This is a genomic window from Legionella pneumophila subsp. pascullei (assembly GCF_900637585.1).
GTDB classification, from domain to species: Bacteria; Pseudomonadota; Gammaproteobacteria; order Legionellales; family Legionellaceae; genus Legionella; species Legionella pascullei.
Genome location: NZ_LR134380.1, coordinates 1,610,418 through 2,533,163 on the forward strand (window position 1 = coordinate 1,610,418; position 922,746 = coordinate 2,533,163).

Here is a 922,746-nt window from a genome sequence, read left to right on the forward strand (position 1 = left end):
AATCCCCGCCTTGCTGTCATGGCTAGGCAAATGCAGTTGAACCATATCCCCCAGATTTTTATGTTCCAGGTTGGCAAAGCCTGCGCCAAATTTTTCTAAAAATTGAATGGTCGTTGGTTGATATGTTGCATTGATAGAAGATGCTTCCTTAGCGCTGATGTTATGGGTTATTAACAATGACAAAGACAAAGCTCGTGTGATATTCTTTAACATTATGCATTCCCTTGATTATTTGGCCCTTTATTTGGGCATTTTTTGTTTTTTATATCCATACGACATTGTAAAAATGTAGCATGAGATTTTTATAATTGATAATTATTTGAGAATCATTTCATGAGAAAAGTTAAGCCAAAATTAAATCCTACCTCACAAACCGCTGAAATCGTGAATTTAAGCCATGATGGGAAGGGGATAGCACGAATTAATGGAAAGGCGACTTTTATTCAGGGAGCATTACCTGGTGAGCTGGTTGAATTTCAGTATACACGAGTGAAAAAAGATTTTGATGAAGGTAAATTATTATCCATTGTCAAGCCTTCTACTCTTAGGGTTGAACCAAAGTGCCCTCATTATCAGATGTGTGGAGGCTGTTCTTTGCAACATATGAGTGCTGAGGAACAAATTCGTTTTAAGCAATCCCATCTTTTGGATTTATTATCGCGGTATGGCCATACTGAACCTCAAACAGTACTGTCGCCTTTAACAAGTCATCATTGGAATTATAGAAATAAAGCACGCTTAAGCACCCGCTTTGTAGAAAAGAAACAAACCACGATGGTTGGATTTAGAGAGAGGAATAATCCAAGGTTTATCACGGAGATAAATCAATGTCCTATTCTTAATTCAAGAATAGATACTGATATTGTTCATTTGAGAAAATTAATCGATACAATGGAGGATAAGCATTGTATTGCGCAAATTGAAGTGGCTGCGGGTGATAATGAAGTGGCACTGATTTTCCGAAATCTTTCTCCATTAACAGAGCAAGATGAGTTAAAAATTCGGGAGTTTGCGCTACAATTCCAATACAAGGTGTTCCTGCAGCCAGGTGGACCTGATTCGGTTTTTTGTTTTTATCCTTCAAATACGCACGATTATTTGAGTTATGAGCTGCCAGATTATCAAATTACTTTTCAATTCCATCCTAACGATTTTACTCAGGTAAATGCCGAGTTAAACAGAAAGATGGTAACGCAAGCAATCCAGTTAATGGAATTAAAAAATTCTGATATCGTGCTAGACTTATTTTGTGGGCTGGGTAATTTTTCACTTCCCATGGCTAAGCATTGCTCTAGAGTTATCGGCATCGAAGGCAATAAGAGCATGGTTGAAAGAGCCTATATGAATGCCAAGTCTAATCATATTACCAATGTGGATTTTTATACCGCTAATCTTGATGATGTGATGGAAGTTAGGAATCTGGCTAATACGTCTTTTAACAAGGTATTAATCGATCCTCCCCGGTCTGGTGCGCTTGAAATTGTAAAACAAATTGATGCAATTGATCCTGAGCGTATAGTATATGTATCCTGTAACCCGATAACATTAGCTCGAGATACAGATATATTGGTTAATCAAAAAGGTTACGTTTTGATAACAGCTGGGGTAATGGATATGTTTCCTCATACAGCGCACGTCGAGTCTATAGCCTCGTTTCAAAAAGGATAATATGTATGGTAAGAGTAAAAGATACGACTCCTTTGACGTCGGATGGCAGTATTGATGTAGAGATGTGGCTACATCATCTTGGTTCAAAAGGATATTTGGATAATCTTGAACTCGTACGAAATGCCTGTACTTTAAGTCAATTGGCTGGCCAGGATCATGCTACTGAAACAGGACAAACCTGTTTACAACAAGGGTTATCAATGGCTGATTTACTTGCTGACCTGGAAGTAGATCAGGAAACTCTGGCTGCCGCTATTATTTTTGAAAATGTTCATTATGCAGATTTATCCATTGACGATGTTGAGGAGCAATTGGGGCACAATATTGCCAAATTGGTCAAAGGCATAGAAAAAATGAGTGCCATGAACAATTTCCAGGCTTTAAATAAATACCCGCAAAACAAAAATCAAATTGACAATATTCGTAAAATGCTCCTCGCGATGGTTGATGATGTGCGAGTTGTTTTAATCAAACTAGCGGAGTGCTTATGTATTTTAAGAACGGCAGGGCATCTATCTGAAACGGTGCGTAAGCAATTGGCAACCGAAGCCATGGAAATTTACGCGCCCTTAGCTAACCGCTTGGGAATTGGGGCAATCAAGTGGGAAATGGAAGATTTGGCTTTCCGGTATTTGCACCCAGAAGAATATAAGGCGATTGCCAAGGGGCTGAAGGCTAAACGCCTGGAAAGGGACAACTTTGTCAATCGCATTGTCGAGCAGCTTGAACATCAGATTCGAGCAACAGGAGCTCGACACTTCGCTGTTTATGGCCGTTCAAAACATATCCATAGTATTTATAAAAAGATGAAGCGCAAAAATGTATCATTAGACGAGATATATGATGCAACAGCTGTTCGTATTCTGGTAGATACTGAGGTGCAATGTTACGAAGTGTTAGGCATGGTTCATACTTTGTGGAAGCAAATTCCAGCAGAGTTTGATGATTACATTATTAATCCAAAATCTAATGGCTATCAGTCGCTTCATACTGCAGTAGAGGGTCCTGAAGGAAGGGTTTTTGAAGTACAAATCAGAACTTTCCATATGCATGATTTGGCAGAGATGGGGGTAGCAGCTCATTGGAAATACAAAGAAGGCGCAGTATCACAAAAAGAAAGTCATGAGCGTAAAATAGAATGGTTAAGAGACGTCTTGGCATGGCATCAGGAAATGGCAGCTAATAAAGGTGTTGCAGAAAATGTCACGACTGAATTTCTTGAAGATAGAGTATATGTCTTTACTCCCGATGGGGACGTATTGGATTTACCTCATGGAGTGACTCCTTTGGATTTCGCTTATCATGTTCATAGTAATTTGGGACATCGTTGCCGGGGTGCCAAGGTTAATGGCCATATTGTGCCTTTGACTTATCAATTAAAAACGGGAGACCGGGTTGAAATATTGACTGGAAAAGAAATCAAACCATCAAGAGATTGGATTAATCCTCATCTGAATTATTTAAAGACCGCAAGAGCCAAGGCTAAAGTGTTGCATTGGTTCAAAATGCAAGATTATGAAGATAATATGAGAGAGGGTCGTGAGCTGTTGGAGAAGGAATTAAAATCTTTAGGTATTAAATCGGATAAACTGAATGAGGTTCTTACGGCATTGAATTATAAAAAAGCTGATGATCTTTATGCCAGTTTAGGACGAGGTGATATTAAAATAGGACAAATTGTTAATCGATTGGCGCCTCCAGATACCTCTGAGCAGAATTTACAGAAATTTGTAAGACAACAGCAAAAACCCGAGGTCACAGGCAGTGATCTTCGCATTGAAGGAGTTGGAAATTTATTAACATTTATGGCCAGATGCTGCCAACCTGTCCCTGGTGATGAAATAGTGGGATATATTACCATTGGAAGAGGGGTATCGGTTCATCGTAAAGATTGTCCTAATATTATTCATGCCAGTGATAAACAAAAACGTCGGTTTATCCAGGTGAATTGGGGTACAGCAACACGGGAAAATTATGTCGTTGATGTTTTGATTAAAGCCTTTGATCGTTCCGAGTTGTTGAAGGATGTTACTTCACTGCTTTCAAATGAAAAAGCCCATGTTTATGCTTTACAGACCCATAGCAATAAACATGAAAATATGGCTTATATCACTTTAACAGTTGAGATCGATGGCTTAAACAGTTTGTCGCGCTTATTAACCAAATTGGAGCAAATTCCTAATGTGCTGGAAGCAAGAAGGCAGTTATAGCTTTGGTATGTTCAAAGCGAACCCCTCAAAAAATTGATGGGGCTCATGTGATAAGTAATGCTATGAGATTGATATTAGAAGATAAATCCTGCAACAACTGCTCGGTGTTCACTCAATAAGACGTTATAAGTTCTACAAGCGGCACCTATGGACATGCATTCAATACCAATTCTTTTTTGTGATAATTGACTGATTAGAGTGACAGGTAACATTTTGCCTGTTTGCAGATGACCAATAATAATTAATTCAGGATTGCTTCTCAATAATAAATCAATGTATGAATCATTTATATCCTGGATATCTTTAATTACAAAATCAGTAATGATTTCTTTCTTGGAAACAATTAAACTACTTTCATAAATTATGGAATTAATCTGAATCTTTTTATCGCTATACGCTTTTACTGCATGTTCCTCTGCAGTTTCTAGATTGATATTCATGATTTTAAAAAGTTCATTAGTTTATAATGGCTAACAGTATATCACAGAGGTCAATATTATGAGTCAATTTCCACGCATTAAACGCTTGCCCCCTTATGTATTCAATACAATAAATCAGCTTAAGATGGAAGCGCGGGCGCGAGGAGAGGATATTATAGATTTTGGTATGGGGAATCCGGATCAACCGACCCCACCTCATATTGTTAATAAACTTATAGAAGTCGCTCAAAGACCTGACACTCATAGATATTCCATGTCCAAGGGAATCCCGAGATTACGTCGAGCAATGGCCACGTGGTACCTGCGCCATTATGATGTTCATCTGGACAGTGAGACACAAATATTAGCTACAATAGGATCTAAAGAAGGTCTTGCTCATTTGGCTTTGGCAATTTCAGGCCCTGGTGATACGGTGCTTGTTCCTGACCCGGCTTATCCTATTCATACCTATGGATTTATCATTGCTGGCGCTAATGTAAAGCAAATTCCTTTAATCGATGAGGTTCAATTTTTGGATGCTGTTGAAGATGCTATTAACAGAACCTGGCCAAAACCCAAAGCTTTGGTTTTAAATTTTCCGGCAAATCCAAGTACCCACTGTGTTGAATATGAGTTTTTTGAAAAGGTGGTTGATCTTGCCAAGCGTAATAATATTTGGATTATCCATGATTTGGCCTACGCCGATATAGTTTTTGATGGATATAAAGCTCCTTCGATTTTACAAGTTCCTGGTGCCATAGATATTGCAATCGAAACTTATTCAATGTCCAAGTCCTATAATATGCCAGGTTGGCGTGTTGGGTTTGCATGTGGTAATGAAGAGTTGGTTGCTGCCTTGACACGTATAAAATCTTATTTGGATTATGGTACTTTTACTCCCATCCAGGTTGCTGCTATTACAGCTCTGGAAGGCCCTGATGATTGTGTGCTGGAAATAAGAAATCTTTATGAAAAACGACGCAATCTTTTGTGTGATGGACTGAATGATATTGGTTGGGAAGTTAGCAAGCCTAAAGGAACGATGTTTGTTTGGGCGCCTATTCCTCTCAATTACCGCGCCATGGGGTCGCTTGAATTCAGTAAATATTTATTAAAAGAAGCTCAAGTCGCTGTTTCACCAGGCATAGGTTTTGGACAGCAAGGCGATGGTTATGTCCGATTCGGCTTAATTGAAAATAAAGACAGAATAAGACAGGCTTTAAGAAATTTAAAAGCCCTGTTTAAAAGAGATGGTTTGCTAAAGGCTATTTAAGCAATGGATGTCATTATAAACACAGAAGGCAGCTGTGATAGTAAAGAGGGTAGATTGTTGAAATCGCAAGGTTTGGCAGTGCTTAATTTGTTAGCATGTGGCGGTTATGACCTTGCAAATCCACCAGTAGGTAACCTATTGAAGTCCAGCCGTAATCTTGAGGGGGATTGGGTAATTTTAACTCCCATGCATTGGCAGGCATCACATAATGATGCTGTTATTGTGGCTATTGATAAGGATTTACAAGTAACAGATGACGAGGTGAAATACTGGTTTGATTTGTATTTTGCTTATTTAGCCGAAGAAGGGATTAGCCTGTATTATTATGACAAATATACTTGGTTATTGCGAGTTGATGATAAGCCACCTCTTAATGCCAAACCAATTTACCAGGTGCTAAACAAGTCTTTGATGCCAGAATTATCGCAACTGGATGAGACTATGTATTGGCAAAAGTTTTTTACCGAGAGTCAAATGTTTTTCTCCTCCAACCCTCGGAAATCGTTAATTAATGGCATCTGGGCATGGGGTAGTGGACAACTTAAAGATAAAAACACAATATCAATTTGCACAGACAAGCATTTTTTGAATATAGCTCAAGTTTACTCTTCGAAAGTGACTTTATATGACCCATCAGTAAATCTAAGTGGATTTGAAATTGTTCTGTTAGAGAGCATTGATTCTCTAAGCGAATTACATCAAGTTGAAATAAAAAAAATACGGTCACATTGGTATTGGAACAATTGTGTTTTAATTAAAGAGAAATCTCATTGGTTTACTCGATTATGGAGAAGTCTGACTCATGCTGATTAAACAACGACAACAACCTGAGCATACTGTAAACTTACCTAATGTACCGGATGTATTAAAACGTATTTATATAACACGGGGCATTAACGATGAATCTCAACTTGATAAACAATTACAAACACTACTTCCTTTCCATTCTTTAAAAGGCATTAATGAGGCTTGTCAAAGATTAGAGAATGCTTTGCGCTCTGAGCAACGTATTCTGATTATCGGTGATTTTGATGCCGATGGAGCAACTTCTACAGCGTTGGCCATTACCGCATTGCGAGCTATGGGTGCCAAGTTTGTTGAGTATTTGGTACCTAATCGATTTGAGTTTGGTTATGGCCTTACTCCTGCCATTGTCGAAGTGGCAAGCAAATGGCAACCTCATTTAATTATTACTGTTGATAATGGTATAGCCAGTTTTGAAGGAGTAGATGCAGCAAATAAAATGGGGATAGATGTATTAATTACTGATCATCATTTACCAGCAGAATCACTGCCCGATGCCTGTGCTATTGTTAATCCTAATCAGCCTGGTTGTTTATTTCCAAGCAAGTCAATTGCGGGAGTTGGTGTTATTTTTTACGTTATGCTGGCATTGCGCAGGCATCTTTCCAAGAGTAACTGGTTTAGTGAAATAAACCTGCCTCAGCCTAATATGGCAAATTTCCTGGATTTGGTTGCATTAGGGACTGTAGCAGATGTTGTGGGGCTTGATCAGAATAACAGGATAATGGTTAATCAAGGAATGATGCGTATTCGCCAAGGGCAATGCAGAGAAGGTATAAAGGCCTTGATTGAAATTGCTGGCAGAGATTGTTCCAGGCTAAGAGAGTCTGATCTGGGTTTTGCCATTGCACCAAGATTAAATGCCGCAGGTCGTCTGGATGATATGTCGCTTGGTATTGAATGTTTAATTACAACGGATCCCAAAATGGCAAGAAATTTTTGTCAACAGTTGGATGAGTTGAATTTGGAAAGAAGACAGATAGAATCTGATATGAAAGAGCAAGCCATGCTTGCTCTGGAGAAATTGTCAATTAACGATGAAGAGAATAAACAGTTACCTGTTGCCCTGTGTCTTCATGATAAAACCTGGCATCAAGGGGTGATAGGAATTTTAGCCGGAAGAATGAAGGAGAGATATCATCGACCTGTTATTGCATTTGCTTCCGTCAGTGAGCAGGAGTTAAAGGGATCAGCACGTTCTGTCCCCGATTTAAACATTAGAGATGTACTGGCTGCTGTTGATAAGGATAATCCAGGACTAATTCTTAAATTCGGAGGACATGCTATGGCTGCCGGGTTAAGTATTAACCCCGAATTATTGAATGATTTTCGATCAGCTTTCGTGTCAGAGGTTCTGAAGCATCTTGACTTATCTCAGTGTGAAGGAGAAATACTGACGGACGGACCATTGCAACCCCATGAACTGAATTTAGAAACAGCACAATTAATACAACAAGCGGGTCCTTGGGGTCAAGCGTTTTCAGAGCCCATATTTGATAATGTATTTGAAATTCTGGATCAACGAATTGTTGGGAAAAATCATTTAAAAATGACATTAATTTCCTCACAAGGAGGAGAACCGCTGGATGCCATTGCTTTTAATGCGGATTTAAAGTCCTGGCCTAATCACCGGATTAAATACATTCATGCTGCCTATAAATTGGATATTAATTTTTATCAGGGAAGAACAAGGCTTCAGTTGCTGATCCAGGCAATGAATATTATTCAGCAAGCATAAATTCATAAATTGCTACTATTTTTGTGTATTTCTAAAACAACAATGTATAATACTTCATTTGCATTAAATTGATATTGAACGTGGTTAATAGTATTTTTTCCAAATTATCTATAGCGCCAATGATTGATTGGACCAACAGTCCTTTTCGAACACTGATGAGATTATTGGCTCCTAACGCTCTTTTATATACTGAAATGCAGACAACTGGGGCTGTACACAATAACCCTGATAGAGCTTTGTATTTTAATCCTATTGAACATCCTATCGCTATTCAATTAGGCGGTGCTGATAAATCTGCATTGGCAAAGTGCGCCATTATTGCTGAACAGAAGGGTTTTAATGAGATTAATTTGAATTTGGGATGTCCTAGTGACAAAGTACAGGCAGGACGATTTGGAGCCTGCTTGATGAAGGAGCCAGAACATGTTGCTGATTGTATTCGTGCAATAAAACAAGTAGTTGGAATACCAGTCACAGCGAAAACGAGAATTGGTATTGATAAGCAAGACAGCTATGAGTTTTTCAGATCTTTTTCTCTGCATTTGGTTGAAGCAGGCTGTGACAAGCTTATTGTTCATGCTCGAAAGGCCTGGTTAAATGGGTTAAATCCAAAGCAAAATAGAACGATTCCTCCTGTAAATTATGATTATGTATATGAATTAAAAAAGGAAATCCCTCATATTTTTATTACTATCAATGGGAATATATTATCTATTGAAGAAATAAACAGTCATTTAAACTACGTCGATGGAGTAATGTTAGGGCGACTGGCTTGCGATAATCCCTATCAAATTGCTGAAATTCATCAAGCCTTATATCCACAATTCATCAAAATTAAACGTAGTCAGTTATTAATGAATTATCTGGATTATTGGCTTGAGCAATCTCGAGCCAATCTCTCGTTAAGTATTCTGGTTAAACCACTTTTTAATTTAGCTTTTGGTTTATCCGGGGCGAAGCACTGGAAAAAGAAATTGATGAATATTGTTCAGGAGAAAAATACTTCCGGTTTTAGTGAGTTAATCCAGTATTTATTGCATTTGGAAGCAACAAATCACGTCGAGTGTGTATAAGAAATAATAGAGCAGATGCCAACATTTCGTGGAATTTTATCAAGATTTCTAGTACATTAACAGGTTTATTAATTGGAACATCCTGAGGGTTATTGAGGCCATGCTGAGTACGTTAATTAAGAAAATGTTTGGAAGCCGAAATGAACGGACATTACGGCGAATGGAAAAGTCGGTAATGGCTATTAATGCGTTTGAACCGAAAATGCAGGCTTTATCAAATGAAGAACTGGCCGGAAAAACACAACAATTTAAAGAACGTTTTAATAATGGTGAAAGCCTTGATGAGTTACTTGCGGAAGCTTTCGCTACGGTTAGAGAAGTATCATTGCGAACTCTAGGCCTTAGGCACTTTGACGTACAGTTAATAGGCGGGATGGTATTGCATGAGGGAAATATTGCTGAAATGCGTACCGGAGAAGGTAAAACACTGGTTGCAACCTTACCTGCTTATCTTAATGCCATTAGTGGACGTGGTGTACATATAGTCACCGTTAATGATTATCTTGCGAAAAGGGATAGTCAGTGGATGAAGCCCATATATGAATTTTTAGGGCTTACAGTTGGCGTTATCTATCCCGATATGTCACATAAGGAAAAACAGGAGGCTTACAAAGCGGATATTGTTTACGGAACTAATAATGAATACGGTTTTGATTATTTGCGTGACAATATGGCTTTTAGTCTGACTGATAAGGTACAAAGAGAACTGAACTTTGCCATTGTGGACGAAGTAGATTCCATTTTGATCGATGAAGCGAGAACTCCATTGATCATATCTGGTGCAGCGGAAGATAGTTCAGAGTTGTATATTAAAATTAATTCCTTGATTCCTCAGTTAAAAAAGCAGGAAGAAGAAGGAGCCGAAGGCGATTATACTGTAGATGAGAAGCAAAAACAGGCTCATCTGACTGATGCAGGTCATCTGCATATTGAAGAACTGTTGGTCAAAGCCAAATTATTAGATCCTGGCGAGAGTCTTTATCATGCCAGTAATATTATGTTGATGCATCATGTGAATGCGGCACTCAAGGCCCATGCGATGTTTCACAAGGATATTGACTATATTGTAAAAGACAATCAAGTGGTTATAGTGGATGAGCACACTGGACGCACAATGCCTGGAAGGCGTTGGTCAGAAGGCTTGCACCAGGCAGTCGAAGCCAAGGAAGGAGTTCCAATCCAAAATGAAAATCAGACCCTAGCTTCAATAACTTTCCAGAATTTTTTCCGAATGTACAATAAATTATCAGGGATGACAGGTACTGCTGACACAGAAGCCTATGAATTTCAGCAAATATATAATCTTGAAGTGGTTGTGATACCTACCAATAAACCAATGGTTAGAAAAGATGAAGCTGATTTGGTTTATCTAACACAGGCAGATAAATTCCAGGCGATAATCGAAGATATACGAGCATGTAGTGCTCGTAGACAACCCGTACTGGTTGGAACGGTTTCAATCGAAGCTTCTGAATTTTTAAGTCAACTCTTAAAAAAGGCGAACATAAAGCATCAAGTATTGAATGCAAAATTTCATGAAAAAGAAGCGCAAATTATTGCTGAAGCTGGACGCCCTGGTGCTGTAACCATTGCGACTAACATGGCGGGACGAGGAACTGATATTGTTTTAGGTGGAAGTTTGGCAGCGGATCTCGCCAATTTACTGGCTGATGCGAGTGAACAAGAAAAAGAAGCGGTTAAAAAAGAATGGCAAAAACGTCACGATGAAGTGATTGCAGCAGGTGGACTTCGAATTATTGGTTCTGAGCGTCATGAATCAAGACGTATCGATAATCAATTAAGAGGGCGAGCTGGTCGTCAAGGTGATCCTGGTAGTAGTCGTTTTTATTTGTCACTTGAAGACAATTTAATGAGAATATTTGCTTCTGACCGTGTGGCCTCTATGATGCGTCGCCTGGGAATGCAGCCTGGTGAGCCGATTGAACATAGTTTGGTTACCAGGGCGATTGAAAATGCTCAACGTAAGCTGGAAGGACATCATTTTGACGTAAGAAAGCAACTGTTGGATTATGATAATGTAGCGAATGATCAACGTCAGGTCATTTATACTCAGCGTTCTTCTATCATGGAAATGACAGATACACAGGAAATTGTAGAAATGATGAGAGAAGAGGTAATGAATAGCCTGGTTGATACTTATATCCCCCCTCAAAGTCTGGAGGATCAGTGGGATCCGCAGGCCTTATCTGATGTTTTGTCAGATGAATTTAAAATCAAAGCCCCTGTGACTGATTGGATTAATGAAGATCATAGTATACAGCCTGAGCAAATTAAAGACAAAATTCTTGCTTTAGCCATAGCGCATTATGATGAAAAAGTAAGAAAAGTTGGAAGACCAGTCATTTCACAATTTGAAAAATCAATTATTTTACAAACTTTAGATAATCATTGGCGTGAACACTTGGCTGCAATGGATCAATTACGCCAGGGAATCCATTTAAGAGGTTATGCTCAGAAGGATCCAAAACAGGAGTATAAAAAAGAAGCTTTCAGCTTGTTTACAATGATGCTGGATAATCTTAAGTACGAGGTAATCAGAATACTATCATCCGTTGAAATTCAAACGGAGGAAGATGCTCACGTTGTTGAAGAGCAACGTAGAGCAGATCAGATTAAAAAAATGAATCTCATGCATGAAAATTTATCAGAGAATGAAGAGGCAAGTGAAACGCAAACTTTTAGACGACAAGAAAAGAAAGTTGGTCGTAATGATCCTTGTCCCTGTGGATCAGGTAAAAAATATAAAGCTTGCCATGGAAGCCTGGTGTGAAAGTAGCAGTTGCTATCATTATCGATGAAAAACAACGTATACTGATTACCCAACGTCCTCTTCATGCTGCACACGGAGGATTTTGGGAGTTTCCTGGAGGAAAACTGGAGCCTCAAGAATCTGCAGAGGATGCTTTGATCCGAGAGATTAAAGAGGAATTAGGTATAATTGTGGATGAATATAGGTTTCTGGGGTATGTAGATTATGACTATCCAGATAAGCACATACAATTAATTATTTTTATGGTGACTCGTTTTACTGGCAACCCGTTATGTCTGGAAGGACAGCTCAATATGAAGTGGGTAAAAAAAGAGGAATTAAATATCAATGATTTCCCTAAAGCAAATCATGCGGTTTTCAATTTAATTGATATCCCTGAATTTCAATATCAAGCATAATGAACACGAGAATAACCTAATCTATTGATGCTATTATACCTAAACCATAGCAATTTGCTGAGTATAAAAAATCCTGAATAGATAATGATTAGGTTTTGTATTTCAGTTAATTGTTAATCAATTGGACAGGAAAATGATAACTAAGCAAAATGGAATTTATACTCTAACTATTTCCTTATTACTATTCTCATTTCAAATCAAAGCTGCTACTGATTATCAAACATATCAAACCGTTTGTGGTGAACCAACGGATATGTTTTCGTTTGTTGACAGGGGAGGAATTGCAATCAATCCTTGTGTTGTTCCTCCAAGAAATGTATTGCTCGGTTTAGGGTATCAATATCAACAATTAATTGGCGGAGGGATACAGCACGGTTTTCCCTCTTCTGTAATAGAAGTCGGTTTGCCAGATTATTTCGAGGTAGATTTAACCTTACCCAGCTACATCAATCAAACTGTAGCACCACGGGTAGGGTATAGCCCAACCCAGTTGGATCTCAAACGTATTTTATGGTTTAACGATAAATGGATTGCTTCTATTAATGGCACTATGATATTTCCTTCAGGTAGCGCCTCTTTTGGCAGTAAGGGGCCTGGAGGTGGTGTAACTGGAATTCTAGCTTATAATATCAATGATCAGATTAATTTGACAGGAACTTTGGAGTATATTTCTCTATCGGAACCTATTACCAGTGGTGGACAAAGTTATACCAGCATTAATCCAGATCTTCTTTTATCATGGACTAAAAATAAAATATCATTGTTCGCTGAAGTGTATGGTCAAAGCAAAACAGCACCCGATGAAGGAAGCGGTTATAATGCAGACGCAGGTATTCTTTATTTAATTAAAAAAAATATTGTTATTGATTTGGAGGTTGATCAACGTATCAGTGGCCTTTTAGATAGTGTTGAGCGTTATTATGGAGGAGGAATTACCATACAATTTAATTAATGCAGACTCGCTTTGAGGTAAAGCTGGCTTTTCTTAAAGGGCGTCTATATTTGACAAAATGCAATTTCCATGTCTATTGTTTTATCTCTAATTTCTTGACCAGTGACAAGCTCATAAAGTCTGATAGTTAAACTATGATGTCCTAACTGTATTTTAGGTATCATTTTCAATGTTTTATCCATTCTTAATAAGATCAGATGGTTAAGTGATTTAGGTGAAAGGCTATGCTGATAAAATCCATTATTTGCTCTAATGGGAGTATACTGAGTAATCCCTCGTAACAAGGACAAATAAACTTTTACAGTATCTTCCAGATCTTTTAGGCAGGATACCCATTGACTAATTGTTTTTTGCCTTAATAGTGGATCGGAATCAAACCACAATACCAAATGGGGGGAATTAAATTCACATTCTTTAGTATTGGGGTGGTGTATTTGTCTTAAGGTTTTTAAAAATTCATCATCATGGATTCTGTTGCTAAATCGACCTGGTACATGATTTAATACATGGATTTGCGTTTCCAGATCATCAAATAATTCACGATGATTCAATAAATTAGGTTTTTTAAGTACATGTTCAATTCTAATTAACTCTTTAATAAATCTGCTTTTTAATTCTGGTTTTTCAATTATTTCGACAATTTCTATTATATTTTTTAATGCAAATCGATGTATAGCCTCATGAGACTCACTACAAGCTTCATTTATGGTTTTAAAAAGGTACTCCAAGCGTAAGGCAATTCTTGATAAAAAATGAGTTGCCAGTTGAAAAGTTATCATATGGTCATGCATAGATTAAGGCCATCCTTAGCTTTATCCTATAATAATGGCAATTTAAATTTTTATAGATGCACATTGAATTAAAATGAGCTCCCATGTTTATTTTAAAAACGATATTGTTTTTTTATAAACAAATCTAAAAAAATCAAGCTATTAAGGTTTAATTTTGCGTTAAGAGTAACATAAAAGTCGTTGAAAATAAAAAAATCTTTAAAATCCATACATTAACTGGTGCTTTTCTGGAAGTTTATTGTTTCTGTTTAATTTTTGCATCTTTAAGGTATTTTTTATGCAGCTTATTCACTTTTTCTTTCAATTCACTTAATCCCGATTCATTAACCAGGACATCATCTGCTGCTTTTAATCGTTGTTCCAAATTAGGTTGTGTGGCCAGAATGGCTAATGCTTGCTCTTTCGTGCAATGATCTCTTTTAACAATTCTGTCTAATTGACATTCTAATGGGGCAATAACCAATAGAATTTTTTGCAGATAAGGGTAGTGATGTTTATTATACAATAAAGGAATTTCAATAAGGCAATAAGGCGATGAGCAGACAATAAGTTGTTCTTCAATTTTTTTACGAATAGCTGGATGCAGTAGATCTTCAAGCCATAAACGTTCATTTGAATTGGAAAATATAATATCTCTTATCCGTTTCCGATCAAGATCACCATTTTTAAGAACCACTGAAGAACCAAAATGTGAAACAATATTCTGGTAACAGGGGGTATTTTTAGAAGTTAATTCTTTAGAAATTCTATCTGCATAAATCACATCTATACCCAGTTCGGAAAAAAACTCTGCGACTGTACTTTTGCCACTGGCAATATTACCAGTTAGTCCCACTGAATAAACCATGAGAGTGGGCTCCTTCATTTTTGTTGGCACAAGTTACCATATTAATATAACAAGTAGCAGGTAATGTACTGTTTTCCTTACAAAAGGCCTGGGCAGCCAAAGCGGCATCATCCCGATTTGAATAAAAATTACTTTCCCAAGGTTGGGCATTGATATCTATGGCCGTACAACGCCACATTGGTCTAGTACTTACTCCGTCTATAAATCCTTCGCAATTTGATAAGGATGTCTTACAACTTGCAGGAAATTGACTTTCTTTTTTGCAGGCAGCAAATGCAACATTAATTGCTACTTTTCGATACGAGCTTTGTGCAGTCCATGCTTTGTTGGCTTTATCATAAGTTACGCATTTCCAAAAGTTGCCTTTTTTCACCATTGGTGCAGTAAATCCATCATTTGATAAACAAATTAATAGTAGTAACCCATAAAAAATATAATTCCTCATATTTTTTCTCCCTTAAGCAAGGCAGTTAATTCAGTAATAGATAACCCTTTGGAATAATACCAGCCTTGTTGTAAACGAACACCATTATTTGCCAGGTAATTAGCTTGATCTTTTGTTTCTACTCCTTCTGCTATAGTAACCAAGTTTAATCCTTTTGCCATCTGGATAATGGCATCATTTAAAGACTCGATAATATCATTAGAACCAATTGCTTGAACAAATAATTTGTCAATTTTTAAATAATTGAATGGAAAATGTTGCAAATAACTAATGCTGGCGTGGCCAGTCCCATAATCATCAACGGCAAGTGAAAAACCCGTTTGCCTAAGCTCTTGCATTTTATTGATAAAAATAGTGTCATTTTTATCGAGCAGTTCTCTTTCTGTGATTTCGAAGATTATTTGATGCGGTGAAATATTATATTTTTCTATTAACTTATGGAAATGATTAAAAAACACTGAATCAGTGAAATGTAGTGCAGAAATGTTAAATGCAAGATGAAAGTAGGATCGTTCTTCTAATAAGGATTTAAATTCATTGAAGGCAATTTCTATGATTTGAAGTGTAATTGGCACAATTAATCCTGTTGCTTCTGCTTCAACAATAAAAAAATCAGGCATAATGATTTGACTGTCTTCATTTTCCCATCGCAATAACACTTCAGCCCCTGAGAATCGTTCTTTATCACAATCAAACAAAGGTTGATATACGGGATAAAATTCCTCATTTTTAATAGCCAGTTTTATTGCGCCTTGCAATGAATAACGCTTAGTCATCATATTTTGTATAAGGACATATAAAATAAAGGAACAAATTAAAATGATAAAAATAGTTATTATTTGACTATACCAAAAGTTATGAAGGACAGTTTTACTGTTTTCAGAAACAACGACAGAAATACTATTTATGCTTTGTAGTTTTTCTATAGCAAATAGACTTAATGGAGAATTTTGTGTTTTAGTTTCTTCAGTTTTGCTTAATATCCAATTTTTATTTTGCTCAGTATATTGAATACGAATGATATTTTTTTTCTCGTCTTCATTGTATAGAGCTATAGAGGTGGATTGTTTGTTCTCTGTTTGTAATTCATTTTTTAAGACAGAAGCAATAACAAAAATACCTATAAGGTAATTGCCCATTTTTTGTTGGATCAGATAAACGGGCTGGTCAAATAATGGTAACTCATAGGGTCCTGAAATGGAACGTGAACGAGTTGATATTGCAACAAGATTTTTATTATTATTGGGTAAGGTTGAACAAAATAGTTTGTGTTTGTTGTCACTAATAATAACACCAGAGATTTTAGGATTATTTAGAATTATATGTTCCAGGAATGGATATAAGTCTGATTTACAATCAACAATTTTTTTTCCATATACAGGTAAGGTATAGATTTCTTGAAGTAGATCTTCGATAAAACCATCTATGTTGTTACTGAGATTGATTGCAACTTCTTTTAAATCCTTATAAGCTCTTTTTTGGTTAAGATTCCAGTTAGTATAAAAAGCTGAGATCAGGATAGCAATAGTAAAAAAAATCCATATGATTTTAAACTTTTTATAAAGAAATAAAGATAATTTGTGAATAACCTTACTCATATCCTTGAGCTTTGTTATAGGCTTCTTCTATAGAGTTTAATGTTATTTCTGCTAATTTCCCAATGATTTTTTAACTATGCGACAAATGAAGAAGAGATATTTGAAAAGATGGTTGACTTATATTTATTTGCTTATGATGAGCATGCTTCCAGTTATCATGATGTACAAACCATCATATAGCGCGGATAAAATCCATATATCGATCAATAAGCTACCTAATGACATAAACAAAGTGATGAATAAGCCTATTTATAAAAATGCGATATGGGGATTACGTGTTGTCGATCTTGATACTGGTAATGTGCTGTTGAACCTCAACTCCACTAAGCTATTTTACATTGGCTCAGTGCGCAAGATTTTTAGTGTGGGCGAATTATTGGATGAAAGAGGAGCTGATTATCAATCTCTCACTACAGTCCATTATGACGGTATAGTACGCAATGGCAATCTGAGTGGAAACCTAGTTCTTATTGCCTCAGGTGATTTAACTATGGGAGGGCGAACTTTACCTGATGGACATGTTGCTATTACTGAATACGATCATAATGAGGCTAATTCGTTGGGTAACGCGGTTATTACGCAGACTAATCTTTTAGCTGGTTATCAGAACCTCGCTAAGCAAGTTTACAAAACTGGCATCCACTCTATTTCAGGTGATATTGTGATAGATGATAGATTGTTTGACCCATTTAATTTCAGGAGTGAATTTGATGTAACACCTATTTTCATAAACGATGATGTCGTTGATGTTGTAATTCTTCCAGGCTTGATAAATGATAAGGCAAGCGTATCATGGCCGCCACACTCAGCTTCGTTTACCGTTATCAACCAACTTCTTACAGTTAGTCCGTATGAAAAATACAATCTTGAGCTTGAGCCACAATTGCCTGCTTGCATAGGTAAAACAGGCTGTTCTGGTATAATTAAAGGTCATTTGCCTGCCAACTTTATACCTCCACTTACTAACAACTACCCGTTAGTGCAAACTTTTCGAATCACTAAACCATCTAATTATGCAAGAACAATTTTCATTGAGGCATTACAAGAAGCCGGTGTTGATGTTTCAACAATCGATAAAACCAAAGAAAATCCGACAAAACTGCTAAAATCTGTTAACTCGTATAATAAGAATAACAAAATTGCTACTTTGAAATCATTGCCATATGGAGAGCATGCAAAATATATACTTAAAGTGAGTTATAATATTGGAGCTGATACCAGTCTGGTGTTGTATGGACTAACAAAAGGCGTGCGATCCATGACTGAAAGTCTAAATGTGGAAAAAAAAATCCTGGCCCAAAAATATGGTATATTGCCATCAGAATACCAATTTGTTGATGGTAGCGGTGGGGGCGAAACGAAAGCAAGCAATATGGCTATCATAAAATGGCTCATGACAATGTCTAAAAGACCTGTTTTTAATACATTTTACGATAGTTTACCTATTCTCGCAGTGGATGGTTCACTTGGTTCTATTAAAAAATTTCAATCCGATCCAACTCTTTCAGGTGCGACAGGTTTTGTGCATGCAAAAACAGGAACTTATGTATTGGGAAATGAGTCAGGAATGATAATTAAAGGACGCTCTCTTGCTGGGTACATTATTAGTAAAAAAAATCGCCGGCTGGCATTTGCATTAGTCGTTAATAATATACCTATACAGTCATTGGATGATTTATTTGCTGTGTCTCAGGATCAAGGCATAATAACCTCAATTCTGTGGCGAAACTACTGATTCGTAGTTCAATAATATTTGATTTAATGGTCGAAGTATATTATCGAAATGGATATAGATGTAAAGGCATATTCATTTAATTTTTGTCTGCAACAATAGTATACTTACAGCTTTTTTGGCAATTTCAGGATTGTTATTTACCTATGCTGTGACGTTTGCTCCTTAAAAAACTGGAATTAAGAAAGTAATCGTAAAAAATATGTCATTAAATTTTTATTAAAGAAATAAAGATAATTTGTGAATAACCTTATTCATATCCATGAGCTTTGTTATAGGCTTCTTCTATAGAGTTTAATGTGATTTCAGCTAATTTCCCAATGATTTTCTTATCTGTGTTAAGAGGAGGTAACCAATAAAGTGTATCCCCAATTGGGCGAATAAGTGCGCCTTGCTTTATTGCTTCCTGATAAATTTTAAATCCAATTCTTGTGTGACTGCTCTCAATAAGATCTGCCGCAACAACAGCTCCAATTCCACGAACATTTACAAGTTTTCTACTGTCTCTGGCTATATCCTGCAGGTAAGAAAACATGATTTCACCAAGTTCCTGGCTATGCATTAGCAGATTATCTTGCTCTATTGTTTTAATAGTCGCTAAAGCAGCACTTATAGCAAGCGGATTACCACTGTAGGTATGGGAATGCAAAAAAGACTTCCCGGCATGGTAATCATCATAAAAAAGATCAAATAAGGCGCTATCAATCATCACGCAGCTAAATGGTATTGATCCGGAAGTTAATCCTTTAGATAGGCAAATTAGGTCAGGTTGTATATGTGCGTGATCACAGGCTAACCATTCTCCAGTTCTTCCTATACCAGTCATAATCTCATCCGCAATTAAATAAATGCCTTTTTCCTTCGCCCATAAAGAGATTTTTGCAAGGAAATCTGCACTGTAGCACAGCATCCCACCGGCGCCCTGAATGATAGGCTCCAAAAGTATGGCGCAAACGCTATCGCAAATTTTATTTAATTGTTGTACTACCTTATTCCAATAAGTATCGCAGTTTTTCCATAATGGATCTTTAGAACCTGAGACATAGGGAATATCATCAATGTAGTGGCATTGTACACCAAACGATGCGTAAGGGGCTTTATAGAGCCCCAAATCACTGACACTCATGGTTCCAATAGTTTCACCATGGTATCCATTTTTTAAGGCAATAAATTGATTTTTATTTTTATTTCCTTTTATTTGTGAAGCATGAATGGCCAATTTCATGGCAATTTCAACAGCGCTAGAACCATCACTGGCAAAAAATACATGTTGTTTCCCAGTAATTTCGCTTAATTTTTCAGCTAACTCTACTGCAGCGGGATGAGTTGTATTGGCACTAATCACATGCTCAAAACAATCCAATTGGTTTTTGATAGCGGCTATCACTGCCGGATGACCATGCCCTAAAGATTTGCACCACCAACTGGAAATGGCATCAATCAAGGGACCTTCATTGGTATAGAGATAGCTCCCTTGTGCTTTATTGATAACAATAGGTGGGCACGTTTCGAAATCTTTCATCTGCGAACAAGGATGCCAAATGTGTTTTAAGTCTTTTGCAATAAGTTGATCTATGTTTACCATTTTAAAAATTTTGGTTGACAAGTATAGGCGCCACTTTATCATGTTCACTATTCTGAATTAAAGGGGGTAATCGTGTCTGAAGAAAAGAAACAGTGGTTAATTTCTGATATTGAAGCAATTTATGAACAGCCATTTAATGATTTACTTTATCAAGCACATACCATTCACAGGACATTTCATAATCCTAATTTCTTGCAATTTGCAACTTTGCTAAGCATTAAAACAGGTGCATGCCCAGAAGATTGTGGCTATTGCTCCCAAAGTGGCCACTATAAGACGCATGTAGAAAAAGAAAAATTGATGTCAGTTGAAGAGGTATTGCAATGTGCCAAAGAAGCAAAGGAGGGTGGAGCCAAACGTTTTTGTATGGGGGCTGCGTGGCGTTGTCCGCCTGATAAGGCAATGCCGCAACTAAAAGAAATGATAGAAGGAGTAAAGTCTTTGGGACTTGAAACCTGTATGACTTTAGGCATGCTTACCAAGGAGCAGGCCACTCATTTAAAAGAGGCTGGATTGGATTATTATAACCACAATATTGATACCTCTCCATCTTATTACGATAAAGTGGTTACTACTCGAAAATTCAGTGATCGATTGGATACTGTAAATAACGTTCGTTCAGCAGGAATTAATGTCTGTTGTGGTGGTATTTTAGGATTGGGGGAAACCCGAGCAGATCGAATTGAATTTTTATTGACATTAGCCAATATGGAAACTCCTCCAGAAAGTGTGCCAATTAATCGCTTAATTCCAGTAGAAGGAACACCTTTAGCTCAAGCTGAGCAAGTAGAAGGGATTGAATTGGTAAGAACTATTGCTACAGCAAGAATTTTAATGCCTAAAAGTGCTATCAGACTGACAGCTGGTCGGACAGAAATGAGTGATGAATTACAAGCCCTTTGCTATTTTGCTGGAGCCAATTCAGTGTTTATTGGCGATAAATTATTGACCGAAGATAACCCCCAGCGCGCCAAAGACAAAGTTCTTTTTAACAAACTTGGTTTGACTGAGATGGTGTAAATGGCTCTTAATATAAAAATTAAAGAGTATACAACGCAGCTACAAGACCAAGGATTATTGCGTACAAGGCAAATTTTAGAAACGAACAAGACAGATTATATTCGGTTCGATTCGAATGATTATTTGTCGCTGACGGAGGATAGACGTATTGCTAAAGCCTATCAAAAAGGGTATGAATTGTATCCTTGCGGAAGTGGCGCTTCCATGGTTTTAAGCGGATACCATATCGGTCACCAAGATCTTGAGAGGACCTTTGCCGAAATACTGAGAGTTGATGATTGTCTTTTATTTTCCTCGGGGTACTGCGCAAACTTAGCCATAACAGCCTTGCTTGGACGTTTGAGAACCCATTGTTTTATAGATAAAAGTGTTCATGCCTCTATTTATGATGGATTGGTTTTGTCCCGAGTAACCTACTCACGTTACATTCATAATGATATGAGGGCTTTGTCTACCTTGTTAAAATCACATTTGGATGATTCTGTTTTGATCACCGAAGGTATTTTTAGTATGAGTGGTCAGATAGCCCCTCTATCAACAATCAGCTCTTTATGCAAAGAGCATGGTACGGAGCTCTTTGTAGATGAAGCGCATGCTTTTGGTGTGATTGGTCCACAAGGAATGGGTTCTGTACCAGGCCATGGATTGACTCAGAATGAAGTTCCATTACGAGTTATTCCTTTTGGTAAGGCATTCGCTTCTCAGGGAGCTGTGGTTTGTGGGCGGAAGGATTGGATAGATGCTTTGTTACAAGCTGCACGTTCTTTCATTTATTCAACCGCTATCAGTCCTGCTTTATGCTATGGTCTGCTCAAAACATTGGAGTTCATCGTAGAGGCCGACTCCAGAAGAATAAAATTAACACACTTAATTGCTCAGTTCAAAGAATTAATAAAGTCTTCGCCCTTAAACTGGCTGGATTCAGATACACCAATTCAACAGTTAAGGTTAGGATGCCCACATAAGGCACTTCATTTTGCCAGTGAACTGAAAAAAGTAGGGATTTATTGCTCTGCTATCCGATCTCCAACGGTAAATAGCGCCTCCTGTGGTTTACGGATTATTATTAATTATAAGCATACGGCCGAGCAAATCATTGAGTTATTTAATAAATTGCACTTAATACATGAATATTCATCTTGATAAATATGGGCAGGGCATGCCTTTAGTTCTATTTCATGGCTGGGGATTTGACGGCCAAATCTGGCGGTCTATAATTCCCTATCTTCAGGCTAATTATCAGATCATTTTGGTCGATTTGCCAGGTTTTGGATTGACCCCAATGATGGGCTGGGAGAGTTTTAAAAAGAATTTACTTGAGCAATTACCTGAGAAATTTGCCTTGGCTGGATGGTCAATGGGGGGGCTTTATGCGACACGGTTAGCAATTGAAGAGTCTTCCAGAGTACAGTATTTGATAAATATAACATCTTCACCGCGTTTTATCTCTGATGTTGATTGGCCGGGCGTGGCCGAGGAGGTATTTGTTAATTTCTATAACAACTTATCAAAAAACATTAATAAGACATTAAAAGAATTTATATCATTGCAACTCAATAAGATACAATTTGATTTTAAGCCGGGTAATCCCCCATCTCCAGAAGGCCTGGCGTTTGGTCTTGAAATTTTGGGTAAATGGGATCTTAGAAAACAATTGCAACAAATATCTATACCTACTGTTTACTTGTTTGGCCGACTTGATCCCATTACTCCTGTTAAAACCATGACAATCATGGAGAAAAATTACCCACATTTTAAGTACGTACTCTTTAACAGGGCAGCTCATATGCCTTTTCTGTCTCATACTGATTTATTTATTAAAATGATGGATGAATTTATAAAATGAAAAGATATTTTGTCACCGGTACTGACACTGATTGCGGTAAGACATTTGTAACGAATCAATTGGTTAGTCATTTTTCTAATTCAGCTGCGATAAAGCCCATAGCAAGCGGATGTGAGTATAGTGACAATCAATTAGTAAATTCTGATGCACTTTTACATCAGCAACAGAATCATTTGCCATTGGATATTATTAATCCCTGGCGATTTAAATTACCAGTTTCACCTCACATATCAGCCAGGGAAGATGGTGCAAACATTGATGTTCATGAAGTAGCTGACTACTGTCTAAATTTGCGACTGAATGACATTAAGACATTGTTTATTGAAGGAGCTGGTGGATTGTTGGTTCCTTTGAACGAACAGGCAACTTGGCTTGATTTTTTAAAACTAACTAATATTCCTGTTATTTTAGTTGTGGGTATGAAGCTGGGTTGTATCAACCACACATTGCTTACTCAGGAAGTATTTGAAATAAATAAAATTAAGTGCCAAGGGTGGATTGCTAATTGTATAGATAAAGACATGCTAATGCTTGAAGACAATATAAGTACCCTTGAAGTTAAATTAAAATATCCTTTGTTAGCTAAGACAAGCTATGGCGGCAATATTTCTGATATATGTTTAAGCTCCTTGTAATTGCAGTGAGATTTTATGCACTATATACCTGATGTTATTACTTGTTCTGCTTGCACTAAACCCATGCCAGCAATTATAATGAAAAGTTAAATTACAGATACTTCGAGTTTATGGAGTGATTCTAGATGCCAATTTACGAATATCAGTGCACAAACTGTCATCATCAATTTGATTTGATGCAAAAAGTTACAGATGCGCCTGTAAAGCAATGTCCAAAGTGTTATGAAAATACGGTAACAAAACTTATTTCCCCTGCTGGATTCCAGCTGAAGGGGACTGGGTGGTATGCCACAGATTTTAAAAACAAAGGCAACGGGCCAAAGGAGTCTACTGAGAATAAATCAGGAGAATCCGGCACTAATAAAGAGAGTTCCTCTAAAGAAACTCCTGCATCAAGCTCTGCAGATAGTGTAAAATCGACAAAAGGTGATAACGAGTGAAGTTAATCTCCCTCAGAGCCTATTTAATTACCGGGTTAATAGTATGGTTACCAATATTTGTAACCATTGTAGTCCTGCGATTTATTATCGATATGCTTGATAGCACATTGGCTTTATTTCCAAAAGCCTATCAACCTGAGCAGTTGTTCGGTTTTTATATACCAGGCTTTGGAGTTATATTTTCATTGGTTTTATTACTCTTGACCGGGATTATTGCAACTAATTTTTTTGGACAGAGACTTGTCAGTCGGGGTGAGTCCTTATTGGCTAAAATACCTCTGGTACGGTCAATTTATAATGCTGTAAAGCAAGTTATTCATGCTGTACTATCAACGAACAGTCAAGCCTTTCGCAAAGTTGTTTTAGTCGAATATCCTCGTAAAGGGCTTTGGACCATAGCATTTCAGACTGGCTCTGTTAACCCTGAAATTAAAGAGAAAACCAAGGAAGACATGATGTCTGTATTTGTTCCAACTACACCTAATCCTACTTCGGGTTTTATGTTGATGATACCAAGGCAAGATGCCATCGAGTTGAATATGAGCATTGATGAAGCATTAAAATTAGTAATATCGTTAGGTGTAATGCAGTCTGACCCTGCATTGGCACAATTAAAAACTCAATAAACTTTAATAGGTGGTTTTATGCGTACACACTACTGTTCGGCCGTGAATGAATTAAGCTTGGATAAGCAAATCACAGTTTGTGGGTGGGTGCATAATAGACGAGATCATGGCGGAGTTATTTTTTTAGATATTCGTGATCGTTCAGGGTTATTGCAAGTTGTGTATGAGCCTGAAAACAAGGAAATTTTTGCAATTGCTGAAAAACTCAGATCGGAGTTTGTTGTTCGTGTTACTGGCATTGTACGTAAAAGACCAGAAGGAATGATCAATGATAAAATGGAAACTGGTAGAGTTGAGGTAATTGGTACACAACTTGAAATTCTTAACCAATCTCCAACCCCACCGTTTTTGCCAGATGATCATCAAATTATCAATGAAGATTTACGTTATAAATACCGCTATATTGATTTGCGGCGTGCTGTTATGCAAAAGAAACTGACTTTAAGACACAAGTTAAACAGCTCTATACGTAATTACTTGAATGAGCAGAACTTTTTAGATATAGAAACGCCTATGTTGACTAAGGCAACTCCCGAGGGTGCTCGTGATTATCTAGTGCCTTCAAGGGTGCATCCAGGACAATTCTATGCTTTACCGCAATCACCACAACTATTTAAGCAATTGCTGATGATGTCTGGATTTGACAAATATTACCAGATTGTACGCTGTTTCAGAGATGAAGATTTACGAGCTGACAGGCAGCCTGAGTTTACTCAGCTTGATATAGAAATGGCCTTTATTAATGAAGAAGATATACTGCAACTCATTGAGGGATTGCTCAAGGTTGTATTTAAGGAAATCCTTAACGTTACCTTACCTGATAAATTGCCAAGAATGTCATACCAAGAGGCTATGACACGTTATGGAAGTGATAAGCCCGATCTGCGTAATCCACTGGAGTTGATTGATATTGCAGATTTAGTAAAGGATTGTGACTTTAATGTATTTGCTTCTGCAGCGAATGATGATTCAGGAAGAGTAGTCGCTTTAAAATTACCTGATGGATGTGATCTTAGTAGAAAGGATCTGGATACCTATGGACAATTCGTAACCATCTATGGTGCTAAAGGACTTGCATATATTAAAGTGAATGATTTAAGTGCTGGTATGGCAGGTTTGCAGTCACCAATTCTCAAGTTTTTATCTGAAACTGCTGTGAAATCTATTCTTAATCGGGTTGAGGCGCAGACTGGCGACGTCATTTTTTTCGGTGCTGATAAAGCTCATGTAGTAAACGAATCTATGGGAGCCTTAAGGAATAAACTAGGTCACGATAGAAATCTGATTAATGCTGGATGGCAATTATTGTGGGTAGTTGATTGGCCTATGTTTGAATTGGATCCTCAAAGCAATAAGTTACAGCCTATGCATCATCCCTTTACCTCCCCGCAGGAACTATCTGCCGAGGCACTTCGCTCTAACCCAACGCAAACATTAGCCAGGGCATATGATATAGTTATTAATGGTTATGAAATTGGCGGTGGTTCTATTCGTATCCATCAACCTGAGCTACAAAAAACTGTATTTGACTTGATCGGAATTGATGAACAAGAGGCACATGAGAAATTTGGCTTTTTGCTGGATGCCTTACAATATGGTGCTCCACCTCATGGAGGAATTGCATTGGGAATTGATAGATTAGCTATGCTTTTGACGGACTCAACTTCCATAAGGGATGTGATTGCGTTTCCTAAAACTCAGACAGCATCCTGTCCTTTAACAAGTGCACCATCGCCTGCGGGCAATGCACAATTAACTGAACTGGGTATAAGACTTGCGCCAACTACTACGACAAAGTAATTCAAATTTAAGCACCACAAGTTTTAAATACTTGTGGTGCTTTTCCCTGCCTCTATTTTTGTTATTGTTCAGTTGTTCACTGTTTTCAGCATCGGTTAAAGAAAACAATGCCACGCTAGTGGAATATCTGGCCCATGAAAAAACTCATTTGATCATTGCTATTAATGAAATTAAACAAAAAAGTGCGCCTAAGGATGAGCAGGAGTACACCGAGAAATTGAGACAAATTAAAACTATTCTTTCAATGAATAAAGCAAAAATCGAGAGTTTGAATAGTTTTAGTGAAAATCAAAAGAAAGAAGAGGTCAATTTGAATGACCAACTAAAGCGTTTGCAACAAATGCCGCTTGCCAATGCTGAAGTAACTATTCAAGAAAAAGTCGGTAAAATCGAGAACTTGCTTACTGTTAATAAAAAAACTACTGAGTTAATAGCTGAAACTTTGGATTTAGCCAAACAATATCAATTGCTTTTAAATGATGCTTTGAATGAATTAAGACTTTGGAAAGCCAATTTCGATTTGGAAGAAAAGCTGAAGTCAATTAAAGCCATTAGAGATAAATTGAATAAAGAGCTGAATATTCTTTATGAGAATGCAGTGTCCAGCCAAGTTCAAAAGCAACCTGAGCTGACGATTGGTGAGCAGATTCAATATGAGGCCAATTTATATATTAATAATCAAAGAATTGCAGTTATCCATCAAAAATTGAATGCACTGGAGTTACAGAAAAGGATAATTAAAACGAATATCCTGTTGTTAAATAACCTGGATACTAAAGCCTTGCAGTCAGCAATTGATATATACAGAGAGGTAATTAATCAATATTCAGGTATAGAGAATTCGTTGCAAACAATTCTGAATTCTCTTACAAATCAGGCTAATCTTTTTGTTGAACCAGGATTACGAAAATCCCTTGGTTTATTGCAGAATGATGTTAAAGCAGAACTAAAGGAGACCTCTGATCAAAAACTTATCTTATCCAAAAATTTAGAGGATTATCAAAATCAGTTAAAGAAACAGATCTCAACAAGACAAAGCTTGAGCGAATACAATCTTGACAGTTGGACAGTAATTCTCAAGAAGCTAATTGATATCCCCAATTTGTTTTATAAATATATCAAAACACTGACCATAAAAGTTTATGATAGCTACACCTGGTTAGATACTTTCCCAGCTATTATTTTATGGACTGTTTTGGTTTTTATCCTTAGCCTGTTTTATATTTTAAATCATGTTTTGAAAACTTTAGTCAGGGATAAAGAGCGATCAAGATTTACTGGCTATCTTTATGATGGAATACTTGTTTTACTGCAAAGAAACATTCCACATCTTTGTTTCTTCGCTATGTTATCCTTCGTTTTATACTTCACCAGTATTTCTTATGCTAACTCTCAATTATTAATTAAACTCATTATTGTGTGGTTTACCTTTAGAGTTTTAATTTTAATCGCCCGTTTGATTTTGTTAGAAAGCATCTCGGATTCTTCAGGTAAGGACGTTAAATTATATTATCGTTTAAAATGGTTGTTGCTTTTTGGTGGATGGACAACGGCGTTGATGACATTTAGTCACTTATTACCTTTATCGATTCTACTACAAGATATATTTAATCGCTTATTCATGCTGTTTATGTTAACGGTATCCCTGGTAGCATGGAAAAGTAAAGATGTCATTCCTTATCTTATCAGACCACTACTGAAATCAAAGAAAAGGTATTTTAAAAATGCAATTTCTTTGTTAGTCATTTTAGTTCCGATTACTTTATTTACAACAGCAATTATTGGTTTGATTGGTTTTGTGAATCTGGCATGGACTATGAGTCGGTATCAAGCTTATATTTTGTTAGTTTTAGTAGGATATATTCTCGTGAGAGGTTTGATATTTGACGCATTGGAGCTTTTTTCCGAGTGGATGATATCTTCATTGAAAAATGGTTGGTTATGGATAGAGGTTTTCCTTAAACCAATCGATAAAATCTTGCGTATTGCTTTGTTTTTAACAAGTGTATTAATTTTATTTCAATTGTTTGGTTGGTACTCTGATTCACTAGTTGTGACTAGCCTCGAAAAAGTGATTCAATACAGTATTCTTAATATTACAGGCATACATATTACAGTCGCCAGTATCATTGAGTTTCTCATTCTACTAGCTGTTTTAGTATGGGCAGCAAAGTGGACAAGGGAGTTTTGCTTTCGATGGTTATATAAGAATACCAAAGATGTTGGCATACGCCATAGTTTATCCGTATTTACACAATATGCAATCATATTATTGGGTACTTTCATAACTCTCCATGTTCTGGGATTGGATTTTAGCGGTATGTCAATGATACTTGGAGGACTCGCCGTTGGTATGGGTTTCGGTTTAAGAGATTTTGCTTCAAATATTGTAGGAGGCATTATGCTTTTAATTGAAAGACCAGTAAGAGAGGGCGATTTGATCACCATAGGTGAATACGAAGGGCAAGTGGCTCATATAGGCATTCGTTCCATGCGCGTCTCCTCATGGGACAATACTCAGGTTTTGATTCCTAATGCTGAAACATTCAATAAACCTTTTACTAACTGGACTCATCAAGATGGCATTATTCGCACGGTCATACCGATAAAGGTAAGCAGAGCCGATGATCCAGTGATGATCCAACAGTTAATACTTGATGTATTAGCAATTATTCCTGAAATCGTTCCAGATCCTCCCGCTCAGGTGTTCTTAAAGAAAATTGATACAGCTTTAATAGAATTTGAAGCACGGTATTTTATCAACATCCAGAATCATAACCGTGTTGAAGTAAGGTCAAAAGTTTTGTTTGCGATAACCGCACAATTTAAAGCGGCAGGAATACAGCCGCCAATAGAGCCTATTACTGTTGAACTAAAAGAGAGCTCCTGTGATTTTAGCCTTAAAAAGCAAACCACCGAAGAATGAAAAAGAACTTTTGGAGCAATGCCAGCGAATTGAAGGTTTAAGTTTTGCTCAGTTAGCTCTTGAATTGGGTCTATCCACCCCTTTAAATCCTGTTCATCGAAAAGGATGGGTAGGACAAGCTCTTGAGTTAGCCTTAGGTACAGATGCAAAAAATGAGTCTCTACCTGATTTCAAACAATTGGGTATCGAATTAAAAACGATACCCATTAATAAATCAGGGAAACCGGCTGAATCTACATTTATTGTTTCTATTCCACTAGTTACTATACATCAGCAAAGTTGGGAGTCCTCTCAATGTTACGCTAAATTAAAAAGGGTATTATGGATTCCTATAGAGGGAGACACGGATATTCCATTTCCCCATAGAAGAATTGGACGTGGATTTTTATGGTCTCCAAATAAAGAGCAGGAATCTATTCTTAAAGAAGATTGGAGTTATTTAACAAATCAAATCGTTATGGGACAATTAGAAACATTAAACTCTTCTTCGGGAGAATATCTTCAAGTGAGGCCTAAGGCTGCCAATGGAAAATCTTTATGTTATGCTTATGACGCAGAGGGTAATCGTATAAAAACGTTACCAAGAGGATTTTATTTGCGCTCCTGTTTTACTTCCTTAATTTTAACTCAATCATAATTTTAAGGATTAATTAAACATCATATGTTTATCTACATTAAAGTTTTTGTTGATTAGTAGGCATGGATGATATTTGTTCAGATATTGCTGAAGGAGTAACTATCGATTCTCTTGCTGCATATAGCTTTCTATTAAATAATGACCATTTGAGATCATGGTAGGGCAAGGGGTCTTCTGGTTTGTTCTCACTAGAATACATTTTATCCTTGCGAATATTATGAGAGTGATAAAATTCTGCTGGTATTCTGCTTTCCGGATGTTCTCTTGCACCGTCATCTATCACTTTGGCAGTGGAAAAATAAAGAGAGGCTATACCAAGTATTAGCGTGGTACCTGCTAATAATGCAATCATTATTCCTAACGACACAGGATTGGAAATAGCAGCCAAACCAGCTGCTGAGCTTGTGGAAAATAAAAAGAGACTTACGCCTATTGCTAAAATAGCGGCAGCGGCAATACAAACAAGAATCGTATTACGGGTGACATTGGATATTGCTACTTGTGCTTCACTTGTTTTGGGCAACCAGAGAGCAAAGACTTTATCATTAAGCTTAATAGATGATTTATTTAATTGGAAGAGCTGTATATTTGTATTCGCAGGAAATTGTAAATCTTTAAAGACACGATTTTTATTTGATTTAATTGAGTTTGCAATGATTGCTATTGTTGGTAGTGGACCTAAATGGGCATGGGCTTGAATTTCCTTTTGCCATGCTTTATCAATTTCCATTTCATTTTCGTGATATTCTTTATGCAGCTGCATTAATAAACTGCTAGTGATATAAAAATGAATACTATCAAGAATAAAGCGATCTAAAACGCTAATTTGGTTGTCACGTGGATCAAAATTATCAAAATTACCGAAGAAATATCGGATTCTATTTTGATTATGTGTCCCTATGAAATCGTAAATTTTTTTATGATTATTAGTCAACAACTTGAAAAATATTTCGTCAGGAAGATCTTTTATATCATACCTTGCTTTAACGCATTCTTTTAATTTGCTGATGTCAGATATCTGCTCTAGAAACAGTTTTTTGTATTCGTTGTAAAGCAATTCCTTATTTGCAAAAACAGTTTTCATCTTGAGAAACCTTGGGTGTGAAAAATGGCATTATTTCCTGTTAATCATCCTTATATTTGTCTTAATGATGATTATGCACATTATTCAATGCCAACCATTAACAAGGGTTAAGGCTGGCAAAATAGCGCTATTTTGAATTAGAGCCGGCTAACATTCCTGGTATGGTTGTTTGCAACATGTTTTTAACAGAGTTGACTGGTTGAGTTAGCTTGGCTTTCAATAGATCTCTAAAATCAGAGTTCGTAGCAAAATACTTTATTGCCTGCTCGAAGCCAGCAAAAACTCCTAAATCAAGACCTCTTATTTCTACCTGTACTTTCAAATCTTTAATACGTTGCACTTGATCCTGACTCGGTTTACTGGCTGTTGAGAACAGTGAGAATGGCGCTGATACTATGGAATAGCCTATGGACAATGTATTGGATAGGATCCCACTTTGAGTTTCGGCGGTTTTTACTTCTTTAGGCCAGGCAACCATAAAATCAGTAGTGCATAAAGGGGACATTAATTTAATCATGCGCTGGATATCAGGATACAAAAGATTATTGGTATTATCGATATCTGTACTATAGCTTTCTTTGTTATTTTTTAAACACCAATTATAAAGTACTTTCATCTCTTCCAATTGTTCATAAAAGTCTGTCATGCTAAATGATTCAAGAATGTAACCAGTAGCGCCTAAATAGAGACAGGCTGCAAGAAGGTGATTGGCAAATTCAGGAATTGGCAAAAACATTCCCACTATCCACGAGCCTCCCCAAGCTGTTAATGCCGTGCTCATTGCTTGATAGAGGTACATTTGATTGACACTTAATTCAAATTGTTTAATGTATGTTTCCAGTGCCTGTGTGTGTTCCTTATTATCCAGGTTGAAGGGAGATGACGTCAGAACTCTTAGGGTTTCTTTCCTTTTGGCTCTTTCAACTCCAACTTCAGCCATTCCAACTGCGTTTACCTTACCCACAATTCTCTCCTTGAAATCAAAATTTCATTTTATACTATAAATTTAAAAAATAATGAATTAGATTTTAGCTAAGAGTTCAATTAATTTAACTTAATAAAAAAGGCGAGGTATAATAAACCGATTAATCAAATTTAAGTCAATATCATGTCTCGTACAATGTTTTTTTCCGTTGATGCGGCCAATTTCCAAAATTTACAAATTAATAATCAAAAGGCTTTTGCAGCATTGGAGAGTTATCTGAATGATAATGACTCACCAGGTGTCTGGAATAATAATCAAGGATACAAATATACCCATAAAGACATCACTTATTGCTTCTCATTTAATCAATCTTTAGTAAGACGCCCAAGAAAATCGGATAAAAAAAAACACACATTTGAAATTTTTGACCCTAACAAGAATCCTTTAGGCAAAGGAGGGTACGGTATTGTGTACCCTATCTTGGGTACAATTCAGTTTGAATGTGGGAATGTCATTAAAAGACCACAAAAGAATAAATTAGTTAAAATACAAAATCATAGTTATCGCGATCAAAGTCATTCTGTACTACGTGAATATCAAGGTCTTCTGCAATCAGGGCATATAGCGGTCAAACCACCAGTATTTGTAGTAGATAAAGAGAGTAAATTCAGTTATTTGATTATGGAAAAAGCAGATGGTATCGTTTTAGAGAAGTTTCTTAATCCTGTTAAGCGGCTTGATTTGTCAGAAGAGATACCTGAACTTAATCTTATTAATAGGATTGAGATCACTTTTGCCATTTTAAAAGCAATTAAAGAGCAGGTGACAGATAAACATCTGATTCACCGAGATATAAAACCAGGAAATATTATAATAGATTTTAGCAAGTCGCCTCCGATAGCTAAAGTAATTGATTTTGGTTTTGTGCTTAGAGAATCAGAGCAAGATTATCGTCGCTGTGGGACCAGAGCGTACAGAGCACCAGAATCTTTCAATACCCAGGCATTGTACACAGCAAAAGCTGATGTTTGGTCTGCAGGCAGGATATTAAGTTATTTGTGGGGAGATAAATACACTAATTATTACATCTCTCGTGATAAGGGGTTGGACTATGTGGTTGAGAAGTCGAGAAACGAGTTACTCTTCTCTGAGCCGGAATTGGAACTTTATTTAACCAATGAAGATAAAAGTAAAATCAGAGCGTGCCTAAACGCAATGCTTGTAGTCAATCCTGAGGAAAGAGTATCAATTGATGAGGCTTTCAAGCAATTTTCCCAAATTGATTTTGAAAAATATAAAAGATTAAAGCAGTTTACAAACTCTGAACTTGATTTAACAGAGTATGATATTAAATTAAGAAAACAGGTCAATTTAATTCACCTTCATTTGATTACCCTACAGAGCAAAGAAAAAGATTTACGTGAAAGGGAGTGTTTTGATGCAGCAAATGCGATGAGTCGATTGGTTAGTAAGCTCACTATCTACACCAATTATCTTGAAAAAAATCCAGATCCCTTTTTAATAAAACGCTATCAGGATTGCTGCATCAAAGAAGTTGATTTAGCCAATTTGACTTTGAAAAATCACCGAGATGCCTTGTGGCTGGTAGCTGAGTTATCAACAGCCATCCTTTTGCTTGGTGTAGGGTATTTATTTGCTTTTGGGATAAATTATTATTACACAGGTCGTTTGGGTTTATTTTCTCAAACCAGGTCTGAGAAAATAGTGGAGGAAATGAAAAACTCAGTTTTGGGCATTGTGGCTGGAAATTAAAAATCTGTATTTCCCGGATTATGACAGAAGCGTCTAATCCGGGTGGTTGGTGTTTAGACTTTTAGTACTTGAGCTTGAGCTATATTCAGGTTTTCTAGTTTTTGCAAGGAGTCCGTTTCAAAATGAAAGAAAAAGTGACGACCTTCCGTTTTATAGTAGTTAATGGAAGCTGCAAGCAAATAGAGAACACCAAGACCTATGATGGCTGCTCCTACATTAACTAACAAAGGTTTCCATCCTCTATGCTGTTCCAGTACAGGTCGAGCCCTCTCAATTTCTCTTTGGCATGTTTCTTTGAAATTTTCGTATGCCTCGGGGGTTTTGTGATAAAAATATAATTGAGAGGCTATTAATAATTCTTGATGCAGTCTGTTAGCTGCTTTTGATGCGGATTCATAATGATAAGGATCAACCTCTGCTTTTCTGCTTAATTCCTCAGCTTTTTTTCGGATGTTTTCCAATTCGGTATTAAATTGGGTAGTGAATGACGTTTTAGTGTGCTCAAGCTCATTCAAAAATATTTCTTCTTCATCTTGAGAGATTAATTCAGAATTAACAAAAGAAAGTAAGGTATTTTTGAGTTTGGTATCCGTTATTTGCTGTGAATACTTAATATTAATTTGAATTTGATCCATGTCATCATAGGTGATGTTAGGAATACCTCCTATAAAATAAAGAATGTACAGATTATTGAAAAGGGTGGTAATTTTTTGCAGAGCCTCTCTATTTTTAGGACAAATAGTTAGAACATTATGAGCTAGACTGATATCAATTTTTTCACAAGAATGTTTAAACGATGACATACTAAACCTCATATAATTCAGAGATTTCCTTATGCAACAATTCATTTCCATTGAAGGCAGGTTAAGTATAGGTAGACAAGCTTAAGATTTTATTAAGAAGAGCTTTGAAATTAACAATTTTTTAAAAAAACTTTACGATTTTTTGAAATGTAAAAAACACTATTATATACTACAGATTTCTTTTATAAAAAAATGCATATCTACATCGAACAGATGGTTACCCTGATGAAGGCAAAACTGCCTATGAAAACAGGTAAAATCCATGGGTTATCAGCAGAATCCCAATAATTAATACCACTACTGAAATCACATAATAACCTGTCCCTGTATAGGCTTTTTGACTGCATTTAACCATAAATTCGGGAAATCCAAGCCATAATATTGATTTAATCAAGATAATCCAGGCTACCAGGGTGACTAGTACCTCTGATTCAGGAACCCAAATGTTATGGACAAGTACAAGGCAAATACCAATAATTAACCCCAAGCTTCCAGTCGTCACGATTGTGGCACTGCCTGCTTTGAGATGAGTCAACAATTCACGATAATATGAAGCTCTTGAAAGCATTATAATTCCCACAATAAGAAGATAGAGACCTATTGCTTGTGCCAAAAATAAAGAGTGAATTGATTCTTGCATGGTTGGCTCCTTGTGATTCCTCTCCTAAATTAATTATAGTACATGCAGGGTTGGGTTTGTTAATTAGTTGGACATTTGCAATGGTTACTACTCATCTAAAACAACCTGTGTATTATATTTGGTTCTATTAAGACAAAAACTGCTTCTGAATTTTCTAATATTGGGTTCATTAGCGAATACTCGTCTCGCAAATTCATTGTAATGATTCATATCTCTGACATGAATAATAAGCAGATAATCTGTGTCTCCCGAGATAAAATAGCACTGCATAACCTCAGGTTCCTCAGACATTTTTCTTTCAAAATGAGTTAAAAGATCTTCTCTTTGTTTTTCAAGAGTAATATTGACGAACACAATTAATGGTCTGCCTACTTTAAATGGATCAACCAAAGCAACATCATTAACGATAATTTTTTCCTCTCTCAGGCGTTTGACTCTTCGAAAACAGGGTGGGGCAGAGATTCCAACTATATCTGCCAATGCCTGGTTAGTAATTTGATTATTTTTCTGAAGAATATTTAGAATTTTTCTATCAATTTTATCAAGTATTTCAATTGGATATTCTGTATTTTTTTCATTTGGATAATTTTTTGTTGGCTTGTTTTTCATATATTACCTTTTGTTTCAAAAATACATTATAAAAAGTAATTTTTATAAATAAAATAAGAAATTTATTTATATTTGTTTTATGTTAACTTACCTCCACACAGACTTGCAGGAGGTTACCAATGATTACAATCAGATTAGCTGAAATGAACGAGATTCAATTTTTAAATCAATTAATTTCTTGTTCAGCAAGAGAGCTTAGCCGTGAAGATTATACAAAGGAAGAAATTGAAGGAGCCATTCACTATGTATTTGGTGTAGATTTAGAGTTAATTTTAGACAAAACTTATTTTGTTATAGAAAAGGATGGACAAATTGCCGATTGTGGAGGATGGAGTCGAAGAAAAACATTATTTGGTGGTAGTCAGTATAAAGGAAGAGAACAAGGAAAATACCTTGAGCCTCAACAAGACTTTGCAAAAATAAGAGCTTTTTTTATTCATCCCAAATTCGCAAGACAAGGATTGGGAAGTATTCTGTTGAAGCATTGCGAACAAGAGGCTCTTTTACAAAAATTTACTCGGCTTGAGATGATGGCCACTTTACCTGGGGTTAAACTCTATAGCGCTTTTGGCTATAAGCCTGTTTCAAGTGAAGTGATTATTCTTCCCAATAATGTTCCGCTAAGATTTGTTCGGATGACGAAAGGTTAGTTCATAATCCATTTTATACTATCTGGAATCATTATTGAGTAATAGTTATTGAGAATCAATTCATCATCATAATGTTAAAAACAGTTACCCTATGAAAGTATGAGATTAGATTCATGGTGTAATTTAAGTTTTACTTAAGTTATTTATGATATATTCATGACCACTTTGTAGATATTTAGTTTATTTTTGGTGTTTTCTCCTGTGGAGGCAACAGTAAAAATTTTGATTATAACCAAGTGGGATAAAGATATGAAAGAGCAACAAAAAGCAATTTTTATTGAGAATATCAAATCAATATGCGCTATTGATGAACAAATGGCTAAAGAATTAGCTGATTCATTGCTTGAAATTCAGCAGTTAAATACCGGAGTTAATGAGCAAACACTGGTTAGTGAGGTGTTTTTAACTAAATTTGCGCTTTATCTTAAAATTGGGAAAGAGATTGCTTTTGATTGGGTTCGAAAAAATAAAGACTTGGATACTCCATTTCCTTCAGATACTGTCGAAAGTCAGCCTGTTTCAGATGCGAAAAAGTCTGTTGAGAACAAGGTGCAAGTATACGGCCCTATGACAATTGGTAAGTCTCCTGTCAAAAGAACTTTAAATCAATTAACTAATGTTCTTTTGAAAGAAGTCGTTGAAGGTGGACAGACTCAGACGCAGAAAACTCAAAAATTACAAGCTTACATCTTCGACCAATTAGCAAGGCGATTAGAAGCAGCACTTAGTCAAGAGCAGATTAACGATCTATATAACAGAATAAGAGGTACTGGTGGTTATACTAAAAGCGAAACATTTTCCGAAGAACAGCTTAAAATTCTAAAAGAAAAAGTCATTCCAGAATTAAAACGAGAGCTTACTGATCCTCGCAACGGGAATGTTAATATTTTAGGATTAGATGTTAGTCGTGAAGACAAATACGCATTTGATACATCGGATATATTTTCTGTTTGGTTTAGCAATAATCCGGCAGTTTATATGCCACAACATGTTAAAACTCAAGTAGAAAAAACTGCAAAACTTAACCAGCCGGGCAAAACCCGAATTGTTTTTAGCTCATTGTGCTTAAATGAGACCGCTAGGATTGAGTTTCAACAATGGGCAAAGGAAAATAACATTGAATTAGTTGATATTGATTCAATAGATTTAAAATCAGTCAGTGATACGGACGCACAATTGCTAAATCTGGCCAAATATGAGCTTGAAGCTATGAGAAAGGGTAAGGGAGGAAATCCTGCAGCAGCATCCGATTTGGTGCGTTGGGTTGATGTAATCATTGGAGAAAGCAGCACTTATATTGATATTGATCTGCCAATGAATGATAAAAAAGTCGCAGTTGAGGTTCGTTCTGGCTTCCCGGTTCTGCTTAATATAGGATCGGCCCTCACAAAGGATGGTCAACAACCTGCTTTGGAAAACCCGGCTTTCAATACCGATATGATCGCTTATAGCAAAGATAAAGAGGCTCGTCGTCAAATAATCGAGGGAGTCGCCAAAAATATCATTGCGCGTTATGAAAACTGTGTGAAATATATTGCAGAAAGTAAAAACGAAGAATTAGTACGTTTAAAAAATTCACCAGGTTATCAATTACTTGTTAAAAATACAGATGGCAAATTTGATTTATGTACCTTAAGGGCGGCGGTTTCAGGTGCTCACCAGGATGCTTTGTCGTTTGCAACTTTTTTTGGCGCTGAGTATTTTGCTAAAACTTTTGCTACACAAGAACTTATACCTGTAATTAAAGAGGCAATTCAGCATCAAAATCAAGAGTTACTTACATCTGTTATTGAAAATCATATAGAAAAACAACATCTGAATGACTATCCTAAGACTCCCGATGGCATTAAAAAACTATTGAAGTCGTTTCAAGGGATTGTCTATAAACCATTGGTTATGGAATTCTCAGGCCCAAGTGCTGTCTCATCGTCTTGGGTGGAAGCTATATCTGGAAGATCCATCCCGAGGAATTTTGAATATTTAGCTGAACCTATGTCTCAGCCATTACGAGTTTTACAGCATCATGCCTGTGTATCTGGAAAAGCTAATTTTTCTTCTGATAACATTCCTAAATGGTGTGAACCTCAGTCTGAAGTAGAAAAACGACAACAACAAAGAGAAGATGGGCTTTCCTGGCTTCCAGATGCTCAAGAGAAGCTTAAGAGGGAAGGGCAGCAAGCCAAGATTGAAGAAGAACAACGAATCAAACTTGAAGAAGAACAACGAATCAAACTTGAAGAAGAGCAACGAATCAAACTTGAGGAAGAACAACGAATCAAACTTGAAGAAGAGCAACGAATCAAACTTGAGGAAGAGCAACGAATCAAACTTGAGGAAGAGCAACGAATCAAACTTGAGGAAGAACACAAAAGCAAAAAATACTTTGCTCAGTCCGATGCTATTGATCTCATTTTGAATAATTTCGAAAATGAAATTAGCTCTATTGGTGCTTATTATGCCCCTGCAAAACAAAGAGCTATAGAATTGCTAGATACTTTGAGAAAATATAAAGAGGAAGCATTTAATGATCCAAGCAGAGAAAAATTAATCTCTTTTGCGCAAAGTACAAAAAGAGCAATTCAGGAAGCAACACCAATACTGCAAAAAGATTTAGGCTGGGGAGATTATTTAACCAATTTAGCGAAACAATTGGTTAATGCAGTGACCTTTGCTGTGGCTTATGCTGTAACTTTTGGAACCACCGGGCATCAAGGCTTTTTTGCTTTGAAATCCTCTCTGGCGGTTAATCAGTCTCAAAATCTTGAAGAGTCACTCAATAGCGAATTAGGCCAAAAAAACTGTTAGGGAATAGGTCAGATGTAGAATGCTAGTGGGCAGGACATTATTTTTTCTGCCCAAGCATTCTTCTTAGATCTAATGTATTTCGATTCAGTAATATTGATTTAGAAATGAAAGGTTGCAATCCATTTTATTTTGCTGATAATGTTCAAAATAGAGCGTGTGAGAATAAGATAAGCACATATTGTATATCGTAATGATATTAGGAGAGTTAGATGCGTAAAAGTAAAGCGATGCAAGTACCTAAAAAAAGAATACAAATTTTAACTATTTCAGAATCAAGTAAAGAAGATCTGGATATCGTACCAGAGCATTCTGAGGAACTGGATTTATCTCCCAGCAAAGAAACAAGCAAAACTAACAGTAAAAAACTGGAGAGTACTGCACGCAAAGAACAGATTAAGAAATTGGAAGGAGAGCTTCACAGTCACATTCAAGATGCTATGGAATTAGAAGAGGAATCTTTTGCAGAATTCAGTATTAATACTGCAAGACCTAGTAATTATTTATTTCGCTTTGTCAGTGAAAAAGAATATTTAGCAATTCTTGAAAATTTAAATCAAGGAAAGAGAATATTTGGTAACAAGACAAAAGTATGTGAAGACGACGACGAAAAGACAACAACTAAAGCAAAAGGGGAAACTTTTTTTGCTTTTGATCTTAAATATGCTCAAAAATATTTCAATAAAGGCACACGACGTGATGGAGTGATGCTTGCTATAGAGTTGCAGGAAGATGCTGATACCAAGCTGTTATCTAATAACGAAATTATTAGAAGAATTGGAGATGATCCTGGAATGGCCGGGGGCCGATGGGCGAAATGCAAGAAAGTAAAACCTGGCGAAAGAGGGGTAGTGGTAGTCAAGTGCGAAGGTGTTGGCTCATGTAAATATCCATATACCTTGGGTTTTAGAGAAGGGGAAGAAGGGGTCAGTCCTTTCGACGTACTATTTGAGTTAACGCGTTCTGTAAAGGTACTGGGCAAGAATGGCAGTTGTAAAACTATTTATCATTATTCTGTTCCTGCGCCAAAAGAAAAAGAGCTTACAAGCATTGTGCAAGATGACACTGAAAGTGGTGTAAACGAGACTCTTAGGGATGAATTTTTATCAGTTGTCCCTAGTTCTCCTTCATCACGTTTTGGTTTCTTTACAAAAAATGAGTCTGAAGGCATTTCAGGATTGGTTCATCTAATACCTGAAGATGAAATCCTACTCTCTAAAGATAATACACCCTCACATAATTAATTAGGTTAAATTTTTAAGACTTTGGACGGGTAATTAAATACTATTTATTTACCCGTTTCTGTGTATATCCTTAATGACAATGGATAGGCACATACAACTAATTTATCAATTTTGCTTCCATTGCTAAATACAATTTACTTATTAGTTGGTTTAAGCCAATTAATATGAGTGCGTTGTACTATAATCTTAATAAACACTATGTTTCTCATTTTATTTATTGACCTGAGAAAAGTGCCAATCATGATAACAATCCTGAGAAAATTATGAAAAAACCTTTGGATATTACTGAGCAGAATCGCATTGCTGCATTATACGAATTAAAAATTCTGGATACACCAGCAGATGAAAGATTTGATCGAATTATCCGACTAACTTCGGGTTATTTATCGGTTCCTATTGCTTTTATTTCTTTTATTGATTCTAAACACCAATGGTTTAAATCCAGATGTGGTATAAGTCTTGACAAAATATCCCGGAATGATTCATTTTGTCACTATACTATTCAACAAAATAAACCAATGATTATTCCAGACGCATTGTTGGATGAGCGATTTTGTAATAATCCCTATGTAACTAATTCACCAAATATTCGTTTTTACGCAGGATTTCCCTTATCAACAGTTGATGGTTTTAATGTGGGAACACTATGTGCAATCGATAAAAAACCACGTAATTTAGATGAGACTGAAATTCAAATTTTAAAAGATTTGGCAACTTTGACAGAAGATCAACTCAACTTGCTGGATATTTCGCTTCTTGAGAAGGCTGTAAGAGAAAAAAATATCTCTCTGACAAAAGCTAAGAAAGAGCTTGAAATTCGTAATAATTTTATTCGTAAAGTATTTGGTAGTTTTATGTCTGATGAGATTGTTGCCGCACTTCTTGAGTCAAAATCAGAGTTAAAATTAGGCGGAGAGGAACGTAAAATTACAATTCTGTTTAGTGACTTAAGAAATTTTACGACTCTGTCGGAGCATTTTCCTGCGGATAAAATTGTAGCTGCGCTTAACAATCATTACGGAAAAATGGTTGATGTCATAGAAAAATACAATGGTACTGTCGATTCCTTTATTGGTGACGCTATTATGGTGGTATTTGGAGCACCGCACTCTGGAGGAGATGACGCATACCGAGCGATAGCCTGTGCATTAGAGATGCAAGCTACCATGCAAGAAGTCAACGCAATGAATCGCAACAACAGTTTACCCGAATTAGCAATGGGCATAGGGATTAATACAGGGTATGCTATTGTAGGGAATATTGGTTCTCAGAAGCGCATGCAATACAGTGCAATTGGTTCTCCGGTTAATTTGGCATCACGCATTCAGGATCTGACTTTAGGTGGACAGATTTTAATTTCTGAGGCAACTTACCAGGAGGTTAACCAGTCGCTCGAATTAAATGGGCATCTCAGGGTGAAAGTTAAGGGAGTTACTTCTCCTATCACCATTTATGATGTTATCGGACTGGATAAAAAATCAGACTTATAGTAAACGCTGCCATTGTAATAAGAACTGACAATAAAACAATGGGGTGAAGAGATATCTTACAGTCATAACGTCAATCGTATTGTGACTGAAACATGAAGTCCTATAGGATAGATATGGCTAAAAATAAATTTAAAGTAGTTAATCCGCTTTTAAGTCTTATGAATGTTGGAGAGGCAACTTATAACGACTTGCAATTGCTTAAGATTAATTCAATTCAGCAACTTGCTAATGCATGTGCTGACGAACTCTACTTGCGCCTGCAACAAATTACTGGCCAATCTCATGATCCATGTGTTTGGGATGTATTTGCTGCTGCTATAAACGAGGCACGTACAGGTGAAAAACAACCTTGGTGGGAATGGACAAAAATACGAAAAAAAAGCAACTGGAAGGAACATTTTGTATTTAAAATATTCAATGTGACAATCATAATGTATAATATGCATTTTATTCCTTTTCCATAATTCTAATATGAATATCTTTATTAAAGTAATTGCCGCCTTAGTTGGGGTATTTTTTTTAACATCTTCAAAGGCCTCAGGCCTCACAACAACTGATGGTGGTGTAAGTCAGGATGTTCCATCTCTGGTATTTCAAGTTATTCAAAATCAGATGGTATTGGACAGATCAACAGTTGAATCGGCATCAATAGTATTACCTGAAAATTCAGCTGACAGTTATGGTGTCCATATTAAATTAAAAACTATTGCAGCCACTAAATTTGGGCAAATGACTGAAAACGGTACAGGAAAACAAGGAAGCTTCATCTTAAATGGTATAGTGATATCAAATCCAATAATTCGAAGCAGGATAGGTGATGAGTTCATTGTAACAGGGTTTACCAAGAAACAGGCGAACCAATTTATTGAAAGCATGGCGTCAAAAAATAATTAAAATTAATCCGAAGAAAAAGCTATTTCAATAACATCATTTGGATCAAACATCGATTTAAAATGTTTAAAACTTTCAAGTCTGGATTCGTCGTTTTGAACACGTGAAAGCAAGTCTTGTCCATATATAGCTATATCTTCGACAATTCGTTCATGTCTATAATAAGATAAAATTATTTTATCAACGTTTGTTTTACCATAACCCTCATAAAAATAATCGATTTCATGGGGTTTATTCCATACATTACCAATGCCTCCGCCTATGAACATCAAATCACGCTCTTTGGGTGCTAACATGGGCTCATCCCAATCAATAATGTAAATAGATTCCTCATTAACAACCAACACATTGCCTGCATGTACATCAGAATGACACAACACATATTTATCTAAATCAGGTTGAATTTTTTTAGATAGATCATCTGAAGAATCGACTAATCGATGAATTGAATCGATTTTTTGATTAAAAAAAGATTTGAAGTCAGTGGTAATTTGATCATCAGACTCATCTAATCCAATTTGACTGTAAAAAGACCTAACCATTTCACGCCATTTAGGTGAGTAAGTTTCCTTTCTTAATCGCTGTTGAATCGAGGTGGGAACAGTTGTTTCATGAATTTGCCTTAATACTTTTCCAAGCTGTTTCCACTGTTTTTCTGTTAAATTTTTGGTGAAACCATCAGGCGCATCAATAAATGGGTACACAATCATTTTAAAATGATCTACCTGCTGAAATAATTTCGCTTCGAGTGTGTGGACAGGAAAAACAATTTCTTTTACTCCAGAATTATGCAAGAGACTAATGATTGATAAATTAATTTCATCATGATGGCCGTATTTCAGCTTTACGAAATAAGAATTGGATTCTGAATCCGCTTTATATCCAGAGGCATTCATATCAGCACCACCCACGATGAGTTGTACTGCATGAATATCAATTCCATAATAGACTTTCAAAAGCTCAATGAGTTGTTGATCTGGAATATTATTTCTTAGCATAAGAGTCAGTTATTGTTTGGAAATTAGTATAATGGTAAAGCAAACAATATAATCGGAATACTATTATTACTTGGATTCAACGCATAAAAAAGTGTTTGCAACTGGAGTTTAACATGGTGGAAAAGAATAAAGATAAAGTTTATCAAGTATATGACGAGATCGTTGACTGGTTTGATGATAACCGTACTAAAGATTTGACTATGGAGAAACTTTATTTAGATTTTATTCAAAAATGTCTCAAACCTAAAAGCAAAATATTAGATGTAGGTTGTGGTACTGGAGAACCTATAGCCCAATTTTTAATCAATGAAGGTTACGATGTAACCGGAATAGATGCTAGTAGAAAAATGATTAACTTGTGTAAGCAACGATTTCCAAAAAACAAATGGATTTTAGCAGATATGCGTACTTTAGATTTGAATGAAAAATTCCATGCGGTTATTGCGTGGCATAGCTTTTTTCATTTACCTCACGATGATCAAAGAATGACTTTAAAATTATTAGCTTCCTATGTTGATCTAAATGGTTTATTAATCTTTACATCAGGATCTGAATACGATGAAGTTTGGAGTAATAATGGAGGACACGATTTATATCATGCATCTCTTTCTACCGAAGAATATGAACAGATACTTATAGATAATAATTTTAAGGTACTGGCGCATAAAATTAGAGATCCAGATTGTGGAGACGCGACAGTTTGGGTTGCCCAAAAAAGCTAGTCGCACTTATTAGTTGAATTCACGGTACTTACAATCGATATTAAGTCTGATTATATAGATTAAAGGGACTATTGGATTAGTGTATTCAATGTAGTCATCGTTATTTGTGTAGAATAACATAAGTTTTTAAAGATTCAATATTATTAAGCTGATATGATTGCTGCCTTTAAAATAGATGATTTAGAATAAGAATGCCTATAATTTTTCATCCTAATCCAGGGCAAATTTTGCTATGTGATTTCTCCGATTTTAAAGAACCAGAAATGGTCAAAAAGAATAGACCCATTATAGTCTTGTCTAGTGCGCTTAAAGGTCGAGATAAATTACTAACTATTGTACCCCTCAGCACTGTAAAGCCAGATCCAACTCAACCTTATCACTATTTATTACCTAAAAAATTGATGCCTATGATTGGAATTTTTCAGGAGCGTGAGAGTTGGGTGAAGGGTGATATGCTTTATACAGTAGGCTTTCATCGGTTAGATTTGATAAAACTAAATACGCGTAACGTGGATGGGAAAAGAGATTATTTTAGAAATAAGCTTGGAAGAGAGCAGATGAGAGAAATTTATAAATGTGTATTGCATGGACTAAATTTATCCAAATTAACAAATCATTTGTAATTTATCATAGAAATTACTATAATTTAATTGTTCCTGCTCTGCTTTAGCATCAGGCATTCGAGACTACACAAAGGTCCGCCCAGTGTAGCTGGCACAACAAAAATGGAGATGACAATCCTTGTTGATGCCACGTTCAAGGCTTCTTCGGAAGCCTTTGTCATCTATGACATACAAAAACATACTGAAATAAATCAAAGAGTTTAGATGACACCGACAAATCTTATTAATTTAATTCATTTTGAAAAAGTTAATCATTCACATCAAGAGATAATATTTCAATGGCTTGCTGAGCCGCATATGCAAGAATTTTGGGATAATAGCCAAGAACATAAGGATGATATTATCAACTTTATGGATGGGCGAGTTAACCCATCCAACTATTTCAATGGAGTTTTTACCTATTGGATTGGCCTGGGTGACAATAACCCTTTTTGCTTTATCCTAACTGCCATCGTTAATAAAGACGATGATCTTCCACCAATATGGCAAGATAATATTTCAATATCAGGGGCAACATACAGTATTGATTTTGGGATTGGTAATCCAACTTATTTGGGTAAAAAATTAGCAACATCAACATTAAAATTGTTTACAGAATTTTTTCAAAAAGAAATAGATCCTTCTGCAGATACATTTTTCATTGACCCAGCTGAACATAATCCACGAGCAAAGCATGTTTATGAAAAAGCTGGCTTTAAAATGGCTGGTGATTTCGAAATGGATATTGGTGTTTTTAAAGGAGAGCAAACACATTTAATGGTAATGAAATTACCAGAGAGATTTAAATAATGACCTTACTTTATATTATGAATTTAAGGCTTTTTTATAATAAGGCAAGATAAATTCTATGGCATCTCATATTATTGGTATTAGTGGAAACATGGGTGCTGGAAAATCCACACTTACCATGGAGCTTGCGAAAGAGTTACATAGTACTTTTCTTAATTGGGATGATTTTGATGAGATTTCCACAGGACCGGAGGACTATGTTGACTGGTATAAACGTGGAGAAAACTATATCGAGTGGGATTATCAGAAATTGGCAGAAATTCTTGAATCTCTTAAAGTTAAACAATCCATAGCTCATCCAACATTACAAGTCACTCTAAATCCTACAAAATATATTATTTTTGATGCTCCTTTAGGACGATTTCATAGACAAACTGGAGTGTATATAGATACGTGGGTTCATCTTGACGTCCCACTGGATGTTTCATTATGTAGATGGTTACTTAGAAATTACAAAGAAACAAATAGAACAAAAGATGAGCTTGTTTCTGAATTAGATTTTTATTTAAACCACTCAAGACCTCTATTTGACGATACGAAATTTAAGGCTGAAGCGGATATAGTCATAGATGGAATGCTTTCAACCAAACTTCAGGTTAAGATCATTGAAAAATATTTGATTAATGAAAACCTCTAACACCTGTTAAAAAATTAGAATCATTCATCTTTTAAACGAATATTTTCAGAATATTAATAATCATAGGGTTCATAGTATTCAATTGTGTCTTCAATTTCTTCTACATTTATGTTGATAATGTCTATATTATCATTGTCTTCTAAATCTAATTCTAGATAAACAGGGATAGTTTTATCAATTTCAAACGAACTTTGTGTATGATCCATATAGTAATATCTTTTGTCTTCCGAATCATAAAAAGTGGCCTCATCAGGTGCATAAGAAAACTCAACCAACAAATTTACTTTGAAAGTGATATTAATTTCGGCAGTAGATTCATCTAAGTAAATAATATTAATCTCTTCAATTTCTACTTGTCTAGCAGATACTTCATCAATATCACTATCTGCATGGTCACTAATTAATATATATGATTGATCCATCACTTTATCAGAAATTTCAGACTTTATTTTATCCAAATTTTTATTTATATAATCTACTACAAATTGGTAATTTTCTTGTCTTTTATTTACCAAATCTAGCAGTTCATCTAATGTTTTAATTTGTTGAAGAAATTGATTATTTGACTCACAAAATTGTTTTATTCCTTTATCTTTTGAAACGAGATAAATTCGTTCTTTATTTTTTTGAGAATAATCCTTCAGGGACAGACAAATATATGCATCAGGGAACTCATGTTTTTTTATTTCTTTATGGCCGAAAGGGGGGGTAGTATTGAAATATAGTGTTAAAATTTCTTTTGCATGTACATCTGATGATGATACTGATACTGCGTCTGTTTCTTTTAAGAAATCATCAAAACCCTCTAGGATTTTTGATATATGGTCTTTAAATAAATATTTGACTTCATTTTTTATAAAGCGGCAATTTGGTGTATTCAAGACAGTGCTAAGTTCTTTATTAGCAACTTCAATTTTTTTCCTTATTTGCTCTCTAATTTCATGCTCAACAATATCAACCATTATTAACTTAATTGATTTTTCCTTGATTATCTTTATCAAGCTTTGGAAACTAATACTTGAAAAATCAAACATTTTTTGATTAAAAAAATTAGTGTCTATACACACTAAAATCGGGCTGTTTGTAACCTTCATTTTCTCTCAATCGACTATCCTTGTTTATAAATATTAGCATAAGATACCTCAAGCTGCTTTCTGAGCTCATCTATCTGATTACGAAGTATTTTATTTTGCTTCGTCAATACTTCAATCTCCTTTTCCTTTGCTTTAAGTCTTATAGCTTGATCACGCATTAATTGATTATTAATGCGCTCTTTGGCATTCTCTATCTGCGATTTAATGGCTGGCTCTTTGTAGAGCCAGCTTCTTGAAACACCTGTAAATTTGTAAACTGAGAGAAAATTTATTGGAATCGATTCTTTTTCCATTAATGTTAAAGCCTCGAGAACTTTTTGGATGGTTTCAACTTTTTTATCTTTAGACGCTTTAATTATTCCCTCAGTTTTTTTTAAATTTTTGCTCATGGATTATTTTCCAAAGTATTTATAATCGTTGTTAAACTTATAGCAACTTCTTGATTTATTTCTTCAGCACGTTTCCATCCATTTTGATTAGCTTGAGCAATAATTTTATTAGTTTCTTCAAGTTGTGATTTATGTTGTTCTAGGTGTTTCTTTGAGGTTCTGAAATGTGTGCAGGTCAAACATGCATTAGCATGAGGACATTTTTGCTGAGTTAGAGGTAAAGCACACAGTCCATTAGGTAAGGCTTGAGTCAGGATGTTTTGCTTTAACCAACGTGCGTCTAGATGGTCGTTAGAAGAATTCATCTGTCCTTGTATATCAATCAATCTATCTTGATAGTCGACAAATGCCGCTTTCATTGTGTTATCGTGAATATGGGCATACCGAGCTGTCATCTCGGGTGACTCATGACCAAGATATTTTTGCACCATAACTTGAGGTACACCAGCATTTATCATTTGAGTGCCCACAGTATGTCTAAATTGATGGGAACTAAATTTCCATATAATGCCATTAGCATCGACTATATTTTTTTCTTGAGCTAACTTATTCAATGCACGATTTATATGTGGGGCTGAAATAGTAGGGGACTTCGATTGCCGTCGACTAGGGAAAAGAAGGGGGGATATATGCCCACTATTCTTTAAATCTATCTGTTGGGCTTTGATAGCTTCTAAACAAGCAGGAGAAATTGGAATTAACCTTTCACGCTTAAGCTTTTTTTCATGTACCCTCAACAACCAATCACCATCGCTATCTTGCTCTAAACAATCAAATTTTAAAAAAGAAACCTCACTTACACGGCGACCTGTTTCTAATAATACAAGGATGAACCTTTGCATCCAGTCACTAAGACAGTGAAGATGGCGTTTAAGCTGAATTAGAACATCTTTGCTTATGAATTTAGGTGTGATTGTTGTATCTCTAGGTAAATCATTATTAAAAATAAAAGGTTTATCTTGAAAATTCAGCCATTCTTCCTGTAATGCAACTTGGTGAAAGGTTCTTATATTCATAAGAGTGATCCCACGAGTCATAGGATTCAAGTCTCTTTGCGCTAAATATTGAATAAAACCCACTATAAATGCACGATTGACATTATTAGGCGTGATGAATGTGTTAAGTGTTTGTATATAGTCATTTAAATGATTAAAGCCTCGAATGTAACCGCGGCAGGTGGAGTAACTTCTTGTTGTCGCCTGCAATCTTACAAATTTTTTGGCTGCTTTGTTAAGCCAGTCAACTGTTATATTTGAAAAAGATAGATAATATGCCCCATGAGTTGCGTCAGCTTGTAAGCCTACATCACTTGCTAACCATAAATCTTTCTCCAACAACAGATCAGCATTATTTTCTATTTTATTTAATGTTAGTGCTGACATTTTCATCAGTTATTCTCCTTTTTGGAGATATAACTTTTAAAAGCATCTTTCATCTGTTTTGTATCAATATGTGTATATGTATTAACTGTCGTTTGTATACTTGTATGACCGAGACGCTTTTGAACTAAAGCCATATCCCAGCCAGCCCTGACCAATGATGAGGCATGGGTATGGCGAAGCATATGAGGCCTAATGTAAAAGCCGCATTTCTGACTGAGATTAACGAATAATTTTTTTATGGCAGGATAACAGAGGGGTTCATAAGTATTAAGATTAATGAATACATAATCGCCCAGCCTATTTTGATCTAAGCTGTTTACATACTCACTGTATAAATTCATAACATAATTAGAAACATGCAAGGTATTTGATTTGTAAGATTTATTTCTAACTTGGTTTACATTGTTAGTTCGGTATTTAATATGTATCTCATTATTCCAGCAAATAATGTCCTCATGGCGCAAAGCTAATGTTTGCCCTATACGAAGCCCAGTTTCAAATAATAGCGCAACCAAAAATATATCTCGGTAATTTGAGCAAGCGTTATTTAATTGGACAAGTTGCTCTTCAGTAATGGTTTTAGGTAACTCCTTAACTTGTCGAACTGATATGATTCTTCTTTGAATAGGTTTATTTTTAAACACATGATGAAGGAGAGCTTTATACCGATTGCCTGGTAGATTCTTTGATTCGGTGATGGTTACATCAGTATTACCAAGTTGGTTGTGATAACGATAAAAGCTTGATAAGCAGCCCAATATGACATTTATTGTGGCCGGCTTGCGTGCAGAGAGATCTTCCGTAATGTCAATAACAGCAGACTCATCCTTAAGCTCACGTAACCAACCAACAAAAGCTGCTAGATTTGATAAGTTAATTTTAGCCCAATCAAGCTGCTTGGAGTCTAAAAACTCCCAAAACAACTTTAAGTGATGAGCATAGCTTTTAACCGTAAATGGTGACTTATCGACATTGTTTAAATAACGGATAAATTCTGTGATGGGTTTAATTGGCAGATAGTTATTATCCAAAACTAGCCAACTGAAATCGTATGAGCTGAGTTTGATTTTTTGTACTTTCATTAATGAAGCTCCGGTAGATGTGCAATATTACAGCAATTATCTAACGTTGACTACATTAACTACACTTATTAAGTACGGTCTGATTATCAAAATAATCAGACTTAGTATGGGTGTGTATGGTGATCACCTGCAGTATTGGTAAGCAGTTAATGAACCCTACTCGTTCTGGGCATAATATCGATTGCTTTACATTTAATTTACTCTCTAACGGATTGTGCTAATAAACAAAACTTCTCTAGCTGATACCTTCGTGAGGCCATGATGGCTGTGCACAAGAGAGCAGCGGAATTGCTAAGTGAAATGCCATTAAATAATAGTAATTCATCCATATGTTAAGGTTTAAAATCTTTTAGTTCTTTATCTAGATCCCTTCCAAGTTCAAAGGCTTGCATTGCCGCATGTGATGACTTAACAGCAAAAAAACCGCTCTGATTTGAGGAACCCAAGTTTGATATACTTTTTATAAATATATTTATACTGTTTAGAAGTTGCTTTGAGATATTCTGTAAATAACCTTCCGATTCTAAGTCTTTCTGTAAAAATGGAATGGTACTTTCTATCATTCGTTTCGCTGTATCGGCAAAGTCATGGATTGACTCTAGAGAAGGATTGGAAAATACTTCATTTTTATTTTTCCTCAGCGACTCCAGTAATTCATTGGCTTTAATTTTTGCATCAGGATAATGAAGACCTATATCTTTTATCTTTTCTTCAAATTCATTTAAAATTTTATTAATATTGGTACTAAGATTATAGAGTTTTTTTGTAAAAATTATTTCATCTCTCCAGGCATTATAATCCTTTTGTGTCTTGAAAAACTCCCCTTTTACACCTGCTTTTGCAAGTCGTCGCTCAATTGATATACCACTACTATGTATCAAGGTTTCTGGAGATTTAAAATAATAATCAAACTCATCATTTTTCATTTTCAAAAATTGTTCTTTAAGCTTTCCAAGTTCTATGGTTGGGTCTAGTATTTTTTTATCTTGAGATGCTGGAGTATTGGGTAATATAACGGTATTTTTTTTTGTTGTATCAGTTACTTTGCGTTGTTGTTCTTCTTCTTTAAGTTTTGCTAATTCTGCTTTTGCTTTAGAAATTCTTTCATCTCTCAAGGGAGCATCATCAGATTCAAGAGTACTTGGAGATAAATCAGTATTTTTTCTTGCAGAAATTACTTCTTCTATCCAGGAAAAACAATCTTCTTCTGTCTCAAAAAGCTCCACATTGAGGCCTATCCCGGAGAGGCGAGCCAATATCAAAGAGACACTACGAGGTGATATATCTCCTTTGTTAAAGAAAAAATTAAAATCTTTATTTTTCATCCTCACACATGCTTCTGTAAACTTTGTTAGTTCAGCCGAAGGTTTCATAATTTAGTCTCCGTATAGGGTGCGCCATCTTTGATTATTTAAGGATGATTTGTTAAATAATTGTATTATAAGTTCATAAAAAAATCAATTTGACTTGCAGTCACCGAGTTGGCTTATAAGCTTTAATTCTTGAAGAGTTATATAAACAACGGCTTCTCTAATTAAAGTTTCATTTGACTTTCGTTTCCATAATCATGAGTATGTTCAGGCTCAGAGGATATATTTTTTTCTTGTGGAAGAGAATTCAGTTTTTTATTTAAATCACTAATATCAGAAAGTACTTTAATTTGTTGGTCATAACGCTTCTCATCAGCATTTTGTAATAATTTTTCGTTGCCCGTAATAAACCTTAGAAACTTTTTGAACCAGTGGACTTCCTCAGGTTTGGGAGGTTCAGTTTTCAAGGTCTCTTGTACTCCAGTAATAAAACTTTCAACAGCTCTATCATAGTTTTCTATCGCTTTCTGAATTTTTGTTTCCTCAGGAAGCATATTATAATCTTCATTGTTTGGGTTCATAAGATCAGATACAGTTTGCAGTTTGTCACGCATTGTACTGCTGTTAGGTATCGTTATTCCTGCTGTATTCGCTTCATCGATTAATTTCAAGAGATCTTGTGACATTTTTAGAATATCGAGTGGGTTTATTTCTGTAGCTTGTTTGGGCAAACCGTTCAAAGTCACTTCACTGGCAAGTTTTTCCAAGGCAGGCATAATTGAAATAAACGCTGTATTTTTCAGATTACTATCATCAGTATTATCCAGCATCCTTTGCCCATAGCTTATTATTGCAGCCTTCAGGAATTGCAGAGCAATTTCTTGTTCATCACCCTGAGCAGTTTTTAAAATTGCCTCATAATTATCCCGCCCTATCGCTTCAATAACCTTTGGATGAAGTGCAGTCCTATCTTCATTAAGTAAAACAGGGATAATCCCATTTAAATTTTCCTGTATGTGTTCTCTCAATCCATTAGGTTTTTGATGAATGGCTTTTAACTCTTCATAGTTTGGAGCTGGGAAATGATACGCATCAAATATTCTTGATAATTTTCCTGTTGTACTTCGACTGGCTTCTATTATTTTACCAGGTTGATTTGTTTCACCGTTAGGGTCATGTTCTTTGGTTAGATGTTCGATTAAATGTTCTTTAAAGTACTCAACATAAGAATCTCTTTTTTTCTGATGATGAGAATGATGAAGATCTTTCCACTTTTGTCTTGTCATAATAATTTCTTTGAGAGTTATAATATATTAACCTTATACTAATTATTATATTACAACTGCTCAAATAATGATTTTTTAGTCAAAAAAATTTTCATTTTGATATGTATTTTTTAGTTTTTAAATTGTATAACGTATGGGCATTACATGCGTTTTATAACTCGGTAATAAAGCATTTGCTACAAATTAAAAATGGAACCACCCATTTGAGTCTTTATAAATCCGTTCTAAACTAATATCTCTTGATAGCTAGCTTTTTGCTTGGTTATTCCCATAGAGATCTTGAGCATTTATATAAACCCATGCATTAACTCCTGAGTTCAATTTCACATTCACACGCTTATATTCAGAGACTTCATATTTATCTGCTTGTGCTAACTCTTCTTTGCTGATAGTAAATACAATACCTGTAACTCTGTCTAAGGGATTTCCGGTATATGAAATAATGGGATGGAAATTATCACCACTTGTCGCTACAACGTCTGAGTTTTTAATTTCAACTTGAGATAGTTTAAATCCGTGTAATGTATCTTCCAGACCCTCCAGTTTTCTACCGAAATTGGCAATTTGCACTTTTTCATAACGTAAGGTGCCGTATGAAAATAACTTCTCTGTGTGTGCCTGATTCATAAAATCTACCTCTTTAAATAAAAAATAGTGAATTTAAATCATTTTCTTATTATTATCAAAGTGATATTTATAAAACCAATAGGAGCAAATGATGTCAAAGTTTTTTAATTTAAAGACAGGTACCTTACATTCTGTAGAATCCTATGCCGGAGCAGTCAAATTGCCTAAACAAGTAAGTCAGGAATCAACAAGAATAAATGAAGAGATCCTCGATAATAATGGTTATCCTTTGATGGCGCCTAAGTTAAGACGCCAAAATGCTAATCAGTTAAGAATGTTTTTTTCCAGTGAAAATAATACTCTTTTAAAGGGATCATATGATCTCGGTGATCGTTCAAACAGAGATCTGACAGAAGTTACAAGTATAATCACTTATCGTTAATTATAATTAGGTATTTGCTTTATTATTTTGGCAAATACCTAACAAGCAGTTTTTCACTGAAATTATTTGTATAGAATTTATAATTGATATGAATAAACTTTGCCCCACCCTCAAGAATAGCCCTATTTGACTTTTAATCCCATTGCCTCAATGAAACACTTGCCCAATAAAAAATAAATCATAATGTACTATAATTTCACAAAATACCCAAGCATCGAAGAGGCAGATTATGGTAACGAAAATAATTTGGGTTTCTAATAATGGTAAACCTAATTTAAAAATGGAATTTGTTAGTGAGGAAGAAAAAAGTAAATTTTTCAAGGAGGTAAAGACAAAAGCAAGCGAATTAGGACTCAACTTTCCATTAGTGCAAGGCCCTGGAAATTCTCTTCTGATAGAAGCTTCAAATTACCCAGCTAATCCTTGTGGTTGTTATATATCTCCAGGGGGAAAGTTAGCTATTAATTTTGGAAAAGTGGAATTGAGTCATTTTATATTACCTAAAGTAGGTGTGAAAACGGAGCATGCTGAGATTTTCAAAGATCACAATACTATTTTTTTCCATAAGAATAAGCTTCCAAGTGTGAATTCAGAATTAACGTTTGAACCAATTGCTACACCTGTTATTGTTCCCGTGCCCAAACCGGCGACTACTTCTCCAACATTTTTTAATCCTTCAAAGTCAGGGGATTCTTCGATTTCTATTACTGCGACAGGAAACGTTGATAGTCCGATGATAAGTATTACTTTTCAAAACCCAACGGAGAGAGAGTTTTTTTTAAATAAAATAACAGATAAAGCAAAAAGTTTAGGGGTCAATATCTCAACTCATCCATTTGAAATCAAAGAACCTAATATGATAATTATTAAATCTTCCAAATACCCGGATAATAAATTAGGTTGTTATATTTCCAAGAATAAGGAGGTTGCAATTAATTTAGGAAGGACAGAGTTCAGAGATTTTGTGTTGTCTAATCTCGGAGTGGGCTCCCATTTAGGTACATGTCCAATCAAGAATGAAACTGGCAACGACACCTTTTATTTTCATCAAAAAAGTCTTTCTTTAAATGGCCCTTCATTATCGATAAATACCAAAATAGCCAAAGAAATAGAGAAAAATGATTATCTACTATCTGCTAATGGAGCCAAGGCCATTGACTATGTTTGGAATAATTTTTTAAAAAATTCTTATAATCCTAAACTTAAACAGCCAGATGCTAATGTAAAGGCAGCCTGGGAAAAGCATACTGATTGGGAACATTGGTCCAATATGGGACAGGATTGGTCATTAGATACACCCTCTGGTTTAGTTCCCAGGCCAAATCATGGAATTGCCCATACATTACGAGTTGCACAGCTCGTACCAGTCATTGCAGAGTTTTTGAAAGCATATTCAGGCGATCCCAAATTTCAAAAATTAACGCAAAAAGAAATACAAAAAGCACAATACATGATGTTATTTTCTGTAATTGGGCGTGAAAACGATATGAGCTGGACAGATGCCAATCATTATCAACAAGCATTTAAGGAAGCATACAATGGACAGCACTCCAAGCATATCTATGCGACTTTCAAAGAAAATGCTCAAAAAGGCTTTTTAAACCATGTGGTTACCAATAAATCTGCATTAATTCCTTCGCTATTTTCTGATGAAAGTGAACTTCAATATTGGGCTGAAGCTCTAGATACGGGTAAGCCAGGAATTTCATCAGCTTCTGGTATACTTATGGCTCTGGCTCATGATTTGGACCTCATGAGATGCTATGATAAAGGAAAATTTAATAGTCTTAAGATGAAGGATTTAGTTGCCAGGCTTGGAGGAAATGAAGAGGCAGCAAAGAAACTCGCCGATTATGCTCATGATCTGATTGTAGCGACCGGGGATAGATGCATGGGTTATGGGGTAACTCAGGATTATAATTACTCTCTTTTTGGCAAATGTAGCCTTGATCCCAATGAGTGTCTAAAGCAGCTTCAAAGTATTCCTAAGCCAGAGACAACTTTGGCAAATCAATATGGTATTTGAGGTTAAATCTTTTTTATACTATGGCTGTGGCCAGTTTAAATCTTACGGTTATTTAATTAAGCATCCTTTGAATGCAAAGGGTGATATCTATTGTCCTAACAAATAAACACTTGCTAGATTGAAATTACTGTCTTGATCTTATATTGTGGCTTCACTGAATTGAAAACGGATAACATGGTTTTTGATCAGTTGAAATAAGGAATATTAATTTTAGTTTTTTGGTAAAACAGGGAGTATTTATGAAATCAGATCAATCCAAGGTAAAAAAGTTAAGTGATTATAAGAGCCTTGATTATTTTGTAATTCACGTTGATTTGCAAATCGATCTCAGCAAAAAACCAGTTGAATCCAAAGCCCGTCTTACAGTAGTTCCCAACCCAAATGTTGATTCACATTCAAACGATTTGGTTTTGGATGGTGAGAATATGACATTAGTATCGTTACAAATGAACGATAACTTATTGAAAGAAAATGAATATGAGCTAACTAAAGATTCTTTAATAATCAAAAATATACCTCAAAATACTCCCTTTATTATAGAAACGACCTCTTTGCTAGGTGAAAACACTGATTTGTTTGGATTATATGAAACAGAGGGCGTGGCCTTAGTCAAGGCAGAGTCTGAAGGATTACGCCGAATATTCTATTTACCAGACAGACCTGATAATCTCGCGACTTATAAAACCACTATCATCGCAAATCAGGAAGATTATCCTGTTTTACTATCAAATGGGGTGCTAATTGAGAAAAAAGAACTTCCTTTAGGATTGCATTCTGTAACCTGGCTGGATGATGTCCCAAAGCCAAGTTATTTATTTGCTCTGGTGGCAGGTAATTTACAGCGCTCAGTAACCTATTATCAAACAAAATCTGGCCGTGAGTTACCGATAGAATTCTACGTACCACCATCAGCTACAGCAAAATGTGATTTTGCAAAGGAAGTATTAAAAGAAGCAATGGCATGGGATGAACGCACTTTCAATTTAGAATGTGCGTTGAGACAACATATGGTAGCCGGAGTTGATAAATACGCCTCAGGTGCTTCCGAGCCGACAGGCTTGAATTTATTTAATACAGAAAATTTGTTCGCAACTCCTGAGACTAAAACCGATTTGGGTATTTTGCGTGTGTTGGAGGTGGTTGCTCATGAATTTTTTCATTATTGGTCAGGAGATCGAGTCACAATAAGAGATTGGTTCAATTTACCATTAAAGGAAGGTCTTACTACTTTTAGAGCAGCTATGTTCAGAGAGGAACTATTCGGTACTGATTTGATAAGATTACTTGATGGCAAGAATTTGGACGAAAGAGCACCTCGACAAAGTGCCTACACAGCAGTAAGAAGCTTATATACTGCCGCAGCTTATGAAAAAAGTGCTGATATTTTTCGAATGATGATGTTATTCGTAGGAAAAGAATCATTTTTTCAAGGAATCGCCAAGTTTTTTAAGGAGAATGATGGAGGCGCAGTTACTCTGGAAGATTTTATCGATTCGCTTAGTCACTCATCTGGTAAAGATCTTCATTCCTTTTTGTCCTGGTTTACTGAATCTGGAATTCCTGAATTGATAGTAACAGATAAATTTAATCCAGATACAAAGCAATATCTTTTAAAAATTAAAACAGCCAACGGAAAAAATCGTCCTGTTCCTTTCCTGATGGGTTTGCTTGATACTGCCGGGAAAGAAATTGTAGCGGATAAATTATTAATCCTTGATCAAGAGGAAATTGAGTTTCAATTTGAAAATATCCAGACCCGCCCTATTCCATCGTTATTACGTAGTTTTTCTGCACCTGTGTACTTGAGCTATGAATATTCTTATAAGGATTTGTTGTTATTGATGCAATGCGATACTAATTTGTACAATCGTTGTGAGGCAGCAAAGAAACTTATTTCGGCTTTGCTTAACGATTTTTGTAAAGGCAAAAAAATAGAATTATCTCCCCAGTTCTTTGCTGTTTACAAGGCATTACTGTCCGATAGCTCTTTGAGTGAATGGATGCTAGCTGAATTAATTACCCTACCCACTTTAGAAGAGTTGATTGAAAATCAGGAAAAACCTGATTTTGAAAAATTAAATGAGGGACGTCAGTTGATACAAAATGCTCTGGCAAAAGAATTGAAAACGGATTTTTATAATCTCCTTTTTAGACTACAAATAGCTGGGAATGATGATACACCAAAATTTGAAGGTTTTGATTTGAAGCAAGCAGGTTTAAGGCGTTTAAAATCGGTATGTTTTTCTTATCTGCTAAATGTTGATTTTGAAAAAACAAAGGAAAAACTGATTCTTCAATTTGAGGATGCTTTAGGCAAAAATATGACCGAGACTGTCTTGGCTTTAGGTATCTTATGTGAAATAAATTGTGAGGAAGCTGATGTCGCATTAGAGGATTATTATCATTACTGGAAAAACGACCCGGGTGCTGTAAATAATTGGTTTAGTATTCAAGCATCGGTGCACTCCCCTCATGTCTTAGAGCGGGTAAAAAAATTAATGGGTCATGTTGACTTTGATTTATCTAATCCTAACAAGGTATATGCTCTACTGGGATCATTTATTAAAAATCCATTTGGATTTCATTCTGTTACAGGTGAGGGTTACCAACTTGTTTCTGATGCCATTCTTGGCTTAGATAAGATTAATCCAACTTTGGCTGCCAATTTGACTGAAAAATTTACTTATTGGGATAAATATGATTTAAATAGGCAAGCTATGATGATTAGCAGTTTAAAATTAATCTATTCTAATGCTACTTCATCCGATGTGAGAACTATGGCAAAAAAGGGATTGGATAAGGTAAAAGAAGATCTCCCATTACCTATCCATTTGACTTTTCATGGGGGATCAATCAACCAAAATAAAATAACTCAATTAATCGCTGATGGAGATAAGGAAAATGCCTATCTCTTGCATTGATTTTTATTTCATTATCTGACATGAAACAGCCGAGATGTTGTCCAAGAAGTATGGGGAGTGCATACTCCCCTTCTTTATTTTTTACAAACTCTTCGCTGCGCCTGGTTTTAAACCAAATACTGCAAGCCCTTGAGTTTTAAACCAAATACTGTCTTCTGTAATGGCATAAGGTTTTAACTCAGGAATTGCTTGTATATTAGAATAACCTGTCGTACAAAAATAACTTTGCCCGACCAAGTGGAATTCTTTAGTGCTTTTTGAAGGGGTTACTAAAATATGGCCAGAGGGTACAAGCTGTATTAATTGTTTAATAAAACTAACAATATCTTTCTCTTTCTCTATTCCATTTTGTACGCCTAAAAGATAAGGAACAAATACTGTATCAAATGTTTTTAATGGATGATTTTTTATCAGATGCTTCAATTCACCCGCATAAAACTCTATATGATGATCTAATTCAAATTCATTTTGAATTCTTAATTGTACAGCTTGTTGAGTGAGTCTCAACATATAATAAATATATGATTTTCTTAATAATTTAGGGTTAATTACCCAAAATACAGAGTTTTTAATTACTCCAGAGGGTAGTTTAAGCAGAGGGGGATACCATCTGGTGAGGGCTGTGAGAAGTTCGCCAATTGAAGGATATGGTTTTCCATTATTATTGTATTCTCTGTAATGGTAATATTTTTTAAATGCTTTTACCCATGCTATAGTCACAGGGTCTTTGTCATAAACAAGAATAGATTTAGCTCCTGCTTGAGCAAACAAAAAAGCGCTATTACCATAACCTGGGATAATTAAGACATTTTTTTCTTTAATTTCATTGTGTAAATTATATCGGTCTTCTTCATGACCAGATAAAACAGATAATAAATAACGTTCTGCTCCCATTGGATAAATTAAAACTTCTTTATTATCTGTAAGTCTTGTAACACGCTGCTCTAAGATCCAGTTTATTTCTTGCTTGTTTAGTACAGTGTTATAGGAGTTTTTACTTGACATGAATGGGCCTTATATAAAGCGTTTGAACTGGTGATTACAGTGCACTATGTTATTGATTTAAATTTTCAGAGCAAATCGTATTAATATCATTAATGGCTTCATTGTATTCCTTGTTTGATATTTTTTCTATTTGTTCTATAAAACTCAATAATTTTGTTTTTACGCAAGCACAGTAAGCTTGGATAGTTTTTTTATCTTCATCACTTTGGCTAGGATAAATGAGACTCCATCTATTAAGACAATATTGTTCAATTGTTTGTGTCGTGACCTCTGATAAAGTCACCTCCTCCTCCAGCTCATCCATGGCATCATGTAATATTGTTTGTGGCAGACAATTTCTAATCGCTTTTTGAACTCCTGTTTTATTATCGAGATTTTTAGTTGAAATGCATCGACAATATTTATCTCCAAATTGTTTATATGTTTCTTTGTCAATTGACGAATCCATTTTATTCATCCAGGTCTCAAAGCAATGTGATTGAAGTGTTTCTTGATACTGAATATTGGGATCCGAATAAGACATTGTTGGAGTTATTCCTATAAGACCTGCAATCCATATTGATTTTATAAAATTGAAATTCACCTTTGTCACTCCTTTGAAGCTTAATTTTATAGTTTCAGAATAACTTAAATTTAATTAGCTACCAATCCCTTGGTTTTCCGTTAAACCAAAAATAGCCAGTTTTCTTTTTCATATTAATCAGGTCATAGATTTCTTGTGCTGTTTCACCAGGAAGTTTTTTTGCGTTTTGTGTTCCCATGTTTGTTTTAACCCAGCCGGGATCAAAACTGGATACAGTCATTTGGGGGAATCTCTCTGCAAGCAATTTAGTATACATATTCAAACTGGCTTTTGACATTTTATAATGTGGTTGAAAGGGGGAATTATTAGAGCTGAATGCTCCCCATCCTGAGGAGATATTAATGATTTGTGCACCATCATTGAGTTTGGGGATACATTTTTCAGTTAACTCAATGGTACCAAACAGGTTAATTGCAAAGGTTTCTTTCAATAAGGACATATTAATTTTTTCATCATTCCATTTTTCAAGTAATACGGCAGCATTATTAATCAACACATCAATTTTAGGTAGTTCTTTTACGAATGCATCGATTTGCTCTGAAATGGTCAGGTCTAGCTTATATATTCGCAGGTTTTTATGTTTTATTGGGGAAGAGCCAGTGGTGGAAGTGCCAATAACAGTCCAATTTTTGTTAAGGAAAATATTAGCAATTTCCAGACCTATACCCCTACTGATTCCTGTTATGACGAGAGTCTGCAAATTTAAATCCTCTATCCGTGTCTTGTGAAATCAAAATAATTGATTTTTTAACTTTTTGCAAAAACTGGGCTTGCAAAAAAACACAATCTTCTCTTTTAAAAATATCTTTAATTGAGTAGGTTAATGTGTATCCCCTATTATTGATAACATTTTTTGCCTTGACCTTGTTTTTTCAATTGAAATGAAACATCAAATGGGCAAAAAATTAGTAGCCTACATTATTTTAAAAACCCTGGTTAATACTAGCACAACTACTCTTTATACTTTTGATTCAAGGAATTCACACTACTATGCACAAGTTTATCCACAGATTTTGTGGATAAATATTTTTGTAATAAAAAATTAATTACATGAGATAACTCTTATGAAATAAGGGAGATTAATCATGAATCAAGTAACCAGGAAAATATAATTAAAAGAATCTAAAAAGGGTTATCCACAGGTGGATAAGGTACATAGAAATTGAGAGAGCATCCCTATGATAACAAAGAAAAAAGGAAAAAACAGTCTTGACTTAAACTTATTTCACAAATTTTTTATGGTAAGAAAATTATTTTAGTGATGAAGCATTTTTTTTAAGAGGATTGCGTCTTCTACACTGTTTTTATCTTTATAATAGTCCTTTTTGATTTCTATTTTTTCAAATCCCATTGTTTCATAAAGATGTAATGCGGCACTGTTACTTGGCCTTACTTCTAAAATAACTGACTCTGTTTGAGTATATTTTGATAAAGAATAAAGAACTGTTTGTAATAGTTTTCGCCCCAAACCTTTGGATTGCAATGGTTTGGCAATGCACAGATTTAATATGTGACAACTATTATTACTTATTCTGGATATGATATATCCAGCAAGGATTGGGCTATCTCCATTGTTGATTTCCAGAACTCTGCAATCATAGCCAACAAGTACACAATCCCTTAGTATGTCTTTACTCCAGGGGGCAATATGAACATTTGTTTCGATAGAATAAACATTCTCAATATCACTATCTTTCATTTTACGAATGTTTAATATCATTCATTACTCCTGGGAATAATCATACTTAATTTATGATGAATTAAATATTAGCAAATAGGTTATCAAACATTACTAATGCAAAGTACAGAGTTTAATAATTCTTTAGCCTTTCATTAGACCACTTGTATTACTAGTCACATTTATTTTATTGCCGCGTTACAAACGTCTCTGTAGTGCTCATTTATAGCAACTACGCTTCTCAAAACGTTTGCGGCTTGCCTAAAACAAAATAATCAGCTTATGCAAAGGTTTATTATATAATTATATACATATAACAAGCATCCCTTTGCTCGTCATGAACAAAGGGAGTGCAGTGAGTTATAAGGGGCTACCTGTAATTATTATTTTTTCTTCTTTTTAGGCAAATAAAGATCCGTTATAGTGCCCTCAAATGCCTCTGCTGACTGAGCTATGGTTTCTGAAAGAGTTGGATGAGGGTGAATAGTAAGAGCGATGTCTTCAACATCACAACACATTTCAATGGCTAAGGCAGTTTCTGCGATTAAATCACCGGCATTAACCCCAACAATACCAGCTCCCAGGATACGGTTAGTTTCAGGGCAGAATAGTAATTTGGTCATTCCCTCTTCTCGCCCCATGCTGAGTGCGCGACCACTAGCGGCCCATGGAAAGGAAGCTTTCTCATAGTTTATTCCTTTTTCTTTTGCTTCTTTTTCTGTTAAACCAGCCCAAGCTAATTCTGGATCGGTATAAGCAACACTTGGTATGCATTTTGGTTCAAAATAATGCTTTTTCCCTGCAATGACTTCTGCTGCAACTTTTCCTTCCGGGATGGCTTTATGGGCGAGCATAGGTTGTCCATTGACATCGCCAATAGCAAAAATATGAGGAACATTCGTTCTTAATTGATTATCAACTGGGATAAAGCCACGCTCATCCACTTTGACTCCGGCTTTTTCAGCATTGATTTCCCCACCGTTAGGTTTGCGGCCTACTGCAACAAGCACTTGCTGGAAGCAAAGTGGTTTATCCGTTGCATGTTCTCCTTCCATTGAAACATAAATACCATCTTTTTTGGCTTCGACAGCAGTCACTTTAGTTTTTAATAGAAATTTGACCCCTTTTTTAGTCATTCGTTTTTGCAGTATATTGACCAGGTCAGTGTCAGCATTCGGAATTAATTGATCCATAAATTCAACAACTGTCACATTGACTCCAAGCGAGGAATAGACAGTTGCCATTTCCAAACCAATAATACCACCGCCTAATACAAGCAAGTCACCTTTGATGTCAGCGAGTTCTAGTGCCCCTGTAGAGCTAAATATTCGTTTATCTTCTGGTATAAATGGTAATTTAATGGATTCTGAGCCTACAGCAATGATGGCATTATCAAATTCAACTTCTACAGTCCCTTCTTTTGTTTCGACAACAATTTGATGGGTACCTGAAAACTTACCTATCCCAGTAATTACTTCTACTTTTCTTTGTTTGGCAAGAGCTTTTAGTCCTCCAGTAAGCTTTGCGACCACAGAGTTTTTCCAAGCAACCAATTTTTTATTATCAAATTTAGGTTTACCAAATGCTACACCTTGCTCGGACATTTCATGGGCTTCATCCACTACTTTAGCAATATGCAATAATGCTTTTGAGGGAATACAACCAACATTTAAACAAACCCCACCTAGTGAGTCAAAACGCTCAACCAAAACAACCTTTTTATCTAAATCGGCAGCTCTGAATGCTGCTGTATACCCTCCTGGTCCACTACCTAGTACTACTACATCTGTCTTAATTTTATTAGCCATAAGAAGCCTCATTAAAAAATATGTTTTCTGGGGTTATTGGCATTTCATCTGGAATCAGGGAATACCAATAGCTCTATTCCTTTATATGTCAGAGTAAAACTCTTCTAATATCACCTAAACATTCACAAAGAAAGCGAGTAAACCTGGCTGCTTCAGCACCATCAATTACCCTATGGTCGTAAGAAAGTGAAATAGGTAACATCAATCTGGGCTTAAACTCTTTATTGTCGTACATGGGTTTTATTACTGATCTGGATAAACCCAAAATTGCAACTTCCGGGCTATTTACAATAGGAGTAAATGCCGTTCCACCTATGCCACCAAGGCTGGAAATTGTAAAACAACCGCCTGACATATCAATAGGTGTTAATCCCTTTTCTCTAGCTTTCGTACTGAGTCTCGACATTTCCTTCGCAATATCAATTACACTTAATTTATCTACATTCTTTATTACGGGTACTACCAGACCATTAGCTGTATCAACAGCAATACCTATATTATAATATTTTTTATAAATTATATTTTCACCACTGGCATCCAATGATGCGTTGAATTGCGGGTACTCATGTAGAGCCTTACAAACTACGCTACAAACAAATGCTAACAGGGTTAATTTGTAATCTTGATTTTTGGTGCTCTCTGATTCTGATTTTCTAAACGCTTCCAAGTCTGTAATGTCTGCTTCATCAAATTGGGTGACATGTGGAATGCTTATCCAGGAGCGATGTACGTTTATTCCAGTAAGCTTTTTAATTTTGTTTAAAGGCTTTGTTTCTATTGAACCAAATTTACTAAAATCTATAACTGGATTTGATGGTAAATTGAAGCTTCCTGGTGTAGTTTTTTCACTTAAACATGCTTTGATATATTTTTGAAGATCTTCTTTTGTAATACGAGATTTTCTTCCACTTCCCTGAACCAGCGATAAATCGACTCCAAATTCTCTTGCCAATCTTCTTACTGATGGGCCCGCAGATATTAAGAGACTTTTTGATTCAGCTATCTCCAGGTTGCTAATTGATATTGGTTCAGATTTTAGCTCTTCATGCGGTTTCTCAGTTTCTTTGATAGGTTGTTCTGATATATTTTTAATCTGACTTTTTTCGATTTCAGGTGCCTCAGGCATTGCAGAAATCTTTAAAATTAGAATAGGAATACCTTGTGATACTTTATCTCCTAATTTAATTTTCATTTCCATGACTTTACCAGCATAGGGTGAAGGAATATCCATCGTTGCTTTATCACCCTCTAATGTAATTAATGCCTGGTCTTTTTCTATTTCCATCCCCGGCTTGACTAAAATATCAATGACATCTACATCGGTTGCGCCACCAATATCCGGAATGGATACTTCAATGTCTTTGGAACCAGGTGTAGATGTGGTTGTTTTTATATCGACGGGTTGCTCTTCTGATTTGGTTTGCAAATTCTGTTTTTGTGATTCGGCCTTTTGTTCCAGCGGACTGGAAACATTTATGGTTGAATCTGATTTGGCTTTGATAATGAGGTCGCCTTCCGATACTTTGTCACCGATTTTAACGAGGATTTGCGTTACCGTTCCAGAAATTGGAGAAGGGATGTCCATGCTTGCTTTTTCCGATTCAAGCGTAATCAAGGGTGTATCCACTTCAATTGAATCACCTTCCTTAACTAAAATCTCAATGACATCAACTTGAGTAGCGCCACCGATATCAGGAATTTTAATTTCACTTTCTTTTGTCATATTTTCCTCAGCATTCAGTTAAACCGGAACTGTGTTTTGTTCTGATTAATTGTTTAACTAATGGGTCATTGGGTTTAATTTATCTGGATTAATATTGTAACGTTTCATGGCATCGACAACTTTTGTTTTGTCAAGCGTTCCTTCAGCTACCAGTGCATTTAATGCTGTCAAGACTATAAATTTTGCATCAACTTCAAAGAAATGGCGGAGCTGTGTTCGAGTATCACTTCTGCCATAACCGTCTGTACCTAAAGTAATATAACGATTAGGAACAAAAGGCCTGATTTGATCTGCATAAATGCGCATATAGTCAGTGGTAGCAATAACAGGTCCAGGACGTTCTTTTAATTGAGATGTAACATAGCTTTGCTGAGGTTTATTTTTGGGATGCATGTTATTGTATCGTTCAACAGCCAAGCCCTCTTTACGCAACTCATTGAAGCTGGTTACACTCCAGATATCCGATGTGATTGAAAAATCTTCTTCCAACATCTCTGCAGCTTTGATAACTTCACGCAAAATAGTACCGCATCCCATTAGTTGGACATGGTTTTTTGACTTTTTCTTATTCTCTTTTAAAAGATACATTCCTTTGATAATACCTTCCTCTACTCCTTCAGGCATATCAGGATGAGAGTAGTTTTCATTCATAATAGTAATGTAATAAAACACGTTATCTTGTTTTTCATACATACGGTACAAGCCATTTTGGACGATAACTGCTAATTCATAAGCGTATGTGGGATCATAAGAAATACAATTGGGTATTGTTGATGCTAAAACATGACTATGTCCGTCCTGGTGTTGCAATCCTTCTCCCGCCAATGTCGTTCGTCCGGCGGTTCCACCGAGCAAAAATCCCCTCGCTTGCATGTCTCCTGCTGCCCATGCCAGATCACCAATACGTTGGAAACCAAACATAGAGTAATAAATGTAAAACGGGATCATTGCCAGTTTGTTTGAGCTGTAAGATGTCGCGGCAGCAATCCAGGAACAAAATGCCCCTGCTTCATTGATACCTTCTTCAAGAATTTGCCCGTCAACTGCTTCTCGATAATACATTACTTGTTCATGATCTACAGGGGTATAAAGTTGGCCTACGGGAGAATAAATTCCTATTTGTCTGAATAATCCCTCCATACCAAATGTTCTGCACTCGTCAGGTACTATAGGTACTATTCTGGAGCTAATGTCTTTATTTTTGAGTAGAACTGAAAGAATTCTCACAAAAGCCATAGTAGTCGAGATTTCTCTGTCCCCTAATCCCTTTGTAATACTGGAAAACTCTTCCAAATGAGGTATTTTTAACTGTTCTACTTCAATTGAACGATGGGGTAAATAACCACCCAAAGCTTCCCTTTGCTTTTTTAAATACTTGATTTCAGGACTGTCATCATCAGGCTTATAAAAAGGGATATCAGCAATTTTGTCATCGCTGACTGGGATATTAAATCGATCTCTGAATGCTTTTAGTTGATCAATAGTCATTTTCTTTTGTTGATGAGTAATGTTTTGGCCTTCACCAGCAGCTCCCATCCCGTATCCTTTGATGGTTTTTGCAAGGATAACGGTTGGAGTCCCCTTGTGTTCAACTGCTCTGGCATAAGCTGCGTATACTTTTTGTGGATCATGACCACCACGATTTAAACGCCAGATTTCCTCATCAGTCATATTTTCAACCATTTTCTTTAGCTCTGGATATTGATTAAAGAAATGCTGTCTTACATAAGATCCATCATTCGCTTTATACGATTGATAATCTCCATCCAGACATTCTTCCATCCTTTTCTGTAGCCAACCCTGATTATCACGGGCAAATAATGGATCCCAACGGCCTCCCCATATGACTTTAATAACGTTCCATCCGGCTCCTCGAAATAGACCTTCAAGTTCTTGAATGATTTTACCGTTACCACGTACAGGCCCATCAAGTCTTTGTAAATTGCAGTTAACTACAAAAATGAGATTGTCCAGCTTTTCTCTTGCTGCAATACTAAGTGCACCGACTGATTCAGGCTCATCCATTTCACCATCGCCTAAAAACGCCCACACTTTACGACCTTCAGCTTTTATTAAGCCTCGGTTCTCAAGATATTTTAGAAAGCGGGCTTGATAAATGGCTTGCAGAGGACCTAAACCCATAGATACAGTGGGGAATTGCCAAAAATCGTTCATTAACCAAGGATGAGGATAGGAAGATAAACCATCCACTTCTACTTCTTGGCGAAATTTTTCGAGTTGCTTCTCAGTTAATCTGCCTTCAAGAAATGCTCTGGCATAAATGCCTGGAGCCGAGTGGCCTTGGATATAAAGTAAATCCCCGCCGTTTTCTCCTTTTGGTCCCTTAAAAAAGTAATTAAATCCAGTTTCATATAATGTTGATGCCGAAGCGTAAGAGGCGATATGACCACCAAGCTCTGGTGCGTATTTACCTGCTCTAAGTACCATAGCAACAGCGTTCCATCGAATTAATGCATTGATGCGCTTTCCAATTCCCTCATCGGGAGGCATTTGTTTTTCTTCATGAGGTTTTATAGTGTTTCTGTAAGGAGTATTAATTGAGCTGGTTAGTTTAACCCCCTCTGCATTCGCTTTATTAAGAAGCTGTTGTAAAAGAAATGCAGCACGCTCAGGACCATCATTAAAGAGTACAGCTTGTAGGGCATCCAGCCATTCACGCGTTTCTATTGGATCCAGATCTAAATTTGTTTCATTGGTCATGAAATAGTTCCCCAACAATCAATAATTTTAAGAACAGTATGGTACAGGTTGTAATCTTTTTTGAATTACACCAGAACAGCCTTGATTACATGCATTAAAATCTGCAGCGCAATTACAAGTTACTTTGCGGCATTGTAGTGGATCACGGTAAGATTGCAACCCGCGAGTAATATATCCACCCTGGACTTTAATTTCGTGAAGGTATTCCAGATAATTTTCTCTGGCAAAATGGTTTGCTTTATTGGAACAATCTCGACAGTTGTTTGTGCAATTTTGCTTGCAGTAATCAAGCTGCTGAAAACAGGTTTGTTGGCATTGACTTAAGGTTTTATGATGGGCAATTTTATTTTTAAGTGTGGCACAAGCTGAAAGCTCCAATATTATAAGACAAAAAAGTAAACGGAATGCAGTGTTCATGATCCAGGTCCCACATTAATTTATTGTGAAATAAAACATTATAGCCAAGCTACTAATGTAAATAATGCAATAAAAACCAATAACACTATAGTGGCATGTTCTACAAGATTTTCAGCAACAGCCATTGGTACTTCTTCAGCATCATTGATACGAACTGCTTGCAAACCACACTCGCTCAGTATTTTATCATTTGAATCAGGAGAAGTTAGAACATATTGAACGAATAGATGAAAACCTCGTTGAAAATTTCCAACTAATAAAAACAGTAATGCAGTGATTCTGGCTGGTATCCATTCGAGAATGTTAGCAATCTGACTTGCCTGAATATTTATAAAATTAATTTCTTTACATAAAGTGATTAATCTGTAGGTTAAAGCTGCAATTGGCCCTGCGATGATGTACCAGAATACAACAGCAAATAATTGGCTGTTTACCTCAGCGAAATATTCTCCAATTGAATCGGTTTCAGTTTGATTGCTACGCTTTTCCATAATTGGGTAAAAAGCATTTTGCGGACCCAGACAGTAGTAAAAAATAAACAGGCTAAGAATTAGGCCAAATAACCCAAACAGAATGCTATGGAGAGAAAAATAAACGAGAGATGTGAGAAGAATAATGGGTAATATGATAGCTATCAAGGTAGCCCAAGGATTAGAAAAGTATTCATTTTTATCAATGAATTTTTTTAGAAATAGAGTATAGTTATTAAACCAGGAAAATCGCTGATAGGAAATTGAATGGATTAAAAACCGTTCACTGAGCAAGCATATTACTATTACCAGTAATTTCATTTGATTAATCCTTACGCATTTTTTCAGATAAAGCTATAGGTGTTGGATATTTCAATACAACAAGATACGATGAAACGATAAAAGTTAAAATAGTCGTTGCCTGAATTAAATTGGAGGCGACTTCTGAAATCAGGTTTGTACTCAAGGCGATGCTTGCAACCAATAAAGAAAACTCACTTCCTTGCCCCAGGCGAATTCCCACCTCTTTTGCTACTTGTTTTTTCTCACCAGAGCGGGCAAGCAATATATAAAATAACAATGGTTTGATAATCAGTATCAATGTCGCTAATATCACTGCCGGGATAACTACTTGTGCTCCAAATCCAAAATTAAAAGTGGCTCCTATCGAAAAAAAGAACATGACGAGGAAAAAATCTCTTAATGGTTTTAAACTTTCAGCAATAAACAATGAAATTGGGCTGGATGCCAAAGCTACTCCTGCTATAAAAGCGCCAATATCTTCTGATAACCCTATTTTTTGCGCCAAAACGGATATCCCCAAACACCATCCTATTGAGAGTAAAAAAACATATTCCTGGGTTCTATCAAAACGTGCCAGCAGTTTTATCAAAATGTATCTTTCAAATAAAAAGGAGAACAGGCATAAGGCAGGTAGCGCGATAATAACCAGGATAAAATCATTGATTGATAGGTTGCCATCCTGATGAGCACTATTAATTAATATCAAGAGAACTATTGCTATAACGTCCTGCATTAAAAGTACACTAATCATGACTTCACCAGTATGCTGGTGATGCAAAATGGTTGTAGGTAATAATTTCAAGCCAATAATTGTACTTGAAAACATCATGGCGCCACCCAATATCATGGATTCAGTGACTGAGAGGCCAAACCATCTGCCAATTCCATAGGCCAGCGCAGCAAACAAGATTGAACTTACGATTGCAATCCAGGTTACTTTTCTTAACATATGAATCAAATTCTGGGGCTGTAAATGCAATCCTAATAAGAAAAGCAAGAATACTATTCCGATATCACCTATCTGTTTGACAACCGTCACATCGGATACAAGCTTTAATCCCCAAGGACCAAAGCTAGCTCCGAGTATTATATAAGCAACCAATAGTGATTGTTTGGTATATAATACCAGAGTAGAAAAAAACGCAGCTCCGGCAAATATCAAAAATATAGTGTAAAATACAGAGCCATCATGCATTGATTGAATGCCTCTTAGTAAAAGGTAGTTAAAATTGAATTATAAAATCAATTTTATCCATTAATCCATTAATTAGCTATTAATTATTGTTTATTAATGAGAAATCGTTGGTTTTAATTGGAGCCAGATGGCATCTAAGGTGAGAATGCCATCGATAGAGAAAAGCCATGCGCACATTCTGATTGAATTTTTCTCATAAAGACATGGGGTGACCAGTTACTGCTTTTAGAAAACAAATTAAATTAACACAGAAAAGGATCCTTTTATTCCGTTATTTGATAATTTCGTCTTAAGGTTGTCAGCCATTAATTTATTACCAAAAGGTCCAACTCGGACAATATAATGTTGCTTATAGTGTTCAATAAACACTGGAGATGGGGTGATATGAATTAGCTTGTCCTTCAAACGCTTTGCCAGTGCCTCAGAGGAAAAGGCTCCTGCCTGCAAATAATAATGACCTTGCCCAGCTGGCCCCATAAGTGTTTCAATTTCAACATGAGCTGTCCCTTTGGGAAAAACCCCCAGTTTTAATGCGGCGGCATAAGAGAGATCTATGACTCGATCTGCGTGAAATGGTCCTCTGTCATTAACTTTAACTATTGCGACTTTACCGTTTTCCAGGTTTCTTACTTTGACATAAGTTGGCAGAGGTAATGTTTTGTGAGCAGCAGTCATGACATACATATTATATGGTTCGCCACTGGATGTACGCTGTTTATGAAATTTTGTTCCATACCATGAGGCAATACCACGAGTTTTATATCCCGTTGAGCTTTTCATAACTTCATAAGTACGCCCATCAACATAATACTCAGAAGGATTGCCATATCTGCTTAATGGTTCTTTGGTCGGTACAGGTTCTTTAAAGCTCACTTGTTTGGCTTGCTTGGGAGCAGCATCCTGTTGAATTGTATAACGGTTGGTTTTGTATTTATATCGATCGTAGACAGAGTTTTTAGTGTGAGTGTTTTGATGTTTATTATTTGCCTGGTTGGGTTTATCATGAATGGCTTGGCATCCCACCAAGCAAACTGAAAGAATAATGAGTATTTTGCGCATATTTTTGATATTTCTTATTGTTATGATTTATTGCTAATATTACCAAAAAATAATAATTTTCGAAGTGTGATTAGATTAATTCGTAGGACAAAATCATATTTTGTTTATATAATGCAATACTTGATTCATTATCGCACTAATATATCCTGCAAGATTTAAAGGAGTTTGCTACAGAGATGGATTCCCTCCTGTGCGGGAATGACAAAAGCAGACTTAAATTGGTATGAACTTGCTCTGAATTAATTCGCAACTTATTTCGCTTTATAAAAAAAATATCAATATTTCTCATATGCCATTTGGCCGCCTGTAAAAGGCTGTGATAATATACGGATATTTTGCAACTATATCAGGTAATATCATGACCAGAGCAACGTCTTTTCTTTTGACGCTATTATTTTTTATTACTTTATTTGTACAATCCACCAATTCAATGGCTGATGAGGTGCTCCCCTCCTCTGATTTACAGAAGCCTTCTCCTACAGTCACAATGAAACCTTTTACAACTCCAGCTGCTCCATTGCTTAACGCCAAAGCTTATATTTTAATTGATGTGAATAGTGGGAAAGTAATTGCTGAAAAAAATAGTGAGGAAAAATTACCACCTGCCAGTTTGACCAAAATGATGACTTTGTACGTTATTTCTAATGCATTGAAGAGTGGACAAATTCATTTGACTGATATGGTAAGAGTGAGTCGTGATGCATGGCAGACAGGTGGCTCTCGTATGTTTATAAAAGAGGGTGATCAGGTCTCTGTTGAAGATCTGTTAAAAGGCATCATAGTAGATTCTGGTAACGACGCTTGTGTTGCTATGGCAGAACACCTTGGTGGTTCGGAAAATGCTTTTACCGATATTATGAATCAGCAAGCTCAAAATTTGGGTATGAAAAATAGTCATTTTACAGACAGTACAGGGTTACCCGATCCTAATCTATATACAACAGCTAAAGATTTGGCGATTTTAGGTCGAGCCTTAATACTCGATTTCCCTGAATATTATGACTGGTATAAACAAAAATGGTTTACATATAATGGTATACGTCAACCTAATCGAAATCGTTTGTTATGGAGAGACAGCCAGGTTGATGGTATAAAAACAGGCCACACCAATGACGCTGGATATTGTTTGGTATCTTCCGCAAAGCGTAATAACATGCGTTTATTGGCCGTAGTTTTAGGTGAACCCAGTGATTCTGTGCGTGCTGATGATAGTGAAAAATTACTAAATTACGGTTTTAGATTTTTTGAAACTCATCAATTATATAAATCAGGGCAATCAATTGCCGAAATACCTCTTTATAAAGGAACTTCTGAGAAAATTACAGTGGGGTTAACAGAGGATCAATTTATTACGATACCTGCCGGTCAATATGAAAGGTTAAATATTTCAACTAAAGTTCCTAATGATTTACAAGCTCCCATAAAGAAAGGCGATAAAGTGGGTGATATTATTGTTCAATTTAATAACAATGTCGTGTCAAGCAAACCGCTTTATGCTTTGCAAACAGTAGAGTCAGGTGGATTTTATACTAGAACAAAAGATTCGATACGGTTAGCATTTAAGCGATGGTTCGGTTCCTAGGATTTTCATAATGAATATCGTTTTTGTTGACGGAAAGTATTGCTGTCAATCTGAAGCAAAAATTTCAATATTTGATCGAGGCTTTCTATTTGGTGATTCGGTTTATGAAGTGCTGCCTGTTTACCATGGGCAGCCTTGTTTTGTTGACAAACATCTTGACCGATTATTCTCAAATATGAAAAAAATTAAAATGACCATACCAAATTATGACTGGCATGGTTTAATTCATAGACTGATATCAGAAAATAATGGTGGTAATTTACAAGTTTATATTCAAGTCACACGAGGGAATCAAGGCATACGTAAACATGATATACCTACTTCCATCACACCTTCGGTTATCGCATTCACTATGCACAACCCTTATCCTACTAAGGAAGATAAAGAAAAAGGAATGTCAGCAAAGTTGATAGAAGATATTCGATGGACGAGATGCGATATAAAAACCACTTCTTTGCTTGCGAATATATTGCTGAATGATGAGGCTGTATCCGAAGGATTCCATACTTCAATTCTTACCCGAAATGGTCTAATTACAGAAGGAAGTAGCACTAATGTATTTATTGTAACTCAGAATGGTGTTATTAAGACTCCACCCCTTAATAATCTCTGTTTGCCAGGAATTACGCGGCAAGTTGTTATTGAAATAATTAAAAAATTAGATTTAAAGTTTATGGAAGTAGAAATTAGCATTTCAGAGCTTTTTTCTGCTCAAGAAATTTGGGCAACAAGCACGACAAAAGAAGTATTTCCCATTACAAAAATTAATGACTCCTTGATTAATAGCGGAACAGTGGGCAAATATTGGCGGATAATTAATGATTCCTACCAACAATTAGTAAATTAAATTAATTATGACAAAAACGACATTAATAGAATTCCCATGCTATTTTCCTATAAAAATTATCGGTATTAACTCAGAACTATTACTCAATGAAATCAAACAAATCGTTATTAATCACTTCCCTACCTTTGACAATGAACATTTAACTCATAAAATGAGTGAGAAAAACAAGTACCTGGCTATTACTGTGACAGTATACGCAGAAAATCAAATGTCACTGGATGGATTATATCAGGATTTAAGTCAACATCCGGATGTGAAAATGGTTTTATAATGATAATTCATAATTTAGGCATAAAAGATTATACTGAAATATGGGAGCAGATGAAGGAGTTCACTGAAGCTCGTGATAACCATACCTGCGATGAGCTTTGGTTATTAGAGCATTATCCTGTATACACTCAGGGACAGGCAGGGAAACCAGAGCATGTACTCAATGCCAACTCTATAAAAATTGTGCAATCAGATCGTGGAGGGCAAGTTACATATCATGGCCCCGGCCAATTAGTTGCCTATGTTTTAATGGATATTCGTCGCAGGAATCTGGGCATAAAAACTTTAGTAACACAGCTGGAACAAATATTAATTTCAGTTTTAGAGCATTATAAAATTGCAGCAAACATTCGTAGTGGAGCACCCGGGGTTTACATCGGCGAAAAAAAAATTGCATCGATAGGGCTTAGGGTGAAAAATGGATGTACCTATCATGGTATAGCATTAAATGTGAATATGGATTTGAACCCGTTTTCAGGTATAAACCCGTGTGGTTTTGCTAAAATGGAAATGACACAGATGAGTCATTTCTATCCTAATATTCAGTTAGATGAAGTAAGCCAACATTTTGTACAGTATTTTTTGAATCAATTTAGATAAATAATAGGATATTATGAATTTGTTAGCAGATTATGTGCAACCAATGACTTACTGGCTACAAGCAAACCCACATTGGTCTCTGTTTATCACTTTCTTAATCGCTTTAAGCGAATCTTTAGCTGTAATTGGAAGTATTATACCTGGCTCTGTCACCATGACTGCAATAGGGATATTAGCCGGTTCTGGAATCATGCGTATTGATTTGACATTACTTGCTGCAACGCTGGGGGCTGTTTGTGGAGATAGCCTTAGTTATTTTTTGGGATACTTCTATAGTGATCGTTTAATCGAGATCTGGCCCTTTAGAAAATATCCAGGCTTATTGAAGTATGGTAAAGAGTTTTTTGCAAGCCATGGTGGTAAAAGTGTATTAATAGGTCGGTTTGTTGGCCCATTACGTTCAATCATTCCAGTAATCGCTGGAATAATGCATATGAAACAATGGAGATTCCTGATTGCAAATGTGGTTTCTGCTATCGGTTGGTCAATTTTATACGTTATGCCAGGAGTATTGATTGGTGCAGCAGGACATGAATTATCAGCAGAAGGAGCGACAAGATTTTTTATCTTGATCTTGGTGATTCTTGCTGTTATTTGGTTGACTAGCCTCGTTCTCAAATGGTTATTTATTAAGTTAAACTCATTTTTGAGAAGTAACTTACACCGTTTTTGGTTAGGAATTAAGACAAGCCCCAGATTATCTAAAGTATATTATGCTATTACTCCTGCTCAGGAGGAAAATCATTACAATACGGTTGGTTTAATACTTATTGCCCTCGTGGTTTTTTTTCTCTTTTTAGCTTTGGCTATTTTTACCCTTGAAGGTCAACTGTTAGACTATATCAATGTGCCTGTGCATTTTTTTATGCAAAGCGTCCACAGTTCCTTGCTGGAAGCATTTTTCATTGCATGTGCTCAATTAACAAGCAAATCAACATTAATTGGGTTATTCATCGTTTCTTGCGTATGGTTTATTTATCATAAAAATTATCGAGCTACAGTTTATCTGAGCAGCATAACCCTATTTAGCTGTTTTATTGCTTTATTTTTAACTAAAATAATTGACAGCCCCAGACCTCAAGGATTGTTGGTTACTTTGCCTGGCTCTTCTTTTCCATCCATTAGTATTTCCATTGCTACTGCGCTTTATGGTTTTATTTTGTTTTATATAAATAGCAAGTATTCCTTAATAACCAGCAGTTTTAAAACGATTATATTAATTGTGCTCGGGTTAAGCGGGTTTGCTAACATCTATTTAGGTGATTTTTGGTTTTCCGATATTTTAGCTGCTTATTTGTTGGGGGCTGAAATTTGTTTGATTCATTGTTTGGTATATAGAAGGTTTAGTACTTCTATTATAAAGAATGAGCATCCATTAATTATGCTCATGTCACTGTTTATGGTTATTGTATTGACCACAGCAATTTCAACAGCTGTGAATTTTAAAGAGCTGGTTCATGACCATATGCCCTATCACAAAGAGTTTACTCTAACAGAAAAACAATGGTGGGATCAGCAAAGCCCACTTTTACCTTTGTATAGACTAAACAGAATTGGAAAACGAATAAGCCTTTTAAACATTCAATACGTAGGTGATCTGGATACATTGCAAAATAAGCTTGAACAATTTGGATGGGAACCGCAGAGTGATAAAACTTTTTTTACCAGATTACTGATGCGAATGAATAATGCACCATCAAATGTTAAACTTCCATTGCTCACCCAGTTATTTGAAAACAAAAAGCCGGGGTTGATGATGACGTATCAAGATAAAAAATCCAGGTTGATTCTTGATTTGACTATTTGGCAATCAAATTATTATCTGTCTGATCCTAAAAGAATTGTGTGGATAGGTTCCATTCATCAAAATATCTTTAATTTAAAGCAAAAAAAATCCAAACATGATTTACCACCAGTATTAAATCCATTGTCTTATGTAATCCCTGCCCTTGATGACTTTACCCTTAGACGGATTGTGTTGTCTTATAATTTAATAAAAACATCGGCTTTCCCTACTGCCCCGTTTATTCTTTTGATAAAAACCAAATAATAGAAAACAGTTGGTAGCAGGAAACATACTCTAATTTATTTATATCAGGCCTGGCTAGTAACCCATGTAAATTACTGATATAACTATATATATTCTTATAATTTATAATCATAAGGGATGGAATCAATGCATATCTTGGCTAAAGTTATTCACTGTCTCTTTCCATTAATTGCCCTAACTCTTTTAATTATTGGAATCAAACGAAACGCAATTTATTATATCATTTCTTCGTTATGGATAAGTCTTATTTCATTAGTCATTCATTATCAGACTTCTGGTGGAGAGATTTTAGGCACTTATTTTAATTATCTTAACGCAACAATATATACCATCAATTTGCTCGTTTTATGTTTATCCTTAATTTACGTTTTATGGCACCTGAGTAATGATAATGTAGCGTTTAAAATTGTTAGCAGTTTATTTCAATCATTTATAGTCATTGGATCTTTATTGGTTGTAATTAATCTTTGGATTAATGCCTATTTCATCGAAAATAGGTTGATAGGCACTCCTGTGATGCAGGTAGCCCTTTTAGAGAAACCAGATTATTGCAATTACAGATATATATTTTATAAGGTGGCGTTGGATGGCACAGTAAATTATCTTTGCCCGAATCATTACGGTTTAATCCCCTCAATTGGTCGATTGTCCATAAGCCCGGATTTTATTGCTTCACAGTTATCAATCCCAAGCAAAAAACAAATGCTCTTATTGCAACAAAAAAGGAGTTAAACTAGCGATTTTCTATATTTTAACAAATTGTTCTGATATTTATTATTTGATAGTATGTGTTTAACTTACCAGTATAGTGCGTCTATGAAACGATTTTTTCCAATATTGTTTATTCTTTACTGCTGTAATTTATTTGCAATGGCACCCAAGCTTAACTGGGATAAAGCGATTGACAATGCAATAAAACGTTATGGGCTAAGAGTAGAGCCGCAATTGATTTCTTATTTTTCTAAAGCCGGAGTTAGCTATCCTCCTAAAGAAATTGCCTTGCTTGCTTTTAAATCTGAGCGTAAAGTTGAATTATGGGCAAAAAATCCAAATCAGGAATGGACACATATTCATGATTACCCATTAACTGGCTTTAGCGGGCGTTTAGGACCTAAATTACGTGAAAATGACAAGCAAATCCCTGAAGGGATCTATAAATTAGTAAATTTTAATCCTTTTAGTAGTATGCACTTATCCATGATGATTAACTATCCGAATAGCTTTGACCGGCAAAAAGGTTATATGGATGGTAGAAAAGAGTTAGGGAATAATATTTTTATTCATGGGAAAAATTTATCTGTTGGTTGTTTGGCTGTCGGTGATCTTGCCATCGATCAATTATTTATTTTAGCCAGAAGAGTTGGTCTTAAAAATATACAGGTTATTATTGCCCCTAATGATTTACGATATCAAAAACCATCAACCTCTACATTTGCCCAGCCCAGATGGTTACCCGAACTTTATAAACAAATTTCAGAGTCACTTAAACCCTTTAAAAAAACCAAATTTACTGCTTAATATAAAGATTAATCTTTTTATTTTATTTGAGTATATACTTAAATAAAATAATTAATAAAAGAATAATCATAAAAATCATATGAATACTCCCAGAAGACAATCATGGTCTCATATTGATTTGGGCGACATAGCAAAGAATGACTCACTGCTAGCCTGCCTGGTATTATTAACCCGATACTATCAATATCCTTTTTCGCCCGCATCGCTTATAGCTCGCTTGCCATTAGTCAACAGTAAATTGAGTGTTGATATGTTTTCACGTGCTGCTGCCAGAGCTTCTTTAGATTCTGAAGTAAAAACTTTAAAATTAGAACAAATTAGTGATGCGGACCTCCCATTAGTATTAATTAAAAAAAGTGGCGAAGCTGTGCTTCTAATACTGGAGGATGATGGTAAAAGAGCAATCCTTGATCCCAAGCAACCTGATTCCCGGATTGATTTGAATCAAATTGCTGATGAGTTAAACGGGCAAGTCATCTTTGTTGAACAACAATACAAACCTAGTACGAGAGCACATGAAACTCTTTCCAAAGAACAAAAAAACTGGTTTTGGAAAGTTGTTATTAAATCTTGGCCATTGTATTCCGAAGTACTTGTTGCCTCCTTGCTCGTGAATGTGTTTGCACTTGTTGTTCCCTTATTTAGCATGAATGTGTATGACCGCGTGGTTCCAAACCATGCTATTGATACCATGTGGGTTCTTGCCAGTGGTGTAGCATTAGTATTTATCTTTGACATGCTGCTCAAGAGTTTACGTTCCTATTTCATTGATGTGGCAAATAAACACAGTGATAAAGAGTTGTCTGCTTTAATATTTCAGCAAGTTCTTGGATTAAGTATGGCTAACAGGCCAAAATCTGTTGGTTCTTTAGCAAATACCGTGCAGTCATTTGAGGTATTCAGAGATTTTATTACTTCGACTACTATGACAGTTCTTGTGGATCTCCCTTTCGTATTTATTTTTCTATTTGTTATTTATTTGATAGGCGGGGTATTATTTTGGATACCTTTTTTAGTGCTCCCTACTATTTTTATAATAGGTTTATTGCTTCAATGGCCTTTAATTCGACTTACGAGAAAATCCTATCAATATGGTGCTGAAAAGCAAGCTACGCTGTTTGAATCTTTGGCTACTATAGAAACTGTAAAGACCACTGGAGCAGAGTCTGTACTGCAGTCACGATGGGAAAAAATAATAAATGAAGCAGCTAAAAACTCTATGCAATTGCGTTTTGTAGCTAATACAAGTATTAGTATCACTAATCTGGCCCAACAAATTGCAACCATCGCTATTATCATTGCAGGTGTTTATATGATTTCTGCAGGTGAGTTAACCACAGGAGGATTGATTGCCTGTACCATATTGACCGGAAGAGCATTAGCGCCTATGGCGCAAGTATCCACTTTATTTACTCGCTACTTTCAATCAGTTAATGCTCTGGATTCATTAAACAAAATTATGCAACTTGAGACAGATACTACAGAAGAAACTCGTTATCTCCATAGACCCTCTCTGAAAGGTGCAGTTGAATTTAAACAGGTGTCTTTTCATTACAAGGAGGATGAGACAAAGGTACTGCAAAATATTAATTTTAAAATTAATACAGGTGAACGTGTAGCCATTATAGGGAGAGTTGGTTCAGGTAAATCGACTTTGGGAAAATTAATATTAAAGCTGTATGCTCCTACAGAAGGAACCATTCTTCTGGATGGCACCGATTATAAACAAATTAATCCTGACGATTTACGTCAGCAAATAGGTTATATTCCTCAGGATATTGTTTTATTTTATGGAAGCATAAGAGATAACATTTGCGTGGGTGCTCCCTTTGTAAATGATTCCGCGCTTTTAAAGGCAGCTGAAATAGCTGGAGTAACGAATTTTACCAATAATCACCCTAAAGGCTTTGATAGGCAAGTTGGAGAAAAAGGAGCGGAATTATCAGGAGGGCAAAGACAATCTGTGGCACTTGCTCGTGCATTGATTATGAGCCCTAATATCTTATTATTGGATGAGCCGACCTCGGCAATGGATGATAATAACGAAAAACAAATCAAAAAAAATCTTAATGACTATTTATCTGATAATCGTACTTTAATTTTAATAACTCATAAGATTTCCATGCTGGAACTGGTCAATCGCATCATCGTTTTGGAAAATGGCAAAATCATTGCTGATGGTAATAAAGATTCTGTTCTGAGTGCCCTTAGGACTGGAGTAACGGTAAGGAAATAGTCTATGAAAAAAACTCACAGTTCAAAAACCTTCACGCATGTTATTTTATGGGCCTCTTTGCTTTTTTTTATTGTGGCGATTGTTTGGGCCAATTATGCCATTCTTGATGAAGTAACTACAGGACAAGGAAAAGTCATTCCCTCCAGTGAGGTGCAGGTCATACAGAATCTTGAAGGCGGGATTATTCAGAATATTTTTGTCAAGGAAGGACAAATAGTTAAAAAAGATCAAATTTTAATGCAAATTGATAATACGCGATTTATGTCCAGTTATGCCGAAGCAGAGAAAAAAATTGATGCACTGGAAATAGAAATTATACGGCTTAATGCTGAAATCACTAATACGAAACCTGTGTTTCCAGAAAAATTTACCAAAACCTATCCTCATCTTGTGCAGGATCAATTGTCTTTATACGAATCACGTATGAGGGAGTTGAATCAATTGGAAAAGTCTCTGGAGTTGGCACAAAAAGAATTAAATTTAACTCGCCCACTATTAAAAGGAGGTTCTGTTTCAGAGGTAGAAGTTATTCGTCTGGAAAGAACAGTAAGTGAAATTAAAGGGAACATTGAGAAATTCAAATCAGAAGAGTTGGATAGATTGAATAAAGCCCGATCAGAATTATTTGCGCTGATTGAGGCCAATAAGGCAGATAAGGATCGTTTAACTCGAACCACAGTTCGTTCCCCAGTTTATGGTATTGTAAAACAAATTAAGATGAAAACGATTGGTGGCGTAGTTCAGCCGGGTAATGATCTGCTTGAAATTGTACCGCTTGATGATACTTTATTAATTGAAGCAAAGATACGCCCTTCTGACATTGGTTTTATTCATCCAGGCCAAAAAGCCATGGTTAAAATTACAGCTTATGATTTTTCTATTTATGGCGGATTGGATGGTGTTGTAGAGCATATAAGTGCCGATACTATTATCGATGAGCAAACAGATAAAAAAGAGGAAAGCTATTATATAGTTAAAGTGCGTACAGAGAAAAATTATCTGGGAACTGAGAAAAATCCATTGCCTATTATTCCTGGCATGCAAGCTACTGTTGATATACTTACTGGTCAAAAATCAGTTCTCCAATACCTTTTGAAGCCTATCATTAAAGCTAAGCAATCTGCACTAAGAGAACGTTGATAAGTACCATATTATGCAGTAAATTGATCTATTATTGTAATGTTAGTATCATTTTTGCAAGGATATCATTGCTAGGGACACAATGTTATGCCATCGACGGTACTCCCTAAATTATACAAGTCTTACTACACGGCATATTATCTAACTGTAGTTTTTGCCACACTAACCTTTATCTTTGGACTGTCTGTTTTAATTGGTTGGCATTTTAATATTGAGTTTTTAATTCAGTACCAACCAAATACAGTAGCAATCGTTTACAATACAGCTCTGTATTTTATTATTTTATCCTTTTCTATTTTTTTATTCCTAAATTGCTACTACAAATCAGTCATTGTGTTAAGTACAACTGTTTTCATTTTATCTGGATTAGCTCTTGCACAACACATTTTTAGCATTAACCTTGGGATTGACGAAATATTCTTTCATCACTACCAATCCATTGAAAATGCTTATCCAGGCAGAATGGCTGCAAACACGGCTTTTTGCTTTCTATTAATCACTATTTGTCTTATTTTGATGAATTTAAAATGTTATCAGTCCCTTAATAATTCTGTGGCTGGCGCACTTGGTTTGTTGGTATTTTGTTTGGCTGTGTTGTTCATAAGCGGCTATTTTTCGGACATTCAACAGGCTTACAAATGGGGTAATAAAACACCCATGTCAATCAATACAGGAATTGGTTTTCTTTTGCTTTCTTTAGCTATGATGGGCTTGTATTGGCACAATAATATTGTTTATCAATTAAACTCGAGTGTTGCAATGCCCTACTTAAGTTCATTTTGCATTATGTTCACCTTTGCCTTGTTATCATTTGAAATTTTTAAAAGGGAAGAAGAACTAAATTTAAGCACTAATTTATCGCTTAGTACGCTTGCAATAGGAGTTTTTATTTCCATTCTATTCGGATTAATCATTAGATTATGGCAATTAGCAAAAATATCGGCTGTAGCTGCCAAATACGCATTATCAGAAGTCAAATCTACACTCGAATCAACAGCAGATGGTATTGTGGTAGTCGATAATGAAGGCAATGTGATGAATTACAATCAGCGTTTTTTAAATATGTGGTATCAAAAAGTGAGACCTCTGAAAACAATAAATTATCAAGATTTCAAGTTGATGATTAATAAACAATTAATCAATAGAAGGGAAACAATCCAAAGAATCAATAAGATCTTGAAAACACCAGATTATCAACACGCATTCGAGCTAAAACTTGAAGGTGAAATATACTACGATTGCTATACCCAACCATTAAAACTGGATGATGAAATCATTGGGCGTGTTTGGAGTTTTAGAGACATTACTGTCACCAAAAGGCTTGAAAAGGAGCTATCTCACCAGTCTACACATGATATGCTGACCAATTTACCTAATAAAGTACTGGCTATCAATATACTGGAATATGCAATGAAAGCAGCAGTTATCAGTAAAAAAATAGTCGGAGTTTATTTATTGGATTTAGATAGATTTACCCAAATTAATGACGTATTTGGCCACAGCAAGGGAGATGAAATAATAAAAGCTATTTCCAAGCGGTTAATTGATTGTGTGCCGATTAACCATGTGCTTGCACGACTAAGCGGTGATCAGTTTATTGTCATTGCCAGTATAAACAATAGCAAAGAGGCTGTTACTGGAGTCATACGATTATTAAGTGCCTTTAATGAACCTGTTAAAATGAACGGCCATTGTATTAAAATGAGTTGCAGTGTGGGGATTTCGTTTTACCCTAAAGATGGCAATACAGTTGATACACTATTATCCAAGGCTGATATTGCCTTGTCTCGAACAAAAACTGAAGGTCATAATAGTTTTCAATTTTATACACAAGAAATGCATACTTATACTTTAGAACACATTGTATTGGAAAGTGAATTAAGAAATGCGGTGGCAAAAAACGAGTTTGTTTTGTATTACCAACCTATTCTAAAATTGAATTCTTTGAGTGTAATTGGTTTTGAAGCACTAATTCGCTGGAACCATCCCCGAAATGGATTAATTCTTCCTGAAAAATTCATTTCTCTTGCAGAAGAAATTGGGGTTATTGGTGAAATTGGTGATTGGGTGTTCGTCACAGTATGCAAACAGATACAGGCATGGCAACTACAAGGATATAAAAATTTAAAAATTTCAGTCAATCTTTCACCAAGGCAATTTAAGTTTCAACATATTCCCAAGAGAATTAATGAATTATTATCCGAATTTCAAGTGAAATCAGAATCTATTGAATTAGAATTAACTGAAAATATATTAATAGACAAGTCGACTGACATTATCGATACTTTAAATGAATTAAAGGAATTGGGTATCCAAATCTCAATTGATGACTTTGGTACTGGCTATTCTTGCTTAAGTTACTTAAAAGACTTACCAATTGATACTTTAAAAATTGATCAAATTTTTGTGAAAGATCTAAAAAATAATCAATCCAATCAAACTCTAATAAAAGCTATAATTGCAATGGCAAAAACATTTAACTTGAGTTTGATTGCTGAGGGAATTCAAAACAAACACGAACTTGTCTTTTTACAAAAGCTAGGTTGTCATTATGGACAAGGATACTATTTTTCTCATCCCATGCCGCCTGAAAAATGTACGCTCCTTTTGCAATAGTTTATTTACTTGCCTCATGATCCGGATGAACGATAAAAATCCCTGGGGCATTACGTAAATATTCGTGATAGTCCATACCATAACCAAAAATATAATGATCTTCTACCTGTAAGCCCACAAAATCCGCTTTCTGCAGACCATTGGGAACACGTTTGCGATATTTATCAACTAATACGGCACTATAAACTTCTGCAGCACCCATTCCCTTGATTTCATTAATTATGGCAGCCAGAGTTATACCACCATCAAGAATATCATCTACGACCAACACAGTGCGTCCTGCAAGATTGCTTGATGGCTTCACTTTCCAATGAATGTCTCCTCCCGTTAAATCACCTCGATAACGTGTAGCATGAACATAATCTACTTCTAAAGGAAAATCCAAACGATGCAATAGATTGCCTAATGGAACGAGGCCTCCAACCATCACGCAAATAATTACAGGATTTTTATCCTGTAATTTTTCATGAATTTTTATTGCCATTCTATCCAGTGCTGCTTCAACTTCATTAGATGTGTATAAACAGGTTGATTTTTCATATACGGCTTTAATTTTATCAGGAATAGTCATTTATTTATTTCCTTAGAAGTTGTTTATACAGGTTAAATGAAGTTAATCTTTTACCTTCCCTGCTCCAGGGAAAGGCCTCACTTTATTGCTATGGCCCAAGTTATCTTTGACTTTGGATGTTCCTTGTTTTGAAACTTCATCAATTCGAAATATGGAATGTACAGGAATAAAAATGCGCTTAACATCACAAAATTCCATTTTAAGCTTTTCTTCAGATGGATCGACTACCAGAGCTGTTTGCTCTCCAAAAACCAACTCCTCAACCTCCAGAAAACCAAACATATCGCTTTCTTTGATTGAACGAGCATAAATTTCATAAATTTCGTCCTGATTAGCAAAACTGATTTTGAATAGCGATTTTTTTGTCATGTATCTAACCTTATCTTAAAGCAGGATAGAGTATACAAAAAGTAAGGGTTAGTCTTCAAATATTTAGAGTGGTTTAGTCATATAGAACTTATTATTAGCTCCAAATTTATGCATTTAGACTTGGCGATGACAATAATTTAATATCTTTAAAATATATGGATTATTAATTGGCTATGAGTTTCTTCTAATTTGTTGCAGGTTGTAAGGGTGAATCATACTCCTTTTTTACCGATTCTATGACTGGTTCAATTGCAAGTGATGGACTAATGTATTCATATTTTTGAGTGATATAACAATAAAATCCAGACGGAAAAGGCCATATCATTTTTCCAATCTCATCAAAAAAAGTTAATTTTTTAATTAAAGATTGGCTATTTACTGGTGGTATATAGCAAAAATTAGTTAATGAGCACTGCTTGTAACCTCTTTGAAGAAAAATTCTGTTAAGATTGAAAGCTGAGCGCATTTTTACTGCTCGATTACCATAACAGTTAAGTAATCCCCATTTCATGGCACTTCCCCATAAACTCCATGGGTTAATGCATAAGAATATGAGAAATCCCATAGGTTTCAATATTCGGTCAATTTCATCAATTAAACTAAAATTGTTTCCAAATGGCTCTAATGTTAAAGGTACTAGAATACAATCCAAGGTATCTCTATTCAATGGCAACTGATTTAAGGAGCATTCAAGGTGGATTTTATTTACAGAAGAACATGGTGATGCTACCCATTTATGTTTAAAATCAAGAAGGTTTAACCAGGGGTTTGTACCACAATCTCCAAGTTGCAGTAACGTATCTCCTTTTAAGAACTTCTTTACTGGTTCTAATTGATCTGTAAATTCTTTAGCGACAAATACACCTAAAGGTGATTGGAACCATTCGTATAAAGTGCGATAATGTTTTATTTGCTGTTCAATCAACAAAATGTGACCTTTAATTTAATATCTTTTATTAACTACAATACAACGAGTTTTACATGCAAACAATTCATTTTTAATTTTAAATTTTCAAATTTCTTCCTAATTTCCAAGAGTTGCGTTATAGCTTGCGTTTGCAAAAAATTGATGTGCCGAAATAATCAGAAATATTATTTAGATGCAGGTCTAATTAAGATAATTTATAAAACAATGAAATACTTAACATCATGACTTAAATATGAGGTTGTGTTCAAAAAACCGTGAAATTATAAATTTTTTTAACTATATTTAAAACTAAGATACACTTTGAATGAATAAAATGGCTCTAGCTACAGATGAATATAGATTACAGGGAATTGGCCAGCTTCTAGTACTGGAAAAGTTGCTAGATAAAACCAAAGCAATTGAGTTACATAAATTGGCTGCAGCAGAAAAAATGTCTTTAGTGCAATATCTTGTAAAAAATAAAATACTATCTGCTGAACAAATTGCACTGACGGCTGCTCAAAATTTTGGCGTACCAATGATGGATATTAATTGCATTGAGGTGGACTCTATTCCTGCCAATCTGGTTAATGAGAAATTGATTAAACGTCATGCTATGGTCCCCCTGTTTAGTCGCGGCACTAACTTGTACCTTGCAACAGATGATCCTAGTAAGCAAGCTTCATTAAAGGAAATTCAATTTCATACCGGACTGAATACCCATGCTATAGTTGTAGAAACAGATAAACTAAGTTCTTTGATTGATAACTTATTAACAGCAAAGGAAAGTCAGGGCTTATCGAACTATGTCGAAGACTCAGGTGATCTGGAAGGTTTAGAAATAAGTACCGAGGATGAAGATCAGGATATTGATACAGCAACATCAGTTACTGATGATGCACCTATCGTAAAATTTGTCAATAAAATTTTATTGGATGCGATAAGGCAAGGCGCTTCAGATATACATTTTGAGCCTTATGAACGAGAATACCGGATCAGGTACAGGCAAGATGGTATTTTACATGAGGTAGCTACCCCGCCTGCAAGCCTTGCATCCCGTATTACGGCGCGTATCAAGGTAATGTCTAATTTGGATATATCAGAGAGGCGTATACCCCAGGATGGCGGCTTTAAAATGAAAATTTCCAAGGCACGAGCTATTGATTTCAGAGTGAGCACCTGTCCAACCTCAGCCGGTGAAAAAGTGGTTATGCGAGTTCTTGATTCTGGTGCTGCTAAATTAGGTATTGAAGCATTAGGATTTAATCCTGTTCAGAGGTCAAATTTCATTAAAGCAATTCAGCGCCCACAAGGGATGATTCTAGTCACAGGTCCTACAGGTAGTGGGAAAACAGTTACTTTATATACAGCATTAAATATATTAAATACAATTGAAGTGAACATTTCAACAGCAGAGGATCCTGTTGAAATCAAGGTACCTGGCATCAATCAGGTTAATATTAATCCTAAAGCTGGTCTAACCTTTTCCGGTGCATTGCGCTCGTTTCTAAGGCAAGACCCTGATATCATAATGGTTGGTGAGATACGAGATCTTGAAACAGCTGAAATTGCTGTAAAAGCTGCGCAGACAGGGCATTTGGTTCTTTCTACACTGCATACCAACAGTGCTGCTGAAACATTAAATCGTTTAGTGAACATGGGGATACCTACTTTTAACATTGCGAGTTCGGTTACATTAATTATTGCGCAAAGGTTGGCAAGAAAATTATGTAATCAATGTAAGGTTGTTCGCGATGACTTTACCAATCAAGGTTTGATTGAATTAGGTTTCAAGGAATCTGATCTGGTTAATCTTAAATTATACAAAGCAGTTGGTTGTGATCAATGCACAAGTGGCTATCGTGGGCGGGTTGGTCTGTTTGAGGTTTTACCGATGACAAAAGAGCTAGGCCAGTTGATTATGTCAGGTGGTAACTCCCTGGATATCTTAAAGTTAGCCCAATCTGAAGGTATGCTGACTATCTTTCAATCGGGTATAGAAAAAGTCAAGGAAGGGATCACAACCATAGAGGAGGTCAATCGGGTAACCGTTGATTAATATGAATGGATAAAAATGCCCCACCTTTATTAACCTTTCATTATCAAGGCATCAATAAAGCTGGTCAAAAAATGGAAGGTGATATTCAAGCCAGAAGCTTGGCAATAGCTAAAGCTGATTTGCGTAAACAAGGAATAGTTACTAATAAAGTAGTTAAAAAAAGAAAACCTTTGTTGGATAGAAAAAATAAAAAAATCACGCAAGCGGATATTACAGTCTTTAGCCGCCAATTAGCTACGATGATAGAGTCAGGGATACCATTAGTGCAAGCGTTTGATATTGTTGCCAAGGGACAAAGCAATAAAAGGCTTAAAGACTTGATAGAAACAATTAAGCACGATATTGAAACAGGGCTAACGCTAGCAGAATCGTTAATTAAACATCCACTCTATTTTAATGAATTATTCTGTAATCTTGTCGATGCAGGTGAAAAATCAGGTTCATTAGATATTATGCTTGACAAGGTTGCAACGTATAAAGAAAAAATTGAAATCATAAAAAAGAAAATAAAGAAAGCTTTAACTTACCCAATTGCAGTTATGGTAGTGGCGCTTTTGGTTACCGCAGGATTGTTAATCTACGTGGTTCCTCAATTTGAATCGCTGTTCAAAGGATTTGGCGCTGATTTGCCAGCGATGACCAGAGCTGTAATTACTATGTCTGAATTTATGCAGGCCTATTGGTATATTATTTTTGGTGCTTTGGGTGGGGTTGTCTATAGTTTTTTTTATGCCAAAAATCATTCTTTAGATTTCGCACAAACCATTGACCGAGTGATGCTAAAGTTTCCTGTGATAGGCCCTATTTTAGAGAAAGCTGCTATTGCTCGATTTGCGAGGACACTATCCATTACTTTTGCTGCTGGATTACCTTTAGTTGAAGCTTTGAAATCTGTAGCTGGAGCGACTGGAAATATTATTTATGCCAAAGCGACTGATAAAATAAGAGAGGAAGTTGCCACAGGGCAGCAAATGTTTATTGCTATGGAAAATACCCATTTATTTCCAAATATGGTAATTCAAATGGTAGCAATTGGAGAGGAATCAGGTGCCCTTGAGAAAATGTTAAGCAAGGTGGCTGACTTTTATGAGGAAGAGGTAAATAATGCTGTAGATGCTCTGAGTAGTTTATTGGAGCCGATAATTATGTCAATATTAGGTATCCTTGTTGGGGGATTGGTCGTGGCTATGTACTTGCCTATCTTCAAACTGGGCTCTGCTGTTTAAACATCCTGTTTAATTTAACGATACTATATAGGCAAATGAGTCAATGATAAATACACTAATAATCAATTATACATGGTTTATGTATTTAGTCATCGGACTCTTTTCTTTAGCTGTTGGAAGTTTACTTAATGTTATAATCTATCGCTTACCGATTATTTTGCAGCAAGAATGGCGAGAACAATGCTGTGAGTTATTTAATCTTGAGCAACAAAAAGAAAAAATAAAACTTAATCTATTTTTACCACGTTCATTTTGCCCTCATTGTAAAGCGATGGTTAAAGCGTGGCAGAATATTCCCCTATTAAGCTATATCTTGTTAAGAGGACGCTGTTATCAATGCAACGGTTCCATTTCAATTCGCTATCCCTTTATTGAGTTATTGACCACAGTTTTATCATTATACGCCAGTTGGCATTTCGGTTTTACAATACAATTATTATTTGTTTTATTAGCTATCTGGATATTGATACCACTTACTTTTATCGATCTTGATCATCAATTACTCCCTGATAGTCTAACTTTAGGACTATTATGGCTTGGTCTTATTGCTAATACATGGAGTCTATTTGTTAGTCTTGATATTGCTGTGTTAAGTTGTGCCGGCGCCTATTTAGCCTTATGGTTATTTATTAATCTATTTTATCTGATTACAGGTAAGGTAGGTATGGGGCATGGTGATTTCAAATTATTTGCAGCATTTGGCGCATGGTTTGGCTGGATGTATTTACCATTAATTCTTCTGATGTCTTCAATAACCGGGGCTATCATTGGTTTGATTTATTTAAGGAGAAATGATAAATCAAGTGATACTGCAATTCCTTTCGGCCCTTTTCTTTGTATTTCTGGGTTGATAACTATGTTTTGGGGAGGCTCCATTATCAATTGGTACATGGGTTTTTGGATGTGAAATGTAGATTGGCTTAGCGCAATCCAACAATAAACAAAGACCACACACCTAAAATAACATGAGAAATGGATACTCCCAAAAGAGATTTCTGTCTGTGAAATAACCATCCCCAAAAAAGTCCAGCGATAAAAGTTAATGAGGCAAAGGTTAGGCCTAGATGAGTATGCATAGTTGCAAAGATTAGATTGGACAGAAAAATTGCATTCCATTGACGAAATAATTTCTCCCCGGGTAAAAAATGAAAAAAAGTAGATTGTAGTGCACTTCTAGCCATTAGCTCTTGAATGGGGGCAAAAAGACTATATAAAAAAATCATGGCCAAGTAATATTCCCAGTCCACTGCATTATTGACTAAAAAGCGTTTTGTTCCTGAAAATAAAGGGGTATTGTCCAGATTATTAATACCTATTATAAAAAAAACCTTGATTATTAGTACAAAAAGCATAACAGGAATTGTAAAAGCCAACGCTTCCAGAATGGTTTTTCCCCAATCTTTCAAAGTGATGCCAAATCTGGAATATGGGAGACCAGTAAAATGCATTGCAATGAGTATTGCTACAGCAAAGATTGAGATTAAGCAAATTGACAGGACGGTAGTGACAGTTACTTGATGTATTACAGTGACCAGGAAGTGTAGGGATAAAGTATATAGGCAAATAATCCAAAGCAGCGCTATGATAAATACACCTAAGGTATTGCGCCCAGAGGCTTCTTTAAGAGCTTGTTGCATATTTTTGACAGTTACTTCATTAGTAAATCGAAGCCTTCTGGAAAGTATCTGAGCCATGTTTTTAATAAGTATCAAATTTAATTTTGGTTTAGCCTTTACCTTTTCCAGCGAGTACTCTATGACAGTGAGGTCAGTTTTCGCCTTAACCGACGCGGAGCGTCTATTATTTTCAACGAGTGCCATCTCACCAACAATTTCATCTTTAGTTAATGTAGCAATCACATGAATATTATGCTCTTCAAATTCATCAATGGTCTTTTTAAATATCTCGGCTACTCCTTCAACTATAATGAAGAAGGAGTCAGCAAGATCACCTTCATTATAAATGATACTTCCGGCAGGATATTCCTGGAGTTTGCCAATTTTTGAAAAACTGGCAAGATCATCTTTTGAGAAACCGATCGTTATCGATTGATAATTTCCTATTAATTCGTTACCCAATTGATTGCAGTTTTCATTATCATTTTTAGAAGTATCATTTTGATTCATTCTCATTCCAATCCTAAATATGGAAGTCTGGATTTACTCTATTGATACAACCACGCTTTATAACTTGTAAATAATTTTTGATTTGATCAGTAATCTAATAATGAACTGAATTTAAGATACACCTTTTCTTCTTTGCATAATAGCAGAAAAAAACTCGGGTTTATTTAATCCCATTGATGCGAATATTTGAGGTATTTTATCCCAACTTCCCTCTTGTTCGATGCTGTCTACAACCAGCTCAAATCCAGTATTCTTATCGCTTTCAACACCCCAGCCATTGATAATACATAGACCTCTTAATCTCTTGGCACCTACATGTCCCAACTTTTCAGCTGCAATTAAATGCGCATGGGCCTCATCAAAAAGCTGCTGCGCTCTTTTTAAGTTGGCTTGACTATTGAATATACCCTCATTGTCCAGTTTTTGCCTGTATTTTGCTTCGTCCAGAAAAATTTGACCTAGCTGAAAATTTGCTGCTGAGTCGTCAAGATTAGCCGCTGCTCTATAGCATTCAATCATCATGATTTCTGCGTAGGGGAATTTTTTATGGTTCTTCAATTTTTTAAAAATTGTAGCTAATTCAAAATAATAGAGTATTTCCTTCTTCAGGATTTCATCCCCTGGTTGGTTACTGACTCTATTGGCTTGCATAGCCTTTATTTTTTTTGTAATTCTTCTTATTTTCCATCGTTTAAAGGTAAACATGCCCTACTCCCTTACCTAAGCTGTTAGGTCAAATAATATTTGTAGTAAAAAAATTATCGCAATAATTAAAACCATCAAGAGGACGATTTTGAATCCTAATATGGCGGAATCTCTCCTAAGACCAGCGGGCTTGGAAGGCGATTTTTCTTGCATGCTTTCTAAAGCCTCGTCTTGAAGTTTTAACTGGTTTTTATCGATATAGTTGGATATATAATAAGAAAGATAGCCCATAATTAAGCTTGGTGTAAAAAAGATAAGCCAAACCAGCGTTTTGCTAGTTGTAGCGCTGTAATAATATTCATCCTCTCCATAAGCTATCATGTTACTAACAAAATCAGGAATATCATAATCCAATTGCCAAATTAAGAAAGGCACAATATAAAGGCTAAAGAAGAATAGACCTAAGGAAATTACCAGGCAAATAATTCCTAGAATATGTAGTTTACTATTCTCATATATATTATGCTGCATAGTATTCCCATGATTCGATTTGTTTAAAATAGTATAATATTATTATTTTTAAGATAGCAGATGGCTATTAATAAGTACAATCGCTATTTCCCTTTATAATTTAAATATTATTTGTTTATTAATCAATGCATTAAAAGAAGGCCACTTATGAAACGTTTTGTTTTTATGCTGTCCGATGGTACAGGAATTACGGCTGAGACATTAGGTAATAGTCTGATTACTCAATTTGAGAATATACAATTTGAAAAAATAACAATACCTTACATAGATTCAACAGACAGGGCAGAAAGTGTTGTCCTGCGAATTAATCAATGTTTTTCAGATCAAGGAACCAAACCTTTAGTATTTATGACTTTAGTTGATCCTGAAATTAGACAAGCCATTAAAAAAGCGCATGCCTGTGTTTTTGATTTGTTTAGTATTTTTATTGGACCATTGGAAAATGAGCTTGAAGAGAAATCATCTTATACAGTAGGCAGAACTCATGGGGTCGCAAACGTGAAGTCCTATTCCCATCGGATTGAGGCAATTGATTTTGCTCTTTCACATGACGATGGAATAAAAACACGGGGTTATGATAAAGCGGATATTATTCTTATAGGGGTTTCGCGTTGCGGTAAAACTCCCAGTTGCTTATATATGGCACTGCAATATGGCATTTTAGCTGCCAATTATCCTTTTACAGAAGAGGATTTGGTGGGTTTTCGCTTACCAGAAGTATTAAGACCGTATAAACAAAAATTATTTGGATTAACAATTGACGCACATCGTTTGCAACAAATCCGCTCTGAACGTAGACCAAATAGTAAATATGCCTCCGTAGAGCAGTGCAGATTAGAAGTAACAGAAGTGGAGGCCATGTACCAGCGAGAAAATATTCCTTATATTAATTCAACGAAATATTCGATAGAAGAAATATCAACAAAGGTTCTTGCTATTGCTGGTTTACAAAGGAAAATATAAAGTTATTTTTGAATGCCACAACTCAGTAGAGGAGGGCTAGCCTTGCTATTCACTTAGCCCTCCCTCCCTCTCTATCTTAGAAGTTAGTCTTTATTTACTATCCACATAGCCATAAAATCACTTACTTTCATAGATGATAATGTGTTGGTGTCGCTCATGGTATGAATAATTCTTTCAACCATTTCACTAGCGAACCTTGTACTCAGATTACGCTTGAATTTAGACATTAAAACAGGAATTCCCTCCTCTCGTCTACGTTTATGACCAATCGGATATTCTATAGTTATTAGTTCACTTTCTGAGCCATCTTTAAAGATAATTCTCATACTATTGGCTATAGAACGCTTTTCAGGATCATGATAATCGCGTGAAAACTGCTCATTCTCTGTTACATGCATTTTAGCTCGTAATGCATCTATTCTTGGATCTGTGGCAACATTGTCTTCATAATGCTCAGCTTTTAAATCACCAAAGAGAAGCCCTACTGCAACCATATATTGCAAACAGTGATCTCTGTCAGCAGGATTATATAAAGCGCCTTGTTTACTTATTATTCTTATTGCCGACTCGTGAGTAATTAATTCAATTCGAGAGATATCTTCTAATCTGTTTTTTACTATAGGATGTAATTTTACTGCACATTCGACAGCGGTTTGTGCATGAAATTCAGCAGGATAAGATAGCTTGAATAATACATTTTCCATCACATAGCTGCCATAGGGGCGTTGAAACTTGAAATGCTTTTTTCCAAATAACACGTCATAAAATCCCCATGTTTGTGTGGTCAAAGCGCTTGGATATCCCATTTCTCCCGCTTTGGCAATTAAAGCCAAACGAACCGCTCGGGAAGTAGCATCTCCTGCCGCCCATGATTTCCTTGAACCTGCATTGGGAGCATGTCGATACGTTCTCAAGCTTTGCCCATCCACAAAAACCTGTGAGAGAGTTCTGAGCATCATATCACGATCTGCTCCAAACAAATGAGCAGCAACCGCAGCGCTAGCTACTTTAACTAATATGACGTGATCAAGGCCGACGCGATTGAAGCTGTTTTCAAGTGCCAAACAGCCTTGAATTTCATGAGCTTTAATCATTGCCGTAAGTACATCATGCATCAAAATAGGAGCACGTCCATGCTTACAATTTTCTCGGCACAAATAATCAGCGACGGCCAGAATAGCGCCCAAATTATCGGAGGGGTGCCCCCATTCTGCAGCAAGCCATGTATCATTAAAGTCTAGCCAACGTATCATTGTACCGATGTTAAAGGCAGCTTGGACAGGATCCAATTCGTAATGAGTGCCAGGTACTCTTGCGCCTCCAGGAAGCATTGCCCCCGGTACTATAGGTCCCATTAATTTGGTGCATTCCTGAAAGTTAAGGGCCAATATGCCACACCCGAGTGTATCCATTAAACATAATCGTGCAGTCTCGTAGGCCTGGGCACTATCAATTTCTTTATTTAATACATAATCAGCTATGTCTGTTATAACCTGATCATAGTCTGGCTTGACATTATCCTCTACGTAATTGTGCATATTAACCTCGTGTTTCAATAGCTGGAAATGGTCTGGAATCTGGGCCTATATATTCGGAAGTAGGTCTTATTAGTTTATTATTTGCTCTTTGCTCAAATACATGCGCAGACCACCCTGTAATGCGTGACATCACAAAAATTGGGGTAAATAAGTGTGTTGGTATATCGCAGTAATGATAGGCTGATGCACTATAAAAATCCAGATTGGGGAATAATTTTTTCTCTTGCCACATGATTTCTTCAATACGTTCTGAGATGTGGTATAAAAGGAGGTTTCCTTTTTCTTCACCTAATCTAAACGACCATTTCTTAATAATATCTGAACGAGGATCACAAGTTGTATATACCCTATGTCCAAATCCCATAATTAAATCTTTGTTGGCAAGCATTTGTTTTATGCCTATTGCTGCTTCATCAGGAGTTTTAAAGCGCTCGATTAATTCCATAGCTGCTTCGTTAGCACCGCCATGCAGAGGACCCCGCAATGTTCCTATAGCACTTGTGATCGCCGAATAAAAATCTGCCAGTGTTGCAGCTGTCACTCTTGCAGCAAAGGTAGAAGCATTAAATTCGTGCTCAGCATACAAGATCAATGAGGCGTTCATCATATCGGTTTCAATTTTACTGGGTTTGCGTTCATGTAATAAGGCGAGAAAGTGTCCGCCTGTTGTGTTTTCTTCACTTAAGCCAGTGATTTCTTTATTTTTGAAATGATAAGCATACCAATAACACATTATTCCTGGGAAAAGAGCTAACAAACGATCGGCTATTTCATATTGCTGTTTAAAGTTTTCTTCCGGTTCGATAGTACCCAAAAAAGAACATGCAGTTCGCAGTACATCCATTGGATGAGTGCTTTTAGGTATAAGTTTCAAAATGGTTTTAAGTACATCAGGTATATGTCTTAGATTTACCAATTTTTTTATGTATTCATCAAGTTTTTTTTGGGTGGGGAGTTCACCATAATGAAGCAGATAAGCAACTTCCTCAAAACTTGCATACTCAGCCAGATCATTTATTGAATAGCCTCTATAATTTAATCCCTTGCCTGCCAGTCCAACTGTGGCAATTGCTGATTGACCAGCAACTACACCGGCTAAACCTCCACTTTTGCTACTCATTTTCTTCCTCCATCAGTTGGTCTAGTTTTTATTTCTAGTACAGTCAAAATTACTGCAAATGTTTTTATTACCAAGAACTCTGAAGCGCTTGATTATTTCACCTTATTCTCTTAGAGGAATAGGTATTGTTATCATGCTCCATTGGCGCCGAAACGGGTTTATATTATGCTTCAATGATGGATGTATCTCAATTGATTTTATTAAATTACCAAATGCCCACGTAGATACCATCGACAATGGCCAGAAATTAATACCCTATTCCTCTGAAGCTCACAGTATAACTCTCCTTTTCTATGTAATCCCTGGATAGCATATAAAGTCGCTTTATTGAGTTTTTCCGCCCAGAAAGGAGCTAATATGCAGTGTGCTGTACCGGTAACAGGATCTTCTGCAATGCTGTGTTTAGGATAAAAGCAACGAGAATAGAAATCGGCTTCTGGTGTTGTGGAGGTTACAATGATTCCTCTTTTGGGGAGTTTTGCTAAAGAAAACAGATCAATTTGCAAATTTCGAATTTGTGATTCATTTTCAAGTAAAACGAGATAATCAAGATCTGTCTCAAATACTTCTCTAGCTGGTTGATCCAATAGTGATAGAATTGGCTCTGGCGAAAGAGATTTTTTATAACCTATTGTTGGAAAGTTCAGAATAAATTTTTCTTTTCTTTTTTCTACTGAAATCTGTCCACTGGAGTGATGAAAAACAATAGAATCTCTCCGTCCTTTATTTGACTCAAGTAAAGCAAATCCTGCTGCTAAAGTCGCATGTCCTGATAGACTAATTTCTCCATTTGGAGTAAACCAGCGAATATGAAAATCTTGGTCATCTTTTATAATAAATGCAGTTTCTGCCAAAGTATTTTGCGCAGCAATGGCCTTTAATAACTCATCATTTAACCAATCATCGAGAATACAAACCGCAGCTGGATTACCATGGAATACTTTATCCGTAAAAGCATCTATTTGATAAAACTCAATATTATGCACAATCAACTCACATAAAAATTAAGATTATAACTGATAAAGAAAGACGAAGTTAAGTTGAATTAGCAACATATCTTATTGTCCCTGTATAATTTTTTTTCTTAAAAATCGAGCGGGCGATATAGCTTGTATCAGTTTTCTGGGTAGTATTGAAATTTCCTTATTAATTAAACCAGATAACCATTCAGTTGCAAGAGGTATTGTTGTCAATCCTCTTGACCCGAAAGCCGCACATACATATAGATTTGGATAACAGGGGGCTGCTTCTGCTATCCATCGTTTGGAGTTAGATTGTAATTCTGAATACATTTTTTTAAATTCAAATGCTTTGGGGAGAGGCCCTACTATAGGTAAGTAATCCGGTGATGCGGCACGTATACCGGCCCAGTGGTCTAATACATTTTGGGACCACATTATTTCAGGTGCTATCCGTTTTAATCGATCAAGGTTTAACTGATCATCGAGAGCATTAAGTTCAGGTTCATATGTACCAATATCATAAGTTGCGCCAACTCTATGATTATTATTTAACGCTGGCAAAACATGCCCTTCAGCACATAAAGGAATCTTCAATCTGGAACTGTCTTGCGTTGATTGTATCGTAGTCATTTGCCCTCTAATTGCTTTTACAGGCAAATGATTGGCTTCGTGAAAATAATTTACTTTCTGTCCATTTGCCAAAATTAACACAGGAGCTTCAATGTTATTAACTACCCAGCTTTTTTGATTATAATCAATAGATTGAACTCTATTGCCAGTGATTAGAGAAATCCTTTTGTTATCAATTAGTATGTTGCATAGTTCAGGGGAGTTAATCCAGCCAGAAGATGGAATAAATAAACCACCACATTGCAAGGATAGCCCTGATAATTCGGTAGATTGTATTTCATCCACTAATTGTCCCAATTCAGGGTATCTTTCTAACCAATTAACCAGACTTTGTTGGTTTGCTTTTTCCTTATCATTATGTGCTAACAATAAAGAGCCCTTTAATTCACCGATATTATAGTTTTGCAAAAGTTCCTTATAGACGAAATTAGCATAAAGAAACGAATAAAGCATAAATTGAGTGAATGGTGATTTATAGCTGGATAATTTAGGGAATAATACAGCCTGTTGATTTGCTGATCCGCCGCAGCCAACACTCTCTTTTTCTTCTAATAAGACCACTTCCCATCCACGTTTAGCGAGATTGTTTGCAATAAAGCAACCTGCAAGCCCTCCTCCAACAATTAGCGCTGATCGTTCATCCTTTGTAACAGGATAGCTTATGTGCCAAGGGGTATGACGATTCTTTTTTGAATTTGAATGGGCTTTTCCATAATATGCGCATATCATGTGTCGTTTGGGTCCAAATCCTTTCTTCTTTTCAACAACAAATCCTGCATTGGTTAAAGCAGTTTTGACGACACCGGAAGCGGAATAGGTAGCTAATGTAGAGCCGTCCATAGACAACATGGCAATGACAGTAAATAAATCCTCAGACCACATGGATTGGTTTTTTGATGGTGAAAAACCATCAAGGTACCAAGCATTAACATAGGATTCTCTCAATCGTTGTTCAAGATTAATGTCCCCACAGATTAGTAATTGCTCATAGCACTCCAGCGCGTCTCCCAGCATTAATGTTAAAGTAATCTGATTGTTATTAAATGTTAGATGATGATAACCAGGTGTTAAAACAGGATAGTGCTCTATTAGTTTTTCAGCTTGCAAACTCAGTTCTGGCCATTTTTGTAGACATTTGATTAAGTCATTTTTTTTTAATGGGTGTTTGTCACAGGAAATATAATGTAAGCGAGCGTTTGGGGGGGCAAATTTTTCCCATAGTTTCCAGGTTAATAAGAAGTTCATACCAGTACCGAAACCAGTTTCTGCGATTGTAAAGACGTTTGATCCATCAGTTGGTAATTGTTGCCAACGATTAATCAAATTATTACCTTCGACAAAAACATGCAGGCTTTGGTTAATTCCGCTTTCAGCAGAATAATAAATATCATCAAATTGTATGGAATACGGCAGATCATCACGCCAATCAATATCTGCCGTTATAATTGGGACAAAGGGACTACTCACATAAAACTACTCTTTCAGTTACCTCTATGCCAGACTCTTTAAAGTTATTCAAATTTTTTTCTTTGATTAATTTTCTTAGTCTGGGCACTAAAATGAAAAGTATAACGGATGATCCTATTGCAAACAAACCAAGCATCAAAAACACATGACTATAACCCTCATTGGTTAACAAAGGAGAGGTACTTTCCTGACCAATAATCATTAAATTTGAGCTATAACTTGACAGGGTAGCTCCTACTCCAGTATTTAGCATCCACATTCCCATCATGACCCCTTGGAGAGACGTTGGGGCTAGTGCTCCTATCATGGCATAACCAATTGGTGATATTAGAAGCTCACCAATACTTTGTAATATAAAGCTTGTTACAACCCAACCAGGATTAACCATACCATGGTGATTAGCATAAGTAATACCTATTGGTAAGATAGCAAAGGCAATCCCTATAAAAAATAATGCGAAAGCGAATTGAGTAGGAATATTTACCTGAGATCCATTTTGACGCATTCTATTTAACATGAGTCCTAATAGTGGCCCTCCGAATACTATGACTACGGTATTAATATTTTGAAACCACTGTGGTGGAATAATCCAATTGCCATATTGTCGTTGCACATTGTGATCAATGAATACCGTTAATCCCATTGGACCAATTTGGTATAACATCCAAAATACAGTACCAACCAACATTAATACTGCAAAACCATAAATCTTGTCTCTTGCTTCTTTTGTGGATTGTTGTTGAGCTAATACCAAGATTAATATGAGCATAACAATCCCAGTGATAATGACCAGTTTATTCGCCCAATCAGCATACTGGAGTAATTGTCTTAAAATAAAAGGTAGTACAAAAATTAACCCGATCCCTAATGCTGTTGCTTTTCTTTGTGCTGGTTTGTCTTTTCTTGAGTACGCAGTGTTTTTATCATGTAATTGTTGCCAGAAATAGAGACATATGAGCAAAGCAACAAGATTACCTAAACTGCTTAAAAGAAAAAGCCGTTGATAGTTTTGAGAAATCTGGAAAGCCCCACTGAGGCTAAATCCAATAAAAAAACCAATATTCATTCCTGCGTAATTCCAGAGAAATGCAGTTTCTCTTCTAGAGTCTTCAGGTGCAAATTGCTGAGTCAGCATACAATTTACACAGGTCACATTTAACCCTGAACCTGTTAAGAACGCAGCTAATCCATAATATAAGAAAGTCGTATTTCCTATAGAGAGCAAAATGCAACCAACAATTTGTGCGATCATCCCAATACAAAACAAGGAGCGATTAGAGAGCAGTCTGCCACCCCAAAACCCACCTAATAGATGCAGAGCAAAATTGTAGGCTATAAATACCCCCATGATGCTGTTTGCTGTGGCTATTGGTAAACCAAGTTTACCTTTCATGTACAAAACAAGAGTTGAATAAAGGACGCTAAAACTTAAAGTAGAAACTACTTGTATAAAAAATAATGCAAATGTACCTTGGGGCATGGAACTCCATAGTCCTCTTTTTCTACTCAAAATCGACATTTATGCTTTCCCTTGCTAGTTAAGATCTTCTTGAATATTAACACTAACCCTTGTGAATAAATCAGAGAAAAATCATATTGAGCCAGCTTAGCAAAAAAAGTATCTAAAAATGAGTTACATAATTAAACTGCAGTTGTCTTATTTAAGCTCAATTAGACACTTTTTACTTGTTCTGTACAAATCTGATTTTTCATCAAGATTCCATACTTGCGACCTAGAGACAGGAATATGACATAGGGAAAAACTGCTGTCTAGTATTTTGTTAATTATTTAAAATTGCAGTTAATCAGTCTAAAAAGCTGTTCTAAAATCTCATCTATAGGCTTTTTAACTTAACACCATGGCCCAAGCACGGGTTTCAATAATTGTATTTACAGTAACTCAAGGCAATGATGTACAATTCTGCTATTATGTATATTTTAATTGATTAAGTACTAATTCAGCAGCATCGTATGTTTTTTCTATTTCCAAATCACCATGCGCACTGGAGACAAATCCAGCTTCATACATAGATGGTGCAAAATATACCCCACGATTAAGCATGGCATGAAAAAATTTCTTAAATAAAATTTCATCGGAAGAAGCAACATCCAAATAATTTTCAACATTATTCTTATCTGTAAAACAAAATCCAAACATTCCGCCCAATGATGCAGTAAAAAATGGAATGTTTGCATTTTCAGCAGCTGCTGCTAATGCCTTAGTTAATTTACTAGTCGTATTGCTTAAATTTTCAAAAAAATTAACTTTTTCAATCTCATTTAAAGTAGCCAAACCAGCAGCCATGGCTAATGGATTTCCTGAAAGAGTACCAGCCTGATAAACGGGGCCTTCTGGTGCCAGAAAGGACATAATTTCACGTTTACCACCTAATGCACCTACAGGCATACCTCCACCTATAATTTTTCCAAGTGTTGTGATATCAGGTTTAATCCCAAATAAGCCTTGTGCTCCATGCAAACCAACTCTAAATCCAGTCATTACTTCATCAAAAATTAACAACGCATTATATTGATCACAAAGCTCACGTAATCCTTTTAAAAACTCTATTCTAGGTAAAATAAATCCCATGTTACCGGGAACAGGCTCTAGAATTACAGTGGCGATGTCGTTTGGGTATTTTTCAAAGAGCTGAGCAACTTGCTCAAGATTATTAAAATCCGCAGTTAATGTATGTTCGGTAATGCTTTGCGGGATGCCTGGGGTTGAAGGAATTCCAAGAGTAAGTAAACCAGATCCGGCTTTAACTAACAAGCTATCGCTATGTCCATGATAACAACCATTAAATTTAATAAATTTATTTTTATTGGTGAATCCTCGCGCCAGGCGAATTGCTGTCATAGTCGCCTCAGTTCCTGAATTCACCATGCGAATTTTTTCTATTGAAGGCATGAGAGAAGCAATTTTTTCAGCCAATTGAATTTCCAGTTCTGTTGGAGCACCAAAACTCATACCGCTATGTAATACATAATCTACAGATGCTATCACATTTGGATGGCAGTGCCCGAGGATCAAAGGCCCCCATGATCCAACATAATCAATGTAATGTTTATCATCTACATCCACCAGGTAGGCACCTTTACCCGATTTGAAAAAAACAGGTTCACCTCCAACACTTTTGAAAGCTCGAACTGGTGAGTTAACACCTCCGGGAATGATTGTTTGTGCTTTATGAAATAAATCTGAAGAACGGCTCATAGAAAATCCTAAAAATGATAAACTTTAGACAAGTATCAGTTATTATTTCTAATATTCAAGATGTTTCAGAAAGTTACCTATACAAAAAGTGTTGAAATATTTTCCTACTGTACACTGTTCCTGATTGACGAAATAATGGTTTCACTAAAAACTACATAATAAAATTAGACTGATAGCCCTGAGGCAAGGAAATATTACAATCATTTCATGAATATTGCAAAAATAATGACAGGACATATGGTGAAAACAGCCTCAGATTGATTGGATTTAATGTTAAATTTTAGCAATCTATGTCAATTCTCGATGAGGTTATAACGTTCATTATATGGTTTAATTTAAAATTAGTTGTGATATTAAATAAGGTTTAACTTTACATAATCATCAACAGTAGATAAATTAGCACTTTTTTATTGAGTTTAGACTATGCAAGAGTACAAAAGATACATTTGTGTTATTTGTGGTTTTATTTACGATGAGGCTGAAGGTTGGCCAGAAGATGGTATTGAACCAGGCACACGATGGGAAGATGTTCCTGAAAACTGGTTTTGTCCTGATTGTGGCGCTGGAAAAGAAGATTTCGAAATGGTTGAAATAGACTAAAATGGTTTTACAACCACCAATAAAACAATGCCTACCAGCAGCAATGTAGGCATTTCATTAAAAAAACGATAAAAACGAGAGCTTTTTGTATTATTTCCAAGGGCGAAAGCCCTAAGGAAGTAGCCACAAGTTAAGTGATATATCCATAAGAGCAAAACCAGTGCAAACTTCATGTGCATCCACCCTGCTTTAAGATAATAAGATAAATTATAAGTTAATAGCCAAAACCCAAGAAGTGTGGTTGCAAGGGCTGCAGGCCATGTAATCCCGTAATATAATCTTCTTTCCATTATTTTAAACCGCTCCACACTAATTTTATCTTGTGATTCAGCGTGGTATACATAGAGTCGTGGTAAATAAAACAACCCCGCGAACCAGGCTACCAAGGAAATGATATGAAAAGCTTTAACAAATAACATACTTATTCTCTATTTAATTTTTTACGCTTTACTCGTTCATGTTTAATCAAGTTGAGTGATTCAACCGCTAATGAAAAACCCATGGCAAAATACAAGTATCCTCTAGGCACGTGGAATTCAAAACCATCAGCTACCAAAACTGTTCCTATTAAAATTAAATAACTAAGCGCGAGCATTTTAATGGTAGGATGTTCACTAATAAATTTACTTACAGGTTCACTTGCCCAAATCATGATGATGATTGCGATAGTAATTGCCAATGCCATAACTGTAAAATGTGATGTTAGTCCTACGGCTGTGAGAACACTATCCAATGAAAATATAATATCAAGCAACGCAATTTGAATGACAACTCCTCTGAAAGTGGCTGATGAAGAAACATTTTTTGAAACAGGTTCCATTAATGGTTCATGTATAACGTCCTTATGAATCTCATCTGTTGATTTCCAAATTAAAAAAGCACCACCTGATATAAGGAACAGATCACGGGCAGAAAAAACCATACTGCCTATTGTCAGAATTGGTTTTACTAATTTAACTAAAAATACGGCTGAGCCTAATAAAAGAAGTCGAGTTATCCAGGCAAAGGTCAAGCCCCATCTTCTCGCTTTTTTTCTCTTTTCATGCGGTAATTTTTCTGTAAGGATCGATAGAATAACCAGATTGTCTATTCCAAGAACCACTTCAAGAATAATCAAAGCAGTTAAACTGAGGCCGATGTCAATAAAATCCATTTATTATCCTAATAAAATGCAAGATATATTATTTTCTCTAAAATATTTGTAAAGGTAAATGATTCACTTTGATCATTTGCTTAGTTATAATTGATTAGTGTTAACAATTTAGATTTTATAGCCAACTGAAAAGTTTACGTGTTAAGGTTTATAGAATTGAATGTTTCTGTAGAGTAAATCTTACGCTTGCAGGATAATTGAAAACACAACCGAATTACTGTTTAATCAATTAAGAGAGAAACAACAATCATCAAGTTTATTAAAAAACTGTTAAGAAGAAACAGGTCGCATGGACATGCAATTGACTTGGCTTATATCATCCCGAGAAATAAACATAACATATCGAAAGCAGATATAAGTACTAATGCGCTTAAGGTTCTTAACCGTTTAATCAGCCATGGGTTTCAGGCCTATATCGTTGGAGGCAGTGTCAGAGATTTATTGCTCCATAAAGCGCCTAAAGATTTTGACATCGCCACAAATGCCACTCCCAATGAGGTAAAAAATCTTTTCAAAAATGCTCGTATCATTGGTCGTCGATTTAAACTGGTACACATTTTATTTCATCGTGAAATTATTGAGGTAGCAACTTTTCGTGGTCATGATTCAAGCGATGCAAGCCATCAATTTAATGAACGTGGTATGCTTGTAAGAGATAATGTTTATGGCTCCCTGGACGAAGATGCATGGCGACGCGATTTTACAATAAACTCGCTTTACTATAATATTTCTGATTCTTCAATCATTGATTTTACTGGTGGTGTAGAAGATGTTAAGCAAAAGCTGATTCGAATAATAGGTGATCCCGTTACGCGCTATCAAGAAGATCCCGTCCGTATGTTACGTGCTGTCAGGTTTAGTGCCAAGCTGCAATTTGATTTATCACCGGAAACCAAAGCCCCTTTCCCTAAAATAAGCCATCTTATAACTCATGTTTCCGGTTCGCGATTATTTGATGAAATAACCAAACTTTATCAATGTGGAGAAGCCGAATCAGTTCAAAAATTATTGGTTGAGTATGGTTTATTTAATTATTTATTTCCGCAAACAGCAGCGCTGTTTGACAGTAATTATCCAGTTAATCCTCTCTTGGGCATAGCCCTTGAAAATACTGATACAAGAATACGTGATGGAAAGCCTGTAACGCCGGCATTTCTTATTGCTATTTTATTATGGTTTCCAATGATAGAGTGCTCCAGAAAATTACAAGAATCTGGACTTGCTCCTTTACCCTCCATTGAAAAAGCCATGTCTATAGTACTTAGTGAACAGAATACAATTATTTCTATACCTAAAAGGTATAGCCTGGTTATAAGGGAAATTTGGCTTTTGCAATATCGTTTCGAAAAAAGATTTGGCGGCAGAGCGTTTAATTTACTTCTTCATCCTCGATTCAGAGCCGCGTATGACTTTATGGCCCTTAGAGCATTATCTGGTGATGAGTCAATGGAGCTGGCACAGTGGTGGGCCACATTTCAAGAAGTAGATGATGTTGAAAAAAATAACATGGTAGCCCAATTGGCTTCAACAATACCCGGGCGGCCAAAAAAGCGTCGTAAACGGAAAGTAGCAAAATGAATGTTTGCTATCTGAGCTTGGGGTCAAATCAAAAAAATCCCGAGCGTCAAATAAGACAAGCCATTAAAGAAATAAAAGAAATTCCATCAACATACCTTATCAAGGTATCTCGCCTATATTGGAATAAAGCCTGGGGCTTTGAAAATCAACAGGAATTTTGTAATGTCGTTATAGAGATACAAACTACTCTGTTGCCTCATAAGCTTCTTAAGTGGTGTCAGAGAATAGAAAATAGGCATAAGAGAGCCAGAAGAAAATTTTGGGGGCCAAGAACATTAGATATTGATATTATTTTATATGGTTATAGAGTAATTCGTACAAAAAGTTTAATCATACCACATCCTTGTTTTCATTTACGCGATTTTGTTCTTGTTCCTCTAATGGAGTTAAACCCTGATTTAAAAGTGCCAAATTACACATAGATATCATAATCTACTACACTATAACTTAATGATTCTATTTAAAATGAGGGTAACATGTATACAAATATTTTATTTGCAACCGATTTGTTAAATGAGCATAGTCATCTTACAGAAAAGGCCGCTAATATTGCCAAACAGTTTAATGCAAAATTATATCTATTACATGTGATTGAGTTGCCAACCAGTATATTAATAGCTCAAGGATTGGGTTTTACGGAACTAGCTAACCCATCAAAAGAGGATGCCCAAACTGTATTATCTTTAATTGGAGAAAATTTACAAATACCTCAAGAGCAGCAATTTGTTGAAATCGGATCAGTAAAAGAACATATATTAAATAAAGCAAAAGATTTGAATTGCCAATTAATTATAATCGGCTCACATTCTGCTACAGGATTACCGTCTATTCTGGGAAGTACAGCGCATGCTGTAGTAAATCATTCAGTTTGTGACGTATTAACACTCAAAGCGGATTAACATGATGAGGCTAGCGCTTATTTGATATATTGGTTTTCCCATGAGATCAATTGGAACCAAACCAAGATCGCTATTTCTTACTTTTTGCCCATCGCATTAATCGTTTCTTCTTGTTCACTTGCCTTTGTGATAATTTATTTTTTTTATTGGCAAATGGATTTTGTCCTCCTTTAAACTCAATTTTTAAAGGAGTACCTACTAATCCTAAATGTTTAATAAACTCATTGTTTAAATAACGTTTATAACTTTCTGGTAAGGCATCGAGTTGATTTCCATGAATAACAATAACTGGAGGATTATGTCCTCCAAGGTGAGCGTAACGTAATTTTATTCGTCGACCATTGACGCATGGTGGTGTATGTTTTGTACTGATATCCTGTAATAATCTGGTCAGTTTAGGAGTAGAAAAGGATTGTATTGCTGAATGATAGGCTTCATTAATATCTTTAAATAATCCACCTACGCCGCTCCCATGTAATGCTGAAATAAATCTGATTTTTGCAAAATTTGCAAAATGCAGTCTTCTTGACAGCTCAGACTTTATTTTTTCTTTATGATCTTCTTCCAGGCCATCCCATTTATTCACAGCAATAACTAGTGCTTTACCAGATTCAATAATAAATCCCAGCAAATTCATATCTTGATCAGTGATGCCTTCATTTGCATCAAGCAGTAACAAACAAACATGAGCTTCCTTTATGGCTTGCAGAGTTTTAATAACAGAAAATTTCTCTATTTTTTCATCAATTCGAGACTTACGTCTGACTCCTGCAGTATCAATAAGGACATACTGCGTATCTTCTCTTGTAAAGGGTATTGAAATACTATCCCTAGTTGTACCGGGCATGTCATAAACCACTACTCTTTCTTCACCCAATATCCTATTTATCAAAGTGGACTTTCCGACATTAGGGCGCCCTGCAAAAGCAATCTTTATCGCTTTCTCTTGCGTTGTTTCATGCGTTTCTGTTGTAAATGGTTCCAGAATTTCTTCGAGTAATGAACTGATCCCTCCACCATGAGAGGCAGATATAGCATGAACATCAGTAATTCCTAAAGATTGAAAATCAGCGCAAGCAATATCTTCATTCATTCCATCCGTCTTATTGACAACGAGATGTACTTTTTTATTAAGTTTTCTCAATGCTTGCGCAATTTGCTGGTCAATACCTGTTAATCCTGAGCGGCCATCGACCAGGAAAAGAATTACATTCGCCTCATTTAAAGCAACCTGAGACTGTCTTGACATCAAATTATCTACTTCAATGTCATCAACTCCTATGCCTCCGGTATCAACAATGATAAAGGACTTGTTCTCATATTGAGCGTGGCCATATTGCCTATCCCTTGTCAAGCCAGGAAAATCAGCGACAAGAGCATCCTGTGTTTTAGTAATTCTATTAAACAAAGTAGACTTGCCAACATTGGGACGCCCTACTAAAGCGATGACAGGGATCATTTTATTAGCTCACTGTAAGTTGATTGAGCGTTCCATTATTGGTTAATACATACATATTTTTACCAGAAACACTCGGTGATACTGTTACTCCACCAGAAAGCTGAGATCGTCCAAGTAATTCACCTGTTTGAGTTGATAAGATATGTAAATATCCTGTTTTATCACCAACAACTAAATTTCCTCCGACCAAAGCTGGTGCAGTAAGCCCTCTTGCTTTTAAGGACGTTTGCTTCCAGTTCACCTGTCCTGTACTGCTGTTTAAAGACCATAAGACATCATTGCTGTCCGTAAAATACAGATTACTATGACTTAAAAGCATATTTTTATAAACGGATGCTGGTTTTCTCCAGATGAATTGGCCATTGGATAGTGATAGTGCTCCAACATAGCCTTGATAAGTTGCCAGATAGGCAACGTTATTGCTTATTATGGGATCAGAATCAATATCGACTAAACGTTCAACATCACTTGCCCCCATCCCATAAGCGATGCTTCTTTGCCAGATCAATCGCCCAGTTTGTAATTCAAAGGCATCTAATTTACCATCAGAAAATCCGACAAGCACCAGATTATCGACGATGATAGGAGAAGAACTGGCTTTTAAGACCAGACTTGGCGCGCCGTGATCTGCAACCCACAGTTGCTTACCGTTTACCGCATCAATCGCATATACTTTCCCATCAATAGTTTTTGCAATGACTTTCTGATGCGATAACGCAGGAGGAGCCAATACTTCAGCAGATACTTTATTTTGCCATATCTCTTTTCCATCAGATTGATTAAGTAGCACTAATGTGGAGACATTGGTTCCTACAACGACGTAACCATCAGCTACAGTTGGTCCACTAACTATATTATTTTTTAATGAGGTAGACCACTTTATCTGACCATCTTTCTTACTAACTGCCTGAACCAATCCACTTGCATCTGCAGTATAAATTATATCACCACGAATAGCTGGTTTGATGTTTAAGTACTCATTTGTTTTGTGAGCTTTTCCAACTGGAGCCGTCCAATTTTGTGCCATTTTAACCTTGGGTTGAATTTCTTTTAGCTCTTTAGGTTGTGGTGTATTATCCTTGCCGAGCATATAATCATCTACATAGGTACATCCTTGAGTCAATGCACATAGTATTAAAACCAATATTCTAATATTCATAAAACACAAACCTTTATAATAATAAAATTAAACTGCTTTTACCCTTTTATCATCAGTAATCATAGATTGAGTCTTAATTGCTAACTCATTTGTTTTCATTTCTAAAAATAAATTACCCATTCCATTTGTTCTTACTTCGTCTATTGCAAGTCTATAGGCATTCATCGCGTCCTGATATTGGCCTTTGGCGCTATAAATATCCCCTTTCAGTTCGTTAATTACTGGCAAGTAGGCTTCGTCTTCAACGACGCTTAATTCATTTAATGCGTTGGTATAAGCTTTATCTGCCGCCAGTAAACGTGCAATGCGAATTTTGGCAATTTGTCTTAACGGTGTCATTTGGCTTTTTGATGCAACCGTCTTTAATTCATTTCTTGCTTGCTCAAGTTTATTTTTACTTACATAGATTTTTGCGAGTGTCATATGAGCTATATCAGCATAAACAGTATGGTTATAATTTTTAATTAATTCATTGGCATATGAACGAACTGACTTTATATTTTGATTGGAAAATGCAATCATCATATTTTCGTAGGCAATAGATGCTTGTTGTTTGATCTTGTCATTGTGCCAATTCATATACCTGTATCCTGCGATAATCAGGAGCACTATTGATAAAAAAATAGTTATCATGTTGCCATATCGTTTCCACCATTTTTTTATAATCTCTAATTGTTCTTCTTCCGTCATGTAAACAGACATAATATTCTCCTGCCCTCAAGCTAGATAATCTTGCAAAAATTCATTTATTTTAGTGATCGGTATTGATACTTGATCTATTTCAGTTCTCAAATCTTTAATGCTTACATATCCCCTGGCTATTTCATCTTCCCCAAGAATCAAAGCCAGGCGAGCCTTACTTTTATCCGCTTTTTTAAATTGGCTTTTAAAACCACCTCCTGCCGTATTGGTAATAACATCAAAAGATGGATGAGCATTTCGAATTGACTCTGCCATGGCAAGCGCTTTCAGTATGGCTTCTTCACTAGTAGCAATGATAAATATAGATTGCTTGTTGTCACTTACATTCAACAAGTTTAAAGTTTCCATTAAAAGAAATATTCTTTCCATTCCTAAAGCAAACCCAACTGCTGGTGTGGGTGCCCCACCCAGAAATTCCACCAACATATCGTACCTGCCCCCTGCACATATTGTAGCTTGACTTCCTAGTTGGTCTGTTACCCATTCAAACACCGTATGACCATAATAATCTAGTCCTCTTACCAATACAGGGTTAATGGAATAAGTGATACCAAGTGTTTCCAATCCGTTACAGAACGATTGAAAATGTTCTTTGCTATTATCACCAAGAACATCAATTAACTTGGGAGCATTTTGAATGAGTTGTTGAAGATCAGGGTTTTTACTATCAAGAACTCTCAAAGGGTTTTTATCTAATCGTCTTTTGCTGTCTTCATCAAGTATATTAAAATGATCGCGTAGATATTCTACCAGGATAGAGCGATATTTCTGACGCTCATTTAGTTCACCTAATGAATTAATTTGTAATTGCACTGACTGGGAAAAACCCAGTTCGGTCCATAATCCGCGGCAAATTGATATCAGCTCAAGTTCTATGGCCGTACCAGTAATTCCTAGTGCTTCAACCCCAAATTGGTTAAATTGACGGTATCTACCTTTTTGAGGACGTTCATGACGAAACATAGGACCTAAGTACCATAATTTCTGTTGTTGATTATGCAATAAACCATGTTCTATACAGGCACGGACACAACCAGCAGTTCCTTCTGGCCTGAGGGTTATGCTATCACCGTTCAAATCGTTGAACGTGTACATTTCTTTTTCAACAATATCTGTTATTTCGCCAATGGTACGTTTAAATAGCTGTGTATTCTCAACAATCGGAAAACGAATTTCCTTATATCCATATCGTACAAGGCAGTTTATAAAAGTTTGTTCTATATAGCGCCATGCCGAGGTACTATCAGGCAGTATATCATTCATTCCTCGGATAGCTTGAATTTTATCAACCACCATTTTTCTCCAAAGGCGTCATTTGTGCATTATTAGGCGTTAACAACGATTCCATTTTTGATAAATCAGTCAATTTAATTTCCGAACTGGTTTCACTAATTGATAATCCAGATGAATTTTCTTTAGGTGTATCTATAGTCTGGTTATCCTTGTTTTTTTGCCACCAGATCCCAACAGCAACTAAAACTCCAATTGCAAACAGTATGGTGAACCATTTTATAAAATGTTCTGCTTTGTGAGATTCTTTTTTGCTTTGCCATAGAGCTGCTCTTTCTGATTTTTTTTCAAAGCAATATTGCGCATTAAAAACAGTCAAAAAAGGTTCAGGTGAAACCCCTAGTAATTTTGAATAGGCACGCAAGTACCCTTTTATAAAAACTGGCTGAGGTAATAAATCAAAATCTCCTGCTTCAATGAGCTCTATAATACGAGCTCGTAAATGAAGTTTGCTCGCAACATACTCGATTGAATAACCCTTTTGCTGGCGTAGAGCCGCTAGCTCATAGCCAGGGTTAGTGATTTCATTATTTCTTGTCTCATCCATTGCTGCTATTGTATTCATCATTTACTCCACTAATATTATTAGTTGGCTCCATTTTATTGAAGCTATTTTCATATTCTGCTGCAAGAGTATATTGGCCTGTTCTATTTGCTATGTCTTTCGCTAATGCAAGCATTACTTTGTCATTTAATACTAAATCAGCATGTTTTTGAAGCAGATCGAGGGCTTCTTTATCATGCCCTATTTTACTTTGTAATTTTACTAATTCATATAGTGATTCTTTTCTTGATGGATCCTGATTTAAAGCCTTGGTAAAATATATAATGGCTTTATCATGATCTGGTATAGCCATAGCACACAAGCCAGCATTTTCATAAGCGCCTGACGTATGCACATAATTTTGATCTTTAACGGCCTTTAAAAAATATATTTCTGCATTTTTATAATCCCCCTGTCGACATAGAAAAGCACCATAGTTATTCATTTGTGCTCCACCGTTTTGTGATAAGGTCATTGCTTTGTGATAGAACTTCCTGGCTTGATCCAATTCTTTGGTTTGTTCAAAATAATAGGCTAATGCGGCATTAACATCTGCAGAATCAGGCTGTTGTTCCAAGGCAGTTAGCAGCTTCTTCTTTGCCCGTGGCCTATCTCCCTGCTTCAAATATCCCAACCCCAATTGCACATTAAAAGAAGCTGCTTTGCTAAGATCTACTTTTCTAGGGGCATTTGGCTCTTCGCTGTCTTGTGCATGCTGACAAGCTTCTAAAAATAAGCATGTTATTATAATTAATAAATACCTTATGCTCTTTAGCACGATTAACCACTTTACGTTAGAAATGATTTTGCATTATAACCACTTAAGTCCAAATTAAAAATGATTTGTCACTATTTAATGTGAGTCTATATGCGAAAATAGTTTTATTAGGCTTAATCTCCTACCTGAATTACTGCTGAAAGTCTCAATTAGTACTCAGTTATTATGCCATTTCTTTTGAAGAAATAACCAATTCATTTGATTTGTCTGTTTTGCCCATGAAGCGAAGCTTTTGCCATCGCTGTGATCTGCTGGTTTTATCTTTTACTTCACCAGCAAGTTGACCGCATGCCGCATCGATATCATCTCCACGAGTTTTGCGAGTAATGGTATTAATACCGTGTTTCATTAATTTCTCTCGAAATGCATCAATAGCTTCCTGGGATGATCTTTGATATTGAGTTAAAGGAAATGGATTAAACGGGATTAAATTAACTTTTGCAGGTACATTATGCAATAGTTTAATTAACTGGCTAGCATGTTCAGGTTGATCATTCACACCTTTTAGCATGACGTATTCAAAGGTTACTTTTCTTCTTGGTTCATCTTTAAAATATCGTTTACATAAAGATATCAATTGGGAGAGTGGATATTTTTTATTAATTGGCACCAGTTCATTGCGTAATTCATCTGTTGGTGCATGTAAGGACACTGCCAAGGCAACAGGACTGACTTCTCTAAGTCGTTCCATTTCTGGTAAAACACCTGAAGTACTTAATGTAACGCGTCTTTTGGATAATCCATAAGCTAAATCATCCATCATGATATTCATAGCAGAAACAACATTATCAAAATTAAGTAATGGTTCGCCCATTCCCATCATCACGACGTTAGTTATTTTTTTATCGTGAGTACCATTATTATTAGATAGTTCGCGTGCCGCCAACCATACCTGACCAATAATTTCAGCTGTTGACAAATTTCTATTAAATCCTTGTTTTGCGGTAGAGCAAAAAGAACAATTTAAAGCACAACCTACTTGTGATGAAACGCAGAGTGTTCCCCGATTAGCTTCGGGAATAAATACTGTTTCAATACAATTTCCACATTCCAGCTTTAATAACCACTTATGTGTGCCATCAGCTGATTTTTGGCAAGCAACGATTTCAGGTAAATCTACACAAGCTAATTGGGAAAGCTTATTTCTTAAAACTTTCCCTAAATTAGTCATCTGAGTGAAGTCACGGATGCCAACTTGATGAATCCATTGAAATAGCTGTTGAGCTCTGAAAGGTTTTTCATCCCAAGCCATCAATAATTCTCGTAATTGCGAGTAATTATAATTTAATAGATTCACTTTTTGTTGGTTCATGACCGCTCCCACACTGGCTTTTATCTATCGCATAACTCATGTGGCTCAAAGAAAAATGCTATTTCACGAGCAGCATTTTCCAGACTATCTGAGCCATGCACAGCATTTGCATCGATGCTATCAGCAAAGTCGGCACGAATAGTTCCAGGTGCTGCTTCTTTAGGATTGGTTGCGCCCATAATTTCTCTGTTTTTAGCTACGGCATTATCACCTTTTAATACCTGGATCATTACAGGACCAGAAATCATAAAATTTACAAGGTCCTTAAAAAATGGTCGTGCGCGATGAATATCATAAAAGTTTTCAGCTTGTTCGCGTGAAAGTTGTGTCATTTTAGCGGCAACAATATCTAGACCTGCTTTTTCAAAGCGAGTGTATATTTCACCTATCACAGATTTTGCCACAGCATCAGGTTTGATAATAGATAATGTTAATTCTTTTGCCATCATGCACTCCAATGAGATTAAATTAAAGTGCATCATTATACATGAACTTATAGTAGTCTGGCTAATAAAAATTCATGTACTCATCCATTCAGTTAGTATATATGACATGATTTGAGGGAAAACAGAGCTCTATTTTAATGTAAAGCTTTTAGCGTTCTCCAATCGTTCTATCAAAATATAATGGTTCTCGATTAATAGCATCTTGTTCCGGGTCAATTTTATATTCAGGTAATAATTTAATTAACTCAATGAGACGCAGTATTACCTCATAGAATTGGCTTCTAAATGATTTAGCTTGTTGGCTTAGATGATTAGTTCGGTTAGTAAATTCGTCAAGTTTTGTATTTAAGGCTTCGAGGACTTGAAAGAGTTGATTCAGATTGGTAAGGATAGTTTCTTTTAATTCAGTACTTACAGAAACAGCTAATGTTCGATTTAATTTATCAATTAGCTGATACTTGTTATTTTGTGATTGGTCCTTGACAAGATCACAATGAATAAAGGCCTTGATTATAGCTTTTCTAATTGCATTTTTTTTAATTTTAGAATTTGTATTTTTGTATAAGCTATTTAATTTGGAAAGAGTTATTTCCAGTTTTGCATTCCAATCAAGGCTTATTTTCATTAAACTGGCTTGGCTTGAAGCAATGAGATTATCCTGCTCTAACTCCAATTTATGAAATTCATCCCCTAATTGAACTAATCGTTGTCTTTCCTCTTCTAGTGACTCGCGAGTTCCAGCTCCTTGTGAATCAGGCTCTTTACTGCTTTCACCAGACAACAAATAATCAATTAATAGTTTCTGTGCGTAGACATGGTAATCACTTGCCTGTTGAATTACAATTCCATTAAGTACATTCTTTAAGGGAATCTGTAACAAATGGCGATAGAAACTAGATGGGATGTTAATAGCTTCTAATAATTCATCTGGTGGCAGTGATATGTTATATCGACCTAATATTCGTTCAGCTGTTATTGATCCATAGGTGGAAAGCCATTGGCTCAGTTCATCATCTTTTTGTATTTCGTCCATTTTTTATCCAATTTAAATTCTTTAAAGTATGTGATATAAGGGCTATTTATTTGAAATTATAGTGTATTTTATCATGTTAAAACGATTAGATAGTGATTTACAAACGTTAAATGATTTTTTAAAAGTTAAAACGCCGGAAACGTGGTTGCATTATGCTGCTGCTAATATACCTCTTTTATTGCTCGATCATGCTCATTGTGAACGTAAGGCAGCTGGAACAGCAATTAATTTCATAAGCAAATACCCAGAAAAAGCAGAGTTAATAGCAATTATGGCACCATTGGCAAGAGAAGAGTTACTACACTTTGAAAAAGTCATTGATATCATGAAGCAAAAAGGAGTTTTTTATGCTCCTTTACAGCCGTCAGACTATGCATCCAATTTGCATAAACATGTAACAAATAAAGACGGAATTGAGCGGTTGTGTGATCAGTTGATTATAGGCGCTATCATTGAGGCTAGGTCTTGCGAGCGCTTTAATTCAATAATTCCATATATCGAAGATCAGGACTTAGCTAAATTTTATAAAACATTGGTTAAATCAGAATGCAGACATTTTGAAGAATATTTGTATTTGGCTAAGTTCTATGGTGGTGCTATTGATGATCGTATTTCTGAGTTCTTAACTATAGAAAATGCATTTATTTTATCAGAAGATGCGGTATTTCGCTTTCATAGCGGCTTGCCCCCTGCTTGAACCTTAAAGCTGAGTCTCACACTAGCCTACATAACTTATAAGCTAGTGCCCAATATTCCTCTCACTTATACTAAGGTGTGCGTGGTCTGTATTGCAAATCGGGATCATATTCAGTTAAAAAATGATTAAGCCCATGCTGATCATCTTTTTTTAATTTGTCAAATGTTGGTTTGTCTAACGTTTCACCGTGTGAATTAACAAATTGACCAGGATTGCTAGGATCAGGCGTATAATCATTATTCTTTAGCCACATATGGATCATACCCTCGAATATTTGATCAAGTTTACCCTTTTCTTCACCTTTATCTGAGCGCGTAAGAGGTTCAATTTTCAATTTTTTATCATCGGTATAACTCACTTCATGTTGCAACATTGGTAAATCAATTTCAGGATCTCCCGTTAGTTTTTTCCCAATATAATCTTTAATGGGGAAGATACCCCAATCCATGATCTTGTTACCAATTCCTGCACGCAATTCTTTCATAGTCTGAGCATTTGCCTTGACCATTTCATAATACATTTTTAATAAACTCATGATGGCAGCTCGAGCATCCATATAAGCATTTAAATCAGCATTCAGAACCTCATCTGCTTTTTGGATCGCATTTTCCCAAAGAGTTGTTGTTTGGCCCGTACGAGGATCTTTGATATATCGGCCTTTTTTTAGATTGTCTTCTGCTTCAGCCCGCTCTCTGCTTCTTTTAGCAAGCAATTCTTCGCGTTCTTTAGCCATAGCATTTTCTATTTCAGTCTTTCGAATTTGCTCGAGTTCCTCTTTCATTTTATTTGGTGGTTTAGGCATTGGGCAACTCCTCAATTTATATCATATTGGGTGAAATAGAATCCTTTTGTATTATCATAACACAATAGCTTAGGTATGTCATCCCAATCACTTAGAACATACTTTGTAAGTATTTTTCCTTCATAAGAATAATTTGTTAAGCCAGGTTTATGTGTGTGTCCATGAATCAGTATTTCTGTATTATTTTTGTGCATATGCCGAATTGCAGTCTCTTTAACAACATCCATCTGTTCGATGGATTTATGGTGATTATTTAGACTGATTTTGCGTACACCGCTAACCATTCGGTTACGAATTGATAAAGGAAGTCTTAAAAAGAGAAATGAGAAACACCTGTTTCTCGTTAATAGCCGGAATCGTTGGTGAGATCGGTCACTAGTACAATAACGATCGCCATGGGCCAGCAAAATCCTGTTATTTCCAAGGGTGATAACAGTTGGCTCTGTTAATATTTTCCAACCGGTTCGTTTGGCAAATGATGAACCAAGTAAAAAATCACGATTTCCGGTCATAAAATAAATTTCAATGCCACTTTGAGTCAGCGATTTTATTTGCTTTGCAATAGCATCACTCCAGGCATTAATTGAATCATCACCTGACCAGGCATGGAAGAAATCACCCAGGATATAAATTTTTCTTACAGAGTTCCGAGCCCAATTTATAAAACGATGAAATCTTGCTTGGATTTCATCGTCCTCTGGATGCAGATGTAAATCGGATATAAAAACGGATTCAATCATAATGGCTCAACAACGATATGTTCATTTGATAAATAGATCTGACAAGGTCCATTAACAGGTTCAATAGCATCACTTATCCGATAGAAACCAGCTATGGATACTAATTCTGCATCCAAAGATTGACAAAAAATTCTCGCCTCAACATCTCCGGATATTCCTGCTAAAGCTCGACCGCGTAATGTCCCATATACATGAATATTTCCATCAGCTAATAACTCTGCTCCATGACTAACTGAAGAAGCCACTATTAAATCAGCCCCCTTGGCAACAACTTGTTGGCCTGATCGTACTGGTGTCGTTAGTAATTTTGTCTTGATGTTCTCGATATTTTGAAATTCGGAAGATTCATCAATTATTGGTTTATCATGTGCCGTTGAAGCATTGAGTATACCTAAACCTTGACATTGAGCCAAAGTGTCGTGTAACGGACTACCGCCTTGAATTGCCAAGGGAATCATACCATGACTACGTGCAATTTGACATAACTCCTGTAAATCAAACTCAAGATGATTGACAGAAGATAAATCAAAAACCACGGGGGTTCTTTCAAATAATTTAGGTGCTTTGAGAACAGTTTCAGCAAATTGTTGAGAAAAGGCTTCTTTATTAGTGTTCAAAACTTGCAAAACGGTTAAAGTATACAACCTTCCTTTAAGCTTAAATGCTTGTGTATTAGTTATATTTTCACCCATTAGCATGATATCCATTAGAGATTTTTTTGTTTATACTATCATGAGGAAAACAATAACAGAAGGATATCAAAGTGGATAAACGATGGTTTGAACAATACCAAAATGGAGTCCCACATGAAATTGACACAAGTCAATATTTATCCCTCATATCTTTATTTAACGAATCATGTAACTCTTTTGCGAGCAGAGCTGCCTATTCCAATTTGGGGACTGAAATTACTTATGCTGATTTGGATAGCCTCAGCAGAAATTTCGCTGCTTATTTGCAACAATTGAATTTGGAAAAAGGGGCAAGAGTAGCAATAATGCTGCCTAACGTTTTACAATACCCTGTAGCCATCTTCGGTGTTTTGCGAGCTGGTTATGTCGTGGTAAACACTAACCCCTTATACACAGCCGATGAAGTAATACACCAAATGAATGACTCTGGAGCAGAAGTCATCATCGTGCTGGCTAATTTTGCAAAAACAATTGAAAAAGCTTTGCCATCCATGCCTTCTGTTAAGCATGTGATTGTAACTCAACTGGGTGATTTATTTCCTTCATTCAAGAGATTCATTGTTAATTTTGTAGTAAATCATATAAAAAAATTGGTTCCTGCCTTCTCAATTCCTCACGCAGTGGCTTTTAACTATGCTTTGTCTGAAGGAAAACAAGCAACGCTTCATCGAGTTGAACTGAATCATGATGACATTGCGTTTCTACAATATACTGGTGGTACTACTGGTGTTGCAAAAGGCGCTATATTGACTCATGGCAATCTTATAGCCAATGTGATGCAAGCATACACCTGGATATCTCCTCTGGGAGTCAGTGATCAAGATATTATAGTAACCGCACTTCCCCTGTACCATATTTTTTCCTTGACAGCCAATTGCCTCACTTTTATGAAAATTGGCGCGAAAAATATTCTGATCACCAATCCACGTGATATGGGACATTTTATAGATCAAATCAAAAATTCGGGTTTTACAGCAATAACAGGGGTAAATACTCTCTTCAATGCACTGCTGAATCACCCTAAATTTAAAGAAATTGATTTCAGCAAGTTAAAACTAGCATTATCAGGTGGTATGGCATTGCAAAAAAGTGTGTCTTTAAAATGGTCTGAAATGACCAAAACACGTGTTTTGGAGGCTTATGGATTAACTGAAACCAGCCCTGCAGTGACTATAAACCCGATGTACCTTGATGGCTATAATGGCAGTATTGGTTTACCACTTCCTTCAACTGATGTGTCTATTCGTGATGAATCCGGAAAAGAAGTGCCTATTGGTACAAGTGGTGAGTTGTGCATTAAAGGGCCGCAAGTGATGCCAGGTTATTGGAAAAGGCCTGATGAAACAGCCTTAGTGTTTACTAAAGACGGGTTCTTAAAAACCGGCGATATTGCTCGTATGGATGAAGAAGGCTTTATCTATCTGGTCGATAGAAAAAAAGACATGATCGTTGTTTCAGGATTTAACGTATACCCTAATGAGGTAGAGCAAATAATAGGAATGCATCCTGGCGTACTGGAAGTAGGTGTTGTAGGTATTGTTGATGAAGAATCCGGTGAGCGAGTTAAAGCCTGTATTGTAAGAAAGGATACGACATTGACGGCTGAGCAAATTATTAATCATTGTAAGGAGCATTTGACTGCTTATAAAATTCCCAAGATTGTTGAGTTTTTTGATGAACTTCCTAAAACGAACGTGGGTAAGATTTTGCGTCGTGCCCTAAAAAATAAAGAATTGGAACAAAAAAACTCGGTCAATAAAAAAACAATGGAGCCTGTTTAGGTATAATTGGAGTATTCTGGTCGCTATTTATTCAGAATACTCCTCTTTTAAAAGTATTCTGAATAAAGTCTCAGGTAAGTTCCATCAGCTTCCATTTCAAGAAGTATTTTATTTATTTTTTTTATTAATACATATTGATCAGGGTTTGCCATAATGGCATATCCTTCTCCAATAGAAATTTTGTCACCAATTAATTTATAAGTATAGGGTTCAGATGCCATCCAATATTTTGCTGCTTCATAATCCATTAAACTGGCATCAACTTCATTATTGCTTAAGCCAAGAAGCATATCTTGTATAAGTTCATAAAAAATGATCTGATTGTTGTGGTTTTCTGACAAGACTTGCCTTGCATAAGGAGTTCCTTTTCTTACTCCAATTTTTTTACCGTGTAGTTCATCAAATGTACTGATTTTAGAATGGATGGTAGTTATATATTGTGAGTTACTTTCCATATAAGGCAGACTAAAAATAAAGTGTTTCTTTCTTTCATCTGTAATAATCATTGAGGCGATAACCAGATCGACCCTACGGTTTGTTAACTCGGGAAATAAATCATCGAATATGTAAGCTTCAAAAGTGCAGTTCGCATGTAATCTTCTACATATTTCTTGCATAAGGTCTATATCAAATCCATACAATGAACTCTTGTTACCAGACCAAACTTCAAAAGGTGGATTAAATTTTGAAGTACCAATCGTTAAATTTAATGAATAAGAACTAGAGGAAATAATAATAAATAAGAGAAGTTGCAGTAACTTCATAAACTACATCCTTTAATTTAGGAAGTTTGTTTAATCATAATCATGGTACAAAAAAATAAATTTGTACAATTTGTTTAATATTAATTTTTTATTTTAGTTTAAGTATCGGGTGAAATTATTTTAAGAAAGGCTCATATTGCAGCAATATCACATAAGACTAATTTATTGAGAAGCTAATTGTCTCATTATTCTTGCTGTGGCGCCCCATATTAACTCTTGATTAGCAATAAATTGGCAGGTGATAATATGTCTCCCCTCTTTTTCAATCCTAATTTCTTTATAATTTTTCAGATTTTTTACCAAAGGCATGGGCACAAGAATTAATTCACTAACCTCTTGTGGATTCATAGTGTAAGGAAATATGGAATCAATACTGGCGAACCAAGGGTGAATGACTAAACCGAGCAAAGTCTTTTCAATTTTTAATTTTCTGATCAGAGTTATTCTGTCTGATGTAACACCTAGCTCTTCATTAAGCTCTCTTAATGCAGTGCTATATAAATTTTGATCTTTTATTTCTTGAAATCCTCCAGGAAAGCACACTTCTCCCGGGTGTTTTTTTAGCATCTCACTTCGTTTGGTGAGAATTAACGAGTCTCTGGAAAGATCATATAAGACAATAACAGATGAATGTGTTTTAATGGCTTGTTGGGTATTATTTGATTCCATTGATAATCGCTGCTATTTTTGTGAAACATTCACGATATTCATCTTCCCAATTAGAGTCAATAACTATTCCTCCTCCTGCTGCCAAATACAAAACATTATCCTTGGCTGTAACCGTACGTATTGCGATATTGGCATCAAAACGCCCATGATTTGAAAAGTAGGCTATACAGCCACAATAGACTCCTCTTTTATAGGTTTCCAGTTCACTGATAATTTTCATCGTTTCTAATTTAGGTGCCCCAGTAATTGAACCACCTGGAAAACAGGAAAAAAATGTTTCAATTGGATGAATATCCTCTCTGCAAACAGCCCGTATGTCGGAAACCAAATGATGTACTGCATTGAAACTCTGGATGTTACAAAGATTCATTACCTTTACACTGCCAGGTTTTGCAAGTTTACCTAAATCGTTTCTTAGCAAGTCAACAATCATGACATTTTCAGCCCTGTTTTTAGGACATTTTAATAGCAGCTCTTTTAATTTGTTATCTGCAGAAGGATCCTTCGACCGGTGGATAGTACCTTTTATAGGTGAAGTTAACATTTCTCCATTGTCATAAAGTAAAAATCGCTCGGGAGAAAAGCTTAATAGGTCAGCTTCATCTGTCCTGATAAAAGCGGCATATGGAACTGGATTATTTTTATTAACCCTTTGGTACATATCCCAGGGATTTCCCGTGAATCTTGTCTGAAACGGTTGAGTAAAATTAACCTGATAGGAACGTCCTGCTCTCAGGGCTTGTTGAATAGCATTGAATGAATTTCTGTAATTCTCTTTTGATATTAAAGGCAAAAATTCCGCTTGAACTGAAAACTGTACCGGCGTTTTTGGTTGGCTGTTTAATATATTTTTTATTTCATTTAAAATATTTTTTGTTGAAGAATGACTGTTTCTTGCAAATAAAGTGGCTTTTTTTAAATGATGATCTACGATGATAGCCCAATCATAAAACCCTAAATTTAAAAATGGTATGTTCGTCAGTTCTTTTTGGGGATATTGTTCAATATTATGTAATAGTGCGCCAAAATCGTAAGAAACGTAGCCTATGGCTCCGCCTTGAAAAGGAAGATCAAATTCTGAGTGCTCTATTTTTAATTTGTTTTTCAATTTGGTTAATACTAAATCTTTATCATATGTATGGTTTTTAATAACCATCTTCTCATATGGATAAGCACTTAAAATATCATAACGACCCATCGATTTGTTCGTACTCTCAAGCAGAACAAATCCAGGTAAATGACTGAGTTTTTCATAGGTATCAGATGAAAAATCATGGTAGTCAAGTGTAATAAGAGTACTATCAATCAAATTATCACCTCAAGATAAGGATGTGTTTGTGAAAAAATGCACTGCTTTTGATTTGGTCATTTTAACCTAACTCATCAATAAAAAGCGTATATTTTTATCTTGGGTCTATATTAATTTACTGGTTTTTAAATTAATTTGTGAGTATCCTATGCCAACGCGTTGTTGACAAGGAGCCATGTAATGACAACTGTTGCTCAATTTGAAATAACATACACACAATACCTGAATGAACAAGGTCAGTTGATCGCTGAATTACCTCCATTTGCAGATAATCAATCCATACTTAAAGAATTGTATAAAATCATGGTACTCACTCGTACTTTTGATAAAAAAGCAATTGCATTGCAAAGAACAGGAAAAATGGGAACGTATGCACCAATTAATGGCCAAGAAGCTATTTCGACTGCAATCGGCCATGCTCTGAAACCTGAAGATGTACTTGTTCCTTATTACAGAGATTATGCCGCTCAATTTCAGAGAGGCGTTAAAATGTCAGAGATACTCGCCTTCTGGGGGGGAGATGAACGAGGAAGTCATTATTCTAATAATGCGGAAGATTTGCCTATCTGTGTTCCGATTGCATCTCAATGTTTGCATGCCGCAGGAGTTGCCTTTGCTTTCAAGTACAGAAATCAACCAAGAGTCGCATTGGTTTGTATAGGAGAAGGAGGCACTTCAGAGGGTGATTTTTACGAAGCCATGAATGTGGCTGGGGCGTGGAAATTACCAGTAGTTTTCGTGGTAAACAATAACAAATGGGCAATTTCTGTGCCTATAGAGAAGCAAACCGGGTCACAAACGATAGCACAGAAAGCGATTGCTGCTGGTTTTTCTGGTGTTCAAATAGATGGCAATGATATCTTTGCTGCAAGACAGGTTATTGGGGATGCTATTGAAAAAGCTCGCCAAGGTGGTGGCCCTACTCTAATCGAAGCTTTAACCTATCGCTTGTGCGACCACACAACCGCTGATGATGCAACACGCTATCAGCCTTCTGAGGAAGTAGAGGAAGCTAAAGCAAAAGAGCCAATTACTCGTTTTAAACATTATTTAATGCAACAAAATATTTGGACATCTCAGGACGAAGAAAAGCTGGTAATAGAGTGCAGTGACAAGGTAGAAAAAGCGGTAGAGGAATATTTGAATACCAAACCTCAGCCTGTTAGCAGCATTTTTGATTATCATTATGCGGAATTACCAGAATATTTAATTGAACAACGTGCAATAGCCATGGAGGAGTATTCTCATGCCTGATATTACTTTAGTTGAAGCTGTTACTCAGGCTCTGGCGTATGAGTTAGCTCATGATGAAAATGTAGTAGTCTTTGGCGAGGATGTTGGTAAAAATGGTGGAGTATTTCGAGCTACTGTAGGTTTACAAGACAGATTTGGAGAAAATAGAGTTTTTGATACTCCTTTAGCAGAATCAATGATAGCAGGACTTGCTATTGGAATGTCTATTCAAGGCTTAAAACCTGTTGCTGAGTTTCAATTCATGGGTTTTATTTATCCAGCCATGAATCAGATCATATCTCATGCAGCGCGTATGCGTAACAGAACCAGAGGCCGGTTACATTGCCCTTTGGTTTATCGCGCTCCGTTTGGTGGCGGAATCAGAGCACCAGAGCATCATTCTGAAAGTACAGAGGCATTATTTGCTCATATTCCGGGTTTGCAAGTGGTTATCCCCTCTTCTCCTAAACGTGCTTATGGGCTGTTGTTGGCGGCTATACGTAATCCTGATCCTGTTATTTTTCTTGAACCAAAAAGGATTTATCGCTTGGTTAAACAACCTGTTCCTGATGATGGACAAGCCTTACCGTTAGGTAAATGTTTTACTTTGCAACAAGGAGATGATCTGACATTAATTAGCTGGGGGGCCAGTATGCATGAAACCTTACAGGCAGCCAAACAATTAACTGATGAGGGTATTTCCTGTGAAGTTATTGACATAGCGACAATCAAGCCTCTGGACATAGAAACCATTTTAAGTTCTGTAGAAAAAACAGGACGTTGCGTCATAGTGCATGAGGGTGCAAAAACTTGTGGTGTGGGTGCTGAAATATCAGCTCAAATTATGGAGCATTGTATGGCCGATTTGCTGGCTCCTGTGCAAAGAGTTACGGGATATGATACGGTTATGCCTTATTTCCAGCTTGAAAAACAGTACATACCTAGCGTTGCACGTATTAAGAACACTGTTATGAGTATAATGGAGTAATAATGAATATTTTTAATCTACCTGATTTAGGTGAAGGGTTACCTGACGCTGAAATTCATGAATGGTTTGTTAAGGAAGGCGATACAGTTAAAGCAGATCAACCTTTAGTTTCTATGGAAACGGCAAAAGCAGTTGTTGACGTACCCTGCCCTCAATCAGGCACTATCGCAAAACTTTATGGCAAACCTGGTGACGTTATAAAAACTGGAGAGCCCCTCGTAGCATTCGTTTCAACTACAGAAAAACCTGCAGACAAAGGCACAGTGGTTGGTAATCTGGAGGAAAGTACTGATGTGGTAGAAGATAATTTTATTATTGGAAGTCAGCGTTCTTCCCATCGTGTTAAGACAACACCTGCTGTAAGAATGCTAGCAAAAAAATTAGGGGTTGATTTAAGCTCTTTAAAAGGTAGTGGTGATAATGGCGTTATTACTCGAGAGGATGTGCAAAAGCAAGCTAATATCAACTCACAACCACCCGCCGGGTTTGAGCCTTTGCGAGGTGTTAGAAGAGCCATGCTTAACAGCATGGTACAATCTCATGCAGAAATAGTTCCGGTTAGTATCTTTGATGAAGCAGATATCCATAATTGGAAACCCAACACGGATATTACCGTTCGATTAATTCGGGCTATTATCCATGCGTCCAAAAAGGAACCTGCTCTTAATGCCTGGTTTGATACTAAACATGCTGCACGTAAATGTTTTAATGAAGTGCATCTTGGTATTGCCATGGACAATGAGGAAGGTTTATTTGTTCCAGTTATCCATGATGCTGAAAAGTACTCCGACAGTGAGTTAAGAAAAATAATTGATGAATTTAAAGAGTCGGTTCGTAATCGAGCAGTAAGCGCAGATAAACTAAAAGGGGCAACAATCACCTTATCTAATTTTGGTAAATTTTCAGGACGTTTTGCCAGCCCAATAATTGTTCCTCCAATGGTCGCAATTCTAGCAGTCGGAAGGCTTTATCAAGCAGCAGTAGTTACAGAAGACAAAATCGAAGGACACAAAATGCTTCCTTTATCCTTGAGCTTTGATCATAGGGCTATTACCGGAGGCGAGGCTACTCGCTTTTTAGGGGCAGTTATCGAGTCGTTACAACAAGCATGATTTTAGTCTATGTTAGGGCCTCGCAAACAGCGAGGCCTAACAACAAATAATATTACTGAACTATCTACCTATTTTACATGAAATATCTCGTGGATATTTTAAATTTGTTTCTTGAGATTCAGTTCATAAGCAAGTAGAGTTAATAATTTGTTAATTGGCAAGGAAGAGAATGGCCATGAGAATTTTTGTCATGATTTTGCTTTTCTTTTTTAGCATTTCCCCGACTTTGGGGGAGACTACTTTGCCTGCAGTTTTTGATGTCAAAAATGCAAATAAACAATTTGATCACATCAATCTTCAGTTGTCAGTACAAAATCTTAATTTAAATAATCTGAATAAGGCGGTAGAAACTTTAAGTGAACTATCAGCACAATCAGAAGAATGCATAGCCGATTTACAAAAGAAATTAAATGGAGTGGATGTATTAATCAAACAAGCTGCCTCAACAGGAAATGACAAAGGGGCGGATTTAGTCTATCTGAATAATCAAAAGCATCAGTTGGCTGAGTTACAATCTCAATGCCGATTGTTTTCGATTCGAGCACAAGAAGCAATAGATGCTTATAAAAGTGCTATTTTACAATTGAGGCAAGAAAAAACTTTGGCACGTACTTTGCCATTATGGCAATTAGTAAGTAAAATTATTAACTCTCCTGATAATGCCAAATGGATAAATCACTCTAAAGAGAAATTTTTACTTCAAGATTTACCTGTTTATCTATGGTGTTGCATTGTTATTACAAGTTTTTTTATCTCCATCCTGGTGTTGTCAAAATTACGACAATCTAATGCTATACGCCGCTACGTGAAGTTTAAAAAAATTCGCTGGGCTCATATTACTCTTTTAGCTTTGTTCGTGATGACGGGCTCATTGTATGGCTATATCTCCCTATTCACTGGTGAAGAGCAGCTTATCAACTCTCAATTTCTTTTGATAAAAGAGCTCTTTTGGTTTCTTACCGGAACATTATTAATTGTTTTTTTATTCAAAGTAAAAAAAATCAAGGCTTTTTTTGATTGGTATGCGATGGATAGTGAATTTTTTGAAATACTAAGCATTGTGATTGTTGCATTTTATTTCCTCGCATTGTCAGAGCAGAGATTATTTGATATCTGGGAAGTCAATAAGATTATTGTGGAGTTAACTCGCTCCATCTTTCTATTTTTATTACTTGCCACTACGGCTTATTTTACTCACTATTTCTGCCGCTCTCATCTTCATATTTCTTTTGTAAAAAGACATTATAATTTTATTCGCTACTTTATTTCTGCGTTGCTTTTAGGATGTGCAATTCTTAACATCAGTGGCTTTTATACTTTAGCCATGCAGCTTACTCTATCTGGCATTTTTACCTTTTTTATCCTGTATATAACTATTTTAGTAGGACAGAGTATTAATAAATTTTATGCCTCATTAAGTTACTCACAAGGCAAATTGAATGTAATACGATTATTTGGTTACAAAAAGGATCAGATGCTCACCGAGTTTTATATTCTTAAAATTACCTTAAAACTTGTTGTTGTTCTCCTGAGTATCTATCTAATAGGGATATCATGGGGCTTTGCTACAGATTTTATTGATACTGTTTACAAGAAATTATTGTATGGCTTTACTCTGGCAAATATTACAATTTATCCAACACGCATTCTCTTCGGGATCATAATTTTTTGTTTTTTATATCTTGTGTCCCGGGCCATTTCAACTTCAATCAGTCGTCACCAGCAATTCGAAAATGAAGAAGAGACTCAGGTAGCTATTGCCTCCATTTTGACTTATGTTGGATTCAGTATTGCTGTTATTTCAGGCTTACTTGTGGCAGGTTTTAATTTTACTGGCCTTGCCATTATCGCAGGAGCACTTTCTGTAGGAATTGGTCTTGGACTCCAAAGTATAGTTAATAATTTTGTATCAGGTATTATTTTGCTTATAGAGAAACCAATAAGGCCTGGAGATCGAATTAACATCGATGGTGTTGAAGGATTTGTGAAAAAGATCAGAGTTAGATCAACACAAATTATAACTCCGGTAAATGAAGATATTATTATTCCAAACTCTGATTTAATTACACGCCGTGTAGTCAACTACATGCTGACAGATAATTATTGGAGAGTGAATTGTGAAGTTAGCGTAGCGTTCGGGACTAACCTCAATCTTGTTAAAGACATCCTTTTGGAGATTGCCAATAAACATGATGATGTTGTAAAAAGTGGTAGAAATAAACCTGTCGTATTATTTACCAGTTTTGCCGACAGTGCATTGACTTTTCAACTTTGGTGCATGATTAAAGATGTAAATAAAAAATCGACAGTCAAAAGTGAATTAAATTTTTCTATTGAGGAGGCTTTTCGAAAACATGACATTTCAATAACATAGTCTCAAGGTGATTTTCATATTCGAATTGGAGTTTGAGTACTTTCCCTACTCTGGAAAATAATTCTTAGTATTATTATACCCTATCGATAATTAAGGTATGACCTCGAAATAAATTACTGTTAGTATCTGCATATAATTTATATCAGCTTATCGAGTTAAAGGAATAACATGAATGATTAAAAAAATACATCGTTGGTTGCCTTTGCTTGTATTAATCGGGCTATTGGTACTTTTCTTCAGTCTACACCTTGATAAATACTTAAGTTTTGATGCGTTAAGAGAAAATCATACTTTACTCATTGCATGGACTCGAACTCATTATTTTGTTGCGCCACTGATTTTTATCATTTTTTATACAATTGCTGTGGCCATCTCTATTCCAGGGGCAGTTCTTCTTACTTTAACCGGGGGATTTTTATTTGGGGTATTCTGGGGTGTGTTATTTGTGGTTATCAGCGCGACACTCGGGGCCACCATACTTTTTTTTGCAGTTCGCACTGCTTTGGGTGACTGGTTTGCACAAAAGGCATCTGGATGGATTGAGCGTATGCGTCAGGGATTTCAACATAACGCTTTTTCATATTTAGTTACACTACGATTAATTCCATTATTTCCCTTTTGGGTAGTAAATATTGTACCTGCTCTTTTAAATATTCGAGCAAAAACATTCATTACAGCGACTTTTATTGGCATTATTCCAGGAACAACAGTCTATGTAATGGTTGGTAATAGTTTAAGCCAAATATTTGCAGCCAATCAGACGCCCAATTTTAGGATCATATTTGAACTACAAATATTAGGTCCTCTGCTCGCATTGGCTGTTTTGTCTCTAATGCCAGCACTTTATCAATTCTTAACTCGCAAGCATCAGAATCATCAAAATTTCTTAGATATTAGGCAAGTAATAAATTGTGATTTAGCCATTATAGGTGGTGGAGCTGGAGGTTTGAGTTTAGCTTCTGGTTGTTCACAATTAGGGCTTAAAGTCGTTTTGGTTGAGTCTGGGAAAATGGGAGGAGATTGTTTAAATTACGGTTGCATCCCATCCAAATCATTACTTGCGGCAGCCAAGACGTTTTATTATGCAAAACATGCAACACATTTTGGAGTACATACTGAGGCGATAAAAGTTGATTTTCAACAAGTAATGCAACATGTGCATCAAGTCATAGACAACATTTCTGAACACGATTCTATCCAACGTTTTGAATCATTAGGCGTGCAAGTTATTAAACAGGTAGGGAAATTTTTAAATTCTAATACCATACAAGCTGGTGATAGTATCATTAAAGCAAAACGTTTTGTGATTGCAACAGGTTCTTCCCCATTTATCCCACCAATTCCTGGATTGGATACGGCCCCTTATTTCACCAATGAAACGATTTTTGATTTGAAAGAACAGCCTAAGCACTTGATTGTCATTGGTGGTGGCCCTATTGGTTGTGAACTTGCTCAAGCATTTGCTATGCTGGGCTCTCAAGTGACTCTGCTGGAGGGATTGAATCTTCTTCCCAAGGATGACCCTGATTGTGTAACTGTCCTCCGTACTCAGATGAAATCGATGAATATTCTCATTTATGAACAAATCAAGATTACGCAAATAAATTCTCATCCTGATACGGGTATCTCTGTATGTTTTGAATTTCAGAACACGCAATTCACTATTACAGCCAGTCACCTGCTCATTGCAACCGGACGTCGGGCTAATGTAGATCTCCTTGATTTGGAAAAAGCGGGTATTAAATTCACCAGCAAAGGCGTTGAAGTAAATAAATATTTACAAACCAGTAACAAAAAAATCTATGCTCTGGGTGATGTAACAGGGTTTTATCAGTTTACTCATATGGCTAGTTATCAGGCTGGTATCGTGCTTCGTAATATTGTTTTTAAATTACCGGCTAAAGTGGATTATAAGGCGATTCCATGGGTCACTTATACTGATCCCGAATTAGCTCATGTTGGACTAAGAGCCAGTGATGCCTTAAAGCATCCTGATCTCCAAATAACTGAGTGGCCATTTATGGCTAATGATCGTGCGCAAACCGAGCGCACTTTAAATGGAAAAATAAAAATCATCACAGACAAGAAAGCAAGGATCCTGGGAGTTACCATAGTTGGTCCACATGCTGGAGAACTCATTTTACCTTGGATTATGGCAATTCGTGAGAAAAAAACGCTCCGAAGTTTTACAGATGCTATTGTTCCTTACCCTACCCTGAGTGAAATTAGTAAACGTGTTGCGGGTGAGTTTTATGCTCCTAAATTATTTTCCAATAAAACCCGTACATTGGTTCGCTGGTTGCAAAAAATTGGATAAAGCGGCAAGCTGCTTAATTTAACCTTAAATGGCGTTTGACTTCCTTTTCATCGGATAAAATTTCAATAACTCGAGCAATCCATTTTTTGTTATCTGCCCTAACAAGCACATTGGTACGGCCAAATAATTTTTTATTTAATTTGCAATGGATCAGAGAAGCCAGCATTTTGTTGCAAGCAACAGAGAAATAGGCGCGGTCTTTACTGAGAACTTTCAGATGATGTTGAGTTAATAATTTTCCAAAAGGGATATTAGTATGAATTATATCAGTAATAAGTTTCTCTGGCAGTTCTGCAAAATTAATGTTAATAGCTGCTAACTCAACGGGAATGACTTCATTTTTCTTTTGGGCAAGATCTACATTATTTCTCTTCTTATTTATGTCTACATACAGGATGATAATTCGAGAATATGTGTTGTTATGCGGATTTGTAAAGGCGCTAATTACTTTAATCCTGGAGGTGCGCTGATAGTATCTTTCCAAAGTGGTTGTCATTAATGGTTGTGTGAGTAAGTAATTATAGGGAGACATTAAACTATCTTTGCTTAATATAGTGCTCATTTTAACAATATTGAACAGACTATCTGTCTGATTTGTATTTATTGATTTAGCTGCATGAGATAAGCTCCCCAATACTCCTAAACAAAGAAACAACATAATATTGTGATTGATTGCTCGGATGGAGATTTTTAAACTCATGCAATTGATTAATAAATGAATCATTTTTAGTATTACCTTACTTTTAAGTCAGAAAATAATGTAAAAACAGTCCAATGCCATAAGATAAAGAGGCTGTAACAGCACCAATGACCAGTGTCTCAAAACCAGAATATAGCCAGGATTTGGTCGACCAGTGGCTTTTGATCGAACCGATGACAAAAAATGTAATTGCAGTGAAAAAACAAGACCAGATAAACGGATTGTTCATGACCAGTACGTAAGGGATTAGTGGAATAATTCCAAAAAATAGAAATGCGCTAAAAGTATAAAGCGCCGCTTTAAACGGGAATCTAAGCGAAGCAGGTAATCCATATTCTTCTTGTAGCATGGTCTTTATCCATAAGGCTCTGTTGGCTGTAATTTCATCAACAATCTGATCCAGTGTTTGATCATGCAAGCCTTTATTTTGAAAAATTTGTTTTATTTCTTTTTTTTCACCCTCGGGAATAAACTCGATGTGTTTTTCCTCAATTGTTTTATAACGCTGATATTGATCTACCTCAGATTTGGTACCTAAATAATTACTTGCAGCCATTGAAAAACCATCAGCAAGCAAGTTGGCAAAGCCCAAAATTAGAATAACTAAAGAAGATAATTGCCCACCGACGACACCGGAAACAATGGCAAAAGTAGTTACAACACCATCAATTCCCCCATATATCCAATCTCGTAAATAATTTTGTGAGGGAGTCTGCGTTAATCGCTCTCTGATTTCTTTTTGCGAATGTCCATGCTCTAAATTTTCCATAGCAGATCCTTCCCCTCGTTTATTATTTATTAATTATCAATACTGTCAATAATATCGCTAGTTTGACAAAGCATATAATTAAATTTAGTATATTTGAGTTTATTAGATGGCGCGGGGTGTCGGGAAATCCGGCTGAGAGTTACCCGTTGAACTTGATCTGAATCATATCAGCGTAAGGACGCCTTTAAAAAAACCATGGCCTTTTTAAGGCATGGTTCCCTTTTGCCATCTCCATAATATTTAAAAATAATAACATAAGGAGTTATGGCAATGTCATCACTAAAATCCAGGGTTACCCTACTACTTAATTGGTATACCAACCCTTATCATACCCCAATACTTGTGGCGCAACAATTGGGATTTTATGCAGAAGAAGGCATCAAGCTCGCCATTTTGGAACCCGCAGATCCCAGTGACGTGACCGAAATCGTTGGCCTCGGAACAGTAGATTTTGGTGTAAAAGCAATGATTCATACCGTTGCTGCCAAAGCAAAAGGTTATCCAGTTACTTCCATAGGTACACTTCTTGATGAGCCACCAACAGGACTGATTGCTTTAAAGTCAAGTGGCATAAATTCTTTCCAGGATATTGTTGGTAAACGAGTAGGTTATATTGGAGAATTTGGCAAAAAAATTATTGATGATTTGGCCAGCCTCGCTGGCATTGATCCGACAAGCTATAAAACAGTACGTATTGGTATGAATGTCACAGATGCCATTTATCGGGATGTTATCGACACCGGTATTGGTTTTATTAACTTTCAAAAAGTTGAATTGGAACATCTTTGCGGAGAAACTGTATTTTTACGCATTGATCAATTAGCTGGTTTAGGTTGTTGTTGTTTTTGTTCAATACAATTTATTGTTCCTGAAACAACATTAAAACAACCCGAATTAGTTAAGGGATTTCTCAGAGCAACACAGCGCGGTGCAGCCTACACAACAGAAAAGCCTGAAGAAGCCTATGAGTTATTATGTCAGGCTAAACCTCAGTTGCGTACCCCCTTATACCAAAAGATCTTTACAAGAACATTACCATTTTTTTCGCGTACATTAATTAATGTTGACAGAGATTGGGATAAAGTTGGACGCTATACCAAGCATCTAAACATTATTGATGAGCACTTTGATATCTCGCAATGCTATACCAATCGTTTTTTGCCTGATACACCTTATTCTGATTTGAAACCAATCGCTTGTTGCCTTGAGAATTAATTATGCGAGCAGGCATTGCAGGCGCAGGGATCATGGGACGTCTGTTGGCTTTTGCATTACATAATGCGGGCTGGCAGGTATCCCTTTTTGATCACTCTAATGAAAACATGAATTGCAGCACTGCAGCTGCAGGTCTATTATCGCCTTTTTCAGAATTGGATAAATCAATCTTATTGATTTCCAGCCTGGGTCAAGAATCTATTAAGAATTGTTGGCCACGCATTATTGAGTACTTACCTGAGTCCGTGTATTTTCAACAATCTGGCACTCTGGTGCTATGCCATCCCGGCGATCATGCGGAATGGATTCACTTTAGCCGGCGTATCCTGAATCAACTCAATCAGAATAATTGTGTTTTTCAAAAATTATCTCATGAAAATCTTATTACGCTTGAGCCTGAGCTGACGAAGTTTGAAACCGCTTATTATTTTCCAAATGAAGCACATATCGATTGCCAAACACTAATGTTGTCTTTAAAAAAATATCTCGACTCTCTTGGCATACCTTATATTGCCAACTCCCCAGTGCTGTCGATTAAACCAGGTGAGATCAATACAAAAGAGCAGAGATATCATTTTGATGTCGTTTTTGATTGTCGTGGTTTGGGAGCACAAACGGTATTTCCTGATTTACGTGGCATTAGAGGTGAGCTCATTTGGCTTCATGCACCAGGAGTCCAATTACATCGCCCTATACGTCTTCTGCATCCAAGGTATAGTTTATATCTTGTACCCAGACCAGGAAATCTTTACCTCATAGGTGCTAGCGAAATTGAAGCAGAAGATTTTAGTCCTATTTCCGTGCGTACAACTTTGGAGTTATTGACTGCTGTGTATTATTTACATGCAGGCTTTGACGAGGCTCGCATCATAAAAACGGTGACCCATTGCCGTCCAACTTTAACAAATCATTTACCACGCATTAAATTTGTCGATGGGCTTATAGCAGTCAATGGACTTTATCGTCATGGTTATTTAATAGCCCCAGCCTTGGCAGCAGAAATTTTACGCGGCGTGACATCCAATTTTCAGCATCTGAATCATCCAGAGCTTTGGGAGAGCTATTGTGATTAATATTTATTTAAACGATAAAATCTATACCATTCAATCCTCATTATCCTTAAGTGCTTTTTTAAAGCAGCTTAATTATACCCAACAGCATTTTGCTGTAGCGATAAATAATCATCATGTACCGCACAATGCTTATGAAACTACAATTTTGCAAGCGAATGACAGTATCGATATCCTCTTCCCTATGCAAGGAGGTTAATGATGTGGAGTTTGGCAGGAAAGGAATTAAGTAGCCGCTTACTATTGGGTACTGCATGTTATCCTTCATTAGAGCATATGCAGCAAGCGATTGATAATTCGGGTACAGAAGTTATTACGATATCAATTAAGCGTCAGACTTCTGCAGGAATAGGTGGAGAATCTTTTTGGCAAGCGGTAAAAAAATTAGATTGTCATCTTCTACCGAATACAGCCGGCTGCCGTAATGCAGATGCTGCGATTTGCACAGCTGAAATTGCAAGAGAATTATTTAATACACCCTGGATAAAACTGGAAGTAATAGGTGATGACTATAATTTGCAGCCTGAACCTTTTGAACTAATCAAGGCAGCCAGGGCTTTGATTGACAGAGGATTCGAAGTTTTTCCTTATTGCACTGATGATTTGGTTTTATGTCAAAAACTGGTTGATGCAGGCTGTAAAATTTTAATGCCCTGGGGAGCTCCTATAGGCTCAGGTAAGGGTTTAATTAACCCATATGCTTTGGAAACCTTGCGTTATCGATTTCCTGATATCACATTAATCATTGATGCGGGTATTGGTAAGCCATCTCACGCTGTACAGGTGATGGAATTAGGTTTTGATGGTGTGCTTTTAAATACTGCCGTCGCTCTTGCCAATCATCCTGCGATCATGGCAACTGCATTTCGCCATGCCGTTATTGCAGGTTATCAGGCTTTTACAGGAGGAATGATGCCTGCTAGAAATGTAGCACACCCAAGTACTCCATTAATTGATACTCCATTTTGGCATCAGGTAAGCAGTTTATGAAAAAACCCATTGTTTGGACAATTGCCGGTGTTGACTCATCCGGATTAGCTGGTATCCATGCTGACATGGAAACATTTAGTAACTTGAATGTCAGGGCTTGTTCTGCCATCACCGCGGTAACCGCACAAAATGCTCACTCAATTTTTGCAGTAGAAGCGATATCCGGTGACCATGTTGCTGCTCAATGTAGTGCTCTGAAATTAAATTTTAAGCCCGATGCTATTAAAATTGGTATGTTAGGTTCTACTTCAAGCTGCGAGAAAATTATTTCCTTTTTAAAGGATTACGAAGGGTTTGTTGTTCTTGACCCAATAATTACCTCCTCCTCAGGAGCAGACTTGTTTTTTTCAGATTTAGAGGAGCACAAAAAAAATCTAATTAAATTGTTTCCCTACGTTACTATTATTACTCCTAATAAGATAGAAGCAGAAACCATTTTAAATCGGAACATTTCTTCTTATCAGGATGTAATAAACGCAGCCACTGATCTGCTATCAATGGGAGCTAAGCAGGTTTTACTGAAAGGAGGACATGTCAAAGATAATTTATTCAGTCAAGATTACTGGACCGATGGGAAAGAGTCGTTTTGGATTGCAAATTATCGTTTTCCTGAAACAAATTACCGTGGGACAGGTTGTGTTCTTTCTTCAGCACTCACAGCTTGTCTTGCGCTTGGTTATTCAATGAAAGACGCTATCGTTATTGCTAAAATGTATGTCAATCGTGGAATACGTCAATCCATTGAGATTGATAAGGAGACTTCTCAACTATTTCATGATGGTTGGCCGGAAGACGAGGTAGATCTCCCCTATTTATCGCCAAGACCTTTAATTAAACTAATTCCTTCATTTAAAAAATGTTCTATGGGTTTTTATCCCATTGTAGATAGTAGCTACTGGCTAGAAATATTATTGCCATTGGGAATTAAGTACATACAGTTACGAATAAAGGAAGCTCCTCAAGACCAGTTAGAAGAAGAAATAAAACGGAGTGTCCTTTTGGCAAATCAGCATAATGCCACATTATTTATTAATGATTACTGGGAGCTTGCTATTAATTATGGTGCTGCAGGAGTTCATCTCGGGCAAGAGGATCTGGAAAATGCTGATATCGATAGAATTAATCAATCAGGATTGCTTTTGGGTGTAAGCACACATTGCTACTATGAAGTTGCCAGAGCCCATGCTCTTAATCCTTCCTATGTCGCTTGCGGCCCCATTTATGAAACAATCAGCAAAAAAATGCCTTTTCAAGCTCAAGGAATCACACGACTTGAACGTTGGCGAAAAACACTTCGTTATCCATTGGTTGCCATTGGCGGCATAACTTTGAAGAATCTTTCTGATGTCTTAAAAACCAAAGTTGAGGGTATTTCAGTGATATCCGCCATCACAAAAGCACCAGAACCCTTAGTCGCAGCCAAACAATTTTTAACTCAAATGAATGAATCCTATAATGAATAAATCAAATTTGGTAATGAGCGAATTAATCCGTTATTCTCAACAAATCAAGATGGAAGAAATTGGTTTGGCAGGACAAGAAAAACTTAAAAATTCTCGCGTGTTATGTATTGGGCTTGGCGGATTGGGTTCTCCACTTTTAGTTTATCTTGCAGCAGCAGGTGTTGGAGTTTTAGGCATTGTTGATGATGACATTATTGAATTAAGTAATTTACACAGACAGATTCTTTATAATCATACTCATATTAATAAAAAAAAGGTTGCTGCAGCAAAAGAGCAACTTCTGGCTATTAATCCATTGATTCAAATTGAATCTTACTCCAGAAGATTAACAGAAGAAAATGCGGCTGAGATAATTAGCCAGTATGACATCATTGCAGATGGATCCGATAATTTTTATACGCGATATTTAATTCACAGTATTTGCTTTGAGTTGGAAAAACCCTATGTTTATGCTAGTGCCTCACATTTTCAAGGGTATTGCTCTATATTCCACGGCAAACAAAACCCCTGTTTCCATTGTGTATTCCCAATTTCCATAAACGATACCAATATGCCCAGTTGTGAGGGCAGCGGGGTCATTGGTACTTTACCTGGGTTGTTAGGCATTATTCAGGCAACAGAAATAATCAAATGGATACTACAAATAGGCAATCCATTAAATAAACGCTTGCTTGCTATTAACTTGCTAACCATGACCTTTAAGAACATCATTATTTCAAAAAATCCCGATTGTGAGTTTTGCATTCAAAATCAGCCAATTAGAAAACTAATCAATCCTATGAATTGTTCAACTCAAATCGATTCAAGCCATTATAGAATAACTCTTGACGAATTTTATAAATTATATACAAATAAGAACAATATTCATCTAATCGATGTTCGTAGTATAAAAGAACATCAAATACAGAATGTAGGAGGCATTGTGCTTCCTTTAGATGAATTGCCTCAGCGCTTACATGAACTAAATCCTAATCAGCTTATTATTTTGTATTGTCAGACAGGTAAGCGAAGCAAGATAGCTTTAGATATACTTCTCAAGTCTGGATTTGCTTCTGTAAAATATTTAGAGAATGGTTTAAAGGGAATAACTGCGGATTGGTAATAAAGAAAATGAAATTTAGAATAGCTTGTTTTTACCTTCGGCAATATTATTTAGCAGATAAGCTAGCCGACATCCAGCCAGAAGTATCTGTTTTTCTGTGATGTTTTGAGTATTTAATTGATATTGCTTAGGGGGCACTTGATAAGCTGAAACCTTATAAACTTTAGTCAAAGCCAATTGGTGTGATGCATTAATCCATTGTCGCGGATTGTTTTCTTTAGTAGCTGATTGGCAAGACCATTTCTTTTCTAATTGCCTTGCCTTATTCTTAATCTGGAAAAATTTCCCTTGACCAATCAAAATACCACCGCCATTATCCCAATATTGATGCAAATTATTCCCAATAGAATTTTTACCTAGCTGAAATAAATTTCCACCCAAATCACCATTAGGTAATTTTTTACTTACCTTTGTAACGGTATGCAAAGGCTGATGAATATCTCCGACCAGATGTACCAATATGCGTAAGCTCAATTTTTTATCAGCAATACTGGCTTTATTGGAAGACAGCACAGCAATCGCCTGATTAATTCCCCAGAGCGCATTAATATCTGATAAAGCTGGCAATGCCGTTTCATCCCTGGAGAATGGAATATCAATGTAATGTAAAGCATCAAACCAATGAACATCATGTGCTCTTATGGAGTCTAGCCAGGAAGCTGATTTTACAAAATTGATATTAAACGATGTTTTGGTTTTTGAATGTGAATATAAATTACACATACGCTTGGATTGAGGTGTCAAATTATCGTATGCGATTTGGGCTACCAGTTGGTGCCCTATCGCATTCCACGAATAACCAGCATTAGTTATAAATAAAAAAAACAACAGGAATAAGTTTCTTATCATTTTTAACTCAGGTAAGGGGACCAAGCCGGCTCCTGAACATCGCCTTCACGAGCAGGAAGTCTCATTCTAATTCGCCCATCAATTGATACAATGCCTAAAACCCCTCGGTCCTGATGACGAGTAGCATAAAGCACTAACCGACTATTTGGAGAGACTGATGGGGATTCATCAAGGCCAGAAAAAGTTAAATTGGAAATCGGGCCACCATCTGTGTTTTGTACACCAATATTAAATTGTCTGTCTTCCCTGTGCAGCATGACAATGTGCTTCATATCTGGAGTATAAGAGGCGCGGGCATTATAATTGCCTTCGAAAGTGACTCGGTTTATCTGGCCATCAGCCAATGATAAACGATACACTTGAGGCGACCCTCCCCTTCCTGAAGTGAACAATAAACTGCGACCATCAGGAGAATAACGTGGTTCTGTATCGATAGAATTACCAAAAGTTAGTTGTTTCATAGCACCACTGCTCAAATCAACATCGTAAATTTTGGGTGTACCGCTTTTGGATAACACAACTGCCAGATGACGGCCGTCAGGTGACCATGCGGGAGCTCCATTAATCCCTGGGAAGCTCGTAATTAAACGACGCTGACCTGTTTCAACAGAGACAGTAAAAATTTCAGCTTTTTTCTTTTCAAAAGAAACATAAGATATGGATTTACCATTGGGTGACCATGAAGGTGACATAATAGGTTCTGAAGAGACGAGTAAGCTTTGAGGATTGTGTCCATCTGCGTCTGCAACCTCCAGGGAGTAGCGAGACCTTCCACCACTTCTTTGCACTGAAATATAAGCTATCCTTGTGGAGAATATTCCCCTTTCCCCAGTCAGTTTTTGGTATACCTCATCACTAATATGATGAGCTAAAGCCCTTACCTGATTGGCATTGATTTGGAAAGTTTTTGTCAACAAAATATTGCCATTAGCTACGGCATCAGCCAGAGTAAAACTCACTTCAATCCGGTTCCCAACTTGATTAACTCGGCCAGTAACCACACTGTCAGCTCCCAGTTGACGTAATGTATTCACAGAAGATTGAGAATTCGCTCCTTGTGGCCCAGAGATAATTTTAAACTGTCCTGATATAGTTAAATCATTCTCTATGACACCCCCTATTTCTTTAGCCGCCGCGTCTGAGCCAAAAGAATTGATGGCTATTGGCAGGGCTGAATTAATTCCTTGAGTTAGTTCCAAATCAAGAGCAATCACTTGACCAGTAAATAACAGCAAGAAAAGTGAAATAATTCGATTCAACACGAGCTTTACCCCCTAACTTGTTCTGGACGAACGGTTAAACTGATATCGCGAAACAAATTAAATGTTTCAGCGTCTTTAGGCACGGGAAGCGGCGAGGCCTTGTATATTGCTGTTTGTGCTGACCTATCTAACAAAGGATCACCACTACTGCGAGTTAGAGACACTTCCAGTACAGTTCCATCAGGAGCAAGACGTATCCTGAATTGGCTCGACAGAGAACTGTCAACATTTTCAGGTAAAATCCAGTTGCGTCCGATCGCATTGACAATAAGTGCCTTATATTTATCAACTTCACCAGCTATTCGTGCTTGTCTTTCCGCATTTTGGGCTGCCTGTTGGGCAGCTGCTGCTTCGGCCTGTCTTTTTCTTTCTATTTCAGCTTTTTCTTGTTCTGCGCGGGCTTTCTCCGCTTTCAGCTTTTCAGCTTTCGCTTGTTCTGCTTTAAGTTTCTCAGCCTTCTCTTTTTCTTCTTGTTTTTTCTTGTTGAGCTCGGCAAGTTTTTTCGCTTCCAACTCCCGTTGTTTAGCCAATTTTTCGTTTTGTTTCTTTAACTCTTCGATACGTTTAGCTTCTAACGCTTTTTGCTCAGCCAATTCTTTTAACCGTTTTTTTTCTTCTTCAGCTTGTTTTTTTCTGGCAATTGCAATTTTATTCGCCTCTTCCTTCAATCTTGCAATTTCTTGCTGCTCTTTGATTCTTTGTTGTTTGGCTGCCTCAGCTTGCCTTAATAATTCCTTTTGTCGGTTGAGTTCCGCTTTCTTTTGTTGTTCGCGTTCTTGCTTCAAACGATTCACTGTTTTCATTATTTCTTTATTATCGACACTGACCGCTTTTACTACCTCCTGTTGAGAAATAGTTGGTTGTATCATACCAGGAGAATTTTTAGACTCCATGGTTAACACAGGTCTTTTGCTGCTATTATCTGTTAAAAGCAATACAACTAAAAAAAGATGAAGTATGACAGCAAAAAGAAATGCTTTTCTGTAGGTAAGATCACTTATCATGCTCGCCCCTCTTCTCCTGCTTCGGAGTCAGTAAGCAATCCAACTTGCTCAGCGCCTGCTTGCTTTAAGAGTGCCATCGCTTGGACAACTTTCCCGTAAGCAACACCCTGATCTCCCTTAACAAGCACATTAAGTTTTTGGCCTGACTGTTTGGCTAACTCCAGTTCTGCAGCAACTCGTACTAATAATGCCTGAGCTTCAATAGGCTCTGTTGGTGTGCTACTAATATTTAAAAAATAACTGCCTAATTGATTCACTGAAACAATGATGGGTTCTCTGTCAGCGGCCTGTAAAGTTTGACTGGCTGCCTTGGGCAGATCTACTGTAACACCTTGTGTCAGCATTGGAGCTGTAATCATAAAAATAACCAGTAAAACCAACATAACATCAATGTATGGCACTACATTAATTTCTGAGATTGGACGTTCACGATTGGTTTTAGATCGATTCATTTTAAGTCTTATCCTCTAGGTGAACCAGAAGTTTGTTGTTCAATTAAAGAAATTAGTTCTTCTTGAAATAAATCATATTTATTCAGCAAAGTATTGGCGCGCGTCGTATATCTGTTGTAGGCAATAACCGCTGGAATTGCAGTGAATAGTCCTAAAGCTGTAGCTACCAGTGCTTCTGAAATACCAGGCGCTACCATTGCAATAGTCGCTTGTTGAGCATGTCCCAAAGCCTGGAATGATGTCATTATACCCCAAACTGTGCCAAATAAACCCACATAGGGAGAAATAGATCCTACTGATGCAAAAAAAGGTAAATGTTGTTCCAGCTTTTCTGCTTCTTTGGCATGACTTATCTGCATGACTCTTTGTATAGGCTCAATAGCTACCGCACCTTGTTTTCTACAACGGACAAATTCTTTAAAACCAGCGTGAAAGATAGCAGCAACGCCTTGTCTCTCATCACTATTGCTGTCTACATCAGCATATAGTTTGCTTAAGTCTCCGCAATCCCAAAATCTTCTGGTAAAAGCATCAGTCATTTGTTTTCTACGATTAAAAAACCATGCTCTTTGGAAGATTAATGTCCATGAAATTACTGAAGCAATTAACAATATCAGCATAACGGACTTTACTACCAAACCCGCTTGCATAAAATACATGAGTACATTTGCTTGATTAGCCACCATTAATCTCCATACTGAAAGGTTTAGTTATTCATTTCTCATAATATTAGGTAGTCGTTTGGGTTTTAAATTTCTACCAACGCAGACTACTTGAACACTAGCCCTACAAATTAATTGTTTATGTTGATTAGATATCTCTTGGTTAAATAGAAAACTACACGCTCTAAATTCTTTAATTTCTGTTCTAATTGTTAAGTGATCATCTAACTTGGCCGGAAAGACATATTTTATTGTCAGTTCATGAATCGCAAATAAAACATCTGATTTTACGAACTCACTTAGAATTAAATCGTTTTGTCTTAATAATTCAGTTCGAGCTCTTTCCAAATAACAAAGGTAGTTAGCATGATAAACAATCCCCATATAATCAACATCTTCTGCATAGACTCTAATGTTATGCTGATGATTTGATATAAAATTCATGAGTTATTCCTGCTCGATCGCGTTAAAACCAAAATGCTGATATGCTTTCGAAGTGGCTATTCTACCGCGAGAAGTGCGCATTAGAAAGCCTTGTTGTATTAAAAATGGCTCCAAAACATCCTCAATAGTTCCTTTCTCTTCGCCAATAGCAGCTGCAATGCTATCTATGCCTACTGGACCACCGTTGAAATGCTCTATCACTGCTAACAATAATTTTCTATCCATTAAATCAAATCCATGTTGATCAACTTCAAGCATTTCCAAAGCTTGTTGGGCCATATCAACAGTAATGATGCCATTTCCTTTCACTTCAGAATAATCTCTTACTCTTCTTAACAGGCGATTAGCAATGCGTGGTGTTCCTCTTGAACGTAATGCAATTTCTCTGGCTCCTTCCGGTTTTGTAGGGACACCAAGCAAATGCGCAGAGCGAGCTACAATCCGGGTAAGCGAATCAACAGAGTAATACTCCAATCGTTGCACTATACCAAATCTATCCCTTAATGGCGAGGTAAGTAATCCTGCTCTTGTTGTAGCTCCAATCAATGTAAAAGGAGGTAACTCCAATTTAATAGATCGTGCTGCCGGCCCTTCTCCTATCATGATATCCAACTTATAATCTTCCATAGCCGGATAAAGAATTTCTTCTATAACAGGACTTAGTCTATGAATTTCGTCAATAAATAGTACATCATTTTGTTGTAAATTCGTCAATATAGCAGCAATGTCACCTGCGCGCTCAATCACTGGCCCAGAAGTTTGTCTGATATTAACTCCCATTTCGTGAGCTATGATATTCGCTAAAGTAGTTTTGCCAAGACCAGGTGGGCCAAAAATAAGAACATGGTCTAAAGGATCGTTTCGCTTTTTTGCCGCATTGATAAATATCTGCATCTGTGAACTTACAGAATCTTGTCCTACGTACTCACTCAAACTAAGCGGCCTGATAGCTCTATCTATGGCTTCTTCTGAGACAATACTTTGACTACTGATTAGGCGATCACTTTCGAGCATAAGAGGTTTTGTCAGGTTCATTCGAATGAAAGCATTTTAACATATGTTTATCTAATAGCAGATCTTTGTAAGCTTATTTATTTAATAATTAAATGGAATTGAGGATTTATAATTTTATAGGGATCACAAAGCATGGTTCTCATTCACAATATCCATAAGCTGTTTCCGAGCTCTAAATATACGAGAGCGCACAGTTCCTATGGGACAATGCATTTCTTTTGCGATATCCTGATATGTTTGTCCATCAAATATATGCCGACCATAACATAATCGCAGCTCTTCAGATAAACATAACATTGCCGCTTCTAGTTGTTTCTCAAACTCTAGCCCAATTATCTCTGATTCCGGAGAATTATAGGGTGTAGAAAATTGCTCATCCATATATTGTATTTCTGAATCAATATGAAAATTATTGGTGCGAAAATAATTTTTAATAGTGTTTTGAGTAATTTTATATAACCAGGTTGAAAACTGACTGCGCTCATTAAATAAGGGTAAATGTCTAAATACTTTGATAAGAACTTCCTGAGTCAAGTCATTGACATTTGTCCAATCATGAGTATAAAAATAAATCATTTGTCGAATTTTATCTTGATAGCGCTCAAATAGTTTATCATAGGCCAGCCCATTACCTTTTTGAGCCAATTCAATCAGTGATTCATCGCTTAAAGAGGTTTCAATATTCATAACTTCCTCATTATTCCTTTATTTGTTATTACGTTCGAATATGACAAAGCCTAATCAATGCCTGGTGGATTTATTTTAATCATTATGTATTATTATATACTACTTTTTATTGCTGTTTAGGTGTAATAATCGCAATTGATAGCTAGGTATCTGATCATTAAATAGAATTAACAACTGATTTTTTTTATCTGAAGATAATCGGATCACCTGGAATAGCATATTGTGAACAAGAATTCTTAGCTCGTCATAATGATGGACAGTACCATCAATTGTTTCTAGTAACCACGTATGATTTTGTAAATATTTAATTTCTTTAATTCTTTGGCAAACACTTTGGTTAGTTACATCATTTTTAAATTGAATAATAATAAGAAAAGTTAAGGCACCTTCTATTAACACAGGTAAGGAAGAATATAAAATTAATGCAATGGTGCACAAATAAAGAATAGTAATTAATCGAAGATATACTTTGGATTTACCTGGATTAATCACTGTTTCTGATGAATGATACAATTTCAAGCAACTCTTTTTCGGGCTTCTCATGCCCCATTAGCCAGGCATATAAGTTAGGGTCATTATGAGTTAATAAATTATCAAATGCTTTTAACTGACTTTCTGTAAGTCGATCAATCTCATTGGTTATGAATTTCTGCAAGACAAGATCAAGCTCTAGCATTCCTCTCCTGCATTTCCATAATAACCGCGACTTTTCTCTGTTGTCCACAATGGATTTCCTCTGTTATCTCACGATAAATTCAACATAATTCTAATTACTCAATAATTAATATCTGATTTTGAGAGACCAAATGATACACTACTCCGTATTATAAACAACATCACTGATCTTGATATGAAAACTATTTTAGAACATTTAGTGAATAATAGGTCTTTCACAACATTCCACTCTATAGAGTCTGAATTATTATTAAATAAGCAGAAAAACTATCTTTTTGACTTATCTTATATGGGAGTCATCGATTTATTTGGAGAGAAATCAATAGATTTCCTGCAAGGGCAATTCACTTGTGATTTACGATTGGTATCCGATGCTTCAATGATTCAGGGGGCCCAATGTAATCTTAAAGGGAGAATTCTTTCCTTGTTGGATATTATCAATTGGCAAGGAATAAAATTAGTTCTACCCAAGGATTTAATTGAACTCACTCAAAATTCATTAAACAAAGCAGCCCTACTTTCTCGTGTTAAAATTACTACAAATAATAGCTATAAAGTTTTAGGTTTTTATTTACAGAATGATAATGATCAAATACCTCGGTTATTACCTTTGCCCAACGAATCATATGCTCTATCTTATACAAGTCATGGTTGTGTTTATCACTTAGGTAAAGGATTCTATATCTATTTAATTCATTCAGATTATTATGATAGTTTTTGCAAGCCCTTTATTGAAAATAATCAATTACTCGGTTCATTAACCTGGCATACCCTTAGACTGTTTAATAATCAAATTGATATTTATCCTAACTCCAGAGGACTCTTTTTACCACATAGAATCGGCTTGCATCAGACTTCATATGTCAGTTTTGATAAAGGATGTTATAAGGGCCAGGAGATCATCGCAAGAACTCACTATAGAGCGACTCTTAAACATGAATTAAAGAAATTTATTATTCAGACAAATAATGAATTGCATTCTGGGCAAAAGTTATTTAAATCGGATGAAGATACAGAGATTGGCGAGTTAATTGATTATTCTATGCTTGGTCAAAATCGATATTTGGTTGCTGCAAGTATACTAAAAGAAAGTTTTTCATCTGTCTACCTGGAAGGTGACAAATTTCCAATCCAATTGGAAGAAAAAATTGAGCTTGAGTCTTGAAATTCAAGCTCAATTTTTCAAAAGTACGGAGCTATTTTCTTTTTCCAGGCAACATACTCCTTAGGACATTGTCTTTATCAATAAAATGATGCTTAATTGCACCCAAGATATGTATTGTAATGAAGGCAATCAAAATCCATGCGATAGTTTCATGGCATTCAGCCATTAATTCGGCCAAAGATTTATTAGGTTCTATCCAAGGTAATGGTGCTTTAAACAGGCCAAAGTAACTTGGAGTTCTGTCTGCTGCAACCGACATGATCCATCCACTCAATGGCATAATGATCAAGAGTATATAAAATCCATATTGTACAAATCTCGATAAAAATTTCTCCCAATTCCTAACAGAGGCTGGTAAAGCAGGTTTTCCCTTGGCATGGATCCAAATAAACCTCAAAATCATCAAAAAAAGAATAGTAATTCCTGTTGATTTATGAAGCATATAAGCAACTCCCTGAAATTGCTCAGGTATTTCATCAAGAAAAAAACCTGCAATTAGCATGACAATAACTGCTAATGCAATGACCCAATGAAATAATTTGCTCAGTGGTGAATATTCTGAAGCAGTATTAGTCCCCATTTTATTTAACTCCTTTCATTTCAAAAAGCTTCTTCCATTTTTAAATTGGATTGTAAAGTCGTTTGGGTTAAATCAAGCAGCTCTCTTGTAGCAACTAAAAACATAGTATAGTTCAAAGCTGTACTTGATTTCAGAGCCGTCAGAATATGATTCCACCGATCAATTAAAGAAACGTGGGTCTCCCCCCATCTTGTTAATCTTGCTTGAAAATCTTTATTATTAGGTTCAAAACCCATTATCGCTGCTGTTAACTGACGTTGTTGCCAATCCAAATCATCACGCAGTGCCTCTCGAGATAAAGACTCCCAATGATTTTCTGTAGTGTGAACAATAATTTGGGTTCTAAGCCAGGCTACATCAAGAAATTCGCCAATACCAAAATATATTTCAGCTACTTTTGGTATTTTTATATTTTCCTCATAGGCAATTTCTATAATATCTGTTGCAGCAAACAAACCTCGAGTCACTGTTAATTCATGGGCAAGTTGAGGTGGGATCCCTTCTTTTATCCGCTCTTGATAATGTTCCTCATATTGAATCCGACCTGTTTCGCCAAAGACTGCAGGCATGGATTTTTTCAGTTCATCAACCCCTTTTGCATATAACTCTATTGCTTGAGTAATACTCATCGCCCTTCGATGGGTTCTTAAAAACCACCTTGTCACCCTTCTGGATAGTCTGACATACAACATCATCATATCAACTTGAGCTTGTGCACTGATTCTTGTACCAAGTTCTTCAATTTGTTTCCATATCGCTTCCAAATTTAAGACACTTCTGGCAATCATATACGCTCTGACAATCGCCGAAACAGAGGCTCCGGTTTCATCTTGTAATCTGTAAACGTAGGTAAAGCCCATTTCATTGACAATAATGTTACTTAAACGAGTAGCAATTATCTCCCTTCTTAATGGATGATCTTGCATTTGTTTACTGAAACGCTCTTGCAGAGGCTTGGGGAATGAACCAATAAGTATCTGATTCATATAATCCTCTTCAGGAACTTCAGAAGCCAGAATTTGCTCTTTTAGTATGGTTTTGCTGTAACACATAAGAACAGCAATTCCAGGTTGAGTTAATCCTTTCCCCATTAATTTATGTTCCATAAGAACTTTTTCATCAGGTAAAAACTCTAAAGTTCTATCAATTTTGCCTGTTTTTTCTAATTCGTTAATATACCTTCCATGTAATTCAATTGCTCTTAGGGCTTGAGAAGCAGTTAAGCTAATAGCGCGGGTTTGTAGGAAATTATCTCTGAGCACTAATTTGGCTACTTCATCAGTCATATTACTTAAGAGCTCATTTCTTTGTTTGGGAGTAAGATCTCCGGCGGTTACAACATTATTCAATAAAATCTTAATATTAACTTCCTTATCTGAGCAATTAACCCCTCCAGAATTATCTATGAAATCTGTGTAGACTTTGCCACCGTGTAAACTATACTCCACTCGTGCTAACTGGGTTAATCCCAAATTACCTCCTTCACCTATCACCTTACATCTCAACTGATTGGCATTAACGCGAGTTGCATCATTTGTTCGATCACCTACGCTGATATTACTTTCAGTGCTTGATTTGACATAAGTTCCAATTCCAGCGCTCCACAGTAAATCCACATCGGCTTTTAATATTGCTTTAATCAGATCATTAGGTTCAATTGAAGTTTGTTTTATTCCAAATACTTTCTGCATTTCCGGACTAACAGGGATTGATTTTGCACTGCGGGAAAAAACGCCACCCCCTTTGGAAATGAGTTTTTTATCATAATCCGTCCAGTTAGATCTTGGAAGATTGAATAATCGCTCTCGCTCTTTAAAACTAGTTTCAGCGTCAGGATTAGGGTCTACAAATATATGAATATGATTAAAAGCACCTACAAGCTTGATATGCCTGGACAATAACATTCCATTTCCAAAGACGTCCCCAGCCATATCTCCTATACCAACTACTGTGAAATCATTGTTTTGGATATCCCTGTTCAATTCATAGAAATGACGTTTAACAGATTCCCATGCCCCTTTAGCTGTAATCCCCATTTTTTTATGGTCATAACCAACAGACCCTCCTGAGGCAAAAGCATCTCCAAGCCAAAAACCATATTCCTGAGAAATTGAATTGGCAATATCAGAAAATGTTGCAGTGCCTTTGTCTGCAGCGACTACAAGATAAGGATCGTCTTCGTCATAAAAAACAACATTTTGGGGTTTTACAATTTGTCCTTCTTTATAATTGTCCGTTATATCCAGTAAACCTCTTATAAAGAGTTTGTAACAGCTGATTCCCTCCTCCATTATTTCTTCACGAGTAGCATTAGCAGGTATCTGTTTGGGGACAAAACCACCCTTCGCCCCACTAGGAACAATCACGGAGTTCTTTACCTGTTGTGCTTTCATCAAGCCAAGGATTTCAGTCCTGAAATCTTCACGTCTGTCTGACCAACGTAAACCTCCTCGAGCTACTTTGCCACAACGTAAATGCACCCCTTCAAATCGTGGCGAGTAAACAAAAATTTCAAACATAGGGTATGGCTTTGGAACACCAGGAATGAGTTTACTGGACAATTTTATAGAAATATAATTCTTAGGGTTACCCTGAGCATCTACTTGATAAAAATTGCTACGAAGAGTGGCGCCAATTGCATGGACGTATTGTCTTATAATTCTGTCTTCATCAAGATTAGCTACATTATCAAGATCAGACAAAATTTCAGCGACGAGCGCAACGTATCTATCCTCTCTTTTTTTGGAGTCATGAGGATTACAGCGAATTTCGAATAATCTGACCAATTTCTTGGCAATCCTTACATTATTATTTAGCGCTGTTTCCATGTAATCCTGACTAAATGTAAATCCTATTTGCCTGAAATATTTTGCATAGGTTCTTAATACAGCAACTTCCCTCCAATTTAATCCGGCAGCTAATACCAATAAGTTAAAACCGTCATTTTCTGCATCACCAAACCATACTCTGGCAAATGCATTTTGAAATAACTCTTTTATTTCATCGATATTAAATTCGCTTTCTTTGTTGTATTGCATGGCAAAATCATTAATCCATGCTACCTTGCCGTCTTCAAACTTCAAAACATAAGGACGTTCACTGATTGCTCTTAAACCAAGTTTTTCCAGGATAGGCAATACATCAGACAAGGGAATAGTCGTGTCGTGCTGATAAACCTTTAGCCTGAAACTTTTCTCAGATTCATCCAATGGCTTATAAAAATTAATACCGAGCGGATTTTCCGAGCTTAGCATTTCAATATGCTTGATATCATAAACAGCCGTTCTTGGTGAAAAAGTATCAGAATAAGAAATTGGAAACGCATTTTTATACCGAGAGTAAAGAGCATTGGCTTGTTCTTCCCCATAGACTTCATGTAAATGATGTTGCAAATCATCAATCCATGATCGCCCCACTTCAATCAGTTTTTGCTCTATTGCTTTTAGATCAAACTCAGGCAAGTTTTTGGGATTGACTCTTACTATAAAATGAATTCTGGCCAATACGGATTCGGAAAATTGAGTGGAGAAGGTAATCTCTTCAGCATTAAAACTGTCTGCTAAAATTTTTTGCATGGCATATCTTAATTCGGTATTGAACCGATCTTTGGGAACATACACCAGACATGAAATAAATCGCTTATAAACATCGACTCTGGCAAACAGACGGATACGTTTTCTATCTTGCATATAGAAAATACCCATAGCTATTTCAAGTAACTCATCCTCAGTGCCTTGAATTAAATCATCTCTTGGAAGAGTTTCAAGTATATTTAATAACACTTTGCCCGCATGGCTATAGGGATTTAAGTTAGAGTTTTTCATAATTAATGCAACTTTATGTCGCAAAAATGGAATATGCTTGGGATTTGTATGATAAGCCGCAGAAGTGTACAGTCCTATAATGCGTCTTTCACCAATCACTTCTCCTTTTTTATTGAAGCGCTTAACGCCAATATAATCGGTATAAGCATCCCTATGAACCGAGGCTAAAGTATTTGTTTTAGACATTACAAGAATGCGGGGTGATGAAATTAAACCCTGTGCTTCTGGCCCCATTGCTGTAATACTTCTTGCACTTGATTTGCTTAGACTTTGACGTAAAACACCTAATCCTGTTTCAGGAATAGGTTGTAAAATAGTTTCCTTTCCTTTTTTAACCAAATCATAATCTCGCAATCCTAAAAAAGTAAAATGATGATCTTCCATCCAATTTAAAAAGGCTTTAGTCTCTTCAATTTCGCTGATATCAATAGTCTTTGGTACAGTATCAAGTTCCTTAATAATTTCTCGTACCTTGGTACGCATTTTATCCCAATCTTCAAATACCGCTCGATTATCTTCAAGAGCACGTTCAAAATTTTTGTGTAACTCGGATAAGGCAGCTGGGTCTGTTTGCCGATCAATTTCTATAAAAATAGGGGCTTCATGTAAAACATCATCATCTATAGAGCCACCATTTCTTGGAAGAATTTCGGTAACTCGGTTATGACTGTCTCTCTTAACCTTTATTCCTCCCATATGAATAGTTAGATGAGATGTTAATCCCATTCTATTAATGACTATCCTCAGAGTATCTACAATAAAGGGCATGTCTTCGCAGATAACTTCTACAACAGTATGTGTGGTTTGCCAACCATGGCGTTCATAGTCAGGATTGTAAATCCTGATTTTTGTCTCATGTGGAGCTCGTTCAGAAATCAAGGACCAAAAATTGACTGCTGCACCATAAAGATCGTCAATTTCCCACTCTCGAAGATCTTCAAGAGCCACGGTCCCATAAAATTGCTTGGCGAATTCAGCGCAAAACTCTGTTTGTTCGCCAGTCATTGTTTGTTTAATTTTTTCAACAACGCTTTCTACTATTACGTCTTTACCTTCTTCAAATTTATAGGACATTCATTTACCCCTTCAGATTCACTTATGCTCCGAGGCATTAATTGTTATTAATCATTGTATGTATACTAAAGTATTCTTTGTTGCCCAAGCTGCCAGCTCAATAATTGCATCATTATTCAGGCGAATGCATCCGTGTGAGCCAGGTATGCCTAGTTGAGTTGTATCTGGTGTGCCGTGAATATAAATGTAACGCTGTAAAGTATCTACCTCTCCACCCTTATTTCGACCAGGCTCTAATCCATCCAATTGTAAAATTCGGGTTAATATCCAATCTCTTTCTGGAAATTGAGTTGCCAATGATTCCGAATAAATCTCACCTGTCCATTCTCTGGCAACCATCACACTATTAATTGGCAGATCAAGGCCAATTATAGAATGTATCTTGTGCCAACCTCTCGGGGTGCATCCACTATTCATTTTTTCACCCACCCCATTTTTTCCGGATGAAATATTATAGTTTGTAATTAAATGATCCTTTTCAAAACAACTCATCTCCTGTTTTTTAATTGAAATAAAAATGAATTTACTATTTTTTACCATGTTTTGAATCACTAATCGCAATTGTTTTGGTATTTACAAACTCTAATATACCTTCTCTTGATAACTCCCTACCATATCCTGAGCGCTTTATTCCTCCAAAGGGAAGTCGTGGATCAGAGGCTACAAAAGCATTAACAAAACAGGTTCCAGCTTCAATTTCATAAGTAGCAATGTGCTCTCCTTTGTTAAGATCTTTTGTAAATACAGCAGCACCCAAACCATACTGACTCATATTGGCCAGTGAAATTGCCTCACTCTCATTTTTAGCAGAAACGATAACAATAACAGGTCCAAATAGTTCCTCATCAAAAGCCGTCATTCCAGGTTTAACATCAGTTAATAATGTCGGTGGGTAGAAGTACCCTTTGCCTTCCGGAATTATACCACCAAGCAATAATTTCGCACCTTGTTTAACAGATTTTTCTACTTGTAAATGCAAATTTTCTCGTAAATCTTTTCTGGCCATGGGTCCCAAATTAATATTAGGGTCCAGGGGATCCCCCATTTTGTATTTACTGATGAGTGCTCTGATTTTCGAAATTAATTCTTTTTCAATCGATTGAAGTGCTATGACTCGTTTGGCTGCAATGCAGACCTGTCCAGTATTATTTAATCGTGAAGCCACAATGCATTGAGCAGCAAGATCTAAATCCGCATCTTCCAGGATCAAATAGGGATCTGAACCGCCTAGTTCCAAAACCGATTTTTTTAAATTTTTACCTGCATTCGCTGCAACGCTTTGACCAGCACGTTCACTTCCAGTTAAAGTAACTGCAGTAATAAATTGATTTTCAATGATATGAGATGCCCCATCATTATCTACAATTAAATGTTGAAATAATGAAGAAGGAAATCCAGCATCCCTGAATAATTCCTCAATTTTATTTCCTGTTCCACTTGATATTGGAGCATGTTTTAAAATAGCACCATTACCCGCCATGATGGTTGGAGCTGAAAATCTGAAAACTTGCCAAAATGGAAAATTCCAAGGCATTATGGCAAATACAATTCCTAGTGGCCTGTAACAAACCTTTGCTGTTTTCATTTCAGTCTGGACGGTTCTTGATATTAAATATTGTTCTGCATTTTCAGCATAATGCTCACATACCCAAGAGCACTTCTCAATTTCAGCACAACCGGCTGTAATGGGTTTACCCATCTCCAAAGCCATTAAATGTGCGAGTTCTTGCTTCTTATCTTTTAATATCTGAGCAAGATTTAGCATTAATGAGCGCCTGATGTCGAATTTAGAGTTTTTCCAATTTAAATAGGCTTCATACCCTAATGCTATTTTCTTGTCTATTGAATCAAAATCCAGACATGTATAGTTACTTAGAACTTCTTCAGTTGCCGGGTTGATAGTTTGAATATTCATTTAATTACTCGATATAATTAAGGTTGCCTATAGTTTAGACCAAATCAGGGCAATTTTTTTATTTTAAATAATTAACCTAACTTGCACTTTGCTTTTGAATATTGATACTATTTTTATTTTAAACGACATTGTTTTAAAGAACAGTAATAAAAATCAATATGTTAAACAAAATAGGCTTTAACTGTTTAAAAAAGCGGAGATACATCGTCTTTATGAATGAAGTCATGCAGATTTAATCATTGCACTGGATATTTTCTCTAATGCATATTTTAAAGATAATTTATTTTTTGCTTTTACAAAAAAAGACCGAAGTCTAAGTTATTAGTAGTAGAATGACATTGATTAACTCTTAGGATAAGTAATGAATCCAATAAAGCCTCCCTTTACTCTTAATCAGTATTTTGCCGCCTGGTTTGTACATGTATTTACTGCCAGCGCTGCCTGTCTCGGTGTCTTTAGCCTATATAAAATTTACCAGCATGATTATGTATTTGCTTTATGGCTAATGGCAATTACTGTATTTATTGACGCAGTAGATGGTAGCCTTGCTCGATTGGTACATGTAAAAAGCGTGCTGCCTAAAATTGATGGTGCTTTATTAGATAATATTGTTGACTATTTAAACTATGTCATTACTCCATGTTTTTTCTTGCTTGTAAAACCCGGCATGCTTCCAGCAGATTATGTAGTGCCAATTATATCTGCAATTACAATTACATCGGCTTATCAATTCTGTCAGGATGACGCCAAAACCCCTGATCATTTTTTTAAGGGTTTTCCCTGCTATTGGAATATAGCTGTCTTTTATATGTATATTTTTAATACCACCATGATTGTGAATACCCTTCTCTTATCTCTTTTTTGTATACTGATTTTTATTCCAGTAAAGTATGTTTATCCATCAAGGTTAGATTATTTAACTGAGTCCAGAACCTTGAAAATATTGATGCACTGTTGCTCTGCCCTTTATGGCATCAGTTCATTTTGCCTGCTAGTTAATTACCCTGAAACAAATAAGTTGTGGGTAAGCTTATCATTGGGCTATGTAGGTATGTATTTACTTTTAAGTTTCTACAGAACGTACTATCCAATGATCAAAGCTAAGATTGCGGCAAATAATAAAGATTGAGTTTATATGTAATTTATGTTTTCCATGCCGATCGATATTAGACAACTGCTTGCTGAAAGAATAGAGAGTTAATGCGAGTAACTGATATAGTCTCTGCATCTCTATACAAGTTAGATTATGCCAACAAATTATGAATACGTAATAACAAAGACAGATTATTATATTCTATGCGTTTGATTTTTTATTACATGATAGACTTTGTCTATTTAATGATTAAAATAGCATCTTAATTTTGTTTTCTGAGGAAATTATGTCATTAATTAATTATTTTACTAAAACAATGTTGGTCACAGCTTTTGTGACCAACACAATCCAAGCCGCTTCGATTTTTCCCCGCGGCTGTGAAGTCACTGGTTTTGGTTATAGTGAAAATTATTTAATTTTAAATGAAACGGGTAATCAAACCTATTATCTCATTCAAAACCGTTCAGATTCTAAAATTGAGCTTGAGCGTTTTGATAATTCAGATGCGTTTATGATTCCTCCCTTACAAGCATCCCTAGACCCAATGAATTGGGCGGCATTTGCCTCAGATGTAAAAAATTTAAACTTCAAATGTTATAAGCATATTGAAGAAAATACTTCTTTAGTTGATTGCCGAGATGTTTTGGAAGTTTGCCAATATCCTCGCGTTAAATTCGCGCTTAGTAATATGGGGAACTATTGGATTTCTACTAATAAATCACAGAATGAAGTCATTCAGGAATCTGTTGCTAAAGGAATTTACCTAAAATGGTGATCAGTGAATAAAACAAAGTATGACATTATATACCTGGTATTAGGTATTATTGGCGCTTTGTTACTTATTTATGGGCTGAGCCAGAATATTCCTCAAGTATATTATATTACTGGCTCACTTGCTCTTATGATTACAGCAATTCACTATAAATTGATTTATTTTATTGCTCTGGAATTAATTTTGGGAGCTGGCCATACCTCCATCATTCTTGGTATGGGGAAATATATCGGGTCAGCTTTACCTTCTCTGTTGTGTTTACAACTACTGATTTTTTATTTAATGTTTGGCAAGAAAAACAGTATTTTTTTATTAATTGGCATTATAGGAATAGCGCTGCTCTCGATGGGACTTGCGTATAATAATCAAATCATATTTTTTTCTGGAAGTTCAGGTGTAGCTACTTATGCGTACTATAGTGCTTACAGAGGTCAACACATCTGTTACCTCTGGGGTATTCTTAATACCATATTTGCGTCATACGCTCTTTATCAATTGATGCTTTAAGATTTTTGAGGGATTTAATAAAATGGCTAGAACTCTATCAAATATGCTTCCATTAGGTACAGTGGCTCCTCATTTTGAACTGGTGGATGTAATTAGTGGCAGTAAAGTTAAACTAAGAGAAACTCCGCGTTATGTGGCTACTGTGATTATGTTTATATGCAACCATTGCCCTTTTGTGAAACATATAAACAAAGAATTAACACGACTCGCCAATGATTATATTCCAAAAGGAATTCGATTTTTGGCCATTAACTCCAATGATATAGAGGGTTATCCTGATGACTCACCTGAAAATATGATTCTAACTGCGAAGGCACATCAATATCCGTTTCCGTACCTTTATGATGAAACTCAAGAAGTAGCTAAAGCATATAATGCAGCTTGTACACCTGACTTCTTTGTTTTTGATTCCGATTTGTCTTTAGCTTATAGAGGGCAACTGGATGATTCAAGACCAGGAAATGATATTCCTGTTACTGGCAACTCAATTCGCCAGGCATTAGATTATTTATTAAATAATAAGCCATTAGATTTTGAACAAAAACCAAGTATAGGATGTAACATCAAGTGGAAAATATAGGCTGCAACCATCTTTAATACAAAAAGCAACATCGGTTTCTATTATTCAATGATTTGGATAACAAAAACCGTATGTTGCTCTAACAGCAGATTAGTTAAACTTTTGGGATGAATTGATTTGATTCAGTTCCAAAGCGCTCTCTGCTTCCTCCACAGCTACAGCAGACTTTGCACGGGTCGTAGCAAAGAAACCTTGGTTTGCTCCAAAAGTTACACAAAACACAATAGCGTTAACTAGTACTTTCAACAAATTCTTGAGATATTCTCCCCATCCTAAATCCTTTTCCAGGATAGGCTTGGCATCTTGAATCACCAACTTACAAGCTTCTTTAAATTTAAGACCCGCCTCGTTGAAATTAGTTTGAGGATTTGTTAAATCAACAACATATTGATCACGCGTTTCTTGCAATTGTCTTAGAAGAGTTTTCGCTGCTTCATAGGCTTTATCATATTTATGTTGATTGATATCTCCTATTTTACCTTTCAATTCTTCTAATGCCTGATCAACCGCTTCCAGGGCAACTTGTATTTTCTTATCTAGTAGCTCCTCATCTTTTCTTTTGGCAGCAGGTTGATCGGTATCTGACAATGTAACTGTTGGCTTCTTCACCAAATCGGGGAGGAATCTTACGCGTTTGGCCTGATTTCCTTTACCACCGACGATCGCAGGAGTTTTACCTGCACCTAATAAAGCTTCCTCAGTTTGTTCCTTCAGGTGAACTGGAGCATTTATCCAATTGATTAAAATATTTCGAGTTTCAAATATTACTGCAATAACCTGAAATAGCTTCATTACTTCTGTTGGCTCTATGCCATTTTGTTCTTTTGAGTGTTTGAGATCTCTAATTATTTCTAAAGTTTTCTCGTCAATTGCAACATCATGCCCCACTATGCGAGCCAATGCTTTTGAATCACCCGCATTTTCTAATAGGAGTTCAGTCAACTCTTGTAAGTTACCGTCTTTGGTTAACGCTTTAACATTTTCACCATTAGCTAACATTAATGAAGCAGCTTGTTCAGGACTAGCAAAAGCCATTACAACCCGACTGTTTTGGTCTACACCTCGTTTATACATTTCATGTATAAGTCTGGAAATTGCTTGGTGTTGATTATGCAACAATTCACGAATATTAAAATAAAATCCACCAATTTCACCTTCTTTTGTTTCATAAAGTAGTACAAATTGAGTTTTTTTACCACTCATCAAGTCCTTTGCATTTTCTTGAACAGCCTGCAGGTATTGTGCTAGCGGACCAGACTGAGAACCATTAAGAGCTAATTCTTTCAGTATTACAGAAATTAAAGCCGTTTGTTTTTCTAATGGTTGCTCTCTTACCACTAATTTATCTAAATTTGCACCATTTTCAGTAGCAATCTTATCTTGTAAGGGTAGGATTCCGGCTTTTTGAGCGATTTTTAAAATTTCTTCTCTTTCCAGTTCAGGTAACATCCGCTGAACCATTTGTAGCAATGACATACTGTTTACATTCTTTTGTGCTTGAGTCACTGCTGCTTCAATTACCTTCCTGGCCCGATTCATTTCTTCGTATAATTTGCTTTCATGTTTATTGACAAGTTGAGATAACTCAGCCATCTCTTGAATTTTTTGCTTTCTTTCCTGAGTGGGAAGATTGCTTACCTGTATACTTAACTCATTTCTTAAATCTTTATACTTTCTTAATAGTTCATCCATGTTTGCTATTCCAGAATTTATAAATTTTTTAGCTACCTCTTGTAGCTGTGGCCATAAAACTTTAACTACTTCTCTTGCCTTATCCTGTTGTTTTTCTATTCTCGTATATTCTTCTTTTATTTTTTTTTCTCTATTTTTTATTCCATTCTCAACACTTGTAACATTTTTTCTGATTTCTCGTCGCTCTTCTCGAGAAATAATTAGTCTAATTTGGTTTAACTCACCTATCTGTTTTCCATTTAACCCATTTCGGTTTTGATCAAAGAAGGATGCTAACTCTTGATATCGATTTAACAAGGCTTGGACTTTTTTATAGTTACTTTCAGTAACAATAAGCCCCTCATTATTTAACAGTGTTGCAACTTGCCTAAATTCACTTAAAGTCCTGGCAATAGGATTTTGTTCTCTTTTGGAATGAGACATAACATGATTCCCCAATGGTTAGTGTGCTCGCATTATAATCAAAGAATGCTATTTTGTCACACTTAGTTGGGTAATTTTTTGCAATATTACAATGATTTAAGACAATTAAAACAATAAGAAAACAAGTTGTGCGATATCCCACACAACTTGAAGTAAGAACTTGGATAAATATTGTTGATTTGAAATAGTTATTAGATCGACATCAAACAAATTACTTGGCAGGTATAATTTCAACTTGAAGGTTAGCTACCACATCACTATGCACATGTACTTCTACAACATAATGACCTATAGAGTGCAGGGGACCTTCAGGCATAACTATTTCACGCTTGCTAATTTCAATTTGTTTTTCGATCAATGCGTCTTTAATTTCATTAACACCAACAGAACCATACAATTTGCCTTCGTCACTAGCCATAGCACTAATAACCACCGTGGTATCGTTCAGTTTAGCAGCACGTTGTTCTGCATTAGCCAAAGCTTGTTGAGCTTTTTTCTCTAGTTCAGAGCGACGCTGTTGGAATAACTCAATATTTTGTTCTGTTGCAAAGACGGCTTTATTTTGTGGTATCAAATAATTACGTCCATAACCTGATTTAACGTGTACTTTATCACCCAGATTTCCCAGATTACGTACTTTTTCTAATAAGATTACTTCCATCTTAATAACCCCTTACGTTGATTCTCTCACCCTTGCAGGGAGATATAATCGAAAATTAAATAAACTATCTAGCGAGCCAAATACAATATAGGCAAATAAGACAAAGAATGGCTTTAGCAAAATCAATAGAGATAACAAAATCACCACTCTAATTTGCCATTTTCTGGCTAAAATATAATAGGCCAAAGAAAAACCCGATAAAAAGAAATAAGCAAGAAGTAGTGGTAAAGTGCTAATGGCCGTCGGTATCTCATAATAAGAGGCAACAGACACAATAATTAGCAACAAAAATGAAAATCTCCCACCACGAAACTCCAATATTTCCTGTTTAAAACCACCGGGCATGAAAAGCTTAGCTTGTATAGTTCGGGCAAACATTAGCGAGATTAAGGCTGAAGCAATCACACTTAATATCTGGACACCAAAAAATAACTGAGCCAAACTTAAGTTATTTAATCCATCTGTACTGTTTTCTACCAACTGCTTGTAATCCTGAAATTGAGACAACAGCATTTTAAAATGATTAAATTGGCCACTGACAAAATCAGGAATCCATATCTGAATGGACAGAAATACAATGAATGCTTGAATTAGAAAAGCTCCAAATACATTTGGCCAGCTGGCTGTTTTACGTAAAGTCAAAGCAGCGAGATAGCAAGGCAAATAAGCAACCAATGTATTAATCAATGCTCCTTCCAGAGGTAGCAACATCATTAAAGGTACAGAATGAACAATCATCGCAGGTAACATGACTTCAAATCCAGGTTTTTCACCTTTCCTCAAAGTAATTAAACACATCAAAGCCACCGATAGCCAAGAGGCGAATGGGACTATTGAAAGAACAACTGCACAAACAATAGCGTATTGTTTATTTTCAAGAATTGCTCTACTTTGTTTAAGTATAAAATTACCTGCAAGATTCATTTTATCTATGGCTGTCGCAATAAGGCAATAAACCAATAAATCTGGCATGTTTGATTGCCTTGGCTAATTGTCTTTGGAAACGAGTTTGGGTACCAGTAATACGACTTGGTACAATTTTACCAGTTTCAGTAATGTAATTTTTTAATAGGTTAATATCTTTATAATCTATTTCATTACCACCTTCTGCGCTAAAGCGGCACATTTTTTTTCTACGAAAATAAGCTGACATAGACGTTCTCCTCTTAAGCGACTTTAGTTTCTTTTTCTTTCTTCATCAAGACAGATTCTGTAGTAATCGCTTGTTTTTGAACAGTGATTAAGTGTCTTAAAATGGCATCATTAAACTTGAATGCGTTCTTAATTTCATTAAGTGCATCAAGATTACATTCAACGTTCATTAAAATATAATGTGCTTTATGAACATTGTTAATAGAGTATGCCAACTGGCGTCGGCCCAAATCTTCTTTACGATGTATTTTGCCATTATGCTTTGTGATAATCCCTTCATAGCGCTCTACCATGCCAGGTACTTGTTCGCTTTGATCTGGGTGTACTAGAAACATAATTTCATAATGTCTCATGAATTCTCCTTATGGATAAAGCCTTCCAGCATTGGGTACTGGTAAGGCAAGGGTTTTAAAAAGCTGCCAATTATAACTTTTTTATTCATTCCTTACAATCTCATTCCGATTTAAAATTAGGTAGTTGATAAAACTACACTTCATTTAATCTTGCTAATTTTATAGTCACTTAACATACCTGGTTGCTTTAAATAAAATTTTTTATAATTTTTCAGCAATTTATAGTGACAACTGTCACCAAAGTAAGGTACCGTTCAGCAGTGAATGACTATAGTCATCAATAGCCCTTAGGAATAATTTATGAAAAAAAGAGGTTTTTTTAAATGGATATAATAACTCTTCAATTTGAAGAACCACTTATCATTCGTATCTCGAATACTGTTGTTAAGATATTGGCTTTTAAAACTCAGGAAAATGGAAATATAAAATTTGGAGTGGAAGCGCCAAGGTCAATCAACATTCACAGAGAAGAAGTTTTCCACGCAATTAAACAAAAAGAATCTCTTAGTACAATTGACTGACAACAAATAAATGCAAGTTATACCTTTCAGATATTTTATTTTATTGGCAGGGGCTATTGTATCTCTATCATTAATTGCTTTAATTATCAATCATATTATCTATCAATTCCCTGGAAACAATTATTTTCCACCCAATACTCCAGTCATAGCCTGCATTATTTTGTTAAATTATATTGGAATGATTTTAGTTTTTGGTAAGAACAATAGAATGACTCGCTCTGGATTAGATCTGATTAATTTTTTTGTTGTGATGTCTATCATCGCTTTGGCAACAAACGCTGTTCAATTAACGCCTTTTCCTCCTATAGACAAACAAATTATTAAACTGGAAGCGCAATTGGGCATTAACATGGTATCTATTCTGGAGTGGACGAATAAGTATCAATATTTTAAATTCTTATTGGCGATTATCTATGATACCCTACCCTATCAGATGAGTATCTTACCCTTATGTATTATTGTATCAGGGCGATTTTATATCCTTAAAGATTATTATTTTCTATTGCTCTCAACTACATTACTGGGATTTACTTTTTACTATTTTTTCCCAACTACAGCACCAGCAAGTGAAATACAGAATAGTTTATTTGCCCCTGAACAAATAGCAACGGGACTTAAATTTCATCAAATTCATCATCATATACAGCCGACAACCATTGAAGGTGGTTTAATAGCCCTTCCCTCATTTCATACAATCTGGGCAATTTTGTGTGTTTACTTAATTAAAGATTGGTTTATACCCTGCCTACTATTGTCAATCATTAATGTTCTATTAATTCTTTCATGTGTACTATTGGGATGGCATTATCCAGTTGACATTTTGGCAGCCATAATTCTTGTTGGATTATCTTATTATTTTTTAACTTTAGTTAAAGTTAAATCTAGATAATTGAGTTTATAGCCTGTAACTTGAAACTCCATACATGAAAAAGGTTATTGATTAAAATCAGCGGGTCTTTGTCGAGGATCATTTATAATTCTTACAGGTGTCCCTACAGACACTAAACTATATAGGTGCTCAATATCCTCAGGAAGCATACGAATACATCCTGCGCTTACTTTAGCCCCAATCCCATCAACTCGATTAGAACCATGAATTAATATAGTTGGCCATTCTAAACGTAATACATATTGTCCTAAAGGATTATGAGGGCCAGGGGGAAACTCACTGGGAATAGGAGCACCAATGCTTTCAGCTGCCTTTTGTAATTTTACTGTAGGCCGCCAGGTAGGATTAATTTCTTTGGAGGTGATTTTGCTTACTCCCAAAGGAGTCTCCCACCCTTTTTTACCAATCCCAACAGGATAAGTAATGACAACATTGTCATCTGTAGGAAAATAATATAATCGATATTCTGCTAGATTAATCACTATACCTTTTCTAGGTACGTTGGGTAGAACAAAACGAGATGGAATAATTAACTTTGTGTTAGCAGCTAGTGGATATCTGGCGTTGACACCTGGGTTAGCGCGGACCATTTCATAATAGCCGACATTAAAACGCCGACCGACTTCATCTATAGTTTCTCCAAACTCTGAAAATGCGACCTGAATTTCACCGACGGTATTTCCAGATTCAGGTAATATATAAACATTAGCAAAAGAATATTGACTAAGTAAAAGAATTAAATAACAAACCCTTATTAAAGATTTTGATTTTTGCTCCATAAAATGCTTGTCTCTCTAAAAGGCAAGGTAAAACCTTTATGCTTTTACCTTGCAGAGAAATTATAAGCTAGTATCTACCTTAAAACGTTCGCCGTATTTGGATTCAAATGTTTTAAATAAAGTTTCCAGCTTGTCTTTACCAAAATCATTTGCGTAATTCATAGGCCCCCCTCGGAATGGAGCAAAACCTGTGGCAAAGATCATTCCAGCATCCAACAAGTCAGAATCTTCAACAACTTTCTCACGTATACAAGCTGCAGATTCATTCACCATACGTAAAATTAATCTGTCCGCAATGGTCTTATCGACATTTGCTGGGGCTTTTTTCTTAATTGCTTTGCCATTTTTATATTTATAAAAACCCTCCCCAGTTTTACGGCCGAGTTTACCTTCTTTTACTAAATCACGTAATTTTTGTGGTATGGTACCACCAAAATGACTTGTCAAATTTTCGGCCACAGCAAGGCAAACATCCATTCCTACAGTATCAGCGAGTTCTACAGGCCCCATAAACATACCAAACTGCAATGCTGCTTCATCTATTGTCTCTGCACTATATCCCTCATCCAATAACTGTACACATTCCATCAGATAAGGCATGAGCACCCTGTTTATTAAAAAACCAGGACTTGATTTGACAGGCAAGGGTAATTTGCCAATTTGATTGACAAACGCACAGGAATTCTGCTGAATCTTTTTTGCAGTAGATGAGCTGCTGACTATTTCCACCAAATCCATTTTAGCTACAGGATTAAAGAAATGAATGCCTACCAAACGTTCTGGTTTACTCATTACACTACTAATTTCATCGAGAGGGATACTAGAGGTGTTTGTTGCTATAATCGCATCCTTTTTGGCATTTTTTTCCACAGTTTTCATTATTTCCTGTTTAACAGCCAAATTCTCAAAAACTGCTTCAATAATGACATCCGCTCGTTTTACACCATGCCCTTCAGGATCTGCGATTAATCTATCCATTGCGGCCTGAATCAATCGCGGCTTGCGCAGCTTTTTACTATAAAGCTTATGCGCTCTCCCTATCGCAGGAGCGATTTGCTCATAGGATTTATCCTGTAATGTGACCTGAAGACCTCGCAATGCACACCAGGCAGCGATATCCCCTCCCATAACCCCTGCGCCAATCACATGAACATGAGCAGCTTTGAAGTGGCTGTCTTTGGCAAACCCTTTTAATCGCTCACGCAATAAAAATGCTCTGATAAGATTCTTGGCAGTATCGCTTTGGGATACAAGTTTTTCTATAGAATCAGCTTCTTTAAGATAAGCTCTCTCGCCGACTCCTCCCTCTTTTTCCCACAGATCAATCACAGCATATGGTGCAGGATAATGTTCTTTTCGAACTCGCTTGGCTACATTATAACGCAATAGATAAGCAATAGGTTTTCTAAGCAGGGAACTATTGGTTAAACTTTCAATAAGCGATGGTCTGTGTCGTGGTGGTTTATTTTTTATAAAATAAACAGCTGCTCTTCTTAGCTGTCGAACAGGTACTACCTCATCAATCATGCCCAGACTTTTAGCTTTTACAGAAGGTATTGCACTGCCAGTCAAAATGACTTGAGATAATGCTTTGAAACCACCAATTAGCTGTGGCAAACGCACGGTACCACCCCATCCTGGATGAATGCCCAACATCACCTCAGGCAAACCAATACGGGTGTCTTTGTCATCTGTTGCAATTCGATAGGTACAGGATAAGGCTAACTCATAACCACCTCCCATGCAAAAACCATCGATCATCGCAACACTTGGAATTGGTAACGCTTGCAAACGGGCAAATACAGTTTGTCCTTTCTGTAAAAAATCAACTGCTTGTGAAGAGCTCTCAAATTGTGAAAACGCATTAACATCAGCGCCAGCAATAAACCCTTTTTCCTTGAGTGAATAAATAATTAATCCCATCGCTTTTTTATCATGTGATATTTCATGTAACAAGCTATTTAGTTCATCCAATACTTCTTCATTAATGCTATTAACCGCAGCATCCCTTCTGTTTAATCCAAGCCAAAGAATGGCATCTTTATCTCGCTGCAAATCCCAATGTTTATAATTATTCATGTCCTTTCACCTCAGTTACTCGTTCAAGATACATAGCTCCTCCCTGACCACCTCCGATACAAATTGCTGCCATACCTCGTGACTCATTTCTTTGCTCTAAAGATTTAAGAACATGCAACACAATACGAGCCCCACTGGCACCAATAGGATGACCTAGCGCAATTGCTCCACCATCCCGATTGAGTCGCTCCAGCGATGGCGCCCCAATTGCTTCCTTAAGACCAAGCTGTGTTTTGCAATATTCGTCATCATTCCATGCAGCCAAACAACCCAAAACTTGAGCTGCAAAAGCTTCATTGATTTCCCAACAATCCAAATCCTGTGGTTTTAAATTATGCCTCTCTAATATAGGGGTTGCCGCATGAACAGGGCCCAAACCCATTTGAGATGGATCCAGTGCAGCCCATTGTGAATCGACTATTCGACCTAATACGGGTAAAGCATATTTTTTTACAGCCTCAGCGCTAGCTAGCAGCAACAAGCAGGCCCCATCAGTTATCTGTGAACTGTTGCCTGGTGTGACCATTCCATATTTTTTGTCAAAAAATGGTTTTAGCTTTGACAATTTTTCCGCAGTAGAATCTGCTCTAATACCATCATCTTGAGGATATATACATCCTTTATAATCTATAATTGGGGCTACTTCTGACATTCTATTTTCAGCATAAGCTTTAGCTATTCGTAAATGGCTTTGAGTGGCAAACTCATCCATTTGCTCTCTTGTAATACTAAATCGATAAGCCACTTTCTCAGCTGTCTGCCCCATATTCAATCCGACAATTGGGTCAGTTAGACCTCTGAGCAAAGCGATTACTGGCGTCAGATAAGAAGGCTTGAATTTTGCCATTAAAGCCAGTTTTTGACCAAAACTTTTGGCCGCGAACCAGTTGGCTAACCAGGAAGCCATTTTTTCATTAAATAGTAACGGAGCATGACTCATGGCATCTGTTCCACCAGCAAGAATCAAATTACTTCGTCCCGTAGCAATTTGAATTGCGGCATTATCTAATGCTTGCATGCCCGACGCACAATTTCTCATTACGGTAAATGCTGGCACCTTGTCGCCACACCCCAAACGAAGAGCAACTACTCGAGCTATATTGGCCTCGTCAGGTCCAGGCATAGCGCTACCAATAATGACCTCATCAAGCTCATCCGGAGAAAACGGTTGGCGATTTAACAGAGTTGTTCCTGCAGCTACTGCTAAATCTGAACCAGAGAATGGACCTACTCCTTTTGCTTTAAGAAACGGCGTTCGACTTCCATCGACGACATAAACGTTACGACCACTTAAATTCGACTGGTGTTTCATTAGTCCTCCTTGTTAGGGTCTCTGCATTAGAAACTATACTAAAATCAATAGATTCAAAGATTAGCAGTATTCTTGATATTTTGGAAATCTTAAGATGATTTTTTGATGATATTTAATTACTTAAATCATTCCTGGAAATATTTATTCTTTGAACTTTATCGTATTAAAGTTTTCTTATACAGGCCCTTTCACTTTGTAACTCTTTTATAAGTAAAATCAACTCATCTTTGTGATTCTCTATATTAATTTTAGCTAATTCATGAAGAATTGCTTCTATTGTTAAAAGGTCTCCCTTAAATATTTTTTGCACTATCTCATTTACTTCTTTGGTATGGTTACAATAATTTTTTGCTGAAAAAAATAAACCCTTCTTATTGGACTCATTGAAGACATAGTTTTCCAATTTTTCACAAATACTCACTATTTCTGGATTGTATCTGGGGAGATGATCAAGTTTTAAGCCTGGAACAAGTACGAGGTTTATTTTTGTCTTGCTGGAAAGTTGCGTTTTAGGTGAAACATTATGAGTTAACTTCTTTAATTCTCTTTTAAGTGAAAATATCAAAGCGTCGAACAAATCATCCTTGCCTTTATAAGGTAAAAGATCTTGATACAGTTCAGAAACTATAACTTGCTGATTTTTAATATGATTTAATAAATCGTTTAACATGCTAACTATTTTTTCTGCCTGAATTTTTACAGAGAAATTCAGACAGGCCAATGTATGACTTTCAAATTGTTTCAGCAGGTCAATCTTGGCTAATTCGCCTATCCTGCTGTAAATTTTAAAAGGATTTTCTACATCCTTTTGATCGATAAATGGAGTAACATCTGGATGTATTCTTTTTTTCTCTAAATAATCTTTCCTAATCTTAGCTAATTCCCCTTCAATTTTTAATTCTTGTAAAATTGTCTTATCAGATAAAAAATTTATAAAATCAGAACAGTAAACAGACAGATCTTCTGATATTTTGGAAAATACCATAATTAGTCCTATGCAATATTTACCAAACTTATCTAAAGATACGTTTTGATTTCCATGATTTGTTGAATAGTCATAAAGCGCAACCATTACACCAAAAATAAATTCTGGCTCAAATTTTTCTCCGAAATCAGGATTTTCTTTTAATAATTTAAATAACTGACTTATCAATAACCTGGCTTTTTCCTTATTTGATGGGCAAATTTTTTCACTTAAATATTCCAATAAGGTGTCATACCACATAATAATCCTTTAAATCCCTTTAATAGATACTGTCTTAACATAAATACATTAAAAAAAAAATCTGCTGATATTTTTATATCCATTGATGATATTTATTATGCTCAATTTTGAATTTCATCACTTTATGCAATAAGAATTATTGACGCATGTTAAATACCTGTTATACTCCGCTACCATTGATTGGAGAGATGGCCGAGTGGTCGAAGGCGCTCCCCTGCTAAGGGAGTATGGGAGAAATCCCATCGAGGGTTCGAATCCCTCTCTCTCCGCCAATCAACGCGCCCGTAGCTCAGTTGGATAGAGTATCTGGCTACGAACCAGGGGGTCGGAGGTTCGAATCCTTCCGGGCGCGCCATTTTTAATCGGTCTATTCCGGAAACATCGGTTACAAATTATGGCTCTTCCCCATTTCCGGGGGCACTAATCAAGAACACAAAACTTTAACCCTTAACCTGTAATTTTCAAAGTTTCTAAATCCATAAGCTCTTCGTTGTATTAATTTCATTTTTCGATGAAATCCTTCAGTGATGCCATTTGATTTACTAAAACGCCACATACGGGCAATTTCTTCTTTCCATGAATCGAGGTTTTTCGGGCCTTTCCGAATTACAGGAGCACTCACCATTTAACAACACAACACCCTAACATGAGTTCTATAATTAGCCTTCTGTAATGCCATTAGATTTTCTAAACCGCCACATACGAACCTATTCAGCCGAGAATATTCTTGACAATACGTTCTGTTACTTGATCTGGGAGTAATTTTTGCACTTCACGTGTGAACCTGAGGTTGTTGCTGACCACAAAAAAGGAAGTTAAACCAGCTAAAGACGGGGGCGACACCCCAACAAAGCCTAACCGCCGATATACATTGGCATCGCCCAGGCTTAATGAAGGGTTTAACTCCCTACCCTCCACGTTATTAACTAGAATAACTTGCTCCGCCCTGGGAAAACGCCTTTGAATCGTCTGACGTTGCTCGCTGCTCATCTCAGTTAACTCTTCAAGTGATAATTTAATCGTCGCTATATTGGCTGGCAATGCATTAAAAATAAGATGCAAATCTTCTGTTGTTCTGTTATTTAAATAGCTATCATTTAAGCCAAGATGAATTAATCTGGAGTCTTTAAAAACTCTGAATATAGCTGCTAACGCCTCAGCGGTCATCAACTCCAGACCATTCTCTCCTAAATCAAGATGAGTCACCCCTGTATATTGGAGTGAACAAAACATCGCTGTCATTTCAAACATATCCAGATACCCAATGCCATTACGGCATAAATTGAGATGGGTGACGGAAGAGTCTTTTAGAGCATCAAATAGAGTCTCAAAAGCAGTAACAACCATTAGATGCAACCCATTATCACTTAAGTCGAGGTGAGTGATTGGAGAATCTTTTATGGCACTCAACAGGGATGAAAATTCGGCACCTGTCCTTTGATAAAGATCATTATTGCGTAAACCAAGATGGCTAATTGAAGATACTTTCAATGCACAGAATATTTCCGACAACACGATCCCCGATTTTTTACCAAGACCATTATTGGCCAAGTCAAGATCAATGATTGGAGTACTACTCCATGCCTTAAATAGTTCGATTAGTTCAGCGTCTGGTCTTTGTCCCAGCCAATTGCAGCTTAAATCAAGCTGAATGATATCTGAATCGCTTAAAACGGTTAACAAGGTGGCTAACTCCGTCCCAGTCTTTTGGTAAAGGTCATTAGCACTTAAACTAAGACGGCTGATTCCAGAGTCCTTAAGAATCTTAAACAGGGCCACCAATTCGGTTCCAGTCTTTTGCCCAAGATTATTGAAGTGCAAATTAAGATAAGTGACTCCAAAAGCCTTGAGCATACTGAGCAGAACTACCAAGTCAGTGAATTTTTTCTCACCTAGTCGGTTTTTTGACAAATTGAGTTGGACAATCCACAAGCCTTTTAACTGGTTCAATTTGACAATGATTTTTTTAATGGATGGATTAAATAGTTCAACGCGCATGGATGCTTCTTATATTAATTTACAAGGCTAAAAAAGCAGATTCCAGCTGATTTAAAAAGCTACGTCTTTTCACCTTGATCTGTCCCAATCTTTCTAGCCGTGTAATATTGTACTATATCACCCATCCATATTTATAACATCTTATGGACTATAATTTTCAAAACTTCTAAGCCGCATAACCAGTCGTTGAATCAACTAGAAATTTTGTATAAGCCATATATAAACAATCGATTTCCTTTCAGTTAATTGAATTAGAATAAGATTGATGAAAAATATTTCAAAAAGATATTATTCAAGCTTATATAGCTCTTGTCTTTTAACAGTAGGCAAAATATTCATTAAAAGGCTGCTTATTTTTTAACACTGAAAATTCTGGGGCCATAATTAAAAAACTTGAGGATTGAGTATAAAATAATCTAATATCATCAAGTTACTCAACAATGTCTTGTTGTGGGCCAACGATTCAAGGAGCGTTATGATTGTTATCTTCGTCCATGGCTGGAGTGTCACGCATACCAATACTTATGGGGAACTTCCTCAATGGCTTGAAAATCAGAGCAAACAGGGAAAGCTGGATATTCAAGTCGGCAATATTTATCTTGGGCGCTACATCAGTTTTGATGATACGGTGACGGTTGACGATATAGCACGCGCATTTGATCAAGCGGTACGTGATGAAATTGTTGATAAGCTACAAGATGGGCAGCGTTTTGCTTGTATCACTCACTCTACCGGTGGGCCTATTGTCCGCAAATGGATGGATTTATACTTTAAGAATAATCTTGCAAAATGTCCGTTGAGTCACCTTATCATGCTGGCTCCTGCCAACCACGGTTCTGCTCTTGCTCAACTTGGTAAATCCCGACTAGCTCGTATAAAGAGTTTTTTTGAAGGTGTTGAACCGGGAAAATATGTACTTGATTGGCTTGAACTTGGAAGCGACATGAGCTGGCAACTTAATGAAAGCTGGCTTGATTACGATTGTACTGCTAATGGCATCTATTGCTTTGTACTTACTGGCCAGAAAATTGATCGCCAACTTTATGATGCACTAAACTCTTACACGGGAGAAGCAGGGTCTGATGGCGTGGTACGTGTCGCTGCAACAAATATGAATTATAGTCTATTGAAATTACATCAGGAGGGGGATAACGGTGAAAGTCTTGTAGTCGCTAAAATGATACGGACACAGCCAATGGCATTTGGGGTTCTGCCAGGACTAGCGCATTCTGGTAAAAATATCGGGATCATCCGTAGTATTTCAATGGCCAATGCAGCGACTCATCCCACAGCAATATGGATCTTGAGATGCCTGCAAGTAAAAAGCCGTGACTCGTATAATACGTTAGTAAAAGAGCTGGATAAGATTACTAAAGAAACTCAGAAGAATGAGCATACGGAATTTGTGAAAACACTTGTATTTAAACGCGAGTATATAACCAATCGCTACTCTATGATTATTTTCCGGCTTATTGATGACCGAGGCAATCACCTTGTCGATTATGATCTTTATCTAACTGCTGGCCCCCAATATAGCGAGCAGGCGCTTCCTGCAGGTTTCTTCATAGATCGCCAACGAAACCTGAATAATCGAGGAAAACTGACTTATTTTCTTGACTACGACATCATGGAATCCGGGATTAATACTCCAAAAATGAGAGGCAATCTAGGGTTCCGTATTAAGGCATACCCTGAATCAAGTGACCAAGCCCTTGCCTATTACAGATTATTTGATTTTCATTCATCCCTTGCTGATATTAACAAAATTCTTCATCCGAATGAAACAGTAATGGTAGAAATCATGCTTCAGCGACGAGTAGATAGAACGGTCTTCCGTATGACTAACAACCTTGCCCCAGCAAAAATCAGTGTGAAAACGACTGGCAAAAAAGTAGATTGACCTCACTTCTGTTTGATGTATTTATGCATCAAATATGCATTTAAAGAGAAAGACAGAAAGAGAAAAAATAATTAAGAAAAATCTATTGATAATAGAATTGCCTTATTTTAATAGCCTATATTTTAAACATTTGCAATTTTACTTTCTTTATAAACATCTGAAATTTTTTCACCATCCCAAATATATCTTAAATGACATCCCTGTCTTGGTAGAGTAAGTGCTGGAGGCCTTAATACAGCCATACATAAGCCATTTAAATTTCTTACACTTGGGTACAGCAACCCCCATTCTTTTTTCTCATAAACTGTTTTTCCAAACTCCTGGCTTTTACCATAATAAGCTGGATCAGGATTAAACAGCTCTTTATATCTTTTATCTCTAATATCTATTAAAGGTTTTTTTATAGTAGCCACATATTCTCTCATTGAGATCGAGCAAGGTTTTTCATTTGACGCACTATAAAACCTTGCTCGATGAAAGCAAGTTTCCTTTATTGCTGTTTCAAGGGATGAAGCGGCATAATAAACACCAAAACTGCCATCACTAAATCTTGACTCAAATCCAATATGTGTAAAAGCAGCCATAATCGGAGTAGATCCGGGACCACCTATCCAATCCTCTTTATCTATCAAATTTATTTTACCGAGCTCTGCAAGTATCCTTTCATTAGTTAGACCTTCAAGTAGAGCTATTTGTTCGATCTCTTCCGCTGAGTCTGCCCAATCAAATAAAGTTACAGGCGGAAATTTAGAGGGTATTAATCTATGCACTTTTTCACTAAAATCTATATAGGAGTACATCCTAATAACCTCTCCAGAAATCCAGAAATTTCCTCACATCTGCAAGACGAACTATCCCTCCTTCCAGCATATATTCTTTTGGTGTTAAACCGTTAAATGGAGGTAGGTTATTTTTACGATTAATCCAGGTTCTGGCTTGCTCTCCATCTTCAAACAATATGCGTAAAGACTTATAAATCCCCAGAAGATAAGAGACTCTCTCTTTTTGATCTCTGTTTAATTTTGCTTTATGGGAAGTGTATGTGGAGCGAGGCATATCTCCCATTAAAATACGGGCTTCACTTTCTTTTAGATCAAAACGCTCTACAAGATTAGTTAAAGACTTCCACACCACGTCATCCGGTATGTTTTGTAAAGAGCTTGTATTCGTTTGCATAGTAAACTCCAGGGTACTTTCAACTATATTATAGTCTTTAAAAAGACATTTGTCCATAAAGAGACATTTTGACAAGTATATAAATAAGATATTTAAATGAAATATATTTGAAAAATTAATTAAAAGTGCAACATACAAAGGAATAAGGTATTTTAAGGCGATAATTAAGAGAAAATAATTTCAAAATGATTGATACAATGCAGAACGAACCAAATATCCATTATACTTATAATTACAAACAACCTGACGAATATCATTTCAGTCTTGATTCAATTCACCTGGCGAAATTTGTCGCCAAACAATTAAACTCTTATAGAGATCTTGGCTCATTAAGAGTATTAGATCTCTGCGCAGGCTGTGGAGTCATTGGAATTGAACTATCATGGCATCTTCAAGCAATCAGGCAGATTGATTTTATTGAGATCCAGGATATTTATACTGAATATTTTTATCAAAACATAGCTAACGTCAATCGACCTGAATTGCAACTTCGCTGGCACCTTTTAAATTATGATGAACTACATGAAAAAAAATGGGAAGGCAAATTTGATTTGATTATCAGTAATCCCCCCTATTTCCAACCAGGCCATGGAATGCTTTCCCCTTCAAAATTTAAAAATCGTTGCAGATTTTATTTAGATAGCTCCTTTCAAAATTATATTCGAGCTCTGGAAAATTCACTTGCAAATAAAGGTAGGGCTTATTTTTTATTACGCCCGTTACAACATCATGGTCTGGATTTATTTTCTGATATACAAAAAGTCCTGCAGGAAACATCAGTATCAGCAAAAAAAATATCGCATATCCGTAGTGCGGATATTATTTTATTAGAAAAGCTGTAGTATTTTTATAGAACATTGATTATCGGCTGCCTTAATAAATAAAAGTATTTTCCAGCATAAATTAAGTATATTACAATCACATACGAAGGTATTCTTTAATAGTTGCACCAGAATCCGTTGAGAACCAACTTAAGAAGTACACAAAGAGGTGTCTACTGCGATAACGAAAAGACGGCGCTCCTCCACAGAATAAACCTTCCAGATAAATTGGAGTTTTGGATGAAACAAGATGTCTCCCATTTGCCAAGAGAGCTCAGCAGCATGGTTTCCTGGTCTCTTACCCGCTTAAAGAAAGCCATTGCAGAAGTCTATGGAAAGGAAACATATGAAAGAATTGAGCAAATTCGACTATCCATGCAAGATACAATCGGGAGTGAGCCGCTTGCACTTGGAAAAGCTCTTCATAGTCTTCAAATCGAGCTTTCCAAGCTTGATAAAAGACAGCTTTATCAAATAGCTCATGGTTTTTCTCTCATGATGGAGCTGATTAATACCTGTGAAAATGCCTATCGCATTTTTCGTATCAACCAAAGAAAAGAACAAATTTATTCTGACAGGCCTCAAGGTATTCATTATGTGTTGACAGCACATCCAACAGAAGCTCGTACTAATGAATTTTTAAAGCTTTTCAAAGCAATCCGTGACTATCTTGTCGAAGTTCTTAAATCACCCTATCTGATGAATGAATCTCATCTTGATCAAATGCTTAAAATCTCGCTTCAGATTAATATTTCCTATCATGAAAAACCAAGTGTAGAAGACGAGGCTCAATACATTTATCAATACGCACTCCATCCACTCAACATCAAACTTTATCATTCTTTTTTAGCAAAAGGCGTTCCTATTCAATTACGCACCTGGGTAGGAGGAGATAAGGATGGGCACTCAGGTGTTAATGAAAAAATCATGCTTAAAAGTCTCGAACTTTCTCGCTTTTTTTTTATTGCCTATATTCAGGAATGCTTAAAAGAAGTGCTGGAAATCATCAAGCTTTCAACTGCATTAAATAAAAACAAATCCTTGGCAGATCAGATTAGTCAGCTTGTTAAAAAAGCGAATCATCTTAAAAAAATACAACCAAAAGATCATGAAAAAGTATCAGCATTCAAAAAAGAATTAACTGCTATACAGTCAAATACACTAAAATTTTTAAATTTCGAACCTGAACAATTCTCCATCATCTCTAGTATTTTTCATCTGTATCCTGCCCTGGTCATGCCTATAGAACTTAGAGAAGACTCCGCCATTGTAAAAGAGAGTTTAACAAGCATAAAAAAAACAACCATCACCAAAATGCTTGAACACGTCCATTCTATAACTTATGGGACTGATCCTAAAAACTATATACGAGGTTTTATCCTCAGTATGGTTGAATCAGCTGAGGATATAAAAAATGGAATTAACCTGGTTAAACAAGTTTTTAAAAGCTACGCCCTACCGGTTGTTCCCTTGTTTGAAAATCAACTTGCTCTCACTAATGCGGATACAATTTTAAATGATTCAATCACTGAAGATATTAGACAGAAACATCTCAAACAGTGGGACGGAAACTATGAAGTGATGTTGGGTTATTCCGACTCGTCTAAAGAAAATGGGGTACTGCCCTCTCGACTCATGATTGCGAAAAGCTTAAAAAACATTCAGTCTACACTGGAAAATAAAAACCTTCGGCCCATCTTTTTTCATGGTTCGGGCGGCAGTATTGAGCGAGGAGGTGGGGATATCAAAGAACAAACTGCTTCCTGGTCTAAGGAAATGATGTCTAATTATAAAGCGACTGTCCAGGGAGAAATGGTTGCAAGACTCTTTGGTTCGAGTTCCATACTCAAAAGTCAAATTGACAAATTTCTTGATATCTATTCGCAAAAAGGTAAAAACACTGATAATGGTTATCCTGAAGAGTTGTCATTATTTTCTGCAAGAGTTAGCCAGAAATACAAAACACTTATACAAAGCGACTGGTTTTGGCAAATAATAGAACAAGCCTCCCCTTATCATTTTTTGAAAGAGTTGAAGATTGGCTCTCGTCCAACCAAACGAAAATCAGGTCCTGATCAACGAAAACTTCGTGCCATCCCATGGATCCTGTGCTGGACTCAAACACGACTTCTTTTCCCTACCTGGTGGGGTATCGGCTCTACTTGGTCAGAACTAGATGACATTGAAAAAAACAGACTCAAGGTACTTTATAAAGAAAATGCTCTTTTTGCCGCCTTTGTAAAACAATTAGGTGTCACGCTTTCCAAGGTATATCTCCCTATCTGGGAACAGTACTTATACCAATTGACTGGCTCCAATGAATATCTCAAGCCTTTTCAATCAGAATTGGAGTCAACCGTTCTATTCTTCTATCAAATAACGGGTGAGAAAGATTTTTGTTTTCATCAACCCTGGCTTGGCGAAAGTATTCAATTAAGATCAACCTTGATTCATCCTTTGAATCTTATTCAGATTGAAGCTATGAAAAGGAAGGATTTACCTCTTTTAAGAAAAACAGTCACGGGCATTTCTTGCGGTATGTTGACAACAGGATGATGAGGTGAATGGAATTATTAGTGCCTACTCTCACAATAAACCATGTCATTTTTATTTATATTCACACATACTCTGATAGCAATGGGCGGTATAGAACGCTACCGCTATAGTGCTAAAAACTGAGCATCGAGGAATACTCTATTGTATTACCTTCATTCATTAATTATATTTAGTGTTTTAGGACGATGTGAATTTAATAATACAAAAACTAAATATAGCTCACTGAAAAAAGAACATTGCTCTTGATAGATCCAACCACATTCACCTTCATCTATCCAGAAAAATTGCTCTTACTTTGTAATTGTTGTATGAATAGATATTAGTCTTTTGGAATTTATGGTGAAATTTTAAGGAGAAATAATGAATAATGGAAGTAAATCAAATACATTTGGCTTTTTAGCCGCGTTAGCAATACTGGCTTGTACCTATACACCGAGTTTTGCAACATGCCCAACTAATAGTCAAACTATTGGCGTGACCAAAATGAACGAACACCAATGGGAAGAAATTAATGATCATCACTCTCATCCCAAGCAAGCTATATTTTTTCATGATCATAAAAGTGGGTTAGTTAAGTTTAAAGCAGGCTATAAAAACCCCCCACATTATTATGAGAATGATCTTGCAGGCATAATAATTTCAGGGGAAATCGACTTCAAAGTAAATGGTAAAACAATAAGCCTTGGTAAAGGAGACTATTTTACAATACCCGCTCGCACTTGCATTAGTTCCTTTTCAAAAAATGGCGCTACAATAGCCATGTTCGGACATAAACCCGGGTCTTATGAAAAAATTAAATCAGAATAATTTTAGATTATGCCTTGATTATGCAGCAGCTGAATCAAGGCTTTCAATTGCATCATGAAGATAAATAATATCCCTTATTATGTCGCTACCCGTGTCGTGAAACGTATACAGTCATGGCTGGGATTGAGTACTCTGGGAGCTCGGGCAATAGTAATTAATACAGAGGAACAAGTGCTATTGGTAAAACATACTTATCAACCTCATTGGTATTTACCAGGAGGAGGAGTAAAAAAAGGAGAATCACCCAAGGCTGCGGTAATCCGTGAACTGCAGGAAGAGGTTGGTATTATTACTGCTGAACAAGATGTAATTTTATTCGGAATTTATCACCACAAATATCTGGGAGTTAATGATTATCCAGTCATTTATATAGTTAAAAAATATACCAGTCATGTCGCCTATTCCAGGGAAATTGAACAAATGAAATGGTTTAGACTTGATACATTACCAGAAATGGTGAGCCAAGGAACCAAACGCAGACTGGTTGAATATATTAATAAAAATCCAATATCAGAAAAGTGGTGATTCAAATCAATATATTCTGAATATTTCCTTCAGGTTCTTGCTCTGTATTTTTTCAAGTTAAAACTAGTATTTGAGGATTATTAAAATTAATTGTGCAAAAACTGTGATTCAATAGCTGATTATGTAGTAGAACAGAATCCCCTCTCTGCTAAATTATAAGAGATCAAATTTCACCAAAAATTAGTCACTTTCAATTTTAGATTTTTTTACAACATTCACAACCTCAATTTCATTAATCACAGCTTCCATTTCATTGTCACCTTTATGTAATCTTTGGATGGATTTAATTTTATGTCCTGCCCTTATTTTGCATAGATTTTTTAAATATTGATATTATTTAATTTTTTTAAATCTTCAAAATCTATTGCCAATGATAGTTCTGCAGAAAAAATCCAGATTTGAACTTTGACTCTATTCTCATGATTTTTGTTAAATCCATATTTAACATGCCTTTTCAATCAGAATTGGAGTCAACCGTTCTATACTTCTATCAAATAATGGGTGAGAAAGATTTTTGTTTTCATCAACCCTGGCTTGGCAAAAGTATTCGATTAAGATCAACCCTGATTCATCCTTTGAATCTTATTCAGATTGAAGCTATGAAAAGGAAGAATTTACCTCTTTAAAAACAGTCACAGGCATTTCTTGCGGTATGTTGACAACAGGATAATAGAGTAAACAGGGCAATTAATGACTATTCTAGCAGCAAATTCGGTATGTACGGCTTTTATCGCTGCTGAATTCAAGCGAGTTGGTCTTGCTTGGTGTCGCATCATTGTTACCCTCTTTTTTCAACCACGGCAATTTTTTTGGATACATGAGCTTTGTTCAAGGATTTCAATGTAGAGCCAAGTAGTCATTCATTGATTATGAATCTAATAATCAAAGCCAATCCCATGCACAAAAGACCAAATAAAACTCTATATGATTTACAATGAATCATTTACTGATATAATAGAACACTATTATTAACACAACGCGTTGTTGTATCATGAAAACTCTTTGGCAAACAAATGCCTTTGGTTCTTTTTATACTCAGGCTCGCTTTCCGAGTCACAAGCTCATTCCTGACGCTTACCTTCCCTAAACGTTTGGTTGTACATCAACAACCCATTATTTTTTAACCCCCAAATCCAAACGCTTTTCTGCATGACTTGCTGCATAAGGCAATCCCTTTTTGTGCACCAGCCGTTGAGCTAAGTCCTGTATGTCATGAGCGTTAAGACATAACAATAAGGTAAACATCATGATTACAAAAGAAATCCTAAATATAAAAAATGAGCTGATTAAACGGATTAACACTTGTTCTACTCAAGGCGACTTGAGGCTTGATTTATCATCCTTGGATCTCCATCGACTAAGTCTTGATGGCCTGATGGAGGCGATGGAGAAAATCCCAAAAAGCGTCACCATGCTTAATTTGAGCGACAATGGCCTTTATCAACTAAGTGCTGAACACCTGGCAGCAGCTCTGACCAGTATTCCAAAAAGCATCACCACGCTTAACTTGAGCGACAATGGCCTTTATCAACTAAGTGCTGATCACCTTGCATTAGTGCTGACCAGCATTCCCAAAAGCATCGCCACGCTTAATTTGAGCGACAATTACCTTTATTATCTAGGCCCTGATGACTTGGCAAAGGCACTGAAAGGTATTCCAGAGAATATCACCATGCTTAATTTAAGCTGGAATCACCTTAATAAACTAAGCACTGATAGCCTGGTAACCGCACTAACTGGACTTCCAAAGAGTATCACCATGCTTGATTTGAGATGTAATGACCTTTGTGAGCTAGGTGCTGATGGCCTAACAACCATGCTAACTGGACTTCCAAAAAATATCGCCATGCTTGATTTGAGATGCAATGACCTTTATGAGCTAGGTGCTGATGGCCTGGGTAAGGTTCTAAAAAATATTCCAAACAATGTCACCGAACTTGATTTAAGCAATAATGGGCTTTTTATTCTCAATGCTGTTGACCTAGCAAAAGCTCTGGCGCAAATCCCTAGTCATGTAAAAACGGTTCGTCTTGGCGATAATGGTCTTTTTATCAATAAAACCTACAAACAAATAGATGCCTTTCTTGAGAATTTGGGTGAACAGAGACATCGCTTTATTTTGTCTGGCCATGGAGAGTCTCAGCTGGCAAGAGCCTTGGGCCCAGTTGCTCAATTAACGCAAGGCAATTACCCAATAGACAATTCTGCATTACCCGTATTACAAAGGGACGTGGCCGCTCGTATTCTTTCCTTCTTGGAAACCAATCAGAAGCCTAAAAATCCAATTGATTTTTTCAGGTCTCAACTGAAAACCACGATTGAAAGGATTGAACGCATCCAGAGCAATAAAAGGACTCAAACTGAGCCTGATGTGTCTAAAATTCCGTCTCTAAAATAAAAGGAGGCCGTGCAGCACTTTAAGTCATCAGCATGCACGGCTTTTGTCGAAACTAATTCAGATTATTGTTGTTATCATTATTGGGAGCGGCGTTGAAAAAATATGGTTGTACCTAATTTCTAATTTGTCCAGTCCCTCTTATAACCCATTTGTAGCTTGTTAAAGCGTCTAATCCCATGGGCCCTCGCGCATGAACTTTTTGCGTACTAATTCCAATTTCAGCCCCTAATCCGAACTCCCCACCATCTGTAAATGCAGTAGAAGCATTGGCATAGACAGCTGCAGCATCCACTTCAATTAGAAATTTATCAATTGCAGACTCCTCTTCTGCAATAATAGCCTCACTATGATGGGAACTGAATTGTTGAATATGATCAATAGCTGCTTGTATATTGGGTACCGTTTTTATTGCTAATTTATAGTCTAGAAATTCATGACCAAAATCTTGTGGATTTGCCCTCATTAAAAGTTGTTCAGGATAACTCTTATCTAAAGCCTGATAAGCTGCCTTGTCGGCATATATAATCACATTATTTTTAGATAATGCCTCCACAAGTTCTGGCAAGTGCTTTAAACGATCGGTATGAATAATCAAAGTATCCAATGCATTGCAAACACTTACTCTTCTGGTTTTAGCGTTGTTAATAATTTTTTTACCTTTTTCCAAATCTCCACTTTTATCAAAATAGACATGGACGATGCCTGCCCCCGTTTCAATGACAGGTATTTTGGCATTGTCTCTGACAAAATTTATTAGATTCTGACTCCCTCTTGGAATGCATAAATCAACAAAACCTGTGGCATTTAATAATTGAGTCATCAATGCTCTTTCTGGTGGTAATAAACAAACAAGATCTGTGTCTATATTAAAATTCTTTAATGTATTTTTAATTAATAAAACTAGATAACTATTAGTAAAATATGCTTCTTTTCCACCTTTTAAAATAGAAACGTTCCCAGATTTAAAACATAGGCTGAAGATATCGATAGTTACATTAGGCCTTGACTCATAAATGACTGCGATGACACCTAAAGGTACAGTGATTTTCTTAATAATCAAACCACTTGGCATAGACTTTTCAAGGAGACTAACTCCTAATGGATTTGGTAAATCAGCTACTTTTCTCACATCATTAGCCAATGACAAAATTCTGTCTTTACTTAATAATAAACGATCATATTTAGGATCTTGCTCAAGCATTAAACTTAAATCTTTTTGATTTTCTTGTATTATGTTTTCAAGGTGCTTCTCTAAATTAGCCGCTAATGTCTTTAAAACTTTTGCTCGGGTATCACTTTGTATTAAGTTAAGATTAGTAGTGGCCTTTTTAGCGGCTCTTAATTGGTTAATAATATGAGTATTCATTTGGTACCTATAGAATATGCAAATGATCATAGTGTATAAATGCAGGCTTATTTTGAAGTCTAAGATAGTCCTTTAATCTTAAAAAATCATACCTTGCGATTCCAACTCCTATCTTTTCATTGTTAGAATTAAAGATATCAATTAAATCCCCTTTTTTGCATTCTCCACGAAAATCTTCTATCCCTATTGGTAAAATGCTCATTACACGATTACCATTTCGTAATAAAGTAATTAAATTATCATTAATTACTATAGATGGTAAGGAGGTTCTATGACTAAAAGCAATCCATCTTTTTATGCTCGATTTTCTTTTACTAGCAAGAATTATGGTGCCAACGGCTTCCCTATCTAGAATTTTTGGAACAATGGATTCTACATTTACGTTTGCGATTGCTGTATTGATACCTAAACCAGCCATTTTTCTAGCAGTATCCAGTTTGGATACCATACCACCTCGTCCTAATTTTGATTTTACAGCAGAGACATTGGGCCAACCTAAATTGGGGTCAATTGTATTAATTAGTTTAGCTTCAGGATCATTAGGATGGGATGTAAAAACACCATCCACATTGGTTAAGAGTATTAAAAAATCAGCATTAATTTGAGCTGCAATAAGTCCTGCCAGTTCATCATTATCAGTAAACATTAACTCTTCAATGGCTACTGAATCATTTTCATTAACAATAGGGATAATATTTTGATGCTTTAGTAATTCCGTTAATAACCGGGCAATATTTAAATAATGCTGTCTAGTATGAAAGTCTTGCTTGGTAAGTAATAACTGAGATACTAAAATGTTTTCATTTTTAAACAAATTGGAATAGAGATTCATCAGTTCGGGTTGGCCTATGGAAGCCAAGAGTTGCTTTTCTCCTACTGTATCGCCATATGTTTTTCCCAGATAATTTTTAACTATTTTTCGACCAGAACCAACAGCCCCAGAGCTTACTAAAATGACCTGATGCCCAAGGTTCTTTAAATAGATAATTTGATTTACAAGATTATTTAGTACGGAATAGATTGGACTACCATCGGCAGATAAAATACTTTGTGTTCCGACTTTTATAATAATTTTCATTTCATATTTACAAACAAGTTTTTCTTAATATTAAGAATATCAGTATGTTTGAAATTTGTCTTTCAAATCATCACAGAGTTCTCCTAATGCCTTTCCTGATCAAAAACAATGTTCTTTTTATCTCTATGGATATATATTTTTTTACTTCACCTTCAAACGTGACTGCGCCAGATTAAACTACAAGCAATCAGTACAATTACTTCAATTTTTTGCGCAAATAAATGCGATCATGCCCTTCTAAATAGTTTTTAATAGTCCCTAAATGCTTATAACCTTGTTTTAAATAAAAGCCTTCAGCCTGGAAAGAAAAAGTATCTAATGTTGACTCAGGAATTCCTCTTTTAATTGCCTCGGTTTCAACGCTTCGTAAAAGTTCAGCACCGATACCTTGCCCACGATATTTTTCGCTAACCCAGAGGACATCAACGTAGATTGAACTTTTATGAGCATACACAATTGCCCCACCAACAATATTATTCTCGTTATCTTTCACATAGATTGAATAACGCTCTGGCTTGGATCCTGTAAAAGGAGCATTAAAATTCACTATCCCATCACGAATCATTTTATCTTGTTGTTCTAAAAGCTTTGTATCCACAACAAGCTCTAATTGATAATTCATTTATAATTATTCCTTAAGATATTAACAGTAAATAAAAGTTTGAAAATTCATGTTATTGTGTCAAAAACAATAAAAATATTCATTCAGTCATCTGTGATTAAAGGATATATGCTCTGCCTGCGATAGCTACTCCCGAAGCAGTAGAGTAATCCTCAATAATAACATAATAAATTGTTCTCAATGACTGTACATCTTGATATGAAAGGGAATATTTCTTTATACCATGAAGTTAGTGAGAAATAATGATGCGTCGCAATGAACTACTTTTTTCTGATGAGGAACTAATTGATAATTTATATCAAGGATACCAAATCAAGGCTGTAAGGCTTTATTTCGTTAATATTGGATCCTTTTATGGATTCATTGTTGAAACCAAAGAGAATAAAAAGTACTTTTTAAAAGTTTATCCTAAAGACCAATCGCTTGTTCCAATTCCTCCCACGATTGAGTCACTCCATCAGACAGGAATCGCTTTAAATCGATTTAAACAGGAATTTGGTATGAACAATTTATCTTGCATGCTTGCTGATGTTAAAGAGAATTATTGCTTTACCAGCAATGGATTAATTTTGACTTTGTTTGATTATATCGAAGGAATTCATCCCTCCTATGCACCAAATCAGTTATTGAGTGATAAAATGGCTGACTTACTTTTCCGGTTGCATCACATTCCCGCATCTGCGTTCCCTGTTTTTGCGAGAGAAAATTTTAATATTGACTATGCGCTGGGAATGTCTGGGTGGATTGAACATTCTATTGAAATAATCGATACAATGCATACTCCATCAATGTTTTCTAAACTCAATGGGAATAAAGAACAATTACTGGATGGCTTAACCCAACTGCAACAGTGGAGTGAGCAATTCAGTAAAATGAGCCTCCCTTTTGTGATCACACATGGTGATCCCCACCATTACAATGTTTTGCAAACGCCTCTGGATGTTTGGCTGATTGATTGGGATGGAATAAAGATAGCGCCTCGCGAACGTGATCTTTGGCATTATCTGGATATGCCTTTAATGAAGGCTTATTCTAAAATATCTCCTCAATTCACAATAAACAAAAGTCTCTGTGAATTTTATCGATTACAGCGATTTTTTGAAGATTGTCGTTATTATCTTGAACAGGTGCTATTAGGGAAAAACACAACTGCAATGCAGTCTGAAGAAGATAAAAATTCATTTTTAACACATTGGGGATGGTCAGTCTGCTTAACAAGATAAATAAATTTGCAAGACCATAATAATTAGATGTTTTTAATTAAGTTGACTGGATCGCTATCACCTTACCGATCCAGTAATATTGTTGATATTTTTAGGAATTTAAAATATTTCTAAGCCAGGCTTTTGCCTCAGGGCTAACCTTATCGTCATTTAAAGCGATTTCATATATGGCATTTTTACGTGACGTTTCCTCGCCATACATATCAACCAGCATTTCATTCCAAAGATTTAATACAATTGAAGAGGAAGTTTTCCCGACTTGCTCAAGAATCCCGTAGATTCGGTCTCTCCAGTAAGCATCCATCGCTTTATCCATCCATGATACGATTTCTGGTGTTAATCCAACCTCATCAAGACCTTTCCCTTCCCCAAAGCCCTGTTCAAATTTTTTGGTTCTTAAATGGGCGTATTTTTTACCGTATACCCCATTAACCCAATCCATTATCTTCTTCCCTAGATAAACCCCTGTTTTTGAGTCAGGATCTTGCTTAAGATTATTTTTTACCTCATTGACTAACTGAGACCAATTGTTTTCCATAGCCGCTTTTTGCTCAGGCGTTGCATTGGCTTTCATTTCTTTTTCAAACTCAACGTATTGTTTTAATTCATCCGGCGTGAATATTTCTTTCACCCAGCCGTGCTCAAGATGTTCTGTCATTTTATATACCTCTATCAGTTGAATAATGGTTTCCCAAGGGATAGATTGATTTTTGTCAACAGTGTCGATAATGCGCCTCAAAGTTTTAGCCCCCTCGAGTAAAGTGGATGCCTTTTGCTCTAACAGCCGAGCCTGGCTATTAAAATGGCTGAGCGCATTACTTTCTTCAGCAAGCAAGGTTTTAATTTGCGACAACTCAAAACCAAAAAACTTCAAAGCAATAATCTGTTGCAATTTCAATAAATCCTTCTCAGAGTAAACACGGTACCCATTGGCAAGTCGTAATGAAGGTTTAAGCAATCCTATGCGGTCATAGTGGTGTAAGGTTTGCACTGATACACCTGTTAATTGGCTTAAATCTTTTACGAACCATTGAGTCATTGTGTTTCCCCCTTCAATACAAAGCTAAGGTATATAGCAACAATAGGGTCAAGCAGTTTTTCAAAATTTCTTGAGTAATTATTTTCCCAACTTACTAAGAGATGAATTATTAAGCAAGAAAACTTCAAAAGAGTTCCTTCTTTAAAATTTGACAAGCAATGCCGGTATAATGCTTTTTAAATTGTATAAGTGAAATGGATTTCAAATAATCCTCTTCTCTTACATACCATGGATCAAGATATATAAATCGCTTGCCTTGATATGAGATAAGAACAATCCAATGTCATTTAGGGCTGATAAGGCCAGCCCTTCTATCATCTCAATCAAAGGTTTTTATTTGCATAAAATAGCATTCCTTCAATAATAAACTCGAGTAGAGCAGGATGCTGCTGCTCATAAAATTTCCTAAACTCTGGAGTCAAATATCTTTGACTTAGCCCAATATATCCTTCCTTGGTTGGATTCCACCCTACCCAGGCATGGTGCCTATGGATAATGGCTTGCACCTCTGGAGAAGAGGGCTTCAGTTGATTATTAATAGCCGAAATCAGCAATTGATTAATCTCTTTGCCTTCCTGAATAAATCTGTCTTTGTCAGCCTGAGTCCATTGATTTATTTTTTTCTTGTACTTATCCATCCAATCCTGGTTGACCACCCCTTCTTTGACTAGTTCCCTTTCGTATTGTTTCTGCCGTTGTGAATCAAAGCCATAATATAATTCTTCGTTAGACATCTTATGCTTACCTCTTAAATGTTGAATGGTTTTATCAATCGTTGCAATCAGTTGATTTTTTCGATTGATATCTCTTTCCAAAATCTGTTTATGCGCCTCTAATGCTTTGATATGGTCAAAATCATCTTGCATAAGCAGTTTTTGGATATCATTCAAGGGAAATCCCAGCTCTCTGAAGAATAAAATTTGCTGTAATTTTAAGCACTGCTTTTCTTCATAATAACGATAGCCATTAGCACCTTGATAGGCTGGTTTTAATAAGCCTATTTCATCATACCAATGTAAAGTGCGCACACTGACATTCGATATTTTTGCTAATTGTTTTACCGTATAAGCCATTATTAAACTATCCTCTCAAATGATTCCATTTAAAGATAAGTGCTCACGTAACGTAAGGGTCAAGCATTTCATCTTAATTTTTTTGTTAACCATAAAATAAAATCATCATCTAAAGGATAGACCTGCCCTGGAACAGTTGGCTTATAACCGTAAGTGACACCTAAACCATCAGGGATATAACCTCGATTGACATAAAGCCTTTGAGCTTGTCCATATCCTCCATCATGGCCGCCATATAAACCAACGCCAATACCTACGACATCACTTTCACTTGCTGCTTTTTCTTCAGCAGCCTGCAGTAGAGCAGTTCCCACTCCCTGTTTACGAAAAGAGGGCAGCACATTTAAGTCCATAATTTCCGGAATTTTTTGATGAGCGAACGACTGGTATTGTGATATCCATTTTAGAGTAACATAGCCAGCAATTTGTTCTCGAAAATATGCCACCCATACCACCCGAAGAAACTTCTGCTGTTCTTGGTAATATGCTTCAAACAATGAAGCAGGTTTTTGCCAATTTGCTTTCTGAAACGCATTGGCCAGAATGGGGATTTCGGATAATTCAAGTACCTTAATAATGACATTAGCTTGTTGAGGCTCAATTGAAATGCCAAGCTCTTTTACCATATACACCATACTCCACTCATAGCTTTTGGGTTTTAAATCAAAAAGAGAGTGAAAGCCAACTGATTGATAGAATTGATACGTTTTAAGGTAATTGTCTTCTGACTCTGAAGGGCTTAGCGTTTCAACTGTTATGGTTATAGCCCTCTGCGTTTTAGCAAAATAACAGGCTGCTTCAATTAATTGCTTACCTACACCTTGGCGATGAAAATCTCGTCTGACAGCCATCCAATAAATATTGGCATTATTAGGATAAGGAAAATCAATTGAAATAAGCCCGATAACGTCATTCCCTTTTTTTGCTGCAAAATTAGTGCGTGTTTTCACACCTATTGCATAGTGCTCGTTTACTTCTGGTAAACCAAAATATTCTGGTAAATCTTTTGTAATTGTCGAACACAAAGCGTGAGCTAATTCCCCTGTTATTTTTTCTATTTGAATCATAATATTTTCCCTACTGCAGTATCTTCGGCATCACCTTCATAGCCATCGGGATCATCAAAAGACATATCGATATAACCATTATTTCGATAAAATCTTAGAGCATCTGGTGACGACTCAACATGCAAACTTTGATAGCCCTGACTTTTGAGCCATTTTTCACATAATGTCAAAAAACGGTTACCGTATTGATGGTTTCTTTTAAGCTCATCGATAACGATAATACGTAGTGCTGCTCTGTTATGAGGCCATAATTGCAAATGAGTATAGCCAATGATTTCGCTTCCTTGAAATAAAACAAAATGAACATGCGCATCATGCTCAAAAGTCCAGGTATAAGGATCAGAAAGACCGGCCTTGTCAAAAAAATAAAATTGTCTGAAATGGCGTACTTTATCCCATTCACGAGGTGTTAATGCCTTAACCATTCTTAATCCATTAAACCCTGCTTTTTTATCAATGATTGCAATAAAATCTTCTTTACCCAAGCAATAGGCGGTAATGTCATCAGAATATTGGCGTGCCAACTCTTGTTTTAAACGCGCATAAGCTTCTCTATCTTCCGGATGAGATCTCATCCAATCCCTAAACTTTAAGTGGCGCTCAATTTCGGAGTTTCCAAGCTCAAAAACATGAGCATGATGTGTTCGTTGATTATCTCCCTTTTGGAAATAGCGGCGAAAGGGAATACCGTATTCTCCTTTTGCTTCAAAGCCAAGTGTTCGCATGGCAGTATTGGCACTATCTACTTTGCTTAGGTCTAAAACAACTGGAATCATATCGATGACTGGTTTTGCAGCCAAACCAGGTACTGAGGTGGAACCGATATGATGAATATCAATGCAATTATTACCTAACGCTTTTTTTATCTGTTCTGCTTCCTGTTCAAATTGCATAGACCAACTCGAATCATAAGGTACTACTTTGATGAGATGCTGCTCTTGCTTAACTGACATAACTTACTCTCCTTTCTCATTCTGTTGATCTGGCAAAAAGCCACCAACCTGCGCATTCCACAAGGTTTTGTACAAACCACCACGCTTCAATAGTTCGTTATGATTCCCATCTTCAACAATATGGCCTTTATCAAAGACTAAAATTCTGTCCATATGCAGAAGAGTAGACAAGCGATGCGCAATAACCAGGGTTGTCTTTCCTTGCATTAACTCCCAGAGACTCTCTTGAATATTGGATTCTGTAATGGAGTCAAGCTGAGACGTGGCTTCATCCAGGATTAAAATTGGAGCATTTTTCAAGATAGCCCTTGCAATCGCAATACGCTGACGCTGACCACCTGAAAGCTTAACCCCACGTTCTCCTACCAGGGTTTTATAGCCTTCTGGCAAAAGACTTATGAATTCATGTGCATGTGCTTTCCTGGAGGCTAATATGACCTCCTCGTCCGTTGCATCCGTCCTACCATAGCGTATGTTGTCCATTAAGCTTCGATGAAAAAGTGTTGGGTCTTGAGGAATCATGGCAATGGCTTGCCTTAAACTCTCTTGAGTGACTTCGGATAGGTTTTGACCATCAATGAGAATCTGCCCCTCCACAACCTCATAAAGTCGTAAAATCAGATTCACAAAAGTCGATTTACCACTGCCTGAATAACCTACTAAACCCACTTTTTGACCTGCTTCAATTGTTACGGATTTATTCTGGAACAGAGAATAACCGCCTTGGTAATGAAATTTCACCCTGAAAAATTCAATTTGTCCTTGAGTAACGACTAATTGAGATGCATTGTTTTTATCCTTAATCTCATGGGGTATCACCAATGCTTTTAAACTTTGTCTTGCTTTGCCTAAGGCTTGGTTAAACTGATCCACTTGATACATGGTGTACCACATCATATGGCCTAACTCCATGGAAAGTCCCAGAATCAAGGCAAAATCACCTATGCTTACAAGACCCTTGCCATATAAATGGATTAAAGTAATCGATGAAAAACCCATCATCACTGCAATCATTCCACCTTGTGCGCAACATAACAAAACTATAAACAGCTCTTTTCTTTGAAAAGCCCGTTTTACCAAGCGAAAGAAAGTGTTCATGCGTTCCACTTCGTAGATTTTTCGCGAAAAGATACGAATATTGGATTGATTTGCCAGACTATCTACCAATTGCCCGGAAAGCTGTGATTCAGAACTTGCATGGTCATCAGACAACTGGACTAATCGAGCTGACATCCAAATACTAAATGAGGCAAAGGCAATGAACCAAAGAAATAAAATATAGAAAAACAAAACATTCACAAAATAGGCTGTAATAAATGAAACCACTAATAGTGAAGCACCACGAAGAAAATCTACAGACACGCGATGTAAAATAATCTCAAGATTATCTGCAAGTGTGGTAATTTGATCGGCAATCCTCCCGGAGAGATTATCCTGAAAAAATTGCGTGCTACCTCCCAATACATACTCAAACGTCTGGCTAATAATCTGGTTTTTAATCACGGCTTCATATTTATAGTTCAAGTACCCAAGGGTGCGCCAGGTTATATTGTCAAAAACAATAAAGTTCAATACCAATAATCCAGCAATCCAATACAAAAAAGAGAGGTCCTGACTTGCCTTTGCAGCTAAAGTATTAATGAAAGACTTAACCAATAAACTATTAAACGGTCCCCAAAACCCAGCCAATAGGGCAAGCAGGATAAATAACATCACTATGCTTCGATATGGTTTTAAAAAATGCCACACAAAAGAACTCAAGTGATTGGGCAAACGATTAGTCATGATGGATTACCTCCAAATAGGCATCATTGAAACCAGATAACTTTCCATGATGAATCTGATAATTAGTTTCAATGTGAATGGATTCTAAAAAGTTATGGTCGTGAGAAATGACGAGCATTGCGCCTGGAAATTCACTCAGTGCCTCAATGATATGAGTGCGTGTTTCCAAATCTACATTGTTAGTGATCTCATCTAAAATAAGTAGTTTAGGCGGTTGAGCCGCAATCAATGCTAAAGAAAGCCTTGCCTTTTCACCACCAGAAAGACTTTTGACCTTAATTTCTACTTCCTCGTTTTTGCGAAATAAAAAATCATTTAAATGAGCACGAATTTCTGCATAAGATGCATGGGGCATCTTAGAGCTCATTAAATCCAAAACCGTTTCATTAAAGTTCAAATGTTGATAATGCTGATCGAGATAGCCTATTGTATTGCAATTAGGCACAGTCCACTCTCCCGTCCTCTTAATTTGACTTTCCCCCAAGATCGCTTTGACAAAGGTCGACTTACCTGACGCATTGTTGCCATGTAATGCGGCTCGTTCGCAACCGCTAAGGTGAAAATGAATATCTTTAAGAATCATGCCAGACTCGTAGGCAATCGAAGCGTCTTGAATTCTGATTAAGGGTTTATGATGCTTAAGTCCCTTTAATTTAAATTTGGGCTTAATCACCTCCGTAAGGTTTAGAGAGGAAAGCTCCTCGAGCAATTGTTGTTTTTTATGGTTAATGTGACTTAATCGTTTATTGCCTATTGTAATTGCATTGGCGAGCTTGGTATGAGACCGAATCGTTGGCCATTTGCGTTGGGCTATCTTCTTTTCACCCTGAACACGCGAGCGTTTATTGCGCTCTTGTTCTCTCATTAAAGCAAGATGTGATTCTTTTTTCTGTTGTGCAATCCTTGATAACTCCTGCTTAATCGATGTTTTTTTGTCCTCAAGCATTTGTTGATAATCAGAATAAGCTCCTCTAAATACAGCCACTTGACCTAAATCAATATGCCATAGAGTATCTATGACTGTATTGATGAGTTCTGTATCGTGAGAGGCAATGATTAATGTCCCAGGATAATGTTTAAGCATACTCAGTAAAGAACGACGATTATGGTGATCCAGATGATTCGTTGGTTCATCTAACAACAAAACATTAGGTTCATCCGACAATATTTTGCTTAATACTTGGTTTAATCGTTGACCACCACTTAAATCAGGATAATCCTCTATTACTTGTGGTAAATGACCAAAACGAACATCACGGGGTACTTTAATCTCGCCAACAGGGGCCAAAGAAAGACCACAAAGCATCTTGAGTAGCGTCGATTTTCCTGAGCCATTACGACCAATTAGTGCAATGCGATCGCCAAAATGGATTTCTCCACTAAAATCTTGAAAACAGGTTTTATGTGGATAGATAAGACTGATGTCTTTAAATTGAATCGGTTTATGGTTCATGATTTACTCTTAAGCATGTCTGTTAGGACTGGAAAAAACAAAAGTCACAAATGACTTTGTTCACTTTGCCCTATAGTTGGGCTTACTTAAGATGTAATTTTCATGACGCTTTAAACCTAGCTTTTATGTGGTAAAATAAAAATTCTTTCTATTTTATATTAAAATAGTTGAAGATGTCAATATTGCATGCAAAATTATTTTTCCTGTTGGAAAATATCACTTGGAAGTACTTCTATTATAAACCATAATAACTAATGACAGGATGGAAAAATCTGAATTGTAAGAAGGACTTATGGACAAGAGCCTTAAATTAATGTTTCTACTGGTCTATGCAATTAACTTTGCATTACTCTCAACATGTTGTTTTGGGGAATCCGACTCAACAGAAAAACAACTTAAAATAATTATTGCTGATAAGACATATACGCTGTCAGATCTAAAAAAACAGTTTAAAACCATTCGTGTTAGTATCCCTCTTAATCCAGCTTATAATAATGAGAAAAAAGTATACTATGCTTTTGATATGAATCAGATTTTGACAAAATTATTAGCCGTAGATTTACAAAAAAACAATGCCGACCAGTTAGTATTAGCTCAAACAGTAGATAAATATGTGTCTCAAACTCCTCTGTTGTATTTTACGACAAAAGGTCAAGCCTATCTTGCTTATCAAGAAGCGCCCGAAACAATTTCTGACAATAACATCACCAAAGATGGTCGTTGGAGTTACATTAATCAGCACGGTAAAAAAGATAATCCCGGTCCTTTCTATATTGTATGGGATAATACAAGCACCTACCCTGCCAGTTGGCCATACCAGGTTATTTCGATACAAATAGTGAATAAAAAAGACCTGACTTTTTCTCGTTTCTTAAATCCTTTGCATGCATCAGAGTCTATAAAAAATGGTCATCATGTTTTTAATAATATATGCTCCACTTGCCACTCTCTATTTTACAAGGGTGCTCAAGGACGCGCACCAGACTTAGGCATGGTGACGAGCTACTTAACACCTTCTGATATCAGTAAGCTTGTAAAGAATGGGCGAGGATACATGCCACCGATAGGCAAAAATCTTTCTCCGGAAGAAATTAATGATCTCATTGAATTTTTAATCTGGGTTAACGCACAATCATCCAAACTAAAATGCGAAATTAATGACTAAGGATATAATTCAGGACTTTGTAGCTACCGCTGACAAGCAGTAACAACTCCAGAAATGTGTGTACATATAGTTCACAGATTTAGGTAAACGGATCAGAAGTGCCCTGATCCGACAATTCTTTAGATTATTTCTCCAGCTCATTAATGAGGTTAAACAATTGAATCAGAGCATCATTTTTCGCTCTAAAACTGGCAAAAGTGTTATTCTCTTTACTATCTGAAATATGCTTTGCAAAAGTAATCACACGACCATCCTTTTCAATCCAACCTACGAACCATCCATGTTGTAAAGGCAATTTTTGGCTTTTATCTTTTGTTAACTGCCGACCAGTTCCAGTTTTTCCATAAAGCTTCCACCCACCAGGCAACTCCTGGATGTATATGATGTTTTTAGTCATGGTATAAGCCTTTTGACTCACGGGTAGTTTTTTATGGATTATTTTTTGTAGAAATTGAATTTGCTCTATGGGTGAGATAGCAAGTGAACTTGAAAGCCAGGCATGGGTTAAGCCGTTATTTTGACCTTTATCTCCCGAAACATCCTGATTACCATAGTGAAATGCATCAATATAACCCTTAAATCGCTTCATGCCCAATTGTCGAGTTAATGCCTGTGAATACCAAACACAGGAGTCTCTAATCCAGGTGCGCGGGTTATGAGGGTATTTCCATACATTCAGATAAAGTTCATATTCCTTTTTGTATGGCCATTCAGGATGAAGCTCATCTTTTAATATACCAGAATCAAAGCCCATAAGGCTCAGTGCAATTTTAAAAGTTGATGCTGGCGAATAGCGTTGATTACAATCATTACCTTCGCGTTTTAACACAGTTTGTTTTTCCGTTGCCAAAAAACAGGTACCTTGAGCCCAGGTAGAGACACAAAATAATAATCCCATACACAAAAACACAATTATTTTCTTCATAACAACCCCAACATTCTTGCATATTGGGTATGAAAAGAGATATCACACCCATAAGCTACTTATCGATTTGTACTACCAAGAACATCCATCGCGACATTTCGGAATACTGGAGCAGCCAACTCCCCTCCCGAAGTTAATGTCTCTCCATTTTTTCTTGAATAACCTTGTTCAATCACAACTAATAAAACATAACGTGGATTATCCACCGGCACATACCCGGCAAACAAAGCAAGATACTTATTATTTTCAATAACAGTTCCTGTCTTGCCAGCTACAGGGACACCAGGAATAACTGCGAGTTTTCCTGTGCCCTTTGTAACAGCATTCTCTAGCATATGATTTATTGAGTTAGTGCTTGTTTCTGAAATAATAGCTCTATTTCCTCTATCAAATGGATGTCCTTTGTTAGCAAGGATGGCATAAGACTTTATTAACGATTCGATTGTGACAGGAATATTCTCTCCAAGTGACGCCATTGCCAGTTGTATATCGTCACTTTGGTCCGCTTGCCACCAAGTGTTCATGTCAAAACCAAATTCAGAGAGTTTTTTACGGATTACTGGTGCTCCAGTCTCTTGAGAGACCTTGATTAGGCACACATTGATAGATTTTGCGATAGCCTCAGCTAAAGAAGCCGATCCAACATTGGAATTATAGTTAGTAAATGTTTTGTCTTCTATGTAATAAGGTGAATGACAATCATAGCTCTTTGCTTCATAGCTATTCCCAGAATCGATTGCAGCAGCTGCAATAAAAGGTTTAATGGTAGACCCGGGTGAAAAAACTCGTGATTTCCAACTGTTTTGTTCTTTATTCTGGTTTGATTCAGCAAATGCAATAATATTGCCAGTATTAGGATCAGCTATCGCAATAACTCCTGATTTTGCGTGATATCGTTTGACTGCAGCTGCAATTTCTCTCTCGGCAATGTTTTGCATTCCGGAATCCAAGTGAGAAGTATCGACGATTTTTGCCTTGTTACTGCTCAAGGTTCCTGCTGCCGAATAGGCAACACATATTGGCATTAAAATAGAAAACCCTGTAAATGCTATCCTTAATAACAAGGATTTAGATGCGTTGGGTGGATAAGTTGATAGCATTGAAATTCTCCTGATGATAAAAGTACAGTCTTCGTTTTGTTTGCCCAAGGCCATACCTACCGTGCATGCAAATTTTCGGTTAGATGACAGAGAACATTGGGATACTGTCTGTACAACATTAAAAAGACAGCGGCCGTAGTCATGTGCCGAAATTTTTAGGTGGCCAACCAATACTTCATCACATGAAAATTCTTGTAAGTCGCCTAAAACACGACACCATCGAGTAACACCGGAATTCCCGAATAGGATAATGCGCATGATTTCAATAAAATAAGCCCATAAACAATCTCCATTACGATGATGTTGTCCTTCATGAGCAATCGCAATCCTCACATTCCTGGAAGAAGAAAGCAAAGAGACTGGTAATACAATGTAAGCTTTATTAAACAGCAATACTGAGAAAGGGACATGGCATCGGTGAGAAACTTTAATAATTAATTTACCGGAGGTTCGATAAGGAATTGCTTCAGTCAAGATCAATTTCAAGTGGCTTAAACCTGATAACAGGTGATAACCACGAAACAAGACGAACAAATAAAACACTACATAAAAAAGCTGACAATAACTTACATTGATCAATGTAAAGCTGGAAAGCAATTCATGATTGAATTTTACAGGTTCTGTTTTAAAGATAGGTTGGCTTACATACTCTTGCAGAGCATCAAATGATACATAGTTCTGTCGTTCAGGTTTTTGATCAGGATTTACACAATGAACTATGAATGGAGAAAACACACAACTAACCAATAAAAAACGTAATAATTTCAGTTTAAAAGATGGTCTATTTGCTAGCCAAGGAAGTCCTATAAATAGTGAGCTGATGAGGAGTAAGCAATGAATACTTAATAAAATTTCTATCAATAACATTACAACACCTCTGGCTGTTTTTCACCAACGTTTAATTGTTTAAGTGCTTCTTCAATGGCTTGAATGTCATCGTGCTGTAACTTTCTGGCCATCAAAAGTCTTTGGACAAGTGCTCGGGGTTCTCCATCAAAAACATTGGCAACCATATGATCAATACAAGTGCTTTCATACTCGGATTTTGTAACTATGGGAGTAAAAACATGAGCATAGGAATTTTTTTGACACTCAAGAAATCCCTTTTGCTCCAGCACTTTTATTACTGTTGCCACTGTTGTGTAGGCCAATGGTCTTTCCTTAGGCAAATGTGAAACAACTTCTTTAATCGTTACCTTTTCAAGATTCCAGATAATGTTCATTAATTCAAGCTCTACCTCTGTAAGAAGGCGCTCATGAATTGATGAGTTTTTTTTTGCCGACATGTTTATCTCCAGTAACTTCATACACTACTACTATTTTTATAGTAGTATGCTACTATAAAAATAGTAGAGTTGGAATAGTCCTGGGAAAATACTTCACTATTAGTTATAAAGGTTTACTAGAATGATGCAATCAGGTTGAGATCTAATATCAACCTGATTGACTTACAGATAATATTTGATAATTCCTGGAGAGTTAGTTCAATTTAAGTTTTTGTGATAATCCATTGATAGAATCAGGCTCTGAGACCTTAGGAGTAGAACTAAAGAAACTATAAAGTCCATAACCCAAACCTACAATACTAGAAGCAACGGTAGTGGCTAATGCCTCTTCAGCCAGGCTATTTCCAGGATCATATTGACCGGATAGTATGGCTATCCCCAATAAAGTTATTATTGCAGAAGAGGTACCAATGACTGATGCGCCTACTTTCAAAAGGAAATTACAATTAGGTGAATCTGGATTTTTGTTTGTCAAATTGGTCTTAACCGGTCTACGACTCTCTACTTCGGAAAGGCGTTCCATTAATGCAACAAAAGGATCTTCATCCAAATGGCCTTTGGGGCAAGTGGCTCTAACTAATAAGGAAGAAACAGGTTTATCAGAATCCGAAAGAATCTCACTTCTATCTCTTTTATATTGAGCATAACTTCTTTCATATTCTTCTAACTCTTTTTCTGTATCCTCGGTTTTTAAAAGAAAGTAATGCCCTTGAAGCGCATCAATAGCCACTTCAAAATCAGGTACATTGACCTTTGGGTTGTCATACTCGGCTACAACTGTAGAAGTCGAACGATCATAGATAGTAAGTGGCTGATTAATGACCTTCATCATGGTCATAATTTCAATATGAGATAATTTAACCTGAGGTTTTGCCAAATGTTGGCAATACAATTTATAGCCTTCTGCGTCCCAATAATTTTTAATTGCCTCTTCATCTGAGGAAGAGTTATCAAAATATTTTTCAAAAGGTGAATATCTATTTATTGAAATGCCTTCAGAGCGATTATAATAATACTCTAAAAAGGCCTCATTCGCTTCATATAAAACACCAAATTCCGTTGTTTTTAAATCTTCTTTTGACATAAATGCTCTGTATTCTTTATAGTTTTTAAAAGCGCTGAATACTCCTTTCTCACCTTCAAGCATTTCCTCTTTAACTGTTGAATTGTTAACGAGTTGAGTCGCGAACCATTCCCTAAACAGAAATCCTAAAATCAAGCTCTTTTCAAAGAGATAACCAGGCTTTTCGGAGAAATCATTTTCCTTATCTAATAAAGAAAATATATTTAACGATTCCGGGTTATGAAAAAATTGGAATAATTGTTCTGCTTTACTATCTTTATCAATGATTGATTTAAAGTGAAATAAATCATCAGGGAGAGGTAAATTATTAGTTAACAGGTACAGCGCAAAATTATGAAAAAAACAGTTGTCAAAAGCCCCTGAAACATCCACTGCATTTTCTACTCTTTCTTGCAGCGATATTATTTTTTTATCTTTCTTTGTGTGCATAATTTAATCTATCTCTTAGTTATTTGAAACAATTACATTGATTTTTGATTATAAAGAATCATTATTAAGCAAATATTAAGAGATAGAACTTGATAAAAGACTCAGAAAAATTCAAATTTGACACTGGATTAAACTTTTATACTAAGGTGAGTATTGGATGCATCTTGTTATCTGGAATAGATTTTTTTATATCCAATAATGAACAATAAAAATACCAGAATAAATGGTGTCGCAAATATCATCATCAAAGGCCATAAATTAGAACCCGCACATAAAGCATAGAGCGTATACAACAGTAAAGGTACGCTAAAGAATAAAGGGAAACAGGCCAATTTTTTCCATTTCCCCGTCCAATTAAAAATAATAATAATTTGCAAAATCCAATACAAAGGAATTAATAAAAAAAAGAGTTGAACAAACTGGGCATCACCAGAAGAGATCGGAGTCTGAGATTGAATAAACACACTGGATTGCTGTTGTTGATTCAGTCTTTGAACCCAGGGAGCTAGTGGCTGATTGTTTCTGATATTTTCATTTTGCCAGACTGCAGACACAGGAATTGATTTCGTTTGCAAAGCCTTCCAATTGGCATCATAGATTGTGACAGCAATAGAATCAATTTCTGTCACATTATCGTAGGCTACCCAGGCAATAGCCTCTCCTTCTCCAGATGAGTATGCTTGTGATGGATTAAATCTTGCGTTGTCCATCATTTTTTGTTGCAGATTTTCACCAATTGCCTGGAAACGCAAAGGCTGGTCACTCTTATATCGAATAAGCACATACAGAGCCTCATTCTGATTTAATATAACAGGAGATTTCGGACTGGTTTCTATCAGTTCAACGCTCAATGCAACAGATGTGGTTGAGTAGATGGCTAACAGCACTAACAAAAAAAATGATCTCATCCTTTTAACCAGTCTCATGAAGCGTCCTTCAATTAAATAACCATCTCTTTTTATTATGACAGAAAATCAGGCGAAAGATGCGATTAAAAATTACTCTATATCCAACAGAATGCAGCTCTATCATAAACTCCTATTTATATTGATACTTAATATTGAACCAATTCGCGCAATATGACTGTAGCATAAGAACCAGCGGGTAAAATAAATGAAAGCTCTAATGTATCTTGCTTTATTGTATATTCAATCTGTTCTGCATAAAGGATATTTGCACGCCAGGCCTCTTCCAAACCATTTTTTTCCAATCCATCCAACCAGGCAGACCATTCTGCATAAACTTCATTTATTATTTGCAAGGCTTTGCCATTTACCAGATTCTTACTCTTACCGGGTAGAGGGCTTGCAGGAGAAATATCTTTCTCACTAATTCGTTTTACTAATTGCTCATCCATATTTTTATCAGTAACAAAAATACTGTTTGATCCACTTAGTTGCATGACATCACCCAACAAGGGCTGATTCCATGATGAATCTTTTACACGCCGAGACAGTATTAAATTATACAACCATGCTCGAGCTGCGGAAAAATACATTCCTTTTAAAAATTTATCCTTTATTTTGCGCCCATGTACTAGCATTTCCTCTGCTTTTATTAAATTTCCACCATCTCGACCAAAACGCTGCTCACCGAAATAATTTGGAACACCTTTTAATTTAATTTGTTCAATACGGTGTATTAAATCCGCCTCATTAGAAACATCTCTTAACGTGATTGTGAAGTGATTTCCTGATAAAAAACCTGGCCTCAGTTTTTTATTATGACGTGTGCATTCAAGTATTTTCCATCCCGGTGCTTCCAGTGTTTCTATACTATTAATAATCTCTCCGGGCGCATGAATGCTGAGCCATTGCGTTGTTAATGCCTGTTTGTCCTTCAATCCAGCATAACTTATTAACTTTATCGGTTTGTTAATTAACCTGGCTAATGATTTAACAACTTCTTCGGTGGTTAGCCCTCTTTTTTCAATTTTAAGAACTATGTGTTCCCCTTCACCACTAAACTGTCCTTCAAGCAATTCATTCACTTGAAAATCTTCCGGAAACAACTTAAAAGTAGCTGTAGAATTTGGAATACCGTAGGCACGTGGCCAATCTAAAGAGTACATCAAGATCTCCTTCAAGAAAAAGGGTTCTAAACTAAATCTACAAATTCCTATGATATCAATAGATACTGAACTTATTAGTTTAGTTGATACATTATTTATCTTAACATCGTTTGATATGGCGACTATAAAACATTATGATGCAAGATTACCAACAATGATTGGTTTCAATTATTGATTGACTATAATTTAAGTAAGTATTTTTTTGCTATTTTTAATCTTGTTCTACTTTATCCAGTTAGAATTCGATTTTTTATTTTCAGGCTATCAATATGATTGTAAATAGTTCATTTAGACCCGTGTGGTGGCTAAGTAACAGGCATGCACAAACTTTATATCCTACTTTAGTAAAAAAGCGGTTAAAACCACCAATTGACTTTCATGAGCGCCTGGAATTGCCTGACGGTGATTTTATTGATCTGGCCTGGTCTATTAATGACTTAAATAAAAATACACCCTTGGTCATATTACTGCATGGTTTGGGTGGAGGTATTAACTCCATCTATGTCAGTGGATTGATGCAAGCGTTTGCCAATGCTGGGTTTCGTTGTGTTTTAATGCATTTTCGCGGAGCCAGTGAAGAACCTAATCGGATTTTGCGTACTTATCATTCCGGTGACACAGCGGATTTTGCTTATTTTCTTGAAATTTTAGCAAAGAGAGAACCTGTAACAAAAAAAGCGGTCGTCGGCATATCTTTGGGTGGCAATGTTCTGCTGAAATGGTTGGGTGAAACATCATCATCTTTATGGATAGATGCAGCTGTTGCTGTTTCCGTTCCGTTCCAATTAAATTCAGTGGCTGACAGGATGAATCAGGGTTTTTCTCGCCTCTATCAAGCTTACTTATTAAGTCGACTACGTCGTATTTTTCTAAAAAAATTAAATCACTTAAATAATTCCCCATTTTCAAAAAATGACTTACTTTCCTTAAAAACCTTCTGGGATTTTGATGAGCGAATTACAGCGCCGATCAACGGATTTAAAAATGCCCACGAATACTACCAAAAATCAAGCTCCAGACAGTACCTTAAGAATATCACCACGCCAACTTTGATTATTCATGCACAAGATGATCCGTTCATGACACCAGATGCTATCCCAACATCGAAAGAACTATCTTCTCAAACCACTCTAGAGTTAAGCGAATACGGCGGGCATGTAGGCTTTATTGCCGGGACTGGAAAAAGCTCAAGCCAACCTGTGTATTGGCTTGAGCAGCGAATTCCTGAATTTTTGTTAGATTATTTATCTTAAAAAATTAATGGGAATGCAATACGTTTAGCTGTTTTTTGATACAACCAGTCCGACTGTTGCAGCAGCTGCTAAAGCCACTATACCTAATCCAATGTTTCTTATTGAGAAAAAGTTATAACGATTCGCTTTTTCTGTATCGATACTTTCCTTAGATTTATAAAAAATTGGGTTATTCAAAATAACCTCACCACTCGGTGTTATTGGTTTTCCTGTAATTGATGTTGCTTCAATTTCTGAATAACCCTCTTCCATCAATTGGGAAACTCTCTCATCCAATTTGTTTTTATATGGGGTTGAAGCAGTGCCAACTTTAAGAAATTTTTCCTCGATCTGCCCTTCGGTCTGATTATCATTCCAAGTGACTCTTTTTTTCTTATCTGATTGAATGAGTTCTTTCACTTCTTTCTCATTTTGCATACAAACCTCTCTATAATTAATCAAAATTTAAACAATATTAGCAATAAATACTTAAGAAAATATGAACTCAAAGATAATTTAAAAATTGTTGCCTATTTAAAAACCCAGGTGAAATCGAGGTAATTGATGGAATTCCATATCGCATTATAACTTGCTTTTTATTAATCAATTGACTCCTGATTATTATAAACAGGAGTCATTACGGAAGATTTAAAAAATGTTTTATTTACAGAATTACACTGTAATTCGTCGCAACCTTAAAGCATTAAGGATGACTGATACGGAAGAAAGTGCCATAGCTACCGCAGCAATGACTGGATTTAAAAGCAGACCTGTTAGTGGATAGAAAATACCTGCAGCTAGTGGAACACCCAACGTATTATAAATAAAAGCGAAGAAGAGATTTTGACGTATGTTATTCATTGTGTTTTCTGATAAATATCGGGCCTTGGCAATACCACGTAAATCTCCATGGAGCAAAGTAACACCAGCACTCTCAATAGCGACATCAGTCCCTGTACCCATAGCAATACCAACATCTGCTTTTGCCAGTGCAGGAGCATCATTTACTCCATCGCCAGCCATGGCAACAATTAAACCATTTCCTTTTAATTCGCTGACAATACGCCCCTTATCTTCAGGCATTATTTCTGCTATGACATTTTTTATGCCTAGAGTAGCTGCCACAGCTTCTGCGGTTTTTTTGCTATCGCCGGTCAGCATGTAAATCTCAATACCCTTTTTTTGAAGGCTATGAATGGTTTCTGCGGTAGTTGATTTAATTGGATCTTCTACTACTAAAAGCGCAACTGTTTTACCATCGACCGCCATAAACATCACAGAAGAGCCTTTTGCACGAAACTTATCAGCTTTTTCAAAAAGAGAAGCATTGTCGCTTCCATACTCTTGTATTAATTTTGCATTACCAATAGCTACCTGATGGCCATTTACTCTGCCTACTACACCCTTTCCAGTAGGAGCTTCAAAGTTTTGAACTGAGCTGAAAGACATTTGCTTTTCTTTTGCGGCTTTCACAATGGCATTAGCCAGGGGATGTTCACTGTGATATTCCAGAGAAGCAGCCAATAGCAATGCTTGTCCCTCATCAAAATCTTCGCTGGTGGCAATGTGGGTAAGTTTCGGGTGTCCTTCCGTAAGAGTGCCTGTCTTATCTACGATGAGCGTATTCACCTTTTCCATGCGTTCAAGCGCTTCAGCGTTTTTGATTAATACTCCATTTTGCGCACCTTTTCCCACACCTACCATGATAGACATTGGAGTTGCCAAACCCAGTGCACAAGGACAAGCAATAATGAGAACTGATACAGCAGCAATTAATCCATATCCAAGGGATGGCTGCGGGCCTAATAGCGCCCATATAATAAAAGATAATACTGCTATCAAAATCACTGCGGGCACAAACCATGCTGAAACAGTATCCGCCAGGCGCTGAATCGGGGCACGACTTCGTTGAGCGTCACTCACCATTTGAACAATACGTGCCAGCATGGTATCAGCCCCAACATGCAACGCTTTCATAATAAAGCTGCCTGTTTGGTTCATTGTGGCACCAATAACCTTGTCTCCAATTTCTTTAGTAACCGGCATAGGTTCACCCGTTACCATAGACTCATCTATAAAACTATGCCCTTCTTGTATTTCACCGTCCACAGGTATTTTTTCACCAGGCCGTACACGCAACAAATCACCAGCAACTATTTGATCGAGCGATATTTCCTCTTCACTGCCATCTTCCTTAATGCGATATGCACTTTCTGGTGCCAATTTCAGTAAAGCACGAATGGCACTACCCGTTTGCTCTCGTGCCTTTAATTCAAGTACTTGCCCCAGCAGTACAAGTGTGGCTATCACAGCGGCTGCTTCAAAATACACAGAGACCACCCCTTCCTGACTTCGAAACGCAGCGGGGAATAATCCGGGGAAAAAAACCGCCACCACACTATAAATCCATGCGACACCAATACCCATCGCTATCAAAGTAAACATATTTAATTGGCGTGTTTTGAGTGACTGCCAACCACGCAGGAAAAAAGGCCAACCGCACCATAGCACCACGGGTGTTGCGAACAACAATTGAATCCAATTTGAAATACCTGTCGAAACAAAATGCTGGAATCCATGCCCAGCCATTTCCAAGATTACTACAGGCAAAGTCAATATCAACGCCACCCAAAGTCGGTGCTTCATATCAAGGTATTCCGGATTTGTTGCTTCACCAATGGAAATTGCTTCTGGTTCTAATGCCATTCCACAAAGTGGACAAATCCCCGGGGTAGCCTGACGAACTTCGGGATGCATGGGGCAAGTATAGAAGGTTGCTCGCTCTATGGTAATTTGAGGTTTGTGTGCATGACTTTTCTTATGACAACAAGCGTGCTCATTATGAACTTGAGAATAACCTTCATGGTGGTTGTGTGCCATTATTCACCTATCCGTAGTTTTATACTGCCTGAAATTTATAACCATTTTAATTAGCTTATGATATGCTGTTATCCTTGTTTATATCCACAACATCATAATAAATAATAATGCATTTTTTACCCTGTAAGAATTAACTGCTTTCAATTATAATTCATCGCTCCCTGAGAAAAAATTTGGCTTGAAATAAAATATTTCGGAGATCATTGTATTGTGAAAAAAATTATCATCACTCTAATCAGCTTTTTATTCATGAATACCTGTCATCACATGATCTATGCTGATAACTCACATCATCACGCGATGAAAGATCTTTCGACGTCTTCTTCCAAATTGGGGAATACACCCACAATACAGTTGGAAGTCCAGAAGATAATTGATAAAAAAGATAGGAAACTGGTATTTGTCAAACTCACTGATATAAAATCGAATAAACCAATTACTTTCAATGATCTTGTTGAGATACATACCAAAAAGTTTCATTTACTAATTATTGATAATCTTCTCATTGACTATAGTCATGTTCATCCAGTAGAAACCACTACTCCGGGTATTTACCAATTCGAATGGCAACCCAATCTCAAGAATGCCACGTATCGAGCATGGGCTGATCTGTTACCAACTCATACCAATACACAGGAATATGTTACTGTTGATCTGACATCTCCGCAGACAGTAACGAGAACAATGAATCCTTTACCTCATCAAACAGTATTAGAGAGTAAAGTCAATGGATATCGATTCAAATTAACCTTCGATAAAATGCCTATACTAGCTGGTAAACCAGCGATGGGAGAAATCGAAGTTACTAATGCTAAAGGGCATCCAGTCCGTACACTAGAACCAATTATGGGAGCCTATGCACACATTGTTGGATTTAACGAGGATTTTAAAACCGTTACCCATGTCCATCCTCTTGGCAAAGAGCCCAAAAATAGCATGGAACGTGGAGGGCCTCGATTGCAGTTCCATATTGAACCTAATAAAGCAGGTTTCATTAAAATGTTTGCCCAGGTGCAAATTGATGGGAGAGTACTCTACGTACCGTTTGCATTTATAGTAAAAAACGCTTAATGATGAACTCAAGAACCTGTCGTTTACATAAGCAAGTATTATTATAAGTTTCTAGCTTGTGTTGTGCAGAGCAAACCAGTTCTTTAGTACCCACTCATTCTGTTTTAGGACAGTATAGTGAGCGAACCCTTCTGCGTTTCACACCAGGTTTACTTTTATCATAGAACTCCCAATTCCATTGGGGTAATTCGCAGTTTTTATAGATAAACAGTTGATTCAAATGTTCAATGAGTTGATTTTTATTGCTTATTTCGGGTGATACCTGAATTGTAAATTGGGTTAATGTCTGCTGACAAATTAAATAATCCTCAAAACTTACACCACTACTACTCATATGCTGGCGAATAACATCTGCAAAAATTGGAATTATTTCTTGCCCTCGTTTTCCATAACAAACATCACCTAAACGGCCTTCAATATTCTTTAACTCAGTAAATACACCATTCGATCTTTTAACAACCAAAACATCATCAAGACAATAACGAACAATTGGCTGAGTATATCTATACAAGTCGGTAATAATTGGTACGAACCGCTCTTCGTCCAACCATTCCTTTTCAATAATAAGAAACTCGTCATTCATTAATAAACGATTGGTTTTACGTTCACTAATAGCCAAAAAACCTTCCGTGCATTGATAAATTTGCGATATGGTACAACCAAATGCTTTGGTTAAAATATCTTCTTCCTTTGGTTCCAATACTTCCGCCACAGAAAATATTTTTTTGGGTGCAATTTTTAAAATATCTTGATGACAAGCAAGCATTAAAAGCACACTGGCTGGAGCTGAAATAATCGTAGGTTGAATGGCATTTAATCTCTGAATATGAGCATCAAAATCAGCCAAAAGATCAAAAAAATGGAATTGTATCGTTCTGCTTTTATTTAAATTGGTATACAACTGGTTATTTGCTCTTAGAAAAAAGGCGATTCGTTCTTGCGAGTGCAAGCCATTCGGCATAGCCTTGGCAAGGATTATTCCTGCCCAGGCATCTCGCTCCCTTTCACTTACTAAAAACAAGCCTCTATTACCTGATGTCCCTGAAGATATACCAACAGCAATATTATTTATCATTGGCGAAAAATCGCGCGTATTTTCAGCCCGCAAAGCAATCTCTAATGCCTCATGTTTTTTGATATTTACTGTATTAATATCATCAAAGTGTTCCATCATGATTTTTTTATTAACAATTGGCCACTGTTCGAAAGGAGAGTTCAGATAATCTCTATAGAATGCGGATTGACACAAACAATTTTTTATAAGTTTTTTAAATTGTTTTTCTTGATGAATCTTTAGTTTTTCCGGGGTAGTAATAATCCTGTTAAGATAAAGCGTATTGAAATAGTGAAATAGAATATGCGCTAACATGATGGATTTCCAATTCTAGGGCGCAATTGCTGGCAGTGTGAAGGAATAATATCAATAGTCTTGTTTCTGCAATACAGTTCATGCAATTTTTGAATTGTCCTTAAATAAGCGTGCTTGTCATGATGAATCAAATAGGTCAATGTACTCGGATAAATCAGTTCTTTAAAAGTTTCCTGATGCCAGCAGCTGTCCGCAACCAGGAAAGTGTCGCCAGGCGCTTTAAAATATAAGCCGATTTGTCCTTTAGCGTGTCCCGGTAAAGGAATAGCGATCAATGAGTTGTCACCGAATACATCAAAACCATCAGAAAAGGGCAAAAGATGCTCACCAAGTGGGATTATCTTTTGAAGTGGTAATAGACGATCAAAGAAATCTTCAGGTAGCAGTCCAGGTAAAAAACCATTCAATAACGCTTTCAACCCCTTTTTATGTAGAATATCGTCTATCGCTTCAGAATGGCATATAAACTGAGCATTAGGAAAATCACATAATCCTCCAATATGATCAGCATGAAAATGCGAAATCACAATATAATTGATGTCTTCTGGTTTTATATGAATTTCTAGCAGTTGTTCTTTTAGAGACTTTACAAGTGTCATCGGAGTTAAACGACGGTATAAAGAGGCTGGAAATTTTTGGGTTAAACTGGTAAACCGGTCAGAATATCCTGTGTCAAATAAAATATATCCATGATTTTGATGCTTTATAAGAGCACAGAAAGCTGGATATTCACGCTGTCTGATTCCTCCATTTTTTAAAGTCATACGCTCGCAATGTTTGCAATAGCCAGCTTCAAATAACTGATACTTTATATCCATGAGCAATACCATTCAGCAAATTTCTTTATACCCTCATCAATACTATAAATTGGCTTATACTTTAAATCTTTTTTTGCCGCATCAATATTTAATGTTTGTCCAAAAGCTAACACCCCGACACCATATTCTGTAATCTTTGGTTCTGTTTTTAGATAAAGTACCCGATGCAAAAATTCGAGAAGCTTTGCAACAAATCTTGCTTGATTATAAGGAATACTCTTGGTTTTTAATGGTTTATTAAGAGCAGAAAACATCATTGAAATAATATCAATAAAAGTCCGAGGCTCATCATTGGTGATATTATATTTTTTTCCTGAATTACATTTATCTGCCAAAGCGGCCATGATCATACTTTCTACTACATTCTCTACAAAAGTAATATCAATCAAATGATTACCTGAGCCAATTATTGGTAGCACTCCTTGGCGCTCCGCTTTCAATAAACGTGGGAAAATAGCACGATCATATGGTCCAAAAATTCCTCTGGGCCGTAAGGTTATCACATCCAGATCATGCTCCATTCTAGCTTTATCTACGATGGATTCAGCAATTAATTTGGTTTGCACATAATAATTGACCGGTTTTTCTGGTAACGGAGCATTTTCCCTAATATTGTGCTTCTCTGTAAAATCAAAATAAATGCTGGGAGTGGAGACATACACAAGTCGAGCCTGACTGGGGGTTGCCTGAACGACATGTTGAGTTCCTATGACATTAGCCTGGTAAAAATCTTTATATTTTCCCCATGGGCTTGATAAAGCTGCGCAATGAAATATGAAATCCGCGTTTTGACTAATTAAGGATAAAGACTTCAGATCCTTCAAATCGAGTGGGACAAACGTTGCTCCCATTTGACTTATTATTTCCCCCAACAGCAAATTGCGTCCTAATGCAATGACTTCATGGCCTTCTTTAATCAAGCGTCTTGTGAGATTTATACCCAAACATCCTGTAGCACCGGTTACAACTGAAATCATACTAATACTCCAGTATCATTCCAGCAGCTGATAATCCAGCGCCAGTACCTAATAGATAAACCAATTGCCCGCGTTGTAAATCATGATTATGGATCAAATGACACAATGCGGAAGGCAGAGAAGCGGCCATTTGATTACCATGGGTAGTATAAATATCAACAAATTTTTCACCAGGGATACCAAGTTTTTTTCGTATATGATGCATGGCAAGCAAGCTGGCCTGATGTGGTACAACCCAATCAACATCATTTAGTGTTACGCCAGCTTTAGCAAATAGCTCCTCCTGCATAGGACCAATCATTTGGCTAGCCAGTTTGAATACACTCTTCCCATCCATTTCAAACAAACCATATTTCTTATTGTATTCACTCGCAGGCGGCATGAATGTACCTCCAGCCTGAACTTGGCAAAAGGTAGCACCAGAACTGTATGTTTTCATATGAGCCCCAAGAATTCGACTGGTATCATGGCTTCTTTCAATAACACAAGCGGCTGCGCCGTCCCCAAAAATCGTACAGGTTTCCAGGTCACTCCAATCCAGGCCAAATGAAGGGATATCACTTGATACAATCAGTATCCGATTAAATCTTCCCCCTGAGAGCATATAAGACGCCGCATCAAGTGCCGTAAGAAAACTAAGACAGGTGCTGTTAATATCAAAACATGCGATTCCTGAGTTTTCCAATCCTAATTGTTTTTGAACAAGAACAGCCGTACAGGGTATAGGTTGCTCTCCCGCTCCACAGGCCCCAATAATGGCATCAATGTCAGCCAAAGTAATTCCTGCTTGTTGCACAGCGTGTAATGCAGCTTGACTAGCCATATAGGAGGTTGTTTCACTGACACTGGCAAAATGCCTGGAAACTAATCCAGACTTCTTCTGAACACTGCCTTCAGGAAGATTGAGTTTTTTGTCTAGCTCAGATGACAACACTATGTTTGCGGGCAAATATTTTCCCATTCCAATTATTTTTGCTGGCGGCATAGAACTGACTTGTTAAAGGATGGAGCATTATTGTACTATAAGGCTTATTATAATCAAAGAGAACTTATTGAGGGTTGTTTGGTAAATAATTGCCGTATATTTATATAAATGATAATCTATCGTATTCTCCACGCTCTTAAAAAATAGGCATGAAAATCCTGACTGTCCTTGACAGCTACCCTCCCGATTTAAATGGTGGTGCTTATTTTACTCACCGCTTGGCAAAATCCTTACAAGCCAAAGGGCATGAAGTTCTTGTAATATGCCCCTCTCGAAGCCTGAAACAAGGTTATACAAGCTATGAAGGAGTCAATCTGTATGGCGCACGATCATGGCCAGCCTTTGGTTATAAGAATTTTCGTGTGTGCTGGCCTCTCTTCATCAAGAAGGGTATTTTAAAAGCAATAACAGAGTTTGATCCCGATGTTGTCCATTTGCAGGGAAAATTTTTCTTAGGTGGAATTTGTTATCGAGCCTGCCGTAAAAAAGGTATCCCGTTAATGGCTACGAATCATTTTATGCCAGAAAATTTTTTCCACTATACTCACCTTCCCAAGTATTTTGAAAAATGGTTTCATCGCACCACATGGAGTATTGTGGTTGATATGCTAAATCATGTAAAGATAGTAACTACTCCTACCCACACTGCAGCCAACTTACTTAAAGAGGTACATTTACAAAAAGAAATTCATGTTATTTCTTGTGGAGTGGATCTAGAAAAATTTCAGCCAAAACAAAATGCCAGCTTCATTAAACAACGTTATAAAATTCCTGATAAGCCAATTCTATTGTATGCTGGACGTTTGGATAAAGAAAAAAATTTATCAACAGCAATAGAAGCATTTTATAAAGCAAGACAATCTATTGATGCTCATTTTGTTTTAACCGGTCGTGGCGCAGAATTACAAACATTAAAAAAACTGGTGCAAAATCTGAATCTCACTGAGCATATCACTTTTACAGGGTATCTGTCAGACGAGGAATACCCCCTAATATATAGTTTAGCTGATTGTTTTGTAAATCCGGGAACTGCTGAATTACAAAGTATTGTTGCCTTGGAAGCTATTGCTTCTGGATTACCGCTTCTGGCTGCAAAAGCGATGGCTTTGCCTGAACTTGTTAAAGAAGGAGTAAATGGTTATCTCTTTGACCCTAATGACATTGAGACATTGTCTTGTTATATGGTCAAGATTCTTGGTAATCACTCTCTCAGTGAACAAATGGGAAGAGAGAGCAGAAAATTATCTCAAGAACATGATATCAAACGAACTACCGAACAATATGAAAAACTCTATCAATCCATGGTGAATTTATGAAAGCAGTCGCAAACCGTTACCATGTCCTTTGTCAGGAAAGAGTATTCATAAGAAGTCTGCTTAGTGGATTTCTTTTGCTTTTTATAAGCTTTCTCATTATGAATTTTGCAGGAAAATATGCTTCACTTATGGCTGGTAGCCCTGTAAACGATTTAATTCTTGATAATTTACCTCTACGTGATGTCACTGTTTTTCATGTTAATGCGGCTATTATCTTCTGGACGATTTTTACTATTTATATCCTGTTAAATCCAGCTTTCATTCCCTTTATCACTAAAAGTGCCGCTCTGTTTATACTAATACGTTGCGCCTTTATTAGTATGACCCATCTCGGAGCACCTCCTAATCAACTGACCATTCCGGATAATTTTTCATCTCTTGTTTTATTTAATGGTGATTTGTTTTTTTCCGGGCATGTCGGAGGCCCTTTTTTAATGATGCTTATCTTTTGGAATAAGACAACATTACGCTATATTTGCCTTGCTGCTGCAATTTTTTTCGCTTATACAGTGCTGATTGGCCATATTCATTATAGTATTGATGTCTTTGCAGCCCCATTTATTACTTATGGAATCTTTCATATAAGCCAGTTTCTGTTTGCATCAGATTACCAACGACTAAAATCAGAAATTACCTCATCTGCTGGAAATTTATAACAGAGGCAACATGCAGAAGGATAAGCTCACGTAAGGAAGTAATTCCGTCGATATTTGTTTGCGACAATCCATTCAAGCTTATATCTATTCAAATAATTTCAGCAATACTGCAACAGGGTGAGAAGCATTTAAACCGGTTAATCGTTTGACTTGTGCTCGACATGAATAGCCATCCACTAAAGTATTAGCTAAACCCTTACTCTCTTCAAAATAATTCTTCCACGATAAAGCAAACAAACCGTGGGAATTGGATTGATGGATTGCCTCATGCCCATAAGCTCCAGCCATACCACAACATCCTGTTTTCTCAGCAATTAGGGTGAATCCAAAAAAATGAAAGACTTTCTGCCACTGCATTAATGCCTCACTGCAATTTGCCTGCTCTGTGCAATGACTTAACAACAGATACTGATTAGGAGTTTCATTGGTTTTTATTGGTAACTCCTTGATTTTTTCAGAAGCAAGTATTTCAGAGAGCCATTCTTGAATTAACAGGATTTTACTATTGTAGTTTTCGGACAAAAATTCACAATATTCATACTGATAGGTTAATACCATGGCAGGATCAAGTCCTACCATAGTCAATCCATGATCTGATAACTTTTGAATCATTAAAGCATTTTTTCTGGCAATTTTTGCAAATGACCCAAGCATTCCATTGACATGCAGAGTTTTACCATTTTCAAACCAGGGTAAGACATAAACATGAAATCCAAGTTTTTTTATTAACTGACATGTTTTCATCACAAGTTCAGCCTCATAAAAACTGGTCAACCAATCCTGTATATAAATTACAGTTTTCTCTGGAGCAGGCAAATTCTTTAAATCCAGCCATGGAATATCATTTGCTTTTAAGAGTGATTTAAGATTTGGACTACTAAACAAGGGGAGATCAACCAACCCGGCGTATTTATGCAATAAATACTTCACTAATTGATTTGAGAGACAGAAATTAGTTAATTTTGGAAACAGGCTTTGAAAATAACCAACGCGTTCACTGTAAGCAATTAGATAATCTTTCAGGGGGCGAGAATAGCGAGTGTGATAGGTTTGCAAAAATTTTGCTTTAAACGAAGGAACATTGATATTAACCGGGCATTGAGAACGGCATGCTTGACATCCCAGGCATCCTTCTAATGCTGTATAAACTTCATGAGAAAAATCATATTGACCGTGCTCCTTTTTGTAAGCATTTATTTGCTTTTTCAATGGCCATGATAATTCACGCTCACCGTCCAAGACACTTAATTGCCTTAGCCATTCCCTAACCAAACTGGCTCTTCCTTTGGGAGAATGAATTCTATCCCTGGTTATTTTGTAAGAAGGACACATTACATCCTGGAATTTATAATCAAAACAAGCTCCATTTCCATTACAGCTTAATGGTAATTGATAAGAATCTCTGTACAGGTAATTAATTTGATTATCCACAGCCGCTCTGGTCTTTTCCGAACGGATGCTGGCAAGTGCATCATGGCTACTTGAGGGAATAGCAATTTTCCCAGGGTTTAATTGATTGAACGGATCACAGCTGGATTTAATTTTCCTGAGTTCATTGTAGAGTTCCTCTCCAAAAAACATAGGCACGAATTCACTTCGAAATCCTTTACCATGTTCTCCCCACAATACACCACCGTATTTATGGGCAAGTTGCGCTACTTTTTCTATTATTTCGTAATAGATTTCCCTATCTTTTGCATCCATCAGATTAAATGCAGGGCGAACGTGTAAACAGCCTACGTCAATATGACCAAACATCCCATAGCTAATCCCATGAGAATCGAGTAATTCACGAAACTCCCTGACGTAGTCAGCCAAATACTCGGGAGGAACTACTGTATCTTCAACTCCTGATATGGGTTTCCTGGCACCCTTTACTTTACCTAAAAGTCCTACACTGCGTTTTCTTAGATCCCAAAGATTGGTAATATCCTCATTATTAGTGACCAGGTGAAAATCAGAACCTTTTAAAGTGTTCTTCAATAATTGCGCATGTTGTGATAGGTCTTTTTCATCGTGTGCCACAAACTCAATTAAATTTATTGCCTCGACTGGGGTGTTGCTTCCAGAGCACAGAAAAGATTTCAGAGAATGATAAATAATATCTGTCTTGGCCAAGTTCAAAATAGTTCCATCCATTGTTTCAATGGCTTCTGGCTCAAATGCAACTAAATGCTTTGCATGTTCAAGGGCATCGCTAAATGAAGGATACAAGACAACAAACAGACATTTGTATTTGGGAATATTTGTCAATTTTAATTTGATTTTAGTGACATAGGCTAGAGTACCTTCAGAACCAGCCAGAATGTAATTGGCGTTGAATCGCTTTCCATCATCCGAATAAATTTTTGCCAAATTGTAACCAGTGACAAACCGATGTAATTTAGGTAACTCCCTTTCAATCGCCCCTCGATGTTCCTGGGCTGTTTTATCCAGCTGCTTATAAAATTGTCCCACCTGTCCTGGCAACTTTTTCATATCATCCAACTGATTGACATCTATTTCTTCACTGGTATGGACTTCCCCTCCCAGATAGACTGCCGTTACTGCAAGTACATGCTGACTGGTTTTTCCATAAAGTCTTGAGCCTTTGCCACTAGCATCTGTATTGACCATACCTCCAATTGTGGCGCGATTACTTGGAGATAATGTAGGAGCAAAGAACTTGTTATAAGGCTTCAGAAACTCATTTAATTGCTCAAGAACTACTCCAGGTTCAACCAAAACCCAATCTTCATCCAGATTTATCTCCACAATATGATTCATGTAGCGAGAACAATCGATGATTATTCCAGCATTTAATGATTGACCATTAGTCCCGGTGCCACCGCCCCTGGGTGTGAAAGTTAAATCACGAAATTGTTCATTACTGGCTAAATTAAAAATATGAGATATATCATTTTCAGTTTTAGGAAAAATGATGACTTCAGGAAGAACTTGATAAATACTATTATCTGTCGATAAAACAATTCGGCTACTTAAAGCTTCATCAATCTCAGCATGAAACTCAGGTATTTTTTTTAGTTGCTGCAAAAATAACCTGATTTTTCTGGATGTTGCAGTGGAAGAGGTCAAACGCGGGATCATGATTTTGCCTAGCTTTTCCTACATTAATCTTCTCATTATAGACTACCAGATAATTAGGACTAAATCATAAAGGCGACGATCATCCAATCAGAAAAAATAGTCTTTTTAGTCTAAATTAAAGAGATACGGATACCTTTTTAAAGGACTAAAACAATATGAACAAAATAATAGACGATTCTCTGACTGAAGAACAAAAATACATGGTTCACGTATGGGAAAATCATACGCATTATGAATTTGATACTAAAAATGTTGAAGATACTATGCGAACCATGGAAGACAATCCTTATGTCAATAACATACCTACCATGGAAGGAGGATTTGGAAAACAAGAAGTAAGAAAATTTTACAGTCAATTTTTCATACCCCAAAAACCGGATGATACTGAAGTTGAATTGATTTCGAGAACAGTAGGTACAAATCAAATTGTAGATGAACTCATTATTAAATTTACTCATAATATCAGGATGGATTGGATATTAAGTGGAGTTGAACCTACTGGAAAACGGGTAGAAATTCCTCAAATTGCAATTGTCAGATTTCATAATAGAAAAATCATAAGTGAACATATTTATTGGGATCAGGCATCCGTTCTTGTACAAATCGGTTTACTCAATTCAGATAAATTACCCATTCATGGAGTAGAAGCCACCAATAAGATAAGAGAACTGAAATCACGATGCCTGATTAAGTGAGAAAAATGCAGTTACTTCTAACTATAATTATTGTTAAAGGATATAGGGATCATCATGATAAAAGATTATCTTATAGAAACCATGAATCAGGATGAAGTGAATCTTGCGATAAGCTGGGCTACCCAGGAAGGTTGGAATCCAGGAACTCATGATGCGATATGTTTTTATCAAACTGATCCCCATGGCTTTTTTGCAGGTAAACTGAATGGAAAAACGATAGCCATTGGTTCTGCTGTTATCTATGATGAGTTTTTTGCTTTTTGCGGTTTCTATATTGTTGATAGACCATATAGGAATCAAGGTTATGGCTTGGAATTAACTAAAGCCAGGTTAGCCTATCTTGGTAACAGGAATGCAGGCATTGATGGTGTCATAAACATGCTGGACAAATATGCTTGCATTGGTTATCAGTTGGCACATAATAACGCCAGATATTGTCTTAACAAGACAATAAAACCAGTATCATCTGATCCTCATATTGTTCCATTGAATCAAATTGACTTTTCGCAGTTATCATCCTATGACCGCTTACATTTTCCAGCACCTCGCCCTCAATTTTTAAAATGTTGGATAAATCAGCCACAAAGCTTGGCTCTAGCTTATTTGATTGATGGCCAAATTAAGGGTTATGGTCTTATCAGGACCTGTCAAAAAGGATTTAAGATTGGACCATTATTTGCGGATAATCCGGAAATTGCGCGTCAGCTTTTCACTAATTTAGTCCAATATTCTAAGGGACAAGTGGTATTCCTAGATATTCCAGAGAATAATCCTTTAGCCATTGAACTGGTCCGTCAATATCAAATGGAAAAAGTGTTCGCTACAGGACGAATGTATTTAAGAGGAGAGCCTCCACTAAAAAAAGAAAACATTTATGGAATCACTACTTTTGAATTAGGATAACCCATGACCCGAGATCTCACTGGATATGGGCCAGAGCAAATCAATTTAACCTGGCCAAATAAGGCTAAAATCGCGATTAATTTTGTTATTAATTATGAAGAAGGAGCAGAACTAACTCCTCTGAACGGTGATAAAAAAGCTGAAGTTTATGGGAGTGATTTTCCATTTCCACCTAAAGAAAACGCAGAAAGGAATTATAGTATCGAATCTTTTTATGAATACGGCGGTCGCGTTGGAATTTGGCGTTTAATCCGTCTTTTTGATAAGCATTCCATCCCACTAACTTTTTTCGTAACGGGTTATGCCTTAATATTAAATCCTGAATTCTCCAGCTATCTGGCAAGTCATAATCATGAAATAGCTGGGCATGGATGGCGATGGATAGATTATTCGAAAGAAAGCAAAGCAACGGAAAAAAAACACATCTCTCGCTGCATTGATGCCTTGCAGGAACTCACTGGACAAAGGCCCTTGGGCTGGTACACGGGAAGAAGAAGCCCATTTACCCGCGATCTGCTGATTCAAATAGGCGGATTCGTATACGATTCAGATAGTTACGCTGATGAACTCCCCTATTTCATTAACAAGCATCTTGTTATACCCTATTCATTAGACTGCAATGATTTTCGTTTCACAATTTCTCCGGGTTTTGTCACAGCACAGGATTTCTATCTCCGCCTGAAAAACACTTTTGATTATCTTTATCAAGAAAATAGATTGTCTATCATGACTATTGGTTTACATCCGCGATTAAGTGGCAAACCTGACCGCTGCCATGCTCTTAATGAATTTCTAATCTATATTTTGCAATTTCAAAATGTATGGATAGCAAAGAGAATAGATATCGCTCTGTATTGGTTAACCAAACACACCTAGATTAAACAGGATTTATGAAAAACCTCAAGACCAAAAACATTTTTAATGAGAAAGTTTAGATAAACTAACTGATTGAATTAAAAATTTTTTTAACAAAAAGATTGGGTTTTTCATAAGTTCTGTTAGATGCTCTTATTCTTTGATTTTATTAACTTCTGTACTGTTTCATCAAAAGAGCTTAAAATTCCTATCGTAGAATTTTCATAATTCCACCCTATTATAACTTACAAATTACTGATATGAGTCACTTACTGGATTTATCCATTCTTAAAAAAAACCGCGACTTTACCTTACTTTATTTGGGTCAATTCATTTCATTCATAGGCACAATGATTACCAGTGTTGCCCTTCCCTATCAAATTTATCATTTGACCGAATCGACAATGATGGTGGGATTACTCAGCCTGGCACAACTACTGCCTCTTCTGATTACCGCATTGCTTGGTGGAGTGTTTGCTGATCGATATAACCGACGCGGATTACTGATCATTAGTGAATTATTACTTGCTGTCGGTTGTCTTTTTCTGGCATTCAACTCCAAATTGCCCAATCCTAGTGTGAGCTTAATCTTTATAATAGCTTCACTAATGTCTGCAATTACCGGTTTGCATAGACCGGCTTTTGACAGCGTTATACAACAAATCGTGAAACCTGAGGATTACAAGAAAGTAGGAGCGCTTGGCAGTTTCAAATTCAGTTTTTGTATGATTATTGGACCAGCTGCTGCCGGACTGATTATTGCGCAATATGGTATTGTAATAACTTATATCATTGATTTATTAACCTTTATCATTTCATTACTCAATCTGAGCCTGATGCACACCATACCCAAACCTATAGTCAAAGAGCATCCCTCCATTGTAGTTTCTTTGAAAGAAGGTATAGGCTTTGCTTTTAGCCGGCAAGAACTGATGGGTAGCTATTTTGTCGATTTTTTTGCGATGGTTTTTGCTATGCCAAACGCATTGTTGCCTGCTATCGCGCAACAATTTGGAGGGGCTAAAACATTAGGACTACTATATGCTGCGCCAGCTATAGGATCGCTGATTATTTCTTTTGTTAGTGGATGGACTGCAAAAATTACTCATGATGGAAAAGCCATCGCCATTGCTGCCGCCTTGTGGGGAGCAGCAATTATCGGATTTGGACTAACCACTTCTTTGTGGTTATCTCTCTTCTTTCTTGCTCTTGCAGGAGCATTTGATGCCATTAGCGGTATTTTTAGAAGCAGCTTATGGAATCACACCATCCCGCAAGAATTGAGAGGTCGCCTGTCCGGAATTGAAATGATTAGTTATTTGAGTGGCCCAAGATTAGGTGATACCCGAGCAGGCTTTGTTGCAGCAGGTTTAGGTATCCCTGCTGCATTAATATCAGGCGGTATTTTATGCATTATAGGTGTGGGGCTCTGCTGTTATACCTTGCCTAAATTTTGGAATTATCATTCAAAGTAATGCATCCCTTCCCTAATCCCCAATAATAGAGGCTTTTTTATGTTGTTGTTTGGTAGTCTCATCCAGGCTGGCAGCCTCAGTTAATGCTGCTACATTTTCTTTGGTAAAAAATCCATCAAAATTGTGGCATCTCTCAACGTATTCTGTAATTAATATTGAATACATAGAGTGCTTGGAGAAAATTTGCTTTAAATCGGGTGAGTCCTCGCAAGCGCCAAATACTTTAGCTAAAAATTCAATATTTAATTGATCTCGAAGTGTTTCAACGACAAAATCAATATTCTTTTTCCCAGAAGAGTGATCGCCGTCTTTTACTTCATAAGCGATGTGGTGCATTCTTCTACCGTAATTACGCACAAAGGTCTCAGTAGGCATAGGCAGATTTTCAAAGGAATTCACCATGAACGGAGTGTTATTAGCGGTAAACACTTTTGCAGGCGACTTGATGTCATGTCCGTGTGGATTTCTATTTACATTCGTAGAGGAGTTCATATCATAGATATTATAGGCACCCCAAAAATAATATTTGGATAAGCATAAAAACTCTAAAATGGCATCCTCACGCTCACCTGCCAGGATTCGAGTAGCCATGTGGTCAATGCCTTTAATCAAATCCTTGATCCCATTATCGTGGCTTTCCTGATCTTTTGCATCTAGCATTGCTTCTTGTTCTTTGGTTAAATAAAAGCGTTGCCCCAACTCCAGGCAGTCAAAATCATAAATATTATTATCAGTATACCCTACACAGTTATAAGTAAAATCCGATAGTCTGGTAAAATGAATATGTTTATTACAATAGAACTTGTTTTCAGTCATATCAGGATTATGAAAATTAAAATCATGGGAAATTAATATATTGCGCGTCTCATCCTTATCCTTGCATTTATAAATCTCACCCACATAACGAGCATTGAATTTAGCTCTTGAATTGGGATACATTTTATTTAATCTTGTAATATCGTCTTTAAAATTAGGATCCAGAGGTTCAAGAACCAAAAAAGCGGGTGAATTTTTGGTATTGAGCAAACAATAAATTTTATGTGTGTCACTAATATAACTTCGAGAATATCGATAAGGCGTCATTGAATACAATTCTTTAATATATGGAATAGCATCCCCAGTTTGCACTTGAACAACGACCCCACACATATCGCCATATAAATCCTCAAGTCCGGATGACAAGCGTCTTTCATAAATCTTGGTTTTATATTCATTAAAATAATCTGAATTGACTTTATCCCCTTTGGGATGGTATTCAATTGGATTAATCATCATGCTCTCCCCAAATTGGTTCCCGATACATAATATTTTAAGTATATACCTACTAATAATTTTTATTTAAATTAATAATTTCATAACAAAAGGCGGGGTATAATGATTCCTTTTGATTCCTAATATATTTTCTAATGGAAGCTTTAATTGTATCAATTGGTGTTATTACTCTTGCAGAAATTGGCGATAAAACACAATTACTCGCTTTTCTTCTGGCAGCACAGTTTAAAAAACCATTGCCAATTATTCTGGGGATATTGGCTGCTACTTTAATAAATCATTCTTTAGCCGGACTTATCGGGGTCTGGATTACCACTTTATTAAAACCGGATGTTCTGCGTTGGATACTTGGCATATCGTTTATCCTGATGGCCATATGGACTCTGATACCAGATGAAATTGAACAAGATGAGAGAAACATATCTAAGTATCTTGGTGTTTTTGGAGCAACGTTTATAACTTTCTTCTTGTCAGAAACAGGAGATAAAACGCAAATTGCAACCATTGCTTTGACAGCGCATTATGGCTCTCCAATCCTGGTCATTACTGGTTCAACTCTTGGAATGTTGCTTGCTGATTTACCAGCTGTTTATTTTGGAAATTTATTTTCCCATAAAATTCCCATGAAAATAATTCATGCTGTAGCGGCATGCGCTTTTTTAATTATTGGACTTATTACTATCTTGTTTTGAACCGACCAAGCAGGAATGCTATTTAACATAAGTATTTAACCAGTTGGTGTATCTTTTTAATCTGTCTATGATAAAGCTTGGCTTCTCCAAAGTATGATATTCGTTGGGGTAAATAACTAACTGTGTTGGCACATCAAGTGATTTCAAAGCCTGGTATAATTGTTCTGACCCAACACAGGGAACATTAAAATCGAGGCCACTACACAAAAATAATGTAGGTGTTTTTATGTTATTTGCTTTAAGAAAAGGGTAACTTAATTTTAAATACAATTCAGGATTGGTCCAGGGTTTTCCTAATTCCAACTCGTATTCTGGAGTGTACTGATCAACACCATAACCAGATAAAATATTTGCCGCTCCAGCGCCGGATATAGCAGCCTTGAAACGATGATCTGTGGCTATGACATAATTGGTTAACATTCCTCCATAACTCCACCCACCTATACCCAAGCGATTTGGATCCACCATTCCCTTCCCTGTTACATAATCAACAGAAGCCAAGACGTCTTTTACATCCAAATTACCCCAATCCGCAAAAATTGCTTTTGCATAATCAAATCCTCGTCCTGAACTGCCTCTTGGATTAGGAGCAATAACGGCATAATCATTGGCTGCCAGCCACTGCATATCAAAGTTAAATTCATGGCTAAATTGATAGACTGGTCCTCCATGCAGATAGACAAAACCAGGGAATAAAGTACCTGGCTGATATCCGGCGGGTTTCATGAATACTCCTTCAACCCTTACTCCATCAAAACTCCTAAACTCTATATCTTCTGCGGGTTGAAATTGAACCTCATCCAATAGCTTTTTATTATGATGAGTTAAAGGAAATAATTCGGAATTCAAAATAAATAATTCAGCAGGATGTGTATCATCTGTTGTTAACAACACGATCTTTCCTTTTGCTAGCGAATAATCCATGTCATAACGCAAGCCACTAGTCAATTTTTTTATATGACCGGTATGAACGTCAATCCGATTCAAATAGGTGTTTCTGCTTTCTTCTATTAATGCATAAATAAATTTGCCATCTTCAGACCATTTCGGTTTGTAATACCAATTATCCATGGGTGCAATGATTTGTTCATTTTTATTATTGATATCAACAATTACCAATTGATTGGGCGAATAATATGTCCATTGGTGTTCATTGCTGCGAAGATAAGCTATTTTTGAACTATCAGGACCCCATGAAAGATTTGATTCATAATCAGGATTCATATCACTGCCGGGGAAATGTGTTAATTGCCACTCTTTCGCCCCAGACTTTGGTTCGATCAAATAAATATCATAATTAAAATGTCTATCAGGATCCTTCCCACGCTTTGTGACAAAGGCTATATATTTTCCATCCGGTGACCAAGCCGGTAAATATTCATCATGATTACCATTAGTCAGTTGAGAGATAATCTTGCTCTTAAGTTCAACCAAATATAAATGATCTCTGCCCTTACCGAGATAACCACTACCATCAACCTTAAATTGATATCTATCTACAACTATAGGCTGATCTTCCTCATTAGACGGATCATTTTTCTGAGCTATAAACGCAATCCTTTTAGAGTCGGGAGACCATGTAAAATCGCTCACTTCGCCATCAATATGAGTCAATTGATGTTCTTTATTATCTTGGGCAGATGCTATCCAAATTTGTGTCGTCCCTTCTTTTCCACCATCGGACAGATAAGCTAACCATTTACCATTAGGACTCCATTTTGGTAGAGAACTTGATGAGTCTGCTGCAAACGTAATCCGTTGACTCAACTTACCATCCATTGATACTTTCCATACCTCAGTCGTGGCAATGTTATCTTTAGCATTTAATTGGGATACTGTATAGGCGACCCATTTTCCATCTGGTGACAAGTCTGGCTCACTGATATCTTGTATATGATAAAGATCATCAAGCTCTGGTAAGCGCTTCCCGGCCCATCCATCAAGATTAATGATAAGACAAATAATTAGAGCTATACATGCCTCCTTCATGACAATCATCCTTATTATGCTGAAAAATCAGAGATTTATAGTGTCTTAAAAAGTATAGAATAAATTTGTTATATATGATTTTTCCTGCAATCCAGCGAACAAATTTTGAGTAGAATAAGTACAGTTTGGTATCATTGGTCTAGAATCGTAGTTGAAATTCTTCAAAAATGAAAAGATCCCCGTCTGTTCAACGAGGATCATAAAAGGATTTTAATTTATTTCTGGTATACTTTTTACAGCATGATCTGCCTCTGTTCTTTGAACAAACTCTCTAAAGAAAGTCTGCGCGCTCTTTCCTGATCGATTATGCAAGTCATTCCAGTCTGAATTATGACCATTAGCATATTGTATATCAGTCTCCATTTTTCTATCGCTTTTGATTTTTTCCCTGGCTTGAACTAAAGCCTCTCTTGCATTAGCCAACCCTGGTTTCGCAAGAGGATCAGCTTTTCGAATGATATCATCCAGATTTGCAATTTCTTCATCAATCTCCGCTTTTTTCTTGCGTCGTTCAGAAGTAAGTTCTTTATGGATAGATGCATAATGTGGAATCACAGCATCATCGATACGCTCGTCCCTTATCTCTTTTCTAGACCTAACCACTATGTAGTCTTTATATGCTTCTGGAATACTCTTGAATGCACTGCCTGCATCAATTTCCCATTTAGCTAAGGCAACACCGAATTTAATGAAGGGCTTAGCCAGCCATCCGAGTATTGTCCCTACTATGCTGTCTTTATGGCCTATTGCTCGACCAATTTCATCACGGTCTAGACGCATATGCCCTACTAAGAAATTAGTAATGGTGGAGAAAGAACGGCTATTAAATAGATTAATAGGCTGTCCTAGTTGATGAAAATGTTGGGCTACCAAGGAAGCCACGCCTGCACCAAGAGAATGACCTTTCAGGGTAATATTTTGTGGTGAAACACCTTGATCTAATAATCTTTGTACTTGGGCAATACCATCTGCAACTAAATCTTCACTTGATTTGGCTTTGCCTGTGCTTTGACCAACACCTCGAAAATTAAAACCAACAACATTGGATTTAAGAGCCTTCGCATCTTCTTTTATATCATCAATGATATGTTCATAACACATACCATTTCCTACCAAATTGATAATATACTTTTGGTATTTAGGATCAATACTTTCTTGTGACCTATACCGTACTTCGAATGTATCTAAATGTGCTCCATCATGAGTAATTACATCATGTTTCTCACAAATCAAATCGTCTTCATTATAATTACTTACAGTAGCATCACTAACAGCTAAATCATCAAAATTTTCATTTTGTGCCGGTAGCACTAAACCACTAACCCATTCACCAAGCAGTTTATTTGCCCCGATTTTTATTAAATCCCATAATAAAACAGGGGGAAAAACAGTTCGAATTGCAATAAATTTAAACCATTCCCAACCACTATATCTAGGTTTTGAGGCATTATAAATTTTAGCCATGAGTTAATCCTATTTACATTAAATTGTTCACATTATATACAATAAATATTAATCTAACCTTAAGCTGAATAGTGTGAATTTAAAAAATTGTCTTAATTTGAGAAGTAAAAAGTGATTGCTCTATATTCTATCATTATGCTAATTAGGCTCATGAATTTGGCCCAATCGAAGACGCTGCGATGCTATCACCAAATATGCCATCACAACATTTTTCTTCTATACTGGCCTTCATTCAACTAAGAAATGATATAAAGATTGATAGTTTGGCTCTATGATTGAATAATGTTGTTTTCTGTCTAAAAGAATTTTAAGTTGTTTCGGGACAGGAATTTCTTTTTTCAAGAGAGGTTCTAATACCTCCGCAAATTTGGCTGGGTGTGCTGGTGCCACAATAACCCAAGGTTTGTCCTGATTCATTGAGTTTAGTCGATGATAAGCTGTTGCGGTATGAGGGCAAATTATATAATGATATTCATTGTAACAATGCATGATAGCTTGCTTAATTTGCTCATCACTAACAGACTGTGCATTCATCTGCTTTTTACATTCAGAATAACTATTAAATAAAATGAATAAACGCTCCAAATTACTTGGCTCACCTACATCCATCGCTGTTGCCAAAGTTTTAATAACCGATTTGGATTGATAAACTCCAGTTAACAAAAATTCACTCAGTGCACTATTGATATTGTTAGCTATTAAAATTTGATCAATCGGAAAACCCAGCATTTTTGCCCAATAGCAAGCTGTAACATTACCCAGGTTTCCACTTGGAACTATAAAATTGACAGAATAATTATGTCTTAATGCCAATTGAATGCTGGTAAAAGCATAGAAAATAACTTGTGGCAATAATCTGACAATATTCATGCTATTGGCTGTAGTCAATATTCCTTTATGTTCTCTTTTGGCAAATACCAGCTTCACCAGCTGTTGACATTGATCAAAACTGCCATTAACAGCCAATGCACGAATATTCTCTCCCCAACAAGTAATTTGAGATTGTTGTCTGAAAGTAAGTTTATCTTTGGGAAATAAAATGATTCCTTCCAGATCTCTTTTCCCATGCAAAGCATGAGCAATCGCAGCGCCAGTATCACCAGATGTTGCGACCAGGACTTTGGCACTCTTGTTTTCTATCAGATGCAATAAACATTCACTGAAAAATTGAGTTCCTAAATCTTTACATGACAGGGTTGGACCATGGAATAACTCCAATACATAATTTTTCTTAAATAGATGATGTAACGGAAAGGAAAAGGTGAGGAATTTTTGAAAAAAAGTATTATTTATATCAATTTTACTATCAGAAAAAAATGGTGAAAGTAAATTAACAGAAAAGTCGATTAAATTGCCGTATTCATAAAATTTTTTTATTGTTAAATCCGGAAACCTGTCAGGCACAAACAACCCTCCATCCCTTGCAATGCCTGACAATATCGCTTCATCTATTGTAGAAACGCATTGTCCTCTGGTACTCCTCATTTTAATTTTCATCTGCTGCCTTTGCACCCTCTGATGAAATATTGGTGAGAGCCATGTTTGAGTAAATCTAATTTATAACATAATTGAAGTTTAGCTTGTTTTTTAGAAATTTATTAAGATTGGCGTAGGGTTGCATCAGGAAAAACGCCAATTCAAACCCAATTTGAATTGTTCCAAAATTGGATGTTTAGCGATTCTGGTCGTTTGATACCTATGATTGTTAGAATCCTTACCCTGTGTATTAAAGATAAAATCTTGCAAACGATTCCAATCCCACTCAACACGGCAACGCCAATTTTTGGTTAACTCCAACTCCAAGCCTGTACCTAATTGGACTCCATTCCTTTTTTGGGTATTTGAAAATCTTCCACTAAATGAGCCAATAGAGCCACTCTGAGTAATACTTCCACTTAGATTGATATCACTGATAATCCAGCCTACCCGGCCATAGATAATTCCAACAGAAGGTAAATAATAACCAGGGTGAATAGCCACACCAGACTGCCATTTTTGTTTAAATGCACCCTTTAATATTCTTGAATAAAGTTCGTTAGAATCAAAAAAGTAGATTTTTCCTTCATTGGAACTGCGGTTAAAAAAGCCTTCTAAACCAAGATAATAATGTGTCCGGAAAAATTTTTCATAGCCTAAGTAAATTTCTCCTCCAACTCCCGTTCCACTCCAGTCAAAATGATCAAAGTCAGTAAAATTAATCTCAGGGCTGGTTTCATTCCTTTTAAAATTGTAATAGGCTGTGTCCCTAATCACTGAAAATCCAAAATACGTATTAGGTCTTAGAAAAAGATTTAGCGGTGTTTTTTCAGCCGCTAAAACAAATAAAGGAGTAAAACTGAAAAGTAAAAACAATAAGATTGATTGAACAGGAAAACCTAAATACACGAATAATTCCTTTTATTAAGTCAAAAAACATCCATTATCTTCTATGACACGTATCTATTTTGCATCAACGATAAAAATACTAATTGTACTTATCCTCTGACCAAAACTCTATATTTTCAAAAGAAAAATCTGCATACAACTGTTTAATAGTTTGGTACTGTCTGTTTAACAGTTCATATTACCAATATGTGTTTTAATCCTGATTAAATATCATGGAAGGATTTTTGAAACCTAAATTGATATGAAACTAAACCGTTGAACTAGTCTGGTTTAAAACCTGGTCTGTCCTCTCCAATTTTTGTCACTTTATTTTCACTATCTACATCGTAGTCAGACTTAATTGTTCTTTTTGCGGGATTTGTATTATTACTTGCTTGAGGTAGTGCTTGACTGAGTTGGGTTTCTATTTCTGCTATTTCTGCGTTCTCTTTTGGATAAGCATTTAAAGCGTTTTCATCCGTCTTTTTAATTTTCTGTAATCGACTTTTCAATTCTTCCAAATTGGACAAATCAAGAGGCTCTTCTGATGCACCATGTTGTTTAATGCGTTCGTTTATTAGAAACTCGACTGTGTCCAAACAATCATTCGCAGTAGTGAAATGCATTTCCAATTTAGCCAAATCTTCGCAATGCTCGTTTTCAAGCGCCACGATTTGTTTGGTTATTTCAACTAAAAGCGGATCACGCATCACTCCTACTTTGGCATCATCATCTACTATGGGGACATTTTGTGGTGAAAGCGCATTTAAATTTTCTGCTACCTGTTGCTTCATATGAGTGATTTGTTCTTTTAAGTCAGTCCTGATTGACATCCTCTCCATATTTTCATCTGATGGAAGAGCACTCAGCGCTTGCAACGCAGCAGGTATATTTTTTTTCTCAAGGGCATCTTTACATTGCTCCAAAGCAGGAAGTATTTTACTATGAAGCATCACTCTTCTCTCTCCAACCACTTGCTTAATCGTATTCATACGTTCTCTGGCTCGGATTGCTTCTGGTGAAGTAAATGCTGACCATTGTTCATCACTAGGGAATTCCCCCAAAACCTGTTCCAGTTGCTCAAAATCATTTTTCACCAGGGCAGTAAAAAATTTTTCCATAACAGGATTCACGCTTTGACTGAGGAAATGTTGATAGTCATTTTGAGTATGACCTAAAATACTACTAGAAATCATTCCCAGTAAACTAGCATCAGGTAACTGAGCTTGTTTTTTCAGTTCCATTTGGAGGTGAAATACCGATGCTAATTCATGTGCCCTGTATTCAGCAAACTCTTCTTGCTCCACAGCATTTTTTACTGCTATCAAGTTCTCTCTGGAGTGAGTAAAAGCTGCTGAAATTGCTTCTGCTCTCAAATTTTTTAGACTAAAATCAATTGATAATTGTCTGCGTTCCTGCTCATCCGGTAGAATAAACTCCCCCCCAGCCTGAAAGGCTCTTATATGATCCATGAACCTTTTGGCATCCTCTTGAGCCTCAGGTCCTGATAAATAATTTCTAAATGATTCATTTTGTACAGCACTTAATCTTAAAAGTTTCCGGCGACTTGTAATCAAATCAATATAGACACTCCTATCGGGTTTATGTCCCTCGGGTATATAAGCAGACACAAATTTCTCAATATATTCATCTGGAAGCAGGCAAATTTTTAACATTGCTTGATTCACTTCAGCTCTGAAAGATTTGCTATTTGTTAAAGTAAACCCCACAAGACCGCTATGTATTTGGCCCATATAAACATAAGAGGTTGTAGGCACTCCTTTACGGATCATATCAAGCCAATTCGTTGCATAGAAATCATGAGGAGAAGGTAATTCAGCAATCACTTTAGGAGTAATATCATATCTCTTATTTAAACCCAAAATAGAGGCAAGGCATTGATCACCATCTATCTTAATTACTCTATTGTCTTTATCTACTCCTATATTGCCATTTTTTAAATCAACTTCTTGCAAAAAAACAGAAACAAGAATGGCTTGTCCAAAGCCAGTAATAGTTCCATTGTCAAAGCTACTCACCTCACCCTCTGGCAAAGCATGGTATCCTTCTGCCTCTTTAGAATAAACATAGTAAGTATTATGTGGCTCATCTTTAGCAAGAAGAGTTTCTGGTTGGTGAGGGATTATTAATCTGAAAAATTCTTGGGCTAAAAGCTCGTGCCTTGCTATCATAGGATCGGTACATCTCTTGGCAATCCAGATACCTGGATGCCCTGGAATCGTACCTTTTGATACTGCGTTTGTGTAGCTTGTAGGGGATCTCAGCACAGTATTATTACTTGTAAATTGGCTAAAATCCAATACAGGTATAGGCATTTTGGCTCCTAACACACTATTGAATATACTATTAACTTTTAGTATAGTAATTAACCAAAAAAGTGTCAGATAATGCCGTTATATGTGAAATAATTAAACTTATTTCATCGGACTACTTCATTTATAGATTACATGTTGGCCTTGGCATTATTTTTTCAGTGTAGCACTGATTTTAAAGCGAACGATTACTTCATCTTGTATTTCATCAGTACTCGCCCATTCACCTTGACCTACCCCAAACGTACTGCGTTTGATTGTTGAACCTCCTTCAACTAAAGCTTGATCTTTGGAAATTTGCTCCACAACAAATTTTAGAGTCACTGGGGCTGATTTATCTCGTACTGTTAGAATCCCTTCTGCCTCATAGGTTTTGTCATCTAATTGATTAAATTTCGTTGCTTTAAACTCTGCATTAGGAAATGCTTTGACATTAAACCAGTCAGGGGAAGCTAACGTTGTCACGATGTCCTCAAAAGGCGCTGCAATCGAGTTCATATCAATAGTAATATGAATTGAGCCCGCTTTGTAGTTAGAAGGATCTGCAAAAATTTGACCAGTAAATGTCTTAAATCGTCCTGTAACCGGGGCACCATTTTGAGTACCAGTAAAAGTAATCTCACTTTGTGCTGATACAATTTCCCATTCCGGTAGATTACTCGCGTAAATAAATGTGCTTACAAAAAAACTCAATACCCAAAGGGAATATTTAACATACATATTCATTATAGCATTCTCCGTAATATATCATCCCTATTGATAAAATGATGTTTTAATGCCGCTGCAGTATGCAGGAATATGGCCGTAATTAAAGCATACCCCAAGCATTCATGAATCCACTGAAATAAAATTCTGTTACTTTCATCTGAAGACACAAGGTTAGGCAATACAAATAATCCAAAAAAAGAAGCGGGTAATCCGGCGGCTGAGGTGATTAGCCATCCACTGATAGGCATAGCAAACATGAAAAAATAAAATGCCCAATGCATACTGCGAGCTGTAATTTTCTCTAACAGGGGAATAGCCAATTCTGGTAATTGGTTAGTCAAACGCCAAATCAATCTAAAAAAAGCTAAAAACAACACCAGAAATCCGTACTCCTTATGCCAGCCATATAATTTTAATTTCTCAAGACTAAAAGGGAGCCTCACCATATATAAACCGACTCCCAATAGTCCAATAATTAAAACAGCCATAATCCAATGGAAAAAAATCATAACCAGGCCAAACTTGGTTGAAGTATTCCTTATCTGCATAGATTATCCATATTTTTTATCGAGATAGGCTTCTGCTTCTATTTCTATTTCGACATCATCCCCTACTTCTGGTATTAAAGCTTTTATTCCGTAATCAGAGCGTTTTAATGAAGTGGTGGCGCTAAACCCAGCTGTTTCTCTGTCATTTAATAAATTAATTCCTGCTTTATTGAATACCACGTCCAATATGATAGGTTTTGTGACGCCGTGTAAAGTAAGCATTCCATACACTTTTGCTTTATTTTTGCCTGTTACCTCCACCTTATCACTCACAAAGGTTGCTGAAGGAAACTGTTTGGTATCAAAGAACAATTTACCTTTCAAATGCTTATCAAGCTCAGGTATACCTGTAACGATGTCATCGATCTTGATAGTAACATTCACTTTGCTCTGTTGTGGGTTATCCTTATCAAGGACAAGCTGGCCATTGGCATACCATTTTCCAGCTTGAGTTGAAAAGCCTAAATGCTTTACCTTCCATAACACATAAGTATGTTGATTATCTAAAGTCAAGGTTTGTGGTTCTGCATAAATATCAGTAGAAAATGCAAAAACAGCCAATATTGCAAAAATAAAATGTCTGTAATTCCTTTTCATTTTCAATTCCTAAAATAGATTAAATTATGATTTACCTTTATCCAATGAGCCGCCAACAATTTTGTCACAAATCCCTTTAGGCAATAAAATAAAAGCATCCTTTTGGTTATCTTTAGTAGAAGATCCGGCACAATCAGATGTCGCCGTTGAACAATCATTCATGCCCTTTTTAACTATGCCATAGCATTTCTCAGTACTCGAATCCTCAGCCATCGCGGTATTCGATGCGATAAGAATTAAAAAAGCACTAAAGGTGGATTGTATCAATTTCTCCTTCAATGACATGGATAATCTCCTTGATTATAGTCAATTGAAACTTAATATCAGAATAACAATAAAAACATAGTAAACTTATTTAATGAATAAATGAATGCAAATAATCATATGCTTTTTTAGCATACTCCAAAGGATGAGCTTTTCCCGGATCCTGCTCTGCCTCCACTATCATCCACCCTTTAAAATGATGTTTTTGAAGCCCTGCCCATATGGGTATAAAATCAATTGCCCCATCACCAGGCACAGTAAATACTCCAGCTCTTACAGCATCCATAAAACTGAGTTTTTCCCCTTCAACTCGTCTCAAAACCTCAGTGCGAATATCTTTCAGATGAACATACAAAATACGATCACCATACTTATCTATCAAATTAACCGGCTCTATTCCTGAAAAAGCAGCATGGCCAGTATCCAATAATAGAGAAACCAATTTTGGACTGGTATTAGTCATTAAAAAATCAATGTCTTTCTCCCAAAATACACCAGTCCCTGCATGGTAATGATAAACAATCTTCATATTGAAGTCGTAAGCAATTCGACCTAATGTATGCAGCCCTTGAATCAATAAACTCCATTGCTCTTCAGTAAATCGCGGGATATGGGTACTTAATATTGGTAAATCAGTGCCTTGAATAGCGTGCCCACATTCACAAACATTAACAAATGATGCGCCCAATGCGCGCATAAAACTTAAATGTTCAATAAATCTTGATACGGTTTTTTCATAGGCATTAGGCTCAGTAAAATAAGTACTAAACCATGAACTCGATAATTGTAAACCTCGTTGCTGCAAAGCAGCTTTTAATGTACTTGCATCGCGTGGGTATTTATTCCCCAACTCAGTGCCAGAATAGCCTGCCATAGCCATTTCGTTAATACATTGCTCAAAACTAATGTCTTTACCTAAATTCGGATCATCATCATTGCACCAATTAATTGGTGCGATACCAAGTTGAATACTCATCTTCACTTCCATCTTCAATATTGTCTAACTGTTTCAATTTGCTCTCGCATCATTTGGTAAGCTTTACTCACTGATTCTGATTGAGATACCTCAGCAACTCCAACCCGCCACCAAGTCTTATATCCTTGACTCATGGTCTTTGGTAATACAGGAAGAACAATAACCGTACTATTTTCCTGTTTTTTTGCTGAGTCTAATGTAGTCCGGAATTGCTCATAGGATTTAACAAAATAAGTAGCTGCCCCCAATCCCTCTGCGTACTTACAAAAATCTATGGGTAAATAATCGCCATTTAAAGCATTAGTAGTTGGCTCCCTATAACGAAATTCATTACCAAAACCAAGACTACCATTCCCTTCCTGTAAATTTCTAATGCACTGAAATCCATGGTTATCAAAAATGAGAATTGTAATTTTCTTGCGTTCCTGGATGGCAGTTAAAAGCTCTGAATGCATCATGACAAAACTGCCATCTCCAACTAAAACATAGACCTCTCCTTCCTGATATTCTTTTGCAATACGTACTCCTAGACCCGCTGCAACCTCATATCCCATACAGGAATAAGCGTACTCCAAATGATAATCTTTTGCCTTTTTGGATTGCCAAATTCGATGCAAATCACCTGGCAAACTCCCCGCTGCACTAATTATCACATCCTCTTCAGTAACATACTGATTGAGCAGTCCCAAAACAGTAGTTTGGTGTAACCCAGCCTGCTCTGTAGAATAAGACTGAGTCAATTTATCTAACTCTTGAGCCCATTCATTTTGATAATGACGTATTAACTGCTGGTAAGAGAGAGAGGTTTGATAATCTGCCAGCTCTTTCCCCAATTGCTCCAAACCAGTTTTAGCATCTCCTTTTAACATAACTCCATTCATTTTCATGGCATCAAGACGTGATACATTAAGATGAATGATTTGGCAGTCCTGGTTTTTAAAAGCCCATTTGGAAGCTGTCGTAAAATCCTGTAATCGAGATCCGATAACCAAAATAACGTCAGCCTGAGCTGCCAGAGAATTTGCTGTTTCGGATCCAGTAACTCCTATGCCGCCAACATTCATGGGGTGTTTCGCTGCCAGGCTACTTTTTCCTGCTTGAGTTTCAGCAACAGGAATACAATGTTTTAATGCAAACTCTGATAAAGTCTCCGAAGCCAGGGAATAATGCACACCGCCACCTGCAATGATTAATGGTTGCTTAGCCTTTCTAAGAAGTTGAATAGCCACTGCCAACATGGCATCGCTAATCCTTTCTCTCTCAATACGCCATAAGCGTTTTTTAAAAAAGGAGTCCTCATATTCATAAGCTTCAGACTGTACATCTTGAGGTAAACACAATGTAACGGCACCTGTTTCAACTGGATCAGTTAATACTCTCATAGCCTGCATACACGCTGTCATTAACTGTTCAGGCCTGGTTATTCTGTCCCAATACTTACTGACTGGTTTAAAGCAATCATTAACGGATATGGTGTAATCATATGGAACCTCCAGCTGTTGGAGAACCGGATCGGGTTGCCTGCAACTGAATACATCACCTGGCAACAATAACAATGGAATTCTGTTGGTTGTCGCTGTCGCCGCTGCAGTAATCATATTAGTAGCGCCAGGACCAATTGACGAAGTACAAGCCATGATCCCTAACCGGTTTTTTTGTTTGGCATAGGCGGTTGCTGCGTGAGCCATTCCTTGCTCATTATGTCCCTGATAATAAATTAAACCCTGAGCATCGTATTCCAATGCTTCACCCAATCCGGTTACATTACCATGGCCAAATATTCCAAACACACCATTGATGAAACGGTATTCTTTATTGTCCAGTGTGACATATTGATTAGCTAAAAATCTTAATAAGGCCTGAGCCATAGTTAATTTAATTTTCATTTATTGAACTCTCCAAATCATGCTGCAGATAAGGATTACTGCTGTTTTAGTTGCCATGCTCTTAAATTAGCCTTGATTGTCCTTGTCCATTCATGCTCTCTTGTGAAGGTAGGTGTCGTATAGGCGTTATTATTTAAATGCCGGATAAACCAAAGCGTATAAAGCGCATAACCCGGGGCTGTGCAATGAGCATGTTCCTGACTATTGGCAATTTGATAGGTATCATAGTGCTCAATCCGTATAACCTCTTTACCATTTTCCCCAAAAGCATATCCTTGAGGCTCTGAAAACCTGTAATGATAAATTTCTGGTTGCTCATGGTAATGTGAAGGATAACTTGACCAACGGCCTTGAAACGTAATAATTTCCCCAACCACCAAATTAGAATCAGGTCTGTTTCGTTTATCAAATACCGTTCTGACAAGTCGATACGACGTATTCTCAAGGATTCCTTCTCCTCTATTATCTAATTCAAGCATATTGGATGCATCAAATAATATTGGAGAAAATAACTTTTCATTTTCTGTTTCTATTAATAAAATTTCACAATCAGTCAGAGCGATTACTGAACTGACTTCATTCTTTGAGCAGTGCAAAACATAAGGAGATTGTGAAAAATAATCTGTACGTTCAACCTCCTGGTTATAAGAACCATACTGGAAAACAACTCTTCCTGTCATTAAGAGGGCTGCAAATTCATAACTTGAGTTAAATTGATGGCTTTGCCCCTTGTTTAATTTAAGAGAACTAAAACTCATTGCGGTAGATGAGTATTGCATCTTTACAATCGAATTTAAACCATCAGCAAATCCACATGGATTTTTAATAAGCAACTGTGTCTTTTGATTTTTACTTAATTTCTCATGCAGCTGTGTTAACCGGGAGCTATTCCATATGCCAGGATCATGATCATATTCTTGAATAAAATAGTCCAATTCTTCCTTGTATGGAATCGCAGGAGCACAACCATGACGAGTTACGACCAAGGCACCACAAGCATTAGCATAAGTTACTGCTTGCTCCCATGATTTTCCTTGCAGCAAACCCGCTAAAAGACCGGACATAAAACCATCGCCGGCTCCCAAAACATTCAATACTTCAACAGGAAAAGATTTTGCCCGTAAAAGTCCTTTATCTGATCCAAAATGAACACAGGCGCCCTTCTCTCCTAATTTAACAACTATTGGCGCATCGGTTCGTTGCCTGATATTGATTAATGAGGCTTTAATATCATTCGAACCGCCTGCAATACATATTTCCTCTTCAGTCCCAACAATCAAATCGCATAAAGGTAAAACCTGTTGATACACATGACTCACATATTCATTCTGACAATAACGATTTTCCCCATTACCAATCGCAGTTAATCCCCAAAGTACGGGTCTATAATCGAGATCAAAAACTATTATCGTTTCTGCTTTTCTGGCTAAATGAACTACTTCCAGCGTGGTACTCTTCATTAACTCAGTGGATAAACCAGTGCCCGTTATCAATATAGCCTTTGCATTCTTTAAATCATTAAAACTAATTTGATCTGATTTAATCTGCATATCTGCGCAATCGTTACGATAAAAAAGCAGAGGAAAATTGGAGGGGGGCTTAATACCCAAAAGTACAAGACCAGTTAAATGATTATCTGTTTCAGATAATAACTCAATATTAACTCCCTCACGTTCTAACTCTTCTTTGAGAAATTTACCTAGTTCATCTGAGCCAACACAGGAAAACATCTGGCTTTTTAATCCTAATCTGGCAGCTCCTACAGCAATATTTCCTGCACACCCCCCCAAATACTTTTTAAAGCTTGCAACATCCTTCAAATCCAATCCTGTTTGCTCCGCGTAGAGATCAACTGCTACGCGTCCCATACAAATCAAATCGACTGCTCTGTTCTCATCAAAATAAAATCTGGGAAATTCTTTCATGGCAACCTCAATTCAATACCACAGGGAGATGCGTTTCTAAAGATTGTTTTGCTGCTTTTGCAATGCGCAAGGCTTGTAGTCCATCCAATCCTGAAACGGGACTTGTCTGATTATCATTCCAGGCACTATAAAACGCATTCAGTTCTGCCAGATAGGCTTGATGATAGCGCTCAAGGAAAAAATATTGAGGTTTAGCGCTATCCGTTGCATTCGCTGAGTACCGAGATACCGTATGCTCTAACTGATTTTCAGCCAATAACATGCCGCCTGAACCGAATACTTCTACCCTTTGATCATACCCATAGATTGCCTGACGGCTGTTGTCTATAACACCAAATGCGCCATTAGCGAACCGTAGTTGAATTATTGCTGTATCTACGTCATCGAACTGTTCAAAATCAGGATTAATTAGAACCGCCCCTGTTGCATAAACCTCAACAACCTCGGATTGCATTAAAAAACGAGCCATATCAAAATCATGAATAGACATGTCCATGAATATTCCACCCGATGTCGCGCAATACTCTTTGGATGGACAAGCCGGATCACGAGAAGTAATTCTAAGAATATGGGGAGTACCAATTTCACCAAACCGTACTCTTTTCTGAATATTGGCAAAACCTGGGTCAAATCGACGATTAAACCCTAATTGCAATAAAGTATTATTTTTTTTGATTATATTTAATGTTTTCTCTATCTCCTCTTCATTCAAACCAATCGGTTTTTCACAAAAAATTGCTTTACCATGAAGACTCGCCGTAATAATTTGTTCGAGATGCAGATGAGATGGAGAGGCGATCAAAACAGCATCCAAATCAGGGTGGCAAAGCACATCCTCTGACTGAGTAGATACGATTGCAATCCCTAACTTCTCAGCCCAATTCTTATCAATCTGAGGGTCGGCTATGACCACTAATTCGAATTGTGGCAAATGAAATAGAATATTTTCCGCATGCAGTCTACCAATTCTTCCTGCCCCTACTACCCCAATTCGACATGTTTTCTTTTTCATAATTAGTCCATAATTAAATCAAATTTTCTTGTTTTTATATTTTTTGATATTGGTTGACCTATATCTCTTACTTTTTTTCCAGCGTTTAAATTTTCTTCCAGTTTTTCCAAAGACACAGATGTGGTTTCAGGGACAAAGTAATAAATAAACCAGCATGCCAGCAAGCAAAAGCTGGCAAACATGGCAAAGGTAAATACTTGACCCGAGAATTGATAAATGGGAAGAAACGAAAGTGATACTACAAAATTAGCACCCCATTGAAATACTGTAGCAATACTCATTGCCAAACCACGCACCGATAAAGGATATATTTCAGATATTAACACCCAGAACAGAGAGCCCAGACTAATACAATATCCCATTACATAAAATGATAATCCGCCTAAAATCGAGAATTTATTGATTAGCATAGAATTGCTGGATAGGAAGCTAACAAAATATAAGCTAATAGATGCTATCAAAGTACCACTGATTAACAAAAATCTTCTTCCTAATTTATCAACATAAAAAAGAGTTACTACTGTAAAGATAAAATTGACCAGACCCAAAAAAAAGGTGGCTAGGATTGCATTTTTTACTGGAAAAAAACCGAACGACTCAAATATAACTGGCCCATAATACATCAAGGCATTGATTCCGGAAAATTGCTGGAACAGGCCTAAACCTACACCCACCAATAGAACAAAAATAATTGGTTTCTTAAATATCTGGGTATAACCTGGCGCAGTATTGACTATGTTACTACTTATTTCAGCCAATTCCTGTTGAACATTATACCCAGCTGGTCTAATTTGCTTTAAGGTCTTTAAAGTAGCATCAGCTCCGTATTTAATCATCATCCAGCGGGGTGAATGAGGGACAAAATACATTCCCGCAAATAAGACGAGTGCAGGCAGGCTCCCTATCCAAAATAAATATCTCCAACTCATTAATGAATAGTCATGAAGAAGATAACCAATCAAATAAGCGACAGCCTGGCCAAACGTAATTGTTAATCCATTAATCAATACTAAAGTTCCTCTTTGATGGGGGGGCGCGATTTCAGCAATAAATAAAGGAGCAATGTAGGACGCAATACCTATACAAATACCAATGATAAATCGGCCAAGTAATATGGAAACTAACCCGGGAGCCAAAGCACACAAACAGCTCCCAAGAATAAAACCCAAAGCGACTATTTTTAATAAAGATCGCCTGCTTAACTTATCTGCGACAAGACCACTTATGGGTATTCCCAGTATGCATCCCAGTAAACTACTACTGACAACTTGTGCCCATTGCCAATCTGTTAGTCCCAACTGAGAGATGACCTGATCTTTCACATCAGCAATGACACTGGAATCAAATCCGAATAAAAATCCACCAAATCCGGCAATTACCGCAATCAGGAATACAAATGCATTCATTCCTTTGTTCATATAACTATCTGTCCCTAATGATAATCCTGTTCGAGCATGATGTTATCACGGCCAGGTTGCAAGAAAAATATCAAAGTGTAAATTATTGAGGGTAAAATTATACTTTACCCCAATAATGGGTTTTGCTGATTAAATAAACATTTTTTGGCGGGAAGAGCACACGCTTAGTCGACATCCCAATTTAAATAAGCATGAGTCATTAATTCATACAACAGAGAGTGCAACACAAATAAGTCACGCAAATTCTTGCTGCATTGCAATCACAAGTTGCAAAAATTAATCATATTCGAGACGCAGTGTTTTCTATAGGTATCGCTGTCCATTAGAAATTATCAGTTAAAGTTAATTTGGTATTTGTTTGCAAAATAGGGGCAAAAGGCAAGGACTCTAAAATTCCGCCTATCTGTGGTTTGAACTCAAGAATAATTATCACCATCCAACTAGCAAGTTAATTATGGACGCATATTTCCATCATCGTACTCCTCACCCATTTCATTAAAAGTATGAGACGGAGCGGATACCTGAAAAGCTTCTTGTGGTCTGTAATTAAAAAATCCCATCCCTGAAGCAGTTGCAAATACAGGTGTTTGAGCTTCATATGAGGAAGAGAATTGAACATGCGAAGAGCTGGGCTTATTTTGTAAGTATTTTATATGTTGCGTTAGCTCCTGAACAATTTGCAGATCGCTTTCTTTAGGTGATTTGATTGTATTCAGAATTTTAATGGCTTGCTGATAGGTAGCTATTGCTTCTGAAATTTTTTGATTTTGAATATATGATTTGGCTAAATTTAGAACTTGCATTGCCATGCCACGATAAGCGCTATCATTAGGTGTTACATTTACAAAAACCGGATTAAAAGTGACTTGCTCGACTCCAGAGACTGGGTTAGAAGTTGGGGGTTCTGCTGACAAAGACAATTGCGACAGCATATTTTCCAAACTACGATCAATTTGTTGTATTTCACCAATGGATATATTTTCAAACTGTTCAAAAAGCGCCTGCTCTTGTTGCCTTGCAACTTGTCCCTCGCCCAGCAGATATTCATGATTCATAAATTTAGCGGAGTTTAAATAAGACTTTGTCGATAGTTTTTTTTCATAAAAAGCATGAAATTGTTTGAAATTAGAGACTGGATCCCCAATTTGTTGTTCTTCAAATGTTTTATTTTGTATCAATCGAAATGCTTTTATTGCATTAGCCATTGCCTCATCCCCAGCAGCTTGATTCATCAGCTCATAACACGCATCAGATAAATCAATATATAACTCAGTTAGTTGTCGATAAGAGTCATCATTTAAAGGAGTTTCGATGAGGCGATTTATCGCTGCTTCATAGTGTCTACCGGCGCTTAAATAATCTCTTCTATTAAAATAAAGAGTCGCTACATCATAATGACCATTAACTATCGCATTAATATCCTCAGGAGTTTTATTGGAAATTTGTAAAAATAAATCAATTGCTTCTAGATACTCGGTAATCGCCTCTTTTATGAAATATCTCTTTTCAAGCTCTTTGGCAGAGGTGATTTTCTGTTTGGCATGTTTTCTCTTTACTTCATCCATCATTGACTCCTTTAATACGAACTAAGATCCAAATAAAAGACAACTTATTGAAAAATAATCCAGCCCACTTAAAATAAGAATTTTTTAACCGTCTAAAATTAAAAAGGAATTCATTGTGAGCTGGAAAGTTGAATTAATATCATTATCTCTTTTTATCTGCAATCAATATTGAAGTCACCTGAATTACTGTATTTAATTTACAAAACCAATAACGGGACAAACCACTCCCACCTCTTTAAAAGCATTAATGACATCTTGCTTATTATATTGCCTGTCAATTGCCGCTTGGATAACACCACAAGAGGCTGCTTCAAATGAAGTCCCTGATGTCCAATATTTTATATTGGCATCTACCATCACTTGAAATGCCTTTCTCACTGACCAGTTCGGTTGATGGGCTAAAAGATAAAAAGCCCTGTTAAAGATCCCGCTGGTCAGATGAACATCCAAGTCATCATGATAATCATCGAAATGCTCAATAGAATGACCATCTTTAGTTGGGTAATCCATGTAACGAATTGGCTCACCACTGATAGTTGCTTCACGTCCTATAGACCAATCGTCACCATCCCAATACCATGGGTAATCTTTACGTAAGTAATCCTGCATAGCAATCGATGCCATATCTGAGAAAGCTTCATTGATCCCTCCGGATTGCCCATTATAGACCAGATTAGAGTGCAATCTGGTAAAATTATGGGACAACTCATGAGATAAAGTGCTCTGTGCCGGCGCCGTTAATTGCGTATCCCCATCACCAATCACAATTTGTTGATGCATTAAATACAATCCTTTAATTTTAATGGAAGGCACTGCGAAGGCATTATCAAAATTTTTAATATGGGTATAGGCTCGCAAAGGCAAATCGTCGCCTAAAGGCTTTTCCACGCCATAGTAATCTTTGTACATTTCCAGTGTTACTTCGGCAAAATACATAGCATCATTAACTGAAGAAAAACTGTAGTTTGCAGGTGATGTGTCTCCATCATTAATATTGATATATTGTGATTCCTTGCTGCAAGGATAGGAGAAGGCCGATATATTTTTATAGATTTCCACAATGCTTAGAACCGGGAAGGATCTCTTGTCCAAGTCAGTGTGCGCAGCATTAATAACCCTTACCTCAGGGCTTTCTACAACACAATTTTTTCCTTTGATCGTTACCTCAAATTTGCCAAGAGAAGGAATATCCTTCATTGAATCACCATGTTGAAACAATCCCGACCGATAGGGAAGAATGAATACATTACCACCTAAGCCCTGACCAACTTTCTTATGTGTTAAATCATCCCAGCTTTTTAAAATCTCACCAGAATTGGCATCGATGATATAATTGGGTGCAGAGACAAAATGAAATGGATCATTCGTGTACATCGACAAGTGATAGGCTAGATGTGCTTTTTTATGTGAATTCAAGTAAATGATTTTTTTAATATTTTTGTAAATGATTGAATTGTTATTATGTTTTATTATCTTGCTTTCAATATAACTGGTACTTAACTTCCCATCAGTCTGATGAATATCTTTTTCAATTTCAGACACATCAACACCGGTCAGAAAAATTTTTGACTTGCTCACCTTATGGAGGATCAGTTCATGACCCCAAACAGGAATATTTCTATAATAAATTTGATAACGAATATCATTAGCATCATGATTTCCCTCATGATCAACAGGTCTCAACTGATAATTTAAAGACGTCATTTTATGAGTAATTGATATAAATCCTTTTTTATCATGCAAGATACTAACATTGTATTTTTTTAAATTGTTATCGCTCGCTTCCCAAATAAGATTTTCTGAAGCGGCTTGCAAATTAGCACTTGCCATAGAAGCAACTAAAAATGAAACTATCCGTGTTTTCATATTTTTCCCTGTCTTTGACTATTGTTGTGTCTTTCAGCGTTTACCGATATTCGCTGACGCCTGATATGTGATCGCATACTGCATCAGCCATAGCAGACGCGGCTTGACTGCTTTCCCTGAACCAAAGTTCAGGTTCTATCATTTCCAACTCACTCAAACACAATTTATTGTTGTTATCCCACATGACATCGACACGTGCATACACGGGTAACTCATCGCATTGAGCTATGACATTCTCAACAAATTCCCTTTCTTCTTGAGATGCTTGATAAGGATGCACAGTCCCACCGAAATCATCCTGTACTCTAAAGTCACCTGACTTTGCTTTTTTTAATATGGAATGGCTATACTTGCCACCAAATACCATAAAAGATACTTCTCCTTTATTTACAATCTGCTCTTGAAACTCCTGCAATAACATTGATTCATTGCCAATCAATGATTCAAATATTTTTTGATATTGGCCTGCGGAATCCTGATCAAACAAATAAGTATGGCGTGCACCACCCGCTATGACAGGCTTTAATATCGCTTTATTCCATCCTGATTCCTTCATTAACTGGCTTAAGATACTTAACTTCCCCTTTTTTAAAAATAAAGTAGGAGGGATATTAATTCCTTTTTGCTGCATATCACTTAAATAATGTTTATCGATATTCCATTGAATAATAGAAATCGGATTTATAAATTTAATTCTTTTTGAGCAACTTCTTAGCCAGAGATGAAACTCGTCATACCGATGAAAATAATCCCAAGTGGCACGAAATAAAGCATATCGAGTCTGCGACCAATTATATTGTCTATTGTCCCAATGAGTTCGTGTAACTTTTAATCCTTTTTGCTCCAGAGCTTCAGTTAATAGTCGATCTTCAGTGAGCACATTTTGAATATAGGGAGTAGTATCAGCCGGATCTATAAATTCTTTCTGTGTCAATAAAACAATATCACACTGGTTAAGAGTCATAATGAAACAATTCGTATCAAATGATACAAGAATACTTATCTTTTTAAACTAAATCTATATATCCTTATTGCAAATCAACCGACTAATTCGATCAAATTAACAATCGTTGCATTTTGGAGGCTCTTTGTTTAATCTCTGGCATTATGTTTACCAAAAATAACTTATTTAAGGACATGATGAATGTTTAAAAACGCTATAGTAAGGACACCATCTTCTACAATGATCAATGGCCTAACTACATCAACTGAGTTGGGGAAACCTAATTATGAACTGGCATTAATACAACACCAGAATTACACCAATGCACTATCAAAATGCGGCCTTGAAGTGACTGTACTTCCAGCTCTTGAACAATTCCCTGATGCCTGTTTTGTAGAAGACGTGTCCCTGTTAACTGAACAATTTGCTGTCTTGACAAGCCCTGGGGCAGAGTCCAGACGAGATGAAGTTCAGGAAATTGAGCCAAGCATTCAAGCATTCTTTAAAGACAGGACTTTTAGAATAGCCCCCCCAGGAAGACTTGAGGCCGGAGATGTACTTAGAATAGACAATCACTTTTTTATCGGTCTCTCGGAAAGAACTAATAAAGAGGGAGCTGAGCAGTTAACTTGTTTGCTTAACCAGCATGGCTATACAGCTTCTGTGATTCAGCTAAAAAAATTTCTACATCTTAAAACTGGGGTGAGTCACCTTAATAATGATTATGTTTTAGTTAGTGGGGAACTAATTAATCATCAAGCATTTAATCATTTAAAACAAATAGTAGTTAGCCCTGAAGAATCCTATGCGGCCAATTGTATTATGATTAATGAGACTGTGTTATTACCCAAAGGGTATCCTAAAATAACCCATCGTTTGTCTGAATTGGGATTTTCAATTATTGAATTGGATGTGAGTGAATTTAGAAAGGTAGATGGTGGTTTAAGCTGCTTGTCTTTGAGATTTTAATGAAAAGACGCTTATCTGTTTTAAGCCTTACCTTAATCACTGTTTGTTCAGTTGATAGTATTAGAAACCTGCCAGCAGCCGCTTTAGCCGGGAACCAACTGTTCTCTTACTTTGCATTAGCCTTAATCTTCTTTCTTCTTCCCTGTGCTATTGTTGCTGTTTGGTTCTCCAGGCAATCAGAACAAGGTGTGTATGGGTGGGTAAAACAGGGATTAGGAAATCATTGGGCATTCATAGCCATTTGGTTTCAATGTATTCAAAATATTTTAATTTATCCTACCTTGTTGAGTTTTATTGCAGGTACCCTGCTCTACACCATCTCACCTGATTTAGTTCAAAACAAAAGTTTACTTTTTTTAATTATTATTTTCTTGATTTGGAGTTTAACCTGGATTAATTTAAAAGGGATTCATCTCTCAAGTCGTTTTAACTCCTATTGCTCTATAACGGGATTAATTTTACCTTTTATTATTATCCTGTTAATGGGATTATACTGGTGGATTACCCAAATCAAACCAGATACCACCGTTCTGCCGCAAGCCGAATCGTATTCCTGGACTTCTCTTACTGCGATTATTCTGTCATTTTGCGGTATTGAATTAGCCGCAGTTCATGCACGGGAAAGTGAACAAGGCGCTTTCCCTAAAGCCATTGCAATTTCAGTTATTATCATCTTTCTGACGATGTTATTTGGTTCGATCGTATTGGCTATGATCATTCCCCCCAGGCAATTAAGTTTTATCAGCAGCATTCCCCAGCTCATACAATTATTTTTTAATAAAATGGGCTATGGATATTTTGCTTTTATTATTAATGGGTTGATTGCAATAGGCTGTATAGGTGCTGCCAATAACTGGCTCATTGCCCCTATAAAAGGATTGGAGTTTGCAATAAAAGAAGGATTTTTAAATAAACAACTCAATCAAGTGAACAAAAATAACGCACCTGTCAGACTATTAGTCTCACAAGCCATCTGTGTATCCATTATTAGCGCTTTATTTCTTATTGTACCATCGATCAATGCATCTTATTGGATCATGTTGAATGCAGCCACACAAATTAATTTATTAATGTATCTCTTGCTCTTTATCAGCGCTATCAAAATAGTGTCCTCAAAATCCGTTATGAGTAAGTTAAATATAATCATTTCTGCTTACCTCGGATTGGCAGGTAGTGGTGTTGCCTTGATTGTAAGCCTGACCCCACCACCATCACTCGCCATTAGCTCCAAAATAATTTATGCACTGTTTGGAGGAGTTTTCCTGATCGTAATGACTTTAATTCCCCTTTGGTCAAAATCTAAAGTCCTTACATGAAAAGTAACAACCAATCCTGATTTGCAAACTCAAACACAAGTTTCATACTCTCAGCTATAATTGAGATATTAATCATTAGTTATTGTAAAATCAGGTGAAATTTAGCAGGAATTCAGTACTCATCGGAGATGATGATGAAATTGACAAGGAATATGATTGCTCAGGCTGTTCAGGCTAAAATAATTACAGAGGAACAGGCCAATAACCTCATTGAATTCATAAAAAACCTTCCCGAACAAACTCCAGGATTTAACTTAACCAATGTCCTTTATTATTTTGGCGGACTTATAGCGATTGGCGCAATGACTTTGTTTATGAATCTTGGATGGGAACTGTTTGGAGGTTGGGGTATTTTCTATTTGTCAGTTTGTTATGCCATACTCGGACTAGGTCTTTGCAGTCAATTCAGTCAGAAAGGATATATCATTCCTGCTGGCATTTGCGCTACTTTTGTCATTTGCCTTACTCCTTTGGCAATCTATGGCTTACAAAAAGGAATGGGCTGGTGGCCAGATGACACTGTTTATCATGACTATCATGTTTATATCAAATGGCATTGGATCTTCATGGAGTTGGGTACATTGATGGTTGGCATTATCTTGGCCTGGATATATCGGTACCCTTTTATGATTATGCCAATTGCAGTCACACTTTGGTATATGTCCATGGATATAGCAGCCATGATAGGGAACGGTCAATTTGATTTTGAGCTAAGGGCAATGGTTTCGATGTACTTTGGCTTAATTACCGTATTGATTGCCTTTTGGGTGGATGTTCGATCCAGTCAATCAGCAGACTATGCTTTTTGGCTGTATATATTCGGTGTGATGGCATTTTGGTTCGGTTTAAGTTGCCAATCCTCTGACAGTGAAATATCCAAATTTATCTACATGTGCATTAACCTGTTTATGATTCTGATAGGAGTCATTTTAAACAGAAAAGTATTCGTTATTTTTGGTGCATTAGGATGTTCTTATTATCTAGGGCATCTGGCATTCCAGGTGTTTAAATTCAGTATGCTTTTCCCAGTTGCTTTAACTGCTATAGGTTTCGGCATCATTTATTTAGGGATAATCTGGCAAAAAAATGAAGCCAAACTAACCAAAGAACTCCGTTCTATACTTCCCAAACCATTAAGAGATTTATTGGAAACAAGAGACAACATGGATTAAGGAAATATATTTTTAACGAAGATATTAGGATTTTTCGGAAGTATTGAATCAGATAAATTTGCAGGTAACTCTTTACTTTCAGGTACCCGAAGTAGAAGATAGATGAGTTCATCATTATTTTCTTTCAAAAGGACTTGAGGAGTAATTATGTTAACTTTATCACTCGCCAAATGTATCAATGCAACAAAGAACGGAGCATTCACCGTCAAAGATTTGGATTTATCAGCCCCTCTCTCTTACGAAGACGTATTATTTTTAGCTGAATATCTAAAAGTCACGCCAGTAACAGATCTTGACTTATCAATGACCATCACCAGGGAAAATTCAAAAGCGCTAGGGGAGTTAAGCCAGGTCATTGCTAAAAATTCACTGCTACAAAAACTGACATTTGAAGCGACACTCAATTTCGATTTCTATTTTAAACACAACCTGCCAATTGGTTGGTTAGATTTTATAGATGATTATCGGTTAAAAAAAATAGTGACTCCTGTCTATGAAGCATTGGTTGACATGCTAAAAAACAAACCTGCTCTAAACATGTTAACTGTAGACTTTTTAGCTATGGAAACTCCTATTGATAATAAGCATATCAACCGTTTAGCACGAGCTATCAATAAAATCCCGCTTCAGTATTTGAATTTGGGCCTTTCAGTGGCCAAAGAAGCACATATACCACTACTTAAGACAAAAGAACCGAATCAATCTCTCGAGTTTCTAATCCTTCGTGGTTTTAATTCAGGTAGAAGTGTATTGAAATATTTACCTCAAACATCAGTCTTAAAAATGTTAGCAATTGATGACATGCAATTTGAAACACATGATTTGAAGCTGTTGGATGCTATTATGAAATCCAATGCGTCACTGGATACCTTAATCCTTGGTAAAACTAATCTTGGACAAATCAATTCACCAGACGCTCTTACCTGGCTCAGAGCATGCCTCAATTTAAATAGTCTTATACTCATTGACAATAATCTAAGCCGGCTTAATGTGGATAGTTTATGCGAATTTTTGGCGAATAATCCCCAAACTTTGAAAAAACTGGATTTGTCCAAGAATGCCTATATGGGCGACGATGCGATAAAGCTTGCCAAAGCTTTAACTATCAATACTCATATTGAGACATTAGTACTCGATGATAACTATATTGAAAATGAGGGGTTACAGGCTATCATCAAGCTGGTAAAAACTAATAAAAATATAACGTCTCTATCCATTTCAAACACCTGTCGATATACCCCATCTAATGAAATAATCGACAGTCTATGTGATTTATTGCGTGATCCAGAATGTCAATTGAAAGAACTTAAATTTAACCAGGATATTACCTTGGCACAGTACCTCATGCTGCAATATGCTCTGGATTCTAACAAGACACTACAATTCGTTGATTTCAAGTTTCGAAATCAGAATATTCTTGAGGCAATTCTTGGAAAGAATAATTCCAGTGATCTGAATGAAAAGGAGTTTTCAACTGACAACACCAAAAAAGAAGTATCCCCTAATACTTTAAATACAGATCCTACAAGCAAAAGTGCTCCATTATTTTTTATTTCCTCAAAGAGTCGACTCGAAGAGAATGAAAATGAACTTCCTTCTTTACCGAGTCAGAGTGCTCATCTCCATTAGGGTCAAAACGCATTACGCTCAATTGTAATTTCACATCGACAATATCCAGTTGGTGCTGCGCAATATGCGCGGCCCAACCCACCTGTCTATATTCGAATAAATACATTCCGTTTATATAAAACCAAAACAACCAGAAAATTTAGGGAAAGAAAACAGATAGAATAGAGCAATGCCGCATTGTGATTACTGAATCCCCCAAAAAAATAATCCTTGATATAGGATATCAATGCCATTTTAGAGCCATTACTTGTTGCTATTTTAAAAGCATATTGTAGTTTTAAAAGAATGACATGGAAGACAAAAGCAAATAATGCATTCATACCAAATATTTTAAAAAAGACTGACCATTTTTTAATATCTAATCCATCAATCAGCAAATAGCACGAAGCAAAGACGAGTAGAGCAAGACCACTGGTCCAGAGTACATAGGAACTCGTCCATAAATTTTTATTGATAGGAAAACTCATATTCCACAACCAACCCAATAACAAAAATAGCAAGCCAGCTGCTCCCAATAGATAAAATTTCTTGAATTGACTGAATGGACTGATTAGTAAACTACCAGCCAGCACGCCTGATAAAGTAGTAGCTATTGATGTAAAAGTGCTTAAAAAACCCTCAGGATCATACGTTTTTTCATATAAATGGGACCCTGAAAAAAATAACTGGTCAATGTATGAAACCCAACTACCATCTTTGGTTAATTGATTAGCCCCATATCCTGGAACAGGTACCAGAGTCATGATAATCCAATAACCTAATAAAAGAACAAGGAAAATAAAAAATTGAGTTTTAATTGAAGTATTCAGATAAATGAAAGCGGAAATTAAATAACAAACAGCAATTCGCTGCAGAATCCCATATATCCTTATGCTATCAAATTCAATAGGATGGGGAAAAACATTCAAAAATAATCCTAAAAGAAACAAAACAACACTTCTCTCTATGATGGCAGAATATAATGATGTTTTTTCTTTTCGTTCCATTTGGTTTTTCAGGCTTATAACACTCGTTAAGCCGACGATAAACAAGAAAAATGGGAAAACCAAATCCGCCAAAGTACAACCATTCCAGTCCACATGCTCAAAAATCGGATAGGGATCAATAGCTGCCTGACCATTAACGAAAATCATCAATACAATGGTCATTCCACGAAATACATCAAGAGATAAAAGACGTTGAGGTTTTAAGGGAACAGTATTCATGGGCTATTTAAAAGTTGATTTATAACAATGACCTTATTATCTTACCATGAGTGTCTGATTCTAATAACAAAACTAAAAATTAAATTTCTAAAATCTATATGAAAATTTCTTTTAACCTTGTATGTTAGACAAGATTGACTTAACTTGAAGTTAAACTAATGTTTGGTAAAAAAGAACGTACATTATTATTTGCGAATAATTTGTGGTACTTATCAGAAGGAATGTTGGGCCCTCTTTTTGGTATTTTTTGTGAAAGATTCAACTCGTCTCCCTTAGACATATCCTGGGTATGGTCTTTGTATTTAATTTCTGTAGGAATTGTGGTGATTGGTTTAGGCTATATCTCTGATTTTATTTATAAAGAGAAGTTATTGATTACAGGTTATGCACTCCAAACCATTTTTACCTTTTGCTACATATTTGTAACAAGCAAAAAGCAACTGGCATTATTGCAAATTGGCCTAGGAATATCGGGTGGACTCTCTACTACAACCTGGTATGCCCTGTATGCCCGCTATGAAGATAAAACGCATGAAGGACTCACCTGGGGTTTGGCAAATGGGTTATCAAGTATTTACACTGGTATCGCCTTGTTATGTGGCGGCCTAATTATTGCCAATACATCATTTGATGTTTTGTTTATCATCATGGGTTGTATTCAATTGCTGGCTACCATTTATGTTAGCAAACTCATATTTATCGAACACCCCAAAATTATCCGGCGTTTTAGAAATCCTGATTTGGCTAAAAATTAATTTTAAAATCTGAAAACCATATTAAAATCTCAATTAACCTGAACTTTTTTTAATTTAGGTTGACGCTAAATTCATCAAGAAATACTGGAATCAAAATGACTTGTCTGTTAATGTCCGCTTTTATTCAAGCCATTACGTATTAAGTTATTATAAGGATATGATTATGTTTGAGTCTTTTCGAAAATGTTTGTCTGCCATTTCAATGAGAGCGCCTTACTCCTCTTCAACCGGACATCGCAACGCACAACGCACTAATGCTGCATCTGAAGTATTGGGGACAACACTTGAAACATTTGATCCTGCTGCATCAATTCCTACAAAACTCGCTCAAACTTTAATTTCAATTTATTCTCTATTCAGATTTGATACCCATGTTTCTGAAAAACTGATTCATCTTTTGCAAGGTAGCATAGCCGCAACACAAATGGGTCTTGGTATTGCTTTGCTTTTTACTGGAACAGAGTGTGAGGAATATACCGATGCCGATCTATGCAAGGCAATATTTTTATTACAATTACTATACCGGGGAACCTTACTAGTTGGCTGGGCTCCCAGCGAATTTTCCAAAGATCCTTACGTTGAACCTAAAGTGGCATCACACGACAAGGCTGATGCTGATATTGACGCTGATACTGAATCTGAAGAAGAGAATGAAGAGGAACAGCCAAGAAACTCAGTTTCAGTTTAATTTTTATATCCCTTGTTCCGATTAGAACAAGGGATATCTTATTTATCATCAAACTCATATCAACTAACCAACTGAATAGTAATTTCCCGCGCATCAGATAAACCTCGGTCATCTACCACCCTTACCACATATTTACCAGGTTTCGCCTGCCAGAGATAAGGTTGATCTGATTTTGTTTCAGCTACAAAACTTTCATTGATAAACCAGTATAAATGTGCAATTCCAGCATCTGTCACTGCGGTTAATGGGATTATTTTGTTTGATTGAGTATTAGCATGGACAATATAACTTACCCCTGTTTGGGGGGAAGTAATTTGGGGACTGAGGCCGCCATTTCCCGACAAAGCGCAATCTGGTTCAAAAAATGGGGGGATATGTCTTTGGATTCCTGCTTTTCTAAATATTTTTAATAGATCAGAAGGCCAAAATTCATACACTTCAAAACGAGTATTTTCATCGATATGGCAAGTACGAAGTCCTGTTTTACTGTTAATTGCCACCTCTCTAAAAATAGTATCCGTTTTAATGGGTGATTTACCTGGAATAAACCAGGTCCATTCTGTATCAGTACAATATCGGCCAGGCAGCATGCCTGATGCCTTACATACTTCTATTTTTTCCAAATGCATGTGTTCAGGATATTTTTCAACTCGAGCTATTGGGCCTCTTTCATGTTTTATTGCGTCAATCAACTCAAAAAACAACGGCGCAGCAATTTCTTTACCTATAAAAGCTGGATTTGCCTGATTATCAAAATTTCCTATCCAAACTGCCAATACATAAGGTCCAAAAACTCCAACTGTCCAGGCATCTCTATATCCTGAGGAAGTTCCTGTTTTCCAGGCAATTGGTAATTGAGAACTGCCATTATTATTCGCCTCTTTCATTGGAGTATTTTTTAACATATCAAAAATTAAGAAACTTGTCTCGGCACTAAGCAAGCGATGACCTTCTTTTCTGGGCGCTGCTTTTAATGAATTGACTGGATACCAAACCCCATCATTAATCAGCATGGCATATAAACCAACCAACTCTTTCATAGTGAGTTCAACACCACCCAAATTAAGAGACAAACCATAATAGGATTCGGAACGCAACTGAGTTACACGCGCCTGTTCCAATAACTTATGTAGTGTTGGATTAGTTAATTGATTGGAGAGATCAATAGCCGGGATATTACGACTAAGTACCAGCGCGTCTTTTGCTTTGATGGGTCCCATAAAGTCATAATCAAAGTTTTCAGGATTATAACCATTAAAACTCTGGGGTACATCCTTTAAAACCGTATTGGGGTGAATTAAACCTTGATCGAGTGCTAATCCATAAATAAATGGCTTTAATGTAGAACCAGGTGATCTTTTGGTTTCTGTGCCATTGATCTGCCCGCCTATGTTGTTATTAAAAAAATCAGCAGACCCCATCAACGCCTTAATACTCATAGTACGACTATCGACAAGTAATACCGCCGCGTTGTGAACACCAAACATTTTTTTTCTTGCCAAATAATGTCTTGTAATTCGCTCCACAACTAATTGAAGCCTGTAATCCAACGTTGTTGAAATACTTTGTGATAAACCAGGATTTTCTTTCAGTACCATGTTTACAAAATGAGGAGCAAGGAAAGGCAGGTTTTGATTAGTTTGCATGACTAAAGGCAGACCAAACAGAGATTGCTTCTCCTTATCTTCTGGATGCTGCTTCAACCATCTGGCAAATAAACGATTTCTTATTTTCTTTAATTCACTGTTTTTTGATGTTCTTTTTACCGGATTTTGCGGGATAATGCTTAAAGTTAATGCCTCTGGTAAACCAAGCTTTCTAACAGGCTTATTAAAATAAATTAAGCTCGCAGCCCCTGCTCCTTCTATATTCCCACCATAGGGCGCCAAATTGAAATAAGCCTCAAGAATTTTATCTTTATCATAATGACGCTCTATTTGTAATGCTCTGATAATTTGCCATAATTTACCGGAAATTTTCTTGGAGTTAATTCCAAAACGAATTCGCGCTACCTGCATTGTTATTGTTGAAGCGCCGATTCTGCGAGACTTGACCACATAAGTTTGCCAAATGGCTTTCATCATGGAAAAAAGGTTTACTCCTTTATGCCAGCGAAAATACTGATCTTCCTGTAAAAGGGTAGCTTCAATTAACTCCTTGGGTATTTGAGATAACGGAACGTACAGCCTGTATTTATCATCTTCACTTAAAATTAATCGTAATAATTGTTGATTTTCATCATAAACCGCTTTAGAAAAATTGAATTCTTCCAATAAAGAAGGTTTGGGAGAAAAAAATAATAATAAAAACCCACTGACAAATAGCGCGGCCAGGATTATGCTAAGATATTTTATTGCTTTTCTCATTGCCCACAGCAGGGATGATATAAAGGTTAAATTATATTCAAATTAATATTTAAATGCATTAGAATTGGCAAAGGATAGACTAATAATTATAAATTAAATAATTTATTGCGGGGGGTGTATGCTTTACCGCACCCTCATTACAGATCTTAAAAATTAACTTAGACCAACCAGGACCCCATATCACTATGAACAAAAACCCATTCTCCTTAATTATGAATGTATTGTGTTCAATATTTTCAACTCTATTCGGTCAAATAAAATGGAGTAGTCCGAGCTGGTTAGTTTATTTAAAACATAAATCAAAAAATTCCCCCCAAATATTCTGGGGAACAACTCTATTGTTTATCGTGTTATTAGGCGCAGGAGCTTATGGTGCTTATTGGTATAATAATTTGCCAAAACCAATTTATATTACCGCTTCCATCACAATACCAGATATCACACCTAATGAGGAAAACCTTGTTCCAAATAATCTCATTATTGATTTTGGCATTAGAAATAATGAATTTATCCCACAATCAGTTGCCCCCATTAATTTAATTGGTAAAGAAATTGATGAAGGGATAGAAATGAACCCGCAAATTGCTGGCAAATGGAGTTGGAATAGCGATAGTCAATTAATTTTTATTCCCGCTGAAGATTGGCCTGCGGGACAAAAATATACTATTCGTTTTGCAAAAAATTTCTTTGCACCCAATGCTAATATTGAAAGTTATGATTTATCCTTTACAACAAAACCCTTTCAGGCCTCAATCAGCGAGTTCAAATTTTACCAGGATCCTGTCAATGCAGAAACAAGGCACGCTGTAGCAACCATAGAGTTCAACTATCCTGTAAACCCCAAGAGCCTTGAAAAAAATACTTCTGTTGTATTCCAAACCATTAAAAATGGAAAAGCGGATCTCACAGCGGAATCTGTTTCTTTTTCTTATACTTATGATAATAATAAGCGAACTGCCTATCTTCATTCAGCAAATATCAAAATAGAAGATGTATCGCGTTATTTACTTTTAACTTTGAATAAAAATGTCAGTTCTTCAAATGATTCAGCAATTCTTGGACAGGCAATCAGCAAAAATTTGCTGATACCCGATGCAAGTAACTTTCTAAAAGTAGTTTCAACATCAGCTAATATAGTCCGTAATGATAAAGACAGGCCCGAGCAGGTACTTAGTATTGAAACCAGTCTTGGTGTTGATGAAAATGAATTTAATAAATCCATACACGTCTATTTGCTGCCTCAAAACTATCCTGCCACTGCCGCGGAACCAGAAAAATCTAATTACGAATGGCGAAATCCGGGTGAAGTAACGAATAATATTCTGTCTCTGTCGACTCCATTACCTAAAGAGGTGATTCCTTCTGAGCAAAATTACACTACTTTACATAGCTTCAAATTTAAAGCGCAAACTCCCCGATACCTTTACATCAAGATTGATAAAGGAATGAAAGGTTTTGGTGGTTTTAAATTAAGTAATGATTACGCTGCTATTGTGCCTGTACCAGAATACCCAAAAGAAATCAGTTTCTTGCATAAAGGCTCTCTATTGGCACTGAGTGGTGAGAAAAAACTATCAGTCCTCATACGAGGAGTACCCGCAGTTAAGTATGAATTTGCTCGTGTATTACCTGATAATGTCAATCAACTGGTTACTCAAACACAAGGCGATTTCAGCAACCCTTATTTTATTAATCCCTCCTTTAATCAACAAAACATCAGTCAAATTTTCTCGGAAATCCAACAGTACGACTCCAGCGATTTAACCAGACAGCAATATACATCCCTTGATCTGGGTAAATATTTAGCATCCGAAGCCAATGCCTCAGGACCACAAGGATTGTTCTTATTACAGGCAACAGGTTGGGATGTAACCAATCAATACGCTCTGGATGTTAAGACCAGTCGTCTGATATTGATTACTGATCTGGGGATGTTGGTAAAAGACAATAATGATGGGAGTCATGATGTATTTATTAACTCCATTACACAAGGACTCCCGGTTGCAGGGGCAACAGTTACCATTTTAGGTAAAAATGGCTTGCCTATTTTATCTCGTATTACTGATGAACAAGGACGGGCAAATTTTCCTACTTTGAAAGATTTTATTGAAGACAGAGAACCAACTGTGTATTTGGCAAACCTGAATAATGATGTGTCTTTTATTCCATTCAATAATTACAACAGACAATTGAATTTTTCAAAATTTGATATTGGAGGAATCTATACCAATGATCAGGATTTGCAGAACTTAACGGCTTATTTATTTTCTGATAGAGGAATATATAGGCCTGGAGACACAGTACATGTTGGAATGATTGTAAAACGAGCCTTTGCAGAACCACAACCTTCTGGTTTGCCATTACAAGTCACTGTAGTAGATGCGAGGGGAACCACTATCAAAGACCAAAAAGTGACATTAAATGACACTGGCTACATGGAGCTTGATTTTACTACCACTGCCAATTCTCCCACTGGTCAGTATATGGTTTATTTATACCTGGTAAAAGATAATCATCCGCAAAGTCTTCTCGGCTCAACCAGTGTTCGTATTTCTGAATTCCAACCAGACAGAATGCGCATTACTTCCAGCTTTGAACCTAAACCTTTTGATGGCTGGAGCTCACCCATTGACCTGAAAGCCAAGGTAGATCTTTGGAACTTGTATGGTGCCCCAGCCGCCAATAGAAGGGTAAGCGCCAAAATTCTATTAACACCTCAACGAGTACAATTTGACAACTATCCTGATTATATTTTTGCAGACCCATTATATGATCCGAAAAAACCACCTAAAGTTTTTACAGACAATCTGGCAGAAGCAACAACCAACGAGAATGGACAGACTGAATTTAACCTGAATCTCGAACGTTTTGAAAAAGCAACTTATCAATTAACCTTTTTTGCTGAAGGCTTTGAGGCTGGTAGTGGCAGAAGTGTTACCACACAAACTAAAACGTTAGTCAGCCCTTTACCCTATTTCATTGGCTATAAAGCGGATGGTGATTTGCATTTTATTAAACAGAACAGTGTCAGGAATGTTAACTACATTGCAATTAATCCGCAGTTAGGCAAAGAAGAAGTAAAAGATTTAAAGATACAATTAATTTCCCTGCGCCCTGTCACCACTCTGGTTAAAAAAGCCGACGGCACTTATCAATATCAATCCACAATACAATCTACAGTCATCAGCACTAATCCATTCGAAATTAAAGAATCTGGCATTAACTACACCCTGCCAACGAATACCATTGGAGATTATTCACTCAACGTACTAGATAAGGATGATACTGTTCTTAGCCAGCTGCAATTTAGTGTAGTGGGTACCAGCCAGGCTCCTCTCGCTAAAAATGCGGAATTATCCATCAAGCTCAATAAAGAGGAATATCAAGCCGATGAAGATATAGAAATTCAAATTACTGCTCCTTATACTGGTTCAGGCTTGATCACTATTGAAAGAGATAAAGTCTATGCTGTACATTGGTTTAAAACAGAAGCCCAAAATTCTGTACAAACCATCCGCATCCCTGCTGATTTCCAGGGTAATGGATATGTGAATGTGGCGTTTATTCGTGATTGGGAATCTCCTGAACTCTTCATCAGCCCGTTAAGTTATAGTGTTGCTCCATTTAATGTGAACCATGATAAGCACAATATAAAAATTGGACTAAAAACACCTGAATTAGCACGTCCTGGGGAATCTTTTACGATTGATTACCACACAGACAAACCCGGTAAGATCATCGTATTTGCTGTGGATGAAGGAATATTACAGGTTGCCAATTATGCTACGCCTGATCCACTCAGTTTCTTTTTCCAGAAACGAGCTTTAGAAGTGTTAACCCAACAAACGGTTGATCAAATCTTGCCTAAGTTTATCCAGGATAGAGAAATATCTGCTGTTGGAGGTGATGAAGGTGAAGCAGCTTTAGCCAGTCGTCTCAATCCATTTAAGAGAAAGACTGACCTACCGGTTGTTTACTGGTCCGGTATTCTTGACACCGACAGTACGGACAGGCAATTAACCTACCAAATACCAGATTATTTTAATGGAACCATCCGGGTAATGGCTGTAGCAGTTGCTAATGACTCCGTAGGATCCCGCGAAGTTTCAGCAGAGGTTCGCGGTGATTTTATCATAAGTCCCAATGCGCCTACTTTCGTTGCGCCCGGAGATGAATTTGAAATATCAGCCAGTGTGGCAAATAATATTAAAGATTCAGGAGAACACGCTCAAGTTGAAGTAGAACTTACAGCATCACCAGAGCTTGAGGTAATCGGTAGTGCAAAAGAGTCTCTGGAAATCAGCGAAGGCAATGAGCAAACTGTGTATTTTAAATTGCGCGCCAAATCTCTGTTGGGAGCCGCTAGCATTGCTATCACTGCCAATGCAGGAGATAAATCGAGTAAGATGGATAGCACGCTTAGCGTCAGACCTGCTAATCCGTTCACAACCTATATTAATAGTGGCAAATCGCAAGATTCTCAAAAATCATTAGAAGTTATCCAGGCATTGTATCCGGAGCATCGTAAGGTAGAAGCTACTATATCTACCAGCCCATTAGTTCTAATCTTTGGATTACAAAGATATTTGGATAATTTCCCGTATGGTTGTACAGAGCAATTGACAAGCAAGGCTTTGCCTTGGCTGGTTATGAACAGTTTACCCTGGTTCAATTCGGAAAGTGGCCCAATTCATGAAAAAATTAACACCACAATTCAAATGTTAAGCCAAAGACAAATGTCTAATGGTGGGTTTAGCTATTGGCCTGGTCTAAATGAGAACTCAGGGAACAGTTTTGCATCAGTTTATGCCATGCATTTCCTAACTGAAGCAAGAGCTCAAGGATTCAATGTCCCCGGAGAGATGTTCTATAACGGTATCAATTATCTTAAGGAATTGGCTAGTCGCAATCCCACAGATACAGACACAGCAAGAATTCAAGCCTATGCCATCTATATTTTAACCCGTAATGAATTAGTCACTACAAATTATTTGGCCAATTTACAATTGTATTTACAGCAAGATACTTCAAAAAACTGGCTAAAAGACATCACAGCGGTTTACATTGCAGCCACCTATCAATTATTAAAAAGTTATAATGAAGCAAATCAATTGATTGGCCAATATCAACCACCAGCAAATACAGCATTTACGACTGATTTTTATGATCGCAATATCGCAGATGCGCAATATCTCTATCTTGTTGCAAAACATTTTCCTAACTTACTGCCTCAAGTAAGCGACAATATACTGATGAATTTGGTACAGGCGATAAATAATGATGAAATCAATACAGTCTTATCAGGATTTTCCAGCCTGGCTTTGGGTGCGTACCCCCAAAATGAATCAGAAGATCTATCTGATAAGCTGTCCATGACAGAAATATTAACAAACAATCAGCAGAGAAACATTCCTACTGATCAAAATAATTATCAAAAATTAAATATTGATGAAACAGTCAAAACAATCCGCTTTAATAATCCTGACAAACAGACATTCTTTTATCAGCTTGTTCAATCAGGATTTGATAAAGTAATCCCGACAGAACCTTTAAAACAAGGTATAGAAATTTTCAGAGAATATCGGGATGAGAAAGGTAATGTCATTGATTCAGCCACTTTGGGTGAAGAAATTGAAGTACACCTGCAAATCAGGTCATTAGATAATAATTATCTGAGCAATATTGCCATTGAGGATCTCTTGCCCGGTGGATTTGAGGTCGTTAGAGATTCAGTAAAAACGGATAATATGGATTATGCCGATGTCCGGGAAGACAGAGTGAATTTCTTCGGCTGGGCAGATTTAACTGCAAAAGAGTTAGTTTATAAAATAAAAGCAACTAACGTTGGTAAATACATAGTCCCACCACCCTATGCAGAAGCGATGTATAACCCAAATACGAAGGCAAGAGGTTCCGCATCAGTCATTACAGTGTCCAGAGAAGAAGATTAATTTCTGGCAAGCAAAGTCAGATTTTAATTCTTGACTTTGCTTGCCAAAAAACACCTATTAATTGCCCTCATATTTACTCATGCCGACAACGGTAATGTGAGTTGCTTCAAAATTAAATCCTCTGGATTTCAAGCATGGGATCCACGTTTTGATTTTCCAGCGTTTGGTATAATGTAAGAGAGGATAGATTCCTTAGCTCCTGAGGGGGATGACTTAAGTTTTGCATTATATAATCAAAGTATGATCTTGCCCTGTCGCAGAGAGGATAAAGACTAATAAAATGAATATTGTTGCTGGACACTTTCCAACTCTCGTTGTTTCAATTCCATCTCCTGTTTACTTAAATCTAACTGCTGTTCAAGCTGTAAAGACTTTAGCCTAAGAGCAATAAGCTCCTTAAAAAACAACCAATCATTTTTATAATCTAAATAGCGAAGATTACGATAAGCTTCACTTTGGCTAAATTGATTATCAATCATATCTGGTAACTGATTAGCATCATCCAAAGCATTGCTAATACCACAACCTAATAAAAAATTAGCAGGCATCAAAGCATCTCCAACCAAGCAAAAAATACCTCCCTTAGGAAGAAGCAAAGCGAATTTATCAGCAATTTCAATATCTGTTTTAAAAACAGAAGCTAAAGCAGGGGGGCTCGTCTTAAAATTCGTATTGTTAAATAACAATTGTAATACCAAGTCAAACCATTGTTTTAACCCTTTTTTACTATTATCCTTGAGAATGGATTCAGGAATTTCTCCAGTGAGGTAAAGATCTCCACTCTTTTTTGAATATTTCAAATAAATTAAAGGTGGATGATCATGTGTCCAACCTAAGGCCTTTAACGGAGCAATCTTATCTAAAGAGATGAAGCTGGTTCCCTCAATAGGACTTAACACCGGATTAGCTATCATCGCCAAAGGCGGATTATTGATCGACAAATACATCACACCAAAAGCATTATGATCGGGATTATCTAACTTTTCATAACCAATTGCGAACTCTGGATTTTGCGTATTCCACAACTGAGTAAATGATTTTGATGTTTTTCCGGATGCGTCAACTAGCAAATCAAAACTGTGATTTTGTATGCTACCATCATGATCCAAGGTTAACTCCTGATTCTCAGCATCAACCTTGACAACTTGCGTGTCTCCCAAGTGAAAAATGAGCTGCTGCTCTGCATTATTGAATTTAACAGTATAAGGATCTTCTTCGTCCTGAAAAGTAAAACCACCTTGGGCATAAATATATTTCAACTTATTATACTGATAACGCTGCAGCTCTGCGATAGGAATTACAGTGCGCTCTTTTTCAATTAATTCAAAGAAAGCTAAATCCAATTGATCTTCTGCACTTAATTTCAAGCTGGATTCATCCATGGGACGGATTAATTTACAGATAAAGTTATCTTTGAACTCCAGGGAATACCCTTTGCTTGCCAGTTGACTTAGAGCAAAAAAATCTCTGATGGTATCATCCTGCAAGAACACGCCTTGTTTGCGACTAAAAACATCATCTTCAGATCGGCAGTCAATTAATTCAACGGAATACCCTTTAGCTAACAATGCAAGTGCACTAGCCAAGCCAGCCGGCCCCATGCCAATGATATATGCTTTCTTTCCCATAAGTTGGACCCTACTACTTAAATTAACGACGTATTTTAGCATTTAATTGTTAAGAAATTATTAGGAGAGTATTTCTGGGGTTCCAACCTGGAACCCCAGGTTTATGTCCCTAAATCAAAACGAATTACATCCATGATACCTTTTTGACAAATATCGCAAAATGATGCGTGAGACTCCATAACGCAATTCAAGCCTGGTTTGTGACTTGCTCCAAGATGGGATGGTGAATCTCCATAGCCACCACGATATGCTCCATATTGTGGCGGCATTGACTGCCAATCACTGTAAGGAGTAGGAATAGACATTTGTGGATTGACTAACTCATTCCATTTTAATCCCGAATAGCCTGGAATAGTCAGAAACGTGATGTTTTGTGACCAGGGTTCCTTCATTTCCGGAGCAAATTCCAATTCAGTCCGCCCGCCTCCTTCATATTCTTCATTGAGTCCAAAAAAATGACCCAATTCATGTATCAGAATGTAGGTAAAATAAGTTGAATTATCAGCGGGTATTGCCGTATGTGATTTGTAATTACCTACTCCCCAGTATTGACTGTTATTAACCAAGACTATTGGATAATCGTAAGGAGCTGACGCCAATCCCTGGCGGAATTTGTTCTCTCGTGTAGGATAAACAATATGATACCAACGTCCAAAATTATCCCAGTAGGGATAATATAAACCTAAAAATGAATCAAACTCTGGTACAGGCAGCCCCAAATCTTCAGCCACTCCCAAACGCTTATGGGATGAATTAAATACCGCATAAAAATCCATATACTCTAAGCCAGGAAACTGTTGGCTTTGTAACGCCTGTACCGTTTTAATGGCACGTTTCCAAAATTTCGTTTTTTCATTTTGAGTATACCCCTCAGCATAAATATTCACTCTTAAAGAGGGAGTTTTCACAGCAGGTAATAATTCTCTTACTTCTAAATCATTGAAATGACGATTCTCTCTTGTTAGTTCACTAACAATGATATTTTTCTCAACAACCTTTTCCATTAAACCTGTTTGAGGATTTTCCGCATAGAGTTCAAACACCATATCATGGGATGGAACGGGGAAACGCAAATTAATAGCACGTGCCAGCTTACGGTATTCCTTACCGGTACCAATCGCATCGTAATAAACTGCTTCACCACTGACACTGTTTTTCAAAACCCCCAAATAACTCCCCCATTGGGGTTTATGGATACTTCGTGATAATAATGCTGGTGTTCCTGAGGGCTCTATTATTAGCGTACCAACCTGATAGGAATCGGTTTCCTCAATCCAATCGGTTTGAATGCGTAACACATCAATCCCTGTGTTTTCGTGGATTATCTTTAAAGAGTCTGGATTGATTTGATGGAATTTTAAATTTGGGTAATGACTGTCTCTGGGTACTTTATAACGATCCCAATAGGGATTGGCGCATGCCAGATGAGAAATCAAAAAAATAAAGCAAATGATAAAAAATCTTATCATGGGTATGACCTCCTTGTATTCCAGAACTATTGTTCCATGCTAATTGATAGATTTTCCTCCAATCGTTAAGTCAATCTAATAAACTCAACGAATGACTCTTTTTATCCATTGAACGTCATATTTTGTGAAAAGCATAGATTTTGAGTATCGAAGCGTGGGCACACACAATCACCTGCTGCAACGAAGCACATAAAATCATGATATATAGGGCAAAAGAAGCCCTATCCATGGAGGATTATCACCTAATAAAACAGATGGATCAAAACCTAATGATTCAATTCTAACCCACTCTTTATCCAAATACTTCAATTGATCATTTAATGCTTTGTTATCCGTTTTATTTGTCGCATCATAGCAACGATCAAAAGGATCATAGGTATAAGGGTTACAAACTACCGCCTCCATTTTATCCATTATCCCAATTTTGTTGTACCAATCATCAATCAACATTGGACCGTCTGGTTTGGCAGCCGGATCGAGCACATAAATGGTACCCATGTAGTTGACAACAGTTGACACATGATACCACCAACTTACTGTTCCCTCAGAGGAGTATGGGGTTTGCATTTCCAAATCACCAAAAGCAAAAATTTTTGCAGGAATAACAAAATGTTCGCTATCCAATTTAATTCGGGACAATGCCGCTCTGGCAAAACAACCATCATCAGGATAAAGCCAACTGATTCTTCTTTGAAAATCAGGCTTATCAGGTGAATATAAAAAACGAGTATCTCGTATGAGGTTAAACATAGTCATCAGTTCGTCATAACTGCTAACCTTCGGCACGGTGGAGTAATCTATTTTTTGTAAAGAGACTTTTTTTGAAAAAGGGGTGCCTCTGGCAATTAACATCTTAAGTTCATTTTTTGGTTTGCTATTTATGGCACGTTCCACTGCGTCCTGAAAAGATTCTCCTGGAAGCCGTTTTTGTGAGACAGTTGCGTTTGCCAAACTGCAAAAAATCAAAAAAGGAAATAATGACAAAATAATGGCTATTTTTTTCATAGCAATCCTTGAGCGTTATATAATATTGGTTGATATTTTACCAATATTTGTCGTCCTTGACATTGTTTATAATTATCACGAAATAAATGAAAAGACCAGCAAGCTAATAGTAAGAGACATTCCAGTTTTAAAAAGAATGAAACTAAAAGATAGTGTATTGCAGTTTCTATCAGCATAGATAATACAATTGTGCAATGGTCAGGAGGACAAGTTGTTTATATAGAGTGTAAAGCGCATTTTAAAACAAATGATAATGCAATCATGGACAGCGGTATTAATTCTCTGGCTTAGTCAAGAGAATCAAGTCTTGATACAATATTTTTATCAGATCATAGTTCAATCCAAATCAATCCGAAAGAGCATATACACCATCACTATGGCTTCATGTCTACCAAAAGGTTACCCAAACTCAAGCCGAATCAATCTTATAGGTCCTCTCTATTTTTTGTTTTCTACAGTTATTGTGGGTTGAATTTGCTGTTCATCGTGTGTTATGCCTTCAGTATCATTAGTACCCTTTTCAATTAAAGTTGTATCTTCTCCAGACATTTTTGCTATCTTGGCTATATTCATTTTGGTTGATTGCTTTCTACTAAACATGCCATAAGGGTTTGCTGAATGCACAGGGAAATTAGTTTTAATCGAATCATCAACATGTATCCTCTTGCCTTCAATACAGGACATCACTGTATGATAAGCCATATTAAAATCAGGATTATTTGTATGCCAATTATATTGCTTATCTTTACCGTCATTGTAATATGTATATTCAGGAATTACTCTCTTTTGGAAATTACAGGCTAATTGATGAATATCATCTCTTGTTAACTCAACTTTTTGAGTGGGATCCAGATTAACGATCGCAATATCAGTATCAGAACTTAAGCCTAGCCCATTCTTACGGACTACTGCAAGTAAACCCGGTTTTGACTGGATTGGGATGACTTCACTCCAAAACCCCATATTGGAACTTGGCAATGAACTTAATATGCTATTGATTTCAAACATATATTTTTTCATATCGTGCTGACCGTTCCAACCATTTTGAGGTGTTCTGGGAGCGGGATTGTAATTTTCATCTGTAAACCCAATCGTTATATTTTTCTGGGCAAGTTTTTCTTGAAATGCTTTGCAAACAACTGTATCACCACAATTAATTTGATTTTGCAAAGTCTCAAGATAAGGAACCAATAATCGTTCTTGTGATTGTTTATCATGCTGTAAACTGTTATAGATGCTTCCAGCTTTCTCTTTTTGAATATTCTCTATAGCCATTTCGGTTAATACCTCCATAGCTACCTTGTTGTCGGCATGAAGTTTATCAAAGATGATATGAGTACGTTGTGCATAATAGGTTTGATCCAGAGCATGAGCCCTTCTGAACACTGGTTTTGCCAATAAATCACCTGTTTCATCGCCTGATAAGGCATACCACCCGCCGCTGGATGTTAGAGCACAGAAAGCTATTTTTTCACGCATTCGTGTTTCTACTTCTTTGATTGTCGCTTCATTACCGCTTAGAATCTCGTTTTGAATGTCCTTCACAAAAGAATAGCGAAGGACTGACTCTAAGGCTTCGTCATAATCATAACTTCTTTCATGTTTAAATTTTTCTTGCGCACCGTGCAAAGTATGATGATTTGCCAAACGTTGCTCTGCCATTTCTTCCAATATCGTCATGGCTAGGGAATTGTGATCGTGATTACCCGAGAAAGCAATACATCCTCCTTTGGCATTAGGATGTAATTTCTTTTGTTTATCCAGGAATACTACTTGAGCCTTAACCCCTTCCTCCTCCTTACACCACCCTGGTAAACCACCGTAGCCATCTCTTTGTGCGTAATAGGTACCGCGAGTAATATGAGTTGGTCCCTTTTCAGGAAGCAATAAACCATCAACTACATCGGTTAGCTTCTGACTCCCACTGAAAAGAAGCTCATCCAAGATAACGGGTTTAGGTTTTTTAAACTGCTCTGCAAGATCATAAATATAGGCATAGATTTGTTTGCGTAATTCTGGGTTTAAATAGCCTACAGCATCAATACGGACACCTTCAAAACCATAATCGATCATGTATTTGTAAATATAAGGCTTCCAAAATTGTTCAATAATTTGATCTCGGATCTGAGGATCACTGTAGTCAAATGCGATAGCATCCTTAAAATCAGGATGCACATCCTTTTGAAACCATTCAGGGTGTTCTTTTCTATGCCTGGAATCAGCAGCAACGTGATTTAAAACCAAATCAAACATTGGCACCAAACCATGATTACGAGCTTCTGATGTGAACCTCTGCATTGCTTGCATATCGAGTTTCTTTTTCAACTCAGGATCAACATTCGGAGGAACTGGGTTAAAATAAGGACTTATCAAATCACAATCCGTCATTGCATATAAACTTCTTGTGACTTCATTATAAGCTCTGACGCCGATCGTCTTATCTCGCTTAAATAAACCTTGAACGTCCCCTGCTGATTGAACAGGGTTTATCCATACTGCATTAAATCCCATGGCCTGTAATTGAGGAAGATAGGCAATCATCTCCTCTATGCTTCCAAATTGAGTAGGAAACATATTATAACAACGTAAAATCCCATTACCATCCAGGATTACACTTTCTTCACGTTCTGTTTTATTGACTAGCTCTAATTTTGATTCCGCCATAATACTATGTCCACACTATAATCTTTTAGATTAAATATAGTACATGTATTCAGATTATTCATCTTATGCTTAAACAATTGAGTAAATAATCTTTTGGTTTAATTGATAGGGGTAGTTATCTTGAATTTTTCTATTTCTGAATGTTAATGAAGCGATTAACTTGATATTAATGGTTTTTAAATAAATCAAATTGTGTTAAAATATTACCGTTATTATATCACCAATTATTAACAATTCTTGGTGTCAAGACTTGAGCTTTAATCTCTAAAGTGTCTTGAACTTAAAAATTTTGTGGAGGATTTATGGGTGGCTCCTATAATGATTGGCTGAAATCGCCATATAGCGAATTAAAGAAAATAAACATCATCGAAAATCTGATAAAAGAAAACGATTTTGACAGAGCAAAATTGCTTTTAAATAATCTTGATCTTACTACCCTTATTAAATACACCGAATTAAGTAAAACAATTACAGATTTTTGTGAAAAATCAGAACAAAATGATATCTGGCGGGCTCATCTGCAAAGTTTTAACGAAGATGATTTTTCATTTGAAGAATACCCACCACTTACTTTATCCCAATTTGTTAAAGGCATCTATTTTTACGGACAAGCAGCTGAGTGCCGAGAAGTAGAAGGTAAGGCATTTGGTGATAATGAACTGGAGTTTCTTAGAAAGAGCGCTCATCAACATTGTTTTTATGCTTATAATTCGTTATCAACCTGGGCTTATGAAAAATACAAAATGGGTTTGAATGATTATTCCTTATTAACCTTGCACTATGCTCAAAAGGCCAGCCAATATCATTGGACGCCTGGATATTTATTATTTTATAAGACTTGTTTAAATTTAGCCATCTTATCAAATTCCTCTTCTTTACCTTACCAGGAAGCATTAGAGGCGCTCTTGATTGCACGAAAATTATCCGAACATTCCTATTCAATAAGCGCTATCAATAATGCCTACTTTGGGAAAGGCCTGATTCATGGGAATAAGACACAATTTGAATCTTGGGATAAAGCAATATCTGAAACTATCGCCAAAGGCAAAATACCCTCTGCTCTAATTAATAAAATTTATGATATAGCGTGTGAAAAAACCAAACAGATACTGGATAGATTCACACATGAAGTAAAAGATAAAGCTGAAGAAGAAAAATTGGAAAATGAAGCAGCTCCTAATTTGTCTATTTGACGCTATAATAGCAAGCGATTCGACTGATAAAAGTGGAGTGATAACCCAAACATTCTATTTTTTTTCAGTTTTGTAGTTTAATAATTTTTTATGGTGACAGATTCTATGGGATATCATTTTTTAATGGAAGGAAATGGCATTATTGCATGCTATGACATGTACCCTACTCAATTCCATTCTATTAAGGATATGATTGATTATTTGCCTGTCTTAAAGCAAATGGGGTTTAATGCCTTATGGATTAACCCCATGCAAATGCCTGGCGACATTAGCGGTTTTTTTAAAACGGATAAAAATAATGGTGTAAAAACAGGAAACGAAGTCACTAGAAGCTTATATGCGATGAGTCACCCATTATTATTTAATCCTCAATTTAGTTTAGGCTCCCCTGGCGAATCTACAGAGACAATACAACAATTAAACAGAGAGGCTTTGCAGTTATTCACCCAAAACGCAAGAAACCTTGAAATAGTCCCTATGTTTGATCTGGTTTTAAATCATGTCGCAATCGACTCTCCCGTGTGTCAGGATAAGCCTCATTGGTTTAAAGGGGTTCATGAAGATTTTAAAGACGTACGTGGTTTCAATTACGATGATGAAAATACAAGAAAAGAAATCATAACGGAATTTTGGCAGCCCTATATAAAACGTTACATGATTGACTATGGTTTTGATGGGGTTCGTGTAGATGCCGTAGGTTATGTACATCCTGAAGTAAGGCGTGAACTATATGCCTATATCCACTCCCTTGCTGCAGAACACGGTAAACCAAAGCCGGTTATCCTTGATGAAGCTTTGTTTAGCAAACGCCCGCTTGCTGATGAAGTAAATTACTTAAAACTTCCTGGCATAGGCCCAACTCACATCACTACAGAATCTTATAATGTTGAATTTGATCTTGCCAGTACTGGCTTGCCCGATGAAGTAACACTGGAAGAGCAATTAAAAGCGAGTGTTGTCTTCCAACAAAAAGATGGCACAATGCGTGAAAACATGAAGGGAGGCTGCATTAATTTTTGTGGGAATCATGACTATCGCTCATTGGCAATGACTATTTTATTTCAAATGGCCAAAAAAAGATTGAAATCTGATTCACTCTATAATGACTTAATGTCTTCTTATCAAGAATCCTGCATTAAACTTAATATCGTGAAAGAAAAACCTCATGAACTACAAGAGCCTTTGAAAACAACCTTGCTTTACTCTTATGTTGATCAAATTAAAAGAGAGTTGGAAAACAATAAGGAAGAAACAGCACAAGAATTTAAAACCCTGGTATTGGAGAAGCTGGCTTTATCCGCTCTTACAGGCAGCGGCGGATGGTTTATATTATCTGGTGATGAAACATGCGACATCACAGCAAAAACAGTATTTCAGAGAAAAGGAGCTGTTGATAAATCTTATTATCCGCAACGCGAACATCGTATTTTTAGCGAGAAACCAGTTATTGCTCACACAATATTAGAAAAAATGGCAGAAGATAATTTCTTCATAGAAAACGCGGAAAATAAGTGGATGTTAGAACTATACCGAAGTGTATCAAGCTTTCCTGAAATGCAAAAACGTCTTTTAGTATCCCACATTGATAATATTAAACACCAAATAAATGCCGGTATCGATCATGTGCAAGAAAAATTTGCCAGGCTGCTTGCCATTGAAGAATTAAATATAGAGTTCACGCCTCAAGATTTTTTAGCGAAACCAAGAACCCATGAAAATGGATGGCTTGGATTACAGAATAATTTTGCATTTATTGGACAACTCAATGCGTTATTAAAAAAACTACCCGCATCCCTTCCTGGATTTTCCAGTGAGTTGGTTCGACTCCCTGAGAAACCACATCTCATCATTGTAGTAAGAAAAAATGGTAATGAATTAAATGCTCCAATTGATATAGTTGTTGTTAATCTTGATAAGGATAAAAGAGAAACCTTAACCAAGGGAGATGTTCAATTAATCGCTAAAAACTATTGTAGCCAATTTTTTTCTAAAAATAATCAGGGTGCTTGCGATAATTTATGGGAAAAACTATATTTATCTGTTTTAAAATCTGCTGCAAACAATCGAATCCATACAGATACCAGCATTAAACTCGAAGGACCCCATTTGTTTGAGTTTAAAGAAACATCGATAAATACTTTTTTTACAATTGAAAAAGAAAAAATTCATTCACATAGAAATGATGAAAATATCGTTTTGAATGAAAACACCATCTTGCGTTAGAGACCTTTCGACACAATCAGGTTAATTGCATCTATCAATGCTATCCCTTCCAGCTGCTGAACCCTAGCTTTTAACGTTTGAGGGGTATCTCCTTCTAAAATAGGGCATTTTTTTTGCAAAATGATAGGACCAGCGTCTACCTCTTCTGTCACATAATGTATAGTACATCCTGTCTCCATAAGACCGGAATCAAGAACAGCCTGATGTACGTCCATATCCATTTTTCCTGCAAACGCTGGCAATAAAGAGGGGTGCACATTGATCACACGATTATTCCATTTATTTACAAAATCAGACGACAAGATTCTCATGTATCCAATCAAAACAATCAAATCTACCTGATGGTTGGTTAGTATGTCACTTACTTTTTTATCAAAATCAACTCGGCTCAATCCATCGGGATTGACAAATTGTGTATTCAAACCCAACAATTTAGCTCTTTCCAGAATAATAGCATCAGGTTTATTACTAATAACAACTTTTATCGTTGCCTTAAGAATCCCCTCATTAATTGCATCAACAAGTGCCAACATGTTTGTTCCACGAGTAGATCCTAATATTCCTAAACGAATCATAAAGCACGCAACCTACGCATTGCTTCAACGCGAGTATTAATTAAAGGTAATGTGCCAATATCTTTTCTGTGAAACAGAGGTCCTTTTATATTATTTATTTGTTGCTCAGCAACTTCCTCTGCCTCACTAATAGTATTCGCTATGCCGACATAGGCAGCTGTCCGCGAACCAGTGGCGTAGAGCTTGCTATCCTTAAGATCCACCGCAGCCAAATATAAAGTATCTTTAGGTTCAACTGCAGAAATATCAATTTCAAAGTGGCGCAAAGGATTATCGGGATAACCATCAGGGACAGCGTATTTACAAACGGTGGCTTTATTCAAAAAACGAACAGATTCTTTTCGTAAATTGCCATTAGCCATCGCAACACATAATTTAACAAAATCAGATTCCAACAGGCTAAGCACATTAAGAGCTTCAGGATCTCCGAAGCGAGCATTAAACTCAATCACATAAACTCCATATGCAGTAGCCATAAATCCACCATACAGTATCCCTATGTATTTATCAGACATTTCCGTCATGAGTGCATTGATTACTGATTGATTAATTGCAAAAGCAGCACAAACATCTTCTGGAGACAAAAATGGCAAACTGTGATCTGCAGATGAATAACTCCCCATACCACCGGTATTAGGCCCCTCATCATTCTCATAAGCTCGTTTATGATCTTGCACAATAGGCATTGGAACTAATGAGATACCATCGGAAAAGCACATAAAAGAAAATTCTTGACCTATTAATTTTTCTTCAATCACTAAAGACTGATTATGATCAAAAATTTCTCTACAATAGTCCAAAGCCTCTTCAAATGACAACAGATGTTCCCCACCAACTTTTACACCCTTGCCCGCCATTAATCCATTCGCCTTAACCACATAATTATTTTCACCTAATTCAGATAAAAATTCTCTTATACCTTCTAAACAGGTAAATATTTTGTACTTTGGCAAACCTGGAATTTGGTATTTTTCCATCAACTCTCTGGCGAATGCTTTGCTGGTTTCAATTTGCGCCAGGTTTTTCCTGGGTCCTATAACAGGAACTCCACAATCCCACAAAGAATCAGCCACAGCATGCTCCAGAGGAGCTTCTGGGCCAATAATAGCCAAATCAATTCCCCATTCCCTTGCTTTCTGGTTCACTTGCTCAGGGACTGTAATATCACCTACCCAATAATCTGAAGTGAGATTTTGGATACCAGGATTTCGAGTTGTTCCAAAGCAATAAATCTTTGGCTTATTCTCTGATTTACTCAATGCTGTAGCTATTGCATGTTCACGCGCACCAGAACCAACAATAAGAATATTGATCAAGACATCTCTCCTATCTCTGTTTCTTGGCCATTTTCAGTTAACCTTTTTTTCTCCAACAATTTAATTTTGTCTTCAGTAATCTGACCACAAATGTATTTGCCATCCATACAAGCCATACAAGGCTTACTCATATCATACTGTCCCCTGCGAGAAACAGCTTCGACCAGACTTTCCTGAGTCTGATACAATAATTTATCCACCCCCAGAAATTGACGGATTTCTTCTTCTGTTTTATGAGCTGCAATCAATTTTTTACGTGATGGGATATCAATACCATAGAAACAAGGATTTTTAATCGGTGGGCAAGTTGATACAAAGTATATTTCTGATGCGCCATATTCTCGTATCATTCTCACTATTTCACGGGATGTGGTTCCTCTTACGATACTGTCATCAACAATCAATACCTTTTTTTTATTAATTTCTGTTTTTTGAGGAGTTAACTTATAACGAACCTGTCTTGATCGCGATTCCTGATTAGGCATGATAAAGGTACGCCCAATAAAAGGATTTTTATATAAACCTTCTGAGTATCGTATTCCCAATTCATTTGCAAAAGCCAATGCTGCCGTATTTGCTGTTGAGGGAGCAGGAATCACCACATCCGGTAGCGTATCAGGAAACCTTTTTTTCCAGCTTTTGGCTAAATTTTGCCCCATACGTAATCTTGCTCGATAAACGCTCACATCGTCTAATGCGGCATCTGGTCTGGCGAAGTACACGTATTCAAATATGCAAGGGGTAAATTCTTTTGCTGAAAGCACTTTTCTATACAATTGACCTTGACTATTCACATAAGCGACTTCACCTGGCAGCAAATCACCTTTAGGCTCAAAACCTAAAGCATAAAAAGGGGTGGTTTCTGAAGCAAAAATATAATCTTTACTCCCATCTTTATGGACTCGTTCACCCCAGACTAAAGGACGGATACCATGAGGATCTCTGAATGCCACCAAACCTTTACCAATTACTAAACTAACAACAGAATAGGAACCTTGAACTCGTTGATGTATTTCATGAACTGCCATACATAATAATTGAAAGAATTGCTCTTCATCATTATCGGAATAAGATCCCTTGGCTAAATAGTCTGCCAGAAGTAATAAAAGTGCCTCCGAATCAAGAGTAGAGTTTAAATGCCTATGCTGTTTCCCGCATAAATCATCAACCAACTCACCATAATTCACTAAATTTCCATTATGAGCCAGAGCTATTCCGCGAGGACTCCCTATCCAGAGAGGCTGAACATCCGCTTCACTATAACCTCCGGCCGTGGGATAACGTACATGAGCAATACCGACATTTCCCTTCAGTTTAATAATATCTTCAGAAAAAATAGACTCTCTGACCAAACCAAGTCCATGTTTGAAATAAAAACGATCAGCCCCGGTTAAAATACCCGAGGCATCTTGTCCCCGGTGCTGTAAATGAATCAAACTATCATAAAGCTCAGCAGCGACGGGTTCATGACTGTAAATTCCTACAATGCCACACATAAGTCTTTCCCCCGGCTAAAAATTATCCTAACCAACGTTGTATATTATGCAAAATCCTATCATTTAATGGCCCAGGATTGCTGTCATACACAAACGATTCACCTGTAATCATTTCATATAATTGAATATATCTTGATGCTAAAGTAACAATTAATTCCTGTGGTGCTTGAGGTAATACTTTATCCTTATAAGGATCACAGTGATCAACAAACCACAAGCGTAAAAATTCTTTATCTATATTCTCAGGTTCCTTACCCGCATCAAATCGCTCTTGATAACTGTAAGATAACCAATAACGACTGGAATCTGGAGTATGAATTTCATCCACTAAAACAATTTTTCCTTCAGGATCACGCCCAAATTCATATTTGGTATCTACTAAAATCAAACCATGTTGCTGCGCTACTTCCATTCCATGTTGAAATAACCTTAAGGCATAACTGCTGGCTTCATCCCAATCTTCCTGGGTCATCCAACCTTCTGCGACAATTTCGTGTGGGCTAATCGGTCTGTCATGAACACTCTCTTTAGTAGTAGGAGTTATCACTGGGATCTCAAGTTTTTGATTTTTCCTTAATCCATCAGAAAACGTTATGCCACAGTAATTACGAACTCCTTTTTGATATTGCGTCCATAAAGAAGTACTTGTACTCCCCGATATATATCCACGAACAACAAATTCAATAGGAAATATTTTGCATTTTTTAGCTATCGTCACATTGGGATCAGGTATGGCAATTAAATGATTAGGTACAATCGATTGGGTATTTTTAAACCACCATACTGAAGTCAAATTCAATACTTGTCCTTTATAAGGTACAGCAGCAAGAAATCGATCAAAGGCACTTTGTCTATCTGTAGTTACCAAAATCAATTTATCACCAAGGTCATAAGTATCTCTTACTTTACCCTTGTACTTCTTACCAAAAGGTAAAGAGGTTTCGGTTAAGCAAAAAGGCAAAGCAGCAAGAAGAGCCTCTTGACTAGGGACATTGGTATTCATAGCAGATATGAGCGTTAGGGTTATAGATAATATTAGTAGCTAAAATGGATTCTACCAAATTGTTTATTTTAACATTTTCACTGCTAAAACTCCACAAAACACCATGGTGTATGGCATCAACACCATCAATTGAGAAATGATCTCTCAGCATTTGCAACTTTTGTTGCCCTATCATATCGTCTTTTGATTTAACCAAAAAAGCCTTGGCTGCTGATGAAAATATTTGCTCAGGCGTTACCAAATACTCTTTCCGATCATTATATAAAACCCCTGTCCGCTTTATTTTTTCGATTGTTTCAGGAAAATTTGTATCGACATGCCAATACATCATACGATTCACTGTGACTGGTATACCTAACTGTCTTAGCGTATTTTGTACTGTTAAAGCAGCATTATCGGTAATAATTAATTTGACAATCAACTCATGGGCATTGTCTTTTTTGTCATAAGGAATTATTTTAACTGGCTCTGGTTGATAAGATAATGTTTGCTGCTTGAATGTTTTTTTCTCCTTAATATATTCTTTCATTGAATGGAATATAGGATCTCCCGCAAATGTACGTTCAGGGTGAGGCATTATGGCCATGACATTACCTGCTTTATTAATAATAGCGGCAATATTCCGTAGAGACCCATTAGGATTTACGGGGAAATTATCATCTCTATTTCCCTGCTCATCACAATATTGAAAGGCATTCAAACCTTCTTCTTCAATTTCTTGCAATAATTTCCCAGGCATTACAAAACGCCCTTCGGCATGGGCTGCGGGAATTGATAATACAGAATCTTTTGATAAATAACTGGTGAATGCATTTTTCCTAACCCTGTCACCAGTTCGCATATGAATCCAGCTGTTATAAAATCCTGTTCCTAAAATTTTTCCATCCTGAATGCGCTTATTCTCAGTCAGAGCCATACCAACTTGATAGTTTTTTAAACCAGGAACCAAGCCTGTTTCAACAAGGATCTGTGCCCCATTGCAAATACCAAGAACAGGTTTTCCCAACTCACTCTGTAATTTTATTTCTTTCATGACCGGATCAAGGGCTGCAATAATTCCTGCTCTTGATCTATCCTCATAGGAAAAACCACCAACAATAATATAACCATCCATTTCTCGTAGTTTTTCTGATGAATCATTCCACAAAAACTCAACTGGAGTCATACCTGCTCGTTGCACCGCAAGCATTGTTTCACGTTCGCAATTGGAGCCTGGAAACTGAACAACTGCAATCTTCATCACAATAATCTCACTTCTGGTTTTCCTGATATGACTTGTCCTACTTCATAAACAGGGAAATTAGGGAATGTTTTTAGTGCTGCACGTATTTCAGAAACAACATCAGGGGAAACTATCATTACCATTCCTATTCCCATATTAAAAGTTCGATACATTTCCTGATCATCCAGTTTTCCCAACTCTCTTAGCACATTAAAGATGGGCAACACCGGACATGAATTCTTCTTGATTTCAACAGAACAATGATGAGGTAATATTCGAGGAATATTTTCCAGAACCCCTCCGCCAGTAATATGAGCCATTCCCTTGATAGGGATTTTGTTATTTAGCAAATGTAGAACAGGATTTGTATAATTGATATGAGGTAACAGTAGAGCCTCACCAACTGAGACATCGAACTCAGCAATTTTGGATTCTACAGTATATCCCCCTAATTCAAACAAGAGCTTTCTGGCTAGTGAGTAACCATTAGTATGTAAACCGCTGGAAGGAAATGCCAGTACCAAATCGCCTGGAGTAATATCTTTTCCTAATATGGCTTCATCCTTTTCCACTACCCCAGTAATAATACCTACCAAATCATGCTCTCCTTTAAGATAGGTATCAGGCATTTCAGCTGTCTCCCCACCAACCAGGGAAATATTATTTTCGAGGCAAGCTTGTGTCATGCCAATAATGATCTCTTCAATATATTCAGGCTTCAAACGATCAGTTGCGATATAATCTAAAAGTGTTAATGGCCTAGCCCCCAGCACAATAATATCGTTGGTGGTTGCACTGACCAAATCGATTCCGATTGTATCAAATTTTTGCATCATTCGAGCAACTATAGTCTTGGTACCTACTCCATCAATACTTTGAACCATGACTGGATGTTTGAATTGTTCCATAACAGGCTTCAAATCATACATTGCTCCAAAACTACCGATTCCTGTCAGAACTTGAGGCGAAAATGTTTTTTCAACATTACGTTTAATACGTGCGACAGCCTCATTTCCCGCCTCGATATCGACACCCGCTGATTTGTAATTGATAGTAGACATTATAATAGCCTCTCTCTTAAGCCATTTTCCCAAGCCTGTTTCGCTTCATTGACAGGCAAGTTGATAACAGAATTCATCTGTAAAACGGGCTGTTCTGTAGTATGCCCGATAACCATGTAAGGTACTTGATATTGAGTAGCCAGTTTATCAAAAGCGGGTTGATGTTTCTTATCCATTTCAAGAATAAAACCGCCTGTCTCTCCAAATAAAAGCTTGTCTGCAGATAATTCCCCATTAATCTGTACAACAACCCCCAGGGAGTTCTTAAAACTCATCTCAGCAAGGGCAACTGCAACTCCTCCTTCTGAGATATCATGGGCAGCGTTGATCAACCCTTGCTGAATTGCATCAGAAACAGCATGGATTTCTCTATTTAACAAGCTTAAATCCGGTTTGGGAACTTGAGAGCCTAATTCATTATGGAGCTGATAATAAACGCTACCACCACATTCGTCTTTACGCTCTCCAATCAATATCAATAAACTATCACTTTTCTTAAAATCAAAGGTAATAGCAAAATCAATATCTGGAAGTGTTCCCAGACAGCTAATCATGGGGCTAGGAGGAATAGCCCCTTTCACTGATTCATTATACAATGAGACATTTCCGGCAATAACAGGCAAGGTTGCTTGAGGATGATCTTTCAGATGAATAGCAGCACAGGCATCACTAATGCCTCGCACTGAATCAACAAATTCACGCATTTGTTCTGGTTTTTCTGGATTACCAAAACACAAACAATCCGTTATTGCGACTGGAGTAGCTCCAACCGCAGTGATATTCCGTACCGATTCAACAACCGCGTTAACAGCTCCCCAATAAGCATCAATTTTGTTATAGCGAGGATTTTGATCTAAAGACAAGGCAATACCTGTTTTGCGAATTTCCTCAGGATACTTCGATTCATTAAATGGTTGTAATACTCCAGCATCGGCCCATCCTGCTTGTATGAGAGTGCGACCCTGCACTTGCTTGTCATACATTTCAAAAATAGGTTCCTTGCTCGCTATATTCTCATGGGCCAATAACTGCAACAAAATTTGATTATAATCATCTGGTGGGAGAAAAACTGGTTCTGTGTTTTGCTTCTGCGAAGAGGCATGTGGCCTGTTATAAACAATGCCTTTTGTGACATCCGGGACTTTAGCTCTCACAAGTTCTCGCCCCTTGTAATTCACCACGTACAATCCGTCGGTACGAATTTTGCCGATAACTGCAGCGCGTGCCCCTTCAGAAACCTGTGGTAACGCGAAGGTTTCATTATAATGTTTTAGAATAGTATCTACTAAATCAGGGGGAACAACCCACATAAAACGCTCCTGAGTTTCAGAGCATAGAATGACTGAAGGCATTAACCCTGGCATTCCTGTGGGTACCTTGTCCAGATCAATTTCGGCGCCATAAGAACCGCCGGCCTCAGCCAACTCGATACTTGCGCACGCCACGCCACCTGCTCCTAAATCTTTAAAGCCTACCCTGTCAATTAAACTCTTTTCTCTTAGTAATTGAAATAATGAATAATTGGCTTTAAGGAGATGTCTCTGTAAAAAAGCATTGGGCTCTTGAACAGCGCCCTTATTCTTTTCCTGTGAATCCTCTTCCAATACTGTTGAGGCAAAGCTTGCGCCGCCAAACCCACTATTATCAGTTGGTTTACCTACTAAAATAAAAACATAATTCTCGGCTTCAGGCGGAGCATAAGAATGTATGATATGATCCTCTCTTACTATCCCCAGCGTGACTACAGTAACCAAACAATTTTCATTGTAGGCCGGATCATAGTACACATCACCAGCTATATTCGGTATTCCCAAAGGATTGCCATACCCGGCAATACCTGAAACCACCCCTTCCTGTATCCAGTGAGTACGTGCACGTTTGATATCTCCGAAACGCAAACTGTCTGCTACTGCTATAACTTCCCCACCCATACAACAGACATCACGGACATTACCACCAACTCCGGTAGCTGCGCCTTCATAGGGAACAATTTGAGAGGGATGATTATGCGATTCATGACTGACAATAACACCATACCTATAACCATTTTTATCTTGGGCTACAGATACAATACCTGCATCCTCCTTAGCACCCAATATAACGTGAGGACCTGAAGTATTAAATTGCTTTAAGTGAATACGACTACTTTTATAAGAACAATGTTCTGACCCTTGAATAGACCACAGCACGCACTCGGAAATGGTTGGGGGTCTTTTCAGGAATTCATTCTGTATAGTCAATGCCTCATCTACAGAAAGATTTAAATTATAATCGCACAGTAATTTTTCAATTTCTTCGCGATTTAAAGAAGAAAAATCAAGGGTTTCAGTAAGATTTTGCATGAATCTCTATACCAGATAGAATTAATCTCTGATTGATCAGTAAAGGACTAATCTCTCCCCAAAGCAGTAGATATTGTATATTTTTACACAGGGTATAAGCAATGAAAAACCAATAATTAAGATAAATTAAGTTTTGGTTCTAATTTTGAAATTTAACTTATTACCCATTCAATCTGTTTTTTCAAATCAATATTTATCTCTGAGAGCTCTTCTAATTCATGATTAGTGTACGGATTATCATTTGGGCTATTCAGATGATGATGCTGGATACGTCTATCTCGTTCCTGATGCAACCAGGCAATCTGTGGAGAAAATAAATGGAGCATACCCTCCACCCACTGATCCAACACTCTCCAATAGGGATCGTCCATTAGCGTCATCTTATAAGATTTGAGAAAATATGGAACATGCTCTGCGTTATACCAAATTTCTGAAGTCACCCAACGGTTCACAGTAAATAATCGTATCGGTTGCCCAAACTGATTCATACCAATTGCAACAAGGTGAGTCATGGGATTATCCATGTATTTATCCCAATCCTCTAAAGGAGCTGGTTTAATGCGCTTGGGTATATGTTTATATCGCAAAAAACAATGAAAATGACCATGCTCATTACTTTCAAAATTTTCTCTATGGCAATGATAAAAATATTGCGAGCCAGTACTGCGATCAATCCTGTCCCCCTTAGGATAATGACTCATACGTTCATGCTTTCGCTTTTTTCTCAGCGTGTAGTGCAGAATATTTTTCCCTTTACTGGATGTCATTTTTTGTTGGGCTTCAAGTACTTGTGAAGCATAGCCAAGAAATTTCTTTTTATACCAGTTGGACAATACGGGTAAGTTAAAATCTGATTCAGTAGTCATAATTATTTAAAAATAAAACGTAACAAAAAGAGGTAGTTAACACTACCTCTTTATTAGAAAATATTACTTATTAATCACCACTACAACCACCGCAGCCACCACAACCACCACAGCCTTTGCAACCGTTACAACCCTTGCAACCGTTACAACCCTTACAGCCAGAAGATGTTGTAGTAGTTGTTGTAGTATCATCAGCATAAGCTACGGAAACCATAGGTGCTGTTGATAAAGCAGCTAACAGAGTGGCTACTGCCATTGTTGATTTTTTCATAGTATTACTTCCTTGATAGTTAATGGATTTTTTATTTACCCATTAAGATATTAGCAAACAAATCAAGATTTTTCTTCTTTTTTCATAAAAATTAATTGATTATTTTTCAATAAAATTGATTTATTATGAATCTAAAAAATAGTGATTTGATATATTATTGCTAATATAATCAACTCTGAGAGCAAAAGAACAAAATTCATTCTTTTCAATATTTTGGATACAGTTCGCATTTGATTGATTTGTCAAATACTAACTGTACCCAAATTATTAAGAGGAAAATTTCGTATCAAATGGCCTATGCTTTCAAGTTAAATGGGGCGCTTGCTCAAGCAATTGAAGCATTTTTGATAGCGAAATCAATCCAACTGAAGTCATTTGAGTGATTCGCTTTCCCGATGTATTAAAAAATATCATCGTTGGCGTCCCATAAATACCAAACGCTTTTTTTATAGCATCAACCTCGGTATTCTTATTACTTATATCCACTTTAATGTTAACCCAGGCAGACATAGCCTTTTGAATTTCTGGTTGATTAAATACATTAGCATCCATTTCCTGACAATCACTGCACCAATCTGCCGAAAAATCAAGAAATACTGCTTTTTTTGCTTTTTTAGCCTGTTCCAATTGGTGTTGAAGATCGCTTAAGGTATTAATTTTGATAAATGCATTATTTTCTACAAATCCTTGCTTTACTTTTATTGAAGGTATTATTGTGTTATACAAAATAATACCTCCTGAAATCAATGCAACAAAACCTAATCCCTGAGTCAAATAGCCACGCCAATTGTTTTGAGATTTCAAAGTGCCTAAAGTGATACTGGCGACAATGAGTAATCCAGCCCATAAAATGTGTATAATGGTCTGATTCAGGATACGGGATAACATCCATATTGCAATGCCCAGCATGATAAAACCAAACAATTGTTTTATTTTAAGCATCCATGAACCTGCTTTTGGAAGTAAGGTACCATAACCCGCCCCAACAATCAGAAGAGGAACACCCATTCCCAATGCCATAACAAATAAAATCAATCCACCCATTATAATCTGGCCATTTTGACCAATATAACTTAAAACCCCAATTAAAGGAGCGGTAACACAAGGTGAAACAATTAAAGTGGATAAAACTCCCATCATTCCAACAGAAAAATAACTTCTCTGCGTTCCTAATCGATTGTTTTTGTTTAACCTATTTCCAAAGTTTACGGGAAGTTTCAATTCAAAAAAGCCGAACATTGAAAGAGCCATAGTCACAAAAACAATACTGAATAAAGCGATCACTATGGGACGTTGCATTATAGTCTGGATTGTACTTCCCATATACCCAGCGAGCATGCCTGCTACAGCATAGGTGACAGCCATTCCAGTCACATAACTCAGTGATAACTTAAAAGCCCTTCCTGTAGAAATAGAATTTTGTCCTACAATAATTCCAGATAAGATAGGAACCATAGGTAGAACACAAGGCGTAAAAGCCAACAAAACACCTAATCCGAAAAACGTACTCAAATAAACAAAAGCACTATTTCCTGTAATAAAATGCATTACAGTATCCGGGTTAGAACTTTCAAAACCGGGTGAATAAGGCCACGCCACCTGAGCAAAAAAAATCAGTAATAAAATATTGATCGAGCCAATTAATTTTCTCATTTTAATATTCCAATAAGTAATAAATAACAACCGTAGATACCTGCACCAGAGAACAAACAACCTACGCTGAATCTCTTGTATAGCCAGCCGGTTTTGCTTGATTGCAAGAAGTCTACTGATAAAGATTATAAATTTACTTTAGTGGGAGATGGGTGGTTTAAAAATTGAGGACACCGGTGATTTATAGTTTGATTGAATAACTAAAAAATAAAGAATAAATGTCAGTAACGACAACACATTACTCAGAGGAAATTCCTCATCAGCAATAATGTAATATACATTGGACAAGCAAGAATTCATCAATGCCGTCCTCTGGGGGCATTCCGTTATAGAATGTATATATTGTGCATTACTCTGAGCTTGTTGATTATTGTTATGAAACAGTGCAGGTTTTACCATTAACAAAACCATGCTGCATAGTATCAGGTAATGAATTACTCTGTGTTTAAGTTTCATAATAGTTATAGTATCTTTTTAAGAGGGTTCTGTACAGTAGTTGCTAATTGTCAATATCAAATTGGGTATTTATATACAAAAATATCAGTCACCTTCTTTATGAGAGCTCCTTTCTGGATAAGAACAAAATAAATTTATCTAATAAACGGGTGGTAAGGATTCGTTTTAAACCAATTAAAAAATAAGCTGGAAAAGTTACTGGATACTTGGGTTTTGGTTTCTTGGATTCCACAGCATGAACCAATTTTTTTATCACCGCATCAGTATTCCGGGTAAATAAGGAGTCTGCCTTCTTCTGCTTAAAATTACTCAGCATAGTCTTGTACTGATTCTTGAAATAACTTTTTTCTATTGGTATTTGTTGTAAAGAGAAATCCACCGCGTTATCACGAAATCGACTATTTATAGGTCCGGGCTCTATTGTTATGACCTTAATACCTGAACCAGACAACTCCAATCTAAGTGTATCGCTTAATCCCTCCAATGCATACTTGGAAGCATTATAAGCACCTCGAAATGGCATGCTAACAACACCAAGTATTGAACTGATATTGATTATACGTCCCTGGCCTTGTTCCCGCATAACAGGGATAACCAAATTGGTTAAATCTTGTAGACCAAATACATTCGTTTCAAATTGTTGGCGTAGAATATCACGAGAAATGTCCTCAAGAGCCCCTACCTGGCCATATCCTGCATTATTAATCAATACATCCAGATGACCCGATGTCATAATTAACAACTGTGCGAATGCACTTTGGATTGAAGTAGGATTACCGACATCTAGCAAGAGAGCCTCAACTCCTTTATTTAGTAATTTTTGGACATCCTCTGTTTTTCTGCAGGAAGCAATCACTCTATGTCCTCTTTTTTTTAAAGCAAAAACAGCATCAAAACCTATCCCACTGGAACATCCTGTAATTAAAACAACTTTCGTATTCATCGCTGTGTCCTATGCCAAATTTTTATCTATCCTACTTATCTCTGTATCTAATTACTACTACTATGACAATTATTTTGTTCAATTTTTGACTTATTTTTCATTTTTCCTAAAAATCATTTGCTAAACTTTTAATATGCGAATGAAAATTTAGAGATCGAAATGAAAAGCAAATTAACTGGAAAAGACAAATTAATAGTGGATGAGTTTGAAGATCTGGGAGAACTGGAATACGACACTGATGAATTTGATCTTCTTGAACGTGATGAAAAATTGCATGGCGATACTGAAACTGACAAAACCACATATATTTATCATCCCGAAACCAGCTGGGAAGTGAATAAAGGGATGAACTCTTCTCGTTTGCACAAACTATACAGTTTATTCTTTGATAAAAGTTCGGCCTTTTATCTTGGTAATGATGTAAGTGTATCGGAAGAAAAACCATTAAAAGGTGCTTATGGTTTTCAGAGTAAAAAAAATGACCAACAGATTTTTTTGTTCAGCCCGGATTCAGATTATGTTGCAGGGTATAATGTTGATGCAAAATCAGACGCTGGATGGCTAAATGATAAACTTAATCGACGTTTATCTGACATTAGTGAATTTTGTAGTAAGGCAACTCAACCTGTAACGTTTATAATTCCCTTTGTTGAAATGCCCACTGACATTACCAAGGGAGTTCAACACCAGGTATTGTTAACTATTAGCTACGATCCAAAAAGTAAGCTATTCACTCCCACTGTGTATGATTCGATTGGACGGGATACCTACTCTGAATCGTTATCATCCTACTTTAAAGGTAAATATAGATCAACTTGCGATGAAATTTTGGCCCAAAGCATCGAGAAAGCAGTTAAGAGCACTGATTTTACTCCTGGTAAACTTACTCGAGTTGCCTATAACCATCAAAACCGTCTCACTGAAGGCAATTGCGGCTCTTATACCTTCAGGACAATTAAAGAGGTTATTTCATCCACAGCACAAGGTACTGAAGTAAAAATTCCGGGCTCTGGGTATATTACTTCTAACAGTTATTTAACAAGCAGGCACGTGCAAGATATCGAAAATTGCATTAGATATAGAGATTTGGGGGTTGTTGATATCGAAAGCGCTTTGACTGAAGGTAAAACATTACCTACGCAGCTTTCTGAATTTATTGTTGCATTGGAAGATTATGCAAAATTACGAAGTCAACAATCTGAAAAAAGTATGTTAAATTTTGTTGGCTACAGCAAAACAGCAAAATTGACAGCTGTTGAGCTGTTAATAGATATTTTAAATGATATCAAAAATAAAAATGAAATCAGTGAATCTCAATATGATAAATTAGCAAAGCAAGTTGATTGTTTAATGGATGCCTCTTTAGGAATGTTGATACAATTTCACCTTAAAAATTTAGGTGCTGAATCGCTGCAAAAACTGGTTCTTCCATGTGTCAAGTTCGATGATACCATAGATGATTTTGTGACCATTGAGAAGGACGATCTATTCGATGTGCCAGATATCACTGGGGACGAGCTTGCTTCTAAAAAAGAGATTGAGCAAGGTGCTCTGGATAAAGAAGCTTTACTAAAACAAAAACAAATAAAAACCGATTTGTTAGACCTGCGTGAAGAAGATAAAGCCGATCTTAAAAAACCATTGCAAGATGGAATTAAGGTCAAATAGCAACAATTCAATACAATTATTTATAATTCAATACAATTATTTATAGGTGGTAATGGTTTTTATATTCAATAGTAATTCGCCGAGTTTTAAGAATAAACTACCTGCACTCTACCATCAATATATTGACTGTAAAATTAACTACAGAATGATGTATTATCCCCATTTATGTGAATGTTACCTGAGTAATTATGATTGCGTTTAAGTTGAATCATTAATCATTTCATTTTTTATGTCTTTCTTGCCTTATTATAAATTTAATTCACAGTGAGCAACTGTTTGTCAATTATGATGGAAGGTGTTAGAATCAATTGATCACATTGTATGCTAATAGGACATGCCATTGGGTTTCAATTTTCTCTTATTGCATCAAGATATGAAGATTAAATTTAAAAAACATTTGGTGGAGTGCAAGGAACATGAAAACTGTCGATGAAATAGACTCTCTTTTACAATCAGACAAAATAGATGAAAAAAGCATCTCTGCTCCAGTTATTTCGCCAAATGAAGCGATTGAAGATGATTTTTATCTCATAGATGACAGTGACTATGTTGAAGACCATGACTTTAGTGATTTTCCATGGCTGGATCCTGAACATCCATTATATTTCCCTGCAACACAGGCACATAATCCAAAAGGTTCAACACGATGGGACGCTGTAAACAAGTTTTCTGTAGAAAACTGGTACCCTCATTTAAAAAAGCATACGTTCAAGTCACGCTTTATTACACTGAATTATAATGATATCCAGTATTTAATGGGTAACATTCTTCCAGACTACGATAGCACTAAATTGGAAAGTATGTTCAATAACATCATTTCAGAATTTAACAATAAAGAAGTCTTCATGCGATTGTCCACCAGGAGCCCAAAGGATTCCAAGCATCTCTTTGAAGAAGCCGCTACCATAATGAGCAAGGACTTTGTGTATTGGAGTGAAAATGACAATAAACATCAGCAATTGGTGTCATTTGTTGCCTCAATGCTCAAATCAATGAAAATTAAAAATGGTAAAAAAATAATCGAAACAATAGCACAAAGCCCCCGGGTTTATAATGATTTAATTGCGCTAGTTAGTTCAGTTGATCAATCCGATTGCACAACAAACATTATTTTGCGTGAATGGCATGATATTCGTCCAGACCATGAGTTTAGAGTTTTTGTATCCAGACGTCATCGTAAAGAAAGTATTGTCACAGCGATATCACAATATTTTCATTTTTTATATTTCGATAAAAATCCTGCAGATTGTTTCAATTTTCTAGATGAAGAGGACAAAAAAGCTGTTATTAAAAAATTTGAAAATTATGTTCTCAAGTCAGTGGATCCAGATGTTGCAAAATTTTTAAATTTTTCAAGCGAACAAGATAATGACGAGTCAGCAGATTGTATTCGTGAATACATTGTTGATTTAGCCTTAATTCCAATCCATCAATATCATGGTGAGGTAACAAATGAAAATAAAATTGAAATTGGGAAAAGCATTTATGTAATGGTAGTTATAGAGCTGAATCCGTTTGCACCAGCAGCAACCGGGAGTGGTTTATTCAATTGGAAAAATGACTTAATGATGCTTTGGGGCAAAACATCCTGTGACTATCCCGTCTTTAAGTATCGCACAACACCAAGAGAAGATTTACAGTCAGTATCGTTACTGCCGTCAAATTATGAGTCTGTTATCCAAAGCGCCCTGATTAAAAGACTAGGAAACTCTTATTCCAGCTCAGTAAGTCAGACAGCAAGATTTTTTTCCTCGGCTCAACCAGAGAAAGGATCCTCTGGCTCAACGCTATTTGATATGGATAAAAAACCATGGTAGGTGATATTTAAAGAAAACCTGAACGGGGAGTTAATTCTACTTCATTTTCATGAAGATGAGCGGCTGCCCAGGCCTTTAAAAATACAATGGCTTCCTTTGGGCTTTCCATAGCAAGTGAATTACTTGCTTTCAATCCTTCCCCAAAACTCGCATTATGAATGGAAAAAGCACTGGCATCCAGGTGTTGATTAGCTTTCATACAGGAGTTAATTGACGAGGTCATTGCAGATTTAGCACGACTCAAATTACCAGCTTGTTGTGCCCATATTGCATAACGAAAAAAAGCTTCAGCCAGCATCATATAAGCATAACTACCATATTGATTTAGGTTTGCCTTGCAAAGCTTAATTACCTCCTCTAAAATTTGTTCTGCTTCATCTGCGGAAACAACCTTATCTAATTTTTGATATAAAAATTGGATATAACGCTGGCTTGCATGAATCGACCCAAATTTCATAGCCTGATTTAACCAGTAGAGTTCTAAATCAGAAAAGGATTTTTCTTTTGCTGCTAATGCTTTTTGGGAAAGGTGAAAATAATAAGCACCACGTAATAGATTAAAATGATTGACTTCTCCACCGTCATGAGTGAAAAAAGGTTTAGGTACTAGTTTATCTTTGGTGAGAACTAATCCAAAAATCGAGTAGAGTTTTTTCCAAAGCGCATCGTATTCACTTTTCTCACAAAGCGTAACAAAATAAGCGGAAAATTTGGCTATTCTGATAATAAAAGATAGTGATTCTAATGAAATTTGAGAGAAAAATTTACTCTCATCAAAATCCTGGCTGCCTAAAGAGGAGATAAACATCCAATCACCAAGATTTGGGTGTGATTGTAAGTCACGTAAACTATTTTTTCTCTCGATGGCACATTGCAATTTTTTAAATCCTCAATATCTTTGTTAAATCACATGCGTAGCAATATATTAACATATTGTACATAATATTGCACACATGACTTGATACTTTGTATATACCTCATGCAAATACATAGCAATCAACTTATACTCAAACAGAAACCTCTATATGTTGGTTAATTGCATTAGCAAAGAAAATACAATATTGCGCTTTTAGTAATCTATTTGCAATATTATTAATCTATAATTTGAATGTTATCTGCGATAAAAGGAATTTATCATGAAAACGATAAATGCTCATGTCCTGAGATCATTAGCTATTCTTAACTTAATTTTTCTTTTGTTGCTTACTGCATCATTTAGCAATGTAATAAATGCCGCCAATACTAATGCAGCTCAGTATCTTTCCGGGAATACTCAGCTTGCTTATTTCATCGGGATTCACAGCTATCCTGGTAACTACTACTGGCGCGGCCCTGTATATTACAAAAACGCTTACTGGACAAAATGGAGATACATTGGCTATGGTTGCCAGAAAAGCTGCCTAATAGACCGATGGAGTGGCCGAGTGATTCGCTGTGCCAAACGTTGTTTTTAATTATCTATTGTTTAAACAACTTGGTGTAAATACCTCTTCCCAATAGCTGGAGGGAGTTTTTCCACGTCTATTCCAAAAATGAGGAAGCAGTTTATTTTTATACAAACATGAAGAACTCGGAGTTTTCTCCGTTGTTGTCTCTAGAGGATTGGGTAGTTTGACTGTGGCAATAGACTGCTTATTGAATCTGTGCTGGATAATATTATAGGTTTTTTCAAGATAGTCTGGTATCGTTCTTGTTGTTTTTTGCTCTTTGGCTATCAATCCTACCAATTTAGCACGTTGCTCAAGCTGGTCTCGCACATTAATTTGTATTTGTTTTAATTGTTTTCCAACACAGCCAACCTCTTCCAGCAGCTGTATCAGATGTCCTCTACGTTCCATCATTTTTTTCGGTATTTGTTGCTTGTTTTTCAAAAACTCATAAATGATATCAATCACTTCTGGAGTGACCTCTCTTCTTAAATGATTAAGTTTTTTATTCAGATGTTTTAATTGTTTTTTTAAAAGAACCTCTTTGTCTTTCAAAGATTCAAGTGATTCATCCAAAGCTCCAATGGCATGGTAGGTAAAAAATAAAGGAGTAAAATCACTGTCACTTTGGTGTGTGCTCATAAAATGCCGTAAGGCACTATGATTTCCTGTTGGTGAACTTAGTTGACATAGCTGATTATAATTATTTCTTACACTTGCAGGCAAACCATCGATTAACTGCTTGTCTGCAATTAATTGCAAATTAACAAATACCAAGACAAAGCCTTCATAACAATGACGCCTTAATAGTAAATCCGATATATTTACCCAGCGCCTGAAAGCATTTAATCGAGAATCGGGACAAGATTTATGCTGTTGAATGTCATTTTTAAGAAAAAATTCCAGTTGCTGTCTTAACTTAAAATAACTTTGTTGCCTCAAATTTGATTTTTCTTTTCTTTCAAATCCTGAAATATCGCTAAAATCATCCAAAGTAAACTGCCTCAATTGCTCTCTTAATTTAGTATCAATCAATAATGCATAATCTGAGGCAATTTTGGACTCTATAAAGCTGTAAGTTAATTGATTTTTCCTGCTGTGCGCTATTGATTTTTGAAATTTTCTATCAGCAATCAACTTGTCAAATCGTTCTGAGGCCAAAGGTTTTTGCCAAAAAAGCTTATTGTCCTTTGTCGTCAGGCAGTAACGAAAATAATTATGGGACACTGTCGTAAACTCCTTTCCAACAATTGATTTGTTAAACTAAGCAAAGTAGTCAACCAATCCTTTGGGTAGATGCTTAGTTAATGAGATGATTTTATTTTTATCTTCAGCTGATTGAACAAGATCTATATCAACATTATGATTTTTCTGAGAATATTGGCGGGAATTTGTGTCAGTTCCAATATGCACTTCAGATAAATTTATGCCTTGTTGAGCCATCATCTCTCTTAATCTGGGAAGCGCTTGATCAACAATTTCTTTTACATAAACACTGTGAGTAGATATGTTAACAGATGCGTTATCCTTTACAACGTTTACATTAATTTCCAAAGGCCCTAATTCCTCAGGATGAATTTTAATCAAGGCACTTTTTACTTCCTGATGACCAAGCCAAACAATATGTTCGGATAATTGATTTGACCACTGCGAGTGATTTACATGAATTGGAATTGTAAAATTTTTAGGCGCGTAATTATTGGAAGCCACTGGGGGGTGAATATCTGAACCAGCTTTGGGGGGCATTTGATAGGAATTACCAGGTATTTCAGAACCCACTTTACCTACCTCTATTCCCGATCTTATTACCTCAGATCCAGGTTCGAGATTCATTTTAATCTCTTCTAATGTTGGGAAAGCATCCCCCTCTTTAACTAATTGATGATTTTTCAACAAATCACTCTGCAATTGATTTGTTGCCTCCTTTTGATAAGAGTTAATATTATTCTCTTGATTACCTGCTTTTGGAAAATCCAGTTTCAGTTTGCCAGATTCAATGGATGCTATTTCTGAGTCCCAAATTTTGTAAGTTTCATTTGTCTGGCTTTCAGGTTTAATTATTGGTGGTTGGAAATTTTCAGAATTAATCCATGTCAGAGCCACATTTTTCTCTATTGTCGATTCAAATTGCCCTGTATATTGATTACCTGTTATTTCATTAACATCAGGTAATTCAGTACTGAAGCACAATTGATTATCTGATGATTTCAACTGCTCATTGTGTTCTTGAATGTGTTCGTCAACCTTTATCTCGTTAAATTGCAGATTTGGCAAAACTTTATTACCTTCTGAATTTTGATGTTCATATTCGTATGTTGTATCTGTACTGTTTGTTGATAAAATTTCAGCCATCAGCAATATAAAAGATTCAGGAGTTAATAAATCACCGTCGCTGTCAGAATCCTCATGAATATCAATCAATTGCTCAGATTTTAGATCATTTTGAACCGTTGACGAGGTATCCGGGAAAATGGATGAATTGAGTATAAGGTTTTTCAGATCAAGCATGTCACACTCCCTGTGTTATGATTAACATATAGCAAAACTCATACCATCTGCAAGCTTACTGAAAAAATAATTAAGGGATAGTTAAAAAATATTGCATGCATGTAAAACCTCTTAACACCTACTATAACCCCTAAAAAAATAATGCTAGTTTTTTGACATGCTTTACAGGAAGAGAAATTTATTATGTATTACTATTTATTCAGCCACCATAAATCTAAGAAATCTATAGATGGTTTGATTGAACAAGTAAAAAAATTGTTAAATCATGTGGAAATGAAACAAAAGGCGTATTTTTTGAATTTATTAACTCTCCGTGTTAGCGAATTTCAAAACGAGCTTGAATCGGAAGCTTCAAATACCTTTAATACACAACAGATACTTATCCAGTATGAAAAGTTTGCGAAAACCTTACTCATTTGTATAAAGCAACCTGAACGAACATCCTCTGCAATACATAATTACCAAAAGGGATTTTACTATCCTGTTGCTGTTCATGATAAAATTAAACCAGATCCCACTATAGAGAATGTAGCTAAAGCAACTGTGGGCATCGGTCTGACGTTGCTTTTTGGTTCAATACCAACATTTATTTTTAACCCCCTCCTTGGTGTTATTATGGTATCACTCGCTGTGACACTGCTGTTACCAAGTGGTTTTTGCCTGCTAATTCCAGACTCTCCAGATACGACAAGAAAAAAAGAAGAAGAAAAAAGGATTTTTGTAGAAGGAGCAAAACTTATTAATCCTGATATTCTATTTGAAGAGTTTGATGAAAAAACATACCCCTCCGTATCATTAATTAAAACATGATTTTATTGATACTGAATGAAAACTTCCTAAAATTGAGCTATTATTTCTAAAGATTATTAATAATAATGATTTTGGGAGTTCTTTATGAAAGTGGGTCAAGACAGTCTATCAACAAAATCACAGTTAACAGTTGATGGAAAAACCTATAATTACTACAGTTTGAAAGAAGCTGAAAATAAACATTTTAAAGGAATTAATCGCCTACCTTACTCCCTGAAAGTATTGCTTGAGAATTTATTACGCTTTGAAGACGGCAATACAGTAACGACCAAAGACATCAAAGCAATTGCTGACTGGCTCCATAATAAAACATCCCAGCATGAAATTGCGTTTAGACCAACAAGAGTGTTAATGCAAGACTTCACTGGTGTTCCCGCAGTTGTAGATTTGGCCGCCATGCGTACTGCCATAGTAAAAATGGGAGGTAATGCAGATAAAATTTCTCCTCTTTCGCCTGTCGATTTAGTGATAGACCATTCAGTCATGGTCGATAAATTCGCCTCAACTGATGCCCTTGAAGTGAATACCAAAATCGAGATAGAAAGAAATAAAGAACGCTATGAGTTTTTACGCTGGGGACAAAAAGCTTTTTCTAACTTTCAGGTCGTCCCACCCGGAACAGGAATTTGTCATCAGGTCAACCTGGAGTATTTAGGAAAAACTGTGTGGAATAGCGAAAGTGATGGCCAATTGTATGCTTATCCGGATACTTTGGTTGGTACAGACTCTCACACCACTATGATTAATGGACTAGGTGTCCTGGGTTGGGGAGTCGGTGGTATAGAGGCCGAAGCAGCCATGCTGGGACAACCAGTATCCATGCTAATCCCCGAAGTAATCGGCTTTAAATTATCAGGCAAACTTAAAGAAGGCATTACTGCGACTGATTTGGTTCTTACCGTCACTCAAATGCTGCGAAAAAAAGGGGTTGTTGGTAAATTTGTCGAATTTTATGGTCCTGGACTTAATGATTTACCTTTGGCAGATAGAGCCACAATCTCCAATATGGCACCTGAGTACGGCGCAACATGTGGCTTCTTTCCAGTAGATAAGGAAACAATTAAGTACTTGGAATTGACTGGCCGTGATAAGCATACCATTGCCCTTGTTGAAGCTTATGCTAAAGCGCAGGGCATGTGGTATGACAAAGATAGTGAAGAACCAGTGTTTACTGACTCTTTACATCTGGATTTAGACAGCGTTGAACCCTCTCTGGCTGGCCCTAAACGACCCCAGGATAAAGTAAATCTGAGTTCATTGCCTATTGAATTTAACAATTTTTTAATCGAAGTTGGAAAAGAAAAAGAGAAAGACAAAACCTTTGCCGTTAAAAACAAAGACTTTCAAATGAAACATGGTCATGTAGTCATAGCAGCAATAACCAGCTGTACTAACACCTCTAATCCAAGTGTACTGATGGCAGCAGGACTGGTAGCAAAAAAAGCGATCGAAAAAGGATTACAACGCAAACCATGGGTTAAGTCTTCTTTGGCACCTGGTTCTAAAGTAGTTACAGACTATTTAAGACATGCCGGCCTGCAAACTTATCTGGATCAATTAGGTTTTAATTTGGTTGGCTACGGTTGTACCACTTGTATAGGTAACTCGGGTCCTTTGCCTGATGATATTTCCCACTGTGTTTCAGAGCATGATCTTGTTGTTTCATCCGTTCTATCTGGCAATAGAAATTTTGAAGGACGTGTTCATCCTCAAGTCAGAGCCAACTGGCTCGCCTCTCCCCCATTGGTAGTCGCTTATGCTTTATGCGGAACAACTTGCAGTGACTTAAGCAAAGACCCAATTGGGAAAGACAAAGATGGAAATGATGTTTATCTTAAGGACATCTGGCCATCTAATAAAGAAATTGCTGCTGAAGTAGCCAAAGTAAGCGGTACCATGTTCCGTAAAGAATATGCTGAAGTCTTTAAAGGTGATGCTCATTGGCAGGCCATTCAAACAAGCTCAGGACAAACTTATGAATGGAATCTTGATTCTACCTACATTCAACATCCCCCATTTTTTGAAAATTTAAGTCTGAAACCAGAACCTATCAAACCCATTAAACAGGCTTATATTTTAGCCTTATTCGGTGATTCAATTACAACGGATCATATTTCACCTGCCGGCTCAATCAAAGCCAGCTCTCCAGCAGGGTTATATTTAAAATCCAAAGGAGTCGATGAGAAAGATTTTAACTCCTATGGATCACGCCGCGGTAACCACGAAGTAATGATGCGAGGCACTTTTGCCAATATACGCATTCGTAATGAAATGACGCCTGGACAAGAAGGTGGTGTCACACGTTATGTTCCTACCGGAGAAACCATGTCGATTTATGATGCCGCCATGCGTTATCAGGAAAATCATCAAGATTTGGTTATCATCGCTGGTAAAGAATATGGAACAGGCTCTTCTCGCGATTGGGCAGCAAAAGGCACTAATTTGCTTGGCGTTAAAGCAGTGATTACTGAAAGCTTTGAACGAATCCATCGTTCCAATTTAATTGGCATGGGTATATTGCCATTACAATTTAAAGATGGCATTACACGTAAAACGTTAAAGCTGGATGGTAGCGAGCGCATCAGTATTGAAATTTCTGATAAATTAACCCCGGGCGCGATAGTGCCTGTAAGCATAGAAAGGCAAGACGGGCACGTTGAAAAGATAGAAACCCTTTGTAGAATTGATACTGCTGACGAGCTTGAATATTATAAAAATGGCGGAATACTTCAGTATGTATTACGCAAAATAAGTTCTTGATCATAGGGCACTTTGCTGCCCTTCTGCATTAGAATGTTGGGTTTCACAACAAGAGAAACCCAACAACATATAAAACTTCAGTAGTAATTAAACTATACAGCCAAACTTTTCTTTACTCTGTTAAATTATCATAATACCATTTATACCCCATTCAATACCCGGGTTTATTGCACTCATAAAGGATAAATAATGAATCATTCAAAAAAGGTTCTGAACGTTTTTTCTTTAGTTATGATCAACGTCATTGCTGTAGATAGTTTACGGACCTTGCCTATCAGCGCAAAACTTGGATTTTCCCTGGTCTTTTATTATATTTTTGCAGCTCTTACCTTTTTTATTCCAGTAGCATTGGTTGCCGCAGAGCTTGCTACCGCCTACCCTAATACCGGAGGAATTTATGTCTGGGTTAGAGAAGCATTCGGGAAACGAGCAGGATTTATCACCATTTGGCTGCAATGGATCTATAATGTAGTGTGGTATCCAACCATGTTAGCTTTTATCGCCGCTACTTTATCCTATTTAATCGCTCCTCATTTAGGAAATAACAAATTTTACTTATTGGGCACAGCACTTACTTTGTTTTGGGTGTTTACTTTTTTAAATTGTTTTGGCATGAAACTATCCAGCATTGTAAGTATCATCGGTGCCTCCATAGGCACATTATTGCCTATGATAGTGATTATTGTTCTGGGTACTGTTTGGATATTTCAGGATAGGCCTGTAGCAGTCAATTACCCAACAACATGGCTACCTGATTTTAGTTCTTTAGGAAATTTGTCTTTATTTTCAGCGGTTTTATTTGGCCTTATAGGAATGGAAATGTCTGCTGTTCATGCTGAAGAAGTAAAAAACCCACAAAGAGACTATCCAAAAGCCCTTTTTTATTCAGCTCTTTTAATTATATCCACCTTATCATTAGGTTCTTTGGCTATTGTTATTGTAGTACCAAACGATAGCTTAAGCGTTGTTTCTGGTCTTGTTGATGCCTATGCCGTATTCTTTAATTCCTATAATATGCCGTGGATGACATCAGTGATTGCCGTATTAATTATTTTAGGAGGCCTCAGTGGCGTTTCAGCCTGGATAATAGGCCCAACCAAAGGATTACTTGTATCCGCGCGCGATGGCTCCTTACCTGCACTGTTTTCCCGTGTTAATAAATACGGCTCGCCGGTAGCAATACTACTCACTCAAGGCGTTATATTTTCTATATTAAGCACAGTCTTTATTTTACTTGATTCAATTAATGCTGCGTACTGGGTGTTAAGCGATTTAAGTGCTCAAATGGCATTGTTGGTATACATCATGATGTTTGCTGCAGCAATTAAATTGCGATACAGCAGGCCTGAACAGCCGCGTGGCTATACTATTCCTGGTGGAAATCTGGTGATGTCACTTATCTCTGGAATAGGAATTATCTGCTGCATAGCTGCTATGATTGTTGGATTTATACCCCCTGCACAAATCCCTATAAAGAATGTTTTTCTCTTTGAGTGTTTTCTAATTGGCGGTCTCATTCTATTTGTTTTAATTCCCTGGTTATTTGCTAAAAAACATGACGAGCAATTATGTAGTGAAGAGTAAGTTGAGCAAGATTTAAAGCCCACAAATATTTTTGTTGGGCTTTTCAAGATTGTTCTTAAGAGTAATTAATAATACTAACCTTCTTCCGGGATAGACATTAAACTGGCATTGCCACCTGCAGCAGTTGTATCAACAGTATAGGTACGCTCATGGCAAAGTCGAATCAAATAGTTAGGGCCTCCAGCCTTGGGTCCTGTGCCAGATAACCCTTCACCACCAAACGGTTGAAGACCTACAACTGCTCCAATCATATTACGGTTTACATAACAGTTCCCTGCATGAACTCTTTGCCTAATGTATTCAACTGTTTCATTAATTCGGCTGTGTATTCCCAGTGTTAAACCATAGCCAGTTTGATTGATTTGATTAATTACCTTATCCAGATCCTTTCTCTTAAACTGAATCACATGCAAAATTGGCCCAAATACTTCTTTTTCCAAAGCGCTGATATTATCAATTGCAATGGCTGTTGGTGGCATGAAATGTCCCGATGAAACGTCATCACTAACGGAGCATTGATATAATATTTCATGATGTTTTTTCATGTTTTCGACATGATTTTTCAATATAGATAAAGCTTCCTTGTCTATAACAGGACCTACATCGGTTGATAACCATTGCGGATCTCCAACAACTAACTCGGCCATGGCTCCTTTTAATAATTCTACAGTTCTTGGATAGACTTCCTCCTGCACATACAATACTCTCAGGGCTGAACAGCGCTGTCCTGCGCTGCCGAAGGCAGAGGTGACAGCATCCACCACCACTTGCTCCAATAATGCTGAAGAATCGACAATCATTGCATTTTGACCACCTGTTTCTGCAATTAAAGGAATAATTTCACCACCTCGAGTAGCTAATGTCCGATTAATCAAATTCGCCGTGTCTGTCGAGCCTGTAAACAGAACTGCTTTAATTCGTTTATCTGCGACCAAAGCAGCCCCTATAGTCTCACCAGCGCCTGGAATTAATTGAATTGCTCCTTCAGGAATACCAGCTTGATGCATTAATTTTACAGCGTAGGCTGCAATTAATGGAGTTTGTTCAGCCGGTTTAGCAATCACACAATTACCTGTAACTAATCCGGCTACGACTTGTCCAGTAAATATAGCCAAGGGAAAATTCCAGGGACTAATACACAATATTGTCCCGCGAGGATGTAAATTCAATACATTTAATTCCCCGGTGTATCCATTAAAGCGTTGAGGACTCCCCATAAGCTCTTGGCCTTTCTTGGCATAGTATCGACAAAAATCAATAGCTTCTCTTACTTCAGCAATTCCGTCACTCCAGGTTTTACCAGCTTCCCGACAAGTTAATACCATGAGTTCTGCCATATTGGCCTGTAATAAATCTGCAAATTGGTTTAGACAAGAAGCACGTTCTTCTACCGGTTTCTTACTCCATGATTCAAAAGCTAATTTTGCTTGATTTAATGCCACCTCAACATCATCAAGGGTTGCTTGCTGCACTGAGCCAATAGCATATGCCGGCTGCTGTGGAGACATTACCGTTTGCAGTAAGTCCCTGGATAATTTCCGACCGGAAATCATAGGACTTGCCTGCCATTCTTTTGTTTCAATTTTTCCCAGTTCCTGCTGCAATAAGGCGCGTTCAAGTCGATTTGTAAGGTCAAAGCCTTTAGAGTTTTTTCGTACGGGTAAAAAGATATCTTCTGGCAATGGTATATTTTTGTTTATTTTATTAAATAACGATTTTGCTTTAGCCACTGGATCTTCTACCAACTCGCTAATCGGTGCCTTATCATCCACTATGCGATTGACAAAAGAAGAATTTGCTCCATTTTCCAGTAATCGTCGAACTAAATACGGTAGTAAATCCTCATGGCTACCAACTGGTGCATAAATACGGCATGGAATCCCATAACAATTAGCAGGAACAATCTGTTCATAAAGCTCATTACCCATCCCATGCAGACATTGAAATTCAAAATCTCTATAATCTCCTACCAAATTCAGAATCATTGCCACAGAATAAGCATTATGAGTTGCAAATTGCGGATAAATAGCATCGGTCATAGTCAGGATTTTTTTTGCGCAAGCCTGAAATGACACATCAGTAAACACTTTACGGGTAAAAACCGGGTATTCAGAAAAACCTTGCATTTGCGTTTTTTTGATTTCACTATCCCAATAGGCTCCTTTAATCAATCTGACCATAATACGCCGCTGCTTACTTCTTGCTAGAGCAGCAACCCAATCCAGGACATAAAAAGCTCTTTTTTGATAGGATTGAACAGCCAAACCAAACCCATTCCATCCCTGTAAACTCTCATCATTAAACACCTTCTCTATCACATCAAGCGAAAGATCCAAACGCTCTGACTCTTCAGCATCAATTGTTAAAGCAATGCCATAATCCTTTGCTAAACGCGATAAGGCAAGTAATTTGGGGGGTAATTCTGCGATGACACGCTCATACTGAAATTCACTATATCGTGGGTGTAAGGCAGAGAGTTTGATGGAAATACCAGGGCGTCTGTATACATCTGAATGTTTATCTGCTTTCTCTCCAATTGAAATGATTGCTTCCTTATAGGCTTCAAAATATCTTGCGGCATCTGCAGATGTTAAGGCAGCCTCACCCAGCATATCGTAAGAATACCTGTATCCCCTGCCTTCCTTTTTCTTCGCTCGAGCCAAGGCTTCATTAATGGTACGTCCCATCACAAATTGCTTGCTCATAATTCGCATGGCTTTATCAACAGCTTTTCTGACAACAGCCTCACTACTTCGATTAACCAATTTTAGTAACGCTTTGGTTAGTGTATTTTCAGCTTTTTCAGGAGTTAAAACTTTACCAGTTAACATTAATGCCCAAGTAGTGGCATTTACAAAAAAAGATTCGCTCTGTCCACGATGGGCTCCCCAATCACCGCCAGCCAATTTATCTTTAATCAAATTATCAATGGTTGCATTATCAGGAACACGCAATAACGCTTCTGCCAGACACATTAAGGCAATTCCTTCATCGCTTGATAAGGCATACTCTGTTAAAAAAGAATCTATGCCGGTGCTTTTCTTTCTCTCGCTGCGAACTGATTCAACCAATTTTGTAGCACTGGTTTTAATCGCAATCATTTGCTGAGGATCAAGCGCTGCTTTTTCACTCAGTTCTGAAATTAAAAAAAGCTCATCCATACGATAAGCTTTATTAATAGCAGCTCTTAATCCTTCCGGTAAATGAATGGACTGCTTTTCCAGCATAATGTTCTCCAAAACTAAAGTGGTAATTGAAAAAAATCGTCATTAAATTTTTACCATATACGACAAAAATTAAATTCATTATTCTCACGATGAAGAAATCCAATCATGATATCTTACACCAGCTTATTTGCCATGACCTATCTCTACGAAAAGGCAATATTTTGGATAAAATCATAGTATCGAGTAATGAGTTGGGCTATACAAAACCAATGCATCAGCATCCATTTTGTGGCATATTATATGACGACAATGCTATTCGATAAAGTAAAAACGTGCTTTTTAATCCATAAAATCGGGATTAATTTAATCCTATTTGATCTAATTTTAACCAAAAAGACCTTTTATTGACCTGTGAGTTAGTTTCAATTTTAGTCTTAATGTCAATTATTTAGTCAATTAACTTTTCCAATCAACAGTTAACCTCATGATATGATTAATATTTTCACCCAATGACCAACTTAAGTCCTTATAAATTTACAATTAACTTATTTGTTAATATAATCACCATCTTTTGTAATAACCAATAATGGTGATTTAACAAGAAGAAAGGAGCAGTATGAATACATTATTTACTCTAATCTCAACTGTACTACTAACAAGCAACATCACATCCAGCACCCCATTGTTTGCCAAGCCTGGAACTGACATTAACACCCAGGTGCAACATCTTAGCCACAAGGCTCCTCAATTAAACAAGAAAGTTTTAAAACTGGCCTTGACAGCTTATAAGAATGCAAGCAAGAGAGGAGCAGTTAAAAAACCTGTTCTTACCGTAATTGATTATTCCTTGCCTTCAAATAAACAACGTATGTGGGTGTTCGATCTTCGTAACGAACGTCTATTATACAATACTTACGTAGCTCATGGTAAAAATTCAGGAGTTAATGTTGCCAGGAGTTTTTCTAACAGAGAGTCCAGCAAACAATCCAGTTTAGGTACCTATATCACCAAAAACACCTATATTGGACACAAAGGCTACTCCTTGAATCTCCAGGGCCTGGATAGAGGATTTAATGATAATGCATACAATAGACGTGTTGTAATACATGGCGCGTGGTATGTTGAACCTGACTTTATCAAAAAAGCTGGCCGTGCTGGTTTATCCTGGGGCTGCCCAGCTATAGCACAAACCTTGGCAAAACCCGTGATAAATACCATTAAAAACGGTTCGGTTGTTTTTGCTTATTACCCTGATAAAAAGTTTTTATCTAACTCAGGATATCTGGTAGCATAAAAAAGTAAGCCAGGGACTCAGCCCTGGCTTTTCGCAGTCATCCGTATAAGAACTTACGTTCTTATTGTCATCCTGACAAATCAGATCCTTCTGATTGCAAATCCATTTGCACGACTCATATCCTTATAAGTCTTGATTAAAATTTAGCAACGGAAAGGGAGAAGTGCAAGGCGTTAAATCACCCTTTTACCCAATACTATTTTCAATTTATGAATGGTATTTTTTTATTATTACAATAAAAATCAATAACTTAATCACTTAAACAATAATTATTTACAGGCAAATACAATAATTTCTTCTATGGAATTGAGAAATTTCTTACATCAATTACAGCTTAAATAACGTCGTTTTCTCATTATAAAGAAATATGCTGCTTGATTATGTTATAAGATGTGGTAGTTTATTTACGAAGAAATGTAGCAGGGTATGATTATGAACCAACAACTAAATGCAACCAAGAAAGATAAGCTTCAAGTAATCGATTGGCTTATTGAAAATTTTCCTAATGCATTTTTTAAAAAAGGGAACCAGGTCAAACCGCTCAAAATTGGAATATTTGATGATCTAATTGATTTTTATGAGCGACTGGATACTCCACCTTTTAGTAAAAAATCATTAAGAGAAGCATTAAGTTATTATAGTGCTTCCCCAGCTTATTTAAGCTGTCAAAAACCTAATACAGCACGCGTAGATATTTATGGTAATGAAATCGATGTGGTTACACCGGAGCAAGCCAAGTATGCTTATCAGCGTTATCAGGAGCGCTATGGTAATAAGAAAAGCCAGGAATTAAAATAGCGCCAAAAATAGATCAAGTGCAATTAGCTCAGGCACAGAAAAGCTACCTTTGTTTGGTTTTATTGTAGAACCATAATGTAATTAATGCTTACATCAGAAACCAGAGTGGCCTTCCTAAGAAAGGGGTTATAGCATAGGCCTTTCATATCAATGATATTTAAATCGTACAAGCGTGCCATTTTGGCTAATTCACTGGGTTTGACGAATTTATCATAGTCATGTGTTTGTCTGGGTAACAAATTAAGCACATATTCCGCAGCAATAATAGCGCCAAGATAAGCCTTTAATGTTCTGCTAATAGTTGATAAAAATAATAGTCCGTTTGGTTTTAATAAACGTCTGCAATGTCGTAATATTAATTCAGGGTTTTGTACATGTTCCAATAATTCCATACAAGTTATTACATCAAATTTTTGATCCTCATATTCTTCAATAGGACTGCAATAATAATCAATCTGCAACTGATTTTTATGAGCATGTTCTTTGGCAGCGTGAATGGCCTCTGGTTCTGCATCTAATCCACTCACATAAGCTCCTGCCTTGGCCATAGACTCACAGAGTATCCCACCACCACAACCGACATCCAATATTCTCAGCCCCTTCAGATTGACATGTTCTGAAATAAATTCAAAGCGAGCGCCATTGATATCATGCAAAGTTCTGAGAGGACCATTAGTATCCCACCAATCATTTGCAAGTTGGGCAAATTTATGTACTTCTTCAAAAGCAATACTCGATTCAATTTGATTCATAAGACAATAAATCCATTGGTTTAAAGAATTCAATGACGCGTTGATTAGTAATAAAGCTTACATTATATGGGTGTTCTGAAACCAGTCCTATTAATAATTTATTTGGGGGTATTTTCTCAGCAATTTTACCAAATAAGATTAACTGCACATCAGGCTTCCTGATAGCCAATTGCTCAAATAAATTTTGCATAAAGGGCTTCCAATGACGAGCATGATACGGAACCTTATCTTTGCTATAAATCAAGGAAGCATTTAATAATAAAATTCCCTTTTTCATCATTCCTTTAAAAAATTCTTCTGCTGTCTGTACTAAACAGGATTTATCTATCCTGGCGATCGCTTCTTGCGAAGTATTTTCGTGTAAATCGCCGCGAGCAATCAATAACGTTTTAATCCAGTTACGCAGTGAGGTGGCTCGATTAACTTCCTTGCTCAACCCAGTGCAGCTCCATAATAACCTTACAGAATTATCCCAAAAAGCATATCCATTAGCAGAAATCTTGCGTGGATATGGAGACTCCCCCAAAAGAATATATTGTGTTTGACTCAAAGGCAGACTAAAAGCAGAAAACAACTGATTTAATCCAGGTAACCAATGGCTATCCTCTTGTATTTGTTTTAAGTAACCACTATCCATTGTATTCAATGCTTTCATCAGAATTTCTTTCCATTCCTCATGGCATCCAACTAATAACTTCTCATACATCTTAATTTTTACCTTTCCGTCATGATAATTAAATTTTCAAATTGGGGTATCTTAAAATTGCCTATGTTTTTAAACATAGATTTCAACAACTTTAACATTATTCTTAAACCATGAGAAATTATCTTAATTTTAACATCAAGATATAAATCCGCTTCCCTCACTGAATTTGAATAAAGCCCTGTTTAGCTGCTTATATGTTGATTCTGTGTTGCCTGAAAATTCAAATTACTCTAACATCATTTAAAAATGATAATCTGGAGTGATTATGTTTTTGGCCAACTGCAATATAGAGGAATTAGTTACAGAACATATAAAACAATTTCTAGCGGATGAAGAACTCTCCTTCTCTGGCTTAAAAGATTTAATTCTCAGTAAAACCCCAATTCCCTGGATCCATTCCTCTGTAGCATCTACTCTGTTTAAATCCAGAGACTCCGATAAAACAGAAGTAAAAAAAAACCTTGAACAGCAAGCTTATAAAGCTCAACTGGCCGAGGATAAAACTCAAAAAGAGCAGGATGATGCCGAAGCATTAAAAGATAAAAAATTAAAGGAAATTTTAACTCGTGAATTAAACCACATCCCAACCCAAATTAGCGAACAGCAAACGGAACTCAGATTACTTCATTATAAACTTGAGCGACTCTTCGAAAGCCAACCTAAAGTCGATGTGATTCAGCATCCTGATTCTCCTTTGAAAAGGACAAAATCGTCTTCCAGCCATTCCGCATCGATTGAGCGTCTACAAAGATCTATCAATGAGCATGAAATTAAAATTCAATCACTTTTGGAACAGGAAATTAACAATAAAATAAAATTAAATGAAATTGAAAAACGCACCAACATACGCTCACAACATCACACTAAAAGGGTTAAGCGAGCTCAGGCAAGAATTGGATACAATAGTACAGGAGAGGATGCTCTCAGTACATTATCAGGAAAAAATCAATCCATTTTGTTGCGAAGTATTCAAAAACAACATCATGCTCTTGAAAAAAAATGTAGTGATCTCATTCAGGAAGCCGATCAGATTAATTATCCATTATTTCTTGGGGAACTTCAGAAGTTTTTAAATAAAAAAAATCGCAATTTATCTTCCCAAGAAATCGAAGCGTTAAAGTCTGTTATAAAATTTATAAAGCAACACTTGGAATTTGAGCATGAGGCAATCAATACGCAATCCAGTCTCCATATTAAAAAGCAATCCATCAGTTCCCAGATTGTAAAATTACGAGAACTACAAAATAAACTAAAAACCTTAAAAAATAATAACCCCCATTTGACTGCAGCAAATGAAGAATTGATTTCACGTAATTTGGAATTATCGGCTATGAAGGAGCATCATGCTAACTTACGCCATCGCTTGGGTACCCCCGCTTTACTTTTATTTGGATTAACGTTTCTGTTTTCAATTCCTCTTATTTTAACCATAAGCGGAGTAATTCCCTTTTTCATTGCGCCTGCGCTGCTTTATATTTTAGTCTCAGCACCTCCAACCATCCTCCTGTTATCAACTATTAGTGTTGGTATAGCGGCTATCGTTTTCAGCTTTAAGATGCATTCCAATGAATCAGCTATTAAATCCAATTTGCAAGCGATCGAAACAAACTCCAATCAAATGAGTCGAAATTCCCAAGATTTAAAATCATTGGAAACGCTTACCATCCCCACTCTTAATATGCAAATCAAAAAAGATGAAAATTTAAGAGATCAATTAATGCTTTCTTTGCAAAAACTGCAAAGTCAAGCTGCCCAGGCTTTCCAGAAAGCAAAAGAGGTAGAGTGTCTATCCTATGCCAACTCTTCACTTTTAAATTCCGGCAATACTCAATCGAATGACGCATCATTATACACGCATTCGGAAGAGCTCGATGAAGCACTAAATGACTCTCTGGAAGAAGTGGAAGAAGAAACCGTTAATGGGATAGTGTAAATTGCCTTTCTATCAATAAAATTTCAATGGAGCAAGTCTAAGTATTAATTCCCAGTAATAAAACTACTAGTCTAAATATTGATAAATTAATCTTTATGATCTAAAATGCGACAATTTGATTATTAGGAGCAATCTATGTCTCTTGCTACTTATGATGTAAAACAAGAACTTGTCAAGCTTACCCAGAATTTTTTCTCTATTGAGAATCCATTTTCTGAATTAAAAAATTTATTAATTGATAAAAAGACTATTCCATGGATTCATAATCAAATAGTTGAGCAGTTATCCCAAATTAAAAAATCAGATGAAACAGCTGCGATTACGCGTTTAGAAAAAAGCGCTTACGAACAACAAATGAAAGAAGATGACGATGAAAAAAATCGGGATGTTGAGGAGTTACGCCAAGATCTTCTCCAAAGGAATCATTTGACAAGACAACTCGAGATATTGCGAGTCCGCAAAGAGCAATATGAAAGGGAATTGCTCATTCGCAATACAGTATCCCATGTCCATACTCATCCGGACACTCCGGTAGTGCATCAACATCCTTCTCAACCAGTATCTGTACCCTTGCTAAACCCTAATACTCACGTGCACACTCACCTTGAAGCTACTTTAAGTACCCAGGATATTGAGCTGAGTATTCAGAGAATTAATAGAAGAATTTCAGAGATAAGTAAAGAATTGGAAGTTCTCGACTCCAGAAATAATGAAAGAGAAATTCGCAGAGGCGATAGAGAAAAACGCCTTCAAGCACGTCTTAATTATGTTCAAAAAACAGCAGGAGTTGCCAACACCCTATCTCCTAACAATCAAAAAAAACTGTTATCCAATATTGAGAAAGAAAAAAAATCTCTCACACAACTACATTCCTCCTTGCTTCTTAAAGCCGATCAATTAAATTACTCTATTTTTCTTCAGCAATTTGAGCTCTCTTTACAATCGATGCAACGTCCATTTCAAGAAATAGACGCATTAAAAGCTATTGTGAAAAAAATGAAAGAGCATTTGAATTTCAAAGAAAAAGCTGCATCGATTCAATCTCGATTAAATAATACGATGCTTACTATTGGGAATAACAACGGTAGATTGCAGCGACTTCTTTCCAATTTGAGTTCCTTACAGCTTGCTAATCCTGATTTAACAAGGAGAAATGAGCGCATGGAAGAACAAAACAGAGAGCTTCTTGAATCGTATAATAGCCATATAAAAACACGAAATAAACTGTTTTTCCCGACTCTCATTTTATCAGGATTGTCCCTGCTCTTTTCTATTCCATTGATATTAACTCTAACTGGAATCATCCCCTATATTATCGCCCCAGCCGTATTGCTAACTTTGGTTATTGCTCCTCCTGCCTTATTATTGCTTGCTGGACTTGGTGTTGGTATTGCCACAATCACTTATGCTGTGAAGGCTTACTTCAATAATTCAACTATTGAATCAAACAAGGAAACAATAGAAAGTAATAGACGGCAAATGGGCACAAATCAACAGGAAATTTATACTCTGGAAAATCAAACGATTCCCAATCTTAAAAAAGAATTGTTACAAAACGAAGAGATTAAAAATCGTCTAACTGATGAATTACAGCATATTGAAAACCTGGCCGAGCAGGCATTAAAGCAAGCAAAAGAAGTAGAGCCATACGCCTACTCATCTATGCCTTTCTTTAACCCGGAAGTTATTGTTCATCAGCATCCTTCTGTAAATAATGGTATGGTGACCCCCAGCGCTCCACCGTTGGACCCTCTCTATCCTGTCGTTCGACATTAACTTCCAGTCTGGGTTATTAAACCAGGCTGTCATCCGGGTGACTTAATATGATTTCCCGGATGACATAGTGGACTATAAGTTTCTCTTTAAATAATGACCACGGGTAATTCTGACCAGGAAGTGGTATAACTGGGAGAGCGTAACTGTGCCCGCATAGCCCAAGGCTTCACATACCCTTCTGCTGCCAAACGTAAGGTATGACGACCGTATTTCGTATTGATTTCATCTAATACTGACATCAATCGCTCTGTCTGATTCAACTCTTTCTCTGAAACCTGGTTAAACAAATCCATCTGCAAACAGTTTTTCTCAATTAAATCTCCTAAATAAACGCCTACCTTTTGGTAATGAAATCCGGAGCGAAATATTTTGCGCAGGCACAATTTGGCACAACGAATCAAATGCCGCAGATCATCAGTTGGATTAATTAATTTAAACCCTATGGATTGCTGATATTGCGGTAAATCCAAACGAAATCGATTAGTTTTAATAAATATGGAAAGATGACATGCCATCAATTTTTGATGACGTAATTTTTCCCAAGCTCTGGCACAATGGCTGCTGATGGCCTGAGCAAGAGCAGAATACTCTGTTTGCATACAACCAAAGGATTTGGAAGATATAATACTTTTTCTTGACTCAAAATCCTGTAAACTACCACATGAAACACCACGCAACTCAAGCACTGTTCGTTGCAATACAACACTAAATACATTTTTAATTAGTTGCAAATCCATACCAGCCAAATCATGAGCGGTATAAATACCCTGTTGTACTAACTTTTTACCCCATTGCCGTCCTATCCCCCATACCTCACCAACAACTATTTTAGCTAACCAATGATATTGATTTTCAATGTTAAACACAGGGATCCTTAACTCTTTTTTCGCAATATGGTTTGCCAGTTTAGCCAGGGTTTTGGTTGCTCCTATACCTATAGATACAGGTATACCGGTATGGCGCAAAATAGTTTTTTGTAACTTGCGACAAAACTCATCATGTTCAGACTGAGGCAAGGTATTCAAATCAAGGAAGGCTTCATCAATGGAGTAAACCTCGATTACCGGCCAATTGTCTTCAATAACTGACATAACCCGACGTGATATATCAGCATACAATGAGTAATTGGATGAAAACACATGCACTTTATGCTGTTTACATAAGGCCTTGACTGCAAAATAAGGCACTCCCATTTGAACACCCAAAGCTTTGACTTCATTAGAGCGCGCTATCACACAACCATCATTATTAGACAAAACCAGAATAGGTTTATTTGCTAACGCTGGTTTAAACAACCGCTCACACGAGACATAAAAATTATTACAATCGATCAGCGCAAACATCACGATACCGTATGAATGACATGAGTGACGACCCCCCAAATCACCATATCGTATTCCTCTGTGATATCTATGGGAGGAAAATCAGGGTTTTCAGCCAACAACTTAACTTGCCCATGCTGACGGGATAACCGTTTTACGGTCAATTCGCCATTCAGGGCAACGATTACAATTTTTCCATGAGTAGCCTCTATGCCACGATCAACGATTAAAATATCACCGGAATAAATGCCAGCATTTATCATGGACTCACCGGAAGCTCGTACAAAAAATGTGGATGCCGGATGCTTGATCAAGTACTCATTCAAATCCAACATGGATTCAATATAGTCATCACCCGGAGAAGGAAAACCGGCTCTTACAGAACTGGAATATAAAGGAATCACTGGAAATTCCTTTTCTCCTTGAAGATATTTCATCACATCCTGTATGCGAGATTCAGGTATACGAACTGATCTGGTTGCTTCTCCATATTTACCTTGCCCTCGAGGACGTCCAGCACCTGCTCGTGCACCACCATGAGACATATACTCCCCTAAACTTGATTTTTGAATCGTAATTCAAGTTTAGTTTTAAAGTAGTAAATTGTAAAGTTCAGACAATAATGAGAGTTCCATATGACGACTATACTGAATTGACGCCAATACTCAAATTACGCTATTGTTGGGGATTTAGTGTAAGACTAAAGAGCCATGGTCAAATTATATAAGGAAATAATCAATTCAATAGATAATCATCAGACAACTATGGTGGAGCAACTCCATCAATTTTGTGAAATCAATTCTGGAACAACTAATTTAACAGGATTAGCCATCATGGCTGAGACATTGTGTTCAGCATTCAAACCAATCGCTGACACCACAGAATTAATAAAATTACCGCCTTTGTCTGTGATTGACATGACCGGAAGCACGGTTACGCAATCCTGTGGAGATGCATTGTTCATTAGCAAACGTCCTCACTTAAAACGCCGAATTCTGCTAAGCGGACATATGGATACGGTTTATTCCGCCAGCAACCCTTTTCAAAAATTAACCTACATGGATGCTAATCAAATCAATGGCCCAGGTGTTGCAGATATGAAAGGCGGACTAATCGTCATCTTGCATGCATTAACAGCCTTTGAAAACACTAAATTTGCGGAAGAAATGGGTTGGGATGTATTAATTAATTCAGATGAAGAAATTGGTTCACCTGCATCAGGTTCATTATTTAGCAAATTGGCACATCGCTATCAAGCCGCCCTGGTTTATGAACCAGCAATGACACCTAAGGGTACTTTGGCAAAAAACCGCAAAGGCAGTGGAAAATTAACCCTTGTAGCAACAGGAAGGGCTGCTCATGCTGGCCGGGCATTTGATGAAGGAAGAAACGCCATATGCTATCTTGCTGAAGCAGTTACTGCTGTCCATGCCTTAAATGGACGAAGAAATGGAGTAACAATCAATGTAGGTAAAATCGCTGGCGGAGAGGCGCTGAATGTTGTACCGGACAAAGCAGTGGCTCAGTTGGATATCCGAATTAGCCTGCCAGAAGATGAAATTTGGGTAAGAAATGAATTGAATAAGATCATCAGGCAGCTGGAACGACCTGATTATTCCCTAAGTGTGCATGGCATTTTTGGACGGCCTGTGAAACGTGTTTGCTCAGGGACAGAACGGCTTTTTCATCGGATTCAAAAAATTGGAGAAGCACTTGGTTTAACTATTGACTGGAAAGACAGTGGGGGTTGTTGCGACGGTAATAATTTAGCTCATTATGGCTTGCCTGTTCTGGATACCTTAGGTGTTCGGGGAGGCAATATACATAGTTCAGCTGAATATATATTGCTTGATAGCTTATCAGAACGCGCTGCTCTTAGCGCACTTCTCCTGATAGATTTGGCACAGGGTGGTTTAGAGGATCTAATAAAATGATGTTATTTCGTAGTGCTCGCGACACTGACTTGGATGCGATCCATCAACTGGCAGAAATCAGTGGTGTTGGGATGACAACTCTCCCTAAAGATAAAGAATTATTAAAAAAACGCTTGGAATGGTCTTGCGAATCCTATCAAAGAAATGTCACTAACCCAGGTTGTGAATATTATTTTTTTGTCCTAGAAGAGCAAAAAAATAAACAAATTGTCGGCACCTCCGCTATAGAAGCAAGCACAGGTTATGAAATACCTTTTTATTCTTATAAAATCTCTAAAAGAACCAGAGTCTGTCATACACTCAACATACGCAGTGATTATGAGGTATTAAGTCTGGTCAATGACAATCAAGGTCGCACGGAAATATGCACGCTATTTCTTCATCCTGACTATAGAAAAAATAATAATGGCCTATTGCTTTCGAAAGGACGTTTTTTATTTATGGCACAATATCCTCAACGTTTTGCCCCGATTGTCATTGCTGAAATGCGTGGGATCTCTGATGATAAAGGCAACTCGCCATTCTGGGATAATGTCGGAGCTAATTTTTTTCATATGCCTTTTGTAGAAGCAGATCGTCTCACACTAGCCACTAATAAACAATTTATCGCTGATTTAATGCCGCGCAATCCTATCTATGTCAAACTACTCTCGCCAGAGGCACAAGCAGTCATTGGCAAACCACATCAATCGACTATCCCGGCCATGAATATTCTTTTAAAAGAAGGCTTTCGTTATAACAACTATGTTGATATTTTTGACGCCGGACCTACTATCGAATCACCATTATTAGAAATTAAAACGATTGCTTTAAGTCGAATCATGGTTATTAAAAACATCAGTGATGAAGCGAGCAGCAGCAATCGCTATTTACTCGCCAATACCCAAATGGATTTTCGATCAACAATTGGTCACTCTGTTTTTAATGAGCGAGAAAATACCTGCATTATTAGCAAAGAAACAGCAAAATTACTTGATGTAAAACAAGGAGATAGCCTGCGTATATCACCCATACGTACCGAAGATACTCCAACATTGTAACAAAGGAATAATGATGTCTAAATTACAAATTATACAGAGTAAAGGCCAGTATATTAATGGAGAATGGACAAAGGGGAATGGGATCATTCTGGAATCAACAAACCCCGCTTCTGGGACTTTGCTTTGGCAAGGAAATAATGCGACAGATGAGGAAATTGCAAATGCCTGTTTCGTTGCACATCGCGCACTGAAATCCTGGGCTAATACAAGTTTTGACGAAAGAGTTCGCTATACTAAAGTATTTGCTGAACAGGTAGAAAAAAATCGTGAGCAACTGGCACGTCTTATTTCATTGGAAACAGGAAAGCCATTATGGGAGTCTCAAACTGAAGTCAACTCAGTAATTGGCAAAGTAAATTTGTCAATTCAGGCTTATCAAGAAAGAACCTGGCCAAAACAAACTGAAGCTGCAGAAGCCAATGCCTGCCTGCGTTATAAACCACATGGTGTTGTTGTAGTATTAGGTGCGTTTAATTTCCCCGCTCATTTAAGCAACGGGCACATTGTCCCTGCCCTGCTTGCGGGGAATACAGTACTGTACAAACCAAGTGAACATACTCCTGCAGTAGCAGAATTGATCATCCAATGTTGGCATGATAGTGGCTTGCCTCCCGGGGTTATCAATTGTTTGCAAGGTAATGCAAATTGTGGAAATACCCTATTGTCTCAAGACATTCAAGGCGTATATTTTACCGGGAGTTATGCAACAGGGCTTCGTATACACCAACAATTCTGTGATAAACCCGAAGTTATTTTAGCTTTGGAAATGGGTGGAAATAACCCTTTGGTCATTGATGAAGTGAAAGACATCGATGCCGCTGTCTACCATACATTGCTTTCAACCATGATTACTGCAGGACAACGTTGCACATGTGCAAGACGAATTATAATTCCTGATTCCCAGACAGGCGATCTATTTTTAGAACGTTTTACCAAGGCTTGTAAATTAATGAGGATTGGCTCTTTTGATAGTCAACCAGAGCCTTTTATTGGGCCTGTCATCAGCCATGTTCAAGCATTAAAACATCTCCATGCGCAGAAACAACTTATAGAAATGGGAGGCGAAATCATTCAACCGATGTCACTTCTTGTTGAGTACACAGGACTCCTTTCTCCTGGCATTATTGACATGACTCGTGTGAAAAATCCACCAGATGAAGAGATTTTCGCACCCTTTGCACAAATTTACCGCTACAATCACTTTGATGAGGCAATTCAATTAGCGAACCAGACACGTTATGGTTTGTCATCCGGTTTACTAAGCGATAATAAAGACCGCTACCAACAGTTTTATCAAAATATTCGTTCTGGACTGATCAACTGGAATAGACCTACCACAGGTGCTGCCAGCAGCCTTCCATTTGGTGGCGTCGGATGTAGTGGAAATCATAGACCAAGCGCCTATTTTGCTGCTGATTATTGTGCTTATCCTGTAGCAAGCATGGAGCAACCCTTGTTAATAATTCCAGCGCAACAATTACCAGGTCTAGTATTGGAATAATTATTATGAATGTTTATGAATTGAATATGGATGGACTTGTTGGGCAAACACATCATTATGCAGGACTTTCAGCGGGTAATATAGCCTCTACAAATAACGCATTATCTATTTCCAATCCTCAAGCTGCAGCAAGGCAAGGTTTAGAAAAAATGCGTCAACTTTATAACATGGGGCTAAAGCAAGGTTTATTACCTCCACATCAACGACCTAATTTGAATTTACTGTATCAGCTGGGATTTAAAGGCACTCCCAGTGAACAAATAAATAAAGCCTATAAAACAGCACCCGAATTGCTTAGTACCTGTTACTCTGCGTCAAGTATGTGGACAGCTAATGCAGCAACCGTTTCTGCAAGCGTGGATACTGAAGACAATAAAGTGCATTTCACTGCTGCAAATTTAATCAGCAATTTGCATCGCCACCAGGAAGCTGATTTTTCAAAAAAACTATTGGAATTTATATTTTCCAACTCTAATTATTTTAATCATCATCCTATATTGCCCAAATCAACGGGCACAAGCGATGAGGGAGCAGCGAATCATAATCGCCTATGCCAAAGTCATGCGCACACAGGCATTAATTTCTTTGTATATGGGAAAAAAGTGCTGGGGAATCATCAATTTGAACAAGGCCCAATAAAATACCCTGCTCGGCAAACTAAAGAAGCATCAGAAGCCATCGCTCGCAACCATTTATTAAAATCTGAACAAGTGATTTTTGCCTGTCAAAATCCATTGGCAATAGATCAAGGTGTATTTCATAATGATGTCATCTCAGTTGCTAATGAACATGTATTTCTGGTTCATGAAGAAGCTTTTTATAATCAAGCTTATGTTTTGGATCAACTAAGAGAAAAAGCTGATTTTCCATTAGCGATAATTGAGATCTCAAAAGAACAAATCAGCGTTAGTGAAGCAGTAGATACCTATCTTTTCAATTCTCAATTGATTACCTTACCTGATCAGAAAAATATGATTTTAATAGCTCCTGCTGAATGTCAGACAAACCTTAAAGTAAAAACTTGTATTGATGAATTAGTCTCTGATCCCAAAAACCCCATTAACTCGGTCTATTACCTGGATCTGAAACAAAGCATGCGCAATGGCGGTGGACCAGCCTGTTTACGCTTACGAGTTCCTCTGAATGACTACGAACTTAAAGCAATGCACCAAGGTGTTCTAATTGATAATGATTTGTTAGACACTTTAGATAAATGGGTTTTAAAACATTACCGAACTGAACTGCAAATCTCCGATTTAGCCGATCCGCAACTATTATATGAATGTCTGCATGCACTGGATGAATTAACACAGATCTTGAAATTGGGCTCAATATATCCCTTTCAATCTTGAGTATCCGAACTATGTGGAAAACAAAATTCGGCAAATGTATTTATATTTCACCCTCGGGATATAAAGTCTATCAAAATTTATTGTATCGTTGGCTTACTTTAGGTAGCGAGGCATGGCAAACTGTAATTAACCGCTATATACCTCGCAGACCTGGTTTACATTATTTGCAAATATTGACACTTATGGCACGACAATTTCCTAATGATTGCTGTTTATTAGGTCTTGGAGGAGCAGGAATCGCTCATCTGTTGAGTGCACAAAAAAGCATGCCCTCTATCGTTGCTGTAGAAAATAGTGAAGAAGTGATCCACATTGCAAAACAATTTTTCATGACAGATTTAATCCCTAATTTCACCATTATTCACCAAAACGCTCAAGATTTTGTTCATGAAAACAAAAAAACTTTTAAGCATTTGCTTCTTGATTTATATGACGCAACACATTTTCCCGATGAATGTCATTCTATAGATTTCTTCATTGATTGCAGAAAGCAATTAACTGATGATGGGTTTTTAGGAGTGAATTTGGCAAATGCTAGAGAACAATGGGATCTGGTTCAATTAATCAAGAAACAATTTCCATCCAATATCATTATCCCAATAAAAAAATGTGCCAATATAGTTGTCATTGCATCCAAAAATGACAATAAAGACTTTTTTATTAAGCAAGTAAAGAATACTAACGAAATAAAAAAAATTGCATGGGTAAAGGATTGGGGTTATGTTGCTGATTATTAATGTTCATCAAAAGCAACAATAATTTTGTTATAAATGAAATCCGGCCAAAAGCTAACCTATATTGAAATATTTTATCTTATTTTCTCATGTAATTAATCGCTGCAATTAATGCCTCATCAGAACAATCGGTATTAGGAACACCTGCCGCATTGCATAAACCGCCATGGTACATCAACCCTTTACCTATCTTAACATTGTACAGCAGATAATCCATTGGGGTTTCAAATTGTAAAGGATTATTTTTTGCTTCTATTTTTGCTTGTTTAAATCGCAGCTTCCATGCCTTTTTATCAAATGCTGGAGGAGCTTTTATAGCCTTGGCTAAATCAGGGGCATGACAAGTTTTGCAGGCAATTTCGTAAGTATATTTTCCTAAATTATCAGCAAAAGCCAGATTACTTGTTAAATAGATTAACATTATAATCAATGCATTCCTTTTCATCACATCCCCAAATTATCATCATTGCTCTAGCAATCTTAGAATTATATGAGATATTTTGCCAATTGAAATAGTTTTTTATTTTTTAATTAAAGCGTATATACCATTATCTGAATAAATGGTTATAGAAATATCGTAACCAATTTATTAGTACTGAAGAAAGTTTGCAAAAAATGAAATAAATAGACTAAAAGTAAGATTTACAGCCATATTATAAAAAGGAGTAATATCTACTCCTTAAATTTCCATTAAATCTTTTTCTTTCTCGGCTAATACCGCATCAACTTCAGAAATATATCTATCCGTCAGCTTTTGGATCGCTTCTGCAGCACGTCGTTCATCGTCTTCGGAAATTGCTTTCTCTTTAACAAGTTCTTTTAGCTGATTATTGGCATCCCTTCTGATGTTTCGAATTGAAACTCTTCCTTGCTCTCCTTCATGGCGAACCACTTTAATCAATTCCTTTCTGCGCTCCTCCGTTAAAGGTGGCATAGGAACTCGAATAGCTGTTCCCGCAGTTGCAGGATTCAAACCCAAATCAGAGTTTAATATAGCCTTTTCTATAGCTGCGACCATAGACTTTTCCCAGGGCGTAACTAAAATGGTTCGGGAGTCACTGGTAGTGATATTCGCAACCTGGCTTAAAGGTGTAGGACTTCCATAATAATCTACCATTACATGATCTAATAGACTGGCATTTGCCCTGCCAGTACGGATTTTTGACATATCCGTATGCAAAGCCTCAATAGTCTTTTTCATGCGTTTTTCTGAATCTTGCTTAATCTCATTGATCATGATTAGCTCCGACTATAGTTCCTACTCGTTCTCCAGTTACAATTCGTTTCAAAGCATTAGGAGCAGCCATATCAAACACCTGCAAAGGCATTCCTTGATCTTGACACAAACAAATTGCAGTGGAATCCATCACTTCCAAACCTTTAGTTAAAACTTCTTTGTAAGTCAAATAATCATAACGCTTTGCGTCAGGATTTTTAAGTGGGTCAGCAGAATAAACACCATCTACCTTTGTTGCTTTTAAAACGATGTCAGCACCTACCTCAATTGCCCTCAAGCAAGCAGCGGTATCTGTTGTAAAAAAAGGATTTCCCGTTCCAGCCGCAAAAATCACTACCTGACCATTGCGCAAGTGAGTGATAGCCTTTCGTCTATGGTAAGGATCAACTACTCCAAGCATTGGAATAGCTGACATAATACGAGCAGGCAAATCAATTCGTTCTAAAGCATCACGGAGTGCCAATGCATTCATAAGAGTTGCCAGCATCCCCATATGGTCTCCTGTAACTCGTCCAACACCCGCCTGAGAAAGCGCTTTTCCTCTGAATAGATTACCACCACCTAAAACCAAACCAACTTCCACACCCATATGAATCAATTCTGCAATATCTCGAGCTAATGAATCGAGAACTGACGGATCAATCCCAAATTGAGATTTCCCCATCAGCGCTTCGCCACTAAATTTAAGCAGAATGCGTTTGTATTTTAATTTAGGTTGACTTTCATTCATCATGTACGAACCTGAGCCATCACTTCTTCAACAAAATTGTCCTCTTTTTTCTCTATTCCCTCACCTACTTCATACCGAACGAAGGATATTACCTCGGCATTTTTCTCTTTTAAAAGTTGCCCCACTTTAATGTTAGGATCTTTTACATAAGGCTGTCCTAACAAGCTTACCTCATCAATAAACTTATTGATTCGTCCATCAATCATCTTATCAATGATCTCTTGCGGCTTACCACTCTCTTTCGCTTGAGCAGTGAATATTTCTCTTTCGTTTTCAATTGCTTCAGCTGGTACCTGCTCACGACTAACTACCATCGGTTTGCTTGCAGCAACATGCATGGCAATATCTTTAGCCAATGCTTCACTTCCATTTTTTAATGCGACCATAACCCCAATACGGGAACCGTGTAAATAATATCCAATTACGCCGTCGCAATGCACTCTTTCCAATCGGCGCAATTTAATATTTTCACCAATTTTGGCAACCAGTTCTTGTCTTGCTTGCTCAACAGTAATACCAGAAGGTAATACTTGATTGGATAAATCTTCAATATTCTTTGGAAGATTTGTTAATGCAACATCGGCAACAGCATTGGCAAAATTAGTGAAATTCTCATCCCGTGCAACAAAGTCTGTTTCACTATTGATCTCAAGCATCACTGCTGTACGTTCATCAGAAGAACGCGCAATAACGATTATACCTTCCGCTGCGACTCTATCTGCCTTTTTATCTGCTTTTGCCTGGCCAGCTTTACGCATTTCAATAATTGCTTGCTCGATATCACCGTTAGTCGCTATTAGAAATTTTTTACATTCCATCATACCTGCGCCTGTGCGCTCACGCAATTGCATTACTAATGCAGCACTAATTGTTGACATTTTGATTTCTCCACATAGCAAAAAGGGGGCTTATTAAATTAACGCCCCCTTTATTCAAATAGTAATTATTCTCCGGATTTTTCTTCTTCTTTAGAATTTGAAGTGACCTCAACAAACTCTGAATCAGATGATACCCTTCCTACAGTGTTGCTATTTTTACCGTCTAAAATAGCATCAGCGACACAGCGAACATAAATGTCCACAGCACGCATTGAATCATCATTGCCTGGTATAACATAATCAATATTATCAGGGCTATTATTGGTATCGACAACACCAATTACCGGGATTCTTAACCGACGAGCTTCTTCAACAGCAATATGTTCAAAACCAACATCAACCACAAATAAGGCATCGGGCAAACCACCCATGTTCTCAATTCCACCAAGACTACGCTCTAGTTTTTCAAGCTCTCTTGTCAGCATTAAGGCTTCTTTCTTAATCATGTCATTAAACAGTCCTTTTTCCTTCATTTCTTTTAATTCTTTTAAACGGAATATTGATTGACGGACTGTTTTATAGTTAGTCAGCATACCACCTAACCATCTGTGATCAACATAAGGCATACCGCATCGCCGTGCATGTTCTCGAATACTGTCTTGAGCAGCTCTTTTGGTACCTACAAAAAGAATTTTTGCTTTGTTTGCTGCCAACCGACCAACGTAATTCATTACGTCATTCAGCATGGGTAATGTTTTTTCAAGGTTAATGATATGGATTTTATTTCTTGAGCCAAAAATATATTCACTCATCTTTGGATTCCAGAAACGTGTTCTGTGTCCAAAATGAGCGCCTGCTTCGAGCAATTCACGCATACTTACATTGTTCATATTATATCTCCAGGGTTAAGCCTCCACGCTTCCCATACGAAACCCGCCAAGGGACCCTATCGTATGTGACGAAACGTGTGTGTATTTAAAGCGCGGTATTTATAACATATTCGTGCCAATTCAGCAATGAAATTAATATTGTAATCTCTGTGCATAACAAAAAAATCGGTTATATATAGAACATTATGTAGGACACCAGTAATTGACCAAAACCTATTTGGAAATAAGCCTATATTAATTTGTCCATTTTGATTTATACTTCATTGCGCATGGAAGTTATACAAATGTTGTACTCAGGAGAATCCTATTAACATTAAATTTTAAGAGGAAACGATTATGAGTAAAAAATCTATCTGTTTAGCTGCTCTTGCTTTGGCATTTACTTTTGGACAACCTGTTTTTGCCAATACAAGCAATACTACTCAATCAAAGCCTTGTCATTGCCATGATCACAAAAAAGCACTTAACCAACTTAATTTAACTCAAGAGCAAAAAAGCAAAATCAAAACAATTAAGATACAAGCTCAAAAATCAATCAAAGAAAATTATAAACAACTTAAGGCAATCAAAGAACAAATCAATGCTCTCATTGCCAATGAGAAGCTTGATGAAGCTAAACTGGATAATTTAATCAGCCAAAGAAATAAAATATCAGGAGCTATGTTAAAAAACCGGGTAATGATGAAAAATCAAATTTACAATCAGCTTACAAGCGAACAAAAATCACAATATAAACAATATAAAAGGAATATGTAAAATTTAGATTGGTACCGAATTTTCTGTTATCGGTATCAATCTACTCCAACTTATAAGATATGAAAATTGATAATGTTTCGCCTAGTATACCAACCCATAGAATGCCGCAGCAGCTGCACTGGCAATGATACAAAGTGCAAATATTATGGTTCGCACCACATTCTTCTTTGTTTGGTGTTTCATAACAAATCCTGGAATGATGGTTATCCTGATTGATGTTTCATCTAAATTATAGTTCAAATTTCTCCTATCGCTGAAGATATAATGAATCGCTCTTGCACTGAATAGCCTTGGCCGCTATAACAAATTCAATCGAAAACACTTGCTATAGATTATTGACTTATGTCTTAATTCAGAACAATCTATGTTTGCAATAAGCAATATTGTTGCTGCAGAATAAAAAACAAACCCAATTATGAGAGCACATATGATTTTTTTAAGTATTCCTAGAGGAATGGAGTTTAAGCAAATTACAGAAGAAGACCATACTAACGACTATTTTGTTGATCCTGATGGAAAATTACCAAGAATTAATATCCAGGCATTAGTTAAAGACGCGCTGCAGTATAACAAAGGAAGAAAAAAGGAAATCACCTTGTCTGATTTTACTATCTATAGACACAAACCACCTTATAGAGATGAACTCTTTCTTCAATATAATCCGGATCATAATGGCAAATATTTTACAAAAGAATCTGTAAGTCTGGTTAATGGTAAAGAATTTATCAAAAATAAAACTCCTGCGACTTCATATGGCACTTTTTGGTTTCAAAAAGTACAACTATCCGAAAGCAGAATGGATGAAGTGCTTGCCAAACGAAATGAACAACGAGACAATCGTCGACATACAGGAGATAGTCCAAACCCAACATAAATAGAAAAAAGGTATGCGCAGGATGCATACCTTTATAATTAGATTAAATGACAAATGCAAGCGAGGCTTTTGTATCTAGTTGCTGAGTCAATTCACTTTGCATCGTCAAATAAGCCCCTACAACCTTATAAGACTCTTTCGCGTAAAAATCTTTTGTTGAGTACTCTTGAGGGCCAGCGAGTGCTTCCAGCCGAGTATTTGCTGCTGTTATGACTTTGTCCAAATCATTCAAGATGGTAGAGTAATTATCACCACTGGCAGTTACCGTTTTCATTCCTTCAAGAGTTTCTCTGACAACAGTTAAAATTTTATTAAAGTTTGGACCAACAGTGGTGCAACCTCGATAGATGGTAATGAGACGATCGACAAGAGAGAAAAAATTAATCATCTTTTGCAAATTTGATTCAAATATACGCATACATGTTACCATTTCTGTTGTGCTGCGTTGGGGATACTTATCCATCAAGGCATTCATCACCTCGACAACATTTTTCACAAACCCATCAACAGCCTTAACGGAATAACTATTTTTCTTAAATACTTCGAAAATAGAATGGGCATTACTCATCGGATCCTTTAAAACACTCACACTTTTAATAAACGCATTAATCTGCTCCCAAATACGGCTGCCATCCATTTTGTTTTCTATAGCTTTTTGATAGTTTGCGATTAACATTTTCGCAGTAAAGGCATATTGAGATAGGAAAAAGCGATCGCTTTTTTCGGCTACTATAGCTTGCAAAGTAAAAATTGGATTATTCCATTGTCCTTCATGACACGGGACATTCCATTGCTGAGCTTTCGCTCTGATTAAAAAGGTTTTTTGTTCGGTTGACAACGTAGTGATTACGTTAGTTTTTGTTTTATACAATTCAAATGCATCCAGCTTTATTTTCTCTATAGCTTGTTCATGAGCTTTAATAAACTCAGTAGGAGAATCAAAATGATTAGCAAACTTCATTGGTTGTAGTTTATTGGCTTCAAATTCAAAATTACAATTGTATTTCGCCTGACGAACTCCTGCAGCATTAATTTCATTGCCATCTATGTCATAAACATCTCTGGCATTCTCAATCGCTTTATCACCAAATGCTTTGATCATTTTGACATAGTCAGGATTAGTAAAACCCTTTCCCTGAATAGGAGTTTTATAATTGTCCATGGTATGAGCATTTTCATGGTTACAGGCGTATTTAATCAAATGCATCGTAACATTAGATGGAATAAGCTCGGGATTTGTTGAGAAAAATTGATGTAACCCTTCAAGGATGTCTTCTCGATCATCATAAAAGAAATAATCGACCTGCTCTCTCGCTTCCAAAGATGAAGCTCTTTGCATATGAGCATACACAAGTGTAGTTTTCGATTTATCATGTAACCAGCCGTTTTGAATTTTTCCGGCATTCGCAGGATCGGTTGCCTCACGGAGACTGGTTCCTGCAAGCACCAAGTTGTATGCATCAGCTAATAAAAACGGATCAAACTCCATGCCTAAGTCGGTGCAAAATTTTCGAATCTGGACAAAACAAGAACCATTGCCATTAGAGCGAGCATTACGCTTATCATCCCTATCACTTTGACGATTTGAAGCAATTAACGCAACTTCTTTGGTATAGCGGTTTGAAGTGTCTCGAATTCTTTGGACAAGCTTTGGATTTTGTGCAACGATGTTTATTAGATTGGTAACACCGACGCAACCATCATAATCAAAACCCGAATAACGAACTGGCATTTTATTTTCCTCTCAAAAAGATTACATAACCACTGTCACTTTAATTAAGGAGGAGATTTCAAACTAGGAAGTCGGAACATCGCCTTGAGTAAAGTGAAACTTTCTTCATAGCGACGCACCCGTTTCCTCATGAAACTAGAAATTACCAGTCCTCTAGGTAATCCATATAGAGAAGACACATCGAAATTTTGCTAAAGAATATTAAGCAAAGTCCATAATGTTAACATTATGTAAAGATATATGTCAATTTCTTGTTTATAGCAATAATTAAAGAGAGTTTCTTCTATCCATAGTTTAAGTACACCTAATAAGGTTCAATTTGGAGTGCATAAGCTCTCATCTGACACAAGTTGATAGAGAGCTCAGAGTTTCTGGGGTAGGATATGTTAACAGGAAATATCAAATCAAAAGTACTTTCTTTGACTTGTGATACTTTCATCCATAATGCCTAATTGCACTAACAAGGCTTCAGGCAAATGCAAACCACTCTCCCCTAGTTGCATTAATAAAATATTACGCTCATTTGAATTAAAATCTTTTATCGCTTTTCTAAAAGCGTTGATATTAAATTGATTATGACCTTCATTATCGCTCATATAATTTCTTTTAAAATAATCCGGATAAAAAGCCAATAAAACAAGAGCTTTATCAAATAATTTATTGTTACAGCAATGCATGACGATATCGAAATCATTCTCATCGATGTATGTAAAGTATTCATTGATATCAATAGGATTTTGTTCCATTAAAAATTTCACAACAGCTTGAAAATCATAGTTATTCAGGATTAATGCTGCATTATGCAAAAAAGTCTTGTCTGATCGGTCATGCACCAAGAGATTAACCTGATTTTTAATCAATAGCTGAATGATATCAATGTATTTTTTGGTATCCTTTGCTAAAGAATATCCTTTCAATGTCAAACTCAAAGGACAATGGCCAGAATGACTCTGCTGCTGATCGATATTAGCGCCATGTTCAATAAGCCATTTTACATTTTCAACTTGCCCAAGATAACAAGCGGCCATCAAGGGGGTGAATGTATCCGTTTTATCAAAATCTAGTATTTTTTCGTCAGGACCCACTTTTAAAAATGGCAAATCGATATCCGAGTCATTTAATTCTTGTTCTTTTTCAAGGGAATAGTTAGCGAAAATTATCCTTCCTATTTGAGTCATTAACACTCTATCCCCTACTTTAAGATCAAATCCTTCCAAATTATAGGGCATTTGTTCTAATCGGTACTGAGATATGTGAGTTTGATAAAATTCTTGTGCCGATAGCCAACCATCGCCAGGATTAAGAAAGTAATAATACCTGGAAGCCTGCTCTTCGTAGGTATTGTAGTTGATTAATAGTTGTTGCCCTGCCTTGATGTTTTTAGTGGTCATTACTTTTACTACTTTCTTGCGATTCAATGTAATTTCAACAAACTCCGCATTATCCTGGCTATCCGAAAAATTGATATAACGAGTCAAATTACCTTTTCTTGCTGCATCGACTACCCGTCCCTCAACATACATCGCATAACTTTTATCAGAACCAGCATGTTCCATTAGATATTGTTCAAATTCTTGTTCAGAATACACTTCTCCTGTATAAATACCAATGCAAGTCCCCTTGGGGATGTCTTCTCTGGCAAATAAACCTCGCCCACCAGTTTTTCTGAGTAAATGGACAGGCTGAACAATAACGAGATCGTTTCTGTCTATAGCAGATGGAATGTAATCACTGCTTGACATGTTATCAATATGCAAATCAACCATAATTTTGCTCGTATCAATCAATTCATGATTGCTTTCCAGTCCATTGACAGGAGTAAACAGTGTGTAAATATTACCTGGGAGATGTGACATCCCAAGTCTTTTTTTATGTACCTTTTTTTGGGTAAATTTAAATTTAGATTTGTGCTCATTACTACCATGATTCAATTGCTGTTCTTTAAACTTTGACTGAATGGCACTTTTCTTTTTAAGCTTGCTATCATTATTGCTTCTTGGCATAACACTGCTCTCTTGAAAAAAATAATGTAAAATAATCATTAAGGAGATATTATAACCTATTAGGTTTTTTTTTGCTCTATTTTGTGAGCGATTTTCCTAGAAAATCTATTCTTTTGCTGATTGAAGAGTATTGTTGCTCCTCTTCCCCATGTGCTAACATTTATGATTTTGGATAAACCATAATGGGCGTTACAATTAAAACTCCTGATGAAATTGAAAAAATGCGTGTCGCTGGCCGGTTGGCCGCGGAAGTACTTGAGATGATTGGACCTTATGTCCAAGTTGGCATTACTACTGATGAGTTAAATACCATTTGCCACGATTATATTGTCAATGTACAAAAAGCCATTCCTGCCCCTTTAAATTATAATGGTTTCCCCAAATCAATTTGCACCTCAATTAATCATGTGGTATGTCATGGAATACCAGGAAAAAAAATTTTAAAAGATGGAGACATCATCAATATTGATGTCACTGTTATAAAAAATGAATACCATGGTGATACCAGTAAAATGTTTATTGTAGGTACTCCTTCCGTCAAGGCCAAGCATGTAGTGCAAATAGCCCATGAGTGCTTATATATTGGGATTGATATGGTTAAACCTGGTGTTCAGTTAGGCGATATAGGGCATGCCATACAGCAACATGCAGAAAAAAATCGTTGCTCCGTGGTTCGTGATTACTGCGGACATGGAATTGGCCGTGTGTTTCATGAAGATCCTCAAGTACTCCACTATGGAGTTCCCGGAACAGGGATGAGGTTAGAACCAGGTATGACTTTTACCATAGAACCTATGGTAAACATAGGAAAACACCATACTCGATTATTGCCGGATCATTGGACTGTTGTTACCAAAGATCATAGTCTTTCGGCTCAATGGGAGCATACACTTTTGGTAACTGATACAGGTGTTGAAATTCTGACTTTACGTAATGAAGAACGATAATCGCATCATAAAGAATACGATCAAACAGTTCAAAGAGAAGCTGTGCAAGGACTTTAGCCAAAAAGCCAATATTACTTCCATCACACGCAAGCTTGCTGTATTTATTGATGCTATTTTAATTCAATTATTTATTAAAAATAAGTTGCACATGGGAGACAATTTTTGTCTCCTGGCTCTTGGAAGCTACGGGCGTAGAGAGCTTCAACTCCACTCGGATATTGACTTGTTAATATTGCACACTGAGAAAGTAAGCAATATTCAATTACAACGCGCACAAAAATTTATTCAGGATTGTTGGGATGTAGGACTGGAAGTAAGCCATCAAATTACCACTGTTTCTTCATGTGCCAATTTAGCCAGTCAGGATTTGAGCGTAATTTCTACCATTATGGATATGTTCTTGCTATGTGGGCATGGTGCCTTAATGGAGGAATTGATTTACCAAACCCACACCTTACACATGTGGCCTAGCCATCAATACTTCTTTGCCAAACTTCAGGAGCAGCAAAATCGTTATGCAAAGTATGGAGAAACAGCTTACAATCTTGAGCCTAATATTAAAAACGGTCCGGGTGGATTAAGAGACCTGCAAATTTTGCTAAGCATCAGCAAACGCCATTTTAAAATTAAAAAGTTAGCCGAAGGAATCAGTTACGGCTTTATTACTGATAAAGAATATGAAGAATTGAAATACTGCCAGAATTTTCTTTGGCGCGTTCGATTTGCCTTGCATATGTTAGCAGGAAAGCCTGAGGAGCGCTTATCATTTGATTATCAGGTTAAACTGGCTCAATTTTTCGGATATCAGGATCAATCCCATATCCTGGCTATAGAGCAATTTATGAAGGACTATTTTAAAGTCATCAAACGCAATAGAGAGCTAAATGAAATGCTCTTGCAATGGTTCAATGAAACCATAGTTTATCATCAAAAGCAAAAAATTGTTCGCCTGGATAATGAATTTCAACTGTCAAACCAGTTTATTGAAGTACGCAATAACCGTGTGTTTAAATTAAATCCGCAATCGATATTGAAGTTATTCTATTGGCTTGTCAAACAACCTGACATCGAAGGAGTAAGAGCAAGTACCATAAGATTAATAAGAGAATCCTTATTTTTAATGGGCAAACGTTTTAGAGAATCAAAAGAGACCGCAAATATATTTATCAACATATTCAGAACTGGTAATGATCCCTACGATGCATTACAACGAATGAATAGATATGGCGTTTTAGCACACTATCTTGATTGTTTTGCTACAGTTACGGGACAAATGCAGTATGATTTATTCCACGCCTATACCGTAGATCAACACACTTTATTTGTTATCCGAAATATATCGCGTTTCAAAAAGAATGAATATGCAAAACAATTCCCTCTGTGTGCCAAAATTATCACTACTTTGGAAAAACCCGAAATTTTATATCTTGGTGCTTTATTCCATGATATAGCCAAAGGTCGAGGGGGAGATCATTCAGAATTAGGCGCAATTGAAGCACAACAATTTACACAACGTCACTTTATGGATGCAGAAGATAGTAAATTGGTTATTTGGCTTGTACGCTACCATTTGCTCATGTCACAAACTGCTCAACGTAAAGATATTTATGACCCTAAAACCATCGAACAATTTTGCCAACTTCTGCCTCATGCAAGGTATTTGGATTATCTTTATTTGCTTACGGTAGCAGACATTTGTGGCACAAATCCTACTCTTTGGAATGCCTGGAAAGACTCATTACTTAAAGAATTATACCATGCAGCAAAAACCAGACTTCATAAACAACAGGAGTTGGTTGACGAGGCCGCTCTCATATCCATTCGAAAACAATACGCTACGGATATATTAATTTCAGATGGGATATCTTCCAGAGTAATACAGGATTTATGGAGTCAATTTAAGGGAAAATATTTTCTTCACGAATCTCCTGAAGTGATAGCCAGGCACACCAAGGCAATCCTGAGCAGCAAGCAATTTCCGGTGGTAATAATCATGCCACATCATAGTCAGGGAGGCACTGAAGTATTTATCTACATGCCTCATAAAGATGAGAGATTTACTATCACCACTTCGGTATTAAGCAATCATCACGTTACTATACAGGAAGCGGCAATTATTACTTGCGATAATCAATTTGATTTAGATACTTATATCATCTTGGATGAAAACAATCAGGCTTTTTTGAATGAACGACGCGCTGAAGACATCCAAAAAAGTCTATGCGAGCATTTGGCCAATACAGGACGACTTCCTGCTATTTCTCGCAGAAGATTATCCAGAGCATTGACTCATTTTAATGTCAAAACACAAATTAATTTTATTGATGACAATACGAATCATCAAACCCAACTATTTCTTATTACCAATGACAGGCCAGGTCTTTTGGCGACCATAAGCAGGGTATTTCTTGCTCTAAACATTCATTTACATAATGCGAAAATTGCTACAGCTGGCGAGAGGGTAGAGGATATGTTTTATATATCCAACCAAACAGGTTATCCCTTGAGTCATGAAGAAAAAATAATTTTAAGAGAAAAATTAATTCTGGAACTTTCTAAAAATAAGTATTAAGTACTATGTAAAGATAAATTACTGGCGAAGTTTTCGGAAAAAATCAGACAGCAATTGAGAGCACTCTTCCTGCATGATCCCCTCGTCTATTAATACCGAATGATTGAGAGTATGTAAAACATTAAATATGGATCCGGCCGCTCCCGTTTTAAAATCTCGGGTAGCAAATACCAAGCGTTTTATGCGTGCGTGAACCAAAAGCCCCGCACACATAACACAGGGTTCAAGAGTAACATAAAGCGTTGTATCTAATAATCTATGATTATTTAATTTTCTCGCAGCTTGTCGTATTGCCCTGAATTCAGCATGATCAGAGGGATCATGGCTTTTCTCAATGACATTTCTGCCAACGCCTAATAATTGGTTGTCTTTGCCAACCAATACGGCCCCAACAGGGACTTCCCCTTCATTACGAGCTAAAACAGCTTGCTCGTAAGCCAGTTGCATCCAAAATTTATCAATCATTCCCATTCAATAGTAGCAGGTGGTTTGCCAGAAATATCGTAAGTTACCCGCGACACTCCCTCTACTTCATTAATAATTCGATTAGATACTTTCCCTAAAAAATCCCAAGGCAATTGAGACCAATGGGCCGTCATAAAATCAATTGTCTCAACAGCTCTCAAACAAATTACGTAGTCGTAGCGGCGTCCATCCCCCATCACACCAACGCTTTTTACTGGTAGAAAAACAGCAAATGCCTGACTGACTTTATGATAAAGTTGCGCGTTATGCAGCTCTTCAATAAAAATAGCATCAGCCCTACGTAATATATCTGCATATTCTTTTTTTACTTCGGCCAAAATTCTTACACCCAATCCTGGCCCAGGAAATGGATGACGATAGACCATGTCATGCGGAAGTCCTAATTCCAGACCTACTTTGCGGACTTCATCTTTAAAGAGTTCACGAATAGGCTCCAGCAATTTAAGATTTAAAGTATCAGGTAAACCACCAACATTATGATGAGATTTAATAACCACAGCCGCATCATTAGTACTTGTTGCTGCAGATTCTATGACATCGGGATAGATTGTGCCTTGAGCCAGCCATTTTATATCAGTCAGCTTCTGCGCTTCATCATCAAATACTTCAATAAATGTCCGCCCAATAATTTTCCTCTTTTCCTCTGGACAAGTCACTCCCTTCAAGGCAGTTAAAAACTTATCCTCTGCATTGACCGCGATAATTCGTATTCCCATATGCCGACCGAACATACTCAACACTTGCTCCGCCTCATTAAGCCTGAGTAAGCCCGTATCAACAAAAACACAAACCAGTTGTTCTCCAATGGCTCTATGCAGCAAGGCTGCTACAACAGAAGAATCAACTCCTCCTGATAAGCCCAGCAAAACTTTTTCATTTCCTACCTGTTCCCTGATTTTATTAATGGCCTCATCAATAATATGTTCTGGAGTCCAGTCTGTTGATGCTTTACAAATACCTACGACAAAACGCTGTAAAATTCGTATACCTTGTAATGTATGAGTAACTTCTGGATGGAATTGCAAACCGTACATTTGACGACTCTCATCAGCCATACCTGCAATTGGCGCATTACGTGTTTCACATATAATTTTAAATCCTGGCGGTAACTCAGTAACTTTATCTCCGTGGCTCATCCATACATCCAATAGTGCGCTACCATCCGCCAAGGTACGATCTTCGATATTATTTAATAATTGACTATGGCCATGCAAACGCAACTCAGCATAACCAAACTCTCTTAACGTCGATGAATGCACTTGGCCACCGAGTTGTACAGCCATTGTTTGCATCCCATAGCAAATACCCAGCAAGGGCAAACCACTATCAAATAGCCATTGAGGTGCTCTGGGATTAGCGTCATGCGTGACTGTAGAAGGACCTCCTGATAAAATCACACCGCAGGGATTTAATTTCTTAAATTGTTCATGATTAATATGATAAGGATAAATTTCACAATAAACTCCCATTTCTCGGACACGTCTTGCAATTAATTGAGTATATTGAGAACCAAAATCTAATATTAATAATGGGCTTTTTTTCAAATCATTCATTATTAATTATCCACCTGATAATTGGGAGCTTGCTTGGTAATACTCACATCATGCACATGTGACTCACGCATACCAGCATTGGTCACCTGCACAAATTCAGTTTTAGAATGCAATTCCTCGATAGTAGCACAACCGGTATAGCCCATACAGGAGCGTAAACCACCTAGTAATTGATGAATAATGGTTTGAACTGGTCCTTTATAAGGTACTCTTCCCTCAATGCCTTCAGGAACCAATTTTTCTGTACCCAAAGAAGCATCCTGAAAATAGCGGTCACTTGATCCCTGAGCTAATGACATTGCTCCAATGGACCCCATACCTCTGTAATTCTTATAAGTACGCCCCTGATATAATTCAATTTCACCAGGAGATTCTTCCGTACCTGCAAACATACTGCCAAGCATTACAGTATCAGCACCGGCAGCCAATGCTTTACAAACATCGCCAGAAAAACGTATTCCTCCATCGGCTATCACAGGAATTATCCCTTTAAGTTCTTGTGCCACATTTGCTATAGCACTGATTTGCGGGATACCAACACCGGTAACGATACGAGTGGTACAAATTGATCCTGGCCCTATTCCAACTTTTACAGCATCAGCCCCCGCCTCATATAGATCTCTTGCGGCAGCAGCGGTTGCAATATTACCACCTATGACTTGTACATCAGGATAATTCTTTTTAATCCATTTCACACGATTTAATACACCCTGAGAATGTCCGTGGGCTGTATCTACCACTATGACATCAACTCCAGCTTCAACTAGAGCTGCAACTCGCTCATCGGTCCCTTCACCAACACCAACAGCAGCTCCAACCCTTAACTGCTCAGAACTGTCTTTACAAGCATAGGGGTTGTCTTTTGCTTTTTGTATGTCTTTTACTGTAATGAGTCCACGTAACTCAAAACTCTCATTCACCACCAATAATTTTTCTATCCGGTGCTTATGGAGCAAGCTCCTGACTTCTTCCCTGCTTGCTCCTTCTCTTACAGTAACCAAACGCCCTTTGGGAGTCATTACTTGTGCCACAGTTAAATCCATATTTGTTTCAAAACGAATATCTCGACTAGTTACTATTCCTACCAAATGCTTACCATCGACCACTGGCACCCCTGAAAAATTATATTTTGTCATGACTGCAAGCAATTCTTTAACCGTCAAGTCAGGAGTTACTGAAATAGGGTCTTTCACCATACCACTTTCAAATTTTTTAACTCGTCTTACTTCTTCAGATTGATCAGCGATGCTCATATTCTTATGAATAATCCCCAAACCACCTTCCTGTGCCAAGGCTATAGCTAACCTTGCTTCAGTCACTGTATCCATTGCTGCTGAAATTAAAGGCATGTTAAGGTGAATTGCGCGAGTTAATTTGGTTTTCAATGAAACATCTTTGGGTAAAATAGTTGAGTGGGCAGGAACTAGCAATACATCGTCAAAGGTTAATGATTGTTGCACAATGGATAGAGGCATTTTATCTCACTCCAGTAATTAAATAACCAAATAGTTTACTACAAACATTAAAAATTTTAAACATTTATTGTATAAATATATCACTACAATCCTTTAATTACTTTTTATAACAATTAAGTAATGGATAACTTGAATTAATGAATGGATAACGTGTAAACTGTTGGTTAAATATTGTGTTGAATCGAAAAAAATAGGAAGGGTTCAGCGTTGGCTAAAATAATAGTAATTACATCTGGGAAAGGCGGAGTAGGTAAAACCACTTCATCAGCGGCGATTTCTTCGGGACTTGCACTCTTAGGGCATAAAACTGTTGTTATTGATTTTGATATTGGTTTAAGAAACCTGGATATCATCATGGGCTGCGAAAGACGTGTAGTATATGACTTCATCAACGTTATTAATGGTGAAGCCAATTTAAACCAGGCACTAATCAAAGACAAACGAGTTCCTAATCTTTGCATACTGCCTGCATCGCAAACTCGTGATAAAGATGCATTAACTCTGGAAGGAGTTGAAAAGACTCTGAATGAGCTAGCAAAAGATTTTGATTTCATTATTTGTGATTCCCCTGCTGGAATTGAAACAGGAGCACTTATGGCGATGTATTTTGCTGATCATGCCATTGTTGTTACTAATCCTGAAGTGTCTTCTGTTAGAGACTCAGATAGAATTCTGGGAATACTAGCCAGCAAAACAAAAAGAGCTATAGAAAATAAAGCCCCTGTTCAAGAACACTTGTTACTGACACGCTATGATCCGGAGCGAGTAGAACGAGGTGAAATGTTGTCTGTAACCGATGTAAAGGAAATATTAGCTATTCCTTTAATTGGTGTTATCCCTGAGTCCAAATCGGTTCTTAAAGCCTCAAATACTGGCACACCAGTTATACTGGATGAATCAAGCGATGCAGGTATTGCTTATCAAGATGCCATAGCACGTTTTTTGGGTGAAGAAAGACCCATGCGTTATATAAGTAATGATAAAAAAGGAATATTTCGTCGCTTATTCAGTAAAAACAAGGAGGAAGTGACAATATGAGCATATTTAATTACTTACGCAGAAGAGCCTCTACTGCATCTGTTGCTAAAGAGCGTTTACAAATCATTATTTCCCATGAACGTTCTCAACGCAATACACCCGACTATTTACCTAAACTGCAGGAGGAAATTCTTGCAGTTATAGCAAAATACGTGAATATAAGCCGGGATCAAGTGAGTGTTAATCTGGAACGTATGGAAGACAGTGCCGTTCTCGAGCTAAACATTACAATGCCAGATAAATCTTTGGAAGATACGAACGCCTAATTCTCTTATGTTTTTTATATTTACAGGGACATATTACATTATCAAATAATGTATTTAACCTGCCTACTTAATATTCATATTAAAACATTCCCCTCAAAAATATTTCAAAGAGTTTGAAATGAAAACCTAAAATGAGTTGAGCTTTATATCTATAAAAGAGCAAAAATCTTTGTTCAATGGTTCTGTGTATAAAATTCAATTAATTAAAACCAAATTTGATAAAAACATATGGGAAACTATTTGAGAGACACTAATTGTTGGGCAGGATTACTCTTATAACCCTACCCAGGTTTATTGAAAAGAATGCTGTAAGTTATTAAGCCGTTTCCGTTTCCATGTCATCCTTAGCTGGAATCTTTTTTTCTGATTTTACCTTCTCGCCATATGACAATGGACGCCGCAGATCCTCATCAGAAAAATCATCCACCCTTATGACATCCTGTCTGGCCTGCTCAGCCTCTTCCAGTTGCTTCGCTTCAACTGGAGTCAATATTTGACGCTCAAGCGCTTCCCGTATTTGTTCTTGGAACGTCAATGAGTGCAGCATATTATCTTTAACAGCCTTCATCACTTTACGCTCCAATTCTTCAACTGCGCAAATCTTATGGAATGCTTCCTCCATCCTTCCCAAGGGACAGTTATCTCCAGGTTTCTTATAAACCAATCTCGTGATTCGATTTCTTGTTTCATTAGGTTCTATCAGTATTCTTGCTACCTTATGACCTAATTTATCATCCGGTTTGTGTCTTCTGTTGCCTAGTGGTTTTAGAACAAATGACAAGACAAATCTTGCCCAGCGTGCCGGAAAATTAATGATTACTCCGTGCATAGCCATTTCACACTCATGCAATAACTGTTGACAACTCCAATGAACTACAGGTAAATCGGCGCGAGGTTCCCCATCCTCATAAAATCGTTTTAAAACAGCGGAAGCCATGTATAAACAACTCAACATGTCACCTAAACGTGCTGATAGTTTTTCCTTTCGTTTTAACTCACCACCTAAAACAATCATTGAAAAATCTGCTAAAAAGGCCAGATTGGAGCTGTACTTATGAATTAATTGATAATACCTTTTTACTGAACTGGCCGGAGATTTGCTAAAACGAGCATCGGTCCATCCAAAAATAAGTGACTTTGTAAAGTTAGTAATAACAAAACCCACATGGGCAAAAAAAGAATCATCAAATGCAACTAAATCATTGTTTCTAACACTTTCTAACTCTTTGAAAACATAAGGATGGCAACGTATTGCTCCTTGTCCGAAAATAATTAAGCTCCTGGTTAAAATATTGGCACCCTCGACTGTAATGCCAATAGGAGAACCTTGATATCCTCTTCCGATATAATTATTTGGCCCAAGACATATTCCTTTACCACCATGAATATCCATTCCGTCCAGTGCAAGTTGTCTTGCTCTTTCAGTAGTATGATACTTTAAAATTGCCCCTGCAACAGAAGGTTTTTCCCCATGATCTATAGCCGCTGCAGCCATAGTTAAAGAAGAATCAATGATGTAAGCTGATGAAGCTATTCTGGCAAGAGGTTCCTCTATCCCCTCGAACTTACCAATTGGTTGGTTGAATTGTTTGCGAATTCTGGCATAAGCACCAGATGCTAATGCGACTGCTTGAGCACCTCCACTGGCGCTTGATGGCAAAGAGATTGCACGCCCCGCGCTCAAGCACTCCATTAACATTCGCCATCCTTGACCTGCCATGGAAGCTCCACCAATCAAATAATCAAGAGGAATAAAAACGTCTTTGCCTTGAGTTGGACCGTTTAAAAAACCAGTATTTAAAGGGAAATGCCTGCGTCCCTTTGTAATCCCGGGAGTTGTTGCAGGAATAAGCGCACAAGAAATACCAATGTCTTCACCTTTGCCTAGCAAGTTGTCCGGATCAAACATTCTAAACGCCAAACCAATAACAGTTGCTACCGGGCACAAGGTAATATATCGTTTGTCCCAATTCAACCGAACTCCCAATACCAACTCACCATTGAACTCCTGCCTACAAACAACACCTTTATCAGGGATAGAAGCCGCATCGGAGCCAGCGTTAGGTCCCGTCAATGCAAAACATGGAATCTCTCTCCCATCGGCCAATCTTGGCAAGTAATAATTTTTTTGCTCTTCTGTTCCGTACTTTAAAAGTAATTCACCAGGACCTAGTGAATTAGGTACCGAAATAGTTGTAGCAGCAGTAATAGAACGACCGTAAATTTTTACCAAAATTGACATCTGGGCAGTAGCAGAAAATCCAAGTCCGCCATACTGCTTTGGAATTATCATTCCCAGAAAACGATTCTCTTTTATAAATTGCCAAACCTCAGGAGGAAGATCCGTTCTATTATGAGTAATATCCCAATCATCTAACATTTCACAGAGTGTATTCACAGGACCATCTATAAAAGCCTGCTCTTCTTCAGTTAACAAGACAGTCGGGGCATTCCTTAATAGAGAAAAATTAGGGTTGCCACTGAATAAATCACCTTCCCAACTCACTGTACCGGCTTCCAAGGCCTCTCTTTCAGTAGTAGACATAGAAGGCATGTTTTTTTTGATTATTTGAAATAAATGTTTTGATAACACTTCCCTTCTTAAAGGCTTGATGGAGCCTAGAATTAATACCGCTTCAATTGCCCACAATACGATTTGCGACAATAGGCCAGGAGAACCGAATTGCAAAACCAAGCCAAGAAAAATGGTATAACTAATAGCCCATACCGATATTGATGCCTGTCGGGTTAATAGAATTCCAGCCGCACCAATTGTTGCTAGTATTAATATGAGTTCTGACACAAAATTCTCCTTATTATAGGCTAATCCAAATTAAAGAATTTATTAGACTTCTTGTTCGATAACAAAATCTGAAAACCTGTTAAGACGTCTAATCAAATTATAGCATCAACAACCTCTATAATTTGCTTTCCTACAGCTTCAGGGTGCTCCATTGGAAATAAATGTGTCCCCATAGTTTTAAAACATTTTACATTAAAATGATTTTTCATATACCGAATGTCCATTCTATCAACCACAGTACTCTTGTCGCCATAGATTAATGCGGCGGGAACTATAAGTTTACCTTTATAGCGAGGAATAACATGTGGAATTGTTCTATATATTTGATATTCAATATGCCTGTCAAAACGCAAATAGTATCCATCCTCTTTATATTCTAAACCATATTTAATATAGTCATTCAAACATTCTTCTGTAAATGTTTTAAATAAATCCCTGGTTTTTAAATAGGAAATTAATTGTTCATAGTTTTGCCAATGCTCACGCCTTTTCTTTGTTTTAAAAGCTGGAGTTACTCTGTCTATGATACCTAAAGCCTTAGCCAATCTCACCATGCTTGATTTAAAAGCACCAATGAGAGGTGAGTCTAGCATAATGACCGCTTTAAATAATTGCGGCTCTTCTATCGCAGCGAGCAAACTCAGCACCCCACCTAAAGAATGACCAACCGCAATCACTGGTTGCCCTGCTTGTCGTTTGATGCTTGCAATGATCTCAGTAACCAGGTTATACCAGTTTTCTCCTACGGGATAATCAGGATCATGACCAATTTTATCTATAAAACAACAGTCAAAACGAGTTTCCAGTTGCTCTAGTAGCTGTTTGTAACATAGTGATGGAAATCCATTGCCATGAGCAAAATGGATTAACTCTCTCATTTGAGCACCATTTTCCTGCTTTCATCTCGGAGACCATAGACACCGTAACTGTAATAGGCTGCCAATAATATCAACAAAATCACTCCAAATCCGGGAAAAATAAAATGAAGCGATAACATGATTACCAAAACCACCAACATTGGCGTTGATGCGACCATCAACAGTCGGCTGGACTTTTTAAAGGATATAGTGAACGAAAAAAAGATTCTGGAAAATACTTGTCCTAAAAAGGCAATGACCAGCAATACAGTCACCATAATCGAATATAAAATAGCAACAACTATTGGATATATCATCAATTGAGAGGCATATTTCAAACCAGTAATCGCATTATCCTGAATAATTTTTTTGCCATCAAATACCATATTCATTTCTTTATCTAATGGCTGAACAATAGGAACTCCTTTCTGTTCATTTACCGGACTGCTACCCAACAATTCTGGTGTTGGCAATAAGAAATTAATACTATTTTTCTTAATCAGAATATTAAGGTAAGGATATTTCTCTGTGAAATCAGTCACTTGTCCTGTTGTGTCTATAATGATTACTACCTGATTCCTATCATTTCTGATTAAATAGGGCATTGGTTTATCAAAAATAACATTACCATTTTGTACATAAACAGTTGGCAATTGCAGTAAAGGCTCAATGATTTGCTGATTGAACGTTTTATTAAAATCAGAAGCAATTCTTATAGAAAACGGTATTGAACAAATAGCAATAACCAATAATAGATAAATCAAACCAATTCCACGCCAATGTTTTCCGACATCAACAAAAAGTCTCTTTGAATAAAAAGACATATACAGTGCTTGCCAATAACTATAGATAGGAGCATCAATTGGTTTTAGTTTGTTTTTTTCTTTAGCCACGCCACTCTCCCACTCGTTTTCCTGTTCTCTGATCAAATACATGCAACTTCAATTTGGGTAGCTCTACATGTAATTGTCTGTTTGAAATCACCTGCTCTGCTGAAATCCTCAAATTAATCTGTTCATTATTTTTTACACATTTTGCCTGGATCAATTTATCAGCCCCCATATCATCAACAAATTCTACATGAAGTTCAACAGCCTCTTTACTTTGACTGGAACATAGTTGGATGTGTTCGGGGCGAATTGCCAAAGTAAGATCCGCATTATCTTCAATGGAATGAAGCCAATTGGGAGCTGAATAAGCTATCCCTATGTTGGTTTGAATACAATCCATTTTCTTATCGTATTTGCCAGAAATAAAATTAATAGGGTAGTGTCCGGTAAATCCTGCGACAAACCGCGTAGCCGGACTACGATACAGTTCTTGTGGTGTTCCAATTTGCTCAACTTCGCCATGATTAAGCACCAAAATTCTATCAGCCATAGTCATTGCTTCAGTTTGATCATGAGTAACATATAAACTGGTCGTATTAAATTGTTGATGCAATCGTTTAATTTCATGTCGCATCTCAGTTCGTAATTTTGCATCCAGATTAGACAATGGTTCATCAAATAAATATACTGCTGGAGACCGCACAATAGCTCTACCCATCGCTACTCGCTGCCTTTGTCCCCCAGACAGTGCTTGTGGCTTCCTGTCAAGATAAGGTGTCAAATGCAATAAGTTAGCTACTTCAGCTACTTTTTTATTAATATCTGCTTTACTCAGACGCCTCAATTTTAAACCATAAGCCATGTTATCAAAGACAGTCATATGAGGATAAAGAGCATAATTTTGAAATACCATCGCCATATCTCTTTTTGCGGCTGCTGTATCATTAACACATTGATTATTAATAAGTATTTTCCCTGAGCTTAAAACATCAAGTCCTGCTATCAATCGCAATAAGGTCGATTTACCGCAACCTGATGGGCCTACAACAACCATGAATTCGCCCTTTTTGATATCAATATTAATTCGATTCAAAATTGTTGTTTGTCCGACCTGTTTTGACACTTCGATCAAATTCAGTGTTGCCATTATTTCAATCCCTTTTCGAACCAACGCTGCATCAGCATAACCACCATACAAGGTGGCACAAGTGCGATTAATGCAACGGCCATAATATAGTGCCATTCCGGTACTTGATCCGCTACACCTGATAAATAACGAATTCCCATCACAATAGTCGTCATTTTAGTTTCTGTCGTGATGACTAAAGGCCATAAATATTGATTCCAGCCGTAGACAAATAAGATTACAAACAAGGCGGAAATTTGGATTCTTGATAAGGGTAACACGATATCAATAAAAAATCTCAATGGGCCTGCGCCATCTAATTTAGCAGCGTCAACCAGTTCTTTAGATATGGTTTTAAAAAACTGACGAAATAAAAAAGTTCCAGTTGCTGATGCTAATAATGGCAAAGTTAGACCAGAAAATGAGTTCAATAGACCAAATGAAGCAACAACTTGAAAAGTAGGCACTATTCTTACTTCCACTGGCAACATCATCGTTGCAAATATCAAGGCAAAACAAGATTTTTTAAAAGGAAAATCAAAATATACCAATGCAAAAGCAGATCCCAGAGCCAGAATAATCTTACCCACTGCAATGATAAAAGCCATAAATAAGCTATTAATTAGCATGGAAGTGATAGGTTCACCACCAGTTACAGCCAAACCTTCAGTCAGCACACTTTTAATATTTTTGAAAAATGAAGTCCCTGGAATTAATGACAATTGAGAATGCATCATGGCAGTTCCTTCATTACTTGCGGCAACTATAGCCAAGTACAAAGGCGCCATCATCAATCCTATAAATAATAATATTAACCCATGCGACCCAAAACGTTTTAATTGTCTCATTCGTAATGAACCTTTTTTTCAAGGTATTTAAATTGTAATAAGGACACACCAATTACAATAATCATCAATAATACAGATTGAGCTGATGAACTACCCAAATCCATTCCCTCAAAACCGTCTTCATACACCTTATAGATTAAGTTAGTTGTGCTATTACCGGGACCGCCGTGTGTCATGACTTGAATAATTCCAAATGTATCGAAAAAACCATAAATTAAATTCATTAGTAACAGAAAAAAGGTGGTGGGCGACAGGATGGGGAAAATGATTTGCCAGAATCGTTGCCATGCATTAGCCCCATCCATGATTGCTGCATCAATTAATGTCTGAGGAACTGCTTTAAGAGCAGCAAAATAAAATAAAAAATTGTAACTAAATTGTTGCCAACTCGCAGTTAAAATGACAACCACTAAAGCCTGATTCGCGTCATTGACATAATTAAAATGAATTCCCAAAAACTCCAGTGCCTGAGTCAACCATCCTAAAGTTGGATGACATAAAAATCGCCAAAGTATTGCGGCAACAGCAGGAGCTATTGCATAAGGCCATATTAATAAAGTCTTATAAATTCCTTGGCTTTTGCCTCTATAATTTACTAAAGTGGCCATCAAGAGCCCTGAACTCATAGTAATAAACGTGACACTACCTGCAATTACAAAAGTAACCCATAGGGCTTTTGCATAAGCGGGGTCAAGAAATAAGTCAAAGAAATTTGTAAATCCGGCAAAGTGCTTATACAAACCAAAAGCATCAGTATAGAAAAAGGATTGGAGTAAAGCGCTGCATGCAGGCCAAATAAAAAAAATAATAGTAACTACCAGCTGAGGAATTATAAATAGCCAGGCAAATAAACTCTGATGATTAAATTTAGACATTAACTAACCATGTAGTTGTTAAAAAGACAAGTATCATCGCAATAGTTTAAAATAAGATTATATCGATTTTAAATCATTATGCGAGTTGTAAAAGATATAATATAGTAAATTATCATACTATGCATTCTTACCTTAAAAAGGATCTTATCTTGCATTACATACAAATTAATAATCCAGGGCCTCATAGTGAGTTAGCCCTTGTCGAAGGTCCAAATCCTGGTTTTAATGAATCTCAAATTCTTGTGCGCGTCAAAGCCACCGCATTGAATAGAGCTGATTTAATGCAAAAATATGGTAAATACCCCCCTCCTCCGGGAGAATCCGACATACCCGGACTAGAAGTGGCCGGAGAAGTAATAGCCAGTGGAGCCAAGGTAAAACAGTTTAAACCGGGTGATAAAATTTATGGTCTTGTAGGGAGTGGAGGTTATGCTGAAATTTGTCCAGTAGCAGCTTCTTTAGCCCATCACATTCCCACCCATTGGAATTTTTCACTTGCTGCAGCACTCCCGGAAGCGTTAACTACAGTCTATGCGACCTTGTACGATTTAGGTGGCTTAAGTGCAGGACAAACATTATTGATTCATGGCGCAGGAAGCGGAATAGCCTCATTAGCCATACAAATGGCTAAATTAACAACAGCTAAAGTGATAACCACAGTAGGTGATTCAAATAAAATAGAAAAAGCGTATGCCTTGGGTGCTGATCAAGTCATTCATTACAAGGAACAGGATTTTGAATTACTAATTGAGGACAATTCTGTCGATTTGATCATTGACTTTGTTGGTGGGGATTATTTTAACAAACACTTACATTTGCTGAAACCTCACGGTAAATTAATCCAAATTGCTTGCCTTAAGGGAAGCAAAGTAGAATGCAGTCTGGCATTGCTCATGCAAAAAAGGCTACAAATCATTGGATTTGTACTCAGGTCACAAAGCATTAAAGAAAAATCGAGGCTTTGGAAATTGGCTCATAACCATTGGTTTAATGCATTTGAAAACGACAAAATTAAACCAGTAATTGACTCGGAGTTTGAGCTAAATCAAATAGAGACAGCACAGCAACGTATGCAGCAGGGCTCTCATTTTGGAAAAATAGTCATTCGCGTAGCTAAGTAATCCCAAGGTTCACTAATATCTCATGAGTTCAATATTACACGCACTGACCTTTTCGAAACCACCTTGGCAATGTCCATCGAGCTCATGCTTCTTTGTTGATAAACCAAAAACTCTTCTTACTCTTTATTCTCATTCCTCATAGCTCAACTATCAATACATCTTGAGATATTCAGACTCATTTTGCATTGAGTCGCAAAGTTCGCTCTAATAATTGAGTATAAATTGGCTCATTACGTGCTAATTGCACCACAATGGTTGCCGTGATGCATGAGATCATAAGAGGAAGAATTAGAGAGTAATTTTTAGTCATTTCAACAACCAGGACCACACCAGTAATTGGCGATCGTACTGCGGCTGCAAAAAGCGCTCCCATACCTGCAACCGCAAACATTCCAGGTTCAATTGAAAAATCCATACTCAACCATTGGAATAAATGGAAAAAACCTAATCCAAATAGTGTTCCCAAAGCCAGCATTGGGGCAAAAATCCCGCCAGGCACACCACTTGAGTAGGATAACATCGTCATAATAAACCTGATAACAATAAGACTGCATAATACACTAAACGCAGGTGACATAGTCAGTGCTTCACTGATAATCACATAGCCACCTCCGACAGTAGCTGGATAAGAATAAGCCAGATACCCAACTAACAATCCAACGGCTAAAATATAATATTTCTTGTGTTTGGGATTTTGTTTATCCAACCATCCAACAGTTCTCATGAGCGTGACATTGAATAATAAACCAATTAACCCCATTAATATTCCAAAAACAAAGAATAGCCACAAAGACCCCAGCGTGGGTAATTCAAAAACTTCCATTTGAATAGCCGGTTGTGAACCTATGATAAGATGCAAAACAATCGTTGCCATTACACAGCAAATAACCACCATTTTAAAATTGGTAAATGAATAATTAAACTGGTTACGCATTTCCTCCATGACAAAGAGCACACCAGCCAAAGGGGCATTAAATGCCGCAGCTAAACCAGCTGCAGAACCAGCGGCTATTAAAGTATCCCGGCGACGGCGTGTAAGCCGAAACAACTCTCCAAGCATCTGTCCGAGATTACCACCCATCTGAATAGTAGGCCCTTCTCTTCCCATAACCATTTTTGCCGATATAGATAACACACCCCCAAAAAATTTTACTGGTATCAGGCGCTTCCAAAATATTGGTCTCACATGAAGTAAAGTACCTTCAATTTCTTGCACACCACTTCCTGCCGCTTCTGGCGCGATGTATTTCACCATCATCCAAGCGATAAATAGCATCATCATGGATATCAAGGCGGAAACCATTCCTTCAGGAAGCCCATAACTGCCAGCGATACGAAATAATTGCTCCAATAAATGATCTACCTGTTGAATAGTCAGTTGAAATAAAGAAGCAATTGTGCCTGTTAATATCCCTAATAAAACTGATACAAAATATAAAATCAGTATTTTTTTACCCATTATCCTTCACCATGTTCATCAAATTGATGATTATTTTTAAACCGACTTGGTCCGATAAAGACAAAATTGTCTCAGGATGAAATTGAACCGCATGCACAGGTAGATACTCATGAGAAACCGCCATAATGACATCATCTTCACTTACAGCAGTAACCAATAATTCATTGGGTAAAGCCTCTGATCTGGCATAGAGTGAATGGTATCTTCCCGCTTTAAAACAATCTCCCAAGCCTGTGAACAAACCCTTGGTATTTAATACCCTAATTAATGAGGACTTTCCATGCATAGGATAATCAAGAACATCCAAAACCCCTCCAAAATACTCAACAATACCTTGTAGACCCAAACAAACACCAAATAATGGTATTTTCTTTGAGAGTATCACCTCGATTGTTTCTGAAAGCTTAAAATCAATTGGTTTGCCTGGGCCAGGTGATAATACGATCAAATCAAAATGATTATTCTGTAAATAGCCAATTGCCTTGTCATAACGAACCGTAATAACGTCAGCTCCTGTTTGCCTTAAATAATTTGCCAAAGTATGAACAAAGGAATCTTGATGATCGATAAGTAAAACTTTTTTATTTTTCCCTACCAGAGCGATATCCTCTGTTTTCTTTTTAGCTTTTAACCATGGTTTTTGTAAAATGTCTAAAAATGCGGAAGCCTTTAATCTCGTCTCCTCTTCCTCTGCTTCAGGGATAGAGTCATAAAGTAAAGTAGCACCTACTCTAATTTCTGCAACTCCCTTTTCTATTCTCACCGTTCTTAAGACCAATCCCGTATTCAAGTTTCCATCAAAACCAAACCATCCTACAGCTCCTGCATACCATTTACGTGGAGATTTCTCGTGTTGTTCAATAAAATTCATAGCCCAAATTTTAGGCGCACCGGTTACAGTAACAACCCACATATGAGTTAAAAAAGCATCTACTGCATCAAATCCATCTCTTAAAATACCCTCCACATGATCCACTGTATGAATCAATCGGGAATACATTTCAATTTGACGGCGCCCAATGACTTTTACACTCCCTGCTTCGCAAATTCTTGACTTATCATTCCTGTCCACATCGGTACACATGGTTAATTCTGATGCTTCTTTCTCTGAATCTAATAATGTCTGAATATTGTGAGCATCCTCAATAGCATCCGCTCCCCGTTTGATAGTACCCGAGATAGGGCAAGTTTCTACTCTTTTGCCTTGAACACGAACATACATTTCAGGTGAAGCGCCTACCAGATATTCTTCGTCGCCCAAATTAATAAAAAAACCATATGGCGATGGATTTATTTCTCGCATTTGACGAAATAATGTTGAGGGCTTTTCAGCAAAGTGAGTATAGAAAGTTTGGCTTGGAACCACTTCAAACAAATCACCACAGGAAAATTTTTTTTTGGCTTTCTTGACCACTTCGGCATACTCACCTGGTTCATGATCACAGCTTTTTTCCGGTTTATGAATAGGTTGATAGGGTGCATATTTTCCTTCTCTGGACAAAGATTGAGTTGATCGGCCCTGATATTGAAAATCATAGCGTCTAACAAAGGCCTCTTCCTTACGGTGATTCACTATGTAAATTTCATCAGGCAGATAAAGAACCATATCTCTTTGTGTTTCATTTCTTGGTTTACATCGTTCCAACTGTTCAAATTGATAAATCAGGTCAAACCCAAAAGCACCATATAAACCTAGGTAAGAATCTTCTTCTGTTTTAAAAAAATTCAATAAGAGTCGGATTATACTAAATACTGACGGTTGATGACTTCGCTCTTCCTCGCTAAATACTTTGTCTGATGATTTAATTTTTAGCTGACAAAATGAGGCTGTTTGGCTAATTATCTCCCATGAATCTGTTGTTTTTAATAACGGATAAAGAAAAGATAATAATATTTCTCCCCGTTGATTTAATGCCTCTAAGCGGATAGTACTACTTTGACAGATCATAACTAATGGGGGATTATAAAAACCCATGTCCCAACAAGTATAGCGTCCTGGATATTCAAAGCTTGAAGCAAATACAGCTCCTCTCTGGGAATCAAGACTTTCAAGCAGAAAGTCTATGCCTTGTTGATAATCCAACTCTTGTTGAGAAAACTCAACATGAACACCGCCGAGAGTTTTATATTGTTGTAACATGAATACCATTCTCTATCATTTAATTCGTACAAATATTCATTCTACTGTAAAACCACTGTTCTGCAAGAATCTTGTAACATTTCAATATGATTGCTATTTATGTCTTCAGGATAGACTGCAAATCCTGCTTCAAAAAAACATTATTGCAGTCATGATGAAACAGGATCCCAAGAACAAAGAACGCAAACTGGCTCAACAGACTAAAAGATAATTAAACTAATACTTCATTTTTAGAACAATACCGCTATAATGTAAAACCCTTATATTTGGATATGGTCATGACTCTCTCTGCTAAAGATCTTGAAAATATTTCAAAATTGGCTTATTTAAACGAAGATTCTGAGCATTCTGCAAAATTAACTCAAGAAGTAAGTGCAATCATGGATTTTGTTGACCAGCTCAAAACAATTGATACAAGCCAAGTAGCACCTCTTTTTCATCCCTTGGCACTAAATCAACGCTTAAGGCCAGATGAAATAACAGAAGCGGAATGTCTTGCTGAATTAGAAGCCATGGCGCCTTTATTTGAGGATAACTTATATTTGGTTCCCAAGGTGATATCATCGGATAAATAACAATGGAACAATACTCACTGGCTCAATTATCAAAGGCTCTTCATGATCGAGAATTTTCAAGTGTTGAATTAACACAATACTGTATTAACAAAATTCAAAATAATAAAGACTTGAACGTATTCATCAGTCTTGATGAAGAGCAGGCTCTTAAAGAAGCGCAATCGGCTGATTTGATACTAAAAAATGGGGAGGGAAAACTCCTGACTGGAATTCCCATGGCCCTCAAGGATTTGTTTTGTACAAAACGATTAAATACAACTTGTGCTTCGAAAATGCTGGCCAATTTTCAGGCTCCCTATAACGCCACTATCGTCACAAAATTAAAGCAAAATGGCGCAATTATGATTGGAAAAACCAATATGGATGAATTTGCCATGGGTTCCTCTAATGAAAACAGTTATTTTGGCCCTGTAAAAAACCCGTGGGATAAGGAAAGAGTGCCAGGTGGATCATCAGGTGGTTCCGCAGCAGCTGTTGCTGCAAACTTAGTTCCTTTTGCAATTGGCTCAGATACCGGTGGCTCAATTCGTCAACCAGCTGCCTTTTGCGGGATCAGTGGGATAAAACCCACCTATGGATTAGTCTCTCGATTCGGAATGGTTGCCTTTGCCTCAAGCCTTGATCAAGCGGGCCCATTTGCCAGGTCAGCGGAAGATCTTGCCATAATACTTCACTGTATGGCTGGATTTGATAGTAGGGATTCCACGTCGGTTGATACAGTCATACCTGATTATTCAGCAGAAATTAAAAAACCAATAGATAAAATACGCATAGGACTTCCTTCCTGTTTTTTTCAACCTCAAGTCGAAAAAGGCATCCAAAATGCCATACATGAGGCAGTGAAACTATTCGAGAACCTAGGAGCTGAAATAATTGAAATTGATTTGAAGCTTCAGCCACTGTGGGTACCATGCTACTATGTTATAGCTTGTGCGGAAGCTTCATCAAACCTTTCGCGTTATGATGGCTTAAGATTTGGCCACCGGAGTAAATCCGCTTCAAGCTTAATTGAATTAATCACTAACTCTCGAAGTGAAGGTTTTGGTAATGAAGTAAAACGCCGAATCCTAACTGGAACCCATGTGCTCTCATCAGGTTTTTTTGACGCCTACTATTTACATGCACAAAAAGTCAGGCGCTTGATTCGAGATGAATTAATTACAACTTTAAATTCTGTAGATGTTATCCTTGGACCAACAACCCCTACCACCGCTTTTAAACTGGGTGAAAAAATAGATGATCCCATACAAAATTATTTGGCAGATGTATTTACTGTAGCGGCTAATCTCGGGGGTCTGCCGGCTGTTTCTATACCAACTGGTTTTGAGAATAAGCTGCCAATTGGTTTGCAATTAATGGGCAAACACTTTAGTGAAAGTCGTTTGCTTGCAATCGCACATCATTATCAGCAACATACCAACTGGCATTTAGCCAATCCTAACAAGCAAGGGTGATATATGGAATGGGATACCGTCATTGGTCTTGAGGTACATGCTCAATTAAAAACCAAATCAAAGTTATTTTCAGGAGCATCTACTGCTTTTGGTGCCACCCCTAACTCGCAAACGAGTTTTATCGATGCTGGTTTGCCTGGTGTTCTACCTGTGTTAAATGAACAAGCCATCATAATGGCTATCCAATTTGGTTTGGCAATTCATGGAACCATTAATGATTTGTCTGTTTTTGAACGCAAAAATTATTTTTATCCTGACTTACCCAAAGGCTATCAAATCAGTCAGTATCAAAAACCCATTGTTACTAATGGCTATTTAAATATACAGCTTGGTGATAATCTGGAAAAAACAGTCCATATTGCACGCGCTCATTTAGAAGAAGATGCTGGCAAATCCCTACACGATGCCCATACTGATTACACCGGGATCGACCTCAACAGAGCAGGTACCCCACTATTGGAAATAGTCACAACCCCTTGCCTGTACTCGGCTGAAGAGGCGATTAATTATTTAAAAACGCTGCATCAATTAGTGAGATTCCTTGGAATATGCGATGGCAATATGCAAGAAGGTTCTTTTCGGTGTGACGTCAATCTGTCTATAAAACCTAAAGGCAGCTCAGTTTTAGGCACACGAACAGAACTTAAGAATCTGAATTCATTTCGTTTTATTGAAAAAGCCATTGCTTTTGAACAGGCAAGACACCAAGATATATTGGAAAGCGGTCTGTCAGTCATCCAGGAGACTCGCCTTTACAATCCTGACAATAACACAACTCAGGCGATGAGAGGCAAGGAAAATGAAAATGATTACCGTTATTTTCCTGATCCTGATTTATTACCAATTCATATTGACAAAGAACAAATTGAAGAGATTAAAAATAACCTGCCGGACTTGCCTGAAGCAATTTCCAAAGAATTAAAAAACACTCCGTCCCTAAATGATGAAGACATTAATTTCATATTATCATCACCGGACACTTATCAATATTACAAAAAAATTAAATCCCTTTGTCCGGCTGCTGATAAAACAATTATCAACTGGTTAAAAGGCCAATATGCCGCCTTTCTTAATGAACACAACCTAACCTTTGAAACACCACCAATTTCAGCTAAAACCATGGCTGCTTTCCTTAGCAAAATTCATGAGAAAAAAATCTCTTCCAGTATTGCTAAAAATATTTTCAGTATGCTTTGTGCAGGCGAAGAAGATATCGATGCGATTATTGAACGCGAAGGCTACCAGCAACAGAATGACAACTCGGCACTGGAAGAAATAGTTGAGCAAATAATCAAACAATATCCCGAACAAGTTACAGAATACAAAGCCGGTAAAGAGAAATTATTAGCTTTTTTTATCGGACAAGCGATGAAACAAACTAAAGGGAAAGCAAATCCCGAGCAAATCAATCTGTTATTAAAAAAACATCTTGGATGATGCAATATTTTTATAATTCACAATGCTCATTTATGGCTTTGTTGATTGATTGCCAGCTATTATCATCTTTTTGTCAGAAGGTATAATGCAAGCATTCAATTATAGTAGAATATTGTAACCAATTTTCATATAGAATTAATTGCATACATGACTTTTTTCCCGGTATTATTTCAAGCTAATTAATTTGTCATTTCGCTAAGGATTTTTGAAATAATGAAAATAAAGTTTTTGTTATCAATGATAGGAGTAATACTAAGCACACAATCAGCCTATGCTAAAATTCCTGATAGCTCAGCATCAAGAGCACAAAATATAAATGACAATAAGAGCACAAAAAACGCTAATAACTTTTTAAAGAAAATCACGCCTGAATTTGCTTACAGCTATATAGATTTTAACTTTGATTCGACAGCTGGTCTTAATTTCAATCGGTACAATGGGCATTCCAATCTTTATTCAATAGGTGCTGATCATATTTCTCCAGTACCGAGCATCATTGCAGGTCTTTATGTTTTAAATATAGATACTGAGGTGAGCTCTCAATTTCGATTGTTTCCCAATACTCCGATTCCTTCCAGTCAAACGATTCATAACAACACATTGTTTGGACATATGCGTAAAATAATAACTCCAAAATTTGATATAGATATTGCTGGAGGATATGGTCAAAACAGAATAAACTCACAAACTTTGATAAATCGCACTATCCCTGATATCGCTTTTTCAAAACATACTAATGACAACTGGCTTGCCAGCATCAATGCAGTTTACAGAAAACGATGGAAAAAAGTATCTCTAAGAAGCTATGTGGGAATATTATACAGTCAAATTAATTCGGGTAGTTATATATTAGCCTTCCAGTCCAACCAACGCGGGCAAATCATAGCGCCTTTAACTACAAAAACAACCTATGTTATGGAAGGGACTGAAATCAGTTACAAACTCAATCCACCATTAACCCCTTTTGTTAACGGTGGTTTGATTCAAATTGCAGATTTCACCAATAGCCGACCTATACTTACACAACAAATTAATGGATCTCTACCTCAGCTCAATATGGATAAAAATGGCTACAAACTTGGTGCTGGTGTTATTTTTAATAATAAACAAGTAACTTTAAGGCTAGAAGAAAAATATTACAGCGCAGGAAACATTTTTGAAAGTTATCAAACGACTGCTGGATTGGAGTACCGATTTGATTAGTTAGTTGTATAGTAGTTTATTTATTGTTCTTCCATACCAGAGGCACGAAAGTTATTTATGTAGTAACATGGATCAAACATATCTGTGATCAACACGGCTGAAAAACATTATTTATGCCCTTCCTTCGCAGACTATATACTGTTTAATAAAGAGATAGCTCTTTCATCTTTTATTTAAGAGTAGCAAAAGGATAATTTTCGTGAATAAACTGACACTTTATTTCCCTCAATTCCTCAATCATATAAAGTGGACTGAATTTTTCCTGGGGCTGGCAGTGACCCTATTGGTATTACTCACCTTGCTCTTTAATGTTCCCCCACTCAGCTCACTAATCTCCCAAATTGAAGGAAGAATTTATGATCAAATAATCAACCTCAATTGGCATTCAAAGCCTGAAAGCCTTAAAGTTATTATCATCGATATTGATGATAAATCATTAGAACAACAAGGAAGATGGCCATGGCCAAGAAGTAAGATAGCTGAATTATTAAATAAATTACAAGAGAATGGTGTGGTCACTGTTGGTTTCGATATAGTCATGTCAGAAGCGGAAACGAATTATGCTTTAGCTCTCATAGAAAAACTGAGTCAATTTTCTGGAAAAATGACAACAGATCAAAAACGGTTGATTACCACATTAAATAGCATTGCAAATCAAGTTGATAATGATCAAAAGCTTGTTAACGCTTTAGGCAAGAATAATGCGGTACTTGGTTTTTTTTTTCATAATAGCGAAGATATTAGAAAAGGCTCTTTACCGACACCATTAAGAGATACTGACAACAAACCTCTCCTGGAAAATAAACTATCAGTGTATCAGTTTACTAATTTCAACAGTAATTTGGCAGCATTTACTACAGCTGCAGCTTCTGGCGGGTTTGTTACTAACTTACCCGATAAAGATGGGATTATAAGACATGCTCTTTTATTGGCCAATTATAAAAATAACCTCTATCCCAGTTTATCTTTGGCAATAGCAATGAATTACCTCTTAACTGACAAGATTTCTCTGAAAAAATATAACGACCAATTGACAGGTATAGAATTAGACGGAACCCAAATCCCCACAAATCGCAAAGGCCAAATTCTTATTCCATTTTGGGGCGGCCCAGGAACACTAAATTATTATTCAGCGACCGATATATTGAACAATCAATTCAATCCTGAGGAATTGGCTGGAAGTATCGCCTTGGTTGGCTCATCCATAACTCTCTTATCTGATTTGCACCATACACCAGTCGCCCAATTATTTCCTGGAGTTGAAATAGTCGGCAATATAGTGAAAGGGCTGGTAGAACAAAAAATTCCCCGAGAATTTGACTGGGAATCATTGCAAGGAAAACTTTGTTTAGTGATTTTTGGCTTGTTATTTGCGTTTGTATTTTCTTCTTTTGGTATATTTGGCAAATTAATAGTCTTTTTGATAACGACTGTAATAATATTGACTAATACTCTTGTCCTGTTCGTATTTTACAATAATTACATCCCCCCGGCATTTTTATTAACCATCACTACCTTGCAAACTTTTGTTAATTTTTTCTATTCCTATGTTATTGAAAAGCGGCAAAAAAGACGAATAAGTGAATTGTTCGGTCAATACGTACCAAAAGAATACGTCAAAGAATTAATAGAACATCCTGAACACCACGCTATGGAAGGGTTGAACCGTGAAATGACAGTTCTGTTTACTGACATACGTAACTTCACAACAATGAGCGAAGCACTTGGTGCAGGTGGTGTAAAACTATTGTTAAATTCTTTTTTTACCCCAATGACCAAAATCATTTTTGAACATAGAGGAACAATTGATAAATACGTTGGAGATATGATAGTAGCATTCTGGGGAGCACCGATAGAAGACAAAGAGCATGCGAGTCACGCCGTTTTATGTTCTCTCTCCTTCTTTGAGCACTTACCCCAAATTAATGACAATTTATTGGAGCATGGGCTGCCACAAGTTGATATTGGAGTAGGTATAGCAACTGGTCCTATGAACGTTGGTGACATGGGTTCTGAATTTCGTCGAGCCTATACTGTTCTGGGAGATACAGTTAATCTTGCTTCCAGATTAGAGGGTCTAACCAAATTCTACCGAGTCAATATACTGACGAATGATAAAACTTGTTCCTGCCTCAATAACATCTTGTGGCGTACGATAGATAAAGTGGCGGTCAAAGGTCGAAAAACTCCATTGACTATTTACCAACCTCTAGGTATTGTTACTGAGGCATCTGAAAGGCTTCTGCAGGAACAAGAAAAGTATGAAACTGCATTAGCCCACTATTACAATCAGGATTGGCTTATTGCAGAGTACATCTTCAATGAATTAAAAAATGAAAATCCTGGAATATATTTGTACCAAATGTATATTGAAAGAATAGCGTCATTCAAAAAAAGACCTCCTTCGTCTGACTGGAATGGGGTTTATGTTCATACCAGGAAGTAAGGTCAAGAAGAAATTTTAAATACCGCAATAGGAAGGATTATGAAAACAATTCGGCTGTTTACGATATCAATGATTGCATTTTTTTTATTACTCTCTTCAATAACTCATACTGTGTGGGCTGAAAAACCAGGACACTCCAAAAAAATGGCAGAGACTACAATCACATTAATTTCCAACAACAAAATCGATTCAATTGCCAATTGCTCACTCCAATCGATCACAAGTTGTACCATACTTCTTCATCTTGCAAACCCTGGTACCCCAGGAATACTCCATGTGACTAACCACTCTTCTGTTGTTACAGCAACCCATATTGAAGCTGTACTTCCAAGCTCACTTGAGTTTCTTGTTGATGTGATTGAAAGTGGGTGTGATGTAGTTCCACCTGGAAGTACTTGTTCAATATATTTCTTTCCAATAAGCGGCCCCATTTCTCCGCAACCAGTTCAGTTAATTGGCGACAATATAAGAACTACTACATTTTATCTTGGTATAGAGATGTGATATATAGCCAGACCACCAACTATTGCCAATTATATCCGTTAGGAGTAGCTCATGAAAAAACTGATCTATATTAGTCTAGTTTTTGTTATAACCAATGCATTTGCGCAACCAGTAGCCACGGTATTATTCGCCAAACAAAAAGTCACGTCAGTCAGAGAAGGCAAGGAGTACTCCCTCTCAAGAGGTTCTCAATTGGAGCAAGGGGACACCATTGTTACCGGAACAGGTGCTCTCATCAACATCAAATATAAAAACGGGACTCTGGTAAATATAGGTGAGAACTCCAGATATAAAATTCTAGCCTTTTCCCCAAATGCATCTGATGTTCAAATCAAGGCTGAATTATCCCAAGGAAAAATAAAATTTAAAACTACAGGGAAGTCAAATGAAAGCCTGAAAACACCCGTGATAGCAATGGCAATTACAGGGACAGCTGCCGAAATATTTGTAAAATCCGATAAACAAACTTATTTTAACTTAATAGAAGGAAATATAAATAATTACACTCCTGGAAGTTACATAGCCACACCGCAGGGGGTTGTAGCTGGTGCCTTTCCTGCTGAGGGTCAGGTAAACACTCCCGCTGGCACAGATGGAAGCATCTCTGATGCTGAAACAACTGAAACCATCTCATCAGATACTACTGACGCATCAGATACTACTGATGCAACAGACACTGCCGACGCAACGGATACCGCCGACAGTGCCCAAGAGGCATCTGATACCGTTGGATTTATTGAGTCAGCTCAAGTAGTGGATCAAGCAACAACTGACTCAATAGAGGAAGCAATTGAAAGTGAAATGGCCGAGATTTCCCTTGAGTGTATAACTGTTATATAGCTTGGTATGTCATTTTTGTATGGCGACTTTACCCCCTGCTTCATATAGGGACTAAAGGCATATAATGGTATGCATTGACACCAAATATTGATATGAGTCGGTCGATAAGCCGGGTTCTGTCGTGGGCAACCATTCATCTGGGACATACGTCACCGCATGCCTCAAGCGACCTACCCGAACCCCGTATGGGCCATACGTTATGACTTTGCAGTCAAATGGATTCCTATTTGGTCTTGCTCCGAGTGGGGTTTTCCCTGCCACGATTGTTACCAATCGCGCGGTGCGCTCTTACCGCACCATTTCACCCTTACCTACGACTCCAAAAGGAATAGAAGGCGGTATATTTTCTGTGGCACTTTCCGTAGGCTCACACCTCCCAGGAGTTACCTGGCACTCTGCCCTATGGAGCCCGGACTTTCCTCCCCTTGCCTTTAGGCAAGGAGCGATTGCCTGACCGACTCTGATTTCAATATTAGCAGAGTGCCCAGGCAAAGGCCATAATTAACGATGAATTTCTATTAGAATACCGCGAAGAATAACTGAACTTGGAAAATATTAACTACACAACTGAATTAAAAATCACGGGTACCAATGAATTCATCATCGAAATAACGCTTTAATTTAGTACGCAAAGTTCCACGACTTACACCAAGAACTCGAGCAGCTTTTGATTGGTTATAACGAGTTAATTCCATAACAGTACGGAATAAAGGCGCTTCTACTTCCTCAACAATTAATTGATACAAGTTTAAATTAGCATCTTTACTGCCGACACTTGTTAAATAACCTTTCACTGCGCTAACTACTTGATGTGACAGGGCATCATTACCTTGCGTCACTTGTTGCATAACTGCACTCATTTTAATCTCCTAATACAAATTTAATGAACATAATTCATGTCCAGCACATTAATTTGGCTCTAACACCATGACCGATATAATATCAAATATCTCAAAGAGTGTAAACATTGTTTCAATGATATTCATTTATTAAGGAATTATTAAGTCTCTATTGTATCATTTTAGTTAGGTTTGTAAAAATAATTGCACTTAATTTTCTAAAAATTTACTTTTGAAATAATAATTATTAAGCATTAAAGAGGTAAACATTTCCTTTATAATTGGAAATATTTCAGGTATTAATAATTTAATTAATAAAGAGAATTAGATCACAAAATTGATAGAGCGACCTTACTTTAATACAGGATTCAAGCCAGTCGCTTATTAATAATATTATTAAAGAGACATTTTCGATTTTTTGCTTATTTTACTAAGTCACAGTAAAACTCTCTCCACAACCACATTGCCCAGTCTGATTAGGATTATTAAAAACAAATTTGTAATTTAACCCTTGTTTCACATAATCAACTTGCATATTTTTAAGAAATGGATAACTTGTTCTGTCAACACATACCAGATAGTTATCGGATAAAGAAACTACCATATCTCCTTCTAAAGGCTCTTTTACATAATCGACTACATAGGATAACCCCGAACACCCTGTCTTTTTTACTGACAATCTCACTCCTATGCTCCCTGGATTTTGCTCCAAATAGGAAACCAAGTGCTTTATTGCTGATTCACTGAAAGTGATATTAGGGCTTATGCTGTTCGCTTGTTGTATTTCTACACTCATCTCTTTACCTCTCAAATTTCTTACGCATCAAAATCAATGCTTCTTTGTATATGTCCTCTATCTGAACTGCTACAGGATACTGACTGTTAGGTATCTGTAATACATTAATTAAAATCTGAAAATCAATTAATGGAAGTGTTTCCAAAGCTTTACCTTCAATCTGACAACAGATCCATTCCATTGCCGCGATAACATAAGGATTGCCATTCGTTTTAAATCTGGCCCTGGATATGTTCTTGTCTTTGTCATATTTTATATAAAAATGCACTGTATTCAGTTGATTAGCCTGTTGACTTTGTACACCTATTGCAAAAGGATCATTTAAATCCAGCGTACCTGTATGTTGAGGCTGAAAAAAATAATCCTGTACAATTTTATTATACATCATAATGGTGATAATTCGTGAAGCCGACTTACTTGTGTGCAAATTATATCAATCGCTTTCTTTATTTGCTCCTCTGTAGTAAACCGTCCTATGGATAAACGGACCGCTGATTGCGCGTCCGTATCAGTTAAACCAATTGCTCTTAGGACATAAGATGGTTGAATACTCGCAGAAGAACAAGCAGAAGTAGTCGACACCGCCAACTCATTTAAAGCAAACAACAATGAATCTCCATTTAATCCAACAAAACTCACATTCAGATTTCCTGCGATACGCCTTTGCTCATTTCCATTTAGTTTAATAGCAGGTAAATGCCGTATTCCGTCCCATAGTTTTTTGCGTAAATTTAGAATACGCATCTGTTCGGTAATTCTTTCAGCCTCTGCAATAGCAAAAGCTTCCCCCATACCGACAATTTGGTGAGTAGGTAATGTTCCTGATCGCAATCCCCCCTCATGCCCACCACCAAAACTTAAAGTCTGTAAACGAATCCTTGGCTTATGCCTCACATACAAAGCCCCTACCCCTTTAGGCCCATAGTTTTTATGAGCAGAAAACGACATCAAATCAACTGAAAGCTGGCTCAAATCGATTGGTAATTTACCTGCGCTTTGAGCAGCATCAACATGAAATATAATTCCCTTGTTTCTTAATAACTCACCAATAGAGGCAATATCTTGTATGACACCAATTTCATTATTAACGTGCATAATAGAAACCAGAATAGTATCTGGTCTAAGGGCTGATTCAAGTTTCTCAAGGGCCAACAAACCATCTGATTCTGGATTAAGATAGGTGACTTGAAAACCTTCTTTTTCCAATTGATGAAAACTGTCAAGCACGGCCTTATGCTCAGTGCTCATAGTAACAAGATGCATTCCTTTATTTTTATAAAACCGGGCAGCTCCTAAAATAGCTAAATTATCTGCTTCTGTAGCGCCTGATGTAAACACTATTTCTTGAGGGGAAGCATTGATAGTTTCTGCAATTTGAGAACGTGCCTGCTCAACTGCCATAGAAGCAACTCTCCCATACTCATGAGTTGCTGATGCAGGATTACCAAAATCCCCTTCAGGACCTAAATATTTTATCATTTGCTCAACAACACGAGGATCAACTGGTGTTGTTGCCATATAATCAAAATAAATCGGTTTTATTGCCAATTTTATTGCTCCTATTGTCTTTCCTTGCCCACTCCAATGATTTCTGAACCTGGCTAAGCATACCTCTTAAAATGCTAACTTCCATTTTTTCAAGGTTGATTCTATTAAACAGCCGCCTTACTCTTTGCATTAATCTCCTCGGATTAGAGGGTCTCAAAAATTTAATTTCAATAAAAACTTCCTTTAGATGTTCATAAAATTGTTCAATTTCATCAGCTGTAGCCTGTTCTTCATTACGGAGAGCTACTTCAGCACGTGGGGATAATAACTTCATACGAAGTTCATAGGCTATAATTTGTACTGCTTGAGCCAAATTTAATGAACTATAGTCCGGATTGCTTGGGATATTAATATGGTAGTGACATTTTAGCAGCTCTTCATTAGTAAGTCCTGCGTGTTCTCTACCAAATACAATAGCCACTTGAGTATTATCTGATTGTTGTTTTATCAATTCTGCACAGGAAGCTGGAATCAATCCAGGTAATGACAACCCCCGTGGCCTGGCACTCGTACCTAAAATCAACTGACATCCAATTAAAGCTTCGTCCAAAGTATTTGTAACAATAGTTGCATCCAGGACATCATCAGCCCCAGCAGCCATTTCTTTGGCTTTGAGATCAGGAAATGACTTCGGACTAACCAGGTACAATGAACTTAGCCCCATAGTTTTCATGGCTCTTGCAGTGGAGCCAATATTACCAGGATGGGAAGTTGAAACCAGAACGATTCGAATAGAACTTAACTTCATAACAAATTATTCCAAATACGATTGTTAACTATATCATAGGATTTATTGATTGAACTTCTCTTTGTTTAAAAAAAATGTGTTAGAATTGCTGATTTTATAGCTAAAGAGTATATCCATGGAACCACTTTTAAATATTGCTGTCAATGCTGCGCGACAAGCTGGTGAAATCATTAATCGTTATGTAGAACAGGTTGATCGTTTAAAAATAACTCCTAAAAACAGCCATGAATATTTTAGCGAAGTGGACATTAAAGCAGAGCAAGTTATTATTAGTACGATACAGAAAGCCTATCCAGAGCATGGAATTCTTGCAGAGGAAAGCGGTATTCAGCAAGGCGATAGTGATACAGTCTGGATAATTGACCCTCTGGATGGTACTTCAAATTATCTTCATGGCTTCCCTTTTTATTCTGTATCCATAGCTCTAAAAATTAAAAATCGCCTTGAACATGGCGTTATTTATGATCCCCTGCGCCATGAGTGTTTTGCTGCAAGCAGAGGACGCGGGGCAAGGCTAAACGATAGAAGAATACGTGTGTCCAAACAAACCCAACTCACTGCTTCTCTGTTAGGTACAGGTTTTCATTTTCGTGATGTAACTCTTGCCCAGCGATATTTGCCAACCTTTGAAGCCTTGCTCGGAAAATGTGCTGGAGTTAGAAGAACAGGTTCTGCTGCTCTTGACTTGGCTTATGTTGCAAGCGGTCGTCTGGATGGTTTCTGGGAGTTTGGTTTACGCCCATGGGATATTGCTGCGGGAGCCTTACTGATCCGAGAAGCTGGGGGACTAATAAGTGATGTTCAAGGCGGAGAAGATTTCCTAAATTATGGCGACGTAGTCGCTGGAACCCCTAAGGTATTTAAGTCACTTTTACAAACAATATCACCAGTTTTAAAATAAGTTGTCAATCTAAGCCTATTAAGGCGATGACTTGGGTTTATCGATTTCAAGTAATTTTTAAATATCCGCTCTCTCACAGATGAGAAAGCGGATTAATGCTTCTCTTGAGCGTTAAAACAACTCCTATCTCAATCCCGGCTTCATTCCTAAAATTACTGGTAACTCATCTGCCATCGCTGTGCCCAAATTTTTAGTCAAGCGGTCAAAGACATTTTGCTTGTAAGTATAGTCAACCATATCAGTAATTTTAATTACCTCTCGTGCCAACTGCCCACTACTGGCATAACCATCAATTAAACCATTAGCCAACGCTTGCTCACCAGTCCAAAATAGCCCGGAAAAGGTTTCCTCATTAATCTTTAATCTATTTCCTCTTCCTTCTTTGACACGCGTAATAAATTGTTTATGTACTATATCAAGCATGGTTTGCAGCTTTTCTTTCTGAAATTCAGTAGTTGGGGAAAAAGGATCCAGGAACGCTTTATTGACGCCTGAAGTTTGTAACCTGCGTGAAATACCAAGTTTCTGCATTGCATCAACAAAACCAAAACCATTATATAAAACACCTATTGAACCGACCATGCTTGCAGGGCTTGCGTATATTTCATCTGCGCCAACAGCAACGTAATAAGCAGCGGATGCACACATATCGACACAAACAGCGTAAGTTTTAATGTTTGGTTTTAGACTTTTGTAATATTGCAAAACATTGTAAATATATTCTGCCTGTACAGGGCTGCCTCCAGGACTATTTATCCGGACAATTAATGCCTTTAATCCTTTACTTTTATATGCCTTCTCAATCCCTTTTGTGAAATTATCAGCACTTGCGGAACTGGAATCTGCGATTTCACCGTTAATATCAATCAATCCAATATGCTCTTTATCCTTAGATGCTTCTGTGGTTTTAGCGACTGAAACGATTTTATAAGATGAATAAATTAATATGACCAGGATAAAAGCTCTTATAATCCATTTCCATAGACGTTTTCTTTTCTTTTCTTTGAGATAGTCAATTACCAACTGATTAAGCAAAGCTTGTGAATCCAAATTAGAATTAGAAGATGACTCATTATTCATAAAAAACTCTTGAAAAAATGTAAATAATACCCATTTTATGGCATGTAAACTAGAATTAATACCCCAAAATAACTAGAAAGGTGTTCCTATGCGAATGGACAAACTAACATCAAAGTTTCAAATGGCTCTTGCAGATGCCCAATCCCTGGCCTTAGGTAGAGATAATGGATTTATAGAGCCAGAACATTTAATGAAAGCCTTACTCGATCAACAAGGTGGAAGTTGCAGACCTCTTCTTAGTAAAGCGGGTGTTAATATACCACTATTAAGAACCTTAATTGACCAAGCTCTGGATAAACTCCCTAAAGTATCAGGTACCGGAGGCGATATTCATATATCTAATGCGTTGAATAGACTACTTAACCTGACTGACAAATTATCGCAACAAAGAAAAGATAACTTTATTTCAAGCGAGCTTTTTATATTAGCAGCGATAAGTGAGGATAGTAACCTTGCGAAAATCCTCAAACAAGCCGGAGGTGACAACAAAGCCATTGAAAAGGCGATTGATGAGTTAAGAGGTGGAGAAACTGTTAATGATCCAAATGCAGAGGAACAGCGACAAGCCCTTGAAAAATATACCCTGGATTTGACTGAACGTGCCGAACAAGGAAAACTGGATCCAGTTATTGGACGAGATGATGAAATTCGACGCACCATCCAGGTATTGCAAAGAAGAACTAAAAATAACCCTGTATTAATAGGTGAACCTGGTGTAGGTAAAACAGCTATAGTGGAAGGTTTGGCGCAACGAATTATTAATGGTGAAGTGCCTGAAGGATTAAAGAATAAACGCTTACTGGCACTGGACATGGGTGCATTGATTGCTGGTGCAAAATATCGCGGGGAGTTTGAAGAACGTTTAAAGGCAGTTCTTAATGATTTGGCAAAACAAGAAGGTCAAATCATATTGTTTATTGATGAATTGCATACTATGGTCGGCGCTGGCAAGGCTGAAGGAGCTATGGATGCCGGGAATATGCTCAAACCAGCATTAGCTCGAGGTGAATTGCATTGCATCGGGGCTACCACATTAGACGAATACCGACAATATATTGAAAAAGATGCTGCCCTTGAAAGACGCTTTCAAAAAGTACTGGTCGATGAACCCAGTGTGGAAGACACCATTGCTATATTAAGGGGTCTTAAAGAACGGTATGAAGTTCACCATGGAGTTGAAATTACAGATCCTTCGTTGGTTGCTGCAGCAACGCTATCCCATCGTTACATCAGCGACCGCCAACTACCCGACAAAGCCATTGATTTAATTGATGAAGCAGCCAGCTTAATCCGGATGGAAATTGATTCAAAACCTGAAAGTATGGATAAACTGGAACGACGTTTGATTCAGCTAAAAATCGAGCGTGAAGCATTGAAAAAGGAAAATGATGAAGCGTCTAAAAAAAGACTTGTTGATTTACAAAAAAGTATCGATGAATTAGAGCAGAATTATTCAGACTTAGAGGAGATTTGGAAAGCTGAAAAGGCAACCATGCAAGGATCCACACAAATCAAGGAGGCACTTGAGCAAGCCAAACTGGAAATGGAAACTGCCAGAAGAGCTGGAGATTTAAGTCGTATGTCTGAATTACAGTATGGTCGTATACCTGAACTGGAAAAAAGATTAAGCCAGGTCTCTTCAGTCGATGCTATGGAAACAAAGTTGGTACGCAATAAAGTCACCGAAGATGAGATCGCAGAAGTTGTTTCAAAATGGACAGGGATCCCCGTATCTAAAATGATGGAGGGAGAAAAGGAAAAATTACTGAAAATGGAAGAAGCTTTGCATAGCAGACTTATTGGCCAAAATGAAGCAGTAGATGCTGTTTCTAATGCCATAAGACGCTCACGTGCAGGGTTATCAGATCCCAATCGTCCCATTGGTTCGTTTCTTTTTCTGGGTCCAACCGGCGTAGGAAAAACCGAATTATGTAAAGCGCTAGCTTCTTTTCTTTTTGATACGGAAGAAGCTATGGTGCGCATTGATATGTCTGAATTTATGGAAAAACACTCTGTTGCACGCTTAATCGGCGCGCCTCCTGGCTACGTAGGATATGAAGAAGGTGGCTATTTAACTGAAGCAGTCAGGCGCAAGCCCTATTCTGTTATCTTGCTCGATGAAGTAGAAAAAGCTCATACCGACGTATTTAATATTCTGCTTCAAGTTATGGATGATGGCCGTTTAACAGATGGTCAGGGACGTACTGTTGACTTTAGGAATACCGTTATTGTTATGACCTCTAATCTGGGATCTCAACTGATTCAGGAAATGAGCAGCAAATTTGATTACGATCAGATTAAGGCTGCTGTAATGGATTTAGTCAGCCAACATTTTAGACCTGAATTTATCAACAGAATTGATGAATCGGTGGTATTCCATTCCTTGACAAAAGAACAAATTGCAAAAATTGCTGCAATCCAAATTAACTACTTGCATCATCGTCTGAAACAACAAAACATTACTCTTGAAGTCACAAATGACGCTTTATCTCATTTGGCTGAAGCAGGTTTTGATCCGGTCTATGGTGCCCGCCCCTTAAAACGTACCATTCAGCAAAAATTAGAGAATCCACTGGCGCAATCATTATTGACTGGAAAATTCAAATCAGGGGAAACCATTATTGTATCCTATAAAGATGGAGTAATGGAATTTTCCAAGCAATGATTAATGTTATCATTTTGGATAAAAACACTGGAGTCCTGAATCAGGACTCCAGTATTAGGAGATTTCCAGAACAAGCTGCATAAGCGCATCAAACAAATAAAGCAGTAGTGCGAGTTTCTGCGTTGTCTTCCTGAGCTTTATTTACTGCTTGAACTTTTTTAGATAAAGCCAATTCTGTTTGAAGAATGAATGTATTCATTGGTCCTTTTCCACCAAAAAAATCAAAATTAAGCTCAACTTTAGGATTAGCTTCAAAATATGTTTTAAGAAGCCTGATTGCATCAAGCATATCCTTATCAGTCAACTCATTGGGATTTATTTCCACACCCAGAGCCTGGTGAATGCAAAACCGCAATTGCTCTTTTACACCCTCGTTTTGTAATAACAAACAAAAACCACCCAAAGCCCGATATCTTGCAAGACTGTTATTACAGTTTTTCATTGCTTCAATAAATGATCCACAATCCATCGTACTAAAATTATCCTGAATATGTCCGGTATACAATAGGTCGATAATTTTTTCTTGTATGACTTGTGATTCAATTTGAGTTTTTATTTGCTCTTCCATCAACTCTGAAGACACAGTTTTAAAATCAGGACAACTTTTTGGCAAGAATTTGCCTAGATGAGTCAAAGCCTCTTCGACTTGTCGTTGCTCTTCTTCAATTTGTTTTACCAATGATTGAATGAAATTTATGGCTTTGAATTGATTTAAAACAACAGGATTACGTCTTTTATGCTCATCAATAATTTCTTGTAAATAAATTTCAAAGTTCTTATCTGCTGCAAAATGAGGATAGCTTTTATAACGCGGCATTTTCGCCTCATCCTTGCCCACAATCAATTGCATATTATCACGAAATGTTTCTAAAGCAGTTACAATCGTTGTTACATCAATAATTTTCAGATCATTTATTCTATAATTCTTCTCCATCTCTTCAGGTAAACCTAAAGCGAGTCTTATTGCTTGAAACAATCGACAATCTTTTACATCAGATGGTGCTTTATATTTAAAAAAAAATGATGGGACAGGAATGTATGAATTAAAATTATCATACTCTTTAATCAGTCTAAAATAGCGATGAAGCAAAGCGCCTAACAAAAACAAAATGGATTGTTTATTTTTTTCCTCATTATTTTCTTTTAAAACTTCACGCAATTCATTACTTAATTGTTTAAATACATCCCTGGCAGTTTCCCTGTCTGTTTTACAAATCACAACCTTATGGGTTCTGGCCAATAATGTTTCCAGGGTATTTCTAATTAGTTCACTACTCGATACCGCTTCAGATACAGGAGGATCAGTAATAATTTTATATCTGCCTAGCAAGGTAGAGAATACAGTCTCTAAGTTACGAGTATTTACACTTAATATTTTGAACTCGGGCGGAGTAAAAGTCATAGTGTCTCCTGTCTAAAACACGCTATTAAGTCCTAAAGTACGCATAATTCCTTTATAAATATCATAGAATGAAGTTTCCTGTTTCTCCCTGGAAAGACGTAAGGTATGAATATCTGCTTGCACCGTTTTACCTAAACGGCGAATTAAGTTGTCATAAATTCGTTCATTACGATTTTGATAGGCAAATGAACAATATTGACTTAAAGCCTCCAAACTGGAATCAAATAAAGTATCGCTCATCTTTTGTGGGGAACTCACTTGCAAATCTCTTTGAAATAGCTCAACCAATGTACTATTCATTAAATTCGAAACAGTAGAGCTATAATGTGACCACATCATTAAATAAATTCCAGTCAGTACCTTTTTTTTGAATTCGTTAATATTTTTTGGGGTTACAGCAGAATATCTTGTGATACCTTTAAGATAAGCGAGTAAGTCATCATCATTCTCGCTATCCAGGCTATAAGCAACCAATTTAATCGTTTGGGCATCTTCAATGGCAGCTGTATTGGGTAATATCACTGAAAAAAAACAAAAACATCCTAAGGATGGTATGCTGCGCCTCTTTAATTGATCTGTTAATTTCAATGCATTTTGCTGAAATTCGGCAAACTCTAGCATGGTTTCCCTCCCACAAGGGCCCACCCGCAAGAACCGCAGCGAGTAACACACCTCTGATGATCAAGACTCTTTTAATTTTTATATCAACCTACACATAATATTGCAACTATTAATTTAACTATTTGCCAACAAATATTTCAAATCGCCAATTTTATTTGGATGAAGAAAATAAATATATTTTTCCGTAGGTTATTCTAAACTCAAGATATATATATTGGCTTGAATTTTAAATGACCTATTCTACAGGTGCCATTGCTTTTCAGAAATATCGATATCCACACAAGTGTACGTTGAATGCCTCGGACAAGCTGAGACACATAGGATGTTGGACAAGTCATTTAAAAATCAAATCACTGTATTTTACTGCACTGATCTTTTAAGGTAGGACTTTACGAACAATGCAACACGATATTTATCCCACCTATTCCTCAATATCATGACATAGTCTCAAGACAATTGGAGACAAGAATGAATAGTTACATAAAAAGTTTATCTATAGAGTCGATTAATTGTTGATGAATTCCATTAAATCCTCTATTACTCATCACTAATACAGCGTCACCTTCTCTTACTGTATTGATGATCTCCTTAACGATCTCTTCATTATTTTTGCAAATTTTATACGGACATGTCCAGGAGTTAACAGAGTCCTTTAAATTAAAGTCCTGAGGATCCAAGACATAGGCGCCATCTACAGGGGCTAAAGCATAAGCCATTTCTCCGGCATGTACGCCTGTTCTCATGGTATAGGAAGCAAACTCCATAACAGCAAAAATACGCTGATGGCGACCACTTCTTTTTAAAGCATCAATAGTTTTGGTAATTGCGGTTGGATGGTGGGCAAAATCATCATAAACTGTTATTCCATGTCGATTGGAACGAACTTCGAGTCTTCGTTTTACTGGAGAAAATTGTTCTAAAGCCTTGGCTGCAACATCAGGACTTACCCCAGCATTCCAGGTAGCAGCAATTGCCGCTAGGCCATTTTCTACATTAAATCGACCTATTAAAGGCCAATATACTTCAGCAACCTTTACCCCATTATGCAGTATTTTAAATTTTGAACCACTATCGTCAATCAGCTCGGCAACCCATTCAGCGTCCCCGGATAATGCCAGTGTTTCAATACGCGAAAATTGACCTCGGGATAGAACTTCATTCAAAGCCTTATCATCTCGAGGTTTTATAGCCACACCACTTTTTGGAATTGTTCTTAATAAATAATGAAATTGTTGTTGAATAGCTGCCAAGTCTGGATAAATATCGGCATGATCAAATTCCAAATTGTTTAGTACCGCAATATGTGGACGATAATGCATAAATTTAGGACGTTTATCAAAAAAAGCACTGTCGTACTCATCTGCCTCAATGACAAACCACCTCCCTTTGCCAAGGCAGGCACTGGTATTGAAATCACTGGACACACCACCGATAAGAAATCCCGGATTCATTCCAGCTTGCTCCAAAATCCAGGCAATCATTGAAGTAGTTGTAGTTTTGCCATGAGTCCCAGCTACTGCAATCACCTGATATTTCGATAAAATATTTTCGACAAGCCATTGAGGGCCTGACATATATGGTTTTCCCGACTCCATAACCGCTTCAAGAACTGGCATTCCCCGCTTAATAGCATTACCAACAATAACCATGTCTGATTGTAATGCTAAAGTGGAATCATCATAGCCTTCAGTCCACGAAATACCTTTGGCAGCAAGTAAATCACTGATGGGTGGATAGCAATTGGCATCACTTCCTGTAACTTTATATCCCGCATCGCGGGCAAGCAAAGCCAGAGCACTCATAAAAGTTCCACTTACTCCCAATATATGTAAATGTGTCATGATGTCATCGCCAAAAAGAAATAGTTAAAATATTAACAGCAACTAAACCAAAAGCAGCCAAAATTGATTTCACCGGAGTAGTGCCTAAAGCAAATTTATAAATATGGGCTGTAATTACAAATTGCCAAATAGAAAGCCCCAAAGTGATGAACAAATATATCATACCTATAAATAAAAAAATGGGGTTTTTAAGATTCTCCGCAGACAAATAAGTATCAATTATGAATAATGGTGTCGCCAAAACATGTATAATAATATAGGCACTCAATAAACATGTTGCTGTTTGCACAAGCCTGGATGCAAGATTTTGAAACTTTAAAATAGCATAGGTATAGAATATAAAAGACAGAATCAGGCTCATAGCCATCATTAAACTTAATAACCAATCACGTGAAAAATCAAGTTCGGCGATATTCCACTGAATCAGCATTATAATAGAGAATAGAAGACACATTACAACAAGTAGGAAAACAGAATAAGGAGAATTTTCTGGAGTTTCCTTCAATAGGCTCAAACGCCAGTAATACGAAAATAGTAACTTTAAAGTATTCATAATTATTTTTGATTATTTTCTTTAGGCTTAACCACTCGCTCAACAAGGCAGAATATTTTACATTCCTCCATGAGCTATAAGTGACCTCATAATTGTTTGCTAAATAATCTTGTCTCCTTTAGTTACGGCAATTTCTTCACTATATTAAGTTGTTGCACAATAGGTTGATTCCAAGGGCCAGAAATTTTATAACTATATCCCGCAATTTTCTGCATGCTTTGATTAATAATTTTATTTGCAATCCATGCAGCAAGACCAGCAATCGGACCTCCTGCTATCGTAGCTACAACAGGTAAGCTAGCAGTGATATGCGGTGAAATGTTTAAATCCAAATCATATAATCGCCTTACCAAATCCAGATCCCCTTTCATACTAGCATAAGCTACCGGACCATCAATGTAACTGTTATTAGTACTCATAATGCCCTTATTGACATTAAAATTGCCTTTAAATATATCAAAACTGTAGCCATCATTTGAGAGATCACTAAAATCGAGCTTTAACCGTCTTGGAATAGTTTGCAAACTCAATATGCTTAGTAACTTCCCTAAACCAAGTTTTTCTTCAGTCTCCGGGCTCAAATGAGTAATTCGACCATTCTTCAGCTGTAAATACATTGAACCACTCAACTTAGCTAGAGAAAAATCATATAAGGTACCTTGCCAACCCCCACGAAATTCTATATATCCTTTCCCCGCATCGACCGCCGGATTAATCGCCCAACGATCAAGACTCTTAGCCAAGTCTTTCAAATACATTTTAGACTGTAGTTTCGTTTGATTAACCTTTCCTTTCTGAAGCCATTCCCCTTCAAAATTAGCTTGATAATAGGGTGAGTCTACCCTTAAATAATCAATATGCCAGCGTTCGGGTGTAGAATGACTTTTAAGGGTAATATTGCCAATTTGAATTTTTCCAATTGAAAAATTATCGACTCTTAAATTCAAATTGGGAATTTGTGCCGGACTGGCATGTGAAGGAGTATCTTTATTGTTTATTGAAGACCCTATTTCAGATAAATGTAAGTATTTCACAAAGCCACTCAGAGAATTTGTTGCCGAATGGTAGGTTAAATCCGCATCGATTTTTTTCTGTTTTAAATTGACAGCCCAATCATTATCAGGACGTTTTTTCGCATACACAGACATGTTATCAAACTGCTGTTTCAGAAAGTGTAGTTTACCCATTTTTACATCAATAATATTAACCAAACTTAAGAGAGAAGGGTTGACATTCTCTTTAGAGAATCTATTGATTACTTCTTTCCATGCTTGCAAATCAAAGCCCTCTAACGTACCAGCAATACTGAGACCAGGATGCTCCTGATTTACAGCTTGTGCGCCACCTAAGCGTATTTGACCTGACTTTAAGTTAAATACGCCTTTTTGGTTTTGCATCAAAAGATCCGTACTTAATCGTCCATTGTAATTAACTCTCAAGCGAAGTGTCTTTTGTGGGTTAAAATCCAGGTTAACCAGTAAGGGGGTTTTTTCTTTATAAGTTTTTCCTAAAGGTGGTGGAAGGTCAACTGCCAACCCTATCAAATCAGAGTTCAACTTCATATTATCCAAGTCATTAGGATCATCCGTAATTTTTAATAATGCCTTAGCTAAAATATTCCCTTTAAGTACTGAGAAAATAGGTAAGCGCCATTTTTTCTTTAAGGATTCTACGGTACATTCACCCTCGATTGATATCGCAGTTAATGATTGAGGAGATTTTTCCGATTGAATTTTAATATTCAGGGGATAACCAAATGCCGTAGCAGTTAAGGCACTATCCTGGATACCTTTTTCATTAAACAATAAATTTCCGGTAACATCTCCTACAGAAAAATCTCCCATCTGATGCTTGATATTGATTATATTATTTTCAAAATTCAATTCACCTCGGGCCAGATTATCATCATTTTCTGGATAAAGAGGGATTTCCAAACGCAAATTAAGTGATATCAATCCCTTTATCAATAATATTTTTAAAGCCGATAATTTTTTCTTTAATGGAGAGTTCATAACAAAGTTGAGCATTTTTTGTGCTTTTCCATGAACAATTCCATGAATTAACAAGGTTTCCCTATCTTTACCAATATCATCGATACGTAAGTTCATTTGCTTAAGTGGAACACCTTGGACATCGCCATCAACGATATCAATATCAAGGTTTCTATTTTTTAGTTTGATATAACCTTCCAAATCTTTAATTAATTGCCATTCTGGAGTAATTAAAATATCTCCACCAACAACATGACTTACTATAGAAAACTCCCCATTACCATTATCAAATGGGAAATCCTTTGCCATTCCATTAATAGTTATCTTACCTGTTGCTTGCCCTAAACGTTTAATATCATTGTTTAACCAGGCAAATAACTTGGCTTTCATGTGCTTTGCAGGTAAATAAGGCATCCATTTCTGTAAATTCTTCCCAGAAAAATTACCTGCTAAACGAATATTGCCTACAGAATTTTTGGTCAGTTGATCCAGGGCTCCTTCCAGACTGATTGTTAACTCAGGTTGACTTGCAACCAAGCGTTCAATACTTAATCGCACCCCCTCATTTAACTCTTTCCAATCAAAAGCACCATTAAAAATCGTCAGTTTTTGAGTAGGGTAGCCTTTAATATCAAAAGTTGAATTCTCGGAATCTAACTCCAGGCGCCCTTCCGTAGGCTGCCAATTTAAAACGCCGGATAAATTACTCACTCCAGGAATATTGTTGTCCTTAGCACTCCATCCTAATTGATCAAATCGAGTTAAAATATAATTAATTTGATTTTCTTTGATTAATACCTGAATATCACTCAAGATCCCATGCGGTTTTAACTGCAGCACATTTTGAATAACTGGCGGCCAATTAATTGCTTCAGATAATAGTGATTCTACAATGAGGGATTTTGTAAAGACTTGATAGGTATTCTGATTTTTATTAAACCGAATCGACAATTGATTCTCTGGCCAAGTGACCCCTGCAACTCTTAGTTTCATATGATCTGCCTGGAACTGCCAACCTTGTTTATCCAATTTCCATCCCATGTTGGCGTAAAATGATTGGATAAGCTTGCTATTTTTTTTATTTAATAATTTCCATGCCAGACGTTTAAGTTTCAATTGTGCTTGAATTGATGAAATATTCCCTTTCTCCAAATCAATCCATAATGAAATATCTCCTTTACCTCCCTCCAGCCGTATGGAGGATTTTGGCAATAAATTTTGCCATTGCGCAGGCAAAACATTAATGGCTGAAAAATAGAGACGTCCATTGGTGTTTTCAATTTGATCAGGATCAAATTGTACATTGCCTAGCAGTTGGAAAACGGTTGCATTCGTTTGTTCAAGTTTTGCTTCTCCCTTTATCTTATAAGTCCCCCCTTTATTAACTATCGATAGATTTAATCCGTTAACAGGAATTAATGACCCATCATTAAAATGTAAGTGGGCAGAAACATGCCTTACAATTAATTTTTCCTGCTGAGCAAGCCAATCTAATATTTCCCTGGTTTTTTCAGGTGTAATATCAGTGTCTTTCATTGCATTACTTGAAATCCCCTCAATGCACCAATGCCCGTCTTTTTCACGAAAAACCAAATGCATATCATCGATATAAAGTACACCCGGTTGAATACGCCAATTCCAGAGGGATTTAAATAAATTAACACCGACAATTAACTTATCCAAATAAATTGACTTATTATGACCATCATGAATTTTTATATGTTTTAATTTAACGACTGGTTCAAACCAATACCACCCTGTTTCCATAGTTTGAACGGTAACTGGTTGACCCAAAAGTGAAGTCAAATGCTGTTCGACCTCCCCTTTATATTGTTTAGCCCAGGGAGTAAGAGCGCGAAATACACTGGAAAAGACAGCTGCGAAAATTATCAAGATGGCTAAAACCATCCAAATCTTTTTAAAGAATTTATTTGCCAAAAGGTTATTATCGGTCATGTTTTAAACTACTATACCATTGCTTTTGCGCATATTCATCAGTTTCCTTTTGCTCAATACGCTGTAATCGCTTCAGTTCAGCTCTTTTTACTCTTTCAATTAGCTTATTTATTCCTTCTTCTGAAGTTTTTGCTTGCTTATAATTTAAATCCGCTTTCATCCTGTTTTTTGCAAGTTGACTCAAATAGGAGTTTAATTGTATCAAAGCAGTATCCAAATGATTAATAAAATTAATTCGATTACGTAAAGGCCCTACATAGCTTCCTTGCTGTCCTAATACTTCCAATTGCTGCAAATAATCTTGTCTGTAACCCACTAATTGTTCATGCCTAGCTTTATTTTGATTAAATTGTTCCCTTGCTTTTATCAGCTCCATATAAGCCTGTTGAGTCGCTTCCTGTTTAACTTTTAATAACTGAATCAAACGATCTAATCTGTCACTCATTGGTCATTCCCTACCAAAGTTGAAACCAGCTTGGCTAAGGATGTCAAACTCTCATCATAGCTCACTTTTTCATCCATTCCTTGCATCAGGTAATCTTTGAGTTTATTCACTGCCAATATTGCCTTATCCACCATGGGATCACTTCCTTTTGCATATGCTCCCAATAAAATTAAATCTTTGTTTTTTTCATAAACAGACAGGTATTTTTTAAACAATAACATATCTTTCATATGTTGCTCAGAGACAACACCCTGCATGACTCGGCTAATAGAAGCCTCAAGATCTATTGCCGGATATTGCCCCTGCTCCGCAAGCGCTCTGCTTAAGACAACATGGCCATCTAAAATAGCCCGTGCCGCATCTGCTATGGGATCTTGCAAGTCATCTCCCTCAGTCAAGACAGTATAAAATGCTGTAATTGACCCCCCCTCCGAAGTCCCGTTTCCAGCTCTTTCAACCAATTTAGGCAATTTGGCAAATACCGACGGCGGATATCCTTTTGTTGCAGGAGCTTCACCAATCGATAACGCAATTTCCCTCTGTGCCTGGGCAAAACGGGTTAAAGAATCAATCAGTAAGAGAACATGTTTACCTTGATCTCGAAAATACTCAGCAATGCTTGTTGCAACCTTCGCACCGTGCAAACGCATCAAAGGGCTTTCATCCGCTGGAGCAGCAACTACAACTGCTCGCTTCAAACCTTCTGTACCCAGGTTGCACTCAATAAATTCTTTTACCTCGCGCCCACGTTCTCCAATTAATCCAACCACAACAACATCAGCTTCAGTAAAACGTGTCATCATCCCAAGTAAAACTGATTTACCAACTCCACTTCCAGCAAACAAACCTATCCGTTGTCCACGGCCAACTGTTAATAAGCCATTAATGGCACGAATCCCAACATCCAATGGAACTTCAATAGGGGCTCTTTTTAAAGGATTGATCACTTGTCCTATCAATGGATAAGTTTCTACCATTTCGTTAGGAGGTCCATCGTCTATAAACATTCCGGAACCATTTAATATCCGTCCTAGCAGCTGGTGGCCAACACTCACTTGAGCAATGCGTCCGGTAGGAATGATTTTCATTCCTGGAGCCATTCCTTGTATGTCTCCAATAGACATTAAATAAACACTTTCGTTACTAAAACCAACTACTTCTGCCTGAACAGAATGTTCATCATTGATTTTAACCAGACAACGCGCTCCAATGGGCTGATTAAATCCTTTTGCCTCAATGGTTAAGCCTATTGCTCTACTAATTCTACCACAATGTAACAATCCGGAATGATGTTTATTCCTTACCCCAGATAAAATTTTATGGAGTTGTGTTTGGTAAATAGTCATCACTATTCCTGAGAAACGCCAATTTGGATTATACTCTCTTTATTAATGTATTCGTTGAATAAGGTAGTAAAACGAGTTTGAATCCGACCATCCAACTCGCTATGTTCACCTTGTAGATAGAAATCTCCACGATTTAATGCTGGATCAGGGAGCAACAGTTCATGAAGACCAGGGATATTGCTATCAGAAAATGCTTCTTTAATCCATTGCACGTCATCAGGATGCATGCTTATAGACTTCTTGCCACTTAAAGAAGGTAATTCTCCTTTTATTTTATTCAATAAATCATTCAGTTTATCTGGATTAATAGAAAGCTCGATACCAATGCAATGTTGACTCAACCAGATGATGGTCTGAATGATTTCCTGGGTCAATTGCTCATCTAAAATTTGAACGGGTTTTTGAATTAAATCCAGCCATTTGGAGAGCTCTGCTTTGATTGTATTAATTTCTTCTTGCGCCTGCTGCAACCCATCTGCATAACCTTTTTGAAAAGCTTCCTTCCTAACTGCTTCCAGCTCATTAATCAACTCTTCTTCATCAGGCTGCGATTGCTCTGTGCCTTTGGAAGGCTGATACTCCCAAGTGGTAAATTCAATATTTTTAACCTGTTTATTATATGGTTCAAATTCATTTGACATAGCTACTTAACCTTATCCTAGGCCTAAATAATACCAAAAATAACCACTTAGAACAAATAAAAAACAAATTCAATGCAAGTTCTTATTTCAATGACCCTTACTATTTACATAAAATGGCTAAAGTCTAACTTAAGAAAAACGACTAAATTAACTCGTCCCCTCCCTTTGCACCCAAGCTGATCTTGCCATCTTCAGCCAGGTTCCTAGCTATAGCTAAAATATCCCTCTGAGCTCTTTCCACATCACTGACTCTTACCGGTCCTTGCACCTCGATGTCATCTCTTAGGAGATCCGCAGCTCGCTTTGACATATTCGAATAGATTTTTTCTTTCGTTGTTTCAGTAGTACCCTTTAATGCCAGTTTTAATTGATCAGACGTCACCTCTCGCAATAAAGTTTGTACACTTCTATCATCCATGTCTTTGATGTTTTCAAAAACAAACATCTTGTCTCTTATTTTCTCGCTTAACTCCTCATCCCAATCTTTAATTTTCTCCAGCACTTCTTCTTCCATAGCGCCATCCAAAAAATTAATCACATCCGCTACTGTTTTAATTCCACCGACAGAAGATGATTTACCTGTAGTTTGACCACTTAACTGCTTTTCAATCACATGTCCAAGTTCAGAGATTGCTTCAGGTTTTACTGTATCAATATTACACATTCGTAATAACACTTCCGCTCTTTTTTCTGCACTAAAGTAACTAACCACTTCAGCGGATTGCTCACTATCCAGATGAATTAAAATAGTGGCAATGATTTGGGGATGCTCATTACGAATCACTTCGGCTATCAAACGTCCATCCAACCATTTCAGTTTATTCAAACCACTGTCTTTATTTGATACCAATATTCTATCAATAAATGGATTTGCTTTTTCTTCCCCCAAAGCCTCTATCAGAACGGTTCTGAGATAATGTTCTGTATCTACAGTTAAGCTTGTTTGATCTTCGATTGCGCTGATAAAGTCAATCAGAACATTCTGCATTTTCGCCTTGCTTACGCTATTCATCTTTGACATAGCCATCCCAACTTTTTGTACTTGCCTAGGCTCCAAATGCTTTAAAACTTCTGAAGCGTTTTTTTCTCCCATGCTCAACAATAAAATAGCTGCTCGCTCTATTCCGTCCATAATTACCCCCGATCAACCCACGATTTCACTACTTGTGCAACGCGCTTGGGTTCTTTATCAACCACTTGACGAAGTAAACTTAGCTGGGTTTCATAATCCTGAACATCCTTAAATGATATTCTTCCATCCAATGTAAAGTCTGCTGAATCCTGATTATTAGGGGCTTGGTCCATCTCTTTATTGCTTGCCAAAGTTTTTAACATAGGCCTTAGTACACCAAATATTATTGCCAATATAAAAAGAGCCCCACCAATCTGCTTAATCACAGACCAAAAACTGTCTTTTTGCCAAAAATGTTCTTCTGGAATCGCTTCTATAGGATCTGGCTTTACAAAACTGCTGTTGATTACATTTAAGCTATCTCCTCTCTTGATATTCAATCCTATCGCATCGGAGACCAATAACTTTATCTGCTCAATTTCTTCTTTAGTTAGAGCTTTCTTCTCCATTTTCTTGGTTTTATCATTCATTACAGGTCTATTATCTACCAATACAGCAACAGACAAGCGTTTTATTGTTCCTGGCTGATTTTTCGTGTGACTTATTGTTTTGTCCAATTCGAAATTTTTAGTGGTTTGCATGCGAACATCTTTTGCCTGCATCTGATCAGATGAGGTTTGCTGAGGCAAGTTATTTGGTGTTGCTTTTTGTTGAGGATTATTTTTTTGCCCAAGAGAAGCATTCGGTTGAGGAGTATTTGATAATGTTCCAGGAACCCCGCTTGCTTCATTTGACGCATTACGACTCTCTTGCATAGTTTGTTCACTGCGTAAAGCGGAAAGTTCCGGATTGAACAACTCTTGAGTTTGCTCATAACTGGTAAAATCAATGTCTGCAGATACTTTCGCTCTGACGCGGCCATATCCCAATATTGGAGTTAAGATATCCTGAATTTTTTGAGCGTATTGATGTTCCAGGTTTTGTCTGTAATCAAGAAAACGCTCCGTTTCTGAAAATAGATTATATCCACTACCTTCATTTAACAGTTGCCCATCTTGATCAACTACAGTTACTCTTCCTGCGCTTAAATTCGGAATACTTGATGCCACTAAATTGACAATCGCTGCAATGGTATGTTTTTTTATTTCAAATCCAGAATACACATCAATAAATACAGAAGCACTAGGCTCTTGTGAGTCTCTTACAAATGCTGACTCCCTAGGAATTGCCAAGTGGACTCTGGCCGATTTAATATTATTAAATTTACTAATTGTACGCGCTAATTCTGCCTCAAGAGCTTGTTTATATCGGGCGTTTTCCATAAATTGGCTCGTATTAAACACGCCACCGCTGCTACCCAAAAGATCATGGCCAATAGCAGTATCGCGAGGCAACCCTTGCGCAGCCAATTTCAAACGAGCGCCTTGCAACTCATCGGCAGGCACCATCAATAAACCATTATTCTTGTCAATTTTGAAGTCAATTCCATTTCGTTCTAAAATAGTTAAAATCTCTGATGAGTCCTGCGCATTGATCTGGCTATATAATGGAACATAGCTTGGATCGCGAGACCATAGAACCACTGCCACACCTATTGCAATACTTGCAGCCAATCCAAACAACACTCCAATTTGGCGTGGTATAGATAAGCTTGCAAATTTCGTAGCTGCTACTGAAGCATTATCAGCCAATGCCATGATTTACTCCTGTAATTTTTATCCTTTTTTCCAGAACACTTCACTCTGAGTTTTAAAACTTTACAGAGAATATTATCAAACTCATTATGGCCTTAAAGAACCCCATAAGAACCTGTTATTGAGTTTGATAATATTTATCTGCTGAAAAAGTTCTACTACTCAAAACATTAACTAAACTGGCATGTTCATAATATCCTGGTATGCTTGTACTAATTTGTTTCTAACTCTTAATGTCGCTTCAAACCCTAAATTGGATTTTTGACTGGCTATCATTACTTCTCCAAGGGACACATTAGGATCGCCCATTTCAAATCGGGTCTTTAAACCATCTGCTGTTTGTGACAATTCATTAACTTGATTCAATGCCTGTTGAAAAACCGAACTGAAAGAAGCTTGATTTAAACCAGAATCGAGTTTTATGCCCTCAGCCTGGGCAGCCAGAGTTTTCATTTGATTGATTAAATTTACTGTATTAATATCGCTCATTTTATTAGCCTCTATTAAACCACATATCCTTCTTCACGCATTTTTGCGAGCTTATAGCGTAAAGTTCTTTCGCTAACCCCTAATAGCGCAGCAACTTTTTGTCTGTTTCCTTCATTTTCTAATAATGTTTTTTCTATAAGTTCATATTCATGTATCTGTAAATTTTTACTCTTGCTCATTGTCTTCGTTTGTGAAGGGATGGTAGTTGAATTCGTTATCTGCAAATGTTCTTCTTCGATGATACCTTGAGTCTGTAGCACCAGAGCCCTTTGTATAACATTATCCAGCTCTCGTGCATTACCTGGCCAGGAATAAGATAACATTGCTTTTTGAGCCGCCGGGCCAATGACTGGGACTATTGGTTGCTTATGCTGACAGTGTTTACGAATTAAATAATTCGCTAATGGGATAATATCACTTGTTCTCTCTCTTAATGGATGCCATTGCAAAGGAAAAATATTCAATCGATAATAAAGGTCCTCTCTAAATCGCCCTGCTTGAACTTCTTCCTTTAATTGTCTGTTTGTCGTTGCAATAATACGTACATCAAGATTTATTATTTTGTTTGAACCGATTCTTTCTACTTCTTTTTCTTGTAAGACTCTAAGCAATTTTGCCTGTAAACCTAAGGACATTTCACTCACTTCATCTAAAAGTAAAGTCCCACCTTGGGCTTGCTCGAATTTACCAGGAGTAGATTTGTAGGCTCCGGTAAAAGCACCTTTTTCATAACCGAACAAGGTTGCTTCCAGCATTTGTTCAGGAATTGCAGCACAATTTATTGCAATAAAAGGCTGTTTACTTCGATATGAATGATCATGGATAAAATGTGCAAGCACTTCTTTTCCGGTACCACTTTCTCCACTAATCATAACACCCACATCCGATTGAGCAACTCTTAAAGCCATTGTTAGCAAGGCCTGACTTTTAGGATCCCGTGCAATAGGATCATTATCCTCTTCGCTCAGATCAGTTTTTATATACTGCTTTATTTTTTCAATTAAGACTTGTGCACTGAACGGCTTTTGCAAATAATCAACAGCGCCATGTCGCATGGCTGTAACAGCATCTTCTACTGAGCCATAGGCTGTCATTAGAATGACCGGCAGGCCTGGCCTCTTTTTTTGTATTTCATTTAATAACTGATTTCCATCTAATTTATCCATTCTTATATCAGTGAGTACAACACTTGGATTATGTAATTCAAGAAGCGATAATGCCTCTTTACCATCTTTAGCAGTGATATAGGTATGGCCTGAGATAGTCATAGTCTCAGCCAACGCTTCTCTTAATACTGAATCGTCTTCAACTATTAAAACATGGCTCATAGAAAATCCTTTGTTTGATAAAGTTATCCTACGTTTCTGTTCAGGCAAGGTAAACAAATAGTTACCTGTGTTCCTATCCCTTCAGTCGACTCAAGAGTCACTCGACCACCATGCGCTTTTACCACAGCAAAAACTACTGCTAATCCAAGACCTGTACCCTGTGCTTTTGTTGTATAGAATGGCGAAAATGCTTGTGCCCTGACTTCTTCAGACATTCCGTTTCCATTATCCTCTACTGATATTTGTATACCCGAATCATCCATGGATGCAAGCGTTAAATCAATTTGGGTCGCCTCAGACTGCAGCGCATTAATTACAAGATTCAAAATTGCTCCAATTAAAGACTCTCCATGTATGGAGGATTCACGAGTAATAAGATGGTTATTAACGTGTAAGACAGCCGCATAAGACTCAATATATGGCTGAGCTCTTTGTATTAATTGAGAGCACCAAAACTCCATATCCACATATTTGGGTTCGATGAAAGTTCCCCTGGCAAATAATAATAAATCCTGAATTTGCTTTTCTATGCTCGCATGGCACTCTTGCAATCTGTGAATCCAGTTTTTAATACGATGATCCAAATTCGGGAGATTATTTAAATGCTCAGTATACAATATGGCAGAAGATAAGGGGGTTCTAATCTGATGAGCTAATTGCGCAGTCATTGTCCCAATAGAAACCAATCGTTTTTCATTTTCTTTGGCCTCTTCATAATCCCTGCTTGCAGTAATATCAGACAAAGTAATCAATATACCGGGTAAACTCTCTAAAGAAGAAATAGCCACGTGCACACGTCTTCCATCAGCTAGAGATACTTCGTGTCCATCATCAGCTCTTGGAACAAATGCTTTTTGAATCACATCTAACCATAGTGAACCAATTAATCCATAACCAAGCATCGCTTCAGCTGAAGGATTTAACCAAACTACTTTGCCCTGGGCATTCAAAATTACCAAGGCAGTAGGCAAACTGGACAAAATATCCCATTCGGATAATTCTATCTGAGGTTTGACCGCACAAGTTTGATAATTTGAATAATGCATGGTATTCATTTTAATTATTATAATAATGTCTCAAGCAAAGTTTAGGCCAAAATTAAAATGTATTTAAAATCAATTGATTAACTAATTGATAACAAGATTTTTCTGAAAACATTTAAAATTATAAACAATTTGTAATTTTTAAATCATTGTAAATGGGATCCATGAGATTTTAAAACATCATCTGTAACTTATACAGTCAGAATTTTGACATGCTCTTTATACTTCACAGGATACCAATGTCGATTAAACTTCTTCTTTGGGGTAAAATTGGGTGACAAGCCTAACCTGACTTAAATAGCGAATAATTCAAACATTCTTTTTCGCATCTTTGTCTAATTGGCGCAGAAAAGCGAGCTTTTCTGCAATTTTAGTTTCTAAACCTCTTTGTACTGGATTATACCAATTAACCTCTGACATTCCTTCAGGTAAATAACGCTCACCAGCAGCATAACCATAGGGTTCATCATGAGCATATCGATATTCATGACCATAACCTAGTTTTTTCATCAATTGAGTGGGAGCATTTCTCAAGTGAATTGGAACTTCTCTTGACTTGTCCTTTTTTACAAATTCCATAGCTTGATTAAATGCTAAATATCCTGCATTACTCTTGGCAGCGACAGACAAATAAATCACAGCTTGTGCCAAAGCGAGCTCGCCCTCTGGTGAGCCAAGCCTCTCATAAGTAGCAGCGGCATCATTAGCGATTTGAATTGCTTTTGGATCTGCTAATCCTATATCTTCCCATGACATTCTAATAATACGTCTGGCTAAATAATACGGATCCACTCCGCCGTCCAGCATTCGACATAGCCAATATAGTGCCGCATCAGGATTAGAGCCTCGTACCGACTTATGCAAAGCGGAAATCTGATCGTAAAATGCTTCTCCTCCTTTATCAAAACGTCGACCACCTTGTACTATAACATCATGTAAAAGTTCTACATCAACAACTATTGTTTTAAGGGCCAGGCAGGCTGTCTTTATTTGTTCAAGTAAATTAAGTAATCGTCTGGCATCTCCATCAGCACAAGAAATTAAAAAATTAACAGCTTCCTCTGTAAATTGCAAAGAAGATAAAACTTTTTGGTGGGCCCTAAAAAATAAGAGTTTTAACTCTTGTTCCGATAAAGGTTTTAAAACATAAACTTGTGCCCGTGATAACAACGCCGAGTTAACCTCAAAAGATGGATTTTCCGTAGTCGCCCCAATGAAAGTAATTAAGCCTGTTTCTGTATAGGGTAATAAGGCATCTTGCTGAGCTTTATTAAATCGATGAATTTCATCAATAAACAAGATAGTCTTTTTATCATGAATTAAATATTCTTGTGCTTTTTCAATGGCAGCTCGAATATCCTTAACTCCCGAAAATACGGCTGATAATGCTATCCATTCACAATCAAAAGCCTGTGCAGTTAATCTTGCTATAGTAGTCTTGCCAACCCCTGGTGGTCCCCATAAGATCATAGAGTGCAATTTGGAGCCTATAAAACAAAGCCTTAAGGGTTTGCCTTCTCCAAGCAAATGACTTTGACCTATGACCTCATCGATATGCTGAGGCCTTAAACTTTCGGCCAAGGGCGGATCAGGTTCTTTATTAAATAGGCTCATAAATCAACACTGGAATTATTGTCTTACCACATCCACACCTTTAGGAGGCTTGAATTGGAACAACTTGGCAGATAATTTGGGATTTGACTTAATCTGCACTAACTTGACATTAGTAATTTGACCTAGCTGATCATATAACTCCAGACCAATCAAAGTACTTTGACTGAAAATTAACTTGATTCTTTGAAAATTTTCTTTTGCGGATTTAGATTTCAAATCAAAAACAGTCAATTTTCCTTTTTGCTTTTCACTCACATCGAAATCATGAGTCAGGGTTTCATCATAACCACTCAAAAACAATGCAGCAGTACCTCCTAATCCCTTTTCCTGATTTTTGACTGTAACTTGTTCAAGGTCCACATCATAAATCCACATTTTTTGACCATCTGCAACAATTAACTGCTCCAGTGGATCTTTTGTTTCCCAGCGAAATTTCCCTGGACGTTGTAATGCCATGGAGCCTGAAGAACGTGATACTTCGCGATTCTTTGCCTTTACAATTTGACTAAAATTTGCAGTCATAGTTTGTATAGCATTTAATTTACTTTGCAGTACTTCAGCAGAGGTTTGGCTAAACACCTCACTCGAAAAAATGAGCAACAAAAAGAGAAACAATTTATTCATATTCAGTCCTCAGTCACTGATGTTACTAATACGTCACGATAACCACCGTCCAATGGACCGACTATACCTGTCCTCTCCATTTCCTCTATCATTCTGGCAGCACGATTATAACCAATTTTTAACCTTCTCTGCACCGCGGAAATACTAGCCTTACGTGTCTGAATTACAAACTCTACCGCCTGATCATAAAGAGGATCATCGTCTTCTACGGATTGACCTCCACTGTCCTCATCGAAAGCACCGTCTCCATTTTCATTTCCCATTTTAAGAATATCATCAATATAATCAGGCTCTCCTCTTGACCGCCAGTCATCCGCAATACGGTGGACTTCCTTATCGTCAACAAAAGCGCCATGCACACGCAAAGGAGCCCCGCTCCCTGGCGCCAGGTATAACATATCTCCATGTCCGAGCAATTGTTCAGCTCCCTGTTGGTCAAGTATAGTACGTGAATCAATTTTTGAAGACACCTGGAATGAGATTCGTGTTGGAATATTGGATTTAATTAAACCGGTTAATACATCCACCGAAGGCCTTTGTGTCGCAAGAATCATATGGATTCCTGCTGCTCTGGCTTTTTGTGCGATACGCGCAATTAATTGTTCCACTTTTTTGCCAACAACCATCATCATGTCAGCTAGTTCATCAATTACAACAACTACATAAGGTAATGCTTGAAGTTCTGGCGCTGTTTCATCCATAGAATCGACTGGTTTCCATAATGGATTTAACAATGGCTGACCATTAGCTACCCCTTCCGCAATTTTAGCATTATACCCCGCCAAATTTCTAACACCTAACGCGGCCATTAGCCTATAACGCCTTTCCATTTCATCAACACACCAACGAAGTGCACTTGCTGCCTCTTTCATATCAGTTACAACAGGGGTAAGCAAATGTGGAATCCCATCGTAAACTGACAATTCCAACATTTTCGGATCGACCATGATTAAACGGACTTGCTCTGGACTTGCTTTAAAAAGAATACTTAAAATCATGGCATTAATACCAACTGATTTACCAGAGCCTGTTGTTCCTGCAACCAGTAAATGAGGCATTTTTGCCAAATCAACCACCATAGGATGCCCACTAATATCAACTCCTAAAACTAAAGATAAAGGAGAATGAGATTGTTGATATACATCAGCAGATAACACATCAGATAACCTGACCATTTGGCGTGAATGATTGGGTAATTCAAGGCCCACTACTGTTTTACCAGGAATGACCTCCACAACTCGTACAGAAACAACAGATAATGAGCGAGCCAAATCCTTAGCCAAAGCAGTCAGTTTGCTCACTTTGACTCCTGCTGCCAATTGCAATTCAAATCGGGTAACAACTGGCCCAGGATGAACAGCAACAACATCCGCTTGAATACCAAAATCGAGTAAATGCTGCTCTACATCTCTTGAAAGACTTTCCAATTCCTCATGAGTATAACCTCCCATCGGTTTTCCTGGTTGACCTTTATCCAATAACGTCAAACTGGGAAGAGTTCCAGGTATCGTAGTTTTAGGAGGACGAATTTCCTTGAATTCATTGATGGCTCTGACAATTTCAGGTTTTTCTTCACTTGCAATTAAAACAGGTATTGCTTTTTCATGTTCTTTATCTTTCTTGTCTTGGAATAATTTTGGGACAGATTTCTTTTTTTCATTATCTGGTTTGGGGGGTTGTTCAGGTTTGATCAATGGTTGTTTTAATTTCTCTTGATTAACGTTATCAGAAACAAATTGCATTCCTTTTCTGATGAATTTATCAAGAAATGTGCAAAGATTTAATGTGTAATATCCGATTAACTCAATTGCTTTTATCCAGGATAATCCGGTTAGCCAGGTTGTTCCCACAAGAAACATTGCTAATAAAAGTAAAGTAGCTCCTTCCACATTTAGCATTTGGTACCAACCATGGCCAACTGTTTGGCCAATAATACCTCCCGAGCTGTGAATCGTATCTACTGCTTCAAAGCTATGATTTATGCTCAATAAACCACAACCTCCAGAAACCATGAGGACAAAACCAACTGTTCTTAGTACCACAACCATTTTGTCCAGTGCTTTAAAAGAGCGAAAGTCCTTCAAAATGGCCCAGGCAATGTAAACAAATGCTATTGGTAATAAAAAAGCAAAATATCCGAATGCGAAATAAAGTGCGTCCGCAATATAGGCTCCAACTTGTCCCCCGGAGTTTGAGACAGACACGCCAGAACGGGAGGCATGAGACCAACCTGGATCGTTGGTTGAATACGTAAATAAAGACAAGAGAACAAAAAGGGCTCCTGTCAAAATTAATATAAAACTGCCTTCACACAGACGTTTTATTATAAAGCTTGGCATGGATTTTTTAGGGATTCCAGCCTGTTTTCCCGAATGTTGTTTTGCCATAGGTATTTTAATGTTTTTATTTTTGTCATAATATTTGCCATCTTAACACAAAAAATAAGGAAGGCGGAGACAATGAGCATAAGCAACCACCATCGCTTAATCATACTCGGTTCAGGTCCAGCAGGTTACACCGCTGCAGTCTATGCCGCAAGAGCCAATCTGAATCCCGTTTTAATCACCGGAATGCAGCCTGGTGGACAATTAACAACCACGACTGATGTAGACAACTGGCCCGGCGATATTGAAGGGTTACAGGGACCCGCACTAATGGAGCGTATGCAAAAACACGCGGAACGCTTTGATACTCAAGTCCTGTTTGATCATATTGTCAAAGCTGATTTAGCGCAAGCTCCCTTCGCACTTCAGGGGGATAGTACAACTTACACCTGCGATGCGCTAATTATTGCGACTGGTGCCTCTGCTCGTTATTTGGGATTACCCTCAGAAACAGCCTATCAGGGACGAGGTGTCTCAGCATGTGCTACTTGCGATGGATTTTTTTACCGCAATAAAACCGTTTGCGTAATTGGAGGGGGAAATACCGCAGTTGAAGAGGCGCTTTATTTATCAAATTTGGCTTCTTCAGTGACGCTGATTCACAGAAGAGACAGTTTGCGCGCAGAAAAAATATTGCAGGATAAACTCTTTGAAAAAGCACATTCTGGTAACGTCAAGATAATATGGAACTCAACCCTTGATGAAGTACTGGGTGACGGGAAAAAAGTCACAGGAGCCATAATTCGTAACCTTAAATCGGATGAAACTGCTCAACTGGCAATGGATGGTATTTTTATAGCCATCGGACACACCCCAAATACTGGGATATTTCAAGATCAGCTGGCTATGAGAGACGGTTATATCTTGATTAAGTCAGGACTTGATGGAATGGCAACAAGCACTTCTGTTCCTGGAGTATTTGCTTGTGGCGACGTTGCTGATCATGTTTATCGACAAGCCATTACATCAGCAGGATTTGGGTGCATGGCAGCCCTGGATGCTGAAAAGTACCTGGATTCAATATAAAATTGGCTTACGATAGCGACTACACTTTCCCTGACCCGGAAACGAGTGATAAACAGGGTTTATTAGTCATTGGGGGGGGCTTGACCCCCCAGCGAGTTTTGCAAGCCTATTCTCAAGGAATTTTCCCTTGGTATGAACCCGGCAACCCTGTTCTTTGGTGGTCACCTAATCCACGCCTGATCTTAATACCTGGCGAATTTAAAATATCCAGAAGTTTAAAAAAAACTCTAAAAAAACCATTTAAACTGACTATCGATACTGCTTTTCAAAGAGTCATTTCATACTGTGCAACTTGTTCGGGCAGGACTAATAAAACCTGGATCACTAATGAAATGATAGAAACATATACCCAATTGCATGAAATGGGGTATGCGCATTCCTTCGAAATATGGGATGGTTCCGAGCTTGTTGGTGGGCTCTATGGCATCAGCCTTGGGCATGCTTTCTTTGGTGAATCGATGTTCCATACTATAACAGATGCATCTAAAGTCGCCTTGCATTTTTTATGTAATATTATGCAATCATGGAATTTTGATTTCATTGATTGCCAATTGCCAACCTTACATTTAATGAGCCTTGGAGCAAAAATAATCAGTCGAAAAGAATTTCTTCATAGGTTACAGGAAACTTTAAAATACCCTGATAAAAAAGGAAATTGGTCTATTAATCAATTTTTTTATCGATAACCAAAACTAAATAGAGTGAGAACAGGCATGAAGCAACATTCACAAGGTTTTTTAAAACTGGTAGCAGAAGCTAAAACACGTATAAATGAAATAAGTCCTCAAATTTTAAAAAGTAAAATAGATAACCATGAAAAATTAATTATAATAGATGTTCGTGAAGAAGATGAATGGAAAACTGGTAAAATCCCGAATGCAATTCATTTAAGCAAAGGGATTATTGAGCGTGACATTGAAAAAATTATCACAGACAATCAAAGCAATATTGTTGTTTATTGCAGTGGGGGTTATCGCTGCGCTTTGGTAGCCGATAATTTACAAAAAATGGGATATACCAATGTATTTTCTCTGGATACTGGATTGCAAGGATGGCTAGATGCTGGATACAGCCTGGTAAAATAATTGAATATCTCCCAATAATGAGCCTTGGGCTATATCTTTGAACAATGTAATTGCACGACTGGATTGCCATTTTCCGCAATTTAGTGCACTATTTCACTTTTAAAAATTTGATACATCATTTGAGAGACATATGGCAAAAGAAGATCACATTGAAATGGCTGGTACTGTCATAGATACACTACCCAACACCATGTTTCGCGTTGAGTTGGAAAATGGACATATCGTTACGGCTCACATTTCAGGTCGGATGAGGAAAAATTATATCAGAATTCTGACTGGGGATAAGGTTAAGGTAGAGCTGACTCCTTACGATCTTTCAAAGGGTCGTATCATTTTTCGCGATAAAGGCTAAATGCGTTTCATCCAATTTCTATAGCTGTTCTCTGTTTCATTAAAGAAAATCTGCCGGAATATAGAAAAAGCTGGCTGCAAGCAGCCAGGTATATCGCTAAAAAATGTTCCAGAGAACTATCATCAAGATTACAGAGCAAGTGGTTAACCTCGATGGTTTGGGGCATTTCATTTCCCTGCAACCATCATATTTTCTATTAAAATAGAGCCACAGCGCATGGAAATATTCGGATTAATGTCACTGCCTATTGCCAATATCATCCGGTACATTTCTTTAAGGTTTCCTGCAATAGTAATTTGATCAACCGGATATTGTATGACCCCATCCTCAACCCAGTATCCACTTGCCCCACGTGAATAATCTCCGGTAATACCATTCACACCCTGGCCCATTAGTTCTGTAACCAGCAACCCGTTCCGCATCATTTTCAAAAGGTCACCAAGATCCCCGCAAGTAGGATTAATGGTTAAATTATGTACACCATCACTGTTTGCGGTTGTCTTTAAACCCATTTTTCGCGCCGAATAACTGCCAAGAACATATTGAAGCAAACGCCCCTTTTCAACTAATACATTGGGTCGCGTAGGCACCCCTTCCCCATCAAAAGGGGCGCTCCCCAAAGCACCTTTTAAATGTGGCTGTTCGTAAATATGAACAAACTCCGGAAACAATTGTTGTCCAATGGAATCAAGCAAAAAGGAATTCTTTCTGTATAAATTTGAGCCACTAATAGCGCTCACAAAGCTACCCAATAATCCACTGGAAACCCTTGAAGAAAAAATAACCGGAGTCATTTGTGTTTTAATTTGTTTTGATCCCAGACGGCTTAATGCCCTTTCAACGGCCTTGGCTGCTATCAACTCGGCTGCAACTAAATTCTCTGCATTTCTCGCAGTCGTATAATCATAGTCTCTTTGCATTTCATCACCTTCTTTGGCAATTACCGAGCAGCTTACACTATGTCGAGTACTATGAATAAACCCCTCTCCACCACGCGTGTTGGCATAACCGTGATGTGATTCATAGGAAGAAACATTAACACCATCTGAATTAGTAATCCGCTTATCTAAAGACAAGGCATGTGATTCGCATTTCAATGCCAAATCGATAGCTTGTTGTGGGGTAATATCCCAGGAATGATACAAATCAAGATCTGGATGATTCTTTGTCATCAATTCCTTATCAGCTAATCCAAAGCAAGGATCTTCAGCACTAACCTTCGCTATCTCACAGGCTGCTTTAACCAAAGATTGTAATGCTTCAGGAGAGGTATCTGTACTACTTGCTCCCCCTTTGCGCTGACCTATGTATACAGTTAAACCAACTCCTTTATCTTCGCTAAAAGCGACTGTCTCCACTTCCCCCATTCTCACATCGACTGAAAAACCTCGATCATAATTTACAGCTACTGCTGCATCAGTGGCACCTTCTTTTTTGGCAAGTTCTAAGACATCTTTTATCACTCGATTTAAATCTGTTGTTGACTTATATACTTCACTATTGTTATTTTGCGGTTTAATTTGCATATGAGATTCCGTGGTGTTGAATGATGTACATAAGGATACAATAACATGTCTTCGCAAACCAATGTTTATCCTGCAAACAAGTTGAATTTATGGCCCTTGCTTATTTTAGCGCTCGCCATTTTCACCCCTATGACATCCTACTCTGCCAGTGATTGGCAAGAACTTACTCCAGGTATTGAATATCAGGATCTCGAAGGGGGCTTGTTAAATCCTTGGTCTCACATTCATGTATTTCGTATCGATCTTAATAAAAATCAGATGGCACTGGTGACAGCCAAAAACCTTGCTCAAAAAAATGCGTCTGTTGATCAATTTGCCGAACACAGTAAAGCTTTACTCAGTATAAATGGAGGATTTTTTGATCATGAATTCAATCCTCTGGGGCTTAGGATTAACAATAAAAAACAGGAAAATCCATTAAAACGCATTAGCTGGTGGGGCATTTTTTATGTTAAGGACAATAAGCCTCGTATTACTAACATACGCAATTTTCATTATGACAGTAACATTGATTTTGCTATTCAAAGCGGCCCCAGATTATTAATCAGAGGAAATATCCCTTCTCTTAAAGCCGGGGTTGCTGACAGAACGGCTTTAGGTATCACTGACGAAGGCAAAGTGATTATATTAGTTACAACAAATGCGGCCATGTCAACCAGACAATTAGCTCAAATTATGAGAGCTCCTCCATTATCCTGTAGTGATGCAATCAATTTGGATGGCGGAAGTTCCAGTCAATTATATGCCAAGATTGATAGTTTCCAACTCAATGTACATGGCTTTTCTAATGTCAGTGATGCAATTATAGTTAAGAAAATATAGTATCATTCAAGGAAAACCACTTATCAATTGATTGGAGTCAAACTGTCTATATAACCAAATTCACGCCAGCCAGACAATGTGTATAAGTTCTATTCTGAAATACTGTCTTCATTTTCGCCAGATTCGTAATCCCGCATCTACTCTATCATTCGTATGCATAAATCACAATCAAGTTATGATTTTATTAATGATATAATATAGATTATTGGAATAAAAAATATTTATAAATTACTCCTTTCAACAGGTAATTTAATGAAATTAAAAAAAATCAGAACAATCATCTACCACTATGGTGAGGAAGAAATCCTTAAGCATATCTTGTATGAATCTAAAGAACCCATCTTAATTAAAATACCTGATTTTACCAGTCAATTTTCTCTGGATTATTTTGAACAACTCACTCAGGCCAAAACCACTTATTGTACCTTTGAAAACAAGCGATGTGTCGATTTCCAGGCGGGCAATTTTGCTGAAATTATCCATCAAATAAAAAACAACAAACCCATTCGAATTTTTGGACAAATTTTATCCAGAGAACGCTCTAAGGAGATAGAAAAGCATGTGCCACTTTGGCAAAAAATACCTTTTAGGCCAAGATATTTTAGAGAAACCAAAAAAGTCGCTTATTTTTTTGGCGGCAAAGGGGCTGTTTCAGAAATGCATTTTGACCGAGAACATTGCTGCAATCTTCATTTATGTTTGAGTGGGAAAAAACAAGTTTTGCTGTTTACCAGAGAACAAAGCGACAAACTTTACAAACTTCCCTTTATTGGGGATTCTTTGATTGACTTCACTCAGCCCCTGGATATTTTAATTCAACAATACCCCAGACTGAATCAGGCTGAAGGATATCAAGTTCTACTTGAGAAAGGCGATATGTTGTTCATGCCTAGAAATTGTTGGCATTACACTGAGTATCTTGATGCGTCATCTGCCGCTACTTATGTATTTTATCCTAAAAAATTTTTCCAATATTATGGATATTTTACTGGCAATTTTTTTTTGGGGTATAAAGAAGAATCTGGTTTTAAAATTTATAAGTGGTCTTTTTTTGAGAAATTTAGCCGTCGGTTTGCATTATCAACAGGAATTTCCAAAATCGTGTTTAAAATAACAGAAAAAATTTTATTTCTATTCATGCTGCCTATAATTAGCTTATTAAACATTATTTCTCATAAATTTAACCCTCGCAGAGTATTTTAACCCACAACTTATCCACAGAATAATCCCAGATTATCCTATTGACCAAAACAAAAAAACACATTATCTTGTTATAAAAACCCCTAAAACACCCTATATATTGGGTTTTTTGCTATAATTATGGTAACAGTAAACAAAAGCTTCTCTTGACTGTCGTAAAAACAGGAGCAAATCATCGTTTCAACGAAACCAGGATCGCCTTAAACAAGTTCGTAAAACAGACTGGCTTCACTGAAACAATGGCTTGCCAAAATATATTTCGTGGAGGAAAAATGTCCGAAATTCTTGAGCCGGTAAAGGATATACCGCTAACAAATCAACTGGAATTGACTGCTAATGTCCCAGGCATGCTTAAAACGATCAAACGAAATGGTAAGGTAGTTGTATATGATGATACTAAAATCAAAATTGCTATTACCAAAGCTTTTATTGCCGACGAAGGGGGTACAGCTCCAACTTCTGATCGAATTCACCAGCAAATCGAAGAACTAACCAGACAAATCACCCAGGTATTTAAACGCCGTTTACCTAGTGGTGGAGCTATTCATATCGAAGAGATCCAGGATCAGGTTGAACTTGCTCTTATGCGCAGCGGACATTATAAAGTAGCTCGCTCCTATGTTTTATACAGAGAAGAACGCCGAAAAGCACGCGAATCAGAATCGAAACAAAAACAAACAAAAGACAGTAAGCATTTATTAATAACTATGCCTAATGGAGAAATACAACCATTAGATATGGACAGGGTCAATACTATCGTCCAAGAATCATGTCGTGACCTCAGCAACGTCAAAGCAGAACCTGTTATTAAAGATGCCTTACGTAATCTTTATAACCAAGCCAAGTATGAAGACGTTCATAAAGCCTTGATTATGTCAGCGCGTGCATTGGTTGAAAAAGAACCTAATTACACTTATGTCAGCGCACGTTTGCTACTAGATAGCTTACGTTCTGAAGCCCTGACCAAACTCAACATCAAATCAGAAGCTACATTTGATGAAATGGCTCAAATTTATCCGGCTTATTTCAAATCCTACATAGAACAAGGTATAGTCCAAGGCATGCTTGACCCCAAGATGGCTGACTTCGACCTGGACAAGCTTAGCCAAGCCCTTCTTCCCGAACGAGATATGAAGTTCACCTATTTAAGTTTACAAACTTTATATGATCGCTATTTTATTCATGAGCGTGGAGTAAGATACGAGCTTCCCCAAGCCTTTTTCATGCGGGTAGCCATGGGACTTGCTCTTCGTGAACAACATAAGGAAGAGAAAGCCATAGAATTTTATCAGTTACTCTCCTCGTTTGATTATATGTCTTCCACTCCAACCTTATTTAATTCCGGAACAGTAAGACCGCAGTTATCCAGTTGCTATTTAACAACAGTACCCGATCATTTGGATGGTATTTATAGCGCTATAAAAGACAACGCCTTGCTCTCTAAATATGCTGGAGGACTAGGCAATGACTGGACTCCAGTACGAGCTATGGGCGCTCATATCAAAGGAACCAACGGTAAATCTCAAGGTGTTGTTCCTTTCCTAAATGTTGCCGATGCCACTGCCGTAGCAGTAAATCAGGGTGGTAAACGCAAGGGAGCTGTTTGCGCTTACCTGGAGTGCTGGCACAGAGACGTAGAGGAATTTCTGGAGTTAAGAAAAAATACCGGTGATGATCGCCGCCGTACTCACGACATGAACACTGCCCTCTGGGTGCCTGATTTGTTTATGAAGCGTGTTCGTGAAGATGGCAATTGGACTTTATTTTCACCTGATGAAGTACCCGATTTACATGATCAATATGGTAAAGCGTTTGAAGCTCTCTATGTTGAATATGAAGAAAAAGCTCGACAAGGTATTATTAGAAATACAAAAACCATTTCAGCTGTCAAACTATGGCGTAGAATGCTTTCCATGCTTTTTGAAACAGGTCATCCATGGCTCACATTCAAAGACCCCTGTAATTTACGCTCACCACAACAACATGTTGGAGTAATACACAGTTCTAATTTATGTACAGAGATTACTCTAAATACTTCTGAAGAAGAAATTGCTGTATGCAATTTAGGCAGTATCAATCTTCCCGCGCATATTAAAAATGGCAAACTGGATGAGCAAAAACTCAAGCGCACAATATCAACAGCTGTCCGTATGTTGGACAATGTTATTGATATTAATTATTACTCTGTACCCCAAGCTCGTCACTCCAACTTGCAACATCGACCAATCGGTCTAGGTATCATGGGCTTTCAGGATGCGCTATACGAATTAAAAATGGATTACGCATCCAAAGAAGCCATTGAGTTCGCCGACTCATCCATGGAACTAATCAGCTACTATGCTATCGAAGCCTCTTGCGACCTGGCTAAAGAGCGGGGTAGCTACTCAACCTATGAGGGTTCTTTATGGAGCAAAGGCATATTACCTATTGATTCAATTAACCTCTTGCAACAATCCCGTAATAAATATCTGGAACAAGACCGATCACAAAAACTGGATTGGGAACCATTACGAGTTAAAGTTCGCACACAAGGCATGCGTAACTCCAATGTAATGGCTATTGCACCTACAGCCACCATATCCAATATTTGTGGTGTATCACAATCTATTGAACCAACTTATCAAAACCTTTACGTCAAATCCAACTTGTCGGGTGAATTTACCGTGGTGAATCCTTATTTAGTCGCCGATTTAAAAACGCTAAACCTTTGGGATGAAGTCATGGTCAATGATCTAAAATATTTTAATGGCAGTGTACAGCCTATCAGTCGAATTCCAGACGAACTGAAAAGACGTTATGCCACTTCCTTTGAAATTGATCCCATTTGGTTGGTTGAAGCCGCGTCACGCCGTCAAAAATGGATAGATCAAGCTCAATCCTTGAACATCTATATGGCTCAACCTTCTGGTAAAAAACTAGATCAACTTTATATGCATGCCTGGACTCGTGGATTAAAAACCACTTATTACTTACGTAGTTTAGGTGCAAGTAATGCTGAAAAGTCCACTGTTACCGACGGAGCACTTAACGCAGTCAAATTAATAGATACCGAACCAAAAGCTTGTTCTATTACTGATCCAGACTGCGAGGCTTGCCAATAATCAGGAGAAATTTATGAACTACAATGATACTCAAGAAATTGTCGTAACTCCTCTTATGGGCGCGACAGGGCTCGAAACTTTAGAAATGGGGGCAGCACGCATTCATGTCGATGATAAGCAAATCATTAATTGTCGTGCTGATTTAAATCAATTGGTACCTTTCAAATACAAATGGGCATGGGATAAATACTTAACAGCCTGTGCCAATCATTGGATGCCCAATGAAATCAGTATGAGTGCCGATGTCGCCTTATGGAAAGATCCCTATGGCCTTACTGAAGATGAGCGTTTAATCATTAAGCGTAATTTGGGATTTTTCTCAACTGCTGATTCACTCGTTGCGAATAATCTGGTTCTTGCGGTTTACAGACATATCACTAATCCTGAGTGTCGACAATATCTTCTAAGGCAAGCGTTTGAAGAAGCGTTACACACTCATGCTTATCAATACATTATAGAGAGTTTGGGGCTGGATGAGGCTGAAGTATTTAACATGTATAGAGAAATACCTTCCGTATCCAGAAAAGCAGTTTGGGCATTACCATTTACTCAAAGTTTAGGTGATGAAGCCTTCCATACAGGCACTCCGGAAAATGATCAACGCCTGCTACGCGATTTAATTGCATTTTATGTCGTGTTTGAAGGTATTTTCTTTTATGTCGGATTTACTCAAATTCTGTCCATGGGACGTCGTAACAAAATGGTAGGAACATCAGAACAGTTCCAATATATACTACGCGATGAGTCCATGCATATGAATTTTGGTATTGATGTGATTAATCAGATCAAAATCGAAAATCCTCATTTATGGACACCTGAATTTAAGAATGAAATAATTCAACTTATCAGGGAAGGTGTTGAGCTCGAATATCAATATGCCAGAGACACTATGCCTCATGGCATTCTCGGAATGAATGCCGAGATGTTTGAAGAATATTTGCACTTTATTGCAAATCGTCGCTTAAATCAAATAGGTCTGCCAGATCAATATCCAGGTGCTGAAAACCCATTCCCCTGGATGAGTGAAATGCTGGATCTCAAAAAGGAGAAAAACTTTTTTGAAACTCGTGTTATCGAATATCAGGCCGGCGGTACTTTAAGCTGGGATGATGAGTAGAGTTTTATGTCTTACCTTTAACAAAGTAAGGGAATTCTGTAATGTAATTTAGAGAAATCCCTCACTTTGTGAGAAATGGCATACCCTGCCTTTAACTTGAAAAAATTCAATAATATTCTACATATTTCTATCATTTTTGGATTAATTTAGAACAAATCAACTTCCAAATCCAAATTTATGGTGACATTTCAGTATGATCAGGTAAAATCCCAAACGCATAGAAATAATGCTATGCCAACAAAATAATAACAACATCGCTAAAACATACAACACATCCAGAAAAATGCATTCTATTAACTGAAAATCAAGATGAGGTAAGTTATGCAGTCTAAAATACACAAAAAAGAAGACAATACAAATTACAGCTTTCTATTAAAATGCATGGCAGCAGCTACAGCAGCACTTGCTACAGCAGCGATAGTAACTGCTTTAGTAGTCAAAGCAACTGCTACAGCTGCGGTGGGTTTTGGTGTTGCAGCAACAGGTGCTGTTCTATCACCATTATTATTCGTAGGAGGAGCATTACTGGCTGCAGCAGGCATCTGTTGCCTTCCATTATTACTCTGCTGTGGCAGTAGCCGTAGTGTATACACTGTATCAAGCACACCAGCTTACAGACCTTGGAGTAGTATCTGGTCTACAGGTTATAATCCAACTTTCCATACGCATCCTGTTTATAACAATGGCGGTACCTATCATACTCATCACTCAGGAACTGTACATACTCATCCTAATCCAGTACATACCCATGGTAATAATGTTCACGTCCATAGTACTACGGGTAATTTCCATAGACATGGGTAATTATATCTAAGCCGAGTGTATTTTATACTTTGCTTGACACAGCAATGGTTCTAAAAGAACCATTGCTGTCTATAAATCACTACCAATTTACTGCCTCAAATGCGGAAATAAAATAACATCTCTGATTGATTGTGAATTAGTAAATAACATCACCAAGCGATCGATTCCAATTCCCTCACCTGCTGTAGGCGGCAAGCCATATTCCAATGCTTCAATATAATCACTATCAAAATGCATTGCCTCTAAATCACCTGCATCCTTTTCTTCAACTTGCTTTCGAAAACGCTCCGCCTGATCCTCAGCATCATTTAACTCAGAAAATCCATTCGCAATCTCACGACCAGCAATAAAAAATTCAAAACGATCGGTGACTTCCGGATTTGTATCAGAACGTCGGGCTAAGGGAGATATTTCTGTTGGATATTCAGTAATAAAAGTAGGCTGAAATAATTGATGTTCTACTGTCTCTTCAAAAAGAATAATTTGTAGTTTGCCCAGACCATCAGTTTCTTTATAAGGCAACCCTAAATCATTAAGAAGTGTTCTACATCCCTCAACTGTTTCCAGTTGCTGTGCCTTCATATCAGGATGATACTTTAATATCGCTTCTTTTACGCTCAACCGTCCAAAAGGTTTATTGAAATCAATGATCTGACCTTGATATTCAATTTGTCGAGTACCCAATACCTTATCACATAGGTAATGAAACAATTGTTCAGTGAAATTCATCAAATCATTGTAATCAGCATAAGCCTGATAAAACTCCAGCATTGTGAACTCTGGATTATGACGAGTAGAGATCCCTTCGTTGCGAAAATTTCTGTTAATTTCATATACTCGCTCAAAACCACCAACAACCAAGCGTTTTAAGTACAATTCGGGGGCTATTCTCAAATACATGGTCATATCCAATGTATTGTGATGAGTTACGAAAGGGCGGGCCAAAGCACCTCCAGGAATTGGATGCATCATCGGTGTTTCTACTTCCAGAAAACGATTGTCATCCATGAACTCTCTGAAAGCTTTAATCAAATGTGAACGTATTAAAAAAGTTTTTCGGCTGTCTTCATTTGCAATCAAGTCAACATAACGTTTACGGTATTTCAATTCCTGATCAGCCAAACCATGAAATTTATCAGGAAGCGGCCTTAAAGATTTGGTTAGCAACTCAATATGTTCTGCATTAATGGTCAGTTCACCAGTATTCGTTTTAAACAACTCACCCTGCACACCAACAATATCCCCTAAATCCCAATGTTTAAACTGTTCATACACTTCAGGAAGATCATTTGAACGAAGATAAACCTGTATCCGACCTGATACATCCTGAATATGAAAAAAACTGGCTTTACCCATAATTCTTCTCAGAACGATTCGGCCTGCGACAGATACTTTCACATGCTTTTGTTCTAATGTTTCTTTCTCAGTTTCGGAGTATTGCTTTAGCAAAGCATCGGCTAGATGTTCGCGGCGAAACTTGTTCGGGAAATTAAACCCATCTGTACGCAATTCTGCTAATTTTTGCTTGCGAATATGATAAACTTCACTTTCATCTAAATGTAAATGTTCTTCACTCATGCTTGCCCTACTCCCGCCTTTAAACTGGCTTCAATAAATTGATCTAATGAACCATCCAATACTGCCTGAGTATTACTGGTTTCAACACCGGTGCGCAAATCTTTTATACGAGATTGGTCTAATACGTAGGAACGAATTTGTGATCCCCAACCAATATCAGACTTGCTAGCCTCCAATGCTTGCTGTTCTGCATTTTTCTTTTGCATTTCCAATTCATAAAGCTTCGCTCTCAATTGCTTCATTGCTTGGTCTTTATTTTTATGCTGACTTCGATCGTTCTGACACTGAACTACTATCCCGCTAGGGATATGCGTAATCCTTACTGCAGAATCAGTACGGTTAACATGCTGCCCGCCAGCCCCGGAAGCTCTGTAAGTATCAATCCGCAAATCAGCCGGATTGATTTCAATTTCAATATCATCGTCAATTTCAGGAGAGACAAAGACAGCTGCAAACGAAGTGTGTCTCCTGTTGCCAGAATCAAATGGTGATTTTCTCACTAGACGATGCACACCTGTTTCGGTTCTTAACCAACCAAATGCGTACTCACCTGTAAAATGAATGGTTGCACTTTTGATTCCTGCCACTTCGCCAGGAGAGCATTCTATCAGTTCGGTGGTAAATCCATGATGTTCGCCCCAACGTAAATACATACGTAATAACATTTCAGCCCAATCTTGCGCTTCAGTGCCACCAGAACCTGATTGAATGTCAAGATAAGCATTGGTGTGGTCCATTTTGCCAGAAAACATTCTTCTAAATTCCAAACTGGCAACTTGTTGCTCAATTGACTTTAATTCCTCACCAATGTCATTGATGGTTTGCTCATCATTTTCTTCTCGAGCCAATTCAAACAGTTCCCTCTGATCACTAATCGATTGGCTTAATTGGCTTAATGAGTGGACTATAGTTTCCAGCTGAGTTCTTTCACGTCCCAATGCCTGAGCCTGTTCCGGATTGTCCCATACATTGGATGACTCTAATTCACGAATTACTTCTTCCAGGCGCTCACGTTTACTGTCGAAGTCAAAGATACCCCCTAAGCGATTCTATGCGCTCATTAAGATCGATTAAACTTAAATTAATTTGATTCACTTCCAGCATCAGTGTCTCTTTGTATAAAGAAAAACAGAGATTTTACAGCGAAAGCAAGATTCTATCTATACTAATTCTGATGTTTTAATGCTGTTCTATAAGCTTGAAGATTCATTAATAACTCTGCTTCAGCATTTGATAAATGACAACTACTAACAATTTCCTCACGAGTACCACCCATTTCCAGGATTCTCAAGGCATGTTGATAACTGCCATCGTTATGTCTTATGTTTTCCAATTCTTGTAATTGAGTCTCAATACTAATTAATTGTTGATTAATGTCATTAAGTTGTTTCGCAAATAATAAATCCGCATTAATTAACATAGGATGATCTTTTATTATTTGGCTAGTCAATTTTTCCAATGAATCTATTTTGTCCTGCAATTTATTGATATTTTTTCGTTGATTTAATAAATAATTACCCAAGAGTACAAAAATTATCGCATTCAAATACAGAATGATATGTGTCATTTTTTATCCTTAATTTCAATATCTTTTTTATTAAATTCTACTGAGTTTGTATTTCTTATAACAGTAAAATGTACTCTGCTTAAATCAGGATTGAGAATTCTGTCCACTTTTCTATTTTTAGTAATAATAATATTCACTCTTCGATTTTGGCTTCTCCCAGCTTCTGTATCATTATCAGTTATTGGATACTGATCACCGTACCCCGTAACCAAAATACGATGATTGGCAATTCCAAAACCATTTAAAATTCGACCAACAGTTGCCGCTCTTGCAGCTGATAATTCCCAATTGGAAGGGTATTGGGGCGTTTCAATAGGCACATTATCAGTATATCCTTCAACAACCACTGGAAAATGAAGATTCTTAATTTTCTCTGCTAGCTTCATTAATTTGATTAACGCTTCTGGTTTAATATCGGCGCTTCCAGAATCAAATAATGACCCTGCCTTTATATCTATCTCAACCCATCCTTCTTGTCTGTTTAACTTGAAATCACCGTCTTCCAGTTCAGAAAGAGATTTATTCAGATCGTCCAAACCATCTTTAAAAGTTCCTTTAGTCTTCTTTTCTTCAGGGCCATCTTTTAGGTTATCTGTTGATTGAGTCGCTTTATTTTGATCTTTTTGATTAAAAGCCGATTTCATCCCCTCAGAAAGAGATTTATATTTTGAGTCATTAACCGAAGAAATCGCATACATCACAACAAAAAAAGCAAATAATAAAGTAATAAAATCAGCGTAAGATACGACCCATCTATGATTATCCTGATGCTCTTCATCTTTCTTGTGCTTTGATTTCATCTTGCTTGTGTTGCCCATAGTTGTTTAATTTTAACTGCAGCATATTGGGACTCTCCCCACTCGCCATAGCGACCAGGCCTTCAACAACCATTTCATCAAAATGTACTCTATGAGAAATACAACTTTTTAATTTATTAGCAACAGGTAAAAAAATCAGATTCGCCAACCCAACACCATAAATTGTCGCAACAAAAGCAACAGCAATACCTAAACCCAGTTGACTGGGATCAGCGAGGTTCCTCATGACTTGAATTAAACCCAGCACTGCACCTAAAATTCCTATAGTAGGACTGTACCCGCCCATACTTTCAAAAACATACGCAGCGCGTAAATCCTGATGTTCCGTTCGATCTATTTCTGATTCTAAAACTTGTCTTATGGTAAGTTTGTCCACTCCAGTGACCAGTAGTTCCAACCCCTTATAAATTAAAGGATTGGTTTCAACATCCAAACGATCCTCCAAAGAAAGAAGACCAAGCTGGCGAGCTTTTCTAGATAACTCTATGAGAGTCGCACGGCATTCTTCAAAATTATGATGAGGAGGTTTCACTACCCAAGGCAATATTCTAAATGCTCTTTTAAAAGTGGCTAAAGGAGTTTGCACCATAACAGCTCCCAAAGTTCCACCCATGACAATCAGTAAGGCCGGAAAATTAAGTAAGGAATTTAAATCGCCCCCCTCAAACATTTGGCCTACGATAATGGCGAGAAAACCTGTCAATAATCCTATTAAAGTCAAAGCGTCCATACTTATCTTTTATTCCGGTAATCTTGATCTAATGCGGAGCGTTGCTTGGCTTAGAATCTGTGAAATTCGAGACTCACTAACCTCCAGTATTTCCCCAATTTCCTTCAAATTCAAATCCTGCTCATAATACAAGGAAAGCACCAACCGTTCTTTACGAGGAAGGCTATCAATCACTTGAGTTAGTTGATTCATCATATCACTACGCATAACATTCCTGTGCGGTTCGGTTGAGCCATTCCCCTCATGATCAAATAAGATATCATCAGTTACTCCCAAATCGTCAAAACCATATAAATGACTACTAATGGAATCTTGCAACATGTCATGATACTCATCTAATGACACACCCAGCTCTTCGGCAATTTCATTATCCTTAGCCTCACGCCCAATCTTATGCTCTAAAATGCGCACAGCATCAGCAATCATTCTGGAGTTGCGATATACAGAACGAGGCACCCAATCGTTACGTCTCACTTCATCAAGCATATGTCCCCTGATACGTATCCCAGCATAAGTTTCAAAGGACGCCCCTTTAGATGAATCATAATGCCTTGCTGCTTCAAGCAAGCCAAGCATTCCTGATTGTATTAAGTCATCCAGTTGTACACTCTGCGGTAATCGTCCGAGCAAATGATGTGCAATGCGCTTTACCAATGTGGCATGATTTTTTACCAGAGCTTCCTGGGTTTGTTGATTTACTTTGCTGTATGCAGCCAAAGCATCCACGATACTCTCCTTACCATAACAGCAGATTGTAATTATTAGTAATTTGGTAAATCTAAAACAAACAGAGTACAGCTAATTTTAAGTATAGCGAATAATTTAAAATTGTCCTGCAACCAAACGCTCCAAAAAGAAACTGGTGTTTCCACCTAAAGACGGTTTAAATGACCAATTACTCACCGTTTCAGCTAACTCTAGTAAAGCCAGAGCAGCAGGTGAATCGGGATAAGCAATTAAAATAGGATTTTGTTTTTTTACTGATTTATGAATGTTTTCATCAAATGGAATTGCGCCCAGATAATCTAATTGCACATCCAGAAACTGTTCTGAAACACGAAACAGTTTATTAAACAAATCACGACCATCCTTAATATTTCTAACCATATTAGCCAGAACATGAAAATGCGTCCACTCATAACGTTTACTCATCACTTTAATTAGTGCATAAGCATCGGTCAAAGAGGTAGGTTCATCACAAACAACAACAATCAACTCTTGTGATGAACGGGTAAAACTCAACACGGTCTCGGAAATCCCTGCCGCAGTGTCGATAATCATATAATCCAAATCATCAGTTAGTTCATTAAATGAATCAATAATTCCTGCATGCTCTGCAGGACTCAGTTGCGTCATAAACTCTGTTCCGGAAGCAGCGGGAATAACTCTTATACCAGCAGGACCATGTAAAATAATATCACTTAAATGACAGATGCCCTGAAGAACATGAGATAAATTGTATTTGGTGTGCAACCCCAACATAATATCCACATTCGCCAGGCCTAAATCGGCATCCAGAAGCATAACGCTATAATTTAGCTGAGATAACGCTATAGCTAAGTTGACCGAGATATTGCTTTTACCTACACCACCTTTTCCTGCGGAAACAGCAATCACTTTAACAGGTTTGTTTCGGGACAAATTTCTGAGGCCAGAAGCCTGATCTTTTATACCTTTGCTAAGTTTCGACATAATTCGCTCTCCTAACATTGGGATTTACTTTGCTGATGTCCCTTTCTTGATGAAATAACTGAAGCTCTTGTTGAGCAAATAACTCAACAAGTTGGTGACGCGTAGCAATTTTGATATCTTCTGGAACCCGTTGTCCATCGGTTAAATAACCCACGGCTAAATTGGATTCAATAACAGCACTTATGGCCCCACCTATTGCAAGAGATTCATCCAGTTTCGTAATAATGCACTGATCCACATGATTTGCCTGGTAACGTTTAATCGCATCGATTAATACCTGGTAATGGCTGGTAGCAGGTAATACCAATACTTTTTCTATGGATTGCAGATAATTGCTTAAAACAATCATTTGTTTGGTTACACGTTCATCAGCAGGATTCATCCCAGCTGTATCAATCAAAATTAATTTTTTGTCATTTAATTGACGCAATACTCTTGCCAAAGAGACTTCATCCTGAGCGATACAAACCTTAACTCCCAAAATTTTTCCATAGAGGACTAGTTGTTCCTGTGCCGCTATTCGGTAGGTATCCATAGTAACCAAACCCAACTTATCAGCACCAAAACGTAAAGCAAAGCGTGCCGCAATTTTAGCTAAGGTTGTCGTTTTACCAACACCAGTTGGGCCAACAAACGCATAGACACCACCTTCTTCTATTCTATTAGAATCACGAATTGGCAATTGTTCTGTCACCTGTGACAAAATGAATTGCCAGGCTCTTTGTTGATTCAAATCGGGCTTTACTGAGCGAGCCCAAATTGTCGCTGTATCAGGACTAACACCTAAATATAAAAGTTTTTGCAGCATAACCGTATGTAAAGGCTCATGAATGCCAATATTTCCTCGTAATTGTGCTTCGAGCATTCCTCTCAAAGTCAAAATTTCTTGACGCATATCGTCTAATGGTGTTTGTACAGAATATTTTTCTGTTCTACTTGGGGGCTCTGCTATGGCTACAGCAGTTTGAGTTGATATCACTGTTTCGTCAAAATCAATAGCAGCAACTATTTCAACGCCATCTTTTGTATTATGGCTTGACAAAATAACGGCATCAGGGCCAAATGTAGCCTTTATTTGCTGCATGGCACTGCGAGTATCTGCAGCGACAAAGCGTTTTAATTTCATAATGCCTCCTGCCTTCAACACACCTGTGCAACTTTTGAAACTAACCTACAGTTCCTATTATTCTTATTTGTTTGTTATCAGGTATTTCCTGATAAGACAAAACATGAAAGTCATTGGATATTGTACGCACAAATCGTGCCAAAACGGTTCGTATGCTTGGTTGAACTACTAAAACCGAACTTTCTTGTTTTGCCTGCTGTTGCGCAGCAAACTGGACTAGCGCCTGTTGGATTTTATCCGCCATTCCTGGTTCAAAGCTAATTCCGCCATGCCCACTGTTTTGTATAGTACTGTGCAACAATTGTTCCAGCTCTGGTTTTAACGTGATAATAGGCAACTCTTCATTTAAACCACTGATTTTCTGAGTTATCAATCGTGATAAGGCAATTCTTACTTGACTGATCAAATATTCAGTATCTTTAGATTTTGACGCGTATTCTGCCAAAGTTTCGACTATAGTTCGTATGTCTGTTAATGGAATATGTTCTGATAATAATCCCTGCAATACTTTGCTAACCATACCTAAAGAAAGCCCATCCGGTACAAGCTCTTTAACCAGTTTAGGGGAACTTAGAGACAATTTATCCAATAGTTGCTGTGTCTCCTCATAGCCAAGTAATTGCTGACTGTTTTGTTCCAAGATCATGCTCAAATGAGTAGCAACTACTGTTGATGCATCAACTACTGTATAACCTAAAGTGTGCGCTTGCTCCTTTTGGCTTTCACTAATCCATACAGCATCCATTCCAAAAGCAGGATCTCTTGTTGGAATTCCCTCTAAATCACCAAATACCTGTCCGGGATTTATTGCTAGCCATTTATCGGGATGAATCATTGATTCACCCATAATCACTCCTGCCAAACTCAATCTGTAGTGATTAGGCTTTAAATCCAAGTTATCGCGAACATGGACAGATGGAATTAAGAACCCCAACTCTTGCGATATTTTCTTTCGAACGCCTTTAATTCGCGAAAGTAAAATTCCTCCCTGGGCATTATCAACCATGGGGATCAATCGATAACCTACTTCCAAACCAATTACATCCACAGGATTAACATCATCCCATGATAATTCACTCACTTTAGAGTCACTGACTTGTGAGAATTCATTTTGCTCTGTATCCTGCTTCTCGCGCCTAACCTTTTCCTGCTTGATAAATAAATAGGCAATCCCGGCTAATCCGCCCGACAATAAAATAAATGCAATATGCGGCATACCAGGAATTATTCCTATTAGACCAATAATGGCTGCTGCAATGACAAGTGATCTTGGTTTTGCAAACACTTGAGAGATTACAGCCTGTCCCATATTTTGGGCACTTGAAACTCTGGTCACAATGATTGCTGCTGCAGTAGACAACAAGAGTGAAGGAACTTGGGCGACTAAACCATCTCCAACTGTCAATAAAATATAATTATGGACGGCGTCACTCAAATTCATATTGTATTGAAAAACACCTATTATCAATCCACCTACAATGTTGATGATCAAAACCAAAATTCCAGCTATAGCATCACCTCGGACGAATTTACTGGCACCATCCATTGAACCGTAAAAATCAGCTTCCTGAGCTACTTCTGTTCGACGCTTGATTGCCTGTTCCTGATTGATTAGACCCGCATTGAGATCGGCGTCTATAGCCATTTGCTTTCCGGGTAAAGCATCTAAAGTAAATCGCGCACTTACTTCAGATACACGGCCAGCACCTTTAGTCACTACAACAAAGTTAATAACGACAAGGATAATAAATACCACTATACCTACCGTGTAATTACCGCCAATCACCACTTCACCAAAAGATTTTATGACCTGACCGGCGGCATCGGTACCATTATGACCATTGAGTAAGACTACTCGTGTAGAAGCTACATTGAGAGCCAATCTTAACAAAGTTGCCACAAGTATCACTGTCGGAAACACAGCAAAATCCAAGGGTCTTTCACTATAAATAACTGCCAATAAAACAACCAAAGAAAGAGCAATATTAAAAGTAAAAAATATATCCAAGAGGAAAGGAGGTAGAGGCAACATCATCATGCTTATCATAACAATCAGTATCAACGGAGTACCAAACCCTTGGCGCATCCAATATTCTATATAATTCATCACATTATTCATTCAATATCCTCCTCTGCTTCGCGAGCCAATTCAGGTGGAATAGGTACATTTTGTAAAATTTCAGGCTTATAATCATATCGTTGCTTGTCACGTAGCTGAAAAATGTAGGCTAACACCTGAGCCACAGCAACATATAATCCTCTAGGAATTTCTGCATTCAGTCTGGTTGAAAAATAAATAGCTCGAGCCAATGATGGAACTGAAATGATAGGAATCTTATGCTCTTTAGCAACTTTGGATATCTGAAAAGCAACCAGGTTTTTGCCTTTGGCAATCACCACTGGTGCCTTTTTTCCTTTCTTTTGATAACTAAGAGCAACTGCATAATGAGTAGGATTGGTCAATATGACGTCGGCTTTCGGTACTTCGCTCATCATCCGTCGCCTTGCAATCTCCTGCTGTGCACGGCGTATAGCGCTTTTTACCTCTGGTTTTCCTTCTGTCTCTTTGTATTCATCTTTTAATTCCTGCTTAGTCATCTTAATGGATTTACTATGTTCATATAATTGGAATGGAACATCTATTGCCGCAATTAATATCAAACTTGCGGAAATCAATACAAAAGATTTTAAAAGAATCATTACTCCACTAGTGATTGCTGTTTCTAATGGTGCTTTACCCAGTTCAAGCAACAATGGAACTTGCGATCTAAGCACTATAATAGATGCGCTTGCTACCAAAACAAATTTTAAAAAAGCCTTAAGCATCTCAACAAATCCTTTTAGAGAAATCATGCGCTTAAAACCTTTAAGTACGTTTAATCGGGAAAATTTTGGCTGTATAGACTGTCCGCTAAAAACCCATCCTCCCATCAGTAATGGCGCTAGTAAAGATAAAATAAAAATAACGGCCAACAGAGGAACAACAGACCAAAGCCCAGCTTTTGTTAGCTGAAACAAACTTTCCAATGTGTTATTCCCGGTAACAAGAATATCTTGATCAAAATCAAATGCCTTTTGCATTATAATAGCGACTTGAAGTGAAAATTGCTTCCCAAAAATAAAAAAACCAAGTCCGGTAAATAATAAAATGACCGTTGCATTAAAATCCTTGGAACGTGCAACCTGCCCTTTTTTTCGTGATTCCTTTAATCGCCTCGAAGAGGGTTGTTCCGTTTTTTCTTGTGATTGTTCTTCATCAGCCATCAGCGCAATATTCCTGTTATAAACTGGATTCCATGCTTAATACTCTCTACCATTTCTGTCCCGACAGTAGGTAAACCTATTTTTATGATGACAAAACCCATCAATAATGTAATTGGAAAACCTAAAGAAAAAAGATTTAATTGCGGAGCAACTCGCGTTATGATTCCAAAAGACAAACTTACAATAAGCAAAGATAAAATTGCTGGTATTGAAATCAATACCGCTTCTTTAAACATCCACCCTGAAAACATAATCAGATTCCAGACAATCGATGGATCCAGAGAAGATTTACCGATTGGCATTACTCTGAAACTCTCTATTAAAGTTTCGAGAACAGCTAAATGGCCATTCAATGCTAAAAATATTAATGTCGTCATCATTAAATAGAATTGGCTTACTAAAGGAACACTGGCGTTGCTGGTGGGATCAACCATCACAGCAAATCCCAAACCAGCCTGCATTGAGATAATTTGTCCACCAAGAATGAATACTTGAAATACTATTTGTAAAACAAATCCCATTAGCAAGCCCAATAACAATTCCTGTACGAGATAGACAAGATAAAGACCATTAAAATTATCGAAAGACAAGTCGTGAGGCACATAGACAAAACACACACAGCTTAAAGCAAAAACAAAGAGAATTTTAATTCGTGCCGGTAACAGTGCTGAAGATAAAACTGGCACCGTAAGCATCAAACCGCCAATACGCACCATGGGCCAAATAAATTGACTCATTAAGCGAATCATAGTTTGATAATCAAGATTCATTTTTCTATCCAATCAAATAAGGAATATTGCTTATCAGAGTATCTGTATAATTTATCAATGTTTTTAATAACCAAGGCCCTGCTAATATTAGAGCCAAAAAAGTAACAAATAATTTAGGTATAAAACTTAAACTGGTCTCGTTGATTTGGGTCGCAGCCTGAAACATCGATATGATTAGTCCAACAATTAATCCTGGTAATATCAACACTGCCAGTAATAACAAAATGATATAAATACTGTCACTAAACAATGAAACAACTGATTCTGGGGTCATATAGCCTCCTAGGCAATGGCAAAACTTGACGCAAGTGAACCCAATACCAAGGTCCATCCATCGACCATCACAAACAACATGATTTTAAAAGGCAATGAAATAATCAAGGGTGAAAGCATCATCATACCCATAGCCATCAAAACGCTGGATACAACAAGATCAATAATTAAAAAGGGTAAAAATAGTATAAATCCTATCTGAAATGCGGTTTTTAACTCGCTAGTGATGAACGCCGGGATGAGAACACTCATAGGAATTTCATCTACAGTTTTTGGTACATTTTGAGCAAATTTCTCAAAGAGAGACAAATCATTTTTTCTCGTTTGATTTAGCATAAACTGGCGAAGCGGCTTTTGTGCATTAGATAATGCCAGAGAGAAATCAATCTTTTCATTCATATAGGGTTGTATTGCCGTTTCATTGATTTTGTTGAATACAGGTGACATAACAAAATAAGTCATAAACAAAGCAATGCCTATTAATATTTGATTGGTAGGCGTCTGGGCCATCCCTATTGCCTGCCGTAAAATTGACAGTACAATAATTATCCTTGTAAATGACGTCATTGCCATCAGCAAACCTGGCAAAACAGTCAATAAAGTCATAAAAATTAAAATTTGCAGATTGATACTATAAGATTGTGAACCATTAACTCCGGGCTGCATTGTGACAACAGGAAAAGATAAAGGGTCTGTATGACCTGTAATAGGTAATAAGAAAAATACTATAAGAATCAATAACCAACTTTTACTTTTCATTTATGATTTTCCTATCGCTGATTTCAGCACATCGGCAAAAGACGATTTATGATCAGCATCAAACCCCTCAGGAAGTTGATTACCAAAATCACATAGGAGATTAATAGAATTGGAACTCACGCCTACTAATAAATACCTGTCCCCAGTTTTCAGCAATACAACTCTTTCCTTTGGACCTAACATCATACTTGCTACAGTTTGAAATCCTTTAGATGAAGTAATACTTACTTTATGCATACGTTTCACTATCCAAGATAAAAAAATAATAATGAATAAAACAAACAGGAGCCCTGAAATGATTCGTATCAGTTCGCCATGGCTGATCGCGTTTGAGCTTAAAGAAGATGACCAAACAACCGTACTGATTAGAGAAAGGCTCAAAAATGTCAAATAGAGTACTTTATTTTTCATTTGAGACGTTTTATTCGTTCAGCCTTGCTAACAATATCAGTTAATCTGACACCAAATTTATCGTTAACTACTACAACTTCACCATGAGCTACTAAAGTACCATTGACTAGCACATCAAGGGGATCACCAGCTAAGCGATCAAGTGCTACTATGCCTCCCTGATTTAGTTGAAGTAAATTACGAATCGTCATTTTGGTGCGACCGATTTCTACTGTCACTGAGACAGGGATATCTAAAATTAATTCCAATTTTTCATTGCCAGTATCTGGATTAATTGGATTCCCTTGATTTAATTGCTCCATAGTGGTTTCGTTCACTTGAGTCATCCTTGTCCCCTAATAACGTATTGTTTTAATTATTTTCAAAGCTCGTTTTTCATTTGCACTACCTAAGGTCGCAGTAAAGCTTGGTGTTCCCTCTATGTCCAAGGTTACTTCTTCATTCATTTCCAAAGGTACGAAATCTCCTACTTTCCAGGACATTACTTGTCCTAAAGTACTCACGGTTTCAGCCATTGAAGCACTTACCGTCAATTCAACGTCCATGAGCTCTTCTTTCAGAGAGTTAATCCAATTAGGATCGATTTCATCATCTGGTCTTGATGCCCCCAACTCCAATTGTTGCTTGATGGGCTCAAGCATAGAGTAAGGTAATATGAAGTAAAAAGCTCCGGTTTCCTTGCCAAAATTTAATATGAACCGTGCCACAAGCAACATTTCTTCTGGCTCGGCAATATTCACTAACTGGGGATTTGTTTCGTCATTGAATTTTGTTACATCCAGTTGAATTATGGGTTCCCAGGCATGCATTAAATTAGCTACCAGTTTTTTAGTTACGACTTCCATAACACGAAGTTCAGTAGCAGTAAAATCAGTTTTATCCTTTTGCGCGCCAAACTGGCTATTTCCGCCAAAATAATAATCGACTAAGTCATATACAAAGGTACTATCAAACAGAATAATTCCTTTACCGCGAAGAGGCTTGAATTTATAGATACTTATCAGGCTAGGGTTAGGTAAACTCTGCATAAACTCCTTATGCTTTGTAATATGTAGAGGGTCTTGTTTGATTTCAAAATCTCTAGCAGTTAAATGATAAATATCTGCTGCAAACAGACGAACAGCCCTATCATAGATTTTGTCTAATACCGGAAGCTGCCCTTTAACAATACGCTCTTGTCCAGTAAAGTTAAGTGTTTTGACACCATCGTCTGCCGCTTTTTTGTCAAAATCAAAAGAGGAGTTTACTTCCTGGTTAGCAGTATCTTCTGATTTTTTACGAGCTGGCTGCTCTGCTGAGTCCACCGCTTCATCACTCGTTTCATCATCAATTGACTCATCCACTGAATCCAGTAATGCATCGATCTCTTCTTGTGATAACACGTCTTTCTCAGTCATAAGCAATCCATTTGCATCTCAACCAGATTTTCAATCTTTTTTAAAGTTGAAGTGTTGATTAGTTTAAAATCAAATTCCTAAATGAATAACAATCAAAGAATAATTATATTTATGCAAAGCTTATGCCATTCAAAAAATATAATGATAAATCAAATGGTTAATCTAATAATCCAACTTTGATTAACTCATTGAATGTGACTCTGTCAAAGTATTGACATAAAAAACCTCAAGACTTTATTGATTACCTTATCTTAATAAAGTTTATCCTGATAAAAGCAATGGAACCATTATGCTAATAATTCTTATACTTTAAGTTTTAAAATATTTCTTGAGGGTAATTTAGCCTTTTCAATCAAAGAAGTGTTTTGGGAGTCATTCACTTAATCTACTGCTTGTTGTTCGCATTTATCTTCAGCTAAACTTTGGCAATTGGAATTACAATCTATTTCCTCAGAGGTTAAACAAACATCATCCAGGCATTGCTGATAATTTTCCCCAACACATTCTTCCATATTTAACTTATCTGTGCCTTCATCCAGGTTAGGAATATCTGCTGCAAATGCTATGAAGGAAAAGAAGAAAAAACAGCTTATGCTGACAAGATTGAATATTTTGTTCATTAGAATACCTTCAAATGAGATTTGATTTAATTATAGACAGCGTATAACCTTTGATCCTGTTTCCATAATAAAAAAATCATGCGACACTCAACTATCTATTTTTAAAAAAAAATTCTGATATGCGCAGCAAAAAAATCATATTAACTAATTTTACCCGCGCAATATATAGTGAGTCCTATTGCATAAGACCTGATACAGAGAAAGAACTTATTCACTATATTGCACAAAATCAGCCTACAAACATGCTAACTAGAGGCACAGGCTTAAGTTACAGTGATAGCTGCCTAAATCAAGATGGTTTAGTAATTGATACAAGTCGATTTAATCATTTCATTGATTTTGATGTCGAAACTGGTATCGTGGTATGTCAGGGTGGAACACCATTCAGGGATCTGTTTTTACTGCATGATGAATTCATTCCTCCTGTACTTCCTGGCACAGTATTTGCCACTGTAGCTGGAGGCATAGCCCATGATGTACATGGTAAAAATAATCATTCTGCGGGAAGTTTTGGCCATCATATTTCCTGGTTTGATTTATTGATTGGCGATCGGATCATGCATTGTAGCCGCGAGAAAAACACTGATTTATTTTCCGCAACTATCGCAGGTTTAGGTTTAACAGGCATTATTACACAAGTCGCTATTCGTCTTAAAAAAGCACCACGCCTTCTAGCGGTACAAAATAAACCATTTGCATCCATCCATGCATTAATTGAAGAAATGGGGAGCTACGGTCTTCAACAAGATTATCAAGTAGCCTGGCTAGACTTATTATACTCAGAACCCCGAGCCATTTTGTCAACAGCAAATTATTGTGAATCACCAACCTTTTCTAATAAAAAATTAACAATTTATAACCTGCCTCAATTACCATTTGGCCTTATCAAAAAATGGAACATGAAATTATTTAATCACTATTTTTATTCCAGAAAAAAAGAAAATCAATTGATGAATCTCACTCAATACAACAACCCTCTGGATAAAATATCCCATTGGAACCGGCTCTACGGACCCAGAGGACTCATCCAGTTTCAAGCTGTATTTGATCAAGACAGTGCAATACAAATTATTAATCACATAGTGGAGATTATTAGGGTTCATAATGCTACCCCAACCCTTACTGTCCTCAAATTATTTACGCAACCTGGAGTGGGTTTGCTTTCCTTTTGTCGACCTGGATTTACCCTGGCTATTGATTTTATTAATAATTCCCAAGCTCAAAAAGCTATAAGCTCCATGAATCAATTCATTGTAGAAAATAACGGGCGAATTTATTTGGCTAAAGATTTATTACTAAGTCCAGAGCAATATTCTAGAATGTATGAAAATCAATCGAAATTTTCTCAAGTACTGACAAAATATCAATGCCCCATGCGCTCTGATCTTGCCATACGTCTAGGAATCATAAAATGATACAGAGAAAATGGGTTGTTATAGGAGCCACTTCAGTTATTGCAGAACAATTCGCACATCTTGCCGCGCAAGCCGGTAACCATTTATGTTTGATTGCACGGAATCCCGAACAATTAACCTTGATCTCAAAAGACATTCAATTGCGATATAAAGTCCCTTGTGAAACAATATCTATCAATTTGTCCGAACCTGAAAAGCAATTACTTACCATTTTAAAAACTGGAGAAAGAGAGTTAGATTTATTTATTGCGCATAGTGATTTTACCGACAATGACCACTTGAATCTGCAATCGATTAAACATTTAATTAATACCAATATCACATCTACTGCGATCTTGATTAATACCTATTTACAAGCCAAACAAGAAAAGCATCATATCGTTTATTTAAGCTCTGTTGCCGCCTGTCGTGGCCGCGCCAAAAATAGTCTTTATGGCGCCAGTAAAGCAGCAATTGAACTATTTCTCGAAGGCTTGCAACAAAAGGCAACTCCACATCAACATATCTTAATCGCTCGTCTTGGATACATTGATACTAGACAAACTTATGGACTACCAGGAATTTTTTATGCGGCTCAACCACATGACTGTGCAAAAGCATGCTGGAAAAAAATAAATCATAAAAAAAGATTCTTTTACTATCCCGGTTTCTGGAGAGTGATCATGGCCATTATTACAAAAATTCCTTTTTTCATTTATAAAAGAATGGGAAAAATATAGATAATATTATCGCGTAATTAGATTACAATAATTTGTTTTTATAAGTGATATCCCACAGTTATAGGCTTTTGTATAATGACAAAAACTATCCTAGTATTAATTTAAGTAATATTATGATTGGTTTTAAAATAATGAATATTGCCGACTTGCAATCTTTTCTTGCAGTTGTTGAACTCCACTCTATCTCTTTAGCAGCCAAAAAATTGCATATTACTCAACCTGCTTTAAGTAAAAGAATCAGAAAACTTGAGTCGGCGTGGAAAACTCAACTTTTTATTTCTTCAGGATTAAGAACTGAGCTAACTGAAAAAGGAAAACAATTATTGCCTTATGTTCGACAGATGGTTTATCTGAGTGATGAATTAATTAGCAATACCGGTACAGATAAAAAAAAGCCTCAGTTACTGCTTAATATTGGTACCACAGTATACATTGCGCAAACTATTATTCCTCCCCTGATAATCCATATGAACTCACTGGATTTGAACTATTTTATTAATACGAAGCTGATTGCTGACAAAGATTTAGCTCTTGGTTTAGGTGAAGGTGCTTATGATCTGATTATCTCACCGTTCATGAATAATTCTGCTGAAATTAAGTCTGTACCTTTGTGGCGAGAAAGGCTTATCCCTATTGTTGGGATATCACATCCTCTGGCAAAAATTAAAGAAAAACTATCCCTTGCTGAATTAGCTGAATTTGATGCGGTGCTTATGGAAAAAAGCTTTATATTACGCCGCATTATTGATAAAGAAGCTGAAAAACAAAAGTTGACTCTTAAAATAAGAGCCGAAGCCAATATCATTTATAATAACATTGCTCTTGTCGAACAGGGTATGGCTTGGAGTATGATTAATGAACGCTTATTGAATCCAAATCTATTTCCTCTTGAACTATCAGATTATACTCCCAGCATTGATTTTTATTGTCATTTTCTTAAGAAACGTACCGATGAACGATTGATTCGTATTTTTGTTGATAATCTAGTCAATTGGGTTAATACTTCTAGTGATTTAGGTTCTTTTGCACTTGCTAATTAGGAAAATCCATCATGGCCGGATTGGATATCTGAAGAATCAGAACCCAAGCCTCAATAAATCTCTCAGGCTACACGTAACCCAAGAGATATCAATGAAAAATCACTGATTTAAGTCAGCTTTGCACTATCTAGGCTACTGTAATCATTTTCATCAACTTCGCCTTCTTCCCGTTCCGCTGTCAAATAAGCAGATGAAGCACCATTGTTACCAAAAATTCCTAACTGAACTCTAACTGAGCTACTGCTGCTTGATAATGCATCTGACTGCTGGGTAGGATGAGTACTTACAGCATCCTCAGAGCGCGATATTACTCTAATTTCATCTTTTATTTTCGCATGACCATGATTCATTTTTTTAATTTTGCTTGTTAATTCAGAAATGTCGATATTCAGCTTTTCTAATTCTTCTGTTAATTCCTCTAAATGTCTATTTAATTCCTTTTTGTTCTTCTTTTTAAGAGAGGAATCCTTCAATTGAGTTTTTACAGCATCAATCTGAGCTCTCAACATAGACGCTTGCAGCATCAAACTTTTCATAGGAGCCACAACTATTCTTCTGGACTCACTTCCCATATACGTTAATTTTTCAATGATAGTGTGTCGAGTATTAGCCAAGTGCTCTAACTTATCGGCATGTCTTTCTTTAAATGGAATTCCGCTATCAGGATGCGCAATAAAACATTCGAGGATAGGTTTCAACTGATTAGTAAATTGTATTAATCCCAACAAGTCTTCTGCAGGATATAAACCAAACTCATTAGTGAAATGAGGAGCCATAATAATAGCAAGATTTTCCCACGTCATTAGATTGGTTTCATGAAAACCTCCTGCTGTGTGCATCAAGTAACAATAGTGATAAAGAATTTCTCCAACACGTTGATGATCAAGTATTTTTGAAAGCAATAAAGAATCAATAAACTTATCCAGCAATTGCACTATTGCGTCTGTATTTTCAACATTATTCTCAGAACCCAATAGATTTTTTAATTCTGTCATAAAATGGTTGAGCAATGGATCTTTGGTCTTCAACAATACACTTTCTTTAAGAACTAAAGGCAACATTCCTAAAACATTATTCAGATGTAAATTATTTATTTGGCCATCCTCTAAAATATAATCCGCCAAATTCTCCACACTAAAATTCTTATCAATGACTTGCTCAAGCAATTTTTCTACTTCTTCTCTTGAGCCAGCCAGTCGGAATACTCCTACTCGATTTAATAGCTCTGGGTTTTGTGATACTAATTGGGCAATACAGCGAAACACATTGACAATCACATGGGTGCTATAGGGTGGTGGCATAAAAAAGTCTCCGATTAAATTTTGAACAAAGTATCATGGGATCAAAATTAATTCAATTATTCTCAATGAAATAAAAATCTAAATTTTTCCAGTTACATTAAAGTATTTTGTAAATTGAATTCGTCTCAAGTTTTACTCGAGCTGAAACTTATGTTCCACGATAAGATCTTGATTTTGTAATGCAAAACGGCCTAATAGAATAAGGCCGTTCCTGATTAATTTGAGGGAGAAAAGATCACTTTAAAATTTTAATCACTGGCAATATTGTTTTTATTACCCCAAAAAACTGCAAAATATAAATGATTAAAATAATCAAAACCAAAACATTTAAAAGACTTTTAATAGTCCCAGGCATAGGTATAAAAACATTAATTAACCATAGGCCTACACCAAAAACCACTATCACTGCGATTAAATTCAGTAAGTCATTCATAATAGTGCTCATTAGTGAACCAGTGCTTATATTATAGCAAATTCACAAACAATTTGCTTTTCAGCAATCTCAAAGAGTAATCTGGTAATATTAAAAATTGTCAATCATTTCCTTTATTTCTTTGATCTTAGTGTTCAAATCTTCAGGAACAACCCCACCACCTTGAGCCATATCCTCTCGACCTCCTCCTTTACCGCAAAGATGCCTTACTAATTGAGCTGCACTTGGTGCTTTACCAATAATATTTTTACTTACCCCGGCAATGACATTCATTTTATTCTGTTCAAGAGTAAACAATATTATCACCGCTGAATCAATTCTTGATTTTAATTGATCCATAGTGTGGCGCAGGGTTTGACTATCCATACCCTCTAACTGCTTAATCAATAAATTAATACCCTTAATCTGTTCCACCTCACCCAGAATATCTGCTCCAGATTTTTGCGCTTTTTCACTTAAAAGTTTTGCAATCATTTTTTCTTGATTTTTATTATCAAGCAGTAATTGGGAAATTTTTTCCTGTAGATTATTAGGTGTTGTTTTAAGAGTAGCTGCCAGATTATTCATACATCCCAGTTGTTCATTGACCCAGGCTAATGCATAACGACCCGTGACCATCTCGATCCGTCTGATACCGCTGGCAATACCATATTCTGCTATGATTTTAAAAAGACCTATATCACCAGTGCGCCGTGCATGAGTTCCTCCGCAAAGCTCCTTGGAAAAGTCACCCATGGATAATACCCGTACCGCATCGGAGTATTTTTCCCCGAATAAAGCAACAGCCCCACTTTGCCTGGCTGAGTCAATGTCCATTATTTGAGTTATTACTTCATTATTGGCTCGAATCTGTGCATTAACTATTTCTTCAATTTGCTGGATTTGTTGAGGAGTCAATGGCTCAAAATGAGAAAAGTCAAAACGTGCGCGTTCAGCATCGACTAAAGACCCTCGTTGTTGAACATGTTGTCCTACAATTTTTTTTAAAGCAGCATGCAACAAATGAGTTGCAGTATGATTTAATCGAATTGCATCACGTCTTATATTATCTACCTGTGCATGGATTGATAAATCTAAAGTGAGCTCACCTTTGATTACTTCTCCATAATGTACGACAGCTTGCCCTACTTTTTGTGTATCATCCACTTGAAAAGAAAATTCTTTTCCTATGAGCAATCCTTTATCTCCTACCTGACCACCACTTTCAGCATAAAACGGGGTATGATCAAGAATTACAGCCCCTTTTGCTCCCTTATTAAGAGATTTCACTTCTTTACCTTCTTGAAGTAATCCAATAGTCTTTGCTTCCATGGATTCTTTTTCATACCCATGAAATTCAGACTGATGATCCAATTGAGACACGGCGTGATAATCGGTAGTAAATTGACTGGCAGCCTGAGACTGCTCTCTTTGTTGCTGCATCAATTGATTAAATGCTTCCATATCGATATGCAAACCTTGTTCACGAATGATGTCTGCTGTCAAATCGATAGGGAAACCGTAAGTATCATACAATTTGAATGCCACTTCTCCTGATAGCTCCTGGCCTTTCAAATTTTTAATATGATCTTGTAATAAACGCAATCCTTGCTCCAAAGTACGGATGAACTGATTTTCTTCTTGCTGCAAGATCTTTTCTATATGCGCTTTTGAATTGATTAACTCAGGATAAGCATCCCCCATGACATCAATTAAAGGCTGAACAAGTTTGGAAAAAAACGGGCTGGGCAAACCTAATTTATTTCCATGTCTGACTGCTCTGCGAATAATTCTTCTTAATACATATCCTCTGCCTTCATTGCTAGGTAAAACCCCATCAACTATCAAAAAAGAGCAGGAACGAATATGATCTGCAATCACTTTTAAAGAAGTATGATTTAAATCGATACCGTAGCCCAATTGTGCTATAGCTTTAATCAAATACTGAAAACTATCAATTTCATAATTACTATGCACACCTTGAATAACAGCAGCCAAGCGTTCCAATCCCATGCCAGTATCAACAGAGGGCTTTGGCAAGGGGTGCAAACATCCTTCTCTATCCCTGTTAAACTGCATGAATACCAGATTCCATATTTCTATATAACGATCTCCGTCTTCATCTGGGCTGCCTGGGGGACCACCAGCTACTTCAGGTCCATGATCATAAAAAATTTCTGTACAGGGACCACATGGACCCGTATCCCCCATTGACCAGAAATTGTCTTTTTCTCCGCATCGAGAAAACCGCTCGGGAGATACCTTCATTTCCTTTAACCAAATATCTTCTGCTTCAAAATCCTCTTTATAAACAGTAACCCACAGTCGTTCTGTCGGTATGTGCAAAACTTCTGTCAGAAATTCCCAAGCATATTGAATGGCTTCTCGTTTAAAATAATCACCAAAACTAAAATTACCCAACATTTCAAAAAATGTATGATGTCTCGCCGTATAACCAACATTTTCCAAATCATTATGTTTACCACCTGCACGCACACAGCGCTGTGCAGTAACAGCTCGCTGGTAAGGACGAGTTTCAAGACCTAAAAAAAGATCCTTGAATTGCACCATACCTGCATTGGTAAATAGCAAAGTGGGGTCATTTGAAGGGATCAATGAACTAGAATCTACTAATTGATGACCGCGTTGAACAAAATAATTAAGGAATGCTTGTCTAATTTCAGAACTTTTCATTTTTTAATATTTACCAGTTAAATTAAGTAAGAAGATTTAACCTCTTTAAATACCTTTGAAATAACATCCCTATCAAATCCTCGATACAGCAAAAAGCGCTGCTGTTTTTGTATTTCACTATAAGAGAAATCATCCTGTCTCTTAAATTTTTTCTCCCATGCCCGCAAAGCATAATCGATCCAATTATCTCTTTCTTGCTGTAGAACATTTTGAATGAGATCTGGATCTATTCCCTTGTTTTTTAATTCCTGCCTGATCTTTAAAGGGCCATAGCCTTGATGAATTCGTGCTCTGATATAACTTTCTACAAAACGCCCATCGCTTTGATACCCAAGACGTTGGCATTCATTCAAAGCATTTTGAACATCATTGAGACTAAATCCTTTTTGCTTCAGTTTATCACATAACTCCATAGCGCTATACTCGCGCCTGCTTAACAGACGCAAGGCGCTATCGAATGCTTTAGTCATCTATAGTCTCAAAAAGATCTTCTGATGAACTAGCCAACACAGACAATTTTTTTTCAAGCAGTTCAGTACGGATTTGTTGTTCGAGCTCTGCAGCGACTTGAGGGTTTTCCTTCAAATATAATCTGACATTTTCTTTGCCCTGCCCGATTTTTTCCTGTTTGTAGCTGTACCAGGCACCTGATTTCTCAATTAAATTCAACTGAACACCCAGATTAATAATTTCACTCTCACGAGATATACCCTCGTTATATAAAATATCAAATTCTGTTACTTTAAATGGCGGCGCTACCTTATTTTTAACTACTTTAACTCGGGTTTCACTACCTAATATTTCTTCACCCTTTTTAATTGAACCAATACGACGAATATCCAAACGAACCGAAGCATAAAACTTCAAAGCATTACCCCCTGTAGTAGTTTCAGGGCTACCAAACATCACGCCAATTTTCATGCGTATTTGGTTAATAAAAATAACCAGTGTGTTTGAACGTTTAATATTAGCAGTCAATTTACGCAGAGCTTGCGACATCAGCCTTGCCTGTAAACCAACATGAGAATCACCCATTTCTCCCTCAATTTCTGCTTTGGGAGTCAAAGCGGCAACTGAGTCAATTATTACTACATCAACTGCTGCAGAACGCACCAACATATCAGTAATTTCCAGAGCTTGCTCGCCTGTATCCGGTTGAGAAACCAAAAGCTCGTCTACCTTCACACCGAGTTTCTGAGCATAGCTTGGATCCAGAGCATGTTCCGCATCGATAAAAGCTGCTGTACCACCCATTTTTTGACATTCAGCGATCACTTGAAGAGTAAGCGTTGTTTTACCTGAAGACTCAGGGCCATAGATTTCAACAATACGGCCTTTTGGCAAACCACCTATTCCTAAGGCAATATCAAGACCTAATGAACCAGTAGAGATTGCTTCGATATCCCGAGATACTGTGCTATCTCCCATACGCATTACGGACCCTTTGCCAAATTGGCGTTCAATTTGCGAAAGCGCCGCTGATAGTGCTTTTTGTTTATTCTCTTCCATAATTTATTCCAGATTATAATGTGTGCAAGGACAAAATTATCACACAGATATGGGCGAGCAGCAAACAGTAATCGTTATGTATTACTAAATAAAAGTAGCATACAACAATCGATTCCAGCCCTTTTATTTATAGGCTGTAGGACATAATCATTTATCCTAAAATCAAGGTGTTATCAGTTTGAGCTTCAAACCTTGATTTTCAGCTTGGCAATGGGGCAGTATAAACAAAGATACAGACAATCCAACACAAAAACCAAGGTTTTACAATCAAAATAACCAAAATGTCAGCTACTCATAATGCTGTGTCATAATTTATTGACCTTGAGATGAGTCAGTAATCTGGGAACAAAAATAACAGCAGCTAAAACAACACCACCGAAAAATAATAAATTGCTTGTTGAAAAGAAGGAGTTCTTTTTATCAGACACTTCGGTTGAAGATTTTTTTTCCGGTATAATGTTTCTCTCATCCACCTCGTTGTCCAAAGAGATGGTCTGAGGAGCAGAAGTGATTTCCTTATTTTCTTTATAACGACCAAGTAAGGTATTTAACTTAAGCTCATGGTCTTTTGCCTTTGATTGTGCTGATTCATAGACTAATTCTGTATCGAAAACTCCAAGACCTGACTGTTGCAAAAATTCTTCACTATGCTGATGCAATTTGTCTATTTCATTTCCGAATTCAATATATCTTGTCGTTGCATTTCTCCTTAATACATTGAGCTTGTTATGAGGTATGCTATCATCAAACTCCATATCCGGATTTTTTCTTACCTCTCTTGCCAAATTTAAAATGGAATAAACTATCTGAACACTATCATGCTGGCATTGCTGCTGAATTTCAGTGCTTGGCTGTGAAAAACCTTTATCACCAAAACCCTTAATTTCTGAAAGGCTGAGTAATTGCTCTTTGGTTCTATTGTAGACTGTTTCTTTGGAGTTATTTTCAATAAGAAGCCATTCTGCATAGGATCTCAGATATTCTTGCTCCACATAAAATTTTACTTGCTCAAAAACACTATCAAAAATGGTCATATCCATTGAGTCAGATTTTGAATTGGTTTCTATTTCCTTTAATAACTTCTCCGCGAATCCTAATAATTCATTCACCTCTTCGCATATGAGAGCGGCGTTTATTATCCCATCTTCACCTACTTTAAGTTTTGCGAGCTCAACATATTTTTTAATCTGGATATCAATCAGATCACATAAAAACTCAAACAACCTTGTATATTGACTCATATTTTTTTCCTATTTTTTAAATCAAATAAATTATTATACTTCTTGTGCAACTTTAGTTATTCAGTTTAAAACAAGAAACACATTTTCGAGGATCCGTAGATTTGCATTGTCAGGACTTACGAAAATACTTGCGTTACAGCTATAAAACAAAATACACTGTTTATGCAAGAGATTTATTGTAATTTTTATTAGCTGAATGGCAAAAACAAGAATTTGAGATCAAATAATAGAATTGAAATAATATAAACTATTGATATTTTATTAATCTATGTTTTTAAAAAACTATTCGGTTAGCCACAGATTTTTTTAAGAGTAGAAAGAACTCCATTTAAAGCATATTGACAGGCAGCCAAACGTATTTCTTGCCGGCCTCCAGTGAATTGCTGCCTTGATGTTTGTTGAAATTGATGACGGACTACCCAGGCAAAACATACAGTACCTACAGGTTTTTCAATACTGCCTCCTTCTGGACCTGCGATACCAGTAACCGATACAGCGATATTACCCATACTATGTCCTAACGCGCCAACAGCCATAGCCAACGCCACTTCTTCACTGACTGCCCCATGGGCCTGTATTAGCTCGCGAGCAACAGAAAGCATTTCTTCTTTAGCTAAATTACTATAAGTAATAAAACCACGCTCAAACCAATTTGAGCTTCCAGGTATTTCTGTAAGGCAAGTAGCAATTAAACCTCCCGTACAAGATTCTGCAGTAACTAATTGCCATTTGGCCTTTTTTAAATAGGTAGCTATTTCATCAACCAGTACCGAGAAATGATTCATACCTTTCACCTATAAAAAACCCCATAAAACTTCTATGGGGTTTTCTTGATAATTAAATAAATAACACTGAAATTAATCTTATTGGCCTTGGCCTTCAGTAGAAGGTTGGGCTTGGTTATTTCCAGTATTTTCACCACCTTGTTGTTGCTGATCAGTTGGTTGTTGTTGCTGTTGTTGATCAGTCTTTGTATCGGCTGGTTTTGAGCTCTCACCGCATCCAGTTAAAAATAATGCTAGGCAACTAGCTGCAGCAATCATAGCTAAACGATTCATAATCACTCTCCCTATTTATTTTTTGTAATATCACGTTAATTCTAGCAAATATTCTCATTAAGTGAAGAACTTATCTTCTGAACTTCAAAAATAAAATTGATATTTTGCTCCAGTATGTTAAATTAAATGGCATAAACAAGTCTTGGTAATCATTTTGGTAAACTCGTAGTAATTTGCGAATTTTAAAAATCATACTAATTTTTATGACACATTAAGATTATATTTGATGTGCTTTTGGGTCATATTGACTATATTATGCTCATAAATGCCAATGCCAGCAATATGCCTTACTGACTTCACACAACACTTTTGTTAAAATTGGGGCAATTTCAATTAGCTCAATCACTATGGCTAGCTCTCACACACCAATGATGCAGCAATATTTGCGCATTAAATCAGACTATCCAGACATGCTTTTATTTTATCGCATGGGTGATTTTTATGAATTATTTTTTGATGATGCCAAACGAGCGTCACAACTTTTGGATTTAACGCTGACTCATAGGGGGCAATCTGCTGACAAACCTATTCCCATGGCTGGTGTTCCCTATCATGCAGTAGAAAACTATTTGGCACGATTATTAAAAAAAGGAGAATCCGTAGCCATCTGTGAACAAATTGGAGATCCAGCTACCAGCAAAGGGCCTGTAGAAAGACAAGTAACAAGAATTATTACTCCTGGCACAGTAACAGATGAGGCATTATTAGATGCCAGAAAAGATAATATTTTGTTGGCCATACATAACCAAAAACAAAAAATTGGTATTGCATGGGTTGATTTAGGTGGTGGTCGTTTTCATTTGCAAGAATTAATAGAAGAGCATCAGTTAAATGCAGAATTAATGCGCCTGCAACCAGCAGAAATCCTCTTCAAAGAATCAACACCCCTTCATTCATTTTGCTCTAACTTTCCTGTTAAACTCAGACCAGGATGGGAGTTTGATGCAAACAACGCACATAAGTTATTATGTGAACAATTTTCAGTGACGGATCTCTCGGCCTTTGGTGAACAAAATTACCCCACTGCCTTGATTGCAGCAGGCGCTTTATTAGCTTATTTAAAAACCACTCAAAAACAGTCATTACCACATCTTACAACACTTACTCTTGAACAATCCGAGGATTACCTGCAACTGGACGCATCCACTCAAAGACATTTGGAGCTTTTTGAAAATATACAAGGTGGTAGTGAACACTGCTTGCTTTCTGTATTAGATAAAACAGCTTGTGCCATGGGAAGCCGTTTACTCAAACGTTGGCTGGGAAAACCATTAAAACAACATGCAATCATTCAAACACGACAACAAGCTATTAAAGAAATTATTTTTCTTCAACAGGACGTTTCACTTCATCAGCTTATTAAGCAATGCGCCGATGTTGAGCGCATTGTATCACGTGTTGCTTTAAAATCAGCACGCCCGCGTGACTTGGCTTCGTTATTGCAAACACTAACACTGCTTCCAGCAATCCATAACGAATTACAAGAAAACAAAGCCTTGTTAATCAATGAAATCAAGAGAGAAATAAGTCCTCTCCCACTGCTACAACAACTGCTTGCAACTGCCATTATAGATAACCCGCCAATGCTAATACGAGATGGAGGAGTCATTGCTCCGGGTTTCGATGAAGAACTGGATGAATTGCGTAATTTAAGCAACAATGCTCATGAAACACTAGAGAGACTTGAACAGGAAGAAAAAAATCGCACAGGATTATCCACTCTAAAACTAGGTTACAATAGTGTGCAAGGGTTTTATATTGAACTTTCAAAAGCACAAGCTGAAAATGTACCTCCTCATTTTCACAGAAAGCAAACTTTAAAAAATGTGGAACGTTATATTACTCCCGAACTAAAGTTGTTCGAAAACAAGGTGCTTTCAGCTCAATCCAAAGCATTGGCCCGTGAAAAATGGTTATATGACCATTTACTTGAAGAAATTCAGCAATACATACCTCAATTATCAGATCTTGCAAAATCCTTGGCACAATTGGACGTATTGGTCACGCTTGCTGAGAGGGCGCAAAGTTTGAATTGGAATTGCCCAAATCTGGTTCCTGAATCAGGCATTATGATACAAGCCGGACGACATCCTGTTATTGAGCCATTATTACAAGAACGATTTATTGCAAACGATTTGGAGCTTAAACCAAATCAAAATATGCTACTAATTACTGGGCCAAATATGGGCGGTAAATCAACTTATATGAGGCAAACCGCATTAATCGTACTGCTTGCACATGTTGGAAGTTTTGTCCCCGCTGATGAAGTGACATTAGGCCCATTAGATCGAATTTTTACCCGCATTGGGGCCAGTGATGATTTATCCTCGGGACGTTCAACATTTATGGTGGAAATGACCGAGACCGCTCAAATATTAAGGCAGGCAACTGACCAAAGTCTCGTATTAATCGATGAAATTGGTCGCGGCACCAGTACCTATGATGGAATGGCATTAGCTTATGCAAGCTGTGCTTTCCTTGCATCAATAATTAAAGCTTATACTTTGTTTTCTACCCATTACCTGGAATTGACCGAATTACCCACACAATTCTCTTGTATTCGTAACGTGCATTTGCAAGCCTCCATAAATACAGGACAAATTGTTTTCTTATATCGTGTTGAAGAAGGTTGCGCGAATCGTAGTTACGGATTAGAAGTTGCAGAATTGGCTGGTATACCTAAAGAAGTGCTAAAGTTGGCGCATGAACATCTGAATCAGATACAAGATACTCAATCTGTCCAAGTCCAAGCTCAAATAACAAAGCCTCCTGCCTCTCCAATTTTAACTGAATTAAAAAAAATTGATCCAGATAGATTAACTGCCAAAGAAGCATTGGATTTAATTTATAAGTTAAAACACTTGGAGTGTGTAGAGGGGATAAACTGATATAGTTGTTACATGAACAGGTTTACATATTTTATCATACTAAGCATTTTGTGTTTTCCATTGTTTGCTCAGGACAAAAAAACAGCACTCTTTGAGATTTATGGTATAAAAGGAAAAGTCCTTGCTAATGTAGAAACTCGTTTAGATGAATTGGGGCAGATTAAACCATTAAGCCAGTTTACCCCAACGGAACTTCAAAACCAAATTAATAAAGCAATTCAACCGTTTGGATATTTCAAAGCGGAAATCAGTATTAATAGCATCAATAATAAAATTATCATACAAGTTCAACCTGGGTCTCAAATTCGTATTGCCTCCATTAAAGCCGAGCTAACAGGAGAGGGAGCACAAAATCCATCATTACAAAAAACTCTAAAAGAGTTACCGCTGCATATTGGAGATCCCCTGTTTTCAGAACAATACGAAAAAGCAAAACAAAATATCACCAATGCCGCAGAAAATATGGGGTATTTACACGGCGTATTTAAAAAAGCTGAAATATTGATAGATGAACACAAAAAATCGGCTCAAATCACCTTAATTTTTGACACTGGGCCTCAATACTATTTTGGCCAGGTACAATTTGACCCAACCTATATTTCTCCCCGACTATTACACCGTTTCGTACCATTTCATCCTGGCCAACCTTATACCACAGATCAAGTGTTGAAATTGAATGATTATTTATCGAACAGTGGCTATTTTAATTCTGCGCTGGTAAAGCCCCAAATTACTGACGCGCAAACAGTACCTGTCATTGTTCATTTGCAACCCGTACCTAAATATTCCTATTCCTTTGGTCTTGGCTATGGAACAGATACAGGAGTCCGTGGAAAAGCAGCTCTTCATGTGATTCCAGTCAATCAACAAGGACATAAGTTTAATGCTGTAGCTCAAGGCTCTTTCAGGCAAAATGCTTTACAAGCCCAATATGTAATCCCTGGGGAAAACCCTGTTACCGATCAATATGCCTTGACCGGTAATTTTTCAAATTTAAACTATAATGCAGGTTACAGTAATGCTACTCTCTTATCCCTGAGCCAATTACATAATGTGAATCAATTTCAAAGAGCACTTTCACTTAATGCTCTGTATGAAAGTTTTCATTATTCACAACAACCCAATACAGATCAATTCTTGCTCTATCCCAAAGCTAATATCACTTTAAGTAAAACTAAAAATCTCTTGTTTTCGCCATCTGGGTATAATATTACTTTTAATGCGCTGGGGGCGAATAAGGCCGTCCTCTCCCATCTGAATTTTGGACAACTTTCTCTGGATGCCAAGGCAGCACTCACATTGGATTCACTGCATTTGCGTCTGTACGGACATACCATTCAAGGTATCACAGCAATCAATGATATCAATGAATTGCCACTTTCCCTGGCATTACTCTTGGGAGGAACTGACAATCTTAAAGCCTATAGTTTTAACTCTATCGGACCAGGAAAAATTATCACTTATGGTGGCTTTGAAATTCAAAAAGAATTCAAAAAAAACTGGTATCTTGTTGGATTTTACGATGCAGGAGACGTTTACAATCCATCTGTCAAAAACATTCAATACGATATTGGAGGCGGACTAATGTGGGTTTCCCCTATTGGACCAATTAAAGTTGGATTAGCCCAGGCAGTTAATAATCAGCTGGAGAGAATAGGACACAATCCAAGATTAGTTATCAGTATGGGGCCAGACTTATGATGATATTAAAATTTATAAGAAAAGGATTTTACTACTGCTTAATAACAGCAATTTGCCTGATTAGTTTCATTATCTTTTTAATTTCAACTACACCGGGGTTATATGCAGTAATTAAATTAACCCATTTTTATCTTCCCGGCACTCTTAAAATTCATCATCTTAAAGGACGATTACTTGACCAATTTTCTATTGGCGAAATGGAATATCAAGATCAAAACACTAAAATAACAATTTCAAATCTCACTGTTAACTGGCATTTAAGCTCATTACTTCACAAAAAATTGCCTGTTGATAACATGAGCGCTGAAATGATTGAAATAAATCAAAAGACACCCATACTGACACTGAAAAAAATAAAATTAAGTGGTTATTTAAACCAACAATTACTTACACTCGATACACTTCAAGTTAATTATTCGAATCAATCAATCACTGGCCAATTAGAAATTAGTAGCTCATTTCCTCATGCATTTTCAGGAAAAATTCGTTTAAATCCCCATTCTACAGACAGCAATATGTTATCAGGAAGTTTAGATATTGGCGGCAATTGGAATCAAATGCAATGGGGAGGTGAATTTGAAGGTCCTGGAAAAATAACAATCCACGGCAGTCTTCAAGAATTGAAACAAATAAAACAAGTCATAAAATGGCGAGACTTACACTGGCAAGATAACAAAGAGCATGATTTAAGAAGCCCACAAGGAAGGATTGAGGTATTGGGAACAATTCCAAATTTAACTATTGACTTAAAATCCAAACTTAGCATAGATCAATTAAAAAATTGGCAAATGAACGCTTTCATTAAGGGCAAGCTGCCTTGGCAATGGAATATCGATGCTACATTCTCTCAACCATTAGATTTCTCATCAAAACTTGATGGTTTATATACAAAGTTATCCTTGAAAATGGAAACTCAAAATAGCAATCATGCCGACTTTCTGATCACGATTGCTCCGGGTCGTTATCAAATGACAGAAAACGATTTGATGCCATTAATACAGTTTACTGGTGGCAGTATTAACGGCTCTCTTTCCCAAAAACAATTTAGTGGGCAAGGAGTTCTCTTTCTCGACTCATATAAAAAAGTGAATTTAAATTTTAAATTCCCGGAGTTTAATGTCTACCAAAATATAGCACAGCAAACAATTGATGCTGAACTATCCATTCTTTTTAACTCTCTGGATTTTTTGCAAAATGTTAGTCCTTATTTAATGAATCCCAAAGGACAACTTCTCGCCTCCATTCATGCAAAAGGAACTTTAAACAAACCAATAATTGAAAGTAAATTCACTTTAAACAAAGGCTCAGTCAACATCCCTGCTTTAGGTCTCAATATCACTGATATGGGGTTAAGTGTTTTTAGCAAAAAAGATGAATGGGAAGCAACGGGCTCTATTCATTCATCTGAAAAAAAACTAATATTAAAAGGACAAGGTAGTTTCAATAAAGAGCTTGGTGGAACTGTTTCAATAGAAGGTTCGAATTTTCCGATTGCTGACACTAAGGAATTTCAGGTTAATATATCCCCACAGTTAAAAGTGCACTTTACTCCATCACTATGTCAAATCACTGGAACTATCCAAATTCCTAATGCTCATATAAAACCACAAACATTTACCAATAGTCTTGTGGCTACTGATGATATTGTATTTACAAGCAAGAATACCCAACCGATTACCCCACTCTTTAATACCGACATGTCGGTACGAGTTGAGATGGGAGAAGAAGTTGAGCTGACATTTAAGGGATTGCATGCTTATTTGGCGGGTATAGTTACAATCAATCAATTATCGCAAGGACCCATAACGGCAAATGGTGAGTTAACTGTCAAAAAAGGAGAATATAAAGCCTATGGCCAGGATTTATCTATTGAACAAGGACAATTAATTTTTACAGGCGGTAGAATTGATAACCCAGAAATTAATTTAAGAGCATCGAAGAATATATCCAATTCATTTGGTAGTGTATCAGGATCCTCTGAGCTGTTTAATTTTAATAATTATAATAACCTCAATGTTGGCAACAATTTTAATGTTGGGGTCGAAGTAGCTGGACGATTACAATCGCCTAAAATTCAATTATTCTCTAACCCTCCAACACTTTCTCAAGCAGATATCCTATCTTTTCTTGTAATAGGCCGCCCAGCCAATCAAGCAGATAAGGCAAAAGGCCAATTACTTTTAACAGCTATTTCCTCAATGAATTTAGGTACAGGAACTAATGGAACCCAACTGCTGGAGCAATTAAAACAAAAAATAGGATTCGATTTTAACGTACAAACAACAACCAATTTTAATCAGCAAACCAATAAAATTAGTGAATCAACGGGAGTTGTGGTTGGAAAATCTCTTTCGGATCGAATCTATTTAAGTTATAACGTCGGTTTATCTCAAACAGATCCTAACGTATTAACCTTAAAATATATATTAAATAAATTTTTGAGTATCCAGGTCAGCAGTAGTGATTCGGGTAATGGCGTTGATATTTTTTATACTAAAAGCACGCCATCACCAGAAAAAGCAAAACCTGGCAAATAGAACCTTAATCCATATTGTCTAAGGATGTAATAAATGAGTGAATATAATTTGCCTTTAAGATTATCTCGTTTAAGAAAAAACGCCATGTCAAGGTCATTAGTAAGAGAGACGAGGCTGCATACACAACAACTGATCGCTCCATTGTTTATTAGCGAATATTTAACTGAAGCAAAAGAAATCAGCGCTATGCCAGGCCAATTTCAACTAGGTCTCAATTGTATACCTGAGGAAATTGAAGCTTTATCAAAATTAGGCATCCCTGCAGTCCTCTTATTCGGCATCCCTAAGAAAAAAGACGCTTGTGGCAGTGAATCAATGAATAATAATGGAATCATTCAACAAGCAATCAAAAAAATTAAATCAGTGAATAGTGACATGTTAGTGATCACTGATCTTTGCTTTTGCGAATACACCGATCATGGTCATTGCGGGGTTCTGGATGGCAGTCAAATTAATATCGCTTCTACCTTAGAGTTATTAGGAAAACAAGCAGTAAGTCACGCTGAAGCTGGTGCTGATTGGGTTGCCCCCAGTGGTATGACAGACGGAATGGTTTTAGCTATACGCCAAGCACTTGATACTGCCTCATTTCATGAAATTCCTATTTTAAGTTACAGTGCCAAATATTGCTCGTGCCTTTATGGGCCTTTTAGAGAGGCAGCGCAAGGTGCACCACAGTTTGGTGATAGGAAAGCGTATCAAATGGATCCGGCAAATAGTGAGGAAGCTGTAAGGGAAACCCGATTAGATCTGGAAGAAGGCGCAGATATGATTATGGTTAAACCAGCCGGTTTTTATCTTGATATTATTTATAAGCTCAAACAACATTTTACTGAAGTACCGCTTTGTGCCTATCAAGTCAGCGGTGAATATTCAATGATAAAAAATGCAGCAAAAAATAATCTAATCCATGAAGAACAGGCAATGATTGAAAGCCTCATTGCCATCAAACGTGCTGGTGCTGATTTTATTATATCTTATTTTGCTAAAGATATGGCTAAGTTATTAAACTCACAAAATTGTATTTAATTATGAGTCAAATCAATCAAATCAAGAACTATAAAACGGCTATGTAAAGAGAAAGACTTGCCTCATCTATAACAAATCCCATATAGTAAATGGGATTGGTTTTGCCCAATCAACTACAATCTAGAAGGAGAAATCAATGAATTTAATGCTTAAAGGTTTATCGGCCTTAGCAATTAGTCTCGGTGCCGCAACAACTTTTGCAGCTCCAGCTTATTTAACAACCCATAACAGAACTGGTGAAGAATCTAATGCCTACATAGCAGGCAGCATCCCCTCTCTTTACCCAACAGCAGCTTACTCTACTAATCAAGTGTATTGGAATTTAGTAAAATTGGCTTGCTATGGACATACTACTAATAGCCAATGCCCTGCCCTTATCAAAATGGCAACCAATACGGCTAACCCAATTGATATTGGATACGTTACCATGGATCTGAATACTGGTGACATTACTCCCAAGACTCTATCGGCTAATGGCTACACGCTGAGAGCAATAGGACCTGGAGAAGCTGAAATTACTAAAAATTAGTCCATTTTCTCCATTTGTTTTGAATAGATTATGTAGGTTGAATGCTAATACAACCTGCATAATCAATATACTGTAAATACTTACGCTCATACTAATTAAGATTAATTATCTCAGACCACGCCTATCAAAACGTCATTTATCTCGATACACATAAAACCAACAAAGCTTACGCAAGCCCTATGGTCAATGCAATATATTTTTCTAACTGATTGAATTAAAAATTTTTTTTAACGAAGGGATTAGGTTTTTTCGTAAGTTCTACTAATAAAAAAGCCACGGATATCACGTGGCTTCTAACAAGGTCAAGAGACAGGCCTTATTTAGTCGGTGCTGGGGGCTCTTTATCAATTACCCAAGTTGCTTGCACGCCTACTAAATTGGCACCTGCAGTTCCAGTAGCTGTAACGTTATAGCTGGTTGTTGCAGTAAACGCATCCGTTCTGTTGATAACTGGATCACTTGAAGTGAATAAATGAGTATATCCGATATCAACACCAATATTATTGGTTGCCTGATAATGAGCACCTGCAGATAAAGCCCAACGATCTGTATCCGGTAAACGAACGTCTCTATCAATATCATTCGTAGGCGTTGGATCATACCCGCCACCCACACGGAGCATTAATTTGTCATTGACATGATAGTTAGCACCAATTGCCACCCGCAAAGTATCGGTATAATTCTGTGGTGATATGCTTATCGCCTTGACTTGCGAGACACCTCCAGCTCCAGGCGCAGGTGGAGTTGCAATTCTTGGGGCAGCTACGTTAGTAAGTTGTACCGTTTTATAGCTGCTCCATGCCGTGTAAACTAAAGAGCCTAACAAGGCAAATTTGTCATTAACATCGTGATAAGCACTAATAGTCACTACATCCGGTAAATCAATTGCATTACTAAATAAATCATCACTTTGAAATACGCCCGGTGCCGGGAACAAAAATGGCACTAATATATTACCAGGACTTGCCAATGGCCCTGTTAGCCGGCTATAGCCATAGAATTCATGCCTCATCTCCGACTGATAGTTTACACCTAGACGAGTATGATTATCATTAAACATACCCAGAACCCCCACATGAAAACCTACCCCAAATGAATGTCCTTTATTGTAGGTCAGTGAGTCAGCTGACATAGGATTAAGATCTAAAGCATTAAATATATTAGGTGCGCCAAGTACACGATTATATTTAACTCGGGCATATTGCAGATCCAAACCAGCACCTAAAGCAACGTGCTCTGTTAATCTACCCCCAATTTCAGGTGAGATATTGGTGGTAATTAACTCAGTAAAAGTGGCTTGATAGCGCACTGGAGAATCTGGCCCCCAATCCGTTGCCAATCCAAATGGTGATACAACACTTAACCCAAACGTAGCATTTTCACCCAGTGGCAAGGCATAATGAAACGAGGGCACAAAAGCATCCTCAGCCCCATTGATATTATTGAACACTTCAGAATAAACAAAAGAAGGGGCAGGACGTGGATTAATCGTTGAATAAGTACTAACCCCGCTTAGCTTGGCAGTTGGGAATACGCCGACACCGGCAAATACGGCTTGCTGATCACGAATGAGTACTAAACCAGCTGGATTGTACCAACCTGTAGAAGCATCCGCTGCCTCTGCAGCTACACCAGCAGCAAAGTTACCTGTTGTATACCCAGCACCCTCAGTATACAAAGAGAATCCGCCTGCATGTAACGCACCAGTAGCCAGAACTCCGAGGACAGCAGTACTCACTAAAGTTCTTAGGGGTTTGTGCCTAATTTTCACTCCACACTCCTTACGTTTAATTACATCCCAATTCATGGTATTAAAAATGATAATAAATGAATTTATAATGATTTAAAACGGTTGAAAAGATTTATTTCCTTTTTTATTAAATAATTAAAAAAGTTTTAATCATAATGAGTTAATTAAGAAAATCATGGCAAACTTGAAACCAGATGGTGAATTCTTGTCCTAACATAATTGCATCTAATATTTGCATTGATCATCCAATGCATTCTCTCAGTGTTTCCTGAAAAATTCTTTTTTAAATTAGAAGCGTAATCTACTTGTATAAATACTTTAGTCCATGCTAATGTGTATTAATTTTGAGCGGAATACTAATCATGCAACAAGTAGTCATCAAATTTGGCGGCACTAGTGTTTCAACCCGAGCCACTTGGAATAATATCGCTGCAATTACACAAAAACATCTGAGTACAGGTGTTCAACCAGTTATAGTCTGTTCTGCTTTAACTCAAATTTCCAACAAACTTGAAAAAGCCATAGAAGCAGCCCTTCTTGACGAGCATCATAGCCTTTTCAATGACATTCAGAGCAGTCACCTGAATCTGGCAGAACAATTAGAAGTAAACCATGAATTAATTGCTGCCGATTTGCACCAATTACAGCAATGGCTAACTGGAGTTTCCCTGCTCAAACAAGCGCCTGCAAAAACACATGCACAAATTTTAAGTTTGGGTGAGTTGATGATGACCCGTCTTGGCCATGCTTTTCTTGAAAAACAAGGGATAAGAGTGAAATGGTATGATGCCAGAGAATTGTTAACCAGCATACCGACCCTTGGTAGCGAAACAATGAATTATCTCTCGGCTCGTTGTGAGAGTGAATACGACTCGGCATTGGTAGAAAAATTTCTCTCCAGCGGGGCTCAAGCCATTATTACCCAAGGTTTTTTTGCTGCCAATCCTCAGGGTGAAACCGTTTTGCTTGGTCGAGGAGGCTCTGATACTTCAGCAGCACTACTTGCGGGCAAACTACAGGCCGCTTCTTGTGAAATATGGACTGATGTTCCAGGCATTTATACTGCCAACCCGCATCAATTACCCCACGCCCGATTATTAAAGCAATTAAATTATGATGAAGCTCAGGAAATTGCCTCAATGGGGGCCAAAGTTTTACACCCCAATTGCATACCACCTGTTCGAAAAGCCAATATCCCTATGGTAGTCAAATACACTCACCTGCCTGAACATTCAGGAACATTGATTACCAAAGACATTGATGAATCGGCGCCTTTAATAAAATCCATCCAGGTTAAACACAGCATTCTGCTAATTTCTATAGACACTCTGAATATGTGGCAACAAGTAGGATTTCTGGCTGATGTATTCGCCGCTTTTAAAAAGCATGGGTTTTCAGTTGATTTGCTTTCTTCTTCAGAATTTAATGTTACCCTATCCCTGGATGTTAATGCCAAAATTCATGACAGGCCGGCAATCAATGCCTTGCTCGACGATTTAAACCAATTTGGACGAGCCAAACTGATAGAGCCCTGTAGCGCAGTCAGTTTGGTAGGTCATCATATCAGAACTGTATTACCTCATCTTGGCCCGGCTTTGGAAGTATTTGAGGCAAAACAAGTATACCTGATGTCTCTGGCATCGAATGACCTTAATTTGACTTTTGTTGTTGATGAATCACACGCCGATAAATTATGTCAAAGATTGCATCATCTACTAATCGAAAGTAATCCTCAAATATTTTATTACTCCAAAAGCTGGCATGAAGAATTTGGCAAACCCAATGTTCGCCCAACACCTTGGTGGGAAATTGAAAGAGACCGCTTGCTTACAACCAGCGCAATACATTCTCCTTGTTATGTATACCATAGTCCCACCCAGGCAACTCGTGCAAGACAATTATCTGCTCTGGAATCAATTGATAGCTTGTTTTACGCTGTTAAAGCGAATCCATTCCCCTCCATTTTAAAAACTCTGGAAAAAGAAGGGATAGGTTTTGAGTGTGTTTCTATTCAGGAATTGGAATTGGTGTTAAAACTGTTCCCCAATATTAAAAAAGAAAGAATTTTATTCACACCCAATTTTGCCCCCAAATCCGAGTATGAATTTGCTTTGCAAATAGGCTGTTATGTGACTATTGATAGCTTGTACCCTTTGGAAAATTGGCCTGAATTGTTTAAAGACCGCGAAGTAATCGTTCGCATAGACCCGGGCACAGGAGCTGGCCATCACAAGCACGTTTCTACAGGTGGGAATGAATCCAAATTTGGTATAACACAAAATGACATAGGCCAGATCCTATCACTAACCAAAGCCAAGCACATTAAGGTTATAGGCTTACATGCTCATTCTGGTAGCGGCATACTCTCAACGGATTTATGGCAACAAACTGCCGTGATGCTTGCCTCCCTAACCGATCAATTTCCTGAAGTACGTTCAATTAATTTGGGTGGCGGTCTAGGTATTGTAGAAAAACCGGGCCAACATCCCATTGATTTTGCTGCGCTTGATGCGCAATTAATGGCAGTAAAATCTCAATATCCAGGATTGGCAATCTGGCTTGAACCAGGTCGCTTCTTTGTAGCTGAAAGTGGTGTCATTCTTGCCAAAGTCACTCAATGTAAAGAGAAAGGAAAAGTAAAATTTATTGGTATTGAAACAGGAATGAACTCATTGATAAGACCCTCCTTATATGGAGCCTATCATGAAATTGTAAACTTGACTCGTCTGCATGAAGAAAAAGCGGGATTCGCCCATATAGTTGGCCCAATCTGTGAATCGGGAGATACATTGGGTTACGATCGGTTATTGCCGGTTACCAAAGAAGGCGATGTGATATTAATTGCAAACACTGGTGCCTATGGTCACTGTATGAGTTCACATTACAATTTAAGACCACCTGCTCAGGAAATAGTTCTGGAATAATGGCATGCCGCTAATCGATAGTGAACAAAGGAGCCAGGCGACAGATCCTTCCGAATCATTTATAGTCCAGGCTCCTGCCGGGTCAGGTAAAACAGAGATTCTTACCCAGCGTTTTTTACGCTTGTTAAGTACTGTTCAGTCTCCTGAACAAATTATCGCCTTGACTTTTACCCGCAAAGCGGCGAGTGAAATGCGGGAACGAATTGTTCAGGCATTACATAAGGCAACGTCAAATCAGCCAGCTGCCAGTGCCCATCAACAAAATACTTTAAATTTTGCAAAGCAAGCCTTACAGCGGAATGAGCAATATCAATGGGATTTACTTGAGCAACCCAATCGCTTAAAGATCATAACTATTGATTCATTGTGTCAAAGCATTAACCGGGCAATTCCTTTGTTGGAAAAACAGGTGGCTTACCCAGACATTTCAGCTACACCTGATTCTCATTATATTAGAGCCGCTCGTTGTTGTATCCAGTATGCTATTGCTACACCAGAGTACCAACAAGCAATTAAAACCTTACTTCTTCATGTTGATAATAAGCAGGAAAGATTAATCCAATTATTCCAGTCGCTTCTTAGTCAAAGAGATCAATGGCTGCCTACGCTGTTCCTGGCACGTGAACAAGAAAAATCCACTTTTGAACAAGCGTTACGCCTCATTGAACAGCATGAACTCTCTCGCCTAAGAAATAGCCTGCCATCAGGACTGGCTCAGGAGCTTGTGCTTTTGTCACGTGAACTAGCTGCTATAGAAAACAAACCTGATTCCCCACGATTTATATTAAGAGAATGGTATGAGTTTCAAAAATGCGATCAACAAATTGCCAGTGCTTTAAGCAAGTTACTATTAACTGGCGATAATCAATTGCGTAAATGTTTTGATCATCATGTGGGTTTAATTAAAAAGGATTGTACTCCAAATGAATTTAACAGGATAAAGACTTCGAGTGGCGAGTTACTTAGTAAACTCAAAGACTACCCAGATTTCCTGGATGCGCTACTTAAAGTTAATCAATTACCAATCCCTGAATACGACAAAGAGCAATGGGACGTTTTGCAAGCACTTTTTTTATTACTGCCTTTATTGGTTGGGCATTTACAAGTTTCATTCAGTGAACACAACGAAGTAGATTTCACTGCCATATCTCAACAAGCCCTCGCGGCTTTGGGTGATTTGGATAATCCAACTGATTTGGCACTCTATTTAGATCATTCAATTCATCACTTATTGGTAGATGAATTTCAGGATACCTCCATTACTCAGTTTGAGTTGCTTACAAAATTAGTCCAAGGCTGGGAACCAGGAGAAGGAAAAACTTTATTTCTGGTAGGTGATCCCATGCAATCCATCTACCGTTTCAGGCAAGCTGAAGTTGGATTGTTTTTTCAGGCCAAAAAACACGGCATAGGACCAGTTCATCTCAAATCATTGGAATTAAGCTGTAATTTCCGATCTACAGAAACAATAGTTAGCTGGGTAAACTATCATTTCAGTAAAATATTTTCTCAACAAGTTGATATTGAATCAGGGGCAGTATCCTTCCACCCTTCTGTTCATGTCATTGAGAACAATGAATCAAGTAGTATTCAAGCATTGCAATTTAAAAATCGTGAACACGAAGCAAAGCATTTGATTCAAATAATTAATAATGAATTAAACAGCAACCCCGAACAAACCATTGCAGTTTTAGTGCGGACAAGAACACAACTTCCTGCAATCATTAGCCTGCTTCGTCAAAATAATATTCCTTATCAAGGAACAGACATCGATTTATTAGCCAATTTAGTTCATTTGCGTGACGTCTGGTCACTCACTCATGCCCTGCTTTTTCCTGGAAATCGATTGTCCTGGTTATCAGTACTCCACAGCCCTTATGTTGGATTAGGATTATCTGATATCCATCGCATAGCCCAATATAATTCAAGAAAATCAATTTATCACAATTTGCTCCATTTAGATAAAATTCAGGATATAAGTGAAGAAGGCCGATTCCGAGCCAATTTTTTCATTCAAGTCATGAGCCAGGCTTTGTTATGTCGTTCACATAGTCGTCTATCCGATTGGATAGCAGATACCTTGAAAAATCTGCATGTGGAAAAAATTCTTGATAAAACTCAGTTAAACGATCTGGAGCAATTATGGGTGTTATTAGACCAGTATGAAAAAGAAGGTCGCATTCCTGACATGAACGAATTTTTAAACGAGTTCAATAAATTGTATGCCCAACAAACAGCTCCCTCCTGCTTGCAAATCATGACTATTCATAAATCTAAAGGATTGGAATTTGATACGGTCATACTCCCTGGCCTTGGCGCACAAACAAGCCGTGGTGATTCGCCCATGTTGCGCTGGCTTAACCTGCCTACACAGCACCATGGAAATCTATTGCTGGTATCCCCTATAAAAAGCGCGCAACAGGATAATTGCCCTTTGTATGATTACCTGGATCAATTGGATGAAGAAAAATCCGGATATGAAGCGCAAAGATTACTTTATGTTGCTGTTACCCGTGCAAAATCAAGATTATATTTACTTGATCATTCTACTAAATCCTATAAATCTTCCTTTCGACATTTATTAAAACACCAGGAATTTATTGCAGATCCTGACGAAGCCCAACATGAAGAACAAGAATTCCCTCTGCCGAAATTAGTCAAACTACCTATAGAGTATTATCAAAAACAGATTCCCAGTTTAGTTCAATCTCAAGAGAATTCATGCCCTGAGATATCTTCGGGTATTCCTCGGTTAATAGGCATTGTCTCCCATCAACTGTTACAATGGATTTGTAATAACCATCCTCAAACAATTAATCAGGTACCATGGAATTTGGTACATACTGAACTTAAACAATTAGGATTAAATCAGGAAGCGCAACAAACAGCCCTATCAATGATAAAAAGCCAAATTTCACAAATGTATCAAAATGAAATTGGCCTATGGATTTTATCCAGGCATGAAAATGAACAAAATGAATATGAACTTCTGGTTGAGCATCAAAATAAATTGGTTACCCGCATTATTGATCGCACTTTCATTGAAAAAAATACACAATGGATCATTGATTTTAAAACCGGGAAAGAAGACATGACTACCTTACAGCAACATCGCCAACAATTGAATGAGTATGGGTATTATCTGTCGAATTATACAGAACTCCAAATTCGGTGTGGATTGTATTATCTTGCAAATGGGCATTGGATTGATTGGCAATATGAAATGAGTGCTTAAAAACGCAGTAGCTGCAGGATCGTTCAATAAAATCAAAGGATATTAACTTAAGTTATTCACCTTACTCATCAGAAAGGCCATGCCAAGAAATATATCTCCTCTCATTTAGGTGCTATTAAATCAGTAAAAAGCAATTAATAATAATGGTACTAGTGATTAGCTGAGACCTAAGTTATCATTACCAATCTATTTTCAGACCAGGCTAAAAAAATGACTATTGAAGATACTGTAATTAAGTTAATTAACTCATTAAAGGATCCTTTGCTTGATCTTACTGGAAAAGAAATGAATCTACAGTACAAAATAACAACTAATGACCAGGCTATTCATATTACCTTGACTGCCGGATATCCTGCCTCTTTATTAGAAACGAGTTATAAACCAATAGTACAGAAAATAGTTCAAAATGAATTCCCTGATTACCAGATTAGTATTTCTATTCAACAATTCATCAAAGCACATAAAACTCAATTAACAGGCAAAGCCCTGCGCGGAGTAAAAAACACTATCGCAGTGGCCTCCGGTAAAGGAGGAGTTGGAAAATCCACTGTCACAGTAAATCTTGCAGCAGCATTAGCAAAACTGGGGGCTCGAGTCGGTATTTTAGATGCGGATATTTATGGGCCGAGCATACCATTAATGCTTGGTGAAACAAAACCTGTGCAGGTAAAAGATAATTGCTACATACCAGTTGAAGCCCATGGCATGCAAGCCATGTCTATTGGCTACTTGACGGATACAAACCAGGCGTTAATTTGGAGAGGGCCTATGCTCGCCAAGTCTTTAATCCAAATGTTAGACATCACTCTTTGGAATGAATTGGATTATTTATTCATTGATCTACCTCCTGGTACTGGGGATATTCAACTCACTTTGGTACAAAAAATTCCCTTAACCTCCGCTATTGTGGTTACTACCCCTCAAAATGTCGCAACTTTAGATGCCCAGAAGGCAATCACTATGTTTTCCAGAACAGGCATTGATGTACTTGGAGTAATAGAAAATATGTCCACCCATATTTGCAGTCATTGCGGTCATCAAGAAGCAATCTTTGGTAAAGGTGGTGCTGCTGCGCTATGTGACGCTTATCAATGTACATTATTAGGTCAATTGCCCCTGGACAGTCATGTGCGAAAACATTGCGATGAAGGGACTCCCACTGCAACACATTCATCAAATCAATTAACTGACACCTTTATTAAAACAGCGATGCGAACTGCAATTGAGCTCAGCAAAAAACCTATAAACTATGCTGACAAATTTCCAAGGATAGTTGTTGAATAGGAAGTAATAGCTTTTCTGCTATGTATTATTCCTTTCAGATGAGTATATAATACATAAAAACTGAGTTTACTACCTCAAAGATAAACAAGATCATAAAAACAAAAATAAAAGTGTCATGATTAGATTATTAATAATAACAATCAGTATATTATATTCGGGGCTTTCAATAGCCAAATCAAGTTACCAAATTGATTTAATACTCTTCGCACAACCGCAAAGCAGTGTTAAAAGCATGAAACTGGATTCAGCTGTTCCTCTAATTCCTGTCAGCCCAAATGCTATTGAGCTGCATTCGGATAATGATAAAAAACATATGCCTTATACTCTTCTACCTCGCTCGCAATCAACGTTAAGTGATCAACATTATCTTTTAAGTCGTAAATCCCAATTTCAAATCCTGGGTCATTACTCATGGAGACAACCAGCGAAAAGTAATAGTTTAGTTGCACTACCTAAAATCAATCATAATGGATGGCAAATTCAAGGTACACTCAAAGTACGTCAAAGTAATTACTATCTATTTGATGCAGATCTGCAATGTTTGTCCCCAGGCAATCAGGAGACTTCTTTTACTGTTTCCCAAAAGCAACGACTAAAAGGAAGCACCATTTATTACCTTGATCATCCTCAGTTAGGAATGTTAGTTAAAATTCATAAAATTGTTTGATAAATTACCATCCAGGCAGACAGGAAGTTACTTATAATTCGCACAAATATTTCTATGCTAACTTGGACTGAACAATTTTTGTTATTAATTCAGCGATTGCATTAAAACAAATATGTCTTGGAGTTCCTACTCGCCAAAATAACCCCAAGGTACGAGATGGTGCAGGATCCGAAAAAGGAATGCATTTTAAATGATTGGTTGAGGTAGTTAGTGTAGCCAAGGCAGGCAGTAAGGTCACTCCCATTCCAGCTTGTACCATTAATCTCAATGTTTCCAAACTAGTCGCGGTAAAATCTGCAATTTCATTGGCTTTCGCTGATTGACATACAGCCATGGCCTGATCCCTCAAACAATGCCCCTCTTCTAGTAACATAATAGGCTGATTATTTAAATCATTGATATTAACTGATTTGGCCTGTGCCAAAGGATGAGTATTTGCACAAGCAAAATAGAAGATTTCTTCATATAAAATTTGACATGAAAAACGTTGATCTATTGGAAGTGCCATAATAGCAGCATCCATATCTCCTTGTTCCAATTTAGTAATTAATCTATGAGTTTGCTCTTCTATTAGCCAAATTTTTAAACGGGGATACTTATTTTTAATTTCTGGCATTACCAAAGGCAACATATAAGGGGATACTGTAGGTATAACCCCCAAACGCAATTCACCTGAAAAAGGATCTTCTGACTGACGAGCAAGCTCTTTCATTTCATTAATCAAAATAAATATTTTTCGAGTTCGATCCAATAACTTGGAGCCTTGCTCTGTCAGTAAAACCTGTTTATTGGTTCGTTCAAATAATACAACACCTAACTCTTCTTCCAGTTTTTTTATTTGCATACTCAAAGTCGGCTGACTTACAAAACACCGTTTAGCAGCCTCACCAAAATGCTTTACATCAGCCAAGATGACGAAATAATGTAAATCTCTTAAATTCATAATTTCTCAATAATAAAAAAATCTATTTTGACATAGATTACAAGTCTGCAGTACAAAAAATCATTTTTCAAATTTTGCTAAATACATAAAAAATCATTGATTCGAGTGTAGATGTTGTCGTCACAAGATTCCTGCCCACAGGACAATGCATCTAATAGCAAATAGAATTCATCAAGAAATAAAAGGTATTGCAGATTATAAATTTACACAAACATAACAATGCTATATATTCCATCAATTTCAATATAATACATACTACTTTGAACAATTTATCAGCTATTAAGAATTCAAAAATCACCATTTGGTTGGTGGGAGTATTTTTTTTATTATTCCAATTCTTCTTGCAGTTATCTTCGGGGATCATTGTAGGAGCAATAATGCATGAAGAAAATATTTCCGCACTCAGCGCAGGACTTTTAAGTAGTGCCTTTTACTATGTCTATACTTCTTTTCAAATTCCTGTCGGCATTCTTTTTGATCGCTACAATACCCGATATTTGTTATCGGTCAATGCAGCTCTTTGTGCCATCGGATGTTTTGTATTTGCCTCGGGACATAATCTCCCGACTCTTTTCCTTGGGCGGTTAATTATTGGCGCTGGTTCAGCCTTTGCTTTTATTGGCTTAAGTCATTTATTACGTCAACATTTTCCCTTAAAACAATACGCTTTTATGATAGGCCTATCGGAAACCTTAGGATTCACTGTTACAGTATTAGGAATGATTGGCATGGGTTCTCTAATCAGCCATTTTGGATGGCGTTATTTTATTAACATAGCAGGAATTCTTGGATTCCTGATCGCCAGCTTATGCTGGTTATATATCCCCAATATCAAGCCAATCGCCACTTTTCCCCATCAATACAGACAACAAATTATCCCCATTCTAAAAAATAAATTAGCCTGGTTTAATGGCCTTTTTGTTTGTCTGGAATTCTCGGTAATTACTGTCTTTGGCGCCATGTGGGCAGTTCCTTTTTTACAATTAAAACTGGATTGCACTATCAAAACAGCCAGTATATTAACTTCAATGATCTTGCTAGGCGCTGGTTTAAGTTGTCCTTTATTGGGCCAGATTTCGGTACATCTTAACAAACGAAAACCTCTGATTCATGCTTCTTGTCTGTCCACTGCGTTGTTATTAATACTGGTTTTGTATTTACCAACTCAAAGTAAACTATTAATGGGTTTATTAATGTTTTCTATGGGATTAACTTGTGGTGCTTATATGTTAGCCTATTCCATTTCCAATGAATTGGCTCCCCCTGAATTCTTATCCACTTGTACTGGCTTCACCAATACCCTGGCAATGCTCTCTGCTCCCTTACTTCAACCACTGGTTGGATTTCTTTTAGATGTACTCAGTCACCACAAAAGCCAGTACAGCTTAGCTGACTACCAACTGGCTCTTTTGATTATTCCTTTTGCTATGCTATTGGCAAGCTTGTTTACTTGCCTCCTGCCAGAAAAATCCAATCAGACTATCCCAAATTAGTAACCGCTTGTACTGCTGATTCCTTAATTTGTTTAAAAGTCTGCTTGGATATAAAACAAAATCCTTTTGGGTTTTCTTCAGAAAAACCTGCAACAGTTAGAGGAACATCATTCTCTTGTTTTATGGTATTTACTAATTTTAATTTTAACCTGGGCAAACCCACGCTAAGTAAACATTGATTGTCGGTTAGGGTTTTAATGGAAACAAATTGGGACATTTTGACATTATTTCCTGAAGGATCCCGCCAACCTGCTACTGCAGCCCCTGTTGCATCCGCTTCCTTGAGATTTGCAGAATAAAATCCATTATCATTACTTAATCTACAAAAAATAGTGCTTACATCATGAGGTGAATTTTGATCCTTACTAAACCATAATTTGCTGAACCATGCTTTATTGCCTGTTACAAACTGCTCTTTATTACCTGCTCCTGTTTGCACGTGTCCATTCAATCGACTGGTCTGTACGGCTTGCAACTCCACACCAGGTCTTAGTACTTGTGTTTCAACATCCTTATTATCCTGTTTCAACATATCTACTTTGAAATTAAACCCTTTTTCATTCTCGACTTTCACTCCAAAAATCCAACTGTCATTGATCGGATTGTAGCGTAAAAATGAACGTCCAACTTGCCAGTTCAACTGAGTAGTGTTATCGATTTTTTCGCTGGCTTCATAAAAGAGGATTAACTGGTTGGTTTGACCGTCAATTAATGCGGTTTTAGCATAAAAATCGACACCTTGCCTTTGCATCTGAAAAAAATAGCCATATCGATCGCCACTCTCATTGGTGACCATACCTGTAAATACCCAACTTCCAACCGTTGGTTCAGTTGTTTGGACTGCTTTATCTTCTTCTGTCTCTTCCACAGCAAAAACGCTGCCACTTAAAAATAAAAACATGGACAATAGCAATAACCAAATTCGTTTTGGCATCATATTAGTAATAACCTTGTAATTGTTGATGTGACCAAAATGCTTCCCAAAAGGAATCATTCAACTTTGCTTCAACGGGTAAATAGTATAATTTATCTGAGCTAAATGAATAACATTTTACAGCATCCTTTTCTGTCATTATAACTGGTAGATCGATATCATTTAAATCATGAGGTTTAAATTGATAATGATCGGGATAAGAATATGGATGAAATTTTATACCTAATTGACTTAAAGTAGAATAGAATCGTTGCGGATTACCAATTCCTGCTACCGCAGCTACTTCAGAAGTAAACGAATCGGCACTAACTTCTTCTTGAGTTGACAGTTGAACTATGTTTTTAGGAATTAATTCCATAGTATATGTATTTTCCACAACACCTTGATTAACAATAACAAAATCAACTTGCTTTAATCGTGAATCAGGTTCTCTTAATGGCCCTGCAGGTAGACAAAAACCATTACCCAGTTTTCGCATCCCATCTATTACTGCAATCTCAATAGAGCGCCCCATTTTATAATGTTGCAATCCATCATCACTGATAATAATTTCTACCGAGTGCTTGTCTAAAAGGTACTTTACAGCTTCATTACGCTTAGGCGCAATAACCACTGGACAATTAATTTTCCTTGCCATCATGAGCGGCTCATCACCTACTAACTCAGCTGAGTCATTTAATTTTACTTCATACGGAAAATGCCTTATTGCTGCTTTGTAACCACGACTTACAATCCCTGTTTTCAAGCCTTTTTGCTGTAATTTTTTAGCAATTTCAATCACCAGAGGTGTCTTGCCTACCCCTCCTACAGTCACGTTTCCTACTACAATAATTGGTATAGGGTAAACCTGTTGGCAGAAACGCTGTAAATACCATCGCCTGGTTCGTATAACAATTCGGTATAACCAGGAAAATGGAACCAGTGCCCACTGTAAAAAATGGTTACCATACCATATCCTGTTTACAAAAAATGACATTAAGCTACCACTTCCTCATTAATTCTGCCAAATTGTTGCACTTTATATAGCTGAGCGTAATGACCATCCATATCAAGTAATTCTTGATGACTACCTTGTTCCACAATGCGGCCTTGTTGCAATACGACAATCTTGTGAGCATGCTTTATAGTCGACAATCGATGCGCAATAATTAAGGTAGTTCTGCCTTTCATCACTTGCTCCAAAGCTGCCTGAATATAATGCTCAGATTCACTATCCAAAGCTGAGGTGGCTTCATCGAGTATTAAAATTGGAGCATCTTTCAGAATTGCCCTGGCTATCGCTATTCTTTGTCTTTGCCCCCCAGACAACAACACTCCATTTTCTCCTACCCTGGTATCATAGCCATCAGGTAATTGATTAATGAATTCATCAGCATAGGCCAGTTTGGCCGCAGTAACGATTTGCTCTCGGCTCACATCAAAACGACCATAAGCTATGTTGTTCGCTAAAGTATCATTAAAAAGCGTCACGTTTTGGCTGACTAAAGACATCTGTTTACGTAAACTTTCCAAACTAAGCTGTTGAATAGGAATACCATCTAAAGTAATCATACCTTGACTCAATTCATAAAATCGAGGTAATAAACTGGCTATAGTCGTTTTACCACTTCCTGAATGCCCAACCAGTGCAACAGATGTTCCAGCTTCAATTACAAAATTGACATCATGTAAAATGTTTTGACCCTGTCGGTAAGCATAAAATACATGCTTAAACGCTATTTCACCCTGTACCTTTTCTTTTAATATCAAGCCATTATCTCTTTCCAAAGGCAAATCAAGCAAATTGAATACACTTTCTGCACCAGCTAGCCCTCTTTGTATGGTTGCGTTAAGAGTAGTCAGAGTTTTCATAGGTTTTATTAATTGCAACATGGCCGCAATAATTGCCAAAAAAGAACCGGCACTGATAGTAATAACCGTAGATAAATGAATTGCGGCCATAATAATCATTGCAATCCCAATAGCGATTACCAATTGGACACCTGAAACATTAATCGCCTTGCTTATGGCAACTTTCATATCATTTTTGCGAGAATACTCTGTTGCTTGATTAAATTTTGTTATTTCATATTTTTCACCACCAAAGATGCGAACCACTCGATAACCCTCGATTGCCTCACTGGCAATTTCTGTGACTTCGCCCATGGTTTTTTGAACTGTATGACTAATTCGTCTTACTCTTTTATTGGTATAATTAACAATTATTCCCACAAACGGAATAGTTAATAAAAACATTAAAGACAGCTGCCAACAAATAATCATCATAACGGTCAGTAAACCGATTACCAGACATATATTTTGAATAAAATCTGTTAAGGCATCCGCACTGACTTGCGCCACTTGCTCAACGTCATACAGAATTTTTGAAAGAAGTTGACCTGACGTGGCTTCATCGTAATAATCCGCGGGCAAGTGAATAATATGAGAAAATACGGTCTGCCTTAATACTTTAACTACGGAGCGAGCCACCCATGTCATACAATAACTGCCTAAAGAACTGACTAAGCCTCGCAGAGTAATACCGATTAAGACAATAAGCGGGATTTGTTTAACAAAATCCAGATCAATAGTAATAAAGCTTTTATCCAAAAAAAGCTTGGTCATATAGGTAAAACCAGCGTCAATGCCCGAATAAAGGATATTTGCCAGTACTCCTAATAATAAAACTGGCCAAAAAGGTTTTACGTAGCTTAATAAACGTTTGTATAACAGACGGGATTTAATAGGGAGGTTATTTTTCATTAATTTAGAAGTTAATCATGTGCGTAAATGTCACGAATTGTAACTCTTATTCTGATCAAGTGCCAATGTTCTATCATTAAGTCTATCTATTCCATAGTCAATTTTATTCTGGTATAGGCACAACGAAAACCAGCCTTTTGAACGTTCAAATCAGAAACTGTTCCCGGTTGAGTTGTCACTGTGGCAAATTCCAAACCATACTGCTTAGCCAGATTCAAACGAGTAAACAAGAGTTTTTTCTGCAGGCCCTTCCCTCGATAAACAGGTAATGTACTGGTAACACCTAAATCACAGACATCACCATGAATAGCTATTGTGGCACCAGCGACCAGATTACCATGATCATATGCTGCAAATGCTAAAACTCCCTTTGCACTGGCGTATTTGTAAAATTGTTCCTGAGCTTCAATAAAACCAAATCCGATAGCAACTCTTTTTGCCCATTCTTCCAACTCAGATTGTTTCACTTCTCTTACAGTAAAAACATCATCCTCTGAGTTAGGAGCGAGATGATAATTCTTTAAATCAAGAACTGAAACATTATTCAATTCGGTTATACTGTAACCTCGTTGGCTTAGAAAATTGATTAAATGGTTTCCTACAAAAGGGCATAGCTCAATATCAACACGATGATGGCCTATCGATTTATAAAAACTTTCTATAGCTTCTATTTCAGCTTTGTATTGATTAGGTTCTGTTTTAAATCCCCAGCCTACTACCTGAGATAGAAATGAGTCAAAACCAGAAAAGCAAGCTGCCCCACCATTAATTTCCAGAATTCTTCCTTGAGCGTACTGTTTTGTCACCTCGATGTGACTCTGCTTGATACACCCTTCCATGAGAGCGGTTAATTCCTTCGTAATATACATCAATTTTCTCACCACCAGGATCAGATTACATTTAAACCCGAAACAATATCGTTAATCAATTCCGGTCCCTTATAAACTAAACCACTGTATATTTGCAGCAAAGAAGCTCCTGCATTAATCTTGTCTTTGGCACTCGCCAAACTGTCGATACCACCCACGCCTATCAATGTCACATCATTCCCAACGTATTGCTTCAATAAACGCAAGCAGCGAGTAGATAATTCTGTCAGTGGTCTACCACTTAATCCTCCTTGCTCTTCAGAATAAGGCAAGTTTCTTACCAACTCTCGGGAACAAGTGGTATTCGTTGCGATAATTCCTTCGATTCCGTACTGTAAAATAATTTCTGTCATTTGTTTTAATGTTTCATCGGTTTCATCTGGAGATACTTTGACCACTAAAGGCACATGACGCCCGTATTGATCTGCTAACTTTAACTGTTCTTTTTGTAACCGAGCGAGTAATCCGGCAAAATAATCTCCTTGTTGTAGCTGGCGCAAATCAGGGGTGTTGGGAGATGAAATATTGATAGTGACGTATGAAGCATGCTCATACACTTTACGAAAACAATACAGGTAGTCATCTGCGGCTTGATTTAAATTAGTCTCTTTATTTTTTCCAATATTTATCCCTAATATTCCTTTATATTTCGCACTTTTTACATTGTCTACCAGTACATCAACTCCCAAATTATTAAAACCCATCCTGTTGATAATTGCGTTTGCTTCTTTGATACGAAAAAGCCTTGGTTTCGGATTACCTGTTTGTGCCTTAGGGGTTACCGTCCCTAACTCAATAAATGAAAAACCCAATTTAGCCAATGCATCCAAATGTTCACCATTTTTATCTAAACCAGCTGCCAAACCAACTTGATGAGGGAAGACAAACCCCATAGCGCGAATAGGTTGACCAGCCGTTTGTCGAAAACAAAAATCAGGTAGGTAGTGCAATAAGGATAATGTCAATGAATGGGCTTTTTCTGCATCCAATCTGAAAAGTAAAGGGCGCAGTAGTGAATACATAAAACTACTCCTAAAGCAGGGAGAATCATTAATAAAGAATTGAGATATGATAACATTTTTCGTGATGATTTTCGTACTGATTGCTAATTGAAGTGAAATAAAATTAACTCTGATAACTCTTTCTGCTTATGCTTTGGGAAATAGGGAAACCCAATCTTCATTAAAATAGCAAATGAACATTGGGAAACATAACCAAGCCTATTCTGAGGATAAACTTCTTTCCTTACTAAAAGAGAAAATTATAACTGTATCTCTTTATAACTGGTCTAATCATAACAAATTAGAATCTTAAACCACAAAAACTGTATTCCTCAGTTGTATTAAAAGTTTCGCCTTTAATACTATCATCACTTTTTGATAGTTTTGCGATCCCTGATTTTTGTTCATTTAAATCAGTATTAGTAACTTCCTCATTGAGATTCAATTTATCTTTTTTTAATCCATTTAAAATTTTTTGATGAGAAATTTGGCCTTCGCACTGCTTCTCCATCAAATCTCTGATTATTGGCTTGACAGGATGACCTTGTACCTGATTATCAGATAAAAAATAAGTCGCCAAGGTGGTAGCAAACGCACCTGTAGCAAAGCCTCCCAATGCAAACATAAGCGCAGTAAAAGCGGGTAATGCAAAAATTCCGGATAATGCAATTGATAATGGAACCAATACGATTGCAAGAGTCATTCCTAACAGAAATACAGGAATTATAGAGAGGGAAACAACAAAATCTGTAGCTAACCATCCCAATAAAGCAGTCGATCCTGAACTAACAAGGGAAGTCAAACCTAAACCACCCCAAAACTTCATGAAACCATGTTGTTTCCCAGGAAGATAATCCTTATTCTGTTGAGATAAAATCTTCCCACCCTCCAAACAGTCAGATTGACATTGCAAATCATCATGACTTACCAGTAACTCGGATTTATCTTTTTTTAATTCGTTACTCAGGCCATTTCCAGTATTATTTTGCGCCAAACCGTAATTATTTTTTAAACGATGTGCAAATGTCGCCGCTGCTCCTCCAAGAATCAACCCTGATACAATGAGTAATAAACCAGGTAAAATAACTGGTGAAGTCAGCACAGCCGGGGCAGCGCTCATTAGGAGCATGAATCCTATATAAAACCCCAAACTAAAGGAGTCAACGATAACTGCTGCTAAAGTCATCCCCGATGCCAGCCATAAGATAATTGCTGCTACCCCAGTACTTAACAACGCAGCAATAACATGAGACCTTAAGGAAGGTGTGAACTCACTTTCTTTCTTATTTGATACTGCCATTTTTCCTCCCTGTATACCAATCGCGTTTCAATCAAACAACACATTGTTGCGCCCAAACCCTGAGCATTGCATTACCTGATTTATGCAAATGAAAAGCAACTTCCCTAACCTCTACACCATAATTTTCCTGTTGCAGACCCAATAAAACCGGCCCTAGAAACTGTGAAGTTTTGCCCTCCCTATCAATTAGCGGAAAAATTCTCACTTCCTTGGCTACTCTTGCCAATTCGCGAATTGCAATCAAGTGAAAATCAACAGTTTGATCTTCAAGATCCGCAAAAAAATAATGGGAACTCAGAGCAAAATCAAAGGTAAAATCAGCGAATGGTAAATGATAATCAGTAACACCCAGATATCTTCCATCAGCCTTACCTTGTTCATAATCCGCAAAAAACTGCTTCATTCCCTCTTGTCTTTCCTGAAGCAACTTGTCTAAATTACCATTACGGCTAAAATCAAATTGATCCTGATGCTGCCTTACCTCTTCAGCCATACTCGCAAAAATCATTTTTGCTTTGGCAAGTAGCGTATCCTTATCCAATACGAATAAAGGATCGCAGCTCACTGCTCTTTTTTTATTCACTTGCGTTTGCTGGTAATTAACTGCACTTGGACCGCAACCGTATTCCAATAGGCGTGAATCCTTGACTCCTTGGGGCAAATCAAACATCTCTCGATAGTCTTCAAGTCCATGCCCCCATAGTACCAGTTTTCTCATTAGAAATACTCCTCTTCTAAATCCATTTGGATTACACTTTGGCTAAAGATTAGGTGATTTTTTTACCCAGGTAAAGAATCATTTTAGCTACTGTCCTGAGTAAAGGTTTTTTGAGATAAAAATTTACAGATGCTTACGCACTCCCCCATCTCTTTGTTAAAAAATATTTTTCATGCGGTCATTTGGTTTATCTAAGCTCCTCATTAAAAACATTTTTTGCCTCACCCTTAGGGTTTTGCATTCAAATTAAAAAGTGGAGAAAAAACTCCTTGCGATTAAACAAACGAACATTCACGGTCGAAATTCATTCAATTTTGCGTAAAAAGACATCCGTATATTATCAAATGGATCAGTGGGTTAAAAAGATTGTCTCGGAAATAAACAGGAAGGTGACAAGTACGATTCATTTGGGTATAGTCTAGCGTATTTATCAATATAACAGGATGTCAGTCATGTACACAGGCTTAGACTTTCAACTGGGCGAAACATATGACATGTTACGAGACAGCGTCAACCAATTTGCCCAAACTGAAATAGCTCCTTTAGCTGCACAAATCGATGAAAAAAATACTTTTCCTAATCAACTCTGGAGAAAACTGGGAGAAATGGGGTTGCTTGGTATCACCGTAAGTGAAGAATATGGTGGTGCCAATATGGGCTACCTCGCACATGCCATAGCAATGGAAGAGATATCCAGAGCCTCCGCATCAGTTGGTTTAAGTTATGGCGCGCACTCTAATTTGTGCGTCAATCAAATCTTTTTAAATGGAAACACTGAGCAAAAACGAAAATATTTGCCTAAACTTATAAGCGGAGAATATATTGGTGCTTTGGCAATGAGTGAATCCAACTCAGGGTCCGATGTAGTCAGCATGCAATTACAAGCTCGTTCTGCTGGAGACAAATACATTCTCGACGGCACAAAAATGTGGATAACCAACGGTCCTGACGCCGATGTTCTAGTTGTCTATGCTAAAACAGAAAAACAAGCTGGAAGTAAAGGAATTACTGCATTTATTATCGAAAAAGGAATGCCTGGTTTTAAAACAGCACAAAAACTGGACAAGCTTGGGATGCGTGGGTCAAACACATGTGAATTGGTATTTGATCAATGCGAAGTTCCTTCTGAAAATGTTCTGGGAATAGTAAATCAAGGGGTCAAGGTATTAATGAGTGGCTTGGATTATGAGCGTACGATTCTTGCTGCTGGACCAGTTGGAATTATGCAAGCTTGTATGGATGTTGTATTACCCTATGTCCATGAACGTAAACAATTTAACCAGGCGATAGGTGAGTTCCAATTCATTCAAGGCAAACTGGCTGATATGTACACTGACTTGAATGCTTGCAGAGCTTATCTGTACGCCGTTGCCAAGGCTTGTGACAGTGATAGGGTTAGTCGTAAAGATGCTGCAGGAGTTATTTTATATACTGCAGAAAAAGCTACACAAATGGCTTTACAGTCAATACAGATTCTTGGAGGAAATGGTTATATTAATGAATATCCTACGGGACGTTTATTAAGAGATGCCAAGTTGTATGAAATTGGGGCAGGCACTTCTGAAATAAGAAGGATGCTAATTGGTCGTGAACTTTTTAAAGAAACAGCATAAGGAATGAGGCAATGGAACATAATGATGTCGTGATAGTCGCAGCAAAAAGAACACCAATGGGAGCTATGCTAGGCAATTTATCTGCACTTTCCTCTCCGGAGTTAGGAGCAGTAGCACATATGGCAGCATTGTCCCAATCTGGTATCGCTCCAGCAGAAATCGATGAAGTGATCAGTGGTTGTGTATTACAAGCAGGTATTGGTCAAGCCCCTGCCAGACAAGCGGCAATTAAAGCAGGGATACCTAACTCGACTGGAGCCACGACTATTAACAAAATGTGTGGTTCAGGCATGAAAGCTGTGATGCTTGCACATGATTTAATTAAAGCAGGTACGGCTAATGTAGTTTTGGCTAGCGGTATGGAAAGTATGAGTAATGCCCCCTATTTATTATCCAAAGCACGTGCAGGATATAGATTGGGACATGGCGAACTGAAAGATCATATGTTCCTTGATGGATTAGAAGATGCCTATGATAAAGGACAACTAATGGGTTGTTTCGCTGAAACAACAGCAAAACACTTTAATTTCAGCAGAGAACAACAGGACGAATTTGCCTTACGTTCAATGACCAGAGCGCTAAAAGCAATAGAAAGTGGCGTCTTTCAAGACGAAATCGCTCCGGTTACCTTAACTACCCGTAAAGGAGATATCACCATTCAAGTGGATGAAGGGCCTGATGCAGCCAAACTTGCCAAAATACCCCAATTAAAGCCAGCATTTCAAGCAGATGGTACAGTCACAGCAGCCAATTCAAGTTCCATTTCAGACGGAGCAGCCAGCCTAATTTTAATGAGCGCAGCAAATGCAGAGAAACGAGGCATTAAACCATTGGCAAAAATCATTGCACATTCAAGCCATTCCCAAGCTCCACAATGGTTCACAACCGCGCCTGTTGATGCAATCCGAAAGGTAATGAACAAAGCATCTTGGAAACAAGATGATGTTGATCTTTTTGAGATTAATGAAGCGTTTGCAGTAGTGGCGATGGCTGCGATTACTCAGCTTGAATTAAACCCGGAACAAGTCAATATTCATGGAGGGGCTTGCGCTTTAGGACATCCCATTGGCGCTTCAGGAGCTCGCATTCTAGTTACTTTGATGCATGCTTTAAAACACCAGGGCAAAAAACGCGGCGTAGCCTCTTTATGTATAGGTGGTGGTGAAGCTACAGCTATGGCAATTGAGCTAATTTAGCAGTTAAGATAACCTGGGTCAAAATAAAACTTTTACCCAGGTTTTTTATATTAAAACTGGTTGCAATTTGTATTTGCCGCCACATAATGTTTTACCTATTAAAACCAACTTGGTTATAACAATAATAAAGGATGTACATGCTAAGACATAGTCTCATTTACCTTCTGCTAAGTATTCTTATCGTAGTATTTGCAAAATATGCCCATCTTATCGTAGTTTATATCGATATGTTTTTCACTTATGTTAATTTAAAATTAACACCTGTTTTCAGCCAAACAGGTTGGGGACTGATTATCAGAAAAATTCTAGTCCTTATGTTATTACCCATAATCATTGCAGGAATCCCAGCGCTAATTTACCGGGCACTCAAGGGAAAAGAAATGCCCCATTTTATTGCGATTGTCTGGATAATATGGACCATTATAGTCTTGAGTGATATTTTGATTCGGTAAGGATAAAAAATGACCAAGTTAACTACTCAAATCAATACTGGCAGCCAGGAATTCAAAAATAATCAGGCGAATATGCAAGCATTGATTACTGATTTAAGAGAAAAAATACATCAAATTTCTCTGGGCGGAGATGAAAAAGCGCGACTCAAACATCAGCAAAATGGCAAATTACTTCCAAGAGAGCGCTTACACCAGTTGCTGGATCCAGGCAGTCCTTTTCTTGAGCTATCTCAACTTGCTGCCTATCAAGTCTATGAAGACACAGTACCCGCAGCAGGAATAATCACTGGAATTGGAAGAGTTGCAGGAAGCGAATGCGTTATAGTTGTCAATGATGCCACTGTTAAAGGCGGAACATATTATCCTTTGACCGTTAAAAAACACTTAAGAGCACAAGAAATTGCAATAACAAACCATCTTCCATGCATCTATCTGGTGGATTCAGGAGGCGCTTTTCTACCTCTGCAAGATGAGGTTTTTGCTGATAAAGAGCATTTTGGCCGCGTTTTTTATAATCAAGCGCAAATGTCAGCATTAAACATTCCTCAAATAGCTGTGGTTATGGGATCCTGTACAGCTGGAGGAGCCTATGTGCCCGCCATGGCGGATGAATCTATTATGGTTAGGAATCAGGCAACAATATTCCTGGGCGGACCTCCTCTTGTTAAAGCAGCAACAGGAGAAGTAATTAGCGCAGAAGAATTAGGGGGCGCGGAAGTTCACTGCCGTCATTCAGGAGTATCTGATCACTATGCGGAAAATGACGCTCACGCGCTTCATCTGGCGCGAGTGGCCATTAGCAATTTAAATCGTAAAAAACCCGAGTCCATTCACAGAGTAGATACAGTGCCCCCTCTTTATGACAGTGAAGATCTTACGGGAATCATTCCTACTGATCCTAGAAAGCCTTTTGATATAAGAGAAATTATTGCCAGAGTGGTGGATGGTTCAGAATTTGATGAGTTCAAAGCACTTTTCGGAACAACCCTGGTTTGTGGTTTTGCCCGTCTGTATGGATATCCTATCGGGATTATTGCTAATAATGGCATACTGTTTAGTGAAAGCGCGCTAAAAGGCAGTCATTTCATTGAACTGTGCTGTCAACGTAAAATACCGCTGATATTCTTGCAAAATATTACAGGATTTATGGTTGGTTCTAAATACGAAGCATCAGGTATTGCCAAACATGGAGCCAAAATGGTGACGGCTGTTGCCAATGCTAATGTACCAAAATTTACCATCATTGTTGGGGGAAGTTTTGGGGCAGGTAATTACGCCATGTGTGGCCGGGCATATGCTCCTCGTTTTATCTGGGCCTGGCCTAATGCACGCATCTCAGTAATGGGTGGGGAACAAGCAGCGAATGTGCTCGCTCAAATTACCAGAGAGAAATATACAAAGCAAGGAAAAGAATGGTCACTCGAAGAAGAGGAGCAATTTAAAACTCAAATGCGAAACCAGTATGAAACTCAGGGAAATCCTTACTATGCCAGTGCCAGGCTTTGGGACGATGGAGTTATTGCGCCTCAGGATACACGTAAAATACTCGGACTTGGATTATCTGCAGCCTTAAATGCACCGATTGAAGATACTCGCTTCGGTGTATTTCGTATGTAAAAGTAAGGGAACAATGGCATGAGTGATTTATTATACGAAATTCAAGATAAAGTAGGCTTACTGACTATGAATCGAATCAGTAAGCATAATGCATTTGATAATCAACTGCTCACTGAAATGCAAGCACAACTTGACTCCGCAATAAATGATACTAACGTTCGGGTCATAGTACTTAAAGCGAATGGAAAGCACTTTTCAGCTGGCGCTGATTTGACCTGGATGCAAAGCATGGCCAACTTTACTGAAGAGGAAAACCTGGAAGACAGTATGGTATTAGGTAATTTAATGTATAGTTTCAGTCAAAGCCCGAAACCTACTATCGCCATGGTGCAGGGTGCTGCTTTTGGTGGAGGAGCGGGATTGGCTGCAGCATGCGATATAGCTATTGCATCTACTTCAGCACGCTTTTGCTTTTCTGAAGTGAAATTGGGTCTCATTCCAGCAGTAATTAGTCCCTATGTAGTTAGGGCAATAGGTGAGCGCGCAGCAAAAATGTTATTCATGAGTGCCGAAGTTTTTGATGCCACACGTGCATACTCCTTTAATCTAGTACAGCACTGTGTCCCAGATGACACCTTGTTGGAGTTTACTCTCAAATACGCCTCTCAAATCAGTAATAATGCACCAGAAGCGGTTAAAAACTCAAAACAACTGGCACAGTACGTTGCTAATAAAAAAATAGATGAAAAACTGGTTCACTACACTGCTTCTCTGATTGCTCATAAAAGAGTTTCTGCTGAGGGGCAAGAAGGGCTTAAAGCATTTCTCAATAAAGAAATACCCAACTGGAATAAAGGTTCTGGACATGTTTAATAAAATATTAATTGCTAACCGAGGTGAAATAGCCTGTCGAATCATTAAAACAGCACATTCTATGGGTATTCAGGCCGTTGCGGTTTATTCAGCAGCAGATAGAAACAGCCTTCATGTGCGATTAGCCGATAGTGCCTATTATATTGGAGAAGCATCAGCTAAAGAAAGTTACCTGAATATTGATCATATTATTCAGGCAGCAAAAGAAAGTGGAGCACAAGCTATCCATCCTGGTTATGGATTTTTATCTGAAAATCCTGATTTTGCCAAAGCTTGTGAGCAGGCAGGTATTGTTTTCATTGGTCCCTCCATCAAAGCGATGGAAGCAATGGCATCCAAACAATTGGCTAAACAACTTCTTGAAAAAACAAAAGTCCCACTTACACCGGGTTATCATGGGATTGAACAATCTGAAGAAAAATTGTTGAGCGAAGCTAAAAAAATTGGATTTCCCGTACTGATTAAAGCTGCTAATGGCGGTGGCGGAAAAGGAATGCGTGCAGTACATAACGAAAAAGAATTTCATGACGCATTGGCAGGAGCCAAAAGAGAATCTATGGCGTCCTTTGCGGATGAGACTATGATAATTGAGCGATTAGTTCTTAATCCTCGTCATGTTGAAGTACAAGTCATGGCGGACAATCATGGAAATGTTGTTCATTTGTTTGAAAGAGATTGTTCAATTCAGCGTAGGCATCAAAAAATTATTGAGGAAGCCCCTGCCCCCAATTTATCACCTTTTCTTCGACAAAGACTAGCGGAAGCAGCTTGTGAAGTAGCTCGCTCCATCAGCTATAGAGGTGCTGGAACAGTAGAGTTTTTGGTAGACGGTGAGGACAAATTCTACTTCATGGAAATGAATACGAGACTTCAAGTAGAACATCCTGTTACAGAAATGATTACAGGGCTCGATCTTGTCGCATGGCAAATTAAAGTTGCTGCGAATGAAACATTGCCTTTGCTTCAAAATCAAATTAAAGCTGAAGGCCATGCAATCGAGTGCCGTATATATGCCGAAGATCCTTATCAGGGTTTTATACCTTCCATTGGTCAACTTCAATTCCTAAAAGAGCCTTCGGGTGACGGCATACGTATTGATACAGGTGTTACTTTGTCCTCAGAAATAACAAGGTATTATGATCCCATGATAGCCAAGCTGATTGCCTGGGGACATAATCGTGAAGAAGCGTTACAACGGTTGGAGAGCAGCCTGGCTCACTATGACATTGGTGGGGTAAAAACAAATATACCGTTTCTAAGAGCCATTTGCCAACATGTTAAATTCAAAGAGGCAAAATTAAGCACCGATTTTTTAGAAAAAGAAAGCATAAGTCTACCTAAGCCTGATAATGAATTGACTTTATTCTTGGGTATAAGTTGTGATTATTTGGGTATGGTTAACCATACTACAGATCCATTGTTACAGGAGACATTTGCCTGGCAAATGCATCTTTTAAGCCATTGGGTATGGCGTTATCAACTGAACTCCACGATGATTGAAGTTCAGATTACACCTATAGATAATAAGAAATTTAAAGCAAAAATCGATAATAAGGAAATAGTTATTCACGCCAGATATGATTTGGACGAGCTTATTATTGAAATCAATCAACAATCAATAAAAGCCAGAGTAGAAAGCAAGGACCATCATTTGATCTTTTATACTGACAAAGGTCAACTTTCAATCGAACGCTTCTATTGGAACAAGCTGGATGCTCAAACATCTGCCCACAAAGGCCAATTAACGGCACCAATGCCTGCCACTGTCGTTGCCATTTTAAAAAATATCGGTGAACAGGTAAAAGCTGGAGAAAGTTTAATTGTTCTTGAGGCGATGAAAATGGAACACACTATTCATGCTCCAATCGATGGCATATTATCAGATATTTTTTATTCTGTAGGTTCTCAAGTGAATGAGGGAGCAGAATTGTTAGCACTCAGCGAATCGGATACTTAAGAGAATATTTATGGACTATCCTCAGCATGCGACAATAATCGAAGTAGGTCCCAGAGATGGTTTACAAAATGAACCATCTTTTCTCCAGAGCGATAAGAAAATTGAATTAATCAATTTACTCAGCCAGACAGGGTTGAAAGAGATAGAAGTTACCAGTTTTGTTTCTCCAAAAGCAATTCCGCAGCTAGCCGACAATGAAGAAGTATTCCAGTCTATTAATAAATCTCCCTCCATCAACTACTCTGCCCTAGTTCCAAACGAACGAGGAATGCTTAAAGCTCTGGAAATAGGAGTACAAAATATTGCGGTATTCACTGCAGCCAGTGAATTATTTAATCAACGTAATATCAATTGTTCTATAAAGGAAAGTATAGAGCGATTTAAACCTGTTTTAGAATTAGCAAAAACCAATCAAATGAGAGTGAGAGCTTATATCTCCTGTGTATTAGGTTGTCCCTATGAAGGACATATACAACCCAATCAGGTTGCTGACGTCACTAAAATGCTTCTTGATCTGGGCGTACACGAAATTTCGCTAGGAGATACTATTGGTGTAGGAACTCCCAAACAAACTCAGTTGCTTCTTGATGTCATACTACCCATACTTCCTATCACACAATTAGCCATGCATTTTCATGATACCTATGGACAAGCCATAGCAAACATCTATGCTTCCCTGAAGTATGGAGTTAACCGTTTTGACAGCTCTGTTGCCGGTCTTGGGGGTTGTCCATATGCTCGGGGAGCTAGTGGCAATGTTGCCACAGAAGACGTACTTTACCTGATGCATGGATTGGGTATCGATACAGGTATAGATATATTCAAAATTGTTGCTGCCGGAGATATGATTTGTAAAGCATTAGGACGAAAAAATCAATCTAAAGTAGCTAATGCAATGCTAGCCAACTCCTGTAGTTAGGAAATTTTATCATTTTTGGCTTTGATAAGAGCTAAAGAGCGGAAACTTAAAGTGAAATCTCCAGTTTTGTGCTAGCCTATACTAATAAATAATTGATGAAATTTTATAGCGTAAAGCCCAACATTAAAAACAGAACTATGAGAGAAATTTTCATGAACGATAAAGTATGGATACCTAAAAACCCAGAACAAACAAGAATGTGGCAATTTATGGATTTTGCCGCAAAAAAACATTGTCAAGTTTTTGAAAATTACCAGGACTTACATACCTGGTCAGTAAAGCATCCTGAGTCATTCTGGGAAACTCTTTGCCTTTTCTTTAAATTGGACTTTGATACACCGCCCCATCAAATTCTGAATTATTATTCTGAAATGATCGAAGCACGCTGGTTTTCAGGAGCTCGCTTCAATTTTGCTCAAAAATTATTAAATCGTAGGGATAATCATCCCGCTCTCATAAGCCTTGATGAAAATGACCACAAAACTGTTATTAGTTATGCTGAGTTATATGAAAAAGTAGCTCAATGTGCCGCTGGCCTTAAAGCAGTTGGAGTCACTACTGGCGACCGGGTGGCAGCAGTGATGCCTAATACTTCTTATACAATCATTGCCATGCTGGCCACGACTTCTTTAGGGGCAATCTGGTCATCCTGCTCACCTGATTTTGGTACCCAGGCTGCACTTGATCGGATAGGACAAATTGAACCTAAAGTACTTTTTATTTGTGATGGTCATCAATATCAAGGTAAGAAACACAGCAGCTCAGAAAAGGTTGTGCAACTTCCATCTGCGATTAAGTCTCTAAGACATGTAGTTATTTGTCCCAATATTGATGAAGAAATTAACCTCGAGCAACTACCCTATGCATCGTATTGGAGTGATTTTATAAAACCAGCAAAAGAATGTGACTTCATTTCTCTTCCTTTTGATCATCCGGTTTATATTTTGTTTTCTTCGGGAACAACGGGTAAGCCTAAATGTATCGTGCATGGTGCAGGAGGGACTTTAATTCAGCATCTGAAAGAATTAGGTCTTCATTCGGATATTAAAGCCACAGACAATTTATGTTTTTATACAACATGTGGCTGGATGATGTGGAACTGGACTGTTTCAGCATTGGCGTTGGGAGCTACCATCACTCTATATGAAGGTTCCCCAACCTACCCCACAGACAACAGAATGTTTCGACTGATAGATGAAGAGAAAGTCACTGTATTCGGAACCAGCGCTAAATTCATATCCGCTATAGAAAAAGCCGGGGTAAAACCAAAAAGTGAATTTCAATTATCTGAATTACGCTGCATCTTGTCTACTGGTTCCCCGCTTCTACCTAAAAACTATGATTTCGTCTATGAACATATTAAAAAAGATCTGCAATTAAGCTCTATTTCAGGAGGAACAGACATCATTTCTTGTTTTGCATTAGGAAATCCTATTCTCCCTGTTTATCGGGGTGAATTACAATGCATTGGATTAGGTATGGAAGTTGCAGTGTATGATGAACAAGGCCATTCAATCAAACAGAAACGCGGTGAGTTGGTTTGCACCAAACCATTCCCTTCCATGCCAGTCTGTTTTTGGAATGACAAAGATAAACAGGCTTATACACATGCTTATTTTGAACGCTTTCCCGGCGTGTGGGCGCATGGTGATTTCGCAGAAATAACTGCTCACAATGGATTAATTATTCATGGTCGTTCTGATGCCATATTAAATCCAGGGGGAGTTCGCATAGGAACAGCTGAAATTTACAGACAAGTCGAAAAAGTCGATGATGTTGTTGATAGCATAGTGATTGGTCAAGACTGGCAAGATGATGTCCGAGTTGTGTTGTTCGTTAAATTACGTGAGGGAAAAAAACTGGATGACGAATTAATCCATCTCATCAAAACGACTATTAGAAAAAATGCGTCACCACGACATGTACCGGCAAAAATACTGCAAGTTCCAGACATTCCTAAAACTCTGAGTGGTAAAGTAGTGGAACTCGCCGTCAGACAAGTTGTTCATGGTCAATCAGCAAGTAATTTACAGTCTTTGGCGAATCCACAAGCATTAGAATATTTTAAAGACAGAGAAGAATTGAAAAGTTAAAATAGCATGAAAATAAGCATTTTCAGCCCCAATCCCTATTAAAATTCATCTCATATCTATGGAAGGGCAACCGCAAGAGTTGCCCTTTAATTACAATATTTATTGTTGGAATTAAGAACTATAATACCCTTCATAATACGAGGAAAACTCGTTTAACCAAATACTTTAAAACCATCTCCTAATTTACAATTCATTTGGTAACTACCTAATCGCTCATAACTACTTGCATTTAATACAGTAGTTTTAATAGAGGCCTCACCTTCTGAGTCTAAATTAAATTTGCTGTAATCAAATATAGGTGTACCACGAGCCATAGGATCATCAAGAGTAAAATGTCTATCTGAGGCTGTAACACGGTTATCACCGACTACCATAACAGCATTCGGAGTAACTGAAACTATCGCGGAATTCAATGGCATTTCTGAAGTGCATTTTTTTAAATTAATTACAAAAGTGATTCGCTTTCCTTCTGCTATGGCATCGACTATATTTTGAAAAGTTTCTAATTCTACTGCTGCTTGTGCTGCGAAAGAACACAGTGCAAAAACTGCCAACAACATCTTTTTCATGAGTAATGTTCCTTGTATTAAAACCGGCTTAAGGTTGCCAATAAGAATTTATCTTGTCAATCCTCAGCTAAAATAATTCCTTTCTGACCGAGTCCTATTTATCAACTGGTTCATCCGTAGAATTTCTCGTTATATAATCTGCAATCCCACCAATAATCATGAAAGCAAATCGATATACCTCCTTCAATCAAGATTTTTCTTTGTTTATGAATCCAGTTTGTGTATACTTGTGCATAGCGTCGATTTGAAACACAGCTTGCGGACGCTCAAAAGATATATTCCTCTGTTTAAGATAATGAAAACTCTAAAATCGAGGTAAAACGCAATTATTGCTTTTTATTGATTCAGATATCTTTTGAAAATACGGCTAAAGCGGTAGCTTCCTAATCCCCACTTTATGCCCCCGCAAGCGATAATCCCAGGTTATAATAATGATTGAATTATGTGGGCTAAAAAAATCTTTCTCCGGTAAAATCGCCTTAAACGATATTAATTTATTTATTCAGGAAGGTGAAATTTTTGGAGTTATAGGGAAAAGTGGAGCAGGAAAATCAACATTATTGCGTTGCATTAATCTACTGGAAAAACCTGACGAAGGTGAAGTCATTATTGATGGACAGAGTTTGATGACCCTTTCCAGAAAAGATTTAGCCTTGGCTCGTCACAAAATTGCCATGATTTTCCAACATTTTAATTTGTTAAACTCAAAAACTGTTTTTGATAATATAGCCCTTCCAATGAGAATCCAGGGTATAGACGAAGAGTCGATCAAACAGAAAATTGAAGAACTGCTTCCCGTTGTCGAGTTAACAGATAAAAAGGATGCTTTCCCCTCGCAACTTAGTGGTGGGCAAAAACAAAGAGTGGCAATTGCCCGAGCGCTGAGTTGTTCCCCCAAAATTCTACTGTGTGATGAAGCCACTTCAGCCCTTGATCCTGAAACTACTGATTCTATATTATCGCTACTAAAAAAAATCAATGAATTGTATGGAATTACTATTGTTTTAATTACCCACGAAATGGATGTCGTAAAACGAATCTGTCAAAGACTGTCTGTCATGGTTGATGGCAACATTGTTGAAACCACTGCTTTATCTAACATTTTCAATAAGCCAGAGAGCCTCGCTCGCAAAATGCTTTATGCACAAATTAGCCCCGAACTACCAACCTGCCTTACACGCAGATTGGCAGATTATGCTACCGAAAAGCCTCTCGTAAGATTATTTTTTCAGGGCGAGGAAGCCACGGTACCTTTTATCAGCCAAACCAGTAGAGAATTGAACATGGACATCAATATTCTACTGGCAAACATCGATCGTTTTGATGGTGTGACCTGTGGTGTTTTGGTTGTTGAATTAACAGCGAATCCTTTATTGCTTGAAGCATTTATCAATCGTTGCGAACAAGCTGGTATTACTGTGGAGGTTTTAGGCTATGTCCTACCAGATGGTTTATGATTTACTTGCTGCTACAGGAGAAACACTGTATATGGTGTTTTTTAGTACTCTTTTTGCAGTGCTTCTTGGGTTGCCTTTAGGTATATTGCTGTACTCATCATCCCGGATAAAACCAAACGTCGGACTGAATAAAATGTTGTCTGCGCTGATTAATATTTTCCGTTCCATACCTTTTATTATTTTACTTGTCGCTATTATTCCATTCACCAGGCTAATTGTTGGTACCAGCATAGGGATCAATGCCGCAATCGTCCCACTAACAGTTGGTGCGACACCTTTTTTTGCAAGGCTAGTTGATAATGTTCTCCAATCGCTACCCCTTGGTCTTATAGAAACCGGGTATTCTATGGGAGCTAACACACGCCAAATTATTTTACATATCATATTACCTGAGGCACAATCAGGATTAATTCATTCCATTACAGTGACAGCGATAACTCTGATTAATTATTCAGCCATGGCAGGAGCTGTAGGTGCAGGAGGATTAGGTACCTTAGCGATCAATTATGGTTATCAACGCTTTAACGCTGGCATTATGATAGCTACTGTAATTGTATTAATCATTTTGGTCCAACTAATACAAATGGTTGGAGACTACTTAGCTAAACGTAGCACACATTATTAATTGGGAGGTTCAATGAGAATTTTAAGTTGTTTGGTTTTAATCATTAGCCTGGTAGCTTGCAGCAGTAAACCAGCCCCCAATACTCTGGTCATAGGTACAATTGCAGGCCCTGAAACAGAACTTATTGAAACAGCAAAACAAGTCGCTGAAAAAGAGTACGGGCTGAGCATAAAAATTGTTGAATTTAATGATTATAATTTACCCAATGAAGCACTGCAGGATGGCAGCCTGGATGCTAATGTTTATCAACATTTACCTTATTTAAAAGCTGCTATCTTGTCCCATGGTTATGACTTGCAGGCAATCGGCAGAACCTTCGTTTATCCAATGGGCATTTATTCGAAGAAATATAAAACGCTCAGTGAATTACCTGAAAATGGAATAATTGCAGTACCAAATGACCCCAGTAATGAGATGCGTGCCTTCCTATTATTAGAGAAAGCTCATCTGATTACTCTTAAAAATACAACGAATAGCGGTATTCAAGATATTGAAAGTAACCCCAAGCAATTCAAATTCAAAGAGATAGATGCCGCTCAATTACCCAGAGTACTCCCTGATGTTGACGCTGCAGTCATCAACACTACGTTTGCCCTGCCTGCAGGATTAAGCCCATCAAAAGATGCCTTGTTCACTGAAGGTAAGGATTCACCTTATGCCAACATCATTGTGATACGCCGTGACACTCAAAAAAGGCCACAACTAGAATTATTTGTGAAGGCATTGAATTCAGAAGAGGTAAAAGAAAAAGCAAAAAAATTGTTTGGAGAAGATGCAATACCAGCCTGGTAATTATTAATAAATTAGCTTAATTTTTACTTAATAAAAAACTGTTATACTTTATCTAGATAACCTTATTGAGGTATTTGATATGGCTTTTTATAATTCTATCCCTTTAATTGGTAAACATTTAAAATCAGAGAGCCGTACAAAAAAATACACTTCTGAAGAATTCAAAAAGCTAGAGAGAGAATACAGAGATCTCATTGGTTTGCCAGAAAATTCAAGTTTTAGTTCTGATGCATTTGATAAGCTTGTCAGTTCCAGAGTAGATGATTTCCGTGCTTTTCCAAAAACAAGCCTGCCCGGAGGTTTGCTATTTCATGATAAACTTAAGGAAGCCAATACTACCGAAGGAGACAACATACGGGATGTCTTAAGTAAAACAGTCCTGGCACCAACTGAAAAGTTTAAGACAGCACAAAAAAACTTTACAGAATCAACCTCAACATTTAAAGAGCTCACCAAATTAATTCCAAGCAAATTCCGAGCCCAGGATCTTGTGGGCACAATGAAAGAGCTGACTGATGATGCGCGTAAAGCGATATTGGAACAGCAAGCTCACGAAATCCAAATGTTGAAAGAAAAACTGGATCCTCAGAAAGAAGGACAAAATGGTAATTACGTATCCGACTTAAAAAAAGCTTTGGGTCTTAAGGATAATGATGAAGTTAAGAAAGTCACAGAAGGTCTGATCAAGGAATTGGAAGAAACCCACAAAACGCAACTGGGTGAATTTGATAAATCCACAAGCGAATCGTTAACTCAACTGCATAAAGCCTCGGCAAGTGAATCAACAGAATATCTGTTTCTTGCGAATCTGTATGAAAACAATAAGGAAATGCGTCAAACGCTTGAAAAGTTATATGCAAAAGAACGTGAAAGAAAAGGGCTTCCTCCTGAAACTACAACAGTTCAAGTAGGTTTATCAGAAGACAAAATTGATCTCAGTGGGATCAAACTCAAGGATATCCCTGTCATCAAAAGTATTACAGGAAGAGAACTTCATCAGCAACCCGACGGCAGTTTTACAATCAAAATGCCAATGATAAATCCATTCTATTATCAGGATCCAAGGCAAAATGTCAAAACAGACTTAATGCTCCTTGCTCAGGCTATAAAAGCCTCAGGCTATGATTCTATTGAAATGAATTGTAATTTTCCAAATAGCGAGAAAGTGGCGATGGAAAGAGGCAGACAATCATTCGCTGCCTGCATCGAGGCCGGTTTTCCAGTAGACAAGATCACAATTAATGTTAACGGCAAACCAATGAAGGCTGAAGAGCTGTTTAAAGAAGATCAAAAAACTTATCAGGATATTATGTCAAGAGCTTCAAAAATCTCGAAAGATTATGAGGATATAAAGACTCCCAAAACATCAAGCGGCCCAGTTAACACCGTCGTCGTCAAGCAGGAAATCGCCGCATTACGAGCCAAACAGCAGCAACAAGAACGCGCACAAACACAGCCTGTTGATGAACAACAACATGGCATGACCCACCAATAATTGACTTATACTTTGAGAGTGGGATTATGAGCATACGGCAGCTGACGCTGAAGGGTTTTATATTGACATGCTGACAATACAGTCAAATTTGAAACACTTGCTGACTATTATCCAAAGTTATCTGTTCCTCAAGTTGTGATTTGAGATTGATAAAGTCCATTGTTCTTAATTCACATAATGCCTTCATGGCATCTAAATCGTCAGCAAACACATTCCATGCGCCCCCCCAGCACCACATGCCGCCCGCCCGCTCCCCAGGCCCTTTATATATAGCAAAATTAGCCCCCAACTTAGAATCATTACTAAACCAATTTTCAACCTTTTCAATAGTCCAATTATAAAATTGTTTCGAAGATTTTGGCTGTGAGGTAAATTGAGGTACAGGGTAAAAAGGTTCATTAGAGCAGTACTCATCAACAACATGCATAGGCAGTAGCTTTTGAGCACCACCAACACCTTCTCGCCACTGCTTATTAATTGTATCCAAATTCTTAACTCCTGGAGTGTTTATCGAATCAACTTGTATTTGCAACTCTTTAATAATGGTATTCTTGAAATCAAAATGGTGTTCAGTAACTGTTTTAGCATTAAGCCTATAAGTGACTCCATCTCTGTTGACTTTGTTGTATTGAGCAATCAATTGTAAGAATATCTCTCTACCTTCTTCATTCGGGGATATACACGCAATCATTTCTGCCCACATGTGTTTATCCAAGGCCCAAAGTGCATACTCAAAAGCACTTACGTTATCAAAGGTTCGCCCAGAACAATCCGTTACTTTGCTCCTTTTAAAAATTAAACTCATGTCATTTTTTAACATCGATTGAACTGCATCATGCTTGCCACGTACGACGTGGTGCAGTAGCTTACGAACATCAACCATGGGTTTAAACAAAGCCAAATGATATTTTGATGCCTGAGCCAAGTCCACTAAATCAGCGGTTGACAAATTTTGTGCGATTTCAATTTTAAGTTCTGGTGGTAATTTATCATACATTTCAAATTTGTCTTTCATACATTTCGTCATATTTCTATTCACTTGGGATAATCCAAGAAAGAATTATAATTGAACTTGTTGGAAAATAAAAATTCACATGATTTTAAATTACCCAATCAAAGAGTGCTCGCAAATATTCATACATTAATGCGAGTCACACCCTGGATTGTTTAATCTAAATTCAGCTCATTATCTATCTTTTCCCAAAATTTGTTCAAAAAATTTCACTACCTCAAATCATCAATTTCTGATATTTTATCCATTATGAACACTTAAATTTTAAATGGCTGTTTCTCTATTTAACGATGTTTATAAGAAGTATCCATAAAGTAGATATCGGATAGCTTGGACAAACTGAGGCAATTAGGCTGTTTGAGGTAGCTTTTAAAAATAAAGTGTCTGTATAACTATTCCAGGTATTTTAGTATCATCGAGAATAGATATGGAATTCAACGGGTTAGCTAAGGAGAAAGCTATGAGTACTCGTCGCTTTGATGAATTTGACAATGAAATGGATGATTTTAGTGATACTGAACCTGTCATAACTGAGGCAAGCCCTTCAACAAAATTGGAAAGACGTAGAAAAATAGAAGACCTGTTAGAGGAAAAACGGTTAAGAGAAGAACTGGAAGAATTTGGTTAGATGGAAGAAAATTTGGGCATATAAATGTCAAACCTTACAGTCTTACCGTCAATTGAGGCATCTGGAGGAAGTAGTGGTTTCACTTTTTGTGGCCACTTGACAACAACCCTTGACTTAACATGAGATAAAGACCGCTTGATTAATTCCATTGCGTCATTATCAACGCCAATTAATTGCTGCAAAACTTGCATCTCCTTCTTAACTAAAGCCGATTTACTTCGCTCCGGATGCATGGGATCAATGTAAATAATATCGGGATAATCCTTTTCCTGTAAACTATGCAGGAATGAAATAGCATCACTTTCAATCAAAGACAAACTCATTTTTTGAATATCTGTGTCCTTTCTGCGAGATAATGCATCAGTAAGCAGTGCAGCCATAACTGGATGACGTTCCAGCATAACCACATCGGCACCAAAAGATGCTAAAATAGCAGCATCTTTCCCCCAGCCTGCAGTAGCATCTAAAATTTTTATACCTTTAGTTGGTTTGCAGGCCCTGATCAAACCCTGTTTTTTACCCTCGCCTTTTCTTTTATTCCAGGTATTACTGCTGAAATCAGCAAACATAAGAGAAAAATTTGGAATTTTTAAAGTCAGTTTTTCATGAGTAACAAAAAGGCAAGTGTCAGCATTCTGATCTAACTGTAAATTCAATTGGTCAGCTAATAATTGTGCTTTTTCTTTGAGTTCATTATTTTCATAACCAACTGCTTTTATTCTATTCATTCTTACAATAATAATTGATTGACATACTGTAACAGGGAATTATAAATCGGTACTTCAGGATATTCTGCCAACTCAGACATATCGGTCATATTTGAAAGTACAATAATAGGCTGAGCACCAACTGCCAATGCTGCTTGTATATCTGAAACTCTATCTCCGACGAAGGGCACACTATCCAGGGAACAATTTAACTTTTCTGCCAAAGCCTTTAACATTCCTGGCTGTGGTTTTCGACAAAAACACTTGTCTTCAGGCAAATGAATACAATATTCTATGGCATCAATTTGTCCCCCAGCCTCTGCAAGTACGTCTTTCAGCTTACGATGGATAGCAGATAAATCATTCTCTGAGTATAGTCCTCTTGAAACTCCAGATTGATTGGTTGCAACACCGATTTTATATCCGGCAGCACATAAACGAGCTATCGCAGTAATGCTATCGGGTATAATAATAAGCTCATCAGCATTCTTAATATAATTGATTGAGTCAGTGTTAATTACTCCATCTCTATCAAGCAATATAATTCGATTCATAAGTGCTACAACATTGAAATGTCAGCTACACCCTGCAATAACTCTTGTAATCGCTGCAGGAGCGCAAGCCTGTTCTGTTTCAATGACTCCTCTTCAACCATAACCATCACATGATCAAAAAAAGCGTCTACTGGCTCTTTAAGACTAGCCAGAAGCTTAAGTAATGCTTGGTAATCTCCGGCAATGTATAAAGTTTCTACTGTTTTAGTAATTTTATTAAGATGATCAAATAATGCTTTTTCAGCGCCTTCCTCTATAAGCTCTTCCTTAATATCTACTTTTTTATCCGCATATGCTGCCTGGGCCAAGATATTGCCAACACGCTTACAGGCAGCTGATAATGATGTCGCCTCTGGCATAGTAATAAATGACTTTAAAGCGAATAAACGCTTATCTAAATCATATAACCAATCATCCTGACGAGCACGAACAGCATGAACCAAATCAGCGCTGATACCTTGATTTTGATAATAAGATTGAAGTCTCTCAAGAATAAATGGTTTTAATTCAGCCACTAAATTCTTGTCTTGAGGGAGTCGATCACCATAATTAGCCAAGGCTTCTTTAATCAAAGTTGATAAATTAAGCGGTGCCGATATTGAAATGAGTAAACGGACTACAGCCAAAGCGTGGCGTCTTAATTTAAAAGGATCTTTTACTCCAGTTGGCTTTTGGCCAATCGCAAAAATACCCACCAGGGTATCGATACGATCTGCCAAGGAAAGTGCCTTACCCAAATCGGTTGAGGGTAGCTCATCACCAGCAAATCGAGGCATGTATTGCTCATTTAAAGCAGTGGCAACAACAGCTTCCTCGCCATCATTAAGAGCATAATAATACCCCATAATTCCTTGTAATTCAGGAAACTCACCTACCATTCCTGTCATCAAATCACACTTGCTTAATAAAGTAGCTCGCTCCGCCAGGTGAGGCGGTAAATTGAGAGACTGACTTAAATGACCCATCATTGTCTTAATTCGTTGCACCTTATCATACATACTTCCCAGTTTTACTTGAAAAATAACCTGCTCGGTAGAAGGGATATGTGCGCTTAATGGCTGTTTTTTATCTTGTTTAAAGAAAAAAGCGGCATCACTCAATCTTGCTCTCATTACCTTCTCATTTCCTAAAACAACTTGATTCGGATTAGAACTGGTAATATTAGATACCGTGATAAAATGAGGTAACAGCTCACCATGCTTGTTTTTTAATGCAAAACACTTCTGATGGGATTGCATGGAAGCAATCAGGGCTTCAGCTGGAACCTCTAAAAACTCCTCTTCAAAACTTGCAATAAGCGCCTGAGGCCATTCCACTATGGAAGTTACTTCATCAACCAATTCTTCAGGCATCACCACTGAAGCGCCAAAAGGTTCCGCTAATTTTTGTACCTGATGAATAATGGTTTGACGACGAGTATCAAAATTGGCAATTACAAAGGCATCTTTCATCTGATCTTCATAGCTTGCGGCTGAATTTATCCTTATTTCCTGCGGATGATGAAAGCGATGTCCCCGACTTTGACAACCACTTGTAACGCCTAAAATTGTATGCTTAAGTATCTCATTCCCATAAAGCATCACAGCCCAATGAACGGGTCTTGCAAATTCATCGTCCCCTTCTCCCCATCTCATGGGTTTAGCAATAGGTAAAGACTCTAAAGACTGGCTAACCAATGCAGGCAAGAGATCTTTTGTTTTGGTACCTTCGCTCTGCGTTTCAAAAACAATCCATTCCCCTTTGTCAGTTTGAATCTTAGTGAGCGCATCCAGCGTGACACCACATGATTTTGCAAATCCTGACAAAGCAGGAGTCGGGTTACCTTCGCTATCGTATGCTGCTATTGCAGCAGGACCACGTCGTATGACTTTTTGGCTTTCCTGCTCAGTTTGTAAGTCATGGATAACAATAGCCAGACGTCTTGGCGTGGCGAATCTCTTTACTTCGCCATAACTTAATTGCGCCTTATCTAATGCGGCTAGCAATCGAGTAGAAAATTCATTTACCAAAGGCCAAACAGCGCCGGAAGGCAATTCTTCACATCCTAATTCAAAAATAAAATCATTGACCATTACACACCTTTTGCATAGGGAAACCTAACGCTTCGCGCGCTTGATAGTAAGCTTGAGCTACTGCTCTTGATAGATGTCTTACACGTAAAATATACCTTTGCCGTTCTGTAACAGAAATCGCTTTACGTGCGTCCAGTAAATTAAATGCATGAGAAGCTTTTATTACCATTTCGTAAGCAGGAAGAGGTAATTGCAAAGCTATCAACTTCTGTGCCTCTCCTTCATAATAATCAAATTGCTTAAATAATTCTTCAACATTGGCTTGTTCAAAGTTATAGGCCGACATCTCTACTTCATTTTGATGAAATACATCCCCATACGTAACTACACCATGAGCTGTTTTACACCAGGGCAAATCAAATAAATTATCTACCCCTAAAACAAACATTGCGATACGTTCCAAACCATAAGTTAATTCGCCAGTGATTGGCTTACATGCAAGACCGCCCACTTGTTGAAAATAAGTAAATTGAGACACTTCCATTCCATTTTGCCAAACCTCCCATCCTAACCCCCATGCACCCAGAGTTGGTGATTCCCAATTGTCTTCGACAAAACGGATATCGTCCAGTAAGGGATCTACTCCAAGTGCGCGCAATGAATCCAAATATCTGTCTTGTATATCCAATGGCGACGGTTTTAATACCACCTGAAATTGATAATAATGCTGAACACGGTTTGGATTTTCTCCATAACGACCATCTGTCGGCCTTCTGGATGGTTGAACATAAGCTGCAGACCATGGCTCAGGTCCAATCGCCCTTAAAAAAGTAGCTGGATGAAAAGTACCCGCGCCAACTTCCAGATCCAACGGCTGCAAAATAACACAACCAAGATCTGCCCAATATTTTTGCAAGGTTAGTATAATTTCTTGAAAGGTAGTAGGTTTAGTCATGAAAATCTCAAAAAATAACAAATATGATCTTTAAATATAGGTTGGTTTTTAATCCTACTTTCCAGGATATATCCCATAAAACCTATCTTTCATTTAGAGAATTAATATTCAGTCCAATAATTTATTGGATTGTTGGGTGTCAGGGTTGATCAGAATGATCGCCAAAACACTAAAATACTACCCCAGTTGAGGACAACTGGGGTATATGAATTTAATCCAAGTATTTCGATAAATACTTAATTGCCAGCCGCCTTTTTAATTAATTCACGCAGTGATTGCTCACTTGTAGCGCCCGGTATGAATGATATTTCACTGCCCTTTTTAAATTGACCATCTGGTGTTGAGCCAATTATAAAGGCAGGCGTACCCATCAAATGCAATTTTTCAGCCAGTTGGCGATTCGCATCCAGGATATCAGTTACTTCCTGGCTATCCATATCTTTTTTCAGCTTTTGCATATCCAGACCTATAGATTTAGCGGCATCCATAACTGTTTTTTCATCCAAACGTTTGTCTATCTTAATCAAAGCATTATGCATGGCCTGATATTTCCCTTGCATGCCCGCCGCAAGAGCAACTCTGGAAGCTAAATCAGAAGTCTTGCCAAAGATTGGAAACTCTTTGTATACAACTCGTAATCCACTGTCCTTTTTAACCAGATTTTCAATAGTAGACGCCATTTTTTTACAATGAATGCATTGATAATCAAAAAACTCTACCAGCGTAACATTCCCTTTAGGATTACCAACAGTAGTTAATTTGCCCTCAAAAACTTGGTCAGCATTTTCCTGAATCGCTGCTTGAGCTTGCTGTTGCATATTTTGTTGTTGTTTTTGTTGTAAAGCTTGTGAAGCTTCCAATAAAACTTCCGGATTATTAATCAGATAATCATGAATGACTTTTTCAATTTCCTTTTTTTGGGCATCTGATAAAGAAGCGTTAGCCGTATCAGCCGCCATAATTACAGGTGATACTAATGTGGTGGCTAATGCTCCAGCTGTTAATAAATTTGTAAATTTCACGCAATTCCCCTTACTTATAATTAATCAATGACGCAAATTACATCTCGCAGATAACCTTATCATTAATTGATCTGCTCAAAACAGCAAAGTATAACAAATTTCTGTTGCCAATCGCACCCTAGCATTCATGAAAAAAAAATTCAATATTACAACAAACTGGCAGTCAGGGTGCCTCAAGCTTTTAGAAAAGTTAAATTCCAACACCTACAGGCATTCAGTCAAATTAGCATAGGCTAAAACCAACCATTTTACACCATGTTCATTGAATTTTACTTGAACTCGTGTATGAGCTCCGCTGCCCTCAATAGAAAGAACAACGCCCTGACCAAACTTGGCATGCTGCACATTTTGTCCAATTGTAATGCCTGACGCCTCGTCAGTCACTGGTAGTTTGCTTTTTGTAGTTTCAGGCCAGTGGGGCCGTGATTTAACTCGTACTTCATCAAGGAATTGTTGAGGAATTTCACGTAAAAATCTTGATGATCTGTGATACTCTTCACGGCCATATTGTCTTCTGACCTCAGCGTAGGATAAAACTAATTTACGCATAGCACGAGTCATGCCGACATAACATAATCGACGCTCTTCTTCCAGGCGACCAGGCTCTTCAACAGATTGTCTCCCAGGAAATATCCCTTCTTCCATACCAACCAAAAACACAATAGGAAACTCAAGGCCTTTGGCTGCATGTAAGGTCATTAGGTGAACCGACCGTTCATGTTCATCGGCCTGCAATTCCCCTGATTCTAATGAAGCATGAGCAAGAAATGAATTGACTAGAGGTAACTCCTCCTCTTCATCGTATTCATATCGAAATTGTTTAGCAGCATTAATCAGTTCTTGCAGGTTATCCACACGGGATTCAGATTTGTCACCTTTGATTTTGCTAAAATGAGCGTATAAACCACTATGCTGTATTACATCTGAAATCTGCTCATCCAACTCTTTATTAGCAGTCACAACCTGTAATTTTTCGACCAAATCAATAAATCTGGCTAATGCCAAACTACCTCTTTGCCCTAATCCTGTCGATTGGAGTATGCCCTTGGAAGCATCCCACAGCGAACACTGTTCTGCTCTGGCGTACTGGCGAACCTCATCCAATGTTTTTTCTCCTATTCCTCGGGCAGGAAAATTAACCACTCTTTCAAAAGCAGTATCGTCATTTGGATTAACTAACAATCTTACGTAAGCTAAGGTATCTTTAATCTCCGCTCTATCAAAGAAACGAACTCCCCCATATATCCTGTAAGCTATACCTGAACGTAACAAAGCTTCTTCCAAAACACGGGATTGAGCATTGGATCGATATAACACTGCAATCTCATCAGCACTGGCACCCTGGCTCAATTCCATACTAATTCGTTCAGTAATAAAACGTGCTTCATCCAATTCATTGAAAGCACTGTATACAAGAATTTTTTCTCCTTCACTACCAGCAGTCCATAATTCTTTCCCCATACGAGTACTATTATTCTGAATCAATGCATTGGCTGCATTTAATATCATTGCAGTCGATCTATAGTTTTGTTCAAGTCTTATGATTTGGGTATCCTTAAAATCATGAATAAATTGTTGAATATTTTCCACTTTGGCCCCACGCCAACCATAAATTGATTGATCATCATCTCCTACAGCCAATACGGCTGTATGATCACCAGCAAGTAATCGTATCCATGCATATTGAATCGTATTGGTATCCTGAAATTCATCAACTAAAATAGCTTGAAAGCGCTCGCGATAATGGGCAAGGATATCTTCATTATCTCGCAACAACTCATGGGTTCGTAATAGCAGCTCAGCGAAATCGATTACCCCTGAGCTTTGGCAAACCTCTTCATAGGCCTTATAAATTGAAACCAAAGTCTTGGTCGGACCATAATGCAATGCATTAATATGCTGTGGGCGCAAGCCTTCATCCTTTTTACTATTAATAAAGGCCTGGGCTTGTTTGACTTGCCATTGCTCAGGATCAAGATTAAGTGAAAGAATGACTCTCTTGATAACTCGTGCCTGGTCTTCCGAGTCAAGAATATGAAACTGTTCTGGAAGATTAGCCTCTTTGTAGTGCCGGCGTAATAAGCGATGACATAATCCATGAAAAGTACCAACCCATAAACCCAAAGTTGGTGTAGACAACATACTGCTAAGTCTCGATCTCATTTCACCAGCCGCTTTATTTGTAAATGTTACTGCTAATATGGCGTGAGGAGAAAGATGCTGTTCTTCGATTAACCATGCAATACGGCTCACCAATACTTTTGTTTTACCACTGCCTGCACCGGCTAAAACCAGCATATTACCTAATGGGGAGGTGACAGCTTCACGTTGCTTTTCGTTTAATCCCTTGAGAATTGCTGCTATGGTCATAGAATATTTCCAACAGAAAAAGTGCAAGTATTATCTTCAATTTAATTGCTAAAGCAAAGATATAATCGATGCAGCAAAAAATCTAAAAATTCTCCTGGATATATATCGAGAAAACCCATACAAGTATTGCTTTCTGATCAATCAGAGCGCAAAATACTTTTCTTTTAAAGTAGCTACTAGATATTATTATAATATAATGACGTTATCATAAAGGACTAAAATGCATACCCTCTACCCAGCAATTAAACCTTACACACAACACGAATTGAAGGTTAGTAAACTGCATACACTTTATTTGGAAGAAACCGGAAATCCTGAAGGCATACCTGTTATTGTATTGCATCATGGCCCAGGTGGAGAAGCTGACCCGCATCTAAGACGTTTTTTTGACCCTCAACGATATCGCATTATTCTTTTTGACCAACGAGGTTGTGGACGTTCAATTCCACATTTGGAAATTAGAGAAAATAATACACAGCTTTTAATGGAAGATATTGATTCCATTAGAGATTTCCTGGGCTTGAGAGAATTTGTATTATTTGGAGGTGGATGGGGTTCTCTATTAGCATTATTGTATGCACAGAAATTCCCTCAACAAGTTAAAGCATTACTACTCCACCAAATTTTTTTAGGTCGACAAAAAGACATCCATTGGTTTTATAAGCATGGAGCCAGTCTGGTTTATCCTGATTATTGGGAAGAATTTATTAACTCCGTCCCTGAAAATAAACTTGATAATATTCCCAAATATTATGCGGAATGTCTACAAGGCCCCAATGAGCTAGCCCGAATGGCTGCTGCGAAAAACTGGGCTCTGTGGCAAGCCAGATGCAGTAGTTTACAGCCTCATTTATATGTTATTGATCAGTACAGCGACCCACATTTCGCATTAGCATTAGCTACACTGGAATCCTATTACATTATTAATCATTATTTTATTGAAGAAAATCAGGTTATGGCTAATGTCCATAAAATAAGACATATTCCCACCTATATTGTTCATGGTCGGTTTGACTTGGTAAGCCCATTGTCCAGTGCATGGGAGCTGCATCAAGCTATCCCCGCGTCCAATCTGAGAATCGTCAGAGATGCTGGTCATTCTGATAGAGAATCAGGGATTATTGATGCACTGATTTATGCCAGTAAGGACATCTCAAAGCAGGGTCTCGATGCATGTTAACGGTGATACAAAGAGTTAAGGAAGCCAGGGTTGATATTGATGGCCAAACAGTTGGCAAAATAAATCATGGCTTGTTAATACTTTGTGGTTTTGAGCCTAAGGATTCATTAGAGAATATCAACCGTATGCTAGATAAATGCATTAATTATCGTATTTTTGAAGACCCGAATGGCAAAATGAACTTGAGTTTAAAAGATGTAAGTGGTGGTTTGCTATTAGTACCGCAATTTACTCTCCTGGCAGATACTCAAAAGGGACTACGCCCAAGTTTTTCAAACGCAGCTTCTCCTGAACTTGGGCGTCAACTTTTTGATAACTTATTAACCCTTGCTCAAAAACTACACCCAAATACGCAAAGCGGTTGTTTTGGAGCCAACATGCAAGTTTATTTATGCAATGATGGCCCTGTGACCTTCTTGTTACAATTTTAATTAGCTCTTGCTGTAGTCAGTTTTTATATAACCCAAGTTTTCGTACGAAATAGAAATATTCATCATTTACATTATCTAGGAAACACTGATACTTCCGTCTGATAGTAAGTTAATTAAAGGGTCAATGGTCAACATCAAGCTTTTGTTTGCAAGAAGCAAAAACTGGTGTAACATCGTTTTAAGTATCTAATAAATAGAATAATTATGCGACTAATCTTAATGTTTGCTGGTATGGTAGGATCCTTTATTTTAACGAGCTGCGCAAACAAAGGGACAAACCCGATAGATCCATTTGAACCCTTTAATCGTAAAGTGCATAACTTCAATATGGCATTTGATGCTACTGTATTAAGGCCACCAGCAAAATTATACAAGGCAGTCGTCCCCAGAATTGTAAGAAAAGGCGTCAATAATGCATTCAATAATCTGGATTTGTTCCCTACTATAGCCAGCGATATACTGCAAGCCGAAGGAAAATGGGTAATTAAAGACAGTTGGCGACTCTTCATTAACTCAACCATAGGGGTTGCTGGTCTATTTGATGTAGCAGAAAAATTTGGTTTACCGCCTCATTATAATGATCTGGGGCTAACACTTGCAAAATGGGGAGATAAAAATTCTCCTTACCTTGTAATACCCTTTTTAGGCCCCAGTACTCTTCGCGACGGAGCCGGATGGTTGTTCCAGTTTGCACTCTGGAGTCCATATGTTTACATTGATGATGCTGGTTTGGTTTATGGTTTAATTGGATTACGCTATATTGATTTACGAACACAATTATTTGACACTGAGCCTTTACTGAATGAGGCGTTAGACAAATACACATTCATCAGAGACGCTTACCTTCAACATAGGAATTACCTTATCGCAGGTACTGAGCAAGACACAGGCTCATCCTTCGTTGAGGATACAAAAGCCAATAAAACTGCAATGCAAGAATCAAGCGCATCAAATAACCAATTAGGCTCTGACTATGTTGATGAATAAAATGTTTAATTGAGATTAACCAGGTCATGATAAGGGTTGGTGCTGAACAAGATGCAAAGCCCAACCCTCTTTAATCTCTGAGCTTCGAAATCGAAATAATGACTGTTTTTTATCTTGATGAAGAAGCATGCAACTTTTCAAGACAACGCATGTATTCACCTGCGATATCCAAACCTGTTTCAGCGCTAATTTCTCGAATACAAGTTGGACTAGTCACATTAATCTCTGTCAGATAATCACCTATCACGTCGATACCCACAAAATATAGCCCTCTTTCTCTCAAAACCGGAGCTATTTGTTCACATATCCATTTATCTCTTGCAGTAATAGCAACCACTTCTCCTTTAGCTCCTGCAGCCAAATTCCCCCGCAGATCTCCTTTTGCAGGAATACGTGCCAAAGCAAAAGGCACAGGCTCGCCATTGATTAGCAAAATACGTTTGTCTCCGCTTACGGTAATGTCCGGGATATAGCGTTGAGCCATAATACATTTTGTCTGTCCTTTGGTTAATACCTCCAAAATGACTGACAAATTTTTGCCCTCTTTATCAACATAAAAAACGGAATTGCCTCCCATCCCTTCAAGAGGTTTAAAAATAACTTGTTGATGAGTTTGCCAAAAATCTTTTAGCAGATGAGTATCTCTGGATACAAAGGTAGGAGGACAGCAATGTGGAAAATTTAATGTAAAAAATTTCTCATTCGCGTCGCGTAAACTTTGCGGTTTATTTGCAACCAATACTCCCTCTTGTTCAGCTAAATCCAAAGCGTAAGTAGCATAAATATACTCCATATCAAACGGAGGATCCTTACGCATTAAAATAACATCAAACTCTCTTAATGGTTTGCTGCCCAAATCTCTGGTTTTAGCCCAATTTAAACTCTGTATATCTCCAATGTTAATTTCATGGGCTCGTGCATAAGCACTCCCATCGCTGCAATATAATTCATTTTGAGTGAAGTAGGCACAAGACCAACCCAATTCCTGGGCACTTTTAATCATAGCAACTGTAGAGTCTTTATAGGGTTTTATTTGATCTAATGGATCCATAAGCACCGCAAGCTTCATCATTCGCCTCCAATTGCAGCAATTTCTCGTGCGGCTGCCAATGCGGCCAAACGGGCTATAACCCCATAAACGTAAAAACGATTTGGACAGTCAACTACCTCCAAATCATCACAGGGCATATTGCAAGCTTGCGCGAAAGCCAAGGGCTCAAAATGCATTCCTGGGGCATTGAGGTTTTCGTCAATTCCTCTGCCTTTATGGACACGATAAAATCCACCAACAACAAATTGGCCGATCATATAAACTACAGGTTCAGCAACAGAACCATCAGGCATGGTTTCAAAAGTATAAACGCCTTCCTGAATAATGACTCTGTCTACCTTCCTGCTCCCTTTGCTGGTAGACATTCTGGTACGTTGCTTTCTGTTTAATTGTCTAATTTCATCTCCATTATGAACCATCATAACGCTCATGCCATAAGTACCATTATCTGCTTTTACTACCGCAAAAGGTTTATTTTCTATTCCGTAGGTGGTGTATTTATCATTTATTAAGGACAATATCTTATCCACCTCTTGAGCTAAAGTTTCAATTCCTTCCTGGGCCATAAAATCGACACCCTCTATAGCGCTGAAATAGGGATTAATTAACCACGGTTCAATGCCCACTAATTCAGCAAACTCAATAGCTACTTCTTCAAAAAATTGAAAATGACTTGATTTTAACCGAGAAGCCCATCCTAACTTGGCTGTAGGTCTAATCCGCTGTTGCACACCCTGTAATATTTCCGGAACTCCTGAAGACAAATCATTATTTAATAACAAAAGGCAAGGGCTGAAATTATCCAGACCTACCTTGTCACCTTGTCTTTCTAATGGTTCGATTAATAACACATCACCTTGTTCAAGTATTATCTCTGTAGGTTCTTTAATGTCTGGATCTAAACTCCCTATTCGAACTATAAAACCGGCTTTTACAAAAATTGTTTTTAATACATTCAAGCTCTGTAAATAATACTTATTTCGAGTATGGCTTTCTGGAAGGAGCAAAATTTTAGTGCAATCCGGGATATACTCAATCAAGGCAGATTGAGCAGCTTGTATGCACAGAGGTAGAAAATCCGGGTTCAAATTGTTAAAACCGGCTGGAAATAAATTGGTATCTACGGGAGCCAATTTAAACCCGGCATGCCGCAAATCAACGGATGAAGTCAAAGGCGCAGGTGTTTCCTGCCACTTTTTTCTGAACCAGGATTCTATTTCAGCAAGCTTATTTAAAATTATTTTTTCCACATGATGCAAAGGACCAGAATGAGCAGTAGTCAAATGTGGAACGGGGATTTCATGCTTATCCATTCATACTCCCTAAACTTTAAAATGAATCGATGTTACCTAGGTTATTCATAAAATGAAAGTATTTATCATTCTTAAAAAACTATTACTACAGTTTTCATCATGACTACATGAACAGAAAAGAGAATCATTTATATGATAGAAACGTTTCATAATACCATCCCGTAAATATGGGCATTACTTATTCCCCGTCGACTCTTCACGATCTTGGCCAGGATTATTAGTAAAAAATGAACTGACATCATAAAATAGCTATGCAGAGTTTGCAGGGCCTAAAAAATTGTTTCATTTGGCAAAATTTAAAGTCCTCACAAGGATATCGTTATTTCCGACTTAAATATGGCATAATTAGCTAAAATTATACTATTTAACATATCTTTTATGCTCCATTTAAAAACCATAAAATCAATCTTTCTTCTAATTTTTTTAGGATTCATCTGGGGATCAGGTTATACTCTCGCAAAATTTGCAATGACTAATGGAGTTAACCCACTAGGCTATGCTTTTTGGCAATCATTAGGACCAGCCCTACTATTAACTTTAGTTAGCCTCCTCAAAAAACAAACTCTTTTGCTGCATCCTGTTTATTGGCCTTATTTTTTTATATGTGGATTGATAGGTATTGCGATTCCTAATACCAACATGTATTTTATTGCCAGCCATATCCCTGCTGGTCTATTGGCGGTGTTAGTTAATACTGTTCCTTTACTAGTTTATCCTTTAGCTCTTTTATCAGGTCAGGAAAAACTCGATAAGTGGCGATTTTTTGCCTTGTTACTTGGTATGTCAGGTATACTTGCAATTATAGGAATAAGCTTCTCTGGAATTTACTCAAGCTGGACAATTTTGGCTATGCTAAGTCCTCTTGGCTTTGCTTTTTGTTCGATTTATATAGGAGCCAGACAGCCGAAAGAAATTAATGCCCTGCAAGCAGCTAATGGAATGTTACTGGCGGCTTCCCTTCTGCTTGCTCCTGTTGTCCTCAAGCAACATGCCTTCTACTCTCTCTCAGCCCCGTTTACTTTCGTAAAACAAATTGTAATCCTTGAGATAATTTTATCCAGTTTAGGATATTTGCTTTTCTTTATTCTCATTCGTATGGCAGGACCTGTTTTTTATAGTTTAACTGGTGGGGTTGTTGCAATAACAGGTTTGTTTTGGGGGTACTTGGCTTTCGATGAGAAGCCTTCATCTATACAGAGCATGGCAATAGCTTTAGTGGTTTCTGCCATTTTTCTGTTATCATGGAGACAATCGAGACAAACTCAAGGAGTCTGATTCATGCTCAATGAATTAGCAAAACAATTTAGCACACAAATCCAAACCTTTTTCTATTTAATTATGTTGATTAATGGTCTTTTACATTTTATCTTTGCCGGAGCAGTGGCTAGAGACGCTGGTAGTCTCTACAGGCTAGGCCAAAAACCGGTTTTAGTATCCGCTCCTACCTGGGCATTTGCGACTCTAATTGGAGGAGTCATAACGGCAACCATATACTGGCTTCTTCATCATTCCACATTAACCAGACCCGCTATGAGAGAAATTCGTTATGACAAAGCATAAGATCAAAACAATAGACGTTCATGAATTAAAACACCAAATGGACAATCAAGCCAATTTGAGTTTGATTGATGTACGTGAACTGGATGAATGGGAAATGATGCATATCCCAGGAGCGCTTCATATTCCTAAAGACTGTATCTCTATTGAAATACAAACCCAAATACCCAATAAAGAGCAAACTATCTATTTACATTGCCGAAGCGGCGTCAGATCACTGTATGCAGCTCAATGCCTGATGGATTTGGGATATCACGAAGTCTATTCTGTAGACGGTGGAATTGTGGCTTGGGCAATGAGCGGTTACCCAGTAAAACAGGAATCTTACACCCCTTCCTGAGTGAAGAGGTGAGAATAGAAGATAATAAGTTTCTTAAATGTGATTAGTCAGAGTCTCCTGAGTATCAGTAACTTTTTCTTTTCCTGATGAAGCACTAAAAAGACCACCTTGAGAGCTCTTTGGTTTTTGTGCCAGCAAGTGCAAATCACGAGCGGCAATAATAATCTCACGTCTTAATTTATGTACTCTATCAGATAATTCAAGAATATCATCAACAACGGAATAATGCTTGATTGCGAAAGGTTGTTTGTCCAAATAACCTTTTCTTGGGTCAGAATTTTTATAAACATGAGAACGCAGGAATTTTTCCAAAGCACCGTACATATCAGCTAAATCTTCCCGATTAGGATTATTATCCTTATTCAAATCAAGCGATATGCTAAGAGATTTATAAAAATCACTGTTGTCGGGAGAAGTGTATTTATAAGTTGCAGCAATCTGATCACGAATGTAAAAGGCCAATGCATTTAATACGCGGGCCTTATCTTCTGGTTCTTTGGATGAATTATCCAGCAGTTCAATAGTTTTTAGCAAAACAAGGACTTGTGGTTGTCTTTCTCTTGAAACTTCTTTTACTGAATCCTCTAATTTATCCTCAATAATTTTAGCTTTCTCATTATGGGACTTGATTAAAGTAATGATACTTTCCCTGATACTTCCTTTTAATTTTTCATATGCGACCAATTCAAATGACATCTTGTTTTCTCCTTATACTCCATGAACAGGACCAGTGAAATGCTTTCACTGTAGGCCAGTTTAAACCAATTCTCTCTTTTCGTCATGCTTTTTCTTTTTACTATCTAATTAATTTTCAATCTATTGATTTTAATGAAAAATTTACAATTTTCTTATTCACTCATCAAATGAATGGTCTTCTGGATAGTATTTTTAAGCATTGTTAGCGACGATTGAAGAACAAGGTAAGACTAATTAAATCAGGATGTTTTTTGCTCAATTAGTTAGAGGACAATAAAAATTACAACAAATATAAATAAGCTATTTATTGTTTTTATAAAACATTTGATTTAATTTACGCGTCAATTAGCAATATATAATGGTTATCATAATGAAAAAAATAAGCTGCAGTATTCTTCTTTTGCTCAATTCCTTAATTAGCTATGCCGATTACGGCCAACATAAATTAATTCTACAAATAGTTGTTGACCAGTTACGAGGAGATTTAATTTATCGCCATCATAAACAGTTTGGACCTTCTGGTTTCAATTATTTACTTGCTCATGGTCTGGATTATCATAATGCCCATCATCCCCATGCCAATACAACGACCTGCGCAGGCCATAGCACTATTGCAACAGGAAGCTACCCCTCTTTACACGGCATAGTAGATAATGATTGGTACGATAGAAAAACAAAAAAACTAAAGTACTGCATGGAGGATTTACAGGCCAAAATTTTACCCACTTTACATACCCATAACGAAATTTCAGGACGCTCACCACGGAACCTAAAACCGTCCACATTAAGCGACGAAATCATTTTAGCAAAAAAAGGCAAAGCGTTTGGTGTGTCCTTAAAAGACAGAGCAGCTATCACTCTGGCAGGTCATGCAGGAAAAGCGTTTTGGTTTGATAAAACGAATGGCGGATTTGTTACAAGCAATTACTACTATTCCAGTTATCCATTATGGGTAGAAAACTGGAATAAAAACTATCAACCCAAAGCCTTCGACTGGAACCTTTCTCATCCTATATCATTCTATCAGAATGCAAATACTCCTCCGTTTCGTCATAACTATGGTAGCTTTGGTCAGACATTTCCTCATCATATAACCAATCCTCCATCTGAAGAGTATTTCAAATCACTTTCCAGAACCCCGAAAGCAGATGAATTAACCGCTGATTTTGCTAAACAGTTACTAATTAATGAAAAATTAGGGAAAACAACAGGTCAAACAGATTATCTTGCAATCAGTTTTTCTGCAGTAGATGCCATTGGTCATCAATTTGGGCCTAACAGCCTGGAAGCAGAAGACAATTTGATCGCTCTTGATAATACATTAAGTCAACTCTTTAAAACCATTGATAAGGAAGTGGGTCTTAACAATACTTTAATTATACTCACCGCCGATCATGGTGTTAGCGATGGCCCTTCATACCTTAAAACACATAAAATACCTGAAATAAAACCTATTAATATAGAAGCGATGGGAAAACACATCGAGAATTTATTATTAAAGCGCTTCAATCTGCCAGCGCAAACTTTAATGTCAATCAATCCTCCTTTCATCTACCTTGATCACCAAATTATAAAAGAGAAAAATCTGGATATTACGCAAGTCAGTATCTACCTAACAGAAGAAATCAGCCATCTTCCAGGGATATTCAAGGCCTACCCATTACCTATACGTGATATTGAAAAGGATTGGTTAAGCGCTAAAGTTGACCGCATGTCTTACACTTACCGTGCAGGTGATATTTACATTGTCCAACCGCCATATCAAAGCCACGGCGCAAAAAGTGAAGATCGAGTTGCTCATGGCAGCCCATGGCAATATGATACTTACGTGCCGCTGCTGTTTGTACACCCTGACATAAAACCAAAACGTATATTTAGACAAGTATTCACAACGGATATTGCCCCAACCTTATCTTCCTTATTATTAATTAAACCCCCTGCTGCAGCTGTGGGACAGCCTTTAATTGAAGTGATAAATGCTTTTCATAAGACGGGAGAGAATGATTGAATTCCAACTAAAAAAACTTTACTATTCGTACAAAATTTTTAATGAAATCATTATGACAAAGCAAGCAATTATTATTGGGATTTCCGGCCCATCAGCATCTGGAAAAAGTTTATTAGCAAATACGATAGTCAATGAATTAGGATCAGAACAGGTTGTCGTTATCTCTGAGGATGCCTACTATAAAGATAATGGACATCTACCCTTTGCAGAGAGAGAAAAAATAAATTACGATCATCCTGACTCCTTTGATCACGCTCTTCTATATGAGCATCTTCGTCAACTGAGAGTTGGAAATACAGTACAAATTCCAATATATTCTCATTCCAAACATCTGCGTTTACCCGAAACCAGGGCTGTTGGTCAGCATGCCATTATTGTACTCGAAGGAATACTGCTTTTCAGTGATAAGGCTCTTCGTGAAATTATGGATATTCGCATATTTATGTCGACTCCTCTCGATGTCTGTTTAACGAGACGTTTAAAAAGAGATGTAGTAGAAAGGCATCGTTCGTTTGAATCAGTTATTCATCAATATGAAACTACAGTGCGCCCTATGTATATGCAATTTATTGAACCATCAAGCCGCTACGCTGATATAATAGTACCTCGAGGTGGTGAAAACAGAATCGCTATAGAGATGATTCAAGCTAAAATGCGGGAATTATTGGCTTCACATACCCGAAGCAGTTGATTTTTTATTAGATTGTTTAAAAAAAGCCTAGTAAAAACGTGGTTTTAGTCCAGGATCGAAGTAACACTCACTTCGCCCTGCTAAATTAAAAATAATGGGAGGAGATACTATTGTGGGATTTTTAACTGGAAAAAAAGCACTCATTGTTGGATTGGCAAGCAACAGATCAATAGCATATGGCATTGCAAAAGCATTCCATAATCAAGGTGCTGAACTGGCTTTTACTTACCAAAACGAAAAATTACAATCACGAGTTGAAACAATGGCATCGGAATTTAATTCAACTCTAGCTTTTCCATGTGATGTTGCAAGTGATGAAGAAATAAAAGCTGTATTTGATAACTTACGTACGCACTGGGATAAATTAGATATTCTGATACATTCTGTAGCTTATGCTCCCGCTGATCAAATCAGTGGTGATTTTGTAGAGTGCGCAAACAGAGAAGGATTTAGAATCGCTCATGATATTAGTGCCTATAGCCTCATCGGTTTGTCTCAAGCCGCATTACCAATGATGCTTGACACTCAGGGTTCAATTTTAACCTTAAGTTATTATGGGGCAGAAAAAGCAGTGCCAAACTATAATGTCATGGGAGTTGCAAAGGCAAGTTTAGAAGCTTCTGTTCGCTATCTGGCAGCCAGTTTAGGATCCAGAGGATTACGGATTAATGCCATATCAGCTGGACCAATTAAAACCCTTGCGGCTGCAGGAATTAAGGATTTTCGTAAAATCCATGCTGCTTATGCAAACATTACACCATTACAAAGAAATGTTACTGCAGATGAAGTGGGAAATACTGCAGCCTTTTTATGTTCTGATCTGGCATCAGGGATTACTGGTGAAGTAGTGCATGTTGATGCAGGTTATCATGCAGTATCTGCCATGAGTGAATTAGGATAGATAAATATTAGTCAGCTTTAACATGCTGATTTAATTCTTTTATGTACTTAAAAAGTTTTCAATAAGTCTATATTAGGGCTGAGCAAATAGCGAGGCCCAACCATTAACCCTACGATATTAAGACAATTTTCTTTAAGATTTAGCTTATTTAAACGCTTCGACCAGAAAAAAAATAGTTCATAGTTCAATTAAACCCGGTTATTCCTCAGATTCCTTTACTAAAAGATTTTAAAAAACTCATACAGAATGGGTAATACTTACCAGTGATAATCGCTGAAGAAAATTCAAAGTTGAGATTGTAGTTCCCAAAAGCTTCAAGAAAATCGATGATTTGGGCTATCCCTAAATTTCTTGAAGAACAGCCATTATGATTTCTTATTTTCTTACTATTTTCGCACGATGAAGCAAATTATTAACATACAAGTCATAATCCATCATTCCATAACTGGCTTCAATTTGTTGGATTAAACTGTCTCTTTGCTCTTGATCCAGAGAACTTAATTTTCCATCATTAATGCGTTTTAATTTGACAACGACATAGTCACCATTGTCTAAAATCACTCCATCACGGCTTTCTGGGCGTAATAAATTAAATGCCATGTCATTGATTAAGGAATTAGCTTTATCGCTGTCTCTAGAAGCCTTCTCTACAGAGTGCCATTCGAATTGATTACTAGCGATTAATTCCTGCTGTTGCTTATCTTCAACAGGATGAAGCAAACTGCTGCCGATTTCTTTTGCTTTGGCATCTCCATATTGTTTTGCTAGTATTTTTCTAATCTTATCTTGGACTTCGCCCAAGGTTTGTTCTCTAGAGGGTATATGTTTCTTCACTCGTAAAACGACTACAGAATCATTATCAAGCTGTATAGGCTCGCTGTTATTACCTAGTTCCAGTACATCAGTGCTAAATGCTGTATGGATAACTTGTTTATTTTTGGTAATCGATTGCTTGCCACCATCACGAGAAAAAGGCTCGGTATGTTGAATTTTCAGTTTTAAAGTATCTAAAACGGGATCAAGTGAATCAGGTGTTTGATAACTTAAATCTGTTAATTGCTCCAAAGCTTGAGCATACTTAGCCTGAGCCATATCATTTAATAATTGATCCTTAATTATAGGTTCAACCTCTTGCAAAGATTTAGTTGTAACTGGCTTGTAAGCAACCAGCTTAAAAATTTCATAACCATATTTTGTTTGCACTGGTGTAGAAATTTGTCCTGGTTTAGTTAAATTGGAGAGTACTCTGTCATATTCATTTTGCCCCCCTGTAATCCAGGGAAGAATACCCTTATTGGCTATAGATAGCTTGTCATCAGATTTAGAGACAACATATTTATCAAATTGGTCTGGATGCTTTTTTAAATCACTATACACCTCATCAGCCTTTTGCTTAATTGAATCTTGCTCTTCCTTGGTAGCATTTTCTGGAACTGCAAATAAAATATGAGCAACCTGCCATTGAGCAGGAGTTAAGTAATTACTTTTGTTTTCTTCATAATAATTTTTAATTTCTTCAGGTGAAATCTTGATTTGTGATTTGATATCATGCATAGACAAAAGCACATAATCCAGTATAACTTGCTCAGAAGTCATGAATTTTTTATGGTGCTGATCATAATATCTTTTAATATCATCATCTGAAATCTTTGCCTGTTGTTCAAAACGGTCGGATGGCACTGTTAAATAATCATAATCCCTAGTCTGCATGTATAATCTAACAAATCGTTTTATTTCATCTGATAAAGCAAAGGATGTTCCCATAAATGCAAAACGTTGCTGATTAAGCAACATACCCTGTCTTACTTCATTTTGAAAAGTTTCAGGAGTAAATAAAGCTCCACTCAAAGCTTGTTGATAACGTTGTGCCGAAAAATGTCCATCCTCCTGGAATTGAGGAATTTGCACTATTGCTGCATTAGCTTGTTCTGGACTAACCTCAAACCCATATTTTCGTGCTGCCTGAATGCTCACCTCATTCGTTATCATTTGATTCAGTACTTGATTTTGCAGATTTTTTTCATCAGCAGCAGTCATTTGGGGTAAATCTTGCTGAGCTCGAGTGCGCCTGTAGTTCGTTTCAAACGCTTGCATGGTAATTGGTTTATCATTAACTATTACCTTTGCATCGGATATTTGTCGAGATTGAAAATAATAATCAACACCAAAAAGTGTAAAGGTAATAGCAATTAATATAATAACTAACCACGCTACTACACCCTGAATGTGTTCATTTAACTTCTGCAACATGTCCCGAGATCCATTTTGATATTAACAATGCTTGATGAAAAACGATTCTACCATAAGCTGATAAAAAAAACGCGCCTTTCAGCGCGTTTATCTGGCGGAGTGGACGGGGCTCGAACCCGCGACCCCCGGCGTGACAGGCCGGTATTCTGACCAACTGAACTACCACTCCATTTCTTGGTGGGTGCTGTAGGGATCGAACCTACGACCCTCGCCTTGTAAGGGCGATGCTCTCCCAGCTGAGCTAAGCACCCTGAAAACTTAAGCTTGTTGTACCGCTTCTTTCAGGTTTTTACCTGCTTTAAACTTGGCAACCCTTGACGCTTTAATTTGGATTGTTTTTCCAGTCTGTGGGTTTCTGCCAGTACGTGCTGAACGATTACCTGTTGAAAAAGAACCAAAACCAGGTATTACAACTTGATCGCCTTTCTTTAAGACATCAGTTACAGTAGCCATAAAAGTTTCAAGAACTCTGCTTGCGTCAGCTTTGGTCAAACCTGAACCGCTTGCTATAGCATCAACTAATTCACTCTTATTCATCTTTTCCCCTTTACAGTTAATCATCCATATTCCGGAGCTGATTTAAACAGATTCAACTGCTCCAGTCAAGTTCGTACATCCTTGCAGAGCCCGCCACCAGCGGGCTACGTAGAGAAATATACTCTGTATTAATGAGCGTGTAAATCATTATTTTTAATTTTTTTTGATCTTTTATTCAATATAGTACCAGGTTGTATATTTGTTGGCTCTTCCACCCATGGATTGCGTTGCAAAGCCAGCTCCAAAACCTGTTCAATGGTGTTAACAGGATGAATTGCCAGCTTACGTAATACATTATCAGGGATTTCCTCAAGGTCTTTTACATTCTCCTCGGGGATAATGACATGTTTAATTCCACCACGATGAGCAGCCAGCAATTTCTCTTTTAATCCTCCAATCGGCAAAACTTGCCCACGCAGAGTAATTTCACCTGTCATGGCTACATCTGCCTTAACCGGTATTTGAGTTACTATGGAAACCAGAACCGTGCACATTCCTATACCAGCACTTGGACCATCTTTGGGCGTTGCCCCTTCCGGGACATGAACATGAAAATCATGTTTCTCATAAAAATCATCTGGCAAACCCAATGCCTTGGCACGACTTCGAACCACAGTCATAGCCGCATGGATTGATTCTTGCATTACTTCGCCCAATTGACCGGTATGAGTAACCTTACCCTTACCTGGCATTATGGATGCTTCTATAGTCAGAAGCTCACCTCCAACACTAGTCCAAGCCAAACCAGTGACTTGCCCAATTTGATCGTACTGTTCAGCCAATCCATACCGATATTTTTTAACTCCCAAGTACTTGGTAATATTACTCACAGTTATACTGACCGTTTTTCCTTTTTTGCTTTTCTTGCTTGAGAGTATTTCTTTAACAACTTTTCTGCATATGCTCGCTATATCTCTTTCAAGATTACGGACCCCTGCCTCTCGCGTATAATAACGAATGATATCTCTGATGGCTCCCTCGCTGATATGGATTTCTTCACTGGTTAAACCATTTAATAGCATTTGTTTAGGAACCAAATATTTTTCAGCTATACTGACTTTTTCATCCTCGGTGTACCCGGGCAAACGAATCACTTCCATTCTATCAAGTAATGGAGCAGGAATTTCAAGCGAATTTGCTGTTGCAATAAACATGACATCGCTTAAGTCATAGTCCACTTCCAAATAATGATCACTAAAGGTATGGTTTTGTTCCGGATCTAATACTTCCAGTAATGCTGATGCCGGATCACCACGAAAATCCATTGCCATCTTATCCACTTCATCTAACATGATAAGTGGATTTTTAACTCCTGCCTTACATAATTTTTGGATAATCTTACCTGGCATGGAGCCTATATAGGTTCTTCTGTGACCACGAATCTCTGCCTCATCTCTAACTCCACCCAAAGCAATTCGTATGAATGTTCTTCCTGTTGCGTTAGCGATAGATTGCCCAAGAGAGGTTTTACCTACTCCAGGAGGTCCTACTAAACACAAGATTGGGCCTTTCAATCTTTTTACTCGTTGTTGCACTGCAAGATATTCGATGATACGTTCTTTAACCTGCTCCAGACCATGATGTTCCTTATCAAGTAATTTTTCTGCTTTCAATAAATCAAACTGAATTTTGGTTCGCTTCTTCCATGGAACCATTAGCATCCAATCCAGATAATTACGAATAACAGTTGCTTCAGCAGACATTGGGGACATCATTTTTAATTTATGTAATTCTGCTAGTGCTTTCTCTTTGGCTTCTTTCGGCATACCGGCTTTTTTGATTGAATTTTCCAATTGTTCAATCTCATTGCCTTCTTCACCCATCTCACCTAATTCTTTCTGAATAGCCTTGATTTGCTCGTTTAGATAGTACTCTCTTTGACTTTTTTCCATTTGACGTTTGACTCGACCTCTTACACGTTTTTCCACATGCAACAGATCAATTTCGTTTTCAATCGCAGCCATTAATTTTTCAAGTCGAGTTCCAACATCCATAGTTTCAAGCAACTCTTGCTTATCATCTACTTTAAGTGTTAAATGCGCAGCAATTGTATCAGCCAAGCGACCTGGCTCTTCTATGCTTGCTAATGGGGATAAGACCTCTGGCGGAATTTTTTTATTAAGCTTTATATATTGCTCAAATTGCGACATCAAAGATCGCATTAGAATTCCAATTTCTTGCTCTTGTATTGTTGAGCCAACTTCTTCAATGAGTTCAAGTGTAGCTTCAAGGTAACCTTTATCCTGAGTATACTCCTTGACGCTTGCACGCCGTTCACCTTCAACAAGAACTTTTACAGTTCCATCCGGTAACTTTAATAATTGTAAAACACTGGATATTGTTCCTACTTGATAGATGTCTTCTGGACCAGGATCATCATGGGCGGATTTACGCTGAGCAACTAAAAAAATTTGTTTATTATCAATCATCGCCGCTTCAAGGGCTTTAATTGATTTTCCTCGCCCCACAAAGAGAGGTATAACCATATGCGGATAGACGACTACGTCTCTCAATGGTAATACAGGTAAAGCTGAAGATTTCTCAGTCTCATTTGAGATTATTTCATTTTCACTAGACATAATGACCCTTATTCAAAGGAAAAATTCTTGGTTATAGTTTCTTATACTAATACTTATGAGTATACAGTTATTGGTGCTAGTGAACAATTCGTAATATGAGAGTTAATCTATTGGTGTTTAGATGATTAAATTATTTATTTTAAGCTGCAGAAGCAGCTTTTAATGTTTTTATGAATGAAATATAAAATGATTTCTGCAATGATTTAAATTATTGCAGAAATCAAAAGTTTTACCTAATCTTTGCTACCAGACACACTTTTTTTCTCATCCTGTTCATAAATGAGAATCGGTTTAGATAGTCCATTCACTACACTCTCATCAATCACGATCTTATTCACACCTTCCAAGGAAGGTAAGTCATACATGGTGTCTAAAAGGATATTTTCAAGTATTGAGCGCAAACCTCTTGCACCCATTTTTCTTTCGAGGGCTTTTTTGGCAATAGCAATCAAAGCTTCTTCCCTAAACTCAAGTTCAGAACCTTCCATTTTGAAAAGTGATTGAAATTGCTTTGTTAAAGCATTCTTTGGCCTCGTTAATATATCTATCAATGCCGCTTCATCAAGTTCCTGCAAGGTGGTTACTACAGGCAATCGACCTACAAACTCAGGAATTAATCCATATTTAATTAAATCATCTGATTCTAATTGGCCTAAAACTTTTGAAACTTCATCATTACTGTTTTTTTTGCTTTTCAATTGAGCAGAAAAACCTATGCTTGATTTATCGCTTCGTTCACGAATTACTTTGTCCAAACCCGCAAAAGCACCGCCACAGATAAATAAAATATTCGACGTATCTACCTGCAAAAACTCCTGCTGTGGATGCTTTCGCCCACCTTGTGGTGGAACCGATGCAATAGTTCCTTCGATTAATTTCAGTAAAGCTTGTTGAACACCTTCTCCTGATACATCTCTGGTAATAGACGGGTTATCTGATTTGCGTGAAATCTTATCAATTTCATCGATATAGACAATACCTTGCTGCGCTTTATCTACATCATAGTCACACTTCTGCAATAATTTCTGAATGATATTTTCAACGTCTTCACCAACATATCCAGCCTCAGTAAGGGTCGTGGCATCAGCCATAGCAAAAGGCACATTAAGAATTCGCGCTAAAGTTTGAGCTAAAAGAGTCTTACCACTGCCAGTAGGTCCTATAAGTAGGATATTACTTTTACCAAGCTCAACACCATCCTCACTTTTATGCTGTAATCTTTTGTAGTGATTATATACCGCTACCGATAGTACCTTTTTAGCATGTTGTTGCCCTATTACGTATTCATCGAGAAAATTAGATATTTCTTTTGGCGTCGGTAGACGTGTCTCAGCTTCTTCATGAGTATCATGTGTTTCTTCTCGAATAATATCATTACAAAGTTCTACACATTCATCACATACAAACACAGAAGGTCCAGCAATTAACTTTTTTACCTCATGTTGACTCTTACCACAAAAAGAGCAATATAAGACCTTATCACCATTTCCGTTACCGGATTTACTCATAACCAAACCCCTTCTTACAGCTATTACTATTTAATAGTAATTACATGTAAAATTTTAGACAATCAGATAATATTGCGCCACTACATTACTATCAAACCAACTTATATTATACTCAGATAAACTAAGAGTATCTAGCCAAGCTATAAGTCTGTAGAATGTCCCGCAACTTGTCTGTCATAGAGAACTTTATCAATTAGACCATACTCCATAGCCTGAGTAGCGCTCATAAAGTTATCTCTTTCAGTATCACGCATGATTTGATCAGGTGTTTTTTTAGTGTGTTTAGCCATAATATTATTCAAACGCTCCCTTACTGCCAACGTCTCTCGAGCATGAATTTCTATATCTGTTGCTTGACCTCTATAACCACCTAGAGGCTGATGTATCATAACTCTTGAGTTAGGTAAGCAAAAACGTTTGCCTTCAGCACCAGCACAAAGCAGCAAGGCAGCAGCACTTGCTGCCTGACCTATGCATAAAGTACTTACATCTGGCTTAATAAATTGCATGGTGTCGTAGATAGCAAGACCTGCAGTAACGACTCCACCGGGAGAATTAATATATAGAGATATATCTTTCTCTGGATTTTCAGACTCCAGAAACAACAACTGAGCCACAACCAAGTTGGCCATATGATCTTCTACTTCACCCAAAAGAAAAATAATCCTTTCTTTTAATAATCTTGAGTAAATATCATAGGAACGCTCACCTCGCGAGGTTTGCTCAATTACCATTGGTATTAAACCGCTTGCATTGCGGATAATATTATCTGAATAGCCCGGCATGCTTACTCTCCTTTTTTCTCAGTGCCCTTTTTGGGATTCATCACTGAATCATAATCCATATTTTTATATTTAAGTTTCGCATCTTCTGCTATTTTATCAGCAACCATATCTTCCATAACTAATGCTTCAACTTCAGCCATATGTTCTTTGCTGCTTTGATACCACGCGCGAAGCTCATCGGGACTTTCGTAAGCACTGGCAAATTTATCAATCATAGCATTTACTTTGTCATTATCTGCAACAATTTCGTGTTTTTTTACATACTCAGCAAAAAGCAAGCCCAAGTGTACACGTCGCTTGGCTTGTTCTTCAAATAGCTCCCTTGGAAAATCAGGAATTTTTTCATCATCTTTATGTTCGTGACCAAACAAGCGATGATACATATCATGTTTTAAATGCTCAATTTCTTTATCTATCAAAGCAAGTGGTAGCTCAACATTATTTACAGACATTAATGCATCAAACAATTTCTCTCTGTTCATCATACTGACACGGCGTTCCAGTTCACGCGCCATATTTTCCCTGATGTCTTTTTTAAGAGACTCAATGCCACCTTCTTTAATATTAAATTTCTCTGCGAACGCATCATCCAAAGCTGGCAATTTGCCTTCCATAACCTTCTTGATAGTGATCTTGAATGTTGCTTCCTTCCCAGCTAAATCTTTATGACCATAATCTTCTGGAAAATTAACTTTTATATCGAACGGTTTGTCAATTTTTCCACCGACAACCCCATCTTCAAACCCAGGAATCATCGATCCGGAACCAATTACAAGCTCATACCCCTCAGCACTGCCACCTTCGAATGGCTTGTCATCCAAAAATCCCTGGAAATCGATAACAACCTTATCACCATTTTTAACTGCATGAGTTACTTCATGCCATTCTTTGTTTTGTTCACGCAACTTTTCAATCATGCTGTCAACATCTTTATCAGTGATTTCAGATCGAATTAACTCCACTTGAGCCTGATTCAGTTCAACCACTTCAAAAACAGGCATAACTTCAAATACGGCAGTGTATTTAAAATCCTTACCAGGCTCCATTTCTAAAGGCTCAACATGAGGATAACCTGCAGGCACCAATTCGTTTTTTTGTAAGGCTTCATATAAGGTAGATTGTACCATTTCCCGGGCAACTTCTTCACGCACGCTATCAGAGAAACGGCTTTTTACAACATTAAATGGAACTTTACCGGGACGAAAACCATCTATTTTCACTTTGCGAGCAAGATTTCTGAGACGCAAGCTCACTTCTTCCTCAACTTTCTCTGTAGGCACAGAAACTGTAACCTTACGCTCCAAACCTTTTAGGGTCTCAACAGAAACTTGCATTAATTCACCTCTCGGAAGTTATCATGAAATGGTGCGAAAGGAGAGACTCGAACTCTCACGGGTCGCCCCGCTGGAACCTAAATCCAGTGCGTCTACCAATTCCGCCACTTTCGCAATCAGGTTGGATTATCAATCAGTAATTCAGTCTTGTAAAGACTCAGATGGAATCTTTAGCGGTAGACTCAAAATTAAATTTGTTACAAATGGGGTGAACGATGGGACTCGAACCCACGACAACCGGGATCACAACCCGGGGCTCTACCAACTGAGCTACGCTCACCAAAATTTTTTAACAGGGCTTACGAAACCTGCCAATCTACACGTTGATAAATTTCCAATATAACCATTTGAGAAAAATATGTTTATTGAAAATTTTACGGATCTGGAGGGTTTCGTAAGCCCTGTTCCAGCTATAATACTGCAAAAGCAAGGCGGCTGGCGCGCCCGGCAGGATTCGAACCTGCTACCCTCGGCTTAGAAGGCCGATGCTCTATCCAGATGAGCTACGGGCGCTTAAATGGTCGGGGAGGAGGGATTTGAACCCCCGACATCCTGCTCCCAAAGCAGGCGCGCTACCAGACTGCGCTACACCCCGATACCCGTCCCAAGGACAGAGCGCAGATAATACTAGGTGCTATCACGAAGGTCAATATCCTTTAGCATTTAATTTTAATTTTTAATTTGCGCAGAGTTTTACTCTCAATTTTTTTCATACTTTTATTAAATTTATTGCTCTTTAATAAGCGCTTACTTAGCTGTCTCAGTGTTATTAAATTATAAGTTAATACAACGCATGTACACTACCAACCCCCATGACTAAAATCAGCAATTAGGTTAGCATAGTGAATTATCAGCAGATGAGTTATGACCATGAAAGCAAAACTATTACCCTTGTTTGATAATCTTAATCACATCCATAAAAATCATGAGAATGTGATATTACCTGATACTCGATTTCTCAATGATTTCAATTATTGTTTAAGTTTTTTAAAGAGCTACGTAGGGAGCGAAGGCACATTCAACAGTTACAGAAGAGAAACAGAACGTTTATTACAATGGTCATGGCTTATCAAAAATTCTACAATTGATTCATTAAGACGGGATGATATTGAGCAATACATCCACTTCTGTCAAAACCCGCCTAAAACATGGATTGGTCTAAAAAAAGTTCCCCGATTTATTGAAAAAAATGGCAAACGCTCACCCAATGAGGAATGGCGACCTTTTGTAGTCACACTAAGTAAAGTATCCAGAAAAAATGGTCATACTGCATCAATAGATCAATTCAAGTTATCTCAGGGTGCCGTGCAAGAAATATTCGCCATTTTAAGTACGCTCTTCAATTTTTTAATTGCTGAAGAATATCTGGTTTCCAATCCCGTCGCACTCATTAGGCAAAAAAGCAAATTTATTCGCAAAAGGCAACACAATGCACCGGTTAGACGGTTAAGCCTGGTACAATGGGAAACTGTCCTGCGAGCAGCTGAAATTTTAGCTGAGGATTCCCCTGAAAAACATGAGCGCACTCGTTTTATTTTAAGCCTTTTGTTTGGCATGTATCTTCGTATCTCAGAACTTGCTGCCAGTGACAGATGGGTACCCAGTATGAATGATTTTGCCAAAGACAGTAATGGTCATTGGTGGTTTACAACCGTTGGAAAAGGAAATAAGGAACGACAAATTGCAGTAAGTGATGCCATGTTGGAAAGCCTTACCCGCTGGCGTACATTTCTTGGACTTACTCCTCTTCCATCGCCAGCTGATAATTCGCCTTTACTTCCCAAACTGCGTGGTCATGGCCCAATGAGTGATACAGCCCCTATTAGACGTATTGTTCAACGCTGCTTTGACTTGGCAGAGGAACAACTTCGAATAAATGGCTTATCAGAGGAAGCTGATAATCTTTCCGCTGCCACTGTGCATTGGCTGAGACATACAGGAATATCTGAAGATGTAAAAATCAGACCCAGGGAGCATGTACGAGATGACGCAGGTCACAGTTCAAGTGCTACAACTGACCGGTATATTGATATAGAAAAACAAGCACGTTATCAATCAGCTCGAAAGAAAATAATTCAGCCTAGTGAATAATTTTTTTAAGAAAATCAGCTTGTAAGAAATTGCAAATACTTGACTCGCCTATCAGGGCAAAATCATATTTTAGTTATAATGCATAATTTAGCCATTACCGCGCAGGCGGTAATCTATCCTGCAAGATACGACAGAGTTTACTACTGGAATGGATTCCCGCCTGCGCGAGAATGATAAAAATATGCTCAAATTAATATAGTATTATAGCTTATAACTGACTCAAATTAGTATGATCTCTACCTGACTCACTTATATGAACAATAGGAAGCTGCGGCTAATTTATGATAAAATGCCGAATTAGTTCAAGCTTTACGGTCTAACATGCTTACATTGCGTCAAATCACCTTATCCAGAGGAGATAAAATTTTACTCGATAAGGTCAATGTCAGTCTTTATGAAAAGCAAAAAATTGGCCTTATTGGCCATAACGGTTGTGGGAAATCGACATTATTTGATTTTCTTTTAGGCCAATTGTCTCCCGATACTGGCGAGTATCTCATTAATCCACAACTTAGTATTAGTCATTTGTCTCAACAAATACCTGATAGCAATGAAAAAGCATTGGATTTTGTTCTTGCTGGTGATCAACAATATATTAAATTGCTAAAGCGTCTTTCAGAAGCTGAAAGAAAAGGCGATGATGCCGAAGTCTTGCAATGTCACGAAGAACTTTCTCATACAGGTGGTTACAGTAAGCCAGCGCAAGCAGCTGTTATTATGTCTGGCTTGGGATTTAATGGAAATCAGCAGCAAGAACCAGTTAACGGCTTCTCTGGCGGTTGGAGAATGCGCTTAAATCTTGCTCGCTGCTTAATGAAGCCTGCTGATCTTCTTTTGCTGGATGAGCCCACTAACCATTTGGATATGGAAGCTATTTTCTGGCTGGAACGCTATTTAAAACAAAGTCCAAGTACCATTATTCTTATTTCACACGATAGAGAATTTCTTGACGCATTTGTTACTCACATCTTGCATATAGAAAATCGAAATCTGACTCTTTATTCAGGAAACTATAGCAGTTTTGAAAAAACGCATGCGCAGCAATTAGCATTACAACAAGCAATGCATGAAAAGCAACAACACAAAATAAAACATATGATGGCTTTTGTAACTCGCTTTAAAGCGAAAGCAACCAAAGCCAAGCAAGCTCAAAGCCGAATTAAAGCCATAGAAAAAATGGAAATAATTGCAGCAGCTCAAGCTGATTCCCCTTTTTCTTTTGATTTTTTCCCCTGCCCTCGTGCAGGAAACCCCTTAATTCAATGCAATCAAGTCGATGCAGGCTATATCACTCAATCTCCTGTTTTAAAAAAAATCAAACTTTCTCTTAATCCAGGAGATAGAATTGCTCTCCTGGGACCTAATGGTGAGGGGAAATCAACCTTAATTAAAACACTTACAACCGATTTACCCGTATTAAGTGGAGACATCCATCGCTCCCCTCATTTGCAAATTGGGTACTACGCTCAGCATCAACTTGAGCAATTAGACTGTAAGTTAAGTCCAGTAGAAACACTGCAAACCCTCTCACCAGAGGCAAGAGAACAAACCATACGGGATTTTTTAGGTGGATTTAATTTCAGAGGGGATATGGCGGTACAGCCCATTCACTACTTTTCAGGTGGTGAAAAAGCTCGTCTGGCATTAGCGAGACTGGTTTGGTTAAAGCCAAATCTTCTTCTACTGGATGAGCCAACAAACCATTTGGATCTTGGAATGCGGGCAGCAATTGAATTAGCACTGCAAACTTATGAGGGTGCTTTAATTTTGATTTCGCATGACCGCCATTTGTTAAAATCAAGTGTTGATAATTTTTATCTCATTTATCAAGGCAAGGTACAACCATTTGAAGGGGATCTTGATGATTATTATCTGTGGCTGCAAACCAGAAATTCAGAAAAAGAATCCAAATTACCAGCTTCTACAAATGAATATAAAGAAAGAAAAAGCTATCAAAACAAATTAAAAAAACTGGAGCAACTCATTGAACTCTACCAGAATCAACTGCACCATCTTGATAAGCAGTTAGCTGATGTTTCTCTGTATGAAGATGCAAACCAGAAAAATAAATTGGATAATCTGTTAAAGGAACGAGATATTGCTCATTGTTCTTTATTGAAGACAGAAGAAGAATGGTTAGAAATATGTCATGCTCTGGAAAACCTGGAGTAAAACAGCGATATGTTAGCTGTGAACTTCAAAAAGAGTTGTTGATCAATGCCACTTAACCTTGCAACTGTTCCAGCATGGCTTTTGCTGCCAACTGCTCTGCTTTTCTTCTATTAGGACCTGTACCATAAGCTACCTGAGTCACCCCCTCAATTGTGCACGTTACATAGAAGGTTTGATCATGCTCATCACCCTCAATCTTGGTTAAAACGTATTCAGGCAAGGCAAATTTTGATGCTTGCAAAAACTCCTGTAATTGAGTTTTTGCATCCTTTAAGCAATGATTCAAATCTGGATCATCCAGCCGCGAACTATAAAGCCTTAAAATAATCTGTTTGGCAGCAGTCATTCCTCCATCCAAATAAATGGCTGCCAATACAGCCTCGAGTGCATCTGCTAATATAGAAGTACGCCGAAATCCACCACTCCTTAACTCTCCTTGTCCAAGAAAAAGATAATCACCCAAATCTATTTCTCTGGCTATTTCCGCCAGCATTTCACCTTTAACAAGAAAAGAGCGTAAGCGACTTAATTGTCCTTCACTATAAAGTGGAAAACGACTAAATAATTCATTGGCAATAATAAAACTTAATATCGAATCACCAAGAAACTCAAAGCGCTCATAATTATCGCTACCAGCACTGCAATGCGTCAAAGCCTGCTTCAAATAGGCCATGTTATTAAAATGATAGTTTAAACGTCTACACAATCTTTCTAAATTAATTTTCACTACCTGTTATTACCTCAAAATTATCTTCAAAATTAAATAATAAGCTCATGTTATAAACCAAAGGCTTGGTGACTTGATATTTTAACTTAATTTTAAATTTATTGGGGCCTGAAGGAGTAATAACCAACTCTCCTGGTTTTAAGTCCTCTATCCCATTGATATCTAATCGTTTAGTCACACTTTCCCTTAAAGTTGCAACGTCAGTCAAAGGATCTCCCGACAAAGAAGAAACAGGTGTTGAATTCAATGATTTGATTGAATGTATAATTGAATAATGTTGAATATAAACTGGCGCTGCTCGCATAACAAGGACACCAGCCATTATCACCACAACAGCAGTAAACAGCATACCAATTAATGTCATTCCCTGTTGTTTTCTCATGTCTTATTCCCTCAATGAATTAACCTGCCTATCCTTGACCATCGTACGTTATCTGTCTTCCCATTCCAACTCATCCAGACCAGAAAAGCTCTTCCTCTTAAATAGCTATCAGGCACAAACCCCCAGAATCGGCTATCGGCGCTATCATCCCGATTATCCCCCATCATAAAGTAATTCCCCTCAGGAACGACTATATCAAAATCTACGGCCGGCGCATCAGGTCTGATAAATATATCGTGAACCACACCATTTAAATCTTCTTTATACTTTGTCACAGCCTTGCCAGAACTTTCATCGGTAGTATACTCAACAAAGGTCTGTTTCACCTCTTTGCCATTAATAGTTAGTTTTTTATCATGATATGAAACTCTATCGCCAGGCACTCCAATAACTCTTTTAATATAGTCATAAGATGGTTCTGGGGGCCAGCGAAAAACTGCGATTTCCCCTGTTTTGGGATTAGCAATTGGAACTACTTTTTTCTCCCATACAGGAAGTCTCAGGCCATATGCAAATTTATTAACTGCTACAAAATCACCAACCAGCAAAGTAGGCTCAAGTGAGCCCGAAGGAATACGAAAAGGTTCAACTAAAAAAGAACGCAACAGCAGAACAATAAAAAATACAGGAAAAAATGAACGAGAATACTCAATAATTCGACCTGGCTTTTGTTCGGGTTGACGCTTTTTAGACCAAACCAACCAGTCTAATAATGCAATCAAACCAGATATAGCCGATAAGATAACTAATATTAAAGCAAAATTCATAAATTCAATATCCCCAATTTTAAGCAAAAGACAATTTAATCACGATTTGACTTATGTCCAGATGCTAATGAAAAGGTCAACAACTCATCATTAGTAAACTAGTGTCTCTACTTTTTTTTATCTGTTTGAAACACAGCCATAAATGCTTCCTGAGGTATTTCTACATGCCCCACTTGTTTCATTCTTTTCTTACCCGCCTTTTGTTTTTCCAGCAACTTTCGCTTACGCGTCACATCACCACCATAACACTTCGCTGTAACGTTTTTCCGCAATGCTTTCACTGTTTGTCTGGCAATAATATGGCTTCCTATGGCAGCCTGAATAGCCACATCAAACATCTGTCTTGGAATAAGCTGTTGCATCTTCTCCGCGATTAATTTTCCGCGACTATGGGCAGAATCTCTATGAACAATCACAGCAAGAGCATCTACACGCTCACTATTGATTAATATATCCATCTTGACCAAATCAGCAATCTGGAATCTTTGGAAGTTATAATCCAAAGAAGCATAACCTCGACTCACTGATTTTAATCTGTCAAAAAAATCAGATACCACTTCACTCATAGGTATGTCATAAACAACCGAAACATGACGGCCACTATAAGTCATGCTGACTTGAACACCACGTCTTTCAACACATAAGGTAATGATAGGTCCCAAATAATCTTGTGGCACTAAAATATTTGCTCTGACAATTGGCTCATACATCTCCTTTATTTGCGGAGTCGGAGGCAAATGTGAAGGGTTATCAATTAATAAAGTTTCACCTTTCTGAGTTACAATCTGATAAACAACAGTAGGTGCCGTAGAAATCAAATCAAGGTTATATTCTCTTTCCAATCGCTCCTGAATGATTTCCATATGCAACATGCCTAAAAATCCGCAGCGAAAACCAAATCCCAGAGCCTCAGAAGATTCTGGTTCATAAAATAAAGAAGCATCATTTAAACTCAATTTAGCCAACGCCTCTCTAAATGCCTCAAAATCATCAGAACTGACTGGAAACAAACCGGCATAAACTTGGGGCTTAACACGTTGAAATCCTGGAAGTACTTTATCGGCCGGATTTTTATCCAAAGTTAAAGTATCGCCAACCGGAGCACCCTGAATTTCCTTTATTCCTGCAACGACATAACCCACTTCACCTGCATACAAAGCATCCAGTTTTGTGCGTTTGGGGGTAAAAATACCCACTTGATCCACTTCATAAGCTCTGCCTGTGGACATCACCCGCATCTTATCCCCTTTGCGTATAGCGCCATTAACAATACGGACCAGTGAGACGACTCCAAGATAGCTATCAAACCAGGAATCAATAATAAGTGCCTGTAATGGAGCATGAACATCTCCTTTCGGAGGAGGTATATCCGCTACCAACGCCTCTAAAACATCATTAACACCCAAGCCGCTTTTAGCACTCACTCTAATAGCGTTTTGGGCATCAAGGCCAATAATATCTTCAATCTCGGAAATAACTCGTTCAGGTTCTGCCTGCGGTAAATCAATTTTGTTCAGTACTGGCAATACAGTAAGAGATTGGTCAATTGCTGTATAACAAACTGCTAAAGTTTGTGCTTCTACTCCCTGCGCCGCATCAACAACCAAGATAGCGCCTTCACAAGCGGCAAGGGAGCGAGATACCTCGTAGCTAAAATCAACATGCCCTGGCGTATCGATAAAATTCAATAAATATGTCTTTCCATCTTTGGCTGTATAATTCAAAGAAACGCATTGCGCTTTGATGGTAATACCTCGCTCACGCTCGATATCCATTGAATCAAGAACTTGCGAGCTCATTTCACGCTCACTCAATCCGCCACAAATTTGGATAAATCGATCAGCCAATGTAGACTTACCATGATCAATATGGGCAATTATTGAAAAATTTCGAATTCGGTTTAAATCTTTCAACTGTTCTAACCTTCTTGTAAATAGCATAAGTCTATCTTAAATGTTAACGTGCAGAAAGTAGGCAAAGCAAATTCAGTCATTTTTATATTCTTAAAAGAAAGAAAATTTACTCTTCGTTTATCAATTCCATAAACTGTACCAAAGATGGATAGCGGGCAAAAATTTGCTATGAACCTTTATTTTTACTAAAATTTGTGCTTTGCAACGATACAGGGTACATGATGCGACAAACCATCTGGCTAGGTTTTATTACACTCTTTTTTTTATCTTTCTCTACTTATTCCGACACAACATTTACAAAACGTAAAGATGTACAATCCTTTATTAACATGATGGTAAAGGATTATCACTTTAATCGTAATCAATTAACCGCAGTGATGAACCAAGTCAAACTTCAACCTCAAGTCATCGAGTCTATGGAAAAACCGTATGAAAAGAAAAATTGGGATGTGTACCGAGAACTATTTCTTACTCAGAAAAGATTAAAAAGCGGATTACAATTTTGGGCAGAAAATCAAAAAACATTGGAAAAAGTTCAGAGAAGATATGGCGTGTCCCCCGAGATCATTATAGCTATTTTGGGGGTTGAGACCTTATATGGTGAACGCCAGGGTGAATACAGAGTCTTGGATACTCTAGCTACACTGGCTTTTAACTACCCAAAACGATCTCCATTCTTTACCAAAGAATTAAAGGAATTTTTCCTTCTGTGTCGAGAACAGCGCGTATCTCCTACTCAATACAAAGGATCTTATGCAGGAGCTATAGGAAAACCTCAATTTATGCCAAGCAGTTATCGATATTACGCTGTCGATTTTAACAACAATGGTCGACGGGATTTGGTCAATGACAATGCCGACTCTATTGCCAGCATCGCCAATTATTTACATAAGCATGGCTGGAAATTAAATCAAGGTATCGCTCAACCTGCTAAAATCTCCGGATGGCGATACAAACAACTTCGTATGAACCCTAAAACCGCAAATTACCGATACTCTCAGCTTATAAGTTATGGAGTAAAACCAATAACAGCCTCACAAAATCATCCCCCACGTGCAGGAGTCATCGAGTTAGTTACACGCAAGGGAAAAGAATACTGGATTGCCTACGCTAATTTTTTTGTAATTACTCGCTACAATTCGAGCCCTCAATATGCTTTGGCGGTCTATTTGTTATCTCAACAATTGAAGCAACATTGGTATACCAATGCTGCAAAAAGACATAGAGCCTATGTTTAAGGTCACATAGAGAACGTAGCCAGCTAGAAATAACAATAATTACTGGTATATACTGAAACATTGACAGCCATAACAATACAGAGTTTGACTCATGGATAAGTGTTTTATTTTTAGCAAACATCTTGATGATAATGGTTGTGTATGCCTCAAAATATCTGATATGGGAGAGTTAATTGCTCCCCCTGAATTTCGTAATTTCTTGCAAATAAAAGAGTTACAAAAAGAATCCAGTACGATTATTGTAGAAACCTGTACCAGAGCAATACTTCTTGATCTTGCGATTCCCTGGTTGCCTGAAAGAAAAGCCAGAATTGCAATTCCCTATGCGCTTGAGGATAAAGTAACTCAACCGGTCGAAGAACTTCATTTTTCTTTTGATAAATTTCATTATCAGAATAATCAATACCTCGTTGTTGTGATTGATAAGCAGCGAATAAGAAAGTTAATTGAAGTTTTTGATGAACACGGGATAGAGTTTGATACAATAACTCTTGACTGGTTTGCACTTGAATCTCAAGAATTGGTCATAAGTGAATCCGAGCTATTGATCAATAATGAAGATTTTAAAGGTGTCCTTTCAGGTGATTTGGCTCAAACTTACCTGAAAAATCATCCACAACATCTCACCCACATCTTTCAAGACAGCAAAATAATCGCCCTCTCTACAGCTAGCCAAAATGAAGAGCATTCGTACACCTGGATTGGTAAAAGATTGATAAAATCAAAACCTCTTAATCTTTGTCAAGGTGAAATGCAGCATGGAAAAACAACCGATTGGATTAAAAAGGGATATCAATTGGTTGGTGGACTATGCGGCATCTGGTTAATCTCTATTCTCTTAGTTAATTGGCTTTCTTTGCACTGGCTCAACAAACAGATAGATGAAATTGACCAACAAACAGCAGTCATTTATCGTGAGTTTTTCCCGGATGCCAAGCAAGTTATCAGTCCCAAGTTTCGAATCAGTCAGCTTCTTGGAGGCAATACCACAGAAAATCAATCTCGATTTTGGTTTATATTAAACCAATTGTCCAAAGCCATGAAAGATAGTGATATAACAGTGGAGCAGCTTAGATATCAAAATAAAATAATATCAATCACTTTAGTAAGTTCCGATTTTGAAAGCTTACAAGAAATTGAAAATAAACTAAAACAATTACAACTCAAAGTGAAACAAACTCAAGCTTCAACAAAAGATCAACAAGTTGTTGCAACCCTGGAGTTAACGTGAAAACCTATTTAAACACATTGAATGATCGAGAAAAGTGGATGGTCATAGTGGCTGGCGTATCACTTTTTATTTATGGCTACTATTTATTACTTTACGCCCCTCTAAGTAACCAGGTAAATCAAAAATCCACTCAATTAATTGAAAAAACTGAAACACTGGAATGGATGAAGCAAGTAAGAATACAAAAACGTTCTGCCAAAAGAAAAGAATCTGTAGACAACAGCCAATTGTTAACTATTCTTGCTTCTCAACTTAAAAATAATAAAACACTCAAATTCCCCTATCAATTGCAACAAACAGGGTCAGGAGATATTCAATTAACCTTTGATGCAGTCCCTTTTCAAAACTTTATACAATGGCTGGCAAAAATTAATGAACTCTATTCTATCAATATAAAACAATTTGATGTGGAGAGAACATCAACGCCAGGAGTAACTCGACTAATGATCATACTCTCTACTGGTTAGAAGGATTACTATTTGCTGGTCAAGACCATCAACCCTGACCTTAAAGCAACAAAGGGCAGGAAATCAAAGTATTTTTTTATATAAAAAATAGTTTCTCAAGAAAATCTATTCATTCAAATTTCCTTGAATACTCCCCCAATTTTTAATTCCAGCACCCTGTTTAATTTCAGGCGGTAAAGACTCCAATGCTTTTTGGGCTGCGTCTGGACTATCATACGTACCATATAAACCCTTATAATAAGTTTTGCCATTTTGATAATATTTCACTTGAGCCATCCTATCATTTTTAGGTGCTTTGTAGAGTTTTTGGGCCACATAAGAAGCTTTTTCGTCATCGGCAATCTGAATAGTATAGCCCTGAGGGTTTTGACTGTTTACCCAGTTTCTGTCTCTGTCCTTAAATGACACAGGAGAATGATATTCACCAACATGATATGAATCAGGCACCACCACACTTTGACCAGATTGAGAGCCATAATAGTAATCACGACCATGATAATCTGCTTGAGGATACATCTGATTATAATCATAGGTATAAATTTGATAACGGGTAGTGTAGGTATCCTCGTAAACCATACAAGAAGAAATATTCATTATACCGATACCTAGAACGATGTACTTGATGCGAATATTCATCACAACACCCCCTGATTTTAACTTTTACTTTTATTCTTATTTGTTGTTATCTACAAAATTTAGGAAAACTTTAGGAAAATGTTTTATGAGTCAATCCCAAACTATTTTTTCTATTGGAAGTGTCGGACTCAAAATTCTTATGCAATAAGCTATTACAAGCAATCGTATGATGTTCCCTGGATTACACAGAAACTCTATTGTTTCCCAACATGGTATAGAATAAAGTAATTAATTTGTTGAATAAGGGCAAAAGATATGTGGACTCATAGGCGTTCTGGTCAAACTAATCAAAGAGGTTCTCAAGATCATAGAGATCCCTATGAACGAGATAGGACACGAGTAATTCACTGTCCAGCATTTAGAAGACTGCAAAGAAAAACACAAATTCTCGGAACCGATGAGGGCGATTTTCATAGAACCCGCTTAACACACTCCCTGGAAGTAGATTCCATTGGCAGAAGTATTGTTCGCAATTTGATGACCAACCAGGAACACCAATTGTTATTGTCCAGTCTTTTGCCAAACGATGATCTCATTAGCGTGATTTGTTTGCTTCATGATATTGGCCATCCTCCCTTTGGGCATGGAGGAGAAGTCGCATTGAATTATATGATGCGAAATTATGGAGGATTCGAAGGTAATGGACAAACTCTACGCTTACTGACAAAAGTTGAAAATAGTTACGGCGGGTTTGGCCTGGATCTTACGCGTCGTGCCCTGTTAGGTATTTTAAAATACCCGGTAAAACGCGCTAATGTGGCGGCTCCCAAACAACCCCCTATTCATGAATCGATTCATAAAACAATCAAAATCAACGATTGGCTACCACCTAAAGCTTATTTTGATTGTGAGCAGCCAGAGGTTGATTGGTTATTATCTCCTTTATCAGACAATGATAGGGAGTTGTTTCAATCTCTCTCTGTAAAGCCTAATGGTACTCAAGCAGGTAAAGCAGCCTATCATAATTTTGATTGCTCAATTATGGATACAGCCGATGATATCGCCTATGGGGTCCATGACCTGGAAGATGCGATTCACTTGAGATTAATTAACCGCTCTCATCTTGATACCCCTGAGTTCAGACAATTAATCAGTGAAACAACCCTCTCAATGCATCAGGAACGCTTGCTTAATTCTTTATTTTCTCCAGAAATCTGTTTAAGAAAACAAGCTATCGGAGAAATGGTCAATTATTTTATTACCTCTACCCAAATCATTGTAACCAACGAAGAATTTGAAAACAGTTTATTAAAACATAATATTGCACTGATTCCTGAAGCCCACGCCCTCCTCAACTATTTAATGCAATGTATCTATAATAATGTCATTGATTCTCAAGAAGCACGTACTTTTGAATACGGTGGTCAAACGGTAGTACTCCGGTTATTTGATGCCATCAGCTCCAATCCAGCGAGCTTGCTCGATAATAAAAATCGAGTGTTATTTTCTCAAGCTCCTGACGAAGTCGCTGCCTACAGAGTCGTTTGTGATTATTTAGCGAATATGACTGACGAGTATGCCTATCGCATGCACGAGAGATTATTTGGGTTTAATACCAGAACAATTTTTGAAAGGCTTTAGGTGGCAGGAATGAGCAAAATACAATAGCCATTGGTTCTACACCAAATGGCGTCCCCAGGGGGATTCGAACCCCCGTTACCGCCGTGAAAGGGCGATGTCCTAGGCCTCTAGACGATGGGGACCTGGATCTTATTAAGATTACATCAAAACACTACAACACTATTTAAATGCCAAATAATGGCGTCCCCAGGGGGATTCGAACCCCCGTTACCGCCGTGAAAGGGCGATGTCCTAGGCCTCTAGACGATGGGGACCTAGTACTTTTTTTAACCATCAACATACAACGATGTTGATGGTGGAGCTAGGCGGGATCGAACCGCCGACCTCTTGCATGCCATGCAAGCGCTCTCCCAGCTGAGCTATAACCCCAAAATAAGGTCTGCAGTTTAATTAGACGCCTTATTGCTGTCAAGTGGTTTTTCTATATTTAATGGAAGTCTTTTACAAGACAGCCTTTTTTTACATCAAAATCATGAATAAATCCAAATCACAGTACTAATTTTATCAATAGAAATAAACATTAGTGAAAATATTTTTTATTTTCCTCTCCCACTTTAAGCCTGGCTTTATCCATCCTCAGACTGTATTTCAATCGTACATGCAAGAGATTAATCAATGCATAGAACATACCTGGAGTATACTTACCAGAGATAATGTGAATCTCTTAGCAGACTCTGATGAAAAGTTATCCCGCACTCAATCGATTATCTACATACCATAAGAAGAAAATCTTAATAAAATAAAAAACACAGCCTCCCAAAGTTGGCCTGAATAAAAAAAGAAAATTAATTTTAAATACCTTCCTTAGGCCATTTCAACAATAAAACAGCATGGTTTGCTGTATTTGCCTCATCCCTATATTGTACTCAGAGCAAGACTTAATAAAATGTCCGATTGGGATAGTTATCTATAGAATTGGGGCTAATAGAGCATAATCGTCTGACAATGGCTCGACACATGATTGATAACTTCATCTATGAAATTAACCATTACGTAACTATCCTAAATGCAAACAGAACTTACTACCTCCAACGCTCACAACCCACTTTACTCTCAGCAATGATTTTAGCTTATTATGACAAAACCCAAGTTAAAAAATGGCTTAATCCACTTACCAATCATCAAAAAAACTCCATACTTACTGAACATCATCTCCACACCTAATTCCTAATCTTGGTTTGTCTCGTTATTATGCTGGTGGTCAAGGAAAGCCACCAGAGGAATCAACAGTATATTATGAAAAAGTTTAAATTATTTCAAAACCCATGAGATTGATGATTATGATAAATCCCTTTTTTATAGTGAAGCATCGAACCAGTTAACGGAACTATTTTATTTTATATTGCTGACCGCTTTGTCAAAACAATTCATAAAGGATTACTGGAAGCCCATACTCTTATTGAAAAATATGATGTTCAAAATATGAGTATTCATACTGAAAATAAAATTGAATACAGCTATAACACCAATGTCGTAGGTATTGGATGGACTAGTGGTGTGTATCTTGTTTTCATGAGATTAATTAATGCAAGTTAATTAACTTATAAACAACTCTTCTTATTAAAGTGAAAAAGTAGAGCAAGCGCTTTCAAAACCACAGTTAGATACCTCTGGAGAATTATTTGAAATATTCCATAAGGAATGGTTTCTATAAAAATAACTATCAAAAGAAAAAGAACGTTTCAATGCCCTCGTCATTGTTAAATTATCTGTTAAGCCTTCTTTGCTTCTCATTTGATATTTGGTTTGTGCCTTTAACTTGGTTTCAACAGACAATGTTTTCAACATGGCCAAATTTTTTAAATCATGATGGATTGTTTCACTTTGAACAAATAACTGTTTTTCTTTACTCCTATGGATTGAAGTATTAATACTCATTCCAGACAGCAGCAAACCAAAAACACAAGCGATACCGATAATTGTCCACCCAACCAAAGGGACTGCAGCAAAACCTGGAAAAATACCAAGGGCTGTAAGTAAACCTAATGACCCACTCGAACAACCGGCCAGTGAGCCAAATCCGGCACAAAATGCAATAAATCCGGTTTTTAATTTGGCAAATAGGGGAAGCTCTTCAAATTGAAAAATAACACTATCACGATAAACAGCCAATAGTTCCTTTTTCAATACTGATTTATCCATCGTATTGGTATCCATTAACTTGCCAAGAATGGAGTTATTTTGATTATCACCGTACAGGCGGTGTAAAAATAGTGCTGCCGAAGTCGAAACAGGCGGTTTTGATATATTTTTAAATAATCGATTTTTAAGCTCTTCGACCCGCACAGACTTATCATAATCATTACGATATTTTTGAGGATTTTTAAGCAAACATTCTTGCTTGGTAGCCAATAAGTATTCTGTCAAATAATAAACGATTTGATTTTCATGTTCTTCAATAGCATGTCTTAATTCATCATTTTCCTTATGAGAGTTGCAATAAGACCAATAAGTGACAGGTATTGCGACTAATAAGAATAAACAGGCAGAAATGACACCCAATGAAATAGTCAGTGCTGAGTTACCTACAGTTAGTCCAAAAGAACCAAATACCAGGCCAAAGGTAGTCCATGCCACTCCCCCTGCAGTTCCCATACCCTCTGATAGTGATTTTAAAATTTGCATCGATTGATTTAACATCGCCTTTTGGCCCACAATACTATTTTAGTATGATTCAATTATTTCAGCCTTTCACTACCAGAAGGCAATTGTCAGGTTACCAATGCCCAATATTGGGTGCTGATAGCCATGGTTCCTGCTTTGGTAAAGGCTCACCCTTTTGCAATAATTCTATAGAAATATTGTCAGGAGAGCGAATAAAAGCCATGTGACCATCTCTGGGCGGTCTATTAATGACTACACCAGACTCCTGTAAATGTTCACAAATTTTGTAGATATTCTCCACATGATACGCCAAGTGACCAAAGTTTCTTCCCTCTGTGTAGTTTTCTGGATCCCAGTTATAAGTTAACTCCAGCATTGGGCCATAGGAATTTTTAACTTGTTCCATATCATCAGGAGCAGCTAAAAATACCAAGGTAAAACGGCCTTTGGCATTTTCAGTTCGTTTTACTTCTATCAATCCCAATTTATTACAATAAAAATCGAGTGATTGTTCTAAATTCGCAACTCTGACCATGGTATGTAAATATTTCATCAATTATCCTTAACTACAGAAAATTATATTTTTTATTAATCAACAAGTTAGTTTAAATAACAATCATGCCAATGGCAAATAAGGCTGTTGATTGTCCCAAGAGTATAACATTTAAGCACAATTTAGATATGAGCAGATTATATATAGTATGAGTATAAAAAGTATTAACAAAACCTTCAGGAAAGCTTATTATAACGTCATTCCATGAGTTTTATTTTGTAGTGAATCGGCAAATGAATCGAATCAAACTTGGCATCAGTAATCTTATTTTTATGGGAAGATGGCTGCAACTTCCTTTGTATCTAGGACTGATCTTGATACTGGCCGGATATGTATATCGCTTCATTATTGAATTATTCGAACTCATTTTTCATCTTAAAGGTCTGGATGATACCCATATTATGCTTGGAGTATTGGATCTTATTGACGTTGTCATGATTGCGAACCTTCTGATTATGGTAGTTATGGGCGGCTATGAGACCTTTGTATCCCATTTGCAATTGGATTCCCACCCCGATCAACCTGAATGGCTTGACCATTTTGATGCAGGAGCCATGAAAATCAAACTGGCTCTTTCACTGATTGGTATCTCTTCGATTCATCTTTTAAGAACTTTTATAGACCCTGCAAAGCTTAGCAATTATTCCATTATGTGGCAGGTTGTGATTCATTTAACTTTAATTGTTTCAGCCTTGGCCATTGCATTAACCAATCGGTTGATGGATCAGCCCGTCAGAAAAAACCACCAACTTCCTGGTTGAATTTAAAATATCCTTTTCTCTGATGCCGCTCTAAAAAAATAATGACTGGCTTAAAATTATTCGATAGAATCAGGAATGTTTGACCTGTTCAGGGAACTCATGGGATTGAACCAGAAGGAAGTATATTACAAGCTCTTTCGGGTTGAATGTAGTCAAAATGGAAATAAAGGAATATGAATCATGACAGACACTCCAAAAACAAATTTATCTGTTGATGCAATAGAAGAGAATAATACATCCAAAGACCAATCCCTCCCTGAAGAAGACACGGAAATATTAGTAAAAAAACTGAAAGTATTGGAAACCACCCAAGAAAATTTTGATCAAATCAAAAAACATATTGCAGCAGTTATAGATTCCCTGGCAAAAAATCGTAGCTTTTTTGGCCGTGTTGCTGCCTACTGGGGTGAAATGCAGTTATGGTTAAAAATTACTCTTGGAATAGTATTGGTTGTTCCCACCTTGATACTTGGAATTGCAATTCAAGTGGCCTCTCTTATAGTGATTAGTGTCCTGACTCTAGTAACTTATGTTGGTAGTGCCCTGCTTCTTGAAAATCATGTTCAAAAAGAAGAGCATATTACTGATCGCCTGAAAGAAGAAATGATAGGTTTGGCAGATAACTTGGGAAAAGTTATAGAATCTTTTGAGCCTCTCCGTAAGCAAATTGCTGAACAAATTGAATATTTTCATAAAGAAAATGATAGATTGAATCTCAACGTTACTCAACTTAGTGAGAAGATTATGAAATTAACCAGCCAAGCCGAACAATTACAAAAAACCGAACAAACTTTACGCAAAGTCAGGGAAGAATTAGAAAAAACATCTGAAACACTGGATGGAAAAGTAAAAGTTCAAGAAGAATTATTACAGATAAATCAGGAAGAATTAAACAAAGTTAGAGAGGAAATTGCAAAAAATGAAATTGAATTATCTGAAAAAATTTCTGAGTTAGATCAAGTAAAAAAGGAAATGGCAGTAGAAATTGAAAAAGCCGAGTCTGTTACCCAAGTATTAAAAAATACTGTAGAAAAATTGTCACAAACTGCTATTACCGATCAAAATCATAGGGAATCATTTCAAAATAAATTGAACGATTTTCTGGCTAATAAAGAACAAAGTTTCAATGATGTTGCTCAACGTATATGTGAAGCTGAACGTGAGCTGTGCTTCGTCAAAGAAGAATTAAACTTCAGTAACAAGCGCTATCAGGAACTATTGGAGCGTCAAGAAGAAGTAGTTAAACGCTTGGAACAAGCCCAACACTCTCGTAAGCCCACTCCCTATAGTAATGCAAAAGTACTTGGTAAATTAGGTATTATGGCAACTGAGGAAAAACAGCCTCCGACACCTGATTCATCAGAAGAAAATACAATCCAAACTCAAGCTCTCACAGGTTAGATGTATTTAAATCGATGTGCTATAGCACATCGATTTCGATTCATGCCAAAATGCCAGATTAAATGACAAAACTGACTAATTAAAATTTATAAAAACTTCAACTGAACTTTTAATAGGTGACAATTGGTTCAAATTATTCTAACTAATCAAAACCCCAAATTCTCTAATCAAACGGTGACTATTGACATTTTATCTCAACAATGTCTCTTTTCTGATAATAATCACAAGTTCCAGCTACAGGAGTTATATACCAAATCTGATTTTATTCATCCCTTGTTAAATGAACCTTACTCAGCGATAAATAATTATTTTTTTCATTATGAATACAGCACTTTGGATGAGTTATTTTATACAGCAATTTATGTGTATAGCATTCTTATACATGTAGATAACCCCACAGCCTGTGTATTTAAAATAACTCCCACTAAGGATTTTAGTAATCATCAAGACAATGATGCCATTTATTTTTCAATACATCCTAATAAAAAAGCTCTGGAAATTATTACCATTGACCAGATGAATAAATTACTAAGTCAAATTCTGGGAATGCCATTTAAGTACACAGATACGATACTTATTGATGACACATTTACCCTCAAAGATCTTCCCCCCTCAGTTAATGGGGATTTATTATATAGCTATGACAAAGAACTGATAAAATTTTTAAAGCAAGCAACCGATTTAAACCGTTTTGAATTGCGCTATATAAAACCTGGCATTGACTTTGGTCTGTATTCTAAAACCCTTATAAAAAAGGGAGAGATCTTTGCTTTATATACTGGCATTAAAACTGTTAGAAAACCAACCGATCTTTGCTATACTTTCCTCCCCCGGAACGATACCCTTAATTTATATACTGATGCAAAATTCTTAGGCAATATTACCCGATTTATTAATCATGCGCCTGATGTGAAGAAAAATGAACAGTTGGATGCTAATTCGTTACTGAACGCTAACTGTATTGCACTTCCCTTATCCATTCATGGCATAGAACTCTGTCTTTTTCAGGCAAAAACAGCCATTCTCCCCAGCGAGCAGATATTTTGCGACTATGGGACCAAGTTTTTTTCTGATTCCAAACCATTGCGATTTAAAAAAAATGGACGAATTTATGCAAAATTTAAAAAAAACCGTATAAATCTGACTCGCTACAAAATCATACATTATCGAATAATGGCAAATTGTGGCGTAAGAGCGGCACAAAAATATCTATTAACACGACTGTTAATGATTTTTCTTGTTATTTTCGTTGTCGTGTTTATTTTCAATAATTGGAATACCAAACTGTTTGTATAAACAGTAAATTATATTCTGGAATAAATCATATTGAGCTTCTTTATAACACATCAAAACTTATAATAATCTTCCCAAGATAAATTCTCACGAGTACAAACATCTACATTTGCGTTATTGCGGCATGAATCGCTGGGGCATTGACACAAAATACGACGCTATCTCATTTAAAAAAACATCAGGGCGCTCTTTTATAAACTCTTTTAATTTATCAGCAATCTATCTTATAGGGATTGCAGGCGCAACCTGAACCCTCTAATCTTCCTGTTTGAGTTTTCAGACGCTTCCTGTTTTTTACTGTGGTTGTACCACTGAAAACAATCTGCTTGTCAATTCTAGCGTTGTCCCAACGTCAGTGTGTGATAACAGCACTCTTTCTCTAATATTTAATGAGTATGTCATAAATGAAATGGCATGATAATAATAAATTATTCAGACATTTCAAATTTTAAATATCTATATTAGCAAACTACTTGGGATCCATTGCCCCTAAGCAAATTATATCGCATCAGTTAATTTTTTTACTTTAGGGCAATATAAAACCTTATAGACCTATAAAAGAACTATACTTTTAGAATCATGGCTGTCATTAGTGGAATAATTCATTTAAAAGGAGATGATTATGAACACCCCCAAATGGAATTTATCCATTTATCGCGCAGTTATTTTCATCATTGCTTTATTTGCTTCTATGATTTGTGCTGGAGCTCATTTCGTAGGTGGAATTCATACAAATGCAGGTTATGTGGGATGGTATCATCCAGATTCTTATCATAACGATGTCATAAACGTGGGTAATTATCATCCAGGCTATGGCTGGGTTGCTCCAGTATATGCTACGCCAGCTTACTTCACGCCAACATATATAATAAACGATGTGGGGTATAACTGCCAGACAGTCCAACAATGTGATTCTGATGGAAATTGCATTCAAACCCAAAACTGTGATTAATACTAGAAAATCTGGCGTATCAATGCGCATTAGCTTTTTTACAAGATGCAGACCAAACTCCTCTCCACTTAGGTGTTCCAGTCATCAAAACCCATTCATTAGATTAATAGGTAACCAGCAAGTAACGATAGGATTTTAAATGTTCAATGTGATAATAAGAAGGCTATCGATTTTTGGGTTCTTTAGTAAGCAAACGATTAAACGTATCGATACACACTGGTTTAATTTTTCTGGTTTGAAAATAACTAAGCGGCGTAAGGAGTGCTATATTCACATTTAAAGCCGGACATAAAGTTACCCATTCTGCAAAACACCGTTCATCCATTTCATCCCTGCCATATCCTGTTTTTGAATTACCCAGCTTGCAATAAGCAATAGAAGCCATAGCAGTTTCAAAGGCTGAATTTTGATTAGCCCAAATATATTGATCATCAACGCGATACAAAAATTTGGTACCACAGTACAAAAGAGCCATTTTCAAGCCAGTTTGGTATCTTTCATTAAACTCGGGTTTATAGATATCCTCCTCATGAATACATTCATCGTTTTGTGTTAATCGCCCTTGAGCAAAGCCCTGATAAACCCAAATTAACCTGCGAATGGCAATGGCTGAATTCAAATCTACTTTGTTAGGGGTTGCATTACCATATTTCCCCTCTAGAAAATCTTTGTTATGACTACCCCCTTGAGCTAATTTAAAGGCAACAAATAACCTGTCAGCAGAGAGCTGTGTCAGTCCAAAATTAGTTTGATAATTTAATTTAATTCCATTTTGCATTGTTAGTTTTAGTAGCTTGCTCCATCGTAGCAAATTAGTACTAGGTTTGCTTGTAGATATTGAGCGACCATTCATATCCGTTACATTGGTTGGGTCACCACTACTTTCTTTTAGAATCATGGCAAGAACGTGAGCATATTTTAGTACCATTTTTTCTTTGAAATAATGGTGTTGTGCATTCGCCATATGCTGATAAATTACAAAATTTTGAAAAACAAGCATCCTGAGATTGTAGTCTATTGCATTACAATTCGTGTCCTCCTCTTCTGTCATCACCTCAGCCACATGTCTGGTAAGGCTTTCAACTTGCTCTTCATTAGGTAAGCCAATAATATCAGGAAGCCAGCTACTATCCGCTGGATCCTTTGCCGCTGAGAACTGGGATTGACCTTTAACAAACTGTGGGGCATCTTCAGCAAAGAGTGGATGGATTAACACCGCCAATAAAGATAAAAAAACACCTGCTACCCCGTTAATACACTGTCTTTTTAATTCCATAAGCTGTACCTTCTTTATTGAGTATAGCTTGTATCTATTGGAAGACAGGGTATGGCAGGGACATAATGGATAAACTTATTATAATTTAAAAAACAATTATGAATCCAAATGGGTAAAAACTAAATCACAATGGGCTTTTTTTTATAAAACATCGAAATTTCTATAATCTTCCCAAGGTAAATTTTCACGCGTACAAACATCAACCCTTGCGTTAAGGGGCCCTTGTTGCAACCAGGTATAAAATTCATCTAACTTATCTTCTTTTCCACAGGCAAAAACCTCAACACGACCATCTGCCAAATTCCGAGCCCAGCCACTAATCATCAATTGTTCAGCCATTTTTTTGGCAGAAGCACGAAACCATACTCCCTGAACTCTTCCTGAAATATAACAGTGCATACACAAGTCATTGCTCATGGTTTTTCCATATTTTATAAATGCCAGCTAATTATTTCGATTGTATCTCAGCCAGGTCTGGTTTTATCCTGATTCTGCTATAGTTAAATTAGCATTTCTATGAAAACAAAGTAAATTAGATAATTAGAACTTTTCACTAATGGAGATAAAAAATGAATAAAATGATATTTTATGTACTTCCATCTTTGATATTGGCATCCTTGTTTAACCTAACTTATGCTGATGAAACCCCAGCTCAATTGACTGGCACACCGGCTGAACAGATTCAACAATTAAATGCTCAGGTTCAAACTCAATTACAGGAAATGCAAACAAAACAACAGCAACAACTGGATGCTTTAAATACCCAATTACAAAATCAAATTAAACAAGTTCAATCTCAACTACAAGAACAAATTCAAACAGTCAATTCTCAAACCCAAGATCAGATTAAACAAGTACAAACAACCCTACAGGAGCAGATTAAACAAGTACAGCAGCAAGCATTGCAAAAAGCTAACCAATAATAAAAACAAGGCTACTTGTATTTATATAACAGGGCCTGTGCGAACTTGAGCATTGACACTGCTTATGCACCTAAAACTTAAACACATTGATGGTAATTCGCATGAGTTTTGATAAGAATGAAGTTATTTTTTATATCGAACTCATGTGTCAGGTTTAAATTGATATAAGCGTTATCTCAACATATAAAATCAAGAACAAACAAAACAAGTTCTTTTAGGGGATATCGACGCTGTTATACCCGTTTCAAAGACAGGTAGATATAATTGTTCTATTGCTCGTTGTGCAAAATCAGCGTTATCAATTACAATATTTGTTTCATGGCTATTATGTAAGCTTAGCAAATCAAGGTTCGATGAACCGTAGATAACAACCTGATCATCAATTGCCATAAATTTCATATGGATAACCTCTCCCCTCATAGAAATTTCATCGTTATTCACACGATGAAACCAACGAATTTGCAAGTTATCTCGCTTATCTTCATCAAGCAGGGAACTAAAATATTCTATCGCGCTCTGATTTGTTCCACCATAAAACCTCTCACGAGAATCATTGAATCCTTTCCCCATTAATAGACAGACATGACCATTTCTATTATTAATAAAATCCGCCAGGGCATGGATGATTTCAGGGGCATTTAAATTGGGAACAGCGATCCGGATAGTATGTTTGGCATACTTAATCGCAGCCATGTAAGCGTTATTCAAAGGATCCTCTGGTAAAGGCGCCTTATAAAAAGGGAGTACTGCCAATTTCTGTCTAATAGTATTTGTCACATAGAGTACAGAACAAGAATTTGCATAGGGTTCTTTTGAATCCTGTCCTATATATCTGGGAGAAATTTCCGGAGCATCGGATTTATTGGTACGCTTATCCCACATGGTTTTAAAATCGTAAAAAACCGCTTCTGCTGCACCTCCAGGAATAAACATGGCGGCATCATGAAACCCATTAGGACCATAATTTTCCTTCTGAAAATTAGCCCCTGTTAAAATGACATCCCCATCAATCCAGATAGCCTTATTATGGTTGGACGCTATGGAATTATGAACATGAGTACCTATATACAATTTAATATTCTGAGGTAAATTATCTAAACCTAAACTGGCCGGATCATGTTTAGGCTTTTTAGGAAGTATTTCACCATGATAGAAAATTTGAGCCAGGCGATCCAGCTGATCGACCAGAAGAAATACTTCTACTTCATGTGCGATTTCACAAAGCGCTTTTCGGATATCTTTGATAACCTGAGTACCAGGTTCCCATACAAAAGCTTGAATAAGTATTTGCTTTTTAGCCTCTTTAATTTTATCAACAATTAAACGGTATGCATTCTCACTACCAGAGACTATTTCTATCTGATTTGGATTAACCATGCCAAGCATTTTTTCTGCAGAAACAGTTCCCTTATCAGCAGAGGGAATTGCTGCTTCAATTATTTTTGTCATTAAAAAGGAATCGGTGTAAATAGCTTCTTCTGAATATTCCGAACCTTTCTCAAAAAATCTGGGCATAATTCACTCATAAATTAATTTTACCTAATTTATATCATTGAATTGATTTAATATTTTTGCAAATTAATTTGATTGAAACCAAATCAAAACTTAATTCACTGCAGGCACAATCCTACACAGCATCCAACAGTTATTGTTATGCACAAACGAATTCAATTTTCCTTGATTTTTCAATTAAATATACTATACCTAAGTAGTCATCTCTATTTATAAATTAAGGAAAATCAAAATGGATTTAAGCAAAAAAATAGAACCAAAAACATGGGCATTTGTTGAAAAAATACAAAATGCAGGTGGAAAACCAATTTATGACATCCCGGTTGCTGAAGGAAGAGCCATATTTGATCAATTGCAAGCCTTGCCCTCCGAGAAACCTGATGTCGATGTTGAGGATAAAACCTTGCCTGTAGGACCTGGTGGACAGGTTGACATTCGCATTGTTCGCCCTAAAGGAGCAAAAGAAGCCTTACCGGTCATCATGTTTTTTCATGGTGCTGGCTGGGTTTTTGGCGATTATCAAACGCATGGTCGTCTCGTTCGAGAAATAGCAGTGGGTACTCATGCTGCAGTCGTGTTTGTTAAATACACCTTAGCTCCGGAAGCTCAATACCCGACACAAATAGAAGAATCTTACGCTGCCATGAAATATATAGCAGAACATGGCAAGCAATTTAATCTGGATACTTCAAGATTAGTCGTCGCAGGTGACAGTGTTGGCGGTAATATGACCAGTGTCATGACCCTTCTTGCCAAAGAACGTGGTGGCCCCAAAATTGATTATCAAGTACTCATTTATCCAGTAACTGATGCCAATTTTGATAACGCTTCCTATAAAGAATTTGCTGAAGGCCCCTGGTTAACCAAAAAAGCGATGGAGTGGTTTTGGGATAAATATTTGCCTAATAAAGAAAAAAGAAAGGAAATTACTGCAAGCCCTCTGCAAGCCTCTATTGAACAACTTAAAGGATTACCACCAGCACTGGTCATTACTGGTGAATGTGATGTTTTACGCGATGAGGGCGAAGCCTATGCTCATAAGCTCAACGCAGCTGGCGTGACAGTCACTGCAATTCGTCATCTGGGTACAATCCATGATTTCCTGATGCTCAATGATCTCTCTGAAACTCCAGCATGCCGAAATGCCGTTGAAACCATTATTGGTCACGTAACTCATATTTTTGGCAAGAAAAAATAAAACGATACCTGACTAACATCCTGGTGGATGTTAGTCAGGCTGAATGCCTTTACAACAAATGTACTATTTAGGGATTACCGACATGAAGTTACCGGTATTCACATCCGTTTTATTTTTACCGGGTTTCTCAAAATCTTGAAACATAACAGGTATTGCCAATCTTGGTACAGGTGGGTTTTTCCTTGATTTGGATCCTGATGAAGGCTGTTTTTCCAATTCAACAATTCTTTTACGAGCCAGTGCAAGTTCATCCTTTAATTTTTGATTCTCTAATTCGAGAGCTTTTATTCTTTCATCAGGATGGCCTTGCAAATGCACTTCCCTTATTTGTTCCTTTGTCTCAGAATCATTGCCAGGCTTAATCGTTAAATCACTTGGATTGGAATCTTTCATTTCAATTATAACAGGAGGGGAACTTTGTTTTTCAGCTTTTCTCAAAGCAATTTGTTGCTCTAATTTTGGCTTAAGTTCTTTACAGGAAATACCGTTAATTTTCTTAAGATACCGTCTGTGATCCGTTTCATCTGGAATTAAACTCAATAACATCCTGGGGGTTATACCTGTATGTTCCAGGCTAATACTCTTTAATGTGATCGTATTACAAATAGTATCTAACAAATCCTGTACTTTTCCTTTTTCCTGTTGTTTTATTTCCTTTTTCTTCATCATTATTCGAGGAGATATCATACCACTACCAGAAACTCCTGTCGGTTTTGCATAAAGCGATTGTGTACTGACATCCAAACTCTCTATAATGGGGTTACTCAATAAAACCTTTACCCCAGCTCTAGTCATATTATTATTTGCAACATTTAAATTGGTAGCGGCTGGAAATTTTGAAACAATCAGTTTGGCATGATTATCGTTTAAGCAGCAAAATGTTAACAACAATGTTCGTATGGTGTGATTAGGTCTAATTTCATCCAATCCCCATTCTTTTTTTAATCCCGGATTGAAACTCAAATCAACAGTGTATAAATTCATTTTGGCAATTGCCTTAATGCCCTCTATCCCTACTCCACAATTATCTAAATACACGGTTCTTAGCTGTTTTAAAGGCGCAAGCCTGGATACACCCTCATCAGCAATTCCAGTATTTTGACTTAAATCAATGGTAGTCAACGATGGTAGATGAGCAATACTATCCACACCGAGATAAGTAATATTATTTCTTCGCAAATTAAAGTGTGTCAGATTTTTTAACCTGGATTCAGGTCGAGTCAAATAATCTAAATTAGCATCGGTAACACCGCAATTGCGCAAGGATAATTTTTTTAGAGTAGCGGCATTTCGACTTAAACTAAATAACACATAACTTGCGCTAAGTTCCGTATTATAATCCAAATACAATGCTTCAAGCATAGTATTAAACATAGGGCGATTCTTTAAGTGGTTACTCTTCAATGATAATTCTTTGATATGAGTTAATTTGGAAAGCTCCACTGTGTCACCATCGTTAAGAGCACAAGAATCCAAACGTAAACATTTAATTCCAGGAATATTATTAAGAACGCCTATCAAATCTCTCAGTTCTGCAGGAGTGAAATGAGTGCCGCTTAGATCAAGTGCAGATAAAGACGAGATACCCTGGTTTCTTGAATCTCGTAAGGCATTTAAAAATAATTGAATATCCTGAGAGGTTTTTAAAACAAGTTTTACCTGATGCTGTTTTTTATTTTTATTTTCTATATCTTTTAAAAATTTTTTTAACGAAGTAAGTGGCATTTTGCCTCCAAATATAAACAAAAAATTCCCGTTTGGTAATATATTTAACTCAAAGATCATCGATTATACATTTCAGCACTTAAGAAAACCATAAGAATTGATTAAAAAACTTGCTAATCTCCTCCAGTCAGTGTTATGTTGAATTAAAGGGATTTGGAAGTGGAGGTTAAAATGGAATCAATGATTGATTTGGTTGGATATGTAGCTTCTTCTTTAGTCTTTGCAACGTTTTATGTCAAAAAAATTCTGACATTACGACTCATAGCCATTTGTAGTAATGTTGCATTCATTACTTACGGTTTGGGTTATCATTTACATCCTATATTTATTTTGCATTCAGTTTTGCTGCCTTTAAATTTATACAGAATTTTTGAATTATTAAAAAATGATCCTGAGTTCACTTTACTCGCAAGGATCAACATGAAGGCAACCAGATAATCATTTTCATCATTTTAATGATATGATGCCTATTTACTTATTTACTCAATGAGGGGGCTTCTGTGCGTTCTTGGAACAGGATAATTGGCTTGGTCTTCATGGGATCTTCTGCTTTTTTACAAGCAGGGACTTATATCCCTCAATGCCCAAAAGAAATCAACACACTTGAGCGTATACAGACATCTCCGGATGGCTGGGAAACCCTAAGCGGGATTAAAAACAACTATCTGGGAAATGTTTCTTTTTATTCTGGCCATCCCAAAGCTCAAGCCAGCTTAAAACCCAACCGTATTAATAAGAAAAAAGCGGAATGGAAGTTTTCTCCTCATGATACCATTTACATTGTGTGTCATTACAATCAAACAGGAATTGAACTGACACAACAATTACCTCAAAAAACAAAAGGATGTACTGTAATTTTTAATCCAAACGCAAAAGGCCCATATGGTTTCCTGCCTCAAAAAATAACCTGTAACCAATAATGAGGAAGTTTATTCCACCTCTTCCTTGGTTCGACAATATGTTTCATCAATCAATAACAAGGTTAACAAGGCTAAAATTAAAGACAACGGCAATAATAAAAGAGAAAAATAGTACCCATGTAAAGTAAACTGATGAATACCATCCACCACGCCCCCTTCCCATGTCCAATCCAGCAAAGCGCCTACTAATGGCTCAAATAAAGCTTCAAACACGGAATTAAACGTATTCATAATACCAAGCACTGTGGCTACAAGAACCAAGGGAAATAACTCCCTGATCATTGCAAAGCTGGTAAAAAATCCACTCGCTCCAAAACCAAAGAGAAATAAAAGAATAATTAAAGTAAGCAAATTTTGGTTTGAGCTATAAATAACTATCAACAAGCATAATAAAGCTGAACATGTTCCTGTAAATAAAACAGGCTTTCTACGTCTGATAAAATCAGAAAACCATCCCCAAAATGGTGCTCCAGCCGCAAACCCGACAAAAATAAACGAAATCGCAAGGGCCGCATCAGTACGAGACAAGAGATAAGCCTTTTCCAAAAAAGGAACTCCCCATAATCCACCAAAAACAGAAACAGGAGCAAAAGCTAATCCGCTATATAAAGACAAAGCCCATGCCTGCCTGTTGACGATAATACGTTTTAACAATTGAATAATGGGTTCCTTCCTGTTTGACATAGGCTGCGTTTGCGCAGGCTTATCTCTTAAAACGAGAAAATACACGACCCCCAAGATAATCCCCATTACACTGACCAATTCAAGTGCCTTGCGCCAGCCTTCATGTTGGACCAAAAATGCCAAAGGCATCTGCCCTCCCACAGCACCTAACATGGCCGCTGTCATAAACATTCCTGATACTAAAGCAAATCGTTTTGGCGAGAACCACACAGCGGCTAGCTTGAAACAAGACACGGCAGCAAAAGCAGCTCCCGCCCCCATCAATGCACGACTTAAGCAAGCCAGCCATAAAGTATTGGTTTGAGAAAAAATATAAGTACTGATACTACAGACAAAAATTGCAAGGGTTGTCAGCAATCTTGGACTGTACCTGTCTAACATCACACCCACAGGAATCTGCATGAATAAATAGGAATAAAAATAAAAAGCCGACAAATTCCCAAGGCCAGCCGCATTAACCTGAAATGCCTTCATCAAATCAGCTGTCATAACACTGGGGGAAACCTGAATCAAATATTTATAAAAGAAAAAACAGGCTGCTATGGTCCAGATAATCCAGAGGTAAGTTTTAGCTAGCAAAGGATTCTTAATTGAAAATGTGTTCACAATAACTCCTAACTTATTCGCTTCAGGTTAGTGATAAAATTTCAATAACCGCTGAGTCTTATCTGCTGCTGTTATCGCCCTGAGGCGGGGCAGATAAGTCAGGAGAGAAGCCGTCTCAGAGCAGAGGAAAGGGTAAAGCTGACCACCACCACGACTATGACAATTGAGATGAAAGAGTTTAAAGTAGTAATCGACAATCCAACAGACATCCTGTTGCTATTCTGAATACAAGACATTCTACTTGTCAGTTGTCGGTTTATCTTCATAAAAATCAGGAAATTAAAACAATGTTTAATGTTAACTTTTTAGGCAATGTGTTGTCAAGATCGCAAACAGCCAATGGATACTTTTTTAAATTTTGTTATACAGAAACATTGGCCATTTCAAATTAAAAATTAGTATATCTGTTCGTGGATGTTGATGACTGTATAAACGCATCATCTGTGTAGTTAGTGTATTGAGAATGTTGAGTAGCTTCATCCGGATTAGGAATGATTTGCTTACTTACATCAAAACCATGTTCGGTTAATATTTTAATTAAACTCTCATAACTTTTTGGAGGGAGCGCTTTACTAAACGCAGCTTCCGCACGTTTGGAAAACTCTACAGCCTCATGGTAATCATTGGGTCCGAACTTCCATTCTCCTCCCAAAAATCCAAGCCGTTTATGAATATATTTGCCCTTTTCATTATTAAAATAGGTAATAGCCAAAAGCCCAGGTACAGAGCTTTCACGTAAAAGCCATACCTCCTTATCAGATTTATTAGATGCTTCTACTTTCTCTAGTCTCAAACAAGCTTTCTTAGCATCAGTTTCACATGAAAAGATAACTGTTTGATTCTCTGATTTCCTCACTTTTTGTACTTCTGATTTTGACTCCATAATTCTCTCCTGAAAAGTACATTAATTAGATATTGATGTACAAAATATCGCCAATTGATGTTTTTTAAATCACTTGAATATAGACACATTCAAATATATATGCAACATGATAAAAATACCGTTATTAGTATATTTCATCATTAACTACTCCATTAACCGGTTACACTTGCAAAAAAACCTACATACAGAAATAATAAATTCTTACGTTTATATGCAAATTGATGACAAGTTACCTTAAAAGGAACCCATAGAATGGAGTTAACTACAGTCGAGAACCAACTATTTCGAAGTTCCAAAGCGACTCTGGCTCTGGTTACTGTTCTGGTGGGAATCGGTTCCGGTTTTTTAGGCATGTGCCTGGCCATGTTGCTCCATTATCTTCAGCATATTGCTTATGGTTACAGTCCTCTTCATATCATAAGTAATGAAACTTTTCTGGAGGGGGTTAGAGCCTCTTCAGCTGAGCGAAGAATAAGCATACTATTCCTTTGTGGCTTAATTGCAGGCGTAGGATGGTGGGCACTTTATCGCTTTGGTAAACCATTAGTCAGTATTGCATCAGCAATAAAATCAGGTAAACCTATGCCCGCGCTCAGTACCTTCATTCATGCTTTTTTGCAAATCATAACAATTGCCTTGGGTTCGCCTCTGGGACGGGAGGTGGCTCCCCGTGAGGTAAGCTCTGTCTTTGCTTACTGGCTATCTGGCAAGGCAGGATTAACTCCTGAGGAAAGCAAGATTATGCTGGCATGTGGAGCTGGTGCGGGCCTGGCTGCCGTTTATAATGTGCCTTTAGGCGGGGCTGTTTTTGTTTTGGAAGTGCTGCTATGCACTTCCAATTGGACTATCTTGCTCCCCGCATTATCTTCTTCTGCTATAGCAGTTCTGGTGTCGTGGTGGGGCTTGGGAAATGAGTCGATTTATCAGCTACCTGAATTTTCATTAAGTGCGCCTTTAATTATTTGGTCTATTCTTGCCAGTCCGGTGTTAGGCTTTTTTGCCTTTTGGTTTATTCAAATTGCCACAGTACAACGCAGCAAAGCAATGCATAACTGGCAAATGATATTAGCTTGTTTAATTAATTTTTTAATCATTGGTTTATTTGCAGTTTATTTTCCTTCTTTACTGGGTAACGGCAAAAGCCCTGCAGAAATGGAGTTTGATCAATCAGTAGGAATTGGTTTAAGTATTTTATTATTTCTGTTGAGGAATGTCTTCGTTTGGTCAAGCTTACGTGCAGGAGCTCAAGGAGGCTTATTAACACCATCACTGGCTAATGGTGCCTTGCTAGGAGCTGTTCTTGGTGGAATCTGGAATTTGTATTTCCCGCCCCTCCCCATCCATGCCTTTGCAGTGATTGGTGCAACTGCTTTTCTTGCTGCGGCACAAAAGATGCCTTTAACTGCGATTATCCTCATTTTCGAATTTACCAGGATTAATTTTATCTTTCTTATCCCTATCATGCTTGCTGTTTCCATCTCTATGGGTATGTGCCAGTTAACCAAGAACTATTACATTAAATATAAAGTATGATTGTTAGTAATTAGTTGGATCGAGGCGCCAAATATTGGGCATAATGATCAAAATAAATCATCATGATGCTATACTTATTAATGTAATATGATGAAAAGGAAGTTCACTATGCCTAAGAAATTTACTAGAAAAATACCACTTATTTCTAGAGAAGAGTGTTTAGCTTTATTACCTGGGTACAGCATCAATGCGATGAACCTTCTAAAACGAGGGAACCACACACCCTATTATGAAGAAATTGAATCCTTATCAAAAATTTTTGTTAGCTTAGTCACTCATTATTCGGAACCAATAGAATCAATTATCAATTGCATGGAAAACGCAATGTATAGCGCCTATAAAGAAGAAATAGATAAAATCGAGCATGAAATTCAACGCCTGTTTAAGATAAGAAAAAACACACCGATTCATTCTCTATTTGGCGAAAGAGAAATTGAAAAATTGACTATACAGATTTCAGAATTAGAAAAATGCAAATCAGTACCTGTTAAGGAAATTATTCAAGGAGTGATCTACGATACCTTAGACAAGGCAAGCCAGTCTCTAGCGGATAGAATGCCGGCAAATTATAAACTGCAAGAATATGAGAGTCGAGGCAATCCTTTTCAATAAGATTAGGAGTTATGTTAAATAAAACGTAACTAATCGCTTAAAATCCAATGTATTCTCATATCACTTTCATACATTAGCCCTTACAAGTTTGCTGTTTCAATTAATAATGAATCACACTTTGATCGTGTTTTTATAAAAGAAAGGAAATCTAATGTGACAAAACTGTTTAGAAATAATGGAATGCCATATAGAATATCATCCAGGATCCGGTGATATAACGAATTATAAATTGACATAAAACAGTTTTTACAGGTAATCAAATGACACTTTGCCCCTGTGGTTCACAAAATAAATACGAGGAATGTTGTGGGATTTATCTGGAAAGCAAGAAAGCTCCTGAAACACCAGAGCAATTAATGCGTTCAAGATATACTGCCTATTCACTTGCAAAAATCGATTATATTAAACAGACCATGAAAGGCAAACCACTAATTGCTTTCAACGAATCAGAAGCAAAACAGTGGGCCCTAAATGTCTCCTGGCTGGGTTTAAAAATCATTCAAAGTTACATGGAGTGTTCAGATAAAGGGTTTGTTGAATTTATAGCAACCTTTCTTGACGGAAATCAGCTGAAACATATTCATGAATTAAGTGAGTTTCAAAAGGATAATTCCGTTTGGTTTTATGTCGATGGTGAAGACAAACAGTTATCAAATAAACAAAATAAGCAAAAGATAGGCCGCAACAGCCCATGTCCATGTGGAAGCGGTAAAAAATTTAAAAACTGTCATGAAAAATGAATTAATCTCAAGGTAGCAGATGAACGGTCACTTACTCCTCAATGTTTTCATTTTCCTTGCTGCTGCCAGCATTATGGTTCCACTGGCCAGCCGATTTAGACTCGGTTCTGTGATTGGTTATCTTACGGTAGGGATGCTCATTGGCCCTTTTGGATTGAAATTAATAGGCAATGCCGAACAAATTATGCACTTTGCAGAATTTGGAGTAGTCATGATGCTATTCTTGATTGGTTTGGAATTAGAACCAATCATGCTATGGAAGCTGAGAAAATTAATAGTTGGATTAGGTGGCTTACAAGTATTGTTAACAACAAGCGCTCTTTCTTCAGCCGCTATTATGATGGGGTACAATTGGCGAGCCAGTCTAGCGGTCAGTATGGCACTTGCCCTGTCTTCAACTGCTTTAGTCTTGCAAATGCTCCAGGAGAAAAATCTTTTGAAAACAGCAGAGGGTGAAACTTCTTTTGCTGTGCTTTTATTTCAGGATATTGCAGTCATACCGATATTGGTGATTTTGCCTTTATTGGGCAACCACCATGGAGTTAATGCAGCTATTAACCCTCATACGGCTACCGCTATTGCCCAACTACCCAAGTGGCTTCATGCCATTGTCGTTGCTGGCATTATCGGTGGTGTTATCTTGGCAGGCCACTACTTATCGAGATACTTGTTCTTAATCATTGCAAAAACGAATATCCGTGAAGTATTTACCGCATTTTCCCTGTCCCTAGTCGTTGGAATTACCTTATTAATGGAAACAATTGGGGTATCTCCTGCTTTGGGAGCTTTTATCGCGGGGATGGTTTTAGCTAACTCTCAATATAAACGGACCGTAGAAGCTGATATTCAACCCTTTAAAGGACTGCTCCTTGGATTATTTTTCATCTCAGTAGGTATGGGTATCAACTTCAATCTACTCTTCAATCAAATGACTATAATCATCCCTGTCGTACTTGGGTTGATTACCATTAAAGCATTGATTCTCTTTACACTCGGCAAGATATTTCAACTCACTAAAATCCAGGCACTTGGATTCGCCTTGGGTTTATCACAAGGAGGAGAATTTGCCTTTGTCCTCTTTCAATACTCAAGTACCTTGAAAGTAGTCAGCCCGGAAATAAGCAGTTTTTTTACCCTGGTAGTCGCTCTATCCATGTTAGCCACACCTTTTTTAATGCTTTTGTATCATCGTTTTATGATGCCCAAATTAATAAGCAAATTACCAGAACGTGAATACGACTCTATCCATGAAAAAAATAATATTATTATCGCGGGTTATGGCCGTTTTGGCCAGATAATTGGTCGCTTTCTTAGTGGTGAAAATATCAAGGTAACAGTTTTGGAAAAAAATCCAGAACAAATTGAATTATTAAGAAAATTTGGCTACACCGGATATTTTGGTGATGCGAATCGACTGGATCTGTTAAAAAGCGCAGGAGCAGCTCATGCCCAGTTGCTCATAGTCACTGTTGGAAATCCGGACACCAACTTGGAAATTGTGAAATTAGCTAAAGAAGAATTTCCTCAATTGAAAATTTTTGCCCGAGCAAGAAATAGACGGCATGCCTACGAGTTACATAAAGCAGGGGTTCATTATTTCAAAAGAGAATTATTTGACTCTTCGTTAACCATGACCAAGGAAATTTTAAAATTTCTTGGTTATAAACCTGAAGAAATTGAGAAAAAAGCCAATGCTTTCCAAAAGCATGATGAAGAAACGTTGATTAAATCTTTTGACTTTTTTGAGGAAGAAGCCAGCCTCATCAATTTCTCACGTCAGGCAAAAGGAGAATTAGAGCGTATTTTACAAAATAATAATCCATAATCAAACCATAAAGGGTATGATCTCTCATTAATGCACAAACATCTCTTATCTCACCCTGAAATTACCTATTTAATATCATGTAAATATTAATATTTATAATTAATTCAAGTATATTTCTTTCCTAAATTAATTTAAGTGAAGAGAATAAGGCGAAAAGTATGCAACCTAAATTTGAATTGTTTGATGAGTTACCTTTGGAACTCCAAATCAAAACAGCACAAAATTTATCAAGCCCAGATTTAATAAGCTTTTCTATGAGATCAAAAGTTCATTTCGCTTTGTTTAAACCCATGATTGATGTTTATAAATTATTGTATTACGTGGCGCGCGGGAACCATGATGCAGTTAAAGCGATATTAAAAGAAGACATGAGTTTAATGTTTAAAAGGGGCAAGGTAACCGATTGCTCCGGGCGAACCTTTGATAACGTCAGTAGCTTTGAGTATGCGCTTTGGGCCCTGGATAAACACATGTGGGCATTGATGCTTGAGTGCATACCGCAGAATGAAGAGGGCCAGATAGTGTTCTCAAAATTACTTATTCAATACAACCTAATCAACACAGATGGTATTACTTATATACTTAATGGGGAAAAAGTCACTGAAAAACATTTTGATTTTGAAAGTACCATCATCAAAGAGTTGCAAACCCAACTGGACTTGCTAAACGCACCAGGGGCAAAGGATTGGGATGTCATTGATAAGCAGTGGAGAGAAGGTCTTGGCGGCGCACAGAAGCTGCTGCCTGTGCACGTTGTTGATGAGTACTGCTCCAATGAACCTTTTTCTCCGATTCCAAAATTTACCGATCGACCGAAATCATCAAGGCAGTTTTATAATTGTATGACTGGTAAGCTTGAAAGTTGGTTCGATCTTAATTCTAAGTTAGGCTCTGGTTTTGCAATATATAAGGGGGCATCTTTAGCTCCGAGTGCAGAGGAGTACGGGCATGTGCAACGGTGTTGTCTTTGGGCTCGAGTGGGTGATTTGCCTGCCATTGAGGCGTTATGTGAAGCAAGAACAAAAGATTTTATCAATCTAAAATCACAACTTAAAGAGCATATGACTGTAGTTAGTCAACCCCAAGCCCATCAAATATGACCTGTTTGATAATATTTTGATACAAGTCTAATACCTAAAATTACCTATCAAGTGAGCCTTTGTATCTTGGCTAAGGCTCTGTTTGATGAGCAGTTTAATTGGTTCAGAACTTCCTCGATTAAATGGCTATTCCGCACAATTGACTTATTATTTGTAGTAAATTTTACATTAATTCGAGGTCATACCCATCATAAAGGTCTATACTTCCATATAATCATCTTGAAATGGCTTTCATTATGATAAAACAATTACAACAAGCATTAAGTGATATTCTTTTAGGAAAAGAAGAAATCATCAGATTGGGTATCACCTGTTTATTAGCCAATGGTCACCTGCTTCTTGAAGACAACCCGGGTATGGGAAAAACAACATTTAGTCATGCGTTGGCTCAACTGACTGGTATGCAATACAGGCGGATACAATTTACCAGCGACCTTTTGCCTAGTGATCTTTTGGGAGTATCTATTTATGATCACCAACGCAACGTCTTTCAATTTCATAAGGGTCCTATATTCTCGCAATTAATTCTCGCTGACGAAATAAACAGGGCCACACCTAAGACTCAAAGCGCCTTATTAGAAGCAATGGAAGAGAAGCAAGTTACTACTGATATAGGCACAGAAGCTCTCCCCCAACCATTTTTTGTTATTGCTACTCAAAATCCGTCCTGCCATACTGGAACTTATCCTTTGCCTGAATCGCAATTGGATCGATTTCTGATGCGCCTGGTCATTGGCTACCCACCGCCAGATGCGGAACGTATGCTTTTAAAATCATCAAACCTGAATACGAAATTAAAGGAGCTAACTCCTGTCATTACTCCACAGCAATTACAAATTTTACAGCGAGAGAGTCAAAAAGTTCTAGTTTCTGAATTAGTGCTTGATTATGTTCAATCTCTTCTGGATGCCAGTAGAAATCAGGGTTGGTTCAATCATGGATTAAGCCCAAGAGCCGGAATGGGATTGGTACATGCCGCACAAGCCTTTGCCAGAACTGATGATAGAGATTTTGTCCGACCTGATGATATTCAAGCAGTGATGCCTGCGGTTGTGAATCATCGTTTAATCATTAAAAAATCACAAACTCAATTATCTGCAGCCGAGCTATTAATGAGTGAAATTGAGGTTCCCGTGTGATAAGACAAATCAAAACAAAAATTGAGGCTTATTGGGAAAACTGGATTTCTAAACGAGCCTCTAAAACCAACCCCCAAATTCTTGGTTCGAAAAATATTTATATTATACCCTCTGGATTTGGATGGGCCTATGGCGTGGTTGTACTGTCCCTGTTTTCTGGCGCAATCAACTATCAAATTAGCACTGTTTTTTTAATAACTTTTCTTTTAGCAATTATAGGTCTTATAAGTGCCTGGGAAGCCCATACCAATCTTAAAGGGTTATCCATTAGATTGGTATCAGTTGAAGACACGTATGAAGGAACTCCTGTCCAGGTTAGTTTATTGATTCAATCAAATAATGGAATTCATTTTGGACTAGAGCTTCGACTCAATAATCAATCAGTAACACGATTAGAAAAAATTCCTCCGCAAGGTTTGCGATTTATTTTACCTCTGGCAACAACTCGAAGAGGATGTTATACCCTGCCCAAAATCACCATTTCCAGTGTCTATCCTTTTGGCCTGTTTCAGGTATGGGGGTATGCCAATTTTGATAGCAATTATTATGTTTATCCTCAACCTGTTAATCCCGGTTTTTGGCCCATGCCCTTTTATCATCAGAATAAAATGAAAACAGACACTCATGGAGATAATGAATTTTATGACTTAAAGCAGGCGGAAAATCCCTGGATTCAGCCTAACCTTATCGCATGGAAAATTGCAGCAAAAGGACAAGGCTGGTATTTGAAAACGATGGACCGTGATGAAGAAATGTATTGGCTTTTTACATTAAATGATTTACCCATTGAAAAACTGGAAGAAAAATTGAAGCACTTGAGCTATTGGTTAGTCACCGCCGAATCCCAAGGTCAGTTTTACAATCTGGATTTGGGAAAAAATCCAAATGAATTTTCCCATGGTGAAGAACATCTTCGATATTGCTTACGTCAATTGGCGGTTTATTGATGGATTTCACGGCCAAACAACATACTCTTCTGATAACAACCAGATATGTTCTTTTGGTCATGTTGATATGTTACTTTCCTCATTTTCTAACTGCACCTTGGTGGATTGTTATCCTTATCTTAGCGTCAATAAGCTACAAATTGATATCGGATTACTTTGCCTATCCACCACTTGACAAGCGGATACGCTTTATTGTGGTTATTAGCTGCTTTTTTCTATTAAAATTTCAATACGGCAGCATTGTTTCCAGTAGTTTTTTTATCGGCTTTTTACTTGCTTTTATTGGACTAAAAACCATAGAAATTCATAATGACAGAGATATAAAAATATTAATACTGTGCAATTTTTATCTTATCTTTGCCGCTTTAATTATGGTGCAGGAACTATGGATTATAACCTATTTACTGATTGCAATTCTGGCCAATCTCACTCTGATGTTAAAATTGAATGCTCCTCAATCCTCATTAAGACAAATTAGTGGCCACAGTATGAAACTATTACTTGTTGCGACACCATTAACAGTCTTTCTTTTCTACTTTTTTCCGCGTATAGCCAATCCGCTTTGGCAGGTACCTTCCTTGGGTAAAGGCCACACTGGATTTAGCGAATGGATGGAACCAGGATCGGTTGCGAATCGTCTAAATGATGACAGAACTGCTTTACGGGTTATATTTAAAAATAAAGCCATACTAAATGGCTATTGGCGAGGATTAACTTTAAGTATTTATAATGGTATAAGCTGGAATCCTGCCTGGAATGTCTCATCAAAGTTCCCACCATTACAGGAGTTAGCTGCTTCTGATGCCGGAGATTATGAGGTCATTATAGAGCCCCATCAAAAAAAGTGGCTGTTTTATCTTGATTATCCCATTGCAGGCTATCCTCAACTCTTATTTTCTCCTAATTTTGGTTTGGTTAGTCAAAATAAAGACATCATTACCCAACGTTTTGCTTATGCTTTGCGAATTAGCTCCTCCTCTTACTCCCCATTGACTCAGAAAGATTGGATACTCAATACCCGATTACCAAACCATTTAAATCCCAGAATTACACTCTGGGCAAAACAACAATTTGCTGAAGTAAATTACGACACCAAAGCCTTTATAGAATTCATCAGGAATTACATAAAAGAGGAATCTTACTGGTATACCTTAACTCCTCCAAAACTGGAGAATCAAAATGACCAAATGGATTATTTCTGGTTTGACTCCAGAAAAGGATTTTGTGAGCATTATGCAAGCGCAGTAACTGTTATATTACGAGCCGTTGGCATCCCAGCCCGGGTTATTGTTGGTTATCAAGGAGGAGAATGGAATCCACTGGCGAGCTATTTAACTATAAAACAATATGATGCTCACGCCTGGTTAGAGTATTGGCAAAAAGAATCTGGCTGGAATCAACTGGATCCCACTTCGTTTATTTCCCCCTCTCGCATAGAGCCTTCTATTCTTGCCATGCAGGCTGCACGTGCCAAACAACAATTAATAATTGATCCCTCAAGATTAACCTGGCTTCAGAAACTCAAATTATATATGGAATCAACCCGCTTTTTCATCGAGCGTTGGCTGCTATTTTACAATCAGGATACCCAATATGAATTATTGGAAAAAATCGGATTAAGACACTGGGATGCCTCTAATCTATTGCTAATCATCATAATTTCTCTGGTTTTATTTATAATTTCCCTAGGCGCTTGTTATCAATGGAGGCAAAAAAGGATATTAGATCCCTTAGTACATGAATACCATCTTTTACAAAAAGAATTTTGCCGCTTCAATATTGCAACTCAACCGCCCACTACTTTGAATCAACAATGTAAAATTTTAATCAATAAAGTTCCCAAGCTGGAAGAAACCATCACTACCTTTCTTTGTCATTATGAAAAACTGCGTTTGCAAGATCGTAATAGCAAAGCAAAAGAAAATAAAAAACAAACGATTTTATTGTTTAAAAATCTGAGATGGATATTAAAACAAATAAAAACCTAAACGTGATAAGATGCTTATGCAAAATCCCAAGGTTCTGTAAGTCCTGTTTGATATAACGGTTGCATTATTGAGCCTCAAGGTGATTAAATAGACAACATTCATCAAAATAAGATTTTCAATAATGGTTCACTTTCAAAAAATTACTGTCCAAACTTTTTTAAAAGACTATTGGCAAAAACAACCACTGGTCATTCGTCAAGCCTTACCTGATTTTATTAATCCACTGACACCGGATGAGTTGGCAGGACTTGCTCTTGAGGAAGAAATAGAAAGTCGCCTGGTCTATGAAACCCCCGAGCATTCCCCACAGTGGAATTTAAAAAGAGGTCCATTTAAAGAATCTGATTTAATTGACTTACCTAAAAGTCACTGGACTCTATTAGTACAAGGAGTAGACCGTATTGTTCCAGAGGTCTATGAGTTACTTGATCATTTCAATTTTATTCCGCAATGGCGAGTTGATGATGTGATGATTAGCTATGCCACTCTACATGGAAGTGTTGGCCCGCATTACGATAATTATGATGTTTTCTTGTACCAGGCTAAAGGTCGACGACTATGGTCATTAACCTCAAAGAAGTGCCATACCAACAATTTTATAAAAGGCCTTGAACTACGAATCATGAAAGAATTTGAGGTAGAAGAGCAATTTATTCTGGAAGAAGGCGATATGCTCTATTTACCACCTCATATAGGGCATTATGGTATCTCTCAATCTGAAGAATGTATGACCTACTCTTTTGGCTATAGAAGTTATCAAGGACAAGAACTGTGGGATAGTCTGGGTGATTATTTGTGTGAACATGGTCTGATTAAATTCCTCTATCGAGATCCTGATTGGTCCACTCTTAAAAACACATCGGAAATAACGCCTAATGCATGGGTCAATGCAATACAATTGCTAAGGCAAATCCTGGAAAATGATAACATCATCAAACCCTGGTTCGGTTGTTTTGCTACAAGCCTTGATCAATCAGCTGAACAACATTTAGCCCTTCCTTTAGAAGAAGATGAATTGCTCAGTTTGGATGAGTTTATAAAAGAGCTGGCTAATCATCAGGGAATAGTAAGAGATGCCTCATGTCGTTTCGCTTATATCATGTCTGAGCAAGAACCCCAGTGTCATTTTTATGTCAATGGGAAACAATGGGACAGCCATGGGGTTTCAACAAGCTTACTCAGTCTTATTGCCAATAATCGTTTCCTGTCTTTAAAAGACTTAAAACCTTATTTAGACAATAAAAATAATCAACTCTTCCTCTATGAATTATGGAAATTACAGTGGTTACAAATTTCTCATGACCAGTGATTTAACTTATAAATATCTCGAATAAAATCTATCCTCAATAGGTAGACAAAACAGAGTTTTCTAATTAGTTTATCAGGTCATTAATAAATGAATATACAGGATAAAAGATGTGGCCCTTTTTCAGAAAGGATTTAAGCATAGTATTGTTATCACTAATTTGTTTCAAAAATTTTGCCTCCGATACTATTAATATTACAGTAATTACCAAGGAAAAAAATGCCATTGCTATAGGTTACTCAGTCAATGGAAACCAATATGGAGGTTTGGGTAATTCCTATTCAGGAAAGGGACCTAAAAATAAGGAGTATCAATTTGGATATAAGAAAGATTCCATTTTTGGAAAAGATATATCTTGTGGCTCAATAACTCTAAATCAAGACAGCAAGGTGACTTTGGTAAATAATAATAATCAATGTTTTAGCGTGTTAGGTTAATTGGGCTAATACATTGGATAATAGGGATTGATTTTGAAAGGCAGATAGTGCCTTTCAAACAATATTCAGCTCAAAATAATCGAATTCAACTCGCAGAAACTCAAATCTGAAATTAAAAGTATATCCTGCTTAAAGCAATCCAGCCCAGCCCTATCCCCTGAACTAGGCTTTTAGGACCTAGAAATACCAAAAAATACAATCAATTGGATAATTTTAAATTCATATAGTATATTTAATATACATGGACAAAACAAGGATAGGCAATGAAAAAAATAATATTGGCCTTAGTTGTTATTTCTGCTGCTGTATTATTGAGTGGCTGTGGAAGCGGATGCTGTGGTTCCAGCAATTCATGTTGCAGTTACAATACAGGATGTTGTGGTGTACAAAATTATTCAGGTATTTGGTATTGATTTACAGTTATAAAAACCAATAGTCTGAAATATGAAAAAAAACAGCTTACTTGCAATCTCGGAAGAAGGGTTTCACCATATTGCTTATACTGAATGGGGTATTTTTGAACCTGAGTTACCCACAGTTATTTGTGTGCATGGCTATACGCGCAATTCCAGGGACTTCGATGAGTTAGCCAATTATCTTAGCTCCACGGGACGTCATGTATTCTGCCCCGATATTGTAGGTCGAGGTGATAGTTCCTGGTTTAAAAATCCCCATCATTACAATTTTACCCAGTATGTAAAGGATATGACTGCTCTTATTGCAAGAACAAATGCGCATCAAATTGATTGGATTGGGACATCGATGGGCGGTATTATTGGCATGATTTTAGCCGCAATGCCCAACTCCCCGATCAATAAACTTGTTCTCAATGACATAGGTCCTCAAATACCTATCCATGGATTAAGAAGAATTGCCAAATATGCTGGTAAAGACCCGGATTTTAAAAGCCTGGAGGAAGCCAAGCAACATTTCAAAACCAGCTATGCTGATTTTGGAATTACCAATGAGAATCAATGGGATATTTTCACTAAAAACAGTGTAGAACAACGAAGCCCTAATCTTTATGTCTCCAAAATGGATCCGGCAATAAAAAAATCAAAATCAATTTTACAAATCATTTCAGAATTTTTTCGTCATCCTCATAAAGCACTGGAAGGTATTTTCTATGACATTGATCTGTGGTCAATTTGGAAACAGATTCAATGCCCGGTTTTAGTTATTCATGGTGTACATTCTGATATCTTGACTTCGGAGATCATCACACAAATGAAAAGAACTCATGCTTTAACTGAAGTTCATGAAGTAGAGAATGCAGGGCACGCACCTGCTCTGTTGAATTTGTCTGAACACAAAAGAATTGAAGATTGGCTTACCACTCATCAATAATAAAAAATTATTACCAGGATTTAAGCAAAACTCCAAGCCCAAGACAACAAATGTTTTTAATGAGAGAGTTTAGATAAACTAAATGACGGAATTAAAAGCCTTTTTAACAAAGAGATTGGAATTTTGCGTCAATCCTGATTATGTTAATTTAAAAAACTGAAATACTTGCCGCTTTAATTGGTTTAAATTAATTCTATGACTAAACAAGGTGATCAAAGCACCCGCCAGAACAAAAACAATACCCAAAGCATGCCAAGGTTTCAATTCCTCACCGAGTAGCACTACGCCAAAGATGACCACAAAAACGGGCTCCAAAACAGACAAGATAGATGCCTTTTCCGAACTGATATACTTCAAGCTGTAAAGCATTAGCAAAATCGGTATGACCGTTGCAATAATGCCTATGCCAAATAAATTCAGCCAAACAGGAAATGTTGTTGGAACTTTAAAGGTATGGCCGAGAGAAGCGACAATCAAACTGGTTACCATACAGCCTAAACATACCATCAGGGTTGATACATTTGGAGAAATTTTATTGTTTTTACTTGAAACAATATAACAGGCATAAAAAAAGGCTGAAGTGATACCCAGAAATATACCCCATAAATCAAATGCGACTTCATTCACATCAATTAACAATGCCATTCCTAATAGGATAACAGATATTGCCAAGTAATATATCTTCGGTATTGTTTGACCATAGAAGAAATAATTTAATACCATAATAATCACTGGATAAGTAAAAAATATCACCATTGACAATCCAGATCCAATATAGAGGGAAGCATAAAAGTATAATAATGTCGATAAACCATAATACAGAACACCACTTAAAAAAGCGGTAAACATAGATTTATAAGTATCTTTAATATTTTTCAATTGAGGAATCAAAACAATCAAAATAAAAACACTGGAAATAAAAAAGCGCCAGAACAACATATTGCTTGCTGATAAATCACCATGAATAGCACTAATCCCAAAATAACCAATAAATCCGTAAAGAAATCCGGATAAAATAGCATAAAAGGAGCCACGTTGTTCTTGGGAGTTCATGATTGGCTTACTCGAAATAAAAGGAATGATCTAACAAGTAAAAAGTCTTATTTTACTACTTTTGTTCTATTTTGAAAATAAATAATCCAAATTTAAATCAAATTGTTAATGATTAACACGTTAACAAGATACTATCCATTGTTCAACAAACCGACATCCCAAAGCGCATCTGTTCAGTTTATTTTTTAAATACACTCTATTGACAGCAAAATATACACAATGTACCATTCGAAAACTTCAATTTTGGCTCTATAAACTAATGTTTCGAGTTTTAGTTTTTCTTTCTTGCATAGTCATTTTGACACCAAACACTATTGCTGAAACTGCCCCCTGTGAAAAACATTCCTGTGTCGCTGTCATTGATGCAGGAAGTACTGGTTCGAGGCTACATATCTATTCTTATGATACGGATGATACTAATACGCCAATTCATATTGATGAAATTTGGAATAAAAAAATTAAACCCGGATTCGCAAGCATACAACCTAATTCTGCAACAATTGATGCCTACCTGACTGCGCTATTGGCTGATGCACCAATCCACAATATACCTGTTTACTTTTATGCAACAGCTGGTATGAGACTACTACCGCAATCACAGCAAAAAAAATACTACGATGAATTAGAATACTGGTTTAGACAACAATCACGATGGCAGTTAGTAGAGGCAAAAACCATCACTGGGAACGATGAAGCATTGTTTGACTGGCTTGCTGTAAATTATAAACTTGATACATTAAAATCAGACCAAAATAAGTCAGTTGGTGTTATGGATATGGGCGGTGCTTCCGTTCAAATTGTCTTTCCAATTCCTAAAAATGCAGAAATTAATAAACATAACCAAGTAGAACTTACTATCTATGGACAACATATCAATCTTTATGTCCATAGTTTCCTGGGGCTAGGTCAAACAGAAATGTCACATCAATTTCTTAATTCACCCTCTTGCTTTGCAAACGACTATCCTTTACCCGACGGGGAATTAGGACAGGGAAATGCCCCATCGTGTAAAGAAGAAGTAACCTCATTAATGAATAGTGTCCATAAGGTAAATCAACAAATACAACCTTTACTTGCTTCAAATCCGGTGAATGAATGGTATAGTATTGGAGGTATTTCCAATCTTGCCAGCAGTCAATTATTTCATTTTGAAAACGGTGAATTAACTAATCAAAGCTTGCTTCAACAAGGAGATAATCAAATTTGCCATCAGCAATGGGAAATACTGAATGCCCAGAATCCTGATGATGAGTATCTCTACCAATATTGTCTTCTGTCTTCTTATTACTACGCATTAATGGTTGATGGTTATGGGATTAATCCCGATCAAACTGTCCATTATATCCCACCGGAGCAAAATCTTGACTGGACAATTGGAGTAGTTCTTCATCACGCTTGAAGTATTACAATTCATCGATTGAAAAATCATCTATTCTTAGAGGAGCAGGTTGACGGTAAAAAGCACACAAAGCATTACGAAAATGCTGTGCACGCTCTGGTAACCCTTGATTGCAATAACGCAACACCTGTTTATAGATTGCTTGTTTAAAGGCTTCCGTATCCACTTCAGTTCCATTTAAATTATCAATACTTACCCGAAATTTATGCCCGGCAGCCATAGAAAGAATCCACTCCAAAGCCTGTGGCTTCACTTCAACCTTCTGAAACAAAGTTTGCTGCTCCTGGTTGCGCCCATCAGGGGCATACCAATAACCAAAATCGACCAGTTTTCTTCTTTCATCTCCAGCAATAAGCCAATGAGCACATTCATGCAAGGCGCTGCTAAAAAATCCATGTGCGAAAAATAACGCATGATAAGGCCTCTGTTCATCTGCGGGAAGATAAATTGGCTCATCCCCTCCTCTAACCAGACGAGTATTGTAGTCCTTCTCAAAACAATAATTAAAAATATTAATTAGATCTTCTACGTGATGCACGAATCGTTACGAAATGATATTAATGACAATTGGGCTATTTTATATAAAACTTAAGTAAAATACGAATGATTAAAATTCTTTCTATCTAGCGAAGCCTTTGATGCTTACCTATCTGATATTGATTATACTCTTTTTCCAAAGCAGATTTTAACTCTTTTTCATTATCCATACCTATTTTGGCTACCAAAGTTAAAGAATGCTTGATATGCACAGCCTTTGCCTTGGGTATCTGAAGAGAAATGACTTCGTCATGCGAGGCAGAATTCATGCTTGCTAATAAGGCTTCTTTTTTAGATAGCCCTCCAAAACGTTTCTCGGGTTTATCCTTAAGAGGAAGAAATTCTTTTTGTTTCAGAAGACAACGAGTTACCTGATAATAGGTATTAATTTGCTTATAAGTTAAATCGATCGCGGTTTCGTTCTTATAGATATCCATTCCAGAATTTCTCGGTGTAGAAGGTTGATGAAGTTTGGCCAGTTTTATCTCATTTTCGTCTGGTGCCTTCTCGTTACCCTTTAAAATAAAATCAAACATCCCAGCCCAAATGTTTTTGTCTTCTTCATTATTACTTAAGCCAAAAGACAAGTAAAAAATTCCACTGGATATTGCAAAAACAGCAAGAGTACCTATTGAAACAATGGCTGGAATAATTCCTGCAGCACTCAATCCAATAAGAGTGCCAATAGCCAATAAAGGAATAATACCGAATACGATTAACGGCCATTTTTCTGCAATAGAGTGTATTACAGGCCTGATTAAATAAGTATAAGGAGCCAGGCCAAAATAATAAAGAACACCTCTCCCTAAAGAATAAAGCCAGAAATTCCTTGCCTTCCTTTTGGCATTTTGTTGTTCCGCAGAAACATAGGTAAATTCTGTTTCAGCAAATCCGGCATAATTCAGAAAATGATCACAAAAAAGGTTGGGGCCTTGTTTATCTTTTGGAGGCTTGACATGCAAAATATTCCACTCCTTTTTCCACACCCCAAAAAAGGATACAGGATCGTTTCCCTGTTGTTGCACAACAACCAAAGGTTTCTTTCTGATTTTACCCCATTTATCGTACTTCACTTTATCATCAGTATCATGAAGTCCTGCGGGATTTAAGGCATCCACTCTGGAAAGGTATTTTCCCATGTCAATAGCCAAAAGAAGACTTAAAGAACCTCCAAGGCTTATACCACACACATGGATTTTACCGTTTTGATTTAAAATCCAGTCCTTAATTCGGTCTCTTCCATTCTTATACAAAGAATAACCAACCGTTTCAAATCCTTTTAAATCAGTATTTAATTGGGAAATGAATCCTTGACCAGCAGGATATGTGGTTCCCATAAAGATTAAATGAGACTGTGCGTTTGGATTATCTATTGGCTCAAGCCCATAAGCAAAAACCCTATCATTATCCCGCAAAATCAGATCATTCTCCCCACGATGATTTGTAAGTTCTATGGGCTTGATGTAATAGTCAACCATAACCCATTGATCATTGATTCTCTGGGGAATTTTAATTGACTCATAAGGATTTAAATCAAACAAAGGTAAATAGCTAAGACAGTTACTTAGGTAAAGTTGTATTTGTTCATTTTGTTGCGGATTAAATTGCCTGCCATTTAATTGGGTAAATAATGCATCAAAACCCTTCTGAAAGGCTAACCGAAACTCTTTCAGCAATAAAGGATCTCTTTGCACGTAAATAGCTTTGAAAGTTTCCCAGGAAAATAATTCTGTCCATGAAGTATTCCAGCCCATCATTAACAATCGCAAAGTATTACGAATAACAACGGCTCTTTGCTCTTCAGGGGGCAAGTCTCTTTTAGATTCAAACTCAGCATTCTCAATAAAGTTTAAATTCAAACCACCTTTAAAGCTTGTACACTCCATCATCATAAAAACCCCTGAATAGCTTGTTTTCAACTATGAGTTCAAGACAATTAAAATCACGGAATTTTAAATGACTGATTCTCTACGAACCGCTGTTTGCCAACAGTATCCACAAAGTAAATTGCGCTCTGATGTCTCGGACAGTTCAACGCTCGCAGGTTGCTAAACGAGTCATTTAAAAAGCAAGTAACTGTAAATTACTATTAATTAAAATTTGAAATTTTAGCACAATAATAAATGTTATTGCTAATAATTCAAACCTAAAGGGCTTATTTTGCCCAAAAAGATGAGGCTGTCTAACCAGATAGCTAAACCCCATACTTAAATGCATTAGATATAATATAACTTGCTTATTCTTTTAAAAAAATACTATGTAGAAGAAGCAAGTTTTATTGAAATGAATTATTAATAGCTGCAGCCCGCACTATAATTTTTCTTGCTGTAATGACTTGGCAACTGAAGGGCGAGCTTGCATAAGATCCATAAATTTTGCCAAATGCTCATACTGAGATAAATCCAGTTTGAAATATTTTGCCCAGCTCACCATAACAAACAAATAGGCATCAGGTAAACTAAATTCATTTCCCATTAAATAAGATCCTTTTGCCAAACGAGCATTGGTATAAGCAAAACGGGTCATGACCAAAGGCGTCAAGATTTTGGATTTTAATTCCTCTGAAACAGTGGGATTAAAAAACATTCCAAGAGACTTATGAAGCTCTGTAGAAATATAATTTAACCATTCCAGAGTATGATACCTTTTACTATCTCCAACAGCAGCTAACAATTTTTGTCCTGGAGTAGTATCTGCCAGATACTGCAGAATAACCTGATTTTCAGTAAGGACATCGCCGTTATCAAGAACCAGGGTTGGAACCGCTCCTTTAGGATTAATTTTGAAGAAATCATCGCCACCAGCTGTTTTTTTGACTTTTAAATCGACCTCTTCATCCTGAAAGTTTAATCCTAATTCATTGAGTATAATACGAACCACTAATGAACAAGCACCTCTGCAATAATATAATTTCATGTTCACTCCTTTGATGATATTGAAATAACAACATTTAAGTTAGCATAAAATGCAGCAAAAAACTTGAAATGTAAAAAATCATATAATCACAGAGGAAGGTCATGCATAAGGTCTATTTAATCAGACCAGGTTATTCAGGCTCTATACAAAGCGATTCGATATGCTCTTACCCCCTGATATTGTCATAACAATATTTAATACGGGCATTTGGAGTATTTGAGATCCCCCTCAATTTCATTGATCAATTTCATAGTAGCTGATTCCCTAACAATAAAAGAATCCCAAAAATAAGTTCTTCTTAATGTTTGTAAATCAACGCGATTTTTTTCCTTCCACTGCTGGATACCAAATAGCAACTCATCAATAGATTGATTTTTCTGTGAACCAATGATTTGCAAATATAAATTTTTTAAACTGTTGAATTTTCGCTTGGTCATTGGCGAATTAGGCTCAAGAACAGGCAACTGCTCTATTCTCTGATAGAGTTTCATGGCTATTAAACGTTTTTCTTTATTAAACCCGGGATGGATAGGAGGCGGAGGTAGAGGTAAAACATAAAAGGGGATATTTTGGCTGGGCTTGCCAAAATCCAATTGAGTTTTATAAGGTAAGTTTATAAAGAAACAAGAGGATATCGATGAAGAAATGGGGGTTTTTGTAACCGCCTCAATTAATTTTATTGCTGAATGCCGGCAGGTATTGCTTGTATTGATTTCATGAACTTCATCATTAAGTGCCTTCCAATGAGAACCGGCTGGGAAAACACGAGAACTGGTTTGCGAAAAGTAGACAAAGTTTCCATTCTGAACAAACGGTTTAAAGCATTCAAATTGATTACTCTCAGTTTGAATAGACTCAAGATAATGAACAAATTCACAATATTGATCATAACTAATATCATAAGCTTGATAAGAAATAGGTACAGAACCTTTACGTTTTCTTGAAACTCCTTCGTCTTCTAACTTTGCTTTGCTACTCGCAAAAATGGCACCACCTAAAGCACTATAAATGCTCATGCATCGTTTAATGCCCTTGGTTTGATTTGGTAAATCAAAAATCTTCCCTACTCTGCACAGTAGATGAGGTACCTGGAAGTCATCATACACACCTAGCATAATAAATGAGTGCTGATTGATTTTGCCTATCGAAATAAAAAAGTGATCTGTTTCTTTATTAATACAGATTGCCATGTGATTCTGTCCTCAATACCTAATAATGATAAATAATAACTTAGCTTGCGCATTGCAAGTATGGATAATTTTTAGCGATGACTTTGTCTATCTTCAAGCACAGTTCATGGATATGGTTGCCCATTTTTGATTTCCCATTGCCAGAGCCACCTTTCCCATTCAAAGCCACAACAACGGTTACATTATTACAAGGATTCCACAGATACATCACCCTGTAACCTAAAGTACTACCCTGATAGGTCCAAAAACGCTGCCTGGAATTTTTATCATAAAAATAACCAACTCCCAATCCAAAACCGCCGGGCTCCTCTTCTGTAACTGTAGGAATAGGCAACCCTGTTTTTACTGAAACCACTGACTTCAATTCGGATAAAACTTCGTCTCTGAAATCAGGTTCTATAAGTAAACCATGATATAGTAACTGTACCCAACGACCGACGTCTTCGGTATTAGCAACAATAGCGCCTGCCGCAGCAGCCCAGGATAAATCATTGGTTATCGTATCGATTAATTTTTCATTATCCTCATCATAAAAATAGCCATGGACTCTTCTATCTCTGATTAGTTTTTCGACTTCTGTACCATGTGGTCCTGCAGGATAAAATGAATTGTTTAATCCATTATTTGGATTAATAATTCGTTGTTTTAACTGATTTTCAAAAGTATCTTGAGTCACTTTTTCAATAACCATTCCCGCAAGAATATAATTAGAATTGGAATACTCATACCTGTTTTCTCTGTTGGTTTCTATAGGTTTTTCAGGATGCGCATAACCTAACAATTCCTCATCACTCCAGATAGCCGCCAAATTTTCTTCCATTTTTTTTGCAAATTCCGGATCTTCGGAATAATTGGGGATACCACTGGTCATATTCAATAATTGTCTTAATGTCACATCTTTCCACTCTTTGTATTGAGGCAGCCATTTACCCAAAGGATCATCCAGTGATAATTTGCCCTCAGTCTGCAATTGAAGCAAAATCAATGAAGTGAATGATTTGGTAATGCTTCCAATATCAAACAAATTCAATGAGGTAATTTCCTGAGACAGTGGAGGATATCCCATAGTTCCTTTGACAAAGGTGGCAATATCTAATGCATTCTTATTTTTCTCTTGAGGAATAAACACTGAGACCGCAATAGCAGTAAATTTTTCTTTGTTGTGATAAACCTTGAAATACTTGCTCATTTCCTTTTGAATTTTATGATGAGATACAACAGGAGATTCAGCTGCGCTGATATTGTAAGATAAAAAAGCCAGGCAGAAGACAAGCAGAAAACCAACTAAGTTATTTATTTTCATGGCGAAAAACACATCAAATGAAGTACAAAATTGGCCATTTTAACCTGACAGAGTCAAATAGATCCATAAAATAAAAAAAACAGGAAATGTCGTGTTGAATATACGACAAGCCTATTCGTATTCTCTTCAGCCAGGAGCAATGAAATCCAGCTAAATTGTGGCTTTCATTGCCCACTTGGAATATGAATACTTATCCAAATACAGATCTTTTTGCATTCCGCTTAAAATCAATAGATATTTAGATTCTAAACAGCACTGGCTCTGGCACGTATTTTCTCCAAAGCCTCTTCAAGGCGTTTGATTGATTTGTTTTTACCTAACAAAGCCAAAGTCATGTCAATGGAAGGAGATGTTCCGGCTCCGGTCACAGCGACGCGCAACGGTTGAGCGATTTTACCTAAATTCAAATCAAATTGCAGGCTCACATCATTGATGCATTCTTGAATTTTATCATTTTTCCATTCGTCAAGTGCTTTTAGGCGCTCATGCAATACCATTAAAGGCTCCAGAACAACTGGCCGCAAGTATTTTTTAACAGCCTCTTCATTATATTCAATGCTATCAGTATAAAAATACTGACTAATCTGACACATTTCTGCTAATGACTTGCATCTCTCTGCCTGTACTGCGACCAAATCCTTCAAATCGGGACCTTTATTCAAATCCATTCCTGCCTGTTCAAAATGCCAACGCAACGCGTTGGCAACTGATTCTGCAGAGTCACTTTTTTGATAATGCTGATTCAACCAATACAACTTATCATAGTTGAAACTTGAGACGCCTCGGCTGACATTTTTTAAGTCAAAGCTGGCTATCATTTCTTCTACGCTAAAAATTTCCTGATCACCATGAGACCATCCCAAACGAACCAAATAATTCAATAAAGCATGAGGTAAAATACCCAGCTCCTTGAACTGCAGGACGCTTACAGCGCCATGTCGCTTTGACAGTCGTTTACCATCATCACCCAAGATCATCGGCAAATGGGCAAAAATAGGTACCGGAGCATTTAAGGCATTGAATAAATTAATTTGCCTAGGTGTATTATTGATATGATCATCCCCACGAATGACATGAGTTATTTTCATATCCCAATCATCGATAACTACAGCAAAATTATAGGTAGGATGTCCATCAGAGCGAACCAAAATCAAATCATCCAGTTCGTTATTATCCACATGAATATCGCCATAAACCTCATCATGAAAAGACACTATACCCGCATCGGGATTTTTAAAGCGGATAACATAAGGAGCTCCGCCATCAGGAAGGTTTTGATTCCTGCAATGCCCATCATAGCGGGGTTTTTCCTTAGCTGCCAATTGGGCTTCTCTTAAAGCGTCCAATCTTTCCTTACTGCATTCACAGCGATAAGCCTTTCCTTCTTCCAATAGTTGTCGGGCTACTTGCTGGTAACGGTCATATCGTTCAGTCTGATAATAAGGACCTTCATCGAAATTGAGCCCTAACCAGGACATACCGTCTAAAATAGCCTGTACAGACTCTTGTGTCGATCGCTCCCTATCCGTATCTTCTATACGCAGTATAAATTGCCCATTGTGATGTTTTGCATACAACCATGAAAATAAAGCAGTCCTTACCCCACCAACGTGTAAAAAACCTGTAGGGCTTGGGGCAAATCGGGTTCTAACAGTCATAATATCTTCCATTGTAAGGAATAAAATAATCAAGCTATAATAGCCGAGTTTACCATGAACGCAAAGATTCAACTGCTGAATTAAGACTAAAAGGAGCTATGTTGAAAAGTATTGGTATTAAGTATCAGCTAAGAATCACTACTCTTATTCCTGCCTTTTTAGTTGCCTTGCTTTTTGCCTTTTTTTATAACGGTCTATTTGGTAAAGATCTAAAGCAGCATATGTCCAGACTGGGTGAAGCCTACATTAGACAATTACTCCCAGCCGCCCAGTATGCCATGCTTCGCAATGATTATCGTACATTACAGGGTTTAATCAATGCCTCAACCATTAATCCAGAGGTAAAGGCTTTGGCATTTTATAATGCCGATGGTCGATTAATTGCTTATCGTGGTGGCAAGCACTCTATTCATAAACCCTTCAATCCGCCTGACTATACCGGTGACTACATTGAAAGTAAGCAAATTAATCCATTCACCATTAATTTTATAGCGCCGATTACTATCCCAAAGTTCAATTTGTACTCCAGTACAGAATTCAAAGAGCCTTCTACGCCTAAAGTATTTCAAGCCGACGATATATTAGGCTGGCTATCTATTGACATTGATACACAATCACTCCTTATAAAACGCTATCAAATGCTTATTGTTACCATTTTTATTACTCTCTTCGGTTTACTCATGGGTTTAACAATTCATTACTTCTTGTCTAAACGAATTTACATGCCTATTGCTCGATTGCGTAGAAGTATGAAACAAATTTTAAGTAATGAATTTGAAACAGAAATTCGTGTTTCAAGTCCAGGAGAATTAGGAATAATTGAAAAAGGTTGCGCTCATTTGCAACGACAATATTTAAATACGGTTCGCGATCTGAATCACCATATTGAAATCGCTACCGCAGATCTGCAACAAAGTCTCGAACTTCTGGAAGAAAAAAACATTGAGCTATCACTGGAGAAGAAAAAAACTGAAGAAAAAAGCCGGCAAAAATCAGAATTTATTGCCAACATGAGTCATGAAATACGTAAACCAATGAATGGAGTGATTGGTTTTACCAATGTTTTATTGGAAAGCAAGCTGGATCCTTTACAACTGGACTACGTTAAAACAATCAAATCATCAGCGCAGGATTTGTTAAGTATCATCAATGATATTCTGGATTTTTCTAAAATTGATGCGGGCAAATTAAATCTCGATTGCATCCCGCTAGACATAAGAGGCTGCATTGATGAGGTTTTATCCCTGGCAAGCCCCAATGCGCACAAAAAAGGAATAGATTTAATCCCGATTACAGACATTAATGTGCCCAAAATGGTATTGGGTGACCCTTTAAGAATCAAGCAAATCATCAGTAATCTGGTGACCAATGCAGTAAAATTTACAGACCATGGATACGTTCTTATACGCACTAAAATAGAGCAAGAAACAGATAAAGATTATACCTTGCTATTTGCCATTACGGATACGGGAATAGGTATTTCACCAGAGGATCAAACGAAACTGTTTACTGCCTTCAATCAGGCAGATACCAGCATCACACGCCGTTACGGTGGATCAGGATTGGGCTTGGTGATATGTAAAAAATTATGTGAAGAAATGCATGGGCGCATTAGTCTAACCAGTGAAATAAACAAAGGCTCTACTTTTAGCGCACGCATTAAAGTTGAAAAACTTGTTGCTTATGAGATTGAAAAAAATCAAACTCATCGTTTCGCCCATTTAAAAATCATTTGCTTTGATGACAATCCTCTCCATTTGGAAGCAATGGGTAATGGCTTGGGCTTTTGGGGTATAGAAGCTATACGCGTTGATTCATTTAATAAACTTTCCCGAACATTGACAAAACATAAAGATTGCAAAATTGCCTTTATTAATGTCAATCAAGGATGTGAGCGTCAAGCCGCTGAACTCATTGCCAAACATAAGCAAATTCCTTTCGTATTAATTTCCAAATGGCCTATCAATGATTTTGCGGCGCTAGGTGCTCGAGGATTTCTTTACAAACCTATCAGCATCCAAAAGCTTCAGGATTTGATTGAATCGATAGCTAATGAAAACCAAACTGAGAAAAATACTAACCAGGAACTGGATACTTTACGCGAACAACTTCGCTTTCTTCATCCAGAGCTACTGATTGCAGAAGACAACCCAGTCAATAAAATGCTATTAACATCCCTATTAAACAATAATGCCAATATAACAACGGTTGATGATGGCGAAATGGCCTTTACTGCTTGTGAGGATAAAAAATTTGACATGATTTTACTGGATCTGCAAATGCCAAAACTTAATGGTTTGGAAGCAGCCAAAATGATACGCCAAAAATCCCTAATGAATAAACACTCTCCTATCGTTCTCATTACCGCCAGTAGCAGTGATCTGAGCTCCATCGATATGAAAAAATCTGGAGTTGATTATTGTTTTCAAAAACCTATAGATGAAAAACAATTGTTAATCCAAATTCTTCGCATCGTTGATAAAACCAAACATGCTGCCATCGATTGGCAATTATGTGTTCAGAAAGTTTCAGGTAATCAAGCGCTTGCTGAAGAGTTCCTCGCCAAATTTATAGAAGAATTATATAAGAATCGTGAAGAATTTATTGAGTTAATGCATCAAAAAAACGTAAAGGGTCTGGCTGATTTGGCTCATAAATTACATGGCGCCTGTTGTTTTTGTGGTGTGCCTATTTTACAAAAGAGAGTAGCTCAATTAGAGAAACTTGCAAGACGAACAGCTAATGCTGATAATTTAACCGAAGCCTTTACTGATTTAATACAAAGTATTGATGCAGTGATTAGTGAATATGAAAATCAGTATTCGCAATAACAGTTAATGAAATAAGAGTATAAAAAATGCTCTTGTATGAAAACCAATTTAAAAACCTGTATCAACCCAATAAAATAACTCTATTTTTGGAGAAAAAATGTCAGTTAAAAATGCAATCTACGCCCAGTCAGGTGGTGTGACCGCTGTAATTAATGCATCCGCTTGTGGCGTCATTCAAACCGCCAAACTCTTTCCAGATCAAATTGGTAAAGTGTACGCTGCAAAAAATGGCATTATTGGTGCTTTAAATGAAGAATTAATCGATACTTCATTAGAAAGTGAAGAAGACATTGCCAGGTTAATGCAAACTCCCTCCGGTGCTTTTGGCTCCTGCCGCTATAAATTAAAAGACAATGGGGAAGAGTATCAACGCTTGATTGCTGTCTTTAAGGCTCACAACATAGGCTATTTTTTTTACAATGGTGGTGGAGACTCTCAAGATACCGCCCATAAAGTATCCCAATTAGGTAAAACGATGGGCTATCCTATTACTTGCATAGGTATCCCCAAAACAGTAGATAATGATCTGCCTTTTACAGACAATTGCCCCGGATTTGGGTCAGTCGCGAAATACATTGCCATTTCAACCAAGGAAGCTGGTTTTGATGTCGCGTCCATGGCAGCCTCATCCACGAAAGTGTTTATTCTTGAAGTGATGGGAAGGCATGCAGGCTGGATTGCCGCAGCAAGTGGGCTGGCAGGGGAAAATCCGGGCGAACCGCCACATATTATCCTATTGCCTGAGGTCCCTTTTGAACCAACTCGTTTTCTAAAAAAAGTGAAAGGCTGTGTAGACTCTTATGGTTATTGTGTGATTGTTGTATCAGAAGGTATCCGCAATAAGGAAGGAAAATTTCTCAGTGAAGCGGGATTACGTGATGCATTCGGCCATGCCCAATTAGGTGGTGTTGCACCAGTCATCGCCCAATTGATTAAATCAGAACTTGGCTTTAAATACCATTGGGCAGTCGCAGATTATCTTCAAAGAGCAGCTAGACACATAGCCTCACAAGTTGATTTGGATCAAGCTTATGCTTTAGGTAAGGCTGCGGTGGAGTATGCCATAAAAGGATATAACGCGATTATGCCTATTGTCATTCGTGAACAAGATGAGCCTTATCAATGGTCCATAGGTCAGGTACCTCTCGCTGAGGTAGCTAACCAGGAAAAAGCTATGCCATCAGAGTATATAGCCGAAGATGGTATGGGAATTACAGACGCATGCAAACGTTACCTGTCCCCTTTGATTCAAGGTGAAGCTTATCCCAATTACAAAAATGGATTACCGGATTATGTGCGATTAAAAAACCAGTTAGTCGATAAGAAAATTAATTCAAATTAAGGACGACAGTAGGCTGGACGATATTTACTAATCAGGGTGCCGCCAGTGCAATCCCAAGTGAGTATTCTGCCCGTAGCGTCTAATGTAGGAACCATTGTGATGGTACCATTACCTGCGTTTGCGGTGTAGGTAATGGTAATAATACCTTGATTACCAATGACAATAGAAGCAACATTAATTGTAGGGGCAGGACTGTTATAGCCCGTATCTGCCTGATTTGCTGGCAAGGTATTATCAATTAAACTAGTTTCAACAACTGCTAATTTAGCGGCTGAAGCCATTCCCAGTCCTTCAACCACTCGTGCTCTGATGGTATAGTCCTGATAGGCTGGAATAGCAAGAGCAGCCAAAATTCCAAGGATAGCGGCAACGATCATCAGCTCGATTAAAGTAAACCCTTTCGTTCTCATAACGCCACCTGGCATTGCATCTAATTAAAATTACGCAAATACAATGCCAACTTTATGATTTAAAAACCTTTCTGCTGACTAAATAGCTTGACAAGGCTTTTTTTCAGAACATTCTTAGGCCAATAACTCATTGGTGGAACTTGGCCAAATAAAAAACCGCCATTGAAAGGCGGTTTTTATAGTTAATTTAACCTGTTATGGTCTGCAACTGGCAGGTCGATATTTAGCCAATAAAGTACCACCCGTACAAGTCCAGGTTACATCACCATTAGCTTGTAAGGTTGGGGTCATAACAATGGTACCACCACCAGCTGCGGCAGTATACGTTATGGTAATAACACCGTTAGCACCAATAGCAATTGACGCTACATTGGGCGTAGCAGCAGGAGACACGTACCCCGTTGCCGCTTGAGTAGCTGGTAAGGCATTGTTAGTGATAGCCGTTTCAGATACGGCAAGTTTTGCAGAATCTGCTAAAGTCAGACCTTCAGTAACACGAGCTCGTATTGTGTAATCTTGATAGGCTGGTATAGCGATTGCTGCCAAAATGCCGATAATCGCTACGACTATCATCAATTCAATTAATGTAAAACCCTTTTGTCTCATGACCATCTCCATAGTTAACTATCCATTAGTATAATGCAAGCATAATGCCAACTAACAGCCAATATCCCAAAGCTATAATATCCACTATATTAAATAATCATTTAACGCAAAAAACACTGTTTTTTGCCCCAAAAAGTCAGTAAAGTGAATAGTCAAAGCATTTGATAAAATAAACTATTTGTTATTAAATAACAATAAATTGACAACTTTTGTCACATTCTGACAATTGTGTTTAAATGATGTGACAACGATACTCCAAATGGATATACTCCCAATTTTGTAAAATAGCGCCGAGTAAATCATGTCACGTAAACAACGCATTGAAGAAAAACTAATCCCTGCATTATCTCCTCTTTTTTTAAGCGTTGAAGACGAGTCCATGAACCATCACGTTCCACCAGGCGCTGAAACACATTTTAAAATCATAGCCGTTTCAAATCATTTTAATGATTTAACCCGAATTAATCGTCATAAAATCGTTAATCAACTTCTTAAAGACGAGTTTACTTTGGGGCTACATGCATTAAGCATGCATTTATATACCGCTAATGAATGGACTTCTCAACAGCAATCAGTACTTAAATCCCCTGCTTGCAGAGATGGCTATAAAAACAAATAATTTTAATGAAAAAAGTTCACCTCCAAGCTTGATTTATTTTATAATGCTTATCTTTTTATCAAATAGAAAAATCAATGAAAACCTGGTCCTCTGAAAAAATATCCGTCCTTGCTTTAGTGCTACTCATCACCGGAGCGATTGACAGCATTAGAAATTTGCCAGGTACAGCACTCTTTGGTTCCACTTTGATTTTTTTCTTTATTTTTTCAGCGATTATCTTTTTAATCCCGGTTGCTTTAGTTGCCGCTGAACTTTCCTCAACCTGGTCGGAGGAGGAAGGTGGCATATACAGTTGGGTTAAGCATGCCTTTGGGGAAAATGTTGCCTTTTTTGCCATTTGGCTGCAATGGATAAACACCCTGGTATGGTACCCAACTATTTTGTCCTTCATAGCAGGCACAATTTCTTATTTAATTAATCCGGAACTAGCACAAAACAAATACTATCTTATCAGCGTCATTTTGATTATTTTCTGGTCATTAACTTTGATAGGCCTATCAGGTTTACGTGCTTCTGCTGCCTTTGCCAGCTTCTGTGCAATAGTTGGAATGATAGTCCCTATGGGATTTATCATCCTTCTGGCTTTTATTTGGTTAATCCATGGTCATCCTATTGCCATCGACCTGAGCCTCTCCAATTTGCTACCGCAATGGAAAAACACACAATCCTGGGTTTCTCTGACAGCGATTATGACTTCTTTCCTCGGTATGGAGCTTGCCGCAGTTCACGTGCGCAATGTTAATAACCCGCAGAAGAACTTTCCCAAAGCGATGTTTTTTTCGGTCATTCTCATTCTGTTCACCATGATTCTGGGTTCGCTGGCGATCGCATTCATCCTGCCTAAAGACAAAATCAGTTTAGTAGATGGGGTTATGAGAGCATTTAGTAACTTCTTACAAGTTTATGATTTGAATTGGCTAATGCCTGTATTGATACTCTTGTTATTGCTGGGTACCTTAGGCAGCATGATCAACTGGATTATTTCTCCAGCCAAAGGCCTACTGATGGCAGCAAAACATGATTTTCTGCCTGCTTCGCTATGTCATGTGAACAAACATGGCATGCCAGGAAAAATTTTGATACTGCAAGCCATTCTGGTGACTTTATTATGCAGTGGCTTTCTCTTATTCCCTACAGTCAATGCGATTTATTGGTTGTTTACTGCTCTTAGTACAGAACTGTATATGATGATGTATGTGATGATGTTTATTGCAGCCTGGCATTTGAAGAATAAATTCTCAGACATGGAAAGGCCTTTTGCTATTCCAGGAGGCAAACCGGGTTATTACCTAACATGCCTGTTAGGATTAATAGGTTGTACTGTCACTTTATGGGTCGGTTTTATTCCTCCAACGGAAAGCATTAATATCGGAGGAACAACCCATTACCGTATGATCTTTTCCTTAGGCATCCTCCTAATGTTGCTGCCTGCAGCCTTAATCTATTGGCGTAAACGATACATTACCAAATCAAAAGCGCTTAATGCCCCTGTTTAAATCATCGATATGATGGTTGTACCCCGTGGCTTGTTCACGGGGATCAGTGTTTTACCGGAGATCTCCTGGATCCCGTGGATAAGCCACGGGACGTCGAAGATCAGTACAGTACTGGGTTATCAGAGATGAATTTAATTAAAATAAGGCTTCAATGTTTGTTGCACATCGAGATTCAATTCGCCAGTATTCGGATTGATAGCACTAACCGTATCACCTAAATAGCCTATCGCCCAGAAATACAAGTTATTCGTCCCTATACCACTTTGGGTAAGATAGGGCATCAAGGCCTGGGTAAAAAAGTTTTTCCCTTCAAAAGATTTCCAGGAAGCCTCTCCTAAAACAATGGGATACCCAGCTTTGTACAGGAAACCCCAACTCCAATCGAAACGCAGGTTACTTGCATCGCCAGGAGCTGTTTCCCAACCAGCCACTTCTCTTGGGTAAACATGAGGTGAGAAAACCAAGTGACCATTATTTCCCATATTATCATCACCCAACAGCCAACTGACGGTTTCTGTGTCAATATCTGGAACCGCCAGTTGCAATTCATTACTAAATTTTTGTACATCAAATTGCGCTATGTTTTGTTTAGCTAAATCCTTATTCAGGAGGGGTTTAAAGTCTTCGCCCCAGTTCCCTTTGAATGCTACAACCTCTTGATCATTACCACACTGCCCTGGGTCACGCCAGTGTGCGTAGCCAGAATCCTCTTTAATATTGGCTTTTGGCACACAAATTGTAGGATTGTCCATATCATCATTTCCGCCTCCAGATCCTTCAACAAAAAGCAGCAAATCAGGATTGACCTGATGCACTGCCTTGGCAGCGGTGCCTATCACTTTAATCCATGAAACCTGACCATTTTTTGCTTTAAACCAGCTCAATTGATAAGGCTCATTAAAAACATCAATGCCGATGACATTGTCCAACCCGCGCTGTTTAATTTCCTGGGCAAGTAGAACTAAATCCTTCTCATATTGAGCCATGCTATAAACAGTTCCATCCCTCATTCCATCGCCATAACCATAACGATGGTGAAAATCAATCATCACATTGATATTGTGTTTTTTCATTTCGGCAAGTACCGTCCAGAAAGCCTGCTTCGGACTCACCGCTTTTTCGCACGATTGGCCATTAGACTGCCAGGATTTGCAAAAAAGACCATTACCGGCTTCAGGTTGTGTTTTGTCAGAAAGCCACTTGTTGAGATCGACTTCCCCACTGTCATCATAAAGCACCCCTGGTTGTATAGGCAAACGTACGGTCTTGAACTCTACCGCTGTACTGCTGTTTACACCAGAATCCGCCATAGACCAGGGGTGAACCAATAAATCCATTAATCCATTCCGAGGTTTGGATTGAGGCATGGTGATATTATAAAAAGGATTGCTCTGCAATCCCTGAAAAACATTAGTGTCCTGAAATCCTGACCAGGACACTCCATTGATAGTCACCCTATTCCCGCTTTTGTCATAGATTCTACCTTGGCTGGTATAATAAGCATTCGCATCCAGGATGAATGCAAACAGTAAAATCCAACTGCTATACTTAAATAGTTTCATGCGCTTTTCCTCATTAAAATAACCATAAAGTTATTGTCAAGTTGGTTAAAAGCTCATTATTTAACCACAAAACTACAATATTTGAACAGTATAATCATTAATTTTTCAAAAATATTACAAAAAGATGTCATTTCGATGTGCTGAAAAATAGTCAAGATAGTCACTCCATTATGATGAAAATTGAGTAGCGACCATACGGAGTGAATAAAATCATTCCCTCATAGGAAAAACGATAAATTACAACGAGTTATACATTGAAAGTATCAAGAAAATATTGCTGAGCCAAAATCAAATCTTCTTTTGTATTAATATCCTGTAAAGGTTCTTCGCAGGCCTCATCAACCCGGATTGAGGAACCTGACCATAGGATGCGCAATTGCTCCAAACACTCTATTTGTTCCAAGGTACAGGGTGGCCAGCTAACGAATTCCAGTAAAAAGGCAGCACGATAAGCATATAAACCGATATGCCTGAAGGTATTGGAATAAGCGCTTTTATTATCTCTGTGAAAAGGTATCGCGCTTCTTGAAAAATAAAGAGCGTGATTATCTCGAGTGCACACCACTTTAACCACATTAGGGTTATTTAATATTTCAAGGCTACTAATAGGCCAGCATAAAGTAGACACAGGCGCCTTTGTCTTTGTTAAAGAGCAAGCAACTTGATGAATTAATTTGGGTCGGATAAATGGCTCATCACCTTGCACATTGACAATCACATCATCAGGGGCATAATTGCCCTTGGCAACCACTTCTGCAATTCGATCAGTTCCAGATTGATGCGTAGGCAAGGTCATCACAACCTGAGCCCCAAATTGGGTAGCACAATTGGCTATCTCCTCATGATCAGTGGCAATAATCACTGATTGTGGTTCTGCCTGGAGCGCTTGCCTGTAAACTCGCTCAATCACGGTAATACCATTAATTTCTTGAAGTAATTTGCCTGGAAAACGACTGGAATGATATCTGGCCGGTATAATCACATGAAAATTATAATTCATAATTTATCTTTCTCTTCCAGAGGAATCAAACGCGCTTCTTGTTCCAGCATCACAGGAATATCATCACGAACTGGAAATGCCAGCCTGTCAAATTTACAGATCAGTTCCTGTTTTTTAAAAAGCAATTTTCCTTTACATAAAGGACAAACCAATATTTCCAATAGTTTTTTATCCACGCGAATCTCCTTGAGTAACCTGATTACGCACATACACCGGTTGTGCCTGTGCCACAGAAACTGCCTTGATATCAGCTTTCTGTGCCAAGCGTATCATAGCAGACGCTGTCGGAAAAACAGTTAATACTTCACTAATTTGTGATTTGATCTGCTGTGGAAAATCCATCCAGTACAAATCAATCCCAACTCCAGCCAAAATAAAGGATTGATTGGCTGGCAACTGAATATCTTTTACTGCATTAATCCTATCTTGAGCTAAGAATTGCTGCTCCAAAAAGCAACTCCAATACATTTCATGCATACGAGCATCCAAAACAGTCAATACAGGCTGATTAAAATCCTCTTTTATTTCCCGAGTTGTCCAGGCAATTGAGGCTAAACTACTCACAGGAATAAGCGACAGATCATTAGCATAAGCCAAACCTTTAGCGATACTACAAGCGATTCTCAATCCTGTGAAACTTCCAGGGCCACATCCAAAAATGATTCCATCCAATTGATTAAGATGCAATTCCGCCTGGGCCATCAATTCATCAATCATAGGTAAAATCAATTGAGCATGGATTCTTTGACTATCCTGCTCCTTGCTTATGATTGTGTTATCTACAAGGATGGCAGCACTGGCCAGTTCGGTTGATGTATCAATCGCTAACAGTTTCATAATTTAAAGCCAACTCTTTAATAAAATGCAGTACTTTTTTTTCATCTCGGGTTTTCGGAAGACTAGGTAGACTGGCCAAAATGGTTCGGCCATATTCTCTACCAGTCAAACGTGGATCCGCTATCATTAACAAGCCTTTATCGGTGATATCACGAATCAAGCGCCCTACTCCCTGTTTTAGTGCAATGACGGCATTTGGCAACGATAATTCATCAAAACCTGAAAGCCCTTTTTTCTTTAAATAAGCCATTCGGCCTCGAATTACAGGGTCAACGGGGTTAGCAAAGGGTAATTTATCTATAATAACACAAGAGAGTGCCTCTCCTTTGACATCAACACCTTCCCAAAAAGTGGAAGTGCCTAAAAGAACAGCATTTCCCAATTGCCTGAATCGAGCCAGGAGAATAGGCTTTGCCTCATCGCCTTGAATCAAAAGTGGATATTTTAAAGTATTGCTCAGCATTTGAGCAACTAATTTTACTGCTTTATGACTGGTAAACAGGAAAAAGCAACGACCTCCACAAGCCTCGATAACAGGCAAAGCCTTTTCCAACAAAGCGTCATAATAATGGGCATCCTTAGGATCGGGTATTCCTCGAGGCAAATAAAGCAGAGCCTGTTGCTGGTAATCAAAGGGGCTGGATAATAACAAAGTCTGTACTTTATCTAATCCCAGAGGTTTACAAAAACTATCAAAAGCCGATGCCATAGTCAGTGTAGCCGATGTAAAAATATAGGCACATGACTGAAGTTTTAATAATTGACTAAATGACTCAGCAACGTCATAAGGGGTGGCATGAAAAACGAGAGTGTGTTTAAAACGCTCCAACCAACGAATTTTATTATTATTTTCCTCAGTGAAGGAAAGCAAGATGGCTTCCAAATCAAAAAGGCGATCTTTACATCTTTTTAATCCGGGAATATCCGTGGCATCTTTTGACTCCAGGCATTGAACCAACTCATTCTTTAAAGATAACCAGGCATCCCACGCCTCCATAAACTCTTTATTTCGTTTAACCAACTCCCAACTGACTCGTTCCTCTCGAGTCGGTAAAGCATTTAGTAATTGATCCACCAATTTGTCTGCTTTATGACTTATGAACTTTAATGGTTGGTTGGCTAAATCCAGAATTGGCCACTCATTAAGCATGTCATCCACCAAGTCTCTAAATTGACATGTTCCCAGGCGTTCCCCATTGAAATTCGAAGCGATGTCTGCAAGCTGATGAGCCTCGTCAAACACTACGACATCAACACCAGGTAATAGTTCACTGAAGCCTTCTTTTTTTAACTGGGAATCAGCAAAAAAAAGATGGTGATTGATGACAACAATATCTGCTTCCATCGCTCGCTTGCGGGCTTTCACTAAAAAACAGGTTTCATGATTGGGACATTCTGCACCAAGACAGTTGTCTGTAGTGGATGTGACATAATACCATACCGGGGAGTCTTCATTAATTTCAGGCAATTCAGAACGTACTCCTTCTGTCATTTGCGACAATTTGTCTCTGACATGTAGTATTTCATGTGCGCATTGAGGGCTTTGAAACTGCCCTTCCTCAGCGTGTCTCTCAACTCGATATTGACAAATATAATTAGAACGTCCCTTTAAATTCTGGATTCGTACTGATAAACCCAAAGCTCTAATCAGGGTTGGCAAATCTTTTTGAAAAAGTTGATCCTGAAGAGTTTTGGTTGCTGTAGAGATAAGCGCCTTTTTACCACTTAACAGGCAAGGCAACAAATAAGCAAAGGTTTTACCTGTTCCCGTTCCTGCCTCTGCTACCAAAATCGATCGCTCAACAATAGCATTGGCTATAGCTACTGCCAAATCGGCTTGTGGCGCTCTTGCCACAAAGCCAGGAATTGCAGTAGATAGTCTTCCCTTCTCACTGAGAATTCGCCGACAAGTTTCAGCGAAGGTGGTTATTTCTTCCACTCTTTTTGCAAATATTGAAGTTTATCCTTGACTTCTTCCCAATCCTTGGCATCAGCGGGAGCATCCTTTTTAGCAGTAATATTAGGCCAGGTTTTGGATAACTCGGCATTTAACTGTTTAAATTGTTGTTGTTCGTCTGTTAAATCATCTTCTGAAACAATAGCATTCACTGGACATTCAGGCTCACACAGGGCACAATCAATGCATTCATCGGGGTGAATCACCAGGAAATTAGGCCCCTCATAAAAACAATCTACAGGGCATACTTCTACACAATCGGTATACTTGCATCGTATACAACTTTCCGTTACTACAAAAGTCATAGCAAACCTTAAAAATGTATCTTTAAGAAATGACTCATATTAAAGCATAAAACACCCTCTTGATGATAGAGGACCATGATATTTTTATACCACCTGGCCTCCATTATTTAGAACCAACCTGAAATCACAAATACCAAACTAACAGCCTCATATATTTCCTTGATGACTATATAATGTACTTGAACTCTCAATGCAGATATGTTAAATTTGCTCATTTTATTTATATTTTGTTCAATAGTCTAATACACAACCTGTGTAATTAGATACCTCGGAGTACTTCATGCCTTTGAATTTACCGCCTAAATCGTTTAAAGATCTAATGCCTTTAGTGATTGCTTACAATAATGCACCTGAAGATAACAGGATTCAAAAATTATTTTATTTGCAAAAAATCAATTACTTACTGAATAGATCTGAACTAAATGATGATTTGTTCGATTGGATAAACGATGCGGAAGAAGGTGGTTGGTTAAATGGGTTAGCTAAATTTTCACTCAATCCAAACGCGTCTTTTTTTCTAAAAGGAATGCAATTTGCCAAGGCTATTGCTGAAGAAATAAAAAATAAACCTGAAGTCAACAGTTCCGAGACTGACATATACCAACTCATGCAAGAACGTGACAAACTGTTAAAGGAAGCTGAGTTTGAAAAATGCGCTGCTCGTTATATTGAAATTAATTTTCTTCTGAATGAATTAGCCCTAAATGATAAAAAAACAAAAGAAATTGTAGAAAGACAAACAGAAATCCTTAGGCTTGTAGCTCCCAAAATAAAAGCAATAAAGGGAGAATCCATAGACAATTTGCCAGTTATACCTGCTTACCAAACCAAAGAGCTTGGTAAGCATGTGAATAATTTTAACTTCAAATTCACAATGAGCGGATGGGATGCCCCTTTTGTATTTCGTGTTGAAGACAGGCATGAGTTAGGAAAAGAACAAGAGCTTCATTCCTATGGGGTATCCAAGTACTTTATTGAAGATTACTCTGTTTTTATGATGCGATTTAAAGCGGAAGATGGTTCTACTGTGTACAAACCAGTTATCCTCAGTCAATTCGCCAATCAAAATAATTTGGAAGAAATCGCCAAACAGTTAAAAGATGGCAGCCCCAAAAATATCGCACCCCAAATTGGGTATTACTTTGTCCAGTTAACTGACTTTTGTCTAAAGTTAATTGAAACTCATAACTATCACCCTGACATTAAGTTAAATAATTTTCTGGTTCACAACAACAGAGTACTGGTCAGTGACAGGAAAACGTTCACCACCAATGACAATCCTTTAGCCAGTGAAATTCTCACCAGTCCTTTATTTGCCCCGGATGAATTTTTAAAATGTCTACTATTTAACAAAGAAGGCGACCCTGTTGGCTATAATCGCAATGCTCTGTGGAAACGCATGAACATGCCTCAATTCATGGCCTTTCAACTTGGAATGGCTTTAAAACAATTCCTGATTTTAACGCAATTGGACGAGTTGCCAGATAATTTTAGGAATCCGGATCACAGTGCGGTGTCTCATTTCAAAACACCATCCAGACAAATAATCAATCTTTCCCTTCTGGTCCAGGAATTAACCCGCCTTGATCCTGATAAACGAATGACCATTAAACAATTCCAGAATTTGCTTAACTTCAGAAACTTACCGCCTGATGCCTTTTACCAGAAAGTAGAAGAGGTTTTCCCCTCCTCTCAATTAGGGATCACAGAAGATATAGAGGCTCTTAATAAAGTATTGAATAGCGATTTAAAAGGTGACGCGCTTCTGAAACAAGCTAATCCTCTTTTCACTAAACTATCGAAATATGATCCCAAAGAGACCCGATTAACCCGTCTAGCCGAAAAATTGGCAATTCGATGTTTTAACGACGTGTCAAAACCTTACTTTCAGAAACTGTCTGGTTTAATTGAGTCAGCGATAGAAAAAGATGTTGATGAAATCAGGCAGCTATTAAATCCTCAATCCAATAGGGAAGGATTTTTAAAGAACGCCAGTCCCATTTTTATGAAACTCTTTGAAAGACAGCCTGAGGCACCCCAATTAACAGAGATGGCAAAACAATTAGCGTCTCAATGTTTTGATGAATCTTCAAAAAACTATTTTACACGTCAACTGCCTTTATTGATTGACGAAGAATTATTAAACAAGGATTGGGAGCAAGCCCCTTGGTATAGAAAAGCGCTGCATTGGTTGAGTTTTGGATATTTCAGGGTCGATAGAGTGACAGAGATTAACTCATTGAAAATACCGGAAAATGCAAAGGGTAAAGAATTTCAGACTTATTTTTCGCAACTCTTATTTTTACCCACTGAAGAAATCAAAAATATGTTTAACTCCAAAGACAGTCAAACAGCCGATTTTCTTCTTGGTTATATCGAAAAGGAAAGAGAAAGAAGAGAAATGGAAATTCCCTCAGTCAAGATTCCTGTTGATTTAAAAGGAGAAGAGTTTCAGATGCACTTCCCGCAGCTTGAATTTTTACCTTCCAAGGATTTTGAGAGCATTGGTGAAAAAGAAGGTGAACATCTTGAATGTTTTATCTTTGCCAATCTACAAGAAATACTCTCGCATAATCACAGTAATTCATCAGAAAAAAATAGTAGTAGCGAACCCACTGACAGCGAAAGTGAAATACATTTAAATGCAGGTAACGCAGCAGGAACAATTATAATTGCGGACGAACCAAACCCTACTGAAGTGAAACCTCAGAAGCAAGACAATGATGGAATAAAACAAAATAATTCAGCCAAGGAAAGTAGTCCTGAAGGAAAAGTTTCAACTCCAGAAGTTGATGAGCATCCTAAAAAGAAGACAAAAGATAATACTCCCAAACCTAAAACCAAGGGTTCTGTACACTTCTTTGATGAGAGTAAAAAATCTAAACCAAGGGAGAAAGAAAATGCTTCTCCTGCTGTTGATGAAATGCCCTCTACGAAGAGAAAAAATGTCTGCAGGATAGATAGTGTTAGATCCACTCTTTTCAGAGGAGATGGCAGCCATAGGCAGAAAATCAAAGAACAAAGACCCAGGTTATCCGAAATAGCTTGGGAGCCACCAAAACCTAATCTACAATAACTGACGAGAATCGCCTGTTAAATCTCTTTGTGGCTGCCCTGAATATCCAGGGCAGCCAGGAATAAATGTCATCGTGGGTTTGAAACTCCATTTTTCCTTCAAGGTAAAAAATTATACAGAATTTTTAACAACAGCATAAAACTCTGTCTATATTTATAGAAAAGGGTACACAAAAATCAGAGTCAAAATAATGACTTATTTTTGACTAGGAAATAATAAGAATAACTAGAAATTTAAAGGAAAACATTGAATAGGAAAAGCATTTTTATAAATATGGAAATAAGTCTAATTGATACTATAAGGAAATAGGCAATGGACGTAGGCCAAAAGATAAGGATTCTAAAACGTTATTTAAAAGAAAAAAGTATCTCTCCAGAGGACGTCAATCTAAATGATCAAGATCTAACGGCCTATGTCGGGCTGGATAAGCTATTAGATTATATTTCTATACATAACAATGGATTGTTTGATTTCGCAACATTGGAATCTGATGAAAAGCAATGGAAACAATACGTGGATATACTTAACTATTCCGCAACATACTCCCCCGGCTCTCCGCCTGCTTTAATCAATACTAGTGAACGCAAAGCTCAATTTGGTTTGCAATATTGGCTAAATACGAGAACGATTGAGGCACTGCCAAGAGACAACTATTATACTCGGACAGTCACCTTATCCATAGAAGAAGATGAAGAGTTTGACAAGCTGATTACAGAAAGCAGATCTAAACTGTATGCAATAACACAAACTTTTCCAGAAGCCGGTTCTTTTAACCCAGCCAATATTAATCAGGTGAACAACCGAATCTCTTCGATTAAGGAAAAACTGGATACTTTAACAGGCAATAGTCCTCAAATAACTATTTTACAAAAAAAACTCAACGTACTAACAGATTTAAACAAAATTAATCAACTCCAGAGACTCAATATTCCCAAGGACAATGGTTCTAGCCTGAGTTATTGTACTCTCGCAGTGACTATTGAAGGAGTTACAGAGAAAATATCTTTAATAACACTTGCCAAAGTGAAAGAACAATTGGGGCATCTCTGCGCTCAAAATGAGCTTGATTTGGATAGTTATAGTGAGTCAAGAGAACAATATTATAAACTTGATACACAAGGCATACTTAAATTACCCAAACGTGGCGATATAAAAGAAGTACAACGTGAAGCCATGGCTCTTAACATCTCGAGACTAATGGGTTTGGATACTACTTCTTCAACAACAGTGACCTATAATGGTCATCCCGCCTTGTTTATTCCTTTTGATAACATCAATCTCTTGAATGAATTCTCTTCAGGTAAAATTTTTAAAGCAGGCATGGGATTAAGTGGACAAAGTTACACCCATTACTCCACAATTAAACCATTAGGTGAAGGAATCCAGGCAGATCTTTATATCAAGGATTTCGGTAATGCTCTGGCATTACTTTATTTATGTTGCGATACAGATGCCATAGGTGGATATTGTAAAAACAAAGCATTAAGAAACTATATTAGTCTCTATATTTTTGATCAGGTCTTTACGGATACTGACAAATTTATCCTTGATTCACGAATTAGTCTTCAACCCAATCAGTTCATTATGAAGCACACCCGACATGGTCAAGGGAGAAACAGAACCTTAATAGAGGATTCTTCTATAGTGACCAAATACGCCAGTATCATGCAACTGAAAGAGTTAAAGCGCATTATTACCCAATACTGTGATCATATTTCCTGGTTACATCATAATCGTACTCAAACCATTAAAATACAATTACAAGGAGAACTTGCAAATGATGAACGCGTCCGTTTAACTGAAGAATTAAACGATGTTGAAATTTTGGAAAAGGACGCTGAACAAATAAAAAGACAAATTCTAATTCGCATCAATAACATAGCTGAAGTGCTACCTCAAACGACAGGAATCGTTGGCTTCGATGTCATTCGACAATGTTTAATTCTGGAGAAATTGTTGCATAACCCGGCTCTCTACTCTGATGATGGAAGACCTTATAAAAATCCTTGGACAACACGGCAAAGGAATACAGCACAAACGATCAATGACTTACAAAATGGAAAATTACAAATTACTTTTAAATTCAATATCCCAGAAGAGATGGTCGATTTTATCAAACGCCGTGGTGGTGGAGATTCCCTGACGATGACATCGCCTAAAGTCATAACGATTAGCAAAGTCGATCTGGATAGCCTTAGGGAAAATATGCTACATCCTGAACATTCACCTGAATTGTCTCTTAATACTGATTATTTAGATGATAAAGACCTATGTATTATAAAAATGGCTTATCGCATAGGTAATAGAACCAAAATCTTAAATACTATTGCAGAATACCGTATCCTTATGAATAATGGAAAAGTAAGCTCCCATGACAAAATGGAATGTCTTGCCCAAACCGAAGCGAAAATCAAAGCACTGATAGAAATGGCAAATGACAAAGGACTGGGTATGCACATTCTTAAAAAATTCTATTTCGATGCGCAACAGCAACTCCAAAAATTAATTAATCCAGAAGTGATGCCCCATGATATTAGCCAAGCCTTTGCAGCAGCTCTTAAACTGGACAGAGTATCAGAATTCAATAAGGTTGTGAGAGAGGCTATTGTCCAAAATAAAGTAACTGACCCTCAATTTATAATCTTCTTGTCAGACTGCATCAAAAAAGAAGTTCTTGCTACAAATTATAAAGAAGCACAAAAAGAAAGCAGAGCATTATCTCTTGAGGCTCAGCGCATTATAAATCATTTAAAATCGCCTGTAGTCCCTTTGATCGTTCAATTGGGCGGACAAATACATTCACAGGCTGGATTAGCAGATACAAATACGGTAACCAATCTTGAAGATGAATTACAACCCGATCGTGAGAAGCCAGATACCGTGTCAATGACTACTTTGAACTTACATGGGGTTGTTACTAAAGAAGAAATAACTAAAAATGGAATGACAGTAACAGTTTAACAGATGACTTTTAAAACTCTCTGGGAAGCAGCAAATGAAAAGAGAGATGTTTAAACTTGGAATGATGGAGTGACTATGCCAGTACATGAAAGGCGTCAACATTTTCGTATTGATGATCATATCTATTTTGATTATCGAATTCTTGCACCGGGTGAATTTTGTTCTGATATGGAAATCACCAATCAATTATTAGGTGAAAATGGGCAAAAGTACATGGAAGCAGCGCAATATTTTCAGGGCATTGATTATGAGCTGGCTGAGCTCACTCAGGTAATGGCAGTGAAAGAACCTGCTCTGGCTCATTATCTTAATCTTTTGAATGCCAAAATTGATTATCTATCTCGACAAATGTTAATGGCGAGTAAAGTTCAACTGCGTAAAGTCAACATCAGCCTGGGCGGTATGGCATTTAAAACAACAGAGCAGATTAAAGAAAAAACCAATATAAAAATCATCCTATACACGAAACCTAAAATGATACCTATTATTGTTGATGCCGTAGTAGTTTATAGTCAATATCAAAATGAGACGCATTATCGCACAGCGGTGACTTTCTGTAATTTGACCAGTGAGCAAGAGCAGTTACTCTCACAACATATTTTACAAGCCCAAATAAAAAGCCGCGCTGACTAAGATGGGAATGCTGTAGATTGGAACTGTTTTTTCTAGGATAATGAACCTTCAAATTAAAATAAAGAGGTTATATCCATGAGCAGAACAGTATTTTGCTGCAAATTAAAACAAGAAGCAGAAGGCTTGGAAAAACAACCCTTTCCTGGTGAGTTGGGTGAAAAAATTTTTAATGAAGTATCAAAACAAGCATGGAATATGTGGCTTTCCCATCAAACCATGTTAATCAATGAATACCGCCTGAATTTGATTGAAGCCAGGGCTCGTGAGTTTTTGAAAGAAGAAATGCAAAAATATTTTTTTGGCGAAGGTTCAGAAAAACCCTCTGGCTATAAAGAATTAAAATAAAGGATTAATTTATGTTTCATGACTTGTTGGAAGTTAACGAAGAAGTACTGGATGCCATTAATGATAAAAAACCGGTTGTTGCCCTTGAATCAACCATTATCTCTCATGGAATGCCCTATCCCGATAATTTAACTACAGCAATTGAAGTTGAAAATATTATTCGTAAACAGGGCGCCATTCCAGCTACTATAGCGATGTATCAAGGGAAAATCCGCATTGGTTTAACCAAAGAGATTATGGAACATCTCGCCCTTCAAAAAGAGGTAGTAAAAGCCTCTCGCAGAGACATTTCCTTTGTTTTATCCCGTAAAATCACTGCCAGCACTACAGTAGCAGCAACCATGTTTTGCGCCAATATCGCCAACCTCCCCTTATTTGTCACTGGCGGTATAGGCGGCGTTCATCAAGACGTGACAATGAGTTTTGATATTTCAGCCGACCTTATAGAACTATCCAATACACCAGTTACTGTGGTTTGTTCTGGCGCAAAATCGATTCTCGACTTACCAAAAACGTTGGAAGTTCTTGAAACGTTTGGGATACCAGTCATAGGTTATGCCACAGATGAATTCCCTGCTTTTTACAGCAGATCGAGTGGAATACCGGTCCCACAACGCTTGGATTCTGTTGAAGAAGTAGCAAATCTGATGTCATTTCAACAGAAATTGAACATGAAAAACGGAATAGTGATCGCAAACCCTATCCCGGAATCAGCCGAATTATCCGATGAGGAAATAACCCCATACATTAAACAGGCTCATAAAGAAGCCAAGCACATAAGTGGAAAATCATTGACGCCCTTCTTGTTAAAACGTATTGCTGAGTTAACTGCGGGCAAGAGCCTGGAAGCTAATATTGAGCTTATCAAAAGCAACGCGTCACTAGGTGCAGAAATCGCCATAGCCTACCAAAAAAAATTATTTTCAAAAAAAACCTAATCAACACTTGACTCAAAGTCCATCTCGGAGTTTAATAGCAAGCCTTGAGTGGCCAGATAGCTCAGTCGGTAGAGCAGAGGACTGAAAATCCTCGTGTCGGCAGTTCGATTCTGCCTCTGGCCACCATTAGAATCAATGAGTTACGTAAAAATCCAAAAAATTCAAATTTTCCATGTAGACGCAATGGGCTCTTTCGGCTCTTCCCCATTTCCGGGGGCACTAATCAAGAACACAAAACTTTAACCCTTAACCTGTAATTTTCAAAATTTCTAAACCCATAAGCACGCCGTTGAATCAGTTTCATCTTACAATGAAATCCTTCAGTGATGCCATTGGTCACTCTGCCCTAATAAATGCTTGCATCTCTTAATGACAATTTCTTGATATTTCTTTAGATAGCTTTCTTCGTCACTAACCAAATTAAGTTTGATTTCCTCTTGCAAAGCAGTTGTTAGTTTGCCAATTATATATTTTAAACGTTTAGCTACTAATGACCTTGGCAACTGACATGTATCTGCAAAATCAGCCAACTGATAAGCATTAATATTATCTCCATCAAATTCATCTCCCAATGCCATCGCCAAAGCATGCCCAAACTCAGGATACATTTTTATATTAACCAAATCATAAAACGGTGCCAGTGAGATACCGTTAGCCCCAACAAAGAAACTGATATTTTTACCGTGAGCGTCACAATTAAATATCAAAACATTAAATAAAACCCAGTCGAGTATTTGTTGCTTGGTTTTGGCAGGATTGACACATTGATTGGAAAAATCAAACAGCTTGGGCAAGCTGACTCCATCTCTAATATGAGCCACATCTCTGTTATTTCCAAAATTTTGCTCATATTTATATTCGGGAGGTAAATTCAATGCCTGACAACCGTCTATTAAATGGCGCCTCACCACATTAGTGGTAACCCATTTCCTATCAAAACGCTCCACTAATAAAGCAGGATGCTGACCAAAACGCTTCATCTGGGTATCGGCTACATTCAATCCACAGCGTTTAGCGAGCCGCATACTAAGGAATTCATTTAAAACCAAATAAGATAGTTTTTGGGTTTCAAATTTAAGAATATGGGTAGAACACAAGCTACCCTCTCCAAAACCAAGTTGCCCTTCTTTATTTAACACCACATTAATTTTATCCTGTACACCAGCAACCGAAAGACGTGGTTTGCCATCCCAAACGATTAAATCATAGGGATCGCGATGATTTAAACGCTCTTCTAATTCTTCATCAGTTATTAATCGAAAATTAGCATGATTAGGAATTGCTTGATTTGATGGTAATATCACTAATGATCCAGGTGTATCCAACCCTAAAGCTTGTATAAGTCCAAATGTATTGTATTTACTTAAATGAAAAATATTAACCAGTACTTCCAAGGGATTTCCTTCAGGTAATAAATTTCGCAGAAATCGTTGCACATTTAATGGTGGAATAGCTTCATGCAAAAGCAGGTGTGGAGAAATAGGATATCCTGTCTGTTGCCAACTGTCATGATAACTCCAATACAGCTGATCCTCGATAAGCGTGATATTGGCTATTTGACGTTCTCCGAGATAAACATCCAGGACTGGCTTATCTCCAGTCATTTTCATCCTCACCATTATCCATCCAAGGTTTTATGTAAAGAGTTATCCCTAAACCAGAACAAATTTGTAATACACTTGCCAATTGACAGTTCGATTGCCCGTGCTCGATTTTCATAAAGGTTTCTTTGGCAACACCACATAAAGCAGCCGCATCTTCTAACCGCAAATCGCTTTGTGTTCGACGTGCTTTAATAACCTCCCCTAACAATTCTGCGGTTAACGGCTGTTGCAGATCAGGAGTCTTTAATTTTTTAATTTGTTTAGCCATATAATCCTACTATGGTAGACTTAATATAAGATTTCGATTTAATTTACTAATTAATCCCATTATAGTAGGATTTAATTTAAAAATACAGTAATAACCAATTAAAATCCTAGTAAAATAGGATTATATTTAAAGATAATAGGTACTTCTTTAATCAACGTCCTTCAAGATCTCTGCAACACCTATCATCTGCCGCATCCAATAATCCGAAATCCTTTGCATAGGTTTTCTAAGTCGCTCCACATCGCGAATGCCATATCCTGGCGTTACATACGAACAATATCTTCTTTCCATTGACAGAATGTTTTTCCAAGAGCTGCCAATATTTGATTTCTGAATGCTAACGATATACAATATGTACGATTTTAACTCATATGCCGATTAAATTGTACCCTGTCATCATTAAGCCCAAATCCTTACGTTTTTTTAATCTCTTTTTTATTTCTTTAGTCCTCTCTTCCTGTTTATTCGCTAATGCCAGAGCAGCAGGTATCGAACGTTATGACTTTGGGGATATGGCCTCAAAGGTAACTAAAGCCTGAGATCAAGATGTCGCGCTTTATGTTGCCAGACGTTTTGCGGCAGAAAATGGTTTTGATGAAAAGGAGATTACGGTCAAAAAATTAGAAGCAGGAGCTACCAACCATTTTATATATTTGATGTTTATCAATAACCAAATAAAATTTATTCTCAAAGGCCTGGGAACGGAAAAAGAGGCAGAGGCATTGTTTGCTTTACAAAATTACTCAAAAATTCCTGATATTCAAAATAATCCACAAGCCACGATTGTGACATTAAGTAAAATCATTAATTCATATAAAGTTAAGAATGATTCGAGGACTTATTTCTTTGCCATTTTAGAAGCAGCGCAAGGAAAAGAATTATTTAAGATAATGACTTATGAATTACTACAACATAAAGATATTAACACCTTAAAAGATGTTTTTTATCGAATAGGGCAACAGACTGGTGAATTACATAAAACAATTATCGGGAGTGATCAATTTATCACGCCAAAAGATTTAGTGACTGTTATTCATGATGATTTTCACCCTGAAAATACGTTTTATAATCTTGAAACTAATATCTTCTCTTTAATTGATAATGAAAGCATGGGCGAGAGTATTTCCGCTCATTTACCCATTATTAGAGAGTTATATGGGTTTTATGAAGTTCCTATTATTCGCTGGCCCTCAGAAAAAATAACTGTAGATCTCTTAAAGGATGCTGATCCTCATGATATAGCCAGTATCTATTACGACTTTGTTCTCGGTATGGCCTCGGTGTATCAAGACCACCAAGATGCAAAACGAGTGTTAGTTGAGGCTATTATTGATTTAAATAATATGGCCATTGCCTTTCTGAAGGATAGATATTCTGAGCCATGGATGCTTAACCCAAGCGATAAACATGAAGCACATATTGTGTGGGGCAAATTAGCAAAAGTCGACACTAATCCACAACTAGCAGAACTCTATATCACTAAATTAATCATTATTAATAATGACTTGCAATCACTTGCAGGCTTTAAACACTAGCAGAGGGTGTGAGCTTATTTTAGATTATTTACTTTTGGTTTTAAGAAACTGCATATTCCCGCTTACATAATCTACTTATCTGTTTATTTAAAGTATATCGCTGTTTCATATATCTTTGCTCATTGTTAAAAACACCTTGGCAAAAGATAAACCATCCGGTTAACTTCTAAATCCCACAAGAAATTTGACAAACTATAAACAGACTTATCCACAGAAAATGTGGATAACCTAAACGAAATTAGGGGTATTAAAAAATGATATCAACCAGACCCAATAAGGGTTGTTATAGTTTACTGATTAATCACTTATGATTTGGTAAAATAAGATATCCACAGACAACGGATAAAGGAAAATATTTTTGACCCAGTCATCTTATACAAATAAAAAATAAAAAAACAGTCTTGACTCGAACTATTTTTACTATTTATTTTGACCCGCTTCTTGATTAAACTTTTTGCTTAAGCAATAACTCTCCTGCATTAGTGAGTTTTTTAAATTTGGAACTATAGCCATCTTGTCTGGAATATCTAAAATAACGAACAAGTCTATGCCTGATAAATAGACAAACTAATATTATGTGGAGATGGTTTGTTCAGGTGTTTTAAAATCGGCAACGTATCCATTCTTCTTTGGACTGCAAATCTCTAATAATTTTGGCATGGTTACTTAATATTAGTGTCCAGCTTTTCGAGGAAGGATCAGTCTGAGATGTTATGACTTAACGCATCACACAGTTTAAAGATAGAAAAATTTGCGAGTTACCCAATTCAATTCAAGCTATTGTCGAAATTAGCAGGATGCAACTACTAAAATATCAATATACTCAGACAGATCAATTTCTTCCAGATTATACGGGTTTGTTTTCCAAATTTCTTTTAATGAATTTTTATAGGTATCCGTATATTCAATAATGCGGCTTCCCTTTTTATTTAGATCACTTTCAGTATAAAAAACATCTCTATCCGCTTTTTCTTCTATCCACATTCTGTAAGGCACTCCACCACTTTGTGATGCTGTGCATAAATCAGTGTATGTTGTGATAGTTTGAAAATTCTTTAAATAGCGTTTTAATTCATGACGATAAGTTTCAACTCTTCCCATCATGCAAGAATCTATATCTAAATTTTTTAGTGATATATCTTTTAATTCCAAATCATTTTCAAGGATATCTACCAACTCCTCAGCATCGCGTCCCGCAATTAATTGCTTATGAATATCACCCTGCCCGTTAATAAGTATGGAATCACCATGACTTAATCGAGATAATAAGTATTTAATATTATCTGGTTCATAAAGATTGATTATTGGTTGATTATAATTTCTTTTCCTGGCTTCGTTTAAAACCAGATTAAATTTTTCCGAATCAGGGGCATAGATAAATCTAACATCTTGACCATATATTTTTGTTAAAAGTGGGCCAGAATCTGCACCTGAAGTTATCTCATGATTAACTTGTTCCACATATTCATTACTATAACAATAAAGCTCAATTACATGAGTTCGATTTGATTTAAAAAATTTAGCCCTGGACATACTATCTTTTAATAATTGCTAAAAATATGTCATTTTAGCATTTAAGAATTATGATTTTATTAACTTATCTATCAAAAAAATGCATTTATCTCGGTGTAGGGCAAAATTTCATGTGCCAACTGTTGTTTATTTTTTTCAGTAGGCAAATTTTCCGATAATTTTTCTAAACTCAGCAGTTTTTATTGCAAAGTTGCTGAGTTTATCGTGAATAAAATCAAGGTGGTATTTGAAGAAGCTGGCTAATGGATCTTTGTGGTTTTATAGTTATCCACTTAATTTAGCGTTTATTTGCCTATCCCTTCTCTATGTTATGAGTACTGACAAAGCGATAGCTATAAAAGCGAGCATTTTTCTAATCGTAGAGAAAGATTATTCTCATGCGCTTGAAATCTTGATTAAATGGAGCGAGGATTATAAAAATATCCTCACTTAAGCTAAAAAAATGAATTCATATGCTGCCAAAATTGTCCCGGTAGAAGAGCACATTGCCCAGACCACCTCCCCACAATTTATGTCTGTATTTTTATTGGTTCAAATTTTAAGCATATCAATTGGTGTGGTCTTTCTTTTTGTTGCATTTTATATGCTTCGTCCAAGAAAAAAAGACCAAATGCTCATCCAGGATCAGTTTTTACTTTATTTAATCTTGGGGCTTTTTTTCATTTTTTCCCCTTTCCTGCTCGAATATTTTAGGTAATTAGCAATCGTAGGTCGAGCCAAGACCCGACCTACGATTGCTACAATAAATCAGAGAGGATTGCAGTTGTGAATACGTTCTTTCAGTTCCTCGGGAATATTAGTATTAATGTTTATTCCTTGATTTTTAACAAAAAAGGCACATTGGTTTAATAAAGATGGAACCTCTGGATTTCCACCTCCAAGCTCTCTAATGAGATTAGATATTTTTGCTGAATGTGAAGGATCAATTTCTTTGCCATTTTTATCAACCAAAGTAATTGTTTGTATGTTGGGAAATACTGCTCGAAGTGCCTGTCGTTGCTCTCTTGACATGCTATTGACAGTATCATAGCTTAAAGAAATAGTTTGAATATGTGCAAACGAATCCTTAAGCCACTCTAAACAAGAAAGGGATATTTTATGTAAGGGGTTAAAGCACAAATTAAGTGAAGTCACGTGTTGGGGGGTAACAAAAGAGACATGTGTTAATCCAAGTCCATTGCTACTCAAATCAAGCGAAGTCACACCCGGAGGCATAGAGTCGGCAATCTTTAATAAATCACTATAACTTTTTGAACCCAGAAAATTATTACTCAAATCAAGAGTGGTTACACCTTCAGGGATAGAGATAAAAACTTGTGCCACATTGGTGTCAGTTAATGTTATCTTATAAATCATAATTAAAACCTCATTAATAATGCAAATTAATTAAACTAATTGAGTATTTTATAAGATAAGTGTTTATAATTAAAATTAATTGATTATATATCTGACATATAAATTTCTTATATGTTCCACGATAAAGTGAGATTTGGTACGTTTGCTAAAAAAATTTGCTGACAAGATCTGTCCAATTTGTACTAATTGAATATTTTATATTAGGATACTTAACACGTGTTTATGGGGCTGCGTTAAATGGGTCTAAACCAATCTATATGACTGATAAAAATTATTTTTCTGCCAATATTACTGTTCCAGGTACTGTATAAGGGGTAGAAATAGCTTTGACGGGAATAGGAGTAAAGCCTATTTGCTGCAGCATGATTTTGTACTCATCTGACGTTTTAAAAACTTCCGCATCAAATCCATCCGCAAAAATATAGCTGTATTCCCAAGTCAGGCAAAGATCATAGCAAAGCTCTTTAAAACCTTCACAAATAGCAACATGACCTTTCCTTTTTAAAGCATGATAAGCCATATTTAATAATTTCCTTTTTCTGGAATTATCCCAGTCCCACAAAACACGCACGAATAAAATTAAATCAAATCCTGTAGGAAACTGTTCCTCGTTAATAAAATCACCAGCAAATACACTAATGCGATTCTGTAATCCCATTGCTTCTATGTTTTTTTGAGCTATTTTTGCTGATTCGGGTAAATTGTAAACAGTAATTTTTAAATGCGGATAGGCCTGAGCCAGTGTACAAGCAATAGTGCCATCACCGCCCCCAACATCCAACACGGAGCGATATTTATTGAAATCAAGATAAGCCAATAAAGTTTGTATAAGTGGTGTTGCTGTTTTTGTCATCCATGTTTCAAGGAAACTGGCTTCATCCGCATTTTTCGGTGGCCAGGAAACATTGAACTTTGGATCAGTAAAACGCAATATATTGCTTAATTTTTCGTTTGCCATCCTCTGCCAATAAAAATCATAATATTGTTTAAATCCCCAATATCCATCTCCTAACATCAATTGGCTTTTTGCCAATTGATACCCTACTTGCGAACCGACTGTAATCTTTTTTAAAAAATTTTCACAACAAAGTAAATGTAACCATTTTTTTGCTCGAACAGGTTTCAGTTCAAGCGTTTCCATAATGTCATTTTCCAATAAATAAGGTTTACCGTGGAATAAACGAAACAAATCAAGATCAAACATAGACTCCAGCAGTTTCATTCTCACTCCCCCTGCAAGGAGTCCATAAAAATACTGACGCGCTTCAATATAATTCTCAGGATTATTTGACTCTTCACTTTGTGTAACAATCACTGGCTCAGGCAATTTGGCATAGATCATATGATGATTAAAGCCCAACTCTGCAAAAATTGGGTTTCTGTCAACATAAGTAATATAACCTTGCTTTTGTAAATAGGAGACGAGTTTTTCGACCCGATTATCAATATCATGAACTTCGATGCTCAATTGTTTAATAAACGAAAACTGCTCTGGCTTGATGCTGTGTATTACATCAAACTCGGCACCTTCTACATCAATTTTTAGTAAATCGATATGAGTGATCTGTTTTTTTTCAATAAAACGCCCTAATGAAATCAGGTGGCATCTCACTTTAGTTTCTAATGTCTGGTGTTTATAGTTTTTTTTAATGAGATAATTCCGCAAAAAAGGCAAATATTTTAATTGATAATAAAGTGGTTTATTTTGAAAAGAAGAAAGCTTTAACAATGTTTCATAGTTTAACAATGGTTGATAATTGGAGATGATTTTATCCGTTGGTTTGTAAGTGGCAGTAACGGAGCTTTCCCCAAAGAGAGTAAAATCGATACTACAATCTTTTGGAACGTTTCCTATCCCGGCATTGTAAACATGCACGTTATGCTTAAACCTCACCAAATTCTTTTTTAAACACTTAAAAGTAGCAGGGATAGGCTCAAAACTATAAATTTCAGTATCATAATTACATTGTTTTAAAGCAAATAAGGAAAAAATACCAATATTCGCCCCGACATCAAAAACAACTGACCCGGCACTTAAAGTAAGAAAATCCGACAAATAACTCTTTTGATGGAAAATCTCATAAATCAAACCACTGACTTCAAATTCATTAATAAAATACAAATCTCCAATACTAAATCGTTTTCGTGAAATGTCATCAGGCATTGATTTTTGTCCCTTTAATCAAAATATTTTGTCAATCCAACCAGAATCAAGCGATTTCCAGTGTGGGGTTTTTTCCCATGCAAGCAGGAATAATTATCAACTATCATCACATCCCCTGGTTGCCAGGTTGTTGATACAGTATTTTTTTGTATTGCAGAGTTGATGCAATCTGTTTCTTGTTTCGATATAGGTTCGCCATCGCCATAAAAAGCAATATAAGGATGAAAGTATTTGTGTAACAAGATAAAACGAATAAAAGGACTAGTGATCTTGCTTTTGATGTAATCGCTGGTTCCATTATAATAATGATTAGCATGGTTACTTTGATTAAACCAGACTAATTTTCCGCTGATCGGATGATTTCTGCACGCAGGAAGCAGTTGTTCGGTGATTAGCCCATTTCCCTGAATCCATCGAAATTGCGTCCCCATTTGCTGAAGCATCACTTCCACTTTACTTTTATCATCGGTTTGGAATCGTTCCATCCATGTCATGCACCCAGAATTTTTACCTATTGAACGAATCATTTTGTATTGTATTCCGGTACCGTAATAATGCCTTCGATATAATATCCCCTTAGACTGCAATTTTTTTTGCAAAAACGTTGGCAAAGAAAACCATACCTTGTTTCCATCAGCCAATGCAGTAGCTCCACCTGTTTCCGGAGCATGAATGCAGTTAAAAAAAATGTGGCTGGGAAAATCCTGGTCATATGATTTTTCATTATGTAAAGCAAGATTAAAACTTGGATGGATATTTATCGAAGTATAAATATTTTCTCTAATTTTTGTTCGAGGAATCGGGCAAAAATCATAAGAATAATTTGGCCCCAAATCGCTTGACTGGATCACTTCTAAAAATTGCTCAGCCGTATTAACAAGAAACCCACGCAAGATAATGGCGCCATATTTTAGGAGTTTCTCCTTAAATATGGTATTTTCTTCTTTAAGAAATTGCTTTAAAACAGGAACATTACCTTCTAATTTAGCTTGAGGCTGAATAATTAAAGGTAATTTTTGGTGGTTCAAAAAAGCATAGCTAAGTTGATGATAGGCCATAAAATTTCTCACTCACAATCCGGAGGCGTACTATCAAACTTTCAGAGTGTAGGTTCTTCCTGATTCTATAAGTGGCTCTCTCTTTTTCACCTATATTACAAAAATTACCACATCATCTTTGATGAATAGTTATATTAAATAGTATAGGCAGTGCTCACGGCATGCAATGAAAATCCAAAAGATTTTGCCAAAGAAGCCTCTACTGAATCACCCAACTCATCTCTTGATGACATCGATTTGAACTTTAATAACCTTTAACCTTGACGAGAACCCATTGCAATGCGATAAGTAATTGAATTACGCTGAAAATAATTCATGCCTGCACTACCTTTATAATAGAATATCCCGGCAAGTTTTAAGCTATAATTTTCTTAGGTATTTTAATCTTCCTGATGACTGCCAATCAAAAATTAGTCCAGGCTATCGCTTGATTAAAATCCCTTTTAGGAGCATCACCACTTTATATGGGCTCGCTCATAGCTCATAATTTATAGTGTCAGGATAGCACCCCAGGAAAAAGGAGTAATATGTCTTTTTTTCACCTCTTAATAAAAAGAATTAATCACTTGGTTAAACGAATCTATGAGAGGAATTATAATTCAGTAACTCCCAATCAACTGATATGGCAGCATATTCAAGACTACGAGAAACAGTTTCAAAAAAATCAAGAAGCCATCTATTATTCCAAAGAAATACTGGAAGATCTTATCAATAAAAGACTGAGAGCAATATTACTTCATGCAAAATCAAAGTCTCCCTGGTATAAAAAAACACTGGCAAAAATCAACATAGAGAACTTTACCAGAGAACGATTAGACGAACTCCCTACTATAAATAAAACCATTTTAATGGAAAATTGGGATGCAATTGTCACTGATCCCAAGCTTTCATTAAACCTGGTTGAAAAACATCTGAGTAAAAAAAATGATAGCATTGATACATTATATCTATTCTCCCGCTATCAGGTCGTGTCAACAGGAGGAAGTAGCGGGAAACGAGGCGTATTTATTTATGATTGGGATGAATGGATTGCATTTCATACGGCATTTATCCGCTACCCACTTTACAATTATGAACGCACGCAAATAGTAACCGCAAAGCTAAACACAGACTCAAGAATTGTCAGCCTGTTTGTAACAAACACGGCAATTGCGGCCTACTCTTTAGCAAAAACCTTTGGGCGACGTGATGAAAATATGTATTTTCTGCCTATGGCTGTAACACCATTAAACATAGTGATTACACGTCTGAATCAAATTCAACCTGATATTTTATCTGCTGGTCCTTCCTATATTCATAAAGTATGTCAACTAGTTCAAAAAAGACAACTAAAAATTGAGCCCAAAATTCTTTTTGTCGGAGGAGAGCCACTTTTCGAGCAGACCCTGACTTTAATCAAAGAAACTTGGCCTAATGTGGATATTTTTAATGTATTTGGTTGTACTGAGGGAATGGTTGGCCTAAATTGCCGGGCGAATGTGGATGAGATGCATTTGAATGATGATCAATGCATTATTGAGCCTCTGGATGAACAAAATCGCCCTGTTGACAAAGGAATCATGGTTTCCAAGATGTATATAACTAACTTATATAATTACACTTTACCATTGATCCGCTATGAAAATTCGGATGAAATATTATTTTTAAATAAAACCTGTGATTGCGGCATCCAACATCAGCTTATACAAACTCCTAAAGGTCGGCCTGGATGTGATTTTAATTATCCTGGTAATATTTTTGTACATCATTCGCTTTTCTTAGGAGCACTTTTGCCAGAAAAAAATATTCAGGAATATCAGGTCGAACAAACAATCGATGGGGCTAATATCAGGGTTGTAACCACCGGTTTTATAAACAAGAGCCAATTGCAAAAGAATATACGCTTACGATTAAGCAAGGTGGGCTTGATGGATGCCCAAATAAATATCACTGAGGTACCTGAAATTAAATATTTGTATTCGGGTAAGCTGAATCGTTTTATACCATTGAACTCCACTGCTGAATCCCAGTGACAGGAATTATTTTCTGTATGGTAAAACACCAGGATAAAAATTCTGTTAGCGGCTACTCCCTGATGTACTGAGGTTTGTTCGTGATAGAACCTCGCATAATTCGGATACCAAGATCTGTTTGGCCCAATCCCATCCGCATCATTCTGGCTGAGGAGGGGTGTAACACCGTCTCGAAGCCTTTTGAGATGTCCTTCGAGACGTGGCTTTCGCCACTCCTCAGGCCGAACGAAACCAAAAATGACAGTTTAACAAAACCCTAATTTTCATCATAGCTACGCAAAACCAGGTGGGTGTTACTGCCTCCTGCACCATAGCTGGAAACACCGGCCAAATAGTGTTTTTTTACTTCAGGGAAATCTTGAAATTCAGTGGCAATGTATATAGGAGAGTCTTCCAACATAAAATCTGGATTAGGAGTTTCAAAATTAATTGAAGGAACAATAGCCTTATTTTTGAGCATAAGTACTGTTTTAATGATTGACGCCATGCCGGACACGATGCCTGTATGACCCAGGTTACTTATTACTGAACTTATTGGACAGCTGTGTGTCTTTTTAACGTCTTTAAATGCTTTTTTCAGGGCATATATTTCTGTTGCATCACCCAGTTTGGTTGAGGAACCATGAACTGCAATATAATCCAGATCATCCGGCTCAACCCCTGCGTTTTTCCAAGCGGACTGCAAGCAAGTATATTGGCCATGAACCCCAGGCGCCATAAATCCTTCTTTTGAAGAATTACCATCATTATTCATCGCCGATCCGATAATCACGGCATGGATTAGATCATTATCTGCAATGGCATCTTCAAGCCGCTTTAAAACAACCAATCCAGCACCATTTGAGTATAAAGTGCCGCAGGCAGAAGCATCAAAAGAATGGCAATGGCCGTCAGAGGAAAATAAGCCATTCTCTTCATAAAGATATCCAACTTCCTGAGGTATATCGATTAAACACGCACCTGCAATTGCCATATCACATTGATAACTATTTAACTCTCTACAACTTTGGATGACCGCGGTTAAAGAAGAAGAGCAGGCTGTATATAAATCAATGGAACTTCCTTGAAACCCAAATTGATATGAAATATAAGGTGCGATTACTTTGGAATAATACCTTTCTATCGCTTTTTGAGTATCAATTGCCTGGTAGTACGCTGCTCCCAGGAAATGAGAGGCTGGCTGGTTATTTGCGCCAATATAAACAGCCGTATTTTTGGTGTAATTATTCGAGTGATTTGCCTGGCTTCTCATAGTACTCAAAGCACGATAAGTTAAATGGGACATCGCTTTGCCTTGAATACCCAACAATTCAAAATTTTTGCTGGTATTTTCAAACGGAGGGATATCAAATGATTCCAAGTCATCTAATATCCCTCTGTAGGGTTTGTAATTGGGATTGGCGATTAATTGCTCTGCAATACCTGAACGCTGTAATTGCTCAGCAGAAAATTTACTGACAGCTTCTTTACCAAACCTCAATAGATCCCAATACTCGTCCAGATCATTGGCTCCAGGAAATTTTACAGCCATGCCTACAATAGCAATTTTGTTTGAGTGGTTATTGGCATTCATAATTTATGGCTCCATTTCTTTGGCCGCACTAAACATTTAATAAACACTACCCAGACGACATAGGACGAGATTACTGGCATAAAACATAGTCTACATTATTCCTGCAACTAGCTTTTAATTAAGTATAAGTCATTTTCCCTAATTATTTTTATTTGCCAGATGTTGCCTAAGCTATATGAAACTCAATAGTTTCTCTTTGTCTATTTTTCCATTGTCTTTTATTGGGAATGCGCTTAACCATAAGTAATGTTCAGGTACCATATAGTCTGGAAGCCTGGTTTTTAAAAACGATTTAAGCTCAGCAATACTAAGCTCTGTTTGTTTGTTATTAGCAATTAAGAACACAACCATTCTATGATCAAGTAAGTCCACCTTCTCGCAGACAACGACCGCATCCTGGATATTGGGGTGCTCTAATAAATGATATTGTATTTCTCCCAATTCAATACGTATACCATGTATTTTTACCTGATCGTCCTTGCGACCTAAAAATAATAATTCATTCTCCTTATTCCAACAGACTATGTCGCCAGTTCGATACATTTTTTCACCTGGTAAGTAAGGATTGTCTATAAACGATGCCTGAGTAAGCATTTGATTATTTAAATAACCCTGAGCTAATCCAACTCCGGAAATATATAGCTCTCCAGGTTCGAAACCGGTTGAATTTAACTCCTCATCTAATACAAAAAATTGAGTATTCTCGATAGGCTTTCCAATTGGAACGGTGCGATAACGCTTGTGTTTTTCACAAATAAAACAGGAAACATCTATTGTGGCCTCTGTGGGTCCGTATAAATTAACTAATAATGCTTCCTGATCTTGAAATAACTTATTGAATAGATTCACACTTTTGGCATCCAATGCCTCGCCACTTGAAAATACGTACTTTAAAGAACTTAAACGATTTATCGAAAAATCTTGTCTAATATAACTTAAAAATATTCGTAATACGGAGGGTACGAAATGAATAACGTTTATTTGATATTGCTCGATCATTTGAATAAATAGCTTGATGTCATGTTCTTTTCTAGGCGGTAAAAGTACTACTCCAGCGCCAGCAATAGACCACCAGCAGGTCTCCCAAACAGAGATGTCAAAGCAAATGTGTGTTTTATGAAACACCACGTCATGATTTTGCAAGGGAAATGTGTTTTGCATCCATAAAATACGATTAACCAGAGCCTGATGTGAAATCATGACTCCTTTGGGTTTGCCAGTCGTGCCTGAAGTATACATCACATAAGCTAAATCCTGTTTTCCTCGGAGCAGGTTTAAATTATGGCAATCCTCATGGCTCACATTTGCATGAATGCTTAATACTTGCAACCCGGGGGGTACTGGGAATAATGAACTATCACTAACAATTAGAAATTTGATTTGGCTGTCTTCAAGGATGGTTTGATTTCTCATGACAGGAGCCATGGGATCTATCGGTAAATAAGCTCCTCCTGCCTTTAATACTGCAAAGATTGCCACGAGCATTTCAAAAGAACGCGTGAGCTGAATGCCGACAATTCCATTTAATGGCAACCCCTTTTTCTGCAGATATCGTGCATATTGATTGGCTTGTTTATTAAAAACATCATACGAAATTCGACGATCTTCCAGATAAACAGCGGTATTTTCCGGATATTGCTTTACTTTCTCTTCGAATAAAGAACAAATTGTTGTGCATTGATCAGAAGACTTCATGTTTAAAAATACCTGCTCTTATCTATTAATTGATGCAAAGTTTAGAAATGAGAATTTCATGCATTTGTGAGGTTCCTTCAATAATTTCCATTACCTTGGCATCTCTATAATATCGTTCAACAGGATAAGTTTCTTCAAAACCCGCTGCGCCAAACAGTTGCAATGCATGATTAGATACAAAAACAACCATTTTTGAAGCCACGTATTTTGCTATCAATGTTTCAGCAATGTATGCTGGATTTTTTTGCTGTCTCAGCTCTCCGGCATAAAAACACAATTCCCGGGCAGCTTTCACCTGCACCACCATTTCAGTTAACATTTTTTGAATGAGTTGATGCTCGTCTAATCTACGATCGAATTGCTTTCTTACCTGTGTATAGCTACGAGCCGCATCCAGGCAGGCTTGCCCTAAACCAACACATCCATACGCTGTTGTATAACGTCCTTCATCTAAAGCAGTTTGGATAACATAGGTAAAACCGATGCCAATACTACCCAGCAGATTTATTTTAGGAATTCGGCAATTATCAAAAAAAATCTCTGCCAACATATTAGAGCGTAATCCTAAAAAATTAGACATGGGTGAAACGATTAAGCCTGGCGTGTCTTTTTCAACTAAAACCACAGTCGGTTGGCCCTGGCAATTTGCTAAAACCAAAAACAAATCAGCTATTTGCCCTAATGTAATGTATTTTTTTCTGCCTTTTAGAATAAACTCATCACCTGCATCCAACAACTGAGTTTCAACATGCTCCAAATCACTACCTATATCAGATTCAGTTAAAGCCAATGCAGCTAAGGTTTCTCCTGAGGCAATCCGGGGTAACCAGATTTGCTTCTGCGCTCTCGAACCAAATTGTAAAAGTGACTTACTGACCATGCCCAATACTGTTAAAATATTTGCCAAGGAACAAAGCTCTTTAGCAAAGGATTCATGCATGATACCAATGGTCAATTCATCCCATTCCTGCCCACCAAAGCGTTTAGGAATACAAGCGCCCAAAAAACCATTTTGGGCTAATGTATAAAAAAAATCACGCGGAATGTTTTGTTCTTTATCAAAAATTTTCGCATGAGGGTGAAGCCAATTTTCTATGAATCGATTAAAGAACTGTTGTTGTTTCACTTGTCGAGGCTGATAATTGGGCAAAGTTCCTCTCCTTAGCGCCTGTTTACAATTCTACTCATATTGATAGAATCCCTTTTTAGTCTTTTGTCCAAGAAGCCCTGCATCTACCATGTTTCTTAATAACCAGCATGGTCGATACTTTGGATCCTTGAGTTCTGAATAGATTGTTTCTAAAGAATAAAGAACCGTATCCAACCCAATTAAATCAGCAGTATGCAGCGGCCCCATTTTATGCCCAAAGCATTGTTTAAATAGAACATCGATGTCTTCGATTGATGCAATGTTTTCCTGGACCATAAAAATGGCTTCGTTAATAAAAATCATCATGGCACGATTACTGACAAAACCAACGGAGTCCTTAACGACGATCATTTTTTTATGGACTTGTTCAAGTAACGCTCTGATTTTTTCTATTGTCAATTCGTCAGTATGATATCCTTTAATCACCTCAACCATAGGCATCATCGGCGCTGGATTCATAAAATGAACCCCTATAACGCGTTGAGGATGCTCAACAAGTGATGCTATTTTAGTAATGGGTATAGAAGATGTATTTACCCCCAAAATACAGGCGGAACTGCATTGTTCATTTAATACCTGATACAATGCTTTTTTCTTTTCCCAATTCTCAGTGATACTTTCTATAATATATTCAGATTGCTTGAGTTCATCTAATTGTGTTGTAAAAGAAATTGATGCCAATATTGTTTCAATAGACTGGATCGATGCTAAATTTTGAGTTAATGCCAGATAGTGCAAATTTTTAGCTATAGTGGCTTTTGCTTTATCCAATTGAGAGTGGAGATTATCAATTAAAGTGACATGAAATCCGCATTGCGCAAAAAGCTGTGCGATACCTGTACCCATTGTTCCCGCACCAAAAAGAGTAAGTTTTGTTTGTTTCATGTCGTCTGTCCACCAAACCCTATCACAGTTATTCGTATTGAACTAGAGGTAAAAGCTCAACTCTGAGCGTTTGTGCCAAATCCAACATAGGGAGCCTGACCTATTACCATTATAGTTTACTGGAAATAAAGAGAGCGATGGCATCAATACTAGTTAACTGGTTCGGATCAAATTCACCGACCTCAAGATCAATTTTATATTTCTTCTCTATAAAAACTAATAATTGAATGAAAAATAAAGAGTGCATTGCACCGGTGTCAAAAATATTATCCGAATAACCAATATCCTTAATTCTAAACGAGTTGAGTAAAAATAGTTTTACTTCATTTTTAATGCGTTCAACTTCCATCAAATCTTCCTGTTTTATTAAGAATAGTCTTATTCAGATGTAAGTATCTATCGTCAAGCTGTAGCGAGCATTTATCCAATTACTCCGATTCATTACAACAAAACACATCACGAAACCAAGGCTTTGCGTGTATGGAATTATTGCCGCTATAAAAACATAAGCGATTTAATCCCTAATGGAATTATTCATAATAATATTTTTTCTAGGAAAGTCAAAATGCTTAAAATCAGCTGCCATAACTCCATAAATCTGTCACATCATTTTGCAGGTTCGAGTTAGTGCTTGATTACTATTTACAGAATAACGACCCGACATCATTTGTTGTATAATTTACCTGCTATACTAGCTGATACAGTGTGACAATGATAAGGACATCCATGAAGCAAACGGCCATTGTACTTCAGGGAGGCGGAGCACTGGGAGCTTATGAGTTAGGCGTATTAAAATACCTCTATGCCTCAGCCAATTTTTCGCCAAACATTATTTCAGGCGTTTCTATTGGGGCTATCAATGCAGCAGCACTGATTGGAGCGAAAGACGATCCTATCCAGACTCTGGAAGCAATCTGGGAAGAACTGACGGTTTTTTCTGCCCAGCTATTCCCTGACGATACAGAATCTTATCTGTCACTCTTTGGCAATGCGGCTTTTTATCATTTGCGAACTGATTACTGGTCGATGCCTTATTGGACCAGTCTTTATACCACAACGCCTCTACAGCAATTATTGTTAAAATACATTGATTTTGAAAAGCTTAATAATAGCCCAATCCATTTAATTCTCACAGCAACAAATATTGCAACAGGTAAAAACAGCGTTTTTGAGAATCAGGGTAATAACCGTACAGAAATTACTCCTTTGCATGTATTAGCCAGCGGCAGTTTGCCTCCTGGCTTTCCCATGACAATCATTGGGAATACTCATTATTGGGACGGTGGTTTATTTTCAAATACCCCGCTATCCCCGGTTATGGAAAAACTTAATCCCGATCCAAACGTTGAAAAGCAAATTATTGTGATTAATCTTTTCCCCAGTCATGGAAAAATACCGACGAATATGCCTGAAGTTTTTGATAGAGTATTTGAAATCATTTTTTCCAATAAAATACGTTTCAATACCGAATTAACCGAAAAAATTAATGAGTATGTTGAAACAATACAGGAAATTGAAAAGATAGTTCCCGAAAATAGCTTTATAAGACGGCTTCCAGGTTATAAACGCTTGCTTAATTACAAATATATTCAAGATATAATTTATATAGAAAGCTCAGACGATGAAAATACAACCGCTTCTTTTGATTTTTCCCGCAAATCGATACAAAGGCGTATCGACACAGGATATAAAGATGCTCAAAAAATTTTCCGTTGAATCATTTAAATTGAATTCTTCCCTACTCCATTATACGGTTGCCATGAAATTCCATGCGACAAGACCAGGGGCAGCAATTTTTCTCACGATTTTGTCCGTCTGAAATAAGTCATACAAGCACAGGCAGAGATAATAAACCCCACCAAACTGATTAATTTATGTGTTAATTGGCACCTTAATAAACACTTAATTTTTCTTATGTATAATTTGTCCCAAACAAATGATTAGAGTTCTAATTCAAGTATATACAAACGCTGAGGTGTCAAATGGCTAAATCCAAGCAAGTAATCGAGCTTCCAAAAGTGAAACAGATTAAGCAACATGCAGATTACAAAAAAAATATAGAAATCGCAAAGAGCTTATGGGATAAGGCTCAACCTATACAAGATAACCATGCAGCGAAAAGCTATCTGTCGTTAACCAGAGGTTTACCCGAAACAACGATAAGCCAATGTGAAATGCGCGCCCTGCCGCCCGAAGGCTCTAAACCCAATCGATTGATCACTCCTGTTATTGATGCGCGTAGAAAAATAATCGGGGTGCAAACAGTCGATCTTAATCCAGATGGCACTAAAGCAAAACCTAAAAATGATGGTAAAACAGTAATCGAAGACAGGCGATACATTGATTCCTTCGGTAAAGCTGCTCTGGTAAAAAAAGGAAGTGATCCGACTCGCCTTTTTATTGCTGAAGGTGTAGAAACAGCGGCTTCCATTGCAGGAATCCTTAAGGGTGATTATACGGTGATGGCCTCGCTTGGCATTACCGAGATGGTTCATGCCATTCCTGTAATCCGGGCTCAAGTAGCACCGGGGGCTCAAATTGTTTTGCTTGCAGACAATGATAGCGATAAGAAAGCGGTTGATAATTTGAATGATGCTGTTGCTTGCTTTCGCAAAGCAGGCCTTGATGTGGTTGTTGTAAAACCCAAAACCCTGGATCATGATTGGAATGATGTCCTGCAAGCTAAAGGCAATCAACGGCTTAAAGAAGAGTTCTGTTCCTTGGCTTCCGAATCTTTACTTGATCAATTTGATTATGAGGAAGAAGAACGAGAAATATTGATTACAGCTCAAAAAACTGTGGCAACTCTCGTTCAATTGCTAACGCCGATCGAGATTCAAACTCATAAAAGTCAATTTCTACAAATCGCTTTCACTACAATTAAAGAGTTTCAAATTCAACTCGAAAAATTAAAAGCAACTGCGGATAAGCTTCAGTTCAATAAAGGAATTAGCAAACTTATCAAGGAATTAGAACTGGTGCATGAAGCGCTTACCAAGCTCAAAGTTACTGATGAAATATTACCACCCCTGCCAATTACTATTACTGAAATATACAATCCGTCTATAAAAACGCACCAACAGAATAAAAGACACTTTGAGGCAGCCTACCATGAATTAAAAAACAGGATAAGAACTAATAAACCGATCACCGAATTGGAGAATCATGGGGACAACAATGTTTATGAAGTCGTCTATAACAAATTGGTTAAAGGTTTAAAAGGATATGCATCAAATCACTCTGCCTTGAGTACCATACCAGCAACACCTAACGCAGGAGAGCGAGAAAAAATTGCTGCAGCGCCTGAAAACCATCTCGATTATGCTGAACAAATGGGTTTATTAGTCCAGCTTGAATCAATGTACAAACGAGAAGTTGAACTTGAAAATAAGGCTATAAAAGCACTGACTGAGGAAGATAACAAAAGCTATGAAAAACAGGCCAAAGCGCAATTAGATACCATTAAAAGTGTTTTAGAATCACTTGAGTCGAAAATAATCAGCCATTCTGAACAATGGGAGCAGATTAGAAATCCGGCTATTAAGAAAGCGAAAGAATGCTATTTAGGTGACATGGAAAAAGGTAACTGGGTGACTCAATGGGTAACACAGTCCTGGATTAATGAACTATCCTCTTTTCATTCCGCCAGTGAATTTACTTATGAGTTAAATACTTTACCCCCAACAAAAAAAGTATGCTTTATTGAAGGTGAAGAACAAAGTGTCGACACCACCCTGGAAAATTTAAGAAATCAAATTATTGAACGCAGTGGTTTGCTAAACATGATTGATGCGGAAGACAACTCTCCAGAACAGCAATTATTGAAAAAATCAATTGAGTATTATGCCCACGCGCTGGCCATTTCAATGCAGCGCTCCTTTTTAGTTAAGATTCCTGGAACTAATAATTATCAGGAATTCGACGGCATCAATGACCAAGGAAAGATAATAGAACGCAAAGAAAATAATGGAACAGGCGAGGATTATTTACAAAGCAATTTTACGCAAAGAAAAATTAACGAGAAAATGAAATTTTTCAGGGCAGTAAAAACACATCACCTCCATTTGATGTCCGAATTACCTGAAAATCCAGAACAATACAAAAACAGCTATATATTTCTCAAAGAGAGCGGTGTTAAGGAGCTGTATTATATTAAGCCTGATGGAAAATATGAAAAGGTAAAAATTAATGATTTCAATTTAATTGAAGAAAAAATAAAGGCTATTAACAATAAGGATACGAATAAATTAATACTCCTCAGTAAGGAGGAAATTAAAGAAATTATAACATTAAACGGAGGTCACTCCCCAGTCGAAGATTACCATAAAAAATTCACTGTTAGAGATGTGGCCTTAAAACTAATGGGAGGCAAACCCGCCTATCCATTTGCAAGAAAATGGTTTAGCCCTAAATTTGATGCTGATTTGAGGCATCAAATGAATATTGCTGCCAAATCCTTGCTCGTTGATGCAATTAATAATCCTAAAATTCACTTTGTATTTAACCGTTCACATGGAACCATTGAAGATTCTCTACGAAGAAATTTCTACAATGCAAACTTAATTCAAGAAATCAGTTTAAACGAGTCAACACAAGACGCGGGCAATGAATACGCGCTTGTAAGAAAACAATTTGAAGCCCACACTTTTTTCCATAATCAATGCAAAAAACAACTTACAGAACATGGTGTTACTATTCCGGAGTTTCCGATAAAGACATTACGTTAAAGCCGGAAAGCATATACATGAATCTGAGTCCATACCAGTTCAAGCACGTAACGACGTCCTTGAACTGGAACCTTATGAGTAGATACAGGAATGCTTAATTGAATTACCCCTGTTGGCGGCTATCACGAAATTACGCCAAATTATAAACTTAACTTGATACCTTGCTCAGGTTTAATTAATTCTACCCCAATGTCATTTTCCTGAGACAATTCGTTTATTAGCTGTTTTTCTGTATCTTCATTAGAATTTGAAAAGTCAGCTAGCATGGGTTTAATGTGCGTAACAACAACGGGTAATCCGCGTAGTGAGTTTCTCAAATCTAAAGGATCAACAATCGACGCCAGTTGTCGCAACTCAGACATAAATAGGTTTGGTTTTAAATGACCAAATAATTTGTCATCTGGTTGTGAGTTTAAAAAGGAACACTCCAGCATAATGGCATGAAGTTGCTTATTTCTTATGAGTGGCGCAATTTCTTTCCAAATATTCTCCAGGTTTGTTGATTTTTCAATGCTATCAGCGCCAGTATCACCAAAATAGAGGACATATTCAGTCTCATAACGGATTAAAAATGCGCTTGATGCCATTTCACCATGACTCAAAGGGAACGCTTTAACGTGCAGATCAGTATCAGGAATAGCAACCCACTGGAGTAATGGCATAGTTTGATAATGTTGAAAATTCAAATGAGGCATTTCTCCACTATCTCCAAAATTTCCCCAGACAGACCAATTAAAAATATTTTTCTGCAATGCCTGCATTGTCTCTTCACGCGCCATAATCGTTTGCTTTTCTCGCAATTCCGGTTGCGCCATCACAAGCCCCATAAGATGATCAAGATGTGCGTGAGAAATAAGGTAAGCTGGAATATATTTTTGCAGCAAATCGTCAACCTTTTTATTAGGCAGGGATTGTCTATCCACTGCGACTTCAAGCCCATGCACCAAAGTGCCCCCATCAAGGGCTGTATAATTTTTGCTCTCTATGGCCTTTATTAAATAAGCTGATAAATTTCCATCTTTCAAACCACCATAGACTCCAAGAGGAATAATTTCAAAAACAGGCGCACAAAATCCTGCATTAGATAATAAAAAAATAAACATGGTAATCAATAATCGTCGCATGTGGATTTCCTTTAAAATGATTCGGGTAAGTTTGTAAAATAATATAGTATTCGGTCTTGCTTCAATCACCGTATTTATACGGTAGAAGATTAGCATCATAATGATTAAAGTGACTTAATAATAGCCACTTGATTTAGTCTTGCAGGGATGTAATTGTGATAATCATTTAATATCGCTTTTACCAGTATTTCAGCCTTATTCCTGCAATCCATTTTATTCTTAATATTTTCTATGTACGACTCTATAGTCCGTTTTGATAGAGAAAGCAAAGCACCTATTTCTTTTGCAGATTTCCCCCTTATTAATAAAAACACACATTCATGCTCACGATCTGTTAATCCATAGATATTTTTATTGTCATTCAGTGTGTAATAATGGGGACTTAAATGCAATTTATCATCAAACTGCCTTAAAACTCTAAATATTTCATTCTTGGGATAAGGATGGCAATAATAAATCAATCCCGTCACCTTATTGTCCTCGTGTGTTAAAGGACATTTTTCCAGCAAGAAAACTTGACTAGTCTTTGAATCGAAATGTACTGTTGCTACCTTTTCGCCGTTTAATACGCACAAATCTTGCTGCTGGAATATTTTGTTCTCTTCAATAGCCCAAGGCGACAGCTCTTCATCTGTTTTACCAGCAAGCTCTTCTACATCACGAAACCCTTTCAATTCCAATAATGCTTTGTTTGCACCTAAATAATTGCGGTTTAAATCCTTCCAACCAATATAGCCTGGAAGATAATCCAGTAAGGATATTTCAGGAGCCAACATTAGTCCTATCCTCCAATGAATGCTAATCTTGCACGCGGATTATTAAGGGGTTGATGTCGCCATTTTAAATGCTAGCCTGTCAAAATCAACTGCCTGTATAAGAAAATGGAGTCTAATCAATGGTTGGCTTTAAAGACAAGCACTATCAGGCAATGAGCAAGACCCTATTATGTCGCAAATTCGACATAAGCGTTAATTAACTCTCCAGATTAATTGGTTAAAATAAGAATTATTAGAAAAAATATTAACCATAGGATCTTGAAATGTTTTTTAAACGTGAAAAAAATACATCTATATCTTTCATAGCAATTTTAGAAAAATACAACAATAACCCTGTCAACGAGAATATTGCTTCTTCATATGATGAAGAACTTCATACACCAGCTGTTTTAAAAAAATACTTAAATCGGGATATCAAATTTCTTGTGGCAATTTTAGAAGCAAATAAAGGTCACTTATCAAAAGACGGTGAATTGTATAAAAACATCACTGATGCCCTGCGATTCGCTGAATATGACCTGGAAAGAGCTCAAAATAATTTGAATAACATTCAATCAAAACGAAAAAAGTCTAAAAACAAGAACGATATAAATCTTGAATCAGAATGGAATGCAGCAAATGATGCATTAAAGAAATGTCAGACTCATTTTGACAGAATGAAATCATTCAAAAATTGGCTTGACGAAACAGAGGAAGAGTCTTTAGATAAAGACACATGTAAGCACTTAAAGTCTAATATAAAAATTCTCCAAAACCTGGCTGATGAGATCGATAATTTGACAAAAAAAGCAAATTTGATATATCAAAAATATAATGATTTTTGGGGAAAAAACCAAGAACACATACAAGAAAAATTAGATTCCAAAGGTCAGAAAATTGATAAAAAAGAAATCGAAAAATTTGAAAAAATAACATCAAGCCTGATCAAATTATATCATAGCTTACCTGCACAGCATCAGTTTTTGGATGAATTTTTACTGAACGACTGTTTAATCATGGGAAAAATGAAAAGGCTGACTTAATTGCAGTAGTTTAGACTTAATCTGACAGTTACTTGTTTTCAAGAAGTGTCTGTCAGATGAAATTTCAATTACTACATTTTATGAGACTGGAAATTGGATTTTTCCCCGTCTAAGAGCGTGTAAATTTCTCTGGCACTCCCTATTTCTCCTTTTATCCCAAGAGGTAATTTTTGTTTTTGTAAATCTAACAATACTTCATCAGCACTTGTGTCATTAGATAATTGATTCACTATTTTCAAAGCCTTTTCCAGTTCATTAATTTCTGCTTTAATTTTCTTGATTTCAAAATGCTTATCAATACCTTTAAAAAGAGTAAAAGAACTTTTTTTAATCACGTCGTTTTCAATGTATTTTTTCTGATCCAGTCTGTCTTTTATGCCTTTACCTAGAATATTCCCAGCAATTTCTTTAAAAGGCCTCTCTCTGATATTGCCTAATAAAAATTTTATGCGTTCTGTCTGAGACATCTCTAAAAACTCAGACCATTGTTTTTCCGAGTTCTCGAGAATATTTTCTAAATGCTTCTTCTCACTCTCGGTTAAAAAAGCTAAAAGATTTTTCTCCACATTCTGTCTCTTATAATCGATGGTTGTATTTTTTGATGATTTGGATTGTTTACCTGATGTATGCCCATGCAAATCCCTATACTGCTCTGCATTCAAACCTTTCTTACTGACTAATCGTTGCGCCTCTTTTGGTGATGAAATCATAAGACTGTCCAGAATAGAATCGATTTGAGTCATGCGATACAGATCAGGAGATTGCCTGAATAGTGTATCAGGATTAATCAGCTTCACCCCATTAACCAGTTTGTAGTTGACAAGATTCTCATGAAATAAAAATTTCTTTTTTGACAACAGCAAAATATGTTCAATGGTCATTCGTGAACAATTTTCCCGGTCAGTTTGAATCAAACGAAAATGTTTTGAATCCTTCGCTTTTGGAGCTCTATCAGGCTCTAACCGGTAAGCATCGCAATCAGGAAATCGGCTCATGATTTCATCAAGCGCGGCATCTCCTGCACTATCATTAGCTGCATCTAAACAAAAAACATGAAGTTTTCCATCAACGATAAAAAAATCAAATGCTGTCCAGTGATGGTTATCCGCGGTAAAAAGAGCGATTTGAAATCGGGTCGTTCCGCCAAAATCTTTAATGTTATTTTTTAACTTATCCAGGAATTTCCGGTATTCATCTTCCTCAAAGGCATTTTGTGGTCTACTCAGCACAAAACAGTTAAATGCCTCACCACGTTTATTCCGATTTTCTTTTTTTCTTGCCATTGCTAACTTAACGACGGAAGGCCCCCAGCGTGGGTTATTCAATAAGTGCTCAATCCACTTTTGATTAAGCTGCTCTTTTTCTGCTTTTAACCCATTTTTGACTTTGGATTCGTCTTCCATAGTCATTTATCTTCAATCTGATTCTATATTAGTTAGTATAGAACTAATAAAGCACAATACGACATTTTTGTGATCAGAAACAACTCCAGTAAACGGAGTTTTTTGTCTAAAAAAACAAATATAGAACAATTAGATTATAATATAGTCATTACTGATCGCTATTAAAACGAAATACTGATTTATTTTTTATTTAAGCAGTGTTCAGCGGTTAATTAGACAAAGGAGCAGATTTGCATCCAGAAATTGTAAAGGTACAGAGAGAAATAATTGAGGCTTTCAATGCCAAGCCCAAAAATGGGATAAATAAAAGAAATATGTGAACAATATAAAATTTCTCCCAACGAAGAGATTGCCGAGTTCTTTCATCAACAAAGAAAAAATTTGGATTTAGAGGCTGTTGGCGATTATTTGAGTGGTCATGAGGCAGAAAATCAACAGGTATTAAAATCTTTTACCAGTCAAATGGACTTCAATGGACAGAGTTTTGTCGAAGGCTTAAGAACCTTTTTAAAAGCATTTAAATTACCCGGAGAAGCTCAAAAAATTGACCGCTTAGTTCAAAGCTTTAATGAAGCCTATTCCAAGCAAAATCCTGATGTAGTTTCTAATGCGGATGCTGCCTATGTTTTAGCATTTCAAACCATAATGCTTAATACTGATTTGCATAAGCCAAGTTTACCCGAGAAAAATAAAATGACTCTGGATGGACTTAAAAGAAATCTCAGAGGGACTAATAATGGTGGAGATTTTGATGTCCAATTTTTAGAAGAAATATATAGTGAAATTAAAGCAAAGCCATTTGAGTTGAATTTCGTTAAAACCAGCCCGGGATATGAACTTGTTTCAACCACTCTCAATAAAGACTCCACTTTTAAAAAGTTGGACTTCTTGTTGCAATCAACAGATGTAAACATCAATAACATTTTCCCAGGAATAGGTGATCATGTTCAAGCAACTGTAGATCGGCCAAAATCGTGGTTAAGTTATTTCACTGGATATAAGGGAACAATAACGTTAACGGATAACCAAACATCTGCACAAGCTACTATCCAGGTTTATACTCCAAATATATTCTCAAAATGGCTATTTGGAGAACAACCGAGAGTAATAATACAACCTGGACAAACCAATCAGTCAATCGATTTGGCAGCAAAAGCAGCAGCTGGTTTTTCATCGCCAGTAAAAAATTTTAAAGCGACGTATGATTATGAGGTGGGTGATTTAATAAAAGCATATGATAACCAGAAAAAGCTCATTACAATTCAGAGAAACCTGGCACTTAAGGAGAGCGTTCCCAAAGATCCAGACGCTGAAATGCAAAAAGAAAAAGGTAGACAATTAAAATTCTAATCAAATTAGACTAAGAATAAATCATTCGGTCTCATAGTGTTCGGACTTCTACAAATCCGGGTGAAATGACCTCGATAGTTTGAAGAATGAGCTTATTTATTATAAGGCAAATTGATTTATTATTGTACGTATATACTCGAAGGTTATGTATTTGCAGATTTCCTACGATTCAATTTAAATAGAATAATCAGGAGCACCACCCCGTTTATAAACCAACACCGTACGCTCAAAAGACATAAACACTTCTTTATGCTGATTCATACCTCTTGTTTCTACAGTGATAATACCTTGAGTAGGTCTTGATTTTGATTCACGTTTGGCTTTAATTTCAGTTTCAGCATAAATGGTATCACCCTCAAAAACTGGCTTTAATAATTTAACCTTATCCCATTCAAGATTCGCTACAACTTTTTTAGAAATAGTATTAACCGTCATGCCTGTGATAATAGCCAAGGTAAAAGTACTGTCCACTATAGTTTTTTTCCATTCTGTTTGCTCTGCATAATGAGAATCAAAATGCAACTGAGCGGTATTCATAGTCAACAAAGTAAACCAGATATTGTCATTTTGCGTAATTGTTCGACCTGGTCGGTGCTCTATGATTTGACCAATAATGAAATCCTCAAAGTAAAAACCAAAATCCTCTCTTATACGATTATTTCCAACTGATACATAACTTTGATTATTCATGACTTTTCCCTTTTATATTCTCTGCCAATTTAAGTACCTGCTGCGCATGCTTGTAAACAGGAGTATCAATCATTTCTCCATTATATTGGCAGGCTTTTCCTTTCGCTTGTTCGAAGCAAGTTACAATATTTTTTGCTCTATCGATCTGCTCAGCAGTAGGAGAAAAACTTTGTTTTATAGGCGCTATTTGTTTAGGATGAATAGCCATTTTTCCCTTAAACCCAAGTTCTTTTACTTTGATAGTTTCATCAATAAGCCCTTCCTCATCAGAAAAATCAAAAAATGGCGAATCGATAGCTGCTATTTTAGTCAAGCTGGCTGCTTGTATAATCTGTGCGCGAGCAAATAACAGAGAATCCCAACTCAAATGACACGCAAGATCGGCTGCAAAATCAGCAGCACCAAAGAAAATGCCGGAAACAGGGGAATTGGTAACAATTGACCGCAGTTGACTCATCCCTTTTCCTGTTTCAATTAAGGCAAATAATTTAATTTTTTTAGCTTCAAGACGAAGAATGTCGTAAATAAGCTTTAATTCATCTGGACTTTCAGCCTTAGGATATAAAATGGCATCAAAAGGAACATTAGATTGCTTCAAGGCCAGTAAGTCAGAAAGCCCATAGTCACTTGTGATATGATTAATACGAATAATAATGGGCAAATTAGCAAAATTTTTACTTGCTAAAAAATGCAAAACATTACACCTTGCCTGCTCTTTCTCCTCTGGAGGAACCGCATCTTCAAGTTCTAAAATAAGACTGTCAGCTCCAGTCGCTAAAGCCTTATCAAAAAGCTCAGGCTTATTGGCAGGAGTAAATAAAATGGCTGGAGAGGTTGATAAGTCCATTGTAATTATCCTTAAATAAAACCCTGTTGTTTGGCTTGATGTATTAATTCATCATGAAACGCAGGATGGGCAATTTTAATCAACTGATGTGTTCTTTCAGTCGTAGAACGTCCTTTTAATTGGGCTATCCCATATTCAGTAACTACATAATCAATATCTAAACGTGTGTCAGTAACAACAGTAGCTAATCTAGGTACAATTCTTGACACTGTACCATTTTTTGCTGTCGAACTACTTGCAATAATGGTTTTTCCACCGGGTGAATAATGCACACCACGAATAAAATCAAGCTGCCCTCCTACGCCTGAGAACTGATGGCCGATAAATTCAGCATTCACTTGCCCACTAAAATCAATTTCAATAAAGGCATTAATCGAAGTCATCATGTGATTTTTGCCAATAATTGTGGGTTCATTAACATAGGAAACAGGCAGACACACCATGGATAGATTATTATTAATGAAATCATAAAGCTGCCTGTCACCAATAGCAAATGTAAACACATTCACATACGGGTTCAATGTTTTGTGGGTATTCGTAACGACGCCTTGCTTAATTAAATCAATCATACCTGCTGTCATAACCTCAGTATGAATACCGAGATTTTTATGGCTGATTAATTGCTCGCATACAGCATTTGGCACCCCGCCTATTCCCATTTGAATGGTCACACCATCAGGTATTAAAGATGCAATATATTGACCAATTTGCTTATCTAATTCACTTACTGGCTTTGAAGGCTCTTCAATTAAAGAAGTTGTATTTTCAACAATGACATCTACTTCACTGACATGTACTAAAGTAGAACCAGCCGTTCTGGGCATGTTCTCGTTAACCTCAACAATTAGTCGATCAGCATAACGTGCCAGTTCAATTGCATAATCACCATTCGTACCAAAATTTAAAAAACCATATTGATCCATGGGCGCAACAGTAACAATAAATGCGTCCAGTCTAGTAATTGATTTAATAGTTTCAGGATACCGACTAAAGCTAATTGGTACAAAATTTATATATTTTTTACCTTCTTCATAACCGCGCTGGGCCAGTAAAACCTCTCCTTTAGACATCATGGATGAATAAGGCTTGATAATATGAAGTACATCTTCTTGAAAAATAGTCTGCAAAGCAACATCACCGCACCGAAGATAATAAACTTTTACTTCTTTTAAATCGCCTGCTTTTGCTCGTTGAGCTAAGGCTTGACATAAAGCTGGGGGAGTTGCCACTCTCATCCCCATTGAAATTACCGCCGTTTGGGGAATCAGGCCAACTGCATCTTCCGCAGTACATGCCTTATGCTGATATAATTTATCAAAATTCACGTTATTATCCTTAATTAACTTTAATGTCCCTATAAAATAGAAGTGTAGACTTTTTATTTTATTTAACTAATTGAGCTCTCAAAAAAATCTGTCTTTCATGCCTAAGTTAATAAAATTAAAATGTCTGATGGGATTCCATGTTGTCTTACTATAATTTTTGAATGTAACCTAAACTTTAAGTAACCAGAGCATTGGGGAGCTTCATGACAGACATTGCGGTTATTATCAATAATCAAGCTAAAAATGCACACCGAATGGAAGATTATTTATCCGAACTCAGAGCGCATGGCATTGATTATCAATTATACGAAGCAGACCCCCAACAATTGGAAAATAATATTCAGCATTGTTGCTCAAAATACCCTTTACTATTAATCGGGGGTGGAGACGGCACTGTTCGGAGTGCTGCGCAATGGTGTACCAATACTTCTGTTGTTCTTGGAGTGCTTCCTTTGGGAACTATGAATCATTTTTCCAAAGAGCTGAATTTACCGTCAACAACTGAGGAATTAATAACAGCAATCCAGGAAAAAATAACGACCACGATTGACGTAGCAGAAGTCAATGGCCATATCTTTATTAATAATTCTTCAGTCGGCTTTTATTCCAAATTAGCAAAAAATCGTGATTATTATACAAATTTTTATAATAAATGGCTTACTTATATTCCCAGTTTTATCAAAGCCTTGTTATACCACAGCTCTTATGCTTTATTAATAAAAAATAAGGAACTTGATATATCAATACGTACTTCTTTTTTTATGGTGAGCAACAATTGCTATACCTATGAATTTCCTCTCAAATTCATTCGAGAAAGTTTTCAAAAAGAGAAGTTGGGTATTTATTATTACAAACGTAGAAAATTGCATTTATTCAAATTTTTCATTGATTTCTTAACGAATAAGGATCGTTTTGAAATAATGCAGACACGATTACCTCTGAAGGTCGATGTTCTTCATAAAAATAAAATTACCATATCTTTAGATGGAGACACACTGGCTATAACCCCACCTCTTTATTATAAAATTTTACCTAAATCACTGAAACTACTGACTAAAAAAATATGAAAATTATCCATATTTCTGATTTGCATTTTGGGATACATCAACCTAAGGTTTTAAATAAATTTGTTCAGGAAATTGCCCTCAATAAACCAGATCTTATTCTTATTTCAGGAGACTTGACTCAACGAGGACTCTCGTATCAATACCGGGAGTTTTGCTCATTTTTAAATCAACTACCAGTTAAAGCACTTACTGTTCCGGGCAACCATGATATTCCGCTTTATAACTTTGTGGCGCGGTTTATGTCCCCTTTTCGCCATTACAAACGCTACATTAATCCAGATATAACCATTACCTTTGAAAACGATTTTGTACGAATTTTGGGAGTTAATAGTGTCAATCCCTTGCAATTAAAGGATGGAAAACTATCTCATGAAACATTGAATAGGATTAAAAGATATTTTAAACCGGATGATGAAAAATTAAATTTGCTCTTTTTTCACCATAATTTTGATTATATGGAAGGATTACACAAGCCATTAGCGAATGCTCAAACACTTTTAAGCTTTTTAAAGCAAAGTACCATTCATTTGGTGTGTACAGGTCATCTACACTATGCTCATTTAAGTTTAATAGCGAAAAATAATGGCTACCCCTGCTTGGCGCTGCATGCGGGCTCATTACTGTGCTCACGAAGCAAAGATAATTTAAACAGCTATTATGTGATTGAAGCGAATCAGAAAAAGTGCCAAATTACCTGGCGTGTATTTGATCAAGAACACTTTACTGATCGCTCCATCTATTTTATTGATTTTAATAAAAAAAATACGTCATTTGAGCACCTAAATCCAGTCACAGATGATGCTTGATGCACAAGACTAAATTGTATTTCGCTTGTCAGAACACTAGTATGCCATTTGTCTTATAGCTTCATACCAAAAGATTCTGATTCCGATGTTGAGCCCTCTAGGAATTGATTTAATACTCCAGCAAGCATGCCCAAAGGACCCTCCAATTGATTCAAGCCATTCAATAAATCTTGAAGCTGACTAAAAGAATCTTGAAATTCATTGGCTTCTTTTAGCATAGATTGAGGCGTATTTTGGCTTAAATCTGTGAGCAATTCGATAAGCTCAGCATGTCGCGCATTGAGTTTTTTCAGGTTTTTATTCTTTCTGCTCGCTCCCTGCGATATTTGCATGATTGTTGTCTGAACGTCTATTAATTCACTGCAATAGCTAAACATTAATCTTTCCTTGCTTAAGTTTTCCAGTATGGATTCCTTAAGCTCGCTAAAGCTAATGTCGATATTAAAGTCAATTTCTAATAATTCTTTCTTCAATTCCTGATTGGCTGAATTAATTAAGGATTGAAAAGCAAAGTTCTTTCCGGTTTTATGATAAAATGCCTTCACCTTACGAATCAACTCTTTATATTCTTTATCAGTGATTGCTTTTTCTCTTGATATTTCCTCATCATTCTCAATTGCTTCAGCCACAGCGTCAGGCAATAATTTTTTGCTAATATCGCTTATTTCATCAGCCAATGCCTGGTTTTGAGGACTCAGCAGTGAGGATGAGTTTTTTACATTAGTCTTTAAGTGCTCGTATCGCACAATAGACTCTTCCAGGGCAATTTTCTGGTCACCTTCGATATCACCAGATAATAAACATGATTTTAGTGCATTAATTAAATGAGCATAGAATTGCTTGTTACTGAGAGTTAAGCTTTTGTTTTGTTCTAAAGCGGCATACAAAGGATGCTTAGGGATTTCAGACAAAAGAAGATGAGCCAGAGGTAATTTATGTAAGCCAATAGGCTGCATCAGACTAGCGCCGTTTTTTATTAATACACTAAAGCAGTCCACCAGTGACTCACTGTGTTCTGAGAAGCAATATTCAACGGCATTAGAATACGTTTGCGCTTTCGCTTTAATTGGATAACTATTGATAGGCAAACCTACTTTAGTCACTAAAAAGTTTAAAAGATCAGCTTTTCTCTGAGTAAGAGCAAGAACCAACATATCGTTATTAAGCAAATGATAATAGGGAGACAGGGTTTGAGCGTATTCAAACTCTTCAGCAAACAAGGCTCTTTCCAGGAGCGACTTGGCTTCTTTATTTGCACGGCCTTCGATGTCATTTAAGACTTGTATTTGCTCTTTTGTCAGTAACTCTTCCGTTTCTAAATTAATATCTTTGATTTTCCAATGCAGATCAATTAAAAGGACTGCTTTAATTTTTTTATCTTTTGTCTTTAATACTTGAGCATACAATTCTTTTATTCTGTTAATGTCACGCTCCATTTTCATAACCACATGGCGCTGAGCTTTGGATGACTTGGAAAATAAGGTACATTGAGCAAGCCTGGTATTGTCTTGGCTAGTTTTTGTAGGCTCAGCTCTTTGCTTTGAGGGTAAGGCAACGACTTCTGCTTCGCTGTCTTTTTTATGATCTCCATCACTCTTGTTGACTGGCTCAAGAGTTGGTTCTGGCATAGAGGATAGATGCTTGCGTGTTTTCATCAAATAGAGAGCTTCTCTCGACCAATGGTTATTTTCAGAAATTTGGCTCAATGACTTAACCGTTTGAATTAATTCATCAAGCTTTTCTAAATAAACTGGTCTGTTTTTATCCAAATCCCTGCTAAGTAAAATCGTTTCCTCGTTTAATCTGTGGTAATCACTAAGCAATTTAGCCTCTACTTCCTTTTGTTTTTTTCGCAGCAATTGCAAACAAGGAAGACCTAGCTGCCATACAGAATGAATGAAATAATCCAGATTTTCTGGTGGAGAAACTTTTACATAGCGCTCACCATCCTCCAATAACTCCCAAGTGGCTGGACATGCCAGAGCGTCGAAACGATTCAAATACAAATGCATTCGATACGTTTGACCATTCCGGTCATGAAATATCGCAGTAAAGTGCGAAAGTCCCAAATTTGGATTATTGGGATCTGTTTTCTCATAAAGACTAATATGTGCATCATGAAGCCTGAAACCTTCTGCAGCAATATTAGTCAAGGGTAATTCTAAACGATAATACTTCTTATCCATTAAGGTGATATCATGGACAGGAGCAATCTCATCTAATAATTTGAAATTTGGAGATTCATCTAAAATCTGCCTCAATACAAAATAAAACAAATTGGGTTTCATAATCTCAAACAGCACATTAAAATAATCCAAGGATACATAAAGAAATATAATTGATCAACATGTTTTTTTTAAATCCATTTGCTATCATACACAACGTCTAATGACATCCTGAATAGCAAGCAAATGCTGGGAAATAACCGCATCGATTGGACAATACAACAGTCAGAAAGAATGTTAAAGCCAGCGTTTGTCGGCTCCTTTCTTATGCTATTTAATACCCCAAAACACTAGATTACTAGCACTTTGGGGGAATTGAATAAGTGGATTAAGCTTCAGTAGGAAAATCTTCAACAGGAGGGGCTATCCACAGACTGCAATTTGGAGCAGGCATGACATAAGTCGTGACAACGTGAGAGTTCATACTGTTAAGGATGGCTTTTCTGGTTGAAACCCCAGTATTTTTAACAGTGCAAACCATATTTTTTTGTGCCAGAAAAGCGGCGCAACCATTGTTTTCTGGAGAGTTTGTGTAATCGATATCTCTGGTTGTCATAAGATAAACCCGTGTTTTGTAGGGTAATGATTCAGAGAGGAGTTTAAAACTGAAAGGACCAGCTATATGGTGTTGTCCCCAGGAAGTAATTTGCTCTGAAGCCACGGAAATCACTTGAGGAAGTCCTTGCACATTCACAGTAATTGTTTCAGAACTATTGGGCTCAACAGGTAAATTATTAATGGTCAGGGAAAAATCTTCAGCCAGTACTTTGGGAAATTCCACATTAAATATAGCAGATTGAGCAGCTGGATCACCTCGGTGATCAGCCTTCACACTGTCAAAAATATGCCAAAGTTTATTATAAGCATTGGTACAAAGCTGAGCATCTTTTGAACTGGGAAGCACGCTTGCTAAAACTGGATTGATACCGGCAACAATTAAGCCTATAAAAAGAAATATATATTTCATGTAACTAACTCCTTGTTATCTAAATTGAATTAAATTTGACTTTATCTGATACATCCTGTTGAAAAAAAGAGTTTTCATTTTGAAAATGAACTGTGAGCTTAAAGCAAACTCAAAAACTCCCATGATAGATAATAGAATAAAACATATTAAATACAAATTTGACTTGCTCAATTTAGCTTTGGCAGAAATTTTTAAACACTTTTCTTTACCAGCTTCTGCATCTATATAAGCCCTAAGCATAGCCCTGTGTGGTGCAAACTCATTGATTTAAAGGATTAAAGCGATCACAAACATCAGGGTATGAATAAACTATAAACAATTAAAAATGCAACCTGGACGCCAGTCACTACAAGGCCATTTTGTATCATGGCTTTGACATTCTCACTTCCAGCAAAACCCATTGCCGCGAACATATTGGCGCCAGGGTAAGCGTAATTTGTGACGCGAGTTGCAAAGAGCATGCACAAAGCAAAAGTGATAAGAGGCAATTGCATCTGGAGGACAGAGGGGCTAAAGAGCTGGTGAAGCATTTTGATGGTTGCTTCTGCAGCGCCTGGCATACCAAAAGCGCCGGTAAATCCTATTAAGATCGATAATACTGGTTTCCCTCCCAGGTTAATTAATGGTGTTAATAACTCAGTTAATGCATTAAATCCTCCAGCTTGATGGATTAGTGCCATAAAAGGATCAAATAAAATAAACAAAAAGAAGAGATGCAAGCTTTTTTGCATTCCTTCAAACAACAGGTTAAAAATTTGTTTCAAACCGAGTCGACAGGATAATCCGGTAATCAGCGCCAGAAATAACATGACAAAGATCACATAAGAGGTTTTCGCTTGAGTAAATAAACCATAGACAACACAAAACAAAAAGGAAATCAGAAAAATTAATGTAGCCCTTTTTTGTTGTCTATTGGGAGTAAAAGGCTCAGTGCTGTTCTCGTCTTCGCAGGGCTCATTGATGTATAATTTTTGTAATCGTGAAGCCATAAACCAGGTGGTAATTAAAGTCACTACAGCAATTGGGAGCGAAGCGTAAAGAAATACTGTCCCATAACTTAATCCAGTGACACCAAGCAAGGTTACAACTGGGGGAGCAAAAGGCCCCAAAATTAAAGCCTCTTCAGCTGAAGCTTGCATGAGTACCGCCAAACTGGGACGTGACAAGCCTACTGACCCTGCAATAGGACGCAAACTGGGGGCCAGGATAGCTAAGCCTCCCGCTAATGTTCCCAGCAAACCAACAATAATAAAGGATGAGAGGACTATACCAATTTTAGCGCGTCGCTGAGTATTAACCCCGACTCCATAAACAATTTGGTGCACTAAAGTATGACTTACCTGGGTATGCGTTAAAACTTCGCCCAACCCTCGACCTAACATGATGATAAAACCAACCAAAGCCATAAATGAACCCAAGGCATCAGCCATGGCATTCCCTATGTCAATTGGGGTGCTTATATTCCACAAAAAACCTAGCCCAACGCAAACAGCTGTCGCTACTAATGGATCAACGTTACGAAATAACAGCAAAACATAAAGAATAATAATGGATAAACTGGCTAGCTGAATGTAGAAAGACATTAGCGGATCACTCCAATTAGATTCAGTCCCTGTGTGATGCCTTCAATCCCTAATCCCGGTTTGTCTGCCAGGATAATTTTATTGCTGAGACTTTGTGCCCCACCAAGAATATAATTCTCACGGATCAAAAAAATAGGATCGAGATCTGCATAAGAAATATCGGGCTTACTTAATGCAAAACTGGCTATAGCGGCGACTCCAATCGGCGATTCCAGCATACATCCCACCATGATTTGCATTTTTGCCGCCTGAGCAATGTGATAAATTGCTTGAGCCTTTTCAAGGCCTCCTGATTTCATCAACTTTATATTAACTCCATCGCAAGCATTAATTTTTGCCATATTCAATGCGTCTTCTGGGGAAAAACATGCTTCGTCAGCGATAATTGCACAATCAACCTGATCTCTAATCACCTTTAAATCGGGCAGATTTCGAGCACTAATCGGTTGTTCCACCAAAGGAATATTCAAATTCTCTTTTTTGAAAGCAGCGATGACCTTTAATGCGTCCTCATAAGACCATCCCTGATTTGCATCGACCAGCAGAGTAATATCATTGCCCACAGCCTGACGTATAGTCTGAACTCGTTTTATATCGTCAACTGGATTTAATCCTAATTTAATTTTCAGGGTTTTGTGCCCCTGCTGAATCAAATCAACGGCATCACTCACCATCTCATCAACTTCTTTGACGCTTATCGTAATACACGAATCGATACAATTGGTATTTCCTCCCAACAATCTATAGAGAGGCAAACCACAATATTGGGCAAATAAATCGTGTAAAGCGATATCGATAGCAGCCTTGGCTGACGAGTTACCTCCTATAGCCTGATCATTCATTTGCAGTAATAAATTGAATTCGGCAATATTACGTCCGATAAGATGTGGGCCCAAGGCATCTTTAATGGCAGTGATAATGGATTTCGTACTGTCTCCAGTTATCGCTGGAGTCGATGCTGCTGAACCATAACCAATCTTTCCGCAATCTGTTTTTATTAATACCACTACATCATCAACGCATTCGGTACGCCTCACCGCAGTAATAAACGGGCGACTTAATGGAATAGTGAGTTGTGCGATATGGATTTCTTTAATATTCAAACAAGCACCTGTTATTTATTGTTTGCAGGGTAACCTTAATGAAAGATATTAAAGTAATAAGAGTTGATTTGGCAAAAAATGTTTTTAGATTATATCTTTCACAATATACTATTCAACTTAATACCCTGACCCAATACATCAAATAAATAGAGAAAAAATACTGTATTTAAAAACATGCCGCTTTTGCTATCATCCAGTATTTTTAAAATCTGTTCATAAACTAACAAAATTCAGTCATTTTTATTTTCAAATTTATCCTGGAGATGCCCATGCTTTTCAGATCCAATAAATCCAGATCTCACAAACCTGAACAAATTAGCAAGAGTTACCACCGTTTGATGCTACAGTTAAAAACATGGGAAACAAATCATTTTACACCAGGCTTAAGAGAAGAATACTTTAGAAGCTTGGATGTTGAGACAAATGATATACATAATTTCTACAAAGATTTTGTGGAGAACGTATTAACCCCTCTTGATCAGCAACCTGCGGCTGATTTGCCGGAGTTCATAACTCGGGAAGATATTTTTAAACTCTTAAGCTATAAAATATTTATGCCATTGGCTCAGATATTTACAGAGAGAGAGCAATGGATGAGACGTATTGCGGGTACCAATGGAAAAAATGCTCATACCAGCGAAAGCTACAATAAATTCAAAAAAATCATTTTAAACTCTCATCATAAGTTTGTTATTGAAGAAAGCTTATTCCATTTTGAACATGACACATTAAAATATCACCATGAGTGGCAAACTGCAAAGCGACAAATTGCCAAGGAAGTAAAATCATTACGCGCATTACACGAAAATTGGAAAGAGAAAAAAAACAAAATTGACAGAAAAAAAGCTTCTGCTCTATTTGATTTTCTGGATAATTTTGAAAATATTCCTAATCGATTACGCTCAAGAGAAGAGGAACGCTTCAAACAAACAGAAGTCTACAATAAAGCACTTTCCACAGACAAGCTCAAAGCAATAGAACTCCTTAATCAGCATCTTTTTGATTACAGCAATCCTCAAGAAGAATTGGCAGAAAAGATGAAGCTTATCAAAGCTCTTTATGAAAATAATATTCTATTTGAACAGCACCATACTCCAATAGGATGGCTGAAAAACCAATTGAACATTGAAACGGTACTTGATAAAAAGCTTGCGTCTCTGGAGAAATCCTTAAAAGCAGCGGAAAATGCGCTAAATTCTTATATGGAACATGTAATACCCAAAACGGTCACGATTTCCACTGAACCAAGAAAAGAGCCGGAAAAGGATAGCATCACGCTCCCTGAGGAAAATAAATCACCTGAAGCAGTTTCAGATAATCAGAATACAAGTACTTCTAATCCGGAAACTCAACCTCAAACCAATCCTGTGCAAAATAAAAAAAATACCGGTAAAGTTTATCTGAAAGTACAAGAGTATGAAGAAAACCTCCGTAGACATGGTGTATTTACTCCTAAACCCCATCCTTGCTCCAGGGCATTGAAAAAAACACCTACTGATGAAAATAGAGTCTCTCTATAAAAGCAAGCGACCTGACTTTTATAGTCTTTGTGAAGGGACTCGCAAATAACTATTGAGATAGTCCTAAACGGTGTAAAAACATCTTTAGGCTAGCTCTTCAATACCGATAAAAGATCAATTAAAGTTCATAGTGGATATTTATTGTGTTCTCTGATACGATTGTTCCCCTTTTTATTAATTACCCAAAACAACCATGTTTGATTTAGCAAAACTAACCGAATTTAATCATGCTTTAGTGTATGGATTTGAACCAGAATCAAGCCCAAGACGTTTGGCAGGCTCAGAAACATTTGAAGATGCTCTTTTTCCAGAAGCAGGCCAACATCAAGATATGTTAAATGCCTATCTTTATGCACAAGACACTATTCTTCCTCAAATTAAAAAAAGTGGTTTATCCCATATTACCCCAGAAATGTTGATTGAATGGGTTAAAGCAATACATGGCTTTATCGGAAAATCATTAATGCAAGCTTACGATAGGAAATCTGGCGAATATACTGATGAAATTATTTTCCGATGGCACTTGGGCGCTGAATTGGGAGTCCATTTTACTTTATATTTGTCTGATCTTCATGAGTGCAAATCCCCGCAGCAACTTGCAAAATTTTTAAATAGACAATTTGAGATGGATTATCAATCTGCTTTGGATTTTATTGTTCTATTAGAGAAAATCGCCAAAGATGAAAAATACAGTATTCATGAATCACTAAAACCCTTTATTGATTATTCAAGCCCCGGGATAAAAGGAATTCTAGTACAAAATAAATTGGCAAGTGCATATAATCTCAACCAATTGAGTGAAAAAGAGAAAATCACAGTCAATAAAATTGTAAAAATTTGTATGTTTCCTCCTCTGATTCCTGAAGCAATGAATCGATGGGCGCGAGAAACAGTGGACCAATTACATGCTTGTGATTGCAGAGATTTGAAAAATGTTTCTGAATTCCTGGCAACTACTTTTTATAAACTTACAGAAGTTCATCCTTTTGCCAATGCAAATGGAAGAACGGCAACCTGCCTTATTAATACTTTCCTTCGCGCATTTGGCTATCCTAGCATTGTGCTTCGTCACCCTGGGGAAAGAGAAAATAAGGACAGCCGGTATCAAAAAGCATTCGCTGAAATTGATTCCTCTCTACTTCCTTTAATTGATCTTATTTATACTCGTGTAAACGAAGCTCAAGAAAAAGCTTTTGAAAATGAAAAACTAAAAAAATTGATTGTTTTGCGAGTTGCTTTAAGTGACTTGTTACAAGAAACCAGGTCAAAATATGCTGAGTTTAATATCAATGCATTCCAGAAACAGGTGTTTTCTTCTCCCGAAACCTTGTTTGCAATGCAAATGGCTGACGAGACTGAAGCATCCATTTTTGTCCTGTCAATGAGTATCAATAAATTATCCCAAATAGCAAAAGAATTCGAGCTGTCAAAACAAAAGAAACCAACATTGTTTTCAACAGCCGTGTTCGATGGCTCACAAATAAATGCTGTTATAAAAAGTCTGGAAAAAATATCTGGTCAGACGGGTTGGAAGCACAATGCAAAAAAGGGATTGGTCACTTGGCTGGAACTTCCCAATATGGAAAAAGCTAAAGCAATTGCCTCTGAACTGGAAGCACTTAAAGTGGCAAAAGTCACTGTAGCTCGACGAGCGGACAATAAAATTCCAGTCATCAAATGCGAAGAAATTGATTATCAAAAACTTGTTAATGTTTCTCTCCAGAAAGATGGTAAAACATCAGCAAAGAATACAGAATTTGTTGCGATGTTTTGACAAAAACAAGCCTGAATTACAGTGGCAGGATCAATCTTTTGTTTTAGTTCAAACTTGAGCTGGCCGATACCGGTTGTTATAAAACTGCGGCCAGATCGTATTAAGCCTAAATGATGGGAAATAAAAAGCACTTTTTTTTCATAGCAACCAAAAGATGACATCTACCCATTTTGATAGAAATAGAACTTAAATGAACTTTCTTTTATTACGTTTATGAACTTATGTTAGTATCTAATACAATTCTCAAGGCAGCATTAAGTCATTTCAACGACAGGAATAATTTAATCAAACAATTGGATTTGTCCTCTGATAACGATAAAAATTCGTTTTACAAATTAGTGTTGGCGTTTTGGTTAGGCTCAAACATAACTCGCGATAAAATTATCAAACACCCTTTGTACATAAAATGTGAAGCTTTTATAGATTTGGGTTACTCGTGCATTTTGGTTTTGGATAAGCAAATGAGCTTGTTAAAGAAAAATTCACTTGCTTATACGATCCTACAAAGAGCCTTATTTGAAATAATAAGACATTATAATGACAACTATCTGTTATTAACCCAGAATCCCAAAATACTCTTTTCTTTCTTTTCCCATACTATTGAAAAAATTGACAGCAAGGTATGTGAAGATATTTCTCACCAAAAAATCCTTGAGATGACTCAAAATGCGTGCCTGGCTGAATTATCACATCCCCCAAATAGCCCACCACATGGATTACTAGCAACACGAGTATCTAATGATGTTACCAGTTTAAAGAAAGTTAATCCATTCAATATGGGTGTCGCTATCAATAAGCTGATTACTGAAAATTTTAACAAGGAACTTTTTTTCCCACGCCAAATAAGGCCAACACCCAACAAGCATATTACTCATAAATTATTAATACCCGCTTGGGATGGCATTGTACTTGAAGGGCTTTCGGTCAAGGAAAGAAAGAAAACAACCAATACTGTTGTTTTAGCATTAATTGGACATTTTCAAACAGAACATCATTATCTTAATGCAAGCTTTGATGAGTTCCAGGAGCTTTTTGGTACAGAATTAGTACTTATAAATCATAGAAATTATTCCAATCGATCCAATAAATTTGCAAACAGTGCTGAAGATATAGCCAAGGATGTCATTGCTTTCGTAAACCATTTCAGACAAAAAAACAAAAAAATCGTGCTGTATGGAATGTGTGGCGGAGCTGCGCATATGATTTTAGCGGCCCATATGATGTTAAATCAAAAAATTCCATTTAAATTAATTGTGGACAGGTTCTCTCAAAAATACATCAATTTCGTAGATTTTAAGACGCTCTCCAGAGCAAGAGATTTTTCAATTTCAAAAGGGCAAGATTGCTCGAGATTGCTTCCAGGTTACCAATATTGTCCCAGTTTAATGCCTTACTTACTTATTCTTTTATTTCTATTGTTGTTTGTTTTAGTTAAAACAGCTCTGGTTTTAACTAAAACAAATATTGATTTTGCAAAGCTAGTGCGAATGATTCCTGAAGAAGATCTTCTGATTTTACAAGCCAAGGGGGAAAAAATAGCGGCCTTAAAAAGACCATTATACACAGACATGATTGTACACCCTGAAAATGACATGCGAGCTGCCGTAAAAGACAAAAGAAAACATAGAAAAACCATCTTGAAAAATTTATGTGAGCACTGCTTGCATGCTGCTGGTCAGGCCGTTTTTTCAACTGAAATGCAAAAAATTTTTCTTCAATTATTTCAGTGTTTTGATCAATGCCTTCAACTGATAAGTAATGAGAAGTTAATGGAGGATGCCGTAACGAACTACCCTGTTGATTTGCACAGTAAAAAAATTTACACCCTTACGACCAGAAATAAGTTACCTGTCAGTCAGTTTATTAGAGGTTTTTTTAAACAACCATCGAAAAAACATATTCATCTGATTGAATCAATCAAACCTCATACTAGCCAGCACATAGTGGATGCTTTAAAACAAATGTATGTAAATCATCCATCAATTCATTCTAATTTATTACAGTTTGCCAATCATTTGGCTTTACTTTTACAAGATATGAAAGCTAATCAATTGTTTATTTCTTATATGGCTGATCATTTATCCGCTACCCAATTATCTGATTTAAGTGAACCACTCAATGCTCTGTTAACAAGCGACTTGTTTCGATTGATTAATATGAGCTCACCCGGAGAAGATAAACAGGATATCATCATAAGTAATCATAGAGTGTCCATTTAGTTTGTTCATTGCATTCTGCAAAATAGCTACCTCTGATACTGAATCACCAGACTAAGGTAAAAACACTTAATAGAACTGCTCAACAAAATTTGATTATCGACAAAAAAAAAACGAATAAATATGAATCTTTATGAACAATATTCATCAAATAATCTATACTTAAAAAGTCAATTAATCCATTGGGGACAATATGTTTTTCTCTAAAAATGAAAAAAATCCAATAAAACAAGCACTGCAAGGCGAATTATTACAAGATGAGCCATTTATACAACTATGCACAAAAATAGAAAACTACTTGATGGATACCGAAGCTGTAAATGAGCAACTTATTGAGTTAAATGAGCGACTGACAATGAGGTTAAAGGAAAAAGGACTAAAACCCGGCGAAAAAGGAGCAACAAAGCAGTTAAGAACGCTAATACAGGAAATACTAACCGAGGCAGGCTTTAGAGAGGGAATGTTACAGACAATAGGTAATAAACCATTAAAAAAAGAAGAATTCATGTTTTTAGTATCATCAGGATTTATGTTAAAAGACAGTAGCCTGAGAGCATCATCCCATGGAGAACTGACCCATGCAATTCAATGGTGTTTAATCATATTAAAACAAAAGAAAGACAGCAGTTTTCTTGAAAACATACCTACTAGTGAGATTTGTGACCGAATTTATAAAAAACTAGGGCACCAAGATTCTTCGAATCCTAATTATCCCTTTACCTGTTGGGATGTACTTATCGATAAATTAGGAGAAATAGATTCCAGATCCCCGGAATGGCTTTCCGAACATATTCAAAACGACGAGAATCAAATTTTTCCTGTGTTAAGAGAGATGATAAAAAACAGAACTGAAAAAGGCAAGACAGAAGAAAACAAGGAAAAATTACAAAAAAAACTGGAGAATCCGCCAGAACATTATGAAAAACACGAGGAAATTGAAAATACTCTCATGCCAAAAAAGAAATAACGTGTGTAGTAGTTCAAACTTGATCTGACAGTTACCGGTTTTTCAAGAAGTGTCTGTCAGGTCAAATTTAGTTTATAAATTTTTCCATCCAGATTTGTTTATCCTCTATCAAAGTTTGCATTGGAGTACGACCACAACACATTTTACCTTGATGAGTTCGTTGATTATTATAGTAATCCATCCATTCGTCCAGATCTTTTTGTAATTTATCGATTGATTCGTAAATTTTCTTTCGAAATGTTACTTGATAGAACTCTTGTAAAATCGTTTTATGGAAACGCTCACAAATTCCATTTGTTTGTGGTGAGTTTGCTTTTGTCTTCGTATGGTCGATATTATTAATCGCCAAATAAAGCTGATAATCATGGTGTTCTACCTTTCCACAATATTCCGTGCCTCTGTCAGTTAAAATTCGCAGTATAGGCAAGTTGTATTGCTCAAAGAATGGTAAGACTTTGTCATTGAGTATATCTGCTGAGGTAATCGGTATTTTTGTCGTATAAAGCTTGGCAAAAGCTACTTTGCTGTAAGTATCAACAAAGGTTTGCTGATAAATACGACCGACTCCTTTAAGCGTACCTACATAAAAAGTATCTTGAGAGCCGAGGTAACCAGGGTGGGCTGCTTCAATTTCACCACATGCTTCATCATCAAATTTCTTTTTCTCCAAAGCGCTAACTTGCGCCTCTGTTAATATAATCCCTTCAGAGGCTACTTTGGCCTCTAATGCTTTTAAACGGTCTTTAAAATTGGCAAGTTCATAGCGCAACCAAATACTACGAACACCACTAGGAGAAACAAAAATACCTTGTTTACGAAGCTCGTTGCTCGTGCGCTGCTGACCATGTGCTGGAAATGCTATCGCGTATTCCTTGACTGCTAGCTCGACTGATTCATCTACTCTATTTTTGATATTAGGTTTTCTTCGGTTTTGATCGAATAAAGCATCAATGCCTCCCGATTCAACCGCCGACTTATAGCGATAAAAAGTATCTCTGGATAAGCCCATTACTTTACATGCTTTAGAAACATTTCCTAATTCTTCAGCAAGGTTTAATAAGCCAACTTTATGTTTAATGATTTTAACTGTATTATCTATCATGAGAGTTTTCCTCTTGGTTTTGTTTAAAGTTCGCACTTCTATCAAAACCGGAAACTCTCACTTTTTCAAGTAGTTGTGTCAGATTAAGTCGAAACTAATTCAACGTGTCAGTACGGCTTTTCTCCGTACTCATCAGGCACAACATATTCTTTAAGCATCAAATCATCGTATCTTTCGACTAACTTCCCTAAACGGGAACTGGTGAGCGCAGCGTAATCAATTGCATTAAGCAGCTCTGCTCCATCCTTTTCCTGAAGTAAGCAAATAAGCTTCTCAACAGCAGCAATTTTCTGTTCAACAGAAAACCCTTTTGTTATCTCAATGTGGCGAGTTTTAAAATGCTTGCTTAGAGTTTTTTCTTCAGAATCATGGCCTTCTGCATTCTCTTTCACTTGCAAAGCCTGCCTTGCTTCTTCTTTTTTTGTGATAATGTAGTCTTTCAATTTATTAATGAATTGTTCTTTGCGTAAGTTGCCTTGGAATTCGATTTCTTCTGTTAATTCACCATCGTACTCGCTTTCTCCATCAGAGTAGGCCTCTCTATTACTTGCTGTCTGCCCAGAGTCCTTTGAAAGTGCTGGCTCTATAGCTAGCGAGTCGGTATCAAAGGCTTTTTGCCTGGCTTTTCTTTTTTTAGCTTTTCTTGTTTTAGTGAGCCATGTTTTATCACACTTACTGACCACTTCGATTCCCATTATCGGTTTTTTATCCTTATCATTTGCTACTCTTGAGCTTTGATTGCCAACCTTTAAGGTCATTAATAAGTTCGAATCTTCCACTTCAACACCTTCCATGTAATCACGCAATGCTTCCTGTAAGGCACCGGGACCAGCTGCAATAGTTTGATGTTTTCTAAAATCCATTGGTCCCTCCAATTGATAAGGTGTGCGTTTAGCATCCATCAGATTGCCGTATCGACCAAATCTTTTTTTAAGAGATTCTTGGGGCAAAGGCGATAAGTCATACTCTTCATGGCGTTGCATAGCATTTAAGATTGCATCTTCCATGACCTCATGATCAGGAATAGCAGCAAGAATATCGTTATTGACATCCCCTAAAGTATTGACATGATGGATAGTAGGTCCTCCTCGACGTGGATCCCTCCATGATCCTGTATACAAATCTACGTGGGCTTTTATACCAAAAGCAACTTCATCTGCTACAAATTGTGAGTTTTCATCCAAATAAAAAACGATATCGGTATCAAAGTAATAACCGCCCTCTTGCCTTAAAATTTCAAAACGAAAAAAATCTGCAGCTGCAGCAAGATTTCTGAAACCGACTCTTTCTCTATTGACATATTCCCAAAATTTTTTGTACCTGTCCCCTTCGTAAAAAGGATCATTTCTCATCCTTTCTTCCAATTCATGAATATTCCTTATTCTTAAATTAGGTATGTCTATTCCTTCTTGAGTTGATGTTTTAATATAATTCATTTCGTTATCAACCCATAAATTAACCTCAAAATCACTTTTTATTGCCACTGCAGCAACATCCATAATGGTACGTAAATATTGGGCTCGAATAGGACCACCAACCCAAACAAAATGTATTTTAGATGGTATTTTACTTAGCTCATATTCACTTTCAGAATCGTCTTCATTCTCAGAATCACTTTCATATTCAGATTCGTTCATGAAACTCTCCCAGAATAACTCAATATTGTTTGATTATAGTACAAAAACCCTATCCCATGCAGGCGAAATCCTAAGTTCATTTAAAAACCATTTTAATACGACATAATACTGTTATACTGGTCTTAGTTATTTCACGGAGAGCTTCGCATGAAAAAAATTGTCTGTTCATTCATTGGCTTATTATTCACAGTAGGCATCATGTCAGTACATGCTGAAACTGCGATTATTAAAACTTCGGAAGGCAGTATCACTTGTGAGTTATTTACCAAAGAAGCACCCAATACCGTTGCAAACTTTGTAGGTCTGGCAACAGGAACAAAAGAATTTAAAGATGTAAAAACTGGCAAAATGGTTAAACGTCCTTTTTACAATGGCTTAACTTTTCATCGTGTGATTGCCGGTTTTATGATTCAAGGCGGAGACCCACTTGGAAATGGGACAGGGGGACCAGGATATACGTTTGATAATGAAAACACTAATGTCAGTTTTAACAAACCAGGCGTACTTGCAATGGCCAATGCTGGGCCCAATACGAATGGCAGTCAATTTTTTATTACCGTTGCACCAACACCTGAATTACAAGGCAGCTATAATGTTTTTGGTCAAGTCATTTCAGGGCAAGAGGTTGTTGATAAGATTAGCAAGATACCTACTGATCCACAAGATAAACCCATTACGCCTGTAGTCATTGAAAACATTATCATTCAAAAGTAAATGTAACGCCAACTCTTGTGATAATGTGTAAGCCAATTAAAATTCGCAATATGGGTATGTAGAAACTAGATATTCGTCATTCCTTTTCCGCGAATATCTTCCTTATTCTCACTTAGATGCTTTTCATCGGATAATTTAAATATATTTTTTTCATCAGTAATAACAGGTGGCTCTTTACTCCATAACAGACTTGTTAAAGTCGCTGTTTTTCCATAATATCCATTGGTATAAGTGATATTATTTTTAGCTAATGCTCTTTTAAGAGCCTCAATTGATCGTGAGCCTATACCAGAATATCCTATGTCTTCGGTAAATTTTTTAAAGAGCTCGTTAAATAAATCATGTGGATTTTTATTCTTAATGTTTTCATAGTTGAATATGATATTGAGTTCTGCTGAACCACTTTTATCATTCATCACTATCTCTATTTGAAAATAATCTCCAAAATCTTTGAGTTTATTTTTAAGTTCTTCTATTGTTGCTCCCCCCTCTTTTATTTTTTTTCCTCCCTTATACCCGCAATACTCAAATACAAAATTTTTCATAATTTTTTGAACACGGTATAAATTCATTTTCTTATTTAAATCAATCTTTTTATCTTCTTCTTTTGGTTCCATTCTCTGTGGCGAATTGTTTTTTTCTGGCTCACTAACCAACTCTTTTTCACTTATCTTTTGAACCTGATAAGATTCGACAAGTTCTCTAAGCTCAGAATTTATGTGTTTGGAGAAAATAGATTGTTCTTCATCTGATTTATAAAAACAAAGCTCTTCTTTTTGTTTTATTGCTAATATCTTTTTAAAATTTTTAATGCATTTTTCAGGTTCGGATAAATTAATTTCTTGTATCTTTAATTTTGATTTTGCTGCATTTAAAGCATTTTCAGTACTTAAGATTACCATGACCAAATCTTCTCGTCTTAATGGCATATTATTTTTCAAGTCTTGCAGCAACTTTATTGATTTATTGATAATACTTGTTACCAGTTCATGCGGCTCCTTTTGAAAAATTCTTTTCTTTTTTGTTTCTTCTAACTCCTTAATACCCTTATCTATCAATTTACAAAACTCTTTTTGGCCTTTTAAATTTTCCTTTTTAGTCGCAATAATAATGTCTTTCGACTTATCCAAATAGCGCTCAATTGTCTCAAAAAACTCCATTTCTCTCTTGCCGCTTTCTTGATGATATTTGTAATAAGCTTGTTTGTCATAAGTCACTAATACTGAATTCTTATCAGTTACTATAGGGATATCCCAGCCGATATAACCATACCAGGTATTCGGCACCTCATAAGTAATCTTAAATTCATCAAGTGCTTGTTTTAAAGCAGCTTTAGATCGAGATGATAAAGTGGTGTCTTTATAAAATTGCACGAATAATTCATTTAAAAATTCGATGGGATTAACATCAAATAGCGCTGGATTACAATTAAAGTTTGTTTTATATACTAAATGCCCAGACTCTACATAATACGGGATTTCAATAGTAAAATATTTCTCAAATGGCTTAAGTTTTTTTATTGCATCTTCTGGACTTGCCCCTTGTGATATATATTGGTCTACGAATTTATTCATCAATTCCAACAATTTTTCTGCACATTCTCTTCTAGGAGTAGCAACCTCTTTGTAAAATTTGGTAGTTACCTCATGAAAGCTCTCGGAAGCTTCTGCAAATTGCGAATTTAAATTCGCATTAGATTGCAATCTCTCCTTAGAAAGATGATCCGCAATCTTCAGCACAAACTGGATTGTACTACCCATCCTCTGATCTTTTTTATACCAAGACTTGATTGCTTCGAGAAAAAACTCTGTTTTATTTATGGATAAATAAGTATAAATATCATTAACAGCATTGTATAAATTAATAAGTTGTTGCTGAATCTCCTTTAGTTCTAATGTTTCACTTCTTTCCCCTTTTAAGTTTTTTTTTAGAAAATTATTATATCTTTCTATTAGATTAGATAGTTCCTCTTTAATTTCTTGACCCGACATTTTTTTATCATTAACCGTAAACTGCACTCCATCCAATAAATCATTAATCTTAACATTCTCTTTTTCCCATTGGTTCGCCAAGTAGAGGAACTCTTCTGCCCGAGAAATATGTTGTTTAATACCTTCATTTACCTTTTTAAGCTTCCTCCCTAAATTGATAAATTTCTCTTGCATTACATAATCCCAGACTCAACGTGACTTATGCCTTCAATTATAGACCACATTCAAAACAATAAAATTAATTTTACACCTTATTGTTATATTTATAATCAATTGGGATTTACAAAACGCATTGCTTGATAAAGATATTGCATTCTAAATTGACATGTAGCAAAACATAAGATCGAAGCTAATTCAATTTAACAAATTGGCCGCATCTATACGACCAATTCCAACAAAACACTTTTATTTATTCTCTGGAGTGATGTGGTTACGAGTATTAGCATTTCCTCCATCAACTTTATTATCTACAGCTTCAAAAAAAGTAAAATTTGATTTTGCCAGAGAACATTGTTTACTTAATTCCATTTTTTTATTTTCAAGCGTTTTTAATATATTGATATCACACTGCTGCGAACTGATTAACTTGGACAATCTGCTGTTTTTGATTATTGTATCTTTAGGGGAAAGGATTCGAATATCATCAAGTAATAGAATACACATATTTGAAATTAAGGGATAAAGTTCTTGTCTCAAATTAGTAATTTCCAGCTTTTGATCAATCCATTTTAATAACTCGGCTCTCTTGGCTTTCTCAGTTTCATTTTCATGTTTTAAGATAGGCTTCAGAGATTTGAGGAGCTGATATGCCTCATGGGCTTCATGGAATTGTGAGTTCTCTGTAAAAGCTTTAGAAGCATGCTCGAGATTAATAGAACCTTTTCGTAATAATTGTTGAACCAAACCAAGATCGGCAAATTGCAACGATAATGGATCGGATTTATAGGCTGCGATGACTATTTTTTCTGCCTTAGGAAAAGCCCAACAAGCATCAGAGGGTACTATGGTATTCTTCCCTTGCAAAAGCGTTACAACCGGATCTATGTCCGCATATTGGAGTGAGTTTTTGTCTTTTTTATAGGCTGCCAAAACAATCGTTTGATTGTTAGAGAATAGTTTACAAGTTATGTTTGGTTCAATCTGATTATTATTAATTAAAGCCACTATTTCTTTTTTAGCTTGTTCATTTAACTTAAATTTTATTTTATTTGTAATATCAACGGTTAATAAATCGGATGTTAAAAGATTTGCCAGGTAACTTATCTTACCTGAGCAAATGATGCACTTAACAAGATTACCGATACCAATTTTAGGGTTCTTAACAAGCTGTTCATATAGCTCTAATCTATCCTTAGATAGAGGTAACTTTTCTATTAAATCAAGCATCCTGTTTTCATCTGTACCAATTGGGTGATATTTTATCAAAAGTCCAATGCGGGCTTTATCCCAAAAATCTCTATTACATGTTTTATCAAGACTTTTTTGTGTCAGAGAAGCAATACCAGGATTACCATTAATAAGTTGTTGACATTCTTTACTCACCTCTCCTACTTTTTCAACCAGACATTTCTTAAAAGGAACATAGGATCCCTCCCCTTCAAGGATTTGTTTAAAGAATAGCTCCAATTGAGCATCACTACTGAATCCCATTGCACCACCAAAAGCATAATCATATACCACATATTTATAAGGAGCAGGATTCTTCATTTTGATAAGGCCAATACCATGACCCACTAATTTTTCACGACCAGAAACTTGAGCTCCCGTCAAAGTGATCATGCACACATCACCAAAAGCGGTAGAGGTAACTTTTGATGTTAAGATATCTTTAATTCCATCCCATGTTACTTGTGCTTTTGTCTTCTCATCTGCCTCAAATATCCCTATTTTTTCTTTTTTTGTATTTTTAGCAATTGTCCTGGATTGATCGAGTTGATAATTGATTAATACCCTCTCAGGACAAATATTATTAATTGTAGGAGATTTACTGTTTATTTGTTTGAGAAACATCTGAGTTTCGCCATAGCAATTTCCTAAGGTATCGGCGAAATCAGATTGGGCAGGATGATCCAGCACATAATTATGCGGATTATACGGTATGTAAAAAATTTTCTCATTTAAGTTTTGTTCAAGGACTTGTTGAACAAATTTTACTGGACCTTTTTTATAAAACCTAATCCAAGTTCCATTGATTTTTTCGTTATATTCTTCTTGTCTTTTAAGATCATCATCTATTCTTTTGACTTTTTCTAAAGCTTTTTCAATGGTATCCAATTCAGGCATCTGGCTGAAGGCTTTAGAAATGCATTCAGCTACCAGCATTCCTTGCTCAGACAGTTTCTTTTTATTTTTTTTAAGATATTCATTAATTTCGCACAAAACATTTCTGTACAGAAAAAGGCTTTCCCAATAAAAACCAGTTGTCTTATGCAAAAAAACATTTATTTCTCCGCCAGATGTAGCTAACTTTTGATAATCTCTGATGCTCATTTTCATAAGCCTTTTCAAATCATTGAGCATGTCTTTGATCGTTTTATCTTCTCCCTCTGAATAACTAAATTGCAAAGCCAATTCAGCTTTTGTGAGTTCCTTTTTTAAACCTTCAAGTTTTATTTGCCCTGAAGAATCCAGTTTGTCTTTGCTTAACTTCCTAATTTGGGTCTTGGTGGAATTTATCTCGTCAAATAAAGACAATGCTCGTTTAACATCAAGCATTCCTTTTGGTAATTGCTTGCTAAGGTTGATATGTTTCTCGATGTATTTTTGACAATAATCTAAAACGGCTTTGATTTCCTCAGCTTGTGGAATGTTTTTTAACTTATTATTAAACAATTGAACTCTTTTAGAAAGCTCTGCCCTCCTAAGCTCTAATTTGGATCTTTTACCAAGATGCATTTTTTTATTATCCTCTTTCTCCTCATCTTTTTGTATCAAACGTTCAATTCTCTTAAGTTCTCTTTGGTCTTCATCAAACTGAGTAATGTCGTTGATAATTTTTTCGACATCCTTGTGTTTTAATAAATTTTTCAAATCGGTAATCTCAGAAACAGGTTCAAGTTTTTTATTGTCTCTAATGTCTCTGCTTTGCTTGGAACAAATTAAAACGGCGAGTAATGCAGATAAATAATTTTGGTATTTCTCAAGTAACTTTTGTTTTTCATTGATTTGTTGTACGACTTTAGGAGAATAATAATTAATATAACCTTTTGACCCATCAAAACGACTTGCCAGGCTGTTTATATCTTCGTTAATGGAGGATAAAATCGTTTCAGATAATTTCAACTCTTTTGGAAGATTATTAATTAATTTTTCGACTTTAATTAACAATTTTTTAATCATTTTTGCCCCTGGATCTGAATGAAATTTTAGCAAATCAGTTACATTTAACTGAAATTTCTAGTAATAAAGTTTTCAAAACCAAGGAATTACGGGATCGTCTATTTCCTTGGTTTACAAAAAACCAGAAAATCACGATATACCCGTTTAATGATAGTGATTAAACTAAACACCTGTAGAATCAAGTGATGTCAGTCCTCTGACTTACTCAGAGAAGATATTATCGGTAATTATAATATCAAAAAATGACCAATTTGCAAGCTATTTGTTTAATTATTGAATTTAATTTCAATAAAAATACTCGATTTTATCTTTACACAAAAGAATCAACGTAAATTAGAAAATAGATATTGACTTGGAATTAAGCATAGCTCTCTCATTGTTTCACAGTTTTTTTGAGTTCCTTAAAAGCAAGCAGCAACATTTTGATTTAGTTTCTGCAAACCCCAAACACATCTGTTTCATTGACTTGATTAATTGCATTCTCTTTATTAGATTCCTTATATAATTTAAAAAATGCATTATCAAAATAGGTATTTATAGAATCACTGGCTGTCGACTCTTTTTGTGGAATACTTGTCTGAGGCTTAATTTCATTTAAAAGATCATAGGTCTCAGCTGAAGCCTCACCATATTTAACCAATTTGATTTTTGAATAATTCATCCCACTATAGAGTGGTAATATTTGTTCACTAATTAGGTATTCCAAAGATTCATCATCAGTTAATCCAAATGCACCAAAATCTTTTTCATATACAATGTACTTGTACGGATTCAAGTTAGTATCCAGCTTCGCAACTACTATCATGTGCCCTGCGGTAAACTCTCTTTGTGCTTTTGTGTAATCATTCATCGAGAAAATGACACCGCACAGGCTGCCTGGTTTAAAGTAAGGATTATCTAAAAGCACAGGCTTCATATCCTTCCAGTGTAAAGAATCATGAATGCTATTATCGGATACCACCGTTTCCCCCTCACCTAAAGCTGTTTTTTTTAATTTTAAATTTCTTGTTTGATCTAACTGAAAATTAATTAGCCCTGCTTCGGGACACAACCATCTAATTGCCCCCTTAGATAAAAAATGAATAAACATCATTGACTCACCAAAACAATTACCGCCAGTATCATTCAAATCCTCTTTAGGATCATAATCAAAATGATACATTTCCTCGCTACGAGGTATGTAAAAAAATTTTTTCCCCCAACAAGTTAGTTGCATACAGGCTTCCCTACCATGAGGTGAAACAAAGCCTATTTTTTCAATTACTTCTGTCTTGTTATTTGACTTATTCAATATTTTTAACGCATTAATAATATGTTTCTTGGATGGCATTTTCTGAATCGCGTTATTAAAACAGCGAAGCGCCAATTGTCCTTCTTCGGTAAGTCGATGAGATTTTTGCAAAGTAATGCGACACTGATTTAATAATGTTGAGTATTCGTGTAATTGGTTCCAATACAGAGTGGTGGTATCCAGTAAAACAGTGTTAAGTAATCCTCCTTTTTTAATTAAATTAAGATATTCTTTATTTAAATTACTCATAAATTTTTTAATGCTCTTAAATTTTAATCTAAGTTCTTTTTCTTCTGGTTCTGATTCGCTAAGAAAAGAATTTTCTGCAATATACAATGCTCGCTTGACATCAAGCATACCCTCTGGAATTTTTTCTCGTAACAGGTTGATTTTATTTTGTTTGTTTTTTAAGTTAGTTAAAATGTTTTTTATTTTATTAATTAATTTTTCATTGGCTAAAGAAACTGAAGATTGATGATTTAATTCATCTAATATTCTGTTCATTTCAATGCAATAGCTTTCTATTAGTTTAAGCGCGCCTTTTATTTGTTTTTCTGCATCCAATGCATAAAAATTAATCGGTTTAAAGGATGCAAGATCGGCTTTAATTTTCTGTAAAAATTGTTTTCCACGTTCACTTGCAAATACCACTATGTTTTCCTCAATAAGACTGGCTATGGTATTGAGAATGTCCTTTATCATTTAATACTCTCTTACTCAATAGAATGGGGTTTGATTGAATAGAAATACCTGTACAGATTGAATAAAGCAAGTACTTTCTGGGTTAATTATTCATAAATTTCAATAATCTATTTTATTTCCAATCTCTTAAATAGACTCATGAACATCACTTAAAATAAAGGTCTGGGGAAGACTTCGAATACATTGATAGGGCAATAACATCCCTGTTTTCTTGGCACATAGAATGTGCACAGCGTGCTCAAAATCCTGTCAACACGTAAATGACCATTCAGATTATGAGTGGATTATGCCATTAATCAAAATGACTGCCCTCTTATACCTCAAAAAGATTAGCTACTTAGGGCAATTAGTGTGTTGTTGATCGTCTAATGCTGCCATCAGATTATTCTGATATGCTCCAATCAGGCTTGATAAACGCTGCATCTCTTCTTGCCCTGTCTTTTGTGATATAGAACCCTCTTTCAATTGACGCTCTGTTAATTCGCGTTGCGCATTTAAATTTTGAATCACTTTTTGTAAATCTTGTGGTGTTACGTGAGGGTTTGATCTTTTAAAAAACATAATGACCTCTATTGTGAACTGATGCACATATATTACCTCCCGTTTTTTTCGAGATCAATAAAGGCATAAAGTCTTTAAGGCCAATTGACATGGCGATGTACCAAGATATTGATCCGATAAATCAACCCAATAAAGATCGTAATGAATTAATGAGCAGTCCACCATCCACTTCTATTTATATAAACGAGTGTTATTTTAATTTGATATAAAAAACTATAAAAAGTTTGACAATCTATCTATGAGTAGGTAAAATTCATGCCTATGAATATAAGTAATACGAAAGAACGGATATTAGCAGTTGCGGAAGCATTGATCCAAAAAGACGGATATAACGCCTTTAGTTTCAAAGATATTGCAACAGCCATCCATATTAAAACTGCCAGCATCCATTATCATTTTCCTTCAAAAGAAGATCTTGGTGTGGCAGTTATATCCTGGCATGCAGATAAAATTGCTGCTGTGTTATCTGACATAAGCAATAATTCGTCGTTATCAGCCAAGGAAAAAATTCAAAAATTCTTTGATGCCATTTTAACAATCACCTACAACGCTGAAAACAAAATGTGCCTCGGAGGTATGTTCGCTTCTGATTTTCAATCATTACCCGTTTCAATTCAAAATCAGGCAAAAAAATTTTTTGAGCTTATCATTGAATGGCTTAAAGGAGTTCTTGAAGCAAGTGCTTATGATAACGAATCCTCATTATCTATTGCCAAACAAATTATTTCCTTGATTGAAGGGGGATTATTATTAGCAAGATTATATGGAGATGAAACGTTCCTGGAAGGAGTTCGACACTTTATTGATCAAACAATAAAGTGATTTTTTTTAATATCTTAAACTATCTATCAGTAGATAGATTTATTGGGGAAACGTTATATGAATAAAGTCAAAGCAAAAATTATGGCTTTTTCAACAGTAATGTTGTTTTTAACATCGATAAATAACTATGCAAAAGGAGAAACACCTATGAATCAATATCATCAGACAAATGAAGCAACCATGATAAAAATGAAAAGCAAATTATCAAACTCCTCTGAATTTGAAAAATTTTTGGAATCTGGCGGTAGGCTTGTGAAACAAACTGAGCCTAATACAAAAGTATGGTTTGCACTTAAGGGAAATGAGAATTCCTTGATTATTTTTGATGCATTTTATGACTCGAAAGGAAGAGAAGCCCATTTTGCTGGTCAAGTTGCTACTGCTCTTAAAAACAATTCTGAAAAATTAGTTCTTGGAAGCTGGGAAAATGGCGTATTAAAAAATATTGTAAACAGTAAAGTGCTCGCCTCTAAATTACCTGAAAAATCAGTTCCAGTCACTGTTGCCAATTACATTGAATTCACTGCCAACGATGGCAAATCAGAGCAACTTGCCGCTTTATTAAGTAATGCCGCTGAGATTGTTGATAAAACTGAGCCGCAAACAGCCTACTGGTTTGCTTTGCAGATTAATGACAATACCTTTGCAATTTTTGATGCGTTCTCTGATGAGTCTGGTCAAAAAGCTCATTTTTCAGGAAAAGTTGCACTGTCTTTAAAAAATCACTCAGGACTCTTGATTAAAAATGGATGGGAACAAGGTGTTTTACCTAACATTCAAAACCTGAAAGTGATAACCAACATATGATCAATCAGGTATTTATTACTAGTTACACATATTGACCCACCTGGTAACTCCTGTGACTGGATCAGTAACCTTTGATACAGGACATGCTGTAAACATAGGTGCCATACCAGGTGCTGCCGACGCACAAACTGAAGGGCAAGGATGCTCCATATCATTCTGACTGGCACACATCTTATTGTCTGTCGGGTCACAGTTGCATTTGCATGCCGCCTGTATTTGAAAAGAACATAAAAAAATAATTAATATTAGGACTGTTTTCATATGGAAATCCTTTTCAATAAGGGAATGTAATTTAGCATTCAAGCAATGATATCAGGTTACCCATGTGTACAATTTTAGCACACTAATGAAGCTACAATAAAAATACTGCCTTTAAATCAGACCCAGCCCTCATAAACCAGACAGCATTAACTAAAAAATACTTCATTTTAAATCCTGTATGATCAAAATATTTTTACAAAGCAGATTGTAAAGAGCAATTCAGAATTTGAATAATCAGAGATACTGGCCTTCAAATTGAAACCAAATTGAAGACCAGTCCTTTTTAGTTTATTGGTAACCGTAATTTACTGTTTCACCTTCAACCTCAGGGTAAAACGGAGAGTCCTCATGTAGAGGGGCTGAGGGTAAATAGAACACATTACCAGTCGTGTTACCAAAGAAATTACTGCTTCCTCCATAATTGCTGGTAACATTTTGCGCTTTATTCAACAGCAGGCTCATTGCGTGCTGCTGATCCTGTAATTTTTGCTCAAGCGCATACAGCTCTTTCTCTGATTGTTCTATTTTAGCGTTCAGGCTTGGAATTGTAGATAAACTTAATTCATTAGCCTTTTTCCATTGCTTCATTAGTATTAATTCATTTTTCTCAATCTTTTGATTGTTTTGTTCCATTTGCATATCACTAAAGTATTTCTGGCAATAAGAGACTACTGCAATAACAAGGGAAACCACACCAAGAGCGGCAAGAGCACCGGGAATTGCAAAAAATACAGGACTAATGATGAATGTATTCAATATTCCGGTACTTACTAAACTACCCCCAACACTGAAAAGAGACGCATAGAATGCTTTCGTTCTCCAATTGTCTGCTGATTCACTATATTGCTGTAACTGTGTATTTTCTTCGGTAAGAGCCTTGTTTTGCTTAACCAAATGGGGATCTGACGTCAGATACCGTTCCAGTTGCCTGGTGTATCCTACAAGGCTTTTTTGCAATAAATGGAGATTATGTCGCTCTTTATCGATTGAGCTAGAAATGTCTTTCTCTTTTTCCGCCATTTCCTCCATATTTTTCATCATGGCTAAAATCATCTTTAATGCATTATTTTCATTGAACGTAATTTGAGGCACCTTATCCGATTCTTGAAGAAGCTGTTCCAATTGAGTTAAATAGGTCTTATAACTTATTTCTGTCGCTTCGCCCATTAACTGATTTCGTCGCTCATCCAGCTCCCGAATCTGAATTTCAATCTGAGATTTCAGTGCTTCAAGATTCTTATGAGAAAGTTGCAATAAATGTGGGTCATAGCTTGCTCTGGCATCTTCTCGAGCAAGGCGCTCTTGATTTCTTATTTGCCGTTGTTGTTCACTATTTGGCAAAACAACATCGATTTGATGTTTTATTTCACTATAACGTCCTTCAGCCTCTTTTTTCTCCTTATGAAGCCTATTTAAATTTTGCTCTTCTTTATTTTTTTCACTTTCTTTTGAATTGATGAGATGCATTAGTCTTTGGCGCTCCTCAATCAATCGGTTTTCTTCTTGCAGCAATCTGTCCCGAGTAAGCTGATCTTGAGGCGGTGAAAGATCCGGATAAATACGCGGGGTAGTTGGAGGATTAGTATAAACATTGCCATCCGAGTAAGGGTGGTTTAGTTGCTGATCAAGCAATTGACGTTCATAACGGATTCTATCAATGCTTTGATTAATGTGGGTCATATTGACTTTAAGTTCATTAAATTGCCTGCTCACCTGATTGTATTGGCGTTGTTGTTGATAGCATTTTGTATCCAGTTCCTTCAATGTATTTTCCAAGGCAAGCAGCTCGCTCCTGTAATTAATCATCAAAGAATTTTCATTGATTCCCTCTTGCTCATCACTTCTTGCTTCTTGTATGTCATGATTTCTTTGAGACTCACAAGCCAGTTGAGTTAAATGATTTATTATTGCTTGTTTATCTTGAGCGCAATGCTCAGAAAGCAGGGAATTGATTGGATTGAGTACTCTTGATACAGGTTTTCTTTCCCGTAGGTATTGGCGAAGAATATGGTAATTTGATTCGCTAATGACTGCATTAGTTTGAGATTGAACTATATCATTGATAATGATTTCTGATAACGCCATGACTCGTGACTCCTCAGTAATTGTATTATTAACGAACTCGTATGTTGAAATATTCATGTGAACCGATGCATGATGCAGAAGAAATTTACTTTCCCCTGAAAATACAGACTCCATTTCTTAGTTCTATTCAAAACAGTGTGATAACCCCTGTATTTTGTTTTCGTGTTTAAATCGAGGGCATTATGGCAGACAAATGTTAAGGAATTGTTAAGAGATTGTTAAGGAATTGTTAAGAATCATCAAAATTACCAACTTAGATGATAAAAGTAAATTTTAGATAGGATATAAAGACAATAGAGATTACTTGATTGGCAGCTGCACAACCTCAATTTTTCCCATGACACAATCTATTAAAAAAATAACTAAATAAAACATCCCACTTGACACCATTATTGCAATCGGGAGCGTTCAATTTTGCTCGCTTACCATCTAACGGAGATTCGTGATCATAATCGACCATATGCCGCTAGAGTTGCTTTAACGGCAGGCCTTTCACTAATTCGTTGATACCAGGACATTAAACTGGGGAACTGCCTTGCATCAATGGTCTGTCCATATATGAATTGAAAACACCAAATCCAGGGCCATATAGCCATATCGGCAATAGTATAATTTGATCCACCAATGAACGACGTTTTGGCCAGTTGTTTTTCCATAACCCCTTGAAGACGCATGGATTCATCAGCATATCGCTTCATGGCATAGGGTACTCGCTCTTTAGCATAACGATGAAAATGACCAAACTGCCCAAACATAGGGCCTATGTGCGCTGCCTGGAAATAACACCATTGGATAATGGCATATTTCTCCTTTGTCGTTTCGGGCAAAAACTGTCTATGTTTTTCAGCTAAATATTGCAAAATAGCAACACTTTCCATGAGATAAAAATCATTGGTTTGATCATGTAAAACAGGAATCTTATTATTTGGTGAAATTTTTAAAAAGTCAGGATTAAATTGTTCACCCTGAGTAATATCAATCAGTTTTACGGTGTAAGGCTGCGCCAACTCTTCCAGCATAATAGTGGGTTTAAATCCATTTGGCGTTCCGAATGAATAAAGTGTATACATTAAGATATCCTTATTGATTGATGGAAGTTATCTATCACTTGACACTAACACTCAATTTCACATCAACATTACCACGTATTGCATTGGAATAAGGACAAACCTCATGCGCTTTGGCGACTAATGCTTCAGCATCATTCTGATTTAAGCCTGTTATATGGGCGTGTAATGCAACTCCAAGTTTAAAACCCTTTTCTGGAGTAGCATATAAAGAAACCTCGGAAGTCATGGAAACATCCTCTAAAGAAATTTTTTGCACATTGGCAACATGACGAATGGCACTCTCGAAACATGCAGCATAGCCTGAGGCAAATAATTGCTCTGGATTAGTGGCACCTCCCTCTCCGCCCATCTCTCTGGGCACTGCCAAATCAAGTTTTAATAAACCATCTGTAGTTTCTACATGGCCGTTTCGTCCACCATGGGTCTTGGCAATTGTTGTATACAATGCTTTCATAATTTTATATTCCTTAAAATGGTAAGAAATTAAAATTATTTAGTATTTTGCTGTTTGTCAAACAGAAAGGAAGAAATTTCATACCGCACTTTAATTCGCGCCTGGAAAGAAAAAAGCCTTGATAAGCAAGGAAAAGACAATACAAACTTAAATTAGTTACAAATTGAGAAAATCAGTCTCAATAATCAGAAAATATATAACCATCCCTGGCTTATTAGAAAACTTATCAAATTTTGTTTATTAAGTTATAAGCTTCCTCAGGTTCTCTCTTAAATGAACCATCGTTTTCAAAATTAAACATGCTGCCTGAAGTGACTTTTCCCGAAACAAAAGAGTTGAGTATTTTATGCATATCTGTAGTTTCAGATTCTTCTGCCCGGGTAAGAAGTGTTATAAGATGCGCTGCTCTTGCCTGAGAAGAGGTTAACTCCGAAGGAATGATATAATATCCTCTAGCAACTCCAGACAATTCTAATGTGAGCTCATTGTCGGATTCTTTTGTAAGACTGAAAATGGGTGTATATTTTTCAACTATATCACCAGAAGAAATCGCTTGTACACATACTGTTAATTTATTGCCATTACAGATAATCAGTCTTTTCATTAGTTAGCTCACATTTTGGAAAAATAAAGGCTGTTGATTATATAAAAATAAAACCAACTAGTAAATATTTGATCTTTTGTGATCATATTAAAACGAATAGAATTCACCAAAACCAATAAGGTCAAAACATTGCACGATGAATGGAATTAATTTTGATAGAACTGACCTCTTGCATAAAAAGAGTCAGATTATGCAAGAGGTCTAATATGTCGAAAACTCTTCTATCGAGACGAAAGACCATTTCATCCTTTGTTTTTAGAGCCAGAAATAAGCATAACAAGAGCACCAATAATTGCCCAATGACTGTGTCAACTCACAAAAAGCTTTAGGCCGCCTATCAAGGCACCTAAGCACATTGCTTACATCTTGGCCTTCAAAAAAATTCTTTGCAAACCAAGGGCTATCATGAATATAAAAGTAGGAGCCCCTAGTAAAACCAGGGTAATTTTCAATGGCACTATGATTTTTTTATTCAAAACTAATCAATCCTATCCCTGTTTGAATAATACAATGACAAAAATTAATTTGTTAATCAATCCTTAAGCTTTAGTGTTTTACACTGATATAAAACGAGAAGGAGAATACCATGACTAACAAAATCTTAACTGAACGCTTGAATAACGAGCTGGATGAACTTGGTGTTCCAGGTCTAATGACCGAGCGTGTGCAAGTGTGTTCCAAACTATTTAATTTGCCTAAATTCAAAATGGAAGCCTTATTAAATGGAGTCATTGCTATTGATGCCAACTCGATACAAAAGATTGCAGATGAACTTGAGGTGAATAAGGACTGGCTACTGGGGGACATTAAGAAAAAGACAAAACACTAGAGTCTGTTAACATTTTATCCGACTGCTGATTTACCGCCGGCAAAGCGGCGGTAAATCAGCAGATCCGACTCAAGTTATCTGTATTTATTAAGACACTAAATCGCTTCACTCCCCCAGACTTTGTCAGCAATCGCATGCTCCGATAAGGTAGTCTTTCGATAAATTCTGATGCAAATTAATAGTTATGCGCTTCGTACCCCTTATTTAAAAATCAAAGGGAAAAAGCAGACTAAGTATTGAGACATCAATCAACAGTAGCACATACTGCTCATATATTACATTTAATGCTTAAATCAACGAGTTAGATAACCTTAATTTAATAAAATTACCACTATTAAATGATGAAGAATCAAATTGATTCTGTTAGAATTAGTTAATCCTAGATGTTTAAAGGAATAACAATAATGAATCAGTGGAGAACAGGATATGTTTAGTTTGAAAAAAACAACTGCGGCTGTACTTGCTCTAGGAAGCAGTGCTTTGTTTGCTGGTACCATGGGACCAGTATGTACTCCAGGCAATGTGACTGTTCCTTGCGAAAGAACAGCATGGGATGTTGGTATTACCGCACTTTATCTGCAGCCAACTTATGATGCTGATTGGGGCTATAATGGTTTTACTGATGTTGGTGGCTGGAGAAATTGGCATGATGTTGATTTAGAGTGGGATTGGGGCTTTAAATTAGAAGGTTCTTATCACTTCAACACAGGCAATGACATTAATGTCAATTGGTATCACTTGGATAATGACACTGATCACTGGGCATTTGTTGATCAATTGCACGTGTACGATATTACCTGGGATGCTGTGAATGCTGAACTGGGGCAATTTGTTGATTTTAGCGCAAACAAAAAAATGCGATTCCATGGTGGCGTTCAGTATGCCTACATCAAAACAGACGTTAATCGTCATTTAAACGGCTTCTTTTTAGATAACTTCAATTCCAAATTCAATGGATTTGGTCCCCGTACCGGCCTTGATATGAATTATGTATTCGGTAATGGGTTTGGTATTTATGCAAAATCAGCCGTAGCAATCCTGGTTGGTACAAGTAAATTCCTGGATAACTGTACTGTTTGTGGTTTTTCTTATGGCTCCAAAAATGCAATAGTGCCAGAAGTTGAAATGAAGCTGGGAGCAGATTATACCTATGCAATGGCTCAAGGTGATTTGACTCTGGATGTTGGTTACATGTGGTTCAATTACTTCAATGCCTTACATAATACTGCAGCCGTGAATGTTGGCTTAGGGGCTTCTCTGGAAACCGACTTCTCTGCATCTGGCCCCTACATAGGCTTAAAATATGTTGGTAATGTCTAACAAAGTTTCTAAACTATGTTGCTAATCTAATGAAGATCACGCAACAATTCGTAAAAACCCGTATTAACATAATCTAATACGGGTTTTTTATCTCTTATTGTTTAATTAAATTACTTATCCTCAACTGGCTCGCTTGTTATGCCCATTGTTAAATTCTTTTTAACTCCGGAGATGATAGTTTATAATGAAACAATTTTTCACGTATCATTTATGAAATAAAGAAATGCCTGGATGACGTCTGGCTTGACATTCTTATCAATTATCTTCATCCACAGGATGTTGTTCACCTGTCTGAAGTCAACAATCGCTTGAGCAGACTTTTTAAAACTCAACACACTCAATCTGAGCAATTGAACCGAAAAAAACATTGAGAATTCTGAAAGTATTTGCAGGATACAGTTCCACTTTCCTGTTTGCACGCCTCAATGATAAACAAAGATTATTTAAAACCAGAAACTGGAGTACTGGGGTTTCCTCCGCAAAAAATCGCAAAGAAATCATCCCTGATGACCAACCCGGCCCTGTTCTTTCCGCCGCGACCAGACAAGGGCACAATAAATAATTTAATGAAAATTAGTAAATTCTCGCCATGTAATTTGCTATGAGGTTTAATTTATTTCTACAGAGAAAAATGAATGTTCAAAAGCCCGATATTTCTGCCTTGTTTTTTGTTATTTCTCTGTGAGAATAAAACCAATCATCCACTTACTTACGATTGTTTACAAGATTGTTTCTGGACAAAGTTAATTAATCGCTACCATACTTAATGAATTCAATTTGTAAACATGGAATGCATCATGCCGACTCCAAAAAAAATTCTTATGATTGTAGGAGACTTTAACGAAGATTTGGAAGTTTACTTTCCCTATCAAGCAATGCTCATGAACAATTACCTCATCGATACTGTTTCCCCCGGCAAAAATAAAGGAGATTTTATTCAGACCGCTGTACATGATTTGGATAAACCGCATCTTCAATCTTACACCGAAAAATTAGGGCACCTATTCCCCATTACAGCTGATTTCTCCAAAATCACTTTAAAGGATTATAACGCTTTAATCATTCCAGGTGGAAGAGCTGCCGAATATCAACGTTTGAACAAAGACATTTTAGCGATAATCAAGCATTTTCATGACACAAACAAACCCATTGCCTGCATTTGTCATGGCATACAAATTCTTGCAGAAGCTGGAATACTTGAAGATAAAAAATGTACGACCGTCGGTTTTTGTGAACCGGATGTTCGAAAAGCAGGAGGACATTTTATCGACACAGGAATGGATGGTGTTGTGGTAGATGGTAAATTAGTTACCGGAGCCACATGGCTGGGAAATGCCCCTTGGATGAGAGCATTTCTTCATATCTTGCAAAATGAGGGTTAATCATCTTTACAGAGTAATTAACCAGTGGTAATCAGATTAAGCTTGTTTAAAAATTATATTCTTGACCCATGATTGTTATCATATTCCGCTGCAATAGTTATTTGTAAATCAATTGCAGCTACTTTTTTATAGAATTGGCTGGTTTCTGGTTGCCTTTGATTAAAAAAAGTATGCTGATTAAGTTTATTAGACTGTTTTGCGATTTTTATCATAGATTCTAACGCGCTTTCAGCCGTTAACTCTCCTTGCTTATATTTTTTATAATCATCAAATATCATAGCAGCACCATTAGGTATATTAATAACCTTGCCATTTTCCAGCTGGCGTGTATTTCCACCCAATAGGCCTAATTTTCCATCCAGCTGAATCACATCCTGAATAATCTCATCAATTAAATCATGAGCAGTTTTTATCTTCTCGTCAGATGAGTTTTCTGACACTAATTGGGCAGAATTCTTTTCTTGAGTGCCTTCCTCTACAACAGTGTTCTGCAAGATAACTTCTTGTTCTTTAACATTAGACTCATGCGCTTCAACTTCTGTTTCCGCTCCAGATGCTCTTGTTAAACCTAACTCAGCTACCCTTGGTTTTAATGATTCAAGTTGAGTGGAACATTGTTTAATTTGTGCTCTTAACGTGTCATTTGAAGTAACTCTTTGCCAAAGCTCCTGGGCAATCTCCTCAACACCAGGCCATTTGTTTTTGCATTGCCATTCATTTTGTCTGGGTTCAAGATCCATCAAGGCCCTTCCAATTTGCTTTAATTCTTGAGCCGTTGGATTTACAGGGTCAGAAACCTGGCTCAATACTTTATGAAATTTCCTGAGGGGATCTGAGAATTCTGAAAGTTTAATAGCCCCTTTAATGACTGGTAATGTCACAGGATTTAATTTTTTATCCTCATCAACATAATATAGAGCCCATTCCCCAGTTTTGTCCCTGGGTCTAATCAACAAATAGGAATCCGGTTTTAACTCAGAGGGTGTTTCTGCAGCAATACACCAGCTGTTTTGTTTTACTTTTAATTCATTGGCATAATGATCCAAATTAAATAAACCAGTCTTTTGAATATCAAAGGCTATCAGTTGAACTGCATTTTCAAGTCTTTCTTGAAAACTCATGTTTTCTATCCCCGGCCTTTTTATACTGGGAACCCAACTGGCGTCATTTTTATTGTTCTGTGGTACATAAAAATAGTCTGGCGCCTCCACACTCCCATCGATTAAATACCTTTGATCTTGTAATTCCCAATGAATCGCTTCAATTTCACTTTTGTCATTCAAGATTCCCATTTTTTTTAATTGATGAAACAAAAATCCTGGCCCAGTAACACCTAATGTTTTAGCAATTCTCTCACCTCTTGTTTCCTTCATTGATGCATATTCATGAGTAAACTCAAAGGAATCTCTCCTGATATAAGATTGCTCAATCGCATCAGCTAATTGCCTGATTATTTGATTTCCCTTGCGACATAAAATGATGTCATTGCAAAGAGTATTATTTGTTCCCTGAGACCAGGGAGACAATAGAAACCCAAAAGGTGCATGAATTTCATCAGGGAAAGGAGTAGAGCATAAGATATCTGAATCCAGATAAATCCCTCCCTCTGCAGCCAAGATGTTTAATCGCAACATATCACTCACCATCCCATAATTAGGAGATTCCTGATCGAGTTCATGACGTATACTATCTCTGCACACACCCTCCTCATTAATGTCTTTTACGGCGATGCCTTTTGCTTTCATGTTTTTAATAAACAGCTCAAGTTCTTTGGCAGGAGCGATTTTTTTATCTACCCAAATAATCGTTTCATAGCCTGGGTTCTTTTCAGCCCATTCGGAGACAACTTCGATATTTTTTTGAGGCATGATGTGACCAACCCATATAAAATGGATTTTTTTGTCAATTTGAGCGTCTTGGCCAACCTGTAATAAATTTTCTGTCTTCATATCAATTCTCCAACCTGGATATGAATACATTTTATACAGATTGATATTAAGCCCAGATGACCTTCATGAGAATAAAACTCATAGTACATTCCTGTTAAGAATAGACAGCAGTTAATGAGAGCTATTGAAAATAAGGAAGACTATCAATGGGCTTTCCAAAACTTACCTTGGTAGCGCCGATAGATTTCCCTAACAATTATCAATATAATTTTGCGATAAATTTGTGGCTTTAATTTGCTAGGAACGCTGCCCAAACCACCAAGGATTGAATCATGAAAACCTTAATGACCCGCATTTTCTCCCTCATCATGTTATTGGCGTTGAATTTTAATCCTATTGCTTTTGCTCATACCAATAATACAAATAATAAAGGTTTATCTGCTTCGCTTAACAACAGTAGAGACAGCAACGTACCCAATAACACGTATGTCACACCTCAAGCCTTTTGGGATTTATATTTTGATTTCACTGGAGATGAAACTCCAGGATATCCCAAAGGTAAAATTAATATTTCCCAAACCTTATTCCAGTCAGAAATGAAAAAAAACAGCAGCTTGGCGCAACAAAATGAAGGTCAATTAATCCTGTTCATCAACTCCACACTGTATATTTATAATAGTGACCGTCAGCTTGAGCTAAAACAATTGATGCGTACTGCTCCAAATTCAGGATTCACTGAGATGACTGCGATATCACACATTGGTCCAGCTCTGATGTATCTCGCAAAAATTAAAGAAAATGGCGATGTAAGCTGGAAATCACAAATGGAAAATTTACTTAAGGATATCCAGGCAGTAAAAGTAATCAATGCACAAACACCCAATAATTGGCTGGAGCAAGTCAATGCGCCTGCCTGGAAGCCTCATCTCACTACAATTCATAATATGATTGATTATGCCTGTTCTATGGCAGGCAATTACATGAGTGATGTATTGAACGAAAAACTATCGTTTGATATGGCCTCTTTACAAAACGACTTTCTTAACGGCAATAAAACGTATCCTATCCCTTATAATAACGTCATGATCGGCACTTTTATGTTAACCGCTTTGCAAAGCATGGATCAGCTTCATAGTAAAATAAGCCAATTGAAAATAGATTGGTCTCACGCCAAGGTAATTATCCGTTTTGTCGCAGGATCTAATGTTTCAGCTGGCGTAAGCAAAGGCAGCAATTGGTTAGTCCCTTTTGTTCAAGCACTATCCAATAATACATTAGCTACAGATAGAATTTATATCACGCCTTATGCCGCAGTGAAATCATCGTTAGGCGCTCAAGAGTTAACACAAGCAGATTACAACTATTATAATAATACGGTATGGGGTGCAAGACATAACCGTACAATCATCGCCAACGAAGTCTTTACTAACATTACGAGCATCTTCTTACCTGATCGCCCAGCTATTCCCGGTGATTATACTTATTCCAAACAACCTAAAATCGAGGATTTTCTAATGCGCTTAAAGTTTTCATTGGCAGAACCAACTGAAATGTTATCCAATACTGTTGGATTTTGGATGGCTGGTGAACTTGCCGAAAAAAACTGGAATTATAATAAAATCAGCATCCCGGGTATTACAACTGGTTTCCCAGAAAGCATATCCACCTATCCAAACAATAATCCTGTAATTCAGAGATGATAAAAAAATTACTCGTAAGCGCTATATTATTGCTTATATTTCCTGTTTTAGGGCAATGCAAAACGGTACTTGTCCCCTATCAATATTTAAAAACATCGGGAGCAAGAGATATAACACCTTTTACGCTCGATGGTGCGCAATACCTTGCTATACCTCAGTTGTCAAAAGATGAGTCGGATACTCCTGCCAATATTAACGGCGGCAATGCCAAAGTTGATGTACTCATTTTTAAGTGGGTTAATGGGAAGTTTCATTTATATCAAAAAATCCCGGGGCATGGTAATGAGGGTACCGCTTTTTTTAGAATCAAGGAGCAAGCTTATCTCGCTACCTCCTCAATCTATTCAAAACCAAAAACTGCAAATAACAAGCATAGTTATACTAAATTATATCGTTGGAATGGGAGACGTTTTTATCCCATTCAGCAATTTTTTACTTATGCCTCCAAAGGTATTCATGCTTTTTCCATTGGAGAAAGGCACTTTTTGGCATTTGCTGATGGAGTGGTTTTGCCCGACAATAAAATAACAACCAATACGGACTCCATTGTTTATGAATGGAACGGTAAAAAATTTATTCCTTTTCAATCATTCCCTACCAAATGGGCTTATGGATGGGACTTTTTTACTATAAATGGATCACATTACCTGGCACTCACTGATCATGCCAAAGCATCCCGTATTTATCGTTGGGATGTAAAAAAATTTGTTTTATTCCAGAGCTTTTCAAAAACTGGTGGACGTGCATTTTCACATTTTACTATAGATGGAAAGTTTTACCTGGCTTATGCCAATCTCCTGCATCCTTCTATTATTTATCGGTGGGCAGGTAATCAATTCGTGGAATATCAACCCCTGGAAGGCTTGGGAGGACGAAATTTTGTCTTTTTTTCCAGCCACGGTAAACATTATTTGTTGCGAATCAATTTTATTACTGGTTCAAGAATGAAACCGAAAACGAAGTTGTCATCCCAACTATATCAATGGATAAATAGTAAATTTCAGGTGATCCAAAACATCACCACATCCGGAGGGGTCGATGCAGCTGTTTTTAGGGTTAATAATCATCGCTATCTAGGGGTTGCAAATAGTTTGGATGAGCAATCTCGATTTCAAACAGACAGTATCATCTATAAAATAAAATAGAGTAATCCAAAGCAATGCTCACAAAGCAATCAAATTATCCTCTTAAGGTTTGATTAATATTCTTACATTATAATTATTCATTATAACCCTTGAGTGAGGATATCAAATGAAAGATTTTGTCATTGTTGGGGCTGGGCCAATAGGCTTATATTGGGCTGCAAGACTTGCACAAATAAAAGAAAGTTCGGGATTACCTATCAATATTGTAGTTATCGACCCAAGGGCGGGCAATTACAATCGAGAAAGGATAGTATCCAATGAAGCAATCAAATCGATAAGCTCCCAATTCTCAATCAGTATGCCGTCCGGCAAAGGGATCCCGAGTGAGGCCATGTATATCAGAGACTTTGAAAAATCATTATATGAATACTGCAAAAGTAAGGGAGTGGTATTTAAAAAAGGGACATTTTCCGGGCTAAGCAACGAGTTCGTTTCGTATAAAGATCCTAAGGAAAATATCCGTACAGTCAAATGCGACATGGTCATTGATTGCTCTGGTTCTAATCGTATGGTTCTTAAAGAAACCAATCGCTTGTTGGGAAAAGAAGTATTTGAAATCAAGACATTGGGTAAAAACCCACATACCAATCATTTTTCTTGCTACATGTCATTAAGCACTGAAGAGGCAATGAAACTACGCCTCCCTGACGAAATAGATCCCTTGCTCCAGGCAAAGCAATTATGCAAATTACGACAAAAATACGATTGGCCAAATTTTTCATTTCCTGTTGTCGACATACGGTCAGCAATAAATGAAGAAGGTGGTGTTAATTATTTTATTTATTATGAAGTACCCGATAGTTTGAAAGATAAAGAAAAGAGTGTACAAATTGAATTTCTTAAAGATTTACTCAAATTGAAATACGGCTTTGAAGACATTGATTTTACAATTCATTCGTTTGGACACTTCCCTGTTTGTCCTAAATATGTCGATAAGCCATTTTATCTTGGTGAAGAATTACCTGTTGTTCTGGCAGGTGGAGATTGTCAAATTGAACCGGATTATCGTAAAGGAATTGGCATAGAGAGTGGAATTGAACGTGCCAATTTTCTATTTGATACCGCTCGTCTTACAAGCAAAGGGCTGGGATTCTTATTTGATAATTACTACCAACAAGTAGCCAGGTATGTAGGCTATCATGGCAACCTGATTGAACAGTTTTATCTGCAAAGAGTGGACAATATTAAAGGCTCTTCGCTTGAACAAGCAAAGAAAATTCTTTGCTCCGCTTGCGGTTCAGTAAAGGAAATTGAAGATGTTGCTGCCATTGCTAGCGAATTAAAGCTTTTAGGCAATGAGCTTTTCAAGAAACCTAATTATGAAAGTGCTTTGGAATGCTATCTTAATGCTATCCATTTGTATCAAACTTTTGAAAAAGCCTTGCCACTGACAATGGATTTTGTGACATTACATTCCAATGCCTGCCAAACCTGCCTGAAGTTAAAAGAGTATGGACTATGCATAAAGCTGGCAAATGAAGGCATCAAGGCTTATGCGGAAATAAAAGCAGAAGATAAAGACATGCTTTTCAAATTATTATTCCGAAAAGCCTCAGCCCTCGTTGAACTAAGTAATGCTTTTGATGTCAAGACACAAAGAAAAGAGCTCGATGAGGCATTGAAAGATCTGAAAGAAACATATGTGCTAATGCAGGAAAACTCAGGTGTGAATAATGCCGCTTTTGTTAAGCAGATTCAGACCAAAATTGTAACTATCGAGAAAAAACTTCCTCCTCCACAAGAGGAAATAAATAAAATCGAATTTATTTAGCTTTAAATTGGTAATATTATAAAAATGCCTGGCTTGGTCATTAATAGATAGAAATCTATCTGACAATGAACAAGCCTAATCATTTTATCGTATTCGATTAAAATGACTCTCTTCCCCAATAAATTTTCAATAAAGCTCAATGCTGCTATTCTTAATTGAAATAGGGTTGATGGAGGGAGTGAAAATGCTAAATAAGGAATATATTAAAACAACACCCTATGGATTAGGATTTTCAGAATTTTTTTTTGAAGACAACTTAAAAAAATATTTTTCTGATCCGTCATTAGAAGTATTGTCAGCAGAATACTCTCCTTCTGCCAGTGATAAAATAGCTTGGTCTGTCAAACACCCCAAACAGGGGGATCATCCCATAGGAGTACAACGTTATAAAATAATCTTTAAAAAAAACGGTAAAATACAAACCCTCCATATCATCGTCAAATCTAAAATTAGCGATAAGCATTATCTCCAGGTTATATCCAATGCCTTTACAAAATGCGGTATTCAAACGGAAATGCCTATCCTTGACTATTTATCACAACTGGAATTTTCAAATTTAAACAGGAAAGAAATCACTATTTACAATATGCAACATTCATTTGAAGCCTTTCAATATGCTATGCCATTATGCTATGGAACTTATTTAGATGAAAAAGAAGAAGCTTGTGTATTAATTTTAGAGTGCCTTGATGAAGAATGGCTATCCCTCGATCCTTTTAATACCTCGAAATGGGATCAAACAGCCATTGAAGCGTTGATTGATGCGATTGCTCCGATGCACGCTGTCTGGTATAAAAAAGAAAAAACGATTGCTGAGATCAAAGGCTTCAAAAATCCATTAAATACCGACCAAATGCAACGCTTCATACCTTATTGGAATGCCCTGGCAAAAGCCGTGAAAACATCAAACATGCCTTTCCTTGCAAAAGAAGATTATTTATTTCATACCCATCTTATTGAAACTATACCGCAGTGGCATAACAAAATTGATGCTATGGCTAAAACATTGGTACAAAATGACTGCGTACCGAAAAATATTGCATTATGTAATCAAAATGGGGCAAAGAAAGTTTTGGTTTATGATTGGGAAATTGCAACTATTCATATACCACAACGCGATATTGTTGAGTTTTTGTCTTATGTTTTACCTGAAAATTTTGATAGTAATTTATTAAGCAATTATATAGAGAGACATCGAATAAAACTTGGCGAAGCAACACAACAAACGATTGATGCAACAGAGTGGCGGCTTGGATTTCAATATGCTTTATACGATTATTTAATACAGCGTATTTTTCCACAAATACCTTTTGAAAAACTCGAAGCTCGTAACATAGCAAAAGTGTACAACAATGCCCGTCGCATGATGGCGTTACTGGACTAATTTTCTGGAGTGATTAAGGATGACTCATATACGCGTAATACTGCCAGGGTACAATACCAAAGTTTTAAACCAGGAAATGTTAAAACCATTTGAAAGCTCTGGCCTGGAATTAAGTGTTGATTATACTGACCTTGCGGTTGATGCGGTAAGACACGAATTTGATATTGCTTTGATGGCGCCTTATCTCATAAAAAAAGCAATGAAAGCCGAGCAAGAAAAGGTCCATGCGATAGTAATTGATATGATGGCAGATGTGGCAATGCGCGCACTTCGCGAAGCGGTGACAATTCCTGTCGTCAGTCTTGCTGAAACAGCGGTGCATGTCGCAACCATGATGGGTAACAATTTTGCGATTATCAATACAACAGAAGAACTGACACCGATTCAGGAAAATTTGGTGCGTAGTTATGGATTACATGATCGTTTGGCATGTATCCAAGGTGTGCAATTGGACCCGCATGACGACTATCATTCAGAAAAAACGATCCATGAGTTAATCGAGCAATGTGCAGATGCTGTGATAAAGAAACATGCTGACACACTTATTTTCGGCTCAGGGCGCTTGATTGGTTATCGCGAAGTCATTCAAAAAGGTTTACAGGAAAAAGGGTTGCATATCACCATTATTGAGCCCCTGCCTACCGGAATTTATTTCGCAAAATTTCTGGTAGACTCCAAAATTTCCCAAAGCAAATATGTGTATCGGTCACCCGATGCTTCTACATTAAAAACGTATTCAAAAATTTGGGGGAATTAATCATCTGGATTTTATCTCAAAACTCATTAGACATAGAATAACTGCTGATTACTGATATATTTTCTTTCCATCAATATAAACAGCAACTAACTTGTTTTCACAGGATCTGGCTATCACTCTTGCCAGGCGATATTGAAGTTCATCAAGAGCTAACTCCTTTGATAAGGAAGAAAGTTCCGCCAGAGGATAGTTATTCCTGTCATCGAGGATAATCAAATCCGCTTTTTTACCTGCTTCGATGCTACCAATTTGCTTCTCTAACCCCAGCAATTTCGCTCCGCCAAGAGTCGCATGATATAGCCAGCTTTTTGCATCAATCAGAGCAGTCTTTTTATCAAGCCTCCATAAAGCTTTGTTGGTAAAACTAGCCGAACGCATTTCATCAAAAAGAGAAAGGCTGTCCCCTCCACCACTGTCTGATCCCAATCCAACTTCAATCCCCAATTCTTTAAAAAAAGAAACAGGTGCCATTCCCATCGCAAAAGAAAAATTACTGGAGGGACAATGACTGATTCCCACTTGCTTAGCATAGTCTGCCATGCGTTTCATCTCTTGCAGTGATAACAAAGTTCCATGCGCAAATACAGTCTTATCAGCAATACATTGTGTGGATTCAAACACATCAAAATAATCATGGGCTGTGTTAAATAAGCTTTGAATCAATTCATCAAACCCTTCATCCTTATCAAGATGAGTATGCAACAACAGTTTGTTTGCACGGGCGAATTCACCCGCTTGCTTCAACATAGCCGCAGAACAAGTCACCGCAAACCGGGGAGACACTGTGATATGTAGATTATTTTTACCATGGTAACGATCTTTTAAAATAGTCAGATCTTTAAATGCCTGATCACAATCGACAAGCAAATGATCAGGTGCGTTTCTATCCATCAACACCAAGCCTATAAACGCTCTGATACCAATACGCGCAGCCACATCACAAACTATTTCTGTTGCTTCTCGACTGCTGGTTACCATTGTATTGATAGTCGTTGTGCCAAAACCTAAACAAGCATGCATATAAAGCTCAGCGTAACGTTGGCATCTTTGCAGATTACTCGAGAAAGCGGTTTCAGCCGGAAAAACCAAAGTGTTTAACCAATCCATCAATGGCAAATCACCAGATCCACTAATAGCGTACTGGGAAAGATGACTATGTGTATCAATTAGGCCTGGGAGGATTAAATGATCAGGATAATTTGACACTGTACATGATATTTCTTGATTTAAATGGGCCTGCTCGCCCACCTCAATAATGCTATCACCATCGATCAAGACATAACCTTTCTTGATAAGAAGACTTTGGCCAGTTTGCGTAGGAGTGATAATATCCCCTAAAATGAGATGAGGAATGCTATTCAATTCATATCCTGAGATTTATTTCTTACTATCAAAAAGTATAGACAACCTCCTGGATTAACTGAAATTCGGATTAAAAATACAATAGTGAAAAGAGCTCCTTCTTTTCAATTTGGATATTAAGGAGCTCTTTTGTAAGATAAATAACCTGAATTATTTGTCCAATGAACTTTATTGGCCTCTCATAGGTAAAATCATGCTCTCTCGCTCTGCTGTTCTTTCTTTTGAAATTTTGTCCATATGCTGATGAGCTAGCTCTTCATTGCCTTTGCCAACCCGTGAAAAACGCAGCGAAACACCACCCGGGATTAAACTGCGATTAAAGAATAATCCACGGTAATCTGTTTCTGAGTAGGCTTTAGGCCGATTGACATTGAACTCAAAAGACAAGTTCTGCAATGCTTGAACAACCATTGATTTAGCAGCATTAGCCAAGTGCTCTTGCATTTCCGGAGTAAACTTCTCACTGTACCAATCCAAAGGTTTCGGCACATCAATATCAATAAATTTTTCGGGGTGAGATTGGGCTTTTAATTCTTCAATCATATTTTTCAAGACAAAATCATGTTTGGAGACAATTTTTTGCTGACAAAAATTGCGTTGAAACAACCCTGGACCTGTACCATCATTTGTTTTACGCTCAATGATAGTTAGTCCTTTTTTCCGTAAAGCAAGGCCATCAAATTCCTGTCTTTCACCACTTTCTGGAGAAATAACCTCAAAGGATTTGTAAAGGCCCACTGCCAACCGCTCGGAAAAATCCTTGATAGTCAAATACAACTGCGGATCACCGGTTTTCAGGCTAGACGGTTGAATAGATTGCATCAAACCCTCAGAAAGGTGACTTGGACCACTCATAACCTGCGGATCAGAATCACCTTCTTTTCCTTCCTGTTTTTCCTTTCCTTTCTCACGCTCATTCATTGGAGACTCTAATAAACTCTCTTCATCATCAAAGATTTTCTTGCGCAAATCATCCAAAGTTTCTTCTTCATCAGAATCATAATCAATCAAATCTACCCTATCCACGGTTGCACCATCTTGAGGAGGATAATAAATTAATGGAGACACGGTTTTGAAATTTTCAAGATTATTCAACCAGTCTTGTAATAGTTTATCCATTCCTTCAAATTGACCCAACTCTTCCATAGCGCGTAAATATCGCTCTTGATAATTACGAGATTCAGAGGTTGAAGCTCTATTGTCTTTTTCTTGACTTTTGCCGTCTATTTCTTCACTTCTCTTTTTAACAATCGCTCTTAATTCTTCCAAATACTCAATCATGGGAGGCATTGACTTTTTTCTTTCGCTGACAAAATGCTGTCTGGCTGCTTCAACTTTTTCTTTATAGTAATCAACTAATTCCTTATTTCTTTTTCCATATACAATAGCTAGTTTCCTCCTGATATCCGTAAATTTTTTAATCCCCTCCTCCATGATAGAGATCGCCTCTTTGACAAACTGTTCATAGTAATTTGCATAAAGAGTATTATCTTTTGGATGCGCGCTTCTCAAAAATCCCATTTGTTGTTTCATTTCATGAAATTCCTGAGCGTAGAGTTTTCTTTCCAGCTTCAGACTTTTTAGTTTATTTTTCAGTTGCTTAATTACAAACTTATCGCCACTGCCAAATTCGGCAATTTGCTGCGGAATTCTTTTAATTTCATTATCAATATCGTTCAGCCTTTTCTTACAAAGCCCTAAAATTTCACTTTGTACTTCTAGAGCACAACGACTTACAACAGTATCGTAGGCCATATTTAAATCAATAGGCCCATCCTCCTGTGTGCAACGAAGTCTCTCTTTAAAGAATTTGAATTCTTCTAGTGCTATGCGAAGCCCTCTTAATTGATACGGGATGTTCTTAGTTTCAGATATCCTATATTCAGATAAAAGTGTACGAACTCCTTCTGTAGTTCTAATTACTTCATCCATCTCTTTAATGGTAGTGTCCAAATCATCACTCGATTGAGTTTTCTCCAATTTATCAATCAATTGCCCAATTACTTTATCCAAAAGACCACAAACAGCTTGCACTGCTACCAATTTTTCATTCTTAAAAAGATCATCATACAGTGCATTGAAATGGGGGGTTACCTTGCTATTTCTAGCATGGGTATCCGATGCAATTAGAACAGGATTATCAAGATTAAACTGACGAGTTAAAAGTTCTACTCCACCCCTTACTAAAACGTCATTCCAATCATCATTAAGAGTTGGAGGCTCTTTGACTATCACTTTATAACCAGCTAATACTAATGCTTTGCAAGCCTTTTCAAACTCTAAATTAGCCTGAGGTTTCGCTATAGGGTCGTCATGATCTTTCAGTAAAACAACCGTTGCCCCGGGAGGATAATGAGTTTTTACATAAGCCAAGGTAGAGGGTAGTTCAGATACACCCATTGACGCCAATACCGAATAGTTCTTTCTGACCTCATCCAGACTCGCTACACTGGCCGCTGTTTCAACTCCTTCGGCAATAAACACAACATCGACGTTATCTTTTTGGTTAATAACAGCTGCTTTGCCTTCTCGCAGAGGATTAGTCTCTCCTAAATATTTCTTGCAAGAAAAACGTAAATTTTCAGAATTTGTCGCTTTGTTGCCATTGGGGTCAATTTGTATTATCTGTAGACCAACGAGTTCATCATCCAGATTATATACAGGAGCAACCACATAATCTTCGTAGGGTTTATTTTTATCAAACTCCCAAATACCAATAGGACCTTTTAAGCTTTTTATCTGTAATTGTTCAGCCACACCTGCTGGGATTTTTCTAGTTCCTACGATATAACGTTCAGCAGGGGTACCTTTTAAAGGTATGCTTCTTGTCCATAAATCATTGGCTAATTTAATACTCTTTTTATCGATGACATTTTTATTCAATTGATTGATTTCTGGAGTTGTTGTTTTGCTCATACCTATTACCTCAGTTATTACCTCACTTAAATGAAGTGAAAATTTTGACATATTTAGCTTAAGGAAATATTAATAAAAAAACAAAAAGTATATTTTTTGTGCAATTATTGCCAATTGATAGCAAAAGGAGTAGTTACTTGCCTGATAACAAATTATAACAGCCTATAATACACAACATGAACAAAGCATGGTTAGAGAGTAATTGCATATCTTTCTGAACCTGCTCACTAAATGGGCTTACAGGATTAATATCTTTTTCCAAATTGTCAAGGTGTTCGACAAGATAAGTTTTCATACTAGTCTTTTAATTGATCAAACAATTAATTATAGTGCAGGCCATTTAAGATAACAGCTAAGAAAGGCTCCTAATGAAACCTAAAATTTCAGTATTTATTGCAACAAGTCTCGATGGGTATATTGCAAGAAATGATGGCTCAATCGATTGGCTTATGGAGGCAAATTCTCTCGCATCTCCGGGAGAGGACTGTGGATATCGATCATTTATTGCCACCATAGATACGATAATTATGGGACGTTATTCATATGAAAAAGTGATAACATTTGATGAATGGCCCTATGGATCCATGCCGGTTATAGTAATGAGCTCAAAGCCCATACAGATACCTGAACACTTACAGCATATCATTTCAGTTTCTAACCAGAGTCCTTCTGATTTAGTTAGTGAATTAGCTCACCATGGCATTCAACACGTATACCTTGATGGCGGTATTACCATCCAGAGATTTCTTCAAAACAATCTAATTGATGAGATAATCATTACTCTGATACCTGTTTTGATTGGTTCTGGCCGCCCTTTATTTGGTTTTCTTGAGAATGATATTAAACTCAAACACTTGTCAACCAATAGCTATCCAGGTGGCTTTGTCCAAATTAAATATCAGATTGGTGCATAACCAGATACTTTAATTATGTTTACTTCGTAATTGTAATGCAACACGCCTTTGCTATGTTATGATGGTGTAATGCTAATTTACTACTAACAGGATAAGAAATGGATATTCGCTATTTGATCTATGCTTGGGGTAGCAGTATTTTATTCTTTATTTATCTTTATTTAAGTTATCTGGTTATTATCCAACGTCGTAAATTTCAGGTACCGTATTTAACCAATGATGATAAGGCATTTATTGCTCGCTTTCGCGCGCATGCTAACTTTGCTGAATACGTCCCATTTACTTTAATTCTGATGGGAATATCTATTATACTTAAGATTCCCCCTTTATTATTAATTGTTCTAATGTTTTCTCTGATTGTGGCCCGCTTGGGACATGCTTATGGTCTAATCAAAAAGGAAGCAGAAAGACAATTTAAACCCCGCATTTATTCGGTTGCAACAACTTTCATTATCATGGGTATTTTAGCACTCTTCAACATACTTAAAGCAACCATACTGTATATCGCTATATAAGTATTTAGATTATTTTGCTTGGGATTTTTTGGCGATTTGACCTCTATAATTTATGAGCGAAACTATGAAGATACTCATAAAAAGTAATGAACAAATACAAATTGGCTTACACTTGTTTCAGAGGCACTGCCTTACTAAAAAACTCCTATTAAGTCGGAGCATGGCAGATTAGTTCATTAAGGAATCGTATTATTAAAGGAAATAACAGTCTCATCATGCTCCTCATCATCCCCGCTACTGCAATTGTCATAGCTCCAATCTTCCCATACATCGCCTATAGAAAGCCCTTCTTTAAACTCATCATATCGATTAATTAATAAAGAATACGTTTGCTCAAACCATTCGTACATCTCAGAGGGTAAGTCACTGTAAATATCAATTTCAAGACCTTTAATCAGACCTATCTTATCATTGAGATCTTCCAGTTGATTATGTAAATGCTTAACCACAAGTTTGTAGTGCTCAAGGTTGTATTTATCAGGATTCAACAGGACATGACTTATCATAAATTTTGTTTTTAATCTCAATATATCTACTTTAAACTGACAAATTTCTTTGTTCAAACCTTGCTTATCCTTTTTGAATAAGAAGAACCAATTAAAAAGGACATACTTTAACCTGATCTCCAGCTCTTTCATTTCTACTAGCAAAACCGAATTGCAATCTTTATTTTTGAGTAGTTCACTATAAGATGAATCGATGTGGTTTAAATCCTTCTCAAATTCTTTCTTAACCGATTGGTAAATACCCATACTTTTCTTGTCATACGGATTGATAGCAAAAAATTTTGTGTAAGCCACTAATACTCCAAATTTTAAAGAATAAAAAATGTGCTAATTATAAAGCATAATCACCAAATTGGAAATTAATTTTCCAATTTAATTCTTTAAAAAAATTATTTTATTTAGCGAGTTGGTTAATATAATTCAAGCGTATTTCTTTTAATAAAAACTACAAGAGTAAAAAAAAGTATTTAACTCTCTATACTCTGTATATTAGTGAGCATTCAGAATTTTAATTGGGTAAGGAGGCAACTCAGAATGTCTTTTCAAAAATTGTGTCACTTGGTGAACATCTTTATGGTAGGTGAAGGATAAATCACTAAAACCCATCTTTATAGATTCTGACCAAACCAAAAATTAATAAGAATTGAGCTACGTAATAGGTAAACATAACAAAAATCCTTACATCAGCCTGAGTATAAATAAACAAATTAAGTGCCAAAGTTAAATCAGAAATCAAAAAGAACAAGGCTCCACTGCTAATCGTTAAAGTTTCCTTTTTTACCTGAAAAGCACTAAATACCATAAGCATCAAGACACAGAAATAAATCATTACAGGAATTAATAAGTCCCCAAGATGTGGAATCATGGAAAATGCCACAAACGCCATCAATAAAAGAATAGGAAGATAGTAAAAAAAATGTAATTTATTGAATTGAAATGATTTAAAAAATAAAGTGATATAAAAACAATGTGCTAACAAGAAGCAACCGATACCTAATTCCAACTGCAACGAAATAGGTAAAGTCAATACCACATCCCCAGCAAAGGAAAATACAAGTGCCAAGATCAGGAAAACTTTAGCCGATAAGAGAAGGGAAGCTCTAAATACCCCAAAGATTAAACAGGCTATAGGAATAGGTTTTAAAACAGTAGTAACAGGATATTGTATAAACGAAACACTGACTAAATAAATAACAGCAGTAAACAAAAATATCCAGGACACTGGTTTGGAAAAAGAATAAGTCATAAATAGTCCCTTATTTTTTAAAATCAAAACAATTGATTTGAGCTGTCTTATATCTCAACCCTATTAGGTAATTTATTCTATTCAATCAATTTTAGGGCTTGATATCGGTGTTGTTTTAGCTGAGCCATCTCCATACAAATACGAATTGATTAAAATTAAAGCGCTCTCGGTTAATGTCAATGCAGCTCCGCTTAGTTTGACCACATTGAGCAAGGGACTTGTTTCTCCAGTATCTGTAAAGGCTTCAAATGCCTGTAATGCTAATAAGGTGAATCCTGCAGTAAATTGCACCGCGCCAACAATTTGTCCCATATAAGTATAAGCGGAATCATCACCCTTGTTTCGATAAAAGCGATTACCAAAAAAACCTATCGCACCAACCACCATTCCACCAACCGCGGTTACAACATTACCATTAGTTACTTGCTCACTGGCTTTACCTAAAGCATAAAGTATCGCAGGCCCTCTTGTTGCCAATTGAATATTCAGCTTTCTTGCATTTTCATAGACATCTGGACCTAAAGTGCCATGTTCTTCTGGATGTGATGGTGAATTTTCTGATTCAAATTTTTCTTTTGCCATTATCAACTCCTGTTTAGCAAAATTCTGGGTAAGACATTATCCTTTCAATTTCTCAGATTATATCCACGGCCTTGCCTTATTATTTAACATGATTAGCCCCCAATTTAACGTGACTTATGAATAAGATCAGCCGTTTTCTTGAATCGTTCAGGCTGAGGAGACATTTATGCCATCTCAAAGCCTTGTATGGAATTTAATGTTTCATGCTTGGCTTCGAGACGATGCTTAAGCATCTTCTCAGCCCAAACGGACACTGGATATCGACTGCTCCTTATATAATCCTTATCCATAACTCACGTTAATTTAAGTAATTTTCTATTTATCAATTTAATAAATTATCCAATAGCCGAAAAATCGAAGTATTTATTGTACCTAAACCCTCTCAAAATACCTACTTATTTCCAAACAGGTGGAAATTTAATTTATCGTCTATAGTTAAATTAAATGCCTAAAATAACAAGAAATTTTCCAAATTGAAAAGAGGGGAAAATATGTTAAAACGCTTACTCGGTGTAGCATCATTATTTTTCATATTGAATCATCAATGCTTCGCTGAAGAGCATGAAATCGCCATTACTATTGACGATTTACCTTTTGTAGGCTCTGGGACAAGTACTCCAGGAAATCTGAAGCGAACCCAGGAAAGATTTATGGCCATAGTAAATACATTGGTTGAAAATCAGGTTCCTGCCACCGGTTTTGCAATAGGTGGAGCCATAGCGAAAAATGAGTGGGAACTTCTGGAAATTTTTCGTAATCAAGGTTTTTCAATTGGCAATCATACCTATAAGCATCGTAGTTTAAATTCAATGACTGCGGAAAATTATATTGCTGATATCGAAAAAGCGGATACTGTTCTATCCCCTGTTATGACTGAGCCAAAATATTTCCGTTATCCTTATCTTGCTGAAGGCAGTGGAGAAAAGAAACAAAAAGTGCATGAATGGCTGGCTGCCCATCAATACACAATTGCCCCTGTCACCATAGACAGCAAGGATTATGAATTCAATGCGCAATTTTATAGAATACCTTATAGACAAAGACCACAACGATTAGCCCAATTTAAAAAGCGCTATCTTGCTTTTATCTGGCAACAGACCCTAAGAGCAGAGAAAAAGGCCAAGAAAGTAGAAGGACAACCGGTAAAACATATTTTACTCATCCATGCGAATCTGATAAACAGTTTGTGTTTGGCTGATATTATTGAAATGTATAGAAGTAATGGTTATAAATTTATTACCCTGCAAGAAGCCTTGAAAGGGAATACAGCGACTCCAATCAATGAGTCATCGCCAACTGAAACAATGAATTCGGAAACCGAAAAGAAAGAAGTTACTGAGCCTCAATCTTAAAGAATACCGAGTTATTTCTTGAAATATGAGCAGGCCTTACAATGCTGCTGGGATTCATTATCGCAAGTCTGGTGAATCCCTATATCTCAATAAAAAATGGCATTAGGTTAAATCCTGAATAAATTAAAAGCTTTTATTTCAGTTGCGCCAATCTCGATAACGCATGGGCCGGTAAAAGAAGCCAATAGTGTCCCTCGTTCTTCATATGGCCAGCAATCAAAGTGGCTTTGTCACCACCACCCCAAAATACATCGCCTCTTACTTTACCACGAATAGCCCCACCAGTATCCTGAGCTATCATCAAACGTTGCATAGGTTTATTGACATCAGGATTCTTAATGTCTGGTCTTGTAGTGTTTAACCACAAAGGAGCTCCCATTGGTATCCATTGTTTATCAATAGCAAGAGAATAACCCGGGGTTAATGCTACTCCCTGTGAACCTAAAGCTGCTTCTAATGATAACTTGCGGAAAAAAACAAATGATTTATTTTGATTGATTATTTTATCCATTTGTTTGGGATGCGCTTCCAGATACTTTTTAATCCTTTGCATGGATGCATTATGCTTGGTCATAATACCTTTTTTTATCAGTACACCAGCAATAGCAGTATAAGGAGCACCATTTTGGCCATCATAGCCTATAAAAATTCGTTTACCATCCTCAAGCTCAATGATTCCTGAGCCCTGAATTTCTAAAAACAACCTGTCAACAGGACTATTGATCCAGACCAAAACACGTGCTGTGTCTTTAATTGCCCCTTTATTAATTTGTTCTCGAGTGTAAAATGGTACGACTTTATTACCCGCAATTCGCCCAATGATTTTCTTGTTTTTTAAATTAGGAAGAAATAAACCCAAATCAACAGTTACCAGATTACTAGGCAATTCATAAATAGGAACACTAAATTCCTTTGATTTGGTATAACTGCCTTTGATTAAAGGCATATAATAGCCTGTAAATAAACCTTTCACTGGTTTATCATCATAGAACTCCACAGGGGCAAACCACTTCTCAAAAAATAATTTTGCTGATTTTTCATCAACAGGCTTTATTTTTAAAGCAGCACGACAGGCCGGATGCCAATCCTTGGCCTGTAAATCAATTTGCTCTGTGCCAACAACACGTTCAGGATTTTGTTTTAGAAAGGCTCGACAAGATGTTTGAAAAGTTTCCAACGATTTTTTAAGTTGGGCACTCTCCCATCCAGGTAAATGCTTAAAGCTTACCTGCCTGAAAGTTGGCTTGGGTGCTTGCAACCACCACCATGCTGCTGCGCCTAAGATAATTGCAGCCAAGGCTACTGTCAGATAAATTAATTTCGATTTCATAGAAGGTCAATTTTTACACGTGATGGAGAAAAATGCAACTAAAAATTATTGTTACCAGTTCATCTTACTACAAAACACATCCAGTTATAATAGTTTTTTTTCTATAATTTCAACCAGTTAATGTTTTAAAATTTTTATAATCTGACAAGTATCTCCAGCTGATCACACCTTCCTTAACCTGTATTTCCTCTTCTGAACAAGAGGATAAGTTGCCACCCGATTTGATAAACCTTAATTGCATGATGGAAGGTTCTCCATACTCTTCATATTGCAATACAGTGAATCTCAAATGGTGAGAAGCATGTTTTTGTCCATGCTTATTCAGAACCAAACAAGAAAATTCGTTCAGGTCCTCAATAAAATATCTGTATTGTTTTCGACCCAATATCAGTAAACATCCTTTACTGCTAACCACCTCCTGTACAACATGATTGGCACCATAATCCTTTTGTACATAACAATCCTTCTCTGCATACAACGATGGCGAATGAGCTAGTCGCATCATCCAATGTTCCAACTGATAAAAATTTTGATGAAATGTCTCCTGCGTATTGAGTGCTTTATAGTGCAATAAGACCTGTTGCAGACTTGCCAAAACCAATAAGCTCATCAAAAAAGTAATACAAAGCGTCATTAAAAGAATGAAACCGGAATTGGTTTTTTTCATAAGTTTCGTACCGATACACTGATCTTACGGAATTTTTCCTCATTGCTACCAATTGTAAAATCCAATACTGGCCTCTGTTTGACAACGCGTTTGGCAATACAAAACTCATGAATTAATGGGCTTAACTCTTCTGTTTGAAACAATTTGTAATGCAATGTCTTTTCACCCTTTTCATTTTGTTTGGTAAACCATGTTTCTTCCAGCCACTCTCCCAAGTAAGCAATTTCATCGTACCGGAACTTCAATGGTTTTTTTAAAGTAATCTGGTATCCATTGTTAAGTTTATCTATTTTTGAAACTGTATGTACTTCGGCATGCCTGCAGTCAGAAATAATTAATGGATGCTTTATGTTTGAGATTACTGGTTCTTGAATCACTATTTGTGTTGGGCTCATAAAACTCACCACTTCCGTATAAACATCACTCATTCTATTAATACGAAGCTGAGCTTGTGGCATATTTTCAAATTGAAAATTAATTATTTTTCTCTCTACATGTCGAGAATCATACGATTTTAATTTCTCGACACTTAAGCACGGAGTAAATCCAGCTTTTCTAATACTTTCGCTTAGTAGATCGCTAACCCACAGCAAATCAAAATTAATTTCTAACAGTTCTTGTGCCTTTAGATATTGAGGTTTGCTACTTATATAAAACTGAATAAGAGTAATCGTTATAATACTTGCCAGGAAAAGACTAATTAACATCTCAGATAAACCAAATCCTGTTTGTCTTCTCATTTCAATTAGCATCCAGATTATAAGAGCGAATAATTGATTGGCTTTTTTTAAACCACGTAACGTTCAAAATGATTTTCTTTTGAGATTGCCTGATATCAAAATGATAATTTGAAGGCGGCAGGGGTAATCTATTCTCACCAATATATAATGCTTCATCTACTTGATCTAAAAATTGGGAACCGTGAATTCGCCAGATAAGATGATTGATCAAATCTCTGGTTTTCAACCGTTGCTCTACTAACATCAGAACTACCGTTGTCATTAGCATTAATGACATTAGTACTTCCATTAGGGTGAAACCCTTTTGCTTGTTCATAATAAAACTCTTCCTGAGGTTGGACTGCACATGAAGGTTAACTTTCCGTTAAAAAAAATTCAATAGACCGTTTTAATAAATTCCAAAAAACAAATTCATTCGTGACAGCTGGCACATGCTTAGGTAATATAAAAACATTTTTCTGTTTAGGAATAGAGTTATGTCTATTGATTTTCAACAATTACCTCATGCAGGAATACGTTCTTTGATTCCCTATGTACCAGGTAAATCCATTGAAGAATTGGCAAAAGAAAAGGGAATAACTGATATTATCAAACTGGCTAGTAATGAAAATCCATTGGGATGCAGCCCATTAGCCCTTTCAGCCATAGAGAATATGTCATCACATTACATAGCAACATACCCATCGCCCTGGAACCATCCTTTAATGTCTAAACTGGCAAGTTACTTAAAAGTAAAACCCGAGCAATTGTTTTTAAGTAATGGATCTGATTACCTGTTTAATATCCTCTTAAATTGTTTCGCTCTTCATACTGACAGACATATCCTTACACATGACTACGCTTTTAGCACTTATGCCATTCAAGCGAATTCCCTGCAAATACCAGTAAACAGTGTACCCATCAGTAGTAACTGGGAAGTCAATATTAATTATCTTGTGGATGCTTGCAATCAACAAACAGGAATTATTTTTATAGCAAACCCAAATAATCCAACTGGAGTGCTAATCCAGCAAAAAGACATTAAATATTTATTGGAGCATATTCCGAAAAGCACTCTGTTGGTTTTAGATGAAGCCTATTATGAATTTGCTGCTAACCAATTGACTGTCAATAGTTTGGATTGGCTTGAAGAACACCCTAACTTGGTTGTTACACGTACGTTTTCAAAAATCTATGGTATGGCAGGTCTTCGTTTAGGTTATGCTATTGCCAATCCATCCATTATTAATATTTTAAAACGAGTACAATTGCCATTTATAGTCAATCAAGTTGCTCTTGCTGCAGCCTATGGAGCTATCGATGATGATGAATTCATCCAATCAAGCCTCAAAATGAATAATGAAGGAATGTCGCAGCTACAGGAGGGCTTTAATGAATTAAATATAAATTACTTACCATCTTCCTGTAATTTCCTTACTTTTGATTGCAAAGAGGATAGTATGGCTCTTTATAATTATCTTTTGGATAATGGCATAATAGTAAGGCCTCTGCATGCTTATAAGATGAATCATTACATCAGAGTTACTATTGGCACCAAAGAACAAAACTCCAGGTTTCTAACAGCACTGAAGAATTTTTATTTGTAACTTCTTTTTAAATTGAAAATAAAATTAAGGAATCAAAATGACTAGTGATTTAAGTAGTAAGCATTGTGAATCTTGCGAGGGGATAGGTGCTGCGCTCAATCCTGAGCAAATCAAAAATTTACTACCTCAATTAAACTCGAAATGGGAAGTAACTGAGGACAACCGAGTTATCAAACGTGCCTTTTCCTTTAAAAATTTTTATGAAACGATGGCTTTTGTTAATGCGATCGCCTGGATAGCTAATATTGAAAACCACCACCCTGATTTGGAAGTTGGCTACAATTATTGCCGTGTTCATTTTATGACTCACGCACTTAATGGTTTAACTCACAACGATTTTATTTGCGCAGCAAAAATAGATAAGTTACTGGTTGAATAAAAATTTTTGGCTCTTTTTAAGAAGATACATTTTAACAAAATTTTGTAATTGTTTAGTACCCGCTCCCTGACGGTCGCGGCTCAGATTATAGTTTACTCCGAACCACATCGGATTATGGACGAAACCGAGCCGCGACCGTCAGGGAGCGGATAATAATACACGGATGATAATAAGACCCCAGCATCATGGCCTGTCATCTACCTCTCTGCGGTGACTGGGTAGAAAATCCTTGTTATCCAATCCCATCGCTACTGCTAAGGCACCAGCAACGTAAATCGAAGAATAAGTACCTATTACTATTCCTATAATCAATGCCAATGAAAACCCATATATCGCTTCACCTCCATAAACAAAAAGCGCAACTACGACAAAGAGCGTCAGCACAGATGTCATGATCGTTCTGGAGAGAGTTTGATTGATTGAGATATTCATAATATCTATTGGGCTTGTCCGGCGAATTTTTACAAAATTCTCTCGAACACGGTCAAAGACAACAATGGTATCATTCAAGGAATAGCCAATAACGGCCAATAGTCCAGCAAGAGCCTTCAGATCAAATTCAATTCCGAACAAAGCAAAAACACCCAGAATCAATACCGGATCATGAATCAATGCAACCGCTGAACTTACAGCAAGTTTATATTCAAATCGCATAGCGATATAAATCATCGTGGCTAATAAAGACACAATAATCGCAAGAGCCCCTTTCGTTGCTAGTTCTTGTCCAACTTGCGGACCAACAAAATCAACCCTTTGCTTTACTGCTCCAGGCAATGCTTCCATGACCTGGTCTACCAGCAGGCTCTGTTCTTTATCTGCTCGCGGTGCAATGCTGATAAGCACATCTTTTGACGTACCATAACTAACTACTTGAGCTTCTTTAAAACCCGCTTTATTCAGATTTTCTCTAATTAAAGGTAAATCAGCGGCTTTGGAGTAACTGATTTCAATTTGCGTTCCACCAGTAAAATCCAACCCCCATTTCAAACCATTAATCATCAATGCGCCAATAGACACTACAAAAATCAATATAGAAAACAACGCAGTCCAACGGCGCGCTCCCATAAAATCTATTTTTGAATTTGGATTAAAAAATTCCATCTGAGCCTCGCCTTATATACCTATAGATAATTTTTTGACATTACGCCCACCGTAGTACCAATTCACAATAGCTCTGGTGTAAGTAATACCAGTTAACATAGACGTTAACAAACCTAAAGAAAGGACAACGGCAAACCCGCGCACCGGTCCTGTGCCCACCGCAAATAAAATGATAGCCACAATTAAAGTAGTCACGTTGGCGTCCAAAATAGTTGAAAACGCACGCTCATATCCCGCATGAATTGCAGCTTGGGGAGACAACCCATTACGCAACTCTTCCCTAATCCGCTCATAGATCAGGACATTGGCATCAACAGCCATGCCTACAGTCAATACAATCCCTGCAATTCCCGGTAAAGTCAGAGTCGCATCAATTATGGACAACAAGGCGCAAAGAAAAACCAAATTCAGCATCAATGCAATATCAGCAATTAAACCAAAAAAATGGTAATACACGAGCATTAACACCAAAATTAAACCCATACCAACTTCCAGAGAAATAAGTCCTCGGCGAATATTTTCTTTACCCAGAGTTGGACCAACAGTACGCTCTTCAACAGGATAGATCGCCGCAGGTAAAGCGCCTGCTCTTAGTAATAAAGCCAAATTACTCGCTTCTTTACTGTCAGTCAGTCCGGTAATCTGAAAATTACTGCCTAAAGCATTTTGAATCACTGGCGCACTAATAACTCGCTCTTCCTTCTTTGTTATCCGTTTTTCTTCACCATTAATTGTTTGGGTAGTCGTTTTGGTTTCCACAAAAACAATCGCCATCCGCTTACCAATATTTTCACGCGTAACCTTGGTAAACAAGCTCTCGCCCCCACCACCCAATTGAATTTGAACAGATGGAGAAGCTGTTTGTTGATCAAAACTGGACACTGCTGAAGTAATGGAATCACCGCTTAAAACGACCTGCCTCTTTAATAAGATAGGATGACCATCCATCATATACAGCTTATCATTGACAGGAACTACTCCGGTTTGCTTTGCAATGAAAGGATCATTTTCCTGGTCAACCAAATGAAATTCCAAAGTAGCAGTACCACCAAGTATTTGTTTTGCTCTGGCAGCATCTTGAATGCCTGGCAAATCAACAGCAACACGAGTTGCTCCTTGCTGTTGCACAACTGCTTCACCAACACCGAGCTCGTTCACTCGATTTCTCAAGATACTCATTGTTTGCTCAATAGTATTTTGTCTTATAGAATTTAATTCTGCTGGGGAAATGGCGCCTAAAATTGAATTTTGTGTTTTGGTTTTAACAAAAACTACATCAGATATTTTTTGTCTTAACTCAATTAAAGCATTTTCCATGGATTCAGAATCTCTAAAACGCAATTCAATCCCTTTATCTGATAAATAACGTATACCGGAATAACGAATACCTGCTTCACGTAGCTCTTGGCCAATATTTTTCATTATTCCTTCATAACGCCGACTTATAACACTTTCCACATCCACTTCAAGAAGAAAATGAACACCTCCTCTTAAATCCAACCCTTGCTTCATAGGGTCAGCATGAATTGCTTCAAGCCAATCTGGTGTCGAAGGAGCTAAATTCAAAGCCACTGTGTAATCAGATCCCAGGCTATTCTTGATAATATCGCGAGCCAATAATTGAGAATCAGTAGAAGAAAACACAACCTCTACTCCATCCCTCTCAACAACCAGGGATTTATAATCCATATTGGCATTTTTTAAAATGGACTCTACCTGATTTTTTATTGTCTCTGTATCTTCATCTGTACCTGCAGAAATTTGAACGACGGGATTTTCCGTATACAAATTCGGTATAGCGTAAACAAATCCAATGACTGCAATCACTATCAGCATTAGATTTTTCCATAGAGGATATTTATTTTGCATTTCTGATTCCCTATGCCTAACTTAAAGCGATTTTAAAGTGCCTTTTGGTAATACTGCAGTAACAGCGCCTTTTTGCAAATTAATTTCTATACCTTCTGCCGGGCTTACTTTGATGTATTGATCATCCAAGCTGACGACTTTTGCCAAAATCCCTCCAGATGTTACTATTTCATCCCCTTTTTTTAAGTTATTTATCAATTCTCTGTGCTCTTTCGCTCTTTTGCTTTGCGGTCTTATTATCATAAAATAAAACAAGACAAAAATCGCAACGATCATAATCAGTGAAAAAGCTCCATCAGTTTGAGCAGCTGGCGCATTTCCTGCTGCGGCTAATGCATCACTAATAAAAAAACTCATAAAATCTCCTCAAATCGGGTATTAATTTCTTGGTTTTCTTTTGAAGACGGTCGATAAACCCATTTCAAAAGATATTTACAAAAACTCTTGTATAGTCCGTAGATTTTTACACAAATGATACAAGAGAACTATTGTATGGATTACCAGCGTGACATCATATAGCGAATTTACTCGAAGGTAAATGAATAGTTAATTACCTTGAACGTAATACGTATTATGCTGAATTAAGAATCTTTGGCATAGCAATGGGGTATTCGCTAACAAATGATGCAGATAGGCTCTCGTCAATTGTTCTGAGCAGGTAGGACATGAACAACTATCATCAATCAGTTCAAAATTCAAAGCCTGGCTTTCGTCCATTAGATTAATATTTCCGTCACGACTATACGCAATACCCTGCACAGCATTTTTTGCAGGCTCATCGGATTCTATTAAAATCGATTTCTTCAAGTTTAAATTCTCAATTAAATCAGTATCGATATGACCCGTAAGATAAAGAGGAAACTCAGACCATTTTTGCAATTGACTCAAGAAATCATCATTACATTTTGCTTCACTCAAATTGAAATATACCCCATGTTTTTCGGGTATCTTCATGGTTTCAACTTGCGCTGCTGGCAAATACGGTACCACAGTATCATCCCATTGATCCCATATTCCGGAAAAACTATTCATAATCGTTTCAGGTAAAAGAACTGCAGCTGGCTTAATATGTAAAATCAAATGCACTAACTCCGAGTTAGTTAATTTAATCCGACTTCCGTCATAGGGTGAAATCAATATCACCATTCCGTTCTTATCCGATACAAGACGGCTCGCATTGATAACTAGATGGCCTGACCAGCCCAGATATTTGGTGAAATCAGTTACCTTGTTCAATAATGAATATCCCGGTTTTAATAGCAATAAATCCAGGTAACAAGAGGCCGTTGTAATCTTAATTTCTTGCCAATTGGCCGCAGTAAGACATAATCCCGCTTCAGTATTTAAAACAGGAACAAAATTTTGATTTGTATTCAACATCCACTATCCTCTAATGTAGCCCCATCATGACGGCGCAGAGCATTTTATAGCAATAAACTGGCGTCTCCATAACTAAAAAAACGATACCTTTTATCGATTGCTTCTTGATAAAGAGCCATGCACTGTTTATGTCCAATAAAAGCGGACACCAACATCACTAGAGTTGATTCAGGTAAATGAAAATTAGTCATTAATCCATCACAAACCTTAAATTGATAGCCAGGATAAATGAAAATGTCGGTATCACGACTACAAGCAATTAACTCTCCTCCTATAGCAGCGCTTTCAAGGCTTCGTAATGCGGTAGTCCCAACAGCAATTACTCTATTTCCCATAGATTTGGTAGCCTTCACAGCAGCACACAGGTCAGGACTAACCGTAAACCACTCACTATGCATTTTATGATCCTGAATGCGTTCACTACGAACTGGCCTGAATGTTCCTGCCCCTATATGGAGAGTGACATAAGCAATTTTAACTCCACGCGCTCGTATACTGGATAAAACAGCATCATCAAAATGTAATCCTGCTGTAGGCGCTGCAACCGATCCAGCACATTTGGCATAGACAGTTTGATATCTCTCCTTATCCAGCGACTCGTCTTCTCTGGCGATATAAGGTGGTAATGGAATATGTCCAAGATCATTCAAAAGATCTAAAATATTCTGGCTCGCCTTGCAAAGAAATAGATCATCCTGCCTTTGTAATACTTCAAGTTGCTTCCCGGCATTGAGAAAAATTATATCGTTTGATTTTAATGATTTGCTCGCTTTTATATGGGCCAGGAAAGTAAAATCGCCAGTTATCCTCTCTACTAACAGTTCAACCTTGCCGCCAGTGGCTTTGTGGCCATATAAGCGAGCTGGTATCACTTTACTGTCATTCATTACCAATAAGTCCCCTGGCTGTAAAAAATCTGCAATTTCGCGGAATTGATAATGGCCATATTCTTCTGTTTGTCGATTATAAATTAAAAGCCGTGAATCACTTCTATTCGCCAGTGGATATTGGGCTATTAATTCGGAAGGCAAATCAAAATAAAAATCTTGCTTATTCATAGAGCAACCTAAAAACAAATTGGTGCGATTATACACCAAACCTTAGTCTTAAAATCAATTATTGGGAGCTTATTCACTTTATGAGAATGTCATACCATCTGGCTTTTTATCTTTATTAAGACACTACAAGCAATATTACAGTGCAGAAAATTAAAATCAGGGTGCTTGTTAAATAGGGGTAAGCATAACCCTTGTAAGTTCGTTTTCGATAGATCAAGTCCAGTATTAATACAGGTCCTACTGAAACAGTAGTGAGTAGTATAATTAGTGCTATCGATGTTGAATATGGCTTAAAAGGCATAATCCGCGTCAGAAAAGATAACACAGCTTGCAATACTTCACGAATATAATAAATTACCCATATAAATAAATAATCAAAATTATAAATTAGCCAGGAAGCGATGCCTAAAGGAATGAGTAACTTAGCCCCTCTGATTGCAAAAATTTTTTTAAAGGTTCTAATGAATTCTTGAGAGAAGAAAACCATAATTGTTGCAAATAAAATAACCAAAGCTAAGGTTAAAAGCATTTTAAATCCTATTTTTTAATCTTATAAAGACAATTTATATTGTTTTTAACCAGGACAAAATTATGCTCAATTTTATAAAGTATCTCGACACATAATCAAATTGGTATGATCTTGCCCTGTGTTTTTAACTATACTTATGCATTAACTAAGGTCTGTTGACAATTTGCTCTACAGCCTCTATATACCGCGGCTTTTCCACAATACTTAGAGAACTTACAGGTACCGCGGACAAGCCGTGGCATATAGATGTTTTAGATTATATTATAAAATGAATTGTCAATAGCCCCTAATTACTTTTTTATTTTTTTTCTTCTAACTCTTCCCAACGAGCAAAATATTGATTTAACAATGCCTCTTCCTTGGCTAACAGCTGAGTTACCTCTGAAATAAGCTTGGCATCTTGCTGATAAAATTCGGGGGAGGCCATTTGCGAATGCAGCTCTTCAATTTTTTTCTCCACAGCTTCAATCTGTTGTGGCAACTTCGATAACTCTCGTTGTTCATTAAAAGATAAATTTTTCGTTTTCTCTGGACCACTCCGTTTTGAAGCAGGAGATTTCGCTTGCTGCTCACGACGTGTTAATTGATGTGTTTTGTAATCGTCATAACCACCAACAAATTCATTAAACTGACCGTTCCCTTCATAAACCAGTACACTGGTTACTACTTGGTTAATAAACGCCCTATCATGACTGATTAATATTAAAGTCCCTGGATAATCAACTAATACTGTTTCAAGAAGTTCCAGGGTTTCTATATCCAAATCGTTGGTTGGTTCATCCATTACGAGCAAATTAACCGGTTTGGCAAAAAGCTTCGCCAGTAATAATCTGTTTCTTTCCCCTCCAGACAAGGAAGATACTGGCTGATTGAATCGATCAGCGGAAAATAAAAACTCTTTTAAATAACTGGCAACATGTTTTTGCTTCCCATTAATTGTCACATAATCAGCCCCTTCCCCCACATTAAACATGACTGTTTGATCCTCAAGCAAATGTCGGCGTAACTGATCAAAATAGGCCACCTGAAGCCCAGTCCCTAATTTTATAGTTCCTGTATCAGGTTTAATTTCTCCCAGCAGTAATCGAACTAAAGTAGTTTTGCCACAACCATTGGGGCCGATAATTCCAAGCTTGTCTCCTCTTGTCATCAGTAAGGAAAAATCTTTTATAATAGGTTTGTCATTTATTGCATAACTCACTTTGTTTGCTTCTACTACGAGAGCACCAGAACGGGTTACATCCAAACTTAAGGATTTCACTGTTCCTAACTGATTACGACGTGCCTTGTACTGCTCTCTCATTGCCTTTAAAGCTCTGACTCTGCCCTCGTTACGTGTACGTCTTGCCTTGATACCTGTACGTATCCAGGCCTCTTCTTCAGCAAGCCGTTTATCAAACAAATCATTTTGTTTTTGTTCGCTAAACCTTATCGATTCTCGCCTGTCAAGGTATGTTTCATAATTACAATGATGGAGATACAACTTCCCACGATCGATTTCAAGGATACTCGTTGCTACCTGGTTTAAGAATGCCCTGTCATGAGTTACCACCATAACGCTACCAGAAAAGGATTTTAAATAATTCTCCAACCATTCGATTGCTTCAACATCCAAGTGGTTAGTAGGCTCATCCAATAGCAGTAAATCTGGTTCGGCAAGAAGTGCTGCTCCCAACAATACTCGTCGTTTCATACCACCAGAGAGATTAGGCATTTGGTCATGAATATCTATTCCCAATCGGCTGGCCATCGTTTCAATTTTGGGTAATAAATGCCAGGCATTTAAGTTATCCATTCTCTGCTGACATTTAGCTAATTTATCCATATCTCCTTGTCTCGTAAATTCATGAAACTGGGATAATACCTCCCCTGTTTCGCCTAAACTTTTTACAAGAAAATGGAACACCGATTCTTCTTCAGTTCCAGGTACTTCCTGGACTAAACCGGAAATACGCAAACCTGACGAGCGATGAATTTGTCCACTGTCCAGGGTAAATTCCCCTTGTAACATTTTCAGCAATGTTGATTTTCCAGCCCCATTGCGTCCAACAAGAGCAATTCTATCCTGTGGCTGAATCTGTAAATCCGCACAATCCAGAATACAATTGCCAGCCAAGATGAAGGAGGCATTATTAAGGGAAACTATACTCATCGAAACTCTCTACTTAATCAAATCTGTTTGTTCTCATTTATTGAGAACATCTTGTCAGTTCACTGTCTTTTTAATATTAAACGCTTGTCTTTCTGCACCATGTGAAATTGTGATAAGACATTCATTCCTAGTAACACGGTATTATCATCATTTTCCGGTATTATGACCGCTTTGACATTCTGTAAATGAAACTCTCCAAATGACAAATGTTGCAAACGAGTTAAAAATCCCGTTACCTTGCCATTGGCAGTTTCTATGGTAATAGGATATCGCCCGGTAATTTTTAAATCCTTAGCCAGGCCTTGGGGTATCGCTACCAAAGTAGCACCAGTATCCACCAAAAATTCTACAGGATAATCATTAATCTTACCTTTTATCCAATAATGTCCTTCACTATCGGCGCTTAATACATACTCAGTACGACTAGCTACAAAAATGGTACTTTCTGGCTTATCGTAATAGTAAAAGAATAAAAACATCCCTATAAAAAATATAATCCAAACAAATAAGAACATCAGACGCCCTGTGCGAGCGTATTGATCATCACTCATGGTTATGCAGACGCAGGTAAAACCAGAATCCCATCCATTTCAACCTTGGCACCCTTTGGTAATGCTGAAACTTCGATTGCTGCTCTTGCTGGATAAGGTTCTAAAAAATATCGACTCATGGCCTCATTAATTAAGGGAAAATGACTTAAATCCGTGAGATAGACGTTTAACTTGACAATATTGGCCAGGCTACCACCAGCTGCTTCACATACAGCTGATAAATTTTCCAGGACTTGAGTAATTTGTAGTTTAATATCATCACTGCAGATTTTCATTGTTTCGGGATCCAGTGGAATCTGTCCTGAAAGAAAAACCGTCTGGCCACTTCTTATGGCTTGACTGTATGTACCTATCGCTTCTGGTGCCAATTTTGTATTGATTGGTTGCATTAATTCTCCCCTTGTTTTTTTCGATATAACCGCATAACTACTTTATTTGCCCTTAATCGACGCATGACTCGAGCTAAATGGGTTCTGTCACGAACACTGATGGAAAAAGTGACAGCATTATGACGACCATCTCTGGGATCTACATTAATATTCCCTATGTTAGAGTCTGCTTCAGAAATAGCAGTTGCTAAAGCAGCCAATACACCTCTTTCGTTTGCTACATCTACAGTAATATCAACCCAATATTCACCCTGTACCTGCTCATCCCAACGTAAAGCAATAAACTGTTCCGGATTGCTACGCGTTGTTTTTAGTGTAGTGCAGTCACTGGCATGAACAATAATGCCTCTGCCTTGTTGAAATTTGCCAACTATATTATCTCCAGGTATTGGCTGGCAGCACTCGCCAAAATGCACAACCATCCCTTCAGTACCCTTAATTGCCAAAGGTCTTTTATTACCTTTATCGGTTTCATGGGAGTCTTGTGAAACCACCAACCTCTTGGCAATAACCATTGCCATCTGATTACCTATTCCTATGGCATACAATAAATCATCAACCGTTTTATAATGTAAATCGCTGAGCAATGCCTGCAATGTTTCCGGAGGTACTTTTGCGTAATCACTGGATAATTCTGCCAAGGATTGTTCCAATAATCGTTTTCCTAAAACAATAGACTCAGCATGTTGTTGGCTTTTCAAAAAATGACGAATATTTGATCTCGCCTTTCCAGTCACAACAAAATTCAGCCAGGCCGGGTTGGGATGAGCCCCCGGTGCAGTAATAATCTCTACGGTTTGACCATTTGATAAAGGAATACTTAATGGTACCAAACGCCTGTTAACTTTTGCCGCAACACAACTGTTTCCTACCCCAGAGTGTACCGTGTAAGCAAAATCCACTGGAGTGGCTCCTTTCGGTAACTCCATAATGTGTCCTTTAGGGGTAAAAACGTATACTTCGTCAGGAAATAAATCAATTTTAACGTTTTCAATAAATTCAAGAGAACTACCCGTGCTCCTTTGCATTTCAAGCAAACTTTGGACCCACTCTCTGGCACGAAGCTGGGCTTCATTCACTTCCAATCCAGAAGATTTATAGATCCAGTGAGCTGCCACTCCATTATCAGCTACTTTATCCATTTCCCTCGTTCGTATTTGAACCTCAAGAGGAACACCAAAAGGCCCAAACAATGTAGTATGCAATGACTGATAGCCATTGGCTTTGGGAATTCCGATATAATCTTTAAAGCGTTGTGGAACAGGTTTATAAGTGCAGTGTAATGCTCCCAAAATTCTATAACAGGAATCAATATCTTCTGTAATGATGCGAAATGCAAACACATCCGTAATTTCTGTAAAGGATGCTTTTTTCTGCTTCATTTTTCTATAAATGCTATATAAATGCTTTTGCCTGCCAAACACTTGTTCATAAGGAATATTCAACTGCGATAAGGCATGTTGCAAATCTTTCTCTATAGTCTGTGTCAACTCTCTTCGATTACCCCGAGATTTTTCAACAGCGGATTTAATTGCCCTGTAACGCATAGGATATAAAGCTTGAAAACCCAAATCTTCAAGGCCAATATAAATAGAATGCATACCCAAACGATTGGCAATAGGAGCATAAATCTCGAGAGTTTCGATTGCAATTCGCCTGCGCTTGCCTGCAGGCATTGCTCCTAAAGTGCGCATATTATGTAAGCGATCAGCCAACTTAACGATAATAACTCGAATATCCTTAACCATAGCCAAAACCATCTTGCGAAAATTTTCCGCCTGTGCTTCAGCTTTTGATTCAAATTTAATTTTAGTCAGCTTGGTGACACCATCAACAAGGGCAGTGACTTCTTCGCCAAATTGTTTGACTAATTCTTCTTTACTGATGGAGGTATCTTCGACGACATCATGAAGCAGGGTGGCCATGATGGTTTGATAATCCAGCCTCATTCTTGCCAGAATGAGGGCAGCTGCTACAGGGTGCGTAATATAAGGCTCACCTGAACGACGCATTTGGCCATGATGTGCTTTTTCAGCCACCAAATAAGCTTGATAACATTTTTCAATTTGCGCCTGCTCAAGATAACATTTAAGCTCTTCATCGAGCTCTTTAAAGTAGCTCACGCAGTACTCCCTAGTATCCAACATGGCTATTTATACCTCATAACTCAAAATACGGTTTTATGCCTCGCCCTAGTTCCCTTTGCTTTGCTTAAATACCATAACTTGATTAACAAGAGGTATATTTTTATAGAATGACTAATATTCTCAAGGCAAAGTCAATAACTAATTTTAATCTTCATCCAAAATATCCGCTGTAACATAACCTTCCGCAATTTCCCTTAGCGCAACTACAGTAGGTTTATCATTTTCCCATTCAACCATGGGTTGATCGCCGCGAACTGCAATTTGCCTTGCTCGTTTGGTAGCAACCATAACCAACTCAAACCGGTTTTTAACATGTTCCAAACAATCTTCAACTGTTACTCGTGCCATAAAATCCACCTCTGGGTTATTAGAACAAATACTAGCTCAAATCTTTTATTTTACTGCGATGACAACAGGAAAGAAAGCAATTTGGCCTGTTTATTTACCTGTTTTTCAATTCTAAGCCTATTGGCAATTACTATCGACCGTAATTCCATTGCTGCCTTTTCAAAATCATCATTAACAATCAGATAATCAAATTCAGGATAATGACCAAGTTCATCCTGTGCTTTGGTCATTCTCTCACTAATCACATTATCCTTATCTTGTCGCCTGTTCATCAAGCGTTCTTTTAATGCATCCAAAGAAGGTGGAATGATAAAAACACTTACTGCGTCAGGATAGGCGTGTCTAATTTGCTCGGCTCCTTGCCAATCAATATCGAGAACAATGTCAATTCCAAATTGTAATCGTTTGTTAATTTGAGCAACCGAGGTACCATACCAATGGTTAAATACTCTGGCATGCTCAATAAACGCCCCTTCATTGACCATAGAAACAAATTGTTCCTCGTCAACGAAGAAATAATCCACGCCATCTTTTTCTCCAGGCCTCATAGGTCTGGTCGTATGAGAAACCGATACTTCAATCTCACCCACCATTTCAATGAGTTTTTTGACCAAACTTGTTTTTCCTCCTCCGGAGGGTGCTGCAACAATGTATAAATTTCCTAAATTATCACTAACCATAACGTTTACTCAAAATTCTGAATTTGTTCACGCATCTGCTCGATCAATACTTTCATTTCAACAGCACTTAAGGTTAACTCTGCTGAATCCGATTTTGAGCTTAGAGTATTCGCCTCTCTGTTTAATTCTTGCATTAAAAAATCGAGTCTTCTTCCCGTCACCTTTTCTGCATTCAAAGTCCGACTCACTTCCGCTATATGTGTTTCAAGCCTGTCCAGTTCTTCGCTCACATCAAGTTTGGCTAATAGCAAAGCAATTTCCTGCTCTACACGTGCTTCAGGAACATCCATTTGCAACTCATGCAAACGAGTGAGTAATTTATCCTTGGTCTTGGCACTCATTGAAGTCACAATGCTTTTGGATTTCATAACCTCTTGACGCAAAGCCTGTAATCTGTCTTCAACATATGCCTTTAATGACCTGCCTTCTACAGCCCTGACTTCACACAATTTATCGATACCTTTCTGAAATAACTCCAAAGCAATTTGAGACAACTCCTCCATATCCAGCGGATTAGCCTCCACAACACCTGGCCATGCAAGCACTTGACTGACAGTCATGTCATTAGCCAGATGATGAGAAGCAGATAATTTACCGCTTAAATCAAGTAATGCATTAATCGTACCTATATTTATAAGCATAGACCGATTATCACAACTTGTGTCCTTGTACTTTAGATGGCACTCCAGTTTCCCCCGATGTATTTTATCCCGAAGCAAGGATCTTAACTCCGTTTCAAGAAATCGAAACGACTCAGGCAAACGAAATGACACATCGAGATAGCGATGATTAACAGATCTGATTTCCCAACAAAAATCACCTGCATCAAACTGCTTTTGCATTCGAGAAAAAGCCGTCATACTATGAATCATAAAGGATACCTACTTTTTAACCTTGCGCGAATATACCTGAAATTAAAAGAATTGCACAGGGATTGCCCATCAATTAATCTCAACAATATATAAAGTACCACATGTATTTAGAGTGCAACTCCAGTAGTAAAGAGTTATACTTGGGCATTTTACAGAGGAGTATCTCTAATGCGTCCCAGTAATCGTGAACATGATCAACTTCGTGCCATTACAATAACACGTAATTTTACCAATTATGCCGAAGGCTCTGTATTAGTTGAATTTGGTCAAACAAAAGTGATTTGTAACGCATCAATCATCGAGGGAGTTCCCCGGTTTTTAAAAGGTAAAAACCAAGGATGGATAACAGCTGAATATGGCATGCTCCCACGCGCGACTCATAGCCGTACTGAAAGAGAAGCCAGTAAAGGTAAGCAAGGCGGCAGAACATTGGAAATTCAACGTCTCATAGGACGTTCATTGAGAGCTTGTATTGATTTAAAGGTGCTGGGGGAAAATACTATTACTCTTGACTGTGATGTTATTCAAGCCGATGGAGGAACCAGAACAGCAGCTATAACTGGCAGCTGTGTGGCTATGCGAGATGCCATCCACTGGATGGTTCAACGTGAAAAAATACGTAAAATGCCTGCTTTTAATTATATAGCGGCAGTATCTGTAGGTATTTACAGGGGACAAGCCGTTCTGGATTTGGATTATGCAGAAGATGTTCTTGCCGAAACGGATATGAATATAGTGATGAATGAACAAGGGCATTTTATTGAAGTTCAAGGTACTGCTGAAGATAATTCCTTCAGCCGGGAACAACTGAACAGCATGTTATCATTAGCTGAAATCGGTATTCCCCAATTAATTGAAATCCAAAAAAATGCCTGAGAACAATAGCTCGGCGCAAACAGTCGTCTGCTATAAAAATTAACACTTCAAACCTGAACAACGGATCTCTGAAGGTAAGCCTTGAGCTGACTAAAGAGATCCAGTTATAACTATTGGCATTACTGTCTTCAAAAATTTTTGGAGGCTCTCGAGTAATCCCTACAAATACGAACACAGTATTTAAATCTATCCGGACTTGCGAAAAACCCTAAGGTCGAGGCAAAAAATGTTGTTTGCTAATGGAGAGATGGTTTTTTCGCAAGTCCTATCTATTTAAAATAATGACTTGTTCAGAGCAGCCTCATGAGCGGTGTGTTTCGAAATAATATTTTTATTAACTAATTCAGTCAAATGTTGATCCAAGGTTTGCATTCCTTTGGCTTGCCCAGTTTGAATTGAAGAATACATTTGCGCTATTTTATCCTCGCGAATCAAATTACGAATAGCCCCGGTGCACATCATAATTTCTAGCGCTGCAACCCGACCACCTTTATTCTTTTTTAATAAACTTTGAGCAACAACAGCTTGTAATGACTCAGAAAGCATGGAGCGTACCATCGATTTTTCTTCTGCTGGAAATACGTCGATTATCCTGTTTATTGTTTTTGTCGCAGAATTGGTATGCAATGTGCCAAAAACCAAATGCCCGGTTTCAGCTGCAGTCATTGCCAAGCGTATAGTTTCCAAATCACGTAATTCACCCACCAATATTATATCGGGGTCTTCACGCAACGCTGATCTCAAAGCGGCATTAAAGCTCAACGTGTCTTTATGAACTTCACGTTGATTTACCAGGCATTTTTTGCTTTGATGAACAAATTCAATTGGATCTTCAACTGTTAAAATATGTTCATAACGGGTGGAGTTAATATAATCGATGACCGCGGCAAGCGTGGTACTTTTCCCGGATCCAGTTGGGCCAGTAACCAAAACCAGGCCCCTGGAAAAACTGGCCATCTCTTTAAAAATTGGGGGCAATCCCAGATCTTCCATGCTAAGAATTTCAGAAGGAATGGTTCTGAAAACAGCAGCAGCACCGCGCGATTGATTGAAAGCATTAACCCTGAACCGTGCCAGATTGGTTATTTCAAAGGAAAAATCCGTTTCAAAAAACTCCTCATATTCTTTTCTTTGTCTGTCATTCATTATGTCATAAATAATTTTAATGACGTCTTTATGCTCCAATGGAGGCAAATTAATTTTGCGCAAATCACCATCAACACGAATCATTGGAGGCATACCAGCTGAAATATGCAAATCTGATGACTTGTTTTTAACTGAAAATGCCAACAATTCCGCGATATCCATATAATCCCTACCAATTTTTTCATTATATATTGTAGATTAACCCAGGAAATGATTACCAGCAATCATGGATATCTTTTTGTAGTACCATTACACTTCATGCATAATTAATATTTTTTTATCAGGACTTATGAAAAATTCCAAGGTTGAGGCAAAAAATGTTTTTAATGAAGAGATTGAATGGGTGCGTAAGTACTGTGTATAACAAAGAGTCTCATCTTTTGATTAACCAGGATTAATATGAGTATTAGTCAGAATATAAAAAAAGTAAGAGAACTGATAACTCAGACAGAATTATCCAGTAATAGGCAACCAAACAGCGTCTTGTTATTGGCTGTTAGTAAAGAACAAAGTGCCGAATTAATTAGAGCGGCATTCGAACAAGGGATAAGGCACTTTGGAGAAAACTATTTTCAGGAAGCTCAAGAAAAAATATTGGCATTAAAAGATCTGCCTATCTGTTGGCATTTTATAGGGCCAATTCAAAGCAATAAAACCAAAGGAATAGCCAAATATTTTAATTGGGTCCATAGTATTGACCGAAATAAAACAGCCAAACTTCTTAGCCAGTTCAGATCTGAGCAACTACCACCGCTCAATGTCTGTTTACAAATTAATTTGACTGGAGAAACTACAAAATCAGGCATTCCTCCAGAACATGCCATCGACCTTGCTCTCGAAGTAAAGCAATTGCCTAATTTGCAACTAAGGGGACTGATGACAATCCCTCCTCAGCAAAACAACATGCAAACACAGTACAATTTATTCCTTAAACTCAATCAACTCAAGGAATCCATCAATAAGGCACTTCATTTAAAAATGGATACTTTATCAATGGGTATGAGTGATGATTTAGTCCCGGCGATTAAAGCAGGTTCTACCATCATTCGAATTGGACGAGCAATTTTTGGCGCACGAAAAGGTAAATTATGATTAACATCAGTTTTATTGGTTATGGGAATATGGCGAGAGCAATTGCCCGCAAATTACAAGATCAAAATAAATATTCTTTATCAGCTGCCTCACCTTCCTTACCTGCAGGTATTAATAAGGAAAACATTCATACTCATTATGATAATAAAGAAGTAGCCAGAAACGCCGACATTATCGTATTGGCTGTGAAACCCACACAAATGCGAGAGGTAATCAATGAAATTAACCCTTTTATCTCATCAGATTGTCTCCTAATCTCTGTTGCAGCGGGATTGACCATTAGCTGGTTTGCCAAATACTGTAAAACAGGACAAGCAGTCATTAGAACTATGCCTAATACCCCTGCTACAGTTGGATTTGCAGCAACATCAATGATAGCCAATCAATTTGTAAACGAGAAACAAAAAAAATGGGCAGAACAATTATTTTCAAGCATCGGTATTACTGATTGGGTTAAAGATGAAGAGGATATGGATACCATCACCGCCCTTTCTGGCAGTGGCCCTGCTTACATATTTTTATTTCTTGAAGCAATGATTAATGCAGCAGTTCAATTGGGCCTGGAAGAAAATGTTGCCAAACACTTTGCCATACAGACATTTGTAGGATCGCTTAAGTTAGCCCAACATAGCCAGTTGAATTTGACTGAACTGAGAAAAAAAGTAACCTCCCCTGGAGGAACAACAGCCGCAGCTCTGGAAATCCTGCATGGAGATTTGGATGAGCTCATTTATTCCGCTATGAAAGCAGCGAAACAAAAAGCTCATGAATTAGGAAAAGTTGAATAACTCTTTTGAGTTAAGAAAAATTCTGTCGCAAGAATCCCTCTATCGACTTCTTTTATTTTAATCTCAGTCAGGACTTACAAAAACCCAAGGTCAAGGCAAAAAATGTTTTTAATGAGGGAATTAAGATAAACTAATTGACTGAATTAAAAATATTTTTTAACAAAGATATTGGGGAGGTATCCTGTTAGTATTAATTCTTGAGTTATTCAAGCAAACAATCATTGTGGAACAACGTTTGCTCGCGTTATGATAGCAGATCAATAGACCTCTTGCATAAACTGATTATTTTGTTTTAAGGCAGGACGCAAACGTTTTGAGGAGCGGAGTTTACAAAGCAGTAAATGAGCACCATAGAAACGTTTCAACGCAGCAATAGAATGAAAGAGGCAGGTTACGCAAGGGTTCTAATAAACTGCTTAAGCAATTCATTTCTAAACCATTTGAATAAATCTCCTGGCTTTATAGGTGAATAAAATCTAAAGAGGTAAAACAATGGCTGGTTTAACTGCTGTAGGGTATTTTTTATTATCCTTATTATTTACTATCGTTATTTTCAGTTTATGGCTTAGAATTGCCATACGATTTTTCCGTATCAGTGCTATTAATCCATTCTCGCAATTGATCCATACCATTACTGATCCTCTAGTGAAACCCTTGCAATGGATTGTAAATAAACCACTGCAACCAGGGCAAAAATACGACTGGATAGCATTTTGTGCTTTAATTATAGTGGAATTGTTCAAAATAACTTCACTAAGTTTACTGATGTATCACGCAATCATTCCATTTCTCTTTATTTTCCTTTACATACTTGTGGATTTAATAATTCAACCTTGCGAGATATTATTCTTTGCTGTTTTGATTCGAGTGATAATGAGCTATATCAATCCCAAGTGGCAACATCCGCTTGCTGATTTCTTGCGCATAATAACAACGCCAATTTTACGACTAGGCAGAATGATAGTCCCAGACATTTCAGGTTTTGATTTCTCCCCATTTATTATCATGGTGATATTAAAAATAATTACCCTGTTTCTAAGCGCTTCTTTGCCCTGGAAATTATTATAAAAGCAAAAATAAACAAACAGAACTATACTATTAGTTGATACGGATTAATGGAAAAAGCTATGAAATCGATACTACTTATGAGTTTATTATTGCTACTTATGCCATTCCGTTTAATGAGCGCACAGTCTTTATATTGCCCACAGAATCATGGTTATATCAATATTGGTATGACTATGGAGCAAGTCATCGCTGCATGCGGGCAACCACTGAGTAAACAAGAGTCCAATCAGCCTATTCTGCAGAAAATCCCTGTGCAGCAACTTATTTATAACAATCTGGGCAACTCCGATGGCCTGTATTCAGGATCATTAAATGTACCTCAAGGTACCGCTTTTTATGGCGTGTGGAATATACCTACAGGTAGTAGTGGCGTGCAATTAGAAATCGATATTCTCAATAATAAAGTACAAGATATTCGAGTGAATGGCGGAAATACCAATGCCTTTTCTTTATGTGGTGATACCAGTATTCAAATCGGAGATCCCGCCACTAAGGTTTATGGAGCTTGCGGTAGTCCAAATCTGGTCAATAACACTTACATTAACCAAGTGGTTCCTACAGCCACAAAACCACAAGTCTGGATTTATAAGCCAGGCCAATATCAACCAGCCTTTTCCTTGACTTTTGTCGACGGCAAACTACAATCCATCGGAAATAATTGAGGAAGTATAACAAATGGCTGAAACCATAGATGATATAACAATTGCTTTTAACGAAAATGGAGTGGAAACAACAAGGGAACTCGATAAACAAATCCTATCCAAAGGAGCATGGACAACTATTATGTTTAAATACCAGGATTGGGATAACACAAAAAATGATTACGGTCCTGTAAAATATTCTATAAGGCGTTATCAGAAACGTAATAATCAATATTGGCAAAAATCCAAATTCAATATTTCGAGTACTGAACAAGCCAAAAAAATTGTTGAAATATTAAATAATTGGCTTGAGTAATATTCTCACATCTTTGTTAAAATTTAGTGCCTGTACGAATACAGGCATTTCAATTTGATGAGAGAAGGATCCAACGAGCAACCAGTAAATTGGTTCTGAATACTTCCCTCAGCAAACGCGCCACAAAACCGAGAATTACGTTTGATTTGATATCATAAATAACAACCCACGCCATCATATCCGATGACATGACATTCTTTATAAGCAGACTGATCCAATTCATAGCTTATCGAACCATAATAAGCATAAATCTTACCATCTTTGGTTTTTTCAACATGCGGATTCTGATAACTTATATCGGCTTCACAGCTTGCTTTCGTTTGAATCCAGGTCACTGTATTGTCATTAATGATATTTTTTCCAGGCTTCAACCTGTTCTTGCCGCATTCGTGTGTTGCCAGATCAGCCATTTTAGGGGCTGAGAATAATACATCATAACCATTCAATGCGACCTGCACAGCATTATCCGCATCCAATATCCCATGTCCACAAGGTTTTTTGCCGACGCAAGATTTATTGGCATCGTTGCTCTGCCCAAACTCATGCGTAGTAACATACAGTATCTGTTCTACTTGTTCAGGTTTTAAAGATTTATTACTGACGGCAAAAATTAAACCAGCTACCCCAGCTACATGTGGCGAAGCCATACTCGTCCCTTGATAAAAATCAAAACCGGATGAATTGTACCCACCTCCCGGGTTTACAGTAGATAAAATACCTCCCGCAGTACCATAACGCTTATCACCACCCGGTGCTGCAAGGGTTATACTGGGGCCATAGTTTGAAAAATAGGAACGCAACCCTTCTGGTCCAGTGGAGGCAACCTTGATCGTTCCATTACACACAGCTGGGGCATTATAGTGTTCCCAAACATTATCATTTCCGGCAGCAACAGCGACTACAGCTCCTTTTTTTCGAGCAAAGAACAAAGCCTCTTGTAAAGCCTCGTCACAATAATCGATTTCTTTTCCAGGCTCCAAATCGACACCAAAACTCATATTTAATACCTTGGCTGGATGTATATTTTTAGGAACTCCGGGAACATCGCCTCCAACAGACCAATAGATACTATTCACCACAGCACTTTCATAAAACATACCATTCTCAGCAGGAATTTTAACAGTCAGAATTTTTAAATCCTCACCAACTCCATTCATGATATCACCATACCCTGCAATGGTACCGGCAACGTGAGTGCCATGGTATGACCTGGTTTCATCGGATAAATCATTGTTATTCGCTGCAAAATTCCATCCAAATACATTGCCTTCATTATCTTTTACAAGGTTATTCACCAAACTGTCATTCAATGCAATCCCTGTATCTAAAACCGCAACAACTATCGGCTTCCTGGACTTTCCTGTGGTATATGCCCATGCGCCATCTCTTAAACCAGGTTTGGATTCCAAGCGAATTCCTGCTGGTCTTTCAAACTCATCCCATTGACTCTCATGGGATAGCAATTGACTTAATTCATGGTTTATTGCTGGATCAGGAAGAGGTTTAAAATGCCCTATTCTGTCTTTAACTGCATAAAGTACATTGGGATTTTTGCGCAAACGTTCCAAAACATTGGCTGTAACATCCTCTTCTTTAGCCTTAACAACAGCAGGCGCACTGGATACATCAAAAACAAGCGAATAAGCGCCATTAGCCATAGGCTTCATTTCTTTAACAGGTATTTGAATAGATTTAAAGATTTGTGATTTTAGTGAAGAAATGGCGACGGGTTGCTGTTTGTATTTAATAATAACCCTGATTGTTTCAGTTGCAGCAAAACTGCCACAAGCAAGTGATAAAAGACTTAATCCCAATATTCCTGATTTCAAACCCATACTTCAATCTCCTTTTTAAAGTCAATCAGTAGCCTTGACCAATTTTCAAAAATAAAAAACCAACTCAGTATGCAGGAGAATAAATATCAACTCAAGAATCAACAAGCGATGGGATTAAATTAAAATACAGCAATCATTGGATTTCATGTTTTTCCCTATATTCTGTGGGAGTGATTCCTGTCCATCGTTTGAATGCTTTTGAAAAATTGGATGTGTCTTGAAAACCCAATAAAAAACTGATCTCGGTCATGGAAATATTATTATTGAGCAAAAATGTCTTTGCCTTTTGTTCTCTTACCTCATCAAGCAACTCTTGATAAGTCACATGCAAGCGCTGCAAATGACGTCTTAGAGTACGAGAAGTCATGCATAATTGGCTGGCTATCTCATCCATGCTGACATGATTTAAATTCTGATTGATTAAAATAGATTTAATCTTGCTTGCCATATCCTCATTTAATGACATTTTTTTTTCAATTTCTTGTAATTGCTTTTTTGCCAGTTGATAACTGACATCGTCAGCAAAATGAATGGGATAATTCAGTTCCTCTGCTTTAAACCAAACACGAGTACTCTCTGTATTAAAAACAATTTCACACTGAAAAATTGTTTGATAATATTTTGCATAAGGAGGTTCATCATAATTCAACTCGATCTTGAGCATTGGATTATTACAACTAATCAAAAAATTTCTCATTTTAATAAGATGAGTAATGGCCAATTCGGTTATAAAGCGTGATAAAACCATTTCTTTTGTATGAGATAATAACTTGATGTAAGCATTGTTTTTATTATTAAACTGATGTAACTCCAGGGACAACAAACTGGTTCGTGTATTAAGGTAACTGAGCACAGTCTGTATAGCAGTACCAAATGTGGGACTGCTCATTGCCGCATACCCAAGAAAGCCATGATTGACTATGGATAAATTTTGACCAAAAATTAACCCCAATTCCGGACATTGGCTTAATTTATAAGCTTCTATAATAACATGGTTAAATTCATCCTGAGTTAAGTAGGCATTAGGATCATGTACTCTTATCAGATCAAATCCAATTTTTTCTAAAAAATGCTTAATCCCAAATTGCTCAAGACATTTTTCCAGAGTAGAAAGATAATTCGCTGCTATAACCAGATCCATCAACAGGCTTTTCTTTTTTAATAGAGAAATGAATTAATTCTAATCTATATTAGAGGATAAGATCCAATGATGTGAAGAAAAATTCAAGATTTAGTTGTCTAGGCTAAATCTTGAATCAAATTAGTTTAATAACGATAATGATCCGGCTTATAGGGCCCATTTTTATCTACACCTATATAATCAGCCTGTTCATTACTTAATTGAGTTAATTTTGCCCCAATACGCCCCAAATGCAAACGGGCTACTTTTTCATCCAAAACTTTTGGAAGTACATAGACTTGATTCTGGTATTGGCTGGAATTCTGGAACAGCTCTATCTGCGCCAATACTTGATTGGTAAAGGAAGCAGACATGACAAAGCTGGGATGGCCTGTAGCACAGCCTAAATTCACCAAACGCCCTTCAGCCAGAATAATGATACGCTTTCCATCAGGGAAAATTACATGATCAACCTGAGGTTTGATATTTTCCCATTGATACTGTTTTAAGCTTTGAATATCAATTTCCGAATCAAAATGACCTATATTGCACAATATCGCCTGATTACGCATACGTTTCATATGCTCATGAGTAACAACATGGTAATTACCAGTAGCTGTCACGACGATATCAACTTGCTCGGCAACATCGTCAAGAGTAACAACTCTGTAGCCTTCCATTGCCGCTTGAAGTGCACAAATAGGATCAATTTCTGCGACAAGTACTGTTGCTCCCTGTCCGCGCAAGGCCTGAGCACAGCCTTTCCCCACATCACCATAGCCTAGAATCAAAGCGACCTTGCCAGCTATCATAACATCTGTTGCACGTTTTAATCCATCCAACAGGGATTCCCTGCATCCATATAAATTATCAAATTTGGATTTGGTTACTGCATTATTCACATTAATGGCAGGAATTTTTAAATGACCATGCTTTGCCATTTCGTACAACCTGGCTACACCGGTAGTGGTTTCCTCGGATACCCCTTTAATTGCAGCTAGCAATTGGGGATATTTTTGGTGAACAACTTGTGTTAGATCCCCTCCATCATCTAATAATAAATTAGGTTTCCAACCATTGGGGCCGCTTAATGTTTGCTCAACACACCACCAATATTCATCTTCTGTTTCACCCTTCCAGGCAAATACTGGAATTCCTTTTGCGGCAATAGCTGAAGCCGCATGATCCTGAGTGGAAAAAATATTACAGGAAGACCAGCGCACTTCAGCACCCAATGCAACCAGGGTCTCAATCAATACCGCAGTTTGAATCGTCATATGCAAACAACCTGCAATACGAGCGCCTTGAAGTGGTTTTTTTGCGGAAAATTCCTCACGTAAAGCCATTAAACCCGGCATTTCGGTTTCAGCTATCGCTATCTCTTTTCTCCCCCATTCCGCTAATGAAATATCCGCTACTTTATAATCTTGTAATGTATTGATTTTTTGTACTCCTTCTTCTACCAGTTCCATTAGAGTATCCTTAAAAAATTATAATGCCTTGCTTAATTCAGCTACTTTGTTTAATCGCTCCCATGGAAAGTTCTCCCTACCATAGTGCCCATAAGTTGCTGTCTGTCTATAAATAGGACGAAGCAAATCGTGTTGATCAATAATTCCTTGCGGTGTTAAATCAAAATGGGTATGAATTAAATCAATTATTTCGCTGTTTTTTAGTCGCCCCGTACCAAAAGTCTCAACAAAAATAGAAGTAGGTTCAGCAACACCAATAGCATAGGAAATCTGTAATTCGCATTTATCGGCCAAACCAGCCGCCACAATGTTCTTGGCAACATGTCTTGCAGCATAAGCAGCGGAGCGGTCTACTTTTGAAGGATCTTTACCTGAAAAACAGCCACCACCATGCCTTGCCATACCACCATAAGTATCTACAATGATCTTACGACCAGTTAAGCCGCAATCACCCAAAGGACCACCTATTACGAAGCGTCCTGTCGGATTGATGAAGTATCGGGTCTTATCATTTAGCCATTCAGCGGGAAGAACTGGTTTAATAATCTCTTCACGGATCGCTTCAACCAAATCTTTATGCTCAATATCAGGAGAATGCTGTGTAGAAAAAACAACAGTATCCACTTCAACCGGCATCCCTTGTTCATATTTTAAAGTAAGCTGGCATTTTGCATCGGGTCTTAACCAAGGTAACTGGCCTGATTTACGCATAAAAGCTAATTTTTCCATTAAACGATGCGCATAGGCAATTGGAGCAGGCATAAATACATCCGTTTCACGGCTGGCATAACCAAACATGAGTCCCTGATCGCCGGCACCCAGAATTTTAGTTTGCTGATTATCTACTCCTTGAGCTATGTCTGGTGATTGCTTGCCAATCGCTGAAAGCACGGCACAGGATTCCCAATCAAAACCCATCTGAGAGCTATTGTATCCAATGTCCTTGATAACATGGCGTGTTATATCTTCAACATCTACCCAGGCTTTTGTTGTAATTTCTCCACCAACCAAAACCATACCGGTTTTAACCAATACCTCACAAGCCACTCGTGCTTTTGGATCTTGGGCTAAAATGGCATCTAAAATGGCATCTGAAATTTGATCGGCTATCTTATCAGGATGGCCCTCAGAAACAGATTCTGAGGTAAAAACATGGACTTCATTCATTACATACCCTCTGTATTTTCTATTTTTAGTATTTCTAATCCCTATCTCTTCTTAAAACCAAACAAGTGAGAGTCATTGTTTTGGTGAAACCATGTCATTTTACTAATCTTTAATGGCCATGGATAGCTTTTAGGAGCATTACATTTTGAGCAGGCTTAAAACAAGCCACCCTTATCAGAATGATAATTTTATCGCTAAAAACTTATTTCATGAGATTTACAAATTCATTAAATAAAATATCTATATCATGTGGTCCAGGGCTTGCCTCTGGATGACCTTGAAAACCAAATGCCGGTTTTGTTTTGTGTCTTATTCCTTGTAAACTGTTATCAAATAATGAGCGATGAGTTACTTCCAGGCAATTAGGCAACGAGTCCTCATCTACAGCAAAACCATGATTCTGACTTGTTATAAAAACGCGTTTTTTACCAGTTGTTTCAATCACAGGGTGATTGGAACCGTGATGACCAAATTTCATTTTTTTAGTGATGCCACCACATGCCAAAGCTAAAATCTGAAATCCAAGGCATATGCCAAATAACGGAATATTATTGTCTAAAAATACTTGCGTTGCTTTGATAGCATAATCACATGCCTGGGGATCACCTGGCCCATTAGATAAAAAGACACCATTAGGATTCATTGCTAAAACTTCTTCTGCTGAAGTTTTAGCAGGGACTATAGTAATATGACATCCCTTATCATGTAAGATGCGCAAAATATTGTGTTTCACACCAAAATCGTAGGCAACGACATGAAGCTGTTGAGGCTGCTTGCTTAGACTCCACTCTCCTTGGCCTTCATGCCAACGCTCTGTCGTTTGTCTTGTAACCTCTAATGCCAAATCCGCACCCTGAAGCCCCGCAAACGATTTAGCCTTTGCCAAAGCAATTTCAGGTTTCTCCACATTGGTACTAATACATGCTCCGATGGCACCTTTCTCACGCAATTTCAAAGTAAGCGCGCGCGTATCAATGCCAGAAATTGCAACGACTCCATTTTTGTTTAACCAGTCAGGGAAGGATTGTTCCGCTCTGTAGTTACTAGGAATAGCGGTACAGCTTCTCATGACCAAGCCGGCCGCCCATACTTTTGTGGACTCCATATCCTCCATGTTGCAACCTGTATTTCCCACATGAGCGGTAGTTAAGGTAATTATTTGTCTGGCATACGAAGGGTCAGTAAGCATTTCCTGATAGCCCGTCATTGACGTGTTAAAAACCAACTCACCAACAGAATCACCAGTGGCCCCTACTGACAGGCCCTCAAAAACAGTGCCATCAGCTAAAGCTAAAATTGCTGATTTATTAATCATGAAGAATATACTCAATTATGTTCAATGTATGCTTATCCAGCGTAAAATAAGCAATCCATGCTGAAAACGACAAATCTTCCAATTGTAACTTAATTAAGTCAAAATTTCATGTCTTCAAAAAATTTTTTCACGCCAGCAAACCAAGAACTTGTCTTAGGTGAATGCGTTCCCTTAGCATTCTCTAAAGAATCCTGTAGCTTGTTTAACAGTTCCTTTTGCTCTCGTGATAAATTGACTGGTGTTTCTACAACTACTTTACATAGTAGATCACCTTGTCCATATCCTCTGACAGATTTCATCCCTTTACTTCTCAAACGAAATACTTTACCTGTTTGAGTTTCTGCAGGGATCTTTAAAGTAACTCGGCCTTCCAAAGTGGGCACCTCTATTGAACCTCCTAATGCCGCAGTTGCAAAACCAATAGGTACTTCACAATGCAAATCATTTTCATGGCGCTCAAAAATAGCATGCTTTTTCAAACTAATCTGAACATATAAATCTCCTGAACCACCGCCATGCACCCCGGCTTCACCCTCTCCACTTAACCTAACCCTATCTCCATTATCAACACCAGCCGGGATTTTAACATTTATTTTTTTACTTTCTCTCACTCTTCCTTGACCATGACAACTGACACAGGGATCAGAAATTATTTTTCCCTCACCATGACAACTGGGACAGGTTTGTTGTATAGAAAAAAAACCTTGTTGAATTCTGACTTGCCCCATACCTTGGCAAGTTTCACAAGTTTTTGGGCTAGTGCCTTTTTTAGCCCCCGATCCCTCACAAACAGTACAGGTACCATGTCGTGGAACGGTAATTTCCACTTCTTTGCCAATAGCTGCTTCTTCAAGAGTCAATTGCACATTAAATTGCAAATCAGCGCCCCTTTGACCACGCGATTGACGCCCATGTCCCCGTCCCCCTGAGAAAATATTCTCAAAAATATCCTCAAAAACGTCACCAAATCCTCCAAATCCGCCAAAACCACCTGGCCCCCCACCCATTGAAGGATCCACTCCAGCATGACCAAATTGATCATAAGCAGCCCGTTTTTGCTTATCGGATAGGATATTATAGGCTTTTTGAATTTCTTTAAATTTTTCTTCTGCAGAGGCATCACCTGGATTCCGATCGGGATGATATTTCATTGCCAGCCTGCGGTATGCTTTTTTAATTTCAGCATCACTCGCATTTCGACTTACTTCTAAAAGTTCATAATAATCCCGCTGTTCCATAACTGCTCACAATTTTATAACTATCACTTAATTTCAGTCATCTAAAGTAACATTAAGACACCAAGATAATTAAGTGTTATTCAATAGACAAACGGGACGATAAAATCGCCCCGACCCAAAATTTATTTATCATAACCTAATGAACCCTTCTTCCACCCTCTTAAATCAGAGGGCGAGGGTAACATTAATTACTTTTTATCCTCTTCTTTCACTTCTTCAAACTCAGCATCAACGACTCCTTCTTCCTCAGGTTTTGTAGATTCCTGAGATTGAGTTTGCCCCTGAGCTGCCTGACCTTCAGATGATTTTTTAGCATAAATACGTTCAGCCATTTTTGCGGAAGCATCAGTCAATACTTTCAGCTTGTCTTCGATTCGAGCTTTGTCAGTTCCTTGCACCGCTTCTTTCAATTCAGAAATTGCTGTTTCTATGCCTTTTTTCTCATCCTCAGACAAATCATTAGCCAAATCTTTCATTGATTTTTCACAGCTATGAATCAAACTGTCTGCCTGATTACGAAGTTCTGCCATTTCCTTGAATTTCTTATCTTCTTCGGCATGCGCTTGGGCATCTTTCACCATAGCAGCGACTTCTTCTTCACTTAAACCACTGGAAGCTTTGATAACAATGGATTGTGCCTTGCCAGTTGCCTTGTCTTTGGCAGAAACATTCAAGATACCATTGGCATCAATATCAAAAGTCACTTCAATTTGAGGAACACCACGAGGAGCAGGAGGAATATCACGCAAATCAAACCGTCCTAGTGATTTGTTTGCTGAAGCCTGTTCCCTTTCACCTTGTAATACATGCACAGTCACTGCTGTTTGATTATCATCGGCTGTTGAAAATACTTGAGTTGCCTTTGTAGGAATAGTTGTATTTTTTTCAATGAGTTTGGTCATTACACCACCCATGGTTTCTATACCAAGAGACAGCGGAGTAACGTCGAGTAAAAGAATATCTTTAACCTCACCAGACAATACTGCTGCTTGAATCGCAGCACCTACTGCTACGGCTTCATCAGGGTTTACGTCCTTACGAGGTTCTTTGCCAAAGAACTCCTCAACAGTTTTTTGTACCAGTGGCATACGAGTTTGACCACCTACCAGAATAACTTCATTAATTTGAGATACAGTAAGTCCAGCGTCTTTTAAAGCTATTTTGCATGGCTCAACGGTTCGCTCAACCAGTTTTTCTACCAAGGACTCCAGTTTTGCGCGAGTCAACTTGATATTTAAATGTTTTGGTCCGGAAGCATCTGCTGTAATGTAAGGCAAATTGACATCAGTTTGTTGTGCGGATGACAATTCAATTTTTGCTTTCTCAGCAGCCTCTTTCAAGCGTTGCAAAGCCAAAGGATCATTATGTAAATCAATACCAGTGTCTTTTTTGAATTCAGAGGCCAAATACTCAATCAAAGCCAAATCAAAATCTTCTCCACCAAGGAAGGTATCACCATTGGTCGCAAGTACTTCAAATTGGTGTTCTCCATCCACTTCGGCAATTTCGATAATTGAAATGTCAAAAGTACCCCCACCTAAATCATATACTGCGATAACAGAATCACCGCGTTTTTTATCCATACCATAAGCCAGTGCGGCAGCGGTCGGCTCATTAATGATTCGTTTCACTTCCAAACCAGCGATACGACCAGCGTCTTTGGTTGCTTGGCGTTGGGAATCGTTGAAATAGGCAGGTACAGTAATTACTGCTTCTTTTACTTCTTCACCCAAATAATCTTCTGCCGTTTTTTTCATTTTTCTTAACACTTCAGCAGAAATTTGTGGTGGTGCCTTATCTTGATCTTTGACTCTAACCCAGGCATCACCATTGTCCGCTTTAATAATTTTGTAGGGGACCATCTTAATATCTTTTTGCACGATAGGATCATCAAATCGACGCCCTATTAATCGTTTAATCGCGAACAGCGTTTTTTCTGGGTTGGTCACGGATTGGCGTTTAGCAGATTGGCCTACTAATATTTCATTATCATCAGTAAATGCTACGATAGAAGGAGTTGTTCTGTGACCTTCACTATTTTCAATTACCTTCGGTTTGTCACCTTCCATGACAGCAACACAAGAGTTGGTAGTACCCAAGTCTATACCTATAATTTTAGCCATTCTATTTTGCTCCAAATTAATATTTTCTCATGCAATACTCCACATATGGGGTGTATCATGACAATTTCAAGCCATAACCCTAAAAAAAGCGGAATATATTGCACCTAAAATTTGTTCTAAAAATACCTCGACTTAAACACCAAATTATTTGGTTGAAACTATAACTCGAGCTGGTCGAATTACCCGATCACTCAATTTATAACCTTTTTGGAATACCGTAATTACAGAATTGGGAGGAGCTCCTGGGGCTGGTTGCATTGACATAGCCTCATGTTGTTGGGGGTCAAATACCTGCCCTAGAGGATCTATTTGTTCCACATCAAATTTTTGTAATGCATCAAGAAAGAGTTTCATAGTTAACTCAAGCCCTTCATGCATAGCTGGATCACTATTCTTGTCTGCTAATTGCAATGCTTGCTCAAGGCTGTCAACTACTGGTAATAAAGCTGAAATCAGTTTTTCTACACCGTATTTATGGGCATTGGCAACTTCTCGTTCCATCCGACGACGAACGTTCTCCAATTCAGCAAGAGCACGTACAGACTTTTCCCAATTCTCATGTGCCTTTTGCTCCGCAAGCGTCAATTGCTCTTCCAGGGCGGCATAGCTCGGATGCCCTAAAGCAGGTTCTTGATGTTGTGATTCTTCATCAGTTTCTTCTTCCAGAATCTCGTTCTCTAACTTGTGCTCTTCTTTATGTTCGTCTTTAAATTTTTTCCAATCTTTTTTATTTTGTTTACTCATCAAAATCGCTCCTGACTAATTCAAACATTACAAATGGGGATTACATTTGGATTTTTCAAGCCCCTAATGAAGATTTAAAATCCAGATTTAAGACTCATGGCATTAACTAATTGAAACTTTTCAAATCATGGCTTGCAGTAATTGTCCATTTATTCCATACTTAGGTAATTAAAAAATCTGTGCTAATTCTCATTTCGGTAAGAGAATCAAAGTGTTTAAAGTCCTTTGATTTAAATAAAATCCAGATGACGACTAAAGCAAAAATAACTTGGGTAGATTATGCAAGAATGGTCGCCAATCACATGGCAGCAATATTCCTATTTGCAGGCAGCGTCATACGCTGATCAAGAGCAATTAAATAAGGTAGTAGAACAATTAAGTTTGCTACCCCCTTTGGTCACGAGTGGTGAAATCAAAAATCTGAAAAACGAAATTGCACATGCTGGCAGAGGTGATGCTTTTATTCTGCAAGGTGGTGATTGTGCTGAATCCTTCAATGACTGTCGTTCAGAAGTCATAAGTAACAAATTAAAAATTATCTTGCAAATGAGCTTAATTTTGCTATACGGATTACGCAAGCCAATTATTCGTATCGGAAGAATAGCTGGACAATATGCAAAACCACGCTCTTCAGATTATGAAACCATAAATGGAGTGACCTTACCCAGTTATCGCGGAGATATCGTTAATTCACCAGAATTTACCGCTGCTGCCAGGGAGCCTAATCCTAAATTATTGCTTCAGGCATACAGTTGTTCTGCTATGACATTAAATTTTATTCGAGCGCTGTTGGACGGGGGGTTTGCTGACCTGCATCACCCTCAACGCTGGGATTTGGGTTTTGTTCAACACTCTCCTCAGAAGAACGAATACCAACACATTGTAGATTCTATTGAAGACGCCCTGGATTTTTTGAATGCCATAGATGGGATACGCTCTAGCAGTATAAGTAAAGTCGATTTTTACACCTCACATGAGGCTTTGCATTTACATTATGAGCAAGCCTTAACAAGACAGTTGAAAGATGGAAAATGGTACAACCTTTCAACTCATTTACCCTGGATTGGAATGCGTACGGCACAAATTGACAGCGCGCATCTTGAGTTTCTAAGAGGGGTGCAAAATCCAATAGGCATTAAGATAGGCCCGGCAGCTACTCCTGAATGGTTGTCAGAAGTGCTACACATCGCCAATCCGCAAAAAGAAGAAGGGCGAATTTTACTTTATACCCGCTTGGGAGCCAAGCTTATAGACCGGTTGTTGCCTCCACTTATTGAAGCAGTAAAGAAAACCAAAATTCCTGTTACATGGTCATGTGACCCTATGCATGGGAATACTGAAACAACTGATGATGGAACTAAAACTCGTCATTTTGACAATATCTTATCTGAATTAAAACAAGCTTTGGAAATTCATCGCAACATGGGCAGTTACCTGGGAGGCGTCCATTTTGAATTAACCGGCGACAATGTAACAGAATGTATCGGTGGGGCTCGTGGTTTAGCTCCTCATGACCTTAAAACAGCCTATCACAGCCTGGTTGATCCAAGATTAAACTATGAACAATCACTGGAAATGGCTATCCAACTAAGTCATCAATTCAGAAATGAACCTTAATGAAACTCATAACGTCTTGAATGAAGGCCAGTATCTACGCCAAAAGCCGATCGTCTGTAACTGTTCACGGGGTATGTAATTAAGGAATATTAAGTCCAATGTCTTTACAGCAAAGGCGGGAATCTATCCATAAAGTTAGTACATAAGTTGTTTTTTAGTTGGATTCCCGCCTTTGCGGGAAAGACAACTCAAATAAATAGGCTTATAAACAGAAAAATCTGCATACCCGGTGTACAGTTACGATTGTCTTATTCTTGAGGCATTTCACTATTTTAAAACAATGATTTGCCTCGCACAGGCTATAAATGATATTGAGGACTTATTTCATGCACCGCCTCAATCATTATTGCAACATTATCAGGGGGTACGTCTGGAGTGATGCCATGGCCCAAATTAAAGATATGCCCTGTTCCATATCCATAGGATGCCAATACACTCCTTACTTCTCGGCGTATACAATCTTTTGTAGTTCGTAAAACAGCAGGATCCAGATTTCCTTGCAAAGCAACCTTTCCACCTACTTTTTGGCGGGCAGAAGCCAATTCACAAGTCCAATCAACTCCTAATGCGTCACAGCCAGTCTCAACCATCCATTCTAACCATTGTCCACCATTCTTGGTAAATAAAATTACCGGGATATCGGGGTATTCCTTTTTCAATTGCTGAACAATTTGATACATGTATGCCAAAGAAAAATCCTTATAATTTTGTGGAGTTAAAACCCCTCCCCACGTATCAAAGATCATAACCGCATTAACCCCCGCCTTTATTTGTTCAATTAAATAGGCAGTGACAGAGACAGCCAGTTTATTCAATAACAGATGAGCCGCTTCTTTTTCTGTGTATATCAAATTCAAAATTCGTTTAAAATCTCTACTGCTACCCCCTTCTACCATATAACACGCTAAAGTCCATGGGCTACCTGAAAAACCAATCAAGGGCAATTCTTTAGGCATCTCTTGTCGGATTAAGCGCACCGCATCAAAGACATAGGATAAGGCTTCAGGAATAAAGGGAACCTTCAGTGCATGAATTGCTTTGACTTCTTGCAGAGGATTTGTAAAACAAGGCCCTTCCCCTTCAGCAAAATAAAGCCCTAATCCCATGGCATCAGGTATCGTTAAAATATCTGAAAATAAAATAGCGGCATCCAATGGATATCGACGCAAAGGCTGCAAGGTTACTTCACAGGCGAGTTCAGGATTCTTACAAAGAGTTAAAAAATCTCCGGCATGTTCTCTTACTTTTCTGTATTCAGGCAAATAGCGGCCTGCCTGGCGCATAATCCAGATTGGAGTTCTCTCGACAGCTTGTCGTCTCAAGGCTCGAAGAAAAAGGGATTGGTTCAAATCAAACATCATTTAATCACTATCACAATAAAAAGTGTTTATAGTATCATGTTAAGGTAATCAATACAGTGGTATAAATAGCCATCGATGCTTAACAATATAAACAGGACGTACGAAATACCCCAAGGTCAAGGCAAAAAATGTTGTTAATGAGGGAGTTTAGATAAACTAAACGACCGAACTAAAAACATTTTTAGCAAAGAGATTGGGGACTTTCCGTAAGCCTTGATAAATTATTAATGGATATTAAATGGATACTTTAAATATTACAGCGCTCAGTGTCGAAACAAAAATCGGTGTTTATGGGTGGGAGCAACGTATTAATCAACGACTATTAATTGACATATCCATTCCATTTGACTTTAAAGATTGCAAGGATAATTTGTCTAATACCCTGGATTACGCTGATCTATGCCAAACGGTGACACAATTCGTAGAATCAACTTCGTTTCAATTAATTGAAACCGTAGGAGAACAAATTGCCGAATTAATCAAGCAAAAGTATCCAGTTAGCGAAGTCACCGTCGCTGTCACCAAAACACATGCTGTAAAAAACGCAGCGGGAATTCAAGTGGTTGTTAACCGATAATCTGTAAAAAGCAATCTCCTTTGATTCAATGATTCTATTTATCCCCCAACGCTTCGCACCATACCATTCAGATGCTCTGTTTTGGCAAGGTTCATTTGAGCTTTTTGAGCCAAGGCCTTATTTGGATAGGGACCCACCACTACCCGGAACCAATTTCCCTGTGCTTGTGTGACTGGAACCACGCTGACATCAAAGCCTTTAAGGATTAGCATACCCTTCATTTGTTCTGCATCCTGACGGGCTTTAAAAGAAGCAACTTGAACCAAATAAGCTCCTTTATTGGGTTGCTGTGTAGTTGTTGGTTTCCCCTCGGCCACCTTCACTGTAGTTTGTGGCATTGGATTGGCTATCGTTGATTTCACTGTGGTATTGACAGCAGCAGTGACAGTGTTTGTGGTCTTTTGCAGTGAAGTTGATGACTTGTCTTCTGGATGATTGGCCGTGTTTTGCTGATTAGCCGCCTGAGATACCGGCCCCCTTTCATTTGCTAATAAAGTATAAAATTCAAATTTGGGTTTAGGAGGCACTTGTTTATGCTCTTGCGCCACTTTAGCTGGCGCTTTTTCAGCATCATAATGGGCTAAAACCTGGGTATTCACCCATTGACTTATCACTTGTATATCAAGAAAAGAAGCCGTTAAATACCCAAACAAAAAAGTCACAATAATGACCAAAAACTGGTGTGGTCCTTTGTTACGACGTGAAGTACGTCTATTTCCATAATCTTTTGCCATTACATACTCTCTGGAGCTGATACACCTAGTATAGCCAAACCATTATTTAAAACCTGTCGAACCGACTCCAGCAAGCACAAACGAGCACTTCGCAATTGTTCTTGTTCGCATAATAATTGGATCGCATTATAATAACTGTGTAAGCCATTGGCCAGTTCCCTTAAATAGTAAGCAAGCTGATGCGGCTCACAACAAGCAGCAGCGGCTTGGATCACTTCAGGATATCGACTAATTAGAGAAATTAATGTGGTCTCATGTTGTTGCTCCAATAAATCAAGGTTTTTAAGCCCCATATCCTTATCCCACTTAAGTCCCCTTTCTTTTAACTGTCTCAATACACTGCAGATGCGAGCATGGGCATATTGAATATAATAAACAGGATTGTCGCTGGATTCGGATTTTGCCAAATCCAGATCAAAATCCATGTGCTGTTCAGGTTTTCTGGCCACATAAAAATACCGGGCCGCATCATTTCCTACTTCTTCTCTTAATTCTCTCAAAGTCACAAATGAACCGCTACGTGTAGACATTTGCACTCGGTCACCGCCTCGATAAAGAATAGCGAACTGAACCAAAATAACATCCAATGCACTTTCATCATGCCCTAATGCCTTAACTGCTGTTTTAATTCTGGTGACATAGCCATGATGATCAGCACCAAAAATATCAATGACCCGATCAAAACCTCTATCGTATTTATTCCAATGATAAGCAACATCAGAAGCAAAATAAGTCGTTTGTCCATTTGCGCGGACTAACACTCTATCTTTTTCATCACCAAAATCAGTTGCCCTAAACCATAAGGCGCCTTCTCTCTCATAGGTATGATCTCTGTCTTTCAAGGCCTGAATGCCTTTTTCAATTGAGCCGTCCTCAAATAACGATTGTTCGGAAAACCAACTGTCAAAATTTACACCAAACACCTGCAAATCATCTTTTATATCGTCCAATACCGTTTTCAAAGCGTGTTGATGAAAATTTGCAAACCCTTCTTTGCCCAGCAAGGATTGCGCTCGGGCAATAATCGCATCGATATAAATTTCCTTATCTCCACCCTCGGGTTCATCAGCAGGTAAATTTTCTACTACCGAAGTCCATGGATGCACCAATCGATTACCCTGCTCAGACCACATCACTTGCGCAATCTCATAAACATATTGACCTTTATAGCCATTCGTTGGAAATACTATCGGCTCACCTGCCAACTCCAGGTAGCGCAACCACACACTAACAGCAAGAATATTCATTTGCCTGCCAGCATCATTAACATAATATTCCAAAGTCACATCATACCCGGCAGCCTTTAAAACATTCCCCAAAGTTGCTCCGAAAGCAGCTCCTCTTCCATGACCCACATGTAAAGGGCCAGTGGGATTGGCAGAAACAAATTCAATCAATACTTTCTGACTCTGGCCTAAATTACCTCGGCCAAACTCCTTACCTTTATTCAAAATTTCAGAAATGATGAGTGAACGTGCTGTACTGCGCATAAAAAAATTAATAAATCCAGCCCCTGCTATCTCAATTTTCTCTACAGACGGATCTGAAGGGATTGCTGCAACCAGTCGCTCAGCTAATATTTTAGGTGCCTGTCGGCATGGTTTGGCTAATACCAAGGCCAAATTAGTCGCATAATCACCATGGGCAGGATCTTTGGCATTCTCAACTTTTATTTCAATATCCAAATCAATTGGCATTTCGCCTGATTGTTGCAGATTAATTAATGCTTGTTTCAAAAGATATTCGATTATAGCTTTCATACTTCTCATTTATCCGTCAAAAATACCGCTATTATGCTCTTTTTCATACCATATGGAAAGGCTCTCAATCCAGGACATCATCACTACAACAACACAAATCTCAATAGCTCATTAATTTTCAAGAGATTCATAGGATTTATGAATATAACCATCTTGAGAAAGCAGAATGGCTATTGGTCTTGTCACATCAAAGTGCGCAAAAATAATCATCATCATTACCGTGATAGGCACAGACAGAAACATGCCTAGTACTCCCCAAATAGCACCCCATAGAGCCAAGGCAAACAATATCACCAAAGGACTTAAATTTAATGATTTACCTAACAGACGAGGTTCTAAAAAATTGCCCACGAAAAACTGTATAGCTACTATTCCAGAAGTCACTTCCAAAAACGGCCACCAGCTTTCAAATTGAATCAAGGCAAGTGCTGCCGGAAAAGCAGTTGCTACAATAGCTCCTATATTAGGGATGTAATTTAAAAAGAAAATTAATAATGCCCAAAACTCGGCAAAATCCAAACCAACCCATTTCATAATAAACCAACTCAACGTGGCAGTGAGCAAGCTCAACAAAGTTTTGATACCCAGATAAGTTTGAGTGTCTTTTGTAATATGGGAGATAATGTTTTTAACCAATTTCCTGTGCTCTTCCTGCGGAAAAAAAGCATCCATTTTTTGAGTGAAATAATGCTGCTCAACAAATAGAAACACAACATATAAGGAAATCAGAACAGCAGAACTGGTTATTGTTGTAAAAACCCCATAAATATTAACAAGCATACTCTGAATACTTAATCCTTGAATTAAACTGTCGAAATCAAAAATACCCTTAACATGAAATCGTTGATCCAGGCTATTAAATATATGCAGTAAATTTTCCTGATACCTGGGAGATGCGGCAATCACATCACTGACATTATTAGTAATGATGTTAATAAGAATCATTACGAGACACACAACAACAAACAAAGATAAAATCATCCTTATCCAGGATGGAAGATGTGTGCCGATGAAAGGAATTTTCTGTACGCCACTGTTAATCGTATTCAGAAGGTGCCAAACAAAAATTGATATAACAATTGGAATTAATAGTCCTCTTCCTGCGATTAATAAATAACCTGTTATCCAAACTAGTATCAAAGCCGCCGTAAACGTTATAATACGATTCATCCAATTGCACTCCATCTTTGATGAATAGATACTCGCAAGCAACAAGTAACTTGGTAATGATTTGGGCAAAATCGCCAGAATGATAACTCAAGTCGCAACGAATATATTTTCCTGTTATTATTAAATTTTTAATCTTAAATAATACCGTGCTGAGTAACTCTTGTGAATATTTAACTGGCGTCGGCCCAACCATTGCAGCAAAACTTGCTAAATGCGGGATTTTCACCATACAAGACCTGCTTTTCCACTTGCCTTACAAATATCAAGACAGAACCAGGATAACACCAATTCAGGATTTACGCTCCAATGAATGGTGTGTTATTGCAGGCCATGTATGCAAAACTGAAATTAAATACGGCAAAAGGATGATGTTGAATTGTTATGTAGAAGATAAAACAGGCATAGTTAAGCTCCGCTTTTTTCATTTCAACAAGCAGCAAGTTCAGTCTTTGAATAACAGCAGCATAATTAGAGCTTTTGGTGAAGTCCGTGACTTCAACAACCATTTGGAAATGATTCACCCTGAGTATCAATTGCTTGACCAGGAATCAGATTTCCACGTGGAAGAAACGCTTACGCCAATTTATCCAACAACTCAAGGCTTAACTCAAACCCGATTAAGACAGTTGGTTAAAATAGCCCTGGAACAATGTGAACATGAACTTCATCAATTGGAATGGATGAGTGAAAAGCAATTACAGGAAAACAATTTTTATGATCTGGGTGAAGCCATTAAGTTACTGCATAACCCTCCGCCTGACATCTCCCTTTCTACACTGGAAACAGGCGAACATCCTGCACTCAAGCGGTTAATATTTGATGAGTTGCTGGCACAACAACTCAGCATGCAATTTGCAAGAGAAGCGCGTAGTAAGCTTCAATCTCCCTCTATACCTCTTGATAAGGCTATCCATACACGCTTTATCGAATCATTACCCTTCACGCTTACAAAAGCACAACAAAGAGTTTTTAAAGAAATCAGCCATGATTTAGCTCAAAGCAAACCTATGCTTCGCTTGTTACAGGGTGATGTTGGGGCGGGTAAAACCATTATTGCGGCACTAGCTGCCCTTCAAGCTATCTCACAAGGCTTCCAGGTTGCCTTTATGGCACCAACCGATTTATTAAGCGAACAACATACAAATAATCTCCATAAATGGTTAGAACCTATCGGTGTTAATGTATTAAGACTGAGCGGTAAAATGAAAACCACTGAACGAAACAATGCGCTTGCATCCCTCCAGGACAATAGCTGCCAACTCATTGTCGGAACCCATGCATTATTTCAGGATAAAGTGGAATTTGCTCGTTTGGGTTTGGTCATTATTGACGAACAGCACCGCTTTGGAGTAGAACAACGGCTCCTTTTGCAACAAAAAGGGCAATTAAACCAATTAGTCCCTCATCAATTATTAATGACAGCCACCCCTATTCCAAGGACCCTGTCAATGTCTCATTTTGCCCATTTGGATATATCGGTGATTGACCAACTACCACCTGGCCGTATGCCAATTACAACAGCGGTATTGAACCAGGATAAGCGCGAACTGATTATCGAACGCTTACAAGCAGCTATCGCCAACGGCAAACAAGCTTACTGGGTATGCACTCTTATAGAAGAGTCTGAAAAATTGCAATGTATAGCAGCAACAGATACCTCAAAAAAACTACAGGAACAGCTCCCTTTCGCACGTGTTGGTCTTGTTCATGGGAGGATGAAAACACTCGAAAAAGAGGCTACTATGGCGGCATTTAAACAAGGCGAGCTTGATTTATTGGTAGCAACTACTGTTATTGAAGTAGGTGTTGATGTTCCTAATGCCAGTTTAATGATCATTGAAAATGCAGAGAGACTTGGTTTGTCGCAATTACATCAGTTACGAGGACGCGTCGGCAGAGGTAATAATCAATCTCACTGTCTTTTACTTTATCAATCCCCCCTATCACAGCAAGGTGCTGAACGTCTAAAAATCATGCGTTCAACAACAGACGGTTTTCTAATCTCTGAAAAGGATTTGGAGTTAAGAGGCTCAGGAGAAATACTAGGAACCAGACAAACTGGTTTTAGGCAATTTAAAATAGCTAACTTACAACGCGATAAAGTCCTCTTCACTATTTTACGACCAATTGCAAAACAACTGACGTTGGAAAAACCAACAATTGCCAGACAAATTACACAAAGATGGTTAGGCGATTTTGAACAATTTTTGCAAAGTTAAAAAAATAGTTAAAATTCTTGAAGTCAAGACTGTTTTTTATTTTTTTCTTTGCTAACATAAACGAGCCGGAAATAAAATCCATTCCCTCTTATCCTTGTGGATAACTTTAAAGATCAGTTGCACAAAACTCTTTCCAATTTTACTGTTGAAATTTCTATAACTCTTTCCAGATAAGGCTTATCTGGTTTTTTTGATTCAATTCATACAAATATATTTATCCACAAAATCTGTGGATAATCCTGTGCACAGAATGCAAAACACCTTGTAAAATCAGTCTATTTTCTAACTGATTCAGAACTTTCCAATTTGCTTTTGAGTGAAAGCTGCAAATATTTTTTCTCATCGTTCCAGTTCTATCATATTTAATCCTATGAAGCCCAAAACTAATGTACTCAACCTTAAAAAAACCAGATTTTGTGAATAAATAACATTTAGAAAGCGATTATTTTTATCACTCACTAAACCCGGGTCTGTGAATATGTAGGATTGGATTATCGTTAGAAAAATCCTCTCTTTTTTTAGAATGATAAAAAGTTGAACTTACTGAAGAAAGTTGTGGTAATGACAGCGCCTTTTTCAATATGCTTTTGTTATCTTGAGTTTCACAAAATTCCTGAAATTTTTTTCCATACTTTTTAGGGATCTTATTTTTAATTTGCAATTCATCAAATATCATTTGGATTTTTGCGTTAAAACCATCGACAGGAAATTGTTTCTTTGCTTTAACAAAGCTTTCCATTAATAGTTTAAAATAGGCCTCATTTCCCAAACAGGCATCAGCTATCCCTGCAATAATAGCTAAAGCCTTCTCCTCTGAACTCAAGGCACAAAAATGAGCATCCTGGTTTGCTTTGGTATATAATGACTTGTATGTCAGTTTGGAGCTTTTTTTCGTCATAGTTGCAATTTTAATATCCTCAAAGATTTCACTACGCAATCGATTACGCATTTCTTTTCGAACATCTTCAAAATCGATACAGTTTGACAATTTAATAAAAGTTTTAACAGTAGGATGGCTCATCATTTCTATGGAATTGGCCGAGAGCACAGAAAATAGTTTAAAACATAACGCGCTACAGACAAGGTGTTTGGCTTTATGTAATTTGCCTTTATCCAGAAGCCGTGACTCTTTTTCCCAAAAACTTTGCCAATGCTGATTATTTTCCAACAGTTTTAAATAGAGGAAGAGGATCTGGTTCCAGATATAATCATAATTTTCTTTGCTATAATCGATAGTAACCTTTTCTATTTTCTCATTTAGATCCGTTAATAATCCCTTATTTAATCTAAAAAATTCAGTCAAATCCCTGGATGAATTTATTTCTGAGTCATGAAAAAATAATCGCCCATGTTGTGCACCAGCATTTTCTACCCCAAAAAAGTCAAAGATAGAACTTAAGCTATAGAAATCTTTTATTTTCGCTAAGTATACGACGATCTGATCCTGTTCTTCTTTTGTTAAAAGTAATTGTGGATGATTTTTGGTTTTCAATACTTCTTTCAACTCTTGTATTAAAGTTTTTTCATTAGCACTCATGTTTGGTTCCTGGGTTCTTCAAAATAAAAATTAAATATCCAATCGCTTTCAATTTGTTATAAATTCAAATAATCATCTGATTGATTAAAATGGAGTTGTTTATATGTATCACAATTGGATTAATTCGAAAACATCACTTTTGAATATTTTCAAGTCACTTTAGCCATTTATCGATCTTAATGCTGCAATGATTGCTCCTGAATACTTAATTTTTTGTATTTTCGGCAGAGTTCTAACAATTGATAAGCCAAGATAAATAGGAACTCACGACATAACATGGTATAGTTTCCTCTCTAATTTTTTTACAAAAATCCAAATTATTTTTGTAATTGAAAAAGGAACAGCAATGTACCCCCATGACAGGTATTGGCAAGCTAAAAAAGTTACCCTTATCGGTGCTTTTATTAATGCCTTACTCGGTATTGTCAAAATGATTGGTGGTTTCTTATATCATTCTCATGCTCTCATCGCAGATGGAGTCCACTCCATTTCAGATTTAATTACTGATGTGATGGTTGTATTTGCTTCAAAATATGGAAGCGTTAGCGCCGATGACTCTCATCCATATGGTCATCAAAGAATTGAAACTGCAGCCACTCTATTGCTTTCCCTTTTACTAATTCTGGCAGGCTGTGGCATTGCCTGGGACGCACTTGATGAATTGCTTAAATCAGAACATACCATGCCAAACTGGTTATCGATTCCTATTGTTTGCTTCTCAATCATTGCAAACGAAGCATTATTTCACTATACCCGCCATGTAGGAAAGAAGATCAGCTCCCAATTAATCACCGCCAATGCGTGGCATCATCGTTCAGACGCTGCTTCATCCATAGTGGTGCTGATTGGATTAATTGGCAGCTTGGCAGGGCTTGTTTATCTGGATGCGATTGCCGCAGTCATCGTAAGCTTGATGATTATAAAAATGGGCTGGAGCTATGGCTGGAACAGTGTCAAAGAATTGGTAGATACTGCGGTTGATGCAGAATTATTTTCTCAAATTGAACGAGTTATACAAAGTATCGATGGAGTAAAGCGTATTCACCAGCTAAGAAGCCGATTCATGGGCAGTGATGTGCTTATTGATGTCCATATCCTAGTTTCACCCAAAATATCCGTTTCCGAGGGTCATTATATTGCTCAACACGTGCATCATACTTTGGTAAAAGAAATTGATTGTGTCAAAGATGTGATTGTCCATGTTGACCCTGAAGATGATGAAATTTCATGCCCATCCCTGCATTTACCAAACAGGGCAATACTCCAGGAAAAATTCTTTAATGACATTTGCTATGATTTTCCGCAGATTTTATTTTGGAATATACATTATCTAAATGGAAAAATGAGTTTGGATATTTTTTGCTCATATGATTTTAATCAATGGAAAAAATTGCATAATCGAGTAATCTCAACCCTGAAATCGCAAACTGATATAAAGGAAGTGCGTCTTTTTAGCTTACATGAAATGACACATCATCCATCAAACTAATATCCAAATAGCATGGAAGAATTGCTATATTTTAACAATGTAATACTACTATGCCCTGTAGATCCGATTAGTCATTTCAGGATAATATATAGGGATTTTAAAGTAGGAAGACTTCATGTTGTCCGCAACCGGTTTAAAAATTATTTTTGCTGTTTCAATATTCATAGTCATTATCATTGCAGGCTGGTACCCATTCAAAAAGCGAATTAAAGACGATAAACACATCGATTTCCCCATAGGTGAAACTTTGGCTACAGGTGTTTTTCTGGGCGCAGCACTCCTTCACATGTTACCTGAATCAAATGCCTTATTTAAAGAGATGGGTTATAACTATCCGTTTGCGTTTATTATTACCGGAGTAGTATTCCTTATTTTCTTGTGGTTTGAACATTTAGGAAAGGAACTATACCATCATCATGACGCAGAACATCCTGCTTTCGCGATACTCGCCTGGGCAATGCTTTCTGTCCATTCACTTATGCTGGGAGCTGCTTTAGGTTTTACTCAATATAATTCCATGATCATTATGCTGTTTTTAGCGATCATCACTCATAAATGGGCAGAAAGTTTGGCTATAGCAATTCAATTAAATAAAAGTTCGATGAGCACTCGAAAAAGTATGGTCTTCTTTTTCTTTTTTAGTCTTATGACACCTTTAGGCATTTATTTTGGTTGGTATTTTGGCCATGGCGTGGAAACTAACTCTTTATTTGACCCTATCTTAATTGCGGCATCCGCAGGTACTTTTCTCTATTTGGGAACTCTGCATGGCCTGGAGCGCTGCGTCATGGTGGAGCGTTGCTGTAATTTAAGTGATTTCAGCTTTGTAATCATAGGCTTTTTGCTCATGGCATCGGTGGCCATCTATGTCTAAATTTTTACAACAAAAACCGATTATTCTTGCCTCCTCTTCGACCATCAGACATAAACTCATGAACTCTCTAGGTTTGAATTTTCTGGTTGTACCATCGAATTGCAACGAAGAGGAAATTAAAACAAGGCATAATTCCGACGAACTAATTGAGTTAGGTATTACCCTGGCAAAAACTAAAGCGTTAGATGTCAGCCCACATTATCCAGAGCATTATATCATTGCAGCAGATCAATTATGCGTCGCTGATAAAAGAGTATTTAATAAACCATTAAATCATCAAACAGCTGTAAGACACTTGCAAGAATTAAGCGGGAAACAACATCAACAAATTGCTTGCCTGTGTATTGTTAAAGAGAGCAAAATACTTTGGCAATACCATGAAACGGCGACATTAACACTGCATCACCTGAGTGAAAAAACAATTGAGGCTTATTTACAAGCAGAAAAACCTTATCAGAGTTGTGGTGCTTATCAATATGAAGGTCTAGGCAAGTGGTTATTTAAGGAAGTGCAAGGAAGCGAGGATACCATTCTTGGCTTACCTCTAATGCCATTAGTTAATGCGCTTGTAAACCTTAAGGTGGTATGTATTTAAATTAATAAATATAAAAAAGATTAGGAAAGACCATGCACATACATAAAATTCAGGCACGTGAAATATTAGATTCTCGCGGTAATCCCACCGTTGAGGCAGACGTCATTCTAGCAACCGGTATTATTGGAAGAGCGAGTGTGCCATCTGGAGCTTCCACAGGAAGCCGAGAAGCCTGCGAACTTAGAGATAATGATCCGAAGCGATATGCTGGCAAAGGGGTGCAAAAAGCAGTTAAACACGTTAATGAAGAGATTAATCAGGCATTACTAGGATTCTCTGTTGATGATCAGGAAAATTTAGATCGCATTTTATGCCAATTAGATAATACAGAAAACAAATCTCATCTGGGAGCTAATGCAATTTTGGCTGCTTCACTAGCTTGCGCCAGAGCAAGAGCATTATCTCTTAATCAGCCATTGTATATGGCACTTAATCAGGGTGAAATAATGACCATGCCTGTTCCTATGATGAATATTCTCAATGGAGGCGCTCATGCTGATAATAATGTAGATATTCAAGAGTTTATGATAATGCCAATCGGCGCCCCTGATTTTCCCATAGCATTACAAATGGGAACGGAAATCTTTCATGTACTGAAGTCTGTGTTAAAAAAACAAGGATTAAATACTGCTGTTGGTGATGAAGGTGGTTTTGCACCTAATATTCAATCTAATCGTCAAGCGCTGGATCTTCTTAGCGAAGCGATTGAAAAGGCAGGCTTTCGATTAGGAGAAGACATTGTATTTGCCTTGGATGTTGCTGCCTCTGAGCTTTTTAGTGAAGGCTTTTATCATATGTATTCTGAAAATCAAAAATTTGATTCTCATCAACTCATAGAATACTACGCAAATCTCATTTCCAGTTATCCCATAGTCAGTATTGAAGATGGCCTGGATGAAAAAGACTGGTCTGGATGGAAACAATTAACTACCCATTTGGGAAATAAAATTCAGCTCGTTGGAGATGATTTATTCGTAACTAATCCCAAAATTCTGCAAGAAGGAATTGCCCAGGGTGTTGCTAACGCAATATTAATTAAAGTCAATCAAATAGGTACTTTAAGTGAAACCAGACAGGCTATAAAGCTTGCACATAAAAATGGATACCGATGTGTAATGTCTCACCGTTCAGGAGAAACAGAAGATACTTTTATAGCTGATCTTGCAGTTGCAAGTGGTTGTGGTCAAATTAAAACTGGATCCTTGTGTCGCACAGACAGAACTGCGAAGTATAATCAGCTATTGAGGATAAATGAATTGGCGTCTTTACCTTATGCTGGAAAAAGTATACTGAAAAGATGATTTGAAACTTTTCGGCATTATTCATGATTAACTTGGGGTGGTGTTTGAGTGTTAACTGAAACTCGACATCAACCTAAGTTTAAATCAAGAATAATATAGACTAAATACAATTTAAAATCAGTTCGATAAAAAATTTAATACTATATACCCTGAACAGATATTGCTCCTCACAGTAATAAGATACTACAATAGTAATTAGAGATATTCTTCAATAGAAAATTCTATGCGCCCCATATTCATTATCTTAATTATTGCTTTAGTTGCTTTACAACATAAGCTATGGCTAGGTGATGGAAATATTATCCAATGGATTAAACTCGAAAAAAAACTGGAAGCTCATAAAAGTCAGAACGATAAATTAGCTGCTAGAAATAAAGCATTGGAAGCAGATATCAAAGAGTTAAAAAGTGGTGATCAAGCCCTTGAAGAACAAGCTCGATATGAACTCGGCATGATTAAGCAGAATGAAGTCTATTATCAATTTGTCGATTAGGCTTGTAAGAGGGACTAGACCGGAATCATCTCTATTTGCGAGGAAGGAATTTTGTCCCAAAGGCTTAATACAAACCCTCCACCGCCTGAACCAGTTGGCTTAACAGCAATTGCACCATCAGCGAACAAGTGATTCATATGTTGTTGTAAGCTTTCACTAACCAATCCCCATTGTAAAAAACAATCTGCCGCTTTATTTATCGCTTTTGCCAAGCGATTTAAAGCATCAACTCCCCCTTCTTCCAAAACAGCTTTTGCTTCCTGAACGGCCTCTACCATTTGCCTATCCACTTGGTGAGCAAGCTCTGGATTTTTATCCCATAAACATTCAACTTGCTGTATACAATGAGACGTAATACCAATTTGATTGCAAGAGGATAAATACCAATAGGGATAAATGGTTTGTTTTACTGGAGTACAAAGCCCGGACTTAAAATATACACCGGTATCTGATGCTACACCAGCTACATCCAAACCACTACTTTTACCATGAAACAGATGTTCTAACTGTTTGGCAAATTCGCTGCATTGATTATCTTGTATCATTTGCTGCGCGCAGTACCACCGACTCATGGCAACACAAAGAGCTGCCGAAGCACCCATGCCAACCCCAACAGGAATATTGGTGTCCAAATAAAAATGACCACCTAATTCATTCAGTGAACGTCCTAACAAATGCATACCACGCTCTAATACGCTCCAAAATAATAAATGCATATCAGAACCATTACTGCCTTTAAATTCTGCGCTTAAGGACGTGGAGGAAGGGTTATATCTCAAAATTAATTGTCTTTCTTTAATAGGAAATACTAAAGCTTCATGTCCCCTTACTACCGCATGTTCACCTGCTAAAATCCATTTGCCGAAAGTAGTGGTTTCAAAATCATAAAACATCATAGTTTCCTACCAAATAATCCGATTTAAATTGTCGTGCGAGATCTATTTGATCTGATCTATAAAGCAAATGAACATTAGGGCCGGCATCCATAGTAACTACGGGGCCATCGCCTTTCTCATTCCAAAATTTTTCAATAACGTTCAATATATGTAAGGTATTATCTGTTATGTAAGAAAATGGTTTTTCACAGGTTTTAAATAATTGATGCATGTCGAGAAATTCATGCCAGCAAATTTGGTATATACTCGTCCAGTCTTTGTTTTCAAAAGCGATCAGTAATAATTTCAAATTTGCCTCTGCCCTTTCACTTCGTGTTTGATAAAAAGGACTTGTTTTAACCAGCTTATGCGCCGCTCTAGACGGTATTTCTTTTTCCTGACTGCTAATTACTATGACTTGGTGTAATAAATCTTTATAAGGCAAATCGATTGCAGAGACTTTATCTCCCGTCCATAATGCCCATGGTGCATAAAAAGAACGGCAAGACGAACCCGAACCTAATCGACTCAATTGTGCTTGCTCATCAATAGAAGGCAAAGGTTTTTGAGTAAGTTCACTTAATGCAATTGACGCACACTTTGTTAAAGCAGCAAAACTGGAGGCAGAACTCGCCAAACCGCTACTATGAGGGAAATTATTACTGGATTGAATTAAAAATCCACCGACATATCCAAAATACTCTTTCAATCGTACTAAATGATCAATAAAGCGTTGTTGCGCTTCAACTGACAGGTTAAATTCTGGTGCTCCAGGAATACTAAGCGGCTCCCAAATGTCTTTTTTAGTTGGTAATTTCTCTAATTTCACAGAACTTAATAAATTACTCAATGTGTAGGATAGAGAAGAATTATCAGGTAAATTGGAATCTTCATCTTTTTTACCCATATATTTGATCAAAGCAATATTAGCTGGTGCCTGAGCAAACCAATGCATAGTTAGTCTCCTTGAGGTCAATGACCAGGTGCATCATTCCATAAAATCTTATGTAATTGTAGTTGAAAACGAACTGGTAATTTATCCTGAATTATCCAATTTGCAAGATCAGTAGGATTTAGCTGATTCCAACTCGGAGAAAATAAGAGTTGTACCCGTTCCGCTAACCGATATTCACTCAGCATTCTACATGCCCATTCATAATCATTTCGACTGCATAATACAAACTTAATCTGATCAGTGGGTTTCAGAAAATTCAAATTGGACAACAAGTTTTTATCTGCTTCCCTGGAGTCAGGCGTTTTTAAGTCCATGACGATCATGACTCGTTGATCTACCGAAGCTATATCCCTAGCGCCACTGGTTTCCAAAGAAACCAAGTGTCCTGCATCACAAAGCTTGCTTAATAAAGAGATACAACCAGGTTGAGCAAGTGGTTCCCCTCCAGTTACACAAACATGTTGACATTGATATGAAGCTACTTTATTCAAAATATCATCTATTTCAACGACTTCACCACCTGAAAAGGCATAAGCCGTATCACAATACTGACATCGCAATGGACAACCAGTCAGACGAACAAATACGGTAGGTAAGCCTACTGTTACTGATTCTCCTTGCAATGAATGAAAAATCTCCGTAATTCTTAATTGTTCATTAAATCGTTTCATAAAGCATTAATTGCTTCCAATTTAGAGCTGGCCAGTTGTGCTGTTGGTGTATCAGGATAGGTTTTAACAACTTGTTGAAAACGTTTTTTGGCTTCTTGCTTGTCGCCTTTCTCAGCATAAGCATAACCGGATTTTAACAAACTGGCTGCAGCCTTGCTGGATGAAGGATATTGCTGTAAAACAATCTCGAAATGTTCTATGGCTTTGGGATAGTCCTTTTTAACAAGATACAGTTCACCTAACCAGTATTCTGCATTTGCAGTGTAACCACCTCTGGGATATTTTTGCACGAAAGTCTGCATAGACTTAATCGCTTCATCATAGCGTTTATTTTTAACTAACTCGTAAGCCGCAAGGTAGCTTATCTGTTCATCTGCAGGATTAGCCCTGGAAACAGCAATAACAGGCTGAGGTTTACTATTAGATGATCCTGCTTTGATTTGCGGAGAAGCCGCTTTTAAAGTCGCTGACGAATTGGAACCCAATGAAATGTCTGTTGTTGGTTTATCATTTTGAATGGTTTTTGCTGAAGTTGAAGAATTGGATAATCGAGAATCCAGATCCTTATAGAAGGCTACTTGCTGTTGCTGTAATAATTTTAAATCGTGTGCCTGTACTTCAAGCTGTCCGCGCAGTTCTTGTATTTCTTTTTGAAGTTGCTGAATTTTATCAATTAACTTTGCACTGTCATTGATGTTTTTTTGATCATCTTTAACAAGTGCCGGTTCATCATAAGGCTGAGAAGTATCTGTTGCATAGTTATCATTTTGAGACCCATCCAACTCGGCATTCTCAATTTGAGGTTCATCGTATTTGGGATTGACAAGGGGAGCATCATACTCCTCTTGCCTATCAATCATTGCAAAATTTTCACTATCATCGATTACTGGCGCTTCCGCCCATAAGGCGAAAGGAAGCATCAGTACAAAACATGCGGTGATAATGGATTTTTTGCAATTAATCATCTTGTTGCCTCATAAATAAACTCTACGCGTCGATTCTGCGCATGCGACGCTTCATCATGACCATAATTAGCTGGGCGCTCTTTGCCGTAGCTAACTACACGAATTTGTTGTCTGCTAACACCTGCCATACGTAAAATTTCAGCTACAGTATCAGCACGGCGTTCGCCAAGGGCTACGTTATATTCACGGCTGCCTCGCTCATCAGTATGTCCAGCTATCATCACTCGAGCACCTGGATGAGTCTTTAAGTATTCTGCCTGCGCGTTAACTGAAGGTAAATATTTTGATGCCAAAGTGCTGTCATCATATGCAAACAAATACAATTGATTATGCGGTGCCTGCGTTGTATAGGATTCACCAGGTTCCTGTCCAGCAAAATGAGTCATTTGCCCCAAACCTTGGGCAGTAGCATCACCGTCACCTACCGCAGCACCACCATCAGCACTGCCTGGTGTTTTAGAACAAGCTGCGGCCAATACAGCGCTTGCTACAAGCAGTCCCAGTTTATAAAACGATCCGGCTTTCATTCCACAATCTCCTTAAACTCTTCTTATTATTTTTAGAAACTACACATGATAATCATGGAGAGCCATTGTACAATTCTTTTTATTTTTTGGCTATTCCTAATCACGCTTAATATGCGATATAACAAAGTCTGCTACCATTGCAGTAAATCGAAATGTAGCTTGATTCGCCGCAATAACTCCGCCATAAGGAGTATCTTGTGAACAAGGTATTTGTAGACGAACAATCCGTGACCCTATAATTTGGTTATCACTAATATGGGTCAATACTATTTTGGCTGAAAACTCAAGGACACTGGGTTTCTTGATAAAATTTTGCTCTAACTTCAACAATTGAGTATCCAGACGATAATCTGCTTCTTCACTATAAGGACTTGATGTGACAGCATAAAAATACCCGGAACTCTGTAGACTTTGTACTAATAAAGGAAAAAGCATATCTGCGGGAGGTGAAGTCCACGCATTTTTTACAAATGGCTCCAATTTAAAAGGTTTCTTCATGTAAAGCATTTCTTCGGTCTGATATCCTGCTACCGCTTCAGGCGCCGTAACCTGTATTGTAATAGGCTTGGGCTTTCTGATAAATTGTTTGGTGCTGTATGCTGTTAATTGATATTCGTTGGTCACTGGGATTTTAACAGGCGAACAACTCATCAGTGTTAATATTCCTAATATAAAACAAACACTACTGAGAACTCTCATATTTTATTCCCCTGGCCCAAGTTTAGGTGCTTTAGTACCTCGAATAATCACAGAAGGGTTTTGCCGCATTTCATTACTGACCTTTTCAAGGTTCGCTGAAATAGCGTTCAAGCGTCGCAATAAAATCACTGCTGGAGGGATGGCTTGTTGAGAAATTTGATCGATAGTATTTTTACCTGCGATCATCGTTTTTGAAACATCCTTACCTGCAGCACTCATATTGTCTGCTAAAGATTTGAATTTTGAAATACCTGTTTTTAAATCTTTTATCAGCTGAGGAAATTGCTTGCTTGCCTTAGCCATATTGGCTACAAACACGTCAAAATTATTTAAAGAACTATCAATTGATTGACCGTTATCAGCAATTATTTCTGTAATACGTTCTATATTAGCCAATGATTTTTTTACATTATCCGCGTTTTCTTCATTAAAAATAAGTTGGGCCTTTTCACTCACCGCACCCACATTTTCAGCAACTTCTTTTAAAACAGCATCTAATTGATTCAGAAGGGATGGTTTGGAAGGAATAACAGGATAAGGCTCCCCCGGCATTTTTCGTAAGGGAGTCAAATCGGATGAACCAGCAGATAAACCAACATAAGTAACTCCTGTAATACCTTGTGTAATTAAGGTTGCGGAAGTACTAGTCGTTATTGGCGTGCTCTTTTCGATATTTAATAATAATTCCACTTGCCTGGGATCATTTTTATTTAGTTTGATTTCCTTAACATAACCAACCTGCACCCCATTAAATTTAACAGGCGATTCAATACTGAGACCAGAAACGGACTCCTTGAGATACACGGTATAAGAAGTATATTCTTTCTGGTTAAATCCGACCGAGAGCCATAAACCTGCAGATAAAAGACATGCTGTCAGAATAAGTACGACGAGGCCTACTATGGTGTAGTTGGTTTTAGATTCCAAGTAAATTGCCCCCTCTGTTATAGTATTTCTTAGAATTTGCTAAAATATTCAGCGATTAGCGGGTTTTTATTTTTCATCAATTCTTTAATGGGTTCAACACTAAGAATTTTCCCATCACCTACAAATGCAACACGGTCCGTTGTTCTTTTCAAAGACTCTATATCATGGCTAACCATGACTATTGTCAAATTTAACGCATCTCTTAAAAAAACAACCAAATCATCAAAAAGTCTGGCTCCTCTAGGATCCAATCCAGTTGTAGGTTCATCCAGAAATAGTAACTCCGGATCCATCGCAATGGCTCTTGCCGCAGCAGCTCTTCTCTGCATCCCCCCACTTAACTCGGAAGGATATTTCACAGCCGCTTCTTTAGATAAGCCTACCAAGGTTATTTTTAAAAGCGCCAGCTCTCGCATAAAATCCTGATCTAACGTAGTGAATTCCCTCATTGGAAACATCACGTTCTCAAGAACAGTCATGGCTGAAAATAAAGCGCTGTGTTGAAATAACATGCCCCATCGGCGCCTAAGTCTAAAAGCTTGCTCTGCATCAAGATTATAAATTTCTTCACCGAATACTTTAATACTACCCGCAGAAGGTTTCAATAACATCAGCAAACTGCGTAATATGGTGGTTTTACCACTTCCAGAACCTCCTATAATAGCCAGGATTTCTCCCCTCTCTACGGTGAGATTAATATCGGTGTGCACCCATTGACCGCCAAGACAATTTTTCATTCCCTTGATTTCAATGACTGATTCACTCATTTACAAACCCATCCAGCTATAAGCTATGGAGAAAGCAGCGTCAGCGATAATAATTAAAAATAAAGCCTGCACAACACTTTTGGTTGTTTGGCTTCCTATACTATCAGCACTTGATTCTACTCTAAACCCCTGAAAACAACCCACTAAAGCAATTAATATTGAGAATGCAGGAGCTTTATACAAACCCAGCATCATTTGGTTAAGTCCTACGGAATCTCTCAAGCGGCTTAGAAAATCTTCGAAACCGATGTTTAACATATTTTTGGACATGATCATTGCCCCCCAAATGCTAAAAACATCTGCCCAAAAAATTAACAATGGAAATACAATTAATAAACCCAATACTTTGGGTAAAACTAATAATTCAGTGGGAGAAAGACCCATGGTTAAGATGGCATCTACTTCTTCATTAATCTTCATACTGCCAATTTGAGCTGTGAATGATGAGCTGGTGCGCCCCGCTACGATAATTGCTGTAATTAAAGGGCCAAATTCCCGAAAAATTGCCATGCCAGATAAATAAGCAATAAAAATATTGGCACCATAAGTTTCTAATTGTAAACCCATTTGATAAGCTAAAACGACCCCTATCAAAAAAGACAACAAGCCAATAATAGGCAAAGCTTTTAACCCGGCAGAATCAATAACTGAAACAATACTGGGTAAATGAAATCGCCGCCAATAAGCAAACGCTTCGAAGAGCCTTGTGCTTAAATCCCCAATCAAAATAATCAAACCATCAATCTGATGCAATTTATTTTCTGATTCTTTCCCTATCTGATAAAGAATACCTTCTTTAGAAACAACAGGTAATTGATAGGAAAGAATATCCTGTTTGGATTCTATAAGTCCCAGCATTTGCTGTTGGCTATCGGAAAAATTAACTAACTCAACCTGATTATTTCTTTTTTTTAGCTCATCGATGCATTTCTTTAATGCCAGAGCCCCTGCACTATCAAAGGCACTGATTTTTTCACCATTTATAGTTATTTTTTGCGAAGCAGGCAATGGACTGTCACTAAATTTTTTAGGCAATCCATCGAGGAATAAAACAGACCAGGAACCACAACACTGGTAGGTTGTATTCTTTTGCTCGAAAACAATTTGTGCGCTAGTCTGTTCCATAGTTATTTCTTTTTATTGAATTTTCCTAGAATAATACAAAATACCACAAGACCGCAAAAACTTACGATTCATGGTATCATAATAATATAGGTAGTGCTCTTTTATAATCAGGTTATCTTCATGAATGAAAAGTTAATTGAAATCCAATCTAATCTCATCAAGCAAGCAGAAACAGAACTCATTCAATCTAATCGGCTGCTGGAATCTTTGCAACGGGAAAAAGAACTACCGGAAGAATTCGACTCGGATGAATTGGACTCACTCAAATCCCTTATTCTGGTCTTGCAATACAGACTGGATACACAAAACGCCTTAAGCCAGTTAAGTAATTTACAGCAATACCTGCTTCAGTTATTAGGGATAGAAGCCAAACATTCTTTTGAATTTAATATTGAGCGATTAGCCTTTGCTTTAGGAACAGACGAATTAAAACAAATTCTGGCCATGCTCAATCATTTAGTCGATTCTTTATTACGTATTATTGCCCAAAAACAGCTTAAAGAGTCTCAGGACAAAAAGAAATCACTTCAACAAATCAAGCAATTCAAACCGCTAGATACCCTGGTTAAGGTCTTGAATAAGCAAAAATCATTTATGGCAAAACTTGATGAATTAAAGTTGGTCTTTGAAAACATTGGAGGAGCTCCTCAACCTGGCATAGTTTATGACCATATTGCCGCCTTACAAGGGCCCATATCCCGTTTCTACCAGGCACTACAACATGGCTTAGGCTTAAGTAACTCCCTTTATCAACAATTGCAGAAAAAGTATCAATTCAGTTATCAATTACCTGATACCTTGCTTAAACCAGAACACGTTATTCGTAATATGAATTTTCATCCTGAATCGCAGCGATTATTCAAAACAGCAATAGAGCGTAATAAGCTCGAAAGCCTTGAAGAACGCGCTGCAGCCAAAAGACTTGGACATTTTTTTAATCATTAATCCTAATAAACTATTTACTGCCTCAATAAAATTGATACTCATTTCCAGTAATGATTGTGTACAAAAAATAATCAAATAATCCCATGTAGTCTATACTTAAAGAGAATACGCGTTAAGGAGTAAAAAATGGAACGTTTTATCTTTAAAGGGATCTCTTTAATAAAACTGACACTAGCTTTTACCCTTCTAATTGTAGCTTTGATTTTAGTTACTCCTGCAAATGCCAAAGCAGTTAACAGAGATATCAATCCGATAATTAACAAAGCCAGTCCCACTCAGATGGCTTACTGGGTTCGCTATAGATATTGGGGTCCTGGTTACTATAGGGGGTACTATTACAGGCCATATTACTATCGTTGGGGTTATCCTTATTACAGGCCTTACTACAGGCCCTACTACAGACCTTATTACTATTATCGCTGGTAAGCTATAATACTATGTTGGCCTATCATGATAAGCTTAGTCATATGGACAAAGCTATAGGCCTCAATACCGACATGATAGCAACAGGATCCATCTATAATTGGATGTGTTGCTGACAAGGTGCGTTTTGAGATTTGAGTAGAGTGAGTTCAGTTATTTTCTCATTCAGACAGCTGATATAAAGATCAAGTCTGTAGCTAATGTGACCTTGTTTTGATTTAATATGATTGCCAATAACAGTAGCGGCTGCGGGTTCGACTAAAGCACCAGAAAAATTAGATAGATTCACTGAACTAATGATACTTTCATCGAGTTTAGTAAAGCCCCATTGCCCATTATACAAACATCCATAAACAAAATAATAATCCAACTCATTTTGCAGACAATTCCTGACTCTTATCAAGGTAGGTTTTTTTTGGGATAGTTCTTTTTTTATTCCATCCAGTTTTGAGCGTGCTTCAAATTCATTTTCTACAGGGGCATCAATTGATTTCAAAGCAATGTAACCAGGTGGACAAACATGGGGGCTTCTTAGGCCAGTGTCGTCAAATAGAAATGCAAGGACAATATTCCAATCATAATCCTGATCATCAGGCTGCAGTTTGCCTACTGAATCGAGATCAATTATGTAGGCTCTAAAGGTACCATCTTGCTTTCTTTCTATCAAAAAATTGTCATATTTAACATCACAGTGCTTCAATCCAAGTTCAGTAAAGCGTTTAAACTCACAAAATACCGCTTGTGTTAGTTGACACCAAGTCAACTGGTCTTCTTCTCTACTGGTAAAAGAAAACAGAGTTTTACCGGGTAGATAAGGAAGAACCAATCGAATACCGTTATCAGTAAATAAGTAGGCTTTGTCACTGGGATGCACCAAGTTCCATAAATCCAATTCATGTTGATAACGTGTTCTATTACGTTCATGATTAAGTTTTTGATCTCTAAGATCCGACAAGGAACGGACTTTATCTGGTTTAGGTTGTTTAACAACGTATTTAGGAGACTTGTTTTGATGGCAAAAAAATCTTGTCCATGCAGTCCACCCATGTGATGGCACGCCATTTGGAGTGAACTTATTTCCATCATCTTCTTCAATATATGATTCGTCGTCATTCGTTGTTGTAGAAAAATGGTATTGCAACTTAGATTTCATGATAATTATCTTAATTTGTTACCAAGATGCCAACTAAATGAATGAATGTTAGTTAACTCATCTTTATACTCGGCTACCAAATTAAACACCATGTCAAATAAAAACACAATGGTCTATTTCATGATTTCATGCTAAAATTCATGGCATTTTTCATAAGTAAATTCAGGCATGCAAAACGAATACAGCCAATTTGAACAACGTAAGCGAGATCATATAGAACTAGCCCTAATGCCAGCTAATCAAAGCAGCGAGTTAAATCCCTTTGATCATTTTTCTTTGGTGCATGAAGCCTTACCTGATCTTGATTTTAAGGACATTTCCATACAAAGCATCCGGTTTAAAAAACCGGTTGAAAAACCATTTATTATCAGTTCAATGACAGCAGGTCATTCCAATGCCATGGAGATTAACCATCGATTAATGGAAGCGTGTTCAACAACAAATTGGGCGATGGGTGTCGGTTCACAGCGAAGAGAATTAACTGATAAACAAGCTGCATTTGAGTGGGAGCCACTCCGTCGTGATTTCCCTATGGTCAGCCTGTTCAGTAACCTGGGAATCGCTCAGTTGATTGATACCCCAATTTCTGCAATCCAGCGCTTAATTGATACGTTGCATGCTGAAGCATTAATTATTCATTGCAATCCGTTACAAGAGTGTATTCAACCGGAAGGAACAACTAATTTTCAAGGATGTTGGGCTGCATTGGAAGAATTAGTCAAAAAGATTGCTTCTCCAATTATAATAAAAGAAACTGGTTGTGGTTTTTCAAAAAATACACTGCTTCGTTTAAATAATATAGGTGTTGCTGCTGTTGATGTCAGTGGTGTAGGTGGTACGCATTGGGGGCGTATTGAAGGGCATCGGGCAAACAAGGATCCGATAAGACACCGAACCGCTGATACTTTTCGAAATTGGGGCATTGATACTTTACATAGCATTCGTAACGCCATTAGCCTTAATCCCTGTTTCGAAATTTGGGGTTCTGGCGGCGTAAGAAATGGTCTGGATGCTGCAAAACTGTTTGCGCTGGGTGCGACTACAGTCGGCTTCGCGAAACCCATGCTAGAAGCGGCTTTGGATTCAACTGAGCAAGTACTTACCCAAATGATTACAATTGAATATGAATTGAAAACTGCTATGTTTTGTACTGGCAGCCTGGTTCTTGATGATTTAAAGGAGAAGGCATGTCCATAGCTGCTAATGCCGGTGAATTATTTCGCGGATTCTCAAAATTATCACGTGAAGAGCGCTTTCAAAGGTTATGCGCTTTAGGTGCCTTGACTCCTGAAGATATAACATTTCTTAAACAAGGTGGTATTAAAGATTTAAATCTGGCCGACAAGTTGATTGAAAATGTGATTGGGTATTTTCAGCTTCCATTAGGCGTGGCTACTAATTTTAATATTGATGGGCGCGATTATGTAATACCCTTGGCAGTAGAGGAAACCTCAATTATTGCTGCTCTTTCCAAGTCAGCGAAATGGATTAGGCAACATGGTGCAATCAATACCTGGGTTCATGGAGAATGTATTCTTGGTCAAATACAACTGGCAAAAGTAAAGGATTTTCAAAAATTTTCTGATCTTTTTAATGAAAATCGTCAATATTTTATAGAAATAGCGAATAAAGACGTTGCGTCTAACATGGTAAAACGAGGCGGTGGTGTTACCGATTTGCAAGTACGCCGTTTAAAGAGAGAAGATGGGCAAGACATGGCGGTGATTCATTTGACGATGAACAGCTGTGACGCTATGGGTGCCAATATCATCAATCAAGTGCTTGAATATTTAAAGCAACCCATAGAACAAATAACTGGTGAAGAAGTCACCATGTGTATTTTATCCAACTTAAACGATCAAAAATTAACGACCGCTCAAGTCATCATTCATAATATTGACCCGATCCTTGGTCAAAAATTGCAGGAGGCCTCACTCTTTGCAGAAATAGACCCCTATCGTGCTGCTACCCATAATAAGGGCGTTATGAATGGAATTGATCCTGTTTTAATTGCTACAGGCAATGATTGGCGAGCAGTGGAAGCTGGTATACACGCCTATGCGGCACGTTCAGGACAATACAAAGCGATTACTCGTTGGCGGTATCAAAATGAAGTACTCACAGGAGAGTTAACTGCTCCCATCATAGTAGGCACTGTTGGAGGCGTAACCTCTTTACACCCCACAGCGAAAATGTGTTTACGAATGATGGACATCACGTCTGCCAATCAACTCTCCCAGGTTATCGCAGCAGTAGGTTTAGTGCAAAACCTTGGTGCTCTGAAAGCTTTATGTACTGATGGAATCATTCAGGGCCACATGAAATTGCATATTGATAATTTGCTATTAGTCGCTGGGGCCAATGAAAATGAAATGCCTGTGCTCAAAGAAAAATTGCAAGAATGGCTTAACTTAAACAAACGAGTCAGTTTGAATAATGCTTATGACCTACTAGCTGAAATCCGACAAGCTCCTGTTGCAGTATGAAATGGCATATTCCCGCTAAAACATTTTTATTAGGAGAATACGCTGCCATTGCGGGAGAATCAGCTATTCTCTTAACGACAAGCCCTTGCTTTACTCTTACATTAACCCAAAATGCAAAATTAGAGGGAATTCATCCTGAATCTCCTGCTGGATTATGGTGGCAAAAAAATCAGTACCCTTCCCTTGGCTTATCGTGGCAAGACCCATATCAAGGCCAAGGCGGCTTGGGAGCATCCAGCGCGCAATTTTTAGCCTGTTATTTGGCAACTTGTTCACTGCAAGAAATTACTCCTCGGTTAAATCATATGCTTGATGCCTATTACCAATCGTCATGGTCAGGTTTTGGGTTACGACCAAGTGGTTATGATGTAATTGCTCAGTCACAGCAAGGTTGTGTTTACATTAATAAACAAAAAAATCAGGTTGATTCTTTCTGTTGGCCATTCAAAGACTTGTCTTTCTTGATCGTTCACACCGGCAACAAACTGGCAACACATCATCATCTTAAAGAAGCCAGCCTGCCATCACAAATAGATTATCTGTCTTCCTTGGTTGTCAAAGCCAAAGAAGCTTTTGATTTGGCTCATAGCCATCATTTAATCGAATGTATTAATTTGTATGCTGAAAAGCTGAGAGAATTAAATCTGGTGAGTCAACATAGTCTAACCCTTATCCAGTCTATAAAATCTTATTCAGAAGTGTTAGCAATAAAAGGCTGTGGCGCTTTAGGAGCTGATACATTATTAATTCTTACCGATAAAAGAGACCTGCAATCTCTCAAAGATAAAATTCAAGATCAAAGCTGGTCAATTTTAGCTACAGAAAATAATCTAACTACCAGGAACAATAATATCTTGCTTGAAAAAAGCATATAAATAACACATCTTGTTTTTTAAACAAAAATAATCTCTAAAAAGACTTGAAATTCTGCTCTAATCCGGTATGATTTCAGCCTCTTTAGGGCCGTTAGCTCAGGTGGTAGAGCAGGAGGCTTTTAACCTCTGTGTCATAGGTTCGAATCCTATACGGCCCACCAGTTTTTAATAAACCTATACCATCAACTATTGTATTTTGCTGGTTATACCCTGAAAGGGCCGTTAGCTCAGGTGGTAGAGCAGGAGGCTTTTAACCTCTGTGTCATAGGTTCGAATCCTATACGGCCCACCATTCTGGTCTCCCTCCTGCATAAACAGACCAGAAATAAAATGATCATCCACACCCGATTGCGCTCGTAGCTCAGCTGGATAGAGTACTTGGCTTCGAACCAAGGTGTCGGGGGTTCGAGTCCCTCCGAGCGCGCCATTTAAAATGGCTCTTCCCCATTTCCGGGGGCACTAATCAAGAACACAAAACTTTAACCCTTAACCTGTAATTTTCAAAATTTCTAAACCCATAAGCACGCCGTTGAATCAGTTTCATCTTACGATGAAAGCCTTCAGTAATGCCGTTGTTTTTAGTAAACGAATCACATGAAAGCGATCGGCAACAATCATGGCATTGGGAAAGTAATGCCTGATCAACTTGCGGTAACTCGAGCTTAAGTCAATACAGACTACCTGTACCTTCTCTTTTCCTTCCAAGGTATTAAGATAGCTCTCTAAGTCCTTTTCTGAGCGTCCCTCAACTACATCAAATATTTTATGTTTGGCCAAGTCACAAAAGGTTGTAGCATAACCCACCTTTCTATTAAATAAATGCTCATCAAGTCCTAATACTCGGGGGCAGGAACGAGTAGCTATCTTCTTATAGCGAAGCTCATAACCGTAATGATACCAGCGCTCTACCGTCGATTTACCCAGCTTTAAGTCGCGCGCCAAATCCTTTTGACTGACTCCTTTGCTATGATAGTGAAACACCTGTTTACGCAAACTCTCGCTGGCTCTTTGATACTTACCTATCCCCGGAAAGCGTTGATTAAAATAACGTCCGCAAGGAGGACAATAATATTTATGGGCTTTGATGCACAAGTAGCTGCGACGTAAACCAATAGACTCATGACGTATACGTCTTATAAAACTGTCTTTTACGCGTAATTTCTTATTACCACAATGAATACAACGAACAACACAACGATAGTTTACTTCAATATAAACCGGGTTCTCTCCGCTCACTTTTTTAATAGAATATCCTGGCAAATTTAGGATACAATCTTTCTTAGGCATTTTAATCTTCCTTTTGACCGTCAAATCAAAGGGTTAGTCTAGACTAACTTGATTAAAATGCCCCCTTTGTTGGGGTAGAGCCTTGCCCAAAATAAATTGATTTAAAATTGCACTAAGAAGTGCTAAGCTATTCACCTATTATAACAATAAGCACTTTCCATGATTCAATCAGAACACAACGACCAACACCTATCATTCTCTCAATTCCCCCTTCGTCAAGAATTAATAAAAAGTCTTGCTTCTTCAAATTATGAAAATATGACCCCTATCCAAATGCAAAGCCTACCCATAATTCTTAGAAATGAAGATATAATAGCTCAAGCAAAAACAGGGAGTGGAAAGACCGCTGCTTTTGCTTTGTCTTTATTAAATAATTTAAAAATTTCTTTTTTTGCAGTACAAGCCTTGGTTCTTTGCCCTACCCGTGAACTAGCGGAACAAGTAAGCCAGGCTATCCGTCGATTAGCCTGTTTGATGCCTAATGTCAAAATTATTAATTTATCTGGTGGTATACCAATGCAGCCTCAGCTTGATTCATTACGGCATGGAGCTCATATTATTGTAGGAACACCGGGGAGAATACTTAAGCATTTAAAAAACGCCTCTTTAGACTTATCTCAGGTAAAAGCTTTAGTTTTGGATGAGGCAGACAGAATGCTGGATATGGGTTTTTTTGATGACATTAAAAACATTATTTCGGTTTGTCCCAAACAACGACAAACCCTACTTTTTTCTGCAACCTATCCTGAAGAAATCAAACGGCTTTCAAAACAATTTATGAAGGACCCAAAAGAAGTTCATGTGGTAACTCCTCCCGAGGAAATTAATATTGAACAACATTTTTATGAAGTCTCGAGACATGCTCAGAAATTTCCATTATTAAAATCATTACTGTTGCACTATCGGCCCGTTTCAGTGTTAATCTTCTGTAATACCAAGCAACAAACAGTAGAAATCACAGACCAGCTCATCAATGAAGGCTTCAGTGCCATCGCTTTAAATGGTGATATGGAACAAATCGAACGTGATCTTGCTGTCTTACGTTTTGCCAACCAAAGTTGTTCTATTCTTGTCGCCACTGATGTTGCAGCACGAGGACTTGATATAAAAGAACTTTCTGCAGTGATTAATTTTGATCTCGCTTTTGATCATGACGTCCATATTCATCGTATTGGTCGAACAGGACGAGCTGGGAGTAAAGGCATTGCCTTAAGCATTATAACGCCTGCAGATGCACAACGAATTTGCGCCATTGAAGATAACTACCCGCACCCCATTCATTGGGGAAACATTAATGAATTAGAAAATCACAACACTACTCGCTTAGTGCCAGAAATGGTTACACTCTGTATTGCTTCCGGTAAAAAAGATAAAATTCGCCCTGGTGACATCCTTGGGGCATTAACCAAAGATGCAGGATTAGCAGGCAACACAATTGGCAAAATTAACATCACCGCTATGTACTCGTATGTTGCAATTCACCACAGCCAAGCAGATAAAGCCTACCAATATTTACAAAGTGGAAAATTAAAAGGACGCAAAGTTAATGTACGTAAAATAAATTGATTTTTCTAAACCATGCGAAAAACTTACTGCAACAATTGAAAAAAGAAGCAGTTATTATGTAAAAGGCCTAATAATACAAGCCTATGGATTTATTAGTAGCTGTTGAAGCAATAGTATAAGTAGATAAAGCATTGTTAAAATCAGGATATCACTCAAATGACAATACAAAAGGGGCTTCATGAACGAAGAGCTCTTAAAATATCAATCGCTGTGACCTTTCTCTTAGCCGTGGTAGGTATTTTATTTGGGCTATTGTCCGGTTCATTGGCTATCGTCTTTGACGGTATGTTTAATATGGTGGATACCGTTATATCAATCCTTGCTTTTTTTGTTGCCCGTCTTTTAACAAGTAAGGGGAATCGGAGATTTCAATATGGTTACTGGCATATTGAACCTATGGTTCTTGTTTTGAATGGCAGTATCCTAATACTTCTTTGTACTTATGCACTGGTAAACGCAATTGGCAGTTTGATGTCTGGTGGACATGAACTCAATTTTGATTGGGCATTTGTGTTTGCACTTTTGGTGTTTTTTTTATCAACAGGCATGTATTTTTATTTAGTTAAAACAAACCGCAAAATTAAGTCCGAATTCTTGCGACTAGACATTCAAAGTTGGTTAATGTCTGCTTTGATTTCCACCTCTCTCCTATTGGCATTTGGCATCGCAGCCTTGTTGCATGGTGGGGCCTATGGATATTTTACCCCTTACATTGACCCCCTTATTTTAGCAATTCTTACTGCATTTCTGATTTTTGTGCCTATGAACGCAGTCCGTGATGCCATGCGAGACATATTTCGCATGGCTCCTGTGGGTCTTGATGAAAGAATAAGAGAATTTTTAGATGAGCTTATTAAACAGCATGATTTCAAGACTTATACAAGCTACGTTGCAAAAATAGGACGCGCACAATTTATTGAAATACATATAGTAGTACCTATGGATTACCCAATTTCGAGCATTGAAACCCTGGATAAAATTCGTAATGAAATCGCGTTGGCTATTGGAGAAGATACGCCACAACGTTGGCTAACCATTGCCTTTACTGCAAATGAAAACTGGATTTAACAAGCGTTTTATTCAAGTTTCTATAAGGATATTTGTGAAAACATGCTACTGAAAATTGAGAGTACAGCAAAATGAACTCTTAATTTTAGTAAATGTAATCAGATTAAATAGAACAACTTGTTTGCTAGCAACAAAACTTCATTTTGTGATGGAGCCCTTCTGTGATGCCATTTGATTTACTATAGTTTCCAATTTGGAAATTGGAAACCGCCATGCTATAATCCTACCAAAATAGACTGGAGCTTTTCATGCTTAAAGGGCAAGACATAGCTATTCTCATTAAATTGCTTTTAAAAAATAATACTAAAGAAAAAATTGAGTTTAAAAGCATCGCTCATGAGCTTTATATCAGCCAATCTGAAGTGACCAAAAGTATTAAAAGACTAGAGACTACGAAGCTTTTAACACGTTATTCGAATGATGGCATTGAATTACATAAGCACGAGCTTATGGAATTTTTTGTGCATAGTGTGAAGTATCATTTTCCAGCGGAAATTAATATAGCTACACGAGGCATGCCAGCGGTCTATAGCTCTCCTTATTTTAAAAAACTAATCATGAGCGAAGAGTCTTATGTGTGGCCTTATATTAATGGTGATACAAAAGGACTGAGCTTAACCCCTATATATAAAACCTTACCCAATGCTTTGGATAGATGCCCTGATGAGAATTTTTATGCCATTATTAGTGCACTTGATCTGATCCGATTAGGCGGGAAACGAGAAAATATAATTGCAAAAGAACTATTGGAACATTTTGTATGGAATCACTAAGAGTTAAACAAAACAATGAAGCACTTTATAAAGCAGTAACCCTTTTAAAAGATCTAAATGAACACGTTGTTTATGTCGGTGGTAGAATCGTTGGGCTATTAATCACTGATTTAATAGAAGATGATGTACGACCAACCTATGATATTGATGTCGCTCTGGATTTAGGAAGAACCGATATTATTGCCCATTACTCTTTACAGAAAAAACAGGAAAGCTTAGGTTTTAAGCCGGGTGGGAATGTCAATTGACAAAAAATCGAAATACTCAACGCAGTCTATTTCATTGCCACAAAGCTTGAGGCATTTACTGATAGAGTCTATAAGAATAATGATTATTGGGATTGTAAGGATTTAGAAGATATCATCAATGTTATTAATGGCAGACCTGAATTATTAGTGGAAGTAATGAATTCACCCAAAGATGTTGTCCAATTTATTTCAGGATAGTTTAAAATGCTAATTGAAGTTCCTAAATGATTTTAGGTGATAAAAGCGATCGCTCGGCTTGAACGCTCCAGAAATATTGTTTTGGATGCACTAGAAAAATTAGCCCTTGTAGATTGAAATATTAAAAAATCTGCGGTTTCTTCGGGTTTGGAATTAAGAAAGAAATCCTTATTTCTGATAATGAATCGCACGTATTAAGTTTAATTTAAAACAAAATGGTTGGTTTTCTTTGACCAAACCGTGGAGTCTTTCCCAATTACACATTCAGAGAATGACGCAAGCTTAAAAGATTAATAAAGCGCTGGCTTAATAGTTTTGCGATATTATAACAAATCAACAATGCGTCTAAATCTTTTGAGTAGATACGAATCCTGAAATCTTCCCCTTCGATTTTTAATAATCTGCAATCTACCAGGGCACGGATTGACGCGGCTCGTTTTAGTTGACCAAATACACATAATTCCCCAAACAATGCTCCGCTTTTAAGTACTGCAATCACTTGTTCCTCATGAGGCTTTGAGCCTGTCGAGTTTTGATCTAGTATAATCTGTAATTCACCCTGTTCGACAATATACATTGAATCACCAATTTCATTTTGATGAAAAAGAAAAGCACCTTGTGGAAGCTCAATCTCCTCACAATTTTCCAAAAATTCATCAATGTACTTTTCATCTATTCCCTTAAATAACACGCAGTTATGTAAATCAGCTTTACTCATTTCACTATCCTTAACTTCTAAAAAACCCAATACACCTCTTTGATTGGACTCATAATTGATAATAAGTACCTATTGCAATAGTTTTATTGTAAGGTAATCGATAAAACTGTATATCTGGCACAGCATTACGTATCATGAGAGAAAAAAGGTGCTTTTGCCATAGGTACATATGTTTTAGTCTTTCTCTAGTCATTTCAACAAAAACAATCTCAATAAAGTAGATTAATTTATTCTTAATTGTCTCAAAAGGTAAGTTTACTCTTTTGAACATTTCGCCTAATTCATTAGGTAAATTAATATTTTCAGTAAACCCATAATGGATAAAAATTAAATAAAATCCTTCAGCTTTTTTTATAAGCTCAAATTTATTTTCAATAGGGATATAAGGTTTATTTTCAATTTTGATACCTATAAAAACCATGTTCTCAAAAAAAATACGGTTAAGGCGAAGATGATGCAGAAGGCTTTCCCCTTCGCAATCATATGGGTCGATAATGTATAACCCCATTCCAGGTTGTCTTGAGATTTTATTTTGATTTAATTCATCAATGATAAATGCATCCATCAAAGCATCTCTATGATGCAATTCACGTAGTTTCTCAAAGCCACAATGCCAGGTATACATTACTATAAATCCAAGAAACGCAATTAAAATAGGTATCCAACCTCCAGTTAACAACTTGGGCATATTTCCTGCAAAAAATGCAAGTTCAATAACCAATATCAGAGGAAAAATCACTACCTTGAGCATATGCCAATTCCAACAATAAAAAGCAATGATCCCAACTAAAATAGTTGTTATAAGCATATCTAAATTAACAGCAATGCCGTAAGCGTCCGCAAGATTTGACGATGATTGAAAAACTACAACAAGCGAACAGGTGCCTATGGCTAAAATAAAATTGATAAGAGGTAAATAGACTTGGCCTTTCTCAAATTTGGACGTATAGATAATCTTAAGGCGTGGAATCAAATTAAGCAGTGATGCCTGTTTTAAAATTGAAAATGCCGCTGAAATAATTGCTTGTGAAGCGATAATAGTCGCAATGGTAGCCAAAATAATCATTACAGGAAGAAGCCAATCCGGTGATAAACTGAAAAATGGGTATTTGATATCCTCTGTGTGCATCAACACAAGCGCCCCCTGGCCAAAATAACATAAAAGTAAGGCTGGTAACGCCACGGAAAACCACCCTATCCGAATGGCTTTTTTGCCAAAATGTCCTAAATCAGCGAATAATGCTTCACCCCCGGTCATTACTAAAAATACCCCACCCAATATAAAAAGAGCAAAGTACTTATGTATCATAAAAAAATAAATCGCATAATAAGGATTTATTGCCATCAGCACTTTGGGATTCTGTATAATTTGTAAAAAGCCCAAAACTCCTATTGTAATAAACCAAATAAGCATCACAGGAGCAAAATAAACACCAATTTTCCCAGTACCTATGCTCTGCATCTTAAAGAGGAAAAATAAAATGATTAATGTAACTGGAAGAACATATTTGGCCAAATTGGGAGACAATGATTCCAGGCCTTCGACAGCACTTAAAATGGATATTGCTGGAGTTAATATTCCATCACCAATAATGAGCCCTATACCAACAAGAGTAATAAATAATAACCATCCCCCTGGTTTTTTTATTTTCTGCCTTATGATACCCGCCAGAGCTATAATACCGCCTTCACCATCATTATCAGCATGAAAAACAATAACCAGATATTTAAAACTGACTATGATGATCAGTGACCAAAAAATGAGTGACAAAATACCATAAATATTATAGTCATTGATTGGAAAATACTTTATTACTTGGCCGAAAGCATAAAGTGGGCTTGTTCCTATATCACCAAAAACAACCCCCAAAGCCGCAAATGATAAGCTGAGCTCATTCTTCTTCTCTGTTGAGGACTCATTCATCATCTGGGGCTACTCCAAATATAATAAGATCCTTTATTAATTACTATTTTGAGTATAGTACTATCTGAAATTAAAAAAACATTGACTCGAAGTACCATATACCTGATGAATAGTACACAACGATATTATCCTTAACCCCAACCTCATCTGTATAAACCAGTTTTTCTGTATCAATTGATTCAATAATTTTTATATAATCGAACTGTATCAGACGGTATTAGGACGTATTATCGAATGCTAACAGCATCACAAAATCTTTATTTTAAAGCTTTGTAATAGCTAAAATACTTGACTTCGAGCCAAGGTTTCTGAGGGGGACCGCCTTCAATCTTGCCATAGAAATTGGTTTTTTCTCAAACAGGACTCCACACCACAGACATTTGCGTAAAATTTAGCCTGTCAACCCTATGAATAAAGGCAATATTATGGGATAATAATTGCCCAGTTTCAGCAATATTAAACTATTTATATGAAAATAAGAGCAATTTCTTTAATGATCGCTATTTTTTTTCCCGTTGCTTTATTCGCCAGTACTACAACTTGTCCTTTATCAAACGGAATCAATGTACACACTAAAAAGCGAATTTTAAATATTTGTAAAAACGGCAATGTTATTAAAACCTTTAAAGTGGCTCTCGGGTATAAAGGCGTCGGTAAAAAACAAGCGGGAGATAATAAAACTCCAATTGGTTTATATGGGTTAGCTCATCCAAGAAAATCCAATCAATTTAAAGTCTTCATTCCAATTCTCTATCCGACTAAAAAGCAATTAGCTGCTGGATATTCAGGTAGAGACGTTGGGATCCATGGACCAGCCCAGACATCCAATTTGTTTGGTTGGTTAAACAACTTACCAGGCTCAACACGTGGATGTATTGCTGTTGGCAAAAATAACTATATCGAGTATGTGGCAAATTGGGTAAAAGCCAATCCTGGAGCTAAGGTTTTAATTATTTAAATTGCAGACGAAATTTAATATTGCCTATATACTCTATGTAGAATGCCCTGATGATGACGGTCTTAATGGTAAAGAAAATTCATTTAAACCCGGTAAATGCTCTAAGGCATTGCGGATTTGTCTAAAATTAAGGCTACCTGTAGCATCAAATATTTTTAGAACTTCAACAACTAAAGGCCTCTCTTGTGGGCCCACATCTTTTATCGCATCGCGAATGAGATGAAGCACATCACTAATTGATTGATCTTCTTCTGGATCTATTTTTTTTTATAATTTCTTTGATTTTTTTTAAAATCTTGGAAATTGAGCCATCTTCATTACACATTAAAGGACACTCAAGCATTTGAAATACTACGTAAATATTTTCTTCGCGCTCTGTCGCTGGAATTCTTAGAATACTCATCGTTGATTTTTGATGCATAAAGTTGTGTGTATCAGTAAGTTCTTTTGGTATATCCCTATCGTCTGCACGCACATTTTTCACAATGCTAAATTCGTATATCGGTAAGAGTTGAAGGTTTTTTGACGACAACGTATTGAAAAGAGGGAGTATCTCTTCGGACTGAGGGAATAATTTTTTATTGGCGTTAGTGATGGAATGTTCGATCCTGACCATCTCTTTTTTTAGGTTGTCCTTATGCTCTTGCAAGAGTTTTTTAAACAAAGCTTTACTTTGGCTGTCTAAAGTCTGAGGCATTAAGGAGTCAAACAACGGTAGCAAGTGGAAAGTAATGAAGTCGCCCAACTCATAACCATAAAGCACCGTAGATGACAGTCCTGAGTGACGAAATTAGGCTTCATTTTGAAATAACTCTTTTTTTGCAGGATTGGATATATGCCACATCACACTATATCTTGACCTGAAGAAACAATCTTCTCAATATGTTTAAGCCGTTGATGAAATACATGCTCTTCACTCGAGATGCAGGCCTCCAGCCAGCGAATGGAAATCCCATGACACACTCCCTCAACATCGGAATATCCTAATTTTACAAAACAAGCTAACACGACATTATGAATATTCATTTTAGGAAATCGGGTGATTAATTGTATTTATATTAGAGACACAAGTACAAAACTACGAACCAGTGTGTAGAGTTCGAGTCTCTTCGAGCTCATGATTCAATTAAAAGATCTTATCTTATGTCTTATCTTATAAGGTTGGTTTTTAATGTTCTTTTCTTAAACCAGATGTTAATTTTTTGGGTAATAAAAACCCCTAGTATTTGTTCTATACTTTTAGTGAAAATAAAGTAACTAAAGTCGGAGAGCGAAGACCAGATTTTAAACCCAGACTAATTCAAAAAGATTATTTTAATATCAATTTGATTTTTATAAACCAAGAGGATTGAAGTGAATATATTAAAAGCACAGCAAGACATGAAGGTAAAAGTAAATGTTTTAAGAATTCCGGCCAATGAAAGAGAAGCTAACATAGTAGCTGTTTATGCGATATTAATTAACAAGGACTTGATGGGAAATATAGATCATATCCCAAATATCATTTGGCAAATAAAATCAATTATTGAAAATATCAATTTGGATGATGATGATGATATTGCAAAGTCAATTTGTTCAATTAAAGAAAAAATAAAAAATTCCAATGAAAATTGTACCAATAAAAATATCATGGATTTTTTAAATGCTTTTAGTAAAAATTCAGATTTGACTTTCAGACAAATACGACATGAGTTAGCACAATGCAATTCTGAAATGAAAAAAATTCTGGATGCCTATGATTGAGGATGTTTTCATAGACATCATTTCAACTCATTCGTATTATACATGGTCTGTGAATAACCTGGTTAAAGCAAGAAAAGCATAAGTTAGTTTATATCTTGTAACTATAAATGCAGGTCATATTTGCCATCGATATGGCATATCTCGTCAGACAACCAAGAAAATGGCATTGTAGGTATTTAGAGAGGAAGCAACAGGGTAATAATCTGACAAATTAAGAACAAAGGGGCTGGAAAGAAGCTTGTTGATTAATAAATTATTTTACTTATGTGAATTAGTTTCGACTTAATCTGACACAACTACTTGAAAAAGTGAGAGTTTCCGGTTTTGATAGAAGTGCGAACTTTAAACAAAACCAAGAGGAAAACTCTCATGATAGATAATACAGTTAAAATCATTAAACATAAAGTTGGCTTATTAAACCTTGCTGAAGAATTAGGAAATGTTTCTAAAGCATGTAAAGTAATGGGCTTATCCAGAGATACTTTTTATCGCTATAAGTCGGCGGTTGAATCGGGAGGCATTGATGCTTTATTCGATCAAAACCGAAGAAAACCTAATATCAAAAATAGAGTAGATGAATCAGTCGAGCTAGCAGTCAAGGAATACGCGATAGCATTTCCAGCACATGGTCAGCAGCGCACGAGCAACGAGCTTCGTAAACAAGGTATTTTTGTTTCTCCTAGTGGTGTTCGTAGTATTTGGTTGCGCTATGAACTTGCCAATTTTAAAGACCGTTTAAAAGCATTAGAGGCCAAAGTAGCCTCTGAAGGGATTATATTAACAGAGGCGCAAGTTAGCGCTTTGGAGAAAAAGAAATTTGATGATGAAGCATGTGGTGAAATTGAAACAGCCCACCCTGGTTACCTCGGCTCTCAAGATACTTTTTATGTAGGTACGCTTAAAGGAGTCGGTCGTATTTATCAGCAAACCTTTGTTGATACTTACAGCAAAGTAGCTTTTGCCAAGCTTTATACGACAAAAATACCGATTACCTCAGCAGATATACTCAATGACAAAGTCTTACCATTCTTTGAGCAATACAACTTGCCTATACTGCGAATTTTAACTGACAGAGGCACGGAATATTGTGGAAAGGTAGAGCACCATGATTATCAGCTTTATTTGGCGATTAATAATATCGACCATACGAAGACAAAAGCAAACTCACCACAAACAAATGGAATTTGTGAGCGTTTCCATAAAACGATTTTACAAGAGTTCTATCAAGTAACATTTCGAAAGAAAATTTACGAATCAATCGATAAATTACAAAAAGATCTGGACGAATGGATGGATTACTATAATAATCAACGAACTCATCAAGGTAAAATGTGTTGTGGTCGTACTCCAATGCAAACTTTGATAGAGGATAAACAAATCTGGATGGAAAAATTTATAAACTAAATTTGACCTGACAGACACTTCTTGAAAAACCGGTAACTGTCAGATCAAGTTTGAACTACTACAACTTATGTAGTGCAGTATTGAATAATCGAAAATTATTTTTTCCCCCTACTTTCACCCTATATAATGCTTCATCAGCTTTTCTAATTAATGTGTCTAAATCATAGCCATCATATGGATAGATACTTATACCAATACTGCCTGTAATTGAAATACCATAACGTTTGATTGTTATAGGCTTGCTTATAGCAATTAGAATTTTATTTGCTATTTCTATAACTTGATTTACATTGGATAATTCAGTAAGCGCGATGATGAATTCATCGCCACCATGCCTGGCAATTAGATCAGTAGATCTTAAAATAGTTTGTAATCTTTTTCCAATCTCAACTAATAAAAGATCCCCAATATCATGCCCCAATTTATCATTCACATTTTTAAAATAATCCAAATCCATAAACATAACAGCAATTTGCATTTGGTGACGTTTCGCATGTGCTAATGCCTGGTCAAATGATAACTCTAATAACTTTCTATTTCCCAAACCAGTTAAAATGTCATGATATGCGATGTGTTGAAGTTCTTGCTCTGCTCGTTTTTGAGCATCAATGTTTTGAATTTGCGAGATAAAATAGAGTGGTTTATTCTCGGGATCTCGGATTAAAGAAGCACTGAGTAAAATCCAAATGACGCTACCATTTTTGTGAATATAGCGTTTTTCCATATGATAGAATCTTATATCCCCCTCTAATAATTGCCTCACATAGCCCAAATCGAGCTCTAAATCCTCTGGATAAGTGATCGATTGAAAATTAGTTTCCAATAATTCTTCTTCTGAGTATCCTACAATCTGACAAAGCGAGTGATTAACCTTTAACCACATCCCCTCCAAAGAAACTATAGCCATACCAATAGCAGCAGAATTAAATGCAGAACGGAAACGTAACTCACTTTCCTCCAAATTAGCGTTAATTGCATACAATTTATCAATTAAATCCAAATTCTCATAACGTAGTTTAAAATTCTTATTAAGAAGTCCATATCCCATCCAGGATATAATTGATAAAAAACAAAAGTAAATCAGCAATGCAGCTCCAAGGAGCCAATAGTTAAGTGTATTTTGCTGGAAAAACCAGACACATAGAGGAATAAGGGTTAATGTAAAAAATAATAGACTTGCTAAAAAACTGGGCTGAAGAATATGTAATCCACCTGATGCTATTCCAATAATTATAATTATGACAATCATTTGATTTAACAGATCATTATGAGGAATAAGAACCGAACCTGCTATTCCCCATAAAGCCCCATAAATCACAGTGACGCTTATTAACCATTTTAAAAGATATTTGGATGATAAGGGTCGATAATAATTAAAAAAAAATAAACTTCCATGGAGAGCAAAAACCGTTACTCCAGTTATAAACCATACAGAGAGCATTTCTTGATCTGTTGTTTTGTCCAAACCAATAAAAATAATTAATACACATAAAAAACTTGCAGGAATGCTCACTAATAAATTTTTATTTAGTAACATTACTCTATCTGAAAATATTATTTCATTTATATTTTGAATCTTTGCTTTGGCCTTTTGCATTCAGCACTCACTGAGATAAAGTGGCAAATTCAAAACTTCAATTTGAACCCTATTGTATTAATCTATTGTATTAATATAGTACAAAAATACTTAATTGTTAGAAGCAGAATGTGACACAAGGTGTAGAGTTCGAGAACCTCTTCTATTTGAATGATGATGTGATTCATAGATATCTTTTCAACTCATTCGTATTATATATGGTCTGTGAATAACCTGGTTAAAGCAAGAAAAGCATAAGTTAATTTATATCTTGAAACTAAAAATGCAGGCCATATTTGCCATCGATATGGCATATCTCGTCACACAACCAAGAAAATGGCATTGCAGGTATTAAGAGAGGAGGCAACAGGGTAATAATCTGACAAATTAAGAACAAAGTGGAGGCCTGCGCTTTGCAAATTGAGTCAGTGCTTCATAAGCATAACCTAATTGTAACACACCAAAATCATCATGCCAGCGTCCTACAATTTGCATTCCCACCGGCATATTATTTTCACCAAAACCACAAGGAATCGATAATGATGGATGTTCTGTTATAGTGATACACCAGCAAATTTTCATCCAATCAAGATACGAATCTAATTTTTTTCCATTGATTTGAGCCGGCCAAGACAATTCAATATTGAAAGGATAAATCGATGTTGTAGGAAGAACATAAAATTCATACGTTTGCATAAACTGACGCATCTTCTCAAAAATTTGACCTTTTTTACGCTGCATTTGGACAATATGGTCTACATTAAAACTTTGCATAAGTCGAAACTCCTCTAGAACCTCATGCTTGATTTGGTTCTTATGGGCCTCATTCTGCATCAGCTCATAATAGGTGGCCCCATATATCATAGCGCGCTCACAACGAAATGCATCATCAATATCATTAAGAAAATCCGGATCAATCTCCTCTACAACACAACCTAGTTCTTCAAACACCTTAGTTTGATTTTGGACTATTTTTTTAATCTCTGGATCTTGCAACTCCCCACAGATATTTTTAAACATTGCCAAGCGGGTTCCTTTAAAATCTCGTAATAACGACTTGGAAAAAATAGTTTGTTCTTGCTCTATTGCAATTGGAATTCTATCAGTGGGCCCACTAATGACACCCATAAGCAAAGCCAAATCGGCAATACTTCGTGCCATCGGCCCTTCTACTGACAAGGTTGACCAGGGTAATTTATTTGGGGCAGATGGTACTCGCCCGGGCGAAGGGCGCAATCCTACAACATTATTCCAGGCAGCAGGATTGCGTAATGAACCACCCATATCTCCCCCGCATGATAAAGGATTCATACCACAAGCCAAGGATACAGCGGCTCCCCCACTGCTTCCTCCTGCGCTCTTACTTAAATCCCATGGATTGGCAGTAGCTCCAAATACTTTATTATAAGTATGAGAGCCTGCAGCAAATTCAGGAGAATTTGTTTTTCCTATTAGTATGGAGCCAGCAGCGGCCGTCCGCTCAACAATCAAAGCGTCAAAATCAGGAATATTATTTGTAAAAATTGGAGAACCATAAGTAGTGCGAATATTTTTGGTAGGTGTCATATCTTTGTGGCTTAATGGTAGGCCATGCAACGGCCCAAGCCAAGTTCCTTTTTTCCAAAGTTTATCAGCAAGCTTTGCCTGCTTTAAAAGCTCCTCTTCATTTAACAGGATAACAATAGCATTTACAAAAGAATTAATTCGCTTAATTTGATCAAGATGTGCCAACATAATTTCATGAGCAGAAATTTCCTTTTTTCTAATTAAATGAACAAGCTTGGTTGCATCGAAAAAACAAAGTTCATTTGAATTGCTCATCATTCACCATTAGTAATTTATTTTCAAGTTTCAGAACCTGCTTATTAATACGTGTAGACAATTTTATATTTTTTAATTTTAGTCTAAATCCATAAATATTTCTTAAATACCTCAATTTGCTACATCATCTAAATCTAATGACATGGAATAATGAGATCAATTTAAGGTAAAATCGTTCTTCATTACTTTAATCTTCTTTCTATCATGAATTGAAAGAATTAGATTATCCATCTTTCATTAAGGTGATTTTCGTCATAGATACTTATGAGTTATTGTATGGAAAATAGGAAAAAGCGAGTTGTTGTCGCAACCGCAGGAACTTTTCTGGAATGGGCTGAATTTACTTATTACGCCTATATTGCAAATATTATCTCATCATTGTTTTTCCCAAAATTGGGAAATCATCTGGGTCTGATAGCAACCTATTCTGTTTTCGCTCTCAGTTATTTTTTTCGTCCCTTAGGAGCCCTCTTTTTTGGATATCTTGGAGACAAAATGGGACGTCGCGTTGCCTTGCAATCTTCCATTATGCTGATGGGCTTATCTTCACTGTTCATCGGTTGTCTTCCAGCTTACAATAGTATTGGTATCCTGGCCCCAATTCTTTTGCTGATATTCCGTTGTGTCCAAGGCTTTGCCGTGTCTGGTGAATTTAATGGCAGCGCGATCTATCTGATTGAACACGATTCAGAAAAACCATGCCAGGCAGGTAGCTGGACCGGATTTGCGTCAGCATTGGGCATGATGTTTGGCGGATTGATGTCTACTTTAATTTACTTACCTCGCATGCCCGAATGGGCATGGCGAATCCCTTTCCTGTTAGGAACTTTGTCCTGTTTTTGTGCGATGTATTTTCGTAAAAATTTGAGTGAGTCACCGCCCTACCTCACAATAAGCAAAGAAAAATTATCAAATCCACTGAAAATTTTATTTGAAAATTATAAAAAACAATTAATTAAATCAGTATTATTAGTAGCTGCATTAGGTGTTTATATCTACATTATGAATGTTTATTATGCCTCTCATTTAGCAAAATACACCTCCTTGTTAGAAGCTCAGACCAAATTCGTTGTGACCTTGGGGCAAGGATTGGTTGTCCTATTCATTGTTTTAACAGGAATGTATGCGGATCGAACTGACGAACAGCGTATTATAAAAATCGGTTTATGGGGATATTTTATTGCGGCTCCTATAGCTTACCTGACCCCTCAAACGAATTCTTTTGTATTAATTCTCTTATCACAAATTCCCTATGCACTATGCAATGCGCTGGTCGGTACACCAATTTTCAAACTATTGAATGATTTTTTTCCAACTCAGATTCGATACAGCGGTGTTTCTATAGCATGGGGTATAAGCATGGCTCTTTTTGGAGGAACAGCGCCATTGGTTGCCAATTATTTGCAGTATTCATTCAAATTAGCCACTGCACCAATATTCTATATACTTTTATCAGCCAGTGTTGCCTTGCTCGTTCTGCATGATAAAAAGAGTTACAAGATTGTCCCGATAAAATTAAGATCAGATAATTTAATAAAATCAGCCGTTGCAAGAACATCTCAGTGCAAACATCCAGGCAATTGGTGACGATTACTTCTTAATAGGTTCCATTATTCGATTCATCATGGTTCAGCTTAAGAGCTTTCTTTCGATTGTCTTCTCTTTTCGTGCCAGATTTCAAAGGCATTATAGACTGTAGGCACAACAAACATATTTAAAACCGTTGAAGTTAATAACCCTCCCAATAACACTTGTGCCAAAGGACGTTGAAGTTCTTTACCAGCAGGAGACCCCCACAATAGGGGTATTAAAGCCAGAGCCGCTGTCGCTGCTGTCATTAATACGGGTACCAGTCGATCAAGAGTTCCCTGGATAACTACTTGTTCACGTCCCCGGCCAAGAGAGCGCAATTGATTATAGTGGCTCACTAAAATGATCCCATTACGTGCCGCAATTCCAAACAGAGTAATAAACCCAATCATGGCAGCGACACTCATGTCACCACTGGCAAGGAATAAAGAAACCACTCCACCAATCAATGCCAAGGGTAAGTTGAACATAACCAACAATGCTTCACGAAATGTGCCGAAAGCCTTATGAAGAAGCACTAACATGATAAAAATTGCCAATGCACCAAAAAGAACAATCACACGAGATGCTTGTTGTTGACTTTCAAACTGGCCACCATATTGAATGAAATAACCAGCAGGTAATGAAACCTTTTCCTTAACCTGATGCTGCACCTCTTGAATCACACTACCCAAATCTCTCCCTTGTACATTAAAACCAATAACCAGAACACGTTGCACATTTTCGCGATTAATTGCAAAAGGTTGAGGTTCTAAATGAATATCAGCTACCGCACGTAAAGGAATTTTTGTTTCTCGACTAATGGCAGCCCCATGAGCATCAATCAGCATATTTTGGATGGCTTTAACACTATCCCGCTCTGTTTCACCCATACGCAAATACAAATCAAACGTCCTCTGGCCTTCAAGAATACTGGATACCGTCATGCCATTGAGAAGAATTTGAACATCCTCGGAGATTTGGCCAATGTTGATTCCGTAACGAGCAGCTTTATCCCGATCAATTTTAATGACCAACTGCGGTACATTGATTTGCTGCTCTTTATTAATATCTACTACTCCGGGTACGGTTTTTAAAATGGATTCAACCGATTCGCCCAATTCGTTAAGGGTAGCAAGATTATCGCCAAAGAGTTTCACAGCTACTTGCGCTCTGACTCCTGATAACACTTCATCCATGCGATGGGCAATAAATTGCCCCACATTAAATAGCGCTCCGGGAATATTCGCCAAATCAGCTCGAATACGTTGCAACAATTCATCAGGAGACATGGTTTTATCTTTACCAAAATTCAGGTGTACATCGAATTCACTGATATTCGGTGGTAAAGCATCTTCATCCAATTCACTGCGACCCGCTCGTTGGGCAATGGAAATCACTTGCGGATATTTCAATAATGTCTTACTGACTTGCTTACCCAAACGCATGGATTCATCCAATGAAGTTCCAGGAAGAGTACTCATCACAATAATAAAGTTGCCCTCATGAAACTCCGGCAAGAAAGAGGTTCCAAAAAAAGGAAGTAAACTCAAAGCAAAAATGAATGCTGCAATTGATATGGCTAAAACTGTTTTACAATGGACTAAAGACCAATTTAAACCGGTTAAAAAATGCTTTTTTAGCCAAATCACAAAATGCGTTTCCGTTTGAGTCTGTTTAACCCTTTCCTCTTGTGTGTCATGATAACGCTCGTCCTCGGATAAAGCATGCACAGCCACTTTAGCATCCTGATTCTTTTCAGTTTTTCGCACTAAAAGGAGGTAACATAGGACTGGTACCATAGTAATAGAAACGACAAGAGAACCTATTACGGAAGCAATATAAGCAATGGCTAATGGGCTAAAAATCCGCTCGGGAATTCCGGACAAAAAGAAGATGGGTAAAAACACCAGGCTAATTATAATAGTTGCATAAACTACTGAACTACGAATTTCCAAAACCGCATCAAAAACAATTTCAATTGCGGGCAAAGGCTTTTCTGCCAAACGATTAAGTCTTAAGCGATGTACCACATTTTCTACAGTAATAATCCCATCATCCACCACTTCACCAATGGCAATCGCCATTCCGCCCAAAGTCATGGAGTTAATTCCAAAACCAAAATAATGAAGGACCAAGATACCTGCGATAAAGGAAACGGGCATAGAGAGAAAGGTAATAAATGAAGCTCGCCAATTCATCAAAAATAGAAAGAGTACGGCAATCACAATCACAGCTCCCTCAATAAGAGCCCTGGTTAAGTTGTGAATGGCTGACTCAATGAAATTGGCTTGACGAAATACTTCTGTATTTAATTCAACCCCTGTTGGCAAGGATTTTTTTATATCAGCTAAAGCTTGCTCCACTTTACGTGTTGTAGTTAATGTATCAGCCCCATAAATTTTGGAAACAGTACCAATGACAGCGTTTTCTGCATTGAAAGAAGCATCACCTCGCTTGATTTCACCGCCAAAAGCGACTGTGGCTACGTTATTGACAGTAATAGGAACTCCCTTGCGGACTACAATCAGTGTTTTTTTTATATCGTCCAAGGTCGTAATGCGTCCAATGGTACTTACAACAAATTCCGTACCCGCCTGATGAACGAACGCACCAGGTACATTTTGATTTCCTGTTGCCAAGGCTTGACGAACCTCTTCAACTGTAATGCCATAAGCCAGCATGCGCTTGGGATCAATCTGTACTTGATATTGCTTTACTTCTCCACCCAGGGAAACTACTGAAGCGACTCCTCCCAGAGCCAACAGCCGTGGGCGAATAGTCCAATCGGAAATCGTGCGCAAGGTTTCAGGGCTTACTGTGCGACTCACTAAAGCATATTTAAGCAACCATCCTACTGCCGAGGTGACTGGCAGCATCACAGGTGAAGAGACACCTGGAGGAAGGCGATTGACTACTTGTTGAATCCGCTCATTCACCAATTGACGATTAAGATAGATATCTGTTTTATCATCAAATACCACAGTAATGGTTGATAATCCGACTGAGGTTTTTGAGCGAACACTAGCTACCCCCGGAGTCCCATTGATGGCACTTTCCAAAGGATAAGTGACCAGTGTTTCCACATCCTGGGTAGCTATGCCTGGTGCTTGGGTTTGGACTATAACTTGAGGCGGGGCAAACTCGGGAAAAACATCTACCGGCATTTGTTTTAGAGTGTAGCTACCTAGCAAACAAAGAATAATCGTTAACGCCAAAATCAATGGGCGATTATGTAAAGACCAGGCGATGAGGCGAGTAAACATTTAATGATGCTCCTCTTGCCCTGATTGCTGTATTTGCCCCCCACTCAACCAAAGTGTATAAAGCTCGCGATTACCCTGAGTGACTACAAGATCACCAGGAACCAAACCTTCAATAATTTCTGAATAATCATCTTCTACAGCACCTATTTTAACATTCACTCGTTTGTATGTGTTTTCATTTTGCACAAAAACAAATTGCTCGTTATCCGCTTGTAAAAGAGCAGCATTCGGCACAACGAGAGCAGCCTTATTATGAGTTAAAATCAGATTAGCCCGCACAAACATTCCTGGTTTCAAAAGCCCTTCCCTATTGTCCAAAGTAATTCGTACATTGACTGTACGGGTCATTGGATCAAGATTGGGTTCAATTAAAGTGACTTGGCCTAGGAATGTCTGCTTGGGATAACTTAAAGCGTGAATATTGACTTCTTGCCCTACTTTCACTTTACCCAAATCTTCTTCATACACTTGAGCTACGACTAATAATTTATCGCGATTACTGATATGAAAAAGCACTGTATTTGGCTCAACAGCCTGTCCTAAACTGATATTCCTGGCATCAATGATGCCTGCAATTGGAGCATTGACTGCAACACTTGGTGGAGGATTTCCCACTAATCTTGATTGCACTGTAGCCAAGCGCTGCCCAGCCTTGACACTATCTCCCAAATTCACATCAATCGCTGTCACACTGCCACTAATCCGAATGCTGACATCAGCTTGAGCATCAGGTAATAATTGAATTTGACCATTTAAACCCAGCAATTGCGCCATGGGACGATTGGTTACCTGAACTACTTTGATGTCAAGCATCCTGGCTTGTTCCGAAGTCAAATGAACTGGCCCTTTAGCTCCTCCTTCAAGCACTTCTATGTCCCCTCCATGTGCAAAACTCACTTGCATCAGAGAAAGCAAGCCCAGAAAAAAGCCAGTCAAGATCATCATTCTTATTTTAAATTGCAATCTCATTTGCTATCACCATTCCTTTGATACTCTAAATAAGAGCAAAACCCATCCGTTTTACCAGGACCAATAGCCGTACACAAGGCCACATAGACTTGTAAATATTTTTCTAAAGTATTGAGATAAGTGGTTTGCAAATCGTTTTGTTGTTTTTGCACTTGTAATACATTTAAAAAGGAAATTTGCCCATTTTCATAAGAATCGCGAGCCAGTTTTACATTTTCAAGAGTCAATTGAAGAGAAGCACGTTGTGTTTCCCCAAGACTCTTACGCAATGCTTTGAGTTGCTCATAGTTACTAGCTATCTCCGTTGCAATATTTAAATCTAGGGCACGTAATGACATCATCGCCTGGGTACCTGTATGACTTGCTTCTAAAATTCGCCCTTGATTACGATTTAAAAGAGGAAGAGGAACAGAAAGCGTGATACCCAAAGTGCGATCGGCTGGTTGGGGAGGGCCTTCTTCCACTACAATTTTATCCTGCTGAATACCAAGTCCCACTGTCCAATCTGCAAAACGTTCAGCTTTTGCCAAACGGCGATCCGCATTGGCGCGATCAATCGATAACGCAATAGATTGGCGGTCCGGGCGATTTTTAAGTGCCTGTGTTTTAAGAGCATCTAATGCCGGGAGTTTTTTTTCAGCAGCAAAATCCATCTTAAGCGATAAAGAGGAACTGGCTTCGCGTCCCATCAATTGATTCAGCGTGGCATATTGGCTAATACGAAGACTATGCAAAAGATGTTTTTCTTGAACAATTCGCAAATACTCAATACGTGCCGCATTTTCATCCAGTTTTGAAATTTCTGCAGCATGATAACGATTATGGATAACGTCAACTAACTCTTGGTTAATCCGTAATAAGTAATTCACCTGTTGTATACGCCGTTCTGTAATCACTGCTGTATAAAAAGCATTGGCCACTTTGGCACTGAGTTGACGTTCGGCTTCCCTGATTTCTGCAACAGCTTTCAATACATCCAGACGAGCCACTTTTTTTTGCTTTGCAATACGTCCTGAAATGGGGAATGCCTGGCTAAAGCCAGCACTGCGCGAATACTCCCCTTCATCAGTGAATAAACGATCGTCATTATTTGAAAGATTCAAGCTTGGATTGGGCCAAAAGCCTGCTTGTAGCAACCGGGCTTTTGCGATAGATACATTGTAACGGGCGGCTTTTAAATCCTTATTGTTTGCTAAAGCAATGCAGGTTACTTGTTTAAGAGTTAAAGTGTTCCCTGCCGTTGCCAAGGAGGTACACAGAAAGAATAGAACCACTCTATAAGAAAACCGCCAAACACGATGATAGTCCATAAACGATAGCTCGAAAAGTCTATCAATCTTCAGTAAACCAGGAGTTGAAAGAACAACTTGCAACAAGTACAGGCATCCAGAATAGTCGAATGTGTTTTATTGGAAAGTAAACCATCAATTAATACCTTCTTTTTATTGTTGTATGATTTAGTATCTCCCAGCAAATGCAATTAAACAAGAGCAGTAGAATAATAGACGACAGGCTGCTATATCACTCTTTGTGTTTTGCTCAGTTACGTTTTCCTGATGCAGCTTTTAGCTGGGGCCTCGCATCAATGAACGACTAAATACAGGTTGCTCTTCTTTATTTGCAGATGATCTCATTTCTCTAAGTCTTGTTTTTATGTCAGATTGCTTTTCAATTAAATCAGATGCTGTGACAGGTACGCTAGCCATTTCTACCACTGGTGTTTCAAATGGTTTTAATAACAGTTGAATCATAATTTCTTTATATCCACAGAAATCCTTAAGAGATTGCTCCGAGTTAAAACTCCTTTTATTATCCAACTGTTTCAATAGATTAATGGTGGAAGAAATGGAGCTAGAGCGGACAGTAGGGTATTTTATTAAATAGGTATTAATATGATTTAAAAATCGACGAACATCTTCTGAGAAACTTTCGAAGCTTACTTGTGAGTTTTTCGAATTATCCTCAAACAATTTATTGATTTGTGCTGTTAGAAAATCATAGGCAGCTCTGGCCGACTCTTTATTAGTTTTATCATCTTTAAATGCGGAGCAGATATTATCTAAATACTCCAAAAATACCTTAAGACGGTATCGATTTGGCAAGGTCAACAAATCTTTCATATTCCAAAAATTTTCTTTAAACCCTTGAATTTCTCCCAACAACTGTTGTTTGATCATTTGATTCTTGTATGCTTGTAAATCCGAAGCTTCGCTTTCTGGATCAACTTTTCTTTTCAAAACTGGATTCGAATTATTGAGATATTCATTGTAATTCCTTTCAATAGCCAACTTTAAATCTGAAACACAATGATATTCACTGTTCAAAATTCTATTTAACTTTTCTTCTACCTGGTTTGGGTTAACTATTCGCCTGACTGTGGATTCATCAGACCAATAGCGTGATGCATTAAATTGATTTGTTTCATTAGTTGTAAACAAGAGTGATATCATTTCCATGGCAATTGAAATATCCAGTGCTACAAAGCGCTCATCTGTTCTTTTCATTTCTCCTGCATCAATGATTTTTAATTGATTACTCTTTTCGTTATATAAAATATTTTTGAAAGTTAAATCACCATGGACAAGGCCTTTGTTATGCAGATTTTCCAAATCAGTTAAAAATGAAATGGCCAACTCCATTTTGTCAGAAAATGTCAGTTTTTGAAGTGAGGTAACATCCTCAAGAAGTTCTTCCAAGGCACATCCTTCTTCTTTTCGCATGAAAAATCCTAGAGATTCTGGAAACTTAGAGGAGCCTTGCAAATTGATTAATTCTGCATTTGAATTGCCTGATAAAACTGAATAACATGCGGATTCGTTTTTTATTAACTCCTCTGTATTGCTAAAATTATGATATAAAACCTTTAGTACATTCTCTTTAGGAAAAATTACTAATTCCTCATCCCATAAATACATGGCATGATTACTTTGTACCACTATGCCTTTAGTTCCGCTACCTATCCTTTGACCATTTAAAATTAAAAACTCCGTAATACCATCATGACGTTGATTTTTGTAAATATCATGACTCAGGAGGAACTCTATTTCATTTCTATATTTATCGTTTAGCGTGTAAGGATGGTTAGCAAATAATGCGGACTGACTGGAACCAGACAATAAATATTGCTTAATTAACTGTGTTAAAATTTCTTTATCTTGAGGTAAAAGTTGCTCCGCCAAATTTATGTGATAAACCATAATGCTCTCCTATAAGCCAATCCATCTCTTATATTTGAACATATTGAGTAATATTAATACATATAATTGTTTTGATATGTTTTATTAAATTTAGTTATATCTATTATTTTTCAATAAATTACTGATGATTCGATGCCATTTTATAACCACTATTTTTATTTGATAAATATCAATAGACGCTGCTAACAATCCCTATTCATAAAACTGTTTATTTCTCACAAACAGTTTCATTAACTATAATTCTATTAATAAAGAAAAAGATATGGCTAGTAAATTCTAAAATGGAGTTTTTGGGCTTATTCAATCACCTTGAATAGAAATATAAAAATAAAAAAATTAATTTGGATTTAACTAAAAATGGATCTCAGAAAAATTAATCTCAATTTGTTATTACATCTCGATACATTGTTAAATGAGCTATCCGTATCCAAAGCGGCCGAAAAATCATTCATGAGCCAGACTGCAATGAGTCATATATTAAAGCAATTACGCGATGTATTCGATGATCCTTTATTTATTAGAAAACCTCACGGACTTCAACCAACACAAAAAGCACTTGACCTGGCCCCCAGAATTAAAAATTTTTTAAATTATTCCAGTGAAATTTTTGAAGAAGATGTTTTTGACCCAACAAATGACAATTTGCTTTTAAAAACAACCTCAGTAGGTACTGGTGAGTATATTATTTTACCAAAATTGTGTGCTTATTTAGCTAAAAATGCTCCGAAATTTGTATTAAAGATTTCTTCAATGTCAGAGTACTTGAGTCTGGAATATTTATTAATGTCTGAATTAGACTTTGCAATAGCACCAGGCTTTGTTGAAACCGGGAATAACATCATCAGAGAATTATTGTTCGAAGAGGAGGCCGTGTGCGTCATGCATAAATCTCATCCTCTGGCAAATCAGGAATTAACTCAAGATATGTACTTGCAAGCTGAACACGTTGACATACAATTCAGTTATATGGGAAATGAAAATATACTATATCAAGCCTTGCAGGGATATCGTCAAAGAAATATAAAAATCACTGTACCCAATATCATCAGCGCCTTAGAGATGGTATACCATACCAATTTCATTACAACTGTACCCAGAACTCTAGCTGTTGCTTTCAAAGACAGATATCAGATTGAATTACATCCTTTTCCTTTTCCAAAAAAGAAATTCCTGGTTAATTGTTATTATCATAAAAGATTATCAAATCATAAGCCTCTGCAATGGATATTAGATATCATAAAAAAATATTGTTGCGTCAATCATGAAGCTTAAACTAATTGACATTAAGGAGAAAGCTGATTCTTTTCCCAATTGCTTTTTATAAAACAATATTGTATGACATCGGACAATTCATCCGTTCTATAAGTATAAAAAACCATGCGTGTGGGAATTATTCTGAAACCACAATAATATTTACTCATAGGCAATAACTTATCTTGAAACTGGGAAGTCAATATTTTTCTTTTATTTTCAATTAGTTGTTTACTGGATATAACTTGTGATGAAGTAGGCGCATAACTATGAAATCTAATTTGCGCGAAAGGTGGATAGGTATCCCAGTATGCTTTATTCTCGCTTTCCGATAATGCCCTGACTGAACCGTCTATCATGACTTCTCTTTCAAATAACTCAAACCAAAAAGTGAGAGATACCATAGGGTTATGGGTCATTTCGTCAACTTTTCTGGTTCCTCGTTGGGTAAAAAATAATAAACCTTGCTCGTTGATTTCGCGAATAGCGATAACACGCCCATGGGGAATAGAGTTTTTGCCTGCTGTAGATAATATGGCATGCTGTGGATTAGGTGCTCCTTTTTCCAATTCTTCAGAAATCCATGTTGTTAAAAGGCTAATGGGATTGTTCCTGGCCACCATTTGAATACCTATTGCAAATATTTTTTGATGTTCATAATGATACTGATTAATAACAGCTCATTGCGACGCTGAATATTGTGAGCCATAATTGACCTGCAATCTATTGGTAATACGTCTTTTACAAAAAATCTTAACTATCATCATTGTGGAACTTGGGTTGTTGATAATCCCTGATTTGTTCATTCAACTCTTCTATTTGATCCAGAATTTTTAAAAATTTTTCTCCAAAAGGAGTCACAAAATACTCGACTCTTGGAGGTATCTCATGAAAGGTATTTCTGCCGAGAATCCCAAATTCAATATTCTTCCTCAGGCATTGGTTTAAAACTTTTGTTGAAAGTCCTTCAACGCTTCTTACCATTTCTCCTGGTCGATTGATTCCATTTCGTAAAAGAGAATAGATGGTCAAGGACCACTTACAACCATAGATAGCCTCTACCATTGATGCTGTCTTAACGGGAGCTTTTTTTTGTATTAATTTTTTTTCATCCATTTCAATAATTTGTACCATAAAGTACTTAGTGAACTGAAAAGTGCTTACTTTTTTTAATATTGTAGATCTTTCATACTGGATTGGATAGTGTTTTAATGAATTAGGAGAATCCATGTTCAATCAAGATTTAGCTATTATTATTGGCGGCTCTAGTGGTATGGGCCTTGAAACAGCAAAAAAGCTTTCAAGTAAAAATGTGGACCTGTTAATTACAGGAAAGAATAAACAAAAACTCGAAAATGCCGCAGCAGAAATACAAAACCTGGGGTCAAAAGTAGATATTTTAGTTCTTGATCTTTATGACAAAGAACAGGTATTTCAATTTATGAGCAGCATGAATGATGAAATTAGAAGAATCAAATACCTTGTAAATGCCGCAGGTTATTTCAAACCCATCACTTTTTTAGAACATGAGGAAGAAGATTACGATCGTCAGGTTGATCTTAATAAGGCATTCTTTTTTATCACCCAGGCCGTAGCAAAAAACATGAAAAAAAATGGAGGAGGCAGTATCGTCAATATCGGTTCGATGTGGGCAAATCAAGCAATTAAAGCAACCCCCTCTTCTGCCTATTCCATGCAAAAAGCCGGACTTCATTCACTAACTCAACATTTAGCTATGGAGCTCGCTGAGCACAACATAAGGGTAAACGCCGTAGCGCCGGCAGTGGTAGCCACTCCTATCTATAAGTCATTTATTGATGAAGAGAGAATCGAGGAGTCGTTACAAGATTTTAATAAATTTCATCCTATTGGCAGAATCGGTAAGGCAACAGATATCGCTGATGCAATCGAATTTCTTTTGTCAGAAAAAGCAAGCTGGATCACAGGGGAAATTATGAATGTCGATGGAGGCGTGATGGCAGGAAGAAATTAATCAGCAAGCTTCATCCAGGTTTATGCCTGTGGGCATCAATAGCAAAAGATTGATTTTTATGGATAACGTGAGTTATGGATAAGACAGCCATTATTTTGAATCGTTCAGGCTGAGGAGGCATTTATGCCGTCTCGAAGCCTTGCATGGAATTTAATGTTTCGTGCCAAGGCTTCGAGACGATGCTTACGCATCTCCTCAGCCCAAACGGACGCAGGATATTGACTGCTTCTTATATAATCCTTATCCAGAGCCCACATCAGATAAATCTGAAACAGGGCATTAAAAATCAATCTTTTGCTATTGATGCTCGCACTAAGGCTTTTCATTGCTACATGGAATAATTTGGCCATTTGCTTTTGGCAAACATTGATAACCATTACGGTCTAAAAATCTCTTGGGATCCTTGAGAAATTTCAAAAAATACTCCCAGATTTTTTCTCTCTTTTTCAAGAAAGTCCATGAATCCATTGTATATTTTCTTATCACCAAACCATGGATCGGTGACTTCAAATTGCCCGTGTCTTTTCTTGCCTAATATAGTATGGAGTACTCCTGTTCTTATGATGATAAGAGTGGTTATCCCTTCAGGGAAATCTGCTTCACTCAAGGTAGTTAATGTCACTTTTTTTCTCATTGGCACCTCTTTCTTAAAAAGTGAATAGAGTGAAGTAATAACCATATCTTTTGAATATTTATTGCGTACAGCCTTTGATAGCTCTCTAATTTCGACACCAATTACATTCAAGTTATATTTGCAAAAGTAAGATGCAATCTTTTCAGGCGATGCCACTTTCCCAGGTTCTAACCAAATTTCTTTGTATATTTCTAATTCTTTGCCAGGCGTATAACTGCTTGGTTCAATAAGCCCCTTGTCAAGAAGTATTCTCATTATTGCTCTTGCAGTGCAAGAATTTTCAAATTTTTGTGCATCTACCAAAGGTTCAATGCTGTCAAGTTTTGCTCTTAGTTTAGGATTATCTAATACAAAATTTGCAATTTCATTGGAAGTTACTATTAATTTTAAGAAACTTTTTTGATCAAGCATTTGAACGAAATCTTCTGTTTTAAGAAGTAATTTAATTGTATTAGAAGAGACATTTTTCATCTTTCCCAAGGTAATAATCCCTTCAATTGGCTTATCATGTGTGCTATGGATACTCTTAAATTGATTGACAAATTTCTCCAAACTGCCTTTGCTAATCGCCATGTCCGCATCTTCCCCAAAATTAAAATCAATACTTCGATAGATATTTTGACACGATTTAATAGCATTAAGAGTCAAATCCGGGAATTGCGCTGCTGTAATATTCAAAATCATAATAATACGCCTTCACATCTCAACACTCACACTAACTTGATTATAGTATTTGTATAAAAATTACTCTAAAATAGTGTCACCCTGATACAAATCTATCTTGTACTTGCCTATTCTGCTTTATTCTTCTTTTATGAAATCCTGCACAGCAAAAAATGAAGCAATCACTTAATATTCAATTAATGTTCATAATGTAAAATTATCAATCTTTTAACCATAACTATTTACTCCTATGAAAAAGAATTTTTTTTCTGCCCTTCCTGAAGAAACAATTATCAATACCTTGAGTTTCTTAAAAGCAAGCACACTGGGTCGTGTAGCTCAGACATGTCACTTTTTTAATCGCCTGGCTAATGATAAACATCTGGAACTACATCAACTCAGACAACGGCGTACAAAACAAGAGCTATGGGGAAATCTTATGGTAGCGGCAAGAAGCAATAACATGGAAGAGGTCAAAAAGATTCTAAAAAAAGGAATCGATCCAACCCAAACCAATAGCTACCACTTAAATAGAACACCTTTACTTGCAGCTATTGAAGGAAGAGCTTATCAAACTGCCAATTACCTCTGGAGAAAATACACTTTTGATCCAAATTTTAAAGATCACTATGGTGATTCACCTATCTCTCTTCTTAAAAAACAACTGGCAAATCCAGCCTTCAAGGATAAGGAGAAAAAACAAATACGCGACTTAATTAAGGAAATGCGAGAAGAAAAAATAACACAGAACAGGTGTCTTGTATGCTAAAGTTTTTAAATTAAACAGATCGCGTTTGATCTACGATAGATGTGATTTTTTTTCTAGCAAGTGTTTGCAGCAATAAACAAACTCATTAAATTGAGAGTCCTTTACAAAATATCCTGCTATATCCAAACCTGTTGTTGCCTGCTTATCACGGATGTTACTTGATGTCGTGAAGATAACAACCTTAATGGAGTTATAGTGAATATGTGAACGCAATTCTCTGAGAAACTCTATACCATTCATTTTTGGCATCATGATATCAAGGACAATGATTTTAGGTTTGGATGCTTTGATCTTTCCAGAGAGTTGTTCGAGCGCTTCTACACCATCACGTGCTATATGAAAACAAACTGGAATACTCAATTTTGTCAACGCTCTTTGAACAGACATTAAATCTACTTCATCATCATCGACCAATAAAATGTGGCTACACTCATCATTCTTAGCACGCATCGCCAATCTCCTTATCTTTTGGCCATAAAAAGCGAAAAACGCAGCCTTTGTTTTTTTCTGATTCCACAGAAATTTTACCTCCTTGAAACTCGACTATTTTTTTAGCAATGCTTAAACCTACACCACTTGTTTCAAGTTTGTCCCTTGGTTGTAGGGTCTGAAACAATTGAAAAATTCTGTCTTGATATTTTTTTTCTATTCCAGGGCCGTCATCAGCTACAAAAAACTCATAAAACCGATCCTTTTCTTTTGTACCAATGATGATATGTCCGTCTTTGCGGTGATGATGCCTGATGCTGTTATCGAGAAGCGCCGTAAACACCTCCCTCAAAGGAAGCTCGCAAGTATTCAATACCGGCAGCGTGTCTTCGAGTTGAAATGTGATAGTCTGCGGGGGATTCAATTTCCTAATAATATCTGTAATCAATCTATCGGTGTGAATTTTACGGACCTTATCAAAAACATATCCTGATTGAGCATATTTAAGCAATCCATCGAGCAACTTTGACATTCGTGAAGCACGTTGACGCAAGAGGAGTAAATATTTTTTAGATTGTTCGGAGAGCATTTCACCCAGATCTTCTTCTATCCATGAAATCAAATGCTCCATAGCAGGCAGAGGCGCTTTTAAATCATGCGATGCGTGATAGACAAACTGATCCAGTTCATCTTCAGCTTTCTTCACCAAAATCAAATTAGCAACTCTGGCTTTAAACTCCTTGACTGAGAATGGTTTTATCACATAATCCTGTGCCCCTTCTTCCAGCATACGGACACATAATTCATCGTCTGCTTTGGCAGTTAAAATAATAATTGGAGTTTTCAATAACAGGGGGTGTTGTCTAATGGTATGCACCATCTCGACACCACTCATATGAGGCATCATGATATCAGTAACGATTAGATCTGGATGTAAAGCGAGCGATTTTTGCAAACCCTCCCGGCCATCAAAAGCACTTTCAGTACGATAAATGGTATTCAATATTTTACAAATAAAATGATTCATCTCCTGATTGTCTTCTACTACTAGAATAAGCGGTCTACTGTAATAATCCTCTTCAGCTGCCTCCTTAATTAGATTTACTTTATTTCTGAATTCAGCAAGACTCGTGCTTATTTCTTTTTCCCCTAATGATGGCTGGCTATAGGAAGAATAAACCTTTACATTTTGAGGTGCTTTTAATGGCAATTCAATAGTAAAAATGGCGCCACCATTTTGAGCATTACCTGCCAGAATTGATCCCCCATGTAATTCAACGAAATCTTTTGCAATCGATAAACCCAACCCTGTTCCCCCTACCGTACGAGTTGTAGGTTCCTCAACCTGAAAAAAGCGCTCAAATATGGTTTCACAAAGATCAGGGGGAATACCTAGTCCATTATCTGCTATCTGAAGCTTGCATGTTTCAGGATTGATTTGCTCTAATCTAATCCAGATTTTTGCATTTTTGGGTGTAAATTTTATGGCATTTGATAAAATATTGATTAAAACATGCTGGATTTTGTCAGGATCCATTTGTGCTTGCAATTCATGAGGCAAATTTATTGAAAAAACCAGCTTACGCTCAGGAATTTGAGCCTCAAACAATGCAATTGTCTGTCGAATTAATTTTGCCAAATCGATATTGGTATAATGAAGAAACATTTTGCCAGCATCCAGCTTTGAGATATTCAGTAAGTCATTGACATGTTTCAGTAAGATTTGAGCATTATTTTCTATACGTCTTAATGTATTCCGAACAGATGAGGGAAGCGATTTTTCAGAAAGCAATACATCCAAAGGACCTAATATCAGCATTAATGGAGTACGAAGTTCGTGACTGACGTTAGCGAAAAATTGGGTTTTGATGTGATCCAGTCTAGCCAGATTTTTATTGGCCTCTTCCAACAGCTTGTTTGCCTCTTGAATTTCCTGGGCACGCTGATAGATCTCGACCTCCATTTCTCCAGCTTTGGTACGAAGTTCCTCCATTAACTTTAACTGCTCTGATCCAGTTTTTTTTAAATGGATAAACTCAGTAACATCCTCCACACGATGAACAATATATTTCACTTCCTGATCAGCCCCTAAAACTGGAGTATTGATGGGGCTCCAATAGCGTTCTTCAAATCCCCCTCCTTGTTCTGCGGGTCTCTGAATATCATATTTTTGTATGGCCATTGTATCTGCCGATTTGTTTTTTAGAACCCTTTGAAGCGATACATGTAGATTTTTAACGCCAGTTGCCTTCGGATCGTTGGGATTATCCGGAAAAACATCGAAGACATTTTTTCCCAAAATTTGTTTCCGGTCCACCATAGTCGCCCGCAAATAGGCATCGCTTACTCCGATGATGTAAAAATCCCTGTCTAATATAAGATATAAATCCGGCAAGGAATCAAATATAGATTTAAAATCAACATTTGAATGCGTATTTTCCCTTTGCACAGAGTATCCTCCTTCCTCTATGTAAGGCCTATTGACTATAATGCATGACGCAAGTCTTCGCGAGGCTGGTCATGAATCCGATGTGCCATTTTCAACACAGGGTATAAATAGCCAATTAACCCTACTTCTAATTATAATCGAGGATTTGAGACCTTACTAATTAGGAAACCTGATTGCGGTAGTTGCTTGTAATCACTAACAAAAAGATGAATCTCTTTCAAAAAGAGCAACTCTTGCTTTAGGGGTTTGACTTAATCTTACTCTCACAGGAAGTTTTCTTCAGTAATTGCTCTATCGATTTAAGAGTTTATCATCAACCGAATATTGGAAAAATGGAACGAGCAGTGCCATAGTTATTATCTGTTATTTCATAAAATAAATGGAGGTTTTTATGAATTATGTTGAAGGATTTGTCGCTGCAGTACCAAAAGCTAACAAAGAGAAATACGTTGAGCATGCAACAAAGGCTAGCTTGGTATTCAAAGAACATGGTGCTTTGCGACTGGTTGAATGCTGGGGAGATGATGTACCTGAAGGCAAAATCACTTCTTTTCCTATGGCTGTCCAGTGCAAAGAAGATGAAACGGTTGTTTTTTCCTGGATACTTTGGCCCTCGAAGCAAGTTCGCGACGCTGGGATGAAAAAAGTCATGGAAGATCCTCGTTTAAAACCAGACATTAACCCTATGCCTTTTGATGGCAAGCGCATGATTGATGGAGGATTCAACATAGTGGTTGACATCTAGTAATGAATCTACTTCAGATAAGGTGATAATACAGGATTCATATTAAATTATTTTATACTGCTTGAGTTCATGGTAGAGAGCAACGTCTTTCCTAAGCCAAGACGCAAGACCCTCTACCATTTCATTGACACCTCATCTGAATAAAATCAAGCGCGCTCGAATACATCTGTTGCATTACCTATATAGACTTTTGATTTTAAATGTTCGATTTGAACGCCTAATTGATAACCTGAGAAAAATAGCCAAATTGAGCGATTACTTTTTGAGAAATATTTTTAAGTTTAATCAAAATTTTTCAATAGGACTAATATCTGTTGTCGGTCTGCTAATCAATTTTGAATTTTAAGCATTCTCCCCTTCACAAAATGGTTCATCTGTTTCATCCATCCCCTGTCTAAAGATGGTGGCTTAATTGATATTTGAAAATCAAAATGTACAAATTTTATTTTAATCTACAATTAAATATAGGGTATTTTGTAACGAGATGAATATGACCACTTCCAAGCTTGAAAAAACGGGTTTGCATGTGCATGAAAAAATCAAACATCTGGTCAAGAGTTATGGAACAATGATAACCGGTGTTCCTGCAGAAATATTAGGGCAAAATGAGGCAGAAATATCCGTTGGTTCTGTAAAAAAAATGGGAAACATGAAAGAAAATATTGCTGAAATAGTTCGAAAATCCGAAATGACTCAACCAACAAACAGTTGCGGAAAAGCGAGCAATGAAGTATGCGATTTGCTTTTAGGAAAAGATGGAGCAAGCGAATTCGAAAAAATAAACTACCAAATCTTATCTGAGGATGGTGCCAACTTGAAAAGTTCTCTACCCAATAAAAATTTACTGGTTAGGGTTGAAATGGATAGATTTAATGCTCCCCAAAAATACCAAAAAATAAAAAGAGAGGAGTTTAATCCTGAGACTGCTGAAAAAAATAAAATTTATCTCCTGGAAGACCAACTTTTGTATCTCGATATATTTGGAAAAGTCATTGACCTGGGACAAACATCAGACACATGTGAAAGACTATTTAATGCTATTACCAATTCTTTTTATCAAAATTATATTCTTTATGATTCTTTTTTAGAGCCAGAGGAAAGTGAAGAGGAAGCAGCCATGTTTGAAATGGGTAAGATAGTTACAGCTAAAATGAAAAACATAGATTGTTGGACATCAACTCATTCTTTTACCATATTTGTTCCTGAATCAGACCGCGAAGACACGCGCACATTGTATCCTTATCAAGCTTATTGGACCAGTCATACTTTGCAACAATGGTTTTCAGGTGATAAAGATGAAAAATTATCACACTTGGGTATCGATGGTTATATTGAAAAACTGGCATTATTAAGCACAACAACTGACAGCAAAGTGCGTTCCAGTATTTATGGAGAATTATTTTCTCCTCCGGGAAAAGAACACGTTTTTTGTACTGGTATGAATGAAAAATTCTCGCCATTACGAGTCAAATTTAAAGTAGCTGAAGTCAATCCGGAAATAGCCTTACAAAACTTACAAGAAGTACAAGAATTCATTGCTATCAATTATCCTGGTGAGAACGAAAAAGCTCAATGTGAGCTTTATAAAACAAAAGCCCAAGAAGCGATGACTAAACAATTGGAGAAACGACTACTAGTAGAGCCAACTCACAAAAAAGAATTAGTAACTACCTATAAAGAATCAATCCCGCAATCCTTCTTTGGGAGCCCCTTAGAGACAACAAGTAGAATAGATAAAATGATCTCATCCGCTATAACGGAAGAAGACCTAAGGATTCTTGCAAAAGAAGCAGATAATCTATCTGGAAAGGAACAAGAAAAAATAGTTGAATTTTTTAAAACATTACCATCGGAGCAGCTGGCAAAAATCAAGTTTGAATCAGAAACAGCTCAAAAAGCTTGGGATGAACAATATGGTTTAGTTCTTCGTGGTAAGTGATAAATCCCGAAGATAGCTTGTCTATTTTCCAACTATATTGTTTATAAAAAAATAGTGTTGCCCTATAATATGGCAATACTATTGTAAATGGCATCAATATGACAAAAATAAAATTGGAATCACCAGGTTTCATGGTCCACAAAAAATTGAAAAGTATGTACCAAAGCTATGGTGTCATGATGACAGGTGTTCCTGCTGAAGTATTAGGACAAATGCAGGCAGAAAGATCTTTCCCTTGCATTGATAAAACAAGGAACCTTAAGCAACAAATTGCAAATGAAGTTTCAAAGGTATGTCATATGATGACTGAGCCAACTCAGAGTTGTGGACAAGCTAGTAATGATGTTTGTGATTTGCTTTTAGGAAAAATTGAAGCAGAGAAATTCCATTTTACCAAGTATACAGAATTGTCAGAGGACGGAGACAATCTAAAAAATACCTTGGAAAATATTGATCCATTCAATACGAATCTATTGATACGATTTGAAATTGATAGAGAAGACCCTCCCATTGTATTAGTCAAAATAAAAAGCGAAAATTTCAATCCGAAAACCGCTGTTAGAAATAAAATTTACTTATTAGAAAATAAATTATATCTTCTTGACAAGATGGGTAATCTTTTTGACCTTGGGCCAGGTAAAAACAAATGTACAAAGTTATTCAACGCAATTGGAGACTCATCGGAATATAGTCTTTGTGATCCTTTTATTCTTGAAGAACCGGAAAAACCTGAAGATTTTGCAATAAGCGAGATCGTCAATGTCTTTAACGAACAAAAAGAGAAATTTGATTTTTGGCTAGGTTCGCATTCTTTTACAATATACGTCCCTCAAGGCTTGGATAAATCACCACGCCAATTCTATCCCTATCAAGCGTATTTTGGTTCACACACTTTACAGGATTGGTTTGTCAGCGATAAAGACGAATTTCTATCACAAATTGGCATCGATAAGTACATTGAAAAATTAGCTGTACTGGGAAAAACAACAGACACGAAAGAACGCTCGGATATTTATGCCGAATTTTTTTCAAAGCGTGGCCGTGAAGCGTTTTTTTGCGCTCATCTTAATGAAAAAAGACAACCATTACGAGTAAAGTTCAAAATGACCGAAATTAATCCCGAATTGGCATTAAAGAATTTACAAGAAACACAAGAATTTATTGATACCCATCCCGGAGAGAATCCATCAGATAAAGTAGAAAACTACAGGAGTAGAGCAAAAGTAGCGATGACTGAACATCTGGAAAACTTATTAGAAATAAAACCTGAGTTGAATCTCTCATTATTCTGGAGAAATGTCGATAAGAAAGAACAGGAAAGTACAAATACAGAGAGTTATAAAAACAGGCGAAGCTAGTTAATGAAAAACCAAAGATCAATAAATTACAAAATGTTCTAAAATTATACTTATTAATGTTTGAAAATAACAAAGGAGTTTGATTTATGATGAGCCGCGAAAAAGGAGCTGGAACTTTTTTTAAAGATTATCAGAAAAAAAACGTAATGAGATTGTTACAGGACTCTCTCGAAAAAATTATGAACGAATGGCTGAAAACTGACGATGACAGCCATACCAAACTGAAAAGTCTTCAACAACTTTCAGAGATGGATGTTAATGCTAACTCATTTGCTGAACACTCACCACTTCCTGATTTTGTTACGCGTCTCTGGCTTGATCCATATAAAGCACTTGATGCCTTAGACCAAAACATTTCAAAAAGCGAAATCAGAAAGCTGATTAAAGAAACGGCGAGGGAAACAGAGCTAGTCTTCACTCATCAAAAGGCACCGCCCTACTCCTAATTTAAATTAGGATCGTGCAGGTATATTAATTCGTCATTCATTTTGGCCATATTATTGGCCAAAGTTGTATTACTGGATAAATACATTCATAGAAAAATGATTCAAAAATTAATTCACATTCAAAAATCCTTCTAATTAATTTGTCATGTTAAATTAAGCACCTGGAATCTGGCCTCCAGAGATTCGCTCTTATTCCACTACAAATTATTTTAAATACAAGGAGTCAAATGATAATGTCATCCTATGTTATGGGTTTAATCGAAATATTAAAAAATGATTTTATAAAAAAAAATCCCCCTGCAAAATTTGACACTGTGAAGTCTTATGAAGAATTATTGGAAAAATCAAAAATTAATCCCATAATTGCAGACTATATTACAGGTACTTCATCAGGGGTTATGCTGGTCGATTCCTATGAAAAACTATTAGAGCTCTCTAAAATCAACCCTCGTGTCGCTGATAATATAACAAATACTCAATTTGGTTTGGATTTAATTGATAGTTATGAAAAATTTCTGGAAATCACAAATATAAACGCTAAAGTTGCTTTTAATTTTCAAATATTAAATTATCAAAGATATACCAAACTGGTTAACGCATACAAACAGTCTTCACAATCTGAATCTCTTTCAAACTTAAATACCTCAGCAAGTTCCCAACTTTTTTTTAAGCAAAACAATTCTATCGAACAAGACAGAGCGCCTATTAGAGCAGGACAGGTAAGTTCGATTAATGGTACAGTTGGAGTCAGGCTGGAATGCGATGAAGATATCCAAAATACCTTCCGGGTGACTATGATGAATCAGAAACCTTAATAGTAAGTCTTCAATAGCTATTTTAGAATTTAAATTTAAAAAGGCCATAATCCACAAATATGAAAAATCGACGTGATGAAAAAACAATGCTTGACCTCATCATCAAAGTAGCTCATGACGATGAGAGGATTAAAATTGTGATTATGAATGGCTCTCGAGCGAGCCCATCAGCGAAAAAAGATATTTTTCAGGATTATGATATTGTGTATCTGGTAACAGAGGTGGAGTCATTTGTTCACGATAAAAACTGGATTAATCAGTTTGGTGAATTACTTATCATGCAAACTCCTGATGAAATGGATGGGCAATGGCCACAATTTAAAGGTAAATATACTTATCTGATGCAATTTAAAGATTGGAACAGGGTTGATTTAAGCTTGTTACATATCAATCAACTGGAAACTATGCCCAGAGACAGTCAAAGTATTTTATTGCTTGATAAAGACAATTTAATGGTACCCTTTGACAAACCTTCTGATGAAGATTACTTACCAAGCCCCCCTACAGAAATGGATTTTGTTAACTGTTGTAATGAATTCTTATGGGTAAGTACTTACGTTGTCAAGGGGCTCTGGAGAAAACAACTCATCTACGCAAAACACGTTTCAGAGCAGATAGTTAAAGAAGAGTTAATTAAAATGCTCATATGGCATATAGGAATTCAAACAAACTTTAGTCAACCGATGGGAAATTATGGAAAATATATTGAAAACTACCTTGAGCCCGAACTCTGGCAAGAATTTCTCAAGACCTATGTTGATGCTGATTATAAGAACATGTGGGTTTCATTGTTCAAAATGTGTGAACTATTCAATATACTAGCGGCAAAAGTTTCAAGTTATTTTGCTTACTCATTTAATCAGAAAGAATTCGATAATGTGGTAGATTATTTGCATGATGTAAAAAACAATAAAATTCCACCTTAATTGAACAAATCCACCTGGAATTAAAGATAAATACTATTGAGATATCGATGTTTATTTACTGGTTTTTGGTAAACGAATTGAGATCACTCTAACAGATGAGATGGAAGAAATTTTAAAGTTTGAAGGACATGCTATGCCCAAAACTCCAAACAATCGTAGTGTACCCAGCTGTAATAAAACACCAACCTTCTCAAGAGTCTTGTTCTCATATATGGCAGAACATCGCTGGAGTACAGCATTTTTTATTTTATTTGGCCTTTTTTGGGCATTTACTCTACCTTATATGTCCTACTTACTTGGGCAAATCATAGATGAAATAAAATTTCAAAATCCTGAACATGTTGACATCTTTAGCTTAGTCTTAACCTCATTAATTCTTTATGTTTCAATTCATGTTTTGCGAAGCTTGGGATATTACGTTCATGGTTTGTTTTCACTTGTCAGTATTCCTGAAAAAAAGGCTAATCTGATTAAACAACTATTTAATCATTTAGGCAATCAATCCATTGGTTATTTTGAAGACAAGCACTCCGGTTATCTAACAAATAAAATTACCAATGCCAGTTCTAGCATAGAGCCACTTATTTTTAATTTGTTTACGATTATTTATCCACAATCTTTAGCAATTATCCTGACGGGCATATTATTGTCTTTAGTCGTTCCATATTTTGGAATGGTTCTCTGGATCTGGGGGGCCACACTGATTATTTATTCATACCATTCCGCCAAAATTGGTAATGATAAAGCGATGCTCCTTGCGAATTCCAATAGTAAAGTCAACGGCAAAGTAGTCGATGTGGTCAATAATATCCATACAGTAATCTACAATGCTGAAATGTCTTTTGAACTTGATAGTCTGGATAAAGACATTCAGGATATGGTTCAAAATGATCGTAATTTGCAGCGTCACATGAGCAAAGTCATGCTGGTACAACACATTGCTATGAATATCCTCGTCGCTTTCTTTTTGATAGGGTCAGTGGTCGGGTATGATTACGGTTATGTCAGCATGGGCAATATCGTTTTTGTTATGACGTCAGTCACTGCTATTGCAGGCCTCACAAGTAGTCTTGGGAAATGCTTTCTCGATTTCGTTAATAATGCCGGGCGTTTAAATGAAGGGCTGAGCCTGTTGGAAGATCAACAGTTAATCACAGATAACGCCAATGCTCAAATACATCAAATTAATAAAGGTGAGATTCAATTTAATGACATTTCATTTGCCTATCCCAATCAAAAACCAATTTTTCTAAATTTTAATTTGACAATTCCAGCAAAGCAGAAAATTGGAATTGTTGGTAGTTCAGGCGCTGGTAAAACAACACTATTTAAGTTACTGATGCGATTATACAATGTAGAAAAAGGTGTTATTTCAATAGACAGCTTATCTATAAATGCTTACACTAAAAAATCACTTTGTTCACAGATTGCAATAGTACCACAACATTTAACACTTTTTCATCGTAGCATTTACGATAATATCACCTACGGTTGCAGTAATTTGGATAAATCAGATGTGATTTTAGCTGCAAAGAAAGCACACTGCCATGAGTTTATCTCTGAACTGCCACAACAGTATGACACTATTATTGGCGAGCAAGGTGTAAAATTATCAGGGGGACAAAGACAACGTATTGCATTTGCTCGAGCTATTCTCAAAAATGCGCCTGTCTTGTTACTTGATGAAGCGACATCAGCCTTAGACTCCAGAACTGAGCAGGCAATTCAAGATGGCTTACAAAATTTATTAACAGATAAAACCGCTTTAGTGATCGCACATCGTCTATCAACGCTCAAAGCAATGGATAGAATTATAGTTTTAGAAGATGGCAAGATCATCGAGAATGGAACACATACCGAACTATTGGAAAAAAAAGGAGCGTATTATAACTATTGGACACACCAATCGGAAGGTTTCATACGAGCATAAAGTAACCTGATACCAGCCTGTAAACTGTTAATATAATCCTAAGAAAAACTTATAACTATTAAAACATTACACTCTTATATCATTGTATCAATTCCTCTCGGCTTGTTTTTAAAATAGCAAGGCCTTATTGTCTCTCAATTTTATGATCACAAAAAATCAAGGGCCTAATTTTAAACGCTTAATATTTCCTTAAAACTATTATCCTATAATAAATATACGAAGTGTGAATATTCGTATCCATTAGAATCAGTATTTGCATGTACAAATATCAGTTTGGGAGAAAGTAAAATGCCTAAATACGTAGAAGGGGTTGAATTAACTCAAGAAGGTATGCATGCTATTTTTGCTCGTATGGGGCATGGCGATATCACCAGCGGCAGCATTTATAATGGAGTACCGACTATTGACACAGAAGCCCTGAACAGACAAGGCTTCATGCCTGTTTTAACAGGAGTAGGCCCCAGAAGAGATTCTGGTCACTGGATCATGTTAATCAAAGGACCTGGTAACCAATACTTTCTCTTTGATCCACTGGGTAAAACATCAGGCGAAGGCTATAAAAATACTTTATTAGCCCAATTACCTATAGCATCTACTCTTTCTGTTATTCCCAATAACCCCGGCTTAAACATGGGATTATGTGGCTATTGGGTTGCCTCTGTCGGGCTAAAAGCTCGTGCTGAACTCAACAAGGATAACCCTCCTGATTTAGAAGCCCTGGGGCGAACCACCACAGAGGAAATGAGAAATGAATTAACCGATAACGGTTATCTGAAAATTACAGGGTGGTTACGTGCTGTGGCTGATAAATTTCCAGCAGGAGATCCCCAACCTGATGCGAAAACATTAAGAGAAACTACTGAAAAAGATTTACACATAGAGATCCCCTCTCCTGTTCCTCCAGTGAAAGGCACAGCTCCTAAGGAGATTTCTACAAAACCTACTGCACCACAAGTAGCTCCCAAGCATTCTTTAGACAGTAAATTATTAGAGAGTGACAATGATGTTCTAGAAACCATAAAGTATGTACATAAAGAGTATTTAGGAAAACCATATCCTGGCCCATTAAAAAATCCAAAAGCACCGGAAGAAGGACGACTTCCTCCAAATGAAGGGCCCGATCGAGGACCTCATGGTCTTGCTCATACGGTACGAACAATGGCTTGTGCAGAAGTGATGATAGAAGAAGCACGTAAAGCTCAACTTAGAGGAGAAACATTAGGTAAAGCAAAAAATGGTCAGACTTTAGCTGATGTAACACCAGAAGAACTGAAAAAAATTCTCATCGCACAAGCTTTTTTTGTGGTAGGAAGAGATGATGAACGTTCAGGCTATGATGACGTACACAAGAGAAATTTTTACGCGGAATATCATGAGCAAAGTGAGCAAGCGTTCAGGAAATACGTTGAAGATAACAAGCTCATCGGCAAAATATTTAAAGATCAAAAAGAAGTCGATTTCTATGCTGCGATTATTCTGGACAAAAATCATGATTGGGATGCCTCCCCGGCACATATCCTGATAAATCAAGGCCATATGGTAGACTTAATGAGAACTAAAGCACCTGCCGAAGTCGCATTGGAACGTACCTACAATACGCTTAAATATACTTTAGGTTCGCAAGGTGCTGAAGTCGTCCTCAAGGCCCATCGAGATTTTTTCTTTGCTACAGGCGCTGTTGTTCCCTTAGTTAACCCTGAAGCAATTGATGACCCCAGTAGAGGTGGACCTTATGAAAATCCCTTTAATGGCGAGAAATACGTTATTGTAGAGGGTAAGGAACCAAAATCTACAAAAGACTTACCAAAACCTGTAGGTCGCAACTATCAACTGAAAGATAATGAACGATTCCTAACCATAAAGGAATACTACGCTTTTCCTGATGTGCAGCAAACCTACCCTGGTTACAAAACACGTTTGGAAGGAAGCTCTTACTATTTCCCAACACCATTTGCAGGAGAATGTGAACAAAACCCTGCAAAATGCCTGGGGGCTATCCAAAAAGCCCGATCAAAACTACAAACGGATGCTATTAAAAATGGCTTTCAATCCAGTTCTGATAAAGCGAGAAGACGACCTAATATGGATGAAATTGCGGCTGCCCGCATCATTCAGCAAATCATGTCTAATCCTGATTGCATCCATGACGATCATGTGCTTATCAATGGCCAAAAACTGGAAGAAAAATTCTTCCGTGACTTGCTGGCGAAATGTGATATGGCTGTTGTAGGTTCACTGCTCAACGACACCGACATCAAGAATATCGATACTTTAATGCGACATGAGAAAGACACTGAGTTTCACTCTACTGATCCCAAAGCAGTTCCAGTGAAAATTGGAGACGCTTGGGAAAATAGAATAAGAACGAAAGGTGGCGATGTCACTCAAATGAAGCATGATTTAATTTTCCTCATGCAAAATGACGCCTGGTATTTTAGCCGAGTCAACGCCATCGCACAAAACCGGGATAAAGGCTCCTCTTTCAAAGAGGTGCTCTTTACCACCTTAATGACGCCATTGACTAACAAATCATTAATGGATACATCTCACGTCCCAGCTCCGAAAAAACTGTATCGTGGATTAAATCTGCCACAAGAATTTACCAATAAATTAATCAATCAAGCCAATACGATTATTGCCAATACAGAAAATACGCTGTTTACTGATCTTTCTACTGAAACCTTCAAACAAATCAAGTTAAATGACTTCAGCCAAATGTCGGGCAGAACCTGTGCCAGTACAACCAAAAATATGAAACTTTTAACAGATATATGGGGCTCCAATGTCATTTTTGAAATGCTTGACCCGGATGGTTTACTACATCCAAAACAAGTAGGAACCCATATGGCTGGGTCTGAAGATGAATTTTCCGTTTATTTACCGGAAGATGTTGCTTTAGTACCAACCAAGGTAACTCTTGAAGGAAAAACAGACACAGGAGAAGATCGGTATATCTTTACACTGGTTGCTGTAAAAAGCCCTGACTTTATACCACGACATGAAAGTGGCTATGCGGTTGAGCCCTTCATGAAAATGCAAAAAGAGAAAGTCACTCAGGCATTGGACGCCATTGAAAAGGATAAAGGCACCTACAACATCGATGAACAACTAAAAAATCTAAGAACAGAAATGGTACGGCAAGCCAAATTGCCTCTTAGAGAAGGGGTTCTTGATAGAATCTCTCATCGTCTTTCTCTGGAAACCAGTGATAATAAAATATCACCTGAACGCAGAGATTTTCTTAACCAGCACGTCATCCCTGTCTTACAGGAATGCCATATTGCTCTTAGAACAAACGATATGGAGATGATGCAAAAAGCCTTGGCAAAATTCCCTACCGATAAGCAATGGTCTGCTTTTAAATCAGGAGAAGCCGTTAGAGCCAAAGCTCAAATTGATGTGTTAAAGCAACAGATTGAAAAGAGAATCATGCTGCAAAGCCAGATTATCCCGGCCCTCACGGAATGCAGTGAAGCACTGGATAAACAAAATCCCACAGAAGCATTACAAGCGCTCAATAAACTGCCTGCAGAAAAAGAAATAAGTAAGGTCAAGGGGATAGGACAAGAGTTAAGAGGACAAATCGTTGGTGTCAAGCAAGAACTGGCTGGAAATCTTGAAGCACTGCAACATGCAACCACTACTCCAATTGTACAAGATGCTGAGAAAATGAGAGTACGGTATGAAGCGCTTGTCACAGACGTGACAAAACGAGTCACCGACTTTGAGAAAATCAAACCCGCCAATCTTGAAAGCTATAACAAAACCATTGCTGATTTAAATAACATGCAACAGGAATTAAACCTTCTGCGTAATGAAAAAATTCGCATGCATACTGACAAAGATAAAGCAGTGGATTTTTCTGACATAGAAGCCTTGGAAAAGCGATTACAGGATGTTCAATCCAAATTACCAACTCAACTTTTAGAGCAAACGTCTAAATATGTTGCAAAATTAGCAAAAATACCGGGAGAGCTTACCTTTAATGACATCAAATCAATGACATCCAAAATGAATAGTTATCTGGAAACCTTGGAATTGATCCGTAATGAAAGAATAAAACAACATGGAACATCAACGGAATCTCTCGATATGTCTGATTTGGATAAATTAAAAGGGCAATTACAAACATTGAATCAATACTTGGTTGATGATTTGTTGGAAGATATTAAAGACTCTTTGAGCAATATCAAAGATATCGCTACTTTTGAGGAAGAATCAAAATACATTGAAAAATGTCTTGATCATTTGACAGAGCTTGAACAAACTTTGGATGGCTCAGAAAAAGCAATAAAACAAAAAGAAGACATCAGCACTTATAGAAAAGCCTTAATAGATAAACAGGAAAAAGCCTATCCAGAAATGGTGCAACTGCAATATAAGAGTGAAGGGCTAATCATGCAATTACGTGATTTATGTAATGTTCATCATGAAAATTTAGCTGAAGCAAGAAGAGAGAGACTTCAACAACTAGATAGTCAGGGAGGTGGACTTTTAGGTGGATTATGGACTGTAACCAATACCCTGGGTATTACTACAGATACTGTACATGTTGAAAAAATGCAGATAAGAATGAAAGAACAGGTTCTTAGAGGATTTAAGACTTGTCTCAACAATGACAAACAAAATGCAGATGAAATCATTGCCTTTTTAGCGAAGAAAAAACCATCGGAGTTGGAAGAAGGTTTAGGCATATCTAAAGAGAATGCAAAGGAGTTGCATGGACTACTACAGCAACTGGACACTAAAACTGCCTCAATAGATAAATTACAGGAAAACGCAAAATTAATCGACGAAATCTCAACTAAAATAGGGAAAGAACCAGTAAAACAAGATCACACCATCACAATAGATGAGGAAGAAAGCGATGACATAATGTATGGTTTCTAAGGAGTATTTTTAAGTGCTTGTTCAATTGTTAAATGATGTAATGAATAGTGCAAAGCTGTAGCAGATGGGAGACAAAACATCATCTTATTTGTTTCCTCATCAAGCTACCAGCTTTTTATTTTAAGGAATGATAAATTTCTTTATTGAATAATAATTAATCGTGTTGTAGCATTAAAGAATGCTATGTTTTAATTTAATCAAAAGGTGGTTATTGTGCCCATAATTTTAGATCCAGAAGTGTTAAAAGTAGCAGAATATGTCTATCAGGAAAGATTATCCAAACCCTACACTGAGGTAGGCTCAGAATGGGAATACAATCATAAAACCCCTTATGCCACTCGTGCGACAGGCACAGGGCATAATTTGCAACGATTCATCACGATAGATGATCAAAAACTTCATCGCCCCATTCATGGTTTGGCTCATACCATGCGCACTCTTTTTTATAGCCAATTAATGTATGAAGCTGCCAAAAGACAACCATATCCTCATCGATGTGCTGACGGACGCACTATCGCTGATCTGAGTGTACAAGACCTTAAAAAGCTTAACATCGCTCAATTATTCTTCGTAGCCGGACGCGAAAGCGAGGCTTCCTATGGTGATGCTTACCATCGTTATCATCTGTATGGCGCTAAACAATTCGAAGCATATGCCCGTAAGCATTTGACTCATCTCTTTTCAGAAAAAGAAATTATCCTTTATTCTCGCTGTATTGAAGACCGAATAGGTGATAGGTTTGATGAGACCGCTGAAGGCTATCTCATCCACTTATCGCACATGATCGATTTAATGCGCTGTAAAAGCCCTGTAGAAGTGTTTATAGGTCATTCACGAGGTGTTTCAGGTATCGTACCAACCTTGATTCAGCTATTTGGGCGCGAAGACGGTTTAGATATTATGCATTATGCACGCAGCCTTTTTGCTGCCACTGGAGAGGCTGTTCCTTATATCAGTTCATCAGAATGGCCTCATTTGGGCATTGAGTCTGATAGAGTGGAAAGAGCGCTTAAAATAGTAGGACCTCTTGAAGTGGAAGGTCAAGAAGCCGATGCTAAAAAAACTGCACAAGCTGGATTTTCGGTGGATGGCTGCTATGGCGCTTTGGTCAAAGTAGACACACCCGATTGGCATCATCAGGTTAAAGAAAAAGAAGGCTATGATGTCGATGAAGTGATCGCTTTGCCACAGCAAATCACTATAAGAGAAGAGCCTCCCAAAGCAAAAGAGTTTTTCCTGGTATCACTCCTTAGACACGTATTTTGGTGTTGTCCTTCATCTCAAAAAAGAGACGATGACAATACAGAGGTCTTGGAAAAAAAAGCTCAACTATGACAGAGGTAATGAGATAGCATATTCTATAACTTTTGAGGTCATGAGGACGCAGTATGTTTGGTTTCATAAAGAAAGTACTTGATTTTTTTGGTATTGATCAATCTGAAGATAATCCACCTGAGACTGCAGTGGAAGCAACTGATGTTTCAGCAAAAATTAAAACCACTGACACCACCCAGGAAGAGAGTGCAGTCAAAACCAAAACGGTTGAGCCTACCCAACCGATGGGTTCTGTCAAACCGGAAACAATCGCTCCTGTCCAACAAAAAAAGCACCAAGTAAAAGCTGAAACAACTACAAGCACTACTAAACAAAAGAGTCCTAAAGAAACAATCATGGATAGCCATGTGAAACAATATTATTTTGCCCGGCGCGGTGAAACAAGTACTCATGACTCCTCTCTGCCACCACCTGTGAAGGTATTAAGCGGGCGTTCTATCCCATTAAAGGAAATTCCTTTTGAAGCCACCAGAAATGAATTAGTCCAGATTTATCTCACTTCCATTGATCAACTCATCAAAAGCAACAAGGTAAGCTCTGTTCCACCACAACAAATTGCCTCTCACTATCTCTTTCTTAGATCATTTGCCAACTCAGAGAACGATGGAATTAAAAAAAATCAAATACTGTCATTAGCCAAGCCATTGGGCACTTACCTTGCCTCTAAAGAGCCCCATGTATGGAAAATAATCAATGAACTCATTGAAAAAAGTGAATACCCAATTATTCATTATTTAAAAAATAACCGTGCTCATTCCAATTTCATGCTGGCATTAATTCATGAGTATCATAAGGAATCATTAACCAAAAACCAAAGCGCCTTTATACAAAAATTCAGGGATTCCTCTGTCTTTCTCTTCCCTAATCCAATTTATACAGCATGGCTTGCTCATTCCTATGATGAAGATTCCAGCTTTAATCCTATGTTTCGTGAAAGATTATCCACCAATTTTTATCATTCCACTCTGACTGATAATCTCTTGTTACGAACAGAACCTAAAGAAGTAAGCCTTTCATCAGAGCATCATTATAGAAAAGAAAAGGGACCGATTGATTCTTCTTTGCGTTATCAAATGTCAAGCGATCGGTTATTGCGAATCCAGGGCAGAACTTTGTTATTTAGCAATCCCCCCAATGAGGTGGTCGCGGTTAAGGTACAAAAAAAAGGCGAGCCTAAGTCCACCTTGGAAGAAGAATATCAAATGGCAGATTATTTACTTAAACATCAACGTCGTTTGGATTTACAAAGCGAATTACCACAGCCCCTCGGACAATACTCTGTTAAAAAATCAGGGGGTTTGGAAATATGCAGAGATTCATCAAATTTTGAGCGTTTTAAAGCCTTAATAGACGACTCCGAAGACCTTGAAGTGTATGTTTATAAAGCCCCTCTTTCTTATTTCACTTACTTGCATGATGAACATCAGGATTTGGAACATCTGAGGACTTCTGTTAAAACAAATGTGCACGATCTCTTTGTTCTATTACGTGAAGGCATTGTGTTTCCCCAATTAGCTGACATCTTCCATACTCATTTTGGTGAAGACGAGCGCGAAGACAAAGGAAGATACCAGGCTTTGGTTCAACTGTTGAATGTTTTACAGTTCCAATTAGGGCGCATTGATAAATGGCAAAAAGCCGTGGAATTCGTCAATTTGCGCGGGAGTGGTTTAGCTGATTTAGGAGACAGTCTGCCCATAACAAGCCTGTTCACTTCTTCTGATTTCACAAAACATTACTTCTCGGAACTGCTCACTGGAGGTTATCATCCAACCTTCTTTGACAAATCATCAGGTACAGCCAACTCTTTATTCACCGGCAAACGCAGGTTATTTGGTAATTATTTGTATCTCAATACCATAGCGGAATATTTACTGGTTATTCAGTTAACACTTGGCAGCTACGGGGATAAAATCACTCGAGATATGATGGATAAACCTAAAAAGGAAGCAGTATGGCGAGAATTGGCTAACGTCATGTTTTCAAGTTGTGCAGAAGCCATTCATATCATGACTGGAATACCCCCATCCCGAGCACTAACACTACTAAAACAACGCGCTAATATTGAAAAACATTTCAGACAAACACAATTCTGGATGACACCTGATTATTCCAAATTGGATGAAGATACAATTCAAATGGAACAATACAGTCTTTATTCTGGTGAACCAGAATATGAATTCACTGATAAACTAGTCTCTGGTGTAGGGTTGTCTGTTGATGGTGTTCATCAAGACCTGGGCGGATACAACAGGGAAAGTCCATTAAGAGAACTTGAAAAACTGCTGTATGCCACAGTAACACTGATTGAAGGAACCATGCAACTTGATAAAGAATTTTTTAAACAATTACAACAAGTAGAGAAAATACTTTCAGGAGAAATCAAAACTGATGCCAATTCGTGCTTTGAAGCAGTTGCCAAACTTCTGGACCTTGCAAGACCGGGATGTCACTTTCAAAAAAGGTTGGTTTTGTCCTACTACGAAGAAGCCAAGCTTAAGTATCCCTCCTCATCCACTGACTCTTATGATTCACGTTTTCAAGCAGTCGCCAAGACTAATGCTGCGATAACCATTCAACGCTTCTGGAGAGAAGCTCATAAAAACTTGTCAGAAAAATCGGATATCGATTCTGAAAAACCGGAATCCGAATCTCCCCCTGATAAACGTTTGCACTAAGAGGATAACTTCCTAATGACTCCTTGAAAGCGTGCCATTCCCATGAAGAAGTCTATAAGAAAGACAGAGCAGACTTCTTCTCTGTTTCAAATTCATCTTTTACTTCCTGATTTTCTAACGTGTACTTTAAGAGAAAGAATAGAAAAACCCCTCACTTCTGTTCCAGCTATCCAATCCATGCACTGCCCTTTTTTTAAACACTTAATACTTTCTTAATCCTGAGCTCCTATAATGAAAATACAAATGAAGAATATTCACATCTATTAGAGCCAATATTTGTAAGTACAAATATCCGTTTGGGAGAAAGTAAAATGCCTAAATATGTAGAAGGGGTAGAATTAACTCAAGAAGGCATGCATGCTATTTTTGCACGAATGGGGCATCCTGAGATTAAAAGCGGTACTATTTATAATGGAGTACCCACTATTGATAAAGAGGCTCTCGACAAACAAGGTTTTATGCCTGTGTTAACTGGGGTAGGTCCTAAGAGAGACTCCGGTCACTGGATCATGTTAATCAAAGGCTCAGGTAACCAATACCATCTCTTTGATCCAATGGGTAAAATTTCAGGTGAAGGCTACCAAGACATTTTAACCACTCAATTGCCCGAGGGCTCTACCCTTTCTGTTATCCCCAATGACCCCGGATTAAACATGGGACTCTGTGGATATTGGGTCGCCTCTGTTGGACTAAAAGCACGATCTGAACTTAACAAGGATAATCCTCCCAATTTAGAAACCCTGGGTCAAATCACCACGGATGCAATGAAGGATGAATTAACCGATAACGGTTATCCGAAAATTACCGGCTGGTTAAAGGCTGTAGCTGATAAATTTCCAGAAGGTGACCCCCAACCCGATGCGAAAGCATTAAGACAAACCACTGAAAAAGATTTGCACATAGAGCTACCCTCCCCTGTTCCTCCAGTGAAGGACACCTCTCCTAAAGAGGTTCCTGTTAAACCCACTGCTCCTCAACAACCATCCTTACCCGTTTGGAATGGGTTTTCATTATTCACCGATGACACCGTGCGCACTGCTGCAAAATACGCCTATGACAATTATTTGGGGAAACCTTATACCGGGACCGTGGAAGCAACACCAGCCAATATCGGCGGGCAAATGGTATACAGACAAGTCCATGGTCTTGCTCATACTATACGGACAATGGCTTATGCTGAAATCATTGTCGAAGAAGCGCGTAAAGCCAAATTAAGGGGTGAAACATTAGGAAAATTCAAGGACGGTCGTACTATTGCTGATGTCACGCCAGAAGAACTGAAAAAAATCATGATTGCGCAGGCTTTCTTCGTTACAGGAAGAGACGATGAGGAATCTGCTAAAAATTATGCCAAATACCATGAACAAAGCCGAGATGCTTTCCTAAAGTATGTGAAAGAAAATGAACCCACCCTGATTCCTGATGTCTTCAAAGATCAGGAAGAAGTTAATTTTTATGCCCGAGTGATTGAAGATAAAAATCATGATTGGGATTCAACTCCGGCCCACGTGCTGATTAACCAGGGCCATATGGTGGATTTGGTTCGGGTAAAGCAACCTCCTGAATCATTCTTGCAGCGTTATTTCAGTTCCATGCAACGCTGGATAGGTACCCAGGCAACAGAAGCCGTTTTTTCGATACAAAGACAATTTTTTCATGCCACTTATGAAGCAGTGACAGGTTTTGACTCTGATAACAAAGAGCCTCATCTGGTTGTTTCCGGTTTAGGGCGCTATGTGATTGGTAAGAATGGCCAACCCATCAGAGAAGCACCGAAAAATGGACAAAAAGAAGGTGAGTTAAAAGTTTTTCCTCAAACTTATCAACTGAAAGAAAATGAACGATTTATGCGCGTCGATGAGTTTTTAAAACTTCCTGAAATCCAAAGTACTTTCCCGGGCTCTGGTAAACATTTGGAAGGCGGAATGCCCGGCATGAGTTATATGGCTTATTGGGATAGATTGAACTCCAGAGAAAGAGCACGATGTGAGAACGATGTGGATTTTTGTTTGAAGCAATTAGAAATAGCTCTTGACAAAGCAAAAATTGATCCTCTGAAAGAGGCATTTCAACCCAGTAAAGAGAAAGGAAGTAGACAACCCAATATGGATGAAATTGCGGCTGCCCGCATCATTCAGCAAATCATGGCCAATCCTGATTGCATCCATGATGATCATGTGCTCATCAATGGACAAAAGCTGGAAGAAAAATTCTTCCGTGACTTGTTAGCCAAATGTGATATGGCTGTTGTAGGTTCATTGCTCAATGACACCGACATCAAAAATATCGATACTTTAATGCGACATGAGAAAGACACCGAGTTTCACTCTACTGATCCCAAAGCAGTTCCAGTGAAAATTGGGGACGCTTGGGAAAATAGAATAAGAAAGAAAGGTGGCGATGTCACTCAAATGAAGCATGATTTAATTTTCCTCATGCAAAATGATGCCTGGTACTTTAGTCGAGTCAATGCCATCGCACAAAACCGGGATAAAGGCTCCTCTTTCAAAGAAGTGCTGTTTACCACCTTAATGACACCTTTGACTAATAAATCATTAATGGATACATCTCACGTTCCGGCTCCTAAAAAACTGTATCGTGGATTAAATCTCCCAGAAGAGTTTAAAAATAAATTAATCAATCAAGCTAATGCAATGATTGCCAATACAACAGAACGTCTTTTTACCGATCATTCATCAGAGGCCTTTAAACAAATCAAGTTAAATGATTTCAGCCAAATGTCTGGCAGAACCTGTGCCAGTACAACCACAAATTATGAACTTACAAAAGCCTGGGATTCCAATGTTGTTTTTCAAATGCTTGACCCGGATGGTTTACTAAATCCCAAGCAAGTTGGAAGCCATATGGCTGGGTCTGAAGATGAATTTTCCATTTATTTGCCGGAGGATGTTGCCTTGGTTCCGGTCAAAGTCACTTTTGATGGTAAAACGACAAAAGGAGAAGACCGTTGTGTCTTTACACTGGTTGCCGTAAAAAGTCCTGACTTTATCCCACGCCATGAAAGCGGTTATGCGGTTGAGCCCTTCATGAAAATGCAAAAAGAGAAAGTCACTCAGGCATTGGACGCCATTGAAAAGGACAAAGGCAGCTATAACATCGACGAACAACTAAAAAATCTAAGAACAGAAATGGTACGGCAAGCCAAATTGCCTCTTAGAGAAGGGATTTTTGATAGAATCTCTCATCGTCTTTCTCTGGAAACCAGTGACAATAAAATATCCCCTGAACGCAGAGATTTTCTTAACCAACACGTCATCCCTGTCTTACAGGAATGCCATATCGCGCTTAGAACCAACGACATGGAGATGATGCAAAAAGCCTTGGCAAAATTCCCTACCGATAAGCAATGGTCTGCCTTTAAATCAGGAGAAGCGGTTAGAGCCAAAGCTCAAATGGATGTATTAAAACAACAGATTGAAAAGAGAATCATGCTGCAAAGCCAGATTATCCCCGCCCTCACGGAATGTAGTGAAGCGCTGGATAAACAAAATGTCACAGAAGCATTACAAGCGCTCAATAAACTGCCTGCAGAAAAAGAAATAGGTAAAGCCAAGGGGATAGGACAAGAGTTAAGAGGACGAATCGTTGGTATCAAGCAAGAACTAGCTGGAAATCTTGAAGCACTGCAACGTGCAACCACTACTCCAATTGTACAAGATGCTGAGAAAATGAGAGTACGGTATGAAGCGCTTGTCACAGACGTGACAAAACGAGTCACCGACTTTGAGAAAATCAAACCCGCCAATCTTGAAAGCTATAACAAAACCATTGCTGATTTAAATAACATGCAACAGGAATTAAACCTTCTGCGTAATGAAAAAATTCGCATGCATACTGACAAAGATAAAGCCGTAGATTTTTCTGACATAGAAGCCTTGGAAAAGCGATTACAAGACGCTCAACCCAAGTTATACCCTACACTTGTAGAAGAAGCAACAAAAGGTATCAAAGACCTTGCAAAAATACCTGAATCAATTAGTTTTGACGATATCAAATCAATAACATCCAAGATTAATGGTTTCCTGGAAACTTTGGAATTTATTCGTAATGAAAGAATCAAAAATCATGGTGAATCTACCGATCCTCTGGATATGTCTGACCTGGATCAATTAAAAAATCAACTGCAAAGCGTTAGTCAGATTTTAGCTCAAACTTTATTAGATGAAGCCAAAAACTCTCTGGATAAAATCAAGGATCCGGCTACACTCGAAAAAGAAGCACCTAACATAAAACGCTGTCTTGATCATTTTGCTGAGCTTGAAAAAACACTGGACAGTTCAGAGAAAGCAACGAAACAAAAAGAAGACTTTAATACCTATAAAAATTCTCTAACGGATAAACAGGAAAAAGCCTATCCGGAGATGCTGCAATTGCAATACAAGAGTGAAGCACTGATTACACAATTACGCAATCTATGCAATATTCACCATGACAATTTAGCTAAAACGAGAGAGGTACTGCAACAGGAACTGAACAAGACCGGAGGAATACTAGACGGTTTCTTCAGTAGGATAACGACAGCGATAAGTCACGCTGAAACAAAAAAGGAAAAAGAACTTGCGAGATTTAAAACTGAGTTAAACAATGACAAGAGTGATATAAATCAACTTATTCGATTTCTGGCAAAGAAAAATTCATCGGAATTGGAAGAAGGTTTGGGCATAACAAAAGAGAATGCTGAGCAATTGCACGGACTGTTAAAGCAACTGGGCGCAAAAGCTACTCCAATAGATAAATTACAGGAAAACGCAAGATTAATTGATGAAATATCAACAAAAATGGGTAGCAAGCCAGTCTCGGCTGAACTTGTTTCCGCAAAAAAAGCGAGAGAATACTATCAATTTCTCCTATATGGAACGACACAAAAAGTTGGTGACTTTGAAAAGGTCAAACCTTTAAATCCTGATAGTTATAAAAAGGCTATGTCCGATTTAAATAACATACAAGAAGCATTAAAATTCCTGCGCAGTGAAAAATCCCGAATACATGATGATAAAGAAAAAGCAGTGGAATTCTCTGATATAGAAGCCTTGGAAAAACGAGTACAAAACGCTCAACCCAAATTACTGACAGCACTTCTGGAGAAAACAACCAGAAACATCTCAGCATTAGTAAAAATACCCAGGAAATTGACCTTTGAAGATATAAAATCAATGACAACCAAGCTTAACAGTTACCTGGAAACCCTGGAATTTATTCATAATGATAGAATAAAAAATCATGGTGATTCCCCTGAACCTTTGGATATGTCTGATTTAGACGGTTTAAAAAGGCAACTGCAAACCTTCAATCAAAACCTGACCGATGCAATACTAAGATCTACCAAAGATGCTCTGACCAGAATCAACGACCGAGCTAACTTTGAGGAAGGAGGACCTTACGTAAAAGCATGTCTTGGTCTTTTAACAGAACTTGAAAAAACATTGGACAGTTCGGTTAAAAGTATGAAACAAAAAGAAGAAATTAGTGCCTGTAGAAATTCTCTCCTTGATAAACAGGAAAAAGCCCATTCTGGAATGCTGGATTTGCAATCCAAGAGTAAAGATCTGATTACACAATTACGTGATATCTGTAAAATTCATCACGATAATTTAGCTGAAGCAAGAAGGGCCAAGCTTCTCTCACTTGATAATCAGGAAGGAGGATTATTAGGGGGATTATGGTCTGTTACTAACAAATTAGGTGTTACCACAGATACAGTAGGTATCGAGAGAATGCAAATAAAAATGAAGGAACAAACTCTAAGAGCGTTTAAGACAGAGCTTACTAATGACAAGCTTAATACGGATCAAGTCATTGCCTTTTTAGCAAATAAAAAACCATCAGAGCTGGAAGAAGGTTTAGGTATATCGAAAGAAAATGCCGAAGAGTTACATGGACTGTTAAGTAAACTCACTAGTAAAATGACTTCGAAAATCGAAATTGAAGAAAATACACAGTTAATTGATGAAATTTCAACTAAAATAGGCACTGAACCCGTAAAACTCGAATTAACTCGCACTGTAGATGAAGATGAGAGTGATACCTATCGTCGAGAAAGTGGTTACATTTAAGTGCTTGTTTGCTGGTTAAATGATTGAAATCGACAGCAGATGAGAAAATAAAGACTACGGGTACTTTATTTTCTTATCGCTAAAATTTTGTGATACTCAAGGCCCATGGAGCCCCGATAATCCAGGCACTTAGCGATTAAATTTTTCTATTTTATTTGGAGTCATGCACCAGCAGCTTCAGCAAGTCATCGTGGGAAATTGTGAGCCTGACTTATTCCAAAAACTCTTTGTTAGAGCTGCTTCACGCACAAAAATTAAGATAAGACTTAATCGAATTTTTAATAGTAACAAAGTGGGAAAACTCAAGGGCCATCAGACCTTTCGGCGTGTTTATCAATCGATTTAAATTTGCTAGAAATGTGTGCTCAACAATTTTGATGCACTACCTAAAATCTGGCCTGATTAGGGTACTACCATTAACCAACTTATAGAATCCAACAATACCATCTAGTGACAGGGCATGAGATTGATAAAAGAATTCTGTTCCATCGGATGCTAAACTTAATTTAGTACGAACAAGTTTTTGGAAAAAACAATCTTCTGCATATTGAGCACCATATTTATTCACTAAGTTGAATTCAAATTGCTGTAGTTTTTCTTTAGAAATATTCAACGTTAAAAGAAGTTTTTTGTTGTCCTCTTCTATATCATTGGTATTAACAATGTAATCTTCGAACGCTTCTTTAAACATGTGTCTGTTCTCTTCATTAATTTGTGATTGGAAATGATCTCGCGCAAAATTTCTTATTTCCTCTAAAATCATATCTTCGGTTAAAATGGTAATTAGGGGATGGCCGAGGACGGATTGGAAGAGTCTGCGCTTTACGCCTGAGAAACAAGAAGGTTTATCGCCAGTCAAATCATCATATTCTTCTTCTTGTTGCTTTTCATTAATTCGAGTTTGATCCCAATTGTGCGCGCGTCCAATCAGCGCAAGTTCATCAATAAAATGATCGAGTCGCGATTGGAATGTGTGGCCATCAATCGGTGGTGTTGAGTTGTCAGTAGCAGCCAACCAAAACAAGACAATCAGTGGTTGATATTCTTCAAACGTAGACCATCTCTCTCCACGTTTTTTATCGAAGTATACATAAGACGCCTCGTTGTTCATCCACAGGTTAGGTTTCGCAAGATAACGCCATGCCGTGTGATCCTTGTGTTGATAATATGCTTTTAGAGCCTGTTGATATTCATTTTTGTTGAGATTGAGTTTTTGGAATTCAGAAAAATCCATAGGTAATTTAATTTCAAGTCCATCATCACTGATTATCAAGGCTGGTTTGCTTTCATATCGCTGTCTTAATTGCTCACGCAAATCATTCATAAGCTTATCAACACCATGCTCCTTCAATGCTGGTCGATAATATTCAATTGCTGCATTTAGACGCTTTTGCTCTCCTTTAGTCAGTGCAGTCATAGCCGATTCACGATCTTTAGCAAGTCGAGCTAAATCCAATTGTCCTTGTATGTCTGCGTAATAATAATTATTTTGTTCAGAGAGTATTCTGACTTCAGGAATATTTAAAAGAATGGATGCGGCTTGTTGATTGCCTGTAGTTAAAGCAAGTCGTACTAATTCATTTGGTAGACCAACTGTAATTTCACGGTGTGCTAAATCTCTGACTGATGGAATACTCAGTAAAAAACGTATCTGATCATCGAAATCCCGGTCATTACGACGAATTATGTTTCTTATCATATAAAAGCAGATTTTTGCCTGCTCTGGATCTTTGACATCAAAAACACCATGAGCAGGAGTATTCAGACTATCGCGATGGAGCGTTAAGAGTAGTTGATCGATGAATGGTTCAATAATTTGCTCACCGTATTCACGCATATGCATTTCGGCATAGGCAAAACAAAGATTACTTTTTGAGAGTAGGGTTTTGCATTGTTCAATATGGCCATTTTCAAAAGCCTTACGGAAAGCATAAAAGTCTTCTGCTTTCACCATGTCTGTAATGAGATTTGGTACATTTGCTTCTAAATGCTTTAATATCTCAATATTTCCCCGAGCCGCTGCAAGTCTGTATGCATAAAAATTTTCTGCCTTTATCATGCTTAAAACCAGATCAGGAGCTTTACCTTCCAAGTTTTTTAATACATCAAGATGACCATTTCGGGCAGCGTCTCGATAAGCAGAAAAATCTACTGCTCTAATCATTTGAATGACCTGCTTGGGTTTTACCAGTGTCTCCAAATAATCCAACACATCTATATGACCATTTTCAGCTGCTTTTCTATATACAGAAAAGCTATTGCTTGCGATCAGTTCCAAAATATGGCTTTGGGCATGCCTTTTTACAAACTCAGCTAAAAGATGTACCTTCCCTAAAATCGCCAATAAAGAAAAAATTTTGCTATCTTCTAGTCCTAACAATTTAGCAACTTGTTCCAACATTGATAATTCCAAGTTTGGGTGGCTTAATGCAATAGCTAACCAGGCTTGTTTTTTTAGCCATAGGTTATTTAGTTTTGGAATTGCATTAGTTAAACGATACATTAAGTCTTTTTCTGTGACTTTCATTAATGAAAGTACTGTATCATTTAGAGTTTCACAAAATAGCTCATTGTCATTCCACATTGAGGAAGGAATTAGTTTTGCCTGCGGATGCTTCATCCGCTCTTCATCTGTTTTAAACTTGGGCATATTAGCTCTTACAGTTAAGAATAACCTCATCTCGATATAAGAATAAGGTTATGTCATTGAATTGTTGGGAAAAATATCGGTGCCATATAGATTTTTTCTTTAAAATTCACGCCCGAATTGTATAAGGAAACAGGATATTAGCACCGATAGTGAAAATATTCTGTGATATTGATGATTTTTGCAAGGGGTGGTTTAAAGAAATGTGTCATTATCGTGTTGAATCGCATTAAAGGTAACCCGGTAAAAATTTAAACAAGCATCAAAAAGCATTCGTTGCATCACAATTAAGGTAACCCGAAATTGTGGAGCTAACGATGGCAAAACGCTATGAAAAACGAATCGATTGGCAGCGAATATATCACAAATATCGGCGCTCTAATGTAAAGAAAAGAAGTCTATTATTGAATGAACTATGCGATTTGACTGGGATGAATCGCAAGTATTTAATTCGAAAGCTGAATAAAAAGAAAGTTAAGTCTTCTAAACGTCGAGGAGCGAAACCGACGTATGAAGCAGAAATTTATTTACCGATTATAAAACCCATCTGGTTAGCGGCAGATCAAATTTGCGGTAAACGTTTGAAAGAAGTTTTGCAAGATTGGCTTCACTTTTATGAAGAAGAGTTTGGCGACCTAGACGAGATTATCAGGTTTAAGGTTAAGCAAATAAGCTCAGCCACATTAGACAGGCTATTAAAGCCACTCAAGGCGAATTACAAAGGACGAGGGATATCTGGCACAAAACCCGGCACTATTATTAAGAATCAGATTCCAATTAAAACAAACCAATGGGAAGAAACCAAACCAAGGTTTATGGAGGCAGATACAGTGGCGCATTGTGGAATATCTCTAGAAGGTAATTTTGTCTGGAGTTTAACCATGACTGATATTTTATTAACTTGGACAGAAAATTGGGCAGTTTGGAACAAAGGGGCATATGGAGTGGGCAATGCCATTGATGATGTTGAAGCTAATTTACCTTTTGAAATCAAAGGGTTTGATTGTGACAATGGCTCAGAACTTTTAAATTATTATTTGATTCGAAAGTTTGCAGAAAGACCTCAGGAAACAGCGATCCAATTCACTCGTTCCAGACCTTATAAAAAAAATGATAACGCACATGTCGAACACATATCGGTCATTGTTAAACTCCATGCGAAATCCCCTGCTAAAGATGAACCGCAGTGGGCAACAGTATCTGCTTCTAAAAAGCCAGGCTTTTCTTCATTCCATTGATCTGTTTTTATCGGAATATGTTTTTTTAAAATGGTACCCGGTTTTGTTCCGCTCAACCCTCGTTTACCATTAACACGTGAACTGGATAACATACGATCTATTGTAGAGGCTGTAGAGGCACTCATCCTTAATAAGCCTTCATAAATTACAGAGTCTAATTCACCATAAATAGCTCCATAATGCGGCAACCATAATGGCAGGGCCATTTTTAACCGCTTCCCACATAACTGTTCCGTGCATAGCCATATCTTTTTTAATGGCTCTAAATAAACTGAACATTTATATTGGGGTGGACGTCCCCGTCTTTTTTATCAGCTTTATTGGTCTGTTTCTTTTGATTTAACAATCGTATTGCGTGTTTTTTGTGGTAACCACTTGCAGTACAGAGCTCATTTAATATCGTGCTCTTTTCTTTCCGGGTAGCAGCGTGATACCGCCTAATAATATTGTCCAAATACAGATCCATTGAAAGCTTCCCCATTTCTATGTCCTTTTTTTCTTCGGTAACATTTTTTATGAGGCAATTCGAACGAATTGTTGATTAGAAAAATATTTGTTCAGGTGTACTATAATTATCCATAAAGAAGAAAAATTGCTTCCAAATGAAGCAATAAAGTCGTGAAAAACTACAATGCCGTTAAGGCGTTATTGTAAAGAGAGTCTATAAATGCCTAAATACACTCAAGAAATGGCAAATTTATTTGCTAACCTAGAGCCTCATCAAATTGAACTGTTTGTTGGAATGCTTAGCGTTGATGCAATTAAAATAATACGCACTGAAGTTCTTCCACAAATTAAAGACACAGAGCGAAGAATATTTTTAAAGCAAACTTTGGCTGAATCGGAAGGACATCTTAAACAAAGCTCTAAAAAAAGTCAAGCATCTCAACAGCTGGAAAACATAAGCGACCAACTGAAAAATTTGTATGATAATCTGACCACAGTAGTCTTGTGGAAAATAGCTGACGACGATGCCCAAAAGCGTTTTATAGCGGAAGCAAATGATGAGCAATTATTGATTCTCAAGCGCAAAACAAGTCCTTATAAAGACGAGCACAGTAAAACTTTTAACCTCGCAATAGAAAATGAAATAGAACGACGAAAGCAGGAAAATCTTGGGCATTCTTCCATTAGCAAAAAAGAAAATTTGCAATGGGAAGCTAATGTATGGCTAAGCATTATTGATAAGATCAAAAAGGTTAATTCTGATCTTGAAATTGAAAGGAGAGAGCAGGCTGAGAAACAGGTTAAGCCAGTACAACCTCAGGGGCCTACCGTGGTTGAAAAGTCATGGTGGAGTAATTTTAAAGAATCTGTTTCTAATTTGTTTAGTAGTTCTAAACCAGTGCCTACACCTTATAAATTGGAAATATCAGAAAAAGAAAAAAGCGAGATAGATGAGCTTCGCAGAGAAGGGGCACAACGTATAGCCAATAATACTGGAGTCGTAAAGGTTGGGGAAGCAGAGGAACTTTCAGCAGAAGGTAAGAAAAAGGCCATGATGTCTCGCTTTGGGATGGTAATGGCATCTCAGATGGTGGCCGGCACAAAAAGTGACAATCATCGGATTCTATATAATGTCCTGGAGTCTTTAGCTCAACCAGAGGATGATGATGATGCTCTTGAAAAGATACAGAACGCAATTAAGCCCGTAATACCTGATACACCAGAACAACCTAACCCACTCAAAGGAAAACATGCTTGTGCAACTGGGGGAAACCCAGAATTTGTTACAGCATTTGAATCAGAAGTAGTTCAAAAATTACTAAGTTCACCTGAGCATTTCGAACAATATGGTGTGCGTCTATCTGAAAAGGAAAAAGAGAAAGTATTGCATTATCATGAGAATATGGAGCGCTCAAGAGATATTAATAATGTTATAACTTCTATTTGTTATTCTTGGGGGGGGTACGAAAAGGATACGGTACAAAAAGGTTATAAAAAATCTGAAAACTTTGAAACCAAGCAAGCGAGATATGAAGAGCGTCTTGGGCTAGCCAGCAAAGGCCTACAAGAAGCATGCGCCAAGCTTCAAGATGGCCAGTCTTTGTATTTAGAAACTGGAGTAGAAAATCATGCAATGCAACTTGTAATTAAAAAGGTAGGAAATGAATTCAAATTGTCTACCTATGATTCCTCCGGTGCTTTAGAAAATACATCGCTTAGCCAAAGTTTGTTTGGTTTGTTTAAACTGTCTCGTTTAAGAAGTACAGGAGCGATGCGACGTAACGCTTACTCATTTACTGTTCCACAAGAAAAATTGATTTCTGAGCAGGGATTGAATTATTTAAGTGGATTAATACGTTCCAATTCAATGGCCGGCTGGGCTCAAACACATATAAACCAAAATCTTCAAACTGCGACACGAGAAGAGATGAGCCATATGAACTGGTTTCAGCGTTTGTATGCATTAAGAGAAGCACGAGCAAAATACAAGGTTTATATGGATCATTTTGCATCTCTGGCTTCTCCTGATTCTCCTCCAAAATTTGATGACTTATTGCAACATCCACAAAATACATCAAACTGTTTTGCCAAAAAAGCACAATCTTGTGAATTATATGAGTTGGGTAAACCTGTCTATAAGAAATTTAGACTTGCAATGTTGTTGGAACAGAAAGATAAATTGCTAAGTGATATAGAAGGCCAAGATCAATTTGTGAGTATGGAATATAGAACCATGCTCAAAAACATTGAGCCAGAATATCTCTCTCCAACTGAGTTACATGAAATTTCGATGCGTTTATGTGAGGTAAAGGAGCCTCCAACTAAAGGGTATTATGAGAAATTTTTTCAAACGTTACTTGATGCCAGAGAAAAATTAGTTGAAGCCAATAATGATGATAATAAATTAGCTATACAGCGTATTGATGAAAAAATAGCAAGCCATGCTCAATCCTATTATAACTATTTAAGTAAAGGGAATCGCCAGTCAGAAATTCAGCAAATTTTTTCTTCAGAAGTATGTAGCCAAGGTAACTCATACAATTGGAAAACCGGGGCAATGCCCTTTAAAACAGGCCTTGATGGAAAAATTGATCCCACTGCATTAGGAAAAATTAGTGAATATGCATCTGCTCAAGCTTGGAAAGCATCCATGCAAATGCTCAATCACCAAATTAAAAAACTTAGTGTGAATGAGCGCTATATAAGCTCATCAAAAGAACGTTTATCTCATGCAAGCACACGAGAAGCCTCCGGTAAAGTAACATTAAAAGATCTGGAAAATGCAAATATTGTTAATTTTACTACCGGATTTACAAGGCAGGAAGAGACTAAAATTGAAATCAATGTTGGTGGAAAACGTAGAGAAATAGATAAGGCCACCTTTTTTGAATTGATAGTTAAAAATAAAGAGTCATTAACTAATCCCAAAGTAATTAGTCTTTTAGATTCTTTACGTAATACTTCTCCTGCAATAGAAAAACGATACATGAAGGAAGTATATCCAACACAACGTAAAGCATTTGAAAGTAAAGTGGAACAGAGTTCAAGTAAATCCGGTAAATTGTTAGAAGAGACAATTAGTTCTCTTAAGAAACATCAAATGCAAATTGAGCCAATGATTCAACGTTCTGATGAAAATATTCGTCTCATTAATGATGAAATTGAAAAAGAAAAACTAAACAGTAATGGAAAACGTTCTATAAAATTAGATAATTTAGAGTTACGTTTGGCACTACTTAAAATAGAAAATCAGGGATTGAAAGATCTAGAAGTTTCTGTTTCTACTAAGATTAAAAGTCTTGAATTGGAGGACGGTTCTACAAAAAGAAAGATCGCTAAAGCGGAAGAAACTCTTAAATTGCTCCAAACTCCAGGTGCATTAAAGTCGATTAATGAAATAAATCATGCCTTTTTAGATGCACGGGCAGAGCTTGAGAGTGTGGAGCGAGAGTTAAATAGGACTAAAAAAGAATTTGAAGTAAATGATATTGAAAATCACATTAATGACCGTATGGTACAAATTAATCATTACCGACAAAAAGTTGTGGGGCGTCATTTACAAGCCAATGCTGAGTATCGGATATTGGATGAATTATCAGCGGGTAGAATGGGAACAGAAAAAGACCGCAATCGAGACATGTATCGTCAAACAGAATCTGAGAGATCTGCATTTAATAAACAAGGAAAAAATACATTTTTACCCGGTTCAGTATTTCAGGAAATTCAAAGCTTAAATCAAAAGCTTAAAACAAAAGTTAATGAAATAGCTGAGCGTCAAATTATATTGGGAACAAATATTTCGGATACTGTTTCACTGACCTCCCTTGAAAGTGCGAATGACAAATACATGCAGATGGATCGCCAGGCTCAGGAACTTAGTAAAAAATCCATTCCCCAAGAAATTAAAGAAGAATGGGTACGTGAAATGTTTAATATCTGGCTAAGCCATGAAAGCAAAGACCGTTTATATCATCTCCAGAAAAAATATGGAGATGATCCTAGTGTAGGTATCAATCAAGCATTTCATCATTTTATAGAGCAAAAAGCTAATATCAAGTATGCAGCATTAAAAGAAGCCGGTTATGAAATAGATCTGGATAAAAGTAAAATTGTCCAAATGGGATGGAAACCCATCAGCGAGCAAGAATTAGAGGAGTATCATGAAAAACGTAAGCAAGCAGCTAGTAAACTTATGGAACTCTTTAAATTTAAAAGAGTTCTAGAAAAACTTGAAGAAGGGATTCAATCTAAAGAAAAAACAGTTACGCCCGAACCTGTTACACTTACAAGCGAGGATTTAAGTGCGCAACATGAAGTCTCATTAGTAACTAAAGGGTTTGTGCCTCCAGAAGTAACATTTTTATCACAATCACAAAGAGAGGCATTAGATGGAAGTACCTTAAAGTTTTTGCGTGAAAATCCAACTCCTCAGCCTAAGGGAGTATCTCGAGAAGAATGTGAACAATATTATAAAGAAGTGGTTGCTCACCTTCATAAATTAAAAATGCATAGTGCTTTAGAAAATAAAGCTCAACGTATTGCTGAGTTTTGTCATTCATCTGCATCAGGCATTTTTGGTTTACCCTATCCACCATCTCAAGAATTAGCCCTGGAAATAGCTCATAACATAATTGATAGTTACCGAGACGATGAAAATTTAATTAACGATTCTTTCTTAAAGTTGGAGAACAACGAACGAGCTCAAATCTTATCAGCATTAATTAAACTGAGCTTATCACAAATCGAAGTAAGTGAGTCTCAAAAAACTCCCGTTAATTCAAAATTTTATTCTACCATTAAACAATGGGAACGATTGCTTATTCCCGTAGATGAGGCCATATCAAGAAAAATCTCCATGTTGGCACCTGGGGGTACTGAACCTACAAATATGGATTTACTAAGAGAAGTGGACGTTGCCCTACATCAATCTCCAGTTAGTCTTGAGGGATTATATGAAGGACAAAAAGGATTACAAGCAGCTATTACCACCTATGGTATGGAAAAAATAGTTGAGGGCGCTGATGCGAATCTGCGTAAACTGGCTGATAGATTGGGTATGCGTAACGGGGAAGCTTTGTTAGCCTCTCAATTTATTAACTATTATTCAAATACTAAACTTCTTTTATCAAGTGATGGGATAAATAGTACTCAGGGACGAGAATTATTTTCCAGGGCTTTATTAGATGCATTTCAAAATGCAACACCTAGTGAGAAACAGCAACTTTTAACGTTTATTCAAAAGTTAGAGTTTAATGATGAAGTAGAGCCCTGCACATTAAAAACACCTCATCAAGCGTTTATAGATGAAGCTTTGTTGAGATGCTCTAATCTTGATCCAGAGGCATTTAGAGAATATTCTGTTGCAAAAGTAGAGGAACATTCCCCTGAGACGCTTCTTTCATTTATTGACACCTTAACGAAAGAATCTAATGAGGATGGAACTGACAAACTATTTGGATTTGCAAAAGAAATCAATATTCTTTCATTACAAATTGAGCACGCATTAAATAGTAAACCTGTAGATGCTTCACGTTTAGATGTGCTTTACTCTAAAGTTATATGCTCCAATCTAGCATATCAATTACTCCTGGATCAGGTAACGGAAGAAACTGCTGCTAATCTTGGTGAAAACTTTGAATATACTCGAGAAATGGCTCTAGCCCAAGCAAATATTAATAAATTACAGGATAATCTCATTAATTTTGCAGGTAACCTGGATCGTGAGTCACAGTTTTTTAGTGTTTTCAGTAAATATGTTAATGAGAAAAAATTCGATGGCCCCCCTATCCTTGCGCAATCTGCCTCACGATTCGATATACCTGGATTTATTTCTTTAGGAGGTAATAGAAGTCTTGATGTACTTCATGGTGCCGTATATGTTGGAAATAATCGATTAGGGATGATGCCTGCGCATTTACAATCACATATCGCAGTAAATGAATTAGGACTTAATCAGCTTCCTTTCAGGCCTTTGGGCGGTGGATATGCTTATTCTGAAGGTAAAGAAATTAAAGCATTTATAATGCCTTCAGAAGATGGAACGGTGACAATTCAGCGAGAATTAATGACCTTTGATGGTACTTCTGAAATGCTTCAGTATATTTCTCCCGAGAAGATGGATTCAGTTCCAATGGCATTAAAGCGCCGATTGAATGCGGAGCATTTCTTTATTGACTCTAAAGGGACTATACATGCATATACTTCTAATTTTAAGCCTATTTTAAAATTAGCAAAGCATGAAGAGTTATGGACTGGAGAATTGCTAGATCACAATGGCAATAAAACTACTATAAGTCTTGATAGCGAAGGAAACACACCCATAATTCAAAATTTGTCGCGGGTATTTCCACAGGGAGAAATGATTAGTGTTGATTCAAATACAGTGTACATACCTTCAATTTCGAAATATGTTATTTCTGATAAATCAGGCAGTAATTATTTTATTAGCGACAATTTAATCGATAACACTTCAAGAAAACATTTAACCATTATGGATCAAGGAAGTGCCCATACTGAAAGAGTATTAACTGAATCTGAGTCTCAAGAGGTTCTTTCATTACAAAAGCAAATTGATAAACTCAAAGAAGAACATGCTTTGATTACCAAATCAGATTTAGTAAGTAAACAAAACAAAAGTAAACTCGAAAAGAAAATTAAGGAATGTGAGTCTCGTATTCGAGATATTACCACTCCGGAAAACTTTGTTTTTGTTTCTGATTCAAAACAAATTCAATCTCTTGAACAAGAACATTTAAGATTAAGAAAGGAAATGCAACAAGCTTATACTGATTTCCGAGAAGGAGGAAAGAAGGATAAAGAAAAACTGTCAACGTACTATGAAAAAGCTAAAGAAGATTATTTACAAAGCAAGAAAGCACTGCAAAAAGCTGACTCTCAAGCAAATTATCTAAGAGTCTTTGATGTCAAAGAAGGAACTTTACATGCCAAAGATTTCGCGAGTATTCTTTATGTAGGCTTGATTCCTGGTAAAACAGATGTGCTAACTCAATCATTAGCATCTAGTGTACCAAAATTTCCTTTGAAGCTTAACGAACTAGAAGACTTAAGAAATCTTAAAGTTCAATATAAAGATAAATCACCCATATCCAAAGAAGAGCAATTGGCTTTAATTATGCTCATAGGTACGGAGTTACAGCATCATATATTAGAGCGAAGTGCGGCTGCAACTGGTAAATTAAGAGATTGGGACAGAGCTACGTACAATAAATTGTTAACGGAATTTACTGAAGAGGTAAAACGAGCTAATGAGCTCCATGGCAAACCCCCACTATCCCAATTTGGAGAGTTATGGCGGGCAATACAATCTGAGTTTTCTTCTGATAAAGAATTACAAGAAATATTTACCAAATCTGTGCCGTTGGTGGATACAGGTGAGAAAAAGCCTATAAACATCAACACCAAAACTACAAATATGCCTATTGAAACTATGGGGGCTCGTACCTTAGTTGAATTTAAACTCCATGATAATCCCCAGTCACTTATCGATCCGGAACAAGTAGAACTTGAACGAAGTTTACAGGGTATAACTGGATTCGAATCGTCTGTTCAAGCTCAAGAAGATGGTTATTATTATGAAAATTATGGGCTATTTAACACGAATACATTTGAAAAGTTGTTTAGTGTTACCTACCAGCATGCTGGTATTGGTGGATTAACAAAAGAACAGGTTACTGATTTGTTTAAGTTAATGGAAAAAGAAGGATGGATACGTAAAGTTCCAGGAATGGAGGATAAGAATAAATACCAAATAACACGCCATCCAAGTGAGTTTTATTCTTCAGCTAAAATAGCAGGTTATCTTAATGAGCTGGGGTTCGAACGGCATCAGTCCAATGCAATTTCTGAAAGATTGGAAATCTTTTTGTACCAGACCGCTGTTAATGGTGGTAGTTATAAGGTAAACGAAAAGAATCGAGAGGAACTGATTCAAAAAGTTACCGAAGCTCAAGATAAATGCAACTTAGAATATTTAGAAGCATTGGATAAAATTGAATCGACACTGGCAAAGGCTTCTTCAAAAATTACTTTTGCCGATTTAAATGCAGCATATCTCTTAAATGATTACAGCAGTATTCTAGCTGATTTCCCAGAGAAAGATAGAGCACAAGTTGAGATTGTTTTGAATAATGGTATGACTCGCTTGCTGTATTATAAAACTGAGTTAGATCATTTAAATGATGTTCAATTTAAATTCAAAATTGGACAGGATTCAACAGCAGTTGCTATGTTGCATACGCGCAGAAATTATCAATTAGATAAACTTCTTGATTCTGAAACTACTTTGGATGATAAATCAACTAAAGAAGAGATTCAAAAAGTTTCGGAAGAGCGAAAAATGCAACGAGCATTTCTACTTTTTGAATCTGAATTTGGACACCGATGTAATGCTCGTCAAGTGAACATTTTCCGTGGATTATTACTGGATGATGCCACAGATCCTGATAAAATAGATTCAGCTCAAGCAAGGATGGGATTTGGTAAAACCTCATTATTACCTTTGGTTGCATTGTATAAAACTGGTGATAAGCTAGTTCGGTTCATAGTTCCCAAATCGGCACTTGAAACCAATACAGCAGATATGTCTACAACCCTTACAAATATTCTTGGTCGCCGTGCGGTTAAAGATGATTTTCAACGTTATCGAATTGCAGCTGATCCTGAAACGGGTATGGGAGAGAATAGTCCATGTCTCAAATCATTACAGGACGCTAAGGCAGACTTGCAGAAACGACTCGCTCTCTACCATAGAGTAAGAGATAATAAAGAGGTTCTGGTTCAAGCTCCTAGCGTACGTAATTCAATGGAGTGTCAGGCAAAAATATTTCTAGACATGTTAATGAAGGTAACGGATGAGCCTTTACAGAAAAAAGAGCTAATGGCATGTATCTCTTTATTAAATGAAATTCGATCTTTGACTACTGTTTCCGTATTTGATGAACTTGATGCGACTCAAGATCCTGCTACAACAGAAGTTAATTACACTGCAGGGGAGAAAATTTCTCTTGATACTGCAGAAATTTATCCTTTGGAAGTGATTACTCAAACAATCGGTGCAACAGAAGATAAGTCTATCGAAAATCTTGCAAAAGTATTACTTAATAAATTTGGTATTGAAGATGTCGATGAGAGTATTTTTAAATACATCACTTCTTTAAAAGAAAAACAACCTCCTTCTGTCACTCCTTCTAACAGCACAGAAATTTATTTAATTCGCGCTATTCTTTCTGATCCAGTTATGCTAAGCATTTTTACTGAAAAAGAGCCAGGTACCGATTTTGGCGTGTGGTTTGAAAATGCAAAAGACGGATCTAAATTATATGATTACGAAGCTTTAAAAACAGGTAGGGACGATTCAAGAACCCCTCTATTAATTGCAATTCCTTATTCTGCAGCAAATACACCAAAACCCCAAGGTTCAAGATTTGATAATCCAGAAGTTACCGCGATTACAACTCTGTTATATTATCTTGATCCTCGCACAGAGATCAATGAATTGCCCCATTTGGAATTTTTAATTGACTCTATGAGAAAAGGTATCGGGGAAGCACCTTTCTTAGACTCCTCCGGTGAGCATCTAGAACCTGAATTTAAAAAACTCTTCAACGAAATTAGTGCATTAGCAGAAATTGAAGATCCCTTGATTCGTAATGAAGAGCGCAAAAAGTATTTCGCAGGTTTAGAGGAGCGAATTAAAGAAGGAGAGATAGCTCCAACGGCACTTCGTAAAATGTTGGCTCGTACCATCATTCAAGAGCAAGTAAAATTTGATGCTGGCAAGGCGAATAGTAATCGTTATGAACAAGGCACTACCGATGACGTTGTGATCGGATTTTCAGGAACCGCTGGTGATACCTCTTCTCACTTTAAAGAAAATATGTTGGATCCTGCCGCTGATGGCAACATGACTTTGGGAATTATGGGTAGGAAAAATTGCCAAGCTACTACGGCCTTGGATACGACGAGTTTTGCAGAAAAAGGAGAGGATTACAATACTGTTTTAGTCAAACAGTTAGCTGCTTCCTTTACCTCCAATACCCGAACACTGATTGATGTGGGTGGTTTATGCAAAGCATCTAATCGTGCTGTAGCAAAAGAGATTGCATTGCAGTTAAAAGAAAGTTCAGACAGCACACTTAAGAATCTTAAAGGAGTAATTTTTTATGATGATGTAACCAATATGAAAAAGCTTCTTGTTCTTGAGGAGTCTGGAAGAGAAAAAATTGTTGATTTAACTTCAGATATGGTTGCTGAGTCTGACCAAAAAGGTAGTTATTTCACCTATTATGATCAAAGCCACTCGCGAGGTGCTGATATAAAGCAGATGGACAAGGCACATGCGGTGTTAACAATGAATTTCAACGTAACGAATAATGACTACAAACAAGCGATTATGAGGATGAGAAAAATCGTTGATAAGTCATTAGGACAGTCTTTTTCGACAGCAGTTCCTGATAATGTTCGTGAAAAGATTATTGATGAACTTAATCTTGGTAAAGAACACACACTTACAGGTAATGATATTGCTGTTTGGTTAAGACAAAAAGAATTGAAAAATAATTTAAATAATATTTCAGTATTCACGATGGAGTTAGATTCCATCATTAAAAATGCCATTTTGCAACAACAAGGAAAAATTACTCAATTAATGTCTCAGTCTCCAATGACCGAAGAACAACTCGAGGCATTTCGTGAATGTATTCGGGAATTAAATAATATTTCACCTTTCATCTCTGGTGGCAGTACGGATTTAATTGAGAAATACGGTAAAGTTTATGGAACTGTAAAAAAAGAAGATTTTGTCAAAGACTTGCACGAATCATTTGGGAAGCGATTAAATCATGTTTTTGATATAGTTAATCGTGCTAGAGAAAATATTAAACTTCCTCTTACTACAGAAAGCGATAGAGCCCCCTATGTCGAAATGGAAAAAAGGATTGTCCAAAAACGCGAGGCTCAATTAAGTCCGGAGTTTGTTATTCCTTCTTCTTCTAGTGCTTTGGCTGAGGCACAATCTGAAACTGAAAATCAATCCGAAAGTCAATCACAAAGCCAGAGTCAAAGTCAAACGCAAACACATTCTTTTTCTGAGGTGGCCAATGAGGAGGTTGTAGTTGAGGCAAAATTAAGAAAGCATGAAGTGCTTGATGAGCCCGCATCAATCGCGTATTTATCTGAAAGTGAAAAAATTGACAAATTAGTTTTAGCAAGTCAAACACCTCACATGCAGCATTTATTTAAAGATGAAGATCCTATTCGATGTAGTCCTGCCTATTCGGTATCAGGAGAAAAAGATCATATTTTACCTCCTGTACGTTATTTTATTGCTCGAGAAGAAGGTAATCCGAAGATAATCTTAATTAACCAGGATGAGGCTAATTTATTTAAATCATCTCCAGTAGATCCATGGAGTCTTTATGATGTCCGATTAAAAAAAGGAGAATCGCTTGAGCCAATGGTAGGTTCCTCTATTGCATCATTAAACGAGTCAATTTTGAAAAAAGTCAGTCTTGCCTCATTCCGTTATGAACTGAAAGGACAGGATATCGAATCTTTAGCACAATCTCTAGAGGGTATTTGTACGCCGAAACAACTTCATCCTTCATTAAGTATGAAATATGAAACAAGCAAAAATATAGCTAAAGATGGTGGTGTTTTCAGCTTGCCTAAATGGGGTTTTTATGGAGAAAAACAGCAAGATATTCAGTTTGCAATTGAGCAGACTCAAGTAAAATTCAAAGAAGGAAAATATGAAAAAAGAGGGGTTACTGTCTCATTTGGTAAAGGAGATGAAAGGGCTGAAGTGTTTATTTCTTCTAAATTAAATAAACGTATATTGGATGAAGTGGGCAAACAAGAACGAGCAGAAGTCCCTGTCGGACATCCTAAACTTAAGGCTGTAATAGAACAAGTTAAAAAAGAACATGATTCAGCAATGAAAGAGCGATCAGAACTTCGATCTGATTTAAAAGATCTAAAATCAAGAAAAAATAAAGTAATTCAAGACTCAGACCAAAAAATCAGCGAGCTTGAGGAGAAAAAAAGAAAAGCTATTGAACAAGCCAGAGTGGATATTTCTAAAGGCTTTGAAGATGGAATGAAAAATCAAATAAATCGCAGAAAATACTTTCAATCTTATTTTGCTAAAAATATTGGTGCAATGTGTAAATTGAGAGTAGGCGATAATAAAGATTTTGGGGTTCAAGTTTTTGGAAAAACATTTCCTACTTTAGATAAGGCTATCGCACATGCTGTAACTCAACTTTATGCAGAACATAAAAAGAAAGCTATGACTTCTGAAGAGTTAAACAGCAGAGTAGATTTTTATATTGAAGAGATAGTGAAAGCAGCAGAAGAGCGATTTCACTCAGTAGGACGTTATAGAGATAAAACGACAACAGCTTTGGAAACTTTACATGCTGCTAGTAAAGAAGCAACCCCTATGTCCAAAGAAAAAATCGAGCTTTTATTAAAGGGAGAGTTGCAAGATCTTAAGCAAGCGTGGATGAAAAGTGATAAATGGGCTAAATTAGTTGCTGCCCTAGAGGAGGTTACCAACATAACGGGTAAAAATTTATCCATAGATGAATTTCATCAAAAAACCCTTGAAGCCTTGCAAAAATTTGCATCAGAAAATGGAGAGGATCTTGATAAAACAGGTATTGTACCTAGATTATTTTCTTCATTGACGCTAGGAGAAAAACCTCCAAGTAAAGATGGATTTATGGTGGGATTTCTAAATGAAGACCCTAATAAAGTTCGAAATCATGCAGCAATTAGAAGTGATATAGCCAACTTTATTAAAAGAGGTTTTGCGGGAAATACGAATACTCCTTCAGAGGAGCAACGTGAGTTTTTTACCGCTGTTAACTCTTTGGTTAATAGCAAAATAAATCGCCACAACTATGATGTACCAGCAACACTATTAGATTTTGAAAGCCCTATTTCTTTAGAACGAATGAATGAAGGAATTAAGCAAACCTTAACAACACAAAACGTTCGTACTGTCAAAAAAGATATGGATTCAATGGCTAGAGAGTGTTCTGCTTATCTAGTTGGGCGTAAAGCGCTTGAAAATATACTGGATCATTATAAACCTTTAGAAAATAGGTCCTCGCAAATCGATCCCGTAGAGGGTCAAGAAGCAAAATTTTTCTCAGCAAACTTTGAAAGACTAACAAAGTTAGATACAGAAGTGCTCGATATTCAAAGACAAATAGATGAAGTTAAGTCACAGAAAAAAGCCCATCTAGGCCAATTAGAAGAAGAGCATGTTGTATTACGAGATAAACTGCAAAAAAATGGTGAAAAAGTATCTGAGCTTAAAGGGGAAATATCAGCATTAAACAAATTAATCTCCGGTATTAAAAAAGTGTTGTCAGTTTTCACTAACCATCAAGTAAAAATTGAGCAAGATGATCCTATCGATTTTCTTGATACTCATTTGGATCTCGGTGCAATTATTCAATCCGAAGTTTCTGCAACGGCAACTCTTACCTTTACACCTCCTGAGTTTTATGATCTAGAAAAAGATATGCAAGCACAATTTCTAAACATGCATGGCTTAGAGGAAACAACAGAAAGAAGGTCTGAAAAATCATTTGATGAAGCAGCAACTTTAGTCCGAGAAACTGCTGGAAAATTCCAAGAAAGGGAGAGTTTAACTGTTGGATTAAAACTGGCAAGTAGCAAGGAAACTGAACTGGTTGATAAAGTTCAATTAGAACAGGAAGCTCCAAAGGTAGAAAGGGCTTCATCATTTAAGCAACAATTATCTCAAATAAGAAAAGATCAAGTAGAAGCATTGATAACACCAATCGTGGAGCAAAACCCGACTAAGGCATTTAAAAATAAGTTGAAACACGAAATGAACAAAGATGAGGAAGTTGTGATGACAGTACCTGTACATGAAACGACTAATTCATTTAAAGATAAAATAAAGAAAATAAGAGAGAATGAGACGACTGCTCCTGATATTGCATTAACAGGACTTACGCCAAACCCTAAAGATTGAGAAATAGATCAAAGAGGAATAAATAAGAGAAAGATAAAAGTTGGCATGGTTTAATTGATTTTGAGGGTAGTGTTTAAATAACTGTGTCATCTCTCTTAACCGGAGTGTCTAAATCAATTGAACCACATCACTGTTGCTATTAGAATGCGCGAAAATACATTTCGAAAAAAATATGAAGATTACATTAAGCAGGACCCTCAAAACGATGATTTAAAACGAAAGGGTTATACTGCAGTTGCTGCCAAAATAGCCCGTGTGGCTTATGGCATCATTAAAAATGAAACGAATTATCGATGTTACCATGAATCGGTAATACCCAGTGGGAGAATCCCTTCAGTGCGGCCGTAGAGGCTTAGACCTCGTAGATAATGCTTGGAGCTTCCATTGGGACTTTATTTTGTTTTAAGTACAGTAAAGGCCTGGCAATTTGCTCTGGACCTTGTGTCACTATGGTTAAAAAACTCCTATAAAAAATGGAAACCATTGGGATTTATTGAGGTTGCTGTATAAGATTTGCAAACTAAAAATTTAAAAAATTGCTTTTTTCAAAAAAAATTATTGACTCCAGATTTAGTACGTTATCACAATCAAACCCCTTGATTTCAAAAGGCAAATTTTCTTCTATGTTTTGTATACCTTGCATCACCCCGGTCGCTCCTTTATTCCAGGTAGCACGCATTTCTGTCCAGCCACTAAAAATATCGGTCATTGTAATCGACCAGACAAAATTACCCATTAGTGAAGTACCACAATGTGCCACAGTATCTGCTTCCATAAAACCAACTTGGCTCGTGTCCCACTGGTTTGTATTAATCGGAATATGTTTTCTTAAAAGGCTTCCGGGCTTAGTTCCACTTAAACCTTTTCCATAGCGAGATTTAATGGGCTTTAGCAAACGATCAATTGTTGCGACACTCATTGCCAGCAATTGAGCAGATAACTCATCTAATCTGGCCTCATGATGTTTGTGATAATGCGGTAACCATATGGGCAGAGCCTCTTTTAGGCGCTTGCCGCACATCTGATCGGTAGCAAGCCAAATCTTTTTTAGCGGCTCCAACAATATACTTGGCTCATAAATTTTCTTTTTACCTGGTTTTTTAGGCTTTTTATCAGAGATTGGCAACTGTCTTAATAACCTTGCTGCCGCCTTACGATGATAACCTTGCGTTTCGCAAAATTCATCCAAGATACCTTTCTTCACCTCTCGATTACCTCGGCGATAACGCCAACGCTGTGTTTTTAAATATAAATCCATACGTACTTCCCCCATTTTTGCTTTCCTCCTTTCGGCAACAGGTAATTTGAGGCAATTCGCGAAATTGAATATTTTTTACACTTAATGCTTTATTAATACTACACTTCTATAATAAACATACAATTTGAAATATTTATTTCCACAAATGTGCTTGTTTGCACGTTTTAGAATATCAGTTTGGGAGAAACCATAATGCCTAAGTATGTCGAAGGGGTAGAACTAACTCAAGAAGGTATGCATGCTATTTTTGCACGCATGGGGTATGGCGATATTACCAGCGGTAGCATATACAACGGAGTGCCGACGATTAACACAGTAGCCCTCAACAACCAAGGTTTTATGCCTGTATTAACCGGGGTAGGACCACATAGAGACTCCGGCCACTGGATTATGTTAATCAAAGGTCCCGGCAACCAATACTATCTCTTTGACCCACTGGGTAAAGCTTCTGGGGAAGGCTATCAAAATATTTTAGCAGCACAATTACCGATGGGATCTACCCTTTCTGTTATTCCTAATGGTTCTAATTTAAATAGGGGGTTATGCGGCTATTGGGTTGCCTCCGTCGGTTTAAGAGCACACCAGGCATTAAATCAACATAATCCCCCTACTTTGTTGAATCTGGGTCAAACCATTACCGATGAAATGAGGAATGAACTTGATCATGACGGTTATCGAAAAATTACCGGGTGGTTACGAGCCGTTGCTGATGAATTTCCTCACGGTGACGAGCAATTAGATGCAAAAGCATTAAGAGAAGCTACTGAAAAAGATTTAAAGATAGAAATTCCTACACTGGTTCTTCCGGGCAAAGATTCCTCCCCCAAAGAGACGCCTGTCAAACCCACTGCACTGCAAGATAAATCCGTGCCTGTTTGGAATGGGTTTTCATTATATACTGATGATACCGTTAAAGCCGCGGCACAATACGCCTATGACAATTATCTGGGAAAACCATATACCGGACCAGTTGAATCGGAGCCTGCCAATTTTGGTGGGCAAATGGTGTACAGACAACATCATGGGCTTTCTCATACTTTACGTACAATGGCTTATGCTGAATTGATTGTTGAAGAAGCACGTAAAGCCAAATTACGGGGTGAAACATTAGGGAAATTCAAAGACGGACGTACTATTGCTGACGTTACCCCTCAAGAACTGAAAAAAATCATGATTGCTCAGGCTTTCTTTGTCGCAGGAAGAGACGATGAGGAATCCGAAAAAAACTATGCCAAATACCATCAACAAAGCCGGGACGCTTTTCTAAAGTATGTGAAAGAAAATGAATCCACCCTGATTCCTGATGTCTTCAAAGACCAGGAAGATGTTAATTTTTATGCCATGGTCATTGAAGATAAAAACAAAGATTGGGATTCCACTCCTGCACATGTATTGATTAATCAAGGCCATATGGTCGATTTGGTTCGTGTCAAGCAACCACCTGAATCCTATCTGGAAAGTTATTTCAAGTCCATGCAACTCTGGATAGGCACTCAGGCAACGGAGGCTGTTTTTGCGATACAAAGACAGTTTTTTCATGCCACCTATGAAGCAGTTTCAGGCTTTGATTCCAATAATAGAGAAGAACATCTCGTTACCTCTGGCCAATTCCGTTGTGTCATTGGTGAAGATGGTAAACCCGTACGAGAAGCACCCAAAATGGGGCAAAAAGAAGGTAATATAAAATTTTTTCCTCCCACTTACAAACTGAAAGGGAAAGAACAATTTGCATTCGCGAATGCAGGTCTTGGGCGCTATGTCATCGGTGAAGATGGCCAACCTATCCGAAATGAACCTCTAAAAGGTGAGAAACAAGGTACCTTAGCATTTTTCCCTTCTACTTATCAGTTACAAGGAAACGAACGCTTTATGCGTGTCGATGAATATCTCAAACTGGATGAGGTACAACAGCGATTCCCTGGTACTGGTAAACATCTGGAAGGCGGAATACCAGGTATGGGATATATGGATTATATGAATCGACTGAACTCTTTAAACAGGGCAAAGTGTGAAAACGATGTCGATTTTTGTTTAAAACAATTACAAACAGTTCACGAAAAAGCAAAAATCACCCCCATAAAAGATGCTGTTCAACCGAGTAAAAAAATAACAAGGAGAGAACCTAATATCGATGAGATAGCTGCGGCTGGCATCATCAGAGAAATCATGGCCAATCCTGATTCCATTCAGGATGATCATGTGCTCATTAATGGCCAAAAACTGGAAGAGCCATTTTTCCGTGATTTGTTAGCTAAATGCGACATGGCAATAGTAGGATCTTTATTGAATGATAAGGATATATCAAATATAGATAAGCTGATGGAACATGAAAAGAATACAGAATTTCATGAGACAGGAGAAGAGCCCGTTTCGCGTCGCGCTATTGGTAAAGAGTGGGCCGAAAATTATCGTATTGATAAGCATAATCAAAGAAAAACCCCTGAACATTCTATCAAGATGGCTCTTATTCATATGATGCAAGATGGTTCCTGGTACTACAGGAGGCTTAATGCTGTCGCTCAGGGACGAGATACTGGCTCTTCATTCAAAGAAGTTTTGATTTCAGCCCTGATGATACCCTCTACTTTTAAATCATTGACAGACATTCAAGAACCTGAATTTGGTAAAAAAGTGTTACAAACACATCCAACAAAAATTCATAAAGGCTTGATGAGTTTACCACCAGATATCACCCAGAAAATATTAAATCAATCTGAAGCAATTATCGCGAATACTACTATGGGATTATTTTCTGATCCTTCTGCAAAAACCTACCAACAAATAAAAATCAATCAATTCTCTCATTTACTGGCAAGAACATGTTCCAGTACCACGATCGATGAAAATGCCGGAACATTTTTTACCAATGGGGTGGATAATGAGAACAACATAAGATTAGACATTGAAGATCCAGATGGTTTACTAAACGCGAAACGAGTCGGTGGTATTGGTTTAGGTGGTGAGAATGAATACTCAGTCTATTTACCTGATGACGTTGCCTTGATACCTATAGCAGTGAATAAAGGCAATCCTAACGTGATTAGCTTGGTTGCCGTAAAAAGCCCAGACTTTATACCACGACATGAAAGCGGCTATGCAGTTGAACCATTTTTAAGAATGCAAACTGCAAAGTTAGCCGAAATCAAAAGCTCTGTTGAAAAAGCCCAGGGAGTACCTGATCTAAATATGATAATCGATTTACAAAGCGATTTAGGCGCAGTGGAATTTACAGATTTATCCCCTGAATATAAAAGATTTATTAAAAATACAGTCGGCCCTGTTTTGGAAAATTGTCTTTATGGATTCATGGAGGGTGATGCGGTTGTTTTAAGTAAAGCCTTAGCGGCATTTCCATCAGATACACAATGGTCAGCCTTCAATTTTGAAGAAGCAAGGCAAGCCAAAAGACAGATGGATGCCATTAAGCAAATGGTTGGAAATAAAGTGGTGCTTGACGCCTTGACTCAATGCCAGGACGCCATGGAAAAGCAAAACATCGCTGGCGCATTGGATGCACTCAAAAAAATCCCGTCTGAAAAAGAGATGGGTACCATTAGCAGAGAGCTAAGAGAACAAACCCAGCATATAAGACAAGACCTGGAATCATTGCAACGTGCCGTTGTTACCCCGATAGTAACAGATGAAAAGAAAGTAAGAGAACGCTATGATGCTCTGATAGAAAACACATCGAAAAAAATTAACGAGCTTGAAACAGCAAAACTCTCCAATCTTGATACTATCAAGAAAGGCATATCTAACTTGAGCAACATGAAACAAGAAGTAACCGTGTTACGTAATGAAAAAATACGGATGCACAGTGGAACTGATAAAGTTGATTTTTCAGACATTGAAAAACTGGAAAAACAAATACAGGTTATCGATACCAAATTAGCCGATGCTTATTTACTTGAAGTAACCAAACAAGTGTCAGCGCTTGAAAATGAAAAACCCAAAAATCAGCCTGAATTGAAATCAAAGATAGTAAAATTTTTTGATACAACTGCCGATATTGAAGTGTTGCGCAATGAGCGAATCGAAAAACACGGCTCATCAAAAGATCCGCTGGACCTGTCTGATTTGGATAAATTAAGCGGCAACTTACAGCACATTAATCAATCCCTGGTTTCTTCTTTGATAAATACCATCCGGGCTTCCATCAGCCAAATGGAAGCTAAAACTTTCCACATGCAGGAAAAGGAAATACAACAGAATTTTGAGTTACTCGCAAAACTCGAAAAAACATTGGATAAGTCAAAGACATCAGAAAAGCTAAGGGAAGATATCCCCAAACTCAATGACTTGCTGGTTGCAAAACAAAAAACCTATCCTCAAATGGTACAACTGCAACTCAAAAGTGAAGTCTTCATTACCCAATTACGTGAGGTATGTCAAGCTAACTATGACGATCTGGATAAAACAAGAAAAAACAGAATACAAGAGCTGGATCGACTGGACAGAGAAGCTGGAATAACAAGAATGGTAGGCAATATAATCTGGGGCTTTACCAACAAAGTAGGTTTAACCACAGATGAACGGCTTGAAATCAGAACTAAACAGCAATCGCTTGCACGATTCAAAAATGAATTATTTAATGACAAGATTGATACGGATGAGCTGATCTCTAATTTGGCAAGGAAAAGACCTTCTGAACTGCAAGAAGGATTGGGAATATCTGCAGACAATGCGATGGAGTTATATATGCTCTTAACTGATTTAGAATCTAAAACCACTTCGCCAGACAAACTGGAAGAGAGAGCGAAAGCAATCGATGACATTTCCACCAAGATAGGCAGAGAACCTGAGCATTTAAAACTTGTAATGATTGATGTTGATCAAACTGATAAAAAAGCTATGAAATTTTAATTTGCTTTGATCATAATAATATAAATTCCTGATGTCGGGCCAATAAGGCTCGACAGTTCTTCATTTTTTTGCATAGTTCATAAATTGATCTCTATCTTTTGAGAACTTATTTCAAAGATATGTATTTTGTTATTTTTTATAGCTTGGCACCCTCTTAGTATTTTTCCAAATATTACGCCCGAAATTGAATATTTTTTTTACACTTAATACTTTCTTAATACTACACTTCTATAATAAACATACAATTTGAAATATTTATTTCCATAAATGTGCTTGTTTGCACGTTTTAGAATATCAGTTTGGGAGAAACCATAATGCCTAAGTATGTCGAAGGGGTAGAACTAACTCAAGAAGGTATGCATGCTATTTTTGCACGCATGGGGTATGGCGATATTACCAGCGGTAGCATATACAACGGAGTGCCGACGATTAACACAGTAGCCCTCAACAACCAAGGTTTTATGCCTGTGTTAACCGGGGTAGGACCACATAGAGACTCCGGCCACTGGATTATGTTAATCAAAGGTCCCGGCAACCAATACTATCTCTTTGACCCACTGGGTAAAGCTTCTGGGGAAGGCTATCAAAATATTTTAGCAGCACAATTACCGATGGGATCTACCCTTTCTGTTATTCCTAATGGTTCTAATTTAAATAGGGGGTTATGCGGCTATTGGGTTGCCTCCGTCGGTTTAAGAGCACACCAGGCATTAAATCAACATAATCCCCCTACTTTGTTGAATCTGGGTCAAACCATTACCGATGAAATGAGGAATGAACTTGATCATGACGGTTATCGAAAAATTACCGGGTGGTTACGAGCCGTTGCTGATGAATTTCCTCACGGTGACGAGCAATTAGATGCAAAAGCATTAAGAGAAGCTACTGAAAAAGATTTAAAGATAGAAATTCCTACACTGGTTCTTCCGGGCAAAGATTCCTCTCCTAAAGAAGCCCCTACAACACCTACCGCGCCACAAGTAGCACTCAAGCATTCTTTAGACAGTAAGCTATTAGAGAGTGATGATGATGTTCTCGAAACCATAAACTATGTGCATAAAGAATATTTAAACAAAGACTATCCTGGTCCATTAAAAAATCCAAAGGATCCAAAAGAAGGACGCATACCTCCAGACGAGCAGAGCAGGGTCAATCATGGCCTTGCCCATACAGTGCGCACTATGGCTTGCGCTGAGGTAATGATAGAAGAAGCACGTAAAGCTCAACTGAGAGGAGAAACATTAGGCAAAGCAAAAAATGGACAGACTTTAGCTGATGTAACGCCGGAAGAAATGAAAAAAATTCTCATCGCACAAGCTTTTTTTGTGGTAGGAAGAGACGACGAACGCTCTGGGTATGATGAATTCCACAAGAGAAACTTCTATGCGGAATATCATGAAAAAAGTGAGCAAGCATTCAGGAAATACGTTGAAGACAATCAGCTCATCGGCAAAATCTTTAAAGATCAAAAAGAAGTCGATTTCTATGCCGCGATTATTCTCGATAAAGATCATGATTGGAATGCCACTCCAGCACATATCCTGATAAATCAAGGCCATATGGTTGATTTAATGAGAGTAAAAACCCCTAGCGAAGTTACATTAGAGAGAGCTTATAATGCGCTTAAAAATAGCGTCGGTTCGAAAGGAGCCGAGGCCGTTCTTAAAGCTCATCGTGATTTCTTCTTTGCCACTGGTGCCGTTGTTCCTCTAGTTAACCCTGAAGCAATTGAGGACCCCAGTAGAGGCGGACCTTATGAAAATCCCTATAATGGACAAAAATACGTTATTGTAGAAGGTAAGGAACCAAAATCTACAAAAGACTTACAAGAACCTGTAGGTCGTAACTATAAACTGAAAGATAATGAACGATTCCTAACCATAAAGGAATATTACGCTTTTCCTGATGTGCAGCAAACCTATCCTGGTTATAAAACACGTTTGGAAGGGACCTCTTATTATTTACCAACACGATTCGCAAGAGAATGTGAGCAAGACCCCGCAAAATGCCTGGGAGCTATCCAAAAAGCCCGTTCAAAACTACAAACGGATGCCATTAAAAATGGCTTTCAATCCAGCTCTGATAAAGAGAGAAGACAACCCAATATGGATGAAATTGCGGCTGCCCGCATCATTCAGCAAATCTTGGCCAATCCTGATTGCATACATGATGATCATGTGCTCATCAATGGCCAAAAGCTGGAAGAAAAATTCTTCCGTGACTTGTTAGCCAAATGTGAAATGGCTGTTGTAGGCTCACTGCTTAATGACACCGACATAGGAAACATCGATACTTTAATGCGACATGAGAAAGACACTGAGTTTCATTCTACCAATCCAGAAGCAATTCCGGAGAAAATTGGAGAATATTGGATTAAAGACCAAAATGAACATAATAAGAGTGGCAATATCACCCAAAAGAAACACGATTTAATTTTCCTCATGCAAAATGATGCCTGGTACTTTAGCCGAGTCAATGCCATCGCACAAAATCGGGATAAAGGCTCCTCTTTCAAGGAAGTGCTGATTACCACTCTAATGACGCCTTTGACAAGTAAAGCATTAGTGGATACATCAAAAGCCCCTGATCCGGATAGACTGTTTCGTGGATTAAACCTATCAGAAGAGTTTACCAAAGGGTTAATTGATCAAGCGAATGCCATCATTGCTAATACAGAAAATACGCTGTTTACTGATCTCTCTGCTGAAGCCTTTAAACAAATCAAGTTAAATGATTTAAGTAAAATATCCAGCAGAACTAATGCCAGTACGACTACGAATATTAATCTTGTAATAGAAACCTGGGATTCCAATGTCATCTTTGAAATGCTTGACCCGGATGGTTTGCTGCATCCCAAGCAGGTAGGACGCCATGGGGCGGGCACTGAAAGTGAATTCTCCGTTTATTTGCCAGAAGATGTTGCCTTGGTCCCAGTCAAAGTAACCCTTGATGGCAAAACAAAAAAAGGAGAGAATCGATATGCCTTTACCTTTGTTGCTGTAAAAAGCCCGGACTTTATACCACGGCATGAAAGCGGCTATGCGGTTGAACCATTTTTAAGAATACAAGCAGCAAAGTTAGCCGAAGTCAAAAGCTCTTTTGAAAAAGCCCAGAGAGCACCTGACCTTGAGACAATTTTCAATTTACAAAACGAAGTAGAAGCAGTGCAATACTCACACTTATCGACGGCTTACAAAAATTTTCTAAAAAACACCGTTGGTCCTGTTTTGGAAAATAGTCTTAGTGGACTCATGGAGAGTGACCCGGACACTTTAAGTAAAGCATTAGCAGCATTTCCATCTGATGGACAATGGTCAGCCTTCAATTTTGAAGAAGCAAGGCAAGCTAAAACACAGATGGATGCCATTAAGCAAATGGTTGGAAATAAAATAGTGCTTGACGCCTTGACTCAATGCCAGGAAGCCATGGAAAAGCAAAACATTGCTGGCGCATTGGATGCACTTAAAAGAATCCCATCTGAAAAAGAGATGGGTACCATTAGAAGAGAGCTAAGAGAACAAATCCAGAGCATCAGACAAGACCTGGCATCATTGCAGCGTGCCGTTGTTACCCCGGTAGTAACAGATGAAAAGAAAGTAAGAGAACGCTACGATGCCCTGATAGAAAACACATCGAAGAAAATTAATGAACTTGAAACAGAGAAACTACCCAATCTTGATGCTGTCAAGAAAGGCATATCTAACTTGAGCAACCTGAAACAAGAAATAACCGTGTTACGTAATGAAAAAATACGGATGCACAGTGGAACTGATAAAGTTGATTTTTCAGATATTGAAAAACTGGAAAAACAAATACAGGTTATCGATACCAAATTAGCCGATGCTTATTTACTTGAAGTAACCAAACAAGTGTCAGACCTTGGCAACGCAAAACCCAAAAATCAGACTGAATTGAAAGCAAAAATAGCAAAATTTTTTGATACAACTGCTGATATTGAAGCGTTGCGCAATGAGCGAATCAAAAAACACGGCTCATCAAAAGATCCGCTGAACCTGTCTGATTTGGATAAATTAAGCGGTAACTTACAGCACATTAATCAATCCCTGGTTTCGTCTTTGATAAATACCATTCGGGCTTCCATCAGCCAAATGGAAGCTAAAACTTTCCACATGCAGGAAAAGGAAATACAACAGAATTTTGAGTTACTCGCAAAACTCGAAAAAACATTGGATAAGTCAAAGACATCAGAAAAGCTAAGGGAAGATATCCCCAAACTCAATGATTTGCTGGTTGCAAAACAAAAAGCCTACCCTCAAATGGTACAACTGCAACTCAAGAGCGAAGTCTTCGTTACCCAATTACGTGAGGTATGTCAAGCTAACTATGACGATCTGGATAAAACAAGAAAAAACAGAATACAAGAGCTGGATCGACTGGACAGAGAAGCTGGAATAGGAAGAATAGTGGGTAATCTACTCTGGGGCTTTACCAACAAAGTAGGTTTAACCACAGATGAACGGCTTGAAATCAGGACCAAACAGCAATCGCTTGCACGATTCAGGACTGAATTATTTAATGACAAGATTGATACGGATCAGCTGATCTCTAATTTGGCAAGGAAAAGACCTTCTGAACTGCAAGAAGGATTGGGAATATCTCCTGACAATGCGATGGATTTATATATGCTCTTAAGCGATTTGGAATCCAAAACCACTTCGCCAGACAAACTGGAAGAGAGAGCGAAAGCAATCGATGACATTTCCACCAAGATAGGCAGAGAACCTGAGCATTTGAAATTTGTAATGGTTGAAGAAGATGAATCCAATAAAAAAACCATTGGATTTTAATTTATTTTAACCCAAATTACATAAAATTCTGAAGTCGGGTCAATAAGACCCGACTTTTTATTATGGATTTAAACTAAAAGAGAATATGTCCATCTACTGTCAACAAGATTTCGACTAGTTTGCATACAATTTAATTTAGGTATTGATTCTTCTCCCTAGTAGCTACATCGCTTACAAAAGAGTCACTTTGACTTTGCAAATTCAAATTTTTTACATGAGATCATTGACTTATTTAAGACATATCTTCATCCTTTAGATCATTTAGCATTGTTGACATAGGTATAACTAAAGATAACTTTGATATGAAATTCCCACAGTTTCAACAGGAGTGAACTTTTTCATTAATAATGTACGAATTAATAATCTCTAAAAGTAAAGAGTTTTTATTTTTCGTTTTGCCTTTCCACATGGAGTATTGGTTATGTCACTCTCTTCAGTAAAAAAAGTTTATAATATTTATTCTTCTTTTTATGATGTCCTTTTTGGATCTATATTCCATCAAGGCCGCTCTCTATGCGCTAATAAAGTTAATAAAAATGCTGGTCCGAATGCTTCTGTTTTGGAGCTTGGGGTTGGCACAGGATTATCTTTACCCTTTTACCGTCCCGATTTGAACATAACTGGAATCGATATTTCAGAAAAAATGCTAGAAAAGGCTGAAAAACGTATCGTCAAGAAAAAATTAACAACCCATATTGAATTAAAAATTATGGATGCCGCTAATTTGGAGTTTCCAGATAACCATTTTGATTTTGTTGTTGCCATGTATGTTGCGTCTGTTGTCCCTAATATTGATGCTTTCCTAAAAGAAATCTCGCGTGTTTGTAAACCATCAGGCGAAATAATATTTGTGAATCATTTTGCCTCTGAAAAACCTATCCTGCGTTTCCTTGAAAAAAAACTGTCGCATATTGATAATTTTGTAGGATTTAACTCAAATTTTTCTATCCATTCCATTTTAAATTATAAAGAATTTAAATTGCTGGAAACTCAAAAAGTCAATCTTTTTGGCTATTGGAAATTATTACACTGTAAAATAAATTGAAGTTTTACCAAAATACAGATAAGAGTTTTTACTTTTGAGCCAATATCAAAGAACAATAATAAAAATGCATCCCCTTTATTTTATGCGGTTGAATGATAGTGAAACCAATTTTTTCTAACATGTTCTGATATTCTGAGGCCCTTTTCATCACATTCACACCAAAATCATCGTGAAAAATATAACGATATTCCGAGGCAAGGCAGCTGTCGCTGTTATCCTCTTTATAAAATTCGCAAATACCCACTAACCCATTTTTTGGCAAAGCCTGATAAGCCATTCTTAATAATTTTCTGCATACCTGATCATCCCAATCAAACAAAACCCTTGTAAATAAAATGAGGTCATACCCTACTGGAAATGCATCTTCCTCAATAAAATCACCCTCAATCACATGCACTCTATGGTTTAATTTTCTCGATTCAATATTTTTTCTTGCCATTGCTGCAGACATCGGCAAATTGTAGACTGTCGCTTTTAAATGTGGATGTTTTTTAACAAAAGTACATGCCATAGTTCCATCACCACCACCCACATCCAAAAGATTATTGATCTTTTTAAAATTGATAGCTTCTAATAAACAATCAGTGGGCTGTTCAGCAGTTCTTGTCATCCAATCCTCAAGCCACGCTGCTTCTCCCTGAGTTTTCGGAGGCCAGGAAACACTCGTCTTGACTTTTCCAAAGCGCAATACATCAGTCAGATTTTCCTCTGCACTAACAAGCCAGGTCTTAAAAAACATTTCCATGGCTGGGAATTCTTCACTCTGGATTAACTCAATGAATTCCTCGGGTAATTGATAAGCTTGCTGACCATTAATCTTGATTTGTATTAAAAAATGCTCCGAACTAAGAAGATGCAGCCATTTCCTGGCCCTTATCGGCGTTAATTGTAATTTTTCTATAATATCCTTTTCCAAAACCCATGTCTTATTTTCAAATAAAGAAAATAAATTGACACCAAACATGGCTTCAACCAATTTAAGTCTGGTACCAGCAGCTACAAGAGAAAAATAATTTTCATAAAAATCGGCATTAGGCCTCACCTTTTTCTCTTGAGTTAAACCAGCCTCTTCCTCTTTATTCTCATTTTTTTTCTGATTGGGGAAAAATTTCTGTGACCATGCCTTTATCCACGATATTAAAGCGTTCATCCCACAATCTTCACTTAAAAGTATTATTAATATGAGAATAGAACAGGACTTACGAAAAAGCCCAAGGTCAAGGTAAAAAATGTTTTTAATGAGGGAGTTTAAATAAAATAAAATAAATGACTGAATTAAACATTTTTTAACAAAGAGATTGTGTTTTTTCGTAAGTTCTGTAGAAGAGAAAAACCCTTTCAGCTAGTTCCCTCGAATAACACAATGGTTACGATAAGTAGGCAAATGCAAATATTATTCAGTGTAATAATCCGCATTTGCTACTTAAAAAATGACTGTTGGTTAGGCTTTTACATAGGGCTGGCAACACTACTGCTTAACTCTGACTGCTCCCATTCGCTCTCTTCAATATCATCAAGCTCCTCTTCTGACGAAGGATCCAGATAATTCCGTCCAATAATCTTACAAAGTTTCTTCTTATCATCCTCACATAAATAAGCAGCCAAAGCTTCAAGAGGATTACAGTCAGTAGAGTCTGTTTTAGTTTCAGATGGCCAATCATCATAAATTTTCCAATGGTCAACAATAGCCATGTAAAGGCTGTTAATCAGATATTTAGTATTATTTAATTTCTGTAAAAGAATCTTTTCATCAAGATCTCTTGGCAAAGAAAACAATGACAAAGCGAATCCCATCCAGCCTGTGGCTGTTGACTTGGCCTTTTTAGGTTCAACCTGAGCGAAATCCTCATAACATTGCCGAATACGAACAATCAAATCTTCTTGATAAGACTGATATTTCTCAGGCAATTTGGCATCAATAAATAACCACTCCAATTTTTGCAGCTTGCTTATCGCTTGTTTCACCTCATCACAATACTCCTCACTTATTTTCAGTAATCGGATGGTATCTCCGGATAAAGCTTCAATTTCTTGTGGAGGTAATGTCCAATGTAATTGGACTCCCGCATCTTGTAAATCCCGATAATGAACAACCGCACCGGAAGATTTTTTATGTTCACGTAATGGTCCACTGCTATGCAAATAAATTCTTTCCATTTTACCACTGTATCTTGGTACGGTAGGATGTTTACCCTCTTCAGTGATTCGGGCAATTTGCTCTTGAGACAGTATGCCTTTTAGCAAATCAATCATCAGTGATTTACAAGTGTAGGATTGATTTAAAGCGGGGCCCCACAGGGTAAATGACAAATTTAATTCAAATGGTTTCAACCTGGGCTGATGGCCTTTTTGTTTTGCCTTGATTTTTTCCAAAGCAAAAATTAAAGGAGAATAATCTTCATGCTCATAAATACGGTATTTTTGTTTGCCGGCAATCCCCTGTGATTCAACAACCTCCTTAACGGCTTGTTTCTGTTCTTCCAGCATTGTTTTGCATTTTAACTGCAATAAATCAAATTTTTCCCTGGTTAACTCAAAAGTAACTCCATGTAAACCATAGCCTACATCTAAATAACGCAGTTCTTCATGCCGTAACATGCCATGATTGCCCTTCAAATCAACATCCAAACCCAACTTGATTTTCAGTTTACTTAACCACGTATCGCGAACAGTAGATGGCACCCCATAAAAACCCCAATTATCGACTACCTCAATCCTTCCATTGTCATCCCATTGAGATAATAAAATGCAACTATGCCAAAAAGGATTACCACTAAACTCATGATCCATTGCACAATAGGTAACTGCATATCTCATTATTTTATCCTTAAGAAGATTGATTAAGAACATCTGCATGGATAACCAGGCAAAATCCAGAGATTGATTAGCTGAGAACAGTGAATTGGTTGAAACTGACTCACATAATACAATCCTATGAAACTATTACAGATCACCATATTGCCGTCAACGGCTAAACGGATAATGAAATAATCCCTGGAAATTTCCCAATAAAATCAAACCCAACCACCCAATATAAGAGTTAGCAGAAACAAATGCTTGACCGTTCAACCCAAAGACAAAATGGATAAAAATATGAAGCATTACAATCGACCTTCAATGAACAAAGCACATTTACTGTTTTGACAATAACTGTCTATAATGATTTAAAAGTGATTAACAAATGGATTTAAATGATCGATGCACAATGCCTCCTCTTTACCCTGACCAACAAGCCAGAACGTGTTAAAAAGGCTAAAAAACAAGCGCGGATGGAAGTAAAGAACCCGGAATTGAGAAGTCACAGGAGAAAAAGATGTTTGCTGAAATACCCAAAATTCAAGAACAATTTCATAACGTTTTTGACTATTCCCAATCCATGGCTTCTCTTTGGTTACAATCAATTGATAAAAGCCTTGAACAAGCAAACAAGGTAACACAATCTTTAATCAACTTAAATTCGCAACAGGATTATCCTTATCCCAATATATTAAATGATGCTATTGAATATACCGCTGACTTCATGCAGAGAAGCATTCTGTTTTGGGATATCATGCGTAAACGAGGCAATCAATATCTCAAGCATGAACAAGAGGGACAACCTCCTGTTCTCATTTTTTCTTATAATATGCTCATGGATGGTAGACATTTTGAGAGACCAGTCAATTATGCATTAGTAGAAATCATCCCGCCTGAAGGCATTCAGATTGATCCCGCAAAACGACCTTATGTAATTGTAGATCCTCGGGCTGGCCATGGTGCAGGAATCAGCGGTTTTAAAGATGAATCGCAAGTAGGACTTGCCTTAAGAGCAGGACACCCCGTTTACGTTATTATCTTTTTTCCCATTCCTGAACCCAATCAAACTCTGGTTGATGTCACTGCAGCCCACGAAAAATTTTTAAGCGAAGTAACCTTGCGTCACCCTCAAAGCCCTAAACCTTGCTTAATTGGTAATTGTCAGGGAGGATGGGCTATTTTAACGCTTATGGCTGCTAACCAAGATGTAGCAGGTGTCGCTGTAGTCAACGGTGCCCCTCTTTCCTATTGGGGTGGAGAAAATGGAAAAAATCCCATGCGCTATATTGGAGGAATTTTGGGAGGAAGCTGGATCGCCCAAATGGCTGGTGATTTAGGTAATGGCAAATTTGACGGAGCCAACCTGGTGATGAACTTTGAAACTGCCAATCCCAAAGTCACTTACTGGAGCAAATATTACAATCTCTTTGCCAATATTGATAAGGAAGAAATTCGATTTTTAAATTTTGAACGATGGTGGGGAGGCTTTTCTCTTTTGAATGTGAACGAGATGAGAGGAATAGTTGATAATTTATTTATTGGCAACAAACTGGTTCATGGCAAAATCCCCTTAGGGCAGTCAGGTAATAACCTCGATTTAAGAGATATTAGTGTGCCTGTTATTATTTTCTGCTCGGAAGGTGACAACATTACACCACCCCAACAAGCCCTGAACTGGATTTCTGATCTTTATTCAAACACTCTGGAAATCAAATTAGATGGGCAAGTCATTGTTTATCTTATTCATAAAAGTGTTGGACATTTAGGAATTTTCGTCTCAAGTGAAGTAGCTAAAAAAGAACATAATCAGATTATTGATTTATTAAATTACATAGAACATTTGGCTCCGGGCTTATATGAATTAAAATTGCAAGAAATAAAGGAAAACCCCAAATCTCCCCCCCATTACATCGCTTATATTGAAGAGCGTTCTATCAACGATATCAGGAAAGGACAGGAGAATAATGTGGCAATCTTCAACCTTGTTCGTATGGTATCCGAATACAACGCTATGAGTTATGACTTGTTTATGGCTCCGATAATCCGCAATATGAGTAACGAATACACAGCAGAATTGATTCGAAAATTACACCCGCTAAGACAGAACCAGTATTTACTGAGTGATATAAACCCTTTAGTGTACCCAGTATCATGGATATCACCCTTTGTTCGTCAAAATCGCATTAAAATTTCTGAAAATAATCCCTTTGTAACTCAGCAATTAAATTTTTCAAAGCTTATAAACTCACTATGGGATTTCTTCAGCACCTCTCGCGATAGTTCTGTGGAGATAATGTTTTATGCAGTCTATGGCTATATTCAATTATTAGCGCCATTTGATCCCAGAAGAGATATGATTGTCCATTCTCCTGAAAAAGATAATCAAGAAAAAATAACTCAGTCGATTATTGCACATATTAGTGATGGAGGCGTACCAGAGGCCATTTTGCGTATATTACTATTATTAGTGAAAGTTCAGGGTTATATCATTGGCGCCAATTTACCTGATGTCATTCAAAAATTACGTGAATGCAATGCGCTTAAGCATTTGGATAAAAATGGATTCAAACAAATTGTGCATTCACAAACCATAATGATAGAGCATGATCCCGAGCTGGCTTTTAATACAATACCTCACTTATTAAAATCACAAGAAGAACGCTCTATGGTGATTCAATTCATTGAGGATATATTAAAATCTTTAAAAGTATCCCCTTCAGAAAAATATAAAAAGAAATTTCAAAGAATTAAGGAGCTTTTACAAAACAAGGTTTGATATGTGATTCCAAATTGGGCCATATTGTTCTGAATCAAGCGCAAACCTAAAGATATCCTATTGAAAAATTAGCTCTTTATTTTTCAAGAAAATGCTCCTACTTTTTTGTCTGACCATTGGTTACAAATAGAAAAAATTAAGATAAATTTTGATCTTTACCTGAATCTCCCGCGCCATATCAATTGTTTATTTTGTTAACATTCTGAATGTATTGCTATAAAAGCCATTTTTTATAATTGTAAGTAAATACAACATGTCTAAAGAAATTAATATTATTTGGGTAGGACCACAACATCTTCCCTACAAATATCTACAGCATTTAAAAAAATGGCACAATTTAAACCCAGACTATCAAATCAACTTTATCACTGATGAACATTCTTCTTCCATTCAGCTTTCCGGAATAAATACTATTCACTGGAAACAATGTTTTGACCTGACGGATTTACGACAACAGTTTTTGTTAAAAGAAGCGGAGCGTGCTCTCCAGGAAAAAGCCTATGCCACTTTATCGAATATCGTTCGCAAGGTTAAAATTTTTAATGATGGCGGGTATTATTTTGATACTGATATCGTTCCTATGGAAAAATTACCTACAGTCACTAAAAATATCCCTTTCTTATCACAACCTAAAGCAAGTTATGGTGAAGAGTTTGCCAAGCACCGTTTTGTTGTTTCTGCACTTTATGGAAGTAAGCACTCTCCTGTATTCAATGAAGCATTGACAGTCATGCATGAAACTTACCAAGTGAAATCATTGCAAGATGCCATTAAAGAAAACCCTGAGAAAGCAGACTACCTTCGCTCCTATTATTCAGCATCGCTTATGTTATCTCGTTCTGTTAAACGACTTTATACAAATGAGCTGGATTATCAAAAAATGATAAAAGATTGCCAAAATGAGTTTGGAAACCCTACTGCATTTCAAATTGTACAAGACGGTACATGGGGCGAAGGGTTAAATACTGTTTTGATGGAAAGTAAACACCTTGCAGCTACTGCCATACAAAGATTTTTTCGGGCGGCGCAAGCTCTGGATCAAGTGAATGCCAATCAGTCAACGGCCTACACGAGATCCTCTGAAAAACCTAGATTCTTTTGAACAGAAATTGGCTAACCAGATTTAGTGTATGGTTACTTGAATTTTAAAGAACGGATTCTTTACATACCACTGCTTGTTAGTAGCGTCTACAAAATGTGTTATGGATGCCTCATAGACAAGCTGAGGCACATAGGTTGTTTGACAAGTTATTTAAAAATAAAATTACTATAACTTAAAAAGACATAGGTTATGCCCGGTCTATTGTTATCGGCTATTCTGACTGGTGTTTAAAGCGGATTATTTTAACAAAAGCCAACATTCCGTTAAAAGTTCCGTTTCAGCTACTTCATGATCAAAATTATAATAACAAAAGATACAGGGTAAATCTCCTAATTGTTCTGAGGTATTGGGTAACCAATCTCGATAAAGATAATAAACCACATCACCAATATTATTACGAGAACCTTTGTGTACCGTTACTGCATAACGGCCTGATGGCAGAAACTTTTCAATCATACCATCCAGTTTTAAATTTTCGGGAACCTTGATGCCAAGATCGATACGAAATTCAGATGGTGGTGTTGTTTTAGGATCATCATAAGCAAGGGCAAATGCTTCTCCGGGTCGTGGCTTAAGATTAATCGATTGAGATTTTGCCCAGGATACTAACTTGTTAATGCTTTCACCTAACAATTTAGGATCACCTTTGTGCTCAATTACAGCTAATCGTATCTTATCAATACTTTTAATATCTACTTTCATATCATTTCTACCTTGTCTAGGCAAACAATACGGTGGCTGCTCCCAATATGACCTCCCAAAACCTTGCCTAAACTGACTTGGGCTAAATCCACAAGCTTTCTTAAAAGCCCTGGAAAATGCTTCATGGGATTCAAAACCTGCATTGATTGCAATGTTAATGACGGACTGGTCTTTCTCGACAATAAGCTGATGAGCAGCGCGTTTTAAGCGTAGCCATTTAATATACTGCTGCAAAGACAACCCGGTAAATGCAGTAAATAAGCGATGAAAGTGAAATTTTGATATACAAAAAATTTCACTTAAGCTTTCAAGAGAAAGCTCTTCATCGAGATGCTTTCCAATGAAATCAATCATATTCTCCAATTTTTGTTGATATTTCACTTTCTTGTTTCCGATTATTAACTTGATTTACAGAATAAGAATATTGTTTTCTTACTGAAAATATTTGACCATTTTTGCTGATTTAATTGAGAAAAGTAAAATACGCTTGATTGTGATGTATGCAATTATTTTTGCTAAATTGAGGTGGCGATTGCGATAAAAAACAATCACCACCTTCTGATGTCACTATATCTTTAATAAAATCAATTTGTTACGCATGAAAAATGCTGTCAGTTATTCCTGCGTTTGAAAGCAAAATAAGTAATACCCAATATCAACCCATACACAAGATGCCCAACCAAAGGGGGTATGTTTTGTTTAAATCCTTCCATAGTCCATTTTGCAAATAAAGGCACCCCTGAAGCGAAATAGGGTAACAAGGTCATTGGGCCGCCGACCCACATTGCAAAACCGAACAATAACCCAAGAAGAATGGCAGAGACCCAGGAATGCATTAACCAATCCAGAACCAGGGCAAAAGCGATCCCGCTGCCAATGCTCATTACAGCATGCACCAAAAGGCCTCCTCCTTTTGTTGGCATATTAATCATACTTCCCAATGTTTCGAGCATGCCTCCCATAACTAAAAAAAAAGTAAAAACAATCCCTGCTATAATTCCTGCAATAGCTCCATGTGAAATACATCTTGAAAAATACATGCCAATCTCCTTATTAAATAGATCCCGATTTACCATTCAAAATCATCAGTTTACTTAATAATCAACAATTAAGGTAGAAAAATTAATGGCAATGTCTTAAAAAATTTTTTGCCAGCCACATCATCAACATCTTATTGTTAATAAAGATTTTTATATAACATATCGATTCAAATGTTCTTTAAATATTAGCCATTTTGCGATTTAATAAAGAAATAGATAACCCTGTATTGAGAACTCATGTCGGTAATAAATGGTAAGAAAATAATAACTATCATTCTGGGGATTGCATGCCTTTTTTGTTCAATACACCCGGTAAATTCGGCTCCTGATTTCTCAAACAAACCGCACGTGAGGGAAAAAAACAAAAATCTCCTTGGTGTTTTTGTAGGTGGAAATCATGCTCAAAATGATGAAGCGTTTACCTATGGATTTGAGTACCACCGAGTCCTTTCCATGCCTTTTGGGTTTAGTGCGGTTATTGAACATACACCCGTCAATGTGGAACATAATAATCAAATAGAATTGATAGGCCTTGGTACATTAAACGTATTCAGTAACCTGACTTTTGGCATAGGCCCTGGAATTAGATATGAAAAAGATGAACCCAACCGCATGGTTGGTCGATTGGGGATTGGATATATCATACATTTCCCTCCGGATATAGAAATCACTCCGAATATAGACCTTGATTTTATTGAAGGTGGTGAAAAAGAGCTGATCTTTGGTATTACTTTTGGCAAACAATTTTAAATAGCTCTTTTCCCCTATATCAACTGTCTCCCCTACTTTCTCTCTTTTTAAAAACTTTCTGATTGATAATCACGACTAAATAATAGCTTTTTTTAGAAGACCGGTGTAAATTTATGACTCTTTTTTCTTAAATAATGATTGATATGATTTCAATAACAACTTATTGGCAACAATTTAAAGATTGCATTGATCAACTTCGTTCATCTGTAAGCAACAAAGAATTCTCCAATCAAATAGCCGTCGCGGACCTTATGATAGAGATTGGCTTGACAATAGAACAACTCGGGATTACTCAAATCCAACAGGTTGGAGATCGATTGCACGAAAAAGCCAAATTGTTCGGATATCGAGTCCCATTTGTTACCCCTGAAAAAAAATATGAATTTTGTTTACCCAAAATAACTAACGCTGAAACCCTGATTTTTGCAATCGTTTACTATCAGCACCTTAAGAACTATGAAAATGTCGAATACCAAGGTTCTATCAATTGGTTTAGATCAAAGGTAATCCATGGTGTTAATGAAAAGAAAATTTCGACCCGTGCTCAAGCCGAAGCGATGTTGGGAGAAATTAGACAATATTGTCAAAGTCAAAATATTGCCTTTAATGAATCTGAATTCATAAAGAAAAATGACGAGTCAGCAAAAGAGTATACAACAAGATTGTTCAAGAATTTTCATACCGATAAAACTGCAAAAAGTGAACCAATCGGGCTAAAACAACTTAACGAATCAAAAGAATCCAACCTGTCCGATGAGCTAGCCAAGCTTGAAAAATCCTTTGAAGATTCAAGAAATAAAAGAAATCAATTGATTGTCAAAATAGATGCTCTTGCAAAGAAACTGGCAGACTATCATCTCCTTTCGCAAAACCACCATAAATTAAACAATGAATGGAATAACAAATGGTTTTTTACAAAATTTTTCGACTGGATCATGTCCTGGTTCTCTAATGATTCATTTATCAAAAATTTAAAAACCAGCTATGAGCAAGTCATTAATGCTGAACATGAGCTGAAGCAAGAATTTCACCCCTTCGACACCGCGGATGCCTATCGAGCTGAATTAAAAAAACAACTGGAAGAAACTCACATTGAATGCGATAAGAATCAAAAGCAAATTAACGAATATCAATTGAAACAGTTAGAATACAAACTTGAACAAAGGTTAGAACAAAAGCTGCAAGAAAAACTACAAAAGGACACTGCTGTTGAACAAAAAGAACCTTCCGTTACAAAAGTGCTATCAGAAATCAAACACGAAACCAATGGCAGTGATTTCTCTTCAAATTTAAATCATTATTATGGTTTCTTTAAAGAGCACTTGCCAAATCGAGAAACGTTGGGAGCGATTGCTGTTGGTGTCGCAGCCATTGCCATTCAGAATTTGATATAAAACCGTTTGAAATACGAGGTTCTCTCACTCAGGAATAAGTGGGAGTTCAACACGTCTTTCGCATAAGAAGCAATCTTAATCCGGGAAGAAAGTAAAACTTGATTCCCGGCATTAAATTTTACCTGTTCAAGTTAACACCTCAATAACATCGTGTTGTCATCAGCCTGGGATATTATTTTGCTTTCGCCAATCATGAAGTAACACCGAGCGTCGCTTTGCATAACAGACCCCCAGGTTTTGAACATCTACAATTCTATCGGCTCTAAAATGACGAAAATCCTTTTTTAATTCACACCAGGCAATCAAAACTCTTACTTGATCAAAATACCCAAGTCCAATTGGCCAAATCGTACGTGTTGAAACATTTCCTTTTAAGTCATGGTATTGAATAAACAATTTCAGTTCTTTTCGTATTGCCTTCCTGACTAAGGCCAAGGATTCATCTTCTCCTGAAATCACTTCACCAGGCCCTATTAATAAACTGGATAGCTCCAATTGCTGCCGCAAATCGGCAGGCAGCACAGAAGCGATTTTAGCCAAGGCATTATGCGCGGCCTGTTGCAAGTGAGTATCCGTTTTTTTAGCCACCCATCTGGAGCCTAAAACAAGAGCCTCAATTTCCTCTTCATTAAACATCAAAGGCGGTAACATAAAACCTGGCTTTAACACATAACCCAAGCCTGGTTCACCCTCTATATCAGCACCTTGAGCCTGTAAAACCGCAATGTCCCGATAGATAGTACGGGTACTTACACCCAGCTCATTGGCAAGAAATTGTCCGCTAAGAGGATAACGGTAACGCCGCAAAATTTGCAACAGATGAAAGAGTCTCTCAGTTTTGCTCATATTGGCATTGCTCTTCATAATAAAGATTTTTAAACAGTTCACGAAAACCAATCTTTTTATAAATATTCAAACCATAAGCAGATGCCTCTAAAAAGCACCAGGAAATATTGGTATCTCTGAGAGTCTGAAGTACAGATAAAATTAATTGTGTTGCATACCCTTTTTTCTGATATTTGGGAAAAGTGGCTACGTCATCAATTCGCGCACTGTCCCCCATAACAGTCAGAGTTAATGAGCAGACAATTTGCTCTTGAATAAACCCGGAAAAATGAGAAATCCCAGGGGATTTCTCAATAGCCTCTTGATGTCTCACCCTGTAAATCTTTGCAATCTCTTCCGTTGATTCAAATGCAGGGATAGTGGGTAAAATCCAGGCATCCATCTCATTATCCATGCGCCTTATCAACAAGTCAGACACAAGCTCAGAAATTTCAAGATCACCAATTGACAAATACATGGCAACGCCTTGATCAATAGGTAAGAATCCTGATTGAGCGAGTACCTTATCTGCTTCTGCATCCAATAAATAGTCAGGAATCACCAATGCCCAAGGGGTTGAATGAGACTCATAAAAGCGTTTGCATCGATTAATCTCTGCCCCAAGCAGAGTCGATTTACCTGAATAAAACACGGGATTTAGAGCAGGAATTGGCATTCCACTGTTACAAGCTTTCAATCCTTCCAATGATAAAAGCTCCATACTAATCAGTGAAAAAAAATGCCACTCCATTTGCTGGAAAGTTTCAATACGGCTGTTCATAAAATACACTCATCAAAATTTTTGAGCCAGGATAGGCTAAATTTTGTTTTCATAATAACACCAAAATCCTGTTTCATGTGTTTTTTATTATCAAGAAGGTCAATATTAGGCACTTAAAACACTACTGACAAAATCTGTCATGAGCCCTGTTTATACTGGCAATGATTAATAAAAAATAAGGAAAATAACATGTTAAGTGATCCGAATATGGTTTTATTTTACGTGAAAAACCCGACAAAAAGTGAAGAATTTTACAAGAATCTGTTAGACACTCAACCTATCGAATCTTCACCAACATTTGCTATGTTTGTCTTGAAAACAGGGCTTCGTCTTGGATTATGGGCTAAAGAGGAGATTGAGCCCCAAGCTCACCAAACAGGAGGAGGTATGGAGCTGTCTTTTCAGGTTAACAGTAATGAAATGGTCGATGAGATACACAGGCAATGGTCTGATAAAGAAATTTCTATTATTCAACCTCCCACACAAATGGATTTTGGATACACGTTTGTTGGTGTTGATCCCGATGAGCATCGTCTTCGTATTTTTTGTCTAAAGCGAACCTAAGCAATTGGAGTAATGACCAATCATAGCTTGTAGTATGGCTTTTAAGTGAGTGATATCACCCATCCCAACCTGCTACAAGCTACAATTACTATTAGCAAATGAACAAACATCGGGACATCGAACCCTGATGGCTGTATTTTTTAAAAAAGGAGATACAGAATGGTATGGGACGCAACGATAACAAACGCTATCTCTAATGCTGCCCATGCATTTTTCCTATTATTGTACTTCATTGGGGCCTGCATTCACTACTTAAAAAAAGATCATACTTTTTCACTGTTGATTGTATTTTTTTTCTTAAACCTGCTTGTTCTCAAGATCTTGGGGGTCTATGTCCATTACTACCCTTCCCATATGCATTTGCCTCCGGCCTGGATTGCTATCAGTTTGCTGGTTATCATGCTTAATTATCTGCTTGTCCAATCAATGCAAATGTCTGATATGTACAGAGTTATCGTAGTATTTCTATCCATCATTTTTACTTATCTGTTCCTGACCCACAATGGAAATTACACTTACATTGCCCTTCCTGTTATCCTTGTGTATTTGATTGCGGCTTATTATTCACAAGCAAAAGTCAGGATTGGCTTTGTCATGGTCGTTATATCAAACATGATATGGATAGTCACAAGGCATATTCAAAATTACATTGCTGGCCATGAAATTCCTGTAGAATATCGCTATGATAATGATGTCTATCATATCTTTTTAATTCTATCGACTTATGTAATCTATAGGGGTATTGCCGAGGGGCAATGGAGACATCCTCGTTAAAAAGCCAATAGCGATGGAGGAATAATCAGCCCAAAACCAAGTTGAAACGCTTTATCAATAAGCTGTGACTTGGTCACACAATTAAACTTGTATTTAAGCAAATTAACGTGATCTTCTATCGTTCGTGGTGAGCGCTCCAAAATAAAGGCGATCTCTTTCACACTTTTCCCCCTTAAGAGATAAAACAAACATTCTGACTGCTTATTTGTTAATTTAACAGGATGCATGTCATTTCTGATTTGGTAACTTTGCGCTTGCCTTTTATTATTTTTAATGGAATTAATCAAACTAAATAGCATGTTATTGATGGCTATCATAGGGATTTCAGTGGTTGACACCAAAACAAACGAACGATTTTTTTCATCAAAAATTTTTATTTTAGACGTAAGTAAAATGGTTAAACTGCCCTTACCCGCATAATATCCAATGTCTAAAAAATACTGATTCTCACCCTTCAATACAGAATTATCTTGCTGACTAATTTCTTCATGAAGAGCTGCTGCAGCGCAATTTAGTCGCGCATCGTTTAAGCCAATCATTTCATTTGGATGTTTAAATCCGGTTAACTGAGCCGCCTTATCATTTGCTGCGACAAAATGGAGAGACTCATTCTTAACTAAAATCGATTGCGGGATACTGGTAAGTAATCGAACTGCATCGAAATGAAATAATTCTTGCGAATGAATAAATGCATTCATGGATATCTTTTAATTAACTCCGACAACCTGTCAAAATATAGGTTTAATATTATCTGTTCAACTCCTTTTAACTCCTATTTTTTAAAAAATAAACCCGTAAAAAGCACGGTATCTTTTAGAAAAATTTCAAGCTATTTTCTACATTCTGTCAGTAAAATACTTTTAAAGGGAGCTTATAGTGAAGAAATGCCTCTTCAGTTTTTTATTTCTGTTTTCAACGTTTACTTTTTCCCAAAATTTTTCTCTCACTAAAGAAAATATTTCAACATTCAATAGGGTAAGCTGGGCTCTAAAGGGAAATAGACAATACCATACGATTCAAAACGTTTCGGGAAGAACTCTTCGTTTGGATTTGTGGGTTGATAAAATTGTTGCTGGAACAGCAAATGTGCAAAGTGATAATGTTTATATTCTCTGCGGAGAAATATCTCAACCGGTTTCTGCAGGTACTGGAATTATCTGTGATATTCCTTATCCAGGATTGGCAATCATTGCAGACTACCCTTATGTGAATGGGGTAACTGGTCAATTTAGTATTCATTATTAACGCCAAAGTGAGAAAAAGAATGAAAAAAATATGTTTTTTAGTACTTTCTTGTTTCATGCTTTCCAGTGCTGCTGCAAGCGGTATTCTTCACAAATCATATGCTTTAATCACTTCTTCAACTTACCCCTGGAGTTTGCCAGCACCTGGAGCAATAACCTTGTATAAAAATATCTCCAAAAATCCAGTGAGCTTTGTGTACACTACTGATAAAAGTTCTGATACAGTCGTTATAAGATGCCCTCTAAACGACATAGTATTACAAGCCAATTATACCTATGTATGCTGGCTGCCATCTGGAGAAAGCGCAAAAATTGAATTAAAGCCTTATTATTTTCGTAATGGCGCTTCTGGAACTTATTCTTTGATTTTTTAGCTTGATGAAACTATGCCATCTGGGAACTTCGTTTAATATGAATTATTTGGAGTTCCCTGACTTGAAACATCAACAGATCTCTTGCAGAAGCTATAGATTTCATTTTTTTGTCAGATTGCTCTATAAAAACAAAGCACTCTTTGATACCTTATCCAAATAGTTAAGAAAATCACTCCAGTATAAATATTTATGAGCACTGATAATTTATTACAGCCCAAGTTAATTGAGGCTACACTTGATGACTATCCAGTTATTCAAAATATGGCGCGATTTTATGTTTATGATATGTCACGTTATTGCGGTTATATTTCGGAAGAATGGGCATGCCCACCCAATGGACTTTATGAAAGTTATGATTTCAAAATTTATTTTACCGACCCTGAACGAAAAGCTTTCCTTATTCAAATCGACAATGAACTGGCCGGTTTTGCTTTATTAAATAAATTCGGAATCCAAGCTGTTGATTGGAGTATGGGAGAGTTTTTCATCCTGGCTAAATTCCAAGGGAAAGGCATTGGCCAATCAGTAGCCCATCAATTATGGCGCACTCATCCAGGTGAATGGGAAATATCGGTTATTCCGGAAAACATACCGGCTTTATCGTTTTGGCGTCAGGCGGTAATGACCTATACTCCTGAACAGTACAAAGAACAGATAAAGACAGTGAATTATGATATCCACCAATCCCAACGCTTTATTTTAAGTTTTAATACACATCAGCAGAACAAATCTTGCCATTCCATTCCTAAAAAACCTATTACAATAGATTTCGTGGATAATATCCCCGAATCTCTGGAAAAAAAGATGACAGAAGATCTGATAGCCTATGAAAGAACTCATGGCATTGATGTGAACTACAAGCGTTTTTCGATAGTACTATCTGAAGAAGGGGTGCCTTGTGGCGTTATTAATGCCTTTACTGCTTTTGCGGAAATATACATCGATGACATCTGGGTAGATAATGCTTATCGTGGTAAAGGATATGGCAGAAAATTACTGCAAACTCTTGAGAGTCATTTTAAAGGGCAAGGATTTAATAATATCAATTTATGTACCAGCGCCTTTCAAGCACCGGAATTTTACAAAAAATGTGGATATACGGCTGAATTTACACGCATCAATCAAGCCAATCCCAAGCTTTCCAAAACCTTCTTTGTGAAATTTTTTGATGAAGAAAATCAAACACAAGGAATACTCTGAAAAGCAGGACTTCTAAATAACTCCCCACATCTTATTGATATTCAGAAGTCCTGAAAAAGTAATTTTCAATTAAAAAGACTAAATTAAAGTGCCTATAAACCGTCTTATTCAAACTGATTACATTAGTTTGTTTCAAGAGAAAAATCCCAGGAAGTCAGAAACCAACGTCGAATATTTTTTTCGGAGTGTTTATGATATTGGCACCAATCTCTAATAATAGAGGAATCGATATCTTCTGGAATATCATGCATGCCCCGAGAAAAATTTCCCTGTAAAAGCAATAAACATCCCAAATTGTGCAAATAAAACTCAGGATCTATAAAAATCATTGAAGTAGGATCATATAAGCAAAAATTAATAGGTTTTTTATCGTATAATACATCCTGAGCGTTGAAATTGGGACCAAACTCATCATGAAGCCCTAAATTCCCCAAGATTTTACCATCAAACCAGGTTCTGGGATATTTGCTCATGATATTTTTACCGCCCGTTGCAGTTAAAATAATATCTGCGTTAGCCACTGCTTTTTCAAGCTTATCGTGATCCTCGGGTACAATAGCCTCTATACCAAGCCTGGAAGCCAAATCACATTGATGGGATGAACTATCTACTACGGTAACCGGTACTTGATGTTCTACACAAAAATAAGCAAGTCCTCGCCCTATTTTACCAAATCCAAAGATTAGCCAATTCTTGTTTGTGGGATCGACACCTGTGAGTTTTTGAATCGCTTGGTGAGAACTTTCAGCACAGCCAAATACTGTCTCCAATTGTTTCGTCATTGTGTGATCAATGCTTATAACTGGAAAATCAAGCTCTTTGAGACTACGATAATACTGATCCCCTGAGCCCGTTAACTCTATAGCTCCCTTCAAAGGTCTTCCGAGATTCTGATAAAGCTGCCCGCCACAATCCAGATAAACATCGAACGTTTCATCTCTTAAAAGGTCAAGATTTTCAACATAAGCAATTCCAGAATTATGAAGACAAGTAATCGCATCAGGGTGTGCCTTACAGAAAGAAGCTGGATTGGTTACGGTCACTTCAGCTTTTGCAGCAACAAGAGCTGCAATTTTTAGTAGTGTATTGGGAACCAACGGCACATGATGCAATATTTTCACCCCTTCCAGTGGTTTGTTTTTGCCCCACTCATTAATCTGAAGATGCATAAATGGCGCAATTTGCGGGTGATACATTTCTAAATACTTTAATAACTCCTGGTGCATTGTTTACGTCATATGAGAAAGAATGACATTACTATAATCGAACTCATTAGCAATAACACGAATTAATAAAACATATTTTAATTTGTGGGGATTGGGCGATTAAAAATAGATTGGGCCGTATAGGATTCGAACCTATGACCCTGAGATTAAGAGTCTCCTGCTCTACCAACTGAGCTAACGGCCCACAATAAAAAACAACTTAAACATACAATTTAATAGCAACAAGTATTCTATCTGTCAACTAACCCAAAAGTCAGGATATCAAGTCCCTGCAATCAGAAACCTTATAAGAGAACATTTTTATATTTTTTACTTGGTTTTTAATGAACCAATCATCCATACCAGAATAAAATCTTTATATGGTAGTATGATTTTAATCTCAAAATAAGTTAACTCAAAAATGCTGAAACTATTTGATGCTCATTTTCATATTATTGATTATCGTTTTCCTCTAATCGCTAATCAGTCTTATCTCCCTCCTGAGTTTACTATCGAAGATTATCTCCAACGGACAAAGCCCCTGAATATTTGCGGAGGAGCCGTTGTTTCAGGTTCATTCCAAGCCTTTGACCAAACCTATCTATTAACGGCTTTATCTATTTTAGGCCCAAATTTTGTAGGGGTTACTCAATTACCTGCAACTGTAAGTGATAAAGAAATTATTCAATTAAATCAAAAAGGTATCCGTGCTGTCCGCTTCAATATCAAGCGTGGCGGCTCAGATAATATCCATCAGTTAAAATATTTTGCTCATCGTATTTATGAAATGGTCAAGTGGCATGTAGAGATTTATGTTGACTCAAAGGAGATTGGTGATTTGACTAATCTTTTATCGGAATTACCGGCTGTCAGTATTGATCATTTAGGATTATCGCATTCAGGTTTTTCTGAGTTACTCCAGCTGGTGGAACATGGCATCAAAATAAAAGCTTCAGGTTTTGGGAGAGTCGATTTTGATGTTAAAAAAGCACTACGCACCATCGCCCAAATTAATCCAGACGCCTTGTTATTTGGTACTGATTTACCCTCCACGCGTGCCCCCCGCCCTTTTCTGGATAGTGACATTCAAATAATCCAGGATCTATTTGATGAGGAGCTGACAGAAAAAATTCTTTACAGGAACGCGTGTAATTTTTACAGTAAAAATAGTTCAGAATGAGATTTACACTTTATATTCCCCTGCTTTTCTATTTCTAAGGCCTTCATCTTCTTCTGCAGGCGCATTTGTAAATATCCTCAAATTCCCTTGACTGGCAGAGGTGTAATCAAGACGGGCTTTTTGATATTGTTTACAAATTTCACGTTGAAGCTCAATCGGCATCATACCGACAGCACCATACACTTTGACATTACCGCTTGGTTTCTTTCCAGGAGGATAATTTTTAACATCAATCACTGCATCTCTTAAATCTTTAATAAATTGCTTTTCGAAACCCTCTACCAAAGTGTGCACATGCGTTAGGCATAAGTGAAAACCATCCGGATTTTGTAGCAAATTAAGCTTCCAACCCCGCTTCTCCAATTCATCAGCAATGAAATGAGCATTGCAAGTGTTACTTCTAAAACCCAGGATGGACCATTGAGGATTACCATAAACATAAATATCCTGGCTGGTTAATCCATTGCCTTCCTCCAGTAATGCCGTCAATTCTTTTTGAATAGCATTGCGTAATGTGATAATGCTTTTGGCGATTTCCTGATATTTATTTTTCCCATAGTAAGATAAAGTGGCGTAGACTTCCGCGACACGAGCTCCACTGGTTGAACCATCCAGAATTCCTGGCGTAGCATACAATCCACCAGACCAGTTTAATGCGGCATAAACCGACAAAGCAGGCGAGTCCTCACTAAAAAGACAAACGGAGGTGCCTTTGGGACAACACCCATATTTATGCAAATCGGCTGAAATGGAAGTCACTCCAGGTACTCGAAAATCCATAGGATCTGATGAGGTGTCTAAAAAAGCCGTTAAAAATCCACCCAAACAAGCATCCACATGAAAAGGAACATTTTTTTTCTTTGCCAATTTACCTAGCTCGGAGACAGGATCATGAATTCCATTCATAAACGATGGGGCCGACCCAACGATTACAGCAGTGTTTCGAGAAATATAGGAACTCATGACATTGGGATTCACCGCACCTGTTTTTTTATCGACAGGCACGGTAATTAATATTGCTCCCGTTAATTCAGCTGCTTTTTTAAATGCAGCATGTGCGGTTTCAGGCACGACAATTTCAGGATAGTCAATGCCTTTTGCCCTTGCACGAATAACATAAGCAGCCATCGCCTCAATAATGCTGGTCGTTCCCCCATGAGTTAATAATCCGTAACCTTCTTTTGAACCATGAAACAGATTTTGACACCAACGAATCACCTCCGCTTGCATTGCATTAATTCGAGGCCATTTATCGTGCAAAGGATTAGTTAGAGCGGTTGCGCCATAAACTTCTTTAAGAAGTTCAGTAAGTTCCTTGGGATGAATAGCGTATAAGGCACCTGAATCTTTACCATCCCCTCTTCCTACAAGAAATTCTTTCTCAGGACCGTCATTAGTTATGGATAAGAAATCAAAATGACATTTTTTTACATCCACATCGAATGCACTCAAAATATCTTCGGGAGAAAGCCCTTTCTCCGGTATTTCATCTCTGAGAGTCATACCTGAACGCTGAATTCTCAATTTTTCTCTCGTTGAAGAGAGTTCTTTATTGAGCTCTTTTTCAATTATCTGATTCACACCAGGTAAATTTTTTGCCAAAGAATAAGCACTATCAATAATGCGCTGTTTCATACTGGCGTTATTACGGCTACGATACCATCTGGAAATCCATGGGTCATGATATTGATTATAAAGAAAATAAAGAGCGGCTGTGCCTAATATGATTTGATGTGCCGGAGTATCTTGTAATAATTCATCTAAAGAACTGACCGCTGTTGTTAATAAATCTGAAATAAAACCGAACATTGAACATATCCTTACGAACAAAAGGATGGATAATAGTCACTTTGAATAAAAAAATAAAGATCAGCAATACGTGTCATTAAAACAAAAACGTTCTGTTATTTTGCTTGAGCCAGATGATCTCCGAATACAAAATATCATCTTCACGCATTACGCATAATCCGTCTTTATAAGCTAAACTAAGCTTATCCAATGGATCATAACTTACTACTATATTGAATATCAGGGATAGATAACAATGAGCAAAATGTTGGCATTGTTCCTTCAATTACTGGCAATCATTCTTATTCCTGTTCTGATTTCCTGTAGTTCAGAATCCAATAAGCCAGCAGGGCAAATTTTGGCGGAAGTTGATGTCGCGCTTCCATTAAAAAAGAAAATTGTAGAATGGGATGAATACACTGGACGATTTCAAGCAGTAGAGGAAGTCGATGTTCGCGCTCGGGTCACTGGTTATCTTGAGGCGATCAAGTTCAAGGATGGTCAAACGGTAAATAAAGGGGATGTTTTATTCGTTATCGATCAACGCCCCTTCAAATATGCTCTGGCAAGAGCAGAAGCTCAATACGCATTAGCCAAAGCGCAATATGAACGTGCCATAAAACTTCAAAAAGAGAAATTTATTTCCGCTGAGGTGATAGATCAACGATTTCAAGACGTACAAGTTGCTGAAACCAGAGTGCAGGAAGCAAAATTGAATCTGGAATTTACTGAAATCAAAGCCCCCATCAGTGGTAAAATAAGTCGCGATTTTGTCAGTGTGGGTAATTTAATCCGCATGAACGACACGGTCTTGACTAAAGTAGTTTCTGTTGATCCCATTTATTTCTATTTTGAAACCAGTCAAAATGATTTGCTCAAATACATACGTCTTGAACGCGCAGGAAAAAGACTTAGTTCTGAGAAAAAACCCACGCCTGTCTTAATTAAATTACCTGATGAAAAGGATTATCTTCATCAAGGGGTAGTAGATTTTTTGGATAATGTGATCGACTCAGGCACAGGAACCATTCTTGCCAGAGCACTCGTACCTAATCCTGATAACGTCATTTATCCTGGCCTGTTTGCGCGTGTAAAATTAGTTGGAAGTGGGGAATATGAAGCAATTTTACTCCCCGATAAAGCAATCAATACGGATCAAGCTCGCAAATTTGTGTATGTGGTTGATAATGAAAATAAAGTGAAGCGAGTATATGTTGAATTAGGGCCACTGCGCGAAAGTGGGTTTTACATTATTCGAAGTGGATTGAAAGGGAATGAAAAGGTTGTCATTCATGGAATTCAACGTATTCATGGCTCAAACCAGGAAGTTAAGGCTGTGATGATTGAGCTGACGGAAAATTAACCCAGTTGTGTGTTGGAATTATGTTCATTTGATAGAGTTTTAATACCGCATAAAGCATATAAGGTTTTATAGTGTAGCCGATACGAAAAGGATTTTCTGGATGAAAATAGCTCTTTTCTTTATTGATAGGCCAGTATTTGCAACAGTAATCTCCATTATCATCGTTATGGTGGGGGTATTGTCCTATTTCAACTTGCCAGTAGAACAATACCCGCAAGTGGTTCCGCCTACGATTCAGGTATACGCCTCTTATCCTGGAGCCAATGCAAAAACAGTAGCTGAAACTGTTGCAACACCGATTGAACAGGAAGTTAACGGGGTGGAAAACATGTTATATATGGATTCCCAATCCACTGATGACGGCCAAATGCGTCTGACTATTACCTTTAAGCTTGGAACAGATCTGGATCAGGCACAGGTACTGGTACAAAATAGAGTGGCTGTTGTGGAACCCAAATTACCAGAGGAAGTCCGTCGCTTAGGGATCACTACTAATAAAAACTCGCCTGATTTGATGTTGGTAGTGAATCTTTACTCCCCTAATGGCCAATATGATCAAACCTATATTGGCAATTACGCTATTTTGCATATACGAGATAAAATCAGACGAATTGAAGGTGTGGGCAATGTACTCGTATTTGGAGCCAGTGAATATGCCATGCGCATTTGGCTCAATCCCGATTTAATGAATACTTTCAACTTAACAGCAAATGATGTTTTAGCAGCTGTTCGTGCCCAAAACGTGCAAGTCGCCAGTGGTAAGCTTAATTTGCAACCCCAGAAAAACCAATACGGCTTCGAGTACCATATTGAAACCAAAGGGCGCCTGGTTAAAAAAGAAGAGTTTGAGAGTATTATTGTCAAATCAGGCGAAAATGGACGTATCGTTCGCCTGAAAGACATCGGTCGTGTCGAGTTAGGTACACAAAATTATCTGACGAAAGGTTATTTAGACAAATACCCTGCTGTAGCATTACCTATTTATCAACGCCCGGGAACTAATGCATTAGCCACAGCGCAAGAAATCATTAAGACTATGAAATCGATTGCCAAAGATTTCCCCCCCGGGATTACCTATGACATTGCCTATAACCCCACTTTATTTGTTCAACAATCAATTGATGCTGTATTCCATACTATTTATGAAGCGATTGCTCTCGTTGTACTCGTTATTTTAATTTTTCTACAGACCTGGAGAGCCTCTGTCATTCCTATAGTAGCTATTCCTGTATCATTGATAGGAACTTTTGCCGTGATGCAGGCTATTGGATTTTCATTGAATTACTTAACTTTATTTGGTTTGGTTCTTGCCATTGGTATTGTGGTTGATGATGCCATTGTCGTTGTTGAAAATATGGAACGTAATATCCAGGCAGGCATGAATCCCCGTGACGCAGCCAGAAAAACCATGACAGAAGTAGGATCAGCATTGGTCGCGATGGGTCTGGTATTAATTGCCGTATTTTTACCTACCGTTTTTCTGGAAGGAATTTCCGGGCGATTTTATCAACAATTCGGTACAACGCTTGCAGTCGCGACTGCAATTTCTGTTTTTGTCTCGTTAACCCTGACTCCAACCATGGCGGTGTTATTGCTGCGTGCTCATCACGAAACATTACAACAAGAAGAGTTAGCCTGGTGGAAAAAGCCAGTATATGGATTTTTGCATGGATTTAACCGACTAATGGAAGGATTTTCCCGGCAATATGGGAAATTGGTTGCCAACATCACACGTAAAACGGCGTTAATGATTATTGTTTATGGTATTTTTATTTCCATCACATTACTTCTATTTGTTTACGTGCCGCGCGGCTTTATCCCAAGACAAGACCAGGGCTATTTTATTGTTGCAGTTCAATTGCCAGCAGGTGCTTCTTTGAGCCGTACTGATGCAGTCATCAACAAAGCAGTCAACAAAATATTGGCCATTCCTGGTATTGCTCATACCGTTAGTTTTACAGGCTTTTCTGGTGCCACATTTACTAACTCCTCTAATGCCGGAGCAATTTTTACTCCTCTATTGTCATTTGAAGAGAGACAACGCATGGGGATAAATTATAATGACATTCTTAAGCGTTTAAGACAGGAGTTAAGTACAATTAAAGAAGCCCTCATCGTGGTTATTCCTCCTCCACCAGTCCGCGGTATTGGAAATGCAGGTGGTTTTAAAATGATGCTTCAAGACAGAGGCGGCCGAGGCCTTGATGTATTAATGGAAGCAGCAGCAACAATGGTCAATGCGGCCAATCAGGAAAAAGCCACCACATCAGTATTCACTTTTTTTGAAAATTCAACGCCAAGACTTCACTTGAAACTGGACAGAGAAAAGGTGGAGCGGCTTAACGTGCCTTATGCGAATGTTGTTGAAGCACTGGAGGTTTACCTGGGTTCTGTTTTTATTAACGAATTCAACTATCTGGGACGTACTTTTCGGGTTATTGCGCAAGCTGATTCAGAATATCGCCATACTGAAGACGATATTTTACGAATCAAAGTCAAAAGCAACAACGGAGACATGGTGCCTATAGGCTCAGTTGCACAAATAGAAAATACCGTTGCTCCTTCGCGTATGCCTCGTTTCAATCTGTATCCTGCTATTGATTTGCAAGGTGACGTTTCCCCCGGATACAGTTCTGATGAAGCATTGGCCACAATGGAAAAACTGGCTCAGAACAATCTTCCAGACGGTATTGGTTATGAGTGGACAGAAATAGCCTATCAACAGAAAATGGTAGGTAATACTGCGGCAATCGCCTTTACTCTGGGTGTTATTTTCATTTTCCTTGTCCTTGCCGCTCAATATGAAAGCTGGTCTTTACCTTTAGCTGTCATATTAATTGTACCAATGTGTCTCTTTTCCTCCATGCTGGGAGTTAAAATTTTGGGTATGGAAAATAATATTATGACCCAGATTGGTTTTCTGGTACTGATTGGACTTGCATCGAAAAATGCCATTCTGATTGTGGAGTTTGCCAGACAACTTGAAAACCGGGGTTATAATCTCTGGAAAGCTGCCATCCAGGCGGCGAAACTTCGTCTGCGCCCAATTCTGATGACATCATTTGCATTTATTCTCGGTGTTTTTCCTTTGATTATCGCAACAGGAGCCGGAGCTGAAATGCGACGGGCACTGGGTGTCGCTGTATTTAGCGGTATGTTAGGAGTCACCTTTTTTGGCTTGGTGTTTACACCATTATTTTATGTTTTGATTAGTCGCTTGAGCAAGTATAAAAAGAGATTGACCAAGTCTTAAAACTAAATAGTCTTTTAGAAATCTGTCTTTTAAAAATCAATAAGTTTTTTATAAATAGACTATAGTTTAAAAATAGAGACTGTATTCTTTAGAAATTATTCTTATGAGGATATATGACTTCTTCAACTTCTGGAAAAAGTAATCAACAAAAGAATCTTTTCTCAACTTATTCTTCTGATTTACCTGCTCGACACGAAGACTTGTTTAATCTGTCATCTTACCCGGTTCTTGATGTAGAGGAGGCTATTAAATTTACATTAACTAAAGAAAATCTTGCCGAGATGCTTCATACAATGCTCAATCACTCATTACCAGATGAAGTAGATCAAATGATAGAATTTCATGACTTGGGAGATTGGGAAAAAACCCAAGACATAGCCCATAAAATTAAAGGCGGATGCGTTTATGTAGGAGCAGTGCAAATAAAAATGGCTTGTCAATATTTTGAATACTATTGGAAATCAGGTGATACTGACTTGTTAGAAGCATTATATCAACAACTTCTCAATACAATTGAAGAAAATGTCCGTTATATAAAAACCTGGCTGGACAATCAAAAATAAAATGAAAAACTATCTACACAATAGAGAACTGAAATAAAAAAACTATGATTCAATTTTCTTCTTTAGAGGAGGCAATTCATTATGCATTCCTATGTATTACCAATTACTAAACCCAGGCTAATTGTTTTGCTAATCCTTCTGAGACAAAAGAATGCATGGAACTCTCCTTTTGAACGACTCAATCTTTCCTCAGTTTACTCTAATTTTGTGTATTTTTTGAACCAAAGAAACCTTTTTTGAAAAACTGCTATATAATTTCACCAAATTATGTGTTTTATTTTAATTAAGGCCTCGAAAGTATGGAATTAAAAAAGCAAGATTTTAATTATACGGTAATTGACCTTTTTGAAGCACAAGTCAAAAAAAATCCAGAATTTCTTGCTCTTAAAGACAAGACAACTGCGTATAGCTACCTCGCATTAAATGAAAAAGCAAATCAATTTGCTCGAAGTTTGAAAAAAAAATCGGTTAATGAAGGCGATTTTGTTGCCATTTTATTAGATCCAGGCGTTGAATTTTTTATTTGTATCCTTGCTATCATAAAACTTGGTGCCATTTATGTACCACTCGACACCCTTGCCCCACCAACACGTTTGCAGGAAATCGTTAAAGACGCCAATCCAGGAGTTGTGATTACCCATGATGAATACCAACCTCTCCTCGAAGGAGTTGATACTGAAATCTATCTGATCAAACAACTCCATTTGGAATCATTAAGCCAATCAAAGAAAAATATTAAAAACACGATCATACCAACATCCCCTTTGTATATGATTTATACTTCAGGATCCACCGGCAAACCCAAAGGGGTGGTTGTTCCTAACAGAGCAGTGGTAAATCTTGCCATAATTGATAATATCATCGCGATACAGAAAGGCGAAAAAACAGGTCAATTCTGCAACCTGGCTTTCGATGGCAGTGTATTCGAAACATGGGTTGCTCTTTTAAACGGCGCAGCATTGCACATTATCCCCAATGAAGCCAGGAGAAACCATAATCAATTAAAAAAGATTATTAAAGAATTCCAAATCAAGTACTTACTGATTCCAACCGGCTACTTCCATCAGCTGATGAAATCATTTCCAGAAACCTTAGATCTTTTACATACTATTTCCTTTGGCGGTGAGCAAGTGAATGCTCACCTATTGAAAAATTTTATTGATTATAGAAAAAAGGCAGATATCCCCACAAAACTGGTTAACGTATATGGCCCAACAGAGGCTACCGTTTTCTCAAGCTGCAATATTATCTATAGCGAAAAAGAATATACAGATGAACAACTTGCTAGTATAGGATTTAAAACGGCCAACACAAAAACCTATATTCTTGATGAAAATCGCTGTCGTACAGAGGAAGGAGAACTTTGGGTCAGTGGGGTACACTTGGCTCTGCATTACCATAACAGCCCGGAGCAAACAAAAGAAAAATTTGTTAAGAACCCTTTTTCACGAAACGAACTCTATTCAAGAATGTATAGAACCGGCGATAAAGTCCGTCAGTTAACTTCTGGTGAATTGTTATACTTGGGTCGCGTTGATGATCAGGTAAAAATTGGCGGCTTCAGGATCCATTTAACTGAAGTCGAACAAGAACTCATGAATCATGAGGCCATAAGTCTTGCTGCTGTAAACGTAGAAATCGGTGGTGGAGCACACAAATTTCTTACTGCATACCTGGTCTTTAAATCAAAGGACATCATTGTTGATGCCGATGAAATTAGAAATTTTCTGAGCCGAAAACTACCACCTTATATGTTACCTGCCAAATACGTCATGGTAGAAAAGTTACCTCTAACTGCCGTGGGTAAAATTGATAAAGCCAAATTAGATAAAATAGCTCATACCGATTTATCATTTCATATTGACACATCATCATCAAACCCTATTGAAGAAACAATAAAAAATATCTGGCGACACCTTTTAAACCGCTCAAGTATTGAGCCTCACAAAAATCTCTTCGAATTAGGAGCAAATTCATTACTCATTACGGAAGCATGCGCTCAAATTAACAAGGAACTAGAGTGTGATTTACAGATAGTTGACATGCTGACCCACCCGACCATCCACAAATTAAGTCGTTTTCTTGAAGGTGATTTGGATAAAAATCTCACACGAAAAATAAAAAAAACGCCTTCACAGAACATTGCAATTGTTGGTATGAGTTGTCGCTTTCCCAAGGCTCGAAATATAGATGAATTCTGGCATAATTTGTGTCAAGGGAAAGATTGTCTTACTCATTTTGACGAAAATACTATCCCCACCTATCTTATGGCTAATGAAGACTATGTGCCTGTAAAAGGAATCTTGGAAAATAGCGATCATTTTGACGCTCACTTTTTTGGCTTCAGCCCCATTGATGCCAAAATTACTGACCCGCAACATCGTATCTTTCTTGAGTGTGCATGGGAAGCTCTTGAACATGCCGGTATTGCCCCAAGCAAACTGGACTCTAAAATCATCAGTGTCTTCTCGGGAATGACCGATAGCACATATCTCAATCAAAATTTACTTAAAAGCCAATGGTTTTGTAATGAGTTTGATCAATTTCAGCAAAGAATAGCTACAAGTATGGGAATGCTTAGCACCCAAACTTCCTATCGGCTCAATTTCAAAGGGCGTAGTGTTAATATTAATACCGCTTGCTCTACAGGTTTGGCTACAGTAGATCATGCCTGTCAAGACTTAATACTGGGACAAAGTGACATTGCACTGGCTGGTGCAAGCTCTATAGTCGTTCCTGAAACACAGGGATACTTTTTTCAAAATGGCAGTATTGTCTCACCCGACGGATACTGCAGACCTTTTTCATCTGAAGCAAACGGTACTGTTTTTTCCAATGGCGTTGGTGTCATTGTTCTAAAACGGTTAGAAGATGCAATAAAGAATCACGATACAATCTATGCCATCATCAAGGGGAGAGGAGTAAATAACGATGGAATAGACAAGTTGGGTTTCACTGCACCGAGTATGAGCGGCCAGATCTCATGCATTCGGGATGCGCTTCAACAAGCCCAGATTAGTGCAGAGGAAATCAATTTTCTTGAAGCACACGGAACAGCAACCGCATTGGGTGATGTGATTGAAATAAAGGCATTAACCTCTGTCTATCGAGAACAAACTGATAAAACCGAGTTTTGTGCTTTAGGCTCGGTTAAAGCAAATATTGGGCATACTGATGTAACAGCAGGTATTGCTGGTATTATTAAAACAGCTCTCTGCCTTTATCATAAGAAAATTCCACCTCTTATTCATTATAAAAAACCAAATCCCGATTTGGCACTGCCCGAAAGTCCCTTTTTTATCAATACAGAAACCTTGGATTGGAACACTTCTTCAAAACGCTATGCCGCAGTAAGCTCTTTTGGAATAGGTGGCACTAACACTCACATGATTTTATCAGAACATGAACATGAGGAAAAAGTGACTTCTGTTTCCCCCTTACAAGAGGAATTAATACTTCTTTCAGCAAAAACAGAAAAAGCATTACAGCAAAGTACTTACAGTCTCAAGAACTACTTAAAAAAATTTGATGACTCCCATCTTGGGAATATAGCCTATACGCTCCAAAGAGGCAGAGAAGATTTTCAATGGCGTCAATTTGCTGTTGGTAAAACAGTAGAAGAGATAAGCATCGAATTAAAAAAGAAAAACCCTTTATTTTTTAATGAAGAGATTCATCACAGCATTACATTTATGTTTAGTGGACAGGGAATGCAATATCCTCAAATGGCTATGGAATTATTTGAAACAATTCCACTTTTTGCAAAATACATGACATTAGGATCAAGGATTGCGCAAACTTATTTACATTGTGATTTGCTTTCTATTCTCCGTGAACCCAGCTCAAAAAAACTCAAAGAAACACAATACGCTCAAACTGCTCTATTTATTGTGGAATATGCTTTGGCAAAGGTCCTTATAGAGTGCGGTGTAATACCAGAGATGCTAATCGGTCATAGCATTGGTGAATATGTTGCAGCCTGCCTTGCTGAGGTTTTTTCTTTTGAAGATGGAATCGCTTTGGTGTGTGAGCGAGGGCTATTAATGTCAAAGGCACCAAAAGGTGCCATGCTGTCTCTCGAAGCAACACGAGATCAACTGGATGGCTTTCTGAAAATGGTTGATATTGATATTGCTTTACATAATGCCACCAATCATTTTGTTTTATCAGGCAGTGAACCTGAGATTGAGAAATTAGAAAATTACCTGACTACTCATAAAAAACCATTTCAAAAATTGAAAGTAAACCACGCGTTCCATAGCCGTTTTATGGAGTCCATTGAAATACCTTTTAAAGAGATGTTTACTAACATAAAACTTTCGGCACCCCAAATACCGGTTATTTCCAATGTAACTGGAGATTGGCTCTCGGCAAGTGAAGCGATTAATCCGGACTATTGGTATAGACACCTGCGTGAAACTGTGCGATTTTGCCGGGGAATCAATCGCATACTGCAAGATAAACACCCTATTTTTGTCGAAGTAGGTCCTGGACAAAGCTTATATGGATTTGTGAAAGAAATATCACATAAAAAGGCAAATGCTCTTTTTACACTCCCTGGTTATCAAAAGAATACATCTGACAGGTTTCAGTTGCTCACAGCATGCGGTGAACTATGGGCAAAAGGGGTCAACATTCGTTTAGAACCTCTGGTAGAAACGGATAATCGAAGACTTATTCCCTTACCTACTTACCCTTTTCAAAGACAACGATACTGGGTCGAGCCGGATAAAAAAACCATTGCCGTCAATGAAACCAGCTCTTTTTATAAACCTGTATGGTCTCATGAAAAAATAGCTCTTGTCCTTCCTGCTAATCTTAAAAATTTTGACTATGTCATTTTCAAAGATAAAACAGGAATAGGTCAGAATATAATTAATATACTAAAAAACCATGACATCGAGCCCATTGTTATTGAGCCAAGTCAGGAATTCAGGCAATTATCAAAAACTCATATCAATATCAATCCAGGAGAAAAATCGGATTACAATCAATTAGTTTCATTGCTAAAAAATACCCTGCGCAACCCAATTATTTTTCATTGCTTTTCATGTGATGGTTCTGAAGAAGGCTTTCTTGATTCACAGCAAATTGAAAATGGGTTAAATCTTGGGTTTTATAGTCTCCTCTATCTGACTCAGGCATTTTTAAATGATTTGGGAACCAATATGCCAATTTACTTGGCAATCATTACCACAGGCACACAACATGTTATTGGCGCTGAGAAAATATCTCCAATTAATGCCACCCTGGTTGGAGCTTCGCGCGTCATCCCACTGGAACATCATAATATTTCATGTGCGTTGTTCGACATTCATTTATATGAAACAACCCAAAATATTACTAATGCTGTTATCGACATTGTCAATTCTTCGATACAAGTATTAAAAGATCTCCCCTGCCAGTTAACTGCCTATAGAAATGGTTATCGCTGGGAACTCTCTTATTCCTCAAATCACAGCAAAACTGTTTTACAACGTTTAACAGATAATGGTATCTATTTAGTAACAGGAGGCTTCGGGGGGATTGGGCTATCACTGTGCCATAGCATCTTGAAAAATACGAAACACCCAACATTCATTCTTTGCTCCAGAAAGCCTGTAATCGATGAATCAGACTGGGAAAAAATAGCAACAGATACTACTCATCCCTATCACCATAAGGCATTACAACTACAAAAATTAAAAAAAAATGGAGCAACTGTTGTTTGTTATCAAGCCAATATTGGAAATGATAAAGATGTCGATCGTTTAATCACATTTTGTAAATCCAGATTTAAAACAATCAACGGTCTCATTCATGCCGCAGGAGTTGCCGGTGGCGGTTTGTTACAACTGAAAACAAAAGAAAGTGCCGATAATATTTTGTTACCGAAAATTCATGGTACCTATTGTCTGGCAAAAGCATTACGTCAATTCAATCTTGATTTCGTTGTTTTCATGTCATCAATCGCATCGATTACAGGAGAGAGAGGACAAATTGATTATTGTGCGGCAAATGCCTGCCTCGATGCTTTTGCAAACAGCAATCTATTTCATACACAATGTTTGCTTAGTATAAACTGGAACACCTGGTGTGATTTAGGAATGAGTGTAGAAACCCAAAGGCCGGAAGATATCGATTTTTTTGCTCGGGGAAATACTATCAATCCATTACAAGGACAAGAATTATTTTTGAAAGCACTCTCTAACCCTTGCTCCAATCTCATTGTCTCGAACTATAGTATTGAAGACTATTCCAGATTGATACTGGATAATAATCCTGTTGATACTGAAGAACATAAAGTCTCTCGCGACACGTTTAGCATCAATCACGAATTTTGTGCTCCACAGGGAAGCATTGAAAAACGTCTTGCAAAATTATGGCAAGACAATCTTCATATTGTCGAAATTGGTAGAAACGATGATTTTTTTGCTTTAGGAGGCCATTCGCTAAAAGCATTAAATCTCATCGAGAACATTAATTCTATTCTAGGAGCCAATTTATCTATTCAACATTTATATCAAGCGCCAACTATTGCCAAGCTTGCTGAAATAATTAGTTCAAACAACTCTGAGAATCAGATTGATATTGTAATACCCCTGAAAAAGACGAGTTCAAAGCAACACCCTTTTTTCTTCTGTCATCCTGCAAGTGGCATGATTTATTGTTTTGATCATTTTACATCCTCCTGGGACTACCCGATCTCTTTATATGGTCTTCAAGATCCCAGCATTTCTTCAGGAAAATTAATTTTTGAGAGTATTTCTTCCATGGCAAAGGCGTATACCCAAGCCATAAAGAAAATACAACCACATGGTCCCTACTATTTGGTAGGATATTCCTTTGGAGGAAGCTTGATGCATGAGGTAGCTCATCTCCTCACTCAACAAAATGAGCGCATCGGATTACTTGCCATGATTGAAAGCTGGTGCACTTTTTCAAGTAAGCAAAAATCCAAAAATCATTTCATTGAGGCCTATCTATCAAAAGAATTGCAGGCTAACAGAAATTTAGCCAATTTGGCATGGGAAAGAATGGAATTACTACTCAATCATAAGCCAACCAAAATCAAGCAGGACATGGTGCTATTTAAAGCAACCGATTTAAATCAAGACTATTTAGATGTCAATGATCCAATGAATGGATGGGGACAATATAACTCAGGGCAAATTATCTGCCATACTATTAAGGCGAATCACGATACAATCATTCGTGAGGCATATCAATTTATTGCACAAAAGTTAATTGAGTACAGGGACATTGAATGAGATCACAAACCATTCGTTTGACTCAAAATGATTTTCCCATTTTTGGAAAAGCATTTTCATTAGTTAACATTTCATTTCTCGTAATCAACGAGAATATGGAATTGGAATATCTCAATGATACTGCAAAGAAAAAGCTTAAAATTAATTGGAGCTCAACCGATAGACAATCTTTTTTCCAATTATGGGAATTAGCCAATCTAACTCCAATCCTGAATAAAAAAGGCAATCTTATTCCTAACAGAGTGTTGCAAGTGGGGAATTATTCTCTCCAATGGCAAAAAACAGTCGCAATAGTCAACGAAAAACATTACATTTTGTTAATGGACAAAGATGTTGCAACAACCTCACATCTTTTCGAAGAAATCGGGACAGCTATCTATGGTCAAATTGGATACGCACCTAAAAACAAAATTTCTGTCAAAGAATATATTCAAGAAATAACCAATTATTACACCTCCGTTATCGATAAAATTCCTTGTTATGTTTACTGGAAAAACACCCGTTTTGAATACTTGGGATGCAATGAAATGGCGGCACAGTTTTTCAGCTTTAAATCGACATCAGACATTATTGGAAAAAATGATTTTGATCTTTTTCAAGATCATGATTTCGCTAAAAATTATCAAGATCAGGATAAGCAAGTATTTTCAACTGGTGAACCTATTTTAAAAATGCCATCCGATCTCAAAGACCGCGATGGAACTGTTACTAATACCTTAGTCAGCAAAGTACCCATAACTAACTTATCGGGAAACATAATTGGGCTTGTTGGAATTACTGTTGATGTGACTGAGTTGACAAAAGCCAAAGAAGCCGCTGAAGCAGCCAACCAGGCCAAAACGGCATTTATTGCCAATATGAGCCATGATATTCGTACACCACTTACTGGGGTTATTGGAATGTCTGAATTGTTAGAAAACACAGTGAAAGACCCAGAACAAAAGGAAGAAGCGCACATGCTTCACGATAGCGGTGAAGAACTATTAAATATGTTAAACGACATTCTGGATGATGTTCATGCTGGGTTTATGGATAAAGAAGATATCCGCATAGAGACTTTTGATTTGTATCAATGCATTGAAGATCTGGTGAAACTCGAACGTCCTACTACAGTGATGAAGCATTTGGAATTAATTGTGCATATTGATAAATCTGTACCTCGTTATATCCAGAGTGATCGTAAAAAAATTCATAGGGTTCTTTTAAATTTATTGGGCAATGCGATTAAATTCACCCCTAAAGGTCAGATTACGATTCAAGTAGCATGCATTGAAGCTTCCGGAAACAATATTCATTTACAATTTAAAGTCAGCGATACAGGGATAGGTATTCCAACCAATCTTCAAGAAAAAGTATTTGAGCGTTTTTTCCGAATCAGCCCATCTTATAAAGGGATTTATAAAGGACATGGCCTTGGCTTACATATCGCACAATCGTATGTCAACTTATTAGGCGGCCATATTGCTTTAATAAGCGAAGAAGGAAAAGGAACCACTTTTTATTTCGATATTCCATGCCAAACAGGCATGCAGAAAAAAATAACAATCAATAAGTCAACAAACAGTTCAAAAAAGACAGATTCCTTAATCTCCACCTCATCCAACTCCCGATTAACTCCTAAATTGTCATCAAAAGCCGAAGAAAATTCTCCATACGTATTATTAGTGGAAGACAACAGCATTGCCTTGAAAGTGCTCGAGCTTATTTTATCAAATGAAGGTTATCGCTTTAAATCCGCTTCTAATGGAGAAGAAGCATTGGTATTAATTCAATCCGAGTCTTTTGATCTTGTCATTACAGATCTTGGCCTTCCTGGAATATCTGGTTGTGAACTTTCTGTTAAAATTCGTGAATGGGAAAAAAAGCATTCCAAAAAGCTTCTTCCTATTATTGGATTGACTGGACATACTAAAGATTCCTCTGAAAAAGGATGCCTGGAATCTGGTATGAACAATGTGTTCACCAAACCTGTGACTCCAGAGCTAATTCACAATATAATCAATCAATATGTATTAGGAGAAAAATAAAAACTTGGTTAATTTAAAATTCACTTGATCCATATAATAATAATCAACCTACCCCTTGAACCCTTCTAATAACGCATTAACTAAAGACACATCAGGCAAATCACAATTACAATTTTCACTACTCTAAATATGTATAATAAAATTACATTTGGGTCTAATTTTTGCTATAATTATTACAATATAGCTCCAAAAGAGTTTCTGTATAATCTTCAGGAGGAAGTCAATGTCACAACAAATTGGAAATGAATTTTTTGAAGCAGATATGGACATGCACCAACATTACCTTGATATCCTAAATTGCGTACCGGATATTGTTTACTGGGTAGATAAAGATTGTCACCTGAAAGGGTGTAATCAAAATTTTATCAAATTATTGGGCTTAAAAAAAATAGGCGATTTAAAAGGAACTCCCTATGACCAAATGGCGAAACATATGAAATGGTCAGAAAAACGGATTGAAACGTTTAAACTGGATGATATGAAAGTACTCTTTTCAGGTGAATCTCAGTACGATATAGAAGAAGAACCCGTATACAATAAAGATAAGGAAGCACTTTACTATAAGTCCCGTAGAGTACCATTGTTCGACAAGGAAAATAAAGTATGTGGTTTAGTAGTTGTGTTAACTGATATCACCAGACTAAAAAAATTAGAGGCGCATTTACAACAAGTTCATTCCCCGAGGAATACTAAACGCACTCAAAAGAAACGAGTGGCTGAACCCAAAATATTAATGGTGGAAGATAATTTCGTTGCTCAAAAAGTTGAAGAGGCATTGCTTAAGGAATTGCAATGCCAGGTTGATATCGCAGATACAGGAGATAAAGCGTTAAACCTTTTCGACCCAGGGAAATATGATATGGTCTTTATGGATATTGGGCTCGAAGACACCTCTGGCTATTTAGTAGCCAAAAAAATTCGCCAAAAGGAACAAAACACCAATTATCATGTACCAATTATCGCCTTAACATCTTACCAGGCTGATGTGGTGAAATACGATGTTGAGGATTATTTTATGGATGGAGTGTTAACTAAACCTTTAACAAGCGAGCAAGCAGAACAATTAATCAAACACTTTGTTCATAAAGAAGATATTATGGTTTCAGGCTTAAAATCAGCAAGGGATAATTAAGATCAATTTGCTTACCCGACAATAGCTGATTTTTTTGTTAACGCGAAACAAAATAAAAGATTGCCAACGCTTGATAAATAGAGAAACTGTTAAATTGATGCATCTGTGCATGATATGATTACATGCATAATCTTACCGGCGAGGGCAGTATCCTCATAAAAACAAGACACATCCTGCATAATATGTGAGAATAGATTTCAACCATAGCAAAGATATTTGTCGTCGCTGGTTTCTTGGGTATATCTTCCCTTACCATGATTATTGATACTGGAGAATGAAGTGATATGGGATCCTGAACGTTATGTGCTTGGAAACTATATTCAAAATGAAATCAACGAAGAATTTCTAAAAACAATTCACATCGATCTGTCTGGAAATATTTTAGATATTGGTTGTGGAGATGGGCGCTATACCAGCTTGTTGGCGAGCAAGATAAAGCATGGACAAATTCTGGGAATTGACAGCTCTGCGCAAATGATAAGACATGCCAATCAACAATGGGCACGAAAGGGACTTTCGTTTGAAGTTCATAACATTGAGGAATTTCACCAACCGCAATCTTTTGATTTGGCGTTCTCATTTTGGTGCCTGCATTGGACCAATATCCATATTTCTTTTCCAAATATTTTTCATCTGCTAAAAAAAGAAGGTAAATTGTATGCTGTCATGTCTTCCTTTTCCGATCACAGCATTTTGCAAACTTGGAAAGAATTGGCCAAACAAAACCTGTATAGGGATTTAACAGAACAATATATCTCTCCTATCAATGAACAATATTTTTACGGCGTGGTTAACCTTCTCAACAGATTACCTTTTAAGCGAGTTAACCTTGATTTGAAAACTTGCCGTGTTCATTTGCCACACATTGATTATTATAAAAATTTACTTCTAACCATGCCTTTTATAAAAAGGATTCCTTCTGAAAGGACTGAAGTTCTTGTTGAAGACATGTTAAAAGCATTTCAAACTATTTGTGAAAGGAGATATGGTGGCCAATTATATTATGAAACTCGACCCATATTTTTAGAGGCTATCAAATAACCCAAAGCGTCAGGAGGCAAGACTGTGCATTTAAATTTTAATATGGCTCCCGGCATGAACATACCTATGGTCATTGCAACCCATGATAATTTAAAAGCAAGCACCACCCCGCTGTTACATTTTATTTCTGAGTGTCATGAGGAGGTAATCAAAACACTCAATCAATTTGGGGCAATCGTATTTAGAGGATTCTCCTGTCAAGATGAGGACTGCTTTTCAAAAGCAATAGACTCATGTGCTCTTGGCACGCGATGTTCGACAAGCGATTATGATTTACCAAGAACTGTACTGACGAATGAAATTTACACATCAAGTGACCTCCCTGCCCATATTCCTTTACCACTGCACCATGAAAAACCCAGATCCCCAAAACCACCCAATCACATCTATTTTTGCTGCATCATTCCGCCCCAGGAAGGTGGTGGAACAATCTTTGCGAACGCTGAAGAAATATGGATGGCTATGCCCCAAAGCATTCAGCACAAGATTCTTGAATACGGTGTTCAATATAAGCAGTTTTTTCATGGGCCATCTTTAAAATATCGTGTATTAAAAAAAATCCTGGGGAACCATTGCGTCCGAAGTTGGGCAGACTATTTTGGCACAGAAGACAAAACTGAAATAGAACAAAACTTAACCCAAAAGCAACTGGAATGGGATTGGGTAAATCATGGTAATGATTTGATAGTACTAAATCATTTACCTGGAGTATTAAAGCACCTTCTAACCAATAAAATGGTCTGGTTTAATTCATCTGCCTATTTAAATTATTATTCGAATTTGAACTATGGTGAATTAAAAAACCTGCATTCTTATAAGTATTGGGCATGCCGATATCTTATTTTGAAAGATATGCTCCCCATGATTTGTCATTACGGTAATGGCCAGGCGTTTTCTGCAAAAGAAATAGCAGTAATTAACCAAATTATTCAGCGTCATACTCACGTCCTTCATTGGCAAAAAGGAGATTTCATGATTGTGGATAATTTTACTTACATGCATGGCAAACAAGCTCATGTTGGAGAAAGATTATTATATTCATGCATGACGGCTTATTAATGCTGGTTTATTTTTTATCCGCTCCCTTGCGCTTCGCGGCTCAGTTTTTGAACCATAGTCCGAACCGCGACTGTGAGGGAGCGGATATGGTATTCCCATACAAAATCTTGCCGAAATCTGGCTATACTTAAGGTAAATAGACCTTCCAGGTTAATTTGTTTATACTCAAATTCTCTCTCTGTTATGGTTGTTTTTATTATAACTCTTTGCCAGACAAATAATTTTTGTGCGTAGCCAGGCACTTTCAGGAGCATTGTAAGTGGTAAACGTAACTATGAAAAACCAAGCAAAAGACCTTTTGAATGAACCCATTGCCATCATTGGAATGAACTGTCAATTTCCTGGGATTGATTCTGATATAGAAGATGTTGCTGCCTTTTATGACATGCTGATGAAGGGTCAAACGCCAATTAAAGAAGTGCCTAAAAATCGCTGGAATATTGAAGAATACTATAGTGCTGATAGAAAAAAAGCAGATAAAATCATTAGCAAAAAAGGCGGTTTTTTAGATAATACTCATTTATTTGATGCTGCTTATTTTAAAATATCTTCAGCCGAAGCGAAGCAAATAGATCCCCAACAACGCCTTTTTCTCGAAGTGGCTATTCGAGCTTTAAACGATGCCAATATCCCATTAGACTCTTTAAAAGACTCTGACACAGGAGTTTATTGTGGAATTTCCACTCACGAATACAGCCAACTGAACTATAAAGACCATATCAAATTTAATGCCTATACGCCCATTGGAATAGCTAACAGTGCTGCAGCAGGAAGACTTTGCCACTTTTTGAATTTAAAAGGCCCCAGCATGGCTGTTGATACAGCATGCTCATCTTCCTTCACAGCACTCTATCTCGCAGCCACTGCATTGAGAAACCAGCAATGCGATATGGCAATTGTTGGAGGCGTTCATTTGAGTCTCTGTCCTGAAAGTTTTATCGGATTAACCAAAGCCAATATGCTGTCAGCAACTGGCCAATGCAGCAGCTTTGACAGTAAAGCAGATGGCTTTGTTCGGAGTGAAGGTTGTGCAGTAGTTGTTGTTAAACGTTTAAGTGATGCCCTAAGAGACAATAACAAAATCTATGCGCTCATCAAAAGCATGGTTATTAATCAAAATGGCGATGGAACGGGGCTTGCTGCCCCCAACACCAATGCCCAAATTGCCATGCACCAAGCAGCATTGGAACATACTCATTTAACTGCGGGTGAAATTGATTACATTGAAACCCATGGAACAGGTACCACGATAGGCGATCCCGTCGAATTTAATGCGATCCAAAGCATTCATCAGGGTCACCACTCACTTGAAAAGCCCCTCATAGTAGGCGCACTGAAAAGTAATATAGGCCATACCATTTCATCATCAGGCCTTGCTTCTTTAATTAAAGTACTTTGCTCTTTGCAAAATGAAGCGATTCCCCCCAATTTACATTATTCAAATCCAAACAGCTTAATTGCACCTGAAAGTATTCCTGCGCTTCTACCCATTGAAGCAATTCCTTTTCCCAAACTCAAAAATAAAAAAAGATATGTCCAGGTATCCAATTTCAGCTTTACAGGCACAAATGTAAGCGCCATTTTGGAAGAAGCGCCTGAGATGGTGTCATACGAGTCAAAACAAGACAACAATGAACCAAAATGTTTTGTTGCTTCAGCCAATAGTGAACTCTCATTGAAACAATTAATGTCACGCTACGAGCATTATTTGAAAAATTCTTCTTCAACCTTAAGCGACATATGCCATACCTTGATCAATTGTCGAGACCATTACAAATTTCGTTGCGCCATCATTGTAAACGATAAAAAAGAACTCATTAAAAAAATGGAATCGAAAGACTATGAAATAAAAAAAGTAGTTCTGCAAAACAACCCCAGAACCGCATTAAATGATGCCAAACTCATTTACGAAGCTTATTTATCCGGCATTAATATTAGTACTGATGATAAAAACGCAGCTTACAACAAAGTGGATTTACCGCTCTATTATTTTGACAGAAAACCCTATTGGCATGAAGTCAGAAAACACGTCAAGAATGATCATTGGCTGGATTCTTTATATCAACAACCAATGGAACAACAAGTTGAAACCATCAAAGCAGAACTCACCTCTCAAATCAAAACACTTTTAAAGAAGGACAATATAGATCCGCATCAGGATTTGGAAACCCTTGGCCTAACTACGCCCTTATTGGAATCCCTGGATCAAATTCTTGAGGATATGTTTTCCCCCCGATATCAAGTGCCTTCTCTCTTATCTTTACGCTACTTAACCATGGATAAACTGGCAAGACATTTACAAAAAATGATCATGCCGCCTGTCGTTTACCGGCAACCATCAATCAATGTACTCAATGTTGAACCTGTAGCTATTATAGGCATGAGTTGCCGTTTCCCCAAGGCAGCCAATGTGGATGAATTCTTATCTTTGCTGGAAAAAGGCGAAAGTGGCATGATCGATATCCCTTTAGAGCGTTGGGATAACGAGAAATTTTACGACCCGGATGTCGATGCCTTAGGGAAACTGTACATCAAGCAACTGGGCTTCATTGATCATGTAAACCATTTTGATGCGGAATTTTTCAATATCAGCCCGCGTGAAGCCAAGCTTATGTCACCTCAATTGCGTGTATTTATGGAAACCAGTTATCACGCGCTTGAAGATGCCAATCTCTCTCTTGATGCGGTCAAAGACACTAATACAGGAGTTTTTGTCGGAGTGGGGACTAATGAATATCCCCGAGTTTTAGCTTATCAAGGCGTTACCTTAGAAGATTTGAATATTTACTTTGCGACGGGGAATGTTTTAAATGCCCTGGCCGGTCGCGTCGCCTATTCCTTTGACTTTCGTGGTCCAATACAAGCAATAGATACGGCATGCTCATCCTCCATGACTGCCATACATAATGCCTGTCTGAGTCTGCAATCCGGCGACTGTAATATGGCTCTTGCTGGCGGTGTAAACATTATCCTAAGCCCTGATTCTAACATTACCCTTTCAAAAGCCAGAATGCTCTCACCCGATAGCCGCTGCAAAACGTTCAGTGAAGATGCTGATGGCTACGGTCGCAGCGAAGGGTGTGGTGTGGTGGTTTTAAAACGCTTAAGTGATGCCGTTAGAGACAACGATAATATTCTGGCGGTAATCAAAGGCACTTCGATCAACAGCGACGGTAAAAGTGGTGGTTTCACTGTGCCCAATGGCGCGGCTCAAGAAGAAGTCATTCTAAGCGCTTTGGCCAAAGCCAAGCTGTCACCTGGTGATATTGATTTTATCGAAGCGCATGGGACAGGTACGCCTTTAGCTGATCCTATCGAAGTAAATACGCTTACTAAGATTTTTAGTGAGCATCACAGCAAGGAAAACCCGCTTTATATAAGTTCAGTAAAAACCAATATTGGACACTCGGAAAGTGCATCTGGCGTAGCCAGTGTTATTAAAACCGTTTTAAGCCTGAAAACCAGAACAATATTTAAGCACCTGAACTTCAAAAAACTTAATCCTGCCATTCAATTAATTAATACAATAATCCCTCTTGATAAAACCGATTGGGCCAAGAAACAAGGGTTAAGGTGTGCGGGGGTTAGTTCTTTTGGTTTTAGTGGCGCTAATGCCCATGCCATCATACAAGAAGCTCCTGATGGTAAAAAGGAAGCGCGCGTTCTTCCTGAAGAATCTCTGCTCGTTTTATCAGCAAAAAGTAAAACCTCTCTGGAATTATTACTGGCCAGTTACCAAAATTATTTATCCAATACCCAGGAAGAATTTGCCGATATCTGTTATACAGCAGCAACCTGCCGCACTCATTTTATGTATCGTGTGGCAATTAGGGCGAAAAATGCTGCCCAAGCGGCCAAAATTATAAAAAACAATGAATACAGCATTTATCATATCACCAAAGAAAAAGAATGGGCTCAACAACCGGGCACACTTGCAGAATTGCAAACAGCCTACCAGGATGGATTTCCTGTCAATTGGCCTGAATTTTATCGCTCCCTCGGCCATCATTTTGCAAAAGTAAAATTACCCTTATATGAATTTGAACGTATAGAACATTGGTTTGGTGACAAAAACAAGCTGAAAGACGCACCTCTGCCCAAGGACTGGTGTTTTCAAATCCAGTGGCAAAGTGAACCATGTGATAAAAATAATCGAAAGCTTCGAGGAAATAGATGGCTTTTAATTGGCCCCAGGCATCTGGCTGATGGTTTCAAAACTCAAGGCCTGGAAATTATCCACGAAAAGGAAGAGCATTCTCAAGACAAACTGGAAGGCATCATTTTTGCTGAGGGTTTGTACCCGGCAGCGTCTGATATAGAAGCCAACATTGACATTCAAAAAAACACATTAAAAAAGTTGCTGAACTTAATTAAAGAGCTCAATCGCAAGTCCATTGATTTGCAATTGATTATTCTTACCAGCAATGGAATTGCTGAACTGGCGAATGACAAACACCCAGTCAATATAAGCAATAGCCCTCTCATTGGTTTCTGCAAGACTCTCGCTTTAGAATTGCCACAATTCAAAACCATTCTAATCGATCTGGATAAAGTCGAAGAGGACAATTACCCGGCACAAGTGACAGCAGAAATCAATTATAACCATGGTGCGCACTATGAACACATAGTGGCTTACCGTGACGGGGAAAGGCTGGCTTCCCGTTTAAAAAAGACTCCTCTGGAAGATAGAAGGCGATTACTCCATGGAGTGAAAGGACGCTACCTCATTACTGGCGGTTGCGGTGGTTTGGGATTGGTAACTGCCCAATCTTTGCTTTCCTCCGGAGCAAGAGAATTAATTCTCACCTCAAGAAATATCGATAAACCAAGGATAAAGGAAGCCATTTATAAAATTAAATCCCATTACCCTGGCGCCAACATTCGAACTGTTAGTCTAGATGTTACTGATAAGGAAAGTTTAAAAAATTTATTATCAGAACTTAATGCCGATGGTTTGTTAAAAGGCATCATCCATGCCGCTGGTGCTGCTATTAAAGCCCCTTTGCTTGAACATCAGGATGAAGATGTTGATTATTTATTTTCAGCCAAAGTGAAAGGTGGATGGTATTTACATGAACTAAGTCTGGATTGCAACCTGGATTTCTTTGTTGTCTATTCTTCAGTTTCCTCTGTATTTGGAAGCAACAAAGAATCCGTTTATAGTGGAACGAACAGTTTCCTCGATGCCTTGATCGCGGAACGCCAACGTATGGGGTTACCTGGCACTGCTGTTCAATGGGGACCTTGGGGTGAAGTAGGAATGGCCCAAAAACGCTCCCGAGATGAAGGATTAAAGCAAGCGTTAATCAGCAATGCACAAGGCCATATAATCATTAAAAGCCTCATCAACGACGAGTTCAAACATGCCACTATCATATCTCCAGAATATCTCAAATTTATGCTGGATTTTGTACCCAAGCCCCTACCCGCCTTTTATGGACACCTTGATGAGGAGCTTGAAAAAATACCACAACAGCATCAAAGCCCGGTAAAAAATCTGTCTCCATGGCTTACTCAATATCTGGAAATTAGTGAAGAAGAGCGATTTAAAGCCTGTAAAGCAATGGTTTCTGATATTTGCACAAACATCCTTGAACTGACAGAAAATGAAGACTTAAACGAAGATGAAGGTTTTTTCGAGTTGGGTTTTGACTCGCTCATGATTACTGAATTAGCAAGTGAGCTAAAGAAAAAGCTGGAACCATTCCTGAAGGTTACAGTGACCATTGGTTTTAACTACCCATCCATCAGCAAGCTGGCCAAATACATTGAATCAGAACTTGATAAGAACTTAGTCAAGACACAAAGTCCAAAATCAGCTCCCAAACTGACTGATGACGGTATAGCGATTATAGGCATGAGTTGTTCATTTCCTAATGCCCCCGAAATCGCTGCCTTTGAAAAACTGTTGGAAGAAGGATTAAGCGGTATCAAAGACATTCCAAATGAACGCTGGGATAATAGCCAGTATTACGATCCAGATATGGATGCGCCAGGTAAATCCTACGTCACGAAGCTGGGATTGATCGAAAATATTAAATATTTTGACGCTGCATTTTTTGGTATTAGTCCCCGAGAAGCCAAATTGATGGAACCTCAGCAACGAGTATTCCTCGAGTGTTCTTACAAAGCATTGGAAAATGCTAACTATCCTTCAGAATCTTTGCGTGGCAGCCTAACAGGCGTATTTGCTGGTGTAGGCCCCAATGAATATTATGCGCAACTGGAAAAATCAGGATTTTCAAATGAAGAACTCAGTGCCTATTCCATCACTGGTAATGTGCTCAATCTCATCCCAGGCCGAGTAGCCTACACTTTTGATTTTAAAGGCCCATCAATCAGTGTTGACACGGCATGCTCTTCATCATTGGTTGCGATTCATTATGCCTGCCAAAGTTTAAAAAACAAGGAAATTGACTACGCTCTTGCAGGCGGTGTAAATATACTACTCATGCCGGAATCTAATGTAACTTTGTGCAAAGCAAAAGCATTATCGCCTGATGGTCAATGCAAAACCTTTGATGAAAAGGCTGATGGATACGTCAGAGGCGAAGGTTGTGGCGTGATATTTCTAAAAAGACTCTCTGATGCCTTACGGGATAATGATCATATCCTCGCCGTTATTAAAGGTTCAGCCGTTAATAACGACGGTAAAACGGCTGGATTAACCGTGCCTAATGGTAAAAGCCAGGAAGAAGTCATGAAAAAAGCGCTCCGTCAGACTGAATTATCGAGCACTGACATCAGCTATATTGAAGCGCATGGCACAGGAACTCCGTTAGGAGATCCCATTGAAGTGGACGCCATCAATAAAGTCTACGGGCATCAACGTAACAAAGAGAATCCACTTTACCTGGGTACCGTTAAAACAAATATTGGGCATCTTGAAAGCGCATCAGGCGTGGCTGGCGTTATAAAAACCGTGATCAGCCTGCAAAAGAAAACTATTTATAAGAATTTGAATTTTAATAGATTAAATCCCAATATCAAACTGGATGGTACTCAACTTGCCTTAGAAAAAACAAATTGGAATACGAATACAAAACTCAAATACGCAGCAGTCAATGCGTTTGGTTTTAGCGGTACGAATGCACATGTTATCCTTGCGGAGTTTCCTAAAGAAGAAAAGTCCAAAACCTCAAAACCCTCTCAAAAACATTTGCTGGCTATTTCAGCCCATTCCAAAACGGCTTTAGATAATTTGACTCAACGATACCAACAGTATTTAGAAACGACTGAACATCATTTTGGTGACATATGCTTTACCGCAGCGACTTGCCGAGAACATTATCATTACCGTTTGGCGTTAATCGCTGAGAATGCGCTTGAAGCTAGCCGTTTACTAAGTACAGGGCAATTTGCCTTATCTTACAATGAAAATATTACACTGGATTTACAAAATGACAAGGCACTTAATTCTCTGTTAATGGATTATCTGCAAGGGAAACCAGTTGATTGGAAATCCTATTATGAATCCCTCAAAGGAGAATTTACAAAAGTCCTGTTACCTAATTATACCTTTGACTGCAGCGAGTATTGGCTGGATAAAAAGAACAAAGACAGCTTGGCCACCCATAAAGGCGAGCAACACCCGCTTTTAGGGCAAATGCTTGCCATGCCAGGAAATGAATATCTGTTTCATCAGAAACTGGATTTGGAGAATTTAGCTTATATCAAACAACACAGTGTTTTTGAAAAAGTGATTTTTCCAGCAACAGCCTATATTGAATCGGGTTTGGCAGCTGCAAAATCCATATTTCAATGCAGTGCTTTTCAAATTGAAAAATTCAATATCGAACGCCCGCTATATCCTAAACAAGGCCAAGAGTTTCAATTACAAGTAAAACCTAAAATGGACGGGCAATACAAAATCAATCTGTTCGCAAAACAAGAGAACGACTGGCAAACTTTCTGTGAAATGGAAATTCATGCCAAGCCCACAACAGCCCGAGAATCAATCCATATTGATGAGCTAAAATCTTCCTTTGGCGATAAAGTAGAACTCACAGACATTTATGAGCAATTTAAGAAAAGCTCATTATTTTACGGCGATGAATTTCATGTCCTGCAGGAGGGCTATGTTCAGGCGAACAGTGTTCTGGCTAAAGTCACATTGACTAAGGCAAGCCAAGGCCAGGACTATTATTATCATCCTGTTTTGCTTGATGGCGCAATGCAAAGCATATTGTTATTAAGTGTTAAAAATGACGAAAATAAAAATTTTAACGCCGAAAACGTTACCTACATACCCTATGCTTTCATCAGTATGACCGTTTTTCAGGAAGCACCACGAAGCCTATGGGTGCACTTGACCAAACAAAACACTGAAGACGCGAGCGATCTTTGCGTTAATATGAATTTATACGAGCAATCCGGTTTATTAATTGCTCGAATTGAAGGCCTTAAATTAAGAAAAGTGACACGAAGTCATTTTGTTTCTTATGACTCCGCTCTAAACCATCTTTATTACACGGAGTGGAGCCCCATTCCTTTAAAAACCATACCTAACCAAGATATTCCCGAACTCCTGGTCATTACAAAAAAACCAGGAAAAGCTAAAAAAATATTGGATGGCCTTAATTATCATCTGGTTGAAAGCATTAGTAACTGCGGAAATATCGAGAACAGCAATATAGTATTTCTCTATGAACAAGAACAATTTAATGATCTTTTTCATTGCTGCCAGACCTTATTCAGATTGCGTCCCAAGCGCTTTATACTGGTTACGGAACATGCTTACGCTATTCAAGACCATGACCAGGTCAATCCTTACCATACAATGGCTTGCTCTTTCTGGAAAAGCTTTAGAAATGAATATGAGCTCAATAAAAATTATGCCATTGATTTAGACTCCAAGAGTCACTTGGCCACAGCGTTAATGTATTTATTTAATACAGATACTTATGACACTCAAATAGCAGTCAGAGATTTGCTTTACCTACCCAGGTTAAAGAAAAAGCAATTGGTCAGTAGCACTACCCCAGAGAGATTAATCGATGGCAATGCCACTTATCTTATCACAGGCGGTACTGGGGGGTTAGCCAAATCCTTGATGGAATACCTCATGAGGCGAGGAGCTAAACACATTGCCATTAACAGCCGCACCCACTGTCCGGATGACATTAAGGCATTAATAGAAAAGGCTAGTCAAAATCAGATTGAAATCAAACATTACATGGTTGATGCCGGAAATTATCAGAAAATGGAGCAAGTGATTGGAGAAATACAACAGAGCCCCAACCCATTGAAAGGCGTATTTCATTTGGCAGGTTTGATACAAGATGGACTCATTGTCAATTTGAATGATGAAGCAATGCAAAAAGTACTCAGCGCGAAGATGGATGGCGCTTTAATTTTACATCAATTAACCCAAAATATCCCATTAGAATGGTTTGTCCTGTTTTCTTCATCCGCTTCCTTGTTAGGTGCCAGAGGGCAAGCAAATTATGCCGCAGCTAATGGGTTTTTAGATGGTTTAGCCCATTTAAGGCACCAGCAGGGCTTACCTACAATTTCTATCAACTGGGGACCTTTCCATACCACAGGAATGGCAGCCAATTTGACTCATACCCTGCAGCATTATGGTTTTTTACCATTAGATAAGGACAACATTGATATTCTTGATGTGCTCCTGAATAGCCAATTGCCTCAAATTTCACCCTGCCCTATGAATTGGGATGTTTATTTCAAACATACACCGAAACAAACAGAATTATCTGCGCTGGTTAAGGCGAAACCATTACCTGACCAGTCCTTTTTAAACACGCTTCGACAACATTCCAAAGAAGAACGCATCTCAATATTATCACAAGCTTTACGTGAAATTGCAGCTGATGTACTGGCTTTGGATGATAGCGAACAAATTTCGATACAGCACGATTTGTTTTCAATGGGCATGGATTCCCTGATGTCCATGGATATCAGAAATCGTATTTATGACAAATTACAATGCCAAACGCTAAGCTTACCGATTGAGTATTTTATTAATACTCCTACCATTAATAAAATCGCCAGACATATTTCTGATGAATTAGACCATATTTTTGATAGTCACTCTGACTACCACCCTACTGAAAATCCACCAGAAAGAGAAATTGCATTATGTGATTTTCAATACGTATTCTGGGTGCTTAACAAGCTGGATTATCATTTTAATATCGGTACACAAGTACAATTACACGGCAGACTCAATAAAGATTATGTCCAACGGGCCTTTGATTTTGTTGTGAATCAAAACAGTATTTTCTGGATTCATTTTAACAAGGATAAACCAACCCAAAAATTGCATAGAGTTGGGCAATTTGAATTAATTTACCAAGATATTTCTCTGAATCATGAAACAAAGGCTCTGAATAAGGAATTCCAAAACAATATATTGCGCGCTATCCCCCTCACCAAAGAACCCTTAATTAGAGTGTATTTGTATAAGATTAATAATGACTTGCATGAATTACACATCGTAATACCCCATATTATTGTTGATGACGCATCATGTGAAATGGTTTTTTGCCAATTTAAAAACAATTATGAAAAACTCACTCTTGGGAAAGAGTTAGTATCTACCCCAGAAAAAGGCTCTTATTTTAATTATGTGAAACAAAATAATAGTCACTATCAAAAAAACCTGAAAAATAAAATTGATTTTTGGCAGCACTATAATAAAGGCTTTAAAATGCTGAGTTTTGGTAATAGATATCATTTATCCGATACCTCAAAACAAACAAAGCACTTATTTCATTACCCTATTGATCCTCAACATGCTGAACAATTTATAAATTGGCATAAAGCCCAGAACATCAATGTCAGTACTGGATTGATTGCTGCATGCCAAATTGTTTTCTACAAATTAAGTCACCAAAATAAAATACCGATCATTTTAATTCACAGTGGCAGGGAAGGTGGGGAATATAAATCAACCCTGGGTTTGTTCTCGGAATATAAAAGGATAAATCTTACTTTAAATGAGAATGGCCAATTCATTGATTGCATTCATGCGATTGAAGAGCAACTCTTAAAAACAGCTTCCTATCAAAAATGCTCTCATCTCATCAAAGACAGTGGCTTGAAAGGTTCGAGCTTATCCTTTGGTCAATATTTAACTTTAGCGTTAAATAAGATGTTTATGCTGAAACACTTTAAAGAAAGTAAGCTCCATTCCATTATCATTGACTATTACCTGAAATACTTAAGTCGCCTGGCATCCTTCAAAAAAAATATTTCAATGAAACAACGACTAAATCAACTGTTTAAATTGGATATGTCATTGCAAAAACCGGAAAGATTAAGAGTTCTCGTTAGCGTGACCCCCAGCTTTTTTAGCAAAGAAAGCCCTGATATGAGTTTTGCTAATCTTGATTACAGCTATCCTAATCATTTTGCATGTATGGATAGGCCGATAGGAAATCGAACGCTTTGGATTTATTTCTCCAAAAACCAGGATGGTGAATATCAAATTTCTATTAATGCACCATTAACAATAGAGTGTAAAAATACAATCGGAAATGGTATTAGCCAGTTTATTACAACTTTTGTAGAGAATAATAATTGGAATATTGCAGAATTAATTCAAGCAATGGAGGATTCCTCCATTGCTTCTTGATTTTACTGAGCTTGATTAACCGTAGTGTTGTCATTTTTTATTTGTTTAGGGTTTGATGATGAAGGCTGTGTTGAAACTTTGGGTACCACAATATCCGTTCCAAATTTGCCTTTTATCTTGACTTCACCTGGCTGCAATACAGCAGATTGGCCATTAGCTCTACGACAACGCTGGGTATGGCATTTCATTTTACAAACTCCCTGGACACATCCATAGCATCCCCAGTTATCCCAACAGCAAGCCCAATTGCCTTCGATTGTTGAGGTAAAAGTTCCCCCTGCCAACTGACATACATCTTTCATTTCAGCATTCGTTGCACCCGTATTCGGCGCAGCATAAACATTAATCGATACAAAGCTAAACAGAAAGAGGAAAAGCGCCCCTGCCATCCTTAAAGATTTCATGATTCACCTCCTTGGAATCGTACTATCAGGACTTACAAAAAAACCTAATCACTTTGTTAAAAAATGTTTTTAATTCGGTCATTTGGTTTATCTAAACTCCCTCATTAAAAACATTTTTTGCCTTGACCTTGGGATTTTTCGTAAGCCCTGACTATTTAATTATGGCAAAACCCAGAAATTGTTCAAGTTTTAAACATAAAAGCCTTGAAACACTGAAAAGCATTCACATCAGCTTACTTCATTTTTTCTATGCCAAATACTGAATAGAATACAAAAAACCAGGGTTGCGATAACAATACCTAAAGCAATGAAAATCGGTATCTTGAACCAAGGTACGATAAGCATCTTAAAGCCCACAAATACTAAAATAAAGGCAAGCCCATATTTGAGAAAATAAAAGCGTTTGTGCATATTCACAAGCAGAAAATATAAAGCGCGTAACCCTAATATTGCAAATATATTAGAAGTAAATACGATAAAAGGATCATTGGTTATGGCAAAGATCGCTGGAATGCTATCCACAGCAAAAATCAAATCACTGACTTCAATAAGAACTAGCACCATAAAAAGAGGCGTTACATAGACAAGTTGATTTTTCCTGAGAAAAAATCGCTCACCATGTAATTCCTCAGTAATCCGCAAATGGTTTCGCATCCATTGCAGTATGGGATTTTTTGCAAGTTCTGGTTTATTATCAGCAAAAATAAACATTTTGATTCCCGTTATAATCAGGAAAAAACCAAAAATATAAAGAATCCAATGAAATTGATTAACTATCCATATCCCTAACAAAATAAGTATTAAACGCATAGCAATAGCGCCAATAACACCATAGATTAGAACTCGATGTTGATATTTGGCTGGTATTGCAAAATATTCAAAGAGAATAAGAAAAACAAAAATATTATCAAACGATAAAGATTTCTCTATCAGATAACCCGTAAAAAATTCAAGGGCTTTTTCATTGGCTACGGAATAGGTGAAATTCTCGATAAGATACCACCATAGAAGAAAATTGAAAATAATAGCTAAAGTGAACCACAATATGGTCCAGGATAAAGCTTCTTTGGTGGAAATACGATGCGCCTTTCTCCCACCAAACACAAACAAATCAACAAACAGCATAATGAGCACAAATGCTAAAAAACCCAACCACATCCACCACTCACTGATTGAAGTCATTGATTCCTGCCATGTCTTTTCTATGGTTTTTATATTTCATCGATATGTTTTCATTATAGTCATAGTAATTATCCGCTTCAAAAATATTTATATTCAATTGAAAGAAACCTAGGGAGGAGAAGAAGAAGGGTCCAGAGTAGCTATCAATTGCATAACCCCCAACTCACCATTGGTTTTCCTGGCTACAGTTAATTGAAGATTCAGCAATTGGGAAACTCGCATGGTATCATTTTTATAAGTTACTTTTAAGGGCAATGCTATAACCCAATGGTTTTCTCTGGTTTCAATGAACTCTGCTACCCCATTGATTTCACTAGTCATATTGAGTCTTTGCATTTTAATTGCCTCAATATTCCCTGATTTTATCATGGCAGAATTAAACTCAACCCATCCATTTTCCGTGTAGCATGATTGCAGTCTACTTAACTGAGACTCAATGGAAGTAAAATCAAAAGCAAAAGATTGTGTTGCGGCATGTTCAGCCCATCTTAAAATAATATTCTTGTCTGTTTTTATAGTTGCTGCAGGGATTTTATAGTGACAAGAAATGGTTTCTTTTGATTGTGATTGCTCAGGTTGTTTGAGTTGACTGTTTTGAGAATCGAGGAACAATTGAGGCGATAACTGAAGAGAAGTTAAAGATTGTAATACCCCACTCGAGTCAATACTCTTATTCTTAACCACCAGATTATTTACCATTTTTTGATTTAAAGCCAGATGAACATCAAGGTGTTCAGTTATTCTCTCCTTGTCTTTTTGATAAACAACTTTTATAGGTAATTTAATACCCCATTGATTTTCTTTAACTTCGATAAACTGGGGCTCTCCTTCTATCTGGGCACTCAAAATAGGCTTTTGGTTCTTAATTGCTTCCATATTATCTGATGGTTCTCTGATGGATTGCTGATATTGAGAAAAAGTACGCCATAAAGGCAAACGATTAATTTGTGAAATCAAAGAATTCAATGATAATCCAGAAGAATGCAAACCGATCTGTTTTAACCAGTTTGGATAGAATTTTTGGCCTTTGTTACTAAAATCATTAAGAGTAATTTTGTTAGAATCAACATCGTTAACAAGGGGTCTCTGTTGAGATAAAGCCAAAGATGGAATTTTTGCAGATTCAGGTACATCAAATGATGGTCTTCTCACAAGATTTTGAGTGGAATTTAATGGCATCAGGTTTGGCATTGGTTGAATAATAGCCATTCTCTGCGTAGTCCTGCTACTCAAAGTAAGATTTCTTTGAGAACGTTCTCCATGAATTGAAAACAAAGGCACAAAAAAAGAAGCTGTTATTTTTCTTGCAGCATCTAAACTGGTCTTCTTTCTCTCAGCCAGGATTATGCTCATACTTTTGATTACCTCATCAGCTGGCGTCACCTTTTGAGCAAGTGGTGCCAGACGAGGAATAGCTATCATTTGCATAATCCCTAAACTATCTTTATTTTTCCAGCCTATTGTCAGATAGATATTAAGAAAATGAGTCACTCTTTTTTTATCATTTTCATAAACAACTTTTAAGGGTAATATAATTTTCCATCGATTATCCAAAGCTTCTATTATTTGAGCCTCCCCATCTCTATATCCTTTTACTGCCAATTTCTCTGTTTTAATAGTTTCTATGTTATTTGACTTGCGTAAAGCATTTTGCAATTGCCCCCATCCCTTTTCGGTATAACAAGAGTGTAATTGATTTAATTGGGATTCTATGGACGCAAAATTCAAATTAAAAGACAGAATCGCCGCATGTTCAGCCCAATTTAAAATGATATCTGAATCAATATGAGAAATTTCAGGCGAGATTTTATAATCACAATCGATAATATTGTGATATGCAATATCCTTTTTTTTAAAGGGTTCCATTCGCATTGCAGTATCACTGTTAACAGCATCCTGAGAATAGGCTTTCATACCCAATAAAATAAGTAATACACCATAGAAGAGATGTTTTGACATAAAACAGATTCCTTATTTTGTATCTACAAATCCCTTATGAACATGTAAATTTGTCGGATATTTTAATTTATTCTACTGTTTAATAGTTTGGTGGTAACTCATTAATTTTTCAAATACTTTAATAAATATTGTAATTGCAACATAACCGCAAAAATTGTTATTCAGTTCTGTAGACTATTTCATTTTAGATTGAAAAAAATTCTCATTTTGCTACTTGAAATTGTATCAATCGACCCTACCTAAACTTACATCAAAATATGGTTTTACACCTCAATTGTGAGACGTGGAGCAGCCAGTAAGGTGCTCAGGTAATATTAATCTTGGCCTCAAAGTTAAGGAGATATATTATGAACACTACCTCATTATCACTAACCCCGTTACTACGGCATTCCGTTGGTTTTGAACGATTCAATGATTTGTTTGAATCGATGCGAAATACCGATGATTCAACCTATGCCTATCCGGCCTATGACATTGAGAAACATGGAGAAGACAGTTACACGATTACAATGGCTGTTCCAGGATTTCAGGAAAGTGATCTGAGCATCATGGTGCAAAATGATCAGTTAACAGTTAGCGGTCGCATTCAGGAAAAAGAAACCAAGGAGTCTGAATACTTACACCGAGGCATTGTGACGCGAGCCTTTGAACAGACCTTTCGACTTGCAGATCACATGAAAGTAACAGGTGCCGAAATAAAAAATGGACTATTGTCTATCAGCTTGATTCGTGAAATACCGGAAGAAGCGAAACCACGCATCATTCCAATTAAGAGTATTTCTGATCAAGAAAGCAATAAAAAGAGTAAAACCATTGAACCAGAAAGCAAGAAAAAAATTTCCAATTAAAAAAATGTGCCGGTATATATGGGAAATCCGGCACAGATTTTAGATAAAATAGCCAGACTTCTCCTGCACATGTTCTATTTAATAACTTTTTACAATAAAAATACCAGATAAACTATACTTTCAATTTAGAAAGCACATTAGTATTACAGAGGCTCGAGCAAACAACTGAATATGAGGCCATTATGAAGCGTGGTTTATTTGTCCATCTCAAACATGACTTACCAGCATCCATTGTTGTTTTTTTTGTAGCTTTACCTTTATGTCTAGGCATAGCATTGGCTTCTCATGTTCCTCTTTTTTCAGGAATTATTGCTGGTGTTATTGGTGGAGTAGTCGTAGGGTTTATCAGCGGCTCAGCTCTTGGAGTGAGCGGGCCAGCAGCAGGACTTGTAGCAATAGTCATTACCTCTGTAGAGACATTAGGCAGCTGGGAAGCTTTTTTGTTAGCTGGTGTAATTGCTGGAATATTGCAAGTAATTGCAGGTTTTCTGCGAGGTGGAATTATTGCCTATTACTTTCCTTCTTCCGTAATCAAAGGCATGCTCACGGGAATCGGTATCATTATTATTTTAAAACAAATTCCTCACTTATTAGGGCACGACGTCACACCACTTCTGGTGAGTATGTCGGATGGTGAATTGGATATTAATGACATTAGAGAAGCATTGGATGATATTAATCCTGAGGTTGTTATTATCAGCGTTGTTTCTCTTTTAACCCTGATTTTTTGGGAGAAAGTGCTGGTAAAAAAACACAAACTGTTTGAAATGATACAAGGCCCCCTTGTCGTGGTCATCCTGGGAATTGCTTTGAACTTGTTTTATGAACACCGACTAACAAGTTTTTCCCTGGATCCATCGGAACTGGTTCAACTGCCGAAATTTAACAAAGCATCCGAATTATTTAATTATTTAACACTGCCTGATTTTTCGCTCATTACTAACCTGAAAGTATACAAAATAGCAATCCTCATTGCCCTAATTGCCAGTTTGGAAACACTGCTCTGCGTAGAAGCTGTTGATAAACTGGATCCCTACAAGAGAGTAACGTCTACAGACCGTGAATTAAAAGCCCAGGGGTTAGGAAATATACTCTCTTGCCTGATTGGCGGACTACCCATTACACAGGTTATTGTGCGTAGTAGTGCCAATGTCGCTTTTGGAGCAAAATCCAAGCTGTCCACCATTTTACATGGCTTATTACTTTTTATTTGTGTCATCAGCATACCAGAAATACTCAATGAAATTCCACTTGCATCATTAGCCAGTATTTTGATTGTTATAGGCTATAAGTTAGCCAAGCCGGCTTTATTCAAACAAATGTATAAAATGGGATGGGAACAGTTTGTACCATTTCTTATTACAATTGTTGGAATTATTTTTAGTGACTTGCTTTTCGGGATTACTTTAGGCTTTTCAGTAGCTATTTTTATTATCTTGCGCCATCACTTTCTTAATTCCCATGATATTATTAAAACCTGTGGCAAAAACAAAACCCAATACTGCCTAAAACTGGCGGAAGAGGTAACTTTTTTAAATAAAGGAAGTATAATCAACGAATTAAAGAATATACCAGAAGGTGCAGAGGTAATTATTGATGGGTCTCGATCCAAAATTATTGATCATGATATTAAAGAAGTCTTTCAAAATTTCATTTTGAATTCAAAAACTAAAAATATTCAAGTTAAATTAATAGGAATTTAAATCATGTGGACTTTAACCAAAGAACAACAACAAGCAATTACTCCAGAGAAAGCTATTGAGCTCTTAAAAGAAGGCAATAAGCGTTTCGTTAGTAACCTTAAGTTAAATCGCAACTTGCTCCAGCAAGTCAATGAAACATCACAAGGGCAATTTCCATTTGCTGTTATTTTAAGTTGTATGGATTCACGCACTCCAGCAGAGCTGATTTTTGACCAAGGCCTTGGCGATATTTTCAGTATTCGCGTTGCAGGTAATATTTTAAATGATGATATCCTGGGCAGCATTGAATTTGCTTGTCAGGTAGTAGGTGTCAAGCTGATTGCAGTTGTCGGCCATACTCAGTGTGGGGCAATTAAAGGAGCCTGTGATGGTGTAAAATTGGGCAACCTGACGAATCTACTGAATAAAATCAACCCAGTGATTCAGGAAGCCAAAAAGCTGGAAGCAAAGCACGATGTTCATAGCCCAGAGTTTTTGAATTGCGTTACCAGTCTGAATGTAAAACATACCTTGAGTGAAATTACACAACGCAGTGATATCGTACATCAATTGCTTGATGAAAAAAGAATTGCAATTGTTGGTGGTTTATATCAGCTTGAGACAGGAGAAGTTCAATTTTTTGATGAGTGATATCAAGACATCAATAACTTTCAATAATGCAACTGTTTTGAGTAATGGATCAGTACCCCAATGTTGAAGTATTCTCTAACGATCTGATTTTAGTTCAAGATGAAACAAATACGGGGCTGCTCTCTTAAAGTTTTGATGTCTAAAGCTTTTACAAGTAATTGATGCGGACTGAGGATTGTAGTCCGCATCAATGAATCAATGATATTTTTTATTCAGGTAATAAAACCAAAATAAAATTCCGAAATAGAGAAAAAGTGGCTTGATAATAAAATTAACAACTAATATAAAACGTAAAAAAAATTCATTGGACAACCACAAGACGCTGCACACAGACAAAAGTGGAAGCGTTGAATAATCAGAAGAAATATATAATTTTACTGTTACTGTCTTAATCAAATAAATACCAACCAACATAACCAACAGAGCAATCAGATGGCGTAAGAGATATACAATTGAAAAAAGTGTTTTCTTTTTTATAAGACGACTCATTTATGCCCACTCTCATAAGTTTTGCCCTTACTAACTAATAGAAAACATCTCACCCAGATTATTCTTCAATGCATTTTGATAAACTGCTTCAGCAACACTTAAATCCTGTATTGCCAAACCAACGGATTTAAACACCGTGAGTTTATCTTTATAGTCAGTATTCTTTTGTAATAGCCATTGCCCAATTTCAATAATGGATTCCTTTTTTAAATGATTGTGCTCGACTGCGCTAATGATTTCGCCTGATTCTGCTAAAACAGCGTCTAACTGATCAGCAATCACCACTGCCCGGCCTAAAACATCATCGCCAATTTCCTTCATTGAAGGATGATGAGAGCCTATGGCATTAATATGGACATGCGGCGAAATGTCTCCAAAATGAATTAGTGGTTCTGTACTATTGGTTGCTGTACAAATAATATCGGCATCTTTCACTGCCAAGGCGACAGAAGAACAAATTTTCATATCAAATTGATCTTCAAATTCTTTAGCAAATTTCTCGGCATTTTTAGTATTGCGCGACCAAACAAAAACCTGTTGTATATCTCGTACAGAAGCAACTGCCTCAAGTTGCGTTTTCGCTTGTGTCCCTGACCCAATGATTGCAACCCGAGTTGCGTTATCGCCTGCAAAATATTGTGTTGCCAGCCCTGAAACAGCGCCTGTTCTTAAGGAAGTAAGGTAAGCAGCATCCATTAATACTTTAGCTTCACCTGTCGTTGCGTCAAGCAACATAATAAAACCGGTGATAGTAGGCTTGTTTTTAGCTAAATTTTCAGGAAAAATGGATACTACTTTTAAACCAAGGCTTTTTTCCTGAGCAAGATAACCTGGCATAGTCAACATTAATCCATTTTCTTCTTCAATGGCAACACCTGTTCTCAGGGGCAATTTCACCGTGTTATTTGCCAATTGAATAAAAGCACTTTCCAAAGCATTGATGGCTTGCGTCATTGTAATGCTCTGCTTCACGTCTGCTAAAGATAATATCCTGAGACTCATATCAATAAACCTTATACTTTATATTAATTACGCTATGACTGAATGCAATCACATCTTATGGTTTTAAATCAAATAAGGTATTTCCTGTTTTCATGTCAAATGGAACAGAATAATGTTCATGAATGATTTTCCATTTTCCATTCATTTTGCGGTGTACCATTGTGCCGCGCATCCACCCTCCTTGTGTTTCACCCTTTTCGTTAGTTCCTCCGCAATAAGTCAAATAACAGGAAACCGCTAAATTGCCATCTATCACAGTTTCTAATTCATGCACTTCAAATACTGTAGAACCCGGACAGAATGAAAGGCAGGTTTCCCAATGCTTTCTATAATCATCAATTCCCTTAAACTGAAGCTGAGATACCGCATCAAATGAACGAATATCTTGTGCATAGTGGAACATAATTTTATTGATGTCTTTGTCACGAGCTGCATTGGCGTAATCTTCAATGAGCTTATGAATTATTGCCACCTCATTTTCCTTATGGGCATCAGAGTTCATGATTATCTCCTGTAATTGCTTCTTCCTGAATCTTAATTGTAGCAAATTCTGCAAAAAATCTAATGAATTATTGATCTATAACAGGATCCGCTGATTTTTCAACTCAAGCCAGCAGAAATGTCAAGCAACCCGTATAGTCCGAATTATCCACTATGGTTAATTATAATAGCAGCAAGCTACATTCTTGAAGACAAATGATTAATAATGGTAAAGTCAATTCTTATAAAATCAGCCTAAAAGTCTCATGATTAAAATAATTCGGGAAATGCCAGGCGGAGTTGCTGCACTTTGCTTAATCCAGGCATTTTCGACTTTTTCATACGCTATTCAATATTCTTCGCTTGCACTTTTTATTACCAAACAACTAGGAATTGCAAATTCATCTGCCAATGGCATAGTGGGACTGTTTTTAAGTTTCAGCTATATTTTTCAACTAATCGGCGGTGTCATCGGGAGTCGTTTTATAAGTAACAGGTTGCTATTTGTTACAACTATTCTTATTCAAAACATGGGGTTATTCTTTTTAGCCCAAGCGCACCCCTCCACGCTTAATATAGGCTTAAGTTTGTTTATGGTAGGTTCAGGTTTGAATATTACTTCCAGCAACAGCATGCTTACTCAATGTTTTTTACCCCAGGATGATCGCAGAGAAAGCGCATTTTTTCTCAGTTATGCTGGCATGAATATCGGTTATTGCGCAGGCTATATAGCCTGCGGTTTTTTTGATTACTCCAACCAGTATCAATATTTGTTCTATGCAAGCATCCTGACCAATTCCATTGCATTATTGATTATTATGAAAAATTGGACATACCTTGGCGATAAAAATTCACCATCATCCAATCACAATCAACAAAACCGGTTTTTCATAAAAAATATTCTGGCAATGGCTTTCATTTCGCTTCTTATTCCCTTTATGTGGGTATGTTTTGAATTTGCAAACTTTAGTAATGGATTGGTTATAATTACCTGTTTATTCATGTTTCTTATCATCTTTATCCTGGGATTGAAACAAAAATCCTCTTCCAATAGGAAAAAAATGATGGCCTATTTGATTTTGGCAATCAGTTCAGTTTTATTTTGGATGATTTATCTAACTGGGCCAATGGGCGTAACTCTTTTTGTCAAAAATAATGTGGATAAACATCTTTTTACATTTGAATTGGCTACTCAATGGATAAAAAACATTAATCCCGTGGTCATTATTTTAGGAGCGCCAATGATGGCCATGCTTGTTAATAAATTAAAAGCAAAAGGTTTTCACGTTTCTGTTCCCGTGCAATTTTCTTGTTCCTTCGTGTTTTTATCCTTGTCCTTTTTATGTCTTATATTTGGAATTATTTGTTCAAATTCCTATGGGTACATCAGCGTATACTGGATCATAGGCCATCATATCTTGCAGGGAATGTCTGAGTTGCTTCTTGGTCCTGTTGGTTATGCATTAATTGGAAGAATAGCTCCCCCAAATTTACAAGGGATTTTAATGGGTACCTGGATGTTGGTTACAGGTGTCGCAGCCTCTTTTTCCCAGTATTTCTCCAATGCCATGGTGCAATCAGAATCTGTAGACCCTCTAATTACAAATCAGGATTTTCTAACTGTATTTAAGCAATTGGGACTATGGTCTTTACTCTGTGCGATCTTGTTATATTTTGTTTCAGGTAAATTAACCAGGATAATAAATGGTGCACAAGACAATAAGCCTGTTAATGAGAGCAAGGTTCTGCCAATACCTCACTCCAACTAATCATTTAATAATACAAAATATTGCTTTGCTCATCAGGTTCTTCCAGGCTTTTTGCAACATCCAGGTAAATTTTCGGATTGTACTGGTACAAACGTAAGAATATACTTTGGGAAAATTTTTCCTTTGCCTGTTTTCGCCTGTCTACCTCTTTAATAGAACATACCTCATCAAGCAGCGACCAAAACTCGGCGTAATCCAAACGCTTTACTTCACTCGCCGACAAACTTTTTATATGCTCGTCTACCTTACCCGCATAGTTGCTAATTCTCTGGAGCAAAAACACATGCTTACTCATAAGATCAGTATCAAGTGGTGTTAATACATTGTACGATGGGGATAAAAGCTTATGCAGCTCATTATAAAACACAGCCAAGCCCAGGGTATTCTTATCAATCTCAAAGAATAAAATAGTGTCTCGAATCTGACATAATTCATTTAAAAAATTGGGAGGAATCTCTGGCTGATGGGTAATTTCTTTTAACCAGAGTGGAGTTTTTTTCCATTGCGCAAGTTGATTGCAAACTAATTGTTTCTCTTTTAATTGGTTTTTAATTTCCTCAAATTTTTCTCTACTAATAGTTAGCATGTTTTTTCTCTTATGAAAAAGGCAAGCTGTACCTAAGAAATTTGGGTACAGCTTCCAGAATTGGGAATATTTGATAAAGCTTAAAATTTTTCAGATCACATGATATATTATTTGACAATTGACGTCAAAAAAAGCCAGTATGATTTTTATTTAAAAGAAGAGAAAAACAATCATTAGGATGATTATCGACACTAAATCCGATTTAAGTCAAAGCAGATTACAACTGCATTCCCATTTTAGGATCTTCTCTTTCAGGCATTTTAAAGCTGGTGAACTCTTCTTTTGACGCCTTGAATTCGCCGCCTTGGTAAACACTTCCATTCCCATTGTATAATTTTCCATCCCCATTAGAGTAAGCGAGCACTTTATTGGTTGCCCCATCGATAACGATAAAAGATCTGTTTTTTCCAGCCTGATCTTTAAAGAAGTTACCTGCTGCTTCCTGAGAGGGGAAAGTTAAATGAGTTTTTCCGTCCTTCGTTTCGGGTTCTTTATACCAACTTTCCTTACTATAAAGCTTTTTGTAGTCTTCAATAATAGGATCAATATCCTTACCCTTCACATCAACTTCTTTTACAGGACCCCTTTTCTTTAATTCTTCTTCCATTTGCTGGCTGGTCATCTGCAAAAATTCCATATATTTTCTCTCAAGCTTTATTCTTTCTTGCATATCTTTCTCATTTAAAACTTGCAAGTCTTCCTGCTTTTTCTTTAATTCAAGTAATCTCTCAAGATCTTTTTGTTTTGCACTCATTCTGGATATCTCCTCGTACTTATTGAGCTAATTTTAGTCTAAAAATTTATCGAAAATTGCTCTGGGTTTATTGTTTTTACAGATTCCTTACAATTATAGGCTGCTCCATTCACCTCAATGGAAATTGGATTTTTAACCTTTGACACAAATGACAGGAATTAATTTGGCAACTTTTTTTGCCAAACCTGACATTTCAGCGGCATCAACAATCGAATGAACGTCTTTATAAGCTCCAGGCGCTTCTTCAGCAACACCACGGTATGACCCACTACGAATTAAAATCCCTTGTTGAGCCAATTTATCTACTATATCTCTCCCATTCCATTTCTTCATTGCCTGATGACGACTCATAGCGCGACCTGCACCATGACATGCGGAGCTAAAAGATTTTTGCTCAGAACTTTTGACTCCTGCTAATACATAAGAGCTTGTTCCCATACTCCCTCCAATAATCACTGGTTGACCTAAGTGGGAAACGGATTTAGGTAAGTTTGGATGACCCGGGCCCAAAGCACGAGTTGCGCCTTTTCGATGAATAAATAAGCGCCTTTTCTTGCCATCCACCTCATGAAATTCTTCTTTGCAAGTATTGTGAGAAACATCATAGATAAGATCAATCTGAGTGCCAGGTAAAATATCCTGAAACACATTGCGCATAAAATGAGTGATGATTTCTCTGTTGGCTAAAGCACAATTAATTCCAGCTCTCATCGCGCCTAAATAATTTTCTCCTAGTTTTGAATGAATAGGGGCACAAGCCAATTCTTTATCAGCCAGCTTGATACCGTAATGTTGTGATTCAATAACCATGGAACGGAGATAATCAGTACCAATTTGATGACCTAATCCTCTGGAACCGCAATGTATGCTAACTACAATATCCCCTTCATTCAAATTTAAAGCAGTCGCTGTATCGGAACAGTAGATTTGCTTGACTTCCTGCACCTCGAGATAATGATTCCCTGAACCCAAGGTTCCCATTTCATTTTTCTGGCGCTTTTTAGCATGCTCAGAAACAAAATCAGGAATAGCCCCTTCCACACAACCGCGATCTTCGATACGCTCCAAATCAGCAAGCTCACCATACCCTTGTTTGACTGCCCACTGCGCGCCTCCTCGCATCATATCATCCAGCTGTTTTATAGTTAAATGAATGCCGCTTCTACTACCTACTCCAGCTGGAATATGTGCAAATAAAGCATCTGCAAGGCTAAATTTGACGAACTCCAATTCATCTCGCTTCAATCCGGTCGATAGGAGTCTTACCCCGCATGAAATGTCAAAACCCACACCACCTGCTGAAATGACACCTCCCTCATCTGGATCAAAAGCAGCCACACCACCAATCGGAAAACCATATCCCCAATGCGCATCAGGCATAGCATAGGCACTAGATACAATTCCTGGCAAGGTAGCAACATTAGATAACTGTTCATAAACCTTCATATCCATATCAAGAATCAGCTGTTCTGAAGCAAAAATAACCCCTGGTACCAACATCTTTCCATGTTGCGGTATTTGCCATTCAAAATCGTTTATTTTTTTCAAGAGGCTTAAATCCATCTCTGTTCACCACATTAATTCCTGTTAAGGAGTTTATACATCAACAACACACTGAGCTATCCAGGTATCATTGTTTTTGTACACTTTTAATTCAGTATAGGTGGCACCTTTGACCTCGACAACTGGTTGATGCTTTTTTTGATCAACTTTTTCACCCTTAATGACCGCATCCAAAGCAAAGCGATTGAGTTTTACATGAAACTCACAAAACAGCATATTATGAATTTGCATATTATAAATTACAGCATTTAGCCAATCAGTAAATAAAATTTCCTCATCGGGTGCTTCGCAATGAATTTTTTTTGATAGAACAGGTTTGACCAGGGTTGTATCAGTAACTACATTCGTTAATGACAAAGCCCCCATTTCAAAGGCATCTGCGAGAGTAGGCCCGATTCCTCGGACTCCAATATCTGCCTCATGAGTGAAATGTTCCCAGCATTTATTTAATGGTAACAAGTTTTGTTTTTTGCTAATAATTGCAACTCCTTTTTTGCTTCCATTAAGATTTCTTTTTGCCCGGCAGCTAATTTGCTTCCAGCTCGATTATAAATATACCATCTAACCTAAAGTATAAGTGCCCGGGAGCTCAATTTCGCCCATCACATGATCGTTTGTGACAATGAGTGATACTTGATATTGACCTGAAGGCAAATCTTTACGTGAGATAACTCCATTAAATCCTGACAAATCAAGGTGCTTACCATCCTGCTTAAAAGCAAGATTAACACTTTGTTTTTGCATTTTATTCATACTGTATAAATAAGTTTGAGTTCCCATCGACAACTTTAAAAACACTTCTCCATTTCCAGCATCCAAATTGGGAATATAAGCCCACCCACTGACAGAGATAGTATCTGCGCCAATCTTGAATTTATCGAGGCCTCCCCTGGCCTTTAAAACCTGTTTGGGTATCTCAAGATTCACTTGAGTTGCTGTCGTTTGAAAATTAACGAGAGGATAGAGCAAATCACGCTCGACTTTTTCATAAACAATCAAATCAGGATGATATTTTTGAATTAAATCGGACAAATTCCAGGAAGTATTACCTGAATGAATACGCACTGTATTATAAAAATCATTATGAAAATAAAAACTTAGAGATTCTGAGAAGCTGTCTCCTATTAATAAACAGGTTTGTCTATTTGGTACGGCTTTATTAATATTCTCGTAAGGGGCAATAAGGATTACACCATTTGGGTTACCTTGGAAATCATCCAACTTAATTTCTTTTCCATAAATATCTCTGCCAAATAAATCGATTTTTAAATTCGAAACATCAGGAAGAGGATTGTTGGATTTGATATGCGTCAACTGAAGAAAATTGGTGAGATCTGAATAGGTGGTTTCTCGAGGTATGAAATTAAATTGTAATTGTCTGCTCTGTAATCCTTTTTGCTGCATATAGTCTGATATTGCCTGGTAAGCAACATAAGCACCAACATAATTCCAGTGACTATCGCCCTTTAAATAAAGGTCACCATACTGTTTGCCAAGGGTATTTTTGGCTTCAATTTCCTTTTGTCTCAAATTGATAAAATCAATCCCTCGAGCAAACATGCCTTCTTGCAAAAGATCAAGCCTGTTCTTATTGGGGCTTTTATGAATGTTAGCCGGTAAATATTCAGGATAAATCTCATGTTTATCTGGAGCAATCACCACTAGAAAAGGGATTTTACTTTGGTTAGCCAGTTGATTCATCTGTTTTAATACAGACAATTTCAGAAGAATTTCTTCGTCCGTGGGTTGATTTCTCCCTGTGTATTGATCGATGGATGCGGCGTAATCATTGCCCAAAAACAACCAGTCTTCTTTCCCTAAAATTGCTTGCCCTGGTTTTATGCTGGCCCCAAGCTGGTATACGACGTGACTCCAGAATTTACTCAGCGATGTCATGAATAAGGTATGATCAACAAACCAATTTTCAATACCCTTAAAATCAGTACGACCTATTTTTTTTATATTAATGGGTGGGAGCTGATGTGGTTCTCTATTTAATAAAGCCCTCACTTCATCAGCTTGTTTTTCAAAAAACATACCAATCCCTGGTACAAAAATGATTACCAGAAACGCAAAAATGACCAGGCGATCTGAAAGCTTGGAAAAAATACGCATCATCAAAACCTAAAATAAAGGAAAGGGTTATAAGAGTTAGTACTTAATAATAATATTGAAACAAGTAAAAGCAGTATTCCCAAGACCTTACTGGATTGTTTGTACGCTATAATCCAGTTTTTATTTCTGCTTAAAATGAGACTATCCCTTATTCTGCTGTTAAATCCTAACGCAAGTATAATACCCATAATAAAAGCAAAAATGAGGATAATATTAATGCATGCTGCTATGGAATCGATATTGAACTCAGCAGGCACAAACATTGTTTTCAGGAATCCCAGTGCCGACTGAATATTATCTTCCCTGAAAAATACCCATCCGATTGTCACAACAGATAGTACATAACCATGGCGAATGACCTTAGGTAATTTTTTTATAAAATAACCAAAATGGGTTCTTTCCAGAATAAGGAAAAACCCATGAAATAAACCCCAAACAATAAAAGTATAATTAGCACCATGCCATAAGCCACACAAGCCAAATACAATGATCAAGTTAATCTGTGTTCGAAACCTGGACTTATAACTCCCTCCCAGTGGTATATATAAATAATCTCGGAACCAGCTTGATAATGAGATATGCCATTTCCGCCAAAATTCCTGTATAGATAAGGCATTATAGGGAAAATTAAAATTTTCCTTGTATTTAAACCCAAACATCAAACCAAGACCTATTGCCATATCAGAATAGCCAGAAAAATCAAAATAAATTTGCAGAGCATAGGCTATAGCTCCGAGCCAGGCTACCCAAAAAGTCAACTCATTGGCAGGCAAATAAAATACATAATCAGCAAGTTTTGCTACCTCATTGGCGATAAGAACCTTTTTTGCCAAGCCAAAACAAAAACGCAGAATTCCATTACGTACCCCTGCACGCGTTATATATCTCTGATAAAAAGAATGTCTTATATCTGCATAGCGAACGATTGGTCCTGCCACCAATTGTGGGAAAAAGGATACATAACAAACGAAAGTAACAAAATTACGTTCTGCTGGTACTTTTTTCCAATACACATCAACAACATAACTTAAGGCATGAAAAGTATAAAAACTTATTCCAAGAGGCAGCACAATTTTACTGATTCCCATGACATTTAAGTCAAAGGCACTGTTCAGTGAGTCAAGAAAAAAATTAAAATACTTAAAATACATGAGCATGGCCAGTGATGCGCTAACCGATGTAATCAAATAGATTTTTCGTTGCCCTGGTTTTTTGCTGTCCTCAATAAATAGGCCACATAGGTAATTTATCAAAATACACGCAAGCATAATAAAGATATGATCTTTCTCACCCCAATAATAAAAGGACAAGCTAAAGAGCATTAAAACAAAATTTTGCCACTTGATACTTTTAAAACAGACTAGATAAGTCAGGTTAAGGCACGGAAGAAATAAAAAAAGAAATATTAAAGATGAAAAAACCATTCTATCTCCGTGAAGGCATTTGCGGAATTAATTAAACTTGCATTAACTGCACAAGATGTTAGATTCATCGCGTGAAGCGCATTATAGGGAAGTGTTATCCGTTGTGCAAATAGAATACGATAAAAAGAACAATCTGCAAAATCTGAATTGAAGCTACCATTATGACATGCATTAGCTATACTTAACCTAATCCAGAATTCGTTGATGAATTAATAATGCAAGATTCCTTTTTCTCATTTTTATCAAGCCCCATCAATTTACTATTTCTTTTTGTTGCATTTTTTTTGCTTTTTGTAACACCATGGCTCTGGAACATGGTGAACTCAGCTCAAAACATTCACAAGCTCCTTGACCTGATTGGGATTAAGAAAAAAGAAAATTCACTGTTAGTAACAGGGCTTTTATTTCTTCCACTGCTACTGATAACAATTTTCATTGAATGGTTTTGGCCTTTGGAAAATATCACCTTGTTTCCCATACTGGCCTCACCCTATATTAAATTCAATATCATTGCGGTCATTTCAGTAGTCATTCTTTTGATTTTAATACAATTTGATAAAAAAAAATCAATAGAACTTTGGTTGCTTGCCTATGCATCTGTACTTTATTTATTGTATCTGATTATCATTATGGCGACTGTAGTAGTAGGGATGAATGCTTTTCCTGCAAGCCATTATATTTTTGCCCCTGAAAGTAATATGACAATCAATAAGACAATCATTTATGGTTTATTAATAACCCATTTAATTTTTGTCTGGTTAACCTTGTCGCTTAAATTCACATGGCGTTTATTGTTGATGATACTCTATACTCTGGCCCTGTCTTTTGCTTATTTCACTTTTATAGTCTCCTGAATTATTGTATTGCTGCGTTGCAAACGTTTCTGCAGTGCAGAAACTCCGCTCATCAAAATATTTTCACTTTACCCGAACAGGACTTACGATAAACCCCAAGGTCGAGGCAAGTGGTCTACCATTGCTTTCATGAACAAACCAAGGTATACCTAGTTTACCAGATACGGTTATCGACACAGATTAATAAAAAATTTTTACAGGATGTAGCATTCATGAACCAAATGGTACTTTTCATCATTTTTATTATTCATTGTTATTTTTCTCAATCATTCGCCGAACAGGAAAAACCATACAATGAACTGTACGTCAAGCAAGCAAACCTGAAGCAATATCCCAGGGAAATCAATAGTTATCCGCCTGGTGTAGAAATCACTATTGGTGATTTGCATGGAAATGCATTGAAATTGCTCTATTTTTTAATTCGCAATGATGTGATTAAAATGGATAAAGAGGACTATAAGTTATTTGTGACTATCTACCAAAAAAATCCTGATGAACTGACAACAAAAGATTTATCCTTTTTCCAAATCATAATCAATTCCGCTGAAATCAATACCCAACACAAGATACGTTTTCTGGGAGATGATCTATGTGATCGCGGTATGAATGACTATTACACTTTGGCTATTTATAAAAAGCTCGACCAGGCCAATGTCCCTTTTGATGTGATTCTATCTAATCACGGCAACTTTTTTTTAACAGCCTATGAAAGGCCTGAGCAATCTTTTAACTACAATCCTTACGGTGAAGGTGAAAACGAATCCACAGTGCAATCCATGCTGAATATGGGAAGACTCATTGATCGGGGATTGATTGATAAACAGGACATTTTGGAAATGATTCAAAATCATTACTTGAAACATATAGTACTTCCTGGCTATACGCATAATAAAGATAAAAATGAGCTTACTATTTATACTCATGCACCCATCGATTTAGGAATAATCTCATTATTAGCTAATGATCTGCAAGTTCCTTTTAATGACTCAAACTTGCATGAATTAACCAAAAGTCTTGACGCAATTAACTCCAAAATTAAACAATGGATCCTCTCTAACACGTTCTCTAAGCATTACAAGGAACTTAACGACGAACACCATCAGGCCAACACAGCAAGTCCTATTAAGCAAATATTGTGGAATCGTGATTATTCTATCCTCCATCGCGACGCTAATCCCAATAACAAACTCTATGGCATTAATTATGTTCATGGCCATGACTCTATGCCCAATGTGTTTGATCTGGATAACTTATTTGGGAAAGGAGAGGATTTTTACAAAGGACCTTATGCTGTTCATATTACGCATGCCTAACTGTCAAAAAAAACCAACCCTTTAACTAAACAGGAAGTGAAATTGAAATTATAGCCCTAACCATCGAATAAAGCGGTTTGTCGTTTTTAAATTGAGGGCTGGTTTTGATTCAAAATCTATTTTATAGCTTTTAGCTGGCTGCTGAGTAACTCGTGATGTATCAGAATTGGGTCGAACTTCCTTAATCTTACCCATATTGACGATCTGCATTTGGGTTTCATAATAGCCATGCTCCATAATAATGACAGGTATTACAAGATGAATTTCTCCCAAACCTTCCCTGTTTCCCTGAAGCACCAGTTTGTTAAATTCTTCATTACTTAAAGCAATGTATTCGGCATTGTTAATTTGGCGTCTTAACATGCGGGATAAAGGAGGTTGAGAATGAAAAATACGCTCATAATTATCTGCTGACATAGTAATAATAGGCTCATGCTCTTCACGACTATTATTTTTATTAAGATCCACAAATAAAATATCTTCCCGTATTTCATCGTCAACAGGAGCTTTAGTCTCAGAAAGCCTGTTAATAGCGACTTGATCAGATTTCTGTTTACTGCAATTTAAAAATTTCGACTTATTAAACCACTCATCGCTAGGATAATAAACAACCAGTAAAGAATTATCTTTTATAGTATCAATAATTTGTTTTTTAATTGGCAAAGGTAACGCAGGACAGCCCCAACTACGGCCAGGCCGACCATATCTTTTGATGAATTGTTCATCCATATACCATCCGCCATGCATAACAATATACCGATTAAAGGCGTTATCATTAAACTTGGTATCCAAACCCACTAATCGTAAAGACAATCCTTCTCGACCATAATAGACTTGCTCTGTTTTATAAACACCAATACTGCTGGCCTTACTATCAAATTTATTTGAAAATTTATCCGTTAAAAGAGTCCCTGATTTTATCCCATGAGATACATAAGTATGAAATAATAATTCTTTTTTATCCAAATCAAATACCCATAACCGTTTTTGATTAGAAGGCATGGAATAATCGATAATGGTCAATATATTATTTCTATCCACATGATAAGCATTAGCGCATTGAATAGTCGTTATCACCTTATCAATAACGGCAGGTTGAAGAGAATTTCCCTCGTTTTGTAACATTGTTTTTATTTCATTCAAAGGCATCTTGATTGAGGGTATTTCACTATATAAAAGACTCCCTTGGGGATCGGCTTTTGACACTGGAATCGTAGACGTTGAAAAATTAAATGATGTTACTGCTAATAACCATAGCAGATAAATAATCATAGTTTTTCCTTGTGATTGAATTGATCTTATATTTTTTATTCCCTGTACTAATTAATATAGAACACGACAAAACATCATGTCCAATTTTTAATTAAAAGATATTTTTTTAACACAAATAGATTTGCGTAAAACTCCAAGGTCAAGGCAAAAAATGTTTTTAATGAGGGGCTTAGATAAACTAAATTGGTGATCCTCCGGGTACTGCTGCTTGTCAGCGATACCAACTAAGCGCTCTCTGGATGCCTCAGACAATCTGAGGCACGTAGGCTACTTAGAGAATCATTTAAAAATCAAGTGACTCTATCTGTTTCATTCCAGGCATCGTCGCTGTTTCGAGAATAACTAAATTGACTTGAATCCATTCAAAACGATCTTGCCTCTGGAAGTACCACTTTCCAATAGAGCATGTGCTCTTCTTAAGTTTTCAGCATTGATCAACCCCAGGCACTCGGCAATTGTTGTCTTGATTTTGCCAGCATCCACCAATCTGGCCACCTCTGTTAAAATATCATGTTGCCTAATCATATCAGGAGTTTTAAACATAGAGCGGGTGTACATCATTTCCCAGTGAATAGAAATACTCTTCAATTTAAATAGTTTAATATCCAAATCCTGAGGATCATCTATCAAAGCAAATTTACCTTGTGGTTTCAGGACCTCAACTAATGATTTGGCATGTTGATCACTATGGGTCAAACTGATCACATAATCCACTTCAGAATAATGTAAATTCCGCAATTGAGCTTTCATGTCTTTAGTATGATCAATGACATGGTGAACCCCGTTATCCAGGATCCACTGAATTGACTCAGAACGTGCTCCTGTGCCTATGATGGTTAACTGGGTAAGTTGCCTTGCCAGTTGTACCAAAATAGAACCAACTCCCCCAGCCGCTCCGGTAATTAATAGAACACCTTTATCTTCTGCTGATAATTGCAATCTATCAAATAAAAGTTCCCAAGCTGTTAAACTGGTTAATGGAAGTGCTGCAGCCTCTTGAAAGCTTAATGATTTCGGTTTTTTGGCCGCAATGCGTTCGTCAACCAAATGAAACTCACAATTAGACCCTGGTCTGGTTAAATCACCCGCATACCATACTTCATCGCCCGGTTTAAACATAGTCACTTCCGAGCCAATTTCAGTGACTACCCCAGCAGCATCCCAACCTAATATCTTGGGTTGATGGGGCTCGGGTTGAGCATTACGGCGCACCTTGGTATCTACAGGATTCACTGCAACAGCTTTGATTTCAACTAAAATATCGTGACCAGTTGCTTTGGGAAGAGGAACATCCAGGTCCATTAAGGAGTTATTATCTGTAATGGGTAAAGACTGGTAGTAGCCTATTGCTTTCATAGAAATTATTCCTTTAAAAATACTGGGAATTCATTATAGGGTCAGAAAATTTTCTAAACAACAGCACAAGCCACTTCTCATATAAACAGGACTCATGAAAAACCCAAGGTCGAGGCAAAAAATGTTTTTAATGAGAGAGTTTAGATAAACTAAATGACCGAATTAAAAACTTTTTTTAACAAAGAGATTGGGGATTTTCGTAAGTCTTGATGAAAAAGAAATCACAAGTGTATCAATCGTAATCTATAATTTAAGGGAATCTATGGAAGACTAGAGTTCTCAATAATCTCAGATAAGTAAACAATAGAAACAGGGAACATGATGGTCATATTAAAAAATCTCATCTTGACATTAATAATCTCTGCATTACTTGTTACGCCGTGTTTTTCTGCAGGATTAACATTGGAAAGTCCGGCATTTGCATCCAATGCCGTCATTCCTCAAAAATTCACATGCAGCGGCTTAAATTATTCTCCTCCATTAATATGGCATGATCCCAATCTGGGCACTCAATCTTATGTGTTAATAGTGCATGATCCTGATGCCCCTACAGGTAATTGGATACATTGGGTCTTGTTTAATATCCCTGCTCAAGTGAAACAACTTGCTGAAGGCACAGCAACTCTGGCTGGAGCAACCAGCGGGTTAAACAGCTGGAATACTTCCGGTTACAGCGGTCCCTGCCCACCCACAGGTACACACCGTTACTATTTTACACTCTACGCATTAGACACTTACCTTAATCTTGGCCCGGATGCCACTGCTCAAGATGTGGTGAACGCCATGAAAGGCGATGTCATAGACACAACTGAATTAGTAGGACTTTATAGTAAGAATTCATCGCAATGACATTGCAAAAATGCTTTTCTCGCCCGCTTCAGATGCAAATACAAGAAATAGCAAAAATATACCCGGATGGTTATAGCCCCTATCAAAATCCTTTATTAGTTATAGAAATCTCATATGGAATGTATTGTAAAGAACTTTTCAGCAATTGAGTTTATTTTGCCTGATTAATCATTGACAATAATTTCTTATCCTCTTCATTGAGCATGCGGTCTGAATAATCAGGATTTGGCGCATACCACCATTTCTTGCCAAAGTATTCCTGTAAATCGGGTGATTGAAATGGACGCCCATATTGCGCATAAATAGTATTTCGTAAGAATCGTAATTCTTTATTACTTAATCTGGCTAATTTGCTTAATGCGTCATCTGAATTCAACCAAGGATAAATCACCTTATAGCGAACATAACTAATCCCCGTAAATAAACAAAGTGACAAATCTGCTTGGGGTTGAAAATGCCGTAAGTCCCAGATGTATTTTCTATCCCCTCGTGAGCCTGAAATTTTCATCCCTGATGGGGTAGGATTGAGATAGTCTGCCTTTGGATCTATCTCAGAGCATAAACGCGTTGGAGTATTGGGAATCACTTCAAGCCTTGTGTGTCCGATGCTGCCATCCTGCCAAAGCGCACCTGTTTTTAAAACGTAACGAACCCAATGATACCCCATCACATCATGAGTAGCTCCTGTCGAATAATCATGATGAATATTGACTGTTGCTAAGGGTGGAAATGTGGTTTTCCAGAAATAGGCATCTTCATAATACAAACCTTTATTCTGATCTGGAGCGATATTACCGCGTTGTGCTGGAACTTGCTCATCATTTACTGTAACCAGAAAATCATAAACCAATGCTTGACCAACATTAGTCTGCTGCCCCGCTGGTAAGGCAATTTCTGAGTTCCCATCGTTTATAGGAAAGGGAAAAGCCATTGAAATAGTGACTTCTTTATTTAGTGTATTTTTAAAAGTGAAATTACAATTATAATGCCAGGAGCCATTCATATGAGGCTCATTTAAATTCCTTCCACTAATCCTGATTAACTCACTGACCATTTTGATATGCGGCTGAGAAACAGGAATTGGCAAAGAACCCTCCCCACCCACAGCAGTATCATTAGCCAACAAAACCTGATTTGGTAAAAATAGACAAGAGACCACAGCAAACATCTTTTTCTTAGACAAGCAATGATCATTCATCATGAGGCTGCCCTGGTTTCAAAATAATATAAAGTATAGTTAAAAACAGAAGGATTTTCTTACTTATGAAAGACAGGAAAATACAGGAGATTGCTCACATTGATTAAATCACGAGTATGGCTCAATCTTATAATCCTAAATCAATTGGCTAACAACAATAGTTCTTGCCCCTGCTTGCTTTCTGAATTCCATCAAATAAATGCCTTGCCAAACACCCAGTAGCAGCTTATTTTCCTGAAATGGAATGGTTAAAGAGGAGCCACACAAAATTGACTTAATATGAGCGGGCATATCATCTGGTCCCTCTATATCATGATGATAATGCTGATATTCAGGAACAAGTTGGCTAAAGAAATGATTCATATCAAGCAATACATCAGGAGAAGCGTTTTCATTTAAGGCAAGTGCCGCGGAAGTATGCTGAATAAACAAATGCAATAATCCAGTACCTCTCAAAGTGGTTTTTTGCATCACTTCATTAGTGATTAGATGAGCACCATAAGGTTTTGGAGGCAGTTGGATTATGTCATGTTGCACCATAGGCCCTCAACTTAATTGGATAATGAAAGAATTATACGAGCCAGAACAAAATGACACCATATCCTGAACTCTATTTACATTATAAAGCAGTACCTCCTGTCTTGATAGTCATCAACTTAACAAATCTCTGGATTAAAATCTCCCACTCGCCTATTCTAAAATATAATAATAAATGAACCAAGCTTCAGGAATGAATATGGCCAAGGATAAAGGATTTTTTAAAAAAACCAAAACAGAGAAAAACAAGAATTCGGTCAGTACCTACCATGTAGAATGCGCCATCCAAATCCCTTCTGAAATAGACAATGAGCAAATGCACCGCATGCCAGCAGGTGGTGAAGAAGATCAATACTTACGTATAAAACACATGTCAGCGCTTATAAAAAAATATGGAGACTTACCTGTTATTACAACTCAGGAAACCAGGTTACCAGACAACTGGCTAGACTTATTTGCAGCGATAGATGAAGGGGATACACCAAAAGCCCACGCACTTTTTCATCTGCTCCCGCAAGACGATATTATTTTACGCGCACTACGAGCCGTTCATTCCGAAGATTATCTATATCAACTCATTAAATATTGTATTCAGGCGAAACATTTTGGCTTTAAACAGCTGAATGCAGATCTGGTTGTTACTCCAAAAACCTTTGAAATTTTAATCAGGGATTGCGCAACAACTCTATTCAATCCGGCAAAAGCTCATTTCTCCTTTGGTTTGCCAAGCCACCACGCCTACACCCAAATGGGAAGCGGTTTTTGTCTGATCAATAAAACAGCCATGCTGATGAAACAGGCTGAGTTGAGTTCAGCTCAACCACCCAAATTTGTCATTATAGGAACTGACGTTAATCGCGACAATGGCTTATGTGACATTTTAAGACACTCATTTTCCCATCTATCGATTTGCCACATCGATGTCTTTGATTCGAGAGTATACCCGCAACAAGATTTTGCCTACATTAATAATGAATTCAACTCTGAAGGAGTAGATGTAGGGAAAAATATCCACGTCTGGCATCACAATAATTTAAACTATTATGCCGTGGATCTGAGTTTAACATCCAGAAAATCAGTAGGCGTACATCCCGCTCTTCTTTTTGCTTTAGAACAACTAAAAGAATCGATCAGGGAGGCGAAAGCAAAAGGGCAAAAAATTGCATTATATCTCCCTACCGGGTGGGACTCTCATGAAGATGAAACAGCGTATTGTGGTAAATTTGTTAAAGGCCGGATGATGGGAAAAACTGCTGCCCATCAATTCCGCTTTAATGACGGTGATCTTGGCTACTTCTATGAATCCATATTCACTTTGTATAATGAGAATAAAGATTGCATTGACAGCATCTATTGGGGGTTGGAAGGTGGATATGACAGAACCATGTATGAAAGAGAGCTTAAACTCCTCTTGCAAGTGATTGGGAAACAATTGCTTCCTCAAGATTCTAACTCGCATAACATGTCGTATTAATTGTTATTATTTCGAATCCTCATCGCTTTAATACATAGGAAAACTGAGAAAAAGGCATTTTTTATTTAAAAATTACTTAAAAATATCTCTGAGAATAAGACCAGTTTGCTTTCCATTTACCCTCCAGTCGCAAATTACAACATTATTGTAAATCTTCTAGGCAAATGATACTCTTTGCGCGGAATTAAAAACAACTCAGGAGTAAACAACATGATGTTTCAATCTAAATTAGCGACTTTTTTTGGCGCTTTAATTCTCGCCGGTTCTGCTTTTGCTTCTCAACAAGGTGCTTGCCCGGATATCAATGTAATCAAGGCGGAAGGTTTGCCTATGGTTGAAGAAATTGGCATGAATTACTATCTGGCTTATAATATTAGTGATTACAGCACCTCTTCTGTTTGGGGTTTTTTCATTGCTCCGATTGAAGCAGACTCAGAAGAAGGCGCTTTGGAAGCATCGAATGAAGTGTTAAGCATGATGAATGCTCCTGGAGTTCCTCATCAACAAGACGAAGACATCATTTGCAGTTATGACACAGGCACTCCTAATTTAATCGCTGCGGCTATCAAAGATGGCTCTCAAATTTCTCCAATGAAATTAAAACAATACTTTAAGAGCGCTCGTTAATTAGTGCTCCTTTAAATACCCTGTAAGTTACTGAATACTTGGCAGGGTATTTAAATACCCTTTCAGAAACATACAATCTATTAGAAAATGCTGATGCTATGCACTATACTGATGCTTTAATGCCTTTTCAATGTTAGGCCATTTAAACTCAAAACCAGCTTCCAAAAGTCGTTTGGGTTTTACCTTTTGCCCATGATTGATTAAACAATCACCCATTTCACCAAATAAAAGATTAATTACAAAAGCAGGGGTCCACAATAGCAGTGGTCTATGCAGAGACTTGGCAAAAGCTTTAGCAAATTCTCTTTGCATGCAGGGATTTGGTGAGGTCACATTCACAGACCCAGTAATTTCAGGATGATTTAAAAGAAACTTATAAGCATTGACCAAATCCTCACTGTCTATCCAGGAAAGATACTGGCGACCATTTCCAATAGTACTTCCTAATCCGCAAATAAAACTGGGATAGAGCTTTCCTAAAAAACCTTTTCCTTTTTTTAAAACAACCCCAAAACGTGTGGAAGTCACGGCAAGGCCCGCCTCCTCTGCCTTTTTTAAAGCTTGTTGCCAACGAATTCCTACTTCACTTAAGTAATCCTTTGGATGTTCCCAATTAATTGCTGTGTCTTCAGTCAAATCAGTTGCGTCACCATTTTCCTGTAAGCCATAAATCCCAACCGCATTGGCACAATAAAAGTGAGGTTTGGCATTTTGCTGTAAAATCCAGTGAAGCAATGTTTCTGTTGTTTGAACTCTTGAACTGATTATTTCTTCTTTTATTTTTGGCGTCCATCGTGAAATGGCTATATTGACACCACATAAATTAATTACAGCGTCAAAGCGACTGGCATCCTGGGTATTTAATTCATCCCAGGACAAAGAGGATGCTTTTGTTGTAACAATCTTTTTTATTACGTCCTTATCACGACCCAGTACGGTAAAATGGTGCTCCTCTCCCATTCCACGAACTAACTCTTGCCCTATTAATCCAGAGCCTCCTGCTAATAAGATATTCACAATGAACCAAGCTCCTTTCAAGCCATCTTATTTCATTAATATAAACTTATGAATACCGTTTGTCATTAGTACTGTGTCTCAATAAAGTTTGGGAATTTGTAATTTTTCAACTGCAACCGGCCTTTTAGGGAGGGCAAAAAATGATTTTTTTACTCCACTCTCTTCCGTTCGATGGCAATGTATTCCGCAATCATTCAACAAGATTTCTTTAAGAAAATCAGTGAATTTACACAGAAAAATACCCAGCATCAGTCTTAAACCGACAAGACGATGTTCTTTTTGCTCAAAAGCAGCCTTTGACATACCTGAAAATGGAACTCCGTAATTCTGTAACTGACGTAAAATATACAGATTTGTTCTCTCAACAGCAGAAACACTCATATAGATTGTTTTTAAATGTTCCGGTGGAGTATCTTTAATAAAATAAGCAACCATGTAGTATTGATTTTGCTTTATTGACTCCAGCAAATACCCCATCTTTCTTTTATCATCTAAAGGTTTTTTACTTTCATTTAATTGGTTAACCAATAATTTGACACATTGGACACTTCCACTGGCAATTGCAGAAGGAATGGCATCCTCAAGATCTGAAAATCCGGTATGATTTCTTTTAAAATAATTCATTACCTTAGCTAATAGAACAGGATTGCCCCCTTTTGCCGCAGCTCGAATCGCTTGAATAGACGAATTAAATGGCAAGGCACCTTTCATTGCAAATAAAGTATCATAAACTTCTTCTCTCCCATTCTCCAAAGCCGCATGAAATAGCCTTTGGAAGAGTTCTGTCTCTCTATTTTTTCCCAGTAAAGCTTTTAATGCTTCCACATTGTTGTACATAACAGCATATCCAGCAGCCTGATGATCATTATCCTTTGCTCCTTTCTCAAGCAAATTTTTTATTACCTCAGCATGACTAACCATTGCAGCATGCTCTAAAGTATTAAATGTTCCACCATGAAATGAAACAGCAACGTCATTAATATTATTTTCGCTTAAATAACGATCATAAAAGAGAGTGACTTCAGGAAAAACTCTTGGCTTCTTATTTTCGGGATGGCGGATAACATTAATCATCATCCCCAAAAGCCCCCCCTTAATATAAAATCCATTATGATAGCCAAACACATTGTAATGTAACTCAGAAATCAACTCGTGTTCATCGGAGAACTCTTTAGTACCAGAAGAGTAATTAGGATCGTACACAATGTATTTATTATTTTTTCTCCTGACAGCTACAGCATGCGCTGTACCACTAACACGGAGAATCTCGTCCTCTTGCAGGGCCATATTTTTAAAGATTTCTTCCCAATTTTTATCATGAGTTGTAATTGCAAAATCAAAAGAAGAAGCCAAGGGCTTATTGTTTATTGTCAAGGCACACATGGAATTAACCTGACTTAGTTTTTTATTAAATTGATGTGGGAATAAAGTGAGAACGACATCATAGACAAATTGATTCACTTCAGACTCTATTGCTGAGTCTGGCTCCATTCTGACTATCTGAGCAAGCAATTCAAAAAAGCGATTTTCCTTACCTTCGAGAACGTATTTTGCATACACGGTAACCAGGCCATTGCAAATTCCATCTTCATTCATACTAACTGGCATGTTATGCCATTTGAGATACTGATTTAATCGATCAATAACTTGACCTTGATCAACCGCTTGACTCATATCATTGTTCTAATCCCTGATTAATTAAACGGTCTGAATGTTACCTCAGATGAGCTCTCTTCATGTTCAGGCAACAGATTAACAAATAATTTATGAAGAGTTTCCTTGCTGAGACTTTTCTGTAGTTTCTGCTCCACCCCACCTGTTTTTTTTGTTTCGTCAAACTGATTTTTTAAAAAAATCTTCATCTCTGAGGATAATGAAGCATTGCTTTCAATTTTTGCTTTTTCAGTTTCAATCTCCGTTTGATACTGTCTTTCAAATTCTCCCAGCTTTTGTTGGGCTTTTCTAGCCTTATCAATCATCCTTGCCGTATCTGACTTAAATATTTCGTGGATATTCTCTGCAAGCCAGTTGGATAATTTTACTATCCAGGTGTCATTTTTCTCAATAAAATCAGACAATTGTCTTCGAACAATCTGATTTCCTTTAAGTTTTTCTACCTTATCCTTAAGCTCAATCTCAATTTGATCATATCCATCAAGAACTTTGTTTGTTTCCTTTGTTGCTGTTGCAATTTGTTCAAGATGGTCTGACGTGGCATTCATTATCAGCTTTTCCAATTCAGGACTATCACCGGATATTTGCCTATATCCCTGAAGCAATTCATCACTTTTGATACCCAGTTGTTTTTTTAACTCCATTAACTGCTGTCTTGCCAATTCCTTCAAAAGAGCTTTTGCTTCACTGTCCTGTGTTGAAGGAACATAAGCTGCAACAGTATCTTGAACCGCTTGCGGAGTTACCTGGCGATAAATGACAGTTCCCAGAGAAGTTGCCCAGCTTGCTCCCCATAAAAGGGTCGAAGAAACGGTTTGATACAAATCCGGGTTCTTGAGTTGTTCTATTTTCCCTGCCAACTGTTTTTTTAATTCCCCGCCATCAGTACTCATGAGAGCATTAAAGTGGTCTTTATGGCTGGCTAGCAAATCTAAAAAATATTGTCTTCCTGTTACTTTTCTATCGTTTTCTTCTACTGTTTTCAGTAAGACTTCAATTTTTTTAATTTTTTCACTAATCCTGGTCTTTTCTTTCCTTAATTCCACAATACTTGATAGTCCTTCAGCTACTTCTTTCAAGCTAACCTTTAACTTATGCAGTTTTGTTCTTTGCTCTTCATCTTTACTTAAAATTTCAGTGAATCGCTCATTAAAATATTCTTGTATTGTTTTATTTTCTTTGTGAGCATCTGATGATAGATTTGGTTTCTCTGACAGAATTTTATCCAGGCTTTCGACTTTTGCTTCTGTCTTTTCTAATAATTCATCCAGTTTTTGATTGATTTCATCAACATTGATGAACCAGCCCACGAGTATTGCATTTTTATTCAGTGATCTCTTTGCAATGCATAACAGAGCATACAGATCAGCGCATAATTCTTTAGCCAATTGTGGATCAGAGTGATTTTCCATATCCAATAAGTGTTCTGTCGTTTCTATTAAAACTTTCACTCTGTTTTTGGCATCCGACTTGGGATTATCATACACTTTACTAACAGTATTATTTAATTCAACTAATAAATCCTTTTCCTGACTATCAGAATCTGGAATTTTTTCCAGGACTTCATCCAATTTTAATTTGGCATAGAGTAAAACACCCAGAGTACGCCTTTTATGTGCGTCCATTTTTTTAATTTTTTCAGAATCAGGATTAGCCACGTCATTTCTAAGCTTAGCTAAAGTATCAAATGATTTAATGTATTCCTCCACTAATGGAACAGTTTTAATATATGCCTGTTCTGCTTTCGCCTTTTCTTGGCGCCATTCATTAAATCGCTCTTCTTTGCTCTTCATAATTAACCCTAATTGCCAGTTCGCACTCTTCCAAACAATATATGGAGAAATATCCGCTTAATCTTAGCTCCAGTATATTCTTCTATTATTATCCAAATATTATTCATAGAATTTATCATGGTGGAAATTATATCACCTAATTCATCAAAACCAGGTTTATCTTGGCAAAAAAACTACATAGATAATTCATTCAAACCATTTCTTCTTGAGCAGAACCAAGAAATTCTTACATTAATTCCATTACTGAAAATACTTCACAAATTCATAATCATGACTCTGCAAATTATTACCACTACATACAGGACTTGCCCATTTGTCAGCACAAGGTTTATCCCGGTTAAAGGACCACATTGACAATCCCCCCAGCAAGTTTTTCTGTGCAAATTGTTTTAATTGCGCTGCATTAGATAAGGTAAATTGCTCTGTATTCACATCATTTACACCGATCATTGGCGTCACCTCAATCATACGCCATAAAGCCTCCGGTTTTTTATCCGGATAAATTTCCTGCAAAAATTGATGGAGATTCGTTGCCGCGGATATCGCATAATCTCCCATATCGCCACTATAAGCCGGTCCATAATCCATGGCCATTATGTTCACATTAAAATGAAGACCAAGAGTAGCCGCTGATGTGATTATCTCTTTTCCAACAGAGGTTAACCCCTCTGGCATCACTGGGAGAGTAAAGCTTAACAAGACGTCCGGATGCTCCTGTTGGAATAATTTCAAAGATTGTAACAAGTTAGGAATATTGGCTGTTCCATTTTCTATATCAAAATCCAGGACATTTGCATGATATTGATTAACCACTTGTTTAAATGTATCAATTAATTGATTTTTATCACAATGATAGGAAATATCCGTGCCACTCGCCCCACCGAATGAAACGCTGAGTTGCATACCATCTTTTGACAAAGTTTCGAACTGTTTTTTACCCCAACCTTTTGCCACACTATAATTTTGCTGAGCTCCCCAAGCAGGTTGGCATTGACCACTGTCTGTAATAAAAGCCAAATGATAAGCTTTGATCCCCAGTTTTTTTGCTGGGGAAATCAAATCCATTGGCTCCATATCCTGTGATTGCGAATCCCAATGGGTATTAATCGTTAAATCAACATAAGGACTAAATATAGGGGCAGAGGGTGAAACCGCTGCAACATTACTGGATAATAACATGCCATTTAATAAACATAAAAATCGGCTATATCGCATTCAATAGTTCCTTTAAACCCAAATTGTGTTTATTTTTACATCATCAGGATAATTAATCAATCATTTTGTTAACAGATAAACAAGTTGACAGGGTATAAAGGTTTGCACTACCTTTTATCAGACCTTAACCATCGCTTCATCCAAAGAAATGGTTACAATTTTTATTCTCTTTTTGCAGGTTTTTCTCTTTACGGTAAGGAAATGTTCATGAAGAATCTCTATATAGATCCTGATATTACAAAAGCCTCGACAATCTCTTCTGAATTTTATACATCAACGGAATGGTTTGAATTTACAAAAGAAAAGATATTTAGTAAAACCTGGCAATTTTGTATCAGTACCGAAGAACTGGCAACGAATAGACAATTAATTCCTTTTACCCTACTGCCTGGATTTCTTGAAGAGCGCTTACTGTTTGCAAAAGACGAACTGGGTACTATTCGTTGTTTGAGTAATGTATGTACCCATCGAGGTAAAATTCTCATCGAAGAACCTTGCGTGGCGCATAAAATCAAATGCGCCTATCATGGCCGTCGGTTTAATTTTTGTGGTGAATTACTTCATATGCCTGAATTTGAACTCACAAAAGATTTCCCATCAAGCAATGATAACTTAAGTCAAATTTCAACGGGTATTCTTGAGCCATTTCTTTTTGCTTCACTCTCACCCGTTGTTCCATTTCATGAAGTTTTTGCAGAAATTAAAGAAAGGTTGTTTTGGCTCCCTATGGAAAAAATGCGATTAAGCAAAGAAAGATCCAGAGATTATCTGGTCAAAGCGCATTGGGCCTTATATTGTGAAAATTACCTGGAAGCATTGCATATCCCTTTTGTGCATCCGTCACTAAGAAAAGTAATCGATTGCAACACCTACACAACAGAACTCTTCCGATACTGTAATCTGCAATTAGCGTTGGCAAATCCTGATGAAATCAGCTTTGATTTACCCAAAGGGGCACAAGATTATGGCAAACGAGTTGCTGCCTATTATTTTTGGATATTCCCCAATACCATGCTTAATTTTTATCCATGGGGTTGCTCTGTGAATGTGGTCAAACCACTCAGCCCCGAGTTAACTCAGGTTTCCTTTTTATCTTTTGTGCTTGATGAGTCCAAACTTGGAAAAGGCGCTGGCGGAGAGCTTGATCAGGTAGAACTGGAGGATGAAAGAGTGGTTGAATCCGTGCAAAAAGGGATAAAATCTCGCTATTATGATATGGGACGTTTCTCCCCGACAAAAGAACAGGGTACTCATCATTTTCAAAGATTACTATGTGAGTTTCTTAATGATTGAGAGTAGATCTGACATAAGCCCAGATTTGTAACGAAAAAATATTTTTAATAAATAATATAGATCAATTAAGTAACTGAGTTAGAATTATTTTTAGATAAAGATTAGGGCATTCTACTAAACCCTGAATCATGAATATAACCCCTAGTGGAGAAGGACAGGATGGTTGCTCAAAGACACCTTTATATTTTTACCCTGCTTGGATTATTTCTAGGGGTAACAATGGACATACTGATACGCAATCACAACACAACTGCATTCATATACAGTGTTGTCACTATCTTTGGTATTTTATTTGCCCTTACTTATAATAACGTCAATTTGCCGCGTCTGCTTGGGACCAGCTTTCTGCTTGCTTTCTTTTTATCGATACCCTTGTTTCCATTGAAAATGGACTACTCTATGAGAGACTATTTTCATTTTTTTACTTTTTTTGCTGGCTTTCCATTTTTTATCTACGTCGCGCATTGCTTCCATTACGCTTTCCATCATGACAACACCTGGCGGGTAAGTTATAGCAGTTTATTTGCTGGAGTATGGAATACCATTCCCCTTTTGTTTATTGCCTTCGTCTTTTCCTCATTGGCCAATTTACTGATTGTACTGGGATCTTTTGTATTTAAAACTGTTGGAAATAATTATTTGTGGGATTTGTATTTTTATAATCATCATTTCAAATTAATCAGTAACACAACCTTATTTTTTATAGGTTTGGGTGTTGGACAACAAAATCTCAACATCATTCATAACATGCGCTTTTTATTACTTAGAATCATGCATTACCTATTCCCTCTTTTGGCAGCAATAAGTATCCTTTATTTTATATTATATGTATTTCATTCTTTTTCGAGCGGTCAGGAACACATCAATCCGTTAATAGTACTAATTCCACTGACTACAGCAGGCATCATATTCTTCAATGCCTATTTTCAGGATGGGACTATTAAATCAGACTACCCTTCCTGGTTAAAATTATCCTTAAGAGTCTATCGAGTCATTCTGCTCTTCCTGACTTTATTGATGGCCTATAAAATCCTTTCTGGTTTCTCGCTGGACATTAATACTTTCATTTACTTACTAGTTTCCATATTATTCAGTTTGACCTATGCCATCACTGCATTCTTGAATGAAAACCAGGAAAAACAATGGATTTATATGGGAAATATAGGTACTGGAATATTTTTTATTGTCACCCTGTTTCTCTGTAATCTCCCTTATATTCCTGTTGAATTCACAATTGGTGGAGGAAAAGCAATCAATTTAATCGTTTCAAATCCTTCATAGAAACTAATACTCTGTACATGAAAAAAACCTGTCATGTACAGAGAAAATAGTATTAGACCTCTTGTCTACTGCTGACTTTCAGGGAAAATCACTCGAAACCCTGGTTCTAAAATTTGACCTAAGGGGTTTTGGGATAGTTCACTACTAAAGACAGCTTTTCGCAACTCGATTAAATGTTGAAAATGTTTTCTTAATCCTGATTGGGTTGATATAGACTGACTAAGAAAATATTCATAAATTTTTATTTTTTTCATTAACTCTTTTGAATCCAATTGCCCATTACTCATATAATCAGCTAATTCACGTGCCCCTTTAAATTGATCCTCGTTGTTTCTTAAGTTGACCAAAAATTGTTTCATCCATTCTTTGCCATTAGTTTGGCTGGATTTCGGTATTAATTTTAATAATTCACATCGTTTTGATGAAAACAAAGGATTGGTAAAATCGATCATCAGCACAGATTGTGCAAACTTCTTGCTAATTATATTGTCTTGGATAAGTTGCTTAATCGCGTTAAGATCAGCTTCCCCCTTGACTGGAGTAAGCCAGGCATGGTCCGCATCCCGTAAAGAAGTTTCAGGGAAACGAGTATCAAACTCGTCCAACAATTGATTATAATTTTCAATTGGAACTGTTAAATCAATATTACCTAATAATGGATTAAGCCAAAACGCTGATGGAATGGATACAACTGCCCCTGATGAGTCAGAGCTGGACTGGAGATTTATTTCTGTAGTGCAAAATAAAGGCCGTAACTGCTCCTGTAATGACAGTTTTCCCTGAAATGTTTTCATTTTTTTACTATCGATTAAATGCCACATTCCTGTTCTTACTTCACTGGCAAATAAACTGGCATCAATGACTTGTTCCAATAATTGGCTCACATCTCCATCGGGCTTATTGGGGAGCAAAGTAAGCGGACGTAGACTAGTCCACCAATCATTATGAGGAAAGGTCAGTTCCTTAAGGATAGGCCCCCCTGAATTGTGGCAAGCTGAACATCGCATACGACTGCCAAAATGATTTTCACTCTCTGGACTTATTCTATATAACCAGGTGTTATCTTTATAAGCATCCTTGGAATTTCCTCGATAAAACCAACGTACCTCCCCATTTTCTATCCCTCGCAATTCATAAAAATTATAAAGCGTTTTTTTAGTATCCCAGCTGATTGCTTCAATCAATAATTTTCCTTTCCTGGGTTTTTGATCCAAAATGATTACGCCATCTTTTAAACGAGTAAAATACCCCAGAAATAACTCCCCCTTTGCAATCAATTGATTAGTAGCTAATGCACCATACACGGATTCAAAAAAACTAAAACTACCTTCAGTTGGATTATTTCTTCCTCGATTAGCGACCATTCCTATGACTTCTTTTAATCCTCTCAATCTCATAGAATTTCTTAATTCCTGTATGGATTGAGGACAAGTTTCAGCATGAGATAACAGATAATACAAAGGATCGGATAACTTTTTATTAACAGGTTGTTCGTTAAAATAGATCACGCAATTAGCATGGGCGAGTGAAGAAATAAGCAGCAAGACATAAACGATTTTTTTCATTCTGGAACATCCGTTTAATCAAAGAAATAATTAGCTGGGTCACAGCCTGATTACAATAATCTGGGTTCATTAAGTGATAACCAGGAAAACAATACACTAAATTCTGATTTTTATTAGCCCAGGCTTGAGATAGAACGCCTCATTCTATTCGGGAATAGGTCTAACATTGCCAATTTTTGCATTTTCCTCAATAACCTGGTTAACAAAAGCATTGCCATAACCTATCCAGGCCCCTTTTTTAATTGTTGTTCCTGGACCAATTTTAGTTGTCATTCCAACAAAAACATTATCTTCTATCACCACAGGCGATAAAAAAAGATAATTTCCTACATCAGAATGACAACTGATAGAAACTTGGCTGGCGAGAGTGACATCCTTACCAATTGAAATGAGAGGGCAATCCACAAAATCGATATCAAATGAGTTCATAACGAAAAATGACACCTTAATTCCCAAGGCACGCCAATACAAATATTTAATAACATTAAAGGATTGTAATAAATGAACCAGACCAACAATTTTCGCTGCCCGAGAGAGTGCAAAATGACAAAACCAGGCGATCATGGTCTTATTTAATTCCCGTTTGTATCGACCTGGCTTAAGTGTTGGCAGACTGATCCTGATAAGCGCAATGATAAGAATAAAAGAAAAAAGTAATACAAACGGTGAACAAATTAAAACAAGCCAGGTTTTTGAAAACCCATAATACAAAAACAAACCGGTTATGCTAAATGCGGCCACACCAGGCATTAAACTCAGCAATATAGAAATCAAATCAACAAAAATCAATAAAGAAACAGTCAACTGACTTTTTTTGACAGGTGCTTTTTTATTCTTAACTGTCGTTTTTTTGCGCTCTGTCATCACGTGATTTCCTTAAAAATAATAAACAATTCCTTTGCCAACTGTGGAGTCTGTTTTATTTAAACCTGGGGGTATACTAGCAAAAATAAACAAAAGATTGGAAGATACATTATTAAATTCAAAGAGGTCTCTTCATTCTGGTGAAATTAATTTTATACTTTTCTATTTTTGGGGTTATCGAACCCGGGTGTATGCAAAAGTGCTTTCACATACACCCAGATAACTCACAAAAGTTTCAGTATCCCAAGCTCTTGAAAACAGGTAACAGCATTTATTTTTTGGCCTTGTAATTATCCGTATATTGTTGTCCTAAAGTTCTAGCCTTACTCAGATCCTCTGGATTCATAGATTTCTCAAGATCACTTGCATTGGTCGCTGCTTTTTCAAAGCCATTATTCTTGGCTGCTGTAAACCAGGCATAAGCTTTTACAGGATCAGCTGCAACCCCAATACCATCTCTGTAATAAACACCTAATTGATTTTGAGCCTTACCATACCCTTGCTCAGCCGCTTTTTGCATCCAGTATACGGATTGTTCAAGACTTTTTCCGACTCCATCACCATAGAAATACATATCAGCTAAATTAAATTGTGCATTAGCATTCCCGAGGTCTGCGCTTTTTTGATACCAAAAAGCCGCCTTTTGCAGATCCGATTTACCTAATTTTCCAGAGTCATATAAATAACCTAACTCTAATTGTGATTTGGCATGACCTTGATTCGCTGCTTTTTCAAAATACTCAGCTGCCTTCAGATAATCTTTAGGAACCCCATCCCCTTGTTCATACATCAAACCAAGATTATATTGTGCACTGGCATTACCTAAGTCAGCTGCTTTTGTATACCAATTGAGAGCCTGCGTTTTATCTTTTTTCACCCCTGTACCGGTGTCATAATTATAACCAATAGCCAAAGCCGCATTAGAGTTGCCTTGTTCTGCTGCTTTTTTATACCATATCATAGCCGTATCGGAATTCTGAGGTACACCATTTCCCGTATCATACATATAACCCAAACCATATTGGCCATCTGCATTATTTTGATCAGCTGCTTTCTGGTACCATTCAAACGCCTTTTTATAGCCCTCAGGTGTATTAAGGTACCAGTAGAACCCTGCTAATAATACCTGGGCGTCGACATTGCCTTGATTAGCTGAGGCGAGTAATAATTGCTCTGTTTTTTCTGGACTATAGGTTACACCTTGAGCATTATAATACATCTTACCCAGCAAATATTGAGCCTTGGCATCTCCTTTATCCGCTTCAGGAGACAGCAAAATAAATGCTTTTTCGTAATACCCTTTGTTATAGGCCTCCTCACCTTCCTGAGTTGTAGCGATAGCTGAAGAGTTAATCACTGTGAGTAGAGAAAGAGATAAAATATATTTTTTCATATCCATGATATATACCTTATTTTAAGAGCTATTGCTTTAAAGTATATGCCATAAATTTAACAATGTATAAAATGCTTTCTCATTTTGTTTTTTATATCGTAAATTGAGTTATTAGATCATGAAGCACGTCCTATTTATCACCTGTATGAAATTGCAAAACAACCTATATTATTCTTGACATTACTGATATGTAACTTACTATTAAACTGTTTTTCAAAGCGAGACATAAAAAAAAGACGTCTGCTATGGGTCCTGTATGCACTCCAGGAAGCGTTAATGTCCCTTGCCCTTCAAAAGCATGGGATGTTGGAATTCAAGCTCTTTATCTGAAGGCACTTTATAACAATAATTCTTTTAGCACGGTGAATATTGGTAGCGGTAGTGGTGTAAGAATTTTTGACGAGCTTGATAATGATTTTGAGTGGGGATTTAGACTCGAAGGCTCATACCATTTTAGTACAGGGAATGATCTAAATGTTAACTGGATACACTGGCGTGATGATAATAAATTACGACTGGCTCCTACCCCAGGCAGATTGGCATTACAGCTGAATGCCAGTGTGACTAACAGATATTATGGTAGCGCAGAATTTGATGCGGTGAATCTTGAATTTGGACAACATGTTGATTTTGGTGAGTACAAAAATATTCGATTCCATGCGGGTGTTCAATATGTGGATATCAATAATGAAACACGCCTGGATGAAACTATAACAAACGCCATCAATGATCTTGCGTTTTTAAATGGCACTTAGTCGTTAACTTCAACCCATTCATTCTCTGGAGCAGGCCCTCGTATCGGTGCTGATATGTCCTATGACATCGGTAAAGGTTTTGCTATCTATGGCAATGGAGCGGCCGCAATATTAGTTGGTGACAGCAAATACTCTAACAATGCCCCTTTTAACGCAATAACACGCCCTGTCCGCTCTACCTATACAACCCTTGCACCAGAGTTAGAAGCAAAATTAGGTGGTAAATATACCTATCTTATGACACAAGGTAATTTGACGTTTGATGTGGGTTATATGGTAGTGAATTATTTTGATGCACTTCATCGAAGTGACTTGAGTTTAGTCCCTGTGGTTGAATATAGAGATAATATCAATTTCGGATTACATGGCCCTTACGCTGGTGTAAAATGGATTGGTTATATGTAAGTAATGCAGGATTATCAATTAGCCAAATTGAATTACCACAATTTGGCTAATCATCCATGTTTCAATTGAGGTAACAGGCTATTCATTGACAAATCATCCGAATAGCCAGGCATTTTTTCTTTATTAGTTCTGATTAAGTTTGTAGTTTGAAAAAAATCGGGTTTAAAAGGACTTAAAGCCTCTATCCCCATGCCTAATAAAGAACCAATAAACCCCATATTGGCAAATCTCTTGATTGTAGTACCTTGTTGATTTGTTCCAATGAGTATCTTATTGACGTAACTAAAACAATCATTATCACCTGGTTTCATTTTGGTTAATATGAAAGACGCTGTCGGAGCATTGGTTTCCTGAAGTTTTTTATGATAGGCCAGCATTTCCACAATCTTCTTACCACTTACTGTTCTCGTTTCGCTTTGAGCTGGAATTTCTTTGGTATCGGTTGGCTGAGGGGTAAACTCTATTAAATACTCACGATTTTTAATCTTAATTTTTATATACGCATGGTGACCCACACACCCATGAAGCAAAGATTCACCAATAAAACTGGCTAGAAAGGAGTTAATTTCATAATCGACCTTATGATTTAGAAATTCCTCATACTCGCTATCATCATTGAAAAGTTGCTTAATTTCACTTTCAACTTCGCCAAGATAAAATGAAAATGGTTTCATTTTATTTGGACTAAACATGGATAAGGAATATTCCTGATTGACATTGTCCAAACTCTCACCCAAACCATCGAGACCAAATTTTATTTGTCGCTGTAACTCATTCTTAAATAGCTTTTTAGGTGCCCTGAAACCCAAAAGTCCACCAAGAACTGTACCTGTAAATGTTCCAACAAGAAAACCGATAACCGGTTTGTATTCACATAAACCGTTAACAAAACCCAGTATTCCTCCTAACAATCCACCAACCACTCCTAAAGCTACAGCAGAGAGAATACCACCAATATGCAGTAAAATAATCATCACTTGCGCTGTGAAATGATGAGTTTTTGCCACTCGTTGCAATTCGGAGAAATGAAGAACCAATTCTTTCAGTAATTGGCTTGATGGACATTGATTATCTAAAAAATTGGGGGTTTTTAATTCTTTTAGTTTATGCAAGGTATCCAACAATTTTAGCAACACTGCTAAAAACTCGTGCCTGGATGGGACATTTTGAGATTTTATCGATTCTAACAGAATGTACAGATAATATTTAAACTCTCCTGCAGGCAAGTCGATAACACGCTGCCTGGCAAAATCTATCTTCAAGAAATAATTTTTCTTATCTATCATGACATAACAAACCAGCAAAGAAGCACCAAGGAATAATATGGCTTAAAATAATACTATAGCCACACTATTTGATCAAATGCAAAGCAGTGATTCTGGAAACAATCTCCACTACCATTATTGATAACTACCCCTCGAAGCCAAATAAAATAGGCCTGAATCTCTCTATCCTGATGCGATTAGCAAGAAATGAATTTGTCAGCAGATGCTTTATCTCTCAGCAATAACCTCCTGAGAGATAAATTTCGGTTTGGTTTGCCCATGCATGCCAGCTAATAATTTCTCCTTAGACAGTTGCAACAGGGTCACAGGTAAAACCTCTTCCGTTTCCACACTATGAGCATAAGTCGGACTAATATGGATTAATTGCTCATGCAATTTTTTCAGTGATAGCTCAGAAATCTCCGTCTCATCATCAGTAACCAAAACAATACGATTCCCCACACTATTGCGCGCAAAATACCAATAAGGCTCTATATTAAGATGCGTTGCCAGCACTGCGCTTTGCAATTCTTTACCAGTAATTGAGCAGGTTTCCAATTTTAAGAGTTGCGTTTTATAACAAAACTCAAGTTTTGGTGAGCTGTTCAAATAGCCGGTACATTTCACTATATCCTTGAGTCTGTAGCGGACAAATCCCATAGCTGTTGTCAAAAATACTTCGTATTTTTTTCCTACTTCCAACTCCCAGCATTGCAAAAGATTATCTTTTTCAATTGCCGCTCCCTCTGGAATAAACTCCACAATATGGGCACCGGGATGTAAGATTCCCCCCACGCTGTCAGATTCTATAGGTACCGTTAACCACCCCTCGGTTGCGGAATAAGTGCCATCTACCAATTTAATCTCAGAACCCAGCAGTTTTTGTAATTGATGGGCAGGATATTCACAAAGTCCGGATGTCCAACAACCAGCCATTTCCAGAGATGGCCACAGTTGTTTGAATGAGAGATTATCAGCCTTGGCTAAAGCCTGCAAATGTCCTCGTCTTTTACGGGTTATCTTAAGAGGCGGAAGATGTGATGGCAGAGGTTTATTATCCAATAAATAGGGAAGATAGTCTTTAAAACCGTCGATACAGCGCTGATAAAAAGCATCGATTACCATAGGCGTCACAGCAAATATAGCACTTAAATCAGAAGCCAAACCGTAGATAGGTCCCCACTGTTCGTAAATCTCATGGCTGGCAAAGACCTCATCAGGCATGGCATAAAATCGTTTAATAAAAGAAGGCAAATGACGATAATTAAAATTACTAATCCATCCTGTAGGAATACCAGCAGGAGTCGTTTTATGAGTATCTACTGCGACAAGATACAACATTTTTTCCTTAAAAAAACCAGGGAACCGTTGAGTCAGGCTGTAAATATACGGGGCCATCGTTCGCTGAAATTGTTTCTGAAATGAATCCGTTATAGGGAAAAATTTTCTGACCCCCGATGTTCCTGAAGTTTCTGACCAAAAAATCAATTCCTCACCATTAAAAGGTTGAATGGTAGAATGCTGCGCTGCCAACAATCCTTCCTGATACTCTTCATATTCTGTAATTCCAAAGTCATTAAGAGCCACAGACGATAGATCTTTTAATAATTTCTGCCAATAAGATGATTTTTTCAGCAACGGTACAATTTCCGAATTCCATAAGCGATCTCGGGCCTCTTTAGGATGCTTAGTATCATTCAGAAAAAATTGATATTTTTTCTTTGTCATGGTAGCAATTAAAAACCTCTTCCAATTCATCCCTCATTACTCCGCTATATGTATTGGCATAATAGAAAACAGCTGTTTTTTTTGAAAAAAAGAATACAAACGCTCACTCATAGCTTCTTGCAACACACTATCAATCATCGAATCTGAATTCAATCGCTTAAGAATTAACTGCATCGCCAAATCCAGCCAATCTGTATTTTGCAAACCATCAGAAAGTGCCTCCTGATTATAGTGCCAGAACTGCAAACAACAACTGGCTGCAAAGATCCAGCAATATTTTTCTGCCAAACGAAAAACAGTCAAACTGCGTGGGTCAAATAATTTCTGATCATGTAAATGGATGACTTCCTGATCCAGTTTTTCAATTTCATGACGTATTGTAGTGATAAGCGGATTGATTGGACTTGAGTTTAAGCACATGATGCCAGCCAATACATCATCTTCTTCATGAGTAAACAAGCCCAAATTATCCTCTTCAAGAGGAGGACAAGACAAATGAATATTAAAAATTTTCTCTATTTTTTCGGAATGCTCTACCCGGTTTTTACCCCGCATTCCTGTCTGAGGTAGCAAATTACCTGCAATAAGGGATAAATTAACCTGGGTACTCCCATCAAACAAACCAACCACTTGAATGTCGCGTCTTATTTTCTGAAAAATAGCCCATTGAGTGGTTCGCAGATAAGCTCTGGCACCTAGAATGATGGCACACTGTTCTGTTATATCTTCCCCAATCTGCGGAATAAGAAATTTGATAATTGCTGACCAAAGGCTCATTTTTTCTGGTATTACTGTACAGGCGCGAACCACGACCTGAGCTGTGCAATCCGCGATTAATAAAAGAGTAAATAACTCACCCAGCCGTTGTTTTACTGCTGGTATTTCAAACACTGATTTGCCATACAGTTGCCTTTGCAAGCTGTAAGACACTGCCAGCCTCAAAGCAGTATCAGCTCCTCCAATCGCCAAGCAGGCACATAAGGTTCGTGAAATTTGGAATACCTTATAGGTGATTTCCAAACCACGTTGTTCCTTACCTATTAATGCGTTTTTAGACACGTTCACCTTATCAAAAGAAAAACCACTGATGTCTAACCCTCTGACTCCGTGAGTGGGCAGCTTAGGTGTGGGAGAAATCCCCTTTTCGGTTGATTTTTTATCGATATAAAACAAAGAAAAACCTAATAGCCCTCCCTTCTCATTAGTACGACACAACACCACAGCATACTCGCTCAAGGTGGCAAAATTAACACACCATTTTCGTCCTGAAATTTCCCAACCCTCTTCAGTTGGTTTGGCATTCATCTTATTGGAGGTCAGATCGGTTCCATGCTCTTCTTCCGTCAAAGCCAAAGCGCCTATCTGTCCCTGGCGAAGATGCTCGCTCAAACGTTTCTTTTGCCTGGAACTTCCCGCTATCCATATTGGCAATGCAGTAAAAAAAGCCAATCCAAACATAATAGCCATAGTGATATCACGTCTGGCCAATAATCTGGTTAAAGTATATATTTCATCCAGAGAACTCAATTTACCTCCTAAATAATGAGGTATGGTATAGTCCAAATAACCCCATTGCTTAATGAATTCCATTGGTGATGTAGCTAATATTTCCTGCTCGTCAGCGAGTAAAATTTGTTGAAAACTAACAGGAGAATTGTCATCCCAAGGATTACCCAAGCATGACTCGAAAAACTCAGACAGTTGTATCAAATTCTCATAAGAAGTCATTATTTTCCTTATACAATAGAGTGTTTTGCCAAAGGCATGGTTTCCATACTTCTATATAAAAGCTCTAAATGAGATGCCAGGCGACTGCGAATTTGAGCCGGTTGGATAATTTCATCAATCAAGCCTAGAGAATAAGCCTCCAGGAGGGAATCATCAATTTGAGACTTATCTGACAATTGGGGCTGTGATGATTCCTGTGCTGCTTGACCATCCATAGCTTGCACCTTACTGGTCGTTTCCTTACCCATGACACCGAGATTTGCTGTTTCCAGAGCCAAAACCAAATCGCCATTTTGCGATTTGGTTTGCATCATAAGAAAAGCAGCCGCTCCATAACATTTACGCACAATAACACTTAATCTTGGCACTCTGGTTTGCATCGCGACACAAAATCTTGCTCCATGTTGCAATAATCCTTTTTGTTCTTCTCTTTTGCCAGGCATAAAACCGGGAACATCGATGAAAGTTAAAATCGGTATAGAATAAGCATCACATATTCGTATAAATTTGGCTGCTTTTTGAGCTGCATCAGAATCGATGGCCCCGCTATAACGAATACTCTGATTAGCGACAACCCCTACAGCAAAACCGTGCAGGTGTACGAAAGCACAAATCATTGCCTGACCATAAGTCCTTTTGTACTGGATAACGTTTGAATTATCCACTACAGCCTGAATTAAATTGAGCATGTTAAATGGTACTCTGGGATTTGCAGGAATATCAGGAATGGGATGATTAGGCTCTATTATAGAATGAACCGGCGGGCGCTCATTCGTATGCAGAGGAAAAAAACCAAGCATGGCTTTCACATGATTTATTTGTGCTGTTACACTATCATCCACGAAATCAGCAATGCCCGTTGTCGTTGCATGCAATGTTGCACTCCCCAGTTCACTCATAGTCACTTTTTCACCAATGGCTTGTTGCACTACCATAGGGCTAGTCACCATAAGATAACTTCTATGCTTGTTAAAAAATAACAAATCCATTAACACAGCAGAATAGGCAGGTGCTCCAAGAGTGGGGGCAAGTATCACTGCAAATTGGGGAATAATTCCAGACAATCTAATATTGCGAGCAATAATTTGCGTGTATTCATCACCACTTAATAAATTTTCTTCGAGAGAAACACCTGGGGATGCTAAAAAGGCAACGATAGGAATGCGTAATTTTTCCGCTTTATCCATTAAATGAATAATCTTTCTAGCACCTTGGCGGGTAACATAACCCCTGTTGACCGAAGAATCGTGGGCGTAAATCGCTACTGGCCTTTGATTCACTTTGGCTAATCCGGTAATCACCTCAGCGCCAGAAAGGGAATAAGGTTTATTATCCGGAATATATTCAGAACCTATTGGTAAAAAGCTTCGTTCATCAATTAAATTGTCTATCCATTTAATTAACGTCTTATCTGTATGTTGGGAAGACATACTTCTTTCCTCTTGCAATATTTAAATCTTGGAATCTGAGACTTTGTAACTTGGAAATTTGATCAATACTCATAATAACTTAATTCCCAAAATAGGCTACTCTTAATTGTATAAGTTTAGAGCTATTTATACGAAAAAGATAAAAATTCTTGATCTGGCCGAGTAGAAAGAGTGTAATTTCAATGACCATCACTTTACATGCTCCAGACAAGATAAGGCCACTTTATGAATATTTTAAAACCTGATATACAATTTGAAATTACTGGGGCATCAAGAGTTTTGCCTGAATCGGGCCCTATCACAAATTTTGAAATTTTAAAAAATTTTCCGAGAACTGCCGATAAATCTCAAGGTTTTCTCGAAAAATTCGCAGAAAAAATAGGTGAAGAATTTGGCTTTCATACTCGATACTGGTGCCACAAACCTTGGGAATCACTCGATAATTCAAGAGAGCTCACTTCTGAGTCATTGGCTATTCAAGCAGTAGAAAAGCTTATTGCGCATTATAAACCGGAAGAGATAGACGCATTTCTCTTAGGGTCCACAACCAATAAACGCTTTACAGGCTCCCAAGCGGCTGCTGTACTCGGAAGTTTGGGATTAAATGCCCCTGCTTACGATTTAAAAACCGGTTGCTCTACCTCTTTATCAACCTTGCATTTTGCTTACGCATTGATGGCTTTGGGCTATCAAAAAATCTTGGTTTGTTGCTCTGAAACGCTTTCCAAAGTGATTGACCCTGAAAATGAAAAAACCTGGATAGGTTTGGCTGATGGAGCAGCCTCCTTACTTTTGGAAAAAAATAAGCAGGGGTCTTTCACCATTGAAAAGAGTTTTTTTTCTACCGACGGTCAATACGTAAACGCATTCACGACTCAAGGCGTATTCCCGCCGACTCATGAGCAAATTGATTCGATTGGTTATCATTTAGTCGGTGATGAAACCTTGATGAAAGAATTAGCCTATTCCAGATACATGCAAATGCTTGATAATTTATTGCCAACAGAAAAGGAAAAAAATGAGATAACATGGATAATTCCACATCAGGTCAATCGAAAATTAATAGATCAAATACTTCATGAAAATCATTTAAACAACAAAATAATAATTTGGGATGCTGATACCATAGGCAATATAGGCGGTGCATCGGTTCTCTATACATTAGCAAGGGCAGTTGAGGAAAAATTGTTTGATAGCTCAGGAAAAATTCTCCTGATGAGTGTAGGTGGTGGCCTGTCCTATGCGGGGCAAGTGCTAAACTATCAAAAAACCTCATATAGCGATTAAGGTGTTTTATAGTGAAAAAAGAATATTTACAGTGCCAGTCTCTGGTTGACATCGTAAGGTTAAGAGCTTTACATAGCCCTAACAAGAAAAGCTGTACTTTTCTGAACAAAGAGTTAGAAGAGACGATGACTTATGAGCAACTGGATCAACACGCCAAAGCCATTGCCGCAACTTTACAAGAGGAAGGAGCACAGCCTGGTGATAGGGTCTTGTTACTGTTTGCACCTGGACTGCCCCTTATCCAGGCATTTTTTGGCTGCCTTTACGCGGGTTGCATTGCTGTACCAATTTACCCCCCCGCTCAAGAAAAATTATTGGATAAAGCACAGCGCATTGTAACCAACTCAAAACCAGTAATAGTACTGATGATTGCAGATCATATCAAAAAATTCACTGCAGACGAATTAAAAACAAATCCCAGATTCTTGAAAATTCCTGCCATCGCGCTTGATAGCATTGAGTTAAGCAAAAGCAGTAGTTGGCAACCAACTTCTATTGAGAGCAATGACATTGCATTTCTACAATACACTTCCGGCTCAACCATGCATCCTAAGGGTGTGATGGTGAGTCACCATAATTTGCTGGATAATCTGGGTAAAATTTTTACTTCTTTTCATATGAATGATGAAACCATTATTTTCAGCTGGTTGCCCCCCCATCACGATATGGGTTTGATTGGCTGCATTCTGACACCCATCTATGGTGGAATTCAGGCGGTCATGATGTCTCCCTTTTCATTTTTACAAAACCCGCTTTCCTGGTTAAAGAATATTACGAAATACAAAGCGACTATCAGTGGCAGCCCCAATTTCGCTTACGATTATTGTGTCAAACGAATCAGGGAAGAAAAAAAAGAAGGGCTCGACTTAAGTTCATGGATGACCGCATTCAACGGCGCTGAGCCAGTAAGAGCGGAAACCATGGAGCATTTTTATCAGGCATTTAAAGAGTTTGGGTTCCGTAAAGAAGCATTCTATCCATGCTATGGCCTGGCTGAGGCCACTTTGTTAGTAACCGGAGGAACACCAGGAAATCCATACAAAACGTTAACCTTAGCCAAAGAACAATTTCAGGATCATCGCGTGCATTTTTCAGACGATAACAGTCCGGGCAGTTACAAGTTAGTCAGTAGTGGTAATCCTATTCAAACAGTTAAAATTATTGACCCTGACACCTTAACCCCATGTGATTTTGACCAGGTTGGTGAAATTTGGGTACAAAGCAACAGTGTCGCCCAAGGTTATTGGAACCAACCCGAAGAAACAAAACATGCATTCCAAGGGAAAATTAAAGAAAATGAGAGTAGCTCTATCTATTTAAGAACTGGGGACTTGGGCTTTCTCCATGAAAATGAGTTATACGTTACTGGACGTATTAAGGATTTAATTATTATTTATGGTAAAAATCATTATCCCCAGGACATTGAGTACAGTCTGATGCATTCTCCTCTACATCACATATTAGGGAAATGCGCTGCTTTTGTGATTCAAGAAGAACATGAATACAAACTTACGGTGATGTGTGAAGTAAAAAATCGCTTCATGGATGAAGTAACTCAAGATAATTTATTCAATGAGATTTTTGAACTGGTTTACGAAAACCACCAATTGGAGGTACATACTATTGTCCTGATTCCTCTTAAGGCCATGCCACATACTACCAGTGGAAAAATTCGCAGGAATTTTTGTCGTAAACATCTTTTGGATAAAACTCTGCCAATAGTTGCTACCTGGCAACTCAATAAAATTGAGGAATAAAATCATGCAGTTTTTGGCGCCAGATGTTCCAGATAAAGTAGCAATTGCCCAGGAAAACCAAGCAATAACCTTTGATGAATTAACACATGCAGTTTTAGAGTGCTCAAACCAACTCCTGAAACTTCCAAAAACCATCATTATCCTTTATGCAGCACCCGACATTGAATTTATTATTCAACTGTTAGCCTGTTTAGAAACAAATCGACCTATTGCCCTTTTCCCCAATTCCATTTCAGAAGAGGAAAAGCAAATACGGCTTTCTCTTTTGGGTAATGCCATAATGATCAATGAAAAAGGAGAATTGCAGGAAATATATGAAAATAAAACGATTAAGCCCCATCATCAGACAGCACTTGTTCTCTTCACCTCAGGAAGTACAGGAAAAGTTAAAGCAGTTCAACTATCAAGCATCAATATAAAAGCCAACTGTCATGCTGTTATGAAGGCGCTGGAATTTAAAAAAGTTCAAGATCAATTGCTATTTTTACCTTTATCCTATTCTTTCGGCCTTCTGGGCCAATTGCTCCCTGGTTTAATGTTTGGACTTAGCACCCGACTAATTACTCATTTTACAGACATTAAAATGCTAATGGAACAAGGTACTATCCCTCAAATGTGGAGTGGTGTGCCCTCTCACTGGGTAGCTATCAATGCCATAGCAAAACGATACCCTGATAGCGCAGCCAAAATTAAAGCGATTGTTTCTGCTGGCGCTCCTTTATCCACCGCGCTCAGGGCGGATTTGAAACAAATATTTCCTAACGCTATCATTTATAACAATTACGGATTAACTGAAGCGTCTCCAAGGGTACTGACTTATTCCAGTGATGATCCTTTATTTACAGAAAATTATGCAGGCTATCCTGTTGGCGATTGGAAGGTGAAACTTTCTACTGAGAATGAATTATTGATTCGCGGCACTCAAATAATGCTGGGTTATCTTGGTGAAAAAGATAGCACTAAAATACAAAACGGTTGGTTATCTACAGGAGATATTGCAGAAATATTACCCAATGGGTTAGTAGCAATTAAAGGCCGTCGAGACAGCCTTGTTAATATTGGGGGAGAAAAAGTTAACCTCTCTGAGATAGAGCAAAAAATTTGCCAAATTGATGTGATAAAAGAAGCCATTGTTATCCCTCAGGAAGATAGGATATACGGGATACGATTAGTTGTTTGTATCGAAAAAACAACTCTGCATTCCCAGATTTCCAAGCAATATTTAACAGAAAAAATACAAACACATTTGCTACCCAGGAAGTTACCTATACAAGTACATCTCATGCCATCCCTGCCCAGAAATAAACATGGGAAACTTGACAGGAACGCACTGGTTTTGGATATTGACGACCTTGATGAGAAGGAAAAAAATAATGCTGAGTAATCGAATAGAACAAGTACTGGAACGAATTGGGCTTACCAGTCTTCCTGAAAACAAACAGGCGAAACTTGAGCAAGGTGGTCTGGATAGTTTGATGCTGGCCTTGTTAATCATTGAGTTGGAACGGGAATTTGAAATTAAAATCCCTGTCATTCCACTGGAAAAAGAGCGTTACGAATCGATCAATACTATTGAACAATATCTCATTGAGTTGGGGGCAAAATGAATATCCTGATTACTGGTGGCTCCTCTGATATTGCACAAGCCATAGCGAAACGACGCAGTGAATCAGGCGATAAAATCATCATTACCTGTTCTAATGACAGCAGTCTTAATCAAACTCTTGCCATATACCGCCAACAAAGCATAGAAGTAACAGGCTTCGTTTATAACTTTTCAGACCCTCAAGCGTGTGAAAACGATTTGGAATTGATTTTAAAAGAACCACTAGATGGCATAATATTAAATGCATTCACTCGGGTCACTCAGCTGCGTAAATTACACGCATTGCCCTATCACGCGGTTCGTGCTTACCTGGATAACAATCTCAATGGCAACATTTGGCTTATTCATCGTTTATTACCTTACTTGCTAAAAAATAAATTTGGGCGACTAGTCCTCATTTCAAGTCTTTCAGCGACAGCTGGAACCAGCCGATATCCAGTTTATTGTGCAGCAAAGGCTGCTCTGGAAGGATTATTCTTAAATTTGGCTGTTGATTACAGTGCTAACAATATCTTATCTAATATAGTACGCGTAGGCTTAATTAAAACCTCCAGAACAGAGCAATTTTGGAAAAATCCAGCCTATCAGGAAAAAGTAATGCAAATTATTCCACAGGGCACTATGGGTGAACCAAGTCAGGTTGCAGAAGCCATTGATCCTCTTTTGTCAAAAACCTCTTTTATGACGGGATCAGTAGTAACAGTCAGTGGTGGTCTGCCTTTAATGCGTTCAGAAGGATTATTGTCATGAATTTTTTCCGCTGTGAAAAAGCCATCTACCTAAAAGGCCCCTTTGTCGCGCTTCCCGAGAGAGTCATGAGTAATCAAGATGTTCTCACTTGGATGAATAGCACCCAAAATCCAGCCGTGATTGGGTTTTCAACTGGAATTAAAAACAGACATTGGGTGAATGAGGATCAAGCTTGTAGCGATCTGGCTGTGCAGGCGGCAGAACGATTGTTTATAGAAAAACCCAGAGAAAAACAGAACGTGAATCAAGTGATCCTGGCCACTATCTCAGGGGATTATCCCTCTCCCCCAAGCAGCCCTCTCGTACAATACAGACTTGGTCTACAAAACGCCGGAGCTTTTGATATAGGGGCTGCCTGTGCCGGATTTGTTGTCGGTTTGCATACGAGTGCCGCTTTAGCACAGACCAATGGTGGTTCGGTGTTGCTCATAGCCAGCGAAATTCGCTCCAAATTCCTAAATAAAAACAATTTTGCAACCAGCGTTTTATTCGGTGATGGGGCAGCAGCTTGTTGTGTTTCTCAAGATAAAGAAGACGCTGATTTTTGTTTTATAGCGTCTGCGTTGTTTGCTGATGGTGAAGTATACGATGCCGTCTCAACCCCAGCAGGAGGTTCTCGCTTACCTGCTGCGGTTTGCAATGATCATGAGCAATTTTACATTACCATAAAAGAAAGTACTGCTTTATTTGTAAAAGCAGTCCATGGCATGGCAGACAGCGCCAAGGATTTTCTAAAAGAATTAAATCTGACAATCTCTGACATCCAATGGCTTGTTCCTCATCAGGGAAATAAAAATCTGGTTTTGTCTGTAGCAAAACAACTAGGTTTCCCTGAAGAAAAAACGATAAAGACTGTTGAAGAAACAGGAAATACTTCGGGCTCCAGTGTAGGCATTGCTTTAGATCGACTGAGATCGGATGGCAACATAAAATCCGGTGAGAAGGTACTTTTGGTGGCAGCAGGTGGAGGAGGAATTGCAGCCTGTTCTTTACTGGAAGTTGTCTGATTTGACTTCAGGGATTGTTAAGGTCTGGACTTGCGAAAAACCCCAAGGTCAAGGGAAGCGATTGGCGAATTCTAATTTAACAAATTGAATTTTATATAAAAATAAACAAGATCATCTTTGAAATTTTTTCAATTATCCCCTGTCCTTGTTCGTTTGGGCTGAGGAAGCACTTGAGGCTGTCTCAAAGCCTTGTTGGTTCTTTTCGTAAAGGCTTCGAGACAGCGTAAACGCCTCCTCAGCCCAAACGGATAGTTAATCTATAAGAATAAACAATTTTAGCTTCACAGCCCTGGATCAAAATGCCCAAGCTTACTACAAAAAATGAAATGAACGATAACTATCAAGCTTGGGTAAAATCATATAAATCTTTGTAAGTATGAAAATTCATCGCATCTTCTTCACTGACCTCTAATTGATATTCTTCACTCAGGATAGCCAAAAGTTCAACAATTTTTAAAGAATCCAAATGTAAATCTTCGATTAGTGCCGTATCATCATGAATGTCATCAGATTTGGAACCAGACAATTTGCTGATAATTTTTTTCAATTCTTCATCGGTAATTTTCATTAATACCCCTTAATTTGAAATAGCGTCATCTTGCAATCCAAGATAATACCATGCCACTAAAGAACTTAAACCTAAAATCAGTAATATCATAGCTAAAGAATATTGGCCATACCCCTTAACTCCGGCAATAAAACCGCTGGTTAGTGCCGCACTTAAATCCTGCATGCTGGCATATAAAGCTCCAACTGTCCCAGCCATTTGTGGAAAAGGATGAAAAGCACCAGCAAAGGCATTAATAAATGTAAATCCAGCACCAGCGCTGAATAAGGTAATTGGGATCATAATAGAATAGATTTGTGACCAACCCAGTATTGTAATAAGTAACAAGCTTAAACCACCGGCAATCATAAAAAGAACACCGGTACAAACCATAAAGGATATTCCTTTGCGCATGACTAACTGACTGTTTACAATCCCGCTAAAACAAATGGCGCCCGCAATAAAAAAAGTTAAACGCCCAAATTCCAAAGGGCTCAAGCCCAAGGTATTTTGAAATAGAAATGGCGCAATCGTAAGATACGAAACCAGTCCAGCAAAGGCAAAGCAAGCACACAATGTATATCCCAAAAAGACCTTGCTACGTAATAAAGTGAAATAGTTCTTTGCCATCACTTTGATTTTTGTAGCCTCAGGATTTAAGTGTTTATTCGTCTCAGGAAGAATACTAAACGCCAAAAGCCAAACAAGGATTCCAAAAACAAATAAGAACAAAAAATTGGCTTTCCACCCCGCCTTCTCTTGAATAAATCCTCCTAAAGTGGGTGAGGCCGCCATAATAAAAATACTGACGACACCTACATAAGAGCCAATTTTAGCCAGCAAACGATCGGTAAATAGATCTCTGACCAAAGATCGCCCCACTGAATTGCAACAACCAATTCCAAAGCCCTGGAGAAATCGACCCAAAATTAACACACTGGCGGTGGGGGCAAAAAAACAAAACAAACTACCTAGTATACTTAGCCCAACGCCGAACAGTAACGGAGGTTTTCGTCCTATCTTGTCTGATAAGGGGCCATAAAAAACGTGAGATATGCTTAAACCCAACATAAACATAGAAATAGTTAACTGAATGGATGCTTCGGTACTATTCAACGCTGTGGTAATAGCGGGAAGAGAGGGAATATATTGATCTGTTGTGGTTTGCATCAAAGCCATCAACATTAATATGACAAAAACTAACCAAGGATCTATTTTAGGGGTATCAGTTTGACCGAGATGTTCCTGATGCATCAAATATCCTTTAGAATAATTTCTAACGAGGCTGATAACAATATCATTATTTACAAGCAAAACAAAAGTATTAGAAAATAAGACATAAGCCACAACGTCAACAAAATCGAAAATACCCATTGCAAAACGTCTATCACTGTTCAAAGGATATTTATGGATATTAATTTAATGGTTTTTGCCTCACCTCTTTTCTTGCTCCTCATAGGAATTGAATATTGGGTAGCCTATTACAAAAAATCCGGTGTCTATCAATTAAATGATTCGGTCAATAATTTCAGCAGTGGTATTCTTGAAGAAATTGGCGCACTCCCCATCAAGGGCCTGATTATTTATGGTTACTATTATTTATATGAGCATTACGCTATTTTTAATGTTAATCCTCGATCGATTTTTTCCTGGCTGCTTTTATGGATTGGGGTTGATTTTTTCTATTACTGGTACCACAGAGCAAGCCACAGAAACAGTTTCTTCTGGATAGGTCATTCAGTTCATCACCAAAGTGAGCACTTTAACTTATCTGTTGCTTTAAGACAGGGTTATTTCCAGACATTAACTTCCTGGGTGTTTTATTTGCCCTTGGCCCTGATTGGTTTTCCAACCTGGATGTTTGTCATTGTCGCTTCTATCAATACCATCTATCAATTCTGGATTCATACTGAATCCATCCGGAAAATGGGTTGGTTTGAAAAAATATTTAATACCCCCTCTCATCACAGAGTTCATCATGGCAAAAACCCTCAATACATAGATAAAAATTATGCGGGAAGCCTGATTATTTGGGATAAACTGTTTGGCACTTTTGAACCTGAAAAAGAGCCGGCTGATTATGGAGTCACCGAACCCCTGGATTCATGGGATCCTTTTTACGCCAACATCAAAGTGATCAAAGATATTCTGTATTATGGTAAAGGGTTAAAAAACAAGTGGGACGTATTACGCGCGTTCTTTATGCCGCCAGAATGGATCATTCATCGCTTACAACAAGAAAACTCCACTATCTCAAAAAGAACAACGGTTAAAAAAAATACGAGGTCACCCGCAATTTATATGTTAACCAATACTGCATTTGCAGTTTTCTTATACACTTATCTATCTCTTGTTTTTGATCCCGCTATTGTCACATCCTGGTTAATTGGAGCATTAATTTTACTGACACTTTTTACTCTTGGTCGAGTTGCAGATGGCAATAGTAGTATTCTTTATTTAGAAATAGTACGTGCAACATTGGTGCTTTTAATACTATTGCTATTAAAAAACTCTCTGTTGTTGTCATTTGGTTTCAGTGTTTTGTTTTATGCCATCAATTATGCCTTATGCACTACTTTTCCTTATAAAAGAACCGCATCCTCTTTCTGAAAAGCAGGCATTGTTCGATGAGGATTAACTCTTAGTGTATGGTAGAAGTATGGTTTTGTCAGAATCAGTCTCGCAGGTAATATGAATTGTTTCTTGTAAAGATCCTCTTTATAATCAATGCCTGAGTTGAAACAACCGCTAAGGATAGCCTGATGCATAATATTGCAAATGAAACACCTGTTCAAATAAATCACCCATTTGATCCGGTAACCAATGTTTTAAAATGGGTTTTACTAGTCACTGCCATTCTTTGTTTTCTAATCCTCATCTGGGGCACTGTTAAAACCTATCAATTGGTACCTCCTTTACCAGACCGTTTTGTGACCTCTACAGGTGAAACGGTGATGACATCACAAGACATCGTGGAAGGAAAAGCAGGTTTTCAACGCGCTGACTTAATGGACTATGGCAGCTTATATGGTATGGGCTCCTATTTTGGCGAAGACTATACAGCAAAATATTTGGTACGTTTGGGAGAGTTGGTCCAGGAAGAATTGGCCAAAATTCGTTTTAATAAAACCTATTCTGAGTTAACAGAAAGCGAGCAATTCGTTATTAATAAAGAAATGCAGAACTCACTGCAACGCCTTGATCTCAATAAAAAAACGAGCATCCTGACACCGGCAATTGCCACCTCAATACGGCAATTACAGGCTGAAATCAGCCAATCGTTACTGAATCATAATTTTATGGCGGGTTATACCCAAGCTTACAGCTTAAATCCTGATACCGCGCTTAAAACTGCAAACTTTCTTATTTATTCCTCCTTGACAACAATAGCTCGCCGCCCAAATCAAAACATATCTTATACCAATAATTGGCCATATGAGCCAAGCGTTGGCAATACACCATCATCAGGGACGTTTTATTGGACCTGGATTTCATTTTGCTTTGTGTTTATGGGATTTGGTGCGGTTCTCTACATCTATCACCGTTATTTAAGTGATGTTGATCATGGACCCATGGAACCTATTTTTTCGGGTTTCAAACCCCTAACTCAAAGCCAGCGTAAAGTAGGCCAATATTTCCTTGTAGCTGCTTTGTTTCTTTTGCTTCAAATTGCAGTAGGAGCCATCATGGCTCATTATTATGCCGAACGGGAAAGTTTCTACGGTATTAATGTCAATACTTGGCTGCCCTTTAATTTCCTTCGCGACGTCCATATCCAAACTCCCATTATCTGGATTGGGCTTTCATGGATAAGTGCAGGCATATTTATGGCACCGATCATTAGCGGCAAGGAAGCCAAAGGACAGGGATTTTTAGTTGACTTCCTGTTTTATGTCACCTTGCTCGTAGTAGGTGGAGCTATCCTTGGCAATTACCTGGGAATTATGGGTTATATTGATAAAGCCTGGTTTTGGCTAGGTAATCAAGGCTTGTCTTACATACAATTAGGAAGGTTGTGGCAAATCGGGTTTTGCATTGGATTGTTTCTTTGGAGCTTTATTGTTTTCCGTGGTATGTGGCCTACATGGGACGGATTAAAAAAAGCCACCATTGAATTCTGGACGGGTCGAATCAAACTTGAAAACCTGTTTTGGGCCAGCACTATCAATGTCGCTGTTTTATATTGCTTTGGGATGATCCCCTTAACAGGTATTGAAAAATCGTTCACCATAACAGACTTCTGGCGTTGGTGGGTTGTGCATCTATGGGTTGAACAATCCTTTGAGTTTTTTGCTGCCTGTGCTACCGCCTACGTACTTATGGGAACTGGTTTGGTTTCCAGAAAAGCCGCAGAGAGAACAGTATTCTTTGAATCCATTTTAATCTTCCTGGGTGGAGTAATAGGTACTGGTCATCATTGGTACTGGACAGGTACTCCCGAAATTTGGATTCCACTGGGTTCCATGTTTTCTTTTATCGAAGTCTTGCCACTGGTTCTTCTGATTATTGATGCGATTCAGCATCGACAACTGATTAAAAAGCAGGGAGCGTTTACCTACAATCTTGCTTATCTTTACATATTGGGAGCTGCGTTCTGGAATTTTGTTGGTGCTGGAGTGTTCGGTGGAGGTACGCTTAATGCGCCACTGATTAATTACTATGAGCATGGAACATTCCTGACATTGAATCATGCTCATACTGCTTTATTTGGTGCATTTGGGCTTCTTGCTCTCGGGTTAATCTATTTTTGCCTAAGATATGCTGCTGGTGAAAATAAAACATGGAATGACCGCTTGGGTGTTTATGCCTTCTGGTTATATAACGCTGGTCTCTTTTTATGGATTGTCTTAAATTTTTTCCCAATCGGCTGGTCACAACTAATGGCAGTATATGAACATGGACTATCCTATGCCAGAAGTCTTGAGTTCTACAACACCACATTATTATGGCAATGGCTTCGTTTTCCAGGAGATGTCGTATTTGCCTTGGGGGCTCTTCTTATGGCTTATGATTTTATTGTTAAAATCGGACCGTTTTTCCCGAAATTTGCCCGTAATCGTCGTTTTATAGCAGGCTCGCCAAAAACAACAGCCCCTGGCGCATGACAAATGACCTGGAAGACAGACCCAGGTATTTTGTTTTGCTTATTTTGAGAAACCGAGTTTACATGAATGTCGACATCCAGTTGATGGGTGTCGCGTTGCAATAAAATTACTTCTGTTAATTACATTACACTTGTGCCAAATAGGGACGATCAAATTCTTTAGATCGCTCCGCCTCGTCTTCTTGCTCCACAGGCAAGAAACCTGCGGTTTGCGCATCCCACATGGATTTGTATAATCCATTGTTTTCTATCAACTCTTGATGTGTACCATCTTCTACTATTGTTCCTTTATCAAAAACCAGGATTCTATCCATGTTAAGAAGCGTTGAAAGACGATGTGCCACAACTATGGTTGTTTTTCCCTCACATAACGGCTGCAAGGATTCTTGAATGCATTCTTCAGTCAAGGAATCCAGTTGTGAAGTGGCTTCATCTAAAATCAATATGGGAGTATGATGCAAAAACGCTCTTGCTATGGCGATTCTTTGTCTTTGTCCGCCTGACAACTTGGTACCCCTTTCCCCTACTATAGTATTAAAACCATGAGGCAAATTCTGAATAAAATCCATGCAATTTGCTAAAGAAGCTGCTGTAACTACTTCATCTCTTCCGGCATCCTCTTTGCCATATTGAATGTTTTCTAATAAAGTGCGATGGAATAGATTGGTATCCTGGGGAATCATACTGATTGATTTTCTTAAAGAATATTGTGTGATCTCGCTAATGTCTTGATTATCAATCAATATCCTTCCACTATCTACATCAAAATAACGAAGAATTAAATTAATAAATGTGGTTTTACCGCCCCCGGAATAACCTACAAGTCCAACTTTTTGTTTAGCCGGTATGACTAACGATTTATTAGTAAATAATTCCTGACCATCTCTATGACGAAATGTCACATTTTCAAACCTGATTTCGCCATGAGTGACTTTCAACTCTTTTGCATTGGCTATATCTTGAACTTCTATAGGTTGGGATAATATGGCGAGCGCCTGCTTTACTATCCCTATTTCGACAAACAAATCACAAAGCGAATTACTGAGACTCCACATTTGATTCATAATGGCAAATGAAGTGGCAAATATAAAGACCACGTCACCTGTGCTGATTAAGTTTCTCTGCCAGAAACTGATGACTGAATAAATCATAGCGATTAACATAATACTGACTGGAACATCGACTAAAAGACGAAAAAAATTGATGAAAAGAACCAGGCGCTTATTGCTTTGAACCTCTTTATTTTGTGTTTTCCAAACGTATTTTTTTTCATACTCATTTTGGACAAATAATTTTACGGTATTAATATTATTCAAAGAATCAACGATTTTTCCTTTTAAAATACTTTTATCTTCCGCATTCACTCTTGCCAGCTTATTGATCTCTTTTGCTGAATAAAAACTGATAAACAATTGAATTATGATCCAGCTTAACAAAATGAATGCAAACCAGGGATTAATGGTTAACATTAAAACGATTGAAACAACAATTGCTGCAAAAGTAGTGTTTACATTACAAGATACAATTTTACGAATGGCTTCCAATGATCGGGGTATATCGCTTATCTTATTAGCTAAATTGCCTGCTAATTGATTAGAAAAAAAATGATGAGAATGCTGGATTAAATAACCGAAAAGGGTCATACGAATATTGGCTTGAAATTGAGGAACAAGGTAGGCTTGCCACCAATTATGCAAGCGCAACACCAGAATCACACCAAACCAGGCAACTCCACCCAAATACAAAGCCGGTGCAATGTCTTGAAAAATGCTTTCTTTTCCCCCTTTATGGTTTGTTATCCCATCAATAATCATTTTTAAAGCATAGGGAATCACATTCGTTTCAAGCACCATCACCACTGGCGCCATGAAAAACAAGGCATAAAGCCAGGGACTTTTTTTAATAAAATGCCAGGAAAATCTCAGGATAGTCTTGGGCAATTGTTGTAAGTCAGACATATTCACATCCTTGTAAAAAATCTGGAACTTCTTATTTAAGATAACAAAGCCAAAGATAAAGAGTAAGAGGTTACAGCCAATTAGATGATAAATTGTTGAGTTTTTGCATTTTAAATTATCACTTAATAAATTTTTTGCATAAATATGTGCCTTACCAAAGTTTAAGGGATACTAAGCCATAAAATAGAGAGACAACATAATACTCCCAAAAACCATACAGTTGAACGCAGGGAAGACCAGTTCAGCAAGTAGAATAAATGGTAAAAAAAACGAGAAATAATATAGGCAATGGCTAGATATTGTGTCGGTAAAGACACCGAATTAGTTGCCAAAGCAGTTAAAGAGGCTGTTGCAAATATCAGTAAAGACTCAAAAGCATTTTGATGGGCTGCCAGAGCTCTTGCGCCAAACCCTTGCAAGCGAGCTTGTTGCTCTCTGGGATAACGATTATCATAGCCACCTGCTTTATGCATGGCATAAGCAACGGGTACTTTTGCCAGATAAGGCAGTAATACGGCGATAAACAAGCATACGATCATGGTAAACATAGTTCTTAGAGTCTTTCTGGTTTATAACTGAATGACATATTAACCAGGTGGCTTTCTCAATTCAATCGGGTAAATTTAATTTCAATCCACTTTAGTGATCAGGAAAACTCCTTAAATAGCTTTTAAATTAGTTTATGGTCATTTTTTGGCCAAATATTAATAAAATTGCTATAATTTTATTCTATAGTATCTTTTGGGTATGATAAAATGAACGAGTATATTGAGCTTTATGAACGCCACAAATATGAGGGAAATAATACAATAGATTCCTTGATTCTGACTTTGAATAGTTTAAAACAGAGCAGGGAAAGCTGGGGACAGGATAACAAGCTTGCAAAGTATTTAGGCTTTGGATTGCGTAATGCTAAACACCCTTTTTTTCAACCCAAAGTGACGCAAAAAAATTTACAAGTAATAGAAACTGTTATCGAAAAATTAAATGCTTTAAAAGAGAGTCCAGATTACCAACAAGAAGGAGAGACATCAACAACTCGCCTGGATATTTTAGGGATATTAGGAGAGCGATTTAACGAATTATCCAAGAATGGTAAAACTCGTGAATTATTTAATTACGTCATGTTTAATGAGGGTTCAATTGATTTCTCAATGAGAGAGAGCACTCTTGTGGAACCATCACCTTTAGAAATTCTTACTGGAAATGAGGAGCCTTACGAAGATGAACAAACGTGGGAACCTCCCTATATTCATAAACTACTCGATTCAAAAGGAATACCATATACAATTTTTGACTCTTTAGAAACGAATGATTTAAATCTTGAAAATGATTTGGGCGATCATGTCAGGTGGGCTTATGACAATATTTATCGTTATTCCTATCCGGACTCGCATCAGGAATCAACTATAGCTAGATTTCATCACGGCATACAACATGTTACCCGAGCTGCAAACTATGCATGTGCCTTTGCCAATTTATACAGGAGACATGGTAACGAGGAAGCCCAAAATTTAACAGAAACAGACATCAAACTCATTCAAATTGCTTTGTTATTCCATGATTCGGCCCGAGAAGGAGATGATGAAGATTTATGGGATCATGAAAGTGCTATCCTTTTATACTATTATCTGACACGCGTTTTACATATTGATGCAGAAACAGCAAGATTTGTAGCTGAGGCAACTGCGAACAAGGATCCGAGTCCGGAAAATGGCTATTTTCAACTCATTGAGGACGAATATGGTCAATTATTCTGGCAGTTTGCGAAGTATGAAGAAGGAGATTTTCCTGCAAAAAATATCTATCAAAAAATAATTCATGATTGCGATTGTCTTGATATCATAAGGGCAAGAAATCAATACGATGCCACCTATCTTGATTTTTATAAGGATATAGCCAGCAAAGACAATCTCGCTTTAGAGGAAATGGCCGAACTTGTCGTAGAAGCCAGAGGCCTTATCTATAGCCAGGGTGATTCATACATTACTAAAAAAGCAGAAATCAAAGCAGGTTATGAAAATGAAGAAGCTCATGCCCGCATAATCAGAGATATGCAGTCAGAAGCTTATCCAATACTCAGTACATTGTATGGAAAACTGTTATCTATAGAAGAATTACAGGCTATGACCTTGGTTAATCTTACTCCCTTCGATGAAACAGCAGGAATGGCTGGAGAAAATCTTGCTGCGGCATTGAGAGAAGGGAGAGTTCTGGCCCGTGGCATTACTACACCAAGTGCCATGCCTGCACCCAGACCCAATAAACCGACTCTAACAGATGAAACATTGGCCGAAAGAGAAATGCGAAAATCCATGCGCTCTGACAATATTAACATCAAAAGCAGAAAAGAAGCACCTAATCTCAAATACAAAAACCCTCTGCGCTCAACCTCCATACTCGGTTATGGAAGTGGGGTCTATCCAGCTGCAGGCATGTTGATCTTCAATCCGGATATAGGCCAAATTAAGAGAATTTCAGCTGAGGATTTTGATAGTGGCCGAGGTCAAAAAAACCATCTAGCCCATTTACAAGAAAAAGAATACAAAGAGTCTCGTGAAATTCTGGAAAGGGAACTTGATGATCTTCATCATAAAATGAAATTGGGCTTATTTGGCAAGAAAACGCAACTTGGCTCAAATTACGTTGAACTTTTATATGACATTAACAAATACGATGCCATTTTCTTTACTAATGACCCAACCATAGGAAATGAAATTGCCTATAATGATTTCAATCCAGCCCATCCCCTGTCCCCTCTCTTGCAAGCCATTTATTTACAGAAGCAGTATGCAAGACAATATGAAGAAACTCGTAAAGCTTATTATGAACGCTATGGACAAGAGAGGGGTGAAACACTATTCCTCGAACGCTTTGGCCCTAACCAATTTTTACCAATTTACGAATATTCCGGCTTAAGGAATAAGTTAACGCCTTATGATACAGAAAAGTTAACAGATGAGAATATTGTTAATATGTGGGTGGAGATGTCTTCTGATTTCATGAGAAATGCTCTGTCCCATATGGGTATAGATAATAGCTATGATTTTTACGATGAACTTCTTTATAACATGAGTATTGAAGACATAAAAGTTTTAAGCATGTACAAAACAAAAGGAAATATATTGGCAAAAGTTAATCAACCAGCTGATTTAAGCTACAATGTTGAATTAAGGGAGAAAATTACTGATGCCATTTCCAAAGCTAAAGAAAAAATAATAGCAGAATATGAAGAGGCTGTTTTCAAAAGACTTCAAGACAATCAATTATCTCCATTTTCAAAAGAAGCATTTTTAGCACTAGAATATAGCCCTCGTTTGAGAGATTTGTGCTCTGATAAAATAAAGGATGATCTATTACGCTTTATATACTCCCCAGATGGAGTCATTTCTTACAAATTATCAGATATTGCCTCAACCTCATTAAAAGAAAAAACAACGACGCTTGATATCCAACATTACAGCGCTGATGAAAGGAATTTCTTGTGTAAAAATCAATTTTTACAAGCCTTTATTCTATGTCAGCAATTAGGTTTAGAGGGAGAAATACAATTCTTGCGCAACAAAGTGAATGAATTGGCAATACAAGTTATTAATGATCAAAATGCTTTCATCACAGGGAGCAGATATAAATTGCAATCAGACTTACATCAGATGATTAACCTAAACAATATAATGACTTTAATAGATAAGGACAATCACCTAAGGGATAACATTGAATCAATCTTATTGGAAATAGTTTCTAAACTGATAGACACCTACACAAATGAAAGGCTGAATTTATACGACAGCTACATGTTACTTAAGACACTCCAAAATGCAGGCATTCCAGATGTCAAATTAAAACACTACTTTAGGCCTGTATTAATCAAAGCGAATGAGACCCTCCATGAGAGGAAACCCCATGATTGGGGTCATTATTGCTCCATTGCCAAGTTGGTAGGAGATGAAGCGAAACCTTATATTTACAGCTGGTTGAATGATTACGACAAGCCATTCTATTCCGAGATTAATTCGATGCTTGAGACATTTAAGAATGCCGGGATTGTTTTTGATGATGAAAATTTGGATGTATTCAAATCATTATTGGAAAAAATTCATTACAATGATGTGGCCTACAACTACGTTCGCTTATCATATTGGCTTAGGGTGATGAATAACCTGCAGTCCTTAGCTTCTGAAAGCCATTATTCAGAATCCCAACTGGAAATCTTAAAAAACCAATTTGATAGAGTAATTGAAAAGCTTATCAAGACTACAAAATCAGAGTATGAACATGCTTCCCACTACTCACAAGAACAAAAATGTTACCGTCAATTAACATCGTTTGCTGAAGAAATTAACACCATTTTGGCCTCTGATTTTTGTTTACCAGTCCCTGACTCGCTGATTAGGGAATTCAATTTGACTCTGATTGCCTTTAGTGAAATGGACTTAAGCCAAACTAAAGTGGATGAATCAAAGTTTCATCTTTTAAAACAACTTCATAATAAATTGCCAAATCCGGAAAAAAGAGAGCATGCGATGGAAAAGCTCACCGAATGTATGGATTCAAAAAAACAAGTTGAAAAAGATCAAAATCAAAACATTTCAGCAGCTGGGTTCTAACCTGATAATGTCAGACTGTGTCGATTCTGATTTGTACTCTTTACGCATTTAAAGTGTATATCAATGCATTGAGCGATGATAAAATCGTTCAGTTTGTAAAGTTTAAACCGTATTTTATGCATTATCATGATTTGAGGATTTTGCATTTAAGATTGATGTTCTTGGCATGTACCGTTACTATTAAGCTCATAACACTCTGTAAAAACGGAAATAACGGAGAAGTAAAATGAGTGATATCAGTCGTGGCGATATTCAGGTGAAGGGTTTTACTGATTCAGAAATGGATTTTCAATTAATACGACAACTGGGATCCAGCAGCTATAGAGCCGCATCAGTAGGTGAATGCTTAAATATTGCAAACACCATGAAAAATGAAGACCCTGAAGAATGGGTCAGGCAGTTTGAACGGTTAGCTGAGTGGCAAAAAAAAGACGGTTTGGAGCGCATGGTAAAAAACCACGTTATAAGCGGCCGAGAGCAATTGTTCAAAGCCTGCAATTCTTTTCGTGCCGCTGAATATTACTCTCCTCCTTCCTCCGAACATCACAGAAAATTGGGATTGAATTCAGCAGATTGCTTTTGTACAGCCATCTCAAGCATGGACATCCATTTTGAAAATCATTCCATTCCTTATAAAAACATCAATCTCCCCTGTTATTTTATCTCCCCTGCCAATGATGGAGAAAAGCGAGACACCGTCATGATAGTCAGCGGATTTGATGGAACTCTGGAAGAAGAGTTTCTCATGCGTGGATTGGCTGCTGTGGAAAGAGGCTACAATGTGATTCATTTCGCAGGTCCTGGCCAAATGGATGTCTTTCGAAAATATCCGGACACTTATTTCGAGCCTGATTTTGAGCAGGTGGTCAAGAGAATCATTAATTATTTTGAGTTCAGGCAAGAAATCAATATGACCAAACTGGCATTGATGGGCATTAGTTTTGGCGGCTATTTTGCAACCCGTGCAGCGAGCCATGAACCAAGAATAAAGGTTTTAATAGCCAACTCCCCCATTCTGGATTTACATGCCTATATGTGTTCCTTTGTAAAAATGGATCCTTGTGAAATGCCCGATTCAGAGGATTTTAGTATTGATGACTTACCTTCTATACCCAATGAAATGATGCCTCCCCAACTCAAAGCACAAACAGAACATTTAATCAAAAGATTTGGGCAACCTACTTTTAAGGCAACATTCAATTATTTAAGAGCATTCACTGTAGGTGATTCATTAAATACTATAAAAATACCTTGCCTTGCATTATTGGGCAGTGGTGAAGGAGGAGAGCCTAGAAAACAATTCCAGGAATTTTGCAAAATAACAAACTCTGAACAATATGAATTTAGTGATTTTGAGGGCGCTGGAAGTCATTGTCAGGTAGGCAACGTTTCTTATTCGAATGCTGTAGTTTATGATTGGTTGGATAATTTATAAATAATAGTGTACCTCTGCTTATAAAGGGATAAGAAATAAAACAACCGATTTATTCGAGCACTGTTGAACCAAAAGGAATTAAGTATCATGTCACCAGATGATTCAAAGAAAAAATCAAAAGGACACATTGTCTTGTCTTCACACCCGGCACGTCATACACAAGCCCCATTAAAAATCAAATGGGGTGAAAAAAATCCTAAAGACAGAGGACCTGTTATTGCCTCTCTCACCAACATCAAAAATCGAAATGCCGTTGGAACTCACTCAGGGTCTTATTCTGTTTACAGAGCCTTGGCAGTAGCCGCTGGTCTGCTGGATCCTGAACACGTTCCTGATCTGACCGACACCATGCCTCCTGTCGATATAGGGCCTCATAAACAATGGAGTGAAGCAGGAAAAATTGTTTCCCTCGATCCCTGGGGGCATCTTGTGGCTTCTGTTTTCTCCGAGGAAATAAAAGCAGGATATGACATCAGACCAACAATTGCAGTCACAAGAGCACATATTAATATCCCGGAATTGCATATTGCCATGCAAAAAGGCAGATTAAAACCTGATGGAAAAATTTTAAGTGAAACAGGGGATGTTGTGGTAACCAAGGCAGCGATTGAACCAGTGTGGTACTTGCCTGGAATTGCAGAGCGCTTCCAGGTTTCAGAAGCATTGCTAAGACGTACTCTTTTTGAACAAACAGCAGGAATGTTCCCTGAATTGGTAACCCGCAGTGATTTGGATGTTTTTTTACCACCTATTGGGGGCTTAACTGCCTATTTCTTTGGCGATGTGACCACTATTCATAATCCAGAAATCGAATTAACTTGCCGTATTCATGATGAATGTAACGGCTCGGATGTCTTTGGCTCTGACATATGCACCTGCAGACCTTATTTGGTTCATGGAATTGAGTTATCCATTGAATCCGCACAAAAAGGAGGAGCAGGTCTTATCGTTTATAATCGCAAAGAAGGAAGAGCGCTGGGAGAAGTCACTAAATTTCTCGTTTATAACGCCAGAAAAAGACAGAAAGGTGGGGACACTGCAGCCAAGTACTTTGAAAGAACGGAATGCGTTGCCGGTGTTCAGGATATGCGTTTCCAGGAATTAATGTCCGATATTCTTCATTGGCTGGGAATCACTAAAATTCATCGTTTTGTTTCGATGTCCAATATGAAATATGATGCCTTGCTCAAATCCGGAATTAATGTCATTGAACGGGTAAAAATACCAGATGAACTGATTCCCCAAGATGCCCGGGTAGAAATAGATGCCAAGCGTGCAGCAGGATATTACTCTCCTGAAGGAATTATTGATATCAACGAATTGGCCAAATCCAAAGGACGCGCCCTTCATGAATAATCAAGAGCAACAAATACAAAATGTTCTGAATATGCTTCGTGATCCTCACAGCATCCGTGCGCAGTCACATCGTATTTTAAATTTGGCGAAACAGAATCAATTAGCACATTTTTCCCTGAACCCTGAAAAAATGACAACCACGGCATCGTATATCGTAGACATTATCACCAGCCGTTATCCTGAGCTTGATATTCCATATCACAGCCGCTGGCGTCATTTTGAAATGGATGGCCTTCCCCGAATTCATAATTTACGCAAACAACTTGAGCCAATCTCTCCCTCAGCATGGGGAAAAATACTTTACGAACTGGTCATCATCAGTGTTTTTCTGGATGCAGGTGCAGGACCACTTTGGAGCTATAAAGAAGCCATCACAGAAAAGGAATACAGTCGCTCTGAGGGATTAGCACTGGCCAGTTTATACCTTTATGAAAACGGAGCATTTAGTACTGATCCAAATAATCCTTTTCGCGTGGACGCCGAGCGTCTGCTTGACTTTAAAGAGACAGATCTCATAAAAGGTTTTCAGGTCACCTCATCCAATTTGCTTGAAGGAATCCCCGGGCGAGTATCCTTGCTTAATCGCCTTGGAGAAATTATTCATCGTAAGGAACACTATTTTAATCACCAGGGACGCCTTGGCGAGTTTTATACTTATATTGGATCCTTGCAAAATAACAAAATACTGTCTGCTACCCAATTATTTCAGGCCGTGTTAGAAGCTTTCAATGATATATGGCCTGTTCGATTGATATATCATGGTGTATCTCTAGGAGATGTCTGGATCCATAGCGCATTAAAAACCAAAGAACCAGGCTCTGAATACATACCTTTTCATAAATTATCGCAATGGCTCACTTATTCTTTAATAGAACCACTGGAGCAAACTGGTATCCATGTCACTGATTTGAATGCACTGACCGGCTTGCCTGAGTATCGAAATGGTGGTTTACTAATTGACACCGAACTATTAAAAGTAAGAAATCATGACATTCTGGAGCAACCTCAAGACCCTGGCTCAGAACCCATAATTGAATGGCGTGCCTTAACCGTGGCCTTGCTCGATGAGTTAGCGTTATTAATCAGGCAACAACTCAACATGAATGAGGAATCTCTCCCTTTAGCCAAAATATTGCAAGGTGGCACTTGGGACGCGGGACGACAGATTGCTCAAAGGAAAAGAATTAATGGAACACCTCCAATACAAATTATCAGTGATGGCACGGTATTTTAATAAGGAATAATAATGGACTTCAATCAAGTAATGGTTATAAATCATCCCCTCATTCAGCACAAACTCACCATAATGAGGAAAAAGGAAACCAGCACAGTAAAATTTCGAACACTGATGCACGAAGTAAGCATGCTATTAGCTTATGAAGTCACTAGGGATCTGGAAATAGAATATGAAGAAATAGAAACTCCTCTGGCTACTATGCAGTCACCTGTTTTGAAAGGGAAAAAACTTGTTTTTGTCTCGATATTACGCGCGGGCAATGGTTTACTGGATGGCATGTTACAACTAGTTCCTACCGCCCGAATTGGTCATATAGGTCTCTACCGGGATCCTAAAACGCTCGAAGCAGTCGAATACTACTTCAAACTACCTGAACATACAGAAGACAGAGATGTGATTGTTGTTGACCCCATGCTGGCAACAGGAAATTCAGCCATCGCTGCAGTTAAAGAGGTCAAAGCCCTACATCCCAAGTCAATTAAATTTCTTTGTCTACTGGCTGCTCCTGAAGGAATTTCCAATTTTCATGGAGAACATCCTGATGTTCCAATATTTACCGCAGCCATAGATGAGCAACTGAATGATCATGGATACATTGTCCCTGGTTTAGGCGATGCAGGAGACAGACTATATGGCACAAAATTAGCTCATTAATGCTGAATTATCCTTATTTCTGGATATCAAATCAGCCGATAGTACGTTTAAACAATAATTAAAATTGTCTTATTTTTCAGCAATGACCGCTTTCACCTTTTGATAAGGACAGGACTTACGAAAAACTCCAAGGTCATGCTGAAAAATTACCACCCATTTTTCTGTGGACTCCCTCTGAGTAGTTATGCGGGACAACAGATGTGATGTATCAAGATTCTGAAGAATTTTGGCAGGGAAATGCTAAGAAACAAACACCGCAAATATAATCTCTTGGCATATCCCTTATTGCATAAAGTCATATCTACAGGACTTACGATAAACCCCAATCTCTTTGTTAAAAAAATGTTTTTAATTCGGTCATTTAGTTTTTCTAAACTCCCTTATTAAAAATATTTTTCGCCTCGACCTTGGGTGTTTTCGTAAGTCCTGAGCTAATCACTCTAGGAGGGAACGAAGAATGTTAGAACTGAACGACAAAGAAAACGCAGTCATTAAGGCTATACATCATAATCATAAGAAACAACTTGAAAGCCAAATGATAACTCGTTTTGGGGTATATTTTGAGCAATCAAACCATCCTGAAAAATTATATTCCTGGATAGAAAAAATTGAAGACACACGCCTGTTAGCTAATCACTATCTGGATACTATCGCTCTAAGTCGAGCTCCAAGCACCATATCGTCATTGGAAAAAGAAACGGCGGGCTCTTCCTATTACATTGAAAAAGCAAAACTGCTTATTCCTGAATCTATAAGGAATTTTCTTTCTGAAATCAATTCTTCCAATGACAACACCTTATTCAATTTTGTAGCTGCGGAGGTCTTTTCCCTTGCTTTAGGCAAATCAATTACCGACCTGTTATTTGATTACTTCAATAATGAATTTTTAGGAGCGCCAGAGAATGTCCAAAAAGAGTTTAATGAAAACCTGGAAAAACAAACTGAATTATCCAATTTGATAAAGAAAGAATGTGAGCGCATCTCCATAGAAATTATCAAATTATTCCATTTCAGAGAAATGCTCCTGCTTGGAAAAATAAGCAAATCACCCATCGAACCCAATTCCAGAGAGGAATTCATTGCTAAAGCAAAGATTGCAAACCAGTCTGGCGAATCCATTCATTTAGCTATCGAAATCTATTTTGCACGTGAATTAAGTCGTATTTTTAACTCAGGTTTTAAGTCACTTTATCAAGTCCACGATGTGGAAATTCAAAGTGAACATCAATCGCCTCTGGTCAAGTGGATCAATCAAATGTCAGAGTCTGAAAAAGTTCGCTTGGCCTTTACCCAGGAAATCCAGTTGAAATTCATGATCCTGGCAAGAGATTTTTTACTGGAAAAAATGAATCAGAAAGGAATACTCGCAAGATACCCTATCATTTTTTCACTCTTTGCGGGAGTCATTATTGCTCCAATAGTCGGTGTGACTATGAGTATTATTACTGGCGGTACTTTTCTATGGGCTATAGCAGCTCTGGCTGTCCTGGTTTTTTCTCTCTCTTGTATAGCAACACACCTCCTAATCAATAAACTCAGCGTATTAACCTATCAACGTTCTTCTGATAATAGAGCTCATATTCAACAATCTATCGATATGATAAACGGAGAATTTTTACGTTTGAAAAAAGAGAGTTTATTAAAAAAAGAAACAACCAATGAAGTTATTGAAAATACAAGAGATTTTGAAAAGATCAACCAGAACTTTCATTTAGTCACGATTGGTAAAAAGGTAGCCAGAGGCTCAGTATCCGGATGGTTAAGAGAATATGCTTCTCGATACAGGCATAGTAAAGCCATCGAAATCGATTTGGGAGATGAATACAAAGAATTAATTACGCAAAGCAGGATACAAACTCAAGAGTTGATTCATTCGATTAACAAGAAAAACTCCAAATTATTGATTAAATGGATTCACGACACCATGACTTATTTGAGGGATGAAAAAAATCAATCTGTGATTGAAGACTTTGAGTTAATCCCCAAAATCAAAGAGCAAGTTCTTGAGATAGTCTGTCAACTCAATTATATACCTCCTGTGTTATTGAAATTCTATTCAAACTCCAGAGAGGAAGGCGGCCTTGGAGGTAATGAATCCGATTTTTCTCATATAAAACGCTTGTCCCCCATTGATGCATCAGACAAAGCCAAGCATAACCCCTATCATTATCTCTGCGATACAGCCCTGAATTTGTTTAAAAAACATGAGCCATTATATACTTCAACTTGTATTTTTTTAGGAGATCCTGAATACCGACAAATGTTAGGTATCGCCAGAAGAGATGCAAGGGAACCTGTAACAGCGGAAAACATCAATCGCTATCTTGATAACTCCTACGCCTTTTTATTATCGCTTTGCCATAAAATCAAACCTGGATTAGGCCTGGATCCCTTGCAACAATCAGCACGTGTCACGGATGAATTCGTTCTCTACAGAATGCTGTTGCTAAAACAGCTTGCGGCAATTTCCGAATCTGACAGCAAAGAAATAAGCAATGAAATCAAATTCAAGATTAGACTTTTTATTCAAAAATACTTTAATCAGGATACCAAAATTATTTTTGATGATCTTGAAAACCAAATGTTTTTGTTAAACAAGGAAGCCCCAAATTCCCATATCTATAAAAACAGCGATCATTTTGAGGTAATCGATACGGAGTTGGATAACATTTTTCAAGCCATCACGCTTGATATGGCTTATAACTCCAATAATTTCAGATTCATTGATATTCTTGACTATTTCATTAATAAATTTATTAAAGAACAGGACTCTCAGTCCGCAACAGTATTTGCATATGGAAAAGCCGAACAGGAAATCAATCCTCAGGGCACAAAATATTATCTTAAAACTCTTGCTGAATATTGTAAAAATACGGCTGAATTTTTAAAAAGCGCTCAAACCAATAAAACATTGACAGCCACAAATCTTCTTGATTGTTATCGATACAACATCAGCTTGCAGGTTTGTAGAACGCAAATTCGGATTATCTGCAGCATAAAGGAAATCAATAAGTTAAGAGTGACGAACGAGACTACCGAACAAATAGCCTTTCTACTCAAGTCCTTTCAACAACTTGCAGAATTTGCAAAAACCCATTGTTACTCATTAAAACCTGATTCCTCCTGTGATCGATTGTTTAAACTTATTGAAAACAAAGCCGTGCAATCCAATTTATCCAGAGATTGGATAAAACGACTTGATGCAAAGGAAGCACTCTTTTACATGATGGATGATCTGCCTAATCAATTAAAACTTTCTTCGGATTATAATGTTTCCAGTTTATTTTTTAGTTCGACAAATCAAGATAAAAGGAAAAAAATCGAAAACTTGGAAGACATTATAGCAAGACCAGCTAAGCTGGTTTAAGGGTATTCTTTAAAATAACTAGAAACACAATAACAAGGACACTGGATACCCTACATAAGGACATCCAGTTTTTACTATAAGCTTGATTTTTTTGACGGGTTACATGATTCCTTTCGCAATAGAACAGGACTTACATCCCACTAGCATAAACATTTTTGGTTTCCGATTGCCCCTTTTCTTGCAATTCAAATTGAGTTTTCTGGTAATCCAAAGATTGTTGCCACCTGGAAATAATAATCGTGGCGATTGCATTAGCCATCATATTAATAATAGACCTGGCTTCATTCATAAATTTATCGATACCCAAAACAAGAACAACACCTGCGGCAGGAATGTGCCCTATCGTAGCTAATGAGCTGGCTAACACAATAAATCCACTTCCCGATACCCCTGCGGCTCCCTTGGAACTAATGATCATGACTCCCAGAAGCGATAACTCCTGCCAAATTGTTAAATCAGTATTGGTAGCCTGTGCAATAAACATGGCTGCCATCGTTAAATAGATTGCCGTCCCTGCCAAATTAAAAGAATATCCTAAAGGCAGAATCAAACCGACTACAGACTGCTCACATCCCAATCGTTCCAGCTTCTGCATCAAACTCGGCAATACAGTCTCGGAGGAAGCGGTACTCCATACGATTAAAAGCTCATCCTTTAAATACCGTAGCAAATGCCAGATATTAATTTTGCAGTACCATTGCAAAAGACTTCCCAAGATAATCAATATAAAGAAAATGGAGGTCAGATAATAACAAGCCAATAATCCAATTAAATTAAACAAAGGGCCAACTCCAAATTTCCCAACACTGAACGCCATAGCAGCAAAGGCAGCTACAGGTGCCATATACATTACAAAATGAATGATTTTAAAAAAGACATTAGACAGGATTTGCATTCCAGTAACCAATGATTTCCCTATATTGCCAGTAAGAATCAGACCTACAGCAAACAATATCGAAATAAAAATAACTTGCAGCAGCTCACCATCGACAAAGGCGCTAATAAACGTTCTGGGGATTATATTAATCAGCAGTTCAGTAACATTAGTTATCTTATGTGCACCCTCAAGGTAAGAGCTAGCTTCTTTGGCATCCAGGGAATTGGGATTC

General features: G+C 37.2%; 744 protein-coding genes, 16 tRNA genes, 1 other RNA gene, 11 pseudogenes and 1 riboswitch (2 of these 773 running past the window's edge). Of the genes and pseudogenes, 341 read left to right on the forward strand and 431 right to left on the reverse strand.

Annotated features, from left to right (window positions below):
- Window positions 1-213, reverse strand: partial view of a hypothetical protein gene (locus EL201_RS07405; RefSeq protein WP_027221635.1) — the 5' end (the start) only. 1,044 nt of this gene lie to the left of the window's left edge; only the first 213 of its 1,257 coding nucleotides appear in the window; it begins with the start codon at window positions 211-213; the stop codon falls past the left edge of the window.
- 120 nt (window positions 214-333) lie between these two features.
- Between EL201_RS07405 and rlmD the strand changes: the two genes are divergently transcribed.
- Both rlmD and relA read left to right on the forward strand, forming a co-directional pair.
- Window positions 334-1,668 carry a 23S rRNA (uracil(1939)-C(5))-methyltransferase RlmD gene (gene rlmD / locus EL201_RS07410; protein WP_027221636.1) on the forward strand — a complete coding sequence of 445 codons (1,335 nt, stop codon included), beginning with the start codon at window positions 334-336 and terminating at the stop codon, window positions 1,666-1,668.
- 5 nt (window positions 1,669-1,673) lie between these two features.
- Window positions 1,674-3,878, forward strand: a complete 2,205-nt coding sequence (gene relA / locus EL201_RS07415; protein ID WP_027221637.1) for a GTP diphosphokinase — start codon at window positions 1,674-1,676, stop codon at window positions 3,876-3,878.
- A gap of 74 nt (window positions 3,879-3,952) precedes the next feature.
- On the opposite strand, the gene EL201_RS07420 is transcribed toward relA, so the two are convergent.
- Window positions 3,953-4,318: an Mth938-like domain-containing protein gene (locus tag EL201_RS07420; RefSeq protein WP_027221638.1), complete on the reverse strand. Its 366-nt coding sequence runs from the start codon at window positions 4,316-4,318 to the stop codon at window positions 3,953-3,955.
- Window positions 4,319-4,376: 58 nt separating this feature from the next.
- Here EL201_RS07420 and alaC point away from each other — a divergent pair, with 58 nt between their 5' ends.
- The 7 genes from alaC (at window position 4,377) to EL201_RS07455 (ending at window position 13,326) form a co-directional block, all read left to right on the forward strand.
- Window positions 4,377-5,570 (forward strand): alanine transaminase, encoded by a 1,194-nt coding sequence (gene alaC, locus EL201_RS07425; protein ID WP_027221639.1) that lies wholly within the window; start codon window positions 4,377-4,379, stop codon window positions 5,568-5,570.
- A 3-nt stretch (window positions 5,571-5,573) separates the two neighbouring features.
- The gene (locus tag EL201_RS07430) at window positions 5,574-6,383 is read left to right on the forward strand and encodes a hypothetical protein (protein ID WP_027221640.1); all 810 of its coding nucleotides are present in this window, start codon (window positions 5,574-5,576) and stop codon (window positions 6,381-6,383) included.
- On the forward strand, window positions 6,373-8,112 hold the full coding sequence (gene recJ, locus EL201_RS07435; protein ID WP_027221641.1) for a single-stranded-DNA-specific exonuclease RecJ: 1,740 nt from the start codon (window positions 6,373-6,375) through the stop codon (window positions 8,110-8,112). Before EL201_RS07430 ends, recJ begins: the two co-directional genes overlap by 11 nt.
- An 80-nt stretch (window positions 8,113-8,192) precedes the next feature.
- Window positions 8,193-9,185, forward strand: coding sequence for a tRNA dihydrouridine(20/20a) synthase DusA (gene dusA, locus EL201_RS07440; RefSeq protein ID WP_027221642.1), 993 nt, complete (start codon window positions 8,193-8,195; stop codon window positions 9,183-9,185).
- Between the two features lie 100 nt (window positions 9,186-9,285).
- Window positions 9,286-11,976, forward strand: coding sequence for a preprotein translocase subunit SecA (gene secA / locus EL201_RS07445; protein WP_027221643.1), 2,691 nt, complete (start codon window positions 9,286-9,288; stop codon window positions 11,974-11,976).
- A complete protein-coding gene (mutT, locus tag EL201_RS07450) occupies window positions 11,973-12,374 on the forward strand; it encodes an 8-oxo-dGTP diphosphatase MutT (protein ID WP_027221644.1) in 402 nt (133 codons plus the stop codon). Before secA ends, mutT begins: the two co-directional genes overlap by 4 nt.
- A gap of 133 nt (window positions 12,375-12,507) precedes the next feature.
- Window positions 12,508-13,326 carry a transporter gene (locus tag EL201_RS07455; RefSeq protein WP_027221645.1) on the forward strand — a complete coding sequence of 273 codons (819 nt, stop codon included), beginning with the start codon at window positions 12,508-12,510 and terminating at the stop codon, window positions 13,324-13,326.
- 44 nt (window positions 13,327-13,370) lie between these two features.
- Here EL201_RS07455 and zapD read toward each other — a convergent pair whose 3' ends face one another.
- The 4 genes from zapD to EL201_RS07475 all read right to left on the reverse strand — a co-directional run bounded on the left by zapD (window position 13,371) and on the right by EL201_RS07475 (window position 17,007).
- Window positions 13,371-14,117 carry a cell division protein ZapD gene (gene zapD, locus EL201_RS07460; RefSeq protein WP_027221646.1) on the reverse strand — a complete coding sequence of 249 codons (747 nt, stop codon included), beginning with the start codon at window positions 14,115-14,117 and terminating at the stop codon, window positions 13,371-13,373.
- 235 nt (window positions 14,118-14,352) lie between these two features.
- Window positions 14,353-14,964 carry a dephospho-CoA kinase gene (coaE, locus tag EL201_RS07465; RefSeq protein WP_027221647.1) on the reverse strand — a complete coding sequence of 204 codons (612 nt, stop codon included), beginning with the start codon at window positions 14,962-14,964 and terminating at the stop codon, window positions 14,353-14,355.
- Window positions 14,936-15,409, reverse strand: coding sequence for a hypothetical protein (locus EL201_RS07470; protein WP_027221648.1), 474 nt, complete (start codon window positions 15,407-15,409; stop codon window positions 14,936-14,938). The genes coaE and EL201_RS07470 overlap by 29 nt, the downstream gene beginning before the upstream one ends.
- Window positions 15,406-17,007, reverse strand: a complete 1,602-nt coding sequence (locus EL201_RS07475) for an EAL domain-containing protein (RefSeq protein WP_027221649.1) — start codon at window positions 17,005-17,007, stop codon at window positions 15,406-15,408. Before EL201_RS07475 ends, EL201_RS07470 begins: the two co-directional genes overlap by 4 nt.
- An 85-nt stretch (window positions 17,008-17,092) precedes the next feature.
- Between EL201_RS07475 and EL201_RS07480 the strand changes: the two genes are divergently transcribed.
- Complete coding sequence (locus EL201_RS07480; protein WP_027221650.1) at window positions 17,093-18,742, forward strand: D-alanyl-D-alanine carboxypeptidase/D-alanyl-D-alanine-endopeptidase; 1,650 nt, start codon at window positions 17,093-17,095, stop codon at window positions 18,740-18,742.
- 247 nt (window positions 18,743-18,989) lie between these two features.
- On the opposite strand, the gene bioA is transcribed toward EL201_RS07480, so the two are convergent.
- Window positions 18,990-20,324 carry an adenosylmethionine--8-amino-7-oxononanoate transaminase gene (bioA, locus tag EL201_RS07485; RefSeq protein ID WP_027221651.1) on the reverse strand — a complete coding sequence of 445 codons (1,335 nt, stop codon included), beginning with the start codon at window positions 20,322-20,324 and terminating at the stop codon, window positions 18,990-18,992.
- A 72-nt stretch (window positions 20,325-20,396) separates the two neighbouring features.
- Between bioA and bioB the strand changes: the two genes are divergently transcribed.
- From bioB to mutH, 9 genes are all read left to right on the forward strand, one after another.
- Window positions 20,397-21,344, forward strand: coding sequence for a biotin synthase BioB (gene bioB / locus EL201_RS07490; protein ID WP_027221652.1), 948 nt, complete (start codon window positions 20,397-20,399; stop codon window positions 21,342-21,344).
- Window positions 21,345-22,487, forward strand: coding sequence for an aminotransferase class I/II-fold pyridoxal phosphate-dependent enzyme (locus EL201_RS07495; protein WP_027221653.1), 1,143 nt, complete (start codon window positions 21,345-21,347; stop codon window positions 22,485-22,487). It abuts the gene before it with no gap.
- Entirely contained in the window at window positions 22,471-23,190 is a 720-nt protein-coding gene (locus EL201_RS07500; RefSeq protein WP_027221654.1) for an alpha/beta fold hydrolase, read from the forward strand. Before EL201_RS07495 ends, EL201_RS07500 begins: the two co-directional genes overlap by 17 nt.
- Window positions 23,187-23,825, forward strand: a complete 639-nt coding sequence (gene bioD / locus EL201_RS07505) for a dethiobiotin synthase (RefSeq protein ID WP_027221655.1) — start codon at window positions 23,187-23,189, stop codon at window positions 23,823-23,825. Before EL201_RS07500 ends, bioD begins: the two co-directional genes overlap by 4 nt.
- 125 nt (window positions 23,826-23,950) lie before the next feature.
- Window positions 23,951-24,265 carry an FmdB family zinc ribbon protein gene (locus tag EL201_RS07510; protein WP_027221656.1) on the forward strand — a complete coding sequence of 105 codons (315 nt, stop codon included), beginning with the start codon at window positions 23,951-23,953 and terminating at the stop codon, window positions 24,263-24,265.
- Window positions 24,262-24,891 carry a DUF502 domain-containing protein gene (locus EL201_RS07515; RefSeq protein WP_027221657.1) on the forward strand — a complete coding sequence of 210 codons (630 nt, stop codon included), beginning with the start codon at window positions 24,262-24,264 and terminating at the stop codon, window positions 24,889-24,891. The genes EL201_RS07510 and EL201_RS07515 overlap by 4 nt, the downstream gene beginning before the upstream one ends.
- 18 nt (window positions 24,892-24,909) lie before the next feature.
- Window positions 24,910-26,691: an aspartate--tRNA ligase gene (aspS, locus tag EL201_RS07520; protein ID WP_027221658.1), complete on the forward strand. Its 1,782-nt coding sequence runs from the start codon at window positions 24,910-24,912 to the stop codon at window positions 26,689-26,691.
- A complete protein-coding gene (locus EL201_RS07525; RefSeq protein WP_027221659.1) occupies window positions 26,666-29,617 on the forward strand; it encodes a mechanosensitive ion channel domain-containing protein in 2,952 nt (983 codons plus the stop codon). The genes aspS and EL201_RS07525 overlap by 26 nt, the downstream gene beginning before the upstream one ends.
- On the forward strand, window positions 29,580-30,254 hold the full coding sequence (gene mutH / locus EL201_RS07530; RefSeq protein ID WP_027221660.1) for a DNA mismatch repair endonuclease MutH: 675 nt from the start codon (window positions 29,580-29,582) through the stop codon (window positions 30,252-30,254). Before EL201_RS07525 ends, mutH begins: the two co-directional genes overlap by 38 nt.
- Window positions 30,255-30,291: 37 nt before the next feature.
- Here mutH and EL201_RS07535 read toward each other — a convergent pair whose 3' ends face one another.
- Complete coding sequence (locus EL201_RS07535; protein WP_027221661.1) at window positions 30,292-31,338, reverse strand: hypothetical protein; 1,047 nt, start codon at window positions 31,336-31,338, stop codon at window positions 30,292-30,294.
- Window positions 31,339-31,465: 127 nt separating this feature from the next.
- On the reverse strand, window positions 31,466-32,302 hold the full coding sequence (locus EL201_RS07540) for a hypothetical protein (RefSeq protein ID WP_027221662.1): 837 nt from the start codon (window positions 32,300-32,302) through the stop codon (window positions 31,466-31,468).
- Window positions 32,303-32,446: 144 nt separating this feature from the next.
- On the opposite strand from EL201_RS07540, the gene legK1 reads away from it, so the two are divergent.
- Entirely contained in the window at window positions 32,447-34,036 is a 1,590-nt protein-coding gene (legK1, locus tag EL201_RS07545; RefSeq protein WP_027221663.1) for a Dot/Icm T4SS effector kinase LegK1, read from the forward strand.
- Between the two features lie 53 nt (window positions 34,037-34,089).
- Here the strand turns inward: legK1 and EL201_RS07550 are convergent, their stop codons facing one another.
- The 3 genes from EL201_RS07550 to EL201_RS07560 all read right to left on the reverse strand — a co-directional run bounded on the left by EL201_RS07550 (window position 34,090) and on the right by EL201_RS07560 (window position 36,088).
- Complete coding sequence (locus tag EL201_RS07550; RefSeq protein ID WP_080272938.1) at window positions 34,090-34,899, reverse strand: lpg1484 family Dot/Icm T4SS effector; 810 nt, start codon at window positions 34,897-34,899, stop codon at window positions 34,090-34,092.
- Window positions 34,900-35,080: 181 nt separating this feature from the next.
- Window positions 35,081-35,479: a hypothetical protein gene (locus tag EL201_RS07555; protein ID WP_027221665.1), complete on the reverse strand. Its 399-nt coding sequence runs from the start codon at window positions 35,477-35,479 to the stop codon at window positions 35,081-35,083.
- A gap of 87 nt (window positions 35,480-35,566) precedes the next feature.
- Window positions 35,567-36,088 carry an Lrp/AsnC family transcriptional regulator gene (locus EL201_RS07560; protein WP_027221666.1) on the reverse strand — a complete coding sequence of 174 codons (522 nt, stop codon included), beginning with the start codon at window positions 36,086-36,088 and terminating at the stop codon, window positions 35,567-35,569.
- Window positions 36,089-36,207: 119 nt separating this feature from the next.
- Here EL201_RS07560 and EL201_RS07565 point away from each other — a divergent pair, with 119 nt between their 5' ends.
- The 6 genes from EL201_RS07565 to EL201_RS07590 all read left to right on the forward strand — a co-directional run bounded on the left by EL201_RS07565 (window position 36,208) and on the right by EL201_RS07590 (window position 43,168).
- Window positions 36,208-36,738 carry a GNAT family N-acetyltransferase gene (locus EL201_RS07565; RefSeq protein ID WP_027221667.1) on the forward strand — a complete coding sequence of 177 codons (531 nt, stop codon included), beginning with the start codon at window positions 36,208-36,210 and terminating at the stop codon, window positions 36,736-36,738.
- 249 nt (window positions 36,739-36,987) lie between these two features.
- Window positions 36,988-39,543, forward strand: a complete 2,556-nt coding sequence (locus tag EL201_RS07570) for a glycosyltransferase family 88 protein (protein ID WP_027221668.1) — start codon at window positions 36,988-36,990, stop codon at window positions 39,541-39,543.
- Between the two features lie 209 nt (window positions 39,544-39,752).
- Window positions 39,753-40,784 (forward strand): hypothetical protein, encoded by a 1,032-nt coding sequence (locus tag EL201_RS07575; RefSeq protein ID WP_027221669.1) that lies wholly within the window; start codon window positions 39,753-39,755, stop codon window positions 40,782-40,784.
- 263 nt (window positions 40,785-41,047) lie between these two features.
- The gene (locus EL201_RS07580) at window positions 41,048-42,274 is read left to right on the forward strand and encodes an adenylate/guanylate cyclase domain-containing protein (RefSeq protein ID WP_027221670.1); all 1,227 of its coding nucleotides are present in this window, start codon (window positions 41,048-41,050) and stop codon (window positions 42,272-42,274) included.
- A 113-nt stretch (window positions 42,275-42,387) separates the two neighbouring features.
- Window positions 42,388-42,738 carry a helix-hairpin-helix domain-containing protein gene (locus EL201_RS07585; RefSeq protein ID WP_231955189.1) on the forward strand — a complete coding sequence of 117 codons (351 nt, stop codon included), beginning with the start codon at window positions 42,388-42,390 and terminating at the stop codon, window positions 42,736-42,738.
- Between the two features lie 7 nt (window positions 42,739-42,745).
- Window positions 42,746-43,168, forward strand: coding sequence for a SecDF P1 head subdomain-containing protein (locus tag EL201_RS07590; RefSeq protein WP_027221671.1), 423 nt, complete (start codon window positions 42,746-42,748; stop codon window positions 43,166-43,168).
- 2 nt (window positions 43,169-43,170) lie between these two features.
- Here the strand turns inward: EL201_RS07590 and aph(9)-Ia are convergent, their stop codons facing one another.
- Complete coding sequence (gene aph(9)-Ia / locus EL201_RS07595) at window positions 43,171-44,163, reverse strand: aminoglycoside O-phosphotransferase APH(9)-Ia (protein WP_027221672.1); 993 nt, start codon at window positions 44,161-44,163, stop codon at window positions 43,171-43,173.
- 113 nt (window positions 44,164-44,276) lie between these two features.
- Between aph(9)-Ia and EL201_RS07600 the strand changes: the two genes are divergently transcribed.
- From EL201_RS07600 to EL201_RS07615, 4 genes are all read left to right on the forward strand, one after another.
- Window positions 44,277-44,885: a class I SAM-dependent DNA methyltransferase gene (locus EL201_RS07600; RefSeq protein WP_027221673.1), complete on the forward strand. Its 609-nt coding sequence runs from the start codon at window positions 44,277-44,279 to the stop codon at window positions 44,883-44,885.
- Between the two features lie 191 nt (window positions 44,886-45,076).
- A complete protein-coding gene (locus EL201_RS07605) occupies window positions 45,077-45,508 on the forward strand; it encodes a type II toxin-antitoxin system PemK/MazF family toxin (protein WP_027221674.1) in 432 nt (143 codons plus the stop codon).
- Between the two features lie 204 nt (window positions 45,509-45,712).
- Window positions 45,713-46,297, forward strand: coding sequence for a GNAT family N-acetyltransferase (locus tag EL201_RS07610; protein ID WP_032828826.1), 585 nt, complete (start codon window positions 45,713-45,715; stop codon window positions 46,295-46,297).
- Between the two features lie 58 nt (window positions 46,298-46,355).
- The gene (locus tag EL201_RS07615) at window positions 46,356-46,934 is read left to right on the forward strand and encodes a nucleoside/nucleotide kinase family protein (RefSeq protein ID WP_027221676.1); all 579 of its coding nucleotides are present in this window, start codon (window positions 46,356-46,358) and stop codon (window positions 46,932-46,934) included.
- A 53-nt stretch (window positions 46,935-46,987) separates the two neighbouring features.
- Here EL201_RS07615 and EL201_RS07620 read toward each other — a convergent pair whose 3' ends face one another.
- The 7 genes from EL201_RS07620 to EL201_RS07650 form a co-directional block, all read right to left on the reverse strand.
- The gene (locus tag EL201_RS07620) at window positions 46,988-48,028 is read right to left on the reverse strand and encodes a PIN domain-containing protein (protein ID WP_027221677.1); all 1,041 of its coding nucleotides are present in this window, start codon (window positions 48,026-48,028) and stop codon (window positions 46,988-46,990) included.
- A gap of 14 nt (window positions 48,029-48,042) precedes the next feature.
- On the reverse strand, window positions 48,043-48,417 hold the full coding sequence (locus EL201_RS07625; protein ID WP_006870820.1) for a DUF6262 family protein: 375 nt from the start codon (window positions 48,415-48,417) through the stop codon (window positions 48,043-48,045).
- Window positions 48,414-49,805, reverse strand: coding sequence for a tyrosine-type recombinase/integrase (locus EL201_RS07630; RefSeq protein WP_027221678.1), 1,392 nt, complete (start codon window positions 49,803-49,805; stop codon window positions 48,414-48,416). Before EL201_RS07630 ends, EL201_RS07625 begins: the two co-directional genes overlap by 4 nt.
- The gene (locus EL201_RS07635; protein WP_027221679.1) at window positions 49,805-50,881 is read right to left on the reverse strand and encodes a tyrosine-type recombinase/integrase; all 1,077 of its coding nucleotides are present in this window, start codon (window positions 50,879-50,881) and stop codon (window positions 49,805-49,807) included. The genes EL201_RS07630 and EL201_RS07635 overlap by 1 nt, the downstream gene beginning before the upstream one ends.
- Window positions 50,882-51,213: 332 nt before the next feature.
- A complete protein-coding gene (locus EL201_RS07640) occupies window positions 51,214-52,254 on the reverse strand; it encodes a hypothetical protein (protein WP_050598268.1) in 1,041 nt (346 codons plus the stop codon).
- Between the two features lie 161 nt (window positions 52,255-52,415).
- Window positions 52,416-53,477, reverse strand: coding sequence for a hypothetical protein (locus EL201_RS07645; protein ID WP_027221680.1), 1,062 nt, complete (start codon window positions 53,475-53,477; stop codon window positions 52,416-52,418).
- Between the two features lie 246 nt (window positions 53,478-53,723).
- The gene (locus EL201_RS07650) at window positions 53,724-54,104 is read right to left on the reverse strand and encodes a gamma-glutamylcyclotransferase family protein (RefSeq protein ID WP_027221681.1); all 381 of its coding nucleotides are present in this window, start codon (window positions 54,102-54,104) and stop codon (window positions 53,724-53,726) included.
- An 88-nt stretch (window positions 54,105-54,192) separates the two neighbouring features.
- Here EL201_RS07650 and EL201_RS07655 point away from each other — a divergent pair, with 88 nt between their 5' ends.
- The 3 genes from EL201_RS07655 (at window position 54,193) to pepN (ending at window position 59,433) form a co-directional block, all read left to right on the forward strand.
- The gene (locus tag EL201_RS07655; protein ID WP_027221682.1) at window positions 54,193-54,486 is read left to right on the forward strand and encodes a hypothetical protein; all 294 of its coding nucleotides are present in this window, start codon (window positions 54,193-54,195) and stop codon (window positions 54,484-54,486) included.
- 229 nt (window positions 54,487-54,715) lie between these two features.
- Window positions 54,716-56,512, forward strand: a complete 1,797-nt coding sequence (locus tag EL201_RS07660) for a SidE phosphodiesterase domain-containing protein (RefSeq protein ID WP_027221683.1) — start codon at window positions 54,716-54,718, stop codon at window positions 56,510-56,512.
- Between the two features lie 239 nt (window positions 56,513-56,751).
- A complete protein-coding gene (pepN, locus tag EL201_RS07665) occupies window positions 56,752-59,433 on the forward strand; it encodes an aminopeptidase N (protein WP_027221684.1) in 2,682 nt (893 codons plus the stop codon).
- A gap of 81 nt (window positions 59,434-59,514) precedes the next feature.
- Here pepN and EL201_RS07670 read toward each other — a convergent pair whose 3' ends face one another.
- The 11 genes from EL201_RS07670 to EL201_RS07720 all read right to left on the reverse strand — a co-directional run bounded on the left by EL201_RS07670 (window position 59,515) and on the right by EL201_RS07720 (window position 72,395).
- Entirely contained in the window at window positions 59,515-60,438 is a 924-nt protein-coding gene (locus tag EL201_RS07670; RefSeq protein ID WP_027221685.1) for a hypothetical protein, read from the reverse strand.
- A 49-nt stretch (window positions 60,439-60,487) separates the two neighbouring features.
- Entirely contained in the window at window positions 60,488-61,021 is a 534-nt protein-coding gene (locus EL201_RS07675; protein ID WP_027221686.1) for a hypothetical protein, read from the reverse strand.
- Between the two features lie 58 nt (window positions 61,022-61,079).
- Window positions 61,080-61,721, reverse strand: coding sequence for an SDR family NAD(P)-dependent oxidoreductase (locus tag EL201_RS07680; protein WP_027221687.1), 642 nt, complete (start codon window positions 61,719-61,721; stop codon window positions 61,080-61,082).
- A gap of 555 nt (window positions 61,722-62,276) precedes the next feature.
- Window positions 62,277-62,741 carry a ribosomal protein S18-alanine N-acetyltransferase gene (gene rimI, locus EL201_RS07685; protein ID WP_027221688.1) on the reverse strand — a complete coding sequence of 155 codons (465 nt, stop codon included), beginning with the start codon at window positions 62,739-62,741 and terminating at the stop codon, window positions 62,277-62,279.
- Between the two features lie 341 nt (window positions 62,742-63,082).
- Window positions 63,083-64,507: a dihydrolipoyl dehydrogenase gene (gene lpdA / locus EL201_RS07690; RefSeq protein WP_027221689.1), complete on the reverse strand. Its 1,425-nt coding sequence runs from the start codon at window positions 64,505-64,507 to the stop codon at window positions 63,083-63,085.
- Between the two features lie 88 nt (window positions 64,508-64,595).
- Window positions 64,596-66,230 (reverse strand): dihydrolipoyllysine-residue acetyltransferase, encoded by a 1,635-nt coding sequence (locus EL201_RS07695; RefSeq protein ID WP_027221690.1) that lies wholly within the window; start codon window positions 66,228-66,230, stop codon window positions 64,596-64,598.
- A gap of 57 nt (window positions 66,231-66,287) precedes the next feature.
- A complete protein-coding gene (aceE, locus tag EL201_RS07700) occupies window positions 66,288-68,951 on the reverse strand; it encodes a pyruvate dehydrogenase (acetyl-transferring), homodimeric type (protein WP_027221691.1) in 2,664 nt (887 codons plus the stop codon).
- A gap of 27 nt (window positions 68,952-68,978) precedes the next feature.
- Window positions 68,979-69,368 (reverse strand): hypothetical protein, encoded by a 390-nt coding sequence (locus EL201_RS07705; protein WP_027221692.1) that lies wholly within the window; start codon window positions 69,366-69,368, stop codon window positions 68,979-68,981.
- Between the two features lie 38 nt (window positions 69,369-69,406).
- Window positions 69,407-70,159, reverse strand: a complete 753-nt coding sequence (locus EL201_RS07710; protein WP_027221693.1) for a membrane protein — start codon at window positions 70,157-70,159, stop codon at window positions 69,407-69,409.
- A 4-nt stretch (window positions 70,160-70,163) separates the two neighbouring features.
- On the reverse strand, window positions 70,164-71,336 hold the full coding sequence (locus EL201_RS07715) for a cation:proton antiporter (protein WP_027221694.1): 1,173 nt from the start codon (window positions 71,334-71,336) through the stop codon (window positions 70,164-70,166).
- A gap of 237 nt (window positions 71,337-71,573) precedes the next feature.
- Window positions 71,574-72,395 (reverse strand): septal ring lytic transglycosylase RlpA family protein, encoded by an 822-nt coding sequence (locus EL201_RS07720; RefSeq protein ID WP_027221695.1) that lies wholly within the window; start codon window positions 72,393-72,395, stop codon window positions 71,574-71,576.
- 358 nt (window positions 72,396-72,753) lie between these two features.
- Between EL201_RS07720 and EL201_RS07725 the strand changes: the two genes are divergently transcribed.
- The 10 genes from EL201_RS07725 (at window position 72,754) to EL201_RS07770 (ending at window position 85,254) form a co-directional block, all read left to right on the forward strand.
- The gene (locus EL201_RS07725) at window positions 72,754-73,977 is read left to right on the forward strand and encodes a D-alanyl-D-alanine carboxypeptidase family protein (protein WP_027221696.1); all 1,224 of its coding nucleotides are present in this window, start codon (window positions 72,754-72,756) and stop codon (window positions 73,975-73,977) included.
- Between the two features lie 10 nt (window positions 73,978-73,987).
- The gene (locus tag EL201_RS07730; protein WP_027221697.1) at window positions 73,988-74,824 is read left to right on the forward strand and encodes a D-amino acid aminotransferase; all 837 of its coding nucleotides are present in this window, start codon (window positions 73,988-73,990) and stop codon (window positions 74,822-74,824) included.
- A gap of 7 nt (window positions 74,825-74,831) precedes the next feature.
- On the forward strand, window positions 74,832-75,095 hold the full coding sequence (locus tag EL201_RS07735) for an HP0495 family protein (RefSeq protein WP_027221698.1): 264 nt from the start codon (window positions 74,832-74,834) through the stop codon (window positions 75,093-75,095).
- Complete coding sequence (gene lipB / locus EL201_RS07740) at window positions 75,095-75,694, forward strand: lipoyl(octanoyl) transferase LipB (protein ID WP_027221699.1); 600 nt, start codon at window positions 75,095-75,097, stop codon at window positions 75,692-75,694. The genes EL201_RS07735 and lipB overlap by 1 nt, the downstream gene beginning before the upstream one ends.
- A 13-nt stretch (window positions 75,695-75,707) precedes the next feature.
- Complete coding sequence (locus EL201_RS07745) at window positions 75,708-77,744, forward strand: VTT domain-containing protein (RefSeq protein WP_027221700.1); 2,037 nt, start codon at window positions 75,708-75,710, stop codon at window positions 77,742-77,744.
- Window positions 77,745-77,870: 126 nt separating this feature from the next.
- Window positions 77,871-78,476: a hypothetical protein gene (locus tag EL201_RS07750; protein WP_027221701.1), complete on the forward strand. Its 606-nt coding sequence runs from the start codon at window positions 77,871-77,873 to the stop codon at window positions 78,474-78,476.
- An 84-nt stretch (window positions 78,477-78,560) separates the two neighbouring features.
- Window positions 78,561-79,262 (forward strand): L,D-transpeptidase family protein, encoded by a 702-nt coding sequence (locus EL201_RS07755; RefSeq protein WP_172457044.1) that lies wholly within the window; start codon window positions 78,561-78,563, stop codon window positions 79,260-79,262.
- Window positions 79,263-79,341: 79 nt separating this feature from the next.
- Window positions 79,342-81,498 (forward strand): type I secretion system permease/ATPase, encoded by a 2,157-nt coding sequence (locus tag EL201_RS07760; protein WP_027221703.1) that lies wholly within the window; start codon window positions 79,342-79,344, stop codon window positions 81,496-81,498.
- A gap of 3 nt (window positions 81,499-81,501) precedes the next feature.
- A complete protein-coding gene (locus tag EL201_RS07765; RefSeq protein ID WP_027221704.1) occupies window positions 81,502-82,638 on the forward strand; it encodes an HlyD family type I secretion periplasmic adaptor subunit in 1,137 nt (378 codons plus the stop codon).
- Between the two features lie 87 nt (window positions 82,639-82,725).
- A complete protein-coding gene (locus tag EL201_RS07770) occupies window positions 82,726-85,254 on the forward strand; it encodes a putative bifunctional diguanylate cyclase/phosphodiesterase (protein WP_027221705.1) in 2,529 nt (842 codons plus the stop codon).
- Between the two features lies 1 nt (window position 85,255).
- Here the strand turns inward: EL201_RS07770 and EL201_RS07775 are convergent, their stop codons facing one another.
- The 3 genes from EL201_RS07775 to EL201_RS07785 all read right to left on the reverse strand — a co-directional run bounded on the left by EL201_RS07775 (window position 85,256) and on the right by EL201_RS07785 (window position 87,122).
- The gene (locus EL201_RS07775) at window positions 85,256-85,825 is read right to left on the reverse strand and encodes a hypoxanthine-guanine phosphoribosyltransferase (protein WP_027221706.1); all 570 of its coding nucleotides are present in this window, start codon (window positions 85,823-85,825) and stop codon (window positions 85,256-85,258) included.
- Between the two features lie 42 nt (window positions 85,826-85,867).
- Window positions 85,868-86,194, reverse strand: coding sequence for a DUF1820 family protein (locus EL201_RS07780; RefSeq protein WP_027221707.1), 327 nt, complete (start codon window positions 86,192-86,194; stop codon window positions 85,868-85,870).
- A 184-nt stretch (window positions 86,195-86,378) separates the two neighbouring features.
- Window positions 86,379-87,122: a methyltransferase domain-containing protein gene (locus tag EL201_RS07785; RefSeq protein WP_027221708.1), complete on the reverse strand. Its 744-nt coding sequence runs from the start codon at window positions 87,120-87,122 to the stop codon at window positions 86,379-86,381.
- Window positions 87,123-87,435: 313 nt separating this feature from the next.
- On the opposite strand from EL201_RS07785, the gene pilB reads away from it, so the two are divergent.
- The 3 genes from pilB to EL201_RS07800 are packed head-to-tail and all read left to right on the forward strand — an operon-like array spanning window position 87,436 to window position 91,293.
- On the forward strand, window positions 87,436-89,160 hold the full coding sequence (pilB, locus tag EL201_RS07790; protein ID WP_027221709.1) for a type IV-A pilus assembly ATPase PilB: 1,725 nt from the start codon (window positions 87,436-87,438) through the stop codon (window positions 89,158-89,160).
- A 5-nt stretch (window positions 89,161-89,165) separates the two neighbouring features.
- Complete coding sequence (locus EL201_RS07795) at window positions 89,166-90,386, forward strand: type II secretion system F family protein (RefSeq protein WP_027221710.1); 1,221 nt, start codon at window positions 89,166-89,168, stop codon at window positions 90,384-90,386.
- 43 nt (window positions 90,387-90,429) lie between these two features.
- Window positions 90,430-91,293 (forward strand): prepilin peptidase, encoded by an 864-nt coding sequence (locus EL201_RS07800; protein WP_027221711.1) that lies wholly within the window; start codon window positions 90,430-90,432, stop codon window positions 91,291-91,293.
- A 13-nt stretch (window positions 91,294-91,306) separates the two neighbouring features.
- Here the strand turns inward: EL201_RS07800 and EL201_RS07805 are convergent, their stop codons facing one another.
- The 3 genes from EL201_RS07805 to EL201_RS07815 all read right to left on the reverse strand — a co-directional run bounded on the left by EL201_RS07805 (window position 91,307) and on the right by EL201_RS07815 (window position 93,688).
- Window positions 91,307-92,512: a cyclic nucleotide-binding domain-containing protein gene (locus EL201_RS07805; protein ID WP_027221712.1), complete on the reverse strand. Its 1,206-nt coding sequence runs from the start codon at window positions 92,510-92,512 to the stop codon at window positions 91,307-91,309.
- A 111-nt stretch (window positions 92,513-92,623) separates the two neighbouring features.
- Window positions 92,624-93,217 (reverse strand): SEL1-like repeat protein, encoded by a 594-nt coding sequence (locus EL201_RS07810; protein ID WP_027221713.1) that lies wholly within the window; start codon window positions 93,215-93,217, stop codon window positions 92,624-92,626.
- Window positions 93,218-93,232: 15 nt separating this feature from the next.
- Window positions 93,233-93,688 (reverse strand): hypothetical protein, encoded by a 456-nt coding sequence (locus tag EL201_RS07815; protein WP_027221714.1) that lies wholly within the window; start codon window positions 93,686-93,688, stop codon window positions 93,233-93,235.
- Between the two features lie 147 nt (window positions 93,689-93,835).
- Here EL201_RS07815 and ppsR point away from each other — a divergent pair, with 147 nt between their 5' ends.
- Complete coding sequence (ppsR, locus tag EL201_RS07820) at window positions 93,836-94,651, forward strand: posphoenolpyruvate synthetase regulatory kinase/phosphorylase PpsR (RefSeq protein WP_027221715.1); 816 nt, start codon at window positions 93,836-93,838, stop codon at window positions 94,649-94,651.
- Window positions 94,652-94,734: 83 nt separating this feature from the next.
- On the opposite strand, the gene EL201_RS07825 is transcribed toward ppsR, so the two are convergent.
- The 6 genes from EL201_RS07825 to hemL all read right to left on the reverse strand — a co-directional run bounded on the left by EL201_RS07825 (window position 94,735) and on the right by hemL (window position 103,585).
- Window positions 94,735-96,189, reverse strand: coding sequence for a bifunctional 2-methylcitrate dehydratase/aconitate hydratase (locus EL201_RS07825; RefSeq protein WP_027221716.1), 1,455 nt, complete (start codon window positions 96,187-96,189; stop codon window positions 94,735-94,737).
- Between the two features lies 1 nt (window position 96,190).
- On the reverse strand, window positions 96,191-97,309 hold the full coding sequence (gene prpC, locus EL201_RS07830) for a bifunctional 2-methylcitrate synthase/citrate synthase (protein ID WP_027221717.1): 1,119 nt from the start codon (window positions 97,307-97,309) through the stop codon (window positions 96,191-96,193).
- Between the two features lie 200 nt (window positions 97,310-97,509).
- Window positions 97,510-98,295, reverse strand: coding sequence for a PhzF family phenazine biosynthesis protein (locus EL201_RS07835; protein WP_027221718.1), 786 nt, complete (start codon window positions 98,293-98,295; stop codon window positions 97,510-97,512).
- A gap of 72 nt (window positions 98,296-98,367) precedes the next feature.
- On the reverse strand, window positions 98,368-100,368 hold the full coding sequence (mnmC, locus tag EL201_RS07840; RefSeq protein ID WP_027221719.1) for a bifunctional tRNA (5-methylaminomethyl-2-thiouridine)(34)-methyltransferase MnmC2/FAD-dependent 5-carboxymethylaminomethyl-2-thiouridine(34) oxidoreductase MnmC1: 2,001 nt from the start codon (window positions 100,366-100,368) through the stop codon (window positions 98,368-98,370).
- Window positions 100,361-101,887: a peptide MFS transporter gene (locus EL201_RS07845; protein WP_027221720.1), complete on the reverse strand. Its 1,527-nt coding sequence runs from the start codon at window positions 101,885-101,887 to the stop codon at window positions 100,361-100,363. The genes mnmC and EL201_RS07845 overlap by 8 nt, the downstream gene beginning before the upstream one ends.
- A 408-nt stretch (window positions 101,888-102,295) precedes the next feature.
- Complete coding sequence (hemL, locus tag EL201_RS07850; RefSeq protein ID WP_027221721.1) at window positions 102,296-103,585, reverse strand: glutamate-1-semialdehyde 2,1-aminomutase; 1,290 nt, start codon at window positions 103,583-103,585, stop codon at window positions 102,296-102,298.
- A gap of 423 nt (window positions 103,586-104,008) precedes the next feature.
- On the opposite strand from hemL, the gene EL201_RS07855 reads away from it, so the two are divergent.
- Window positions 104,009-104,185: a rubredoxin gene (locus EL201_RS07855; RefSeq protein WP_027221722.1), complete on the forward strand. Its 177-nt coding sequence runs from the start codon at window positions 104,009-104,011 to the stop codon at window positions 104,183-104,185.
- Here the strand turns inward: EL201_RS07855 and hemJ are convergent.
- Complete coding sequence (gene hemJ, locus EL201_RS07860; RefSeq protein ID WP_027221723.1) at window positions 104,182-104,604, reverse strand: protoporphyrinogen oxidase HemJ; 423 nt, start codon at window positions 104,602-104,604, stop codon at window positions 104,182-104,184. The two genes, EL201_RS07855 and hemJ, sit on opposite strands and share 4 nt — an antisense overlap.
- Before the next feature lie 2 nt (window positions 104,605-104,606).
- Window positions 104,607-105,338, reverse strand: coding sequence for a TerC family protein (locus EL201_RS07865; RefSeq protein WP_027221724.1), 732 nt, complete (start codon window positions 105,336-105,338; stop codon window positions 104,607-104,609).
- Between the two features lie 306 nt (window positions 105,339-105,644).
- Here EL201_RS07865 and pcnB point away from each other — a divergent pair, with 306 nt between their 5' ends.
- Genes pcnB through EL201_RS07880 form a run of 3 tightly spaced genes read left to right on the forward strand, consistent with a single transcriptional unit; the run spans window position 105,645 to window position 107,815 of the window.
- Window positions 105,645-106,916, forward strand: a complete 1,272-nt coding sequence (pcnB, locus tag EL201_RS07870; RefSeq protein WP_027221725.1) for a polynucleotide adenylyltransferase PcnB — start codon at window positions 105,645-105,647, stop codon at window positions 106,914-106,916.
- Window positions 106,913-107,338, forward strand: a complete 426-nt coding sequence (folK, locus tag EL201_RS07875) for a 2-amino-4-hydroxy-6-hydroxymethyldihydropteridine diphosphokinase (protein WP_027221726.1) — start codon at window positions 106,913-106,915, stop codon at window positions 107,336-107,338. Before pcnB ends, folK begins: the two co-directional genes overlap by 4 nt.
- A gap of 54 nt (window positions 107,339-107,392) precedes the next feature.
- On the forward strand, window positions 107,393-107,815 hold the full coding sequence (locus EL201_RS07880) for a universal stress protein (protein WP_027221727.1): 423 nt from the start codon (window positions 107,393-107,395) through the stop codon (window positions 107,813-107,815).
- 70 nt (window positions 107,816-107,885) lie between these two features.
- Here the strand turns inward: EL201_RS07880 and der are convergent, their stop codons facing one another.
- From der to EL201_RS07925, 9 genes are all read right to left on the reverse strand, one after another.
- Window positions 107,886-109,274 (reverse strand): ribosome biogenesis GTPase Der, encoded by a 1,389-nt coding sequence (der, locus tag EL201_RS07885; protein ID WP_027221728.1) that lies wholly within the window; start codon window positions 109,272-109,274, stop codon window positions 107,886-107,888.
- A 4-nt stretch (window positions 109,275-109,278) separates the two neighbouring features.
- Complete coding sequence (bamB, locus tag EL201_RS07890) at window positions 109,279-110,433, reverse strand: outer membrane protein assembly factor BamB (RefSeq protein ID WP_027221729.1); 1,155 nt, start codon at window positions 110,431-110,433, stop codon at window positions 109,279-109,281.
- A gap of 27 nt (window positions 110,434-110,460) precedes the next feature.
- Entirely contained in the window at window positions 110,461-111,135 is a 675-nt protein-coding gene (locus EL201_RS07895) for a YfgM family protein (protein ID WP_027221730.1), read from the reverse strand.
- A gap of 15 nt (window positions 111,136-111,150) precedes the next feature.
- Window positions 111,151-112,431 (reverse strand): histidine--tRNA ligase, encoded by a 1,281-nt coding sequence (hisS, locus tag EL201_RS07900; protein ID WP_027221731.1) that lies wholly within the window; start codon window positions 112,429-112,431, stop codon window positions 111,151-111,153.
- Window positions 112,421-112,990, reverse strand: coding sequence for a helix-turn-helix domain-containing protein (locus tag EL201_RS07905; protein WP_027221732.1), 570 nt, complete (start codon window positions 112,988-112,990; stop codon window positions 112,421-112,423). Before EL201_RS07905 ends, hisS begins: the two co-directional genes overlap by 11 nt.
- Window positions 112,965-113,747 carry a type IV pilus biogenesis/stability protein PilW gene (gene pilW, locus EL201_RS07910; protein WP_027221733.1) on the reverse strand — a complete coding sequence of 261 codons (783 nt, stop codon included), beginning with the start codon at window positions 113,745-113,747 and terminating at the stop codon, window positions 112,965-112,967. Before pilW ends, EL201_RS07905 begins: the two co-directional genes overlap by 26 nt.
- A 163-nt stretch (window positions 113,748-113,910) precedes the next feature.
- Complete coding sequence (gene rlmN, locus EL201_RS07915; RefSeq protein WP_027221734.1) at window positions 113,911-115,059, reverse strand: dual-specificity RNA methyltransferase RlmN; 1,149 nt, start codon at window positions 115,057-115,059, stop codon at window positions 113,911-113,913.
- A gap of 20 nt (window positions 115,060-115,079) precedes the next feature.
- Window positions 115,080-115,505 carry a nucleoside-diphosphate kinase gene (gene ndk, locus EL201_RS07920; RefSeq protein ID WP_027221735.1) on the reverse strand — a complete coding sequence of 142 codons (426 nt, stop codon included), beginning with the start codon at window positions 115,503-115,505 and terminating at the stop codon, window positions 115,080-115,082.
- Window positions 115,506-115,653: 148 nt separating this feature from the next.
- Window positions 115,654-116,538, reverse strand: a complete 885-nt coding sequence (locus EL201_RS07925; protein ID WP_027221736.1) for a hypothetical protein — start codon at window positions 116,536-116,538, stop codon at window positions 115,654-115,656.
- Between the two features lie 73 nt (window positions 116,539-116,611).
- Between EL201_RS07925 and EL201_RS07930 the strand changes: the two genes are divergently transcribed.
- Window positions 116,612-117,235: a MiaE family protein gene (locus tag EL201_RS07930; protein WP_027221737.1), complete on the forward strand. Its 624-nt coding sequence runs from the start codon at window positions 116,612-116,614 to the stop codon at window positions 117,233-117,235.
- 70 nt (window positions 117,236-117,305) lie between these two features.
- On the opposite strand, the gene EL201_RS07935 is transcribed toward EL201_RS07930, so the two are convergent.
- From EL201_RS07935 to minC, 3 genes are read right to left on the reverse strand one after another with little or no spacing between them, the layout of a single operon-like run.
- Window positions 117,306-118,052: a hydrolase gene (locus EL201_RS07935; RefSeq protein ID WP_080272950.1), complete on the reverse strand. Its 747-nt coding sequence runs from the start codon at window positions 118,050-118,052 to the stop codon at window positions 117,306-117,308.
- Window positions 118,049-118,777: a UDP-2,3-diacylglucosamine diphosphatase gene (locus EL201_RS07940; protein ID WP_027221739.1), complete on the reverse strand. Its 729-nt coding sequence runs from the start codon at window positions 118,775-118,777 to the stop codon at window positions 118,049-118,051. The genes EL201_RS07935 and EL201_RS07940 overlap by 4 nt, the downstream gene beginning before the upstream one ends.
- Entirely contained in the window at window positions 118,774-119,469 is a 696-nt protein-coding gene (gene minC, locus EL201_RS07945) for a septum site-determining protein MinC (protein ID WP_027221740.1), read from the reverse strand. Before minC ends, EL201_RS07940 begins: the two co-directional genes overlap by 4 nt.
- A gap of 71 nt (window positions 119,470-119,540) precedes the next feature.
- On the opposite strand from minC, the gene EL201_RS07950 reads away from it, so the two are divergent.
- Window positions 119,541-121,250, forward strand: a complete 1,710-nt coding sequence (locus EL201_RS07950) for an AMP-binding protein (RefSeq protein ID WP_027221741.1) — start codon at window positions 119,541-119,543, stop codon at window positions 121,248-121,250.
- Between the two features lie 47 nt (window positions 121,251-121,297).
- Here the strand turns inward: EL201_RS07950 and EL201_RS07955 are convergent, their stop codons facing one another.
- From EL201_RS07955 to pabB, 3 genes are all read right to left on the reverse strand, one after another.
- Complete coding sequence (locus tag EL201_RS07955; RefSeq protein ID WP_027221742.1) at window positions 121,298-122,014, reverse strand: transporter substrate-binding domain-containing protein; 717 nt, start codon at window positions 122,012-122,014, stop codon at window positions 121,298-121,300.
- A gap of 162 nt (window positions 122,015-122,176) precedes the next feature.
- The gene (locus EL201_RS07960) at window positions 122,177-122,683 is read right to left on the reverse strand and encodes an NUDIX hydrolase (protein WP_027221743.1); all 507 of its coding nucleotides are present in this window, start codon (window positions 122,681-122,683) and stop codon (window positions 122,177-122,179) included.
- Window positions 122,670-123,992 (reverse strand): aminodeoxychorismate synthase component I, encoded by a 1,323-nt coding sequence (gene pabB / locus EL201_RS07965; protein ID WP_027221744.1) that lies wholly within the window; start codon window positions 123,990-123,992, stop codon window positions 122,670-122,672. Before pabB ends, EL201_RS07960 begins: the two co-directional genes overlap by 14 nt.
- Window positions 123,993-124,172: 180 nt before the next feature.
- On the opposite strand from pabB, the gene pdhA reads away from it, so the two are divergent.
- The 5 genes from pdhA (at window position 124,173) to EL201_RS07990 (ending at window position 132,016) form a co-directional block, all read left to right on the forward strand.
- On the forward strand, window positions 124,173-125,246 hold the full coding sequence (gene pdhA / locus EL201_RS07970) for a pyruvate dehydrogenase (acetyl-transferring) E1 component subunit alpha (protein WP_027221745.1): 1,074 nt from the start codon (window positions 124,173-124,175) through the stop codon (window positions 125,244-125,246).
- A complete protein-coding gene (locus tag EL201_RS07975) occupies window positions 125,239-126,213 on the forward strand; it encodes an alpha-ketoacid dehydrogenase subunit beta (protein ID WP_027221746.1) in 975 nt (324 codons plus the stop codon). The genes pdhA and EL201_RS07975 overlap by 8 nt, the downstream gene beginning before the upstream one ends.
- Window positions 126,214-126,215: 2 nt before the next feature.
- Window positions 126,216-127,325, forward strand: a complete 1,110-nt coding sequence (locus EL201_RS07980; protein WP_027221747.1) for a dihydrolipoamide acetyltransferase family protein — start codon at window positions 126,216-126,218, stop codon at window positions 127,323-127,325.
- Window positions 127,326-127,494: 169 nt separating this feature from the next.
- Window positions 127,495-129,699 carry a mechanosensitive ion channel family protein gene (locus EL201_RS07985; protein WP_027221748.1) on the forward strand — a complete coding sequence of 735 codons (2,205 nt, stop codon included), beginning with the start codon at window positions 127,495-127,497 and terminating at the stop codon, window positions 129,697-129,699.
- 172 nt (window positions 129,700-129,871) lie between these two features.
- A complete protein-coding gene (locus tag EL201_RS07990; protein WP_027221749.1) occupies window positions 129,872-132,016 on the forward strand; it encodes a dihydrolipoyl dehydrogenase family protein in 2,145 nt (714 codons plus the stop codon).
- A 13-nt stretch (window positions 132,017-132,029) separates the two neighbouring features.
- On the opposite strand, the gene EL201_RS07995 is transcribed toward EL201_RS07990, so the two are convergent.
- A complete protein-coding gene (locus tag EL201_RS07995; RefSeq protein WP_027221750.1) occupies window positions 132,030-132,740 on the reverse strand; it encodes a hypothetical protein in 711 nt (236 codons plus the stop codon).
- Window positions 132,741-132,759: 19 nt separating this feature from the next.
- Entirely contained in the window at window positions 132,760-133,485 is a 726-nt protein-coding gene (locus tag EL201_RS08000; protein WP_027221751.1) for a VIT1/CCC1 transporter family protein, read from the reverse strand.
- A gap of 102 nt (window positions 133,486-133,587) precedes the next feature.
- Window positions 133,588-133,681, forward strand: a riboswitch (TPP riboswitch).
- Window positions 133,682-133,755: 74 nt separating this feature from the next.
- On the opposite strand from EL201_RS08000, the gene EL201_RS08005 reads away from it, so the two are divergent.
- Genes EL201_RS08005 through EL201_RS08030 form a run of 6 tightly spaced genes read left to right on the forward strand, consistent with a single transcriptional unit; the run spans window position 133,756 to window position 139,325 of the window.
- Window positions 133,756-134,700 (forward strand): 4-amino-5-hydroxymethyl-2-methylpyrimidine phosphate synthase, encoded by a 945-nt coding sequence (locus tag EL201_RS08005; RefSeq protein ID WP_027221752.1) that lies wholly within the window; start codon window positions 133,756-133,758, stop codon window positions 134,698-134,700.
- Between the two features lie 2 nt (window positions 134,701-134,702).
- A complete protein-coding gene (locus tag EL201_RS08010; RefSeq protein ID WP_027221753.1) occupies window positions 134,703-135,773 on the forward strand; it encodes an FAD-dependent oxidoreductase in 1,071 nt (356 codons plus the stop codon).
- A complete protein-coding gene (thiS, locus tag EL201_RS08015; protein WP_027221754.1) occupies window positions 135,766-135,969 on the forward strand; it encodes a sulfur carrier protein ThiS in 204 nt (67 codons plus the stop codon). Before EL201_RS08010 ends, thiS begins: the two co-directional genes overlap by 8 nt.
- A gap of 2 nt (window positions 135,970-135,971) precedes the next feature.
- On the forward strand, window positions 135,972-136,760 hold the full coding sequence (locus tag EL201_RS08020; protein ID WP_027221755.1) for a thiazole synthase: 789 nt from the start codon (window positions 135,972-135,974) through the stop codon (window positions 136,758-136,760).
- Window positions 136,757-138,223, forward strand: a complete 1,467-nt coding sequence (gene thiD / locus EL201_RS08025; RefSeq protein WP_027221756.1) for a bifunctional hydroxymethylpyrimidine kinase/phosphomethylpyrimidine kinase — start codon at window positions 136,757-136,759, stop codon at window positions 138,221-138,223. Before EL201_RS08020 ends, thiD begins: the two co-directional genes overlap by 4 nt.
- On the forward strand, window positions 138,216-139,325 hold the full coding sequence (locus tag EL201_RS08030) for a HesA/MoeB/ThiF family protein (protein ID WP_027221757.1): 1,110 nt from the start codon (window positions 138,216-138,218) through the stop codon (window positions 139,323-139,325). The genes thiD and EL201_RS08030 overlap by 8 nt, the downstream gene beginning before the upstream one ends.
- A 15-nt stretch (window positions 139,326-139,340) precedes the next feature.
- On the opposite strand, the gene EL201_RS08035 is transcribed toward EL201_RS08030, so the two are convergent.
- The 10 genes from EL201_RS08035 to EL201_RS08080 form a co-directional block, all read right to left on the reverse strand.
- A complete protein-coding gene (locus EL201_RS08035; RefSeq protein ID WP_027221758.1) occupies window positions 139,341-140,174 on the reverse strand; it encodes a S1/P1 nuclease in 834 nt (277 codons plus the stop codon).
- Between the two features lie 2 nt (window positions 140,175-140,176).
- Window positions 140,177-141,436 (reverse strand): Tol-Pal system beta propeller repeat protein TolB, encoded by a 1,260-nt coding sequence (gene tolB / locus EL201_RS08040; protein WP_027221759.1) that lies wholly within the window; start codon window positions 141,434-141,436, stop codon window positions 140,177-140,179.
- 5 nt (window positions 141,437-141,441) lie between these two features.
- On the reverse strand, window positions 141,442-142,440 hold the full coding sequence (tolA, locus tag EL201_RS08045; protein ID WP_027221760.1) for a cell envelope integrity protein TolA: 999 nt from the start codon (window positions 142,438-142,440) through the stop codon (window positions 141,442-141,444).
- Complete coding sequence (tolR, locus tag EL201_RS08050; RefSeq protein WP_027221761.1) at window positions 142,437-142,892, reverse strand: protein TolR; 456 nt, start codon at window positions 142,890-142,892, stop codon at window positions 142,437-142,439. The genes tolA and tolR overlap by 4 nt, the downstream gene beginning before the upstream one ends.
- Before the next feature lie 8 nt (window positions 142,893-142,900).
- Window positions 142,901-143,578, reverse strand: a complete 678-nt coding sequence (gene tolQ / locus EL201_RS08055; RefSeq protein WP_080272960.1) for a protein TolQ — start codon at window positions 143,576-143,578, stop codon at window positions 142,901-142,903.
- A gap of 24 nt (window positions 143,579-143,602) precedes the next feature.
- Complete coding sequence (gene ybgC, locus EL201_RS08060; RefSeq protein ID WP_027221763.1) at window positions 143,603-143,998, reverse strand: tol-pal system-associated acyl-CoA thioesterase; 396 nt, start codon at window positions 143,996-143,998, stop codon at window positions 143,603-143,605.
- Window positions 143,999-144,001: 3 nt separating this feature from the next.
- Window positions 144,002-145,012 (reverse strand): Holliday junction branch migration DNA helicase RuvB, encoded by a 1,011-nt coding sequence (gene ruvB / locus EL201_RS08065; RefSeq protein WP_027221764.1) that lies wholly within the window; start codon window positions 145,010-145,012, stop codon window positions 144,002-144,004.
- Window positions 145,013-145,135: 123 nt separating this feature from the next.
- Window positions 145,136-145,699 carry a sigma-70 family RNA polymerase sigma factor gene (locus tag EL201_RS08070; protein WP_027221765.1) on the reverse strand — a complete coding sequence of 188 codons (564 nt, stop codon included), beginning with the start codon at window positions 145,697-145,699 and terminating at the stop codon, window positions 145,136-145,138.
- A gap of 99 nt (window positions 145,700-145,798) precedes the next feature.
- On the reverse strand, window positions 145,799-146,218 hold the full coding sequence (locus tag EL201_RS08075; protein ID WP_269456675.1) for a hypothetical protein: 420 nt from the start codon (window positions 146,216-146,218) through the stop codon (window positions 145,799-145,801).
- The gene (locus tag EL201_RS08080) at window positions 146,184-146,423 is read right to left on the reverse strand and encodes an FAD assembly factor SdhE (protein ID WP_027221767.1); all 240 of its coding nucleotides are present in this window, start codon (window positions 146,421-146,423) and stop codon (window positions 146,184-146,186) included. The genes EL201_RS08075 and EL201_RS08080 overlap by 35 nt, the downstream gene beginning before the upstream one ends.
- Before the next feature lie 126 nt (window positions 146,424-146,549).
- Here EL201_RS08080 and ygfZ point away from each other — a divergent pair, with 126 nt between their 5' ends.
- On the forward strand, window positions 146,550-147,539 hold the full coding sequence (ygfZ, locus tag EL201_RS08085) for a CAF17-like 4Fe-4S cluster assembly/insertion protein YgfZ (protein WP_027221768.1): 990 nt from the start codon (window positions 146,550-146,552) through the stop codon (window positions 147,537-147,539).
- Between the two features lie 31 nt (window positions 147,540-147,570).
- Here the strand turns inward: ygfZ and EL201_RS08090 are convergent, their stop codons facing one another.
- The 4 genes from EL201_RS08090 to EL201_RS08105 are packed head-to-tail and all read right to left on the reverse strand — an operon-like array spanning window position 147,571 to window position 154,932.
- The gene (locus EL201_RS08090) at window positions 147,571-148,119 is read right to left on the reverse strand and encodes a cytochrome b (RefSeq protein WP_027221769.1); all 549 of its coding nucleotides are present in this window, start codon (window positions 148,117-148,119) and stop codon (window positions 147,571-147,573) included.
- A 20-nt stretch (window positions 148,120-148,139) separates the two neighbouring features.
- Window positions 148,140-153,017: an NAD-glutamate dehydrogenase gene (locus tag EL201_RS08095; protein ID WP_027221770.1), complete on the reverse strand. Its 4,878-nt coding sequence runs from the start codon at window positions 153,015-153,017 to the stop codon at window positions 148,140-148,142.
- A 51-nt stretch (window positions 153,018-153,068) separates the two neighbouring features.
- Complete coding sequence (locus EL201_RS08100) at window positions 153,069-153,557, reverse strand: L,D-transpeptidase (RefSeq protein ID WP_027221771.1); 489 nt, start codon at window positions 153,555-153,557, stop codon at window positions 153,069-153,071.
- Window positions 153,544-154,932 (reverse strand): NAD-dependent succinate-semialdehyde dehydrogenase, encoded by a 1,389-nt coding sequence (locus EL201_RS08105; RefSeq protein WP_027221772.1) that lies wholly within the window; start codon window positions 154,930-154,932, stop codon window positions 153,544-153,546. Before EL201_RS08105 ends, EL201_RS08100 begins: the two co-directional genes overlap by 14 nt.
- A gap of 361 nt (window positions 154,933-155,293) precedes the next feature.
- Between EL201_RS08105 and pcsA the strand changes: the two genes are divergently transcribed.
- From pcsA to EL201_RS08125, 4 genes are all read left to right on the forward strand, one after another.
- A complete protein-coding gene (gene pcsA / locus EL201_RS08110; RefSeq protein ID WP_027221773.1) occupies window positions 155,294-156,061 on the forward strand; it encodes a phosphatidylcholine synthase in 768 nt (255 codons plus the stop codon).
- A gap of 250 nt (window positions 156,062-156,311) precedes the next feature.
- A complete protein-coding gene (locus tag EL201_RS08115) occupies window positions 156,312-156,800 on the forward strand; it encodes a hypothetical protein (protein ID WP_027221774.1) in 489 nt (162 codons plus the stop codon).
- Between the two features lie 3 nt (window positions 156,801-156,803).
- On the forward strand, window positions 156,804-157,304 hold the full coding sequence (locus EL201_RS08120; protein WP_027221775.1) for a hypothetical protein: 501 nt from the start codon (window positions 156,804-156,806) through the stop codon (window positions 157,302-157,304).
- A gap of 22 nt (window positions 157,305-157,326) precedes the next feature.
- A complete protein-coding gene (locus EL201_RS08125; protein WP_027221776.1) occupies window positions 157,327-157,884 on the forward strand; it encodes a thioredoxin family protein in 558 nt (185 codons plus the stop codon).
- Between the two features lie 90 nt (window positions 157,885-157,974).
- Here the strand turns inward: EL201_RS08125 and EL201_RS08130 are convergent, their stop codons facing one another.
- The 5 genes from EL201_RS08130 to rpsF all read right to left on the reverse strand — a co-directional run bounded on the left by EL201_RS08130 (window position 157,975) and on the right by rpsF (window position 162,165).
- Window positions 157,975-159,873 carry a Dot/Icm secretion system substrate gene (locus EL201_RS08130; protein WP_269456676.1) on the reverse strand — a complete coding sequence of 633 codons (1,899 nt, stop codon included), beginning with the start codon at window positions 159,871-159,873 and terminating at the stop codon, window positions 157,975-157,977.
- Window positions 159,874-160,210: 337 nt separating this feature from the next.
- The gene (rplI, locus tag EL201_RS08135) at window positions 160,211-160,660 is read right to left on the reverse strand and encodes a 50S ribosomal protein L9 (RefSeq protein WP_027221778.1); all 450 of its coding nucleotides are present in this window, start codon (window positions 160,658-160,660) and stop codon (window positions 160,211-160,213) included.
- A gap of 12 nt (window positions 160,661-160,672) precedes the next feature.
- A complete protein-coding gene (locus tag EL201_RS08140) occupies window positions 160,673-161,632 on the reverse strand; it encodes a hypothetical protein (RefSeq protein WP_027221779.1) in 960 nt (319 codons plus the stop codon).
- Window positions 161,586-161,813 (reverse strand): 30S ribosomal protein S18, encoded by a 228-nt coding sequence (gene rpsR / locus EL201_RS08145; RefSeq protein WP_010947320.1) that lies wholly within the window; start codon window positions 161,811-161,813, stop codon window positions 161,586-161,588. The genes EL201_RS08140 and rpsR overlap by 47 nt, the downstream gene beginning before the upstream one ends.
- Before the next feature lie 13 nt (window positions 161,814-161,826).
- Window positions 161,827-162,165, reverse strand: coding sequence for a 30S ribosomal protein S6 (gene rpsF, locus EL201_RS08150; protein WP_027221780.1), 339 nt, complete (start codon window positions 162,163-162,165; stop codon window positions 161,827-161,829).
- Between the two features lie 323 nt (window positions 162,166-162,488).
- Here rpsF and EL201_RS08155 point away from each other — a divergent pair, with 323 nt between their 5' ends.
- Complete coding sequence (locus tag EL201_RS08155) at window positions 162,489-162,686, forward strand: carbon storage regulator (protein ID WP_027221781.1); 198 nt, start codon at window positions 162,489-162,491, stop codon at window positions 162,684-162,686.
- A 10-nt stretch (window positions 162,687-162,696) separates the two neighbouring features.
- Complete coding sequence (locus tag EL201_RS08160; RefSeq protein ID WP_027221782.1) at window positions 162,697-163,575, forward strand: phosphatase PAP2 family protein; 879 nt, start codon at window positions 162,697-162,699, stop codon at window positions 163,573-163,575.
- 44 nt (window positions 163,576-163,619) lie between these two features.
- On the opposite strand, the gene EL201_RS08165 is transcribed toward EL201_RS08160, so the two are convergent.
- The 4 genes from EL201_RS08165 to EL201_RS08180 all read right to left on the reverse strand — a co-directional run bounded on the left by EL201_RS08165 (window position 163,620) and on the right by EL201_RS08180 (window position 168,952).
- Window positions 163,620-164,354 (reverse strand): L,D-transpeptidase family protein, encoded by a 735-nt coding sequence (locus EL201_RS08165; protein ID WP_027221783.1) that lies wholly within the window; start codon window positions 164,352-164,354, stop codon window positions 163,620-163,622.
- A 60-nt stretch (window positions 164,355-164,414) separates the two neighbouring features.
- The gene (locus EL201_RS08170) at window positions 164,415-166,433 is read right to left on the reverse strand and encodes a 3-hydroxyacyl-CoA dehydrogenase NAD-binding domain-containing protein (RefSeq protein WP_027221784.1); all 2,019 of its coding nucleotides are present in this window, start codon (window positions 166,431-166,433) and stop codon (window positions 164,415-164,417) included.
- Window positions 166,426-167,745, reverse strand: coding sequence for an acetyl-CoA C-acetyltransferase (locus EL201_RS08175; RefSeq protein ID WP_027221785.1), 1,320 nt, complete (start codon window positions 167,743-167,745; stop codon window positions 166,426-166,428). The genes EL201_RS08170 and EL201_RS08175 overlap by 8 nt, the downstream gene beginning before the upstream one ends.
- A 163-nt stretch (window positions 167,746-167,908) precedes the next feature.
- The gene (locus EL201_RS08180) at window positions 167,909-168,952 is read right to left on the reverse strand and encodes a hypothetical protein (RefSeq protein ID WP_269456677.1); all 1,044 of its coding nucleotides are present in this window, start codon (window positions 168,950-168,952) and stop codon (window positions 167,909-167,911) included.
- 200 nt (window positions 168,953-169,152) lie between these two features.
- Here EL201_RS08180 and EL201_RS08185 point away from each other — a divergent pair.
- A tRNA-Ser gene (locus EL201_RS08185) sits at window positions 169,153-169,242 on the forward strand.
- 6 nt (window positions 169,243-169,248) lie between these two features.
- Window positions 169,249-169,325 (forward strand) — tRNA-Arg (locus tag EL201_RS08190).
- Window positions 169,326-169,394: 69 nt separating this feature from the next.
- Here the strand turns inward: EL201_RS08190 and EL201_RS08195 are convergent.
- Both EL201_RS08195 and legL2 read right to left on the reverse strand, forming a co-directional pair.
- The gene (locus EL201_RS08195) at window positions 169,395-169,592 is read right to left on the reverse strand and encodes a transposase (RefSeq protein WP_256365509.1); all 198 of its coding nucleotides are present in this window, start codon (window positions 169,590-169,592) and stop codon (window positions 169,395-169,397) included.
- Window positions 169,593-169,681: 89 nt separating this feature from the next.
- Window positions 169,682-170,968, reverse strand: a complete 1,287-nt coding sequence (gene legL2 / locus EL201_RS08200; RefSeq protein WP_027221787.1) for a Dot/Icm T4SS effector LegL2 — start codon at window positions 170,966-170,968, stop codon at window positions 169,682-169,684.
- A 475-nt stretch (window positions 170,969-171,443) separates the two neighbouring features.
- Here legL2 and plaB point away from each other — a divergent pair, with 475 nt between their 5' ends.
- Window positions 171,444-172,868, forward strand: a complete 1,425-nt coding sequence (gene plaB, locus EL201_RS08205; protein ID WP_027221788.1) for a phospholipase PlaB — start codon at window positions 171,444-171,446, stop codon at window positions 172,866-172,868.
- Window positions 172,869-172,990: 122 nt separating this feature from the next.
- On the opposite strand, the gene EL201_RS08210 is transcribed toward plaB, so the two are convergent.
- Together EL201_RS08210 and EL201_RS08215 are read right to left on the reverse strand one after the other, a co-directional pair.
- Window positions 172,991-173,668 carry an RES family NAD+ phosphorylase gene (locus tag EL201_RS08210; RefSeq protein WP_027221789.1) on the reverse strand — a complete coding sequence of 226 codons (678 nt, stop codon included), beginning with the start codon at window positions 173,666-173,668 and terminating at the stop codon, window positions 172,991-172,993.
- 1 nt (window position 173,669) lies between these two features.
- Window positions 173,670-174,044, reverse strand: coding sequence for an antitoxin Xre-like helix-turn-helix domain-containing protein (locus tag EL201_RS08215; RefSeq protein WP_027221790.1), 375 nt, complete (start codon window positions 174,042-174,044; stop codon window positions 173,670-173,672).
- Between the two features lie 185 nt (window positions 174,045-174,229).
- On the opposite strand from EL201_RS08215, the gene EL201_RS08220 reads away from it, so the two are divergent.
- The 5 genes and pseudogenes from EL201_RS08220 to EL201_RS15990 form a co-directional block, all read left to right on the forward strand.
- Complete coding sequence (locus EL201_RS08220) at window positions 174,230-174,886, forward strand: methyltransferase (RefSeq protein WP_027221791.1); 657 nt, start codon at window positions 174,230-174,232, stop codon at window positions 174,884-174,886.
- A gap of 219 nt (window positions 174,887-175,105) precedes the next feature.
- Window positions 175,106-177,421: a phosphoenolpyruvate carboxylase gene (locus tag EL201_RS08225; RefSeq protein WP_027221792.1), complete on the forward strand. Its 2,316-nt coding sequence runs from the start codon at window positions 175,106-175,108 to the stop codon at window positions 177,419-177,421.
- Between the two features lie 360 nt (window positions 177,422-177,781).
- Complete coding sequence (locus tag EL201_RS08230; RefSeq protein ID WP_050598271.1) at window positions 177,782-178,228, forward strand: cupin domain-containing protein; 447 nt, start codon at window positions 177,782-177,784, stop codon at window positions 178,226-178,228.
- Between the two features lie 54 nt (window positions 178,229-178,282).
- Window positions 178,283-178,753, forward strand: coding sequence for an NUDIX domain-containing protein (locus tag EL201_RS08235; RefSeq protein ID WP_027221793.1), 471 nt, complete (start codon window positions 178,283-178,285; stop codon window positions 178,751-178,753).
- A 449-nt stretch (window positions 178,754-179,202) separates the two neighbouring features.
- Window positions 179,203-179,423, forward strand: a pseudogene (locus EL201_RS15990) (phosphoenolpyruvate carboxylase); the annotation flags it as partial.
- Here EL201_RS15990 and EL201_RS15665 read toward each other — a convergent pair.
- Window positions 179,386-179,529 carry a hypothetical protein gene (locus EL201_RS15665; protein WP_158272784.1) on the reverse strand — a complete coding sequence of 48 codons (144 nt, stop codon included), beginning with the start codon at window positions 179,527-179,529 and terminating at the stop codon, window positions 179,386-179,388. The pseudogene EL201_RS15990 and the gene EL201_RS15665 sit on opposite strands and share 38 nt — an antisense overlap.
- Before the next feature lie 337 nt (window positions 179,530-179,866).
- On the reverse strand, window positions 179,867-180,001 hold the full coding sequence (locus EL201_RS15925) for a hypothetical protein (protein WP_256365503.1): 135 nt from the start codon (window positions 179,999-180,001) through the stop codon (window positions 179,867-179,869).
- Between EL201_RS15925 and EL201_RS08245 the strand changes: the two genes are divergently transcribed.
- Window positions 180,000-181,151 carry a leucine-rich repeat domain-containing protein gene (locus tag EL201_RS08245; protein WP_050598272.1) on the forward strand — a complete coding sequence of 384 codons (1,152 nt, stop codon included), beginning with the start codon at window positions 180,000-180,002 and terminating at the stop codon, window positions 181,149-181,151. The genes EL201_RS15925 and EL201_RS08245 overlap by 2 nt on opposite strands.
- A gap of 112 nt (window positions 181,152-181,263) precedes the next feature.
- On the opposite strand, the gene EL201_RS08250 is transcribed toward EL201_RS08245, so the two are convergent.
- The 3 genes from EL201_RS08250 to EL201_RS08260 all read right to left on the reverse strand — a co-directional run bounded on the left by EL201_RS08250 (window position 181,264) and on the right by EL201_RS08260 (window position 184,217).
- Window positions 181,264-182,517 carry a glutamate-5-semialdehyde dehydrogenase gene (locus tag EL201_RS08250; protein ID WP_027221794.1) on the reverse strand — a complete coding sequence of 418 codons (1,254 nt, stop codon included), beginning with the start codon at window positions 182,515-182,517 and terminating at the stop codon, window positions 181,264-181,266.
- Window positions 182,518-182,524: 7 nt separating this feature from the next.
- Complete coding sequence (gene proB, locus EL201_RS08255) at window positions 182,525-183,595, reverse strand: glutamate 5-kinase (RefSeq protein WP_027221795.1); 1,071 nt, start codon at window positions 183,593-183,595, stop codon at window positions 182,525-182,527.
- Between the two features lie 196 nt (window positions 183,596-183,791).
- Entirely contained in the window at window positions 183,792-184,217 is a 426-nt protein-coding gene (locus EL201_RS08260; RefSeq protein ID WP_027221796.1) for a GNAT family N-acetyltransferase, read from the reverse strand.
- Between the two features lie 242 nt (window positions 184,218-184,459).
- On the opposite strand from EL201_RS08260, the gene EL201_RS08265 reads away from it, so the two are divergent.
- Window positions 184,460-185,440 carry a phosphotransferase gene (locus EL201_RS08265; protein WP_027221797.1) on the forward strand — a complete coding sequence of 327 codons (981 nt, stop codon included), beginning with the start codon at window positions 184,460-184,462 and terminating at the stop codon, window positions 185,438-185,440.
- 91 nt (window positions 185,441-185,531) lie between these two features.
- Here EL201_RS08265 and EL201_RS08270 read toward each other — a convergent pair whose 3' ends face one another.
- The 7 genes and pseudogenes from EL201_RS08270 to EL201_RS08295 all read right to left on the reverse strand — a co-directional run bounded on the left by EL201_RS08270 (window position 185,532) and on the right by EL201_RS08295 (window position 192,810).
- Window positions 185,532-186,479 carry a MerR family transcriptional regulator gene (locus EL201_RS08270; RefSeq protein ID WP_027221798.1) on the reverse strand — a complete coding sequence of 316 codons (948 nt, stop codon included), beginning with the start codon at window positions 186,477-186,479 and terminating at the stop codon, window positions 185,532-185,534.
- A 323-nt stretch (window positions 186,480-186,802) separates the two neighbouring features.
- Entirely contained in the window at window positions 186,803-187,552 is a 750-nt protein-coding gene (locus tag EL201_RS08275) for a MerR family transcriptional regulator (RefSeq protein ID WP_027221799.1), read from the reverse strand.
- A gap of 68 nt (window positions 187,553-187,620) precedes the next feature.
- Window positions 187,621-188,178, reverse strand: coding sequence for a GNAT family N-acetyltransferase (locus EL201_RS15965; RefSeq protein ID WP_331708818.1), 558 nt, complete (start codon window positions 188,176-188,178; stop codon window positions 187,621-187,623).
- A 6-nt stretch (window positions 188,179-188,184) separates the two neighbouring features.
- Window positions 188,185-188,619: pseudogene (locus tag EL201_RS15970) on the reverse strand (GNAT family N-acetyltransferase); the annotation flags it as partial.
- Window positions 188,616-189,572, reverse strand: coding sequence for a GNAT family N-acetyltransferase (locus EL201_RS08285; RefSeq protein ID WP_027221801.1), 957 nt, complete (start codon window positions 189,570-189,572; stop codon window positions 188,616-188,618). The pseudogene EL201_RS15970 and the gene EL201_RS08285, both read right to left, overlap by 4 nt.
- 3 nt (window positions 189,573-189,575) lie before the next feature.
- A complete protein-coding gene (locus EL201_RS08290) occupies window positions 189,576-191,357 on the reverse strand; it encodes an ABC transporter ATP-binding protein (protein WP_027221802.1) in 1,782 nt (593 codons plus the stop codon).
- Window positions 191,350-192,810, reverse strand: a complete 1,461-nt coding sequence (locus EL201_RS08295; protein WP_027221803.1) for an ABC-F family ATP-binding cassette domain-containing protein — start codon at window positions 192,808-192,810, stop codon at window positions 191,350-191,352. The genes EL201_RS08290 and EL201_RS08295 overlap by 8 nt, the downstream gene beginning before the upstream one ends.
- Before the next feature lie 292 nt (window positions 192,811-193,102).
- Here EL201_RS08295 and EL201_RS08300 point away from each other — a divergent pair, with 292 nt between their 5' ends.
- Window positions 193,103-193,975 carry a c-type cytochrome gene (locus tag EL201_RS08300; RefSeq protein WP_027221804.1) on the forward strand — a complete coding sequence of 291 codons (873 nt, stop codon included), beginning with the start codon at window positions 193,103-193,105 and terminating at the stop codon, window positions 193,973-193,975.
- 124 nt (window positions 193,976-194,099) lie between these two features.
- On the opposite strand, the gene blaOXA is transcribed toward EL201_RS08300, so the two are convergent.
- From blaOXA to truD, 6 genes are all read right to left on the reverse strand, one after another.
- Window positions 194,100-194,900, reverse strand: coding sequence for a class D beta-lactamase (gene blaOXA / locus EL201_RS08305; RefSeq protein WP_027221805.1), 801 nt, complete (start codon window positions 194,898-194,900; stop codon window positions 194,100-194,102).
- A 59-nt stretch (window positions 194,901-194,959) separates the two neighbouring features.
- Window positions 194,960-196,867, reverse strand: coding sequence for a M56 family metallopeptidase (locus tag EL201_RS08310; protein WP_027221806.1), 1,908 nt, complete (start codon window positions 196,865-196,867; stop codon window positions 194,960-194,962).
- Window positions 196,867-197,286, reverse strand: a complete 420-nt coding sequence (locus EL201_RS08315) for a BlaI/MecI/CopY family transcriptional regulator (RefSeq protein ID WP_027221807.1) — start codon at window positions 197,284-197,286, stop codon at window positions 196,867-196,869. Before EL201_RS08315 ends, EL201_RS08310 begins: the two co-directional genes overlap by 1 nt.
- A gap of 193 nt (window positions 197,287-197,479) precedes the next feature.
- Window positions 197,480-198,799 carry a Dot/Icm T4SS effector Ceg23 gene (gene ceg23, locus EL201_RS08320; RefSeq protein WP_027221808.1) on the reverse strand — a complete coding sequence of 440 codons (1,320 nt, stop codon included), beginning with the start codon at window positions 198,797-198,799 and terminating at the stop codon, window positions 197,480-197,482.
- Window positions 198,800-198,966: 167 nt separating this feature from the next.
- Window positions 198,967-199,725, reverse strand: a complete 759-nt coding sequence (locus EL201_RS08325; protein ID WP_027221809.1) for a hypothetical protein — start codon at window positions 199,723-199,725, stop codon at window positions 198,967-198,969.
- A gap of 128 nt (window positions 199,726-199,853) precedes the next feature.
- Complete coding sequence (gene truD / locus EL201_RS08330) at window positions 199,854-200,870, reverse strand: tRNA pseudouridine(13) synthase TruD (RefSeq protein WP_027221810.1); 1,017 nt, start codon at window positions 200,868-200,870, stop codon at window positions 199,854-199,856.
- Window positions 200,871-201,139: 269 nt separating this feature from the next.
- Here truD and EL201_RS08335 point away from each other — a divergent pair, with 269 nt between their 5' ends.
- Complete coding sequence (locus tag EL201_RS08335) at window positions 201,140-202,123, forward strand: hydrolase (RefSeq protein WP_027221811.1); 984 nt, start codon at window positions 201,140-201,142, stop codon at window positions 202,121-202,123.
- A gap of 24 nt (window positions 202,124-202,147) precedes the next feature.
- Here the strand turns inward: EL201_RS08335 and EL201_RS08340 are convergent, their stop codons facing one another.
- Window positions 202,148-202,540 (reverse strand): hypothetical protein, encoded by a 393-nt coding sequence (locus EL201_RS08340; protein ID WP_027221812.1) that lies wholly within the window; start codon window positions 202,538-202,540, stop codon window positions 202,148-202,150.
- Between the two features lie 234 nt (window positions 202,541-202,774).
- Entirely contained in the window at window positions 202,775-204,982 is a 2,208-nt protein-coding gene (locus EL201_RS08345; protein WP_027221813.1) for a copper-transporting P-type ATPase, read from the reverse strand.
- Window positions 204,983-205,192: 210 nt separating this feature from the next.
- Here EL201_RS08345 and EL201_RS08350 point away from each other — a divergent pair, with 210 nt between their 5' ends.
- Window positions 205,193-206,053, forward strand: coding sequence for a DUF8832 domain-containing protein (locus tag EL201_RS08350; RefSeq protein WP_027221814.1), 861 nt, complete (start codon window positions 205,193-205,195; stop codon window positions 206,051-206,053).
- Between the two features lie 94 nt (window positions 206,054-206,147).
- Here the strand turns inward: EL201_RS08350 and EL201_RS08355 are convergent, their stop codons facing one another.
- From EL201_RS08355 to EL201_RS08370, 4 genes are read right to left on the reverse strand one after another with little or no spacing between them, the layout of a single operon-like run.
- Window positions 206,148-207,422 (reverse strand): F390 synthetase-related protein, encoded by a 1,275-nt coding sequence (locus tag EL201_RS08355; protein ID WP_027221815.1) that lies wholly within the window; start codon window positions 207,420-207,422, stop codon window positions 206,148-206,150.
- On the reverse strand, window positions 207,416-208,252 hold the full coding sequence (locus tag EL201_RS08360) for an MBL fold metallo-hydrolase (RefSeq protein WP_027221816.1): 837 nt from the start codon (window positions 208,250-208,252) through the stop codon (window positions 207,416-207,418). Before EL201_RS08360 ends, EL201_RS08355 begins: the two co-directional genes overlap by 7 nt.
- Window positions 208,231-209,217 carry an NAD-dependent epimerase/dehydratase family protein gene (locus EL201_RS08365; protein WP_027221817.1) on the reverse strand — a complete coding sequence of 329 codons (987 nt, stop codon included), beginning with the start codon at window positions 209,215-209,217 and terminating at the stop codon, window positions 208,231-208,233. The genes EL201_RS08360 and EL201_RS08365 overlap by 22 nt, the downstream gene beginning before the upstream one ends.
- 1 nt (window position 209,218) lies before the next feature.
- Window positions 209,219-210,202: a beta-ketoacyl-ACP synthase III gene (locus EL201_RS08370; RefSeq protein ID WP_027221818.1), complete on the reverse strand. Its 984-nt coding sequence runs from the start codon at window positions 210,200-210,202 to the stop codon at window positions 209,219-209,221.
- A gap of 149 nt (window positions 210,203-210,351) precedes the next feature.
- On the opposite strand from EL201_RS08370, the gene EL201_RS08375 reads away from it, so the two are divergent.
- Together EL201_RS08375 and EL201_RS08380 are read left to right on the forward strand one after the other, a co-directional pair.
- Entirely contained in the window at window positions 210,352-211,518 is a 1,167-nt protein-coding gene (locus EL201_RS08375) for a glycosyltransferase family 4 protein (protein ID WP_027221819.1), read from the forward strand.
- On the forward strand, window positions 211,515-212,174 hold the full coding sequence (locus tag EL201_RS08380) for a phosphatase PAP2-related protein (RefSeq protein ID WP_027221820.1): 660 nt from the start codon (window positions 211,515-211,517) through the stop codon (window positions 212,172-212,174). Before EL201_RS08375 ends, EL201_RS08380 begins: the two co-directional genes overlap by 4 nt.
- Window positions 212,175-212,258: 84 nt before the next feature.
- Here EL201_RS08380 and EL201_RS08385 read toward each other — a convergent pair whose 3' ends face one another.
- A complete protein-coding gene (locus EL201_RS08385; protein WP_027221821.1) occupies window positions 212,259-215,261 on the reverse strand; it encodes an FAD-binding and (Fe-S)-binding domain-containing protein in 3,003 nt (1,000 codons plus the stop codon).
- A 155-nt stretch (window positions 215,262-215,416) separates the two neighbouring features.
- Between EL201_RS08385 and EL201_RS08390 the strand changes: the two genes are divergently transcribed.
- From EL201_RS08390 to EL201_RS08405, 4 genes are all read left to right on the forward strand, one after another.
- Window positions 215,417-215,956, forward strand: coding sequence for an ester cyclase (locus EL201_RS08390; protein ID WP_050598274.1), 540 nt, complete (start codon window positions 215,417-215,419; stop codon window positions 215,954-215,956).
- A 54-nt stretch (window positions 215,957-216,010) separates the two neighbouring features.
- Window positions 216,011-216,859 carry a GNAT family N-acetyltransferase gene (locus EL201_RS08395; RefSeq protein WP_027221822.1) on the forward strand — a complete coding sequence of 283 codons (849 nt, stop codon included), beginning with the start codon at window positions 216,011-216,013 and terminating at the stop codon, window positions 216,857-216,859.
- Window positions 216,860-216,862: 3 nt separating this feature from the next.
- Window positions 216,863-217,735: a polysaccharide deacetylase family protein gene (locus tag EL201_RS08400; protein ID WP_027221823.1), complete on the forward strand. Its 873-nt coding sequence runs from the start codon at window positions 216,863-216,865 to the stop codon at window positions 217,733-217,735.
- A gap of 239 nt (window positions 217,736-217,974) precedes the next feature.
- A complete protein-coding gene (locus EL201_RS08405) occupies window positions 217,975-219,189 on the forward strand; it encodes an MFS transporter (protein WP_027221824.1) in 1,215 nt (404 codons plus the stop codon).
- A 12-nt stretch (window positions 219,190-219,201) separates the two neighbouring features.
- Here EL201_RS08405 and EL201_RS08410 read toward each other — a convergent pair whose 3' ends face one another.
- Window positions 219,202-220,461: a lpg1639 family Dot/Icm T4SS effector gene (locus EL201_RS08410; RefSeq protein ID WP_027221825.1), complete on the reverse strand. Its 1,260-nt coding sequence runs from the start codon at window positions 220,459-220,461 to the stop codon at window positions 219,202-219,204.
- A 134-nt stretch (window positions 220,462-220,595) separates the two neighbouring features.
- On the opposite strand from EL201_RS08410, the gene EL201_RS08415 reads away from it, so the two are divergent.
- Window positions 220,596-221,153, forward strand: coding sequence for a TMEM165/GDT1 family protein (locus tag EL201_RS08415; protein ID WP_027221826.1), 558 nt, complete (start codon window positions 220,596-220,598; stop codon window positions 221,151-221,153).
- A gap of 18 nt (window positions 221,154-221,171) precedes the next feature.
- Here EL201_RS08415 and EL201_RS08420 read toward each other — a convergent pair whose 3' ends face one another.
- The 17 genes from EL201_RS08420 to EL201_RS08500 form a co-directional block, all read right to left on the reverse strand.
- The gene (locus EL201_RS08420) at window positions 221,172-223,142 is read right to left on the reverse strand and encodes a S9 family peptidase (RefSeq protein ID WP_027221827.1); all 1,971 of its coding nucleotides are present in this window, start codon (window positions 223,140-223,142) and stop codon (window positions 221,172-221,174) included.
- A gap of 210 nt (window positions 223,143-223,352) precedes the next feature.
- Complete coding sequence (sidB, locus tag EL201_RS08425) at window positions 223,353-224,606, reverse strand: Dot/Icm T4SS effector SidB (RefSeq protein ID WP_027221828.1); 1,254 nt, start codon at window positions 224,604-224,606, stop codon at window positions 223,353-223,355.
- A 228-nt stretch (window positions 224,607-224,834) separates the two neighbouring features.
- Window positions 224,835-226,103: a threonine synthase gene (gene thrC, locus EL201_RS08430; protein WP_027221829.1), complete on the reverse strand. Its 1,269-nt coding sequence runs from the start codon at window positions 226,101-226,103 to the stop codon at window positions 224,835-224,837.
- A gap of 123 nt (window positions 226,104-226,226) precedes the next feature.
- On the reverse strand, window positions 226,227-226,991 hold the full coding sequence (locus tag EL201_RS08435) for an outer membrane protein (protein ID WP_027221830.1): 765 nt from the start codon (window positions 226,989-226,991) through the stop codon (window positions 226,227-226,229).
- A 260-nt stretch (window positions 226,992-227,251) separates the two neighbouring features.
- A complete protein-coding gene (locus EL201_RS08440; protein WP_027221831.1) occupies window positions 227,252-229,306 on the reverse strand; it encodes a SidE phosphodiesterase domain-containing protein in 2,055 nt (684 codons plus the stop codon).
- Between the two features lie 147 nt (window positions 229,307-229,453).
- Window positions 229,454-230,029 (reverse strand): YceI family protein, encoded by a 576-nt coding sequence (locus tag EL201_RS08445; protein ID WP_027221832.1) that lies wholly within the window; start codon window positions 230,027-230,029, stop codon window positions 229,454-229,456.
- Entirely contained in the window at window positions 230,029-230,559 is a 531-nt protein-coding gene (locus EL201_RS08450) for a cytochrome b (protein ID WP_027221833.1), read from the reverse strand. Before EL201_RS08450 ends, EL201_RS08445 begins: the two co-directional genes overlap by 1 nt.
- A 3-nt stretch (window positions 230,560-230,562) precedes the next feature.
- Window positions 230,563-231,156: a YceI family protein gene (locus EL201_RS08455; protein WP_027221834.1), complete on the reverse strand. Its 594-nt coding sequence runs from the start codon at window positions 231,154-231,156 to the stop codon at window positions 230,563-230,565.
- Window positions 231,157-231,180: 24 nt separating this feature from the next.
- Window positions 231,181-231,441 (reverse strand): BufA1 family periplasmic bufferin-type metallophore, encoded by a 261-nt coding sequence (locus EL201_RS08460; protein WP_027221835.1) that lies wholly within the window; start codon window positions 231,439-231,441, stop codon window positions 231,181-231,183.
- Between the two features lie 70 nt (window positions 231,442-231,511).
- Window positions 231,512-232,408 carry a myo-inosose-2 dehydratase gene (gene iolE / locus EL201_RS08465; protein ID WP_027221836.1) on the reverse strand — a complete coding sequence of 299 codons (897 nt, stop codon included), beginning with the start codon at window positions 232,406-232,408 and terminating at the stop codon, window positions 231,512-231,514.
- 2 nt (window positions 232,409-232,410) lie between these two features.
- The gene (gene iolD / locus EL201_RS08470) at window positions 232,411-234,282 is read right to left on the reverse strand and encodes a 3D-(3,5/4)-trihydroxycyclohexane-1,2-dione acylhydrolase (decyclizing) (protein WP_027221837.1); all 1,872 of its coding nucleotides are present in this window, start codon (window positions 234,280-234,282) and stop codon (window positions 232,411-232,413) included.
- 35 nt (window positions 234,283-234,317) lie between these two features.
- The gene (gene iolC / locus EL201_RS08475; protein ID WP_027221838.1) at window positions 234,318-236,207 is read right to left on the reverse strand and encodes a 5-dehydro-2-deoxygluconokinase; all 1,890 of its coding nucleotides are present in this window, start codon (window positions 236,205-236,207) and stop codon (window positions 234,318-234,320) included.
- Window positions 236,208-236,214: 7 nt separating this feature from the next.
- Window positions 236,215-237,219, reverse strand: coding sequence for an inositol 2-dehydrogenase (gene iolG / locus EL201_RS08480; RefSeq protein ID WP_027221839.1), 1,005 nt, complete (start codon window positions 237,217-237,219; stop codon window positions 236,215-236,217).
- A gap of 2 nt (window positions 237,220-237,221) precedes the next feature.
- Window positions 237,222-238,637, reverse strand: a complete 1,416-nt coding sequence (locus EL201_RS08485; RefSeq protein WP_027221840.1) for a sugar porter family MFS transporter — start codon at window positions 238,635-238,637, stop codon at window positions 237,222-237,224.
- A gap of 452 nt (window positions 238,638-239,089) precedes the next feature.
- Window positions 239,090-240,205, reverse strand: a complete 1,116-nt coding sequence (locus EL201_RS08490) for a tetratricopeptide repeat protein (protein ID WP_080272972.1) — start codon at window positions 240,203-240,205, stop codon at window positions 239,090-239,092.
- Window positions 240,206-240,394: 189 nt separating this feature from the next.
- Entirely contained in the window at window positions 240,395-242,068 is a 1,674-nt protein-coding gene (locus tag EL201_RS08495) for a M4 family metallopeptidase (protein WP_027221842.1), read from the reverse strand.
- A 40-nt stretch (window positions 242,069-242,108) separates the two neighbouring features.
- Window positions 242,109-243,032, reverse strand: coding sequence for an ATP-grasp domain-containing protein (locus tag EL201_RS08500; RefSeq protein WP_027221843.1), 924 nt, complete (start codon window positions 243,030-243,032; stop codon window positions 242,109-242,111).
- A gap of 180 nt (window positions 243,033-243,212) precedes the next feature.
- Here EL201_RS08500 and EL201_RS08505 point away from each other — a divergent pair, with 180 nt between their 5' ends.
- The 4 genes from EL201_RS08505 to EL201_RS08520 all read left to right on the forward strand — a co-directional run bounded on the left by EL201_RS08505 (window position 243,213) and on the right by EL201_RS08520 (window position 248,097).
- A complete protein-coding gene (locus EL201_RS08505; protein WP_027221844.1) occupies window positions 243,213-243,980 on the forward strand; it encodes a dimethylarginine dimethylaminohydrolase family protein in 768 nt (255 codons plus the stop codon).
- A complete protein-coding gene (locus EL201_RS08510) occupies window positions 243,980-245,296 on the forward strand; it encodes an APC family permease (protein ID WP_027221845.1) in 1,317 nt (438 codons plus the stop codon). Before EL201_RS08505 ends, EL201_RS08510 begins: the two co-directional genes overlap by 1 nt.
- A 134-nt stretch (window positions 245,297-245,430) precedes the next feature.
- Window positions 245,431-246,468, forward strand: coding sequence for a hypothetical protein (locus EL201_RS08515; protein WP_027221846.1), 1,038 nt, complete (start codon window positions 245,431-245,433; stop codon window positions 246,466-246,468).
- A gap of 147 nt (window positions 246,469-246,615) precedes the next feature.
- Entirely contained in the window at window positions 246,616-248,097 is a 1,482-nt protein-coding gene (locus EL201_RS08520; RefSeq protein ID WP_027221847.1) for a leucine-rich repeat domain-containing protein, read from the forward strand.
- 86 nt (window positions 248,098-248,183) lie between these two features.
- Here the strand turns inward: EL201_RS08520 and EL201_RS08525 are convergent, their stop codons facing one another.
- Complete coding sequence (locus EL201_RS08525; protein WP_027221848.1) at window positions 248,184-249,302, reverse strand: acyltransferase family protein; 1,119 nt, start codon at window positions 249,300-249,302, stop codon at window positions 248,184-248,186.
- Between the two features lie 158 nt (window positions 249,303-249,460).
- Here EL201_RS08525 and EL201_RS08530 point away from each other — a divergent pair, with 158 nt between their 5' ends.
- The gene (locus tag EL201_RS08530; protein WP_027221849.1) at window positions 249,461-250,057 is read left to right on the forward strand and encodes an MFS transporter; all 597 of its coding nucleotides are present in this window, start codon (window positions 249,461-249,463) and stop codon (window positions 250,055-250,057) included.
- A gap of 163 nt (window positions 250,058-250,220) precedes the next feature.
- Window positions 250,221-250,745 (forward strand): hypothetical protein, encoded by a 525-nt coding sequence (locus tag EL201_RS08535; protein ID WP_027221850.1) that lies wholly within the window; start codon window positions 250,221-250,223, stop codon window positions 250,743-250,745.
- Between the two features lie 59 nt (window positions 250,746-250,804).
- Here the strand turns inward: EL201_RS08535 and pbpC are convergent, their stop codons facing one another.
- Window positions 250,805-253,111, reverse strand: coding sequence for a penicillin-binding protein 1C (pbpC, locus tag EL201_RS08540; protein ID WP_027221851.1), 2,307 nt, complete (start codon window positions 253,109-253,111; stop codon window positions 250,805-250,807).
- A gap of 185 nt (window positions 253,112-253,296) precedes the next feature.
- Here pbpC and EL201_RS08545 point away from each other — a divergent pair, with 185 nt between their 5' ends.
- A complete protein-coding gene (locus tag EL201_RS08545) occupies window positions 253,297-259,062 on the forward strand; it encodes an alpha-2-macroglobulin (RefSeq protein ID WP_027221852.1) in 5,766 nt (1,921 codons plus the stop codon).
- A gap of 272 nt (window positions 259,063-259,334) precedes the next feature.
- On the opposite strand, the gene EL201_RS08550 is transcribed toward EL201_RS08545, so the two are convergent.
- The 4 genes from EL201_RS08550 to EL201_RS08565 all read right to left on the reverse strand — a co-directional run bounded on the left by EL201_RS08550 (window position 259,335) and on the right by EL201_RS08565 (window position 265,828).
- Window positions 259,335-260,732: a hypothetical protein gene (locus tag EL201_RS08550; RefSeq protein ID WP_050598275.1), complete on the reverse strand. Its 1,398-nt coding sequence runs from the start codon at window positions 260,730-260,732 to the stop codon at window positions 259,335-259,337.
- A 59-nt stretch (window positions 260,733-260,791) separates the two neighbouring features.
- On the reverse strand, window positions 260,792-262,183 hold the full coding sequence (locus EL201_RS08555; protein ID WP_080272977.1) for a M64 family metallopeptidase: 1,392 nt from the start codon (window positions 262,181-262,183) through the stop codon (window positions 260,792-260,794).
- Window positions 262,184-262,354: 171 nt separating this feature from the next.
- Window positions 262,355-263,164 (reverse strand): protein-glutamine glutaminase family protein, encoded by an 810-nt coding sequence (locus EL201_RS08560; protein WP_027221855.1) that lies wholly within the window; start codon window positions 263,162-263,164, stop codon window positions 262,355-262,357.
- Window positions 263,165-263,602: 438 nt separating this feature from the next.
- Window positions 263,603-265,828 carry an alpha-amylase family protein gene (locus EL201_RS08565; protein ID WP_027221857.1) on the reverse strand — a complete coding sequence of 742 codons (2,226 nt, stop codon included), beginning with the start codon at window positions 265,826-265,828 and terminating at the stop codon, window positions 263,603-263,605.
- A 302-nt stretch (window positions 265,829-266,130) separates the two neighbouring features.
- Between EL201_RS08565 and EL201_RS08570 the strand changes: the two genes are divergently transcribed.
- Window positions 266,131-267,021, forward strand: a complete 891-nt coding sequence (locus EL201_RS08570; protein WP_027221858.1) for a DUF5630 domain-containing protein — start codon at window positions 266,131-266,133, stop codon at window positions 267,019-267,021.
- Between the two features lie 105 nt (window positions 267,022-267,126).
- Entirely contained in the window at window positions 267,127-269,244 is a 2,118-nt protein-coding gene (locus EL201_RS08575) for an alpha-amylase family protein (RefSeq protein ID WP_027221859.1), read from the forward strand.
- On the opposite strand, the gene purN is transcribed toward EL201_RS08575, so the two are convergent.
- The 11 genes from purN to EL201_RS08635 form a co-directional block, all read right to left on the reverse strand.
- Window positions 269,241-269,819: a phosphoribosylglycinamide formyltransferase gene (gene purN, locus EL201_RS08580; RefSeq protein ID WP_027221860.1), complete on the reverse strand. Its 579-nt coding sequence runs from the start codon at window positions 269,817-269,819 to the stop codon at window positions 269,241-269,243. The two genes, EL201_RS08575 and purN, sit on opposite strands and share 4 nt — an antisense overlap.
- Window positions 269,816-271,135: a phosphoribosylamine--glycine ligase gene (gene purD, locus EL201_RS08585; protein ID WP_027221861.1), complete on the reverse strand. Its 1,320-nt coding sequence runs from the start codon at window positions 271,133-271,135 to the stop codon at window positions 269,816-269,818. The genes purN and purD overlap by 4 nt, the downstream gene beginning before the upstream one ends.
- Window positions 271,132-272,631 carry an amidophosphoribosyltransferase gene (gene purF, locus EL201_RS08590; protein ID WP_027221862.1) on the reverse strand — a complete coding sequence of 500 codons (1,500 nt, stop codon included), beginning with the start codon at window positions 272,629-272,631 and terminating at the stop codon, window positions 271,132-271,134. The genes purD and purF overlap by 4 nt, the downstream gene beginning before the upstream one ends.
- A 22-nt stretch (window positions 272,632-272,653) precedes the next feature.
- Window positions 272,654-273,634: a phosphoribosylaminoimidazolesuccinocarboxamide synthase gene (locus EL201_RS08595; RefSeq protein WP_027221863.1), complete on the reverse strand. Its 981-nt coding sequence runs from the start codon at window positions 273,632-273,634 to the stop codon at window positions 272,654-272,656.
- Entirely contained in the window at window positions 273,615-274,874 is a 1,260-nt protein-coding gene (purQ, locus tag EL201_RS08600) for a phosphoribosylformylglycinamidine synthase I (RefSeq protein ID WP_027221864.1), read from the reverse strand. Before purQ ends, EL201_RS08595 begins: the two co-directional genes overlap by 20 nt.
- Window positions 274,874-275,917, reverse strand: coding sequence for a phosphoribosylformylglycinamidine cyclo-ligase (purM, locus tag EL201_RS08605; RefSeq protein ID WP_027221865.1), 1,044 nt, complete (start codon window positions 275,915-275,917; stop codon window positions 274,874-274,876). Before purM ends, purQ begins: the two co-directional genes overlap by 1 nt.
- Complete coding sequence (gene purL, locus EL201_RS08610) at window positions 275,917-278,259, reverse strand: phosphoribosylformylglycinamidine synthase subunit PurL (protein ID WP_027221866.1); 2,343 nt, start codon at window positions 278,257-278,259, stop codon at window positions 275,917-275,919. Before purL ends, purM begins: the two co-directional genes overlap by 1 nt.
- Before the next feature lie 152 nt (window positions 278,260-278,411).
- Window positions 278,412-279,125 carry a DUF6969 family protein gene (locus EL201_RS08615; RefSeq protein WP_027221867.1) on the reverse strand — a complete coding sequence of 238 codons (714 nt, stop codon included), beginning with the start codon at window positions 279,123-279,125 and terminating at the stop codon, window positions 278,412-278,414.
- Window positions 279,126-279,195: 70 nt separating this feature from the next.
- A complete protein-coding gene (locus EL201_RS08620; protein WP_027221868.1) occupies window positions 279,196-279,396 on the reverse strand; it encodes a hypothetical protein in 201 nt (66 codons plus the stop codon).
- Between the two features lie 303 nt (window positions 279,397-279,699).
- Complete coding sequence (gene dsbD / locus EL201_RS08625; RefSeq protein WP_027221869.1) at window positions 279,700-281,049, reverse strand: protein-disulfide reductase DsbD; 1,350 nt, start codon at window positions 281,047-281,049, stop codon at window positions 279,700-279,702.
- 553 nt (window positions 281,050-281,602) lie between these two features.
- On the reverse strand, window positions 281,603-282,448 hold the full coding sequence (locus tag EL201_RS08635) for an SDR family NAD(P)-dependent oxidoreductase (protein ID WP_027221871.1): 846 nt from the start codon (window positions 282,446-282,448) through the stop codon (window positions 281,603-281,605).
- Window positions 282,449-282,607: 159 nt separating this feature from the next.
- Here EL201_RS08635 and EL201_RS08640 point away from each other — a divergent pair, with 159 nt between their 5' ends.
- Together EL201_RS08640 and EL201_RS08645 are read left to right on the forward strand one after the other, a co-directional pair.
- On the forward strand, window positions 282,608-284,116 hold the full coding sequence (locus EL201_RS08640) for a hypothetical protein (RefSeq protein ID WP_027221872.1): 1,509 nt from the start codon (window positions 282,608-282,610) through the stop codon (window positions 284,114-284,116).
- A gap of 416 nt (window positions 284,117-284,532) precedes the next feature.
- Window positions 284,533-285,933, forward strand: a complete 1,401-nt coding sequence (locus EL201_RS08645; RefSeq protein ID WP_027221873.1) for a cell division cycle protein 123 family protein — start codon at window positions 284,533-284,535, stop codon at window positions 285,931-285,933.
- 7 nt (window positions 285,934-285,940) lie between these two features.
- Here the strand turns inward: EL201_RS08645 and EL201_RS08650 are convergent, their stop codons facing one another.
- Window positions 285,941-286,810 (reverse strand): DUF5630 domain-containing protein, encoded by an 870-nt coding sequence (locus tag EL201_RS08650; protein ID WP_027221874.1) that lies wholly within the window; start codon window positions 286,808-286,810, stop codon window positions 285,941-285,943.
- A 259-nt stretch (window positions 286,811-287,069) separates the two neighbouring features.
- On the opposite strand from EL201_RS08650, the gene EL201_RS08655 reads away from it, so the two are divergent.
- Window positions 287,070-287,387 (forward strand): hypothetical protein, encoded by a 318-nt coding sequence (locus EL201_RS08655; protein ID WP_027221875.1) that lies wholly within the window; start codon window positions 287,070-287,072, stop codon window positions 287,385-287,387.
- Here the strand turns inward: EL201_RS08655 and EL201_RS08660 are convergent, their stop codons facing one another.
- Entirely contained in the window at window positions 287,388-288,587 is a 1,200-nt protein-coding gene (locus EL201_RS08660) for a hypothetical protein (protein ID WP_027221876.1), read from the reverse strand.
- Between the two features lie 36 nt (window positions 288,588-288,623).
- Window positions 288,624-289,868, reverse strand: coding sequence for a flagellar hook-length control protein FliK (locus EL201_RS08665; protein WP_027221877.1), 1,245 nt, complete (start codon window positions 289,866-289,868; stop codon window positions 288,624-288,626).
- A gap of 183 nt (window positions 289,869-290,051) precedes the next feature.
- On the opposite strand from EL201_RS08665, the gene EL201_RS08670 reads away from it, so the two are divergent.
- The 3 genes from EL201_RS08670 (at window position 290,052) to EL201_RS08680 (ending at window position 295,022) form a co-directional block, all read left to right on the forward strand.
- Window positions 290,052-290,678: a lpg1689 family Dot/Icm T4SS effector gene (locus EL201_RS08670; RefSeq protein WP_027221878.1), complete on the forward strand. Its 627-nt coding sequence runs from the start codon at window positions 290,052-290,054 to the stop codon at window positions 290,676-290,678.
- A gap of 84 nt (window positions 290,679-290,762) precedes the next feature.
- Window positions 290,763-293,438 (forward strand): aconitate hydratase AcnA, encoded by a 2,676-nt coding sequence (gene acnA, locus EL201_RS08675; protein WP_027221879.1) that lies wholly within the window; start codon window positions 290,763-290,765, stop codon window positions 293,436-293,438.
- A gap of 189 nt (window positions 293,439-293,627) precedes the next feature.
- On the forward strand, window positions 293,628-295,022 hold the full coding sequence (locus tag EL201_RS08680; RefSeq protein WP_027221880.1) for an APC family permease: 1,395 nt from the start codon (window positions 293,628-293,630) through the stop codon (window positions 295,020-295,022).
- A gap of 74 nt (window positions 295,023-295,096) precedes the next feature.
- Here the strand turns inward: EL201_RS08680 and putA are convergent, their stop codons facing one another.
- Complete coding sequence (putA, locus tag EL201_RS08685; RefSeq protein WP_027221881.1) at window positions 295,097-298,249, reverse strand: bifunctional proline dehydrogenase/L-glutamate gamma-semialdehyde dehydrogenase PutA; 3,153 nt, start codon at window positions 298,247-298,249, stop codon at window positions 295,097-295,099.
- 556 nt (window positions 298,250-298,805) lie between these two features.
- Here putA and EL201_RS08690 point away from each other — a divergent pair.
- Together EL201_RS08690 and EL201_RS08695 are read left to right on the forward strand one after the other, a co-directional pair.
- The gene (locus EL201_RS08690; protein WP_027221882.1) at window positions 298,806-299,483 is read left to right on the forward strand and encodes a murein L,D-transpeptidase catalytic domain family protein; all 678 of its coding nucleotides are present in this window, start codon (window positions 298,806-298,808) and stop codon (window positions 299,481-299,483) included.
- A 426-nt stretch (window positions 299,484-299,909) separates the two neighbouring features.
- Window positions 299,910-300,281, forward strand: coding sequence for a ProQ/FINO family protein (locus EL201_RS08695; RefSeq protein WP_050598177.1), 372 nt, complete (start codon window positions 299,910-299,912; stop codon window positions 300,279-300,281).
- 59 nt (window positions 300,282-300,340) lie between these two features.
- Here the strand turns inward: EL201_RS08695 and ubiG are convergent, their stop codons facing one another.
- Window positions 300,341-301,033 carry a bifunctional 2-polyprenyl-6-hydroxyphenol methylase/3-demethylubiquinol 3-O-methyltransferase UbiG gene (gene ubiG / locus EL201_RS08700; RefSeq protein ID WP_027221884.1) on the reverse strand — a complete coding sequence of 231 codons (693 nt, stop codon included), beginning with the start codon at window positions 301,031-301,033 and terminating at the stop codon, window positions 300,341-300,343.
- Window positions 301,020-301,739: a uracil-DNA glycosylase family protein gene (locus EL201_RS08705; RefSeq protein ID WP_027221885.1), complete on the reverse strand. Its 720-nt coding sequence runs from the start codon at window positions 301,737-301,739 to the stop codon at window positions 301,020-301,022. Before EL201_RS08705 ends, ubiG begins: the two co-directional genes overlap by 14 nt.
- Window positions 301,740-301,998: 259 nt before the next feature.
- On the opposite strand from EL201_RS08705, the gene legC3 (EL201_RS08710) reads away from it, so the two are divergent.
- Window positions 301,999-303,672, forward strand: coding sequence for a Dot/Icm T4SS effector LegC3/PpeA (gene legC3 / locus EL201_RS08710; RefSeq protein ID WP_080272981.1), 1,674 nt, complete (start codon window positions 301,999-302,001; stop codon window positions 303,670-303,672).
- Between the two features lie 135 nt (window positions 303,673-303,807).
- Window positions 303,808-305,448 (forward strand): Dot/Icm T4SS effector LegC3/PpeA, encoded by a 1,641-nt coding sequence (gene legC3, locus EL201_RS08715; RefSeq protein WP_027221887.1) that lies wholly within the window; start codon window positions 303,808-303,810, stop codon window positions 305,446-305,448.
- An 86-nt stretch (window positions 305,449-305,534) separates the two neighbouring features.
- Here the strand turns inward: legC3 (EL201_RS08715) and EL201_RS08720 are convergent, their stop codons facing one another.
- A complete protein-coding gene (locus tag EL201_RS08720; RefSeq protein ID WP_027221888.1) occupies window positions 305,535-306,791 on the reverse strand; it encodes a Y-family DNA polymerase in 1,257 nt (418 codons plus the stop codon).
- Window positions 306,791-307,315 (reverse strand): LexA family protein, encoded by a 525-nt coding sequence (locus tag EL201_RS08725; RefSeq protein WP_027221889.1) that lies wholly within the window; start codon window positions 307,313-307,315, stop codon window positions 306,791-306,793. Before EL201_RS08725 ends, EL201_RS08720 begins: the two co-directional genes overlap by 1 nt.
- A 165-nt stretch (window positions 307,316-307,480) precedes the next feature.
- Between EL201_RS08725 and EL201_RS08730 the strand changes: the two genes are divergently transcribed.
- Genes EL201_RS08730 through EL201_RS08750 form a run of 5 tightly spaced genes read left to right on the forward strand, consistent with a single transcriptional unit; the run spans window position 307,481 to window position 313,334 of the window.
- Window positions 307,481-308,704, forward strand: a complete 1,224-nt coding sequence (locus tag EL201_RS08730) for a hydrolase (RefSeq protein WP_027221890.1) — start codon at window positions 307,481-307,483, stop codon at window positions 308,702-308,704.
- Window positions 308,701-309,744: an arginine N-succinyltransferase gene (locus tag EL201_RS08735; protein WP_027221891.1), complete on the forward strand. Its 1,044-nt coding sequence runs from the start codon at window positions 308,701-308,703 to the stop codon at window positions 309,742-309,744. Before EL201_RS08730 ends, EL201_RS08735 begins: the two co-directional genes overlap by 4 nt.
- Before the next feature lie 13 nt (window positions 309,745-309,757).
- A complete protein-coding gene (gene astD / locus EL201_RS08740) occupies window positions 309,758-311,245 on the forward strand; it encodes a succinylglutamate-semialdehyde dehydrogenase (RefSeq protein WP_027221892.1) in 1,488 nt (495 codons plus the stop codon).
- Window positions 311,246-311,250: 5 nt separating this feature from the next.
- Entirely contained in the window at window positions 311,251-312,597 is a 1,347-nt protein-coding gene (gene astB / locus EL201_RS08745) for an N-succinylarginine dihydrolase (protein WP_027221893.1), read from the forward strand.
- Window positions 312,598-312,608: 11 nt separating this feature from the next.
- Window positions 312,609-313,334: a spermidine synthase gene (locus tag EL201_RS08750; RefSeq protein WP_027221894.1), complete on the forward strand. Its 726-nt coding sequence runs from the start codon at window positions 312,609-312,611 to the stop codon at window positions 313,332-313,334.
- A 76-nt stretch (window positions 313,335-313,410) separates the two neighbouring features.
- On the opposite strand, the gene EL201_RS08755 is transcribed toward EL201_RS08750, so the two are convergent.
- The 5 genes from EL201_RS08755 to rpsB all read right to left on the reverse strand — a co-directional run bounded on the left by EL201_RS08755 (window position 313,411) and on the right by rpsB (window position 317,006).
- Window positions 313,411-313,776: a c-type cytochrome gene (locus EL201_RS08755; protein ID WP_027221895.1), complete on the reverse strand. Its 366-nt coding sequence runs from the start codon at window positions 313,774-313,776 to the stop codon at window positions 313,411-313,413.
- 234 nt (window positions 313,777-314,010) lie between these two features.
- Window positions 314,011-314,568, reverse strand: a complete 558-nt coding sequence (gene frr, locus EL201_RS08760; RefSeq protein ID WP_010947438.1) for a ribosome recycling factor — start codon at window positions 314,566-314,568, stop codon at window positions 314,011-314,013.
- Entirely contained in the window at window positions 314,558-315,301 is a 744-nt protein-coding gene (gene pyrH / locus EL201_RS08765) for a UMP kinase (protein ID WP_027221896.1), read from the reverse strand. Before pyrH ends, frr begins: the two co-directional genes overlap by 11 nt.
- Window positions 315,298-316,176, reverse strand: coding sequence for a translation elongation factor Ts (tsf, locus tag EL201_RS08770; protein WP_027221897.1), 879 nt, complete (start codon window positions 316,174-316,176; stop codon window positions 315,298-315,300). Before tsf ends, pyrH begins: the two co-directional genes overlap by 4 nt.
- A gap of 65 nt (window positions 316,177-316,241) precedes the next feature.
- Window positions 316,242-317,006: a 30S ribosomal protein S2 gene (gene rpsB / locus EL201_RS08775; protein ID WP_027221898.1), complete on the reverse strand. Its 765-nt coding sequence runs from the start codon at window positions 317,004-317,006 to the stop codon at window positions 316,242-316,244.
- Window positions 317,007-317,342: 336 nt separating this feature from the next.
- Here rpsB and EL201_RS08780 point away from each other — a divergent pair, with 336 nt between their 5' ends.
- Window positions 317,343-317,762, forward strand: coding sequence for a Spy/CpxP family protein refolding chaperone (locus tag EL201_RS08780; protein WP_027221899.1), 420 nt, complete (start codon window positions 317,343-317,345; stop codon window positions 317,760-317,762).
- A gap of 81 nt (window positions 317,763-317,843) precedes the next feature.
- On the opposite strand, the gene EL201_RS15670 is transcribed toward EL201_RS08780, so the two are convergent.
- The gene (locus tag EL201_RS15670) at window positions 317,844-318,002 is read right to left on the reverse strand and encodes a hypothetical protein (protein WP_165481394.1); all 159 of its coding nucleotides are present in this window, start codon (window positions 318,000-318,002) and stop codon (window positions 317,844-317,846) included.
- Window positions 318,003-318,177: 175 nt separating this feature from the next.
- Between EL201_RS15670 and EL201_RS08785 the strand changes: the two genes are divergently transcribed.
- Complete coding sequence (locus EL201_RS08785) at window positions 318,178-318,636, forward strand: hypothetical protein (RefSeq protein ID WP_032828835.1); 459 nt, start codon at window positions 318,178-318,180, stop codon at window positions 318,634-318,636.
- Window positions 318,637-318,679: 43 nt separating this feature from the next.
- Here the strand turns inward: EL201_RS08785 and EL201_RS08790 are convergent, their stop codons facing one another.
- Both EL201_RS08790 and ankI read right to left on the reverse strand, forming a co-directional pair.
- A complete protein-coding gene (locus EL201_RS08790) occupies window positions 318,680-320,368 on the reverse strand; it encodes a hypothetical protein (RefSeq protein ID WP_027221901.1) in 1,689 nt (562 codons plus the stop codon).
- A 404-nt stretch (window positions 320,369-320,772) separates the two neighbouring features.
- Window positions 320,773-322,410 (reverse strand): Dot/Icm T4SS effector AnkI/LegAS4, encoded by a 1,638-nt coding sequence (gene ankI / locus EL201_RS08795; protein ID WP_032828836.1) that lies wholly within the window; start codon window positions 322,408-322,410, stop codon window positions 320,773-320,775.
- Between the two features lie 143 nt (window positions 322,411-322,553).
- On the opposite strand from ankI, the gene map reads away from it, so the two are divergent.
- Both map and glnD read left to right on the forward strand, forming a co-directional pair.
- Window positions 322,554-323,318, forward strand: coding sequence for a type I methionyl aminopeptidase (gene map, locus EL201_RS08800; RefSeq protein WP_027221903.1), 765 nt, complete (start codon window positions 322,554-322,556; stop codon window positions 323,316-323,318).
- Window positions 323,305-325,890 (forward strand): [protein-PII] uridylyltransferase, encoded by a 2,586-nt coding sequence (gene glnD / locus EL201_RS08805; protein ID WP_027221904.1) that lies wholly within the window; start codon window positions 323,305-323,307, stop codon window positions 325,888-325,890. The genes map and glnD overlap by 14 nt, the downstream gene beginning before the upstream one ends.
- A gap of 18 nt (window positions 325,891-325,908) precedes the next feature.
- Here the strand turns inward: glnD and tadA are convergent, their stop codons facing one another.
- From tadA to guaB, 3 genes are read right to left on the reverse strand one after another with little or no spacing between them, the layout of a single operon-like run.
- Window positions 325,909-326,355 (reverse strand): tRNA adenosine(34) deaminase TadA, encoded by a 447-nt coding sequence (gene tadA, locus EL201_RS08810; protein ID WP_027221905.1) that lies wholly within the window; start codon window positions 326,353-326,355, stop codon window positions 325,909-325,911.
- On the reverse strand, window positions 326,352-327,929 hold the full coding sequence (gene guaA / locus EL201_RS08815; RefSeq protein ID WP_032828837.1) for a glutamine-hydrolyzing GMP synthase: 1,578 nt from the start codon (window positions 327,927-327,929) through the stop codon (window positions 326,352-326,354). Before guaA ends, tadA begins: the two co-directional genes overlap by 4 nt.
- Window positions 327,930-327,931: 2 nt before the next feature.
- Window positions 327,932-329,404 (reverse strand): IMP dehydrogenase, encoded by a 1,473-nt coding sequence (guaB, locus tag EL201_RS08820; RefSeq protein ID WP_027221907.1) that lies wholly within the window; start codon window positions 329,402-329,404, stop codon window positions 327,932-327,934.
- 207 nt (window positions 329,405-329,611) lie between these two features.
- Between guaB and minD the strand changes: the two genes are divergently transcribed.
- Complete coding sequence (gene minD / locus EL201_RS08825; protein ID WP_027221908.1) at window positions 329,612-330,442, forward strand: septum site-determining protein MinD; 831 nt, start codon at window positions 329,612-329,614, stop codon at window positions 330,440-330,442.
- Entirely contained in the window at window positions 330,439-330,708 is a 270-nt protein-coding gene (gene minE / locus EL201_RS08830) for a cell division topological specificity factor MinE (protein WP_027221909.1), read from the forward strand. Before minD ends, minE begins: the two co-directional genes overlap by 4 nt.
- Window positions 330,709-331,024: 316 nt before the next feature.
- Here the strand turns inward: minE and EL201_RS08835 are convergent, their stop codons facing one another.
- The 6 genes from EL201_RS08835 to EL201_RS08860 form a co-directional block, all read right to left on the reverse strand.
- On the reverse strand, window positions 331,025-333,511 hold the full coding sequence (locus EL201_RS08835) for an acyl-CoA dehydrogenase (protein ID WP_027221910.1): 2,487 nt from the start codon (window positions 333,509-333,511) through the stop codon (window positions 331,025-331,027).
- 92 nt (window positions 333,512-333,603) lie between these two features.
- Entirely contained in the window at window positions 333,604-334,389 is a 786-nt protein-coding gene (locus EL201_RS08840; protein WP_027221911.1) for an alpha/beta fold hydrolase, read from the reverse strand.
- The gene (locus EL201_RS08845; protein ID WP_080272985.1) at window positions 334,386-335,303 is read right to left on the reverse strand and encodes a DUF1189 family protein; all 918 of its coding nucleotides are present in this window, start codon (window positions 335,301-335,303) and stop codon (window positions 334,386-334,388) included. The genes EL201_RS08840 and EL201_RS08845 overlap by 4 nt, the downstream gene beginning before the upstream one ends.
- Window positions 335,254-336,345 carry an ABC transporter ATP-binding protein gene (locus EL201_RS08850; RefSeq protein ID WP_027221913.1) on the reverse strand — a complete coding sequence of 364 codons (1,092 nt, stop codon included), beginning with the start codon at window positions 336,343-336,345 and terminating at the stop codon, window positions 335,254-335,256. Before EL201_RS08850 ends, EL201_RS08845 begins: the two co-directional genes overlap by 50 nt.
- Window positions 336,345-337,172: a sn-glycerol-3-phosphate ABC transporter permease UgpE gene (ugpE, locus tag EL201_RS08855; protein ID WP_027221914.1), complete on the reverse strand. Its 828-nt coding sequence runs from the start codon at window positions 337,170-337,172 to the stop codon at window positions 336,345-336,347. The genes EL201_RS08850 and ugpE overlap by 1 nt, the downstream gene beginning before the upstream one ends.
- Window positions 337,169-338,047, reverse strand: coding sequence for an ABC transporter permease subunit (locus EL201_RS08860; protein ID WP_027221915.1), 879 nt, complete (start codon window positions 338,045-338,047; stop codon window positions 337,169-337,171). Before EL201_RS08860 ends, ugpE begins: the two co-directional genes overlap by 4 nt.
- Window positions 338,048-338,166: 119 nt before the next feature.
- On the opposite strand from EL201_RS08860, the gene EL201_RS08865 reads away from it, so the two are divergent.
- Complete coding sequence (locus EL201_RS08865) at window positions 338,167-339,168, forward strand: NAD(P)H-quinone oxidoreductase (protein ID WP_080272986.1); 1,002 nt, start codon at window positions 338,167-338,169, stop codon at window positions 339,166-339,168.
- Window positions 339,169-339,343: 175 nt separating this feature from the next.
- Here the strand turns inward: EL201_RS08865 and clcA are convergent, their stop codons facing one another.
- Entirely contained in the window at window positions 339,344-340,627 is a 1,284-nt protein-coding gene (clcA, locus tag EL201_RS08870) for a H(+)/Cl(-) exchange transporter ClcA (RefSeq protein WP_027221917.1), read from the reverse strand.
- A complete protein-coding gene (locus tag EL201_RS08875) occupies window positions 340,620-342,767 on the reverse strand; it encodes an anthranilate synthase component I (RefSeq protein ID WP_032828839.1) in 2,148 nt (715 codons plus the stop codon). Before EL201_RS08875 ends, clcA begins: the two co-directional genes overlap by 8 nt.
- On the opposite strand from EL201_RS08875, the gene EL201_RS08880 reads away from it, so the two are divergent.
- The 8 genes from EL201_RS08880 (at window position 342,766) to EL201_RS08915 (ending at window position 351,226) form a co-directional block, all read left to right on the forward strand.
- A complete protein-coding gene (locus tag EL201_RS08880) occupies window positions 342,766-342,978 on the forward strand; it encodes a hypothetical protein (RefSeq protein WP_027221919.1) in 213 nt (70 codons plus the stop codon). The two genes, EL201_RS08875 and EL201_RS08880, sit on opposite strands and share 2 nt — an antisense overlap.
- Before the next feature lie 67 nt (window positions 342,979-343,045).
- Window positions 343,046-343,342, forward strand: coding sequence for an Asp-tRNA(Asn)/Glu-tRNA(Gln) amidotransferase subunit GatC (gene gatC / locus EL201_RS08885; protein ID WP_027221920.1), 297 nt, complete (start codon window positions 343,046-343,048; stop codon window positions 343,340-343,342).
- A 2-nt stretch (window positions 343,343-343,344) separates the two neighbouring features.
- The gene (gatA, locus tag EL201_RS08890) at window positions 343,345-344,796 is read left to right on the forward strand and encodes an Asp-tRNA(Asn)/Glu-tRNA(Gln) amidotransferase subunit GatA (protein WP_027221921.1); all 1,452 of its coding nucleotides are present in this window, start codon (window positions 343,345-343,347) and stop codon (window positions 344,794-344,796) included.
- A 3-nt stretch (window positions 344,797-344,799) separates the two neighbouring features.
- A complete protein-coding gene (gene gatB / locus EL201_RS08895) occupies window positions 344,800-346,233 on the forward strand; it encodes an Asp-tRNA(Asn)/Glu-tRNA(Gln) amidotransferase subunit GatB (RefSeq protein WP_027221922.1) in 1,434 nt (477 codons plus the stop codon).
- Between the two features lie 213 nt (window positions 346,234-346,446).
- On the forward strand, window positions 346,447-347,436 hold the full coding sequence (locus tag EL201_RS08900; protein ID WP_027221923.1) for an autotransporter outer membrane beta-barrel domain-containing protein: 990 nt from the start codon (window positions 346,447-346,449) through the stop codon (window positions 347,434-347,436).
- Window positions 347,437-347,635: 199 nt separating this feature from the next.
- Window positions 347,636-349,882, forward strand: a complete 2,247-nt coding sequence (locus EL201_RS08905) for a CHASE2 domain-containing protein (RefSeq protein WP_027221924.1) — start codon at window positions 347,636-347,638, stop codon at window positions 349,880-349,882.
- A 39-nt stretch (window positions 349,883-349,921) separates the two neighbouring features.
- The gene (locus EL201_RS08910; RefSeq protein ID WP_027221925.1) at window positions 349,922-350,386 is read left to right on the forward strand and encodes a hypothetical protein; all 465 of its coding nucleotides are present in this window, start codon (window positions 349,922-349,924) and stop codon (window positions 350,384-350,386) included.
- 51 nt (window positions 350,387-350,437) lie between these two features.
- Window positions 350,438-351,226 carry a FecR family protein gene (locus EL201_RS08915; RefSeq protein ID WP_027221926.1) on the forward strand — a complete coding sequence of 263 codons (789 nt, stop codon included), beginning with the start codon at window positions 350,438-350,440 and terminating at the stop codon, window positions 351,224-351,226.
- A gap of 89 nt (window positions 351,227-351,315) precedes the next feature.
- Here the strand turns inward: EL201_RS08915 and rnpB are convergent.
- The 6 genes from rnpB to trmJ all read right to left on the reverse strand — a co-directional run bounded on the left by rnpB (window position 351,316) and on the right by trmJ (window position 355,157).
- Window positions 351,316-351,688: RNase P RNA component class A (gene rnpB, locus EL201_RS08920), an RNA gene on the reverse strand.
- A gap of 110 nt (window positions 351,689-351,798) precedes the next feature.
- The gene (locus tag EL201_RS08925; RefSeq protein ID WP_027221928.1) at window positions 351,799-352,086 is read right to left on the reverse strand and encodes a helix-turn-helix domain-containing protein; all 288 of its coding nucleotides are present in this window, start codon (window positions 352,084-352,086) and stop codon (window positions 351,799-351,801) included.
- Between the two features lie 409 nt (window positions 352,087-352,495).
- A complete protein-coding gene (locus EL201_RS08930) occupies window positions 352,496-352,861 on the reverse strand; it encodes a HesB/IscA family protein (protein ID WP_027221929.1) in 366 nt (121 codons plus the stop codon).
- 4 nt (window positions 352,862-352,865) lie between these two features.
- Window positions 352,866-353,249, reverse strand: a complete 384-nt coding sequence (locus tag EL201_RS08935; protein ID WP_027221930.1) for an iron-sulfur cluster assembly scaffold protein — start codon at window positions 353,247-353,249, stop codon at window positions 352,866-352,868.
- Window positions 353,246-354,379, reverse strand: a complete 1,134-nt coding sequence (locus tag EL201_RS08940) for an IscS subfamily cysteine desulfurase (protein WP_050598283.1) — start codon at window positions 354,377-354,379, stop codon at window positions 353,246-353,248. The genes EL201_RS08935 and EL201_RS08940 overlap by 4 nt, the downstream gene beginning before the upstream one ends.
- 4 nt (window positions 354,380-354,383) lie before the next feature.
- A complete protein-coding gene (trmJ, locus tag EL201_RS08945) occupies window positions 354,384-355,157 on the reverse strand; it encodes a tRNA (cytosine(32)/uridine(32)-2'-O)-methyltransferase TrmJ (protein ID WP_027221932.1) in 774 nt (257 codons plus the stop codon).
- Window positions 355,158-355,272: 115 nt separating this feature from the next.
- Between trmJ and EL201_RS08950 the strand changes: the two genes are divergently transcribed.
- On the forward strand, window positions 355,273-356,058 hold the full coding sequence (locus tag EL201_RS08950; RefSeq protein WP_027221933.1) for an inositol monophosphatase family protein: 786 nt from the start codon (window positions 355,273-355,275) through the stop codon (window positions 356,056-356,058).
- A 123-nt stretch (window positions 356,059-356,181) separates the two neighbouring features.
- On the opposite strand, the gene EL201_RS08955 is transcribed toward EL201_RS08950, so the two are convergent.
- Window positions 356,182-357,138, reverse strand: coding sequence for a S49 family peptidase (locus EL201_RS08955; protein WP_027221934.1), 957 nt, complete (start codon window positions 357,136-357,138; stop codon window positions 356,182-356,184).
- An 88-nt stretch (window positions 357,139-357,226) separates the two neighbouring features.
- Between EL201_RS08955 and clpB the strand changes: the two genes are divergently transcribed.
- On the forward strand, window positions 357,227-359,803 hold the full coding sequence (gene clpB, locus EL201_RS08960; protein WP_027221935.1) for an ATP-dependent chaperone ClpB: 2,577 nt from the start codon (window positions 357,227-357,229) through the stop codon (window positions 359,801-359,803).
- An 88-nt stretch (window positions 359,804-359,891) separates the two neighbouring features.
- Here the strand turns inward: clpB and EL201_RS08965 are convergent, their stop codons facing one another.
- From EL201_RS08965 to EL201_RS09040, 16 genes are all read right to left on the reverse strand, one after another.
- Window positions 359,892-361,205, reverse strand: a complete 1,314-nt coding sequence (locus EL201_RS08965; RefSeq protein WP_027221936.1) for a hypothetical protein — start codon at window positions 361,203-361,205, stop codon at window positions 359,892-359,894.
- A 12-nt stretch (window positions 361,206-361,217) separates the two neighbouring features.
- Complete coding sequence (locus tag EL201_RS08970; protein ID WP_080273054.1) at window positions 361,218-361,865, reverse strand: lpg1752 family Dot/Icm T4SS effector; 648 nt, start codon at window positions 361,863-361,865, stop codon at window positions 361,218-361,220.
- 437 nt (window positions 361,866-362,302) lie between these two features.
- The gene (gene mpl / locus EL201_RS08975) at window positions 362,303-363,670 is read right to left on the reverse strand and encodes a UDP-N-acetylmuramate:L-alanyl-gamma-D-glutamyl-meso-diaminopimelate ligase (RefSeq protein ID WP_027221938.1); all 1,368 of its coding nucleotides are present in this window, start codon (window positions 363,668-363,670) and stop codon (window positions 362,303-362,305) included.
- 1 nt (window position 363,671) lies between these two features.
- Window positions 363,672-364,220: a hypothetical protein gene (locus tag EL201_RS08980; RefSeq protein WP_027221939.1), complete on the reverse strand. Its 549-nt coding sequence runs from the start codon at window positions 364,218-364,220 to the stop codon at window positions 363,672-363,674.
- Window positions 364,221-364,342: 122 nt separating this feature from the next.
- Window positions 364,343-368,167: a YhdP family protein gene (locus tag EL201_RS08985; protein ID WP_027221940.1), complete on the reverse strand. Its 3,825-nt coding sequence runs from the start codon at window positions 368,165-368,167 to the stop codon at window positions 364,343-364,345.
- The gene (gene fliJ, locus EL201_RS08990) at window positions 368,157-368,612 is read right to left on the reverse strand and encodes a flagellar export protein FliJ (RefSeq protein ID WP_027221941.1); all 456 of its coding nucleotides are present in this window, start codon (window positions 368,610-368,612) and stop codon (window positions 368,157-368,159) included. Before fliJ ends, EL201_RS08985 begins: the two co-directional genes overlap by 11 nt.
- Window positions 368,609-369,958 carry a flagellar protein export ATPase FliI gene (fliI, locus tag EL201_RS08995; RefSeq protein WP_027221942.1) on the reverse strand — a complete coding sequence of 450 codons (1,350 nt, stop codon included), beginning with the start codon at window positions 369,956-369,958 and terminating at the stop codon, window positions 368,609-368,611. The genes fliJ and fliI overlap by 4 nt, the downstream gene beginning before the upstream one ends.
- 2 nt (window positions 369,959-369,960) lie before the next feature.
- Entirely contained in the window at window positions 369,961-370,599 is a 639-nt protein-coding gene (locus EL201_RS09000) for a flagellar assembly protein FliH (RefSeq protein WP_027221943.1), read from the reverse strand.
- Between the two features lie 142 nt (window positions 370,600-370,741).
- The gene (gene fliG, locus EL201_RS09005) at window positions 370,742-371,731 is read right to left on the reverse strand and encodes a flagellar motor switch protein FliG (RefSeq protein ID WP_027221944.1); all 990 of its coding nucleotides are present in this window, start codon (window positions 371,729-371,731) and stop codon (window positions 370,742-370,744) included.
- A gap of 2 nt (window positions 371,732-371,733) precedes the next feature.
- Window positions 371,734-373,368: a flagellar basal-body MS-ring/collar protein FliF gene (gene fliF / locus EL201_RS09010; protein ID WP_027221945.1), complete on the reverse strand. Its 1,635-nt coding sequence runs from the start codon at window positions 373,366-373,368 to the stop codon at window positions 371,734-371,736.
- A 171-nt stretch (window positions 373,369-373,539) separates the two neighbouring features.
- Window positions 373,540-373,854 carry a flagellar hook-basal body complex protein FliE gene (fliE, locus tag EL201_RS09015; protein WP_027221946.1) on the reverse strand — a complete coding sequence of 105 codons (315 nt, stop codon included), beginning with the start codon at window positions 373,852-373,854 and terminating at the stop codon, window positions 373,540-373,542.
- Between the two features lie 14 nt (window positions 373,855-373,868).
- Complete coding sequence (fleR, locus tag EL201_RS09020) at window positions 373,869-375,182, reverse strand: sigma-54-dependent response regulator transcription factor FleR (protein ID WP_027221947.1); 1,314 nt, start codon at window positions 375,180-375,182, stop codon at window positions 373,869-373,871.
- 23 nt (window positions 375,183-375,205) lie between these two features.
- Entirely contained in the window at window positions 375,206-376,237 is a 1,032-nt protein-coding gene (locus EL201_RS09025) for a sensor histidine kinase (RefSeq protein WP_027221948.1), read from the reverse strand.
- A gap of 297 nt (window positions 376,238-376,534) precedes the next feature.
- A complete protein-coding gene (locus EL201_RS09030; RefSeq protein WP_027221949.1) occupies window positions 376,535-377,839 on the reverse strand; it encodes a replication-associated recombination protein A in 1,305 nt (434 codons plus the stop codon).
- Window positions 377,840-377,854: 15 nt separating this feature from the next.
- Window positions 377,855-378,463: an outer membrane lipoprotein periplasmic chaperone LolA gene (lolA, locus tag EL201_RS09035; protein ID WP_027221950.1), complete on the reverse strand. Its 609-nt coding sequence runs from the start codon at window positions 378,461-378,463 to the stop codon at window positions 377,855-377,857.
- A gap of 2 nt (window positions 378,464-378,465) precedes the next feature.
- Complete coding sequence (locus EL201_RS09040; protein WP_027221951.1) at window positions 378,466-380,850, reverse strand: DNA translocase FtsK; 2,385 nt, start codon at window positions 380,848-380,850, stop codon at window positions 378,466-378,468.
- 72 nt (window positions 380,851-380,922) lie between these two features.
- Here EL201_RS09040 and trxB point away from each other — a divergent pair, with 72 nt between their 5' ends.
- From trxB to infA, 4 genes are all read left to right on the forward strand, one after another.
- Window positions 380,923-381,873 carry a thioredoxin-disulfide reductase gene (gene trxB / locus EL201_RS09045; RefSeq protein WP_027221952.1) on the forward strand — a complete coding sequence of 317 codons (951 nt, stop codon included), beginning with the start codon at window positions 380,923-380,925 and terminating at the stop codon, window positions 381,871-381,873.
- Window positions 381,874-381,875: 2 nt separating this feature from the next.
- Window positions 381,876-382,559 (forward strand): leucyl/phenylalanyl-tRNA--protein transferase, encoded by a 684-nt coding sequence (gene aat / locus EL201_RS09050; RefSeq protein WP_027221953.1) that lies wholly within the window; start codon window positions 381,876-381,878, stop codon window positions 382,557-382,559.
- 27 nt (window positions 382,560-382,586) lie between these two features.
- Complete coding sequence (locus EL201_RS09055; protein WP_027221954.1) at window positions 382,587-382,958, forward strand: rhodanese-like domain-containing protein; 372 nt, start codon at window positions 382,587-382,589, stop codon at window positions 382,956-382,958.
- Window positions 382,959-383,088: 130 nt separating this feature from the next.
- Window positions 383,089-383,310, forward strand: a complete 222-nt coding sequence (gene infA / locus EL201_RS09060; protein WP_010947496.1) for a translation initiation factor IF-1 — start codon at window positions 383,089-383,091, stop codon at window positions 383,308-383,310.
- Between the two features lie 7 nt (window positions 383,311-383,317).
- Here infA and EL201_RS15675 read toward each other — a convergent pair whose 3' ends face one another.
- A complete protein-coding gene (locus tag EL201_RS15675; RefSeq protein ID WP_154080654.1) occupies window positions 383,318-383,476 on the reverse strand; it encodes a hypothetical protein in 159 nt (52 codons plus the stop codon).
- A gap of 1 nt (window position 383,477) precedes the next feature.
- Window positions 383,478-384,836, reverse strand: a complete 1,359-nt coding sequence (pmbA, locus tag EL201_RS09065) for a metalloprotease PmbA (RefSeq protein ID WP_027221955.1) — start codon at window positions 384,834-384,836, stop codon at window positions 383,478-383,480.
- A 45-nt stretch (window positions 384,837-384,881) separates the two neighbouring features.
- Between pmbA and EL201_RS09070 the strand changes: the two genes are divergently transcribed.
- The 5 genes from EL201_RS09070 to EL201_RS09090 all read left to right on the forward strand — a co-directional run bounded on the left by EL201_RS09070 (window position 384,882) and on the right by EL201_RS09090 (window position 391,880).
- Complete coding sequence (locus EL201_RS09070; RefSeq protein WP_027221956.1) at window positions 384,882-385,658, forward strand: phosphodiester glycosidase family protein; 777 nt, start codon at window positions 384,882-384,884, stop codon at window positions 385,656-385,658.
- Window positions 385,659-385,910: 252 nt separating this feature from the next.
- Window positions 385,911-386,861, forward strand: coding sequence for a cupin-like domain-containing protein (locus tag EL201_RS09075; RefSeq protein ID WP_027221957.1), 951 nt, complete (start codon window positions 385,911-385,913; stop codon window positions 386,859-386,861).
- Between the two features lie 269 nt (window positions 386,862-387,130).
- Complete coding sequence (locus tag EL201_RS09080) at window positions 387,131-389,959, forward strand: ribonucleoside-diphosphate reductase subunit alpha (RefSeq protein WP_027221958.1); 2,829 nt, start codon at window positions 387,131-387,133, stop codon at window positions 389,957-389,959.
- A gap of 13 nt (window positions 389,960-389,972) precedes the next feature.
- Window positions 389,973-391,076, forward strand: coding sequence for a ribonucleotide-diphosphate reductase subunit beta (locus EL201_RS09085; protein ID WP_027221959.1), 1,104 nt, complete (start codon window positions 389,973-389,975; stop codon window positions 391,074-391,076).
- A 321-nt stretch (window positions 391,077-391,397) separates the two neighbouring features.
- Complete coding sequence (locus EL201_RS09090; protein ID WP_027221960.1) at window positions 391,398-391,880, forward strand: hypothetical protein; 483 nt, start codon at window positions 391,398-391,400, stop codon at window positions 391,878-391,880.
- 87 nt (window positions 391,881-391,967) lie between these two features.
- On the opposite strand, the gene lysS is transcribed toward EL201_RS09090, so the two are convergent.
- The 17 genes from lysS to EL201_RS09175 all read right to left on the reverse strand — a co-directional run bounded on the left by lysS (window position 391,968) and on the right by EL201_RS09175 (window position 406,885).
- Window positions 391,968-393,458: a lysine--tRNA ligase gene (gene lysS / locus EL201_RS09095; protein WP_027221961.1), complete on the reverse strand. Its 1,491-nt coding sequence runs from the start codon at window positions 393,456-393,458 to the stop codon at window positions 391,968-391,970.
- Window positions 393,455-394,562 (reverse strand): peptide chain release factor 2 gene (gene prfB, locus EL201_RS09100; RefSeq protein ID WP_106197071.1). Its coding sequence is split into 2 segments (ribosomal slippage): window positions 393,455-394,486 and window positions 394,488-394,562, totalling 1,107 coding nucleotides; the frame shifts between segments, so codons are not numbered across the junction. The genes lysS and prfB overlap by 4 nt, the downstream gene beginning before the upstream one ends.
- 61 nt (window positions 394,563-394,623) lie before the next feature.
- Window positions 394,624-395,025, reverse strand: coding sequence for a DUF2802 domain-containing protein (locus EL201_RS09105; RefSeq protein WP_027221963.1), 402 nt, complete (start codon window positions 395,023-395,025; stop codon window positions 394,624-394,626).
- Complete coding sequence (motD, locus tag EL201_RS09110) at window positions 395,022-395,825, reverse strand: flagellar motor protein MotD (protein ID WP_032828849.1); 804 nt, start codon at window positions 395,823-395,825, stop codon at window positions 395,022-395,024. The genes EL201_RS09105 and motD overlap by 4 nt, the downstream gene beginning before the upstream one ends.
- On the reverse strand, window positions 395,800-396,573 hold the full coding sequence (locus EL201_RS09115) for a flagellar motor protein (protein ID WP_027221965.1): 774 nt from the start codon (window positions 396,571-396,573) through the stop codon (window positions 395,800-395,802). Before EL201_RS09115 ends, motD begins: the two co-directional genes overlap by 26 nt.
- 9 nt (window positions 396,574-396,582) lie before the next feature.
- Complete coding sequence (locus EL201_RS09120; RefSeq protein ID WP_027221966.1) at window positions 396,583-397,299, reverse strand: RNA polymerase sigma factor FliA; 717 nt, start codon at window positions 397,297-397,299, stop codon at window positions 396,583-396,585.
- Window positions 397,300-397,395: 96 nt separating this feature from the next.
- Complete coding sequence (locus EL201_RS09125; protein ID WP_027221967.1) at window positions 397,396-398,265, reverse strand: MinD/ParA family protein; 870 nt, start codon at window positions 398,263-398,265, stop codon at window positions 397,396-397,398.
- Window positions 398,252-399,391 carry a flagellar biosynthesis GTPase FlhF gene (gene flhF, locus EL201_RS09130; protein WP_027221968.1) on the reverse strand — a complete coding sequence of 380 codons (1,140 nt, stop codon included), beginning with the start codon at window positions 399,389-399,391 and terminating at the stop codon, window positions 398,252-398,254. The genes EL201_RS09125 and flhF overlap by 14 nt, the downstream gene beginning before the upstream one ends.
- A gap of 40 nt (window positions 399,392-399,431) precedes the next feature.
- The gene (flhA, locus tag EL201_RS09135; RefSeq protein WP_027221969.1) at window positions 399,432-401,510 is read right to left on the reverse strand and encodes a flagellar biosynthesis protein FlhA; all 2,079 of its coding nucleotides are present in this window, start codon (window positions 401,508-401,510) and stop codon (window positions 399,432-399,434) included.
- Entirely contained in the window at window positions 401,507-402,655 is a 1,149-nt protein-coding gene (flhB, locus tag EL201_RS09140; RefSeq protein ID WP_027221970.1) for a flagellar biosynthesis protein FlhB, read from the reverse strand. Before flhB ends, flhA begins: the two co-directional genes overlap by 4 nt.
- Window positions 402,655-403,425, reverse strand: coding sequence for a flagellar biosynthetic protein FliR (gene fliR, locus EL201_RS09145; protein WP_027221971.1), 771 nt, complete (start codon window positions 403,423-403,425; stop codon window positions 402,655-402,657). Before fliR ends, flhB begins: the two co-directional genes overlap by 1 nt.
- 4 nt (window positions 403,426-403,429) lie before the next feature.
- Window positions 403,430-403,699, reverse strand: coding sequence for a flagellar biosynthesis protein FliQ (gene fliQ / locus EL201_RS09150; protein WP_027221972.1), 270 nt, complete (start codon window positions 403,697-403,699; stop codon window positions 403,430-403,432).
- A gap of 8 nt (window positions 403,700-403,707) precedes the next feature.
- Window positions 403,708-404,457 carry a flagellar type III secretion system pore protein FliP gene (gene fliP, locus EL201_RS09155; RefSeq protein WP_027221973.1) on the reverse strand — a complete coding sequence of 250 codons (750 nt, stop codon included), beginning with the start codon at window positions 404,455-404,457 and terminating at the stop codon, window positions 403,708-403,710.
- Entirely contained in the window at window positions 404,458-404,868 is a 411-nt protein-coding gene (fliO, locus tag EL201_RS09160; RefSeq protein ID WP_027221974.1) for a flagellar biosynthetic protein FliO, read from the reverse strand.
- On the reverse strand, window positions 404,865-405,194 hold the full coding sequence (fliN, locus tag EL201_RS09165; protein ID WP_027221975.1) for a flagellar motor switch protein FliN: 330 nt from the start codon (window positions 405,192-405,194) through the stop codon (window positions 404,865-404,867). Before fliN ends, fliO begins: the two co-directional genes overlap by 4 nt.
- 9 nt (window positions 405,195-405,203) lie before the next feature.
- Window positions 405,204-406,265 (reverse strand): flagellar motor switch protein FliM, encoded by a 1,062-nt coding sequence (gene fliM / locus EL201_RS09170; RefSeq protein ID WP_027221976.1) that lies wholly within the window; start codon window positions 406,263-406,265, stop codon window positions 405,204-405,206.
- Window positions 406,266-406,645: 380 nt separating this feature from the next.
- Window positions 406,646-406,885, reverse strand: a complete 240-nt coding sequence (locus EL201_RS09175; protein ID WP_027221977.1) for a hypothetical protein — start codon at window positions 406,883-406,885, stop codon at window positions 406,646-406,648.
- A 119-nt stretch (window positions 406,886-407,004) separates the two neighbouring features.
- Here EL201_RS09175 and EL201_RS09180 point away from each other — a divergent pair, with 119 nt between their 5' ends.
- The 3 genes from EL201_RS09180 (at window position 407,005) to EL201_RS09190 (ending at window position 410,059) form a co-directional block, all read left to right on the forward strand.
- Window positions 407,005-408,300, forward strand: coding sequence for an FAD-binding oxidoreductase (locus EL201_RS09180; RefSeq protein WP_027221978.1), 1,296 nt, complete (start codon window positions 407,005-407,007; stop codon window positions 408,298-408,300).
- Complete coding sequence (locus EL201_RS09185; protein WP_027221979.1) at window positions 408,297-409,019, forward strand: SDR family NAD(P)-dependent oxidoreductase; 723 nt, start codon at window positions 408,297-408,299, stop codon at window positions 409,017-409,019. The genes EL201_RS09180 and EL201_RS09185 overlap by 4 nt, the downstream gene beginning before the upstream one ends.
- 131 nt (window positions 409,020-409,150) lie before the next feature.
- Window positions 409,151-410,059 (forward strand): LysR family transcriptional regulator, encoded by a 909-nt coding sequence (locus EL201_RS09190; RefSeq protein ID WP_027221980.1) that lies wholly within the window; start codon window positions 409,151-409,153, stop codon window positions 410,057-410,059.
- Window positions 410,060-410,166: 107 nt separating this feature from the next.
- Here the strand turns inward: EL201_RS09190 and EL201_RS09195 are convergent, their stop codons facing one another.
- The 8 genes from EL201_RS09195 to EL201_RS09235 form a co-directional block, all read right to left on the reverse strand.
- Window positions 410,167-411,360: a Rho GTPase-activating protein gene (locus EL201_RS09195; protein WP_027221981.1), complete on the reverse strand. Its 1,194-nt coding sequence runs from the start codon at window positions 411,358-411,360 to the stop codon at window positions 410,167-410,169.
- Window positions 411,361-411,595: 235 nt separating this feature from the next.
- On the reverse strand, window positions 411,596-411,793 hold the full coding sequence (locus EL201_RS09200) for a Thivi_2564 family membrane protein (RefSeq protein ID WP_027221982.1): 198 nt from the start codon (window positions 411,791-411,793) through the stop codon (window positions 411,596-411,598).
- A 90-nt stretch (window positions 411,794-411,883) separates the two neighbouring features.
- On the reverse strand, window positions 411,884-414,466 hold the full coding sequence (gene alaS / locus EL201_RS09205) for an alanine--tRNA ligase (protein WP_027221983.1): 2,583 nt from the start codon (window positions 414,464-414,466) through the stop codon (window positions 411,884-411,886).
- Window positions 414,467-414,483: 17 nt separating this feature from the next.
- Entirely contained in the window at window positions 414,484-414,936 is a 453-nt protein-coding gene (gene recX, locus EL201_RS09210) for a recombination regulator RecX (protein WP_027221984.1), read from the reverse strand.
- Window positions 414,929-415,975 (reverse strand): recombinase RecA, encoded by a 1,047-nt coding sequence (gene recA / locus EL201_RS09215; RefSeq protein WP_027221985.1) that lies wholly within the window; start codon window positions 415,973-415,975, stop codon window positions 414,929-414,931. The genes recX and recA overlap by 8 nt, the downstream gene beginning before the upstream one ends.
- A 305-nt stretch (window positions 415,976-416,280) precedes the next feature.
- On the reverse strand, window positions 416,281-417,216 hold the full coding sequence (locus tag EL201_RS09225; RefSeq protein WP_027221986.1) for a hypothetical protein: 936 nt from the start codon (window positions 417,214-417,216) through the stop codon (window positions 416,281-416,283).
- 290 nt (window positions 417,217-417,506) lie between these two features.
- Window positions 417,507-418,001 carry a CinA family protein gene (locus tag EL201_RS09230; protein ID WP_027221987.1) on the reverse strand — a complete coding sequence of 165 codons (495 nt, stop codon included), beginning with the start codon at window positions 417,999-418,001 and terminating at the stop codon, window positions 417,507-417,509.
- A 78-nt stretch (window positions 418,002-418,079) separates the two neighbouring features.
- Window positions 418,080-418,274, reverse strand: coding sequence for a hypothetical protein (locus tag EL201_RS09235; RefSeq protein WP_027221988.1), 195 nt, complete (start codon window positions 418,272-418,274; stop codon window positions 418,080-418,082).
- Window positions 418,275-418,621: 347 nt separating this feature from the next.
- On the opposite strand from EL201_RS09235, the gene mutS reads away from it, so the two are divergent.
- The 5 genes from mutS (at window position 418,622) to EL201_RS09260 (ending at window position 426,958) form a co-directional block, all read left to right on the forward strand.
- Window positions 418,622-421,162 (forward strand): DNA mismatch repair protein MutS, encoded by a 2,541-nt coding sequence (gene mutS, locus EL201_RS09240; protein WP_027221989.1) that lies wholly within the window; start codon window positions 418,622-418,624, stop codon window positions 421,160-421,162.
- Window positions 421,163-421,174: 12 nt separating this feature from the next.
- Window positions 421,175-422,863, forward strand: a complete 1,689-nt coding sequence (locus tag EL201_RS09245; protein ID WP_027221990.1) for an autotransporter assembly complex protein TamA — start codon at window positions 421,175-421,177, stop codon at window positions 422,861-422,863.
- On the forward strand, window positions 422,860-425,400 hold the full coding sequence (locus tag EL201_RS09250; protein WP_027221991.1) for a translocation/assembly module TamB domain-containing protein: 2,541 nt from the start codon (window positions 422,860-422,862) through the stop codon (window positions 425,398-425,400). The genes EL201_RS09245 and EL201_RS09250 overlap by 4 nt, the downstream gene beginning before the upstream one ends.
- 33 nt (window positions 425,401-425,433) lie before the next feature.
- A complete protein-coding gene (gene hemB / locus EL201_RS09255; RefSeq protein WP_027221992.1) occupies window positions 425,434-426,429 on the forward strand; it encodes a porphobilinogen synthase in 996 nt (331 codons plus the stop codon).
- A gap of 136 nt (window positions 426,430-426,565) precedes the next feature.
- The gene (locus EL201_RS09260; RefSeq protein ID WP_027221993.1) at window positions 426,566-426,958 is read left to right on the forward strand and encodes a hypothetical protein; all 393 of its coding nucleotides are present in this window, start codon (window positions 426,566-426,568) and stop codon (window positions 426,956-426,958) included.
- Between the two features lie 316 nt (window positions 426,959-427,274).
- Here EL201_RS09260 and EL201_RS09265 read toward each other — a convergent pair whose 3' ends face one another.
- Window positions 427,275-428,729, reverse strand: coding sequence for an OmpP1/FadL family transporter (locus tag EL201_RS09265; protein ID WP_027221994.1), 1,455 nt, complete (start codon window positions 428,727-428,729; stop codon window positions 427,275-427,277).
- Window positions 428,730-429,070: 341 nt separating this feature from the next.
- On the opposite strand from EL201_RS09265, the gene EL201_RS09270 reads away from it, so the two are divergent.
- The 4 genes from EL201_RS09270 (at window position 429,071) to EL201_RS09285 (ending at window position 436,818) form a co-directional block, all read left to right on the forward strand.
- Window positions 429,071-431,632 carry a bifunctional aspartate kinase/diaminopimelate decarboxylase gene (locus EL201_RS09270; protein ID WP_027221995.1) on the forward strand — a complete coding sequence of 854 codons (2,562 nt, stop codon included), beginning with the start codon at window positions 429,071-429,073 and terminating at the stop codon, window positions 431,630-431,632.
- 4 nt (window positions 431,633-431,636) lie between these two features.
- Window positions 431,637-434,867 carry a UvrD-helicase domain-containing protein gene (locus EL201_RS09275; protein ID WP_027221996.1) on the forward strand — a complete coding sequence of 1,077 codons (3,231 nt, stop codon included), beginning with the start codon at window positions 431,637-431,639 and terminating at the stop codon, window positions 434,865-434,867.
- Between the two features lie 210 nt (window positions 434,868-435,077).
- The gene (apbC, locus tag EL201_RS09280; RefSeq protein WP_027221997.1) at window positions 435,078-436,151 is read left to right on the forward strand and encodes an iron-sulfur cluster carrier protein ApbC; all 1,074 of its coding nucleotides are present in this window, start codon (window positions 435,078-435,080) and stop codon (window positions 436,149-436,151) included.
- 115 nt (window positions 436,152-436,266) lie between these two features.
- Window positions 436,267-436,818: a CsiV family protein gene (locus EL201_RS09285; RefSeq protein ID WP_027221998.1), complete on the forward strand. Its 552-nt coding sequence runs from the start codon at window positions 436,267-436,269 to the stop codon at window positions 436,816-436,818.
- Window positions 436,819-436,870: 52 nt separating this feature from the next.
- On the opposite strand, the gene EL201_RS09290 is transcribed toward EL201_RS09285, so the two are convergent.
- Window positions 436,871-437,761, reverse strand: a complete 891-nt coding sequence (locus tag EL201_RS09290) for a LysR substrate-binding domain-containing protein (protein WP_027221999.1) — start codon at window positions 437,759-437,761, stop codon at window positions 436,871-436,873.
- Window positions 437,762-438,069: 308 nt separating this feature from the next.
- Here EL201_RS09290 and EL201_RS09295 point away from each other — a divergent pair, with 308 nt between their 5' ends.
- Entirely contained in the window at window positions 438,070-439,254 is a 1,185-nt protein-coding gene (locus EL201_RS09295) for an MFS transporter (RefSeq protein WP_331708819.1), read from the forward strand.
- On the opposite strand, the gene EL201_RS09300 is transcribed toward EL201_RS09295, so the two are convergent.
- The 7 genes from EL201_RS09300 to EL201_RS09330 all read right to left on the reverse strand — a co-directional run bounded on the left by EL201_RS09300 (window position 439,241) and on the right by EL201_RS09330 (window position 446,818).
- Window positions 439,241-440,191, reverse strand: a complete 951-nt coding sequence (locus EL201_RS09300; protein ID WP_027222001.1) for a hypothetical protein — start codon at window positions 440,189-440,191, stop codon at window positions 439,241-439,243. The two genes, EL201_RS09295 and EL201_RS09300, sit on opposite strands and share 14 nt — an antisense overlap.
- Before the next feature lies 1 nt (window position 440,192).
- Window positions 440,193-441,164 (reverse strand): tetraacyldisaccharide 4'-kinase, encoded by a 972-nt coding sequence (gene lpxK, locus EL201_RS09305; protein ID WP_027222002.1) that lies wholly within the window; start codon window positions 441,162-441,164, stop codon window positions 440,193-440,195.
- Window positions 441,164-442,930, reverse strand: a complete 1,767-nt coding sequence (msbA, locus tag EL201_RS09310) for a lipid A export permease/ATP-binding protein MsbA (protein WP_027222003.1) — start codon at window positions 442,928-442,930, stop codon at window positions 441,164-441,166. The genes lpxK and msbA overlap by 1 nt, the downstream gene beginning before the upstream one ends.
- An 86-nt stretch (window positions 442,931-443,016) precedes the next feature.
- Entirely contained in the window at window positions 443,017-443,799 is a 783-nt protein-coding gene (locus EL201_RS09315; protein ID WP_027222004.1) for a GNAT family N-acetyltransferase, read from the reverse strand.
- A 20-nt stretch (window positions 443,800-443,819) separates the two neighbouring features.
- Window positions 443,820-444,821, reverse strand: a complete 1,002-nt coding sequence (locus EL201_RS09320) for a quinone-dependent dihydroorotate dehydrogenase (RefSeq protein WP_027222005.1) — start codon at window positions 444,819-444,821, stop codon at window positions 443,820-443,822.
- A gap of 280 nt (window positions 444,822-445,101) precedes the next feature.
- Entirely contained in the window at window positions 445,102-446,100 is a 999-nt protein-coding gene (locus EL201_RS09325; protein WP_027222006.1) for a hypothetical protein, read from the reverse strand.
- 31 nt (window positions 446,101-446,131) lie between these two features.
- Window positions 446,132-446,818, reverse strand: coding sequence for a class I SAM-dependent methyltransferase (locus EL201_RS09330; RefSeq protein WP_027222007.1), 687 nt, complete (start codon window positions 446,816-446,818; stop codon window positions 446,132-446,134).
- Window positions 446,819-447,270: 452 nt separating this feature from the next.
- Between EL201_RS09330 and EL201_RS09335 the strand changes: the two genes are divergently transcribed.
- The 8 genes from EL201_RS09335 (at window position 447,271) to EL201_RS09370 (ending at window position 457,478) form a co-directional block, all read left to right on the forward strand.
- Window positions 447,271-448,431 carry an isovaleryl-CoA dehydrogenase gene (locus tag EL201_RS09335; protein ID WP_027222008.1) on the forward strand — a complete coding sequence of 387 codons (1,161 nt, stop codon included), beginning with the start codon at window positions 447,271-447,273 and terminating at the stop codon, window positions 448,429-448,431.
- An 11-nt stretch (window positions 448,432-448,442) separates the two neighbouring features.
- A complete protein-coding gene (locus EL201_RS09340) occupies window positions 448,443-449,627 on the forward strand; it encodes an acetyl-CoA C-acyltransferase (protein WP_027222009.1) in 1,185 nt (394 codons plus the stop codon).
- 137 nt (window positions 449,628-449,764) lie between these two features.
- Window positions 449,765-450,079 (forward strand): hypothetical protein, encoded by a 315-nt coding sequence (locus EL201_RS09345; RefSeq protein WP_027222010.1) that lies wholly within the window; start codon window positions 449,765-449,767, stop codon window positions 450,077-450,079.
- 9 nt (window positions 450,080-450,088) lie between these two features.
- Entirely contained in the window at window positions 450,089-451,696 is a 1,608-nt protein-coding gene (locus tag EL201_RS09350; RefSeq protein ID WP_027222011.1) for a carboxyl transferase domain-containing protein, read from the forward strand.
- 18 nt (window positions 451,697-451,714) lie between these two features.
- Window positions 451,715-452,509 (forward strand): enoyl-CoA hydratase-related protein, encoded by a 795-nt coding sequence (locus EL201_RS09355; RefSeq protein WP_027222012.1) that lies wholly within the window; start codon window positions 451,715-451,717, stop codon window positions 452,507-452,509.
- Window positions 452,502-454,466, forward strand: coding sequence for an acetyl/propionyl/methylcrotonyl-CoA carboxylase subunit alpha (locus EL201_RS09360; protein WP_027222013.1), 1,965 nt, complete (start codon window positions 452,502-452,504; stop codon window positions 454,464-454,466). Before EL201_RS09355 ends, EL201_RS09360 begins: the two co-directional genes overlap by 8 nt.
- 10 nt (window positions 454,467-454,476) lie before the next feature.
- Window positions 454,477-455,385 carry a hydroxymethylglutaryl-CoA lyase gene (locus EL201_RS09365; RefSeq protein ID WP_027222014.1) on the forward strand — a complete coding sequence of 303 codons (909 nt, stop codon included), beginning with the start codon at window positions 454,477-454,479 and terminating at the stop codon, window positions 455,383-455,385.
- A gap of 152 nt (window positions 455,386-455,537) precedes the next feature.
- Entirely contained in the window at window positions 455,538-457,478 is a 1,941-nt protein-coding gene (locus EL201_RS09370; RefSeq protein ID WP_027222015.1) for an acetoacetate--CoA ligase, read from the forward strand.
- 152 nt (window positions 457,479-457,630) lie between these two features.
- Here EL201_RS09370 and EL201_RS09375 read toward each other — a convergent pair whose 3' ends face one another.
- Window positions 457,631-458,047, reverse strand: coding sequence for a VirK family protein (locus EL201_RS09375; protein WP_027222016.1), 417 nt, complete (start codon window positions 458,045-458,047; stop codon window positions 457,631-457,633).
- Window positions 458,048-458,478: 431 nt separating this feature from the next.
- Between EL201_RS09375 and EL201_RS09380 the strand changes: the two genes are divergently transcribed.
- The 4 genes from EL201_RS09380 to EL201_RS09395 all read left to right on the forward strand — a co-directional run bounded on the left by EL201_RS09380 (window position 458,479) and on the right by EL201_RS09395 (window position 462,416).
- Entirely contained in the window at window positions 458,479-459,504 is a 1,026-nt protein-coding gene (locus EL201_RS09380) for a methionine ABC transporter ATP-binding protein (protein WP_027222017.1), read from the forward strand.
- Window positions 459,482-460,129 carry a methionine ABC transporter permease gene (locus EL201_RS09385; RefSeq protein WP_027222018.1) on the forward strand — a complete coding sequence of 216 codons (648 nt, stop codon included), beginning with the start codon at window positions 459,482-459,484 and terminating at the stop codon, window positions 460,127-460,129. Before EL201_RS09380 ends, EL201_RS09385 begins: the two co-directional genes overlap by 23 nt.
- Before the next feature lie 12 nt (window positions 460,130-460,141).
- On the forward strand, window positions 460,142-460,921 hold the full coding sequence (locus tag EL201_RS09390) for a MetQ/NlpA family ABC transporter substrate-binding protein (protein WP_027222019.1): 780 nt from the start codon (window positions 460,142-460,144) through the stop codon (window positions 460,919-460,921).
- A 79-nt stretch (window positions 460,922-461,000) separates the two neighbouring features.
- Window positions 461,001-462,416, forward strand: a complete 1,416-nt coding sequence (locus tag EL201_RS09395) for a hypothetical protein (protein WP_027222020.1) — start codon at window positions 461,001-461,003, stop codon at window positions 462,414-462,416.
- Window positions 462,417-462,498: 82 nt separating this feature from the next.
- Here the strand turns inward: EL201_RS09395 and EL201_RS09400 are convergent, their stop codons facing one another.
- Entirely contained in the window at window positions 462,499-463,431 is a 933-nt protein-coding gene (locus EL201_RS09400) for a hypothetical protein (protein ID WP_027222021.1), read from the reverse strand.
- Window positions 463,432-463,888: 457 nt separating this feature from the next.
- Here EL201_RS09400 and EL201_RS15680 point away from each other — a divergent pair, with 457 nt between their 5' ends.
- On the forward strand, window positions 463,889-464,056 hold the full coding sequence (locus tag EL201_RS15680; RefSeq protein ID WP_162839341.1) for a PA3496 family putative envelope integrity protein: 168 nt from the start codon (window positions 463,889-463,891) through the stop codon (window positions 464,054-464,056).
- On the opposite strand, the gene EL201_RS09405 is transcribed toward EL201_RS15680, so the two are convergent.
- The 6 genes from EL201_RS09405 to uvrD all read right to left on the reverse strand — a co-directional run bounded on the left by EL201_RS09405 (window position 464,053) and on the right by uvrD (window position 471,676).
- Window positions 464,053-464,784 carry a class I SAM-dependent methyltransferase gene (locus EL201_RS09405; RefSeq protein ID WP_027222022.1) on the reverse strand — a complete coding sequence of 244 codons (732 nt, stop codon included), beginning with the start codon at window positions 464,782-464,784 and terminating at the stop codon, window positions 464,053-464,055. The two genes, EL201_RS15680 and EL201_RS09405, sit on opposite strands and share 4 nt — an antisense overlap.
- A gap of 2 nt (window positions 464,785-464,786) precedes the next feature.
- Complete coding sequence (gmhB, locus tag EL201_RS09410; protein WP_027222023.1) at window positions 464,787-465,317, reverse strand: D-glycero-beta-D-manno-heptose 1,7-bisphosphate 7-phosphatase; 531 nt, start codon at window positions 465,315-465,317, stop codon at window positions 464,787-464,789.
- A gap of 5 nt (window positions 465,318-465,322) precedes the next feature.
- Complete coding sequence (gene glyS / locus EL201_RS09415; protein ID WP_027222024.1) at window positions 465,323-467,389, reverse strand: glycine--tRNA ligase subunit beta; 2,067 nt, start codon at window positions 467,387-467,389, stop codon at window positions 465,323-465,325.
- Window positions 467,379-468,284, reverse strand: coding sequence for a glycine--tRNA ligase subunit alpha (gene glyQ / locus EL201_RS09420; protein WP_027222025.1), 906 nt, complete (start codon window positions 468,282-468,284; stop codon window positions 467,379-467,381). Before glyQ ends, glyS begins: the two co-directional genes overlap by 11 nt.
- Window positions 468,285-468,520: 236 nt before the next feature.
- Entirely contained in the window at window positions 468,521-469,306 is a 786-nt protein-coding gene (locus EL201_RS09425) for a DsbA family protein (RefSeq protein WP_027222026.1), read from the reverse strand.
- Window positions 469,307-469,510: 204 nt separating this feature from the next.
- Window positions 469,511-471,676, reverse strand: a complete 2,166-nt coding sequence (gene uvrD, locus EL201_RS09430) for a DNA helicase II (protein ID WP_027222027.1) — start codon at window positions 471,674-471,676, stop codon at window positions 469,511-469,513.
- A 220-nt stretch (window positions 471,677-471,896) separates the two neighbouring features.
- Here uvrD and pip point away from each other — a divergent pair, with 220 nt between their 5' ends.
- The 3 genes from pip to EL201_RS09445 all read left to right on the forward strand — a co-directional run bounded on the left by pip (window position 471,897) and on the right by EL201_RS09445 (window position 474,274).
- Window positions 471,897-472,856, forward strand: a complete 960-nt coding sequence (pip, locus tag EL201_RS09435) for a prolyl aminopeptidase (RefSeq protein ID WP_027222028.1) — start codon at window positions 471,897-471,899, stop codon at window positions 472,854-472,856.
- Complete coding sequence (dtd, locus tag EL201_RS09440; protein ID WP_027222029.1) at window positions 472,850-473,287, forward strand: D-aminoacyl-tRNA deacylase; 438 nt, start codon at window positions 472,850-472,852, stop codon at window positions 473,285-473,287. The genes pip and dtd overlap by 7 nt, the downstream gene beginning before the upstream one ends.
- Window positions 473,288-473,491: 204 nt before the next feature.
- Window positions 473,492-474,274, forward strand: a complete 783-nt coding sequence (locus EL201_RS09445; RefSeq protein WP_027222030.1) for an MlaA family lipoprotein — start codon at window positions 473,492-473,494, stop codon at window positions 474,272-474,274.
- A 109-nt stretch (window positions 474,275-474,383) separates the two neighbouring features.
- Here the strand turns inward: EL201_RS09445 and gshB are convergent, their stop codons facing one another.
- Both gshB and gshA read right to left on the reverse strand, forming a co-directional pair.
- Window positions 474,384-475,343, reverse strand: a complete 960-nt coding sequence (gshB, locus tag EL201_RS09450; protein ID WP_027222031.1) for a glutathione synthase — start codon at window positions 475,341-475,343, stop codon at window positions 474,384-474,386.
- A complete protein-coding gene (gene gshA / locus EL201_RS09455) occupies window positions 475,343-476,638 on the reverse strand; it encodes a glutamate--cysteine ligase (RefSeq protein ID WP_027222032.1) in 1,296 nt (431 codons plus the stop codon). The genes gshB and gshA overlap by 1 nt, the downstream gene beginning before the upstream one ends.
- Window positions 476,639-477,016: 378 nt before the next feature.
- On the opposite strand from gshA, the gene EL201_RS09460 reads away from it, so the two are divergent.
- Genes EL201_RS09460 through EL201_RS09470 form a run of 3 tightly spaced genes read left to right on the forward strand, consistent with a single transcriptional unit; the run spans window position 477,017 to window position 478,535 of the window.
- Window positions 477,017-477,913 (forward strand): DMT family transporter, encoded by an 897-nt coding sequence (locus EL201_RS09460; protein WP_027222033.1) that lies wholly within the window; start codon window positions 477,017-477,019, stop codon window positions 477,911-477,913.
- A gap of 3 nt (window positions 477,914-477,916) precedes the next feature.
- Entirely contained in the window at window positions 477,917-478,198 is a 282-nt protein-coding gene (locus tag EL201_RS09465) for a hypothetical protein (RefSeq protein ID WP_027222034.1), read from the forward strand.
- Window positions 478,185-478,535, forward strand: coding sequence for a rhodanese-like domain-containing protein (locus EL201_RS09470; RefSeq protein WP_027222035.1), 351 nt, complete (start codon window positions 478,185-478,187; stop codon window positions 478,533-478,535). Before EL201_RS09465 ends, EL201_RS09470 begins: the two co-directional genes overlap by 14 nt.
- 33 nt (window positions 478,536-478,568) lie before the next feature.
- Here the strand turns inward: EL201_RS09470 and lem14 are convergent, their stop codons facing one another.
- Window positions 478,569-479,231, reverse strand: a complete 663-nt coding sequence (gene lem14, locus EL201_RS09475; protein ID WP_027222036.1) for a Dot/Icm T4SS effector Lem14 — start codon at window positions 479,229-479,231, stop codon at window positions 478,569-478,571.
- 370 nt (window positions 479,232-479,601) lie between these two features.
- On the opposite strand from lem14, the gene EL201_RS09480 reads away from it, so the two are divergent.
- From EL201_RS09480 to EL201_RS09490, 3 genes are all read left to right on the forward strand, one after another.
- Window positions 479,602-481,239 (forward strand): alkaline phosphatase family protein, encoded by a 1,638-nt coding sequence (locus tag EL201_RS09480; protein ID WP_027222037.1) that lies wholly within the window; start codon window positions 479,602-479,604, stop codon window positions 481,237-481,239.
- Between the two features lie 52 nt (window positions 481,240-481,291).
- A complete protein-coding gene (udk, locus tag EL201_RS09485; RefSeq protein ID WP_027222038.1) occupies window positions 481,292-481,930 on the forward strand; it encodes a uridine kinase in 639 nt (212 codons plus the stop codon).
- A gap of 94 nt (window positions 481,931-482,024) precedes the next feature.
- Window positions 482,025-482,831, forward strand: coding sequence for an enoyl-ACP reductase FabI (locus tag EL201_RS09490; RefSeq protein WP_080273009.1), 807 nt, complete (start codon window positions 482,025-482,027; stop codon window positions 482,829-482,831).
- A 375-nt stretch (window positions 482,832-483,206) separates the two neighbouring features.
- Here the strand turns inward: EL201_RS09490 and EL201_RS09495 are convergent, their stop codons facing one another.
- The 12 genes from EL201_RS09495 to EL201_RS09550 form a co-directional block, all read right to left on the reverse strand.
- Window positions 483,207-485,081: a SurA N-terminal domain-containing protein gene (locus EL201_RS09495; protein WP_027222040.1), complete on the reverse strand. Its 1,875-nt coding sequence runs from the start codon at window positions 485,079-485,081 to the stop codon at window positions 483,207-483,209.
- 92 nt (window positions 485,082-485,173) lie between these two features.
- Window positions 485,174-485,250 (reverse strand) — tRNA-Asp (locus EL201_RS09500).
- A 6-nt stretch (window positions 485,251-485,256) separates the two neighbouring features.
- Window positions 485,257-485,332: transfer RNA gene (locus EL201_RS09505), tRNA-Val, on the reverse strand.
- Between the two features lie 7 nt (window positions 485,333-485,339).
- Window positions 485,340-485,618 (reverse strand): HU family DNA-binding protein, encoded by a 279-nt coding sequence (locus EL201_RS09510; protein WP_011214112.1) that lies wholly within the window; start codon window positions 485,616-485,618, stop codon window positions 485,340-485,342.
- Window positions 485,619-485,746: 128 nt separating this feature from the next.
- The gene (gene lon / locus EL201_RS09515; protein ID WP_027222041.1) at window positions 485,747-488,197 is read right to left on the reverse strand and encodes an endopeptidase La; all 2,451 of its coding nucleotides are present in this window, start codon (window positions 488,195-488,197) and stop codon (window positions 485,747-485,749) included.
- A gap of 233 nt (window positions 488,198-488,430) precedes the next feature.
- A complete protein-coding gene (clpX, locus tag EL201_RS09520) occupies window positions 488,431-489,705 on the reverse strand; it encodes an ATP-dependent Clp protease ATP-binding subunit ClpX (RefSeq protein ID WP_027222042.1) in 1,275 nt (424 codons plus the stop codon).
- A 140-nt stretch (window positions 489,706-489,845) separates the two neighbouring features.
- Entirely contained in the window at window positions 489,846-490,490 is a 645-nt protein-coding gene (clpP, locus tag EL201_RS09525; RefSeq protein ID WP_010947585.1) for an ATP-dependent Clp endopeptidase proteolytic subunit ClpP, read from the reverse strand.
- Window positions 490,491-490,492: 2 nt separating this feature from the next.
- Window positions 490,493-491,824, reverse strand: coding sequence for a trigger factor (gene tig, locus EL201_RS09530; RefSeq protein WP_027222043.1), 1,332 nt, complete (start codon window positions 491,822-491,824; stop codon window positions 490,493-490,495).
- A 29-nt stretch (window positions 491,825-491,853) separates the two neighbouring features.
- A tRNA-Leu gene (locus tag EL201_RS09535) sits at window positions 491,854-491,938 on the reverse strand.
- 90 nt (window positions 491,939-492,028) lie between these two features.
- Window positions 492,029-492,104 (reverse strand) — tRNA-His (locus EL201_RS09540).
- Between the two features lie 156 nt (window positions 492,105-492,260).
- A tRNA-Arg gene (locus EL201_RS09545) sits at window positions 492,261-492,337 on the reverse strand.
- A gap of 5 nt (window positions 492,338-492,342) precedes the next feature.
- Window positions 492,343-492,419, reverse strand: a tRNA-Pro gene (locus EL201_RS09550).
- A 269-nt stretch (window positions 492,420-492,688) separates the two neighbouring features.
- Here EL201_RS09550 and EL201_RS09555 point away from each other — a divergent pair.
- Both EL201_RS09555 and abc-f read left to right on the forward strand, forming a co-directional pair.
- Window positions 492,689-493,915: a tyrosine-type recombinase/integrase gene (locus EL201_RS09555; RefSeq protein WP_027222044.1), complete on the forward strand. Its 1,227-nt coding sequence runs from the start codon at window positions 492,689-492,691 to the stop codon at window positions 493,913-493,915.
- 321 nt (window positions 493,916-494,236) lie between these two features.
- The gene (gene abc-f, locus EL201_RS09560) at window positions 494,237-496,087 is read left to right on the forward strand and encodes a ribosomal protection-like ABC-F family protein (protein WP_027222045.1); all 1,851 of its coding nucleotides are present in this window, start codon (window positions 494,237-494,239) and stop codon (window positions 496,085-496,087) included.
- A 52-nt stretch (window positions 496,088-496,139) separates the two neighbouring features.
- On the opposite strand, the gene rnc is transcribed toward abc-f, so the two are convergent.
- From rnc to lepA, 4 genes are all read right to left on the reverse strand, one after another.
- Window positions 496,140-496,814 carry a ribonuclease III gene (gene rnc / locus EL201_RS09565; RefSeq protein WP_027222046.1) on the reverse strand — a complete coding sequence of 225 codons (675 nt, stop codon included), beginning with the start codon at window positions 496,812-496,814 and terminating at the stop codon, window positions 496,140-496,142.
- Window positions 496,804-497,196: a DUF4845 domain-containing protein gene (locus tag EL201_RS09570; protein WP_027222047.1), complete on the reverse strand. Its 393-nt coding sequence runs from the start codon at window positions 497,194-497,196 to the stop codon at window positions 496,804-496,806. Before EL201_RS09570 ends, rnc begins: the two co-directional genes overlap by 11 nt.
- Window positions 497,197-497,207: 11 nt before the next feature.
- On the reverse strand, window positions 497,208-497,963 hold the full coding sequence (gene lepB, locus EL201_RS09575) for a signal peptidase I (RefSeq protein WP_027222048.1): 756 nt from the start codon (window positions 497,961-497,963) through the stop codon (window positions 497,208-497,210).
- Window positions 497,964-498,070: 107 nt separating this feature from the next.
- A complete protein-coding gene (lepA, locus tag EL201_RS09580) occupies window positions 498,071-499,903 on the reverse strand; it encodes a translation elongation factor 4 (RefSeq protein ID WP_027222049.1) in 1,833 nt (610 codons plus the stop codon).
- 194 nt (window positions 499,904-500,097) lie between these two features.
- Here lepA and mltB point away from each other — a divergent pair, with 194 nt between their 5' ends.
- The 3 genes from mltB to lspM all read left to right on the forward strand — a co-directional run bounded on the left by mltB (window position 500,098) and on the right by lspM (window position 502,812).
- On the forward strand, window positions 500,098-501,114 hold the full coding sequence (gene mltB, locus EL201_RS09585) for a lytic murein transglycosylase B (RefSeq protein ID WP_027222050.1): 1,017 nt from the start codon (window positions 500,098-500,100) through the stop codon (window positions 501,112-501,114).
- Window positions 501,115-501,205: 91 nt separating this feature from the next.
- Window positions 501,206-502,345, forward strand: coding sequence for a GspL family type II secretion system protein LspL (gene lspL, locus EL201_RS09590; RefSeq protein WP_027222051.1), 1,140 nt, complete (start codon window positions 501,206-501,208; stop codon window positions 502,343-502,345).
- Window positions 502,342-502,812 (forward strand): GspM family type II secretion system protein LspM, encoded by a 471-nt coding sequence (lspM, locus tag EL201_RS09595; RefSeq protein ID WP_027222052.1) that lies wholly within the window; start codon window positions 502,342-502,344, stop codon window positions 502,810-502,812. Before lspL ends, lspM begins: the two co-directional genes overlap by 4 nt.
- Window positions 502,813-502,917: 105 nt before the next feature.
- On the opposite strand, the gene EL201_RS09600 is transcribed toward lspM, so the two are convergent.
- Window positions 502,918-503,451: an SPOR domain-containing protein gene (locus EL201_RS09600; RefSeq protein ID WP_027222053.1), complete on the reverse strand. Its 534-nt coding sequence runs from the start codon at window positions 503,449-503,451 to the stop codon at window positions 502,918-502,920.
- 252 nt (window positions 503,452-503,703) lie between these two features.
- On the opposite strand from EL201_RS09600, the gene EL201_RS09605 reads away from it, so the two are divergent.
- Window positions 503,704-505,029 carry an anti-phage deoxyguanosine triphosphatase gene (locus EL201_RS09605; RefSeq protein WP_027222054.1) on the forward strand — a complete coding sequence of 442 codons (1,326 nt, stop codon included), beginning with the start codon at window positions 503,704-503,706 and terminating at the stop codon, window positions 505,027-505,029.
- A gap of 46 nt (window positions 505,030-505,075) precedes the next feature.
- On the opposite strand, the gene EL201_RS09610 is transcribed toward EL201_RS09605, so the two are convergent.
- The 3 genes from EL201_RS09610 to EL201_RS09620 form a co-directional block, all read right to left on the reverse strand.
- Window positions 505,076-505,151 (reverse strand) — tRNA-Glu (locus EL201_RS09610).
- 56 nt (window positions 505,152-505,207) lie between these two features.
- Window positions 505,208-505,283: transfer RNA gene (locus tag EL201_RS09615), tRNA-Glu, on the reverse strand.
- Between the two features lie 39 nt (window positions 505,284-505,322).
- Window positions 505,323-505,398: transfer RNA gene (locus tag EL201_RS09620), tRNA-Ala, on the reverse strand.
- Window positions 505,399-505,986: 588 nt separating this feature from the next.
- On the opposite strand from EL201_RS09620, the gene EL201_RS15845 reads away from it, so the two are divergent.
- Both EL201_RS15845 and EL201_RS15850 read left to right on the forward strand, forming a co-directional pair.
- A complete protein-coding gene (locus tag EL201_RS15845) occupies window positions 505,987-506,193 on the forward strand; it encodes a trehalase family glycosidase (RefSeq protein ID WP_027222055.1) in 207 nt (68 codons plus the stop codon).
- Window positions 506,194-506,427: 234 nt separating this feature from the next.
- The gene (locus EL201_RS15850; protein WP_231955222.1) at window positions 506,428-506,565 is read left to right on the forward strand and encodes a hypothetical protein; all 138 of its coding nucleotides are present in this window, start codon (window positions 506,428-506,430) and stop codon (window positions 506,563-506,565) included.
- Between the two features lie 24 nt (window positions 506,566-506,589).
- Here EL201_RS15850 and EL201_RS09630 read toward each other — a convergent pair whose 3' ends face one another.
- Together EL201_RS09630 and EL201_RS09635 are read right to left on the reverse strand one after the other, a co-directional pair.
- Window positions 506,590-507,654, reverse strand: a complete 1,065-nt coding sequence (locus EL201_RS09630; protein ID WP_027222056.1) for a hypothetical protein — start codon at window positions 507,652-507,654, stop codon at window positions 506,590-506,592.
- Window positions 507,655-507,745: 91 nt separating this feature from the next.
- Window positions 507,746-508,186, reverse strand: coding sequence for a VOC family protein (locus EL201_RS09635; protein ID WP_027222057.1), 441 nt, complete (start codon window positions 508,184-508,186; stop codon window positions 507,746-507,748).
- Between the two features lie 233 nt (window positions 508,187-508,419).
- Here EL201_RS09635 and EL201_RS09640 point away from each other — a divergent pair, with 233 nt between their 5' ends.
- The 4 genes from EL201_RS09640 to EL201_RS09660 all read left to right on the forward strand — a co-directional run bounded on the left by EL201_RS09640 (window position 508,420) and on the right by EL201_RS09660 (window position 512,593).
- Window positions 508,420-508,947: a TIGR00645 family protein gene (locus EL201_RS09640; protein WP_027222058.1), complete on the forward strand. Its 528-nt coding sequence runs from the start codon at window positions 508,420-508,422 to the stop codon at window positions 508,945-508,947.
- A 180-nt stretch (window positions 508,948-509,127) separates the two neighbouring features.
- Complete coding sequence (locus EL201_RS09645) at window positions 509,128-510,348, forward strand: LegC2/C7 family Dot/Icm T4SS effector (protein ID WP_027222059.1); 1,221 nt, start codon at window positions 509,128-509,130, stop codon at window positions 510,346-510,348.
- 123 nt (window positions 510,349-510,471) lie between these two features.
- Window positions 510,472-511,644: an SET domain-containing protein-lysine N-methyltransferase gene (locus EL201_RS09650; protein ID WP_027222060.1), complete on the forward strand. Its 1,173-nt coding sequence runs from the start codon at window positions 510,472-510,474 to the stop codon at window positions 511,642-511,644.
- Between the two features lie 619 nt (window positions 511,645-512,263).
- Complete coding sequence (locus tag EL201_RS09660) at window positions 512,264-512,593, forward strand: hypothetical protein (protein ID WP_027222061.1); 330 nt, start codon at window positions 512,264-512,266, stop codon at window positions 512,591-512,593.
- A gap of 163 nt (window positions 512,594-512,756) precedes the next feature.
- Here the strand turns inward: EL201_RS09660 and EL201_RS09665 are convergent, their stop codons facing one another.
- Window positions 512,757-513,869 (reverse strand): hypothetical protein, encoded by a 1,113-nt coding sequence (locus EL201_RS09665; RefSeq protein WP_027222062.1) that lies wholly within the window; start codon window positions 513,867-513,869, stop codon window positions 512,757-512,759.
- Window positions 513,870-514,010: 141 nt separating this feature from the next.
- Window positions 514,011-514,286, reverse strand: coding sequence for an acylphosphatase (locus tag EL201_RS09670; protein WP_027222063.1), 276 nt, complete (start codon window positions 514,284-514,286; stop codon window positions 514,011-514,013).
- Window positions 514,287-514,438: 152 nt separating this feature from the next.
- Between EL201_RS09670 and EL201_RS09675 the strand changes: the two genes are divergently transcribed.
- Window positions 514,439-514,792 carry a hypothetical protein gene (locus EL201_RS09675; RefSeq protein WP_027222064.1) on the forward strand — a complete coding sequence of 118 codons (354 nt, stop codon included), beginning with the start codon at window positions 514,439-514,441 and terminating at the stop codon, window positions 514,790-514,792.
- Window positions 514,793-514,981: 189 nt separating this feature from the next.
- On the opposite strand, the gene EL201_RS09680 is transcribed toward EL201_RS09675, so the two are convergent.
- Window positions 514,982-516,307 carry a phospholipase D-like domain-containing protein gene (locus tag EL201_RS09680; RefSeq protein WP_027222065.1) on the reverse strand — a complete coding sequence of 442 codons (1,326 nt, stop codon included), beginning with the start codon at window positions 516,305-516,307 and terminating at the stop codon, window positions 514,982-514,984.
- A 229-nt stretch (window positions 516,308-516,536) separates the two neighbouring features.
- Here EL201_RS09680 and EL201_RS09685 point away from each other — a divergent pair, with 229 nt between their 5' ends.
- A complete protein-coding gene (locus tag EL201_RS09685) occupies window positions 516,537-517,502 on the forward strand; it encodes an alpha/beta hydrolase (protein ID WP_027222066.1) in 966 nt (321 codons plus the stop codon).
- A gap of 63 nt (window positions 517,503-517,565) precedes the next feature.
- Here EL201_RS09685 and EL201_RS09690 read toward each other — a convergent pair whose 3' ends face one another.
- Window positions 517,566-519,227 (reverse strand): leucine-rich repeat domain-containing protein, encoded by a 1,662-nt coding sequence (locus tag EL201_RS09690; RefSeq protein WP_027222067.1) that lies wholly within the window; start codon window positions 519,225-519,227, stop codon window positions 517,566-517,568.
- A gap of 171 nt (window positions 519,228-519,398) precedes the next feature.
- Between EL201_RS09690 and EL201_RS09695 the strand changes: the two genes are divergently transcribed.
- Window positions 519,399-519,665: a hypothetical protein gene (locus EL201_RS09695; protein ID WP_027222068.1), complete on the forward strand. Its 267-nt coding sequence runs from the start codon at window positions 519,399-519,401 to the stop codon at window positions 519,663-519,665.
- Window positions 519,666-519,727: 62 nt separating this feature from the next.
- Window positions 519,728-520,147 (forward strand): STY0301 family protein, encoded by a 420-nt coding sequence (locus EL201_RS09700; RefSeq protein ID WP_027222069.1) that lies wholly within the window; start codon window positions 519,728-519,730, stop codon window positions 520,145-520,147.
- 9 nt (window positions 520,148-520,156) lie between these two features.
- On the opposite strand, the gene EL201_RS09705 is transcribed toward EL201_RS09700, so the two are convergent.
- Window positions 520,157-521,437, reverse strand: coding sequence for an MFS transporter (locus EL201_RS09705; protein ID WP_027222070.1), 1,281 nt, complete (start codon window positions 521,435-521,437; stop codon window positions 520,157-520,159).
- Between the two features lie 388 nt (window positions 521,438-521,825).
- Window positions 521,826-522,320 (reverse strand): hypothetical protein, encoded by a 495-nt coding sequence (locus EL201_RS09710; RefSeq protein ID WP_027222071.1) that lies wholly within the window; start codon window positions 522,318-522,320, stop codon window positions 521,826-521,828.
- Between the two features lie 252 nt (window positions 522,321-522,572).
- On the opposite strand from EL201_RS09710, the gene EL201_RS09715 reads away from it, so the two are divergent.
- From EL201_RS09715 to EL201_RS09765, 12 genes are all read left to right on the forward strand, one after another.
- Window positions 522,573-523,853, forward strand: coding sequence for a chloride channel protein (locus EL201_RS09715; RefSeq protein ID WP_027222072.1), 1,281 nt, complete (start codon window positions 522,573-522,575; stop codon window positions 523,851-523,853).
- 108 nt (window positions 523,854-523,961) lie between these two features.
- Window positions 523,962-524,465, forward strand: a complete 504-nt coding sequence (locus EL201_RS09720) for a hypothetical protein (RefSeq protein ID WP_027222073.1) — start codon at window positions 523,962-523,964, stop codon at window positions 524,463-524,465.
- A 260-nt stretch (window positions 524,466-524,725) separates the two neighbouring features.
- Window positions 524,726-525,205 carry a YchJ family protein gene (locus EL201_RS09725; RefSeq protein ID WP_027222074.1) on the forward strand — a complete coding sequence of 160 codons (480 nt, stop codon included), beginning with the start codon at window positions 524,726-524,728 and terminating at the stop codon, window positions 525,203-525,205.
- A 19-nt stretch (window positions 525,206-525,224) separates the two neighbouring features.
- The gene (locus EL201_RS09730; protein ID WP_027222075.1) at window positions 525,225-527,030 is read left to right on the forward strand and encodes a monovalent cation:proton antiporter-2 (CPA2) family protein; all 1,806 of its coding nucleotides are present in this window, start codon (window positions 525,225-525,227) and stop codon (window positions 527,028-527,030) included.
- A gap of 158 nt (window positions 527,031-527,188) precedes the next feature.
- Window positions 527,189-528,130, forward strand: coding sequence for a hypothetical protein (locus tag EL201_RS09735; protein WP_027222076.1), 942 nt, complete (start codon window positions 527,189-527,191; stop codon window positions 528,128-528,130).
- 236 nt (window positions 528,131-528,366) lie between these two features.
- On the forward strand, window positions 528,367-529,269 hold the full coding sequence (locus tag EL201_RS09740; protein WP_032828855.1) for an AAA family ATPase: 903 nt from the start codon (window positions 528,367-528,369) through the stop codon (window positions 529,267-529,269).
- Entirely contained in the window at window positions 529,266-530,216 is a 951-nt protein-coding gene (locus tag EL201_RS09745; RefSeq protein ID WP_027222078.1) for a membrane protein, read from the forward strand. The genes EL201_RS09740 and EL201_RS09745 overlap by 4 nt, the downstream gene beginning before the upstream one ends.
- Window positions 530,216-532,204 (forward strand): transglutaminase TgpA family protein, encoded by a 1,989-nt coding sequence (locus EL201_RS09750; protein ID WP_027222079.1) that lies wholly within the window; start codon window positions 530,216-530,218, stop codon window positions 532,202-532,204. The genes EL201_RS09745 and EL201_RS09750 overlap by 1 nt, the downstream gene beginning before the upstream one ends.
- A 121-nt stretch (window positions 532,205-532,325) precedes the next feature.
- Window positions 532,326-533,513, forward strand: coding sequence for a JmjC domain-containing protein (locus EL201_RS09755; RefSeq protein WP_027222080.1), 1,188 nt, complete (start codon window positions 532,326-532,328; stop codon window positions 533,511-533,513).
- A 107-nt stretch (window positions 533,514-533,620) separates the two neighbouring features.
- Complete coding sequence (locus EL201_RS09760) at window positions 533,621-533,947, forward strand: hypothetical protein (protein WP_027222081.1); 327 nt, start codon at window positions 533,621-533,623, stop codon at window positions 533,945-533,947.
- A 263-nt stretch (window positions 533,948-534,210) separates the two neighbouring features.
- Entirely contained in the window at window positions 534,211-534,360 is a 150-nt protein-coding gene (locus tag EL201_RS15685; protein WP_165481395.1) for a hypothetical protein, read from the forward strand.
- Between the two features lie 31 nt (window positions 534,361-534,391).
- On the forward strand, window positions 534,392-535,294 hold the full coding sequence (locus tag EL201_RS09765) for an alpha/beta fold hydrolase (RefSeq protein ID WP_027222082.1): 903 nt from the start codon (window positions 534,392-534,394) through the stop codon (window positions 535,292-535,294).
- Between the two features lie 138 nt (window positions 535,295-535,432).
- On the opposite strand, the gene EL201_RS09770 is transcribed toward EL201_RS09765, so the two are convergent.
- The gene (locus EL201_RS09770; RefSeq protein WP_027222083.1) at window positions 535,433-536,347 is read right to left on the reverse strand and encodes a DMT family transporter; all 915 of its coding nucleotides are present in this window, start codon (window positions 536,345-536,347) and stop codon (window positions 535,433-535,435) included.
- 259 nt (window positions 536,348-536,606) lie between these two features.
- On the opposite strand from EL201_RS09770, the gene EL201_RS09775 reads away from it, so the two are divergent.
- The gene (locus EL201_RS09775) at window positions 536,607-537,746 is read left to right on the forward strand and encodes an acetate and sugar kinases/Hsc70/actin family protein (RefSeq protein WP_027222084.1); all 1,140 of its coding nucleotides are present in this window, start codon (window positions 536,607-536,609) and stop codon (window positions 537,744-537,746) included.
- 4 nt (window positions 537,747-537,750) lie between these two features.
- On the opposite strand, the gene EL201_RS09780 is transcribed toward EL201_RS09775, so the two are convergent.
- The 6 genes from EL201_RS09780 to gltX all read right to left on the reverse strand — a co-directional run bounded on the left by EL201_RS09780 (window position 537,751) and on the right by gltX (window position 545,350).
- Window positions 537,751-538,284 (reverse strand): elongation factor P hydroxylase, encoded by a 534-nt coding sequence (locus EL201_RS09780; protein ID WP_027222085.1) that lies wholly within the window; start codon window positions 538,282-538,284, stop codon window positions 537,751-537,753.
- A gap of 85 nt (window positions 538,285-538,369) precedes the next feature.
- A complete protein-coding gene (locus EL201_RS09785) occupies window positions 538,370-540,175 on the reverse strand; it encodes a lpg1907 family Dot/Icm T4SS effector (protein WP_027222086.1) in 1,806 nt (601 codons plus the stop codon).
- A gap of 418 nt (window positions 540,176-540,593) precedes the next feature.
- Window positions 540,594-541,199, reverse strand: coding sequence for a glutathione transferase GstA (gstA, locus tag EL201_RS09790; protein ID WP_027222087.1), 606 nt, complete (start codon window positions 541,197-541,199; stop codon window positions 540,594-540,596).
- Window positions 541,200-541,393: 194 nt separating this feature from the next.
- Window positions 541,394-542,389, reverse strand: coding sequence for a hypothetical protein (locus tag EL201_RS09795; RefSeq protein WP_027222088.1), 996 nt, complete (start codon window positions 542,387-542,389; stop codon window positions 541,394-541,396).
- 40 nt (window positions 542,390-542,429) lie between these two features.
- Window positions 542,430-543,692, reverse strand: a complete 1,263-nt coding sequence (locus EL201_RS09800) for a serine hydrolase domain-containing protein (RefSeq protein ID WP_027222089.1) — start codon at window positions 543,690-543,692, stop codon at window positions 542,430-542,432.
- Between the two features lie 245 nt (window positions 543,693-543,937).
- On the reverse strand, window positions 543,938-545,350 hold the full coding sequence (gene gltX, locus EL201_RS09805) for a glutamate--tRNA ligase (protein ID WP_027222090.1): 1,413 nt from the start codon (window positions 545,348-545,350) through the stop codon (window positions 543,938-543,940).
- 98 nt (window positions 545,351-545,448) lie between these two features.
- Here gltX and letS point away from each other — a divergent pair, with 98 nt between their 5' ends.
- Together letS and EL201_RS09815 are read left to right on the forward strand one after the other, a co-directional pair.
- On the forward strand, window positions 545,449-548,181 hold the full coding sequence (gene letS, locus EL201_RS09810) for a two-component system sensor histidine kinase LetS (RefSeq protein WP_027222091.1): 2,733 nt from the start codon (window positions 545,449-545,451) through the stop codon (window positions 548,179-548,181).
- A 97-nt stretch (window positions 548,182-548,278) separates the two neighbouring features.
- Window positions 548,279-549,523 (forward strand): 6-phosphofructokinase, encoded by a 1,245-nt coding sequence (locus EL201_RS09815; RefSeq protein ID WP_027222092.1) that lies wholly within the window; start codon window positions 548,279-548,281, stop codon window positions 549,521-549,523.
- Here EL201_RS09815 and EL201_RS09820 read toward each other — a convergent pair.
- Both EL201_RS09820 and EL201_RS09825 read right to left on the reverse strand, forming a co-directional pair.
- The gene (locus tag EL201_RS09820) at window positions 549,520-549,933 is read right to left on the reverse strand and encodes a pilin (protein ID WP_027222093.1); all 414 of its coding nucleotides are present in this window, start codon (window positions 549,931-549,933) and stop codon (window positions 549,520-549,522) included. The genes EL201_RS09815 and EL201_RS09820 overlap by 4 nt on opposite strands.
- Window positions 549,934-550,128: 195 nt before the next feature.
- On the reverse strand, window positions 550,129-550,539 hold the full coding sequence (locus EL201_RS09825; RefSeq protein ID WP_011214168.1) for a pilin: 411 nt from the start codon (window positions 550,537-550,539) through the stop codon (window positions 550,129-550,131).
- A 301-nt stretch (window positions 550,540-550,840) separates the two neighbouring features.
- Here EL201_RS09825 and EL201_RS09830 point away from each other — a divergent pair, with 301 nt between their 5' ends.
- Window positions 550,841-551,158, forward strand: coding sequence for a BolA family protein (locus tag EL201_RS09830; protein ID WP_027222094.1), 318 nt, complete (start codon window positions 550,841-550,843; stop codon window positions 551,156-551,158).
- Between the two features lie 74 nt (window positions 551,159-551,232).
- Window positions 551,233-552,654 carry an APC family permease gene (locus EL201_RS09835; RefSeq protein ID WP_027222095.1) on the forward strand — a complete coding sequence of 474 codons (1,422 nt, stop codon included), beginning with the start codon at window positions 551,233-551,235 and terminating at the stop codon, window positions 552,652-552,654.
- Between the two features lie 131 nt (window positions 552,655-552,785).
- Here EL201_RS09835 and EL201_RS09840 read toward each other — a convergent pair whose 3' ends face one another.
- From EL201_RS09840 to fdxA, 6 genes are all read right to left on the reverse strand, one after another.
- Complete coding sequence (locus EL201_RS09840; protein ID WP_027222096.1) at window positions 552,786-554,216, reverse strand: cellulase family glycosylhydrolase; 1,431 nt, start codon at window positions 554,214-554,216, stop codon at window positions 552,786-552,788.
- Window positions 554,217-554,463: 247 nt separating this feature from the next.
- Entirely contained in the window at window positions 554,464-555,216 is a 753-nt protein-coding gene (kdsB, locus tag EL201_RS09845; protein WP_027222097.1) for a 3-deoxy-manno-octulosonate cytidylyltransferase, read from the reverse strand.
- Window positions 555,213-555,392 carry a Trm112 family protein gene (locus tag EL201_RS09850; RefSeq protein ID WP_010947637.1) on the reverse strand — a complete coding sequence of 60 codons (180 nt, stop codon included), beginning with the start codon at window positions 555,390-555,392 and terminating at the stop codon, window positions 555,213-555,215. Before EL201_RS09850 ends, kdsB begins: the two co-directional genes overlap by 4 nt.
- Window positions 555,385-556,056, reverse strand: a complete 672-nt coding sequence (tsaB, locus tag EL201_RS09855; RefSeq protein ID WP_027222098.1) for a tRNA (adenosine(37)-N6)-threonylcarbamoyltransferase complex dimerization subunit type 1 TsaB — start codon at window positions 556,054-556,056, stop codon at window positions 555,385-555,387. Before tsaB ends, EL201_RS09850 begins: the two co-directional genes overlap by 8 nt.
- Window positions 556,034-557,992: a DNA repair helicase YoaA gene (locus EL201_RS09860; protein WP_027222099.1), complete on the reverse strand. Its 1,959-nt coding sequence runs from the start codon at window positions 557,990-557,992 to the stop codon at window positions 556,034-556,036. The genes tsaB and EL201_RS09860 overlap by 23 nt, the downstream gene beginning before the upstream one ends.
- Window positions 557,980-558,315, reverse strand: a complete 336-nt coding sequence (gene fdxA, locus EL201_RS09865; RefSeq protein ID WP_027222100.1) for a ferredoxin FdxA — start codon at window positions 558,313-558,315, stop codon at window positions 557,980-557,982. The genes EL201_RS09860 and fdxA overlap by 13 nt, the downstream gene beginning before the upstream one ends.
- A gap of 280 nt (window positions 558,316-558,595) precedes the next feature.
- On the opposite strand from fdxA, the gene EL201_RS09870 reads away from it, so the two are divergent.
- The 6 genes from EL201_RS09870 to EL201_RS09895 all read left to right on the forward strand — a co-directional run bounded on the left by EL201_RS09870 (window position 558,596) and on the right by EL201_RS09895 (window position 566,394).
- On the forward strand, window positions 558,596-561,391 hold the full coding sequence (locus EL201_RS09870) for a protein kinase family protein (RefSeq protein WP_027222101.1): 2,796 nt from the start codon (window positions 558,596-558,598) through the stop codon (window positions 561,389-561,391).
- Window positions 561,392-561,703: 312 nt separating this feature from the next.
- Window positions 561,704-564,352 (forward strand): hypothetical protein, encoded by a 2,649-nt coding sequence (locus EL201_RS09875; protein ID WP_027222102.1) that lies wholly within the window; start codon window positions 561,704-561,706, stop codon window positions 564,350-564,352.
- Window positions 564,353-564,427: 75 nt separating this feature from the next.
- Window positions 564,428-564,985 carry a PilZ domain-containing protein gene (locus EL201_RS09880; protein ID WP_027222103.1) on the forward strand — a complete coding sequence of 186 codons (558 nt, stop codon included), beginning with the start codon at window positions 564,428-564,430 and terminating at the stop codon, window positions 564,983-564,985.
- A gap of 75 nt (window positions 564,986-565,060) precedes the next feature.
- Complete coding sequence (locus EL201_RS09885) at window positions 565,061-565,330, forward strand: oxidative damage protection protein (RefSeq protein WP_027222104.1); 270 nt, start codon at window positions 565,061-565,063, stop codon at window positions 565,328-565,330.
- Between the two features lie 11 nt (window positions 565,331-565,341).
- Entirely contained in the window at window positions 565,342-566,268 is a 927-nt protein-coding gene (locus EL201_RS09890; protein WP_027222105.1) for a pseudouridine-5'-phosphate glycosidase, read from the forward strand.
- 50 nt (window positions 566,269-566,318) lie between these two features.
- A tRNA-Phe gene (locus EL201_RS09895) sits at window positions 566,319-566,394 on the forward strand.
- A 97-nt stretch (window positions 566,395-566,491) separates the two neighbouring features.
- Here the strand turns inward: EL201_RS09895 and EL201_RS09900 are convergent.
- The 3 genes and pseudogenes from EL201_RS09900 to EL201_RS09910 all read right to left on the reverse strand — a co-directional run.
- Window positions 566,492-566,602 (reverse strand): annotated as a pseudogene (locus EL201_RS09900) (transposase); the annotation flags it as partial.
- Window positions 566,589-567,872, reverse strand: a complete 1,284-nt coding sequence (locus EL201_RS09905; RefSeq protein WP_027222106.1) for a HipA domain-containing protein — start codon at window positions 567,870-567,872, stop codon at window positions 566,589-566,591. The gene EL201_RS09905 and the pseudogene EL201_RS09900, both read right to left, overlap by 14 nt.
- On the reverse strand, window positions 567,859-568,140 hold the full coding sequence (locus EL201_RS09910; protein ID WP_027222107.1) for a helix-turn-helix domain-containing protein: 282 nt from the start codon (window positions 568,138-568,140) through the stop codon (window positions 567,859-567,861). Before EL201_RS09910 ends, EL201_RS09905 begins: the two co-directional genes overlap by 14 nt.
- Before the next feature lie 383 nt (window positions 568,141-568,523).
- Here EL201_RS09910 and EL201_RS09915 point away from each other — a divergent pair.
- A pseudogene (locus EL201_RS09915) lies at window positions 568,524-569,675 on the forward strand (serine kinase).
- Between the two features lie 789 nt (window positions 569,676-570,464).
- On the opposite strand, the gene EL201_RS09920 reads toward EL201_RS09915, so the two are convergent.
- The 4 genes from EL201_RS09920 to EL201_RS09940 form a co-directional block, all read right to left on the reverse strand.
- Window positions 570,465-571,136, reverse strand: coding sequence for a hypothetical protein (locus tag EL201_RS09920; protein ID WP_231955041.1), 672 nt, complete (start codon window positions 571,134-571,136; stop codon window positions 570,465-570,467).
- An 819-nt stretch (window positions 571,137-571,955) separates the two neighbouring features.
- On the reverse strand, window positions 571,956-572,564 hold the full coding sequence (locus EL201_RS09930; RefSeq protein ID WP_027222110.1) for a hypothetical protein: 609 nt from the start codon (window positions 572,562-572,564) through the stop codon (window positions 571,956-571,958).
- Window positions 572,565-572,835: 271 nt separating this feature from the next.
- A complete protein-coding gene (locus EL201_RS09935) occupies window positions 572,836-574,728 on the reverse strand; it encodes an FkbM family methyltransferase (RefSeq protein WP_027222111.1) in 1,893 nt (630 codons plus the stop codon).
- A 14-nt stretch (window positions 574,729-574,742) separates the two neighbouring features.
- Window positions 574,743-575,786, reverse strand: a complete 1,044-nt coding sequence (locus tag EL201_RS09940) for a TauD/TfdA family dioxygenase (RefSeq protein ID WP_027222112.1) — start codon at window positions 575,784-575,786, stop codon at window positions 574,743-574,745.
- A gap of 527 nt (window positions 575,787-576,313) precedes the next feature.
- On the opposite strand from EL201_RS09940, the gene EL201_RS09945 reads away from it, so the two are divergent.
- Complete coding sequence (locus tag EL201_RS09945) at window positions 576,314-577,798, forward strand: phenylacetate--CoA ligase family protein (RefSeq protein ID WP_027222113.1); 1,485 nt, start codon at window positions 576,314-576,316, stop codon at window positions 577,796-577,798.
- A gap of 256 nt (window positions 577,799-578,054) precedes the next feature.
- On the opposite strand, the gene EL201_RS09950 is transcribed toward EL201_RS09945, so the two are convergent.
- The 5 genes from EL201_RS09950 to EL201_RS09970 form a co-directional block, all read right to left on the reverse strand.
- Window positions 578,055-579,371 (reverse strand): beta-ketoacyl synthase N-terminal-like domain-containing protein, encoded by a 1,317-nt coding sequence (locus tag EL201_RS09950; RefSeq protein ID WP_027222114.1) that lies wholly within the window; start codon window positions 579,369-579,371, stop codon window positions 578,055-578,057.
- A 171-nt stretch (window positions 579,372-579,542) separates the two neighbouring features.
- Window positions 579,543-581,066, reverse strand: a complete 1,524-nt coding sequence (locus EL201_RS09955) for an amino acid adenylation domain-containing protein (protein WP_027222115.1) — start codon at window positions 581,064-581,066, stop codon at window positions 579,543-579,545.
- 25 nt (window positions 581,067-581,091) lie between these two features.
- Window positions 581,092-582,216: an acyl-CoA dehydrogenase family protein gene (locus EL201_RS09960; RefSeq protein ID WP_027222116.1), complete on the reverse strand. Its 1,125-nt coding sequence runs from the start codon at window positions 582,214-582,216 to the stop codon at window positions 581,092-581,094.
- Between the two features lie 30 nt (window positions 582,217-582,246).
- The gene (locus tag EL201_RS09965; RefSeq protein ID WP_027222117.1) at window positions 582,247-583,101 is read right to left on the reverse strand and encodes a 3-hydroxyacyl-CoA dehydrogenase family protein; all 855 of its coding nucleotides are present in this window, start codon (window positions 583,099-583,101) and stop codon (window positions 582,247-582,249) included.
- Window positions 583,102-583,210: 109 nt separating this feature from the next.
- Window positions 583,211-583,450 carry a phosphopantetheine-binding protein gene (locus EL201_RS09970; RefSeq protein ID WP_027222118.1) on the reverse strand — a complete coding sequence of 80 codons (240 nt, stop codon included), beginning with the start codon at window positions 583,448-583,450 and terminating at the stop codon, window positions 583,211-583,213.
- Window positions 583,451-583,827: 377 nt separating this feature from the next.
- On the opposite strand from EL201_RS09970, the gene EL201_RS09975 reads away from it, so the two are divergent.
- Together EL201_RS09975 and EL201_RS09980 are read left to right on the forward strand one after the other, a co-directional pair.
- The gene (locus EL201_RS09975) at window positions 583,828-584,817 is read left to right on the forward strand and encodes a patatin-like phospholipase family protein (RefSeq protein WP_027222119.1); all 990 of its coding nucleotides are present in this window, start codon (window positions 583,828-583,830) and stop codon (window positions 584,815-584,817) included.
- Between the two features lie 266 nt (window positions 584,818-585,083).
- Window positions 585,084-587,828 carry a toprim domain-containing protein gene (locus tag EL201_RS09980; protein WP_027222120.1) on the forward strand — a complete coding sequence of 915 codons (2,745 nt, stop codon included), beginning with the start codon at window positions 585,084-585,086 and terminating at the stop codon, window positions 587,826-587,828.
- A 140-nt stretch (window positions 587,829-587,968) separates the two neighbouring features.
- Here EL201_RS09980 and EL201_RS09985 read toward each other — a convergent pair whose 3' ends face one another.
- Together EL201_RS09985 and EL201_RS09990 are read right to left on the reverse strand one after the other, a co-directional pair.
- The gene (locus EL201_RS09985; RefSeq protein ID WP_027222121.1) at window positions 587,969-588,952 is read right to left on the reverse strand and encodes an MBL fold metallo-hydrolase; all 984 of its coding nucleotides are present in this window, start codon (window positions 588,950-588,952) and stop codon (window positions 587,969-587,971) included.
- A gap of 104 nt (window positions 588,953-589,056) precedes the next feature.
- Entirely contained in the window at window positions 589,057-589,728 is a 672-nt protein-coding gene (locus tag EL201_RS09990; protein WP_027222122.1) for a PAS and helix-turn-helix domain-containing protein, read from the reverse strand.
- A 263-nt stretch (window positions 589,729-589,991) separates the two neighbouring features.
- Here EL201_RS09990 and EL201_RS09995 point away from each other — a divergent pair, with 263 nt between their 5' ends.
- Window positions 589,992-590,750 carry a hypothetical protein gene (locus EL201_RS09995; protein ID WP_027222123.1) on the forward strand — a complete coding sequence of 253 codons (759 nt, stop codon included), beginning with the start codon at window positions 589,992-589,994 and terminating at the stop codon, window positions 590,748-590,750.
- A 71-nt stretch (window positions 590,751-590,821) separates the two neighbouring features.
- Here the strand turns inward: EL201_RS09995 and EL201_RS10000 are convergent, their stop codons facing one another.
- Window positions 590,822-592,159: a YopJ family acetyltransferase gene (locus EL201_RS10000; protein ID WP_080273021.1), complete on the reverse strand. Its 1,338-nt coding sequence runs from the start codon at window positions 592,157-592,159 to the stop codon at window positions 590,822-590,824.
- A 224-nt stretch (window positions 592,160-592,383) separates the two neighbouring features.
- Here EL201_RS10000 and ralF point away from each other — a divergent pair.
- Window positions 592,384-593,503 (forward strand): annotated as a pseudogene (gene ralF / locus EL201_RS10005) (T4SS guanine nucleotide exchange effector RalF).
- A gap of 174 nt (window positions 593,504-593,677) precedes the next feature.
- On the opposite strand, the gene EL201_RS10010 reads toward ralF, so the two are convergent.
- From EL201_RS10010 to EL201_RS10020, 3 genes are read right to left on the reverse strand one after another with little or no spacing between them, the layout of a single operon-like run.
- Window positions 593,678-594,193 (reverse strand): MaoC/PaaZ C-terminal domain-containing protein, encoded by a 516-nt coding sequence (locus EL201_RS10010; RefSeq protein WP_027222125.1) that lies wholly within the window; start codon window positions 594,191-594,193, stop codon window positions 593,678-593,680.
- Window positions 594,186-595,040, reverse strand: a complete 855-nt coding sequence (locus EL201_RS10015) for an HpcH/HpaI aldolase/citrate lyase family protein (protein WP_027222126.1) — start codon at window positions 595,038-595,040, stop codon at window positions 594,186-594,188. The genes EL201_RS10010 and EL201_RS10015 overlap by 8 nt, the downstream gene beginning before the upstream one ends.
- 11 nt (window positions 595,041-595,051) lie before the next feature.
- Window positions 595,052-596,365 carry an acetyl-CoA hydrolase/transferase family protein gene (locus EL201_RS10020; RefSeq protein WP_027222127.1) on the reverse strand — a complete coding sequence of 438 codons (1,314 nt, stop codon included), beginning with the start codon at window positions 596,363-596,365 and terminating at the stop codon, window positions 595,052-595,054.
- 203 nt (window positions 596,366-596,568) lie between these two features.
- On the opposite strand from EL201_RS10020, the gene EL201_RS10025 reads away from it, so the two are divergent.
- Window positions 596,569-597,432 (forward strand): diacylglycerol/lipid kinase family protein, encoded by an 864-nt coding sequence (locus EL201_RS10025; protein ID WP_027222128.1) that lies wholly within the window; start codon window positions 596,569-596,571, stop codon window positions 597,430-597,432.
- A complete protein-coding gene (locus EL201_RS10030) occupies window positions 597,429-598,238 on the forward strand; it encodes a metallophosphoesterase family protein (RefSeq protein WP_027222129.1) in 810 nt (269 codons plus the stop codon). The genes EL201_RS10025 and EL201_RS10030 overlap by 4 nt, the downstream gene beginning before the upstream one ends.
- 53 nt (window positions 598,239-598,291) lie before the next feature.
- Here EL201_RS10030 and EL201_RS10035 read toward each other — a convergent pair whose 3' ends face one another.
- From EL201_RS10035 to EL201_RS10050, 4 genes are all read right to left on the reverse strand, one after another.
- Window positions 598,292-600,574 carry a hypothetical protein gene (locus EL201_RS10035; RefSeq protein ID WP_106197074.1) on the reverse strand — a complete coding sequence of 761 codons (2,283 nt, stop codon included), beginning with the start codon at window positions 600,572-600,574 and terminating at the stop codon, window positions 598,292-598,294.
- Window positions 600,575-600,791: 217 nt separating this feature from the next.
- Window positions 600,792-601,430: a hypothetical protein gene (locus EL201_RS10040; RefSeq protein ID WP_027222131.1), complete on the reverse strand. Its 639-nt coding sequence runs from the start codon at window positions 601,428-601,430 to the stop codon at window positions 600,792-600,794.
- Window positions 601,431-601,723: 293 nt separating this feature from the next.
- Window positions 601,724-603,013, reverse strand: coding sequence for a TRAP transporter large permease subunit (locus tag EL201_RS10045; protein ID WP_027222133.1), 1,290 nt, complete (start codon window positions 603,011-603,013; stop codon window positions 601,724-601,726).
- Complete coding sequence (locus tag EL201_RS10050; protein WP_027222134.1) at window positions 603,013-604,116, reverse strand: dipeptide epimerase; 1,104 nt, start codon at window positions 604,114-604,116, stop codon at window positions 603,013-603,015. Before EL201_RS10050 ends, EL201_RS10045 begins: the two co-directional genes overlap by 1 nt.
- 269 nt (window positions 604,117-604,385) lie before the next feature.
- Here EL201_RS10050 and EL201_RS10055 point away from each other — a divergent pair, with 269 nt between their 5' ends.
- The 4 genes from EL201_RS10055 (at window position 604,386) to lirA (ending at window position 610,593) form a co-directional block, all read left to right on the forward strand.
- Window positions 604,386-605,636: a hypothetical protein gene (locus EL201_RS10055; protein WP_027222135.1), complete on the forward strand. Its 1,251-nt coding sequence runs from the start codon at window positions 604,386-604,388 to the stop codon at window positions 605,634-605,636.
- A 193-nt stretch (window positions 605,637-605,829) separates the two neighbouring features.
- Window positions 605,830-607,410: a Fic family protein gene (locus tag EL201_RS10060; RefSeq protein ID WP_027222136.1), complete on the forward strand. Its 1,581-nt coding sequence runs from the start codon at window positions 605,830-605,832 to the stop codon at window positions 607,408-607,410.
- Between the two features lie 221 nt (window positions 607,411-607,631).
- Window positions 607,632-609,629, forward strand: a complete 1,998-nt coding sequence (locus EL201_RS10065; protein WP_027222137.1) for an alpha/beta fold hydrolase — start codon at window positions 607,632-607,634, stop codon at window positions 609,627-609,629.
- Between the two features lie 190 nt (window positions 609,630-609,819).
- On the forward strand, window positions 609,820-610,593 hold the full coding sequence (lirA, locus tag EL201_RS10070) for a Dot/Icm T4SS effector LirA (protein WP_027222138.1): 774 nt from the start codon (window positions 609,820-609,822) through the stop codon (window positions 610,591-610,593).
- Between the two features lie 42 nt (window positions 610,594-610,635).
- On the opposite strand, the pseudogene EL201_RS10075 reads toward lirA, so the two are convergent.
- Both EL201_RS10075 and EL201_RS10080 read right to left on the reverse strand, forming a co-directional pair.
- Window positions 610,636-611,695, reverse strand: a pseudogene (locus tag EL201_RS10075) (IS481 family transposase).
- A 107-nt stretch (window positions 611,696-611,802) separates the two neighbouring features.
- Complete coding sequence (locus EL201_RS10080; RefSeq protein WP_027222139.1) at window positions 611,803-613,332, reverse strand: TcdA/TcdB catalytic glycosyltransferase domain-containing protein; 1,530 nt, start codon at window positions 613,330-613,332, stop codon at window positions 611,803-611,805.
- A gap of 147 nt (window positions 613,333-613,479) precedes the next feature.
- On the opposite strand from EL201_RS10080, the gene EL201_RS10085 reads away from it, so the two are divergent.
- Window positions 613,480-614,046 carry a peptidylprolyl isomerase gene (locus EL201_RS10085; protein ID WP_027222140.1) on the forward strand — a complete coding sequence of 189 codons (567 nt, stop codon included), beginning with the start codon at window positions 613,480-613,482 and terminating at the stop codon, window positions 614,044-614,046.
- Between the two features lie 65 nt (window positions 614,047-614,111).
- On the opposite strand, the gene EL201_RS10090 is transcribed toward EL201_RS10085, so the two are convergent.
- The 4 genes from EL201_RS10090 to EL201_RS10105 form a co-directional block, all read right to left on the reverse strand.
- On the reverse strand, window positions 614,112-616,211 hold the full coding sequence (locus EL201_RS10090; RefSeq protein WP_027222141.1) for a hypothetical protein: 2,100 nt from the start codon (window positions 616,209-616,211) through the stop codon (window positions 614,112-614,114).
- A gap of 231 nt (window positions 616,212-616,442) precedes the next feature.
- Window positions 616,443-619,409, reverse strand: a complete 2,967-nt coding sequence (locus tag EL201_RS10095) for a coiled-coil domain-containing protein (protein WP_080273023.1) — start codon at window positions 619,407-619,409, stop codon at window positions 616,443-616,445.
- A 394-nt stretch (window positions 619,410-619,803) separates the two neighbouring features.
- Window positions 619,804-621,369, reverse strand: coding sequence for a hypothetical protein (locus EL201_RS10100; protein ID WP_027222143.1), 1,566 nt, complete (start codon window positions 621,367-621,369; stop codon window positions 619,804-619,806).
- A gap of 333 nt (window positions 621,370-621,702) precedes the next feature.
- Complete coding sequence (locus EL201_RS10105) at window positions 621,703-621,930, reverse strand: hypothetical protein (protein ID WP_027222144.1); 228 nt, start codon at window positions 621,928-621,930, stop codon at window positions 621,703-621,705.
- A 261-nt stretch (window positions 621,931-622,191) separates the two neighbouring features.
- Between EL201_RS10105 and psrA the strand changes: the two genes are divergently transcribed.
- On the forward strand, window positions 622,192-622,752 hold the full coding sequence (gene psrA / locus EL201_RS10110) for an autorepressor PsrA (protein WP_027222145.1): 561 nt from the start codon (window positions 622,192-622,194) through the stop codon (window positions 622,750-622,752).
- A 57-nt stretch (window positions 622,753-622,809) separates the two neighbouring features.
- Entirely contained in the window at window positions 622,810-623,559 is a 750-nt protein-coding gene (locus EL201_RS10115) for a hypothetical protein (RefSeq protein ID WP_027222146.1), read from the forward strand.
- A gap of 18 nt (window positions 623,560-623,577) precedes the next feature.
- On the opposite strand, the gene EL201_RS10120 is transcribed toward EL201_RS10115, so the two are convergent.
- From EL201_RS10120 to pieF, 5 genes are all read right to left on the reverse strand, one after another.
- Window positions 623,578-623,820, reverse strand: a complete 243-nt coding sequence (locus tag EL201_RS10120; protein WP_027222147.1) for a hypothetical protein — start codon at window positions 623,818-623,820, stop codon at window positions 623,578-623,580.
- A 288-nt stretch (window positions 623,821-624,108) separates the two neighbouring features.
- Window positions 624,109-626,019, reverse strand: coding sequence for a Dot/Icm T4SS effector PieE (gene pieE, locus EL201_RS10125; protein WP_080273025.1), 1,911 nt, complete (start codon window positions 626,017-626,019; stop codon window positions 624,109-624,111).
- 332 nt (window positions 626,020-626,351) lie between these two features.
- Window positions 626,352-626,975 carry a glutathione S-transferase family protein gene (locus EL201_RS10130; RefSeq protein ID WP_027222149.1) on the reverse strand — a complete coding sequence of 208 codons (624 nt, stop codon included), beginning with the start codon at window positions 626,973-626,975 and terminating at the stop codon, window positions 626,352-626,354.
- Between the two features lie 34 nt (window positions 626,976-627,009).
- On the reverse strand, window positions 627,010-627,429 hold the full coding sequence (locus EL201_RS10135; RefSeq protein ID WP_027222150.1) for an organic hydroperoxide resistance protein: 420 nt from the start codon (window positions 627,427-627,429) through the stop codon (window positions 627,010-627,012).
- Between the two features lie 226 nt (window positions 627,430-627,655).
- A complete protein-coding gene (pieF, locus tag EL201_RS10140) occupies window positions 627,656-628,033 on the reverse strand; it encodes a Dot/Icm T4SS effector PieF (protein ID WP_027222151.1) in 378 nt (125 codons plus the stop codon).
- Window positions 628,034-628,619: 586 nt separating this feature from the next.
- Between pieF and EL201_RS10145 the strand changes: the two genes are divergently transcribed.
- From EL201_RS10145 to EL201_RS10165, 4 genes and pseudogenes are all read left to right on the forward strand, one after another.
- Window positions 628,620-628,862 (forward strand): hypothetical protein, encoded by a 243-nt coding sequence (locus tag EL201_RS10145; protein WP_027222152.1) that lies wholly within the window; start codon window positions 628,620-628,622, stop codon window positions 628,860-628,862.
- A gap of 426 nt (window positions 628,863-629,288) precedes the next feature.
- A complete protein-coding gene (locus tag EL201_RS10150; protein ID WP_027222153.1) occupies window positions 629,289-630,182 on the forward strand; it encodes an Lpg1974 family pore-forming outer membrane protein in 894 nt (297 codons plus the stop codon).
- A 458-nt stretch (window positions 630,183-630,640) separates the two neighbouring features.
- Window positions 630,641-630,787: pseudogene (locus tag EL201_RS10160) on the forward strand (DNA helicase UvrB); the annotation flags it as partial.
- Between the two features lie 192 nt (window positions 630,788-630,979).
- Window positions 630,980-631,564, forward strand: a complete 585-nt coding sequence (locus EL201_RS10165; RefSeq protein ID WP_027222155.1) for a DJ-1/PfpI family protein — start codon at window positions 630,980-630,982, stop codon at window positions 631,562-631,564.
- A 53-nt stretch (window positions 631,565-631,617) separates the two neighbouring features.
- Here EL201_RS10165 and setA read toward each other — a convergent pair whose 3' ends face one another.
- On the reverse strand, window positions 631,618-633,552 hold the full coding sequence (gene setA, locus EL201_RS10170; protein ID WP_080273027.1) for a Dot/Icm T4SS effector SetA: 1,935 nt from the start codon (window positions 633,550-633,552) through the stop codon (window positions 631,618-631,620).
- 233 nt (window positions 633,553-633,785) lie between these two features.
- On the opposite strand from setA, the gene EL201_RS10175 reads away from it, so the two are divergent.
- From EL201_RS10175 to EL201_RS10195, 5 genes are all read left to right on the forward strand, one after another.
- Complete coding sequence (locus tag EL201_RS10175; protein WP_027222157.1) at window positions 633,786-635,153, forward strand: DUF5624 domain-containing protein; 1,368 nt, start codon at window positions 633,786-633,788, stop codon at window positions 635,151-635,153.
- Entirely contained in the window at window positions 635,150-636,298 is a 1,149-nt protein-coding gene (locus EL201_RS10180) for a hypothetical protein (protein ID WP_027222158.1), read from the forward strand. Before EL201_RS10175 ends, EL201_RS10180 begins: the two co-directional genes overlap by 4 nt.
- 106 nt (window positions 636,299-636,404) lie before the next feature.
- A complete protein-coding gene (locus tag EL201_RS10185; protein WP_027222159.1) occupies window positions 636,405-638,069 on the forward strand; it encodes an NAD(P)/FAD-dependent oxidoreductase in 1,665 nt (554 codons plus the stop codon).
- 184 nt (window positions 638,070-638,253) lie between these two features.
- Window positions 638,254-639,453 (forward strand): hypothetical protein, encoded by a 1,200-nt coding sequence (locus EL201_RS10190; RefSeq protein ID WP_027222160.1) that lies wholly within the window; start codon window positions 638,254-638,256, stop codon window positions 639,451-639,453.
- 19 nt (window positions 639,454-639,472) lie between these two features.
- Window positions 639,473-640,210 carry an aspartate/glutamate racemase family protein gene (locus tag EL201_RS10195; protein WP_027222161.1) on the forward strand — a complete coding sequence of 246 codons (738 nt, stop codon included), beginning with the start codon at window positions 639,473-639,475 and terminating at the stop codon, window positions 640,208-640,210.
- Between the two features lie 48 nt (window positions 640,211-640,258).
- Here EL201_RS10195 and EL201_RS10200 read toward each other — a convergent pair whose 3' ends face one another.
- From EL201_RS10200 to EL201_RS15690, 3 genes are all read right to left on the reverse strand, one after another.
- On the reverse strand, window positions 640,259-641,572 hold the full coding sequence (locus EL201_RS10200; RefSeq protein WP_027222162.1) for an amidohydrolase family protein: 1,314 nt from the start codon (window positions 641,570-641,572) through the stop codon (window positions 640,259-640,261).
- A gap of 168 nt (window positions 641,573-641,740) precedes the next feature.
- On the reverse strand, window positions 641,741-644,488 hold the full coding sequence (locus tag EL201_RS10205) for a toprim domain-containing protein (protein WP_027222163.1): 2,748 nt from the start codon (window positions 644,486-644,488) through the stop codon (window positions 641,741-641,743).
- A 133-nt stretch (window positions 644,489-644,621) separates the two neighbouring features.
- The gene (locus EL201_RS15690) at window positions 644,622-644,783 is read right to left on the reverse strand and encodes a hypothetical protein (protein WP_158511024.1); all 162 of its coding nucleotides are present in this window, start codon (window positions 644,781-644,783) and stop codon (window positions 644,622-644,624) included.
- A gap of 73 nt (window positions 644,784-644,856) precedes the next feature.
- Here EL201_RS15690 and EL201_RS10210 point away from each other — a divergent pair, with 73 nt between their 5' ends.
- Window positions 644,857-645,402, forward strand: coding sequence for a dihydrofolate reductase family protein (locus tag EL201_RS10210; protein ID WP_027222164.1), 546 nt, complete (start codon window positions 644,857-644,859; stop codon window positions 645,400-645,402).
- Between the two features lie 98 nt (window positions 645,403-645,500).
- Complete coding sequence (locus EL201_RS10215; RefSeq protein ID WP_027222165.1) at window positions 645,501-645,917, forward strand: MAPEG family protein; 417 nt, start codon at window positions 645,501-645,503, stop codon at window positions 645,915-645,917.
- Between the two features lie 176 nt (window positions 645,918-646,093).
- On the opposite strand, the gene EL201_RS10220 is transcribed toward EL201_RS10215, so the two are convergent.
- From EL201_RS10220 to EL201_RS10230, 3 genes are all read right to left on the reverse strand, one after another.
- Window positions 646,094-646,717: a hypothetical protein gene (locus EL201_RS10220; protein WP_027222166.1), complete on the reverse strand. Its 624-nt coding sequence runs from the start codon at window positions 646,715-646,717 to the stop codon at window positions 646,094-646,096.
- Window positions 646,718-647,018: 301 nt separating this feature from the next.
- Window positions 647,019-647,669, reverse strand: a complete 651-nt coding sequence (locus EL201_RS10225; RefSeq protein ID WP_027222167.1) for a lysoplasmalogenase — start codon at window positions 647,667-647,669, stop codon at window positions 647,019-647,021.
- Window positions 647,670-647,750: 81 nt separating this feature from the next.
- Window positions 647,751-648,251 (reverse strand): hypothetical protein, encoded by a 501-nt coding sequence (locus EL201_RS10230; protein WP_027222168.1) that lies wholly within the window; start codon window positions 648,249-648,251, stop codon window positions 647,751-647,753.
- Window positions 648,252-648,742: 491 nt separating this feature from the next.
- Here EL201_RS10230 and pdaA point away from each other — a divergent pair, with 491 nt between their 5' ends.
- Window positions 648,743-649,603 carry a polysaccharide deacetylase PdaA gene (gene pdaA, locus EL201_RS10235; RefSeq protein WP_027222169.1) on the forward strand — a complete coding sequence of 287 codons (861 nt, stop codon included), beginning with the start codon at window positions 648,743-648,745 and terminating at the stop codon, window positions 649,601-649,603.
- A 133-nt stretch (window positions 649,604-649,736) separates the two neighbouring features.
- Here the strand turns inward: pdaA and mltA are convergent, their stop codons facing one another.
- The 4 genes from mltA to EL201_RS10255 form a co-directional block, all read right to left on the reverse strand.
- On the reverse strand, window positions 649,737-650,933 hold the full coding sequence (gene mltA, locus EL201_RS10240; RefSeq protein WP_027222170.1) for a murein transglycosylase A: 1,197 nt from the start codon (window positions 650,931-650,933) through the stop codon (window positions 649,737-649,739).
- 109 nt (window positions 650,934-651,042) lie between these two features.
- Entirely contained in the window at window positions 651,043-651,600 is a 558-nt protein-coding gene (locus EL201_RS10245; protein ID WP_027222171.1) for a hypothetical protein, read from the reverse strand.
- A complete protein-coding gene (locus tag EL201_RS10250; protein ID WP_027222172.1) occupies window positions 651,597-652,340 on the reverse strand; it encodes a PilW family protein in 744 nt (247 codons plus the stop codon). Before EL201_RS10250 ends, EL201_RS10245 begins: the two co-directional genes overlap by 4 nt.
- A 1-nt stretch (window position 652,341) precedes the next feature.
- Window positions 652,342-652,656 carry a prepilin-type N-terminal cleavage/methylation domain-containing protein gene (locus EL201_RS10255; protein WP_027222173.1) on the reverse strand — a complete coding sequence of 105 codons (315 nt, stop codon included), beginning with the start codon at window positions 652,654-652,656 and terminating at the stop codon, window positions 652,342-652,344.
- A gap of 160 nt (window positions 652,657-652,816) precedes the next feature.
- Here EL201_RS10255 and hisC point away from each other — a divergent pair, with 160 nt between their 5' ends.
- Together hisC and EL201_RS10265 are read left to right on the forward strand one after the other, a co-directional pair.
- Window positions 652,817-653,926 (forward strand): histidinol-phosphate transaminase, encoded by a 1,110-nt coding sequence (gene hisC, locus EL201_RS10260; RefSeq protein ID WP_027222174.1) that lies wholly within the window; start codon window positions 652,817-652,819, stop codon window positions 653,924-653,926.
- A gap of 37 nt (window positions 653,927-653,963) precedes the next feature.
- On the forward strand, window positions 653,964-654,305 hold the full coding sequence (locus EL201_RS10265; RefSeq protein WP_027222175.1) for a 4a-hydroxytetrahydrobiopterin dehydratase: 342 nt from the start codon (window positions 653,964-653,966) through the stop codon (window positions 654,303-654,305).
- Window positions 654,306-654,488: 183 nt separating this feature from the next.
- Here the strand turns inward: EL201_RS10265 and secF are convergent, their stop codons facing one another.
- The 13 genes from secF to EL201_RS10330 all read right to left on the reverse strand — a co-directional run bounded on the left by secF (window position 654,489) and on the right by EL201_RS10330 (window position 667,381).
- The gene (secF, locus tag EL201_RS10270) at window positions 654,489-655,406 is read right to left on the reverse strand and encodes a protein translocase subunit SecF (RefSeq protein ID WP_027222176.1); all 918 of its coding nucleotides are present in this window, start codon (window positions 655,404-655,406) and stop codon (window positions 654,489-654,491) included.
- A gap of 12 nt (window positions 655,407-655,418) precedes the next feature.
- Entirely contained in the window at window positions 655,419-657,275 is a 1,857-nt protein-coding gene (secD, locus tag EL201_RS10275) for a protein translocase subunit SecD (RefSeq protein WP_027222177.1), read from the reverse strand.
- 21 nt (window positions 657,276-657,296) lie between these two features.
- Entirely contained in the window at window positions 657,297-657,632 is a 336-nt protein-coding gene (yajC, locus tag EL201_RS10280) for a preprotein translocase subunit YajC (RefSeq protein ID WP_027222178.1), read from the reverse strand.
- A gap of 189 nt (window positions 657,633-657,821) precedes the next feature.
- Window positions 657,822-658,655, reverse strand: coding sequence for a queuine tRNA-ribosyltransferase (locus EL201_RS10285; RefSeq protein WP_027222179.1), 834 nt, complete (start codon window positions 658,653-658,655; stop codon window positions 657,822-657,824).
- 44 nt (window positions 658,656-658,699) lie between these two features.
- Window positions 658,700-659,713, reverse strand: a complete 1,014-nt coding sequence (queA, locus tag EL201_RS10290) for a tRNA preQ1(34) S-adenosylmethionine ribosyltransferase-isomerase QueA (protein ID WP_027222180.1) — start codon at window positions 659,711-659,713, stop codon at window positions 658,700-658,702.
- A gap of 115 nt (window positions 659,714-659,828) precedes the next feature.
- The gene (locus EL201_RS10295) at window positions 659,829-660,242 is read right to left on the reverse strand and encodes a hypothetical protein (RefSeq protein WP_027222181.1); all 414 of its coding nucleotides are present in this window, start codon (window positions 660,240-660,242) and stop codon (window positions 659,829-659,831) included.
- A gap of 298 nt (window positions 660,243-660,540) precedes the next feature.
- A complete protein-coding gene (locus EL201_RS10300; RefSeq protein ID WP_027222182.1) occupies window positions 660,541-662,394 on the reverse strand; it encodes an ATP-binding cassette domain-containing protein in 1,854 nt (617 codons plus the stop codon).
- Between the two features lie 59 nt (window positions 662,395-662,453).
- Window positions 662,454-662,945: a retropepsin-like aspartic protease family protein gene (locus EL201_RS10305; RefSeq protein WP_027222183.1), complete on the reverse strand. Its 492-nt coding sequence runs from the start codon at window positions 662,943-662,945 to the stop codon at window positions 662,454-662,456.
- 2 nt (window positions 662,946-662,947) lie between these two features.
- Window positions 662,948-663,334, reverse strand: a complete 387-nt coding sequence (locus EL201_RS10310) for a RidA family protein (protein ID WP_027222184.1) — start codon at window positions 663,332-663,334, stop codon at window positions 662,948-662,950.
- Window positions 663,334-665,457 carry a bifunctional GTP diphosphokinase/guanosine-3',5'-bis pyrophosphate 3'-pyrophosphohydrolase gene (spoT, locus tag EL201_RS10315; RefSeq protein ID WP_027222185.1) on the reverse strand — a complete coding sequence of 708 codons (2,124 nt, stop codon included), beginning with the start codon at window positions 665,455-665,457 and terminating at the stop codon, window positions 663,334-663,336. The genes EL201_RS10310 and spoT overlap by 1 nt, the downstream gene beginning before the upstream one ends.
- Before the next feature lie 168 nt (window positions 665,458-665,625).
- On the reverse strand, window positions 665,626-665,829 hold the full coding sequence (rpoZ, locus tag EL201_RS10320; RefSeq protein ID WP_011214258.1) for a DNA-directed RNA polymerase subunit omega: 204 nt from the start codon (window positions 665,827-665,829) through the stop codon (window positions 665,626-665,628).
- A 50-nt stretch (window positions 665,830-665,879) separates the two neighbouring features.
- A complete protein-coding gene (gene gmk, locus EL201_RS10325; protein ID WP_027222186.1) occupies window positions 665,880-666,509 on the reverse strand; it encodes a guanylate kinase in 630 nt (209 codons plus the stop codon).
- A 5-nt stretch (window positions 666,510-666,514) separates the two neighbouring features.
- On the reverse strand, window positions 666,515-667,381 hold the full coding sequence (locus tag EL201_RS10330) for a YicC/YloC family endoribonuclease (RefSeq protein ID WP_027222187.1): 867 nt from the start codon (window positions 667,379-667,381) through the stop codon (window positions 666,515-666,517).
- Window positions 667,382-667,549: 168 nt separating this feature from the next.
- Between EL201_RS10330 and rph the strand changes: the two genes are divergently transcribed.
- Complete coding sequence (rph, locus tag EL201_RS10335) at window positions 667,550-668,257, forward strand: ribonuclease PH (protein ID WP_027222188.1); 708 nt, start codon at window positions 667,550-667,552, stop codon at window positions 668,255-668,257.
- A gap of 273 nt (window positions 668,258-668,530) precedes the next feature.
- Here rph and EL201_RS10340 read toward each other — a convergent pair whose 3' ends face one another.
- The gene (locus EL201_RS10340; protein ID WP_027222189.1) at window positions 668,531-669,565 is read right to left on the reverse strand and encodes a type IV pilus twitching motility protein PilT; all 1,035 of its coding nucleotides are present in this window, start codon (window positions 669,563-669,565) and stop codon (window positions 668,531-668,533) included.
- 237 nt (window positions 669,566-669,802) lie between these two features.
- On the opposite strand from EL201_RS10340, the gene EL201_RS10345 reads away from it, so the two are divergent.
- The 5 genes from EL201_RS10345 to EL201_RS10365 all read left to right on the forward strand — a co-directional run bounded on the left by EL201_RS10345 (window position 669,803) and on the right by EL201_RS10365 (window position 673,308).
- Window positions 669,803-670,495: a YggS family pyridoxal phosphate-dependent enzyme gene (locus EL201_RS10345; protein ID WP_027222190.1), complete on the forward strand. Its 693-nt coding sequence runs from the start codon at window positions 669,803-669,805 to the stop codon at window positions 670,493-670,495.
- Window positions 670,495-671,283: a pyrroline-5-carboxylate reductase gene (gene proC, locus EL201_RS10350; protein ID WP_027222191.1), complete on the forward strand. Its 789-nt coding sequence runs from the start codon at window positions 670,495-670,497 to the stop codon at window positions 671,281-671,283. The genes EL201_RS10345 and proC overlap by 1 nt, the downstream gene beginning before the upstream one ends.
- A gap of 492 nt (window positions 671,284-671,775) precedes the next feature.
- Window positions 671,776-672,351, forward strand: a complete 576-nt coding sequence (locus tag EL201_RS10355) for a YggT family protein (RefSeq protein WP_027222192.1) — start codon at window positions 671,776-671,778, stop codon at window positions 672,349-672,351.
- 59 nt (window positions 672,352-672,410) lie between these two features.
- On the forward strand, window positions 672,411-673,013 hold the full coding sequence (locus EL201_RS10360; protein WP_027222193.1) for a DUF2845 domain-containing protein: 603 nt from the start codon (window positions 672,411-672,413) through the stop codon (window positions 673,011-673,013).
- Window positions 673,014-673,026: 13 nt separating this feature from the next.
- Entirely contained in the window at window positions 673,027-673,308 is a 282-nt protein-coding gene (locus EL201_RS10365; RefSeq protein ID WP_027222194.1) for a hypothetical protein, read from the forward strand.
- A 152-nt stretch (window positions 673,309-673,460) separates the two neighbouring features.
- Here EL201_RS10365 and EL201_RS10370 read toward each other — a convergent pair whose 3' ends face one another.
- The 8 genes from EL201_RS10370 to grpE all read right to left on the reverse strand — a co-directional run bounded on the left by EL201_RS10370 (window position 673,461) and on the right by grpE (window position 684,322).
- A complete protein-coding gene (locus EL201_RS10370) occupies window positions 673,461-675,143 on the reverse strand; it encodes a S8 family serine peptidase (protein ID WP_027222195.1) in 1,683 nt (560 codons plus the stop codon).
- A 133-nt stretch (window positions 675,144-675,276) separates the two neighbouring features.
- Entirely contained in the window at window positions 675,277-676,284 is a 1,008-nt protein-coding gene (locus EL201_RS10375) for an AraC family transcriptional regulator (RefSeq protein ID WP_027222196.1), read from the reverse strand.
- Window positions 676,285-676,409: 125 nt separating this feature from the next.
- On the reverse strand, window positions 676,410-677,735 hold the full coding sequence (gene ahcY, locus EL201_RS10380) for an adenosylhomocysteinase (RefSeq protein ID WP_027222197.1): 1,326 nt from the start codon (window positions 677,733-677,735) through the stop codon (window positions 676,410-676,412).
- An 18-nt stretch (window positions 677,736-677,753) separates the two neighbouring features.
- Complete coding sequence (gene metK, locus EL201_RS10385; RefSeq protein WP_027222198.1) at window positions 677,754-678,902, reverse strand: methionine adenosyltransferase; 1,149 nt, start codon at window positions 678,900-678,902, stop codon at window positions 677,754-677,756.
- 202 nt (window positions 678,903-679,104) lie between these two features.
- Window positions 679,105-680,217: a glutamine-hydrolyzing carbamoyl-phosphate synthase small subunit gene (gene carA / locus EL201_RS10390; protein WP_027222199.1), complete on the reverse strand. Its 1,113-nt coding sequence runs from the start codon at window positions 680,215-680,217 to the stop codon at window positions 679,105-679,107.
- Window positions 680,218-680,315: 98 nt separating this feature from the next.
- Entirely contained in the window at window positions 680,316-681,455 is a 1,140-nt protein-coding gene (gene dnaJ, locus EL201_RS10395) for a molecular chaperone DnaJ (RefSeq protein WP_027222200.1), read from the reverse strand.
- Between the two features lie 188 nt (window positions 681,456-681,643).
- Window positions 681,644-683,578 (reverse strand): molecular chaperone DnaK, encoded by a 1,935-nt coding sequence (dnaK, locus tag EL201_RS10400; protein ID WP_027222201.1) that lies wholly within the window; start codon window positions 683,576-683,578, stop codon window positions 681,644-681,646.
- Between the two features lie 144 nt (window positions 683,579-683,722).
- Entirely contained in the window at window positions 683,723-684,322 is a 600-nt protein-coding gene (gene grpE, locus EL201_RS10405; RefSeq protein ID WP_027222202.1) for a nucleotide exchange factor GrpE, read from the reverse strand.
- A 279-nt stretch (window positions 684,323-684,601) separates the two neighbouring features.
- Here grpE and EL201_RS10410 point away from each other — a divergent pair, with 279 nt between their 5' ends.
- Window positions 684,602-685,939 carry a 3-deoxy-7-phosphoheptulonate synthase class II gene (locus EL201_RS10410; RefSeq protein WP_027222203.1) on the forward strand — a complete coding sequence of 446 codons (1,338 nt, stop codon included), beginning with the start codon at window positions 684,602-684,604 and terminating at the stop codon, window positions 685,937-685,939.
- A gap of 299 nt (window positions 685,940-686,238) precedes the next feature.
- Here the strand turns inward: EL201_RS10410 and hemE are convergent, their stop codons facing one another.
- The gene (gene hemE / locus EL201_RS10415) at window positions 686,239-687,297 is read right to left on the reverse strand and encodes a uroporphyrinogen decarboxylase (protein WP_027222204.1); all 1,059 of its coding nucleotides are present in this window, start codon (window positions 687,295-687,297) and stop codon (window positions 686,239-686,241) included.
- 241 nt (window positions 687,298-687,538) lie between these two features.
- On the opposite strand from hemE, the gene folB reads away from it, so the two are divergent.
- The gene (folB, locus tag EL201_RS10420) at window positions 687,539-687,877 is read left to right on the forward strand and encodes a dihydroneopterin aldolase (protein ID WP_027222205.1); all 339 of its coding nucleotides are present in this window, start codon (window positions 687,539-687,541) and stop codon (window positions 687,875-687,877) included.
- Window positions 687,878-687,915: 38 nt separating this feature from the next.
- On the opposite strand, the gene EL201_RS10425 is transcribed toward folB, so the two are convergent.
- The 3 genes from EL201_RS10425 to EL201_RS10435 all read right to left on the reverse strand — a co-directional run bounded on the left by EL201_RS10425 (window position 687,916) and on the right by EL201_RS10435 (window position 691,541).
- Window positions 687,916-688,611, reverse strand: a complete 696-nt coding sequence (locus tag EL201_RS10425) for an SPOR domain-containing protein (RefSeq protein WP_027222206.1) — start codon at window positions 688,609-688,611, stop codon at window positions 687,916-687,918.
- The gene (argS, locus tag EL201_RS10430; protein WP_027222207.1) at window positions 688,611-690,371 is read right to left on the reverse strand and encodes an arginine--tRNA ligase; all 1,761 of its coding nucleotides are present in this window, start codon (window positions 690,369-690,371) and stop codon (window positions 688,611-688,613) included. Before argS ends, EL201_RS10425 begins: the two co-directional genes overlap by 1 nt.
- A 111-nt stretch (window positions 690,372-690,482) precedes the next feature.
- Window positions 690,483-691,541, reverse strand: coding sequence for an AI-2E family transporter (locus tag EL201_RS10435; RefSeq protein ID WP_027222208.1), 1,059 nt, complete (start codon window positions 691,539-691,541; stop codon window positions 690,483-690,485).
- 146 nt (window positions 691,542-691,687) lie between these two features.
- On the opposite strand from EL201_RS10435, the gene recG reads away from it, so the two are divergent.
- Entirely contained in the window at window positions 691,688-693,760 is a 2,073-nt protein-coding gene (recG, locus tag EL201_RS10445) for an ATP-dependent DNA helicase RecG (RefSeq protein WP_027222209.1), read from the forward strand.
- Window positions 693,761-694,211: 451 nt separating this feature from the next.
- On the opposite strand, the gene EL201_RS10450 is transcribed toward recG, so the two are convergent.
- Window positions 694,212-695,297 (reverse strand): hypothetical protein, encoded by a 1,086-nt coding sequence (locus EL201_RS10450; RefSeq protein ID WP_027222210.1) that lies wholly within the window; start codon window positions 695,295-695,297, stop codon window positions 694,212-694,214.
- A 346-nt stretch (window positions 695,298-695,643) separates the two neighbouring features.
- Between EL201_RS10450 and EL201_RS10455 the strand changes: the two genes are divergently transcribed.
- From EL201_RS10455 to ftsB, 5 genes are all read left to right on the forward strand, one after another.
- The gene (locus tag EL201_RS10455; protein WP_027222211.1) at window positions 695,644-696,786 is read left to right on the forward strand and encodes a cation diffusion facilitator family transporter; all 1,143 of its coding nucleotides are present in this window, start codon (window positions 695,644-695,646) and stop codon (window positions 696,784-696,786) included.
- A 115-nt stretch (window positions 696,787-696,901) separates the two neighbouring features.
- Window positions 696,902-697,660: a ZIP family metal transporter gene (locus EL201_RS10460; protein ID WP_027222212.1), complete on the forward strand. Its 759-nt coding sequence runs from the start codon at window positions 696,902-696,904 to the stop codon at window positions 697,658-697,660.
- A complete protein-coding gene (locus EL201_RS10465) occupies window positions 697,653-698,255 on the forward strand; it encodes a Maf family protein (protein ID WP_027222213.1) in 603 nt (200 codons plus the stop codon). Before EL201_RS10460 ends, EL201_RS10465 begins: the two co-directional genes overlap by 8 nt.
- A gap of 32 nt (window positions 698,256-698,287) precedes the next feature.
- Window positions 698,288-699,556 carry a phosphopyruvate hydratase gene (eno, locus tag EL201_RS10470; protein WP_027222214.1) on the forward strand — a complete coding sequence of 423 codons (1,269 nt, stop codon included), beginning with the start codon at window positions 698,288-698,290 and terminating at the stop codon, window positions 699,554-699,556.
- A 223-nt stretch (window positions 699,557-699,779) separates the two neighbouring features.
- On the forward strand, window positions 699,780-700,049 hold the full coding sequence (ftsB, locus tag EL201_RS10475; RefSeq protein ID WP_011946937.1) for a cell division protein FtsB: 270 nt from the start codon (window positions 699,780-699,782) through the stop codon (window positions 700,047-700,049).
- A 14-nt stretch (window positions 700,050-700,063) separates the two neighbouring features.
- Here ftsB and EL201_RS10480 read toward each other — a convergent pair whose 3' ends face one another.
- The 9 genes from EL201_RS10480 to EL201_RS10520 form a co-directional block, all read right to left on the reverse strand.
- Window positions 700,064-700,942, reverse strand: coding sequence for a mevalonate kinase family protein (locus tag EL201_RS10480; RefSeq protein ID WP_027222215.1), 879 nt, complete (start codon window positions 700,940-700,942; stop codon window positions 700,064-700,066).
- The gene (locus EL201_RS10485; protein WP_027222216.1) at window positions 700,932-701,879 is read right to left on the reverse strand and encodes a diphosphomevalonate decarboxylase; all 948 of its coding nucleotides are present in this window, start codon (window positions 701,877-701,879) and stop codon (window positions 700,932-700,934) included. Before EL201_RS10485 ends, EL201_RS10480 begins: the two co-directional genes overlap by 11 nt.
- Window positions 701,880-701,896: 17 nt before the next feature.
- Window positions 701,897-702,550, reverse strand: coding sequence for a 7-carboxy-7-deazaguanine synthase QueE (queE, locus tag EL201_RS10490; protein WP_027222217.1), 654 nt, complete (start codon window positions 702,548-702,550; stop codon window positions 701,897-701,899).
- Window positions 702,547-703,515, reverse strand: coding sequence for a tol-pal system protein YbgF (gene ybgF / locus EL201_RS10495; protein ID WP_027222218.1), 969 nt, complete (start codon window positions 703,513-703,515; stop codon window positions 702,547-702,549). Before ybgF ends, queE begins: the two co-directional genes overlap by 4 nt.
- Complete coding sequence (gene pal / locus EL201_RS10500; RefSeq protein WP_027222219.1) at window positions 703,512-704,042, reverse strand: peptidoglycan-associated lipoprotein Pal; 531 nt, start codon at window positions 704,040-704,042, stop codon at window positions 703,512-703,514. The genes ybgF and pal overlap by 4 nt, the downstream gene beginning before the upstream one ends.
- Window positions 704,043-704,138: 96 nt before the next feature.
- A complete protein-coding gene (locus tag EL201_RS10505; protein WP_027222220.1) occupies window positions 704,139-704,741 on the reverse strand; it encodes an ABC-type transport auxiliary lipoprotein family protein in 603 nt (200 codons plus the stop codon).
- A 3-nt stretch (window positions 704,742-704,744) separates the two neighbouring features.
- Window positions 704,745-705,668, reverse strand: coding sequence for an MlaD family protein (locus EL201_RS10510; RefSeq protein ID WP_027222221.1), 924 nt, complete (start codon window positions 705,666-705,668; stop codon window positions 704,745-704,747).
- Window positions 705,669-705,697: 29 nt separating this feature from the next.
- Window positions 705,698-706,435, reverse strand: a complete 738-nt coding sequence (locus EL201_RS10515) for an ABC transporter ATP-binding protein (RefSeq protein WP_027222222.1) — start codon at window positions 706,433-706,435, stop codon at window positions 705,698-705,700.
- Window positions 706,436-707,560 (reverse strand): MlaE family ABC transporter permease, encoded by a 1,125-nt coding sequence (locus tag EL201_RS10520; RefSeq protein WP_027222223.1) that lies wholly within the window; start codon window positions 707,558-707,560, stop codon window positions 706,436-706,438.
- 120 nt (window positions 707,561-707,680) lie between these two features.
- Between EL201_RS10520 and EL201_RS10525 the strand changes: the two genes are divergently transcribed.
- Both EL201_RS10525 and EL201_RS10530 read left to right on the forward strand, forming a co-directional pair.
- Window positions 707,681-708,505: a hypothetical protein gene (locus EL201_RS10525; protein WP_032828865.1), complete on the forward strand. Its 825-nt coding sequence runs from the start codon at window positions 707,681-707,683 to the stop codon at window positions 708,503-708,505.
- 126 nt (window positions 708,506-708,631) lie between these two features.
- Window positions 708,632-708,931: a hypothetical protein gene (locus EL201_RS10530; protein WP_027222225.1), complete on the forward strand. Its 300-nt coding sequence runs from the start codon at window positions 708,632-708,634 to the stop codon at window positions 708,929-708,931.
- Between the two features lie 91 nt (window positions 708,932-709,022).
- Here the strand turns inward: EL201_RS10530 and EL201_RS10535 are convergent, their stop codons facing one another.
- Window positions 709,023-710,081 (reverse strand): protein kinase family protein, encoded by a 1,059-nt coding sequence (locus EL201_RS10535; RefSeq protein ID WP_027222226.1) that lies wholly within the window; start codon window positions 710,079-710,081, stop codon window positions 709,023-709,025.
- Between the two features lie 168 nt (window positions 710,082-710,249).
- Here EL201_RS10535 and fni point away from each other — a divergent pair, with 168 nt between their 5' ends.
- The 6 genes from fni (at window position 710,250) to EL201_RS10565 (ending at window position 713,869) form a co-directional block, all read left to right on the forward strand.
- Window positions 710,250-711,278 (forward strand): type 2 isopentenyl-diphosphate Delta-isomerase, encoded by a 1,029-nt coding sequence (gene fni / locus EL201_RS10540; RefSeq protein WP_027222227.1) that lies wholly within the window; start codon window positions 710,250-710,252, stop codon window positions 711,276-711,278.
- Window positions 711,269-712,567 (forward strand): hydroxymethylglutaryl-CoA reductase, degradative, encoded by a 1,299-nt coding sequence (locus tag EL201_RS10545; RefSeq protein WP_027222228.1) that lies wholly within the window; start codon window positions 711,269-711,271, stop codon window positions 712,565-712,567. The genes fni and EL201_RS10545 overlap by 10 nt, the downstream gene beginning before the upstream one ends.
- Entirely contained in the window at window positions 712,564-713,442 is an 879-nt protein-coding gene (locus EL201_RS10550; protein WP_027222229.1) for a mevalonate kinase family protein, read from the forward strand. The genes EL201_RS10545 and EL201_RS10550 overlap by 4 nt, the downstream gene beginning before the upstream one ends.
- An 85-nt stretch (window positions 713,443-713,527) precedes the next feature.
- A tRNA-Lys gene (locus EL201_RS10555) sits at window positions 713,528-713,603 on the forward strand.
- 55 nt (window positions 713,604-713,658) lie between these two features.
- Window positions 713,659-713,734 (forward strand) — tRNA-Lys (locus tag EL201_RS10560).
- A 58-nt stretch (window positions 713,735-713,792) separates the two neighbouring features.
- A tRNA-Arg gene (locus EL201_RS10565) sits at window positions 713,793-713,869 on the forward strand.
- Window positions 713,870-713,905: 36 nt separating this feature from the next.
- Here EL201_RS10565 and EL201_RS10570 read toward each other — a convergent pair.
- Window positions 713,906-714,729: pseudogene (locus tag EL201_RS10570) on the reverse strand (ISL3 family transposase).
- 159 nt (window positions 714,730-714,888) lie between these two features.
- On the opposite strand from EL201_RS10570, the gene dbpA reads away from it, so the two are divergent.
- The 4 genes from dbpA to EL201_RS15860 all read left to right on the forward strand — a co-directional run bounded on the left by dbpA (window position 714,889) and on the right by EL201_RS15860 (window position 718,384).
- A complete protein-coding gene (gene dbpA, locus EL201_RS10575) occupies window positions 714,889-716,295 on the forward strand; it encodes an ATP-dependent RNA helicase DbpA (RefSeq protein WP_027222230.1) in 1,407 nt (468 codons plus the stop codon).
- Between the two features lie 156 nt (window positions 716,296-716,451).
- Window positions 716,452-717,363, forward strand: coding sequence for a cation diffusion facilitator family transporter (locus tag EL201_RS10580; protein ID WP_027222231.1), 912 nt, complete (start codon window positions 716,452-716,454; stop codon window positions 717,361-717,363).
- A 248-nt stretch (window positions 717,364-717,611) separates the two neighbouring features.
- The gene (locus EL201_RS10585) at window positions 717,612-718,136 is read left to right on the forward strand and encodes a helix-turn-helix domain-containing protein (RefSeq protein ID WP_027222232.1); all 525 of its coding nucleotides are present in this window, start codon (window positions 717,612-717,614) and stop codon (window positions 718,134-718,136) included.
- Window positions 718,124-718,384 (forward strand): hypothetical protein, encoded by a 261-nt coding sequence (locus EL201_RS15860; protein ID WP_231955042.1) that lies wholly within the window; start codon window positions 718,124-718,126, stop codon window positions 718,382-718,384. The genes EL201_RS10585 and EL201_RS15860 overlap by 13 nt, the downstream gene beginning before the upstream one ends.
- Window positions 718,385-718,838: 454 nt before the next feature.
- Here EL201_RS15860 and EL201_RS10595 read toward each other — a convergent pair whose 3' ends face one another.
- Together EL201_RS10595 and EL201_RS10600 are read right to left on the reverse strand one after the other, a co-directional pair.
- Complete coding sequence (locus EL201_RS10595; RefSeq protein WP_027222233.1) at window positions 718,839-719,300, reverse strand: cyclic nucleotide-binding domain-containing protein; 462 nt, start codon at window positions 719,298-719,300, stop codon at window positions 718,839-718,841.
- A gap of 49 nt (window positions 719,301-719,349) precedes the next feature.
- The gene (locus tag EL201_RS10600) at window positions 719,350-721,227 is read right to left on the reverse strand and encodes a potassium transporter Kup (protein ID WP_027222234.1); all 1,878 of its coding nucleotides are present in this window, start codon (window positions 721,225-721,227) and stop codon (window positions 719,350-719,352) included.
- A gap of 466 nt (window positions 721,228-721,693) precedes the next feature.
- Between EL201_RS10600 and EL201_RS10605 the strand changes: the two genes are divergently transcribed.
- Window positions 721,694-722,182: a L,D-transpeptidase family protein gene (locus tag EL201_RS10605; protein WP_027222235.1), complete on the forward strand. Its 489-nt coding sequence runs from the start codon at window positions 721,694-721,696 to the stop codon at window positions 722,180-722,182.
- A 33-nt stretch (window positions 722,183-722,215) separates the two neighbouring features.
- Here the strand turns inward: EL201_RS10605 and EL201_RS15755 are convergent, their stop codons facing one another.
- The 3 genes from EL201_RS15755 to EL201_RS15870 all read right to left on the reverse strand — a co-directional run bounded on the left by EL201_RS15755 (window position 722,216) and on the right by EL201_RS15870 (window position 723,208).
- A complete protein-coding gene (locus EL201_RS15755; protein WP_231955044.1) occupies window positions 722,216-722,410 on the reverse strand; it encodes a hypothetical protein in 195 nt (64 codons plus the stop codon).
- Window positions 722,411-722,414: 4 nt separating this feature from the next.
- Window positions 722,415-722,879 carry a hypothetical protein gene (locus EL201_RS15865; protein WP_231955046.1) on the reverse strand — a complete coding sequence of 155 codons (465 nt, stop codon included), beginning with the start codon at window positions 722,877-722,879 and terminating at the stop codon, window positions 722,415-722,417.
- A gap of 146 nt (window positions 722,880-723,025) precedes the next feature.
- Window positions 723,026-723,208, reverse strand: coding sequence for a hypothetical protein (locus EL201_RS15870; RefSeq protein WP_231955048.1), 183 nt, complete (start codon window positions 723,206-723,208; stop codon window positions 723,026-723,028).
- A gap of 327 nt (window positions 723,209-723,535) precedes the next feature.
- On the opposite strand from EL201_RS15870, the gene EL201_RS10620 reads away from it, so the two are divergent.
- Complete coding sequence (locus EL201_RS10620; protein WP_027222236.1) at window positions 723,536-723,925, forward strand: hypothetical protein; 390 nt, start codon at window positions 723,536-723,538, stop codon at window positions 723,923-723,925.
- Between the two features lie 369 nt (window positions 723,926-724,294).
- Window positions 724,295-725,354 (forward strand): annotated as a pseudogene (locus EL201_RS10625) (IS481 family transposase).
- 33 nt (window positions 725,355-725,387) lie between these two features.
- On the opposite strand, the gene EL201_RS10630 reads toward EL201_RS10625, so the two are convergent.
- Complete coding sequence (locus EL201_RS10630; RefSeq protein WP_050598284.1) at window positions 725,388-726,926, reverse strand: GGDEF domain-containing protein; 1,539 nt, start codon at window positions 726,924-726,926, stop codon at window positions 725,388-725,390.
- Between the two features lie 366 nt (window positions 726,927-727,292).
- Window positions 727,293-728,729 carry an amidase gene (locus EL201_RS10635; RefSeq protein WP_032828866.1) on the reverse strand — a complete coding sequence of 479 codons (1,437 nt, stop codon included), beginning with the start codon at window positions 728,727-728,729 and terminating at the stop codon, window positions 727,293-727,295.
- Window positions 728,730-729,002: 273 nt separating this feature from the next.
- Between EL201_RS10635 and EL201_RS10640 the strand changes: the two genes are divergently transcribed.
- Window positions 729,003-730,313: an MFS transporter gene (locus tag EL201_RS10640; protein ID WP_231955050.1), complete on the forward strand. Its 1,311-nt coding sequence runs from the start codon at window positions 729,003-729,005 to the stop codon at window positions 730,311-730,313.
- Between the two features lie 47 nt (window positions 730,314-730,360).
- On the opposite strand, the gene EL201_RS10645 is transcribed toward EL201_RS10640, so the two are convergent.
- From EL201_RS10645 to EL201_RS10660, 4 genes are all read right to left on the reverse strand, one after another.
- The gene (locus EL201_RS10645; RefSeq protein ID WP_027222238.1) at window positions 730,361-733,561 is read right to left on the reverse strand and encodes an efflux RND transporter permease subunit; all 3,201 of its coding nucleotides are present in this window, start codon (window positions 733,559-733,561) and stop codon (window positions 730,361-730,363) included.
- Window positions 733,562-734,530 (reverse strand): efflux RND transporter periplasmic adaptor subunit, encoded by a 969-nt coding sequence (locus EL201_RS10650; RefSeq protein WP_027222239.1) that lies wholly within the window; start codon window positions 734,528-734,530, stop codon window positions 733,562-733,564. It abuts the gene before it with no gap.
- Window positions 734,527-735,840 carry a TolC family protein gene (locus EL201_RS10655; RefSeq protein ID WP_027222240.1) on the reverse strand — a complete coding sequence of 438 codons (1,314 nt, stop codon included), beginning with the start codon at window positions 735,838-735,840 and terminating at the stop codon, window positions 734,527-734,529. The genes EL201_RS10650 and EL201_RS10655 overlap by 4 nt, the downstream gene beginning before the upstream one ends.
- 255 nt (window positions 735,841-736,095) lie before the next feature.
- Window positions 736,096-737,727, reverse strand: coding sequence for a protein kinase (locus EL201_RS10660; protein WP_027222241.1), 1,632 nt, complete (start codon window positions 737,725-737,727; stop codon window positions 736,096-736,098).
- A gap of 357 nt (window positions 737,728-738,084) precedes the next feature.
- Here EL201_RS10660 and EL201_RS10665 point away from each other — a divergent pair, with 357 nt between their 5' ends.
- Window positions 738,085-738,999: a LysR family transcriptional regulator gene (locus tag EL201_RS10665; protein ID WP_027222242.1), complete on the forward strand. Its 915-nt coding sequence runs from the start codon at window positions 738,085-738,087 to the stop codon at window positions 738,997-738,999.
- Window positions 739,000-739,010: 11 nt separating this feature from the next.
- Here the strand turns inward: EL201_RS10665 and EL201_RS10670 are convergent, their stop codons facing one another.
- Both EL201_RS10670 and EL201_RS10675 read right to left on the reverse strand, forming a co-directional pair.
- Window positions 739,011-739,598 carry a pyridoxine/pyridoxamine 5'-phosphate oxidase gene (locus tag EL201_RS10670; protein WP_027222243.1) on the reverse strand — a complete coding sequence of 196 codons (588 nt, stop codon included), beginning with the start codon at window positions 739,596-739,598 and terminating at the stop codon, window positions 739,011-739,013.
- A 133-nt stretch (window positions 739,599-739,731) separates the two neighbouring features.
- A complete protein-coding gene (locus tag EL201_RS10675) occupies window positions 739,732-740,112 on the reverse strand; it encodes a winged helix-turn-helix transcriptional regulator (protein WP_027222244.1) in 381 nt (126 codons plus the stop codon).
- Between the two features lie 94 nt (window positions 740,113-740,206).
- Between EL201_RS10675 and EL201_RS10680 the strand changes: the two genes are divergently transcribed.
- Window positions 740,207-740,971: an SDR family NAD(P)-dependent oxidoreductase gene (locus tag EL201_RS10680; RefSeq protein ID WP_027222245.1), complete on the forward strand. Its 765-nt coding sequence runs from the start codon at window positions 740,207-740,209 to the stop codon at window positions 740,969-740,971.
- 104 nt (window positions 740,972-741,075) lie between these two features.
- On the opposite strand, the gene EL201_RS10685 is transcribed toward EL201_RS10680, so the two are convergent.
- Window positions 741,076-741,348 carry a hypothetical protein gene (locus EL201_RS10685; RefSeq protein ID WP_032828868.1) on the reverse strand — a complete coding sequence of 91 codons (273 nt, stop codon included), beginning with the start codon at window positions 741,346-741,348 and terminating at the stop codon, window positions 741,076-741,078.
- Window positions 741,348-742,289 (reverse strand): hypothetical protein, encoded by a 942-nt coding sequence (locus tag EL201_RS10690; protein WP_027222246.1) that lies wholly within the window; start codon window positions 742,287-742,289, stop codon window positions 741,348-741,350. Before EL201_RS10690 ends, EL201_RS10685 begins: the two co-directional genes overlap by 1 nt.
- A 229-nt stretch (window positions 742,290-742,518) precedes the next feature.
- Between EL201_RS10690 and EL201_RS10695 the strand changes: the two genes are divergently transcribed.
- Entirely contained in the window at window positions 742,519-743,037 is a 519-nt protein-coding gene (locus EL201_RS10695) for an F-box-like domain-containing protein (RefSeq protein WP_027222247.1), read from the forward strand.
- Window positions 743,038-743,067: 30 nt separating this feature from the next.
- Here EL201_RS10695 and EL201_RS10700 read toward each other — a convergent pair whose 3' ends face one another.
- Both EL201_RS10700 and EL201_RS10705 read right to left on the reverse strand, forming a co-directional pair.
- Complete coding sequence (locus EL201_RS10700; RefSeq protein ID WP_027222248.1) at window positions 743,068-743,487, reverse strand: response regulator; 420 nt, start codon at window positions 743,485-743,487, stop codon at window positions 743,068-743,070.
- A complete protein-coding gene (locus tag EL201_RS10705; RefSeq protein ID WP_027222249.1) occupies window positions 743,477-745,915 on the reverse strand; it encodes an ATP-binding protein in 2,439 nt (812 codons plus the stop codon). Before EL201_RS10705 ends, EL201_RS10700 begins: the two co-directional genes overlap by 11 nt.
- Before the next feature lie 391 nt (window positions 745,916-746,306).
- Here EL201_RS10705 and EL201_RS10710 point away from each other — a divergent pair, with 391 nt between their 5' ends.
- The 12 genes from EL201_RS10710 (at window position 746,307) to EL201_RS10760 (ending at window position 769,051) form a co-directional block, all read left to right on the forward strand.
- A complete protein-coding gene (locus EL201_RS10710; RefSeq protein WP_027222250.1) occupies window positions 746,307-746,660 on the forward strand; it encodes a DUF1428 domain-containing protein in 354 nt (117 codons plus the stop codon).
- Between the two features lie 490 nt (window positions 746,661-747,150).
- The gene (locus tag EL201_RS10715) at window positions 747,151-748,599 is read left to right on the forward strand and encodes a hypothetical protein (protein ID WP_027222251.1); all 1,449 of its coding nucleotides are present in this window, start codon (window positions 747,151-747,153) and stop codon (window positions 748,597-748,599) included.
- 98 nt (window positions 748,600-748,697) lie between these two features.
- Window positions 748,698-749,957, forward strand: coding sequence for a hypothetical protein (locus EL201_RS10720; protein ID WP_027222252.1), 1,260 nt, complete (start codon window positions 748,698-748,700; stop codon window positions 749,955-749,957).
- Window positions 749,958-750,043: 86 nt separating this feature from the next.
- Window positions 750,044-750,403, forward strand: coding sequence for a hypothetical protein (locus tag EL201_RS10725; protein WP_027222253.1), 360 nt, complete (start codon window positions 750,044-750,046; stop codon window positions 750,401-750,403).
- Window positions 750,404-750,636: 233 nt separating this feature from the next.
- Window positions 750,637-751,218 carry a hypothetical protein gene (locus tag EL201_RS10730; protein WP_027222254.1) on the forward strand — a complete coding sequence of 194 codons (582 nt, stop codon included), beginning with the start codon at window positions 750,637-750,639 and terminating at the stop codon, window positions 751,216-751,218.
- 59 nt (window positions 751,219-751,277) lie between these two features.
- On the forward strand, window positions 751,278-752,144 hold the full coding sequence (locus EL201_RS10735) for an aminoglycoside 6-adenylyltransferase (protein ID WP_027222255.1): 867 nt from the start codon (window positions 751,278-751,280) through the stop codon (window positions 752,142-752,144).
- Window positions 752,145-752,277: 133 nt separating this feature from the next.
- Entirely contained in the window at window positions 752,278-754,074 is a 1,797-nt protein-coding gene (locus tag EL201_RS10740) for an ABC transporter ATP-binding protein (protein WP_027222256.1), read from the forward strand.
- Window positions 754,075-754,362: 288 nt separating this feature from the next.
- Complete coding sequence (locus EL201_RS10745; protein WP_061773178.1) at window positions 754,363-758,964, forward strand: SidE phosphodiesterase domain-containing protein; 4,602 nt, start codon at window positions 754,363-754,365, stop codon at window positions 758,962-758,964.
- A 213-nt stretch (window positions 758,965-759,177) separates the two neighbouring features.
- Entirely contained in the window at window positions 759,178-760,299 is a 1,122-nt protein-coding gene (dupA, locus tag EL201_RS10750) for a Dot/Icm T4SS effector deubiquitinase DupA/LaiE (protein ID WP_027221124.1), read from the forward strand.
- 53 nt (window positions 760,300-760,352) lie between these two features.
- Window positions 760,353-762,977, forward strand: a complete 2,625-nt coding sequence (sidJ, locus tag EL201_RS10755) for a T4SS meta-effector polyglutamylase SidJ (protein WP_027221123.1) — start codon at window positions 760,353-760,355, stop codon at window positions 762,975-762,977.
- A 42-nt stretch (window positions 762,978-763,019) separates the two neighbouring features.
- On the forward strand, window positions 763,020-763,193 hold the full coding sequence (locus tag EL201_RS15695) for a hypothetical protein (protein ID WP_158272785.1): 174 nt from the start codon (window positions 763,020-763,022) through the stop codon (window positions 763,191-763,193).
- A gap of 95 nt (window positions 763,194-763,288) precedes the next feature.
- Window positions 763,289-769,051 carry a SidE phosphodiesterase domain-containing protein gene (locus EL201_RS10760; RefSeq protein ID WP_061773176.1) on the forward strand — a complete coding sequence of 1,921 codons (5,763 nt, stop codon included), beginning with the start codon at window positions 763,289-763,291 and terminating at the stop codon, window positions 769,049-769,051.
- A gap of 382 nt (window positions 769,052-769,433) precedes the next feature.
- Here the strand turns inward: EL201_RS10760 and EL201_RS10765 are convergent, their stop codons facing one another.
- Window positions 769,434-771,701, reverse strand: coding sequence for a hypothetical protein (locus tag EL201_RS10765; RefSeq protein ID WP_027222259.1), 2,268 nt, complete (start codon window positions 771,699-771,701; stop codon window positions 769,434-769,436).
- Between the two features lie 134 nt (window positions 771,702-771,835).
- Between EL201_RS10765 and EL201_RS16000 the strand changes: the two are divergent.
- From EL201_RS16000 to EL201_RS10785, 4 genes and pseudogenes are all read left to right on the forward strand, one after another.
- A pseudogene (locus tag EL201_RS16000) lies at window positions 771,836-771,925 on the forward strand (IS982 family transposase); the annotation flags it as partial.
- A gap of 90 nt (window positions 771,926-772,015) precedes the next feature.
- Window positions 772,016-772,936: a transposase gene (locus EL201_RS10770; RefSeq protein WP_027222260.1), complete on the forward strand. Its 921-nt coding sequence runs from the start codon at window positions 772,016-772,018 to the stop codon at window positions 772,934-772,936.
- A 667-nt stretch (window positions 772,937-773,603) separates the two neighbouring features.
- Window positions 773,604-787,415 (forward strand): DUF3638 domain-containing protein, encoded by a 13,812-nt coding sequence (locus EL201_RS10780; protein ID WP_027222261.1) that lies wholly within the window; start codon window positions 773,604-773,606, stop codon window positions 787,413-787,415.
- Between the two features lie 144 nt (window positions 787,416-787,559).
- Entirely contained in the window at window positions 787,560-787,763 is a 204-nt protein-coding gene (locus EL201_RS10785) for a hypothetical protein (RefSeq protein ID WP_050598286.1), read from the forward strand.
- A 172-nt stretch (window positions 787,764-787,935) separates the two neighbouring features.
- On the opposite strand, the gene EL201_RS15760 is transcribed toward EL201_RS10785, so the two are convergent.
- Window positions 787,936-788,688 (reverse strand): hypothetical protein, encoded by a 753-nt coding sequence (locus EL201_RS15760; protein ID WP_192875224.1) that lies wholly within the window; start codon window positions 788,686-788,688, stop codon window positions 787,936-787,938.
- Window positions 788,689-788,865: 177 nt separating this feature from the next.
- Here EL201_RS15760 and EL201_RS10795 point away from each other — a divergent pair, with 177 nt between their 5' ends.
- The 3 genes from EL201_RS10795 (at window position 788,866) to pmtA (ending at window position 799,389) form a co-directional block, all read left to right on the forward strand.
- The gene (locus tag EL201_RS10795; RefSeq protein ID WP_061773174.1) at window positions 788,866-793,536 is read left to right on the forward strand and encodes a SidE phosphodiesterase domain-containing protein; all 4,671 of its coding nucleotides are present in this window, start codon (window positions 788,866-788,868) and stop codon (window positions 793,534-793,536) included.
- A gap of 314 nt (window positions 793,537-793,850) precedes the next feature.
- Window positions 793,851-798,344 carry a SidE phosphodiesterase domain-containing protein gene (locus tag EL201_RS10800; protein WP_061773173.1) on the forward strand — a complete coding sequence of 1,498 codons (4,494 nt, stop codon included), beginning with the start codon at window positions 793,851-793,853 and terminating at the stop codon, window positions 798,342-798,344.
- Window positions 798,345-798,765: 421 nt separating this feature from the next.
- Window positions 798,766-799,389, forward strand: coding sequence for a phospholipid N-methyltransferase PmtA (gene pmtA, locus EL201_RS10805; protein WP_027222262.1), 624 nt, complete (start codon window positions 798,766-798,768; stop codon window positions 799,387-799,389).
- A gap of 28 nt (window positions 799,390-799,417) precedes the next feature.
- Here pmtA and EL201_RS10810 read toward each other — a convergent pair whose 3' ends face one another.
- A complete protein-coding gene (locus EL201_RS10810) occupies window positions 799,418-800,539 on the reverse strand; it encodes a methyltransferase (RefSeq protein ID WP_027222263.1) in 1,122 nt (373 codons plus the stop codon).
- A gap of 299 nt (window positions 800,540-800,838) precedes the next feature.
- The gene (locus EL201_RS10815; RefSeq protein WP_080273063.1) at window positions 800,839-802,287 is read right to left on the reverse strand and encodes a hypothetical protein; all 1,449 of its coding nucleotides are present in this window, start codon (window positions 802,285-802,287) and stop codon (window positions 800,839-800,841) included.
- 415 nt (window positions 802,288-802,702) lie between these two features.
- Here EL201_RS10815 and EL201_RS10820 point away from each other — a divergent pair, with 415 nt between their 5' ends.
- Together EL201_RS10820 and EL201_RS10825 are read left to right on the forward strand one after the other, a co-directional pair.
- A complete protein-coding gene (locus tag EL201_RS10820) occupies window positions 802,703-804,961 on the forward strand; it encodes a DUF3141 domain-containing protein (protein WP_027222265.1) in 2,259 nt (752 codons plus the stop codon).
- Window positions 804,962-805,214: 253 nt separating this feature from the next.
- Window positions 805,215-806,063 carry a glycosyltransferase gene (locus EL201_RS10825; RefSeq protein WP_027222266.1) on the forward strand — a complete coding sequence of 283 codons (849 nt, stop codon included), beginning with the start codon at window positions 805,215-805,217 and terminating at the stop codon, window positions 806,061-806,063.
- Window positions 806,064-806,300: 237 nt separating this feature from the next.
- On the opposite strand, the gene EL201_RS10830 is transcribed toward EL201_RS10825, so the two are convergent.
- Window positions 806,301-807,146, reverse strand: a complete 846-nt coding sequence (locus EL201_RS10830; RefSeq protein WP_027222267.1) for an AraC family transcriptional regulator — start codon at window positions 807,144-807,146, stop codon at window positions 806,301-806,303.
- A gap of 230 nt (window positions 807,147-807,376) precedes the next feature.
- Window positions 807,377-807,805, reverse strand: coding sequence for a hypothetical protein (locus EL201_RS10835; protein WP_027222268.1), 429 nt, complete (start codon window positions 807,803-807,805; stop codon window positions 807,377-807,379).
- A 237-nt stretch (window positions 807,806-808,042) separates the two neighbouring features.
- Here EL201_RS10835 and EL201_RS10840 point away from each other — a divergent pair, with 237 nt between their 5' ends.
- Entirely contained in the window at window positions 808,043-808,555 is a 513-nt protein-coding gene (locus tag EL201_RS10840; RefSeq protein WP_027222269.1) for a hypothetical protein, read from the forward strand.
- Window positions 808,556-808,689: 134 nt separating this feature from the next.
- Window positions 808,690-809,949, forward strand: a complete 1,260-nt coding sequence (gene lem19, locus EL201_RS10845; RefSeq protein WP_027222270.1) for a Dot/Icm T4SS effector Lem19 — start codon at window positions 808,690-808,692, stop codon at window positions 809,947-809,949.
- Window positions 809,950-810,108: 159 nt separating this feature from the next.
- Here the strand turns inward: lem19 and EL201_RS10850 are convergent, their stop codons facing one another.
- Both EL201_RS10850 and EL201_RS10855 read right to left on the reverse strand, forming a co-directional pair.
- Complete coding sequence (locus tag EL201_RS10850; protein ID WP_027222271.1) at window positions 810,109-810,795, reverse strand: helix-turn-helix transcriptional regulator; 687 nt, start codon at window positions 810,793-810,795, stop codon at window positions 810,109-810,111.
- Window positions 810,782-811,555: a GNAT family N-acetyltransferase gene (locus EL201_RS10855; RefSeq protein ID WP_027222272.1), complete on the reverse strand. Its 774-nt coding sequence runs from the start codon at window positions 811,553-811,555 to the stop codon at window positions 810,782-810,784. The genes EL201_RS10850 and EL201_RS10855 overlap by 14 nt, the downstream gene beginning before the upstream one ends.
- 189 nt (window positions 811,556-811,744) lie before the next feature.
- On the opposite strand from EL201_RS10855, the gene EL201_RS10860 reads away from it, so the two are divergent.
- Both EL201_RS10860 and EL201_RS10865 read left to right on the forward strand, forming a co-directional pair.
- Window positions 811,745-812,119: a VOC family protein gene (locus EL201_RS10860; RefSeq protein ID WP_027222273.1), complete on the forward strand. Its 375-nt coding sequence runs from the start codon at window positions 811,745-811,747 to the stop codon at window positions 812,117-812,119.
- Between the two features lie 159 nt (window positions 812,120-812,278).
- The gene (locus EL201_RS10865) at window positions 812,279-812,893 is read left to right on the forward strand and encodes a hypothetical protein (RefSeq protein ID WP_027222274.1); all 615 of its coding nucleotides are present in this window, start codon (window positions 812,279-812,281) and stop codon (window positions 812,891-812,893) included.
- Here EL201_RS10865 and EL201_RS10870 read toward each other — a convergent pair.
- Entirely contained in the window at window positions 812,890-813,591 is a 702-nt protein-coding gene (locus EL201_RS10870) for a PAS and helix-turn-helix domain-containing protein (RefSeq protein ID WP_027222275.1), read from the reverse strand. The two genes, EL201_RS10865 and EL201_RS10870, sit on opposite strands and share 4 nt — an antisense overlap.
- A gap of 178 nt (window positions 813,592-813,769) precedes the next feature.
- On the opposite strand from EL201_RS10870, the gene EL201_RS10875 reads away from it, so the two are divergent.
- The 3 genes from EL201_RS10875 (at window position 813,770) to EL201_RS10885 (ending at window position 815,711) form a co-directional block, all read left to right on the forward strand.
- Complete coding sequence (locus EL201_RS10875; RefSeq protein WP_027222276.1) at window positions 813,770-814,138, forward strand: hypothetical protein; 369 nt, start codon at window positions 813,770-813,772, stop codon at window positions 814,136-814,138.
- A 19-nt stretch (window positions 814,139-814,157) separates the two neighbouring features.
- The gene (locus tag EL201_RS10880) at window positions 814,158-814,511 is read left to right on the forward strand and encodes a hypothetical protein (protein WP_027222277.1); all 354 of its coding nucleotides are present in this window, start codon (window positions 814,158-814,160) and stop codon (window positions 814,509-814,511) included.
- Between the two features lie 189 nt (window positions 814,512-814,700).
- Window positions 814,701-815,711: a GNAT family N-acetyltransferase gene (locus tag EL201_RS10885; RefSeq protein ID WP_027222278.1), complete on the forward strand. Its 1,011-nt coding sequence runs from the start codon at window positions 814,701-814,703 to the stop codon at window positions 815,709-815,711.
- Between the two features lie 122 nt (window positions 815,712-815,833).
- Here the strand turns inward: EL201_RS10885 and EL201_RS10890 are convergent, their stop codons facing one another.
- Window positions 815,834-816,937 (reverse strand): NAD-binding protein, encoded by a 1,104-nt coding sequence (locus tag EL201_RS10890; RefSeq protein ID WP_027222279.1) that lies wholly within the window; start codon window positions 816,935-816,937, stop codon window positions 815,834-815,836.
- A gap of 111 nt (window positions 816,938-817,048) precedes the next feature.
- A tRNA-Lys gene (locus EL201_RS10895) sits at window positions 817,049-817,121 on the reverse strand.
- A gap of 216 nt (window positions 817,122-817,337) precedes the next feature.
- Between EL201_RS10895 and EL201_RS10900 the strand changes: the two genes are divergently transcribed.
- The gene (locus EL201_RS10900; RefSeq protein WP_027222280.1) at window positions 817,338-818,096 is read left to right on the forward strand and encodes an amidohydrolase family protein; all 759 of its coding nucleotides are present in this window, start codon (window positions 817,338-817,340) and stop codon (window positions 818,094-818,096) included.
- A 3-nt stretch (window positions 818,097-818,099) separates the two neighbouring features.
- On the opposite strand, the gene legS2 is transcribed toward EL201_RS10900, so the two are convergent.
- Entirely contained in the window at window positions 818,100-819,926 is a 1,827-nt protein-coding gene (gene legS2, locus EL201_RS10905; RefSeq protein WP_080273065.1) for a Dot/Icm T4SS effector sphingosine 1-phosphate lyase LegS2, read from the reverse strand.
- A gap of 214 nt (window positions 819,927-820,140) precedes the next feature.
- Here legS2 and EL201_RS10910 point away from each other — a divergent pair, with 214 nt between their 5' ends.
- The 9 genes from EL201_RS10910 (at window position 820,141) to EL201_RS10955 (ending at window position 849,171) form a co-directional block, all read left to right on the forward strand.
- Window positions 820,141-821,247, forward strand: a complete 1,107-nt coding sequence (locus EL201_RS10910) for an efflux RND transporter periplasmic adaptor subunit (protein ID WP_027222282.1) — start codon at window positions 820,141-820,143, stop codon at window positions 821,245-821,247.
- Between the two features lie 100 nt (window positions 821,248-821,347).
- A complete protein-coding gene (locus EL201_RS10915) occupies window positions 821,348-824,500 on the forward strand; it encodes an efflux RND transporter permease subunit (RefSeq protein ID WP_027222283.1) in 3,153 nt (1,050 codons plus the stop codon).
- A gap of 113 nt (window positions 824,501-824,613) precedes the next feature.
- Window positions 824,614-825,063 (forward strand): Hpt domain-containing protein, encoded by a 450-nt coding sequence (locus tag EL201_RS10920; protein ID WP_027222284.1) that lies wholly within the window; start codon window positions 824,614-824,616, stop codon window positions 825,061-825,063.
- 299 nt (window positions 825,064-825,362) lie between these two features.
- A complete protein-coding gene (locus EL201_RS10925) occupies window positions 825,363-832,313 on the forward strand; it encodes a type I polyketide synthase (RefSeq protein ID WP_027222285.1) in 6,951 nt (2,316 codons plus the stop codon).
- The gene (locus EL201_RS10930) at window positions 832,310-834,340 is read left to right on the forward strand and encodes a PAS domain-containing hybrid sensor histidine kinase/response regulator (protein ID WP_027222286.1); all 2,031 of its coding nucleotides are present in this window, start codon (window positions 832,310-832,312) and stop codon (window positions 834,338-834,340) included. Before EL201_RS10925 ends, EL201_RS10930 begins: the two co-directional genes overlap by 4 nt.
- 223 nt (window positions 834,341-834,563) lie before the next feature.
- Window positions 834,564-835,472, forward strand: coding sequence for a response regulator (locus EL201_RS10935; RefSeq protein ID WP_027222287.1), 909 nt, complete (start codon window positions 834,564-834,566; stop codon window positions 835,470-835,472).
- A gap of 279 nt (window positions 835,473-835,751) precedes the next feature.
- Complete coding sequence (locus EL201_RS10940; protein ID WP_027222288.1) at window positions 835,752-836,513, forward strand: class I SAM-dependent methyltransferase; 762 nt, start codon at window positions 835,752-835,754, stop codon at window positions 836,511-836,513.
- A gap of 24 nt (window positions 836,514-836,537) precedes the next feature.
- Complete coding sequence (locus EL201_RS10945; protein ID WP_027222289.1) at window positions 836,538-837,572, forward strand: TauD/TfdA family dioxygenase; 1,035 nt, start codon at window positions 836,538-836,540, stop codon at window positions 837,570-837,572.
- A gap of 259 nt (window positions 837,573-837,831) precedes the next feature.
- A complete protein-coding gene (locus EL201_RS10955) occupies window positions 837,832-849,171 on the forward strand; it encodes a type I polyketide synthase (RefSeq protein WP_027222290.1) in 11,340 nt (3,779 codons plus the stop codon).
- A 2-nt stretch (window positions 849,172-849,173) separates the two neighbouring features.
- On the opposite strand, the gene EL201_RS10960 is transcribed toward EL201_RS10955, so the two are convergent.
- From EL201_RS10960 to EL201_RS10975, 3 genes are all read right to left on the reverse strand, one after another.
- Window positions 849,174-849,575, reverse strand: coding sequence for a hypothetical protein (locus tag EL201_RS10960; RefSeq protein ID WP_027222291.1), 402 nt, complete (start codon window positions 849,573-849,575; stop codon window positions 849,174-849,176).
- A gap of 228 nt (window positions 849,576-849,803) precedes the next feature.
- Window positions 849,804-850,757 (reverse strand): TerC family protein, encoded by a 954-nt coding sequence (locus tag EL201_RS10970; RefSeq protein ID WP_027222292.1) that lies wholly within the window; start codon window positions 850,755-850,757, stop codon window positions 849,804-849,806.
- 108 nt (window positions 850,758-850,865) lie between these two features.
- Window positions 850,866-852,716: a DotI/IcmL family type IV secretion protein gene (locus EL201_RS10975; protein ID WP_027222293.1), complete on the reverse strand. Its 1,851-nt coding sequence runs from the start codon at window positions 852,714-852,716 to the stop codon at window positions 850,866-850,868.
- A 347-nt stretch (window positions 852,717-853,063) separates the two neighbouring features.
- On the opposite strand from EL201_RS10975, the gene EL201_RS10980 reads away from it, so the two are divergent.
- The 3 genes from EL201_RS10980 (at window position 853,064) to EL201_RS10990 (ending at window position 855,897) form a co-directional block, all read left to right on the forward strand.
- A complete protein-coding gene (locus EL201_RS10980; protein ID WP_027222294.1) occupies window positions 853,064-853,564 on the forward strand; it encodes an Hsp20 family protein in 501 nt (166 codons plus the stop codon).
- A gap of 182 nt (window positions 853,565-853,746) precedes the next feature.
- Window positions 853,747-855,267 carry a SulP family inorganic anion transporter gene (locus tag EL201_RS10985; protein WP_027222295.1) on the forward strand — a complete coding sequence of 507 codons (1,521 nt, stop codon included), beginning with the start codon at window positions 853,747-853,749 and terminating at the stop codon, window positions 855,265-855,267.
- Between the two features lie 3 nt (window positions 855,268-855,270).
- The gene (locus EL201_RS10990; RefSeq protein ID WP_027222296.1) at window positions 855,271-855,897 is read left to right on the forward strand and encodes a carbonic anhydrase family protein; all 627 of its coding nucleotides are present in this window, start codon (window positions 855,271-855,273) and stop codon (window positions 855,895-855,897) included.
- Window positions 855,898-856,416: 519 nt separating this feature from the next.
- On the opposite strand, the gene EL201_RS11000 is transcribed toward EL201_RS10990, so the two are convergent.
- Window positions 856,417-857,388: an ornithine cyclodeaminase family protein gene (locus EL201_RS11000; protein WP_027222298.1), complete on the reverse strand. Its 972-nt coding sequence runs from the start codon at window positions 857,386-857,388 to the stop codon at window positions 856,417-856,419.
- Window positions 857,389-857,443: 55 nt separating this feature from the next.
- The gene (locus EL201_RS11005) at window positions 857,444-857,890 is read right to left on the reverse strand and encodes a YybH family protein (RefSeq protein WP_027222299.1); all 447 of its coding nucleotides are present in this window, start codon (window positions 857,888-857,890) and stop codon (window positions 857,444-857,446) included.
- A gap of 244 nt (window positions 857,891-858,134) precedes the next feature.
- On the opposite strand from EL201_RS11005, the gene EL201_RS11010 reads away from it, so the two are divergent.
- Window positions 858,135-859,637, forward strand: coding sequence for a peptide MFS transporter (locus EL201_RS11010; RefSeq protein WP_027222300.1), 1,503 nt, complete (start codon window positions 858,135-858,137; stop codon window positions 859,635-859,637).
- Between the two features lie 4 nt (window positions 859,638-859,641).
- Here the strand turns inward: EL201_RS11010 and EL201_RS11015 are convergent, their stop codons facing one another.
- From EL201_RS11015 to EL201_RS11045, 6 genes are all read right to left on the reverse strand, one after another.
- A complete protein-coding gene (locus EL201_RS11015; RefSeq protein ID WP_080273068.1) occupies window positions 859,642-860,274 on the reverse strand; it encodes a hypothetical protein in 633 nt (210 codons plus the stop codon).
- A gap of 166 nt (window positions 860,275-860,440) precedes the next feature.
- Entirely contained in the window at window positions 860,441-860,977 is a 537-nt protein-coding gene (locus EL201_RS11020; protein ID WP_027222302.1) for a hypothetical protein, read from the reverse strand.
- A gap of 132 nt (window positions 860,978-861,109) precedes the next feature.
- A complete protein-coding gene (locus EL201_RS11025) occupies window positions 861,110-862,540 on the reverse strand; it encodes an RtcB family protein (protein WP_027222303.1) in 1,431 nt (476 codons plus the stop codon).
- 33 nt (window positions 862,541-862,573) lie between these two features.
- Window positions 862,574-862,999: an archease gene (locus EL201_RS11030; RefSeq protein WP_080273069.1), complete on the reverse strand. Its 426-nt coding sequence runs from the start codon at window positions 862,997-862,999 to the stop codon at window positions 862,574-862,576.
- 102 nt (window positions 863,000-863,101) lie between these two features.
- Window positions 863,102-864,655 carry an alginate O-acetyltransferase AlgX-related protein gene (locus tag EL201_RS11040; RefSeq protein WP_032828919.1) on the reverse strand — a complete coding sequence of 518 codons (1,554 nt, stop codon included), beginning with the start codon at window positions 864,653-864,655 and terminating at the stop codon, window positions 863,102-863,104.
- A gap of 2 nt (window positions 864,656-864,657) precedes the next feature.
- Complete coding sequence (locus EL201_RS11045) at window positions 864,658-866,079, reverse strand: MBOAT family O-acyltransferase (protein ID WP_027222306.1); 1,422 nt, start codon at window positions 866,077-866,079, stop codon at window positions 864,658-864,660.
- 314 nt (window positions 866,080-866,393) lie between these two features.
- On the opposite strand from EL201_RS11045, the gene EL201_RS11050 reads away from it, so the two are divergent.
- Window positions 866,394-866,933, forward strand: coding sequence for a hypothetical protein (locus EL201_RS11050; RefSeq protein WP_231955054.1), 540 nt, complete (start codon window positions 866,394-866,396; stop codon window positions 866,931-866,933).
- 212 nt (window positions 866,934-867,145) lie between these two features.
- Window positions 867,146-868,246 (forward strand): Dot/Icm T4SS effector Wip, encoded by a 1,101-nt coding sequence (wip, locus tag EL201_RS11055; protein ID WP_027222308.1) that lies wholly within the window; start codon window positions 867,146-867,148, stop codon window positions 868,244-868,246.
- Between the two features lie 48 nt (window positions 868,247-868,294).
- Here wip and EL201_RS11060 read toward each other — a convergent pair whose 3' ends face one another.
- Window positions 868,295-869,518 (reverse strand): murein L,D-transpeptidase catalytic domain family protein, encoded by a 1,224-nt coding sequence (locus tag EL201_RS11060; protein WP_027222309.1) that lies wholly within the window; start codon window positions 869,516-869,518, stop codon window positions 868,295-868,297.
- Between the two features lie 342 nt (window positions 869,519-869,860).
- Window positions 869,861-870,874: a zinc-binding alcohol dehydrogenase family protein gene (locus EL201_RS11065; RefSeq protein ID WP_027222310.1), complete on the reverse strand. Its 1,014-nt coding sequence runs from the start codon at window positions 870,872-870,874 to the stop codon at window positions 869,861-869,863.
- Window positions 870,875-871,195: 321 nt separating this feature from the next.
- Here EL201_RS11065 and EL201_RS11070 point away from each other — a divergent pair, with 321 nt between their 5' ends.
- Window positions 871,196-871,723: a YbhB/YbcL family Raf kinase inhibitor-like protein gene (locus EL201_RS11070; protein ID WP_027222311.1), complete on the forward strand. Its 528-nt coding sequence runs from the start codon at window positions 871,196-871,198 to the stop codon at window positions 871,721-871,723.
- Window positions 871,724-871,874: 151 nt separating this feature from the next.
- Here the strand turns inward: EL201_RS11070 and EL201_RS11075 are convergent, their stop codons facing one another.
- Both EL201_RS11075 and EL201_RS11080 read right to left on the reverse strand, forming a co-directional pair.
- Window positions 871,875-872,924 carry a YARHG domain-containing protein gene (locus tag EL201_RS11075; RefSeq protein WP_027222312.1) on the reverse strand — a complete coding sequence of 350 codons (1,050 nt, stop codon included), beginning with the start codon at window positions 872,922-872,924 and terminating at the stop codon, window positions 871,875-871,877.
- 132 nt (window positions 872,925-873,056) lie between these two features.
- Window positions 873,057-873,461 carry a secondary thiamine-phosphate synthase enzyme YjbQ gene (locus EL201_RS11080; RefSeq protein ID WP_027222313.1) on the reverse strand — a complete coding sequence of 135 codons (405 nt, stop codon included), beginning with the start codon at window positions 873,459-873,461 and terminating at the stop codon, window positions 873,057-873,059.
- A 196-nt stretch (window positions 873,462-873,657) separates the two neighbouring features.
- Between EL201_RS11080 and EL201_RS11085 the strand changes: the two genes are divergently transcribed.
- Entirely contained in the window at window positions 873,658-874,932 is a 1,275-nt protein-coding gene (locus tag EL201_RS11085; RefSeq protein WP_027222314.1) for an arginase family protein, read from the forward strand.
- A 210-nt stretch (window positions 874,933-875,142) separates the two neighbouring features.
- Window positions 875,143-875,559 (forward strand): DUF4949 domain-containing protein, encoded by a 417-nt coding sequence (locus EL201_RS11090; protein ID WP_027222315.1) that lies wholly within the window; start codon window positions 875,143-875,145, stop codon window positions 875,557-875,559.
- Between the two features lie 96 nt (window positions 875,560-875,655).
- On the opposite strand, the gene EL201_RS11095 is transcribed toward EL201_RS11090, so the two are convergent.
- From EL201_RS11095 to EL201_RS11110, 4 genes are all read right to left on the reverse strand, one after another.
- Complete coding sequence (locus EL201_RS11095; RefSeq protein ID WP_027222316.1) at window positions 875,656-876,576, reverse strand: TIGR01777 family oxidoreductase; 921 nt, start codon at window positions 876,574-876,576, stop codon at window positions 875,656-875,658.
- Between the two features lie 78 nt (window positions 876,577-876,654).
- Window positions 876,655-878,250, reverse strand: coding sequence for an ankyrin repeat domain-containing protein (locus tag EL201_RS11100; RefSeq protein WP_027222317.1), 1,596 nt, complete (start codon window positions 878,248-878,250; stop codon window positions 876,655-876,657).
- A 20-nt stretch (window positions 878,251-878,270) separates the two neighbouring features.
- The gene (locus EL201_RS11105) at window positions 878,271-880,043 is read right to left on the reverse strand and encodes a hypothetical protein (RefSeq protein ID WP_027222318.1); all 1,773 of its coding nucleotides are present in this window, start codon (window positions 880,041-880,043) and stop codon (window positions 878,271-878,273) included.
- Between the two features lie 240 nt (window positions 880,044-880,283).
- Window positions 880,284-881,258, reverse strand: coding sequence for a chitinase (locus EL201_RS11110; RefSeq protein WP_027222319.1), 975 nt, complete (start codon window positions 881,256-881,258; stop codon window positions 880,284-880,286).
- A gap of 207 nt (window positions 881,259-881,465) precedes the next feature.
- Between EL201_RS11110 and EL201_RS11115 the strand changes: the two genes are divergently transcribed.
- Both EL201_RS11115 and EL201_RS11120 read left to right on the forward strand, forming a co-directional pair.
- Window positions 881,466-882,551, forward strand: coding sequence for an SRPBCC family protein (locus tag EL201_RS11115; protein ID WP_027222320.1), 1,086 nt, complete (start codon window positions 881,466-881,468; stop codon window positions 882,549-882,551).
- A 159-nt stretch (window positions 882,552-882,710) separates the two neighbouring features.
- Window positions 882,711-883,832 carry a hypothetical protein gene (locus tag EL201_RS11120; protein WP_027222321.1) on the forward strand — a complete coding sequence of 374 codons (1,122 nt, stop codon included), beginning with the start codon at window positions 882,711-882,713 and terminating at the stop codon, window positions 883,830-883,832.
- A gap of 65 nt (window positions 883,833-883,897) precedes the next feature.
- On the opposite strand, the gene EL201_RS11125 is transcribed toward EL201_RS11120, so the two are convergent.
- The 3 genes from EL201_RS11125 to lpnE form a co-directional block, all read right to left on the reverse strand.
- Window positions 883,898-885,397 carry a hypothetical protein gene (locus tag EL201_RS11125; protein ID WP_027222322.1) on the reverse strand — a complete coding sequence of 500 codons (1,500 nt, stop codon included), beginning with the start codon at window positions 885,395-885,397 and terminating at the stop codon, window positions 883,898-883,900.
- 144 nt (window positions 885,398-885,541) lie between these two features.
- Window positions 885,542-886,261 carry a hypothetical protein gene (locus tag EL201_RS11130; protein WP_027222323.1) on the reverse strand — a complete coding sequence of 240 codons (720 nt, stop codon included), beginning with the start codon at window positions 886,259-886,261 and terminating at the stop codon, window positions 885,542-885,544.
- Window positions 886,262-886,532: 271 nt separating this feature from the next.
- Entirely contained in the window at window positions 886,533-887,660 is a 1,128-nt protein-coding gene (lpnE, locus tag EL201_RS11135; RefSeq protein ID WP_027222324.1) for a Dot/Icm type IV secretion system effector LpnE, read from the reverse strand.
- A 239-nt stretch (window positions 887,661-887,899) separates the two neighbouring features.
- On the opposite strand from lpnE, the pseudogene EL201_RS11140 reads away from it, so the two are divergent.
- Window positions 887,900-888,814 (forward strand): annotated as a pseudogene (locus EL201_RS11140) (Lpg1974 family pore-forming outer membrane protein).
- Between the two features lie 50 nt (window positions 888,815-888,864).
- Here EL201_RS11140 and EL201_RS11145 read toward each other — a convergent pair.
- The 4 genes from EL201_RS11145 to EL201_RS11160 form a co-directional block, all read right to left on the reverse strand.
- On the reverse strand, window positions 888,865-890,100 hold the full coding sequence (locus EL201_RS11145; RefSeq protein WP_027222325.1) for a hypothetical protein: 1,236 nt from the start codon (window positions 890,098-890,100) through the stop codon (window positions 888,865-888,867).
- A gap of 207 nt (window positions 890,101-890,307) precedes the next feature.
- On the reverse strand, window positions 890,308-891,837 hold the full coding sequence (locus EL201_RS11150; RefSeq protein ID WP_027222326.1) for a GH3 family acyl-acid amido synthetase: 1,530 nt from the start codon (window positions 891,835-891,837) through the stop codon (window positions 890,308-890,310).
- Between the two features lie 6 nt (window positions 891,838-891,843).
- Window positions 891,844-893,535, reverse strand: a complete 1,692-nt coding sequence (locus EL201_RS11155) for an acyl-CoA dehydrogenase family protein (RefSeq protein ID WP_027222327.1) — start codon at window positions 893,533-893,535, stop codon at window positions 891,844-891,846.
- 8 nt (window positions 893,536-893,543) lie between these two features.
- Window positions 893,544-894,965: an acyl-CoA carboxylase subunit beta gene (locus EL201_RS11160; RefSeq protein ID WP_027222328.1), complete on the reverse strand. Its 1,422-nt coding sequence runs from the start codon at window positions 894,963-894,965 to the stop codon at window positions 893,544-893,546.
- 225 nt (window positions 894,966-895,190) lie between these two features.
- Between EL201_RS11160 and EL201_RS11165 the strand changes: the two genes are divergently transcribed.
- From EL201_RS11165 to EL201_RS11190, 6 genes are read left to right on the forward strand one after another with little or no spacing between them, the layout of a single operon-like run.
- Window positions 895,191-896,252, forward strand: coding sequence for a 3-oxoacyl-ACP synthase III family protein (locus EL201_RS11165; RefSeq protein WP_027222329.1), 1,062 nt, complete (start codon window positions 895,191-895,193; stop codon window positions 896,250-896,252).
- 11 nt (window positions 896,253-896,263) lie between these two features.
- Complete coding sequence (locus tag EL201_RS11170) at window positions 896,264-898,009, forward strand: fatty acyl-AMP ligase (protein ID WP_027222330.1); 1,746 nt, start codon at window positions 896,264-896,266, stop codon at window positions 898,007-898,009.
- Window positions 898,010-898,013: 4 nt separating this feature from the next.
- Complete coding sequence (locus EL201_RS11175) at window positions 898,014-899,393, forward strand: class I adenylate-forming enzyme family protein (protein WP_027222331.1); 1,380 nt, start codon at window positions 898,014-898,016, stop codon at window positions 899,391-899,393.
- A complete protein-coding gene (locus EL201_RS11180) occupies window positions 899,383-899,616 on the forward strand; it encodes an acyl carrier protein (RefSeq protein WP_027222332.1) in 234 nt (77 codons plus the stop codon). Before EL201_RS11175 ends, EL201_RS11180 begins: the two co-directional genes overlap by 11 nt.
- Complete coding sequence (locus EL201_RS11185; protein WP_027222333.1) at window positions 899,613-900,365, forward strand: SDR family NAD(P)-dependent oxidoreductase; 753 nt, start codon at window positions 899,613-899,615, stop codon at window positions 900,363-900,365. The genes EL201_RS11180 and EL201_RS11185 overlap by 4 nt, the downstream gene beginning before the upstream one ends.
- Window positions 900,362-901,372 carry a 3-oxoacyl-ACP synthase III family protein gene (locus tag EL201_RS11190; RefSeq protein ID WP_027222334.1) on the forward strand — a complete coding sequence of 337 codons (1,011 nt, stop codon included), beginning with the start codon at window positions 900,362-900,364 and terminating at the stop codon, window positions 901,370-901,372. The genes EL201_RS11185 and EL201_RS11190 overlap by 4 nt, the downstream gene beginning before the upstream one ends.
- 340 nt (window positions 901,373-901,712) lie before the next feature.
- Here the strand turns inward: EL201_RS11190 and EL201_RS11195 are convergent, their stop codons facing one another.
- Together EL201_RS11195 and EL201_RS11200 are read right to left on the reverse strand one after the other, a co-directional pair.
- Window positions 901,713-901,940 (reverse strand): acyl carrier protein, encoded by a 228-nt coding sequence (locus EL201_RS11195; RefSeq protein WP_027222335.1) that lies wholly within the window; start codon window positions 901,938-901,940, stop codon window positions 901,713-901,715.
- A 9-nt stretch (window positions 901,941-901,949) separates the two neighbouring features.
- Window positions 901,950-903,173 carry a multidrug effflux MFS transporter gene (locus EL201_RS11200; RefSeq protein ID WP_027222336.1) on the reverse strand — a complete coding sequence of 408 codons (1,224 nt, stop codon included), beginning with the start codon at window positions 903,171-903,173 and terminating at the stop codon, window positions 901,950-901,952.
- A 153-nt stretch (window positions 903,174-903,326) separates the two neighbouring features.
- Here EL201_RS11200 and EL201_RS11205 point away from each other — a divergent pair, with 153 nt between their 5' ends.
- Window positions 903,327-904,529 (forward strand): sterol desaturase family protein, encoded by a 1,203-nt coding sequence (locus EL201_RS11205; RefSeq protein WP_027222337.1) that lies wholly within the window; start codon window positions 903,327-903,329, stop codon window positions 904,527-904,529.
- Between the two features lie 152 nt (window positions 904,530-904,681).
- The gene (locus EL201_RS11215; RefSeq protein ID WP_027222338.1) at window positions 904,682-907,024 is read left to right on the forward strand and encodes a nitric-oxide reductase large subunit; all 2,343 of its coding nucleotides are present in this window, start codon (window positions 904,682-904,684) and stop codon (window positions 907,022-907,024) included.
- A 124-nt stretch (window positions 907,025-907,148) separates the two neighbouring features.
- On the opposite strand, the gene EL201_RS11220 is transcribed toward EL201_RS11215, so the two are convergent.
- Together EL201_RS11220 and EL201_RS11225 are read right to left on the reverse strand one after the other, a co-directional pair.
- Window positions 907,149-908,981, reverse strand: coding sequence for an ABC transporter ATP-binding protein (locus tag EL201_RS11220; protein ID WP_027222339.1), 1,833 nt, complete (start codon window positions 908,979-908,981; stop codon window positions 907,149-907,151).
- Between the two features lie 161 nt (window positions 908,982-909,142).
- The gene (locus EL201_RS11225; protein WP_027222340.1) at window positions 909,143-909,529 is read right to left on the reverse strand and encodes an MAPEG family protein; all 387 of its coding nucleotides are present in this window, start codon (window positions 909,527-909,529) and stop codon (window positions 909,143-909,145) included.
- Between the two features lie 207 nt (window positions 909,530-909,736).
- Between EL201_RS11225 and EL201_RS11230 the strand changes: the two genes are divergently transcribed.
- The 6 genes from EL201_RS11230 (at window position 909,737) to EL201_RS11260 (ending at window position 921,637) form a co-directional block, all read left to right on the forward strand.
- On the forward strand, window positions 909,737-913,588 hold the full coding sequence (locus EL201_RS11230) for a lpg2239 family Dot/Icm T4SS effector (protein ID WP_027222341.1): 3,852 nt from the start codon (window positions 909,737-909,739) through the stop codon (window positions 913,586-913,588).
- A gap of 226 nt (window positions 913,589-913,814) precedes the next feature.
- The gene (locus EL201_RS11235; protein WP_027222342.1) at window positions 913,815-915,023 is read left to right on the forward strand and encodes an alpha/beta hydrolase family protein; all 1,209 of its coding nucleotides are present in this window, start codon (window positions 913,815-913,817) and stop codon (window positions 915,021-915,023) included.
- Window positions 915,024-915,110: 87 nt separating this feature from the next.
- A complete protein-coding gene (locus EL201_RS11240) occupies window positions 915,111-916,379 on the forward strand; it encodes a GTP cyclohydrolase II (RefSeq protein ID WP_027222343.1) in 1,269 nt (422 codons plus the stop codon).
- Window positions 916,372-917,613: a URC4/urg3 family protein gene (locus tag EL201_RS11245; protein WP_027222344.1), complete on the forward strand. Its 1,242-nt coding sequence runs from the start codon at window positions 916,372-916,374 to the stop codon at window positions 917,611-917,613. The genes EL201_RS11240 and EL201_RS11245 overlap by 8 nt, the downstream gene beginning before the upstream one ends.
- Window positions 917,614-917,625: 12 nt before the next feature.
- A complete protein-coding gene (gene upp, locus EL201_RS11250; RefSeq protein ID WP_027222345.1) occupies window positions 917,626-918,270 on the forward strand; it encodes a uracil phosphoribosyltransferase in 645 nt (214 codons plus the stop codon).
- A 457-nt stretch (window positions 918,271-918,727) separates the two neighbouring features.
- Window positions 918,728-921,637: a hypothetical protein gene (locus tag EL201_RS11260; RefSeq protein WP_027222346.1), complete on the forward strand. Its 2,910-nt coding sequence runs from the start codon at window positions 918,728-918,730 to the stop codon at window positions 921,635-921,637.
- Window positions 921,638-921,767: 130 nt separating this feature from the next.
- Here the strand turns inward: EL201_RS11260 and dctA are convergent, their stop codons facing one another.
- Window positions 921,768-922,746 carry the 3' portion of a C4-dicarboxylate transporter DctA gene (gene dctA, locus EL201_RS11265; protein ID WP_027222347.1) on the reverse strand. 314 nt of this gene lie beyond the right edge of the window, so only the last 979 of its 1,293 coding nucleotides appear in the window; the start codon falls outside the window, past its right edge; it ends in the stop codon at window positions 921,768-921,770.

Bases quoted from the DNA above. Each gene is read 5' to 3' on its own strand.
- EL201_RS09335 (WP_027222008.1), top strand. From the start codon at position 447,271: ATGTACACAGGCTTAGACTTTCAACTGGGCGAAACATATGACATGTTA.
- EL201_RS07750 (WP_027221701.1), top strand. From the start codon at position 77,871: ATGCATATCTTGGCTAAAGTTATTCACTGTCTCTTTCCATTAATTGCC.
- EL201_RS08400 (WP_027221823.1), top strand. From the start codon at position 216,863: ATGACCCGAGATCTCACTGGATATGGGCCAGAGCAAATCAATTTAACC.
- hemE (WP_027222204.1), bottom strand. From the start codon at position 687,297: ATGTTTGATTTGAACCAATCCCTTTTTCTTCGAGCCTTGAGACGACAA.
- EL201_RS11025 (WP_027222303.1), bottom strand. From the start codon at position 862,540: ATGGATTTAAGCCTCTTGAAAAAAATAAACGATTTTGAATGGCAAATA.
- EL201_RS07430 (WP_027221640.1), top strand. From the start codon at position 5,574: ATGGATGTCATTATAAACACAGAAGGCAGCTGTGATAGTAAAGAGGGT.
- EL201_RS08155 (WP_027221781.1), top strand. From the start codon at position 162,489: ATGGATATAATAACTCTTCAATTTGAAGAACCACTTATCATTCGTATC.
- hemL (WP_027221721.1), bottom strand. From the start codon at position 103,585: ATGAGCCGTTCTTCAGATTTATTTCATAAAGCACAAACAATCATTCCC.
- EL201_RS07795 (WP_027221710.1), top strand. From the start codon at position 89,166: ATGGATAAAAATGCCCCACCTTTATTAACCTTTCATTATCAAGGCATC.
- clpB (WP_027221935.1), top strand. From the start codon at position 357,227: ATGCGAATGGACAAACTAACATCAAAGTTTCAAATGGCTCTTGCAGAT.
- EL201_RS09740 (WP_032828855.1), top strand. From the start codon at position 528,367: ATGATAAAACAATTACAACAAGCATTAAGTGATATTCTTTTAGGAAAA.
- EL201_RS08575 (WP_027221859.1), top strand. From the start codon at position 267,127: ATGGGATATCATTTTTTAATGGAAGGAAATGGCATTATTGCATGCTAT.
- fliR (WP_027221971.1), bottom strand. From the start codon at position 403,425: ATGAATCTTGATTATCAAACTATGATTCGCTTAATGAGTCAATTTATT.
- EL201_RS09675 (WP_027222064.1), top strand. From the start codon at position 514,439: ATGAATAAAATGATATTTTATGTACTTCCATCTTTGATATTGGCATCC.
- EL201_RS10925 (WP_027222285.1), top strand. From the start codon at position 825,363: ATGGAATTAAAAAAGCAAGATTTTAATTATACGGTAATTGACCTTTTT.
- aceE (WP_027221691.1), bottom strand. From the start codon at position 68,951: ATGACCAATGAAACAAATTTAGATCTGGATCCAATAGAAACGCGTGAA.
- EL201_RS07720 (WP_027221695.1), bottom strand. From the start codon at position 72,395: ATGCGCAAAATACTCATTATTCTTTCAGTTTGCTTGGTGGGATGCCAA.
- EL201_RS09825 (WP_011214168.1), bottom strand. From the start codon at position 550,539: ATGAGACAAAAGGGTTTTACATTAATTGAATTGATGATAGTCGTAGCG.
- ceg23 (WP_027221808.1), bottom strand. From the start codon at position 198,799: ATGCACACAAAGAAAGATAAAAAAATAATATCGCTGCAAGAAAGAGTA.
- EL201_RS11230 (WP_027222341.1), top strand. From the start codon at position 909,737: ATGAACGAGTATATTGAGCTTTATGAACGCCACAAATATGAGGGAAAT.
- rpoZ (WP_011214258.1), bottom strand. From the start codon at position 665,829: ATGGCACGAGTAACAGTTGAAGATTGTTTGGAACATGTTAAAAACCGG.
- glyQ (WP_027222025.1), bottom strand. From the start codon at position 468,284: ATGACTAAACCTACTACCTTTCAAGAAATTATACTAACCTTGCAAAAA.
- gshB (WP_027222031.1), bottom strand. From the start codon at position 475,343: ATGAAGCTTGCGGTGCTTATGGATCCATTAGATCAAATAAAACCCTAT.
- EL201_RS10435 (WP_027222208.1), bottom strand. From the start codon at position 691,541: ATGAATCGTATTATAACGTTTACGGCGGCTTTGATACTAGTTTGGATA.
- EL201_RS11100 (WP_027222317.1), bottom strand. From the start codon at position 878,250: ATGAGTCAAGCGGTTGATCAAGGTCAAGTTATTGATCGATTAAATCAG.
- tolR (WP_027221761.1), bottom strand. From the start codon at position 142,892: ATGAATCGATCTAAAACCAATCGTGAACGTCCAATCTCAGAAATTAAT.
- EL201_RS11105 (WP_027222318.1), bottom strand. From the start codon at position 880,043: ATGAAGAGCAAAGAAGAGCGATTTAATGAATGGCGCCAAGAAAAGGCG.
- EL201_RS09345 (WP_027222010.1), top strand. From the start codon at position 449,765: ATGCTAAGACATAGTCTCATTTACCTTCTGCTAAGTATTCTTATCGTA.
- pbpC (WP_027221851.1), bottom strand. From the start codon at position 253,111: ATGAGAAAAGCAATAAAATATCTTAGCATAATCCTGGCCGCGCTATTT.
- EL201_RS07560 (WP_027221666.1), bottom strand. From the start codon at position 36,088: ATGAAAAACAAGCCAACAAAAAATTATCCAAATGAAAAAAATACAGAA.
- EL201_RS08160 (WP_027221782.1), top strand. From the start codon at position 162,697: ATGCAAGTTATACCTTTCAGATATTTTATTTTATTGGCAGGGGCTATT.
- EL201_RS07695 (WP_027221690.1), bottom strand. From the start codon at position 66,230: ATGACAAAAGAAAGTGAAATTAAAATTCCTGATATCGGTGGCGCTACT.
- EL201_RS09300 (WP_027222001.1), bottom strand. From the start codon at position 440,191: ATGATGCCAAAACGAATTTGGTTATTGCTATTGTCCATGTTTTTATTT.
- EL201_RS10600 (WP_027222234.1), bottom strand. From the start codon at position 721,227: ATGATGAATGAGTCCTCAACAGAGAAGAAGAATGAGCTCAGCTTATCA.
- EL201_RS10230 (WP_027222168.1), bottom strand. From the start codon at position 648,251: ATGGCAAAAGAAAAATTTGAATCAGAAAATTCACCATCACATCCAGAA.
- trxB (WP_027221952.1), top strand. From the start codon at position 380,923: ATGAGCATAAGCAACCACCATCGCTTAATCATACTCGGTTCAGGTCCA.
- EL201_RS10015 (WP_027222126.1), bottom strand. From the start codon at position 595,040: ATGGACTTATCAACCTCTCCAGCCATTTTATTTACTCCTGCCAATAAG.
- EL201_RS10210 (WP_027222164.1), top strand. From the start codon at position 644,857: ATGAAACCTAAAATTTCAGTATTTATTGCAACAAGTCTCGATGGGTAT.
- pdaA (WP_027222169.1), top strand. From the start codon at position 648,743: ATGTTAAAACGCTTACTCGGTGTAGCATCATTATTTTTCATATTGAAT.
- EL201_RS08245 (WP_050598272.1), top strand. From the start codon at position 180,000: ATGATTACAAAAGAAATCCTAAATATAAAAAATGAGCTGATTAAACGG.
- EL201_RS10180 (WP_027222158.1), top strand. From the start codon at position 635,150: ATGATAAAAAAATTACTCGTAAGCGCTATATTATTGCTTATATTTCCT.
- EL201_RS09755 (WP_027222080.1), top strand. From the start codon at position 532,326: ATGGTTCACTTTCAAAAAATTACTGTCCAAACTTTTTTAAAAGACTAT.
- abc-f (WP_027222045.1), top strand. From the start codon at position 494,237: ATGCTTACATTGCGTCAAATCACCTTATCCAGAGGAGATAAAATTTTA.
- EL201_RS11185 (WP_027222333.1), top strand. From the start codon at position 899,613: ATGAATATCCTGATTACTGGTGGCTCCTCTGATATTGCACAAGCCATA.
- fliG (WP_027221944.1), bottom strand. From the start codon at position 371,731: ATGGACGGAATAGAGCGAGCAGCTATTTTATTGTTGAGCATGGGAGAA.
- gmhB (WP_027222023.1), bottom strand. From the start codon at position 465,317: ATGAATCGAATTATATTGCTTGATAGAGATGGAGTAATTAACACTGAC.
- EL201_RS08270 (WP_027221798.1), bottom strand. From the start codon at position 186,479: ATGACTCAATGGTTCGTAAAAGATTTAAGCCAATTAACAGGTGTATCA.
- gatC (WP_027221920.1), top strand. From the start codon at position 343,046: ATGACTCTCTCTGCTAAAGATCTTGAAAATATTTCAAAATTGGCTTAT.
- EL201_RS09400 (WP_027222021.1), bottom strand. From the start codon at position 463,431: ATGAAAGACAAATTTGAAATGTATGATAAATTACCACCAGAACTTAAA.
- clpP (WP_010947585.1), bottom strand. From the start codon at position 490,490: ATGCCGGGCTATTCAGATAATATTATCCGCAATGCAAGCGGTTTAATA.
- EL201_RS09470 (WP_027222035.1), top strand. From the start codon at position 478,185: ATGACAAAGCATAAGATCAAAACAATAGACGTTCATGAATTAAAACAC.
- EL201_RS07980 (WP_027221747.1), top strand. From the start codon at position 126,216: ATGAATATTTTTAATCTACCTGATTTAGGTGAAGGGTTACCTGACGCT.
- EL201_RS08620 (WP_027221868.1), bottom strand. From the start codon at position 279,396: ATGAAAAAATCAACAATGGCAGTAGCCACTCTGTTAGCTGCTTTATCA.
- EL201_RS09725 (WP_027222074.1), top strand. From the start codon at position 524,726: ATGACACTTTGCCCCTGTGGTTCACAAAATAAATACGAGGAATGTTGT.
- EL201_RS08095 (WP_027221770.1), bottom strand. From the start codon at position 153,017: ATGTCCTATAAATTTGAAGAAGGTAAAGACGTAATAGTAGAAAGCGTT.
- EL201_RS10055 (WP_027222135.1), top strand. From the start codon at position 604,386: ATGCTTTTCAGATCCAATAAATCCAGATCTCACAAACCTGAACAAATT.
- purQ (WP_027221864.1), bottom strand. From the start codon at position 274,874: ATGAAGATTGCAGTTGTTCAGTTTCCAGGCTCCAATTGCGAACGTGAA.
- bioD (WP_027221655.1), top strand. From the start codon at position 23,187: ATGAAAAGATATTTTGTCACCGGTACTGACACTGATTGCGGTAAGACA.
- EL201_RS15695 (WP_158272785.1), top strand. From the start codon at position 763,020: ATGAAGAAGTCTATAAGAAAGACAGAGCAGACTTCTTCTCTGTTTCAA.
- yajC (WP_027222178.1), bottom strand. From the start codon at position 657,632: ATGAGTTTTTTTATTAGTGATGCATTAGCCGCAGCAGGAAATGCGCCA.
- EL201_RS10000 (WP_080273021.1), bottom strand. From the start codon at position 592,159: ATGACTATGGAAGACGAATCCAAAGTCAAAAATGGGTTAAAAGCAGAA.
- EL201_RS10255 (WP_027222173.1), bottom strand. From the start codon at position 652,656: ATGAACAAGCAAAAGGGTTTCACCCTAATGGAAGTACTAATGTCATTA.
- EL201_RS07725 (WP_027221696.1), top strand. From the start codon at position 72,754: ATGACCAGAGCAACGTCTTTTCTTTTGACGCTATTATTTTTTATTACT.
- frr (WP_010947438.1), bottom strand. From the start codon at position 314,568: ATGATCAATGAGATTAAGCAAGATTCAGAAAAACGCATGAAAAAGACT.
- EL201_RS11215 (WP_027222338.1), top strand. From the start codon at position 904,682: ATGCATAATATTGCAAATGAAACACCTGTTCAAATAAATCACCCATTT.
- pmtA (WP_027222262.1), top strand. From the start codon at position 798,766: ATGTCACTCTCTTCAGTAAAAAAAGTTTATAATATTTATTCTTCTTTT.
- rlmD (WP_027221636.1), top strand. From the start codon at position 334: ATGAGAAAAGTTAAGCCAAAATTAAATCCTACCTCACAAACCGCTGAA.
- EL201_RS08000 (WP_027221751.1), bottom strand. From the start codon at position 133,485: ATGGAAAATTTAGAGCATGGACATTCGCAAAAAGAAATCAGAGAGCGA.
- lolA (WP_027221950.1), bottom strand. From the start codon at position 378,463: ATGAATAAATTGTTTCTCTTTTTGTTGCTCATTTTTTCGAGTGAGGTG.
- EL201_RS07500 (WP_027221654.1), top strand. From the start codon at position 22,471: ATGAATATTCATCTTGATAAATATGGGCAGGGCATGCCTTTAGTTCTA.
- EL201_RS10935 (WP_027222287.1), top strand. From the start codon at position 834,564: ATGTCACAACAAATTGGAAATGAATTTTTTGAAGCAGATATGGACATG.
- ybgC (WP_027221763.1), bottom strand. From the start codon at position 143,998: ATGAATTTTATATCAAATCATCAGCATAACATTAGAGTCTATGCAGAA.
- EL201_RS08355 (WP_027221815.1), bottom strand. From the start codon at position 207,422: ATGTTAGCGCATATTCTATTTCACTATTTCAATACGCTTTATCTTAAC.
- bamB (WP_027221729.1), bottom strand. From the start codon at position 110,433: ATGAATATTAGAATATTGGTTTTAATACTATGTGCATTGACTCAAGGA.
- EL201_RS08595 (WP_027221863.1), bottom strand. From the start codon at position 273,634: ATGAATACCAATGTCCCTAGTCAAGAGGCTCTTCTTGCTGCTTTGCCT.
- EL201_RS09875 (WP_027222102.1), top strand. From the start codon at position 561,704: ATGGACGTAGGCCAAAAGATAAGGATTCTAAAACGTTATTTAAAAGAA.
- EL201_RS08290 (WP_027221802.1), bottom strand. From the start codon at position 191,357: ATGACTAATCGTTTGCCCAATCACTTGAGTTCTTTTGTGTGGCATTTT.
- ppsR (WP_027221715.1), top strand. From the start codon at position 93,836: ATGAAACGTTTTGTTTTTATGCTGTCCGATGGTACAGGAATTACGGCT.
- dsbD (WP_027221869.1), bottom strand. From the start codon at position 281,049: ATGAGAAAATTAATTGGCTCGATCAATATTTTATTACTGATTTTTTTT.
- EL201_RS07810 (WP_027221713.1), bottom strand. From the start codon at position 93,217: ATGTTTACCTTTAAACGATGGAAAATAAGAAGAATTACAAAAAAAATA.
- EL201_RS10410 (WP_027222203.1), top strand. From the start codon at position 684,602: ATGCAAGAATGGTCGCCAATCACATGGCAGCAATATTCCTATTTGCAG.
- EL201_RS09840 (WP_027222096.1), bottom strand. From the start codon at position 554,216: ATGAAACTATTTAAGTATAGCAGTTGGATTTTACTGTTTGCATTCATC.
- EL201_RS07580 (WP_027221670.1), top strand. From the start codon at position 41,048: ATGAAAAAACCTTTGGATATTACTGAGCAGAATCGCATTGCTGCATTA.
- argS (WP_027222207.1), bottom strand. From the start codon at position 690,371: ATGAAAGCTATAATCGAATATCTTTTGAAACAAGCATTAATTAATCTG.
- EL201_RS10100 (WP_027222143.1), bottom strand. From the start codon at position 621,369: ATGATAAAGGACATTCTCAATACCATAGCCAGTCTTATTGAGGAAAAC.
- EL201_RS11065 (WP_027222310.1), bottom strand. From the start codon at position 870,874: ATGAAAGCAATAGGCTACTACCAGTCTTTACCCATTACAGATAATAAC.
- grpE (WP_027222202.1), bottom strand. From the start codon at position 684,322: ATGAGTAAACAAAATAAAAAAGATTGGAAAAAATTTAAAGACGAACAT.
- rph (WP_027222188.1), top strand. From the start codon at position 667,550: ATGCGTCCCAGTAATCGTGAACATGATCAACTTCGTGCCATTACAATA.
- EL201_RS09070 (WP_027221956.1), top strand. From the start codon at position 384,882: ATGTCTTCGCAAACCAATGTTTATCCTGCAAACAAGTTGAATTTATGG.
- EL201_RS11110 (WP_027222319.1), bottom strand. From the start codon at position 881,258: ATGCGATATAGCCGATTTTTATGTTTATTAAATGGCATGTTATTATCC.
- EL201_RS07880 (WP_027221727.1), top strand. From the start codon at position 107,393: ATGTATACAAATATTTTATTTGCAACCGATTTGTTAAATGAGCATAGT.
- ygfZ (WP_027221768.1), top strand. From the start codon at position 146,550: ATGAAAACTATTTTAGAACATTTAGTGAATAATAGGTCTTTCACAACA.
- EL201_RS11180 (WP_027222332.1), top strand. From the start codon at position 899,383: ATGCTGAGTAATCGAATAGAACAAGTACTGGAACGAATTGGGCTTACC.
- EL201_RS08730 (WP_027221890.1), top strand. From the start codon at position 307,481: ATGGTCAAATTATATAAGGAAATAATCAATTCAATAGATAATCATCAG.
- EL201_RS10355 (WP_027222192.1), top strand. From the start codon at position 671,776: ATGGCTGGTTTAACTGCTGTAGGGTATTTTTTATTATCCTTATTATTT.
- EL201_RS08285 (WP_027221801.1), bottom strand. From the start codon at position 189,572: ATGTCAGTTAAGCAAGAGCAGCATCTCATCAAAGTAGTACCTTATGAT.
- EL201_RS08345 (WP_027221813.1), bottom strand. From the start codon at position 204,982: ATGGCACACAACCACCATGAAGGTTATTCTCAAGTTCATAATGAGCAC.
- EL201_RS10690 (WP_027222246.1), bottom strand. From the start codon at position 742,289: ATGATTTTGAATATTACAGCAGCGCAATTCCCGGATTTGACTCTTAAT.
- EL201_RS10665 (WP_027222242.1), top strand. From the start codon at position 738,085: ATGGATCTCAGAAAAATTAATCTCAATTTGTTATTACATCTCGATACA.
- EL201_RS10090 (WP_027222141.1), bottom strand. From the start codon at position 616,211: ATGCAAGAGAAATTTATCAATTTAGGGAGGAAGCTTAAAAAGGTAAAT.
- EL201_RS09940 (WP_027222112.1), bottom strand. From the start codon at position 575,786: ATGGCCTATCATCAACTTAGCTATGCTTTTTTGAACCACCAAAAATTA.
- EL201_RS07535 (WP_027221661.1), bottom strand. From the start codon at position 31,338: ATGAAAACTGTTTTTGCAAATAAGGAATTGCTTTACAACGAATACAAA.
- purN (WP_027221860.1), bottom strand. From the start codon at position 269,819: ATGATTCGTTTAGGAATATTAGGATCTACTCGTGGAACAAACATGTTG.
- EL201_RS08935 (WP_027221930.1), bottom strand. From the start codon at position 353,249: ATGATGTATAATAAAATTGTACAGGATTATTTTTTTCAGCCTCAACAT.
- secF (WP_027222176.1), bottom strand. From the start codon at position 655,406: ATGGAATTTTTTAATCCAAATTCAAAAATAGATTTTATGGGAGCGCGC.
- EL201_RS09480 (WP_027222037.1), top strand. From the start codon at position 479,602: ATGAAAAAAATAAGCTGCAGTATTCTTCTTTTGCTCAATTCCTTAATT.
- purF (WP_027221862.1), bottom strand. From the start codon at position 272,631: ATGTGTGGCATTGTAGGAATTTACAGTCATGAACCCGTCGCTGCTGAG.
- EL201_RS10595 (WP_027222233.1), bottom strand. From the start codon at position 719,300: ATGAGTAAAGCTGATTTACATAACTGCGTGTTATTTAAGGGAATAGAT.
- EL201_RS15845 (WP_027222055.1), top strand. From the start codon at position 505,987: ATGATTGATAACTTCATCTATGAAATTAACCATTACGTAACTATCCTA.
- EL201_RS10485 (WP_027222216.1), bottom strand. From the start codon at position 701,879: ATGCATTGGTTTGCTCAGGCACCAGCTAATATTGCTTTGATCAAATAT.
- eno (WP_027222214.1), top strand. From the start codon at position 698,288: ATGCACATACATAAAATTCAGGCACGTGAAATATTAGATTCTCGCGGT.
- thrC (WP_027221829.1), bottom strand. From the start codon at position 226,103: ATGAAAATTAAAATGAGGAGTACCAGAGGACAATGCGTTTCTACAATA.
- EL201_RS09950 (WP_027222114.1), bottom strand. From the start codon at position 579,371: ATGAATGCCAATAACCACTCAAACAAAATTGCTATTGTAGGCATGGCT.
- EL201_RS08460 (WP_027221835.1), bottom strand. From the start codon at position 231,441: ATGTCATTGAAGGAGAAATTGATACAATCCACCTTTAGTGCTTTTTTA.
- EL201_RS09315 (WP_027222004.1), bottom strand. From the start codon at position 443,799: ATGTATATTACGAAGGAATTAACCGCTCTCATGGAAGGGTGTATCAAG.
- minC (WP_027221740.1), bottom strand. From the start codon at position 119,469: ATGGGTGAAAATATAACTAATACACAAGCATTTAAGCTTAAAGGAAGG.
- EL201_RS10725 (WP_027222253.1), top strand. From the start codon at position 750,044: ATGATGAGCCGCGAAAAAGGAGCTGGAACTTTTTTTAAAGATTATCAG.
- tadA (WP_027221905.1), bottom strand. From the start codon at position 326,355: ATGATTGATAAATTTTGGATGCAACTGGCTTACGAGCAAGCTGTTTTA.
- acnA (WP_027221879.1), top strand. From the start codon at position 290,763: ATGAAAGTGGGTCAAGACAGTCTATCAACAAAATCACAGTTAACAGTT.
- legK1 (WP_027221663.1), top strand. From the start codon at position 32,447: ATGTCTCGTACAATGTTTTTTTCCGTTGATGCGGCCAATTTCCAAAAT.
- EL201_RS10025 (WP_027222128.1), top strand. From the start codon at position 596,569: ATGACAGACATTGCGGTTATTATCAATAATCAAGCTAAAAATGCACAC.
- EL201_RS08090 (WP_027221769.1), bottom strand. From the start codon at position 148,119: ATGGGGACTAATACTGCTTCAGAATATTCACCACTGAGCAAATTATTT.
- EL201_RS08415 (WP_027221826.1), top strand. From the start codon at position 220,596: ATGGAAGCTTTAATTGTATCAATTGGTGTTATTACTCTTGCAGAAATT.
- EL201_RS10640 (WP_231955050.1), top strand. From the start codon at position 729,003: ATGGAAAATAGGAAAAAGCGAGTTGTTGTCGCAACCGCAGGAACTTTT.
- EL201_RS09930 (WP_027222110.1), bottom strand. From the start codon at position 572,564: ATGATTTATAAGATAACATTAACTGACACCAATGTGGCACAAGTTTTT.
- EL201_RS07730 (WP_027221697.1), top strand. From the start codon at position 73,988: ATGAATATCGTTTTTGTTGACGGAAAGTATTGCTGTCAATCTGAAGCA.
- EL201_RS08510 (WP_027221845.1), top strand. From the start codon at position 243,980: ATGAAAAGACGCTTATCTGTTTTAAGCCTTACCTTAATCACTGTTTGT.
- EL201_RS10205 (WP_027222163.1), bottom strand. From the start codon at position 644,488: ATGAGCAAAACAACAACTCCAGAAATCAATCAATTGAATAAAAATGTC.
- EL201_RS09770 (WP_027222083.1), bottom strand. From the start codon at position 536,347: ATGAACTCCCAAGAACAACGTGGCTCCTTTTATGCTATTTTATCCGGA.
- EL201_RS08440 (WP_027221831.1), bottom strand. From the start codon at position 229,306: ATGCCTATACCTGTATTGGATTTTAGCCAATTTACAAGTAATAATACT.
- EL201_RS09030 (WP_027221949.1), bottom strand. From the start codon at position 377,839: ATGAGCCTATTTAATAAAGAACCTGATCCGCCCTTGGCCGAAAGTTTA.
- EL201_RS08405 (WP_027221824.1), top strand. From the start codon at position 217,975: ATGAGTCACTTACTGGATTTATCCATTCTTAAAAAAAACCGCGACTTT.
- EL201_RS09680 (WP_027222065.1), bottom strand. From the start codon at position 516,307: ATGCCCAGATTTTTTGAGAAAGGTTCGGAATATTCAGAAGAAGCTATT.
- EL201_RS10765 (WP_027222259.1), bottom strand. From the start codon at position 771,701: ATGCCCAAGTTTAAAACAGATGAAGAGCGGATGAAGCATCCGCAGGCA.
- EL201_RS10010 (WP_027222125.1), bottom strand. From the start codon at position 594,193: ATGAATAATCAAAGTTATGTATCAGTTGGAAATAATCGTATAAGAGAG.
- EL201_RS08210 (WP_027221789.1), bottom strand. From the start codon at position 173,668: ATGTACTCCTATATAGATTTTAGTGAAAAAGTGCATAGATTAATACCC.
- EL201_RS10880 (WP_027222277.1), top strand. From the start codon at position 814,158: ATGAAAAAAATATGTTTTTTAGTACTTTCTTGTTTCATGCTTTCCAGT.
- EL201_RS15685 (WP_165481395.1), top strand. From the start codon at position 534,211: ATGAAAAAAATAATATTGGCCTTAGTTGTTATTTCTGCTGCTGTATTA.
- EL201_RS11205 (WP_027222337.1), top strand. From the start codon at position 903,327: ATGGATATTAATTTAATGGTTTTTGCCTCACCTCTTTTCTTGCTCCTC.
- EL201_RS11115 (WP_027222320.1), top strand. From the start codon at position 881,466: ATGAAGAATCTCTATATAGATCCTGATATTACAAAAGCCTCGACAATC.
- EL201_RS09180 (WP_027221978.1), top strand. From the start codon at position 407,005: ATGCGCAGCAAAAAAATCATATTAACTAATTTTACCCGCGCAATATAT.
- EL201_RS10245 (WP_027222171.1), bottom strand. From the start codon at position 651,600: ATGAAAAAAACCAATTCCGGTTTCATTCTTTTAATGACGCTTTGTATT.
- rpsF (WP_027221780.1), bottom strand. From the start codon at position 162,165: ATGAGACATTATGAAATTATGTTTCTAGTACACCCAGATCAAAGCGAA.
- EL201_RS09275 (WP_027221996.1), top strand. From the start codon at position 431,637: ATGCCGCTAATCGATAGTGAACAAAGGAGCCAGGCGACAGATCCTTCC.
- glyS (WP_027222024.1), bottom strand. From the start codon at position 467,389: ATGGTCAATGATTTTATTTTTGAATTAGGATGTGAAGAATTGCCTTCC.
- EL201_RS07775 (WP_027221706.1), bottom strand. From the start codon at position 85,825: ATGACTATTCCTGATAAAATTAAAGCCGTATATGAAAAATCAACCTGT.
- fliO (WP_027221974.1), bottom strand. From the start codon at position 404,868: ATGAAAAATAAAGTACTCTATTTGACATTTTTGAGCCTTTCTCTAATC.
- EL201_RS08565 (WP_027221857.1), bottom strand. From the start codon at position 265,828: ATGGCGGAATCAAAATTAGAGCTAGTCAATAAAACAGAACGTGAAGAA.
- EL201_RS09325 (WP_027222006.1), bottom strand. From the start codon at position 446,100: ATGGCAGTATCAAATAAGAAAGAAAGTGAGTTCACACCTTCCTTAAGG.
- EL201_RS09765 (WP_027222082.1), top strand. From the start codon at position 534,392: ATGAAAAAAAACAGCTTACTTGCAATCTCGGAAGAAGGGTTTCACCAT.
- EL201_RS07755 (WP_172457044.1), top strand. From the start codon at position 78,561: ATGAAACGATTTTTTCCAATATTGTTTATTCTTTACTGCTGTAATTTA.
- EL201_RS09380 (WP_027222017.1), top strand. From the start codon at position 458,479: ATGATTGAATTATGTGGGCTAAAAAAATCTTTCTCCGGTAAAATCGCC.
- plaB (WP_027221788.1), top strand. From the start codon at position 171,444: ATGATTGTTATCTTCGTCCATGGCTGGAGTGTCACGCATACCAATACT.
- EL201_RS07495 (WP_027221653.1), top strand. From the start codon at position 21,345: ATGGCTCTTAATATAAAAATTAAAGAGTATACAACGCAGCTACAAGAC.
- EL201_RS10715 (WP_027222251.1), top strand. From the start codon at position 747,151: ATGACCACTTCCAAGCTTGAAAAAACGGGTTTGCATGTGCATGAAAAA.
- EL201_RS10970 (WP_027222292.1), bottom strand. From the start codon at position 850,757: ATGACTTCAATCAGTGAGTGGTGGATGTGGTTGGGTTTTTTAGCATTT.
- EL201_RS09555 (WP_027222044.1), top strand. From the start codon at position 492,689: ATGACCATGAAAGCAAAACTATTACCCTTGTTTGATAATCTTAATCAC.
- EL201_RS11005 (WP_027222299.1), bottom strand. From the start codon at position 857,890: ATGAACTCTGATGCCCATAAGGAAAATGAGGTGGCAATAATTCATAAG.
- EL201_RS08535 (WP_027221850.1), top strand. From the start codon at position 250,221: ATGTTTGAGTCTTTTCGAAAATGTTTGTCTGCCATTTCAATGAGAGCG.
- EL201_RS07585 (WP_231955189.1), top strand. From the start codon at position 42,388: ATGGCTAAAAATAAATTTAAAGTAGTTAATCCGCTTTTAAGTCTTATG.
- EL201_RS10890 (WP_027222279.1), bottom strand. From the start codon at position 816,937: ATGCACCAGGAGTTATTAAAGTATTTAGAAATGTATCACCCGCAAATT.
- EL201_RS08695 (WP_050598177.1), top strand. From the start codon at position 299,910: ATGATTATGAACCAACAACTAAATGCAACCAAGAAAGATAAGCTTCAA.
- EL201_RS10720 (WP_027222252.1), top strand. From the start codon at position 748,698: ATGACAAAAATAAAATTGGAATCACCAGGTTTCATGGTCCACAAAAAA.
- flhF (WP_027221968.1), bottom strand. From the start codon at position 399,391: ATGAAATTAAAACGCTTTGTCGCTGCAGATACTCGCAGTGCCATGCAG.
- EL201_RS11125 (WP_027222322.1), bottom strand. From the start codon at position 885,397: ATGAAAAAAATCGTTTATGTCTTGCTGCTTATTTCTTCACTCGCCCAT.
- mltB (WP_027222050.1), top strand. From the start codon at position 500,098: ATGCGACAAACCATCTGGCTAGGTTTTATTACACTCTTTTTTTTATCT.
- EL201_RS09665 (WP_027222062.1), bottom strand. From the start codon at position 513,869: ATGGAATTAAAAAGACAGTGTATTAACGGGGTAGCAGGTGTTTTTTTA.
- EL201_RS08940 (WP_050598283.1), bottom strand. From the start codon at position 354,379: ATGGCAACAACACCAGTTGATCCTCGTGTTGTTGAGCAAATGATAAAA.
- EL201_RS11070 (WP_027222311.1), top strand. From the start codon at position 871,196: ATGGTCATATTAAAAAATCTCATCTTGACATTAATAATCTCTGCATTA.
- EL201_RS08340 (WP_027221812.1), bottom strand. From the start codon at position 202,540: ATGCAAAATGAGAAAGAAGTGAAAGAACTCATTCAATCAGATAAGAAA.
- folB (WP_027222205.1), top strand. From the start codon at position 687,539: ATGGATACTTTAAATATTACAGCGCTCAGTGTCGAAACAAAAATCGGT.
- EL201_RS11150 (WP_027222326.1), bottom strand. From the start codon at position 891,837: ATGAATTGGAAGAGGTTTTTAATTGCTACCATGACAAAGAAAAAATAT.
- EL201_RS08570 (WP_027221858.1), top strand. From the start codon at position 266,131: ATGGGTGGCTCCTATAATGATTGGCTGAAATCGCCATATAGCGAATTA.
- EL201_RS10735 (WP_027222255.1), top strand. From the start codon at position 751,278: ATGAAAAATCGACGTGATGAAAAAACAATGCTTGACCTCATCATCAAA.
- EL201_RS07815 (WP_027221714.1), bottom strand. From the start codon at position 93,688: ATGCAGCATAATATATATGAGAATAGTAAACTACATATTCTAGGAATT.
- EL201_RS10985 (WP_027222295.1), top strand. From the start codon at position 853,747: ATGAAGCGTGGTTTATTTGTCCATCTCAAACATGACTTACCAGCATCC.
- EL201_RS08325 (WP_027221809.1), bottom strand. From the start codon at position 199,725: ATGAGACTGGTTAAAAGGATGAGATCATTTTTTTTGTTAGTGCTGTTA.
- EL201_RS10585 (WP_027222232.1), top strand. From the start codon at position 717,612: ATGCTTAAAGGGCAAGACATAGCTATTCTCATTAAATTGCTTTTAAAA.
- EL201_RS07925 (WP_027221736.1), bottom strand. From the start codon at position 116,538: ATGGACGAAATACAAAAAGATGATGAACTGAGCCAATGGCTTTCCACC.
- EL201_RS10425 (WP_027222206.1), bottom strand. From the start codon at position 688,611: ATGGCAAAAGATTATGGAAATAGACGTACTTCACGTCGTAACAAAGGA.
- EL201_RS07575 (WP_027221669.1), top strand. From the start codon at position 39,753: ATGCGTAAAAGTAAAGCGATGCAAGTACCTAAAAAAAGAATACAAATT.
- folK (WP_027221726.1), top strand. From the start codon at position 106,913: ATGAATGTTTGCTATCTGAGCTTGGGGTCAAATCAAAAAAATCCCGAG.
- EL201_RS10900 (WP_027222280.1), top strand. From the start codon at position 817,338: ATGCTGAAACTATTTGATGCTCATTTTCATATTATTGATTATCGTTTT.
- EL201_RS10465 (WP_027222213.1), top strand. From the start codon at position 697,653: ATGTCTAAATTTTTACAACAAAAACCGATTATTCTTGCCTCCTCTTCG.
- EL201_RS09040 (WP_027221951.1), bottom strand. From the start codon at position 380,850: ATGGCAAAACAACATTCGGGAAAACAGGCTGGAATCCCTAAAAAATCC.
- EL201_RS07985 (WP_027221748.1), top strand. From the start codon at position 127,495: ATGGCCATGAGAATTTTTGTCATGATTTTGCTTTTCTTTTTTAGCATT.
- EL201_RS11085 (WP_027222314.1), top strand. From the start codon at position 873,658: ATGGCCAAGGATAAAGGATTTTTTAAAAAAACCAAAACAGAGAAAAAC.
- astB (WP_027221893.1), top strand. From the start codon at position 311,251: ATGAATGTTTATGAATTGAATATGGATGGACTTGTTGGGCAAACACAT.
- pal (WP_027222219.1), bottom strand. From the start codon at position 704,042: ATGAAAGCCGGATCGTTTTATAAACTGGGACTGCTTGTAGCAAGCGCT.
- EL201_RS08505 (WP_027221844.1), top strand. From the start codon at position 243,213: ATGTTTAAAAACGCTATAGTAAGGACACCATCTTCTACAATGATCAAT.
- EL201_RS08250 (WP_027221794.1), bottom strand. From the start codon at position 182,517: ATGAATACTCATATTATTAACCAATTAAGAGCCGCTAAAAAGGCCACT.
- EL201_RS08680 (WP_027221880.1), top strand. From the start codon at position 293,628: ATGAATCATTCAAAAAAGGTTCTGAACGTTTTTTCTTTAGTTATGATC.
- EL201_RS10960 (WP_027222291.1), bottom strand. From the start codon at position 849,575: ATGAAATCTTTAAGGATGGCAGGGGCGCTTTTCCTCTTTCTGTTTAGC.
- relA (WP_027221637.1), top strand. From the start codon at position 1,674: ATGGTAAGAGTAAAAGATACGACTCCTTTGACGTCGGATGGCAGTATT.
- EL201_RS09185 (WP_027221979.1), top strand. From the start codon at position 408,297: ATGATACAGAGAAAATGGGTTGTTATAGGAGCCACTTCAGTTATTGCA.
- EL201_RS09460 (WP_027222033.1), top strand. From the start codon at position 477,017: ATGCTCCATTTAAAAACCATAAAATCAATCTTTCTTCTAATTTTTTTA.
- EL201_RS08215 (WP_027221790.1), bottom strand. From the start codon at position 174,044: ATGCAAACGAATACAAGCTCTTTACAAAACATACCGGATGACGTGGTG.
- EL201_RS08755 (WP_027221895.1), bottom strand. From the start codon at position 313,776: ATGAAAAGGAATGCATTGATTATAATGTTAATCTATTTAACAAGTAAT.
- EL201_RS11145 (WP_027222325.1), bottom strand. From the start codon at position 890,100: ATGATAGATAAGAAAAATTATTTCTTGAAGATAGATTTTGCCAGGCAG.
- EL201_RS09285 (WP_027221998.1), top strand. From the start codon at position 436,267: ATGATTAGATTATTAATAATAACAATCAGTATATTATATTCGGGGCTT.
- recX (WP_027221984.1), bottom strand. From the start codon at position 414,936: ATGACTAAAGCATTCGATAGCGCCTTGCGTCTGTTAAGCAGGCGCGAG.
- carA (WP_027222199.1), bottom strand. From the start codon at position 680,217: ATGATTAATAAATCAGCAATTTTAGCTTTAGCTGATGGCACTGTTTTT.
- EL201_RS09995 (WP_027222123.1), top strand. From the start codon at position 589,992: ATGTTTTTTAAACGTGAAAAAAATACATCTATATCTTTCATAGCAATT.
- EL201_RS08965 (WP_027221936.1), bottom strand. From the start codon at position 361,205: ATGACTTTTACTCCGCCCGAGTTCAAAATATTAAGTGTAAATACTCGT.
- truD (WP_027221810.1), bottom strand. From the start codon at position 200,870: ATGTACTCTTTAGATTGGCCACGTGCCTACGGTATTCCAAATTCTACA.
- EL201_RS08790 (WP_027221901.1), bottom strand. From the start codon at position 320,368: ATGCCAGTTCGTTATTCGGGTTTTGATTATGATGGTTGCGTCGGTGTT.
- EL201_RS10195 (WP_027222161.1), top strand. From the start codon at position 639,473: ATGACTCATATACGCGTAATACTGCCAGGGTACAATACCAAAGTTTTA.
- EL201_RS10215 (WP_027222165.1), top strand. From the start codon at position 645,501: ATGGATATTCGCTATTTGATCTATGCTTGGGGTAGCAGTATTTTATTC.
- EL201_RS10080 (WP_027222139.1), bottom strand. From the start codon at position 613,332: ATGAACGAATCTGAATATGAAAGTGATTCTGAGAATGAAGACGATTCT.
- EL201_RS09385 (WP_027222018.1), top strand. From the start codon at position 459,482: ATGTCCTACCAGATGGTTTATGATTTACTTGCTGCTACAGGAGAAACA.
- EL201_RS07420 (WP_027221638.1), bottom strand. From the start codon at position 4,318: ATGAATATCAATCTAGAAACTGCAGAGGAACATGCAGTAAAAGCGTAT.
- EL201_RS10820 (WP_027222265.1), top strand. From the start codon at position 802,703: ATGTTTGCTGAAATACCCAAAATTCAAGAACAATTTCATAACGTTTTT.
- EL201_RS07620 (WP_027221677.1), bottom strand. From the start codon at position 48,028: ATGAAGGTTACAAACAGCCCGATTTTAGTGTGTATAGACACTAATTTT.
- EL201_RS07845 (WP_027221720.1), bottom strand. From the start codon at position 101,887: ATGTCGATTTTGAGTAGAAAAAGAGGACTATGGAGTTCCATGCCCCAA.
- EL201_RS09230 (WP_027221987.1), bottom strand. From the start codon at position 418,001: ATGAATCATTTCTCGGTACTGGTTGATGAAATAGCTACCTATTTAAAA.
- EL201_RS10345 (WP_027222190.1), top strand. From the start codon at position 669,803: ATGAGTATTAGTCAGAATATAAAAAAAGTAAGAGAACTGATAACTCAG.
- EL201_RS09225 (WP_027221986.1), bottom strand. From the start codon at position 417,216: ATGAGTCAATATACAAGGTTGTTTGAGTTTTTATGTGATCTGATTGAT.
- EL201_RS10150 (WP_027222153.1), top strand. From the start codon at position 629,289: ATGTTTAGTTTGAAAAAAACAACTGCGGCTGTACTTGCTCTAGGAAGC.
- EL201_RS07650 (WP_027221681.1), bottom strand. From the start codon at position 54,104: ATGAATCAGGCACACACAGAGAAGTTATTTTCATACGGCACCTTACGT.
- EL201_RS09870 (WP_027222101.1), top strand. From the start codon at position 558,596: ATGCCTTTGAATTTACCGCCTAAATCGTTTAAAGATCTAATGCCTTTA.
- EL201_RS08235 (WP_027221793.1), top strand. From the start codon at position 178,283: ATGAAGATAAATAATATCCCTTATTATGTCGCTACCCGTGTCGTGAAA.
- EL201_RS07735 (WP_027221698.1), top strand. From the start codon at position 74,832: ATGACAAAAACGACATTAATAGAATTCCCATGCTATTTTCCTATAAAA.
- EL201_RS10680 (WP_027222245.1), top strand. From the start codon at position 740,207: ATGTTCAATCAAGATTTAGCTATTATTATTGGCGGCTCTAGTGGTATG.
- EL201_RS15665 (WP_158272784.1), bottom strand. From the start codon at position 179,529: ATGATGCGACACCAAGCAAGACCAACTCGCTTGAATTCAGCAGCGATA.
- recJ (WP_027221641.1), top strand. From the start codon at position 6,373: ATGCTGATTAAACAACGACAACAACCTGAGCATACTGTAAACTTACCT.
- EL201_RS09955 (WP_027222115.1), bottom strand. From the start codon at position 581,066: ATGAAGTCTTCTGATCAATGCACAACAATTTGTTCTTTATTCGAAGAG.
- pyrH (WP_027221896.1), bottom strand. From the start codon at position 315,301: ATGATGAATGAAAGTCAACCTAAATTAAAATACAAACGCATTCTGCTT.
- EL201_RS08315 (WP_027221807.1), bottom strand. From the start codon at position 197,286: ATGTCGGCAAAAAAAAACTCATCAATTCATGAGCGCCTTCTTACAGAG.
- motD (WP_032828849.1), bottom strand. From the start codon at position 395,825: ATGAAATCAAAGCACAAGAAAGATGAAGAGCATCAGGATAATCATAGA.
- EL201_RS10375 (WP_027222196.1), bottom strand. From the start codon at position 676,284: ATGGATCTGGTTATAGCAGCGAATTATCTTTCTACTCTGGAAAAATGT.
- dtd (WP_027222029.1), top strand. From the start codon at position 472,850: ATGTTAACGGTGATACAAAGAGTTAAGGAAGCCAGGGTTGATATTGAT.
- lon (WP_027222041.1), bottom strand. From the start codon at position 488,197: ATGTCTAGTGAAAATGAAATAATCTCAAATGAGACTGAGAAATCTTCA.
- EL201_RS07645 (WP_027221680.1), bottom strand. From the start codon at position 53,477: ATGACAAGACAAAAGTGGAAAGATCTTCATCATTCTCATCATCAGAAA.
- putA (WP_027221881.1), bottom strand. From the start codon at position 298,249: ATGCTGGAAAAGCAGTCCATTCATTTACCGGAAGGATTAAGAGCTGCT.
- EL201_RS09670 (WP_027222063.1), bottom strand. From the start codon at position 514,286: ATGAGCAATGACTTGTGTATGCACTGTTATATTTCAGGAAGAGTTCAG.
- gmk (WP_027222186.1), bottom strand. From the start codon at position 666,509: ATGGTTAGTGATAATTTAGGAAATTTATACATTGTTGCAGCACCCTCC.
- bioA (WP_027221651.1), bottom strand. From the start codon at position 20,324: ATGGTAAACATAGATCAACTTATTGCAAAAGACTTAAAACACATTTGG.
- EL201_RS08725 (WP_027221889.1), bottom strand. From the start codon at position 307,315: ATGTCTCATGGTGGTGCACGAGCAGGTGCTGGACGTCCTCGAGGGCAA.
- EL201_RS08840 (WP_027221911.1), bottom strand. From the start codon at position 334,389: ATGAGAGAGTTAATCCATTTTGCTCATGGCAATGGATTTCCATCACTA.
- EL201_RS11000 (WP_027222298.1), bottom strand. From the start codon at position 857,388: ATGAGTCTCAGGATATTATCTTTAGCAGACGTGAAGCAGAGCATTACA.
- EL201_RS08875 (WP_032828839.1), bottom strand. From the start codon at position 342,767: ATGTTACAACAATATAAAACTCTCGGCGGTGTTCATGTTGAGTTTTCT.
- EL201_RS10225 (WP_027222167.1), bottom strand. From the start codon at position 647,669: ATGACTTATTCTTTTTCCAAACCAGTGTCCTGGATATTTTTGTTTACT.
- EL201_RS09365 (WP_027222014.1), top strand. From the start codon at position 454,477: ATGGACTATCCTCAGCATGCGACAATAATCGAAGTAGGTCCCAGAGAT.
- fliP (WP_027221973.1), bottom strand. From the start codon at position 404,457: ATGAAAAGTAAAAGTTGGTTATTGATTCTTATAGTATTTTTCTTATTA.
- EL201_RS09320 (WP_027222005.1), bottom strand. From the start codon at position 444,821: ATGTATTCACTACTGCGCCCTTTACTTTTCAGATTGGATGCAGAAAAA.
- EL201_RS09105 (WP_027221963.1), bottom strand. From the start codon at position 395,025: ATGACACATATCATTCTGTATTTGAATGCGATAATTTTTGTACTCTTG.
- EL201_RS10740 (WP_027222256.1), top strand. From the start codon at position 752,278: ATGCCCAAAACTCCAAACAATCGTAGTGTACCCAGCTGTAATAAAACA.
- EL201_RS09250 (WP_027221991.1), top strand. From the start codon at position 422,860: ATGATGATATTAAAATTTATAAGAAAAGGATTTTACTACTGCTTAATA.
- flhB (WP_027221970.1), bottom strand. From the start codon at position 402,655: ATGGCTGATGAAGAACAATCACAAGAAAAAACGGAACAACCCTCTTCG.
- EL201_RS07805 (WP_027221712.1), bottom strand. From the start codon at position 92,512: ATGAATCAAAATGATACTTCTAAAAATGATAATGAAAACTGCAATCAA.
- EL201_RS08865 (WP_080272986.1), top strand. From the start codon at position 338,167: ATGCATTCTTACCTTAAAAAGGATCTTATCTTGCATTACATACAAATT.
- EL201_RS11165 (WP_027222329.1), top strand. From the start codon at position 895,191: ATGAATATTTTAAAACCTGATATACAATTTGAAATTACTGGGGCATCA.
- EL201_RS10300 (WP_027222182.1), bottom strand. From the start codon at position 662,394: ATGAGTATAGTTTCCCTTAATAATGCCTCCTTCATCTTGGCTGGCAAT.
- pip (WP_027222028.1), top strand. From the start codon at position 471,897: ATGCATACCCTCTACCCAGCAATTAAACCTTACACACAACACGAATTG.
- purL (WP_027221866.1), bottom strand. From the start codon at position 278,259: ATGCAAAATCTTACTGAAACCCTTGATTTTTCTTCTTTAAATCGCGAA.
- EL201_RS09195 (WP_027221981.1), bottom strand. From the start codon at position 411,360: ATGCCACCACCCTATAGCACCCATGTGATTGTCAATGTGTTTCGCTGT.
- thiD (WP_027221756.1), top strand. From the start codon at position 136,757: ATGAAAAAACCCATTGTTTGGACAATTGCCGGTGTTGACTCATCCGGA.
- EL201_RS11130 (WP_027222323.1), bottom strand. From the start codon at position 886,261: ATGACAGAGCGCAAAAAAACGACAGTTAAGAATAAAAAAGCACCTGTC.
- EL201_RS10250 (WP_027222172.1), bottom strand. From the start codon at position 652,340: ATGAGAAGACAAACAGGATTTGGTTTATCTGAGATGTTAATTAGTCTT.
- EL201_RS07640 (WP_050598268.1), bottom strand. From the start codon at position 52,254: ATGAAACCTTCGGCTGAACTAACAAAGTTTACAGAAGCATGTGTGAGG.
- EL201_RS07960 (WP_027221743.1), bottom strand. From the start codon at position 122,683: ATGGAATCAAATAATACCCAACAAGCCATTAAAACACATTCATCTGTT.
- EL201_RS15860 (WP_231955042.1), top strand. From the start codon at position 718,124: ATGGAATCACTAAGAGTTAAACAAAACAATGAAGCACTTTATAAAGCA.
- prpC (WP_027221717.1), bottom strand. From the start codon at position 97,309: ATGAGTAGCAAAAGTGGAGGTTTAGCCGGTGTAGTTGCTGGTCAATCA.
- EL201_RS08850 (WP_027221913.1), bottom strand. From the start codon at position 336,345: ATGGCAACACTGAATTTGATCGAAGTGTCAAAACAGGTCGGACAAACA.
- EL201_RS10910 (WP_027222282.1), top strand. From the start codon at position 820,141: ATGAGCAAAATGTTGGCATTGTTCCTTCAATTACTGGCAATCATTCTT.
- EL201_RS10660 (WP_027222241.1), bottom strand. From the start codon at position 737,727: ATGGTTTATCACATAAATTTGGCGGAGCAACTTTTACCTCAAGATAAA.
- EL201_RS09830 (WP_027222094.1), top strand. From the start codon at position 550,841: ATGTCACGTAAACAACGCATTGAAGAAAAACTAATCCCTGCATTATCT.
- EL201_RS08105 (WP_027221772.1), bottom strand. From the start codon at position 154,932: ATGAATATTCAAACTATCAACCCGGCAACTGAAGAAGTTCTAAGTAAC.
- EL201_RS09690 (WP_027222067.1), bottom strand. From the start codon at position 519,227: ATGCCACTTACTTCGTTAAAAAAATTTTTAAAAGATATAGAAAATAAA.
- EL201_RS09750 (WP_027222079.1), top strand. From the start codon at position 530,216: ATGGATTTCACGGCCAAACAACATACTCTTCTGATAACAACCAGATAT.
- EL201_RS11020 (WP_027222302.1), bottom strand. From the start codon at position 860,977: ATGAGTGCAAAACAAAAAGATCTTGAGAGATTACTTGAATTAAAGAAA.
- EL201_RS09260 (WP_027221993.1), top strand. From the start codon at position 426,566: ATGAATTTAATGCTTAAAGGTTTATCGGCCTTAGCAATTAGTCTCGGT.
- EL201_RS08385 (WP_027221821.1), bottom strand. From the start codon at position 215,261: ATGATCCCGCGTTTGACCTCTTCCACTGCAACATCCAGAAAAATCAGG.
- EL201_RS08930 (WP_027221929.1), bottom strand. From the start codon at position 352,861: ATGAGTGTAGAAATACAACAAGCGAACAGCATAAGCCCTAATATCACT.
- EL201_RS07865 (WP_027221724.1), bottom strand. From the start codon at position 105,338: ATGGATTTTATTGACATCGGCCTCAGTTTAACTGCTTTGATTATTCTT.
- iolE (WP_027221836.1), bottom strand. From the start codon at position 232,408: ATGGAAGTGAAGATGAGTATTCAACTTGGTATCGCACCAATTAATTGG.
- EL201_RS08500 (WP_027221843.1), bottom strand. From the start codon at position 243,032: ATGACTCTTAACCAGTGTGATATTGTTTTATTGACACAGAAAGAATTT.
- EL201_RS08635 (WP_027221871.1), bottom strand. From the start codon at position 282,448: ATGAATACGAAAGTTGTTTTAATTACAGGATGTTCCAGTGGGATAGGT.
- EL201_RS07760 (WP_027221703.1), top strand. From the start codon at position 79,342: ATGAATACTCCCAGAAGACAATCATGGTCTCATATTGATTTGGGCGAC.
- EL201_RS15760 (WP_192875224.1), bottom strand. From the start codon at position 788,688: ATGGGGGAAGTACGTATGGATTTATATTTAAAAACACAGCGTTGGCGT.
- fni (WP_027222227.1), top strand. From the start codon at position 710,250: ATGCAAAACGAATACAGCCAATTTGAACAACGTAAGCGAGATCATATA.
- EL201_RS10655 (WP_027222240.1), bottom strand. From the start codon at position 735,840: ATGGACTATCATCGTGTTTGGCGGTTTTCTTATAGAGTGGTTCTATTC.
- EL201_RS10520 (WP_027222223.1), bottom strand. From the start codon at position 707,560: ATGGAACAGACTAGCGCACAAATTGTTTTCGAGCAAAAGAATACAACC.
- EL201_RS09800 (WP_027222089.1), bottom strand. From the start codon at position 543,692: ATGAAAATAAATAACTTAGTTGGTTTTCTGCTTGTCTTCTGCCTGGCT.
- EL201_RS10065 (WP_027222137.1), top strand. From the start codon at position 607,632: ATGTTAGTATCTAATACAATTCTCAAGGCAGCATTAAGTCATTTCAAC.
- EL201_RS09775 (WP_027222084.1), top strand. From the start codon at position 536,607: ATGTTTCGAGTTTTAGTTTTTCTTTCTTGCATAGTCATTTTGACACCA.
- ftsB (WP_011946937.1), top strand. From the start codon at position 699,780: ATGCGCCCCATATTCATTATCTTAATTATTGCTTTAGTTGCTTTACAA.
- lpxK (WP_027222002.1), bottom strand. From the start codon at position 441,164: ATGTCATTTTTTGTAAACAGGATATGGTATGGTAACCATTTTTTACAG.
- EL201_RS10825 (WP_027222266.1), top strand. From the start codon at position 805,215: ATGTCTAAAGAAATTAATATTATTTGGGTAGGACCACAACATCTTCCC.
- EL201_RS15675 (WP_154080654.1), bottom strand. From the start codon at position 383,476: ATGCCCCAAACCATCGAGGTTAACCACTTGCTCTGTAATCTTGATGAT.
- EL201_RS08705 (WP_027221885.1), bottom strand. From the start codon at position 301,739: ATGTATGAGAAGTTATTAGTTGGATGCCATGAGGAATGGAAAGAAATT.
- EL201_RS09115 (WP_027221965.1), bottom strand. From the start codon at position 396,573: ATGGACGCTTTGACTTTAATAGGATTATTGACAGGTTTTCTCGCCATT.
- rimI (WP_027221688.1), bottom strand. From the start codon at position 62,741: ATGATATTAAACATTCGTAAAATGAAAGATAGTGATATTGAGAATGTT.
- EL201_RS09405 (WP_027222022.1), bottom strand. From the start codon at position 464,784: ATGAATAGAATAAAAGCAGTTGGTTATGAAAATAATGAACTCAAAGAA.
- gatB (WP_027221922.1), top strand. From the start codon at position 344,800: ATGGAATGGGATACCGTCATTGGTCTTGAGGTACATGCTCAATTAAAA.
- EL201_RS10580 (WP_027222231.1), top strand. From the start codon at position 716,452: ATGACAATACAAAAGGGGCTTCATGAACGAAGAGCTCTTAAAATATCA.
- purM (WP_027221865.1), bottom strand. From the start codon at position 275,917: ATGTCTACTATCAATTACAAATCAGCGGGTGTCGATATCGAGGCGGGA.
- EL201_RS09785 (WP_027222086.1), bottom strand. From the start codon at position 540,175: ATGATGATGGAGTGTACAAGCTTTAAAGGTGGTTTGAATTTAAACTTT.
- EL201_RS09490 (WP_080273009.1), top strand. From the start codon at position 482,025: ATGGGAGGAGATACTATTGTGGGATTTTTAACTGGAAAAAAAGCACTC.
- EL201_RS09730 (WP_027222075.1), top strand. From the start codon at position 525,225: ATGAACGGTCACTTACTCCTCAATGTTTTCATTTTCCTTGCTGCTGCC.
- EL201_RS07660 (WP_027221683.1), top strand. From the start codon at position 54,716: ATGGTAACGAAAATAATTTGGGTTTCTAATAATGGTAAACCTAATTTA.
- EL201_RS09760 (WP_027222081.1), top strand. From the start codon at position 533,621: ATGTGGCCCTTTTTCAGAAAGGATTTAAGCATAGTATTGTTATCACTA.
- ankI (WP_032828836.1), bottom strand. From the start codon at position 322,410: ATGATTATTTTACATTATTTTTTTCAAGAGAGCAGTGTTATGCCAAGA.
- EL201_RS08420 (WP_027221827.1), bottom strand. From the start codon at position 223,142: ATGAAGGAGGCATGTATAGCTCTAATTATTTGTCTTATCATTAATCTT.
- EL201_RS08175 (WP_027221785.1), bottom strand. From the start codon at position 167,745: ATGAAACACCAGTCGAATTTAAGTGGTCGTAACGTTTATGTCGTCGAT.
- EL201_RS09715 (WP_027222072.1), top strand. From the start codon at position 522,573: ATGGAGTTAACTACAGTCGAGAACCAACTATTTCGAAGTTCCAAAGCG.
- EL201_RS09605 (WP_027222054.1), top strand. From the start codon at position 503,704: ATGTGGACTCATAGGCGTTCTGGTCAAACTAATCAAAGAGGTTCTCAA.
- EL201_RS10130 (WP_027222149.1), bottom strand. From the start codon at position 626,975: ATGTATACACTTTATTCATTCGGAACGCCAAATGGATTTAAACCCACT.
- hemB (WP_027221992.1), top strand. From the start codon at position 425,434: ATGAGTGAATATAATTTGCCTTTAAGATTATCTCGTTTAAGAAAAAAC.
- EL201_RS09905 (WP_027222106.1), bottom strand. From the start codon at position 567,872: ATGACTGGAGATAAGCCAGTCCTGGATGTTTATCTCGGAGAACGTCAA.
- EL201_RS10760 (WP_061773176.1), top strand. From the start codon at position 763,289: ATGCCTAAATATGTAGAAGGGGTAGAATTAACTCAAGAAGGCATGCAT.
- EL201_RS08230 (WP_050598271.1), top strand. From the start codon at position 177,782: ATGAATAATGGAAGTAAATCAAATACATTTGGCTTTTTAGCCGCGTTA.
- EL201_RS10525 (WP_032828865.1), top strand. From the start codon at position 707,681: ATGAATGAAAAGTTAATTGAAATCCAATCTAATCTCATCAAGCAAGCA.
- EL201_RS08640 (WP_027221872.1), top strand. From the start codon at position 282,608: ATGAAAAGCAAATTAACTGGAAAAGACAAATTAATAGTGGATGAGTTT.
- EL201_RS10975 (WP_027222293.1), bottom strand. From the start codon at position 852,716: ATGTCAAAACATCTCTTCTATGGTGTATTACTTATTTTATTGGGTATG.
- glnD (WP_027221904.1), top strand. From the start codon at position 323,305: ATGAAGAACGATAATCGCATCATAAAGAATACGATCAAACAGTTCAAA.
- EL201_RS08310 (WP_027221806.1), bottom strand. From the start codon at position 196,867: ATGTTATTGATAGAAATTTTATTAAGTATTCATTGCTTACTCCTCATC.
- EL201_RS10550 (WP_027222229.1), top strand. From the start codon at position 712,564: ATGAAATGGCATATTCCCGCTAAAACATTTTTATTAGGAGAATACGCT.
- EL201_RS08955 (WP_027221934.1), bottom strand. From the start codon at position 357,138: ATGAATAATGAGTCATCTTCTAATTCTAATTTGGATTCACAAGCTTTG.
- EL201_RS15690 (WP_158511024.1), bottom strand. From the start codon at position 644,783: ATGAAAACTTATCTTGTCGAACACCTTGACAATTTGGAAAAAGATATT.
- EL201_RS09910 (WP_027222107.1), bottom strand. From the start codon at position 568,140: ATGGCTAAACAAATTAAAAAATTAAAGACTCCTGATCTGCAACAGCCG.
- legC3 (WP_027221887.1), top strand. From the start codon at position 303,808: ATGTCTCTTGCTACTTATGATGTAAAACAAGAACTTGTCAAGCTTACC.
- EL201_RS10455 (WP_027222211.1), top strand. From the start codon at position 695,644: ATGTACCCCCATGACAGGTATTGGCAAGCTAAAAAAGTTACCCTTATC.
- EL201_RS08295 (WP_027221803.1), bottom strand. From the start codon at position 192,810: ATGAACCATAAACCGATTCAATTTAAAGACATCAGTCTTATCTATCCA.
- mutS (WP_027221989.1), top strand. From the start codon at position 418,622: ATGGCTAGCTCTCACACACCAATGATGCAGCAATATTTGCGCATTAAA.
- EL201_RS10545 (WP_027222228.1), top strand. From the start codon at position 711,269: ATGTCCATAGCTGCTAATGCCGGTGAATTATTTCGCGGATTCTCAAAA.
- EL201_RS10030 (WP_027222129.1), top strand. From the start codon at position 597,429: ATGAAAATTATCCATATTTCTGATTTGCATTTTGGGATACATCAACCT.
- EL201_RS11260 (WP_027222346.1), top strand. From the start codon at position 918,728: ATGTTAGAACTGAACGACAAAGAAAACGCAGTCATTAAGGCTATACAT.
- EL201_RS09945 (WP_027222113.1), top strand. From the start codon at position 576,314: ATGTCTTTTTTTCACCTCTTAATAAAAAGAATTAATCACTTGGTTAAA.
- EL201_RS10365 (WP_027222194.1), top strand. From the start codon at position 673,027: ATGGCTGAAACCATAGATGATATAACAATTGCTTTTAACGAAAATGGA.
- EL201_RS09975 (WP_027222119.1), top strand. From the start codon at position 583,828: ATGAAGCAAACGGCCATTGTACTTCAGGGAGGCGGAGCACTGGGAGCT.
- rpsB (WP_027221898.1), bottom strand. From the start codon at position 317,006: ATGAACAATGTAAGTATGCGTGAATTGCTCGAAGCAGGCGCTCATTTT.
- ybgF (WP_027222218.1), bottom strand. From the start codon at position 703,515: ATGATTAATTGCAAAAAATCCATTATCACCGCATGTTTTGTACTGATG.
- iolC (WP_027221838.1), bottom strand. From the start codon at position 236,207: ATGAAAGAATTTCCCAGATTTTATTTTGATGAGAACAGAGCAGTCGAT.
- EL201_RS10370 (WP_027222195.1), bottom strand. From the start codon at position 675,143: ATGGGTTTGAAATCAGGAATATTGGGATTAAGTCTTTTATCACTTGCT.
- fliQ (WP_027221972.1), bottom strand. From the start codon at position 403,699: ATGACCCCAGAATCAGTTGTTTCATTGTTTAGTGACAGTATTTATATC.
- EL201_RS07930 (WP_027221737.1), top strand. From the start codon at position 116,612: ATGTTAAAACGATTAGATAGTGATTTACAAACGTTAAATGATTTTTTA.
- EL201_RS11060 (WP_027222309.1), bottom strand. From the start codon at position 869,518: ATGATTATTTATCTGCTATGGTTATTAGCAGTAACATCATTTAATTTT.
- EL201_RS08035 (WP_027221758.1), bottom strand. From the start codon at position 140,174: ATGATAAGAAACTTATTCCTGTTGTTTTTTTTATTTATAACTAATGCT.
- EL201_RS08910 (WP_027221925.1), top strand. From the start codon at position 349,922: ATGAAAACAATTCGGCTGTTTACGATATCAATGATTGCATTTTTTTTA.
- rlmN (WP_027221734.1), bottom strand. From the start codon at position 115,059: ATGAACCAACAAAAAGTGAATCTATTAAATTATAATTACTCGCAATTA.
- lirA (WP_027222138.1), top strand. From the start codon at position 609,820: ATGTTTTTCTCTAAAAATGAAAAAAATCCAATAAAACAAGCACTGCAA.
- tsf (WP_027221897.1), bottom strand. From the start codon at position 316,176: ATGTCAACAATTAGTGCTGCATTAGTAATGCAATTGCGTGAGCGCACA.
- EL201_RS08655 (WP_027221875.1), top strand. From the start codon at position 287,070: ATGAAAACGATAAATGCTCATGTCCTGAGATCATTAGCTATTCTTAAC.
- EL201_RS11195 (WP_027222335.1), bottom strand. From the start codon at position 901,940: ATGAAAATTACCGATGAAGAATTGAAAAAAATTATCAGCAAATTGTCT.
- EL201_RS11075 (WP_027222312.1), bottom strand. From the start codon at position 872,924: ATGATGAATGATCATTGCTTGTCTAAGAAAAAGATGTTTGCTGTGGTC.
- EL201_RS09090 (WP_027221960.1), top strand. From the start codon at position 391,398: ATGCAGTCTAAAATACACAAAAAAGAAGACAATACAAATTACAGCTTT.
- EL201_RS08915 (WP_027221926.1), top strand. From the start codon at position 350,438: ATGAAAAAACTGATCTATATTAGTCTAGTTTTTGTTATAACCAATGCA.
- gltX (WP_027222090.1), bottom strand. From the start codon at position 545,350: ATGACTGTTAGAACCCGATTTGCCCCAAGCCCTACAGGTTTTTTACAC.
- fliN (WP_027221975.1), bottom strand. From the start codon at position 405,194: ATGACTCAAGTGAACGAAACCACTATGGAGCAATTAAATCAAGGGAAT.
- astD (WP_027221892.1), top strand. From the start codon at position 309,758: ATGTCTAAATTACAAATTATACAGAGTAAAGGCCAGTATATTAATGGA.
- lspL (WP_027222051.1), top strand. From the start codon at position 501,206: ATGGATAAGTGTTTTATTTTTAGCAAACATCTTGATGATAATGGTTGT.
- EL201_RS10915 (WP_027222283.1), top strand. From the start codon at position 821,348: ATGAAAATAGCTCTTTTCTTTATTGATAGGCCAGTATTTGCAACAGTA.
- EL201_RS10265 (WP_027222175.1), top strand. From the start codon at position 653,964: ATGACTAGTGATTTAAGTAGTAAGCATTGTGAATCTTGCGAGGGGATA.
- infA (WP_010947496.1), top strand. From the start codon at position 383,089: ATGGCAAAAGAAGATCACATTGAAATGGCTGGTACTGTCATAGATACA.
- EL201_RS11220 (WP_027222339.1), bottom strand. From the start codon at position 908,981: ATGTCTGACTTACAACAATTGCCCAAGACTATCCTGAGATTTTCCTGG.
- EL201_RS10135 (WP_027222150.1), bottom strand. From the start codon at position 627,429: ATGAAAGCATTGTATACAACAATTGCCAAGACCCATGGTGGACGAAAC.
- EL201_RS09985 (WP_027222121.1), bottom strand. From the start codon at position 588,952: ATGCGACGATTATTGATTACCATGTTTATTTTTTTATTATCTAATGCA.
- EL201_RS10835 (WP_027222268.1), bottom strand. From the start codon at position 807,805: ATGTATTTTTCAAGATGTATTTCACATGGAGCTATTGCAGGAATTATA.
- EL201_RS07710 (WP_027221693.1), bottom strand. From the start codon at position 70,159: ATGAAATTACTGGTAATAGTAATATGCTTGCTCAGTGAACGGTTTTTA.
- EL201_RS07745 (WP_027221700.1), top strand. From the start codon at position 75,708: ATGAATTTGTTAGCAGATTATGTGCAACCAATGACTTACTGGCTACAA.
- EL201_RS09990 (WP_027222122.1), bottom strand. From the start codon at position 589,728: ATGTTGGCTCCTGAAATATCCTTACTGGATTATCTTCCAGGCTATATT.
- EL201_RS08115 (WP_027221774.1), top strand. From the start codon at position 156,312: ATGTCATTAATTAATTATTTTACTAAAACAATGTTGGTCACAGCTTTT.
- EL201_RS08455 (WP_027221834.1), bottom strand. From the start codon at position 231,156: ATGAAAAGGAATTACAGACATTTTATTTTTGCAATATTGGCTGTTTTT.
- sidB (WP_027221828.1), bottom strand. From the start codon at position 224,606: ATGGCTAAAATTTATAATGCCTCAAAACCTAGATATAGTGGTTGGGAA.
- EL201_RS09235 (WP_027221988.1), bottom strand. From the start codon at position 418,274: ATGAATCGTTTAGCTATGATTGCTGCAGCTAGTTGCCTAGCATTATTT.
- EL201_RS09820 (WP_027222093.1), bottom strand. From the start codon at position 549,933: ATGAGAACGAAAGGGTTTACTTTAATCGAGCTGATGATCGTTGCCGCT.
- msbA (WP_027222003.1), bottom strand. From the start codon at position 442,930: ATGAAAAATAACCTCCCTATTAAATCCCGTCTGTTATACAAACGTTTA.
- EL201_RS09735 (WP_027222076.1), top strand. From the start codon at position 527,189: ATGCAACCTAAATTTGAATTGTTTGATGAGTTACCTTTGGAACTCCAA.
- EL201_RS11190 (WP_027222334.1), top strand. From the start codon at position 900,362: ATGAATTTTTTCCGCTGTGAAAAAGCCATCTACCTAAAAGGCCCCTTT.
- lpnE (WP_027222324.1), bottom strand. From the start codon at position 887,660: ATGGATATGAAAAAATATATTTTATCTCTTTCTCTACTCACAGTGATT.
- EL201_RS09880 (WP_027222103.1), top strand. From the start codon at position 564,428: ATGCCAGTACATGAAAGGCGTCAACATTTTCGTATTGATGATCATATC.
- EL201_RS09025 (WP_027221948.1), bottom strand. From the start codon at position 376,237: ATGAATACCATGCATTATTCAAATTATCAAACTTGTGCGGTCAAACCT.
- EL201_RS10785 (WP_050598286.1), top strand. From the start codon at position 787,560: ATGCGCGAAAATACATTTCGAAAAAAATATGAAGATTACATTAAGCAG.
- EL201_RS08515 (WP_027221846.1), top strand. From the start codon at position 245,431: ATGAAATTGACAAGGAATATGATTGCTCAGGCTGTTCAGGCTAAAATA.
- EL201_RS07905 (WP_027221732.1), bottom strand. From the start codon at position 112,990: ATGAATACAATAGCAGCAATGGATGAGACAAGAAATAATGAAATCACT.
- EL201_RS09645 (WP_027222059.1), top strand. From the start codon at position 509,128: ATGACAGACACTCCAAAAACAAATTTATCTGTTGATGCAATAGAAGAG.
- EL201_RS08780 (WP_027221899.1), top strand. From the start codon at position 317,343: ATGAGTAAAAAATCTATCTGTTTAGCTGCTCTTGCTTTGGCATTTACT.
- lem19 (WP_027222270.1), top strand. From the start codon at position 808,690: ATGATTGATATGATTTCAATAACAACTTATTGGCAACAATTTAAAGAT.
- ubiG (WP_027221884.1), bottom strand. From the start codon at position 301,033: ATGAATCAAATTGAATCGAGTATTGCTTTTGAAGAAGTACATAAATTT.
- EL201_RS09190 (WP_027221980.1), top strand. From the start codon at position 409,151: ATGAATATTGCCGACTTGCAATCTTTTCTTGCAGTTGTTGAACTCCAC.
- EL201_RS10795 (WP_061773174.1), top strand. From the start codon at position 788,866: ATGCCTAAGTATGTCGAAGGGGTAGAACTAACTCAAGAAGGTATGCAT.
- EL201_RS09795 (WP_027222088.1), bottom strand. From the start codon at position 542,389: ATGGCAATCTGTATTAATAAAGAAACAGATCACTTTTTTATTTCGATA.
- EL201_RS10885 (WP_027222278.1), top strand. From the start codon at position 814,701: ATGAGCACTGATAATTTATTACAGCCCAAGTTAATTGAGGCTACACTT.
- letS (WP_027222091.1), top strand. From the start codon at position 545,449: ATGTTGAAAAGTATTGGTATTAAGTATCAGCTAAGAATCACTACTCTT.
- EL201_RS07770 (WP_027221705.1), top strand. From the start codon at position 82,726: ATGCCATCGACGGTACTCCCTAAATTATACAAGTCTTACTACACGGCA.
- EL201_RS09630 (WP_027222056.1), bottom strand. From the start codon at position 507,654: ATGCAAATTTTAAAATCACTATCAGAGGGTATGGGAACTGCAGGGGGA.
- EL201_RS08735 (WP_027221891.1), top strand. From the start codon at position 308,701: ATGATGTTATTTCGTAGTGCTCGCGACACTGACTTGGATGCGATCCAT.
- EL201_RS15680 (WP_162839341.1), top strand. From the start codon at position 463,889: ATGAGTACTCGTCGCTTTGATGAATTTGACAATGAAATGGATGATTTT.
- EL201_RS08300 (WP_027221804.1), top strand. From the start codon at position 193,103: ATGGACAAGAGCCTTAAATTAATGTTTCTACTGGTCTATGCAATTAAC.
- EL201_RS09270 (WP_027221995.1), top strand. From the start codon at position 429,071: ATGCAACAAGTAGTCATCAAATTTGGCGGCACTAGTGTTTCAACCCGA.
- EL201_RS10085 (WP_027222140.1), top strand. From the start codon at position 613,480: ATGAAAAAAATTGTCTGTTCATTCATTGGCTTATTATTCACAGTAGGC.
- EL201_RS09245 (WP_027221990.1), top strand. From the start codon at position 421,175: ATGAACAGGTTTACATATTTTATCATACTAAGCATTTTGTGTTTTCCA.
- EL201_RS07780 (WP_027221707.1), bottom strand. From the start codon at position 86,194: ATGACAAAAAAATCGCTATTCAAAATCAGTTTTGCTAATCAGGACGAA.
- EL201_RS07510 (WP_027221656.1), top strand. From the start codon at position 23,951: ATGCCAATTTACGAATATCAGTGCACAAACTGTCATCATCAATTTGAT.
- EL201_RS09695 (WP_027222068.1), top strand. From the start codon at position 519,399: ATGGAATCAATGATTGATTTGGTTGGATATGTAGCTTCTTCTTTAGTC.
- EL201_RS07455 (WP_027221645.1), top strand. From the start codon at position 12,508: ATGATAACTAAGCAAAATGGAATTTATACTCTAACTATTTCCTTATTA.
- ndk (WP_027221735.1), bottom strand. From the start codon at position 115,505: ATGGCAAAAGAATTAACATTATCTATTATCAAACCTGATGCTGTGGCA.
- EL201_RS08550 (WP_050598275.1), bottom strand. From the start codon at position 260,732: ATGCTAAAATACGTCGTTAATTTAAGTAGTAGGGTCCAACTTATGGGA.
- EL201_RS07705 (WP_027221692.1), bottom strand. From the start codon at position 69,368: ATGAACACTGCATTCCGTTTACTTTTTTGTCTTATAATATTGGAGCTT.
- EL201_RS08495 (WP_027221842.1), bottom strand. From the start codon at position 242,068: ATGAAAACACGGATAGTTTCATTTTTAGTTGCTTCTATGGCAAGTGCT.
- EL201_RS07570 (WP_027221668.1), top strand. From the start codon at position 36,988: ATGAAAGAGCAACAAAAAGCAATTTTTATTGAGAATATCAAATCAATA.
- EL201_RS15925 (WP_256365503.1), bottom strand. From the start codon at position 180,001: ATGATGTTTACCTTATTGTTATGTCTTAACGCTCATGACATACAGGAC.
- EL201_RS09815 (WP_027222092.1), top strand. From the start codon at position 548,279: ATGTCAGTTAAAAATGCAATCTACGCCCAGTCAGGTGGTGTGACCGCT.
- lpdA (WP_027221689.1), bottom strand. From the start codon at position 64,507: ATGGCTAATAAAATTAAGACAGATGTAGTAGTACTAGGTAGTGGACCA.
- EL201_RS07615 (WP_027221676.1), top strand. From the start codon at position 46,356: ATGGCATCTCATATTATTGGTATTAGTGGAAACATGGGTGCTGGAAAA.
- pepN (WP_027221684.1), top strand. From the start codon at position 56,752: ATGAAATCAGATCAATCCAAGGTAAAAAAGTTAAGTGATTATAAGAGC.
- EL201_RS11045 (WP_027222306.1), bottom strand. From the start codon at position 866,079: ATGGTTTTTTCATCTTTAATATTTCTTTTTTTATTTCTTCCGTGCCTT.
- fliI (WP_027221942.1), bottom strand. From the start codon at position 369,958: ATGACTATTTACCAAACACAACTCCATAAAATTTTATCTGGGGTAAGG.
- EL201_RS08445 (WP_027221832.1), bottom strand. From the start codon at position 230,029: ATGAATATGTATGTTAAATATTCCCTTTGGGTATTGAGTTTTTTTGTA.
- EL201_RS11040 (WP_032828919.1), bottom strand. From the start codon at position 864,655: ATGCGTATTTTTTCCAAGCTTTCAGATCGCCTGGTCATTTTTGCGTTT.
- sidJ (WP_027221123.1), top strand. From the start codon at position 760,353: ATGTTTGGTTTCATAAAGAAAGTACTTGATTTTTTTGGTATTGATCAA.
- proB (WP_027221795.1), bottom strand. From the start codon at position 183,595: ATGAAAATTATTATAAAAGTCGGAACACAAAGTATTTTATCTGCCGAT.
- EL201_RS09330 (WP_027222007.1), bottom strand. From the start codon at position 446,818: ATGAGAAAACTGGTACTATGGGGGCATGGACTTGAAGACTATCGAGAG.
- EL201_RS10530 (WP_027222225.1), top strand. From the start codon at position 708,632: ATGGAACGTTTTATCTTTAAAGGGATCTCTTTAATAAAACTGACACTA.
- psrA (WP_027222145.1), top strand. From the start codon at position 622,192: ATGAATATAAGTAATACGAAAGAACGGATATTAGCAGTTGCGGAAGCA.
- EL201_RS08070 (WP_027221765.1), bottom strand. From the start codon at position 145,699: ATGAATATTGAAACCTCTTTAAGCGATGAATCACTGATTGAATTGGCT.
- EL201_RS09835 (WP_027222095.1), top strand. From the start codon at position 551,233: ATGAAAACCTGGTCCTCTGAAAAAATATCCGTCCTTGCTTTAGTGCTA.
- iolD (WP_027221837.1), bottom strand. From the start codon at position 234,282: ATGAAAATTAAATTAACTATGGCTCAGGCCTTATTAAGATTTTTAGCT.
- udk (WP_027222038.1), top strand. From the start codon at position 481,292: ATGACAAAGCAAGCAATTATTATTGGGATTTCCGGCCCATCAGCATCT.
- EL201_RS10870 (WP_027222275.1), bottom strand. From the start codon at position 813,591: ATGAATGCATTTATTCATTCGCAAGAATTATTTCATTTCGATGCAGTT.
- EL201_RS10920 (WP_027222284.1), top strand. From the start codon at position 824,614: ATGACTTCTTCAACTTCTGGAAAAAGTAATCAACAAAAGAATCTTTTC.
- EL201_RS10040 (WP_027222131.1), bottom strand. From the start codon at position 601,430: ATGAAATATATATTTCTTTTTATAGGCTTAATTGTTGCCGGTATCAAT.
- EL201_RS08665 (WP_027221877.1), bottom strand. From the start codon at position 289,868: ATGCTTGATCTGAAAAACCTTATACTCAATTCATCCATTTTCCCGGAT.
- EL201_RS07715 (WP_027221694.1), bottom strand. From the start codon at position 71,336: ATGCATGATGGCTCTGTATTTTACACTATATTTTTGATATTTGCCGGA.
- EL201_RS10840 (WP_027222269.1), top strand. From the start codon at position 808,043: ATGTCGGTAATAAATGGTAAGAAAATAATAACTATCATTCTGGGGATT.
- flhA (WP_027221969.1), bottom strand. From the start codon at position 401,510: ATGAATAATGTGATGAATTATATAGAATATTGGATGCGCCAAGGGTTT.
- fliM (WP_027221976.1), bottom strand. From the start codon at position 406,265: ATGACTGAGAAAGACGTGTTATCACAAGAAGAGATCGATGCATTACTG.
- EL201_RS10515 (WP_027222222.1), bottom strand. From the start codon at position 706,435: ATGAGTGAATCAGTCATTGAAATCAAGGGAATGAAAAATTGTCTTGGC.
- EL201_RS15865 (WP_231955046.1), bottom strand. From the start codon at position 722,879: ATGCCTCAGACTTTAGACAGCCAAAGTAAAGCTTTGTTTAAAAAACTC.
- zapD (WP_027221646.1), bottom strand. From the start codon at position 14,117: ATGCATGACCATATGATAACTTTTCAACTGGCAACTCATTTTTTATCA.
- EL201_RS09465 (WP_027222034.1), top strand. From the start codon at position 477,917: ATGCTCAATGAATTAGCAAAACAATTTAGCACACAAATCCAAACCTTT.
- lysS (WP_027221961.1), bottom strand. From the start codon at position 393,458: ATGAGTGAAGAACATTTACATTTAGATGAAAGTGAAGTTTATCATATT.
- mltA (WP_027222170.1), bottom strand. From the start codon at position 650,933: ATGAAATCGAAATTAATTTATCTGACAGTAGCCTTGGCTGCAATTATC.
- kdsB (WP_027222097.1), bottom strand. From the start codon at position 555,216: ATGAATTATAATTTTCATGTGATTATACCGGCCAGATATCATTCCAGT.
- EL201_RS09390 (WP_027222019.1), top strand. From the start codon at position 460,142: ATGAGAATTTTAAGTTGTTTGGTTTTAATCATTAGCCTGGTAGCTTGC.
- EL201_RS10295 (WP_027222181.1), bottom strand. From the start codon at position 660,242: ATGCTTTTAACCTTAGCTTTGGTTATTTTATTTGCAACAATTATGGTT.
- EL201_RS07655 (WP_027221682.1), top strand. From the start codon at position 54,193: ATGATGTCAAAGTTTTTTAATTTAAAGACAGGTACCTTACATTCTGTA.
- EL201_RS10360 (WP_027222193.1), top strand. From the start codon at position 672,411: ATGAAATCGATACTACTTATGAGTTTATTATTGCTACTTATGCCATTC.
- EL201_RS07610 (WP_032828826.1), top strand. From the start codon at position 45,713: ATGACACCGACAAATCTTATTAATTTAATTCATTTTGAAAAAGTTAAT.
- EL201_RS08360 (WP_027221816.1), bottom strand. From the start codon at position 208,252: ATGGTATTGCTCATGGATATAAAGTATCAGTTATTTGAAGCTGGCTAT.
- EL201_RS08690 (WP_027221882.1), top strand. From the start codon at position 298,806: ATGAATACATTATTTACTCTAATCTCAACTGTACTACTAACAAGCAAC.
- EL201_RS09495 (WP_027222040.1), bottom strand. From the start codon at position 485,081: ATGTTGCAGAAGTTAAATGAACACATTCAGGGTGTAGTAGCGTGGTTA.
- dbpA (WP_027222230.1), top strand. From the start codon at position 714,889: ATGATTCAATCAGAACACAACGACCAACACCTATCATTCTCTCAATTC.
- EL201_RS09290 (WP_027221999.1), bottom strand. From the start codon at position 437,761: ATGAATTTAAGAGATTTACATTATTTCGTCATCTTGGCTGATGTAAAG.
- EL201_RS08530 (WP_027221849.1), top strand. From the start codon at position 249,461: ATGTTTGGTAAAAAAGAACGTACATTATTATTTGCGAATAATTTGTGG.
- EL201_RS08020 (WP_027221755.1), top strand. From the start codon at position 135,972: ATGTGGAGTTTGGCAGGAAAGGAATTAAGTAGCCGCTTACTATTGGGT.
- minE (WP_027221909.1), top strand. From the start codon at position 330,439: ATGAGCATATTTAATTACTTACGCAGAAGAGCCTCTACTGCATCTGTT.
- EL201_RS11225 (WP_027222340.1), bottom strand. From the start codon at position 909,529: ATGTTTACCATGATCGTATGCTTGTTTATCGCCGTATTACTGCCTTAT.
- EL201_RS10990 (WP_027222296.1), top strand. From the start codon at position 855,271: ATGTGGACTTTAACCAAAGAACAACAACAAGCAATTACTCCAGAGAAA.
- blaOXA (WP_027221805.1), bottom strand. From the start codon at position 194,900: ATGAAGAAAATAATTGTGTTTTTGTGTATGGGATTATTATTTTGTGTC.
- EL201_RS10730 (WP_027222254.1), top strand. From the start codon at position 750,637: ATGTCATCCTATGTTATGGGTTTAATCGAAATATTAAAAAATGATTTT.
- EL201_RS10695 (WP_027222247.1), top strand. From the start codon at position 742,519: ATGAAAAAGAATTTTTTTTCTGCCCTTCCTGAAGAAACAATTATCAAT.
- EL201_RS08615 (WP_027221867.1), bottom strand. From the start codon at position 279,125: ATGACTACTGAATCAGATTTTAACTTACCCGTATTGTCCAACTGGTAT.
- EL201_RS10305 (WP_027222183.1), bottom strand. From the start codon at position 662,945: ATGAGTGATGATCAATACGCTCGCACAGGGCGTCTGATGTTCTTATTT.
- pdhA (WP_027221745.1), top strand. From the start codon at position 124,173: ATGACAACTGTTGCTCAATTTGAAATAACATACACACAATACCTGAAT.
- EL201_RS10060 (WP_027222136.1), top strand. From the start codon at position 605,830: ATGTTTGATTTAGCAAAACTAACCGAATTTAATCATGCTTTAGTGTAT.
- EL201_RS07800 (WP_027221711.1), top strand. From the start codon at position 90,430: ATGATAAATACACTAATAATCAATTATACATGGTTTATGTATTTAGTC.
- EL201_RS09640 (WP_027222058.1), top strand. From the start codon at position 508,420: ATGAATCGAATCAAACTTGGCATCAGTAATCTTATTTTTATGGGAAGA.
- guaB (WP_027221907.1), bottom strand. From the start codon at position 329,404: ATGCCTCTATCCATTGTGCAACAATCATTAACCTTTGACGATGTATTG.
- fdxA (WP_027222100.1), bottom strand. From the start codon at position 558,315: ATGACTTTTGTAGTAACGGAAAGTTGTATACGATGCAAGTATACCGAT.
- EL201_RS08395 (WP_027221822.1), top strand. From the start codon at position 216,011: ATGATAAAAGATTATCTTATAGAAACCATGAATCAGGATGAAGTGAAT.
- pieE (WP_080273025.1), bottom strand. From the start codon at position 626,019: ATGGAGTCTGTATTTTCAGGGGAAAGTAAATTTCTTCTGCATCATGCA.
- EL201_RS08985 (WP_027221940.1), bottom strand. From the start codon at position 368,167: ATGACCGATAATAACCTTTTGGCAAATAAATTCTTTAAAAAGATTTGG.
- EL201_RS08525 (WP_027221848.1), bottom strand. From the start codon at position 249,302: ATGAATACTGTTCCCTTAAAACCTCAACGTCTTTTATCTCTTGATGTA.
- EL201_RS10115 (WP_027222146.1), top strand. From the start codon at position 622,810: ATGAATAAAGTCAAAGCAAAAATTATGGCTTTTTCAACAGTAATGTTG.
- lem14 (WP_027222036.1), bottom strand. From the start codon at position 479,231: ATGTCATTTGAATTGGTCGCATATGAAAAATTAAAAGGAAGTATCAGG.
- secA (WP_027221643.1), top strand. From the start codon at position 9,286: ATGCTGAGTACGTTAATTAAGAAAATGTTTGGAAGCCGAAATGAACGG.
- EL201_RS08490 (WP_080272972.1), bottom strand. From the start codon at position 240,205: ATGATGGATGAAGTAAAGAGAAAACATGCCAAACAGAAAATCACCTCT.
- EL201_RS08845 (WP_080272985.1), bottom strand. From the start codon at position 335,303: ATGTATTTGATCAGAGAACAGGAAAACGAGTGGGAGAGTGGCGTGGCT.
- EL201_RS10120 (WP_027222147.1), bottom strand. From the start codon at position 623,820: ATGAAAACAGTCCTAATATTAATTATTTTTTTATGTTCTTTTCAAATA.
- EL201_RS11080 (WP_027222313.1), bottom strand. From the start codon at position 873,461: ATGGTGCAACATGACATAATCCAACTGCCTCCAAAACCTTATGGTGCT.
- EL201_RS09075 (WP_027221957.1), top strand. From the start codon at position 385,911: ATGAAATTAAAAAAAATCAGAACAATCATCTACCACTATGGTGAGGAA.
- EL201_RS09085 (WP_027221959.1), top strand. From the start codon at position 389,973: ATGAACTACAATGATACTCAAGAAATTGTCGTAACTCCTCTTATGGGC.
- EL201_RS10165 (WP_027222155.1), top strand. From the start codon at position 630,980: ATGCCGACTCCAAAAAAAATTCTTATGATTGTAGGAGACTTTAACGAA.
- fliE (WP_027221946.1), bottom strand. From the start codon at position 373,854: ATGAGCGATATTAATACAGTAAATTTAATCAATCAAATGAAAACTCTG.
- EL201_RS08390 (WP_050598274.1), top strand. From the start codon at position 215,417: ATGAACAAAATAATAGACGATTCTCTGACTGAAGAACAAAAATACATG.
- clpX (WP_027222042.1), bottom strand. From the start codon at position 489,705: ATGAGTAAATCCGGTAACGGAAATGGTGATAAGGTCTTATATTGCTCT.
- EL201_RS10770 (WP_027222260.1), top strand. From the start codon at position 772,016: ATGGCAAAACGCTATGAAAAACGAATCGATTGGCAGCGAATATATCAC.
- EL201_RS10635 (WP_032828866.1), bottom strand. From the start codon at position 728,729: ATGATGAGCAATTCAAATGAACTTTGTTTTTTCGATGCAACCAAGCTT.
- hisC (WP_027222174.1), top strand. From the start codon at position 652,817: ATGTCTATTGATTTTCAACAATTACCTCATGCAGGAATACGTTCTTTG.
- map (WP_027221903.1), top strand. From the start codon at position 322,554: ATGGGCGTTACAATTAAAACTCCTGATGAAATTGAAAAAATGCGTGTC.
- metK (WP_027222198.1), bottom strand. From the start codon at position 678,902: ATGAATGAAGTCCATGTTTTTACCTCAGAATCTGTTTCTGAGGGCCAT.
- EL201_RS08750 (WP_027221894.1), top strand. From the start codon at position 312,609: ATGTGGAAAACAAAATTCGGCAAATGTATTTATATTTCACCCTCGGGA.
- EL201_RS10460 (WP_027222212.1), top strand. From the start codon at position 696,902: ATGTTGTCCGCAACCGGTTTAAAAATTATTTTTGCTGTTTCAATATTC.
- EL201_RS11120 (WP_027222321.1), top strand. From the start codon at position 882,711: ATGGTTGCTCAAAGACACCTTTATATTTTTACCCTGCTTGGATTATTT.
- EL201_RS10185 (WP_027222159.1), top strand. From the start codon at position 636,405: ATGAAAGATTTTGTCATTGTTGGGGCTGGGCCAATAGGCTTATATTGG.
- ugpE (WP_027221914.1), bottom strand. From the start codon at position 337,172: ATGAGACAATTAAAACGTTTTGGGTCGCATGGGTTAATATTATTATTT.
- EL201_RS07825 (WP_027221716.1), bottom strand. From the start codon at position 96,189: ATGCACAATTACGTAGAGGATAATGTCAAGCCAGACTATGATCAGGTT.
- lipB (WP_027221699.1), top strand. From the start codon at position 75,095: ATGATAATTCATAATTTAGGCATAAAAGATTATACTGAAATATGGGAG.
- EL201_RS09125 (WP_027221967.1), bottom strand. From the start codon at position 398,265: ATGTCGAAACTTAGCAAAGGTATAAAAGATCAGGCTTCTGGCCTCAGA.
- EL201_RS10190 (WP_027222160.1), top strand. From the start codon at position 638,254: ATGCTAAATAAGGAATATATTAAAACAACACCCTATGGATTAGGATTT.
- EL201_RS09175 (WP_027221977.1), bottom strand. From the start codon at position 406,885: ATGAACAAAATATTCAATCTTGTCAGCATAAGCTGTTTTTTCTTCTTT.
- EL201_RS09200 (WP_027221982.1), bottom strand. From the start codon at position 411,793: ATGAATGACTTACTGAATTTAATCGCAGTGATAGTGGTTTTTGGTGTA.
- iolG (WP_027221839.1), bottom strand. From the start codon at position 237,219: ATGAAAAAGAAAACATGTCGAATTGGGGTAGTAGGGGCAGGAAGAATT.
- clcA (WP_027221917.1), bottom strand. From the start codon at position 340,627: ATGGGTAAAAAAATACTGATTTTATATTTTGTATCAGTTTTATTAGGG.
- EL201_RS07565 (WP_027221667.1), top strand. From the start codon at position 36,208: ATGATTACAATCAGATTAGCTGAAATGAACGAGATTCAATTTTTAAAT.
- EL201_RS10930 (WP_027222286.1), top strand. From the start codon at position 832,310: ATGAGATCACAAACCATTCGTTTGACTCAAAATGATTTTCCCATTTTT.
- EL201_RS09080 (WP_027221958.1), top strand. From the start codon at position 387,131: ATGTCCGAAATTCTTGAGCCGGTAAAGGATATACCGCTAACAAATCAA.
- EL201_RS09370 (WP_027222015.1), top strand. From the start codon at position 455,538: ATGAACGATAAAGTATGGATACCTAAAAACCCAGAACAAACAAGAATG.
- EL201_RS10480 (WP_027222215.1), bottom strand. From the start codon at position 700,942: ATGTTTTATGATTTTGAAACCACTACTTTCGGCAAATGGATTTTAGCA.
- EL201_RS08030 (WP_027221757.1), top strand. From the start codon at position 138,216: ATGAATAAATCAAATTTGGTAATGAGCGAATTAATCCGTTATTCTCAA.
- EL201_RS10980 (WP_027222294.1), top strand. From the start codon at position 853,064: ATGAACACTACCTCATTATCACTAACCCCGTTACTACGGCATTCCGTT.
- pmbA (WP_027221955.1), bottom strand. From the start codon at position 384,836: ATGCAAATTAAACCGCAAAATAACAATAGTGAAGTATATAAGTCAACA.
- aspS (WP_027221658.1), top strand. From the start codon at position 24,910: ATGCGTACACACTACTGTTCGGCCGTGAATGAATTAAGCTTGGATAAG.
- coaE (WP_027221647.1), bottom strand. From the start codon at position 14,964: ATGGTTTATTCAGTGGGACTAACTGGTAATATTGCCAGTGGCAAAAGT.
- EL201_RS07855 (WP_027221722.1), top strand. From the start codon at position 104,009: ATGCAAGAGTACAAAAGATACATTTGTGTTATTTGTGGTTTTATTTAC.
- EL201_RS07895 (WP_027221730.1), bottom strand. From the start codon at position 111,135: ATGTCTGTTTACATGACGGAAGAAGAACAATTAGAGATTATAAAAAAA.
- EL201_RS08880 (WP_027221919.1), top strand. From the start codon at position 342,766: ATGAATACCATTCTCTATCATTTAATTCGTACAAATATTCATTCTACT.
- EL201_RS08410 (WP_027221825.1), bottom strand. From the start codon at position 220,461: ATGATTAATCCAATTGAATACCATCCCAAAGGGGATAAAGTCAATTCA.
- trmJ (WP_027221932.1), bottom strand. From the start codon at position 355,157: ATGAAGTTAAGTTCTATTCGAATCGTTCTGGTTTCAACTTCCCATCCT.
- EL201_RS08950 (WP_027221933.1), top strand. From the start codon at position 355,273: ATGGAACCACTTTTAAATATTGCTGTCAATGCTGCGCGACAAGCTGGT.
- EL201_RS07590 (WP_027221671.1), top strand. From the start codon at position 42,746: ATGAATATCTTTATTAAAGTAATTGCCGCCTTAGTTGGGGTATTTTTT.
- EL201_RS10675 (WP_027222244.1), bottom strand. From the start codon at position 740,112: ATGGTACAAATTATTGAAATGGATGAAAAAAAATTAATACAAAAAAAA.
- EL201_RS08265 (WP_027221797.1), top strand. From the start codon at position 184,460: ATGATGCGTCGCAATGAACTACTTTTTTCTGATGAGGAACTAATTGAT.
- EL201_RS10800 (WP_061773173.1), top strand. From the start codon at position 793,851: ATGCCTAAGTATGTCGAAGGGGTAGAACTAACTCAAGAAGGTATGCAT.
- EL201_RS10105 (WP_027222144.1), bottom strand. From the start codon at position 621,930: ATGTTTTTTAAAAGATCAAACCCTCACGTAACACCACAAGATTTACAA.
- EL201_RS09970 (WP_027222118.1), bottom strand. From the start codon at position 583,450: ATGGAAGTTGAACGCATTAAAAATGAAGTAAAACTATTTTTACTCAAC.
- EL201_RS09360 (WP_027222013.1), top strand. From the start codon at position 452,502: ATGTTTAATAAAATATTAATTGCTAACCGAGGTGAAATAGCCTGTCGA.
- EL201_RS10535 (WP_027222226.1), bottom strand. From the start codon at position 710,081: ATGAAATCTAAGTTGCAATACCATTTTTCTACAACAACGAATGACGAC.
- dnaJ (WP_027222200.1), bottom strand. From the start codon at position 681,455: ATGGAACAGCGGGATTATTATGAACTTTTAGAAGTAAGTCGAAATGCG.
- EL201_RS11200 (WP_027222336.1), bottom strand. From the start codon at position 903,173: ATGCATCAGGAACATCTCGGTCAAACTGATACCCCTAAAATAGATCCT.
- alaS (WP_027221983.1), bottom strand. From the start codon at position 414,466: ATGAAAAGTTCTGAAATTAGACAAGCATTCCTTAATTATTTTGTTCAA.
- EL201_RS09635 (WP_027222057.1), bottom strand. From the start codon at position 508,186: ATGAAATATTTACATACCATGGTCAGAGTTGCGAATTTAGAACAATCA.
- EL201_RS08125 (WP_027221776.1), top strand. From the start codon at position 157,327: ATGGCTAGAACTCTATCAAATATGCTTCCATTAGGTACAGTGGCTCCT.
- EL201_RS08720 (WP_027221888.1), bottom strand. From the start codon at position 306,791: ATGTTTGCGCTGATCGATTGTAATAATTTTTATGTCTCGTGTGAGCGG.
- EL201_RS07635 (WP_027221679.1), bottom strand. From the start codon at position 50,881: ATGAAAGTACAAAAAATCAAACTCAGCTCATACGATTTCAGTTGGCTA.
- EL201_RS11155 (WP_027222327.1), bottom strand. From the start codon at position 893,535: ATGACTTCTTATGAGAATTTGATACAACTGTCTGAGTTTTTCGAGTCA.
- tig (WP_027222043.1), bottom strand. From the start codon at position 491,824: ATGCAAGTTTCTGTTGAGACCCTAAAAGGTTTGGAGCGTAAGGTTACA.
- EL201_RS08980 (WP_027221939.1), bottom strand. From the start codon at position 364,220: ATGAATACTTTAAAGTTACTATTTTCGTATTACTGGCGTTTGAGCCTA.
- EL201_RS08485 (WP_027221840.1), bottom strand. From the start codon at position 238,637: ATGAACAAAGGAATGAATGCATTTGTATTCCTGATTGCGGTAATTGCC.
- EL201_RS08370 (WP_027221818.1), bottom strand. From the start codon at position 210,202: ATGCCGCCAGCAAAAATAATTGGAATGGGAAAATATTTGCCCGCAAAC.
- EL201_RS11160 (WP_027222328.1), bottom strand. From the start codon at position 894,965: ATGTCTTCCCAACATACAGATAAGACGTTAATTAAATGGATAGACAAT.
- EL201_RS08645 (WP_027221873.1), top strand. From the start codon at position 284,533: ATGAAAACTGTCGATGAAATAGACTCTCTTTTACAATCAGACAAAATA.
- dnaK (WP_027222201.1), bottom strand. From the start codon at position 683,578: ATGGCTAAAATTATAGGTATAGACTTGGGTACTACCAACTCTTGTGTT.
- fleR (WP_027221947.1), bottom strand. From the start codon at position 375,182: ATGAGCCATGTTTTAATAGTTGAAGACGATTCAGTATTAAGAGAAGCG.
- EL201_RS10505 (WP_027222220.1), bottom strand. From the start codon at position 704,741: ATGAGAGTTCTCAGTAGTGTTTGTTTTATATTAGGAATATTAACACTG.
- EL201_RS09395 (WP_027222020.1), top strand. From the start codon at position 461,001: ATGGCTTTTTATAATTCTATCCCTTTAATTGGTAAACATTTAAAATCA.
- EL201_RS11240 (WP_027222343.1), top strand. From the start codon at position 915,111: ATGTCACCAGATGATTCAAAGAAAAAATCAAAAGGACACATTGTCTTG.
- EL201_RS08450 (WP_027221833.1), bottom strand. From the start codon at position 230,559: ATGCAGATAAGGAATACTTCAACCAAGTTTGGCCTGGTTATGATTTTT.
- EL201_RS07955 (WP_027221742.1), bottom strand. From the start codon at position 122,014: ATGAAGTTACTGCAACTTCTCTTATTTATTATTATTTCCTCTAGTTCT.
- EL201_RS09055 (WP_027221954.1), top strand. From the start codon at position 382,587: ATGAAGCAACATTCACAAGGTTTTTTAAAACTGGTAGCAGAAGCTAAA.
- apbC (WP_027221997.1), top strand. From the start codon at position 435,078: ATGACTATTGAAGATACTGTAATTAAGTTAATTAACTCATTAAAGGAT.
- pieF (WP_027222151.1), bottom strand. From the start codon at position 628,033: ATGAAAAGACTGATTATCTGTAATGGCAATAAATTAACAGTATGTGTA.
- EL201_RS07940 (WP_027221739.1), bottom strand. From the start codon at position 118,777: ATGATTGAATCCGTTTTTATATCCGATTTACATCTGCATCCAGAGGAC.
- EL201_RS08005 (WP_027221752.1), top strand. From the start codon at position 133,756: ATGTCATCACTAAAATCCAGGGTTACCCTACTACTTAATTGGTATACC.
- hemJ (WP_027221723.1), bottom strand. From the start codon at position 104,604: ATGTTATTTGTTAAAGCTTTTCATATCATTTCCTTGGTAGCCTGGTTC.
- EL201_RS09685 (WP_027222066.1), top strand. From the start codon at position 516,537: ATGGATTTAAGCAAAAAAATAGAACCAAAAACATGGGCATTTGTTGAA.
- wip (WP_027222308.1), top strand. From the start codon at position 867,146: ATGAACCAAATGGTACTTTTCATCATTTTTATTATTCATTGTTATTTT.
- EL201_RS07975 (WP_027221746.1), top strand. From the start codon at position 125,239: ATGCCTGATATTACTTTAGTTGAAGCTGTTACTCAGGCTCTGGCGTAT.
- EL201_RS08010 (WP_027221753.1), top strand. From the start codon at position 134,703: ATGCGAGCAGGCATTGCAGGCGCAGGGATCATGGGACGTCTGTTGGCT.
- alaC (WP_027221639.1), top strand. From the start codon at position 4,377: ATGAGTCAATTTCCACGCATTAAACGCTTGCCCCCTTATGTATTCAAT.
- EL201_RS10340 (WP_027222189.1), bottom strand. From the start codon at position 669,565: ATGGATATCGCGGAATTGTTGGCATTTTCAGTTAAAAACAAGTCATCA.
- EL201_RS07630 (WP_027221678.1), bottom strand. From the start codon at position 49,805: ATGAAAATGTCAGCACTAACATTAAATAAAATAGAAAATAATGCTGAT.
- EL201_RS07555 (WP_027221665.1), bottom strand. From the start codon at position 35,479: ATGCAAGAATCAATTCACTCTTTATTTTTGGCACAAGCAATAGGTCTC.
- EL201_RS09510 (WP_011214112.1), bottom strand. From the start codon at position 485,618: ATGAATAAGAGTGAATTAGTTGATGCTATAGCAAGCGGTTCAGGTTTG.
- gshA (WP_027222032.1), bottom strand. From the start codon at position 476,638: ATGGATAAGCATGAAATCCCCGTTCCACATTTGACTACTGCTCATTCT.
- EL201_RS07475 (WP_027221649.1), bottom strand. From the start codon at position 17,007: ATGAGTAAGGTTATTCACAAATTATCTTTATTTCTTTATAAAAAGTTT.
- EL201_RS08375 (WP_027221819.1), top strand. From the start codon at position 210,352: ATGAAAATCCTGACTGTCCTTGACAGCTACCCTCCCGATTTAAATGGT.
- EL201_RS09570 (WP_027222047.1), bottom strand. From the start codon at position 497,196: ATGAGAAAACAACAGGGAATGACATTAATTGGTATGCTGTTTACTGCT.
- legL2 (WP_027221787.1), bottom strand. From the start codon at position 170,968: ATGCGCGTTGAACTATTTAATCCATCCATTAAAAAAATCATTGTCAAA.
- hisS (WP_027221731.1), bottom strand. From the start codon at position 112,431: ATGGTGGTTGATAAAATTCAAGCTATCCGAGGAATGAATGATATACTG.
- EL201_RS08260 (WP_027221796.1), bottom strand. From the start codon at position 184,217: ATGAATTATCAATTAGAGCTTGTTGTGGATACAAAGCTTTTAGAACAA.
- EL201_RS08275 (WP_027221799.1), bottom strand. From the start codon at position 187,552: ATGGCTTATACGGTAAAACAATTAGCAAAAATATCGAATGTCAGTGTG.
- EL201_RS10685 (WP_032828868.1), bottom strand. From the start codon at position 741,348: ATGGTTATCAATGTTTGCCAAAAGCAAATGGCCAAATTATTCCATGTA.
- gatA (WP_027221921.1), top strand. From the start codon at position 343,345: ATGGAACAATACTCACTGGCTCAATTATCAAAGGCTCTTCATGATCGA.
- EL201_RS07600 (WP_027221673.1), top strand. From the start codon at position 44,277: ATGGTGGAAAAGAATAAAGATAAAGTTTATCAAGTATATGACGAGATC.
- secD (WP_027222177.1), bottom strand. From the start codon at position 657,275: ATGCAAAATAAATATCCTCTATGGAAAAATCTAATGCTGATAGTGATT.
- EL201_RS11235 (WP_027222342.1), top strand. From the start codon at position 913,815: ATGAGTGATATCAGTCGTGGCGATATTCAGGTGAAGGGTTTTACTGAT.
- guaA (WP_032828837.1), bottom strand. From the start codon at position 327,929: ATGAATGATTTGAAAAAAAGCCCATTATTAATATTAGATTTTGGTTCT.
- EL201_RS10650 (WP_027222239.1), bottom strand. From the start codon at position 734,530: ATGAGATTGCAATTTAAAATAAGAATGATGATCTTGACTGGCTTTTTT.
- upp (WP_027222345.1), top strand. From the start codon at position 917,626: ATGGACTTCAATCAAGTAATGGTTATAAATCATCCCCTCATTCAGCAC.
- EL201_RS10860 (WP_027222273.1), top strand. From the start codon at position 811,745: ATGTTAAGTGATCCGAATATGGTTTTATTTTACGTGAAAAACCCGACA.
- der (WP_027221728.1), bottom strand. From the start codon at position 109,274: ATGATCCCTGTCATCGCTTTAGTAGGGCGTCCCAATGTTGGCAAGTCT.
- EL201_RS09890 (WP_027222105.1), top strand. From the start codon at position 565,342: ATGTTTCATGACTTGTTGGAAGTTAACGAAGAAGTACTGGATGCCATT.
- EL201_RS07995 (WP_027221750.1), bottom strand. From the start codon at position 132,740: ATGATTCATTTATTAATCAATTGCATGAGTTTAAAAATCTCCATCCGA.
- EL201_RS08170 (WP_027221784.1), bottom strand. From the start codon at position 166,433: ATGAATAATTATAAACATTGGGATTTGCAGCGAGATAAAGATGCCATT.
- EL201_RS08335 (WP_027221811.1), top strand. From the start codon at position 201,140: ATGATTGTAAATAGTTCATTTAGACCCGTGTGGTGGCTAAGTAACAGG.
- EL201_RS10330 (WP_027222187.1), bottom strand. From the start codon at position 667,381: ATGATTCATAGTATGACGGCTTTTTCTCGAATGCAAAAGCAGTTTGAT.
- EL201_RS09710 (WP_027222071.1), bottom strand. From the start codon at position 522,320: ATGGAGTCAAAATCAGAAGTACAAAAAGTGAGGAAATCAGAGAATCAA.
- tolA (WP_027221760.1), bottom strand. From the start codon at position 142,440: ATGATAAGTGATCTTACCTACAGAAAAGCATTTCTTTTTGCTGTCATA.
- EL201_RS10175 (WP_027222157.1), top strand. From the start codon at position 633,786: ATGAAAACCTTAATGACCCGCATTTTCTCCCTCATCATGTTATTGGCG.
- EL201_RS10810 (WP_027222263.1), bottom strand. From the start codon at position 800,539: ATGAACGCTTTAATATCGTGGATAAAGGCATGGTCACAGAAATTTTTC.
- EL201_RS07990 (WP_027221749.1), top strand. From the start codon at position 129,872: ATGATTAAAAAAATACATCGTTGGTTGCCTTTGCTTGTATTAATCGGG.
- EL201_RS08560 (WP_027221855.1), bottom strand. From the start codon at position 263,164: ATGAAAAAAATAGCCATTATTTTGTCATTATTTCCTTTTTTGATTTTT.
- ahcY (WP_027222197.1), bottom strand. From the start codon at position 677,735: ATGGAACTGGTAGAAGAAGGAGTACAAAAAATCAATACATTACAAGAT.
- EL201_RS08860 (WP_027221915.1), bottom strand. From the start codon at position 338,047: ATGTCTAAATTTAATCATCAGAGTTTATTTGCCTGGCTATTTATAATT.
- EL201_RS10850 (WP_027222271.1), bottom strand. From the start codon at position 810,795: ATGAGCAAAACTGAGAGACTCTTTCATCTGTTGCAAATTTTGCGGCGT.
- EL201_RS08225 (WP_027221792.1), top strand. From the start codon at position 175,106: ATGAAACAAGATGTCTCCCATTTGCCAAGAGAGCTCAGCAGCATGGTT.
- EL201_RS08365 (WP_027221817.1), bottom strand. From the start codon at position 209,217: ATGATTTCAGTTGTAACCGGTGCTACAGGATGTTTGGGTATAAATCTC.
- EL201_RS08520 (WP_027221847.1), top strand. From the start codon at position 246,616: ATGTTAACTTTATCACTCGCCAAATGTATCAATGCAACAAAGAACGGA.
- EL201_RS09660 (WP_027222061.1), top strand. From the start codon at position 512,264: ATGAACACCCCCAAATGGAATTTATCCATTTATCGCGCAGTTATTTTC.
- pilB (WP_027221709.1), top strand. From the start codon at position 87,436: ATGGCTCTAGCTACAGATGAATATAGATTACAGGGAATTGGCCAGCTT.
- EL201_RS10450 (WP_027222210.1), bottom strand. From the start codon at position 695,297: ATGAGTGCTAATGAAAAAACTTTAATACAAGAGTTGAAAGAAGTATTG.
- uvrD (WP_027222027.1), bottom strand. From the start codon at position 471,676: ATGACCATAGCAGCAATTCTCAAGGGATTAAACGAAAAGCAACGTGAA.
- EL201_RS08785 (WP_032828835.1), top strand. From the start codon at position 318,178: ATGAGAGCACATATGATTTTTTTAAGTATTCCTAGAGGAATGGAGTTT.
- EL201_RS09935 (WP_027222111.1), bottom strand. From the start codon at position 574,728: ATGCCTGATGACATTTCACGAAAACGATTTAGTATTGGAGATTTGTAT.
- EL201_RS08925 (WP_027221928.1), bottom strand. From the start codon at position 352,086: ATGAGTGCAGTTATGCAACAAGTGACGCAAGGTAATGATGCCCTGTCA.
- EL201_RS10710 (WP_027222250.1), top strand. From the start codon at position 746,307: ATGAATTATGTTGAAGGATTTGTCGCTGCAGTACCAAAAGCTAACAAA.
- EL201_RS08900 (WP_027221923.1), top strand. From the start codon at position 346,447: ATGAAAATAAAGTTTTTGTTATCAATGATAGGAGTAATACTAAGCACA.
- EL201_RS11010 (WP_027222300.1), top strand. From the start codon at position 858,135: ATGATTAAAATAATTCGGGAAATGCCAGGCGGAGTTGCTGCACTTTGC.
- EL201_RS08670 (WP_027221878.1), top strand. From the start codon at position 290,052: ATGTATTACTATTTATTCAGCCACCATAAATCTAAGAAATCTATAGAT.
- EL201_RS10780 (WP_027222261.1), top strand. From the start codon at position 773,604: ATGCCTAAATACACTCAAGAAATGGCAAATTTATTTGCTAACCTAGAG.
- EL201_RS09000 (WP_027221943.1), bottom strand. From the start codon at position 370,599: ATGTCAAATGAATTTGAACCATATAATAAACAGGTTAAAAATATTGAA.
- EL201_RS09885 (WP_027222104.1), top strand. From the start codon at position 565,061: ATGAGCAGAACAGTATTTTGCTGCAAATTAAAACAAGAAGCAGAAGGC.
- EL201_RS08100 (WP_027221771.1), bottom strand. From the start codon at position 153,557: ATGGTAAAAAATAGTAAATTCATTTTTATTTCAATTAAAAAACAGGAG.
- EL201_RS10645 (WP_027222238.1), bottom strand. From the start codon at position 733,561: ATGTTTACTCGCCTCATCGCCTGGTCTTTACATAATCGCCCATTGATT.
- EL201_RS10285 (WP_027222179.1), bottom strand. From the start codon at position 658,655: ATGTTGAATACAAATCAAAATTTTGTTCCTGTTTTAAATACTGAAGCG.
- EL201_RS09340 (WP_027222009.1), top strand. From the start codon at position 448,443: ATGGAACATAATGATGTCGTGATAGTCGCAGCAAAAAGAACACCAATG.
- EL201_RS08545 (WP_027221852.1), top strand. From the start codon at position 253,297: ATGAACAAAAACCCATTCTCCTTAATTATGAATGTATTGTGTTCAATA.
- EL201_RS08380 (WP_027221820.1), top strand. From the start codon at position 211,515: ATGAAAGCAGTCGCAAACCGTTACCATGTCCTTTGTCAGGAAAGAGTA.
- EL201_RS10045 (WP_027222133.1), bottom strand. From the start codon at position 603,013: ATGTCTTTCTACATTCAGCTAGCCAGTTTATCCATTATTATTCTTTAT.
- EL201_RS09980 (WP_027222120.1), top strand. From the start codon at position 585,084: ATGGCTAAATCCAAGCAAGTAATCGAGCTTCCAAAAGTGAAACAGATT.
- EL201_RS09350 (WP_027222011.1), top strand. From the start codon at position 450,089: ATGACCAAGTTAACTACTCAAATCAATACTGGCAGCCAGGAATTCAAA.
- lepB (WP_027222048.1), bottom strand. From the start codon at position 497,963: ATGAATTTTGCTTTAATATTAGTTATCTTATCGGCTATATCTGGTTTG.
- queE (WP_027222217.1), bottom strand. From the start codon at position 702,550: ATGAAACGATTTAATGAACAATTAAGAATTACGGAGATTTTTCATTCA.
- EL201_RS07470 (WP_027221648.1), bottom strand. From the start codon at position 15,409: ATGAGGAATTATATTTTTTATGGGTTACTACTATTAATTTGTTTATCA.
- lepA (WP_027222049.1), bottom strand. From the start codon at position 499,903: ATGCTATTTACAAGAAGGTTAGAACAGTTGAAAGATTTAAACCGAATT.
- EL201_RS10855 (WP_027222272.1), bottom strand. From the start codon at position 811,555: ATGAACAGCCGTATTGAAACTTTCCAGCAAATGGAGTGGCATTTTTTT.
- EL201_RS07765 (WP_027221704.1), top strand. From the start codon at position 81,502: ATGAAAAAAACTCACAGTTCAAAAACCTTCACGCATGTTATTTTATGG.
- EL201_RS10865 (WP_027222274.1), top strand. From the start codon at position 812,279: ATGGTATGGGACGCAACGATAACAAACGCTATCTCTAATGCTGCCCAT.
- EL201_RS10310 (WP_027222184.1), bottom strand. From the start codon at position 663,334: ATGCAACCAATCAATACAAAATTGGCACCAGAAGCGATAGGTACATAC.
- EL201_RS15870 (WP_231955048.1), bottom strand. From the start codon at position 723,208: ATGAATATTCATAATGTCGTGTTAGCTTGTTTTGTAAAATTAGGATAT.
- queA (WP_027222180.1), bottom strand. From the start codon at position 659,713: ATGAATAAGCAAGATTTTTATTTTGATTTGCCTTCCGAATTAATAGCC.
- ruvB (WP_027221764.1), bottom strand. From the start codon at position 145,012: ATGCTCGAAAGTGATCGCCTAATCAGTAGTCAAAGTATTGTCTCAGAA.
- fliF (WP_027221945.1), bottom strand. From the start codon at position 373,368: ATGGCATTGGCTGATAATGCTTCAGTAGCAGCTACGAAATTTGCAAGC.
- EL201_RS10145 (WP_027222152.1), top strand. From the start codon at position 628,620: ATGACTAACAAAATCTTAACTGAACGCTTGAATAACGAGCTGGATGAA.
- EL201_RS10700 (WP_027222248.1), bottom strand. From the start codon at position 743,487: ATGCGTGCTAAGAATGATGAGTGTAGCCACATTTTATTGGTCGATGAT.
- rpsR (WP_010947320.1), bottom strand. From the start codon at position 161,813: ATGTCAGCTTATTTTCGTAGAAAAAAAATGTGCCGCTTTAGCGCAGAA.
- EL201_RS09445 (WP_027222030.1), top strand. From the start codon at position 473,492: ATGCGACTAATCTTAATGTTTGCTGGTATGGTAGGATCCTTTATTTTA.
- EL201_RS15965 (WP_331708818.1), bottom strand. From the start codon at position 188,178: ATGGTAAAAGAGCTTGGCATTTCAATTGAGCCTCAACAAGCTAATGTC.
- fliJ (WP_027221941.1), bottom strand. From the start codon at position 368,612: ATGAGTGACAGATTAGATCGTTTGATTCAGTTATTAAAAGTTAAACAG.
- EL201_RS11090 (WP_027222315.1), top strand. From the start codon at position 875,143: ATGATGTTTCAATCTAAATTAGCGACTTTTTTTGGCGCTTTAATTCTC.
- tolQ (WP_080272960.1), bottom strand. From the start codon at position 143,578: ATGGTGGCTAATCAAGCAAATGTACTCATGTATTTTATGCAAGCGGGT.
- EL201_RS09375 (WP_027222016.1), bottom strand. From the start codon at position 458,047: ATGAAAAAGATGTTGTTGGCAGTTTTTGCACTGTGTTCTTTCGCAGCA.
- gstA (WP_027222087.1), bottom strand. From the start codon at position 541,199: ATGAAATTATATTATTGCAGAGGTGCTTGTTCATTAGTGGTTCGTATT.
- EL201_RS10745 (WP_061773178.1), top strand. From the start codon at position 754,363: ATGCCTAAATACGTAGAAGGGGTTGAATTAACTCAAGAAGGTATGCAT.
- EL201_RS09965 (WP_027222117.1), bottom strand. From the start codon at position 583,101: ATGAAACAAACAAAACTTACTCTTTTTGGTGCGGGAACAATGGGTACA.
- EL201_RS07480 (WP_027221650.1), top strand. From the start codon at position 17,093: ATGAAGAAGAGATATTTGAAAAGATGGTTGACTTATATTTATTTGCTT.
- EL201_RS11175 (WP_027222331.1), top strand. From the start codon at position 898,014: ATGCAGTTTTTGGCGCCAGATGTTCCAGATAAAGTAGCAATTGCCCAG.
- EL201_RS08220 (WP_027221791.1), top strand. From the start codon at position 174,230: ATGATTGATACAATGCAGAACGAACCAAATATCCATTATACTTATAAT.
- EL201_RS07625 (WP_006870820.1), bottom strand. From the start codon at position 48,417: ATGAGCAAAAATTTAAAAAAAACTGAGGGAATAATTAAAGCGTCTAAA.
- EL201_RS08140 (WP_027221779.1), bottom strand. From the start codon at position 161,632: ATGCCAGATTTATTGGTTTATTGCCTTATTGCGACAGCCATAGATAAA.
- rplI (WP_027221778.1), bottom strand. From the start codon at position 160,660: ATGGAAGTAATCTTATTAGAAAAAGTACGTAATCTGGGAAATCTGGGT.
- EL201_RS08165 (WP_027221783.1), bottom strand. From the start codon at position 164,354: ATGGAGCAAAAATCAAAATCTTTAATAAGGGTTTGTTATTTAATTCTT.
- EL201_RS09355 (WP_027222012.1), top strand. From the start codon at position 451,715: ATGAGTGATTTATTATACGAAATTCAAGATAAAGTAGGCTTACTGACT.
- EL201_RS10630 (WP_050598284.1), bottom strand. From the start codon at position 726,926: ATGCAAAAGGCCAAAGCAAAGATTCAAAATATAAATGAAATAATATTT.
- EL201_RS07670 (WP_027221685.1), bottom strand. From the start codon at position 60,438: ATGTCAAGTAAAAACTCCTATAACACTGTACTAAACAAGCAAGAAATA.
- recA (WP_027221985.1), bottom strand. From the start codon at position 415,975: ATGGAAGAGAATAAACAAAAAGCACTATCAGCGGCGCTTTCGCAAATT.
- EL201_RS09720 (WP_027222073.1), top strand. From the start codon at position 523,962: ATGCCTAAGAAATTTACTAGAAAAATACCACTTATTTCTAGAGAAGAG.
- EL201_RS11050 (WP_231955054.1), top strand. From the start codon at position 866,394: ATGGTGAACTCAGCTCAAAACATTCACAAGCTCCTTGACCTGATTGGG.
- EL201_RS11245 (WP_027222344.1), top strand. From the start codon at position 916,372: ATGAATAATCAAGAGCAACAAATACAAAATGTTCTGAATATGCTTCGT.
- pcsA (WP_027221773.1), top strand. From the start codon at position 155,294: ATGAATCCAATAAAGCCTCCCTTTACTCTTAATCAGTATTTTGCCGCC.
- EL201_RS07605 (WP_027221674.1), top strand. From the start codon at position 45,077: ATGCCTATAATTTTTCATCCTAATCCAGGGCAAATTTTGCTATGTGAT.
- EL201_RS10605 (WP_027222235.1), top strand. From the start codon at position 721,694: ATGAAAATAAGAGCAATTTCTTTAATGATCGCTATTTTTTTTCCCGTT.